The organism is Patulibacter brassicae, assembly GCF_033949425.1.
GTDB classification, from domain to species: Bacteria; Actinomycetota; Thermoleophilia; order Solirubrobacterales; family Solirubrobacteraceae; genus Patulibacter; species Patulibacter brassicae.
Genome location: NZ_JAXAVX010000001.1, coordinates 169,820 through 1,079,535 on the forward strand (window position 1 = coordinate 169,820; position 909,716 = coordinate 1,079,535).

819 protein-coding genes, 8 tRNA genes, 3 rRNA genes, 3 pseudogenes and 7 riboswitches (2 of these 840 running past the window's edge) are annotated in these 909,716 nt (G+C 75.2%); of the genes and pseudogenes, 285 read left to right on the forward strand and 548 right to left on the reverse strand.

All coding sequences use genetic code 11. The features are described from left to right. Positions 1-440, forward strand: partial view of a formyltetrahydrofolate deformylase gene (gene purU / locus SK069_RS00795; RefSeq protein WP_319952269.1) — the 3' portion only. It extends 448 nt beyond the left edge of the window; 440 of the gene's 888 nt are visible here — the last part of the coding sequence; its start codon lies beyond the left edge, outside the window; it ends in the stop codon at positions 438-440. Between the two features lie 22 nt (positions 441-462). After that, complete coding sequence (locus SK069_RS00800) at positions 463-2,598, forward strand: PI-PLC domain-containing protein (protein ID WP_319952270.1); 2,136 nt, start codon at positions 463-465, stop codon at positions 2,596-2,598. A 29-nt stretch (positions 2,599-2,627) separates the two neighbouring features. Here the strand turns inward: SK069_RS00800 and SK069_RS00805 are convergent, their stop codons facing one another. The 3 genes from SK069_RS00805 to SK069_RS00815 form a co-directional block, all read right to left on the reverse strand. Next, on the reverse strand, positions 2,628-3,482 hold the full coding sequence (locus tag SK069_RS00805) for an SDR family oxidoreductase (RefSeq protein ID WP_319952271.1): 855 nt from the start codon (positions 3,480-3,482) through the stop codon (positions 2,628-2,630). 90 nt (positions 3,483-3,572) lie between these two features. Then, on the reverse strand, positions 3,573-5,261 hold the full coding sequence (gene ilvB / locus SK069_RS00810; protein ID WP_319952272.1) for a biosynthetic-type acetolactate synthase large subunit: 1,689 nt from the start codon (positions 5,259-5,261) through the stop codon (positions 3,573-3,575). Then, positions 5,240-5,434 (reverse strand): hypothetical protein, encoded by a 195-nt coding sequence (locus SK069_RS00815; protein ID WP_319952273.1) that lies wholly within the window; start codon positions 5,432-5,434, stop codon positions 5,240-5,242. Before SK069_RS00815 ends, ilvB (SK069_RS00810) begins: the two co-directional genes overlap by 22 nt. A gap of 490 nt (positions 5,435-5,924) precedes the next feature. Between SK069_RS00815 and SK069_RS00820 the strand changes: the two genes are divergently transcribed. Together SK069_RS00820 and SK069_RS00825 are read left to right on the forward strand one after the other, a co-directional pair. After that, a complete protein-coding gene (locus tag SK069_RS00820; RefSeq protein ID WP_319952274.1) occupies positions 5,925-7,286 on the forward strand; it encodes an aspartate aminotransferase family protein in 1,362 nt (453 codons plus the stop codon). 45 nt (positions 7,287-7,331) lie between these two features. Continuing rightward, entirely contained in the window at positions 7,332-8,159 is an 828-nt protein-coding gene (locus tag SK069_RS00825) for an SDR family oxidoreductase (protein ID WP_319952275.1), read from the forward strand. Between the two features lie 17 nt (positions 8,160-8,176). Here the strand turns inward: SK069_RS00825 and SK069_RS00830 are convergent, their stop codons facing one another. Continuing rightward, complete coding sequence (locus tag SK069_RS00830) at positions 8,177-8,989, reverse strand: alpha/beta fold hydrolase (protein WP_319952276.1); 813 nt, start codon at positions 8,987-8,989, stop codon at positions 8,177-8,179. A 20-nt stretch (positions 8,990-9,009) separates the two neighbouring features. Between SK069_RS00830 and SK069_RS00835 the strand changes: the two genes are divergently transcribed. Both SK069_RS00835 and ligD read left to right on the forward strand, forming a co-directional pair. Further along, on the forward strand, positions 9,010-9,477 hold the full coding sequence (locus tag SK069_RS00835; RefSeq protein ID WP_319952277.1) for a group III truncated hemoglobin: 468 nt from the start codon (positions 9,010-9,012) through the stop codon (positions 9,475-9,477). Positions 9,478-9,562: 85 nt separating this feature from the next. Then, positions 9,563-10,516 carry a non-homologous end-joining DNA ligase gene (ligD, locus tag SK069_RS00840; RefSeq protein ID WP_319952278.1) on the forward strand — a complete coding sequence of 318 codons (954 nt, stop codon included), beginning with the start codon at positions 9,563-9,565 and terminating at the stop codon, positions 10,514-10,516. Between the two features lie 32 nt (positions 10,517-10,548). On the opposite strand, the gene SK069_RS00845 is transcribed toward ligD, so the two are convergent. Further along, positions 10,549-10,920: a hypothetical protein gene (locus SK069_RS00845; RefSeq protein WP_319952279.1), complete on the reverse strand. Its 372-nt coding sequence runs from the start codon at positions 10,918-10,920 to the stop codon at positions 10,549-10,551. A gap of 159 nt (positions 10,921-11,079) precedes the next feature. Between SK069_RS00845 and SK069_RS00850 the strand changes: the two genes are divergently transcribed. Beyond that, positions 11,080-12,270, forward strand: a complete 1,191-nt coding sequence (locus tag SK069_RS00850; RefSeq protein WP_319952280.1) for a phosphotransferase — start codon at positions 11,080-11,082, stop codon at positions 12,268-12,270. Positions 12,271-12,395: 125 nt separating this feature from the next. After that, positions 12,396-13,568 (forward strand): APC family permease, encoded by a 1,173-nt coding sequence (locus tag SK069_RS00855; RefSeq protein WP_406628233.1) that lies wholly within the window; start codon positions 12,396-12,398, stop codon positions 13,566-13,568. Here SK069_RS00855 and SK069_RS00860 read toward each other — a convergent pair. Then, positions 13,565-14,086 carry a GNAT family N-acetyltransferase gene (locus tag SK069_RS00860; RefSeq protein ID WP_319952282.1) on the reverse strand — a complete coding sequence of 174 codons (522 nt, stop codon included), beginning with the start codon at positions 14,084-14,086 and terminating at the stop codon, positions 13,565-13,567. The genes SK069_RS00855 and SK069_RS00860 overlap by 4 nt on opposite strands. Further along, positions 14,083-14,802, reverse strand: a complete 720-nt coding sequence (locus tag SK069_RS00865) for a TetR/AcrR family transcriptional regulator (RefSeq protein WP_319952283.1) — start codon at positions 14,800-14,802, stop codon at positions 14,083-14,085. The genes SK069_RS00860 and SK069_RS00865 overlap by 4 nt, the downstream gene beginning before the upstream one ends. Positions 14,803-14,907: 105 nt before the next feature. Here SK069_RS00865 and SK069_RS00870 point away from each other — a divergent pair, with 105 nt between their 5' ends. From SK069_RS00870 to SK069_RS00880, 3 genes are all read left to right on the forward strand, one after another. Continuing rightward, the gene (locus SK069_RS00870) at positions 14,908-16,350 is read left to right on the forward strand and encodes an NAD(P)/FAD-dependent oxidoreductase (RefSeq protein ID WP_319952284.1); all 1,443 of its coding nucleotides are present in this window, start codon (positions 14,908-14,910) and stop codon (positions 16,348-16,350) included. Between the two features lie 65 nt (positions 16,351-16,415). Further along, a complete protein-coding gene (locus tag SK069_RS00875; protein WP_319952285.1) occupies positions 16,416-17,267 on the forward strand; it encodes a siderophore-interacting protein in 852 nt (283 codons plus the stop codon). Between the two features lie 63 nt (positions 17,268-17,330). Next, positions 17,331-17,738: a TIGR03618 family F420-dependent PPOX class oxidoreductase gene (locus SK069_RS00880; RefSeq protein ID WP_319952286.1), complete on the forward strand. Its 408-nt coding sequence runs from the start codon at positions 17,331-17,333 to the stop codon at positions 17,736-17,738. Here SK069_RS00880 and SK069_RS00885 read toward each other — a convergent pair. Next, complete coding sequence (locus tag SK069_RS00885; protein WP_319952287.1) at positions 17,719-18,348, reverse strand: GNAT family N-acetyltransferase; 630 nt, start codon at positions 18,346-18,348, stop codon at positions 17,719-17,721. The genes SK069_RS00880 and SK069_RS00885 overlap by 20 nt on opposite strands. Before the next feature lie 195 nt (positions 18,349-18,543). On the opposite strand from SK069_RS00885, the gene SK069_RS00890 reads away from it, so the two are divergent. Continuing rightward, complete coding sequence (locus tag SK069_RS00890; protein ID WP_319952288.1) at positions 18,544-19,569, forward strand: hypothetical protein; 1,026 nt, start codon at positions 18,544-18,546, stop codon at positions 19,567-19,569. Positions 19,570-19,603: 34 nt separating this feature from the next. On the opposite strand, the gene SK069_RS00895 is transcribed toward SK069_RS00890, so the two are convergent. The 4 genes from SK069_RS00895 to SK069_RS00910 form a co-directional block, all read right to left on the reverse strand. Further along, positions 19,604-21,439, reverse strand: coding sequence for a carboxyl transferase domain-containing protein (locus SK069_RS00895; protein ID WP_319952289.1), 1,836 nt, complete (start codon positions 21,437-21,439; stop codon positions 19,604-19,606). A 55-nt stretch (positions 21,440-21,494) separates the two neighbouring features. Then, complete coding sequence (locus tag SK069_RS00900; RefSeq protein WP_319952290.1) at positions 21,495-23,306, reverse strand: hypothetical protein; 1,812 nt, start codon at positions 23,304-23,306, stop codon at positions 21,495-21,497. A 71-nt stretch (positions 23,307-23,377) separates the two neighbouring features. Next, positions 23,378-24,562: an oxygenase MpaB family protein gene (locus SK069_RS00905; RefSeq protein ID WP_319952291.1), complete on the reverse strand. Its 1,185-nt coding sequence runs from the start codon at positions 24,560-24,562 to the stop codon at positions 23,378-23,380. Positions 24,563-24,776: 214 nt separating this feature from the next. Further along, entirely contained in the window at positions 24,777-25,400 is a 624-nt protein-coding gene (locus SK069_RS00910; RefSeq protein WP_319953086.1) for a TetR/AcrR family transcriptional regulator, read from the reverse strand. A gap of 76 nt (positions 25,401-25,476) precedes the next feature. Between SK069_RS00910 and SK069_RS00915 the strand changes: the two genes are divergently transcribed. Continuing rightward, positions 25,477-26,274, forward strand: coding sequence for an MBL fold metallo-hydrolase (locus tag SK069_RS00915; protein WP_319952292.1), 798 nt, complete (start codon positions 25,477-25,479; stop codon positions 26,272-26,274). A gap of 85 nt (positions 26,275-26,359) precedes the next feature. Here the strand turns inward: SK069_RS00915 and SK069_RS00920 are convergent, their stop codons facing one another. After that, positions 26,360-27,859: an FAD-dependent monooxygenase gene (locus tag SK069_RS00920; RefSeq protein ID WP_319952293.1), complete on the reverse strand. Its 1,500-nt coding sequence runs from the start codon at positions 27,857-27,859 to the stop codon at positions 26,360-26,362. Between the two features lie 175 nt (positions 27,860-28,034). Between SK069_RS00920 and SK069_RS00925 the strand changes: the two genes are divergently transcribed. The 5 genes from SK069_RS00925 (at position 28,035) to SK069_RS00945 (ending at position 31,843) form a co-directional block, all read left to right on the forward strand. After that, positions 28,035-28,415 (forward strand): cupin domain-containing protein, encoded by a 381-nt coding sequence (locus SK069_RS00925; protein WP_319952294.1) that lies wholly within the window; start codon positions 28,035-28,037, stop codon positions 28,413-28,415. Positions 28,416-28,524: 109 nt separating this feature from the next. After that, positions 28,525-28,932, forward strand: coding sequence for a YciI family protein (locus SK069_RS00930; protein WP_319952295.1), 408 nt, complete (start codon positions 28,525-28,527; stop codon positions 28,930-28,932). After that, a complete protein-coding gene (locus SK069_RS00935) occupies positions 28,929-30,074 on the forward strand; it encodes an RNA polymerase sigma factor (RefSeq protein ID WP_319952296.1) in 1,146 nt (381 codons plus the stop codon). Before SK069_RS00930 ends, SK069_RS00935 begins: the two co-directional genes overlap by 4 nt. A 43-nt stretch (positions 30,075-30,117) precedes the next feature. Next, entirely contained in the window at positions 30,118-30,831 is a 714-nt protein-coding gene (locus SK069_RS00940) for a hypothetical protein (protein ID WP_319952297.1), read from the forward strand. A 232-nt stretch (positions 30,832-31,063) separates the two neighbouring features. Then, complete coding sequence (locus tag SK069_RS00945; RefSeq protein WP_319952298.1) at positions 31,064-31,843, forward strand: DUF1932 domain-containing protein; 780 nt, start codon at positions 31,064-31,066, stop codon at positions 31,841-31,843. A 126-nt stretch (positions 31,844-31,969) separates the two neighbouring features. On the opposite strand, the gene SK069_RS00950 is transcribed toward SK069_RS00945, so the two are convergent. Both SK069_RS00950 and SK069_RS00955 read right to left on the reverse strand, forming a co-directional pair. Then, positions 31,970-32,638 (reverse strand): nuclease-related domain-containing protein, encoded by a 669-nt coding sequence (locus SK069_RS00950; RefSeq protein ID WP_319952299.1) that lies wholly within the window; start codon positions 32,636-32,638, stop codon positions 31,970-31,972. Between the two features lie 201 nt (positions 32,639-32,839). Next, entirely contained in the window at positions 32,840-34,018 is a 1,179-nt protein-coding gene (locus SK069_RS00955; protein WP_319952300.1) for a BaiN/RdsA family NAD(P)/FAD-dependent oxidoreductase, read from the reverse strand. A 166-nt stretch (positions 34,019-34,184) separates the two neighbouring features. On the opposite strand from SK069_RS00955, the gene SK069_RS00960 reads away from it, so the two are divergent. Continuing rightward, a complete protein-coding gene (locus SK069_RS00960) occupies positions 34,185-34,733 on the forward strand; it encodes a sugar O-acetyltransferase (protein WP_319952301.1) in 549 nt (182 codons plus the stop codon). A gap of 16 nt (positions 34,734-34,749) precedes the next feature. Here SK069_RS00960 and SK069_RS00965 read toward each other — a convergent pair whose 3' ends face one another. The 3 genes from SK069_RS00965 to SK069_RS00975 form a co-directional block, all read right to left on the reverse strand. Further along, entirely contained in the window at positions 34,750-36,879 is a 2,130-nt protein-coding gene (locus SK069_RS00965) for an InlB B-repeat-containing protein (protein WP_319952302.1), read from the reverse strand. Between the two features lie 400 nt (positions 36,880-37,279). Then, the gene (locus SK069_RS00970) at positions 37,280-38,251 is read right to left on the reverse strand and encodes a DUF808 domain-containing protein (RefSeq protein ID WP_319952303.1); all 972 of its coding nucleotides are present in this window, start codon (positions 38,249-38,251) and stop codon (positions 37,280-37,282) included. A gap of 150 nt (positions 38,252-38,401) precedes the next feature. After that, the gene (locus tag SK069_RS00975; RefSeq protein WP_319952304.1) at positions 38,402-40,282 is read right to left on the reverse strand and encodes an ATP-binding protein; all 1,881 of its coding nucleotides are present in this window, start codon (positions 40,280-40,282) and stop codon (positions 38,402-38,404) included. Between the two features lie 82 nt (positions 40,283-40,364). Here SK069_RS00975 and SK069_RS00980 point away from each other — a divergent pair, with 82 nt between their 5' ends. Then, on the forward strand, positions 40,365-41,681 hold the full coding sequence (locus SK069_RS00980) for a serine protease (protein WP_319952305.1): 1,317 nt from the start codon (positions 40,365-40,367) through the stop codon (positions 41,679-41,681). A 2-nt stretch (positions 41,682-41,683) separates the two neighbouring features. Here SK069_RS00980 and SK069_RS00985 read toward each other — a convergent pair whose 3' ends face one another. Further along, positions 41,684-42,325 (reverse strand): RES domain-containing protein, encoded by a 642-nt coding sequence (locus SK069_RS00985; RefSeq protein ID WP_319952306.1) that lies wholly within the window; start codon positions 42,323-42,325, stop codon positions 41,684-41,686. A gap of 2 nt (positions 42,326-42,327) precedes the next feature. Next, positions 42,328-42,714 (reverse strand): hypothetical protein, encoded by a 387-nt coding sequence (locus SK069_RS00990; RefSeq protein ID WP_319952307.1) that lies wholly within the window; start codon positions 42,712-42,714, stop codon positions 42,328-42,330. Positions 42,715-42,845: 131 nt separating this feature from the next. Between SK069_RS00990 and SK069_RS00995 the strand changes: the two genes are divergently transcribed. Next, complete coding sequence (locus SK069_RS00995) at positions 42,846-43,667, forward strand: Clp protease N-terminal domain-containing protein (protein ID WP_319952308.1); 822 nt, start codon at positions 42,846-42,848, stop codon at positions 43,665-43,667. Between the two features lie 97 nt (positions 43,668-43,764). On the opposite strand, the gene SK069_RS01000 is transcribed toward SK069_RS00995, so the two are convergent. Next, complete coding sequence (locus tag SK069_RS01000) at positions 43,765-44,805, reverse strand: NEW3 domain-containing protein (RefSeq protein WP_319952309.1); 1,041 nt, start codon at positions 44,803-44,805, stop codon at positions 43,765-43,767. Between the two features lie 163 nt (positions 44,806-44,968). Here SK069_RS01000 and SK069_RS01005 point away from each other — a divergent pair, with 163 nt between their 5' ends. Beyond that, the gene (locus SK069_RS01005) at positions 44,969-45,748 is read left to right on the forward strand and encodes a thioesterase family protein (RefSeq protein ID WP_319952310.1); all 780 of its coding nucleotides are present in this window, start codon (positions 44,969-44,971) and stop codon (positions 45,746-45,748) included. A 39-nt stretch (positions 45,749-45,787) separates the two neighbouring features. On the opposite strand, the gene SK069_RS01010 is transcribed toward SK069_RS01005, so the two are convergent. After that, complete coding sequence (locus tag SK069_RS01010; RefSeq protein ID WP_319952311.1) at positions 45,788-46,423, reverse strand: TetR/AcrR family transcriptional regulator; 636 nt, start codon at positions 46,421-46,423, stop codon at positions 45,788-45,790. Positions 46,424-46,566: 143 nt separating this feature from the next. Here SK069_RS01010 and SK069_RS01015 point away from each other — a divergent pair, with 143 nt between their 5' ends. Then, positions 46,567-47,955, forward strand: a complete 1,389-nt coding sequence (locus tag SK069_RS01015) for a cytochrome P450 (protein ID WP_406628234.1) — start codon at positions 46,567-46,569, stop codon at positions 47,953-47,955. A 22-nt stretch (positions 47,956-47,977) separates the two neighbouring features. Here the strand turns inward: SK069_RS01015 and SK069_RS01020 are convergent, their stop codons facing one another. Both SK069_RS01020 and SK069_RS01025 read right to left on the reverse strand, forming a co-directional pair. Continuing rightward, positions 47,978-48,547 (reverse strand): TetR/AcrR family transcriptional regulator, encoded by a 570-nt coding sequence (locus tag SK069_RS01020; protein ID WP_319952313.1) that lies wholly within the window; start codon positions 48,545-48,547, stop codon positions 47,978-47,980. A gap of 104 nt (positions 48,548-48,651) precedes the next feature. Further along, entirely contained in the window at positions 48,652-49,281 is a 630-nt protein-coding gene (locus SK069_RS01025; RefSeq protein ID WP_319952314.1) for a hypothetical protein, read from the reverse strand. Positions 49,282-49,475: 194 nt separating this feature from the next. Between SK069_RS01025 and ilvD the strand changes: the two genes are divergently transcribed. Next, positions 49,476-51,380: a dihydroxy-acid dehydratase gene (ilvD, locus tag SK069_RS01030; RefSeq protein ID WP_319952315.1), complete on the forward strand. Its 1,905-nt coding sequence runs from the start codon at positions 49,476-49,478 to the stop codon at positions 51,378-51,380. Between the two features lie 67 nt (positions 51,381-51,447). On the opposite strand, the gene SK069_RS01035 is transcribed toward ilvD, so the two are convergent. Together SK069_RS01035 and SK069_RS01040 are read right to left on the reverse strand one after the other, a co-directional pair. Beyond that, on the reverse strand, positions 51,448-52,047 hold the full coding sequence (locus tag SK069_RS01035; protein ID WP_319952316.1) for a PRC-barrel domain-containing protein: 600 nt from the start codon (positions 52,045-52,047) through the stop codon (positions 51,448-51,450). A 91-nt stretch (positions 52,048-52,138) separates the two neighbouring features. Further along, the gene (locus tag SK069_RS01040; RefSeq protein ID WP_319952317.1) at positions 52,139-53,146 is read right to left on the reverse strand and encodes a TIGR03617 family F420-dependent LLM class oxidoreductase; all 1,008 of its coding nucleotides are present in this window, start codon (positions 53,144-53,146) and stop codon (positions 52,139-52,141) included. Between the two features lie 132 nt (positions 53,147-53,278). Between SK069_RS01040 and SK069_RS01045 the strand changes: the two genes are divergently transcribed. Next, positions 53,279-53,548 (forward strand): DUF2277 domain-containing protein, encoded by a 270-nt coding sequence (locus SK069_RS01045; RefSeq protein ID WP_319952318.1) that lies wholly within the window; start codon positions 53,279-53,281, stop codon positions 53,546-53,548. Between the two features lie 20 nt (positions 53,549-53,568). Beyond that, positions 53,569-54,051 (forward strand): DUF6174 domain-containing protein, encoded by a 483-nt coding sequence (locus SK069_RS01050; RefSeq protein WP_319952319.1) that lies wholly within the window; start codon positions 53,569-53,571, stop codon positions 54,049-54,051. 59 nt (positions 54,052-54,110) lie between these two features. Here the strand turns inward: SK069_RS01050 and SK069_RS01055 are convergent, their stop codons facing one another. From SK069_RS01055 to SK069_RS01070, 4 genes are all read right to left on the reverse strand, one after another. Then, entirely contained in the window at positions 54,111-54,923 is an 813-nt protein-coding gene (locus SK069_RS01055) for a crotonase/enoyl-CoA hydratase family protein (RefSeq protein WP_319952320.1), read from the reverse strand. Beyond that, positions 54,920-55,471 carry a TetR/AcrR family transcriptional regulator gene (locus SK069_RS01060; RefSeq protein WP_406628235.1) on the reverse strand — a complete coding sequence of 184 codons (552 nt, stop codon included), beginning with the start codon at positions 55,469-55,471 and terminating at the stop codon, positions 54,920-54,922. Before SK069_RS01060 ends, SK069_RS01055 begins: the two co-directional genes overlap by 4 nt. A 122-nt stretch (positions 55,472-55,593) precedes the next feature. Then, positions 55,594-56,613 (reverse strand): crotonase/enoyl-CoA hydratase family protein, encoded by a 1,020-nt coding sequence (locus SK069_RS01065; protein ID WP_319952322.1) that lies wholly within the window; start codon positions 56,611-56,613, stop codon positions 55,594-55,596. After that, positions 56,610-58,256 (reverse strand): acyl-CoA dehydrogenase family protein, encoded by a 1,647-nt coding sequence (locus SK069_RS01070; protein WP_319952323.1) that lies wholly within the window; start codon positions 58,254-58,256, stop codon positions 56,610-56,612. Before SK069_RS01070 ends, SK069_RS01065 begins: the two co-directional genes overlap by 4 nt. A 150-nt stretch (positions 58,257-58,406) precedes the next feature. On the opposite strand from SK069_RS01070, the gene SK069_RS01075 reads away from it, so the two are divergent. Further along, on the forward strand, positions 58,407-59,231 hold the full coding sequence (locus tag SK069_RS01075) for an SDR family NAD(P)-dependent oxidoreductase (protein WP_319952324.1): 825 nt from the start codon (positions 58,407-58,409) through the stop codon (positions 59,229-59,231). A 9-nt stretch (positions 59,232-59,240) separates the two neighbouring features. Here the strand turns inward: SK069_RS01075 and SK069_RS01080 are convergent, their stop codons facing one another. Together SK069_RS01080 and SK069_RS01085 are read right to left on the reverse strand one after the other, a co-directional pair. Next, entirely contained in the window at positions 59,241-60,350 is a 1,110-nt protein-coding gene (locus tag SK069_RS01080; protein ID WP_319952325.1) for a hypothetical protein, read from the reverse strand. 164 nt (positions 60,351-60,514) lie between these two features. Then, positions 60,515-61,027, reverse strand: a complete 513-nt coding sequence (locus tag SK069_RS01085; protein ID WP_319952326.1) for a nitroreductase/quinone reductase family protein — start codon at positions 61,025-61,027, stop codon at positions 60,515-60,517. 143 nt (positions 61,028-61,170) lie between these two features. Here SK069_RS01085 and SK069_RS01090 point away from each other — a divergent pair, with 143 nt between their 5' ends. The 4 genes from SK069_RS01090 (at position 61,171) to SK069_RS01105 (ending at position 65,071) form a co-directional block, all read left to right on the forward strand. Continuing rightward, positions 61,171-63,075 (forward strand): metal ABC transporter solute-binding protein, Zn/Mn family, encoded by a 1,905-nt coding sequence (locus SK069_RS01090; RefSeq protein WP_319952327.1) that lies wholly within the window; start codon positions 61,171-61,173, stop codon positions 63,073-63,075. Further along, positions 63,072-63,935 carry a metal ABC transporter ATP-binding protein gene (locus SK069_RS01095; RefSeq protein WP_319952328.1) on the forward strand — a complete coding sequence of 288 codons (864 nt, stop codon included), beginning with the start codon at positions 63,072-63,074 and terminating at the stop codon, positions 63,933-63,935. Before SK069_RS01090 ends, SK069_RS01095 begins: the two co-directional genes overlap by 4 nt. After that, a complete protein-coding gene (locus SK069_RS01100; RefSeq protein WP_319952329.1) occupies positions 63,935-64,768 on the forward strand; it encodes a metal ABC transporter permease in 834 nt (277 codons plus the stop codon). The genes SK069_RS01095 and SK069_RS01100 overlap by 1 nt, the downstream gene beginning before the upstream one ends. An 87-nt stretch (positions 64,769-64,855) precedes the next feature. Then, a complete protein-coding gene (locus tag SK069_RS01105; protein ID WP_319952330.1) occupies positions 64,856-65,071 on the forward strand; it encodes a hypervirulence associated TUDOR domain-containing protein in 216 nt (71 codons plus the stop codon). A gap of 33 nt (positions 65,072-65,104) precedes the next feature. On the opposite strand, the gene zigA is transcribed toward SK069_RS01105, so the two are convergent. The 4 genes from zigA to SK069_RS01125 all read right to left on the reverse strand — a co-directional run bounded on the left by zigA (position 65,105) and on the right by SK069_RS01125 (position 68,493). Beyond that, the gene (gene zigA / locus SK069_RS01110; RefSeq protein WP_319952331.1) at positions 65,105-66,385 is read right to left on the reverse strand and encodes a zinc metallochaperone GTPase ZigA; all 1,281 of its coding nucleotides are present in this window, start codon (positions 66,383-66,385) and stop codon (positions 65,105-65,107) included. A gap of 99 nt (positions 66,386-66,484) precedes the next feature. Beyond that, positions 66,485-67,078: a recombinase family protein gene (locus SK069_RS01115; RefSeq protein ID WP_406628236.1), complete on the reverse strand. Its 594-nt coding sequence runs from the start codon at positions 67,076-67,078 to the stop codon at positions 66,485-66,487. A 441-nt stretch (positions 67,079-67,519) separates the two neighbouring features. Then, entirely contained in the window at positions 67,520-68,107 is a 588-nt protein-coding gene (locus SK069_RS01120; protein ID WP_319952333.1) for a cadmium resistance transporter, read from the reverse strand. Next, entirely contained in the window at positions 68,104-68,493 is a 390-nt protein-coding gene (locus SK069_RS01125; protein ID WP_406628237.1) for an ArsR/SmtB family transcription factor, read from the reverse strand. The genes SK069_RS01120 and SK069_RS01125 overlap by 4 nt, the downstream gene beginning before the upstream one ends. 372 nt (positions 68,494-68,865) lie before the next feature. On the opposite strand from SK069_RS01125, the gene SK069_RS01130 reads away from it, so the two are divergent. The 3 genes from SK069_RS01130 to SK069_RS01140 all read left to right on the forward strand — a co-directional run bounded on the left by SK069_RS01130 (position 68,866) and on the right by SK069_RS01140 (position 71,855). Further along, positions 68,866-69,357 (forward strand): signal peptidase II, encoded by a 492-nt coding sequence (locus tag SK069_RS01130; protein WP_319952335.1) that lies wholly within the window; start codon positions 68,866-68,868, stop codon positions 69,355-69,357. A gap of 42 nt (positions 69,358-69,399) precedes the next feature. Next, complete coding sequence (locus SK069_RS01135; protein ID WP_319952336.1) at positions 69,400-69,753, forward strand: ArsR/SmtB family transcription factor; 354 nt, start codon at positions 69,400-69,402, stop codon at positions 69,751-69,753. A gap of 140 nt (positions 69,754-69,893) precedes the next feature. Then, the gene (locus SK069_RS01140) at positions 69,894-71,855 is read left to right on the forward strand and encodes a heavy metal translocating P-type ATPase (RefSeq protein WP_406628238.1); all 1,962 of its coding nucleotides are present in this window, start codon (positions 69,894-69,896) and stop codon (positions 71,853-71,855) included. Here the strand turns inward: SK069_RS01140 and SK069_RS01145 are convergent. After that, positions 71,749-72,336, reverse strand: coding sequence for a signal peptidase II (locus SK069_RS01145; RefSeq protein WP_319952338.1), 588 nt, complete (start codon positions 72,334-72,336; stop codon positions 71,749-71,751). The genes SK069_RS01140 and SK069_RS01145 overlap by 107 nt on opposite strands. An 18-nt stretch (positions 72,337-72,354) precedes the next feature. On the opposite strand from SK069_RS01145, the gene SK069_RS01150 reads away from it, so the two are divergent. The 6 genes from SK069_RS01150 (at position 72,355) to SK069_RS01175 (ending at position 76,124) form a co-directional block, all read left to right on the forward strand. After that, positions 72,355-73,068 carry a class I SAM-dependent methyltransferase gene (locus SK069_RS01150; RefSeq protein WP_319952339.1) on the forward strand — a complete coding sequence of 238 codons (714 nt, stop codon included), beginning with the start codon at positions 72,355-72,357 and terminating at the stop codon, positions 73,066-73,068. Next, positions 73,065-73,646 carry a TlpA family protein disulfide reductase gene (locus tag SK069_RS01155; RefSeq protein ID WP_319952340.1) on the forward strand — a complete coding sequence of 194 codons (582 nt, stop codon included), beginning with the start codon at positions 73,065-73,067 and terminating at the stop codon, positions 73,644-73,646. The genes SK069_RS01150 and SK069_RS01155 overlap by 4 nt, the downstream gene beginning before the upstream one ends. Continuing rightward, positions 73,643-74,392 (forward strand): cytochrome c biogenesis CcdA family protein, encoded by a 750-nt coding sequence (locus SK069_RS01160; RefSeq protein WP_319952341.1) that lies wholly within the window; start codon positions 73,643-73,645, stop codon positions 74,390-74,392. The genes SK069_RS01155 and SK069_RS01160 overlap by 4 nt, the downstream gene beginning before the upstream one ends. A 325-nt stretch (positions 74,393-74,717) precedes the next feature. Further along, a complete protein-coding gene (locus tag SK069_RS01165) occupies positions 74,718-75,365 on the forward strand; it encodes an SCO family protein (RefSeq protein WP_319952342.1) in 648 nt (215 codons plus the stop codon). Further along, on the forward strand, positions 75,362-75,529 hold the full coding sequence (locus SK069_RS01170; protein WP_319952343.1) for a hypothetical protein: 168 nt from the start codon (positions 75,362-75,364) through the stop codon (positions 75,527-75,529). The genes SK069_RS01165 and SK069_RS01170 overlap by 4 nt, the downstream gene beginning before the upstream one ends. Positions 75,530-75,842: 313 nt before the next feature. After that, entirely contained in the window at positions 75,843-76,124 is a 282-nt protein-coding gene (locus tag SK069_RS01175) for a hypothetical protein (RefSeq protein WP_319952344.1), read from the forward strand. Positions 76,125-76,131: 7 nt separating this feature from the next. Here the strand turns inward: SK069_RS01175 and SK069_RS01180 are convergent, their stop codons facing one another. From SK069_RS01180 to SK069_RS01220, 9 genes are all read right to left on the reverse strand, one after another. Beyond that, a complete protein-coding gene (locus tag SK069_RS01180) occupies positions 76,132-76,908 on the reverse strand; it encodes a sulfite exporter TauE/SafE family protein (protein ID WP_319952345.1) in 777 nt (258 codons plus the stop codon). A 34-nt stretch (positions 76,909-76,942) separates the two neighbouring features. Further along, positions 76,943-78,343 carry an MBL fold metallo-hydrolase gene (locus SK069_RS01185; protein WP_319952346.1) on the reverse strand — a complete coding sequence of 467 codons (1,401 nt, stop codon included), beginning with the start codon at positions 78,341-78,343 and terminating at the stop codon, positions 76,943-76,945. Beyond that, entirely contained in the window at positions 78,340-78,681 is a 342-nt protein-coding gene (locus SK069_RS01190; protein WP_319952347.1) for a rhodanese-like domain-containing protein, read from the reverse strand. The genes SK069_RS01185 and SK069_RS01190 overlap by 4 nt, the downstream gene beginning before the upstream one ends. 92 nt (positions 78,682-78,773) lie before the next feature. Next, positions 78,774-80,879: an MMPL family transporter gene (locus SK069_RS01195; protein WP_319952348.1), complete on the reverse strand. Its 2,106-nt coding sequence runs from the start codon at positions 80,877-80,879 to the stop codon at positions 78,774-78,776. Further along, positions 80,876-81,139, reverse strand: a complete 264-nt coding sequence (locus SK069_RS01200) for a DUF2892 domain-containing protein (protein ID WP_319952349.1) — start codon at positions 81,137-81,139, stop codon at positions 80,876-80,878. Before SK069_RS01200 ends, SK069_RS01195 begins: the two co-directional genes overlap by 4 nt. Further along, entirely contained in the window at positions 81,136-81,486 is a 351-nt protein-coding gene (locus SK069_RS01205; RefSeq protein WP_319952350.1) for an ArsR/SmtB family transcription factor, read from the reverse strand. The genes SK069_RS01200 and SK069_RS01205 overlap by 4 nt, the downstream gene beginning before the upstream one ends. A gap of 295 nt (positions 81,487-81,781) precedes the next feature. Continuing rightward, complete coding sequence (locus SK069_RS01210) at positions 81,782-82,522, reverse strand: cation diffusion facilitator family transporter (RefSeq protein ID WP_319952351.1); 741 nt, start codon at positions 82,520-82,522, stop codon at positions 81,782-81,784. Further along, positions 82,519-82,893, reverse strand: a complete 375-nt coding sequence (locus SK069_RS01215) for an ArsR/SmtB family transcription factor (RefSeq protein ID WP_319952352.1) — start codon at positions 82,891-82,893, stop codon at positions 82,519-82,521. The genes SK069_RS01210 and SK069_RS01215 overlap by 4 nt, the downstream gene beginning before the upstream one ends. Before the next feature lie 45 nt (positions 82,894-82,938). After that, on the reverse strand, positions 82,939-83,409 hold the full coding sequence (locus SK069_RS01220) for a DUF4396 domain-containing protein (protein ID WP_319952353.1): 471 nt from the start codon (positions 83,407-83,409) through the stop codon (positions 82,939-82,941). A 78-nt stretch (positions 83,410-83,487) separates the two neighbouring features. Between SK069_RS01220 and SK069_RS01225 the strand changes: the two genes are divergently transcribed. The 4 genes from SK069_RS01225 to SK069_RS01240 all read left to right on the forward strand — a co-directional run bounded on the left by SK069_RS01225 (position 83,488) and on the right by SK069_RS01240 (position 85,978). Beyond that, positions 83,488-83,850, forward strand: coding sequence for a hypothetical protein (locus SK069_RS01225; RefSeq protein WP_319952354.1), 363 nt, complete (start codon positions 83,488-83,490; stop codon positions 83,848-83,850). A gap of 98 nt (positions 83,851-83,948) precedes the next feature. Continuing rightward, complete coding sequence (locus SK069_RS01230) at positions 83,949-84,638, forward strand: DUF305 domain-containing protein (protein WP_319952355.1); 690 nt, start codon at positions 83,949-83,951, stop codon at positions 84,636-84,638. A 57-nt stretch (positions 84,639-84,695) separates the two neighbouring features. Further along, entirely contained in the window at positions 84,696-85,202 is a 507-nt protein-coding gene (locus SK069_RS01235) for a nucleotidyl cyclase domain-containing protein (RefSeq protein ID WP_319952356.1), read from the forward strand. Positions 85,203-85,276: 74 nt separating this feature from the next. After that, on the forward strand, positions 85,277-85,978 hold the full coding sequence (locus SK069_RS01240) for a DUF4396 domain-containing protein (protein ID WP_319952357.1): 702 nt from the start codon (positions 85,277-85,279) through the stop codon (positions 85,976-85,978). 114 nt (positions 85,979-86,092) lie between these two features. Here SK069_RS01240 and SK069_RS01245 read toward each other — a convergent pair whose 3' ends face one another. The 7 genes from SK069_RS01245 to arsB form a co-directional block, all read right to left on the reverse strand. Beyond that, on the reverse strand, positions 86,093-86,308 hold the full coding sequence (locus tag SK069_RS01245; protein WP_319952358.1) for a hypothetical protein: 216 nt from the start codon (positions 86,306-86,308) through the stop codon (positions 86,093-86,095). Positions 86,309-86,569: 261 nt separating this feature from the next. Next, a complete protein-coding gene (locus SK069_RS01250; RefSeq protein WP_319952359.1) occupies positions 86,570-86,971 on the reverse strand; it encodes a MarR family transcriptional regulator in 402 nt (133 codons plus the stop codon). An 8-nt stretch (positions 86,972-86,979) separates the two neighbouring features. Beyond that, positions 86,980-87,372 carry an arsenate-mycothiol transferase ArsC gene (locus SK069_RS01255; RefSeq protein ID WP_319952360.1) on the reverse strand — a complete coding sequence of 131 codons (393 nt, stop codon included), beginning with the start codon at positions 87,370-87,372 and terminating at the stop codon, positions 86,980-86,982. Beyond that, a complete protein-coding gene (gene arsJ / locus SK069_RS01260) occupies positions 87,372-88,643 on the reverse strand; it encodes an organoarsenical effux MFS transporter ArsJ (protein ID WP_319952361.1) in 1,272 nt (423 codons plus the stop codon). The genes SK069_RS01255 and arsJ overlap by 1 nt, the downstream gene beginning before the upstream one ends. Continuing rightward, positions 88,640-89,680 (reverse strand): ArsJ-associated glyceraldehyde-3-phosphate dehydrogenase, encoded by a 1,041-nt coding sequence (locus SK069_RS01265; RefSeq protein WP_319952362.1) that lies wholly within the window; start codon positions 89,678-89,680, stop codon positions 88,640-88,642. The genes arsJ and SK069_RS01265 overlap by 4 nt, the downstream gene beginning before the upstream one ends. Beyond that, positions 89,677-90,306 (reverse strand): arsenate reductase ArsC, encoded by a 630-nt coding sequence (locus SK069_RS01270; protein WP_319952363.1) that lies wholly within the window; start codon positions 90,304-90,306, stop codon positions 89,677-89,679. Before SK069_RS01270 ends, SK069_RS01265 begins: the two co-directional genes overlap by 4 nt. 29 nt (positions 90,307-90,335) lie before the next feature. Further along, positions 90,336-91,475, reverse strand: coding sequence for an ACR3 family arsenite efflux transporter (gene arsB, locus SK069_RS01275; RefSeq protein ID WP_319952364.1), 1,140 nt, complete (start codon positions 91,473-91,475; stop codon positions 90,336-90,338). Positions 91,476-91,549: 74 nt separating this feature from the next. Between arsB and SK069_RS01280 the strand changes: the two genes are divergently transcribed. The 6 genes from SK069_RS01280 to SK069_RS01305 all read left to right on the forward strand — a co-directional run bounded on the left by SK069_RS01280 (position 91,550) and on the right by SK069_RS01305 (position 96,229). Further along, the gene (locus SK069_RS01280; protein WP_319952365.1) at positions 91,550-91,903 is read left to right on the forward strand and encodes an ArsR/SmtB family transcription factor; all 354 of its coding nucleotides are present in this window, start codon (positions 91,550-91,552) and stop codon (positions 91,901-91,903) included. A 25-nt stretch (positions 91,904-91,928) separates the two neighbouring features. Then, a complete protein-coding gene (arsM, locus tag SK069_RS01285; protein ID WP_319952366.1) occupies positions 91,929-92,810 on the forward strand; it encodes an arsenite methyltransferase in 882 nt (293 codons plus the stop codon). Between the two features lie 157 nt (positions 92,811-92,967). Further along, entirely contained in the window at positions 92,968-93,594 is a 627-nt protein-coding gene (locus SK069_RS01290; RefSeq protein ID WP_319952367.1) for a recombinase family protein, read from the forward strand. Positions 93,595-93,656: 62 nt separating this feature from the next. Further along, the gene (locus SK069_RS01295; RefSeq protein WP_406628221.1) at positions 93,657-95,066 is read left to right on the forward strand and encodes a Mu transposase C-terminal domain-containing protein; all 1,410 of its coding nucleotides are present in this window, start codon (positions 93,657-93,659) and stop codon (positions 95,064-95,066) included. A 3-nt stretch (positions 95,067-95,069) separates the two neighbouring features. Beyond that, positions 95,070-95,912: an AAA family ATPase gene (locus SK069_RS01300; RefSeq protein WP_319952369.1), complete on the forward strand. Its 843-nt coding sequence runs from the start codon at positions 95,070-95,072 to the stop codon at positions 95,910-95,912. A gap of 74 nt (positions 95,913-95,986) precedes the next feature. Beyond that, positions 95,987-96,229, forward strand: coding sequence for a hypothetical protein (locus tag SK069_RS01305; protein ID WP_319952370.1), 243 nt, complete (start codon positions 95,987-95,989; stop codon positions 96,227-96,229). Between the two features lie 78 nt (positions 96,230-96,307). On the opposite strand, the gene SK069_RS01310 is transcribed toward SK069_RS01305, so the two are convergent. The 4 genes from SK069_RS01310 to SK069_RS01325 all read right to left on the reverse strand — a co-directional run bounded on the left by SK069_RS01310 (position 96,308) and on the right by SK069_RS01325 (position 101,621). After that, the gene (locus tag SK069_RS01310; protein ID WP_319952371.1) at positions 96,308-97,519 is read right to left on the reverse strand and encodes an acyl-CoA dehydrogenase family protein; all 1,212 of its coding nucleotides are present in this window, start codon (positions 97,517-97,519) and stop codon (positions 96,308-96,310) included. 11 nt (positions 97,520-97,530) lie between these two features. Beyond that, positions 97,531-98,847 carry an acyl-CoA dehydrogenase family protein gene (locus SK069_RS01315; protein WP_406628239.1) on the reverse strand — a complete coding sequence of 439 codons (1,317 nt, stop codon included), beginning with the start codon at positions 98,845-98,847 and terminating at the stop codon, positions 97,531-97,533. A gap of 442 nt (positions 98,848-99,289) precedes the next feature. Next, positions 99,290-100,906, reverse strand: a complete 1,617-nt coding sequence (locus tag SK069_RS01320; RefSeq protein WP_319952373.1) for an MFS transporter — start codon at positions 100,904-100,906, stop codon at positions 99,290-99,292. 115 nt (positions 100,907-101,021) lie between these two features. Next, positions 101,022-101,621, reverse strand: coding sequence for a superoxide dismutase (locus SK069_RS01325; RefSeq protein WP_319952374.1), 600 nt, complete (start codon positions 101,619-101,621; stop codon positions 101,022-101,024). A gap of 126 nt (positions 101,622-101,747) precedes the next feature. Between SK069_RS01325 and SK069_RS01330 the strand changes: the two genes are divergently transcribed. Then, entirely contained in the window at positions 101,748-102,509 is a 762-nt protein-coding gene (locus SK069_RS01330) for a helix-turn-helix transcriptional regulator (RefSeq protein WP_319952375.1), read from the forward strand. A gap of 7 nt (positions 102,510-102,516) precedes the next feature. Here the strand turns inward: SK069_RS01330 and SK069_RS01335 are convergent, their stop codons facing one another. Continuing rightward, the gene (locus tag SK069_RS01335) at positions 102,517-103,899 is read right to left on the reverse strand and encodes an aspartate aminotransferase family protein (protein ID WP_319952376.1); all 1,383 of its coding nucleotides are present in this window, start codon (positions 103,897-103,899) and stop codon (positions 102,517-102,519) included. A 134-nt stretch (positions 103,900-104,033) separates the two neighbouring features. Here SK069_RS01335 and pepT point away from each other — a divergent pair, with 134 nt between their 5' ends. Continuing rightward, complete coding sequence (pepT, locus tag SK069_RS01340; protein WP_319952377.1) at positions 104,034-105,329, forward strand: peptidase T; 1,296 nt, start codon at positions 104,034-104,036, stop codon at positions 105,327-105,329. A gap of 91 nt (positions 105,330-105,420) precedes the next feature. Here pepT and SK069_RS01345 read toward each other — a convergent pair whose 3' ends face one another. The 5 genes from SK069_RS01345 to SK069_RS01365 all read right to left on the reverse strand — a co-directional run bounded on the left by SK069_RS01345 (position 105,421) and on the right by SK069_RS01365 (position 110,976). Beyond that, positions 105,421-107,136 (reverse strand): S8 family serine peptidase, encoded by a 1,716-nt coding sequence (locus SK069_RS01345; RefSeq protein ID WP_319952378.1) that lies wholly within the window; start codon positions 107,134-107,136, stop codon positions 105,421-105,423. A 183-nt stretch (positions 107,137-107,319) separates the two neighbouring features. Continuing rightward, positions 107,320-107,901 carry a GNAT family N-acetyltransferase gene (locus SK069_RS01350; RefSeq protein WP_319952379.1) on the reverse strand — a complete coding sequence of 194 codons (582 nt, stop codon included), beginning with the start codon at positions 107,899-107,901 and terminating at the stop codon, positions 107,320-107,322. Positions 107,902-108,035: 134 nt separating this feature from the next. Then, a complete protein-coding gene (locus SK069_RS01355; protein WP_319953087.1) occupies positions 108,036-109,457 on the reverse strand; it encodes an NAD(P)(+) transhydrogenase (Re/Si-specific) subunit beta in 1,422 nt (473 codons plus the stop codon). Continuing rightward, positions 109,457-109,834: an NAD(P) transhydrogenase subunit alpha gene (locus SK069_RS01360; RefSeq protein ID WP_319952380.1), complete on the reverse strand. Its 378-nt coding sequence runs from the start codon at positions 109,832-109,834 to the stop codon at positions 109,457-109,459. Before SK069_RS01360 ends, SK069_RS01355 begins: the two co-directional genes overlap by 1 nt. Then, on the reverse strand, positions 109,834-110,976 hold the full coding sequence (locus SK069_RS01365) for a Re/Si-specific NAD(P)(+) transhydrogenase subunit alpha (RefSeq protein ID WP_319952381.1): 1,143 nt from the start codon (positions 110,974-110,976) through the stop codon (positions 109,834-109,836). Before SK069_RS01365 ends, SK069_RS01360 begins: the two co-directional genes overlap by 1 nt. 307 nt (positions 110,977-111,283) lie before the next feature. Between SK069_RS01365 and SK069_RS01370 the strand changes: the two genes are divergently transcribed. Next, positions 111,284-112,393, forward strand: a complete 1,110-nt coding sequence (locus SK069_RS01370) for a hypothetical protein (RefSeq protein WP_319952382.1) — start codon at positions 111,284-111,286, stop codon at positions 112,391-112,393. Here SK069_RS01370 and aat read toward each other — a convergent pair. The 4 genes from aat to SK069_RS01390 all read right to left on the reverse strand — a co-directional run bounded on the left by aat (position 112,281) and on the right by SK069_RS01390 (position 115,964). Further along, positions 112,281-113,087, reverse strand: coding sequence for a leucyl/phenylalanyl-tRNA--protein transferase (gene aat / locus SK069_RS01375; protein ID WP_319952383.1), 807 nt, complete (start codon positions 113,085-113,087; stop codon positions 112,281-112,283). The genes SK069_RS01370 and aat overlap by 113 nt on opposite strands. Positions 113,088-113,162: 75 nt before the next feature. Then, positions 113,163-113,966, reverse strand: a complete 804-nt coding sequence (locus tag SK069_RS01380; RefSeq protein ID WP_319952384.1) for an alpha/beta fold hydrolase — start codon at positions 113,964-113,966, stop codon at positions 113,163-113,165. Positions 113,967-114,012: 46 nt separating this feature from the next. Beyond that, positions 114,013-115,131 (reverse strand): DNA polymerase IV, encoded by a 1,119-nt coding sequence (dinB, locus tag SK069_RS01385; RefSeq protein ID WP_319952385.1) that lies wholly within the window; start codon positions 115,129-115,131, stop codon positions 114,013-114,015. A gap of 68 nt (positions 115,132-115,199) precedes the next feature. Next, positions 115,200-115,964, reverse strand: coding sequence for a septal ring lytic transglycosylase RlpA family protein (locus tag SK069_RS01390; RefSeq protein ID WP_319952386.1), 765 nt, complete (start codon positions 115,962-115,964; stop codon positions 115,200-115,202). Between the two features lie 8 nt (positions 115,965-115,972). Then, positions 115,973-116,170, reverse strand: a riboswitch (cyclic di-AMP (ydaO/yuaA leader). Positions 116,171-116,352: 182 nt separating this feature from the next. On the opposite strand from SK069_RS01390, the gene SK069_RS01395 reads away from it, so the two are divergent. Beyond that, positions 116,353-116,913: an RNA polymerase sigma factor gene (locus SK069_RS01395; protein ID WP_319952387.1), complete on the forward strand. Its 561-nt coding sequence runs from the start codon at positions 116,353-116,355 to the stop codon at positions 116,911-116,913. After that, positions 116,910-117,290, forward strand: a complete 381-nt coding sequence (locus SK069_RS01400) for a hypothetical protein (protein WP_319952388.1) — start codon at positions 116,910-116,912, stop codon at positions 117,288-117,290. The genes SK069_RS01395 and SK069_RS01400 overlap by 4 nt, the downstream gene beginning before the upstream one ends. An 8-nt stretch (positions 117,291-117,298) precedes the next feature. On the opposite strand, the gene SK069_RS01405 is transcribed toward SK069_RS01400, so the two are convergent. Further along, positions 117,299-117,703: a PaaI family thioesterase gene (locus SK069_RS01405; protein WP_319952389.1), complete on the reverse strand. Its 405-nt coding sequence runs from the start codon at positions 117,701-117,703 to the stop codon at positions 117,299-117,301. A 73-nt stretch (positions 117,704-117,776) separates the two neighbouring features. Here SK069_RS01405 and SK069_RS01410 point away from each other — a divergent pair, with 73 nt between their 5' ends. Continuing rightward, complete coding sequence (locus SK069_RS01410) at positions 117,777-118,820, forward strand: hypothetical protein (protein WP_319952390.1); 1,044 nt, start codon at positions 117,777-117,779, stop codon at positions 118,818-118,820. A gap of 61 nt (positions 118,821-118,881) precedes the next feature. On the opposite strand, the gene SK069_RS01415 is transcribed toward SK069_RS01410, so the two are convergent. From SK069_RS01415 to SK069_RS01445, 7 genes are all read right to left on the reverse strand, one after another. Further along, entirely contained in the window at positions 118,882-119,328 is a 447-nt protein-coding gene (locus SK069_RS01415; protein WP_319952391.1) for an SRPBCC family protein, read from the reverse strand. Between the two features lie 14 nt (positions 119,329-119,342). Continuing rightward, positions 119,343-119,870, reverse strand: coding sequence for an adenine phosphoribosyltransferase (locus tag SK069_RS01420; protein ID WP_319952392.1), 528 nt, complete (start codon positions 119,868-119,870; stop codon positions 119,343-119,345). Beyond that, positions 119,867-120,643 carry a transcriptional regulator FtsR gene (gene ftsR, locus SK069_RS01425; protein ID WP_319952393.1) on the reverse strand — a complete coding sequence of 259 codons (777 nt, stop codon included), beginning with the start codon at positions 120,641-120,643 and terminating at the stop codon, positions 119,867-119,869. The genes SK069_RS01420 and ftsR overlap by 4 nt, the downstream gene beginning before the upstream one ends. An 8-nt stretch (positions 120,644-120,651) precedes the next feature. Next, a complete protein-coding gene (locus tag SK069_RS01430) occupies positions 120,652-121,125 on the reverse strand; it encodes an FHA domain-containing protein (RefSeq protein ID WP_319952394.1) in 474 nt (157 codons plus the stop codon). After that, entirely contained in the window at positions 121,125-121,409 is a 285-nt protein-coding gene (locus SK069_RS01435) for an RsiG family protein (protein ID WP_319952395.1), read from the reverse strand. Before SK069_RS01435 ends, SK069_RS01430 begins: the two co-directional genes overlap by 1 nt. Positions 121,410-121,538: 129 nt before the next feature. Then, on the reverse strand, positions 121,539-122,321 hold the full coding sequence (locus SK069_RS01440) for a CDP-alcohol phosphatidyltransferase family protein (RefSeq protein WP_319952396.1): 783 nt from the start codon (positions 122,319-122,321) through the stop codon (positions 121,539-121,541). A gap of 80 nt (positions 122,322-122,401) precedes the next feature. Then, entirely contained in the window at positions 122,402-124,159 is a 1,758-nt protein-coding gene (locus SK069_RS01445; protein WP_319952397.1) for a proline--tRNA ligase, read from the reverse strand. A gap of 185 nt (positions 124,160-124,344) precedes the next feature. Here SK069_RS01445 and SK069_RS01450 point away from each other — a divergent pair, with 185 nt between their 5' ends. Continuing rightward, complete coding sequence (locus tag SK069_RS01450; RefSeq protein ID WP_319952398.1) at positions 124,345-125,826, forward strand: hypothetical protein; 1,482 nt, start codon at positions 124,345-124,347, stop codon at positions 125,824-125,826. 89 nt (positions 125,827-125,915) lie between these two features. On the opposite strand, the gene ispG is transcribed toward SK069_RS01450, so the two are convergent. Further along, positions 125,916-127,193 carry a flavodoxin-dependent (E)-4-hydroxy-3-methylbut-2-enyl-diphosphate synthase gene (ispG, locus tag SK069_RS01455; RefSeq protein WP_319952399.1) on the reverse strand — a complete coding sequence of 426 codons (1,278 nt, stop codon included), beginning with the start codon at positions 127,191-127,193 and terminating at the stop codon, positions 125,916-125,918. A 149-nt stretch (positions 127,194-127,342) separates the two neighbouring features. On the opposite strand from ispG, the gene SK069_RS01460 reads away from it, so the two are divergent. Next, a complete protein-coding gene (locus tag SK069_RS01460) occupies positions 127,343-127,972 on the forward strand; it encodes a class I SAM-dependent methyltransferase (RefSeq protein ID WP_319952400.1) in 630 nt (209 codons plus the stop codon). Positions 127,973-128,029: 57 nt separating this feature from the next. On the opposite strand, the gene SK069_RS01465 is transcribed toward SK069_RS01460, so the two are convergent. From SK069_RS01465 to SK069_RS01540, 16 genes are all read right to left on the reverse strand, one after another. Next, positions 128,030-129,460, reverse strand: coding sequence for an APC family permease (locus SK069_RS01465; protein ID WP_319952401.1), 1,431 nt, complete (start codon positions 129,458-129,460; stop codon positions 128,030-128,032). A 224-nt stretch (positions 129,461-129,684) separates the two neighbouring features. After that, the gene (locus SK069_RS01470; protein WP_319952402.1) at positions 129,685-131,469 is read right to left on the reverse strand and encodes an AMP-dependent synthetase/ligase; all 1,785 of its coding nucleotides are present in this window, start codon (positions 131,467-131,469) and stop codon (positions 129,685-129,687) included. A 203-nt stretch (positions 131,470-131,672) separates the two neighbouring features. Continuing rightward, positions 131,673-132,809, reverse strand: coding sequence for a M50 family metallopeptidase (locus tag SK069_RS01475; RefSeq protein ID WP_319952403.1), 1,137 nt, complete (start codon positions 132,807-132,809; stop codon positions 131,673-131,675). A gap of 69 nt (positions 132,810-132,878) precedes the next feature. Further along, a complete protein-coding gene (dxr, locus tag SK069_RS01480; RefSeq protein WP_319952404.1) occupies positions 132,879-134,069 on the reverse strand; it encodes a 1-deoxy-D-xylulose-5-phosphate reductoisomerase in 1,191 nt (396 codons plus the stop codon). Then, positions 134,066-135,274 (reverse strand): phosphatidate cytidylyltransferase, encoded by a 1,209-nt coding sequence (locus SK069_RS01485; protein ID WP_319952405.1) that lies wholly within the window; start codon positions 135,272-135,274, stop codon positions 134,066-134,068. The genes dxr and SK069_RS01485 overlap by 4 nt, the downstream gene beginning before the upstream one ends. A 56-nt stretch (positions 135,275-135,330) precedes the next feature. Beyond that, positions 135,331-136,032 (reverse strand): polyprenyl diphosphate synthase, encoded by a 702-nt coding sequence (uppS, locus tag SK069_RS01490; RefSeq protein ID WP_319952406.1) that lies wholly within the window; start codon positions 136,030-136,032, stop codon positions 135,331-135,333. Between the two features lie 13 nt (positions 136,033-136,045). Then, entirely contained in the window at positions 136,046-136,618 is a 573-nt protein-coding gene (frr, locus tag SK069_RS01495) for a ribosome recycling factor (protein ID WP_319952407.1), read from the reverse strand. 52 nt (positions 136,619-136,670) lie between these two features. After that, the gene (gene pyrH, locus SK069_RS01500; RefSeq protein ID WP_319952408.1) at positions 136,671-137,399 is read right to left on the reverse strand and encodes a UMP kinase; all 729 of its coding nucleotides are present in this window, start codon (positions 137,397-137,399) and stop codon (positions 136,671-136,673) included. Between the two features lie 33 nt (positions 137,400-137,432). After that, positions 137,433-138,302, reverse strand: coding sequence for a translation elongation factor Ts (tsf, locus tag SK069_RS01505; protein WP_319952409.1), 870 nt, complete (start codon positions 138,300-138,302; stop codon positions 137,433-137,435). Next, positions 138,302-139,246, reverse strand: coding sequence for a 30S ribosomal protein S2 (gene rpsB / locus SK069_RS01510; protein WP_319952410.1), 945 nt, complete (start codon positions 139,244-139,246; stop codon positions 138,302-138,304). The genes tsf and rpsB overlap by 1 nt, the downstream gene beginning before the upstream one ends. A 146-nt stretch (positions 139,247-139,392) precedes the next feature. Then, the gene (locus SK069_RS01515) at positions 139,393-140,334 is read right to left on the reverse strand and encodes an RluA family pseudouridine synthase (RefSeq protein ID WP_319952411.1); all 942 of its coding nucleotides are present in this window, start codon (positions 140,332-140,334) and stop codon (positions 139,393-139,395) included. Then, positions 140,331-140,840, reverse strand: a complete 510-nt coding sequence (gene lspA, locus SK069_RS01520) for a signal peptidase II (protein ID WP_319952412.1) — start codon at positions 140,838-140,840, stop codon at positions 140,331-140,333. The genes SK069_RS01515 and lspA overlap by 4 nt, the downstream gene beginning before the upstream one ends. Further along, complete coding sequence (locus SK069_RS01525) at positions 140,827-141,141, reverse strand: YggT family protein (RefSeq protein WP_319952413.1); 315 nt, start codon at positions 141,139-141,141, stop codon at positions 140,827-140,829. Before SK069_RS01525 ends, lspA begins: the two co-directional genes overlap by 14 nt. After that, the gene (locus SK069_RS01530) at positions 141,138-141,890 is read right to left on the reverse strand and encodes a pyrroline-5-carboxylate reductase family protein (protein WP_319952414.1); all 753 of its coding nucleotides are present in this window, start codon (positions 141,888-141,890) and stop codon (positions 141,138-141,140) included. The genes SK069_RS01525 and SK069_RS01530 overlap by 4 nt, the downstream gene beginning before the upstream one ends. A 119-nt stretch (positions 141,891-142,009) precedes the next feature. Next, positions 142,010-142,585 (reverse strand): cell division protein SepF, encoded by a 576-nt coding sequence (locus SK069_RS01535; RefSeq protein ID WP_319952415.1) that lies wholly within the window; start codon positions 142,583-142,585, stop codon positions 142,010-142,012. A gap of 84 nt (positions 142,586-142,669) precedes the next feature. After that, positions 142,670-143,278: a TetR/AcrR family transcriptional regulator gene (locus SK069_RS01540; protein WP_319952416.1), complete on the reverse strand. Its 609-nt coding sequence runs from the start codon at positions 143,276-143,278 to the stop codon at positions 142,670-142,672. Positions 143,279-143,318: 40 nt separating this feature from the next. Between SK069_RS01540 and SK069_RS01545 the strand changes: the two genes are divergently transcribed. Beyond that, a complete protein-coding gene (locus tag SK069_RS01545; RefSeq protein ID WP_319952417.1) occupies positions 143,319-144,854 on the forward strand; it encodes an MFS transporter in 1,536 nt (511 codons plus the stop codon). A 20-nt stretch (positions 144,855-144,874) separates the two neighbouring features. On the opposite strand, the gene SK069_RS01550 is transcribed toward SK069_RS01545, so the two are convergent. Genes SK069_RS01550 through SK069_RS01560 form a run of 3 tightly spaced genes read right to left on the reverse strand, consistent with a single transcriptional unit; the run spans position 144,875 to position 147,529 of the window. Continuing rightward, complete coding sequence (locus SK069_RS01550; RefSeq protein WP_319952418.1) at positions 144,875-145,552, reverse strand: YggS family pyridoxal phosphate-dependent enzyme; 678 nt, start codon at positions 145,550-145,552, stop codon at positions 144,875-144,877. Continuing rightward, a complete protein-coding gene (gene pgeF, locus SK069_RS01555; protein ID WP_319952419.1) occupies positions 145,540-146,304 on the reverse strand; it encodes a peptidoglycan editing factor PgeF in 765 nt (254 codons plus the stop codon). The genes SK069_RS01550 and pgeF overlap by 13 nt, the downstream gene beginning before the upstream one ends. A 10-nt stretch (positions 146,305-146,314) precedes the next feature. Beyond that, the gene (locus tag SK069_RS01560; RefSeq protein WP_319952420.1) at positions 146,315-147,529 is read right to left on the reverse strand and encodes a tRNA nucleotidyltransferase/poly(A) polymerase family protein; all 1,215 of its coding nucleotides are present in this window, start codon (positions 147,527-147,529) and stop codon (positions 146,315-146,317) included. Positions 147,530-147,555: 26 nt separating this feature from the next. Here SK069_RS01560 and SK069_RS01565 point away from each other — a divergent pair, with 26 nt between their 5' ends. After that, the gene (locus SK069_RS01565; protein ID WP_319952421.1) at positions 147,556-148,914 is read left to right on the forward strand and encodes an outer membrane protein assembly factor BamB family protein; all 1,359 of its coding nucleotides are present in this window, start codon (positions 147,556-147,558) and stop codon (positions 148,912-148,914) included. A gap of 10 nt (positions 148,915-148,924) precedes the next feature. On the opposite strand, the gene hisF is transcribed toward SK069_RS01565, so the two are convergent. From hisF to murA, 8 genes are all read right to left on the reverse strand, one after another. Then, positions 148,925-149,704 carry an imidazole glycerol phosphate synthase subunit HisF gene (hisF, locus tag SK069_RS01570; RefSeq protein WP_319952422.1) on the reverse strand — a complete coding sequence of 260 codons (780 nt, stop codon included), beginning with the start codon at positions 149,702-149,704 and terminating at the stop codon, positions 148,925-148,927. A 4-nt stretch (positions 149,705-149,708) separates the two neighbouring features. Continuing rightward, a complete protein-coding gene (gene hisA / locus SK069_RS01575) occupies positions 149,709-150,437 on the reverse strand; it encodes a 1-(5-phosphoribosyl)-5-[(5-phosphoribosylamino)methylideneamino]imidazole-4-carboxamide isomerase (RefSeq protein WP_319952423.1) in 729 nt (242 codons plus the stop codon). Next, entirely contained in the window at positions 150,434-151,126 is a 693-nt protein-coding gene (gene hisH, locus SK069_RS01580) for an imidazole glycerol phosphate synthase subunit HisH (protein WP_319952424.1), read from the reverse strand. The genes hisA and hisH overlap by 4 nt, the downstream gene beginning before the upstream one ends. Beyond that, a complete protein-coding gene (hisB, locus tag SK069_RS01585) occupies positions 151,123-151,722 on the reverse strand; it encodes an imidazoleglycerol-phosphate dehydratase HisB (protein WP_319952425.1) in 600 nt (199 codons plus the stop codon). Before hisB ends, hisH begins: the two co-directional genes overlap by 4 nt. Next, complete coding sequence (gene hisD / locus SK069_RS01590; RefSeq protein WP_319952426.1) at positions 151,719-153,008, reverse strand: histidinol dehydrogenase; 1,290 nt, start codon at positions 153,006-153,008, stop codon at positions 151,719-151,721. The genes hisB and hisD overlap by 4 nt, the downstream gene beginning before the upstream one ends. Beyond that, on the reverse strand, positions 153,005-153,655 hold the full coding sequence (hisG, locus tag SK069_RS01595; protein ID WP_319952427.1) for an ATP phosphoribosyltransferase: 651 nt from the start codon (positions 153,653-153,655) through the stop codon (positions 153,005-153,007). The genes hisD and hisG overlap by 4 nt, the downstream gene beginning before the upstream one ends. Continuing rightward, positions 153,652-154,668 (reverse strand): ATP phosphoribosyltransferase regulatory subunit, encoded by a 1,017-nt coding sequence (locus SK069_RS01600; RefSeq protein ID WP_319952428.1) that lies wholly within the window; start codon positions 154,666-154,668, stop codon positions 153,652-153,654. The genes hisG and SK069_RS01600 overlap by 4 nt, the downstream gene beginning before the upstream one ends. 157 nt (positions 154,669-154,825) lie before the next feature. Beyond that, positions 154,826-156,136: a UDP-N-acetylglucosamine 1-carboxyvinyltransferase gene (gene murA, locus SK069_RS01605; RefSeq protein ID WP_319952429.1), complete on the reverse strand. Its 1,311-nt coding sequence runs from the start codon at positions 156,134-156,136 to the stop codon at positions 154,826-154,828. Positions 156,137-156,401: 265 nt separating this feature from the next. On the opposite strand from murA, the gene SK069_RS01610 reads away from it, so the two are divergent. Further along, entirely contained in the window at positions 156,402-157,511 is a 1,110-nt protein-coding gene (locus SK069_RS01610) for an isocitrate/isopropylmalate family dehydrogenase (RefSeq protein ID WP_319952430.1), read from the forward strand. 634 nt (positions 157,512-158,145) lie between these two features. Here the strand turns inward: SK069_RS01610 and rrf are convergent. The 4 genes from rrf to tyrS form a co-directional block, all read right to left on the reverse strand. Then, positions 158,146-158,262, reverse strand: a 5S ribosomal RNA gene (rrf, locus tag SK069_RS01615). Between the two features lie 55 nt (positions 158,263-158,317). After that, positions 158,318-161,303, reverse strand: a 23S ribosomal RNA gene (locus tag SK069_RS01620). A 250-nt stretch (positions 161,304-161,553) separates the two neighbouring features. Next, positions 161,554-163,086 (reverse strand): 16S ribosomal RNA (locus tag SK069_RS01625). Together the 16S, 23S and 5S rRNA genes form the textbook arrangement of a ribosomal RNA operon. A gap of 495 nt (positions 163,087-163,581) precedes the next feature. Continuing rightward, the gene (tyrS, locus tag SK069_RS01630) at positions 163,582-164,769 is read right to left on the reverse strand and encodes a tyrosine--tRNA ligase (RefSeq protein ID WP_319952431.1); all 1,188 of its coding nucleotides are present in this window, start codon (positions 164,767-164,769) and stop codon (positions 163,582-163,584) included. Positions 164,770-165,478: 709 nt separating this feature from the next. Here tyrS and SK069_RS01635 point away from each other — a divergent pair. Then, positions 165,479-167,686, forward strand: a complete 2,208-nt coding sequence (locus SK069_RS01635; RefSeq protein WP_319952432.1) for a transglycosylase domain-containing protein — start codon at positions 165,479-165,481, stop codon at positions 167,684-167,686. Here the strand turns inward: SK069_RS01635 and SK069_RS01640 are convergent. The 3 genes from SK069_RS01640 to SK069_RS01650 all read right to left on the reverse strand — a co-directional run bounded on the left by SK069_RS01640 (position 167,683) and on the right by SK069_RS01650 (position 170,507). Further along, the gene (locus SK069_RS01640; RefSeq protein ID WP_319952433.1) at positions 167,683-168,300 is read right to left on the reverse strand and encodes a DNA-3-methyladenine glycosylase; all 618 of its coding nucleotides are present in this window, start codon (positions 168,298-168,300) and stop codon (positions 167,683-167,685) included. The two genes, SK069_RS01635 and SK069_RS01640, sit on opposite strands and share 4 nt — an antisense overlap. Beyond that, positions 168,297-169,658 carry an argininosuccinate lyase gene (gene argH / locus SK069_RS01645; protein ID WP_319952434.1) on the reverse strand — a complete coding sequence of 454 codons (1,362 nt, stop codon included), beginning with the start codon at positions 169,656-169,658 and terminating at the stop codon, positions 168,297-168,299. Before argH ends, SK069_RS01640 begins: the two co-directional genes overlap by 4 nt. 123 nt (positions 169,659-169,781) lie before the next feature. Then, positions 169,782-170,507 (reverse strand): SDR family oxidoreductase, encoded by a 726-nt coding sequence (locus tag SK069_RS01650; RefSeq protein ID WP_406628240.1) that lies wholly within the window; start codon positions 170,505-170,507, stop codon positions 169,782-169,784. 80 nt (positions 170,508-170,587) lie between these two features. On the opposite strand from SK069_RS01650, the gene SK069_RS01655 reads away from it, so the two are divergent. Continuing rightward, positions 170,588-171,466: a LysR family transcriptional regulator gene (locus tag SK069_RS01655; RefSeq protein ID WP_319952436.1), complete on the forward strand. Its 879-nt coding sequence runs from the start codon at positions 170,588-170,590 to the stop codon at positions 171,464-171,466. An 88-nt stretch (positions 171,467-171,554) separates the two neighbouring features. On the opposite strand, the gene SK069_RS01660 is transcribed toward SK069_RS01655, so the two are convergent. The 4 genes from SK069_RS01660 to SK069_RS01675 all read right to left on the reverse strand — a co-directional run bounded on the left by SK069_RS01660 (position 171,555) and on the right by SK069_RS01675 (position 175,886). Further along, the gene (locus tag SK069_RS01660) at positions 171,555-171,947 is read right to left on the reverse strand and encodes a nuclear transport factor 2 family protein (protein WP_319952437.1); all 393 of its coding nucleotides are present in this window, start codon (positions 171,945-171,947) and stop codon (positions 171,555-171,557) included. Between the two features lie 53 nt (positions 171,948-172,000). Further along, positions 172,001-173,179, reverse strand: a complete 1,179-nt coding sequence (locus tag SK069_RS01665; protein ID WP_319952438.1) for a DegT/DnrJ/EryC1/StrS family aminotransferase — start codon at positions 173,177-173,179, stop codon at positions 172,001-172,003. Next, positions 173,176-174,813 carry a citramalate synthase gene (gene cimA / locus SK069_RS01670; RefSeq protein WP_319952439.1) on the reverse strand — a complete coding sequence of 546 codons (1,638 nt, stop codon included), beginning with the start codon at positions 174,811-174,813 and terminating at the stop codon, positions 173,176-173,178. Before cimA ends, SK069_RS01665 begins: the two co-directional genes overlap by 4 nt. A 137-nt stretch (positions 174,814-174,950) precedes the next feature. Continuing rightward, complete coding sequence (locus SK069_RS01675) at positions 174,951-175,886, reverse strand: branched-chain amino acid transaminase (RefSeq protein WP_319952440.1); 936 nt, start codon at positions 175,884-175,886, stop codon at positions 174,951-174,953. 203 nt (positions 175,887-176,089) lie between these two features. Between SK069_RS01675 and SK069_RS01680 the strand changes: the two genes are divergently transcribed. Then, positions 176,090-176,305: a hypothetical protein gene (locus tag SK069_RS01680; RefSeq protein ID WP_319952441.1), complete on the forward strand. Its 216-nt coding sequence runs from the start codon at positions 176,090-176,092 to the stop codon at positions 176,303-176,305. Positions 176,306-176,398: 93 nt separating this feature from the next. Here the strand turns inward: SK069_RS01680 and thiC are convergent, their stop codons facing one another. After that, on the reverse strand, positions 176,399-177,766 hold the full coding sequence (gene thiC, locus SK069_RS01685) for a phosphomethylpyrimidine synthase ThiC (RefSeq protein ID WP_319952442.1): 1,368 nt from the start codon (positions 177,764-177,766) through the stop codon (positions 176,399-176,401). Next, a riboswitch (TPP riboswitch) is annotated at positions 177,756-177,863 on the reverse strand. Its footprint overlaps the gene before it by 11 nt. 102 nt (positions 177,864-177,965) lie before the next feature. Between thiC and SK069_RS01690 the strand changes: the two genes are divergently transcribed. After that, entirely contained in the window at positions 177,966-178,949 is a 984-nt protein-coding gene (locus SK069_RS01690) for an HAD family acid phosphatase (RefSeq protein ID WP_319952443.1), read from the forward strand. A 40-nt stretch (positions 178,950-178,989) separates the two neighbouring features. Here the strand turns inward: SK069_RS01690 and leuB are convergent, their stop codons facing one another. The 6 genes from leuB to SK069_RS01720 all read right to left on the reverse strand — a co-directional run bounded on the left by leuB (position 178,990) and on the right by SK069_RS01720 (position 184,484). Beyond that, on the reverse strand, positions 178,990-180,030 hold the full coding sequence (leuB, locus tag SK069_RS01695) for a 3-isopropylmalate dehydrogenase (RefSeq protein ID WP_319952444.1): 1,041 nt from the start codon (positions 180,028-180,030) through the stop codon (positions 178,990-178,992). 105 nt (positions 180,031-180,135) lie between these two features. Beyond that, positions 180,136-180,975, reverse strand: a complete 840-nt coding sequence (locus tag SK069_RS01700; protein ID WP_319952445.1) for a methyltransferase domain-containing protein — start codon at positions 180,973-180,975, stop codon at positions 180,136-180,138. Next, positions 180,972-181,733 carry a class I SAM-dependent methyltransferase gene (locus tag SK069_RS01705; protein ID WP_319952446.1) on the reverse strand — a complete coding sequence of 254 codons (762 nt, stop codon included), beginning with the start codon at positions 181,731-181,733 and terminating at the stop codon, positions 180,972-180,974. The genes SK069_RS01700 and SK069_RS01705 overlap by 4 nt, the downstream gene beginning before the upstream one ends. A gap of 10 nt (positions 181,734-181,743) precedes the next feature. Beyond that, positions 181,744-182,373, reverse strand: coding sequence for a 3-isopropylmalate dehydratase small subunit (leuD, locus tag SK069_RS01710; RefSeq protein WP_319952447.1), 630 nt, complete (start codon positions 182,371-182,373; stop codon positions 181,744-181,746). Between the two features lie 35 nt (positions 182,374-182,408). Then, entirely contained in the window at positions 182,409-183,830 is a 1,422-nt protein-coding gene (gene leuC / locus SK069_RS01715) for a 3-isopropylmalate dehydratase large subunit (RefSeq protein ID WP_319952448.1), read from the reverse strand. Positions 183,831-183,869: 39 nt separating this feature from the next. After that, entirely contained in the window at positions 183,870-184,484 is a 615-nt protein-coding gene (locus SK069_RS01720; RefSeq protein WP_319952449.1) for a helix-turn-helix domain-containing protein, read from the reverse strand. Between the two features lie 94 nt (positions 184,485-184,578). Here SK069_RS01720 and bla point away from each other — a divergent pair, with 94 nt between their 5' ends. Next, complete coding sequence (bla, locus tag SK069_RS01725) at positions 184,579-185,550, forward strand: class A beta-lactamase (RefSeq protein WP_319952450.1); 972 nt, start codon at positions 184,579-184,581, stop codon at positions 185,548-185,550. Between the two features lie 29 nt (positions 185,551-185,579). Here bla and SK069_RS01730 read toward each other — a convergent pair whose 3' ends face one another. The 6 genes from SK069_RS01730 to serC all read right to left on the reverse strand — a co-directional run bounded on the left by SK069_RS01730 (position 185,580) and on the right by serC (position 194,163). After that, a complete protein-coding gene (locus tag SK069_RS01730) occupies positions 185,580-186,938 on the reverse strand; it encodes an NCS2 family permease (protein ID WP_319952451.1) in 1,359 nt (452 codons plus the stop codon). A 121-nt stretch (positions 186,939-187,059) separates the two neighbouring features. Beyond that, the gene (locus SK069_RS01735) at positions 187,060-188,433 is read right to left on the reverse strand and encodes a class II 3-deoxy-7-phosphoheptulonate synthase (protein WP_319952452.1); all 1,374 of its coding nucleotides are present in this window, start codon (positions 188,431-188,433) and stop codon (positions 187,060-187,062) included. A 155-nt stretch (positions 188,434-188,588) separates the two neighbouring features. Continuing rightward, a complete protein-coding gene (locus tag SK069_RS01740) occupies positions 188,589-189,284 on the reverse strand; it encodes a ferritin-like domain-containing protein (protein WP_319952453.1) in 696 nt (231 codons plus the stop codon). A 148-nt stretch (positions 189,285-189,432) separates the two neighbouring features. Beyond that, complete coding sequence (locus tag SK069_RS01745; protein WP_319952454.1) at positions 189,433-191,091, reverse strand: 2-isopropylmalate synthase; 1,659 nt, start codon at positions 191,089-191,091, stop codon at positions 189,433-189,435. A 272-nt stretch (positions 191,092-191,363) separates the two neighbouring features. Then, on the reverse strand, positions 191,364-192,977 hold the full coding sequence (gene serA, locus SK069_RS01750; protein ID WP_319952455.1) for a phosphoglycerate dehydrogenase: 1,614 nt from the start codon (positions 192,975-192,977) through the stop codon (positions 191,364-191,366). A gap of 25 nt (positions 192,978-193,002) precedes the next feature. Then, entirely contained in the window at positions 193,003-194,163 is a 1,161-nt protein-coding gene (gene serC / locus SK069_RS01755; RefSeq protein ID WP_319952456.1) for a phosphoserine transaminase, read from the reverse strand. A 25-nt stretch (positions 194,164-194,188) separates the two neighbouring features. Next, positions 194,189-194,274, reverse strand: a riboswitch (ZMP/ZTP riboswitch). 101 nt (positions 194,275-194,375) lie between these two features. On the opposite strand from serC, the gene SK069_RS01760 reads away from it, so the two are divergent. The 4 genes from SK069_RS01760 (at position 194,376) to SK069_RS01775 (ending at position 199,319) form a co-directional block, all read left to right on the forward strand. Next, a complete protein-coding gene (locus SK069_RS01760) occupies positions 194,376-195,158 on the forward strand; it encodes a gamma-glutamyl-gamma-aminobutyrate hydrolase family protein (RefSeq protein ID WP_319952457.1) in 783 nt (260 codons plus the stop codon). A gap of 111 nt (positions 195,159-195,269) precedes the next feature. After that, positions 195,270-196,673 carry a circularly permuted type 2 ATP-grasp protein gene (locus tag SK069_RS01765; protein WP_319952458.1) on the forward strand — a complete coding sequence of 468 codons (1,404 nt, stop codon included), beginning with the start codon at positions 195,270-195,272 and terminating at the stop codon, positions 196,671-196,673. After that, positions 196,670-197,797, forward strand: coding sequence for a carboxylate-amine ligase (locus SK069_RS01770; protein ID WP_319952459.1), 1,128 nt, complete (start codon positions 196,670-196,672; stop codon positions 197,795-197,797). The genes SK069_RS01765 and SK069_RS01770 overlap by 4 nt, the downstream gene beginning before the upstream one ends. A gap of 25 nt (positions 197,798-197,822) precedes the next feature. Next, the gene (locus SK069_RS01775) at positions 197,823-199,319 is read left to right on the forward strand and encodes a carboxypeptidase M32 (RefSeq protein WP_319952460.1); all 1,497 of its coding nucleotides are present in this window, start codon (positions 197,823-197,825) and stop codon (positions 199,317-199,319) included. 41 nt (positions 199,320-199,360) lie between these two features. On the opposite strand, the gene SK069_RS01780 is transcribed toward SK069_RS01775, so the two are convergent. After that, the gene (locus tag SK069_RS01780; RefSeq protein ID WP_319952461.1) at positions 199,361-200,065 is read right to left on the reverse strand and encodes a hypothetical protein; all 705 of its coding nucleotides are present in this window, start codon (positions 200,063-200,065) and stop codon (positions 199,361-199,363) included. A 31-nt stretch (positions 200,066-200,096) separates the two neighbouring features. Next, positions 200,097-201,098 (reverse strand): ketol-acid reductoisomerase, encoded by a 1,002-nt coding sequence (ilvC, locus tag SK069_RS01785; RefSeq protein ID WP_319952462.1) that lies wholly within the window; start codon positions 201,096-201,098, stop codon positions 200,097-200,099. 130 nt (positions 201,099-201,228) lie between these two features. Here ilvC and SK069_RS01790 point away from each other — a divergent pair, with 130 nt between their 5' ends. Then, positions 201,229-201,720 (forward strand): beta-class carbonic anhydrase, encoded by a 492-nt coding sequence (locus SK069_RS01790; RefSeq protein ID WP_319952463.1) that lies wholly within the window; start codon positions 201,229-201,231, stop codon positions 201,718-201,720. A gap of 35 nt (positions 201,721-201,755) precedes the next feature. Here the strand turns inward: SK069_RS01790 and SK069_RS01795 are convergent, their stop codons facing one another. The 3 genes from SK069_RS01795 to SK069_RS01805 all read right to left on the reverse strand — a co-directional run bounded on the left by SK069_RS01795 (position 201,756) and on the right by SK069_RS01805 (position 204,300). Continuing rightward, a complete protein-coding gene (locus tag SK069_RS01795; protein WP_319952464.1) occupies positions 201,756-201,941 on the reverse strand; it encodes a hypothetical protein in 186 nt (61 codons plus the stop codon). A gap of 121 nt (positions 201,942-202,062) precedes the next feature. Beyond that, entirely contained in the window at positions 202,063-202,938 is an 876-nt protein-coding gene (locus SK069_RS01800) for a class I SAM-dependent methyltransferase (protein WP_319952465.1), read from the reverse strand. A gap of 36 nt (positions 202,939-202,974) precedes the next feature. Continuing rightward, positions 202,975-204,300 (reverse strand): class I adenylate-forming enzyme family protein, encoded by a 1,326-nt coding sequence (locus SK069_RS01805; protein WP_319952466.1) that lies wholly within the window; start codon positions 204,298-204,300, stop codon positions 202,975-202,977. A 135-nt stretch (positions 204,301-204,435) separates the two neighbouring features. Here SK069_RS01805 and menB point away from each other — a divergent pair, with 135 nt between their 5' ends. The 5 genes from menB to SK069_RS01830 all read left to right on the forward strand — a co-directional run bounded on the left by menB (position 204,436) and on the right by SK069_RS01830 (position 208,853). Further along, entirely contained in the window at positions 204,436-205,332 is an 897-nt protein-coding gene (menB, locus tag SK069_RS01810) for a 1,4-dihydroxy-2-naphthoyl-CoA synthase (protein WP_319952467.1), read from the forward strand. Between the two features lie 10 nt (positions 205,333-205,342). After that, positions 205,343-206,284 carry a 1,4-dihydroxy-2-naphthoate polyprenyltransferase gene (locus SK069_RS01815; protein ID WP_319952468.1) on the forward strand — a complete coding sequence of 314 codons (942 nt, stop codon included), beginning with the start codon at positions 205,343-205,345 and terminating at the stop codon, positions 206,282-206,284. Positions 206,285-206,351: 67 nt separating this feature from the next. Next, a complete protein-coding gene (locus tag SK069_RS01820) occupies positions 206,352-207,407 on the forward strand; it encodes a mandelate racemase/muconate lactonizing enzyme family protein (RefSeq protein WP_319952469.1) in 1,056 nt (351 codons plus the stop codon). A gap of 73 nt (positions 207,408-207,480) precedes the next feature. Continuing rightward, entirely contained in the window at positions 207,481-208,377 is an 897-nt protein-coding gene (locus SK069_RS01825; RefSeq protein WP_319952470.1) for a deoxyribonuclease IV, read from the forward strand. Between the two features lie 140 nt (positions 208,378-208,517). After that, positions 208,518-208,853 carry a peptidoglycan-binding domain-containing protein gene (locus SK069_RS01830; RefSeq protein ID WP_319952471.1) on the forward strand — a complete coding sequence of 112 codons (336 nt, stop codon included), beginning with the start codon at positions 208,518-208,520 and terminating at the stop codon, positions 208,851-208,853. A 14-nt stretch (positions 208,854-208,867) separates the two neighbouring features. Here the strand turns inward: SK069_RS01830 and SK069_RS01835 are convergent, their stop codons facing one another. Beyond that, complete coding sequence (locus SK069_RS01835) at positions 208,868-209,809, reverse strand: alpha/beta fold hydrolase (RefSeq protein WP_319952472.1); 942 nt, start codon at positions 209,807-209,809, stop codon at positions 208,868-208,870. On the opposite strand from SK069_RS01835, the gene menD reads away from it, so the two are divergent. Further along, on the forward strand, positions 209,691-211,475 hold the full coding sequence (gene menD, locus SK069_RS01840) for a 2-succinyl-5-enolpyruvyl-6-hydroxy-3-cyclohexene-1-carboxylic-acid synthase (RefSeq protein ID WP_319952473.1): 1,785 nt from the start codon (positions 209,691-209,693) through the stop codon (positions 211,473-211,475). The two genes, SK069_RS01835 and menD, sit on opposite strands and share 119 nt — an antisense overlap. A gap of 14 nt (positions 211,476-211,489) precedes the next feature. Here menD and SK069_RS01845 read toward each other — a convergent pair whose 3' ends face one another. Further along, on the reverse strand, positions 211,490-212,155 hold the full coding sequence (locus SK069_RS01845) for a glutathione S-transferase family protein (RefSeq protein ID WP_319952474.1): 666 nt from the start codon (positions 212,153-212,155) through the stop codon (positions 211,490-211,492). Positions 212,156-212,362: 207 nt separating this feature from the next. On the opposite strand from SK069_RS01845, the gene SK069_RS01850 reads away from it, so the two are divergent. Genes SK069_RS01850 through SK069_RS01865 form a run of 4 tightly spaced genes read left to right on the forward strand, consistent with a single transcriptional unit; the run spans position 212,363 to position 216,746 of the window. Next, positions 212,363-213,586: an ROK family transcriptional regulator gene (locus SK069_RS01850; RefSeq protein WP_319952475.1), complete on the forward strand. Its 1,224-nt coding sequence runs from the start codon at positions 212,363-212,365 to the stop codon at positions 213,584-213,586. Next, complete coding sequence (locus SK069_RS01855; protein WP_319953088.1) at positions 213,586-214,695, forward strand: ABC transporter substrate-binding protein; 1,110 nt, start codon at positions 213,586-213,588, stop codon at positions 214,693-214,695. Before SK069_RS01850 ends, SK069_RS01855 begins: the two co-directional genes overlap by 1 nt. Positions 214,696-214,698: 3 nt before the next feature. Then, complete coding sequence (locus SK069_RS01860; protein WP_319952476.1) at positions 214,699-215,520, forward strand: ATP-binding cassette domain-containing protein; 822 nt, start codon at positions 214,699-214,701, stop codon at positions 215,518-215,520. Continuing rightward, a complete protein-coding gene (locus SK069_RS01865; protein ID WP_319952477.1) occupies positions 215,517-216,746 on the forward strand; it encodes a sugar ABC transporter permease in 1,230 nt (409 codons plus the stop codon). The genes SK069_RS01860 and SK069_RS01865 overlap by 4 nt, the downstream gene beginning before the upstream one ends. Positions 216,747-216,794: 48 nt before the next feature. On the opposite strand, the gene SK069_RS01870 is transcribed toward SK069_RS01865, so the two are convergent. The 4 genes from SK069_RS01870 to SK069_RS01885 all read right to left on the reverse strand — a co-directional run bounded on the left by SK069_RS01870 (position 216,795) and on the right by SK069_RS01885 (position 221,153). Next, positions 216,795-218,264 carry an isochorismate synthase gene (locus SK069_RS01870; protein WP_319952478.1) on the reverse strand — a complete coding sequence of 490 codons (1,470 nt, stop codon included), beginning with the start codon at positions 218,262-218,264 and terminating at the stop codon, positions 216,795-216,797. Between the two features lie 96 nt (positions 218,265-218,360). Beyond that, positions 218,361-218,912, reverse strand: coding sequence for an acetolactate synthase small subunit (ilvN, locus tag SK069_RS01875; protein ID WP_319952479.1), 552 nt, complete (start codon positions 218,910-218,912; stop codon positions 218,361-218,363). Between the two features lie 35 nt (positions 218,913-218,947). Then, on the reverse strand, positions 218,948-220,678 hold the full coding sequence (gene ilvB, locus SK069_RS01880; RefSeq protein ID WP_319952480.1) for a biosynthetic-type acetolactate synthase large subunit: 1,731 nt from the start codon (positions 220,676-220,678) through the stop codon (positions 218,948-218,950). Between the two features lie 109 nt (positions 220,679-220,787). Beyond that, complete coding sequence (locus SK069_RS01885) at positions 220,788-221,153, reverse strand: hypothetical protein (RefSeq protein WP_319952481.1); 366 nt, start codon at positions 221,151-221,153, stop codon at positions 220,788-220,790. Positions 221,154-221,259: 106 nt separating this feature from the next. On the opposite strand from SK069_RS01885, the gene SK069_RS01890 reads away from it, so the two are divergent. Further along, positions 221,260-221,736 carry a hypothetical protein gene (locus tag SK069_RS01890; protein ID WP_319952482.1) on the forward strand — a complete coding sequence of 159 codons (477 nt, stop codon included), beginning with the start codon at positions 221,260-221,262 and terminating at the stop codon, positions 221,734-221,736. A 13-nt stretch (positions 221,737-221,749) separates the two neighbouring features. On the opposite strand, the gene SK069_RS01895 is transcribed toward SK069_RS01890, so the two are convergent. Further along, positions 221,750-223,153, reverse strand: coding sequence for an endo-1,4-beta-xylanase (locus SK069_RS01895; RefSeq protein WP_319952483.1), 1,404 nt, complete (start codon positions 223,151-223,153; stop codon positions 221,750-221,752). Positions 223,154-223,279: 126 nt separating this feature from the next. On the opposite strand from SK069_RS01895, the gene SK069_RS01900 reads away from it, so the two are divergent. Further along, a complete protein-coding gene (locus SK069_RS01900; protein ID WP_319952484.1) occupies positions 223,280-225,427 on the forward strand; it encodes a DUF2079 domain-containing protein in 2,148 nt (715 codons plus the stop codon). A gap of 127 nt (positions 225,428-225,554) precedes the next feature. Here SK069_RS01900 and SK069_RS01905 read toward each other — a convergent pair whose 3' ends face one another. The 7 genes from SK069_RS01905 to SK069_RS01935 all read right to left on the reverse strand — a co-directional run bounded on the left by SK069_RS01905 (position 225,555) and on the right by SK069_RS01935 (position 234,645). After that, complete coding sequence (locus SK069_RS01905) at positions 225,555-226,895, reverse strand: ArnT family glycosyltransferase (RefSeq protein WP_319952485.1); 1,341 nt, start codon at positions 226,893-226,895, stop codon at positions 225,555-225,557. A 10-nt stretch (positions 226,896-226,905) separates the two neighbouring features. Continuing rightward, a complete protein-coding gene (gene gatB / locus SK069_RS01910) occupies positions 226,906-228,378 on the reverse strand; it encodes an Asp-tRNA(Asn)/Glu-tRNA(Gln) amidotransferase subunit GatB (RefSeq protein WP_319952486.1) in 1,473 nt (490 codons plus the stop codon). Beyond that, a complete protein-coding gene (gene gatA, locus SK069_RS01915; protein ID WP_319952487.1) occupies positions 228,375-229,862 on the reverse strand; it encodes an Asp-tRNA(Asn)/Glu-tRNA(Gln) amidotransferase subunit GatA in 1,488 nt (495 codons plus the stop codon). The genes gatB and gatA overlap by 4 nt, the downstream gene beginning before the upstream one ends. A gap of 1 nt (position 229,863) precedes the next feature. Next, positions 229,864-230,148: an Asp-tRNA(Asn)/Glu-tRNA(Gln) amidotransferase subunit GatC gene (gene gatC, locus SK069_RS01920; RefSeq protein WP_319952488.1), complete on the reverse strand. Its 285-nt coding sequence runs from the start codon at positions 230,146-230,148 to the stop codon at positions 229,864-229,866. A gap of 62 nt (positions 230,149-230,210) precedes the next feature. Next, the gene (gene folD, locus SK069_RS01925) at positions 230,211-231,083 is read right to left on the reverse strand and encodes a bifunctional methylenetetrahydrofolate dehydrogenase/methenyltetrahydrofolate cyclohydrolase FolD (protein ID WP_319952489.1); all 873 of its coding nucleotides are present in this window, start codon (positions 231,081-231,083) and stop codon (positions 230,211-230,213) included. A 63-nt stretch (positions 231,084-231,146) separates the two neighbouring features. Beyond that, on the reverse strand, positions 231,147-232,127 hold the full coding sequence (locus SK069_RS01930; protein WP_319952490.1) for an SDR family NAD(P)-dependent oxidoreductase: 981 nt from the start codon (positions 232,125-232,127) through the stop codon (positions 231,147-231,149). Positions 232,128-232,224: 97 nt separating this feature from the next. Then, positions 232,225-234,645: an ATP-dependent helicase gene (locus SK069_RS01935; protein WP_319952491.1), complete on the reverse strand. Its 2,421-nt coding sequence runs from the start codon at positions 234,643-234,645 to the stop codon at positions 232,225-232,227. A gap of 98 nt (positions 234,646-234,743) precedes the next feature. On the opposite strand from SK069_RS01935, the gene SK069_RS01940 reads away from it, so the two are divergent. Next, positions 234,744-235,616, forward strand: coding sequence for a queuosine salvage family protein (locus SK069_RS01940; RefSeq protein ID WP_319952492.1), 873 nt, complete (start codon positions 234,744-234,746; stop codon positions 235,614-235,616). A gap of 4 nt (positions 235,617-235,620) precedes the next feature. On the opposite strand, the gene cysE is transcribed toward SK069_RS01940, so the two are convergent. From cysE to SK069_RS01955, 3 genes are all read right to left on the reverse strand, one after another. After that, entirely contained in the window at positions 235,621-236,352 is a 732-nt protein-coding gene (gene cysE, locus SK069_RS01945) for a serine O-acetyltransferase (RefSeq protein ID WP_319952493.1), read from the reverse strand. A gap of 106 nt (positions 236,353-236,458) precedes the next feature. Beyond that, positions 236,459-237,391, reverse strand: a complete 933-nt coding sequence (cysK, locus tag SK069_RS01950) for a cysteine synthase A (protein WP_319952494.1) — start codon at positions 237,389-237,391, stop codon at positions 236,459-236,461. A 2-nt stretch (positions 237,392-237,393) separates the two neighbouring features. After that, a complete protein-coding gene (locus SK069_RS01955) occupies positions 237,394-237,789 on the reverse strand; it encodes an RrF2 family transcriptional regulator (RefSeq protein ID WP_319952495.1) in 396 nt (131 codons plus the stop codon). A 68-nt stretch (positions 237,790-237,857) separates the two neighbouring features. Here SK069_RS01955 and SK069_RS01960 point away from each other — a divergent pair, with 68 nt between their 5' ends. Then, complete coding sequence (locus SK069_RS01960) at positions 237,858-238,313, forward strand: VanZ family protein (protein WP_319952496.1); 456 nt, start codon at positions 237,858-237,860, stop codon at positions 238,311-238,313. Here the strand turns inward: SK069_RS01960 and SK069_RS01965 are convergent. From SK069_RS01965 to SK069_RS01995, 7 genes are all read right to left on the reverse strand, one after another. Continuing rightward, the gene (locus SK069_RS01965; protein ID WP_319952497.1) at positions 238,285-239,316 is read right to left on the reverse strand and encodes an HDOD domain-containing protein; all 1,032 of its coding nucleotides are present in this window, start codon (positions 239,314-239,316) and stop codon (positions 238,285-238,287) included. The two genes, SK069_RS01960 and SK069_RS01965, sit on opposite strands and share 29 nt — an antisense overlap. Positions 239,317-239,662: 346 nt before the next feature. Beyond that, positions 239,663-241,063: a glutamate--tRNA ligase gene (gene gltX, locus SK069_RS01970; RefSeq protein ID WP_319952498.1), complete on the reverse strand. Its 1,401-nt coding sequence runs from the start codon at positions 241,061-241,063 to the stop codon at positions 239,663-239,665. A gap of 106 nt (positions 241,064-241,169) precedes the next feature. Then, entirely contained in the window at positions 241,170-242,279 is a 1,110-nt protein-coding gene (locus SK069_RS01975) for a hypothetical protein (protein ID WP_319952499.1), read from the reverse strand. A gap of 224 nt (positions 242,280-242,503) precedes the next feature. Then, a complete protein-coding gene (dnaE, locus tag SK069_RS01980; RefSeq protein ID WP_319952500.1) occupies positions 242,504-246,115 on the reverse strand; it encodes a DNA polymerase III subunit alpha in 3,612 nt (1,203 codons plus the stop codon). A 108-nt stretch (positions 246,116-246,223) separates the two neighbouring features. Next, a complete protein-coding gene (locus SK069_RS01985; RefSeq protein ID WP_319952501.1) occupies positions 246,224-246,673 on the reverse strand; it encodes a hypothetical protein in 450 nt (149 codons plus the stop codon). Continuing rightward, a complete protein-coding gene (locus SK069_RS01990) occupies positions 246,670-246,873 on the reverse strand; it encodes a hypothetical protein (RefSeq protein ID WP_319952502.1) in 204 nt (67 codons plus the stop codon). The genes SK069_RS01985 and SK069_RS01990 overlap by 4 nt, the downstream gene beginning before the upstream one ends. A 41-nt stretch (positions 246,874-246,914) precedes the next feature. Next, complete coding sequence (locus tag SK069_RS01995) at positions 246,915-248,261, reverse strand: argininosuccinate synthase (protein ID WP_319952503.1); 1,347 nt, start codon at positions 248,259-248,261, stop codon at positions 246,915-246,917. 154 nt (positions 248,262-248,415) lie between these two features. On the opposite strand from SK069_RS01995, the gene SK069_RS02000 reads away from it, so the two are divergent. After that, positions 248,416-249,321 (forward strand): alpha/beta hydrolase, encoded by a 906-nt coding sequence (locus SK069_RS02000; protein ID WP_319952504.1) that lies wholly within the window; start codon positions 248,416-248,418, stop codon positions 249,319-249,321. A gap of 43 nt (positions 249,322-249,364) precedes the next feature. Here SK069_RS02000 and SK069_RS02005 read toward each other — a convergent pair whose 3' ends face one another. After that, complete coding sequence (locus SK069_RS02005) at positions 249,365-250,042, reverse strand: DUF4389 domain-containing protein (protein WP_319952505.1); 678 nt, start codon at positions 250,040-250,042, stop codon at positions 249,365-249,367. 144 nt (positions 250,043-250,186) lie between these two features. Between SK069_RS02005 and SK069_RS02010 the strand changes: the two genes are divergently transcribed. After that, the gene (locus tag SK069_RS02010) at positions 250,187-250,822 is read left to right on the forward strand and encodes a hypothetical protein (RefSeq protein WP_319952506.1); all 636 of its coding nucleotides are present in this window, start codon (positions 250,187-250,189) and stop codon (positions 250,820-250,822) included. A gap of 104 nt (positions 250,823-250,926) precedes the next feature. After that, positions 250,927-252,117 (forward strand): phosphotransferase, encoded by a 1,191-nt coding sequence (locus tag SK069_RS02015; RefSeq protein WP_319952507.1) that lies wholly within the window; start codon positions 250,927-250,929, stop codon positions 252,115-252,117. Positions 252,118-252,189: 72 nt separating this feature from the next. Here the strand turns inward: SK069_RS02015 and SK069_RS02020 are convergent, their stop codons facing one another. Together SK069_RS02020 and argB are read right to left on the reverse strand one after the other, a co-directional pair. Further along, positions 252,190-253,380 carry an aminotransferase class III-fold pyridoxal phosphate-dependent enzyme gene (locus SK069_RS02020; protein ID WP_319952508.1) on the reverse strand — a complete coding sequence of 397 codons (1,191 nt, stop codon included), beginning with the start codon at positions 253,378-253,380 and terminating at the stop codon, positions 252,190-252,192. Between the two features lie 82 nt (positions 253,381-253,462). Then, positions 253,463-254,359 carry an acetylglutamate kinase gene (gene argB / locus SK069_RS02025; RefSeq protein ID WP_319952509.1) on the reverse strand — a complete coding sequence of 299 codons (897 nt, stop codon included), beginning with the start codon at positions 254,357-254,359 and terminating at the stop codon, positions 253,463-253,465. A gap of 229 nt (positions 254,360-254,588) precedes the next feature. On the opposite strand from argB, the gene SK069_RS02030 reads away from it, so the two are divergent. From SK069_RS02030 to SK069_RS02045, 4 genes are all read left to right on the forward strand, one after another. Further along, entirely contained in the window at positions 254,589-256,130 is a 1,542-nt protein-coding gene (locus SK069_RS02030) for a S8 family serine peptidase (protein WP_319952510.1), read from the forward strand. Next, complete coding sequence (locus SK069_RS02035; protein ID WP_319952511.1) at positions 256,130-257,824, forward strand: glycoside hydrolase family 9 protein; 1,695 nt, start codon at positions 256,130-256,132, stop codon at positions 257,822-257,824. Before SK069_RS02030 ends, SK069_RS02035 begins: the two co-directional genes overlap by 1 nt. A gap of 149 nt (positions 257,825-257,973) precedes the next feature. After that, positions 257,974-258,636, forward strand: a complete 663-nt coding sequence (locus tag SK069_RS02040; RefSeq protein WP_319952512.1) for a response regulator transcription factor — start codon at positions 257,974-257,976, stop codon at positions 258,634-258,636. A 34-nt stretch (positions 258,637-258,670) separates the two neighbouring features. Next, entirely contained in the window at positions 258,671-259,957 is a 1,287-nt protein-coding gene (locus SK069_RS02045) for a sensor histidine kinase (protein WP_319952513.1), read from the forward strand. Positions 259,958-259,976: 19 nt separating this feature from the next. Here the strand turns inward: SK069_RS02045 and argJ are convergent, their stop codons facing one another. The 12 genes from argJ to infC form a co-directional block, all read right to left on the reverse strand. Continuing rightward, positions 259,977-261,281: a bifunctional glutamate N-acetyltransferase/amino-acid acetyltransferase ArgJ gene (gene argJ, locus SK069_RS02050; RefSeq protein WP_319952514.1), complete on the reverse strand. Its 1,305-nt coding sequence runs from the start codon at positions 261,279-261,281 to the stop codon at positions 259,977-259,979. A 119-nt stretch (positions 261,282-261,400) separates the two neighbouring features. After that, positions 261,401-261,964 (reverse strand): OmpA family protein, encoded by a 564-nt coding sequence (locus SK069_RS02055; RefSeq protein ID WP_319952515.1) that lies wholly within the window; start codon positions 261,962-261,964, stop codon positions 261,401-261,403. After that, entirely contained in the window at positions 261,961-262,578 is a 618-nt protein-coding gene (locus SK069_RS02060; RefSeq protein WP_319952516.1) for a hypothetical protein, read from the reverse strand. Before SK069_RS02060 ends, SK069_RS02055 begins: the two co-directional genes overlap by 4 nt. 192 nt (positions 262,579-262,770) lie before the next feature. After that, entirely contained in the window at positions 262,771-263,688 is a 918-nt protein-coding gene (locus SK069_RS02065) for an alpha/beta fold hydrolase (protein ID WP_319952517.1), read from the reverse strand. A 158-nt stretch (positions 263,689-263,846) separates the two neighbouring features. Beyond that, positions 263,847-265,757, reverse strand: a complete 1,911-nt coding sequence (locus tag SK069_RS02070; protein ID WP_319952518.1) for an alpha/beta fold hydrolase — start codon at positions 265,755-265,757, stop codon at positions 263,847-263,849. A 145-nt stretch (positions 265,758-265,902) separates the two neighbouring features. Then, positions 265,903-266,934 carry an N-acetyl-gamma-glutamyl-phosphate reductase gene (gene argC / locus SK069_RS02075; RefSeq protein WP_319952519.1) on the reverse strand — a complete coding sequence of 344 codons (1,032 nt, stop codon included), beginning with the start codon at positions 266,932-266,934 and terminating at the stop codon, positions 265,903-265,905. Further along, positions 266,927-269,377: a phenylalanine--tRNA ligase subunit beta gene (gene pheT / locus SK069_RS02080; protein WP_319952520.1), complete on the reverse strand. Its 2,451-nt coding sequence runs from the start codon at positions 269,375-269,377 to the stop codon at positions 266,927-266,929. The genes argC and pheT overlap by 8 nt, the downstream gene beginning before the upstream one ends. A gap of 40 nt (positions 269,378-269,417) precedes the next feature. Beyond that, positions 269,418-270,548, reverse strand: a complete 1,131-nt coding sequence (pheS, locus tag SK069_RS02085) for a phenylalanine--tRNA ligase subunit alpha (protein WP_319952521.1) — start codon at positions 270,546-270,548, stop codon at positions 269,418-269,420. A 159-nt stretch (positions 270,549-270,707) separates the two neighbouring features. Continuing rightward, complete coding sequence (locus tag SK069_RS02090; protein WP_319952522.1) at positions 270,708-271,466, reverse strand: TrmH family RNA methyltransferase; 759 nt, start codon at positions 271,464-271,466, stop codon at positions 270,708-270,710. A 126-nt stretch (positions 271,467-271,592) separates the two neighbouring features. After that, positions 271,593-271,958 carry a 50S ribosomal protein L20 gene (rplT, locus tag SK069_RS02095; RefSeq protein WP_319952523.1) on the reverse strand — a complete coding sequence of 122 codons (366 nt, stop codon included), beginning with the start codon at positions 271,956-271,958 and terminating at the stop codon, positions 271,593-271,595. Next, on the reverse strand, positions 271,955-272,155 hold the full coding sequence (rpmI, locus tag SK069_RS02100; RefSeq protein ID WP_319952524.1) for a 50S ribosomal protein L35: 201 nt from the start codon (positions 272,153-272,155) through the stop codon (positions 271,955-271,957). Before rpmI ends, rplT begins: the two co-directional genes overlap by 4 nt. A gap of 133 nt (positions 272,156-272,288) precedes the next feature. Then, positions 272,289-273,050, reverse strand: a complete 762-nt coding sequence (infC, locus tag SK069_RS02105; RefSeq protein WP_319952525.1) for a translation initiation factor IF-3 — start codon at positions 273,048-273,050, stop codon at positions 272,289-272,291. 205 nt (positions 273,051-273,255) lie between these two features. Between infC and SK069_RS02110 the strand changes: the two genes are divergently transcribed. Then, a complete protein-coding gene (locus SK069_RS02110) occupies positions 273,256-273,741 on the forward strand; it encodes a low molecular weight protein-tyrosine-phosphatase (RefSeq protein WP_406628241.1) in 486 nt (161 codons plus the stop codon). Beyond that, complete coding sequence (locus tag SK069_RS02115; RefSeq protein WP_319952527.1) at positions 273,738-274,637, forward strand: fructosamine kinase family protein; 900 nt, start codon at positions 273,738-273,740, stop codon at positions 274,635-274,637. Before SK069_RS02110 ends, SK069_RS02115 begins: the two co-directional genes overlap by 4 nt. On the opposite strand, the gene SK069_RS02120 is transcribed toward SK069_RS02115, so the two are convergent. The 3 genes from SK069_RS02120 to thrS all read right to left on the reverse strand — a co-directional run bounded on the left by SK069_RS02120 (position 274,625) and on the right by thrS (position 278,369). After that, positions 274,625-275,221, reverse strand: a complete 597-nt coding sequence (locus tag SK069_RS02120; protein WP_319952528.1) for a helix-turn-helix domain-containing protein — start codon at positions 275,219-275,221, stop codon at positions 274,625-274,627. The genes SK069_RS02115 and SK069_RS02120 overlap by 13 nt on opposite strands. A 44-nt stretch (positions 275,222-275,265) precedes the next feature. Next, positions 275,266-276,240 (reverse strand): NAD(P)/FAD-dependent oxidoreductase, encoded by a 975-nt coding sequence (locus SK069_RS02125; RefSeq protein WP_319952529.1) that lies wholly within the window; start codon positions 276,238-276,240, stop codon positions 275,266-275,268. Positions 276,241-276,380: 140 nt separating this feature from the next. Beyond that, complete coding sequence (gene thrS / locus SK069_RS02130; protein WP_319952530.1) at positions 276,381-278,369, reverse strand: threonine--tRNA ligase; 1,989 nt, start codon at positions 278,367-278,369, stop codon at positions 276,381-276,383. 91 nt (positions 278,370-278,460) lie between these two features. Between thrS and SK069_RS02135 the strand changes: the two genes are divergently transcribed. Further along, positions 278,461-279,546, forward strand: a complete 1,086-nt coding sequence (locus SK069_RS02135) for an aminotransferase class V-fold PLP-dependent enzyme (protein ID WP_319952531.1) — start codon at positions 278,461-278,463, stop codon at positions 279,544-279,546. 277 nt (positions 279,547-279,823) lie between these two features. Here the strand turns inward: SK069_RS02135 and SK069_RS02140 are convergent, their stop codons facing one another. The 3 genes from SK069_RS02140 to SK069_RS02150 form a co-directional block, all read right to left on the reverse strand. Beyond that, positions 279,824-280,222, reverse strand: coding sequence for a PIN domain-containing protein (locus SK069_RS02140; RefSeq protein WP_319952532.1), 399 nt, complete (start codon positions 280,220-280,222; stop codon positions 279,824-279,826). Further along, entirely contained in the window at positions 280,219-280,467 is a 249-nt protein-coding gene (locus tag SK069_RS02145) for an AbrB/MazE/SpoVT family DNA-binding domain-containing protein (RefSeq protein WP_319952533.1), read from the reverse strand. Before SK069_RS02145 ends, SK069_RS02140 begins: the two co-directional genes overlap by 4 nt. 164 nt (positions 280,468-280,631) lie before the next feature. Beyond that, a tRNA-Val gene (locus SK069_RS02150) sits at positions 280,632-280,705 on the reverse strand. A gap of 129 nt (positions 280,706-280,834) precedes the next feature. On the opposite strand from SK069_RS02150, the gene SK069_RS02155 reads away from it, so the two are divergent. After that, positions 280,835-280,905, forward strand: a tRNA-Cys gene (locus tag SK069_RS02155). Between the two features lie 78 nt (positions 280,906-280,983). Here the strand turns inward: SK069_RS02155 and SK069_RS02160 are convergent. The 3 genes from SK069_RS02160 to SK069_RS02170 are packed head-to-tail and all read right to left on the reverse strand — an operon-like array spanning position 280,984 to position 283,673. Beyond that, a complete protein-coding gene (locus SK069_RS02160) occupies positions 280,984-281,649 on the reverse strand; it encodes a TetR/AcrR family transcriptional regulator (protein WP_319952534.1) in 666 nt (221 codons plus the stop codon). Beyond that, positions 281,642-282,259: a carboxymuconolactone decarboxylase family protein gene (locus SK069_RS02165; protein ID WP_319952535.1), complete on the reverse strand. Its 618-nt coding sequence runs from the start codon at positions 282,257-282,259 to the stop codon at positions 281,642-281,644. The genes SK069_RS02160 and SK069_RS02165 overlap by 8 nt, the downstream gene beginning before the upstream one ends. 49 nt (positions 282,260-282,308) lie before the next feature. Beyond that, positions 282,309-283,673, reverse strand: a complete 1,365-nt coding sequence (locus SK069_RS02170) for a hypothetical protein (protein WP_319952536.1) — start codon at positions 283,671-283,673, stop codon at positions 282,309-282,311. A 45-nt stretch (positions 283,674-283,718) separates the two neighbouring features. Between SK069_RS02170 and SK069_RS02175 the strand changes: the two genes are divergently transcribed. Beyond that, positions 283,719-284,360: a hypothetical protein gene (locus SK069_RS02175; protein WP_319952537.1), complete on the forward strand. Its 642-nt coding sequence runs from the start codon at positions 283,719-283,721 to the stop codon at positions 284,358-284,360. Between the two features lie 27 nt (positions 284,361-284,387). Here the strand turns inward: SK069_RS02175 and SK069_RS02180 are convergent, their stop codons facing one another. Both SK069_RS02180 and SK069_RS02185 read right to left on the reverse strand, forming a co-directional pair. After that, positions 284,388-284,999: a TetR/AcrR family transcriptional regulator gene (locus tag SK069_RS02180; protein WP_319952538.1), complete on the reverse strand. Its 612-nt coding sequence runs from the start codon at positions 284,997-284,999 to the stop codon at positions 284,388-284,390. Positions 285,000-285,140: 141 nt separating this feature from the next. Next, complete coding sequence (locus SK069_RS02185) at positions 285,141-286,760, reverse strand: CocE/NonD family hydrolase (protein WP_319952539.1); 1,620 nt, start codon at positions 286,758-286,760, stop codon at positions 285,141-285,143. Between the two features lie 329 nt (positions 286,761-287,089). Between SK069_RS02185 and SK069_RS02190 the strand changes: the two genes are divergently transcribed. Next, positions 287,090-288,403 carry a helix-turn-helix domain-containing protein gene (locus tag SK069_RS02190; protein WP_319952540.1) on the forward strand — a complete coding sequence of 438 codons (1,314 nt, stop codon included), beginning with the start codon at positions 287,090-287,092 and terminating at the stop codon, positions 288,401-288,403. 103 nt (positions 288,404-288,506) lie between these two features. Beyond that, positions 288,507-290,540, forward strand: a complete 2,034-nt coding sequence (locus SK069_RS02195; RefSeq protein WP_319953089.1) for an NAD(+) synthase — start codon at positions 288,507-288,509, stop codon at positions 290,538-290,540. 30 nt (positions 290,541-290,570) lie between these two features. Here the strand turns inward: SK069_RS02195 and SK069_RS02200 are convergent, their stop codons facing one another. Then, the gene (locus SK069_RS02200) at positions 290,571-293,798 is read right to left on the reverse strand and encodes a BTAD domain-containing putative transcriptional regulator (protein WP_319952541.1); all 3,228 of its coding nucleotides are present in this window, start codon (positions 293,796-293,798) and stop codon (positions 290,571-290,573) included. 98 nt (positions 293,799-293,896) lie between these two features. On the opposite strand from SK069_RS02200, the gene SK069_RS02205 reads away from it, so the two are divergent. The 3 genes from SK069_RS02205 (at position 293,897) to SK069_RS02215 (ending at position 297,624) form a co-directional block, all read left to right on the forward strand. Then, complete coding sequence (locus SK069_RS02205; protein ID WP_319952542.1) at positions 293,897-295,231, forward strand: FAD-binding protein; 1,335 nt, start codon at positions 293,897-293,899, stop codon at positions 295,229-295,231. 69 nt (positions 295,232-295,300) lie between these two features. Further along, positions 295,301-296,089 carry a hypothetical protein gene (locus tag SK069_RS02210; RefSeq protein ID WP_319952543.1) on the forward strand — a complete coding sequence of 263 codons (789 nt, stop codon included), beginning with the start codon at positions 295,301-295,303 and terminating at the stop codon, positions 296,087-296,089. Between the two features lie 113 nt (positions 296,090-296,202). Then, positions 296,203-297,624, forward strand: a complete 1,422-nt coding sequence (locus tag SK069_RS02215; protein ID WP_319952544.1) for a hypothetical protein — start codon at positions 296,203-296,205, stop codon at positions 297,622-297,624. Between the two features lie 37 nt (positions 297,625-297,661). Here the strand turns inward: SK069_RS02215 and SK069_RS02220 are convergent, their stop codons facing one another. Next, positions 297,662-299,242 (reverse strand): acyl-CoA synthetase, encoded by a 1,581-nt coding sequence (locus tag SK069_RS02220; RefSeq protein WP_319952545.1) that lies wholly within the window; start codon positions 299,240-299,242, stop codon positions 297,662-297,664. Between the two features lie 423 nt (positions 299,243-299,665). On the opposite strand from SK069_RS02220, the gene SK069_RS02225 reads away from it, so the two are divergent. Further along, positions 299,666-300,955: a cytochrome P450 gene (locus SK069_RS02225; RefSeq protein ID WP_319952546.1), complete on the forward strand. Its 1,290-nt coding sequence runs from the start codon at positions 299,666-299,668 to the stop codon at positions 300,953-300,955. On the opposite strand, the gene SK069_RS02230 is transcribed toward SK069_RS02225, so the two are convergent. Beyond that, positions 300,952-301,998: an LLM class F420-dependent oxidoreductase gene (locus SK069_RS02230; protein WP_319952547.1), complete on the reverse strand. Its 1,047-nt coding sequence runs from the start codon at positions 301,996-301,998 to the stop codon at positions 300,952-300,954. The genes SK069_RS02225 and SK069_RS02230 overlap by 4 nt on opposite strands. Positions 301,999-302,202: 204 nt before the next feature. After that, positions 302,203-303,330: an NAD(P)-dependent alcohol dehydrogenase gene (locus SK069_RS02235; RefSeq protein ID WP_319952548.1), complete on the reverse strand. Its 1,128-nt coding sequence runs from the start codon at positions 303,328-303,330 to the stop codon at positions 302,203-302,205. Positions 303,331-303,444: 114 nt separating this feature from the next. On the opposite strand from SK069_RS02235, the gene SK069_RS02240 reads away from it, so the two are divergent. The 3 genes from SK069_RS02240 (at position 303,445) to SK069_RS02250 (ending at position 306,589) form a co-directional block, all read left to right on the forward strand. Next, positions 303,445-304,413, forward strand: a complete 969-nt coding sequence (locus tag SK069_RS02240; protein ID WP_319952549.1) for an IS481 family transposase — start codon at positions 303,445-303,447, stop codon at positions 304,411-304,413. 215 nt (positions 304,414-304,628) lie between these two features. After that, positions 304,629-305,033 carry an SCP2 sterol-binding domain-containing protein gene (locus SK069_RS02245; protein ID WP_319952550.1) on the forward strand — a complete coding sequence of 135 codons (405 nt, stop codon included), beginning with the start codon at positions 304,629-304,631 and terminating at the stop codon, positions 305,031-305,033. Between the two features lie 32 nt (positions 305,034-305,065). Then, positions 305,066-306,589: an aldehyde dehydrogenase family protein gene (locus tag SK069_RS02250; protein WP_319952551.1), complete on the forward strand. Its 1,524-nt coding sequence runs from the start codon at positions 305,066-305,068 to the stop codon at positions 306,587-306,589. Positions 306,590-306,723: 134 nt separating this feature from the next. Here the strand turns inward: SK069_RS02250 and SK069_RS02255 are convergent, their stop codons facing one another. Together SK069_RS02255 and SK069_RS02260 are read right to left on the reverse strand one after the other, a co-directional pair. After that, complete coding sequence (locus SK069_RS02255; protein ID WP_319952552.1) at positions 306,724-307,929, reverse strand: helix-turn-helix transcriptional regulator; 1,206 nt, start codon at positions 307,927-307,929, stop codon at positions 306,724-306,726. Positions 307,930-308,005: 76 nt separating this feature from the next. Next, positions 308,006-309,199, reverse strand: coding sequence for an acyl-CoA dehydrogenase family protein (locus SK069_RS02260; protein WP_319952553.1), 1,194 nt, complete (start codon positions 309,197-309,199; stop codon positions 308,006-308,008). A 355-nt stretch (positions 309,200-309,554) separates the two neighbouring features. Here SK069_RS02260 and SK069_RS02265 point away from each other — a divergent pair, with 355 nt between their 5' ends. Continuing rightward, on the forward strand, positions 309,555-310,355 hold the full coding sequence (locus SK069_RS02265) for an alpha/beta fold hydrolase (RefSeq protein ID WP_319952554.1): 801 nt from the start codon (positions 309,555-309,557) through the stop codon (positions 310,353-310,355). An 88-nt stretch (positions 310,356-310,443) separates the two neighbouring features. Here SK069_RS02265 and SK069_RS02270 read toward each other — a convergent pair whose 3' ends face one another. The 3 genes from SK069_RS02270 to SK069_RS02280 are packed head-to-tail and all read right to left on the reverse strand — an operon-like array spanning position 310,444 to position 312,782. Continuing rightward, a complete protein-coding gene (locus tag SK069_RS02270) occupies positions 310,444-311,559 on the reverse strand; it encodes a hypothetical protein (protein ID WP_319952555.1) in 1,116 nt (371 codons plus the stop codon). A gap of 12 nt (positions 311,560-311,571) precedes the next feature. Continuing rightward, entirely contained in the window at positions 311,572-311,991 is a 420-nt protein-coding gene (locus SK069_RS02275) for a hypothetical protein (protein ID WP_319952556.1), read from the reverse strand. Then, positions 311,988-312,782: a GNAT family N-acetyltransferase gene (locus SK069_RS02280; protein ID WP_319952557.1), complete on the reverse strand. Its 795-nt coding sequence runs from the start codon at positions 312,780-312,782 to the stop codon at positions 311,988-311,990. The genes SK069_RS02275 and SK069_RS02280 overlap by 4 nt, the downstream gene beginning before the upstream one ends. Positions 312,783-312,843: 61 nt before the next feature. On the opposite strand from SK069_RS02280, the gene SK069_RS02285 reads away from it, so the two are divergent. Then, the gene (locus SK069_RS02285; protein ID WP_319952558.1) at positions 312,844-313,359 is read left to right on the forward strand and encodes an O-acetyl-ADP-ribose deacetylase; all 516 of its coding nucleotides are present in this window, start codon (positions 312,844-312,846) and stop codon (positions 313,357-313,359) included. Here SK069_RS02285 and SK069_RS02290 read toward each other — a convergent pair. From SK069_RS02290 to SK069_RS02300, 3 genes are read right to left on the reverse strand one after another with little or no spacing between them, the layout of a single operon-like run. Then, positions 313,356-314,309: a glycosyltransferase family 2 protein gene (locus SK069_RS02290; RefSeq protein WP_319952559.1), complete on the reverse strand. Its 954-nt coding sequence runs from the start codon at positions 314,307-314,309 to the stop codon at positions 313,356-313,358. The genes SK069_RS02285 and SK069_RS02290 overlap by 4 nt on opposite strands. Next, a complete protein-coding gene (locus tag SK069_RS02295) occupies positions 314,306-315,430 on the reverse strand; it encodes a glycosyltransferase (protein WP_319952560.1) in 1,125 nt (374 codons plus the stop codon). Before SK069_RS02295 ends, SK069_RS02290 begins: the two co-directional genes overlap by 4 nt. Next, positions 315,427-316,587, reverse strand: a complete 1,161-nt coding sequence (locus SK069_RS02300; RefSeq protein WP_319952561.1) for a glycosyltransferase — start codon at positions 316,585-316,587, stop codon at positions 315,427-315,429. The genes SK069_RS02295 and SK069_RS02300 overlap by 4 nt, the downstream gene beginning before the upstream one ends. 249 nt (positions 316,588-316,836) lie before the next feature. Here SK069_RS02300 and gdhA point away from each other — a divergent pair, with 249 nt between their 5' ends. The 3 genes from gdhA (at position 316,837) to SK069_RS02315 (ending at position 319,017) form a co-directional block, all read left to right on the forward strand. Beyond that, the gene (gdhA, locus tag SK069_RS02305) at positions 316,837-318,207 is read left to right on the forward strand and encodes an NADP-specific glutamate dehydrogenase (RefSeq protein ID WP_406628222.1); all 1,371 of its coding nucleotides are present in this window, start codon (positions 316,837-316,839) and stop codon (positions 318,205-318,207) included. A 95-nt stretch (positions 318,208-318,302) separates the two neighbouring features. Further along, a complete protein-coding gene (locus tag SK069_RS02310) occupies positions 318,303-318,536 on the forward strand; it encodes a hypothetical protein (RefSeq protein WP_319952562.1) in 234 nt (77 codons plus the stop codon). 136 nt (positions 318,537-318,672) lie between these two features. Then, a complete protein-coding gene (locus SK069_RS02315) occupies positions 318,673-319,017 on the forward strand; it encodes a hypothetical protein (protein ID WP_319952563.1) in 345 nt (114 codons plus the stop codon). Between the two features lie 24 nt (positions 319,018-319,041). On the opposite strand, the gene SK069_RS02320 is transcribed toward SK069_RS02315, so the two are convergent. The 6 genes from SK069_RS02320 to SK069_RS02345 form a co-directional block, all read right to left on the reverse strand. Further along, positions 319,042-321,327: an FtsX-like permease family protein gene (locus SK069_RS02320; protein WP_319952564.1), complete on the reverse strand. Its 2,286-nt coding sequence runs from the start codon at positions 321,325-321,327 to the stop codon at positions 319,042-319,044. After that, positions 321,324-322,016 (reverse strand): ABC transporter ATP-binding protein, encoded by a 693-nt coding sequence (locus SK069_RS02325; RefSeq protein ID WP_319952565.1) that lies wholly within the window; start codon positions 322,014-322,016, stop codon positions 321,324-321,326. Before SK069_RS02325 ends, SK069_RS02320 begins: the two co-directional genes overlap by 4 nt. Then, positions 322,013-322,537 carry a PadR family transcriptional regulator gene (locus SK069_RS02330; protein WP_319952566.1) on the reverse strand — a complete coding sequence of 175 codons (525 nt, stop codon included), beginning with the start codon at positions 322,535-322,537 and terminating at the stop codon, positions 322,013-322,015. Before SK069_RS02330 ends, SK069_RS02325 begins: the two co-directional genes overlap by 4 nt. Before the next feature lie 542 nt (positions 322,538-323,079). After that, entirely contained in the window at positions 323,080-324,219 is a 1,140-nt protein-coding gene (locus tag SK069_RS02335) for a TolB family protein (protein WP_319952567.1), read from the reverse strand. Between the two features lie 64 nt (positions 324,220-324,283). Then, positions 324,284-324,430 (reverse strand): hypothetical protein, encoded by a 147-nt coding sequence (locus SK069_RS02340; RefSeq protein ID WP_319952568.1) that lies wholly within the window; start codon positions 324,428-324,430, stop codon positions 324,284-324,286. A gap of 150 nt (positions 324,431-324,580) precedes the next feature. Beyond that, positions 324,581-324,654 (reverse strand) — tRNA-Gly (locus tag SK069_RS02345). Between the two features lie 117 nt (positions 324,655-324,771). On the opposite strand from SK069_RS02345, the gene rsgA reads away from it, so the two are divergent. Next, positions 324,772-325,893, forward strand: a complete 1,122-nt coding sequence (gene rsgA, locus SK069_RS02350) for a ribosome small subunit-dependent GTPase A (protein WP_319952569.1) — start codon at positions 324,772-324,774, stop codon at positions 325,891-325,893. 6 nt (positions 325,894-325,899) lie between these two features. Here rsgA and SK069_RS02355 read toward each other — a convergent pair whose 3' ends face one another. From SK069_RS02355 to SK069_RS02365, 3 genes are all read right to left on the reverse strand, one after another. Further along, positions 325,900-326,700 carry a hypothetical protein gene (locus tag SK069_RS02355; RefSeq protein WP_319952570.1) on the reverse strand — a complete coding sequence of 267 codons (801 nt, stop codon included), beginning with the start codon at positions 326,698-326,700 and terminating at the stop codon, positions 325,900-325,902. A gap of 134 nt (positions 326,701-326,834) precedes the next feature. Further along, positions 326,835-327,623 (reverse strand): RNA polymerase sigma factor WhiG, encoded by a 789-nt coding sequence (whiG, locus tag SK069_RS02360; RefSeq protein ID WP_319952571.1) that lies wholly within the window; start codon positions 327,621-327,623, stop codon positions 326,835-326,837. A gap of 32 nt (positions 327,624-327,655) precedes the next feature. Continuing rightward, the gene (locus SK069_RS02365; RefSeq protein ID WP_319952572.1) at positions 327,656-328,585 is read right to left on the reverse strand and encodes a tyrosine-type recombinase/integrase; all 930 of its coding nucleotides are present in this window, start codon (positions 328,583-328,585) and stop codon (positions 327,656-327,658) included. A gap of 13 nt (positions 328,586-328,598) precedes the next feature. On the opposite strand from SK069_RS02365, the gene SK069_RS02370 reads away from it, so the two are divergent. Next, a complete protein-coding gene (locus SK069_RS02370) occupies positions 328,599-328,940 on the forward strand; it encodes a hypothetical protein (RefSeq protein WP_319952573.1) in 342 nt (113 codons plus the stop codon). A gap of 91 nt (positions 328,941-329,031) precedes the next feature. Here the strand turns inward: SK069_RS02370 and SK069_RS02375 are convergent, their stop codons facing one another. From SK069_RS02375 to SK069_RS02405, 7 genes are all read right to left on the reverse strand, one after another. Next, a complete protein-coding gene (locus SK069_RS02375; RefSeq protein ID WP_319952574.1) occupies positions 329,032-330,069 on the reverse strand; it encodes a L,D-transpeptidase family protein in 1,038 nt (345 codons plus the stop codon). A 96-nt stretch (positions 330,070-330,165) separates the two neighbouring features. Further along, on the reverse strand, positions 330,166-331,377 hold the full coding sequence (locus SK069_RS02380; RefSeq protein ID WP_406628242.1) for an NAD-dependent epimerase/dehydratase family protein: 1,212 nt from the start codon (positions 331,375-331,377) through the stop codon (positions 330,166-330,168). Next, positions 331,374-332,177 (reverse strand): lysophospholipid acyltransferase family protein, encoded by an 804-nt coding sequence (locus tag SK069_RS02385; protein WP_319952576.1) that lies wholly within the window; start codon positions 332,175-332,177, stop codon positions 331,374-331,376. The genes SK069_RS02380 and SK069_RS02385 overlap by 4 nt, the downstream gene beginning before the upstream one ends. Positions 332,178-332,272: 95 nt before the next feature. Beyond that, positions 332,273-332,911: a hypothetical protein gene (locus SK069_RS02390; protein WP_319952577.1), complete on the reverse strand. Its 639-nt coding sequence runs from the start codon at positions 332,909-332,911 to the stop codon at positions 332,273-332,275. After that, complete coding sequence (gene thiD, locus SK069_RS02395) at positions 332,908-333,768, reverse strand: bifunctional hydroxymethylpyrimidine kinase/phosphomethylpyrimidine kinase (protein ID WP_319952578.1); 861 nt, start codon at positions 333,766-333,768, stop codon at positions 332,908-332,910. Before thiD ends, SK069_RS02390 begins: the two co-directional genes overlap by 4 nt. 99 nt (positions 333,769-333,867) lie before the next feature. After that, positions 333,868-334,989, reverse strand: a complete 1,122-nt coding sequence (locus tag SK069_RS02400) for a DNA-processing protein DprA (RefSeq protein WP_319952579.1) — start codon at positions 334,987-334,989, stop codon at positions 333,868-333,870. Further along, positions 334,986-336,488, reverse strand: a complete 1,503-nt coding sequence (locus tag SK069_RS02405) for a YifB family Mg chelatase-like AAA ATPase (protein ID WP_319952580.1) — start codon at positions 336,486-336,488, stop codon at positions 334,986-334,988. Before SK069_RS02405 ends, SK069_RS02400 begins: the two co-directional genes overlap by 4 nt. Positions 336,489-336,654: 166 nt before the next feature. Here SK069_RS02405 and SK069_RS02410 point away from each other — a divergent pair, with 166 nt between their 5' ends. Continuing rightward, a complete protein-coding gene (locus SK069_RS02410; protein ID WP_319952581.1) occupies positions 336,655-337,056 on the forward strand; it encodes a YraN family protein in 402 nt (133 codons plus the stop codon). Between the two features lie 52 nt (positions 337,057-337,108). Here the strand turns inward: SK069_RS02410 and SK069_RS02415 are convergent, their stop codons facing one another. The 9 genes and pseudogenes from SK069_RS02415 to SK069_RS02455 form a co-directional block, all read right to left on the reverse strand. Further along, complete coding sequence (locus SK069_RS02415) at positions 337,109-337,906, reverse strand: ribonuclease HII (protein WP_319952582.1); 798 nt, start codon at positions 337,904-337,906, stop codon at positions 337,109-337,111. 81 nt (positions 337,907-337,987) lie between these two features. Continuing rightward, positions 337,988-338,740: a signal peptidase I gene (gene lepB, locus SK069_RS02420; protein ID WP_319952583.1), complete on the reverse strand. Its 753-nt coding sequence runs from the start codon at positions 338,738-338,740 to the stop codon at positions 337,988-337,990. Between the two features lie 201 nt (positions 338,741-338,941). After that, a pseudogene (rplS, locus tag SK069_RS02425) lies at positions 338,942-339,280 on the reverse strand (50S ribosomal protein L19); the annotation flags it as partial. A 120-nt stretch (positions 339,281-339,400) separates the two neighbouring features. Next, a complete protein-coding gene (gene trmD / locus SK069_RS02430; protein ID WP_319952584.1) occupies positions 339,401-340,141 on the reverse strand; it encodes a tRNA (guanosine(37)-N1)-methyltransferase TrmD in 741 nt (246 codons plus the stop codon). A gap of 1 nt (position 340,142) precedes the next feature. Further along, positions 340,143-340,688 (reverse strand): ribosome maturation factor RimM, encoded by a 546-nt coding sequence (gene rimM / locus SK069_RS02435; RefSeq protein WP_319952585.1) that lies wholly within the window; start codon positions 340,686-340,688, stop codon positions 340,143-340,145. Between the two features lie 8 nt (positions 340,689-340,696). Next, positions 340,697-340,942: a KH domain-containing protein gene (locus SK069_RS02440; RefSeq protein ID WP_319952586.1), complete on the reverse strand. Its 246-nt coding sequence runs from the start codon at positions 340,940-340,942 to the stop codon at positions 340,697-340,699. 17 nt (positions 340,943-340,959) lie between these two features. Next, the gene (rpsP, locus tag SK069_RS02445) at positions 340,960-341,205 is read right to left on the reverse strand and encodes a 30S ribosomal protein S16 (RefSeq protein ID WP_319952587.1); all 246 of its coding nucleotides are present in this window, start codon (positions 341,203-341,205) and stop codon (positions 340,960-340,962) included. Between the two features lie 96 nt (positions 341,206-341,301). After that, positions 341,302-342,720, reverse strand: a complete 1,419-nt coding sequence (gene ffh / locus SK069_RS02450; protein ID WP_319952588.1) for a signal recognition particle protein — start codon at positions 342,718-342,720, stop codon at positions 341,302-341,304. A gap of 51 nt (positions 342,721-342,771) precedes the next feature. Beyond that, entirely contained in the window at positions 342,772-343,668 is an 897-nt protein-coding gene (locus SK069_RS02455; protein WP_319952589.1) for an alpha/beta fold hydrolase, read from the reverse strand. A 23-nt stretch (positions 343,669-343,691) separates the two neighbouring features. On the opposite strand from SK069_RS02455, the gene SK069_RS02460 reads away from it, so the two are divergent. After that, complete coding sequence (locus SK069_RS02460) at positions 343,692-344,204, forward strand: winged helix-turn-helix transcriptional regulator (RefSeq protein ID WP_319952590.1); 513 nt, start codon at positions 343,692-343,694, stop codon at positions 344,202-344,204. Positions 344,205-344,257: 53 nt separating this feature from the next. Here the strand turns inward: SK069_RS02460 and SK069_RS02465 are convergent, their stop codons facing one another. The 4 genes from SK069_RS02465 to ftsY form a co-directional block, all read right to left on the reverse strand. Next, complete coding sequence (locus SK069_RS02465) at positions 344,258-344,938, reverse strand: SRPBCC family protein (RefSeq protein ID WP_319952591.1); 681 nt, start codon at positions 344,936-344,938, stop codon at positions 344,258-344,260. Positions 344,939-344,988: 50 nt separating this feature from the next. After that, positions 344,989-345,882 (reverse strand): SPFH domain-containing protein, encoded by an 894-nt coding sequence (locus SK069_RS02470; protein WP_319952592.1) that lies wholly within the window; start codon positions 345,880-345,882, stop codon positions 344,989-344,991. A gap of 117 nt (positions 345,883-345,999) precedes the next feature. Beyond that, positions 346,000-346,428 (reverse strand): NfeD family protein, encoded by a 429-nt coding sequence (locus tag SK069_RS02475; protein ID WP_319952593.1) that lies wholly within the window; start codon positions 346,426-346,428, stop codon positions 346,000-346,002. Positions 346,429-346,439: 11 nt separating this feature from the next. Beyond that, complete coding sequence (ftsY, locus tag SK069_RS02480; RefSeq protein ID WP_319952594.1) at positions 346,440-347,459, reverse strand: signal recognition particle-docking protein FtsY; 1,020 nt, start codon at positions 347,457-347,459, stop codon at positions 346,440-346,442. 153 nt (positions 347,460-347,612) lie between these two features. On the opposite strand from ftsY, the gene SK069_RS02485 reads away from it, so the two are divergent. Next, positions 347,613-348,536 (forward strand): NAD-dependent epimerase/dehydratase family protein, encoded by a 924-nt coding sequence (locus SK069_RS02485; protein WP_319952595.1) that lies wholly within the window; start codon positions 347,613-347,615, stop codon positions 348,534-348,536. Between the two features lie 89 nt (positions 348,537-348,625). On the opposite strand, the gene SK069_RS02490 is transcribed toward SK069_RS02485, so the two are convergent. From SK069_RS02490 to SK069_RS02545, 12 genes are all read right to left on the reverse strand, one after another. Next, positions 348,626-349,495, reverse strand: a complete 870-nt coding sequence (locus SK069_RS02490) for a hypothetical protein (protein ID WP_319952596.1) — start codon at positions 349,493-349,495, stop codon at positions 348,626-348,628. Then, the gene (locus SK069_RS02495) at positions 349,492-350,736 is read right to left on the reverse strand and encodes a glycosyltransferase family 4 protein (protein ID WP_319952597.1); all 1,245 of its coding nucleotides are present in this window, start codon (positions 350,734-350,736) and stop codon (positions 349,492-349,494) included. Before SK069_RS02495 ends, SK069_RS02490 begins: the two co-directional genes overlap by 4 nt. Next, positions 350,726-351,133 carry a hypothetical protein gene (locus SK069_RS02500; RefSeq protein WP_319952598.1) on the reverse strand — a complete coding sequence of 136 codons (408 nt, stop codon included), beginning with the start codon at positions 351,131-351,133 and terminating at the stop codon, positions 350,726-350,728. The genes SK069_RS02495 and SK069_RS02500 overlap by 11 nt, the downstream gene beginning before the upstream one ends. Continuing rightward, a complete protein-coding gene (locus tag SK069_RS02505) occupies positions 351,130-352,011 on the reverse strand; it encodes a hypothetical protein (RefSeq protein ID WP_319952599.1) in 882 nt (293 codons plus the stop codon). Before SK069_RS02505 ends, SK069_RS02500 begins: the two co-directional genes overlap by 4 nt. Next, on the reverse strand, positions 352,008-353,225 hold the full coding sequence (locus SK069_RS02510; RefSeq protein ID WP_319952600.1) for a glycosyltransferase family 4 protein: 1,218 nt from the start codon (positions 353,223-353,225) through the stop codon (positions 352,008-352,010). Before SK069_RS02510 ends, SK069_RS02505 begins: the two co-directional genes overlap by 4 nt. Before the next feature lie 46 nt (positions 353,226-353,271). Beyond that, entirely contained in the window at positions 353,272-356,508 is a 3,237-nt protein-coding gene (locus SK069_RS02515; protein ID WP_319952601.1) for a chromosome segregation SMC family protein, read from the reverse strand. 1 nt (position 356,509) lies between these two features. Further along, the gene (locus SK069_RS02520; protein WP_319952602.1) at positions 356,510-357,217 is read right to left on the reverse strand and encodes a ribonuclease III family protein; all 708 of its coding nucleotides are present in this window, start codon (positions 357,215-357,217) and stop codon (positions 356,510-356,512) included. Positions 357,218-357,233: 16 nt separating this feature from the next. After that, positions 357,234-357,485, reverse strand: a complete 252-nt coding sequence (locus SK069_RS02525; protein WP_319952603.1) for an acyl carrier protein — start codon at positions 357,483-357,485, stop codon at positions 357,234-357,236. A 12-nt stretch (positions 357,486-357,497) separates the two neighbouring features. Beyond that, a complete protein-coding gene (locus tag SK069_RS02530) occupies positions 357,498-358,592 on the reverse strand; it encodes a phosphate acyltransferase (protein WP_319952604.1) in 1,095 nt (364 codons plus the stop codon). A gap of 37 nt (positions 358,593-358,629) precedes the next feature. Continuing rightward, positions 358,630-358,818: a 50S ribosomal protein L32 gene (gene rpmF, locus SK069_RS02535; protein ID WP_319952605.1), complete on the reverse strand. Its 189-nt coding sequence runs from the start codon at positions 358,816-358,818 to the stop codon at positions 358,630-358,632. Positions 358,819-358,897: 79 nt separating this feature from the next. After that, positions 358,898-359,449 (reverse strand): YceD family protein, encoded by a 552-nt coding sequence (locus SK069_RS02540; RefSeq protein WP_319952606.1) that lies wholly within the window; start codon positions 359,447-359,449, stop codon positions 358,898-358,900. A 232-nt stretch (positions 359,450-359,681) separates the two neighbouring features. Beyond that, positions 359,682-361,325 carry an acyl-CoA synthetase gene (locus SK069_RS02545; protein ID WP_319952607.1) on the reverse strand — a complete coding sequence of 548 codons (1,644 nt, stop codon included), beginning with the start codon at positions 361,323-361,325 and terminating at the stop codon, positions 359,682-359,684. 223 nt (positions 361,326-361,548) lie between these two features. Between SK069_RS02545 and SK069_RS02550 the strand changes: the two genes are divergently transcribed. Beyond that, entirely contained in the window at positions 361,549-363,213 is a 1,665-nt protein-coding gene (locus tag SK069_RS02550; protein WP_319952608.1) for an Ig-like domain-containing protein, read from the forward strand. 192 nt (positions 363,214-363,405) lie between these two features. On the opposite strand, the gene SK069_RS02555 is transcribed toward SK069_RS02550, so the two are convergent. The 4 genes from SK069_RS02555 to SK069_RS02570 all read right to left on the reverse strand — a co-directional run bounded on the left by SK069_RS02555 (position 363,406) and on the right by SK069_RS02570 (position 367,644). Continuing rightward, the gene (locus SK069_RS02555) at positions 363,406-363,879 is read right to left on the reverse strand and encodes an ATPase (protein ID WP_319952609.1); all 474 of its coding nucleotides are present in this window, start codon (positions 363,877-363,879) and stop codon (positions 363,406-363,408) included. Positions 363,880-364,150: 271 nt separating this feature from the next. Next, positions 364,151-364,669 carry a pantetheine-phosphate adenylyltransferase gene (gene coaD / locus SK069_RS02560; RefSeq protein WP_319952610.1) on the reverse strand — a complete coding sequence of 173 codons (519 nt, stop codon included), beginning with the start codon at positions 364,667-364,669 and terminating at the stop codon, positions 364,151-364,153. Continuing rightward, on the reverse strand, positions 364,666-365,205 hold the full coding sequence (gene rsmD, locus SK069_RS02565) for a 16S rRNA (guanine(966)-N(2))-methyltransferase RsmD (protein WP_319952611.1): 540 nt from the start codon (positions 365,203-365,205) through the stop codon (positions 364,666-364,668). The genes coaD and rsmD overlap by 4 nt, the downstream gene beginning before the upstream one ends. Before the next feature lie 45 nt (positions 365,206-365,250). After that, positions 365,251-367,644, reverse strand: a complete 2,394-nt coding sequence (locus SK069_RS02570; protein WP_319952612.1) for an ATP-dependent DNA helicase RecG — start codon at positions 367,642-367,644, stop codon at positions 365,251-365,253. Between the two features lie 162 nt (positions 367,645-367,806). On the opposite strand from SK069_RS02570, the pseudogene SK069_RS20210 reads away from it, so the two are divergent. Continuing rightward, positions 367,807-368,373: pseudogene (locus SK069_RS20210) on the forward strand (type IV toxin-antitoxin system AbiEi family antitoxin domain-containing protein); the annotation flags it as partial. Between the two features lie 246 nt (positions 368,374-368,619). Further along, a complete protein-coding gene (locus tag SK069_RS02575) occupies positions 368,620-369,126 on the forward strand; it encodes a DUF559 domain-containing protein (protein ID WP_319952613.1) in 507 nt (168 codons plus the stop codon). 488 nt (positions 369,127-369,614) lie between these two features. On the opposite strand, the gene SK069_RS02580 is transcribed toward SK069_RS02575, so the two are convergent. The 9 genes from SK069_RS02580 to SK069_RS02620 all read right to left on the reverse strand — a co-directional run bounded on the left by SK069_RS02580 (position 369,615) and on the right by SK069_RS02620 (position 379,168). Beyond that, a complete protein-coding gene (locus SK069_RS02580; protein WP_319952614.1) occupies positions 369,615-371,357 on the reverse strand; it encodes a DAK2 domain-containing protein in 1,743 nt (580 codons plus the stop codon). A gap of 48 nt (positions 371,358-371,405) precedes the next feature. Continuing rightward, positions 371,406-371,597: a 50S ribosomal protein L28 gene (gene rpmB / locus SK069_RS02585; RefSeq protein ID WP_319952615.1), complete on the reverse strand. Its 192-nt coding sequence runs from the start codon at positions 371,595-371,597 to the stop codon at positions 371,406-371,408. A 130-nt stretch (positions 371,598-371,727) separates the two neighbouring features. Next, positions 371,728-372,072: a hypothetical protein gene (locus SK069_RS02590; protein WP_319952616.1), complete on the reverse strand. Its 345-nt coding sequence runs from the start codon at positions 372,070-372,072 to the stop codon at positions 371,728-371,730. Positions 372,073-372,140: 68 nt separating this feature from the next. Next, positions 372,141-372,587, reverse strand: coding sequence for a 6,7-dimethyl-8-ribityllumazine synthase (gene ribH / locus SK069_RS02595; protein WP_319952617.1), 447 nt, complete (start codon positions 372,585-372,587; stop codon positions 372,141-372,143). Then, complete coding sequence (locus SK069_RS02600) at positions 372,584-373,915, reverse strand: bifunctional 3,4-dihydroxy-2-butanone-4-phosphate synthase/GTP cyclohydrolase II (RefSeq protein WP_406628243.1); 1,332 nt, start codon at positions 373,913-373,915, stop codon at positions 372,584-372,586. Before SK069_RS02600 ends, ribH begins: the two co-directional genes overlap by 4 nt. Positions 373,916-373,938: 23 nt before the next feature. Beyond that, positions 373,939-374,553 carry a riboflavin synthase gene (locus SK069_RS02605; protein ID WP_319952619.1) on the reverse strand — a complete coding sequence of 205 codons (615 nt, stop codon included), beginning with the start codon at positions 374,551-374,553 and terminating at the stop codon, positions 373,939-373,941. 2 nt (positions 374,554-374,555) lie between these two features. Beyond that, positions 374,556-375,680, reverse strand: coding sequence for a bifunctional diaminohydroxyphosphoribosylaminopyrimidine deaminase/5-amino-6-(5-phosphoribosylamino)uracil reductase RibD (gene ribD, locus SK069_RS02610; RefSeq protein WP_319952620.1), 1,125 nt, complete (start codon positions 375,678-375,680; stop codon positions 374,556-374,558). Positions 375,681-375,737: 57 nt separating this feature from the next. Beyond that, the gene (locus SK069_RS02615; RefSeq protein WP_319952621.1) at positions 375,738-377,489 is read right to left on the reverse strand and encodes an ArnT family glycosyltransferase; all 1,752 of its coding nucleotides are present in this window, start codon (positions 377,487-377,489) and stop codon (positions 375,738-375,740) included. A gap of 74 nt (positions 377,490-377,563) precedes the next feature. After that, a complete protein-coding gene (locus tag SK069_RS02620; RefSeq protein WP_319952622.1) occupies positions 377,564-379,168 on the reverse strand; it encodes a hypothetical protein in 1,605 nt (534 codons plus the stop codon). A 191-nt stretch (positions 379,169-379,359) separates the two neighbouring features. Between SK069_RS02620 and SK069_RS02625 the strand changes: the two genes are divergently transcribed. From SK069_RS02625 to SK069_RS02640, 4 genes are all read left to right on the forward strand, one after another. Next, positions 379,360-380,418 carry a glycosyltransferase family 2 protein gene (locus tag SK069_RS02625; RefSeq protein WP_319952623.1) on the forward strand — a complete coding sequence of 353 codons (1,059 nt, stop codon included), beginning with the start codon at positions 379,360-379,362 and terminating at the stop codon, positions 380,416-380,418. Continuing rightward, positions 380,415-381,077: a class I SAM-dependent methyltransferase gene (locus SK069_RS02630; protein WP_319952624.1), complete on the forward strand. Its 663-nt coding sequence runs from the start codon at positions 380,415-380,417 to the stop codon at positions 381,075-381,077. The genes SK069_RS02625 and SK069_RS02630 overlap by 4 nt, the downstream gene beginning before the upstream one ends. Continuing rightward, positions 381,070-382,467 carry a hypothetical protein gene (locus SK069_RS02635; RefSeq protein ID WP_319952625.1) on the forward strand — a complete coding sequence of 466 codons (1,398 nt, stop codon included), beginning with the start codon at positions 381,070-381,072 and terminating at the stop codon, positions 382,465-382,467. The genes SK069_RS02630 and SK069_RS02635 overlap by 8 nt, the downstream gene beginning before the upstream one ends. 133 nt (positions 382,468-382,600) lie before the next feature. Next, entirely contained in the window at positions 382,601-382,969 is a 369-nt protein-coding gene (locus tag SK069_RS02640; RefSeq protein WP_319952626.1) for a glyoxalase superfamily protein, read from the forward strand. Positions 382,970-383,116: 147 nt separating this feature from the next. Here the strand turns inward: SK069_RS02640 and SK069_RS02645 are convergent, their stop codons facing one another. From SK069_RS02645 to priA, 8 genes are all read right to left on the reverse strand, one after another. After that, positions 383,117-385,651, reverse strand: coding sequence for an ABC transporter permease (locus SK069_RS02645; protein ID WP_319952627.1), 2,535 nt, complete (start codon positions 385,649-385,651; stop codon positions 383,117-383,119). After that, positions 385,651-386,457, reverse strand: coding sequence for an ABC transporter ATP-binding protein (locus SK069_RS02650; protein WP_406628223.1), 807 nt, complete (start codon positions 386,455-386,457; stop codon positions 385,651-385,653). The genes SK069_RS02645 and SK069_RS02650 overlap by 1 nt, the downstream gene beginning before the upstream one ends. 57 nt (positions 386,458-386,514) lie before the next feature. Beyond that, positions 386,515-387,201, reverse strand: a complete 687-nt coding sequence (gene rpe, locus SK069_RS02655; RefSeq protein ID WP_319952629.1) for a ribulose-phosphate 3-epimerase — start codon at positions 387,199-387,201, stop codon at positions 386,515-386,517. A 62-nt stretch (positions 387,202-387,263) separates the two neighbouring features. Next, positions 387,264-387,482: a YfgJ family double zinc ribbon protein gene (locus SK069_RS02660; RefSeq protein ID WP_319952630.1), complete on the reverse strand. Its 219-nt coding sequence runs from the start codon at positions 387,480-387,482 to the stop codon at positions 387,264-387,266. A gap of 103 nt (positions 387,483-387,585) precedes the next feature. Next, positions 387,586-389,016, reverse strand: a complete 1,431-nt coding sequence (locus SK069_RS02665; protein WP_319952631.1) for an RsmB/NOP family class I SAM-dependent RNA methyltransferase — start codon at positions 389,014-389,016, stop codon at positions 387,586-387,588. Further along, the gene (locus SK069_RS02670; protein WP_319952632.1) at positions 389,013-389,870 is read right to left on the reverse strand and encodes a methionyl-tRNA formyltransferase; all 858 of its coding nucleotides are present in this window, start codon (positions 389,868-389,870) and stop codon (positions 389,013-389,015) included. Before SK069_RS02670 ends, SK069_RS02665 begins: the two co-directional genes overlap by 4 nt. After that, the gene (def, locus tag SK069_RS02675) at positions 389,867-390,436 is read right to left on the reverse strand and encodes a peptide deformylase (protein WP_319952633.1); all 570 of its coding nucleotides are present in this window, start codon (positions 390,434-390,436) and stop codon (positions 389,867-389,869) included. Before def ends, SK069_RS02670 begins: the two co-directional genes overlap by 4 nt. A gap of 467 nt (positions 390,437-390,903) precedes the next feature. Next, a complete protein-coding gene (priA, locus tag SK069_RS02680) occupies positions 390,904-393,087 on the reverse strand; it encodes a replication restart helicase PriA (protein ID WP_319952634.1) in 2,184 nt (727 codons plus the stop codon). Positions 393,088-393,387: 300 nt separating this feature from the next. Between priA and SK069_RS02685 the strand changes: the two genes are divergently transcribed. Then, the gene (locus tag SK069_RS02685; protein WP_319952635.1) at positions 393,388-393,924 is read left to right on the forward strand and encodes a PH domain-containing protein; all 537 of its coding nucleotides are present in this window, start codon (positions 393,388-393,390) and stop codon (positions 393,922-393,924) included. A gap of 810 nt (positions 393,925-394,734) precedes the next feature. Here the strand turns inward: SK069_RS02685 and metK are convergent. The 4 genes from metK to cmk are packed head-to-tail and all read right to left on the reverse strand — an operon-like array spanning position 394,735 to position 399,437. Then, complete coding sequence (metK, locus tag SK069_RS02690) at positions 394,735-395,955, reverse strand: methionine adenosyltransferase (RefSeq protein WP_319952636.1); 1,221 nt, start codon at positions 395,953-395,955, stop codon at positions 394,735-394,737. Continuing rightward, positions 395,952-397,451 (reverse strand): hypothetical protein, encoded by a 1,500-nt coding sequence (locus SK069_RS02695; protein WP_319952637.1) that lies wholly within the window; start codon positions 397,449-397,451, stop codon positions 395,952-395,954. The genes metK and SK069_RS02695 overlap by 4 nt, the downstream gene beginning before the upstream one ends. Positions 397,452-397,473: 22 nt before the next feature. Beyond that, positions 397,474-398,820 carry a ribosome biogenesis GTPase Der gene (gene der, locus SK069_RS02700; RefSeq protein WP_319952638.1) on the reverse strand — a complete coding sequence of 449 codons (1,347 nt, stop codon included), beginning with the start codon at positions 398,818-398,820 and terminating at the stop codon, positions 397,474-397,476. Next, complete coding sequence (gene cmk / locus SK069_RS02705; RefSeq protein WP_319952639.1) at positions 398,817-399,437, reverse strand: (d)CMP kinase; 621 nt, start codon at positions 399,435-399,437, stop codon at positions 398,817-398,819. Before cmk ends, der begins: the two co-directional genes overlap by 4 nt. Before the next feature lie 135 nt (positions 399,438-399,572). Here cmk and SK069_RS02710 point away from each other — a divergent pair, with 135 nt between their 5' ends. Continuing rightward, entirely contained in the window at positions 399,573-400,904 is a 1,332-nt protein-coding gene (locus tag SK069_RS02710) for an MFS transporter (protein ID WP_319952640.1), read from the forward strand. Between the two features lie 23 nt (positions 400,905-400,927). Here the strand turns inward: SK069_RS02710 and SK069_RS02715 are convergent, their stop codons facing one another. From SK069_RS02715 to aroF, 3 genes are all read right to left on the reverse strand, one after another. Then, positions 400,928-401,428, reverse strand: coding sequence for a helix-turn-helix transcriptional regulator (locus SK069_RS02715; protein WP_319952641.1), 501 nt, complete (start codon positions 401,426-401,428; stop codon positions 400,928-400,930). Positions 401,429-401,587: 159 nt separating this feature from the next. Further along, positions 401,588-402,892, reverse strand: a complete 1,305-nt coding sequence (gene aroA, locus SK069_RS02720; RefSeq protein ID WP_319952642.1) for a 3-phosphoshikimate 1-carboxyvinyltransferase — start codon at positions 402,890-402,892, stop codon at positions 401,588-401,590. 65 nt (positions 402,893-402,957) lie between these two features. Further along, positions 402,958-403,827 (reverse strand): 3-deoxy-7-phosphoheptulonate synthase, encoded by an 870-nt coding sequence (aroF, locus tag SK069_RS02725; protein WP_319952643.1) that lies wholly within the window; start codon positions 403,825-403,827, stop codon positions 402,958-402,960. 488 nt (positions 403,828-404,315) lie between these two features. On the opposite strand from aroF, the gene SK069_RS02730 reads away from it, so the two are divergent. The 7 genes from SK069_RS02730 (at position 404,316) to SK069_RS02760 (ending at position 413,481) form a co-directional block, all read left to right on the forward strand. Beyond that, complete coding sequence (locus SK069_RS02730) at positions 404,316-404,891, forward strand: PepSY domain-containing protein (RefSeq protein WP_319952644.1); 576 nt, start codon at positions 404,316-404,318, stop codon at positions 404,889-404,891. A 68-nt stretch (positions 404,892-404,959) separates the two neighbouring features. After that, positions 404,960-406,576: an aminotransferase class I/II-fold pyridoxal phosphate-dependent enzyme gene (locus SK069_RS02735; protein ID WP_319952645.1), complete on the forward strand. Its 1,617-nt coding sequence runs from the start codon at positions 404,960-404,962 to the stop codon at positions 406,574-406,576. Positions 406,577-406,586: 10 nt separating this feature from the next. After that, positions 406,587-408,125 (forward strand): type I restriction-modification system subunit M, encoded by a 1,539-nt coding sequence (locus SK069_RS02740; RefSeq protein ID WP_319952646.1) that lies wholly within the window; start codon positions 406,587-406,589, stop codon positions 408,123-408,125. A gap of 8 nt (positions 408,126-408,133) precedes the next feature. Further along, on the forward strand, positions 408,134-409,300 hold the full coding sequence (locus SK069_RS02745; protein WP_319953091.1) for a restriction endonuclease subunit S: 1,167 nt from the start codon (positions 408,134-408,136) through the stop codon (positions 409,298-409,300). Between the two features lie 73 nt (positions 409,301-409,373). After that, the gene (locus tag SK069_RS02750) at positions 409,374-409,646 is read left to right on the forward strand and encodes a type II toxin-antitoxin system Phd/YefM family antitoxin (RefSeq protein ID WP_319953092.1); all 273 of its coding nucleotides are present in this window, start codon (positions 409,374-409,376) and stop codon (positions 409,644-409,646) included. Beyond that, a complete protein-coding gene (locus tag SK069_RS02755; protein ID WP_319952647.1) occupies positions 409,643-410,059 on the forward strand; it encodes a type II toxin-antitoxin system VapC family toxin in 417 nt (138 codons plus the stop codon). The genes SK069_RS02750 and SK069_RS02755 overlap by 4 nt, the downstream gene beginning before the upstream one ends. Beyond that, positions 410,056-413,481 carry a DEAD/DEAH box helicase family protein gene (locus tag SK069_RS02760; RefSeq protein ID WP_319952648.1) on the forward strand — a complete coding sequence of 1,142 codons (3,426 nt, stop codon included), beginning with the start codon at positions 410,056-410,058 and terminating at the stop codon, positions 413,479-413,481. Before SK069_RS02755 ends, SK069_RS02760 begins: the two co-directional genes overlap by 4 nt. A gap of 31 nt (positions 413,482-413,512) precedes the next feature. Here SK069_RS02760 and SK069_RS02765 read toward each other — a convergent pair whose 3' ends face one another. The 8 genes from SK069_RS02765 to SK069_RS02800 all read right to left on the reverse strand — a co-directional run bounded on the left by SK069_RS02765 (position 413,513) and on the right by SK069_RS02800 (position 421,297). Then, on the reverse strand, positions 413,513-413,908 hold the full coding sequence (locus SK069_RS02765) for a hypothetical protein (RefSeq protein ID WP_319952649.1): 396 nt from the start codon (positions 413,906-413,908) through the stop codon (positions 413,513-413,515). Positions 413,909-414,104: 196 nt separating this feature from the next. Further along, positions 414,105-415,205, reverse strand: coding sequence for a histidinol-phosphate transaminase (gene hisC / locus SK069_RS02770; protein ID WP_319952650.1), 1,101 nt, complete (start codon positions 415,203-415,205; stop codon positions 414,105-414,107). Positions 415,206-415,336: 131 nt separating this feature from the next. Next, positions 415,337-417,166, reverse strand: coding sequence for a glutaminase A (gene glsA, locus SK069_RS02775; RefSeq protein WP_319952651.1), 1,830 nt, complete (start codon positions 417,164-417,166; stop codon positions 415,337-415,339). 90 nt (positions 417,167-417,256) lie between these two features. Further along, entirely contained in the window at positions 417,257-417,625 is a 369-nt protein-coding gene (aroH, locus tag SK069_RS02780) for a chorismate mutase (protein WP_319952652.1), read from the reverse strand. Between the two features lie 118 nt (positions 417,626-417,743). Continuing rightward, complete coding sequence (locus SK069_RS02785) at positions 417,744-418,349, reverse strand: response regulator transcription factor (RefSeq protein ID WP_319952653.1); 606 nt, start codon at positions 418,347-418,349, stop codon at positions 417,744-417,746. Further along, entirely contained in the window at positions 418,346-419,665 is a 1,320-nt protein-coding gene (locus SK069_RS02790; protein WP_319952654.1) for a sensor histidine kinase, read from the reverse strand. Before SK069_RS02790 ends, SK069_RS02785 begins: the two co-directional genes overlap by 4 nt. 70 nt (positions 419,666-419,735) lie before the next feature. Then, positions 419,736-420,461, reverse strand: coding sequence for a pseudouridine synthase (locus SK069_RS02795; protein WP_319952655.1), 726 nt, complete (start codon positions 420,459-420,461; stop codon positions 419,736-419,738). A gap of 2 nt (positions 420,462-420,463) precedes the next feature. Continuing rightward, positions 420,464-421,297 carry a class I SAM-dependent methyltransferase gene (locus SK069_RS02800; RefSeq protein WP_319952656.1) on the reverse strand — a complete coding sequence of 278 codons (834 nt, stop codon included), beginning with the start codon at positions 421,295-421,297 and terminating at the stop codon, positions 420,464-420,466. Between the two features lie 137 nt (positions 421,298-421,434). Here SK069_RS02800 and rlmN point away from each other — a divergent pair, with 137 nt between their 5' ends. Together rlmN and SK069_RS02810 are read left to right on the forward strand one after the other, a co-directional pair. Then, a complete protein-coding gene (gene rlmN / locus SK069_RS02805; protein WP_319952657.1) occupies positions 421,435-422,421 on the forward strand; it encodes a 23S rRNA (adenine(2503)-C(2))-methyltransferase RlmN in 987 nt (328 codons plus the stop codon). A gap of 81 nt (positions 422,422-422,502) precedes the next feature. Further along, positions 422,503-424,452: a glycoside hydrolase family 2 protein gene (locus SK069_RS02810; protein ID WP_319952658.1), complete on the forward strand. Its 1,950-nt coding sequence runs from the start codon at positions 422,503-422,505 to the stop codon at positions 424,450-424,452. On the opposite strand, the pseudogene dinB (SK069_RS02815) reads toward SK069_RS02810, so the two are convergent. Beyond that, a pseudogene (gene dinB / locus SK069_RS02815) lies at positions 424,440-425,767 on the reverse strand (DNA polymerase IV). The gene SK069_RS02810 and the pseudogene dinB (SK069_RS02815) sit on opposite strands and share 13 nt — an antisense overlap. A 59-nt stretch (positions 425,768-425,826) precedes the next feature. On the opposite strand from dinB (SK069_RS02815), the gene SK069_RS02820 reads away from it, so the two are divergent. Beyond that, complete coding sequence (locus SK069_RS02820; RefSeq protein WP_319952659.1) at positions 425,827-426,591, forward strand: SDR family NAD(P)-dependent oxidoreductase; 765 nt, start codon at positions 425,827-425,829, stop codon at positions 426,589-426,591. A gap of 66 nt (positions 426,592-426,657) precedes the next feature. Here the strand turns inward: SK069_RS02820 and SK069_RS02825 are convergent, their stop codons facing one another. The 7 genes from SK069_RS02825 to SK069_RS02855 form a co-directional block, all read right to left on the reverse strand. Next, positions 426,658-427,398, reverse strand: coding sequence for an alpha/beta hydrolase (locus SK069_RS02825; protein WP_319952660.1), 741 nt, complete (start codon positions 427,396-427,398; stop codon positions 426,658-426,660). A gap of 28 nt (positions 427,399-427,426) precedes the next feature. Next, on the reverse strand, positions 427,427-429,136 hold the full coding sequence (locus tag SK069_RS02830; protein WP_319952661.1) for a PHA/PHB synthase family protein: 1,710 nt from the start codon (positions 429,134-429,136) through the stop codon (positions 427,427-427,429). Then, positions 429,133-429,615 carry a MaoC family dehydratase gene (locus SK069_RS02835; RefSeq protein WP_319952662.1) on the reverse strand — a complete coding sequence of 161 codons (483 nt, stop codon included), beginning with the start codon at positions 429,613-429,615 and terminating at the stop codon, positions 429,133-429,135. The genes SK069_RS02830 and SK069_RS02835 overlap by 4 nt, the downstream gene beginning before the upstream one ends. A 49-nt stretch (positions 429,616-429,664) precedes the next feature. Then, positions 429,665-430,597, reverse strand: coding sequence for an alpha/beta fold hydrolase (locus tag SK069_RS02840; RefSeq protein ID WP_319952663.1), 933 nt, complete (start codon positions 430,595-430,597; stop codon positions 429,665-429,667). Positions 430,598-430,814: 217 nt separating this feature from the next. Then, positions 430,815-431,468 (reverse strand): response regulator, encoded by a 654-nt coding sequence (locus tag SK069_RS02845; protein ID WP_406628244.1) that lies wholly within the window; start codon positions 431,466-431,468, stop codon positions 430,815-430,817. Between the two features lie 4 nt (positions 431,469-431,472). Next, on the reverse strand, positions 431,473-432,567 hold the full coding sequence (locus SK069_RS02850; protein ID WP_319952665.1) for a sensor histidine kinase: 1,095 nt from the start codon (positions 432,565-432,567) through the stop codon (positions 431,473-431,475). After that, positions 432,557-434,881, reverse strand: coding sequence for an MMPL family transporter (locus SK069_RS02855; protein ID WP_319952666.1), 2,325 nt, complete (start codon positions 434,879-434,881; stop codon positions 432,557-432,559). The genes SK069_RS02850 and SK069_RS02855 overlap by 11 nt, the downstream gene beginning before the upstream one ends. Before the next feature lie 164 nt (positions 434,882-435,045). On the opposite strand from SK069_RS02855, the gene SK069_RS02860 reads away from it, so the two are divergent. From SK069_RS02860 to SK069_RS02870, 3 genes are all read left to right on the forward strand, one after another. Continuing rightward, the gene (locus SK069_RS02860; RefSeq protein WP_319952667.1) at positions 435,046-436,059 is read left to right on the forward strand and encodes an ABC transporter ATP-binding protein; all 1,014 of its coding nucleotides are present in this window, start codon (positions 435,046-435,048) and stop codon (positions 436,057-436,059) included. Further along, positions 436,056-437,141: an ABC transporter permease gene (locus tag SK069_RS02865; protein ID WP_319952668.1), complete on the forward strand. Its 1,086-nt coding sequence runs from the start codon at positions 436,056-436,058 to the stop codon at positions 437,139-437,141. Before SK069_RS02860 ends, SK069_RS02865 begins: the two co-directional genes overlap by 4 nt. 225 nt (positions 437,142-437,366) lie before the next feature. Then, positions 437,367-438,182 carry a class I SAM-dependent DNA methyltransferase gene (locus SK069_RS02870; RefSeq protein WP_319952669.1) on the forward strand — a complete coding sequence of 272 codons (816 nt, stop codon included), beginning with the start codon at positions 437,367-437,369 and terminating at the stop codon, positions 438,180-438,182. 56 nt (positions 438,183-438,238) lie between these two features. Here the strand turns inward: SK069_RS02870 and SK069_RS02875 are convergent, their stop codons facing one another. After that, positions 438,239-439,213, reverse strand: a complete 975-nt coding sequence (locus SK069_RS02875) for a glutathione S-transferase family protein (protein ID WP_319952670.1) — start codon at positions 439,211-439,213, stop codon at positions 438,239-438,241. Between the two features lie 352 nt (positions 439,214-439,565). Continuing rightward, complete coding sequence (locus tag SK069_RS02880; RefSeq protein ID WP_319952671.1) at positions 439,566-439,763, reverse strand: hypothetical protein; 198 nt, start codon at positions 439,761-439,763, stop codon at positions 439,566-439,568. A gap of 89 nt (positions 439,764-439,852) precedes the next feature. Between SK069_RS02880 and SK069_RS02885 the strand changes: the two genes are divergently transcribed. The 3 genes from SK069_RS02885 (at position 439,853) to SK069_RS02895 (ending at position 444,900) form a co-directional block, all read left to right on the forward strand. Continuing rightward, positions 439,853-441,781 (forward strand): ABC transporter ATP-binding protein, encoded by a 1,929-nt coding sequence (locus SK069_RS02885; RefSeq protein WP_319952672.1) that lies wholly within the window; start codon positions 439,853-439,855, stop codon positions 441,779-441,781. Continuing rightward, positions 441,778-443,661 carry an ABC transporter ATP-binding protein gene (locus tag SK069_RS02890; RefSeq protein WP_319952673.1) on the forward strand — a complete coding sequence of 628 codons (1,884 nt, stop codon included), beginning with the start codon at positions 441,778-441,780 and terminating at the stop codon, positions 443,659-443,661. The genes SK069_RS02885 and SK069_RS02890 overlap by 4 nt, the downstream gene beginning before the upstream one ends. 132 nt (positions 443,662-443,793) lie before the next feature. After that, a complete protein-coding gene (locus SK069_RS02895; RefSeq protein ID WP_319952674.1) occupies positions 443,794-444,900 on the forward strand; it encodes a glucosaminidase domain-containing protein in 1,107 nt (368 codons plus the stop codon). A 368-nt stretch (positions 444,901-445,268) separates the two neighbouring features. Here SK069_RS02895 and SK069_RS02900 read toward each other — a convergent pair whose 3' ends face one another. The 19 genes from SK069_RS02900 to SK069_RS02990 all read right to left on the reverse strand — a co-directional run bounded on the left by SK069_RS02900 (position 445,269) and on the right by SK069_RS02990 (position 462,922). Beyond that, a complete protein-coding gene (locus SK069_RS02900; protein WP_319952675.1) occupies positions 445,269-446,636 on the reverse strand; it encodes an NAD(P)/FAD-dependent oxidoreductase in 1,368 nt (455 codons plus the stop codon). Between the two features lie 141 nt (positions 446,637-446,777). Beyond that, positions 446,778-447,914: an LLM class flavin-dependent oxidoreductase gene (locus tag SK069_RS02905; protein WP_319952676.1), complete on the reverse strand. Its 1,137-nt coding sequence runs from the start codon at positions 447,912-447,914 to the stop codon at positions 446,778-446,780. A gap of 167 nt (positions 447,915-448,081) precedes the next feature. Further along, positions 448,082-448,153: transfer RNA gene (locus SK069_RS02910), tRNA-Gln, on the reverse strand. An 84-nt stretch (positions 448,154-448,237) separates the two neighbouring features. Next, a complete protein-coding gene (locus SK069_RS02915; protein WP_319952677.1) occupies positions 448,238-448,903 on the reverse strand; it encodes a potassium channel family protein in 666 nt (221 codons plus the stop codon). Beyond that, positions 448,903-449,328, reverse strand: coding sequence for a TrkA family potassium uptake protein (locus tag SK069_RS02920; RefSeq protein ID WP_319952678.1), 426 nt, complete (start codon positions 449,326-449,328; stop codon positions 448,903-448,905). The genes SK069_RS02915 and SK069_RS02920 overlap by 1 nt, the downstream gene beginning before the upstream one ends. Positions 449,329-449,596: 268 nt before the next feature. Further along, on the reverse strand, positions 449,597-450,490 hold the full coding sequence (locus SK069_RS02925) for a diacylglycerol/lipid kinase family protein (protein ID WP_319952679.1): 894 nt from the start codon (positions 450,488-450,490) through the stop codon (positions 449,597-449,599). 138 nt (positions 450,491-450,628) lie between these two features. Further along, positions 450,629-452,662: a universal stress protein gene (locus SK069_RS02930; protein WP_319952680.1), complete on the reverse strand. Its 2,034-nt coding sequence runs from the start codon at positions 452,660-452,662 to the stop codon at positions 450,629-450,631. Further along, positions 452,659-452,853 (reverse strand): hypothetical protein, encoded by a 195-nt coding sequence (locus SK069_RS02935; protein ID WP_319952681.1) that lies wholly within the window; start codon positions 452,851-452,853, stop codon positions 452,659-452,661. Before SK069_RS02935 ends, SK069_RS02930 begins: the two co-directional genes overlap by 4 nt. Next, positions 452,850-454,772 carry an APC family permease gene (locus SK069_RS02940; protein WP_319952682.1) on the reverse strand — a complete coding sequence of 641 codons (1,923 nt, stop codon included), beginning with the start codon at positions 454,770-454,772 and terminating at the stop codon, positions 452,850-452,852. Before SK069_RS02940 ends, SK069_RS02935 begins: the two co-directional genes overlap by 4 nt. A 98-nt stretch (positions 454,773-454,870) precedes the next feature. Continuing rightward, positions 454,871-455,368 carry a hypothetical protein gene (locus tag SK069_RS02945; protein ID WP_319952683.1) on the reverse strand — a complete coding sequence of 166 codons (498 nt, stop codon included), beginning with the start codon at positions 455,366-455,368 and terminating at the stop codon, positions 454,871-454,873. 2 nt (positions 455,369-455,370) lie between these two features. Continuing rightward, entirely contained in the window at positions 455,371-455,892 is a 522-nt protein-coding gene (locus SK069_RS02950) for a hypothetical protein (protein WP_319952684.1), read from the reverse strand. Continuing rightward, positions 455,889-457,061, reverse strand: coding sequence for a carboxylate-amine ligase (locus SK069_RS02955; RefSeq protein WP_319952685.1), 1,173 nt, complete (start codon positions 457,059-457,061; stop codon positions 455,889-455,891). Before SK069_RS02955 ends, SK069_RS02950 begins: the two co-directional genes overlap by 4 nt. A gap of 31 nt (positions 457,062-457,092) precedes the next feature. Further along, positions 457,093-458,175 (reverse strand): redox-sensing transcriptional repressor Rex, encoded by a 1,083-nt coding sequence (locus SK069_RS02960; RefSeq protein WP_319952686.1) that lies wholly within the window; start codon positions 458,173-458,175, stop codon positions 457,093-457,095. Positions 458,176-458,262: 87 nt separating this feature from the next. Beyond that, positions 458,263-459,675 (reverse strand): endo-1,4-beta-xylanase, encoded by a 1,413-nt coding sequence (locus SK069_RS02965; RefSeq protein ID WP_319952687.1) that lies wholly within the window; start codon positions 459,673-459,675, stop codon positions 458,263-458,265. Between the two features lie 87 nt (positions 459,676-459,762). Further along, positions 459,763-460,749 carry a tRNA (adenosine(37)-N6)-threonylcarbamoyltransferase complex transferase subunit TsaD gene (tsaD, locus tag SK069_RS02970; protein ID WP_319952688.1) on the reverse strand — a complete coding sequence of 329 codons (987 nt, stop codon included), beginning with the start codon at positions 460,747-460,749 and terminating at the stop codon, positions 459,763-459,765. Then, a complete protein-coding gene (gene rimI / locus SK069_RS02975; protein ID WP_319952689.1) occupies positions 460,746-461,432 on the reverse strand; it encodes a ribosomal protein S18-alanine N-acetyltransferase in 687 nt (228 codons plus the stop codon). The genes tsaD and rimI overlap by 4 nt, the downstream gene beginning before the upstream one ends. Then, positions 461,429-462,154, reverse strand: a complete 726-nt coding sequence (gene tsaB / locus SK069_RS02980; protein ID WP_319952690.1) for a tRNA (adenosine(37)-N6)-threonylcarbamoyltransferase complex dimerization subunit type 1 TsaB — start codon at positions 462,152-462,154, stop codon at positions 461,429-461,431. The genes rimI and tsaB overlap by 4 nt, the downstream gene beginning before the upstream one ends. After that, entirely contained in the window at positions 462,151-462,603 is a 453-nt protein-coding gene (gene tsaE / locus SK069_RS02985; RefSeq protein ID WP_319952691.1) for a tRNA (adenosine(37)-N6)-threonylcarbamoyltransferase complex ATPase subunit type 1 TsaE, read from the reverse strand. Before tsaE ends, tsaB begins: the two co-directional genes overlap by 4 nt. After that, positions 462,590-462,922: a hypothetical protein gene (locus SK069_RS02990; RefSeq protein ID WP_319952692.1), complete on the reverse strand. Its 333-nt coding sequence runs from the start codon at positions 462,920-462,922 to the stop codon at positions 462,590-462,592. Before SK069_RS02990 ends, tsaE begins: the two co-directional genes overlap by 14 nt. A gap of 171 nt (positions 462,923-463,093) precedes the next feature. On the opposite strand from SK069_RS02990, the gene SK069_RS02995 reads away from it, so the two are divergent. Further along, positions 463,094-464,455 (forward strand): lipopolysaccharide biosynthesis protein, encoded by a 1,362-nt coding sequence (locus SK069_RS02995; protein ID WP_319952693.1) that lies wholly within the window; start codon positions 463,094-463,096, stop codon positions 464,453-464,455. 32 nt (positions 464,456-464,487) lie between these two features. On the opposite strand, the gene SK069_RS03000 is transcribed toward SK069_RS02995, so the two are convergent. Both SK069_RS03000 and SK069_RS03005 read right to left on the reverse strand, forming a co-directional pair. Beyond that, positions 464,488-465,312: a hypothetical protein gene (locus tag SK069_RS03000; protein WP_319952694.1), complete on the reverse strand. Its 825-nt coding sequence runs from the start codon at positions 465,310-465,312 to the stop codon at positions 464,488-464,490. 10 nt (positions 465,313-465,322) lie between these two features. Continuing rightward, a complete protein-coding gene (locus SK069_RS03005; RefSeq protein ID WP_319952695.1) occupies positions 465,323-466,129 on the reverse strand; it encodes a uracil-DNA glycosylase in 807 nt (268 codons plus the stop codon). A 201-nt stretch (positions 466,130-466,330) separates the two neighbouring features. Between SK069_RS03005 and SK069_RS03010 the strand changes: the two genes are divergently transcribed. The 5 genes from SK069_RS03010 (at position 466,331) to panB (ending at position 472,052) form a co-directional block, all read left to right on the forward strand. Further along, positions 466,331-468,628 carry a hypothetical protein gene (locus SK069_RS03010; protein ID WP_319952696.1) on the forward strand — a complete coding sequence of 766 codons (2,298 nt, stop codon included), beginning with the start codon at positions 466,331-466,333 and terminating at the stop codon, positions 468,626-468,628. A gap of 273 nt (positions 468,629-468,901) precedes the next feature. Then, positions 468,902-469,669 carry a DUF2520 domain-containing protein gene (locus SK069_RS03015; protein ID WP_319952697.1) on the forward strand — a complete coding sequence of 256 codons (768 nt, stop codon included), beginning with the start codon at positions 468,902-468,904 and terminating at the stop codon, positions 469,667-469,669. Beyond that, a complete protein-coding gene (panC, locus tag SK069_RS03020) occupies positions 469,666-470,589 on the forward strand; it encodes a pantoate--beta-alanine ligase (RefSeq protein ID WP_319952698.1) in 924 nt (307 codons plus the stop codon). Before SK069_RS03015 ends, panC begins: the two co-directional genes overlap by 4 nt. 40 nt (positions 470,590-470,629) lie before the next feature. Next, positions 470,630-471,058 (forward strand): aspartate 1-decarboxylase, encoded by a 429-nt coding sequence (gene panD, locus SK069_RS03025; RefSeq protein ID WP_319952699.1) that lies wholly within the window; start codon positions 470,630-470,632, stop codon positions 471,056-471,058. Between the two features lie 64 nt (positions 471,059-471,122). Continuing rightward, entirely contained in the window at positions 471,123-472,052 is a 930-nt protein-coding gene (gene panB / locus SK069_RS03030; RefSeq protein WP_319952700.1) for a 3-methyl-2-oxobutanoate hydroxymethyltransferase, read from the forward strand. 95 nt (positions 472,053-472,147) lie between these two features. Here panB and SK069_RS03035 read toward each other — a convergent pair whose 3' ends face one another. Next, positions 472,148-472,969: an MBL fold metallo-hydrolase gene (locus SK069_RS03035; RefSeq protein WP_319952701.1), complete on the reverse strand. Its 822-nt coding sequence runs from the start codon at positions 472,967-472,969 to the stop codon at positions 472,148-472,150. Positions 472,970-473,064: 95 nt separating this feature from the next. Between SK069_RS03035 and SK069_RS03040 the strand changes: the two genes are divergently transcribed. Both SK069_RS03040 and SK069_RS03045 read left to right on the forward strand, forming a co-directional pair. Beyond that, a complete protein-coding gene (locus SK069_RS03040; RefSeq protein WP_319952702.1) occupies positions 473,065-473,664 on the forward strand; it encodes a TetR/AcrR family transcriptional regulator in 600 nt (199 codons plus the stop codon). A 253-nt stretch (positions 473,665-473,917) separates the two neighbouring features. Continuing rightward, positions 473,918-474,988 (forward strand): LysM peptidoglycan-binding domain-containing protein, encoded by a 1,071-nt coding sequence (locus SK069_RS03045; RefSeq protein ID WP_319952703.1) that lies wholly within the window; start codon positions 473,918-473,920, stop codon positions 474,986-474,988. A gap of 151 nt (positions 474,989-475,139) precedes the next feature. Here SK069_RS03045 and SK069_RS03050 read toward each other — a convergent pair whose 3' ends face one another. From SK069_RS03050 to SK069_RS03075, 6 genes are all read right to left on the reverse strand, one after another. Then, positions 475,140-475,367 carry a hypothetical protein gene (locus SK069_RS03050; protein WP_319952704.1) on the reverse strand — a complete coding sequence of 76 codons (228 nt, stop codon included), beginning with the start codon at positions 475,365-475,367 and terminating at the stop codon, positions 475,140-475,142. Then, a complete protein-coding gene (locus SK069_RS03055) occupies positions 475,364-475,978 on the reverse strand; it encodes an acyltransferase (protein WP_319952705.1) in 615 nt (204 codons plus the stop codon). Before SK069_RS03055 ends, SK069_RS03050 begins: the two co-directional genes overlap by 4 nt. Positions 475,979-476,033: 55 nt before the next feature. After that, a complete protein-coding gene (locus SK069_RS03060) occupies positions 476,034-476,507 on the reverse strand; it encodes an SRPBCC family protein (RefSeq protein WP_319952706.1) in 474 nt (157 codons plus the stop codon). 1,703 nt (positions 476,508-478,210) lie between these two features. Next, positions 478,211-479,302: a magnesium/cobalt transporter CorA gene (gene corA / locus SK069_RS03065; RefSeq protein ID WP_319952707.1), complete on the reverse strand. Its 1,092-nt coding sequence runs from the start codon at positions 479,300-479,302 to the stop codon at positions 478,211-478,213. A gap of 210 nt (positions 479,303-479,512) precedes the next feature. Then, positions 479,513-482,416, reverse strand: a complete 2,904-nt coding sequence (gene uvrA, locus SK069_RS03070) for an excinuclease ABC subunit UvrA (protein ID WP_319952708.1) — start codon at positions 482,414-482,416, stop codon at positions 479,513-479,515. Positions 482,417-482,735: 319 nt separating this feature from the next. Further along, positions 482,736-484,484: a GAF domain-containing protein gene (locus SK069_RS03075; RefSeq protein ID WP_319952709.1), complete on the reverse strand. Its 1,749-nt coding sequence runs from the start codon at positions 484,482-484,484 to the stop codon at positions 482,736-482,738. Between the two features lie 206 nt (positions 484,485-484,690). On the opposite strand from SK069_RS03075, the gene SK069_RS03080 reads away from it, so the two are divergent. Both SK069_RS03080 and SK069_RS03085 read left to right on the forward strand, forming a co-directional pair. After that, positions 484,691-485,413, forward strand: coding sequence for a carbon-nitrogen hydrolase family protein (locus SK069_RS03080; RefSeq protein ID WP_319952710.1), 723 nt, complete (start codon positions 484,691-484,693; stop codon positions 485,411-485,413). Positions 485,414-485,480: 67 nt separating this feature from the next. Further along, positions 485,481-485,807 (forward strand): TfoX/Sxy family protein, encoded by a 327-nt coding sequence (locus SK069_RS03085; protein ID WP_319952711.1) that lies wholly within the window; start codon positions 485,481-485,483, stop codon positions 485,805-485,807. Positions 485,808-485,828: 21 nt separating this feature from the next. On the opposite strand, the gene cydC is transcribed toward SK069_RS03085, so the two are convergent. The 4 genes from cydC to SK069_RS03105 are packed head-to-tail and all read right to left on the reverse strand — an operon-like array spanning position 485,829 to position 491,746. Next, on the reverse strand, positions 485,829-487,487 hold the full coding sequence (cydC, locus tag SK069_RS03090; protein WP_319952712.1) for a thiol reductant ABC exporter subunit CydC: 1,659 nt from the start codon (positions 487,485-487,487) through the stop codon (positions 485,829-485,831). After that, positions 487,484-489,235 carry a thiol reductant ABC exporter subunit CydD gene (gene cydD / locus SK069_RS03095; protein ID WP_319952713.1) on the reverse strand — a complete coding sequence of 584 codons (1,752 nt, stop codon included), beginning with the start codon at positions 489,233-489,235 and terminating at the stop codon, positions 487,484-487,486. Before cydD ends, cydC begins: the two co-directional genes overlap by 4 nt. Then, positions 489,232-490,257, reverse strand: a complete 1,026-nt coding sequence (locus tag SK069_RS03100) for a cytochrome d ubiquinol oxidase subunit II (protein WP_319952714.1) — start codon at positions 490,255-490,257, stop codon at positions 489,232-489,234. Before SK069_RS03100 ends, cydD begins: the two co-directional genes overlap by 4 nt. 19 nt (positions 490,258-490,276) lie before the next feature. After that, positions 490,277-491,746, reverse strand: a complete 1,470-nt coding sequence (locus tag SK069_RS03105; protein WP_319952715.1) for a cytochrome ubiquinol oxidase subunit I — start codon at positions 491,744-491,746, stop codon at positions 490,277-490,279. 206 nt (positions 491,747-491,952) lie between these two features. Between SK069_RS03105 and SK069_RS03110 the strand changes: the two genes are divergently transcribed. The 3 genes from SK069_RS03110 to SK069_RS03120 are packed head-to-tail and all read left to right on the forward strand — an operon-like array spanning position 491,953 to position 495,535. Next, positions 491,953-493,173 carry a sensor histidine kinase gene (locus SK069_RS03110; RefSeq protein ID WP_319952716.1) on the forward strand — a complete coding sequence of 407 codons (1,221 nt, stop codon included), beginning with the start codon at positions 491,953-491,955 and terminating at the stop codon, positions 493,171-493,173. Beyond that, positions 493,154-493,756: an ANTAR domain-containing response regulator gene (locus SK069_RS03115; RefSeq protein WP_319952717.1), complete on the forward strand. Its 603-nt coding sequence runs from the start codon at positions 493,154-493,156 to the stop codon at positions 493,754-493,756. Before SK069_RS03110 ends, SK069_RS03115 begins: the two co-directional genes overlap by 20 nt. A 54-nt stretch (positions 493,757-493,810) precedes the next feature. Next, positions 493,811-495,535, forward strand: a complete 1,725-nt coding sequence (locus tag SK069_RS03120; protein ID WP_319952718.1) for a metallophosphoesterase family protein — start codon at positions 493,811-493,813, stop codon at positions 495,533-495,535. Positions 495,536-495,676: 141 nt separating this feature from the next. Here SK069_RS03120 and SK069_RS03125 read toward each other — a convergent pair whose 3' ends face one another. The 6 genes from SK069_RS03125 to uvrB all read right to left on the reverse strand — a co-directional run bounded on the left by SK069_RS03125 (position 495,677) and on the right by uvrB (position 503,381). Beyond that, entirely contained in the window at positions 495,677-496,615 is a 939-nt protein-coding gene (locus SK069_RS03125) for a DivIVA domain-containing protein (protein WP_319952719.1), read from the reverse strand. A 55-nt stretch (positions 496,616-496,670) separates the two neighbouring features. Further along, on the reverse strand, positions 496,671-497,543 hold the full coding sequence (locus SK069_RS03130) for an HhH-GPD family protein (RefSeq protein WP_319952720.1): 873 nt from the start codon (positions 497,541-497,543) through the stop codon (positions 496,671-496,673). Between the two features lie 73 nt (positions 497,544-497,616). Continuing rightward, a complete protein-coding gene (locus SK069_RS03135; protein WP_319952721.1) occupies positions 497,617-498,996 on the reverse strand; it encodes a hypothetical protein in 1,380 nt (459 codons plus the stop codon). 140 nt (positions 498,997-499,136) lie between these two features. Beyond that, on the reverse strand, positions 499,137-500,354 hold the full coding sequence (locus SK069_RS03140; RefSeq protein ID WP_319953093.1) for a pyridoxal phosphate-dependent aminotransferase: 1,218 nt from the start codon (positions 500,352-500,354) through the stop codon (positions 499,137-499,139). Between the two features lie 50 nt (positions 500,355-500,404). Then, the gene (locus SK069_RS03145) at positions 500,405-501,190 is read right to left on the reverse strand and encodes a hypothetical protein (protein WP_319952722.1); all 786 of its coding nucleotides are present in this window, start codon (positions 501,188-501,190) and stop codon (positions 500,405-500,407) included. Between the two features lie 178 nt (positions 501,191-501,368). Continuing rightward, positions 501,369-503,381, reverse strand: coding sequence for an excinuclease ABC subunit UvrB (gene uvrB, locus SK069_RS03150; RefSeq protein ID WP_319952723.1), 2,013 nt, complete (start codon positions 503,379-503,381; stop codon positions 501,369-501,371). Between the two features lie 132 nt (positions 503,382-503,513). Here uvrB and SK069_RS03155 point away from each other — a divergent pair, with 132 nt between their 5' ends. The 3 genes from SK069_RS03155 to SK069_RS03165 all read left to right on the forward strand — a co-directional run bounded on the left by SK069_RS03155 (position 503,514) and on the right by SK069_RS03165 (position 504,925). Beyond that, the gene (locus tag SK069_RS03155) at positions 503,514-503,822 is read left to right on the forward strand and encodes an ArsR/SmtB family transcription factor (RefSeq protein ID WP_319952724.1); all 309 of its coding nucleotides are present in this window, start codon (positions 503,514-503,516) and stop codon (positions 503,820-503,822) included. Between the two features lie 23 nt (positions 503,823-503,845). Beyond that, a complete protein-coding gene (locus SK069_RS03160; protein ID WP_319952725.1) occupies positions 503,846-504,121 on the forward strand; it encodes a hypothetical protein in 276 nt (91 codons plus the stop codon). Between the two features lie 72 nt (positions 504,122-504,193). Continuing rightward, the gene (locus SK069_RS03165; RefSeq protein WP_319952726.1) at positions 504,194-504,925 is read left to right on the forward strand and encodes a class I SAM-dependent methyltransferase; all 732 of its coding nucleotides are present in this window, start codon (positions 504,194-504,196) and stop codon (positions 504,923-504,925) included. A gap of 16 nt (positions 504,926-504,941) precedes the next feature. On the opposite strand, the gene SK069_RS03170 is transcribed toward SK069_RS03165, so the two are convergent. The 6 genes from SK069_RS03170 to SK069_RS03195 all read right to left on the reverse strand — a co-directional run bounded on the left by SK069_RS03170 (position 504,942) and on the right by SK069_RS03195 (position 510,319). Beyond that, positions 504,942-506,027 carry a type IV toxin-antitoxin system AbiEi family antitoxin domain-containing protein gene (locus SK069_RS03170; RefSeq protein ID WP_319952727.1) on the reverse strand — a complete coding sequence of 362 codons (1,086 nt, stop codon included), beginning with the start codon at positions 506,025-506,027 and terminating at the stop codon, positions 504,942-504,944. A gap of 130 nt (positions 506,028-506,157) precedes the next feature. Continuing rightward, positions 506,158-506,736 carry a GNAT family N-acetyltransferase gene (locus SK069_RS03175; RefSeq protein WP_319952728.1) on the reverse strand — a complete coding sequence of 193 codons (579 nt, stop codon included), beginning with the start codon at positions 506,734-506,736 and terminating at the stop codon, positions 506,158-506,160. Positions 506,737-506,738: 2 nt separating this feature from the next. After that, entirely contained in the window at positions 506,739-507,296 is a 558-nt protein-coding gene (locus tag SK069_RS03180) for a lytic transglycosylase domain-containing protein (protein WP_319952729.1), read from the reverse strand. A 79-nt stretch (positions 507,297-507,375) separates the two neighbouring features. Next, positions 507,376-508,014, reverse strand: coding sequence for a dephospho-CoA kinase (coaE, locus tag SK069_RS03185; RefSeq protein ID WP_319952730.1), 639 nt, complete (start codon positions 508,012-508,014; stop codon positions 507,376-507,378). A gap of 134 nt (positions 508,015-508,148) precedes the next feature. Then, positions 508,149-509,477, reverse strand: a complete 1,329-nt coding sequence (rpsA, locus tag SK069_RS03190; RefSeq protein WP_319952731.1) for a 30S ribosomal protein S1 — start codon at positions 509,475-509,477, stop codon at positions 508,149-508,151. A gap of 158 nt (positions 509,478-509,635) precedes the next feature. Further along, positions 509,636-510,319: a hypothetical protein gene (locus SK069_RS03195; RefSeq protein ID WP_319952732.1), complete on the reverse strand. Its 684-nt coding sequence runs from the start codon at positions 510,317-510,319 to the stop codon at positions 509,636-509,638. Between the two features lie 137 nt (positions 510,320-510,456). Between SK069_RS03195 and SK069_RS03200 the strand changes: the two genes are divergently transcribed. The 3 genes from SK069_RS03200 (at position 510,457) to SK069_RS03210 (ending at position 512,386) form a co-directional block, all read left to right on the forward strand. Further along, positions 510,457-511,716 carry an NAD(P)/FAD-dependent oxidoreductase gene (locus SK069_RS03200; protein WP_319952733.1) on the forward strand — a complete coding sequence of 420 codons (1,260 nt, stop codon included), beginning with the start codon at positions 510,457-510,459 and terminating at the stop codon, positions 511,714-511,716. A 155-nt stretch (positions 511,717-511,871) separates the two neighbouring features. Then, positions 511,872-512,180: a GNAT family N-acetyltransferase gene (locus SK069_RS03205; protein ID WP_319952734.1), complete on the forward strand. Its 309-nt coding sequence runs from the start codon at positions 511,872-511,874 to the stop codon at positions 512,178-512,180. After that, positions 512,177-512,386, forward strand: coding sequence for a (4Fe-4S)-binding protein (locus SK069_RS03210; RefSeq protein ID WP_319952735.1), 210 nt, complete (start codon positions 512,177-512,179; stop codon positions 512,384-512,386). Before SK069_RS03205 ends, SK069_RS03210 begins: the two co-directional genes overlap by 4 nt. Before the next feature lie 78 nt (positions 512,387-512,464). Here SK069_RS03210 and SK069_RS03215 read toward each other — a convergent pair whose 3' ends face one another. Next, positions 512,465-512,950 (reverse strand): hypothetical protein, encoded by a 486-nt coding sequence (locus SK069_RS03215; RefSeq protein WP_319952736.1) that lies wholly within the window; start codon positions 512,948-512,950, stop codon positions 512,465-512,467. A 95-nt stretch (positions 512,951-513,045) separates the two neighbouring features. On the opposite strand from SK069_RS03215, the gene SK069_RS03220 reads away from it, so the two are divergent. The 3 genes from SK069_RS03220 to SK069_RS03230 all read left to right on the forward strand — a co-directional run bounded on the left by SK069_RS03220 (position 513,046) and on the right by SK069_RS03230 (position 515,518). Beyond that, positions 513,046-514,395: a sensor histidine kinase gene (locus SK069_RS03220; protein WP_319952737.1), complete on the forward strand. Its 1,350-nt coding sequence runs from the start codon at positions 513,046-513,048 to the stop codon at positions 514,393-514,395. Continuing rightward, positions 514,392-515,045: a response regulator transcription factor gene (locus tag SK069_RS03225; protein WP_319952738.1), complete on the forward strand. Its 654-nt coding sequence runs from the start codon at positions 514,392-514,394 to the stop codon at positions 515,043-515,045. The genes SK069_RS03220 and SK069_RS03225 overlap by 4 nt, the downstream gene beginning before the upstream one ends. Positions 515,046-515,119: 74 nt before the next feature. After that, the gene (locus SK069_RS03230; protein WP_319952739.1) at positions 515,120-515,518 is read left to right on the forward strand and encodes a hypothetical protein; all 399 of its coding nucleotides are present in this window, start codon (positions 515,120-515,122) and stop codon (positions 515,516-515,518) included. A gap of 20 nt (positions 515,519-515,538) precedes the next feature. Here SK069_RS03230 and purT read toward each other — a convergent pair whose 3' ends face one another. Next, positions 515,539-516,807: a formate-dependent phosphoribosylglycinamide formyltransferase gene (purT, locus tag SK069_RS03235; protein ID WP_319952740.1), complete on the reverse strand. Its 1,269-nt coding sequence runs from the start codon at positions 516,805-516,807 to the stop codon at positions 515,539-515,541. 164 nt (positions 516,808-516,971) lie between these two features. Between purT and SK069_RS03240 the strand changes: the two genes are divergently transcribed. Both SK069_RS03240 and SK069_RS03245 read left to right on the forward strand, forming a co-directional pair. Next, on the forward strand, positions 516,972-518,153 hold the full coding sequence (locus SK069_RS03240; protein WP_319952741.1) for a coiled-coil domain-containing protein: 1,182 nt from the start codon (positions 516,972-516,974) through the stop codon (positions 518,151-518,153). Between the two features lie 96 nt (positions 518,154-518,249). Further along, complete coding sequence (locus tag SK069_RS03245; RefSeq protein ID WP_319952742.1) at positions 518,250-521,099, forward strand: helix-turn-helix transcriptional regulator; 2,850 nt, start codon at positions 518,250-518,252, stop codon at positions 521,097-521,099. A gap of 48 nt (positions 521,100-521,147) precedes the next feature. Here the strand turns inward: SK069_RS03245 and SK069_RS03250 are convergent, their stop codons facing one another. Further along, positions 521,148-521,996 carry an ABC transporter ATP-binding protein gene (locus tag SK069_RS03250; protein WP_406628224.1) on the reverse strand — a complete coding sequence of 283 codons (849 nt, stop codon included), beginning with the start codon at positions 521,994-521,996 and terminating at the stop codon, positions 521,148-521,150. Positions 521,997-522,144: 148 nt separating this feature from the next. On the opposite strand from SK069_RS03250, the gene SK069_RS03255 reads away from it, so the two are divergent. Beyond that, complete coding sequence (locus tag SK069_RS03255) at positions 522,145-523,218, forward strand: AbrB family transcriptional regulator (protein WP_319952744.1); 1,074 nt, start codon at positions 522,145-522,147, stop codon at positions 523,216-523,218. 6 nt (positions 523,219-523,224) lie between these two features. On the opposite strand, the gene polA is transcribed toward SK069_RS03255, so the two are convergent. Then, complete coding sequence (polA, locus tag SK069_RS03260) at positions 523,225-525,882, reverse strand: DNA polymerase I (RefSeq protein ID WP_319952745.1); 2,658 nt, start codon at positions 525,880-525,882, stop codon at positions 523,225-523,227. 201 nt (positions 525,883-526,083) lie between these two features. Between polA and SK069_RS03265 the strand changes: the two genes are divergently transcribed. Beyond that, complete coding sequence (locus SK069_RS03265; RefSeq protein ID WP_319952746.1) at positions 526,084-527,496, forward strand: NAD-dependent malic enzyme; 1,413 nt, start codon at positions 526,084-526,086, stop codon at positions 527,494-527,496. Between the two features lie 82 nt (positions 527,497-527,578). After that, positions 527,579-528,511: a TIGR01777 family oxidoreductase gene (locus SK069_RS03270; protein WP_319952747.1), complete on the forward strand. Its 933-nt coding sequence runs from the start codon at positions 527,579-527,581 to the stop codon at positions 528,509-528,511. Positions 528,512-528,530: 19 nt separating this feature from the next. Here SK069_RS03270 and SK069_RS03275 read toward each other — a convergent pair whose 3' ends face one another. From SK069_RS03275 to hisIE, 13 genes are all read right to left on the reverse strand, one after another. Then, positions 528,531-529,757, reverse strand: coding sequence for a hypothetical protein (locus SK069_RS03275; protein WP_319952748.1), 1,227 nt, complete (start codon positions 529,755-529,757; stop codon positions 528,531-528,533). Positions 529,758-529,791: 34 nt separating this feature from the next. Further along, entirely contained in the window at positions 529,792-529,965 is a 174-nt protein-coding gene (locus SK069_RS03280) for a hypothetical protein (protein ID WP_319952749.1), read from the reverse strand. Positions 529,966-530,041: 76 nt separating this feature from the next. Next, entirely contained in the window at positions 530,042-530,887 is an 846-nt protein-coding gene (gene trpA / locus SK069_RS03285) for a tryptophan synthase subunit alpha (RefSeq protein WP_319952750.1), read from the reverse strand. Then, positions 530,884-532,176 (reverse strand): tryptophan synthase subunit beta, encoded by a 1,293-nt coding sequence (gene trpB, locus SK069_RS03290; RefSeq protein WP_319952751.1) that lies wholly within the window; start codon positions 532,174-532,176, stop codon positions 530,884-530,886. The genes trpA and trpB overlap by 4 nt, the downstream gene beginning before the upstream one ends. After that, positions 532,173-533,066 (reverse strand): phosphoribosylanthranilate isomerase, encoded by an 894-nt coding sequence (locus SK069_RS03295; RefSeq protein ID WP_319952752.1) that lies wholly within the window; start codon positions 533,064-533,066, stop codon positions 532,173-532,175. Before SK069_RS03295 ends, trpB begins: the two co-directional genes overlap by 4 nt. A gap of 64 nt (positions 533,067-533,130) precedes the next feature. Beyond that, positions 533,131-534,135, reverse strand: a complete 1,005-nt coding sequence (locus SK069_RS03300) for a YihY/virulence factor BrkB family protein (RefSeq protein ID WP_319952753.1) — start codon at positions 534,133-534,135, stop codon at positions 533,131-533,133. A gap of 120 nt (positions 534,136-534,255) precedes the next feature. Next, entirely contained in the window at positions 534,256-535,500 is a 1,245-nt protein-coding gene (locus tag SK069_RS03305; RefSeq protein ID WP_319952754.1) for a S1C family serine protease, read from the reverse strand. Positions 535,501-535,601: 101 nt separating this feature from the next. Further along, complete coding sequence (gene trpC, locus SK069_RS03310) at positions 535,602-536,387, reverse strand: indole-3-glycerol phosphate synthase TrpC (protein WP_319952755.1); 786 nt, start codon at positions 536,385-536,387, stop codon at positions 535,602-535,604. Then, a complete protein-coding gene (gene trpD / locus SK069_RS03315; RefSeq protein WP_319952756.1) occupies positions 536,384-537,466 on the reverse strand; it encodes an anthranilate phosphoribosyltransferase in 1,083 nt (360 codons plus the stop codon). Before trpD ends, trpC begins: the two co-directional genes overlap by 4 nt. A gap of 145 nt (positions 537,467-537,611) precedes the next feature. Next, positions 537,612-541,781: a hypothetical protein gene (locus SK069_RS03320; protein WP_319952757.1), complete on the reverse strand. Its 4,170-nt coding sequence runs from the start codon at positions 541,779-541,781 to the stop codon at positions 537,612-537,614. A gap of 236 nt (positions 541,782-542,017) precedes the next feature. After that, positions 542,018-542,596: an anthranilate synthase component II gene (locus SK069_RS03325; RefSeq protein ID WP_319952758.1), complete on the reverse strand. Its 579-nt coding sequence runs from the start codon at positions 542,594-542,596 to the stop codon at positions 542,018-542,020. Positions 542,597-542,598: 2 nt separating this feature from the next. Then, on the reverse strand, positions 542,599-544,086 hold the full coding sequence (locus SK069_RS03330; RefSeq protein ID WP_406628245.1) for an anthranilate synthase component I family protein: 1,488 nt from the start codon (positions 544,084-544,086) through the stop codon (positions 542,599-542,601). A 94-nt stretch (positions 544,087-544,180) separates the two neighbouring features. Further along, positions 544,181-544,828: a bifunctional phosphoribosyl-AMP cyclohydrolase/phosphoribosyl-ATP diphosphatase HisIE gene (gene hisIE, locus SK069_RS03335; RefSeq protein ID WP_406628246.1), complete on the reverse strand. Its 648-nt coding sequence runs from the start codon at positions 544,826-544,828 to the stop codon at positions 544,181-544,183. Positions 544,829-544,932: 104 nt separating this feature from the next. Between hisIE and SK069_RS03340 the strand changes: the two genes are divergently transcribed. Beyond that, the gene (locus SK069_RS03340) at positions 544,933-547,056 is read left to right on the forward strand and encodes a hypothetical protein (protein WP_319952761.1); all 2,124 of its coding nucleotides are present in this window, start codon (positions 544,933-544,935) and stop codon (positions 547,054-547,056) included. 64 nt (positions 547,057-547,120) lie between these two features. Here SK069_RS03340 and era read toward each other — a convergent pair whose 3' ends face one another. From era to SK069_RS03355, 3 genes are all read right to left on the reverse strand, one after another. Next, positions 547,121-548,053, reverse strand: a complete 933-nt coding sequence (gene era, locus SK069_RS03345; protein WP_406628248.1) for a GTPase Era — start codon at positions 548,051-548,053, stop codon at positions 547,121-547,123. Positions 548,054-548,160: 107 nt separating this feature from the next. Then, positions 548,161-548,589 (reverse strand): rRNA maturation RNase YbeY, encoded by a 429-nt coding sequence (gene ybeY, locus SK069_RS03350; RefSeq protein WP_319952763.1) that lies wholly within the window; start codon positions 548,587-548,589, stop codon positions 548,161-548,163. Continuing rightward, the gene (locus tag SK069_RS03355; RefSeq protein ID WP_319952764.1) at positions 548,586-549,611 is read right to left on the reverse strand and encodes a PhoH family protein; all 1,026 of its coding nucleotides are present in this window, start codon (positions 549,609-549,611) and stop codon (positions 548,586-548,588) included. Before SK069_RS03355 ends, ybeY begins: the two co-directional genes overlap by 4 nt. Before the next feature lie 249 nt (positions 549,612-549,860). Here SK069_RS03355 and SK069_RS03360 point away from each other — a divergent pair, with 249 nt between their 5' ends. Continuing rightward, positions 549,861-551,333 (forward strand): MFS transporter, encoded by a 1,473-nt coding sequence (locus tag SK069_RS03360; protein ID WP_319952765.1) that lies wholly within the window; start codon positions 549,861-549,863, stop codon positions 551,331-551,333. A gap of 55 nt (positions 551,334-551,388) precedes the next feature. Here the strand turns inward: SK069_RS03360 and SK069_RS03365 are convergent, their stop codons facing one another. From SK069_RS03365 to hrcA, 3 genes are read right to left on the reverse strand one after another with little or no spacing between them, the layout of a single operon-like run. Next, complete coding sequence (locus tag SK069_RS03365; protein WP_319952766.1) at positions 551,389-552,252, reverse strand: 50S ribosomal protein L11 methyltransferase; 864 nt, start codon at positions 552,250-552,252, stop codon at positions 551,389-551,391. Beyond that, on the reverse strand, positions 552,252-553,382 hold the full coding sequence (gene dnaJ, locus SK069_RS03370; RefSeq protein WP_319952767.1) for a molecular chaperone DnaJ: 1,131 nt from the start codon (positions 553,380-553,382) through the stop codon (positions 552,252-552,254). The genes SK069_RS03365 and dnaJ overlap by 1 nt, the downstream gene beginning before the upstream one ends. After that, positions 553,379-554,410 carry a heat-inducible transcriptional repressor HrcA gene (gene hrcA, locus SK069_RS03375; protein ID WP_319952768.1) on the reverse strand — a complete coding sequence of 344 codons (1,032 nt, stop codon included), beginning with the start codon at positions 554,408-554,410 and terminating at the stop codon, positions 553,379-553,381. Before hrcA ends, dnaJ begins: the two co-directional genes overlap by 4 nt. A 105-nt stretch (positions 554,411-554,515) precedes the next feature. Between hrcA and SK069_RS03380 the strand changes: the two genes are divergently transcribed. Further along, entirely contained in the window at positions 554,516-555,232 is a 717-nt protein-coding gene (locus tag SK069_RS03380; RefSeq protein WP_319952769.1) for a hypothetical protein, read from the forward strand. A 72-nt stretch (positions 555,233-555,304) separates the two neighbouring features. Beyond that, on the forward strand, positions 555,305-556,300 hold the full coding sequence (locus tag SK069_RS03385) for a YihY/virulence factor BrkB family protein (RefSeq protein WP_319952770.1): 996 nt from the start codon (positions 555,305-555,307) through the stop codon (positions 556,298-556,300). A 40-nt stretch (positions 556,301-556,340) separates the two neighbouring features. Here SK069_RS03385 and SK069_RS03390 read toward each other — a convergent pair whose 3' ends face one another. After that, positions 556,341-556,811 (reverse strand): MaoC/PaaZ C-terminal domain-containing protein, encoded by a 471-nt coding sequence (locus SK069_RS03390; protein WP_319952771.1) that lies wholly within the window; start codon positions 556,809-556,811, stop codon positions 556,341-556,343. Then, positions 556,808-557,269 carry an FAS1-like dehydratase domain-containing protein gene (locus tag SK069_RS03395; RefSeq protein ID WP_319952772.1) on the reverse strand — a complete coding sequence of 154 codons (462 nt, stop codon included), beginning with the start codon at positions 557,267-557,269 and terminating at the stop codon, positions 556,808-556,810. Before SK069_RS03395 ends, SK069_RS03390 begins: the two co-directional genes overlap by 4 nt. 170 nt (positions 557,270-557,439) lie before the next feature. Between SK069_RS03395 and SK069_RS03400 the strand changes: the two genes are divergently transcribed. Next, positions 557,440-559,575, forward strand: a complete 2,136-nt coding sequence (locus SK069_RS03400) for a hypothetical protein (RefSeq protein ID WP_319952773.1) — start codon at positions 557,440-557,442, stop codon at positions 559,573-559,575. 18 nt (positions 559,576-559,593) lie between these two features. Here the strand turns inward: SK069_RS03400 and SK069_RS03405 are convergent, their stop codons facing one another. Next, positions 559,594-560,388, reverse strand: coding sequence for an SDR family NAD(P)-dependent oxidoreductase (locus tag SK069_RS03405; protein ID WP_319952774.1), 795 nt, complete (start codon positions 560,386-560,388; stop codon positions 559,594-559,596). A 60-nt stretch (positions 560,389-560,448) separates the two neighbouring features. On the opposite strand from SK069_RS03405, the gene SK069_RS03410 reads away from it, so the two are divergent. Then, positions 560,449-561,459: a hypothetical protein gene (locus tag SK069_RS03410; RefSeq protein WP_319952775.1), complete on the forward strand. Its 1,011-nt coding sequence runs from the start codon at positions 560,449-560,451 to the stop codon at positions 561,457-561,459. A gap of 70 nt (positions 561,460-561,529) precedes the next feature. Here the strand turns inward: SK069_RS03410 and SK069_RS03415 are convergent, their stop codons facing one another. Together SK069_RS03415 and SK069_RS03420 are read right to left on the reverse strand one after the other, a co-directional pair. Continuing rightward, positions 561,530-562,252 carry an anti-sigma factor gene (locus SK069_RS03415; protein ID WP_319952776.1) on the reverse strand — a complete coding sequence of 241 codons (723 nt, stop codon included), beginning with the start codon at positions 562,250-562,252 and terminating at the stop codon, positions 561,530-561,532. Then, a complete protein-coding gene (locus SK069_RS03420) occupies positions 562,249-562,896 on the reverse strand; it encodes an RNA polymerase sigma factor (RefSeq protein WP_319952777.1) in 648 nt (215 codons plus the stop codon). The genes SK069_RS03415 and SK069_RS03420 overlap by 4 nt, the downstream gene beginning before the upstream one ends. A 135-nt stretch (positions 562,897-563,031) precedes the next feature. Between SK069_RS03420 and SK069_RS03425 the strand changes: the two genes are divergently transcribed. Further along, the gene (locus SK069_RS03425) at positions 563,032-564,063 is read left to right on the forward strand and encodes an HtaA domain-containing protein (RefSeq protein WP_319952778.1); all 1,032 of its coding nucleotides are present in this window, start codon (positions 563,032-563,034) and stop codon (positions 564,061-564,063) included. A 48-nt stretch (positions 564,064-564,111) separates the two neighbouring features. Here SK069_RS03425 and SK069_RS03430 read toward each other — a convergent pair whose 3' ends face one another. From SK069_RS03430 to SK069_RS03460, 7 genes are all read right to left on the reverse strand, one after another. Continuing rightward, the gene (locus tag SK069_RS03430) at positions 564,112-565,737 is read right to left on the reverse strand and encodes a hypothetical protein (RefSeq protein WP_319952779.1); all 1,626 of its coding nucleotides are present in this window, start codon (positions 565,735-565,737) and stop codon (positions 564,112-564,114) included. Positions 565,738-565,770: 33 nt separating this feature from the next. Further along, complete coding sequence (locus SK069_RS03435) at positions 565,771-566,484, reverse strand: type I pantothenate kinase (RefSeq protein WP_319952780.1); 714 nt, start codon at positions 566,482-566,484, stop codon at positions 565,771-565,773. 7 nt (positions 566,485-566,491) lie between these two features. Continuing rightward, positions 566,492-568,327, reverse strand: a complete 1,836-nt coding sequence (gene lepA, locus SK069_RS03440) for a translation elongation factor 4 (RefSeq protein ID WP_319952781.1) — start codon at positions 568,325-568,327, stop codon at positions 566,492-566,494. Positions 568,328-568,399: 72 nt separating this feature from the next. Next, positions 568,400-569,371, reverse strand: a complete 972-nt coding sequence (locus SK069_RS03445) for a glycine betaine ABC transporter substrate-binding protein (protein ID WP_319952782.1) — start codon at positions 569,369-569,371, stop codon at positions 568,400-568,402. Next, positions 569,368-570,144 carry an ABC transporter permease gene (locus tag SK069_RS03450; protein ID WP_319952783.1) on the reverse strand — a complete coding sequence of 259 codons (777 nt, stop codon included), beginning with the start codon at positions 570,142-570,144 and terminating at the stop codon, positions 569,368-569,370. Before SK069_RS03450 ends, SK069_RS03445 begins: the two co-directional genes overlap by 4 nt. Then, positions 570,141-571,421: an ABC transporter ATP-binding protein gene (locus tag SK069_RS03455; protein ID WP_319952784.1), complete on the reverse strand. Its 1,281-nt coding sequence runs from the start codon at positions 571,419-571,421 to the stop codon at positions 570,141-570,143. The genes SK069_RS03450 and SK069_RS03455 overlap by 4 nt, the downstream gene beginning before the upstream one ends. Beyond that, a complete protein-coding gene (locus SK069_RS03460) occupies positions 571,418-572,086 on the reverse strand; it encodes an ABC transporter permease (RefSeq protein ID WP_319952785.1) in 669 nt (222 codons plus the stop codon). Before SK069_RS03460 ends, SK069_RS03455 begins: the two co-directional genes overlap by 4 nt. 275 nt (positions 572,087-572,361) lie before the next feature. Here SK069_RS03460 and SK069_RS03465 point away from each other — a divergent pair, with 275 nt between their 5' ends. From SK069_RS03465 to SK069_RS03475, 3 genes are all read left to right on the forward strand, one after another. Then, a complete protein-coding gene (locus tag SK069_RS03465) occupies positions 572,362-573,840 on the forward strand; it encodes an MFS transporter (protein ID WP_319952786.1) in 1,479 nt (492 codons plus the stop codon). A gap of 319 nt (positions 573,841-574,159) precedes the next feature. Then, positions 574,160-575,212 (forward strand): ATP-binding cassette domain-containing protein, encoded by a 1,053-nt coding sequence (locus SK069_RS03470; protein WP_319952787.1) that lies wholly within the window; start codon positions 574,160-574,162, stop codon positions 575,210-575,212. Next, complete coding sequence (locus tag SK069_RS03475) at positions 575,209-576,009, forward strand: ABC transporter permease (protein ID WP_319952788.1); 801 nt, start codon at positions 575,209-575,211, stop codon at positions 576,007-576,009. Before SK069_RS03470 ends, SK069_RS03475 begins: the two co-directional genes overlap by 4 nt. 321 nt (positions 576,010-576,330) lie before the next feature. Here SK069_RS03475 and murJ read toward each other — a convergent pair whose 3' ends face one another. Continuing rightward, a complete protein-coding gene (gene murJ / locus SK069_RS03480) occupies positions 576,331-579,585 on the reverse strand; it encodes a murein biosynthesis integral membrane protein MurJ (RefSeq protein WP_319952789.1) in 3,255 nt (1,084 codons plus the stop codon). Between the two features lie 79 nt (positions 579,586-579,664). Between murJ and rpsT the strand changes: the two genes are divergently transcribed. Further along, the gene (gene rpsT, locus SK069_RS03485) at positions 579,665-579,931 is read left to right on the forward strand and encodes a 30S ribosomal protein S20 (protein WP_319952790.1); all 267 of its coding nucleotides are present in this window, start codon (positions 579,665-579,667) and stop codon (positions 579,929-579,931) included. 181 nt (positions 579,932-580,112) lie between these two features. Here the strand turns inward: rpsT and holA are convergent, their stop codons facing one another. The 3 genes from holA to SK069_RS03500 form a co-directional block, all read right to left on the reverse strand. Next, the gene (gene holA / locus SK069_RS03490) at positions 580,113-581,090 is read right to left on the reverse strand and encodes a DNA polymerase III subunit delta (protein ID WP_319952791.1); all 978 of its coding nucleotides are present in this window, start codon (positions 581,088-581,090) and stop codon (positions 580,113-580,115) included. A 203-nt stretch (positions 581,091-581,293) separates the two neighbouring features. Beyond that, positions 581,294-583,621 carry a ComEC/Rec2 family competence protein gene (locus SK069_RS03495; RefSeq protein ID WP_319952792.1) on the reverse strand — a complete coding sequence of 776 codons (2,328 nt, stop codon included), beginning with the start codon at positions 583,619-583,621 and terminating at the stop codon, positions 581,294-581,296. Beyond that, positions 583,618-584,247 (reverse strand): ComEA family DNA-binding protein, encoded by a 630-nt coding sequence (locus SK069_RS03500; protein ID WP_319952793.1) that lies wholly within the window; start codon positions 584,245-584,247, stop codon positions 583,618-583,620. The genes SK069_RS03495 and SK069_RS03500 overlap by 4 nt, the downstream gene beginning before the upstream one ends. A gap of 166 nt (positions 584,248-584,413) precedes the next feature. Here SK069_RS03500 and SK069_RS03505 point away from each other — a divergent pair, with 166 nt between their 5' ends. Continuing rightward, positions 584,414-584,755 (forward strand): hypothetical protein, encoded by a 342-nt coding sequence (locus tag SK069_RS03505; RefSeq protein WP_319952794.1) that lies wholly within the window; start codon positions 584,414-584,416, stop codon positions 584,753-584,755. Positions 584,756-584,802: 47 nt separating this feature from the next. Here the strand turns inward: SK069_RS03505 and leuS are convergent, their stop codons facing one another. After that, the gene (gene leuS, locus SK069_RS03510; RefSeq protein WP_319952795.1) at positions 584,803-587,373 is read right to left on the reverse strand and encodes a leucine--tRNA ligase; all 2,571 of its coding nucleotides are present in this window, start codon (positions 587,371-587,373) and stop codon (positions 584,803-584,805) included. A gap of 62 nt (positions 587,374-587,435) precedes the next feature. Beyond that, the gene (locus SK069_RS03515; protein WP_319952796.1) at positions 587,436-588,221 is read right to left on the reverse strand and encodes a DNA polymerase beta superfamily protein; all 786 of its coding nucleotides are present in this window, start codon (positions 588,219-588,221) and stop codon (positions 587,436-587,438) included. A gap of 124 nt (positions 588,222-588,345) precedes the next feature. Between SK069_RS03515 and SK069_RS03520 the strand changes: the two genes are divergently transcribed. The 3 genes from SK069_RS03520 (at position 588,346) to SK069_RS03530 (ending at position 593,956) form a co-directional block, all read left to right on the forward strand. Continuing rightward, the gene (locus SK069_RS03520) at positions 588,346-589,215 is read left to right on the forward strand and encodes a hypothetical protein (protein ID WP_319952797.1); all 870 of its coding nucleotides are present in this window, start codon (positions 588,346-588,348) and stop codon (positions 589,213-589,215) included. Between the two features lie 122 nt (positions 589,216-589,337). Further along, entirely contained in the window at positions 589,338-592,805 is a 3,468-nt protein-coding gene (locus tag SK069_RS03525) for a sialidase family protein (protein WP_319952798.1), read from the forward strand. Between the two features lie 311 nt (positions 592,806-593,116). Then, positions 593,117-593,956, forward strand: coding sequence for a M23 family metallopeptidase (locus SK069_RS03530; protein ID WP_319952799.1), 840 nt, complete (start codon positions 593,117-593,119; stop codon positions 593,954-593,956). Positions 593,957-594,200: 244 nt separating this feature from the next. Here the strand turns inward: SK069_RS03530 and SK069_RS03535 are convergent, their stop codons facing one another. Next, complete coding sequence (locus tag SK069_RS03535) at positions 594,201-594,641, reverse strand: nitroreductase family deazaflavin-dependent oxidoreductase (protein WP_319952800.1); 441 nt, start codon at positions 594,639-594,641, stop codon at positions 594,201-594,203. 585 nt (positions 594,642-595,226) lie between these two features. Between SK069_RS03535 and SK069_RS03540 the strand changes: the two genes are divergently transcribed. The 5 genes from SK069_RS03540 to SK069_RS03560 all read left to right on the forward strand — a co-directional run bounded on the left by SK069_RS03540 (position 595,227) and on the right by SK069_RS03560 (position 597,840). After that, a complete protein-coding gene (locus SK069_RS03540) occupies positions 595,227-596,105 on the forward strand; it encodes an LLM class flavin-dependent oxidoreductase (protein WP_319952801.1) in 879 nt (292 codons plus the stop codon). 53 nt (positions 596,106-596,158) lie between these two features. Further along, positions 596,159-596,231 (forward strand) — tRNA-Ala (locus SK069_RS03545). Between the two features lie 384 nt (positions 596,232-596,615). After that, on the forward strand, positions 596,616-596,933 hold the full coding sequence (locus tag SK069_RS03550; protein ID WP_319952802.1) for a transposase: 318 nt from the start codon (positions 596,616-596,618) through the stop codon (positions 596,931-596,933). A 134-nt stretch (positions 596,934-597,067) separates the two neighbouring features. After that, positions 597,068-597,307, forward strand: a complete 240-nt coding sequence (locus tag SK069_RS03555) for a hypothetical protein (RefSeq protein ID WP_319952803.1) — start codon at positions 597,068-597,070, stop codon at positions 597,305-597,307. Continuing rightward, positions 597,304-597,840 (forward strand): DDE-type integrase/transposase/recombinase, encoded by a 537-nt coding sequence (locus SK069_RS03560; protein WP_319952804.1) that lies wholly within the window; start codon positions 597,304-597,306, stop codon positions 597,838-597,840. The genes SK069_RS03555 and SK069_RS03560 overlap by 4 nt, the downstream gene beginning before the upstream one ends. On the opposite strand, the gene SK069_RS03565 is transcribed toward SK069_RS03560, so the two are convergent. Beyond that, positions 597,830-598,135, reverse strand: coding sequence for a hypothetical protein (locus SK069_RS03565; protein WP_319952805.1), 306 nt, complete (start codon positions 598,133-598,135; stop codon positions 597,830-597,832). The two genes, SK069_RS03560 and SK069_RS03565, sit on opposite strands and share 11 nt — an antisense overlap. 575 nt (positions 598,136-598,710) lie before the next feature. Then, positions 598,711-599,391, reverse strand: a complete 681-nt coding sequence (locus SK069_RS03570) for a response regulator transcription factor (RefSeq protein WP_319952806.1) — start codon at positions 599,389-599,391, stop codon at positions 598,711-598,713. A 183-nt stretch (positions 599,392-599,574) separates the two neighbouring features. On the opposite strand from SK069_RS03570, the gene SK069_RS03575 reads away from it, so the two are divergent. After that, positions 599,575-601,320, forward strand: a complete 1,746-nt coding sequence (locus SK069_RS03575; RefSeq protein WP_319952807.1) for a GAF domain-containing sensor histidine kinase — start codon at positions 599,575-599,577, stop codon at positions 601,318-601,320. A 15-nt stretch (positions 601,321-601,335) separates the two neighbouring features. Here the strand turns inward: SK069_RS03575 and SK069_RS03580 are convergent, their stop codons facing one another. Beyond that, positions 601,336-603,381 carry a sensor histidine kinase gene (locus tag SK069_RS03580; RefSeq protein ID WP_319953094.1) on the reverse strand — a complete coding sequence of 682 codons (2,046 nt, stop codon included), beginning with the start codon at positions 603,379-603,381 and terminating at the stop codon, positions 601,336-601,338. A 136-nt stretch (positions 603,382-603,517) separates the two neighbouring features. Between SK069_RS03580 and SK069_RS03585 the strand changes: the two genes are divergently transcribed. Further along, entirely contained in the window at positions 603,518-605,164 is a 1,647-nt protein-coding gene (locus SK069_RS03585; RefSeq protein ID WP_319952808.1) for a DHA2 family efflux MFS transporter permease subunit, read from the forward strand. A 15-nt stretch (positions 605,165-605,179) separates the two neighbouring features. On the opposite strand, the gene SK069_RS03590 is transcribed toward SK069_RS03585, so the two are convergent. Then, complete coding sequence (locus SK069_RS03590) at positions 605,180-605,797, reverse strand: TetR/AcrR family transcriptional regulator (protein ID WP_319952809.1); 618 nt, start codon at positions 605,795-605,797, stop codon at positions 605,180-605,182. Positions 605,798-605,877: 80 nt separating this feature from the next. Between SK069_RS03590 and SK069_RS03595 the strand changes: the two genes are divergently transcribed. Then, on the forward strand, positions 605,878-607,464 hold the full coding sequence (locus SK069_RS03595; RefSeq protein ID WP_319952810.1) for an alpha/beta hydrolase: 1,587 nt from the start codon (positions 605,878-605,880) through the stop codon (positions 607,462-607,464). A 50-nt stretch (positions 607,465-607,514) separates the two neighbouring features. Here SK069_RS03595 and SK069_RS03600 read toward each other — a convergent pair whose 3' ends face one another. Continuing rightward, on the reverse strand, positions 607,515-608,378 hold the full coding sequence (locus SK069_RS03600) for a class I SAM-dependent methyltransferase (RefSeq protein WP_319952811.1): 864 nt from the start codon (positions 608,376-608,378) through the stop codon (positions 607,515-607,517). A 41-nt stretch (positions 608,379-608,419) separates the two neighbouring features. On the opposite strand from SK069_RS03600, the gene SK069_RS03605 reads away from it, so the two are divergent. After that, positions 608,420-608,875, forward strand: coding sequence for a helix-turn-helix domain-containing protein (locus SK069_RS03605; RefSeq protein WP_319952812.1), 456 nt, complete (start codon positions 608,420-608,422; stop codon positions 608,873-608,875). A gap of 136 nt (positions 608,876-609,011) precedes the next feature. On the opposite strand, the gene SK069_RS03610 is transcribed toward SK069_RS03605, so the two are convergent. Continuing rightward, positions 609,012-610,481 carry a glutamate decarboxylase gene (locus SK069_RS03610; protein WP_319952813.1) on the reverse strand — a complete coding sequence of 490 codons (1,470 nt, stop codon included), beginning with the start codon at positions 610,479-610,481 and terminating at the stop codon, positions 609,012-609,014. A 78-nt stretch (positions 610,482-610,559) separates the two neighbouring features. On the opposite strand from SK069_RS03610, the gene SK069_RS03615 reads away from it, so the two are divergent. Beyond that, a complete protein-coding gene (locus tag SK069_RS03615) occupies positions 610,560-610,778 on the forward strand; it encodes a DUF6458 family protein (protein ID WP_319952814.1) in 219 nt (72 codons plus the stop codon). Positions 610,779-610,827: 49 nt separating this feature from the next. Here the strand turns inward: SK069_RS03615 and SK069_RS03620 are convergent, their stop codons facing one another. The 4 genes from SK069_RS03620 to SK069_RS03635 all read right to left on the reverse strand — a co-directional run bounded on the left by SK069_RS03620 (position 610,828) and on the right by SK069_RS03635 (position 614,761). Beyond that, positions 610,828-611,787, reverse strand: coding sequence for a hypothetical protein (locus SK069_RS03620; RefSeq protein WP_319952815.1), 960 nt, complete (start codon positions 611,785-611,787; stop codon positions 610,828-610,830). Positions 611,788-612,259: 472 nt separating this feature from the next. After that, positions 612,260-613,486 (reverse strand): PucR family transcriptional regulator, encoded by a 1,227-nt coding sequence (locus SK069_RS03625; protein WP_319952816.1) that lies wholly within the window; start codon positions 613,484-613,486, stop codon positions 612,260-612,262. 72 nt (positions 613,487-613,558) lie between these two features. After that, positions 613,559-614,317, reverse strand: coding sequence for an SDR family NAD(P)-dependent oxidoreductase (locus tag SK069_RS03630; protein ID WP_319952817.1), 759 nt, complete (start codon positions 614,315-614,317; stop codon positions 613,559-613,561). Between the two features lie 33 nt (positions 614,318-614,350). After that, positions 614,351-614,761 (reverse strand): thiolase C-terminal domain-containing protein, encoded by a 411-nt coding sequence (locus tag SK069_RS03635; RefSeq protein WP_319952818.1) that lies wholly within the window; start codon positions 614,759-614,761, stop codon positions 614,351-614,353. 76 nt (positions 614,762-614,837) lie between these two features. Between SK069_RS03635 and SK069_RS03640 the strand changes: the two genes are divergently transcribed. Beyond that, positions 614,838-615,482: a PucR family transcriptional regulator gene (locus SK069_RS03640; protein ID WP_319952819.1), complete on the forward strand. Its 645-nt coding sequence runs from the start codon at positions 614,838-614,840 to the stop codon at positions 615,480-615,482. A 275-nt stretch (positions 615,483-615,757) separates the two neighbouring features. Here the strand turns inward: SK069_RS03640 and SK069_RS03645 are convergent, their stop codons facing one another. Further along, the gene (locus tag SK069_RS03645; RefSeq protein WP_319952820.1) at positions 615,758-616,438 is read right to left on the reverse strand and encodes a dienelactone hydrolase family protein; all 681 of its coding nucleotides are present in this window, start codon (positions 616,436-616,438) and stop codon (positions 615,758-615,760) included. A 235-nt stretch (positions 616,439-616,673) separates the two neighbouring features. On the opposite strand from SK069_RS03645, the gene SK069_RS03650 reads away from it, so the two are divergent. Then, positions 616,674-618,233, forward strand: coding sequence for an FAD-dependent oxidoreductase (locus SK069_RS03650; protein ID WP_319952821.1), 1,560 nt, complete (start codon positions 616,674-616,676; stop codon positions 618,231-618,233). Between the two features lie 1,428 nt (positions 618,234-619,661). Here the strand turns inward: SK069_RS03650 and SK069_RS03655 are convergent. The 5 genes from SK069_RS03655 to SK069_RS03675 all read right to left on the reverse strand — a co-directional run bounded on the left by SK069_RS03655 (position 619,662) and on the right by SK069_RS03675 (position 624,272). Further along, a complete protein-coding gene (locus SK069_RS03655) occupies positions 619,662-620,060 on the reverse strand; it encodes a PaaI family thioesterase (RefSeq protein ID WP_319952822.1) in 399 nt (132 codons plus the stop codon). A gap of 74 nt (positions 620,061-620,134) precedes the next feature. Continuing rightward, positions 620,135-621,154, reverse strand: coding sequence for a BtrH N-terminal domain-containing protein (locus SK069_RS03660; RefSeq protein ID WP_319952823.1), 1,020 nt, complete (start codon positions 621,152-621,154; stop codon positions 620,135-620,137). A gap of 31 nt (positions 621,155-621,185) precedes the next feature. Further along, positions 621,186-622,427, reverse strand: coding sequence for an NAD(P)/FAD-dependent oxidoreductase (locus tag SK069_RS03665; RefSeq protein WP_319952824.1), 1,242 nt, complete (start codon positions 622,425-622,427; stop codon positions 621,186-621,188). Between the two features lie 33 nt (positions 622,428-622,460). Then, positions 622,461-623,906, reverse strand: a complete 1,446-nt coding sequence (locus SK069_RS03670) for a cytochrome P450 (RefSeq protein ID WP_319952825.1) — start codon at positions 623,904-623,906, stop codon at positions 622,461-622,463. Positions 623,907-623,951: 45 nt separating this feature from the next. Beyond that, positions 623,952-624,272 carry a 2Fe-2S iron-sulfur cluster-binding protein gene (locus SK069_RS03675; RefSeq protein ID WP_319952826.1) on the reverse strand — a complete coding sequence of 107 codons (321 nt, stop codon included), beginning with the start codon at positions 624,270-624,272 and terminating at the stop codon, positions 623,952-623,954. 310 nt (positions 624,273-624,582) lie between these two features. Between SK069_RS03675 and SK069_RS03680 the strand changes: the two genes are divergently transcribed. The 6 genes from SK069_RS03680 (at position 624,583) to SK069_RS03705 (ending at position 631,445) form a co-directional block, all read left to right on the forward strand. Further along, positions 624,583-625,200, forward strand: a complete 618-nt coding sequence (locus SK069_RS03680) for a TetR/AcrR family transcriptional regulator (RefSeq protein WP_319952827.1) — start codon at positions 624,583-624,585, stop codon at positions 625,198-625,200. A gap of 395 nt (positions 625,201-625,595) precedes the next feature. After that, positions 625,596-626,078 carry a PaaI family thioesterase gene (locus SK069_RS03685; protein WP_319952828.1) on the forward strand — a complete coding sequence of 161 codons (483 nt, stop codon included), beginning with the start codon at positions 625,596-625,598 and terminating at the stop codon, positions 626,076-626,078. Positions 626,079-626,695: 617 nt separating this feature from the next. Then, complete coding sequence (locus SK069_RS03690; RefSeq protein ID WP_319952829.1) at positions 626,696-627,913, forward strand: acyl-CoA dehydrogenase family protein; 1,218 nt, start codon at positions 626,696-626,698, stop codon at positions 627,911-627,913. Continuing rightward, entirely contained in the window at positions 627,910-629,073 is a 1,164-nt protein-coding gene (locus tag SK069_RS03695; RefSeq protein ID WP_319952830.1) for an acyl-CoA dehydrogenase family protein, read from the forward strand. Before SK069_RS03690 ends, SK069_RS03695 begins: the two co-directional genes overlap by 4 nt. Beyond that, positions 629,070-630,848 carry an AMP-dependent synthetase/ligase gene (locus SK069_RS03700; RefSeq protein ID WP_319952831.1) on the forward strand — a complete coding sequence of 593 codons (1,779 nt, stop codon included), beginning with the start codon at positions 629,070-629,072 and terminating at the stop codon, positions 630,846-630,848. The genes SK069_RS03695 and SK069_RS03700 overlap by 4 nt, the downstream gene beginning before the upstream one ends. Before the next feature lie 48 nt (positions 630,849-630,896). Further along, positions 630,897-631,445: a TetR/AcrR family transcriptional regulator gene (locus tag SK069_RS03705; RefSeq protein WP_319952832.1), complete on the forward strand. Its 549-nt coding sequence runs from the start codon at positions 630,897-630,899 to the stop codon at positions 631,443-631,445. A gap of 102 nt (positions 631,446-631,547) precedes the next feature. Here SK069_RS03705 and SK069_RS03710 read toward each other — a convergent pair whose 3' ends face one another. Beyond that, positions 631,548-631,970, reverse strand: coding sequence for a Zn-ribbon domain-containing OB-fold protein (locus tag SK069_RS03710; RefSeq protein WP_319952833.1), 423 nt, complete (start codon positions 631,968-631,970; stop codon positions 631,548-631,550). 59 nt (positions 631,971-632,029) lie between these two features. Here SK069_RS03710 and SK069_RS03715 point away from each other — a divergent pair, with 59 nt between their 5' ends. Both SK069_RS03715 and SK069_RS03720 read left to right on the forward strand, forming a co-directional pair. Further along, positions 632,030-633,190 carry a thiolase family protein gene (locus SK069_RS03715; protein ID WP_319952834.1) on the forward strand — a complete coding sequence of 387 codons (1,161 nt, stop codon included), beginning with the start codon at positions 632,030-632,032 and terminating at the stop codon, positions 633,188-633,190. Between the two features lie 23 nt (positions 633,191-633,213). Continuing rightward, complete coding sequence (locus SK069_RS03720; protein ID WP_319952835.1) at positions 633,214-634,152, forward strand: MBL fold metallo-hydrolase; 939 nt, start codon at positions 633,214-633,216, stop codon at positions 634,150-634,152. Positions 634,153-634,271: 119 nt separating this feature from the next. On the opposite strand, the gene SK069_RS03725 is transcribed toward SK069_RS03720, so the two are convergent. The 8 genes from SK069_RS03725 to SK069_RS03760 are packed head-to-tail and all read right to left on the reverse strand — an operon-like array spanning position 634,272 to position 643,660. Then, complete coding sequence (locus SK069_RS03725) at positions 634,272-634,697, reverse strand: MaoC/PaaZ C-terminal domain-containing protein (protein ID WP_319952836.1); 426 nt, start codon at positions 634,695-634,697, stop codon at positions 634,272-634,274. Continuing rightward, positions 634,694-635,176, reverse strand: coding sequence for a MaoC family dehydratase N-terminal domain-containing protein (locus SK069_RS03730; protein ID WP_319952837.1), 483 nt, complete (start codon positions 635,174-635,176; stop codon positions 634,694-634,696). Before SK069_RS03730 ends, SK069_RS03725 begins: the two co-directional genes overlap by 4 nt. Then, the gene (locus SK069_RS03735) at positions 635,173-636,630 is read right to left on the reverse strand and encodes an MlaD family protein (RefSeq protein ID WP_319952838.1); all 1,458 of its coding nucleotides are present in this window, start codon (positions 636,628-636,630) and stop codon (positions 635,173-635,175) included. Before SK069_RS03735 ends, SK069_RS03730 begins: the two co-directional genes overlap by 4 nt. Next, positions 636,627-637,910 carry an MlaD family protein gene (locus tag SK069_RS03740; protein WP_319952839.1) on the reverse strand — a complete coding sequence of 428 codons (1,284 nt, stop codon included), beginning with the start codon at positions 637,908-637,910 and terminating at the stop codon, positions 636,627-636,629. The genes SK069_RS03735 and SK069_RS03740 overlap by 4 nt, the downstream gene beginning before the upstream one ends. Next, the gene (locus SK069_RS03745) at positions 637,907-639,625 is read right to left on the reverse strand and encodes an Mce/MlaD family protein (protein WP_319952840.1); all 1,719 of its coding nucleotides are present in this window, start codon (positions 639,623-639,625) and stop codon (positions 637,907-637,909) included. The genes SK069_RS03740 and SK069_RS03745 overlap by 4 nt, the downstream gene beginning before the upstream one ends. Continuing rightward, complete coding sequence (locus SK069_RS03750; RefSeq protein WP_319952841.1) at positions 639,622-641,004, reverse strand: MlaD family protein; 1,383 nt, start codon at positions 641,002-641,004, stop codon at positions 639,622-639,624. Before SK069_RS03750 ends, SK069_RS03745 begins: the two co-directional genes overlap by 4 nt. Then, on the reverse strand, positions 641,001-642,257 hold the full coding sequence (locus SK069_RS03755; protein WP_319952842.1) for an MlaD family protein: 1,257 nt from the start codon (positions 642,255-642,257) through the stop codon (positions 641,001-641,003). The genes SK069_RS03750 and SK069_RS03755 overlap by 4 nt, the downstream gene beginning before the upstream one ends. Next, positions 642,254-643,660 carry an MlaD family protein gene (locus SK069_RS03760; RefSeq protein WP_319952843.1) on the reverse strand — a complete coding sequence of 469 codons (1,407 nt, stop codon included), beginning with the start codon at positions 643,658-643,660 and terminating at the stop codon, positions 642,254-642,256. The genes SK069_RS03755 and SK069_RS03760 overlap by 4 nt, the downstream gene beginning before the upstream one ends. A 417-nt stretch (positions 643,661-644,077) precedes the next feature. Between SK069_RS03760 and SK069_RS03765 the strand changes: the two genes are divergently transcribed. Further along, positions 644,078-645,004 (forward strand): SDR family NAD(P)-dependent oxidoreductase, encoded by a 927-nt coding sequence (locus SK069_RS03765; RefSeq protein ID WP_319952844.1) that lies wholly within the window; start codon positions 644,078-644,080, stop codon positions 645,002-645,004. 511 nt (positions 645,005-645,515) lie between these two features. On the opposite strand, the gene SK069_RS03770 is transcribed toward SK069_RS03765, so the two are convergent. Beyond that, positions 645,516-646,748, reverse strand: a complete 1,233-nt coding sequence (locus SK069_RS03770; protein WP_319952845.1) for a cytochrome P450 — start codon at positions 646,746-646,748, stop codon at positions 645,516-645,518. A 219-nt stretch (positions 646,749-646,967) separates the two neighbouring features. Here SK069_RS03770 and SK069_RS03775 point away from each other — a divergent pair, with 219 nt between their 5' ends. From SK069_RS03775 to SK069_RS03785, 3 genes are all read left to right on the forward strand, one after another. Next, positions 646,968-647,561 carry a TetR/AcrR family transcriptional regulator gene (locus SK069_RS03775; RefSeq protein WP_319952846.1) on the forward strand — a complete coding sequence of 198 codons (594 nt, stop codon included), beginning with the start codon at positions 646,968-646,970 and terminating at the stop codon, positions 647,559-647,561. A gap of 389 nt (positions 647,562-647,950) precedes the next feature. Then, positions 647,951-649,723, forward strand: a complete 1,773-nt coding sequence (locus SK069_RS03780) for a GMC family oxidoreductase (RefSeq protein ID WP_319952847.1) — start codon at positions 647,951-647,953, stop codon at positions 649,721-649,723. Between the two features lie 479 nt (positions 649,724-650,202). Beyond that, positions 650,203-651,201: an LLM class flavin-dependent oxidoreductase gene (locus tag SK069_RS03785; RefSeq protein WP_319952848.1), complete on the forward strand. Its 999-nt coding sequence runs from the start codon at positions 650,203-650,205 to the stop codon at positions 651,199-651,201. 137 nt (positions 651,202-651,338) lie between these two features. Here SK069_RS03785 and SK069_RS03790 read toward each other — a convergent pair whose 3' ends face one another. Together SK069_RS03790 and SK069_RS03795 are read right to left on the reverse strand one after the other, a co-directional pair. Continuing rightward, positions 651,339-651,563 (reverse strand): hypothetical protein, encoded by a 225-nt coding sequence (locus SK069_RS03790; RefSeq protein ID WP_319952849.1) that lies wholly within the window; start codon positions 651,561-651,563, stop codon positions 651,339-651,341. Positions 651,564-651,960: 397 nt separating this feature from the next. Further along, the gene (locus SK069_RS03795) at positions 651,961-653,595 is read right to left on the reverse strand and encodes a sigma-70 family RNA polymerase sigma factor (protein ID WP_319952850.1); all 1,635 of its coding nucleotides are present in this window, start codon (positions 653,593-653,595) and stop codon (positions 651,961-651,963) included. Positions 653,596-653,957: 362 nt separating this feature from the next. Here SK069_RS03795 and SK069_RS03800 point away from each other — a divergent pair, with 362 nt between their 5' ends. Then, the gene (locus tag SK069_RS03800) at positions 653,958-655,205 is read left to right on the forward strand and encodes a PucR family transcriptional regulator (protein ID WP_319952851.1); all 1,248 of its coding nucleotides are present in this window, start codon (positions 653,958-653,960) and stop codon (positions 655,203-655,205) included. A 43-nt stretch (positions 655,206-655,248) separates the two neighbouring features. Here SK069_RS03800 and SK069_RS03805 read toward each other — a convergent pair whose 3' ends face one another. From SK069_RS03805 to SK069_RS03935, 27 genes are all read right to left on the reverse strand, one after another. After that, positions 655,249-656,112 carry a hypothetical protein gene (locus SK069_RS03805; RefSeq protein ID WP_319952852.1) on the reverse strand — a complete coding sequence of 288 codons (864 nt, stop codon included), beginning with the start codon at positions 656,110-656,112 and terminating at the stop codon, positions 655,249-655,251. Beyond that, a complete protein-coding gene (locus SK069_RS03810; RefSeq protein ID WP_319952853.1) occupies positions 656,109-657,458 on the reverse strand; it encodes an MlaD family protein in 1,350 nt (449 codons plus the stop codon). The genes SK069_RS03805 and SK069_RS03810 overlap by 4 nt, the downstream gene beginning before the upstream one ends. Continuing rightward, entirely contained in the window at positions 657,455-658,723 is a 1,269-nt protein-coding gene (locus tag SK069_RS03815; protein WP_319952854.1) for an MlaD family protein, read from the reverse strand. Before SK069_RS03815 ends, SK069_RS03810 begins: the two co-directional genes overlap by 4 nt. Continuing rightward, positions 658,720-660,156: an MlaD family protein gene (locus tag SK069_RS03820; RefSeq protein ID WP_319952855.1), complete on the reverse strand. Its 1,437-nt coding sequence runs from the start codon at positions 660,154-660,156 to the stop codon at positions 658,720-658,722. The genes SK069_RS03815 and SK069_RS03820 overlap by 4 nt, the downstream gene beginning before the upstream one ends. After that, positions 660,153-661,457 (reverse strand): MlaD family protein, encoded by a 1,305-nt coding sequence (locus SK069_RS03825; protein ID WP_319952856.1) that lies wholly within the window; start codon positions 661,455-661,457, stop codon positions 660,153-660,155. The genes SK069_RS03820 and SK069_RS03825 overlap by 4 nt, the downstream gene beginning before the upstream one ends. Then, positions 661,454-662,890 (reverse strand): MlaD family protein, encoded by a 1,437-nt coding sequence (locus SK069_RS03830; protein WP_319952857.1) that lies wholly within the window; start codon positions 662,888-662,890, stop codon positions 661,454-661,456. Before SK069_RS03830 ends, SK069_RS03825 begins: the two co-directional genes overlap by 4 nt. After that, on the reverse strand, positions 662,887-664,200 hold the full coding sequence (locus SK069_RS03835; protein ID WP_319952858.1) for an MlaD family protein: 1,314 nt from the start codon (positions 664,198-664,200) through the stop codon (positions 662,887-662,889). Before SK069_RS03835 ends, SK069_RS03830 begins: the two co-directional genes overlap by 4 nt. A 25-nt stretch (positions 664,201-664,225) precedes the next feature. Next, entirely contained in the window at positions 664,226-665,080 is an 855-nt protein-coding gene (locus SK069_RS03840; protein ID WP_319952859.1) for an MlaE family ABC transporter permease, read from the reverse strand. Beyond that, positions 665,080-665,940, reverse strand: a complete 861-nt coding sequence (locus SK069_RS03845; protein WP_319952860.1) for an MlaE family ABC transporter permease — start codon at positions 665,938-665,940, stop codon at positions 665,080-665,082. The genes SK069_RS03840 and SK069_RS03845 overlap by 1 nt, the downstream gene beginning before the upstream one ends. 39 nt (positions 665,941-665,979) lie before the next feature. Then, positions 665,980-666,834 (reverse strand): ABC transporter ATP-binding protein, encoded by an 855-nt coding sequence (locus SK069_RS03850; RefSeq protein WP_319952861.1) that lies wholly within the window; start codon positions 666,832-666,834, stop codon positions 665,980-665,982. 2 nt (positions 666,835-666,836) lie between these two features. Continuing rightward, a complete protein-coding gene (locus SK069_RS03855; RefSeq protein WP_319952862.1) occupies positions 666,837-667,343 on the reverse strand; it encodes an SCP2 sterol-binding domain-containing protein in 507 nt (168 codons plus the stop codon). A gap of 529 nt (positions 667,344-667,872) precedes the next feature. After that, a complete protein-coding gene (locus tag SK069_RS03860; protein WP_319952863.1) occupies positions 667,873-669,135 on the reverse strand; it encodes a PucR family transcriptional regulator in 1,263 nt (420 codons plus the stop codon). Between the two features lie 23 nt (positions 669,136-669,158). After that, positions 669,159-669,881, reverse strand: coding sequence for an SDR family NAD(P)-dependent oxidoreductase (locus tag SK069_RS03865; RefSeq protein WP_319952864.1), 723 nt, complete (start codon positions 669,879-669,881; stop codon positions 669,159-669,161). Next, the gene (locus SK069_RS03870; RefSeq protein ID WP_406628249.1) at positions 669,878-670,639 is read right to left on the reverse strand and encodes an SDR family NAD(P)-dependent oxidoreductase; all 762 of its coding nucleotides are present in this window, start codon (positions 670,637-670,639) and stop codon (positions 669,878-669,880) included. The genes SK069_RS03865 and SK069_RS03870 overlap by 4 nt, the downstream gene beginning before the upstream one ends. Before the next feature lie 85 nt (positions 670,640-670,724). Then, positions 670,725-672,299 (reverse strand): class I adenylate-forming enzyme family protein, encoded by a 1,575-nt coding sequence (locus SK069_RS03875; RefSeq protein WP_319952866.1) that lies wholly within the window; start codon positions 672,297-672,299, stop codon positions 670,725-670,727. Between the two features lie 38 nt (positions 672,300-672,337). After that, complete coding sequence (locus tag SK069_RS03880; RefSeq protein WP_319952867.1) at positions 672,338-673,753, reverse strand: phytoene desaturase family protein; 1,416 nt, start codon at positions 673,751-673,753, stop codon at positions 672,338-672,340. After that, positions 673,750-675,588: a DUF3556 domain-containing protein gene (locus tag SK069_RS03885; protein WP_319952868.1), complete on the reverse strand. Its 1,839-nt coding sequence runs from the start codon at positions 675,586-675,588 to the stop codon at positions 673,750-673,752. Before SK069_RS03885 ends, SK069_RS03880 begins: the two co-directional genes overlap by 4 nt. Positions 675,589-675,860: 272 nt before the next feature. Next, positions 675,861-678,650: a penicillin acylase family protein gene (locus SK069_RS03890; RefSeq protein ID WP_319952869.1), complete on the reverse strand. Its 2,790-nt coding sequence runs from the start codon at positions 678,648-678,650 to the stop codon at positions 675,861-675,863. Continuing rightward, complete coding sequence (locus SK069_RS03895; protein WP_319952870.1) at positions 678,647-679,621, reverse strand: GNAT family N-acetyltransferase; 975 nt, start codon at positions 679,619-679,621, stop codon at positions 678,647-678,649. The genes SK069_RS03890 and SK069_RS03895 overlap by 4 nt, the downstream gene beginning before the upstream one ends. A gap of 64 nt (positions 679,622-679,685) precedes the next feature. Then, on the reverse strand, positions 679,686-681,113 hold the full coding sequence (locus SK069_RS03900; RefSeq protein WP_319952871.1) for a glutamine synthetase family protein: 1,428 nt from the start codon (positions 681,111-681,113) through the stop codon (positions 679,686-679,688). Further along, complete coding sequence (locus SK069_RS03905) at positions 681,110-683,008, reverse strand: IucA/IucC family protein (protein ID WP_319952872.1); 1,899 nt, start codon at positions 683,006-683,008, stop codon at positions 681,110-681,112. The genes SK069_RS03900 and SK069_RS03905 overlap by 4 nt, the downstream gene beginning before the upstream one ends. Continuing rightward, on the reverse strand, positions 682,992-684,308 hold the full coding sequence (locus SK069_RS03910) for a hypothetical protein (RefSeq protein WP_319952873.1): 1,317 nt from the start codon (positions 684,306-684,308) through the stop codon (positions 682,992-682,994). The genes SK069_RS03905 and SK069_RS03910 overlap by 17 nt, the downstream gene beginning before the upstream one ends. Beyond that, positions 684,305-685,615 carry a lysine N(6)-hydroxylase/L-ornithine N(5)-oxygenase family protein gene (locus SK069_RS03915; protein ID WP_319952874.1) on the reverse strand — a complete coding sequence of 437 codons (1,311 nt, stop codon included), beginning with the start codon at positions 685,613-685,615 and terminating at the stop codon, positions 684,305-684,307. Before SK069_RS03915 ends, SK069_RS03910 begins: the two co-directional genes overlap by 4 nt. Further along, a complete protein-coding gene (locus SK069_RS03920) occupies positions 685,612-687,375 on the reverse strand; it encodes an IucA/IucC family protein (RefSeq protein WP_319952875.1) in 1,764 nt (587 codons plus the stop codon). Before SK069_RS03920 ends, SK069_RS03915 begins: the two co-directional genes overlap by 4 nt. Then, positions 687,372-688,808 carry a pyridoxal phosphate-dependent decarboxylase family protein gene (locus SK069_RS03925; protein WP_319952876.1) on the reverse strand — a complete coding sequence of 479 codons (1,437 nt, stop codon included), beginning with the start codon at positions 688,806-688,808 and terminating at the stop codon, positions 687,372-687,374. The genes SK069_RS03920 and SK069_RS03925 overlap by 4 nt, the downstream gene beginning before the upstream one ends. After that, the gene (locus SK069_RS03930) at positions 688,805-690,175 is read right to left on the reverse strand and encodes a diaminobutyrate--2-oxoglutarate transaminase family protein (RefSeq protein ID WP_319952877.1); all 1,371 of its coding nucleotides are present in this window, start codon (positions 690,173-690,175) and stop codon (positions 688,805-688,807) included. Before SK069_RS03930 ends, SK069_RS03925 begins: the two co-directional genes overlap by 4 nt. Beyond that, positions 690,172-691,485, reverse strand: a complete 1,314-nt coding sequence (locus SK069_RS03935; protein ID WP_319952878.1) for an alanine racemase — start codon at positions 691,483-691,485, stop codon at positions 690,172-690,174. The genes SK069_RS03930 and SK069_RS03935 overlap by 4 nt, the downstream gene beginning before the upstream one ends. Positions 691,486-691,567: 82 nt before the next feature. On the opposite strand from SK069_RS03935, the gene SK069_RS03940 reads away from it, so the two are divergent. The 5 genes from SK069_RS03940 to SK069_RS03960 all read left to right on the forward strand — a co-directional run bounded on the left by SK069_RS03940 (position 691,568) and on the right by SK069_RS03960 (position 698,179). Beyond that, a complete protein-coding gene (locus tag SK069_RS03940) occupies positions 691,568-692,542 on the forward strand; it encodes an ABC transporter substrate-binding protein (RefSeq protein WP_319952879.1) in 975 nt (324 codons plus the stop codon). Continuing rightward, positions 692,523-693,599 carry a FecCD family ABC transporter permease gene (locus SK069_RS03945; RefSeq protein WP_319953095.1) on the forward strand — a complete coding sequence of 359 codons (1,077 nt, stop codon included), beginning with the start codon at positions 692,523-692,525 and terminating at the stop codon, positions 693,597-693,599. The genes SK069_RS03940 and SK069_RS03945 overlap by 20 nt, the downstream gene beginning before the upstream one ends. Then, a complete protein-coding gene (locus tag SK069_RS03950; RefSeq protein WP_319952880.1) occupies positions 693,596-694,660 on the forward strand; it encodes a FecCD family ABC transporter permease in 1,065 nt (354 codons plus the stop codon). Before SK069_RS03945 ends, SK069_RS03950 begins: the two co-directional genes overlap by 4 nt. 21 nt (positions 694,661-694,681) lie before the next feature. Next, complete coding sequence (locus tag SK069_RS03955) at positions 694,682-695,524, forward strand: siderophore-interacting protein (protein ID WP_319952881.1); 843 nt, start codon at positions 694,682-694,684, stop codon at positions 695,522-695,524. 63 nt (positions 695,525-695,587) lie between these two features. Continuing rightward, positions 695,588-698,179: a DEAD/DEAH box helicase gene (locus SK069_RS03960; protein ID WP_319952882.1), complete on the forward strand. Its 2,592-nt coding sequence runs from the start codon at positions 695,588-695,590 to the stop codon at positions 698,177-698,179. Between the two features lie 82 nt (positions 698,180-698,261). Here the strand turns inward: SK069_RS03960 and SK069_RS03965 are convergent, their stop codons facing one another. Then, complete coding sequence (locus SK069_RS03965) at positions 698,262-699,716, reverse strand: alpha/beta hydrolase family protein (protein WP_319952883.1); 1,455 nt, start codon at positions 699,714-699,716, stop codon at positions 698,262-698,264. 97 nt (positions 699,717-699,813) lie between these two features. On the opposite strand from SK069_RS03965, the gene SK069_RS03970 reads away from it, so the two are divergent. Further along, positions 699,814-700,764 carry a LysR family transcriptional regulator gene (locus SK069_RS03970; RefSeq protein WP_319952884.1) on the forward strand — a complete coding sequence of 317 codons (951 nt, stop codon included), beginning with the start codon at positions 699,814-699,816 and terminating at the stop codon, positions 700,762-700,764. 51 nt (positions 700,765-700,815) lie between these two features. Here SK069_RS03970 and SK069_RS03975 read toward each other — a convergent pair whose 3' ends face one another. The 3 genes from SK069_RS03975 to SK069_RS03985 form a co-directional block, all read right to left on the reverse strand. Then, positions 700,816-701,232 carry a DoxX family protein gene (locus tag SK069_RS03975; protein ID WP_319952885.1) on the reverse strand — a complete coding sequence of 139 codons (417 nt, stop codon included), beginning with the start codon at positions 701,230-701,232 and terminating at the stop codon, positions 700,816-700,818. Positions 701,233-701,358: 126 nt separating this feature from the next. Continuing rightward, a complete protein-coding gene (locus SK069_RS03980; RefSeq protein WP_319952886.1) occupies positions 701,359-702,117 on the reverse strand; it encodes an SDR family NAD(P)-dependent oxidoreductase in 759 nt (252 codons plus the stop codon). Between the two features lie 112 nt (positions 702,118-702,229). Then, positions 702,230-703,402 carry an acyl-CoA dehydrogenase family protein gene (locus SK069_RS03985; RefSeq protein ID WP_319952887.1) on the reverse strand — a complete coding sequence of 391 codons (1,173 nt, stop codon included), beginning with the start codon at positions 703,400-703,402 and terminating at the stop codon, positions 702,230-702,232. A gap of 109 nt (positions 703,403-703,511) precedes the next feature. Here SK069_RS03985 and modA point away from each other — a divergent pair, with 109 nt between their 5' ends. The 4 genes from modA (at position 703,512) to SK069_RS04005 (ending at position 706,044) form a co-directional block, all read left to right on the forward strand. Further along, entirely contained in the window at positions 703,512-704,288 is a 777-nt protein-coding gene (gene modA / locus SK069_RS03990; protein WP_319952888.1) for a molybdate ABC transporter substrate-binding protein, read from the forward strand. After that, positions 704,285-705,076 (forward strand): molybdate ABC transporter permease subunit, encoded by a 792-nt coding sequence (modB, locus tag SK069_RS03995; protein WP_319952889.1) that lies wholly within the window; start codon positions 704,285-704,287, stop codon positions 705,074-705,076. Before modA ends, modB begins: the two co-directional genes overlap by 4 nt. Beyond that, entirely contained in the window at positions 705,073-705,600 is a 528-nt protein-coding gene (locus SK069_RS04000) for a PadR family transcriptional regulator (protein WP_319952890.1), read from the forward strand. The genes modB and SK069_RS04000 overlap by 4 nt, the downstream gene beginning before the upstream one ends. 96 nt (positions 705,601-705,696) lie before the next feature. After that, positions 705,697-706,044, forward strand: a complete 348-nt coding sequence (locus SK069_RS04005) for a hypothetical protein (protein WP_319952891.1) — start codon at positions 705,697-705,699, stop codon at positions 706,042-706,044. Between the two features lie 69 nt (positions 706,045-706,113). Here the strand turns inward: SK069_RS04005 and SK069_RS04010 are convergent, their stop codons facing one another. The 6 genes from SK069_RS04010 to SK069_RS04035 form a co-directional block, all read right to left on the reverse strand. Continuing rightward, positions 706,114-707,025 (reverse strand): MetQ/NlpA family ABC transporter substrate-binding protein, encoded by a 912-nt coding sequence (locus SK069_RS04010; protein WP_319952892.1) that lies wholly within the window; start codon positions 707,023-707,025, stop codon positions 706,114-706,116. Positions 707,026-707,067: 42 nt separating this feature from the next. Continuing rightward, a complete protein-coding gene (locus SK069_RS04015) occupies positions 707,068-707,748 on the reverse strand; it encodes a methionine ABC transporter permease (protein ID WP_319952893.1) in 681 nt (226 codons plus the stop codon). Then, entirely contained in the window at positions 707,745-708,785 is a 1,041-nt protein-coding gene (locus SK069_RS04020) for a methionine ABC transporter ATP-binding protein (protein WP_319952894.1), read from the reverse strand. Before SK069_RS04020 ends, SK069_RS04015 begins: the two co-directional genes overlap by 4 nt. Positions 708,786-708,895: 110 nt before the next feature. Further along, entirely contained in the window at positions 708,896-709,186 is a 291-nt protein-coding gene (locus tag SK069_RS04025) for a DUF427 domain-containing protein (RefSeq protein ID WP_319952895.1), read from the reverse strand. 79 nt (positions 709,187-709,265) lie between these two features. Then, a complete protein-coding gene (locus tag SK069_RS04030) occupies positions 709,266-710,264 on the reverse strand; it encodes an NAD-dependent epimerase/dehydratase family protein (RefSeq protein WP_319952896.1) in 999 nt (332 codons plus the stop codon). Then, a complete protein-coding gene (locus SK069_RS04035; RefSeq protein ID WP_319952897.1) occupies positions 710,261-710,674 on the reverse strand; it encodes a hypothetical protein in 414 nt (137 codons plus the stop codon). Before SK069_RS04035 ends, SK069_RS04030 begins: the two co-directional genes overlap by 4 nt. Before the next feature lie 47 nt (positions 710,675-710,721). Between SK069_RS04035 and pdxR the strand changes: the two genes are divergently transcribed. Next, on the forward strand, positions 710,722-712,140 hold the full coding sequence (gene pdxR, locus SK069_RS04040; protein ID WP_319952898.1) for a MocR-like pyridoxine biosynthesis transcription factor PdxR: 1,419 nt from the start codon (positions 710,722-710,724) through the stop codon (positions 712,138-712,140). Here pdxR and SK069_RS04045 read toward each other — a convergent pair. Further along, positions 712,103-714,601 (reverse strand): beta-glucosidase family protein, encoded by a 2,499-nt coding sequence (locus tag SK069_RS04045; protein WP_319952899.1) that lies wholly within the window; start codon positions 714,599-714,601, stop codon positions 712,103-712,105. The genes pdxR and SK069_RS04045 overlap by 38 nt on opposite strands. Positions 714,602-714,709: 108 nt before the next feature. Here SK069_RS04045 and SK069_RS04050 point away from each other — a divergent pair, with 108 nt between their 5' ends. Then, positions 714,710-715,348, forward strand: coding sequence for a TetR/AcrR family transcriptional regulator (locus tag SK069_RS04050; RefSeq protein WP_319952900.1), 639 nt, complete (start codon positions 714,710-714,712; stop codon positions 715,346-715,348). 8 nt (positions 715,349-715,356) lie between these two features. On the opposite strand, the gene SK069_RS04055 is transcribed toward SK069_RS04050, so the two are convergent. Beyond that, positions 715,357-717,693, reverse strand: coding sequence for a heavy metal translocating P-type ATPase (locus SK069_RS04055; protein WP_319952901.1), 2,337 nt, complete (start codon positions 717,691-717,693; stop codon positions 715,357-715,359). Between the two features lie 47 nt (positions 717,694-717,740). Next, the gene (locus SK069_RS04060) at positions 717,741-717,944 is read right to left on the reverse strand and encodes a heavy-metal-associated domain-containing protein (RefSeq protein WP_319952902.1); all 204 of its coding nucleotides are present in this window, start codon (positions 717,942-717,944) and stop codon (positions 717,741-717,743) included. 47 nt (positions 717,945-717,991) lie between these two features. Between SK069_RS04060 and SK069_RS04065 the strand changes: the two genes are divergently transcribed. Both SK069_RS04065 and SK069_RS04070 read left to right on the forward strand, forming a co-directional pair. Then, complete coding sequence (locus SK069_RS04065) at positions 717,992-718,279, forward strand: metal-sensitive transcriptional regulator (protein WP_319952903.1); 288 nt, start codon at positions 717,992-717,994, stop codon at positions 718,277-718,279. Between the two features lie 48 nt (positions 718,280-718,327). Next, positions 718,328-718,786, forward strand: a complete 459-nt coding sequence (locus tag SK069_RS04070) for a cupin domain-containing protein (RefSeq protein ID WP_319952904.1) — start codon at positions 718,328-718,330, stop codon at positions 718,784-718,786. A 56-nt stretch (positions 718,787-718,842) separates the two neighbouring features. On the opposite strand, the gene SK069_RS04075 is transcribed toward SK069_RS04070, so the two are convergent. Continuing rightward, positions 718,843-719,313 carry an acyl-CoA thioesterase gene (locus SK069_RS04075; protein WP_319952905.1) on the reverse strand — a complete coding sequence of 157 codons (471 nt, stop codon included), beginning with the start codon at positions 719,311-719,313 and terminating at the stop codon, positions 718,843-718,845. Between the two features lie 258 nt (positions 719,314-719,571). On the opposite strand from SK069_RS04075, the gene SK069_RS04080 reads away from it, so the two are divergent. After that, complete coding sequence (locus tag SK069_RS04080; RefSeq protein WP_319952906.1) at positions 719,572-720,561, forward strand: NAD(P)H-dependent flavin oxidoreductase; 990 nt, start codon at positions 719,572-719,574, stop codon at positions 720,559-720,561. A 69-nt stretch (positions 720,562-720,630) separates the two neighbouring features. Here the strand turns inward: SK069_RS04080 and SK069_RS04085 are convergent, their stop codons facing one another. Continuing rightward, positions 720,631-721,143, reverse strand: a complete 513-nt coding sequence (locus SK069_RS04085) for a hypothetical protein (RefSeq protein ID WP_319952907.1) — start codon at positions 721,141-721,143, stop codon at positions 720,631-720,633. A gap of 241 nt (positions 721,144-721,384) precedes the next feature. On the opposite strand from SK069_RS04085, the gene SK069_RS04090 reads away from it, so the two are divergent. After that, positions 721,385-723,964: an NHL repeat-containing protein gene (locus SK069_RS04090; RefSeq protein WP_319952908.1), complete on the forward strand. Its 2,580-nt coding sequence runs from the start codon at positions 721,385-721,387 to the stop codon at positions 723,962-723,964. A gap of 95 nt (positions 723,965-724,059) precedes the next feature. Here the strand turns inward: SK069_RS04090 and SK069_RS04095 are convergent, their stop codons facing one another. Next, positions 724,060-726,480: an FdhF/YdeP family oxidoreductase gene (locus SK069_RS04095; RefSeq protein ID WP_319952909.1), complete on the reverse strand. Its 2,421-nt coding sequence runs from the start codon at positions 726,478-726,480 to the stop codon at positions 724,060-724,062. Then, complete coding sequence (fdhD, locus tag SK069_RS04100) at positions 726,477-727,343, reverse strand: formate dehydrogenase accessory sulfurtransferase FdhD (protein ID WP_319952910.1); 867 nt, start codon at positions 727,341-727,343, stop codon at positions 726,477-726,479. Before fdhD ends, SK069_RS04095 begins: the two co-directional genes overlap by 4 nt. A 175-nt stretch (positions 727,344-727,518) precedes the next feature. On the opposite strand from fdhD, the gene SK069_RS04105 reads away from it, so the two are divergent. Beyond that, positions 727,519-728,751 (forward strand): saccharopine dehydrogenase family protein, encoded by a 1,233-nt coding sequence (locus SK069_RS04105; protein WP_319952911.1) that lies wholly within the window; start codon positions 727,519-727,521, stop codon positions 728,749-728,751. Between the two features lie 57 nt (positions 728,752-728,808). Here SK069_RS04105 and SK069_RS04110 read toward each other — a convergent pair whose 3' ends face one another. Genes SK069_RS04110 through SK069_RS04120 form a run of 3 tightly spaced genes read right to left on the reverse strand, consistent with a single transcriptional unit; the run spans position 728,809 to position 731,372 of the window. After that, entirely contained in the window at positions 728,809-729,702 is an 894-nt protein-coding gene (locus tag SK069_RS04110; RefSeq protein WP_319952912.1) for a LysR family transcriptional regulator, read from the reverse strand. Beyond that, positions 729,699-730,340: a TetR/AcrR family transcriptional regulator gene (locus SK069_RS04115; protein ID WP_319952913.1), complete on the reverse strand. Its 642-nt coding sequence runs from the start codon at positions 730,338-730,340 to the stop codon at positions 729,699-729,701. Before SK069_RS04115 ends, SK069_RS04110 begins: the two co-directional genes overlap by 4 nt. A 15-nt stretch (positions 730,341-730,355) precedes the next feature. Then, on the reverse strand, positions 730,356-731,372 hold the full coding sequence (locus tag SK069_RS04120; protein WP_319952914.1) for a GlxA family transcriptional regulator: 1,017 nt from the start codon (positions 731,370-731,372) through the stop codon (positions 730,356-730,358). An 83-nt stretch (positions 731,373-731,455) separates the two neighbouring features. Here SK069_RS04120 and SK069_RS04125 point away from each other — a divergent pair, with 83 nt between their 5' ends. From SK069_RS04125 to SK069_RS04160, 8 genes are all read left to right on the forward strand, one after another. Further along, the gene (locus tag SK069_RS04125; RefSeq protein ID WP_319952915.1) at positions 731,456-731,887 is read left to right on the forward strand and encodes a hypothetical protein; all 432 of its coding nucleotides are present in this window, start codon (positions 731,456-731,458) and stop codon (positions 731,885-731,887) included. 66 nt (positions 731,888-731,953) lie between these two features. Then, positions 731,954-732,679 carry a hypothetical protein gene (locus SK069_RS04130; RefSeq protein WP_319952916.1) on the forward strand — a complete coding sequence of 242 codons (726 nt, stop codon included), beginning with the start codon at positions 731,954-731,956 and terminating at the stop codon, positions 732,677-732,679. 18 nt (positions 732,680-732,697) lie between these two features. Next, on the forward strand, positions 732,698-733,141 hold the full coding sequence (locus SK069_RS04135) for a hypothetical protein (protein ID WP_319952917.1): 444 nt from the start codon (positions 732,698-732,700) through the stop codon (positions 733,139-733,141). 103 nt (positions 733,142-733,244) lie between these two features. Further along, positions 733,245-734,498, forward strand: coding sequence for an acyl-CoA dehydrogenase family protein (locus SK069_RS04140; RefSeq protein WP_319952918.1), 1,254 nt, complete (start codon positions 733,245-733,247; stop codon positions 734,496-734,498). A gap of 7 nt (positions 734,499-734,505) precedes the next feature. Then, positions 734,506-735,555, forward strand: coding sequence for a phosphotransferase family protein (locus tag SK069_RS04145; protein ID WP_319952919.1), 1,050 nt, complete (start codon positions 734,506-734,508; stop codon positions 735,553-735,555). 119 nt (positions 735,556-735,674) lie between these two features. Continuing rightward, positions 735,675-736,667: a VOC family protein gene (locus tag SK069_RS04150; RefSeq protein WP_319952920.1), complete on the forward strand. Its 993-nt coding sequence runs from the start codon at positions 735,675-735,677 to the stop codon at positions 736,665-736,667. After that, complete coding sequence (locus tag SK069_RS04155) at positions 736,664-737,323, forward strand: alpha/beta hydrolase (protein ID WP_319952921.1); 660 nt, start codon at positions 736,664-736,666, stop codon at positions 737,321-737,323. The genes SK069_RS04150 and SK069_RS04155 overlap by 4 nt, the downstream gene beginning before the upstream one ends. A gap of 160 nt (positions 737,324-737,483) precedes the next feature. Further along, positions 737,484-737,672: a CsbD family protein gene (locus SK069_RS04160; RefSeq protein ID WP_319952922.1), complete on the forward strand. Its 189-nt coding sequence runs from the start codon at positions 737,484-737,486 to the stop codon at positions 737,670-737,672. Positions 737,673-737,860: 188 nt separating this feature from the next. On the opposite strand, the gene SK069_RS04165 is transcribed toward SK069_RS04160, so the two are convergent. The 8 genes from SK069_RS04165 to aceE form a co-directional block, all read right to left on the reverse strand. After that, positions 737,861-738,874 carry a hypothetical protein gene (locus tag SK069_RS04165; RefSeq protein WP_319952923.1) on the reverse strand — a complete coding sequence of 338 codons (1,014 nt, stop codon included), beginning with the start codon at positions 738,872-738,874 and terminating at the stop codon, positions 737,861-737,863. Beyond that, on the reverse strand, positions 738,871-740,556 hold the full coding sequence (locus tag SK069_RS04170; RefSeq protein WP_319952924.1) for an ABC transporter ATP-binding protein/permease: 1,686 nt from the start codon (positions 740,554-740,556) through the stop codon (positions 738,871-738,873). Before SK069_RS04170 ends, SK069_RS04165 begins: the two co-directional genes overlap by 4 nt. A 52-nt stretch (positions 740,557-740,608) precedes the next feature. Continuing rightward, on the reverse strand, positions 740,609-743,110 hold the full coding sequence (locus SK069_RS04175) for a lytic murein transglycosylase (protein ID WP_319952925.1): 2,502 nt from the start codon (positions 743,108-743,110) through the stop codon (positions 740,609-740,611). A 292-nt stretch (positions 743,111-743,402) separates the two neighbouring features. Beyond that, positions 743,403-744,152, reverse strand: a complete 750-nt coding sequence (locus SK069_RS04180) for a hypothetical protein (protein WP_319952926.1) — start codon at positions 744,150-744,152, stop codon at positions 743,403-743,405. Positions 744,153-744,329: 177 nt separating this feature from the next. Next, positions 744,330-745,391 (reverse strand): NEW3 domain-containing protein, encoded by a 1,062-nt coding sequence (locus tag SK069_RS04185; protein ID WP_319952927.1) that lies wholly within the window; start codon positions 745,389-745,391, stop codon positions 744,330-744,332. A 381-nt stretch (positions 745,392-745,772) separates the two neighbouring features. Further along, a complete protein-coding gene (gene lpdA, locus SK069_RS04190; RefSeq protein WP_406628225.1) occupies positions 745,773-747,593 on the reverse strand; it encodes a dihydrolipoyl dehydrogenase in 1,821 nt (606 codons plus the stop codon). Between the two features lie 49 nt (positions 747,594-747,642). Continuing rightward, positions 747,643-749,046 (reverse strand): dihydrolipoyllysine-residue acetyltransferase, encoded by a 1,404-nt coding sequence (locus SK069_RS04200; RefSeq protein WP_319952928.1) that lies wholly within the window; start codon positions 749,044-749,046, stop codon positions 747,643-747,645. Next, on the reverse strand, positions 749,034-751,814 hold the full coding sequence (gene aceE / locus SK069_RS04205) for a pyruvate dehydrogenase (acetyl-transferring), homodimeric type (RefSeq protein ID WP_319952929.1): 2,781 nt from the start codon (positions 751,812-751,814) through the stop codon (positions 749,034-749,036). Before aceE ends, SK069_RS04200 begins: the two co-directional genes overlap by 13 nt. A 416-nt stretch (positions 751,815-752,230) precedes the next feature. On the opposite strand from aceE, the gene SK069_RS04210 reads away from it, so the two are divergent. Both SK069_RS04210 and SK069_RS04215 read left to right on the forward strand, forming a co-directional pair. Next, the gene (locus tag SK069_RS04210; RefSeq protein WP_319952930.1) at positions 752,231-754,108 is read left to right on the forward strand and encodes an AMP-binding protein; all 1,878 of its coding nucleotides are present in this window, start codon (positions 752,231-752,233) and stop codon (positions 754,106-754,108) included. A 68-nt stretch (positions 754,109-754,176) separates the two neighbouring features. Continuing rightward, the gene (locus SK069_RS04215) at positions 754,177-754,881 is read left to right on the forward strand and encodes an antibiotic biosynthesis monooxygenase (RefSeq protein WP_319952931.1); all 705 of its coding nucleotides are present in this window, start codon (positions 754,177-754,179) and stop codon (positions 754,879-754,881) included. Positions 754,882-754,952: 71 nt separating this feature from the next. On the opposite strand, the gene SK069_RS04220 is transcribed toward SK069_RS04215, so the two are convergent. The 3 genes from SK069_RS04220 to SK069_RS04230 all read right to left on the reverse strand — a co-directional run bounded on the left by SK069_RS04220 (position 754,953) and on the right by SK069_RS04230 (position 758,564). Then, positions 754,953-755,786 (reverse strand): sulfurtransferase, encoded by an 834-nt coding sequence (locus SK069_RS04220; RefSeq protein WP_319952932.1) that lies wholly within the window; start codon positions 755,784-755,786, stop codon positions 754,953-754,955. A 9-nt stretch (positions 755,787-755,795) separates the two neighbouring features. Next, entirely contained in the window at positions 755,796-756,023 is a 228-nt protein-coding gene (locus SK069_RS04225) for a hypothetical protein (RefSeq protein WP_319952933.1), read from the reverse strand. 204 nt (positions 756,024-756,227) lie between these two features. After that, a complete protein-coding gene (locus SK069_RS04230; protein WP_319952934.1) occupies positions 756,228-758,564 on the reverse strand; it encodes a hypothetical protein in 2,337 nt (778 codons plus the stop codon). A gap of 135 nt (positions 758,565-758,699) precedes the next feature. After that, a riboswitch (cobalamin riboswitch) is annotated at positions 758,700-758,823 on the reverse strand. A 118-nt stretch (positions 758,824-758,941) separates the two neighbouring features. Next, positions 758,942-759,075, forward strand: a riboswitch (cobalamin riboswitch). Positions 759,076-759,127: 52 nt separating this feature from the next. Between SK069_RS04230 and SK069_RS04235 the strand changes: the two genes are divergently transcribed. The 4 genes from SK069_RS04235 (at position 759,128) to SK069_RS04250 (ending at position 763,492) form a co-directional block, all read left to right on the forward strand. Continuing rightward, a complete protein-coding gene (locus tag SK069_RS04235) occupies positions 759,128-760,756 on the forward strand; it encodes a hypothetical protein (protein WP_319952935.1) in 1,629 nt (542 codons plus the stop codon). After that, complete coding sequence (locus SK069_RS04240) at positions 760,756-761,550, forward strand: prenyltransferase/squalene oxidase repeat-containing protein (RefSeq protein ID WP_319952936.1); 795 nt, start codon at positions 760,756-760,758, stop codon at positions 761,548-761,550. Before SK069_RS04235 ends, SK069_RS04240 begins: the two co-directional genes overlap by 1 nt. Beyond that, positions 761,487-762,497, forward strand: coding sequence for a prenyltransferase/squalene oxidase repeat-containing protein (locus SK069_RS04245; RefSeq protein WP_319952937.1), 1,011 nt, complete (start codon positions 761,487-761,489; stop codon positions 762,495-762,497). The genes SK069_RS04240 and SK069_RS04245 overlap by 64 nt, the downstream gene beginning before the upstream one ends. 83 nt (positions 762,498-762,580) lie before the next feature. Then, positions 762,581-763,492 carry a DUF4430 domain-containing protein gene (locus SK069_RS04250; protein ID WP_319952938.1) on the forward strand — a complete coding sequence of 304 codons (912 nt, stop codon included), beginning with the start codon at positions 762,581-762,583 and terminating at the stop codon, positions 763,490-763,492. A 168-nt stretch (positions 763,493-763,660) separates the two neighbouring features. Here SK069_RS04250 and SK069_RS04255 read toward each other — a convergent pair whose 3' ends face one another. The 3 genes from SK069_RS04255 to SK069_RS04265 all read right to left on the reverse strand — a co-directional run bounded on the left by SK069_RS04255 (position 763,661) and on the right by SK069_RS04265 (position 768,887). Beyond that, positions 763,661-764,026 (reverse strand): bleomycin resistance protein, encoded by a 366-nt coding sequence (locus SK069_RS04255; protein WP_319952939.1) that lies wholly within the window; start codon positions 764,024-764,026, stop codon positions 763,661-763,663. A gap of 105 nt (positions 764,027-764,131) precedes the next feature. Further along, a complete protein-coding gene (locus tag SK069_RS04260; protein ID WP_319952940.1) occupies positions 764,132-767,758 on the reverse strand; it encodes a ribonucleoside-diphosphate reductase subunit alpha in 3,627 nt (1,208 codons plus the stop codon). Positions 767,759-767,798: 40 nt separating this feature from the next. After that, entirely contained in the window at positions 767,799-768,887 is a 1,089-nt protein-coding gene (locus tag SK069_RS04265) for a ribonucleotide-diphosphate reductase subunit beta (RefSeq protein ID WP_319952941.1), read from the reverse strand. A gap of 503 nt (positions 768,888-769,390) precedes the next feature. Between SK069_RS04265 and SK069_RS04270 the strand changes: the two genes are divergently transcribed. The 6 genes from SK069_RS04270 (at position 769,391) to SK069_RS04295 (ending at position 777,374) form a co-directional block, all read left to right on the forward strand. Beyond that, positions 769,391-771,595, forward strand: a complete 2,205-nt coding sequence (locus SK069_RS04270) for a methylmalonyl-CoA mutase family protein (RefSeq protein WP_319952942.1) — start codon at positions 769,391-769,393, stop codon at positions 771,593-771,595. Then, on the forward strand, positions 771,592-773,835 hold the full coding sequence (gene scpA / locus SK069_RS04275; RefSeq protein WP_319952943.1) for a methylmalonyl-CoA mutase: 2,244 nt from the start codon (positions 771,592-771,594) through the stop codon (positions 773,833-773,835). Before SK069_RS04270 ends, scpA begins: the two co-directional genes overlap by 4 nt. An 8-nt stretch (positions 773,836-773,843) precedes the next feature. After that, positions 773,844-774,860: a methylmalonyl Co-A mutase-associated GTPase MeaB gene (meaB, locus tag SK069_RS04280; protein WP_319952944.1), complete on the forward strand. Its 1,017-nt coding sequence runs from the start codon at positions 773,844-773,846 to the stop codon at positions 774,858-774,860. A gap of 86 nt (positions 774,861-774,946) precedes the next feature. Continuing rightward, entirely contained in the window at positions 774,947-775,918 is a 972-nt protein-coding gene (locus SK069_RS04285; RefSeq protein ID WP_319952945.1) for a hypothetical protein, read from the forward strand. Positions 775,919-775,983: 65 nt separating this feature from the next. Next, the gene (locus tag SK069_RS04290) at positions 775,984-776,715 is read left to right on the forward strand and encodes a hypothetical protein (RefSeq protein WP_319952946.1); all 732 of its coding nucleotides are present in this window, start codon (positions 775,984-775,986) and stop codon (positions 776,713-776,715) included. Further along, positions 776,712-777,374 carry a hypothetical protein gene (locus tag SK069_RS04295; RefSeq protein WP_319952947.1) on the forward strand — a complete coding sequence of 221 codons (663 nt, stop codon included), beginning with the start codon at positions 776,712-776,714 and terminating at the stop codon, positions 777,372-777,374. Before SK069_RS04290 ends, SK069_RS04295 begins: the two co-directional genes overlap by 4 nt. On the opposite strand, the gene SK069_RS04300 is transcribed toward SK069_RS04295, so the two are convergent. The 3 genes from SK069_RS04300 to SK069_RS04310 are packed head-to-tail and all read right to left on the reverse strand — an operon-like array spanning position 777,349 to position 780,691. Continuing rightward, entirely contained in the window at positions 777,349-778,026 is a 678-nt protein-coding gene (locus SK069_RS04300) for an ECF transporter S component (protein WP_319952948.1), read from the reverse strand. The genes SK069_RS04295 and SK069_RS04300 overlap by 26 nt on opposite strands. Further along, positions 778,023-779,717, reverse strand: a complete 1,695-nt coding sequence (locus SK069_RS04305) for an ABC transporter ATP-binding protein (RefSeq protein WP_319952949.1) — start codon at positions 779,715-779,717, stop codon at positions 778,023-778,025. The genes SK069_RS04300 and SK069_RS04305 overlap by 4 nt, the downstream gene beginning before the upstream one ends. Further along, positions 779,714-780,691, reverse strand: coding sequence for a CbiQ family ECF transporter T component (locus SK069_RS04310; protein WP_319952950.1), 978 nt, complete (start codon positions 780,689-780,691; stop codon positions 779,714-779,716). Before SK069_RS04310 ends, SK069_RS04305 begins: the two co-directional genes overlap by 4 nt. Positions 780,692-780,905: 214 nt before the next feature. Continuing rightward, a riboswitch (cobalamin riboswitch) is annotated at positions 780,906-781,062 on the reverse strand. Between the two features lie 158 nt (positions 781,063-781,220). On the opposite strand from SK069_RS04310, the gene SK069_RS04315 reads away from it, so the two are divergent. Further along, positions 781,221-782,330, forward strand: a complete 1,110-nt coding sequence (locus SK069_RS04315) for an AAA family ATPase (protein ID WP_319952951.1) — start codon at positions 781,221-781,223, stop codon at positions 782,328-782,330. 37 nt (positions 782,331-782,367) lie between these two features. On the opposite strand, the gene SK069_RS04320 is transcribed toward SK069_RS04315, so the two are convergent. After that, positions 782,368-783,657 (reverse strand): YibE/F family protein, encoded by a 1,290-nt coding sequence (locus SK069_RS04320; RefSeq protein ID WP_319952952.1) that lies wholly within the window; start codon positions 783,655-783,657, stop codon positions 782,368-782,370. 76 nt (positions 783,658-783,733) lie between these two features. Further along, a riboswitch (cobalamin riboswitch) is annotated at positions 783,734-783,905 on the forward strand. Positions 783,906-783,985: 80 nt separating this feature from the next. On the opposite strand from SK069_RS04320, the gene SK069_RS04325 reads away from it, so the two are divergent. Genes SK069_RS04325 through SK069_RS04345 form a run of 5 tightly spaced genes read left to right on the forward strand, consistent with a single transcriptional unit; the run spans position 783,986 to position 788,834 of the window. Next, positions 783,986-785,068: an ABC transporter substrate-binding protein gene (locus tag SK069_RS04325; RefSeq protein ID WP_319952953.1), complete on the forward strand. Its 1,083-nt coding sequence runs from the start codon at positions 783,986-783,988 to the stop codon at positions 785,066-785,068. A gap of 10 nt (positions 785,069-785,078) precedes the next feature. Further along, positions 785,079-786,152, forward strand: coding sequence for a FecCD family ABC transporter permease (locus tag SK069_RS04330; protein WP_319952954.1), 1,074 nt, complete (start codon positions 785,079-785,081; stop codon positions 786,150-786,152). Then, on the forward strand, positions 786,149-787,015 hold the full coding sequence (locus SK069_RS04335; protein WP_319952955.1) for an ABC transporter ATP-binding protein: 867 nt from the start codon (positions 786,149-786,151) through the stop codon (positions 787,013-787,015). Before SK069_RS04330 ends, SK069_RS04335 begins: the two co-directional genes overlap by 4 nt. After that, positions 787,012-788,046 carry an ABC transporter substrate-binding protein gene (locus tag SK069_RS04340; protein WP_319952956.1) on the forward strand — a complete coding sequence of 345 codons (1,035 nt, stop codon included), beginning with the start codon at positions 787,012-787,014 and terminating at the stop codon, positions 788,044-788,046. Before SK069_RS04335 ends, SK069_RS04340 begins: the two co-directional genes overlap by 4 nt. Then, complete coding sequence (locus SK069_RS04345; protein WP_319952957.1) at positions 788,043-788,834, forward strand: class I SAM-dependent methyltransferase; 792 nt, start codon at positions 788,043-788,045, stop codon at positions 788,832-788,834. Before SK069_RS04340 ends, SK069_RS04345 begins: the two co-directional genes overlap by 4 nt. Before the next feature lie 78 nt (positions 788,835-788,912). Here SK069_RS04345 and SK069_RS04350 read toward each other — a convergent pair whose 3' ends face one another. The 8 genes from SK069_RS04350 to SK069_RS04385 all read right to left on the reverse strand — a co-directional run bounded on the left by SK069_RS04350 (position 788,913) and on the right by SK069_RS04385 (position 798,772). After that, entirely contained in the window at positions 788,913-790,433 is a 1,521-nt protein-coding gene (locus SK069_RS04350; protein WP_319952958.1) for a sensor histidine kinase, read from the reverse strand. A gap of 2 nt (positions 790,434-790,435) precedes the next feature. Next, positions 790,436-791,152 carry a response regulator transcription factor gene (locus tag SK069_RS04355; RefSeq protein WP_319952959.1) on the reverse strand — a complete coding sequence of 239 codons (717 nt, stop codon included), beginning with the start codon at positions 791,150-791,152 and terminating at the stop codon, positions 790,436-790,438. A 202-nt stretch (positions 791,153-791,354) separates the two neighbouring features. Then, the gene (locus SK069_RS04360) at positions 791,355-793,814 is read right to left on the reverse strand and encodes an ArnT family glycosyltransferase (RefSeq protein WP_319952960.1); all 2,460 of its coding nucleotides are present in this window, start codon (positions 793,812-793,814) and stop codon (positions 791,355-791,357) included. A 42-nt stretch (positions 793,815-793,856) separates the two neighbouring features. After that, positions 793,857-795,218, reverse strand: a complete 1,362-nt coding sequence (locus SK069_RS04365) for a bifunctional glycosyltransferase family 2/GtrA family protein (protein ID WP_319952961.1) — start codon at positions 795,216-795,218, stop codon at positions 793,857-793,859. A 221-nt stretch (positions 795,219-795,439) separates the two neighbouring features. Beyond that, a complete protein-coding gene (locus SK069_RS04370; protein WP_319952962.1) occupies positions 795,440-796,024 on the reverse strand; it encodes a hypothetical protein in 585 nt (194 codons plus the stop codon). A 103-nt stretch (positions 796,025-796,127) separates the two neighbouring features. Continuing rightward, positions 796,128-797,045, reverse strand: a complete 918-nt coding sequence (locus SK069_RS04375; protein WP_319952963.1) for an MYG1 family protein — start codon at positions 797,043-797,045, stop codon at positions 796,128-796,130. 48 nt (positions 797,046-797,093) lie between these two features. Continuing rightward, positions 797,094-798,170 carry a spirocyclase AveC family protein gene (locus SK069_RS04380; RefSeq protein ID WP_319952964.1) on the reverse strand — a complete coding sequence of 359 codons (1,077 nt, stop codon included), beginning with the start codon at positions 798,168-798,170 and terminating at the stop codon, positions 797,094-797,096. Between the two features lie 17 nt (positions 798,171-798,187). Then, positions 798,188-798,772, reverse strand: coding sequence for a TetR/AcrR family transcriptional regulator (locus SK069_RS04385; protein WP_319952965.1), 585 nt, complete (start codon positions 798,770-798,772; stop codon positions 798,188-798,190). A 169-nt stretch (positions 798,773-798,941) separates the two neighbouring features. On the opposite strand from SK069_RS04385, the gene SK069_RS04390 reads away from it, so the two are divergent. The 3 genes from SK069_RS04390 (at position 798,942) to SK069_RS04400 (ending at position 804,261) form a co-directional block, all read left to right on the forward strand. Next, complete coding sequence (locus SK069_RS04390; protein WP_319952966.1) at positions 798,942-803,318, forward strand: DUF3418 domain-containing protein; 4,377 nt, start codon at positions 798,942-798,944, stop codon at positions 803,316-803,318. Positions 803,319-803,365: 47 nt separating this feature from the next. Beyond that, complete coding sequence (locus SK069_RS04395; RefSeq protein WP_319952967.1) at positions 803,366-804,001, forward strand: UdgX family uracil-DNA binding protein; 636 nt, start codon at positions 803,366-803,368, stop codon at positions 803,999-804,001. Positions 804,002-804,087: 86 nt separating this feature from the next. Continuing rightward, positions 804,088-804,261 (forward strand): hypothetical protein, encoded by a 174-nt coding sequence (locus tag SK069_RS04400; protein ID WP_319952968.1) that lies wholly within the window; start codon positions 804,088-804,090, stop codon positions 804,259-804,261. 102 nt (positions 804,262-804,363) lie between these two features. On the opposite strand, the gene SK069_RS04405 is transcribed toward SK069_RS04400, so the two are convergent. Together SK069_RS04405 and SK069_RS04410 are read right to left on the reverse strand one after the other, a co-directional pair. Further along, positions 804,364-805,503, reverse strand: a complete 1,140-nt coding sequence (locus SK069_RS04405; RefSeq protein ID WP_319952969.1) for a hypothetical protein — start codon at positions 805,501-805,503, stop codon at positions 804,364-804,366. Between the two features lie 55 nt (positions 805,504-805,558). Further along, positions 805,559-805,774, reverse strand: coding sequence for a hypothetical protein (locus tag SK069_RS04410; RefSeq protein WP_319952970.1), 216 nt, complete (start codon positions 805,772-805,774; stop codon positions 805,559-805,561). Positions 805,775-805,917: 143 nt separating this feature from the next. Between SK069_RS04410 and SK069_RS04415 the strand changes: the two genes are divergently transcribed. Continuing rightward, complete coding sequence (locus SK069_RS04415; RefSeq protein ID WP_319952971.1) at positions 805,918-806,970, forward strand: LysR family transcriptional regulator; 1,053 nt, start codon at positions 805,918-805,920, stop codon at positions 806,968-806,970. Here the strand turns inward: SK069_RS04415 and rsfS are convergent. Genes rsfS through SK069_RS04430 form a run of 3 tightly spaced genes read right to left on the reverse strand, consistent with a single transcriptional unit; the run spans position 806,886 to position 809,246 of the window. After that, complete coding sequence (gene rsfS / locus SK069_RS04420) at positions 806,886-807,338, reverse strand: ribosome silencing factor (protein WP_319952972.1); 453 nt, start codon at positions 807,336-807,338, stop codon at positions 806,886-806,888. The two genes, SK069_RS04415 and rsfS, sit on opposite strands and share 85 nt — an antisense overlap. Beyond that, positions 807,335-807,943, reverse strand: coding sequence for a nicotinate (nicotinamide) nucleotide adenylyltransferase (nadD, locus tag SK069_RS04425; RefSeq protein ID WP_319952973.1), 609 nt, complete (start codon positions 807,941-807,943; stop codon positions 807,335-807,337). Before nadD ends, rsfS begins: the two co-directional genes overlap by 4 nt. A 31-nt stretch (positions 807,944-807,974) precedes the next feature. Then, positions 807,975-809,246 (reverse strand): glutamate-5-semialdehyde dehydrogenase, encoded by a 1,272-nt coding sequence (locus SK069_RS04430; RefSeq protein ID WP_319952974.1) that lies wholly within the window; start codon positions 809,244-809,246, stop codon positions 807,975-807,977. A gap of 259 nt (positions 809,247-809,505) precedes the next feature. On the opposite strand from SK069_RS04430, the gene SK069_RS04435 reads away from it, so the two are divergent. Continuing rightward, complete coding sequence (locus SK069_RS04435) at positions 809,506-810,282, forward strand: hypothetical protein (RefSeq protein ID WP_319952975.1); 777 nt, start codon at positions 809,506-809,508, stop codon at positions 810,280-810,282. Between the two features lie 115 nt (positions 810,283-810,397). On the opposite strand, the gene SK069_RS04440 is transcribed toward SK069_RS04435, so the two are convergent. Then, a complete protein-coding gene (locus SK069_RS04440; protein ID WP_319952976.1) occupies positions 810,398-811,180 on the reverse strand; it encodes a hypothetical protein in 783 nt (260 codons plus the stop codon). Continuing rightward, on the reverse strand, positions 811,177-812,091 hold the full coding sequence (locus SK069_RS04445; protein WP_319952977.1) for an ABC transporter ATP-binding protein: 915 nt from the start codon (positions 812,089-812,091) through the stop codon (positions 811,177-811,179). The genes SK069_RS04440 and SK069_RS04445 overlap by 4 nt, the downstream gene beginning before the upstream one ends. A 225-nt stretch (positions 812,092-812,316) precedes the next feature. On the opposite strand from SK069_RS04445, the gene SK069_RS04450 reads away from it, so the two are divergent. After that, on the forward strand, positions 812,317-813,642 hold the full coding sequence (locus SK069_RS04450; protein WP_319952978.1) for a sensor histidine kinase: 1,326 nt from the start codon (positions 812,317-812,319) through the stop codon (positions 813,640-813,642). 2 nt (positions 813,643-813,644) lie between these two features. Continuing rightward, a complete protein-coding gene (locus SK069_RS04455; protein ID WP_319952979.1) occupies positions 813,645-814,340 on the forward strand; it encodes a response regulator transcription factor in 696 nt (231 codons plus the stop codon). An 83-nt stretch (positions 814,341-814,423) separates the two neighbouring features. Here the strand turns inward: SK069_RS04455 and proB are convergent, their stop codons facing one another. The 3 genes from proB to SK069_RS04470 form a co-directional block, all read right to left on the reverse strand. Beyond that, positions 814,424-815,518, reverse strand: a complete 1,095-nt coding sequence (gene proB, locus SK069_RS04460) for a glutamate 5-kinase (protein WP_319952980.1) — start codon at positions 815,516-815,518, stop codon at positions 814,424-814,426. Between the two features lie 86 nt (positions 815,519-815,604). After that, positions 815,605-816,984 (reverse strand): GTPase ObgE, encoded by a 1,380-nt coding sequence (gene obgE, locus SK069_RS04465; RefSeq protein ID WP_319952981.1) that lies wholly within the window; start codon positions 816,982-816,984, stop codon positions 815,605-815,607. Between the two features lie 83 nt (positions 816,985-817,067). Beyond that, positions 817,068-818,015, reverse strand: coding sequence for a hypothetical protein (locus SK069_RS04470; protein WP_319952982.1), 948 nt, complete (start codon positions 818,013-818,015; stop codon positions 817,068-817,070). Between the two features lie 135 nt (positions 818,016-818,150). On the opposite strand from SK069_RS04470, the gene SK069_RS04475 reads away from it, so the two are divergent. Then, positions 818,151-818,537 carry a hypothetical protein gene (locus tag SK069_RS04475; RefSeq protein WP_319952983.1) on the forward strand — a complete coding sequence of 129 codons (387 nt, stop codon included), beginning with the start codon at positions 818,151-818,153 and terminating at the stop codon, positions 818,535-818,537. 114 nt (positions 818,538-818,651) lie between these two features. Here the strand turns inward: SK069_RS04475 and SK069_RS04480 are convergent, their stop codons facing one another. The 15 genes from SK069_RS04480 to SK069_RS04550 all read right to left on the reverse strand — a co-directional run bounded on the left by SK069_RS04480 (position 818,652) and on the right by SK069_RS04550 (position 834,628). Continuing rightward, positions 818,652-819,359, reverse strand: coding sequence for an SDR family oxidoreductase (locus tag SK069_RS04480; protein ID WP_319952984.1), 708 nt, complete (start codon positions 819,357-819,359; stop codon positions 818,652-818,654). Between the two features lie 134 nt (positions 819,360-819,493). After that, positions 819,494-819,772 carry a 50S ribosomal protein L27 gene (rpmA, locus tag SK069_RS04485; protein ID WP_319952985.1) on the reverse strand — a complete coding sequence of 93 codons (279 nt, stop codon included), beginning with the start codon at positions 819,770-819,772 and terminating at the stop codon, positions 819,494-819,496. 19 nt (positions 819,773-819,791) lie between these two features. Further along, positions 819,792-820,103: a 50S ribosomal protein L21 gene (gene rplU, locus SK069_RS04490; RefSeq protein WP_319952986.1), complete on the reverse strand. Its 312-nt coding sequence runs from the start codon at positions 820,101-820,103 to the stop codon at positions 819,792-819,794. A gap of 10 nt (positions 820,104-820,113) precedes the next feature. After that, a complete protein-coding gene (locus SK069_RS04495) occupies positions 820,114-822,339 on the reverse strand; it encodes an Rne/Rng family ribonuclease (RefSeq protein WP_319952987.1) in 2,226 nt (741 codons plus the stop codon). Between the two features lie 10 nt (positions 822,340-822,349). Further along, positions 822,350-823,537 carry an FtsW/RodA/SpoVE family cell cycle protein gene (locus SK069_RS04500; protein WP_319952988.1) on the reverse strand — a complete coding sequence of 396 codons (1,188 nt, stop codon included), beginning with the start codon at positions 823,535-823,537 and terminating at the stop codon, positions 822,350-822,352. 2 nt (positions 823,538-823,539) lie between these two features. Further along, positions 823,540-825,780 carry a penicillin-binding transpeptidase domain-containing protein gene (locus tag SK069_RS04505; protein ID WP_319952989.1) on the reverse strand — a complete coding sequence of 747 codons (2,241 nt, stop codon included), beginning with the start codon at positions 825,778-825,780 and terminating at the stop codon, positions 823,540-823,542. Further along, entirely contained in the window at positions 825,777-826,442 is a 666-nt protein-coding gene (gene mreD / locus SK069_RS04510; protein ID WP_319952990.1) for a rod shape-determining protein MreD, read from the reverse strand. The genes SK069_RS04505 and mreD overlap by 4 nt, the downstream gene beginning before the upstream one ends. After that, entirely contained in the window at positions 826,439-827,305 is an 867-nt protein-coding gene (gene mreC / locus SK069_RS04515) for a rod shape-determining protein MreC (protein WP_319952991.1), read from the reverse strand. The genes mreD and mreC overlap by 4 nt, the downstream gene beginning before the upstream one ends. A gap of 60 nt (positions 827,306-827,365) precedes the next feature. Then, positions 827,366-828,418, reverse strand: a complete 1,053-nt coding sequence (locus tag SK069_RS04520) for a rod shape-determining protein (RefSeq protein ID WP_319952992.1) — start codon at positions 828,416-828,418, stop codon at positions 827,366-827,368. Positions 828,419-828,602: 184 nt separating this feature from the next. Continuing rightward, on the reverse strand, positions 828,603-829,229 hold the full coding sequence (locus SK069_RS04525; RefSeq protein ID WP_319952993.1) for a Maf family protein: 627 nt from the start codon (positions 829,227-829,229) through the stop codon (positions 828,603-828,605). A 23-nt stretch (positions 829,230-829,252) separates the two neighbouring features. Further along, positions 829,253-829,660 (reverse strand): nucleoside-diphosphate kinase, encoded by a 408-nt coding sequence (gene ndk / locus SK069_RS04530; RefSeq protein ID WP_319952994.1) that lies wholly within the window; start codon positions 829,658-829,660, stop codon positions 829,253-829,255. A gap of 155 nt (positions 829,661-829,815) precedes the next feature. Next, positions 829,816-830,328 carry a zinc ribbon domain-containing protein gene (locus tag SK069_RS04535; protein ID WP_319952995.1) on the reverse strand — a complete coding sequence of 171 codons (513 nt, stop codon included), beginning with the start codon at positions 830,326-830,328 and terminating at the stop codon, positions 829,816-829,818. 121 nt (positions 830,329-830,449) lie between these two features. Beyond that, positions 830,450-830,596: a hypothetical protein gene (locus SK069_RS04540; protein WP_319952996.1), complete on the reverse strand. Its 147-nt coding sequence runs from the start codon at positions 830,594-830,596 to the stop codon at positions 830,450-830,452. 1 nt (position 830,597) lies between these two features. After that, entirely contained in the window at positions 830,598-831,935 is a 1,338-nt protein-coding gene (locus SK069_RS04545) for a bifunctional folylpolyglutamate synthase/dihydrofolate synthase (RefSeq protein ID WP_319952997.1), read from the reverse strand. After that, the gene (locus SK069_RS04550) at positions 831,932-834,628 is read right to left on the reverse strand and encodes a valine--tRNA ligase (protein ID WP_319952998.1); all 2,697 of its coding nucleotides are present in this window, start codon (positions 834,626-834,628) and stop codon (positions 831,932-831,934) included. Before SK069_RS04550 ends, SK069_RS04545 begins: the two co-directional genes overlap by 4 nt. Before the next feature lie 115 nt (positions 834,629-834,743). Here SK069_RS04550 and SK069_RS04555 point away from each other — a divergent pair, with 115 nt between their 5' ends. Genes SK069_RS04555 through SK069_RS04570 form a run of 4 tightly spaced genes read left to right on the forward strand, consistent with a single transcriptional unit; the run spans position 834,744 to position 838,952 of the window. Further along, entirely contained in the window at positions 834,744-835,583 is an 840-nt protein-coding gene (locus tag SK069_RS04555) for an alpha/beta fold hydrolase (protein WP_319952999.1), read from the forward strand. After that, positions 835,583-836,866 carry an NAD(P)/FAD-dependent oxidoreductase gene (locus tag SK069_RS04560; protein WP_319953000.1) on the forward strand — a complete coding sequence of 428 codons (1,284 nt, stop codon included), beginning with the start codon at positions 835,583-835,585 and terminating at the stop codon, positions 836,864-836,866. Before SK069_RS04555 ends, SK069_RS04560 begins: the two co-directional genes overlap by 1 nt. A gap of 47 nt (positions 836,867-836,913) precedes the next feature. Further along, on the forward strand, positions 836,914-837,678 hold the full coding sequence (locus SK069_RS04565) for a DUF1365 domain-containing protein (RefSeq protein ID WP_406628250.1): 765 nt from the start codon (positions 836,914-836,916) through the stop codon (positions 837,676-837,678). Further along, positions 837,675-838,952 carry a cyclopropane-fatty-acyl-phospholipid synthase family protein gene (locus tag SK069_RS04570; RefSeq protein ID WP_319953002.1) on the forward strand — a complete coding sequence of 426 codons (1,278 nt, stop codon included), beginning with the start codon at positions 837,675-837,677 and terminating at the stop codon, positions 838,950-838,952. The genes SK069_RS04565 and SK069_RS04570 overlap by 4 nt, the downstream gene beginning before the upstream one ends. Before the next feature lie 1,177 nt (positions 838,953-840,129). On the opposite strand, the gene SK069_RS04575 is transcribed toward SK069_RS04570, so the two are convergent. The 4 genes from SK069_RS04575 to tig all read right to left on the reverse strand — a co-directional run bounded on the left by SK069_RS04575 (position 840,130) and on the right by tig (position 844,142). Then, the gene (locus tag SK069_RS04575; RefSeq protein ID WP_319953003.1) at positions 840,130-840,435 is read right to left on the reverse strand and encodes a hypothetical protein; all 306 of its coding nucleotides are present in this window, start codon (positions 840,433-840,435) and stop codon (positions 840,130-840,132) included. Between the two features lie 66 nt (positions 840,436-840,501). Next, positions 840,502-841,803 (reverse strand): ATP-dependent Clp protease ATP-binding subunit ClpX, encoded by a 1,302-nt coding sequence (clpX, locus tag SK069_RS04580; RefSeq protein WP_319953004.1) that lies wholly within the window; start codon positions 841,801-841,803, stop codon positions 840,502-840,504. Positions 841,804-841,848: 45 nt separating this feature from the next. Beyond that, positions 841,849-842,433: an ATP-dependent Clp protease proteolytic subunit gene (locus SK069_RS04585; protein WP_319953005.1), complete on the reverse strand. Its 585-nt coding sequence runs from the start codon at positions 842,431-842,433 to the stop codon at positions 841,849-841,851. A gap of 257 nt (positions 842,434-842,690) precedes the next feature. After that, positions 842,691-844,142, reverse strand: a complete 1,452-nt coding sequence (tig, locus tag SK069_RS04590; RefSeq protein WP_319953006.1) for a trigger factor — start codon at positions 844,140-844,142, stop codon at positions 842,691-842,693. A gap of 24 nt (positions 844,143-844,166) precedes the next feature. Here tig and SK069_RS04595 point away from each other — a divergent pair, with 24 nt between their 5' ends. Continuing rightward, positions 844,167-844,316: a hypothetical protein gene (locus SK069_RS04595; protein ID WP_319953007.1), complete on the forward strand. Its 150-nt coding sequence runs from the start codon at positions 844,167-844,169 to the stop codon at positions 844,314-844,316. 206 nt (positions 844,317-844,522) lie between these two features. Here SK069_RS04595 and SK069_RS04600 read toward each other — a convergent pair whose 3' ends face one another. From SK069_RS04600 to SK069_RS04620, 5 genes are all read right to left on the reverse strand, one after another. Next, a complete protein-coding gene (locus tag SK069_RS04600; protein ID WP_319953008.1) occupies positions 844,523-845,272 on the reverse strand; it encodes a hypothetical protein in 750 nt (249 codons plus the stop codon). A gap of 250 nt (positions 845,273-845,522) precedes the next feature. Continuing rightward, positions 845,523-845,595, reverse strand: a tRNA-His gene (locus SK069_RS04605). A gap of 92 nt (positions 845,596-845,687) precedes the next feature. Continuing rightward, positions 845,688-845,761, reverse strand: a tRNA-Arg gene (locus tag SK069_RS04610). Positions 845,762-845,826: 65 nt separating this feature from the next. Then, positions 845,827-846,513, reverse strand: coding sequence for a sterol desaturase family protein (locus SK069_RS04615; RefSeq protein WP_319953009.1), 687 nt, complete (start codon positions 846,511-846,513; stop codon positions 845,827-845,829). Positions 846,514-846,697: 184 nt separating this feature from the next. Next, entirely contained in the window at positions 846,698-847,330 is a 633-nt protein-coding gene (locus SK069_RS04620; RefSeq protein ID WP_319953010.1) for a peroxiredoxin, read from the reverse strand. Positions 847,331-847,472: 142 nt separating this feature from the next. On the opposite strand from SK069_RS04620, the gene SK069_RS04625 reads away from it, so the two are divergent. After that, complete coding sequence (locus tag SK069_RS04625) at positions 847,473-848,294, forward strand: aminoglycoside phosphotransferase family protein (RefSeq protein ID WP_319953011.1); 822 nt, start codon at positions 847,473-847,475, stop codon at positions 848,292-848,294. 144 nt (positions 848,295-848,438) lie between these two features. Here SK069_RS04625 and SK069_RS04630 read toward each other — a convergent pair. Next, positions 848,439-848,512 (reverse strand) — tRNA-Pro (locus tag SK069_RS04630). 86 nt (positions 848,513-848,598) lie between these two features. Between SK069_RS04630 and SK069_RS04635 the strand changes: the two genes are divergently transcribed. Next, positions 848,599-849,012 (forward strand): OsmC family protein, encoded by a 414-nt coding sequence (locus SK069_RS04635; RefSeq protein ID WP_319953012.1) that lies wholly within the window; start codon positions 848,599-848,601, stop codon positions 849,010-849,012. Then, positions 849,009-849,614, forward strand: coding sequence for an NUDIX hydrolase (locus tag SK069_RS04640; protein ID WP_319953013.1), 606 nt, complete (start codon positions 849,009-849,011; stop codon positions 849,612-849,614). Before SK069_RS04635 ends, SK069_RS04640 begins: the two co-directional genes overlap by 4 nt. Before the next feature lie 13 nt (positions 849,615-849,627). On the opposite strand, the gene SK069_RS04645 is transcribed toward SK069_RS04640, so the two are convergent. Continuing rightward, entirely contained in the window at positions 849,628-850,125 is a 498-nt protein-coding gene (locus SK069_RS04645) for an NAD(P)H-binding protein (RefSeq protein ID WP_319953014.1), read from the reverse strand. Continuing rightward, entirely contained in the window at positions 850,125-850,442 is a 318-nt protein-coding gene (locus SK069_RS04650; RefSeq protein ID WP_319953015.1) for a hypothetical protein, read from the reverse strand. The genes SK069_RS04645 and SK069_RS04650 overlap by 1 nt, the downstream gene beginning before the upstream one ends. Positions 850,443-850,548: 106 nt before the next feature. Here SK069_RS04650 and SK069_RS04655 point away from each other — a divergent pair, with 106 nt between their 5' ends. Beyond that, positions 850,549-851,967, forward strand: a complete 1,419-nt coding sequence (locus tag SK069_RS04655) for a wax ester/triacylglycerol synthase family O-acyltransferase (protein ID WP_319953016.1) — start codon at positions 850,549-850,551, stop codon at positions 851,965-851,967. 34 nt (positions 851,968-852,001) lie between these two features. Here SK069_RS04655 and SK069_RS04660 read toward each other — a convergent pair whose 3' ends face one another. The 3 genes from SK069_RS04660 to SK069_RS04670 all read right to left on the reverse strand — a co-directional run bounded on the left by SK069_RS04660 (position 852,002) and on the right by SK069_RS04670 (position 853,959). Continuing rightward, positions 852,002-852,169 (reverse strand): hypothetical protein, encoded by a 168-nt coding sequence (locus SK069_RS04660; RefSeq protein WP_319953017.1) that lies wholly within the window; start codon positions 852,167-852,169, stop codon positions 852,002-852,004. 236 nt (positions 852,170-852,405) lie between these two features. Beyond that, the gene (gene trxB / locus SK069_RS04665) at positions 852,406-853,407 is read right to left on the reverse strand and encodes a thioredoxin-disulfide reductase (protein WP_319953018.1); all 1,002 of its coding nucleotides are present in this window, start codon (positions 853,405-853,407) and stop codon (positions 852,406-852,408) included. Positions 853,408-853,557: 150 nt separating this feature from the next. Beyond that, positions 853,558-853,959: a helix-turn-helix transcriptional regulator gene (locus tag SK069_RS04670; protein ID WP_319953019.1), complete on the reverse strand. Its 402-nt coding sequence runs from the start codon at positions 853,957-853,959 to the stop codon at positions 853,558-853,560. Between the two features lie 165 nt (positions 853,960-854,124). On the opposite strand from SK069_RS04670, the gene SK069_RS04675 reads away from it, so the two are divergent. After that, on the forward strand, positions 854,125-854,556 hold the full coding sequence (locus SK069_RS04675; RefSeq protein WP_406628226.1) for a CBS domain-containing protein: 432 nt from the start codon (positions 854,125-854,127) through the stop codon (positions 854,554-854,556). Between the two features lie 131 nt (positions 854,557-854,687). On the opposite strand, the gene ctaF is transcribed toward SK069_RS04675, so the two are convergent. From ctaF to SK069_RS04700, 5 genes are all read right to left on the reverse strand, one after another. After that, positions 854,688-854,921: an aa3-type cytochrome oxidase subunit IV gene (ctaF, locus tag SK069_RS04680; protein ID WP_319953021.1), complete on the reverse strand. Its 234-nt coding sequence runs from the start codon at positions 854,919-854,921 to the stop codon at positions 854,688-854,690. Positions 854,922-855,064: 143 nt separating this feature from the next. Beyond that, positions 855,065-855,985 (reverse strand): heme o synthase, encoded by a 921-nt coding sequence (locus tag SK069_RS04685; protein ID WP_319953022.1) that lies wholly within the window; start codon positions 855,983-855,985, stop codon positions 855,065-855,067. Positions 855,986-856,013: 28 nt separating this feature from the next. After that, entirely contained in the window at positions 856,014-857,702 is a 1,689-nt protein-coding gene (gene ctaD / locus SK069_RS04690; protein ID WP_319953023.1) for a cytochrome c oxidase subunit I, read from the reverse strand. A 29-nt stretch (positions 857,703-857,731) separates the two neighbouring features. Then, positions 857,732-858,670, reverse strand: a complete 939-nt coding sequence (gene coxB, locus SK069_RS04695; RefSeq protein WP_319953024.1) for a cytochrome c oxidase subunit II — start codon at positions 858,668-858,670, stop codon at positions 857,732-857,734. A gap of 188 nt (positions 858,671-858,858) precedes the next feature. Beyond that, positions 858,859-859,680, reverse strand: coding sequence for an enoyl-CoA hydratase-related protein (locus SK069_RS04700; protein WP_319953025.1), 822 nt, complete (start codon positions 859,678-859,680; stop codon positions 858,859-858,861). A 120-nt stretch (positions 859,681-859,800) separates the two neighbouring features. Here SK069_RS04700 and SK069_RS04705 point away from each other — a divergent pair, with 120 nt between their 5' ends. The 3 genes from SK069_RS04705 to SK069_RS04715 are packed head-to-tail and all read left to right on the forward strand — an operon-like array spanning position 859,801 to position 861,627. Further along, complete coding sequence (locus SK069_RS04705) at positions 859,801-860,742, forward strand: phosphatase PAP2 family protein (protein WP_319953026.1); 942 nt, start codon at positions 859,801-859,803, stop codon at positions 860,740-860,742. Positions 860,743-860,797: 55 nt separating this feature from the next. Beyond that, complete coding sequence (locus tag SK069_RS04710; RefSeq protein ID WP_319953027.1) at positions 860,798-861,067, forward strand: hypothetical protein; 270 nt, start codon at positions 860,798-860,800, stop codon at positions 861,065-861,067. 35 nt (positions 861,068-861,102) lie between these two features. Beyond that, complete coding sequence (locus tag SK069_RS04715) at positions 861,103-861,627, forward strand: hypothetical protein (RefSeq protein ID WP_319953028.1); 525 nt, start codon at positions 861,103-861,105, stop codon at positions 861,625-861,627. Between the two features lie 120 nt (positions 861,628-861,747). Here the strand turns inward: SK069_RS04715 and SK069_RS04720 are convergent, their stop codons facing one another. The 17 genes from SK069_RS04720 to SK069_RS04800 form a co-directional block, all read right to left on the reverse strand. Then, positions 861,748-862,494: a hypothetical protein gene (locus SK069_RS04720; protein WP_319953029.1), complete on the reverse strand. Its 747-nt coding sequence runs from the start codon at positions 862,492-862,494 to the stop codon at positions 861,748-861,750. A 35-nt stretch (positions 862,495-862,529) separates the two neighbouring features. Then, complete coding sequence (locus SK069_RS04725; protein WP_319953030.1) at positions 862,530-863,414, reverse strand: alpha/beta fold hydrolase; 885 nt, start codon at positions 863,412-863,414, stop codon at positions 862,530-862,532. Positions 863,415-863,445: 31 nt separating this feature from the next. Next, complete coding sequence (locus SK069_RS04730; RefSeq protein WP_319953031.1) at positions 863,446-863,862, reverse strand: HIT family protein; 417 nt, start codon at positions 863,860-863,862, stop codon at positions 863,446-863,448. A 56-nt stretch (positions 863,863-863,918) separates the two neighbouring features. Continuing rightward, on the reverse strand, positions 863,919-865,235 hold the full coding sequence (locus SK069_RS04735) for a tRNA nucleotidyltransferase/poly(A) polymerase family protein (protein WP_319953032.1): 1,317 nt from the start codon (positions 865,233-865,235) through the stop codon (positions 863,919-863,921). Then, positions 865,232-866,362 (reverse strand): alanine racemase, encoded by a 1,131-nt coding sequence (gene alr / locus SK069_RS04740; protein ID WP_319953033.1) that lies wholly within the window; start codon positions 866,360-866,362, stop codon positions 865,232-865,234. The genes SK069_RS04735 and alr overlap by 4 nt, the downstream gene beginning before the upstream one ends. Before the next feature lie 10 nt (positions 866,363-866,372). Continuing rightward, positions 866,373-867,950: an NAD(P)H-hydrate dehydratase gene (locus SK069_RS04745; protein WP_319953034.1), complete on the reverse strand. Its 1,578-nt coding sequence runs from the start codon at positions 867,948-867,950 to the stop codon at positions 866,373-866,375. Between the two features lie 63 nt (positions 867,951-868,013). After that, positions 868,014-869,363 (reverse strand): phosphoglucosamine mutase, encoded by a 1,350-nt coding sequence (gene glmM / locus SK069_RS04750; RefSeq protein ID WP_319953035.1) that lies wholly within the window; start codon positions 869,361-869,363, stop codon positions 868,014-868,016. A 59-nt stretch (positions 869,364-869,422) separates the two neighbouring features. Continuing rightward, positions 869,423-870,175: a 30S ribosomal protein S9 gene (gene rpsI, locus SK069_RS20215; protein ID WP_406628227.1), complete on the reverse strand. Its 753-nt coding sequence runs from the start codon at positions 870,173-870,175 to the stop codon at positions 869,423-869,425. Further along, complete coding sequence (rplM, locus tag SK069_RS04760) at positions 870,175-870,609, reverse strand: 50S ribosomal protein L13 (protein ID WP_406628228.1); 435 nt, start codon at positions 870,607-870,609, stop codon at positions 870,175-870,177. Before rplM ends, rpsI begins: the two co-directional genes overlap by 1 nt. Positions 870,610-870,677: 68 nt before the next feature. Next, positions 870,678-871,196: a hypothetical protein gene (locus SK069_RS04765; protein ID WP_319953036.1), complete on the reverse strand. Its 519-nt coding sequence runs from the start codon at positions 871,194-871,196 to the stop codon at positions 870,678-870,680. A 25-nt stretch (positions 871,197-871,221) separates the two neighbouring features. After that, entirely contained in the window at positions 871,222-872,874 is a 1,653-nt protein-coding gene (guaA, locus tag SK069_RS04770; RefSeq protein ID WP_319953037.1) for a glutamine-hydrolyzing GMP synthase, read from the reverse strand. Positions 872,875-873,001: 127 nt separating this feature from the next. Further along, positions 873,002-874,132 (reverse strand): GuaB3 family IMP dehydrogenase-related protein, encoded by a 1,131-nt coding sequence (locus tag SK069_RS04775; protein ID WP_319953038.1) that lies wholly within the window; start codon positions 874,130-874,132, stop codon positions 873,002-873,004. Positions 874,133-874,190: 58 nt separating this feature from the next. Beyond that, positions 874,191-875,165, reverse strand: coding sequence for a 1-phosphofructokinase family hexose kinase (locus tag SK069_RS04780; RefSeq protein ID WP_319953039.1), 975 nt, complete (start codon positions 875,163-875,165; stop codon positions 874,191-874,193). A gap of 52 nt (positions 875,166-875,217) precedes the next feature. Further along, positions 875,218-876,450 carry a D-alanyl-D-alanine carboxypeptidase family protein gene (locus SK069_RS04785; protein WP_319953040.1) on the reverse strand — a complete coding sequence of 411 codons (1,233 nt, stop codon included), beginning with the start codon at positions 876,448-876,450 and terminating at the stop codon, positions 875,218-875,220. Positions 876,451-876,518: 68 nt separating this feature from the next. Then, on the reverse strand, positions 876,519-876,821 hold the full coding sequence (locus SK069_RS04790) for a LysM peptidoglycan-binding domain-containing protein (RefSeq protein ID WP_319953041.1): 303 nt from the start codon (positions 876,819-876,821) through the stop codon (positions 876,519-876,521). 87 nt (positions 876,822-876,908) lie between these two features. Further along, positions 876,909-877,874 (reverse strand): orotidine-5'-phosphate decarboxylase, encoded by a 966-nt coding sequence (pyrF, locus tag SK069_RS04795; RefSeq protein ID WP_319953042.1) that lies wholly within the window; start codon positions 877,872-877,874, stop codon positions 876,909-876,911. Positions 877,875-877,911: 37 nt separating this feature from the next. Continuing rightward, complete coding sequence (locus tag SK069_RS04800) at positions 877,912-878,187, reverse strand: HU family DNA-binding protein (RefSeq protein ID WP_319953043.1); 276 nt, start codon at positions 878,185-878,187, stop codon at positions 877,912-877,914. Positions 878,188-878,404: 217 nt separating this feature from the next. Between SK069_RS04800 and SK069_RS04805 the strand changes: the two genes are divergently transcribed. Then, a complete protein-coding gene (locus SK069_RS04805) occupies positions 878,405-878,554 on the forward strand; it encodes a hypothetical protein (RefSeq protein ID WP_319953044.1) in 150 nt (49 codons plus the stop codon). A gap of 40 nt (positions 878,555-878,594) precedes the next feature. On the opposite strand, the gene rdgB is transcribed toward SK069_RS04805, so the two are convergent. Together rdgB and SK069_RS04815 are read right to left on the reverse strand one after the other, a co-directional pair. Then, entirely contained in the window at positions 878,595-879,185 is a 591-nt protein-coding gene (gene rdgB, locus SK069_RS04810) for an RdgB/HAM1 family non-canonical purine NTP pyrophosphatase (RefSeq protein WP_319953045.1), read from the reverse strand. Positions 879,186-879,278: 93 nt separating this feature from the next. Beyond that, a complete protein-coding gene (locus SK069_RS04815; RefSeq protein WP_319953046.1) occupies positions 879,279-879,554 on the reverse strand; it encodes a hypothetical protein in 276 nt (91 codons plus the stop codon). A gap of 80 nt (positions 879,555-879,634) precedes the next feature. Here SK069_RS04815 and SK069_RS04820 point away from each other — a divergent pair, with 80 nt between their 5' ends. The 3 genes from SK069_RS04820 to SK069_RS04830 all read left to right on the forward strand — a co-directional run bounded on the left by SK069_RS04820 (position 879,635) and on the right by SK069_RS04830 (position 881,945). Further along, positions 879,635-880,576, forward strand: coding sequence for a glycosyltransferase (locus SK069_RS04820; protein ID WP_319953047.1), 942 nt, complete (start codon positions 879,635-879,637; stop codon positions 880,574-880,576). Positions 880,577-880,731: 155 nt separating this feature from the next. Then, complete coding sequence (locus SK069_RS04825; protein WP_319953048.1) at positions 880,732-881,574, forward strand: zinc ribbon domain-containing protein; 843 nt, start codon at positions 880,732-880,734, stop codon at positions 881,572-881,574. After that, on the forward strand, positions 881,571-881,945 hold the full coding sequence (locus tag SK069_RS04830) for a hypothetical protein (RefSeq protein WP_319953049.1): 375 nt from the start codon (positions 881,571-881,573) through the stop codon (positions 881,943-881,945). The genes SK069_RS04825 and SK069_RS04830 overlap by 4 nt, the downstream gene beginning before the upstream one ends. Positions 881,946-881,958: 13 nt before the next feature. Here the strand turns inward: SK069_RS04830 and SK069_RS04835 are convergent, their stop codons facing one another. Next, a complete protein-coding gene (locus SK069_RS04835; RefSeq protein WP_319953050.1) occupies positions 881,959-882,972 on the reverse strand; it encodes a histone deacetylase family protein in 1,014 nt (337 codons plus the stop codon). 53 nt (positions 882,973-883,025) lie between these two features. On the opposite strand from SK069_RS04835, the gene SK069_RS04840 reads away from it, so the two are divergent. The 6 genes from SK069_RS04840 to SK069_RS04865 all read left to right on the forward strand — a co-directional run bounded on the left by SK069_RS04840 (position 883,026) and on the right by SK069_RS04865 (position 890,552). Continuing rightward, positions 883,026-884,489 (forward strand): L-aspartate oxidase, encoded by a 1,464-nt coding sequence (locus tag SK069_RS04840; protein ID WP_319953051.1) that lies wholly within the window; start codon positions 883,026-883,028, stop codon positions 884,487-884,489. A gap of 258 nt (positions 884,490-884,747) precedes the next feature. Next, positions 884,748-885,188: a hypothetical protein gene (locus tag SK069_RS04845; RefSeq protein WP_319953052.1), complete on the forward strand. Its 441-nt coding sequence runs from the start codon at positions 884,748-884,750 to the stop codon at positions 885,186-885,188. A gap of 75 nt (positions 885,189-885,263) precedes the next feature. After that, positions 885,264-887,210, forward strand: coding sequence for a hydantoinase/oxoprolinase family protein (locus SK069_RS04850; RefSeq protein ID WP_319953053.1), 1,947 nt, complete (start codon positions 885,264-885,266; stop codon positions 887,208-887,210). Further along, the gene (locus SK069_RS04855) at positions 887,207-888,733 is read left to right on the forward strand and encodes a hydantoinase B/oxoprolinase family protein (RefSeq protein ID WP_319953054.1); all 1,527 of its coding nucleotides are present in this window, start codon (positions 887,207-887,209) and stop codon (positions 888,731-888,733) included. Before SK069_RS04850 ends, SK069_RS04855 begins: the two co-directional genes overlap by 4 nt. Positions 888,734-888,919: 186 nt before the next feature. Next, complete coding sequence (locus SK069_RS04860) at positions 888,920-889,558, forward strand: DUF1802 family protein (RefSeq protein WP_319953055.1); 639 nt, start codon at positions 888,920-888,922, stop codon at positions 889,556-889,558. 19 nt (positions 889,559-889,577) lie between these two features. Beyond that, positions 889,578-890,552, forward strand: a complete 975-nt coding sequence (locus SK069_RS04865; RefSeq protein ID WP_319953056.1) for a DUF1152 domain-containing protein — start codon at positions 889,578-889,580, stop codon at positions 890,550-890,552. A gap of 256 nt (positions 890,553-890,808) precedes the next feature. Here SK069_RS04865 and SK069_RS04870 read toward each other — a convergent pair whose 3' ends face one another. The 4 genes from SK069_RS04870 to SK069_RS04885 are packed head-to-tail and all read right to left on the reverse strand — an operon-like array spanning position 890,809 to position 896,247. Further along, a complete protein-coding gene (locus SK069_RS04870; RefSeq protein ID WP_319953057.1) occupies positions 890,809-891,894 on the reverse strand; it encodes a hypothetical protein in 1,086 nt (361 codons plus the stop codon). Then, complete coding sequence (locus tag SK069_RS04875; RefSeq protein ID WP_319953058.1) at positions 891,891-892,928, reverse strand: hypothetical protein; 1,038 nt, start codon at positions 892,926-892,928, stop codon at positions 891,891-891,893. The genes SK069_RS04870 and SK069_RS04875 overlap by 4 nt, the downstream gene beginning before the upstream one ends. Beyond that, on the reverse strand, positions 892,925-895,534 hold the full coding sequence (locus tag SK069_RS04880; RefSeq protein ID WP_319953059.1) for an FtsX-like permease family protein: 2,610 nt from the start codon (positions 895,532-895,534) through the stop codon (positions 892,925-892,927). Before SK069_RS04880 ends, SK069_RS04875 begins: the two co-directional genes overlap by 4 nt. Continuing rightward, the gene (locus tag SK069_RS04885) at positions 895,531-896,247 is read right to left on the reverse strand and encodes an ABC transporter ATP-binding protein (RefSeq protein WP_319953060.1); all 717 of its coding nucleotides are present in this window, start codon (positions 896,245-896,247) and stop codon (positions 895,531-895,533) included. Before SK069_RS04885 ends, SK069_RS04880 begins: the two co-directional genes overlap by 4 nt. A 169-nt stretch (positions 896,248-896,416) precedes the next feature. On the opposite strand from SK069_RS04885, the gene SK069_RS04890 reads away from it, so the two are divergent. Continuing rightward, a complete protein-coding gene (locus SK069_RS04890) occupies positions 896,417-899,014 on the forward strand; it encodes an ABC transporter ATP-binding protein/permease (protein ID WP_319953061.1) in 2,598 nt (865 codons plus the stop codon). Next, a complete protein-coding gene (locus tag SK069_RS04895; RefSeq protein ID WP_319953062.1) occupies positions 899,011-900,762 on the forward strand; it encodes an ABC transporter ATP-binding protein in 1,752 nt (583 codons plus the stop codon). The genes SK069_RS04890 and SK069_RS04895 overlap by 4 nt, the downstream gene beginning before the upstream one ends. A gap of 73 nt (positions 900,763-900,835) precedes the next feature. On the opposite strand, the gene SK069_RS04900 is transcribed toward SK069_RS04895, so the two are convergent. From SK069_RS04900 to moeB, 8 genes are all read right to left on the reverse strand, one after another. Further along, positions 900,836-901,252 carry a M67 family metallopeptidase gene (locus SK069_RS04900; protein ID WP_319953063.1) on the reverse strand — a complete coding sequence of 139 codons (417 nt, stop codon included), beginning with the start codon at positions 901,250-901,252 and terminating at the stop codon, positions 900,836-900,838. A 3-nt stretch (positions 901,253-901,255) separates the two neighbouring features. Then, a complete protein-coding gene (tatA, locus tag SK069_RS04905; protein WP_319953064.1) occupies positions 901,256-901,507 on the reverse strand; it encodes a twin-arginine translocase TatA/TatE family subunit in 252 nt (83 codons plus the stop codon). Positions 901,508-901,511: 4 nt separating this feature from the next. After that, positions 901,512-902,486 (reverse strand): PLP-dependent cysteine synthase family protein, encoded by a 975-nt coding sequence (locus tag SK069_RS04910; protein WP_319953065.1) that lies wholly within the window; start codon positions 902,484-902,486, stop codon positions 901,512-901,514. 111 nt (positions 902,487-902,597) lie between these two features. After that, a complete protein-coding gene (locus tag SK069_RS04915; RefSeq protein WP_319953066.1) occupies positions 902,598-903,848 on the reverse strand; it encodes a hypothetical protein in 1,251 nt (416 codons plus the stop codon). Between the two features lie 177 nt (positions 903,849-904,025). Then, on the reverse strand, positions 904,026-906,176 hold the full coding sequence (locus SK069_RS04920) for a RecQ family ATP-dependent DNA helicase (RefSeq protein WP_319953067.1): 2,151 nt from the start codon (positions 906,174-906,176) through the stop codon (positions 904,026-904,028). A 94-nt stretch (positions 906,177-906,270) separates the two neighbouring features. Beyond that, positions 906,271-906,561, reverse strand: coding sequence for a hypothetical protein (locus tag SK069_RS04925; protein WP_319953068.1), 291 nt, complete (start codon positions 906,559-906,561; stop codon positions 906,271-906,273). Positions 906,562-906,662: 101 nt separating this feature from the next. Continuing rightward, positions 906,663-906,938: a ubiquitin-like small modifier protein 1 gene (locus SK069_RS04930; RefSeq protein ID WP_319953069.1), complete on the reverse strand. Its 276-nt coding sequence runs from the start codon at positions 906,936-906,938 to the stop codon at positions 906,663-906,665. 32 nt (positions 906,939-906,970) lie between these two features. Further along, on the reverse strand, positions 906,971-908,158 hold the full coding sequence (gene moeB / locus SK069_RS04935; protein ID WP_319953070.1) for a molybdopterin-synthase adenylyltransferase MoeB: 1,188 nt from the start codon (positions 908,156-908,158) through the stop codon (positions 906,971-906,973). Positions 908,159-908,319: 161 nt separating this feature from the next. Between moeB and SK069_RS04940 the strand changes: the two genes are divergently transcribed. Further along, positions 908,320-908,967 (forward strand): SCO family protein, encoded by a 648-nt coding sequence (locus SK069_RS04940; protein ID WP_319953071.1) that lies wholly within the window; start codon positions 908,320-908,322, stop codon positions 908,965-908,967. Positions 908,968-908,984: 17 nt separating this feature from the next. Here the strand turns inward: SK069_RS04940 and SK069_RS04945 are convergent, their stop codons facing one another. From SK069_RS04945 to SK069_RS04955, 3 genes are all read right to left on the reverse strand, one after another. Continuing rightward, positions 908,985-909,233: a hypothetical protein gene (locus SK069_RS04945; RefSeq protein WP_319953072.1), complete on the reverse strand. Its 249-nt coding sequence runs from the start codon at positions 909,231-909,233 to the stop codon at positions 908,985-908,987. Positions 909,234-909,455: 222 nt separating this feature from the next. Further along, positions 909,456-909,620, reverse strand: a complete 165-nt coding sequence (locus tag SK069_RS04950) for a hypothetical protein (protein WP_319953073.1) — start codon at positions 909,618-909,620, stop codon at positions 909,456-909,458. Further along, positions 909,617-909,716, reverse strand: partial view of a fenitrothion hydrolase gene (locus SK069_RS04955; protein ID WP_319953074.1) — the end only. 1,358 nt of this gene lie beyond the right edge of the window; the window shows 100 of its 1,458 coding nt (coding positions 1,359-1,458); the start codon falls outside the window, past its right edge; it ends in the stop codon at positions 909,617-909,619. Before SK069_RS04955 ends, SK069_RS04950 begins: the two co-directional genes overlap by 4 nt.

The following is a 909,716-nucleotide window of genomic DNA, read 5'->3' on the forward strand; positions in this document are numbered from 1 at the left end:
CGTTCCACCACGTCCCCGTCACCCCGGGGACGAAGCCGCAGGCCGAGGAGCGACTGCTCGAGCTGCTCGCCGGTGAGGTCGACGTCGTGATCCTCGCGCGGTACATGCAGATCCTCAGCGGCGACCTCCTCACGCGGCTCGGCGTGCCCGTGATCAACATCCACCACTCGTTCCTGCCGGCCTTCGTCGGCGCGAACCCGTACGCCCGCGCGCGCGACCGCGGCGTGAAGCTCGTCGGCGCCACCGCCCACTACGTGACCGAGGAGCTCGACGCCGGGCCGATCATCGAGCAGGACGTCGCGCGCGTCAGCCACCGCGACGACGTGCCGGCGCTCGTCGCCGTCGGGCGCGACATCGAGCGCACGGTCCTCGCCCGCGCGGTGGCGTGGCACGCCGCCGACCGGGTCATCGTCCACGACGGCACGACCGTCGTCCTCTGACGGGCGACGGAGTCGCTGAGCGATGACGCGAGCCCGGCTCTCCGACGCCCTCGCGCTGCTCGCGGGCGTCGTGCTGGTGCTCGCCGTCGGCGTCGGCTACCTGCAGCGCAGCGTCGGCGACGCCGACCGCTTCGCCGACCGCGCCACCGCAGCGCTGCGGGACGACCGGGTGCGGACGGTCGTGGCCGAGCGCGTCACCGACGGCCTCGTGCGCCAGGAGCCCGACCTCCTCGCCGCGCGGCCGCTGATCGACGCGACCGTCCGGGGGCTCGCCGGCAGCCAGGCCTTCACCGATCTCGTGCGCTCGGCCGCCCGCGACCTGCACCGCGCGGTCGTCGACGGGGACGAGGACACCGTGACGCTGACGCTCACCGACGTCGGGACGGTCGTCGCCGGCGGCCTGCAGGCCGTGCGGCCCGGGCTCGCCGCGAAGCTCGAGGCGAACCGGCGGGTGGCGGTGGTCGACCAGGGCCTCGCGGGCGCCTCGGCCGACGTCGGCCGGGTGCTCAGCCGGGTCCACGCGGTCCTGATCGGGCTCGTCGTCGGCTGGCTCGCGCTGCTCGTGGTCGCGCTCGCCCTCGCACCGGACCGGCGGCGCGCCACCGTGCGGGTCGGCATCGGCACGGCCGGCGCGGCGATCGTCGCGGTCGTCGCGCTGACGCCGTTGCGCGCCTGGGCGGTCGACGCGTCGAGCGACGCCGATGCCCGTGCCGCGATCGGGGCGGTCTGGGACGCGTTCATCGGCGACCTGCGGACCGCGTGGTGGCTCTGCGCAGGCGTCGGTGCGGTCCTCGCCGCCGCGGCGGGCTCCCTGCTGCGCCCGATGCCGCTCGGCGCGCCGCTGCGCCTGCTCGCGGAGCGGCTGGCCCGGGAGCCGGCGTCGACCGCCGGCCGCGCGCTGCGCGGCGTCGCGTTCCTCCTCGCGGGCGCCGTGGTGCTCGTGGCACGGGACGCGGTCGTCTCGCTGCTCCTCACCGTGGCGGGCACGTACCTCGTGTACGAGGGCGTGCGGATCCTGCTCGAGCTCGTGGCGCCGGCCGAAGCGGCGCGCGAGCCGCGTCCCGCGGGTCGCCGGCTCCCGCGTCCGCGCCGCGGCGTGCTGGTGGCCGGCGCCTCCGGCCTGGTGCTCGTGCTGCTCGTGGGGGGCGGCGCCGCGAGCACGGAGCAGACGGGCGGGGCGCCCCGGGCGACCGACCGCTGCAACGGCCACCGGGAGCTCTGCGGCCGGCGGCTCGACGAGGTCGCGCTCGGCGCGACGCACAACGCGATGTCGGTGCCGCTGCCGGGCTGGTACTCCGCCGAGCAGGAGCGGCCGATCGCCGGGCAGCTCGCCGACGGCGTGCGGGGCCTGCTCATCGACACCCACTACGCCGACCGCCTGCCCAGCGGTCGTCACCGCACGGTGATCGTCCCGAGCGCCGCGCAGGCGCGCGAGGACGGCCTGAGTCCCGAGACCCTCGCCGCGGCGCTGCGGATCCGCGATCGGCTCGGCTTCACCGGCCAGGGCCAGCGGGGCATCTACCTGTGCCACACGTTCTGCGAGCTCGGCGCGACGCCGCTGGGCGAGGTGCTGGCCGACCTGCGCCGGTTCCTCGCCGCGCATCCCGGCGAGGTCGTCGTCGTCATCAACCAGGACGAGGGCGTGCCGCCCCGGGCGATCGTCGGCGCAGTGCGGGATGCCGGGCTCGAGCGCTTCGTGCAGCCCGTGCCGCGGGCGGGCGGGCGGTGGCCGACGCTCGGCGAGATGGTGGCGACCGGTCGACGGCTCGTCGTGCTCGCCGAGCACCAGGGTGCCACCGCGGGGCAGCCCGGCGCCGCCTGGTACCCGGCCGCCTACGCCGACGGCGTGCTGCAGGAGACGCCCTACGCCTTCGGGCGCCCGTCGCTGCTCACGGCGTCCGAGCACCGGGCCGCGTCCTGCGCCGAGAACCGCGGCACGCCCGACGCGCCGCTGATGCTGCTGAACCACTGGGTCTCCACCGACCCGCTGCCGCGGCCCTCGCAGGCCTCGACGGTGAACGCTCGCGGTCCGCTGCTCGCCCGGGCCCGGGAGTGCGAGCGCCTGCGGAAGCGGCGGGTGAACCTCGTCGCGGTGAACTTCTACCGGCGGGGCGACCTGCTCGGGGTCGTCGACGCCCTCAACGGCCTCGCCCGCTGACCCGCGGCGACCGGATCGGGAGTCCCCGGTCAGGCGCGCCGCGCCTCCTGCAGCGGTCGGCCCTCGGCGTCGCGGGAGCCCTCGATCGGCCACGGGCCGACGTGGTGGTCGCGGCCGCCGTCGAGCGTGAGCGTCGCGCCGCTGAACCAGTCGCCGGCGGGGGAGGCGAGGTAGGCCACGAGCCACGCGAACTCCTCCGGGCGACCGAGGCGTCCCAGCGGGACCTGACCGGCCGCCGCGGCGACCATCTCCTGCGGGTACTTCGTCATGAAGACCTCGGTGCCGAACTGGCCGGCGGCGATCGCGTTGCAGCGGATCCCGAACCGCGCCCACTCCGTGGAGAGCTCGGCCATCATCGTCTCGACGCCCGCGCGAGCCGCCGAGCTGTGGACCATCCCCGGCAGCCCGTTGTGGGGCGAGAGCGTGACGCTGATGACCTTGCCGCCGCGGGCGCGCCCGTCCTCGCCGGCGGGGATGAAGGCCTTCGTCGCCACGGCGTGGGTCATGAGCCACGTGCCGTCGAGGTTCAGCCGCGTGACGGTGCGGAAGCCCTTCGGGGTGATCGACTCCGCGGGGGCGAGGAACTGCCCGCCGGCGTTGTTCAGCAGCGTGTCGATGCGGCCGTGCTGCTCGAGCGTCCAGTCGACGAACGCCGCGACGTCGTCCTCCTCGCGGATGTCGCAGACGCGGGCACGGCAGCGCTCGCCGGCCAGCGCGACCGTCTCCTCCAGCGGCTCGGGCCGGCGGCCGCAGACGACGACCTCGGCCCCGAGCGCGACGAGCTCGAGCGCCGCCGCCCGCCCGAGCCCCGTCCCGCCGCCGGAGACGACGATCACCTGTCCGGCGAGGAGGTCGGGGGCGAAGATCCGGGAGGGCGCGACCATGGCCGGGAGCCTCGCACGCGCGCGCGACGGCCGAGGCCCGATCCCCCACAAGCCCGCCGTCCCGGCGGTGCTCCTCACCCAACGCGCGCGTCAGCCGAACATCGCCCGGGCCGGCGTGCCGGGCGCGAACATCGGCAGGCAGTCGACGGTCGCCACGTCGATCCGCAGCAGCGCGGGGCCGGGCTCGTCGAGCGTCGCGGCGAGCGCCTCCTCGAGCTCCTCGGGCGCCTCGACGGCGCGTGCCGCGACGCCGAGGCCGCGGGCGATGAGCTCCCAGTCCAGGCCGTCGTCCAGCGCGCTGGCGGTGCGCCTGCCGCCCCAGAAGAGGTCCTGCTGCTGGCGGACCATCCCGAGGGACGCGTTGTCGAGCAGCACGACCTTGATCGGCGCGCGCTCGGCCGCCGCGGTGGCGAGCTCCTGGAGGTGCATGAGCAGCGAGCCGTCGCCGGTGACGCAGACGACCGTCGCGTCCGGCATCGCCACCTGCGCGCCGATCGCGGCCGGCACGCCGAAGCCCATCGTGCCGAGGCCGCCGGAGGTCAGCCACCGCCGCGGCTCGCGGAACCGCAGGCGGTTGGCGGCCCACATCTGGTGCTGGCCGACGTCGGTCGTGACGATCGGCGGACCGCCGGGCCCGGCGTCGACCCGATCGAGCGCCTCGGCGAGCGCGTCGAGCGCCGCCTCGGGGTCGATCCGCTCGCCGTGGACCGCCGCCCGCGGCCCGTGCTCGGCGCGCCACGCGTCCAGCCGCGCCCACCACGGATCGAGCCGGCCCGCGTCGGGGGCGATCCGGTCGAGCTCGGCGGCGATCGCCTCCAGCGCGCGTCGCGCGTCGCCGACCACCGGCACGTGCGCCGGCACGATCTTCGAGATCTCGGCCGCGTCGAGATCGAGGTGCACGACCTTCGCCCCGGGCGCGAAGCTCGCGACCTCGCCGGTGACCCGGTCGTCGAAGCGGGCGCCGATCGCCACGACGAGATCGGCCTCGTCGATCGCCCAGTTCGCCGGCCGGGTGCCGTGCATGCCGAGCATCCCGAGCCACAGCGGGTCGTCGGCGGGGAAGCAGCCGAGCGCCATGAGCGTCGTGGTGACCGGCAGGCGGTGCGTGCGCGCGAGGGCGCGCAGCGCGTCGCTTCCCCCGGCGTGCACGATCCCGCCGCCGGCGTAGAGCACCGGCCGCCGGGCGGCGGCGATCGCCTCGGCGGCCCGCCGCACCTGGCGACCGTTCGGGGCCGTCCGGGTCCGGTAGCCGGGCAGGCTCGGTGCCGCAGTCGCCGCCCGCGCGGGCGCCTTGGCCAGATCGGAGGGCACGTCGACGAGCACGGGCCCGGGGCGACCGGTCCGCGCCACGTGGAACGCCTCGTGGATCGCGGGCGCGATCGCGTCGGCGGACTCGACCGCGATCGAGTGCTTCACGATCGGCTGGGTGACGCCGATGACGTCGCACTCCTGGAACGCGTTCGTGCCGCGCAGCGGCGTCGACACCTGGGCGGTGAGGAAGACCGTCGGCACCGAGTCGGCCATCGCGTCGGCGATCGGCGTCACGAGGTTCGTGGCGCCCGGTCCGCTCGTCACGAGCGCGACCCCGACGCGGCCCGTGGCCTTCGCGTAGCCCTCCGCGGCATGGCCGGCCGCGGCCTCGTGCCGCACGAGGACGTGGCGGATCGGGCTGTCCTCCAGCGCGTCGTGGATCGGCAGCGAGGCGCCGCCCGGCAGGCCGAAGACGACCTCGGTGCCCTCGCGCTCGAGGGCCTCGATCAGCCGATCGGCGCCGCGCACGGCTGCTCCTCCGTGGTCGTCGGCGCGGCGGATCGCGGGTGACGGCGACCGCGCGGCGGATCGCCGCCGCCCGTCAGCCGGACGACGACCATCGAGCCGAGGCCGGTGCTCGGGACGTACGCGCCGGGGTCGGCGGAGGGGTGACGGGTGGACGGGGCGGTCGGGCGGAGCATGGCGTGCGGGTGGGTCGGGCGACGACGGGACGACGGGTCCCGACGGGCACGGACCTGCGCGGCCGCGCCCGACGGGAGGCGGAGCGGTACGGCGGAGGCGGGGCTTCGGACGTGTCGCGGCGCGGTGCCGCGGGGTCAGGGTCCGGAGCCCTAGCGAAGGCCGACCGTGAGGCCGGCTACGAGCACGCCGCGAAGGACGCCGACGGCGGCGTCCTGGACGAGGAGCGGGGTGCGGTGACGCGGGGTCACGTCCCGGATGATGCACGATCGCGGCCGCGGAGGCAACGCGACCGGACGGCGGGCGGGGCTCGACGCCCGTCCTCGAGCGCCGTGCGCCCACCGGCGGCGCGTCGGTCCGGCGCGCCCGACGACGTGCCTCCGGCCGCGGCGAGCTCCGCTGGCGCACGACGTGGACGAGCACAGCCCGGCCGCCGCGCGTTCGGCCGCGACGCCAATGGCCCCGGGCGGCGCGAGGTGATCTGATCGCGCCGTGAGCGCGACGATCGACCGGGACCGCCTGCGAGCGCTGCTGGAGGAGGAGCTGCGGGACTTCCGCGAGCGGCACCCGCGCTCGCGGGAGGCGCACGAGCGCGCCCGCCGATCGCTCGTCGGGGGCGTGCCGATGCCCTGGATGATGCGCTGGGCCGGCGGCTACCCCGTGATCGCGACGGAGGCTCGCGGCAACCGGATCGTCGACCTCGACGGCCACGAGTACGTCGACCTCTGCCTCGGCGACACGGGCGCGATGCCGGGCCACGGTCCGGCGCCGGTCGTGGAGGCGGTCGCCGCGCAGCTCGCGCGGGGCATCACGACGATGCTGCCGACGGAGGACGCGGCGTGGGCGGGGGAGGAGCTCGGCCGGCGGTTCGGCCTGCCGCGCTGGCTCTTCACCCTCACCGCCACCGACGCGAACCGGGCGGCGCTGCGCCTCGCGCGCCAGCTCACCGGCCGCGGCAAGGTCCTCGTCTACAGCTACTGCTACCACGGCTCCGTCGACGAGGCGTTCGCCGTCCGGGACCCCGCCACGGGCCGGACCGTGCCGCGCGAGGGCAACGTCGGACCCGCCGTCGACGTCGCCGAGACGACCGTCGCGATCGAGTTCAACGACCTGCCGGCGCTCGAGGCGGCGCTCGTGACCGGCGAGATCGCCTGCGTCCTGGCCGAGCCCGCGATGACGAACATGGGGATCGTCCTGCCGGATCCCGGCTACCACGACGCGCTGCGGGCGCTGACCCGCGAGCACGGGACCCTCCTGCTGCTGGACGAGACCCACACGTTCTCCGCCGGGCCGGGCGGCTGCACGCGGCTCTGGGAGCTCGAGCCCGACCTGCTGACGATCGGGAAGGCGATCGGCTCCGGCATCCCGTCGGGCGCGCTGGGGCTCAGCGACGCCGTCCACGACCGCATGTTCGCCCAGGAGGGGGCCGACTACGAGGACACGGGCGGCGTGGGTGGCACGCTGGCCGGCAACGCGCTGTCGCTCGCCGCGATCCGCGCGACGCTCGGCGAGGTGCTGACCGAGGCGTCGTTCGCGCACGCGATCCCGCTGGCCGAGCGGTTCGCCGACGGCGTCCGGCAGGTCGCCGCGCGTCACGACCTGCCGTGGAACGTCACGCAGCTCGGCGCGCGGGCGGAGTACCGCTTCGAGCCGGAGCCCGCCCGCAACGGCACCCAGGCCCACGACGCCAGCGACCCCGAGCTCGAGCGGTACCTGCACCTGCACGCCCTGAACCGCGGGCTGCTGCTGACGCCGTTCCACAACATGGCGCTCATGGCGCCGTCGACCACCGCCGCGGACGTCGACCGCCACACCGAGCTGCTCGACGAGGCCGCCGCGACGCTCGTCGGCTGACGCGTCGTCGCGGGGTCCCGCGCGCCGGGCACTACGGTGCACCGCATGATCGGCGTGACGGGAGCGACCGGGGCGATCGGCGGGCGGGTGGCACGACGACTCGCCGCGCGCGGCGTGCCCCAGCGCCTCCTGGTGCGCGACCCGGCGCGGGCGCCGGCGCTCGACGGTGCCGAGATCCGCGCGTTCGGCGGCTACGTCGATCGCGACGGGCTGCGGGACGGGTGCGACGGGCTGGACGTCCTGCTGCTCGTCTCCGCGCACGAGGCCCCGGACCGCGTGGCCGAGCACCGGACCGCGATCGAGGCCGCCGCGGCGGCCGGCGTCGGGCGGATCGTCTACCTGTCGTTCCTCGGCGCCGCGCCCGAGGCGACGTTCACCTACGCCCGCGACCACTTCCACACGGAGGCGCTGCTGCGCGACGCCGGGGTCCCGTGGACGGTGTCGCGCCAGAGCCTCTACCTCGACCTGCTGCCCGAGCTCGCGGACGAGGACGGCGCGATCCGCGGTCCCGCCGGCGACGGCCGGCTCGCCCCGGTCCTGCGCGACGACGTCGCCGACGCGCTCGTCGCGCTGCTCACCGGCGAGGGCCACGAAGGGCGGGCGTACGACCTCACCGGGCCCGAGGCCCTGACGCTCGACGAGATCGCGACGCGGCTCTCGACGTCGGAGCGGCCGCTGCGGTTCGTGGACGAGACGCTCGAGGAGGCCTACGCGTCGCGCGCGTCCTACGGGGCGGAGCCGTGGCTCGTCGACGGCTGGGTGTCGACGTACACCGCGATCGCCGCGGGCGAGCTGGCGACCGTGACCGACGACGTGCGGCGGCTCACCGGTCACGAGCCCGCCGCCGTGACGAGCGCGGCGCTCGGCGGCTGACCGACGCGGCGCGCGGCTCAGCCGACGTGGCCGAGGACGAGCTGCGCCGTCTCGGCGGGGCGGTCGAGCTGCGGGCAGTGCCCGACGTCGTCCAGCACGACCCAGTCCGCGGTCGGCAGCCCCTCGCGGAAGCGGGCCGCGGCCGACGGCCAGGCGAGCAGCCGGTCCTCCGTGCCCCACGCGATCCGGACCGGGCAGTCGATGGCCGCGAGGTCCAGCGGCCACCCGTCGCGCAGCGCGACGGCGACGAGCGGCTCCACCGCGCAGCGCGCCACGCCGTGGACCTGGTGGACGAGCAGGTCGACCGGCAGGTGCTCGTAGGCGACGGTGATGAGCTCGGTCGCGCGCCGGCGGCCCTCGGGCGTGGCGAGCACGCGGTCGACGAACGGCAGCGCCGCGGAGACGAGCCGGTGGGTGATCCGGAACTCGCCCAGGACGCGGGTCCCCGCCGGATCGTCCGGCGCCCAGCCGCCCGCCGGCGCGAGCGCGACGACGCTGCGGGCCCGGCCGCGCGCGGCGAGCGCCAGCGCGAGGAATCCCCCGAGCGAGTTGCCCACGAGGTGCGCGGTCTCGAGACCCTGGTCGTCCATCCACGCCTCGAACCCGTCGAGCAGGGCGTCGATCGCGACCCCGTCCGGCAGCGCCGGCCCCCCGGCGTGCCCCGGCAGCGTGGGCGCGACCACGGCGTACCGGGCCTCGAGGGCGGGCAGGACGAGCTGCCACGTCCGCCACGTGTCGGTGAACCCGTGGAGCAGGACGAGCGGCTCCCCGGCGGGGTCGCCACCGCGGTGCAGGGCCGAGAACTCCGGCGGGACGGGCAACGGCGCCATGGTGCGGCATCATCGCGGACGTGGAGCGTCACGACATCGCCACCCGGCAGGACTGCGAGCGGCTCGTCGAGCGCTTCTACGGCCGCGCGCTGCACGACCCGTTCATCGGCTGGCTCTTCGTCGACGTCGCCCAGCTCGACCTCGAGGCGCACCTGCCGCAGATCGCGTCGTTCTGGGAGACGATCCTCCTCGGTGCGAAGAGCTACGGCGGCGGCGCGTTCCACCCGCACGCGCAGCTGCACCGCAAGGCCGAGCTGAAGGCCGGGCATTTCGACCGCTGGCTCGCGCTCTGGCGCGAGAGCGTCGACGAGCTGTTCGAGGGCCCCGTCGCCGAGCAGGCCAAGGACCACGCCCACCGCGTCGCCTACGCGTTCCACCGTCGGCTCCAGGGCCTGCCGCCCGACTTCCTCTCGATCCGCCCGCGCGAGGACGGTGCGCTGCCCGTGACGCGCCACGGGCCGCCGTCCGTGCAGGATCCGCCCGCGTAGGCCGCCGACGGCGGGGCCGCCGCGCGGGCGCGTGGGCCGGGGTCGCCCGCGCGGCCGCGACCGCGGGCGGGGGTAGGGTGGCGTCATGGCCTCCCCGGCGATCGAGGTCGCCGTCGGCGACCGCACGGTGCGGATCAGCAATCCCGACCGGGTGTACTTCCCCGAGACGGGTCACACGAAGCGCGATCTCGTCGACTACTACCTCGCGGTCTCCGACGGGATCGTCCGCGCCCTGCGCGACCGGCCGTGCATGCTGCACCGCTTCCCGAAGGGCGTGGCGGAGAAGAAGGTCCACCAGAAGCGCGTGCCCGCGGGCGCCCCGGAGTGGCTGGAGACGGTCCGCGTCCACTTCCCGCGCTACGACCGCACCGCCGACGAGCTCTGCGTCACGGAGCCCGCCAGCGTGGTCTGGGCGGTGCAGATGTCGACGGTCGAGTTCCACCCCTGGAACTCCCGCCGCGCGGACACCGAGCGTCCCGACGAGTGGCGGATCGACCTCGACCCGATGCCGGAGTGCGCGTTCGACCGGGTCCGCCGGGTGGCCGGCGTCGTGCAGGAGCTGCTCGCCGAGCTCGGGGCCGTCGGCTGGCCGAAGACCTCCGGCGGCTCGGGGATCCACGTCTACGTGCGGATCCGTCCCGACCACGGGTTCACGGAGGTCCGGCGCGCGGCGCTGGCGTTCGCGCGCGAGGTCGAGCGCCGCGCGCCCGACGACGTCACGACGGCGTGGTGGCGCAAGGACCGCGATCCGGCGAAGGTCTTCGTCGACTACAACCAGAACGCGCGCGATCACACGATCGCGAGCGCCTACTCCGTGCGCGGCGTGCCGACGGCGACCGTCTCGACGCCGATCGCCTGGGACGAGGTCCCCGACGTCGACCCGCGAGAGCTCACGATCGCGACCGTCCCGGCCCGGTTCGCGCGCCTCGGCGACCTGCACGCGGGCATCGACGACGCGCCGTTCGCGATCGAGCCGCTGCTCGAGTGGGCCGACCGCGACGAGCGCGAGGGGGCCGCGGCGCCGCCCGAGGAGGACTGACCCGCGCCGGCCCGGGGGCCGGCGCGTCGTGGTCACGGAGTCGCGTTGATCTGGTTCTTCGCGTCCTCGAGGGCCTTCTTCGCCTCGTCCGGGACGTCGTAGGAGTCGTCGAGCTTGTCGACGGCCTCCGACGCCGCGTCGACGGCCTTGTTCGAGAGCTCCTTGCTCTTGTCCTGGAGCTCCTGCGAGACGTCCTCGGCGGAGCGCTTCCCTGACCGGACGTCGTCGGCGGCCTGCTGGGCGTCCTTGCGCAGCTGCTCGCCCTGCTGCTGGAGCTCGGTGCCCTGCTGCTGGAGCTTCTCGCCGGCTTCCTGGGCATCGTTGCCGCCGCAGGCGGCGATCGTGAGGCTGACGGCGGCGGCGAGCCCGAAGCTCGCGAGGCGGGTGATGTGCGTGTTCTTCATGGCCCGCATGCTGTCGCGGTCGCGGACCGCCCTCTGCGGCGCCGGTCGCGGACCGAGCGTGACCTTCGTCGCACTCGCAGCGCCGGCGTTGGACGGCTCGACCGAACATGCTGTTCGAATCGGTCCCCGCGCGGCGCTCGCGTGGGGCAGGATGGCCACATGAGGGAGACGCTGCCGCTCGCGATCGGCCGGGCCGCCGGCCGGACCACCACGACGCTCGCCGCCCGGGCGCGGGAGACGGTCCGGCGACCCGTGGCGCGCACCGCGAGCGACGTCCCGATCGACGCCGCGGCGATCACCCCGGAGTGGCTCACCGCCGTCCTCTGCGCCCGGCACGCCGGAACCCGCGTGCGCTCGGTGAGCACCACCGCGGCCACGACCCAGACGACGAGCCGCGCGGCGCTGCGGCTCGCGTACGAGGGGCCCGCCGCCGACGAGCTGCCGACGGCGCTCTTCGTGAAGCTCACGCCCGACCTCCGCCAGCGGCTGTTCCTCGGGCTCATCCGCATCATCGACGGGGAGCCGGAGTTCTACGCGCGCCTGCGGCCCCTGGCCGACTTCGAGTGCCCGCTCGGGTACCACGGCGCCCACGACCGCCGCTCCTGGGCCTCGGCCGTGTTGATCGAGGACATCGCCGCGACCCGTGGGGCGTCGTTCTGCCACGCGACGACGGACGTCGACCGGCCGATGATCGAGTCGCTGCTGGAGACGATGGCCGCCTACCACGGGGCGTACTGGCAGCTCCCCGCGGTGACGGACTCGACCCTGAAGCGCCCGAGCGACCACCTGCACAACACGAGCGTCTTCCTGAACATGCGCCGGCAGTGCCTCATCGGGATCGAGCGGGCCGGTGCGCTGGCGCCGTCCGGCTTCGCGGAGCGCGACGCCGCCCTCTGGGAGGGGCTCCAGCGCTCGATGGCGACCTGCAGCGACGCGACCGGTCCGACGACCCTCCTGCACGGCGACCCGCACGTCGGCAACGCCTACCGCACCGCCGACGGGCGGATGGCCCTCACCGACTGGCAGGTCGTCATGCGCGGGCTGTGGGCCTACGACGTCGCCGACGCGCTCGTCAGCGCCCTGGCGGTCGACGACCGGCGGGCCTGGGAGCGCGAGCTGCTCGAGCACTACCTCGAGCACCTCGCCCGAGCGGGCGGCCAGCCGCCGGAGCTCGAGCGGGCGTGGCGGCTCTACCGCCAGTGCCTGCTCTACCCGCTGTACTGCTGGGGGACCGTGCTCGGCGCGCCGTCGTGGATGCCCGAGACCCACCCGCCGGACGTCGCGGCGACGATCGTCGGGCGAGCGGCGACGGCGATCGACGACCTCGGGTCGCTCGCGACGTTCCGGTGACCCTGCGGTGAACGGGGCCGAGCGCGGCCCGCGCGCCGGCTCCGATCCGCTATCCCTGCGCCGTGCGCGACGAGCTGCGACGACGGCTGGGCACGACCGACGCGGTCGTCGTGGGGCTCGGGGCGATGCTCGGTGCCGGGATCTTCGCCGGCCTCGCGCCGGCGGCGGCCGCCGCGGGCTCGGCCCTGCTCGTGGCCCTCGGGGTGGCCGCGGTGGTCGCGGTCTGCAACGCGCTCTCCACCGCCCGGCTCGCGGCGCGGCACCCGCAGTCCGGCGGGACGTACGTGTACGGGCGCGAGCGGCTCGGCCCGCTCTGGGGGCTCGCCGCCGGGTGGGCGTTCGTCGTCGGCAAGACCGCGTCGTGCGCCGCGATGGGGATCACCGTCGGGCACCACCTCTGGCCGGCGCATCCGCAGGCGGGCGGCGTGCTGGCGGTCCTGGCGCTCGCCTCCCTGAGCCTCGCCGGCGTCGAGCGCTCGGCACGGGTGTCGCGCTGGCTCGTGGCGATCGTCCTCGTCGTGCTCGCGGCCGTCGTCCTGGCCGCGTGGCTGGGGTCCGGCGAGCGACGGGCGCCCGCGATCGCGTCCGACCTCGACGCCCGCGGGACGCTCGAGGCGGCCGGGCTCCTGTTCTTCGCCTTCGCCGGCTACGCGCGGATCGCGACCCTCGGCGAGGAGGTCCGCGATCCGGAGCGCACGATCGTCCGGGCGGTGCCGATCGCGCTCGGCGCCGTGCTCGCGGTCTACCTGCTGGTGGCCGCGTCGGCCCTGGCGGTGCTGGGGGCGAGCGGGCTCGCGGCGAGCCCCGCGCCCCTCGTCTCCGTCGTCGACGCCGCCGGCGCCCCGGGGCTGGAGCCGGTCGTCCGGGCGGGCGCGGCCGCCGGGGCGCTCGGCGCGCTGCTGGCGCTGCTGCTGGGCGTCTCGCGCACGACGCTCGCGATGGCCCGGGACGGCCACCTGCCGCGCGCCTTGGCGACCGTGCACGAGGCGACGGGCGTGCCGCGTCACGCCGAGCTGACGATCGCGGCGATCGTCGTGCTGCTCGTGGCCACCGTCGACCTGCGTGGCGCGATCGGGTTCTCGTCCTTCGGCGTGCTGGCCTACTACGCGATCGCGAACGCCAGCGCCTGGCGGCTGCGCCCCGACGAGGGCCGGCTGCCGCGCGCGATCCCCGCGGTCGGGCTCGTCGGATGCGTCGTGCTCGCGCTCGCGCTGCCGACGAGCTCGGTCCTCGCGGGGGCGGGCGTCATCGCCGTGGGGCTGCTCGTGCTCGGTCCGCGGGCCCGGACGCGGGGCTAGCCGCCTCCGAGGGGCTTGCGCAGGACGAGCAGCTCGAGGTCCGGGCGGCGTGGCCGCCCGTAGCGCTCGTCGCCGTAGGGGAACGGGCGACGCTCCCCGGTCGGGAGGTACCCGCGGCGGGCGTACCACGCGAGCAGCTCGGGGCGCTGGGCGAGGACCGTCATCTCCGCGGCCGGGAGGGCCCACGCGACGAGCTGCCGCTCGGCGGCCTCCAGCAGGCGACGGCCGGTGCCGCGGCCCTGGCGCCCCGGCGCGACCGCGACCATGCCGACGTACCCCACCCCGGGACGCTGCTCGACGTGGCAGCACGCCAGGAGCGCCCCGCCCTCCTCGAGCAGCAGGACGGCGCTGTCCGGGGCCACGAGCAGCTCGCGCACGAGCGTCTCGTCGGTCCGCTGCCCGTCGAGGAGGTCGGCCTCGGTCGTCCAGCCGGCGCGGCTCGCGTGCCCGCGGTACGCGGCGTCCACGAGCGCGCGGACGGCCGGGACGTCCGCGTCGGTCGCGTGCCGGACGCTCATCGCGCCGGGTCGGCGATCCGGGGCAGCGGCAGGCGATCGCCGACGCCGCCGTCGGCGCCGCGCAGGCCGGGACCGGCCAGCCCCTCGCGGAGGATCCAGCGCCCGGTCTCGAGCGTCGCCTCGATCTCCGCGGTCGTCGGGCGCAGGCCCGGGATCTGGTGACGCAGCGCGATCACGCCGTTCCACGCGCCCCAGAGGAATCGCGTGAGCTCCACGGCGTCCACCGGCCGGGCCTCGCCGGCCGCGATCGCGGCGTCGATCTGCGCGGCGAACGCCCGCAGCAGCGCGTCGACGCGCTCGGCGACGTTGCGCACGAGCGTCTCGTCGGTCCCGTCGACGGCCCGGATCCCGGTGGCGAGCAGGTCGAAGAGCCCCGGGTGGTCGAGGTGGAAGCGCAGGTAGGCGTCGCCACCGGCCAGGACTCGCTGGAGCGGGGAGAAGGCGGGGTCCGCCGTCCGCTCCATGTAGGCCTCGAAGAGCTCCAGGGAGCGGTCCACGAGCGCCAGCAGGATGTCGTGCTTGCCGCCGAAGTGCAGGTAGAGCGTGCCCACGGAGAGGTCCGCGGCCTCCGCGACCGCCTCGACGCGGGCGCCGTGGAAGCCCTCACGGGTGAACACCGCCTCCGCGGCGTCGAGGATCTGGAGCCGGGTCCGCGCCCGCCGGCGCTCGTTGCGGGCGTTGCGGGGCGGCTCGGCGGCGTCGGTCGTCGTGGCCACGGGACCCGATCGTAGACGAGGCGGCGCGCCGAGCTCGCGAAGTTGAACGTGGTTCATTCAGTGAACCGGCTTGCATTCATTGCTGGCACCTGGGACGATCGGCGCATGAGCGAGGAGCGCGCCGGGAGCGTCGAGCACGTCGACGTCGTCATCGTCGGGAGTCGCTGCGCCGGGAGCGCGGCGGCGATCGCCCTGGCCCGCCGGGGCGTCTCGGTCGTCGCGCTGGACGGGGCGTCCTTCCCGTCCGACACCCTCTCGACGCACCTCTTCTGGCCGAGCACCTTCGCCGAGCTCGAGCGCCTGGGGGCCCTCGAGCGGGTCCGTCGGCTCGGCGCGCCGGAGCACACGATCGCCGGCCTCATCGGCGACGACGCCCGGGTGCTCGGGCCGTACGCCCCGGTGAGCGGCATCGCCTACGGCTCGAGCGTCCGGCGGCCGGGCCTGGATCTCGCCCTCGTCGAGACCGCCCGCGAGGCCGGGGCCGAGGTCCGCGAGCGAACCCGCGTCACCGAGCTCGTGTGGCAGGGCGGACGGGTCGCCGGCGTCCGGTGGCGCGACCGCGACGGCGCGACGGGCGACATCCGCGCGCGCCTGGTCGTCGGCGCCGACGGCCGGCACTCGTCCGTGGCGGGGATGGTCGGGGCCACCGCCCACCACGAGTGGGAGAACCGGCGCCTCATGGCCTTCGCGTACTACGCCGATCCGCACGAGGACCGCCGGCACCTGGCCCTCCAGTGGCGATCGGGGCGCGAGCTCGCCACGATCTTCCCCTGCGACGGCGACCAGTCGCTGATCCTCCTCATGTCGCCGACGTCGCGCGCCGACGAGTTCCGCGCGGACCCGTCCGGGACGTTCGAGGCGACGGTCGCGGGCTATCCGGAGCTCGCGGCGCGCCTGGACGGCTGCACGCGGGAGTCGAAGGTGCGGCTGTCGTTCAAGCACCCCTCGTACTTCCGCCACAGCCACGGTCCCGGCTGGGCGCTCGCCGGCGACGCCGGGCACTTCAAGGACCCGGTCACCGCCCAGGGCATCCGCGACGCCCTGCGCTTCGGCCGCCTGCTCGGCGAGGCCGTCGCGCCCGCGATCGACGCCGGACCCGCGGCGCTCGACGCGGCGCTGCGGGCGTGGGAGGACGACCGCGACGCGCAGTGCCTGGCGATGTACCAGTGGGCCAACGGGCTCGGGCTCGACGACGACCTGTCGCCGATCGAGCTGGCCGCCTACCGGTGGCTCGCCGAGCGCGAGCGCGGCGCCACCGAGATGCTCGAGGTCTTCTCGCGCGTGCGCCGGCCCGGCGCGATCTTCAACGCGCCGAACCTCGTCCGCTGGGTCGTCCGCGCGCTGCGCGACGCCGACGACGCGCAGGAACGGCGCGCGGTGCTGCGCACGCTGCGGCGGGACGTCGGCCGCGAGGTCGCGCGACTGCGGGAGCAGGCGGCGTTCGAGCGGCGCCGCGCGGCGGCCCGCCGGGAGCTCGCCGCGCGACCGACGCCGCCGGACAGCCCGCCGGCCCCGGCCGCGTCGGCACCGGTCGTCCTGGCGTCGTGACGCCGGTGGGGGCCCCGGGTCGCGTGGCGACGGGTCGCGCGTTCGGGTTCCCTACTGTTCACGTCATGGCCGAGACCTCGCCGACCGCCCCGCCCACGAAGCCGGGTCGTCGCCCGATCCCCGCGCGGGTCGCGTCGGTCGAGCGACTCACCCCCCGGATGCTCCGCGTCGTCCTCGAGGGCGAGGCGCTCGAGGCCTTCCCGGTCGGGGAGCACACCGATCACTACGTGAAGCTCCTGCTGCCGGCGCCCGGCGCCGACTACGGCCCGCTGTTCGATCCGGAGGCCATCCGCGCGACGTACCCGCGCGAGCAGTGGCCGCGGACGCGCGCCTACACCGTGCGGGCGTACGACCCCCTGAGCCGGCGGCTCACGCTGGACGTCGTCGTCCACGGCGAGCACGGCGTCGCCGGGCCCTGGGCGCTGCAGGCCGCCCCGGGCGATCACGTCCAGCTCCTCGGACCGGGAGGCGGCTACACGGCGCGCGACGACGCCGCGTCCCACCTGCTCGTCGGCGACCCGTGCGTCGTCCCGGCGATCGCGGCGACGCTCGAGCGCCTGCCCGCCGGCGCGGTCGCCCGGGTCGTGCTCGCCGTCGAGGACGCCGACGACGAGCTGCCGCTGCCGTCGGCCGCCGACGTCGAGGTCCAGTGGCTGCACGTCGGCGCGCAGCCCGACCCCGACCGCGTCGTCGCGGCGGTCCGCGCGCTCGAGCTGCCCGAGGGCCCGTTCCACGCGTTCGTCCACGGCGAGGCCACGACGGTGCGCGAGGTCCGTCGCCACCTGGTCCACGAGCGCGGCGCCGTGCCCGCCGAGCACTCCGTCTCCGGCTACTGGAAGTGGCAGCGCGTCGACGAGGACTGGCGCGCGGAGAAGCGCGAGTGGGTCCGGCTCGTCGAGCAGGACGACGCGGCCTGAGGACGGCCGGCGTCCCGTCGCCGGAGGTTGCCGGCCGGGGCTCCATGGGGTAGGAGGGACCCCATGCCTGCCCACTCCTCCCTCGAGCCCGCCGACCGCGCGCTGCTCGAGGCCCCGAACATCGCCGTGATCTCGACCGTCCGCGAGGACGGCGGCATCCTCGCCGTCCCGACCTGGGTCGACGTCGAGGGCGAGCACGTCGTGCTGAACTCGGAGCGCTCGCGCGCGTGGCCGACGAACCTCCGCGAGCGCGGGACGGTGACGGTCACGGTCGTCGACCGCCAGAACCCGATGAACTACGTGTCCATCGGTGGGACGCTCGCCGAGGAGACGACGGACGGCGCGTTCGAGCACATCGACCGCATGGCGCAGAAGTACGTCGGACAGGACACCTATCCCTGGCACCAGGAGGGCGACGTGCGCGTGATCCTGCGGATCGCCCCCGAGCGGATCACCCGCCGGGACGCCTGAGCGGCGCCGCGGCGCCCGGGCGGGCGGCCCACTCGTCGGCGAGCAGCGCGTAGCTCGCCCCGTCGAGCCAGCGGCCGTCGCGGTGCAGGGAGTCCTGGCGACCGCGGCCCTCCAGCCGCAGCCCGACCCGCTCCAGCAGCCGGGCCGACGGTCCGTTGTCGGCGAAGAGCTCGGCGTGCACCCGGCGCAGCCCGAGCCCGTCGGGGACGGGGGAGAGGGCGAGCTCCACGAGCGCCGTCACCGCCTCCGTCGCGTAGCCCTGACCACCGTGCTCGGGATCGAGCACGTAGCCGATCTCCGCCTGGACGCCGGCGGCGCGCTCGGCGACCTCGCGCTGCGCCCACGCGTCCTCGCCGTGCAGGTAGAGGTCCCCGACGAGCAGCCCGTCGGAGCGGCGCTCGACGACGAGCGTCAGCGGCAGGCGCTCCGGGGTGCCGTGCTCCTCCACGAACGCATCCTCGTCGGTCGGCCGGTGCGTCATCCAGTGCGCCACGTCCTCTCGGCTGCGATAGGCGAAGACGCGCCGCAGGTCCTCCCGGGTCGCCGGCCGGATCGCCAGGCGCGCCGTGCGTCGCGGCCAGGTGAGCGAGTCGAGAGCGAGCGCGACCATCGGGGGAGCTTCGCACGCGGCCGGTGCGGGTCCGCGCCCGGCGTGACCGCCGGGGACCGGTGGGAGGTTCGAGCCCGACCGAGCGTCCCCCCGCGCCGGCAGCGGCCCCCAGCCGCGGCGAGGGAGGCCGCGAACGCCATCCCCCGGAGCCCCCGAATGCCCCGCCCGTCCGTCGGCCAAGGACGCCTCGTCGCCGTGGCCGCATCCGTCGCCCTGTCGCTCGCGCTCGTCCCCGCCGCGGGAGCGGCGACCGCGGCTTCACCGCCGATCGAGGTCACGGCGACCCCGATCACGAAGGCGCTCTCGTCGAAGGGCCAGCGATCGACGATCACCGTCCGCAACGCGAGCCGCGGCAGCCTGGGGAGCCTGCGCCTCCAGGTCTCCACGCGGAAGGGCGTCCGGATCGCGCTCGCCGGCGCCAAGGGCCGCAGCAGCCGGCGGCTGGCGACCCTGCGCGCCGGGCGGGCCGTGAAGGTCGGGATCACCCTGCGCCGTGCTAAGGGCGGCCCGACGACGGGCCAGCTGACCGTCCGGGTCCGCCGCGCCGGCAAGAGCGCCGCGACGACGAAGCTCACGTTCGGCCGCACGACGACGGCCCCCGAGCCGACGACGCTCGCCGGGCGCTACTTCTGGGGCTCGCGCTACACCCTCAACGGGATCGTCCAGAACACCCTGTACTTCACGGGCAAGGACCTCGTCTGGGTCGACGACGTCGAGGGGACGTTCCCGACCTGCACCGCGGTGTCCGAGCAGTGCAAGCCCTACGCCTACGACCCGAAGTCCAAGGCGCTGACGATCGACGGCAAGCCGGCGACGCTCGAGGGCCGAGGGATCGAGTGGGACGGCGACCGCTACCGCGAGTGGGGCGTCCCGCCCGCCGGCACCCGCTGGGACACGACCGTCACGTACTCGAACTCCTCCGGGATCTGCCCGCTCTACTGCAGCTACTTCACCGAGCACCTGACGTTCCGGCCCGACGGCACCTTCGCCCGCGACGCGGTGGCCTCCGGCAGCGGCCCGGTCGTCGACTGGGCCTCCGTGCCGCCGAACCGGCGGGGCACCTACGAGGTGCGCGCCGACGGGACGCTGCGGCTCGCGTTCGCGGACGGCAGCGAGCGCGTCGAGACCGTCGCCCAGTACCGCAACGACGACGGCTCGCTGCAGCCCGCCGGCGAGGGCCTCCTGCTCAACGGCGACGGGTACTTCGACATCCGGGACTGATCCGGGCCGGGACCGCGACGCCCGGCCGCGGTCCTCACCAGCTGTCGACGTTCGGCCGCCGGGGCGGCTCGTCCGGGCGCCGGGCGTCGACGTCGCCGAGCGTCGCGGCGATCCACGCCCGGGTGTCGACCGGGTCGATGACGTCGTCGAGCTCGAACATCGTCGCGACGCTCACGCCCTTGCCGCGCTCGTAGGCGAGCTCGACCATCGCGTCGAACCGCGCCTGTCGCTCGTCCGGGTCCTCGATCGCGTCGAGCTCCTTGCGGAAGCCGAGCTTCACGGCGCCCTCGAGGCCCATCGCCCCGAGCTCGGCCGTCGGCCAGCCGACGGTCGCCAGCGGCGCGAGCGTGCTGCCGCCGCACATCGCCATCGCGCCGAGGCCGTACGCCTTGCGCAGGACGATCGCGCAGAGCGGGACCGAGACGTTCGCCCCGACGAGGAACATCCGGCTCATCCGACGGACGCTCCCGGTGCGCTCGGCGTCGGGCCCGACCATGAACCCCGGCGTGTCGACGAGCGAGACGACCGGCAGGCCGTGCGCGTCGCAGAGGCCGAGGAAGCGCGCGGCCTTGTCGGCGGCCACGCTGTCGACGGCACCGCCGAGGTGGCGCGGGTCGTTCGCCAGCAGGCCGTACGGCCGGCCCTCGATCCGCACGAGCGCGGTGACGACCGACGCGCCGTAGCCGGCGCGCAGCTCCAGGACGCTGCCGACGTCGGCCAGGGCCTCCAGGACGGCGTGGACGTCGTAGGCGCGCGTGCGCCGCTCCGGGACGGCGTGACGCAGCGCGCGCCCGTCCGGCGCGGTCCAGTCGGCGACCGGGCCCTGGAAGTAGGAGAGGTAGCGCCGGGCGACGTCGGTGGCCTCCGCCTCGTCGGCGACCCGCACGTCGACGACGCCGTTGGCGGTCTGCACGTCGATCGGGCCGACCTCCTCGGGCGCGTAGCTGCCCAGGCCGCCGCCCTCGATCATCGCCGGTCCGCCCATGCCGATCGTCGCGTCCTCCGTCGCGATGACGACGTCGCAGCAGCCCAGCAGCGCGGCGTTGCCGGCGAAGCAGCGTCCCGACGCGATCCCGACGAGCGGCACCGTGCCGCTGAGGCGGGCCAGCAACCCGAAGGCCGGGACGTCGAGCGCGGCGACGGACTGCACGTCCACGTCGCCGGGTCGGCCCCCGCCACCCTCGGCGAAGAGCACGACCGGCAGCCGCTTGCGCAGCGCGACCTCGAGGATCCGGTCCTTCTTGCGATGGTTCGTGGCGCCCTGGGTGCCGGCGAGCACCGTCGCGTCGTAGGCGAGCACCGCGGTCCGGGCCCGGTCGGCGCCGACGCGCGCGCCGTTGACCTCCGCCAGGCCGCAGACGAGGCCGTCGGCCGGCGTGCGCTCGACGAGCTCCTCGAGCGGGCGGCGGGTGAGCTGGGCGGCGACCGCCAGCGGCCCGTACTCCACGAGCGTGCCGGGATCGCAGAGGTCGTCGAGGTTCTCGCGCGCCGTGCGCTGCCCGCGCGCGCGCCGTCGCCGCACCGCGTCGGGGCGCGCGTCGTCGCGGACGAGCGCGTGGCGGCGGTGCACCTCGGCGAGGTCGGGGCGCACGGCGTCGGGGTCCGGACCCGCGTCGGCGGCGACCGCCGCGCCCGCCCCCTCGACGCCCCGCAGCTCGGCGACGACCGAGCCGGCGCCGACCCCCTCGCCGACGGCGACCGTCACCGCGAGGACGATCCCGTCGACGGGCGCGACGACCTCGAGCTCGGTCTTCATCGACTCCACGACGACGAGCTCCGCACCGGCGGCGACGCGGTCGCCGGGCGCCGCCCCGATCCGCACCACCGTCCCGGCGACGGGCGACTCCAGCCGCAGTCGTCCCTCGCTCATGCCCGTCGCTCCCGTCGCACGACCGCAACGATCGCAGCCCCGCCGGCCCGGCTCGTCACCGGACGGCGACCGTGCGCCGCGCCGTCCGCTGCGCACCGTCGCCCGACGCCTGCGCGGTGACCGTCACCGGGCCGCGGGTGCCGGTGCGGCGCCGGAGGACGAGCGTCGCGCTGCGCGACCGCCCGGGGGCCACCCGCCCCAGGACGACGCGCGTCCTGGAGAGCCGGCCGCGCGCGCCCGCCGCCGCGCGCAGCACGACGCGTCCGGCCACCGCGGAGCCGGCGTTGCGGACGATGACGCGCACGCGGCGGGCGCGGTCCGTCGGCCGCCCGCCGATCCGCAGCCGCACGCGCAGCCGCGGCGCGGCGGCCGGGACGGGGGGCGCCGCGGCCGCGGGCCCGTCCTGCCCGCCGACGATCGCCGGGGTGCCGTCCTTCGCCGTCGCGATCGGCAGGAAGCCCCAGTCGGCGCGCTGGCCGTCGTCGGTCACCTGCCCGTCGCACCCGGCGCGCAGGTCCTCGCAGCGGAAGCGGCTGCCGTCCGCGCGGCGCACGTCGAGGCGCGACGTCGACCAGTCGCTCAGCAGGTTGCCGCCGCCGGAGGGGTCCAGCGACGCGTCGATCCGGTCGCGGCGCCAGCGGTCCGAGAGCAGGCGGCGGTCCGCGGTGGGGTCGCCCTTCACGTACTTGTCCAGCCAGGCGAGCGTGTACCACGCGGCGAGATCGATGCCCCGGCGGGTGGCCCGGAACGCCTGCAGCGGGATGTAGGAGAACTCGAAGTGCGTCCCGCCGCGGATGCCGATCGACCCGGTGTCGATGCCGGCGGCGGAGTACCGCCGCGAGGGCGCGGCCTTCGCGGCCGGGTCCGACGGCGGGCCCTGCAGGACCTCGACGCCGAGGAACGAGTCGGCCGAGATGCTCAGCGCCGGCACGCGCAGGGCCACCGGTCCGCCCTGCCCGCCCCGCGAGCAGCTGGCCGGCACCGAGGAGGGGTCGCACAGGCGGTCCCACGCCACGACGGCGTCCACGCGCGGGTCCTGCTGGCCGACCCAGGAGACGCCCGATGCGCCGTAGGAGTGCCCGGCGAGCCCGACGCGGTCGGGATCCACGAGGCGCCAGAGCGGATTGAAGGCGCTCGCGCGCCCGCCGTCGACGCGGGCCTGCTGCTTGTCGCAGTGGCGGGTCCCACCCCGGCTGGGCCGCGGGCAGTACGGCGCCGACGGGGACGAGAGCGCGAAGTCCAGCGCGTCCTGCGTGCCGTCGTAGAACGTGTTGCCGGCCACCTGGGGATGCACGCCCTCCAGCGCATCGGCCCCGGCGCCGAGGAGGTCGGACTGCCCCTGGCCCGCGGGGTCGGAGGTCACGACGACGTAGCCGGCCTTCGCGAGCGTCTGCGCTGCCCACCAGTACGGCTGCTCGGGGGCCTGGATCGAGCCGCTCGTGATCACGACGAGCGGCCGACGCGCCGGGCCGCTGCTCGTCGCCCAGACGTGTGCGGAGATCGTGCTGCCGTTGCGCGCGGTGAACCGCACCGGCCGCGAGAGGCCGCGACCGCGCTCCTCGAACCCGTCCAGTCGCACGTCGCCCGCGCAGGCCGAGACGCCCGTCGCACAGAGGCCGGCGAGGAAGAAGCGGTCCGGATCGGTGGCCTGGGTGGCGAGCGCGGAGACCGCGTTGACGACCGAGGTCGTGACGAGCGTCGAGGTGTACCCCAGGGCGCTGTACTCGGCCGGCCGCTCGTCCCCCTTGGCGAGCAGCTGCTGCGGCGTCGACGGGGCGGCGCCGGCGGCGGGCGCGAGCGCCAGCACGGCCGCCAGGACGAGGGCGGGGAGCGCCGCGATCAGCCGCGCCCGATGTGGAGGTTTCACGGGTGAACGGTCGACCACCGCCCGACCCTATCCGGGACCGGCGCCCCGGGAAAGGGGCGCCGGTCGGCCGATCAGCGGGCGTGGCGATCGACGGCGGCGCGCGCGGCGACCTCCGCCGGCACCGGGGCCGAGGGCCGGAAGACGATCCGGTCCTGGTCGTGGCGCAGCTCGGCGTAGAGCTCCGCCGGAGTGGGGGCCTCGTGCCGGCGGAACGTCTCCTCCGGCGTGACCACCTCGTCGGTCCGCGGCGACAGGCCCACGAGCGCCGGGCCGGCGATCGGCACCGTCGACGGGGACAGGACCCCGAGCAGCCGCAGCTGCAGCCGCGGCGAGCGCGCGAGGAGCTTGAAGTGCGCCCGCATGACCGGACCGATCAACGCGTCGACGATCCGGGGCTGGCGCAGGTTGCCGAGCTCGCGCTGGTAGCGCGGGAGCGTCGAGATGACCGCGGCGCGCAGGAGCCGCGCGAAGATCGCCAGGGGCGGCTTGACGACCAGCGGCAGCTCCGGGTAGATCACCTCGGCCCGCATGAGGTGGTCCATCGCCTCCTGCGTCGCCTCGGACGCCGCCATCCGCGGGCGCATCCGGTCGAAGTACTCGCGCACCTCCGCGCGGGAGCGCGGCACCGTGGCGGGGTCGATCGTCTGCGCCTTCGCGGCGGTCGCGCAGTCGGCCCAGTAGCGCGCCTCGTCCTCCGGCGACAGCGGGCCCGGGCCGAACCGCTCGTAGCAGTAGAGGATCGAGTGCCAGGCGGTGAGGTGGATCCAGAGCTGCTGGTCCGGGTTGTTCGGATCGGAGACGAGGCCCGTCACCGGGTCCGGGGCGGCGACGCGCGCGTGGATCCGCATGAGCATCTCCGTCGCCTTCGCGACCGTCCGCGAGTCGGCGAAGAGGTACGTCGCGAAGTACCGCAGCGTGCGGTCGTAGCGGACCCGTCCCTGCTGGTAGATCTTGCTCGAGACCTTCACCGGCGCGATGAGGAACGGGTCGAGCTCCTCGACGACGACCGAGCGGCTGAAGCCGACCGTCACCGACGTGGGGTACGACCAGACGCGCCAGGTGACGGAGTCCGGGCCGAACCAGCCGTAGTCCTCCATCGGCTCGAGGTGCTTCGGGCTCGCGCGGCGCAGCAGGCCGAGCAGGCCGTGCTTCGCCGCCGGAGCGCCCGTCGGACGCGCGCCGGGACCGGCGGAGCGTCCGCGGACCCCGTGGGCGGGGGCGTCGTCGGTCGGGGCGGGTGCCGGGGCGATGGCCATGGTTCCTCCTGGGCTGGGGCTCGTCCACGGGGAGGCCGCGGACGGGATATGTACGCAAGCGTACATACGGCACCGTAGCTTGGCTAGGGGCGTCGTGGATCGCCGGCACGCCCGGGAATCTGGGGACGGCAGGGTCCGCCGCCGCCGCGTGCGCGCGGTCCGCCGCGACGACGAGCGGCGTCCACGTCGCGGCGCCGCCGCGCGGCGCGACCGATCAGTCGACGAGCGTCGTCAGCAGGTCGCGCGCGAACCGGACCACGCGCTCCCCGTCGTACTCGTCCGGCCGCGCGATGAGCAGCCGGGCGCCCTCCTCGCAGGCGGCGAGCAGCACGCGGGGAAGGAGGTCCGCGTCGATCCGCCCGAGCGCCGGACGCTCCTGCACGACCTGGGCGAGCAGGCCGCGCACGTGCTGCAGGACGAGCGCGCGGCCGGCGTCGACGGCGTCGCGCAGCTCGCGCGGCGTCTCGTCAGGCGGGACGAGGATGAGCCGCCACGGCGTGGGGTTCGCGGTGATCGCGCGCGTGACGGCCTCGACCCAGCGCAGCGGGGCATCGAGCGGGTCGGCGGCGTCGGCGTCCGCCGGGACCGCGTCGGCGAACATCTCCAGCGCGCGCGTCGACTCGCGCTCCAGCAGCGCCCCGAGCAGCGCGTCGCGGTTGCGGTAGGCGTTGTACACGACGGTCTTCGCGAGGTCGGCGCGCCGCGCGACGGACTCCATCGTCACGGCGCCGAAGCCCTCCTCGACGATGAGCTCGAGCGCCGCGTCGAGGACCTGCTGCCGCCGGACCTCGATCGGCAGGCGCGGCTGGCGCGGGCGGGGGAGGGCGGGCTCGGCGATGGGCCGATGCTAGCCGCCGGTCACCGCACGGACGCACGCGGCCGACGGCCGCGGACTAGCGTTCGCGCCGATCGCCGTGACGAGCACCACCGCCCTGACCTACACCTGCGTCGGCCCGAGCTGCGCCTGGCCGACGGCGACGCGCGCGACGAGCTGCCACCGGCTCGACGCCGGTGACCGGACGGTGCTCGTCGACCTCGGGCACGGCGCGCTGCAGGCGCTGCGCGCTGCGGAAGCGCCCCTCGATCGGCTCGACGCCGTCCTGCTGACGCACCTGCACCTCGACCACTGGGCCGACCTCGTGCCGCTCGTGTGGATGCGGCGCTTCGAGCTCGGCGCCAGCGCGCCGCTGCCCGTCGTCGTGCCCGAGGGCCAGGCCGCACGGTTGCGCACCGCGCTGGAGGCGCTCGACGCGCTCGACGTCCTGGACTGGATCGCGCTGACCGAGCTCCAGGCGGGCCTGCCGCCGACCGGCGTCGGACCGGTCGCGGTCACCGCCGTCGCGCTGCCGCACAGCGCCGTGCTGACGGTCAACGCGTACCGGCTGCAGGTCGCCGACGGCACGACGATCGTCGTGAGCGGCGACTGCGGTCCCAGCGACGCGCTGCCGGCGTTCGCCCGCGACGCGGCGCTGCTCGTGCTGGAGGCGACCGTCCCCGAGCCGCTCGCCGGCCACCTGACGCCGGGCGAGGCCGGCGCGATCGTCGCCGCGGCGCAGCCCGGGCGGGCGCTGCTCTGCCACTACCTCGAGCCGCTCGGGGGGCCGGCGGAGCTCGCGATCGCGCGCGCCGCCTGCCCGGACGTCCCGATCGCGTTCGCGCAGCCGGGCGAGCGGGTCCCGGTCGCGCCTCGCCCGGCCACGACGCCGGGCTGAGGACGCGACGCGCCCCCGCCCGCGGCGCGGGGCCGACCAGCCGCCGACGGCGCCGGACGGGCGGCCCGGGTCGCCTCCCCGCCGCTCAGGCCGGCGCTCCGCACCAGCGCGCGAGCGCGTCCGGCAGCCCCGTCGCGCGCCCATCGCCGCCGACCCACGCGACGTAGCCGTCGGGCCGGACGAGCAGCCCGGTGGGCGCGGCGACCGCGCCGAGGACCGGGAGCTCCCACGGCCCGGCGGCGCGCGCCCGGACGACGCGCACCCGCTCGGGCACGTCGGCGGCGTCCAGCGGCGCACCGCGGCCGAGATCCAGGAGCAGCGGGCGCGCGTCGTGCAGCAGCTCGGACGTCCGGCGGGGACCGTCGTCGGTGGCGAGATCGAGGTCCGGCACGCGCCGGCCGAGCAGCGGGTGGCCGTCGCCGAGGTCGTAGTGGACGTCGAGGCCCGAGAGCGCGCCGGCGAGCCGCGTCCGGGCCTCGTCCAGCTCGAGCAGCTCGTCGACGACCTCGCGCAGCGCAGCGGTCCGGTCGTCGCCGCGGGCGAGGGCCGTGAGCGCCATCGTGTGGCGCTGCGCGCGGGCGGCGACGGGCCGCCGCTCGGCGTCGTAGGTGTCCAGGAGCGACGTCGGCGAGACCCCGTCGAGGACCTGCGCGAGCTTCCAGCCGAGGTTCACCGCGTCCTGGAGGCCGAGCTGCAGCCCCTGTCCACCCATCGGGGCATGGATGTGCGCCGCATCGCCCGCGAGCAGCACGCGACCGGACCGGTACGTCGACGCGAGCCGGGTCGTGTCGCGGAAGCGCGAGAGCGACGAGGCCTGGCGCAGGCCGAAGTCCCGGCCCCACAGCCGCCGCAGCGCGTCGCGCAGCTCCTCGAGCGTCGGGGCGTCGCCCGCCTCGACGACGTCCTCGCGCGCCACGACGCGGTGCCCGTCCTCCGCGGGACCGATCGCGTAGACCCCGCGCGCGTCGCGTCGCAGCCCGACCTCCGGCTCCTCGTCGAAGGCGACCTCGGCGAGCAGGTAGCTCGTCGCCGCGTCCCAGCCGGGGAAGCCGATCCCGGCGGCCTTGCGCACGAGGCTGCGCCCGCCGTCGCAGCCGACGAGGTACGCCGCCCGGAGCCGGGCGCCGTCGTCGAGGTCGATCGTCACGCCGTCGGCGTCCTGCGCGATGGCGGCGATCGCGCGCCCGCGGAGCACCCGCACGCCGAGCTCGTCCGCCCACGTGCCGAGCAGCTCCTCGAACCGGTTCTGCCAGAGGGCGAGCGCGTACGGGTGGCGGGTCGGGAAGCCCGCGAGGTCGAGGGTCGTGGTGCCGTAGGAGTGGACCTGCACGGGGGAGCCGGCCGCGAGCACCCGCTCGGCGATCCCCCGCTGATCGAGGATCTCGATCGTCCGCGCGAGCAGTCCGCCCGAGCGCGAGCCCAGGTGCTCGTCGGCGGTCCGTCGCTCGACGACCACCGCGTCGACGCCGGCCAGCGCGAGCTCGGCGGCGAGCATCACGCCGGTCGGGCCGGCCCCGGCGATCACCATCGCGTGCTCGCCCGCCGCCGCGCCGCGCCCGGAGGCGCCCTTCGTCACGTTCACCATCTGCCTGCTCCCTCGTCCGTCCGTGGGGTTGCGGCGAGCGAGTATGGGGGAGGTTCCGCGACCTCATGAGACGGATTTCTGCGGTATACCTTGGATGTGGCGGGAGGCCTCCCGGCCCGGCCGCGGCGGCCGACTAGGGTGACCTCGTGCGTCATCTCACCGCCGGGGCCCGCGCATGAGCGCGTGGCGCAAGACGAGCTTCGATCGCCTGCGCGACGTCAGCCCGGCCGACGCGCCGATGCAGTGGAAGATGGCGCGCGACGCGCTGCGCTCGCCGGAGCTCGGGGTCAGCCGGTTCAGCTACGACCCGGGAGCGCGGATGCCGTTCGGGCACCGGCACGGCGAGCAGGAGGAGCTCTACGTCGTGGTCGGCGGCGGGGGAACGGCGAAGCTCGACGACGAGCTGGTCCCGCTCGAGACGTGGGACGTCGTGCGGGTGCCGCCGCAGGTCTGGCGCTCGTTCGCCGCCGGCCCGGAGGGCCTGGACCTCATCTGCATCGCCGGGCGGCGGCCGCCCGGCGGCGACACGGAGCGCGACGCCGACTTCTGGGACTGAGCACGAGCGGGGCGACGGATCGCGCGATCCGATGTCGAGAACCGAGATGCGACTCCGTCCCAGGAGCAGAACGGGGCCACGAGGGCCGCGTCGTCCGAAGGAGATCACCATGGCGAAGTACCTGCTGCTGAAGCACTACCGCGGCGCACCGGCGGCGGTGAACGACGTGCCGATGGACCGTTGGGCACCGGACGAGGTCACCGCCCACCTGCAGTACATGCGCGACTTCGCCAAGCGGCTCGAGGGCACCGGCGAGTACGTCGACCACCAGGCGCTGTCGCCGGAGGGCACGTTCGTGCGCTACGACGGCGAGGGTCGCCCGCCGGTCACCGACGGGCCGTTCGCGGAGACGAAGGACCTCATCGCCGGCTGGATGGTCATCGACGTCGAGAGCTACGACCGCGCCCTCGAGCTCGCCGGCGAGCTGTCCGCGGCGCCGGGCGCCAACGGCGAGCCGATCCACGAGTGGCTCGAGATCCGTCCGTTCTACGGCGTGCAGGCGACCGCCACCGAATGAGCGAGGCGCTGCTGCGGGAGCTCGTGCCCGCCGTCATCGGGGTCCTCGTCCGTCGTGGAGCGTCCTTCGCGACGGCCGAGGACGCCGTGCAGGACGCGGCCGTCGAGGCGCTGCGGACGTGGCCGAGGGAGGAGCCGCGCGATCCGAAGGGGTGGCTCGTGACCGTCGCCTGGCGACGCTTCGTCGACGGCGTGCGCGCCGACGACGCCCGGCGCCGCCGAGAGGAGCTCGTCGACGCCGAGCCGCGGCCGGAGCCCGGACCCGAGGAGGACGACACGCTGCAGCTCTACTTCCTCTGCGCGCACCCGTCGCTCACGCCGGCGTCGGCCGTCGCGCTGACGCTGCGGGCCGTCGGCGGCCTGACGACGCGCCAGATCGCGCAGGCGTACCTCGTGCCCGAGGCGACGATGGCTCAGCGGATCAGCCGCGCGAAGCGGACGATCGCCGACGTCCGCCTCGACGAGCCGGGCGACGTCGCGACGGTCCTGCGCGTGCTGTACCTCGTGTTCAACGAGGGCTACTCGGGCGACGTCGACCTCGCCGCCGAGGCGATCCGCCTGACGCGGCAGCTCGCGGCCGGCGTGCCGCACGAGGAGGTCGCCGGTCTGCTCGCCCTGATGCTGCTGCATCACGCGCGGCGCCCGGCGCGGACCGACGACGACGGCGCCCTGATCCCGCTCGCCGAGCAGGACCGCGCCCGCTGGGACACGCGGCTGATCGCCGAGGGCGTCGCGATCCTGCAGGCGGCGCTGGCGCGCGATCGCCTCGGCGAGTTCCAGGCCCAGGCGGCGATCGCCGCGCTGCACGCCGACGCGCGCTCGCACGAGGAGACCGACTGGGTCCAGATCGTCGAGTGGTACGACGAGCTCGTCCGGCTGACCGACAACCCGGTGGCGCGCCTGAACCGCGCCGTCGCGCTCGGGGAGGCGGACGGCGCGCGCGCCGGACTGGCAGCCCTCGCCGAGCTCGACCCGAACCTGCCGCGCTACGCCGCCGTGGCGGCGTACCTGCACGAGCGTGCGGGCGACCCCGCGACCGCGGCGCGGCTGTACGTCGCCGCCGCCGGCGCGGCGACGACGCTGCCCGAGCGTGATCACCTGACGCGGCAGGCCGCGCGCCTCAACGCCCAGGAACGCGGCTGATCGGTCCGAGGGCCCGCCGGGAGGCGCTCTACCGTCGTCGCGCATGAGCGATGGAGACCGCCGAGACAGCCCTGAGGACGACGCCGAGCTCGTGCGGGAGGCCGACGCGCGCAGCGACGTGCCGAAACGCCGGTATCGGCTTCGGGCGCTGGACGTCGCCCTCGGGGAGGAGCTCGAGGACGCCGGAGCGCTGACGTTCCGCGAGCTCCGCGACCACGTCGCCGATCGCGACCTCCTCGGATGCCCGGTCACGGACGACACGCTGTGGGAGTGGTGGCACTACGCGCTGCGGCGGCAGCTCCTCGAGCCGCGCGACCCGCGGGCGGTGCAGCGGTTCGGCCTCACCGCCGAGGGTCGCGCGCAGATCGTCCGGCGACGAGCCTCCGAGTCGGGGCTGGTGACGCCGGCCTTCGTGCGGACCGGGCGGCTGGCGATGGCCCGGGAACAACCGATCACGCTGGCGATTGCCCTCGTCGCCTTGGTGTCGGCGAATCCGAGCACGCGCTCGTTGCTCGTGCTGGCCGTGACCATCCTGTTCCTCGCCGTCGTCCTGGGCCCGCTCGTGGATGTGCTCGTCGCCCGGCGGCTCGACCGCACCACCAGCCGGCGGGCGTTGTCGCGCCACGTCGCCTGGCTCGACGGTGCCGCCGTCCCGCGATGGTTGTGGTTGCCTGGTCTGAGAGCGTGCGATCCGTCGCTCGTGCGGCGGTTGCCGGCCCCGCCGCTCCAGCTACGGAGCGGCGAGGGGAGCCACTGACACCGACCGGCCGAGCGGTAGCAGGGTCACCGCGGCGTTCGAGCACGGTCGCGGGAGCGGCACGCCGACGTGGCCGACGTGGGCCGAGACCGCTCGCGAGCTGAGCCACGGCCGAGTGTCTCGCGCGACGAGCGGATCGACCGCGCTTCCCTCCCAGGTCGTCATAAGATCGATTATCGAGCACAGAGGAGAGAGGTTCCCAGCCCTGGCGCCCCGTGATACGAGTGTCGTCATGGCTCGTGTCGGATTGCTGCACCCCGGCGCGATGGGCGCCGCGCTCGGCGCGCAGCTGGTCGGTCGTGGGCATCAGGTCCTGTGGGCGAGTCGCGGACGCTCGGGATCGACCGCAGCGCGCGCGACGCGCGCCGGGTTGCTCGACGTTGGGAGCATCGACGAGCTGCTTCGACGCAGCGAGCTGGTCATCTCGGTCTGCCCGCCGCACGCTGCCGTGGAGACGGCACGGTCGGCGTCGGGGTTCGCGGGACCCTTCCTCGACGCCAACGCCGTCTCGCCTGCGACGGCCGCCGCGATCGCCCACGCGGTCGGCGGCCGGACCGCGGACGGCGGGATCGTCGGGCCGCCGCCGACCGACAGCGGGACGACGCGCCTCTACCTCTCCGGCTCCGCAGCGCCGGACTTCCAGGCGCTGTTCACCGGGACCGCGGTCGACGTGCGCGTGCTCGACGACGGTGGTCCCTACGCGGCATCGGCGCTCAAGATGGCGTTCGCGGCCTGGTCGAAGGGCAGCGCCGCGCTGTTGCTCGCCACGGCGGACGCGGCAGATCGACTCGGCGTCGGTGATGCGCTCTCCCACGAGTGGGCGATCTCCCGTCCGCGCCTCGCCGCGCAGCTCGAGGCCGCGCAGCGGGACGCCGCCGAGAAGGGCTGGCGATGGGCCGGCGAGATGGACGAGATCGCCGCGACCTTCGGCGACGTCGGCCTCTCCCCCGGATTCCACGAGGCAGCGGCATCGACGTACCGCTCGCGGCCGCAGCACCGCGACCCAGCCTGACCGCCGCCCGGTGGGGCGTTCCGACTCTCGGTCGCGGAAGGGCGACGCGCGTCGGGCGTCGTCATCACCGCGCGTCCGGCGCGGACCGACGTCGATGACGCGGACCGAGGCGCGCCGACGAGCGCCTCAGGCGATCGGGAAGCGCTCGGCCAGCGCGACGGCGGTCCGGCGCACGCGCTCGGCGTCCAGGGCGTCGCCACGGTTGATGCGCTTGGCCAGCGGCCTCGGATGCAGCAGCGGGAACCCGCGCATGGTGATCGTGCCGAGCAGCGGCAGGTCCGCGTCGACGACGCACAGGGCGCCGTGGACCGGGACGCCCGGAGCGAGCGCGGCCGCCGCGTCGGTCACGAGCGAGACCTGCTTCGCCAGGCCGTCGAGGAGCTTCGTCCGGTCGCGCCCGGCGATCGTGAGCTTCGCGGCGCCGAGCAGCGGCGCCTGCACGGCGACCCGACCGGTGTAGCGCTTCGTGTCGATCACCCAGATCCCCGAAGGCGCGACGACGACGTGATCGATGTTCGCGCGGGTTCCCGGGATCCGGCGGTCGTGCAACGCGATCGCCTCGGGCCGCAGGCGGCTCCCCAGCACCTCGGCGACGTGCTCCTCGCCGCGGGCGCCGCGTGCCCAGGCCGTCTCGTGGCCCGGCTCCGCCGCGAGCGCCAGCAGCGCCCCGCCGATGTGCGGGTGGCGGTCCCGCACGCCACGCTCGCGGCGGGCCCGCCGCCGCTCGTGCTCGCGGCGGGCGCTCGCGCCGGCGGTGCCGGTGTCGAGATCGGTCGACCCCTGCTCGCCCGTCATCCGAGTCGCGTCGGCGGCACGAGCTCCGCACGACAGGACGCCCCGTCGGACTCGACGGATGTTCCCGTCCCAGGCGCCAGGTTCGGCCTCCCGCGCCGCGCGTCGCCGCCTCGTCTCCCGCGTGCACGGCGGCGGCGGTCGCCGCGACGCCGGAACGCCGGCTGACCGGCTGACCGGCTGCTCCTCAGCCTCGTTCCCGCCTCAGACGACCTGCGCAGCAGCGTGGCCGGACGCCCAGGCCCACTGGAAGTTGAAGCCGCCGAGGTGACCGGTCACGTCGAGGACCTCCCCGATGAAGAAGAGGCCGGGGCTGCGCCGTGACTCCATCGTCTTCGGCGAGATCTCCCGGGTGTCGACGCCGCCGAGCGTCACCTCGGCGGTCCGGTAGCCCTCCGTGCCGCCCGGAACGACGCGCCAGGCGCGGAGTCGCTCGGCGACCGCCGCGAGCTCGGGCGGCGCGTAGCGCTTCATCGGCTTGGACCCGAACCACTGCTCGGCGAGCAGCGCCGCCATCCGCTTCGTGAAGACCTCGGCGAGCACCGTCCGCAGCTCCGCGTCGGGGCGTGCGGCCTGCTGGTCGGCGAGCCACGCGTGCGCGTCGCGATCCGGCAGCAGGTCGATCTCGACCGCGTCCCCGGGCTGCCAGAACGACGAGATCTGGAGGATCGCCGGGCCGCTCAGCCCGCGGTGCGTGAACAGGAGGTTCTCGCGGAAGCTCTCGCCGTTGCAGGCGGCGGTGCAGTCCGCCGAGGTCCCGGAGAGCTCGGCGCAGAGCTGCTTCAGCCGATCGGTGATCGTGAACGGGACGAGCCCCGCGCGCGTCGGCAGCACGTCGTGGCCGAACTCGCGCGCGACGTCGTAGCCGAAGCCGGTCGAGCCGAGCGTCGGGATCGAGAGGCCCCCGGTGGCGATCACCACCGACTCCGCGGTCACCTCCCCCAGGTCGGTCCGCAGGGCGTAGCCCGTCTCCGTGCGGGCGATCCGCTGGACGCCGGTCTTCACGTGCAGCTCGACCCCGCCGCGCCGGCACTCCGTCAGGAGCATCTCGAGGATGTCCTTGGACCGGTTGTCGCAGAAGAGCTGCCCGAGCTTCTTCTCGTGGTACGGGATGCCGTGGTCCTGGACCATCGCGAGGAAGTCCCACGGCGTGTAGCGCGCGAGCGCCGACTTGCAGAAGTGCGGGTTGGCGGACGCGTAGTTCGCCGGCTCGGCGTGCATGTTCGTGAAGTTGCAGCGGCCGCCGCCGGACATGAGGATCTTCTTGCCGGGCTTGTTCGAGCTCTCGAGCACGAGCACGCGACGGCCCCGCGCCGCGGCGGTGAGCGCGCACATGAGGCCGGCCGCGCCGGCGCCGATGATCACCACGTCGGGAGTGCGCACGAAGATGGTCCTCTGGGGCCGCCGGCCGGGCGGTCCCGGATCGACACGGTACGGCGAGGACGCCCGCGTCGTCGTCCCGGCGGCCTCCCCCGCTGGTGCCCGCTCCCGACCGGCGCCCGGTCTAGGGTCGCCCGGTGCTCCTGCGCCCCGCCCCCGACCGGACGCGATGAAGGACGAGCGGCGCCTGCGGCGTGGGACCCCCGAGCTGCGCGCCGCGGCCGAGGGCGTCGGCCGCGCGTTCGCCGCCTGCGAGGCGCTGAACCGGCTTCCCTACGCGGACCAAGACGCGATCCGGACCGCCTGGACGGCGCTCACCGGCCAGGCGGTCGACGAGCGCTTCCGCCTGGTCCCGCCCGTGCACTGCGACCACGGTCTCGCGCTGCGGGTCGGCGCCGAGGTCTTCGTCAACCACGGGTGCACGCTGAACGACATGGGCGGCATCGAGATCGGCGACCGGACGATGCTCGGGCCGAACGTCAGCCTCATCACGAGCGGTCATCCGGTCTCCCCCGCCGAGCGACGCGACGGGCTCGTCGTGGCGCAGATCCGGATCGGTGCCGACGTCTGGATCGGCGCAGGCGCCACCGTCCTGGGCGGCGTGACGGTCGGCGACGGCTCCGTCGTGGCCGCCGGGGCGGTCGTCACCCGCGACGTCCCCCCGGCGACGCTCGTCGCCGGCGTGCCGGCCCGCGTCGTGCGGACGCTCGCCTCCTGAGGCTGCGGCCGGAACCTCAGCGGCGGACGGTCATGACGTAGCGCACCGTCCGCGGGGTGCCCGGGGCCGCGGTCCGCTGCCGGACGGTCACCGTCAGCCGCAGGCGTCGCGCGTCGGCCAGCCGTCGGCGAGCGCTGCGGTTCAGCGTGATCCGGACGGTGACCGACCGGCCGCGCGCCGCCGTCACGGTCGCGCGACCGGCCACGACCGTCCGCAGGCGTCCGCGGCTCGAGCGCGCGCGGATCGTCGCCCGAGCCGACGCCGAGCAGCGGGCCGTCGGTCCGGCGCAGGCCAGGCGCACGGCGGTCGTGACCCGCCCCCGCGAGGTCGCCCGGGCCGAGCGGGCCCGCCCGAGGGCCAGCTGGGGCCCACCGGCCGCGGTCCCGGTCGCCGGTCCGGGCGCTGCGCCGGGCGTCCCGTCCCCCGGCCCCGGTGCGCCGCCCGGAGCCACGTCCGAGCCGCCGGGGATCGGCTCGTTGCCCGGTCCCGGCCCGCCGTCCGGTCCTGGATCGACCGGCGGCGCCGTCCCGAAGCTCACCGCCACCGCGCGGTCCGCGTCGACGGTCACCGTGCACGCGCTGCCCGGCTCCTCGCACGTCGCCCCCGAGAACCCCGCGACGGTCGACCCCGGGCCCGGGATCGCCGTCAGCGTCACGCGGCTCCCGACGCCGAACGGCTGCGAGCAGGTGTCGCCGCAGTCGATGCCCGCCGGCGCGGAGACGACGCGCCCGCCGCCGGGCCCCGCCCGGACGACGGTCAGGGTCGCCGCGGGCAGGAACGTCGCGGGGACCTCGGTCGCGCCGGCGGGGAGCGTCACGACGCACGGGTCCGTGCCGGTGCACCCTCCCCCGCTCCAGCCCGCGAAGACCGAGCCGTCCTCCGGCGTCGCGGTGAGCGTCACGACGTCCCCGGCGGGCCGCGACGTCGTGCACGTGAGCTGCGGGCAGACGATCCCGAACGGGCTCGAGCTGACGCCGCCCTCCCCGTCGCCCGCGCGGAGGACGGACAGGCGTGCCTCCGGCGCGAACGACGCCGTGACGGCGTTCGCCTGCGCGACGGTCACCGTGCAGAAGTTCCCCGCGTTCGTGCACGCGCCGCTCCACCCGGCGAAGACCGAGCCGGACGCCGGCGTGGCGACGAGCGTGACCGTCGTGCCCTCCGGGAAGGTCCCGGTGCAGTCGGCTCCGCAATCGATGCCCGCCGGCGTGCTCGTCACCGTCCCGCTGCCCGCGCCCGTCCGCGTCACGACGACCTCGCGCGGGAGGGAGCCCTCGATCGGCGTGATCCGCACGGTCGGCGCCACCCCGCTGGCCGCCACCTGGTCGGTGATCCGCGCGACGCCCGGAGGCGTGTACGAGGAGCCTCCGCCCCCGCCGCCGCCGGTGCGCGAGGTCTCGGAGGCCCCGGCCTGGTGCAGAAAGATCTCCCCCGCGCCTCCGCCGCCTCCGCCGTAGTGCCCGCCACCGCCACCGCCACCCTGGCCGGTGCCGCCGCCGGAGGGCCCCCCGGCTCCTCCGGCCGCGAGCGTCCCGGCGCCGCCGGACGGCGAGCCGCCCCCGCCGCCAGCGTCCCCGCGTCCGGCACCGCCGGCGCCCCCGCCCGGGATGCTCGACGCGGCGGCGCCCGCCGTCCCGGCGCTCCCGGCGTGCCCCCCGGCCCCGCCGTTCGTCGCCGCCGGCCCCCCGCCGCGCGTCCCGGCACCGCCACCGCCGCCGGCGACGAGCAGCCGCGAGGCCCGCGAGGCGGCCGTCCCGCCGAGCAGGAACTCCCCGGACGTGCCACACGCGACCGTGCGAACGTCGCTGGCACCCCCGCCACCGCCGCCGAGCACGGTGTTGTTCGCCGGGTCGCCGCCGCCGTTCCATCCTCGCGTGTTCGGCGAGCCGCTCCCGCCGACCTCGACGTAGAGCGTGCTGCCCGGCGTGACGAACAGCTCGGCCTCGATGATCCGCCCGCGCCCGCCGGTCTCCCCCGTCGACGCCGCACCGCCGGCCGCCCCCACGGCCCGGACGCGGAGCTTGCCGATCCCGGCCGGCACGACGTAGGTCTGCTGGGCGCCGGTCGACGAGAACGTCACCGGCGCCGGGGCCTGCGCCGCCGCGGGCGCCGCCCCGACGACCCCGGCGAGCGCGACGGCGGCCGCCACCCATGACGCGCGGAGCGCCCGCGCGCGTCGGCGTGGGCGTCGGTCGATCGGCCGGATCATCGGCGGTGCCTCCTGGCGGGGTCGTGGCGGCGCCCGGTGCGCCGCGGCGGTCCTCCCGCCGGTCGCGAGCGGCCGCCGACCATCCTGCGCGGCGAGTCCGGCCGCCGCATCACCCGTCCTGGTGATCCACAAGCACGGGCCTCATCGCCCCGCGGCGGAGCCCGTCCCGCGAGCGCCGGGCGCCGACGAGCCGGCGTGCGCAGCCCGCGGAACTGCCCGAGTCGACGCGCGTCCCAGGTCGCCAGGGCCACCCGGGGTGCCGTCCCCGCGCGAGGGAGCGGGCCGCCGGGCCGTCAGCAGAGGCCGCGGTCGTCCGCGAGCGGCGCGCGCCCCGGCCGCCTCAGGCGGGCGCGGCCCCTCCGGCGTCCGGCCCGCCGTGATCGTGCCCGCCCCCGTGGACGCGGTGCAGGACCGCGACGATGACGGCCCCCACGACGACCCCCAGCAGCGCCGAGGCCGCGGTGTTCGTGAGCCAGCCGCCGACGCCGCCGAGCGCGCCCAAGGCGTGGTGGACGTCCTCCTCGAGGTGGTGCACCCGGTCGTAGGGCCAGCGGGCCCCGAGGTCCTTCAGGCCGACGAGGAGGATGTGCCCGCCGACCCAGAGCATCGCGGCGATGCCGACCGTCGAGAGCACGCGCATGACGATCGGCATGCCTCGCACGAGCCCCCGTCCGAGTGTCGCCACCGCGTCCCGACCGGTGCGCGCGAGCCGCAGGCCGACGTCGTCCATCTTCACGATCAGGCCGACCGCGCCGTAGACGAGGAGCGTGATGAGGAAGCCCACGACGACGAGGATCAGCGCGCGGGCGACGAACGCCTCGTCGGTGACCTCGTTGAGCGAGATCACCATGATCTCGGCGGAGAGGATGAAGTCCGTGCGGATCGCGCCGGCGACGAGGGTCTCCTCGTCCGCGGGGTCCCGCTCGAGCGCCGCGTCCCCGGTCGCGTGCCGGTGCGGCCCGATCGCCTCCCAGAGCTTCTCGGCGCCCTCGAAGCAGAGGTAGGCGCCGCCGACCATGAGCAGCGGGGTGAGGAGCCAGTCGAGGAACTCGCTGAGCAGCAGCACCACCGGCAGGATCAGCAGCAGCTTGTTGCGCAGCGACCCGATCGCGATCCGGCGGATCATCGGCAGCTCGCGCTCGGGGCGGAACCCCTGGACGTACCGGGGCGTGACCGCGGCGTCGTCGACGATCACGCCGGCGGCCTTGACGCTCGCGCGACCGGCTCCGGCGGCGACGTCGTCGACGGACGCCGCCGCGGCGCGGGCGAGGACCGCGACGTCGTCCAGCAGCGCCGCGAGACCGGCGCTCACGCGTGCACCTCGACCGGCGTTGCGAACCGTGGAGCGGTGCTCGGCACCTCGGGCGTTCCGTCGTTCACGCGCGCACCGTAGACCACGACCGCGACGATCGGGCGGGCGGCGCGTCCCGACGGGGTCCTGCGCAGGGGCGGGCGAGCGCCGTCAGCCGGTCTCGGGCGCCGGCTCGGCGCCCGCCCGGCGGCGCGCCTCGGCGGCCCGTCGCAGCGCCGCGGCGAGCGTCGCGCCGGACGCCGGCTTCGTGACGAAGTCGTCCATCCCGGCCGCGAGGCTGGCGCGCCGGTCGCGCTCGAACGCCGCCGCGGTGAACGCCACGACGTACGGACGGCGGTCGGCGGGCAGCTCGCGGTGGATCGCGCGGGTGGCCTCCTGACCGTCCAGGCGCGGCAGGTGGAGGTCCATCAGCACGACGTCGTAGCGGCGGCGCGCGACCGCCTCCAGCGCCTCGACGCCGTCCGCCGCGACGTCGGCGGCGTAGCCCAGCCGCTGGAGCAGCCGCGTGGTCACGAGCTGGTTGGTGCGATCGTCGTCGACGACGAGGATCCGCAGCGGCAGCCGCGCGCCCATGTCGGGGTCGGAGGCCCGCTCCTCGTCGTCGTCGCTGCCCGGTGCGGGGGGCGCCGGGTCCGCGGGCGGGAGCTCCAGCGTGAACGTCGATCCCCGGCCCAGGCGGCTGGCGACCGTCAGCTCGCCTCCCATGAGGCGCGCGAGATTGCGACTGATCGCGAGGCCGAGGCCCGCCCCGGCGCCCGCGCTGCTCGGGCGACCGGCGGTCTCGAACGGCTCGAAGATCCGGGCCAGCCGGTCGGCCTCGATCCCGATCCCCGAGTCGGCGACGGTGATCCGCAGCCCGTCGTCGGGCCCGCGCGCGACCGTGATGCGCACCTCGCCGTCGGGGGCGAAGCGCACGCCGTTGGCCACGAGGTTCACGAGGATCTGCCGGAGCCGGTTGGGGTCGGTGAGCACGCGCCGCGGTGCTGCCGCCTCCCGGTTCCACGCGACGCGACAGCGGTGCTCGTCGGCCGCCGGGCGAACCACCTCCACGACCCCCTCGAGCAGCCCGTCCAGGTCGGTCTCCGCCAGGCCGAGGGACACCGCGCCCGCGTCGATCCGCGAGAGGTCGAGCACGTCGTTGACGAGCCGCAGGAGATGGTCGCCGGAGCGGCGCACGATCCGCACGTGCTCGGCCGACTCGCGGTCCAGGTCGGCGTCGCCGAGGATCTCGGCGAGCCCGATGACCGCGTTCAGCGGCGTGCGCAGCTCGTGGCTGACGTGGGCGAGGAACTCGCCGCGGGCCCGTCCCTGCTCCTCCGCCGTCCGGCGCGCCACGTCGAGCGCCGCGTTCTCCGCCGCGCGTCGCTCGTTCTCCTCGTGCAGCGCGCGCTCGCGCAGCAGCAGCGACCGGAGGTCCGCGATCGTGCCCTCAAGCCGCCGCCGGAACCGCAGCAGCAGGAACGCCACGAGCACGACGAGCGCGATCGCGGCGAGCATCTCGGCACCGTCGAGGACCCACAGCGGCGTGTCCCGTCGCGTCGCGCCCGGCGGCCGGTCGGACTGCCGCGACACGACGATCGACACGACCGCGACCCCCGCACCCGCGACCGTCAGCGCCAGGCGGCGCTCCGGCAGGTACTGGAGCCCGATCGCGAGGACGGCCACGCAGCAGAGGACCGAGATCGCGGTGCTCTGCGGCAGGACGAGCGACAGCGCCACCGCGATCAGCAGGAGCGCGAAGACGAGCGCGAGCGCCGCGTCGGCGGCGCTGCGCCGGCGGGCGACGAGCTGGGCGGCCGTGAGCAGGGCGCCGCTGCCGAAGATGAGCAGCGCCACGAGCAGCTGCCCGGACGACCCGTTGGCGAGCGCGAGCGCGCCGATGCCGGCACCGACGACGAGCGCCGGGACCGCGAGCCCCCGCGACCCCCGCAGCAGCAGGCGATCGTCGGACGCGCTGCCCGCGACGAGCGGCGAGGCCACCCCGTCGACGGACGGCTCGGGGCCCTCGGCGGGGTGCGCGGGCGGCGACATCGCGCGTCGAACCTACCCCGCCCGGACCACGACGCGACCGATGCCCTTCTCGGCGCGTGCCCGACCCGCCACACTCCACGGAGTGCGGACCTCTCCGTCCCGGGGCCGATCATCGGTCGGCCGCGCCCTCCTGCTCGCCCTCGCGCTGCTCGCCGCGGCGGCGGCACCGGCGACGGCGGCGCCCGGCGAGGACGCGCGAGCGTCGACGCGGATCGTCGGGGGCGCCGACGCGGCCCCGGCGGAGGCGCCCTTCCAGGTCGCGATCCTCGGCCCCAGCGACGACGACTTCGAGGCCCAGTTCTGCGGCGGCTCGATCCTCGACGCCACGCACGTCGTGACCGCGGCGCACTGCGTCTTCCACGAGGACCGGCCCGGGTCCCCGATGCGGGCGGCGAGCACGCTGCGCGTCCTGGCGGGAACGACCGTCCTGCGCTCGCCGGGCCGCCCGTCCTACGACGACGTCGTCGTCGTGCGCCCCGTCGCCGCGATCACCCCGCACCCGCTGTACCTCGCGCGGGCGGACGCGTTCGCCTTCGACGTGGCGGTCCTGACCCTCGATGCGCCGCTCTACGCCGGCGAGCCGCGGATCGGGGACGGATCGCGGATCGCCCCGGTCCCGCTCGTGTCGCAGGACCCACCGGCCGGCACGGCGATCCGCCACTACGGCTGGGGCGACACCGAGCCCCACCCCGTCGCCGAGCGCGAGTCCGACGTCACGCCCCGGTACGCCCGCGATCTCCAGGTCTTCTCCGGCACCGTCGTCGACCGCGCTCGGTGCCGCGCCGCGTACGACATGTTCTCCCCGGTGCATCTCTGCTCGGGCGTCCTCGGCGGCGGCCGGGGCACCTGCCAGGGCGACAGCGGCGGTCCGGGCGTCGTGGGCGGGCCGGCGGGCCCCGAGCTCGCCGGCGTCGTGGGCTCGGGCATCGGCTGCGCCGCCCGCGGCTACCCCGGGGTCGACGCGCGGGTGGCCAGCCCCGTGATCGGCGACTTCCTGCGCACGACGGCCGCCGGTGGGCGCTACGCGCCGCCGCCGGGCGCCGAGGCGCTCGGGCGCAGCGAGCCGCGCGTCGACGAGGCGGCGCCCGCGATCGCGTTCGGACGGCTGCCGCGGACCATCCGGGGCGCGACGCTCGTCGCGCGCTACCGGCTGGGCGAGGGCGGCCGCGAGCGGCACCAGCTCTTCCTCGGCGGCGTGCTCGTGGCGAGCTACCGCGGCGCGACCGCCGACGGCTGGTTCCGGATGACCTTCCGCCTCGACGCGCGCGGCCGGGAGCTCGTGCGGCGGGCGCGCCGCCGCGGGCGCGCGCTCCGCGCCGTGTGGCGGGTGACGGCGACCGACGGCGCGGGCAACGCGGCGACGGCGACCCGCCGCTGGCGCGTCCGGCCGGTCCGCTGAGGTCAGCGCTCGACGCGCAGGCCGAGCTCGTCGCAGACGGCCACCAGCGGCTCGAGCGCGACCTCGAGCGCGCGGGGCGTCCCGCGCGACCGCAGCGCCGCTCGGCCCTCGAAGAGGGCCAGGCACGGCTGATCGTCGAGGTGCGAGCCGAAGACGACCCCGCAGAAGCCACGGCCGTGGAGGTCCCGGCCGAGCGTCTGCGTGAGGATCCGGTCCCGGCTGCGCACCTCGGCGATGTCGAGGTGGTCCATGCCGCGGTCGGCGAGCATGCGCGCGTGGCGTCGCTCGAGGTCGCGGCGCAGCGCGAGGTCGCCGTCGACGTCGGCGACCGGCCCGTCCCCCACCACCCACGCCGGGCACAGCCGGTGCGCGTCGCGCCACTCGCGACTCACCACGCCGGCGTCGCGGCCGGCTGCGGCGTCCGGGCCGAAGAGCTCCTCGAGCTCGGCCAGGACCTTCGTGCTCGGGCGCAGGTCGGCCAGGACCTCGCGCAGGCAGGTCTCGGGCTCGCGCGCGGCGTAGAGCGTCCGGTACTCGCGCTGCGGGTCGTCCCAGCGGTGCTGCCAGCCGCAGAGCGCCCACGGCACGGGCTCCAGCGGACCGGAGCGGTGCCCGAGCCGCCAGACGGGGAGGTCGTCGTCCACCGCTAGGCCGCGCTGCCGGCGAACGCGCGCGCGACCGGGACGAGCCTCCGCAGGTCCCCGGCGTCCTCGGCGTGGCGCAGGAGCCACGCCGGCGCCTCGTCGTCCAACCGGCTGTTGGAGCCCAGCAGCCACGCACGCGCCGTGCGCTCGCCGTAGGCGTCGACGAGCAGCCGCGCGAGCTGGAACGCCGTCCTGGCACGCATCTCGGCGGCCGGGCGCGGATGCGCGATGCCGCGCCGCCAGCGTCCGACGACCTTCGGGTCGCGCAGGCCGGTGACGTACGCGGCGAGCTGCTGGCCGAGGTGGTCCTGGAGCCACCCCGCGATCTGCGCGAAGTCCTCGGTGACCGCCTCGCGCTCGACCGTCGTGGGATCCAGGGTGAGCGTCACGCCCCCGAGTCTACCGCGAACGCGACCGGGAAATCGACCTCGCTCGTCCCGGGGACGCGGTCGGCGGGAGCGCAGCGCGCCTCTCAGGCGATTCTCGGGGTCCTCCGAGCCTCGCCCGTCAGGCTCGTCCCATGAACCGCTTCATCCGGAGGAAGACCGCTGCGATCACCGCGGTCGTCGCTTTCGGGGTCGCCGGGGGCGCCTACGCCGCCACGTCCGGCTCGTCCGACCCCACGCCGCTCACCGGCACCGTCACCGAGCGGATCGCCGACGCCGCGCAGGCGAAGTACCCCGGCGCGACGCTCGTCGGCATCGAGAGCGCGCCCGACGGGACCTTCGCGGCCCGCGTGCGCAAGGCCGACGGCAGCCAGGTGCTGCTCGTCCTGGACCGCGAGTTCCGCGTGACCGACACGCGCGAGGGCGGGCCGTTCGGCCACGGCGGTCCCGGCCGCGGCGGCCCCGGGGGCGTCCGTGGGCCGGGCGGCCCCGGCTTCGGCGACGCGGCGGCCCTCGCGAAGGCCCTCGGCGTCGAGGAGTCGAAGCTTCGCGACGCGCTGGAGAAGGTCCGCGAGGCCACGTTCGGCGAGCGACGCGACGAGCGCGTCGCCGCGATCGCCAAGGCGCTCGGCGCGAAGGAGTCCGACGTGCGCGCCGTCCTCGAGGACCTGCGCCCCGACGCGGGACGTGGCGGTCCGGGCCGGCACGGACGCGGCCCCGGCGCCCGCGGGCCCGGCGGCGAGCTCGTGCGCGCCCTGGCGCGCAAGACCGGCCGGTCCGAGTCGGCCGTCCGGGAGGCGCTGCGCTCCGCGCGACCGGACCGCGGCGCGCGCCCGGACCGGGACGACCGCCTCGACGCGGTCGCGCAGGCGCTGGCGAAGGAGCTCGGGATCGACGCCGCGAAGGTGAAGTCGGCGCTCGAGGCGCAGCGCCCGAAGCCGCCCGCCCGCCCGTGACGCGCAGGGCGGCCGCGCGGCCGCCCTCACCCGGCCCGTCGCGCGCGACGGGCCGGCTCGTCGCGCGCTGGTCCGGGTGGACCGCCGCGGACCGGGGTCAGCCCCGGACCTTGAGCGTCCGCGAGCGCGAGACGCTGAGACCGTCGGCGGTGCTGCGTGCCGTCACCGCGACCTTCGGGCGCGAGGCGGTCTTCGCCGTCGTCCGCACCCGGACGGTGACCGTCTTCGTCCGCCCCGCCGGCAGCGAGGAGAGCTTCACCTGCGTGCGCCGCAGGACGGTCCCGGCGGGCCGGGCGATCCGGATCACGACCGAGCGCGCCCGCGCGGTGCCGGTGTTGGCGAGCGTCAGGGTGAAGCTCGCCGTCTGCCCGCGCCGGACGGCCTTCGCGGCGCTCAGCGTGAGCTTGAGCTTCGGCTTCTTCGTCGCCGCGGGCGGCGTCGGGGTCGTCGGCGTCGTCGGGGTCGTCGGCGTGGTGGGCGTCGGCGGGACGACCACCACCGTCGGCGCCGGGACGACGCCCGGGATCGCGATCGAGCCCGCGTAGGTGTGCTGGACCTGGCCACCGGCCGGCAGGCCGGAGACGAGCGCGCCGAGGCAGAACGCGGCCGAGCCGGCGTCGGCGGCGACCGGGATCGGCGCCGTCCGGCTGCCGGCGACGGCGTAGGCGCCGGTCGTGAAGTTCGGCAGCGCGCCGGAGAGGCTCAGCGACCCGCCCTGCAGGTTGCAGGTGTAGGTCGCGTTGCCGATCGTCGCGACGAGCTGCTGCGAGACGCTGCCCGACAGGTTGTAGTTCTTGAGATCGAGGCTGAGCGAGCCGGTGAACGGACCGGTCGCCGTCGTCTTCACGACGAGCGACCCCGTGCCCAGGCCGGTGAAGCTCACGCCGTCCGCCCGCGCGTCGGCGAACACCACCGGATCGAACGACGACGCGAACGTCGTCGAGTCGATCGAGCCGGTGAACGTCGTCGGCGTCGTCGCGGTCGCCTGCTTGAACGATCCGGCGGTGACGGTCCCCCCTGGGAAGGTCACCGTCATCGGCAGCGACGCCGCCGATGCCGCGGACACCCCGAGGGCGCCGCCCGCGAGCAGGCCGCCCGCGATCGCGGCGGCCCGTGCACCCCTGCTCCCACGCATCATCGGGCGAGCGTAGCGGTCCGGACACCGGCCCAACGCCGCACCCGGACGTCCGTCCAGGCGCCGGCCGATCGGGGCTCCGGTCGGGCGAGCGCTCGTGCGCCGCGTCGGAGCGGACGCCGTCCACGACCGGCGCGGGACACGGGGAGGACTAGCCTGCCTCGGCGTGAGCGAGCCGGCGTACTTCGTCCCGAGCGGCCCCGGTCGGTACCGCGCGACGCCGGCGACCGGCGGTGCGTGGACGGTCGCCGAGCAGCACATCAGCCCGCTCAACGGGCTGCTCGTGGACGAGCTGCAGCGGGCGGTGCCCGCCGACGACGGCCTCGTGCTCGCGCGCATCGGGCTCGACATCCTCGGGCCGGTCGCCGTCGACGAGGTGGCGGTCGCGACCGCCGTCGTCCGGCCGGGCCGCACGGTCCAGCTCGTCGAGGCGGAAGCGACCTGGCGGGGCCGCGCGGTGCTGCGGGCGCGGGCCTGGCGGACCGTGCGCGGCGACACCACCGCGGTCGCCGGCGGCGCGCCGCCGGCGATGCCCGGTCCGCGGGACGCGGCGCCGATCGACCTCCGCGAGATCTGGCCGGGCGGCTACATCGCGTCGATCGAGGCCCGCGCCGTCGAGCCGCCCCGCCCGGGCCGAGGCCGGGTCTGGATCCGCACGCCGCTGCCGCTGGTCGCCGGCCGCGAGCCGGACCCCGTCGCGCGGATCGTCGGGCTCGTCGACACCGCGAACGGGATCGCGGTCCGCCGCTCGCCGCAGGAGTGGGCGTTCCCGAACGTCGACCTGACCATCCACCTGCTGCGCGAGCCGCGCGGTCCGTGGCTGGGCCTCGACACGACCGTGGCCTTCGGCCCCACGGGGCTGGGCATCACGTCGAGCGTCCTGCACGACGAGGACGGCCCGTTCGGACGCGCCGCGCAGCAGCTGACGCTTCGTCCTCGCGGCTGACTCGGATCCGCGGCGGCGGTCGTCGCCGAGCCTCCGGGCTCAGCCGCCGCGCGGGCCGAACGTCGCGTCGACGACCGCCTGCCACAGCCCGGCGAGCTGCTCCACGACGTCCTCGCGCGGCGACGGCTCCTCGGCCCCGAGCCAGTCGAGCACGAGCTGGCTCGTGCCGCCGACGAGGAACGACGCGCCGCGGTCGATCACCGGGCCGCCCGGTACGCCGTGGACCTCGAGCCCCAGGCCGACGGCGGTGCGGATGAGCCGGTGCAGGACCTCGTCGCGGTGCCGCGCGGCGGCCCCGTCCCCCGGGACGGCGCCGAAGAGCACGCGCGCTCGCCGCGGGTCCTCGGCGAGGTGCGCGACGAACGGCTCGAGCGCGGCGCGGACGAACCGGTCCGGCGTCCGCGCCTCGCGCGCGCCGGCGAGCGTGACCGCGACGAGCTCGTCGGCGAGCCGGCCGATCAGCGCGGCGGAGAGCTCCTCGAGGTCCCCGAAGCTCTCGTAGAAGTAGCGCTTGCTCAGCCCCGCCTCGCGGCAGATCGCCTCGATCCGCAGCGCGTGCCAGTCGTCGGCGGCCACGAGCCGGAAGGCGGCGTCGAGCAGGGCGGCGCGACGCTCCGCGGAGCGCTCCTCCCCGCTGCGCCCGCCGTAGCGGCGGCCGGTGACCTCGACGCCCATCCGATCCCCTCGTTCCGCGTGCGGCTCATCCGCAGGCCGCTCCAGCTTGACGCAGACAGATCTGGAACGGTACCGTCGCAGATGTGGTCCAGCCGCTGACGAAGCCCCGCGCCCTCGCGAGCGCCGCCCTCGACCGCGTCCCCGTGCGCGATCTCGCGATCTCCGTCCTCGACCGGTTCCCGGAGCGCGCTCCGCAGCCGCTCGCGCCCCCGCCGCCCGGCAGCGGCCTCGCGCCGATCATGGGCGATCCCTCGGTCCCGGTGATCGGGAAGACGCTGGGGTTCCTCCAGCGCACGCTGCAGCTCTGCCGCGAGCAGCACGAGCGGTTCGGGACCGTCTCCTGGACCAGCGCGTTCGGCGCCCGGATGGTCCTCGTCCTGGGGCCCGACGCGATCGGCACCGTGCTGACGAACCGCGACAGGGCGTTCTCGAACAAGGAAGGCTGGGACTACCTGATCGGCCCGTTCTTCGAGCGCGGCGTGATGCTCATGGACTTCGAGGAGCACCTGCAGCACCGCCGGATCATGCAGGAGGCGTTCAAGCGCCCCCGCCTCGTGGACTACATCGAGCTCGCCAACGACACGATCGAGCGCGGCGTCGCGGCGTGGCCGAACGCGGAGGGCTTCCGGCTCTTCGACGCGACGAAGCAGCTGACGCTCGACATCGCGACCGAGGTGTTCATGGGCGAGCGCCTCGGGGCCGAGGCCGACCACCTGAACCACGCGTTCGAGGACTGCGTCGTCGGCGGTCAGGCGCTCGTCCGCCACGACGTCCCGGGCGGGCGCTGGCACCGCGGCCTGCGCAGCCGCCAGGTGCTCGCCGAGCACTTCCGGCGCCAGATCCCGGCCAAGCGCGCCGGGAACGGCCGCGACCTGTTCAGCGTCCTCTGCCGGGCGGAGACCGCCGACGGCGAGCGGTTCAGCGACGAGGACGTCGTGAACCACATGATCTTCACGATGATGGCCGCGCACGACACGAGCACGCTGACGCTCTCGATGCTCGTCTACTACCTGGCCAAGCACCCGGAGTGGCAGGAGCGGCTGCGCGAGGAGAGCCGCGCGCTCGGCGTCGAGCGGATCGACTACTCCAACGTCGACGCGCTGCCCCTCATGGACCTCTGCTTCCGCGAGACCCTGCGGATCAACGCCCCGGTCGGGATCCTCGGTCGGCGCGCGATCGCCGACACCGAGCTCGACGGCCGGTTCGTCCCGCAGGGGGCGCGGCTCCTCGTCGCCATCTACCCGACCCAGCGCATGGAGCCGTGGTGGCAGGACCCGGACGTCTTCGACCCGGAGCGCTTCACGCCCGAGCGCGCGGAGGACCAGCGGCACAAGTTCGCGTGGACGCCGTTCGGCGCCACGGCGCACAAGTGCATCGGGATGCACTTCGGGTCGATGGAGGTCAAGGCGATCCTCCACCGCCTGCTGCTCACGCGGCGCTTCTCGATCCCCGACGGCTACGAGCCGCCGATCGACTACGGCACCGGTCCGCAGCCCGGCGACGGGCTCCCCATCACCCTGAGCGCGGTCTGAGGAACGGCGCCGCGGACCCGCGTCACGCGGCGACGGCCGGCGCCGCCATCCCGCGCAGGACGAGCTCGGCCATCCGGTGGGCGCCGCCCCGGCCGATGGTCGCCAGCTCGCGCAGGGCGCAGAAGAGCAGCCGCAGGTCCTCGTAGGACGCGTCGCCGGCGAGCGCGCCCTGTCGCCGGGCGGCCGCCACGAGCGCGCTGAGCGCGTCCGTCGCGCCCTGCCGGGCGTCCCGCACCGCGTCGGAGGACGAGGCCGCGACGTCCCACGCCGTCTGCGACAGCGCGTCGTCGAGGCAGTCGTCGACCGTCTCGTGCGTCGCGCGCTGGAGCGCGGACCAGGCGTCCGGCTCGGCCGCGGCGGCGGCGAAGCGGCGGCGCAGCACGCCTGCACGCGCGATGACGAGCTGCCCCACGAGGTCGTCCTTGCTGCCGACCTGGCGGTAGATGCTGCCGACCCCGACGCCGAGCGCGTCGGCGAGCACGGGCATCGGGACCTCGGTGCCCCGGCGGGCGAAGAGCTCGTCCGCGACGGCGAGGATCCGCTCGCGCTTCTCCTCGCCGGTGAGGGCGGCCCACGGCGCCGGAACGACCATTCCGCGAGTGTAGCCCCTCCTCGCGCCCGCGTCGCCGGCGCCGGCCGGCGGCGCCCGCCGCCGAGGCGGCGGGGCACCGCGACGCGGTGCGGCCGGGTCCGGGCTCAGTGGAAGAGGCTCACGACCGCGCCGCTCACGCAGGCCCCCAGCACGGCGGCGCCGCGACCCTGGGGCGTGGTGGCGGCCACGAAGGCCGGGACCTTCGCGAGCGCGCCCTGACCGGCGACGGCCCCGGCACCGCTGATGAGGCAGTCCCTGCTCGCGTTGAACGTCTTCTTCGCGATGAACTTCGCGGCGTCCTTCACGAAGCCGGGGATGCCGATGATCGGCATCAGCTCGTAGGTCGTCGATCCGCCGCGGTCGATCTTGCGCAGCACCTGGGCGTCGGAGCCGAGCGTCGCGCTCACCGGCACCTGGCGCGTCTTGCCGACGACGACCCGGGCCTTCACCTTCTTGAAGGAGCGCTTCTGGACGTAGAGGTACTTGCCGCTGCGCCGCACGCGCGCCTTCGCGTAGCGGATGAAGTACGTCGTGTCGGAGGCGGCCACGCGCTGCAGTCCGGGCGAGGACGGCTCGGACACGGGCGTCGGGACGTAGGGCGTCCAGAAGTACTGCGTGCGGTACGTGGCGGCGTCGGCGCCGGCGGGCGCCACGGCGGTCAGGCCCAGGGCGAGCGCCAGGACGGCGCCGGCCACGAGGGCGCGGATGCGGAGCTTGGGGGGATGGGGGGACATCAACGCAACGTAACGGGATCGTGAGGAGCCGCCGGACCCGTTCTCACACTCCGGTAACAGGCCGGCGATCGGCGTGGATGCGAGCCCGCCGGCACCGATCCACCCCACGCGGAACGGCCATTCCGCTACCGTAGGGGACGAGTCCGGCGGCGCGCGTCCGCGCCCGCCGTGCCCCGCCCTCCAAGGAGCCCCTCATGCCGCACCTCCGCTCCCGCACCGTCACCCACGGCCGCAACATGGCCGGCGCCCGGGCGCTGTTCCGCGCCGCGGGCGTCGAGGGACGCGATCTCGGGCGCAAGCCGATCGTCGCCGTGTCGAACAGCTACACGCAGTTCGTCCCGGGCCACACGCACCTCAAGCCGGTCGGCGAGATCGTCAGCGACGCGATCACCGCCGCCGGGGGCATCCCGCGCGAGTTCAACACGATCGCCGTCGACGACGGGATCGCGATGGGCCACGGCGGCATGCTCTACTCGCTGCCGAGCCGCGACATCATCGCCGACAGCGTCGAGTACATGGTCAACGCGCACTGCGCCGACGCCCTCGTCTGCATCTCGAACTGCGACAAGATCACGCCCGGGATGCTCAACGCCGCGCTGCGGCTGAACATCCCGACGGTGTTCGTCTCCGGCGGCCCGATGGAGGGCGGCACCGCGACGCTCGTGGACGGCACGGTCCGCAAGCGGATCAATCTCGTGACCGCGATCGCCGACGCCGTCGCCGACGAGGTCTCCGACGAGGACATCGCGATCATCGAGGAGCACGCGTGCCCGACCTGCGGGTCGTGCTCGGGCATGTTCACCGCGAACTCGATGAACTGCCTGACCGAGGCGCTCGGACTGTCGCTGCCGGGCAACGGCTCGACCCTCGCCACGCACACGGCGCGCAAGGCGCTCTACGAGGACGCCGGCCGGATGGCCGTCGAGCTCTGCGGCCGCTACTACGACGGCGAGGACGAGTCGGTCCTGCCGCGCTCGATCGCCACGCGCGAGGCGTTCGAGAACGCGATGACGCTCGACATCGCCATGGGCGGCTCGACGAACACCGTCCTGCACCTGCTCGCCGCCGCCCAGGAGGCGGAGCTCGACTTCACGATGTCCGACATCGACGAGCTGTCCCGCCGCGTCCCCTGCCTCTGCAAGGTCGCACCGAACGGGACGTTCCTCATGGAGGACGTGCACCGCGCCGGTGGCATCCCCGCGATCCTCGGCGAGCTGCAGCGCGGCGGCCTCCTGCACGAGGACGTCCACACCGTGCACGCGTCGTCGCTGCAGCAGTGGCTGGCGGAGTGGGACATCCGCGGCCCGAAGCCGTCCGAGCGCGCCCTGGACCTCTTCCACGCCGCGCCGGGCTGCAAGCGGTCGGCGGAGGCCTTCTCGCAGTCCGAGCGCTGGGACTCGCTGGACACCGACGCCGCCGAGGGCTGCATCCACGACATCGAGCACGCGTACTCGAAGGACGGCGGCCTGGCCATCCTCTACGGCAACCTCGCCGAGCGCGGCTGCGTCGTGAAGACCGCCGGCGTGGACGAGTCGATCCTCGTCTTCCACGGCCCCGCGGTCGTCGTCGAGTCGCAGGACGACGCGGTCGACGCGATCCTCGGCGGCCGGGTGAAGGAGGGCGACGTCGTCGTCATCCGCTACGAGGGCCCGCGCGGCGGCCCCGGCATGCAGGAGATGCTCTACCCGACCTCCTACCTCAAGGGGAAGGGGCTCGGCGCCGCCTGCGCGCTGATCACCGACGGTCGCTTCTCCGGCGGCACCTCGGGCCTCTCGATCGGCCACGTCTCGCCCGAGGCGGCCTCCGGCGGCACGATCGCGCTCGTCCAGGAGGGCGACACGATCGCGATCGACATCCCGAACCGGCGGATCGAGCTGCAGGTCCCCGACGACGAGCTCGCCGAGCGCCGGGCGCAGCTCGAGGCCACGACGGGCTACCGCCCCGTGGACCGCGACCGCGTCATCTCCCCCGCCCTGCGCGCCTACGCGGCGATGGCCACCTCCGCCGACACCGGCGCGGTCCGCGACGTGGACGCCGTCGAGCAGGCCGTCGCGGCAGCGGCGGCGCAGCGTCGCGCGGCGCCCGTCGCCGGCGACTGACGGCGACGGCGGCCGCCCGCCGGGCACGGTGGGCGGCCGGTGCGCTCCGCGTCGAGGCGGGCGTCGCTCAGCGATCGACGCCCGGAGGCATCGTCGTGCGCGGCTCGGGCACCGCGAGCTCGTCGGCGCGGCGCCGCAGCTCCTGCGCCCGCGCCAGCGCGTCGGACCGGCGCTCGGCGGCGGCGTCGGCGGCCGTTCGCGCCTCGCGCGCGGCCGCCTCGGCCCGGTCGGCCTCCTCGGCGGCGGTCTCGGCCGAGCGCTCGGCCTCGTCGGCCGCCGCCCGGGCCTCGCGCGCCGCGCGGACCCGCGCCTCGCGCGCCGCGCCGGACTCGAGCTCCGCGTCGTGCGCCCCGTCGACGTCCACGCCGTAGTGGGCGATCACCGCGGCGAGCTCCTCGGCCGAGAGCCGGTCGTCGCCGTCGTTGCGGGGCCCGTCGGCGATCTGGTCCTTCGTGAACGCGACCCGCACGTGCGACCGCGACACGGTCGCGCCGGCCAGCGGCACGAGGAAGCGCTTCTTCGCGATCAGCCCGCTGCGCACCGACAGCAGCACGGCCTCGGGCGCATCGACGGGGAACCAGGCGTCCTCGAGCTTGCCGACCTTCTCCTCGGCGACGTCCAGGACGTCCTGGCCCTTCCAGTCCTCGATCGACTCGATCTCTTGCACGAGGGTCCCCGTACCCGCTCCCGCGCTCGCGCACCCGCCCGCGCGGCGACGACCACGGAGCGGCCTCGAGCCGCCCGGCGACCCGCGTCCCTCAGCCCGCCCCGCCGACGCGGAGCCGCTCGAGCGCCGACGCCCACCGCGCCTCGTCGCGCTGCGCGGGCATCGTGATCGTCACCCGGGACGCGACGTCGCCGTACCGGCGCAGGAGCTCGTCGACGACCTCCTCCGGCGAGCCGACGACCGCGAAGGCGGCGACGACCTCGTCGGTGATGAGCTCGCCCATCCGGTCCCACGCGCCGTCGCGGGTCATCGTGTTCAGCTCGGTCTGCAGGTCGCCCCAGCCGTGGACCTCCAGCACGGGCCGGTAGGCGGGCGTCGAGCCGTAGAACGCCAGCTGCTGGCGCACGGCGGCCAGGGCCGCCGTGAGCTGCTCCTCGTCCTCCCCCGCGGCGACCATCGCCGGCGCCGTCAGCTGGAAGCCCTCGAGCGTCTTGCCGGCCTTCTCGCGCCCGCGCCGCAGGGCCGGCAGGGTCACCTCGCGCAGGTACCTCTCCGTCGAGAACGCGTGGCAGAGCATCCCGTCGCCGACCTCGCCGGCGACCTCGGTCATCAGCGGGCCGACGGCGGCGAGGAAGACCGCCGGGTTGCCGTGCGGGTTCGGGCCCGGGTCGAAGAACGGGGTCATGAGCGTGTGGCGGTAGAACTCGCCGCGGAAGGCGAGCGGCTCCCCCGTCTCCCAGGCGTGCCAGATCGCGCGGATCGCGAGCACGAACTCGCGCATCCGGGCCGCGGGCCGGCTCCACTCCATCGAGAAGCGCTTCGTGATGTGCGGCTTGATCTGCGAGCCGAGGCCGAGGAGGAACCGCCCGCCCGACAGGGCCTGCAGGTCGTTGGCCTGGACCGCGACGCTCATCGGGTTGCGGGCGAAGGCGACCGCGATCCCCGTCCCGATCTCGAGCTCCTCGGTCCGCTCGGCGGCGACGGCCGCGGCGAGCAGCGCGTCGATCTTCGTCTCGGTCGCCCACCAGCCGTCGTACCCGTCGCGCCGCGCCGTCACGGCGTCCGCGCCGGCCTGGTCGATCGTGGCCGGGTATCCCATCGCGTCGATCCGCACGCTCGCTCCTCGTCCCGCGCCGGGGTGGTCCGGCGCGGACCCGATGCTGCCACAGCGTCCCGCGGACGGACCGGGGAAGCTCCCCAACGGTCCCGCCGGCCGGAGTAGGCTCACCACATGTGCCGCAACATCCGCCAGCTGCACAACTTCGATCCGCCGGCCACGCCGGAGGAGGTCCACGCCTCCGCGCTCCAGTACGTGCGCAAGATCAGCGGCTCGACGAAGCCGTCGCAGGCCAACCAGGCGGCGTTCGACGACGCGGTCGAGCAGGTCGCGCGCGTGACGCAGGAGCTCCTGGACCGGCTCGTGACGAGCGCGCCGCCGAAGGACCGCGAGGTCGAGGCCGCCAAGGCGAAGGCCCGCGCCGCGGCGCGCTACGCGGCCTGATCGCGCACCGGGACCCTCCCATGCCCGCCCGCGCGACCGCGCTCGTCCTCCTCGCCGCCGGCGCGCTCGCGCTCGCGCCCGCCGCCGCCGCGCAGGCCCCGACGCCGGGCGACCCGGGCGCCGAGCCGGACGTCACGATCAGCGACGGCACCGCGGCGCGGCAGCTCGCGGAGGCCCGCGCGCGGTGGCGCGCCGCCGGCATCGCGAGCTACCGGACGCGGATCGCGATCCGCTGCTTCTGCCCCGCCTCGGTCACCGCGACCCGCACGGTCGTCGTGCGGCGCGGCCGGACGGTCGGCCGGGTGCCGAGCCACCTGCGCGAGGTCGCCACGGTCCCGCGGCTCTTCGCCCGGATCGACGAGGCGATCCGCGCCGGGGCCGCGACGCTCGACGTGCGCTACGCGCGCTCCGGTCGGCCGACGAGCATCTACGTCGACCGCAGCCGGATGATCGCCGACGAGGAGCGCGGGATCGTCGTGCGGAGCTTCGCCCGCACGCGCTGACCCGCGGGACCGGCGCCGCGACCACGACGCCGCCGCCCACCGCCGCGGCGCGGCGCCGCTCAGTCCCCGAACCGCCCGTGGCGACCCGCGCCACCGGCGAACCGCGCCGCCCCCGCGAGCGTGTCGGACGCCAGGGAGCGGAAGCCGTGCGCGAGCTCGGCGCGCAGTGCCGCCTCCTCGTCCAGCCCCTCCTGCTCGAGCACCGCCAGGCGGTCGCCCCGCAGGCACGTCTGGGGGAACGCCGCGAGCTCGAGCGCGAGCTCGCGGGCCGCGGCGAGCGCGCCGCCCGGCTCGGCGAGCCGGTTGACGAGCCCGATCGCGAGCGCCTCCTCCGCCCCGACGGGGCGGCCGGTGAGGATGAGGTCCATCGCCCGCGAGGTGCCGATGAGCCGCGGCAGCCGCACCGTGCCGCCGTCGATCAGCGGCACGCCCCAGCGGCGGCAGAAGACGCCGAGGACCGCGTCGCGCGCGGCCACCCGCAGGTCGCACCACCCGGCGAGCTCGAGGCCCCCGGCGACGGCGTGCCCCTCGATCGCGGCGACGACCGGCTTGCCGAGCCGCATCCGCGTCGGTCCCATCGGGCCGTCGCCGTCCTCGGTCACCTGGTTGGAGCGCTCGGTGCCGATCGCCTTGAGGTCCGCGCCGGCGCAGAACGCCCCGCCCTCGCCCGTGAGGATCGCGACGGAGGCCGCCTCGTCGGCGTCGAACGCCCGGAACGCCGCGGCGAGCGCCGCCGCCGTCGGGCCGTCGACGGCGTTGCGCGCCGCCGCTCGCGCGATCGTCACGGTGGTGACCGGTCCGTCTCGCTCGACGCGGACCGTCTCGGCGCCACCGCTCGCGGCCGCGCCCTGGCCCTCGGGGCTCGCGCTCATCGCGGCACCGCCGTCCCGATCGCGCGGCTCACGAGCGCCCGCAGCTCGGGGAGCAGCGCGGTGGCGTCGACGTCCGCGCCCGGCGCCAGCGGGCCCACGAGCGCCTCGCCGACCGCGCCGACGAGCGCGGCGGCGGTGAGGTCGGGGTCCTGCTCGGGCAGCGCGCCGTCGTCGACCGCGGAGCGGAGCAGCTCCGACAGCAGCGCGCGGTAGGCCCGGCGGTAGGCGAGCCGCTCGGCCTCCACCAGCGGATCCAGCGGCTCGGCGAGCAGGGCCCACGCCAGTCGCGGGTGCTGCAGCGCGCGGCGGGCGAAGGTGTCGAGCACCGCCACGATCCGCTCGGGTCCCGACGCGACGTCCTCGGCCGCGCGACGCATCGCGACGACCTCGCGGCCGCACACGCGGCGGAACAGCACGACGAACAGCTCGCCCTTCGACGCGAAGTGCCGGTAGAGCGTGCCGGCCGCCACCCCGGCCCGGCTGGCGATCGCGCCGACCGACGCCGCGCCGTAGCCCCCCTCCGCCGTGATCGCGAACGCCGCCGCCAGGAGCCGCTCGCGCGTGCCGCCGGCGGGATCGGCGACCGACGCCCCGGAGGTCGCGTCCTCGTCGGGGAACGACGGGCCGGCGGCCTTCCGCGCATCGTCGACCCCGGCCACCGGCGCGCGGCTCACCACGGCAGCGGCTCCCCGGGCGGCACCGTCGGCGCGCCCTTGTAGGTCGAGGACCCCGCGTCGCCGAACGGGTCGTCCCGCTCGCGCACCGCGGTCCGGAAGCCGGCCTCCATCGCGCGCTGCTGGAAGGCGTAGCCCTCCTTCGTGTGGCGCGTGATGCCGTCGAAGACCGTGCCGAGGACCTGGGTGGCGTGCAGGCCCTGGCTGTAGAGCTCCTGGTTGACGAGGAGCTTCATCATCACGAGCTGGTTCACCGGCATCCGCGCGATCCGGGCGACGAGCGCCTCGGTCCGGGCGTCGAGCTCCTCCGCCGGCGGGGCGTCGATCGCCAGCCCCCACTCGAGCGCCTCGGCCCCCGAGAGGGCGTCGCCCGTGAAGAGCAGCCGCTTCGCGCGCTGCGCCCCGAGGCGCGCCGCCCACAGCGACGTCGTCGGCGATCCCCAGACGCGTGCCGGCGGATAGCCGATCTTCGCGTCCTGCGCGATGACGAGCAGGTCCGAGCAGAGCGCCATGTCGGTGCCGCCCGCGACGCAGAACCCGTGGACCTTGCAGACCACCGGCTTGTTCGCGTGGAAGAGCGACATGAAGCCGCGCACGTTGCGGCCCATCATCGCGTAGTCGACCATCGGGTCCCACGCGGTGTCCGGCACGTGGTTGGCCGCGATCGTCCACGGGTGCGTGGGCGCGCCCTCCGGCGGCAGCCGGAACGGCGCGAGCTCGGCGGAGGCCGGATCGGCCCCGGGCTCGTCGGCGTCGCGGGCGTCCATCCCCTCGGCGCTGGCGACGAGGTCGTACCCGCCGCAGAACCCCTTGCCGTTGCCCGACAGCAGCACGACGTGGACCGCCGGATCGAGGTCGGCGCGCTCGACGCAGGCGACGAGCTCGTGGATGAGCCGCGGGACGATCCCGTTGCCGCGCTCGGGGCGGTTCAGCGTGATCCGGGCGACCCGGTCGGCGACCTCGTAGGTCATCGTCTCCAGGCCGTCCGGGCCCGGGGTGGCGGTCGGCTCGCTCATGCCGGGAGCGCGCGGTCGACGATCGCCTTCGCGTCCACGCCCAGCGGCAGGGTGCCGTAGGCGTGGCCGCCCTCGCCGGCCAGGCGCGACGCGCAGAACGCGTCGGCGACGGGCCCCGGCGCGTGGCGCAGCAGGAGGCTCGCCTGCAGCGCGAGGCCGAGGTCCTCGACGAGCCGCCGCGCCTGGAACTGGGCCGCGACCGGGTCGCCGAGCGTCCCGAGCCGCAGCCCGATCCGCTCGAGGTGCGCGTCGAAGCGCGCGTCGGCACCGGACGCCAGGCGGCACTCGTCGAGGAACGCCGGCAGGCCCTCGGGCTCCTTCACCAGGGCGCGCAGGACGTCGAGCGCCGCCACGTTGCCCGACCCCTCCCAGATCGACATCAGCGGCGCGTCGCGGTAGAGCAGGGGCAGGCCCGACTCCTCGACGTAGCCGTTGCCGCCGAGGCACTCGAGGGCCTCGTTCGCGTGCGCCGCCGCCCGCTTGCAGATCCAGTACTTCTCGATCGCGGTGGCGAAGCGGCGGAACGCCTCGTCGCCCTCGTCGTAGGCGCGGGCGACGCGCAGCGTCGTGGCCGTCGCGGCCTCGGACTCCAGCGCCAGGTCGGCGAGCACGTTCGTCATCGCCGGCTGGTCGACGAGCGCCGCGCCGAACGCGGAGCGGTGGCGCGCGTGGTGGATCGCCTCGACCGTGCCGCGGCGCAGCGCGGTCGTCGAGCCGATCATGCAGTCCAGGCGGGTGTGGTTGACCATCCGGATGATCGCCTGGATCCCCTTGCCCTCCTCCCCCACGAGCTCGCCGCGGATCCCGCGGAACTCGACCTCCGACGAGGCCAGCGAGCGGGTCCCGAGCTTGTCCTTCAGGCGCTGGAACTCCATCCCCGGGCCGCGCTCGACGAGGAAGCACGACGGCTGCGGGTCGTCCTCCTCGATCTTCGCCAGGACGAGGAAGACGTCGCACGGCGGGTACGAGCAGAACCACTTGTGCCCGTGGATGGCGAAGCTGCCGTCCTCCTGCCGCAGCGCGCGGGTGATGTTCGCGCGGACGTCGGAGCCGCCCTGCTTCTCGGTCATCGCCATGCCGGAGAGCGCCCCGGTGTCGTAGTCGGGCCGGGTCAGCCGCTCCTCCCACCGCTCGGCCAGCGCCGGCGCGCCGTCGCGCAGCGCCGGCACGACCGCGTAGGTCATCGAGATCGGGCACATGACGCCGGCGTTCGCGTTGCCCCAGAGCCCGAACATCGCGGCGCGGACGACGTGGCCGCCCGCCCGGGCGGACCCGTCGGCGTCGCGCTCGCGCCACGGCAGGCCGTGCAGGCCGCGCTCGACGCCCCCGCGCAGCAGCCAGTGCCAGGAGGGGTCGAGCTCCACCTCGTCGATCCGGTTGCCGTAGCGGTCGTGCGTGCGGAGGATCGGCTCGTTGCGCTCGGCTCGCGCGCCGTGCTCGCGCGCCTCGACGCTGCCGGCGACCTGCCCGATCTCCCGCACGCGGTCCTCGCCCCAGGCGCCGCCCTCGCGGTGGAGGGCCTCCTGCAGCGCGAGATCCTGGTCGTAGAGGTCGATCGGCTGCAGCGGCGGCGCCTGGTTGGCGACGGCGCGCGCGGGATCGACCGCGGTGCCGGACGGGTTGGTGCTCTCGACGGTGGCCATGCTGCGCTCCGGGGCGGTGGGACGGACGGCGTCGGCCGGGGCGACCCGGCCGTGTGAATCGCGATTCGCATCGTACGTGAATCCGGATTCACGGGTCAAGGGACGCCGCCGCGCTTCCGTCCCTACTCATCCGTAGGTACGATCGCCGCCATGTCCGACCTCTCCGTTTCCGGCCGCACGGCCGTCATCACCGGCGCCGGCTCCGGGATCGGCCGCGCGCTCGCGCAGCGGCTCGCCGCCCACGGCTCCCCGGTGGCGATCGTCGACTGGGACGAGGAGGGCCTCCAGGAGACGGCCGACTCCATCGCCGGGCCCGTGCTGCACCGCAAGCTCGACGTCCGCGACCGCCAGGCGCAGATGGCGTTCGCCGCGGAGGCCTCGGAGTGGGCCCCCGCGCCGATCGGGATGGTCGTCAACAACGCGGGCGTCACCGTCTCCCAGTCCGTGTCCGGCGCCGCCGTCGAGGACGACGAGTGGGTCATGGACGTGAACTTCTGGGGCGTCGTGCACGGCACCCGGGCCTGGCTGCCGATCCTCGAGCGGCAGGGCTCGGGCGCGATCGTGAACGTGTCGAGCATCTTCGGCCTCATGGGCTGGCCCACGCAGTCGGCCTACTGCGCGTCGAAGGCCGCGGTGAAGGGCTTCACCGAGTCGCTGCGCCACGAGCTGCACGGCACCGGCCTGCGCGCGATCGCCGTCCACCCCGGCGGGGTGGCGACGCGCATCGTCGACAACGCGCGGTTCCACCACGACGACCAGGGCGGCACCGACCACGGGAAGCTCAGCGCCGACTTCGCGAAGGTCGCCCGGACGTCGCCCGCGAAGGCGGCCGAGACGATCCACCGGGGCGTCGAGCGCGGCAAGGACCGGATCCTCATCGGGCCGGACGCCCACGCCGTGTCGCTGCTCGTCCGCGCCGCGCCCGTGCGGTACTTCTCGATCGTCCGCGCGCTGGATCCGCTGATCCGGCGCTAGGACGCCGGCCTACCGCCGGCTGCCGACGAGCTGCACGTGGTCGGCCTCGCGGGCGCCCGGGAACGGCCGCGTGAGGCCGAACCGGTTGAGCGTCGCCTCCGGCACGCCCTCGAGGCCCGGGGTGTCGGACGCCTCCCCGCGGGTGTGGGGATCGTTCGCGAAGCCGCCGACCTCGACGGAGTGCTGCGGCGAGCGGTACCCGGACAGCCCGATGAGGTGCAGGTGCAGCGCCCGCCCCATCCGCTGGAGCCGGGCCGCGATCTGCGGCTCGTCGCCTTGGGCGTAGCTCGTCCCCGCCGCCGGGAAGAACCCGTAGCCGTCGGCGCCGCCCACGGGCGTGCCGCCGGAGATCGCGCGGAGCTGGCGGGCCTGGATCCGCTCGAGCTCGTGCACGAGACCCGCCCGCCGCCGGCGCAGCGCGGTGAGCCGGTGCTCCTTGCCCCGTCGCGCCCGGACGTAGGGCAGCTGCTCGTCGACGAGCTCGAGCTCCAGCCGCTGCACCGCGTCGTGCCGTGCCTGGAGCGCGGCGGTGGTCGCCGCGTGGCGCGCCTCGACGCGCCCGATGCGCGCCGTGGTCGCGGCGACCGCACGGTGCTCGGCGGCCACCCGGCGGGTGACCGTCGCGTTGCGCTCGGCGATCCGGCGCAGCTGCCCGAACCGGCTCAGCAGGTCCGCGAACCCGCGGGAGTCCAGCGCGATCTGCACGAGGTCCACCGGTGGCGCCTCGTAGATCGCCACGAGCTGGTCGGCGAGGACCTCGCGGTCCCGGGCGTCCTGGGCGCGCAGGCGGACGAGGGCGGCACGGTCCGCGCGCAGCTCGTCCTGCAGCCGGTCGAGCTCCGCGCGCTCCTGCCGGAGCCCCGGGGACAGCCGGGCGAGCTGCCCGCGGAGGTCGTCGATGCGCCCCTGGTAGGCGGCCGCGTGGCGGCGGTCCGCGGCGATCCCCGCCTGCAGCTGCCGGTCGCGGGAGCGCGACCGCTGGATCCGCCCGTCGAGGCCCGCGCCCCGCGCGGGGGCACCGACCGGCGGCGCGAGCGCGACCGCGCCGCTGACGGCGAGCGTCGCGCCCAGCGTCCAGCCGCGGCGCAGCCGTGAACCCGTGGAGCGGGAGACAGGCACGGAGCGACGGTAGGTCCGACACGGCGACCTACCGGCAGGCCCCGTTGCAGGCGAGCGGCGACGCGCCGGCCGGGAGCGGCGACGCGCCGGCCGCGCAGGAACCCGCCAGCCGCGGCGACCCGGGCCGCCGGGAGCCAGCGATCGCCGTGGGGACCGCCGGACGCTCAGGCCGGGCGCAGCCGGACGATCGGGATCCGGCGTCCGACCGCGGCCGTGCGGCGGCGGTAGTCGGCGTAGGGCGGGTAGATGCGGTCGGCCAGCGCCCACAACCGGTCGAGCTCGGCCGGATCGACGACCTCCTCGGCGGTTCGCGGCGCGCCGCCCCCGTCCCGGGCGATGCGCACGAGCGGGTTGGCCTTGAGGTTGTGGAACCACGCCGGGTGCTTCTCGCGCCCGAAGCTCGACGCGACGAGGATCACGTCCTCGCCGTCGTGGAAGTAGAGCACCGTCGACGTCCGCTCCTGGCCGCTCTTCGCGCCGATCGTCGTCAGCAGCGCCGAGGGCAGCATGAGCCCCATGCCCACGCGCCCCTTCGTCGCGCGCATGAGCGCGGGATCGACCCGCGCCGCGACGTTGATCGCGATCCACCGCCCGGGCGGGGTCCGCAGCACGGCGGCGTAGGCTCGCGCGGGAGCGCTGAGGTCGCGGGTCGGGTCGACGCGGGGCAGCTCGCTCACGGCCGCGAGCCTACGTCGAGCGCGGGCGGCCGCTCGTGGGATCGGGGCACACGGCGCGGCACAGGCGATGGGCATCGGTCACGCGGCCACCACGGCCCGGACCAGCCAGCTCGACAGATGCTCATGAGACTCAGTCCCGTATAGTGACCTCCGCGCCGCCCCGCGGCCAGGACCCCACTGTGCTCGAGCCGTTCACCTATCCCTTCGTGCAGCAGGGCCTCTGGGCGGTGCTCGCCCTCTCGCTGGGCGCCGGCGTGCTCGGCACGTTCCTCGTCCTGCGCGGCCTCGCCTTCTTCGCCCACGGAGTCGCCGCGGCGACCTTCCCCGGGCTCGTCCTCGCGGCGGGCCTGGGCTTCGCGGCGCCGCTCGGCGCCCTCGCCGTGGCGCTGGCCTTCGCCGGCGGCGTGGGGCGACTCAGCACCGGGCGCGAGGACGGCGAGCACGGCACGACGACCGCGATGGTCCTCGTCGGAGCGCTCGCCGTCGGCGTGCTGCTCGCCAGCGACGTCTTCGACGAGGGGCCGGCGATCAACGGCCTGCTCTTCGGCAGCCTGCTGCTCATCGACGGCGGCGACCTGGCGCTGGCCGTCGGGACGAGCGCCGCCGTGCTCGTGGCGGCCGGGCTCCTCGGAGGTCGCTGGCTCGCGGTCGGCTTCGACCGCGACGGCGCGCGTGCGCTCGGCGTCCGCGGTGGGCGCAGCGACGCGGTGCTGCTCGTGCTCGTCGCGCTCGTCGCCGTCGCCACGCTCTCCGCCGTCGGCTCGCTGCTGGCCGCGGCGCTCATGGTCGTGCCCGCCGCGACCGTCCGTCCGTGGATCCGCCGGCTGCCGACGTGGCAGCTGGCCACCGTCCTGCTCACCGCGCTCACCGGCGTCGCCGGGCTCTGGCTCTCGTTCCAGACGAACGCGCCGCCCGGCGCCACCATCGCCGTCCTCTCCGGAGTCCTCTTCGTGCTCAGCCTCTCCGTCCGTGCCCTCCGCGACCGCCGGGGGCTCCGCGCCCCGGTCGTCGCGCTCGCCGCCGCCGCGCTCGGTCTCGGTGCCGCCGGCTGCGGCGGCTCCGACGGGACGACGGCCGACGGCCGCCTGTCCGTCGTGGCCACGACCACCCAGCTCGGCGACCTCGCGCGCGAGATCGGCGGCGACGCCGTGGAGGTCCACCAGGTCCTGCAGGCGAACACCGACCCGCACGAGTACGAGCCGCGGCCCGCGGACGTCCGCGAGGTCGCCCAGGCGAAGGTCGTCCTGGCCTCCGGCGACGGGCTCGATCCGTGGGTCGGCGACCTCGTCGAGCAGGGCGGCGGCGACCCGACCGTCGTCGAGGTCGGCGAGCGGGTCCCGACCCGCCGCCCGAACGTCTCCAGCGCCGAGGAGGCCGAGCACGCCCACGAGGACGAGCACGGCCACGACGACGAGCACGGCCACGAGGAGGACCACGGCCACGACGACGAGACCGCCGCCGGCCACCACCACGAGCACGAGGGCGAGTTCGACCCGCACTGGTGGCACGACCCGGAGAACGCGATCGCCGCCGTGGCGGTCGTCCGCGACGCCCTGGTGGCCGCCGACCCGGGCGCCCGGGAGCGGATCGAGCGCAGCGCCGCGGCGTACCTCGCCACGCTGCAGCGCCTGCACCGGGAGGTCCGGGCGTGCATCGCACGGGTGCCGCGCGACGAGCGGACCCTCGTCACGAGCCACGACGCCTTCGGGTACTTCGCGCAGCGCTACGGCATCCGCGTCGTCGGCGCGGTGATCCCCTCGACGACCACGCAGGCGCAGGCCTCGGCCGGCGACGTCGCCGCGCTGGGTCGGCTCGTGAAGCGCGAGCGCGTCCGCGCGATCTTCCCCGAGTCCTCGGTCAGCCCGAAGCTCGCCGAGGCGCTCGCCCGGCAGACCGGTGCCACCGCGAAGCTCTCCCTCTACGGCGACACCCTCGGCCCGAAGGGCAGCGACGGGGCGACGTACGTCGGGATGATCCAGCACAACGCCCGCGCGATGGTCGAGGGCTTCAGCGGAGGGGCGGTACGCTGCAGCTTCTCCGGCTCGTGAGCGATCCCGCCGCGCACCCCGCCGGCGCCGAGCGCGCCGCCTCCACCGTCGAGGACCCCGCCGTGCTCGGCGCGGTTCCGGCATCGCTGTGCGCGCACGCGCGGGACTCGCGCGCCGACGGCCGTCCGCTCGTCGAGCTCGAGGACGCGGCGACCGGCTACGGCCCGGACCTGCGGCTGCGCGAGGTGACGCTCACCGCGACCGCCGGGCAGCGCGTCGCGGTGCTCGGCCCCAACGGCGGCGGCAAGACGACGCTCTTCCGGCTGCTGCTCGGCGAGCTGCCGCTGCGCGGCGGCCGGCTGGCGCTCCACGACGACGTCGCGGTCGTCCCGCAGACCGAGCGCTCCCGCCTCGACTTCCCCGTCTCCGCGCTCGACGTCGTGCTCATGGGGACCATCGCGCGCCGGCCCTGGTGGCGCGGCCCGCGGCGCGAGGATCGCGAGCAGGCCCTCGCCGCGCTCGAGGTCGTCGGACTGACCGATCGCGCCGGGGCCGCCTTCGGCGCGCTCTCGGGCGGCCAGCGCCAGCGGGTGCTCGTCGCCCGCGCCCTCGTGCGCGACGCCCGGATCCTCCTGCTCGACGAGCCGTTCACCGGCCTCGACACGACGAGCGGCGACCGCCTGCACCAGCTCATCGACCGGCTCGCCGAGGCCGGGCACGTGCTGCTCATCGCCACGCACGACGTGCGCCAGGCCCAGGGCTGGGACCGCGTGCTCTGCCTCAACGGTCGCCAGGTCGCCTACGGCGCGCCGGCGGAGACGCTCAGCGTCGAGACGCTCGAGGCGACCTACGGCCGCGACCTGCTGCGGCTCGACGACGGGCGCACCGTGCGGCTGCTCGGCGATCACCACCACCACTGATGGGCGCCCTGCTGGACCCGTGGCGCGACCCGCTGATGCAGCGCGCCCTGATCGAGGTCGTGCTGCTGGGCATCGTCGGCGGCACGCTCGGCACGTGGATCGTCCTGCAGCGGCTGAGCTTCTCGGCCGAGGCCCTGCCCCACGCGATGTTCCCGGGGCTCGTCGGCGCCGCGCTGCTCGGGCTCCCGCTCGTCCTCGGCGGCGCGGCCGGCCTCGTCGTCGCCGCGATGGTGATCGCGCTCGCCTCCAGGGTCCGCGGCCTCGACCGCGACGCGGCGATCTCGATCGCGATGACGGCGCTCTTCGGGCTCGGGGTGCTCCTGGCGCTCTCCCCCGACAGCCCGCCGGGGATCGGCGAGCTCCTCTTCGGCGACGTGCTCGCGCTGACCACCGGCGACCTGGTGCTCGCCGCCGGCCTGACCGTCGTCGTGCTGGGTGCGCTGCGCGTCCTGCACGCGCGGCTGGCGATCGTCGCGTTCGACCGCGAGAGCGCCGCGAGCCTCGGCGTGGGCCCCGGGCGGATCGACCTGCTGCTCCTGCTGCTCGTGGCGCTCGCCGTCCTCATCTGCGTCCAGGCGCTCGGGAACCTCTTCGTGGCCGCGGTCCTCGTCGCGCCGGCCGCCACCGCGCGACTGCTCGGCCGCTCGCTGGTGGCCTCGATGGCGGTCGCGGTGGCGGTCGCGATCGCCTGCGGCGTCGGCGGGCTGCTGCTCTCCTACCACGCCGACACCGCGGCGGGCGCCTCGATCGCGCTCGTGACCGTCGTCGCGTACCTCCTCGCGGCGGCGGCCTCGCGCACCTCGGCGTCGCGCCGGGCCCCGCGCCCGGCGTGAGGCGCCGGGCTCGTCCTCGCGTCGGCCGTCGAGGGTCCCCGCCGGCCGCGGTGGGTCGGCCGGGACCGCAGCGGGTACGCGCACGGCATGTCGTCGCGCAAGCACGCCGAGGGTGAGCACGTCCGCTGGAAGTGGGGTGCCGGCCACGCGGAGGGGAAGGTCGCGGAGCGGTTCGAGCGCCGCGTCCAGCGAACCATCAAGGGCTCGACGATCGTGAAGAACGGCTCGGAGGAGAACCCCGCCTACCTCGTCGTCCAGGAGGACGGCGGCACGGCGCTGAAGCTCCACTCCGAGCTGTCCTGAGGACCGGGCCCGCCGCCGGGCCCGGGCGGGCCGTCAGGCAGCGAGCGACGAGCGCCGGCCGTGGCGCCCATGGCGCTGCAGCTCGTCCTCGGCCCAGCGCGGCCACGGATCGGGCAGCCCCCACCAGGCGCGCTCGCCGGCGGCGAGCTCGACGTCGGTCATGAGCGCCGCGTCGAGCCGGGCGACGAGCGCGTCGCGATCGAGGTCCTGGCCGATGAAGACGAGCTCCTGCCGGCGGTCGCCGTAGACCTCGTGCCAGTCGCGCTCGAGCCGCGCGCGGACCGCGCGGTCCGCCGGCCACTCCTCGCGGGGGACCGTCGCCCACCAGGTGCCCACGGCGCCGAGGTTCACGATCGGCCCGGCCGTCGACCACTCGCCGACGAGCCCCGGACGGCTCGCGAGCCAGAAGAACCCCTTCGAGCGCACGACCCCCGGCCACGCCGCGTGGACGGCGTCCCACAGGCGCTGCGGGTGGAACGGCCGCCGTCGGCGGTAGGCGAACGAGCCGATCCCGTACTCCTCGGTCTCGGGCTCCTCCTCCCCGCGCAGGACCTGGAGCCAGCCCGGGTGCTCGGAGGCCCGGTCGAAGTCGAACCGCCCCGTGTCCAGCAGCCGATCCAGCGGCACCCGGCCGCGCTCGGCCCGCACGAGCTCCGCGCCGCGGTTCAGTCGCCGCAGGACGTCCTCGGTCCGCGCGAGCCGGTCGGCGTCGACGAGATCGGTCTTGTTCAGCACGAGGAGGTCGGCGAACTCCACCTGGTCGACGAGCAGGTCGGCGACGGTCCGCTCGTCCTCCTCCCCCAGGTGCTCGCCGCGCTGCGCGAGGTCGTCGACCGAGCCGAGGTCGTCGAGGAACCGGGCGACGTCGACGACGGTGACCATCGAGTCCAGCCGCGCGAGGTCGCCGAGGCAGCGCCCCTCCTCGTCCTCGAAGGTGAACGTCTCGGCGACCGGCAGCGGCTCGCTGATGCCGGTCGACTCGATGACGAGGTGGTCGAAGCGCCGCTCGCCGGCGAGTCGGGCGACCTCGACGAGCAGGTCCTCGCGCAGCGTGCAGCAGATGCAGCCGTTGCTCATCTCGACCATTCGCTCCTCGACGCGCGAGAAGCCGCCGTCGGGCCCGCCGTCGCCGCCGGCCTCGCCCCGCTCGATGAGGCCCGCGTCGATGTTCACCTCGCTCATGTCGTTGACGATCACCGCGATCCGGCGGCCCTCGCGGTTGTGGAGCAGGTGGTTCAGCACCGTCGTCTTGCCGGCGCCGAGGAAGCCGGAGAGGACCGTGACGGGGAGGCGGCGATCGGGAGAGGGATCCATACCCGGACCCTATATAAGACTGAGTCTTATTTCCATCCGGTCGCGCGCCGACGCGTCCGGGTGTGGAGTTGATCGCTATCTGGCGCGGATCTTTGATCGCTATGTGGCGTTGGCCGCCGGGGCCGCAGCGGTCCGCGCGCGCTCGATCGCTCGGTAGACGGTCGAGCGGCCGATGCCGAAGAGCTCGGCGAGCTCGGCGGGGTTCTTCTCGCCGGCCTGGTGCAGCTGCACGAGGTGTCGCTCTTGGCTCGGGGAGAGCTTGGGCTTGCGGCCGCGGAGCTTGCCGGCCGCGCGCGCGACCTCGAGTCCTTCGCGGGTGCGCATGCGAATCAGGTCGGACTCGAACTCAGCGACCATCGCCAGGACGTTGAAGAGGAGCCGGCCGACGGGGTCGGTCGGGTCGTGGACGGAGCCGCCGAGGTTCAGCTTGACCTTGCGGGTCGTGAGCTCGTCGACGATGTCGCGCGCGTCCGGGAGCGACCGTGCGAGTCGGTCGAGTTTGGTGACGACGAGCACGTCGCCGGACCGGCAGGCTGCGAGCGCTTCGCGGAGGCCGGGCCGCGCGCGGTTGGTGCCGGTGAGGCCGTGGTCGACGTAGATCCGTTCGGGTTCGACGCCGAGCGCCTGGAGCGCGTTGCGTTGCGCGGTCAGCTCTTGTGCCGCGGTCGAGACGCGTGCGTAGCCGATCTTCAGTTCGCTCACGCGTAGAAGTGTGCCGTATGACGCCCGGTCATCGGGAATCAATACGGACGGGTCTATCGGGACGGCTAACCATCAGCACCCACCGACAGGCCCCGGGCGCCGCCGCTCGTCCCGGCAGACGTTCGGCTATCGGGACGGGCGGCGTGTCGCGAGTAAGTATCGGCGAGCGTACGCTCGGGATCAGCGCCCGTTCGAGTTCGGCGGGGCGTCGACGTGGAAGATCAGCCGACCGCCGGCGCTGGCTGTGTCGATCTGCTCGGTCAACGCCCCCCTCAGCGCGCCGATGAGCCCTCGGCCTCGTCTCCGCCGAGGTCGCGACCGATCTGACCGACACGTAGCCAACGAGCACGAAGAGCGGCTGGCGACACGACGCGACTACGGTTGCGTCGACTCGGCCTCGCGGCTCGAGCGACGGCCGAGATGTGCTGACAGTTAGAGGCCGAAGGCTCCGCCACTGACGAGGATGACGATGCCGAGACCGATTAGGACGACTGGGAACAGGACGTGTTCCCAGCGTTCAAGGACTTCGGCGATCGGCGGGCGAGTGGCGACGAACTTGGCCAGCATGACGAGGACCGCGACGAGAAGGAGGAAGACGACACAGAAGGCCACCACGGCCGCAGGTTCCACGCTGAGGAAGACCGGGACGTAGACACCGATGTTGTCTCCTCCGTTGGCGAAGGTGACCCCAGCAACGGTCCAGACGCCGACGTTCTTGCCCGCTGCTTGGGCGTCGTCGTCGTCACGCCAGGCTCCCCATGCGGCCCACAGTCCTAGGGCCAGGGGTATGAGCCCGAAGTACGGGATGACCTCCTGTGGGAGGAACGATCCCGCGCCCACGGACACGAGCACGGCCGCGCCCAGGATGCCCGCAAATCCCAGATACTGGCCTGCGATAAGCCGGGCCGTTGTCCCGCGTTGCCCCGCGCCGCGGGCGAAGAACAGCGAGAGCACGATGATGTCGTCGATGTTGGTGGCGATGAACAGGCCGACGGCCTGCAGAACCGAGGAGAGGATCATGCGCCCGCCTCGGCGTTGCAGCAGCCGGGGACCGAACAGGCAGGGTCGACGCACGGAGCGTTCTCGTCCACCGCGAGGCCGACCTCAGCCCGTGCGGTGAGCGCCCGCGTCAGGTGCGGGTCAGCAATCTCATAGCGCGTGCGGCGGCCCTCGGGCTCGGTAACCACGATGCCGCAGTCGTGCAGGCACACCAGACGGTTCGCCACGTTCGAGCGCGGGAGCTTCAGATCCCGAGCTGGCTCTGTCGAGTAAGCCGACCGTTCCAGCCACGACATGAGAAGTCGCGACCGCGTCGGGTCGGCCAGGGCGCGGCCCAGTCGGTTCAGTACGAAGGACCGAGTGGCATCGTCACGACAGTCGGTGCAAAGGGCCTCTGTGTGCCGCAAGCTGGTCACCCACTTACCCTAACGGCCGTGCGAACGTTTGGTGCTCTGTCCTGTTCTGGTACTTGTGGTGGCGGCGTGACACTCGCGGTCGACGTCGCGGCGAAGGGAGAGCCGAGAGCCCGATGTAGAGCGGGGAGAATGGGCAGGACGCTCCGTCGCCGCGAACGCTGCGTCGTGACTGCGGCTGCGCGCCCTCCCGGACGCCCGAGGTGTGCATCCTGCGATGGCCCGGCGGCGACGGCCGCATGATCATTAGGATGTGTCGGTGACCTGCGCTCACGGACCGCTTCCGCAGCTTTGCGCCAGCCGGCCTATCGATCGTGGGCCGCAGGCGTGAGTGGGCGAACCCTGGCCCGGCGTCGCTTGGATCTGGTGCTGCGTCGCACGGCGACGGTCGCGACGGTCACGCTCTTGGTCGATCAGTTGACGAAGCGTGTGCTGCGCGAAGCGATCGGTCGCGGAGAGGTCGTCGGATTCGTGCCTGGGCTGGACCTCGTGCACTGGCGCAACAGCGGGATTGCGTTCTCGAGCTTCGCTGACAGTCCGCTCATCGTCGGACTCCTCGTCGTCGGCGCGGTTGGGGCGGTCCTCCTCTGGTTCCTCCATCATGCGGACCTGCCGGGCGCGTGGGTGGGCGCCGGGCTCCTCGTTGGCGGGGCGGTAGGCAATACCGCTGATCGCCTCACGCTTGGCTCCGTCATCGATTTCCTCCGGGTCACTGGCGGGCCAGCGTTCAATCTCGCCGACGTCGCGATCGTCGCCGGCGCGCTCACCCTCGCGGCCGCGGCCCGACGAGAGACCCCCTCAACACCGTCTCGGCCGGTACCCGAGCCTCGACGGGCGCCACGCGTCAATCGAAACTGAAGAAAGCTGGAAACTCAGTCGCATGATCGTTAGGATGTGCGCATGACAGATTCGTGCGCGCTCCTCTGCATCGACATGGAGAAGGCCGAGGGCCTGCGTCGCGCGCGGTTGGAGCAGCCCGTGGCGGAGTCTGTGGCGGCGCTCGCGGCCGCGCTCGGCGAGCCCACGCGGCTCGCGCTGGCCCGCGCGCTGGCCGACGGGGGCGAGCTGTGCGTCTGTGATCTGTCGTGGATCGTGGAGCGGTCGGAGAAACTCGTCTCCCATCACCTGCGGAAGATGCGGACCGCTGGCGTTGCGCGGTCGCGACGCGACGGCAAGATGGTGATGTACGAGATCACCGCCGCCGGCCGCGCGCTCCTCAATGTCCTGCTGCCCGCCGGGCAGGTGCGCGCATGAGTGAGTCCAGCAGCGGCAGCGAGCCGAAGAACGGTGGGGGAGGCCCGGTCGAGTTGCAGGCGTGCGGCTGCACTCCGAAGGCCCCGGAGGCCAACGGCTGCGGCTGCGAGGTCGAGGCGCTGGTGGTGAAAACGAAGACGATTGTCGACGCGTGCGGCTGCGAGGTTGAAGTCCCGGATCCGGCTGCTCCAGTGCAGCGCCTCTACGAGGTCCGCGAGATCCAACTCGCCGCCGCGTCCGGCGTCCTGCTCGCCGCCGGTCTGCTGCTCTCGCTGTTGGACGTCAGCACCGCCCCGCGGGTGCTCGTGGTTCTAGCCCTGACCGTCGGTGGCCTGACGTTCATCCCGCAGTCGGTCCGGGCGCTCTTCCGGGGTCGCCTGTCGGTCGGGACGCTGATGACGATCGCGGCGATCGGTGCGGTGCTGCTCGGCGAGGTCGCCGAGGCCGCGACACTGGCGTTCCTCTTCTCAATCTCCGAGGCAATGGAGAGCTACGCGATGACCCGCACCCGCCAAGGGCTCCGCGCGCTCATGGACCTCGTCCCCGACCGCGCGACCGTCCGCCGCGGCGGCGTCGAGCAGACCGTCGACCCCGCCGAGCTCGTAGTCGGTGACGTCCTGGTGGTGAAGGCCGGGGAGCGGATCGCGACCGACGGAACGATCCGCACCGGCCGCTCCGCTCTGGATCTGTCCGCGATCACCGGGGAGTCCGTCCCGGCCGAGCGCGGCCCGGGCGACGCGGTCTACGCCGCCGCGATCAACGGGTCCGGCGTGCTCGAGGTCGACGTGACCGCCCGGGCCGGTGAGAACTCGCTCGCCCGCGTGGTGCGGATCGTCGAGGAGGCGCAGGAGCGCAAGGGCAGCTCGCAGCGCCTCGCCGACCGCATCGCGCGGCCACTCGTGCCCGGCGTCCTCGTCGTCGCGCTGCTGATCGCCGTGATCGGCTCGCTGGTTTCCGGCGACCCGTCGGAGTGGATCAACCGCGCGCTCGTCGTCCTCGTCGCCGCGTCGCCGTGCGCGTTCGCGATCGCCGTCCCGGTCACCGTCGTCTCCGCGATCGGGGCCGCCACCCGCTCCGGCGTCCTGATCAAGGGCGGCGCCGCGCTCGAGGCGCTCGCTAGCGTCCGCGCGGTCGCGTTGGACAAGACCGGCACCCTCACCCGCAACCAACCCCGCGTCATCGACACCCTCACTGCGGCAGGTACAACGCGCGAGGACGTGCTCGCGGTCGCCGCCGCACTGGAGGCCCGCAGCGATCACCCGCTCGCCGCCGCGATCCTGACCGCCGGCCCTGCCGACCCCGCACCGGCGGGCGACGTCGAAGCGGTCGCCGGTCACGGGCTGACCGGCACGATCGCGGGCACCGAGGCGCGTCTGGGCAAGCCTGGCTACATCGACGCCGGCCCGCTCGCCGGCGACGTCCAGCGCCTGCAGGAGCAAGGCGCGACGGTCGTGCTCGTCGAGCGCGACGGGCAGCTCATCGGAGCGGTCGCCGTCCGCGACGAGCTGCGGCCGGAGGCCGTCGAGGCCGTCGAGCTGCTTCGCGGGGTCGGGGTCCGTCAGGTGGCGATGCTAACCGGCGACAACACCGCCACCGCGACAGGCCTGGCCGGCCAGGCCGGGGTAGACCAGGTGCACGCTGAGCTCTTGCCGGAGGACAAGGTCACCGTCGTCGAGCGGATGCAGCTCGAGCATCCGGTCGCGATGGTCGGCGATGGCATCAATGACGCACCGGCGTTGGCGTCCGCAAGGGTTGGGATCGCGATGGGCGCGATGGGCTCCGACGTCGCCATCGAAGCTGCGGACGTCGCGCTCATGGGCCACGACCTCCGTGCGCTCCCCGACTCCGTCGCGCACGCCCGGCGGTCCGGACGGATCATGCGTCAGAATCTCGCGTTCTCCGGCGGCCTCCTAGTCGCGCTGGTGCCGCTGGCCGGCACCGGGGTGCTCGGGCTCGCCGCCGTGGTGGCGATCCACGAGGTCGCCGAGCTCGTCGTCATCGCCAACGGCGTGCGTGCCGCTCGCCGCGGAGCCTTCGGCCACCCCGACGCCACGACGGCCGTGGATCCGGGTCCGCGGGCGACGCGAGCGCAGCCTGCCTGACGAGCTCCGAGACCCCACCACCGTCGGGCTCGGACTGCTCGCGAAGCCCGGTGAGCAGCAGCACCAGGATGCCGGAGGTGATCGCAACGTCGGCGAGGTTGAAGACCGCGAAGTGCGGCACGGCGACGAAGTCGGTCACGTGCCCCTCCAGCAGCCGGTTGCCGAGATTGCCGACCGCCCCGCCCAACAACAGACCACCAGCGACCGGCGACTCCTTCGGCCAGCCGCGCAGGACCGCCACCGCCAGCACGACCACGAGGAACGAGATGCCCACGTACAGCACCCCGGGCGGCAGGTCCGTCAACGATCCGAACGCGATCCCGCGGTTGTGCGAGAGCTCGAGGTCGATCCCCAACGGCAACGCGACCGGCAACACCACATCGCTCTCGGCCAGCACCTTCGTTCCAACGTCGACGGCCAGTGCCGCGGCCGCCACGACCAAAGCCAGGCGCCGGCCCGACATCACGCCAAACGTTCGCACGGCCGTTAGGATAGCCGGGTGACCGGTCCGCAGCCCGAAGGGCGATCCGCACCCTCGGAAGCTGAATCGGCGGCGCTGCGGCAGCGGCGAACCACGAAGGGTGAGCGGTACGTCCCTGCCGCCGGGCACCGCGCTCTGACGCGCTTCTACGACCCTGTAATGGCCGCCACGATGCGCGAGCGGACGTTCCGCCGCGCCCTGGTGCGCGCGGCCGTCGTCCCAGGTCCGTCGGTCGTCCTCGACGTCGGGTGCGGCACGGGATCGCAGGCCATCGCGCTCGCCGACGCCGCGCCGCACGCCACGATCATTGGCATTGACGGCGACCCCGAAGCTCTCGCCCGGGCCAGAAGCCGAGGGGCCGGTCGATCGATCACGTGGGTAGAGGCGCTCGCCGACGAGCTCCCGATCGAGGACGACGCCGTGGACTGCGTCACCGCATCGCTCCTGCTCCATCACCTCTCGCCCCTGACTCGGCTGGCCGCGCTGCGGGAACTGCGACGGGTGCTGCGTCCCGGCAGCCGGCTGCACATCGCGGACTGGGGCCGCCCGCAGGACCCAGCGATGCACCTCGCGTTCCAAGCGATCCGACTGCTCGACGGCCGGGAGAACACCGCCGACCACGCCGCCGGCCGCATCCCACAGATCATCCGGGCCGCCGGCTTCTCCGATACCTGGGTCACCCACCGCCTGCGGACCGTGCTGGGCACCCTCGAGATCCTGGAAGCCACATGAGTCGCCGTTCCGCCGTTCCGCTGCTGCTGTCGCTGATGGCACTCGGGCTCCTGGCGGTCCTCACGTACGCGCTCTTTCGTCCTGACGGCAGCAACACCGGCGCGTCCTTGGACGCCAAGGTCGAACGGGGACAGATCGTGCCTGCCGCCGACCCCGACCGCGTGCTGCAAACCCTCGACGGCCAGGCGCCGAAGCGGCTGGCGGACTACCGCGGCGAGATCGTGATCCTGAACTTCTGGGCCTCGTGGTGCCAACCGTGCGAGGCCGAAGCACCACTCCTCGAGCGCGCGCACCGCCAGCTGCAGCGCACCAAGGCGGGAACCGTCCTGGGCGTTACCTACAACGACAGCCCCAACGACAGCCGCGGGTTCGTGTCGAAGTACCGGTTGACCTACCCATCACTCCTGGATCCCGGCACCGACTTCGCACAGCAGTACGGCGTGCGGGCGTTGCCTGAGACGTTCTTCATCGACCGCGAAGGCCGCATCCGCGCGATCGCGCGCGGCGAGTTGACCGCCGACTTCCTGGACCGGTCGCTCAAGCGCACCGGCTACACCGGCTCGGGCAGCGCGCGATGAGCACTGTTAGTCCCACGGTCTTCGCGGCGTTCGCCGCCGGCGCCTTGTCGTTCGTCTCGCCCTGCGTCCTGCCGCTCGTGCCGGGCTACCTGTCGGTCTTGACCGGCGGGGAAAGTACCCGCCCGAAAAACGAGCAACGCACCGGCCAGATCCTCGGTCCTGCCGCGCTGTTCTGCATGAGCTTCTCGCTCGTGTTCGTGCTCCTGGGCCTCCTAGCCACCGGCCTGTCGGCGCCGCTGAGAGGCAGCCGCGACACGCTAGACGTCATCGCCGGCGTTCTGCTGATGACCATGGGCGTCCTCTACGTCCTCACCCCTGTGATCCCGCGCCTCGGACGGACGATGCGACCCGAAGTGCTGTTGCGCCGCGCCGGCAACGGCAGCCCGATCATCGCGGGCATGGCATTCGCGATCGCCTGGACCCCGTGCGCGGGCCCGATCCTCGGCGCGATCCTCACCGCCGCGGCGACACAGTCCGGTGTCGGCGGCGGCGCGTTCCTGCTGCTGGCCTACAGCGCCGGACTCGCCGTCCCATTCCTCGCCGCCGCGCTGGCACTCGAACGCGTCACGTCCGCCGCCCGGATCCTGCGCGACCACTACGCCCTGATCTCCGCGGTCGGCGGGATCGCGCTCATTGGCATCGGCTGGCTCGTGCTCAACCACGACATGACCTGGCTGGCGTCCCAGGCCCGCAGCCTCATCGAGACCGTCCATCTCGACGGGGTCCTCCGGATCTTCGAACGATGACCCGGTCGACGATCTCTCATCCCGGAAGGCGGCTCTGACCGATGTGCGCGCAATGCATGGCCGGTGCGGCGACCATCGTCGCCGGCACCAGCGGCGCCCGTCTCTATCTCGTGAGCCGCGTGTGGACATGGCTGACCCCGACCCGCCTGCGACACATCACCCGAGCCCTGCTCGTCACGGCCGTCGTCGCCTCCGGACTCCTGGTCTCTGGCAGCACCTCCACGATCACCTCGCAGGATCGACCTACACCGGCCAGCACCGTACCGGCGGAGACGCGCGCCGCCCCGACTACGGGATCCCAGGCCGCTAACGACGAGGCTCGGAGATGAACCCGCGGGCTTTCCTGGCGCTCTTGGTCTCCGGCGTTGTCGTCCTCGCGGTCCTCGTCGTCCTGGCCGTAGCACTACCCACGACCGTCACGATCGAGGACGGCATCCAGGCCTCCGGCTCCGCGTACCGCGGCGCCGCACGCGACGGCGGCACCACGCTCCTGCCGTCCCCCCCGTTTCGCCTACGCGACCAGGACGGCCAGATCCGCACCGTCGAGCAGCTGCGCGGACGGCCGGCGATCGTCACGTTCCTCTACACCTCGTGCGAAGACACCTCCCCCGCCATCGCCCGCCAGATCGCCTCCGCCCTCGACGACGTTAAGACCCCCGTCTCGACACTGATCATCAGCGTCGACCCGCAGTACGACGATTCCGAAGCCGCACAGCGCTACCTCAACAAGATGAACCTCCGCGGCCGCGCGTCGTACCTCCTCGGCACCCGCCAACAACTCGAGCCGGTCTGGGACGCCTACCGCATCCAGCCCCAAGGCGAAGCGTTCGACCACTCCGCCTACGTCCTCGTCCTCGACCACCTAGGACGCCAACGCGTCGCGTGGCCGGCCGACAAGCTCACCAGCGACGGCCTCGCCCACGACGTAGGCGTCGTCTCGCGCCTCAGCCGCACCGCTACCGGAGCGGGATGAGCGGCCTGCTCGCGCACATCGCCGACCCCCTCCACGCGCTGCTCTACCTCTCGCCGGTAGCGATTGTGATGGGCGGCCTCTGGCTCGCCGGCCGGCACCTCCCCGAAGAAGACGAGTCCGGCCACTGGGCAGACGACATCACGACGCCCGGGGGCTCCACCTGACTAGCGATCTCGGGCGATGCGCGGATACTCGCCCAACCAGCCGAAGTCGTCGGCGCAGTGTCCCGGTCGAGGATCCTCAGCGGGACGCCGGTCGGCGCCAGATAACGCTGCGAAAAGACCGCCAGATAGCGATCCGCTTCACATGCGGCGTCAGGTGTTGGTGCTGCGTCCCGCCCGAGCGTTATCGGCCAATGAAGGCGGGTTCGCAGACGACCTAAGAAGTGATCGCTAGGTAGCGGTGCTCTTGACCGCTCGATGGTGCGTCGCTCGTGACCAGGTTTACGTTTTCGCGGTCTCGCCGGATACTCCGGGGGTGGCGTGTTTGATCATCACTTACGACGTCGAGCGGGTCGGCGACGAATCGGCTCGCCACACGCGGCTGATTGCCGCGATTCAGGCGTTGGGAGCATGGGGGCGGGTGCAATCAGGTGTTTGGATCGCGCAGACCGATGTGCCCGTCGCGGTGGCGTTCGATGCGTTGATGGAGCACCTCGATCCCGAGCATCCGTTGCTGGTGGCGCAGATCAGCGGGGACGTGAAGCCGCAGTGGGCGAACTCGTTGTGCGACAGCGCGTGGCTGCGTACCCGGGTGTAGCTCGGGGTCAGCTGCCGGGCGGTCCGCCGAGGGCGAGGGTGTCGACGAGGAGGAAGATCGCGACAGCCCCGACGGTCAGCGCGAACCCCTGGCCGAGCAGACGCTGCGGGAGCCGGTCGCTGATGCGGCTCCCGATGAGGGCTCCGAGCATCGTAGCGCCGGCGAGCGCGCCGGTTACGGGTAGGTCGATGGTGGTGCCGGTGGCGAGGTGGCTGGCCAGGGCGGCGAGGCCGGTGAGGGTGATGATCACCAGGGAGGTGCCGACGGCGCGGCGGAAGCTCATGCCGAACCAGAGCGTCAGGACGGGGACGATGACGAAGCCGCCGCCGACGCCGAAGAAGCCGGTGAGGACCCCGACGAGCGCTCCGGCGAGCACGATCTTGCGGATCGGGACGTCGGGGCAGGCCTCTTCGTCGCCGGTCTGGTCGGTGCAGGCGCGGCGCCAGGTCAGGGCCGCAGCGAGTGCCATGACGGGCACGAACGTCAGGATCAGCAGTCGCGGGCTGACCTCCTGCCCGAGGACGGTGCCGGCCAGGGAGCCGGCGGCGGCGGGGACCGAGAACAAAATCGCCAGGCGGGCGCAGACGTGGCCTCCGCGTACCCGGGCGCCTGCGCCGACGGATGCGGCGAGCGCGACGACGATCAGCGAGGCGGTCGACGCGGGGTTGACGTCCTCGCCCAGGACGTAGACGAGGACGGGGAGCGCGAGGATCGCGCCGCCGCCGCCGACGGTGCCGACGATCAGGCCGATGAGGATCCCGAACGGGATCGCCAGCAACGTCACCCCAACGGTCCCGGGAGAGGGTCCGTCGCCCGGCTCACGCCTTCGAGGTGCGGGTGGTGGTCTCGAGGTCGTTGCCGAGGCGTCCCCATTTCGGGACGCCGCCGTCGACGACGTGCACGACGTCGTGGCCGCCGTGGCGGACGACGAGGCTGGCGGCAGTCGCGGCACGCTGACCGGAGCCGCAGATCACGGCGACGGGGAGCTCGGGGGCGAGGTCCTCGGGCCAGGAGGTGATGTCGTGCCAGGTGGTCAGCGTCGACCCGGGGATGTGGCCGGCGTCGTACTCGCTCTGGTCGCGGACGTCGAGGATCTGCAGGTCCGGGAACGCGGTGCGGTGGTCCTCGAGGTCCTCCACGGCCACGCGCGGGATGGTGTTGGTGGGTCGCTTCTCCTGACGCCAGGAGGTCATGCCGCCGTGGAGGTAGCCGCCGAGTTTGCGGATCCCGACGGCGAGCGCGAGCTTGCCGGCCTCGTGGCCGTCCTGGTCGTCGCGGCCGATCAGGACGATCTCCTGCTCGCGGTCGGCCAGCCAGGCGAGCTTGGAGCCGAACCCGGCGCGGTGCATCGGCGCGCAGATCGCGCCGGGGATGTGGGCCTCGTCGAACTGCAGGTCGGTGCGGACATCGACGACCAGGGCGCCTTCGGAGCGCTTGAGCTCGATCTGTCTGGGGGTCAGCGGCAGCAGCTGGACGCCTTCGGTGAGCAGCGGTCCGCGGTTGAGCTCGACGATGGCCTGGAAGTTCGGCGGCTGCGGCCCGAGCTTCGCCAGGGCCTCGTCGACGAACTGCTGCTCGTCCTCGATCTGGAGCGTGGGGTTGGCGCGGCGCTCGTAGCCGATGGTCGAGGAGACCTTCATGTCCATACCAGGCCCGCCGCACATCGAGCCGCCGAGGTGGCCGGGCCAGACCTCGACCTCGGGCGGCAGCACGAGGAGCTTGTCCTTGAGCGAGTGGAAGATGCCGCGGGCGCCTTCGGCCTTCTCGATCGCGAGGTCCGGTCGGGCGACGTCGTTGACGAAGAGGGTGTCGCCGGTGAGGACCGCCCAGGGCTGGTCGCTGCGCTTGGTGTCGATCAGCGCGAAGGCGGTGTGCTCAGGGCGGTGCCCCGGGGTGTGGATCGCGCGGACGGTGAGGCCGCCGAGCTGGAACTCGTCGCCGTCGTCGAACGGCTGGTGGGCGTAGGCGGGGTCGGCGAGCCGGTGGACGTGGATGGTGGCGCCGGTGGCGACGGCGAGGCGGCCGTGGCCGGAGACGTGGTCGGCGTGGTTGTGGGTCTCGAAGACGTGGTCGATCGAGACGCCCATGTAGCGGGCGAGGTCAAGGTACTCGTCGATCTCGAAGCGGGGGTCGACGACGGCGGCGATGCCGGCCTTCTCGTCGCCGATCAGGTAGCTGGCGCAGCCGAGGTCGTCGTGGGTGATCTGACGGAAGATCATGCGGATCCCTTCTTCGTGGGCAGGCCCTGAGCGTCCCAGGCGGTCATCCCGCCGACCACGTTGCGGACGTCCAGGCCGGCGGCGGCGGCGGTCTTGGTGGCGTTAGTGCTGCGGCTGCCGGCTCTGCAGACGAACGCGACGGGCCGGTCGGTCGGCAGCTCGTCGAGCCGGCCGGCCAGCTGGCCGACGGGGATGTGGAGGGACTTCACCTTCGGGGCGAGCTGCCGGCGCTCTCCGGTTTCGCGGACGTCGACGAGGACGAGCTCACCGGTCTTGGCGGCGTGCTCGGCCTCCTCCGGGGTGAGGTCGATGATCTTCTGCTTCTTCCTGCCGAACATGCGGGGTGCTCCCTTATCGGTCGTGCGGACGGTTCCCGGTCCCGCGCTCCGACTGTTGATGTCGGAGCGCGGGGCCGGAGCGGGCGTGGTGCTCAGGCGTGGCCGAAGCGGATGTCGGGCAGCACCTTCGCCAGCGACCTGGGGGTCCACCACGCCCACTTTCCGAGCAGCCGCAGCGCGGCGGGCAGCAGCAGCAGGCGGATGAGGAACGCGTCGAGGAGGACGGCGACGCCGAGGATTACGCCCATCTCCTTCGGCGGGATCGGGCCGGAGAGGGAGAAGGTGAAGAAGATCGCGACCATCACCGCCGCGGCCGCGAAGATCACGCGCCCGGAGCCGGCGAGCCCGCCGATCATCGCGTCCCTGGGGTTCTTCGTGATGTCCCAGCGCTCCTTGGCGGCGGAGAGCAGGAAGACGGTGTAGTCCATCGAGATCGCGAAGATCATCGCGAAGAAGAAGACCGGCGCCCACGCGTCGAGGAAGCCTTGAGAGTCGAGGCCCAGCACGCTCGCGCCGACGCCGTCCTGGAAGACCAGGCGGCCGACGCCGAACGCCGCACCGACGGCCAGCAGGTTCGTGATGACGCCGACGGCGGCGATGATCGGCGCCTGCAGCGCCAGCAGCAGCAGCAGGAACCCGAGGCCCAGGACCACTCCGACCACAAGCGGCGTCTTCGAGGACAGTGCGGCTTCGAGGTCGTGGTTCTCGGCCGGCTGGCCGCCGACCTTCGTGCCCGCGGGCAGCTCGGCGCGCAGCCGGTCGATCGTCGTCCCCAGCGCGGGGTCGGACGCGTCGACGTTCGGGATCACCGGGACCACGGCGACGCCGCCGGTGCCGGTCATGGTCGGTATGACGCGGGCGATCCCGCGGTCGGAGCCGGCGGCCTTCGCGACCGCGGGGGCCTCGCCGGTCGTCGTGACGAGCTGCAGCTGCCCCGGGGCGCCCGGCCCGAACGCCTGCTTGACCAACGCGTAGCCCTGTGCGGAGCCGTCCTCGGACGGCACGACCTTGATCGAAGGCATGCCGGTCTTGATGCCCAGCACCGGGATCATCAGCACCACCAGGGCGACGAGCGCGACGGCGCCGAGCTTCTTGGGGTGCTTCCAAATCGTCGTGGCCCAGGCCTCGAAGCGCGGGGAGCGGGCCTCGCCGGAGCGCAGCCACGGCAGCGCACCCTTGTCGACCTTGCCGTCCAGGTGTCCCAGGACGGCCGGCAGCAGGGTGAGCGTCGCGGCGAGCACGAAGATGACCGCGAGCATGATCCCCAGCGCCATCGACCGGAACGCCGGGCTCGGGACGAGCATCACCGCCGTCAGCGAGATCAGGACCGTGATGCCGGAGAACAGGACGGCCTTGCCGGCGGTGTCCATCGTCTCGGTCACCGCCCGCACCGGGTCGCCGTGCTCGGCTCTCGCACTACGGAACCGCATGACCATGAAGAGCGCGTAGTCGATCCCTAGCGCGAGGGCGAACATCATCGCGAAGTTGAACGCCCAGACCGAGATGTCGAGGACCTGCGCACCGAGGAACAACGACCCCGCGGCGGCGACCAGGCCGGTGATGGTCAGCATCAGCGGCAAACCGGCGGCGACCAGGGAGCCGAACGCGACGACGAGGATCGCCATGGTCACCGGCCACGAGATCACCTCGCTCTTGAGCATCGCGGTGAGGTTGGCGTGGTTGAAGTCCGACCACAGACCGGATGCCCCGGTCAGGTGCACCTCCACGCCGTCAGCACCGGCCTTCTCGAGGCCCTTCTTGGCATCGTCGGCGGCGCGCACCATGTCGTTGGACGTGCCCGCGGCAGCGCCCTGCACGATGGCGGTGTGGCCGTCCTCCGAGATCGACAGGCCGGGCTGCGGCGGGATCACGCGGCCGACGAACTCGGTGTCCCGGAGCGTGGCGGTCGCCTTGGCGATCGCGGCCTGGAAGGCCGGGTCGGTGGCGGTCTGCGTCTTCGAGTGCACGACGACCTGCAGCGCGGAGCTGGAGAGGCCACCGACGTTCTTGTCGATCAGCTGGCGGGCCTGCACGGACTCCGAGCCCGACGCCTCCCAGCCTGCGCCCGAGAGCGCGGACTCGACTCGCGGGGCGAAGACGGCGAGGACGAGGACGAGGATGCCCCAGCCGATCGCGACCTGCTTGAAGTGGGTGGCGGTGTAGCGACCCAGACGACCGATCGGTCCGACGTTGTTCATCGGACGCTCCTCTCACATGCGGGCTGAAGGCTCAGGACACGGCTCATCACCATCGACGCGGGGCAGGCCCCGACGGCGACGAAGAGCCACTGATTCAGACCGACGAACGCGGTCAGCAGCAGGAACCACTGCGAGACCGAGACGGCCAGGAGGACGGAGACGATCGTCACCGTGCCGGCCATCAAAAACAGCACCCGCTCCAGCGGCCATCGCGACCCGGCCGCGACGGGGGCGCCAGCGGTGGTGGTCGGGGCGCTCACGGCGTCGCCTCGGTCTGGCCGCCCAGGAGCGCGTCGAGCTCGTTGAGCTGCTGACGCAGGCCGCCGCAGACGAGCTCGCAGATCGCGAACACCGACTCGTCCTGGATCGCGTAGCGCACCGCGGTGCCCTCCTTCGTCCGGGAGACGATCCCGGCCTGATGCAGGACCCCGAGGTGCTTGGACACGTTCTGCTGCGTCGCACCCAGGGCGTCCTTGAGCTCCCCGACCGTCGCGGAGCTGTCGCGGAGGTGGTCCAGGAGGCGAATACGCATCGGGTCGCCGATGACCCGGAAGCGCTGCGCGATCAGGTCGACGAGGGGTTCAGGGATCGGGCGGGGCATCTCCATAGCCACCACTCTACTACTGGACCGTTGTGAATGCAATTCGTGCGTAAAGCACTGAGAGTGGATGCGGTGCTGCCGATGGTTCGACGAGTCCTCAGCGCCCTGCGGGCGACGAGCACACGGACGCGTTGCTCGCGGCAGCACTGCTGGTGGCCGTCGCGGTCGGGATCGGGTTGGCGCAGTCCGCGCCGCGGGCCTTGTTGACGTCGAGATCCAGGAGACCCACCGCATCCACGCAAAGGCCGGCTCCGCGATCGTCCGGGCCACCAAGCCCCGCGCCTGACCCCTTTAGGGGGGATCAGCTGGGTTCTTGGGCCCGCCGTACGGTGGCCCACGACTGCCAGGTGATGCGCAAGATGACGGCGGTCATCGCCAGGCCGATGAGTGGATCGACGATCGGGGCACCGAGGGCGACGACGATCGCGCTGGCGATCACCGACAGCGAGACGTAGCCGTCAGCGCGGGCGTGCTGGCCGTCGGCGACCAGCGCGGGGCTCTGCAGGCGCCGTCCGGCGCGGGTGCGGATCTGGGCGGCGATCTCGTTGCCTACGAAGCCGATCGCGCCGGCGGCGGCGAGTGCCCAGAGGTGGGTGAGGTCCTGTGGGTTGATCAGGCGGTTGATCGATTCGCCGGCGGCGACCAGGGCGCTGATGAAGATCGCGGCGACGACGAAGTAGCCCGCCCGCTTCTCCGCGACCCGGGAGCGCAGCAGGAACGCGATCGCCAGCGGGATGGCGGTCAGTGCGTCGCCGGCGTTGTGGATGACGTCGGCAAGGAGCGCGAGGCTGTTGGTCAGCGCGAAGATCGCGACCTGCGCTAGCGCCGTGACGAGCAGGACGGCGAGGCTGATCGCGACGGTCCGCAGGCCGTCGCGCGACTGCGTGATCGACCGGTCGACGAGCCCGTGGCTGTGCCCGTGGTCGTGGTCGTCGGCGCGGTCGTCGGCGCGGTCGTGATGCTCAGGGGCGTGCTCGACCGGCTCGACGTCGAAGTCGAGGTGGTCGACGTGGTCGTCGGTGCAGGTCGGCAGGTGGCTCATGCCGACGCGCCTTCGGTCGCCACATCGGCGGTGGTGCCCTGGGAGTAGCGGTCGTGCTCGGCGTGGTTGCGCACGGCGGCGAGCAGGTCGGCCATGTGGTGGTCGCGCAGCCGATAAAACGCGTGGCGCCCGTCACGCCTGACGGCGACGGCGCCGAGCTGCCGCAGGACCCGGAGCTGCTGCGAGGCGACCGTCGCGGAGACCTCCGCCGCGACCGCAAGCTCCTCGACCGTCGACTCCCCCGCCACCAGGGCGTAGAGCAGCCGCACGCGGCTGGGGGCGGTGAATGCCGACATCGCCTCAGCGATCCGGTCGCCCTCCTCCCGCTCCAGCGGGGCGGAGAGGGAGCGGTGCTCGGACGGATGCGGCATCCCTCCACGCTAGCACCCCTGCGCATCCGTGCAGATGTGCCGGTGTCAGTGGTAGGCGTGGACGACGGCGTGGCCCTTGCCGCGACTGATGAGCCAGCGATTGACGGGCACGGTGACCCAGAAGGCGACGAAGAGGGCGACGGCGAGCGCGGCCCAGAATCGGAGGTCGCCGAGGCCGGCGTCCATGACGCCCGGGACGCTGAGCATGATCGCGTTGTCGATGACCTCCATCGTCAGGATGCTCACCGTGTCCGCGGCGAACGCGAGCGCGACGACGCGGCGGACAGGCAGGCCGGCCCGGAGCAGCGGGATCGATGCCAGGGCGTAGCCGAAGACGAACGCCAGAGCGACGGCGAGCCCGATCGACGCGGCGTCTCCCCAGCCCCAGGCGGTCGCCAGGACCATCCCGAGCACTTCGCCGATCGCGCACCCCGTCAGGCAGTGCAGCGTCGCGCTGATCGCCGTCCTGGTGAGGGCCGCTCCGTCCTGGTGGTCGTGGTGCATCGCGTGATCCATGCCCTCACCCTATACCCCTGGGGGGTATACACGGGAAGGGCTGGTGCGGCGTTTAGCTGCGGTGGGTACAACATGTTCATGGGCCCGATGGCCATCCGTGCGCACCTCGCGCGGACTAACCAGCGCCTCCTGGCGCTGCTGGCCGTGCTGGTCCTGGCCGGCTCGGTCGTCGCGCACCACGGCGCCCCGCACTCCATGGGCGCGATGGATCACGGCGGCGGCGATCATCAGACCGCTGCCGCGGCGATGTGCGTCGGCACGATCGCGGCGACGATCGCGATCGTCGGCCTGGTCGCGACCGTGGTCCGGCGTCGGCGCCGACGCACGTTGCGCCCGGTCCGGGCGCTGTTGCCGGTAGTCGTTCGCCTGGTGCCGACCGCGCCGTTGGCGCGGGCCCGCTCGAGCCCGCTGTATCTGCAGTACGCCGTTCTTCGACGTTGATCGCCCGCACCGGGAGCCCGTTGGCTGCCGGAGCACCTGCCGCGCGCCCGCTCCCGATGGGCGGCGTGCTTCATGACGACCAACCGAAGGACACAGAGATGTTCGCGTTCCCCACCCGTACCGTGGCGCTCCTGGGCGCCACCGCAGCGACCGCTTTGGCGGCCACCGGCTGCGGCAGCACCAGTCACAACGGCTCGCACGACTCGACCACCCCGACCGCCAACGCGACGACGTCGGCCGCGTCGGTCGACAAGGCGTTCGTGTCGCAGATGATCCCCCACCACCAGATGGCGGTCGAGATGGCCGGCTACGCCCCCGCCCGCGGCGAGCGGCCTCAGATCAAGGCGCTGGGCAAGGCGATCATCGCCGACCAGACCACCGAGATCACCCAGATGCAGGCCGCCGCCAAGCGGCTCGGCGCGCCCGTCACCGAGATGCCGTCGCACGCCGACGGCGGCATGGACCACAGCATGCACGGCGACACCGGCATGGCCGCCGCGGCGAAGACGCTCGGGATCCCCATGGACGACATGGGCATGTCGATGGACATGGGCTCGCTCGCGAAAGCGAAGCCGTTCGACCGAGCGTTCATCGACATGATGATCCCCCACCACCAGGGCGCGATCCTGATGGCCCGCGCCGAGCTCCAGAAGGGCAAGGACCCGGAGCTGAAGAAGATCGCCACCGCGATCGTCGCCGCGCAGACGAAGGAGATCGAGCAGATGAACTCCTGGCGCAAGCAGTGGTACGGGACCGAGTCGCCCGCCGGAGGCGTCCCGGCCGCCTGAGCACCGCCACCGCCCGGGCCGACCTCGGTCAGCCCGGGCACGGCGAGACGCGCACCCATGACGCAGCAGACGTTCGTCTTCGCGAACGCCCCAACCACACAGATCCCCGCGCTCGAGATGACCGTCCGGGAAGCCTTGGCGACCCATGACGGCCAGCACGTCGCGACGATCGGGAACGTCGTGATGCTGCGCATTGCGCGCGCGACCGACGCGATCGCGATCTGCCTCGACACCATCAGCGCCCTGGACGGACCGGGTCCACGCCTGGTGCGCTGCGGCGTCGATACGGGCCTGGCCCTGCGTGTCGGGGCCGGCTGGGGCGGGCCCGTCGTCGACTTCGCGGCCCGTCTTGCTGAGCACGCGAGCCCCGGTCAGGTGCTCGCGACGTCGGCAACCCGGCAGGCCACCGGCCACGCCCAGATTGATTTCGTCGACCTGGGCGAGCATCGCCTCGGCGCCGAAGCACCACCGACGGTGCTCTACCGCGCCTACCGCGTCGCCGATCTCGATCGCGCGCGGCCGGCGACGCCCGACACGGCCTCCGAGACGCCACCTCACCAATAGCCGAAAACCCAATCCTGACGCCGGTTTCTTGCTTCGGCGAAGACCGGTGTCGCCACCAGAACGTAGGAGCTGTCATGCAGGGAATGACGATGGAAGAGATGGGGTCGGGCCTTCCGACGTGGCTGACGACGGTGTCGTGGCTGTGGATCGTGGCCGCGGTCCTCAGTGCCGCCGTCGTGCTGTTCGATCTCTACGGGGGCGGGCGCCGTCCGCAGCGTCCGCTGATGGCCGCGATCTGGCCGCTCTCCGCGCTGTACCTCGGGCCGCTCGCGATCGTGTTGCAGCGCCGCGACGCCCGACGCCGCGCAGCGGCGACCTCAACGTCGTCCGACGCCGAGGCGGGCTTGGCGCTTGGCCTGCACGGAGGCGTGGCTTCGGGGTTGGCACACATCGTGGGCGTGCCGATCGTCGTCCTGACGGGCCTGACGATCGCCGGCTTCGACATGTGGGCGATGGTCGCGATCATCACCGTCCTGGCGACGATCATGCTCGTCCTCTTCGAGCTCGCCGTCGTCGCCTCCCCCACCGACCGGCAGGCCTCGGCGACGCGGCTGCGGACCGCTGCGGTCATCGCGTTGGTGACAGTCGTGGCTTTCGACGTCGGGATGCTCGGCTGGATGCTGGTCCTGCACTACTCGGAGAACATGCCGATGGCCACCGACGTGCGGTTCACGTTCCTGATGCAGGTCGGGCTCGTCCTGGGCACCCTGACCGCCGCACCGATCGCTCGCCGACTCAGCCGTCGAACCACGCACCTGCCTGCGCAGACGGTCTGACGCGCAGGTCGAGTGCGCCCGGATCGCGTGGCGAGCGCGCGTGCGGATCGCGCTGATCGGCTTGGCCGGGGTAACGACGACCACGGCCGGCGGTGTCGCGTTGCGTCTGCTGGGTTAGCCGCGGTTGTGGCGCTCGAGGCTCTGCACGTCCGCGGAGACGTCCTGGAGCGTGGTGAGGATGCCGGGGACGACGTCGCCGCCGGCGGTCGTGTGGCCCTGGACGGTGTTGGCGATCGCGGCGGCGTAGTCGATCAGCTGGTCCAGCCGGCCGTTGAGGTTGTCGAGGTGCTCTTCGATGCGGTCGAGGCGATCGCTGTCGGTGGTGCTCATGCCGGGAGTCTGCGTCAGGCGTCAGACGTCGCCGTAGAACGACGAAGCCCCGGTCGGGATTGGACTCCGACCGGGGCTCTCTAGAGATCGCCGGGGCAACGTTCGTACCGGTACTGCAGTTCCGATCCGCTGTACCCGTTGCCCGGGGCCCTGGCGGATCGTGGGTGGCGGCCGACTCCAGGTCGACTCGCCGTCCGAAGCCTGTCGCCTCGGACTTGAAGAGTTGCACGGGGGTCGGCCGGAACGCTTGAGGACGTCGCGTCAGCGGGAGAGCTCGAATCCGTTGCCGGTTCGCTGGAGCTCGCCGTGGCGGGCCATGCGGCTCATGGTGGAGGCAAGGACGGAGCGCTTTCGTCCTGTTCGCGCGGCGATCTGCGCGGCGGTGCTCCCGGGGTGCACGGCGAGCTCGCGGACGATCAGCTGTTTGTTCTCCCCCGTGCGAACCCGACCCTGGGAGCCCGCCGGAGCCGACGTGGCGGCGGGGCGGGCGGCGTCGAGAATCGCGCGCAGACGTTCCGCTTCCTGCAGATACGGCTCGAGCTCGAGCAGCCGACGGTGCACGGTCACGCAGATTCCCGAGACCGCCGGCCCGGCGCCCGCGCAGCAGTCCGGCTCCAGCGTCGTGGGGACGGGTGCTTCGGGGTGGGTCGCGGACTCGAGCACGAGACGGGTCAGGCGTCGAGCTCGGCAAGCAGCTGATCGATGCGGCGGCTGATGTCGTCGCGGGTCGCGCGGACCTCGTCGACGGGTCGGCCGGAGGGGTCGGGGAGGTCCCAGTCGATGTAGCGGACGCCAGGGACGAACGGGCACTTGTCGCCGCAGCCCATCGTGACGACGACGTCGGCCCATTCCGCCATCTCGCGCGTGAGGAGCTTAGGCTCCTGGTCGCGAAGATCGATGCCGAGCTCGTCCATCACCTCGAGCACCTCGGGGTGGACCTGGTCGGCCGGGGTGGTACCGGCAGAGCGTCCTTCGTGCCGGCCTTCGGCGGCGCGCTGGAAGAGCGCGCGGCTGATCTGGGAGCGGCCGGCGTTGTGCAGGCAGACGAACAGCACGTGGGCCATCAGGCGACGCCTTCCACGGCCTGGTTCGGCGTCGCCCGACGGGCGCGGGATCGCGCTGGGTCGCCGGGCAGGAGCAGGGAGAGGAGGCCGGCGGCGAGGACCATGATCGCCGATCCCCAGAGGCAAGCCTGCAGGCCCTGCCATTGATAGAGCGCGCCGGAGAGGACGGTGCCGGAGAGTCGGCCGAAGGCGTTGGCCATGTAGTAGAAGCCGACGTTCATCGCGACCTTCGACCCCTCGGCGTAGGCGAGGATCAGGTACGAGTGGACGGCGCTGTTCATCGCGAAGACGACGCCGAAGACGATGAGTCCGGCGACGATCACGACGTCGGGGTCGATCGAGGTGCTCATCGCGATCGCGATCGCGGCGGGGAAGGCGGCGAGGACGAATGCGAGCTTCGCGGCGGTGCGGCCGTCGGGGTCCTTGACGAACCTGGGTGCGAGGGCTTGGACGATGCCGTAGCCGATGGTCCAGACGGCCATGAAGATGCCGACCTGCCAGAACGACCAGCCCATGACGGTGCGGAGGTAGACGGGGAGGCCGACGACGAACCAGACGTCGCGGGAGGCGAAGAGGAAGATCCGGGCGCCGGCCAGGAGGTTCACCGACCGGTTGTTGGAGAACATCTGCCGGAACTTCGCCGACGTGTCCGGTGTCCCGAGGTCGCCGCGCATGAAGATCAACGTCCCCGCGAGACCCGCGGCGACCAGGCCGGCGATGCACCCCAGCGCGGCCTGGAAGCCGATGACGGTGAGGAGCAGCCCGCCGAGGAAGAACCCGACGCCCTTGAGCGCGTTCTTGGAGCCGGTGAGGATCGCCACCCACTTGTAGAGGGCCCCAGGTGTGTCCTGCGGGACGACGAGCTTCACCGCGCTCTTCGACGACATCTTCGTCAGGTCCTTCGCGATCCCCGAGAGCGCCTGGGCGACCATCACGTAGGCCACGACGAGCCACGACTCGGGGACCAGCGCGAGCATCGCCAGCGCCGCGAGCTGGAAGGTCAGACCGCCCAGCAGGGTCGATTTGAGTCCCCAGCGGGCGGCGATGTAGCCGCCGACGAGGTTGGTGAGGATCCCGAAGACCTCGTAGAAGAGAAACAGCGAGGCGACCTGCAGCGGGCTGTAGCCGAGCTCGTAGAAGTAGAAGAGGACCAGGACGCGGATCGCGCCGTCGGCGATCGTGTCGGCCCAATAGGCGCCGGTGACGACGACGTAGTTCCGTAGGTCACCTCCGCGCTGCTCGGCGGCCGCGGCCGCGTCCTGGCCAGTCACGCCCGGGGCTCCAGGAACGCGGCGACCTGGCCGGCGAGCTCGACCCAGCGGTTCACGTAGCCCCACTCGTTGTCGTACCAGGCGAGGATCTTCACCTGCGTCTTGTCGGTGACCATCGTCGACGGCGCGTCGACGATCCCGGAGCGGGGGTCGTCCTTGAAGTCGACCGACACCAGCGGCCGCGTCTCGTACCCGAGAATCCCGTTCAGCGGGCCCTCTGCGGCGGTGCGCAGGAGCTCGTTGACCTCGTCGACGGTGGTCTCGCGGGCGACCTCGAACACCGCGTCGGTGAGCGACGCGTTCAGCAGCGGCACCCGGATCGCGACGCCGTCGAGGCGGCCCTGCAGCTCGGGGAAGATCAGGCCGATCGCCGTGGCAGACCCGGTCGTCGTCGGGATCAGCGAGAGGCCGGCGGCGCGGGCCCGGCGGAGGTCCTTGTGCGGCGCGTCCACCAAGGTCTGAGTGTTGGTGAGGTCGTGCAGCGTCGTGATCGACCCGCGCAGGATCCCGAGGCCCTCGTGGAGCACCTTCACGACCGGCGCCAAGCAGTTGGTGGTGCACGACGCCGCGGTCAGGACGTCATGGGTGTTGGGGTCGTAGAGGTGGTCGTTGACCCCGACGACGACGTTCAGCGCGCCGCCGTCCTTGACCGGCGCGGCCACGATGACCTTCCGGACGCCGCGGCCGAAGTACGGATCGAGGGTGGCTTGGGTCTTGAACTTGCCGGTGCCCTCAAGCACCAGGTCGACGCCGAGCTCGTCCCACGGGACGTCGCCGGGGGTCGGGTGGTCGCTGTAGCTCAGCCGCTGACCGTCGATCACCACCGCGTCGCCGTCGGAGGCGATGTCGTGGCGCCAGCGGCCGTGGACGGAGTCGAACTCAAGGAGGTGCGCAGCGGTGGTGGCGTCGCCGGCGATCTCGTTGATGTGGACGAACTCGAGGTCCTGGCGGTCCCAGCCGGCGCGGAGCGCTAGGCGCCCCATGCGCCCGAACCCGTTGATCCCGACCCGGATCTTGGAGGCCGTGGGGTCGCTCATGCGAAGGCCGGAGCGAGATCGGTGGGGACCGGGGCGCAACCGCCGGCCTTCAGGCACTCCTTGGCGCGGCGGTGCGCCAGGGTCATGACGTGGCTGCGGACTGCGCCTTCGGAGAACTCGCCGAGGATGCGGTCCGCGCACGCCCGGATCTCCTGCGGCGTGTGGTCCTGAAGGTCGGAGAGCAGCCGGAGGAGACGCTCGAGCCTGAGCTGGTGGGCTGTCCTGTCGGCGTAGACCTCGCTCAGGTGGTGGTCGACGAGGTCCTGGACGAGCAGCTGGATCTCGTCGCGGACCTTGCGGACGTCCTCGATCTGCATCGTGGACGGGTCCTTGAGGTCCCATGCGTGCACGGCGGCGGGCACGAACGGGCAGGCGTCGCCGCAGCCCATCGTGATCGCCCAGTCCGTCTGCAGCTGCATCTCGTTGGTCAGTTTCTGCGGCTTCTGGTCGGAGATGTCGATGCCGACCTCGGCCATCGCCTCGACGACGACGGGCCAGACGGCCTTGGCCGGCTGGGTGCCAGCGGACGAGACGACGATGTCGTCCGGAGCGATGGCGGCGAAGAAGGCATGAGCCATCTGCGACCGACCGGCGTTGTGGTTGCAGACGAAGAGCACGTGACGCATGAGAGGAGACCTCGGGTAGCGGGACAGGGTCAAACGGGACGGGGCTCGGCGCGCGGTGCCGGCGGGTCGCCTCGGCGCGCCGCGGCCTCCTCGGCCGGGTACCAGCGCCGGCGAATCCAGAGCGCGACGTAGACCAGGCCGACGAGGACGGGCACCTCGATCAGCGGTCCGACGACACCGGCCAGCGCCTGACCGGACGTCGCGCCGAAGACGCCGATGGCGACGGCGATCGCGAGCTCGAAGTTGTTGCCCGCCGCGGTGAACGCGAGAGAAGCGGTCCGGGCGTACGTTGCGCCGATGAGCCTTCCGGCGGCAAGGCCGGCGGAGAACATGACGGCGAAGTAGACGAGCAGCGGCAACGCGATCCGCACGACATCCAAGGGCTCGCTGGTGATGGCGTCGCCCTGGATCGCGAAGAGCATCACGATCGTGAACAGCAACCCGTAGAGCGCGAACGGGCCGATCTTCGGCAGGAAGCGCGTCTCGTACGCCTCCTCCCCCATGCGGCGCACGCCGATGTAGCGCGTGAGGGCTCCGGCCACGAGCGGGATGCCGAGGAAGATCAGGACGGTCCGCGCGACCTCCCAGATGCCGATCGAGAAGCCCTGGGAGTCGAGGCCGAGGTCCGGCAGTGCGGTGAGGTAGAACCAGCCCAGGACGCTGTAGGCGACGATCTGGAACACGGAGTTGATCGCCACCAGCAGCGCGGTGGACTCGCGATCGGCGCACGAGAGGTCCGACCAGATGAGGACCATTGCGATGCAGCGGGCGAGGCCGACGATGATCAGGCCGGTCCTGAACTCGGGCTGGTCGGCGAGGAAGATCCAGGCCAGCGCGAACATCAGCGCCGGCCCGACCACCCAGTTCAGGACCAGCGACGCGCCGAGCAGCTTGGCGGTCTCCGGTGAGCGGTCGCGGGCGACGTCGCCGTAGCGGACCTTCGCGAGCACCGGGTACATCATCAGCAGCAGCCCGAGCGCGATCGGCAGCGAGACGGTGCCGATGCGGAGCTTGTCGAGGCCGTCGTTGATCGACGGGATCGCCGCGCCGAGGCCGAGGCCGATGGCCATCGCGAGCAGGATCCAGACGGGCAGGAAGCGGTCCAGCGTGGATAGTCGCCGGAGGACGGGGAGCTCGGCCGGAGCGGTGGGCTCGGTGACGGTCGCCATGCCCCGCACGGTATCTAGTGACGAAAGTCGATGCAATCGACAGACGTGATTTTTTTGTGTAGCGTGCTGTTTCGATGAACGTCGATCTGCAGCTCGAGCCGAAGACCAAGCGCGCCGCCGGCGCCCCGTGTTGCGAGCCCGTCGTCTATCCCGACGTCGACCGCGAGAAGGCAACGCGGCTGGCCGAGGTCGCCAAGGCGCTCGGTGATCCGATCCGCCTGCAGCTCGTCGACGTCCTGCGCAAGCACGCCGGGAAGGTCTGCGTCTGCGAGCTCGTGCCGCTGTTCGATGTCTCCCAGTCGACGCTCTCGCACCACCTCAAGAAGCTGCGTGACGCCGGCATCGTTGATTCGGAACGTCAGGGCCTCTGGGCCTACTACTACGTCCTGCCCGACGCGCTCGACGAGCTCGCCGTCTGGCTCGGCTGACCTCCACCCACACCGAGGCTTCCCCGTGAGCACCACCGAACCCGCCGCCTGCTGCTCGACCGACACCCAGGCCACCTGCTGCGAGCCCGCCGCTAAGGCCGACTGCTGCACGCCCGCCGCGACGTCGTGCGGCTGCGGCGCAGGCCACGATCCCGCTCAGGTCCCCACTGACGCCGAGGTCCTTCGCGAGCAGGTCCGCGCGAAGTACGCCCAGGCCGCCACCCAGGGGTCCGGCTGCTGCAGCCCCGCGGTCTCGACGACCGACGAGCACGGCACCGAGGTCTTCGGCGCCACCCTCTACGACAAGGAGACCGCCCAGGACGGCGGGCAGGCGATCACCGGGTCGCTGGGCTGCGGCGTCCCGACCGCCGTCGCGGCCCTGAAGGACGGCGATGTCGTGCTGGATCTCGGCTCGGGCACCGGCGGTGACGTCCTGATCTCTGCGCGCCGCGTCGCCCCGACCGGTCGGGCGATCGGGATCGACATGACCGACGAGATGCTCGACCAGGCCCGCAAGAACGCCAAGGACGCCGGCCTCTCGAACGTCGAGTTCCGGAAGGGCTACCTCGAGGACCTCCCGCTCGAGGACGCCTCCGTCGACGTGGTGATCTCCAACTGCGTCATCAACCTCGCCGGCGACAAGAACAAGGTCCTCGCCGAAGCCGCCCGTGTCCTCAAGCCCGGCGGCCGCTTCGCCGTCTCCGACGTCGTCGCCGACCCTGACATGGACGACGCGACCCGGCGCGACATGCAGCAGTTCACCGGCTGCATCGCCGGCGCCCTGACCCGCCACGAGTTCGAGGACGCCCTCGCCGCCGCCGGCCTCGTCGACGTCGAGATCCAGGAAACCCACCGCGTCCATGCGAAGGCCGGCTCCGCGATCATCCGCGCCACCAAGCCGAACTGAGACGCTGCACCGGCCGTCCCACATTCTTGGATGTGGGACGGCCGCCGGCATGAAACCGAGCTGGCGATAGAAACTGGACGCGGACCGTCCCAAAGGTAGGTACCGAAACGCCGGTCCAGTTCTCCCGTACGGCCGTGACCTCCGGTACGGTCGGGGCGTGGATCTCGGCTACGCGCGTGTCTCGACGGTGAAGCAGGACCTCGATCGGCAGATCGATGCGCTCGAGCAGGTCGGGATCCCAAGGGACCGGATCTACGTCGACAAGAAGTCCGGCGCCACCACCGACCGTCCCGGGCTCCGCGACGTCATCGCCTACGCGCGCGAGGGCGACACGATCGTCGTGCACACCCTCGACCGCCTCGGCCGCACCGTCCGCGACACGCTCAACCTGATCCATGAGCTCGCCGAGCGCAAGATCGGCGTCCGCAACCTCGCCGACCCGATCAAGGTCGACTCGAGCAACCCTGACGACCCGATGGCGCAGCTCGCCGTCGTCCTCCTCGCGCTGTTCGGGCAGATGGAGCGCACCTACACGATGGAGCGTGCCGCACACGCCCGCGCGGTCGCCACGGCGAAGGGCCGCCGGATCGGCCGACCCGTCGTGGTCGACCCCTCCAAGCTCGCGTGGGCCGCTCACCTACGCGATACCGGGAGCACGATCGCGGAGATCGTCGAGAAGACCGGGATCGCCCGGACCAGCCTCTACCGTCACCTGCCGCCGCGGCCGGAGCAGGCCGCGACCGCCGCGGGGACGCCTCCCGCCGATCGCGGACCCGAGAGGTAGCGGTGACCGAGGGCGCCGAGCGATCGCTAGCCGCCCTCTCCGAACCGGCGCGGGCGATCGCGATGGCGCGCTTCGCGGTCCTGCGGCCGACGATCGAGGACGGCGTGCCCCTGGCCCATGCCGCGAGGGAAGCCGGCGTGGCGCTGCGCACTGCGCAGCGCTGGCTGTCGGGCTACCGAACAGCGGGCCTGTTCGGCCTCGCGCCGCCCACCCGTCGCGACCGCGGAACGCGTCGCTCCCACCCCGGACTGGTCGCGTTCGTCGAAGGGCTCGCGCTGCGACGTCCCGCGCCGACGATCGCGCACGTCCACCGCCGGACGGCGCAGGTGGCTGCCGAGAACGGGTGGCCGGCCCCGAGCTACGCGACGGTTCGGCAGATCATCCGGGCCCTCGATCCGGGTCTCACGACCCTCGCGCACCAGGGGCCCGCCGCGTACCGCGACCGGTTCGAGCTGGCGCTGCGCTGGGAGGCCGAGGCACCTAACGCGATCTGGCAGGCCGACCACACGCAGCTCGATGTGATGCTCCTCGACGTCACCGGGCGCGAGGTACGACCCTGGCTCACGCTGATCCTCGACGACTACAGCCGTGCGGTCGCCGGCTACGCCGTGTTCCTCGAAGCGCCATCGACGCTGCAGACCGCGCTCGCGCTGCGCCAGGCGATCTGGCGCAAGGCCGACCCGGCGTGGATGGTCTGCGGCCTCCCGGGCACGCTCTACACCGATCACGGCTCCGACTTCACCAGCCAGCACCTCGAGCAGGTCGCCGCCGACCTCCACGTCCAGCTCACCTTCTCCACGCCCGGCGTGCCCCAGGGCCGAGGGAAAATCGAGCGACTCTTCGGGTCACTCACGACCGAGCTCCTGCCCACGCTCCCGGGCCACCTCGCACCAAATCGGCGGGGCTCGCCGCCGAACCCCGCCGGCCTTTCGCTCGGCGAGCTCGACGCCGAGGTCGCCCGGTGGATCGGCACCTACAACGCCCGACCTCACCCCGAAACCAAGACCACACCCATGCAACGGTGGGCAGCAGGGGGCTGGCTTCCACGGATGCCCGACTCGCTCGAGGACCTCGACCTCCTGCTCCTGACCGTCCCAAAGACCCGCACCGTGCATCGCGACGGCATCCGCTTCCAAGGCGTCCGCTACGTCGACCTCACCCTCGCCGCGTACGTCGGCGAGCCCGTCACTCTCCGCTACGACCCCCGCGACCTCGCCGAGATCCGCGTCTTCCACGAAGACCGCTTCCTCTGCCGCGCCGTCAGCCCCGAGCTCGCAGGCACCACGATCACCCTCCGCGACCTCCAGGCCGCCCGGACCGCAAGACGACGAGAGCTCCGCCGCACGCTCCGCGGCCGCGTCAGCCTCGCCGACCAACTCGACCTCCCACCGGTCATCCCTCGACCGCCGGAGCCGCCCGCCCCCAAGCCGGCGGCCCGAACGTCCGTCATCCGCCGCTACCGAGAGGAGTGACCCATGCGCGACGGCCCCACGGCGCGGACGGGCGACCCGCCCGACTTCCTGATCACGAAAGAGCACCGCCGCTTCGTCGAGTTCGCCGAAGCCTGCAAGCGCGAGGGGTACATCGGCCTCTGCCACGGCGTCCCAGGCGTCGGAAAGACCATGTCGGCCCGCCGGTTCTGCAACTGGGACGAGACCTCACGATGGATCCAACGACCCTCCTGGCCAGCTCCCGACGAACCGGCCGAGCCGCCCGCTGATCTCGGCGTCACAAACGTCGTCTTCTGGACCCCCAGCGTCACCGTCAGCCCGCGCCACCTGGACCAGCAGATCATGGATCTCTGCCACCGCTACCACCTCGCCGCCGACGAGAAGCTCCAACCCGAACCCAGCGAGGACAGGTGGTTCACGCCGCTGCGGTGGTACGTCGAGCTCGTCATCGTCGACGAAGCCGACCGCCTACGCACCAACGCACTGGAGATGCTCCGCGACATCTTCGACCGCCACGGCGTCGGACTGATCCTGATCGGCATGCCCGGCCTCGAGAAAAAGCTCGCGCGCTACCCACAGCTCTACAGCCGCATCGGCTTCGCGCACCGCTACAACGCCCTCTCCCCGGACGAGCTCCGTTTCGTGCTCCAACATCACTGGGAACGACTCGGGCTTGCACTCTCTGCCGACGACTTCACCGACGCCGAAGCCGTCGCCGCCGTCGCACGCATCACCGGCGGCAACTTCCGCCTCATCCACCGCCTCTTCGCACAGATCCGCCGACTCCTCGAGATCAACCAGCTGACCACCGTCACCGCGGAGGTCGTCGAAGCCGCCCGAGAGACGCTCGTCATCGGCACGAACTAGCCGCGCCAACGTCAGAGCAAGACCCCGCCACATAGCGATCAACTTCACAGTCCGGGCGTGCTTCACTGGCGGGCATGTGCATCCAGTGCGCCGCCGGCGCCATGACCGCGGTGGCCGGCGCGACGGGCTCGCGGATCTGGCTGCAGGCCCGGTTCCCGGCGCTCGCCGATCGCCGCGTCGGGCTCGTGCTGCGACGCGGGATCCTCGTCGCCGGGGTGCTCGCGGCCGGGCTCGTCGGTCCCGCGGCGCACGGATCGGACCCGCCCCCGAAGGCCGCGGCGCCGAGCGCCACGCTGGCGTCCGCGACCGCGCGCTGAGCCCCGCGGCGAACGCGCGAGCCCGCCGGGCGGCGGGCTCGCGGGGTGCGCCGAGGCGCCCGGGTGCCGGCGGGGGCGCTACTTCAGCTCGGCGGAGCTCTTGCCGAGCAGGTTGCGCGCGATGATCAGCAGCTGGATCTGCTGCGTGCCCTCGAAGATGTCGAGGATCTTCGCGTCGCGCGACCACTTCTCCAGGAGCTCGTCCTCCGAGAAGCCGAGGCCGCCGGCGAGCTCGACGCACTTCAGGGTGATCTCCGTCGCGCAGCGACCGGCCTTCGCCTTCGCCATCGACGCGTTGACCGAGTTCGGCTTGCGGTTGTCGGCCATCCATGCCGCCTCGAGCGTCAGCAGGCGGAAGGCGTCGAAGTCCGCCTCCATCCGCAGGAGCTCCGCCGCGGCACCGATCTGCAGGTGGGCGGGCTTGTCGTAGTCGACCTCGACGCCGGCCTCGGCGAAGAGCTCCTTCGTGCGCTCCAGCGACGCCTTCGCGACGCCGACGGCCATCGCGGCGACCATCGGGCGGGTGTTGTCGAACGTCTGCATGACGCCCGCGAAGCCCTTCTTCACCTCGACCTCGGGCGTCCCGAGGAGGTTCTCCTTCGGGATCCGCACGTCGGTCAGCGCGAACTGGGCGGTATCCGAGCCGCGGATGCCGAGCTTGTGCTCCAGCCGGACGAGCTCGAAGCCCGGCGTGTCGCGCGGGACGATGAACGACTTGATCGCCGCGCGGCCCTTGCTCGGATCGACCGACGCCCAGACGACGACGACGTCGGCGCGCTCGCCGGAGGTGACGAAGATCTTCGTCCCGTTGAGGACGTACTCGCCGGTCTCCTCGTCGAGGATCGCGGTCGCCTTGACGGCGGCGGAGTCCGAGCCGAAGTGCGGCTCGGTGATCGCCATCGCGGCCCACTTGTCGCCGAAGCGCGCCATCTGCTCGTCGTCGGCGACGGCGGCGATCGCCGCGTTGCCGAGGCCCTGCCCCGGCATCGTCAGGACGAACGAGACGTCGCCCCAGCAGGCCTCGGCGACGGAGAGCACCGTCGAGAGGTTGCCGCCGTTGACGTTGCCCTCGGCCGCCTTGTTGCTGCGGCCGCCGGACGCGCTGACGCCGCCGGAGGGGTCGCCCTCGTTCATGCCCTCGAGCAGGGCCCGGAGCGTGTCGAGCTCCTTCGGGTACTCGTGCTCGGCGCGGTCGTACTTGCGCGAGATCGGGCGGAACATCTGCTCCGAGACCTGGCGGGTCATGTCGACCAGGCCCTGGAACTTCTTGGGGTTCTCGAGATTGATCATCGATCAGGTCCTCAGACGAGCAGGGTGCCCTCGACGACGCCGGCGGCCCGCAGATCGCGGTACCAGCGCTCGACCGGGTGGTCCTTGACGTAGCCGTGGCCGCCCAGGAGCTGCACGCCCTGGGAGCCGATCTGCATGCCCTTGTCGGCGACGAGGCGCCGGGCGAGCGCGGCCTCGCGAGCGAAGCTCTGCGCGGCGTCCGCGCGACTCGCGGCGCGGTAGGCGAGGAGGCGGATGGACTCCGCCTCGATCGCGATGTCCGAGACGGTGAACGCGACCGCCTGGCGGTGGCTGATCGGCTCGCCGAACGCCTCGCGCTCGTTGACGTACGGGATCACGTAATCCAGGACGGCCTTCGACGTGCCGGCGGCGAGCGCCGACCAGGCGATCCGGCCCAGCGCGATCGCCTCGCGGTAGACCTCGGGCGCGCCGCCGCCGAGGAGGGCGCCGGCCGGGACCTGCACGCCGTCGAGGTGGAGCTTCACCGTCGAGGCGGCGCGCAGGCCCATCGCCGGGTCCGGCGAGGTCGTGATGCCGTCGACCTTGGACTCGACGAGGAACAGGGCCGGGCCCGCCGCCCCGTCCTCGCCCTCCACCTGCGCGGCGACGACGAACAGCTCGGCGTCCTTGCCACGCGGGACGAGCGACTTCACGCCGTCCAGGACGTAGCCGTCGCCGCTGCGCCGAGCGCGCGTGCGCAGCGCGAACGGATCGAACAGCGCGGTCGGCTCCTGGACGCACAGCGCGGCGGCCGGGACGTCCTCGCCGACGAACGCCGGGAGGTACGTCGCCTGCTGCTCGGCGTCGCCCCACAGGCCGAGCGCCGTGGAGACGGCGGCCGGCGCGAGCGCCGCGACGGCGATCGACAGGTCCCCGTGGGCGAGCGCCTCGGCGATGAGCGTCGACGTCACCGCGGAGCGCTCCTCGACGAGCCCGCCGAGCTCCTCCGGCACGCCGAGCGTCGCGAGGCCGAGCTCCGCCGCGGAGTCGAGCAGCTCCTGCGGCGTCGCGTCGTCGTGGTCGGCCTGCTCGGCGGCCGGCCGGATCGCGCCGGCGGCGAACTCGCGCGCCGCGTCCTGCAGCATCTGCTGATCGTCGGTCGGCGTGAGGTCGAAGAGGCCCCGCTGACGCGACGCCGTCTCGGGCTTCAGCCGCCCGGGACTCGAGCGCTTCTGCGTCGCGGCGAACGTCCGCCCGACCTTGCCGGCCGTCCGGAACCCGGTCGCCGAGGCGCGCTTCAGCGCCCGGTTGGCGGGGTCCCGCAGGCCGAGGCGGTCGACGACGTCGAGTCCGGCGAGCCGCGTGAGCGCGCGGATGCCGTAGGCCATTCCTCGTTCAGTGACGGTCATATCGAGAGCGCACCCGGAGGCGCTTCGTGGAGGGCGCCGGTGGCCCCGCCCGCCGCGACCGAGCGCGACCCAGCAGCACCGCCGACCGAATTCCTACCCAGAGTAGCACCGGTCGGCGACGCAGTGCACGACTGTTCCCTCAAACCTCTGGCGCAGCACTCCCGGGTGGCCCGCGCCGCCCCGTCCCGAACGACTCGAGTCGCCGAGGACCGAAATCCCGACCCGAACGACTCGAGACACCCAGGACCGAAATCCCGTCCCGAACGACTCGAGTCACCCAGGACCGGAATCCCGTCCCGAACGACTCGAGTCACCCAGGACCGGGATCCCGTCCCAGACGACTCGAGTCACCCAGGACCGGAACCCCGTCCCGAACGACTCGAGTCACCCAGGACCGGAATCCCGTCCCGAACGACTCGAGTCACCCAGGACCGGGATCCCGTCCCAGACGACTCGAGTTACCCAGGACCGGAACGCCGTTCCGGGCGACTCGAGCGGCATCCCCCCTCCCGACCGCGGAGGGCCCCCCGCGCGTACCGGTCAGTCGGCGGCCGGCCCCGCGGGCGCCGTCCGCCGGCGCCGGTGCGGCGGCGAGCACGGGGCCGCCGGCCGCCGGCCGCGCGCGCAGCAGCAACGCGACGACGAGCCAGCCCGCGATGGCGAATCCCGTCGCCACGACGAACGCGCGCGAGTAGCCGGCCGTCAGCGCCTCGGCGACCGCGTCCGGCACCGCGCCGCCGCCGCGCGGCTCACCTGCTCCCGCCGGCAGGAGGTCCCCGGTGCGGGTCGCCGCGATCGTCGTGAGGATCGCGAGGCCCAGCGCGCCGCCGACCTGCCGGGAGACGTTGAAGATGCCCGACACCAGCCCGGCCTCGTCGGGCCGCGAGCCGGCGACCGCCAGAGCCGTGAGCGGCACGAAGCAGAGCCCGACGCCGACGGCGGTGACGATCGAGGCCGGCAGGACGTCGGCGACGAACGAGCCGTCGGCCGAGATCCGGGAGAAGAGCAGGAAGCCGAGCGCCGCGAGGCCGAAGCCCACGAGCAGCGTGCGCCGGGGACCGATCGCGGCGACGACGCGGCCGGCGTTGAACGAGCCGAGGCCCATGAGGACCGTGAGCGGCAGGAAGGCGACGCCGGCCTCCAGCGGCGAGTAGCCGAGCACCTGCTGGAGGTAGAGCGTCACGAAGAACCACATCGCGAAGAGGCCCGCGCTCAGGAGGACCATCGCCCCGCTCGGGACCGCGAGCGCCGGCGAGCGCAGCACCCGCAGCGGCATGAGCGGCCGCCGCGCGATGCGCCCCTCGACGACGAGGAACGCCGCGAGCAGGACGACGCCGCCCAGGAGCGGACCGAGGCTCTGCCCCGAGCCCCACCCGACGACCTCGGTGCGGACGATCCCGAAGACGACCGCCACGAGGCCGAGCGTCGCCGTCGTCGCACCGGCGACGTCGAACGAGCGCTCCGCGGCCGGGTCGACCTGGTCCGCCGGCAGGCGGCGCAGCGCCTGGGCGATGAGGACCGCGCCGATCGGCACGTTGACGAAGAGGATCCAGCGCCAGTCCAGCGCGTCGGTGAGGACCCCGCCGACGATCGCGCCGGCCGAGCCGCCGAGGCCGGCGACGGCGCCCCAGGCGCCCATCGCGCGGGTCCGCTCGGGGCCCTCGGCGAACGCCGTCGTGAGGATCGAGAGCGTCGTCGGGGCGACGATCGCCCCGCCGAGCCCCTGCACGGCGCGCGCGGCGATGAGCATCTCGGGGCTCTGCGCGAGTCCGCCGACGAGCGAGGCGCCGGTGAAGAGCGTCAGGCCGGCGACGAAGACGCGACGCCGGCCGAGGAGGTCGGCCGCGCGGCCGCCGAGCAGGAGGAAGCCGCCGAACGCGATCGCGTACGCGTTGACGATCCACTGGAGCCCCGCCTCGGACATGTCGAGCTCGACGCGGATCGCCTCGAGCGCGACGTTCACGATCGAGACGTCGAGGATGACCATGAACTGGGCACCGCAGACGAGGAACAGCACCGCGCGAGCGCGAGGGGTCATCCGAGCTCCTGGGACGTGAGACGCCCGGCCGGGACGGCCGGGCGGGACGGCGGACCGGGAGGACGTCCGCCTGGTGGGCGGCCCGCCGGGACGGCGGACCGCTCACGCGGAGGCGTCAGGCGGCGAAGCGCTCCGCGACCTTGCCCCAGTCGACGACGTTCCAGAACGCCTCGAGGTACGCGGGGCGCTTGTTCTGGTACTTCAGGTAGTAGGCGTGCTCCCAGACGTCGTTGCCCAGCAGCGGCGTCTTGCCCTCCGCCAGCGGCGTGTCCTGGTTCGGCGTGGAGATGATCTCCAGTCCGCCGTCGCCCTTGACGAGCCAGACCCAGCCGGAGCCGAAGCGCGCCACGCCGGCGTCCTGGAACTGCGTCTTGAACGCGTCGAACGACCCGAACGCCTCGTCGATCGCGGCGGCGAGCTCGCCGCTCGGGGTCTGGGTCCCGCCGCCCTGCAGCGACTCCCAGAAGAGCGTGTGGTTGTAGTGGCCGCCGCCGTTGTTGCGGACCGGGCCCTGCTTGTCGGCCGGCAGCGCGCCGAGGTTGGCGACGATCTCCTCGATCGGCTTGTCGGCCCACTCGGTGCCCTCGACGGCGGCGTTGAGCTTGTCGACGTACGCCTGGTGGTGCTTGTCGTGATGGATCTCCATCGTCTGCGCGTCGATGTGGGGCTCGAGCGCGTCGAAGGCGTACGGGAGCGCGGGAACGGTGAACGCCATGAGGGGACTCCTCGGGATCGATCTGGAGTGGGCCGCCGGAGCGGCGCGTCGGGGAGGTCGGGGGCCGCGGGGAACGACCACCTTCCACTGGAAAAGGTAGTCCAAGCTGTCTATATTTGTCAAACGGTGTCGGATCCCCGATCCACCCCCGCGCCGGCCCCCGTGGCCGGCGCCCGCCCGCGCACCGCGCGCTCGGCGCTCGACGAGCTCTCGCCGACGCGGCGGGCGCTGCTCGTGGCCCTGCGCAAGGACGGCGAGTCGGGCGCCGAGGCCCTCGCCCAGGCGCTCGACGTCACGCCGAGCGCGATCCGCCAGCAGCTGCGCGCGCTCGTCGCCGCTGGCCTCGTCGAGCACCGCGACGAGCGCCCCGGGCCCGGGCGTCCGCGCCGGCGCTACCGGCTGGCGCCGGCCGCCGACGCGCTCTTCCCGAAGACCTACGGCGAGCTGACCGTCGAGCTGCTCGACTACGTCCGCGCCGAGGACCCGGAGATCGTCGGCCGGATCTTCGAGCGGCGCCGCCAGGGGCGGGTCGCGCGGGCGGGTGCTCGTCTCGACGGCCTGGACTTCGACGCCCGCGTGGCGGAGCTGGCGCGGATCCTCGACGAGGACGGGTACCTCGCCGACTTCCAGCGGCAGGAGGACGGCACCTACCTCATCCGCGAGCACAACTGCGCGATCCTCGCCGTCGCCGGCGACCACGGCCACGCGTGCGCGAGCGAGATCAGCTTCCTGCGCGAGGCGCTGCCGGACGCGGAGATCCGGCGGAGCGCGCACATCCTCAGCGGGGCGCACGCCTGCGTCTACGAGCTGCGACGCGTCGAGGGGCGCGCGCGGCAGCGGCCGTCCGAGGACGTCGGCCCGACCGCGCTGCCGCCGCGACGCGCCTGACGGTGGCTCAGCTCACGAGCTCGGAGGCCAGCTCGTCGAAGACCGCGACGTAGTCGTCGATCGCCTCCTCGGTGTGCGTCACCGAGAGCGTCCACTCCTCCTCGCGGCCGGGGGTCATGAAGATGCCGCGGTTCATGTTGAAGAGCCAGGCGAGGTCGCTGAGCTCGGCGTCCTGGTTGGCCTTGAACGACGCGTAGTCGGTGATCGGCGTCGGCGAGAACGTCACGCAGCCCTTCGAGCCGACGCCGACGGCGTAGCCGGGCAGGCCGTACTTCTGCACGACCATGTCGCACGCCTGGACGATCCGGTCGTTCAGGGCGTCGAGGTGCGCGTAGGCCTCCGGCGTCATGACCTCGGTGAGGCTCGCCCGCGTCGCGGCGACGCCGAGCGGGTTCCCGTTGTAGGTGCCCACCTGGTAGACGGACCCGTCCTTCACCACCGACATGACCTCCTCCGAGCCGCCGATCGCCCCCATCGGCAGGCCGCCGCCGAGCGCCTTGGCGAGGGTCACCATGTCCGGCGTGACGCCCCACTTCTCGGTCGCGCCCCCGGCGGCGATGCAGATCCCCGTCTTGACCTCGTCGAAGATCAGGACGATGCCGTGCTTCGCGGTGAGGTCCCGCACCGCCTGCAGGTAGCCGTCCTCGGGCAGGACGACGCCGAGGTTCATCATCGCCGCCTCCATGATCACGCAGGCGGGCTTCCGGTCCTCCGCGATGAGCCGCTCGATCCGTCGCTCCATCGCGCCGACGTCGTTGAAGGGCACCGCGACGGTCATGTCGACGGTCGCCTGCGGGATGCCGGCGCCGTAGGGCAGCGACGCCAGGTCGTCCGGCTCGCCGATCTTGTCGTACTCGACGCCGATCGAGACCATCACCGTGTCGTGGTGGCCGTGGTAGCTGCCGAAGATCTTCATCACCGTGTCGCGCCCCGTGTAGGCGCGCGCGATCCGGATCGCGTCCATCGTCGACTCCGAGCCGGAGTTCGTGTAGCGCCACTGCGGCAGGCCCCAGCGGCGGACGAGCTCCTCCGCGACGACGATCGCGTCCTCCGTCGGCGCCGCGAAGTGGGTGCCCTTCGCGTAGCGCTCCTGGATCGCGGCGCCGATCACCGGGTGCGCGTGGCCCTGGACCATCGAGCCGAAGCCGTTGTGGAAGTCCCACATCCGGTTGCCGTCGACGTCCCAGACCGTCGGGCCCTCCCCGCGCTCGAGGTAGATCGGCCACGGGTCGCGCAGCTGGTAGCTCGACGCCACGCCGCCGGACAGCGCGACGTTCGCCCGCCGGAACATCTCCGCCGAGCGTCCCGTGCGCTCGTTCAGCGTCCGCTCCTCGCGGGCCGTCAGCTCGCGGATGCGGTCGCGGTCGATGGACGGCGTCACGGCGCTCATGCCGCGATCCTCGCAGGCGCCCGAGCGAGCCGGGAAGGCGCCGGAGCGTCGAGGCCGTCCCGTGCGGGCGCGACGGGTCGTCGGACCGCGGCGACCCACCGGCGGGACCTCGGCGCTCTGTCAGGGTGTCGGGCATGGTCGCCCCCGCCCCCTTCAGCTCGCCGCTGGCCGTCGCCCTCGCGGAGGACGTCGTGGCGCGGCTCGTGCGCTACGCGCGGGTGCACACGACGTCGGACCCGGACGCGCCGGCCGATCGCTGCCCCAGCACGCCGGTCCAGCTGGACCTCTCGCGGCTGCTCGTGGAGGAGCTGCGCGGGATCGGCCTGCAGGACGCCGAGCTCGACGCGCAGGGCTACGTCTACGCGACGCTCGAGCCGGCGGTCGAGGGCCCGGTCCCCACGATCGGCCTCATCGCGCACGTCGACACGAGCCCCGACGCCCCCGGCGAGGGCGTCGAGCCGCTCGTGCACCGCGGCTACGACGGCGGCGTCCTCGAGCTGCCGCGCGGCGGCACCGTCCTGGACCCCGCCCGGATGCCCGAGCTCGCGCGCCGCGTCGGCCACGATCTCGTGACCTCGAGCGGCGACACGCTGCTCGGCGCCGACGACAAGGCCGGCGTGGCCGAGATCCTCGCCGCCGTCGCGCACCTGGCCGCGCATCCGGAGCTGCCGCGACCGCGGCTGCGGATCGGCTTCACGCCCGACGAGGAGATCGGGCGCGGCGCCCACCGCTTCGACCTGGGGCGGTTCGGCGCGATCTGCGCCTACACGATCGACGGCTCCGAGCCCGGCGAGCTGCAGGACGAGACGTTCACCGCCGCCGAGGCCCGGATCGTCATCGAGGGGCACGACGTCCACCCCGGGTTCGCCACGGGCAAGCTCGTCAACGCGACGCGGCTGGCCGCGGAGGTCGTCGCGGCCCTGCCCCGCGACCTGACGCCCGAGGCGACGAGCGGCCGCGACGGCTTCGTCCACGTCCACGACGTGCGCGCGAGCGCCGCGCGCGCCGAGATCCGCGCGATCGTCCGCGACTTCGACGACGCGCTGCTCGCCCGCCACGGCGAGCTCGTGCGCCGCGTGGTCGAGGAGGTCGTCGGCCGCGAGCCCCGCGCCCGGGCGGAGGTGACGATCACGCCGCAGTACCCGAACATGCGCACCTTCGTCGAGGCCTTCCCCCAGGTCACCGCGGCCGCGGAGGCGGCGATCCGCGCCGAGGGCCTCGAGCCGCTGCGGACCGCCATCCGCGGGGGGACCGACGGCTCGCAGCTCTCGGCGATGGGCCTGCCGACCCCGAACCTCTTCACCGGGGGGCACGAGTACCACTCCGTCCGGGAGTGGGCGTCGGTCCAGGAGATGGCCGCCGCCGCGGCGACGATCGTCCGGCTCGCCGGGGTCTGGGCCGGCGAGGGCTTCCGCGACGCGGACCGCTGAGCATGGGCGGGGCCGGCCGGCCCCGCCGACGACCGCCGGCGCGTGCCGGCGGTCGTGGGCGGCGGCTCTCGACCTCCGGGACCGCGACCGCTCAGCGCCGGCCGAGCCGCGCGGCGTTCAGCGCGTTCACCGATCCGGACCCGTAGAACGAGTTGTGGTCGGTGGTCCCGGTGCAGGTGGCCGTGTACGACGCCGGCAGGTCCGGGTCCGGGTACGTCAGCGTGCCGCCGGCCGGGCAGGGCACGGGCACCGCCGTCCGCTCGAGCAGCCGCTCCGTCCGGGCGGCCGGCAACGTGAGCCCGCCGTTGCGGCGGTCCCGCCGGCCCTCGGCCGCCACGATCAGCGCCGCCACGCCGGCCGCGTGGGGGCTCGCCATCGAGGTGCCCTGGATCCACTGGTAGTACGACGGCCGCCCGCCGGAGTCGTCCCGGACGACGAGGGGCGTCGTCGGGTTGCCCTGCGCGTCGATGTCGATCACGCCGTCGAGGTCGGTGTCGCCGGTGCGCCCGACGCTCTCGGGATAGGCCGCCAGGATCCGGGTCTCCGGCGCGTTGTAGCGCGGGGTGCCGAAGAAGTCGCGCCGGTCGCCGCCCGGGGCGGAGACGTCGGCCTGGCGCAGGCTCCAGTTGGAGTAGTACGCCTTCCGCCCGCTCGGCCCGTAGGAGGAGACGCCGACGACGCCCTCCGTCTCCGTCGGCACCGTGAGGCACGAGTCGTCGATCTGCCGGTCGTAGGCGGCGTCCGGCGGGTAGTCCGGCGACGTCCCGTCGCTCGTGGGCGCGTCGATGTCCGTGTTCTCGTTGCCGAGCGCGGCGACGGGCAGCACGCCCTTGCGTCGCGCGTAGTCGACGGCGCGCTGGACCGCGACGATCGTCGTGCGCTGCTGCGCCTGCGCGGCGGGCGAGTCCTTCGGGTTCGCGGCGCAGTTGTAGAGCCACGGGTCGACGTAGAAGCTCATGTTCACGACGTCGATCCCGTGGTCGCCCGCGTAGGTCAGCGCGTCGACGACCGGCTGGGTGAAGAAGTACCCGGAGTCCTGGCCGGAGCGCAGGTTCACGATCGACGCCTTCGGGGCGACGCCGCCGACGCCGAGCCCGTTGATCGGCGAGGCGATCGTCGACGCGACGTGGGTGCCGTGGCCGTTCTCGTCGACGTCCGCCGGGTCCTGGCAGGAGCGGTCCGGCTCCTCCTCGCAGGGACCGTCCACCGTCGGGTCGTCGACGGTGAAGTTCCGGGACAGGCCGCGGTCGAAGTTCGGCGCGACGTCGGGGTGGCTGCCGTCGACGCCGGTGTCCATGATCCCGACGCGGACGCCCTCGCCCTGGTCGAGCCGGTGGCTGCCCTGGCTCGTGGCGCCGATCGCGGCCATGTCCCACTGCAGCGGCGCGAGCGGGTCGACGCCGGCGGCAGGGGGCCGCGGGCGGGCCTGCGACGCACCGAGGGGCGCGGGCGCCCCGTCCCGGCCCGCCTCGATCGCCTTCGTGCGCCGGACGCGGCGGGCGGCGGCGTCGCGGTCCGAGCGCCCGACGGCGCGGCGCGGGCTCGCGGCCAGGACCGGCGCCGTGGCGACCGCCCGGGGCGCGAAGCCGCGTCGGGCGGAGACGGTGCCGACCGCCACGCGGCGGTTGTAGGTCACGACCCGGCCGCCGGCGGCGCGGACGGCGCGGTCGAAGGCGGACGGGGCCGTGCCGGCCTTCGCCACCACGGTGTATCGCTGGGTGCCGGCGGCCGTCGCCGTCGCTGGGACCAGCGCGGCGGCCGCGGCAGCGGCGACGACGGCGAGCGTCGTCGCGCGGGAACGCGTCATCGGGGGATGCCTCCTGTTCGAACGCCCGGCGCAGGAAGGGGGGAACGCCGGATCGCTGCCGAGCAGCCTCCCACAGCGACGCGGCCCCGATCCGGTCGATCCGTCCAGGCTCGCGGGTGGACGATGGTCCGGTTGTCGAACCATCGTGGTCCGCCCGCCTGCCCATCCGGGCGGCGGACGCGGTCAGCGGGCGTGGTTCGGCGGGGCCGCCCGGCGCACGAGCTCGGTCGCCGCGGGCTCGTCGGCCAGCAGCGCCCAGCGCTCGTGGTCGCGCCAGGCGCCCGCGAGGTGCAGGTAGCGGGGCGAGTAGCCCTCGCGGCGGAAGCCCAGGCGTCGCAGCAGCGCCCGCGACGGCTCGTTGGCGGGCTGGACGTTCGCCTCGATCCGGTGCAGGCCCAGGGCGCCGAGCGCCCGCCCGGCGACGAGGCCGACGCCCTCGGTCAGGTGGCCGCGGCCGGTTCCGCCGACGAGGCCGTAGTACCCGACGAACGCGCTCTGCAGCGCTCCGCGGACGATCTCGCTGACGTTCGCCACGCCGATCAGCGCGCCGTCCTCGCGCCGGCGCAGCAGATGGCCCTCGAAGGTCGGGCCGCCGCAGCGCGCCAGGAACGTCCCGTACGCCGCCGCGGTGTCCGGCGCGGTGACCCACTCCCCGTGCAGCGCGCGGCTCGCGGCCACGGCGTCCAGCAGCTCGTCGCGATCGTCGGCGGTCGGCCGGGCGACCACGACGTGGGGACCCACCACGAGGACGGCGTCGGAGCGCACGCGAGGAGCGTGCCAGAGACGCCGGAGCCTCGCTGCCGGTGGGACCCGCCGCCCGTCCCGGCGGCCGGGCGGGCCGCCGGTCGCGAGGACCGCTCGCGGCGCGCCACCGGCCGGTGGCGCGCCGCCCGAGGCGCCTAGAGGGCCTTCAGCTCCTCGGTGATCGCCTCGACCGAGGCCTTCGCGTCGCCGAAGAGCATGCTCGTCTTCGGGTCCGTGAACAGCGGGTTGTCGATCCCGGCGTAGCCGGAGCTCATCGACCGCTTCAGCACGATCGTGGACGCCGACTCGTCGACGTTGAGGATCGGCATCCCGTAGATCGGGCTGTCGGCCTTGTTGCGCGCGTCGGGGTTCGTCACGTCGTTGGCCCCGATGACCAGCGACACGTCCGTCCGCTTGAACTCGCCGTTGATGTCGTCCATCTCCTTGAGCTGGTCGTAGGGCACGTCGGCCTCCGCGAGGAGGACGTTCATGTGCCCCGGCATGCGACCGGCCACCGGGTGGATGGCGTACTTCACCTCGACGCCCTTGCTCTCCAGCAGGCTCGCCATCTCCTTCACGGCGTGCTGGGCCTGCGAGACCGCCATGCCGTAGCCGGGCACGACGACGACGAGGCGCGCGTAGGCCATCTGGATGGCGACGTCGGAGGCGCTGGTCGAGGTGACCGTGCCGCCCGACGCCCCCGCCGGACCGGCCGCGGCCTCGCCGCCGCCGCCACCGAACCCGCCGGCGATCACCGAGGTGATCGTCCGGTTCATGGCGATCGCCATCTGCTGGGTGAGGATCGTGCCCGACGCGCCGACGATCATGCCGGCGACGATCAGCGCCTGGTTGTCCAGCGACACGCCGGCCGCGGCGGCCGCGAGGCCCGTGAACGCGTTGAGCAGCGAGATGACGACCGGCATGTCCGCGCCGCCGATCGGCAGCACGAGCAGCAGGCCGAAGATCGCCGCCAGGACGAGCAGCAGGACGATGAGGATCTCGCTCGTCGACCCCGCGGTGATCGCGATCGCGCAGGCGATCGCTCCGCCGAGCGTCAGCAGCTGCGCCGGCAGCTGCAGCGCCCCGAGGGTGCGCGGCTTGCCGTCGATGAGCTCCTGGAGCTTCGCGAACGCGACGTTCGAGCCCCAGAAGGACACCGAGCCGACGATCGCGGAGAACAGGGAGAAGATGACGATGTACGTCGGCGTGAACTCGAAGCCGCCCGTGCCGCGGAACTCGGCCCAGGCGATGAGCGCGACCGCGCCGCCGCCGACGCCGTTGAACAGCGCCACCATCTGCGGCATCGCCGTCATCTTCACCTGGCGCGCCGCGGGCACGCCGACGCCGAAGCCGATCGCGAGGCCCAGGAGGATGAGGAACCAGTTGTGGAACGGATCCACGAGGAGCGTCGCGACGACCGCGATCACCATGCCGACGCCGGCGATCCGGTTGCCCTGGACCGCGGTCTTCGGACCGGTCAGGCCGGAGAGGCCGTAGATGAACAGCGAGAACGCGACGATGTAGAGGACCGACTTGAAGTCGACGTCGGTGAGGAAGGACGCGAGGACGGGCTGCATCACTTGCCGCCCTTCGCGTCGCCCTCGGCGTCCTTCGGCGGCGTCGGCTTGCTCTTGAACATCTCGAGCATGCGATCGGTCACGACGAAGCCGCCGACGACGTTGATCGCGCCGAACACGAGCGCGACGAAGAGGATCAGCGTCGTGCCGAACCCGAGGTCGTCGCCCGTCGCCAGGAGGACGAGGCCGCCGAGCACGACGATCCCGTGGATCGCGTTCGTGCCCGACATCAGCGGCGTGTGCAGCGTGTTGGGGACCTTCGAGATCACCGCGTAGCCCACGAACCCGCTGAGCACGAGGATCGCGAGGTTCGTGATGAGGTTGCTGGGCTCGCCCGCCGAGGCGGTGCTGGCCAGCACGGTCGACAGAACCGACATCAGGCGCTCGCCTCCACGGTCTTCTTGGCCCCGGCGTGGACGATCTCGCCCTCGCGGGTGATCGCCGCACCGGCGATGATCTCGTCCTCCCAGTCCAGCTGCAGGACCGGGGTCTCCGCCCCCTCGGGCGTCTCCAGCATCAGCTCGACGAGCGACTGGACGTTGCGCGCGTAGAGCTGCGAGGCGTGCTCGGGCATGTCCGCCGCGAGGTTCAGCGGCGACACGATCGTCACGTCGTGCTTCACGACGGTCTGGCCGGGCTCGGTGAGCTCGCAGTTGCCGCCCGTCTCGCCGGCCAGGTCGATGATGACCGAGCCCGGGCGCATGCCCTCGACGGCCTCGGCGGTCACGAGGCGCGGCGCCGGACGACCCGGGACGAGCGCCGTCGTGATCACGACGTCGAACTCCTTCGTCGCGTCGGTCAGCGCCTGCTGCTGCTGATCGCGCTCCTCCTGCGTCAGCTCGCGGGCGTACCCGCCCTCGCCGGCCGCGTCGATGCCGAGGTCCAGCCAGGTCGCGCCGAGCGACTCGACCTGCTCCGCCGTCTCCGGCCGCACGTCGTAGCCGGTCGTCTTCGCCCCGAGGCGCCGCGCGGTGGCCAGCGCCTGCAGGCCCGCGACGCCGATCCCCAGCACGAGGACCTTCGCCGGCGGGATCGTGCCCGCCGCCGTCATGAGCATCGGGAAGAACCGCGTCGCGTGGTCGGCGGCGGTCAGCACGGCCTTGTAGCCGGCGACGTTGGACTGCGAGGACAGCGCGTCCATCGCCTGCGCCCGCGAGATCCGCGGGATCGCCTCCATCGCGAAGGCCGTCACGCCCTTGTCGCGCAGCAGCGTGGCCGTCTCGGGCGACGACAGCGGCGCGAGGAAGCCGATGAGGATCGAGCTCGTGCCGATCCGCGCGACCTCGTCGGCGGTCGGCGGCGCGACCTTCGCGACGACGTCGGCGGTCCAGACGTCCGGTGAGATCGTCGCCCCGGCCGCCTCGTACAGGGCGTCGGGGATCAGCGCGTGCTCGCCGGCGCCGGGCTCGACCACGACCTGGACGCCCTTGGCGCGCAGGCGCTTGACGACGTCCGGGACGAGGGCGACGCGGCGCTCGCCGGCGGCGGTCTCCTTGGGGACACCGAGGGTCAGGCTCATGGCCTCACCCGCCGGGGGTGGCGTACGGGTCCGTGTGACACAGGATGGGCCTCCATCGTGGTTCGCGGAGCCGCGCGCCCGCGCGGCCTCCACCCGCGCCGCCCGACCGGGCGACGCAGCCGCGCGGTCGCCCGGCGGCTCGACGCCGGAGTATGTCGCAGACCGCACGTGCTCGCCGTCCCGCGACCCCATTCCTACTCCGAGTCGCGAATGGAATCGCGCGCCGCTCCCCGCGACGTCGCCCGGAGACGCGTCCCCCCGGCCGCATCGAACCCGCCGATGCGCGGTTCCACCTAGCATGCCGCCGATGCGCCGACCGGCCCCCTCCCCCCGCCGCACGGCCCCGCGCCGGGCCTGGCTCGCCCTCGCGATCGTCACGGCGCTCCTCGGGGGGCTCGCCGCGCCGGGGGCGGCGAGCGCGCGGATGGCGAAGGGGCTCCAGGACGTGCGGATGGCCTTCAGCGGCGACCCGGCGCTGCGCGCGTCGTTCTGGCGCGCCGCCCACGCCGCGAGGGTCACCCGCGTTCGGGTGCTCGTGAACTGGGACGGCGCGCAGCGGACGATCGACCCCGGCACCGCCGCCGTCCTGCGCCGCACCGCCGAGGAGGGTCGCGACCGCGCGGGCGCGCGCCTGCTCATCGGGATCTACGCCCCGATCAACCGCCAGCGCGCGACACCGCGCCGGATCACGAGCTCGCTCATCGACGCCTACGGGTCGTTCGCCGCGTCGGTCGCCGAGGCGATGGACGGGCTGCCGGTCGCCGCGTTCATCACGTGGAACGAGCCGAACTTCCGCTCGATGTGGCCGCTGAACCAGCCGCGCCGCTGGGTGACGCTCTCCAACCGCGGGTACGCCGCGTACAAGCGCGTGCGCCCGTCGGTCCCGGTGCTCGTCGGCGAGATGGCCCCGAACGCCCGCACCCGAAACGCGCGCAACCCGGGGGCGTTCCTGCGCGAGGCGCTCTGCGTGACGTCGCGCTACCGGCTGCGGTCGCGGTCCGCGTCCTGCCGCCGGGCCAGGCTCCGCGCCGACGGGTTCGCGCTGCACACCCACGACTTCACCCATCCGCCGACGAAGCGCTCCCGCACCCGGGACGCGTGGACGATGGGCAACCTGCCCTACGCGATGGTCGAGCTGCGCCGGCTGGCCCGGGCCGGGCGGATGCCGGCGAAGGCCGCGCGCAACGTCCACATCACGGAGTTCGCCTACCGCACGCGCGGCAGCAGCCGCACCCCGACGAGCCGCGCGGCCCGCTACCTGCGCCAGGCCTGGAGCTACGCGAAGCGCCGCAAGGTCCGGAGCTTCACCTGGTACCAGCTGCGCGATCCGGGAACCGGCCACGAATGGCAGTCCGGTCTCCTGACGTTCGGCGGACAGTCCCGAGCGACCTGGAGGACCTTCCGCGGGCTGCGGTGAGCCGGTCGATGGCGGCCACGAGCTCGTGGCCATCGGCCGGCCCCGCGTCCCGCCGCAGCGCGGCGGGACGCAGCCCCGGCGAGAGCGCCCACCGGAGCCGCTCGAGGAACTCCGCCTCGGCGACCTCGCGCACGCCGAGCCGCGCGGTGTGCGGCGTGCGCTGCTGCACGTCGAGCAGCCGGTAGCCCGCCCCGCGCATGCGGACCGCGGCGTGCAGGACCGCGGCGCTGCCGGCGTCGGGCGCGAGGTGGAACATCGACTCGAGCGTGTGGGCCCGGCCGAGCGCGACGCCGAAGGTCCCGCCGACGAGCGCGTCGCCGTCCCAGACCTCGAAGCTCCGGGCGTGACCCCAGCGGTGCAGGGCGCGGTAGGCCCCCGCCAGGCGCGGCGTCAGCCACACCTCCCCCGGCCCGAGACCGGGACGGTGCGCGCAGTGCTCGACGACCTCGGAGAAGGCCGCGTCGACGGTCAGGCGGAAGCCGTGGCGCGGGATCGTGCGGCGCAGCGTGCGCGGCAGCCGGATCGCGTCGAGGTCGAGGATCGCGCGCGGGTCGGCCCGGTAGGCCGCGACGCGGAACTGCCCGTCCTCGCCGCGCGTGTCCATCGGGAACGCGCCCTGCTCGTAGACGAACAGCATCCCCGGCGGGTCGAGGATCCAGCTGCCGTCGTCGGTGTGCGCACCGCCGCTCTCCACTGCTGGCCACGGTAGCGGACCACCGGCGGCGGGGTGGGCGCTTCGGACACCAGGACCACCCGGGCGCGTGGGCGCTCAGCCCTGTGCCCGCTCGGCGGTCTCGGCCACCACGGTCGACAGCCGGGCGCCGCGCCACGCGATCGGCGACTCGCCCTCCTCCTCCACGACGAGCGACGCCCCCGGGATCGTGGCGGCGTAGCGCTCGGCGGTCGCCAGCCGGTGCGTCGGGTCGGCCTCGTCTCGGCTGCCGACGACGGTCGTCGGGACGCTGATCGCCTCGAGCTCGGCGAGCTCCTCCAGCGCGGCGCTGCGCGGCACGACGCGCAGCGCGTCGGCGACGGCCTCGGGGTGCTCGTGCTGGCTGAGCCGCTGCCGGGTGACGGTCCGCACCGTGTCGCGCCACGCCTCGGGGACGTCGTCGAAGCGGTACGCGGAGAGGAACCCGTCGACGCCGCCGTCCCGCAGGCCGGCGGCGAGCCGGTCCCACCGCTCGAGCGCCGCCGGATGCTGCTCCCGTCCGGGCAGGAACGCCGGGGTGACGAGGACGAGGCCGACGACGCGCTCCGGCGCCTCCAGCGCCACCCGGACGGCGGTGTGGGCGCCCATCGAGGCCCCGACGAGCACCGCGCGCTCGACGCCCTGCTCGTCCAGCACGCGCTGCGCGTCGGCGGCCAGGTCGGCGTACTCGTAGGCGTCGGGATCGGCCGGCGGGTCCGACGCCCCGTGGCCGCGCGCGTCGTAGGCGATGACGGGATGCCCGAGCCGCTCGAGCTTGCGGCTGCCCATCACGACGTAGCGGTGCGTCGCCGTCAGGCCGTGGAGCAGCAGCACCGGTGCGCGGGGACCGTCGGCACCGTCGACGAGCACGTTCAGGGGCATGACCGGAGTATCCCGAGCGGCCGCCCGGGGCCCTCGGTCGTCGGCCTCAGCCGAGCGGCAGCGCCAGCTGCGCGCCCGGGCCGTCGACGAGCTCGAGGCCGGCGAGTCGCACGCCGAGCAGGCGCACCGGCGCCGGCGGCCCGTACTCGCGCAGCAGCCCGACCGCGAGCTCCGCGACGAGCTCGCCGTCGTCGATCGAGCGCGGCAGGGTCCGCGACCGGGTGACGGTCGTGAAGTCGGCGAGCCGGACCTTGATCCCGACGGTCCGCCCGCGCCGGCCCTGGGCGTCGAGCGCCTCGGCGAGCTTCAGCGAGAGGCGCCGCAGCTCCCGCTCGAGGTCGTCGGGATCGTCGAGGTCGATCGAGAAGGTCGTCTCGCGGCTCTCGGACACCGGCTCGCGGACCGGCTCGACGGGATCGTCGTCGTCGAAGCGACAGCGGCGGTGCAGCCACGGCCCGGTCCGTGGCCCGAACCACTCGGCGAGCTGGGCGACGTCGACGCCGGCGAGCTGCCGGATCGTGCGGATGCCGCGCTCCTCCAGGCCGGTCGCCGTGCGCGGCCCGATGCCGGGCAGCAGCCCGGGCGGCTCGTCGGCCCAGCGCCGCCAGGCGGCCCGGCGGTCCAGCACGACGAACCCGCGCGGCTTCTCTGCGTCGGAGGCGAGCTTCGCGACGAGCTTGCTCGGGCCGATGCCGACGGAGACGTCGAGCGCCGTCTCCCGCTTGATCCGCGCCACGAGCCGCCGCAGTGCGGCGCGAGGCGCGAGCATGCCCGTCAGCTCCAGGTAGGCCTCGTCGAGGCTCATCTGCTGGACGACGTCGATCTCGTCCCGCACGATCGACATCACGGCCTGCGACGCCTCGCGATAGGCGTCGAGGTCCGGCGGGACGAGGATCGCCTCCGGGCACCGCCGGCGGGCGACCGAGAGCGGCATCGCCGAGCCGACGCCGTGGCGGCGGGCCTCGTAGGTCGCCGTGGTGACGACCGACCGGGGCCCGTCGTGCGCGACGATCACCGCCCGGCCGCGCAGCTCGGGGCGGCGCAGCAGCTCGACGGCGGCGAAGAACGCGTCGCAGTCGAGGTGCCCGACGCAGCGAACCGGATCGGCGGCCGGCGCGGCGTCGGTCGCGCGGCCGTCGTCCTGGCGCTGGCGGGCGGGAGCCACCCGTCCAGGGTAGCCCGCCGCGCGGCGGCGGGGCGAACGTCCGTTCGCCCCGTCCCTCGCGGGTGGTCCTAGCGGTCGACCAGCACCGTGCCGGTGCTGCCGAAGCCGAGGCGGCCCTTCGTCGCCGCGGTGAGGTCGAACTCGCGTCCCGCGACGTACGGGCCGCGATCGATGACGCGGGCCTGCACGGTGCGGCCGCCGTGCTTGAACGTCAGCCGGGTGCCGCAGGGCAGCGTCTTGTGCGCGACGCCGATCGTCCCGGGGCTCAGGCGCCCGCCGCAGGCCAGGGCGCCGCCGTACAGGCCGGGGCCGTAGTACGAGGCGTACGTCGCCCGGAAGCCGTGCACGCGCTCGACGCGACGGCTGATCGCGCGGGCGTGGGTCGTCCCCGCCACGCGGATCCGCGTGGCCAGGTCGCCGGTCCGACGCACGGTCGTCGCCAGCCGGAACCGCCCGGAGGACGACGTGCGCGCCCGGTCGGCCTCGCGCCAGCGGCCCGCGCGGCGGACCTCGAGCCGCACGAGCGTGCTGCGCGGGACGGCGGTCACGCGACCGCGGTACCGCGCGCGGCCGCCGACGCGGACGTCCCCGCGCTCGCTCGTCACGCGCAGCCGCGGGCGGCGCGGCTTCGCGGTCGCCGCCGGGGCGGCGGCGGGCGTCGCGGCGGCACCGGCGCCACCGGACGCGGGAGCCTCGACGCCCGGCTGGGACGTCTCGGCACCGGTCGACTCGGCCGCGATCGCGGGCGCGGCCGTCGCGGCGAGGGTCACCACGAGCCCCATGGTCAGGGCGACGCGCGGTGACATGACGCTTCCGTCATGGGTCACGGACATGGCAGGACCTCTTCTGGTCGTGACGCCTACGAGGTGAGCTGACGGGCTCGCACCCGGCGACACGGACCGGTCGGTCGTGTCGACGGGCGCTACGGACGCAGCAGCGTCCGATTCGCCCCGGCTCCGCCCGAGAGGGATCGGGCAGGGAACAAGTGGGTCCCCCGCTCGGCGCGCACCGATGCGCGCCGACTCGGCGTCGGTGAACGGTCGGATCACCGTACGCGGCCGTTCCCGGCGCGAACGTGCGTTCGCGCACAGAGCGGTCGGGCGCCGGATCCGTGGCGCCGTGCCAGGCCCGGTCGACACACTGGCGCATTGGCGTTGACCTGGCGTCCCGCTACCCTTCGTCGGTGGTGCGGGCGCCCGAGCCCGCGACCGCACTCCGGCCATGGACCTCCGCGACCCCCAGAGCTTCGCCCGCGCGTACGCCGAGCACGCGCCCGGTGCCGCCCAGGCCGCGGGAGCGATCCTCGGTCCCGCCGGGCGGCGCGCCGAGGTCGAGGACGTCGTGCACGACGTGTTCCTCCGCCTCTGGCACCACCCGGAGGGCTTCGACCCGACCCGCGGCCCGCTCGGCGCCTACGTCCGCCTCCTCGCCCGCTCGCGGGCGCTCGACCTCGCCCGCCGGCAGCAGGTGGCCGCGCGCGCCGAGGACCGGCTGCGTCCGGCGGCGGCCGCCGCCGAGCCCGCCGTCGCGTCCCAGGCCGAGCGCCGGGCGACCGAGCGCGCGCTCATCCGCGCGCTCGCGACGCTCCCCCAGCCCCAGCGGGAGGCGATCTGGCTCGCCTACTGGGGCGATCTCACGACGAGCGAGATCGCCTCGCGCGCGGGGGTGCCCCAGGGAACGGTCAAGGGCCGGATCCGCCTCGGCCTCCTCCGGCTGCGGACCGAGCTGGAGACCTCGGACGTCGCGGCGGGCTTCCTCGCCGCCCTGTCGCAGCTGCTGTGAGCGCGCCGCGGCGGCGGAGCACGGCCCCGACGCTCCTGGCGCTGAGCGCCGCCGTCGCCATCCTCCTGGCGGTGGTCGTCGTGCGCCTGGCCGGCGGGGACGACCCGCGCACCGGGTCGCCCGTCGCCGCGCCGGTCGCCGACGGGGTCGTCGTCGAGGTGCCCGACGCGCGGGGCCGGCGGCTGATCGAGGCCTACGCCCGGCGGATCGGCGCCGAGGACCGGCCCGCCGTCCGCGCGCTCGGCCAGGCCGTCGTCGTGCGCGTGCGGCCCCGACGGGCGGACGTGCTCGTGCGGGCCGGCGGACGCGCGGCGCGCTTCTCGCGGGCCGACGACCCGCGCCTGCAGGCGTTCGTCGCGCGGGCCCTCGGCGGCTGAGGGTCGGCTCAGCCGGCGAGCGCCCGGACGGCGATCACCATCCGCGTCGTCGCCGCCAGCCGACCCGCGTCGTCGGTCATCCGGACGTCCCAGACCCAGGTCGTGCGCCCCCGGTGCAGCCGGTCGGCCCGCGCGTGGACGGTGCCCTCGAGGATCGGCCGCAGGAAGTTCGTCGCGTTCGAGAGCCCCTGGGCCACGAACCCGTCCGGCATCACCGCGGCGGCGGTGGCCATCGAGGTCACCGACTCGGCGATCGCCGCGTAGACGCCGCCGTGCACGAGGCCCATCGGCTGGCGGACGCCGTCGACCACCGGGACGCTCGCCTCGATCCACCCGTCGCCCTGATCGTGGACACGAAGTCCGATCAGGCCGTCCAGGGTGCGCTCGTGCGGGATCGTCGTCGGCAGCTCCATGCCTCGATCCTACGAGGGCGCGCCCGGGCGACCATTACGCGTTCGCAACGCGACGACCGCTAGATTCCGCGCGATGCCGCGCGTGGAGAGCTTGCATCCGGACCAGCAGGCGGTGCTGCAGCTCGTGCTGCGGCGCGGCATGGCGTACGAGGAGCTGGCGGGGGCCCTGGGCATGACGCCCGAGCTCGTCCGCGAGCGCGCCCTCGACGCCGTCGACGGCCTCGCCCCGGACGACGTCGACGGCCTCGAGATCGAGGACCGCGATCGGATCGCCGACTACCTGCTCGGCCAGTCCAGCGCGAGCGAGCGCCAGGCGGTGCGGGAGCTCCTGGAGTCCGCGGCGCCCGCCCGGACGTGGGCCCGCCTCGTCAGCAACGAGCTCCGGCCGCTGGCCGGCGACCGGCTGCCGGTCGTGCCCGGCGACGGCGAGGACGTCCGCGAGGCGTTCGCGGCCCTCGACGCCAAGACCGTCGCGCAGGGCAAGGAGCGCCGCCGCCGCGGCGCCGGCTCGATCCTCCTCGCCCTCGCGGGCGCGCTCGTGCTCGTCGTGGCCGTGCTCTACGTCACCGGCGTGTTCGACGGCGACGACGACGCCAGCGACGTCGCCAGCACCCCGACGACCACGACCACCGCCGGCAGCTCGGACGCCGAGCTCCAGGCGATCGCCCAGAGCCTGCGCCAGCAGGTGAACCTCCGTCCGCCGTCCGGCGCGAAGGGCAGCGCGGCCCGCCCGAAGGGCGTCATCCAGCTCACGGCGCAGGACGGCCAGCTGCTCGCGCTCCTGCAGGGCTCCGGGTTCCGTCCCGCGACCTCGAACCGCACGTACGCCGTGTGGCTCACCGGCGGGCCGAGCAGCCGCCGCGCGATCCGCCTGGGCTGGTTCAGCAACGGCGAGACCGACCAGTCCGGCCAGGCGACCGCGAAGACGATCGACAGCAAGGGCCGGATCGCCGGCACGCTGCTGCCGCTGCAGGTCGGCAAGGACATCGCCAACCAGCGCGAGGTGCCGATCGATCCGCGCCAGTACTCGCGGATCGTCATCGCCGAGGAGACGTCGAGCACCGTCGGGCGCGCGAACCCCGGCCGGACCGTCGTCAGCGGCCCCCTCAAGCAGTAGGCGAGCCGGATTGCCGTGCCGAGCGGGGCGTCCGCCCCGCTCGTCGCGCCCCCGCGCCGGCTCAGCTCGTCGCGGCGCGCCGCAGGCCGGTGAGCAGCTCGTTCGCGTAGCGGCGGGCCGCCCGGCGGCCGAGCATGCCGGCGGTGAGGCCGCGCTGCACGAGGTCGCGCTCGACGGTGACCGTCACCAGCGAGCGCTCGCCCTCCGCCGGCTCGATCCGCAGCTCGACGGCGCTGCGCCGCATCGCCTTCGCGAACGGCGTGTCGTCGAGCTCCTGCTCCCACCGCTGCAGCTGCTCGCGTCGCGACTGGCTCACCCGCCAGTCCACGCGCACCGGCACGCCGCGCGAGCTGCGCAGCACGAGCGTGAACCGTCCGCCCTGGACGTCCTCCGCCCGCTCCGCCCGCGGCCACCACGAGACGAGCCGCCCGCCGTCGGCCACCCAGTACCAGACGGTCTCCGGCGTGGCGTCGATCGTCCCCGACGTCGTGCCGCTCGTCTCCGCCACGTCCCGTCCCTGCCTCAGTCGTAGGTCACCAGCGAGTGCACGGCGTGCGGCGCCAGGCGCGCGCGACCGCCGAGCGCCGACAGCTCGACGAGGAACGAGCAGGCGACGACCTCGCCACCGAGGTCCTCGACGAGCCGGCAGAGCGCCTCGGCGGTCCCGCCGGTGGCCAGCAGGTCGTCGTGGACGAGCACCCGGGTCCCGGGCTCCAGGAGGTCCGCGTGGACCTCGAGCTGGTCGCTGCCGTACTCCAGCGCGTACTCGACCGCGAGGGTGTCCCGCGGCAGCTTGCCGGGCTTGCGCGCCAGCAGGAACCCCGCGCCGAGCTCCAGCGCGAGCGCCGGGCCGAGGAGGAACCCGCGGGCCTCGGCCGCGATCACGCGCTGGACGCCGAGGTCGCGCGTGACGTCGGTCAGGTGGTGCACCGCGGCCGCCAGCGCGGCCGGGTCCGCGAAGACCGGCGTGATGTCGCGGAACGTCACGCCGGGCTCGGGGTGGTCCGGGATCGCGACGATCCGGGCGGCGACCTCCTCCACGTGGCTCACGCGACGAGCCGCCGCAGGTCGCGGATGAGCAGGAGGTGCTTCAACCGCGTGGTCGTGGCCGCGAGGGTCTCGAGCGCGTCGACCGCCTCGGCGCGGCGCTCGGGGTTGCGCGACCGCAGCGCCGGCCCCAGCAGCTGCTCGAGCAGGGCCGCCTCCCGGTCCGCGGAGCTGCGCAGGACGCGCAGGTGGCGCCCGCCGACCCCGTAGCGGGCGAGCTCGACCGCGGCGCGCACGACCTCGCGCTCGTCGTCGTCGAAGACGATCGCGCCGGCCTGGTCGCGACCCTGGACGATGCCGTAGTCGCGCAGCTCGCGGACGAGCTGCGGCGTGGCCCGCGTCTCCTCGCAGAGCTGCTCGAGCGTTCGCAGCCCGGCGCTCGGCGTCCGCAGCGCGACCGACGTGGTGCCCCGCTGCGCGGGCGGCTCCTCCGGCGCGTCCTCGGCGACGACGCGCGGCTCCTGCCCGCGCCCGGCGGCCAGCTCCTGCCGGATGACGCGCAGCGGCAGGAACTCGTCGCGCTGCAGGCGCAGGATCGTCCGCAGCCGCTCGACGTCGTCGCTGCCGAACAACCGGTAGCCGCCCGAGGTCCGCCGCGGATGGAGGAGCTTCTGGTCCTCGAGGTAGCGGATCTTCGAGATCGAGATCTCCGGGAACTCCCCGCCGAGCAGCTTGCAGACCTGACCGATCGTCAGTGGGCGTCCCGAGCGGGCGCTCGCCGGCGCGACGTCCTCGGCCTCGGGGGTGCCTGCCGCGGTCACGGGCTGCTGGCTCATGCGCGCCCTCAGCGGGCGAGGAAGGTCAGCTTGTACTTGCCGACCTGGACCTCGTCGCCGTCCCGCAGGAGGGCGCTGTCGATCCGTCGGCGGTTCACGTAGGTGCCGTTCAGGGAGCCGAGGTCGTCGACGTGCCAGCCGTCGTGGCGCGACACCGCGAGCGCGTGGTCGCGCGAGACGGTCACGTCGTCGAGGAAGAGGTCGCTCTCGGGGCGGCGGCCGATCGTGACGCGCTCGCCCGCGAGCGGGATCGTCTCCCCCTCGCGTCCGCCGCCGGCGCGGATCACGAGGGCGGCACCGCCGGCCTCGCGCACCGAGCCGAGGTCGATCGCGCTGATCTCCCCCGTGTCGCCGACGCGGTAGGTCGCGGTGCTCGGATCGTCCTGCGCCGCCGTGATGTCCCCGAGGTAGGCGCCGCAGCGGGGGCAGAAGTTCGCGCCCTCGCCGGCGACGAACCCGCACTCGGGGCAGTGGACCGCCATCAGGCGCCCTGGCCCCCCTCGCCGTCGTCGTCGATCCGGAGGTTGCCCGCGCGGCCCGCGAGGATCTCCGTGAGGCGGTCGACGTCGGCGGTCGCGATGACCGCCTCGCCGTCCTCGTGACGCCGGCGCAGGCGGCTGACGAGCTCGGCCCGGAGGATGTCGATCTGCCCGTGCAGGATCCGACGCCGGTAGCTGACCTCGGTCTCCTCCTGCGTCAGCCGGTCGATCATCGCCTTCAGCTCCTCGTCCGGGAGGCTGCCGAGATCGGGAAAGGAATCGTCCATGCGGGTGGTGGGCTCCGTGGGGTGAACGCCGCGGCGAGCATACCAGCGCCTCCCGCCCGGAACTCGACCTCGGCTTGAGGGTGCGCTCCCGGCCAGTGGACCACGTCCCCCGCGCGCGGGCACGCGGCCTCAGCGAGCGTTCGAGGGGCCCTCCGGCGCCGCCGCGCGGCGTCGTCGCAGCGCGCGGCGTCCCTGGACGGTGTAGCGGGCGCTCGCCAGCAGCGACATCGCGACCCCGATGCCCAGCAGGACGTCGGCGAGCGTCCCCACGCCCGCGAGCGCGAGGAAGAGCGACCCCATCGTCGGCACGACCGCGAGGCGACCCCACCAGTTCACCTGGAGGCTCAGGCCGAGGTTCATGGCTCGCCGACCGAAGAAGAGCATGTAGCACTCGCGGGCCACGATCAGCGCGAGCAGCCAGCGGGGCAGGAGGTCGAACGACCAGCACACCACGCCGCCCGCCAGGACGAGCGACCGGTCCGTCACGGGATCCAGCAGCGCGCCGAAGCGGCTGTACTGGCCGGTGGCGCGGGCGAGGAAGCCGTCGACGTAGTCGCTGCCCGCGATGAACGCGTAGAGCACGGCCGGCCCCGCCTCGGTGCCGCTGTCGTTGCTGAGCGCCCAGACGAGGAAGACCGGGATGAGCGCGAGCCGCACCATCCCGACGGCGTTCGGGATCGTCCAGACGTTCAGCGGCTGGCCGGGCAGGGTCTGCGGGGGCGGCGGGCCCGAGCGGTCCAGCCCGAAGAGCCGGTAGACCGTCATCCGGGCGCGCTCGGTCTGCTCGCGCGCCCGCTCCCGCACCTGCTCGGTCCGCTCGCGGACCTGTTCCGTGCGCTCGCGGGTGCGCTCGCGGACCTGCTCGGCCCGCTCCCGCGTCCGCTCGCGCACCTGCTCGGCGCGCTCGCGCACCGTCCCCGAGCCGTGGTCCGGCGGCTCGGGCGCGCGGTCCTCGGGACCGCCGTCGTCCGGCCTCTCGGGGCCCGCCGGGCTCAGGGGATCCGCTCCCAGAGCTCGCGGACGGCGGCCACGAGCCCGTCGAGCGGCAGCCCGCCCTCGACGTCCTGCTGGCCGCGCCGGACCTGCGCCTCGACGCGGCCCTCGGCCAGCGACCGGCGGCCGACCGTGAGCCGCAGCGGGCAGCCGAGCAGCTCGGCGTCGGTGAGCTTCATCCCGGCACCGCCGTCGCGGTCGTCGAGCAGGACGCTGAAGCCGGCATCGCGCAGCTCGTCGTGGATCCGGGCCGCGGCGGCCTGCTCGTCCGTGCCCCGCTTGCCCAGCGCGACGACCTCGACGTCGAACGGCGCGATCGCCTTGGGCCACGCGATCCCGCGGTCGTCGTGGAACTGCTCGACCGCCGCCGCCGCGATCCGCGCGGGACCGATCCCGTAGGAGCCCATGACGATCGGCTGCTCGCGCCCGTCCTCGTCGAGGTACCGCGCGCCGAGCGGCTCGGAGTACCGCGTCATGAGCTGGAAGATGTTGCCGATCTCGATCGCCGGCTCGATGACGACCGTCCGGCCGTCGACGACGTCGCCCGCGACGACCTCCCGCACGTCGGCGACCTCGTAGGCGAAGTCCCGACCCGGCACCACGCCGTCGAGGTGCACGCCCTCCTCGTTGGCCCCGACGCACCAGCCGCCGGCCGGGCTGCCCTCCGCGGTGGCCACGACCGCCGCGTCCACCACGACGGGGACGTCCGCGCCGACGGGCCCGAGCGAGCCGGGCGGGCCGAGGCGCTCGCGGATCTCCTCCTCGAAGGCCTGGCGAACGGCGCCGCCGAGGGCCTTGGCGAGCTTCACGTCGCCGACCTGGTGGTCGCCGCGCAGGAGCACGAGCACGAACCGCGCCGCGCCCTCCGCGTCGGTGGCCACCACGGGGAACGCCTTGAGCAGCGCGCCCGCCGGACGGTCGAGGTGCTCGGCGAGGGCCGCGATCGTGCGGACCCCGGGCGTCTGCACCCGCTGCGGCGCGTCGGGCGCGTCGGGCAGCGCCACGGGCTGGGGCTCGGCGCTGGCGACCTCGACGTTCGCGGCGTAGTGCCGCCCGACCGCGCCGGCGTCGCCGGGATCGACGCTCAGCACGACGTCGTCCTCGCCCGCGGCGCACGGCGCCATGTACTCGTGGGCGCGCTTGCCGCCCATCATGCCGGTGTCGGACTCGACCTCGTACCAGCGCAGCCCGCTGCGGTCGTAGACCCGCGCGTACGCCTCGCGGAAGCGCTCGTACTGGGCCTGGAGGCCGGCCTCGTCGCGATCGAACGTGTAGGCGTCCTTCATGACGAACTCGCGCGTCCGCAGGACGCCGGCGCGCGGGCGCGGCTCGTCGCGCTCCTTCACCTGGAACTGGTAGAGCGAGAGCGGCAGGTCGCGGTAGGACCGCACCACCTGCGCGACGTGGAAGGTCACCGCCTCCTCGTGGGTCATCGCGAGGACCATGTCGGCGTCCTTGCGATCCCGCAGGCGGAAGAGCTCGCCGCCGATGGCGTCGTAGCGCCCCGTCCGCCGCCAGAGGTCGGCGGGCTGGAGCACCGGCATCAGCAGCTCCTGGCTGCCGATCCGGTCCATCTCCTCGCGGATGATGGCCACGATCCGCTGGTGCACGCGCCAGCCGGCCGGCAGCCACGTCCAGAGCCCGGCGCCGACCTGGCGCACGAGCCCGGCCCGCACCATGAGCTGGTGGGACACCGCCTCCGCGTCGGCGGGGGGCTGGCGCTCGGTGGGCAGCAGCAGCTCGGACAGGCGGCTCATCGCGGGAGAATCTATTCGACGGTCCCCCGTCGACGGCCCTCGACGCCGTCGGATGCGGGAGAATCGAGCCCCGCCGACCGCAACCTGCGGCGGGACGACGGGTTCCTGGTGGTGAGCGCACGCACCCGGCCGTCCCGGACGGCCCGCCGCCCGCTCACCGCCCCCAGCCGAGGAGCCCCTTCCCGATGACCTCTCGCCTCCGCCGCGCCACGCCGCTCGTCCTCGCCGCCGCCGGCCTGCTCGCCCTGCCGGGCGGCGCGTCGGCGTCCAAGACGATGCTCACCGGCATCGCCGACGAGAACGTCCTGAACGGCGCCACGCCCGGTGGCGCGGACACGACCGTCGCCAAGTGGAAGGCCGAGGGCATCCAGGACGTCCGCACGTTCGCGCAGTGGAACAAGCTCGCGCCGGACGTCGATGCGACGAAGGTCCCGGAGGGCAAGGACTGGCGCGACCCCGCCTCCTACGACTTCTCCTCGCTCGACCGCAAGATCGACCTCGTGCGGCGTCACGGCCTCGGCGTGACGCTCGTGCTGACCGGTCCCGGACCGGTGTGGGGCTCGCTCGAGCCGGCGCGGCGCAACGGCACGCTGAAGCCCAACCCGACGCTCTTCGGCCAGTTCTCCGAGGCGGTCGCCAAGCACGTCGCCGATCGCGTCGACCGCTACATCATCTGGAACGAGCCGAACGTCGCCACGTGGCTGCAGCCGCAGTGGACCTGCACCGGGCTGAAGTGCCGTCCGTACTCGCCGTACCTCTACCGCCAGCTGGCGGCGAAGGGCTATGCCGCGGTGAAGCGGCACGACTCCACCGCGCGCGTCGCGATCGGCGGCACGTCCTCGAAGGGCACGATCGCGGCCCCGCGGATCGGCCGCACGAACTCCGCGATGCAGCCGCTCGTCTTCCTGCGCGAGATGAGCTGCGTCACGGCGAAGTACAAGCGGACCCGCTCCGGCCGGTGCAAGGGCTTCAAGCCGCTGAGCGGCGAGGCGCTCTCCTACCATCCGCACCCGCGCGAGTTCTCGCCGGGTCGCACGGACCCGGCCAAGGACAACGCGCGGATCGCCGACCTGCCGCGCCTGCTGCGCGCGCTGGACCGGATGCAGCGCGCGGGCGGGTTCAAGGTCCGCGGCGCGAAGCGGATGCCGCTCTGGCTCGACGAGTTCGGCTACGAGACCTACCCGCCGGACCGCAAGGGCAACGGCACGGTCTCCCTGTCCCGCCAGAAGGCGTGGACGCAGTGGGGCATCGCGAAGGCCGCGCGCCAGTCGCGCGTCCAGATGCTCACGCAGTACGAGTGGTTCGACGAGCCGACCGGGTCCGACGAGAACGAGCAGTTCAACCGGTGGCAGTCCGGCCCGTTCTTCGTCGACGGCCGGCCCAAGCCGCTGGCGGCCGTCTTCGCGACGCCGATCTACGGCTGGCGCACGAGCCGCAGCGCGACGGTCTGGGGCCAGGCCCGCCCGGCGACGAGCCGCATCCGCGTGACGCTGCAGCGCAGCACCGGCGGGGCGTTCCGGGACTACAAGGCCGTGACGACGAACGCCGTCGGCCAGTTCACCGCGAAGGTCCCGCGCTCGAGCAAGACCCGGTACCGCTTCACGTTCGTCGACCCGAGCTCGCAGCAGACCCGCACGAGCGACGCGGTCCGGCTGACGAAGGAGTAGCGCCCCGCGGGCGGGGGCCGGCGCCACCGGCCGCGCGCCCTCGGGCGCCCGGCGCTCGCCCCCGGTCCGCCCGTCGGAGCGCCGGCGGCTCAGCCGCCGGTGCGGGTGAACCGCCGGCCGGCGGTCGGCGAGGAGGACTCGTCGACGAGGCGCCCGCCCTCGGGCGGTGCCGCGGCGGCCTGCGCCTCGGCCTCGGCCTTCTCCTTCTCGATCGCCGCAAGGCGCTCGGGCGTCATCGCGGAGAGGTCCTCGTTCTCCGAGAGCCACTGGGTCGCCTCGGCGACCTCCCGCTCGTCGCGCACGACGGTCTTGCCCGACGCGTAGTAGCGGTCGATCTCCTTGAAGAGCTCGTCGACGAGCTGGTCGGTGGGGACCTTCTTCAGCGGCTCGCCCTTGGAGAAGATCATCCCGGCGTCCTTCGCCCCCGTGATGCCGAAGTCGGCGTGGCGCGCCTCGCCGATCCCGTTCACCGCGCAGCCGAGGACGGAGACCTCGATCGGGTCCTCGTAGGCCTCGAGCCGCCGCTCGACCTCGGCCACGACCGAGTCCATGTCGAACTGCAGGCGGCCGCAGGTCGGGCAGGCGATGAGGACCGGGCCCTTCTCGCGGAGCTTCAGCGCCTTCAGGATCTCCCACGCGACCTTCACCTCCTCCTCGGCGTGGAACGTCGAGAGGGAGATGCGGACGGTGTCCCCGATGCCGTCGGCCAGCAGCGTGCCGAGGCCCACGGCGCTCTTCAGCGAGCCGGTGTACTTCGTGCCCGCCTCGGTGATCCCGAGGTGCAGCGGGTACGGGATCCGCTCGCTGAGCCGCCGGTTCGAGGCGATCGTGTTCGGGACCGAGGTCGACTTCATCGAGACCTTGAACTGGTCGAAGTCGAGGCGCTCCATGAGCTCGACCGTCTCGACCGCGGCGCGCACGAGCGCCTCGACCGGATCGGAGTACTCGAGGTCGCGCAGGTGCTTGGGCAGCGACCCGGAGTTCACGCCGACGCGGATCGGCACGTCGTGGCGCTTGGCGGTCGCCACGACCTCGGCGACCTTCTCGGGGCCGCCGATGTTGCCCGGGTTGATCCGGATGCAGTGGGCGCCGGCCTCGATCGCCTTGATCGCGAGCGTGTGGTTGAAGTGGATGTCGGCGATGATCGGGATCGGCGACTCGCGCACGATCGTCTTCAGCGCCTGGACGTCGTCGTCGCGCGGGACGGCGCAGCGAACGAGGTCCGCGCCGGCCTCGGCGACCCGGCGGATCTGGGCGAGGGTCTCCGCGACGTTCGCGGTCTCGGTCTTCGTCATCGTCTGCACGGCGACCGGCGCGCCGCCCCCGATGGGGACGTCGCCGACGCGGATCTGACGCTGCGAGGCCATGCACCGATTGTACGGAGGCGCCGCACCCGGCCGTGCAGCCGTCCGGTGACCGCGGAGACGGCCGCTGCGGAGCGCTTCGGAGCGAGTCCCACCCGGGGCGTGCGCCGCGCGGCGAGATCCGGGGAATCGATCATCTAGCCTGCCTCGACGTGCGCGCCGCTCCCGACGTCTACGCGACCGCCCGCGGGCCCCTGGCCCGGCTCGCCGGTCCGGTGGCCGCGCGCCTGCGCGCCCGCCGCCATGAGCTGCTCTTCGGCCTCACCGGGCTGGACCGCCTCGGCCGTCCGGCGCGGATCCTCGACGTCGGGTGCGGGACGCTCGGGCTGCGCGCCCAGGCGCCCGACCTCGACGTCACCGGCGTCGACCTCGTGCCCCGGCCCACGTACCCGGGGCCGTTCGTGCAGGCCGACGCGACCCGGGGCCTGCCGTTCGCCGAGGGCGCGTTCGACCTCGTCTACTGCAGCTCGGTGATCGAGCACGTCGCGCCCGAGCAGCGCGCCGCGCTCTGCCGCGAGCTCCTCCGGGTCGGGCGCGGCGTCTACGTGCAGACGCCGGCGTGGTCGTTCCCGATCGAGCCCCATGCCCTGCTGCCGGTCGCGCACTGGCTGCCGCCCGCGATCCGGCGCCCGTACTGGCGCCTCGGAGCGCAGGGGCACTGGGAGGACGTGCGCCTGCTGCGACGGGGCGAGCTCGCGCGGCTGCTGCCCGGCACCACGGTCCACGGCGAGGCCGTCGGGCCGGTGACGAAGAGCTGGATCGCCGTCCGCCCCGTCGCCTGAGGCACGCGGCTCGTCGCGACGGGTCCGGCGCCGCGCGGCGCCGGACCCGTCGCGGGATCAGGAGCGCGGCGGCTCGTCGCGCTCGGGGTGCTCGATCGCGGTGATGACGCCCGTGTCGAACTCGTCGTTGCCGCGCGTGGCCACCCAGTTGGCGAGCCAGAACACGAGCCCCAGCCCGAGCAGGAGGAGCGCCCGCGTGATCTGCTCGGTGTCGTTGGCGACGCGGTGGATCAGCAGCGCCAGGGCCGCGACCGCGCCGATCGCCGGCAGGAGCGTCGGGGCGACGAAGTGCTGGTGCGAGACCGGGTCGCGCCGCAGCACCAGGACGCTGATGTTCACCGTGATGAACACGATCAGCAACAGCGTCGTCGTGGTCGCCGCGAGGTCGGAGATGTCACCGGTCGCGGTGAGGATCACCGCCAGGCCGGTCGTGAACAGGATCGCCGCCCAGGGCGTCTGCCGGCCCCGGTGGACCTTGCCGAAGAACTGCGGCACGATCCGCTGCCGCGCCATGCCGTAGGTCAGGCGCGAGGCCATGATCATGTTGATCAGCGCGCCGTTGATGAGCGCCAGGACCCCGATCGCGGCGAAGATCTTCACCTCGACCGCCAGCGGCCCGGTCGTGGCGATCTCCAGCAGCGGCGTCGTGTCCTCGTCGGTGAGCGTCGCGTAGGACAGCACCGCCGGGGCGATGATCCCGATCACGATGTAGAGCGTGCCGGCGATCAGGAGACCGCCGAAGAGCGCCCGGGGGTAGTCCCGGATCGGGTCCTTCGCCTCCTCCGCGACGTTCACCGAGTCCTCGAAGCCGATCAGCGCGTAGAAGGCCAGGGCGGTGCCGGCGAGCGCGGCCGGGATCAGGCTGACGTCGTTGCCGGCCTCCTTCGCCTCGCTCGTCGAGAACGCGTTGCCGACGTCGCCGACGCCGTCCAGCAGGGCGCCGACGCCGATCACGATGATGAGGATCAGGCCGCCGAACTCGATGAGCGTCAGGACGACGTTGATCTTCACCGACTCGCTGATGCCGCGGAAGTTCACGGCCGCCACGATCATGAGGAAGCCGAGGGCGATGAGGATCGTCTGCGTCTCCGACAGGGTCCAGTCGAAGAGCCGCGGCAGGTAGGTCTCCGCGACGCCGCGCGAGAGCGTCGACGCCGACGCGATGCCCGAGCACATGACGGCGAACGCGATCATGAACGTGAAGAACGGCTTGCGGAACGCCTTGTTGACGTAGAGCGCCGCGCCCGCCGCCTGCGGGTACTTCGTCACGAGCTCCGCGTACGCGGTGGCGGTGAGGAGGGCCAGGAGCAGGGCGAGCGCGAACGGCAGCCAGACGAGCCCGCCGACCTCGCCGCCGATGACGCCGACGAGCGTGTAGATGCCGCCGCCGACGACGTCGCCGATGACGAACAGCAGCAGCATGTTGCGCGAGATCGCCCGCTTGAGCGGTGGATCCGACGCTGGGGGCGCGGCGGTGCCGGCTTCCATTGGTGCCTCCCGAGGGGGTTTGGGGGATCGGGCGGGCGCCCCGCGGGCGACCGCGTGGCCACGCTCTCATACGCGCCGGACCCGTGCCAGTGCGCCAACGGCACGAGTGGCGCGCCACGTGCTGTCCGATCGGACAGTGCCCGGTGCGCGCCTCGTTCGGGATCGGTCCCCCCCCGGCCGACCCGAGGTCGGCGGCCGGCGCCTCAGCGCGGATCCACCGATGCTCAGGCGTAGAGCGCGTCGATCTCCGACGCGTACTTCGCGTCGATCGGCTTGCGCTTGAGCTTCATCGTCGGCGTCAGCTCGTCGCCGCCCGGCAGCCAGTCGCCGCGCACGATCTCGAACCGCTTCACCTGCTCGACCCGCGAGAGCTTCGCGTTGCCGGCGTCGACGCCCTTCTGGATCTCCTCGCGGACCCGCGGGTCCTCCGCGAGCGCCTCGAGGTCGCCCTCGATCCCGTTGGCCGCCGCCCACGGCGGCGTGAAGTCGGCGTCCAGCACGATCAGCGCGACGTTGTACGGACGCGCGTCGCCGATCACCGCGACCTGCCCGATCAGCGGATGGGCCGACTTGATCGCGGCCTCGATGTTCGCCGGCGACATGTTCTTGCCGGCCGCGTTGATGATGAGCTCCTTCTTGCGGTCGACGATCGTGAGGTAGCCGTCCTCGTCGAGCGTCCCCACGTCGCCGGTCCGGAACCAGCCGTCGTCGGTGAACGACTCGCGCGTCTTCTCCGGCAGGTTGCGGTAGCCCCGCATGATCGTCGGGCCCTTCAGCAGGACCTCGCCGTCCTCGTCGAGCTTGATCTCCATCCCCGGCACGACGGGACCGACCGTGCCGATCTTGATCCGGTCGGGCGGGTTCAGCGTGCCGCACGCGCAGCCCTCCGACATCCCCCAGATCTCCGCGATCGGCAGCCCGATCGCGTGGAAGAACTCGATCACCTCGCGCGGCGTCGGGGCCGCGCCGACGTTGATCGACTCCGCCCGATCGAGGCCGAGCATCCCGCGCAGCGGCGCGAAGACCTGCTCGTCGGCGGCGGCGACCGCCGCGGCGAGCTCCTCGGGCACCGGCTCCCCGGCCTGCTCGAGGGCCACCTTCCGGCGCGCGGCGTCGATCGCGCCCTGCACCTGCTCGCGGCGCTCGTCGGGCTGCGAGGCGAGCATCGCCTCCAGGCCCGACTTCAGCTTCTCCCAGATCCGCGGGACCGCGAAGAACCACGTGGGGTGCACGGCGGCGAGGTACGCCGAGATCTGCTTCGGGTCCGGGCAGCAGGTGATCTCCAGCCCGAACAGCAGCGGGGCGTAGTAGTGGGCACCGCGCTCGGCGATGTGCGCGGCCGGGAGCCACGAGATGACGCGACCGCCCTGCTGGAGCTTCGCCACGCGCCCGATGCTGTCCATCGCCGCGATGAGGTTGCGGTGCGTGAGCTCCACGCCCTTCGGCGGCCCGGTGGTGCCGGAGGTGTAGATGAGCGTCAGAAGATCGTCCGGCCGCAGCGCCGCGGCCTGGGCGTCGACGTCGAAACCGGCGTCGGCGTCGGCCTCCACCGCGGCGAGCGTCATCGCGCCGTCCGGCGCGTCCCCGTCGACGACCACGACGTGGCGCAGCCCCGGCGCGAGCTGCTGCGCGGCGAGCACGCGGTCCACGAACGCCTGCTCGGTGACGACGACCGCGATCTCCGCGTCGCCGACGATGTAGGCGATCTGCTCCGGCGAGGAGGTCTGGTACAGCGAGACCGGCACGGCGCCCAGCGACGTCGCGCCGAGGTCGAGCGGGAAGAACTCGGGGCGGTTGCTGAGCAGCAGCCCGACGCTGTCGCCCCGGGCGACGCCGAGGCTCGCGAGCCCGGCCGCGGCGGCCCGGCGACGGGCGTCGACCTCGCGCCACGTCCAGGAGACCCCGTCGTCCTTCGTGCGCACGAGGACGTCGTCGGGCTGGCGCTCCAGCCCCTGCCGGAAGGCGTCCAGCATGGTGGTCACGGACGTCGCCGCGTCGGTCGCGCTCATGGTGCTCCTCGGTCGTTCTCGGCCCGGCGCGCCGCGGCGGTCGCCGCCGGCGTGGGACGCCTACGGCGCGAGCGTACCGCCCCCGCGCGGGTCCCGAGCAGGTGTCAGGTGCACCCCGGAGGACCCGGCGGTGTGGCGCGGGCACACCCGAGGGGCCGTCCTCCCGTCCCCGACGGCACCGGCCCGACGGCCGGTGCCCAGGGTCAGCGGACCTGGAACCCCTCGCCGAAGATGCGCCCGACGTCGTTGTAGAAGCCGAGGCCGAAGATCATGATCACGAGCGCGAAGCCCACGACGCTCGCCCGCTCGAGCCACGCGTAGGGGATCGGCCGCCCGCGGACGCGCTCGGCGATCGCCCAGAAGATGTGCCCGCCGTCCAGCGGCAGGAACGGGAAGAGGTTGATGATCGCCAGCGACAGGCTGATGACCGCGAGCACCTGGATCGCGCGGCTCGTCGAGAGCTCGAAGCTCTGCCGCGTCACCTCGTAGGAGCCGACGACGCCCGAGACCTCCTTCCGCGCCTGGCTGTCGTAGACGAGCCGGACGATCGCCTCGCCGGTGAGCTTCGTCACCTGCCAGAGGTACTCGACCCCCTTGCCGGCGGCGTCGAGGCGATCCGTGTCGACGTCCGCGACGCCGTAGCCGTACCCGAGCAGCATCCGGCCCTCGGTGTCGGCGGCGCTCGGCTGGGCGACGTACCGGGGGGTGACCTCCGCCGTGCGCCGCGTCCCGTCGCGCTCGTAGACGATCCGCACCGGCGTCGTCGCCCGGCAGCCCTCGCGCGTCGCGCCGCCGGCGCAGCGGTGCGCGCTGACGGCGTCGCGCATCGCGACGAGGCGCCGCTCGACGTTGTCGATCGTCAGCCCGGCGGCGAACCCGGGGCGGCCGTCGACGCTGATGATCCGGTCGCCGGGCTCGAAGACCGCGGCTGCCGGGCTGTCCTTCTGCACCGAGTCGACGACCGGCGCGAGCGACGGCACGGCACCCTTGCCGCCCCACAGCAGGACGATGATCACGATCGCCAGGACGACGTTCACGATCGGGCCCGCGGCGATCACGACGATCCGCTTCCACACCGGCTGGCGGTAGTAGGCGCGCTCGGCGATCTCCGGCGGGAGCTCCTCCCGCGGGTCCATGCCGGTGATCTTCACGTAGCCGCCGAGCGGGATCGGCCCGACGGCGTACTCCGTCTCCCCTCGCCGGACGCTCCACAGCGGCTTGCCGAAGAACAGCGAGAACCGCTCCACGCGCATGCCGACCGCCTTCGCGGCGGCGAAGTGCCCGAGCTCGTGGAGGACGATCAGCGCGGCGAAGCCGAGGAACGCGAGGACCCATGACACGGCGAGGAAGGGTGACACAGCCGCATGTGCGCCCGATCAACGCCTCTCGGCGAGCCCGCGCGACGGGGCTCAGACGCGGGCGGCGACGAGCGTCTCGGCGTGCTCGCGCGCGCGCCGGTCGGCGTCGTAGAGGCTCTCGAACGCGCGGACCGGGCCCGACCCGAGGGCATCGAGCGTGGCCTCGACGATCGCCGGGATGTCGAGGAACCCGATCCGGCCCGCGAGGAACGCGTGTACCGCGATCTCGTTCGCGGCGTTCAGCACGCACGGCGCCGTGCCGCCGGCCTCCCCCGCCTCGCCCGCCAGCCGCAGGCACGGGAACGCGTCGAGGTCGGGGCGCTCGAAGGTCAGCTGCCCGACGGCGGCGAGATCCAGCGGCTCCAGCGGCAGCGGCACCCGGTCGGGGTGGTGCAGCGCGAAGGCGATCGGCGCGCGCATGTCCGGCAGCCCGAGGTGCGCCAGCGCGGCGCCGTCGCAGAGCGTGACGTACGAGTGGACGATCGACTGCGGGTGCACGACGACGTCGATCCGGTCGTACGGCGTCCCGAACAGGTGGTGCGCCTCGATGACCTCGAGACCCTTGTTCATGAGCGTCGCGGAGTCGATCGTGATCTTGCCGCCCATCGCCCAGGTCGGGTGCGCGAGCGCCTGCTCGATCCCGACGTCGGCCAGCTCGTCGCGCGAGCGGCCGCGGAACGGGCCGCCGGAGGCGGTGAGCACGAGGCGCTCGATCGTCCCGAGCCGCGGACCGCCCGCGGGCGCCTCCGCCCCGCCGGACTCGCCCTCCACGAGCTGCCACAGCGCGGAGTGCTCCGAGTCGACCGGCAGCACCCGGGCGCCCGTGGCCTCCGCGAGCTGCATCACGAGCTCGCCGCCGACGACGAGCGACTCCTTGTTCGCGAGCGCCAGGTCGATGCCCTCCCCGAGCGCGGCGACGGTCGGGCCGAGGCCCGCGGCGCCGACCAGCGCGTTCAGGACGAGGTCGGCGCCCGCCTCGACCACGAGTCGCACGAGCCCCTCCGGCCCGGCGAGCACCTCGCCCTCCGGCCATGCGTCGGCGGCGCGCGCCGCGGCGTCCGCGTCGGCCAGGGCGATCCGCGGCACGCCGTGCTGCCGGGCCTGCGCGACGACGGCCTCCCAGCTGCGCCCCGCGGCGAGGCCCACGACCGCGAAGGCGTCCGGGTCGGCCCGCTCGACGACGTCGAGCGCCTGGGTGCCGATCGACCCGGTCGAGCCGAGCAGCAGCAGCCGGCGGGTCACGACACGCCGCCCATCGCCAGCCAGACGTAGAAGCCGGCGACGATCGCGAACATCGCCGCGTCGAGGCGGTCGAGCACGCCGCCGTGGGGACCGAACAGCGTGCCCGCGTCCTTCGTGCCGGCGTCGCGCTTCAGGAAGCTCTCGAAGAGGTCGCCCGCCGGTGCGGCGATCGCCACGGCGAGGCCGAGCAGCAACGCGTCGGTGCCGCTGAGCCAGTCCTGGTAGAGCCCGGCGAACCACGTCGCCACGACCGCCGTGACGATCCCGATCAGCAGGCCCTCGACGGTCTTGTTCGGCGAGATCCGCGGCGCGAGCTTGTGACTGCCGAAGAGCCGCCCGCCGAGGTACGCGCCGGTGTCCCCGAGGAAGGTGCCCACGAGGACGTTCACGACGATCCCGCCGCCGTGGTCGCTGTCGCGCAGCAGGACGGCGTGGCCGAGGGCGAAGCCGATCCAGACGACGCCGAGGAGCGTCACCGCGACGCCGGGCATGCCGCCCGGCGGGACGGAGATCGCCACGGCGAGGAAGATCAACGGGATCGACGCCACGAGCGCGGTCGTCATGCCCTCGCGGCCCCAGAGCGCCGCGGAGACGATGATCGCCAGGACGCCGGCGCTCGAGGCGACGAGCGACGGCCGCGTCCGGGCGAACATCCGGCAGAGCTCCCAGACGCCGATCAGGCCGAACGCGGCGATGCCGACGACGAAGATCCAGCCGCCCTGGGCGACGAGGAGGATCGCGACGATCGCCGCGGGGATCGCGACGAGGACGCGTGCGCCGAGGTCGCTCCCGCCGCCGCGGTCGGAGGGCGAGCGCACGGTCTCGATCGCGTCCTCGAACCGCTCGAGGGCCTCGATCTCGTCGGCGACGTCGTCGGCGGGGGGCGCGTCGGCGCGTCGCGCGCGGCGGCTGCGACCGCGCACGCGCTGGTCGCGGTCGACCAGGCGGGAGTCGTAGGTCGCGTCGTCGGCCTCGACGATGACGTCGCGGTCCCGCGGCCGTCGGGGCGCGGGCAGGGGGTCGGCCGTCTCGTAGGTCAGCTCGTCGGAGCTCGTCACCGACCGATCGTCGGTGCCGCGGGTGCCCCGTCGACGACGCCGGCCCCGCTCGGCCGGCTCGAAGTCGCCGAACTCGAGCTCGAAGCGCGCCTGCCGGCGCCGGCCCCGCGGCGGGACGGGCGTGGGGTCGAGGTCGTCGTCGGCCACGTCGGCATCATCCCGATCGCGGCCGTCGGACGCCCCACCGCGGCGCGGGACCGGCATCAGGCGGTCCGCCCGCCGAACCGTCGCTGGCGGGACGCGTACTCGTCGAGGCAGCGCTCGAACGCGGCACGATCGAAGTCCGGCCAGAGCTCCGGCGCGAAGACGAGCTCGCTGTAGGCGCACTGCCAGAGCAGGTAGTTCGAGATCCGCTGCTCGCCCGAGGTGCGGATGAGGAGGTCCGGCTCGTGCATGTCGGGCGCGTAGAGGAGCTGCGCGAACGCCTCCTCGCCCCCGCCCTCGTAGCGCGCCGCGGCGTCGAGGATCTCGGCGCGTCCGCCGTAGTTGAACGCGACGAAGAGCGTGATCGTCTCGCCGCCGGCCGTCTCCTGCTCGGCCCAGTCCATCCGGTCCAGCAGCGCCTGGTCGACGCCCTCGCGCCGGCCGATGAACCGCATGCGGGCGCCCTCGTCCTTGAGCTCCGGGGTCTCCCGCTCGATCCGCTCGGCGAACATCGCCATGAGCCCGCGGACCTCGGCCGCCGGCCGGCTCCAGTTCTCGGTCGAGAACGAGAAGACGGTGAGCTCGCGGACGCCCAGCTCCGCGGCGTCGCGCAGGCGCTGGCGCACGACGTCGGCGCCGGCGCGGTGGCCCTCGGTGACCGGGACGCCCTCCCGCTGGGCCCAGCGGCCGTTGCCGTCGGTGATGATGGCGACGTGGCGTGGTCGCGCCGCCTCGGCGGCGCGCTCGACGGTCTCGGTCACGAGCGGCGCGGCCTCAGACCTCGAGGATGTCCGCTTCCTTGGCCTTCAGCGCGCCGTCGAGGTCGCCGATCTTCGCGTCGGTGACCTTCTGGAGGTCGCCCTCGGCGCGGCGCTCGTCGTCCTCGCCGATGTCGCCGTCGCTCTTCAGGCTCCGGAGGTCGCCGAGGACGTCGCGACGGACGTTGCGCACGCGGACGCGGCCCTGCTCGGCGATCTCGCGGGCGACCTTCACCATCTCGCGGCGCCGCTCCTCGGTCATCTCGGGGATGCCGAGGCGGATGATCTTGCCGTCGTTGGAGGGCGTCACGCCGAGGTTGCCCTCGGAGATCGCCTTCTCGATCGTCTTGATCGCGCTCGGGTCGTACGGCTGGACCGTCAGGAGGCGGGCCTCGGGCGCGTTGATCTGCGCGAGCTGGCGCAGCGCGGTCGGCACGCCGTGGTAGTCGACGACGACCCGGTCCAGGAGGTTCGGGCTCGCGCGGCCCGTCCGGACGGAGGCGAACTCCGTCTGCGTCTGCTCGACGGCCTTGGACATCCGCTCCTCGGCGTCGGCCAGCAGCTCGTCCAGGATCGACTCGTCGGGCATCAGGGGACCTCTCGGTGGTGGGACGTCGTGCGGCGGCGCGGGAGACGCCGCGTCAGGCGTTGCGGACGATCGTGCCGACCCGCTCGCCCGACACTATCCGGACGATGTTCTGCTCGTCGTCCATGTTGAAGACGTGGATCGGCAGCCGGTTCTCCATGCAGAGCGTCAGCGCCGTGGAGTCCATGACCCGCAGGCGGCGCTCGATCGCCTCCATGTGGGTGAGCTCCGGGATGAGCTCGGCGGAGGGGTCCACGCGCGGGTCCGCCGTGAGGACGCCCTCGACCCCGTTCTTCGCCATGAGGATGGCCTCGGCGTGGATCTCGGTGCCGCGCAGCGCGGCGGCCGTGTCCGTCGTGAAGAACGGGTTGCCGGTGCCGGCCGCGAAGATCACGACGCGCTGCTTCTCCAGGTGCCGCTCGGCGCGGCGCCGGATGTACGGCTCGGCGACCTCGGTGATCGTCAGCGCGGTCTGCGTGCGCGTCTGGACGCCGAGCTTCTCCAGGGCGTCCTGCAGCGGCAGGGCGTTGAGGACCGTCGCGAGCATGCCCATGTAGTCGGCCGTCGCGCGGTCCATGCCGTCGGCGGCGCCGGACATCCCGCGGAAGATGTTCCCGGCGCCGACGACGATCGCGACCTCGACGCCGAGGTCGTGGACCTGCTTGATGGCCCGAGCGACCGCGGCGAGCCGCTCGGGATCGGTGCCGTACTCCCGCGAGCCCATGAGGGACTCGCCGGAGAGCTTCAGCAGGACGCGCCGGAACGTCGTCGAGGCCTCGGTCATGCCGGGGATCCTGGCAAGGCGTCCGGCGCGCGACTACTCGCCGACCTGGAAGCGCACGAAGCGGGCGACGGTCACGTCGCCGACGTCCTTGCGCAGCTGGTCGATCGTCTTGCCGCCGTGCTTGTCCGGGTTGATGTGCTCCTGCGGCAGGAGGGCGATCTCCTTGAGCCACTTCGAGAGCTTGCCCTGGGCGATCTTCTCGCGGATCTCCGCGGGCTTGCCCTCGGCCTCGGCCTGCTGCTCGTAGACGCGCAGCTCGGCGTCGCGCTGCTCCTGCGGCACGTCCTCCGGCGCCACGTACTGCGTGGCCGGGATGGCGGCCACGTGCATCGCGACCTCCTTGCCGAACGCCGCGCGGGCGTCGGCGTCGGCCGCGCCGTCGACCTGGACCGCCACGCCGACCTTGCCGGTCGCGTGGATGTAGGTCTGGATCGTGCCCTCGCCGTCGACGGCGAAGCGCTCCGCGCGCCGGATGACGACGTTCTCGCCGGTCGTGGCCGACAGCTCGGCGCGCAGCGCCTCCACCTGCTGGCCGTCGAGCTCCTGCTCGAGCAGCGCCGCGGTGTCGACCGGGCCGGCCGCGCCGTCGGCGGCCAGGAAGCCGGCGATCCGCTTCGCGAAGGCGATGAAGTCGTCGTTGCGGGCGACGAAGTCGGTGTTGCAGTCGACCTCGACGAGCGCGCCGCGCTTGCCGTCCTCGCTGACGACGGCCTGGACCGTGCCCTCGGCCGCCTCGCGGTCGGCGAGCTTGCCGACCTTGTTGCCGAGCTTCACCCGGAGGAGCTCGACGGCCTTGTCGAGGTCGCCGTCCGTCTCCTGCAGGGCCTTCTTGCAGTCCATCATGCCAGCGCCGGTCTTCTGGCGCAGGGCCTTCACGTCGGCCGCGGTGATCGTGGCGCTCATCAGGCGTTGCTCTCCTGCGGCGCGGACGTCGCCTCGCCGCTCTCGGGGGTGGTCTCGGCGGCGGGCGCGGCCTGCTCGGCGGCGGCAGCGGCCTCGGCCTGCGCCTGGGCCTCCTGGCCCTGGGCGGCGGCGGCGCTCTGCTCCTCGGCCTCGAGGCGACGGGCGTCCTCCGCCTCGCGGCGGGCGGCCTCCTCGGCGGCGCGCTGCTCGCGCTCGGCGGCCTCGCGGGCCCGGCGGGCCTCCTCGGCCTCGTACCAGGCGAGGGCGCCCGAGGCGGCCGCGTCGCCGACGGCGTGCGCGATGAGGCTGCAGGAGCGGATGGAGTCGTCGTTGCCCGGGATGACGTACTCGACGCCGTCCGGATCGACGTTCGTGTCGGTCAGCGCGACGACCGGGATCCGGAGCTTGCGCGCCTCCTCCACGGCGATCTTCTCGGTGTTCACGTCGATCACGAAGACCGCGTCGGGCGTGCGGCGCAGGTCCTTCACGCCACCGAGGTTGATCTGGAGCTTCGCGAGCTCCTTGCGGCGCGCGATGCGCTCCTGCGACGGCAGGAGCTCGAGCTGGCCCTGCGACTCGAGCTGCTCGAGGTCGTTGAGGGTCTTGATCCGGCGGCTCGACGTCTGGAAGTTCGTGAGCAGGCCCGGCGACCAGCGCTGGTTGACGTACGGCATCCGGGCCGACTCGGCGGCGTGGCGGATGGCGTCCTGCGACTGGCGCTTCGTGCCGACGAAGAGCACGGTGCCGCCACGCTGGGCGAGGTCGGAGACGAAGCCCTGAGCGGCCTTCAGCAGCTCGACCGTCTGGAGCAGGTCGATGACGTGCAGGCCGGCGTGCTCGCCGTGGATGAACCGCGCCATGCGCGGGTTCCAGCGCCGGGTCTGGTGTCCGAAGTGGACGCCCGACTCCAGCAGGTCCTTGATGCCGACTTCGGCGACGGACATGGGGTCTCCCTTGGGTGAAGGACGGTGCAGCCCGCCGGTCCGCCTCGCGCTCCCGAGTGGCTCGGGCAGGGACGCGTGACGGGGTCGTCCGGCGGGGTCGTGATGACAGGACGATCCGGCGCCCGGGACGGGCGCGGACACCGAATTCAACCAGACCGGGCGATCGCGAGCGCTGCGGCGAGGTCGTCGGGCAACGGCGACTCGACGGTCAGCCGCTCGCCCGTCACCGGGTGGTCGAACGTCAGCCGCTGGGCGTGCAGGAACTGCCGCTCGAGCCCCAGCCGCGGACCGCTGCCGTGGGGAGCGCCGTACTCCGGGTCGCCGACGACCGGCAGGCCGATCGCCTGCAGGTGGACGCGGATCTGGTGCGTGCGCCCCGTCTCGAGCCGCACCCGCAGGAGCGTCGTGCGGGGCAGGAGCTCCTCGATCGCGAAGTGCGTCACCGCGCGACGCGGCGCGTCGGTGTCCAGCGAGTGCCGGGTGCGGTGCCGGCGGTCGCGCCCGATCGGCGCGTCGATCGTGCCCGTGCGCGCGTCGGGGCGCCCGTCGACGAGCGCGAGGTACTCGCGGGTGACGGTGCGCTCCCGGATCGCCTCCTGCAGCGCCCGGTGCGTGGCGTCGTCGCGCGCGATGAGCAGCAGCCCCGACGTCTCCCGGTCCAGGCGGTGCACGATGCCCGGGCGCTCCGGGTCGCCGCCGGGCGGCGCGATGCCGGCGAGGTAGCCCGCGAGCGCGTCGACGAGCGTCGGCTGGCCCGGGCCGTGGCCGGCGCCGGCATGGACGACGAGCCCCGCCGGCTTGTCGACGACGAGCAGGTGCTCGTCCTCGTGGCGGATGGCCGGCGGCGGGACGTCCGCGCGCGGGGCCGGTGCCTCGGGCGTCGCGCGCTCGATCTCCAGCGTGATCCGCTGGCCGGTGCGCACGATCGCGCGCTTCGCGGCCGGCGCGCCGTCGACGAGCACGCCCCCCGCGCCGATCGCGCGCTGCGCGCGGGCGCGCGACCCGCACGGCTCGGCGAGGACGACGTCGAGCCGCTCGCCGTCCTGCTCGCCGGCGACGACGAGCTCGACGCGCTCGACGTCGGTCATCCGTGCGCCTGCGCGCGGGAGCGCGCCTCGCGCTCCTCGCGCCGGTGGTCGCGCTCGACGACGTAGACGAGGAGCAGCATGCCGACGACGATCGAGACGTCGGCGAGGTTGAAGGCCGGCCAGTTCGGCGGCTTCAGGAAGTCGATGACCGCGCCCTCGAGGATCCGGTCGATGATGTTCCCGACGGCCCCGCCGAGGAGCATGCCCGCGGCGAGCCAGGCCAGCGGGCGCGTGCGGTTGCGCAGGAACCAGACGGCGAGCGCCACGAGCGCCACCGACACGAGCAGCCCGACGACGACCTGGGACCCCGCGAAGCTCGAGAACGCCACGCCGTCGTTGCGGACGTGCACGAGGTCGATGAGCGGCAGGAACGACTCGCGCTGGCCGCGGTCCAGGGCCTGGACGGCCAGGCGCTTCGTCAGCTGGTCGAGGACGAGGACGGTGACGGCGACCGCGGCGACGCGCTTCAGCGCGAGCTGCGAGAGCCGCGCCTCAGCCTTGGACAAGGCGCACCACCAGGCTGCCGACGACGTTCAGGACGAGGATCGCCACGATCGGCGAGAGGTCCAGCGGGCCCAGCGGCGGGATGAACCGCCGGAACAGCCCGAGGTACGGCTCGACCGCGTCGCGCAGGAACGTCTCGACCGCGTTCGTCGCCGCGTTGTACGGGATCCGCACTCCCGCCGTGCGCAGGAGCGACAGCAGGATGTAGGCGATGATGAGGATGAAGTAGACGAGGACGAGCGCCTCGATGAAGTCCGCGACCTGGTCGCGGGCGGTGGCGAGGACGACGGTCGCGAGGCTCATGCCGCACCCGCCGCCGCGTCGAAGGCCGACTGGATCGTCTCGCGCAGGTTGCCGCGGTCGAGCTCGCGCAGCCCCCGGGCCGTCGAGCCGCCGGGCGACGTCACCGCGCGGCGCGTCGCCAGCGTGTCGTGGTCCCGGGCGGCCAGCAGCGCCGCCGAGCCCTCGATGCCCGCCGCCACCATCCGTCCGGCGACGTCGGGGCTCACGCCGTGCCGGACCGCCGCGTCGACGGTCGCCTCGGCGAGGACCGCGACGTAGGCGGGCAGCACCCCGAAGATCGCCGTCGCCGCGGCGATCTGGGCCTCCGGCAGCTCGACGACCGTCGCGGCGCGGGAGAGCAGCTCGCTCAGCGACGTCCGCAGCGCGGGGTCGCCATCGGCGTCGGCGGCGAGCGCGATCACGCCCTTGCCGACCGCGCTGGGGGTGTTCGGCATGATCCGCACGACCGGCCGGTCGGGATAGGCCTCCCGCAGGCGCGCCAGCGGCACGGCGTTGAGCAGCGAGAGGACCGCGCGAGCGTGCGGCGCGACCGTGGCGGCCGCCTCGTCGAGCTGCCCGGGCTTGTGGGCGAGCACGACGACGTCGGCCTGCTCGGCGAGGGCGGCGGCGGTCGCCACCGCGCGGCCGCCGGTGGCCTGTGCCAGCGCCTCGGCACGCTCGGCGGCCGGATCGAAGGCGAGGACGGGCTCGCCGATGCCCCGCGCGAGCGCGGTGGCCATGTTGCCCGATCCCAGGAATCCCAATCGCATCAGCGACGGCAACGGTACCGGTCGGCCCGACGGGACGGACCGCTGCGCCGCCGCGGCCGCACCGGGCGTCGGACGCCGCCGTCGCGGCCGGCGGTCGGCCGGCCCGGACGGCGGTGCGGCTAGGACTGGTTGAAGAAGCCCTTCTCGATCAGCTGCGCGCGCTCCTCCGCGGAGATCGAGACGTTCCGCGGCGTGAGCATGAAGACCTTGTCGGCGATCCGCTGCATCCCGCCGTCGAGCGCGTAGGTCAGGCCGCTGGCGAAGTCGATCAGCCGCTTGGAGAGGTCGGTGTCCGACGTCTGCAGGTTGATGACGACCGGGATGTCGTCCTTGAACTTGTCGGCGATCTGCTGGGCGTCGTTGAACGACTTCGGCATCACGAGGTGCACGCGCGCGGCTCCTTGGACGGACGACCTGCTCGGGGCGAGCGAGCGTGACCCGCCGACCGGGCGCAGGTGCGAGCCGCCGCCGGGGTCGTCGTCGCTGAAGATGTCGTCGAAGTCCTCGCGGCGCCGACGGCGCTCGCCGAGCCGGCGCACGGGCGCGGGGGCCGGCTCGGGCTCGCGCTCGCGCGCTCGGCCGCGATCGCGCCGGTCGTCCTCGTACTCGTCGTCGTACTCGTCCCCGTAGGGATCCCGCTCCTCGGCGAGGGCGAAGTACACGAGCACCTTGTGCCAAGCGTCGCGGAAGGCCATGACAGGGCCGTCATTCTCCCACCGACGGCGTGTTCCTGCCCGCAGCGCGGCCGAACGTCGTCGGGACGCCCCGGCGGGCCGGGCTCACGGGGTGTCGGCGGCCTCGAGCCACCCGGCCGCCTGGCCGAGCACGCGGTCGGCGTTCCGCCGCGCGCGGGCCCCGTCGCCGCTGGCGAGGAGCTGCAGCGCCACCCCGTCGGCGATGGTGATGACGAGCTGCGCGGCCTCCGCCAGGCGATCCGGGTCGACGGGCCGCCGGGCGCCCGCGGCCAGGGCGTCGGCCACGACGGCCTCGTAGTCGGCGTAGTTGCGGGCGGCGACGGCGCCCGCCGCCGGCGTGCGGCGAGCCCACAGCACGAGCTCGTAGAGCGCCGCCGACTCCCCCGGGTTGCGCTCGAGCTCCTCGACGTACGCGCGCACGAGGACGCCCGCCGCCGCCGCGACGCCCATGCCGGTGCGGACGCGCTCGGCCGCCACGCCCGCGGTGACGGCCACCCAGTGGTCGAGGACGGCGGTGACGAGCGCCTGCTTGTCGGGGAAGACGTAGTGGATGCTGCCGAGCGGCACGTCGGCCTCGGCGGCGATCCGGCGGGTCGTCGCGCGGTCGAGGCCCTCGCGGGCGATGACGCGCGTGGCCGCCGCGATGAGGTGCAGCCGGCGCTCGGAGGACGGGAGGTGGCGTCCGCGGGCCATCGCCGACGAGGGTACCCGTCCGCGCCGGTATCTTGGTCACATGACCAACTCAGGGGACGCGGCCGCCGACCGCCGGCGCGCGTGGCTCGGGATGGCGACGCTCGCGCTGCCGACGTTCGTCCTGGGGCTCGACATGACGGTGCTGCACCTCGCCGTGCCGGAGATCAGCCGCGACCTCGCGCCGTCGAGCTCGGAGCTCCTGTGGATCGTCGACGTCTACGGGTTCCTCATCGCCGGCTTCCTCATCACGATGGGCACGCTCGGCGACCGCATCGGCCGTCGGCGCCTGCTCCTCGTCGGCGGCGCGGCGTTCGCCGCCGCGTCGGTCCTCGCCTCCCTGGCCGACAGCGCGCTCCTGCTCATCCTCGCCCGCGCGGTGCTCGGGATCGCCGGCGCGACGCTCATGCCCTCGACCCTGGCGCTCATCCGCGAGCTCTTCCCCGACGAGCGCGACCGGACCGTCGCGATCTCCGTCTGGGCGATGGCCTTCTTCGGGGGGATGGCGCTCGGCCCGGCGATCGGCGGCGCGCTGCTCGAGGCCTTCGCGTGGGGCTCCGTCTTCCTCTTCGCGGTCCCGATCATGCTCGGGCTGCTCGTCGTCGGGCCGCGCTGGCTGCCCGAGGCGCGCGACCGCGACGCGGCGGCGCGACTCGATCCCGTGAGCGTCCTCCTGTCGCTCGTGGCGATCATCGGCTTCATGTACGGCGTGAAGCGGACGGCGGAGCACGGCGCCGACCTCGTGCCGGTGGCGGCGATGCTCGGCGGCCTGCTCGTCGGCGCGCTGTTCCTGCGGCGCCAGGCGCGGCTGGCCGATCCGCTCCTGGACCTCGGGCTCTTCCGCGCGCCGGGGCTCAGCGCGGCGCTCGGCACCCAGACGCTCGCGGTCCTCGCCCTCGGCGGCGTCCAGTTCTTCTTCGGCCAGCACCTCCAGCTCGTCCACGGCTACGACCCGCTTCCCGCCGGCCTGCTGACGATCCCCGGGGCGATCGCCGGCATCGTCGGCTCGCTCATCGCGCCGGCCCTCGCCGCGCGGATCCGGCCGGCGTTCGTCATCGCCGGCGGCCTGGCGCTCGCCGCGGCGGGGCTCTGCGCGTTCGTCGCGGTCGAGCCCGGGACGCCCGTGGCCTGGCCCCTGCTGGCCTACGCGCTGATCTCGTTCGGCGTCGGCCCGATGTTCACGCTCTGCGCGGACCTCATCGTCGGCAGCGCGCCGGAGGAGCGCGCCGGCTCGGCCGGCGCCCTGTCGGAGACCGGCAACGAGCTCGGCTTCGCGCTCGGCATCGGCCTGCTCGGCTCCGCCGGCGCCGCGATCTACCGCGGCGCGATCGACGTCCCGGCCGGGGTGCCGGCGGAGGCCGCGCGCCACGCCGAGGACACGCTCGGCGGGGCGCTCTCGGTCGCCGCCGGCCTGCCGCCCGAGCTCGCCGCGGCCCTGACGAGCGACGCCCGCGCCGCCTTCGTCGACGGCATGGCGCTCTCGGGCGCGATCGGCGCGGTCGTGGCGATCGGCGCCGCCGCGCTCATCGGGACCGCGCTGCGCGGGCGTCCGGCGGGCTCGGCCGGCGGCGGCCACTGACGCCGGACGACGTCGCGCGGTCAGTCGCGCAGGAGGCCGCTGCCGAGACGCACGACGGTCGCGCCCTCCTCGACGGCGACGAGGTGGTCCTGCGTCGTGCCCATCGACAGCTCGCGCAGGCCGTGGCGCTCGGCGAGCTCGCGCAGCGCGGAGAACCACCGACGGCTGTCCTCGGGGTCCTCGGCGAACGGCGGCATCGTCATGAGCCCCGCCACCGGGACCGGGCACCGCTCGAGGTACGCCGGCAGCTCGTCCGGGGCGATCCCGCTCTTGGCGTCCTCGCCGCTGACGTTCACCTCGAGCAGCACGTCGAAGCCGTCGGGCGCGAGGTCCCGGTGACGCTCGAGACGCCGCAGGACGCTGTCGCTGGCGACGGAGTGGATCCGTCGCACGTGCGGCAGGACGTCGGGCACCTTGCGCGACTGCAGGTGCCCGATGAACTCCCACCGCAGCGCCTCGGCGCCCGGCAGCGCGACCTTCTCCTGCAGCGCCTGCGCGCGGTTCTCGCCGACGAGCGTCACGCCCGCGCCGGCCAGCAGCGGGACCTGGTCGGGGACGAGGTACTTCGTCGCCACGAGCACGTCGACCGCCGCCGGGTCGCGGCCGGAGCGCGCGCACGCCTCCGCGATCCGCTCGCGCGTCCGCGCCAGCCGCGCGGCGACCGCGTCGGGATCGATCCGCTCGATCAGCGCAACCACGCGATCCCCGCCTGTCGCCCGGTGCGGCCGGCGTCGCGCCGGTGCGAGAACCAGCGGTCCGGGTCGCAGATCGTGCAGCGTCCGCTCTGCAGCACCTCGGCGACGCCCGCGGCCCGCAGCCGAAGCTCCGCCGCGGCCGGCAGGTCGGCGTGCGCGCCACGGCGCACGGCCGGTCCCAGCGGCGCCAGCGCCGCGTGGACCTCGGCGCCGACCTCGTAGCAGCAGGGCCCGGCGCCCGGCCCGACGACCGCGGTGATCTCCCCCGTCCCGCCGACCGCGCGCAACCGGGCGACCCCGGACTCCAGCACGCCGCCGACGAGTCCCCGCCAGCCGGCGTGGACCATCGCGACGGCGCCGTCCGCCACGAGGGCGACCGGCAGGCAGTCCGCGCACAGCACGACGCACGGCGTCGCGGGCAGGCCCGTCGCGGCCCCGTCGGCGTCGCGGACCCGCTCCAGCGCCGCGCCCGGCAGGTCCTCGTCGCCGGCGACGGCGAGGACGTCGGAGCCGTGGACCTGGTGCGCCTGCGCGAGCCGCTCCTGGCCGACGTCGGCCAGGGCCGCGAGGCGGCGGCGGTTCTCGCGCACGGCGGCCGGATCGTCGTCCGTCCAGGTCCCGAGGTTCAGCGACGCGTAGGGCCCCCGCGAGACGCCGCCGGCGCGGCCGGTGAAGCGCACCGAGGCGCCGCCGACGTCGCAGCCGAGCGCGCCGTCGCGCCACGTGAGCTGCGGGTGCAGGGCCGGGCCGGACACCCGACGGGTTCTAGCAGCCCTCGGCGGCCACCCGGCGGGCCGCCGGCAGCGCGACCGCGAGCTCCGCCTCCGGCTCCGGCAGCGCCGGGTCGAGCTCGCCGTCGAGGCGGGCGTCGAGGGCGGCGTCGAGCCCGGCGCCGATCGCCGGACCGGCCGGGACGCCGGCGGCGAGCAGGTCGCGCCCGTCGATCGTCGTGCGCACGAGGCGCCAGCGATCGATCCACTCCCGCGCGGCGTCGCCGCCCGCGAGCGCGACGACCTCGAGCGGCACGTTGCGCGCGGCGCGGCGGACCTCGGAGGGCCGCGTGGCCCGGCGCAACGGCTCCAGGGTGCTGTCGCGCGAGCCCGCCGCGACGATCTCGCGCTCGGCGCTCGTGAGCTCGAGTCGCTCCAGCCACGGCAGCAGGTCGGGCAGGCTCACGGCCGCGCAGCACCGCGCGAGCAGGACGAGGTCGCGCCGCCCGCCCCGCGGCAGCAGGCGCCAGGCGTCCTCGACGCCGTCCGGTCGAGCGCGGAAGCCCGCCGGCAGGAAGCGGGGCGCCAGCTCCTGCAGCGCCGCGAGCGCCGCGCGCGGGTCGGGCTCCGCGAGGGCGAGCCGCAGCTCGTGACCGTGGCGGGCGCCGGAGATCGTGGCCGGGTCGGCGGCCGCGAGGAGCTCGCGGGTACGGGCCTCGACGCCGAACCCGAGCCGGGCGGCGTAGCGCGCGATCCGCCACGCCCGGGTCGGGTCGTCGACGAGCGAGCGATCGTGCAGCACGCGCAGGGTCCGCCCGCGCAGGTCCTCGAGCGCCCCGTCGACGGCGGCGATCCGGCCGTCGGGGATCCGCAGCGCGATCGCGTTCACGCTGACGTCGCGCCGGGGCAGGTCGTCCTCGATCCGCGCGGCCGGCGCCACCTCCGGCAGGGCTCCCGGCGCCGGATACCGCTCGGTGCGGGCACGGACGAGGTCGTAGCGGACCCCGGGCCGCGCCTCGACCTCGATCGAGCCGAACCGCTCGTGGCGGGCGACGGCGCGCCCGAGGCGGGCCGCGAGGTCCTCGATCTCGCCGACGACGACGACGTCGAGCTCCTGCGGCTCGATCCCGAGCAGCAGATCGCGGACGGCGCCGCCGACGAGCCACGCGCCCTCGTCGGGCCGGACGACGTCCAGCAGGGGCCGGGCGATCGGGAGCCGCCGGAGCCGCCGGAGCGCGCCGGAGGGATCGGGGGACCGGGAGAGCCGCACCGCGTCGGACCGTACCCTCTCGGAGGATGTCCGGCCCCTCCCCCAGCCACGGACGGCGTCGTCGTGCGCTCGCGCTGCTCGGCGCGGTGGTCCTGCTCCTCGCGGTCGTCGGCGGCGCCCTGCTCTACGACCGCCTGCGCGGCCCCAGCGAGATCGAGGACCCGACCGTCGAGTTCCGGGACGACCCGGCGCCGGGCCCCGGCGGCGACCGCCGTCCGCGGAAGGTCGACGACGCCTACGACGACGGAGCCGACTGGCCGCTCTACGGCGCGAACCAGCAGCGCACGCGGTACCTGCCGTTCCCCAAGGGCGTCCGGCGCCTGCAGCCGCCGTACTCGCGCCCGTGGCGGGAGACGGGACGGGTGCTGCTGGAGTTCCCGCCCGTCCTCTGCGGGCGGCGGCTCTACCTCCTGCGCGACGACGGGCTGCTCCTGGCGATCGAGCGCCGCACGGGGAAGATCGCCTGGAAGCGCCGGGTGGGGCGGCTCTCGGCGTCCTCGCCCGCCTGCGGGAAGCGCCGCGTGTTCGTCACCGTCCTGCACCGCTCGCGCAGCAAGCGCTCCGCGGGGCGGGTCGTCGGCTTCTCGACCGAGGGCCGGCTGCTCTGGAGCCGCGACCTGCGGGGCCGGTCGGAGTCCTCGCCGCTGCTCGCCGGCGACAAGCTCGTCTTCGGCACGGAGAGCGGCGACGTCCTGGCGCTCAGCCCGCGGACCGGCCGGGTCGTGTGGCGCTACCGCGCCGGCGGCAAGGTCAAGGCGGCCGTCGCCCGCCTCGGCGGCGCGCTGTACGTCGGCGACTACGCGGGGCGCCTGCACTCGATCTGGCTGCGGACCGGCCGGAGGCGCTGGACGCAGGACCTCGGCGGCAGCCTCTACAGCACGCCGGCCGTCGCCTACGGGCGCGTCTTCGTCGGCAACATCGACGGCTCCGTCGCCGCGGTCGGCGCCCGCAGCGGCCGCATCGCCTGGCGACGACGCGCCACGGGGTACGTCTACTCCTCGCCGGCGGTGGCGCCCGTCGCCGGCCGGGGGCCGACCGTCTTCATCGGCTCCTACGGCGGGACGCTCTACGCGCTGAACGCCCGCACCGGACGCCCGCGATGGACGCGGGACACCGGGGGCAAGCTCTCCGGCGGCGTGACGGTCGTGGGCGACCTGCTGCTCTACTCGAGCCTCGGGCGCAAGCGGACGATCGTGCGACGGGCGCGCGACGGCCGCGAGGTCTACCAGCTGCACTCGGGGGCCTTCGATCCCGGGATCTCGGACGGGCGGCGGCTCTACCTCCTGACGTACTCGAGCCTCTACCACCTCGTGCCCCGAGCCCAGGCGCGGACCGACCGCCGCTCGCTGCGCCGGGCCGCCCGCGCGGCGCACCGGCGGCGCTGAGCGGCGAGCCCTACTCGGCGATCGGGCGCACGGCGATCCCGGCCGCGGCGATCGCCGCCTTCGCCTCGGCGACCGTGTACGTCCCGAAGTGGAAGATCGACGCGGCCAGCGCCGCGTCGGCGCCGTTGCGCAGCGCGTCGACGAGGTGCTCGAGCGTGCCCGCGCCGCCGGAGGCGATCACCGGCACCGGCACCGCCGCGGACACCGCGCCGGTCAGCGGCAGGTCGTAGCCCGCGGTGGTCCCGTCACCGTCCATCGACGTCACGAGGATCTCGCCCGCGCCGCGCTCGACCGCCTCGCGTGCCCAGCGGACCGCGCCGAGCCCCGTCGGGGTCCGACCGCCGGCGACGAAGACCTCCCAGGGATCGTCCGCGCCGACGCCACCGGGCACCGCCTTCGCGTCGACGGCCAGGACGACGCACTGGGCGCCGAACCGGTCGGCGAGCTCCGTCAGCAGCTCGGGCCGCTGGACCGCCGCGGAGTTCACCGCGACCTTGTCGGCGCCGGCGTCGAGCACCGCCTGGGCGTCGGCGACCGAGCGGATCCCGCCGCCGATCGTGAACGGCACGAAGACCTCGTCCGCCGTGCGTCGCGCCAGCTCGACGATCGTGTCGCGCGCCTCGTGGGTGGCGGTGATGTCGAGGAAGACGAGCTCGTCGGCGCCCTCGGCGTCGTAGCGCGCCGCGAGCTCCACGGGGTCCCCCGCGTCGCGCAGGCCGACGAAGTTCGTGCCCTTGACGACCCGCCCGGCGTCGACGTCCAGGCAGGGGATGACGCGCTTGAGGTGCATCGGCTCAGCGCTGCTGGAGCGCGGCCTGGCCCTCGGCGATCGTCAGGCGGTTCTCGTAGAGCGCCTTGCCGGTGATCACGCCGCCGAGGTTCACGAGCCGCAGCGCCGCGAGCTGGCGCAGGTGCTCGACGTCGCCGATCCCACCGGAGTAGATCCAGCGGCCGCGGACGGCGTCGGCGATCCGCCGGACCTCCTCGAGGTCGGGCCCCTGCAGCAGTCCGTCGCGGTCGGCGTTCGTGTAGACGAACCGCCGGACCCCGCGGTGCTGCAGGCGGGTGATCGCCTCGGGCGCGTCGATCGAGGTCGTCTCGAGCCAGCCCTTCGTGGCGACCTTGCCGCCGCGGGTGTCGATCGACACCATCACGCGGTCGCGGTGCGAGCCCAGGACGGAGTCGAGGAAGTCCTGGTCGTTGATCGCCGCGGTGCCGAGGATGACGCGCTCGGCGCCGGCGCGCAGCGCCTCGCGCACGGCCTCGGGGCTGCGCAGGCCACCGCCCCACTGGACGGGGACGTCGAGCTCCTGCGTGATGGCCGCCAGCGCGTCGAGGTGCTTCGGCTCGCCGTCGCGGGCACCGTCGAGGTCGACGAGGTGGAGGAACCGCGCGCCGGCCTCGACCCAGGAGCGGGCCGCGTCCAGCGGGGTGTCGCGGTAGACGGTCGACGCGTCGAAGTCGCCCCGGACGAGGCGGACCGCCTTGCCGTCGAGGATGTCGATCGCGGGGTACAGGATCACGTGGCGCACCTCGTGCAGGTCACCGCGAAGCGCCGCAGCACGCGGAGCCCGTCGGTCGACGACTTCTCGGGATGGAACTGCGCACCGTACACGCGCCCCCGCTCGACGGCGGTGACGAACGGCCCCCCGTACTCCCCGTGGGCGACGACGTCGGCGGGGTCCTCCGGATGGGCCACGTAGGAGTGCACGTGGTAGAAGGCGGTGCGGTCGGGCAGATCGCCCTGCAGCGTCGGCCGGCCGGCCGTGCCGCGGTCCCCGGAGCCGGTCGGGCGCCAGGTCACGAGGTTCCAGCCGATGTGCGGGAGCTTCAGGCCGGGGGCCGCCTCGAGCCGCCGGACGGCGCCCGGCAGCAGGCCGAGGCCGGCGCCGCCGCCGCGCTCGTCCGAGCGCTCGAACAGCAGCTGCATGCCGAGGCAGATGCCCAGGAGCGGCGTGCCGTCGGCGACCCGGTCGCGCACGAGGTCGCCGAGCCCGGACTCCGCCAGGCGGGACGCGCCGGCGGCGAACGCCCCGACGCCGCAGAGCACGAGCCCGTCGGCGGCGCGCAGCTCGTCGGGGTCGGCGGTGACCGATGCGCGGACGCCGGCGTGCTCCAGCGCCTTCTCGACGCTGCGGCGGTTGCCCATGCCGTAGTCCACGACGGCGATCCGCAGGTCGTCGAGCGCCGGATCGGGCGGCAGCTGCGTCATGCGGTGAGCGTGCCCTTCGTCGACGGCACGCCGCGCTCGTCGGGATCGATCGAGACGGCGACGCGCAACGCGCGCGCGAGCGCCTTGATCCCGGCCTCGATCATGTGGTGCGCGCCGCGTCCGCGCTCGATCTCCAGGTGGATCGTCGAGCGAGAGGTCGCCGCGATCGCGCGCACGAGCTCCTCGAGCAGCTCGTGCTCGAAGCCGCCGGTGACCCCGTGCGGCAGCAGGCCACGGTCGTCGAAGACGACGAACGGACGCCCGGAGAGGTCGATGTGGCACGCCGCGCGGGCCTCGTCCATCGGGATCGTGGCCGAGCCGTAGCGCCGGATGCCGACGCGGTCGCCGAGCGCCTGGGCGATCGCCTGGCCGAGCACGAGGCCCGTGTCCTCGACGGTGTGGTGGCTGCCCGTCTCCAGGTCGCCCGTGGCCTCGACGTCGAGGTCGAAGCCGGCGTGGCGGGCCAGCAGCTCCAGCAGGTGGTCGAAGAACCCGACGCCGGTCCGACGCGTCCCGGCGCCGCGGCCGTCGAGGTCGAGGGTCAGCGCGATCCGGGTCTCCCCCGTGGCGCGCTCGATGGTGGCGGTGCGGCTCATGCGGTCCCTCCATTCTGACGGGCGCGCATCGACGCCGCGTGGACCACGAAGCCCTCGGCGTCGGCGATCGCCGCGCCGGCGGGCGCGAGGGCCTCGGCCGCGTCGCGCAGGTGGACCTCGCACATCGTGCGACGGAAGGTCCGTGCCGAGAGCGTCGAGGCGAACCGGGCCGCGCCGTCGGTCGGCAGGGTGTGGTTGCTGCCCACGACGTAGTCGCCGAACGCGGTCGCCGCGCCGGGCCCGACGAAGAGGCAGCCGGCGCTGCGCACGCCCTCCGCGAGCGGCTCGACCGTCGGGCCGACGAGCTCGAGGTGCTCGGGCGCGAACGCCTCCGCGACGGCGAGGCCCGCGCCCGCGTCGTCGACGAGCGCGATCGCGTACGCCGCCCCCGTCTCCGCCGCGGGCGCGCCACCGCCGACGCCGCGCTCGAGGCGCTGCGCGACGGCGTCGGCCAGGACCGGATCGGACGTGAGGAGGACGACGAGGGAGCCGGCGCCGTGCTCGCCCTGGGCGGCGAGGTCGAGGGCGACGAGCTCGGCGTCGGCGTCGGCGTCCGCCACGACGGCGAGGTCGCTCGGACCGGCGAACCCGTCGATGCCGACCCGGCCGGAGAGCTGGCGCTTGGCCTCCTGGACCCAGAGGTTCCCCGGACCGACGAGGACGTCGACCGGGTCGACGGACTCCGTGCCGTGCACGAGCGCGGAGACGGCGTGCGCGCCGCCCATCCGGTACACGCGGTCCGCACCGGCCAGGCGGCTGGCGGCCCGCAGGACGGGGTCGTCGGAGGGCGAGCAGAGGACGACCTCGTCGACCCCGGCCGCCCGCGCCGTGACGACGCCCATGACGACCGTCGACGGATAGGGCGCGCGGCCTCCGGGGACGTAGATCGCCGCCCGACGCACCGGCACCTCACGGACCCGGACGAGCTGGCCCTGCGGCAGCTCGACGTCCCGGTCCTCGTGCGCCGTGGCACGCGCGACGGCACCGACGTTGGCGATCGCGAGCTCGAGCGCGGCGCGCAGCTCGGGCGCGAGCCCCGCCACCGCGTCGTCGAGCTCGTGGTCCGGGACGACGAGCGGCTCGGCCGGCGAGCCGCCTTCCCGGTCGAGGCGCAGCACGTGCTGCAGCAGAGCCTCGTCGCCGCGGTCGGCGACGTCGGCGACGATCCGCGCGACGGGCTCGGCGACGGTCTCGCCCCCGGGAGCGAGGGCCCGGAGGCGCTTCGCGACCTCGACGGCCTCCGTCGTCCCGAGGCCGCGCGCGTCGATCCGCTCGACGACGCTCACGCCGCCGCGGTCCCCTGCGCGACGAGCGCGCGGCGCAGCTCGTCCACCGCGGCCGCCTTCAGCCGGTGCGCCGCCGGGTTGGCGATGAGCCGCGCGGTCGAGTCGGCGATCTGCTCGCGCTCGACGAGCCCGTTCTCGCGCAGCGTCGTCCCGGTGGCGGTCAGATCGACGATCGCGTCCACGAGGCCGGTGAGCGGCGCGAGCTCGACCGAGCCGTTGACCTTCACGAGCTCGACCTGTCGCCCCGTCTGCTCGAAGAACCGCGACGCGATGCCGGTGTACTTCGTCGCCACCCGCATCACGCCGAGGCGCCGCAGCGCCTCGCGGGCGGGATCCGGGTCGCCGGCCACCGACGCGAGCACGATCCGGCACGGCCCGTAGCCGAGGTCGGCGAGCTCGACGACGTCGCGGCCCACCTGCTCCATGAGCACGTCCTTGCCGGTGATGCCGACGTCGGCGGCTCCCGCCTCGACGTACGTGGCGACGTCGGAGGGCCGCATCGTGACGATCCCGGCGTCCTCGAACAGGAGCTTGCGGTCGTTCTCGCGGACCTCCGCGGTATCGACGCCGACGGCGTCGAGGGCATCGAGCGAGGCGCGGAGCATCGTGCCGCGCGGCACGGCGATGCGCAGGCCGTAGCGGTTCATCGGGTCGCCTCCGCCGCGGTCGTCGGGTCGATCCGCCAGCGCCCGCGCGGGACGCCGGCGAGCGCGGTGTGCAGCGCGTCGACGTCGAGCGCGAAGCCGACCGCCGGCAGCGGACGGCCCAGGCGCCCGAGCAGCTCGTCGTAGCGGCCGCCGCCGCCGATGGCGTGCCCCTGCCCCGGTGCGTAGACCTCGAAGACGGCGCCGGTGTAGTAGCCGAGCTTGCGGGTCAGGCCGAGGTCGAGGATGACGCGCGAGGCGACCTCCTCGTCGAGGCCGTCCAGGAGCTGGCGCATCCCACCGGCCGCACGCTGGACCCGCTCGTCGGGGAGGTCGTCGAGGAGCTCCTGCCCGCCGCGCCGTCCGGCGACGTCGAGGAGCAGGGCCGCGGTGGTCGCGTCGGTCGCCCGGCGCAGCTCGCGCTCCAGGCCGACGTGGTCGCGGGTGGCGAGCTCGTGGAGGATCGCGGTCCGCGCCTCCTCGTCGACGCCGACGTCGGCCAGGAGGGCCGGGAAGAGCGAGGCGTCGCCGACGGCGACGCGCGCGCCCTCGAGCCCGACCGCGCGCAGCGCGCCGACGAGGACCGTCAGCGCCTCGGCGGTCCCGTCGGGCGCGCCGGCGCCGCAGAGCTCGATCCCGGCCTGCAGCAGCTCGCGCGCGTCGCCGCGGCCGGGGACGATCCCCCGGTAGCAGTGCGCGACGTAGCTCAGGCGGATCGGCGGCTCGACGTCGGTGAACCGCGACGCGACGAGCCGCGCGATCGGGACCGTCATGTCGGACCGCAGGACGAGCGTCTCGCCGTGCTCGTCGACCGTGCGGAACCGCGGGCGGGCGGCGTCGTCGGTCGGGCCGATCCCGGCGCGCTCCACGACGCTCGCGTACTCGACGGCGGGGGTCGCGACCTCGCCGTATCCGCAGTGCGCGAAGTGCTCGCGCAGCGCCGCGACGAGCGCGTGGCGCTCCCGCATCTCGTCGGGCAGCACGTCGCGGGTCCCGCTGGGGATCGGCAGCGTCATCACGACCCATCATCCCGGGTCCGGCGCCCGGACGCGGTCCCGGTCGAGACGCCTCGCGGGTTCGAGCCGTGCGACCGCGAGCGGCGGGCGGGACCGGACGTCCCGGTGACCGCGGCGGCGGCGGCCCGGTCGCGGTCGGCGCCGTCGACCTCCCGGCTCAGCCGACCGCGACGACGACGTCGTCCGGGATGCGCTCGAGGTCGGCCCCGAGCGCGCGCAGGCGGGTGTCGATCGCCTCGTAGCCGCGGTCGATCTGGTCGATGTTGCCGATCGTGCTGCGGCCCTCGGCGCAGAGCGCGGCGATGAGGAGCGCCATGCCCGCGCGGATGTCGGGGGACGAGAGGCGCTCGCCGCGGAGCCTCGACGGGCCGCTGATGATCGCGCGGTGGGGGTCGCAGAGGGTGATGTCCGCGCCCATCGCCACGAGCTTGTCGGTGAACACCAGGCGGTTCTCGAACATCCACTCGTGGATGAGCACCGAGCCGCGCGCCTGCGTGGCCAGCGCGACCGCGATCGAGGTGAGGTCCGCCGGGAAGGCGGGCCACGGGCCGTCCTGGACCTTCATCTTGTGCTCGCCGACGTCCTTCGACGTCTCGAGCGCCTGCTCGCCCGGGATCACGACGGTGTCGCCGTCGAGCTCGGAGTGCAGGCCGAGCCGGCCGAAGACGAGCCGGATCATCCGCAGGTCGTCGGGCGCGGTCTCCACGATCCGGACCTCGCCGCCGGTGACGCCGGCGAGCGCCATGAACGAGCCGATCTCGATGTGGTCCGGACCGACGGTGTGGTCGCAGCCGCCGAGCTCGGCCTGGCCGTGGACCGTGAGGACGTTCGACCCGACCCCGTCCACGCGGGCGCCCATCTGCGTGAGCATCCGCGCGAGGTCCTGCACGTGCGGCTCGCACGCCGCGTTGCCGATGACGGTCCGCCCCGGGGTCAGCGCCGCAGCGAGCAGGGCGTTCTCGGTGCCCATGACCGAGGGCTCGTCCATGAAGACGTCGCCGGCCTGCAGGCCGCCGGCCGGCGCCGACATGTCGATGTCTCGTCCGATGTCGAGCGTCGCGCCGAGGGCACGGAACGCGTCGAGGTGCGGGTCCAGGCGCCGCCGACCGATCACGTCCCCGCCGGGCGGCGGCATGACGCAGCGTCCGAAGCGCGCCAGCAGCGGGCCGGCGAGGAGGAACGACGCGCGGATGCGCTCCGCGTCCTCCCGGCGCAGCGCCGCGCCCCCGTCGAGCGCGCCCGCGTTCAGGCGCACCGCGTGGTCGTCGAGCCACGTCACGGACACGCCGAGGCCCTCGAGGAGGTTCAGCATCGAGGTGACGTCGCGGATGCGCGGCACGTTGCGCACGACGACGTCCTCGGCCGTCAGGACGCAGGCGGCGAGGATCGGCAGCGCGCCGTTCTTGTTGCCGGCGGGACGAACCGTCCCGGACAGCGGGCGGCCGCCCTCGATGACGAACTTCTCCATAAAGACGAGGCGCGGGGGTCGAAGGCGCGGATGCGGCGCGCGGCCGCCCTTCCACGTGCGGGGCGAGCCCGCGAGCGACGCAAGGCTAGCAGCGCGTCCCTCCTGTCCCGGGCGACGCCGCCGTCGGTGCGCGGCCGGCGCCGCGGACGCGCCGCGCGTCGCGCCGTCGAGGCCCCGGAACCCGCCGCGACGGCGGTGGACGGCCGTCGGGGCTTGTCCGCGCGTTCACGGCCGCGCGGCGGTCGCAGCGCTACGCTCGGAGGCGATGACCGACGGACTGACGCTGACCATCCTCGAGGGCGACGAGACCGGTCAGGAGCTCCTGGACCAGGCCGTTCGCGTCCTGGACCCCGAGGTCATCGGCATCCCCGTCCGCCTGGAGCGCTTCGACCTCTCGCTCGAGAAGCGTCGCGAGACGCGCAACCAGATCGTGCACGACGCCGCCGCCGCGATGCGGGCCTCGGGGCTCGGCCTCAAGGCGGCGACCGTCACGCCGGAGGGCAAGGACGACGTCGGATCGCCCAACCGGATCCTCCGCGAGGAGGTCGACGGCAAGGTGATCATCCGCACCGGCCGCCGCATCCCGGGCGTGACCCCGGCTGCCGGCATCCACTTCCCGATCTCCGTCGTCCGGATGGCGGTCGACGACGCCTACGGCGCGAAGCAGTGGCGCGAGGGCGCCGACGGCGGCGAGGACGAGATCGCCTACCGGACGGAGAAGATCAGCCGCTCGACCTGTCGCGCGGTGTCGGAGTACGCGTTCCGCACCGCCGAGAAGATGGGCGGGCGCGTCTACGGCGGCCCGAAGTGGACCGTCTCGCCGGTGTACGAGGGGATGCTGAAGGAGGAGCTCGACCGCGCCGCCGCGGCGCGCCCCGACATCGCGTACCAGCCGGTGCTCATCGACGCCCTGTACGCGGGGCTCGTGTCCGGTGCCGCCGACGGCCCGCTCGTGATCCCGGCCCTGAACCGCGACGGCGACTGCCTGTCGGACCTCGTGCTCCCGCTCTTCGGCTCGATCGCGGGCGCCGAGTCGACGCTCCTGGCCTTCGACGCCGACTACCGGCCGACCGTGGCGATGGCGGAGGCCCCCCACGGCACCGCCCCGTCGCTGCTCGGGAAGGACGTCGCGAACCCGATGGCGATGATCCTCGCCTGCGCCGCCCTCCTGCACTACGCAGGGCAGATCCATGGCACCCCCGGCGCGGACCGCGCGTCGCGCGCGATCTACGAGTCGGTGCTCGAGGGTGCCTCCGCCGGCGTGAAGACCCCGGACCTCGCCGGCCCGTCGTCCACGACCGAGGTCACCGACGACGTCATCGCGCGCGTGCGCACGAAGATCGACGTCTGGTCGTCGCTCGGCACCACGGTCTGACGGCGCCCCGTCGGGACGCCGCCGTCCCGACGGCGCGACTCCTTCCGCACCAATCGGTGCGGGCGGCTCGTCGCTCCCCCGGCCGCCCGCCACCGGCTCCGGCCCGACGACACCGCTCCGTGGGAGCGGCCTGGCCACGCAGCAGCCTGGCCACGCAGCGAGCAGGTACGCCCGTGCGGCAGACGGGTACGCCCATCGCGGCAAACGGACACGCCCAGCGCAGCAAACGGGTACGCCCAGCGCAGCAACGGGTACGCCCAGCGCAGCAAACGGGTACGCCCAGCGCAGCAAACGGGTACGCCCGTCGCAGCAAGCCGCCTGCGGCGGGCCACCCGCCGCACCGAGCGAGCGCGCGCGCGGCCCGCCCCGCGCAGCCTCTGGCGAGGCCCGTGCCCGCGACGGCGCGGTCCCTGCGTCCCCGGCCGGCCCACCGGGCCGGGCCGCGCCCGGGCCTGGCTCCCGGCTCCGCTCCCCCCCATACCTGCGACGCCGCAGGCCCGCGCACAGCGTGCCCAGCAGGCGACGGAGCACCGACCATCCTCGGTCTCGCTCGCCCCTGGGACCGCGCGAGCGGCGCTGCAGAACCCAGCAGAACGACGAAGCGCCCCGCTCTCGCGGGGCGCTTCTACAAATAATCCGGCGGCGTCCTACTCTCCCAGGCCCTTGCGGGCCAAGTACCATCGGCGCTGAGGGGCTTAACTGCTCTGTTCGGAAAGGGAAGAGGTGTTTCCCCCTCGCCATAACCACCGGAAACTTTCGAGAGCCTCCGGCGGCCATTGAAAACTGCACAGCGGGTATCACAAAAAACCGTCAAGCCCTCGGACCATTAGTACCGGTCTCCTTCAGACGTCACCGTCCTTCCAGATCCGGCCTATCAACCTGGTGGTCTACCAGGGTCCTTACTCCCTCAAAGGGGATGGGAGAGCTCATCTCGAGGCCGGCTTCCCGCTTAGATGCTTTCAGCGGTTATCCGATCCAGACGTAGCTAACCTGCAATGCCCTTGGCAGGACAACAGGTACACCAGAGGTCCGTTCACCCCGGTCCTCTCGTACTAGGGGCAAATCCTCTCAACTCTCCAACGCCCATGGCAGATAGGGACCGAACTGTCTCACGACGTTCTGAACCCAGCTCGCGTGCCGCTTTAATGGGCGAACAGCCCAACCCTTGGGACCTACTTCAGCCCCAGGATGCGACGAGCCGACATCGAGGTGCCAAACCGAGCCGTCGATGTGGACTCTTGGGCTCGATAAGCCTGTTATCCCCGGAGTACCTTTTATCCGTTGAGCGACGGCGCTTCCACTTGCTACCGCCGGATCACTAAGACCTGCTTTCGCACCTGCTCGACGTGTCTGTCTCGCAGTCAAGCTCCCTTACTGCCTTTGCACTCTACGCACGGTTTCCAACCGTACTGAGGGAACCTTTGCACGCCTCCGTTACATTTTGGGAGGCGACCGCCCCAGTCAAACTACCCGCCTGGCACTGTTCCCCACCCGGATTCACGGCGCGGGGTTAGAAGTCCAATACATCAAGGGTGGTATCTCAAAGTTGGCTCCACACCAGCCGCAACCGGTGCTTCGTAGCCTCCCACCTATTCTGAGCGAAATGCATCGAACCCCAATACCAAGTTGTAGTAAAGGTTCACGGGGTCTTTCCGTCTAGCCACGGGTACTCGGCATCTTCACCGAGACTGGAATTTCACCGAGCCCCTCGTTGAGACAGCGTCCAAGTCGTTACGCCATTCGTGCAGGTCGGAACTTACCCGACAAGGAATTTCGCTACCTTAGGACCGTTATAGTTACGGCCGCCGTTTACCGGGGCTTAGTTTCGCTGCTTTGGCTTGCGCCTAACAACTCCACGTAACCTTCCGGCACCGGGCAGGCGTCAGCCCCTATACGTCGTCTTGCGACTTAGCAGAGACCTGTGTTTTTGGTAAACAGTCGCTTGGACCTATTCACTGCGGCCCCCTCACGCTCCACCCGCAGGGGTTTCACGTTACTGGGGCGCTCCTTCTCCCGAAGTTACGGAGCAATTTTGCCGAGTTCCTTAACGAGGGTTATCTCGATCACCTTAGTATTCTCTACTTGCCCACCTGTGTCGGTTTTGGTACGGGCGCGCGCAACCTCCCTAGAGGCTTTTCTTGGAGGTATGGCGTCAGGGACTCGCCGGCGCGAACGCCAGCTGTCATCGTGCCTCAGGTTATGCGGTTCCGGATTTGCCTAGAACCACCCCTACGCACTTGATGCAGGACAACCATCGCCTGCTACCCCTAGCCTTCCTCGTCCCCCCATCGGTCAAACGGGTGCGACGCGGTACAGGAATATCAACCTGTTATCCATCGACTACGCCTTTCGGCCTCGCCTTAGGTCCCGACTAACCCTGAGCCGACGAACGTTGCTCAGGAATCCTTGGGCAATCGGTGGAAGGGATTCTCACCCTTCTTTCGTTACTTATGCCAGCATTCTCACTTCCCGGGCCTCCACGGCTGGCTTCCGCCGCCGCTTCAGTGGCACGGGAACGCTCTCCTACCGCCCGCAAAAGCGGGCCCGCGGCTTCGGTGGCATGCTTGAGCCCCGTTGAATTGTCCGCGCCCGAACACTAGACCAGTGAGCTGTTACGCACTCTTTCAAGGGTGGCTGCCTCTAAGCCAACCTCCTGGTTGTCTGTGCACTCGGACATCGTTACCCACTTAGCATGCACTTGGGGACCTTAGCCGGCGATCTGGGCTGTTTCCCTTTTGACGCTGAAGTTTATCCCCCAGCAACTGACTCCCCGGGTAGACATACCGGTCTTCGGAGTTTGCCTGGCTTCGGTAATCTGGTAGGACCCCTAGGCCAAACAGTAGCTCTACGGCCGGCATGCAATATTCCGGAGGCTATACCTAAATATATTTCGGAGAGAACCAGATATCACTGAGTTTGATTAGCCTTTCACTCCGACCCACAGCTCATCCCCGCAGATTTCACCCTACGTGGGTTCGGTCCTCCACGAGGTCTTACCCCCGCTTCAACCTGGCCATGGGTAGCTCACTCAGTTTCGGGTCTGCCGCATACGACTAAACGCCCTATTCGGACTCGCTTTCGCTTCGGCTCCACTCATCGCTTAACCTTGCCGCATACGAGCAACTCGCTGGCTCGTTATGCAAAAAGCACGCGGTCACAGTCCGAAGACTGCTCCCACACCTTGTAAGCACACGGTTTCAGGTTCTATTTCACTCCCCTTCCGGGGTTCTTTTCACCTTTCCCTCACGGTACTAGTCCGCTATCGGTCACCTAGGAGTACTTAGCCTTGGAGGGTGGTCCCCCCAGGTTCAGTCCGCGTTTCACGGGCGCGGACCTACTCAGGAACAGCTGCGGAAGACATCGCGGTTTCGGCTACGGGACGTTTGCCCTCTGTGGTGCGCGGTTCCACGCGCTTCGCCTACCGTGACGTTTTGTAACTTCCGTCGGACCGGTCACAATCCGAATCGCTGCCCTACAACCCCACACGCGCAACGCATGACCACTTACACGCGCATGGTTTAGGCTGATCCCTTTTCGCTCGCCACTACTCAGGGAGTCTCGGTTGATTTACTTTCCTCGGGGTACTGAGATGTTTCACTTCCCCCGCTTACCTCTACCTGGTCTATGTGTTCAACCAGGAGTAATGCCGCATTACCGGCATTGGGTTTCCCCATTCGGAAATCCACGGGTCAAAGGCTGTTCAACGCCTCACCGTGGCTTATCGCAGTCGTCCACGTCCTTCATCGGCTCTAGGTGCCAAGGCATCCACCGTGTGCCCTTACTATCTTGACGGTGATCACAGGATCACGAGGATCCTGCGGTGATACCCGTTCGCTCGACCCGCGTTGGATCGGGTCGAGCAAATATCGCTGTGCAGTTTTCAAGGGCCGCCGAGAGGGCAAACGGCCGGCAAAGCCGACCGTTCGGTCTCTCAAAACGCAACAGCATGGAGACCGGCACAGCCGGTCTCGGTTCCAGGTTCGGTCAACGTCAGGACATCGAGCTGGCGCTCGATGTTGCACATATTTCAGTGCATCCCTAGAAAGGAGGTGATCCAGCCGCACCTTCCGGTACGGCTACCTTGTTACGACTTCACCCCAGTCACGAGCCCCACCTTCGACGGCTCCCTCCCTTGCGGGTTAGGCCACCGGCTTCGGGTGTTGCTCACTCCCGTGGTGTGACGGGCGGTGTGTACAAGGCCCGGGAACGTATTCACCGTGGCATTGCTGATCCACGATTACTAGCAACTCCACCTTCATGCAGGCGAGTTTCAGCCTGCAATCCGAACCGAGACGTACTTTGTGGGATTCGCTCCACCTCGCGGTATCGCAACCCTCTGTATACGCCAATGTAGCACGTGTGTAGCCCTGGACATAAGGGGCATGATGACTTGACGTCATCCCCACCTTCCTCCGGTTTGCCACCGGCAGTCTCGCATGAGTCCCCAACTAAATGCTGGCAACATGCGACGGGGGTTGCGCTCGTTGCGGGACTTAACCCAACATCTCACGACACGAGCTGACGACAGCCATGCACCACCTGTGATCGTGCCCCGAAGGGAAGACGTGTTTCCACGCCGGTCACGAACATGTCAAGCCCAGGTAAGGTTCTTCGCGTTGCGTCGAATTAAACCACATGCTCCGCTGCTTGTGCGGGCCCCCGTCAATTCCTTTGAGTTTTAGCCTTGCGGCCGTACTCCCCAGGCGGGATACTTAATGCGTTAGCGTCGGCACGGAGGGAGTTGACACCCCCCACACCTAGTATCCATCGTTTACGGCGTGGACTACCAGGGTATCTAATCCTGTTTGCTCCCCACGCTTTCGCGTCTCAGCGTCAGTACTGTCCCAGCGAGCTGCCTTCGCCATAGGTGTTCCTCCTGATATCTGCGCATTCCACCGCTACACCAGGAATTCCACTCGCCCCTTCCAGACTCTAGTCCAGCAGTATCCACCGGCATCCCAAGGTTGAGCCTTGGACTTTCACAGCAGACTTACTGAACCGCCTACACGCGCTTTACGCCCAATGATTCCGGACAACGCTCGCCCCCTACGTATTACCGCGGCTGCTGGCACGTAGTTAGCCGGAGCTTCTTCTGAAGGTACCGTCACTCCAAACCGCTATTAACGGCTGAAGCTTCGTCCCAACTGAAAGCGGTTTACAACCCTAAGGCCGTCTTCCCGCACGCGGCGTTGCTGCGTCAGGCTTTCGCCCATTGCGCAAGATTCCCCACTGCTGCCTCCCGTAGGAGTCTGGGCCGTGTCTCAGTCCCAGTGTGGCTGATCGTCCTCTCAGACCAGCTACCCATCGTTGCCTTGGTAGGCCATTACCCCACCAACAAGCTAATGGGCCGCGGGCCCATCCCGATGCGGAGGCCGAAGCTTCCTTTCACCTTTCGGTCACATCCGGTATTAGCCCGTCTTTCGACGGGTTGTCCCGGTCATCGGGGCAGGTGACCCACGTGTTACTCACCCGTTCGCGGCTCTGCCCCGGGGCAAGCCCCGGTTCGTCGCTCCACTTGCATGTGTTAGGCACGCCGCCAGCGTTCGTCCTGAGCCAGGATCAAACTCTCCGTGAAGTTCGCCGGCTACCCGGCGGACACCGCGCGGAAAGCCGCGCGATCGAAGAGTCGTCATGAACTCGCGACGGTGTCGGTACACTTGGACACCGTCGTCCATGACGGGTAGTTTGATCAATCGAATAGCTCGATTGTCGAACCTGGACGTGCTCCTCTCTCTCGAGAGAAACACGCATGCTGTTGCGTTTTCAAAGACCGCCGCGCCCTTCGGATCCGACACTCGATGTCGGAGGCGCTAGCCCGGAGTGACTCCGGAGCGGGCTGAGGACTTTAGCACCTTGCCGAGTTCCGTGTCGAGCGATTCGCTTCGCTCTGGTTCTCGGCGGCGCCGCGTTCCTCAGCGGCCGGGGCAATATACACGTTTCGAGCGACCGTGCGTCGTGCGGTGAAAGTTGGCGCGTTAGCGCTCTTCGGGAGCATCTCGGACCCGTTCGCGTCCTGCTCTCCCTGCAGCGCGAACCGGCGCCGAGCTGCGCGGCCCGCGCCGCCTGCCCCTCATCCCTCGCGCACGAGGCGCACGAAGCGCCGCTTCCCCATCCGCAGCACCGCATCGCGCAGCGCGTCCGCGTCCAGGTCCAGCCCGTCGGCGCCCGCGATCTCCCCGTCGATGCGGACGCCGCCCTGCTGGATGGCGCGTCGCGCCTCGGAGCGCGAGACGCCGAACGCGTCCGACAGGACGGCGGGCAGGTGCACCGTTCCCGCCGGAATGGGGTGCTCATCGATCTGCTCCGGCTCGGCGCCGTCGCGGAACAGCCGATCGAACGCCGCTTGCGCGGCGTCGCCGGTGCCCTCCCCCGCGAACCGCTCGCACAGGGCGCGCGCGAGCGCCCGCTTGCGTGCGCGCGGGTCGTCCGGCGGCTCGCTGCGCAGGTCGACGGCCAGGAGCTCGGCCCAGGTCGCGATCAGCTCGTCCGGGATGCGCATGGTCCGCCCGAAGATCTCCTCCGGCGGCTCCGCGATGCCCACGTGGTTGCCGAGCGACTTCGACATCTTCTGCGTCCCGTCGATCCCGACGAGCAGCGGCATCGTCATGACCACCTGCTCCGTGCGACCCTCGGCCCGCTGGACGTCGCGGCCGAAGAGCAGGTTGAACGTCTGGTCCGTGCCGCCGAGCTCGACGTCGGCCTCGATCGCGACGGAGTCGTAGCCCTGGAGCAGCGGGTAGACGAACTCGAGCAGGCTGATCGGCTTGCCGCCGGCGTAGCGCTTGGAGAAGTCGTCGCGCTCGAGGAGCTGCGCCACCTTCGGGATCCGCGCGAGCGCGAGGAAGCGCTCCATCGGCATGTCGAGCCACTCGCCGTTGCGGCGGACCTCGAGGAGGTCCGGGTCCTCGCGCACGACGCGCCCCGCCTGGGCGCGGTAGGTCTCGGCGTTCGCATCGATGTCGGCCCCGGAGAGCACCGGACGCGTCGCGGACCTGCCGCTCGGGTCGCCGACCCGCGCGGTGTAGTCGCCGACGATGAGCACGACGCGGTGCCCGAGGTCCTGGAACTCGCGGAGCTTCTGCAGCACGACCACGTGCCCGAGGTGGATGTGGGGCGCCGTGGGGTCCATCCCGAGCTTCACGCGCAGCGGTCGTCCCTCGCGACGCGCGGTCTCCAGGCGGTCCTCCAGCCCGCCGGCCGGATGCACCGCCGCTGCGTTGCGGGCGAGGAAGCGGGCATCGGCAGCGGGGTCGCTCATGGGGCCCGATGGTAGATTAGGTGGCCTCCATCCCCGCGCCACGGACGAGCCTTGCCGCCTTCTCGCTCGTCCGGCCGGCCGCGGAGCGCGTATGACGAGACCTCCCGGACAGCCCGCCGGCCGCGACGCTGCGTCGTCGACCGGCGACCACGGACCCGCGCCCGCGCCGTGGTGGGGCGGCGGGCAGCCGCCCGCCCCGGCGGCGCCTGCTCCGGAGCCGGCACCCGTGCCCGTGCCCGGCGGGACGACGCCGCCGCGCCCGTCGTCCGCCGGCCGCCCCGCGCCGCCCCGGCCGGCACCCGCGACGCGGCCGCTCGATGCCGCCGGGTCCCCGGTCCGTCCCGCGCCGCCGCGGCGTCCGCCCGTCGCGGACGCGACGCCCGACGTCCCTCGGCGCCCGTCCGCCGCGGCGGGTCGCGCGCCGGTCGGGACGCCCGGCGCACCACCGCGGCGCCGGACCGGCGCCCCGACCGGAGCGAGCGCCCCGTTCAGCGACGCGCCGGCCGCCCTGGTTCCCGCGGGCGCCCGCGAGGCGCGCGCGCGGCCGCGCAGCAGCGCACCCGCGGCGCCGCTCGCCGACGGCGGCGGCGCGCCGCCCCTCGAGCCCCCGTCGGACCCGGGGCTCGGGCGCGGCGGGGACGGCGGCCCGCCCGGCCGTCCGGCGCGGCCCAAGCTGCGCTTCCGCTGGATCCGGCTCCTGCTCCTGCTCGTGCCGCTCGGCGCGCTCGCCGTCGTCTCGACGGTGTTCGGGATGATGATGGCCGTCGCCAGCGACCTCCCGGACCTCGACGCCGCCAAGGAGTTCCGCACGGCGCGCAACTCGGTCCTCCTGGACCGCTCCGGTCGCCAGATCGGGACGCTCGTCGGGGCGAACGCCCGCTACGTCGTCACCGACGCGCAGATCGCGCCGTCGATGAAGGACGCCGTCATCGCGATGGAGGACCAGCGGTTCCGCCAGAACAGCGGCGTCGACCTCAAGGGCATCGCGCGCGCCGCCGTCCAGGACGTCCTCTCCGGCGGGGCCGTCCAGGGCGCCTCGACGATCACGCAGCAGCTCATCAAGCTCGGCCTCCAGGCCGAGAACCAGCGCACGGTCTTCCAGAAGCTGCGAGAGGCGGCCCTCGCCTACCACATGACGCGCAAGTGGCCGAAGAGCAAGATCCTCACCCAGTACCTGAACCGGGTCTACTTCGGCAACGGCGCCTACGGCGTGGAGACGGCGGCGCGCACGTACTTCGGGCGCACCGCCGACCACCGCGGATGCGGTCAGACGTCGGACCGGCCCTGCGCGAAGGAGCTGCGTCCGGCGGAGTCCGCCCTGCTGACGGCGATCATCGCGTCGCCGTCGCGGTTCGACCCGACGGTCAACCCCGAGGCCGCGCTGCGCCGACGGAACACGGTCCTGCTGAAGATGCGCGAGCAGGGCATGCTCTCGCTCGATCGCTACGAGGAGGCGCGCAACGAGCCGCTGCCGGGCCGCAGCGACGTCGAGCCCCCGTCGCTCAACGCGAAGAACCCGTACTTCGCGTCGTGGATCAGCGCGCAGCTCGTCGAGCGCTACGGCGCCCGGCGCACCTACGAGGGCGGGTTGCGCGTGCGCACGACGCTCGACCAGTCGCTCCAGGACGCGGCGGAGAACGCCGTGAAGCAGTACCTCGCCTCGCCGACCGGGCCCCAGGCGTCGCTCGTGGCGATCGACAACCGGACCGGCGAGGTCCGGGCGATGGTCGGCGGGCGCAACTTCCGCGAGCGGCCCTTCAACCTCGCGACCCAGGGCGAGCGGCAGCCGGGGTCCGCGTTCAAGCCGTTCGTGCTCGCCCAGGCCCTGCGCGACGGGATCTCGCCGTCCTCGACCTGGACGTCGAAGCGGGTGAGCTTCCGCGTCCGGGACCACGAGGGCAACCGCGAGACGTTCACCGTCACGAACGACCACAACGCGTACTCCGGCACGACGTCGCTGGCCCGCGCGCTGACCTTCTCGGACAACTCCGTCTACGCGCAGGTGGGGATCAAGGTCGGGACGAAGCGGGTCGCCCGCCTCATCCGCCGGATGGGGATCCGCACCCCGGTCTCCTCGAACGCGGCGCTGGTGCTCGGCGCCCCCCGGCGCGGCGTCACCGTGCTCGACCTCGCCCACGCCTACGAGACGTTCGCCACGCGAGGCCTGCGGGTCAACGGCACGCTCGGGGCACCGAACGGCGGACCCGTCGGGATCATGGCCGTCGACGACGGCAAGGACGTGACCCGCAACGAGCCGCGACGCGTCCGCGTCCTGTCGCCGCAGGTCGCCGACGCGACGACCGCGATCATGCGGACCGTCGTCACCACGGGCACGGGCAAGCGCGCGCAGTACGGCGGCTTCGCCGCCGGCAAGACCGGCACGACCTCCGACAACATCGACGCGTGGTTCGTCGGGTTCAGCAAGCGGCTCACCGTCGCGGTCTGGGTCGGTTACCCCGACGGCGCGAAGCCGATGCTCACCGAGTACGCCGGCGAGGCCGTCGAGGGCGGCACGTACCCCGCCGGCATCTGGGGCACGTTCGTCGGCGCGGCCGAGCGGATCTTCGCCGAGCGCGCCCCGCAGGACGACCGCGACGAGCCCGAGGGCGAGGACGTCCCGCTGGGCTCCGACGACGACGCGACCGGTTCCGCCGCGTCCGGCGACGCGGACGCGGGCGAGACCTCGGGCAGCACCACCGCGACGCCGCCCAGCGGATCCGGCTCCTCGAGCTCGGGCTCCGGTTCGGGCGGAGGCAGCGGTTCCGGGGGCGGCGGGGGCAGCGGCAACACGCCCGCGACCCCTGCCACGCCGAACCCGACGCCCGCGCCGTCGGGCAGCAGCGGCGCCGCCGGCTCCGGTCCCGCCGGCGGATCCGGGGGCGGCAGCCCGGACAGCGGCGCCGTCCCGCTCGGCTAGGCGCGGGCGGCGCGCATCGCGGGCGGCCACGGGCGCGAGACGTCCGTGCTGTCCGCGTCGACGAAGCGCCAGGGCAGGTCGACGGCGCGCGTGATGCCGATCCGCGGACCGGTGACCACGCGCGGCTCCGGCGCGTCGACCGGCCGGCCGAGGATCCGGATGGCGCCGTCCCGCAGGTCCGTGCCGTCGTGCTCGAGCTCGATGCCGAGCGCGAGCGTCAGGCGGCCGGGTCCCGATGCCCACTCCCGCCGGGCACGTCCCGGGCGCCGGGCCGCGATGCGCTCGAGACCCGCCCACGGCTCGACCGCCCGCAGGAGCACCCCGGCGGCGACCCCGTCCCGTTCGCAGACGGCGTTGACGCAGGCGTGGATGCCGTAGGAGCGGTACACGTACGCGTGCCCCGGAGGACCGAAGAGCGTCCGCGTCCGCGGCGTCGGCCGGGGCGGCTCGCCGTACCCGTGGCTCGCCGGCTCGGTCTCGTGGTACGCCTCGGTCTCGACGATCCGGCCGACCGCGCCGTCCCCGACGAGCAGGCAGCCGACGAGATCGCGGGCGACCTCGACGACCGGTCGGGCGTAGAAGCCCGCCGGAAGCCCGCGCGGCGCGTCGCTCACGCCAGGAGGCCGCGCGCGAGATCGAGCTGCTCGGCGACCTGCGCGGACGCCGTCCCGCCCTGGCTCTGCTTGCGCTCCAGCAGCGACAGCGGCTCGAGGACCTCCCGGATCCACGGACCGAGGTGCTCGCTCTGGGCGCGCAGCTCGTCGTCGGAGAGCTCCGACAGCGTGCGGCCCGAGTCGACCGCCTCGCGAACGAGACCGCCGACGATCGCATGGCACTGGCGGAACGGCACGCCGCGCTTGACGAGCTCGTCGGCGAGGTCGGTCGCGGCGAGCAGCTCGTCGGCCGCGGCGGCGGCCATCCGGTCCCGGCGGAACGTCGCGCCGGCGATCATGCCGGTCGCGGCGGCGAGCGCCTGCTCGATCGTGTCGGCCGCGTCGAACAGGTGCTCCTTGTCCTCCTGGAGATCCTTGTTGTACGTCAGCGGCAGGGCGTGGATCACGCCGTGCAGCGCCTGCAGGTGCCCGACGATCCGCGGCGCCTTCGCGCGCAGCAGCTCGGCGCAGTCCGGGTTCTTCTTCTGCGGCATGAGCGAGCTGCCCGACGACCACGCGTCCGGCAGCGTCAGGAACCCGAACTCCTCGCTCGCCCACTGGACGATCTCCTGCCCCAGCCGCGACAGATGGGTCGCGCAGGTCGCCGCCGCGTTCAGGTAGTCCAGGACGAAGTCCCGGTTGGAGACCGCGTCGATCGAGTTCGGGGCCGGTGCGCCGAACCCGAGCTCGGCGGCGGTCATCGTCCGGTCGGTCGCGAAGTTCACGCCCGCGAGCGCGCCGGCGCCCAGCGGCATCCGGCGCAGGGCCTGCTCGCCGGCGAAGCGGAACCGCGCGCGGTCGCGCTCGAGCATCCACACGTACGCGAGCAGGTGGTGCGCGAGGTAGACCGGCTGCGCCCGCTGGAGGTGCGTGTAGGCCGGCATCGGCCAGTCGCGGTGCGCCTCGGCGACCTCGATCAGGGCCGTCATGAGCGCCTCGATCGCCGTGACGGCGCGCTCGGCCGCCTCGCCGACCCAGAGCGCGACGTCGGTGGCGACCTGGTCGTTGCGCGACCGCGCCGTGTGGAGCCGGGCGCCGGGATCGCCGACGAGCTCCGTCAGCCGGCGCTCGACCGCCATGTGGATGTCCTCGTCGTTCGGCTCGAACGGGAACGCGCCCCGCTCGAGCTCGCCCTCGATCTGCGCGAAGCCGCGGAGGATCGCCTCGAGGTCCGCCTCGCCGATGATGCCGCGGGCCGACAGCATCCGCGCGTGCGCGCGAGAGCCCCGCAGATCCTGGCGCCAGAGCCGGCGGTCGAACCCCAGCGACGTGTTCATCGCCCGGAAGACGGGGTCCTGCGGCTCAGCAAACCTCGACATAGGGGCCGGAGTCTAGGCCGCGCCGCGGGAGCCTGACCCGAGGCCGCGCCCACCCCGCGACCCGCGACAGCGGGGCCGGAGTCCCGTCCGCGCCCCAGCCCTGTGCACGGCGGGAGCCCGCGCTCACCAGGGGACGACGCCTCCGTCGTCGAAGAAGCCGCCCCGGGGCCCGTCGTCGGGGAGCGTCGCGAGCCGGATCGCGATGGCCGCCCCCTGCTCGGGCGTCCGCTGCCCCTGGAAGCCCGTGAAGTCCGTGGCGACGTAGCCGGGGCACGCGGCGTTCACGAGGATGCCCGTGTCCGCCAGCGCCCGGGCGTACTGGACGGTGATGCTGTTGAGCAGCGACTTCGACGGGGCGTACGCGGCGAGGACGGGACCGGCCTGCAGCGCCAGCGAGCCCATGGTGCTCGAGACGTTGACGATGCGGGGCGACGGCGAGCGGCGCAGCAGCGGCAGCATCGCGTTCGTGACCCGGACGACCCCGAGCACGTTCGTGTCCAGGACGGCGCGCAGGACGTCGAGATCGAGCGTCGTCGGATCCTGGGCCCCGCCGTCGGTCCGCCCGGCGATCCCGGCGTTGTTGACGAGGACGTCGAGCCGCCCCGCCCGTCGCTCGATCGCCTCGGCGGCGGCGACGACGCCCTCGTCGGAGGTCACGTCGAGCGCCACCCCGAACGCGTCGACGCCACCAGCGCGCAGCCGGTCAACGGCCTCCTCGCGTCGGACGTCGTCCCGCGCCCCGACCGCCACCGCGAGCCCGAGCTCTCCGAGCCCCCGTGCGATCGCGAAGCCGATGCCCTTGTTCGCGCCGGTCACCAGCGCGGTCCTCGTGTCGTTCACCCGACCGATGGTCGGACATCGGACGCGCCGCGTCCAAGACCGATCCGGTGCCTCGTGATACCCGTCGGGTATCACGGTATCCTCCGTCCGTGGTCGATCTCGAGACGCGCGAGCTGCGGTACTTCGTCGCGGTCGCCGAGACGCTGCACTTCGGTCGCGCCGCCGCGGCGCTCGGGATCGCGCAGCCGCCGCTCTCGCGTGCGATCCGCCGGCTGGAGCTGCGGCTCGGCGTCGAGCTGCTCGTGCGCGACCGCCGGGGCACCCGCCTCAGCGAGGCCGGACGGGCGTTCCTGCCCGAGGCACGCACCGCGCTGGACGCGGTCGCCGCCGCGGCACGCCGCGCGCAGCGGGCCGCCGATCCGGACCGGCCGATCGTGCTGGCCACGAAAGCCGGTGCGTCCCACGCCCTGCTGCAGCGCCTGCTCGAGTCCTGCGACCGCGCCGCGGAGCCCGTGCCGGTGGAGGTCCTCCTCTGCGAGGTCGGGGAACAGGCGGGGCTGCTGCGCGACGGCCGTGCCGACATCGCGATCATGCACCGCCCCGTCGACGATCTCGCAGGGTTCGAGACCCGCGACCTCCTCACCGAGGGACAGGTCGCGGTGGTCCCTGCGAGCCACGCGCTCGCCGCGCGGGAGCGACTCAGCATGGCCGAGGTCCGGGACGTCCCGGACCTGCCGATGGCACGGTGGCCCCGCGTCGGCGGCGGCTACCCCGAGGGGCCCGGACCGGAGATCCACACCCAATCCCAGCTCGCCCAGCTCGTCGCGCTCGGCCGGGCGCTGCTCGTGATCCCGGCGTCCAGTCGCGCGTGGCAGTGGCCCGAGCACGTCGCGGTGCCCGTCGTCGACGCTCCCGAGATCACGACCGTGCTGGCGTGGCCGCCCGCGGGACGCGAGCGCACCCGCCGGGTCGTCGTCGCCGCGGGCGTCGCCGCACTGGACGAGGCGGTCCTGCACCGTCCGCGGTAGCGCCGCGCGGTGGCTCGTCGGCCGCCGCCCGGTCGTCGGGGGACGCCGCCGCCACGCACGACGAGCGCCGTCGGCGGCGACGCGACGGTCAGTCGCCGGCGCCGGCGAGCTCGGCCATGCCGCGCTCGTACTCGACCTTCATCCGCGCGGCGAGCGCGGTGGCGGCCGACAGCGGGCGGACCATCACCGTGAGCTCGGTGACCTTGCCGTCGTCACCCGTCCGCAGCAGGTCGATGCCCTCGACGTCCTTGTCGTCGACCCGGGCGCGGAACACGAGCACGTGCTCGTCCTCCGAGCCGATCTCGGCCTCGTAGCGGAAGCCCTCGAAGACGCGGAAGACGGCCCGCAGGATCATCCCCACCACGGCTTTGCCGTGGTACGGCGCGTGAGCGACCGGGCTGTGGAAGACGACGTCGTCGGCGAGCTCGGCGACGATGCGCTCGGGGTCGCCGCTCTCGACGGCGGTACGGAAGGCGGACACGGCGGGCTCCTCTCGACCGGTGCGGACCGGTCGCGATCGGGGACGCCGCGAGCCTACCGCCGGGCGGTCAGGACGTCGGTCAGCTCCGCGACGACCCGATCGACCTGCGCCTCGGTCATCGTCGGGAACAGCGGCAGGGCCAGGCCGCGACGCGCCGCGTCCTCGGCCACCGGGAACTGGCCCTCGCGGAAGCCGAACCGCTCGCGGTAGAACGAGAAGAGGTGGATCGCCGGCAGGTAGTCGCGGGTCTGGATGCCGCGTCGGCCCAGCTCGGTGATGGTCGCGTTGCGATCAAGGTCGCGCGGCAGCCGGACGACGTAGACGAACCACGAGCGCCGGGCCCCGGCGACCTCGGTCGCCGCCAGGTCCGCGTCGGTGGCCGGCAGCGCGAGCCCGGTGCGCTCCGCGAGATCCGCGAGGCGCTCGGCGTACGCGGCGGCGACGCGCTCCCGCCCGCCGAGGAGCTCGTCGAGCCGGCCCAGCTGGGCGAGGCCGAGCGCGCACTGGAGGTCGGAGAGCCGGTAGTTGAAGCCGAGCCGGTCGTGATCCAGCCACGCCATGCCCGGCGCGCGGCCCTGGTTGCGCTCGCTGTCCAGGCGGTCCTTCGTCGCCCGGTCGCCGACCGTGACGATCCCGCCCTCGCCGGTGGTCATCTGCTTGTTCGCGTAGAACGCGAAGACCGCCGGGTGCCCGCGGCCACCGACGGGCACGCCGTCCGGGTGCACGGCGCCGAGCGCCTCGCAGGCGTCCTCGACGATCGGCACGCCGAGCCCCTCGAGCTGGGGCGTCGGCGCCGGGATCCCGAAGATGTGCACCGGCAGCAGCGCCGCGGTGCGGTCGGTGACCGCCGCGGCGACCGCGGCCGACGGGACGTTGAGCGTCACCGGGTCGACGTCGACGAAGACCGGGACCGCGCGCTCGAAGAGCCCGGCGTTCGACGAGGCGATGAACGAGAACGGCGAGGTGACGACCTCCGGCCCCGGACCCGTACCGGCGTCGGCGGGCGAGGCCTCCACGCCGACGGCTCGCAGCGCGAGGTGCAGCCCCGCCGTGCCGGAGGAGACGGCGCTCGCGTGCCGAGCGCCGACCCGCGCGGCGAACGCCTCCTCGAAGGCGGGCAGGCGCGGCCCCAGCGAGAGGTGGCCCGAGCGCAGGACCTCGAGGACCGCCTGCTCCTCGGCCTCGCCGATGACCGGACGGGCGAGCGGGACGAGCTCGGGCTCCTCGCTCATCGCGCGACCGGCACCGCGTCGTCGTCGGCCGCGTCGCCGCGGGGTGCCGGCGCGGCGACGGCCCGCCCCGGCTGCTCCGCCCACGCGAGGGACTCCACCAGCGCGTCCCAGGAGGCGCCGATGAGGTTCTCGCCGACCCCGATCGTGCCCCAGGTCCGCTGGCCGTCCGAGGCGTCGATGAGCACGCGGGTGACCGCGCCCGTGCCCTTCGTCTCGTCGAGGATCCGGACCTTGAAGTTCACGAGCTCGATGTCGGCGAGGTGCGGGTGCACGCCGGCGATCGCGTCGCGCAGGGCCCGGTCGAGCGCGTGCACGGGGCCGTTGCCCTCGGCGGTGCGGACGAAGCGCTCGTCGCCGACCCAGATCTTGATCGTCGCCTCGGTCTCCACCCGCCCGCCGGCGCGCTGCTCGACGATGACGCGCCAGCTCTCCAGGCGGAAGAGCGGCTCGTAGACCCCCGTCTCGCGGCGCAGCAGCAGCTCGAAGCTCGCGTCCGCCGCCTCGTAGTGGTAGCCGCGGTGCTCGAGCTCCTTCACCCGCTCGATGATCCGCGTCGCCTGCTCGTCGCTGACCTCGAGCCCGGCGTCGGCGGCCTTCTCGACGACGGTGCCCTTGCCGGCGAGCTCCGAGACGAGGATCTCGCGCTGGTTGCCGACGTCGACCGGGTCGACGTGCTCGAAGGTCGACGCGTCGGCGCGGATGCCGGCGATGTGCAGCCCGCCCTTGTGGGCGAACGCGTTGCGCCCCACGTAGGGCTGCGTCGGCCGCGGCGTCCGGTTCAGGAGCTCGTCGACGAAGTGCGCCGTCTCGGTGAGCTTCGGCAGGTGGCCGTCCGGGAGCGCCGCGATCCCGAGCTTCAGCTGCAGGTCGGCGGTGATCGTCGTGAGGTTCGCGTTGCCGGTCCGCTCGCCGATGCCGTTCGTCGTGCCCTGCACGTGGGTCGCGCCGGCCTGGACCGCGAGCAGCGAGTTCGCCACGCCGCAGCCGGTGTCGTCGTGGGCGTGGATGCCGATCCGGGCGTGCTCGCCGAGCTCGGCGACCACCGCGCTCACCGCCTCGTGGATCTGCATCGGCAGCGACGAGCCGTTCGTGTCGCAGAGCGTCAGCGTGTCGGCGCCGGCCTCGACGGCGGCCCGCAGGCAGCGGTGCGCGTACTCGCGGTCGTCGCGCCACGCGTCGAAGAAGTGCTCGGCGTCGTAGATCACCCGCTTGCCCTCGCCGACGAGGAACGCGACGGAGTCCGCGATCAGCCGGAGGTTCTCGGCCGGATCGACGCGGACCACCTTCTCCAGGTGCAGCCCCCACGTCTTGCCGACGATCGTCGTGACGTCGCAGAACGCGTCGGCGAGGATCCGCAGCGACGGATCCTCGTCGGCGCGGAGGTCGCGCCGGCGCGTCATGCCGAAGGCGGCGATCGTCGAGTGGGTCCAGGTCTCCTGGGCCAGGAGCGCGAAGAGCTCCTGCTCCTTCGGGTTCGAGGCCGGGAAGCCCGCCTCGATGAGCGTGACGCCGAGCTCGTCGAGCTTCAGCGCGACGCGGAGCTTCTCCTCCGCGGAGAGGGACATCCCCTCGCCCTGCATGCCGTCGCGGAGCGTGGCGTCGTAGAGCTCGAAGGGGCGTGCGGTCTGGGTCATGGCGGGTCGTGCGATCTGGTCGTAGGGCGGCGTGCGCGTCCCCGGGCGGGACGCGGATGGGCACGGGCGTCCAGGCCGTGCCGGCCCGGCGCCCTACGGAATTCGCGCGGCGATCGCGCGCGGCACGAGCCGCGACATCAGGAGACCTGCTCCGAGACCGGGACGGGATCGAGCCAGCGGCGGTAGCGCTCGTCGCGCCCGTGCAGCGCGTCCTCGAACACGCGCTGCACCTCGCGCGTGATCGGACCCGGCTCGCCGGTGCCGACGGGGTGGTCGTCGACCTCGCGGATCGGGGTCAGCTCGGCGGCGGTGCCGGTGACGAAGACCTCGTCGGCGAGGTAGAGCTCCGCGCGCGCGAGATCGCGCTCGACGACCTCGTAGCCGAGGTCGCCGGCGATCTCGATCACCGAGCGGCGGTTGATCCCGTCGAGGATCGACGCGGTCTGCGGGGGCGTGACGATCCGGCCGTCGCGCACGACGAAGAGGTTCTCCCCCGAGCCCTCGCAGACGACGCCGGCGTCGTCGAGCAGGATCGCCTCGTCGTAGCCGGCCTTCGTGGCCTCGATCTTCGCCAGGACGGAGTTGAGGTACTGGCCGGTGGCCTTCGCGTGCGGGATGAGGCCCGCGGGCGAGAGCCGGCGCCACGAGGAGACCTTCGCGCGGACGCCGTTGGCCTTGCCCTCGTCGCCGAGGTAGGCGCCCCACTCCCAGCAGGCGATCGCGACATCGACCGGCGAGTCCAGCGGGTTGAGTCCCATCGGGCCCTCGCCGCGGAAGACGATCGGCCGGATGTAGCAGGAGCGCAGCCCGTTGGCCGCGACCGTCTCGAGCGTCGCCTGCCGGATCTGCTCCTGGGTGAACGGGATCGGCATGTAGTAGAGCGACGAGGACCGGAACAGGCGGTCGACGTGCTCGTGGTGGCGGAAGATCGCCGGGCCGATCTCGGTGTCGTAGCAGCGGACGCCCTCGAAGACGCCGGTGCCGTAGTGCAGCGCGTGCGTCAGGACGTGGATCTTGGCCTCGTCCCACGGGACGAGCTCGCCGTTCTTCCAGATGACGTCCGCTTGCGGCACCGCGTGCTCCTCGTCGCTGATGCGCCCCGTCCGGAGAGCGGCCGAAGGCGTCCCATGACTGTACCGCGGGGGCCGCGCCGGCGGCCCTCGCCGCGACCCCCCGACCGGTGGGCGACCGTCCCGCGCCGGTGGTGGGCCCGCCGGGGGCGGCGTACGGTCGATGGAGCACCCGCCCCGATCGGCGAACGAGGAGACGACGAACGATGGCGACCACCGAGCACCCCGTGATGTCCCTGCAGGATCGCGACGAGCGCATCCGCGCGATGCTGGCGGCGCGAGCCGGCCAGCTCGACGACCCGTTCCTGGACGGCGGCCACGCGCCGGACGAGATCGACGCCCAGGGCGTCGGCCACTGCCGGATCCACATGCCCGCGCACTGGGCCGGCGTCGAGAGCGACGCCACGCGCACGAACGACTGAGCGGTCGCGGCCCGCGCCGCGCTCCCGGGAACGACGGCCCCGCTCGACGAGCGGGGCCGTCGTCGTTCCGGACCCGGACGCGCCGACCCGCCGTCAGTCCGCGCCGACCGGCCGGCGGGCCCCGAGCCGCTCGAGCCGCTCCCAGTCGACGTCCCGGAAGTTGTGCATCGGGCAGTACTTCGGCCCGCACATCGAGCAGAACTCGGCGGTCTTGAAGTAGTCGTCGGCGAGCGTCTCGTCGTGCATCGCCTGCGCCGTGTCGGGGTCGACGGCGAGCGCGAACTGCCGCCGCCAGTCGAAGTCGAACCGCGCCTGCGAGAGCTCGCGGTCCCAGCGCGCCGCCCGCGCCCCGTGCGCACCGCCCCGCGCGAGGTCGGCCGCGTGGGCGGCGATCCGGTAGGCGATCAGGCCCTGCTTGACGTCCTCGGCGTCCGGCAGGCCGAGATGCTCCTTCGGCGTGACGTAGCAGAGCATCGAGGTGCCGTGCCAGCCCACGACCGCTGCGCCGATCGCGCTCGTGATGTGGTCGTAGCCCGGCGCGACGTCGGTCACCAGCGGTCCCAGCGTGTAGAACGGCGCCTCGTGGCAGACGCGCTGCTGGCGCTCGACGTTCTCCTGCAGCTGGTGCAGCGGCACGTGCCCCGGGCCCTCGACCATGCACTGGACGTCGGCGTCCCAGCACCGCTGGACGAGCTCCCCGAGCGTGTCGAGCTCGGCGAACTGGGCGGCGTCGGAGGCATCGGCGATCGACCCCGGCCGCAGCCCGTCCCCGAGCGAGATCGTGACGTCGTGCCGCGCGCAGACGGCGAGCACCTCCTCGAAGCGCTCGTACAGCGGGTTCTCGCGCTCGTGGTGGACCATCCAGCGCGCGAGCAGCCCGCCGCCGCGCGACACGATGCCCGTCACGCGGTGGCGGCAGAGCGCGAGGTGCTCGAGCCGCACCCCCGCGTGGATCGTCATGTAGTCGACGCCCTGCTCGGCCTGCTCGGCGATGACCTCCAGCAGCAGCTCCGCGGTGAGGTCCTCCGGCCGCTTGACCCGCTCGAGCGCCTCGTAGATCGGGACGGTGCCGATCGGCACCGTCGCCACGTCGAGGATCGCCCGGCGGGTCTCGGGGATCCGCTTGCCCGTCGAGAGGTCCATGACCGTGTCGGCGCCCCAGCGCTGGGACAGGGCGAGCTTCTCGACCTCCTCGTCCAGCGACGAGGTGGTCGGGCTGGAGCCGATGTTCGCGTTGATCTTCACCCGCGCCCGGAGCCCGATCCCCATCGGGTCGAGGGCCGCGTGGTGCAGGTTGGCCGGGATGACGAGCCGGCCGCGCGCGACCTCGTCGCGCACGAGCTGGGCCTGGAGCCCCTCCCGCTCGGCCACCCGGGCCATCTCCGGCGAGACGATGCCGTCCCGCGCGAGGCGGCGCTGCGTGCGCCGCGAGTCGTCGGCCGCGAAGGCGTGCCGTTCCATCTGATGCTCCCTCCGCCGGTATGAACCGGATCAGGTCTGCGGGTCGGCGCGGATCAGCGCCATCTCAGCCCCTCCTGGGACCCCCCGGATGTGCGTGGACGGGTCGAAGGCTACCCGCCCGGCGCGCGGCCGACCGCGCACGCGCCATGTTGCCGAGCGGTTGACCCCCCGCCCGGCGGGATCGGGCAGGATGCGCCCCATGCCCGCGACCCGGCCCCTCGCCCTGCCCGTCGTCGTCCTCGCGACGGGAGCCCTCGCCGTCGGTCCGGCGCAGGCGGCCGAGCCGGCGCCGGCGAGCAAGACGCAGTACCTGCAGAGCGGGCAGTACGCGAAGGACGTCACGGCCGCCGCGGCGCCCGCCACCGCCTGGGTGCGCGAGCGCGCGGCCGACATCCGCGACACGACCGCCGCCTGTCGCGCCTACGGCCTGCCGGTCGGGACGAACGGGGCGGCGACCCAGCCGACCGTCCACGAGCCGACGGCCGCCGAGCGGTCCGCCGCCCGGAAGGCTCGCACCGCCGCGCGGGCGGCGCGCAAGCGCGCGACCGCCGCCCGCCGCGCCGCGCGTCGCTCCGGCCTCTCCCGGTCCGCACGCGCCGCGGCCACGAAGCGCGCCCGGACCCTCGCCGCCCGCGCCACCCGGCTCGAGCGGCGCGCGCGGGCCGCGGCCGCTGCGGCGAAGGCGCCGGACGTCGCGAAGCCGGCGGCCGAGGCCTGTCGCGCGACCCCGACGAAGCCGGCGATCGTCTTCGACATCGACGAGACGCTGCTGTCGAACTACATCGGCGTGCCGGCGGGCAACGTCGAGGCCGGCTCGCTCGGGCAGTTCCCCGGCGCGCTGACCGGCACCGGCACCCGGATGCCCGGCGTCGGCGAGACCTACGACGCCGCGCGCGCCGCCGGGTTCTCGATCTTCCTCGTCACCGCTCGACCGGACGACGTCCCGGGCCTGCGCGACACGACGATCCGCAACCTCAAGGCCGCGCGGTACCCCGTGTGGGACGGGCTGTCGCTGAGGCCGAGCTTCTTCGCCTCCTCCGCGACCTACAAGACGGGCGAGCGCAAGGGCATCGAGGCACGGGGCTTCACGATCGTCGCGAACGTCGGCGACCAGGAGAGCGACCTCGTCGGCGGGTTCGCCGAGCGGACGTTCAAGCTGCCCAACCCGTTCTACAGCGGCTGAGGGCCGGCGCGCGGCCCGCGTCGCGGGCCGCGCCGGACGCTCAGGACAGCCGACCGCGGACGGCGTCCAGCGCCTGGGCGGTCGTGGCGTCGCCGCCGAGGTCCTTCGTGCGCAGCCCGTCGGCCAGCGCGCCGTCGACGGCGGTCTCGATCGCCGTCGCCTCGGCCTCGAGGTCGAGACCGTGGCGCAGCATCATCGCCGCGGAGAGGAACATCGCCAGCGGGTTGGCGACCCCCTGCCCCGCGATGTCGGGCGCCGAGCCGTGGACCGGCTCGAAGAGCCCGGGACCGTCCGGATTGCCGACGGAGGCGGAGGGCAGCATGCCCAGCGACCCCGAGAGCATCGCGGCGGCGTCGGAGAGGATGTCGCCGAAGAGGTTCTCCGTGACGATGACGTCGAACTGCGTCGGACGCGCGATGAGCTCCATCGCGCAGGAGTCGACGAGCTGGTCGCGCAGCTCGACGTCGCCGAAGTCCGCGCCGTGGACCTCGTGGACGACCTGCCGCCACTGGCGCGAGGTCTCCAGGACGTTCGCCTTGTCGACCGAGTGCACGAGGTTGCGGCGCTTGCGCGCCGCGTCGAAGGCGACGCGCGCGATCCGGTCGACCTCGGCGACGGTGTAGTGGCAGAGGTCGGAGGCGTCGGTGTCCGTCCGCGTCTTCTCGCCGAAGTAGATGCCGCCGGTGAGCTCGCGCACGACGAGCAGGTCGGTGCCGTCGAGGACCTCGCGCTTCAGCGCGGAGCTGTCGTAGAGGGCCGGCACGGGCCGGACGGGGCGGAGGTTCGCGAACAGCCCGAGCTCCTTGCGCAGGCCGAGCAGCCCCTGCTCCGGCCGGGGGGCGCTGGGGTCGGTCGTGTCCCACTTCGGGCCGCCGACGGCGGCCAGGAGCACGGAGTCCGACGCGCGGCAGGCGTCGAGCGTCTCGTCGGTGAGCGCGGTGCCGTGGGCGTCGATCGAGGCCCCGCCGAACGGGTGCTCGGAGAACGTGAAGTCGCCGAGCTCGTTGAGCAGCTCGAGGGTCGGCGCGGTGATCTCCGGGCCGATCCCGTCGCCGGGCAGGACAGCGATCGCGTGGGACATGGTGCTCCTGGTCTGGTGGTCGTCGGTCGGGGACCGGGGGGTGCAGGGTAGTGGCGGACCCGGGTCCGGAGCCGGGCGGTCGCCCCGGCCCCGGGCCCGCCGGGATCAGGCGCCGTCGGCGCGCAGGCGCGAGGCGAGCTGCCCGACGGTCTCCCCCGGACGCAGCTCGGCGCCGGCCCGGCGGGCGCTGATGTTCAGCCGGACGTAGCGGACGACGAGCGGGCTGCCGTCCGCCGGCGCCATCTCCAGGCGGACCGCCTCGACGAAGTCGTCGTGCACGTCGACCGGCAGGCGCTCGAGGTGGGCGCCGAGGACGACGGCCTGGAGGAACGCGTACGGATCGTCCGGGGCGACCTCGCGCGGCTCGAGCGAGCAGGCGACGTCGACGAACCCGGCGTCGCGCAGGCGCCGCTCGGTCTCCGCCGGCCCGGCGAAGTTCCACGGCCCGTCCCAGCCGGCGAACGCGCTGCGCCACGGCTCCCGCTCGCGCAAGCGCCCCACGGCCGCCTCGACGTCGGCGACGTTGCCGGCGCCGCCGCACTGCGCCTCGAGCCGACCGCCGGGACGCAGCGCCGCCGCGAGCCGTCCGAACAGGAGGTCGTGGTCGGCGATCCAGTGGAAGGTCGCCGACGAGACGACGACGTCGACCTGGTCCACGAGCGCGAGCGCCGTGAGGTCCTGGACCGACAGCTCGACGGTGTCGGGCAGCCGCTTCTGGGCCAGCTCGATCATCGACGGCGACGCGTCGACGCCGATCACCCGGCCGGCCGGCAGCGCTCCGACGAGGAGCTCGGTGAGCTTGCCGCTGCCGCAGCCGGCGTCGAGCGCCGTCTCGTCGCCGCGCAGCTCGAGCCGGCCAAGGATCTGGCTCGCCCAGTCGTCGTGCGGCTGGGAGACCCGGTGGTAGGTCTCGGCCTCCCAGTCGTGGGGCGCGTCGGCGGTCATGCGGCCAGCTCCATCGCGGTCGCGTCGCGCCAGCCCGCGTAGACGGCGAAGCGCCACTGCTTGAACACGCAGTCGGCCTCGGCGAACCCGGCCTCGCGCAGCCAGCGGACCTGATCCTCGACCGGGGCGGGGCGATCGAGCGCCATGCGCGCGTCGGCCTGGGCGCGCTGGTCGGCGGTGATCCCGGCCGCGGCGATCTGGCGGCCCCAGCGGGCGACGTTCAGCGCGTCGGTGGCGGGCGTCGGGCCCGCGATCTGCTCGGCGTTGACGAACGTCCCGCCCGGGCGCAGGGCCTGGCGGACGCGGGCGAACAACGTCCGCTTCCCGGCGTGGTCGAGATGGTGGATCGCCAGCGACGAGACGACGAGGTCGTACCCGCCGGCCGGCCACGGGTCCTCCATGCTCGCGCGGACGAACGCGACGCGGTCGCCGAGCGCCGCCAGGCGCACGCGTGCCTGGTCGAGCATCCCGGGCGCCTCGTCCAGGAGCACGAGCTCCGCACGCGGCAGGGCGTCGGCCACCGCGGCGGCCAGCAGGCCGGTCCCGGCGCCGAGGTCCAGCACGCGGGTGCCGCGGCCGTCACCGCGACCGGCGGCGGCCACCTCGACGGCGGTCCCGTAGAAGGCGTCGAACGGCGGGATGAGCTGGCGGCGCTGGGCGTCGTAGTCCGACGACCAGCGGTCGTACCAGCCGGGGGTGGCGACCGAGGGGGACGCGGCGGCCGCGTCCTCCCCCGTGTCGCGGAAGGACGCGGTCATGCGCTGCCTCCTAGGCGACGGGGGTCGTGGCGATCGGGTCCTCGGCCGGGAGCGAGCGCGAGCTCGGCCCCGACCAGGCGCGCTGCTCGAGGCGGGCCTCGAACGCGTCGATCTTGTCGGCCTGCGCGAGGGTCAGGCCGATGTCGTCCAGCCCGTTGAGGAGCCGGTGCTTCGTCTCGGGGTGGATGTCGAACGAGAACGCCTGCTCGTCCGCGGTGCCGGCACCGATCGTCACCGTCTGCGCCTCGAGGTCGATCCGGGCGGCGCCGGCGGCGGCGACCGCGCGGACCTGGTCCTCCGGCAGCTCGATCGGCAGCAGCCCGATCTTCGTGCTGTTCGAGTAGAAGATGTCGGCCAGCGACACGGCGACGATCGCCTTGAAGCCGGCGTCCTCCAGCGCCCACGGCGCGTGCTCGCGGCTGGAGCCGGAGCCGAAGTTCGCGCCGCTGGTGAGGATCGGGTACTCCTCGCCGACGGCGACGTCCCAGTCCGGCGCCTGCTTCGCGTCGTGGAAGAGGAACTCGCCGAAGCCGGTCCGCTCGACCCGCTTCATGAAGCGGGCGGGGATGATCTGGTCGGTGTCGACGTCGTCGCGGTGCAGGTCCGAGACCTTGCCCTCGATGATCTTCACGGGGTCCATGTGCGTGGTCCTTGCGGTTCGAGGTCGTCGGGCGGTCAGGCCGCCACGGGCTCCCGGCCGCCGGTCGGCGTCCAGTCGCGGATGTCGACGAAGCGCCCCTCGATGGCCGCGGCGGCGGCCATCTGGGGGGAGACGAGGTGCGTCCGGCCGCCCTTGCCCTGGCGTCCCTGGAAGTTGCGGTTCGAGGTCGACGCGCAGCGCTCGCCCGGCTGCAGGACGTCGGGGTTCATCCCCAGGCACATCGAGCAGCCCGCCCCGCGCCAGTCGAAGCCGGCCTCGGTGAAGACCTTGTCCAGGCCCTTGGCCTCCGCGGCGAGCTTCACCTGGACCGAGCCGGGGACGACCATCGCGTAGACGTGGTCGGCGACCTTGCGGCCCTGGATGACCTCGGCCGCGGCCTCGAGGTCGGCCAGGCGGCCGTTCGTGCAGGAGCCGAGGAAGACGCGGTCGATCTTGATCTCCTCGATCGGCTCGCCGCCCTCCAGCCCCATGTACTCCAGCGCGCGCCGGGCCTGCTCCTGCCCGGCGGCGTCCGCGAAGGAGTCGACCGTCGGGACGGTGCCGTCGACGCCCACGACCATGTCCGGGGTCGTGCCCCAGGTGACCTGCGGGACGAGCTTCGTCACGTCGACGACGACCTCGCGGTCGAAGGTCGCGCCCTCGTCGGTGTAGAGCGTCCTCCAGTCCTCGACGGCGGCGTCCCACGCGGCGCCGGTCGGCGCGGCGGGCTTGCCCTGGACGTAATCGAAGGTCGTCTGGTCCGGCGCGATCATGCCGGCCCGGCCGCCGCCCTCGATCGTCATGTTGCAGATCGTCATCCGGCCCTCCATCGAGAGCGCCTCGATCGCCGGGCCGGCGAACTCGACGACGTAGCCGACGGCGCCGTCGACGCCCATCTGGCCGATCGCGCCGAGGATCATGTCCTTCGCCGTGACGCCGAAGGGCAGCTCGCCCTCGAAGCGGATCCGCATCGACTTGGGCTTCTTCTGCACGAGCGTCTGCGTGGCCAGGACGTGCTCGACCTCGCTCGTGCCGATGCCGAAGGCCAGCGAGCCGAACGCGCCGTGCGTCGCGGTGTGGGAGTCGCCGCAGACGATCGTCATGCCCGGCTGCGTCATGCCCTGCTCGGGACCGACGACGTGGACGATGCCCTGGCGGTTCGAGCCGAGGGAGAAGACCGGCACGCCGAACTCGGCGCAGTTCTGCTCGAGCGCCTCGACCTGCTTGCGCGAGAGCTCGTCCGTGATCCGCGCGGCCGTCAGCGTGCCGTCGGTCGGGACGTTGTGGTCGGCCGTCGCGAGCGTCTTGTCGGGGCGGCGGACCGGGCGGCCGGCGAGGCGCAGGCCGGAGAAGGCCTGCGGGCTCGTGACCTCGTGGACCATGTGGAGGTCGATGTAGATCAGGCCGTCCGCCACCTCGTGGCGCTCCCAGATCTTGTCGAACAGCGTCTTGGGCATCGTGTCGTGCTCTCCGTGAGGGTGGAGTGGCGCCGGCGGTCAGCCGGCGCGCAGTCCGGCGCTGACGACGGCCAGCAGGCTCGCCGGGTCCGGACCGGGGTTGTCGAAGTGGTGGGGCAGGTCGGCGTCGAACGTGACGCAGTCGCCGGCGTCGAGCTCGTGCGCGACGCCGTCGCAGTGCAGGACGACGCGGCCGCGCTCCACGAGCGCGATCTCGCGGCTGCCGGGGGCGTGCATCGGCGGGTCGTCCGCGGTGCCGGTCCGTGCGCCCGCGTCCAGCTCGTGGCGGGTCAGCTCGCTGCGCTGGCCGGGCAGCGGCGGGGTCAGGACCTCGAACCGGTGCCCGCGCTCGGGGTCGCCCCCGCGGCGCCGGTCGCCGGTCCGCACGACGGTCACCGAGCCGCCCTCGTCGAGGCGCAGGAGCTGGCTCAGGCGCAGGTCCAGGCCGGCGGCGATCCGCGCGGCGACCTGCAGCGTCGGCGAGGTCTCCCCGCGCTCGACCTGGCTCAGCGTCGTCGCCGAGACGCCGCAGCGCTCCGCGACCTCGCGCAGCGACAGGCCCATCTCGTCGCGCAGGGCACGCACGCGCGGACCGATCTCGATCCGCTCGCGGTCCGCCGGCAGCACCGGGGCGGTGGGGATCTCCGTCGCCATCGTGGACGTACGGTATCACGGACGTCCGTCCGGAATCCAGTACAAGCGCAGTTCGCATCTCGACGAGCGCCCGGCGGCCTGGTTCGCTGTCGTCGTGCGCTCCCCCACCCTCCTCGGCGTGGTAGCCGTCCTCGTCGCGCTGGCGGGGTGCGGCTCCGATCCGTCCGGTCCGCCGGCACCAGGGGCCACCGCCCCGGCTCCGGCTCCGGCTCCGCCGCGGAGCGAGCGACGCGACGAGGCGCGGGCGGCGGCCGCTGCGGTCGCGTGGCGTCGCCTCGAGCGACGCGAGGACGCCCGCGTCGGGGTCTTCGCGCTCGACACCGGGGACGGCCGGACGCTGCGGCACCGCGCCGACCGGCGCTTCCCGATCGCGTCCGTCTTCAAGGCCCATGCGTGCGCGGCGGTCCTGCACCGCGCGCGCACGGAGGAGCCGGGGCTCCTGGACCGTCGCGTGCGCTGGAGCGCCGCCGAGCTGCTGGATCCCTCGCCCGTCACGCGCCTGCACCTCGCCGACGGGCTGACCGTGCGGCAGCTCTGCTCCGCGGCGGTGCGCACGAGCGACAACACCGCCGGCAACCTCCTGCTGCGCGCGGCCGGCGGACCCGCGGGCCTCACCCGGTGGCTGCGGTCGATCGGCGATCGCCGGACGCGGCTGGACCGCACGGAGCCCGAGCTGAACCGGTGGGCGCCCGGCGCCGTCCGGGACACCACCACGGCGGAGGCCGCCGCGCGGTCGCTGGGCGCCCTCGTGCTCGGCCCCGCGGCGCCGGCCGTCGACCGCGCGCGCCTGCGGCGCTGGCTGCAGGCCAGCACCACCGGCCGGGCCCGGATCCGGGCCGCGCTGCCCGCCGGCTGGCGCGTGGCCGGGAAGACCGGCACCGGCGGCTCGCTCGCGTGGGGCAGCGCGAACGAGGTGGCGGTGGTGTGGCCACCCGGACGGCGGGCGCCGGTGCTGCTGGGGGTCCTCACCCATCGCGGCGACGCCGGCCTGCCCGCCGACGACGCGCTCGTCGCGGCGGCGGCGCGGATCGCGATCCGCGGGCTGGGCCTGCTCGACGAGTCCTGAGGACGGCGCCCCGATCCGGTCGCCGACCGTCAGACCGTCCCGTGCAGGAAGTACCAGACGAAGAACCCGGCGACGACGGCCAGCAGCGGGTGCACGTCGCGCCAGCGGCCGCGCAGGACGGCGATCAGGACGTAGAGGACCATGCCCGCGCCGACGCCGTTGGCGATCGAGAACGTGAACGGCATCAGCGCGATCGTCGCGAACGCCGGCACCGACAGGCCGACGTCCTCCCAGTCGATGTCGGCCACGACGCTGAGCATCAGCGCGCCGACGATCACGAGCGCGGGCGCCGTCGCGGCCGCCGGGATCATCCCGACGAGCGGGGCGAAGAACATCGCGGCGAGGAAGAGGACGCCGGTCACGACGTTCGCCAGGCCGGTCCGGCCCCCCTGCTCGACGCCCGCGGAGCTCTCGATGTAGATCGTGTTCGACGACGCCGAGGCGGCACCGCCGGCGACCGCGCCCGCCGACTCGACGAGCAGCACCCGGCGCATCTGCGGCAACCGCCCCTCGGCGTCGGTGAGCCCGGCCCGGCGACCGAGCGCCAGCGCGGTGCCCATCGCGTCGAAGAAGTTCGCCATCAGCACCGTGAGGACGAGGCCGACCGCGGCGGCCAGGCCGAGCGTGCTGAAGAAGTCCAGCGAGAACGCCCCGACGAGACCGAGGTCGGGCGTGTCGGCGAGCCGGTCCGGCCGGACCGCGCCCGGGATCGGGGTGCCGGACGCCAGCTGGTTGACGACGATCGCCAGGCCGGTCGACAGGACGATGCCGATGAGGAGCGCCCCCGGCACGCGGCGGGCCATGAGCACCGCCATCGCCACGAGGCCCACGACGAACACCGCCGTCGTCCACGTGCCGAGGTCCGGCGTGAGCGCCACGATCGGGGCGTCGGAGTCCGGCCGCGCGACGATCCCGGCGTCGACGAAGCCGATGAACGCGATGAACAGGCCGATGCCCGCGCCGATCGCGCGCTTCAGCGCGTCCGGGATCGCGTTCATCACCGCCTCGCGCAACCCGGCGACGACGAGGACGAGCATCACGAGACCCTCGACCACGACGACGCCCATCGCCTCGGCCCAGCCCAGGCCCTCCCCCGCCACGAGCGTGTAGGCGACGAACGCGTTGATGCCGAGGCCGGCGGCGAGGGCGAACGGGACGTTCGCGAACAGGCCCATCGCGATCGTCAGGACGCCCGCGACGAGCGCCGTCACCGTCACGAGCTCGGCGTGGTCCAGCCGGACCCCCGCCGCGTCCGGCAGCGCCCCCAGGACCGAGGGGTTGACCGCGAGGATGTAGGCCATCGTCGCGAACGTCGCGACGCCGGCGAGCACCTCGGCCCGCACGGTGCTCCCGCGCTCGCTGATGGCGAAGAGGCGCTCCGTCAGCATGTGCCGCCCACCCTAGGACGACGACAGGACGCCCCGACTGGACGACGGGCGGACCTGGCCGGCCGTCGCTGGGCCCGCGCGGCCGGTGGCGGTCGATCGTCCGCCACCGCCCGGCCGCGGGTCAGCTGGTCTGCAGCATCTCGGCCGCGAGGAACGACAGCTCGAGCGACTGCTGGGTGTTCAGCCGCGGGTCGCACGCCGTCTCGTAGCGCGACGCCAGCTGATCCTCGGAGATCTCCTGCGCGCCGCCCACGCACTCCGTGACGTCCTCGCCCGTGAGCTCGACGTGGATACCGCCCGGGTGGGTCCCGAGCCGTCGGTGGACCTCGAAGAAGCCCTTGACCTCGTCGACGATCCTGTCGAACGCGCGCGTCTTGTACCCGCTGGGGGCCTCGTGCGTGTTCCCGTGCATCGGGTCGCACTGCCAGACCACCCGATGACCGGACCGCTCGACGGCCTCGATGATCGGCGGCAGCGCCTCGCGGACCTTGTCGTTGCCCATCCGCGAGACGAGGCAGACGCGGCCGTCGATCTTGTGCGGGTCCAGGATCTCCAGCAGGTCCAGGGCGTCCTGCGGGGTGGACGTCGGCCCGAGCTTCACGCCCGTCGGGTTCGCTGTGAGCGCGGCGAAGCGCACGTGCGCGCCGTCGATCTGCCGCGTCCGCTCGCCGATCCACTGCATGTGGGCGGAGAGGTTGTAGAGCCGGCCCTCGTGCAGGCGCAGCAGCGCGCGCTCGTAGTCCAGGACGAGGAGCTCGTGGCTCGCGTGCATGTCGACGGAGTGCAGGGACTGGTCGTCGACGCCGCAGGCCTCCATGAAGCGCAGGCTGCGGTCGATGTCGGTGGCGACCCGCTCGTAGCGGGCGCCCGCCGGCGAGTTCGCGACGAAGTCCTTGTTCCACTCGTGGACGTGGCGCAGGTCGGAGACCGCGGTGATCGCGCGGGTGAGGTTCATCGCCGCCGACGCGTTGGCGTACGCGCGCAGCATGCGGCCCGGGTCCGGGACGCGACCCGTGGCGTCGGGCTCCAGCGCGTTGACCATGTCGCCCCGGTAGGACGGCAGGCCGAGCGCGTCGGTGTCGGAGCTGCGCGGCTTCGCGTACTGGCCCGCGATGCGCGCGAGCTTCACGACCGGCATCGACGTGGAGTACGTCAGGACGACGGCCATCTGCAGCAGCGTGCGGATCGTGCCGCGCAGGTGCGCCTCGGTGTTGTCGACGAACGTCTCGGCGCAGTCGCCGCCCTGGAGCAGGAACGCCTCGCCGCGGGCGACGGCCCCGAGCCGCTTCTGCAGCCGGTCGACCTCGTCGGGCAGCGTCACCGGGGGCACGGCCTCGAGCAGCCGGCGGACCTTGACCGTGTACTCCGCGTCGGGCCACGAGGGCTGCTGCAGCGCGGTGCGCGACAGCGCGTCGTCGAGCGCGGCGCGCAGCTCCGACGGCAGCGGCGGGAGATCCGGCAGCGACTCCCCCGGGATGTCGATCGTCCAGTTCACGCCAGCCAGACTACGAAGCTCGGCGCGTCGGCGCCCTGCCACCGGGGCGCGGTGCCCTCCGCCGGTCGGGCCCGGACGCACCGACGCCCGCCGGGCGGTGGCCGGGCGGGCGTCGCGGGCGCTGCGTCGTGGCGCGGGACGGGCCCGCGGCGGGATCAGGCCAGGAGGCCGGTGCTCGTGACGAGCTTCAGCGTGCCCGCCTCGCTGCGGGCCTTGTCGAACGTCTTCGGCGCCGGGTAGTCCGCCGGCTTGGCGCCGACGGCGCCGCCGCCGAGGATGTAGCGGATCCACGCCGCGTGACGCGCCTCGACCGAGTGGATCGAGAGCGCCGCGGTGACGTAGGCGCGGGTCTTGATGTTCGGGCCCTGCCCCGCGTACGCGGCCACGCCGGCGTCCTCGAGCGCCTTGGCGGTCGCGCCGAAGTTCTGGGCCGAGATCGCGGTGGCGACGGCGCTCGTGTCGAGCTTCGGCGCCTTCACCGCGGCCTTGCCGAGGCCCTTCTTGAGGAAGTCGACGTGCTCCTTCTCGTGCACGGCCACGACCTGGGCGAACTGCTTGAGCTCCGGGCTGGCGAACTGGTCCTGGTCGACCGCGGCCTTGTAGAAGGCGGCCTCGAGGTACTCGAGGGTCAGGGCGTAGTTCAGGATCTTGATGTCGTTCTTCGTCGACTTGTTCTTCGTCGAGATCTTCGCCTGGGCGATCGACGGCAGGCCGAAGACGGACGCGCCGACGACGGCACCGGCGAGCGCGCCGTTGCGCAGGAACGTGCTGCGGTCGAAGCCGGCGGCCTCGGCGGCCTCGCGGACGTCGCCGTCGACGTCGAGCTGGTCGAGGTTGATCTGGTGCGACACAGGGTCCTCCCGGGGGTCGGAACGGTGGGGGACGCCGTCCGGCGCCCCTCTACCCGCACCAACGACCCAGGCCGCCGACCGGATGCACCACGCGCTCCCGCGCCGGACCGGGACGTCGCCCGGTGCCGGCGGGGTCCTCGCGCGGCGCTCAGTCCCCCGCGGGCGTCAGCGGCGCCTCGGCGGCGACGCTCAGGCGGCGCGCCGCGACGCCGACCGCGCGGAGGTACGCGATCGCGGAGGCCCGGATCGTGTCGGGGTCGACGCCCTGGCCCGCGCCCGTGACGCGGTCGCCGGCCGCGACCCCCGGCAGCGCCGTGCGGACCGCCGCGCCGGCGGTCCCGAGCTCGACGATCACCGAGACGTGCGCGAGCGCGTCCTGGCCCTCCGACACGGCGTCGACGTGGTACTCCCGCAGGCGCGCGTCGAGGCCGACCGCCGCGTCGATCGCGCGGAAGACCGCGTCGACGGCGCCGTCGCCGGTGAACGATCCCGTCAGCGTCCCGCGCTCGGGCGACTCGACGACGACGGTCGCGTGCGGCGGCCGGTGATCGGCGGTCACCTCGACGGAGACGCTCACGAGCCGCAGCGCGCCGAGCGGGTCCTCCGCGCGCAGCTCGTCGGTGACGAGGGCCTCGAGGTCCATCGCCGTGACCTGCTTCTTGCGGTCGGCGACCTGCTTGAAGCTGTCGAACGCCTGCCGCAGCGCCTGGCCGTCGAGCTTGTAGCCGAGCTTCTCCAGCGCGTCCTTCAGCGCCGCGCGGCCCGAGTGCTTGCCGAGCACGAGCTGGTTGGCGTCGTCGATCCCGATCGAGGCCGGGTCCATGATCTCGAAGGTCGAGCGATCCTTCAGGACGCCGTCCTGGTGGATGCCGGACTCGTGGCTGAACGCGTTGCGCCCGACGATCGCCTTGTTCGGCTGGACGGGATAGCCCGTCAGGCGCGAGATGAGGCGGCTCGTGCGCGCGATCTCCCTCGTCGCCGCGCCGGTCGAGAAGCCCAGGCGGTCCTTGCGGGTCTCGAGGAGCATGATGATCTCCTCCAGCGAGGCGTTGCCGGCGCGCTCGCCGATGCCGTTCACGGCGCACTCGATCTGCCGGGCGCCGACCGACAGGCCCGCCAGCGAGTTCGCGACGGCGAGGCCGAGGTCGTCGTGGCAGTGGACCGAGAGCACGACGTCGCGCAGCCCGGGCGTGAACTCGTAGAGCTGCGACAGGAACTCGGCGTACTCGTCGGGCGTCGCGTAGCCGACGGTGTCGGGGACGTTGATCGTCGTCGCCCCCTCGTCGATCGCGATCTGCAGCACCTGCGCGGTGAACTCCGCGTCGGCGCGCGTGGCGTCCATCGGGCTGAACTCGACGTCGTCGACGAGCGATCGCGCGTGCGCCACCGCCGCCTTCGCGCCCTCGAGCACGTCGGCACGCGTGTTGCGCATCTGGTGCTCGATGTGGATGTCGGAGGTCGAGATGAACGTGTGGATCCGTGCGCGGCCGTCGGCGGCGGCGTCGCGCAGCGCCTCCCCGGCGCGCTCGATGTCCGGCGCCTGGGCCCGGGCCAGGCCGCAGATCACCGGTGGCGCGCCGGGCGCGTCGGCGAAGTCGGCGCGGGCGATCGCCTGGACCGCCTCGAAGTCGCCGGGCGACGCGATCGGGAACCCGGCCTCGATGACGTCGACGCCGAGCCGCGCGAGCTGCTGCGCGATCTCGAGCTTCTCCCCCGTGTTCAGGGCGATGCCCGGCGACTGCTCGCCGTCGCGGAGGGTCGTGTCGAAGAGGATGACCCGGTTCGGGTCGTTCGTGATCGCGTTCATGGCTCGTGGTCTCCTTCGGTGCTCGTCCTGCGTTCCTGCCTGCTCTGGTTTCGCGGCTTCAGCGGCCGCCACGCATCGCTCCCCCTAGCGGGGGAGGAGAAGCAGGAGGGCGAGGTCGAGGCGCGGAGCCATGACGGCGACCAATGTAGCACCGCGCCGAGCGCGCGCGGATGCCTGGCGCCGCCGCACGGACGGTCGTCGGGTGCGGGGTCGCCGCCCGGCACCGGAGCGCGCGCCGGCCGCCGTGCGCGGCGGCCGGCGCGGCTCGCGGCTCAGAGCGAGACGGTGCGGCCGTCGGCGAAGTCGTCCTGCGCGAGGATCTTCGCGAGCGTCTCGTGCGACACCGGCTGGTCGGTGGAGATGAGCGTCACGGCGTGCTCGCCGCGCGCGCCCTCGGCGTCCTGGTGGTAGCCGACGGCGGCCTGCTCGATGTTCACCCCGAGCTCGCCGAGCACCTGCCCGATCCGGCCGAGCATCCCGGGCTGGTCGACGTAGCGCAGCAGCAGGAGGTTCCCCTCGAGCTGGAGGTTGAAGCGCTGGCCCCAGGCCTCGAGCAGGTGCGGGCGCGCCTGGCGGCCGAGGACGGTGCCGACGACCCGGTGGCGCTCGTCGCCGGAGACGACCGTCACGCGCACGAGGTCGGTGAAGTCGCGCGCCTGGCTGCGCGTCGTCTCCTCGATCTCGATCCCGCGCTCCTTCGCGATGCCGGGCGCGTTGACGTCGTTGAGGGCCTCCTCGGTGCGACCCTCGAGCACGCCGCGCAGGACGGCGAGCGTCAGCGGGCGCGCGTCGCGCTCGCCGATCGTGCCGAGCGCCTCGACCTCGATCCGCTCGACGGAGGAGCCGCCGGCGAGCTCGACCGCGATCCGCCCCAGCCGCGAGGCGAGCGGGACGAACGGGGCGAGGACCTCGAGATCCTCCTTGCCGACCGCCGGCGCGTTCACGGCCGTCGTCACCGTGCCGCCGCTCAGCGCGGCGACGATCTGCTCGGCGGCCTGGAAGCCGGCCCGGTCGTTGGCCTCGGCCGTCGAGGCACCGAGGTGCGGCGTGAGGATGACGTTCGCGTAGCCCTGGAGCGGGTGCTCGGTGACCGGCTCGGACGGGAAGACGTCGAGCGCGGCGCCGGCGACCTTGCCGCTGTCGAGCGCCGCCTGCAGGTCGGCCTCGTCGACGAGCCCGCCGCGAGCGACGTTCAGGATCCGCACGCCGTCCCGGCACTTCGCGAACGCCTCGGCGTTCAGCCAGCCGGCCGTCTCCGGCGTCTTCGGCAGGTGGATCGTGATGAAGTCCGCGACGGCGTAGATCGCGTCGGAGTCCTCGGCCTTCTCGACGCCGAGCTCCTTGTAGCGCTCCGCCGAGACGTACGGGTCGTACGCGATGACGTTCATCGACAGGCCCTTGGCGCGCTCGGCGACGAGCTGCCCGATCCGGCCGAAGCCGATGACCCCGAGCGTCTTGCCGTAGAGCTCCACGCCCGAGAGCTTCGAGCGCTCCCAGCGGCCGGCGTGCATCCCCTCGTTGGCCTGCGGGATGTTGCGAGCCAGCGCCATCATCAGCGCGACGGTGTGCTCGGCGGCCGTGACGACGTTGGACTGCGGCGCGTTGACGACGATGACGCCGCGCTTCGTCGCCGCCGGGATGTCGACGTTGTCGACGCCCACGCCGGCGCGGCCGATGACCTTGAGGTTCGTCGCCCGCTCGATGAGCTCGGGCGTGAAGCGCGTCGCCGAGCGGATGAGGACGCCGTCGTACTCCGGGAGCTTCGCCAGGAACGTCTCGTCGTCCCAGTCCAGGCCGAGGTCGACCTCGAACCCGGCGTCGCGCAGCGCCTCGATGCCGGACGGGCCGACCTTCTCCTTGACGAGGACCTTCGGGGTGGGGCTCATCTCTTCGTTCTCCGAGGCGGCGGGATCAGGCGGCGAGGCGCTCGACGACGAAGTCGATGGCACCGGTCAGCCGCTGGACGTCGGCGGGGTCGATCGCCGGGAAGCACGCGACCCGCAGCTGGTTGCGTCCGAGCTTGCGGTAGGGCTCCGTGTCGACGATGCCGTTGGCGCGCAGCGTCTTGGCGACGGCGTTGGCGTCGATCGACTCGTCGAAGTCGATCGTCGCCACGACCGCCGAGCGGTGCGCCGGCTCGACGACGTAGGGGGTCGCGAAGCTCGACGCCTCGGCCCACGAGTAGAGGTGCGTCGAGGACGCCGCGCTGCGGCCGGTCGCCCACTCCAGGCCGCCGTTCTCGTTGAACCAGTCCAGCTGCTCGGCCATGAGCAGCAGCGTCGCGAGCGCCGGCGTGTTGTAGGTCTGCTCCTTGCGGGAGTTGTCCAGCACGGTCTTCAGGTCGAAGAACGCCGGCACCCAGCGATCGCTCGCGGCGATCCGCTCGATCCGCTCGATCGCGGCCGGGCTGCAGACGCCGAACCAGATGCCGCCGTCGGAGGCGAAGCACTTCTGCGGCGCGAAGTAGTAGACGTCGCTCTGGGCCACGTCGACCGGCAGGCCGCCGGCGGCCGAGGTGGCGTCGATCATCACCAGCGCGTCCCCGACGCCGGCGGGGCGGGTCACGGGCACGGCGACGCCGGTCGAGGTCTCGTTGTGCGCCCAGCCGACGACGTCGACCTCGCTGGCGGCGAGCGCCTCGCTCACGGACTCGAGGCTCGGCGCGGTGCCGGGATCGGCCTCCACGACGATCGGGTCGTCGAGGAACGGCGCCTGCCGGGACGCCTTGGCGAACTTCGACGAGAACTCGCCGTAGACGAGGTTCAGCGCCCGGCGCTCGATGAGGCCGAACGTCGCGGCGTCCCAGAACGCCGTCGTGCCGCCGTTCGAGAGCAGGACCTCGTAGCCCTCGGGCAGCGAGAAGAGCTCCGCGATGCCCCGACGCACGCGCGCCACCGTGTCCTTCACCGGCGCCTGGCGGTGCGAGGTGCCGATGATCGGCGCGCCGTCGGGCGCCACGGCCGTCGTCAGCGCGTGGATCTGCTCGGGACGGACCTTGGACGGACCGCAGCCGAAGCGTCCGTCGGCGGGCTTGAGGTCGTCGGGCAGGGAGATGGCGGGCGATCCGGTCATGCTGCTCCTCGTGGTCGGAGTGGACGTCGGGTGCCCAGGCGCGCGGCGGATGAGGCCGTCGCTCCACGGTGGTCGGTTCCACCTGGTGCAGCGCCAGTCGCGACGGCGCGCCGGACTCTAGCGAAGGCGCGCGGGACGGCCCGACGCCGCCGCGCGGGTTCACCACGGTGACACAGGGCCACCGGTCCGCCGTCGTCGCTACGGTGAGGACCGTGCAGGGCGACCGACCCCCCGTCGTCGGCATCACGACCGCCGAGCTGTTCACGCCGGGGCAGACGATGGGCACCGCGGAGGCCGAGCCGACGCAGCGCAAGCTGTCCCTCGGGATGGACTACCCCAACGCGGTGCTCGCGGCCGGCGGCGTGCCCGTGGTGCTGCCGCCCGTCGCCGCGCCCGCCCCCGGCGTGATCGAGCGGCTCGACGCGCTCGTCGTCTCGGGAGGCCCCGATCTCGATCCCGCGCTCTACGGTGCCGAGCCGCATCCGCTGCTCGGTCCGGTGGAGCGGGAGGCCGATCCCCGTGAGCTCGCGCTCGTCCGGGAGGCGATCGACCGCGGGATGCCGGTGCTCGCGATCTGCCGCGGGATGCAGCTCCTGAACGTCGTCCGCGGCGGGACGCTCTGGCAGGACGTCCCCAGCGAGCTGGGGACCGAGCTCGTGCACCGGCAGGTCGCCCCCGGGTGGGAGGTCGCCCATCCGGTGTCGGTCGTGCCCGGCAGCCGCCTCGCCGAGCTCACCGGCACGACGGCCGCGTCCCCGGAGCTCTCGGTGAACTCCTTCCACCACCAGGCCGTCCGGGACCTCGGCACCGGCCTGCGGATCACCGCCCGCGCCCCCGACGGCGTCGTCGAGGCGCTCGAGGACCCGGATCACCCGTTCCTCGTGGGGGTGCAGTGGCACGCCGAGTCCCTCGCGAGCGGGAGCGCCGCCCAGGGAGCGCTGTTCCGGGGCCTGATCGCGGCCACGGGGCGCCGTCCCGTCGCCCTCGCCGCCTGACGCGGACGGCCTCCTGCCGCGCGGGGGCCGCCACGAGGGACAACCGCACCGTGGCTCGCGTTCGACGCCGGGCGCGCGTCGGGTCCCCGTGTCGCGCGTACGCTGCGGCGCGTGACCTCCGCCGCTCGCGCCCCGGTGCCGGAGCAGGGACCGCCCCGCCCGTGGGACGAGGCCGAGCGGGCCCGGGGACCGCGCCGCCGGGCGATCGACGAGGCGCTCGCGGCCGTCCGCCGGCGAGGCCCGGCCGCTGCGGCGGCCCTCGTCGCCGACGCCGTCGCGCGCTCGGGCGCCCGCTTCGGCGGATCCGACGCGCCGCCGTTCGTCGTCGACCCGGTGCCCCGGGTGCTCGACGGCGAGGAGTGGGCGGCGCTCGAGGCGGGCCTCGTCCAGCGGGTCCGCGCGCTCGACGCGTTCGTGGCCGACGCGCACGGGCCACGGGAGGCGGCCGCGGCGGGCGTCGTGCCGCCGGGGGTCGCCGAGGGCTCGGGCTTCCTCGAGCGGGACCTCCGGGACCTGGCGCCGACCGCGGCTCCCCGCATCGGGGTCGCCGGCCTCGACGTCGTCCGCGACGAGCACGGCGCGTTCCGCGTCCTCGAGGACAACTGCCGGACCCCGTCGGGCATCGCGTACGCCGTCGCCTGCCGCCTGGCGGTGGCGGAGCTCCTCGGCGGCGCGCCGGCCCGTGACCTCGCTGGTGCGGTCGGTCCGGCGCTGCGCGGGGCGCTCGAGGCGACGCGTCCGCACGGCGAGGGGTGCGCGGTGCTCCTCACCGACGGGCCGCGCAACGGCGCGTACTGGGAGCATCGGCGGCTCGCCGAGGCGATGGACGTCCCGCTCGTCACGCCGGCGGAGCTGCGTCGTCGCGGGACGACGCTCGTCCTGAGCACGAGCGGGGAGGCGGTCGGGGCCATCTACCGCCGGACCGACGAGGAGCGCCTGCGTCGCCGCGACGGCACGCTCACCGCGCTGGGCGAGCTCCTGCTGCCGGCCGTCCGGGCCGGGAGCGTCGGCCTGCTCAACGCGTTCGGCACCGGGGTCGCCGACGACAAGGCGCTCTACCCGCACGTCCCCGACCTCGTCCGGTTCTTCCTCGGCGAGGAGCCCCTCCTGGAGGGCATCGCGGTGCACGACCTCACCGACCCGCCGACGCGGGAGCGCGCGCTCGACCGCGCCGAGGAGCTCGTCCTGAAGCCCCGGGACGGGCACGGCGGCCACGGCGTGGTGATCGGGCCGCTCGCCGAGGCCGACGAGCTCGCCGCCGCGGTCGCCGCGGCGCGCGCCGACCCCGCCGGCTGGGTCGCCCAGGACGTCGTGACGCTCTCGACGCTCCCGACCGTCCACGGCGATCGGCTGGAGCCGCGGCACGTCGACCTGCGCCCGTTCGCGGTCGCCGACGGCGCTGGAGGCTGGCGGCTGCTCCCGGGCGGCCTCACCCGCGTGGCCCGCGAGGCCGGGCAGATGGTCGTCAACTCGTCGCGCGGCGGGGGCGGCAAGGACACGTGGGTGCTGGCGTGAGCGCGCTCCCCGCGTGGGCCGCCTGGCCGACCCGCCCGTCGGGGACCGCGGCCTACACGATCGGCGTCGAGGAGGAGGTGATGCTCGTGTCCCCCGGCGGCTGGAACCTGGCGCAGGCCTCGGACGAGATCCTCCCCCGGCTCCCGCCCGACGTGCGCGACCAGTTCCACCCCGAGACGCACGCGGCGGCGGTGGAGATCGCGACGGGCGTGCACGTCCGGGTGGCCGACGCGATCGCGGAGCTGCGCCGCCTGCGAGACGCCCTCCGGATCACCTGCGAGCAGCAGGAGCTGGCGGTGGCCTCCGCGGGAACCCACCCGTTCGCGGTCTGGCGCGAGACGGCGGTCGGCCGCGGGGTGCGGCAGGCCGAGGTCTACGGCTCGATGCGGGAGCTCGCGCGTCGGGAGCCGACCTTCGCGCTCCACGTCCACGTCGGGATGCCCGACCCCGAGGCGGCGATCCGCGCCCTGGACCGCCTGCGGGTGCACCTCCCGATGCTCCTCGCGCTCTCGGCGAACTCGCCCTTCTGGCAGGGTCGCGACACCGGCCTGGCCTCGGCGCGGACCCCGCTGTTCCAGGCCTTCCCGCGGGTCGGCGTGCCGCGGCGCTTCGGCAGCTACGCCGAGTGGGTCGACACCGTCGACCTCCTCGTCCGCTGCGAGGCGTTCCCCGACCCGACCTACCTCTGGTGGGACGTCCGCGTCCAGCCGCGGATCGGCACGATCGAGATCCGCATCATGGACGCGCAGAGCGACCTCGCGCGGACGGCGACGCTCGTCGCCCTCGTGCAGTCGCTGGCGAAGCTCGAGAGCGAGCAGGGCTGGGCCGAGGAGGCGTCGTGGGCGCCGCCGGAGCTCTGGGAGGAGAACCGCTTCCTCGCCGCCCGCGACGGCGCCGCGGTCTCGCTCATCGCCGCCACGCTGCGCCGCCGCGTGCCGCTCGCCGACCGCGTCGAGGACCTGCTGGGACACCTGCGCCCGCACGCCGTCGAGCTCGGCTGCCTCGAGGAGCTCGAGGGCGTCGGCGAGCTGCTCGCCGACCCGGCGGCGGAGCGGCAGCTGCGGATCGCGCGCCGGCCCGCCCGGCTCCCGGGCCTCGTGCAGGCCCTGGCCGAGGCGTTCTGACCGCGACGCGCGACACGATCGTCGGATGACCCCGCCCGCCACCGCCGAGCAGCCGCCCGCCGTCGCTGCCCTGCGGGAGCACCTCGCCCGCACCGCGGACCTGCAGCACGCCGCGATGCTCCTGCACTGGGACCACCAGACCCAGATGCCGCCGTCGGGAGCGACCGCGCGGGGCGCCGCGCTCGGCACGCTCGAGGAGCTCGCGCACGAGCGCACCGCGGACCCGGCGCTCGGCGTGCTGCTGGACGCCGCGCAGGCTGCCGGCGAGGACCCCGGGCTCCTGCGCGCCGTGCGCGAGGACCACGAGCGCGCCGCGCGCGTGCCGAGCGCGCTCGTCGGCGAGATCGCGGCCCTCGCGGCCGTCGCCCACCCCGCGTGGGCCGCGGCCCGGCAGGCCGACGACTTCACGGCGTTCGCGCCGCACCTGCGGCGCCACGTCGAGCTCGCCCGGCGCTACGCGGCGTGCTTCCCCGAGGTCGACCACCCGTACGACGCGCTCCTGCAGCGGTTCGAGCCGGGGGCGACGACCGCCGACCTGCGCGCGGCGTTCGCGGCGCTGCGGTCGGGTCTCGTGCCGCTGATCGAGCGGCTCGCCGCGCGCCCCGACCCCGGCGACCTGCTGGGACCGTTCCCGGTCGCCGAGCAGCGGGCGCTGGCGCTGGAGATCGCCCGCTCGATGGGCTTCGACGACGCGGCCTGGCGGATCGACGAGGCGGTCCACCCGTTCATGGCGAGCATGGGCCGCGAGGACGTGCGGATCACCACGAAGGAGGACGAGGCGACGCTCGCGATCGGCCTCTTCGGCGTGCTGCACGAGACCGGGCACGGCCTCTACGAGGCCGGGGTCGATCCCGCATGGGACCGCACGACGGTCGGCACCGGGACGTCGCTCGGCGTCCACGAGTCGCAGAGCCGGCTGTGGGAGAACATGGTCGGCCGCTCGCGCGCCCTCTGGTCGCACTGGCTCCCGCGGGCGCGGGAGCTCTTCCCCGGACCGCTGGCCGGGGTCGACCTGGACGACTTCCTGCGCCGGATCAACGTCGTGCGCCCCTCGCTCATCCGGGTCGACGCCGACGAGGCGACGTACTGCCTGCACGTCCTCCTGCGGTTCGAGCTCGAGGTCGCCCTCGTCGAGGGGAGCCTGGACGTGGACGACCTGCCGCGCGCCTGGAACGACGGCATGCGCGACCTGCTCGGCGTCACGGTGCCCTCGGACGCGGACGGCGTGCTGCAGGACGTCCACTGGTCCGAGGGCGCGATCGGCTACTTCCCGACCTACGCCGTCGGCACGATCGTCGCCGCGCAGCTCTGGGCCGCCGCGCACGAGCAGCTGCCCGGGCTGGACGACGCGATCGCCGGCGGCGACCTCGCGCCGTTGCGCGAGTGGCTGCGCGAGCACGTCCACCGCCACGGGCGGACCCGCACCGGCGGCGAGATCCTCGCGGCGACGACGGGCGGCGGGCTGGATCCGCAGCCGCTGCTGGACTACCTCACCGCGAAGTACGAGGCGCTCCACGGCTGAGGCGCCCGGGGCCGTCGGGCGGCTCGGCGGTCGGCAGGCGATCAGTCGGCCGCCGCGAGCACGAGCGCCAGCAGCCACAGCGACCCGAGCACGACGAGCAGCCACGCGAGCGCGCGGCGCGCCGCGGACGGGCGGCCGCCGAGCAGGACGAGGCCCGCGACGGCGGCCCCGAACCCGCCGCTGAGGAACGTGAGCAGGATCGCCACGACGATCCGGCCGGTCTCGGTGCCGGCGGGCTCGGCGGTCCGGCCGGCGGGAAGCCCCGCGGCACCGACCGTCGCGCGCGTCCCGGCCGCCCGACCCGCCCGAGCCTGGTGCAGCGCCTGACGCAGGCGCGGGGAGAGCTCCTCCCCGCCGGGCAGGCCCGCGGTCGGCCGGGTCGCGGCGGGGCGCGCAGGACGGGGCGTCGGCGCCGGGGGCGCGACCGCGGCGGCCGTCGCGACGAGGTCCGGCACCCGCACGGCGGGCGCCTGCGCGCCCTGGGCGAGGTCCGCATCGAGCACCGGCTCCAGCACCGCCGCCAGGCGATCGGCGACGCGGGCCGCGGAGGGCACGACCGGCGGACGCGCCGCGTCCTCGTCGGCGGGACGCAGCAGCGACGCGCCCCGCGCGGGGCGGTCGGCGTCCGCGGTCACGAGGACCGAGCCGGCGGCGAGGACCGACGGCTCGGCGAACAGGGAGCTGGTGGCGAGGACGCTCGCGGGGCGCGGCGCGCGGTCCTCGTGGTCCTCGCGCTCGCGCTCCATCGTGCCGGTGCCCGCCGGGCTCCCGGGCGGCTCAGCCCTGGGCGAAGCCGCCGTCGTCGATCCAGGACATCTGCTTGCGCAGCTCCTTGCCGACCGTCTCGAGCTGCGTCTTGGCCTGCTCGTCGCGCAGGCGGTCGAAGTTCTCGTTCCCGGCGCGGTTCTCGGCGATGAACTCGCGGGCGAAGGTGCCGTCCTGGATCTCGCCGAGGATCCGCTTCATCTCCGCCTTCGTCTCGGCGTTGACGACGCGCGGCCCGCGGGTCAGGTCGCCGTACTCGGCGGTGTTGGAGATCGAGTACCGCATCCCCGCCAGGCCCTTCTCGTACATGAGGTCCACGATGAGCTTCAGCTCGTGGAGGCACTCGAAGTACGCCATCTCCGGCGGGTAGCCCGCCTCGGTCAGCGTCTCGAAGCCGGCCTGCACGAGCGCCGAGGCGCCGCCGCAGAGCACGGCCTGCTCGCCGAAGAGGTCGGTCTCGGTCTCGTCCTTGAACGTCGTCTCGAAGACGCCGCCGCGCGTGCAGCCGATGCCCTTGGCGTAGGCGAGCGCGAGCTTCTGGGCGTTCCCGGTCGCGTCCTGGTGGACCGCGATGAGGCCCGGGACGCCGGAGCCCTCGAGGTACTGGCGGCGGACGAGGTGGCCCGGGCCCTTCGGCGCGGCCAGCGCGACGTCGACGTCGGCCGGCGGCTCGACCTCGCCGTAGAGCACGGAGAAGCCGTGGCCGAAGAGCACGAGGTTGCCCGGCGCGATGCCGTCCTTGACCTCGTTCTCCCACACGTCGCGGTGCAGCTCGTCCGGGACGAGGATCTGGACGATGTCGCCCTTCGACGCGGCGTCGGCGATCGAGAGGACCTCGAGGCCCGCGTCCTGCGCCTTCTGCACCGACGAGGAGCCCTCGCGGAGCCCGACGACGACGTTGACGCCCGAGTCCTTCAGGTTCTGCGAGTGAGCGTGCCCCTGGGACCCGAAGCCGATGATCGCGACGGTCTTGCCGTCGAGCAGCGTCAGGTCCGCGTCGTCGTCGTAGTACATGGGCGCGCAGTCTACGCGCGGGTCCGCTCCCGCCGCCGTCCGCCCGCGACGGGACCGGCTCTTACATTCCTAGCAATTCCAGTCGGCTTTGCGTACTTTCGTCGGCGACCCGTACCTCCAGGAGGAACCGATGTCCGTCACCGACGAGCTGGTCCAGAACGCGAAGGCCTACGCCGAGCGGTTCGACAAGGGTGCGCTGCCGCTGCCGCCCGCCCGCAAGGTCGCCGTCCTCGCGTGCATGGACGCGCGCCTGAACCCCTACGGGCTCCTGGGCCTCCAGGAGGGCGACGCGCACGTGATCCGCAACGCCGGCGGCGTCGTCACCGACGACGAGATCCGCTCGCTGGCCATCAGCCAGCGGCTCCTGGGGACCGAGGAGATCATCCTCATCCACCACACGGACTGCGGCATGCTCACGTTCACCGACGACGAGTTCAAGCGATCCGTCCAGGACGACGTCGGGATCAAGCCGGAATGGGCTGCCGAGGCGTTCTCCGACCTCGACGAGGACGTCCGTCAGTCGATCGCGCGGATCAGGGCGAGCCCGTTCATCCCGCGCACCGACAGCGTGCGGGGCTTCGTCTACGAGGTGGAGACCGGCCGCCTGCGCGAGGTCTCCTAGCGTCGGCGGCCGACCGCGGCGCCGAGACGGGGGACCTACGCCGTCCCGCCCTCCGCCGATCCCTCGCCGTGCTCGTCCACGGCGGCGGCGTCGCCGCCGGTCTGCTCGTGCTTCTGGGCCTCCTCGAGCGGCACGAGGTCCTCGCGCGGCGCCTCCTCCCGGTCGGGATCGGCGTCGCGCGGCACGGCTCGCTCGGGGTGCTCGGGCTGCGGAGTGGGCATGCCCCGGGTCCTACCCGGCCACGGCGCCGCGGGAACGGCGGTGGCGGGGCGCGTCCTTCGCCACCGCCGGGGCCCGGTCGGGCGTCGGCGGCCGCTCGCCGGACGGCCGCCCGGCTCCCGGTCAGGCGTCGGCGGCGGCGAGCAGGACGGTTCCCGGCAGCGCGACGGCGCCCTCGGGGCCGTCCGGATCGGGGAACGCCGCGAACGCCGCGTCGATCTCCGACTCGACCGCCGCCCGGACGTCCTCCGACGCCGCGGCGAGGGCGGCGCGCGACGTCCCGGACAGCTCGAGGAAGCGCTCGCGCTGCGTCGCCGCGTCCGGCGAGCGGAACGCGATCTCCATCCGGTCGACCTCCGGCAGCACGAAGCCCGCCGACGCCACGAGCTCCACGAGCCCCGCCCGATCCGCGAGCGCGAACGGGTGGGTCGGCGACGCCGGCCAGGCCTCGAGCACCCCGTGGCGCAGGAGCACCTCGAGCGGCCGTGCGAACCACGGGTTGTCCTCGAGCCGGTCCCAGACCGCGAGCGCGACCCGTCCCCCGGGGCGCAGGACGCGACGGGCGTCGCGCAGGGCGGCCTCCGGATCGGGCACGAGCATGTAGCCGAACCGCACGAGCAGCCCGTCCAGCGACGCGGCGCTCATGTCGATCCACTCGAGCTCCATCGGCGTGGCCTCGACGTTCGCGATCCCCCGCTCCTCGGCGTGCCGGCGCGCGGCGGCGACCATCGCCTCGGCGCCGTCGGCGAGGATCACGCGTCCCCCGGGGTGCACGAGCTCCGCCGCGAGCAGGCCGGTGTCGCCGAGACCGCAGGCGGCCTCGAGCACGACGTGGCCGGGCTGCGGCGCGATCGCGTCGACCATCCACTGCGACACCGGCTCGAGCGCCTGCTGCTGCCAGCCGCGCAGCCGCTCCCAGGCCGGGGCCTGCTCCTCCCAGTGGCGGCGGCTGCGCGCGCGCTGCTCGTCGGGATCGACCTCCGGGGCCTCGTCGCTCACCGGTCCATCGTCCCACGCCGCCGACGACGACCCGGATCAGCGCAGCGCGCGCCGCAGCAGCTTGCCCGACGTCGTCCGCGGCAGCGCCGGCACGAGCTCGATCTCGCGCGGGACCTGATGCCGGGCCAGCCGCCGCGCGACGGCCTCGCGGAGCGCTCCGGCGTCGAGGGTCGCGCCCGGCCGCGCCACGACCTGCGCGCAGACCCGCTCGCCCCAGCGGTCGTCGGGCCGCGCGAAGACCCCCGCCTCGGCCACGCCCGGCAGGGCCTCGAGCGCGCGCTCGACCTCCAGCGGCAGGACGTTCTCGCCGCCGGTGATGATCGTGTCGGCCTTGCGCCCGGTGACCTCGAGGTGCCCACGCGCGTCGAGCCGGCCGAGATCCCCGGTCGCCAGCCACCCGTCCTCGCGGACCGCCGCCCGCGAGACCGTGGGGCCGCGCACGAGCAGCTCGCCGTCGTCCGCCGTCGCGACCGTCGTGCAGAACAGCGGCGTCCCACGCGTCGCGATCTGGCTGCAGGCCTCGGTCATGCCGTAGGTCGGCGCGACCGCCAGCCCCGCCTCGGCGCAGTCCGCCAGGAGCCCCGGCGGGATCGGAGCCCCGCCGAGCAGCGCGAACCGGAGGGCGCGCGCGCCGCCGCCTCCGCCCCGCAGGCCGGCGTCCAGCAGCCGCCGCAGGGTCGTCGGCACGACGGAGATCATCGTGGCGGGCGCCTGGGCCCGGCCGGTCTCGGGGTCCGGGGCACCGGTCAGCCCCGCGACGACGCGCTCGGTCTCCCAGCGCTCGTGCACGACGGCCGTCGTCCCGGCGATCGCGCTGCGCAGCAGGACGCTGAGCCCACCCACGTGGTGCAGGGGCAGCGCGCAGAGCCACCGCTCGCCGGGCGGGCAGCCGAGGGCCGCCGCCGAGCCCAGGGCGCTCCAGAGCCAGTTGCCGTAGGTCAGCGGGATCGGCTTCGCCGCGCCGCTCGTGCCGCTCGTGTGGACGACGATCGCGGGCGCGTCGAGGTCGTGCGTGGCGGGCAGGTCGGCGCCGTGGTCGGGGGCCAGCTCGGCGAGGAGCGAGGCGTCGTCGACGGTCCAGGCGGCGATCGCCCGTCGCGCGGCGCGGTCGGCCTCCGGCGCGCGGGGATCGATCGGCACCGCGACGGCGCCGCGGCGCAGCAGCGCGTGGAGCACGACGACGAACGCCTCGCCCGGAGGCAGCTCGATCGCGACCCGGTCGCCCGGTCCGATCCCGTGCCCGGCCAGGCGCCGGGCGGCGTCGTCGACCCGCTCGGCGAGCGCGGCGTACGACACCCCGGCCAGGGCCTCGGCGCTGGGCCGGCGGGCCGCCGCGCGCAGGAGCCAGGAGTCCACGTGCACGTCCCCGACGGTAGAGCAGCGCGACCGGCGCCCGGTCGCTCGGGCCGCGAGCAGGCGGCGGGCGCCCCCGCCCCACTAGCCTGCCCGTCGGCAGGCCGTCGCCCGACGGCGCCCCCTGACCGCGAAGGAGCGACCGTGCCCGACGCCAACTGGACGCCCCAGGGCGACTACACCGACATCCGCTACGAGGTCTCCGCGAACCACGGGCCGGAGCTCGAGCCCGGGGCCGGCCCGACGCCCGGATCGATCGCGAAGATCACGATCGACCGGCCGCAGGTCCGCAACGCCTTCCGGCCGCAGACGATCGTCGAGATCGCCCACGCGCTCGACCGCGCGCGGGAGGACACGACGGTCGGGGCGATCATCCTCACCGGCGAGGGCCCGCTGGCCTTCTGCTCCGGGGGCGACCAGCAGGTCCGCGGCGACTCCGGCTACCTCACCGACCCGGACAACCCGGACCGCCAGCCGTCGGGGTCGTCCGTCGGGCGCTTCCACGTGACCGACCTCCAGGTGCAGATCCGGCGCTGCCCGAAGCCGGTGGTGGCGATGGTCGCCGGCTACGCGATCGGCGGCGGCCACGTCCTGCACCTCATCTGCGACCTGACGATCGCCGCCGACAACGCGCGGTTCGGCCAGACCGGGCCGAAGGTCGGCAGCTTCGACGGCGGCTTCGGCGCGTCGGTGCTCGTCGACGCCGTCGGGCCGAAGAAGGCGAAGGAGATCTGGTTCCTCTGCCGCCAGTACTCGGCGCAGGAGGCGCTCTCGATGGGGCTCGTGAACACCGTCGTCCCGCTCGAGCGGCTGGAGGCCGAGACCGTCGGCTGGTGCGAGGAGATGCTCGCGAACTCGCCGTTCGCGCTGCGCCTGCTCAAGGCGAGCTTCCACGCCGCCGAGGACGGCTACGCCGGCCTGCAGCAGCTCGCGCACGACACGAACCTCCTCTTCTACGGCAACGAGGAGGCCCAGGTCGGCCGCGACGCCTACAAGCAGGGTCGTCGGCCGGACTTCTCCGTCTTCCCGAAGCGGCCGTGACGCCCCGCCGATGAGCACCCACGCCCAGCACGTCGCCGGCTCCGGCGACCCGTCCGGCGGCGGCCGTCCGAGCCCGCTGCGGATCTGGTTCCTCGCGGCGCGCCCCAAGACGCTGCCGGTCGGCCTGGCCCCGGTCCTCGTCGGCACCGCGCTGGCCATCGAGCAGGACCAGTTCCGGCTCGGCGGGTTCCTCGCCGCGCTGCTCGGCGCGCTGTTCATCCAGGTCGGCGCGAACCTCTCCAACGACTACTCCGACGCGCGGCGCGGCGCCGACAGCGACGACCGCCTCGGTCCGCTGCGCGTGACCGCCGGCGACCTCGTGCCGCCGCGGCAGGTCCTGCTGGCGACGTGGGTGAGCTTCGGCCTCGCCGTGCTCTGCGGGATCTACCTCATCGCCACCGTGGGCTGGGTGATCCTCGCGATCGGCGCCGCCTCGATCGTCGCGGGCGTCCTCTACACCGGTGGCCCGCGGCCGTACGGCTACGAGGGCCTCGGGGAGCTCTTCGTCTTCCTGTTCTTCGGGCTCGTGGCCGTGACCGGCACGCACTACGCGCTGGCGGAGGAGTTCGACGCGACGGCGCTCGGCCTCGCGGTGCCGGTGGGCCTGCTCGCCGCCGCGGTGCTCGTCGTGAACAACGTGCGCGACATCGACACCGACCGGCGCGCCGGCAAGCGCACGCTCGCGGTGCGCCTCGGGCGCGAGCGCACCCGCGCGCTCTACGCCGGGATGCTCGCGGCGAGCTACGTGGCGATCATCCTGCTCGCGTTCCTCGACGACAGCCTCACGCCGCTGCTGCTGCTCGCGCTGCTCAGCGCGCCGCTCGCGGTGCGCCTGGCGCGCACGGTGCGCGGCCACGTCGACGGCCCGACGCTCAACGCCGCCCTCGCGGGGACGGGGCAGCTCGAGCTCCTCGTCTGCGTGCTGCTCAGCGCCGGCATCCTGCTCGGCTGAGCGGGCGGACCCGGGCTCGCGGCCGGGCAGCCGACCGACGAGCGCCCGGCGCTCTACCCTGCCGCTCGTGGAGCTGCGCGTCCAGGAGGTCGGCATCCGGCTCGCCCAGCCGATGCGGGCCGCCTGGGGAGAGGTGTCCGAGCGACGGATGCTCCTCGTCGAGCTCGAGGACGGCGAGGGCCTCGTCGGTCGCGGCGAGGCGGCGCCGCTGGAGCCCTACGACGGCGTCTCGCTCGCCCGGTGCCGCGAGGCGCTCGAGGCCTGCCGTCGCGCGCTGCGCGACGTCCGGGACGGCTCGGGCGCGGCGGCGCTGGAGGCCTGCCGCGCGGTCACCGACCTGCCGCACGCGCTGGCGGCCATCGACCTCGCGCTCTGGGACCGCGCGTCGTTCCGCGAGGACCGCTCCGTGGCGTCGATGCTCGCCGAGGACCCGGCCAACTGGGTCCCCGTGAACGCGATGATCGGCGCCGTCGACCCCGACGAGGCCGCCGACCGCGCCGGCGAGGCCGCCGACGCCGGGTTCGAGACGGTGAAGCTCAAGGTCGGGCTCGAGGACGACGAGGCGCGCCTGCGGGCCGTGCGGGACGCCGTCGGCCCCGACGTGGCGCTGCGGCTGGACGCCAACGGCGCCTGGTCGACCGGGGAGGCGCTGAGCGCGATCGCGACGCTCTCCCCGTACGGCGTCGAGCTCGTCGAGGAGCCGGTCCACGGCATCGAGGACCTGCGCACGATCCGCGACCGGCTGCCGGTCCGCGTCGCGATGGACGAGACCGCCGACGAGCCGGGAGCCATCGCCTCCGGCGCCGCGGACGCCGTCGTCCTGAAGGTCGGTCGCAGCGGCGGGATCGGCGGGCTCCTCGCGCGCGCCACGCTCGCGCGCTCGACCCGCGCCGACGTGCTCCTCGCGTCGACGTGGGACGGGCCCCTCGGCGTCGCCGCCGCCGTCCACGCGGCCGCCGCGCTGCGCCTGCGGGACGCGTGCGGCCTGGCGACGCTGTCGATGTTCGAGCCCGCCGCGCTCGACGCCGTCGGGATCGGCGACACGAGCCTCGGCGACCTCGCCGTGCGCCTCATCGCCAAGGACGGCACGATCAGCGTGCCCCGCACCCCCGGCCTCGTCTAGGCGAGCGGCGTCGGAGAGGGCCGGGCGGGGCGGCCGCGCGGACGGGAGGGCGGGCCACTAGTCTCGCGCCCGCATGTCCGCAGAGCGCACCGACGTCCCCCTCCTCGGCCTCCACGTCTCCCCCGCCGGCGGCCTGCCGAAGGCCGTGGAGCGCGGCGTCGAGCGCGGCTGCGAGGCGATCCAGATCTTCAGCCAGTCGCCCCGCCGCTGGGCCCCGACGAACCACACCGACGAGGCGATCGCCGCGTTCCGCGAGGCCCTCGACGCCTCGCCGATCCAGAGCGTCGTCATCCACGCGCTCTACCTCGCCAACGCCGGGACCGACGACCCCGAGCTGCGCGAGAAGTCGCTGACCGCGATCACCCACTCGCTGCGGGTCGGCGACGCGATCGGCGCCGACGGCGTGGTCCTGCACCCCGGCTCGGCGAAGGGCGGCGACGTCGGCGAGGCGATCGACCGCTGCGGCTCCGTCTTCCGCGAGGCGCTGGCCGAGTCCGAGCGCTGCCCGCTCCTGCTGGAGGACACCGCGGGCGCGGGCGGCACGCTCGGGCGCTCGTTCGAGGAGCTGCACCGGCTGCTGGAGGTCTCCGGCGGCGACGCGCGGATCGGGCTCTGCCTGGACTCCTGCCACCTCCTGGCGTCGGGCTACGACGTGCGCAGCGCCGCGGCGCTCGACGCGGTCCTCTCCGAGGCCGACGCCGCCTTCGGACTCGACCGCCTGCGCTGCGTGCACGTCAACGACTCCCAGACGCCGCTGGGCTCCAACCGCGACCGTCACGCTCCGCTGGGGACCGGCGAGATCGGCGAGGACGGCATCGCCGCGGTGCTCAGCGAGCCGCGCTTCGGCGGGCTGCCGGTGATCTTCGAGGGGCCGGGCGTCGAGGGCGAGCCGAACGCGCAGGACATGGCGATCGCGCGATGCCTGCGCGACGCCGGCCGCGAGTCGCGCGGACTGCCTCCGCTCGGCTAGCGGCCCGCCCGGGCGTCGACGGCGGGGGACGAGCGCCGCGGTGCCACGTTGACGAAGTCGCTGCAGGATCCTGAGGTCCCCTTCATGTGGGCGCGGGAGGATGACCGCGATCGATTCCACTCCCCCAGGAGTCATCGCCAGTGTCAGATCGCACCGACCAGCTCGCACGCCTCGCTCGCCGCCCCGCCAAGCGCGTCGCCGCCGCCGCCCGGCCTCTCGCCGTCGCGTCAGCCGTCGCGCTCTCCACCACGGGCGTCGTCGGGGTCCCCGCCGCCGACGCGGCGAAGGTGCAGCAGCGGCTGGTCGCCGACGGCTACCTCCAGGCCGAGGACGCGACCGGGGTCTACGACCCCCGCACCGGTGCGGCGCTCGCCCGCTGGCAGGCGGACCGCGGCCTCCGGGCCGACGGCCTCGTCGACCAGTCGACCGCCGACCACCTCCTGGGACTCCCCCACCCCGGAAGGACCCCCCGATGACCGTCACCGAAGCCTCAGAGCGCGCGCAGCGCCGCAGCCACCGCGGCCGGCGCCTCGCGCAGCAGGCCATGGCCAGCGCCCGCGATCACGACCTCGCGCGCCGACTCCGGCGCCTCCGCGACGAGCCGGCGACCGAGCGCCCGGTAGCGGCGGTCGCGACCGCCGACGACGACCGTCAGCGGCGGCCGCAGCGCCGGCAGTCGATCCCACACCGCCGGTACCGCGCCCGGGCTCAGGCCGCGTAGCGCCGCGGCGAGGCCGGCGACGTCGCCGGCCTCGAGCTCGCGCCGCTGCTGGTCGCGCACGGCGACCGGGTCGCCGTCCCAGAGCGGCAGCGCGACCCACCGCGCCGCGAACGACGCGACTCCCTCGTCCTCGAGCTCCCGCGCGCGTGCGTCGTCGAGCGCCCGGCGCTGCGCTCGCTGGGCGGGATCCTCGATCCCGGCCGTCGACGACACGAGGACGAGCGCCGCGACGCGGTGCGGTCGCGCGAGCGCCAGCTGCAGCGCCACCCGGCCGCCCATGGAGTAGCCGGCGAGCACCGCCGGGCCGTGGGGCGCCAGTCGGTCGAGGTCGGCGTCGAGATCCGCGAGCACGGCGTCGAGGTCGACGGGTCGGGCCGACGCGCGTTCGCCGTGGCCCCGCAGGTCGACCGCTCGCAGGGGCGGGCCGTCGACGCCCAGGTCCGCCGCGACCGCGTCCCACGACCGGGCGGAGCCGCCGAAGCCGTGCAGGGCGACGATCGGGGTGCGGCGCGTCTCGGCGATCGCTCCAGCCTGCCAGAGGAGCGCCGCCGCCGGGCCGACGCCCGGGATCGGGGTCTGCGACAGTGCGAGGGTGCCGGACGCCCCGGATCCCGCCGCCCTCGAGCCGCTCCGAGACGGGCACGGCAGCCGCCTCCTCGTGCGGGTCCTCGTCGACGAGCTCGCCCGCGGCGGCACCCGGCACGCGGTCACCTCTCCGGGCTCGCGCAACACGCCGATCCTCGCGGCGCTGACCGCGCACGGCGGGCTGACGGCGCACAGCGTCGTCGACGAGCGCGCCGCGGGATTCGTGGCGCTCGGGCTCGCGAAGGCGACCGGCACGCCGGTGCTCGTCTGCTGCACGTCGGGGAGCGCCGGCGCGCACCTGCACCCCGCGGTCCTCGAGGCGCACCACGCGCGCGTGCCCCTGATCGTCCTGACCGCCGACCGGCCCGCGGAGCTGCAGGACGTCGGCGCCGGCCAGACCATCCACCAGCCGCGCCTGTTCGGCCCCACGACCCGCATGGAGGCCGACCTCGCCGTCGACGTCGCGGACGCGACGAACGTCCGGCGGGTGCGCGCGCTCGCGGCCCGGATGCTCGCCGCCGCCGCGGGAGCCGCGGGCGGCGGCCCCGGCCCGGTGCACCTGAACCTCCCCCTGCGGGAGCCGCTGGTCGCGCCCGGACCACCGCCGGCCCTGCCGGCCGGCCGCGGCGACGCCACGCCGTGGGTCCGGCGCCACGGCGCCCTCGGCGTGCCGCAGGAGCCCGCGGTCGTCGCGCTCGCCGGGCTCCTCCTGCGGCATCCGCGGGCGGTGGTCGTCGCCGGCCGCCACGAGGAGGATCCGACGCTCGGGCCGGCGCTGGCCGCCCTCTGCGAGCTGCTCGGGCTGCCGCTGCTCGCCGACCCCCTCTCCGGCGCGCGCCGCGGGGCCGCGGCGGTCAGCCGCTACGACGCCCTCCTGCGCACGCCGACGGCGGTGCCGGCGCCCGATCTCGTCCTGCGCCTCGGCGATCTGCCCACGAGCAAGCCCCTGCGCGCCTGGCTCGCGGGCCTCGACGCGGACGTCCCGCAGGTCCACGTGAGCGCCGACGGGGCCTGGCAGGACCCCGACGGCGTGCTGAGCGATCTCGTGGTCGCGGCGCCCCGTCCGCTCCTGGAGGCCGTCGCGCCCCGGCTGGCGCAGGCGACCCCCGATCGCGCGTGGCTCGCCCGCTGGCAGGCGCTCGACGTCGCCGCGGCCGCGGCCCAGGACCGCGTGCTGGCGGACGAGGACGGCGTCACCGAGCCGTGGCTCGCGCGCGAGCTGCCCGCGTCGCTGCCGCCCGCCGCGACCCTGCTCGTCGCGGCGTCGATGCCGATCCGCGACGTCGAGGCCCACCTGGCCCCGCGCGAGGCGCTGCGGGTCCTCGCCAACCGCGGCGTGAACGGCATCGACGGGACGATCGCCACGGCCTGGGGACTCGAGCTCGGCCGGGGTCCGGGCGACGGTCCCGTCTGCGTCCTGCTCGGCGACGTCGCCCTGCAGCACGACGTCGGCTCGCTGCTGGCCGCGGGTCGGCGGGGGGTCGACCTGACGGTCGTGCTCGTCGACAACGACGGCGGCGGCATCTTCGAGTTCCTCCCGGTCGCCGAGCAGGACGACCCGGGGCTGCTGGAGCACGTCTCCACCCCCACCGGGCTCGACGTCCCGGCGCTCGCGGCCGCGGCGGAGGCCGCCCTGCACGAGGTGCGGCGGCCCGAGGACCTCGTTCCCGCGCTGCGGGCCGCGACCACCGAGCCGCGGCTCTCGCTGCTGCACGTGCGGACCGACCGGCGTCGCAACCGCGAGCTGCACCGCCGGCTCGAGGACGCCGTGCGCGACGCCCTCGGGGACTGACGGCGGTCGGCGGGTCAGCGCGGCGCGCCGGGCCGCTGCGCGACGCGCGCGACCCAGGCCGTGAGCCGCGGGTGGCTCGCGTCGTCGAACCGCCCGTGCTCGTGGAGCACCCGATGGAACGGGTCCGCGTCGTCGGCCGCCGGGGCCTGCCGGCCGAAGCGCAGGAACGGGTAGGCCGTGACGTCGCAGATGCCGAACGCGTCGCCGCCCAGATGGTCGTGCTCGGCCAGGCGCTCCTCGAACCGCGCGAGCCAGCGTCGCATCCGCGCCGCGTCGTCGTCGACCGCGCGCCGGTCGTGCGCGCTCAGGCGATCCAGCTCGAAGTCGACGGGGCCGAGGAGCGCGGCGATCCGGTTCGGCGGTCCCTTCCAGACCTCGTTGAAGCGGTGGCAGAAGACGTCGGCGAGGGCGGCGTCGCCCGGGTCGGCCGGCCACAGCGACGGAGCGGGCCACCGCTCCTCGATCCAGCGGAGGATCCGCGGCGAGTCGGAGACGACGGTGCCGTCCTGCGGGTCGACCGCCACGGGCACGAGGTCCTGGCCGCTGAGCTCGCGAACCGGGCGACGGTCGTCGGGGTCGACGTCCTCCCACTCGACCGCGAGGTCCTTGTGGGCGGCGGCCATCGCGATCCGGTCGACGTTCGTCGACCACGGGATCCGGTAGACGCGCAGGTCGGCCACGAGGACGATGCTACGGCGCCGGTCCGACGGGCCCGGCGCCCCGCGCCGCCGCTCCGGTCCGGACGGTCCGCTTCGACGTCCTTCGAACGACGATCTGCCGCGTCGGCGCCGTACTTCTGTCGGCTGGAGACGGAACTCCGCGTGTCTCGACGCCAGTTCCGCGCAATTCTCGACAAAAGGCCTTGACGTGGCGGGGTCGCTGTCGGCATGCTCGCGCCGGTGGAGGAGGAGCGACCCAGCCGAGGAGGGCGCGGCGCCGCGCAGCGCGTCGTGGATGAGCTGCGCCGCGCGCCGGAGAGCACGCGCGCCGACGTCGTGGCGTGCACCGGTCTCTCCCGCGCCACGGTGTCGGCGATCGTCCGCGACCTCGAGCGCGACGGGCTGCTGGAGGTCGTCCCGGCCGCCGAGGCCCACGGCCGCACCGGCCGCCGGCCCGAGGTCCTGCGGCTCACGCGCCGGGCGGGCGCGGTCCTCGGCGTCGACTTCGGTCACGAGCACGTCCGCGTCGCCGTCGGCGACCTCGCCGGGCGGATGCTCGCCGTGCGCGACCGTCGCGTCGACGTCGACCGCGGGATGGACGACGCGCTCGCCGCCGCGAGCGCGCTGACCGCCGAGGTCATCGCCGACGCCGAGGTCGCCCAGGAGGAGATCGTCGCCTGCGGAGCGGGCGTGCCGGGCCCGGTCGACCGGGCCAGCGGCCGGATCGGCACGACGATGATCCTCCCCGGCTGGAGCGGCACGACGCTCGCGGTGGCGCTCGAGCAGCACCTCGGGATCCCCGTCGTCGTCGAGAACGACGCGAACCTCGGCGCGCTCGGCGAGCACGCCGTCGGCGTCGCCCGCGGCGTCGACGACGTCATCTACGTCAAGGTCTCCTCCGGCGTCGGCGCCGGCCTGATCAGCGGCGGGCGCCTGCTGCACGGCGGGACCGGCATCGCCGGGGAGATCGGCCACGTCGGCGTCGTGCCCAACGGCGCGCCCTGCCGTTGCGGCGGTCGCGGGTGCCTGGAGACGATCGTCTCGGCCCCGGCGGTGCGTCGCCAGCTGCACGCGACCGCCGCCGACGAGCTGCCCGACGACCTCGTCGCCGCGCTCGGCACGGCCGATCCGCGCGTCGCCCGGCTGCTCGCCGACGCCGGCCGCGCCCTCGGTCGGGTCCTGGCCAACGCCTGCCACCTGCTGGACCCGGCGATGATCGTCCTCGGCGGCGACCCGGCGTTCGCGACCGACCCGGTCCTCGCCGGCGTGCGGGAGGAGCTCGACCGCCATCGGCTGCCGGGCGCGGGCTCCGGGGTCCAGCTCGTCCCCGCCGCGCTCGGCGACCAGGGTCAGGTCGTGGGCGCCCTGCGGCTCGCCGCCACCCGACGCGACGTCCGCGTCCCCACCCTTCGCGAGAACTCGAACGCCCCAATCGGGAGAGGAGCACCGTGATGTCCATCAACCTGCGCACGGCGCTGGCGCTCTGCGCGCTGGCCCCCGTCGCCGCCCTCGGCCTGACGGCCTGCGGGGACGACGACGGCGATTCCGGCGGCTCGTCCGGCGGGGGCGGCGGTGGCAAGACCATCGCCCTCCTGCTGCCGGAGTCGAAGACCGCCCGCTACGAAGCGCTCGACCGTCCGCTCTTCACGAGCGCCCTGAAGGAGGCTTGCGCCGACTGCAAGCTCATCTACGCCAACGCCGACCAGGACACGTCCAAGCAGCAGAGCCAGGCCGAGTCCGCGATCACCAACGGCGCCGACGTCCTCGTGCTGGACCCGGTCGACGCCGAGGCCGCCGGGGCGATCGTCGCCCGGGCCAAGCAGTCCGACATCCCGGTGATCTCCTACGACCGGCTCGTCCAGAAGGCCGACGTCGACTACTACATCTCGTTCGACAACGAGGAGGTCGGCAAGCTCCAGGGCCAGAGCCTCGTCGAGGCCCTCGGCACGCCGCAGGGCAAGTCGATCGTGATGATCAACGGCTCGCCGACGGACTCCAACGCCGCCCAGTTCAAGAAGGGCGCGCACTCCGTCCTCGACGGCTCCGGCGTGAAGATCGCCAAGGAGTACGACACGCCCGACTGGTCGCCCGACAAGGCCCAGACGGAGATGGACCAGGCGATCACCGCGATCGGCAAGAACGGGATCTCCGGGGTCTACGCGGCCAACGACGGGACCGCCGGCGGCGCGATCGCGGCGATGAAGAGCGCCGGCATCGACCCGAAGCAGGTCCCGGTCACCGGTCAGGACGCCGAGCTCGCCGGCATCCAGCGGATCCTCCTCGGCGAGCAGCACATGACCGTCTACAAGGCGATCAAGCCGGAGGCGGAGGCGGCGGCGAAGCTCGCCTACGCGCTGGCCACCGACAGCCCCGCGCCGAGCGGGCTCGTGAACGGCAAGGTCGACAACGGCAGCAAGCAGGTCGACTCCGTGCTGCTGAAGCCGATCGCCGTCACGAAGGACAAGATCGCCGACACCGTCGTGAAGGACGGCGTCTACGAGGTCAGCGCGATCTGCAAGGGCCGGTACGCGGCCGCCTGCAAGGCGGCGGGGATCGGCTGAGCCATGGCCACCGAGACGCAGGCCGGCGCCCCCGTGGCGCCGGCCGGCGCCGGACCGCTGCTGCGCCTGACCGGCGTGAGCAAGCGGTTCGGAGCGGTCCAGGCGCTCTCCGACGTCGCGCTCGAGGTGCGGGCCGGAGAGGTCGTCGCGCTCGTCGGCGACAACGGGGCCGGCAAGTCGACGCTCATCAAGACGATCTCCGGGGCCGGCCCGGCCGACACGGGCGAGATCGCCTTCGGCGGGTCGCCGGTGCGGATCGCGTCGCCGGCCGACGCCGCCCGCCTCGGGATCGCCGTCGTCTACCAGGACCTCGCGCTCTGCGACAACCTCGACGTCGTCGCGAACCTCCACCTCGGGCGCGAGCGGCGCCGCGGTCCCGTGCTCGACGAGATCACCATGGAGCGCGAGGCGCGCGCCCTGCTGGACTCGCTCGCGGTGCGGACGCTGAAGTCCGTGCGCGCCGAGGTCGGCCAGCTCTCCGGCGGGCAGCGACAGACGGTCGCGATCGCCCGCGCGATGCTCGGGGAGCCGCGGCTCGTGATCCTCGACGAGCCGACCGCGGCGCTCGGCGTCGCCCAGACCGAGCAGGTCCTCGCCCTCGTCTCGCGGCTGCGCGAACGCGGCATGGGCGTGATCCTCATCTCGCACAACCTCGCCGACGTCTTCCAGGTCGCCGACCGGATCGAGGTGCTGCGCCTCGGTCGCAACGGCGGCTCGTTCCCGGCGACCCCCGATCAGCGCCAGGCCGTCGTCGCCGCGATCACCGGCGTCGGTGCCGACCCGCCGGCGTCCCCCACCGACCCCGACCACGGAGCCGTCGCGTGAGCACCGCCACCCCCTCCCCGACCGAGGTCGACCCGACGGCGTCCGCGGTCGCCGCCGACCACGCCCACGGCGGACGCGACCTCGCGCGCGTCGCCGCGAACGCCGCGTCGCTGCGGGCCACCGCCGTCCTGGCGATCATCTGGGTGATCTTCACGGTCGCGAACGACCGCTTCCTCACCGCCGGCAACCTCACGAACCTCACGCTCCAGGTCGCCGCCACCGGCACGATCTCCGTCGGCGTGGTCCTCGTGCTGCTGCTGGGCGAGATCGACCTCTCCGTCGGCGCGGTGAGCGGCCTCGGCGGGGCGATCCTCGGCGTCCTCTCGGTCCAGCACGGCTGGAACGGCTGGCTCGCGATCGCCGCGGCGCTCGCCGCGGGTGCCGCGATCGGCCTGCTGCAGGGCTCGATCGTGACCTGGCTCGGGATCCCGTCGTTCGTCATCACCCTCGCCGGACTGCTGACCTGGCAGGGCTTCCAGCTGAAGGTCCTCGGCTCGGAGGGCTCGCTGAACGTCTCCGATCCGACGATCACGAACATCGCCAACACGTTCCTCGCCGACTGGCTCGGCTGGGCGGTGGCGGTCGTCGCGATCGCGATCCTCGTCGCCGGGACGCTCGGCGGCCGCCGGCGACGGGCCGCCGCCGGGCTCGAGCTCGAGCCGCTCTCGTGGGCGGTCGTCCGGCTGACCGCCATCTCCGTGGCCGTCCTCGCCGCCGTCGCGGTCGTCAGCGCCGACCGCGGCGTGCCGGTCTCGCTCTGCGTCCTGCTCGGGTTCGTCGTGCTCTTCGACGCGCTCGTGACCCGCACGCGCTACGGGCGCCACGTGCTGGCCGCGGGCGGCGGCGAGGAGGCTGCGCGTCGCGCCGGCATCCCCGTGCGACGCGTGAAGACCGCGGTCTTCGTGCTCGCCTCGACGATGGCCGCCGCCGGCGGCGTGCTCGCCGCCTCCCGCGCGCTGTCGGTGAACCAGTCCTCGGGCTCCGGCGACGTGCTGCTGCTGGCGATCGCCGGGCCGGTCATCGCCGGCGTGAGCCTCTTCGGCGGTCGTGGATCGGTCTGGGCCGCGCTGCTCGGCGCCCTGGTGATCGGCTCGATCTCCAACGGCATGGACCTCCTCGGGCTCGAGTCGTCGGTGAAGTTCATCATCACCGGCGGGGTCCTCGCAGCCGCGGTGATCCTCGACGCGCTCGCCCGCAAGCAGCGCCTCGCGCAGGGGCGGACGTAGCTCGGCCGCCGGCGGGCGTGTCGGACGTCGCCCGCCCGCCGGCGCCCCTCAGCCGCTGAGCAGCGGCAGCAGCGCCTGGAGCTTGATCTCGGTCTCCGCGAGCTCCGCGGCCGGGTCGCTGTCGGCCACGACGCCGACGCCCGCGAAGCAGCGGACCTGCTCGGGCTCCAGCAGCGCGGAGCGCAGGGCGACGCAGAGCTCGCCGTCGCCCGCCGCGTCGGTCCAGCCGACGGGCCCGGCGTACCAGCCCCGGTCCATCCCCTCCAGCGCGGGGATCATCGGCAGCGCGACGTCCTCCGGGAACCCGCCGACGGCCGGCGTCGGGTGCAGCAGGCCCGCGAGCTCGATCACCGAGCGCGGCTCGGCGAGCTGCGCGCGGATCGGCGTGGCGAGGTGCTGGGCGCTGGCGGCCTGCACGACCTGGGGGGCCGGCGCCGCCGTCGACCAGAGCGCGACGCGCTCGAGCCGGCGCAGGATCCGCCGCACGACGATCGCGTGCTCCTCGCGGTCCTTCGTCGACCGCAGGAGCGTCTCGGCGAGGTGGGACTCGACGGCCGGATCGCTGCTGCGTCGCGTCGTGCCGGCGAGCGCCAGGGTCGCCAGGCGATGCCCCTCGCGACGCACGAGCAGCTCGGGCGTGGCAGCGAGGAACGTCCGCGGGCCGCGACCGACGGCCAGGACGCAGCAGCCGTCGTAGGCCTCGCGCATCACCCCGAGCGCCGCGGCGGCCTCCGGCGGGCGCCAGCCGGTGCTCCCGCGCACCAGGACCTCGCGGGCGAGGACGATCTTCTCCATCCGGCCGGCGCGGATCCGCTCCACGGCCCGCGCGACGGCCTCCTCGTAGTGCGCCGGGGGCAGCGCGCTCGCGGGGCGCGCGCGCCGGACGGGGTCCGGGTCGAGCATCGGCAGCGGCGTGGCCGCGCCCAGCCGATCGACCCGCGCGAGGGCCCGCTCGGCTGCGGCGCGCGGGTCGTCGTCGGGGGCGACGAGCGCGCTGATCGTCGCGCGCACCCGGCCACCGCGGGCCGCGAGCGCCAGGCGCGGGACGTGCAGCGACGCGGCCGAGAAGCCCTCCCACGCGTGCGTCGTCGGCCCGTCGTCGGTGAACGCGAAGCCGCCGAGGGCGACCGGCCCCTCGCCCTCGACCCCGCCGCCGAGGTCGGCCACCGCCTCCGCTGCGAGCGCCGCCCAGCGGACGGCCAGCTCCCGGAACCGGCCCGGCCCGGACGCCTCGAGCGCGACCACCGCGCCGAGGCCGCAGATCGACCGGCCGTCGCGGTCGCGCTGCTCGTAGACGGTCCACGGCTCGCCGGGCTCGCGGCCGGCGGCGACGATCGCCAGCGGGTCGGCGCCGGGCGGCAGGTCGACGGTGATCGACGCGAGGACCGCGGTGCGCAGGCGTCGGGCGCGCTGCGCCGCCTGCCGGGCGTGACGGGTCAGCCGCTCGCGGTCGCGCGCGGCGACGGGGACCGCGGGTCCGCGGCCCGGCCGGGCGACCACCTGGGCGTCGTGCGCCATCCCCCAGAGGATCGCACGCGCGACCGTCGGCGCGAGGCGCAGCGTCGGTCCGCCGGCCCTCGGGCGGCCGCGCCGCCGAGCCTCGCGGATCGAGGCTCAGGTCTCCTCGCGCCCGCGCGAGATCGCGACCTCGCCCGTGCGGATCATCTCGACGAGGCCGTACGGGCGCACGAGGCGCTCGAAGGCCTCGATCTTCGACCGCTCACCGGTGACCTCGACGATGATCGACCGGCGGCCGACGTCGACGACCTTGCCGCGGAAGACCTCGGCGAGCTCGCGGATCTCCGACCGCGTCTGGCCGTCGCAGCTGACCTTGAAGAGCGCGAGCTCGCGCGCGACCGTCTCGGTCGGCTCGAGGTCCTTGATCTTCAGGACGTTGACGAGCTTGTGCAGCTGCTTGACGACCTGGTCGATCGGGTGGGCGGCCCCGTCGAGCGTCAGCGTGATGCGCGAGATCCGCTCGTCGTCGGTCGGGCCGACGGAGAGGGTCTCGATGTTGAAGCCGCGCCGGGTGAAGAGCCCGGAGACGCGGGTCAGGACGCCCGGCTTGTTCTCGACGAGGATCGAGAGGACGTGCTTGCGCCCCGTGCGGATGTTGCCGGCGGCCTCGAGCTCGTCGAGGCTCAGCAGCTCGTTCGTGTCGACCATGGGATGTGTGGGGGTGGGCGGTGGGAGCCGGACGCTCAGCCGACCATGTCGCGGGCGGCCTCGCCCGGCGCGATCATCGGATAGACCTTCTCGTCGCGCACGACGCGGACGTCGACGAACGCGGGGCCCTCGGCCTCGATCACGGCACGCAGGTCGTCCTCGAGCGTCGCCGGGTCCGTCAGCCGGACACCCCGGATGCCGTACGCGTCGGCGAGCTTCACGAAGTCCGGCGAGGCCTCCTCGCCGCCGAACGTGTTCATGTCGACGTGGCTGTAGCGCTCCTGCCAGAAGAGCTCCTGCCACTGCCGGACCATGCCGAGGTAGCCGTTGTTCAGGCAGATCACCTTGACCGGCAGGTTCTCCTGCTTGATCGTGGCGAGCTCCTGGATGTTCATCTGGATCGAGCCGTCGCCGGTGACGACGATCGTCGTCCGGTCCAGGTCGGCCAGCTGCGCCCCGATCGCCGACGGCAGGCCGAAGCCCATCGTCCCGAGGCCCCCGGAGTTCACCCAGCGTCGCGGCGCGGGGAAGTCGTAGTACTGCGCGGCCCACATCTGGTGCTGGCCGACGTCGGAGCAGACGATCGCCTCGCCGTCCGTGACGCGGTTCAGCGCCTGGATGACGGCCTGCGGCTTGATCCGCTGGTCGTCGGCGTCGTAGCGCAGCGGGTGGCGCTCCTGCCAGGCGTGGATCCGCTGCCACCAGGCGTCGAGCCGGTCGTGGTCGGCGTCCAGGCCCTGGTACTCCTCGGTCAGGCGCCCGAGGATCTGCTTGGCGTCGCCGACGATCGGGATGTGCGCCGGGACGTTCTTGGAGATCTCCGCCGGATCGACGTCGATGTGGATGAACTTCGCGCGCGGCGCGAACTCCGAGAGCTTGCCCGTGATCCGGTCGTCGAACCGGGCGCCGACGCAGCAGATGAGGTCCGCCTCGTCCATCGCGTAGTTCGCCGCACGGGTGCCGTGCATGCCGAGCATGCCGAGCCACAGCGGGTCGGGGGCGGGGTACGCGCCGAGACCCATCAGCGTGCAGGTGACGGGGAAGCGCCCGGCGCGCACGAGGGCGCGCAGCTCGTCGGCGCCCTCGGCGGCCACGACGCCGCCGCCGGCGTAGATCACGGGGCGGCGGGCGGAGGCCAGCGCGCGGGCGGCCTGCTTGATCTGCTTCGCGTTGCCCGTCGTGCGCGGCTGGTAGCCGGGCAGCTGGACGTCGGTGACCGGCTCGTAGGCGATGTCGGCCTTCGAGAGGTCCATCGGCAGGTCGATGACGACCGGGCCGGGGCGGCCGGTGCGCGCGATGTGGAACGCCTCGTGGATCACGCGCGGCAGCTCGCGCGGGTCCGTGATGAGGAAGCTGTGCTTCACGGCCGGCATCGTGATGCCGATCGTGTCCGCCTCCTGGAACCCGTCGGTGCCCAGCAGCTCCGTGCGGACCTGGCCGGTGAAGAACACGACGGGGACCGAGTCCATCATCGCGTCGACGATCGGCGTGACGAGGTTCGTCGCGCCCGGGCCGGACGTGCCGAAGCAGACGCCGACCTGGCCCGCGACCTTCGCGTAGCCCTCGGCGGCGTGGCCGCCGCCGGCCTCGTGCCGCACGAGGACGTGGCGGATGCCCGCGTCGACGAACGCGTCGTAGGTCGGCAGGTTCGCGCCGCCGGGGTAGCCGAATACGACGTCGACGCCCTCCGCCTTCAGGCACTCCATCAACGCGTCGACCGCCCGCATGCGCCCAACCTCCTTCCCGACCGCTTCGACCGTGCTCATGACACCAGGGACGAGGCCGACGGATCGACGGCCTCGGGACGGCGAGGATAGCAGCGCGGAACGGGCGTTCCCCTGCCCCCGGCCGCCGCGTCCGACGGGCCTTTCCGCCTCAGCCCGCGGCCGTGGCGGGCGGCGGGGAGGACTCCCCCGCGGCGTCGGCGCGCGGGGCGCGCTCGACCTCGTAGATCGTGTTGCCCCGGCGGACGTAGACGACGTCGGGGTAGGCGAGGTCGGTGCCGCAGCGCATGCACATCGTGTCGCTCACCGGCAGCAGTCGCCCGCACGTGTCGCACTTGCGGCGCGGCTCGTGCTCGCGGCCCGGGTACACGATCGACGCGATGAAGCCGAAGAACGGGACCGCGGCGGAGATCGCGAACCAGAGGAGGAACGAGCTGCCCTTCGCGCGACCCTGGAGCCCGCCGGCGATGCCGAAGAGGATCCAGATCAGCAGCAGGAAGGCGAACGAGGAGCCCACGGGGTCAGCGTAGCGGGGGCCCGTCGCCCCCCGCGCGGCGACACGCCGGGCACGACGCCGCCGGCTGCGGCAAGATGGAGGTCGGCGCGACCACCAGGCGCGCTGCGTGGAGGTCCCGATCACGTTCCGTTGGACGCACCTGCTGGCGCCGGCCGCCGAGCACCTCGGCGAGCCCGTGCTCGCCGCCACGCCGGTCTCACCGGTGCCTCGGCGCGCGCCCGGGTTCGGGTCCTGGGGCCATGAGCCGCTGACCGGCGCCGAGGTTCGCTACCTGGCGGTGACCGACGTCCGCGTCGTGGTCTTCTCGCTGGACCGCGGCGGTCCCGGCGAGCCGTACTACCGCCTGCTGCGGGTCGAGATCGAGGTCCCGCGGGCCGAGGTCGTCGGCGTCGCGCTCGGCCGTGCGGCGCTCGTGCGCCCGTTCCGCGTCCACCTGCTCGACGGGTCGGCCTGGCCGCTGGAGGTCTCGCCCCTGCGCTCGCGCCTGTGGGGCCCGGTCGTGGACCTGCTCGGCGCCCTGCCGCACCGCGACGCCCCCTCGACGGTGGGCGACGCCGCGCGACCGCAGGACTCGACCGCCTGAGCGCTCGTCGTCGTCAGTGCGCGGGTGCGACCCGCGCCGCCGGCGACTGCTCGACGAGCCGCCCCTCGCCCGCGAGGCCCTCGCGCACCGCGGTCAGCGCCGGCTTGCCGCGGTAGCCGCTGTCGAGCACGAGCGCCCGCGCGTCGCGCCCGCGCCAGCCGTGGTCGTCGCCGATGCCCCAGACCGTCATGCGGTCGCAGGCCACGTGGCGCCAGCAGGCGTCCGCGACGGTCGCGTAGGCGGCGGCCTGGCGCGCCAGCACGTCGGTCGTCGGCCGCCCGGGGAGCGAGACGTCGACCTCGGTGAACTCGACGCCCACCCCGAGCGCCGCGAAGCGCGAGATCACCGCGTCGAGGTCCTCGCTGCTCGGCGGGCCGTCGACGTCGAGATGGCCCTGCAGCCCGACGCCGTCGATCGGCACGCCACGCGAGCGGAGGTCGGCCACGAGCCGCACGGCGGCATCCTGCTGCGGGCTCGGGAACTCGATCCCCGTCTCGTTGTAGACGAGCCGCGCGCCGGGGTCCCCGGCGTGCGCCGCGCGGAACGCGTCCTCGACGTACCCGTCGCCGATGACGTTCTGCCAGACGCTCGGGCGCCGTCGCCCCGTCCAGTCCAGCACCTCGTTGACGACGTCCCAGCGGTCGATCCGCCCGCGGTAGCGCCGCGTCGTGGCGTACGCGTGGCCCCGCAGCACGGCGCGCAGCTCGGCGCGCGTCCACGGCACCCACGGCCGCGTGATCCAGCGCGGCAGCTGGTCCCAGTAGACCAGCGGGTGGCCGCGCACGGGCAGGCGCTGCTCGTTGGCGAAGCGCACGAGCCGGTCGCTGGCGGCCCACGCATAGGAGCCCCACGTGGGCTGCAGGACGTCCATCTTCTGCCCGTTCTCGGGCGTCAGGCCGCCGAACGTCCGCAGGAACGCGCTGCGGTAGCCGGGCACGGCGTCGAGCAGGTCGCCTCGGACCGCCGCGGCGAGCAGCACCGGCGGAGCCACGACGTCGACGCGATCGACGGTGAGGCCGCGGCACGCACGGCGGCCGGCGGCGCGCGCGAACCACAGCCGCGACGTGGCGGCGCGGGCCGGCAGGGCGACCCGCAGGACGCCGTCGCCGTCGGTCGCGGGTCGGACGGTGCGCCAGCGCCCCTCGTCGACCCGCAGCCGGAACCGCCCGCGGCAGCCGCTGACCCGCAGGCGCAGGGCGTCGGTCTCGGTGAGCCCGACGAGCCATCCCCGGCCGCGTCGGCCGAGGGCGATCCGCACGGCGGTGCCGCCGGAGGCGCCCGCGTCCTGGACGACGCGCCCGCCGAGCGCCGATGAGCGCGCCTCGATGCCGCGGAGCTCGTCGGCCCGGACCGGACCGGCCGCGGCTGCGGAGACGAGCACCGCACCGAGCAGCGCGATCGATGAGCGACTCGGCATCAGGCGGCGATGCTACCCGAGCGATGGGGGCCCGCGCCGGAAACATACGAAGGCCGATCGGATATACACCCTACGCATCGACGGTCGTCGCGCCTCCCTGCCGCGGCCGCAACTAGGCTCTCCGCGATGCCCGCCGACCCGTCGGCGCCGCCGGCCGAGGCCGGGTCCGCCGGCGCGCACCGTGGAGCGCCCGCCCTCGTCGCGCGGGCGCGCGCCGCGGCGTCCGACCGCGGGCTGCTCGTCGTGCTCGCCGCCGCGGCGCTGCTCGCCCTCGCCTACGCCGTCTGGTCGTGGCAGCGCCACCGCTGGTACCTCACCGCGGGCTACGACCTCGGCATCTTCGACGAGGCGGCGTGGCACCTGTCGCGGCTCGAGGCCCCCGCGTCGTCGCTGCGGGAGGTCCCGAGCCTCTGGGGCGACCACTTCCATCCGATCATCGTCCTCTGGGGCGTCGCGCGCGCGGTGTGGCCCTCCCCCGTGGCGCTGCTCGTCGTGCAGGCGCTCGTGGTCGCCGGGGCCCTCGTGCCGCTGTACCTCTTCGCGCGGCCGCGGATCGGCGCCCCGGCCGCGGTGCTGCTGGCGCTGACCTTCGGGACCTCCTGGGGCGTGCAGCGCGCGATCGACTTCGACGTCCACGAGGTCGCCTTCGGACCCGTCCTGCTCTTCGCCGCCGTGCTCGCGGCGGACCGGCGTCGCTGGGGCTGGTACTGGGCGGCCACGCTCGGCCTGCTGTGCGTCAAGGAGGACGTCGCGCTCATCGTCGCCGCGGTGGGCGCGTGGCTCCTGCTCGACGGACGCCGGCGCGCCGGCGCCGCGACGCTGCTCCTCGGGATCGCGTGGTTCGCGGCCGCGACGCGGTGGTGGATCCCCGAGCTCGCCGACGGGCGCGAGTTCTCCTACTGGAGCTACCACCGCTTCGGCGAGGACCTGCCTGCGGCGCTCGGTCACATCGCCCTGCACCCGTGGTCGCCGGTGACCGTCGCGCTCGACGACCCCGTCAAGCGCGAGACCCTGGCCCTCACCCTCGTCGCCTTCTGCGTCGTCGTGCCGTGGCTCTCGCGGATGGCCGTCATCGCCATCCCCGCGATCGCCGCGCGATTCCTCTCCGACAGCGAGGTGTACTGGGGCAACACGTACCACTACTCGCTCATGACGTTCGCCGCCCTCGCGGTGGCCGCGGTCGGCGGGCTGCAGGCGATCGACCGCTTCTGGGCGATGCGCCAGCAGCGCGCTCGGGGCCCCCGGGACGACGACCGCCCTGCGCTGGACCGCGCGCCGGACGCCGATGCCCGGAGCGCGGCCGTCGCGGTCGCGGGTCGGCCGAGCGCCAGGGCGGACGGCGCCGCCGCACGGGCACGAGCGCGTCGGGGACCGCGGCGCCTGCGCGACGTGCGGGCGGCCACCGCCCTCGCGGCGGTGGGGCTGGTGCTCGGCACCGCGAGCTGGTTCGTCGTGTTCGGCTCCCACGGCAACGTCGGCGAGCCGCCGCTCTGGTCGATGGCGCGGCTGCAGCCGCCGCCGCGCAACGTCGACCGGGAGCTGCTGGATCGCGTCGTCGCCGCCGTGCCCCGGAGCGGCTCGATCGCCGCTCCGCCCCCGTTGCAGCCGCACCTGACCGGGCGCGGGCAGGCGGTGAGCGTCCTGGCGTCGCGCCTGCGCGGCGAGACGCTGCACGCGCGGACGGCCGACAACGTCGTGCTGGACCTCTCGGGGACCGACGCGTTCGAGGGCGGGCCGGGCGACCTGCTCGCGGCGCTGCGCGCCGTGCGCGAGCGGTTGGCCGCCGGCGACCTCGTCCCGGTCGCGATGCCCGGGCAGGGCTGGGTCGTCCTGCGGGACGCGCGCGCCCCGGGCGGGGCGCAGCGCCCCGCCGCCGATGCGCCCCTGCGCGGCGGCGCGGCCCGGAGCCTGCGCGACGCCGCCGGTCGCTGGACGGCGTCCGTCCGCGGGGTGCTCGCGCCGTGCGCGGTCGCCGCCTGCGGTCCGCCGCAGCGCCAGGTCGTCGCCGCCGCGACGGCGCGCCTGCGCCGCGCCGTCGAGCGCGCCGTGGCGGTCGCCGGCCCCGGCTGCGCCGGGCTCCTGCGCGACGCCTCGGCGACGACCGGCGAGACCGTCGGTCGCCTGCTCGGCCACGCCGCCGACCCGGCGGCCGCGACGCCGCGCCTCGCCCTCGGGGCCGCGCTCGGGGCCGGGATGCTCGACGCCGTCGATCGCGCGACCGTCGCGTGCACGGCGGGCGTCGCGCCTCCGGCGCCCCCGCCCGCGGTTCCCTGACCACCCGCGGGCCGGCTCCGGAGCGGCGCCGGCCGATGCGGGTCCGCCCGGGCGGGCCGCCGCGCGGAGGCCTCGTTCCCCAGGGCGCCCGCTGGCCGGCGCCCACCGCCCGCGGGCGCGGCCGTGGTCAGCTCTCCGCGCAGGCCGCCTCGTCCGCCGACGGCTCGGCGCGGCGCGGCCGGAGCCGGTCCATCAGCAGCGGGATCGCCGTGGCTGCGGCGAGGGCGAGGAACGGGTCCAGCGGGATCCGGTAGCGCGGGGAGCCGACGAGCGGCGCGGTGGTGACGAGCAGGACGACGGGGACGGCCCAGAGCCAGAGGGGCCCGGGCAGGCGTCGGCGCCGGATCCAGCCGACGACCGCCACGAGCGTCAGGAGGACGAGCGCCAGCACGGGCGGGCGCAGCGTCCCGCGCCAGCCCTCGGGGATCGCCATCTCCCGGGCGCTGAGCTCCGCGGCCCGCGCATGCCCCGGTCCGACGAGGAAGAGCCGCAGGAGGTGCGCGCCCGTCGCCCGCGCGACGAAGCCCGGGTGCTCTCGCCCGTAGCGCAGGCCGCGGGCCCGCAGCTCGCGGTCCAGCTGGCCCTCGGTCAGCCGGGACGGGAGGAAGAGGTCCTGCATCGCTCGCTGCTGCTCGGGCAGGCGCGACGCGGCGAAGAGCTCGCCCGGGCCGTTGGACTCCTCGTTCCACACCCCGGCGAGGGTGTAGCCGGCGTGGCTGCCCAGCGGCATGAAGCGGTCCAGCTCGATCCAGTTGCGGACCGTCCACGGGGTCAGGACGAGGACGACCGCGACCGCGGCGACGGCGGTCGGGCGCCAGCGCCGCCCCGGGAGCCAGAGACCGAGGAGCAGCGGCAGCACCAGCGGCGCGCCGCTGGAGCGCGTCGCGACCGCCAGGCCGGCGAGCACGCCGGCGAGCAGCGCCAGGCGCCAGCCCGGCCGCTCCCGGTGCAGCAGGACCGCGAGCACCGCGCCGAGCAGCAGCGGCACGAAGAGCGTCTCCGAGAGCAGCGAGGCGTTGAGCCAGACGAGCGAGGGCAGCAGCGCGCAGAGGCCCGCGGCCCACCGCGCGACCCGCGGATCCGTCGCGATCTGCCGCGCGATCGCCCAGACGAGCCCCACCGACAGGACGCCGAGCAGCGCCTCCACGACCCGGGCCGCGGCGTAGCGCATGCCGGTGAGGTCGTAGATCGCCGCGAGCAGCAGCGGGTAGGCGGGCGCGCGGAAGGCGGTCGGGGTCCCCGGCTCGGCCCACGTGGTCGGGGCCCACTCGCCGAGGGCGGAGAAGGCGATCGCGATCCGGTCGTAGTCGGCGGGATCGCCCCACGGCGCGTAGTCGCGCGTGGCGACGATCACCGCGATTCGGACGAGCAGCGCGACGCCGAGGATCCCGAGCAGCCAGCGCGCCTCGCGGCCGGCGAGCGCGGCGGCGAGGCGCCGTCGCGCGCCGGTGCTCCACGCTGGCCCCATCGCCGGCGGCCTAGAGCCCGAGGATCTCGCGGGCGAGCTTCGTGACCTCGCCGCCGTCGGCGCGACCCTTCGTCTCGCGCATCACGTGGCCGACGATCACGCCGATCGGCTTCATGTTGCCGGTCCGGAGCTTCTCGACGACGTCGGGGTTCGCGTCCAGCGCGGCCTCGACGATCCCGCGCAGCTCGTCGCCGCCGCCGATCGCGGCCAGGCCCTCCCGCTCGACGATCGCCTGCGGCGACCCGCCCTCGGCGACGAGCGCGTCGAGCACCTGCTCGCCGGCCTTGCGCGTGATCGTCCTGGCCTGCACGAGCGCGACGAGCTCGGCCAGCGCGGCGGGCTCGACCTTCGACTGGGCGGGGTCCGTCCCGGCGTCCTCGTCGGCGCCGTCCTCCCCCGCCCCGGCGGCGAGCCGGCGGACGAGGTCGTTGCCGACCCAGTTGGCGAGCTGCTGGCGGTCGAGGTCGGCGGGCGCGGCGGCCACGACGGCCTCGTAGTAGTCGCCGAGGTCGCGACGGAACGCGAGCAGCCGCGCGGACTCCTCGTGCAGCCCGAGCTCGGCGCGGAAGCGCTCGGCGCGCTCGAGCGGCAGCTCGGGCACCGCGGCCTGGGCGGCCTCCAGCAGGTCGGACGGCACGCGCAGCGGCGGCAGGTCCGGCTCCGGGAAGTACCGGTAGTCGTGCGCGGCCTCCTTCGAGCGCAGCGACGTGATCGCGCCGGTGCGCGGGTCGAAGTTCAGCGTCTCCTGCTCGACCTGCCCGCCGGACTGCAGGATCCGCGTCTGGCGCGCGACCTCGGCGTTGATGCCCTGCTCGATGAACCGGAACGAGTTCATGTTCTTCAGCTCGGTCTTCGTGCCGAGCGTCGTCTCGCCGACCGGGCGGATGGAGACGTTGGCGTCGCAGCGCAGCGACCCCTCCTCCATGTTCACGTCGCTCACGCCGAGCTGGCGCAGCGTCTCGCGCAGGAGCCGCAGCCACGCGGACGCCTGCTCGGCCGAGCGGATGTCCGGTCGCGTGACGATCTCCGCCAGCGGCGTGCCGCCGCGGTTGAAGTCGACGACGGAGGACGTCGAGCCGCCGATGCCACCCGACGCGCCGGCGTGGTTGAGCTTCGCGGCGTCCTCCTCGAGGTGGACGCGCTCGAGCTCGACGTCGCCCAGCCGGCCGCCCGACACGAGCGGCAGGTCGAACTGACTGATCTGGTAGCCCTTGGGCAGGTCCGGATAGAAGTAGTTCTTGCGGTGGAAGACCGACCGCGACGCGAGCTCGCCGCCGAACGCGATGCCGATCATGAGACCGAGCCGGACGGCCTCCTGGTTCACGACGGGCAGCGTGCCGGGCAGCCCGAGGCAGACGGGGCAGGTGCGGGTGTTCGGCGGCTCGCCGAACGACAGCTCGCACGGGCAGAACATCTTCGTCCGCGTCGCGAGCTGGACGTGGATCTCCAGGCCGATGACCGGCTCGTAGGCGACCTCGCTCATCGCGCCTGCTCCCCGCTCGCGGTGACGGTGGCTCGCGGCGCGCTGCCGTCGAAGCCGATCGCCTGCTCCAGCGCGTGCGCGGCGTCGAGGATCCGCGGCTCGCTGAACGCCGGCCCGGCGAGCTGCAGCCCGACCGGCAGGCCGTCGGCGAGGCCGGCGGGGATCGAGATGGCCGGGATGCCGGCCAGCGACACGGGCAGCGTCATGACGTCCTGGGCGTACATCGCGACCGGGTCGTCGGTCAGCGCGCCGAGCTCCCAGGCCACCGACGGGCTCGTGGGCGTGGCGATGAGATCGACGTCCTCGAAGGCCGCGCGGTAGTCCTCCACGATCTTCGTGCGGACCTGCTGGGCGCGGCCGTAGTAGGCGTCGTAGTAGCCCGAGGACAGCGCGAAGGTGCCGAGCATGATCCGGCGCTTGACCTCGGGGCCGAAGCCGTCGTGCCGGGTCTTCGTGTAGAGGTCCACGAGGCCGTCGCCCTGGGCCTGGACCCGGTTGCCGTAGCGCACGCCGTCGAAGCGCGAGAGGTTCGAGGACGCCTCGGCGGGGGCGATGACGTAGTACGCCGCCAGCGCGTGGCGGGCGTGCGGGAGCGTCACCTCGGTGACCGTCGCGCCGAGCGCCTCCGCGTGGCGCAGCGAGGCGTCGAAGGCCGCGCGGACGCCGGGCTCGACGCCGTCGGCCAGCAGCTCGGTCGGCACGCCGATCCGCACGCCGTCGAGCCGGTCGGCGCTCGGGATGCCGAGCGCGTCGGCGCCCTGCCAGCCGATCGACGTGGCGTCGCGCGGATCCACCGTCGCCGATCCCGCCTGCCCGCCGGCGCCGACCATCTGCTGCAGCAGGAGTGCGGTGTCGGCGACCGTCCGGCCGATCGGGCCGGCCTGGTCCAGCGACGAGGCGAAGGCGATCATCCCGTAGCGCGAGACGGTGCCGTAGGTCGGCTTCAGCCCGACGACGCCGCAGAGCGCGGCAGGCTGGCGGACCGAGCCGCCGGTGTCGGTGCCGATCGCGGCGGGCGCCAGGCCGGCGGCCACCGCGGCCGCGGAGCCGCCCGACGAGCCGCCCGGGACGCGCGTGCGGTCCCACGGGTTGCGCACCGCCCCGAACGCGGAGTTCTCGTTCGACGAGCCCATCGCGAACTCGTCCTGGTTCGTCTTGCCGAGGACCGTGGCACCGGCGCCCTGCAGCCGCTCGATCGCCGTGGCGGTGTACGGCGGGCGGTAGCCCCGGAGGAGGTTCGAGCAGGAGGCCGTCGGCACGCCCTCGATGCAGAAGAGGTCCTTCACGGCGATCGGGAGACCGGCCAGGACCGTCTCGGCACCGGGAACGCTCTCCGGCGCGCCGTCGGCGAGCCAGGTGAAGGAGTTCGTGTCGTCCGCCGCCGCGCGGGCGCGATAGGCGGCGAAGAGCTCGCGGGCGTCGAGGTCGCCGCGGCGCAGCGCGGCGGCCGCCTCGACGGCGGTCAGGTCGATCGGGTCGGTCATCTCAGGCCTGGGGGCTGGGGACGCGGAAGCCGTCGTCGGAGGCGTCGGGCGCCTGGGCCAGCGCGGTCTCGCGCGGCAGGGACGCGCGCGGCTCGTCCGGGCGCAGGCGGCTCTCGGCGGCGAGGACGTGCGCGGTCGGCGGCACCCCGTCGAGGTCGAGCTCGCCGATGGTCTCGACGTGCTCGAGGACGGCGGAGAGCTCGCGGGCCATCGGCTCGACCTCGTCCTCGTGCAGCTCGAGGCGGGCGAGCGCGGCCACGTGCAGGACGGTGGCGCGATCGATCATCGGCCCCCGATGCTAGTCGCCGGCGCGCGCGGGCGACCGGTCCCGGTCCGGGCGGTCGTGGCTCAGCCGGCCTGGAGCTCGGCGGCCTGGAGGGTGTTCGCCAGCAGCTGGGCGATCGTCATCGGCCCGACCCCGCCCGGCACGGGCGTGATCGCACCCGCGACGGGGAACGCCTCGTCGAAGCAGACGTCGCCGACGAGCGAGGACCGGCGGCCGGCCGGCGGCTCGGCGAGCCGGTTGATGCCGACGTCGATGACCGTGGCGCCCGGCTTGATCCAGCGCCCCCGGACCATCTCCGCCCGGCCGACGGCGGCGATCAGGACGTCGGCCCGGGCGGCGACCGCCTCGAGGTCGCGCGTGCGGGAGTGCGCGATCGTGACGGTGGCGTTGCGCTGCAGGAGGAGCTGCGCCATCGGCTTGCCGAAGAGGTTCGAGCGGCCGATGACGACCGCCTCGGCGCCCGACAGCTGGGCACCGGCGTGGTCGAGCAGCCGGATCACGCCGGCCGGGGTGCACGGGCGCAGGCCCGGCAGGCCGAGCGCCAGGCGCCCGGCGGAGCCGACGGTGAGGCCGTCCACGTCCTTCTCGGCCGCGATGAGGTTCGTCATCTCGACGCCGTCGAGGTGCCCCGGGAGCGGCAGCTGGCAGAGGATCCCGCTGACGCGCTCGTCCGCGTTGAGCTGCTCGATGAGCGCGACGAGCTGCTCGCGCGTCGCGTCGCCGGGCAGCCGGTGGTCGAAGCCCTGGATGCCGACCTCGGCGCAGGCCTTCTGCTTGCCGCCGACGTAGACCGCGCTCGCCGCGTCGTCGCCCACGAGGATCGTCGCCAGGCCCGGGGCGCGCCCGTGGCGCTCCACGAACGCCGCCACGCCGGTGGCGACCTCGGCGCGCACCTCGGAGGCGACCTGCTTGCCGTCGATGATCGTCGCGGACATCGCGCCGGAGGCTAGTCGAGTCCGCGCGGGGCCGCCCGCGCGGACGGCCTCCGGTCCCGACGGTCAGGCGGCGCCGGGGACCGGCACGTCGACGCCGGCCGCCGCCGCGACGCCGCGCCAGAGCTGCGCCCGGTCCTCCGGCGCCTCGCGGGTGCGCGGCAGCAGGTGCGTGGGCCGCGGCCGCCGGTCGTGCCAGAACCGGCCGGTGCTGCGCGTCGGCTCGTCGGCGGCCGCGAGCCAGACGAGCGTGTCGGCCCCCTCCTCCGGACTGCGGAGGATCGGCCGCGTCGCCTTGCGGAAGCCCGGGAGGGCGTCGGCGACGCCCGGGGTGTCGGCCCAGCCGGGGTGCAGCGCGTGGCAGACGACGCCCGTCGGCCGCAGGCGCGCCGCCCAGAGCTCGTTCAGCACGACCTGCGCGCGCTTGTCGCGGGCGTAGACGGCGGCCGGCTTGTACGGCCGACGCTCGTGCTGGAGGTCGGCGACGTCCAGCGCCTGCCCGTACATGCCCCCGGAGCTCATCGTCAGGATCCGGCCCGGGACGTCGGCGGCGAGGTGGTCGGCGAGCAGGGCGGTGAGGAGGAACGGCCCGGCGACGTTCGTCGCGAACGCGACCTCGAGACCCTCGTCGGTCTCCTCGCGCGCGGGCGGCATCACGCCGGCGTTGTGCAGCAGGGCGTCGAGCGGCCCGGCCTCGCGCAGCGCCGCGGCGGCCTCGCGCACCGACGCCAGCGACGAGACGTCGCACTCGACGACGTCGACCGTGGCGCCGGGCACCGCGTCGACGATCGAGCGCCGCGTGGCCCCGGCGCGCTCCGGCGAGCGGGCCAGCAGCACGACGCGCGCCCCGAGCGCGGCGAGGTCGCGCGCGGCGGCCGCGCCGATGCCGGAGGTCGGGCCGGTGATGGCCACGATCCGGCCGTCGATCCGCGGAGGGTCGGCCGGCCACCCCGCCAGGCGGCGCCGGGCGGCGAGGCCCAGGCGCGAGTACCCGGGGGCGATCGTGCGGTCCAGGACGGTGTCGGCGACCGACGCGAGGAGGCTCATCCCCCGGCCGGTACCCGACGGGGAGCGCTCCGACGCGGCCGGCCGAGCGGTCCGCGCGGGCTGCAGCGCGCGGGCGGCCGGCGGCGCCCGGCGAGGCTCAGACGGCCTCGAGGCGCGCGAAGCCGGCGATGAGCCGCCGCTCGCCGTGATCGTCGAAATGCACGACGATCACCTCGTCGTCGGCGGCCACCACGTCGCCCTCGCCGAACTTCCCGTGCCGCACGCGCGCCCCGACGGAGAACGTCGGCGCCGCCTCGGCGTCCGCGGCCGCCGCCCGGCCCGCGCTGCCGATCTCGCTGCCGCGCCGCAGCCCGAGGTCCGCCAGCGATCGGCCGGCGCCGGTGCCGCGGCCTCGCGCGATCGAGCCGATGCCACCGGAGCGCGCCCCGGGCGCGTCCCGCTCGAACCGTGGACGGGGCGTCGGCTGGACCGCCCCCGACAGCGCCTCCGGCGACTGCTCGTCGAGCGACTCGACCGGCAGCTCGCGCAGGAACCGGCTCGGGACCTGCGGCTGCGGCGGGCCGTAGAGCGCCCGGCGACGCGCCCACGTGAGCGCGAGGTGCTTGCGGGCGCGCGTCAGCCCGACGTAGCAGAGGCGCCGTTCCTCCTCGAGCTCGCCGGCGTCGATCGCCCGGCTGTGCGGGAAGATCCCGTCCTCGCAGCCGACGAGGAAGACCGCGTCGTACTCCAGGCCCTTCGCGTTGTGCAGCGTCATCAGCGTGACGCGGCCGGTCGCCGCCTCCTCGGCCTGATCGGCGTCGGAGAGCAGCGCCGTGGACTGGAGGAAGCGGTCCAGCGGACGCAGCGTCGCGCGCTCCTCGTCGGGGTACGCCGCCGCGTCCTCGGCGTCGAACTCCTGCGCGAAGGCGTGCAGCTGGTCGAGGTTCTCCACACGACCCTCGTCGAGCGGGTCGCTCGAGGCCTCGAGCTCGGCGCGGTACCCGGTGACCTTCAGGATCGCCTCGAGGAGGTCCGCGACCGTCGCGCCGGCCTCCATCGTCGCGCGCAGCTCCGCCGCCTGCTCCGCGAAGCGCCCGACCGACCGCACGGCCGCGGTCTTCAGCCCCGCCGCGGCGGGCTCGTCGATCACCTGCAGCGGGGTCACGCCGAGGGCCTCGGCGTGCGCGAGCAGCCGCCCGACCGTCGTATCCCCGATCCCGCGCCGGGGCCGGTTGACGATCCGCGCGAACGCCACGGTGTTGGCCGGGTTCAGCAGCCACTGGAGGTAGGCCAGGGCGTCCTTCACCTCGGCCCGGTCGAAGAACCGCACGCCGCCGATCACCTGGTAGGCGAGATCGGCCTGGGTCAGCGCCGTCTCCACGAGCCGGGAGAGCCCGTTGGTGCGGTAGAGCACCGCCATCTGCCCCAGGGGCACGCCCTCGCCGGCGAGGCGCTCGATCTCGCCGACGACCCAGCGCGACTCGACGTGGTCGTCGGGCAGCGCGCGGACGCGGACCGGGTCGCCGGTGCCCTGGTCGGTCCAGAGGCGCTTGGGTCGCTGGTCGCGGTTGTTGGCGATGACCGCGTTGGCGGTGTCGAGGATCCGCTGCGTCGAGCGGTAGTTCTGCTCGAGCCGGATGACCTCGGCGTCCGGGAAGTCCTGCTCGAAGTCGAGGATGTTGCGGATGTCGGCGGAGCGGAACCCGTAGATCGACTGCGCGTCGTCGCCGACGACCATGAGGTTGCGGTGGCCGGGCTCCTCGCCGGCCAGCGGCCCGAACCCGTCCGGGTCCGCGCCATGCGCCTCCGCACCGGCGTCGCGGGGCGCCAGGTGCATCGGGTCGTCCATGCAGAGCAGCTGCAGGAGCCGGTACTGCGCCGGGTTCGTGTCCTGGTACTCGTCGACGAGCACGTGCCGGAAGGCGTTGCGGTACCGCTCGCGCACCTCGGGATAGCGCTCGAGGACGTCGACGGTCCGCCCGAGGAGGTCGTCGAAGTCCATCGCGTTGTTGGCGACGAGCTGCGCCTGGTAGCCGCGGTAGGCGTCGACGATCGTGCGGTCGTAGAACCCCGCCGCCTGCTCGGCCGCCTGCTCCACGCTGCGCAACCGGTTCTTGTGCTCCGAGATGCGTCCCGCGACGGCGTTGGGCGTGAAGCGGCGCGTGTCGGCGCCCTGGGACTCCAGCACCCGCTTGACGAGCCGCTTGGCGTCGTCGGCGTCGTAGATCGTGAACTGGCGGGTGTAGCCGAGCCGCTCGGCCTCGACCCGCATGATGCGGGCGCAGGCGCTGTGGAACGTGGAGACCCAGAGGCCGCGCGTCGAGCGGCCCAGCAGGGTCCCGACGCGCTCGCGCAGCTCCGCGGCGGCCTTGTTCGTGAACGTGACCGCGAGGATCTCGCCCAGGCTGGCCTGTCCCGTCCGCACGAGCCACGCGACGCGGTGCGTCAGGACCCGCGTCTTGCCCGAGCCCGCGCCGGCGATGACGAGCAGCGGCCCGCCCGGATGCACCACCGCCGCGCGCTGCTGGTCGTTGAGCCCGAGCAGGAGCTCCTCGGCGTGCGCGTCGACGGCGGCCATCGCTCCGAGGATACGAGTCCTCGCCGACGGTGCCGGCGCGCCTCGGGACCGCCCCGCGCGCTCCCCGGACGACCGTCCCCGGCGATAGCGTCCGGCCCATGTCCCTGCCCGACGAGGTCCGCCGCCACGCCGCGGAGGTCGCCGCGTCGGCCCGGCACGTGCGCATCGAGGACGAGCTGCTCGACGCGCTGGAGCCCGGCGAGGCCCCACCGGCCGACGCCGAGCGGCACTTCCTCGACGGCGAGCCCGAGGACGTCGCCGACTACGTCCTGGCGCTCAACGCCGTGAACTTCGGGTCCGGCTGGTTCCCGACGCTGCGCAAGCGCCCCGGGTGCTCGGGCTACTGGACCGTCGCGTGGGCCCTCGCGGACCGCTGGCGGGCCGAGGGACCGTGGAGCGCCGCCGAGCTGCGCGCGCTGACCGCCGAGGAGGTGGCCACGACGCTCGGGCAGCCGCCCGGTCACGAGCTCATGGCGCTCTACGCCCAGGCGCTGCGCGCGCTCGGCGCGTTCCTCGGCGACCGCCGGGCCCTCGACCTCGTCGGCGACGCGGGAGGTCGCGCGGACCGGCTGGCGCGGATGGTCGTCGACGGCATGCCGTTCTACCGCGACCACGGGCTCTACAAGCGCGCCCAGATCCTCTGCGCCGACGTCGAGGGCTTCGGCCTCGGGCGGCTCGAGGGCCTCGACCGGCTGACGATGTTCGCCGACAACCTCGTCCCCCACGTCCTGCGCTGCGCCGGCGTCCTGCGCTACGACGATGCGCTCGCCGAGCGGATCGACGCCGGCCGGCTGCTGCCGATCGGCGGCGCCGAGCACGAGATCCGCTGCTGCGCGCTCCACGCGATCGAGCGCCTGAGCGAGCGGACCGGCGTCCCGCCCCGCACCCTCGACGCCTGGCTGTGGCACGCCGGCCAGCGGCCCGAGGTCAAGGCCCGCCCGCGCCACCGCACGCGCACCGTCTTTTACTGATCCGTCAGCCGCCGGCGGGGCTGCGGCCCTCGCGCGGGCGCAGCTCGTGCACGTCGGCGGGCTCGCCCACGAGGCGCGGCCCCGCGGCGGGGTCGCCGCCCAGCTCGCGGACCTGTCGCTCGAGCTCCACGACGCGCCGGCCGAGCGCGCGGACCGCATCGGCGACCGGATCGGGCAGGTGGATCCAGTCCGCGTCCGGACCCTCGACCTTGCGCCCGTCGATCCGCACCGGGTGCCCGGGGTTGCCGACGACGGTGGCGTTCGCGGGCACGTCCGTGATGACGACGGAGTTCGCGCCGATCTTCGCGCCGTCGCCGACGGTGATCGGGCCGAGGAGCTTCGCACCCGAGCCGATCGTCACGCGATCGCCGACCGTCGGATGGCGCTTGCCCACCTGGAACCCCGTGCCACCGAGGGTCACGCCCTGGTAGACGGTGACGTCCTCGCCGATCCGCGCCGTCTCGCCGATCACGACGCCCGACCCGTGATCGATGAAGAAGCCCGGCCCGATCTCGGCCGCCGGGTGGATCTCGATCCCCGACGCCGCCCGCGAGAGGTGGGCGATGAGGCGCGGCAGCAGCGGGACGCCCGCGCGGTGCAGGCGGTGGCTCAGCCGGTGCGCCGCGAGCGCCTGCAGCCCCGGCCAGGTCGTGACGAGCTCGACCGGCCCGACGTCGCGCGCGGCGGGATCCCGCTCGCGCACGGCGCGCACGTCGCGACGCAGCGTGGCGATCACGCGCGGGCTCCGGTGGCGGGGACGTCCATCGCGAAGGAGGGTACCGAGCGACCGCGGCGGCCCCGGGGACGCGCGGTCCGGGCCGGAGGTCGCCGGCGAGGACCCGTCACCGCGGCTGGAAGAACGGCAGGCTCGCGTAGCGCTCGCCGCTGTCGGGCAGGATCACGACGATCCGCTTGCCCCGCGACTCCTCGCGCTGCGCGACCTCGACGGCCGCCGCCACGGCGGCGCCGCACGAGAGCCCGGCCAGCACGCCGCAGCGGCGCGACACGAGCCACGCCGTGTCGATCGCGGCGTCGTCGGACACCGCGACGATCTCGTCCACGACCCGGCGGTCGAGGACCGGCGGGACGAAGCCCGCGCCGATGCCCTGGATCCGGTGCGGCCCGGCCTGACCGCCGGAGAGGACGGCCGAGGAGGCCGGCTCGACGCCGACCACCAGCGTCGAGGCGTCGTGCGCCTTCAGCGCGTGACCGGTGCCGGTGACCGTGCCGCCGGTGCCGATGCCGGCGACGAGGACGTCGATCCGCCCATCGAGCTGGCGCAGCAGCTCCGGGCCGGTGGTCCGCCGGTGCACGGCCGGGTTCGCCGGGTTGGCGAACTGGTCGGGCATCCACGCGTCGTCCCCGTCGGCGAGCGACCGGGCGGCCTCGACGGCCTCCGTCATGCCGCCCATCGACTCGATGACCTCGACGCGCGCGCCGAACAGCCGCAGCAGGGTCTCGCGCTCGCGGCTCATGCCCTGGGGCAGGCAGATGACGAGCTCGTAGCCGCGCGCCGCGGCGACGAACGCCAGGCCGATGCCGGTGTTGCCGCTCGTCGCCTCGACGATCGTCGTGCGACCCGGGGCGATCCGCCCCTCCTTCTCGGCGGCGAGGACCATCGCCAGCGCGATCCGGTCCTTGACCGAGCCGCCCGGGTTGCGCGCCTCGACCTTGCCGTAGAGCTCCACGCCGGAGCCCTCCGGCTCGAGCGCGGCGAGCCGGACGACGGGGGTGTCCCCGATCAGCCCGGTGACGTCGGTGATCTCGTCGGCCATCGTCAGATCCAGTACATCGTCTGGCCCTGCTCCCGCGCCTCGCGGTCGATCAGGTCCTGGATGGTCGTATCGCCGAGCACGCCGCGCGCCGCCTCGGCCACCTCGGCGAAGATCCCGGTGGCGTCGCCGCCCACGGGACCGTCCAGCATCTCGACGATCTCGAGGATCGTCACCTCGCGCGGGTCCCGGGTGAGGACGTAGCCGCCGTGCACGCCGCGCTGGGAGCGCAGCAGCCCCGCGCGCCGCAGCGTCGCGAAGAGCTGCTCGAGGAACTGCCCGGGGATCTGCCGTCGCCGGGCGAGCTCGGCGACCGGGACCGGCGTCGTCGTCCCGCCGGCTCGGCCGAGCTCGGTGAGCGCCTGGACGGCGTAGGGCGACTTCGCGGTGATCGAGAGCATCGGCGGGGTGACGGCCGCGACGGCCGGGTGCAGCGCGACCGGGGCGGCCGCGTAGCCTCTCCGATCCTATGCGAGCCGCCGGATCGCACGCCCCGCGCGCCCCGTGGCGTGCGTGCGCGCTGCTCCTCCCGCCCCTGGCCCTCATGGGCGTGATCTGGTTCCTGAGCTCGCGCTCGGACCTCGGCGGCAGCGGCGGATGGCTCGGCCTCGTGCTGCGCAAGGGCGCGCACATGACCGAGTTCGGGCTGCTCGCGGTGCTCTGGGCGCGGGCGCTGCGGGCGCTCTGGACGCCCCGTGCGCCGGTCGCGCTCGTCGGCGGGGCGGCGATCGCGCTGGCGTGGGCGATCACCGACGAGCTGCATCAGGCGACGGTCCCGGGGCGCCACGGCACCCCGGTCGACGTCCTCATCGACGGCGGCGGGATCGTCGTCGGCACGCTCCTGCTCGCCGTCGTCTGGCGGCGGTGGGCGGCTCCGCGCCGCCCCGGCCGAGGCCTCAGAGCCAGCCGCGCTCCACGGCGATGAGCACCGCCTGCGCGCGGTCGACCGCGCCGAGCTTGCCGTAGATGTTGTGCAGGTGGGTCCGCACTGTGCTCGTCGAGAGGCCGAGCTCGCTGGCGATCTGCTTGTACACCCGGCCGGCGGCGAGGCGCTTGAGGACCTCCATCTCGCGGCCCGACAGCGGGCACGGCGCGGCGCCGCGGGCCCGACGGGGCCCCGGGAGGGCCTGGTCGTAGAGGAGGCCGCGGACCGCGGGCGCCTCGATGCCGACGCTGCGCGCGACGCGCATGAGGACCTGCGGGGAGACCTCGTCTCCCTGCGCGTGGTGGGCGAGCAGGTCCGCGAGCCGCAGGATCGCGACGTCGCGGTCGCTCTCCTCGGCGTGGTGGCGCTCCACGAGCCGCGCGAGCTCGCGCGGGAGACCCCAGCGGCGCATGAGCACGCCGCCGACGAGGGCGTGATCGACGCCCAGCTCGCGGCGCTCGGCGACGAGCCGCTCCTCCGGCGTCGCCTCGGACGACAGGAGCTTGTCCGGGTAGCCCGGGTGCGCGTGGCGCAGGACGAGCTTGCCGACGTCGTGCAGCAGGGCGGCGGCCGAGAGGACGTCGACGTCGACGTCGTCGACGACCGCGGCGATCCGCTGGACGGCACCCTGGACGGCGGCGACGTGCCGCCGGTAGCCGTCGGCCTCGCGCCCCCAGCCACCGGAGCGGTCGAAGAAGTCGACCGTCCGCGTGCGCTCGGCCAGGACGCGCAGCGAGGGCGGCGTCACGGCCTCGATCGCGGCCGGGATCGAGCTGACGCGGCCGGACGCACCGGTGTCGAGGCGGTTCGCTAGGCGCAGGACGGCGAGGCCGAGACCGAGGTCGGTCTCGACGGCCGCGACGAGCGCGGAGGTGTCGATCGGATCCCCGTCGAGCGCCGCCAGGAGGCGGGTCTGCGACTCGCCGATCGCGGGGAAGCCCTCGAGGGCCTCGAACGCGGCGGTGAGGCGGCGGCCGTGCTGCTCGTTGGGCCGCGTGGGCACCGAGCCGACGGTGGAGCGGCTGCGGGCGGCCGAGCCGCCGAGGCCGGAGACGGGGGGTGTGAGAGTGGTGTTGGAACGCACGGTCGCAGTCGCAGTCGCAGTCGGTGACGTGTCACTGGACGTATCGGCAGGTCCGCGCGTCGACTTGAGTCCGATCGCCTGGACGCCCGATCCACCACCGCCGACGGCAGCCGTCCGTGGTGCCCTCGACCACTCGTTGGCCGCCTCGTACGGGTGGCCAGCGGGCCATCGAGCGGCCGTGGCCGGGGTGGCCGGGCGGGCGTCGCCCCCCGCGCCGTGCCGCGCCGCCTCGCTGCGCGGCGGCGGCTCGACGCGCCGTTCCGGCTCAGGCCGTTGCGAGCGCGGCGTCGATGCGCCGCAGCGTCTCCTCGCGGCCCAGCGCGACCGCCGACTCGAAGACGCCGGGCGAGACCGCCGTGCCGGCGAGCGCCACGCGCACGGGCTGGAAGACGTCCTTCGCCTTCGCCCCCCGCGCGCCGACGAGCTCGCGCAGCGTCGCGTCGACGGCCTCGACCGTGAAGGGCTCCACGGCGGCGAGCGCGGCGCGTGCCGCCGCGAGGTGCTCGCGGTGGGCCTCCCCCAGCCACTTCTCGCGCGCCTTGGGGTCGTCGACCGGTCCGGTGAAGAGGAACCCGGCCAGCGGCCAGAGGTCCTGGACCGTCTGGATCTTCTCCTGGCTGATCTCGACGGCGGTGCGCAGGAGGTCGTCGCGCCCGGCGATCGCGTCGCCGTGCCCGGTGCGCCGGAGGTGCTCGGCGATCGTCGCCGTCAGCTCGTCGAGGCCCTGGGCGCGCAGGTAGCGGCCGTTCATCCAGCGGAGCTTCTGCTCGTCGAAGCGGGCGGGGTTCTTCGAGACGCGGGAGACGTCGAAGCGCTCCTGCAGCTGCGCGCGGCTGAGGATCGTCTCGTCGTCCTCGTCGCCCCAGCCGAGCAGGGCCAGGTAGTTGATGACGGCGTCGGCGAGGTACCCCGCCTCGCGCAGCTCCTGGACCGACGCGGCGCCGTGGCGCTTGGAGAGCTTCTTGCCGTCCGGGCCGTGGAGCAGCGGCAGGTGCGCGTACTGCGGCGGCTCGGCGCCGAGCGCCTGCAGGACGAGCAGCTGCTTCGGCGTGTTGGACAGGTGGTCCTCGCCGCGGACGACGTGCGTGATCCCGGCGTCGAGGTCGTCGACCGCGACCGCCAGGTTGTAGAGCGGCGAGCCGTCGCCGCGCGCGATGACCGGGTCGTCGAGATGGACGTTGCGGAACGTCGTGTCGCCCCGGATGAGGTCGCGCACGACCGTCTCGCCGTCCGGCACCACGAGGCGGACGGCGGCGGTCGCGTCGTCGGCGGCGGCGCGGGTCGGCTCCTCGGCGCCGCGGAAGCCGCGGTCGGCGCCGAGCCGCTCCTTGTAGGCCTTCACGTCGTCGGCCTTCGCGTGCGAGCGATACGCCTTGCCCTCGGCGAGGAGCTGCTCGATCACGGCCCGGTGGCGCGGCTCGTGACGGGTCTGGAAGGCGATGCCGCCCTCGGTGCCCTCGGCGTCGTCCCAGTCGATGCCGAGCCACCGGAGCGCGTCGAGGATCTGCTCGACGTTCTCGGGCGTCGAGCGCTCGCGGTCGGTGTCCTCGATCCGCAGGAGCATCCGGCCCCCGCCCCCACGGGCCATGAGCCAGTTGTAGAGGGCCGTCCGGGCGCCGCCGATGTGCAGGGCACCGGTCGGCGAGGGAGCGAAGCGCACGCGCATGCGCCGAAGGCTAGGCCGGGACGGCGGCGCGCGCCGTGCGGTCCCGGCACGCGGGGTCCTCGGGCCGCGCGCGCCGGGGCGACCCCGGGGCGCGCGGCCGATCGGGTCAGGAGGCCTTGCGGACCGTGAGCGTGCGCGAGACGGCGCCCTTCGTCGAGCCCGTCGTGGCGACGCGCGCGACGACCTTGCCGCCGGAGCGCTTCAGCGCCTTGCGCAGGCTCGCCGTGACGTTCGCCTTGAGGATCTTCGTCGCACCGGGCTTCACCGTCGTCGCCGACGCGCGAACGCCGCGCCCGCGGGCGGTGACCGTCGGCGCCACGAGGCAAGCCGTCGGGGCGGCCGCCGGGCAGGTCACGGAGAAGCGGATCTGCTTGCGGCTCTTCGTGATCCGGAGCTTCGAGAGCGTCGCGCGCGGCATCGCCTTGGCGGCCCCGCCGGCCGCGGGCTTCGGGGCGCCGCCGAGCGGGGCCGAGACGACGCCGGCGCCCTTGCCGGTGAGCATCGCGATCAGCGCCTGCAGCTGGGCGGGGGTGAGCTGGGCCACCGCCGCCGTCGCGGCCGTCGCGGCCGCGCGCTGGGCGGCCGTCTTCGCGGTGCCGATCGGGAGGTCGGCGGCGACCTTGCCGAGCTGGGCCGCCAGCGGGCCGACGATCGGCAGCGCCGCGATCCCGGAGTTCGCCAGCAGCGCCGAGACGCCGTCCAGCAGCGACGCCAGCGCGTCGAGCGTGCCGACGTCGGTCGGGATCCCGAGGGCGAGGACCTGGCTCAGCTGGCCCAGCGCGTTGTCGGCGACCGCCGTGACCGGCTTCAGGACGAGCTCGTTGACGACCCCGACGAGCCCGTTGAGGACCGGCTGCACCGACGAGACGGTGCTCGTGAGCAGCTGGCCGAGCTGATCGGGCGACAGGACCTTCACGAGGCTCTCGATGTCGCCGGAGCCCAGCGACGTCAGCGCGTCGGTGAGGCTGTCGACGAGGGCCGGCGGGAGGACGTTCGGGAGGATCCCGTTGCTGCCGACGGTCCCCTGGATGATGGCCGCGACCGGCGCCGTGACCACGCCGAGGATCGATCCGAGGCCGTCGAGCAGGCCGCGGGTCGACGCGGGGGGCGGCGAGGCGGGGGTCGTGGCGGCCGACGCCGCGACGGGCGCCACCGTGCCGGCGAAGCAGGCCGCGGCGGTGACGAGGGCGAGAGGACGGCGAGCGGGGACGGACATCGGGACTCCTGTCGGGGACGGCTCGCGGGCTCTCCGCGGCTCCCGACACGAGTCGGCCGGCACCCGGCGTTCCTCAGGCGCCGGCTCCCCCGGTCAACGGATGACCGATCATCCGCCGCCGCACCTCCCGGCGCCCGAGCGGGGAGGTCCGCGCCGCCGTCCTCGCGGCGGCGCGGTTCGCGAGCTCCCCGGCGCGGCCGCGGACGCGAGACGCGCCGGCGCCCTCAGGCCGCGACGGGCTCCGGCGCGCCCACCGCCACCGGCGGCACCGCCGTCGCCGGCTCGAGCGCGTGCTCGCCGAAGAGCCGCTGCAGCTCGACGAGCAGCGTCGGGCTCGGCGTCACGCGGTGCTCCGGTCCCAGGCGCATCGTCCGCAGGCCGGCCGAGGTCTCGACGGTCAGCACGACGGCGACCTCGCCCTCGTGGTCGCGCAGCAGGTGCCCGAGCCGATCCAGGGCGCTGGCGAGCACCCGCCGAGCGTCCACGCGCAGGTGCAGCTCCGTGGGGGCCGCCGCCGCGGCCCGCTCGGCCCGCCGCGCGTCCGCGGCGCCCTGCGCCTTCGCGAGCTCCTTCTCGCTCGGTCGGAACGGCTTGGCGGTCTGCACGAGGACGGCCGGGCGCTCGGGATCCTTCAGGTCGACGCGGCCGCGGACGAGCACCACCTCGTCCTGCCCGAGGATCGGCTCGAGCTCGGGCGCGGACTTCGGGAAGACGACGAGGTCGACGCTGCCGTCGCTGTCCTCGAGCGTGCCCCGGAGCATCATGTCGCCCTTGCGGGTCGTCATCCGGCGGATCTCCGAGACGATCCCGCCGACCTCGACCCAGCTGTCGTGCTGCTGCGTGCGCAGGTCCACGAGCCCGCAGGTGGTCTTGCTCGCGAGCGCGTCGCGGACCTCCTTCAGCGGGTGCGCGGAGAGGAAGAGGCCGACGACCTCCTTCTCCATCGCCAGCAGCTCGCGCTGGTCGAACTCGCCCGTCGGGATCGGCGGGTGGGCGACGGCGGACCCCCCGGCGGCCGGCTGCGCCGGGTCGGGCGCGTCGCCGAAGCCGCCGAGGTCGAAGATCGAGCCCTGCCCGGCCGCCGCGTCCTGCTGGACCTTCTTGCCGGCCGCCTGGGCGTCCTCGACGACCGAGAGCATGCCCTTGCGGGAGGCACCGGTCGAGCTGAACGCGCCGCAGCGGATGAGCGAGTCGAGCGCCTTGCCGTTGACGGCGCGGTGGTCGACCCGCTCGCAGAAGTCCCACAGCGACGTGAACGGCCGGTCCTCGCGGGCCGCCTTGATCGCCTCGACCGCGCCGTGGCCGACGCCCTTGATGGCGTCGAGCCCGAACCGGATCGCGCCGTCGTGGACGGTGAACTCGTGGTCGGACTCGTTGACGTCCGGCGGCAGGACGTCGATCCCCATGTCCTCGCAGGTGTTGAGGAAGAAGGGGACCTTGTCCTTCGTCGACATCACCGACGAGAGCAGCGCGGCCATGTACTCGGCCGGGTAGTTCGCCTTGAGCCAGGCCGTCCGGTAGGAGACGAGGCCGTAGCAGGCGGCGTGCGACTTGTTGAACGAGTAGTCGGCCGACGCCTCGTTGGTCTTCCACAGCCAGTCGACGACCTGCGGATCGGTGCCCGACCGCAGGCAGCCCTCGCGGAAGACCGGCTCGAGCTCGGCCATCTTGTCGCGCTTCTTCTTGCCGATCGCCTTGCGGAGGTCGTCCGCCTGACCCGGCGTGAAGCCCGCCAGGGCACGCGAGATCAGCATCGCCTGCTCCTGGTAGAGGATGACGCCCATCGTGGGGCCGATGATCGGCGCCAGCCGCGGGTCCGGGATCCGGATCTGGGCCGGATCGTGCTTGCCCGCCGCGTACGTCGGGATCTGCGCCATGGCGCCCGGGCGGTAGAGCGCCACGAGCGCGATGAGGTCGTCGAACTCCGTCGGCACGACCTGCCGCAGGGCCTTCCGCATGCCCTCGGACTCGAACTGGAACACGCCGACGGAGTCGCCGCGCGCGAGCATCTCGTAGGTCTTGCGGTCGTCGAGCGGGACCTGCGCGATGTCGATCCGCTCGCCGGTCGACTGCTCGATGATCTGCAGCGCGTCCTCGATGACGTCGAGGTTGCGCAGACCCAGGAAGTCCATCTTCAGCAGGCCGAGCTCCTCGATCGGCCCCATCGGGAACTGCGTGACCTGGTTGTAGATCTTGCGGCCGTCCTCGTCGACCTTGCGGCTGTCGGAGAGCAGCAGCGGGACGACCTCCGTGAGGTCGCGGTCGGAGATGACGACGGCGGCGGCGTGGATGCCGAACGCGCGGACGTTGCCCTCGAGCCCCAGCGCGGTGTCCAGGACCTGCTTGGCCACCGGGTCGGCGTCGTAGGCCTGCCGCAGCTCCTGGCCCTCGGGCAGCGCCTCCTGGCCGTCGAGGAGCTTCGCCAGCGGCGGGGTCTTGCCCATGATCGGGTCCGGCACGAGCTTCGCGATCCGGTCGCCCGTGGCGTAGTCGAACCCGTGGATCCGCGCGGAGTCCTTCGTCGCGTTGCGCGGCAGCATCCGGCCGAAGGTGACGATCTGCGCGACCCGCTCGCGGCCGTACTTCTCCGTGACGTACTCGATCACGCGCTCGCGGCCGCGGACGGAGAAGTCGATGTCGATGTCCGGCATCGACACGCGGTCCGGGTTGAGGAAGCGCTCGAAGAGCAGGTCGTACTTCAGCGGGTCGAGGTCGGTGATCCCCAGGGCGTAGGCGATGATCGATCCGGCGGCCGAGCCGCGGCCCGGGCCGACGGGGATGTCGCGCTCCTTCGCCCACCGGATGAAGTCCCAGACGATGAGGAAGTACGCGTCGTACCCCATCCGGTTGATGACGCCGAGCTCCATCTGGGCGCGCTCCTGGGCCGCGCCCGGGATCGGGTCGCCGTAGCGCTCCCGCAGGCCCTCCTGGACCCGCTCGTGCAGGTAGGCCTGCTCGTCCTCGCCCTCGGGCAGGAACCGCGGCAGCAGCGTCTGGCCCAGCGGCACCTCGACGTTGCAGCGCTCCGCGATCTCGAGCGTCGTCGGGATCGCCTCGGGCCACTCCGCGAAGTCCTCCGCCATCTCCTGGTTGGACTTCAGGTAGTAGACGTTGTCCGTGAACGCGTCGGCCATCTTCGGGTTGGCCAGCGTCGACTGCGTCGACACGCAGAGGATCGCGCGGTGCGTCTTGTAGTCCTCGTGGCGCAGGTAGTGGACGTCGGCCGTGCCGACGACCGGGCGGTTCGTCTCCCGCGCGATCCGGACGATCTGCTCGTTGCAGGCGTCCTGCAGCGCGATCTTGTTCTTCTGGACCTCGAAGTAGACGTTGTCCCGTCCCACGGCCTGGAAGAGGTCGTCGACGTGCTGGCGCGCCTCGTCGACCTTGCCGTCCGCGAGGCGCTTGCAGAACCGCGACGCCAGGCAGCCCGAGAGGACGATCAGCCCGTCGCCGTTCTCGGCGAGCTGGCCGTAGTCCACCGCCGGCTTGCCGCGGTGGAAGCCCTTCGTGTAGCCGAGCGAGCTGAGCCGCATGAGGTTGCGGTAGCCCTCCTGGTCCCGTGCGAGCACGGTCAGGTGGTTCATCTCGCGCTTGCCGTCGCGGAACGCGTGGTCGTCGGTGAGGTAGAGCTCGCAGCCGATGATCGGCTTGATGCCCTCCTTCCTCGCCGACTTGTAGAGTTCGACGGTGCCGTTCATCACGCCGTGATCGGTCAGCGCGACCGCCGGCTGCTCGAGCTCCGCGGCCCGCTTCACGAGCTTGCCGATGTTCGGTTGACCGTCCAGCAGCGAGAACTCGGAATGGACGTGCAGGTGGACGCAGGGACCGGAGCTCACGCCCTCCAGGCTAGGCGTCGAGGCGGACGGCGGGCCCCCCGCCCGGTCTCCCGCGCGGAAACCTCCGCAACGTGCGGGAAACGCCGCGTCGGGCGCGGTCGCCCCGGGTCAGGCCGGGCGCTCCGCGGCGTCCTCGCGCAGCCGCGACGCGGCGGACTCGAGCCCGCGGATGACCTCGTCGGCCGCGTCGAGCCGGCCGCTGGCGAGGAGCTCGCGAGCGTCGCGGGCGAGCTCCCCCAGCCGCGCCGGATCCCCGGCCAGCGCCGGTCCGGGGGGCGCCGCGGGCGCGTCCTCGTCCGCGGCGGCGACGAGCGCCGCGCGCAGCGCGTCGAGGTCGCCCGCGAGCTCGAGCAGCCCGGCGCGCAGCTCGCCGAGCCGGCGCTCGCGGTCGGCGCCCCGCCGGCGCTCGCCGGCCAGGGCGACCTCGGCGTCCGCTCGGGCGCGCTCCGCGCGCTCCTGCGCCCGCCGGGCCTCGGCGAGCCGCAGCTCGAGCTCGGCCGCGCGCGCCAGCGGCCCCGCCCCCGGTGCGGCGCCCGGCGGCGCGGCCGCGCCGCTCACGGGCGCGAGGACCCGCCGGCCGAGGTCGCGCGGGAGCGGATCACGAGCGCCGTGCCGCCGACGGCCGCCGTGCCGGCGAGCACCAGCGCGCCCTTGGCGAGCTTGCGCTGGAGCCCGAGCCGTCGCACGAGGTACCACTTGGCGACCCGCCAGGTGATCCACCCCAGCAGGGTGTACATGCCGCGCTCGGAGCTGCCCATGGCCGAACCGTACCCCGCGCCGCGCCCCCGCAAGCGCGCGGTCAGTCCCCCGTGCCGGTTCCGGTGTTGCCCTCGCCGTGCGCGAGCCGCCACGCCAGGCGCGACTGCAGCGACCAGAGCTCGATGAAGCCGGGCGAGGCGTCCTGGGCGAAGAGGCCGCCGGACTCCGCGAACGTCGCGAGCTGCGCGTCGTAGACGGCGTTCTGCGACTCGCGGGTCACGACGCGCGCCGAGCCCTTGTAGAGCTTCAGCCCGATCGTGCCGCTGACCCGGCGGTTCACGTGCTCGATGTAGGCCTGCAGGTCCTCGCGCAGCGGCTCCCACCAGAGGCCGGCGTAGACGAGGTAGGCCCACTTCTGGTCGACGCCCGGCTTGAACTGGTTCTGGTGGATCGTCCCGACGAGCCGCTCGAGCTCCTTGTGGGCGGGCAGGATGATCGCGGCGGCCGGGATCTCGTAGATGTCGCGGACCTTCAGGCCGACGATCCGGTCCTCGATGTGGTCGAGGATGCCGACGCCGTGCTTGCGGCCGAGGCGCGCGGCCTCCTCCAGCAGCTCGACGATCCCCAGGGACCGGCCGTCGATGGCGACCGGCACGCCCTGCTCGAAGGTGATCGTGACGATCTCGGCCTCGTCCGGGGCATCCTCGGGACGCGTGACGAGCTGGAAGACGTCGTCCTCCGGCGCATGGCCGAGATCCTCGATCCAGCGGCCCTCGGAGGAGCGACCCCAGAGGTTGTCGTCGATGGAGTACGGCGCGGGCTGGCCCTCGGGCGCGTTCTTCACCGGGATGCCGTGCTCGCGGGCGTAGGCGATCTCCTCGTCGCGGCCCATCGCCCAGGAGCGGACGGGCGCGATGACCTTCAGCTCGGGCGCGAGCGTCGCGATCGTCGCCTCGATGCGGACCTGGTCGTTGCCCTTGCCCGTGCAGCCGTGGGCGATCGTGTCGCAGCCGTGGCGCCGCGCGTACTCGCAGGCGAGCTTCGCGATCAGCGGCCGGCCGAGCGAGGTGAACGCCGGGTAGCCGTCGCCGTAGTTGACGTTCGCCTTGATCGCCGGGACGAGGTAGTCGTCGGCGAACTCCTGCCGCGCGTCGTGGACGATCGCGTCGACGGCGCCGAGCTTCAGCGCCTTGCCCGTGACCTCGTCGTAGTCCTCGTCCGGCTGGCCGAGCTCGACCGTCAGCGCGACGACCTCGGCCTGGTACTCGTCCTGGATCCACTTGAGCATGACGCTCGTGTCCAGGCCGCCGGAGTAGAGCAGCAGGACCTTGCGGACCTCGTCCTTGTCGGCCAGGTAGGACGCGACGCGCGTCTTGCCGGGAACCGCTACGCGGCGGACCTCGGTGTGGTCCGCTGAGGAGTCGATGGAGGTCGGCTGATCGCTCATGCGCGTGGGAGGGTAGCGCCGCCCCCGGGGCGGGCGATCCCCGGTCCGGGGGCGGCGCTGCGGCACCGGCCGCGCCGCCCCGGGCCGCCGCGCGGGAGGGCCCGACCCGCGCGCCGGGCGCACGCCCGCGCGCGAGCCGCCATCATCCCCGCGCATGACCGACCCCGACGGTCTCTCCCCCCGCGCCCGGCGCCTGCGCCGCGCGGTCGCCGGCACCGCCCTGCTCCTCGGCCTGGCGACGGTCACCGCCGCCGTCGCGCGCGAGGTGCCCGACACGACGGTGCCGGAGGTCCGCGTGTCGCAGCGCGCCGCCGAGCGCACCACGATCGAGCGCTACCCCCTGCGCAGCGCCCTCGCGCAGCGCCGGCTCGTCCAGACGGTCGCCCGGCCGCCGGGCCCGACGACCGGCCGTCCGCTCCTCGTCTTCCTGCGCGGGAAGGGGATGGACCCGACGAAGATCGCCGGCGAGCCGATGCGCGCGGCGCTCACCGCGCTGGGCGACCGCGCGCCGCTGGTGCTGCTGCCCACCGACGACGGCGGCTCCTACTGGCACGACCGCCAGACCGGCCGCTGGGGGTCCTACGTGCTGCGGGAGGCGATCCCGGAGGCGATCCGCCGGTACGGCCTGGATCCCGACCGCGTGGCGATCGGGGGCATCTCGATGGGCGGGTTCGGCGCCTACTCGCTCGCCCGGCGCGCGCCGAAGCGGTTCTGCGCGATCGGCGGGCACTCCGCCGCGCTGTGGACGTCGCCGGGGGCCGCCGCGCCCGGCGCGTTCGACGACGCCGCCGACTTCAAGCGCAACGACCCGCTGCGCGCCGTCCGCGCCGGCCGGACGCGGTGGACGGTGCCGCTGTGGCTGGACGCGGGGACCGCGGACCCCTTCCGCGGAGCCCAGCAGGACTTCCGCGCCGCGCTCGTCGCGCGCGGCATGCAGGTCCGCGCCTACCGCTGGCGCGGCGGCCACGAGCCGGGCTACTGGAACCGGCACATGGCCGGGTACCTGCGCTTCTACGCCGGCGCGCTGGCGGACTGCGGTCGCGTCCGCGACGGGTCCTGAGGCCGGCGACGGGGCCGCGCGACGCTCGCGCGGCCCCGCGGGGTCAGCGGCCGAAGGGGTCGGTGCCGGTCGGGCCCGCGTCGGCCGGGGTCGCCTCGCCGAACGCCGAGGGCGCCACGGGTGCCGGCGGGGTGGCCGGGCCGTCGCCCGACGCGTCGAAGGAGGGGAACTTCTCGACGAGCAGCGCGCCGTAGGCGCCTGCGCGGACCTGGAACGACACGCAGAAGGCGATCGCGTTGTGGAGGCCCTCGGGCATCCGGCCGAGGAACAGCACCGCGAACCAGCCGAAGAAGACCGCGAACGCCAGGACGATGCTCAGGGCGTAGTTGATGATCGCCACCGCGATCAGCGGGATGATGCGGAGGAGCACCCAGAGCCGGTTGTAGGACTCCTGCGCCGGTCCGACCTGCAGCTCGACCGGGTACGCCTCGTCGGGGCTTCCGGAGAACGGCGGATAGCGGTCGCTGAGCAGGTAGAGGTACGCGAAGACGCGCGTGTTGTAGCGGGTGAAGCCGCTGACGAACCCGTAGAGGCCCGCTGGATAGCGCCCGGTGAAGAGCAGGGCGAACCAGGCGATGACGACCGCCACGCCGGCCACGATCGCCCAGAGGTACCAGAGGATGAGGTGCGGGATCGCGAGGAGGAACCGGAAGAACGCGGTCACGCGGCTGTGGGTGTCCGCGCGAGGCGCGGAGAACGAGAGCTCGCCGGGGGCGGGCATGGGCTGGGTCCCTTCGTGGAGTGGCTTGGACCCGGGTGCGCCGCAGCGGGCTCGGGCGGCGAGAGTCCTACGGGGCGGTGGGCGGTCGGGCAACAGCCTAGGCGTGTGGTGTACGCGGCCGCAACGGCCGGTACGGTCCCGAGCGTGGAGCCGGTCCCCGTCCAGCAGGCCCGCGCCCGGTACGCCGAGCTCATCGCCGCGCCCCGGGCGCTGCTGGAGCTCGAGGATCCGCAGGACCCGCGGACGGCGCTCGTCCCGGCGGCCTCGCTCGTCTTCGCGCTCGGCGCCTGGGAGTCGACCTGCGAGGAGCTGCTGCGGGCCGCCGCGGTCGCCGTCGTCGGCGCCGCGCGGCGTCCGGAGGACCTCCCCCGCGCGATCCGCGAGACCCTCGTCGAGGTGATCGGCGAGCCCGGCGAGCCGTGGGAGCACGTGCAGCGCCGGCTCGCGGGCGGCTGGCACCGGGCGGCGATCCGTCACCTCGGCCGCGCGCTCGAGGGCCGCTTCCGGCACTGGAACACGCCGAGCGGCGAGGGCGTCGACCGGCTGGCGATGCAGGTCGCGGGCATGGCGCCGATCTCGCCTCGGTGGCCCGAGGTCGACGGCCACCCCGGCGCCGACGTCCTCGCCGACGCGATCCGCCGACGCGGCGAGGCCGTCCACCTCGCCCGGGTGACGCTCGGCGCCGCGGACGTCGCGCCGGTGCTCGACCTGCTGGACGGGATCGTCGACGTCACGGCGACGACGGTGGCGCGCCGGATCGCGCACCTCCCCCCGGTGTGAGCCTGCGACGCAGCCCGCACGCGCGGGTTTGACGTCTGTCAGGACAGGCCATATGGTCATCCTGTCCAGTAGCGGCGATCCTCGCCGCGGGAGAGGAGAACGGGATGGGGTCGTCGCAGGTGCTGCTCACCGCCGCGCAGGTCGCCGCGCGCAGCTCGATCGAGCGGGTGCTGCCGTCGCGCCCGCGCACCGCGCAGGACGTGCCGCGCAGCGCGGCGGACCTGACGGACGAGTGGCTCACGGCGGTCCTCTGCCGCGACGTGCCCGGCGCGCGGGTCGTCGGGCACGAGATCCACGGCGGGTCGGACGGTACGAGCTCGCGGCGCGCCGTCACCGTCGCCTACGACGAGGCCGGGACGCGGGCCGGCCTGCCGACCGCGCTGTTCGCGAAGTCCGCGGCGAGCTTCCAGTCGCGGCTCTTCCTCGTCCTCAGCGGCGTCACGGAGAGCGAGACGATCTTCTACCGCGACATCCGGCCCGAGCTCGACCGGCTGCGCAGCCCGCGGGCGTTCCACGCCGCCTCCGACCGCCGGCGGTACCGCTCGATCGTGCTCATGGAGGACCTCGCGGTCGAGGGCTGGAGCTTCCCCGACCCGATGTCCGAGTCGCTCTCGCTCGCGGACGCCGAGGCGATGGTCGACCAGATGGCCTACTACCACGCCGCCTACTGGGGGGACCCGCGGCTGGAGCAGCGCTTCGGCCTGCCGACGACCGCGGCCTTCCAGGAGCGGCTGAACCAGATCGGGATCGAGAAGCGCGCCCTCGTCGGGATCGAGCGCGCGCGCGACCTCACGCCCGAGCGCCTCCGGCGCCGGGAGTCCGAGCTCCTGCCCGCGGTCATGCGCGCGCTCCGGCGCAACAGCGCCGGGACGCAGACGCTGCTGCACCAGGACGTCCACCAGGGCAACTGGATGCGCGACCCGTCCGGTCGGCTGGGCCTCTACGACTGGCAGGCCGTGGCCCGCGGCGAGTGGGCGCTCGACGTCTCCTACGCGCTCGCGGTGAACCTCACCGTCGAGGACCGGCGGGCGTGGGAGCGCGGCCTGCTCGAGCGGTACCTCGAGCGCCTCGGAGAGGAGGGCGTCGCGGACCCGCCGAGCTTCGACGGCGCGTGGCTGCGCTACCGCCAGCAGCCCTTCCACGTCGTCGTCTTCGCGCTGCTGACGATCGGCGCCGGGCGGCTCCAGCCCGACATGCAGCCGCGCGACTACATGCGCCGGTGCTGGCACCGGATCGCGACCTTCGTCGACGACCACGAGTCGCTCGACGCGCTCGACGAGCCCGACCGCGCCTGATCCCGGGCCCGCGCGCGGCGCCCGGACCGGGCGCCGCAGGTCGGCTCGTGCGCGAGCCGACCTGCGCCGCGGTCAGCCGGCGATGCCGGCCGCGATCCGCGCGACGCCCTCGTCGATCTCGGCGTCGCTGATCGTCAGCGGCGGCAGCAGGCGCAGGGCCGTCGGGCTCGGGGCGTTGAGCCAGACGCCCTGATCGACGATCAGCGAGGTCGCCAGCGCGGCGCTCGAGCCATGACGCTCCACGACGTCGGGCTCGAGCTCCGCGGCGAGCATCAGCCCGCGGCCGCGGACGCTCGCGACGCCGTCGATCGCCTCGAGGCCGGCGCGGAACCGCGCGCCCGCCGCATGCACCCGGTCGAGGAAGCCCTCGCCGGTGACGACGTCGAGCACGGCGTGCGCGGCCGCCGCGGCGACCGGCCCGCCCGCGAAGGTCGAGCCGTGGTCGCCGGGCTGGAAGGCGTCGTAGAGGTGCGGCCCGGTGACGAGCGCCCCGATCGGCAGGCCGTTGGCCAGCGCCTTGGCGACGGTCATCGCGTCCGGCACGACGTCGCCGGCCTGGTGGCTCCAGAGCGCACCGGTCCGGCCGACGCCCGTCTGGACCTCGTCGAGGATCAGCAGCGCGCCGTGCTCGTCGCACGCCGCGCGCGCGGCCCGCAGCAGCTCGGGGTCCAGTGGCAGGACGCCGCTCTCCCCCTGGATCGTCTCCAGCAGCACCGCCGCGGTCCCGTCGTGGATCGCGCCGGCGACCGCCTCGGCCGTGGCCGGGACGGCCCGGAACCCCGGCACCAGCGGCGCGAACGGCTCCTGCTTGGCCTCCTGCGGCGTCGCCGAGAGCGCGCCGTAGGTCCGGCCGTGGAAGCCCCGGTGGACGGTGAGGATCTCGCCGCCGCGCTTGTGCCGCCGCGCGAGCTTGATCGCCGCCTCGTTGGCCTCCGCGCCGGAGTTCGCGAAGAACACCCCGCCGCCGAGCGAGCTCGTCGCCAGGCGCTGGGCGAGGCGGACCGGGCCCTCGAGGTGCAGGAGGTTGCCGGTGTGCACGAGCACGTCGGCCTGGTCGCGGATCGCCTTCGTGACCGCCGGGTGGCAGTGCCCGAGCGACGTGACGCCGAGGCCGCACAGGAGGTCGAGCACGCGACGGCCGTCGACGGTCTCCAGCCACGAGCCGGCGCCGGCGCGGATCGCCACGGGCAGGCGGGCGTAGGTCGGCAGGACGTGGTCGTGCTCGATCGCCTCGAGCTGCTGCAGCGTCAGCGGGTCGGTCATGCGGGTCCTCGGTGGGCGGGCGGGTCGGGAACGGGGTCCGGCGCGGGGCGCCGGACGACGGCGGCGCGGCGGGACGTCGCCCTCAGCGCGCGGGGCGGATCTGGGTGCCGCAGCCCTCGTCGGTGAAGAGCTCCAGCAGCACCGAGTGGGGTCGTCGGCCGTCGACGATCGACGCCGCGCCGACCCCGGAGTGGACCGCGTCGACGCACGCCTGGAGCTTCGGGCGCATGCCGCCGGAGATGCCCGACAGCGCGTCCTCGACGTCGTCGGTGCCGGCCTGCACGATGAGGCTGTCCGGGTCGGCCGGGTCCCGCAGCCAGCCCGCGACGTCGGTGAGGAAGATCAGCCGCGTGGCGCCCAGGGCGCGGGCGACCGCGGCGGCCGCCTCGTCGGCGTTGACGTTGTGCGACTGGCCGTCCTCGTCGGAGCCGACCGACGCGATGACGGGGACGAAGTCCTCGGCGACGTGGTCGATCACCGCGGTGTCCACGCGGGTGACGCGTCCGACGAACCCGACGTCCTCGCCGCCGGGCGCCGTCGTCGTCTCGACCTTGAAGAGGTTGCCGTCGTCGCCCGAGAGGCCGACCGCGGCCTGCCCGTGGCGGCCGATCCGCACGACGATGTCCTTGTTCACCTTGCCGACGAGGACCATCTTCGCGACCTCGACCGTCTGGGCGTCGGAGACGCGCAGACCGCCGCGGAACTCGACCGGGAGGTTCAGCCGCTCCATGTAGCCGGTGATCTCGGGCCCGCCGCCGTGGACGACGACGACGTTCACGCCGACGTACTTCAGGAGCGCGACGTCGCGGGCGAACTCCTCGCGCAGGGCCGGGTCGTTCATCGCCGCGCCGCCGTACTTGATGACGACGGTGCGCTCCCGGAACTGCCGGATGTAGGGCAGCGCCTCCAGCAGGGTCCCGACGTCGCGCACCCCGGCTCCCGGCGGGGCGGTCGCGGGCGGATCGACGGGCTCGGACATCGGCGCGACACGTTACCGGCGGCCACCCCGGGCGCGCCCGACGGCCTCGTGCTCCCCACGGGGGTTGCACCCCTGACCGGATGGGGTCGGGCGCCGGTGAGCACCGCGTCCGCGCCGGGACCGTCGTGGGACCTCGACCGTGTCTCCCACGGACTCCCCGGACTCGTTCATGCTCCGTTCATGCACGGGCGACGAGGGTGCCCGCACACCCCGAACCCCGGAGCCCCCGATGTCCACCCGTCCCCATCCCGTCCGTCGCGTCACCGGCGTCCTGCTGACGCTCGCGGCGTGCGCCGCGGCTGCGCCCGCCGCGCAAGCCGCCGCGCCGACCGATCCCCAAGCCGGCGGTCAGGAGCCGCTGTCGATCCTCCGCGTGCCCCAGGCGCTGGACGCCGCCGGTCGACCCCTGCAGGACGTGCCGGTGCTCGTCGCCGACACCGGGCTGGACCTCGATCACCCCGACATCGCGCCGCGGCTGTTCGCCAACCCGCAGCCCGGCAACGCGCCCAACCCCGACGGTGTGCCACCCAAGGTGGTGCCGGCGGGCGCCCCCGGCTGGGACCTGCTCGGCTCGGCGGGGCCGGGCCAGCCGCTGGCGCCGGACGGCGACCCGAGCGATCCGTCCGGGGGCAGCGGCCACGGGACGCTCGTGGCCGGCATCCTCGGCGCGGCGTGGAACAACGGCGCCGGCGGCGCGGGCGTCGCGCCGAACGCGCGGTTCGTCGCGCTGCGCACCTGCTGGGACGACGATCAGTGCTACCAGTACATCCAGGCGTCGGCGATCGGGTGGGCGTCGACGCGCGGCGCCCGCGTGGCGAGCTTCAGCTGGCTGTCGGGCCCGCTGGAGAGCGAGCTGCGCGACGCGATCACGCAGCACGCGCAGACGCTCTTCGTGACGATCCCCTCCGGCAACGGCGGAGCCAGCGACGTCGACGGCGAGGATCCCCAGCCGTGCGGCCTCGACGCGCCGAACGTCCTCTGCGTCACGACCTCGGCGCCCGACGACGGCCTGGACTGCGGCGGCTACGGCGCCCGCGCCGTCGACGTCGCCGTGCCGACCCGCAACACCGTCACGACGACGAAGGACGGCGGCTTCACGACGACCGGCTGCGCGACGAGCTTCGCCGCCCCGACGGCCGCCGGCATCGCCACGATCCTCTTCGGGATCGACCCGACCGCCACGCCGGCCGACGTGAAGGCGGCGATCGTGGACAGCGCCCGGAAGGTCCCCGCCTGGAGCGGCAAGTCGGTCAGCGGCGGCGTCGCCGACGCCGAGGCGGCCGTCCGCCTCTTCCAGGAGCGGCGCGGCATCCCGGCCGGCACCGCGCCCGGCACCGGCACCACGCCGGGCGGCCCCACGACGCCGACGACCGGGACCGACCGCACGAAGCCGGTCCTGACCCTGCGTCGGCGCGGCGCCTCGCGGCGCGCTGTGCGGCTCTCGCTGCGCACGAGCGAGCCCGCGACGGTCCGCCTGACCATCGAGCGGCGCGGGACCGGCCGTCGGGTCGGCCGCACCTGCCGCGCGACGAGCGCCGCGAACCGCCGCCGGCCGCGCTGCACCCGCTGGAGCGTCCGGCGCAGCACCTCGGTCGCCCTGGCGGCCGGCAAGGCCGGCGTCGCTCCGGCGGCCGCGCGGACGGTCAGCCTGCCCCTCGTCGACGCGCGGCGTCGCGCGCTGCCGCGCGGCAGCTACCGCGTCGTCGCCCGGACGACCGACCGCGCCGGCAACGTCGGCACGGCGCGGCGCCTGACGCTGCGGGTCCGCTGATGCGCCGCTCGCGATCCGGCGGCGCGCGCCCCGGCGCGCCCGCCGTCCCGACGGTCGCGCTCGCGGCCGGGCTCGCGGCCCTGGTGGCCGTCCCGGCGGCGGCGCCGGCCGCGCCGCCCACGGCGATCCGCGTCGGCGGGCCCAGCGCGCCCGGCGAGGCGAAGGTCGCCCTCGTCGGCACGAACGCCCGCCGCGCCGGCCGGCGCTTCACCGTCGTCGACCGTCGCGGGCGCACCGTCCTGCGCGGGCGCCTGACCGCGGCGACCGGCTCGCCGAGCCCCTGGCGCCGCGTGCTGCGGGCGGACCTCTCGCCGGTCACGCGCCCGGGCGCGTACCGCGTCCGCGCCGCCGGCCGGACCTCCCGCGCATGGACGGTGCGCTCCCGCGCGTCCTCGGTGCCGATCCGGACGATCCTGCGGTTCTTCTCCGCCAACGCCGACGGGCGCGAGCCCTCCCCCGTCCACGGACCCGCCCACCTGCAGGACGCGGTCGTCGCCGACGGGCCGCTGGCCGGGCAGCGGGTCGACCTCACCGGCGGCTGGATGGACGCCGGCGACACGCTGAAGGTCACCCACACGACCGCCTACGCCACCGCCGCGCTGCTCGCGGCGGCGCGCCTGGACCCGGCCGACGCGACCGCCCTGCGCGCCGCCGCCGAGGTCGGGGTGCGCTGGCTCGTGAAGGCGCACCCGGCGCCGGGCGTCTTCATCGCCCAGGTCGGCGACGCGCGCGACCACGACCTCGGCTTCCGCGACCCCGCGGCGGACGACGCCTCCCCCGCGCCGGGGATCGGCGTCCGCGTCGCGTACCCCGGGATCGGGGGCGACCTCGGGGGCAAGGTCGCCCTGGCGCTCGCGCTCGCGGCCGAGACCCGCCCGGCCGGCCCCGAGCGCGACGCGCTCGTCACGGCGGCCCGCGACTGGTACGACGCCGGGAAGGCCGCCGGGCGGACCATGCCCCAGCTGCCCGACCCGGCCGGCGACTTCTACGTCGGCGACACCCAGGACGACGCCCTCGCGGCGGGCGCGGCGGCGCTGCACCGCGTCACGGGCGATCCGGCGCTGCTGCAAGACGCCGTCACCCACCTGGCTGCGTTCGAGCCCGACGGGCGGCTGAGCTGGAACGCGCTCGCGGGCCTGGCCGCGGCGGACCTCTGCGGGCGCCTCGGCGCGCCGGCCGCGGGCGACGCCGCGGCCCGCGATGCGGGATGCGGAGCGCTCGTCGCCCAGGGCCGCGCGGCGATCGCCCGCGCCGGCCGGAGCGCGTTCGCGACGCCCGGCGCGGTCGGCTGGGGCCAGACGGGCGAGAACGGCGGAGCCGGGACGCTCGCGACGCTCGCCGGGCGGGCCGGACTCGCGCGGGGTCTCGCGGTCGGCGCGGGGGCCCGCGACTGGCTGCTGGGGCGCAACCCCTGGGGCGCGAGCTTCGTCGCCGGGCTCGGTCCCTCGGCGCCGCGGGCGCTGCACCACTGGGCGTCGCTGCGCGGACCGGGACTGCCGGTCGGCGCGGTGGTCGGGGGCCCGGCATCGCGGGACGAGATCCTGCGACAGGGCTTCGGCGCGCCGCGACCGAGCCCGTTCAGCACGGCCGCCGCGACGTACGAGGACCGCGTCGAGGACTACGTGACCTCGGAGCCCGCGCTGGACTACGCGGCCTCCTCCGTCCTGCTGCTCGCCGCGCTGCAGGCGCGCTGACCCCGCCCCGAGCCGTGGTCTTCCACCTGCCGCGCGGCGGACGCCGGCGCGTCCCCGCTTTCGCTGCCGCTCCCGTGGGGGCGCCGGTCCCGGACCGCGCCGGGACCCGTGCCCTCGATCCGTCGTCGCGCCGGGGCTATCCTCGCGCCATGCGGATCCTCGTCGTCGAGGACGAGGGGGACCTCGCCACGGCCGTCGCGGAGCGCCTGCGGGTCGAGGGGCTCGGCGTCGACGTCGCGCCGACGCTCGCGGAGGCGCGCTTCCTCGCCGACCTCCACGAGTACGACGCGGTCGTGCTCGACCGCCGGCTGCCCGACGGCGAGGGGCTCGACCTCTGCGCGGAGTGGCGGGCGGCCGACCTGCGCACGCCGATCCTCATGCTCACGGCGATGGACCGGACCGACGACGTCGTCGCCGGGTTCACCGGTGGCGCCGACGACTACCTGACGAAGCCGTTCGCGACCGAGGAGCTCGTGGTGCGCGTCCACGCGCTGCTGCGTCGGCGCCCCACCCGCAGCCACGAGGTGATCGTCGCCGGCGACCTGCGGATCGAGCCGTCGCGGCGGCGCGTCCGGCGGGACGGCGTGATCGTGCCGCTGACGACGAAGGAGTTCGCGCTGCTCTCCTACCTCGCCGATCGCGTCGGCGAGGTCGTCGAGCGGTTCGACATCCTCGAGCACTGCTGGGACCACGCGTACGAGCCGGGCTCGAACATCATCGACGCGCACGTCGCCGCGCTGCGGCGCAAGCTCGGCGCCGGCGCGATCGAGACGGTGCGCGGCGCCGGCTACCGGCTGGTGGACGGCGGATGATCCGGACCGGCGGCCCGACCGCGGGACGGCGCCCGTGAGCAGCCTCGACCTGCGACGCCTCCGGCGGCGGCTCACGGCCTCCTACGCCGGCGTCTCGCTCGTCGTGCTCGTCGTGCTCTGCGCGATCGCGATCGTCCAGGTCGGCGACCGCCACCACGAGGAGCTCGACCGGCGCCTGGAGCGCACGGCGCTGGCGGCGTCGGGGTTCGCCTACCCCGAGGGCGACCCGAGCCGGCTCGTCGTCGACCGGCAGCCGGACGGGTACTTCGGACCGCAGCGGCGCCCCGGCTCGCCGGTGGTCGTCGTGGCGGCCGCGTCCGGACGCGTCGTCGCCGGCCCGCCCGGGGCGCTCGACGCGCCGCGCGCCCGCGACGCGCTCGCGCTCGTGCGCGACGGCCGGCTCCTGCGGGTCCGCGACGACGCGGTGAGCGGCGAGGCGGTGCGACTCGCATCGGCACCGGTGAACGGCAGCGACGGCGTCCTCGCGGCGATCGTCGCCGTCGAGCCGCTGGCGGCCACGCGCAGCGACATCCGCCGGGACGCGCTGCTCATCGCCCTGGCGACCCTGGGCCTGTGGCTGCTGACCGCGCTCGCCGGCTGGCTGCTCGCCGGGCGGGCGCTGCGCCCCGCGCGGCTCGGCGCGGCGCGCGAGGAGGCGTTCCTCGCCGACGCCGCGCACGAGCTGCGCACGCCGGTGGCGGTCATCCGCGCGCGCGCCGAGCAGGCGTTGCGCGAGCAGGGACCGGCGGGACCGGCGGCCGGCGCGCTCGAGGCGATCGAGCGCGCGGCCGAGCGGGCGTCGGGGACGATCGGCGACATGCTCGAGCTCGCGCGGCTCGACGCGCGACGCGGCCGCTTCGAGCGCGAGCCGCTGCGCCTGGACCTCCTGCTGGAGCAGCTCGTCGAGGAGCACGAGGAGCGGGCCACGGCGGCGGGCGCGACGATCGCGCTCGACGCGCCCGACCCGGTCGTCGTGCGGGCCGACGAGCGGCTCCTCGGACGCGCGATCGCGAACCTCCTGGAGAACGCGATCCGCTACGGCGCCGACGGCGGGCGGATCGCCGTGCGGCTGGCGGCCGGCGGCGAGGAGGCGACCGTCGAGGTCCGCGACCGGGGCCCCGGCGTGCCGCCCGCCCAGCACGCGGCGGTCTTCGACCGGTTCCACCGGGCCAGCGGCACGGCGGGCGGCTCGGGGCTCGGGCTGCCGATCGCGCGGCTCGTGGCCGAGGCGCACGACGGCGAGCTCGAGCTGCTGCCGCCGGACGAGGCCCGACCCGGGGCGTGCTTCCGGCTGCGGATCCCGCGCGAGCCCGCGGCCTGACCCGGCGCGGCGGCGCCGCTCAGGTCGTGTACTCGGCGTTCAGCGTGACGTACTCGTGGCCGAGGTCGGAGAAGTAGACCTCGGTCTCGTTGGCGAACTGCGCCGGGCGCCCGGCGTCGTCGGTGGCGCTGCCGAGCGTCACCTCGTAGTCGACCTCACGGCCCTGCACGAGGACCTCGAGCGCGGGACGGTCGAAGACGACCTCCTGACCGTCCCGGCAGACCTCGACCCCCGCGATCCGCACCCCCACCGGCGTCAGGCGCGGGCCCGGCAGCACGGCACCGACCGCCTGCACGATCCGACCCCAGTTCGGGTCGCCGCCGTACAGCGCCGTCTTGACCAGCGGCGAGTTGCCGATCTGCCGCGCGACGCGCTCGCAGGCGGGACCGTCGGGCCCCTTCACCACGACGCGCCCGATCCGTCGCGCCCCCTCGCCGTCGGCGACGATGAGCAGCGCGAGCTGGCGCAGGAGCGCGTCGAGCGCGAGGCCGAAGCGCTGCTCGTCCTCGCTCTCGGGGACGACGCGCACGCCGCTGGCCCCCGAGGCGATGAGGACGGCGGTGTCGCTCGTGGAGAGCTGCCCGTCGACGGTGATGCGGTCGAAGCTGCGCTTCACGGTGACGCCGAGCAGGAGGTCCGCGGTGCGGGGATCGAGCGCCGCGTCGGTGGCGATGAAGCAGAGCATCGTCGCGAAGCTCGGCTGGATCATCCCGGCGCCCTTCGCCACCGCGTAGAGCGTCACCTCGCCGCCGGAGAGCGCGACGCGCACGGTCGCGGTCTTCGGGAAGAGGTCGGTCGTCTCGATGCCCTGCCGGAAGTCGTCGTCCCCGTCGGCGGCCAGGACGCCCGCCGCGGCGGCGATCCCCCGCGGCACGACGTCCATCGGCAGCGGCACGCCGATGACGCCGGTGGCGGCGACCGCGACGCGGTCCTCGTCGACGCCGGTCGCCTCCGCGGCGGCCGAGCGGACCTGCCGCGCGACCGCGAACCCGTCGCGCCCCGTGCCGGCGTTCGCGTTGCCGCTCGTCACGACGACCGTCCGCAGCGCCTCCAACCGCGACGTCTCGCGCGTGACGAGCACCGGCGGGGCGGCCGTGCCCGACCGCGTGAAGCGCGCCGCGCTCACGGCGTCCGGCGCGTCGCAGGTGAGCAGCGCGACATCGTGGTTGCCCGACGGCTTGATGCCGGCGTGGACCCCGGCGGCGCGGAAGCCGAGCGGGAGCCCGCGGTCCGCCACGTCGACGATCGACTCCGGCACGTCCACCCAGCGAGAGCGGAAGAACGGCAGCGGCTCGTCGGGGGTCGCGTCCGGGTCGGTCGTCATCGGCGGCGAGTCTACGGCGGAGGATCGCCGCGCGGCCGGCGCGGACCGCGCCGCCGACTCGCCGTCCAGTGGCCGCGTGCACGCGCACCGCCCACGCGAGACACGACCGGCGGTCCGGATCAGCCGGCCGCGAGCCGCAGCTCCACGCGGCGGTTCCTCGCTCGGCCCGCCGGGTCGTCGTCGCCGGTCGCGGTCCGTTCCTCGGCCACGGGCTCCGCCTCGCCCGCCCCACGGATCACGACGTCGATCTGCGCTGGCAGCACCTCGCGGACCGCCCGGGCGACCGCAGCCGCCCGGCGCCGGGAGAGCGCGAGGTTGTACGTGGCGCTGCCGCGACCGTCGGTGTGGCCGACGATCCGCAGCGTCCCGGTGGTCCGTCCTCCGAGCACCCGGTGCGCGAAGCGCCGCAGGGCGGTGCCGCGGCCGGGCGTGATCGTCGAGCGGCCGAAGTCGAACAGGACGTCCGTCCCCAGCGCGACCGCATCGCCCTCCGGCCGCGGGAGCGGCTGGATCGGAGCCACCACGCGCTCGACCGGTGCCCGGACCGGCTCGATCGAGCCGGCGCCCTCGTCGGCCGTCGGCCACGCAACGCTCGCCGCAGGCAGGGTCAGCGACCCGAGCGCGCCCGCGAGAAGCAGCCGCGCGACGGGGCACCGCCACGAGCGGCCCTCCCGGCGGGTCATCGACGCGTCACCGGGATCTCGCGGAACACGGGCCAGTGCCCGATCTGGACGTCCATCCGCTCGACCGAGGCCGGGGGCGCGGCGAACTGCCAGCTCAGCTCGATCGGCGTCCCGCCCGGCGAGCCCGTGGCGAGCCGGCGCGACCGCAGCACCTCTCCGTCGGCATCGGTGAGCGGGAGGTGCCGTCGCAGGTGGTCGACATCGAGGAGCTCCGCCTCCCCGCGGTCCTGCGGCATGCCGGGATCGAGCTCGAAGAGCGTCGGCTGACCACCGAGCGAGGACTGTCGCGAGTCCCAGCGGTCGAGGATCACCGCAGCGCGCAGCGTGACGACGCGGCCGCGGGCTGCGAGCGACCGGACGACCAGCCGCGCGGAGGCGCGCGTCCCGGCCGGCGCCCGGTCCGGTGCCAGGACGCCGACCCGACGCTCGGCGAGGACCTGTCGGTCCTCCGCGACCGTCGCCGCGCGCGTCGCCGCCGCTCGTGGGTCGCCCTCGACGGCGACCGCGCGCGCCGCTCCCGCCTCCCGGGGTGCGTCCGCGCCGCACGCGCTGAGCGCCAGCGCGACGCCGAGCATCGCGCCGGAGAGGATCGTCGGACGGCGTCGGGAGAGCACGACCCCGACGCTAGGCGGGCCCCGCTGGTGCGTGAGCGGCGTGTTGCGCCGATCGCGTGTCGAGACGGTGTCGAATCTGCGCGGGATGGCCGTCGCGCATCGCCTCAGGGACGCCGAGCTCCGATCCCGCACGAATCGTGCGGGCCGCTCAGGGTGCCGCAGGGGGCGCTGGCCAGCGCCCGGCGGAGCGCCTCACCCGGTCGTGGCGGCCGGCACTGCGGCGACGAACCGCTCGACGTGCGCCACGAGCGCGTCCGGCTGCTCCTCCGGCACCCAGTGGCCCGCGCCCTCGATCGTCTCGACCGCGACGTTCGCGGGGCCGAGCGCCTGCGACACGAGCTTCGGCGTCAGCACGCCGTCGCGGGTGCCGGGCAGGAAGAGCAGCGGCACGTCGGTCACCGGCGCCTGGTAGCGGCCGCGCAGGCCGGCCGGCGCCTCCGCAAGGAGGAAGCGGCGGTACATCGCCGCACCCGCGCGAGCGCGCGCCGGGTCGCGGTAGCGCTCGAGGTAGACCTGCTGCTCCTCCTCCGGCCACGCCTTGGACCGGTCGTGGCTCCCGAGGCGGTAGACGGTGCGCAGGAAGCGCTGGCCCCGCAGGCGGTGCGCGAGGGGCCCGATCGGACCGCCCGCCACGAGCTGATAGCCGAAGCGCCGCAGCTCGCGCACCGGGACGGTCGTCCACGGGGCGAGGATCGCCGTGGCCACGACGCCCGCCACGCTGCCGGGGGCGCGCCCGGCGACGAGCAGCGACACCCAGGCGCCCCAGTCGTGCCCGACGAGCACCGGGCGCTCGAGGCCCAGGACGTCGAGCAGCGCGATGACGTCGTCGGCGAGCGTCCGCTTGTCGTACGCGTCGCCGCCCGGCGCCGGCACGTCGCTCCACCCGTGCCCGCGCAGGTCGACCGCCACGACGTGGTGCCGTTCCGCCAGGAGCGGGATGACCTTGCGCCAGCACCACCAGTGCTGCGGCCAGCCGTGGATCAGGACGAGCGTCGGTCCGTCGCCGGCGTGCGCGGCGCCCGCCTCGGCGACGTGCAGCCGCAGGCCGCTCGGCAGGCGCTCCCAGCGGTGGGTGACGCCGGGCAGGTCGGGCGGGGCGACGGCGGACATGCGCAGAGCCTAGCGGCCGGGGATCCCTTCCCTACGTCTCCGTAGGAACGTCCTGCGCGGCCCGCGGGCACCAGCGCCCGGGACGCCGCGCCCGGCGTGCCGGTCGCGCTCGCCCGGGCCGGGCCGCGCGGCGGCCATCCGCTCGGCGTGGCGCGCCGTCAGCGCCGGACGACGACCCGCGTCGGGCGTCGCGTCCCGCTGGAGACGGTCACGCTCATCGTCGTGCTCGCCCGGCGCGCGAGCGCCCGACGGGCCGCGACCGTCGGCTTCAGCCGCAGGCGCCAGCTCGTGGCCCGGGCCGTGCGGCCCGTCGCGATCGTCCGCGAGCGCAGGCCGAGACGGCGCGCGGTCGCCGCCGACACGCGCAGCCGCACGCGGACGCGCCGCGCGGACGGCGCGGTGCCGCGCATCAGCACGCCGCTGCGGGCGAACGCGCGCAGCCCGATCCGGGTCCGGCCGCCCGAGCGCGGGCGCACGGGCGACGTGCGGCCGGGCGCGGCGGGCGTCGCGGGCGTGCCGGTCAGCGCCGGGTCGCCGGGCGTGCCGGCGACGTCGCCGACGGGCAGGCGCAGCGACACCTGGCGCAGGTCGACGCTGCCGGCGCTCGTGGTCAGGCCGTAGACGTTCGAGCCGTCGATGATCTGCAGCCGGTAGCGGCTGCCCGGCGTGACGTGCATCGCCACGGCCTCGAGCGGCCGCTCGACCTCGCGCTCCTTGCCGTCCAGCGTCACGGGGATCGGCGTGACCTGGTTGCCCACGACGAGGTTGCGGCGCTCGTCGACGAGCTGCGCGTAGAGGTGCGTGCCGGGCGTCGTCGCCGTGCCGCGGTAGCGCAGGCGGACCACCGGCTCGCCGACGACCTCCTTCGTCGACGCCTGGGCCGGCACCCGGACCTCGACCGCCCCGGCCGGGGCGGGCAGCGCCGCCACGAGCAGCCCACCGAGCGTCGAGAGCGGCGTGACGGCGAGGCGACCCGAGCCGCTGGCGGTGATCTCCCCCGCCTCGCGCAGCGGGAAGTCGGCCGCCGACCGCAGCGCGCCGTCGTCGGCGGTCCACTCGAACCCGGGGCCGATCGGGGCGTCGCGGTCGTCCTTGAGCCAGCGGTCCATCCAGGCGAGGACGCGCTGGACCATGACCTTCTCGGCGCCGTTGCCGGTGCGGCAGATCCCGTGACCGCCGCAGAACCAGATGACCTTCGCCGGGGTGCCCGCCTGGCGCAGCAGCCGGCGCATCTCCAGCGACTGGCTCGGCGTGAAGAGCGTGTCGGCGGTGCCCTGGAGGATCAGCGCGGGCGCGCGGACGTTCGCGATGCCGTCGCCGGTCGAACGCGCGGCGAGATAGTCGTTGAGCGCGCCGTCGCTGCGCCCCGTCACCGCACCCTGGATCGCGAGCTGCAGCAGCTCGCCGGGCATCGCGCCGAGCTCCGGGCCCTGGGGCGCGAAGACGCCGAGCGCCAGGCCCGTGACCTCGCCGAGCCCCACGAGCGGCAGGCCCCAGCCGAGCTTCAGCCGCCCGTCGCGGCCGAGCGCCTGCACGAGCGACGTCCAGGAGATCGCCGGGACGAGCGCGTCGACGCGACGGTCGCGCGAGGCGAGCGCCCACTGGATCCCGCCGCCGTAGGAGGCGCCGTGCATGCCGACGCGCGGGTCGCCCGGCGCGTCGAGCTGCGCCTCGGGCCGGCGGGCGACCTCGTCGACGATCGCCGCCGCGTCGCGACCGTCGACCTGCGGCGAGTCGAGGTCGATCTCGCCACCGGAGCGCCCGAAGCCGCGCGAGTCGTAGGTGATCGTGTTGTAGCCGCGGGCCCGGAACCGCCCGGCGGCGATCTGCCCGAGCGCCGTCTCGAAGGCGTCCGCCTGGATCTCGGTCGTCTCGCGCGTCGCGCCGAAGCCGTGCGTCAGGACGATCGTCGGCGCCCGCTCGCCGGGCTTCAGCCCCTGCGCGGGCAGGAACTCCGCGTCGAGCTTCGTGCCGTCGAACGACGTGACGGTGACCTGCTCGGCCGCGGCCGGCGCGGCCGCGAGCAGACAGGCGGCGGCCGCAGCCGCCCCGACCCAGGAGCTCCTCATGCCCGCAGGATACCGTCGGTAGGAACCCGTGGACCCGTCGGCTTCGAGACGCCCTCCGACCGGTCGCGACGTGCGTCGAACGACCGCGTCCGCGGGCGCTTCCTCTCCACCTGGCAGTGGCGGTGAGCCAGCCCCCGTTCGCCCCCTAGCCGTCCAGGCCCTCGGTCTCCGGACGGCCGTAGGCGAGGTTCAGCGACTGGATCGCCTGGGAGGACGTGCCCTTCCAGAGGTTGTCGATCGCGCCGAAGGCGAGGATCCGACCCGAGAGCGGGTCGACGTGCGTGCGGATCCGCGCGACGTTCGTGCCCTGGACGTCGCGCATGCCGGGCTCCGCCGCGGTGAGCTCGACGAACGGCTCCTCGCCGTAGGCCTCGCGGAAGAGGTCGGCGACCTCGTCGGCGGAGACCTCGCGCGGGGGACGGACGTAGCAGGACACGAGCTCGCCCTGATCGACCGGGACGAGGTGCGGGACGAAGACCGGCTGGACCGCGGCGTCCATGCCCTGGCCGGCGAGCTCCTGGCGGATCTCCGGCTGATGGCGGTGCCCGGCCACGCCGTAGGCGTGGGCGTTCTCCGAGACGTCGACGTAGTGCGTGGAGCGCTGGAGCTTGCGTCCGGCACCCGAGACGCCCGTCTTCGCGTCGATCACGACGTCGCCGACGAGTCCGGCGCGGGCCAGCGGCGCCACGGTGAGGATCGCGGCGGTCGGGAAGCACCCGGGTCCCGCGACGAGCCGCCCGTCCTCGGCGACGCCGCGCAGGGCGTCGCGATGGACCTCCGGAAGCCCGTACACGGCGGTCCCGAAGAGGTCGGGCGCGACGTGCACGTCGCCGTACCAGTGGCGGTACGTCGCCGGATCCCGGAGCCGGAAATCGGCGGAGAGATCGAGGACGAGCAGCCCGCGCTCGTGGAGCGCCGCGACGGCCTCGCTCGACGCCCCGTGCGGATAGCCCACGATCGCCGCGTCGTGCTCGGCGGCGATCGCGTCGAGGTCCGGCTCGACCATCGTCGCGTCGACGCGATGGTGCGGGTAGAGCTCGCGCAGGGCCATGCCGGCCTCCGCGCGAGCGGTGATCGCGCCGAGCCGGAACCACGGGTGGCGATGCAGCAGCCGCGCGGCGAGCGCGCCGGCGAACCCGGACGCGCCGAGGACGGCGATCTTCGGTCCCTCAGCCACGGAGCGTCCCTCCGACCTCGGTCTCCAGCGCGGCGACGATCGCGGCGCGGACGCCGCCGATCTCCTCGTCGGTGAGCGTGCGGTCGGCGGCCCGCAGCCGCACGCGCAGCGCGAGCGAGACGTGACCGTCCTCGATGCCCGTGCCGCGGTAGGCGTCGAAGACGGCGACCTCCTCGGCGAGCGGGCCCGCGGCCGCGCGGGCGACGTCCACCACGCGGGCGGCGGTGACGGCGTCGGCCACCACGACCGCGAGGTCGAAGCGCGCGTCGGGGAACGGCCCGACGTCGTGGAACGGGACGTCGTCCGGCACCGCCGGGAGGACCTGGTCGAGGTCGATCATGAAGACCGCCGCGCGCGGCAGGTCCCAGCGGTCGGTCACGCGGGGATGGACCTCGCCGAGCAGGCCGACCGTCGCGTCGCCGACCCGCACCGCGGCCGCGCGGCCGGGGTGCAGGAACGCGATCTGGTCGGTCGCCTCGACGCCGAACGGCACGTGCAGGGCCCCGAGGACCGCCTCGAGCAGGCCCTTCGCGGCGAAGACGTCGTCCTGCACGAGCGCGGCGAGCGCCAGGTGCTCGAAGGGCATGTCCGGCCGCCGGGGATCCGGCTGGTCGCGGAACACGGTGCCCGTCTCGAAGATCCGCACGTCCTGGACGCCGCGGCTGCGGTTGTGGCGCGCGACGTCCAGCAGCGACACGAGGATCGTCGGCCGGAGGACCGCCTGGTCCTCGCTCAGCGGGTTCGCGAGGCGGACGGCGGCGGCCCGGGGGTCGTCCTCGGCGAGACCGAGCCGGCCCGCGGCGCCGGCGTCGGTGAACGACCAGCCCGCCACCTCCTGCAGGCCGCGCCCGACGAGCGCGTCCTCGGCCCGGCGGCGCGCACGCTGGGCCGGCGTGAGCCGCGCGGCGGTCAGCCGGCGGCGCGTGGGGAGCGTCGGCTCGAGGTCGGCGACGACGCCGATCCGGGCGATCTCCTCGATCAGGTCGATCTCGCGGGTGACGTCCGCGCGGCGCTCCGGGGGCACGCGCACGTGCCGCCGACCCTCGCCGGCCTCCTCGACCGCGAACCCGAGCGAGGTCAGCAGCGCGGCTTGCCGCTCGCCCGGCACCGCCGTGCCGAGCAGCTCCGTCACGCGCTCGTCGCGCAGGACGATGGGGTCGGGCGCCGCAGCGGTCCGCCAGCGGCCCTCGTCGATCGTGCCACCCACGCGGCGCGCGCCCGCGAGCTCGACGAGCAGCCGCGTCGCGAGCACCTGGGCCCAGGCGGCCTGCTCCGGCGCGAGGCCCTTCGCGAAGCGCGTCGCGGCCTCGCTGAAGAGCCCGAGCCGCTGTGCGGTGCGGTGGACGGTGGGCCCGTCCCACGCGGCGACCTCCAGCAGCACGCGCGTCGTGCCGTCGTGGACCTCGGACCGCGCGCCACCCATGACCGCGGCCAGCGACGTGGGGCCGTCGGCGTCGTCGATGACGAGCTCGCCGGCCCGCAACGCGCGGGTCTGGTCGTCGAGCGTGTCGATCGTCTCGCCATCGGCCGCCTCGCGCACCACGAGCGTCCCGCCGGCGATCCGGTCGGCGTCGAAGGCGTGCAGGGGCTGGCCGGTCACGAGCATCACGTAGTTCGTGACGTCGACGACGTTGTTGATGGCGCGCTGACCGGCGGCGGCCAGGCGGGCCTGGAGCCAGAGCGGCGAGGGTCCGACGACGACGTCGGCGAAGAGGCGCGCGGTGAAGCGCGGGCAGCGGTCCGTGCGGACGTCGACGGAGAAGCCCTCGATCGTGCCGCCCGCCGGGTCCGGATCGCCGGCCTCCTCCCCCGCGCCGTCCGGCGAGCCCGCGCGCGTCCAGGGCGCGGGGCGCAGCGTCGCGCCGGCGGCCGCGGAGACCTCCCGGGCGATCCCGTAGATCCCGAGGCAGTCGGGGCGGTTCGGCGTGATCTCGAACTCGAGGACGTCGTCGGCATGCGGCAGGACGTCGGAGAGCGGCGTGCCGGGGGCGATCGCCGCCGCGTCGGGCAGCGCCTCGGCGAGCGAGAGGATGCCGGCGTGGTCGTCGCCGAGGCCGAGCTCGCGGGCGGAGCAGATCATCCCCTCGGAGCGCTGGCCCCGGAGCTTCGCCTTCTTGATCTTCAGGCCGTCCGGCATGACGGTGCCCACGAGCGCGACCGGGACGACCTGCCCGGCGGCGACGTTCGGGGCGCCGCAGACGATCTGCAGCGGCGCCTCCGCGCGCGGCCCGACGTCGACGGTGGTGACGTTCAGGCGGTCGGCGTCGGGGTGCTTCTCGCAGGTCAGCACGCGACCGACCACGACGCTGTCGGGCGTCTGCACGCCGTGGTGGTGCAGCCGGTCGAGCTCGGTGCCGGTGAGGTTCAGCAGGCGCGCGACCTCCGCCGGATCCAGCCCGGCGAGGTCGACGTGCTCGCCGAGCCAGTGGAACGGGACCTTCATGCGACGACCTCGACGACGGGACGGACCGGGGCGACGGCGCTCATGCCCACTGCTCCAGGACGCGCAGGTCGTTCTCGTAGAGCAGCCGCAGGTCGGGCACGCCGTGGCGCAGCATCGCGATCCGCTCGATCCCCATCCCGAACGCGAACCCCTGGACCCGCTCGGGATCGTAGGCGTCGTCGCCGCGGGTCTCGTTGACGGCGCGCAGGACGTTCGGGTCCACGAGGCCGGAGCCGAGGATCTCGATCCAGCCGGTGCCCTTGCAGAGGCCGCAGCGCGGGTGGCCGGGCTGGTCGGCGCGGATGCCGCTGCCGCCGCAGGCGAAGCACGAGACGTCGACCTCGACGCTCGGCTCGGTGAACGGGAAGAAGTGCGGCCGCAGGCGGATCTCCCGCTCGTCGCCGAAGATCGCGCGGGCGAAGCTCAGCAGCACGCCCTTGAGGTCGGCCAGGGTGATGTCGACGTCGACCCACAGGCCCTCGACCTGGTGGAACTGCGGCGTGTGGGTGGCGTCGGAGTCCGGGCGGTAGACGCGACCGGGCACGATCACCGCGACGGGCGGGTCCTGCCGCTCCATCGTGCGGATCTGCATCGGCGAGGTGTGCGTGCGCAGCAGGCGGGCGCTGCCGCCGTCCTCGGCGTCCGGATCGCCCGGCCGCTCGACGGCCGGCAGGCGCGTGGACGGCGCGAGGTAGAAGGTGTCCGCCCGGTCGCGCGCCGGGTGGTTGGAGGCGTGGTTCAGCGCGTCGAAGTTGTAGTGGACGGTCTCCGTCTCCGGCCCCTCGACGACGTCGAAGCCGAGGCCGAGGAAGACGTCCTCGATCTCCCGCCGGACGCGGGTGATGAGGTGCAGCCCGCCGACGGGCTCGGGTCGACCGGGCAAGGTGACGTCGACGCGATCGGCGACGAGCCGGGCGTCGAGCTCGGCGTCGGCGAGGGTCGCGATCCGCTCGTCGATCAGCGCCTGCAGCGCCTGGCGTGCCTGGTTGGCGGCCTTGCCGACGGCCCCGCGCTCCTGCGGCGGCAGGTCGCTGACCCCGCGCAGGAGGTTCGGGAGCTCCGCCTTGCGGCCGAGGAGCCGCACGCGCAGCGCCTCGAGCTCCTCCGTGGTGGTGGCCGATGCGACGTCCGCCTCGCCGGCGGTCCGCAGCTCGTCGATCCGGTCGAGCATCGCCCTCGATCGTATGTGACCTTCGGTCGCGGTCGCCGCCCGCCGGGAGCGCGCGGCCGGTTCGATCCTGGTCGACCGGGCGCGGGGAGCGCCCGCGCCCCGCGGCGCCGCGCAGGTCGTGCGCGACGAGCGCCCCGCGGGCCGCCGGCGTCCCGGCGCTCAGGTCCGCGCGAGCTCGTAGAGCGCCGCGGTCGCGGCCATCGCCGCGTTCAGCGACTCGGCGCCCGCGATCGGCAGGTGCGCGCGGACGTCGCAGGCGGCGGCGACGTCCTCCGGCAGCCCCTCGCGCTCGCTGCCGACGAGCAGGCTCACGCCCTCGCCGTCGGCGAGCCGGGGCGCGAGCCAGTCCGCGTCCGCGCGGAGGACCTCGCCGTGGCGCAGCACGAGCGCGACGGTCAGGCCGGGCAGCTCGGCCGGGGTGCTCGCGCGGGCCACGGGCAGCGCGAAGAGCGAGCCCATGCTCGCGCGGACCGCCTTCGGCCCGAACGGGTCGGCGCTGTCGGGCCCCAGCGACAGGGACGAGGCGCCGAGCGCGTGCGCGGCGCGCAGCGCCGTCCCGACGTTGCCGGGATCGCGGACGCCGTGCAGGTGCAGGCAGCGCGGTCCCGCGGGTGTCTCGGCCCACCGCTGGGCGAAGACGCCGAGCACGCGGGTGCCCGAGCCCAGCGACGAGACGGGCCCCAGGAGCGCCGGCGCCACGGCCGTCGCCGGGGCGACGTCGACGCCGCGCGCGGCGACGGCCGCCTGGTCGCCCTCGGCGACGAGGAGCTCCTCCGCCGCCCACCCGGCCGCCTGGGCCGCCGCGACGAGGTCCTCCCCCTCGGCGACGAACAGGCCGCTGCGCGTCCGCTCGCGACGACGCTCGAGGAGCGCGCGGACCTGCTTCAGGCGCGGGTTCTGGGCGGAGGTGATCGACACGGGCCGGTGGGACGGGCGCGGGACGCGCGGCTCGGAGTATGGAGGCCGCGCCGTCCCGCACGCGGCCCCGAACGACGACGGGCGCCCCGTGGGGCGCCCGTCGAGGAAGCTCGGTGGCTCGGAGGCTCAGGCCTTGGCGGCCAGCGCGTCCTTGGCGACCTGGGCGATGGCCGAGAACGTCTCGGCGTCGCGCACGGCGAGGTCGGCGAGGTTCTTGCGGTCGACCTCGACGCCCGCCAGCGACAGCCCGTGGATGAGCTGGCCGTACGTGATGTCGTTCAGGCGCGCCGCGGCGTTGATGCGCGTGATCCACAGCTTGCGGAAGTCGCGCTTGCGGTTGCGCCGGTCGCGGTAGGCGTAGACGCCCGCCTTGAGCTGGGCCTCCTTCGCCTCCTTGTACGTGTTGTTCGCGCGGCCGACGTACCCCTTCGACCGCTCGAGCGTGGAGCGGCGCTTCTTCCGCGCGTGGACGGAGCGCTTGACGCGGGTCACTTGCCCTCTCCCAGGAGTCGCTTGGCACGCGGCGCGTCGGCACCCGAGAGGATGGCGTCGCGGCCGAACTTGCGCTTGCGCTTCGGCGACTTCTTCCCAAGGATGTGGGAGGAGTTGGCGTGCTTGGCCTTCACCTTGCCGGTGCCGGTCACCTTGAAGCGCTTCTTCGCGCCCGAGTGGGTCTTCTGCTTGGGCATGCGGATCGGGAAGTGTGCCAGATCCGCGTGCGCCGTGCGGCCCGCCTCGCCGGGCGCCGCCGGAGCCCCGTAGGGCCCCGACGCACGCCCGCGTGCGGCGGGGGTCGATCCGCCGCGTCGCGGCGGATCGCGCTCAGCCGGCGTCGGCCTTCGCCGGCTCGGCGGGGACGTCCTCGTCCGCGCCGTCGCCGTCGGTGGCGTCGTCCTCGGACGGCTCCGGCGCCGCGTCGGCGGAGGCCTCGGGGGCGTCGCCGGCCGCATCGGCCTCCGTCGCCTCCGGGCCGTCGACGAGCTCGTCGGCGTCGGCGTCGTCCTCGTCGGACGGCGGCTCCCACGTGCCGTTGATCACGGCCTTCGAGGGGCTGAGCATCATCGTCATGTTGCGGCCCTCGAGGTTCGGCCGCTGGTCGATCTGGGCGAGATCGCCGAGATCCTCCACGAGCCGCTCGAGCACCTCGCGCCCCTTCTCGGGGTGCGTGACCTCGCGGCCGCGGAACATGATCGTGACCTTGACCTTGTCCTTGCCCTTGAGGAACCGGACGACGTGCCCCTTCTTCGTGGCGTAGTCGTGGTCGGCGATCTTGGGCCGGAACTTGATCTCGCGCACCACGACCTGGGTCTGGTGCTTCTTGGCGGCCTTCTTCTTCTGGGCCTGCTCGTACTTGTACTTCGAGTAGTCGAGCACCCGGCAGACGGGCGGGCGAGCCTGGGCCGCGACCTCGACGAGATCGAGGTCCCGCTGCTGCGCGTAGCGGAGAGCCTCGTCGGTGCGCATGACACCGATCTGGTTGCCGTTCTCGTCGATGACCCGGACCTCAGGGACCCGGATCCGGTCGTTGACCCGAGTGGTGTCGCGCTCGGGCGGGCGCCGATCGAACCTGCGGGGGACCGGCACTAGGAGGAGCTGTGCGCGCGGCGCAGAGCGCGCGGGGTATCGCTAGCAAACAAGGAACCGATCATAGCGGCTCGTCGCCGGCGCGCCAGCCCGTTCCCGCCGCGGGTGGCGGACCACGCCGCCGGGACCGTCCTCGGGAGCGACCGCCCCCGCCGTCCGCGGCTGCCGCGCGCGCCGGGTCCGGACGGTCGGCGAGCGCCCTAGGCTGAGCGGCGTGGAGCTGCTCTTCGTCTGCCTCGGGAACATCTGCCGCTCGCCGACCGCGGAGGCCGTCATGGCCGGGCTCCTGGCCGACGAGGGCCTCGACGACCGGGTCCACGTGGACTCCGCCGGCACCGGCAGCTGGCACGTCGGGCATCCGGCCGACCCGCGGTCGCGGGCCGCGGCGGCCGAGCGCGGGATCGCGCTCACGAGCCGCGCGCGCCAGGTGACCGAGGCCGACTTCGAGCGCTTCGACCTGCTCCTCGCGATGGACCGCCAGAACGCCGCCGACCTCCGCGCGCTGGCGCCCGACGACGCCGCGGCGTCGAAGGTCCGGCTGCTGCGGGAGTTCGACGCCGCCGCGGCCCGGGACGGCGATCTCGACGTGCCCGATCCGTACCACGGCGGGCCGCGCGGGTTCGAGCACGTGCTGGACCTCGTCGACGCGGCGTGTCGCGGCCTGCTCGCGGAGGTCCGGTCCCGCGGGTGAGCCGGACGGGCGTCGACCGCGCGGCGCTCGGCGCCGCCCTCGCCGCCGCGCTCGGTCGTGCGGTCCGCGCGCTGCGGCCCGTGCCGGGCGGCGATCTCAACGAGGCGTTCCTCGCCGAGGCCGACGGCACGCGCTGCTTCGTGAAGTCCTCCCGCGACGCGCATCCCGGCGCCTACGCCGCGGAGGCCGCCGGCCTGCGGTGGCTCGCCGACGCCGAGGCGCTGCCGGTCCCCGCGGTGCTGGCCGTCGGCGAGGCCGACGGCGAGGGCCCCCCGTTCCTCGCCCTGGAGTGGATCGACCCGGGTCGGTCCCGGCCGAGCACGGCGGAGCGCCTCGGCCGCGGCCTCGCGGCGCTGCACGCGGCGGGCGCGCCGTCGTTCGGCAGCGGATCCGCGCAGCTGCTGCTCGGGCCGCTCGCGCTGCCGGACGCCCCGGCGCCGGACTGGCCGACGTTCCTGCTCGAGCGCCGGCTCGCCCCGCTCGTCCGCCTCGCGGTCGGGCGGGACGCGCTGGATCCCGCGGCCGGCGTCCTGCTCGAGCGGCTCGCCGGGCGGCTGCCGGAGCTCGCCGGCCCCGCCGAGCCGCCCGCACGGCTGCACGGCGACCTCTGGGTCGGCAACGTCCACGTCGATCGCGACGGCGCGCCCTGGCTCGTCGACCCGGCGGCGCACGGCGGTCACCGCGAGGTCGACCTCGCGATGCTGCGGCTGTTCGGCAGCGGCTACGGCCCGGGCTCGACGTTCCTCGCCGCGTACGAGGAGGTCGCGCCGCTGGCCCCCGGCGCCGAGGACCGCGTGGCGCTCTGGCAGCTCGCGCCCCTGCTCCTGCACGCCGCGCTGTTCGGGGGCGGATACGGCGACCGCGCGATCGCGACGCTGCGCCGCTACGCCGCCTGATCGACGGCCACCCCGTCGCGCAGGTGGACGCGCTCGCCGTCGGGGCCGAAGATCGCGATCGCCTCGACCGGGCCGTCGACGGCGCCGAACCAGTGCGGCTCGAGGGTGCTGAACTCCACGGCCTCGCCCGGCTCGATCACGAGGTCCTGCTCGCCGAGCAGCAGGCGCAACCGCCCGTGGAGGACGTAGAGCCACTCGTGACCCGGATGGACGGGGAGCTCGGTGGGCGGATCGATCCGCTCGCGGTCGATCGTCATCTTGAACGCCTGCAGCCCCATCCCGGCGTGGTGGCGGCTGAGGGCGAGCATCTCGAGCCCCGCGCAGCGGCGCACGCCGCCGCGGACGCGTGGGTCGACCGGCTCCACCGGACGCAGCAGGTCGTCGACGCTCGTCCCGAGCGCGGCGGCCAGCGGCGGCAGGTGGTCCAGCGCCAGGCGACGCTTGCCGGACTCCAGCCGGCTCAGGGTCGAGACGTCGATCGCCGCCCGCGAGGCGACGGCCTCCAGCGTCAGGCCCTGCTCGACGCGCAGGGACCGCAGGCGTCGCCGCACGGTCTCGGTGACGGGCGTGGCCTCCTCGGGCATCCCGGCGGACGGTAGAGCCCGCGTCGGCGTCCGTCCCGCGACCCTCACGGGGCGACCGCCGCCGCGAGGGCGCGCTCGGCGTCCTCGTGGACGAGGTCGTGGTTGGCGTGCGCGGCGGCCCGCACGCCCTGATCGAGCGCCGACACGACGGTCGCCGCGACGTCGCGGACGTTGCCGGCGGCCCACACGCCCGGGATCGCGGTCTGCCCGAAGCCGTCGGCCTCGACCTCTCGGCCCATGCCGGACGGGTGATCGGCCACCCGCAGGCCGAGCTGCTCGGCGACGTCCGCCCGGGCGACCATCCGCCCGACCGCGAAGACCGTCCGGCGCGGGACCACCCGCCCGTCCTCGAGCCGCAGCCCGATGATCGCGTCGTCCTGCACCTCGAGGGCAGCGATCGGCTCGGGGACGACCGCGATCCCTCGCGCCGCGAGCCGCTCCGCGTCCCGCGGCTCCGGCGCCGGGCCACCGTCCAGGAACAGCGTCACGTCGTCGGACCACTGACGGACGAGGAGGGCGTGCGCGGCCATCGGGCCCGAGGCGAGCACGGCGATCGCCGTGTCGCGGACCTCGTGCCCGTGGCAGTAGGGGCAGTGGACGACGTCGCGCCCCCAGCGCTCGCGCAGCCCGGGGATCGGCGGCAGCTCGTCGCGCAGCCCGGCCGCGAGGATGACGCGCCGGGCGCGCAGGCCACGGCCGTCCTCGAGCTCGAGCGCGAACGCGGCGGTGTCCGGCGCGTCCGGCGTCAGCGCGCTCGCCCGGGCGACCCGCCCGGCGACCACCCGGCCGCCGTAGCCGCGGACGTCCGCGGCCCCGAGGCGCACGAGCTCGCCCGGCGCCAGCCCCTCGCGCGTGAGGAAGCCGTGGATCCCCTCGGCAGGCAGGTTGCGCTGGGCGCCGTCGTCGACGACGACGACCGAGCGCCCGGCCCGCGCGAGGGTCAGCCCGGCGCTGAGCCCGGCAGCGCCCCCGCCGATCACGGCGACGTCGCAGGCGGCGGGCAGCTCGTCGGAGGCCATGCCCCGACGGTGACGGACGCACGCAGCCGCGGCAATCGTTCTTGCCGATCCGGCAATCCACCCGACGACGTGCGGGCAGTGCGGTCCCCGACCGCCGGTGGTGCCGTCGTGCCCGCGTCCGCGCCGAGCGCGTCGCCCGCTCAGCCCGCGGGCGAGAGCGCCCGGGACCGCAGCGCCGCGCCGAGGCGCTCGACGACGTCGGCGACGGGGGCCGGCGCGTCCTCCTCGCCGCCGTGATGACGCAGCGTGAGGGTGTCCTCGTCGGCCTCGCGATCCCCGACCACGGCCATCAGCGGGACCTTGCCCAGCTCGGTCTCGCGGATCTTGCGCCCGACGGTCTCGGTGCGGTCGTCGACCTCGACGCGCAACCCGGCGGCCCGCAGCCGTCCGGCGATCGCGTGCGCCGCGTCGGCGTGGCGGTCGGACACGGTGAGCAGCGCGACGTGGACCGGCTGCAGCCAGAACGGCAGCGCCCCCCCGGTGTGCTCGAGGAGGATCCCGACGAAGCGCTCGTAGCTGCCCAGCAGCGCGCGGTGCAGGACCACGGGCCGATGCTCGGCGTTGTCCGCCCCCGTGTAGGTGAGGTCGAACCGCTCCGGCGCCTGGTAGTCGATCTGCACGGTGCCCAGCTGCCAGGAGCGGCCGAGCGAGTCGTGGAACTGGATGTCGATCTTCGGGCCGTAGAACGCCCCGTCGCCCTCGTGCACGACGTAGGGCAGCTCGTTGGCCTCCAGCGCGGTGCGCAGGTCGCCCTCGGCGCGGTCCCACATCTCGTCGGAGCCCAGGCGGTTCTCCGGCCGGGTCGAGAGCTCGTAGGTGAAGTCCTCGTCCGCGAAGCCGAACAGCCGGTAGGTGTCCTGGGCGAACCGCAGGCAGGCGGTGACCTCGTCCTGGATCTGGTCCTCCGCGACGAAGAGATGCGCGTCGTCCTGGCAGAACTGGCGCACGCGCAGCAGGCCGTGCAGCGCGCCGGAGAGCTCGTTGCGGTGCAGCAGCCCGGGCTCGGAGAAGCGCACCGGCAGGTCGCGGTAGCTCCAGCGGGTCTGCCGGTAGAGCTCGTAGTGGCCCGGGCAGTTCATCGGCTTGAAGCCCATGTTCGGCTCGATCGCGCGGCCCTCCTCGGCCGCGGTCGCCACGTCGCCGGTGGCGGTGAGGAACATGTCGTCGCGGTACTTGTCCCAGTGCCCCGAGGTCTTCCACAGCGAGCTGTCGTAGAGCTGCGGCGTCTTCACCTCGGTGTAGCCGCGCTCGTCGCCCATCTCGCGGCTGAGGCCGACGAGGTCGTTGAAGACGCGGGTGCCCGAGGGGGTCCAGAACGCCGAGCCCGGCGCCGCCTCGCTGAAGTGGTAGAGGCCGAGCTCCTTGCCGAGCTTGCGGTGGTCGCGCTGGCGGGCGAGCTCGAGCCGCTCGAGGTGCGCGGTGAGGTCCTTCTTCTTGAAGAACGCGGTGCCGTAGATCCGGGTCAGCTGCTCGCGGCTCGCGTCGCCGCGCCAGTAGGCGCCGGCGAGGGACTGGATCTTGAACGCGCCGATCCGCTTCGTCGACGGCGCGTGCGGGCCGCGACAGAGGTCGGTGAACGGGCCGTTGGTGTAGAGGGTGACCGTCTCGAGGGGGTGGTCGGGATCGGCGTCCCGGACGAGGTCCTCGATCAGCTCGACCTTGAACCGCTGGCCCTCGGCGCGGTAGCGCTCCAGGGCGTCCTCGACCGGCACGACCTGACGCACGAACGTCTCGTCGGCGGCGATGTGCTCGGCCATCTTCGCCTCGATCGCCGGGAAGTCGGCGTCGCTCAGCACGACCCCCTCGGGCGGCAGCACGTCGTAGTAGAAGCCGTGCTCGATCGACGGCCCGATCGAGATCTGGATCCCCGGGTAGAGCTCAAGCAGCGCCGCGGCGAGCACGTGCGCGGCGTCGTGGCGGATGAGCGCCAGGCCCTCCGGCGAGCGATCGGTGACGATCCCGATCGTCGCGCCCTCGGGGAGCTCCCGCGAGAGGTCGCGCTCCTCGCCGTCGACGGTGATGGCGAGGGCGGCGCGCGCGAGCCCGGGCCCGATCGCCGCGGCGGCGTCGAGGCCCGTCGCGCCCTCGGCGAGCTCGAGGACCTTGCCGTCGGGGAGCGTCACGTGCATGGCGGGGCAAGCGTAGGGAAGCGCGGGCCGCGGCGGGCGCCGGCGGACGGTTCGGCCGGGACCGCGGCGGGCGGCTCGTATCCTCGCGCCCATGGACGTCGCTGCGCTGCGGGCCGAGCTGCCGGTGCTGGAGGAGCTCGCCTGGCTGAACGCCGGGACGTGCGGGCCGCTCCCCCGTGCCGCCGGGGCCGCGGTCCGCGAGGCGCTGGAGCAGGCGGAGCGCGAGGGCCGCGCGGGCGGGCACTTCGCGGGGCTCGCGGAGGCGCAGGCCGGCCTGCGGGCGCGGTACGCCCGGCTGCTGGGCGCCGCGCCGGAGGAGGTCGCGCTGACGACCTCGACGACCGACGGGATCGCCCGCGTGCTCGCCGGGCTCGACTGGCGCGCCGGCGACGAGCTCGTCCTGGCCGACGGCGAGCATCCCGGGCTGACGGGCCCCGTGGCGGCGCTCGCGCGCCGCGACGGCGTCGTGGTGCGCACCGCGCCGCTGGAGCGGGTGACCGAGGCGGTCGGGCCGCGGACCCGTCTCGTCGCCTGCTCGCACGTCCGCTGGAGCGACGGCGAGCTCGCGCCGCTGGAGGCCCTGCGCGGGCTGCCCGACGAGGTCCCGGTCCTGCTGGACGGCGCGCAGGGCGCCGGAGCGATCCCGGTCGACGCGCCGGCGCTGCCGTGCGCGTTCTACGCCGCGCCGGGGCAGAAGTGGCTCTGCGGCCCGATCGGCACGGGGATGCTCTGGATCGCGCCCGCCTGGCGCGGGCGGCTCGCCCCCGCCGCTCCGGGCTACGTGAACCTCGCCGTCCCCGGCGAGGGCCTGGACGCCGAGCCCTGGGCCGACGCCCGCGCCTTCGACGCCTTCGCGCTCGCGCGCGAGACCGCGGTGGCGGCCACGGCGGCCTTCGACGTCCTCGACCGTCACGGCTGGGACGCCGTGCCCGCCCGGGCGATCGAGACCGCGGCCGCGCTCGCCGAGGAGCTGCGCGAGCGCGGGCGGACCGTCGCCGGCCGCGGCCCCACGACGCTCGTGTCCTGGGAGGACGCCGATCCGCCCGCGACGGTCGCGCGGCTCGCGACCGCCGGCGTCGTCGTGCGCGACCTGCCGGGCACGTCGCTCGTGCGGGCCTCGGTCGGCGCGTGGACCGACGAGCGCGACCTCGACCGCCTGCTGGCGGCCCTCGCCTGAAGCATCGACGGACGGCGGCGACGGCCCCACCGGCCAGCGGCCGCCGCGGCGCCTCGGTCAGGACCTCGTCGAGGGTCAGCGTCGCCGGATGCTCGTCGTGCACGGGAGATCCTCTGTCTTCCGTGGCGGCGCCGGGGACGTTGGCGCGTCGCCCGGGGCACTCGTGGCGGCCCCGGAACGGGCTTGAAGCTCGCTGGACCGGATTCGGCAGCCACGGGGCCCGGCCGAGCAGTCCGGGACAGGAAGTCGCCAGGACCGGCGATCAGCCGTCGCGGGTCTACGGCTGCTCGCCGCTCCCCAGCTTCCGCAGGTCGTCGTCGAACGACAGCACCCGCGTTCCGAGCTGGTTCGCGAGCGCGTCGAGGTAGCAGTCGTGCAGGTCGACCTTGCGATCGCGGTAGGACGCCACTGCGAACCGCAGCGCGTCACCGTGCTCGACGTCGAACGCCGGTTCGTCGGCGACCGCCCGCACCGCTGCGGCGACGGCATCGCGGCTCCAGCCGTAGCCGGCCCGGGCGCTCTCCAGGACGAACGCCACCTCCAGGACCGTCGCGGCGAACACGCGAAGCGTCTCGCCTGTCTCGCGCGCCACCTGCACCCGCGCCCGGGCGGCCGTTGCGTGCTCGCCGGTGCCGCCGTCGAGGATCCGCAGCAGGACGTTCGTGTCGACGATCACGACGGCTCGGCGGCTCGCCGCGCCGTGCGATCCTCACGCGCCGCCTGCCGCACCTCGGACCACGGACGTGCCTCGGGGGCCGCGCGCGGCGGCTGGAACTCCAGGACGCCGCGCGCGCGATGCATCACGACCTCGCCACCGCGCGCCTCGATCACGACGCGATCGCCGATTCCGATGCCGGCCGCCTCGCGAACCGCCTTCGGGATCGTGACCTGCCCCTTGCTGTAGACCTTGGCCGTGCTCACGCTCGAAAGTATGGCGCAGGCATCAGGGTATGGCAACGATGGTGGAGCCTGGGCGCTGTTCGAGCCACGAGCGGCCCGCAAGCCCCGTCTTGGCCACGTGGGCGCTCGTCCTCACCTCGCCCCGGAACGCAGAAAGGCCCCGCGGTGCGGGGCCTTTCCAAAGGTGCGCGATACAAGACTCGAACTTGTGACCTCACGCATGTCAAGCGTGCGCTCTAACCAACTGAGCTAATCGCGCGAAGCGGGTTGGGAGAGTAGCAATCGGGCGCCGCGCGCGGCGCCCGCCCCGGGGGCGGGCCGGCGAGCCCCGAGCGGACCGCTCGCGACGCCGCCGACGGGCGACGCACCCGGTACGCTCCCGAGCCCCGGCACCGTGGCGGAGTGGCTACGCAGCGGCCTGCAAAGCCGTGTACACCGGTTCGATTCCGGTCGGTGCCTCTCGCGGATGGCCGGCGGCCCGGCGCCTCGTCGGGCCGCCGCCCGCCGGCTCGCGACCTCCGCCGCGCTCAGCCTGGCTCAGGCGGCCGGGAGGTCGCCGAAGAGGTCCCCGCTGCGGCGCAGGAGCTCCAGCAGCGGCGCACGGAGCCCCCGCACGTCCTCCCCGGTCGCGATCCGCGCGGTGACGAGCGCCGAGATCGAGGCGACGAGGCTCTCGCAGGCGAACCGCTGCGCATCGCTGTGGGCGTCCAGCAGGTCCGCGATGAGCACGGCGATGCCGCGCTGGGTCTCGTAGCGGCGCCGCGTCGGCTCGGGCCCGGCGGCGTGGGCCTCGATGAGGAAGACCCGCGCGAACGCGGGCTCGTCGGCGAGCGCGTCGAGGTAGCCGGTCAGCAGCGCCTCGACGCGCGCCATTCGGGCCCCGTCGTCCTGCGGCGCCTCCCCCGCGGCGGCGTGCCCCTGGGTGATCCGCTGCAGCAGCAGCTCCACGGCGCGATCGTAGGCCGCCGCGAACGCCTCGTCCTTCGAGCTGAAGAGCTCGTAGAACGTCTCGCGCGAGACGCCGGCGCGGCGCAGGACCTCGGCCACCGGCGTGGCGGCGTAGCCGCGCTCGGCGGTCGCCTCGGCCAGCGCGAGGAGGATCCGGTCGCGCTGCGAGCGGACCACCTCCTCGCGGCTCAGCCCGTGGCGGCCGCGCGGCAGCTGGGTCGGGCGCCGGGTGCCGCCGGTCGTGGCGTCAGCCACGGGCGCGGGGGACGTCGGTCTGGACGCGGAGGGTGCCGAGCACGGTCGCCAGCATGTCGTAGTGGCCCACGAGCATGCAGAGCTCGATCGCCTCCCGGTCGTCGAGCTCCGCGCGCAGCGCGCGCCAGGCGTCGTCGTCGAGGTCGCGGTCGGCCACGAGCCGGTCGGCGGCCGCCAGCAGGGCGCGCTCGCGCGAGGTCCAGCCGGGGGCGTCCGGGCCGGCGACGACCCGTCGCACGCCCTCGGCGTCGATCCCCGCCCGCCGCCCGAGGCGCACGTGGTGCTCGAACTCGTACCGCGAGGCGCGCAGGTGGGCCACGCGCAGGATCACGAGCTCGGTCTCGCGCCGGGCGAGCAGGCCGCCGGGCATGAGCCGCCCGGCGAACCAGAGCCAGCCCCGGAAGAGCGAGCGGTGACGGCCCAGCGTGCGGAAGATCGCCGGGGCATCGGTCCCGAGCGCCCGTCCGGCGATCCGGGCGAACGCCCAGCCCGGCAGGCCGAGCTCGCGCCGGCCGCCGGGCGCGATCCGCGGCGTCCGGTCGACCGGCTGCGGCGGGAGCGGCAGGCCGTCCAGGCGCGGGTCGGCGTGCGGAACGGGCGGCGCGACCATGGACGGGACGCTAGCAGCGCGCCACATCGACGAACAGCGGTGTTCGTCGTCAGCCGACGGACGCCGCCGCACGGCTGCGCCGCCGCTGCCGCCAGCCCTCGATCCACAGGGCCCAGCCCGACGCGCCGCCGGCGATGAGGATCGGCATCAGCGGCAGGTTGTAGCGCCCGTGCGCGACGGCGATGAGATGGACGCCCGTCGCGGTCGCGATCGTCAGGAGGATCGCGACGAGGCCGGGGTGCCGCCGACGGAGGACGCCGAAGAGCAGGCCGACGAACGCCACGAGGATGAGGAGCACGTGCGTGATCCGCACCACCGGCATCGGCGTCGACGAGCCCCCGAGCGTGGCGCGGAACCACATCTTCCCGAGCTTGAAGACCCCCATGCCGGTGAGCTCGACGGGGTGGCCGAGGGCGTCGACGACGTTCTGGCGGGCGTCCTTCATGAGCGCCTCGTCGCGGGGCAGGTCGGGATGCCGGCGGGCGACCATGTTCAGCACGAGCTCGGCCGGGATCTGCTTGTAGTCCGTGTCGTCGAACTTCCCGGGGTACGTCGCGCGGATCTCGTCCAACAGCGCGAACTTCATGTCGTACGTCGACCCGTTGCCGGGCAGGTACGTGCCGACGAAGAACGCGGAGCCTCCGCCGTTGGTGACCGGCACGAGCTTCCCGGCGGTGTCGGAGGCCTGGATCGTCCACGGCAGGACGACGACGGCGCAGAGCCCGACGAGCAGCGCGGCGGATTGCAGCCCGCGGCGCCACGACACCGTGGACCCGAGCCAGAGCAGCGCCGTCAGCGCGAGCAGCGCCGGCACGAAGAGGAGGTCGGTGCGGGTCAGCAGGACGCCGCCGAACAGCGCGCCGGCGGTCCCCCACCACGCCAGCAATCGCGTCCGCCAGGCGAGGGCGACCGCCGTCAGGGCGCTCGTCACCATCAGCGCCCCGAGCGGCTCGGAGAGGAGGTTCGCCGGCCCCCAGTACGCCGGTGGGTACACCGCGAGCACCGCAGCCGCCGCGACGCCGGCCCACGGGCCGGCGAGGACCCAGCCGAGCACGAACACCACCAGGAGCGTCAGCGTCGAGATCGCGAACTGCGCGTAGTGCAGCACGCGCACGTCGTCGCGGTACCGCGGCGCGTCGTGTCCGCCCAGCGTGGACTGGACGCCGTAGGCCAGCGCGAACACCTGCGGCGTGGCCGGTGGCCAGTGCAGGGCCTTCAGCCGCCCGTTGCGCCCGGCGTAGTTGCCCGTCGTCGCGAGATGCTGCGCGATCGTCGTGTACGAGCGCGCGTCGGCCGACAGCTCCTTCGAGGGCACCGGATGGGTGGCCTCGTGGTACCGGATCCCGCCGCCGACGAGGAGCACCACGAGCAACGCGAGCCAGGCGGCACGCGGGACGAGGCGCAGGCGCGGCATCGCGCGCACGATACGGCACCGGCCCCGGGGGGTACCGTCATCTCCATGCCCTCCCAGCCCCCTGCCGGCGACGTCCCCGAGGAGGTCGGCGACGCCGACGAGCCGCGCGGGGAGCTCACCGGCGGCGACGACCCGGCGGCACCGGAGGAGGCCGAGACGACGGTCGTCTCGGCGAGCGCGCCGCAGGAGGGCCTCGACGGCGACGGCCCGACCGGTCCGGCGCCCGCCGCGGCGACGACCGCCGCCCAGCAGGCCGCCGACGCCGCCCGCGCGCTCGGGGCGCAGGCGACCGAGAAGGGCCGCGCGCTCGGTGCCCAAGCCGGCGAGAAGGGCCGCGCGCTCGGCGCGCAGGCCGGCGAGAAGGGCAAGGTCCTCGGCGCGCAGGCGGCCGAGGGCGCCAAGGTCGTGGGCGACCGCGTCGGCGCGGCCGCGGCGGCGACCGCCCAGGCGCTGCGCGAGACCGACGTCCAGGAGATCGCGAAGAGCACCACGACGCTCATCGAGACGGCACGACCGTTCTTCCTCGCCGCGTTCGCGACGGCGTTCTCCGTCCTCGCCTGGGTCGAGGACCACGCGTCGGTGGCGATCGTCTTCGCGCTCGGCGCCGTGGTCTTCGTGCTCGGCGCGGCCTACTCGCGGGAGATCGACGCGCTGCTCACCCGGGGTCGACGCGCTCCGGAGGACTGACGCCGCCGTCGGGCGGCGAGCAGGGGGTCAGACGGTCGCGACGCGCCCGTAGAGCGAGCGCCAGGTCGCGTCGGCGAGACCCGTGGCGAAGCGGGCGTCGGCGACCGGGTCCGCCGCGCGCATGCGGCGCACGTGGCGGGCGACGTTGCGCTCGAGGCTCCACGCGACGTTCTGCGCCAGGAGCTCGGGATCGACGTCGGAGGGCAGCTCGCCGAGGTTGCGCTCGTCGAGCAGGCGCAGCTGCAGCGCCGCGGCGAGGCCGTCGATCCGCGAGCTCCAGAGCTCGTCGACCGCCGGGTCGCGCAGGGCGGCCTCCGACAGGGCGTGGAGCACCGGCAGGTGGGCGCGGACGGCCGCCACGACGACGACGAGCGTCCGCTCCAGGCCCTCGACGCCGTCGGTCCCGGCGTCGACCCAGCGGGAGATCGCCGTGAACGCCGGCTCGGTCACGCGCTCGGCGAGGCGCACGAGCAGGTCGGAGCGATCCCGGAAGTGGACGTAGAACGTCGACCGCGCGACGCCGGCCTCGCTCGCGATCCGCTGCACGCCGAGGTCCTCGAAGCGGTGCCCGTCGGCGAGCAGGCGCTCCACCGCGTCGAAGACGCGCGCCTCCAAGCCGTGGGACCGGCCGTCGAGCATCGGGCGATGGGATGTCCGGGGGTGCGACACGCTCGCGACGGTAGAGCGCGCCGACCGTGGTTTCGACCAGACCGGACGGAGCGTCGATGCCGACGACTCGTACGCTCGTTGAGGCGCTGCCGCCCGCGCGTCCGGTCGTGCTCACTCGGGGAGCGCGCGCGTGAGGTCCCCCGGCGGCAGCACCGGGACGAGCAGGCGCGACCGCGCGACGTCGACGGTGTTCACCGCCGGCAAGCTCGGCAGCGACGCCAGCGACGAGCCCACGAGGTGCAGGCGCAGCTGGTGGCCGCGGCGGAAGACGTTGCCGATCGGCCAGAGCTCGACGCGGTAGGTCCGCTCGGTGCCCGGCGCGGTGTCGACCGGCCGGTCGTAGCGCCCGTAGGGCTGCACGATCGTGCCGTCGGCGTCGCGCAGCGAGCGCTCCGGGTCGACCTCGGGGTAGCGGGTGCTGAGCCGTCCCATGCCGACCGGGTGCGCGCTGCCGTCCGGCCAGACGTCCGAGACCACCGCCCAGATCGCCGTCTCGGGCAGCGTGCTGGCCAGCCGGACCTCGAGCGTCGCCGGTCCGGCGACCGGCACGTCCTCGCGCAGCCAGCGCGTCGTGTACGTCAGGCCGAGCGCACCGGCGAGGTTCATCTGCGACAGGAGCGGCAGGTGCTCCGTGAGCCGGTCGAGCCCGCCCGCGCCGACGATGGCCGCGTTGGGCACGTCGGTCGCCGTCAGCAGCGAGGGCAGCGTCGTGTAGGACTGGCGGCCGCCGACGCGCGGCGCGCCGGTGGTGAGCGCCCCGTCGTTCGCGCTCGCGCCGCCACCGCGGCGCGTGGCGTCGAGGCGCAGGGCCTGCCAGCGCGTGCCCGGGACGGGCCAGTCGTCGGCGTCGCGGCGCACGTAGCGGCCGCCGAGGTAGCGCTGCCGGTCGCCGTCGGCGAGCGCCAGGCGCACGCGCGGCTCGCGATCGACGCCGTTCTCCACGCCCGCGACGTAGTGCTCGAACCAGCGCCGCATCGTGTCCTCGCGCAGCGCGAGGCCCTTGGGCGACCCGTCGTGCGCCCCGGCGACCACGAGATGGGCGCCGTCGGCCTTCAGCGCCTGGAAGCCCTGGAAGGCCCCGCGCGACTCGACGTCGAAGAAGCCGTCGGTGAGCAGCATCGGCAGGCGGTTGGCGTTGCCGCGCCAGCCGCGCTCGCGCCACCAGCCGTCGAGGGTCGGATGCAGCAGGTCGCCGAGCCCCGAGGTCAGCAGGCCGCCGAGCACGTCGAGCGTCGAGCCGGGGTTGCGCGCGAGCCGGTCGGGGCCCTGCGCGAGCGCGATGCCCCCGATCCCGGCCAGCACCGCGGCGCCCGGGACGATGTTGTTCACGCCGCCCGGCACGAGCAGGTCGCGGTAGAGCTCGTGCGTGCCGGAGCCGAGCACGATCGTCCGCACGCAGTCCGGCAGCTTCTGGTGCAGCGCGTTGTAGATCGTGATCGCGCTGGCCGAGAAGCCGTTGATCCCGATCCGGCCCTGGCTCCACGGCTGCTCGCACGCCCAGCGCAGCACCTCGACGACGTCGCGCTGCGTGCGCGAGGCCATGATGTCGAAGCGCCCGTCGCTGTCGCCCGTGCCGCGCAGCTGGACGAGGAGCCCGTTGAAGCCGGGCGGGCGCTCGTACGTCACGTTGCCCCGCCCGTACGGGCTGAACTCGACGATCGTCGGCCGGGGCGCGACGGGTCCGTCGCTCGTGAGCGTCGCCTGCAGCCGGACGCCGTCGGAGGCGATCACGCCGAGTTGCTGCGTGGCCGCGCCGGCCGGCGCGGCCGTCAGCGCCGCGGTCGCGCACGCCGCCGCCACGAGCCGTCCGGCGCGTCGTGGTCCTCGTCGTCCGTGCACGGTCCCTCCCCTCCGACGGTCCCCGCCGGTGCAGTCTGCGAACATCGGTGTTCGCGAACATACCGCTGCCCGGGCGGCCGCGGCAAGGACGGCGCGCGACCGCGCTGCGGCGGGCCGTCCGGCGGGTCGACGGGGCAAGAGTTCCCCCCGAAGGCGGTCTCGGGCATAGGCTTGACGCTCGCGTGCCGCCGGAGGACGGCGGCCGGAGGGAGGAACCAGCCGTGCTGATCGACCACCAGGCCACGGGCGCGGAGCCGACCGAGACGCGCACGAAGGCCCGTGCCGCGCTCGTGGAGCTCCTCGACGCCCAGGCCGACACCCTCGGCGCCTCGATGGCGGCCGAGCTGCACGTGCGGATCCCGGAGCTCGCCGAGCCCGAGGTCCGCCAGGCGCTCGAGCCGGAGATGGCCGCGTGCTGCGTCGAGCACCTGCGGGAGCTCCGACGGCTGCTGGCCCACGAGCTGCCGGTCGAGCAGGCCGTCGTCCCGGTGGCCGCGCGGCGGTTCGTGCTCGCGCTCGTGCACCGTCGCATCTCCGTCGCCGTGATGCTCCGCAAGTACCGCGTCGGCCAGCGGATCCTCTGGCCGACGCTCGCCGGGCACCTGCGGGAGACGTGCGGCGACGGCCCCGAGCTCAACGGCGAGCTCGAGCTGCTCGGCACGATGCTCTTCGACTACGTCGACATCGTCTGCGGCGAGCTGACCGAGGTCTACGGCCGGGAGCGCGAGCGGTGGGTCCGCAGCGCCGCCGCCGTGCGGACCGAGACGGTCGCCGAGATCCTCGCGGGCGCGCCGCTGGATCCGGAGGTCGCCTCCGCCCGGCTCGGCCACCAGCTGCGCGGACGCCACGTCGCGCTCGTCCTGCGCCGGCGCACCCCGGCCGCCCCGGTGTCGGTCACCGGGGACCTCGAGGCCGCCGCCCGGGCGCTCGTCCGCGCCGCCGGTGGGCCCGATCCGCTCGTCGTCCCCGCGGGCGCGTCGACCGCGCACGCCTGGATCAGCGTCGGCGAGGAGCCCGACGCCCTGCTCACCGCGCTGGAGGAGCACGATCCGCCGAGCGACCTCGCGGTGGCGATCGGCAATCCCGGCAGCGGCATCGAGGGCTTCCGCTCCTCGCACGAGGAGGCCCTGCGCGCCGCGGCGCTCGCGGAGCTGCGGGCGACCGGCCCGGCCCAGCCGCCCGTGAGCTCCTACCGCCACGTCGAGCTGCTGACGATCCTCGCCGACGACCTCCCCCGCGCCCGGCGCTTCGCCCGCCGGGAGCTCGCCGACCTCGCGGGCGACGAGCCGGGCGTCGAGGCGCTGCGCGAGACCGCGCTGGCCTTCCTCGACCACGGCGGCAGCCACACGGCGGCCGCCGCGGCGCTGCACCTCCACAAGAACACCGTCTACACCCGGGTGCGCCGGGCCGAGCGACTGCTCGGCGCGCCGCTGGAGCCGGGGCGCCTGCGGCTGCACCTGGCGCTGCACCTGGCCGTCGCGCTCCAGCGGCAGGTGCTGGAGGACGCGCCCGCCGCGGGTGCCGAGGCGGCGTGAGCGGGTAGACGCCGCCCGGCCCGCCGGGACGCCCGGCGGTGCCGCCGGACGCCGCGGGCTACGCTTCGCGCGCCGGCGCCCCGACCGCGTCCCCGCACCCGTGATGGATTTCGAGAACCTCTACGCGCACGGCTTCGCCCGCGTGGCGGCCTGCACCCAGCCGGTCGCGATCGCCGACCCCCAGCGCAACGCCGACGAGGTCCTGCGGACCGCGCGGGCCTGCCACGAGGAGGGGGTCGCGGTCGCGGTGCTGCCCGAGCTGACGCTCTCGGGCTACGCGATCGAGGACCTGCTGCACCAGGACGCGCTGCTCGAGGACGTCCTGGCCGCGCTGACCCGCGTCGTGGAGGGCACCCGCGGCCTGCGGCCGCTGCTGGCCCTCGGCGCGCCGCTGCGTCACCGGCACCGGATCCTGAACTGCGCGGTGGTCGTCCAGGACGGACGGATCCTCGGCGTCGTGCCGAAGTCCTACGTCCCGCTCTACCGCGAGTTCTACGAGGCGCGCCAGATCGGCAGCGGCGAGGACGAGCGCGGCACGATCGCGCTCCTCGGCGCGGACGTCCCGCTCGGACGCGACCTGCTCTTCGCGGCCGAGGACGTCGCCGGGCTCGTCGTCCACGTCGAGATCTGCGAGGACCTCTGGGTCCCCGTGCCGCCGAGCACCGAGGCCGCCCTCGCCGGGGCGACGGTCCTGCTGAACCTCTCGGGCAGCCCGATCACGGTCGGCCGGGCCGACGACCGGCGCCTGCTCTGCCGCGGGGCGTCGTCGCGGTGCCTCGCGGCCTACGCCTACGCCGCCGCCGGGCAGGGCGAGTCGAGCACCGACCTCGCCTGGGACGGCCAGACGATGATCCACGAGAACGGCGTGCTGCTCGCCGAGAGCGAGCGGTTCCCCGACGGACCACGGCGCTCGGTGGCCGACATCGACCTCGACCTGCTGCGCCAGGAGCGCCTGCGGATGGGGACCTTCGACGACAACCGCCGCGCGCTCGGGGACCGCGTCTCGGGCTTCCGCCGGATCCCGTTCACCGCCGATCCGCCGTCGGGCGATCTCGGCCTGCGCCGGACGCTCGAGCGCTTCCCGTTCGTGCCGGCCGACCCGGAGCGCCTCGAGCAGGACTGCTTCGAGGCCTACAACATCCAGGTCTCGGCGCTCGAGCAGCGGCTCGGCGCGATCGGCGATCCGAAGGTCGTCATCGGCGTCTCCGGCGGCCTGGACTCCACGCACGCGCTGATCGTCGCCGCGAAGGCGATGGACCGGGCGGGGCGACCGCGGACGGACATCCTCGGCTTCACCCTGCCGGGCTTCGCCACGAGCAGCGGCACGAAGGGCAACGCCCACCGCCTGATGGACGCGCTGGGCATCACGAAGGCCGAGATCGACATCACCGACACCGCGAAGCTCATGCTGCGCGAGATCGGTCATCCCTTCGCGGAGGGCGAGCCGGTCTACGACGTGACGTTCGAGAACGTCCAGGCCGGGCTGCGGACCGACTACCTGTTCCGGATCGCGAACCAGCGGGGCGGGATCGTGCTGGGCACCGGGGACCTCTCGGAGCTCGCGCTCGGCTGGGCGACGTACGGCGTCGGCGACCAGATGAGCCACTACAACGTCAACGCCGGCGTGCCGAAGACGCTGATCCAGCACCTCATCCGCTGGGTCGCGTCCTCGGACGAGTTCGGCGACGACGTCGGCGACACGCTGCGAGCGATCCTCGACACGGAGATCAGCCCCGAGCTCGTCCCGGGCGAGGAGCTGCAGTCGACCGAGTCGCAGATCGGCCCCTACGCGCTGCAGGACTTCACGCTCTTCCACGTCCTGCGGTTCGGGTTCCGCCCGACGAAGATCGGCTTCCTCGCGATGCACGCGTGGGGCGACGCCGAGCGCGGGTCGTGGCCGGCCGGGTTCCCCGAGGACGAGCGGGGCACGTTCGGCCCCGCCGAGATCCGGCACTGGCTCGAGGTCTTCCACCGGCGGTTCTTCGGCTTCGCCCAGTTCAAGCGCTCCGCGCTGCCCAACGGCCCGAAGGTCTCCCACGGCGGCTCGCTCTCCCCGCGCGGCGACTGGCGCGCGCCCTCGGACGGCACGGCGGACGCGTGGCTGCGCGACCTCGCCCGCTGGACCGTCGAGGACTGACCCGACACGTCGGACCGGCCCGCGCGACGGTCACGGCACGCGCCCGGAGAGCACCGCCGCCTGGAGCGCGCGCGTCTCGGCCGAGGGCTCGACGCCGTGACCGTCGACGAGCGCCCGCCGGCAGAGGAGGTACTGCCGCAGCGCCGGGCCGCGCCGGCCGGTGCGCGCCAGCGCGACGATGAGCGCCCGGTGCGCCGCCTCGTCGGCGTCGTCGAGCTGGAGCAGGCGATGGGCGGTGACCGCGACCGCGGCCTCCTCCCCCGCCGCGCGCTGCTCGTCCAGGAGGGCGGCGAGGGTGGCGTGCAGCTGCGCGTCGAGCTCCGCGATCCAGCCGTCGGCCCAGCCGGCGTACCGCTCCTCCGGCAGCGGCTCGCCGCGCCAGAGTCCCACGGCGTGCTCGAGGGCCGCGCGGCGCGTCGGTCCGGTCGCCTCGAGCGCCCGCCGAGACGCGGCGCGGAAGGTCTCCGCATCGACGGCGTCGCCGTCGTGCAGCACCAGGCGGTAGCCGTGCTCGTGGAAGCGCAGGGCGCTGGCGGTCGGCGCCGTGCCCGGCGGGTCCAGGACGTTCCGGGCCCGAGAGACGGCGACCTGCAGCTGCGCCTTCGCCGCATCGGCGGGGCGGTCCGGCCAGAGGGCGTCGAGGATCACGTCCTGCGCCACGAGCGAGCCGCCGCGCGCGAGCAGGAAGCGGACGAGGCGGGCGGTGGTCGGACGGCCCCACGCGCGGTCCTCGAGGCGCCACGGCCCGCGACGGGCCTCGAACGGCCCGAGGACGCGCAGCTCGAGCGGGAGCACCGGGGCGGCGGCCGGCGCGGGCGCCGCGGAGACGGCGGCCATCACGGCAGGGTCCCGGTCCTGGCGCAGCGCCTTGAGCCGCGCCGCGGCGGAGGGATGACGCGAGCCCGCCGCGACGGCCACCACGGCCGCTCGGACGGCCGGCGTCGGGTGCCCCGCGAGCTCGAGCGCCTCCGTGCCGTTGCCGAAGGCCTCCGCCACGAGCGCGACCGTCGGAGCGGGTGCGAGCAGGCCCTGCTCGAGGCCGTCCCAGACGAGCGTCGCCAGCTGCGCCCACTCCGCTCGCAGGACGTCGGCACCGCCGGCGATCGCCGCGCGCAGGTCCTCCTCCGCGGGCGTGCCGGCAGCGTCGCGCAGCCACGCGCGCTGCGCGCGGAGGCGCGCGAGGGCGTGGCGGGCGCCCTCCGCGCCGAGCCGCTCCCGGGCACGGGAGGCGGTGGCGTCGATCAGGGCGAGCGCGCGATCGGCGGCGCCGGCCCGCGCGAGGGGCGGGACGACCCCGAGGACGACGAGGTGGCGCAGCAGCAACGGCGCGCCGGCGGAGTCGCGCAGCGCCCGGTCGACGTGGTCGAGGACCGCGGCGTGATCGAGCACCGCGTCGGCGATCCGCGCGAGCCCGACGTCGATCCAGCTCAACGGCCAGCCGTCGAACGCGGCCGAGCGCAGCGGCTCGAGGACCGCAGCTGCGTCCTTCCAGCGCCCGGCCAGCGAGAGCGCCCAGCCGAGCTGCACCGTTCCGAGCGTCTGCCAGAAGGCGGTGCCCTCGGGGTGGTCGGCCCGGGCGACCATGCGCCGGGCGTGCTCGACCGCGGCGTCCCAGTGACCCACGTCGGCCTCGACGAACCCGCGGATCGAGGAGAGCCATTCGGGGAAGCCGGTACCGCGGTGGTCGGCCTCCGTCGCGCGCAGCCGCTCGCGCACCGCTTCGTGCCCGCCGGCCGGGAGCAGCTCGAGCGTTCGCAGGAGCACCTCGAGCTGGCGCGCGATCTCCGCGCCGGGCTGGGCGTAGACGCGCTCGGCCAGCGCGACCCCGCGCGCGACGTCGCCGGTGCCCACGACGCTCACCGCGAAGGAGCCGGCCGCCTGCAGCGCGACCGGCCGGCCGGCGAGCGCCTCGGGCCGCTCCAGCACGTCGCGGGCGGCCGCCGCGAGGTCGAGGTCGCCGGTGAAGTACACCGCCTCCGCGATCCCGTTGAGCGCCGCGTCGCGCCGGTCGCCGTCCAGCTGCCTCAGCGCCGCCGCGTCGTGCGCCGCCGCCTCGCGCAGGCGACCCTCGGCGACGGCGAGCCGGGCCGCGACCCAGCGGCCGTCGGTCGAGTCGCGCAGCGCGTCGGGCAGCGCCTCCAGCCAGCGCCGGGCGGTCGCCGGCGACGCGCGGTAGAGGCTCGCGGGCGCCCGCAGGATCGCGGCGAGCGCCGCATCGTGGGCGTGCGCTTCCAGCCGACGGTCCACCGCGTCGGCGAGCCGCCCGTCGCGCTCGAGCGCCTCCGCGGCGCGAACGAGCTGGGACCGGCGCTCGCCGGCCGGGCGCTCGCGCCGCCATCGGGTCCGCAGCGCCGCCCGCACGAGCGGGTGCCAGCGGCGCACCCGGGCGCCGTCGGCGGCGGCGAGGACGTCCGGCACGAGTCCCAGCGGGGCCAGCCGCTCCAGGAGCGCCATCAGCGAGGCGTCCGCGTCGTCGAGGCGCTCGTCGACCGAGGAGTCCAGCAGCAGCGCGCGGTCCGCCGGGGCCAGCTCCTCGAGCACCTCGTCCTCGAGGTACCCCTCGATGGCCTGCGCCGGGTCGCCCGAGAGCCCGAGCACGAGGCCCAGCGGCCACCCGCTCGTCGCCTCGAGCGCCGCGGCCACGTGGGACGGCTCGGCGGCGGCGCCGCGAAGCTCCAGCAGGGCGGCGCACTCCTCCGCGTCGAAGCGCAGGTCGTCCTCGTCGAGGACGAGGAGCGCGCCGGCGGCCCGCCGGCGCGCGAGCCGACCGGGCGGGCGTCGGCGCGCCGCGACCACGACCCGCAACGTCCGCGGGTCGGCGTCGAGCAGCGCCTCGACGATCCCGCCGGTGGCCGCGTCGCGCCCGAGCGCCTCGGCGTCGTCGAGCACGAGCACCGGCGGCTCGACGACGACGCGCGCGAGCTCCCGCAGGAGCCCGTCGACCACGGCCCGCGGATCGACTGCCGCGCCCGGCTCCTCGAGCATGCGAAGGACGCCGCCGGCGGCGCCCGGCAGGGCGCGGTCGACCGTTCGCAGCAGGCCGACCGCGAGTCGGCCGGGATCGGCGTCGGCCGGCCCGCAGCCGTGCCAGGCCACCGGACCCGGCCAGCCGCGCAGGGCGGCGGCGACGACCGTCGTCTTGCCCCAGCCGGCGGGGGCGACGAGCACGACCGGTCGGGGCGACGTGCCGTCGTCGAGCGCGTGCCGCACCCCGTCCTCCAGGCGCGGTCGTGACAGCGGTGCGGGACCGGGCGGCATGCCGGCGGGACGCTAGCGCTCGCCGCCCGGTCGGTGAGCGGCAAGCGGCCCCGCGCACCCTGCTCGCAGCACCACCCGACCACCGACGGAGAACGACGATGACCCCGCCCTCGACGCTGCCGCTGCTGGCCCCCGGCGACCCGCACTGGGACGCCGCCCGCGCGACGTTCAACCCCCTCGCCGACCAGCGGCCGGCGCTGCTCGCGCGCCCCGCGACCCTCGAGCAGCTGCGCGAGGCGGTCCTCCACGCGGCCGCCACCGACCTGCGCATCGCGCCCCAGGGCACCGGCCACGGCGCGGCGTCGCTGCCGGCCCTGGACGACGTGCTGCTGCTGCGCACCGACGCCCTCGACCGCGTGCTCGTCGACCCGCGCGCCGGCACGGCGACCTTCGGCGGGGGTGCCCGCGCCGGTGCCGTCGGGGCGGCGGCCGCGCTGTCCGGTGGCTCCGTCGCCAGCGGGTTCTCGCCGACCGTCGGGCTGACCGGCTTCCTGCTCGGCGGCGGCCTCGGATGGTTCGCCCGTCGCGACGGCTTCGGCGCCGCCTCCGTCGTCGGTGCGCGGATCGTGACCGCCGAGGGCGTCCTGCGCCGCGTCGACGACGCGCACGACCCCGAGCTCCTGCGGGCGCTGCGCGGCGGGGGCGGCGGCTTCGGCGTCGTCGGCGAGCTGACCGTCCGCCTCGGGACCCGCCGCGTGGTCGAGGCGGGCGCGCTGGCGTGGCCGGTGGAACGCGCGGGCGAGGTCCTCGCGGCCTGGCAGGCGCTGCTGCCGGAGCTCGACGAGGACGTCACCTCGTGCCTGCACCTCGTCGCCTTCCCGCCCGCCCCCGCGGTTCCGGCACCGCTGCGCGGACGCGCGATGGTGCTCGTGGAGTCCGTCGATGCCTCCGGCGGGCTCGCGCACCCCGCGCTGCTGGGTCCGCTGCGCGCCTTGGATCCGGAGCTCGACACGTTCCGCGCCACCGCGGTCGGCGACCTGGGCGACCTCCACGGCGATCCGCGCGACCCGGTGCCGACGCGCAGCCGCCACGCCCTCCTGGACGTCCTGCCCGACGCCCTGGTCGACCGGTTCGTCGAGGCCGCGGCCGTCGGCCGCTCGTCCCTCGTCTCCGTCGAGCTGCGGCACCTCGGCGGCGCGCTGGCGCGACCCGACGCGCGGCTGGCGCTGGAGCCGGTCGCCGCGCCCCTCGCCCTGTTCGCGCTCGGCGTCGCTCCCGATCCGCCGGCCGTCGCCTCGGTCGACGCGCAGCTCGACGAGCTCGTGGGCGTCCTCGCCCCGGTCGCGCACGAGCGTCGGCTGCCGACCTTCAGCGAGCAGCCCGTCGCCCCGGAGCGGCTCTTCGGACCCGACCGCCTGGCAGAGCTGCGCCGCACGCGCCGGCGGCTGGATCCCGCGGAGCGGCTCGTCCCGTCCCACCCGCTGGGGGCCTGAGTCGTGTCCGTCGACCGCCCCGCGCGGACGCGCCGATCCGCGCCTCGTCGCCCGCGGCCCGGCCGAGGCGTGCTCCCGCTCGCGCTCCTCGTCGTGGCCGTGCCCGTGGCCGGCGTCCCGGCGCCGGCGAGCGCCGCCGGCGAGATCGCCGAGGACCGGACGTACCGCACCGAGGTCACCGGGATCCAGGTCGTCGACTGGCGCGGCCGCTCGTCCTGGCCGTTGGACGACCTCGCCGGCTGGAGCACCCAGGACGGCAGTCAGACGCTCGGCTGGCGCACGACCCGGACCGGACGCCTCGCCGCGACGAGGTACCTCCGGAGACGCCTCGGCGGCACCGTCCTCCCGCCCATGGCCCTCGACGGCACCACCCGTGCGGTGCGCCTTCGGGGCACCGTGCGGCGCACGAGCGCGGTGCGGCGCCGGGACCCCCGGCCGGTGTGCGAGGGCGGCGCGCTGGACCCCGAGTGCCGGGTCCTGCCGGTGCCCCGGTCGGTGGCCCAGTCCTGCGGCCGCCGCGCGCTGCCGGTGCGGGTGCACCTTGGCGTGTCGGGCGCGCGCAACGAGGACCTCCTCGTCACGACCTCCACGCACCCCGATCGGCGCTACGCCACGTGCGGCCCGCGCGAGGTCATGGCGCTCCGCCCGCCGACCGTCGGCACCGGCCGCAGCCCCGACGGCGACCTCGACGTCGCCTTCCCCGACGTCGCGCGGCGACTCGCCCGCCTGTCCCGGGGCCGGACGCTGCGGCTTCGCAGCCACGTGCGCCTCGGCTGCCCGTGGCCGTCGATCCGGCCGGGCGTCGTCGACGCCTGCACGACCACCGACGTGACCGTCGAGCTGACGCGCCTGCGCTGAGCCGCGCGCCCCCGCCGTCGGCTCGCTGCCCGCGCGGGGCTCCCCGCGCGGTCAGCGAGCGGCAAGCGCCGCGCAGCAGGCTCCTCCCGTCCCATCCACCGACCTTCCCAACCATGCCCCGCACCCGCACCCGCACCCGCACCCGCTCCCTCTCGCGCCGCGCGGCCGTCGTCACGGCGATGGCCGCCGGCGTCCTCGCCGGGGCCGCCACCCCGGCCGGCGCCGATTCGATCGCCTACGTCAAGTCCGGCGACCTGTGGCTGTCCACCCCCGACGGCACGCGCCAGCACCGCGTGACGACCACCGGTGGCTACACGGACGTCACGCAGGCCGACGACGGCACGCTCGTGGGCCTCCACGGCGTGCGCCTGCGCCGCCTGGACCGCTCCGGTCGCGTCCTGGCGGACTTCGACACGCCGGTCAGCGACACGCGCCCGGAGGGCGAGCGCGTCTTCTACGGGCCGTTCGATCCCGCGGTCTCGCCGAACGGTCGCCGGCTCTCCTACACCTACTACTACGTCGGCAAGGGCACGGCGCCCGGATGCCGGCCCCCGACCTGCATGACGACGGTGACCGAGGGCGGCACCGGCTACTCCCACGCCGACCGTCAGACGGCGTGGGACGAGCCAGGACTCGGGCGCCACTCCGGATGGCGCAACGCGACCTGGATCGACGACGACACGACGATGATCAGCGACCCGACCCACCTGCCGAACGCCGACGTCCTGCTGGACCCCGTGGGCGATGGGCGCCCCGGCCGCGACGGGATCACCGTCGACTGGTTCTCCGACAACGCCACGCAGCACCTCGGCGGCGGCGAGATGGACCGGGCACGGCGCGCGCTCGCCTTCCAGGGCGGGCAGGGCGACAGCCAGGTCCGGATCTACCGGATGCCCGCGTTCCACCCCGCGCTGCCGCAGGCCTGCTACGCCTACGAGGCCACGACGGAGGGCGGCGCGGGCGTGCCGAGCTGGTCGCCCGACGGGCGGCGCCTCGCGTGGGCGCAGGCCGACGGCGTGCGCGTGGTGGACGTCCCCGACCTCACCGCGGGGTGCACGACGTCCGGCGCGAGCGCGGAGAGCCGCCTGCTGATCCCCGGCGCCACCCAGCCGGACTGGGGGCCGGCGGACGTGCCCGCGAGCACCGGCCCGATCCCCGGCGGCGACGACCGGAACGACGGTGACGACGGCAGCGACGACCGGCAGGACCGGGCGCCGTCGACGGGACGCCTGAAGGCCACGCTGATCGGCGCGAGCCGGACCGGCGGGATCCGCGTCCGCGTCCGCGTCCCGGGCCGCGGGACGCTGGCCGCACGAGGCACGTCGAGCGGACGCACCGCCGCCACGGTCGCGACGCGCTCGACCTCGCGCGCCGGCACCCTGCGCCTGACGCTGCGCCTCACCCGTGCGACGCGTACCGCGCTGCGCACGGCCCGCTCCCGGCGGATCGCCGTCACGGTCCGCTTCCGCGCTCGCGGGGCGGCGAGCTGGAGCACGAGTCGCGTGTCCGCGACGATCCGCGGCGCGCGTCGCTGACGCGCCGGCGTCCGGATCGGCCGGCGCCGCGCCGCGCTCAGGCGCTGTGGCCCATCACCGGGCAGCCGGCCGCGGCCGCCGCGGAGGCGACCCGCTCGCGGTACTCGTCGACGAGCAGCCGCTTGTAGAGCTTGCCGGTCTCGTGCCGGGGCAGCTCGGCGCGGAAGTCGATCGACCGCGGGCACTTGAGGTCGGCGAGCCGCGAGCGACAGAGGGCCATGAGGCGCTCGGCCTCGGCCTGCTCCTCCTCGTCGGTCTCGGGCATCCGCACGGGCTGCACGACCGCCGTGACCTCCTCGCCGAACTCCGGGTGCGGGACGCCGAAGACCGCGGCGTCCATCACCGCGGGATCGGAGATCAGGACGTCCTCGGCCTCCTGCGGGTAGACGTTCACGCCGCCGGTGATGATCATGAACGACTTGCGGTCGGTGAGGTACAGGAAGCCGTCCTCGTCGAGACGGCCGATGTCGCCGCAGGTCGCCCAGCCGCGCTCGTCGTGCGCCTCGGCCGTCTTCTCCGGGGCGTTGTGGTACTCGAACGGCGGGCCGTCGGAGAAGTAGACGACGCCCTCCTCGCCCACCGGCAGCTCCCGGCCGTCCTCGCCGACGACGTGCGGCACGCCGATCATCGCCTTGCCGACCGTGCCCGGCTTCGCGAGCCACTGGTCCGGCGTCACCCACGTCAGCCCGCAGGCCTCGGTCGAGGCGTAGTACTCGTGGATGATCGGGCCGAGCCAGTCGAGCATCTGCTGCTTGACGTCGACCGGGCACGGCGCGGCGGCGTGCATGACGACCCGCAGCGACGAGACGTCGGCGGCGGCGCGCTGCTCCTCCGGCAGGCGCAGCATCCGCACGAACATCGTCGGGACCATCTGCGTGTGCGTGACGCGGTGGCGCTCGATGAGCTCCAGCGCGCCTTCCGGCGTGAAGCGCTCCATCATCACGACGGTTCCGCCGAGCTGGTGGATCGCCATCGAGAAGCGCAGCGGCGCGGCGTGGTACATCGGCGCCGGCGTGAGGTACGTCGAGTCGACGCCGACGCCGAGGTTCGCCTTGAGGATCGGCGTGATGATGATCGGCGTCTCCTCGAGGGCGCCGGCGACCTCGCGCGGCTTGATCCCCTTCGGACGGCCGGTGGTGCCCGACGAGTAGAGCATGTCGCGCCCAGCCGTCCGCTGCTCGTCCAGTGGGGTGGCGGGGTGCTCGACCAGCGCGTCCTCCAGCGTCCCCCACCCCGGGATCGGGTCGCCGACGGAGAACCGCTCGACGTCGTCGGGCAGGAGCTCGACGAGGGCCTGCGCCGTGCCGGAGTAGCGCGAGGAGACGACGAGCGCCTTCGCCCCGCAGTCCCGGACGATGTAGGCGACCTCGTCGGGGGTCAGGCGGGTGGAGATCGCGGTGTAGAGGAGCCCGGCGTAGTGGGCGCCCCAGGTGAGCTCGAGGAACTCCGGGCGGTTCTCGACGAGGATCGCCACGTGGTCGCCGACGCCGAGGCCGCGGGCGCGCAGCAGGCGCGAGACCCGGTTCGCGGCGGCGTCGAGCTCGCCGTAGGTCACCGTGGCGCCGCTCTGGCCCATGATGATCGCGGGGTGGTCGGCGTCGAAGGCCCCAGGGTGCATCGGTCTCTCTCCCGTCGGTCGGCGCCGGGACGGGCTCCCGCCCGGCTCTCGTCCAGCTTCGCTCACGCGAGCGCAGGCGCGCCATTGACCGCTCGGCGGGTTCTCGTCTCCCGGTCGGGTGATCGACCCGCGGGGCGAGCCGGCGGCTGGGCCCCGCGTCTCGACGGTGCTCGGGGCGGGGCCCGGCCCCTCCCGGGTGCCCCGAGCCGCGCCGATCCCGGCGGCTGAGGCGGTCGCCTCGACGATGCTCGGGGCGGGGCCCGGCCCCTCCCGGGTGCCCCGAGCCGCGCCGATCCCGATGGCTGAGGCGGTCGCCTCGACGATGCTCGGGGCGGGGCCCGGCCGTCCCCTCCCCCGGAAGGGCCGCGGATCTCTCCCCTCCTGCCGATGGTCGCGCGGCGGGCGACGGGCGAGACTCGCACCATGAGCACGTCGACCGAGACCGCCCGCCCGACCTGGTCGCCCGAGCTGGACCTCGCGTCCCGCGACTTCTGGGCGCAGCCGTTCGACGTCCGCGAGCAGGCGTTCGCGTACTTCCGTCGCGAGCACCCCGTCGCCTACCACCGCGCCTACGAGTCGACGCTGCTGCCGCCGGACGACGACACGCCCGGGTTCTGGTCGATCACGAAGTGGGACCACTGCCGCCAGGTCTCGCGCGACGTGGAGACGTTCATCAGCGGCCAGGGCATCCTCATGGAGGACATGCCCGAGGTCGTGACGCTCGCGACGACGTCGTTCCTCGCGATGGACGGCGCCGAGCACCGGCAGGTCCGGGGGATCGTCTCCCAGGCCTTCACGCCGCGGAACGTCCGCAAGATCGACGGCTGGATCCACGGCATCGCGAAGGACCTCGTCGACGAGATCATCGAGCGTGGCGAGGGCGACATCGTCGACCTCTACGCCAAGCAGCTCCCGGGCCGGATCTTCGCGTTCTTCTTCGGCGTCGAGGCCGGCAGCGAGGACATGTACACGATCATGGAGGCGGCCGAGCGGATGCTCGCGTGGGACGACCCGAACTGCGCGCTCGGCCGGGACGCCCTCACGACGTTCGCCGAGGAGGCCGAGCGGATCCAGGACATCGCCATGGCGCGCGCGGACCACTACCGCGAGCACCCGGCGGAGAACCTCGTCTCCTGGGTCGTCAACGCGAAGTTCGAGGACCGCGTGCTGGAGGACTGGGAGGTCGCGGCCTTCTTCTCGCTCCTCGGCTCCGCCGCCAACGACACGACGCGCCACTCGATCGGCCACGCGTTCCGCCTCTTCCACGAGCACCCGACGCAGCTGGCGCTGCTGCAGGAGGACATGGCCGGCCGCGTCGACACCGCCGTCGAGGAGATCCTCCGTTACGTCAGCCCGGTCCAGCACTTCCGTCGCACCGCGATCAAGGACGCCGAGGTCGGTGGGCAGGAGATCAAGGCCGGCGAGAAGCTCGTCCTCTGGTACTGCTCGGGCAACTACGACGAGGACGTCTTCGAGAACCCCTCGAAGTTCGACATCCTCCGCACCCCGAACAAGCACCTCGGCTTCGGCGCCGGCGGCCCGCACTTCTGCATCGGCTCGGCGCTCGGCCGGGAGATGATCAAGGCGACGCTCCAGCAGGTCTACACGCGCATGCCGGACCTGCACCTCACCGCCGAGCCCGAGCTGCAGGTCAACAACTTCATCCACGGCATCCACGCGGCACAGGCCGCGTGGACGCCGTCGAAGGCCTAGCGGGCGGCGGGGACCGCGACCTCGGCGAGGCGGCGGACCTGCTCGACGTGCTTCTGGCCCGGCAGCGGGGTCGGGAGCGCGAGGACCTGGTCGACGCCGGCGTCGCGGAACGCGTCGAGGCGGGCGCGGACGACGTCCGCCGGCCCGCAGATGCAGGTCGCGTCGATGAGCTCGGCCGGCAGCGCCGCCTCGGCCTCGTCCTTGCGGCCCGAGAGGTAGAGGTCCTGGATCTCGCGGGCGATCTCGCCGAAGCCGTAGCGCTCGACGAGCTCGACGTAGAAGTTCTTCTTCCTCGAGCCCATCCCGCCGATGTAGAGGCCGAGGATGAAGCGCATCGTGTCGCGCGCGGCGTCGACGTCGTCATCGACGCAGACCGCGACCTGCGGGATCACGGCGACCTCGGACGGGTCGCGGCCGGCCTTCCGCGCGCCCTCGATCAGCGGCGCCCGGAGCTCGGCGACGTGCTCGGGCGAGAAGAACGTCGGCAGCCACCCGTCGGCGATCTCTCCGGCGAGCGCGACGTTCTTCGGCCCCATCGCGGCCAGGACGATCGGCAGGCGATCCTGCGCCGGCGCGATCGTGAGCTTCAGCGACCGGCCGGGACCGTCGGGCAGCGGCAGCGTGAGCGTCTCGCCCTCGTACGCGACGCGCTCGCGCGCCAGCGCCATCCGGACGACGTTCACGTAGTCCCGGGTGCGAGCGAGCTGGCGGCCGAAGCGCACGCCGTGCCAGCCCTCGGAGACCTGCGGGCCCGACGCGCCGAGCCCGAGGACGAACCGGCCGCCGGAGAGCTGGTCGAGCGTCGCGGCGCTCATCGCGGTCATCGCGGCCGAGCGGCCCGGGATCTGGAGGATCGCGCTACCGAGCTTCACCCGCGAGGTCGTCGCCGCGAGATGGCCGAGGACCGAGACGGCGTCCGAGCCGTACGCCTCCGCGACCCAGACCGCGTCGAAGCCGAGCTCCTCCGCCTGTCGGGCGATCTCGAGCTGGTCGTCCTTCGTGACGCCCAGCCCCCAGTAGCCGACCCCGATGCCGATCTCCATGGCCGCGATCCTCGCACCCCCGCCCCCGGTCCGCGATCCGGCGGAGGGCCGAACCACCTCTCCCGATCGGCCGGTTCCGCCATCGGGAGCGACCGCCCCGTCCCGGGGGCGGTCGCCGCCGGGGAGCGCCTGCGCCCCGCCGAACCCCCCACCGGGTCGTGCCGGCCGACGCGCAGGCTGGGGCCCGCCCCCTTTCTCTCCCCCCTAGTCGAAGACGACGACCGGCTTGATGACGCGGCCCTCGTGCGAGGCGGCGAACGCGTCGTTGATCCGCTCGAAGGGGAACGTCTCGATCAGCCGGTCGAAGGGGAAGCGCCCCTCCTGGTGCATCCGGACCATCTCGGGGATGAACTCCTGCGGGTCGGCGTCGCCCTCGATGACCCCGGAGAGCGTGCGACCGAGCATGAGGTGCCCCTGGTCGATCTGGATGTTGTTCTCCAGGCCCTGGAAGCCGACGGTGGCCGCGTGCCCCGGCGAGCGCAGGACCTCGAGGCACTGGCGCACGACCGTCTCGGTCCCGACCGTGTCGAACGAGAGGTTCAGCCCGGGCGCGGAGACCTGCATGATGTCCCAGACGAGGTCCTTCGTGGCCGTCGGGTCGAAGACGTGGGTGGCGCCGAGCTCCGTCGCCAGCTCGAGCCGGCTCGCGACCGTGTCGACCGCGACGATCGGGTCGCAGCCGACCGCCTTCGCCGCCATGAGGGCGGAGAGGCCGACGCCGCCGAGGCCGAAGATCGCGATCCCGTCGCCTTCGCGGGCGCGGAGGACCTTCAGGACGGTGCCCGCGCCGGTCTGGATGCCGCAGCCCAGCGGCCCGAGCAGCTGGATCGGGACGTCGTCGGGGACCTTCACGGTGTTCGCGGCCTTCGCGATCGCGTGGCTGGCGAACGAGGACTGCTGGAACCAGTTGCCGTGGATCTCCTCCTCGCCCTTCTGGAGGGTCGTCGTGCCGTCGAGGCGCGTGCCGAAGTAGTTCAGCGGCGCGAACAGCTCGCAGTACGCCGGCCGGCCACCGGTGCAGATGTCGCACTCGCGACAGTGCCCGAAGCTCAGGACGACGTGGTCGCCGGGCGCGACGTTCGTGACGTCGGCCCCGACGGCGGACACGACGCCGGCGCCCTCGTGGCCCAGGACGGTCGGCAGCGGCAGCGGCACGGTGCCGTCGATCGCCGTCGCGTCGGTGTGGCAGATCCCGGCCCCCTTGATCTCGACGAGGACCTCGTCGTCCTGCAGGTCGGTGAGCTCGATCTCCTCGATCGACAGCGGTGCGTCGATCTCGCGAAGCACGGCGGCGGTGGCCTTCACGCGGGGGTTCTCCGGGTTCGGTGACACGTACCCGGACGACGCTAGTTGAGTTGCCCACGGTCTTCGTGAACACGACATAGGTGCCGGTCCTGCCCGGGATCCTGGGAGTTGCGAGACGTCCGAGGAACCGAGAGGACCGGCATGGAAGACGGTAGAGCCAAGCTCGGCCTGCGTGGCCGATACGAGCTGGTCAAGCGGATCGAGGCGGGTGAGACGTTCAGGGCCGCCGCGGCGGCCCTGAACGTCTCACCCGCCTCCGCGCATCGCTGGTGGCACCGCTGGAAGGCCGCGACCGACCAAGAGCGGGCGACGAGGTCGTGTCTGCGGTCCAGGCCGCCGGTCCCGAAGAGCTGCCCGTGGCGGCTGCCGGTCGAGGCCGAGCAGCGGATCCTCAAGGCACGGGAGCGCACGAACCTCGGGCCGGCCCGTCTGGCCGGCCTGGTCGGCTTTCGCCGGTCGACGATCTACAAGGTGCTCGATCGCCATGGCTGCGGTCGCCGGCGTCGTTCGCCGAAGCCGACGGTCCCGACACGTCGCTACGAGTGGGCCGAGCCCGGTGCGCTGTTGCACCTCGATGTGAAGCACCTCACGCGGTTCAAGAAGCCCGGGCATTGGGCGCACGGCGACCGTTCCGAGCAGCACAAGAACCGCGGCGCGGGCGTCGAGTACGCGCACTGCGTCATCGATGACCGAACCCGGTTGGCGTACGTGGAGATCCACCCGCACGACCGCGGCGAGACCGCGGCCACGGTGATCGGCAGGGCCGCCCGGTGGTTCACCGAGCAGGGGTGCGGGCCGACACAGGCCGTGATGACCGACAACGCGATGGCCTACAAGAACAGCCGACTCTTCCAGGCCACACTGACCGGGCTCGGCGCCAGGCACATCCTGATCCCGCCTCGGACGCCGCGGTGGAACGGGAAGGTCGAGCGGTTCATCCGGACCCTTGACGAGGAGTGGGCGCACGCCCGGATCTGGGCGTCTTCCAGCGCCCGCAACCGGGCGCTGGGATCATGGCTGCGGTACTACAACCGACGACGCCCTCACACGGCTCTGGGGGACCGGCCACCAATCAGCCGCGTTCACCAAGACCGTGGGCACAACAGCTAGTCCGCGGCCCCGGGCGGCGTCCACCGTCCGTTCGGGAGAGCTTCGTCCGCCGGGAAGGGGAGCGCGCGCGGACGCCGCGGGCGATCCGACCAGATCGGGAGAGAAGGATCCCCCTCGCAGGCGATGCGCGCGCGAGGGCCGCGCGCCTAGCGTGGGACACGGAGGAGCGAGGCCCTGGGCCTCCCGACCCGACGACCTGAATCCAGGAGCGAGAGATGCCCTTCTTCAACGACGCCGACGAGGCCTACATCTACCTCGGCGGGGTGTTCCGCAAGGCGAACGAGACCGAGGTCGGCCCGAAGCTCGCGGCGGCGGACATCGACCTGCAGGTCTACTACTCCGACCCGGAGGCGAAGGTCCTCATCAAGATGCACGGCGAGAGCCTCGAGGTCGTCGACGGGGGCGAGAACGAGGACGCCGACGTGAAGCTCTACATGCCGGCCGACATCGGCGACAAGTTCTGGCGCGGCGAGTACAACCTCGCGGTCGGCCTCGCCAAGGGCCAGGTCAAGGCGAAGGGCCCGGTCAACAAGATCCTGAAGCTCGTCCCGCTGACGAAGCCGCTCTTCCCGATGTACCGGGAGCTCGTCGCCGAGAAGGACGCCACGGTCGCCGCCTGAGGGCGAGGACCGGGCACGAGGAGCGCAGCGCGATGGCCACGACGTCCGTCGTCCACCACCAGATGCTCATCGGCGGCGAGCACGTCGACGCCGACGAGTCGTACGAGATCATCCACCCCGCCACCGAGGAGCTCGTCTGCACCGCGGCGAAGGGGACGGTCGAGCACGCCGACCGCGCCGTCGAGGCCGCGCGGCGCTCCTTCGCCTCCGGCGCCTGGTCGAAGAAGGAGCCGGAGGAGCGCGCTGCGGTCCTGCGCGCGATCGCCCACCGCCTGGGCGAGGAGATGGAGGAGCTCATCGAGCTCGAGATCTCCGCCAACGGCGCGACGGTCCGTCAGGCGACGGGGTTCCTCGTCGGGCTCGCCGCGCCGCACATGCTCCACTTCGCCGAGCAGGCGGCGACGTACCCGTTCCAGCAGGCGGTGCCGACGGCGAACTACCCGACGGCCTCGCTGAACCGGGTCATCCGCGAGCCGCTCGGCGTCTGCGCCGCGATCGTGCCGTGGAACTTCCCGCTGCTCCTGGGGCTGTGGAAGATCGGCCCGGCGCTGGCCGCCGGTAACTCGATCGTCGTGAAGGTCGACGAAAAGACGCCGCGGTCGCTCCTGCGCCTCGGGGAGATCGCGCTGGAGTGCGGCGTGCCGGCGGGCGTCCTGAACGTCATCACCGGCGACGGTCCCGAGGTCGGCGCCCGCCTGGCGTCGCACCCCGACGTCGACAAGGTCGCGTTCACGGGTTCCACGCAGGTCGGCCGCGAGATCATGCGCCTCGCCTCCGGCACGGTGAAGAAGGTCTCGCTGGAGCTCGGCGGCAAGGCGCCGGTGATCCTCCTGGACGACGCGGACCTCGACGTCGCCGTCGACGGGATCCTCTTCGGCTGCATGCTCTTCTCGGGGCAGATCTGCGAGTCGGGCACCCGCCTGCTCGTGCCCGACCACCTGCACGACGAGGTCGTCGCGCGGCTCGTCGCGCGGGCGAGCACGATCAAGGTCGGCGATCCGAGCGACTTCGACACCGACCTCGGCCCGGTCGTCTCCGCCCGGCAGCGCGACCGCGTCCTGCAGTTCATCGAGGGCGCGAAGCAGGACGGCGTGACGGTCGCCCTCGGCGGCGGCGTGCCGCAGGGCCCGGAGTTCGAGAAGGGCTTCTTCCTCGAGCCGACGATCCTCACCGACGTGCGCAACGACATGGAGATCGCCTGCGAGGAGACGTTCGGGCCCGTGCTCTGCGTCATCCGCTACTCGTCGGTCGCCGAGGCGGTGCAGATCGCCAACGACACGCAGTACGGCCTGACGGCCGGGGTCTGGAGCACCGACCTCGCGCGGGCCCAGGAGGTCGGCGAGCAGCTGCGCGCCGGCACGGTCTGGGTCAACACCTGGCACGCGATCGACCCGGCGCTGCCCTTCGGCGGCTACAAGCAGAGCGGCGTCGGGCGCGAGCTCGGCGGCGGCGCGCTGGACGAGTACACCGAGGCCAAGCACCTGCACGTCGACCTCACGCGCAAGCTCGAGGACTACCCCTTCGACGCCGTCGTCTCCACGCCCCCGTCGGCGTAGACCCACGACGCAGCGCCGAGCGCCTCGGCGACCGGGAGCTCCTCCCCCGGTCGGCCGGGGCGGCGACGAGCCGTGGCCCTCGGGTCGCGGCTCGTCGCCGTTTCCGGGGCGCTCCCGCGCCGCGGGGCGGCGGGTCAGTGCTCGCCGCGCAGCTGGAAGAACCGCGACACCGCCTCGGCGCGGTTCGCCGCCCGCAGCTTGCGCAGGATGTGCTTGACGTGCGTCTTCGCGGTGCCGTGCGAGATGACGAGCCGCTGGGCGATCCCGTCGTTCGTCGCGCCCTCGGCCATGAGTCGCAGGACCTCGAGCTCGCGCTTCGTCAGGAGGTCGGCGAGCTCGGTCGGGACCGGCGCGCCGGCCGGGACCGGCGGGGTGCCGGCGATCGGCAGCGGGCCCTCCGGGCGCGCCGGCTCGGTCGCGATCGTGCTCTCGAAGCTCAGCTCGCGGTCGCAGATGTGGGCGAACGTCGCGTCGGTCTCCGCCATCGCGCGCTGGAAGGTGCGCCGCATGACGCGCAGCTGCTCGCCCGCCGCGATCCGCTCGAAGGCCGAGCCGAACGCCTCGGCGAACATCCACAGCAGCTCGGCGTCGCTCGTGCGCACGAGGCGCTTGGCGAAGAAGAAGTCGGCGTGGACGAACCCGATGACGCGGTCCTGCACGACGATCGGGGCCGCGACGTAGGACCGCGACATCGAGACCTTCGCGATCTCCTGGTGCACGCGCGGATCGTTCTGCGCGTCGAGCACCCGCAGGGGCTGGCGGCGGCGGACCATCTCCGTCTCGAGCAGGCGGCGGTCGAGCTTGCGCGGCTGCTCCTGCCCCGCGCGGACGATCGCCTTCGCCCACTCGGTGTCGCCGCCGACGAAGCAGCTGTACGGGACGAAGCACGCGTCCTTGATCGAGGAGACGAACGTCCGGTCGAAGCCGAGGTGCGCCGCGGCCACGGGGCCGCGCTCCATCATCTGCTCGACCGTCGAGACCCCGCGCAGCAGGCCCATCGCCTCGCGCACGCGCCCGAGCGCCGCCACGCGACCGGCCTCGCGCTCGCCCCGCAGGCGCGCGTTGAGCTCGCGCAGCTCGAGCAGCAGGTCGACGAGCGCGGCGTGGTCCCCGGCCGAGGCGTGGCCGGCGGCCAGGGCCTCGGTGGCGCCGGTGAACGCCTGGTCGAGCAGCTCCTGCGCCTCGTCGACGTCGTCGAAGCCCGCCGAGCCCGCGTCGAGGATGCCGAGGTCGACGAGCCGGTCGCGAAGCCCCTCCAGATCGTCGCGCAACGCGAACGTGCGGATCGGGTCCGCGCTGCGGCGCCACTCCTCCTGCGCCGGGGATGCGTACTGGAGCATGGCTCATGGTACCCCGCGACCGGCGTCGCGTGTGACGGACCGCACGCGCCCTGCCGGACGCGGCCTCCGGCGCGGCTCAGCGGAACGCGTCGATGCCGGTCAGCGCGCCGCCGATCACGAGCGCGTGGACGTCGGCGGTGCCCTCGTAGGTCACCACCGACTCGAGGTTGCTCATGTGGCGCATCACGGGGTACCCGAGCGTGATCCCGTTGCCGCCGAGGACCTGGCGCGCGGTCCGGGCGACCTCGAGCGCGGCGTCGACGTTGGCGAGCTTGCCCATCGAGACCTGCTCGGGGCGCAGGCGCCCGGCGTCCTTCATCCGGCCGAGGTGCAGCGCCAGGAGGGTCGCCTGGTTGACCTGCGTGGCCATCCGGGCGAGCTTCAGCTGCTGGATCTGGGTCGCGGCGATCGGGCGGCCGAACGCCTCGCGCGTGCCGGCGTACTCCAGCGCGGCGAGGAAGCACGAGCGCGCCGCGCCGACCGCGCCCCAGACGACCCCGTGACGCGCCTCGTCGAGGCAGGAGAGCGGGCCGCGCAGCGACGCCACCCCCGGCAGCGCGGCGTCGTCGGGCAGGCGGACGTCGTCGAGGACGAGCTCGCTCGTGACCGACGCCCGCAGGGAGAGCTTGCGGGTGATCGGCGGCGCCGAGAAGCCCGGTGCATCGGTCGGGACGAGGAACCCCCGCACCCGCCCGTCGTCGCTGCAGCGCGCCCAGACGACGGCGACGTCGGCCACCGAGCCGTTCGTGATCCACATCTTCTGCCCGTGCAGCACCCAGTCGCCGCCGGCCCGGCGGGCGGTGGTGCGCATCGCGCCCGGATCGCTGCCGGCGTCCGGCTCGGTCAGGCCGAAGCAGCCGAGGACCTCGCCGGCGGCCATCGGCGGCAGCCACCGCTCGCGCTGCTCGTCGCTGCCCCAGCGGTCGATCGCCTGCATCGCCAGCGACCCCTGCACGGACACGAGCGAGCGCACGCCGGTGTCGCCCGCCTCCAGCTCGGTGCACGCCAGGCCGTACGCCGTCGCCGACGCCCCCGCGCAGCCGTGGCCCTGGAGGTGCATGCCCAGCAGCCCGAGGCGCCCGAGCTCCGGCGCGAGCTCGCGGCTCGGCAGCGTCCCGAGCTCGAACCACCCGCCGACCTCCGGCAGGACCCGGTCGCGGACCCACGCGCGGACCGCGTCGCGGATCGCCCGTTCCTCGTCGCTCAGCAGGCGATCGACGTCGAGGTAGTCCTCCGGCCGCAGCTCCGGCGGCGTGCCGGCGTCGCTCACCGGACCGCTCCCGGGGCCCCGGCGAGGGGACCCGCCGTACCCGATCCGAGCGGCGCGGCGGCGACCCGCGGCCGAGATCGATCGGGCGTCGTCGGCACCGGGCGGTCGGGCATGGCGCGAGCCTAGCCGCCGTCCGGGCGCGTCGGTCCCGGTCCACCGGCCGGACGGCGCGACGCGCAGGCCGCGGGCGCTCGAGCGGCGCCGAACGCCCCCCGGATCGGGCTCGGCCGGGTGGTGGAACCCACTCCCTCCCCCGGGGGATTCCACCTTCCGCCGGACCGAGCGGGGTGCGAGGTTGCGAGCCGCCCGCGGGCCGCACGCCGACCGGGCGCGAACGATCCCCGGAGGCTCAGCGATGTCCGACGTCCTGTACACCGACGGCCATGCCGGTCGCCTCGCCGTCCATCGCTGGGATCCCGCCGAGCCGCAGCGGATCGTCGTGCTCGCCCACGGCTACGGGGAGCACGCCGGCCGGTACGAGCACGTCGCCGACCGGCTGACCGCCGACGGCGCGCTCGTCGTGGCCCCCGACCACGCCGGCCACGGCCGGTCGGACGGCGAGCGCGCGCTGCTCGAGGATCTCGAGCGGGTCGTCGACGACCTCGCCGTCGTCGGCGGCGCCGTGCTCGCCGAGCGTCCCGGCTTGCCCGTCGCGGCCGTCGGCCATTCGCTCGGCGGGATCATCGCCACCCGCCTGGCGCAGCGCGGCGACCTGCCGCTGCGCAGCCTGGCGCTCAGCGGCCCGGTCATCGGCGGCAACCCCGAGCTGCTCGCGCTCGCCGGGATGGATCCGATCCCGGACGTGCCGATCGATCCCGCCGTCCTCTCGCGCGACCCCGCCGTCGGCGTCGCCTACGCGCAGGACGAGCTCGTCCACCACGGTCCGTTCCTGCGCCCGACCCTGCTGGCGATCGGCGCCGCGGTCGACGCGATCGCCGCGGCCGCGCCGCTGCGCGACCTGCCGGTGCTCTGGGTCCACGGCGAGGAGGACGAGCTGGCGCCGCTGGTCCACGCCGAGCCGGCGGTCGCCGGGCTCGGGGCAGCGTCGGTCGAGCGCCACGTCTACCCGGGCGCTCGGCACGAGGTGCTCAACGAGACGAACCGCGACGAGGTCATCGCCGTGCTCGTCGACTTCGTCCGCCGGACGACGACCTGACGCGCGCTCCAGCGGCGCCCTTGCGGCCGGGCCACGAGGGCCGCCCGCCGCTCGGTGAGGCGCCCGTCCTCGGCGACGACGGCGCGAGCTACGCCTCGGGCGCGAGCTCGAACGGCACGAGCGGCGTGGCCACGCCGTTGACCTGCAGCCCGATCGCGTGCGTGCCCGGGTGGTAGCGGCGCGTCGTGATCGGGCGGAACGAGTGCGTGCGGTCCAGGTCGATGCTCGCGCCGGGCGCGAGCGTCGCCGTCGTGAGCTTGAAGACCTTCGGCGTGCGGGTGCCGTTGGCCTTGCGGTGGTGCACGACGTAGTCGATCGCCAGTCGTGCCTCGGCCTCGCCCGCGTTGCGCACCGTGCCGCGGAACCGCAGCGAGCCGCCGATCGTCACGCGGTCGGCGTCCAGCAGCGGGCCGTCGACGGCGACCTCGGCCGGCGCGAACCCGAGCACCGCCAGGGCGCCCGGATCGCCGCGCTTGACGAGCGTGCGCAGCGCGTGGCGCACGAGGCGCTCGTTCTCGCGCTCCCGGCCGGGGGCGGGCTCGGCGAGCCAGCGGCGCGCGGTCTCCGCGACGAGCGCCGGCTCGTCGCGGCTCAGGTCGTTCAGGTGGTTGGCGACCGAGCGCCGGACGTCCTCGCTCGGGTCGTGGCGCAGCGCGTCGAGGATCGGCAGCGTCACGCCGGGGCGGGCGAGGATCCCCGGGACCCGCGTCGCCCACGGCAGGTACGGGCGCGTGCCCTCCGACGCGAGGCGCCGCACGCCGGCGTCCGGGTGCGCCGCCCACCCCAGGAGCGTCGCGAGCACCCGGTCGAGGTCGTGGCGCAGCAGCGGCCGGATCCCGAACTCGCCGGTGAAGCGGACCGTGAGCCGCTCGAAGAGCGCGAGCGCGTCGTCGACCGCGTCGTCGGTGCCCTGCTCCACCGCGCGCAGGGCGACCGCCGAGGTCACCGGCCACAGCATCCAGCCCGTGAACGGCGCCGCGCCGTCGAGCGCGCCGCGGACGACCGCGGCGAGCTCCTCATGGCCGCCGCCGACGTCCTGCAGCAGGGCGTCGCGCAGCCGGTCGGCCCGCTCGCGCAGCGCGAGCGGCCCCAGCTCCCCGGCGGCGTCGCGCAGCTCCGGCAGCGCGACGCCGTGCGCCGCCTCGAGCGCGACGACGAGACCGGTCGCGTCGTCGGGTCCGAGCAGCTCGTCGGCGAACGGCATGCGGCGCGGCCGTCAGGACCCGACCGGCCCGCGCGCGAGATCGGCCGCGACGACGAGGTCGTAGCCGGCGCAGAGCGCGGGGTACCAGTCCGGGATCAGCGAGTCGTCGTCGTGCGCGTGGAGCGCGTCGAACAGCGCGTGGCTCGCCCAGCCCGCGGCGAGCACCCGGGAGCCGACCGGTCCGCCGCGGCGCGCGGCGGCGGCCGCCAGGGCGCCGTAGCCGACCGTGGCCGCCAGCTCGCGCGCGAGCGCCGCCCCGGGCCGCCGGCGGCGACGCGCGGCCGGACAGACGAGGGCCGCGGCGACGAGGGCCGCCGCCATCACCGGGACACGCCGGGCCCGGCCGAGCCGGGCGACCGCGACGTTCGTGCCGTGCGCCGCCGCCGCACCGACGACGGCCGCGAGCCCGTCGCGCGGACCGAGGGGGATCATGCGCCGGAGCTTGCCGGACGGCGCGGACGCCGTCGGCCTCCGTCGGCCGGCGGCGTCCACTCGTGGAAGCGCCCGATCGGGACGAACCCGAGACGCGCGTACACCCGCTCGGCCGCCGCGGTGGACTGCAGGCTCGCCGTGCGGCAGCCGCGATCGCGTGCCTCCTGCAGCGCCCGAGCGGTGACCGCGGCGCCGAGCCCCTGCCGCCGGGCGGCGGGCACCGTCGCGACGTCGTAGACCCCGCAGTCGCCCTCGTGCTCCACGGTCAGCGCCGTCGCGACGTCCCGGCCGTCCTGCCGGGCCACGAGGACGCGACACCCCTCCAGCGCGGGGAACAGCCCGCGCGGCAGGCCATTGACGGCGAAGCACCGCGCAGCGGACGGCGCCGGATCGAGGTCGAGCTCCGGGCCGTCCGGCGCGCGGAGCGCCTCGAGGTCGAGCGTCATGACGAGCGTCGACTCGGCGCGGCGCCACCCGGCGGCCACCAGCGCGCGGGTCGCGGCGCCGGCGGTCTCGTGGACCCAGAACGCGAACGCGTCCACGCCGGCGTCGGCGTACCGCGCCTCCACCTCCGCACCGGCCGCGACCGCGTCGGCGTCGTGGTCCAGGAGCACGGCGTTGTTGAAGATCGTGCGCTCGGGCCCGTCCGGGAAGACCGCGGCAGCGACGGATGCGGTGCGCACGAGCCGCGCTCCGGGCGTGCCGTCGGCGAAGCGCGCCCAGGACGCCGCCAGGGTCGCGGTCGCGCGCTCGATCGTCCCGCGGGCGGCGTGCTGGTCGTCGGTGCGCATCGTCGGGCGCGGGAGCCTACGACGGACCGGGCGATGCCGCGGCCCGGCGTAGGCTGGGCCGATGCGGATCGAGGTGCTCGTCGGGGACATCACGACCGACCGCGAGGCGGACGCGATCGTCAACGCCGCCAACTCGTCGCTGCTCGGCGGCGGTGGCGTCGACGGCGCGATCCACCGGGCGGCCGGGCCCGCGCTCCTCGCGGAGTGCCGGCTGCTCGGCGGCTGCCCGACCGGCGAGGCGCGCATCACCGGTGCCGGCCACCTGCCCGCCCGACACGTCATCCACGCCGTCGGCCCCGTCTGGCGCGGCGGCGACCACGGGGAGGACGCGCTGCTGGCGTCCTGCTACCGGGAGGCCCTCCGCCTCGCGGGGACCCACGGCTGCCGCGTGGTGGCGTTCCCCGCCATCTCGACCGGCGTCTACGGCTTCCCGGCCGACCGCGCCGCCCGAATCGCCGTGGCCACCCTTCGCGAAGAGGCACCGACGACGCCCGCGGTCGAGCGCGTGCGGCTCTGGGCGTTCGGCGAGCCGGCCGGCCGCCTCCTGCGGGACGCCCTCCAGGACGCCGAGCGCTAGCCGTCCAGCGGGAGCCCGCGGACGGGACGCGGCGGTCCCTCCGGGGACGGCCGCCATGCGGACCCGGGCGACACCGGACGGTCCCGCGGGCCGCGGGGCGCGGTCGTCGAGCAGAGCACCCCCGCCTCGGGCCGCCAGTCGACGAGGCCCTCGGCCGCCAGGCGCTCGAGCCAGCCCTCCATCGGCCAGACGCCCCAGCGCTCGTGGAACACGCGCGCGTTGCGGACGATGTCCTCCACGTGCTCGCGCACCGGCCCGCTCGGGCCGTGGTCCTGGTGGTAGGCCCACGCCCCGCCCGCCCAGGCGAGCGCGACGCCGGCCCGGGCGGCGCGGCGCGCGTAGTCGGTGTCCTCCGCGCCGTAGCCGCGGTACGCCTCGTCGAAGCCGCCGATCCGCGCGTGGGTCGCCGGCCGCACCGCGAACGACAAGGACCAGAAGAGCTCGTGACGCGGCTCGGGCCGGATCTCGGCGTCGCCGGGGACGGGGCGTCCGCGGACGCGCGCGGCGGCCATGTCGTCCGGGCCGAGCCGGGTCCCGGCCGGACGGCCCGGCGGCAGGTGCCCGACCGGGCCGGCCAGCAGGTGCGGGCGGTCCGCCGCCCACGCGTCGGCGGCGAGGTAGCGCGCGACGAGCTGCGGGTGCGGGATGCAGTCGACGTCGACGAGGATCGCGAGGTCGACGTCGCCGAGCGCCGCGATCGCCGCGTTGCGCGCCGTGGCGAGCGGCAGCGGCGCGCCGTCGGCGACGGGCAGGAGGCGCACCTCGCGCGTCAGCGACGGAGGGAGCGCGGCGCGCGCGAGCGCCGCCTCCGCGTCGGCGCCCGAGCGGTCCATCGCCACGACGACGTACCGGTCCGCCGGCCGGCTCTGCCCCCCGACGCCCACCGCCTGGCGCTCGAGGTGCCGGGCGCGTCCGCGGGCGATCGTCGCCACGCCCACCCGGACGCTCACGCGACGGCCACCGGTGGACGAGCGCGCACGCCGGCGGCCTGGTGGACGATGCGCGCGAGGCGCTCCGCGCCGCGCCCGTCGTGCAGCAGCGACCAGCGCCGCGGATCGCGGCGGCGGGCCTCGTCGAGGACTCCGGGCCAGCGCGCGGCGGCCGGCCACCGCCGCAGCACCGCGACGAGCCCCGCGTCCTCCAGCGCGGCGGCGTGCCGCTCCTGCTCGTCGAACGGTCGCTCCTGCGGCAGGAGGACCGCGGGTCGGCGCGCCGCGGCGACGTCGGCGACGGCGCCCATCCCGGCCGTGGCCACCACGACGTCGCTGCGTCGCAGGAGCGGCGCGAGGTCGACGCGCGGCCCGTGGTCGACGACGCCGTCCCCCGGGGGCACGCGCAGCGCCCCCGCGACGTGCCAGCGGCGGCCGGTGGCCGCTGCGGCGGCGCGGACGTCCGCGGCGTGGAGGTCGTGGCCCCCACCGCCGACGACGAGCAGGACATCGCGTCCCGCCGCCGACACGGGCCCCGCGCGCGTCGCGCTTGCTGTCGGAGCGTCGTGCGTCCCCCAGCCGGGAGCGCCCTCCCCCGTCGCGCCGCCCCGTCGGCCCTCCGGGCGGCCGGCGTCCAGCGCCGAGATGGCACCGGTGAACGCGATCCCGAACGCCCCGGCGGCGTGCTCCGGGTCGTGGGTGGCCGCGGTCCAGGGGGCGACGATCCGGGCCGCGCTCGCGTACGCCAGCCGGTGCGGCGCGTCGTCGCGGCGGCCGTGCTGGGCGACGACGACGGTCGGCAGCGCCAGGAGCCGGCCCAGGAGCGCCACCTCCACCGAGACGTCGACGACGAGGGCGGTGGCCGCCGCGTCCTGCGCCCATGCCGCGATCCGCGCGGTCCGCTCGCGGAGCCCGGGGACGCCGCGCGGCGCCCAGTGCAGGGCCCCGCCGGCGGACGGGTCGTCCGGTGGCGCCTCGTCGACGTCCAGCGGCAGGTCCACCCACGACACCCGCGCCGCCAGGCCGGCGGGACGCCGGAGCGAGCTCAGCACCGTCACCGGCCCCTCGAGGTGCGGCTCGACGGCGAGGAAGCGCCGCAGGTGGCCGCCGCCGTGGTGGTGCAGGTACCAGCCGATCGTCACGTCGCGGTCACCGGCAGCGGACGCACCGCCCGGCCCCGGCGGACCCGGTGCGCGGCGAGGTCCTCGACCGGCGCGGGCGGGCGCACCGCGGCGGCGCCGCTGCCGATCGTCGCGGCGTAGAGCCGCTCGTAGGCGCGGCCCATGACGTCGAGGCTCGCGGTCCGCTCGACGTGCCGCCGGACCGCGGCGCGGTCGAGCGCCGCGGCCGCGTCGATGGCGCGCGCGAGCGCCGGGACGTCGCCCGGCGCCACGAGGCGACCGCCGTGCCGGCCCACGAGCCGCACGAGCCCGCCGCGCGCGAACCCGGCCACCGGGGTCCCGCAGGCCATCGCCTCGGCGGCGACGAGCCCGAACGGCTCGTCCCAGGCGGGGCTGACGACCGCCACCCGCGCGCGGCCGAGCTCCGCCTGCAGCGCGTCGTGGTCGAGGTGCCCGACGTGCTCGGCGTCGATGCCGACACGCGGCGCGATCTCGCGGTCCCAGTACGCGCGGTCGATGATCGGTCCGGCCAGGCGCAGCGGCACGCCGGCCCGCCGGCACGCGTCGATCGCCAGGTGCGGGGCCTTCTCCGGCACGATCCGCCCGCACCAGACGGCACCGCCGCCCCCGGGACCGGGCCGCCACGCCGCCGTGTCGACCCCGTTGTGGACGACCGGGACGGGCCCCGTGACCGAGCGCCACGCGTCCCGCGTGGCCCGGGACACCGCGACGAGCGCGGGCGGGGATCCGCAGCGGACGGCGGCACGCAGCGCGCTCTCCAGCCACGGCGTCGGCGGGGTGTGGAGCGTCGTGACCATCGGCGTCCCCACGAGGGAGCCGAGCGCGATCGGCAGGTAGTGCAGGGTGTTGGAGTGGACGACGTCGTGCTCGGTCGAGGCGGCGAGCTCCATGACCGTCTCGAGGTAGGCGTGGTGGGCGTCCATGAACCGCCCGGGCGGCATCGAGACGTCCTGACGGGCCGCGTCGCTGAGGCCGGCGTCCAGGCGCAGCGGACGGACGTCGACGCCGGGGACCTCCGTGCCCGGGGGCGCGTAGAGCCGCACCCGGTGGCCGCGCCCCGCCAGCCAGCGCGCGAGGTACCACGTGAACGACTCGACGCCCCCGACGAACGGTGGCCGCAGCGGCGCGACGTGGTGGGCGATGAGCGCGATCCGCACGGGCTCAGCGGCTCCGGCCGGGCGCGGCGGACGCCGTCGGATGGTTCGTCGACACGCGAACCGTGATACCCGGGGACGGGCGGGCGAAACCCCGACGGCGCGGCGCCCGCGATCCCGTCGCCGCACCGCCCCTGCGCCGCTCTCGGCGCCCGACGCGGCGTTTGCCGGCGGTCCGCGCGGGGCAACGTCGAAGGCGATGCGCACCCGATCGACGACGTGCCGAGCGACCATCGCGACCGGGGGCCCGGCGTGAGCACCGACGTGGCCGAGGGCCGCCCCGGTCTGCCCCCCGCGCTGGAGGACGTCTTCGCGACCCTGCAGCGACGCAACCCCGGCGAGGACGAGTTCCACCAGGCCGCGCACGAGGTGCTCGAGAGCGTCGCGCCGGTGATCGAGCGTCACCCGGAGTACGCGCGGGCGCGCCTGCTCGAGCGGATCTGCGAGCCCGAGCGCCAGATCCTCTTCCGCGTCCCGTGGGTCGACGACGACGGCGAGGTGCAGGTGAACCGGGGCTTCCGGGTGGAGTTCAACTCCGCGCTGGGGCCCTACAAGGGCGGCCTGCGGTTCGACGGCGAGCTCCAGCTCGGGACGCTGAAGTTCCTCGGCTTCGAGCAGATCTTCAAGAACGCGCTCACCGGCCTGGGCATCGGGGGCGGCAAGGGCGGTGCCGACTTCTCGCCGAAGGACCGCAGCGACGGCGAGATCATGCGGTTCTGCCAGGCGTTCATGACGGAGCTGCACCGCCACATCGGGGCGCGGACCGACGTGCCGGCGGGCGACATGGGCGTCGGCGAGCGCGAGATCGGCTACCTCTTCGGGCAGTACCAGCGGATCACGAACCGCTCCGAGCCCGGGGTCCTGACGGGGAAGGGCCTCGGCTGGGGCGGCGCGCAGCTGCGGACGGAGGCAACGGGCTACGGCTGCGCGTACTTCGTGGAGGAGATGCTGCAGGCGCGCGACACGTCGCTCGACGGGCGGACCGTCGTCGTCTCCGGCGCCGGCAACGTCGCGCTGCACGCGATCGCGAAGGTCACCGACCTGGGCGGCCTCGTCGTCGCCTGCTCGGACTCCCACGGCGTGGTGCACGACCCGGAGGGCATCGACCTCGACCTCGTTCGCGAGCTCAAGGGCGAGGACGGCGACGGGCTCTCGGCCTACCCGGATCGGCGTCGGGACGCCCGGTACGAGGAGGACGGATCGATCTGGGCGATCGAGTGCGACGTGGCGCTGCCCTGCGCGACCCAGAACGAGCTCGACGAGGACGACGCGCGCCGCCTCGTCGACCAGGGCGTCATCGCCGTCGCCGAGGGCGCGAACATGCCCTGCACGCCCGAGGCCGTGGACGTCTTCCAGGAGGCGGACGTCCCCTTCGGCCCGGGCAAGGCGGCGAACGCCGGCGGCGTGGCCGTCAGCGCGCTGGAGATGCAGCAGAACGCCGCGCGCGACCGCTGGACCTTCGAGCGCACGGACGAGCGGCTCGTGGAGATCATGCGCGAGATCCACGGCCTCTGCCGGGACACGGCGGAGGAGTACGACCGTCCCGGCGACTACGTCAGCGGCGCGAACATCGCCGGGTTCCGGCGCGTCGCCGACACGATGCTCGCGCTCGGCGTCGTCTAGGCCGGACCGACGCGCGCCAGCGCGCGGTCGCGTCGAGGTCCCGCAGGGGGCCGGTGCCCTTGCGCGGCGCCGCCGCACCGACGCACGATCGCGGCATGGATCGCGCCGCGCCGGACGTCCGTCGCCCGTTCGAGGACTTCCTGCTCGCGCTGGCGCGGGGTCGCGACGTCCCGCTCGAGCGGTCGGAGGCGACGCGGATCGTCGAGGGCGTGCTGCACCTCGCCTCCGGCGCGACCGCGGAGCAGCTCGAGCTCGCGTCGACGCTCCTGGAGCAGCTCGGGCGGCGGGAGCGCGGCCACCGCCCGACGCCGCGCCGACGTGGGCGATGACGCGCCGCGGGCCCTGCCCACCCGCAAGTGCGAGTCCGCGGGTCCGACCGCCGCCCGGTCGGCGACCGGGCCACGACGCCCTGACGCGGTCGCCTCGTCCGGGATCGCCGGCCTCCGGTGCCGGTACGGTGGCGCCATGACGCGGCGATCACAGGTCGGGGCCCTCCCGGGGACCGGGGTCCTCGTGAGCCTCTTCGCCGTCGTCGCCGCGGCCGCGCTCCTCGATCGCGACGCCGGACAGGTCGTCGCCGTCGTCGCGCTGGTCGTGCTCGCGGGCTACTGCCGCGCCCGCCCGAGCGGCGGTCTGCGGGTGTTCCTCGCCGCGGCGGCGCCGAGCGCGGTCGCCCAGCTCCTGCACGACGCGATCGACGCGCCCCGGTGGATCGCCGTGCTGCTCCTGCCGGTCGCGCTGTGGATCGTGCACGAGGAGGACGCCGCCACGACGCCCCGCGACGACGCCCCACCGGTGGCCGTCCGCTGACGCGCGTCCACCGGTCACGCCGCGTCACTCCGTCCGCAGCCCCTCGGGTCGCAGGATCCGCCCGAGCGCGGGCCCCGTCAGGACGGTGACGAGGGGGACGACGGCCGCGCCGACGCCGACGACGAGGAGCGTCGCTCCGACGTCGATCCGGACGGGCTCGCCGACGAGTCGCAGGAGGACGATCCCCAGCGCCGTCCCGGCGAGCACGGCGACGGCGAGACCGAGAGCCACCGGGACCGCCGTCTCCAGGAGCACGGAGCGTCGGATCGTCCGCGGCGGGGTGCCGAAGGCGACGAGGGCGGCGAGCAGCCGCCGGCGCTCGTGCAACTGCTGCAGGGCCGAGACGAGCATGCTCGCGCCGATGAGGACGAGCACCGCGATCGCTCCGGCGACGATCCCGCGCCGCACGACGAGGAACTCGCCGTCGGCGCGCGTCGCGGTGAGCTCGGACACGACGGTCAGCGGCCCGAGGCGCGCCGCCTCGTTGCGCAGGTGCTCGAGCGCGTCGCGCCGGCCGTCGAGGCGGACCGCCGCGGCGGCCGACAGTCCCGGCAGCGCGCGGCGGTCCGCGGCCGCCGGGGTCAGCAGCACGCCCTCCGTCGGTCCGCCGTCGATGACGCTCGGCCGCGACGCCACGCGTCGTGCTTCGGTAGGGACGCGCCACCGCGCGCGCCCGTCGCGCCACGCCGAGCCAGGAGCCGGGACGACGACTCCGGGCCCGCCACGGGCGAGGAAGGCGTCGCCGTCGGCGCACGACCGCAGCACCGCGAGGCGGCGGAGGACCCGACAGGAGGCGACGGTGACCACCGACGTCGTGCCGTCGCGGCGCTCGATGAGCGTCTTCTCTCGCACGAGCGCGGCCTCGGCACCGGCGCGGCGCAGCGCGGCGCGCAGTTGCTCGGCCGACGGTCGGCCGGGGCCGGTGGTGGTCAGCACCTGCGCGTCGTAGCGCGCGACGTCGGCGCCGGTCTGCACGGTCGACGCGTCCTCGGCCGCCGCGAAGAGCGTCTGCAGCGCGATCGCGCCGGCCACCGCGACCGCGATCCCGCTGACGACCCGGGCGGCCGCCCCGCCGTCGGCCTGGAGCCGGCGAACCGCGAGCGTCCACGGCACCGGTCCGGGACGGAGCCCTCGGACGACCCGCTCGACGAGCCACGGCAGCACCGCGGTGATCCCGACGAGGACGCAGGCGATGCCGGCTGCGGCGAGCCACGGATCGAGCCGCTCCCCGGCGGCGACGTCGGTGCGCAGGAGCGGCACGAGCAGCAGCAGGCCCAGCACGGGAAGCGCGAGCCGCCAGGCGAGGCGCCGCGGCCGCGCCCCGCCGCGCCGCACGACGCCGAGCGGGTCGATCGCGAGGCGTCCGAGCGCGAGCTGCGTGACGCCGACCGACACCGCGGGGACCGCGACCGCGATGAGGACCGCGAGACCCGTCGCCGGCCGCAGGTCGCCCGGGAAGACGCTCAGGTCGCCGACCCGCGCCCCGGACGCGAGCTGCCGCGCGCCGAGGAAGAACCCCGCGCCGGCGACGAGCCCGAGCAGCGCCCCGAGCAGGGCCTCACCGCCCGCGATCCGGCGCACCATCCGGCGGTCGGCACCGACGAGCGACAGCGCGGCGAGGCGGCGATCGCGCTCCTCCCCGCCGAAGCGGACCGCGGCGCCGACGAACACGGCCACCGGCACGAGCAGCACGACGAGCGCGACGACGACGAGCAGGGCCAGGATCGGCGACTGCCCCTCGGACTGCCCCGTGTCCCCGAAGCGGTCGATCCGTCGCACGCCGTCGGGCCCGACGCGCAGGTCGTCGCGACCGGCCCAGAAGGCGAGCTCGCCCGGTCCGCTCAGACCGGCATCGGCGATCGTGCCGACGATCCGGCCGGGCACGCGCGGGCGCAGCAGCGGGCCGTCGGAGCCGGCGAGCAGCCGGCGGAGGCGCGGGGAGACGACGACCTCGCCGGCCCCAGGCAGCCGTGCGAGACCGGGCGGGAACGGGGCCTGGCGCCCCTCCGGCTGCACGAGCCGCCCGCGGACGTTCTCGTCGCGGAACCGCACCGCGACGTCGGCGACGAGCAGCGTGCGGGGCCCGCGGGCGGTCGGGGCGTCGGAGAGCTGGAAGTCGTCGCGCGCCGCGGTCCGCGCGTCGCGGGCGTCGAGCGCCGTCGGCGTGGCGGCGGCGAGCAGCAGCAGCGCGACGCCGAGCCCGACGCCGACCGCGGTCATCGCGGTGCGCGACCACGACGCCCGTCCGCCGGAGACGGCCAGGCGGGCGCCGAGCAGCAGCTCGCGCGCCCAGGCGCCGGCGCGGCTCACGCGAGGAGCTCCGTCGTGCGGGTGCGGCCGTCGCGCACGACGACCTCGCGGTCCGACCAGCCGGCGACGCGTGCCTCGTGGGTGACGAGCACGACCGCTGCGCCGCTCTCGCGCGCCGCGCCGGCGAGGAGGTCCATCACGCGCTCCCCGTTGAGCGAGTCCAGCGCCCCGGTCGGCTCGTCGGCGAAGACCACGCGTGGCGTCGTGACGAGCGCCCGTGCGACCGCGACCCGCTGGCCCTGGCCGCCCGAGACGCGTCCCGGCGTCTGGCGGGCGACGTCGGCGACCTCGAGCCGCTCCAGCCAGGCGATCGCCCGGGCGTCGGCCTCGCGGCGCGGCACGCCGTCCAGCCGCAGCGGCAGCGCGACGTTCTCCGCGCAGCTGAGTTCCGGGACGAGCTGACCGAACTGGAAGACGAACCCGAACGCCGACCGGCGCAGCGCACCACGCTCGGCGTCCGTGAGCGTCGCGAGGTCGCGCCCGTCGAAGCGGACGGTGCCGCGGTCGGGTCGCACGATGCCCGCGAGGCAGTGCAGCAGCGTCGACTTGCCGGAGCCCGACGGACCCATGATCGCGACGACCTCGCCGGGGTCGACGGCGAACGTCGCGCCCTCGAGGGCGGTGGTCGCGCCGAACGCCTTGTGCAGGTCGGTCCCGACGAGCAGCGGCCTGGCCGCCGGGCCGGTCACGACGTCACCTGCGCGCGGAGCCCGTCGAGTCGCGCGGCCGTCAGCTCGAGCCAGCGCAGGTCGGCCTCGAGGTGGAACAGCGCGTGGTCGCACACGAGCTGATCGGCGAGGTCACCGTCGCGCTTGCGTCGCGTGAGCTCGCGCATCGCGTCGAGGTGCGCCGCGCGCTGCGTGTCGAGGATGTCGGCGGCGGGGCGGCCCGTGAGCAGGGCGAGGACGACCTTGCCGTAGAGCGTCGTCTGCAGGTACTGCTCCGGGCGCTCCGGCTGGGCGAGCCAGAGGTCGACGTCGGCGACCCCGGCGTCCGTGATGGCGTAGCGCTTGCGCTCCGGCCCGCCACCCGGCTCGATCCCGTCGAGCTCGACGAGGCCGTGCTTGAGCAGCCGCTGGAGCGTGGCGTACACCTGGCCGTACGCCAGCGGGCGGTCCTGGCCAAAACGCTCGTCGTAGGCGCGCTTCAGGTCGTACCCGTGGCTCGGCCCCGACTCCAGGAGCCCGAGGAACGCCTTCGAGATCTGCATGGGCGGCGACTATACACACCGAGTATTCTCTTGGTGTAGAGAACGCGAGGAGACCGGTTGCATGCCCGCACGGCGGACCCACGCGGGCGACGACGGCGAGATCGCTGCCGGCGACCGCGTCGGCGAGCGTCCGCGGACTCCACGCGAGGCCCTCGACGTGCTCGGTGACCCGCAGGACGGCGCAGGCGTCGACGATCGGGGCGGCAGCACGGTCTCGCGACCCCGCGCCGCACCCGGCCAGGCCGCCCGCGAGGGTCGGGGCGAGCGCTGCGGAACGGCTGCTCGGGACGGGGACGCCGCCTCCCGTGGCGCAGGAGCCCCTGTTCCAGGGGGGCGCCGGCACGAGCCCGCGGACACCCTCATCACGTCGCGTCCACGACCCGGAGGCGGCGTCCCCGTCCCGAGCTCGCCGAACGGAGTTGACGGCGTACTCGTGGACAGTGTACTCCCCCCTGCGTCGAGGCACCGATCACGCGGGCGGGCCGCCGCGCGCGACGCGTCGTCATCGCGGCACGGCGGTCGGCGGTGGCGCGATCTCGGGCTCAGAGCGGCGCGCCGCCGGGCCACGGCGTCGCCACGGTCAGCTCGTCGCCCTCGGCGACCACCGGTCCGCCGCTGCTCCCGCCGACGCCGCCGATCGTCACGAGCTGCAGCCGGGGCCGACGGCCGTGCCCGGGCACGTCGTCGGCGCCGCCGACGACGACGGCGATGCGCCCGTCGACGAGCGGATGCAGACCGCGCACGCCGTCGCCGGCGTCGTACCCGAACCGCCCGAGGACGACCCCGGTCTCCTCCACCGTCCCGCCGGGGTCGACGGTGACGAGGCGCAGCTCGCTGGACGTGCGGCCGTCCCGCGCGGCGAGCGCGACGAGTCCCGGACCACCCCCGACCGGCGCGATCGCCGCCAGCGGGATCCCCTCGTCGGCGGGGCGGGCGACGACCGTGCGGACCGCCTGCCCGTCCCAGCGCTGGATGCGGGAGGCGAGGATCCCGGCGAGCTCGCCGTCCCGCAGTCGCACGCGCGTGCTCGCCCAGGCGACCCCGCTGCCGTCCCAGGTCGGGGACTCGGGAAGCCAGACCCGGGATCCCCGGAGCGGGGCGCGCGCGATCGTCCGGCTCCGGCGACCGTCACCGACCACCAGATCGGGCGCGGCGTCCTCGCCGACGGCGACCATCCACGCCAGGCGGCGGCCGTCCGGCGCCCACGCGGGCGCGCCGAGCACGCGCCGGCCGCCCACGATCCGGCACCGCCGCGAGCCGACCGCGCAGGTCCGCAGCTGGTCGCGGAACCGGCCCGGCCGGGCCCCGACGACCGCCAGGCGCGTCCCGTCCGGCGAGAACCGCAGCACGACCGCCCGGCCGGTCCGGCGGATGGTGCGGACCCGCCCGCTCGCGAGGTCCACCACCCGGACCGCGTCGTCGCCGTGTCGCGCGGCCAGGCGCGTGCCGTCGCCGGAGAGCGCCAGCGCGACGTCCCCGCGACTGCTGCGGGCGAGGCGCAGGACGGTCCGTCGCGTCCCGTCGACGCCGGCGACCGCGACGCTCCGCCCGTCCCGCACCGCGTAGAGCGCCGGCGGCCCGCCGGCCGCCGCGACCCCGCTGGTCGGCGGCGCCACGGCGAGCAGCGCGACAGCCGCAGCGGACGCCACCGCCGCGGGCGGGAGCAACGGTCGGAGCGGCATGCGCGCACGCTACGGCGAGGCGCGAGCGACGCGCAACCGCACGCTCCCGCGTCGCCCGGGGCGGTCAGCCGAGCGTGCCGGTCTCGAGCACGAGGTACACGCCGAGCGCCAGGACGCCGAGCAGGACCACCCAGTAGAGCCACCGCACGATGCGACGCGACCGGGAGTCCGGAGCGAAGATCTCCGCCAGCACCTCGCCACCCGTGCACATGCGCGGGAGCTTACGAACGACCGCGGAACGCCGCGCCAGACACGTCGAGCCCGAGCGGGTTCCGCGCTGCCGACGCCGCCGTGAGCCGCGCGCCACCGCACGACCGCCGGAGAACGCGAAAGCCCCGCCGGGGCGGGGCTTTCGTTCAGGAGCGGATGATGGGACTCGAACCCACGACCTTCTGCATGGCAAGCAGACGCTCTAGCCAACTGAGCTACATCCGCGCGGGAGCAGCAATATAGCGGGCCGGATCGGCGGGCGCGTCGCGGTCGGACGGCGGAGCGCGTGGCGGCGAGCGCGTAGGATCCGGGCCGATGCCCGCCCCCCTCGGCGCCTGACGGATGGACGACGGACGCGACGACGCGCCCGTGCCCGCGCCGCCGGAGCCCGACGACGTCGCCGACCTCTGGGACCTCGACGATCCGCTCGCCGCGGCCGGCTACGACGAGGCGATCGCGGCGCGGCTCGCGCCGGCGCTGGCCGACCGGCCCGAGCGACGACCGGCCCGCGTGGCGCGGATCGAGTACGGCGGCTGCCACCTCGTCACCGCCGACGGCCGGCGGCCCGGCGTCGCGCGGCTCCCTCGCGCGTCGACCTACGACGACGACCGGGCGGAGACGCCGCTGGCCGTCGGGGACTGGGTCGCCGTCGAGCGGGACTCCAGCGACGACCGACTGCTCGCCGTCGACGTCGCCCCGCGCGAGCGGCGCGTCGGACGCCGCGACCCGTCGCGCGAGCTGCTCGAGCAGGTCCTCGCGGCGAACGTCGCCGCGGTGCTCGTCGTCCACCCGCTCGACCGGCCCCTGCGGCCCGGCCGGATCGAGCGCTCGCTCGTCGTCGCGCACGAGGGCGGCGCCCAGCCGATCGTCGTCGCGACGAAGATCGACCTGGACCTCCCCGGCGCGTGGCAGGCGGTGCGCGACGCCGTGCCGCCCGACGTGCCCGCCGTGGCCGTGTCCAAGCGGGACGGCCGCGGGCTCGACGAGGTCCTCGCCCTGCTGCCGCGAGGCGAGACGACGGCGCTCATCGGCGAGTCCGGCGCCGGGAAGTCGTCGATCATCAACGCGCTCCTCGGCCAGAACGTCCTGCAGACCGGCAGCGTCCGCGCGCGCGACGCGAAGGGTCGCCACACCACGACGGCCCGCGAGCTCGTCCCGCTCGACGGCACCGGCACCTGCCTGCTCGACACGCCCGGCACGCGCGAGCTCGGGATGGTGCGCGACACCGGCGGCCTCGCCGCGGCGTTCTCCGACATCGAGGAGCTCGCGGCCGGCTGCCGGTTCGCCGACTGCCGGCACGACCGCGAGGCCGGGTGCGCCGTCATCGCCGCGGTCGAGGCGGGCGCGCTGCCCGACCAGCGCCGGCGCTCGTTCCTCGAGCTGCGGGCCGAGATCGAGGAGCTCGACGGCAAGCGCGAGGATCGCGAGCGGCGCCTGGGCGAGGGTCGGCGCCCGCGCCGCTGAGGAGCCTCAGGCCTGGGCGGGCTGGCCGCTGCCGAGGTAGAGGTACCCGTGCTCGTCGGCCACGGCGTTGGGCTCGACGTCGCCCGGGTCGAGCTCCGCCAGCGCCGTGCCCTGGTCGAGCACGTGGACGCCGTCGCCCTCGCGCGCGAGGTCGAGCTCGAACCGGTACCAGGTGAGCTCCCACGCGACGACGATCCGCATCCGCGAGTCGCCGACGCCCCGGATCGTCACCCACGGCGCCCCGAGGGAGCGGGCGATGCCCGACAGCGTCCGCGGGTGCGGCGAGTGGTTGTAGAGGTCGATCGCGCGCGCCGCCATCCGCGCACCCGCGCTGATGACCTGCGCCCGGTCGCCGGTCGCGGTCGTGCCGTGCGCCGCGAGCGGCGAGGCGTGCTGCTCCTCCTCGACCGTGATGCCCAGCTCGTCCTCGAGCGTGTGGATGTGGCGGCGCGAGGGCGCCGGGACGCCGAGATCCACCTCGCCCCGCTCGTCCGGTCGCTCGGCGTCGGGGTCGGGGCGACGGCGCCGGGTGCCGCTCGCGCGAGCCGGGGTCGGCCGGCTCCGTCCACCGCGCCGCCCGCCGCGGGCGCGGCGCAGGCGGTCCAGCAGCGACGGCCCGCGCTCGGGCTCCAGCGTCAGCGCATCGCCGACGCCGATCCGGATCCAGCCGGCGTGCAGCGCGCGCGGGACGCAGAGCTCGCAGACCTCGCGACGCTCGCCGTCGTGCAGGAAGATCTCCGGCTCCTCGCCCCGCAGGAGGTGCCTGCCGCAGGACGCGCAGACGAGGTACGAGGTGGGCGTGGACACCAGATCGAGGCTAGCATCCGGCCGGCGCTCCGCCACCCGTCGGCAGCCGCCGCCCGCCGCCTCCACGGACGGTCGGTGGGCCGGCGCTCAGCCCGGTTCCGCGGATGATCGGCCGAGCCTCGGCGGATCGAGGCTCAGGCGAGCTCGGCCTCGCCACCGGCGAGACGGGCGCGCAGCCGCAGGACGGCCTTCGTGTGCAGCTGCGAGGCGCGCGACTCGGTCACGCCGAGGACCTCGCCGATCTCGCGCAGCGTCAGGTTCTCGTAGTAGTAGAGCGCGATCACGACCTTCTCGCGCTCCGGCAGCCGCTGGATCGCGTCGCCGACCTGATCGCGCAGGTCCTGGTCGGCGAGCATCGCCTCCGGGTCCTCGGCGCGCTCGTCCTCGATCGTGTCCAGCAGCGACACCTGGTCGCCGGACGCGTCGCTGACGCTCCACATCTCGTCGAGCGCGTGGACGGTCGCCTGCGAGACCTGCAGCAGCGAGTCCTGGAAGTCGCGGACCGTCACGCCCAGCGCGTCGGCCATCTCCTCGTCGGTCGGGGCGCGGTGCAGCCGGTGCTCGAGCTGGCTGTGCGTGCGCTCGATCTCGCGGGCCCGTGCGCGCACCGATCGGGGCACCCAGTCCTGCGAGCGCAGCTCGTCGATGATCGCGCCGCGGATCCGCGTGACCGCGTACGTCTCGAAGCGCACGTCCCGGGAGGGATCGAAGCGGTCCACCGCCGAGGTCAGCCCCACCATCCCGTAGGAGATGAGGTCTCCCTCCTCGACGTGCGGTGGGAGGGTGGCGGCGATCCGGCCTGCCACCCACTTCACGAGCGGCGCGTGCTGGAGCACGAGCTGCTCGCGCGCGTACTGGTCCTTGTCGGCGCGCAGGCGGCGCCAGAGCTCGCGCTGATCGGTCGGTCGTGGCTCGACGGGCAACGGGATGTACGCAGTCGGTCGGACGGGGTCCGTCAGGCTCGTGGATGGCTGCGACGGTACGCCGCTCGCAGCCGGGTCGACTCTACCCGAGTGTAGACCTGCGTCGTGGACAACTGTGCGTGTCCCAGCAGCTCCTGGATCGCACGGAGGTCCGCTCCGCCGTCCAGGAGGTGGGTGGCGAAGGAGTGGCGCAGCGCGTGCGGGTGCAGATCGCTCGGGAGCCCGGCGTGTCGGACCCACCGGTCCAGGCGGCGGCGGACGTCGCTCGTGGACAGCCGACGCCCGCGTCGCGACAGGAGCAGCGCGCCGTCGTCGGCCGCCGGATCGCGCAGCGCCGGCCGACCGCGGCCGAGGTAGCGCTGCACCGCGTCGACCGCGGGATCGCCGACCGGGACGGTCCGCGTCCGCTCCCCCTTGCCGGTCACGCGGACCTGGGCCGGACCGGCGCCCTCCCCCAGGTCGAGGTCGACGACGTCGATCCGGACGAGCTCGGCGGCCCGCAGCCCGCACCCGTAGGCGAGCTCGAGCATGGCGCGATCCCGCAGCGCGAGCGCGTCGTCGTCGGCCGGGATGCGCTCGAGCAGCTGCGCCGCCTCGGCGGGCTTCACGATCCGCGGCAGGTGCTGGGGCCGGCGCGGCGCCGGGGCGAGCTCGGCGGGGTTGCCCGCCACGAGACCCGCCGCCTTCCACGACCGGAACCCGGAGCGCAGCGCCGCCAGCGCGCGCGTGACGGTCGTGGCCGCCGCGCCGCCGGCCGTGAGGAACTGCGTGTACCGGCGGACCGCCTTGACGTCGACGGCCTCGGGGCCGCGCAGCCCGGCCGAGGCGCACCACGCCGCGAACCGCGCGAGGTCGCCCGCGTAGGCCTTGCGGGTCCGCGCGGCCGCTCCACGCCGCTCCTGGTCGCGATCGGCGAGCTCGAGCGCGGCGCGCCAGGAGGCGCCGGGGGCCGCGTCGGTCATATCCTCAGGCGTCGTGGGCTCGTTCTTCATCGATACGCGGTCCGGCCAGGTGGCCACGAAGCGGCAGCTCATCGCCGCCGGGCTGTGCAGCCCGATCGACGATCCGCAGCTTCCGTGGCATCCGATCCGGGGCGACATCGACGCGTCCACCCTTTGGTACTCGGTGCTGCGCAAGCAGGAGCGCGGCATCTGGCTGGGCACCGTCGCCTTTCGCCGCGGGGACCACCACCTCCTGCTGCTCCGTCAGGGCTGGGAGGAGATCGACATCGAGGAGATCGCCGCGTTCGGCCCCGAGGCCGGCGCTGAGGGCGACGGCGAGCGCGCCGAGATCGCCCGCTCGCCCTTCGACGACTGATCCCGGACCGCCCCGAGGGGTCGGGGCGCCTCGCCGCGGCTGACCCGCGGTCCGGGCGGCGAGGGAACGCCGGCGCTGCCGGTCGAGGGACCTAGAGGATCCAGATCGGCGTGCCGACCGGAACGCGCGGATACAGGTCGATGACGTCCGGGACGTGCATCCGCAGGCAGCCGTGCGAGGCGTTCGTGCCGATCGAGGCGTCGTCGGACGTGCCGTGGATCCCGACGCCGTCGTAGATCCCCAGCCAGCGCGCCTTGATCGGGTTGGACGGCCCCGGCGGCACGACCGTCCCGGCGAGGTCGCCGGCCCACGCGGAGTTCGGGACGTGCCAGGCGGGGTTCTCCGCCTTGTTGTGGATCTGGTACTGGCCGGCGGGGGTGTCGTGCCCGGCCTTGCCGACCGAGATGCCGTACGTCTTGACGAGCTTCAGGTTCTTGTAGAGCTTCAGCTGGAACGTGCTGCGGCTCGCGACGAGGACCGTGCCGTACTTCTTGCGGACCTCGCCGTTGGTGACCTTCGGCTGCTGCTTGTGGGTGTAGGCCGAGACCTGATGCGGGGCCGAGGGGTCCTTCAGCGCCTTGCGCACGAGGTCGGCGACCCGCTCGCGCTGCAGGCGCAGCCCGACGCGGGCCCGCTTGACGCGGAGCTTCCCGTCGGTGAACTCGACCGACGCGTCCTGCGGATCGCGGTGCAGCCCCCGCTCGACGCGGTTCAGCAGCGCCGTGATCGCCGTGCGCGAGTACGAGGAGGTCGTCGCGATCTCGCGGTCGACCTCGCCGCCGGTGACCTTGCGCAGCATCCGGGAGAACGCGTTGCCGTCCTCGGCCACCCGCTGCGCCTCGGCGATGGCGCCGTCGATGTCGACGTCGACCTTCGCCGTCTGCGGCGTGAGCGTCCAGGCCTTGTCGGAGTGGACGATCCGGACCGGCTTGCGGAGCTTGCCGAGCAGCTCGGTACGGACCTTCTCGCGGGCGTCGTCGGAGGTCAGCCCGCCGACGTCGACCCCGCCGACGGTCACCCCGTCGGGGATCTTCTTCGCCGTGCTGGCGTCGGCGACGAGCACGCCGCCGCTGACGACGAGCAGGACGAGCACGACGCTCGCGAGTACGACGACTGTCCGTTGCGCCATGGCCGATCCAGAATCGTAGCGGCCCGCGCGGCGTCCTCGCAGCACCGGACGTCCCGGCGTGGTCCCGGCTCGAACGTCCGCCGCGGATCGCGGCGCTCAGCGCCGCTCGAGCAGCAGGTCGATCTCGTCGAGGATCCGGCGGCGCGCCGGGCCGTCCGCCTCGTGGGCGCGCAGGGCGCGCAGCGCCTCGGGATCCAGCGAGGGGAGGAGGTCGAGCAGGGCCTCGGGCTCCAGCGCCGCGACGCCGCGACGCTCCGCCGCCTCCGGATCGGCGGCCGCCTCGCGAACCGACGGGCTGTAGCGCAGGAACGCCTCGACCTCGGGGTCGTAGGGCTCGGGCTCTCCGGGGTGCAGCACGCGCCGCCGGCGGCGGACGCCCTCGGCGCCCAGCAGCGCCTCCCGGGTCGTGGCGCGATAGGCGAAGCCGGTCTGCTTCAGGCGCCGGTTGTCGAGGCCGCGGCCGTACCGCAGCTGGCCGGCCACGTCGAGCGCCGCCGCCAGGCCCGCGCGCTGGAGGATCCCGGCGAGCAGGCCGCTGCCCCACGGCGGCAGCAGCGGCGCGTGGGCCCGGCCGAGGATCCGCAGCGCCTCGCTGAGCGCGAGCGTCCCGTCGGCGGCGACGATCCACGGCCCGGCGAGCTCCTCCGCGACGACGTGGGCGACCGCGGCGGCGGCGTCCTCCTCCTGGACGACCTGCAGCGGTGGGTCGAACCCGAGCACCGTGGGCAGCAGCGGCAGGCGGTCGGCGACCTGCAGGAGCCCGGAGCCGGCCGGCCCGACCGGATCGGCGAGCCGCACCGTCGCGAGCTCGAGCGCGCCGTGCCGATCGGCGGCGCGCGCGGCGGCGTCCTCGATCTCCGCCAGCGCCCGCTGGCGGGGGCTGCGTGGCGGTCGGGGCGCCGTCGCCTCCGTCAGGAACGTCGGCAGGTCGCGGTGCCAGCCGTAGCGGTGCACCGATCCGACCGTGACGAGCCGCCGCAGCGGCGATCGCTCCTCGGCGACGGCGGCGGCGATCCGCCGCGTCGTGGCGGCGTGGTCGGCGAGCTCCCGATCGTCCTGCCGGGCGACGGCCGCGGCGGCGCGGAGGTCGACGAGGACCTCGACCGCGGCGCCCCGCACGACGCGCGGCAGCTGGGGCGACCCGGGCGCCAGCCGCACGAACTCCGCGACCGCGAACGGCGCCCCCGGCGGGCGCTCGTCGACGGCGATGAGCGTGCCGATCCGCGGGTCGCGCTCGAGCGCGCCCACGACGAGCGCCCCGAGGCGGCTCGCCGCGGCGGTGACGAGGACGCGCAGCCCGCCGGTCATCCGAGCCACCGCGATCCGCGCTCCCGCCGCAGCTCGTCGGTCGCCGCGCGCAGCGCGCGGGCCGTCGCGACGGCGGCGCCGACGGCCCGCTGGCGATCGTCGGCACCGGCGGTCGTCGGCTGGGGGTCCAGCGCGCGCAGGCGGATCTTCGCCGGCAGGTACAGGAGGAGCCCGAGCGGCCCGAGGTGCGGGAACGCGAGCGTCACCGGCAGCCGTCGGCCGCCGGGCAGCGGCAGTCGCCCGAGGACCGGCTGGGCGTCGTCGATGCCGATGGCGGCGACGGGCAGCAGCGGCGCGCCGACCTGCACCGCGGCGCGCACGGCGGGATGACGCGCCAGCGCGCCGGCGGCGTCCTCGTCCTGCAGGTCCTGGGTCGGGACGCTCACGATGACGAGCTCGCGCTCGTCGCGCAGCAGCCGGGCGAGGTCCTCGTCGTGCGCGCGCACGACGCCGATCCGCGTCAGCAGGACCGACAGCCCAGGCTGGTCGAGGACCGCCGGGTCGGCGCAGGGCCGGGCGATCCGGCGGCGCGGATGGTCCTCCCGGATCGCCTTGGCCAGCAGCGGAGCGATCGGCGAGAGCGCGCCGCCGCCGTTGACCACGAGCACCCCGCCCCCGCGTCCGGGGATCCGTGCGGCCTGCTGGAGCTCGATCCGGAACCAGACCTTGTGCGCGGCCTCGAGCAGCGACCCGTCGAGGGCGTCGCTGGCCCGCGTCGAGCGGCCCCAGTCGTCGAGGTCCCGGTCGGGCTCCACGACCGGCAGGTGGCTGCCGGGCGCCGGTGGCGGAGGCGTCTCCACGTCGGTCATCCTCGCAGGTAGGAGGCGGGAGCCGGTCCTCCGGCGGCCGCGGACGAGCGCCCCATGATCGGCCGCCGGCCGTGCCGGCTCCGGTGCTACTGGGCGGTGCGGCCCCGGCGGACCGGCGCCTGGCCGGCGGCGCGGCCCTCGGCGGTCGCGAGGCGCTCGGCGCGCTCGCGCTCCCACTCCCGCAGCCGCCAGAGGTCGCGCCGGACGCGGCGCCGCGAGGTCGTCGTGCCGGGCGTGGAGATGTGGGCGGAGGCGACGACGCCGCTCTCGTCCCCAGTGAGCGCCATCCAGTTGGCGAGCAGGTCGTCCGTGGCGGTCAGCGGCTCGCTGGGGTCGACGGCGGCCAGGCGGACCTGGCACTCGCCCAGGAGCGTCGTGGTCTGCGGCAGGAACACGACGTAGGGGGCGTGCGGGTAGAGGAGGTACGCGTAGGCGACCCCCGAAGGTGGTCGGCGCCCGGACGGTGCGGGAGCCCGGGGCCGCCGCCCCCAGACGCGCACGAACCCGAGGTCCCGGTACATCGCCCAGGACTCCTCGTCCAGCACGGTCCGCAGGAGGTCTCGTGCGGTGGCCTCGCTGCGGCGGCGCTCCGCGCGGCCCGCGCCGCCGAGCGCCAGCCAGGCGCGCACCGCCGCGGCGCGTCGGGCCAGCAGCGGGACCCACGCCTCGGCGGTCAGCAGCAGCGGCAGCGCCACGATCGCGGCGGTGACGATCCAGAGGGTCATCGCCGCGCCCCCGCGGTCAGGTCCTCGCCGGCGAGGGCGGCCGTCCGCGCCCGCTGGGCGTCGAGGTCGAGCACGTCGACCGGACCGGCGCCCGCGCCGACGTCGCGCCGGCCGTTGCGCACCGCCTCTCCCGCGACCGCGCGGGCGACCCGCGCGGCCTCCGCGAGCGGCAGGCCGAGCGCGAGCTGCGCGGCGAGGGTGCTCGAGTGGGTGCACCCGGAGCCGTGGGCGGCGCCGTCGGGGTGCCGAACGCCGGGGAGGCGGACGAGCGACCCGTCCTCGAGCCGCAGCACGTCCTCGGCCGTCTCGCGGTGGCCGCCGGTCACGAGGACCGCGTCGGGGCCGAGCGCGGCGACCTCCTCGGCGAGCGCCGAGACGTCGATCGGGTCCGCGGCAGCCCGGCCGACGAGCGCCAGCGCCTCGGGCAGGTTCGGCGTCACGACGGTCGTGCGCGGCAGGAGCCGGCCCACGAGCGCGTCGTGGGCGTCGGCGGCGAGCAGGCGCGCGCCGGACTCGGCGACCATCACCGGGTCCAGGACGACGGGGGTGCCGTCGGGCAGCAGGTCGAGCGCCGTGGCCACGGCCTCGATCGTCTCGCGGGTGCCGACCATGCCGATCTTCACGGCATCGACGCCGAGATCCTCCAGCACGACCCGGACCTGCTCGACGATCATCGCGGGCGAGACCTGCTCGATCCGCGTGACGGCGACGGTGCTCTGGGCCGTCAGGCCCACGATCGCGCTCGTCCCCTGCACGCCGGAGGCCGCGAACGCCTTGAGATCGGCCTGGATGCCGGCACCGCCGCCGGAGTCCGACGTGGCGATCGTGAGGCAGACGGGGGTCCGGCGAGCGGCCATCACCGCCGAGGCTACCGCGCTCGCGGACGGCGTCACGCCGCCGGGGGCCGATCGTGGACGAACCATCCGTCGGGGCCCGCGTGCCGACGGTCGTCGAGGTCAGCTCCCGCTCCAGCTCAGCCGTCCGTCGAGCCCCCGCCGGACCTGGCCGCGCGCCTCCAGCTCGCTGAGCGCCGCGTGGACGGCCGCCGGCGCCGCCTCGCCGGCGAGCAGCTCGTCGAGCGTCCGGGCCCGCCGCCGCAGGCGCGCGGCGAGCTCCGCGACGACCGGGTCGCCGAGCGCTCCATCCTCCGCGGGTCCCGGGCGGTCGAGGACGAGCTCCGTGCCGAGCATCGCGGCCACGTCGTCGAGGTCGAGCACGGGCGTCGCGCCGTCGCGCAGCAGCCGGTTCGTGCCGGCCTGGCGATCGTCGAGGACCGATCCCGGCACCGCGCCGACCGGCCGCCCGAGGTCCTGGGCGAGCTCGGCGGTGATGAGCGACTCGGAGCCGGTCGCGGCCGAGACCACGACGACCGCGTCGGACAGCGCGGCGATCAGGCGGTTGCGCGCCGGGAACGTCCAGCGGCGGGGCTGCGTCCCGGGCGGCAGCTCCGCGAGCACCGTGCCGTGCGCGACGAGGCGCCCGAAGAGCCGGTGCAGGCCGCCCGGCGATGCGCGGTCCACGCCACCGCCGAGGACCGCGGCCGTCGCGGGAGCGCCGCCGGCGCCGGACTCCGTGGCGCGCAGGGCGCCCCCGTGCGCAGCGGCATCGACGCCGTAGGCCATCCCGCTGAGCACGAGCACGCCGGCGCGGGCGAGCTGCTCGCCCAGCCCGTCGGCGACCCGACGACCCTCGTCCGGAGCGCGGCGTGCCCCCACGATCGCCACGACGGGGCGGTCGCCGGCCGCGAGGTCCTCGAGCAGGCGCTCGCCCGCACCGCGCAGGTGCAGGACCGCGGGCGGGTCCTCGAGCTGCTCGAGTCGCGCGGGGTAGCGCGGATCGTGGCGGCACACGGCGAGGATCCCGTCGTGCTCGCGGTGGTGGCGCTCGCGCGCCAGGAGGTCCGCGTCGCCGGCGAGCGCCGGCGGGGCGTCGAGGCCCAGCGCGTCCAGCAGCTCGGGCTCCGCGCGCCCCAGGAGGGCGCCCTCGCCGCCGCGCCGCCGGCGGGCGCCGCGGTCGATCCACGGGCTCAGGGCGGCCACGAGGGCGGTGCGGCGCCGGCACGCCGCGCACGTGGTCATGCCGCCTCCGGCGCGGCGGCGTCGTCGTCCTGCTCGATCGCCTGTCGCAGGTGCAGCGCCTCGCCGAGATGGTGCGGCCCGATCGTGTCGCTCGCGTCGAGGTCGGCGATCGTGCGCGCGAGGCGCAGCACCCGCGCGCGACCGCGACCGCTCAGCGCGCCGCGGGCATAGCAGCGGTCCAGGAGGGTCGCCGCCTGCGGTCCGAGGCCGTGGTCGAGCCGCCGCGGTCCCGTCGCCCGGCGCCGCTCGGCGGCGAAGGCGCGGCCCGCCTCGACGCGTCGGCGCACCGTCGCGCTGTCGTCGCCCGGCGGTCCGGCGATCTGCCGGGCGGTCGGTCGCGGGCAGCCCACGTGCAGGTCGATCCGGTCCAGCAACGGTCCCGACAGGCGCCGGCGGTAGCGCTCGAGCTCGTGGTCGCCGCACCGGCAGCGCGAGCCGCCGTGCCCGCACGGGCACGGGTTGGCGGCCGCGACGAGCAGCGCCCGCGCGGGGAAGATCCGTCGTCGTCCCCCGCGGATGAGCGAGACCCGCCCGTCCTCGAGCGGCAGGCGCAGCGCCTCGAGCGCGTCGCGGCGGAACTCCGGCAGCTCGTCGAGGAGGAGCACCCCGCGGTGGGCGAGCGTCAGCTCGCCCGGGCGCGGGACGGAGCCGCCGCCGACGAGACCCGCGGCGGAGGTGCCGTGGTGCGGGGCGCGGAACGGACGCTCGCGGACGAGCCCACGCCCGTCGTGCAGGCCGCAGACGCTCTGGATCCGCGTGACCTCGAGCGCCTCCGCGGTCGTCATCGGCGGCAACAGGCCGGGCAGGCGTCGCGCGAGCATCGTCTTGCCGGTGCCCGGCGGGCCGACGAGGAGCAGGCTGTGGCTGCCGCACGCGGCGATCTCCAGCGCGCGGCGGGCGACCGCCTGGCCGCGGACGTCGGCGAGGTCGGGGACGCCCGTCGGGTCGGCGTCGGCCGCCACGGGCAGGGTCGCGCGCTCGTCGGCGGCGCCCGCCGCCAGGGCGCGCAGCGCCTCCTTCAGCGAGTCGGCGCCGCGCAGGGCGAGCCCGGGCACGAGCGCCGCCTCGGCGAGCTGGGAGCGCGCGAGGAGGACGGCGGCCAGCCCGGCGTCGCGCGCGCCCTCGGCGACCGGCAGCGCCCCGCGGGCGGGACGGACCTCGCCCCCGAGGGACAGCTCCCCGATCACCGCGACGTCGTCGACCACGGCATCGCGCGCCTGGCCGCTGGCCACCAGCACGCCGAGCGCGATCGGCAGGTCGAACCCCGGCCCGGCCTTCGGCAGGCTCGCCGGCGCGAGGTTCACCGTGATCCGGCGCTGCGGCAGCTCGAAACCCTGGTTGCTCAGCGCCGCGCGGACGCGCTCGCGCGCCTCCCGCACCGCGAGGTCGCCGAGACCGACGATCGTGAACGACGGCAGTCCCGGCCGCACGTCGACCTCGACGGTCACCGGGCGCGGATCGAGGCCGTCGAGGGTGAACGTCAGGAGCCGGGCGAGCATGGCGGCGACGCTAGGCGTGGGCGGCGTGCCGCCTCCAGGGGCGATCGGTGCCGGTCCGGCGACGGATCGGCCGCGACTTCGCGCCGTGCGCGATCGGCACGGATCCGGCGTGGGACCGGCGCAGGAGGCCGCACGCGTGCCGGAGCGACGCGCCTAGCGTCGAGGCATGTCCCAACCGGCCCCCTCCCCCGCGCCCACCGATCCGCCCGACCGCCGCCCCGCGGTCGGGCGGCGCGGGGAGGAGCTGGCGCTCCAGCACCTCCAGCGCCTCGGGTTCGTCCTCGTGGAGCAGCGCGCCCGCACGCGCTTCGGCGAGATCGACCTCGTCGTCCACGACGGGCGCACGATCGTCTTCTGCGAGGTGAAGGCCCGGGTCGCCCGGCGTCCCGACGCCTGGACGTCGCTGCACGACGGCAAGCAGCGCCAGGTGCGTCGCCTGGCGGCCGCCTGGCTGGCGTCGCGGACCGACCGCCCCACGGCGCTGGACCTGCGCTTCGACGCCATCACCGTCCGGCTGGACCCGGCCGGCCGGCTCCTCGCGCTCGATCACGTCGAGGGCGCGTTCTGAGGCGCGACGGGGAGCCGGGCCCGCGATCCAGGAGGGTGGCCGGTGCGCGGCGTCAGTCTGCGGCGACCCGGCCGGCGTCCCCGGCCGCGTGGGAGTCGTCCCCGAGCGGACCGCCGGTGCGCGAGTCGGCCGCGAGGACGTCTCCGGCCTGCGGGCCCGCGGCGCGGGGGTCGACCGCGCCGGCGTCGTCAGGGCGTCGGTCGTCGACGAACGGGCCCAGGCCGGCGGCGGCGTAGGCCACCGAGCGGAACGAGCGCCGATGCAGGGGCGTGATGCCGTGCTCGCCGATCGCCGACCGGTGGGCGGCGGTCGCGTAGCCCATGTGGACGTCGAAGCCCCAGTGCGGGTGGCGCTCGGCGGCCCGCCGCATGAACCGGTCGCGGGTGACCTTCGCGACGATCGACGCGGCCGCGATCGCCGCGCTGCGGGCGTCTCCGCCGACGATCGCGCGCTGCGGATGGCCGATCTCCGGCACCCGGAACCCGTCGATGAGGCACAGGGCGCCGGGCACCGCGACCCGCCGGGCGGCGGTCGACAGCGCCTCGAGGTTCGTGACGTGCAGGCCCCGCTCGTCGAGGCCCTCGACGCAGCGCGAGACCACGACGGTGCGCACCGCGAGCCGCTGCACGACGCCGAGCAGGCGCTCGCGCTCCTCGGGCCCGTGGCGCTTGGAATCGTCCAGCGCGCCGAGGGCGCGGACCTCGCGCGGACCGATCCTCTCGAGGTCCAGGAGCACGCCCCCGGTCACCAGCGGTCCGGCGAGGCAGCCACGGCCGGCCTCGTCGGCGCCGACGACGAACCGCACGCCGAGGCGGCGGTCGTGCTGCACGAGCGTGCGTCCGCGACTCACCCGACGATCGTGGCGCACCGGGCGGACGGGCGTCGCGCGCCCCGGCCCGCGCCCGTCACGACGCCCCGCACGGGACGTGGCCTACAGGCCGCCGATCTCCTTCGGCGGCCAGTACGTCGCGAAGGCGCCGCCGACGATCCAGTCGCGCGGCACGGGACCCCAGTAGCGGCTGTCGTTCGAGCCGCCCCGGTTGTCGCCCATCATGTAGTAGCTGCCCTTCGGGACCGTGATCGGCTTCGGGAGGTCGCACGCCGTGCCCTCCCCCGCGCCGACGCACGAGTCGCTGATGAAGGGCTCGTTCGTCCGCTTGCCGTTGCGGATGACGCGACCGTCGCGGACCGCGATCGTGTCGCCCGGTCCGCCGACGACGCGCTTGATGAAGTTCTCGCTGCCCCACTCGCCGCCGACCGTGCCGGCGCACGGACGCCCCTGGGCGATGTTGTCGCTGTCGGCGCAGACCGCGTCGCCGGCGTTCGAGAGTCCCGACGAGGAGGGCTCCGCGCCCTTCGGCGGGTGGAAGACGACGATGTCGCCGACCTTCGGATCGGACCCGAGCCGCTCCGAGATCCGGTCCACGAGCACCCGCTGACCGACCTTCAGCGTCGGCAGCATCGACTCGCTGGGGATCTGGTACGGCTTGACGATGAACGACTGGATCCCGAGCGCGAGCAGGAGCGCGATGGCGACGAGGCCGACGAGCTCCACGATCGGGTTGAGCCGGCGCTTCTTGCGAGCGCGCGCGGCGGGCGTGCCCGGGGCGGCGTCGCCCTGCGCGCGCGGGCCGTCCGAGGACGGCTCCGGGCGCGCGGGGCCGCCGGAGATCTCGTCGGCCACGCGTCGGGACCGGGGCTACTTCTCGGCGGGCTCGCCGGAGGCGTCGGCCTCGGCGTCGGTCGCGGGCGCCTCGGCCTGCGGGGCCTCGGGCGCGGCGGCCTCGACGGCCGTCTCCTCGACCTCGGGAGCGGGCGCCTCGGCCGCGGTCTCCTCGACCTCGGGCTCGGCGGCGGCGGGCGCCGCCGCGTCCGGCGCGACGTAGCGCTTCTCGCGCACGCGGGCCGCCTTGCCGACGCGACCGCGCAGGTAGTAGAGCTTCGCGCGGCGGACGTCACCGCGGGCGGCGACCTCGATCTTCTCGATCTTCGGCGAGCTGAGCGGGAACGTCCGCTCGACGCCGACGCCGAAGGACTGCTTGCGGACGGTGAACGTCTCGCGGGCGCCGTGGCCCTGGCGCTTGATGACGATGCCCTCGAAGACCTGCGTACGACGGCGGGTGCCCTCGACCACCTGGAAGTGGACCCGCACCCGGTCGCCGGGCTGGAAGTCGGGGTGGCTGCGGAGCTGGCTCTGCTCGAGCTTCTCGATCACGGTGGTCATCGGCGAGGTGGCCCGGACGGTCGGGAACGCGCAGGGGCGCGGGTCCGGGCAAGGGTCGACACCTTAGCGAAGGTCCTGCGTCCGGCGCGCCGCGCCTGGCCGCCCGTCGGACCCGCGCCCTCAGCGCTCGCCGGACGGGTCGGGCGGGCCCGGCGGAGCGACGTCGGCACGGTCCAGGCGCAACCCGGCGTCCCCCCGCTCGCGGCTGCGCTCGCGGCGCCAGCGGCGGATCTGCTCGTGGTGCCCGGAGAGCAGGACGTCCGGCACCGCCCACCCGCGGTGCTTCGCCGGACGGGTGTAGTGCGGGTACTCCGGATCGCCCTCCAGCGCGGCGCTGAAGCTCTCCTCGACCGCGGAGTCCTCGTGGCCGAGCGTGCCCGGCAGCTTGCGCAGCACGACGTCCGCGACGACCATCGCGGCGAGCTCGCCGCCGGCCAGCACGTACTGCCCGATCGAGACGGCGTCGGTGCAGAAGTGCTCGAGGATCCGCTCGTCGAAGCCCTCGTAGCGCCCGCACAGCAGCGTGATCCCGTCCGGCTCGGCCGCCAGCTCGTCGACGAGCGCGTCGTCGAGCACGCGGCCGCCGGGCGTCAGCGCGACGACCCGGCGGTGGGTCCGCAGGTCGACGGGGTCCTCGCCGTAGATGCCGCGCAGCGCCCGCTCCATGACGTCCACGCGCAGGACCATCCCCGCGCCGCCGCCGAACGGCGTGTCGTCGACCTGGCGGCCCGAGAGCACGGTGTGGTCGCGCGGGTTGAACGTCCGCAGCTCGTGACCGGCGGCCAGCGCGTTGCGCACGTGGCGCTGGTCGCGGTACCAGTCGAACCACTCGGGGAACAGCGTGAGGACGTCGACCTGCACGTCAGCCCTCGCCGCCCGGCTCCGGCTCGTCGAGGAAGTCGAGGTCGACGGTGAGGAGACGCGCCTCGAGATCGAGCTCGGGCACCGCGTCGCGGATCAGCGGGACGAGCAGGTCGCCGCCGGCGGGGCGACGGACCTCCAGCACGTCGCACGACGGCAGGCCGAGCACCTGGGTCACCGTGCCGACATCGTTGCCCGCCCGCGAGCGGACGGCGAGGCCGACGAGATCGTCGGGCCAGAACTCGTCCTCGTCCAGGGGCGGCAGCGCCGCGCGCGGGACGAGCAGGTCGCTGCCGCGCAGCGCCTCGGCGGCCTCCCGGCCGACGACGCCCTCGAGCACGAGCGTCGGGCGCTCCTCGGTCCCGCCGCGCCGCGCGATGCGGCGCGACGCCCCGGCGACGACGACCTCGTCGCCCGCCTGGAGGGAGATGAGCCGCGGTCGCGTGACGTGGAAGGCGCCGTCGAGGCCGTGGGCCTTCCCGACGCGCCCCACGGCGACGTGCTCGTCGGCCGCCGCGGCGGCCGGGGTGCGCTCCTCGTCCGCCAAGGCGCGCGTCAGTCCTCGTCGTCGACGATGTCGACGAGGACCCGCTGCTCGTGGTGCGCGGCGACGACCTTCACCACCGTGCGCAGGGCGTAGGCGGTGCGACCGCCGCGCCCGATGACCTTGCCGTAGTCGTCCTCGGCGACCCGCAGCTCGAGGACGATCGCCTGGTCGTCGTCGTCGGACCGCTGGACCTCGACGGCCGAGGGATCGTCGACGATCGCCCGGGTGAGGTCCGCCAGCAGCTCGTCGACCACGGCAGGCTCCGGAGGCGTCAGGCCTTGATGCCCTGCGAGCGCAGGAGCTTCTTCACGGCGTCCGACGGCTGGGCGCCGACGCTGAGCCAGTGCTGGATCCGCTCCTCGTCGAGCACGATCGTCGACGGCTCGGTCTGGGCGTCGTACCGCCCGACCAGCTCGATGAAGCGGCCATCGCGCTTGTTGCGCGAGTCGGTGGCGACGACGCGCCAGACGGGGTTCTTCTTGCTCCCCACGCGGGTGAGCCTCAGTGCGACAGCCACGGAAATCCTCGGTCGGTGCTCGGAAAGGCGAAACCGGCGCAGCAGCGGGCAGGATCAGGTCCGCCGGCCGGCGCCAAGACGGGACACCTTACCGGCTCACCGCTTGCGGCGGCGGGCGGCCCGCCCCCCGCCGCGGACGGGGATCCCGGCCTGGCCGCCGGCGCCGCCGCCGGGCAGGCCCGCGCCGCCCTGGCCGTTCATCAGCGCGCCGAGGTCCCGCATGCCGCCCTTGCTCATCTGCTTCATGAGCTTGCGCATCTGCTGGAAGTTCTTCACGAGCTGGTTGACCTGCTGGACGCTCGTGCCCGAGCCCTTCGCGATCCGCAGGCGCCGCGAGCCCTTGATGAGCTCGGGATGCCGCCGCTCCTTGACGGTCATCGACAGGATGATCGCCTCCACGCGGTCCATCTCGCGATCGTCGATCTGCTGGCCCTGCAGCTGCTGGCCGACGCCGGGGAGCATGCCCATGACCTTGGACAACGGCCCCATCCGCCGGATCATCTTCATCTGCTTGAGGAAGTCCTCGAGCGTGAACTCGTTGCGGCGGAACTTCCGCTCGAGGTCCTTCGCGTCGCGCTCGTCGAACTGCTGCTGGGCCCGCTCGACGAGCGTCAGGACGTCGCCCATCCCCAGGATCCGCTGCGCCATGCGGTCGGGGTGGAAGACCTGGAAGTCGCCGAGCTTCTCGCCGGTCGAGGCGAAGAGGATCGGCTTGCCGGTGACGGCCTTCACCGACAGCGCCGCGCCGCCGCGGGCGTCGCCGTCGAGCTTCGACATGACGACGCCGTCGAACCCGGCCGCGGCCTGGAACTGCTCGGCGACGTTCACGGCGTCCTGGCCGGTCATCGCGTCGACGGTCAGCAGGATCGTCTGCGGCCGGACGGCGTCGCGGATCGCGACGAGCTCGGCCATGAGCTCCTGGTCGACGTGCAGGCGGCCCGCGGTGTCGACGATCAGGACGTCCTTGCCGTCCTGCTTGGCCTGATCGAGCGCCCAGCGCGCGACGTCGAGCGCCGGCAGCTCGGTGCCCCGGTCGTAGACCGTCGCCCCGGCCTGCTCGCCGACGAGGCGCAGCTGCTCGACGGCGGCCGGGCGCTGCACGTCGCAGGCCGCGACGGCGACGGCGGAGCCCTTGTCCTCCTTCAGGAGCTTCGCGAGCTTGCCGACCGCGGTCGTCTTGCCCGAGCCCTGCAGCCCGGACATGAGGATGACCGTCGGCGGACGCGAGGAGAACTCGAGCTCGATCGTGTCGCCGCCGAGGAGCGCCTTGAGCTCCTCGTGGACGATGCCGACGACCTGCTGGCCCGGGTTGAGCTGACCGAGGACGTCGGCGCCGAGGCACCGCTCCTTCACCGTGGCGGTGAAGGACTTCACGACCTTGTAGTTGACGTCGGCCTCGAGCAGCGCGAGGCGGATCTCGCGCATCGCCGCGTTGACGTCGGCCTCGGTCAGCGTGCCGCGCTGGCGGACGTCGTCGAGCGTGGCCTGGAGCTTCTCGGAGAGGGCGTCGAACACGGCGTCGTCCAGTGTCTCACGGCGACCCGCCCCGCGCCGCGCAGGTCGCGCTCAGGCGGGGGGCGCCAGGAACCCGGCGAGCGCGGCGGCGACGGTCGCCGGGTCCTCGACCTGCGGGTAGTGGCCGACGGGCGGCGCGGCGTCGAGCACGACGAACGACGCCCGCGGCAGGCGCTCGCGCAGGCGCTCCAGGACGTGGGCGCCGCTCACCGGGTCCGCCGGGCCCCACGCGAAGAGGAGCGGGCCGGCGTAGGCCTCGATCGCCGCGACCCACCGCGCCCCGTGCTCGCGACGCTCGTCGATGTAGCCCAGGAGCGCCGGCTGCACCCGCGCGCCGTCGCGGGAGCGCACCGACTCCCACATCTCGTGGAGCGCCGGCGCGCCGACCGGGCGGCCGAGGATCCGGCGCATCGAGGCCGTGAACGTCGACTCGCGGGCGAGCCGCGCCAGCAGCGGCCCGAGCGGGCCCCGCAGCAGCCGCTGGATCGCCAGCGGCCGGTGCAGCTCCGGGTAGATGCCGCCGTTGAGCCACGCCGCGTGCGTGATCCGCTCGGCGTCCCGGGCCAGGAGCTCCTGCGCGACGCTCACCCCGTAGTCGTGGGCGACGAGCGCCGTCGCGCCGATCCCGAGACGCGACCAGGCCGCCTCGACGAGGTCGGCCTGCTCCACGAGGCGGTAGGCGTGCGGGTGCGGCTTGTCGCTCTCGCCGAACCCGAGCAGGTCGAGCGTCGTGACGCGCAGGCCCGCGGCCACGAGCGCGGGCACGACCGGCGCCCAGTCGTGCGAGGAGGTCGGGAACCCGTGCAGCAGCGTCACGGGGACCCCGCCCTCGGGGCCGTCCTGGCGCACGAAGAGCCGGTGGCCGCCGAGCTCCAGCCGCTCCCCGCCCGCGAGCCAGGAGGCGCGGTCGGCCGCCATCACCGGGGCACCGTCGTCTTCGAGTCTCATTTCGAGACCGAATGCTACGGCTCGTGGCCGTCCTCGTCTACCCTCCGCGGGTGCGGTACGAGGAGCTCTCCGACCTGCCCTGCTCGATCACCCGGCCGCTCGTCGTGCTCGGCGACCGCTGGACGCTCCTCGTCCTGAAGTTCGCCTTCGCCGGGGTGCGCCGCTTCAACGGCTTCCGCGACGCGCTCGAGATCTCGCGCAGCCGGTTGCAGGACCGCCTGGACCGGCTCGTCGAGCACGGCATCCTCGTCCGCGTGCCGGTCGAGGGGGCGCGGCACCACGAGTATCGCCTGACGCAGAAGGGGCACGACCTCTATCCCGTGCTGATGGCGATCAAGGACTGGGGCGACGCGCACATGGCCCCGGACGGTCCGCCCGTGCGCTATCGCCATCGCGACTGCGGCGGGCCCGACGGCCCCGGCGAGGCCCGTGTGCGTCTCGCCTGCGACGCGTGCGGCGCGTCGCTCACCGCCCGCGAGGTCTCGCCCGTCCCCGGTCCGGGCCTCGGGTCCCCGTCGCGCGCCGCGGCGGACTGAGCCTGCGGGCCGCCGCAGCTCGGGGCACGGCGCACGCTCGGGCGCTCCTCGGGTCAGGCCGACGCACCCTCGTCGCCGTCGACGCGGACGTCGAGCGCCGGCCGGTCGCCCGGCGCGGTCCCGGACCCGGCGTCAGCGTCGGCGTCGGCGTCGGCGTCGGCGTCGGCAAGATCGAGCTCGACCGCGTCGTCCCGTCGGGATCGTCCGTCGTCGCGTCCGGACGGTCCCGATCCGGCATCGGCGTCCTCCTCGTGCGCGGGCGCCTCCCCGTGGCCGGCCGCCGGGGCGTCGCCGGTCTCGGCCGTCGCACCGGTCTCCGCGGCGAGCGCCAGGCGGCGCAGGCGCCACAGGTCCCACGTCAGCAGCCGGGCGATCTCGGCGAGGATCAGCGGCCGGGCGCCGCGCAGGACCCCCGAGAGGGCGACGCCGACCCGCAGCGTCAGGAGCGTGCCCTCGTCCTCGGTCGGGACGAGCAGCAGGTGCAGGCGCGCGTCGACCTCGCGCCAGCGGACCGCGGCCTCCAGCTCCTCGGGCACCGTCACGCGCACGACCTCGACCTCGAGGTCCAGCGACACGCCCCCGTGGCGCACCCGCGGGCGGAAGCGGAGGAAGCCGCGCGGGCGGACCTCCTGCAGCTGGACGAGCCAGTCCGACGCGGTGCCCGGCTCGACCGCCAGCGGGAAGGCCTCGCCCGGCGGCAGCGGCAGGTGGATGCTGCGCTCGATCCAGCGCACGGGGACGGCGGACGGGGACGCGGCGGCGCCGCGACCCCGTCGCGCAGGGTTCAGGCCCGCGGGGCGGGCGGGTCGTCCGGGCGCGCCTTGTCGAGCACGCCGCCGATGCCGGAGAGGGCCTTCGTGAACTCCGAGGGGATGACGAAGACCTTGTTCGCCTCGCCCTTCGCGAGCTCCGGCAGCATCTGCAGGTACTGGTAGCTCAGGAGCTCCTGGTCGGGGCGGCCCTCGTGGATCGCCTCGAAGACCGTGTTGATCGCCTTCGCCTCGCCCTCCGCGCGGAGGATCGCCGACTGCTTCGCGCCCTCGGCCTTGAGGACGGCCGACTCCTTCTCGCCCTGGGCGGTGAGGATCTGGCTCTGCTTCACGCCCTCGGCGTTGAGGATCGCCGCGCGCCGGTCCCGCTCGGCGCGCATCTGCTTCTCCATCGCCTCCTGGATCGTCCCCGGCGGGTCGATCGCCTTGAGCTCGACGCGGCCGACGCGGATGCCCCACTTGCCCGTCGCCTCGTCGAGGACGGTCCGCAGCTGCCCGTTGATCTCGTCGCGGGAGGTCAGGGTCTGCTCGAGCGTGAGGCCGCCGATGACGTTGCGCAGCGTCGTGACGGTGAGCTGCTCGATCGCCTGCATCGGGTTGGCGACCTCGTAGGTGGCGGCCTTCGGGTCGGTGATCTGGAAGTAGAGGACCGTGTCGATGCCGACCGAGACGTTGTCCTCGGTGATGACCGCGTTCGGCGGGAAGCTCACGACCTGCTCGCGGAGGTCCAGGAGGGGCAGCAGCCGGTCGATGAACGGCACGGTGATCCGCAGGCCCGGCTGCAGCGTCCGCTGGTAGCGGCCCAGCCGCTCGACGATGCCGGCGCGCGCCTGCGGGATGATGCGAACGGTCTTCGCGGCGAGCAGCAGCGCGAAGACGAGGAGGACGATCAGGATGGCGACGGCCACGGGGGCTCCCAGCGTCGAGGGTGCGGTCCCGCCGCACCCTATCCGTCCCCGCGGCGTCCGCGAAGGGCCTCGCGACGCGAGCGGGACGCCGTCGCGACCCCGTCCGGGGCCGCCGCGTCAGTCCGTCACGACCGCGGTCGCCCCGCGGATCTCGAGCACCGTGACGGTCGAGCCGGCCGGGATCTCGTCCAGGCCCTCGGTGCGTGCCGTCCAGACCTCGCCGTCGAGGCGCACCTGCCCGAGCCCCTCGGGGCCCCCGAGCGGCTGGAGGACGAGGGCGGTGCGGCCGACGAGCGCGTCGGTCCCGGTCCGGGTCGTCGACGGCTGCCGCAGGTGGCGCCGGGCGACCGGGCGCAGGAGCAGCATGCTCACCGCGGTGACGACGGCGAAGACGGCGGCCGACGGCAGGAGGTCGGCGCCGGCGGCGGAGGCGACCGTCCCGGCGAGGGCGCCGACGGCGAACGGCGCCAGGAACAGCGAGAGCGTCAGGGCCTCGGCGACGCCGAAGCCGACCGTCACGAGCAGCCAGACGATCCAGTCATCCATCGGCGGTGAGCCTATCCGGCGGGGGCGTCGTCCTCGGCGCGGATGAGCGCCGTCGCGAAGTCGGTGGCGTCGAACGGGCGCAGGTCCTCGAGGCCCTCGCCGATCCCGATGAGCTTCACGGGGATCCCGAGCTCCTGCGCGATCGCGATCGCGATGCCGCCCTTCGCGCTGCCGTCGAGCTTCGTCAGCACGATCCCGGTGACCGGGGCGGCCTGGGAGAACTCCTTCGCCTGGCGCAGCCCGTTCTGGCCGGTCGTGGAGTCCACGGTCAGGAGGATCTCGTGCGGCGCGCCGGGGAACTGCTTGTCGATCACGCGACGGACCTTCGCGAGCTCCTCCATCAGCGGCAGCTGCGTGTGCAGGCGCCCGGCGGTGTCGACGATGACGACGTCGGCCCCGATCTCGCGACCGATCCGGACCGCCTCGAAGGCGACCGACCCGGGATCGGTGCCGGGCGGTCCCGTGACGACCTCGACGTTCGCGCGCTCGCCCCAGATCTGGAGCTGCTCGACCGCCGCGGCGCGGAAGGTGTCCGCCGCCCCGAGCACGACCTTCTGCCCGAGCTGGGTCGCGAGGGTGCTCGCGAGCTTGCCGATCGACGTCGTCTTGCCGGTCCCGTTGACGCCGCAGACCATGATCACCGTCGGGCCGTGCCGCAGGTCGATCGTCGGCTCGCCGTGGGGACGCGCAGCCTCCGCCAGCAGCTCGATCAGCCGCTCCTGCAGCGCCTGCGGATCGGTCGTGCCGCCCGACGTCGCCTCCTGCTCGAGCCGGCCGACGATCTTGGCGGTCGCCCCGGCACCGACGTCGGCCATGATCAGCGCCTCCTCGAGGCGCTCCCAGGTCTCGTCGTCGAGGGTGTCGAAGAGCGTCTGGGTGAGCTCGGCGCCGAGCGCGTCGCGCGTCTTCTTCAGGTTCTGGCGCAGGCGCCGGAAGAACCGCCCGCGCCGCTCGGGCTCCTGGTCGCCGCCGCCGACGCGGGCGAGCACCGCCTCGTCGAGCGTGAAGAGGTCGGTCCAGTCGCGGGCCACGCGCCGAGAGTACCCCGCCGCCGACGGGCGGGAGTCGCGGCCGCCGCCGAGGCCGGTCCCGGGTCGGGCCACCGGGGCCGGTGCGGGGTCACGGGCGACCGGGACGGCCCGATCGGCGGTCGTGCCGACGCGCTCCGCGACTACGCTGCCGCGATGGCCCGCTCCGCGACCGATCGCCCACCGGGTCCGGTGCCCGGCCGGGTGGTCGTGACCGGTGCGGCGGGGTTCGTCGGGCGCCACCTCGTCGCGGCGCTCGCGGCGGACGGACGATCGGTGATCGGGATCGACCGGCGGCCGGGAAGCGACGTCACCGCGGAGCTCCTGGACGAGGACCTGCTCGCGCGCTTCGCCGGGGCCGACGTCGTCTTCCACCTCGCCGGGCGCGCGAGCGCGCGCGCCAGCTGGGGCGCCGCGTTCGACGACTACCTCGACGACAACGTCCGGGTGACCCAGCGCGTGCTCGAGGCCGCGCTCGTGGCCGGCGTGCCCCGGGTGGTCGTCGCGTCGTCCTCGTCGGTCTACGGCGACCCCGCCGTGCGGCCGACGCCCGAGGACGCCGTCTGCCGGCCCCGCTCCCCGTACGGCGCGTCGAAGCTCATGGCCGAGGGGCTGGCGGCCGCCTACGGCGCCCAGGGCCTCGACGTGGCGGTGCTGCGGCTGTTCACCGTCTACGGGCCCGGGCAGCGTCCCGACATGCTGCTCGCCCGGGCGATCGCCGCCGCCACCGGCGGAGGCGAGCTCCTCGTCTTCGGCGACGGCCGCCAGACCCGCGACTTCACGTACGTCGCCGACGCGGTCGCCGCGATCGTCCGCGCCGGCGAGCGCGGCACCGGCGGCCTTCCCGTGAACGTCGCGGGCGGCGCGCCGGTCGCGATCGGCGACGCGCTCGCGCTCGTCGCCGACGCCTGCGGCGCCCCGCTGCGGCGCGTCCCCGCGGCCGCCCACCAGGCCGACGCGCGCCACACCGCCGCCGACGTCGGGCGCGCCCGGGCGCTGCTCGGGCACGAGCCGCGCTGGTCGCTGGCCGAGGGGATCGCGGCGCAGGTCCGCGCGGCGACGGCCGCTCGCGCGGGCTGAGGCGGCGGGCGCCCCGTCGGCGCGCGCCGGCTCCGCCTGGATCCGTCGATGGTCGGCCCAGGCGACCCGAGGACCGGGGGGATCGGGGCTCAGGCGCCGGCGGGCCGGGGAGCCGTCGCGAGGCGCTCGCGGCGGACGCGCGCGGCGCGTGCGGACTGATCGTCGAGCGGCCGGCGGAACGGGACGACGTGCTGCCGGTCGCGGAAGGGCGCCGTCTCCTGGATGACGTTGAAGCCCGCCGCGGTGAAGATCCGGTCGGCGTGGGCGAAGTACGGCGCCACCGGGTGCAGGTCGCGCCAGACGACGTCCTCGGCGAGCCCGGCCGGCCGCTCGGGGCTGACGACGACGATCGGCACGGCGACCCCCTCGGCGCGCTGGTGCTCGCGCGCGTGCTCCACGGGCTCGAGGATCTCCTCGTGCGGTCCGGAGTGGACCACGAGCCAGTGCGGACCGGGCACCGCGCGACGCGGACGCCCCGGGACGATCGTCGCCCCGAGGTCCAGCGGCTCGACGCGGTCGCTGTGCTCGCGCAGGAACCGCTCGTGCTGCTCGTCCAGCGGCTCGAGCACGTGCGAGACGGCGAACCGGATCCGGCCGCGACCGAACCGCCGCCGGTAGGCCTCCCACCGCAGGCGCCGGGCGACGTGCCGCACGCGCACCCCCTCCAGCCCGTCGAGCTCGCCGAGGATCCCGAGCGGGAACGCGTCGACGATGAGCTCCGCCGGCCGCTGGGCCGCGATGAGCTCGCGCACGCGGGCGGGCTCGCGCTCCAGCCCGCGGGGCACCCGCACGACCGGGAGGCCGCCGGTGACGCGCTGGTCGCCGGCGAACGCCGACGCGGTGAGGATCCCCGCCTCGCGCTCGAGGCCCAGCGCGCGCACGGTCCGGCGCGCGCGGACGAGGTGCCCGAGGCCCCCGCCGAGGGCGTAGTAGAGGATCGGCCGGCCCGCGTCGCTCACGTCCCCTGCTCCTCCCCGGGACGCCCGCTCGCCAATCCCGCCGCGGCGGTGGCGGCGAGCGCCTCGAGGTAGCGCCGCGTCTCGGTCCGGGCGTCGAGCTCGCCGACCGCCAGGCGCCGGGCGGCCGCCCCGAGCGGCGCGGGGTCGAGGTCGAGCGCCCGACGCAGCGCGGCGGCGCAGGCGTCCTCGTCGCCCGGCGGGAAGAGCACGGCGCTCTCCCCGTCGACGAGCACGTCGGCCATCCCGGCGACGTCGGCGGCGATCATCGGCACGCCGAGCGCGGCGGCCTCGATCAGGACGTTCGGCAGGCCGTCGTAGAAGGAGGGGATGGCGACCCAGTCGCAGGCGGCGTACCAGGGCAGCAGCTCGAACCGGTCCAGGAACGGCAGGGTCGTCACCGCCAGGTCGGCGCCGTGCGTCGCCAGCCAGTCGCCCATGGCGGCGTCGAGCTCGCCCGCGAGGACGAGGTGGACCTCGTCGTGCCGCCCGCTGCGGCGCAGCGCGTCGAGCAGCAGGAGCCCGCCCTTCTTCGGCTTGAGCTGGCCGACGAGCCCGATCACCCGACGGCCGGGCGCCACGTGCTCCGCGCGCCACGCTGCCGCGCGCGCGTGATCGGACGGCGCGAACGTCCAGTCCGCGAGGTCGATGCCGTTCGGGATCCACCGGACCGGCACGTCCGGGTGCAGCGCCGCGACGCGCCAGGCCTTGTCGCGCGAGACGGTCGCCACGAGGGCCGAGCGCCGCAGCGCGTCGTCGAGGATCGGACGCCGCCGGGCGGAGAAGACGCCGGTGTCGAAGTCGTTGCCTCGCAGCAGCGTCACGAGCGGCACCCCGAGCCACGCGGCGAGCACCGGCGCGGCGGTCAGCGGGCGGATCCCGCCGAACGCGACGACGTGCGTCAGCTCGTGGCGTCGTGGATCGCGCTCCAGCGCGTTCCAGGCCCGGTTCAGCGCGTGCGCCGGATCCTCCTCGATCGGGCAGACGAGGTCCCGCCCGCCGGACCGGGCGACGAACCGGAACGCCTCCTGGCCGGGACGCACCGCCGGCACGAGCTGCAGGACGTCGACGGTCGCGCCCGCGCCCCGCAGGCCCCGCACGATCCGGTCGCACGACTGCGCCATCCCCCCGCGCGAGGGCGGGTAGGTCTCCGTGACCCACAGGACCCGCAGCGCGGCCGGGTCGACGGCGTCGCCGGTCCGGGGCGGGCGCGCGAGCGGCGCGTGCGGGCCCTCAGGAGTCACCGAACCCGCCCGGATCCTCGTCGGCGTCGAACCAGCGGACGTCGTCGGCCGACCACGAGGCGTCCGGACGCGCCCACCAGATCGGCTCGTAGCCGTGCCGGCGGTAGTAGCGGTGGCGGTAGCGCGCGAGCGGCTCGGCGGCCTCGGCCGGGGCGACGGAGGGCGGCTGGTCGGGGGCGACGCGCATGCCGTCCCGCAGCTGCCCGAGCGCCTCCTCCTCCACCGCCCGCGCCGCGCACTCGACGCAGGTCGCGCCCCGGCCGCCGTCGGCACGGTGCTCGTCGCAGACCGGCCGCGCGCAGCTCGCGCACGTCGTGGTCGGCGCGGCGCCGCAGTCGCGCAGGACGAAGAACCCGCGCTTGCAGGCGCATCCGCGCGTCGCGGAGGGCTGGCTCACAGCCGCCCGCCCTTCGCCGGCTCGACGCGCCGGTACGCCGCGGCCAGCAGGTCGACGATCCGGTGCGGCTGGATCGCCCCGCCGCTGCCGGTCTCCTTGAAGACGGCGCGCTCGCGGACGACGATCCGATCCTCGCCCTCCACCACCCGCTCCCGGTCGGCGGCCGAGACGGTCCCCGGCGCGACCGGCGCCAGGGCGTAGCGACGACGCGGGAACGCGACCTGGACGTCGAGCTGGACCCGTCGCTTGTGCTTGACCTTCAGCTTGCGCTTCCCGCGCGGGTTCGTCTTGATCCGGGTCGCGCGCCGCACGTGCTCGGTGACCTCGACGCGGACGGCGGCCCCGTCGGCGAAGCGCGTGCGCAGCTCGAGCCACGGGTTGGCGAAGAAGGTCCACTTCAGGCTCAGGACGGGACGCGTGACCGGGCGATCCTGCTCGCCGGTGCGCTTCGCGTCGATCGTCGGCTCGCGCAGGTCGGCCCGCACCGTCACCGGCCGCTCGGGCGGCGTGTCCGCCGCGAGCAGCGACAGGAGCGGCGGCAGCGTCTCCATCGGGCCGTTCGCGAGGTCGATCGCGCGCAGCTCCCGTGCCCGGCCGTGCAGCAGCGCGAGCACCGGGAGCCCGACGAGCAGCAGCACGAGCGCGGCGATCGGCAGGAGGAGCAGGAGCACGAACGCGCCGACGAGCAGGCCGAGCCAGCCGAAGCAGAGGTGGCGCGTCGTACGGGCCCGGCCGGCGCCGACGGCGGCGTCGACGCCCGCGAGCGCGGCGAACGTCGCGAACCAGTCCGCCATCGGCCGCTCGCCGTCCACGAGCTGGGCCTCGAGGATCGCGCGGTCCCCGGCCGACAGGGCGCGAACCTGCTGCCGGACGCTCATGGGCCGCCCTCGGGACCGCGTGGTCGATCGCGCACGGGCGACATCCCATCACCTCGCGGTCCCCAGGTCGAGAGCAGCTCGCGCATCCGGGCGGTCCGGTGGTCCCAGGTGCCGCCCTGCGCGATCCGCGCGCGTCCGGCGGCGCCCATCGCGGCGAGGACGTCGGGATGGTCGAGCAGCACGCGGACGACGCGGGCGAGCTCGACGGGCCGATCGGGGTGCACGAGCCGCCCGTGGACCCCGTCCTCGACGAGCTCGCGGACCGACGGCAGGTCGGAGGCGACGACCGCAGTGCCCGACGCCATCGCCTCGAGGACCTTCAGCGGGCAGCAGCCCTGCGCGACGTTGCGCTCGCAGTCGGTCAGCGGCGCCAGCGCGATCTCGGCGTGCTCGCGCCACGGCGCCAGGCGCGCCTCGTCCAGCGCGACGTGCCAGTGGACGCGCTCGGCGATCCCGAGCCGCTCGGCGAGCCGCCGGTACGGCTTGGCCTGCCGCGCGTGGACGCTCGAGCACACGACGAGCGCGAGGTCCTCCAGGTCCGTGAGCCGGGCGAGGGCGCGCAGCGCGACGTCGAGCCCCTGCCACCGCTGCAGCGCGCCGAAGTACAGGAGGTAGCGCGCCGGAGCGTCGGCCGGGCGGGGCGTCGGCGCCGGCAGGTCGGCGCCGTTGGGCACGAGGTGGATCCGCGCGCCGGGCACGCCGCGGGCCCGGACGGCCGACGCGATCGAGGCCGCGGGGACGACGACCGCATCCGCGGCGTCCAGGCAGCGCTGCTCGATCGCGGCGACCTGGGACAGGACGTCGCCGGGGATCCGCGGGAACCGCGCCGGCAGCTCCACCGACGGCAGGCCGTTGACCTCGTAGACCGACGTCCAGCGCCCCCCGTGCTCGACGATCGGCAGCCCGCCCCACGGATCCCGGAACCAGCAGACCTCCAGCGACGCGGCGTGCTCGTCCAGCAGCGCGTCGAGCCGCGTCCCGAAGGCGAGCGCCCGGGCGAGGAGGTGCGGCTCGGGTCGCGTCAGCCGGACGACCTCGACGTCGCCCTCGCGCTGCGAGGCGGACAGGTCCTCGCCGCCCAGGACGTAGAGCAGGCCGCCGCCGTGATGGTCGAAGAGGGTCCGCGCGAAGCGGTCGATGTGGACCGCCGAGCCCTTGCGCGACGGGAACCGGTCGAAGGCGGCGTAGAGCGCCCGGGGCCCGTCGGTCGGCATGCGCCGGGCCAGCGTACGCGACCCCCCGGCGGCCGTCGCGCGCGCCTCAGCCGTCGGCGAGCCCGGGCAGCGCCTGCGCGAGGCCGTCGCGCTGCTCCAGCCGGCGCGAGACGACCTTCGAGACGCCGTCGCCGCCCATCGAGACGCCGTAGAGCGCGTCGCCGACCTCCATCGTCCGCTTCTGGTGCGTGACGACGATGAACTGCGCGCGGTCCCGGTAGCGGCGCAGGAGCTGGAGGAAGCGATCGATGTTCAGGTCGTCGAGCGCCGCCTCGACCTCGTCGAGCACGTAGAACGGGCTCGGCTTGGCGAGGAAGACGGAGAAGAGGAACGCGATCGCGGTCATCGTCTTCTCGCCGCCGGAGAGCAGCGTCAGCCGCTTCATCGACTTGCCGGCCGGCGTGATCTCGATCTCGACGCCGAGGTCGTCCTCCTGCTCGACCTCCTGCTGATCGGCGTCGTCGAGCGACCCGTCGCCGTCGGCGTCGCCGTCGTCCTCCGGGTTCTCCCGGACGAGCCGCAGGCGCCCCGAGCCGCCGGGGAAGACGTGCCCGGCGAGCTCCTCGAAGTTCCGCGCGCAGGCCGCGAACGTCTGCTCGAACGTCTCCCGGATCTGCCGGTCGGTGTCGCGGACGAACGCCCGCAGCTCGCGCAGCGCGGTCTCGAGGTCCGTGCGCTGGGCCTCGATCTCCTCGACGTGCTCGCGCGCCTCGTCGTAGGCCTGCTTGGCCAGGGGATTGACCGGGCCCAGCGTCTCGCGCCGCTTCTGCAGCCGGGCGATCCGCGTGCGCAGCTCCTCGGCGGTCTGCGGGTCCAGCGGCTCCTCCGCCGGCTCGGCCGGCAGGCCGAGGCGCTCGGCGAGCTGCCCGAGCTCGACGGCGATCTCCTGCTCCTGGTCGCGGGCGCGCTGCGAGGCGACCTCCGCCCCGGTGAGCCGCTCGCCGATCTGGCGCAGGCGCTGGTTGAGCTCGGCCTCGCGCTGGGCGAAGGTCCGCAGGCGCCCGGCGACGTCCTCCCCCGCGGCCTGGTCGGCGGCGACGTCCTGCTCGCGCTGGGACTGCGCGGCGCGGACGGCCTGCAGCGCCAGGCGCAGGGCGTCGGTGACGCGCTCGCCGTAGGGCAGCACCGCCTCGTCGGCGGCGCGCGCGGTCTCGAGCTGCGCGAGTCGCGCGTCGCGCTCGGCCCGCTCGCGCGCGAGCCGCTCGGCCGTCCGCCGCTCCGCGGCGAGCTCGCCGAGGATCTGCGCCTTGCGGACCGCGGTGGGCCCCTCCTCCGGCGCCTTGCGCCGGCGCTCCACGGCGCGCGCCGCGTCGCGCAGCGCCTCCTCGGCGTCCACGACGCCGCGGCGGGCCGCCCGCGTGGCCGCCTCGGCCTCCTCGCGCTCGTGGGCGAGCTCGGCGAGCTCGTCGCGCAGCGCGTCGACGTCGGCGATCGCCGCCTGCTCGGCCTGCACGGCCTGCTCGCTCTCGGCGACGAGCCGGTCGCGGCGGTTGCGCTCGGCCAGCACCCGCTCGGCGCCGCCCTGCGGCGTGCGGTGCAGCTCGCCGGCGCCGACGTCCCAGACGTGGCCGTCGCGGGTCACGAGCAGCCCGCTGAAGCCGTCCGGCGCGACGTCGGGCAGCGCGTCGAGCAGCCACGCGTCCGCGAGCCGCCGCCGGACGATCGCGACCGCCGTGTCGTCGTCCCCGGCGGCCTGGACCTGCTCGGCGAGCGCCACGGCGTCGGGCATCGGCGACGCGGGCTGCGCGGCGGGCGCCTCCGGGGCCGGCAGCAGGACGCGGGCGCCGTCGCGCCCTCCGCCGTCGAGCATCGTGCGCGCCCCGGCGAGGTCGGCGGCGACGGCGGCCCCGAGCCGGCCGTCGAGCGCCGCGGCCACCGCGAGCTCCGCGCCGTCGGCCACGCGCAAGCCGTCGGCGAGGGACCGCGCCGCGGCGCGTCCCGGCCCGGGCGTGCCGCCGCCCGCGTGGGAGCGCAGGAACTGGTTGGCCTTCGCGAGCTGGGCGCCGATCGCGGCCGCGTCGCGTCGGGCCGCCTCGGCGGCCTGCTCCAGGGCGCGGCGGCGGGCGCGGACCTCCTCGCCGCGGCGCTCGACCTCGCCCGCCTGCTCGCGGACGCGCTCGGCCTCGGCCTGCGCCTCGGCGACGGCGCCCTCGGCCACGACGCGGGCGGCCTCGAGGACCTCGAGCTCGCGCTCCAGCGCGGCCTGCCGCTCCCGCTCGAGCGCCTCGAGCTCCTCCTCGAGCGCGGTGATCCGGGCGCTGCCGGCCTCGTCGGGCCGATCGGCGGCCGCCTGCGCGCGCAGCTCCTCGAGCTGCTCGCCGCGGCGCTCGATCCGCTCGGCGAGCTGGAGGCGCCGGTCGGCGACGCGCTCCAGCCGCAACTCGATCCGGTCGGCGGCCGCGGCCGCGCGCCGGGCGCGGACGGCGAGCCGCTCGCGGCGCTGCGCCTGCTGCGCGAGCGCCTCCTCGGCCTCGCGGCGCTCGCCGACGACCCCGTCGAGCTGCGCCTGGACCTCGTCGCGCTCGGCCTTCGCCGCCACGGAGGCCTGCTCGGCGGCCGCGCGCTGGGCGCGCCGCTCCCGCAGGCCGTCGCGCACGAGCTCCCAGCGGGCCTCGACGGTCTGGCGCTCGAGCCGCTCGTGCAGCTCCGCGGCCTCGGCCTGCCGCTTCAGCGGGCCCAGCTGCTTGCGGGCCTCCTGCTCGACGAGCAGCGCCTGGTCGAGGTTCTCGCGCGTGCGCTCGAGCTTCAGCTGCGCCCGGCGACGGCGCTTGCGGTGCTTGCCGAGGCCCGCCGCCTCCTCGATCAGGAGCCGGCGGTCCTTCGGCTTGGACGTGACGATCGCCTCGACGCGGCCCTGCGAGACGACGGAGTGCGCCTCCTTGCCCAGGCCGGTGTCCGAGAGCACCTCCTGCACGTCGGTCAGCCGGCACTTCGCGCCGTTCAGGCGGTAGCCGCCGTCGCCGGAGCGGTCGAGGCGGCGGATGACGGAGATCTCCGCGACCGGCAGGTCGACGGTGCCGTCCGCGTTGTCGAGGACGAGCTCGACCTCGGCGGCGTCGCGGGCCTTCACGCCCTTCCCGCCGCCGAAGATGACGTCCTGCATCGACTGCCCGCGGATGGCGAGCGGCCGCTGCTCGCCCAGGACCCACAGGATCGCGTCGGTGACGTTGCTCTTGCCCGAGCCGTTCGGGCCGACGACGACCGAGACGCCCGGGTCGAACTCCAGGCGCGTGCGGTCGGGGAAGGACTTGAAGCCCTTGAGCGTCAGCGACTTGAGGTGCATCTCACGCGCCGAGGGTCGTGAGGGCCTCGCGGGCCGCTTCCTGCTCCGCGAGCTTCTTCGAGCGCCCGCGGCCGGAGCCGACGGTCGCGCCCTCGACCGACGCCTCGACGACGAACGTCCGCCGGTGCGGCTCGCCGAGCTCCTCGACGACCGCGTACTCGACCGACTGGCCGCGGGCCATGAGCCACTCCTGCAGCCGGCCCTTGTGGTCGCTGCGGTGCTCGAGCGCCCGTCCGAGCTCGGGCGTGAACGCCTCGACGACCGCCGGGCACGTGCGATCGAAGCCGTGCTCGAGGTAGCAGGCGCCGATGACCGCCTCGGTCATCTCCGCCAGCGGCCGCTCGTGGCGGATGAGGTCGATCGCCTTCGTGCGGGCGCGGTCCGGCGCCAGCTCGAGCACGAGCTCCGGCAGGCCGAGGCGGGTCGCGACGTCGCGACACGGGCCGTGGGCGATCGTCCCGGCGCGGACGACCGTCAGGCGCCCGGCCCCGACGCGTTGCTCGTCGAGGGTCCGGTACAGGTGCGACGCGATCGCGACGCCGAGCACCCCGTCGCCGAGGAAGGCGAGCCGCTCGTAGCTGTCCGCACGGGTCGCCGCCCACGTGACGTGCGTGACCGCGCGCCGGCGCAGCGCCGTCGGCACCGCGTCGAAGAGCCGGCGCAGCGCGCGGACGGAGCCGTCGAGCTCGGGATCGCCTGCGTCGGGCACGACCGGACGGCCCGGCTCAGGCCGTCGCGGGCAGGTGGCGCAGGACGGCGTCCACGGCTTCGCCGACGGTCGTGATGCGCGCCGCCTCGTCCTCGGGCAGGACGATCCCGCGGGTGTCCTCGAGCTCCTGGACGAGCCCGAGCAGGTCGAGCGAGTCGGCGCCGAGGTCCTCCCGCAGGCGGGTCGCCTCCGTGATGGCGGCCGCGTCCACCTCGAGCTCCTCCGCGAGGTGGCCGCGGACGATGTCGAGCACCTCGTCGCGCGTCATGGTCGATGAAGGCTAGATGATCGGTTCCACGGAGCTCGCGGCGGTCGCGCTAGCCGCGCCCGTCGACGGGGCCGTCGCGGCGACCGGTGCCGGCGGACGACGGAGCGCCCCGGCGGCCTGCAGGTCGTCGTGGACGAGGCCCGTGACGCCGCCCTCGACACCGCGCGCGGCGCGGACGATCGCCTCGGCGAACCCGTTGCGGCTGAAGCGCCCGTGCGGGACGACCCCCAGCGAGCGCAGGCCCAGCAGGTACGCCCCGCCGGGACCCTCGGGGTCGATCTCGGACTTGAACCGCGCGAGCGCCGGCCGCAGCAGCAGGCCGCCGAGCATCGCCATCGGACTCGACGTCGCCGCCGACCGAACGCCGCCGATGACCGTCTGCGAGACGCCCTCGATGAGCTTCAGCGCGACGTTGCCGGTGAAGCCGTCGGTCACGACGACGTCCGCGGCGCCCGTCGTGACGGTCGTGCCCTCGATGTTGCCGACGAACGCGACCCGGTCGTTGTCGGCCAGCCGCTCGCGCAGCAGCCCGTGGACCTCGACGACGTCCGGCGTCCCCTTCGTCGGCTCCTCGCCGTTGGAGAGCAGGCCGACCCGCGGGCGCTCGATGCCCAGGACCGTCCGCGCCAGGGCCGCGCCCATGAAGGCGAACTGCACGAGGTGCTCGGGCCGCGACTCGACGTTCGCGCCGACGTCGACGAGCGTCACCGGCGTGCGGCCCGGCACGGGCAGCGGCAGCGCGAGCGCCGGGCGGTGGATGCCCTTCGCCCGGCGGACGTGCAGGAGCCCCGCGGCGAGCGCGGGGCCGGTGGCGCCGGCGACGACGAACGCGTGGGCCTCCCCCGCGCCGACGGCGCGGGCGACCTGGACGATCGAGGCGTCGGGGTGGGCGCGGACGGCGGCGGCCGGGTCCGGCTCCTTCGCGATCGAGACGGGGGCGTCGACGACCGTGACCCCCGCGGCGTCGCCGACGACCTCGGAGAGGATCGCGGCGGGACCGTAGAGGCGGGACGCGACGCCCTGGCGGGCGGCGATGAGGGCGCCCTCGGCGACCTCGGCCGGGCCGAGGTCCGCACCGGTGGTGTCGACGGCGACGGTGACCGTCATGGACGAGCTCCGCGGGACGTGGCGCCCCGGGCGGGGATCAGAACTCGGTCGAGCTCTTCGCGACGACCACGCGGCCGTCGTAGTAGCCGCAGGTGCCGCAGACGCGGTGCGGGATGCGCGGGCTGTGGCACTGCGGGCAGGAGTTGACCGTCGGGCGGGCAGCCTTGTGCTGCGCGCGACGCTTCGCGGTACGGGCGTGCGCTTGCTTCTGCTTCGGGACGGCCATAAGGAGCGGAATGGTAGGCGATCGCGCGCCGCGACGCGTCCCGACCGCGGGGCCCGGACGGAGGGCCGCGCGGACCCGCTCAGCCGCGCCGCTCGTCGACGAGCTGACCCTCGTCGTCGAACCTCAGCGACCCGAGGGCGGCCCACCGCGGGTCCGGGCCGCGGTCGTGGCGGTGGTCCGGATCCTCGTTGAGGTTCGCCCCGCACTCGGGGCAGAGGCCCTTGCACGCCTCGCGGCAGAGGACGCGCGCCGGCAGGCCGAGCACGAACGAGTCGTTCGCCCACCGCGCGAGGTCGACCTCGTCCCCGTCGACGTAGTCGCTCTCGAACTGCTCCTCCTCGTCGCGGCTGGCCTGCGAGAGCTCGCGGGCGTCGACCTCGACGCTCGCGCTCGTCGGCTCGAGGCAGCGCATGCAGGGGCCGGCGATCCCGGCGGCGAAGCGCAGCCGCAGGGCGTACCCGCCGCCGACCATCCGCGCGATGTCGAGATGGACCGTCGGCTCCGCGGGCTCCGGGGCGTAGCCCTGCTCGCTGAGGCGCACCGCATCGAGCGGCACCGGCACGTCCAGCCGGCGCCCCTCGCCGGGGACCATCCGCAGGTCGGAGAGGACGATCGGATCCGCCGCGGCCATGGACCCAGGGTAGCGCCGCGCCGCGGCGGCTCCCCTCCGGCGGGGCCGGCCGCCGGGCGGTTCGATCCCGCGCTCAGGACCTCTCTCGGTCTCAGGTGGAGTCGTGGTGGTCGGCGACCGAGGAGGTCGTCCTGGACGCCCGAGAGCCAGGTCGGGACCTGACGAAGGGCGTTCGGGGCGAGATCCGATGCGTCGCCGGCCGCCACGGACCGCCTGAGACTGAGAGAGGTCCTCAGCGCTCGCGCAGCTCGCGCTTCAGCACCTTGCCCGTGGCGTTGCGGGGCAGCTCGTCGAGGAACGTCACCTCGCGCGGGACCTTGAACGAGGCGAGGTGCGCCTTGACGTGGGCCTTCACCTCGTCCTCGGTGAGGTTCGCCCCCGCGTCCAGGACGACGAACGCCCGCAGGCGCGCGCCCCACTCCGCGTCGGGCACCCCGATGACCGAGACCTCCTTCACCGGCTCCATGTCGGCGATGAGGTCCTCGACCTCGCGCGGGAAGACGTTCTCGCCGCCCGAGACGATCATGTCGTCGTCGCGACCGTCGACGAACAGGCGGCCCTCGGCGTCGAAGTGCCCGACGTCGCCCGACGACAGGAGGCCGTCGATGACGTCCTTGCCCCCGCCGCCGGTGTAGCCGTCGAAGCGCATGTCGTTGCCGACGAAGATCCGCCCGATCGCGCCGGCGCCCGTCACCTCGCGCCCCTGGTCGTCGTACAGACGCACGATCGTCCCGCGCGGGGGCCGGCCGGCGGTGCCCGGCGCGGCGCGCAGGTCGGCCGGGTCGGCGATCGTGGCCCAGCCGACCTCGGTCGAGCCGTAGAGGTTGTAGAGCACCTCGCCGAGGCGGTCCATCGCCCGGATCGCGAGCTCGCCGGGCAGGGCGGAGCCCGAGAGGGCGACGATCCGCAGCGACGAGAGGTCGTGTCGGGCGAGCTCGTCGTCCGGCAGCTCGAGGATCCGCTGGAGCATCACGGGCACGACGGGCAGGACCTGGCAGCGGTGCTCGGCGATCGCCTGCAGCGTGCCCTCCGGCGTGAACCGGCGCCGCAGCACGAGCGTCGACCCGAGGGCGAAGCCGAGCGTGAAGTGCAGGTAGCCCCACGAGTGGAACATCGGCGCGGCGAGCATCGTCCGCTCCTCCGCGCGCAGCGGCATGCGGGAGAAGATCTGCGCCGCCGGGTTGAGCGACTTCGGCTGCTGGCGGGCGGCGCCCTTCGGCGTGCCGGTCGTGCCCGAGGTGAGGATGACCATCCGCCCGCGCTCGGCCGGCGGGCGCAGGTCCTCGCGCGAGCCGCGGGCGATGAGCTCCTCGGCGGTCGGCTCGCCGCTCGTGTGCGCGCCGGCGCCGTCGTGGGTCCAGACGACGCGCGCGAGGTCCGCCGCCCCCGGGGCGACGAGCTCCTGGAACTCCTGGTCGTAGACCGCCACGACCGGGCGCTCGCGCGCGAGCACGTCCGTGATCTGCGGCCCGCTGAACATCGTGTTGAGCAGCAGCTGGTGGACGCCGAGCTTCGACGCCGCGACGATCGTCTCCACGAAGCCGCGGTGGTTGCGGCACATGAGCGCGAGGCTGTCGCCCTCGCGCACGCCGAGCTCCCGCAGCCCGTGGGCGAGCGCGTTGGAGCGCTCGTGGACCTCGGCGAAGGTCAGCGTGCCCGTCTCGTCGATGATCGCGGTGCGCCCGGGACGGCGGACCGCGTTGGCCGCGTACCCGGCGGCCGGGGTCGGACCGAAGCCGCGCAGCGCCTTCAGGGAGCGCACGGCGGTGGTCGGGGCCATCGGCCCGACGACGCCCGCCTCGAGCAGCTCGCGGACGGTGAACGCCGTCGTCGCGGCCTTGTCGGTGATCTTCTCGAGCGCGGCGGGGAGAGCCATGTCGCGGCGGATCCTACTGACCGGTAGCCGTCGGCTCCCCGAGCGTCCCCGGCCAGGCGTCTCCGCGCCCCGACTCGTGTCGCGGGTGAGGTTCCGGACGCGATTCCCGGACGCCGGGCCCTGCACGACCGACGCGCGCGGCGGCTGCGGCGACCCGCCGTTGGGGGCGCCTCGGGGAGTTCCCGGATGTGGAGCGCGCCCAGGCGCGCCTAGCGTCGCGCGGATGCTTCGACGACTGCTCGTGCCGCTGCTGGCGGCCCTCCTCCTGCTGGCGAGCGCGGACGCCGCCGACGCCGCGACGCGCTCGCGCCCGGCCGACCGGGTCGCGCTCGCGGCGAAGCTCGCGGGCGATCTGCGTCGCGCCACCACCGACGACCGCCGGCGCGCGGCGCTGCTGCGGGTCTTCTCCGCCCTGCGGGTCGGCGTCTACTCGGGCCGCGGACGCCCGATCGTCCGCGGGACGGAGCGCTCCGCCGGGGACGTGTACCTCTACGACGCCGAGGTCCGGGCGATCGCCGCCGGCCTGGGACGCGGGCAGCGGATCGACCCGGCGGGCCTGGTGGAGCGCGTGTCGCGGCTGCGCCTGGCGCCGCGCGGCGGCCCGCTGACCGGCCCCCGGCTGGAGCGCGCGCTGACCGCCGGGCTGCGGCGCGCCCGCCGGGAGCGGCGCGCGCCGCGGTCGCTCGCCGGGCTGCTCGTCGCCGAGCTCGGCCGCCGGGCGAAGCGCCCGGTCACCGGCCGCGGCGCCGCGTACGACCCGCTGCAGAGCTGGCTGATCCTCGCCGAGCTCGCCACGGGCCGGCGCGGCGGGGGCAGCGCGCGACCGCGGCAGGCCGGGGCGCCCGCGCCGTGCTTCACCGGCTCGGGCCGCGTGGCGCGGATCGTCAGCGGGTTCGGCGCGCTGGTGCAGGACTTCGACACGATCCTCAAGGTCGCCACCCACTCGGTCGCCTCCCCGCTGCACGGCCTGACGATCGCGGCGTTGTTCGACGTGCAGCCGACGCAGGGCGGGCAGGTGCTCAGCACGCACTACGGCGGCCCCCACCACCCGCTGTCCGGGCGCGAGCTCGTGTTCCGGATCGGCGCCCAGATGGTCGCGCAGCTCCCCGACCGGGTCATCCGGTGCGGGCCCCTGGCCGGGCTGACGTTCCCGAAGAAGGGCCCGATCGCCGGGCTGCCGGTCGACTGGGACGGCTCGGTCTCCGACGGGCTCGCGACCCTCCGCGCGCACGGGACGATCACCCAGCAGGACGCGGTGACCGACGCGAACGGCATCGCGACCCTCCGCTTCACCCCCCACCGCGAGATCGTCGCGGGCGCCGGCCGGGAGCGGGTCGCCGCCGGCGCGCTGCAGCCGGAGGTCAGCGTGCTCTCCGGGCTGGGCAACGTGCCCGGCAACATCAACGAGGTCCTCTTCCCGTTCTTCACGACGATCGCGTTCGGGATCGGCTACCACGAGGCTCGCGGCTTCCGGTTCTCCGCGGAGACCCCGGAGCTCTGCTTCACCCTCGGCAGCTGCGACGAGCACGCGTTCCGCTACACGCACACGTACTCGGCGCGCGTGTGCGGACCGACGCCGTACGGCGTGCCGTGGGACGGGACCGAGATCACCGTCGAGCGGATCGGCGAGGAGGTCTCGTCCTCGATCGAGCGCTTCGAGTTCGTCCTCCGGCCCGGCGAGACCTCGACGACCTACCCGCGCGATGCGATCGGCCGCAACGACCAGCGGTTCGACTTCCGGCTCATCGAGCACGTCATCGACCCGCTGATGCAGGTCGACACCTTCTACGCGAACAACTTCGAGCCGGGCAGCGAGAACTACCGCGCCTACGAGAGCCACGTTCCCGCCCGGGTCGAGGAGGACCTCTCCTGTCCCCCGCTCCCGTGATGGGCCGACCCGGCGGCCGCGGGGCCGGCGGCGCGGTGCGTCCCCGGCCGTGGGACGGGCGTCCCCGAACGCAGCCGGGCGTCCCGGAACGACGAACGCGCCGCGGGAGCGGCGCGTCGGGCGCGGTGACCGGCCGCGCCATGGAGCGACCGGGTCGGGGCGGGGTGCCGCGGCGGGCCGCGGCGCGGGGGCTCAGCGCTCCGCCGGCTCCAGGTCGGCGTCGTCCTTGCCCTGGAGGCGCTCGCGCCCGCGGCGGACCGCGGCGATGAACTTCATGAGGTTCACCTCGAGCGTGTTCAGGATCTCGTCGGCGTAGTCCTCGGCCCCGAGGCGGATCTCCCGCTCGCGGGCGCGGGCCTCGTCGATGATGTCGTCGGCCTCGCGCTCGGCGAGCTTCACGACCTCCTGCTCGGAGACCAGCTCGACCTGCTGCTCCTTGCCTTCCTTGATGATCCGCTCGGCCTCGCGCTTGGCCTCGGCGAGCATCTCCTGACGCTCCTTGACGATCCAGCGGGCCTGCTTGATCTCCTCGGGGATCGTCGCCCGCATCTGATCCAGGATGTCGAAGATCTCCTCGCGGTCGACGCGGACCTGGTCCGTGAGCGGGACCGGCTTCGCGTTGTGTACGAGATCGTCGAGCTTGTCGATGAGGACCAGAACGTCCATGGCACACGTCCGTTTCGCGGTCGGCCCCCCGAGTCCTTCCTGGGAAGCCGAGATCCCGCGTCAGCAGGGGATGGGCGACTCCATATCCTGCCGCATCGCCGGTTTCGCACCAGTTCGGGCGCGTTCTTGCACGGGAGGGGATCGCGGGCCCCAGGCCGTGCGACGTCCCGACCACCCGCCCGGCCGGCGCCCCGGCACGGCCGTCCCACGAAGACCACTCCGCTCCCGAGGATCGCCGTGCGACCTCCCGGCGCGCGGCCCGGAGGGTGCCTCAGGCCTCGCGGAGGGCGGCGGAGCGCTCGCGCAGCGCCTCGGCCACCGGCGGCGGCACGAGGCCGTCGATCTTGCCGTCGAAGCGCGCGAGCTCCTTCACCCAGCTCGAGGAGAGGAACGCGTACTTCGGGCTCGCCATGACGAAGATCGACTCGATCTCCGCTGCCTGCTGGCGGTTCAGGTGGCCCATCTGCATCTCGTACTCGAAGTCCGACGCCTGGCGCAGGCCCTTGACGATCGCCGTGGCGCCGATCCGGCGGGCGTAGGAGACGACGAGCTCGTAGAACGGCTCGGCGCGGACGTTCTCGATGCCCTCGGCGGCGAGCGCGTCGTGGATGAACCCGATCCGCTCGTCGATGGTGAACATCGCCTTGCTCTTGCGCACCGACTGGTTCACGACGGCGACGACGACCTCGTCGAAGAGGCCGGCGGCGCGCTTGATGATGTCCAGGTGGCCGAGGGTGACCGGGTCGTAGCTCCCGGGGACGACGGCGATCCGTGGGTTCGTCGAGCTCATGGCGTGTGGATGCGGATGGTCGTGTCGCCGTAGCGACGCTCGTCGGTGAGGGGCAGCACGAGGGTGAGCGGATGCCGGCGGTCGGACTCGCTGACGACCGCCGCGCCCGGCGCCAGGACGGGCGCCAGTCGCTGATCGAGCAGCGGACCGAGCCGGTCGGCGTCGCGGTACGGCGGATCCAGCAGGACGAGATCGTATGCCTCGTCGCGCGCCGCTGCGTCCTGCAGGTGGCGCAGCGCGTCGCCCGTCACGACGCGGACGGCGTCCGCATCGGGACCGACCGCGTCGAGGTTGCGCCGCAGCGCCGCGAGGGCGGCGCGATCGCGCTCGACGAAGGTCACGTGGGCCGCGCCGCGGGACAGCGCCTCGATGCCCAGCGCGCCGGTGCCGGCGAAGAGGTCCAGCACGCGGGCGCCGTCGAGGTCGCCGAGGATCGAGAACAGCGACTCGCGGACCCGGTCGGCCGTCGGCCGGGTACGGTCCCCGGCGGGCGCGACGAGCCGCCGCCCCCCGAACCGTCCCGCGATCACCCGCATCGCCGCGGCAGGCTAGCGACCAGGACGCCGTTCGCGGATCGCGGCTCAGGCGGCGATCGACTCGTCGTCGCCCTCGGCGACCATCGCGCGACGCACGCGGTCGAGCTCCGCGGCGAGCAGCGCGTGGCGCGGATCCTGCAGCTCGGGGTCCTTGGCCTCGAGCTCCTCGGCGAGCGTCCGGGCGCGCTGGAGCAGATCGGCGTCGTCCGGGAGCCGCGCGGTGCGGAACCGCGCCAGCCCCGACTGCCGCGTGCCGAGGACCTCGCCCTCGCCGCGCAGCTCGAGGTCGACCTCGGAGAGCGCGAACCCGTCGCCGTGGGCGGCGAGCGCCCGCAGTCGCGCCGCGCCCTTGGGACCGAAGAGCAGGCAGATCGCGGGGTGCTCCCCGCGCCCGACGCGTCCCCGGAGCTGGTGCAGCTGGCTGATCCCGAACCGCTCGGCGTTCTCGATCAGCATCACCGTGGCGTTCGGGACGTCGATGCCGACCTCGATGACGGTCGTCGCCACGAGCACGTCGGCGTCCCCGGCCGCGAACGACGCCATCGCGGCCTGCTTCTCCGCCGGCTTCATCTGGCCGTGGAGCAGCGCCAGCCGCAGGTCCTTGAGCTCCCCGGCCTGCAGGCGCTCGTGCTCGGCCACCGCCGAGCGCGCGTCGAGGCTCTCGCTGTCGGCCACGAGCGGGCAGACGACGAACGCCTGGCGGCCCGCGGCGACCTCCTCGCGGATGCGGGCGTACGCGCGGGCGCGCTCGCGATCGCTCGCGCAGACGTGGGTGGCGATCGGCGAGCGGCCCTTCGGCAGCTCGCGCAGGGTCACGACGTCGAGGTCGCCGTAGTGCAGCAGCGCCATCGTGCGCGGGATCGGCGTCGCGGTCATGTGCAGCACGTGCGGCGCCCACGCCGCGGCCGAGGCGCCCGTCCCCGCGCCGACGCCGCTCGCCTTCGCGTCGAGCGCGCGTCGCTGCCGGACGCCGAACCGGTGCTGCTCGTCGACGACGGCGAGCGCGAGCGAGCGGAAGACGACCGGATCCTCCAGCAGCGCGTGCGTGCCGACGATCAGCGGCAGCTCGCCGCTCGCCAGCCGAGCGAGGAGCTCGCGGCGCTGCGCCTGGGGCGTGGAGCCCGTCAGCAGGGCGACGGGGATGACGACCTGCAGGTCCCCGAGCAGCGCCTGAACGGTGCGGAAGTGCTGCTCGGCGAGCGTCTCGGTCGGTGCCATGAGCGCCGCCTGGTGACCGCACTCCACCGCGCGGACCATCGCGTGCAGCGCCACGACCGTCTTGCCCGACCCGACCTCGCCCATGAGCAGCCGCTGCAACGGGTGCGGCTGGGCGAGCGCCTCGGTGTTCGCGGCGATCGCCTTCGCCTGGTCGCCGGTCGGCGGGAAGGGGAGCGAGGCGAGCCAGCGGTCGCTGAGGTCGGTCGGCCCGTCGAGCGCGGGAGCACGCCGGTCGACGCCCTGACGGCGGCGACGCCGCAGGTACTCCAGCTGCGTGAGGAGCAGCTCGTCGAAGGCCAGTCGGCGACGGCCGGCCTCGTGGTCGCCGAGGTGCCCGGCGTGCAGCGCGTCGACGCGGTCGGGCAGGTCGTACCGGACCCGCAGCCGGCCGGGCAGCGGCTCCACGACGTCCCGCAGGTGGTCCTGCAGCTCGCGCACGCGCGCGAGGATCTCGATCGACGTGAGGCCCTCCGTCGTGGGGTAGCGCGCGATCGTCGGCGCGGCCGGGCCGTCGAGGCGCGTCTCCTCCCCCGCCAGGTCCTCGACCGGCGGGTGGACCGCGTCCGACGCGTGCTGGACGGGCGCCGCGGCCGCCCCGCCGTCTCCGTCGCCGCGACCGTGCAGGTCCGCGCCGGCGTCGGCCATGGCGTCCGCCAACGGGGCCGACGCAGCCGGCCGGCCGGGCGGCGCGGCGCGTGGGGTCGCCTCGTCGGTGGTCGGGGCGTGCTGGGCGACGGAGAACCGGCCCGGGCCCTTGAGCGTCCCGCTGAGGATGAGGCGCGTGCCCGGCGGGTATCGCTCGACGAGCCACGGCTGGTTGAAGAACGCCGCCTCGAGCTGCCCGGTGTGGTCGCTGACCCAGGCGGTCACGAGCGGCCGCATCCCGCGGCGCCGGACCGGGCGGCTCTGGATCCGGCGGACCTCGACGACGATCGTGAGCCGCTCGTCCGGACGCAGCCGGTCGATCGTCGCGACCTCGCCGCCCTCGACCGGCAGGTGGTGCAGGAGCCCGCCGATCGAGTCGATCCCGAGCGCCGCCGCGGCCTTCGTCGCCTTCTTCCCGGTGAACCCGCTGTCGGCCCCGAGCGCCGCGGGCCGCGGCCACCGCAGCGGGGCGGCGCGCAGCGCCTCCCGCCCCGCCGGCAGCTCGGGGTCGCCGGCGAACGGCGGCAGCGTCGCCTCCACCGGCGGGTCGGACGTCGTCGAGCCGGACACGGGCACCGGAGGCCATCGTGACGGACGCGACGGACGCTCACCGGAGCCACCGCACGGAGCCGAGGATCGGTGGCGGGACCGGGCACCGCGCGATGTCGACCCGGCCCGGGCGCGACATCGTCGCCGGACGTCGCACCGTCACCGCAGCGCGACCACGATGCTCGGCCGATGGCACCGACCAACGAGCCTGCGCGTGGAGCGGCGGCGCGGGCAACGCGTCCCCGTTCGAGCGCGGACCGACCGCCGGCGGACGCCGACCGTGCTCCCGCACGCGGCGCGACGGCCCGCCCGGCGGGGCGCCCGCCGGCGCGGGGCCGACCCCGGGCGGAGCTCGACGACGCTCTCGCGGATGGAACGGCGACGGATCCCGTGAGGCGCCGTCCGGCCTCCGTCCCATCGCGAGCGGGCGTGTCCGCACGCGAGGACCAGCCGGAGGCGCGCCGTGCGCGTCACGCCCCGGGTTCCGGGGGTGCGCGCGCCCGGCGTCCAGCGGCCGTCGCGGGGCGTGCGCCTGTCCCCGCGCCGCACGTCGCGTCGCCCCCAGCGCGCCGTCACGAGGCCGACGGCGCCACCCGCATCCGTGCGTCCCCCGCCGAGCGCAACCGCGCGATCGTCGCCCTCGCCGCGGGCCAGGACGGCATCGTGACGCGCGAGCAGCTCCTCGCCATCGGCGTCAGCAGCAGCGCGATCGACCGTCGCCTGGCCAACGGGACCCTGCACCGGCTCTTCCCGTCGGTGTACGCCGTCGGCGTCCCGCCTCGCGGCTGGCACGCGCGTGCCCGAGCCGCCCTCCTGCACGCCGGACCGGGCGCGGTCCTCGTCTGTCGCAGCGCGGCCCACGCGCACCGGCTTCTCGAGGAGCCTTTCGGCGCGCCGATCCACGTCGCCCCGCGAACCGGGCACCCACGGTCCGCGCCGGGGAGCGTCGTACATCGCTTGCGGCTCGCACCGGGCGACCGCCGCAGCGCCGGAGGCCTTCCCGTGAGCGCGGTCCCCCGGACCATCATCGACCTCGCCCCGTCGCTCGACGACCGTGCCCTCCGTCGTCTCGTCAACGAGGCACAGATCCGGACCGGAATGACTCCGGAGGCCCTGACCCGGGCGATCGAGCGCGCCCCCGGCCGCGCCACGAGCCGCATCGCCCGGATCGTCGACGGCGCTTCGGGACCTCGACGGTCGGGGCTGGAAGACGCGTTGTGGGAGGCGCTGCTGCGCGCCGGGCTCGCCGAGGGCGCGCGGTGCAACTTCCGGATCGACGAGTGGGAGGTGGACGTGGCCTGGCCCTCCGCGCGGCTCGTGGTCGAGGCCGACGGCTTCCGCTACCACCGGACCCGCGACGATCGCCGCCGCGACGAGCGCAAGCACCGGGCCCTCCGACGACGGGGGTTCGAGGTGCTGCGGTTCAGCGACGACGAGATCGCCGACCAGCTGCCGCGGGTCGTCGCCGAGATCGCGTTGGCCCTCGGGGCAGCGCGGGGCCGCAGATGACGAGCGCTCGCGCCCGCCCCGGCCGGTCGTCCTGACCCGCGTTCGCCGAGCCCAGGCGCACCGGTGCGGTGCTGGCGTTCCCCGTTCGCGACGCGGGGCTGAACGATCACAGCGCCGCGCGATGCGGTGCGGCGTGCTTCGAGCCCCGATCAACAGGGGCACGCGGCCATGGCGACCACCCGGAGGTCCGCCGCGTGCATCGAGCCCCGCTCGAACGAGGTCAGCGCCGGAGCGCCGCCGGTCGCACCGAGGCTCGTGGATCGGGGTCGGACGGCCACGGGTCGACCCGAGACGGTGCCGCGGGCATCGGGCCCCGCTCCATGGGTGCCAACGGTCACGGCGACGACCGGAGCGGCGGCGTGTGCACCGCGCCCCGTTCAGCGGTCTCGGGCATCGATCCCTGGCCGCGGGTCGGAACGGACGAAGCCCAGGCGTCGGCCCGCGAGGCACGGGCCGGGCGTCCCGTCGCGAGCCGACGCGGTCGCTCGCTACTCGGCGGCCACGAGCCACCACCACGCCGGCTGGCCGCCGTCGCGGAGCTCGAGCTCGACGTCCTCCGGCGCGAGGCCCTCGAGGACGTCGTCGGGGAGCGGGGCGTCGCGGCCGCGGAGGACCGTGACGAGCTCGCGGTCCTCCGCGAGGCGCTCGAGGACGGTGCGCAGCGTCGGGGCCGGGTCGCCCCAGGCGACGAGCTCCTCCTCGACGTAGCCGAGGGCGTCGCCGACGGCGAACCGGCCCTGCGGGTCCTCGCGGGCCGCCGGGGCGACGCCGCCGGTGCCGAGGTCCTCCAGGAGCTCGGCCAACGCGGCGGCCGCGTCGGCCGCCGGGCGCGCCGGGTCGTGGCCGACGGCGATCGCGAGGCCCGCCTGCTGCGTGCGCGTGGGCACGACGACGACCGTCGCCTCGGCGAGCTCGGCCGCCCGCTCGGCGGCCATCCGGACGTTCGGGTTGTTCGTCAGCAGGACGACCTCGTCGGTCCCGCAGGCCGCGATCGCGTCGACGAGCTCGGCCGTCGCCGGGTTCATCGTCGGGCCGCCGTCGAGCACGACGGCGCCGAGCGACGTGAGCGCGTCGACGATCCCCTCGCCGTGCGCGACGGCCAGCAGCGCGGTCGGCCCGGTGGCGGTGCCCCGCAGGCCCCCGCCGGGGGTCGACGGCGCGTCGGCGGACGCGACCGGGGCCGCGGTCGTGCCCTCCACGAGCGCCGCCTCGCGCTCGGCGAGATGGCCGCGCTCGAGCCGGGCGGCGACCTGCTCGCTCATGTCGGCGACGTCGACCGAGGAGATCTCCCCGTCGAAGAGCGCCATCGCCGCGTCGGGGTCGTCGGTGTGGACGTGGACCTTCAGCGTCCGCTCGTCGCCGACGACGACGATGATCGAGTCCCCGATCTCGGCGAGGTCGCGGCGAGCGCGACGGGCGTCGAGGTCGGTCCCGGTGATCGCGAAGTTCGTGCAGAAGCGGTACGTCTCCGACGCGTGCGCCGCCTCGTCGGACAGCTGCGCCGCCTCGTAGTGCCGGATGTCGAAGCCCTCGCCGGGCGCGTCGCCGCGGAGCGTGCGGATGACGCCCGCGAAGAGCAGCAGCAGGCCGAAGCCGCCGGCGTCCACGACGCCGGCCTCCTTCAGCGGCGGCAGGAGCTCCGGGCCCTCGTCCAGGGCGACCTGGCCGGCGCCCACGGCGGCGGCGATGACCGTCGCCAGCGCCGCGGCCTGCTCGGACTCGCCGGCGAGCGGCCCGAGGTCGGCCGGGTCCATCACCGCGACGGCGTGCGAGGCCGCGCCGGCCATCTCGCGCACGACGGTGAGGATCGTGCCCTCGACCGGCTGACGGACGGAGTCGTAGCCGCGCCGGGCGGCACCGGCGAGCGCCGCCGCGATCAGCGGGGGACGGATGAGCTCGCCCGGGCGCGCGACGAGCTCCTCCGCCGCGCCGCGGATGAGCTGGGAGAGGATGACGCCGCTGTTGCCCCGGGCGCCGAGCAGCGCCGCGCGCGCGAGCCGGCGCACGAGCTCCTCGCGGCCGATGGCGTCGAGCGTCGCGCCCTCCGCGAGGATCGCGTCGAGCTCGTCGATCACCGACCGGAGCGTCAGCGCCATGTTGTCCCCCGTGTCGCCGTCGGCGACCGGGAAGACGTTCAGGTCGTTGATCTCCTGACGGCGCGCGTCGACGTGCGCCAGGGCGCCCGCCACGACGTGGCGGAAGCGCACGATGCTGGGGTCGGCGACGGGCACGCCGAGGGATCGGACCCAGGACGCCGCGGCGAGGCCGCGGCGGAGGGCTCAGACGGCCTTCTGGACCTTGCCGGCCTTGAGGCAGCGCGTGCAGACGTACTGGCGCTGCGGCGAGCCGTTGATGAGCAGGCGGACCTTCTGGAGGTTCGGATCGAAGCGGCGCTTCGTGGCTCGCATCGAGTGGCTCCGGCTCTGGCCGAAGGCCGGACCCTTGTTGCAGGAGATGCAGACCTTGGCCATAGGAGGAAGCAGGGTACCGATCGGCGCCCGGCGACGCGTCCTCGCCCGCGCCGACGCGCGGCCGCCCGACCGCTCGCCGGCGCGTCGTCCGCCCGGGACGCACGACCCCGGCCTCGGACTGGATCCGCGCTCAGCGCTGGACCGGCCGGCGCTCGGGCACCGGCAGCGGCTCGTGGTGCGGCCGGCGCTCCGGGGCCGGACGGCGATCGGCCAGGCGGCCGGGCTCGCGCAGGCGCACCCCGGCGGGCGCGGCGTCGGGCAGGGGGATCGGGTCGGGCAGCGGCGCGCCGTCGTCGCCGCCGCGCGGGGCGGACGGGCGTGGCCGGCGCAGTCCGCCGTCGCCGTCGTCGGCGTCCCGCCACCAGCTGGCGAGCTCGTCGCGGGCGCCCTTCGGCAGGAGGCGCCAGCCGAGGACCACCCCGCCCACCGCGTGCGGGACGAAGATCGCCAGCAGTCCGATGGTCTCGCCATCCACCCCGTCGATGCTAGCGAGGGCGGTCCGGTCCCACCACCGGCCGCCCGGCGCGGTCGGCGGCTCGCGGCTCAGCCGGCGAGGCCGCGACGGACGGCGAGCAGCGCGATCACCGCGTCGGCGGCGTGGCGGCCGGAGTCGCGCTTGTCGCCCCCGGAGCGCGCCAGCGCCTGGTCCATCGAGTCGACGGTCAGCACGCCGAACGACGTGGGCACGCCGGTGTCGAGCTGGACCTGCTGGATGCCGCGGGCGGCCTCGCCGCAGACCCAGTCGTAGTGGTCGGTCTCGCCGCGGATCACGGCGCCGACGCAGGCCACGCCGGCGTAGCGCCCGGACTCGGCGGCCATCTTCGCCGCGAGCGGCAGCTCGAACGCGCCGGGGACCTCGTAGACGTCGGCCGGCCCGTCGGCGGCCTCCGGGCCCGTCGCCTCGGCGAACGACGCCTGCGCGCCGGCGATCAGCCGGTCGGCGAGGTCGCGGTAGAACGTCGCGGCGACGATCGCGTAGCGCTGGCTCATGCGGGCTCCTGGCCGGTCGGGCGGGGCGGGGTGTTCGGCGGGGTGACCTGGAGCGGGTCGCTGGCCGCGGCGGCGTCGCGCTCCTGCTCCTCCTGCAGCATCTCGGCGTCGACGTCGACGCCCTGGTGGTGCAGCAGGTGGCCCATGCGCGTCCGCTTCGTGCGCATGTACTGCTCGTTGTGCGGGTTCGGGGCGTGCTCGATCGGCACCTGCTCGGTGACCGAGAGCCCGTAGCCCTCCAGCCCGCGGATCTTCTTCGGGTTGTTCGTGAGGATCCGGATCGATCCGAGGCCGAGGTCGACGAGGATCTGCGCCCCGATCCCGTAGTCGCGCAGGTCGGCCGGCAGCCCGAGCTTCAGGTTGGCGTCGACGGTGTCGTAGCCCTCCTCCTGCAGCTTGTAGGCGCGGAGCTTGTTCAGGAGGCCGATCCCGCGGCCCTCCTGCGACAGGTAGAGCAGGACGCCCTGGCCCTCCCGCTCGATCATCGCCAGCGCGGACTCGAGCTGCTCGCCGCAGTCGCAGCGCAGGGAGTGGAAGACGTCGCCGGTCAGGCACTCGGAGTGCACGCGCACGAGCACGTCCTCGGCACCGGAGACGTCGCCCTTCACGAGCGCGACGTGGTGCTTGCCGTCCACGAGCGAGCGGTAGCCGACGGCGGTGAAGTCGCCGAAGGCCGTCGGCAGCTGGATCCCGACGACGCGCTCGACGAGCCGGTCGTGCTTGCGCCGGTAGGCGATGAGGTCGGCCACGGTGATCATCCGCAGGCCGTGCTTCTCGGCGTAGGGGACGAGGTCCGGGACCCGGGCCATCGTGCCGTCCTCGTTCATGATCTCGCAGATCACGCCGGAGGGGTTCAGCCCGGCGAGACGCGCGAGGTCGACCGACGCCTCGGTCTGGCCGGTGCGCTCCAGCACGCCGCCGGGCTTCGCCTTCAGCGGGAAGACGTGGCCGGGCACGACGACGTCGCGCGGACCGGACGTCGGGTCGATCGCGACCTTGATCGTCTGGGCGCGGTCGGCGGCCGAGATCCCGGTCGTGACGCCCTCGCGGGCCTCGATCGAGACGGTGAAGGCGGTCTCGAACGGCGACTCGTTCTTCGCCGCCATGAGGTCGAGTCCGAGCTCGTCGCAGCGCTCCGGCGTGAGCGTCAGGCAGATGAGCCCGCGCCCCTCCTTCGCCATGAAGTTCACGGCGGCGGCGTCGGCGAACTCGGCCGCGACGACGAGGTCGCCCTCGTTCTCGCGGTCCTCGTCGTCGCAGACGATAACCATCTTGCCGGCGCGGATGTCCTCGATCGCGTCCTCGACGCGGTCGAACGGGCGCTCCAGCGTGCGGGTGGCGGTCTCGTCGCTCACGGGCGGTCCTTTCCGAGGAGCTTCTCGACGTGCTTGGCCAGCACGTCCACTTCGAGGTTCACGGGGGTGCCGGCGCTCGCCCGGCCGAGCGTCGTGCGCTCGAGCGTCTCCGGGATGAGGGAGACCTCGAGCCACGCGTCCGCCAGGTCGGACACCGTGAGCGAGACGCCGTCGACGGTGATCGAGCCCTTCTCGACGACGTAGCGCAGGAGCGCCGGGTCCTCGGGCGCGATCCGGACGACGCGGCTGAAGCCGTCCTCGCGGGTCTCGACCACCCGGCCGGTGCCGTCGACGTGCCCCTGCACGATGTGGCCCCCGAAGCGGTCGCCGGCGGCCATCGCGAGCTCGAGGTTCACGCGCGCCCCGGACGCCGCGGCGGCCTGGAGGCTCGTGCGCCGGAGCGACTCGTGCATGACGTCCGCGAGGAACGTCGGGCCGTCGGCGCCGCGCTCCGTCTCCCCCACGGCGGTCAGGCAGCAGCCGTTGACGGCGATCGAGTCTCCCGGACGCAGGTCGGCCGCCAGCGGCGTGCGCACGCGCAGGCGGACGCCGTCCTCGGTGGACTCCACGTCGGCGACGGTGCCGAGGTCCTGGACGATCCCGGTGAACACGGCTACCACTCCTTCAGTCGCGCGATGGTCAGCAGGTCGTCGCCGACCGGCTCGCGGGTCACCTCGAGCGGGCGCCGGGCGTCGGCGATCCGCTCGACGCCCTCGCCGCCGAGCATCGGCGGCGCGCTGCGGCCGCCGAGCAGCAGCGGGGCGACGAACATCCGCAGCTCGTCGATCTCCCCCGCGTCGAAGAACGCGCCGGCCAGGTGCGCCCCGCCCTCGAGCATGAGCGACGTGACGCCGCGCTGGCCGAGCTCGGCGAGGCCCGCCCGGACGCGGTCGTGCTCGTTCTGGCCGGAGACGATCACGACCTCGACGCCGGACGCGCGCAGGGCGTCGGTCGCCGAGCGGCTCGCGGCCCGCGTGGCGATGACCGTCACCGGCACCTCCGCCGCCGAGGCCACGAGCTTGCCGTCCAGCGGCAGGCGTGCCTCGGAGTCGAACACGACGCGTCGCGGCTGGCGGACCGCGTCGGCCACGCGCGCGGTGAGCTGCGGATCGTCCGCCAGGGCGGTGCCGATGCCGACGACCACCGCGTCGACCTCCGTGCGCCAGCGGTGCGCGAGGTCGCGCGACGGGCCCGAGCTGATCCAGCGCGAGTCGCCGGCCTGCGTCGCCAGCCGGCCGTCGAGGCTCGTGGCCGTCTTCAGCATCACCCACGGCAGGCCGGTCTTCGCGTGCTTGCGGAACGGCTGGTTCTGCAGGCGCGCGCCGACCGCGACGTCCGACGTCGGCACCGCGACGTCGACGGCGACGCCCTCGTCGCGCAGGATCCCGAGGCCGCGGCCCGCGGCCTTCGTCGACGGGTCGTCGCTGGCCACCACGACGCGGCCGATGCCGGCGGCGAGGATCGCGTCGGTGCACGGCGGGGTGCGCCCGGTGTGGCAGCAGGGCTCCAGCGAGACGTAGATCGTGCTGCCCTCGAGCGCCTCGCCGGCGGCGGCGCGGATCGCGGCGACCTCGGCGTGCGCCTCGCCGTAGGCGGCGTGCCAGCCCTCGCCGAGGGTCCGGTCCCCGCGCGCCACGACGGCGCCCACGAGCGGGTTGGGGCTCACGCGCCGGCGTCCGCGCTCGGCCAGCTCCACCGCCCGGCCCAGCAGGGCCTCGTCGCGCGCATCGATCGCCATCGGGACGCCAAGCATAGGGAGCCACCGGCTCGGCCCCGTGCCCGGCGCACGACCGGGTCAGCCCGTCGCGCAGCGCCCGCCGCGCAGGCGGTAGACGATCATCGTCGCGCCGGGCCGCTCGTACTCCCGGGGGTAGTAGTCGAACGACCAGTCGAAGTCGAAGTCGGGCGGGGTCGCGCCCTCGCGGTAGGGGCTGACCTCGAAGACCTTCGACGCCCGGCGCTCGAGCGCCCGGTAGTAGCTGATGGCCCGCGGGACCTTCTCCGGCTGGACCTCGGCCCGGCCGCGCTGCGTCGAGCCGGTGATGACCCAGCAGAAGCCCCTGCGCTCGTACTCGTCGATGAGCGCCGGGTAGAGCGAGCGGACGTAGTTCTCGAGGTAGACCGGCTGCCCCGGCGGCGCCGCCAGACGCCCGGAGAAGTCGTACTTGCTGCGGCTGAAGCTGAAGCGCTCCCACCGCTGCCCGTTCGTCGCCGTCCCGGGCCGTCCCGGGTCGGAGAGCCACTCCGTCGGAACGACCGGCTCCAGGACGATCTTCTCGCCGGCCGGGATGTTCGCGACCATCCAGTCGCGCGTCTCGTTGCGCGTGTCCTCCCGCGAGAGCACCGCCCCGAGGTGCATCGCCGCGACGAGCCCCTGCCCGCAGAGCGCGATCCCCGCGACCACGAGCGCGACGTGCCGCCACGTCGGCCGGTGCCGGCTGACCCACTCGACCGCGGTCGCCGCCGCGTAGCCGGCCAGCAGGGCGAGCATCGGGTACACCGGCAGCATCCAGCGGGCGAAGAACCGCCCCTGCGCGCTCATGAAGAGCAGGAAGAGCAGCGGCGCCGGCGCGAGGACGAGCAGCACCCGCCGGTCGTCGCGCCAGAGCGGGAAGACCGACGCCAGGGCGGCGATCAGCGGGATCAGCCCGAACCCCCAGGTGAGCGTCCAGAGGTAGAACGTCAGGCCGTTCCCGTGGGTCATCCCGAGCTTGTCGGTCGTCCCCTCCCCCGCGGCCGACGACTGGTGCGCGATCCCGAACCAGAAGTCGTCGAAGTCCAGGAGCGCGTACGGGTTCGCCGCGACGAAGCCGATCGCGAACGTCAGCAGCGCCAGCAGCATCCCGCGCGCGGCGAGCAGCAGGCCACCGGGCTGCGCCGCCTGCACCATCGCCGCGGCGAGCAGCGGGACGAGGACGATGCCGCCGGTGTACTTCGTCGCCGCGGCGAGGCCCACCGCGAGCCCGGCGATGAGGTAGTCCCGGTCCCGGCCGAGCCGCAGCACGCCGGCGGTCGCCCAGAGCCCGAGCGCGACCGGCGCGAGCGTCGGCGCGTCGTTCACCGCGACGTGGCCGTAGTAGACCGGCATGAAGGCGACCGCGAGGATCGACGCGGCGAGCAGGCCCGTGCGGCGGTCCAGCAGGCGCGTGCCCGCGAGGTAGATGAGCCAGACCGCGCTCACGCCGAGCAGCGCCGACGCGACCCGTCCCACGACGAAGACCGTGCCCGGATCGTCGGCGAACGCGCCCCAGACCCCGTCCGCGCCGCCGAAGCGCAGCCACAGCAGCAGATGGGTGGCGTACGTGAACCCGGGCGGGTTGACGAAGTAGTGGGGGTTCAGGTCGCCGCGGAACATCCCGACGGCCTGGGGCAGGAAGTGCCCGTTCTCATCGGCGTTGTAGGCCCACGGCAGGCCGTTGCCGATCCCCCACAGCCGCAGCAGGAGCCCGCCGACGACGAGCGCGGCGACCGCCGATCCCCAGCGCAAGCGCACCGATCCGGGCAGCCGCCCGCCCCAGGCGTCGTCCTTCTCGACGCCCTCGGGCATGCGTGGACGGCGGGGCCCCCGGAGCCGGTCCCGGATCGTCGCTCCGACGGGTCTTGGCGCGGGACCGGCCACGATCAGCAGCGAGCGTAGACGCTGTAGTGGGTGCTGGTGGCGATCCGCCGGAACCCCGGCAGCGGGACGGCGTCGAACGGGTCGTCGATGAGCTCCTCGACGACCGCCTGCCGCACCAGCGCCTGGCGGGACGTCGGGACGATCAGCACGCCGCGCCGGGGGACGCCGCCCTCCGCGGCGTCGGGCACCCAGCGCCGCGCGGCGGCGCGGTCGGGGCTCGGATCCGCGCCGGAGCCGTCGGCCGAGAGCGACGCCAGCAGCGACCGCGGCAGGACCTTCTCGGCCGGCGCGTCGAGGATCCAGCGCGAGTCCGGCACGAGCTTGTGGTTCGGCGTCCAGAGCGGACCGCAGCGCAGGGCGCGACGCACCTGCGGCGCGTCCAGCACGCGCACGAGGTCCTGCCGCGCGTCGCCGCGGAAGGTCAGGTCGTCGTCGATGACCCCCGGATCGACGCGGGAGATGCCGACGACGACGACGCCGACGGCGGCGAGGATCGCGGCGCGCGACCACCACGTCCGCAAGCCGCCGTCGGGCAGCAGCGTCCACCCGACGAGCACGAAGGCCGCGAAGATCAGCAGCAGCACCGCGGGCACGAGGAGGTACCGGTCGATGACGGAGAAGCCGCCGACGCCGATCGCCAGGAACGTCACCACGCCGGCGGCGAGCAGGACCACCGGCAGGACGATCCGCGTCGGCACGATGACGGCGGCGGCCACGAGGCCCACGAGGCCGGCGACGAAGAGCGGCAGCCCGTCCAGCGACTTGAGGAACGCGATCGTCGCGAACGGCATCTCGAGCGGCCCGCGGGTGCGTCCGAGCTCCTCCGCCAGACCGGAGGTGTGCGTCTGCGAGAACAGCGGGTCGCCCGTGACGACGTAGTCGGTGACCATCCAGACGACGGCCGGGAAGACGCCGGCCACGAGCCACGCGATGCCTCGGCGGGTGAGCACCCGCCGCAGCGCCGCGGGCACGAGCGCCCGCAGGCCCCCGCGCCACGGCAGCCCCGTGCCGAGGGCCATCCACAGGCCGTAGAGGCCGCAGAGCACCCACGCCTCCGGGCGCAGCAGGCCGGCGAGCGCCAGCAGGACGAGCACCGGGACGCCGCGCCGCGGGCGGCGGGCCTCGAGCACCGCGGCCCAGACCACGAGCGCCATGTACGTGACGTCCAGGTAGCCCCGGATCGCCAGCATGAGGAAGTCCCAGTTGACGACGAGCAGCGCGCCGGCGACCAGGCCGACCCAGCGGTTGAACGCCGCCCGTCCCAGCTCGTACATGCCGGCCGCGAGGACCGCGACCGAGACGAGCGAGCAGAAGAGCATCACCCGATCGGCGTCGCGCCCGAGCGGCTCCAGGAGCATCCCGAACGCGATCGTCGCCGGGTGCTGGGTCGGGGCCCGGAAGGCGTCGAAGACCGGCTTGTGGCCCTCCCACAGCTCCCGGGCCCACAGCAGGCCGTACACCGAGTCGTAGTTCGGGTACGTCGGGTACGCGAGGAAGAGCGTCAGCAGCCCGGCGCAGAGGAGCAGGAAGGCCGCGATCGGCACGATCCGGGCCGCCCGCGCGCGGCCGGCGGCCTCGGCGGGCCGCGTGTCGTCGGGTCCGGGCAAGGCCTGCATGGTGCCGTACCGAGCCGCGCGACGCGCCTTCGCGCCGTGGGCTCTGGAATACTCGCGCTGTTCGCGGCCCGGGCTCCGGCGCCGCGAGGAGCCGACGCAGCCCCGTGCGCGCGGGTGTCGGACCGGGACCGTCGCGCCCTCCGGGCGCCCTCCGCCACGCGCCGCCGACCTCGCCCGAGCACATGAAGCTGATCATCCAGATCCCCTGTTTCAACGAGGAGGAGACCCTCCCGTTGACCCTCGCCGACCTGCCGCGGGAGGTCCCGGGCTTCGACGAGGTCGAGTGGCTGGTGATCGACGACGGCTCGGTCGACCGGACCGTCGAGGTGGCCCGCGCCAACGGCGTCGACCACATCGTCAAGCTCACGAACAACAAGGGCCTGGCGGCCGGCTTCCAGGCCGGGCTCGACGCGTGCCTGAAGCTCGGCGCCGACGTCATCGTCAACACCGACGCCGACAACCAGTACGACGCCTCCTACGTGCCGGCCCTCGTGAAGCCGATCATCGACGGCGAGGCCGACATGGTCGTCGGCGACCGCCAGGTCGAGAAGATCGAGCACTTCTCGCCGCTGAAGATCCGGCTGCAGAAGCTCGGCTCGGCCGTCGTGCGCCGCGCGTCGGAGACGGAGATCGCCGACGCGACGTCGGGCTTCCGGGCCTACAACCGCGAGGCCGCGATCCAGCTCGCGGTCGTCTCGCGGTTCACCTACACGCTCGAGTCGCTGATCCAGGCCGGCAAGCTCCTCGTCGCGACGAAGCACGTCCCGGTCGACACGAACGAGAAGCTCCGCGAGTCGCGGCTCTTCCCGTCGATGTGGGCCTACGTCCGGCGCAACACCGTCTCGATCTTCCGCATCTACTCGCAGTACGAGCCGATGCGGGTGTTCTTCACCCTCGCGGTGATCCTCTTCGCGCTGGCGTGCATCCCGTGGCTGCGCTTCTTCGTGTCGTGGGTCCAGGGCGAGGGCGCCGGCCACGTCCAGTCGCTGATCTTCGGCGGCGTGCTCTTCACCGCCGCCGTGATGGTCGCCGCGCTGGCGGTCATCGGCGACCTGCTGCACGGCCAGCGGATCCTCACGCAGCGCGTCTTCGAGCGCGTGCGACGGATCGAGCTGCACCTCGGCATCCCGCCGAGCCACTACGAGCCCGGGGCGCACCCGACCGGCCAGGAGCCGACCACCGGCGCGCACTCCGCGCCCGCCGCCCAGACCACCGACGAGCACGAGGCGATCCGACCGTGAGCACCCCGGACACGAAGCGCGGCACCGGCGGAGCGCCGGTCACCACCAGCGACGACGGCATCGTCACGGGCAACACGTACGACAAGTACGGCTCGACGAACCCCGTCGTGAAGAAGCTCATGGCGGGCTTCGAGACGAACCTCGAGCAGCTCTTCGCCCGGGCGTCCCCGGAGAGCCTCCTCGACGTCGGCTGCGGCGAGGGCGTCCTCGTGCACGAGTGGGCCACGAAGCTCTCCGACAAGCGCGTCGTCGGGATCGATCTCGAGGAGGAGTCGATCCAGGCGGGGTGGGCGCAGCGCCAGGCGCCGAACCTCGAGTACCGGATCCTCCGCGCCGAGAACCTGCCCTTCGCCGACGACGAGTTCGACGTCGCCACCGCCATCGAGGTCCTGGAGCACGTCCCGGACCCGGAGCACACCGTCGCCGAGATGGCTCGCGTCGCGAAGCGCTGGCTGCTCGTGTCCGTCCCGCGCGAGCCGATCTGGCGCGCGGTGAACATGGCGCGCGGCGCCTACATCAAGGACTGGGGCAACACCCCCGGCCACCTGAACCACTGGTCGACGGCGTCGTTCAAGCGGCTCCTCTCCCAGCACGGCGAGGTCGTCGAGGTCCGCAAGCCGTTCCCGTGGACGCAGCTGCTCGTCCGCGTCGGTGACTGAGCGGCACCAGCCGGGCGCGCTCCCGGCCGATCCCAACGCGGATCCGGCCGGTGCGCTCGACGACGTCGTCCTCGACGAGGAGCTCGCCGCCGACGCCGCGGCGGCGGCCCCGTCGGCGCGCCGCGGGGGCGCGCGCCTGCTGACGCTCGGGATCGCGTCGACCGGCCTGCTGACGTTCCTCTTCTTCTCGATCGCCTCGCACGCGCTCGGCGACAGCGAGGCGGGGCGCGAGCAGTACGGCGAGATCTCCCGGATGTGGGCGATCCTCTTCACCGCGATGTGCGTGTTCTACCGGCCGGTGGAGCAGCTCCTGTCGCGCACGATCGCCGTGGCCCGTGCCCGCGGCGAGGCGCATCCCCCGCTCCGCGAGCCGCTGCTCATCCAGGCCGGCTTCGCCGCGCTGCTCGTCGTGGCGGCGTTCGCGGCGAAGGGCCCCCTCGAGGACCAGATCGGCAGCGACAGCCTCTTCTACCTGCTCGTCGGGGCCGGCCTCGCCTACGCGGCGAGCTACTTCGCCCGCGGCTTCGTGGCCGGCCACGAGTGGTTCGCCCTCTACGGCGGCCTCGTGCTCTTCGAGTCGGTCGCCCGGATCCTCTTCCCGAGCGCGGCGCTCGTCGGGATCACGACCGGCCAGGTGGCCGTCGCGTGCGGCATCCTCGCCGCGCCGCTGGCGTCGCTGCTCGTCGTCCCGTGGGCGATCCGGGCGGCGACCCGGTCGATGGCCGCCGCGCCCGCGTCGGCGGCGGCACCGCCCGGCGCCTCGAGCGGCGGCCTGCGCGCCGGCGGCTCGTTCGCGGTCGCCGTCGCGCTGATCCAGCTCGGCGAGCAGACGGTGGTGAACGCCGGCGTGCTGCTGACCGACGACGCGCTCGCGGCGGGGGTCATCTTCTCGGCGCTGCTCGTCACCCGCGCGCCGCTGCAGCTCTTTCAGGCCGTCCAGACGACGCTCCTGCCGCACTTCGCGGGCCTCGTGGCGACCGGCTCGCCGCAGGAGATCGCGCAGGTCATGCGCAAGGCGGTCGGCCTGATCGTCGCGTTCGCCGCGCTCGTCGCCGTCGGCCTGCTGCTGCTCGGCGGATTCGTCATGCCGCTGCTCTTCGACGGCCAGGAGCCCCCGGTCGGGGGCCTGGCGATCGTGGCCGCGGGCATGGGCGCGCACCTCGTCGCCGGCACCCTGAACCAGGCGGCGCTGGCTCGCGGCCATGCCTGGGCGGCCGCGAGCTGCTGGATGGCGTCCGGGGCGTTCCTCGTCGCGTGGATGCTCGTGGCTCCGATCGACGACGCGCTGCTCTGCGCCGAGGTCGGCTACGCGGTCTCGGCGCTGCTGCTCGCGGTGCTCCTCTCGGGGATCTACCGGCGGCCGGCCGACGCCGGCGCCACGCCCGCCTGATCGCGAGCGGGTTCGCGTCGCGCGGTCCGTCCCCGCGCGCGCCGCCACGCGCGGCCGCTCCTTCCGGTCAGGATGTGGCCGGAATGACGCCTAGATTGGCGGTGCCCCTCCCCGAACCCCTCAGGAGCACCCCATGGACTGGAAGCTCGAGCTCGTCGTCGTCCCCGTCACCGACGTGGACCGCGCGAAGGCCTTCTACGCCGACCAGGTCGGCTTCGTGGTCGACCACGACCACCGCGTGCACGAAGGGCTGCGCTTCGTCCAGCTGACCCCGCCCGGCTCGGGATGCTCGATCGCGATCGGCGACGGCGTGACCGACGCGGCGCCGGGGTCGGTGACCGGCGTCCAGCTCGTGGTCGCCGACATCGAGCAGGCGCACCGCGAGCTCACCGAGCGGGGCGTCGACGTCTCCCCGATCGACGACCAGCCGTGGGGGCGGTTCGTGTTCTTCGCCGATCCCGACGGCAACCGGTGGTCGGTCCAGCAGCTGCCCGCCCGGTAGGACGGGGCGCGCGGCGGCCCGGGTCCGCGGCCGGACCCCGCCCGCGACCGGGCGGTCGCCGGCGCGGATCCGAGCCGCCGGACCGGCCCTCGGACGCCGTGGCACCGCGGTCCCCGCCGCGGACGGCCGACGGATCGCCGGCGCCACCTAGGCGTCGGCGATCGCCTCGAGCACGTCGACCCGCGACGCCCGGCGCGCCGGGCGCACCGCGGCCAGGACGCCGAGCACCGCCGCCAGCAGGAGCAGGCCGACGACCTGCCCGATCGGCACGGAGACGGCGAACCCGTCGAGCGTCGTGCCGACCGCCGCCGCCAGCGCGAAGCCCAGCACCGAGCCCAGCGCCGCCCCGAGGAGCGCGGTGATGAGCGCCTCGAGCACGATCATCCGCCGGACCTGTCGTCGCGTGGCGCCGACCGCGCGCAGGAGCCCGAGCTCGCGGACGCGCTCCTGGATGGAGAGGTTCAGGGTGTTCACGATCCCGAGCAGCGCCACGACGATCGACAGCGCCAGCAGCGCGTACACGAGGCCGAGGATCTGGTTCACCTGGCCGACCTGGTCGTCGATCCACGCGCTGCGCGTGAGCGTCTCCGTCGACGGGTAGTCGCGGGCGATCGCACGGGCCACCGCCGCCGCGTCGCCGTCGACGAGCACGAAGAACGGGTTCCGGGCGCCGAGCTCGGCAGCGGTGCGCTCGTTCACGACGATGCCGGAGACGGCCGCGGCCGTCTCCTCCACGACGCCGACGATCCGCAGCGTCCGCTGCTCGCCGTTCGTCCCGGTGACGCGGGTCGCGTCGCCCGCGGCCAGGCCGATGTCGTCCGCGGTTCCGTCCGTGAGGTACGCGCGGCCGTCGCCGGGGTCCCCCGCGCCGCGACCGCCGTCGGTCCGCTCGAGCCGCGCGAGACCGCGGTCGAGGGCCGCCGCGTCGATCGCGGTGATCGGGACGGTGCGCCCGTGGGTGCCGACGGCGCCGAACGTCGCCGCGCCCGCCGCCCGGACGCCCGGGACGTCGCGGATCGCGCCGACGATCGATCGCGGGAGCCCGTCGAAGCTGCCGTCGGCCTCCTGCACGACGACCGGCGATCGGACGACCTGCTCGAGGTCGCCGCGCAGCGTCTCCTTCAGGCCGGCGGCGAAGACGGTGGCGAAGACGACGAGCGCCAGGCCGATCATGAGCGCGCCGGCGGTCACCGCGGTGCGGCCCGGCTGGCGGGCGGCGTTGTCGCCGGCCAGCCGCCCGGGCAGCCCGAACGCCGAGCGCAGCGGGCGCGCCAGGACCCCCGCGAGCGGCCCGACGAGCGCCGGCGTGCCGAGGATCGCCCCGAGGACGAGCAGCCCGGCGCCGATGCCCGCCACCGCGGTGCTGGCGTCCGCGACGACCGCCGCCAGCACCCCGCTCGTCCCGACGATCGCCAGCAGCGCCGCGAGGAGCACCGGCCCGCGGCGCACCGCACCGCGGGCGGGCGGCGCCGCGGCCTCGCGCAGCGCCTCGACCGGCGCGACGCGCGTCGCCCGGCGCGCGGGTGCCCAGGACGCCAGCAGCGTCACGACCACGCCGACGACGAAGGCGACGAGGACCGTGCGCCCGGCGAGCACGGTGGCCGTCGACGGCATGTCGGCGCCGACGCTCTCCACGAGCGCCCGCAGCGCGGGCGCGACGAGGAACCCGCCCAGCAGGCCGAGCACGGACCCGAGGATGCCGACCGCGATCGCCTCCCCCAGCACCATCCTCCGGACCTGTCGCCGGTCGGCGCCGAGCGCCCGCAGCAGCGCGAACTCGCGCTGGCGCTGGGCCATCGTGATCGAGAACGTGTTGAAGATGAGGAACGAGCCGACGAAGGTCGCGATGCCGGCGAAGACGAGGAGGATCGTCGGCAGGAACGAGATGGCGTCCTTGATGTCCTGCGCCTGGCGGTCGCCCTGCGCCGAGCCGGTCCGGACCGTCACGTCGGACCCGACCGCCTCGCGCACGCTGCGCGCCACCGCGTCGTCCGAGACCCCCTCGTCGCCGAGCGCGAGGATCTCGGAGTAGTACGCGCTCGCGTTCCGGCCGGCCAGCTCCGCGGCCGTCTCCTCGGTCGTGACCGTCACCGTCGCGCCGCCGAAGGACGCGTTGCCGTCGCCGAGCTGGAGGATGCCGACGAGCCGCATCCGCCGGCGCGGCCCCTCCCCCTGGATCCAGACGCGGTCGCCGACCTTCGCGTCGGCCTTCTCGGCGGTCGCGGCGTCGAACGCGACCTCGTCCGCAGCCCGGGGCGCGCGGCCCTGCGGGTAGCTCGTCTCGCCGAACCCCTTCGGCATCGCCGAGAACAGCAGCGCCGGTGGCCCCTGACCGCCGATCCGCGTCCGGCCGTCGCGCTCGAAGACGAGCGCCGTGCCCTGCACCTGGCCGCGTGCGGCGCGGACGTGGTCGGCGCCGGCGACCTCGCGCACGAGGTCCCGCGGAAGCGTCCGCTCGTCGTCCGGTCCCTGGGCGTCGGGCGTGCCCGGCGGGACCTTCGGGGTGACGGCGACCGCGACGCCGCGGTAGCTCGCGTCGCCGATCGCGTCGAAGGTCCGGTTGATCGTGTCGGTGAAGATCAGCGTGCCGGCGATGAGGGCGACGCCGATCACCACCGCCATCGAGGTGCGGAGGGTCCGCCCGATCCGCAGGCGCAGCGAGCGCAGGAGCAGCGCGCGCATCAGCCGACCTGGTCGGTGGCGGCCTGCAGCCGCGCGTGGACGTCCTCGGAGGTCCCGGCCGGTCCGTCGTGCACGATCCGGCCGTCCTGCAGGACGAGCAGCCGGTCGGCGATCGACGCGGCGTGGGCGTCGTGGGTGACCATCACGACGGTCTGGTCGAACTCGTCGACGGCGCGGCGCAGGAGGCGCAGGACCTCCTCCGAGGAGCGTGAGTCGAGGTTGCCGGTCGGCTCGTCGGCGAAGACGACCGCCGGCCGGCTCGCCAGGGCCCGCGCGACGGCCACGCGCTGCTGCTGCCCGCCGGACAGCTCGCTCGGCCGGTGGTGGCGGCGGTCCGTGAGCCCGACGGTGGCGACGAGCTGCTCGAGCCACTCCGCGTCGGGCCGGCGACCGGCGATCGTCATCGGCAGGACGATGTTCTCCTCCGCCGTGAGGACCGGGAGCAGGTTGAACGCCTGGAAGACGAACCCGATCCGGTCGCGCCGCAGCTCCGTCAGGCGCCGGTCGTCGAGCGAGCCGAGCTCGACCCCGTCGACGACGACGCTGCCGCCGTCCGCCCGGTCGAGACCGGCGATGCAGTGCATGAGCGTCGACTTCCCGGAGCCCGAGGGCCCCATGATCGCCGTCAGCTGCCCGGCGTCGAAGGCGACGTCGACGTCGCGCAGGGCGGTGACGGCGGTCTCCCCGCTGCCGTAGGTCTTGCGGAGGCCGGAGGCGCGAACGATCGGGGACACGCCGCGATCCAAGCACAGCGGCGCCCGTCGGAACCGGCCGATCGGGGCGATTCGGGGACCGACCGGGGTCATCCCCCAGGGGCCGGCGGGCGGATCCGCCCGCCCTCCTCCTCCCCCGCCGGCGGCCGGTCAGACGGCGGTGCCGGTGGCGGCTGCGGCCAGCCGCGCGAGCTCCTGGACCGCGTCGCCCGGGTCCGGCTGGCCGAAGACCGCCGAGCCGGCCACGAGGCTCGTGGCGCCGGCGCGCACGCAGTCGGCGATCGTCGTGCGGTCGACGCCGCCGTCGACCTGGACCGCGGCGCCGGGACGGGCGATCGCGGCCATCCGCGCGATCTTCGCCGTCGAGGTCGGGATGAACCGCTGGCCGCCCCAGCCGGGGTTCACCGACATGCAGAGCGCGAGGTCGACGAGGTCGGTCGTCTCCTCGAGCGACGCGGTGCCCGTCCCCGGGCAGAGGGCGAGCCCGGCGAGCGCGCCGAGCTCGCGCGCCTGCCCGAGCGCGTAGTGCAGCTGCGGGGTGGCCTCGGCATGGACGGTCAGGACGTCCGCACCGGCCCTCGCGAAGTCCGCGAGCTGCCGCTCCGGGCGCTCGATCATGAGGTGCACGTCCAGGACGGCGTCGACGCCGCGCAGCGCGTCGACGACGATCGGGCCCATCGTGATCGGCGGGACGAAGTGCCCGTCCATGACGTCGATGTGGATCGTCGTGACGCCTGCCGCCACGACCTCCTCGACCTGGCTGCGCAGGCGGCCGAAGTCGCTGGCGAGGATCGACGGGGCGATGCCCTTCAGGCGGGCCAGGCGCGGGTCGCTCACGCCCCCAGCGTAGATGATCGACCCGGTCCGCTCGGCGCCCGCCGGGCGCCGCGCGACGGGGGCTAGACCTGGACGAGCATCGACGACCCGCAGTGGTTGCAGGCCAGCGTGGCGGTCTTCGACATCCGCACGATCGTCGAGTGCTCGCCGCAGTTCGGGCAGACCGAGCGCAGCTCGTAGCGCTGCAGGCAGTTCACGCAGCGGTAGCGGCCCGGGAGGTTCGTCGGGCGCAGCCACGGCTCGTGACATCCGGGGCAGGCGAGGCCGAGGTCCACCTCCATGCGGGGGACCATATAGACCGCGGCGGCCGACCCCCGCGGCGCCCCCTCCGACGCCCCGGGCCGCGCGACTCGCGGCCTCGCGCCCCCGGCCGGGCGCGCGTCCTCAGGGCAGGTCGAGGGTCGCCACGTAGAAGCCCTCGGTGCGGTCCTTGTGGGGCCAGAGGCGGCGGATCGTGGCGCCGTCGGCGGTCCCGAGCCGCTCCTCGCCGGGGTTCAGCGTGCAGACGCTGTAGACGATCCGCCCGCCGGGGCGGACGGCCCGGCGGGCGACCTCCAGCAGCCGCGCCTGCAGGCGGGCGACCTCCGCGAGGTCCGGCTCCTTGATCCGCCAGCGCAGGTCCGGGTGCGACGCGAGCGTCCCGAGCCCCGAGCAGGGGGCGTCGAGCAGGACCCGGTCGAAGCTCCCGGCGTCGAGCTGCGCCTCCAGCGCGTCCTCTCCGCGGACCTCCACGTTCGTCGCGCCGACCCGCTCGCAGGTCCGGGCCAGCGCCCGCGCGCGCCCGCGGTGCCGCTCGAGCGCGAGGATCGAGCCCTCGCCACCCATGAGCGCCGCGAGGTGGGTCGTCTTGCCGCCGGGCGCGGCGCAGAGGTCCAGCACCCGCTCGCCCGGCTGCGGGTCGACGGCCCGGGAGGCGTGCATCGAGCCGCGCGACATCGCCACGAACCGGCCCGCGCGCCAGCCCGGGTGCCCGAGCACGTCGAGGCCGCCGGTGATCCGGCGCGCCTCGGGGAGCTCGTCGTCGAACGGCTCGCCGGGGATCTCGGGATCGTCGAGCGGCGCCTTCAGCGCGTTCACCCGCAGGACGAGCTCGACCGGGCGGTTGCCCGCGGCCAGCAGCGCCCGCGTCTGGTTGGGCCCGAGCCACTCCCACCAGCGGCGCACGAGCCACAGCGGGTGGCTGTGCCGGATCGCGGCGCCCTCGGGCGTGTCGTCGGCGGGCAGGCGCGGCCGCCCCTCGGTCGTGGCGTCCTCGTCGATCACCCGCCGCAGGACCGCGTTGACGAGCCGGAAGCCCTGGTTCGGCTTCGCGAGCTCGACCGCCGCGGCCACCGCGGCGCGCGAGGGCGTCCCGTCGCTGAAGAGCAGCTCGTAGAGGCCGATGTGCAGCGCGGCGCGCACCTCGAGGTCGAGCTGCCGGTCGACGTGGCGACCGAGCACGTGGTCGAGGGTCAGCCGGCGCTGGATCGCCCCGAACGCGAGGCGCTTGGCCTGGGCCCGCTCCCGCGGCGGCAGGCCCTCGGCGGCGCCGTGGAGCGCCCGGTCGGCGAACGCCCCGTCGCGCAGGACGCGCAGCACCACCTGGTGCGCGGCGCGTCGCGCGACCCCGGCGCGATCGTCGACCGCCGACGGCCGCCGCGGGCCGGGCGGTCGGTCGCCGCGGGGTCCCGCCGGCCGGTCGCCGCGCGGGCCTCCGGAGCGCTGCCCCCGCGGGCCTGCGGGACGATCGCCGCGGGGGCCACCGGGGCGTCCGCCGCCGGGGCGTGGTCGGCCACCGCCCGTCGGCGGGCCGCCGGGCCGGCGGTCGGCGCTCATCGGCTGCGCCCCCGCAGGTAGTCGGCGTAGGACATCGGGCGACCGCCGGGCGGCTGGACCTCGAGCAGCTCGAGCGATCCGTCCTCGGCGATCCGCGTCCGCCGCACGCCGAGCACCGTGCCGTCCTCGAGCCGCAGGCGGGCCCCGATGTGCGGGCTGAGCGCGCGGACGTGGTCGTGCTGGACCCGCGCCGGGGCCGACGGCTCGAGGTCGCGGTCCGCCGCGGCGATCTTCTCCGCGTAGGTCACGCCCTCCTCCGGCTGGGGCGTCGCCGGCAGCGCGGCCGGGTCGTCCGCCAGGGCCTCGAGCAGCATCCGGGAGCCGAGGTCCACGAGCCGCGGGGCGAGGGTGCCGTAGGTGTCGTCGGGCGCGATCGGCTCGCGCTCCTGCAGCAGCACGGGTCCGGCGTCGAGCTCCTCGACGAGCTCCATGATCGACACGCCCGTCTCGTCGTCGCCCGCCATGATCGCCCGCTCGACCGGTGCCGCCCCGCGCCAGCGCGGCAGCAGCGACGGGTGGACGTTCAGCAGCGGGTACGCCGAGAGCAGCGGCTCGCGGATGATCGCGCCGTACGCGCAGACGACGAGCGCGTCGGGCCGGACCGCGGCGATCGCGGCCACCTCGTCGTCGTCCAGGCGCTCGGGCTGGCGCAGGGGCAGGTCGAGCTCCCGCGCGGCCTCGGCCACGGGCGGCGGCGTGAGCGTGCGCCCGCGACCGGCCGGGCGGTCCGGCCGGGTGACCACGAGCGCCGGGGCGCGGCCGCCGGCCACGAGCCGGCGCAGGACGTCGGCGGCGAACCAGCTCGTGCCGAGGTAGGCGATGCGCGGGCCGTCCCCGCCGGGCACGTCGCTCATGCGGCGTCGCGCGCCTGCTCGCGCAGGGTGCGCAGCGCCTGCTTGCGCTGGCTGCGGGCCGCGCGATCGAGGATGAGGACCCCGTCGAGATGGTCCATCTCGTGCTGGATGACGCGCGCCTCGAACCCGCTCGCCTCGACGACGATCGGATCGCCGTAGCCGTCCTGGGCCCGCACGCGGAGGTGGACGAAGCGCTCGACCTCGAGGTCGACGCCCGTGAGCGAGAGGCAGCCCTCGGGACCGACCTCGACGTCCTCGCCGTGCCACTCGACCACGGGGTTGACGAGCGAGCGGACCGGACCCTCCCCGCCGTCGACCGCGTAGACGAGCACCCGGTGCAGCGTGCCGACCTGATTGGCCGCCAGCCCGACCCCCTGCGCCTGGTGCATGAGGCGTCCCATCGCGTCGAGCTCGTCGCGCAGGGCGTCGTCGAAGACCGTGACCTCGCGGGCCGTCGTCGTGAGGACCGGATCGCCCCACTGACGGATCATCGCGCGCGCCGTGCGGCGCCGCGCATCGGCGGCGGCCTCCAGCTGCCCGGCGGACTCGGTCTCGACCTCGGCCATCCCGTCCAGGGTACCGCCGGTGCGCCGGCCACCGGGCGGTGACGGCGGCGGCGACCGGGCCGGACGGGAACGGCACCGCGACGCCATCACGCGTCCTCTCCCCCCGGGACGCGTCGCTGGACCATACGTCCAGGTACGCCTGGCTCGATGCTCAACGAACGGGCATACTCGCCGCAGCCCTTCGACCGGGCGGCCCCGCGCGAAGGGCGCGGCGCAGCCGCTGGAGGGCGGGTGCTCGTGCCGGCGCCCGCCCGGCGCGTCGCGGGGACCGTCCGGATCGCGCGGCGGCGTCGGGTGCTCCGAGCCGTCGCGCGAGCCGCCGTCCGCCCCGCCGACCGGCGCCCCGCGATCGGCCGCGCGACGCCGCTCGCGCCGGCGCCGGGTGTGCTGCCGCCCGGGATCGGTGCCCTGCCCGCCGGTTGTGCTGCCGCCCGGGGTCCGCGCCCTGCCGGCCGGTGGGCTCGGGCTCAGCGCGGATCGATCTCGACGACCACCACGAGGCCCCGTGCCCCGCGCGAGCCGGCGATGCTGTCGACCGCGGCGCGGACCGCGGCGACCACGGGACCGCGATGCGGTCCCCGCAGCTCGAGCGTCCGCCGGAACCGGCCCTGCCGACGGAAGAGCGGCAGCGGCCCCGTCGCCTCGCGGGGCAGGCGCTGGCGCAGGACCTCGCCGGCCGCCTGCGCGCGCGCCTCGTCCTCGTGCTCGCACGTGATGCGAGCGAGCGTCGCGAACGGCGGGAACCCGCGCTCGCGCCGGCGATCGAGCTCTCCCGCGAGGAACGTCTCCGCGTCGTGGGCCGCGGCGAGCCGCAGCGAGGCGTCCTCCGGGCTGCGCGTCTGGACGAGCACCCGCCCGGAGGTCGCTCCGCCCCGCCCCGCGCGTCCGGCCAGCTGGGCGACGAGCTGGAACGTCCGCTCCTGGCTGCGGAAGTCCGGGAAGCGCAGCGTCGCGTCCGCGTCGACCACGACGCCGAGGTCGACGTCCGGGAAGTCGTGGCCCTTGGCGATCATCTGCGTCCCGACGAGGATGCCCTCCTCCGCCGCGCCGAAGCGCTCGAGCACCCCGGCGCGATCCCGCACGTCCGCGTCGAGCCGGAAGACGTGACCCGGGAGGTCCGCGGCCAGCTGCTCGGTCCCGAGGCCATGGCGCCCGACCGACACGGAGCGACAGGCCGGGCAGTGGACGGGCGGCGGCTCGCGATGGCCGCAGTGATGGCAGCGCAGGACGCCGGACCCCGCGGAGCCGATCGCCGCCATCGTCGGCGCGGCGGCCGCCGCGGCGCTCGGTCCGCCGGCGCCGTGCAGGACGAGCGACACGTCGCAGTTCGGGCACTGCCACGCGTGGCCGCAGTCGGCGCACTGCAGGGACGTCGCCCACCCCCGCCGGTTCAGCAGGACGATCGCCTTCCGGGCGTCGATCAGCGCCTGGTGCACCGTGCGCTCGAGGACGGTGCGGCAGCGCCGGACGTCGACGAGCTCCACGGGCGGCAGCGGTCGCCCGTCGGCCCGCCGCGCCAGGCTGATGCGGGGCAGCGCGAGCCACGACTCCGGGCGCGGGGTGGCCGAGCCGGCCACGAGGACGCCACCGTCGCGACGCGCCCGCCACGCCGCGACGCGCCGGGCGTCGTAGCGCGGGTCGCCGTCGTGCTTGAACGCCGGATCGTGCTCCTCGTCGACGATCACCAGGCCGACGTCCTCCAGCGGCGCGAGCACCGCCGACATCGGCCCGACGCAGACCCGCGCCTCGCCGCGCCGCAGGCGCCACCACTCGTCGCGGCGCTCGCCGCGCGAGAGGCCGGAGTGCAGGACGGCCACGGCGTCGCCGAGCCGCGCGCGGAACCGGGCGACGGTCTGCGGCGTCAGCGCGATCTCGGGGACGAGGACCACGACGCCGCGTCCCGCCTCGAGCGCGCAGGCCGCCGCCTGCAGGTAGACCTCGGTCTTGCCCGACCCGGTCACGCCGTGCAGCAGCAGCCGCTCCTCGACGCTCGCCGGCGCGTCCCCCGCTCCGGCCCGGCGGGCCGCCGCGCCGAGGATCGCCGAGCGCAGCCGTTCGACCGCCGCGGTCTGATCGGGGTTCAGCGCCACGGGCCGCGCCGGCGCGCCGACCGCGGGGTCGTCCGGACGACGGTCCTGCGCACGCGGCTCGATCGTCACGATCCCGCGAGCCTCGAGCCGGCGCAGCGCCGGCAGGTCGTCGCCGGTCCACCCCGGCAACCGGTCCAGGAGCGCCCGCTGGCGCTCGGTGAGCCGCGTCCCCGCGTCGATCGCTCCCGGGACGACCGCGGCCCAGAGCCGGGTGCGCTCGGTGACGTCCGCCGGGGGCAGGAGCAGGTCCAGGCAGCGCGCGGGGGTCGAGACGACGTCGCCGGCCATCCAGAGCGCGAGCTCGACGAGCGACGGCGGCAGCGAGGTCTCGTCGATCGACAGCGGCTCCTTCAGCGCGTGCTCGGACGTCTCGGCGAGCGCCGTCACGACGCCCCGCAGGCGCTGGCGACCGAACGGCACCTCGACGACCGCGCCGACGTCGCAGCCCGCGGGCCGCGCGTAGTCGAACGGGCCTCGCACGCCGCGCGCCGTGACGAGCGGCTCCACGCGGATCACCGCCGGTTCGCGGCCGCCGCCGGGCGGTGAGGTCGGGGACGACACGGACGCCGGATCGTCGCATCCGGCGCGGCCGGCGCGAGCCCCGCCTCGTGCCGAGCGGGCACGGCCGGCGCCCCGCGCGAGCGGCGCGGCGCGCGGCGGGCACGGTCGACGCCCGCGCGCGCGAGCGGCGCGAGCGCCACGGCCGAGGTCGCCGCGGACAGCCGCGCCCTGGTCCGGGCACGGGCCGCGGCGCGTCGTGGCTCGTGACGGTCTCCCGGTGGTCGTCGCGCGTCGCGGCCCGCGACCGGCAGGGACGCACGGCGTGCCGGGCGCCGGGGTGCGGAGTATCGTCGCGGCACCATGGACCTCCACCCCGACGAGCGCATCCTCTACGCCCGGACGCCGTCCTGGCGCAGCCAGTTCCACAAGCACCTCGGCGGCATTCTCGCGGGCGTCCTGGTCGGCGCGATCGTGTTCCTCGCGGTCGATCCGGACTGGATCGGCATCCTCATCGGCATCGCCGTCGTCCTGCTCGTCTCCGGCTACCTCTGGATCGAGCGCTCCCGGACGAAGTACGTCGTCACCACCCATCGGCTCCGCGTCCGCAACGGCTTCATCTCGAAGGAGCTGCAGGAGACCCGCCTGGACCGGATCCAGAACGTCACGGTGAACCAGAGCGTCATCGAGCGGCTGCTCATGATCGGCACCGTCGATTACGACACGGCCGGCGACGACGGCTCGCGCTTCCAGATGACCGGGGTCCCGAAGCCCGACGGGCTGGTCCGCCTCGTCGACCAGGCGCAGCGCGCGGCGTTCGAGGCCGAGCGGCGCCAGTCGGCGCTCGCCGAGGCGGAGGCGGACGACGAGGTCCGCCGCCGCTCGTCCCAGGGCGAGTAGCCCCTGGCCCCCGGGCGTCCGGCCGGCGGAGCTCGCCGCCGGTCGACCTTCCCCCGAGCGCCGTCGAGCGCGAGGTCGACCCGCCTGGGACGGCGCCTTCGCCGTCCCGCCGGGGTCCGCCCGCCTCGGTGACTCGAGTCACCGAGAACGACATACCGGCGCCACATGACTCGAGTCACCGAGGACGACATACCGGCGCCATATGACTCGAGTCACCGAGGACGACATACCGGCGCCATATGACTCGAGTCACCGGGAACGACACGTCGGGGTGCGCGTGGCCGGCGTCGTCTGCACCGGCATCGCCCGCGTGGCCCGGTCGGTCCGGTGCGCGACCGGGTCGTCGCGCGCTGCGTCGACTCGACCGATGCGCGGACGCGACCGCGGCGACAGGTGCCTCGGGCGCTGGAAGCTCGAGCACGGCGCCTCTCGCGCATGCGGTGCGTCGATCTCGGCCGCGCCCGGACGACGAGCCCGACGTCCGACACGACCCGCAGGCGATTCGTCGCCCTCGGTCCACGTGCCGGCACGACCTCGACGAATCGCACGTCCACCGCCACGTGCCTCGGTGCGGGCCGACCGGGCCGGTCCTGGACCCAGCGCGACCGACGACCGCCGTTGCGCGTCGGTGCGACGCGCCGGCGCCGATCCGCGCCCACCCGCGGCGCGCCGCCCAGGGGCGAACGACGACGGCGCCCGTCACCGCTGCCACCCGGGGGGAACGACGACGGGCGCCGTCACCGGCGCCCGTGGCGTGCCCCGAGGGGCGCGGACCCGGCCGCGCGCTGCGCGACCGGGGCTCGTGGCGGATCAGAGACCCGCGGCGGCCTTCAGCTCGTCGACCTTGTCGGTCTTCTCCCAGGTGAAGTCCGCGTCCTCGCGACCGAAGTGGCCGTAGGCGGCGGTCTTCTGGAAGATCGGCCGGAAGAGGTTCAGGTGACGACGGTAGGCCAGCGGGCGGAGGTCGAAGACCTCGCGGACGGCCTTCTCGATCGTCGCGTGGTCGACCTTCTCCGTGCCGAACGTCTCGACGAGGATCGAGATCGGCTGGGCGACGCCGATGGCGTACGAGACCTGGATCTCGGCGCGGTCGGCGAGGCCGGCCGCGACGACGTTCTTCGCGACCCAGCGGGTGGCGTAGGCGGCCGAGCGGTCGACCTTCGAGCTGTCCTTGCCCGAGAACGCGCCACCGCCGTGGCGGGCGGCGCCGCCGTAGGTGTCGACGATGATCTTGCGGCCCGTGAGGCCGGTGTCGCCGACGGGGCCGCCGATGACGAAGCGGCCGGTCGGGTTCACGAGGAACTCGTCGAGCAGCGCGTTCTCGTCGTAGAGGTCGCCCGGCAGGACCGGCTTGACGACGGCCTCCCAGAGGTCGGCCTTGATCTTCGCCTGATCCAGCACGTCCTCGGAGTGCTGGGTCGAGATGAGGAGCTTGTCGATCGAGACCGGCTTGCCGTCGCGGTAGCGGACGGAGACCTGCGTCTTCGCGTCGGGGCGCAGGTAGTCCAGCTCGCCCGACTTGCGGACCTGCGCGAGGCGCTCGGCGAGGCGGTGCGCGTTCTGGATCGCGACCGGCATGAGCTCGGGCGTCTCGTTCGTCGCGTAGCCGAAGATGATGCCCTGGTCGCCGGCACCCTCGAGGTCGAACTCGTCGGACGAGCCGCCCTTGTGCTCCGTGGCGTCGTCGACGCCCTGCGCGATGTCGGCCGACTGCGGATCGATGGCGTTCAGGACGGCGCAGGAGTCGGCGGAGAAGCCGAGGTTGCCGTCGGTGTAGCCGATCTTGCGGATCGCGTCGCGCGCGACCTGCTGGACGTCGATGTAGGCGTCCGTGCGGATCTCGCCGGAGACGACGACGAGGCCGGTGTTCACCAGCACCTCGCAGGCGACGCGGGCCTTCTCGACGTTGCTGTCGCTCGCGAGGACGGCGTCGAGGACGCCGTCCGAGATCTGGTCGGCGACCTTGTCCGGGTGGCCCTCGGAGACCGACTCCGAGGTGAACAGGTACTCGTTGGCGGCGTACTGGGTCATGGAATCCAGAGGTCGATCGAGGCGGTCGTGTCGCCGCCGGAAGCTCGCGAGACCATACCGACCGCGCGGATCGCCGCGAGGTCGCCCTCGACGGCGGCGTACGCGGGACGGTCGGCGAGGCCGGGAGCTCCGACGACTCGCAGCAGGCGCTGGAAGTCGAGAAAACCTATCGACATCACCGGCTTTCCGCCGGTCGCGGTGGTCCGTCCGAAGCCGTCCACCGCCGACAGGCGACGGCGGGGACGCAGCACCTCGCGGGCCGCGCCGGGCCGCGTGAAGAGGATCACGCGGTTGCCGACGACGAGGTAGCCGAGCCGGACGCCGTCGCGCCACTCGAGCGTCCACGCGGAGCGGCCCGCGACCGTCGTCCGCCGGAGCCGTCGGCCGGCGATCGCCGGGACCCGGTCGTGCAGCGAGCGCAGCGCCGCCCGCGCTCGCGCGCCGTCGGTGACCGGGACGACGACCGCCATCGCCGCCGAGAGCCCGCGGCCGCCCGGCAGCAGCACGAGCTCGCTGGACCCGCGGACCGCGTCGACGAGGTCGCGCCGCAGGCGGCTCGAGCCGTCGGCGACGAGCCGGGCGGTGGCGGTCGTGGCCCGTCGCAGCAGCGCCTGCGCGTCGCGCTCGCCGGCGGCGGCCAGGATCCGTCGGAGGTCCCCGAGCGGATCGACGGTCCGGAGGCTCGCCAGGGCGCCGGCCGGCGCGCTCGTCGTGGACGCGGGCGTGAACGAGGCGCGACCGGGCGCGGCGCCCCGCGTCCGCACGACGATCCGGGCGCCGCCGTCGCCCGGCGCGACCGCGACCGCCGCCCCCGCGAGCCCGGGCCGGTCCACGAGCGCCGCGACCGTGGCGGCCAGCCCGCCCCGCGGGACGAGGACGCGCCGCAGACCGTCGCGGGTCACCCAGGCGTCGAGCACGCGGTCGCGCGGCAGCCCCTCGGTCAGGTCCCGGACGAGCGGCTGGCGGGCGAACGAGCGCGCCCCCGGGCGCCGCTCGTGCAGCGCGCGCGCGGCCCGCACCACGCCGGGCCGCCCGATCGCGAGGAAGCGCCCGAGGCGCCGCACCTGCTGACCGCCGCACCGGCGCAGCGGCGGGCCGGCGTCCCGCGCGCCGACCTCGACGAGCGCGAGCGTGCTCGCGCGCCCCGCCCCGTCGGGCACCAGCGCGAGCGCCACCTCGTCGCCGATCCCCTCGAGCGGCGGGCAGCCCCGGGGCACGAGGCCCTCGCGGATCCGCTCGCGCAGGCCGGGCCACGCCGCGAAGCGCTCCGCGAGCCGCCGGGCCGCGGCGACCGGCGGGCGATCCCGATCCGTCGACGCGTGCAGGACGACGAGCGCGTCCCGCGGCACGAGCGCGAGGGCGGACTGGGGCGGCGGGCCGGGATCGCCGCCCTCCCCCGCCCGGACGAGGACGAGCGCCACCGCCACCACCGCGACGAGGCCCAGGACGCGCCAGCGGCGCCGGGGAAGGGCGAACGCCCGGCGGCGACTGGTCACCGGTCCCCGCGCCTCCGGGACCTCAGGAGCGCGGAGGGCCGCCGCCGACGCTGACCTCGCTGCGGCGCGTGCTGCGCTCGTTGAAGTCGATGATCACGGGGATGCCGTCGAGCCCGAAGCGGGCGCGGAGCCGGTTCTCGACGTAGTACGCGTAGTCGCGCACGACGCGGTTGCGGTCGTTGACGGAGATCGCGAACCGCGGCGGCTCCTCGCCGACCTGGCTGATGTAGAGCATCTTCAGCCGGTTGCCGCGCACCGCCGGCGGCTGCTTGTTCTCGACGGTCTCGGCGAGGAAGCGGTTCAGCTGGCTCGTCGGGATCCGGCCCTTGCGCTTGTCGCCGAGCGCGAGCGCCTCGTCGACGACGCGCTGGATGTTGCGCCCGGTGAGCGCCGACGCGGTCAGGACGCGCGGCCGCAGGCGCAGCTTCTGCTGCACCCGGGCGCGCTCGTGGATGAGGTCGTCCTCGCTCATCCCGTGCTCGTCCCACTTGTTCAGGACCAGCAGGGTCGCGCAACCGGCCTTCATCGCGAGCTCGGCGACGCGGAAGTCCTGGCTCGTGACGCCGTCCTCGGCGTCGCAGACGACGATCGCGACGTCGGCGCGCTCGACGGCCTGCTGGGAGCGCAGCACGGTGTAGTACTCGACCGACTCGGTGACCTTCGCCTGACGCCGCATGCCGGCGGTGTCGACGATCACCACGGGGCGCCCGTCGATCTCGATCGGCAGGTCGATCGCGTCGCGGGTCGTGCCGGCCTCGTCGGCGACGATCACGCGCTGGTCGCCGACGACGCGGTTGACGAGGGTCGACTTGCCGACGTTCGGCCGTCCGACGATCGCCAGGCGCAGCTCGTCCTCGGCCCGCGGGTCCCCGTCGCCCTCCGGCAGCGCCGCGACGACGGCGTCGAGCAGATCGCCCGTCCCGAGGCCCTGGTTCGCCGAGACCGCGATCGGCTCGCCGAGCCCGAGGCTCCAGAGCTCGGCCGTCAGCGGGATGTCCTTGCCCGCGTCGATCTTGTTGCCGGCCACGAGCACCGGGCGGTCCCACCGGCGGAGCAGGTCGGCGAGCTCCTCGTCGCCGGGGCGGACGCCGGCCTTCGCGTCGATGACGAGGACGGCGACGTCGGCGGTGCGCAGCGCCGCCTTCACCTGTCCGAGGATCTCGCTCGCCATCGGGTCCGGGTCCAGGGCGTCGACGCCCCCGGTGTCGACGAGCTCGAAGGTCCGCCCGTTCCACTCGGCCTCGACGTGCTTGCGATCGCGGGTGACGCCCGCCCGCTCGTGGACGACCGCCTCGCGGCGCCCGCTGAGCCGGTTGACGAGGCTCGACTTGCCGACGTTCGGATAGCCGACGATCGCGACCTGCCTCATGCGCGCGCCTCCTCGACGAGGGCGGCGATGCGCTCGACCACCGCGTCGAACGGCAGGCCGGTGGTGTCGACCTCGACCGCGTCGTCGGCGCGACGCAGCGGCGACGCCTCGCGGGTGCGGTCGCGCTCGTCGCGCTCGCGCAGGTCGGCGAGCTCCTCGGCCACCGGCCGTCCGGTCTGGGCCGCGCGGCGGGCGGCCCGCTCCTCGTCGCTGGCGGTGAGGAACACCTTCAGCTCGGCGTCGGGCCGCACGACGGTGCCGATGTCCCGGCCCTCGGCGACCCAGTCGCCGCGGGCGGTGAGCTTGCGCTGCCGCTCGACGAGCGCCTCGCGCACCGCGACGTCCGTGGCGACCTGGGACGCCCGCTGGCTCACCTCGGGGGTGCGGATCGCCGCGGTGACGTCGGCGTGGTCGAGCATCACGGCGTCGCCGGCGAAGTCGATCTGGAGCTCCGCGACGGGGCGGACCCGGTCGGCGGACTCGTCGTCGATCGCGGCGAGCGCGACGCACCGGTACATCGCGCCCGTGTCGAGGTACGTGAACCCGAGGCGCTGGGCGACGGCCCGCGCGACGGTGGACTTGCCGGCCCCCACCGGGCCGTCGATCGCGACGAGCATCGGGGCGAGGATAGGGCAACGCCCCCGCGCCGACGGTGCCGGTCCGCGACGCGGCCGGGGCTCGAACCCGGGAGGCGGCCGGCCGTCCGGACCCGCGGCGCGGGCCCGGACGCGCGTCCGTGGGACCCTCCGAGGATGCGCGCGCTCCGTCCCCTCCGGCACCGGGAGTTCCGGCTGCTCTGGGCGGGGCTGGCGGTGTCGCTCGTGGGCGACGGGCTGTGGCTCGTGGCGCTCGCGTGGCAGGTGATCGAGCTGGACGGCGGGCCGCTGCAGCTCTCGCTCGTGACCACCGCGTTCAGCGTCGGGCTCATCGGCTGCATCCTCGTCGGGGGCGTCGTGGCGGACCGCGTGTCGCGCCGGCGGGTGATGCTCGCCGCGGATCTCGTGCGGCTCGTGGTGACGGTCGTCGTCGGGCTGCTCGCGCTCGGCGGGGCGCTCGAGCTCTGGCAGCTGGCGATCGGGGCGTTCCTCGTCGGGTCGGCCGAGGCGTTCTTCGTGCCGGCGTTCACGGCGCTCGTGCCGCAGCTGCTGCCCGAGGACGAGCTCCTGGCGGCCAACGGGCTCGAGGGCGTCATCCGTCCCCTCGCGCTGCAGGCGCTCGGGCCCGGTCTCGGCGGCCTGATCGTCGCCGCCGCGTCGCCGGGCGACGCGATGCTCGCCAACGGCGCCTCGTACGCGATCTCCGTCCTCTGCCTGTGGCGGATGCGCCCGGTGCCGCTCCCGGCGCGCGCGGAGGAGCCCGCTCCCGCGGACCTGCCGCCGACGATCGAGGGCGCCGCCGTCGCAGCCGGGACGGGCGGGCTCGGCGCGGCCCTGGAGGAGATGCGCGAGGGCTGGCGGTACGTCCGCGGCCAGCGGTGGCTCTGGGCGACGCTGCTCTTCGCCTGCATCGCGATCCTCTTCCTGCTCGGCCCGATCGAGGTGCTGCTGCCGTTCGCCGTCCGCGACCAGACCGGCGGGGGCGCCGACGCCTACGGGCTCGTGCTCGTGCTCGCCGTCTACGGGATCGGCGGCGCCGCCGGGGCGCTGCTCATCGCCAGTCGCCGGCTGCCACGTCGCTACCTGACCGTCATGCTCCTCGCCTGGGGCGTCGGCAGCGCCCCGGTGGCGGCGTTCGGCTACCTCGAGGTGCTGTGGGCGATGGTCGTCGTCTCCGCGCTCGTCGGCGTCTGCGACCAGGTCGGCCAGGTCATCTGGGGGACGCTGATGCAGCGCCGGGTGCCGGCCGAGCTGCAGGGCCGCGTCGCGAGCCTCGACTGGTTCGTCTCGCTCGGGCTCCTGCCCGTGTCGATGGCCCTCGCGGGCCCGGCGGCGGAGCTCGTCGGGGTGACCGCCGTGTTCGTCGCGTCCGGGGTGGCGTGCGCGACCGTCGGGCTGGCGGTCCTCTTCGGTCTGCGCCTGCGCCAGGACGAGCTCGCGCACCCGCTCGACGTCCCGGCGACGGGGGCGGCCGCCCGGGCGTCCTAGCGCGCCGACCGGGACCGCGCGGGTCAGAGCAGGCCGCGCTGGCGCGCCCGCGCGACGGCCTCCGCACGCGTGCCGGCGCCGAGACGCCGGTAGAGCAGCCGGACGTGGCTCTTCACGGTGTTGCGGGAGAGCACGAGCCGCTCGGCGATCTCGGAGAGCGTGAGGTCCTCGGCGAGCAGCACGAGGACGCGGCGCTCGGCGCGCGACGGCGGCGTGCCCTCGCGGGCGTCGGGCTCGCGCGGCGGGGCGACCGGCCGGGCCGTCGCGAGCGCGGACGCCTCGGCGAGCAGCGCGACCGCCCCGTCGCGGTCGCCGTCCTCGAGCGCGACGCGCACCCGGTCGAGGAGGGCGGCCAGGCCATCGCCGGCACTCGGCCGGGGGACCGACGCGGACGCTCGCGAGACGTCGACCGGCTCCCGCCGCCCGTCGCCGCCCCGCACCGGCCAGAGCTGCCCAGCGCGCGGGACCGCCAGCGCCTGCAGGCGCTGGACGGGCGTTCGGCGGGGAGCGTCGTTCGGGGCCATCGGGAGGGCGGTCGGAGGAGGAGGCGATCGCGGCCGGTGCCTCGCCGCGCGTCACGATGACGCGACGGCCCCCGCCCCACCCCGGGGCTACGACGAACGTCCAGGGACGGCACCCGGCGGCCGGTGGAGCGGCGGCTCCGCCGCTCGGGTCCCGGCCGGTCAGCGTCGCTGGAGGCGCGCGAGGTCGTCGCCGAAGCCCGGATAGGAGACCTCGGCGGCCTCCATCCCCACGACCTCCACGCCCTCGCGGGACGCGAGCCCCGCCACGGCCCCGAGCATGGCCAGCCGGTGGTCGCCGTGGGAGTGCAGGGTGCCGCCGCGCAGGCCGCCGGTGCCCTGGACGACGAAGCCGTCGTCGGTCGCCTCGATCTCCGCCCCGAGGCCGCGCAGCCCGTCGACGACGGTCGCGATCCGGTCGGACTCCTTGTGCTTGAGCTCCTCGGCCCCCCGCACGACCGTCTCGCCGTCGGCGAAGGCCCCGAGGAGCGCGACGAGCGGCAGCTCGTCGATGAGCAGCGGCACCTCGTCGCCCTCGACGACGGTGCCCTTCAGCGGGCCGTGGGCGACGTCGAGGTCCGCGACCGGCTCGCCGCGCGGCACCTCGCCGTCGCGGCGCTGCTCGCGCTCCCCCACGACGATCGCGCCCATCCGGTCCAGGACGTCGAGGAAGCCGGAGCGCGTCCAGTTCACGCCGACCTGCTCGACGAGCAGCCGGGAACCGCGGACGAGCACGCCCGCGGCGATCGGGAACGCCGCCGACGAGATGTCGACGGGGACCGCGATGTCCTCGACGGTCAGCTCGTCGACGTGGCCGACGGTGATCGCGTCGCCCGCGCGCCAGAGCGGGACGCCGAGCTGCGAGAGGAGCCGCTCGGTGTGGTCGCGGCTGGCGACGGGCTCGACGACCGTCGTCTCGCCGTCCGCGAGCAGCCCGGCGAGCAGGACGCAGCTCTTCACCTGCGCCGAGGCGACCGGCAGCTCGTACCGGATGCCCTGCAGCCGCTGGCCGTGGACGGTGAACGGCGGCAGCCGCCCGTCGGTCGCGTCGATCCGCGCGCCCATCTCGCGCAGCGGCACGGCGACGCGGTCGACCGGCCGCTTGCGGATCGAGGCGTCGCCGTCGAACGTGAACGAGCGCCCCTCCTGCCCCGCCAGCCAGCCGGCGAGCAGGCGCATGAGCGTGCCGGCGTTGCCGACGTCGATCGTCTCGCCGTGCGCATCGGCCGCCCGCAACCCGCAGCCGCGGACGGTGACGCGGTCGCCGTCGCGCTGGACGAGCGCCCCGATCGTGCGGATCGCGTCGAGGGTCGACAGCGTGTCGGCCGCCGGCAGGTACCCGGTGATCGTGACCGGCTCCGTCGCCATCGCCGCGACGAGCGCGGCGCGGTGGCTGATCGACTTGTCGGAGGGCGGCGTCAGGCGGCCCTTCAGCGGACCGGACGGCTCGAAGCGGACGGTGCTCACGTGGTGGCCCAGTCTGACGGAGCGCCCGGCCGGGCGGGCCCCGCCCGGCCGCGCCGTGCGCGCCGTCACGCGGCGGGGCTGCCGGCGGCCGGCGCGACGACCGGCGCCGGTGCGCGGCCCGCGAGCGCCGCGGCGGCCTCGACCTGTCGCAGGTACGCGGCGAACGTGTCGACCGGCAGCTGCTGGGGGCCGTCGCAGAGCGCCTCCTCCGGTCGCGGGTGCGCCTCCACGATGATCCCGTCCGCGCCGGCGGCCGCCGCGGCGAGCGACAGGGGCAGCACGAGGTCGCGTCGGCCCGCCGCGTGCGACGGATCGACGACCACCGGCAGCGACGTGCGCTGCTTCAGCACCGGGATCGCGGCGATGTCGAGCGTGAAGCGCGTCGCCGTCTCGTACGTGCGGATGCCGCGCTCGCAGAGCAGGACGTCGCGGTTGCCCTCCGCGAGCACGTACTCGGCGGCGAGGAGCAGCTCGTCGATCGTGGCCGCGAGCCCGCGCTTGACGAGCACCGGCGTGCCGCTGCGGCCGATCTCCGTCAGGAGGGGGTAGTTCTGCATGTTGCGCGCGCCGACCTGCACGACGTCGGCCACCGCGGTGACGGCCTCGACGTCGCGCACGTCGGTGAGCTCCGTGACGATCGGCAGGCCCGTCTCCGCCTTCGCCTCCGCGAGGATCGCGAGGCCGTCGCGCCCGAGCCCCTGGAAGCTGTAGGGCGAGCTGCGCGGCTTGTACGCCCCGCCACGGAAGAGCTGGACGCCGGCGGCGGCCAGGCCGCGGGCGGCCTCCAGCGTCTGCTCGCGCGTCTCGACGGTGCACGGGCCGGCGATCGTGGCGAACGCGCCGCCGCCGATCCGTCGGCCGGCGATCTCGAGCGTCGCCTCGTCCGGCGCGGTGGGGCCCGCGGAGGCGGGCGGGGTCGGGATGGTGGTGCTCACGGGTGCTCCTCGGGCCGGCGGGCGCCGGCGCTGCTGGCGGCCGCCGGCGGCGGCCGCGATGGGTCGGGATCGCGCGCCGGCCCGAGCGGCGCGCCACCGGCGGATCACCGTCGGCGGAGGGGGTGCGTACCGGCGCTCGACCGCGTCCTCCCGGGAACGAGGAGCTCACGCCCCGGGACGGTGCCGACGAGCGGCGGGTCGGGGCGTGACGACCGAGCGCCTAGCGAAATCGCCAGGAGCGCCAGGCGCGCGCATAGGCGCCGCCCCGCGGGAACGCGTCGACGACCGGGGCCAGCGCGGCGGGTGCTGCGGAAGCGCTGAGGGCGGTCGTCGCCATCGGCCACCGACGGTAGCAGGCCCCCGCGGAGCGGCCGCCGCGCGTGGGCGCCAACGCGCTCGGGTGGCGCGTTCACGTTCGCTTGAGGGAGGGGCCGTAGGCTGGCTCCACGACGCCGTTCCGGCGTCCCGACCCGATCGAGGAGCCCCCGATGCCCCGTCCGCGCCTGCTCGTCCCCGTCGGCGTCGCCGCCGTCCTGGCCGCTGCCGGCGGCGTCGTCGCCGCCACGAGCGTCGCCGACGACGATCGCCCCGATGCACCGGACGTCGCCGCCGGCGACGTCCGCGACGCCGCCGCCGACCTGCGGCCGATCGCCGGCGACGACGGCCTGACCTACGCCCAGGCCCGCAAGGCGCGCGCGGTGGCCCTGAAGCGCGTCCCGGGCCGCGCCGTGCAGATCGACCGCGACGACGACGGCCGCACGCGCTTCGACGTGCAGGTCATCACCCGCGGCGGAGCGGTCCGCGAGGTCGACCTCGACCGGCGCTACCGCGTCATCCGCGTCGCGCGCGAGGACGACGCCGACGGCCTGACCTACGCGACCGCGGGCCGCGCGGCGGCCGCGGCCACGCGCCACGTCCGGGGGATCGTGACCGACATCGAGCGCGAGGACGAGGGGCGCGCCCGCTACGAGGTGGAGGTCCTCACGCCGGGCTCCCGGGAGCGGACCGTGCGCCTCTCGTCGAGCTACGGCGTCGTGACCGGGAGCTCCGGCGACGACGACTGACCGTCCCGCGGGCCGGCGCCCGGCGACGGCGTAGGTTGGGAGGACGGCGCCCACGGCCGTCCTCCCCCATGACCGAGCCCGACGTCCCCCGCACCCCGCTCGATCCCGCCGCGCAGCTGCGCGCGCCGTACCTCGAGGCCGTCGCCGCGTTCGCCCGCCGCGGCCCCCGGCGGTACTTCGTCCCCGGCCACACCGGGGGGCCGGGCGCCGACCCGGGGCTCCTCGGCGAGATCGGCCGCTCGGCGTTCGCGCTCGACGTCCCGCAGGACATGCCCGGGATCGACGCCAGCCCGATCGGCTGGCCCGGCCTGCCCGCGCCGCCCACGCCGATCGCGCAGGCCGAGCTCCTCGCCGCCGACGCGTACGGCGCGGGACGCAGCTGGTTCCTCACGAACGGCGCCACGCAGGGCAACCACGCGACGATGCTCGCGCTCGCGCCCGAGGGTCGCGAGATCCTCGTCCAGCGCAACAGCCACGGGTCGGTCGTCGACGGGCTCGTGCTCAGCGGCGGCACCGCGCGGTTCGTCGCGCCGGGCTACGACCACGACCTCGGCATGGCGACCGTCGTCTCGCCCCAGCAGCTGCGCGACGCGATCGCCCGGCATCCGGACGCCGACGCCGTGACGCTCGTGTCCCCGACGTACTTCGGGATGGTCGGCGACGTCGCCGGGTGCGCCCGCGTCGCCCACGAGGCCGGGATGCTGCTCGTCGTCGACTGCGCCTGGGGCCCGCACTTCGGCTTCCACGAGGACCTCCCCGGCAGCGCGCTGCGACAGGGCGCCGACGTCGTGCTGACCTCGACGCACAAGCACGGCGGCAGCCTCACGCAGAGCGCGATCCTCCACGTCGGCGACGGCACGGTGGGCCCCCGCCCCGCCGGCCTCGGGCCCGATCGCCTCGCCCGCGTGCAGGACGACGTCGCGCGTGCCCTGCGGATGCTCCGCTCGACGAGCCCGAGCTCGCTGCTCATGGCCTCGCTGGACGGCGCGCGGCGCCAGCTCGCCGCCCACGGGGCCGGCCTGCTCGACGTCACGATCGCGCGGGTCCGCGCGCTCCACAACGAGGTCGGGGCGATCCCGGGCTGCCGCGTCCTCGGCCCGGCGCATCCCTCCGCGCCCTTCCCGGGGGTCGTCGCCCACGACCCGCTGCGCGTCGTGATCGACGTCCGCGAGACCGGGCTGACGGGGCTCGAGGTCCAGCGGCGCCTGCGCGACGAGCTCGACACCGTCGTCGAGCTCGCCACGCACTCGACCGTCGTGCTCGTCATCGGCGTCCAGGCGCCCGGGTCGCTGCTGCGCGAGTTCCCGTCCGCCCTGAAGCGCGCGCTGCGCGCGTCCCGCGCCGCCGGGGCGACCCGACCGCCGACGACCGCGTCGCCGGCCGAGCCGGGCGAGACGGTCCTCACGCCGCGCCAGGCCCACCTCGCCGACCAGGAGCGGGTCGCGCCGGGCGACGCGGTCGGGCGCGTCGCCGCCGAGGCGATCTCCGGCTATCCGCCCGGGATCCCGGCGGTGCTGCCGGGCGAGCGCGTGACCGCCGCCGCGGTCGAGCACCTCGAGACGCTCCGCGACGCCGGCGTACGACTGCACGGCGCGGCCGACCCGGCGCTGGGCACGATCCTCGTCGTCGCGGAGTCCGCCGGGTCGTCGATGGCCCACGTCGAACGAACCGGGCTCGGACGATAGGTTCCGGCGGATGATCACGGGCGAGCTGAAGGCCAAGGTCGACCGGATCTGGGACGCGTTCTGGTCGGGCGGGATCGCGAACCCGCTGCAGGTGATCGAGCAGCTGACGTACCTGCTGTTCATCCGCCGGCTCGACGATCTGCACACGCTCAACGAGAACCGCGCCAACCGGCTCGGCGAGCCGATCGCCGACCCGATCTTCCCCGCGGGCGACGACGAGCTCGGGCGGCCGTACGACGACCTGCGGTGGCGCCGGTTCCGCGAGCGTTCGCCGGAGCAGATGTTCCAGATCGTCGGCGAGCGGGTCTTCCCGTGGCTGCGGCAGCTGGGCGGCCAGGAGTCCACGTACTCGCACCACATGCGCGACGCGCAGTTCGCGATCCAGAGCCCCGCGCTGCTGGCGAAGGTCGTCGACCTGCTCGACGACCTTCCGATGGAGGGCCGTGACACGAAGGGCGACCTGTACGAGTACATGCTCGGCAAGATCGCCTCGGCCGGGCAGAACGGCCAGTTCCGCACCCCGCGCCACATCATCGAGCTGATGGTGGCGATGACCGCGCCGACCCCGAGCGACGATGTCTGCGATCCGGCCTGCGGGACGGCCGGGTTCCTCGTCGCCGCTGCCGAGGAGGTTCGGCGCGCGCACGGTGACGTGGAGCACGTCGAGGCGACGCGCGAGCACTTCCATCACAGCATGTTCCATGGCTTCGACTTCGACAGCACCATGCTGCGGATCGGGTCGATGAACATGCTGCTGCACGGCATCGAGTCGCCGGACATCCGCTACCGCGACTCGCTGTCGGAGGGTTCCGCCGGAGAGGAGGAGCGCTATTCGCTGATCCTCGCCAACCCGCCGTTCGCCGGCAGCCTGAACTATGAGGAGACTGCGCAGAACCTGCAGCGCGTGGTCAAGACGAAGAAGACCGAGCTGCTGTTCCTGGCGCTCTTCCTGCGGCTGCTGAAGCCCGGCGGCCGCGCGGCGGTGATCGTCCCCGACGGCGTGCTGTTCGGCTCGACCAAGGCCCACAAGGAGCTGCGTCGGATCCTCGTCGAGGACCAGAAGCTCGACGCGATCGTGAAGCTGCCCTCGGGCGTCTTCAAGCCTTACGCCGGCGTGTCGACCGCGATCGTGTTCTTCACCAAGACCGAGAGCGGCGGCACCGACGACGTCTGGTTCTACGACGTCACCGCCGACGGCTGGTCGCTGGACGACAAGCGCACCGCGCTGCTCGCCGAATCCCAGCTCGGCCCCCGCCCAACCGAGGCGCTCAGCGACGAGGAGCACGCGAAGAACAACCTGCCTGACGTCCTGGCCCGTTGGGCGCGACGCACCGGCGAGGAGCGCGAGCGCGAGCGGACCGCGCAGAGCTTCTGCGTGCCGAAGGCCGACATCGTCGCCGAGGACTACGACCTGTCGCTGAACCGCTACAAGGAGCTCGAGATCGAGGAGGTCGAGCACCGTCCGCCGGCCGAGATCATCGCCGAGCTCGAGCAGCTCGAAGACGAGATCCGCGCGGGGCTGGAGGAGTTGAAGGGGCTGGTGGGGTGAGGGCAAAGGTGGGGGATGTCGCCGAGCAGATCCGCGGCGTGACGTTCGCCAAGGCAGACGCGATCTCGGAGCCTGAACCTGGTCGCACCGCCATCCTCCGCGCCGGGAACATCACCGATCGGGGACTGGCTCTGCGGGATCTGGTCTACGTCCCGTCGACGAGGGTCGCCGAGCGCCAACGGCTCCGTCCCGGCGACATCGTGATCGCCACTTCCAGTGGGTCGCTGAGCGTCGTCGGGAAGGCTAGCCGGGTCGAGGCACCCATCGACGCGGCGTTCGGCGCGTTCCTCAAAGTGCTCCGCCCGCGACAGGATCGGATCGACCCGTCCTACTTCGCCCACTATTTCCAGACACCCGCGTATCGCCACCGGGTTTCGGCCGCCGCGGCAGGCGCCAGCATCAACAATCTCCGTACCGCCGACCTCGACGAGGTCGAGCTCCCGCTCCCGCCGCTCGACGAGCAGCGCCGGATAGCCCGGATTCTCGACGCCGCCGATGATCTTCGCGTCCGGCGCCGGCGGTCCATCAACGCTCTCGGGCAGCTCGGGGAGGCGATCGTGCCGACCAGCCCTCCGACTCAGGCTCAACTGGGCGACCTGCTGGATCGCATCGAATCGGGCCGCAGTCCGGTGTGCGAGACGCGACCGGCGGAGTCGGGCGAGTGGGGTGTCCTCAAGCTTGGCGCTGTCTCGTCGAGCGAATACCGTCCAAGCGAGAACAAGGCGATGCTCTCAGCCGAGGTACCCGACCATGACCTCGTGGTGGCGGCCGGAGACATTCTGCTCGCCCGCAAGAACACACTCGAGCTCGTCGGCACTTCGGTGTTCGTCTCATCAACCCCGCCAAGGCTGCTGCTGCCGGACCTGATCTTCCGTCTGGTCCCACGTACCGATGCGCCGGTTACCGCGCGCTACTTGCAGGCAGCGCTCGCCCAGCCCGAGGTTCGTCATCAGATTCGGCGACTTGCCGGGGGCAGCGCTGGATCGATGCCGAACATCTCGAAAACCCGCTTGCTGACGGTTTCAATCGGTGTTCCGCCTTTGGAAGTTCAGAAGCGATTCGACGAGGCGTCGGAAGCCGCTGGCCGCCGCCTCCGCGACGCCCGCGAACACCTCGCCCAGCTCGACGCCCTCTTCGCCTCGCTTCAGCAGCGCGCCTTCGCGGGCGAGCTCTAGCCTCACCGCCGAACAACCCCACGAGCCTCTGCGGCCGAGGTACTGTCCAGACTGGACAGCAACGGAGGTGAGCATGTCGACCTGGCAGCTCCAAGAGGCCAAGCAGCAGTTCAGCGAGGTGGTCCGCCGGACCCTGGACGAGGGGCCGCAGGTCGTGACGCGCAACGGCGAGGAGGTCGTCGCCGTGGTGCCGATCGCGGAGTGGCGCGCCGCGCAGGGGACGCCCGAGGAACCCGACCTGCACCGGTGGCTGTTGGACGAGGGACCGAAGTCCGACGAGCTGGCGGACGCGATCGACGCGGCCCGCACGGACTGGCACGACCGCGGCCCGCTCCTGGAACCGTGAACGGCTGGCTGCTCGACACGAACGTCCTCTCCGAGCTGCGCCGGCCGCGGCCCGATGACCGCGTTCGTGCCTGGGCAGCCTCCGCGCCAGCCCCACGGCTCTTCCTGAGCGTCATCGTCGTCGGCGAGATCCGCAAGGGCATCGAGCGCGTCACGCGCCGGGACCCGGCCCAAGCGCAGTCCCTCGAGACGTGGCTCACCGGCCTGCTCACCGCCTTCGCCGGGCGGATCGTTCCCGTCGATCTCGCCGTCGCCGACCGTTGGGGGCGGATCGAAGCCGCTCGACCCACCCCGGGAGCCGACGCGCTGCTGGCCGCCACCGCGATCGTCCACGACCTGACGTTCGTCACCCGCAACGTGCGCGACGTCGAAGGCACCGGCGCGCGGTTGCTGAACCCCTGGGAGGTGGCATGAACACCCCGGTGCGTCGACCACCGTCGAACTTCGCGTTCTTGAAGGACGGCTGGCCGGAGCTGACCCTGGAGGCGGCGAAAGCCGAGCGCAACGCCGCGATCGACCCGCGCGCCGCGTGCTTCTATGCCCGTCGCGCGATCGAGCTGACGGTCCAGTGGCTCTACGACGCCGACCGATCGTTGCAGCGCCCGTACAAGCGTGACCTGGCGGCGATGCTCTTCGAGCCGACGTTCCAGAACGCGGTCGACGAGCGCGTCCGGGTGAAGATGGACCTGCTGCGCAAGCAGGGCAACAGCGCCGTCCACGATCGGCGCGCGGTCGCCGCCGACAGCGCACTCGCCGCCGTCCGCGAGCTCTTCCACGTCCTGCACTGGCTCGCCCGGACGTACGCGCGCGATCCCGCGCACCGCCCTCCCGACGGCCACCGGTTCGATCCGGCGGCGGTTCCGCGCCCGCCGACCGCCGAGCAGCGGCAAGCCTCGCGCGAGGAGCTGCAGCGTCGCCTAGGCGAGCAGGCTCGCCGCGACGCCGAGCTGGAACGCACCCGGTCCGAGAACGGCGCGCTGCAACAGGAGCTCGAGCGCCTGCGTGCCGAGGTCGCGGACGCCAAGCGCCTCGCCGCCGCGGCGCCCGACACGCACGACTACGACGAGCAGCAGACCCGCGACCACTACATCGATCTGCTGCTGCGCGAGGCCGGCTGGGCGCTCGCCGACCCGCGCGACGTCGAGTTCCCGGTCGACGGCATGCCCAACGGACAGGGCCGCGGCTTCGTCGACTACGTCCTGTGGGGCGACGACGGCCTGCCGCTCGCGCTCGTGGAGGCCAAGCGCACCCGACGCAACCCGCAGGAGGGGCAGCAGCAGGCAAGGCTCTACGCCGACGCCCTGGAGCAGCGGTTCGGCCGTCGCCCGGTCATCTTCTACTCCAACGGCTACGAGACCTGGCTGTGGGACGACGCCCGCCACCCGCCGCGGCGCGTGGAAGGCTTCTACACCCGCGGCGAACTGGAGCACCTGCAGCAGCGCGGCTCCTCCGCGCTGCCGCTGGCCGATGCGGCGATCGACACCACGATCGTCGAACGCCACTACCAGCAGCGCGCGATCCGGCGGATCACCGAGTCCTTCGAGCAGGACGGCCGCCGCAAAGCGCTCGTCGTCATGGCCACCGGCGCCGGCAAGACGAGGACGGTCATCGCCCTCACGAAGCTCCTGATGGACGCCGGCTGGGTGAAGCGCGCCCTGTTCCTCGCCGACCGGATCGCGCTGGTCAACCAGGCGGTCGGGGCGTTCAAGACCCACCTGCCGAGCGTCCCGACGGTGAACCTCGTCACCGAGAAGCACGCCGAGGGCCGCGTGTACGTCTCGACGTACCCCACGATGCTCGGGCTGTTGGACGACGCGGACGCCGACGGACACCGGCGCTTCGGACCGGGCCACTTCGATCTGGTCGTCATCGACGAGGCCCACCGCTCCGTCTACCGCAAGTACCGCTCGATCTTCACGTACTTCGACGCGCTGCTGGTCGGGCTGACCGCCACGCCGCGCGACGAGGTCGACCGCGACACCTACGGGCTCTTCGACCTGGAGCCCGGGGTGCCGACCGACGCCTACGGCTTGGACGACGCGGTCCGCGAAGGATTCCTGGTGCCCGCCCGAGCGATCGACGTGCCGCTGAAGTTCCCGCGCTCGGGCGTGCGCTACGACCAGCTCACCGCGGAGGAACAGGAGGCCTGGGAGGAGGAAGACTGGGGCGACGGCGGAGCCCCCGACACCGTTCCACCCCAGGCCGTCAACCGGTGGCTCTTCAACGCCGACACGGTCGACAAGGTCCTCCAGGTGCTCATGGAGCGCGGGCGCAAGGTCGCCGGCGGCGACCGGCTCGGCAAGACCATCGTCTTCGCGACCAACGAGGCGCACGCACGCTTCATCGCCGAGCGGTTCGACGTCAACTGGCCCGCCTACAAGGGCGCGTTCGCCCGCGTCATCACCTACCGCACCGAGTACGCCCAAAGCCTTATCGACGCATTCTCGGTCACCGATGCCGACCCGCAGATCGCCGTCAGCGTCGACATGCTCGACACCGGCATCGACGTGCCCGACGTCGTCAACCTCGTGTTCTTCAAGGAGGTCCGGTCCAAAACGAAGTTCTGGCAGATGCTCGGCCGGGGGACGCGGCTGCGACCCGATCTGTACGGAGCCGGCGACGACAAGCAGGACTTCCTCGTCGTCGACGTCTGCCGCAACGTCGAGTACTTCAGCCAGGACCTGCCCCCGGACGCCGGACCGGTGGCGCCATCGCTGCGGGCGCGCGTGTTCGAGCTGCGCGTCGAGCTCGCCCTGGCGCTCGATCGAGACCGCGACGACGACGGCACCACGTCGACGGCTGGGCTGCGGCGTGACACCGTCGCGCTGCTTCGTGAGCAGATCGCCGGAATGGACGTCGATACCGTCCAGGTGCGACCCCACCGACGGCTCGTCGAGCGCTACGCGGCCGCCGACGCCTGGACGGGCAGCCTCGACCCCGAGCAGGGACGCGAGCTCGTCGCGTCGTTGTCCGAGTTGCCGACCAGCGTCGCCGATGACGGCGAGGGTGCGCGGCGCCTGGACCTGTTGATCCTCCGTCTGCAACTCGGTCGCTTGCGGCCCGAGGTCGACACCGATCGTGCCCGCCGGACGGTGCAGGACATCGCCGAAGGGCTCCTGCGGCAGCTCGCGATCCCGGCGATCCGTGAACGGCAGCACCTGCTCGAGGAACTCGCGGGCGACGAGTGGTGGGTCGACGTGACCCTGCCGATGCTGGAGCGTGCCCGCCGTCGCGTGCGTGGCATTGTCCACCTGCTCGAGAAGGGCACCCGGAGGATCGTCTACACCGACTTCGCCGACGAGCTCGGCGCGATCACCGACGTCGAGGTGCCAGGGATCGGGGCGCCGGCGACCGACTTCGAGCGGTTCCGCGAGAAGGCTCGCGTCTACCTGCGCACCCACCTGGACCACGTCGCGGTGGCGAAGCTCCACCGCAACCGCCCGCTGACCCCGGTCGATCTCGACGAGCTGGAACGCGTGCTGCAGGAGGCCGGCGGTGCGCCGGAGCAGATCGCCGCCGCCGGGAACGGCCACCTCGGTCTGGGCGGGTTCGTGCGTAGCCTCGTCGGCCTCGATCGCGCCGCTGCGACCGAGGCGCTCAGCACGTTCGTGGTCGGCCGCACGCTCACCGCCGCGCAGCACGACTTCCTCGACCACGTCGTCGCGCACCTGACCGTCAACGGAACGATGACGGCCGCCGCGTTGTACGGGCCGCCGTTCACCGGCGTCGCGCCCAACGGTCCCGAATGGCTGTTCGCGGACCCGGAGGTCGATGCGCTGCTCGACACGCTCCGCCGCGTATCGGACAACACGATGCCGCAGCCGGACGCGGCGTAGCTCCCTCGACCTCGACGCCGCCGGAAGCGAGTCAGGCCGCGTCGACGGCGATCGCGCGCTGCAGCGCGCCGCGCAGCCGCGCGGTGACCCGGCGCCGCTCGGCGAGCTCGTCGAGCGCCTCGCCGTTCGGATCGGCGAGCGCCAGCGGGTCGGGCTCCCAACGGGAGAGCTCGGCGCCGGTCTCGATCGCGTGGATCGCCCGGTCGCGGACGTCCGCCTCCAGCGCGTCGTCGTCGAGCTGGACCGCGGCGAGCGCGATCCAGAACGACGCGGCGAGCGCCACGTCGCCGGCGACCTCGTCGGCGTAGTCGTCGATGAGCCTCGAGGTCGCGCGGGCGGGGCCGTCGCCCCGGGCCAGCGCGTCCTCCCAGTCGCTGCGCACGTCGGCGGCGAGGTCGTCGTCGAAGATCCCGGCTCCCCAGGCCATGGACCGACGGTAGGCCGCACCGGCGCACCGGATGCGAAGGGGTTGTGATCGGCGCCGCTGATCCGCGGCGGTCGCGCCGGCACCCGTGACGGCTCCGGACGGGTGCATCGCGCCCGCGCCGGGGCGACGCGCGCGGGTGCGTCGTGGCGGCCCCGGGGGCCGGGGCCCGGACGACGCTCCCGACGGCGGCCGTGGGTCAGGCCAGCGCGGAGCGCAGCGCGGCGAGGAAGCGCTCGTTCTCGTCCGGCGTGCCGTAGGTCACCCGCAGCGCGCCGGAGCGGCCGAGCGCTCCGCCGGAGCGGACGAGCACGTCGTGCTCGCGCAGCGCGCCGAGCACGTGCTGCTCGAGCTCCTCCGGCGTGCGATCCTCGCGCGCCGGCAGGTCGAACCAGGCGAAGTTCGCCTCGGAGGCCGCCGGGACGATGCCGAGGTCGCGCAGGCCGGAGGCGACGTACTCCCGCGACTCGCGGGCCTGGCGGATCCGCGCCCCGATCTCGCCGGGGTGACGCAGGGCCTCGGTCGCGGCGGCCGCCGCGGCGACGTTCACCGTGAACGGCTGGCGCACGCGCGCGGCGGCGCCGACGAGCTCCTCCGACGAGCAGAGGCCGTAGCCGACCCGCATCCCGGCGAGGCCGTAGATCTTCGAGAAGGTCCGGAGGATCACGACCTGCGGGTGCTCGTCCAGCAGCGGGATCGAGTCCTCCGGCCGGTATTGCTCGGCGAACTCGACGTACGCCTCGTCCAGCAGGACGACGACGTCCTCCGGGACCTCGGCGAGGAAGCCCCGCAGGGCGTCGAGGCCGACGCCGGTCGACGTCGGGTTGTTCGGGTTGCAGACGATGACCAGGCGCGTGCGGTCGGTGATCGCCGCGGCGAGCGCGTCGAGGTCGTGGCGGTGCTCGTCGTCGAGGTCCACGCGCACCGCGGTCGCGCCGGAGGCCGCCTCGAGGTGCGGGTAGACCGAGAACGACGGCCAGGCGTGGACGAGCTCGGTGCCGGGCTCCAGCAGCGCCTCGCCGAGCGCCAGCAGGACGTCGCAGGAGCCGTTGCCGACGGTGATCCGCTCGGCCGGCACGCCGGTCTGCTCGCTCAGCGCGGCGCGCAGCGGCAGGTACGACGGGTCCGGGTAGCGGTTCGTCGCGGTCAGGGCCTGCGCCGCGGCGGCGACGACCTCCGGCAGCGGGGGATCCGGGCACTCGTTCGAGGCGAGCAGCGCGACGCCGTCGGGCAGGCTGTAGCCGCCGGCCGTCGGGTAGTACGGGATCTGCGCGGCGGTCGAGGAGAGCTTCAGCGGCACGTCGGCATCGTGCCACTCCCGCCCGCCCGCCGCGCTCGCGCCCGCCGACGGAGGACCGTCCGGTCCGGGTTCGGGTCCTCGGCCGTCGGCCCGACGCGCACCGGCCGGCCCACGGCCTGCCGGCCCGGCGTTCAGCCGAGCCGCTCGGCGAGCGCGCCCGAGGTCCGGCGGACGGCGACGTACGCGTCGGCCACGAGCGCCCGCAGCAGCGCCTCGCGGGTCGGACCCTCGAGCCCGTCGAAGGCCTCCCGCGTGAGCAGGGCGAGCTCGACCTCGCCCCGGGCGACGAGGTCGGTGAGCTGCGTCGAGCCGTCCAGCAGGGAGACCTCGCCGAGGACGGCGCCGGGCCCGAGCGCCCAGAGCGGCCGCTGGACGCCGTCGGCGCCGGTCACGGCCAGGCGGATGCGGCCGCGCAGCAGCAGCCCGATGCCGACGGCGTCGTCGCCGCGCCGGGCGAGGACCTCGCCGTCGGGCAGCGTGCGCCGCGCGAGCGCGCCGACCAGGTCGCCGCGGCACTCCTCGGGCAGGCGCGCGACGAGGGGGTGGTCCTCGACCGCCAGCCGCTCGACGAGGCACGCGGCCGTGCCGTGGCGCTCCAGCAGCCGGTCCTCGCACCACTCCAGCGCCGGCTCGCGCGCGGTGAAGCGCCCGTCCCAGTCCGGGATGCCGTCCCCGTCCCAGCCGGGCGGCGCCAGGTCGTCCTCGGCGGGCAGCCGGCGCTCGGGATCCACGAGCGCCACCGCGATGCCCTCCTCGGCCAGCGCGGCACGCAGCCCGACGAGCGTCCGGCGCGCGACGTCGGCCACCTGGTCGACCCGGCGGACGTCCAGGACGAGCGCGTCGAGCTCGTCGGCGACCTCGGTCACCGCCCGGACGACCGACTCGGCGCCGGAGAAGAGGAGGTCGCCGTGCAGCTCGTAGACGCGCCCGCGGGAGGCGACCCGCTGCAGGACGTCGCGCTCGGCGGCGTTGCGACGCAGCCGCGACGGCCGGTCGACGACGTCGAAGGCGGCGCGGATCGCCGACCGGCTCGGACGGCCGACGTGGAGCATGTGCAGCTCCATCTCGCGCGCCAGCCGCTGGCAGGCGGCGACGCCGCGGACGCTGTTGCCGTGCGCGTCGAGCCGCGGGGAGAAGATCGCGATCCCGAGCTGCCCCGGCAGCACCGCGAGGATGCCGCCGCCGACGCCGCTCTTCGCCGGCAGGCCGACGGCGGTCACCCAGTCGCCGGCCGCGTCGTACATGCCGCAGGTCGTCATGACGCCGAGCGTCCGCTCGACGACGGCCTCCGGCAGCACCCGCTCGCCGGTGGTCGGCGAGATCCCGGCCGCGGCGAGCGTCGCCGCCATCCGCGCGAGGTCGCGGACGTCCAGGCGCAGCGCGCACTGGCGGAAGTAGCGGGCGACGATCGGCTCGGGGTCGTCCTCGAGGATCCCGACGGTTCGCAGCATGTAGCCGATCGCGCGGTTCCGGTGCCCGCTCTCCAGCTCGGAGCCGAAGACCGCCTCGTCGAGCTCGAGCGTCCGCCCCGCGCAGGCCGAGTAGAGCGCGCGGACCCGCGCGAAGCGCTCCTCGTCGTCGCCTCCGGCCACGAGCGAGGCGGTCGTGATCGCTCCCGCGTTGATCATCGGGTTGCGCGGGCGACCGGTGTCGGGCTCGAGGCTGATCTCGTTGAACGCGTCGCCGGACGGCTCGACGCCGACCTTCGCGTCGACCGCCGCGACCCCGTGGTCGGCGAGCGCGAGCGCGTAGGTGAACGGCTTGGAGATCGACTGGATCGTGAACGGGACGTCCGCGTCGCCGACCGCGTAGAGCGCGCCGTCGGTCGTGCAGAGCGCGATGGCGAAGTCGTCGTCGGGGACGGCCGCGAGCTCCGGGATGTAGTCGGCGACCGCGCCCCCGCGCTCGTCGCGCAGGGCGGCGTGGACGTCGGAGAGGTAGGCCTCGACGATCGAGCGCATCCGCGCCAGCGTAGGGGACCGGCACCGGCGGACCCGGGGCTGCGCGACGACGACGGCCCGCCGGGAGGGGCGCGGTCCCCGAGCGCGCCGCTACTGCGCGCTCGTGAGGTCGGCGCGCAGCGCCTTCGCGCGACCGAGGTAGACGTGCTGCGCGCGATGGTCCTCGTCGGCGCGCTGGTAGTGCACGAGCACGCGGATGATCCGCGGCAGCGCGCCGGGGACGTCGATCTCCACCGCGCACATCAGCGGGACCTGGTCGAAGCCCATCTGGCGGGCGGCGGCCGCCGGGAACGCCGCCCGCAGGTCGGGCGTCATCGTGAAGAGGCAGCTCACGAGCTCCTCGGGCCGCAGCGCGTTGCGCTCCAGCAGCTCGCGCATGAGCTCGGTCGTGCGGGCGAGGATCTCCTCGGCGTCGTCGGCCTCGACCGAGATCGCTCCGCGCAGCGCGTGCATCCGCATCGCCCTGATCCTGACAGCGCCGCGGGCGACGCGGCGCGCGGGCCCGGCCGCCGGGTCGCGACCCTCCGGCGCCGGGCGCCCGCGCCGCGCCGGCGTGCCGGCCGGCGGACCGCGAGGGCTAGAGCCAGCCCTGCTCGTCCGCGCGCCGGACGGCCTCCGCGCGGGTGCGCCCGCCGACCTTGCCGATGGCGGCCGACAGGTGGTTGCGCACGGTGCCCGGGGCGAGGTGCAGCGCGCCGGCGATCTCGGCGACCGTGCCGTGGGCGCGCGCGGCGCGCAGGACCTCGGCCTCGCGCGCGGTCAGCGGGCTGGCCCCGTCGGTCATCGCGTCGACGGCGAGCTCGGGATCGATCACGCGCTCGCCGCCATGGACGCGGCGGATCGCCACCGCGAGCCGATCGGCGGGCGCGTCCTTCAGGAGGAACCCGCGGGCCCCCGCCTCCAGCGCCCGGCGGGCGTACCCGGGACGCGCGAAGGTCGTCAGCACGAGCGCGCGGGCGCCCGGGTGCGCCTCGGCCAACCGGCCCACGAGGTCGATCCCGCTCATGCCCGGCAGCTGGACGTCGACGAGCACGACGTCGACGGGGCGCCCGGCCAGCAGGTCGAGCGCCTCCTCGGCGCTGCCCGCCTCGCCCGCGATCTCGAGATCCGGGTGCAGCGCCAGGAGCGCCGCGAGCGCCCCGCGGACCATCGCCTGGTCCTCGACGAGCAGGACGGAGATCACGAGGGCGCTCCCGAGACGCGGGCGGGCCCGACGGGGCCGGGCCGGTCGGGGCGGCCGGCGAGGTCCGGCCCGTCCGCCGGCGCGCCGGCGCGGGTCACCACGAGCGGCACCCGCACCGCGAGGCGGAAGCCGCCGGTCTCCGGCGCCGCCCCCGCGACGACCTCGCCGTCGAGCGCCGCGACCCGCTCGCGGACCCCGGGCAGGCCCGAGCCGCCGCCCTCCCCGGCCGGGCGCGTGCCGGCCGCCGGTCCGCGCCCGTCGTCGACGACCTCGAGCACCGCGTCGCGGTCGTCCGTCGCGATCCGGACGGTCGCGCGACCCGCCGCGGCGTGGCGCAGGACGTTGCTCACGGCCTCGCGCAGCGCCCAGCCGAGCGCCGCCTCGACCTCGCGCGGCAGGCCCTCCAGGTCGCCGACGTCGGCGACGAGCTCGACGCCGTCGGCGCGGGCCAGCGCGGTCGCGGCGTCGAGCTCCTCGATCAGCCGCGGCGCGCGGTAGCCGGCGACCGTCTCGCGGACCTCCGCCAGCGCGCGCCGCGCGGTGTCCTCGACGTCGGCGATCTCGCGCCGCGCCCGCTCCGGGTCGACGGGGACGAGCTGCCGGGCCAGCTCGCTCTTCACCGTGATCGCCAGGAGGGTGTGGCCGAGCAGGTCGTGGAGGTCGCGCGCGATCCGCAGGCGCTCGTCGACGACCGCCCCTCGCGCCAGGGCCAGGCGCTGCGCGCGGGCGCGGTGCACGAGCAGCGACTGGCGCCGGCCGACGATCGTGCCGACCCCCGAGCCGACGACGCCGAGCGACGACCCCGCCGCGTCGCCGACGTCGTCGCCGTAGAGCGCGAAGGTCAGGCCGACGCAGCCGAGCACGATGGCGAGGGCGGCCCGCGGCGGCAGGCGGGTGCCGGCGGCCATCGCGATGCCCATCGGCACGACGAGCGCCTTGGCCTCGATCGTCGCCAGCCACCCCCCGGCGAGGAGCAGCGCCGCCGTCGGGCCGAGCGGGGGCAGCGGCGGCTCCCCGCCCGGCGGGCCGAACGCGTCCCACAGGAGCCAGAGCACGATCCCGATCACCGCGACGGTGAGCCCGATGCGGACCACCGCGCCGAGCAGGTCGCAGCCGGCGGAGGCGTCGACGGCCTGCGGCAGGCCGACGACGACGAGGACGAAGCCGACCCAGCCCATCACCGCCACCCGGCGGCGGCGATGGTCGCCGGACTCCTGACGCTCGAGCCGCTCGAGCTCCTCCAGCGACGCGCCGAGCAGCGGCGTCGCGGCGGGCGCCGCGCAGGCCTCGGGGTCGGTCCGGCGGCGCCAGCGCATCACGGCCGATGCTCCGCCTCGGCCACGCGGCGCGCAAGGGCCGACCGTCGCCGGCGAGCCATGACGGATGTCACGGGCGGTCGGCCGGCGGACGGGCCGCGTCGCGCAGGGCGGCGACCTCCCGCCCGTCGAGCGCGCGCCACTCCCCCGGGGCGAGCCGGCCGAGCTCGAGCGGGCCCATCCGCACGCGGCGCAGCGCCCGGACCGGATGACCGACCGCCCGGCACATGCGGCGCACCTGGCGCTTGCGCCCCTCGCGCAAGGTGATCCGCAGCTCGCCCGGCCGCGGCTGCTCGACGGTCGCCGGCAGCGTCGGCCCGTCGTCGAGCTCCACGCCCTCGCGCAGCCGCTGCAGGGCGGCCGGTCCGACCCGGCCCCCGGCGACCGTCGCGACGTACGTCTTGGGCACCTCGTAGCGCGGGTGGGTGAGGAGGTCCGCCAGCGCGCCGTCGTCCGTGAGGAGCAGCAGGCCGGTGGTGTCGGCGTCGAGCCGCCCGACCGGATAGAGCCGCCGCTCGCCGGCCGGGACGAGACCGACGACCGTGGGCCGACCGTGCGTGTCGCGGGCGGTCGAGACGACGCCGGCCGGCTTGTGGACCGCGAAGACCACCGTCTCGCGGACCGGCGCGACGTCGCGGCCGTCGACGCGGACCGCCACGCTGCCGTCGTCGGGCACGTCGCGCGCGGGATCGGTCACGACGGCGCCGTCGAGGGTGACGCGACCGGCGCGGACGATCTCCTCGGCCGCCCGCCGCGACGCGACGCCCGCGTGGGCGAGGTACTTCTGCAGGCGCACGGCTAGTCGGCCGCGATCGGCGGCAGCGCCGGGCGCGGCGGCGCGGCGGGGTCGGACGGACGGTCCGCGGCCCAGACGACCGCGGCGGGGAGGCCCTCGATCAGCGGCTCGCTGCCGTCGTGCGGCGGCTCGCGCAGCACCGTCGGCACGAGCCCCGCCGCGACGAAGCGCTCCACGTAGTCGCCGAGCGGGTGCGGCCACTCGGGCACGCGCACGCGGATGCCGTCGGCGGTCGTCGTCCACGCCCGGGCGTGCAGGAGGCCCGTCGCGAGCGGATGCGGATTGGAGACGACGAGCCGGCCGCCCGGGGCGACGATCCGCGCGAGCTCGCCGATCGCGGCGAGGCTCGGCAGGTGCGAGAGCGTCAGCGCGCAGAGCACGACGTCGGCGCAGCCGTCGGGCAGCGGCAGGTCGCGGGCGTCGGCCTCCAGCCACTCGAGCTCCGGCGCGCGGCCGCGCGCGACCTCGAGCATCGCGCGCGAGGCGTCGACGCCGATCACCCGATGCCCCTGGGCCGCGAGCCACGTCGCGTGACGACCAGTGCCGGTGCCGACGTCGACCGCGATCCCGGCCGGGCGATCGGCGAGCAGCTCGCGGACGACCGGCCCCTCCGCGTCCAGCAGCGGGTTGCGCCGCTCGTCGTAGCTCGTGGCCCAGGCGGCGTAGCCCTCCTGCACCGAGACCGCCGGCAGGTCCCGTCCGGCGGCCTGCGCCGGGTCCCCGAGGAGCTCGGCGATCGCGGTGCGGTGCCGGTGCACGCCGACGACGTCGCCACGCACCCCGGCGCGCAGCAGGGCGAGCCCGTGCAGGCCGATCCGGTGGTCGTGGTCGTCCATCGGGCCGAAGGATGCCAGGCACGCCCACCGGCGCCACCGACGTGCGCGACCGCGCGGGCGAGGCGCCACGCCGCGCCGGGCGCGCTCCGCGCCCGCCCCCGACGGCCCTGCCGCGAGGCGCCTGCGATCATCGGTCCGTGGACCTCGACCTGCTGCGCAGCACGCTGGAGGAGCTCGGCCAGCCCCGCTTCCGGCTCGACCAGATCTGGAAGTGGACCGCCGGCGGCGCCCGCGGCTACGACGAGATGACGAACCTCCCCGCCGGGCTGCGCGACGAGCTGGCGGCGCGGGTGCCGTTCTCCACGCTCGAGGAGGTCCGGCGCGTCACGGCCTCCGACGGCACGGAGAAGCTCCTCCTGACGACGAAGGACGGGCGGCCGATCGAGACCGTCCTCATGCGCTACCACGACGGTCGCCGGTCGATCTGCGTCAGCTCCCAGTCCGGCTGCCCGCTGACGTGCACGTTCTGCGCGACCGGTCAGATGAAGTTCGGCCGCAACCTCACCGCCTGGGAGATCCTCGACCAGGCGCTCGCGCTGCGCCGGCTCGACGTCCTGAACCACTGCGTGTTCATGGGCATGGGCGAGCCGATGATGAACCTCGACAACGTCCTCGAGGTCTGTCGCCGGCTGCCCGACCTCGGGATCACGCACCGCCGCACCGGCATCTCGACCGTCGGCTGGGTGCCGGGGATCGACCGGCTCGCCGCCAGCGACGTCCCGGTGCGCCTGGCGTGGTCGCTGCACGCGCCCGAGGACGCGCTGCGCAGCGAGATCATGCCGGTGAACGACCGGTACGCGCTCGAGGACGTCAAGGCGGCCTGCGACCGCTTCTACGAGCGCCGGCGCAAGATGATCTTCGTCGAGTACGTGATGCTCGCGGGGGTCAACGACTCGGTCGCCCAGGCCGAGCAGCTCGCCGACCTGCTCGAGCCCTGGAAGTACAAGGTCAACCTCATCCCGTACAACCCGACGGACTCCGTCTACGACGGCTCCTCCCGGGGGTCGATGGACGCCTTCCGCGACGCGCTGGAGGCCCGGGGGTTCAACGCCACGATCCGCCTCATCCGCGGTCGGGACATCGACGCGGCCTGCGGCCAGCTCGCCGCCAAGGCCGCCGCCTGAGCGCCGCCGGGCCGGGCGGCGGCGGGCGCTGCGCCCCGATCGGCCCGAACGCCCGGCCCATCGGCGATGATGCAGGGCCACGTGTCGCGCCTGGCTCCCCATCGGACGGTCGCCGTCGTCCTGATCGTGCTCGTCGCGGCCGTCGTCGCCGTCGTCTCGACGCTCGGGATCGACTCCGCCTCCTCGACGGCCGCCTCCGCGCCGCGCCTGCTGCCGCTCGGCACGCCCGCGGGGACGGTCGGTCCCGCCGCGCCGCAGCGGCTCGACGCGGGGTGGCAGCGCGCCGCCGACCCGGCCGACGACGGCCTGCAGGTCGGCCGGCAGACCGGACAGGGCGACGGCTGGGTCCCGGTCACCGTGCCGGACGTCGCCGATCCCGCCCTCTCGCTCCAGAGCTTTCGCGGCGGCGTCTGGTGGTACGTCCGCGACGTCGCCGTCCCCGCGGCGGCCGAGGGCGGCACCTGGGCGCTGCGCTTCGAGGCCGTGCGCCGGATCGCGAACGTCTACGTCGACGGCCAGCTCCTCGCGAGCAACGACGATCCGTACGCCCCGTTCGAGGTCGCGCTGCCGCGCGCGACGACCGGGCGCACCGTCCGCGTCGCGATCCGCGTCGACGGGCGCCGGCCCGGGGGCATCAGCGAGGGCTGGTGGAACTGGGCCGGGCTCACGCGTCCCGTCTGGCTCATCCCCCGCGGCCGCCTGCTGACGTCGGACCCCGCCGTCCAGGGCACGGCGCGCTGCGACGCCGCCGGCTCGTGCACGCCCGGCGTCCGCGTCCGCGCCACCGTGCTCAACCGCCTGCCCGAGCCGCTGGCCGCGCGCGCCCGCCTGACCGTCGACGACCCGTCCGGGAAGCGCGTGCTGACCGTCGAGCGGGACCTGCGCACGATCGGCGGCGGCAGGACCGCCACCGTCTCGATCGACGCGAACGTCCCGAACGGGCGGCTGTGGTCCCCGTCCTCGCCGACGCTCTACCGCGCGCGCCTGGAGCTCCTCGGCGGGATCGACCTGCGTCCGGAGCAGGTCGTCGACGAGCGGATCGGCCTGCGCAGCGTCGCGGTGACGGGCGCGAAGCTCCGCCTGAACGGGCGCGAGCTGCGCCTGCGGGGATCCTCGATCCAGGAGGACGTGCCCGGGCGCGGCGCGGCGATGAGCGACGGCGACGTCCAGCGGATCGTCGACGAGCTGCAGGCGAGCGGCGCGAACGTCACCCGCGCCCACTACACGCTCGACGACCGGCTGCTCGACGCGCTGGACCGCGCGGGGATCATGGTCTGGGCGCAGACGCCCGTCTACCAGGCCGACCGCCGCCTGCGCGAGCAGGGGTTCTTCGACTACGCGCTGCGGACGAACCGGGCGTCGATCCTCGCCACGCGCAACCACCCGTCGGTGATCGTCCACTCCGTCGCCAACGAGCTGACCGCGGGGGTGGACGCGCAGCCCGCGTCGGTGGCCTACCTCGACCAGGCACGACGCGACGCGGAGGCGCTGGACCCGACGGTGCCACCGGCGCTCGACATCCGCAGCCTGCCGGACTACCCGGCCCAGCAGGCGCACGCGCGCTTCCCGGTGCTCGGGCTCAACGCGTACTTCGGCTGGTACAAGGGGCCGAAGGCGCACCGCGTCGACGACTTCCGCCGGTTCGTGCCGTTCCTCGACGCCACGCGTGCCGCCTACCCCACGCAGGCGCTGGCCATCACCGAGATGGGCGCCGAGGGCATCAAGTCGGGCAAGCGCACCCTCAAGGGCACGCTCCAGTTCCAGGCGCGATACCTCGCCCGCGTGATGAACGTGGTCGACCGGCGGACCGACCTCTCCGGCGCGCTCTACTGGACCCTGCGCGAGTTCGCGGTCCGCCCGGACTGGACCGGGGGCGCCGACCGGCGGACGGTGAAGCGGACGGGCCTGCACCGCAAGGGCCTGCTGACGTACGCCGGCCGGCCGAAGCCGGTCTGGTCCGTCGCCCGCCAGCGCCTCGACGGCGCGCTGTGGAGCCCGGCGATGCCGCCGCGCGTGCGCTACGGGCCCTGAGGTCCGGCCGGGCCCGATCGCCGGTCCTCGGCGGTCCCGGGCGGCCGCCCGAGCGGCGGCGGCTCCCGGCGCGACCGACGGGACGGCCGCTCCCGCAGCCGGGCGTCGGCCCAACCCTCGCCGTGCTCGGCCGGGCGGCCGAGCAGGCGCGCGCGCTGGATCGCCCGCCCGCCGTGGCGGCGACGGATCGCATCCAGCGCGGCGTCGAGCCCGTCGCCGGTGGCGGGCGGCGGGGCCCGGCGGACCGGATCGCCGAAGGGGAGCTCGAGCTGCTGCTCGTCGACCCGCTCCAGCCCGCTGACGCTGAAGCCCACGAGGGTCAGGTCGCGGGCGGCGAGGACCGCGTGCTCGGCCGCCAGCAGCCCGCGCGCCGTGGCCAGCAGCACGTCCGTCTCGGCGCTCGGCCGCGCGAGCGTCGCCGACCGCGTCGCGACGGAGAAGTCGGCGAACCGCAGGCGCAGGCTCACCGTCCGTCCCGCGTGGCCCGCCTCGCGCATCCGGCGGGCGATCCGGTCCAGCAGCCCCATCGCGGCGGCGTCGGCCTCGGCGTGCCCGCCGGCCGGGATCCGCCGCGCGGCCTGGGCGCCGAACGACCGGCGGCGGCGCTCGGCCCGCACCGCCCGGGACTCGCGGTTGTGCGCGATCGCGTGCAGGCGGCGGCCGGCCGAGGCGCCGACCGCGGCCACGAGCGCCGGCTCGCCGGCCGCGGCGAGGTCGGCGATCGTCGCCCACCCCCGGCGGCGCAGGCGCCGGGCGGTCGCCGTCCCCACGCCCCAGATCCGCTCGACGGGCAGCCGGTCGAGGAACGCCCGCTCGTCCTCCGGGGCCAGCACGAGCAGCCCGTCCGGCTTGCCCGCGCCCGAGGCGAGCTTCGCGACCTGGGTCGTCGAGCCGCCGCCGACGGTGATCGGCAGCCCGACCTGCTCGCGGACCGCCCGTCGGACGGCGGCCGCGATCTCGGCCGGCGTGCCGGTCACGCGCTCGAGCCCCGTGACGTCGAGGAACGCCTCGTCGATCGAGAGCGACTCCACGAGCGGCGCGTGCGCGCGCAGCACCGCGTGGACCGCCTCGCCCGCCTCGACGTAGGCGTCGAAGCGCGCCGGCACCACCCGCAGCTCCGGGCAGCGGCGCCGCGCGGCCGCGACGCCCAGGCCGGCCCGGACCCCGGAGGCCCGCGCCTCGTAGCTCGCCGCCATCACCACCCGGGCCCGACCGCCGTCGGCCGGCCCCGCAGCGCCGGGTCGTCGCGCTGCTCGACGGAGGCGTAGAACGCGTCGAGGTCCGCGTGGAGGATCGCTCGGCGGGGCGTCGACACGAACGCATGTTCGCCCCACGACCGGACGGCTCCCCACGGACCCTGGATAGGGTCGAGGCATGGCGCAGCGACTGCGGGAGACGGTGGCCCTCGTCACGGGGGCGAGCTCGGGGATCGGCGAGGCGACGGCCCTGCAGCTCGCCGCCGACGGCGCGACGGTCGCGATCGCGGCCCGCCGCGAGGACCGGCTCGACGAGCTCGCGCGCAAGATCCGGGACGCCGGCGCGCACGCCCTCGTCGTCGTCGCCGACGTCAGCGACCGCGAGCAGGCGGCCGGGTGCGTCGAGACGACCGTGGGCGAGCTCGGACGGCTCGACATCGTCGTCAACAACGCCGGGCAGATGCTGCTGGGCCCGGTCGCCGAGCAGCCCGCCGAGGAGATCGACCGGATGCTCGCCCTGAACCTCCAGGGCCTGATCCACGTCTCGCAGGCCGCCCTCCCCCACCTGCGCTCGGCCGCGCAGGACCCGCCGCGCCGGGTCGCCGACCTCGTGAACGTCAGCTCCGTGGCGGGACGCCGCGCGAACGCCGGCGCCGCCGTCTACAACGCGACGAAGCACGGCGTCGGCGCGTTCAGCGAGGCGCTGCGCCAGGAGGTCACGCGGGAGCACGTCCGGGTGTCGCTCGTGGAGCCCGGCGCGGTGGCGACCGAGCTGCTGAGCCACAACCGGCCGGAGATCCAGGAGGCCTCCGCCCGCCGGCTCGGGGACCTCGACCCGCTGCGGGCGCAGGACGTCGCCGACGCGATCTCGTTCGTCGTCACGCGCCCGCGGCACGTCGCGGTGAACGAGGTGCTCGTCCGGCCGACCGAGCAGCAGCAGTAGGAGGACCGGCGGCCCCTCGCCGGCGGCCCGTCCGGCGCCCGTCGGGCCTCGGACCGGGACCGGCCCTCAGGCCGATCCGGCGGCCGCCGGCTCCTCGGCCCGCGGGCGCTCGGGCCGCGCGAGGGCCTCGGCGAGCACCGGCAGGACCTTGCGGTTGGCGATCAGGCCGATGTGGCTGCCGGTGACCTCGACGTTCTCCGCGCCCTCGACGACGCAGCCGGGCCACGCGACGACGCCGTCGCCGCGGGAGTAGACGCTCGTCACCCGCACGCTCGGATCGATCGGCGCGCGGAACGCCGCCGCGAACGGGCAGTCGCAGAAGAGCGTGAAGCAGGCCGGGCGGCGCGTGCGCCGCGCGGCGTGCAGCGCCAGGCGGGTCCCGGTGACCGCCGCCTGGGTCGGCACGCTGATCCCGAGCATCCCGTTGAGGTCGGAGCCCAGCGAGACCGCGTGCGAGACGAGCTCGGGATGGCCGGCGGCCAGCGCGCGGGCGTAGTGCCCACCGCGGCTGTGGCCGATCACGGCCACGCGGCGCCCGTCGCGCTCGCGTGCGCGGCGGGCCGTCCGCACCACCCGGTCCAGCGCCCGGTCCGCGCAGTCGGTGTTCGTCACGAACCCGGCGGTGACCGCCCGATAGCCGATCCGCCGCAGCCAGAGCGCGAGCAGCGACAGCGTCTGGTCGCCCGCGAGGAACCCCGGCACGAGGACCACGGTCCGGCCGTCGCCGCGCGGCACGCCGCGGGGCCGCAGGAACAGCGGGTCGACCGAGAGGCGCCAGGCCTCCAGGACCCAGCGCGTCTCGGCCACCGGCCGGCCCCACCAGCCCGGACCGCCGCTACTCGTGGACATACCGTCCCGGGGCGGCGTCGAGCGGCGGGTGGGCATCCGACCCCTGCGCCGCGGGGGCGGGCACCTGCTCGCCGGCGCGCTCGCCGAGCCACCGGGCGTGGTCGGTCCACCACGAGCCCGAGTGGGAGACGGCCTCGGCCTCCCACGCCCGGGGATCCGCCGGGTGCGACGGCGCGATCCGGAAGCTCGACCGGCTCTTCGGCGACGGCGGGTTCACGAGCGCCTGGATGTGCCCGCTCGTGGAGAGCACGAACCGCAGGTCTCCCCCGAGCACCTGGGTCGTGCGGTACGCGTTCTCCCACGGCACGATGTGGTCGGTGCTGCCGGCCACGACGTAGCAGTCACGGTCGACGCGGCGCAGGTCCAGCGGCGTGGCCATGAGCGATCGCGCCTCGGGCTGCACGAGGTCGTTGAGCATCGCCATCTGGACGAAGTCGCGGTGCAGGCCGTGCGCGAGGCGGACCGTGTCCTGGTTCCAGAACAGGACGTCGAACGCGGGCGGCGCCTTGCCGAGGAAGTAGTTGTTGATGACGTAGCGCCAGATGAGGTCGTTCGGCCGCAGCCACGCGAAGACCCCGGCCAGCGACGCCCCGTCGAGGTACCCGCGCCGCGCCGAGTCCGCGACCGCCGCCGCCGCGATCTCGCGCCCGGTGAACGCCGAGGTCGTGCCCGCCTGGCGCTGGTCCAGCGCGCAGACCAGGAGCGTGGTGGAGCCGAAGCGCTCCTGCTCGCCGGTGCCCGCGAGGTAGGCGAGCGTCGCGACGCTGATGATGCCGCCGGAGCACGCGGCGACGAGGTCGACGGTCTCGTGCCCGGCGATCTCGGCGGCGGCGTCGCGCGCCCGCAGGACCGCCCGGGCGTACGTCTCCAGGTCGAAGTGCGAGTGCTCCTTCCCGGGGTTGCGCCACGAGATGGCGAACACCCGGTGGCCGGCGGCGACGAGGTGCTCGACGAAGCTCCGCCCGGGCGCGAGGTCCAGGACGTAGTACTTGTTGATCGTCGGCGGCACGACGAGCAGCGGCCGCTCGAAGACCGTCTCGGTCGTCGGGGCGTACTCCAGCAGCTCCATGACGTCGTCGCGCAGGACGACGGAGCCGGGCGTCGCCGCGACGTTGCCGCCGATCTCGAACTTCGACGTGTCGACGGTCGCCGGCAGGCGCGGCGCCCGGGCGACGTCCCGGACGAACCGGCGCGCGCCGAGCGCGAGGTTCACGCCGCCGCGGTCGATCGTCTCCTTCACGACCTCCGGGTTCAGCAGCGGGAGGTTCGTCGGCGAGAGCAGGTCGTGGAGGTTGTCGGCGAGGAAGCGCACCTGCTGCTCGGTGCGCCAGTCCAGCTCGGCGTCGTCGATCAGGCCGTCGACGGTCGACCCGACCGCGAGGTAGCCCTGCAGCACGCGACGCAGCGCCCAGTTCTCCTCCCAGGCGCGGTCGCGGAAGCGGGCGTCGCCCTTCGCCGGGGCGACCGTGGAGCGCCCGCCGGCGACGCGCGCGAGCTCCGCGCCGAGCGCGCCGACGCGCCCGGCGGTACGGCGCGGACGGCGCGCCAGCGCGGCGGCCGTGCGCAGCACCGGACCGGGACGGGCGATCCGCGTCGCACGGCCGCCGGAGACGTTCTGGGTCAGCAGCGTGTCGAGCGCCGCGTTGCGGTGCGTGCGGCGCCGCTCGCCCCGGGGCGGAGCGTCGGTCGTGCTCACGACGCCTCCTCCGCGAAGCGGTAGAGGACCTGGGCGACGCACGCCGGCTTCGGCGCGTCCTCGATCTCGAAGGTCAGCGTGCAGCGCAGGACGCCGACGCCGTCGGCGATCTGCGCCTCGTCGAGGGCGACCCGCATCCGCAGGCGGCTGTCGACCGGGACCGGCGCGACGAAGCGCAGGCGGTCGATGCCGTAGTTCATCGCCATCGCGAAGCCGGAGACGTCCAGCACGTCCTCCAGGAGCGTCGGCGCGAGCGAGAGCGTGAGATAGCCGTGGGCGATCGTGCCGCCGAAGGGCGTCGCGGCGGCGCGCTCGGGATCGAGGTGGATCCAGTTGCGGTCGCCCGTGACCTCGGCGAAGGCGTCGATCATCGGCTGGTCGATCGTGATCCAGCGGCTCGTGCCGAGCTCCTCGCCGACCTTCTCGGCGAGGGAGGCGAGGTCGGAGTACCTGGTCGTCGTGGGGGCGTCGTCGGTCATCGTCGGCTCCGTGGTGCGTGGTTCGGTGGGGCGTGCCGGTCCGGCCGGGTCAGGCGCGGCCGGCGAGCCGCAGGAGCAGGTCCCGCTGGTTGCGGGCCGCTCCGGTGTGGAGGGCGAGCGGGCGCGTGACCCGCTCCGTGGTCCGCCGGACGGGCGTGGAGCGCACCGCCGGGTCGGTACCGGCGACCTCACCGAGCCACGACCGCGCGAGCGCGGCGGTGTCGTCGAGGTCCTCGAACGGGAAGGCGTGGCCGCCGGGACGCAGCTCCAGGCGGCAGCCCGGGATCGCGGCCGCCATCCGGCGCGCGTTCTCGACCGGGCTCATGGCGTCCTGGACGCCGTGGGCGACGAGCGTCGGGCAGCGCAGCGCGGCGAGCTCGCGCCGGCGGTTGAAGCAGGACGCCGCCACCGTCTGCGCCCAGGTCATCGTGGCGCCGGCGCGCCGGACGAGGAACGGCTCGACGGCCGCGTCGAGCTCCTCGGCCGACGCCGCGGCGAGGTACTCCGGCGAGAAGAGCATCGCGGCGGGCCAGAGCCGGCGGCGGCGCGCGGAGTCCCGGGCCAGCCGCCCGAGCACGGCGGAGGCCTCCGCCGGCGCCGGCAGCCGGGACGCGGGGCCGCCCGACCAGCCGCCGACGAGCGCGAGCGAGCGCACCCGCCACGGCATCCGGACCGCGAGCTCGATCGCCACGGCGGCCCCGAGCGAGACGCCGACGACGTGCGCGGATCGCTCACCGGCGGCGTCGAGCGCGCGGCCGGCGTCCGCGGCGAGCGTCGCCACGGAGACCGGCGTCGGCCACCACGCCGACCGGCCGCTGCCGCGGTGGTCGAAGGCGATCGCGCGGAACCCGTCGGGCAGCAGCGGCACGAACGGGGCGAAGATCGCGGACGAGATCGTCCAGCCGGTGATGGCGAGCACGGGCTCGCCCGCCCCGGAGCACGTCACGTGCAGGCGCGGCCGGCCCGGGCTCGTGACGGACACGGAGCGCACGGGAGGCGGGCTCGCGAACGCGAGCCGGTCGGTGCGGGAGCGACGACCCGGCCCCTCCCGCCGACAGCGACGATCGCACCGTCGAGCACGCCGCAGAAGGCCGCCTCGCCCCGTGTTCGGACGGGCCCAGGGGCGAGCGCCCACGAACGGCACGACATCCGGTCGCGACCGTTCGACGCTCGTCGAATCCGAGCGTCGTCGGTCGCGATCAGCCGCCGGCGCGCAGGAACGCGAGCACCGCGAGGACGCGACGGTGGTCGCCGTCGCCGCCGGGCAGGTCGAGCTTCGCGAAGACGTTCCCGACGTGCTTCTCGACCGCCTTGGGCGTCACGACGAGGGCGTCGGCGATGCCGCCGTTCGTGCGGCCCTCCGCCATGAGCGCCAGCACCTCGCGCTCGCGGGGCGTCAGCGCGGCGAGCGCGTCGTCCCCGCGGTCGCGATCGCGCACGAGCTCCGCCACGACCTCGCGGTCCAGGGCGGTGCCGCCGGCGGCGACCCGCCGGAGGGCGTCGACGAAGCCGCGCACGTCGCCGACGCGCTCCTTCAGCAGGTACCCGACCCCGCCGCCGCCCGACGCGAGCAGCTCCGACGTGTAGACCGGCTCGACGTACTGCGACAGGACGAGCACCGCGAGCCCGGGGTGGCGCTCGCGCGCGGCGATCGCGGCCCGCAGGCCCTCGTCGGTGAACCCGGGCGGCAGCCGCACGTCGACGACCGCGACGTCGGGGCGGTGGCCGTCGACGATCCGCCGCAGGCCGTCGCCGTCCTCCGCCTGCGCGACGACGTCGAGGCCCTGCTCGCGCAGCAGCGCGACGATCCCCTCGCGCAGCAGCGCGTGGTCCTCGACGACCACGACCCGCAGCGGCTCACCCATGCGGGAGCTCCGCCCGGACGAGGGTGCCGCCGGCGTCCGGCGCCGACACCGCCAGCCGGCCGTCGAGCGCCTCGACCCGGCGCCGCAGGCCCGTCAGTCCGGACCCAGTCGGGTCGGCGCCCCCGGTCCCGTCGTCGGCGATCTCGACGACGAGCCGTCCCTGCTCCTCCCCCAGCCGCACCGTCGCGCTCGCCGGGCCGGCGTGCTTGGCGGCGTTCGTCAGCGACTCGGCGATGACGAAGTACGCGGCGGACTCGACGACCGGAGAGGGCCGGCGCGCGAGGGCGCCCTCGACGGTCACCGGGATCGCGCACCGGCGCCCGAGCGCCTGCGCGGCGGCGAGCAGCCCGCGGTCGGCGAGGATCGGCGGCGCGATCCCGCGGGCGAGGTCGCGCAGCTCGCCGATCGCGGCCTCCGCGTCCCGCTGGGCGTCGAGGACGAGGGTGCGCGTCGCCTCGTCGCCGTCGTCCTGCAGCCGCTGCTCGGCGCGCCCGAGCCGCATGCTGAGGGCGACGAGCCGGGCCTGCGCCCCGTCGTGGAGGTCGCGCTCGATCCGCCGCAGCTCCTCGGCCTGGACGTCGAGCGCGCCGCGGCGCGTCCGGGTCAGCACGTCCACGCGCTCGGCGAGCTGACGCGCCCGGCGCCACGGCAGCGCGTCCCCGCGGGAGAGCGCCAGGAGCGCGAGGTACCAGCTGCCGAAGCCGAGGATCGGCCAGATCGGCCAGAAGGCGCCGCCGCCCGACAGGAGCCAGATCGTCACCTCGACGCCGCTGGCGAAGAGGAACCACTGCCGGGTGCGCTCCAGCCGGGACGGCCGCGGCTCCGACAGCGCCGAGCGCAGCAGGGCGTAGACCCCGAACGCCACGGCGAGCCCGAACCAGACCCACATCGGCCAGAAGGCGCCGCCGCCCGTCAGCGCCCAGAGGACGAGCACGAGCGCACCGAGGAACGCGGAGCCGCCGAGGTGCAGGACGAGCGGCGACTCGTCGAGCCACCGCACCCCGACGCCCGCCTCCGTGGCGGACGTCGGAGCCGGCGCGGTGGCCGAGGGGCGGGCGGTGCCCGCCCGGTCGGGCTCAGCGCGCATGGCCATCAGCGGCCGGGAGCACGGTGCGATCCTCCCACGCCGCGTCCGCGACGGGAAGGCCGTCGCCGCGCGGCGCCCGCCGACGCGCCCGCGAGCGCGCCCGCCGGACCGGCATGCCCCGCTCGCCGAGGAGCGTCAGCGCCGCCGGCAGCGCGAGCGCGCGGACGATGGTCGCATCGAGCAGGATCGCGGTCGCCAGGCCGACGCCCATCTGCTTCATCTCGAGGAACCGCAGCGTCCCGAAGATCGCGAAGACCGCGACCATCACGACGGCGGCGCTCGTGACGGCGCCGGCCGTGGCGCCGACGCCCTCGGCCGCGGCCTGGCGCGGGCTGCGCCCGGCGGCGCGCGACTCGCGGACCCGCTCCAGCACGAGGATCGTGTAGTCCATCGACAGCCCGAAGAGGACGACGAAGGCCATCAGCGGCAGCCAGGCCGAGACGGTGCCGGTGGAGGTGAAGTCCAGCACCCCCTCCGCCCACGTGTGCTGGAAGACGAGGGTGAGCACGCCGTAGGCGGCACCGATCGACAGGAGGTTCAGCCCGATCACCGTCAGGGCCAGGCGGGCCGAGCGGAACGTCCCGACGAGCAGCACGAACGCCAGCCCGAGGACGAACGCGAGGACGAGCGGCAGCTTGTCGTTCACCTGGTCGACGAAGTCGATCGAGCCGGCGCCGGCGCCGGCCACCAGCGCGGTGGCGCCCGGCTGGACGCGATCGACGGTCGGGGCGACCTCCGAGCGCAGCCGCTCGACGGCGGCGCGCAGGCCGTCGGCGTCGTGGTCGGGCATCGGCACCTCGATGACCGCGGCGTCGCCGGCGCGGGACACGCGGACCTCGACGGGCCCTCGGCCGCCGGTCGCCTCACGGGCGCGGTCGCCGAGCTGCTGGAGCCGCCCGGTCGCGTCGCCGAGGCGCTGCCCCGTGACGACGATCTGGGAGTGCTCCGGCGCGCCGGGGAAGGCGCGCTCGACCTCGGTCAGCGCCTGGACGGCCGGCAGATCCGCGGGCAGGCCCTGCCGCCCCTGCTCGGCGGTCTGCATCGAGAGCGCGGGAACGGCGAGGCCGCCGAGCACGAGGACGGCGACGAGGAACGCCGCGCCGGGTCGGCGCGTGACGCGCTCGGCGACCCGCTGCCAGGCCGAGGGCCGGTCGACGCCGACGACCCCGAGTCGGCGAGCGCGCCGGGCCCGCAGCCGCCAGACCAGCGGGATCCGGCCGCGATCGATCCGGTCGCCGAGCAGCGCGAGGATCGCCGGGAGCACCGTGAGCGAGCCGACGAGCGCGATCGCGACGACGGTGATCGTGCCGACGGCCATCGAGGCGAAGTCCGGCACCCCGGTGATGAAGAGGCCCGCCAGGGCGACCATGACGGTGAGCCCGGACACGAGCACCGCGCGGCCGACGGTCGCCGCCGCCGCGTCGAGCGCCGCGTCGGGCCGGGGGCGGGTGGGGTCCCTCCGCCGCTCCTCGCGCTCGCGACGGATGTAGAAGAGCGAGTAGTCGACGCCGACGGCGAGGCCGATGAGGACGAGCAGCGACGCGGTCGAGTCGCTGCTGGGCACGAGCTGGGAGGTCAGGCCGACCGCGCCGAGGGCGCCGGCCACGGCCGTGACGCCGAGCAGCAGCGGGACGAGCGCCGCGACGAGCGCGCCGAACGCGACGACGAGCACGACGAGCGTCACGGGCACCGAGAAGATCTCGGCCTGCTGCAGGTCCTCCTCGAAGAGGTCGCCGATCGCCTTGTCGACCGACCCGACGCCGGTCTGCACGATCGTGGCGTCGCGCTCGGGGATCGACGCGCGCACGTCGTCGACCGCGGCGATCACCGGCTCGACGTGGTCGGCGGCGTCCTCCGGGTCGCCGCGCAGCATCGCCTGGACGAGGACGGCCTTGCCGCCGTCGGTCCGCAGCGCGGAGTCGGCCCGGGGGCCGGCGCCGCTGACGACCGTCCCGACCTCCTCGACGGTGCGGAGCCGTGCGGCGACCCGCTCGGCCGCGTGCCGCGCGGCCGCCGGCGTGGACGCCCGGACGAGGATCGTCTCGGCGGCGCGGTCGTCGAGGCCGGCGCGCTCGAGCACGCGCTCGGCGCGGCCGGACTCGCCGACCCCGGCATCGGCGCCCTCGAGCGACCGCGTGCCGACGAGCGACCCGGCCGCGGTCAGTCCGACGACGAGCAGCAGCCACAGCAGCAGGACGGTCTTCGGCCGGCGCTGCGCCCCGCGCGCGGCCGAGCGGGTGAGGCGCGCGAGCGCGCCGGCGGGGGCGGCCGGAGGAGCGCTGCCGGATGGGGAGACGGGACGGGTTCGGGACATGCCGCCAGCCTGCTGCGCGGGTCCTCGCGCGTCGCTGGGGGAAGGACCCGATCCGCCCCGGGCCGCCCCCCGAGATCGGGGTGGGGAGAACCCCACCCCGATCGTCACCGAACGGTCACCGGCGACCGTCGGAGAGCGGCGATGCGCCTGGTAGGTTCGACGCGATGCCCGACCAGACCCTGGCCGCGCAGGATCCCCCCGTCCCCCCTCCCCCCGACGCGGCCGTCGTGGTCGAGGACCTCGTGAAGCGCTTCGGCGACGTCGAGGCCGTGCGCGGCATCAGCTTCGCGGCGGCGCCCGGCGAGGTCTTCGGCCTCCTCGGCCACAACGGCGCCGGCAAGACGACGACGATCCGGATCCTGACCGGCCGCTCCCGCCCGACCTCCGGCACCGCGTCCGTGGGCGGCCACGACCTCGTCGCCGATCGCGAGGCGGCCCGCGCCGAGCTGAACCTCGTGTTCGAGGATCAGAACCTCTACCTGCGGCTGACCGGCCGCGAGAATCTCGCGCTCTTCGCGCAGCTCTACGGCGCGCCGCCGGAGCGCGTCGACGCGCTGCTGCGCCGGGTGGGGATCGAGCACGCCGCCGGGCGCAAGGTCAAGACGTACTCGACCGGCATGAAGCAGCGGCTGCTGCTGGCGCGGGCGCTCGTGAACGAGCCGCGCGTGCTCTTCCTCGACGAGCCGACCCGCGGCCTGGACCCGCTGTCGGCGCGGACGCTGCGCGAGATCGTGCGCGACCTCGCGGCCGCGGGCACCGCCGTCGTCATCACGACGCACGACATGACCGAGGCCGACGAGCTCTGCGACCGCGTGGCGTTCCTCGCGGAGGGCCGGGTCGTCGCGCTGGACACCCCGCGGGAGCTCAAGCTCTCGCTCGCCGCCCGCCGCGCGGGCCGTCACGCCCGGGTGACGCTCGACGATCGCAGCGAGCACGAGGTGCCGCTCGACGATCCGGCGGACCGGCGCCTCACCGAGTGGCAGGCCGCCGGTCGCGTGCTCGCCGTGCACAGCGACGAGCCGACGCTCGCGGACGTCTTCGTGGCGCTCGCGGGACGGGGCCTCGACGACGAGGACGGGGACGACGGGGACGATCCCGGACCGGACGCGCCCTCCGACGGCGCGCGGAAGTGGTGGCACTGGCTCGTGTGGCCGTACAGGCCGGGAGGCCGGCGATGAACGCCCGCCGCCTCTGGCTCATCCTCCGCAAGGACCTCGTCGACGCGATCCGCGACGGGCGCGTCCTCGTGGCGCTGCTCATCCCGATCGGGCTCGGGCTCTTCTACTCGCTCGCGTTCCCCGACGAGGAGCCGCGGCCGTCCGCGAAGGTCGTCGTCGTCGGCGCCGCCGACGCCGGCCGGGTGGCCGAGCGGCTGCCCGAGGACGTCGGTCGCGCGATCGAGCTCACCGTGGAGCGGACGGCGGACGAGGCCGCCGCGCGCCAGCGGATCGCCGACGACGACGTGGACCTGGCGATCCTCGTCCCCGACGGCCTGCTGAGGCAAGCGCGCGAGGGGCGGTCGCCGCCGCTGCGCGTCCTCGCCCTCTCCGACGCCTCCCCGACGGCGTTCGCGGTCGCCGACCTGCTGCCGGCCACCGTCGGGAAGCTCACCGACCGGCCGCCCGCGGTCGAGGTCCAGAGCGCCACGGTCGCCCGCAACACCGCCAACGCCGTCGACGCGATGGGCCTGCGGCGCTACTTCGCGGTCGCCGCGGTCGCGATGCTGCTCGGGATGGTCGGCCTGCTCGTGACGCCGATCATCCTCGCCGAGGAGCTCGACAAGCGGACGCTCGAGGCGCTGCTGCTCGCGGCGCGCGGCAGCGAGGTGCTCGCCGCGAAGGCGCTCGTCGGCGTGATCTACGGCTCGGTGGCCACGGCCGGCACGGTCCTGCTCACCCGACTGGAACCCGAGCGACCGCTCCTCTTCGCGCTCGGCGCCCTCGGCTCGGGACTGTCGCTCATCGGCTTCGGCCTGTGGCTGGCGTACCTCTTCCGCAGCCCGGACAAGCTCAACACGTGGATGGGCCTGCTGCTCTTCCCGATCCTGCTGCCGGCGTTCCTCGTCTCGACGGACCTCTCGCCGGTGGTGGACGGGATCTTCCAGGCCCTGCCGATGACGCAGGGCATGCGGCTCATGGTCGACGGCTCGCAGGGCAGCGACGTGTTCGGCAGCCACCTGCTGGCCGTCGGGGTGCTGCTCGTCTGGACCGTCGCCGGATTCGCGTTCCTGGCCCGGATGCTCCAGCGGCGAGGGATCTGACGACCGGGCCGCCGTCGCCCGGCGGCGGCCGGTCCGTTATGGTCGGCCCAGCACCGGTGCGACGCCGATCGAACGTCCAGCGCCCTGTTCCGGCGGAGCCTCCGCCCCCAGGGCAGCGCTCGAGCCGCAACCGCCCCGTCGCTGCTGCACCACGCCACCGCGTCCGGCCCTCGTGGCCGTCGGCGGTGGTGATCCGCCCGCAAGACCATCCCCCCGAGAGGTCCCATGAGCGTTCCCCATCCGCACTCCCCCGCCGACGAGCTGACGCTGCGCCTGCCGCGCACCGAGGCCCGCCGCGCCGAGCTCGACCAGGACGAGGAGTGGTGCGAGCTGCTGCGCCCCGACGGCGTCGAGCGGATCCGCTTCCACGACTACGACCGCATCTTCGAGATCCCCGGCCTCTACGAGCGGCTCTTCTACGACGAGCTGGAGTGCTGCTCGCCGACCGTCGTGCGCGAGATGCTCGAGCACGGGATCCGGGGCGAGGGCGCCGACCCGACGTCGCTGTCGGTCCTCGACCTCGGGGCCGGCAACGGGATGGTCGGCGAGGAGCTGCGGGACCTCGGCGTCGCGGAGATCGTCGGCGTCGACATCCTGCCCGAGGCCCGGATGGCCACCGAGCGCGACCGGCCCGGGGTCTACGCGGACTACCGCGTCTGCGACCTCACCGATCCGCCGGCCGCCGACGACGACGCGCTGCGGGCGCTCGCGCCCGACTGCCTGACGACCGTCGCGGCGCTCGGCTTCGGCGACATCCCGCCGGAGGCGTTCGCGACCGCGTTCGACTACCTCGCCGAGGACGGCTGGGTGGCGCTGACGATCCGCGACGACTTCGTCACCGACGAGGACCCCTCGGGGTTCGCGCGCCTCCTCCGGCGCCTCGACGCGGAGGGCGCGCTCGAGGTCTCCGCCGAGCGGCGCTACCAGCACCGGCTGGCGGTCAGCGGCGAGCCGCTGCACTACCACGCCTACGTCGCGCGCAAGCGCGGCGAGCTGGACCCGTCGTGGGTCGCCGCCGCGGCGCAGCTCGACCCGGCGTGATCCGAGGGCTCGGTCGGTTTCCTCCACCTGCTGGACGGAATCGACCGAGCCCGGGCTCAGCTCCGACCGTGCGGCTCGTCGAAGTCGACGACCGGCCCGAGCGGGACGACGCGGGTCGGGTTGATCGACGGGTGCGTCACGTAGTAGTGACGCTTGATGTGGTCGAGGTTCACCGTCTCGGCCACGCCCGGCTGCTGGTAGAGATCGCGGGTGTAGCCCCAGAGGTTCGGGTAGTCCACGATCCGTCGCAGGTTGCACTTGAAGTGCCCGACGTAGACCGGGTCGAACCGGACGAGCGTCACGAAGAGCCGCCAGTCCGCCTCGGTGATCGCGTCGCCCGTGAGGTAGCGATTCGTGGCGAGGATGCCCTCGAGCCGGTCCAGCGACGCGAAGAGCGCGGTGACGCCCTCCTCGTAGGCCTCCTGGCTCGTGGCGAAGCCCGCGGCGTAGACGCCGTTGTTCACCGTCGGGTAGATCCAGTCGTTCAGCCCGTCGATCTCCTCGCGCAGCTCCGCGGGGTAGTAGTCGCGCTCCGGGTGCGCGGCGACGGCGTCGAACTCGCTGTTGAGCATCCGGAGGATCTCGGAGGACTCGTTGTTGACGATCGTCCCCGTCTCGGTGTCCCAGAGCACCGGGACGGTGACGCGCCCGTCGAAGTCGGGGTCGGTCGCGGCGTAGCCCTCCGAGAGGAACGACCAGCCGTTGAGCGGGTCGACCTCGACGGCGGGGTCGTCGGGGTCGGCGTGCTCGATGCCGGCGCCCTTGAAGCCCCACGACCGCTCGTCGCGGACCGGGTCGACGACCGTCATCCCGATCGCGTCCTCGAGGCCCTTGAGCTTGCGGAGGATGATCGTCCGCGACGCCCACGGGCAGGCGTAGGAGACGTACAGGTGGTAGCGCCCCGCGACCGCCGGGAACCCGCTGGAGCCGTCGGCCGTGACGAACCGCCGGAAGGCGCTCTGCTGGCGCTGGAACCGGCCGCCCTCCCCCATCTCCTTGCTCCAGGTGCCGGCGCCGCTCTTCTCGCTCATCCGTGTCGCTCCGTCGGGGGTCGTCGAGCGCGGGTGCACGCTCCCGCAGGACGCTACACGGGCCCGCCCGGCGGCCCCGCCGGCCCCGACCGCGAACGACGAGGGCGACGGCGGCCGCGACGGCCGAAGGCGGCGGTGGACGCACGAGGCGGGCCCGGCGCGCGACGCCGCGTGCACCGACGCCCGTTGCCCGACGCCGGACGCACGCGGCGCCCCGGCGAGCGATGGCCTCGTGCGTCTGCCCCCGCCTCGCCGTCCCCGCCTGGCGCCGCGCACCGCCGACGAGCGAGCTCGCGCCACCTCGCCTCCCACGCCGGATGCAGACGACGAGCGCGAGCCGTGGCCGCGCCGGTCAGTCGCGCGGACCCTCGGCCGCCTGCGCGTCCTCGGCCCGGCGCTCGAAGCCGGGACACGAGCCGACGGGCATCCGGGGGTAGCGCGGGAAGCGGTCGTCGGTCCGCGAGCGCCCGCACATCGAGAACGTCGAGCCGCGCCCGTTGCGGATCAGCCGCTGGTGCGCGCAGGCGCCGCAGATGCCGAACTCGACCATGGGGGTCCAGTATCGCCGCTGCGCGACCGCGGGAGCGCCCGCCGCGCCCCAGCGGTGGGCACGGCGCCCGCGGTGCCTAGACTCGCCGGGTGCCGACGTTCCGTCGACTCCTCGGGTTCCTGCGGCCCTACCGCGGGACCTGGGCGCTCTCGTTCTCCCTCGCGCTGCTGGCGATGCTCGCGACGGTCACGAGCCCGTGGCTCGTGGGCCGCGGGATCGACCGGATCCGCGACGGGGACCGGGACGGGCTGCGGCTGCTCGTCCTCGCGATCGCGCTGCTCGGACTCGGCCGGATGCTCCTGACGATCGGACGGCGGCTCGTCGCCGGGCGGGTGTCGCTCGGCGTCGAGCAGGACCTGCGCGACCGCCTCTACGGGCATCTCCAGGCGCTCGAGCTCGGGTTCTTCGACCGCTGGCAGACCGGCCAGCTCATGTCGCGCGCGACGGTCGACCTCGGCGCGGTGCGGTTCTTCCTCGGCTACGGCCTGATCTTCATCGTCCAGGCGCTGCTGACCGTCGTGCTGGCGACGGTCGCGATGCTCGTGCAGCAGCCGCTGCTGGCGGTGCTCGCGCTCCTGCCCGCGCCCCTGATCGTCGTCGTCGGGCACCGCTACGGCACGCGCGGGCGTCCCGCGCAGCAGGCCGCGCAGCAGGCGGTCGCCGAGCTCACCGCCGCGGCCGAGGAGTCGATCTCCGGCATCCGGGTCGTGAAGGCGTTCGCCGCCGAGGATCGCCGCCGCCGGGCGTTCGAGGACACCGTCGAGCACGCGTTCCAGCGGCAGCTCGACGCCGTCCGGATCCAGTCGGCGTTCCAGCCCGTGATCCAGTTCCTGCCGCAGATCAGCCTCGCGATCGTGCTGCTCGCCGGCGGGCGGATGGTCGTCGACGACACGATCACCGTCGGGGCGTTCGCGGCGTTCTACGTCTACGTGATGATGCTCATCCAGCCGCTGCGCTCGCTCGGCGTGATGCTCGGGCTGGCGCAGCGCGCGACGGCGTCCGGCCGGCGGCTCTTCGAGATCCTGGATCGCGCGCCGACGATCGTCGCGCCGACCGGTCCGGGACTGCCCCGCACGCTGCCGCCGCTGCCCGCCGGGCCCGACGACCCGCCCCGCGGCGAGCTGCGCTTCGAGGGCGTCGCGCTGCGCTACGAGGGGCAGCGCCGGCCGGCGCTGCAGGACGTCGACCTCGTCGTGCCGGCCGGGCAGCGCATGGCGATCGTCGGCGAGACCGGCTCGGGCAAGACGGCGCTCGTGCAGCTCCTGCCGCGCCTCTACGACCCGACCGCCGGACGGGTCCTGCTCGACGGCGTCGACCTGCGCGACCTCGACCCGTTCGCCCTGCGTCACGAGATCGCCGTGGTCGACGACGACCCGTTCCTCTTCACCGACACGGTGGCGGCCAACATCGCCTACGCCGCGCCGGGCGCCACGCGCGAGCAGGTCGTCGACGCCGCGCGGCTCGCGCAGGCCGACGGGTTCGTCCGCGAGCTGCCCGACGGCTACGACACCGTCGTCGGCGAGCGTGGCCTGACGCTCTCGGGCGGGCAGCGCCAGCGCCTGGCGATCGCCCGCGCGCTGCTCGCCGGGCGCGGGCGGTCCGGCGGCGCAGGCCGTCCCAACGACGCGGCCGGCGCTGCACCGCGCGGCGCGGCCGACGCCCCGCCGGACGGGCCGACGGGCGTGCGCGTCCTCGTGCTCGACGACGCGACCTCGAACGTCGACGCCACGACCGAGCAGGCGATCGCCGCCGGGCTGGAGACCGCGATGGCCGGGCGCACGACGCTCGTCATCGCCCACCGGCTGTCGACGGTCCGCCTCGCCGACCGGGTCGTGCTGCTGCACGACGGCCGGATCGCCGCCGACGGCACCCACGACGAGCTGCTGGCCGGCTCGGAGCGCTACCGCGAGGTCGTCGCGCGCGGGCTCGACGGCGAGCGACTCCTCACGCCCGCGACGCCGTGCCGCGTCCCGCTGGACGAGGACGAGCCGCTGCCGACCGGAGGGTCCACGGCGTGAGCCCGCGCGCCGGGACCGTCCGCGCCGAGCTGCGCCGGCGCCGCGCCGCCACCCGTGGCCGCGGGCGGCGCCTGCGCAACCTCGCCGCGATGCTCCTGCCCTACCGGGCCCGGATCGCGGTGATGGTCGTCGCGCTGCTGCTCTCGACCGCCGCGGCCCTCGCTCCGGCGCCCCTCGCGCAGCGGGCCGTCGACGACGGCCTGGTGGCCGGCGACACCGGGCGCCTGACGATCCTCGTCGTCGCGTTCCTCGTCGTCGCGCTCGTCGGGGTCGCCGCCTCGATCGTCCGCGACCGCCTCGTCGGCTGGATCGGCGCGCGGCTCCTCAGCGACCTGCGGGAGCGGATCTTCCGCCATCTGCTCGAGATGCCGGTGAGCTACCACGAGCGCCAGCGGGCGGGCGTCCTCGTCTCGCGGATGACGAACGACGTCGACGCGCTGCAGACGATGATCAGCTCGGCGCTCGTGACGCTCCTGCAGTCGGTGCTCATGCTCGCCGGCTCGATCGTCATCCTCGTCTCGCTCGACCTGCAGCTCGCGCTCATCACCTTCACGACGATGCCCGTCCTGCTGCTCGGGTCGCTCGCGTTCCGCCTCGCGTCGGTCGATGCGTTCGCGCGCACCCGCGAGACGATCGGCTCGATCACCGCGCACCTCCAGGAGACGCTCTCGGGGGTGCGCGTCATCCGGTCGTTCGGCCGCGAGGCCGGCCACGTCGAGCGGTTCCACGCCCTCGGGGACGACAACCGCGAGGCGAACATGCGGACCGTCCACCTGAACGCCGCGTACTTCCCCGCCGTCGAGTACCTCGGCACGGTCGCGATCGTCCTCGTGCTGCTCGTCGGCGGCGGGCAGGCGATCGAGGGCGCCGTCACGATCGGCGTGCTGATCGGCTTCGTCACCGCGCTGGACAACTTCTTCGGGCCGATCAGCGACCTCTCGAACGTCTACACGACGTTCCAGTCCGGGATGGCGGCGCTCGACAAGATCGGCGCGCTGCTGGACCAGGAGTCCACGCTGCACGACCCGGAGGACCCCCGTCCCCTCCCGGCCCGCGCCGGCGACGGCGGCCGGGTGCTGCGGGGCGAGCTGCGGTTCGAGGACGTCTCCTTCGGCTACGCGACGAGCCGCGACCCGACCGGGGGCGACCGGCTCGTCCTGCACGACGTCGACCTGACCGTCCCCGCGGGTGCGACGGTCGCCCTCGTCGGCCCGACCGGCGCCGGCAAGTCGACGATCGTGAAGCTCGCCGCGCGCTTCGTCGACCCGACCCGCGGGCGCGTGACGATCGACGGCATCGACCTGCGCGACCTGCGCCAGCGCGACCTCCGCAGCCGGATGGGGATCGTGCCGCAGGAGGGCTTCCTCTTCAGCGGCACCGTGGCCGAGAACATCGCCTTCGGCCGGGCCGGCGCCACCCGCGCCGAGGTCGAGGCCGTCGTCGCCGCGCTCGGCGCCGACGAGGCCCTCGCCCGCCTGCCCGACGGGCTCGACACGACGGTCGGCGAGCGGGGCGCCGCGCTCTCCGCCGGGCAGCGGCAGCTCGTCGCGTTCGCCCGCGCGCTCATCGCCGGCGATCCCGGCACCGGGCCGGACCTGCTGCTCCTCGACGAGGCGACCGCGAAGGTCGACCTGCGCACGGAGGAGCGGATCGAGCGCGCGCTCGCGCGGCTGCTCGCCGACCGGACGGCGATCGTCATCGCCCACCGGCTCTCGACGATCCGGCGGGCCGACCTCATCGTCGTGGTCGAGGACGGGCGGATCGCCGAGGCCGGGACGCACGAGGAGTTGCTGCGTCGCCGCGGCGCGTACGCGAAGCTCCACGGCGACTGGCGCCGCGGGGACGGCCGCGCGCCCGCCGTCCCCGCCCCCGCCGGCTAGGGACGTCGGCGCGCCGCGGCGGACCCGCGGGCTGTGATGACGTGCGCGGCACCGACGAGCCCCGAGGCCCCCACCCGACGGCTCGTCCGGCGACCGCAACATCCCCCCGACCCATCGGTTGCAGACTCCGAGATGACTCTTCGTCCCGCCCGCCGAACCGCGTTCGCGCTCCCCCTGGTGGCCGGCCTGCTGGCCGCCGTCCCAGCCGGGGCCGCCGGTCCGACCGGACCCGGCGGCACCGCGCTCGAGGGCCCCGCCGCCGGCTCGCCGCCGACCTGGACCCCGCAGGAGCGCGCCGCCGCCGTCCGGCAGGCCAGCGGCGGCGTGGGCTCCGGCGGCACCACGACGACGCCGTCGACCGGCAGCGGCACGTCGAGCAGCCGCACCGTCACCGCGTCGCGTCCGAGCTCGCGCGCGACGATCAAGCTCCAGTCCTCCAAGCGCGTCACCGTCCGGCGCACCCCGACCGATCGCAAGCGGATGGGCACCCTGCGCAACGGCGCCTCGATCCGGGTGCTCTGCCAGATGAACGGCCCGCCGCAGTCGGGCTACAGCGGCCGCTCGCGCGTCTGGGACCGCGTCCGCCTGCCCAACGGCCGCGCCGGCTACGTGCCCGACGCCATGGTGCAGGGCGAGAAGGCGTCGATGGTCGCCCGCTACTGCGGCTGGAGCGAGCCGGGCGCCCCCGGCGCCGAGAACCCGCAGCAGGGTCGCTGCTCGTCGGTGGCGACCGTGCCGCTCGTGTCGCCGCCCGCCAACCGCGCGGCGTTCATCGCCACCGCCGGCCCGCTCGCCCGGGCCTCGGCGGCGATGACGAAGGTCCCCGCCTCCGTGACGCTCGCGCAGGGGATCCTCGAGTCCGCCTCCGGCACGCTCACGGCCGGCGCGAACAACTACTTCGGCATCAAGGCCCAGGCCGTCGACGCGAAGAACGGCGTCTACCGCTGGGGCACCGAGGCCGTCGGCTGCGTGCTGAAGCCCACCTTCGAGTCCGAGTCCGGCCGGCTCGTCCGGCAGCTCGCCGCGTTCCGGATGTACCGCGGCATGCAGGACTCCTTCGACGACCACGGGCTTTTCCTGCTGCAGAACAGCCGCTACGCGAACGCGTTCAAGTACAGCGACGACCCCGAGCGGTTCGCGAAGGAGATCCACAAGGCCGGGTACGCGACCGACCCGCAGTACTCCAGCAGCCTGATCCGGCTGATGCGCAGCGAGAAGCTGACGCAGTACGACCGCTGAGCCCCGCCGGGGCGTCGCGGCGGACGCGGCCGCCCCGTTCGCGGGCCGGGGTCGGCCTCGACCTCTTCTCGCGGCCGGCGGACGGGGCCGCCGCCGCGAGGGCGCGTCACGTCCGACGCGCCGCTCGGCGGCGGGCGGGTCGCCCGCGGTGAAGCTGCGATTCGTCGAGGTCGCGGCCGCGCACCGAGCGACTTCGACGGAATGCACGCTCGTCGTGTCGAACGTCGGGCTCGTCGACCGGGGCTCCCCCGAGATCGACGCCGGCGCGGGGAACGGCGAGCCGGCACCGCGCTCGCTCGCTCGTCGGGCGGCGGCGCGACCCGCGGCCTCTCCGGCGTCGCCGGCCCGCTGATCGCGAGCGGCCGCGGTCAGTCGGCCGCGGCGCGGAGCTCCTCCGCCTCGCGCTGGCTGCGGCGCGCCGCGGCGGCGTCGCGCTCGAGCGCGATCCGGTCGGGGGTGTCGAGGCGACCCGGGTGGCCCAGGCGGCCGAGCTCGGAGCCGTCGCGGCCGAAGAAGAGGCCGACGGTCCAGTCCGCGACGAGGCGGATCTTGCGGGTGATGCCCGGCATCGACATCAGGTGGTAGGTCCGGGCGAGGAACCACGCCGGGACGCCGCGCCAGCGCAGCCCCATGGTCGACGCGACCGCCTTGCCGCGGCCGAGGTCGACGAAGACGCCGAGCGTCTTGTAGCGGAAGCGGCGCGGCCGGTCGCCCGAGAGCGCCGCCGCGACGTTGCGGGCGACGAGGCGGCCCTGGCGGATCGCGTGCTGCGCCGTCGGCGGGCACGGCTTCTCCAGGTCCCGCGGGTCGGGCACGTGCGCGGCGTCCCCGATCGCCCAGACGCCGTCCACGCCCGGAACCCGCAGCGTCCGCTCGACGACGATCCGGCGGCTGCGCTCGTGCACCGGCAGGCCGAGACGCTGCACGACCGGGCTCGGCTTCACGCCGGCCGTCCAGACGACCGTGCGGGTCGGCACGACCTCGCCACCGGCGAGCGTCGCCGTCTCGGCGGTGATCCGCTCGATCGTCGTCCGGGTGCGGATCTCGATCCCCCGGGCCTGCAGCTCGTCGGTGGCGAAGTGCGCGAGCGACTCCGGGATCTCCGGCATCACGCGGTCCTGGGCCTCGACGAGGATGAACCGCACGCCCTGCATGCGGCAGCGCGGGTAGCGGTCGATGAGGTCGGTGGCGAAGTCCTGCAGCTCCGCGAGGCCCTCGAGCCCGGCGTACCCCGCGCCCACGAAGACGAACGTCAGCCACGAGGCGCGGGCCTCGGGATCGTCGATCCCCTCGGCGACCTCGAAGCTCTGCAGGAGGCGGTTGCGCAGGGCGATCGCCTCGGGCAGCGTCTTCATCCCGACGGCGTGCTCGGCGAGCCCCGGGATCGGCAGCGTCCGGGACACCGAGCCGACCGCGAGCACGAGCTGGTCGTACGGGAGCTCGAGGTCGCGCCCGTCGCCCGTCGTGAGCTGCACGACCTTGCGTCCGGGGTCCGCGCCGGTGACCGAGCCGAGCAGGACGTCCGTGCACTCGAGCTGCTCGCGCAGCGGCACGACGGCGTGCCGGGGCTCGAGCGTCCCCGCCGCCGCGCCCGGCAGCAGCGGGGTGTAGAGCATGAAGTTCTGGTCGGAGACGAGCGTCAGGCGGGCGCTGTGCCGCGGCAGCGCCCGCTCCAGGCGGCGCGCCGCTTCCAGGCCGCCGAAGCCGCCGCCGACGATGACCACGTTCCACGCCATGTCCCAACGGTATGCCCGTTCTGGCGAAGAGACCAACCGTACGAGCGCGCGTGCCGCCCGCCGCGTGACGAACCGCACGTCCTGCGCACCCCGGCGCCCGTCCGCGGGCGCCGGAGCGCGCCGCGGACGCGGGCCGGGCGATCAGGCGGCGGCCGGCGCGACCGCGACGTCGATCAGCCCCCGCTCGCGGAGGATCGGGCGGACGCCCTCGGCGAGGTGGTAGGCCTCCTCGAGGTGCGGATAGCCGGAGAAGATGAACTCGTCGAGCCCGAGCTCGTGGTACTCGGCGATCCGGTCGGCGACCTCCTCGTAGGAGCCGACGAGCGCCGTGCCCGAGCCGGGACGCAGGAGCCCCGGGCCGGCCCAGAGGTTCGGCGACACCTCGAGGTTGTCGCGATTGCCGCCGTGGAGGGCGATCTGGCGCTTCTGCCCCTCGGCGACCGCGTTGCCCAGGAGGGTCTGGGCGAGCTGGACGATGTCGTCGGTCGCGCCGTCGAGCCACCGCTCGGCGGCCGCCCACGCCTCCTCGCTCGTCGGACGCGCGCACACCTGCAGGCGGATGCCGAACCGCAGGTCGCTCTCCAGCTCGCGCTCCGTGGCCGCGACCTCGCGGACCTGCGCGAGCTGCTCGGCGATCGCGGCCGGCGGCTCGCCCCAGTGCAGGTAGACGTCGGCGAAGCGCGCGGCGGTCTGCAGCGCGGGCCGCGAGGAGCCGCCGAGGTAGATCTCCGGGAACTCCGGCGGGTTCAGCACGAGGGCGTCCGTCACCCGGACGTGCTCGCCCTCGAGCGAGAACGGCTGCCCGGACCAGACGCCGCGCAGGACCTGCAGCCACTCCTGGGCGCGGGCGTACCGGTCGTCCTTGCCGAGGTAGTCGCCGAAGCGCCGCTGCTCGGCGTCGTCGCCGCCGATGACGGTGTTCAGCAGCAGGCGGTTGCCCGACAGCCGCTGGTAGGCCGCGGCCTGCTGAGCGGTGAGCGTCGGCGACTGGAGCCCCGGCCGCAGCGCGACGAGGAACTTCAGGCGCGTCGTCACCTGCGTCAGCGCGGCCGTCGTCAGCCAGGCGTCCTCGCACCAGGTGCCGGTCGGGGTGAGCACCGCCTCGTAGCGGAGCTGCTCGGCCGAGCGGGCGATCTGGCCGAGGTAGTCGATCGACGGCGGCCGGTCGCCGGGGTGATCGTCGGGCCGGAGCTCGCTGCGGGCCATGACGCGATGCGACCCGAGGACCGAGCGGCTGTCGCCGTGGGTCGGCAGGTACCAGTGCAGGGTGATCGGCATCCAGGTCTCCGAGGGATCGGCGCGGACGGCGGCGACCGGGCGACCACGGGTCGCGCGGGCCGACACGGCGACGCTATCCGGGAGCACGCCCCGCCGCCAGCCCGGGACGGCCGAGACCACGGCCGGGAACGACGAAGCCCCCGCGTGCGCGAGGGCTTCGTCAGAGGCTGCGGGACAAGGACTCGAACCTTGAATACCTGAACCAGAATCAGGCGTGTTGCCAATTACACCATCCCGCAACGGCGCACAGGCGGAGCGCGATGATAGCGACGCGCGCGTCGCCGCGCGCTGCGGTCCGGGGGCCCGCGTCGGGCCGCCGGGCCCTACCCCGCGACGGTCGTGAAGAGCTTCGTGATGCCGGCCTCGAGACCCGGGTCGAGCACGACGAGGACCTCGTCCCCCGCCTCGATCACCGTGTCGGCCTTCGGCACGAACCCGGCCCCGTTGCGCAGGACGGAGATGATCAGCGAGCCGTCGGGCATCGCCACGTCCGCGACGCGGCTGCCGGCGGCGGGCGCGCCCGGGGTCACCTCGACCTCGACGATCTCCAGCCGCTCGGCGTGGAGGTCGAGCAGGTGGACGAGGCCGAAGCTCGGGACCTCGTGCTCGATCAACCGCAGGATGAGGTCGGTCGCCGAGACGACCGGCGCCACGCCCAGCAGCTCGAAGAGCTCGCGGTTGCGCGGGTTGTTCACCCGCGCGATCGTCCGCTGCACGTCGTACTTCTCGCGCGCGACCTGGCAGATGAGGAGGTTGTCCTCGTCGTCGCCGGTGACCGCCACGACGAGCTCGGCGCGCTGGACGCCCGCGCGCTCCAGGACCCACATCTCGGTCGAGTCGCCGTACTGGACGGCGTGCTCGAGCTCCTCCTCGATCGTGAGGTAGCGGTCGCGGACCTGCTCGATGAGCGTGACCTCGTGGCCCTTCTCGATCAGCTCGCGGGCGAGGTTCCAGCCGACCTTGCCGCCGCCGGCGATCACGACGTACATCAGGCCACCTCGCCGATCGCCGACTCGAACATCCCGATCGCCTCGAGCGTCGGGCAGATCGTGCGCACGCCCTGCTCGGCGAACCACGTCGCGCGCGCCGGGTCCATCACGCGCGCGATGACCGTGCGGACCTGGAACTTCCGCTGGGCGACCTGGGCGATGACGATGTTCGTGTTGTCGCCCGAGGTCGAGGCGATGAACACGTCGGCGTCCTCGATCCCCGCCTCGCGCAGGGCCTCGAGCTCGATGCCCTGGCCGACGGTGAACCGGCCCCCCGCCTCCTCCCAGGAACTGGCGAGCCCGGCGTCGAGCCGCTCGTGGCTCAGCGGGTCCTCGTCGAGGACGGAGACGTCGTGCCCCTGGGCGAGCATCGACTGGGCGACGGCCGCGCCCACGCGACCGGCGCCGACGATCAGGACGAACATGTCCGCGGGACCATACTCCCGCCGCTCACGCCGGGACGTCGACGCGCACGACGAGGGAGCGGCTGCTCGCGCGAAGCCGTCGCCGCCCTCCTGCCCCGCGCGCAGGTGCGCCACGAGCGGCCCGCGCAGGGCGCCGTAGCGCTCCGCGCCCACCGCGTCCACGAGCCGACGGGCGCGCGCCTCGAGGTCCTCGCCCCCCGGCCGGCGGCATGTCGCACGACCGTGGCGCCCGGTGACCGGGCCGGGCCCGCGGCCTCGGAGCGCCCGTTCAGGTCGCCGGGGCGAGCACCGAGATCGCGCGCGGCAGGACCCGGATCGTCGCCGGGGTCCGCGCCAGCGGGTCGCCGTCGGCGAAGACCTCGAGCGAGCGGTCCGCATCGAGCACGACCTCGCGCGCACGGCGGACGTGGACCTGGGGACGCCGGACGTGCGTGCCGAGGAAGACCGTCGGCGCGAGCGTCAGGAACCGCCACTTCGGCAGGTCCTCGACGACGACGAGGTCGAGCAGGCCGTCGTCGAGCGCGGCGTCGGGGGCGATCCGCATGCCGCCGCCGAACCGGCCGCTGTTCGCGGCCCCGGCGAGGAAGCCGGGCAGCTCGAGCGCCTCGCCGTCGACGCGCAGCGCGAAGCGGGCGCTGCGCCAGCGCAGGAGGCCCAGCACCATCGCGCCGGCGTACGTCGCCTGGCCGCCGATCCGCGGAGCGCGCTCGGCGATCCGCGCGACCTCGGACTCCAGCCCGATCGACGCGACCCCGAGGAACGTCGCTCCGCGGACGCCGTGCGCGTCGTCGGCCTCGGCGAGGTCGATCGACCGTCGCCGGCCCTCGCGCACGACCTCGCAGGCGGCGACCGGGTCGCGGCCCAGGCCCAGCACGGCGGCGAGGTCGTTGCCGCGCCCGCCGGGGAGCACGCCGAGCGACGCGTCGGTCCCCCGGATGGCGTGCGCCACGATCCGGGCCATCCCGTCGCCGCCGAACGCGACGACCTCGCCCCCGGCCTCCGCCGCCTCGCGGGCGGCGAGCGCCGCGTGCGTCGCCGACTCCGTCCGCACGATCGTGACCTCGAGCGCCGGGTCGCGCAGCGCCTCCCGCACGCCGTCCAGCGCGCGCAGGCCACGGCCCCCGCCGGCGACGGGGTTGCAGAGCACGTGCAGGCGCCTCACGCCGCGGATCCTGACGCGCCACGCGGCGCGACGCCCTCCCGACCCGCACGACGGGCGTCGCCCACGACCAGACCCGGTCCCCGACGACGCAGGTCGTTCAGGGCCTGCTCGATGCGGCCCGTCTCGCGGACGCCGGCGTCAGAGCTGGTCGAGCCACTGCTCGTCGTCGTCGTCGAGCCGCTCGTCGGCCTGGGCCTTCGCCGCCTCGCGGCGCCGCAGGACCTCCGCCGTCTCGTCGAGCGCCGGGGCGGTGAGGATCACCTGGCACGGCGCGTGCTCGATGACGTAGCGGGCGGCGTCGCCGATGACCTCCCCGCGCCCGCCGCGGGCGCCGAGGGACGCCCCGATCCGCGCACCGCGGCGCGCCACCGGCGGCGGCGCGACCATGACGATCGCCTGGCAGCCCCGGCGCACGGCCTCGTCGACGATCGCCTTCCCGAGCGCCCGCGCGCGGATCGCGGAGGTCGCCACCCGGACCCCGTCGTACTCCTCGCCGACGGCCTTCGCCCGCGCGAGCGCCTGCTTCGCCTCGTCGCGACGATCGTCCGGAAGCGGCCCGTCGAGCGCGACGGCGACCGGCAGCACGTGGACCCACACGGCCTCGATCACCGCATAGCCCTCCTCGAGCTCCGGGTCGTCCTCGCCACCGGCGGCGCCCGCGAGCCGCCCGGCCGTCTGCACGACGTCGTCGTCCAGCGCGCTGCCGGCGAGCGGGACGAGGATCGAGCCGTAGACGGGCAGCTCGCCGGTCTCCTGCCGCAGCGCCTGCTCGGGCACCGCGACCCGGCCGCGGACCGGCAGGTGCCGCGAGCGGCGGTACGCGACGTAGGACACCACGCCGATGGCCATCCAGGCGAGGCCGACGGTCCGCGCCTCCTCGTGCGAGATGACGATCGAGACGAGGACGAGCGCGCTGAGGATCCCGCCGACGAGCGCCGGCACCGGCACCCAGCGGTCGCGGAAGCGGACGTTCAGCGGCATCCGGAACGGCCGGTCGAGGTCCGGCTCGGTGAAGCGCAGGCGCACGACCGAGGCGTGCGCGATCGTCGTGGCGAGCATGGCGCCGAAGGCCATCGTGCCGACGAGCGCGTCCATGTCCCGCAGCGCGACGAGGCCGGCCGCGATCGCCGCGCTCGCGGCGATGACGAGCCACGGCGTCCCCCACTGCGGGTGCAGCCGGCCGACCCGCGTGGGCAGCTGGCGGTGCAGGGCCATGTGCGACGCGATCCGGCTCGCCGAGCCCATCGCCGCGAGCGCCATGCCCGCGAGCGTCAGCGAGGCGGCGACGCCGACGACGATCCGCAGGACGTCGCGCAGGCTGCCGTGGTCGAGCTGATCGACGATCCCGAGCACCGGGGCGTCGATCCAGCGTCCCGCGAGCTCGGTCGTGCCGTCCTGCACCGGCAGCGCCATGAGGCCGGCGACGGCCATCGCCGGGTACACGACGAGCATCGCGACCGGCATCGCGATCGCCAGCCGCTTGAGGCCGGCGCGACCGATGTGCAGCTCGCCGGCCAGGCCGGAGGAGGACTCCAGCCCCGTGACGACGACCATCGCGGCGCCGAGGCCGAAGAGCACCCCGTCCCAGCTCGGGCTCGTGCCGAGCTCGAGGCCCTCGGTCAGCGAACCGGGGTTCGACAGCAGCACGATCGCGATCACGACGACCGCGACCTGGATCGCGAGGTCGACGGTGACGAGCGCGGACAGGCGCCCGAGGCGGCGCGGGGCATGGCCGCGGATCGTGCGCACCGTGATCGTCGCCAGGATCGCCCCGGCGACGGCGAGCTCGACGCCACCGCGGTTCGTCGCCGGCCAGAACGCCTCGAGGTAGTTCGTCGCCGCGAGCGTCGCCGCCGCGGTGAGCAGCAGCGCGTCGAGCAGCAGCGCCCACGCCGCGACGAAGCTCCACAGCTCGTCGAACGCGTGGCGGGCGAGGGTCGGCGAGCCGCCGCGCTCGGCGTGCAGCGACGTGCCCTCGACGAAGGTCAGGACCGCGAGCGCGAAGAGCACCCCCGCGACGAGCATCACCGCGGGCGTGGCGCCGAGGGCGGCGCCGGCGACGGGCCCGAGCAGCAGGTAGAGCCCGCCGGCCAGCGAGGCGTAGGTGACGGCGAAGACCGCGGGCGAGCCGAACGCCCGCTCCGACCAGGTCGGCTGGTGGTGCTCGCTCACGAGGCCCCCGGGCCCTTCCAGGCCAGCCAGCCGCGCCCCGCTCCGGCCAGGACGAAGAGCGCGCCGATGAGGACGCCGCGCGCCGTCGGACCGCCGCCGCCGGCCAGGGCGACGACGATCATGACGAGGCCGAGGATCGCGATGATCGACGACAGGACGACCGTCGCCGCGCCGTGGAGCCCGCCGTTCACCGCGTCGCCTCCGGGGCCGCGGCGGGCGCGGCCGGCAGCTTGCGGGCGTCCGGGTCGGCCTGGAGGATCACCCGGCACGGCCGCTCGGCCATCACCGTGTCGATCGAGCGGTTCGCGCTGACGCCCATGACCTTGGGCGGGATCGACATGACGATCGCGCGGGCGCTCGTCGCGCGGGCCTGCTCGACGACGACGCGTCCGAACTGCCCGGCGCGGACCTTCACCCAGCGGCCGTGGACGCGCCCGCCGATCTGCAGCCGGGCTTGCTCGATCAGGGCGTCGGCGGCGTGCTCCTGCTCGGGCATCCGCGCGTCGATCGGCGAGGACTGCGGGACGACGATCGGCACGAGCAGGAAGATGCCGCGCCGGCGCTTCGCCGCCACCGTCCCCGCGGTGGCCAGCGCGCCCTCCGAGTAGCGCAGCCCGAGCAGCGCGACGATCACCGACTCGTACTCCGCCTCGTGGTCCACGACCGCGGCGGGCGTGGCGATCTTGTGGGTCGTGACGAGGTCGAGCCCCTGGGCGCGGCGGTACAGCGGGTAGATGACGAGGCCCGCCGCCATCCAGCCGATCCCCGCGAGCGCCACGGCGGGGTGCAGACCGGTCACGACGACGAACGCGATGCCGGTGCCGAGGCCGCCGAAGATCGCGAACAGCGGCCACGAGCGGCCGCGGATCGTGAGGTTGCCGGGCCCGCGGTAGGGCCGCTCCGCGTCCGGGAGCTTCAGCCGCAGCCAGATCACCGCGATGTGGGCGATCGTGAAGGACAGCATCGCGCCGAACGCGTAGAGGTTCGCGAGGAAGCCCGGCTCGCCGAAGACGACCGCCACCCCGGCAGCACCGGCGAAGACGATGATCCCGATCCACGGGGTGCCGAACCGCGGGTGCAGCGTCCGCAGCCGGTCGGGCATCTGGCGGTGGATGCCCATGGAGTAGACGAGCCGGGACACCCCGATGACGCCGGCGTTCGCGGCCAGCAGGAGGATCGTCGCGGCGAGGACGCCGACGTACACCTGGACCGGGCCCTGCAGGACGCCGAGGTCCATGTTCTTCACGACGCCGAGGATCGGGTCGCCGGCGAAGCCGCCCTGCTCCTCCCCCAGTCCCAGGAGCGTCGAGTACTCCCCGCTGGCGTCCTTCGTGACGGGCAGTGCCGAGAGCGCGACGAGCGGCAGGAACGCGTAGATCGCGAAGACGGCGACGACGACGCGCTTGACCGCCGCCGGGACGGTCGTGCCGGCGTCCTTGGCCTCCTCGGCCATGTTCGAGATCGTCTCGATGCCGGTGTAGGCGACCATCCCGATCGGGATCGCGATGAGGAAGTCCTTCCACTCCGGGGCGACGCCGAGCGAGACGTTGTCCAGCAGGACCTCGGGGTTGAAGACGAGGAACATGCCCAGCGCGACGAGGAGGACCTGGGTGAGGAAGTCCGTCACCGCCAGCGCGATGTTCACGCTCGCGGACTCCTTCGCCCCGAAGACGTTGAGCGCCGCGAGCCCGCCGATGAGCAGCAGCGCGAACAGCCAGTCCCCCGGGGCGCCGCGGAGCGCGTCGATCGGCTCCCACAACCCGCCGAGGTAGTGGGGCACGAAGTACGCGCTGATCGCGATCGTGATCGTGTAGTTCAGCATCTGGCCCCACGCCGCGAAGAAGGACCAGAACTCGTTGAAGGCGCGGCGGGCGAAGCTCGAGGAGCCGCCGGCCTCCGGGTACATCGACGTCGCCTCCGCGTACGTCGCTGCGGTGAGGAAGAAGATGACGCCCGTGATGAGGAAGACGACCGGCGTCAGGCCGAGCGCGTAGCTCGCGACGAGGCCGAGGGCGTAGTAAATCGACGACCCGACGTTGCCGTAGGCGGTCGAGAACAGCGCGTTCGTGCCGAGCACGCGCTGCAGCCCGTGGAGTCGACGCTGCGCCATGGCCGACGCGGCAGTCTACGCCGGGGCGCGTCGGTTGTCGTGACCTGGCGGTGGGACGCTCGCCGCCGGCCTCCGCCGATCGGCGGAGCGCGCGGCGCTCAGCCGCCCCCGGCCTGCTCGCGCACGGCCTCGATGCCCTGCTCGAGCGTCTCCGAGCACGCGGTGAGCCTCGCGCGCTCGAACGTCCGCACGAGCGAGCGGAAGTACGCCTCGGCCTGCTCGACGGTCGTGAAGACCGGCGGGGCGTCGTTCGAGGCGTCCACGACGGCGTCGCGCGCCGAGCGGAGGGAGGACGGCGCCCGTACCTTCGCGATCCGGCGGCCGAAGCGCCGCACCGCGCGCTGGGTGCGCGCCTGCTGGGCGACGGGACCGAGGTTCCCGGCGCGCCGCGACTCCTCGATCTCCGCGAGGTCGGTGCCGAGCCGCCCGCAGGCGGCCTCGCCGCTGCGCAGGTAGCGCTCGCGCACGGTCGGCGGCCGCACGGGCTCGGCGTCCCCGATCGTCGGCATCGGCGCGTCGGCCGGGACGTCGAGGTCGTCGCCGCCGCACCCGGCGACCGCGATCGCGATCACGATCGCCGCGGCGACGGCACGCACGCTCAGCGCCCGGGGATCCAGAGCCGGCCGGACTCGACCGCGCCCGGCTGCTGCGGCTGACCGGGCTGCTGGGCCGGCGGGGGGCCGCCGGCGGCGTCCGGCGCGGCCTTCGGGGAGACGTCGGCGCCCAGCGGGCCGCTGGGGTCGCCGTCCGGCGCGGGGGCGGCGTCCCCGGCGTCCCCGGCGGCGTCGCCGGACCCGGCGAGCCGCGAGTACGCGAGCTGCAGCTGGGAGAGCGCCTGGTCGATCTGGCCGGCGTTCGGGCCGAGCAGCGGCGCGGCGATCGGCTTCAGGGCCTTCACCGCCTCGATCGCGAGACCGAGCTGGGCCGCGTCGGCCTCGCCGGGGCCGCCGCCGGCGAGCCCGGCGCGACGCCCACCGACCTCGAGCAGGCCGGCGATCGACTGGACGACGACGTCCTCGACGCGCAGGCTGCGCATCTGCTCCTCGTAGGCCGCGAGGAGCTGCTCCTGGGTGGGCTGCCCGCCGGGGCCCGCACCGGCGAAGGGATCGTTGCTGCTCATGGACGCTCCTGAGGATCGGGGGTGGCGGCCAGCATGCCCGCGCGGGTCTCGGCGACCGCGGCGGCGAACGCCTCGGCCGGCGAGGCGCCCTCCTCCACCCTACGCCGCTGGCGCTGGGCGCCGTTGCGCTCCGGCAGGCGCGGCTCGATCCCGAGCTCGGACCGGATCGGGGCGGTCCACCGCAGCAGCCGCTCCCCGGCCTCCGCGGCGGGGTACTCGCGCACGGCCTCCCAGTCGATGAGCCGGCCGTCCTGGCCGTCGCGGATCGCGCGCCAGACGTTCTCCTCGACGAGGCGCGGGGCGGGCGGCGTGAAGGGCCGGCGCTCGTCGTGGTCGCGCGCCGCCTGCAGCACGCAGGCGGTGATGAGCTCGGCCAGCGCCTCGGACTCGGCCGCGCTGGACTGCGCGTCGCAGATCCGCACCTCGACCGTGCCGAAGCTCAGGTGCGGACGCACCGACCACCAGACCTGGGTGTACTCCTGGATCGAGTCCGTCGCCACGAGCAGCTCGAGGTACTCGCGGAACGCCGCCCACGAGCCGAAGTGGTCCGGTACGCCGCAGCGCGGGAAGGACTTCGTGAACGTCTGCGTGCGGATCGAGTGCAGCCCGGTGTCGAGGCCGTCGACGAAGGGCGAGTTCGCCGAGACGGCCAGGAGCTGCGGCAGCACGCCGCGCAGCCGGTCGCAGACGGCCAGCGCGCGGTCCGCGTCCCGGATGCCGACGTGGACGTGGAGGGAGAACGTCGCGTTGCGGCGGGCGACCCAGCGCAGCCCGTCGACGACCCGGCGGTAGTGGGCCGTGTCGATGAACTGCTGCTCGCGGTAGTCGTCCCACGGGTGGGTGCCGGTCGACCCGAGCGCGATCCCGAGGGCGTCCGCGGCGCGGGCCAGCCGCGCCCGGTGGTCGCGCTGCAGGTCGATCGCCTCGCCGATCGACAGCGCCCGCCCCGAGCGGATCTCGACCTCGGTGCGGATGAGCTCGCCGGCCACCGAGTCGGCGAGCGCCGGGTCCTCGGCCGTGGCGTCGCGCAGCTCCTCGAACCGCGGCACGAGGTCGAGCGTGCCCGGGTCCAAGAGCATGAACTCCTCCTCCAGGCCGATGGTGCCGTCGGTGCCGCCGGCGTAGGCGGCCTCGGCGGCGACGAGGTCGATCGCGGCGTCGGCCCCCATCAGCGGGTCGCCGTCCGGACGTGGGGGTCGGTCACGAGAGGTAGTAGTAGAGCGCGTGGAGCAGGTCCACGGCCGGGCTCGAGGTGTGCACGGCGACGTTCGGCGGCGTCCGGAGCAGGGCGCCGCTGTAGTTGAAGATGATCTGCACGCCGGCCTCGACGAGCTCGTCGGCGAGCCCCTGCGCCGCCTTCGCCGGCGACGCGATGACGCCGACGACGACCTCGCCCTCGCGCACGACCTCGGCGAGGTGGCGCACGTCGCCGATCTCCAGCTCGCCGATCGGCGTGCCGATCTTCGCCGGGTCGTTGTCGAGCACCGCGACGACCTCGAACCCGTGGTCGGCGAAGACGTCGCTGCCGGCGATCGCGCGGCCGAGGTGCCCGGCACCGAGCAGCACGATCCCGACCCGCTGGTTCGTGTGGAGGATCCCGCGGATCCGCGCGACGAGCTCCTCGACGTCGTAGCCGACGCCGCGCTTGCCGAACCGCCCGAAGCCCGAGAGGTCGCGGCGGATCTGCGTGCTGTTGACGTGGGTGTGGGCGGAGAGCTCCTGCGAGCTCATCGTGGCCCGGCCCATCTTCCGCGCCTGCGTCAGCACCTGGAGGTAGCGCGAGAGCCGCTCGGCCTGCCCGGCGCCGAGGCGCGGCGCGGCCGGATCCGCGTTCCCCGCGGCGCCCGGCACGCTGCCGACGGTCGCGGGGGCTGGCGTCGGGGCCAGGGTCGGCTCGGCGGTCGGCATCGGCGGCGCGGCGATCCTACTGACCCGCTCCACGGGGACCGGGCTGGCGCGCAGGAGCGGCTCGGCGGTGCGCTCGCGGGGCGGGGCGACGGTCGGCCGGCGGCGCGCCGCGCCGGCCCCGACGCGCTCGCGCAGGTCGCGCAGCGCCTGCAGCACGCGCTCGCCGTCGACGGCGAAGTCGCAGAGCTCCTCGCCGGCGAGCGCGATGACCGGGATCCGCTCGAGGTAGCGCGCGTGCAGCCGGTCGTCGCGCTCGATGTCGACCGAGCGGACGGTGAAGGGCTCCTGCTCGCGCAGCGCCTCCAGGTCCTCCAGCGCGTCGTGGCAGAGGTGGCAGCCTGGACGCAGGAAGACGACGACCTCGGGTGCGGACACCTCGTGATCGTCGCAGAACGGCACATGGTCGTGCCAAGTGTCACGAGTCACGAGTCACGACCGCCCGTCGCGGGGGGCTCCGAGGCCTCAGAAGCGACCCGCGGCCGGCACGACCGAGCCGAGCGGCGCCCCGGCCGACGGCGGCACCGGGTCCTCGGCCACGAGCCGACCCCGGACGCCGAGCCGCAGGCGCCGCATCGCGTCCTTCGGTCGCCCGGCGGCGTCGAGCGGCAGCGCCTCGCGCTCCGGTCCCCACCAGCTCGTCGCGTCGGTCACGCCCCACACGCCCAGGGCGTCGCACGACGCGTGCTGCCAGCAGGCGTCGGCCACCATCCCGAACGCCCGGGCGCCGTAGAGGCGCCACGCCGCCGTGACGGGCAGGCCGAGCGGCACGTCGACCTCGCTGAACTGCACGCGCAGGCCGAGCGCCTCGATCCGGGTCATCGTGTCGTCGAGCTGCGCCGGCGTGAGCTCGATCTCGGGCTTCAGGTGCCCCTGCAGCGCGACCCCGTCGATCGGCGCGCCGGCCCGGACGAGCCGGCGCAGCATCCGCAGGACCCCGTCGCGGTGCGCGCCGGGGTTCTCGATCGCGTTGTCGGAGTACAGGAGCCGCGCGCCCGGGTCGGCCTCGCGAGCGAACCGGAAGGCGTGCTCGACGACGTCCGGGCCGATCGCCCGCCGCCAGATCGACGGCCAGTCCGAGCCGTCCGGCCGGATCGCCTCCGTCACGACGTCCCACGTCCGAGCCGTTCCGCGGTAGCGGCCGACGAGCGCCGCGACGTGCTGGCGCAGCGCCTCGAGCAGCAGCGGGCGCGTCCAGCCCTGGATCCGGTCGTCGAGCCACGCCGGCAGCTGGTCGTGCATGAGGAGCGTGTGGCCGTGGAGGCCGCCGCCGACGCTGCGGGCGAGCCCGCGCAGCCGGTCGGCGGCGTCGAAGAGGAACAAGCCGGGAAAGGGCTGCGTCGTGCGCATCTTCAGCGCGTTCTCGGTCATCGCGAAGCGGTACTCGCGCCGGAACGCGTCGGCGACCCCCGGCCGGTCGAGCTGCTCGGGGCGCAGCGCCGCGCCGAGGGTGATCCGAACGGCGTCGAGATCGAGGTCCAGGCGGTCCACGTCGACGGTCGCGCAGGAGTCGCCGCGGCGCTCCAGGACGACGACCCGGCGCCCGGCGCGGACCGGCAGCGCCAGCACGATCCGCCGCTGGGCCCGGCGCGTCCGCGCCGTCCGCCGCGGGCCGCCGTCGACGCGCACCCCGATCCGACCCGTGCACCCGCCGGCGCGCAGCGCCAGTCGCGGACCCGCCGCCAGCGGGATCGGCCAAGCGACCGGGCCGCGGTCCAGGCGCACCCGCACGACGGCACCCGACGACGTACCCGGCCGGGCCAGCACCCGCCCGGGCAGCGCTGAGCGCTCCGCCTCGATCCCGCGGCGCAGGGGCTCGGCCGCGCCGGCGGGCGCGGCAGCGGGCAGCAGCGCGGCGGCGAGGACCGCCGCCGTCACGGATGAGCGCCTGGGGGGCACGTCGAGGCGCCACCCTACCGACGAGTCGGTCGAGCGCCGCGTGGACCGCCCCCGGCCCGCTCAGCCTCAGGCGGCGCGCTGCCCGCTGGCGTACGCCTCGAGGGCGATCGCCGCGTCGGGGTCGAGCGCGGGACGGAACCGCGCGACCGCCGCGATCATCGCCGCGTTGTCGGTGCAGAGGGACCGGTCGGGGATCGCGACGTCGGCGTCGAGGGCCTCGAGCCGGGCGCGCAGCGCGCCGTTCGCCGCGACGCCACCGCCGATCGCCACGCGGCGCAGCCCGGTCCGCTCGAGCGCGCGCTCGACGCGCACGGCCAGCGCCTCGACGACCGCGCGCTGGTAGCTCGCGGCGAGGTCCGCGCGGCGCCGCGCGGTCTCCTCCTCCCCGAGGTCGCGCACGGCGTAGAGCAGCGCCGTCTTCAAGCCCGAGAACGAGCAGTCCAGGCCGCGGACCTTCGCCCCGGTCGGGAAGGCGAACGCCGCCGGATCGCCGCCGGCGGCGAGGCGCTCGAGCGCCGGCCCGCCCGGGTAGGGCAGGCCGAGCAGGCGGGCGCCCTTGTCGATCGCCTCGCCCGCCGCGTCGTCGAGCGTGCCGCCGAGGCGGACGATCGCGTCGGGCCCGTCCACGCGCGAGAGGAACGTGTGTCCCCCCGACGCGACGAGCGCCACGAACGGCGGCTCGACGGCGAGCGGCCGCAGCGTCGCGGCGAGGACGTGGCCGTCGAGGTGATCGACCGGCACGAGCGGCACGTCGCGGGCGAGCGCCAGCGCCTTCGCCGCCTGCAGCCCGACGAGCAGCGCGCCGACGAGGCCCGGCCCCTGGGTGACCGCGATCCGGTCGACGTCCTCCAGCGCGGCGCCCGCGTCGCGCAGCGCCTGCTCGATCACGAGGTCGCAGCGCTCGACGTGCGCCCGGGCGGCGAGCTCCGGCACGACGCCGCCGTAGGCGTCGTGGATCCCCTGGCTGGAGATGACGTTCGAGCGGATCGTGCCGTCGTCGTCGACGACCGCCGCGCACGTGTCGTCGCAGCTCGTCTCGATCGCGAGGATCACCGGCGGCGTCCCCCGCGCTCGGGCAGCGGCGGGACGACGTCGGGCGGGACGGGGCCCTTCGAGCCCGGCACCCCGGGCGCGCGTCCGTGGCGCGGGCCGGCGAGGTCGGGCACCGGGCCCTCGGCGCCCGGGATGTCGTCGAGCCGGCCCTGCAGCGTGGCCGGCGTGCGCCACATGATCAGGGCGTCCTCGCCGTCGTCGCGGTAGTAGTTGCGTCGCGTGCCGACGGCGACGAAGCCGAGCTCGTCGTACAGGCCGCGCGCCCCGCGGTTCGACGGTCGGACCTCGAGCGTCAGGCGCGCCTGCTCGCCGCCCGCCGCCTCGATGACGTGCAGCAGCAGCGCCCGGGCGATGCCCTCGCGCCGGCGGTTCGGGTCGACGCAGACGTTCATGACGTGGAACGCGTCGTCGTAGCGGCTGACGATCGCGTAGCCGACGAGCCCGCCGGTGGGCGGTCCCGGCGTCGCGCCGGTCGAGAAGGAGCGCGCGACGATCGAGAGGCCTCCGGGCTTCGCCGTCTCCAGCACGAACATCGCCAGCGACCACGGCGCGCGGTAGCTGCGCCGCTCGATCGCCAGCACCTGCGGGAGGTCGGCGAACGCGAGCCGCTGGACCGCCGTGCCGCGCTGCGTGCCGCGGCGCTCGCGGGGGTCGGGGATCGGGCTGGGGACGAGGGGGCTCACCGCTGGGCCGTCGGGATCGCGTCGGCTCCGCGAACGTACACCGGACGGACCGCCTGCGGGCCTCGGGCGGCGACTCGGCGCCCGAGGCCGGCGAGCACGACGCCGTCGACCTCGTGCGCGCTCGGGTCCTCCGGGACGGGGACGCCGGCGGCGACGAGCGCGTCGCGGTGCGTCGCGGCCCCGTCGCCGACGGCGAGCCCGGGGCGGACGGGCAGCGCCGCGAGCGCCGCCTCCAGATCCGCGATCGGCACGGCGGCGGGGAGGAGCCCCGCGCCGCCGTCGCGCAGGTCCCCGGGCCCGGCGAGCGTCAGGAACAGCTCCCGCCGGCGAGCGTCCTGGACGACGAGGACGGGCGCCGCGCCCGGCGACGGCGCCCCGCCGGGCCGGTCGCCGAGCGCGGCGGCGGCCAGCGCGGCCGGGGTCGGGGTGCCCACGACCTCGGTCCCGAGCCCGAGCCCGAGCGCGCGGGCGCTCGAGACGCCGACCCGGATCCCCGTGAACGTCCCCGGCCCGAGGCCGACGACGATCCGGTCGACGGCCTCCAGCGCGCCCCCGGCCTCGGCGAGGGCGCGGCGGGCGAGCGGCAGCAGGCGACGGGTGTGGTCGGGCCGCGCCCCTGGCGCGGGCGTCTCGCGCGCGCCGGCGGCCGCGTCCGGCGACCGGCCGAGGGCCCCGGCGACGGTGGTGGGCGTCGCGGTGTCGAGGGCGAGCGTCCAGCTCACGGGCGCCACCGCAGCTCGATCCGGCGGCCGTCGCCGCCGTCGTGGTGCAGGTCGACCTCCAGCCGCACCCGGTCGCCGAGCAGCGGCGCGACCGCGTCGGGCCACTCCACGAGGCCGATCGCGCCGCCGTCCAGCTCCTCGTCGACGAGCTCCTCGTCCTCGTCCCCCAGACCGGCGAGCCGGTAGAGGTCCAGGTGCGCGACGCGGCGGCCCTCCGGCAGGTCGTAGCGGTGGGCGAGCGCGAACGTCGGCGAGGTGACCGGCCCCGCGGCGCCGAGGGCGCGGGCGACCCCGCGCACGAGGGTCGTCTTGCCGGCCCCGAGGTCGCCGCGCAGCAGGACGACGTCGCCGGGCCTCAGGGCCACCGCGATCCGGGCGCCCAGGCGCTCGGTCTCCGCCGGCGTGGCGGTGCGCAGCGCGCCGGAGGGACGCGCCTCACCAGCGGACATCGCTCGTCCGCAGCCGCAGGCCGGCGCCGCCGAGCAGCAGCGCGGCGCCGAGGAGCGTGAGCCCGCGCAGGTCGGCTCCGGTCTCGGCGAGCGCGTGCGGCCGGGCGGTCGCCCGCGCGTCGCGATCGGCGTCCTCGGTCCGGCGCCCGGACGGCGCGCGGTCGTCGGAGCGGGTCCCGGAGGACGGAGCCTCCAGCGCCGGCGGATCGCGCAGCAGCTCGCCGACGGCGGGCTCCTGGGCGGCGGACGGCAGCGCAGGGACGAGCGCCGCCACGCCGGTGGCGAGGAGCACCACCACGGGTCGGTGCCGGCCGTGCATCGCGGCGGATGATAGGTGCCCCGGCCGGGACCACGACGAGCGCCGGGCCAGCGCGCGCGGGACGGGCGGCGGGTACCGGCGCGCGCACCGGCGGTAGCCTTCCCCGTCCGTCCGCTCGCCCCGGCGCGGCCGCCGTCCGCGCCCGCCGACCCGGCAGGGACGTCGCTTCCGATGCCTCGCTCCTCCTCCCTCCAGCGGCTCCAGGCCCTGCGCGCGACCGAGACCGGCCGCGCCGCCGAGCTGGCGGCGGCGTCGATGCTGAACAACGCGATCCAGCTGCTCTTCACGGTGCTGCTGGCGCGCCTCCTGGGCAAGACGGGCTACGCGTCCCTCGCGGCGCTCGTGGCCGCGTTCCTCATCATGCAGGTGTCCGGCCAGGCGATCCAGGCGGCCGCGGCGCGCGCGATCGTCCGCTGGACGGCGCAGGGGCACCACGAGCCCTACCGCGAGGTCTCGGCGTGGACGCGGCAGGTGCTCGTGCTCGCCGTGGTGCTCTTCGTCCTCGGCGTCGTGTTCCGCGCGCCGCTGGCGCAGCTCATCGGCGTCGACAGCCACCGCGGGGCGGCCGGCCTGCTGCCGGTGACCGGCGCGCTGTGGCTGCTCGTCTGCCTGCAGCGCGGCGCGCTGCAGGGGCTGCGCGACTTCGACGCCGTCGCCGGCTCGATCGTGCTCGAGGCGGTGCTGCGGCTCGTCGCGGCGCTCGTCTTCGTCACGGTCGCGCCGATCGTGTGGGACGGAACCGAGGTCACCGGCGCGTTCGCCGCGGCCCCGGCGGCCTTCGCCATCCTCGCCTTCGGCATGGATCGCCGGCTGCGGCGGCTGCACGTCCACGGCGAGGTCGCCGCGGGCGACCGGCCGACCCCGCTCTCCGCGCTCGCCCGCGCCGAGGGCACGGTGATCCTCTCGCTGCTGCTCGTGGCGATCATGCAGAACGTCGACACGATCCTCGCCAAGCGCGAGTTCGCCGACGAGATCGCCAGCTCCTACGCGGCCGCCGCCGTGGCCGCGAAGGCGGTGGTCTGGGTCGCCGTCGGGGTCGCGCTGCACCTGCTGCCCGAGGCGACCAGGCGCGCGGTCGCGGGCGAGAACCCGCACCCGATCCTCCGTCGCGCGATCCTCTTCCTGCTGCTCATCGGCACGCCGGCGATCGCGATCTTCGTCGCGATCCCCGGCTTCCTGCTGCGCACGGCGTTCGGGCCGGACTTCGACGTCGCCTCGGAGGCGCTGCCGCTGCTCGGCGGCGCGATGCTCCTCCTCTCGATCACGCTCATGGCCGTGCAGTACCTCTCGGCGATCGGACGCCACCGCCACCTCGTGCCCCTGTTCGCGCTCGCCGTCGTGGAGATCGCCCTCCTCTCGCGCCAGGGCTGGAGCGCCGCGGAGTTCGCGACGATCGTGCTCGTCGGCCAGGCGGTCGCCGCCGTCGTGACGCTGGGGCTCGCGTGGTTCAGCCGACCGGCCCCCGGCGTGCGCGAGGAGCCGCTGCCCGAGCCCGCGGCCCCGGCGCGCGACCTCAGCGCCGGCCCGGCCTGACCCGCGGTCCGCGGCTCGGATCCGGCGGGCGCTCAGCGCGGTCCGGTCCCCGCGTGCGGTCCGACGCCGCGCAGCCCGCCGGCGAGCAGCGCGACCGCCGCGACCGGCACCGTCGCGGGGAGCGTGTCGACGACCCAGAACAGCAGGTCGAAGGCGATCCCCAGGACGAGCAGGAGCACCGCGGCGCGGACGCGCAGCGCCCGGCTCGCCCCCTCGGCCGCGAGGACGGCGCCGAGGACGCCGGCGACGAACACGTCGCCGTAGCCCAGCGACGCCCGCTCGAGCGACAGGTACTGCAGCTGCGGCAACCCGGCGGCGGGGACCGCGGCGTTCAGGGTCGCGTTCGGGGCGTCGAGGGCGCTGGAGAACACGAGCACCGCGTCGATCGCCGCCATCGCCACGAGCCCGACCCGGATCCAGGTCGTGCCGGACGGGGTCGCGGTCGTCACGGCCCCGACGAGGAGCCGCCCGAGCGCCACGCAGCTCAGCGCGGTGATCGCCAGGGCGGCGATGTCCCCCGCGCGCTCGCCCTCGCTCGCGATCGCCACGACGAGCAGGGGGACCGCCCCGAGCGCCCACCAGGGGCGGGGCCGACCGACGAGCGCCCAGCCGAGCGTCGCCGCCGCCAGCGGCGGCAGGGCGACGAGCGCCAGCCAGGTGAGGACGTCCGCGGCGTCCGGCAGGACCGCGAGGCCCGCGACGACGACCGCGATCGACCCCGGCAGCACGAGCGACCACCAGCGCCCGCCGAAGCGCGCGGCCCAGCGCGGGAGCCCGGCGGCGGGCAGCAGCACGAGCAGCGCCTGCAGGACGGTGAAGGCGAGCGTCGGCCAGCGGAAGGGCAGCGGATCCAGCACGGCCTGCCTCTCAGGACCCGCCGAACAGCGGCAGCTGATCGGCGGCCGGGACCGGCGACGCCGGAGCGGCGGACCGCGAACCGTCGTCCGCCTCCGGCGCGGCCGGTGCCAGCGGCGCGTCGCCGGACGGCGTCGAGCCGGCCGCCGCGGTCGCCGTCGCCGCGGGCACCGGGTCGGGCGGCACCGGCAGCGTCAGGAGCGCCGGCAGCCGGGCGACGTCGTCGCGCAGCGCCGCGACCGCGTCCTCGGCGTAGAGCGCCGCCGCGGGGTCGTAGAGCGGCAGCAGGCGCACCGCGCGGCGCCCGATCGTGCGGAGCTCGTCCCGCCCGTGGACGCGCCGGATCGGGGCGGGATCGCCACGCAGGAGCTTCGTCGCGAAGGCCCCCAGCGCGACGACGACCCGCGGGCGCACGAGCTCGACCGTCCGCGCGAGGTAGCCGGCGCAGTGCGCGACCTCCTCGGGCAGCGGGTCGCGGTTGTCCGGCAGGCGGCAGCGCAGGACCGTCGTGCGGTAGGTCCGGTCGGGATCGAGCCCGGCGCCGCGCAGCAGCTCGTCGAGCAGCCGGGCGGGCTCGCCGACGAGCGGCAGGCCCTGGCGGTCCTCGGCTCGTCCCGGCGCCGTCCCCACGAGCAGCAGGTCGGCGTCCGGGTCGCCGCGACCGAAGACGACGGTCGTGCGCGCGGCGGCCAGCTGCGGGCAGCGGCGGCACCCGCGGGCGTCGCGCGCCAGGGCCTCGAGGGCGGCGCGGCGGGAGCCCGGATCGCCGCGGGTCGGGTCGTCCTCGGGCGCGGCGGCGTTCGACGGACCCGCGGGCATCGGGCACCGAGGCTAGTGGACCGCTCGCGCACGCCGGCCGGCCGCGGCCCGCGCCGCGCCGACCGCCGGGGCCGGTCGCGCGGGGCCCGGCCCGCCAGGAACGCCCACGGCGCCGGGAGGATGTCCCATACTGCGCCTATCCGTGACGCGCCTCACGCGCGCGTCGCCCGTCGTTCCACCCCGCGACCCGGGAACCCCTGCATGACGCGCACCGCCCGCACCCGACGAGCTCCCCGCAGCGCACGACGCTCAGGCCCACGGCTCGCGCGCCTCGCCGCGCTGCTGGTCGCGGCCGTCGCCGGTGCCACCGCGACCGCGGCTCCGGCAGGAGCCGCGCCGCCGACGGACGGCTGGAGCTGTCGCGCGCAGTCGCTCGACGTCAACTCGGGGCCGCTCGAGGTCGTGCTGGACCCGATCCTCGACCCGATCGAGGGCCTCCTGCGCACGGGCGAGGACGGCACGCAGTGCGTCACCAACGGCGCCACGCCGCTCGGCGGCGCGCTCGCGCAGGTGACGACGCAGCTGGCGCCGCTCGGCATCGATCTCGGCGCGCTCAGCGCCACGACGACGATCGACGCGACGAAGGTCCCGCGCCTGCAGGCGCCGGCGTCCACGTCGCGCGTCGCCGGGCTGAGGATCTCGGTCGCGGGCGCCGAGCTCGTCAGCGTCTCGGCGCTGGAGGCGCGGGCGAGCGCGACCTGCGCCGCCGGCGCGGCCCAGTACGCGAGCTCCTACGACATCGGGGACGTGGCGGTCTTCGGCCAGAGCGTCGACCTCACCGGTCCGGTGCAGACGATCACCGACCCCCTGATGCCCCTCGGGCCCATCGTCCGGCTCACGCCCGGCCACGAGGTGAAGACCGCCGACGGCGTCGCGCGCACCGCGCTGCGCGTCGAGGTCCTCGAGGGCATCACGCCGGTCGAGGTGAAGCTGCTGGACGTCTCCCTCGCGATCGCGAGCGTCAACGACCACGGCACCCCGTGCGCGATCCCCGCGCCGCCGACCGTCGGCGTGCCGAGCACCACGAGCGCCCGCTCCCTCACCGCGGCCGTGACGCCGCCGGCGGGCCGCACCATCGCGCGCTGCTCGTTCGCCCTCACCCCGCTGAGCGGCGGTGGCGCCCGCACGATCGCCGGCACGTGGGCCAACGGCGCCTGCACCGCGAGCGTGCCGCGCGACGTCGCGCCCGGCACCTACCGCACGACGGTCAACGCCGTCACCGACGGCGCGGACCCCGGCGAGGCGACGAGCGCTCCCGCGGACCTGCGGATCGGCTACCCGGGCCTCGGGGAGGTGACGCTGTCGGGCCGCAACGTCGGCGCGACGCTCGTCCTGGCGCAGGGCACGACGCTGACCTCCTGCACGATCACCGTGAAGCCCGCGGGCGGCTCGCCCGTCGCCCTGCCCGGGAAGGTCGCCGACGGCCGCTGCTCCGTGGACCTCCCCCGCGCGCAGTACCCGCCGGGGACCTACGACGTGACGATCGACGCCGTCGCCAGCGACGGCTCGACCGACCGCGTGTCGAAGCAGATCGTCCTCACCGGCCCGCAGGTCGGCGATCCGGTCGCGATCGGACCGCTCGTCGTCTTCCCGGTGGCCCCGGGCAGCGGCGCGACGATCACGGAGTGCACCGCGACGGCCGCGCCCGTCGGCGGGACGCCGCGCAGCGTCCAGACGTACATCGACCCGGGCACGTCGAGCTGCACCGCCGGCCTGCCGCCGGAGCAGTTCCCGCCCGGCGAGTACGACGTCGAGATCACGATCAAGGACTCCAACGGCGACGCGACGACGAGCCGCAAGCGCGTCACGATCGTCGCCCTCGGCGGCGCCGGCGGGAACGGCGGCGCGAACGGCGGCGGGGGCACCGGCGCGACCGGCGGCAAGACGCAGGGCCAGGTCGCCGCCGAGCGCCTCATCTGCGAGAAGCGCCGCCTGTCGATCCTCGACGTCCGCCGCTCGACCTCCGGCGTCCGGGTCACCGGCGTGGCCGAGAGCGCGCTCGTCGGCAAGCGCGTCTCGATCCGGGTCGCACGCCGCGGCGCGAGCACGCGCCAGGCCGGCACGGCCACCGTCCGCAAGGACGGGACGTTCAGCGCGACGGTCCCCGCGCCCGCGAAGCGCTACCTCGCCACGTCGTTCGCGCTGCGCTACTCGGCGACGTCCGGCAGCGCGTCGAGCCGCTCGGTCCGCCTCACGCGCCGCACGAACATCACGTCGTCGTCGCTGACGAGCGGGAAGATCAAGATCGCCGGTCGCGTCTCCGCCCCGTACCCGCGGCGCGGCACCGCCGTCCGCGTCCGGATCCAGACCGGCTGCACGAGCTACCGGACGGTGGCCACCGTCGACACGACGCGGACCGGCCGCTTCACGGCGATCTTCGACCCGCCCGCCGACGGCTCGGCGGCCTTCTACCGCGTCGAGACCCGGGTCCCGTCGCGCAAGGGCGGACCGTCGCGCAGCCGGTCGTTCTCGCTCGACCGGCTCGTCGCGGGCCGCTAGCGCGTCGCGGAGGAGCGGCGGCGTCGTCCCGCCGCCCTCCGCGCCCCCGGCGCCCGGGGCCGCCACCGCTGAAACCCTGCTTCTCGATGGGGTTTTCAGGCTGAACCCCGCCGTCCCGGGGGTCCCGTCCGGCGGTGTTGGCGTTCCCCGCGGCGGGTGCTACAACTCAAGGACGGCCGTCACCGCGACGCGGGACGGACCTCTCCGCAGGACCGCTGTTTCTTCGACGCACGCGACCGGCATCCCCCCTCAGGGAGCTGGACCGGAACACTCATGGACACCCGTCCGAGCGCACCACGACGTGCGCCGCTCCCACGCCTGGCCGTCGTCGGCCAGGGCCGCCTCGGCGGCGCGCTGACCCGCGCCCTCCGCGACGCCGGCGCGTCGGTGTCCGGACCCCACGGGCGCGGCTTCGACGGCACCGGGGCCGACGTCGTCCTCCTCTGCGTCCCCGACGAGGCGATCGCCGCGGCGGCCGCCGCCGTCGCCCCCGGCCCGCTCGTCGGCCACTGCTCGGGCGCGACGACGCTGGAGCCGCTCGCGCCGCACGAGGCGCTCTCGCTGCACCCGCTGATGACGGTGCCGGGGCCGGACGCCGAGCTCCGCGGCGCTCCGTGCGCGATCGCCGGCTCGACCGCCCGGGCGCGCGACCTCGCCGGGGCGATCGCCGCGACGCTCGGCATGGACGCCTTCGCCGTCGCCGACGACGATCGCGCGGCCTACCACGCCGCCGCGTCCGTCGCCGCGAACTACCTGCAGGCCGTCGAGGCCCTGGCGGAGCGGCTCGCCGCGAGCGCCGGGGTCCCGCGCGAGGCGCTGGCGCCCCTGGCCCGCGTGGCGCTCGAGCGCTGGCAGGCCGACGGCCCCGCCGCGCTGACCGGTCCGGTCGCCCGCGGCGACGCCGCGACCGTCGCCCGGCAGCGCGAGGCGGTCGCCGAGCGGCTGCCCGCCGCGGACCTCGCGCTCTTCGACGCCCTCACCGCGGCGACCGAGCGCGTCGCCGCCGACCGCGGCGCCGTCCTGACCGGAGCCTCCGCGTGAGGACGATCCGCACGGTCGCCGAGCTGCGCACGCACCTGCGCTCGTCGCGCCGCGCGGGCCGCACGGTCGGGCTCGTGCCGACGATGGGCGCGCTGCACGACGGGCACCTCGCGCTGATCGCCGCGGCCCGCGAGGCGGCCGACGAGGTCGTGGTGTCGCTGTTCGTCAACCCGACGCAGTTCAACGACGCCGGCGACCTCGACGCGTACCCGCGGACCGAGGCCGACGACGCCGTCGCCGCCGCCGACGCCGGGGCGCACGTGCTCTTCGCCCCGCCGGTCGCGGAGGTCTACCCCGACGGCTTCGCGAGCGAGGTCCGCGTCGGGGGACCGCTGACCGAGCGGCTCGAGGGCGCGCACCGCGGCGCCGGCCACTTCCACGGCGTCACGACCGTCGTCACGAAGCTCCTGAACATGGTCGGCCCGGACGTCGCCGTGTTCGGCGCCAAGGACGCCCAGCAGGTGCTCGTCGTCCGGCGCCTCGTGCGCGATCTCGACGTGCCCGTCCGGATCGAGGTCGTCCCGACCGTCCGCGAGCCCGACGGCCTGGCCCGCTCGAGCCGCAACGTCCGCCTGCGGCCCGAGGACCGCGCCGTGGCCGTCGCGATCCCGCGGGCCCTCGACGCCGCGTCCTCGCTGCTCGCCGACGGCGAGCGCGACGCGGCCGCGGTCCGCGCGGCCGCCGAGCGCGTGCTCGACGACGCCGGGCTGCGCCCCGAGTACGTGGCCCTCGCCGACCCGGCGACCCTCGCCGAGCGCGAGGGCGCGCTGCCGGTCGGCCCCTCCCTGCTCGCCGTCGCCGTGCCCGTCGGGCCGGTCCGGCTGATCGACAACGTCGAGCTCGTCGTGGCGCCCTCCGCCGCAGGCGCCGACGACCCCCCTTCGACCGGCGGCCTGCAGGCCGCCACCGCCGCCGGCTGATCCAGCGGCTCCCGCACTGTTCTCCCCGAAGGACGCCCAGATGCAGCGCACGATGCTGAAGTCGAAGATCCACCGCGCGACGGTGACCGACAGCGACCTCCACTACGTCGGCTCGATCACGATCGATCCCGACCTGCTGGAGGCGGCGGACATCCTCGTCCACGAGCAGGTCGCCGTCGTGAACGTCGACAACGGCGAGCGGTTCGAGACCTACACGATCGTCGGCGAGCGCGGCTCGGGCGAGGTGAAGGTCAACGGCGCCGCCGCCCGCCTCGTGCACCGCGGCGACACGATCATCGTCATCTCCTACGCGCAGTACGACCGCGCCGAGCTCGCCGAGTACGAGCCGGTCGTCGTCCACGTCGAGCGCGGCACGAACCGCATCATCGACGTCGACGACGCGGTCGCCACCCTCCTCACCGAGACCAGCCGCACGTCGGCGGTCCCCTCCGGGAGCCCGGCCGCGTAGCGGTCCGGCCCCACCCCGAGTCCGACCCGGAACCGTTCACTCCCTCTCCCCGGAGCCCAGGAACATGTCCGCCAGCCCTCGCGTCATCGACCAGCAGGCGCCCTCGCGCGCCCCGGTCACCGTCACCTCGCTGCTGGAGAAGAAGCACCACGGCGAGAAGATCGTCATGGTCACCGCCTACGACTACCCCTCGGCCACCGTGGTCGAGGCCGCCGGGGTCGACATGGTGCTCGTCGGCGACAGCGCCGCGACCACCGTGCTCGGCCTCGACTCGACCGTCCCGGCGACGGTCGACGAGCTCGTCATGCTCAGCCGCGCGGTGCGCCGCGGGCTGCGCACCGCGTTCCTCGTCTCCGACCTGCCGTTCGGCTCCTACGAGGCCTCCGACCTCGAGGCCGTCAAGAGCGCCCAGCGGTTCGTGAAGGAGGCCGGCGCCCAGGCCGTGAAGCTCGAGGGCGGCGGCGTCATGGTCGACCGCGCCCGGGCGATCGTCGCCGCCGGCATCCCCGTGGTCGGGCATCTCGGCCTCACCCCGCAGACGGCGACCGCGCTCGGCGGCCTGCGCGCGCAGGGCAAGAGCGCCGCGCAGGCGACCCGGATGGTCGCCGACGCGCTGGCCCTCCAGGAGGCCGGCTGTTGCGCGCTGGTCCTCGAGGCGATCCCCGCCGCCGTCGCCGACGAGCTCATGCCGCTGCTGGAGATCCCGGTGATCGGGATCGGCGCGGGCGCCTCGACCGACGGCCAGGTGCTCGTCTGGCACGACCTGCTCGGGCTGCTCGAGGGTCGCACCGCGAAGTTCGTCAAGCAGTACGCCCACCTGCACGGGCAGATGGTCGAGGCCGTCCGGGGCTACGCGACCGAGGTCCGGCAGGGCGAGTTCCCGGCGCGCGAGCACACGTACGCGATCGCGCCCGAGGAGCTGCAGGCGTTCCAGTCGTCGCTGGCCCAGCTGCACGGGCACGGCGACCACGACATCAGCGGCTACCCGGCGTAGCCCGTCCCCCGCGACCGGCCCGACGTCGGGCCGGTCGCGGACGTGGTCCGGATCCGCGCCGGACCGGCACCTGTCCTCTGCGCGGAGTCGCCGCCTCAGCGCGTGGCCGGAACCCGCTGCCGGACGTCGTCGAGCGCCAGCTCCTCCCCCGTGCCGAGCACGTGGATCGGCACGCCCGCGGCCTCCGCGGCGGCGACCGCCCGCGCGGTCGGGTCCGCGATCGGCACGTAGCGCGGTGGTGCGTCGATGCCGACGTCGTGGATCGGCACGAGCGTGCTGCGCAGCGCGCGCGCCGCCACCACGGCGTCCTCCGGCGTCATCACCGCCGGGCGGGTGCTCGCCGGCTGGCGGTGCGGCAGCGCGATGACGGCGCCGTTGACCGGCAGCAGGGCGACGTCCGGCGCGCCGAGGCGCTCGACGATCGACCACCACCAGCCGTGCAGCAGCGTGTCGCCGCAGTGCACGAGCGAGGCGTCGCCGCCGGCGACGTGCCAGCCGACCTGGGGATCGCCGAACCCGTCCACCGCCGGTAGCGCGGTGACGGTGAGCGGACCGATCTCGCGCCGCTCCCACGGAGCGAGGGCGACCACGGGCTGGGCGAGCGCCTCGAGCCCCTGCTCGGCCTCGGCGAGCGCGGCCGCCTCCAGCGGGCCGGCGCCGCCGTCGGGGTGCGGCCGCAGGACGACGCCGTCGGGAGCGAGCGCGTCGGCGATCGCCCCGGGGTCGGCGTGATCGGTGTGGAGGTGCGTGACGAGCGCGGCCCGCACCCGACCGGCGGCGCGCGGCGGCACGACGTCGACGCGCAGCGGCCCGACGACCTCGCGGGCGCCGCCGACGTCGCGGATCGCGTCGATGACGATCGTCGCTCCCTCGTGCTCGATCTCGATGCCGGCCCATCCCAGGCGACGGATGCGCATGTCCTGCTCCTCGGGTTCGCTGTCGGACGGGCGGCAACTTAGCGTACGATCGTTCGTGTGTAAATAGCGGACGCTCGTGCGGTATCGTCCGGCGCGTGAGCCCTCGCCGTTCCGTCGCCGCCACGCGCGACACGCACCGGGCGATCGTGCGTCGCGCGATGGACGTCGCGTCCGTCGAGGGCCTCGACGGGTTGAGCATCGGGGGCCTGGCGAGCGACCTGGGCATGAGCAAGGCGGGGGTCGCCGGCCACTTCGCGAACAAGCAGCAGCTGCAGCTCGAGGCGGTCGACGCGGCCGTCGAGCTCTTCACCGCCGCGATCGCGCCCGCCCTGCGCGAGCGCGCCCCGGGCCTCGACCGACTGCGCGCCGGCGTCGAGGCGTGGTTCGCGTACCTCGAGGACACGCCGTTCCCCGGCGGGTGCCTGATCCAGGCCGCCGCGGCCGAGCAGGACGGCCGGCCGGGGCCGGTGCGCGACGCCGTCGTCGCGGCCGACGACCGATGGCGCGCATTCCTCCTGCGCGAGCTGCATGCGGCGATCGAGGCCGGCGAGCTGCCCGCGGACACCGACGCGGAGCAGCGCTGCTTCGTCCTGCTGGCGCTCGGCGCGGGGCTCAACCAGGCCGCGCAGCTGCGCGCCGACCCGCGAGCCGGCGACCGCGCCCGACGGGCGGCGCGGCCCCTGCTGGACGGCTGAGCCGCGCCGCCCACCCGCGCGCCGCGCCGTCCGCGGAGCGTCGCGCGGCCCGGCGCGCCGGGCCTCGGCCGACCGTCCCCGGCGGCGTCCGTCCGGGGTCGGCGCGGGCGCGCCCGCGCCGTCCGCAAGGCGCGTTGCCGTACCCCGCAGGAGCTTGCGTCGACGCGGCCGGTGCGCGAGAACGGAGGTCCCCCATCCGGCCGGCGCCCGAGGCGCCCGGCCCCCCTCCCCCGAACCCGAAGGAGCCGTCGCGATGCTCGCGCCGACCCGCCGGGCGACGGTGCTGCTCGTCGGCGCGCTCGCGCTGACGACGCCGGTCGCCCTCGCCCCCACCGCCCACGCTCAACCGGTCCACCAGGTCGCCGCCGGCGAGTCCCTGTGGTCCGTCGCCGCCGCGAACGGCATCAGCGCCACCGCGTTGGCGGCCGCCAACGGCCTGCCGGCCGACACGGCGGTCCAGGCCGGCCAGGTCCTGCGGATCCCGTCGGGAACCGCGGGCGGCACGGGCGCGGCGGCGGGAGCCGCCTCCGGCCGGGGCCCGTCGACCAGCACGAGCGGGTCGGGCACGGGTGGGTCGGCGGGCAGCCAGGCGGGCAGCTACGTCGTGCAGCCCGGCGACTCGCTCACGGCGATCGCCGCGCGCGCGGGCGTGACGCCGGCGCGGCTGGCGGCCTACAACGGCCGCTCGGTCGCCACGCTGCTCGGCGCGGGCACGCGGCTGGCGCTGCCGCGTGCCGGCTCGTCGACCCCCGGCACCTCCGACGGTGCCGGCCCGGCCTCCGGGTCGTCCACCGCCGCCTCCGCCAGCGGGAGCGCCGCGAGCGGCTCGAGCTCCGCCGGAGCCACGACGGCCGGTGCCGCCGGGACCGCGGCGAGCGCTGCCGGCCCGAGCGGCGCGACGACCGCCGGCGCCGCGACGCCCCGGGGAACCCGTCTCGACGGCGCGAGCATCGCCCAGATCGCGTCCGCCAACGGCGTGGCGAGCGACCTGGCGCAGGCGATCGCGTGGCAGGAGAGCGGCTTCGACAACGGCGCCGTCTCGAGCGTCGGAGCGCGTGGCGTGATGCAGGTCATGCCGGGGACCTGGAGCTGGATCGCCGGCAACCTCGCCTCGCACCCGCTCGATCCGACCTCGGCGAGCGACAACGTGAAGGCCGGCAGCCTGTACCTGCGGCACCTCCTGCGCGAGACCGGCGGCGACGCCGACCTCGCGGCCGCCGGGTACTACCAGGGCCTGGCCTCCGTCCGCGCCCGCGGGATGTACGACGACACGAAGCGCTACGTCGAGAACGTCCGCGCGCTGCGCGCCCGCTTCGGCGGCTGAGACGGCTCCCCGTCGTCGGCTCCTTCGTCGTGCGCACGCCGTCGCGCGGCGTGCTCAGCGGCGTCGCAGGCGGTCGCGCCACGTGCTCGACGACCTCGCAGGCCGTCGCGCGACATGCTCGGCGGCGTCGCGGGCCGTCGCGCCGTGACCGTCAGCGCCGTCGGGTCCGTCGCCGCCCCGCCCGCGGTCCGCGCGGCGGGTCGACAGGCGCGTCCGCGTCGTGCGCCGCAGGCTCGTCGGTCGTGCCGCCGCCCATGCGCAGCAGCACGATCCCGGTGACGAGCGCGACGCCGGCGATCGCGAGCGAGTCGACGAGGACGACGGCGACGATCAGCGCGAGGACGGCGAGCGACAGCCCGGCGGCGACCGGGGTGCTCACGCGTCGCCGACGGCGTAGGGCATCTGCTTCAGCACGCGCGCCGGTGCCCCGGCGGCGATCGAGAAGGGCGGGATGTCCGTCGTCACGACGGAGTTCGCCCCGATGACGCAGCGGCTGCCGATCGCGACGCCGCTCGTGACGACGACGTTCGCGCCGAGCCAGACGTTGTCGCCGATCGTCGTCGGCCCCTTGGACGCGAAGCCCTGCCAGGGAACGGGCTTCGTCGGGTCGTCGAAGCGGTGGTTCGCGTCGGTGATGAGGCAGCCGTTGGCGGCCATGCAGTGCTCGCCGATCTCCACGAGCTGCTCGGCCGCGACCATGACGCCGAGGTTCAGGAAGGTGCCGCCGCCGATGACGATCCGGGCGTCCGGTCCTCCGGTCAGCCAGACCCCCGGCTCGAAGAACGCCTGCGGCCCGATCTCCAGCCGGCCCTCGCGCAGCATCGTCAGCCAGTCGCCGTGCACGGCGCCGCGCGCGAACGCCTCCCGCCGCGCGAGCTCGACCTCCAGCAGCGCGCGGTTCCACGGACGCGACGCCTTGCGGTACCAGCGGGACTTCGCCCACCACTGCCGCACGCGGGCGAGGTCCAGGGGCGGCGCGGGCGAGCTCACGCCCCGACCCTACCCGGCGGCCGGCGACCGATCGGCGCTGCGCCCGGATCCGCGATCAGAGCAGCTTGCGGATGCCGCCGATGGCCAACGCGTTGCCCGGGCGCAGCACCGGCGCCAGCGCGCCCAGGCCCGGCGGGGCCTTGCGCGGTGCGACGGCCACCGTCCAGACGAGCGTCGTCCCGGTCGCCGTCGGCTCGAGGAGGAAGTCTTCCATCAAGCCGTCGATCACCGGTCGGCTGATGCTCGAGACGCGGAAGGTCGCCCGTCGGTCGACGTCCCAGCGGTAGAACTCCTCGTCGACGGTGACGAGCCGCCCGAGCCGCAGCCGCCGCACCGACCCCGCGCTCAGCGGCCGCGGCGACAGCCACTCGAGCCGATCGATCAGCGGGAGCCACGACCACATCTCGTCGCTCCCGAGGACCTCCCAGACCCGCGACGGCGTCGCGGCGAGCTCGACGCTCGAGCGCACCACGAGCGGCGCGCTCTCGAGGAAGTCGTCGTCGACCTTGCGCAGCAGGTGAGCGGGCATCGTGGCGCGCAGCATAGAGCGACACCCAGAAGGTGACGCCAGCGTCAGGTTCGCGTCGGTCGGGTCCCTCGACTCGACGGTCGGGAGGACTCGGCGACCACGGGACTCGGCGATCAAGACGACTCTTCGATCGGGGGCGGCTCGGCGGTCAGGGGGACCCGCGGTCAGGGGGACCCGCGGTCGGGGGGGGCCGGCGGTCAGGGGGCCCGCGGTCAGGGGGGCCCGCGGTCAGGGGGGCCGGCGATCAGAGGGGCCACGCGGCCGGTCCGGCGACCGTCGGTGCGGCGACCAGAGGGACCCGGCGACCAGAAGGACCCGGCGACCGGAGGGACCCGGCTACCAGAGGGACCCGACGACCAGAAGAACTCGGCGATCGGGGCGCTCGGGGATCGAGAGCCCGGACGCGACCCCGATGGCGAACGTCGATCTCGACGGTGCGGGACCAGCGACCACGACGTTCATCACGTCATCGGTGTCGGACGTCGAACTCGCGCGGGGCCCCGCCTCGAGATCGACGTTCGCGACTCGCCTCTCCTCGCCCTGCGGTGGTTCACCCCCGAACTCGCCCGCCCGACCGAAGCCCGCCCCGCGCCGTGCACCACTCACCGAGACCGCCGTCCCCGCGGCGAGACCCGACCGCCCAGCCACGCGACTGCACCCGGCGGGGCGGCCGCCGCATCCAGACCCGGCCGCCCGCCACGCTGGGGCCCCATCCCTCTGGGCACACCCGGCCACGCTCGGCTACCCATCCCCGCTCGGCCGCCCGGCCCCGTCCATGGCCCGCTGCCCATCCCCGCCCGGGCCGCTCGGCCGCCCGGCCCCGTCCATGGCCCGCTGCCCGTCCCCGCCCGGCCGCCCCGCCCCGTCCATGACCCGCTGCCCATCCCGGGCCGGCCACCCGGCCCCGTCCATGACCCGCTGCCCATCCCGACCCGGCCACCCGGCCACGCCCGGCCGCCGGTAGCCACCTCCGGTGCCCCGTCCACGCTCCGACCGCCCGGCCGCGCCCGGCGCTCCCGCTCCGGGCCGATCGCCCAGCCCCTACGGGCGCGACGCACCTCGCCCCCCCGCCGCGCAAAGGCCCGCGACCGCCGCGCACGCCCGCCGGACGCCACCCCGGCGGACCGCCTTCCCGCCGGACCGCCACCCCGGCGGAGCAGGGAGCCGGGCGGGCAGCGAGCGCCGCGCGAACCACCACGACCGCCTCGGCAGGCAGGCGGTCCCCCGAACGGCGCAGGCTCGCGAAGCGACCGCCCGTCCCGCTCCCGCGGCCACGCAGCGCCGCCCCGAGCGATGGGGTCCCGACCCACGATGCGGAAGGGTCGGTCGCGGCGCCGGACCCATCGGAGCCCCGGCCCGCCGCCCGTCGTCGGAGGCACCCACCGAAGACGCCGGGCGACCGGGTCCGGCGTCGCGACCGACCCTCCCGCCCCGCCGAGCGCGCCCCGGCCCCCACGACCGGCGCCTCCCGACCACCGGCGCGACGGCGCGATGGCGCGATGGCGCGATGGCCGCCGTGGCGCGACGGCCGCGACGGCCGCGGTGCCGCGACGGCCGCGACGGCCGCGACGGCGCGGTGGCGCGGTGGCGCGGTGGCGCGGTGGCGCGGTGGCGCGGTGGCGCGAACGACGATGCCGCGAGGAGCCGCCGTCCGACGACCCGACCCCGACCCGTCCCGGTCGAGCCGTCACGCGACGGGGTGGTCAGAGCCAGCCGGCGCGGCGGAGTCGCCGGTGCAGCAGCAGGCAGGCCAGGGCCGTCAGGACGAGCACCGCGGGATAGCCGAGATCCCACTTCAGCTCGGGCATGTGCTCGAAGTTCATGCCGTACAGCCCGAAGACCATCGTGGGCAGCGCCGCGATGGCGACCCAGGCGGAGATCTTCCGCATGTCGTCGTTCTGGCGGACCGACATCTGCGCGAGGTTCGCGTCGAGGACGCCGTTGAGCAGCTCATCGATCGACGTCACGCCCTCCGCGTCCCGGACGAGGTGGTCCAGGACGTCGCGCAGGTACGGACGCGCGCGGTCGGGGACGGGCAGCTCCTCGTCCTCGACGAGCCGGGTCAGCGGGTGCACGAACGGCGTCACGGCGCGCTTGAACTGCAGCACCTCGCGCTTGAGGCGGTAGATCCGCTCGGTCGGGTTGGACCGCACGTCCGAGAAGACCGCCGCCTCGATCTCGTCGACGTCGTTCGTCAGGCCGTCGAGGACGTCGGCGTAGTCGTCGACGACCGCGTCGATGATCGCGTGGAAGACGGCACCGGGACCGCGGGCGAGGCGGTCGTGGTCGTCCTCGAGCCGGCGACGCAGCTCGGCGAGCGGTCGGGCCTCGCCGTGCCGGATCGTCACGAGGAACCGGTCGCCGAGGAAGAGCAGGAGCTCCCCGATGTCGACGAGCTCCTCCGCATCGACGTACCGGGCGGTCTTCAGGACGAGGAACAGCAGGTCCTCGTGGCGCTCGAGCTTCGGGCGCTGGTGGGCGTGGATGGCGTCCTCGACGGCGAGCGGGTGCAGGCCGAAGAACTGGCCGACGAGCTCGACCGCCTGTGGCTCGGGGTCGTGGAGCCCGATCCAGACGAAGCCGTCCGAGCAGCCGCGGGCGCGCTGCAGCGCCTCCTCGAGCGGCACCTGCCCGCCCTGCCGCTCCCCGCCCTCGTAGACGGCGCAGTCCGTCAGCGCGCGGTCGACGTCGCGCCCGGACGGCGGAGCGGCCGTGGTCGCGGCGGCGGCACGGCTGCGGGAGTCCCCGAGGAACGAGAGGACGGCCCGGGATCGCGGAGGGCGGCGCTCGGACATCGGCGCGAGGATACGCCGCGCCGACGGGGAGCCCGACGGACCGGGCGCGTGGCCGCCCGCGCCGTCGTCGACCGGGACCGGCCGAGGTGCATCCACCGACGGTCGACGGAGCCGCGGCGTCGAGGACCGGGATGGCGCCCGCGCGCCGGCGACCCGGATCGCGTGGCGGGGGCCCGCCCGGCCGTCCGACGCGCGAGGACCGGAGACGGCTCAGGCCGCTGCGCGCGCCGGGGTCCGGCGCTTGCGGCGCTTCGGCGCGGCGTCGGGCAGCAGCGGCCGCAGGAACCGGCCGGTGTGCGAGGCGTCGACCTGCGCGACCTCCTCCGGCGTGCCCTGCGCGACGATCGTCCCGCCGCCGACGCCGCCCTCGGGGCCGAGGTCGATGAGCTGATCCGCGGTCTTGATGACGTCGAGGTCGTGCTCGATGACGATCACGGAGTTCCCGGCGTCGACGAGTCGCTGCAGGACCTCGAGCAGCCGCTCGACGTCGGCGAAGTGCAGCCCCGTCGTCGGCTCGTCGAGGATGTAGAGCGTGCGACCGGTGGCCACGCGCGCGAGCTCGTGGGCGAGCTTCACGCGCTGCGCCTCGCCGCCGGAGAGCGTCGTCGCGGGCTGCCCGAGTCGGACGTAGCCGAGGCCGACGTCCTTCAGCGTCTCCAGCCGGCGACGGATCTTCGGCACGTTCTCGAAGAACTCGACGGCCTCGTCGATCGGCATCTCGAGCACGTCGGCGATCGACTTGCCCTTGAAGCGGACCTCGAGCGTCTCGCGGTTGTAGCGCTTGCCGTGGCACTGCTCGCACGGGACGTAGACGTCCGGCAGGAAGTGCATCTCGATCTTGATCTGGCCGTCGCCCTTGCAGACCTCGCAGCGGCCGCCCTTGACGTTGAAGGAGAACCGGCCGGCCTTGTACCCGCGCTGGCGGGCCTCCTTCGTCTGGGCGAAGAGCGTGCGGATGTGGTCGAAGACGCCGGTGTACGTCGCGGGGTTCGAGCGCGGCGTGCGGCCGATCGGGGACTGATCGACCTGGATGACCTTGTCGAGCTGGTCCATCCCCTCGATCGTGTCGTGGCGCCCGGGACGGACCTTCGCGCGGTTGAGCTGCGCCGCGGCGGACTTGTGGAGGATCTCGTTGACGAGGGTGGACTTGCCCGAGCCGCTGACGCCCGTGACCGCGCAGAGCACCCCGAGCGGGATCGAGACGTCGAGGTCGCGGAGGTTGTGCTCGCGCGCGCCGCGCACGACGAGCTCGCCACGCGGCGCGCGACGCTCCTCCGGCGGCGCGATCGCGCGCGCGCCCGAGAGGTACTGCCCGGTGAGGGAGGAGACGTTCGCCTCGACCTCCTCGGGCGTGCCGACCGCCACGACCCGACCGCCGTGCTCGCCGGCGCCGGGGCCCATGTCGACGAGGCAGTCGGCCGCGCGCATCGTCTGCTCGTCGTGCTCGACGACGAGCACGCTGTTGCCGAGGTCGCGGAGCCGCTCGAGCGTCGCGATCAGCCGCTCGTTGTCGCGCTGGTGCAGGCCGATCGACGGCTCGTCGAGCACGTAGAGCACGCCGACGAGCGCCGAGCCGATCTGCGTCGCCAGCCGGATGCGCTGCGCCTCCCCGCCCGAGAGCGTCGCGGCGCCCCGGGCCATCGAGAGGTAGCCGATGCCGACGTCGGCCAGGAAGCTCAGCCGCTCGCGGATCTCGCGCAGGATGAGCCGCGCGATCTGCTGCTCGGTGCTCGTCAGCTCGACGTGCTCGAGCCAGTCCAGCGCCTCGTGGACGGAGAAGCGGGAGAACTCGTGGATGCCCAGGCCGCCGACCAGGACGTTGCGCGGACCGGGCTTCAGGCGGGCGCCGTCGCACTCCGGGCACGGCACCATCGACATGTACTCCTCGATCTTCTCCCGCACCGCGTCGGAGTCCGACTCGCGGTGCCGGCGCTCGAGGTTGGGGATGACCCCCTCCGCCCGCATCTGGTAGGTCCGGCGGCGACCGGCGCGGTTCCTGAACCGCAGCGGCACCTTCTCCCCGTCGGGGTCGCCGAAGAGGATGCCCTCCTGCTGCTCGGCCGTGAGGCTGTTCCACGGCCGGTTCGTCGGCACGTCGTAGAACTCCGCCAGTCCCTCGAGGAGCTTGCGGTAGAACGGGTTCGGCGAGCTCGACCAGGGCTTGATCGCGCCGTCGTCCAGCGCGAGGCTCCCGTCCGGGATCACGAGGTCGGGGTCGACGACGAGCTGCGCGCCGAGACCGGTGCAGCGCGGGCACGCCCCGTGGGGCGCGTTGAAGGAGAACGTCCGCGGCTCGACCTCCGGCATCGAGAAGCCGCACTCCAGGCACGCGAAGTTCTCGCTGAAGGTCTGCAGGCGCTCGACGCCCTCCGGCGGCTCCTCGCCGTCGCGCAGGACGAGCTCGACCTCGACGAGCCCCTCGGCCACCCCGACCGCCGTCTCGACCGCGTCGGCGAGGCGCTTGCGCAGGTCGCCGCGCATGACGAGCCGGTCCACGACGACGGCCAGGTCGTGCTTGTACTTCTTGTCGAGGACGATCTCCTCCTCGAGCATCCGGACCTCGCCGTCGATCCGGGCCCGCTGGAACCCCTCGGCGCGCCAGTGGTCCAGGACGTCGCGGAACTCGCCCTTGCGGCCGCGGACGAGCGGCGCCAGGACCATGAACCGCGTGCCCTCCGGGAGCATCATGAGCCGGTCGATGATCTGCTCCGCCGACTGGCCGGCGATCGGCCCGTGGCCGTTGGGGCAGTGCGGGTGGCCGATCCGCGCCCACAGCAGGCGCAGGTAGTCGTGGACCTCGGTGACGGTGCCGACCGTCGACCGCGGGTTGCGGGAGGTCGTCTTCTGGTCGATCGAGATCGCGGGGCTCAGGCCGTCGATCGAGTCGACGTCGGGCTTGTCCATCTGCCCGAGGAACTGCCGCGCGTAGGCCGACAGCGACTCGACGTAGCGGCGCTGGCCCTCGGCGTAGATCGTGTCGAACGCCAGCGACGACTTGCCAGACCCCGAGAGGCCGGTGAGGACCACCAGCGCGTCCCGCGGGAGCTCGAGCGAGACGTCCTTCAGGTTGTGCTCGCGGGCACCGGTGACGACGATCCGACCGCTTCCACGCATGAGTTATGGAGTCTACGCAGGCGAACGGATGTTCGCCCGGGCGACGGCGGTCGACGGGCGGTCCATCCGCCCATCGGTGGACCGGTGCCCGAACGTGCGTCGAGGTCCGGCGACAGCGCGCGCCGCGGGGAGGAAGGTTCGTTGCGGAAGCAGCCATCGCGACCGCGGCCAGTGTCTGGGGGGACGGCGACCGCGGCTCGCGACGGAGCTCCGGAGCGCGCCGCTGCGTGCGTCGCCGGAGGCCGGTGGGGAGCGCATCCCACCGGCCACCGGCGACCTCCCGCGCGTCGGGCCGAGGCCGTGGTCGCGTCGCCAGCCGTCAGGCCGCGGCGCGATCCGCCGCCCGCAGGCGATGGAGCTTGATCGCCAGCTCGAGCGACAGCAGGTCCTCGTCGTCGAGGTCGAGGCTCGTGAGGGTCTCGACCCGATCCAGCCGCTGGCGCAGCGTGTTGGCGTGGATCCGCAGCGCCCGGGCGGTCGGCACGACGCTGCGATCGGCGAGATACCGCTCGAGCGTCCCGACGAGCTGGGTGCCGCGCTCGGCGTCGTACTCCCACAAGAGGGAGACCGCACGCGCGTGCCGAGCGTCGGGCTGCGCCTCGCCGCCGACGCCGGCGAGGTAGCGGTAGGCGCCGAGGCCGTCCCAGGCCCGCGCTCCGCCCTCCGGCGCGAGGGCGCGTGCGACGCGCGCGGCGGACGCCGCCTCGGCGAGGCTCGCCGGCCCGGCCGCGAGCCCGGGCTGCAGGCTCGAGCGCCCGACCGCGAGGCGCTCCTCCCGGCCGAGCCCGTCGAGTCGTGCGTCGATCCGGGCGAGCCCCTCCGCCGTCCCGCCCACCACCGGCAGCAGCGCGCGGATCCGCTCGGGACCCGCGTCGCACAGCGCGCCGGGCAGTTCGTGGCGCAGCCGGTCCGCCGCTCGCGCCGCGCCGCCCCAGCCGGTCGGCTCCAGCGCCGCCAGGACGACGACGACGTGCGGGCGGTCGGGGTCGATGCGGACGGCCCGCGCACGATCGGCCAGGGCCTCGCCGCGGCCCTCGGCGATCGCGTCGAGGAGGTCCCGCACGAGGTTCTCCTCCGTCAGCCGCTCGATGAGCTCGACCGTCCGCAGCGCGACCGCGAGCTGTCCGGCCACCGTCTCGAGCATCCACGCCTCGTCGCGCCCGAACGGCGCGTCCCGCTCGACCGCCAGCACGCCCAGCGCGATGTCGCCGGCGGTCACGCGCACCGCGAGCGTCCCGGGCTCACCGGCGTCGTCGTCGACGGCCGCGCCGTCGGCCGGCGGCCGGTCGCCGCTGCGCGCCGCGACCCCCTGGACGCCGTCGGGCCCCACGAGGGAGAGCCTGCTGCGCCGCGCGCCGAGCAGCTCGCGCGCGCCGTCGACGGCCGAGGTCAGCAGGGCGGCGCGGTCCCCGACCGACGCGATCTGCTGCACGAGCGCCGCGAGCCGCTGGAGGCCGTCGACGCGGTCGCGCTCGCGCTCATAGGTGCGGGCGTTCTCGATCGCACCCGCGACGAGCGAGGCGACGTGCTCGAGGAACTCGAGGACCTCCGGGCCGAACTCGCCGGGTGCCTCCGTGTTCAGCGAGATGACCCCGATCACCGTGCCGGCGCGTCCCCGCAGGGGCACGGCGACCATCGACTGGAAGCGCTCCTCCTGGAGCTCGGGGAAGGCCTTCGTACGCGGATCCGCCAGCGCGTGATCGCGGATGTACGCCGGCTGGTCGTGGCGCACGACCCAGCCGCACAGGCCTTCGTCGATTCCCATCGAGAGCCGGCCGACCGCGGCGGCGTGGATCGCCGACGCCGCCCGCATCGTTAGGCGGTCGCCGTCGCGCAGGTAGACGAAGCACGCGTGGCAGGCCGTCGCGTCGGTCAGCAGGTCGACGATCGACGGCAGCACGCGCGCGAGGTCCGGGCCCTGCGCGACCGTCCCGATCACGCGGTAGAGCATCTCCCGACCCAGTGCCCCGCTCCGGCGCGCGTCCACGACCCGCGGCGCCCGGTCGGCGTCCGCCGCCCCGGCCAGCAGCACGTGGCGCGGGGGCTCGGCGGGACCGGGAGCAGGCACGCGGCCAGCCTAGGCCCGGGTGGGCGGACCGCACATGCGCCGCCCGGCCAAGGTGCGGGCGCTCCGGATGCTGCAGGTGGAGCAACGACCGGACCGCGGGGGTCCGCCGCGCCGAGCACGACGGCGTGGAGGGACCGACATGGCCGCAGATCACACCGTCTCGGCGGTCGCGCTCCCCCGGCGCGGCGGGCAGGCATCATGCGGGCGTGACGTCCGTGCTCTCCGTCGCCGTCGCGCAGCCTCCGACGACCGTCGGCGACGTCGCCGCGAACGTCCGCGCGCACGCGGCGGTCGTGGACCGCGCCGCGGCGCGGCTCGTCGTCCTGCCGGAGCTGTCGCTGACGGGCTACGACCTGGCCGCGCCGACGCTCGAGCCCGACGATGCGCGCCTGCGCCCCCTCGTGACCGCCTGCGCCCGCGCCGGCGCCACCGCGCTCGCCGGTGCCCCGGTGCGCGACGCCGACGGCGCCGAGCGCATCGCCACCCTGGCGATCGACGGTCGCGGGGTCCGCGTGGCCTACCGCAAGCGGTGGCTCGGCGGGGACGAGCGCGCGCGGTTCGTCGCCGGCGACGCCGACGGGCTGCTCGAGCTCGAGGACGGGTGGCGGATCGCGCTGGGCGTCTGCCGCGACACCGGCGTGCCGGAGCACGTCGCGGCGATCGCGGCCCTGCGGCCCGATCTCTACGTCGCCGGGGTCGTGCACCACCCGCACGAGCTCGAGGAGCAGGAGCGGCGCGGTCGGGCGATCGCGGAGCGGATCGGCGCGGCGGTCGGGCTGGCCTCCGCCGCCGGTCCGGCGGGCGCCGCCTACCCGTTCGGCGCCGGGCGCTCCGCGATCTGGGCAACCGGTGGGCGCCGCCTGGCGCGCGCGGGTGCGGAGGCCGGAGGGCTCGCGCGCGCCGTCCTGCCCCATCGCCCGCAGCGGTGAGCCCGCCCCGGCCGACGTCGCCGGACCGGCGCTCGACGCGGGGCGCGCGAGCGCGGAGACTGGCGGCATGGCGCACGATCCAGAGCTCGTCCTCCGGCTGATGGAGCTCCTCGCCGACGAGCCCGACGTGACCGAGAAGCGGATGTTCGGCGGCCACGCGTTCCTCGTCGGCGGCGCGCTGGCGATTGCGGCCTCGCGCAGCGGCGGCCTGCTCGTGCGGGTCGCCGCCGACGACGCCGACCGCCTGGTGGAGCGCGACGGGATCGAGCGGATGGTCATGCGCGGCCGCGAGATGCGCAACTGGCTGCTCGTCGCCCCCGAGGCGATCGCGACGACGACGCAGCTGCGTCCCTGGGTGCGCCGGGGCGTCGCGTTCGCCCGGTCGGTCTCCTGATCGGCCGACGTCCGCGAGACCTCACCGCTCCGCGAGCCGGCCGTCCCGCAGCTCGACCACCCGGTCGACCGCCGGCAGCAGCGTCGCGTCGTGCGTCACCACCACGACCGTCCGTCCCGCGGCGGCGCACAGGACGTCCTCGGCGAGGGCCGCGGCGCTCGGACCGTCGAGCATCGCCGTCGGCTCGTCCAGTACGAGGACGTCCGCCGGCGAGAGCAGCGCCCGCGCGACGCCGAGCCGCTGGCGCTGGCCACCGGAGACCGTCGTGCCCTCCTCCCCCACGAGCGTCGCGAGCCCGGCCGGCAGGGCCGCGAGCCAGGGACCGAGGCCCACGGCCCGCAGGACCTCGCGCAGGTCCTCGTCGGAGGCGTCGGGCGCCCCGATCCGCAGGTTCGCCGCGATGGTCCCCGCCAGGAGATGGGCGTCCTGGGCCGCCAGGCGGATCCGGCCGCGCAGCTCGCCCACCGGGACCGACGTCAACGGCACGTCGCCGTAGGACACCTCTCCCTCGTCCGGGTCCTCGACGCGCGCCAGCAGCGCGGCCAGCGTCGACTTGCCCGCCCCGCTGGGCCCGACGATCGCCATCCGGTCGCCGGGTGCGACGTCGAGATCCACCCCGTCCAGGACGAGCGCGCCCTCGGGGCCGCCAGGGCGATGGCGCAGCCCACGAGCGCGCAGCGCGCCCCGCCGCGGCAGCGACGGCGACGGCGACGGCGACGGCGACGGCGACGGCGACGCATCGTCCTCGACCGTCGGGCGCGCCGGCCCGCCGACCGCCCCGGCGAGCCGCGTCTGCGCGGCGCCCACGGCGACGAGCCGCAGGGCGGCCTCGGGCAGCGGGCGGAGCACCTCCTGCAGCCCGACGGTCAGCAGCACGACGGCGCCGAGCGCGACCGGCGTCAAGCGCCCGTCGGCGGTCGCCCGGCCCGCGACGGCGAGCACGGCGACGAGGGCACCGCCTCCGCCGAGCGTTCCGAGCGCGCCACCGACCGCCGCGGCGCGAGCCGCGGCGCGGTCACCGCGCGCGAGCCGCGCCGCGGCCGCCCCGAGCGCCGCTCGCCGCTGCGTGGCCAAGCCGTGCAGCGCGAGCGCGGGGCCGAGCCCCAGGGCCTCGTCGAGGCGCTCCGCCAGCAGCGCGCGGTCGCTCGCCTGGCGGCGGGCGGCGCGTCGTCCGAGCGCCCACGCGATGCCGGGCGCGAGGAGCCCCGCGACGAGCGCGCCAGCGAGCAGCGCCGCGCCGGCGGCCGGCAGCAGCAGGACGGCCGCCGGAACGGCGACGGCGACCGTCGCGCCGGCCACGATCGCCGGCTGCCGCACGCGCAGGTCCCGGTCGCGCAGGTCGTCGACGTCGGCGGAGAAGCGACTCAGGAGGTCGGCGTCGCGTGCGTCGGCCGGGACCGCCCGCGCCGCGAGCCGCCGGTACCAGGCGACCCGCTGGTCGGCGAGCCGGCGCAGCGCCACGTCGTGGCCGACGAGCCGCTCCCCGTAGCGCCCGAGCGCGCGGAGGAGGCCGAGCGCCCGGACGACGACGATCGCGGTCAGGAGCCCGAGCACCGGCGGCCGCTCGGCCGCCCGGACGATGAGCCAGCCCGAGACCGCCAGGACCGCGACGCCGGCGACCGCGCTCGTGACACCGAGCAGCGGCGCGCGCCAGGCCCGGACGGGCTCCGCGGCGCTCACGCCGTCACCGCCGCGCCCGCGACCGCGCCGGCCGGGACGAGCGTCACGACGGCGTCGCACGCCGCCGCGAGCTCCGCGTCGTGGGTCGCCACGACGAGCGTCCGTCCCGCGGCGGACCCGAGGATGCCGTCGCGCACGCGCTCCGCGGTCGCCGGATCGAGGTGCGCGGTCGGCTCGTCGAGCAGGAGGAGCGGCGCGCGGGACGCGAGGGCGCCGGCGAGGCAGAGCCGCTGCAGCTGCCCGGCCGAGAGCGTCCGTCCGCCGGCGCCGACCGGCGTGCGCAGGTCGTCGGGCAGCTCGGCGAGCACCTCGTCGGCCCCCGCGCGGTGCACGGCGAGCCCGAGGCGACGGACGTCGTCGGGACCGGCGCCGGCCGCCGTCGCCATCGTCCGCAGCAGCGCGCCGAGCTCGCCCGCGGGCAGCGTCGGGCGCTGCGCGAGCCACGCCACGCGACGCCACCACGCCTCCGGCGGCAGCGCGCGCAGGTCGGTCCCTCCGCAGCGCACGGTGCCGACGTCCGGGTCGCGCAGTCGCGCGAGGAGCTCCAGCAGCGTGCTCTTCCCCGACCCCGAAGGCCCGACGATCGCGAGGGTGCGGCCCGGCGCCACGTCGAGATCCAGCGGCGCGAGAGCGTCGGCGCGCCCCCCGCCGCCCCGGACGGCGGCACCGCGAAGCCGCAGCGCCGCCGCCGACGGATCGGGGGCCGCGACGCCGGTCCCCCGGTCGTCGAGCGGCCCGGGCTCGTCGAGGAAGGCGAGCGCCCGCCGAGCCGCTTCCGCTCCGTCCTCGGCGGCGTGGAAGCGCTGCCCCGCCTCCCGCAGCGGCGCGTAGACCTCCGGTGCCAGCAGCAGCACGAACAGCCCGACGCCGAGCGTCAGGTGCCCCTCGGCGAGCTGGACGCCGACGACGGCCGCGGCGATCGCCGTGCCGAGCATCGCCAGGAGCTCCAGCACGAGCGCCGAGAGGAAGGCCACGCGCAGCGCGGCGAGCGACTCGTCGCGGTAGCGCTCGGCGATCGTCCGGAGCGCCGGGACCTGCGCGTGCTCGCGACCGTGCGCGCGCAGGGTCGGCAGGCCGCGCACCACCTCGAGGAAGTGCGCGCCCAGCACCGCGAGCTGGTGCTGGCGCTCGCGAGCGTGCTCGGCGCTGCGGCGGCCCACGAGCGCGAGGAAGACGACGACGATCGGCAGCGTGCAGGCCAGCAGCGCCCCGACGAGCGGCGCGCGCCACGTCACGACGGCCACGAGTCCGAGCGGCACCGCTCCGGCGAGCGCGACCGCAGGCACCGCGCGGGCGTAGTAGTCGGCCAGCGCGTCGACGCCCTGCGTCGCCGCGGCGACGACCTCGCCGCGGCGCGCGCCCTCGAGCGGCGCGGAGCGACCGCGGAGCGCCGCGTCGGCGATGCGGACCCGCAGGGAGGCCATTGCGCGTCGCGCCGCCCAGCGACCGGCGAGCTCGGTCCCGGCGCCGAGCGCGACCCGGCCCGCGACGGCCAGTCCGAGCAGCGCGAGCGCCGTGCCCGTCGGGGCGCGCCCCGCGACGGCGTCGGTCACCGCGTCCGCGATCACCCAGGCCTGCAGCACGAGCAGGGACGCTGCCAGGGCGCCGCAGCCGATCGCCGCCGCAAGACCCGTCCGGACCCGCGGGTCGACCTCGAGCAGGCGCCGGTGCACGGCGCGCGCCTCGTCGCGCGCGGCGCGGCCGCGCGCAGCCGGGGTGGCGTTCGCGTCCGGCGCGGCGGCGTTCATCGGAGCTCCCGCATGGTGCCCCGTACGGCGCGCGCGACGAGCGAGCCCGGTCCGGCCGTGGGCGCATCGTCCGGCGCGCGCAGGAACCGCACGTAGGCGTACCCGAGCGCGGCCAGCAGCGGCGGCAGCAGGACGCCGGCGATCACGAGCATCGCGGTGAGCGTCACGTCGCCGGCGGCCGCCTCCGCGAGCCGCACGGCGTGCGGTCCCCGTCCCGCCACCGGGGCGTGGTGCAGCGCCGCCAGCACGACGCCGACCGCCCCCGCCGTCGTCGCCGCCGCCCCGAGGAGCGCCCAGTCGTCGCGCACGACGAACGCCCCGAGGACGAGCAGCCCCAGCCCCGCGCCCGCCACGAGCACCAGCAGCGCCCCGAGCAACCCCACCTGCACCCCCGCGGCCGCCCCGGCGGTGAGCGCCGCCGCGGCGAGCAGCAGCAGCGCCGCAGCCAGCGCCGCGCCGGGCAGCAGCGGCAGGTCGGCGCGCGCCGACGGGAGCCGCAGCCGCAGGAACGCGACGCCCTGCGCGCGGCAGAGCGCGACGAGCGCGAGGCCGGCGAGGACGCCCTCCGGCTGCAGCAGCCCGAGCCCGGCGTCCCGACCGCGCGCGAGCGAGCCGTCGAGCGCCCCGGCCCAGATCAGGCCCCAGAGGAACGGGATCACGAGGCTCGTGGCCACGAGCGCCCGCTCCCAGCGCGGCACCGCCGCCGGCGTCGCGTGGCCGAGCAGCTCGATCGCGGCGTGGCGCACCATCACCGCGCCGACGAGGAGCACGAGCGGCAGGTAGGCGCCCGAGAGCAGCTCGGCGTACCAGCCGGGGAACGCGCCGAGCGTCGCCGCGATCGCCAGCACGAGCCACACGTCGTTGGCCGCCCAGGTCGGGCCGATCGCCCGCAGCGCGGCGGCGCGGTCGGTGCGCCGGACGAGCATCCCGACGCCGAGGTCGGTGCCGCCGAGGACGAGGTAGAGCACCCAGACGGCGCCGAGCAGCGCGTACCAGGTGGTCTGGAGGGTGGTGGGGTCCATGGTCGTCGCGTCCTCGGGCTCAGTAGGAGATCGACAGGCGGCCGGTCGACGCGTCGTCGCGGTCCTCGGCCGCCGGCCGAGCGACCGGGTCGCGCGGGGTGGCTCCGGTCGCCTCCGGCAGGCCGTGGGCGAGCTCGCGCCGGATCGTCCGCAGCCCGATCACGGTCGTGGCCAGGTAGATCGCGAGGAACACCACGAGGCTCGTCGCCACCGCGGCGACCGGCAGGTCGCTCACCGCGTCCTCGGTCCGCAGGAGCCCCTGGATCGCCCAGGGCTGCCGTCCGGCCTCGCGCACGAGCCAGCCGCCGGCGGCGGCCACGAACGGGGCCACGGCGGCCAGCGGCGCGACGCGGAGGAAGAGCCGCCCGCCGCGACCGTCGGTCAGCCCTGCCCCCGGCCGCCGGCGCAGGAGCCAGAGCCCCCAGCCCATGAGCAGCACGAGCGCGGCGCCGCTGCCGACCATGAGCCGGAAGCTCCAGTAGAGCAGCGGCACGTTCGGCACGTAGCTGCCGGGCCCGTAGCGCTGGGCGTACTCGCGCTGCAGGTCGTCGATGCCCAGCACGGTCGAGTCGAGCGAGAAGTCGTCGATCAGCGACAGGAGCGCCGGGACCTTGACGTTCACCGTCGGCTCGCCGGGATCGCTGCGGATCGGGCCGAGCGCGAAGAGCGAGAGCGACGCGGGCGACTCCGTCGAGTAGAGCGCCTCGGCGGCGGCCATCTTCATCGGCTGGTGCTCGACCGCGCGCACGCCCTGGAAGTGCCCGGCGACGAGGGCGAGCGCGCCGGCGACGAGGCCGACCGCGCAGGCCTGCGTCGCGGCGCGGCGGAAGGCGGCGACCTCGTGGCCGCGCCGCACCTGCCAGGCGGCGATCGCGAGCACGAGGACGCTGCCGGTGAGGATCGCCGTCAGCACGACGTGCGCGACGGTCAGGCCGACGTCCGGGTTGAGGAAGAGGGCCGCGACGTCGGTGACCTCCGCCCGTCCGTCGACGATCGCATAGCCGCGCGGGTGCTGCATCCAGCTGTTCGCGGTGAGGATCGCGAACGCCGAGACGACCGTCGCGATCGCGACCGTCCAGAGGCAGGCGAGGTGCAGGCGCGGGCCCAGCACGCCCCAGCCGAAGAGCCACAGCCCGAGGAAGACCGACTCGACGAAGAACGCCCCCAGGCCCTCGAGGGCCAGCGGCGCGCCGAAGATGTCGCCGAGGTAGCGCGAGAAGCCCGACCAGTTCATCCCGAACTGGAAGGTCTGCAGCAGGCCGGTGACGACGCCGATCGCGAAGCAGATCAGCATCGGCCGCGCGTAGTACCGCGTCAGGCGCAGCCACTGCTCGTCCCCGGTCCGCCACCAGCGCGTCTGGAGGATCGCGACGTGGACGGTCAGTCCGATCGACGCGGCGACGATCGAGAAGTGGATCAGCGTCGTCAGCGCGAACTGCCAGCGCGACAGGTCCAGCGCGGTGAGCGACGCCGTGATGAGGGATGGCACGAGGGTCTCCTGAACGTCCGTCCGGGCCCCGGGCAGGGGCGAGGGATGGGGCGGGCGTCAGGACCCTGGTCGCCGAGCGGGAGCGACCACCTGCGACGATAGCAGCGATGCCTCCGGCCGCGGGAACCCCGTCCCGCCCGCCCCGCCCCCGGCGAGCGGCGGAGTCGAACGCCAGGCCACGGCGGCCCGTCGACGGCTCGACAGGCGTGGGCGGCGGCGACCGGCGAAGCCTCGTCGTCGACCGGCTCGTGCTGCGCGCCACCGGCGACCCGGACGTCGACCTGCGCCTCGGCAGCGTCGGCGTCGCCGCGCTGCTCGGCTGGGTGTCGATCGGCGCGGTCCTGCTCGGGCTGGCGACCGGCCTGCCGGTCCGCCACCAGGACCTCGTGCTCGCCACGACCGTGGCGGCCGCCGTCGGGCACGCGGCGCTCGGGCTGCTGCCGTGGTCGCGGCTGCTGGGCACCCGCCGCGGCCGCCTCCTGCTGGACCTCTGGGCCGGAGCGCTCGTGGCCGGCGTCGTCGGGCTCGTCCTAACCGCCGGGGGCGCCTCGCGGCTCGACCTCCTGTTCTTCCTCGTGGTGCCCTGGCTGGCGACCCTGCAGGAGGGACGGCGCCGGGTGGCGTGGCTCGCCGCGGCGGCGCTCGCGTTCGGCGTCACGCTCGCCGTGGCCCCGGCGCCGCTGCCGACCGCCGAGGCGCTGCTGCACGCGGTGCTCGTCGCGGGCGCGGCGATCCTCGCGGCGCTGCTCTCGAGCGCGGCGCGGCGTCAGGCGCGCGGCCGGGCGGCCGCGATCCGGCGCGCCGAGCTCGAGGGCGCGATGCTCGCGGAGGGCCACCACCGGGTGAAGAACTCGCTGCAGGTCGTCGCCGACCTCCTGCTGCTCGGCCGGCCGGCGGAGGAGCCGCAGGCCGACGCGGCCGACGGCGCGCCGGGCCAGCGCCGAGCGGCGAGCGGGGAGGCGGCGGCCTTCGACCAGGCGGCCGCACGGATCCGCGCGATCGCGGCCGTCCACGACGTCCTGGCGGCGCGCTCGGGCGGGCGCGTGCCGGCCGCCGACCTGCTGGCCGCCGTCGTCGCCGCCGGGGACCCGGACGCCACGGCGATCGACGCCGGCGGGACCGACCTGACCTTCCCGCACCAGCAGGCCCAGCACGTCGGCGTGCTCGTCAACGAGCTGCTGACGAACGCCCACCGCCACGGCGTCGCGCCGTACGCCGTGACGCTCGCGGTCCGCGACGGCGAGGCCCGGCTGACGGTCGCCGACGCCGGCCCCGGCGTGCCCGACGCCGCGTGGTCCTCCCCCGGGCTCGGCCTGCGGCTCGTGCGCCAGGTCGCCGTCCAGGGCCTCGGCGGGCGCCTGGAGCGCCAGCCGCACGCCGTCGCGGTGTGCTTCCGTGTGGACGACGATGCGCATCCTGGTCGCTGAGGACGATCCGATCATCGCCCTCGGGATCGCCCGCCGGCTCGAGCAGCTCGGCCACGTGGTCCTCGGGCCGTTCGGCCGCGGCGACGAGGTCCGCGCCGCGGCCCGCGAGCAGGATCCCGACCTGCTGCTGCTCGACGTCGACCTCGAGGATGCCGACGGCCTGGAGCTCGCCGCCGAGCTGACCGCCGAGGGCCCGTCGCGACCGATCGTCGTGCTGACCGGGCTCGACGCGCCGGAGCTCGTGGACCGGTCGATCGCCTCGGGCGTCGAGGCGTTCCTCACGAAGCCCGTCGACGACCGCCAGCTCGACGCCGCCCTGCGCGTCGCCGCGGCCCGTCACGCCGAGCTCCGGACCCTGCAGGAGGAGGTCTCCGACGCCCGGCAGGCGCTCGCGGACCGCAAGGTCGTCGAGCAGGCCAAGGGCATCCTCATCCGCGCGCTCGGGATCGACGAGCCGACGGCGTTCGCCCGGATCCAGCGGACCGCCCGCGACCGCAACGTCCGCCTCGTCGAGGTCGCCCGGTCGATCGTCGCCCAGCGGCAGCTGCTCGAGGAGCGGGCTCGCGGGGACGAGCGCGCGTAGCCGTCGCTCACGAACATTCCACCACTGAAACCCGAGGACCGGGATGATCGTCGGATGCCCGGTCCCCTGACCCGTCGACGCCTCGTCTCCGGCACGGTCGCCGGCGCCGCGCTGACCGCCCTCGCGCCACCGCGACTGGCCGCCGGAGAGCCGACACCGGACGTCTCGCTGTACCTCGGTCCGGCGCTCGAGCCCGAGCTCGTCACCGTGACCGACACCGCCTTCGCCGCCTGGTGGTGGACCGCCGAGCCCGCCGACACGACGGTCCGGCTCACGCCACTGGAGGGCCCCGACGCCGGGCGCACCCGCACCCTGCGGCTCGAGGAGCGCACGCAGGTCCACGTCGCCCGCGTCGGCGACCTGACGCCGGGCCGGCGCTACGGCTACGAGCTGTGGTCGGGCGGCCGCCGGGTCTCGCTCGGCTCCAGCGCCGCCGACCCGGGGACCTTCCGGACGCTGCAGCCGCCACCCGGACGGCGGCTCGCGACGATCGCGCTGCTGAACGACCTCCACGTCGGCGAGCGGTGCTCGGGCACGGTCACCGACGCGCTCGGGCCGTCGCTGCCGCCCTGCTACTCCGCCGACACCTATCCCGACTACGCGCACCGGATGCTCGACGCCGCGATCGGGGAGCTCCACGACCTGCCGATCGACCTCGTCGTGGCCAACGGCGACCTGAGCCACGGCGGCGGCGAGGAGGACGTGCGCCGGGCCCTGGCGCAGCTGCGCCGGCTCCAGCGCCCGCTCCTCGTCACCCGCGGCAACCACGACAAGCGCCAGGCCGCGGGCACGTGCGCCGTCGACGGCGACTGCCTGCGCGAGCAGGCGTTCCCCGAGCAGCCGGCGGGGTCCAGCACGCTGCTGAGCGTGGAGCGGGTCGGCGACCGCGTCGCGGTCGTGGGGCTCGACTCCTGGGACGCCCGCACCCGGCAGCCCAGCCTCCTGCACGGCGACCAGCCGGCCTGGCTGGACCGGCAGCTGGCGGTGCTGCGCGGCGAGGGACGCGACGTCGTGGTGGCGTTCCACCACCCCTTGCTCGTCGCGGGCCAGGGGGTGGCCGCCGACCAGGGCGCCGACGCGGTCCTCGCCGTGCTCGCGCGGCATCCGCACGTCCGCCTCGTCGTCCACGGCCACACCCACGCCAACGCGCTGCAGTTCCACGGACCGACCGGGCGACGAGTGCCGTTCCTGCAGAACGGCGCCACGAAGGAGTACCCCGCCGGCTACGCGCTGCTGCACGTCCACGAGGACGGGATCGTCCGCACGTTCCACCGACCGGTGACGGCGTGGACGCGCACGTGGACGGCGACGAGCGCCCGCCAGGTCTGGGGGCTGCACCCGTCGATCACGCGCGGCTCGATCGAGACGCGCGCGTTCGTGCACCGCTACGCCGGGCAGCCGATCGCGTCGGCCGCCGTCCCGGCGGCGCGCGCGGAGGCGTCGCCTCCGGCCGTCTCCGCGGTGCGCAGCACGACGACCGGCCGGCTCGCGCGCGGCCTGGCGGTCGGCATCCACGTGCCCCGGCGGGCGCGGGTCACGGTCCGGCTGCGGGCGGAGCTGCCGCGCGCCGACGGGCGACGTCGCACCGTCGTGCTGGCCCGCGCGACGCGGCGCAGCGCGCCGGGCACGATCGAGCTGACCCTGCGTCCGGGCCGCGGCGCGCGCCGCGCGCTGGCGCGGCTCCCCCGCGCGACGAGCGCGACGATCGAGGTCGTCCTCGCGCCGCCCGGGGGCCGCGCGGTGACGCTGCGCCGGCGGATCCTGCTGCGGCCGCGCTGAGGGCCCGGACCCGCCGATCCGGCGGCTCGACGCGCCGCCGGTCCGGTCGAGGCGACGCCGGTCCGCGGCGAGGACCTGGTCGCCCCGGTCCGGCCTTCCCCGGCGGGCCCGTCCTCCGCGGACGGACCCGGTCCGCGGGGATCAGCCGTGGCGGCTGTAGAGCTCGTCGAGCAGCCCCGCGCGGTCGGCGAGGTCGTAGTTCTCGGCGAGGTAGCGGTCGACCTCCTCGCGCGGCGTGCCGTCGAGGACCATGTTCAGCGCGACGAGGCGGGCGCCGGCGGCGTCCCCGCCCCCGCTGCCGGCGTCGTCGAGCGACGTCTGACGCGCCGGCGGGGCGGCGGGGGTCGACGGCACGACCTCCGTGCCGGCGGTCGGCGACTCCGGGTCGACGTGCGGCTCGGCGGCGACGGCCTCGCCCGGATCGATCCGGGGCTCGGCGGCCGGCGCGGGCGGCGCGGCGGGGCGCTCGACGGCGACCGGCTGCGGCGCCGGCCGCGGCGTGGGCGGGGCCACCGGCGCGGCCTCGAGCCCCCCGACCTCGGCCACCTGGCCGTGCAGCAGGGCCAGGTCGGCCTGCACGCGGTGGGCGGCGGTGCGGAGGTGCTCGAGCAGGCCGGTGACCTCGCCCTCGAGCGCCTCGACCCGCTGGAGCATGAGGGTCGTCGCCTGCTGGACGGTGGAGACGTGCCCCTGGGCCGCGGCGGCCGCCTCGCTGCGCGTGGCCTCCGCGTCGGAGCTCGCGGACTCGCGCGTGCGGCGCGCCTCGGTATCCGCGTCGCCGGTGATCCGCGCGGCCTCGCCGCGCGCCTGACGCTCGATCTCGACGGCGGTCGTCTCGGCGGCCTGGACGATCGCCCGGACCTGCTCGGACGCGGCGCTGGCCAGTGAGGAGACGACCCCCGGGTCGGCGACCGAGGCCGGCGGGGCCGGCGCGGCGGGCGTCGGCGCGTCGGCGCGCTGCTGCAGCTCCTCGACCTCGCGCGCGACGGCGGCGAGGTGCTCGTCGACGGCGGTGGTCTCGTAGCCGCGGCGCGAGATGGGGAAGTCGCGCTTCTCGATGGACTGGCGGTCGAGCGGCACTCTCAGGGTCCTTTCGGCCGGCAGACGGCGTCTTCCGCCCGCACGGCGACGGAATCTAGCGGACGGCCTGGCCGGAGTCCGCGCCCTCCCGCCCACCCGCGACCCGCACGACGCCATCCTGGTCGCGGCGCAGGAGGCCGTCGCGCACGAGCCCGGCCAGCGCCCGCTCGACGCGCTCGGCGTCGAGGTCGTCGGGCAGCGGTCCGCCCTGCGTCACCGCCGCGACGATCCGGCCGCGGACGTAGCGCGTGCTGTCCTCGAACCGCTCCCGGGTCCCGGGCGCGGCGCGCGGGCGGATCTCGACCGCGTGCGCCGACGCGCACCACGGCTCGGCAGGGCATCGCTCGCAGCCGGCGTCGCGGGCGCGGCAGATCGTGGCGCCGAGCTCCATCGCCGCCTGGTTCCACGTGGCGGGATCGTCGGGCGGCAGCAGCTCCTCGGGCGTTCCGAGCGCCAGCCGCTCGCTGATCCGCACGACGTTCGTGTCGACCGCCGCCACCGCCTCCCCGAACGCGAACGACGCCACCGCCGCCGCGGTGTAGGGCCCCACCCCCGGCAACCGGCGCAGCCCCGCGGCGTCCGTCGGCCAGCCGTCGCGCGCGACGATCGCGCAGGCGTCCTGCAGCCGCACCGCGCGGCTGTTGTACCCCAGGCCGACCCAGGCGCCGAGGACGTCGTGGCGCTCGGCATCCGCCAGCGCCGCTGCGGTCGGCCAGCGCTCGAGCCACGCCTCCCAGCGGGGGACGACGCGCGCGACCTGCGTCTGCTGGAGCATGACCTCCGAGACGAGGATCGCGTAGGGATCGCGCGTCCGGCGCCACGGCAGGTTCCGCGCCGCGCGGCGGTACCAGCCGAGCACGGCCGCGACCGCCTCGTCGCGTCGCCGCAGGTCGTCGAGCGACGGGGCCCGGGAGGCGTCGGCGCGCACGCCGACACGGTAGCCCGAGCGGCCGACGACGCGCTGGGTCCCGCGGCGCCGGGCGCGCCGCGGGACGGTCCGGCTACTTCTTCCGGTTGGCCGGGAAGTAGTACGTGCGGCCCTTGTGGGTCACGCGCACCGACAGCGTCTGCCGGCTCGTGATCGTGCCCGGACGCAGGGCGCGGTAGGCGAGCTCGATCCGACGGGTGTCGAGCTTCGCCGAGACGATGTACGTCAGGCGACCGCCGGCGCGGGTCTTCAGGCCCGTCTTGACGAGGCGCCGCTTGCCGTCGCGCGTGCGGTGGTAGACGTCGACGAGCGCCCCGCGGATGCCCTTGCCGCGGCTGTCGACGACGTAGCCGCGGATGAGCGGCCGCGCCCCGCGCTTGATCGTGGTCCTCCGGTGGTGGATGCGGCCGTTCTTCCCGGCCGGGAACCACGCGCGCAGGCGCGCCTTGAGCAGCCGCGCCGCCTCGTCGGGCGTGCCGGTGCGCTCGCCGTTGCCGCTGCCGCCCGGCGCGGTGCTGCCGTTGGGCCGCGGGAACTGCGTCGCGTGGACCGCGGCGGAGTTGCCCGCGGCGTCCTCGACCTCGGTCAGCACCGTGTGCGGACCCGGGGCGAGCTTGCGGTAGTCGACGGCGATCTCGCGTCCGGTGACGCCCAGCGGGCACGGCTGCGGGGCGGTGAACTGGTACGGGTTGCCGTCGGCCGGATCGGCGTCGGCGCAGGTGCCGTCGCCCAGCGGCTGGGTCGCGAGCGGCTGGCCGTCGACGGTCGTGTGGGTGCGGTAGAGCCCGCCGCCCTGGTCGGCCGCGTCGAAGCGGACCTTCAGCACGCCCGAGCTCTCGCCGTCGTCGGCGACGACGAGGTTGGAGACGGTCGGCTTGACGGCGTCCTTCAGCCCGACGATCGCCTGGGCGACGTCGAGCGAGAGGCCGTTGGACGTGCAGTACCCGAGCCCGCCGTTGTTGCACGAGACGAGGAAGCGCACCGAGCTCGCCTCGAGGCCCTCCTTGCGCAGCTCGCCGTCGAGGTCCGACGGGCAGTCGGTGCCCTGCTTCTCGCAGCTCTCCAGCTGCGTGCCGTTCGTCTCGGCGCGGTACGCGACGCGCGACTCAGCGCCCGCGGCGGCGAGCCCAGACGTCGTCCGGCGGGCGACGAGGCGGACGATCGGCAGCCCGGGGGGCGCGTCGAAGCTCCAGACCGCGCGGGCGCCGAACGCCGGATTCAGGCCGATCGCGGAGCGCAGCGCGCCGCCGGAGGCGCAGCCGTTGGAGGTCTCGATGCCGGGGGCGCTGGGCGATGCGGTCCAGCCGGCGGCCCCGATCGGGGCGCCGTTCGGACCCTTGCAGGCGTAGACGGAGTAGGTGCCGTCGGCGGCGGACGCTGACGGGGCGAGCGCCAGGGCGATCGGCACGGACAGGGCGAGCGGCGCGGCACGGAGCAGCGGGCGTCGGAGCACGGGGGTCCTTCTTCGGGGGGATGCGGTCGGGCCGCGGGGGCGGCCGAGTGGCCTGAACCTACCGGGCACCTCCCCGTCCGGTGCGCACGGAACCGTGCAGGCTCCCACCGGTCGTCCGGCCCGTGGCCGCGCCCGCGCGGTCAGCCGCGCAGCGATGCGAGGCGCTCGGCCGCCTCGTCGAGCACCGCGTCCTGCTTGCAGAACGCGAAGCGCACGAGGGAGCGACCGGCCGACGGGTCGTCGTAGAAGCCGGCGGTCGGCACCGCGACCACCCCGCAGCGCTCCGGCAGCTCGCGGCAGAAGCGCAGCCCGTCCTCCTCCCCCACCGAGCGCACGTCGACCGTCACGAAGTACGTGCCCGCCGAGGGCAGGACCTCGAGCCCGGCGGCCCGCAGGCCGTCCTGCAGCCGGTCGCGCTTGCCGGCCAGCGCGGTCGCGGCGTCGGTGAAGAACGACGCCTCGTAGCCGAGCCCGTGCGCGACCGCGTGCTGGAGCGGCCCGTGCCCGGAGAAGGTGAGGAACTGCTTGGCCGCGGCGATCGCGTCGACGAGCTCCGCCGGACCGCTCGCCCAGCCGACCTTCCAGCCCGTCACCGCGAACGTCTTGCCCGCCGAGCCGATGGTGATCGTGCGCTCCGCCATCCCCGGGAACGTCGCCAGCGGCAGGTGCTCGCCGTCGAAGGCCTGGTGCTCGTAGACCTCGTCGCAGATCGCGATCAGGTCGTGCTCGACGCACAGCGCGGCGATCTCCGTCAGCTCGTCGCGGGTGAAGACCTTGCCCGTCGGGTTGTGCGGCGAGTTCAGGACGAGCAGGCGGGCCGGGGCGCCACCGCCGGGCACGCCGCCCGAGGCGTCGCCCTGGGCGCCGCCGGAGACCGCCGCGCGGAGCTGCTCGAGGTCGAAGGCGAAGCCCGGGGCCCGGAGCGTCACGGGCCGCCGCACGCCGCCGGCCATCGCGATGCAGGCGGCGTAGCAGTCGTAGTACGGCTCGAACGCGACGACGGCGTCGCCCGGCTCGCAGAGGCCGAGGAAGGCGGCCGCGAGGGCCTCGGTCGCGCCCACCGTCGCCTGCACCTGGGTGTCGGGATCGAGCGCCAGGCCGTAGAAGCGCGACTGGTGCGCGGCGACGGCCTCGCGCAGCTCGGGACGCCCGCGCGCCGGCTCGTACTGGTTCGGACCCTCGCGCAGCGCGCGGGCGGCGAGCTCCAGGAGCTCGACCGGCCCGTCGAGGTCGGGGAAGCCCTGGCCGAGGTTGATCGCGCCGGTCCGCTGGGCCAGCTGGGTCATCTCGACGAAGATCGAGGTGCCCAGTCCCTGGAGGCGCTGGGCGAGGCGGGGGCGCGGAACCGAGTCGACGATCGCGCGATCATCGCATCTCGCCGCACGGCCACCGGCACGGGGCGGTTCGATCACCGTCCGACGGTCAGCCGCACGCGCGGCAGATCGCGCACCGCCGCGGTGGTGCACCGCTGCGTCGCCGGCGCGGCGTCGTCGCGGAGCCAGGGACGGAGGCGTCCGGCCCGCGGGTCCTGGCGCAGGACGCGCACGCCGGGACGGCCGCGCGGGCCCCGCACCACGCCGCGCAGCCCGTTGAGGCAGAGCACGCCCGTCGCATCGCCGGTGGCGAGGCCCCGGACGTCGGGCACGACCGCCCGGCGCGCGCCGGGCGTCGGCGCGACGGCGTCCGGGATCGCGCCGAACGGCGTCGGTGCCTGCTGGCGCGGCCCGCGGACGCGCCGGCCGGCGATCGGCGTCGCCAGCGGGACCGTGATCGGCGGGTGCCGCACGGCGATCGCCGGGCAGGCGACCATCGCCTCCGGCGCGGGCTCGGAGACGACGACGCGGACCTCGATCCGGGACGCCGTCTCCCGGACGCTCGCCCGCGGCGAGCTCCCGCAGGCGCCGCCGTAGCCGGGGTCGACGACGATCGCGCCGCCGCGGCGGGCGCTGCCGGTGAGCGTCCAGGCGACCTCGCGCTCCACCGTCGGATATCCCGGCCGGATCGGGTCCACGACCACCGGTCCGCCGACGGCCGGCGCGGCGCCCACGGGCGACGCGCCCGCGAGCAGCGCCCCGGCCGCCGCGGTCCCGGCGACCGGGGCCAGGAGCCGGACGGGGCCCCTGGGCACGAGACGACCGGAGACGCGGCGACCAGGGACGCGACGACCGAGGACGAGGCGGCGGGGGACGCGCATGGGCCGATCCTCCCATGCGCGGCGACGTGCCATCCGATCCGGCCGCGGCCCGGGCCGCCGCGACCCGGCCGAGCACCGCCCGGTCGACGTCGACGCCCCGCCGAGTCGGCCTCGCCCCGCCGGTGGTCGGTGCCGCGGCGTCCCGGGTACGGTGGCCCCGGGCGCCGTGGCCCCGCGCTCAGTGCCCGATCGCCTCGCGCCGCTCGATCACGCCGCGCAGCTCGCGCAGGTCGTCGCGCAGCGCCGCGGCGTGCTCGAAGCGCAGCTCCTCGGCCGCGGCGAGCATCTCCTCCTCCAGCGCGACGGCGCGCTCCTGGAGCTGCTCGATCGTCAGCGCGTCGGTCTCCTCCTGCGCCGCCCGGCGCCGCTTGCCCTTCGGCAGCTTCGACTCGGACTGCAGGAACTCGGCGATGTCGCTGACGCCCTTCTTGATCGTCGTCGGCGTGATCCCGTGCTCCTCGTTGTAGGCGAGCTGGATCGCGCGACGGCGATCGGTCTCCTCGAGCGCGGCCTCCATCGCCGCCGAGCGCCGGTCGGCGTACATGATCACCCGGCCGTCGGTGTTGCGCGCCGCGCGACCGATCGTCTGGATCAGCGAGGTCTCGCCGCGGAGGAACCCCTCCTTGTCCGCGTCGAGGATCGCGACGAGGGAGACCTCCGGCAGGTCGAGGCCCTCGCGCAGGAGGTTGACGCCGACGAGCGCGTCGAACTCGCCGAGCCGCAGGTCGCGGATGATCTGGATCCGCTCGAGCGTGTCGACCTCGGAGTGCAGGTAGCGGACCTTGAACCCGTGCTCCAGCAGGTACGTCGTCAGGTCCTCGGCCATCTTCTTCGTGAGGGTCGTGACGAGCGTGCGCTCGTCGCGCTCCACGCGCGCCCGGATCTCGTTCATCAGGTCGTCGACCTGGCCGCGCGTCGGGCGCACGTCGACCTCCGGATCGACGATGCCGGTCGGACGGACGATCTGCTCGACGACCTGCTCGGACCGCGTGCGCTCGAACTGCCCCGGCGTCGCGGAGACGAAGACGAGCTGCGGCGCGATCGAGAGGAACTCGTCGAACGTCTGGGGCCGGTTCCCCAGCGCGCTGGGCAGGCGGAAGCCGTAGTCCACGAGCGTCTGCTTGCGCGAGCGGTCGCCCTCGTACATGCCGCCGATCTGCGGCACGGTCTGGTGGGACTCGTCGAGGAACACGACGAAGTCCTCGGGGAAGTAGTCCAGGAGGCAGTAGGGCCGCTCGCCGGGACCGCGCCCGTCCATGATCTGCGAGTAGTTCTCGATGCCGTTGCAGAAGCCCATCTCCCGCAGCATCTCCATGTCGTAGCGGGTGCGCTGCTGCAGCCGGTGGCTCTCGAGCTGCTTGCCCTGCTCCTCGAGCTCCCGCACCCGGTGGTCGAGCTCGCGCCCGATCTCGCCCACGACCCGCTCCATGTGCCCCTCGGGCGTCGTGTAGTGCGACGCCGGCCAGACCGCGACGTGCTCGAGGTCGTCCTCCAGGAGCTCACCGGTCAGCGGATCGATGTGCTGCAGGCGCTCGACCTCGTCGCCGAAGAGCACGATCCGGTACGTCGTCTCCGCGTACTGCGGGAAGACGTCGATCGTCTCGCCCTTCACGCGGAACGTGCCGCGCTGCAGCGCGGTGTCGTTGCGGGCGTACTGGATGTGGACGAGCTTCGCCAGGAGCTCGTCGCGATCGACGAGGTCGCCGCGCTTGACGACGATGAGGTTGCGGTCGTAGGTCTCTGGCGAGCCGAGGCCGTAGATCGCGGACACCGAGGCGACGATGAGCACGTCGCGGCGGGCGAAGAGCGCCGCCGTCGCGGCGTGGCGCAGGCGGTCGATCTCCTCGTTGATCGCCGAGTCCTTCTCGATGTAGAGGTCCTTCGACGGGACGTACGCCTCGGGCTGGTAGTAGTCGTAGTAGCTGACGAAGTACTCGACGGCGTTGTTGGGGAAGAACGTCCGGAACTCGTTGCAGAGCTGCGCTGCGAGCGTCTTGTTGTGCGCCATGACGAGCGCCGGCCGCTGGAGCCGCTCGATCGACGCGGCCATCGTCATCGTCTTCCCGGTGCCCGTGGCGCCCAGGAGCGTCGTGTAGCGCGCGCCGCTCTCGACGTGGGACACGATCTCGTCGATCGCCTGCGGCTGGTCGGCCATCGGCGTCCAGCCGGGGGCGAGACGGAACTCGGGCATCCCCTCGAATGTAGCGAGCCGGGCGACGGAACGGGCGAACAGACGTTCGCCGTCCCGCCGCGTCGCGGGCGCGTGGGGGCGCCGCGAGCGGGCGTCGCATCGGGTGCCCACCCCGGCGGTAGGCTCGCGCCCGTGACCACCTCCGACGTCGCTCCGACGGACGTCCCGCTGCTGGAGGTCCTCCAGGCGCTCGCCGATCCGGTGCGCCTGGCGATCGTCCGCGACCTGGCGGACGGCAGCGAGCGCCCCTGCGGCGCGTTCGCGCCCCAGCTCTCGAAGGCCACCCGCTCCCACCACCTCCGCGTGCTGCGCGAGGCGGGGCTCACCGCCACGCGGCAGGAGGGCACGCGCCGGCTCGTCAGCCTGCGCCGGGAGGCGTGCGAGGAGGCCTACCCCGGGCTCCTCGCCGCCGTGCTCGACGGCTCGGCCGTCCCGGCCTGACCCCCGCCGCGTACGCTGCGCGCGTGAGCTCCTGGGGCACGGCCGCCGACGTCCACCGGCTGCGCGAGGCGCTGCGCGGCATGCAGGAGCGGATCGCGGCGCTCGAGCGTGCCGTCGACGGGATCGCCCGCCACGTCGGCTGGGCCCCGCCGCCCGAGCCGGACGTCCCGCCGCTGCCTCCCGAGGTGCTCGCCCGCCTGGCGCGCGGGGATCGTCCCGGCGCGGTGCAGGCGCTCGCGGTCGCCCGCGGCGTGAGCCTGCACCTCGCCACGCGCGAGCTCGACGAGCGCGGGGCGTGACCCTGCGCCCCTCCCGGCCGCCGACGTCCGGGGACGGCGATCCCCGCGGAACGACCATCTAGATTTCCGGCGATGGCGGAGATCGACCCGAACTTCCCCTACGGCCTCGACCGCCCCCGCCAGGTCCGCGGGCTCGCCGGGATCGGGATGCTCGCCGGCGTGCTCACCCTCGTGGCCGCCGTCGTCGTGGACGTCGCGACCGCCGAGGCCGTGGTCGTGCTGCTCCTGCTGGCGACCTGCATCGGCGCGTTCCTCGCGAGCGCCCTGATGTTCCGGACCTCCCGCACGACGAAGATCCGCGCCGTCGACGACGTGCTCGACGGGCTCGAGCTGCGGGGCGACGAGCGCGCCCTCGACCTCGGCTGCGGGAGCGGCCTGCTCTGCGCCGGCCTCGCCGTGCGCCTGCCGGCCGGCGACGTCGTCGGCGTCGACGCCTGGGTCGAGCACCACCTGCAGCCCAACGGCAAGCCGCTCGCCCGGACGACGCTCCACGCGGCGGGCGTGAAGGGCGTCCACCTGCGGACGGGGTCGATGCGGGAGCTGCCGGTCGAGGACGGCGCCGTCCAGCTCGCCGTCTCGCGCGACGCCCTCTCCCTGCTCCCGGGCCCCGTCGCCCGCGACGAGGTCGTCGCCGAGCTCCTGCGCGTCGTGCGCCCGGGCGGCCGGGTCGCGCTCCTGGAGCCGTTCGTCGCGCGCGACCTCGCCGCTCGCCTGACCTCGGCCGGCTTCACCGACGTCACCGTCGGCCCGCGGCGCTGGTCCCTCATGCCGCCGCACCGCCTCGTCACCGCCCGTCGCCCCTGACCCGAGGCGCCGGGGCTCAGTCAGTTCGCTCCACGTGTCGGCCGGATCTGGCCGAGCCCCCGCCAGACCACCCGCGACGGGCCGCGATCCGCTCGATCCGCTCAGCGGTGCGTCGCCGCGCGGCTCGGCCGGTGACGTGCGTGCGCATCACGCGGACCGTCTCCCATCCCGCCGCTGACGCCTCCGCGTCACGCGCCGCGTCGGCGGCCCGGCCCTGGGTCGTGACGTGGGCGCCGCCGCCGTCGGCCTCCACGGCGAGGCGCAGGTCCGGCCGGGCGAAGTCGAACCGGTAGGACCCCGCCGAGGTGTGGAGCGGGTGCTGCGACGACCACGGAGCCAGGCCGGTCTCCCGCTCCAGGAACGTCCCGACGAGGATCTCGAGCGGCGACGTTCCGTCGGCGAGCAGGTCCGGATCCGCGCGCCGCATGGCGGCCAATCCCGGGTGGGTGGGGATGCGCCGACGGAGCGAGTCGATGCTCCGTGCGTCGAGCTGCCCGAGGAACTGCGCCTCGCGAATCAGGCTCCGGAGCCGCGCCGGAGTGACGGCGTCCGCGACGTCGACCAGCGCGCGCGTGGGGGCGACGCAGGGCATCCGCCCGTGCCAGATCCGATCCTCCGGCGCCAGGCACGCGACGACGTGGCCGCGCACCCCGGGGTTCCGGGTGGCGCGCCGTCCGGGCCCGACGACGGTCGCATCGTGCACCGCCGGTTCGACGCGGACGATCCCGGCGACCTGCAGCGCCGACCAGTGGCTCAGCACGACGGTCCCGTCCGGTCGCGGCGGGTGTCGCAGCGGCCAGGGCGCCGCGTCCTCGGTCGCGCAGGCCGGAGGCCGTTCACCATTCCGGCGAGCGTTCGGAGCACGCCGGACCGGCGGCGGCGTCGACGCCCGGTCGATGCCGGCGGCCAGGAGCGCTGCCCAGCGCCGGCCCTCGACGCCGACCACCGGCGTCAGCGCGTAGACCCCGCGCGCCAACCGGTACAGCCGCCCGCGGGCGACGCGTCGAGCGATCGACGTCGACGAGACGCCCGCCGCGTGCAGCTGGCGCACCGAGATCACCCCGCCCTGGGCCCCGGCGATCGTCTCGACGGCTCCGTCCACACGCTGATCCTCCTGCCGGGAGCACGGCGCGTTCGCGCCGACACCGTGCCGATCCCGTGTCTGTGCGGAGAGGGAGGTCAGTTCGTTCCGACGGGTGGAACGATCTGGCCGTCCCTCGGTCGGCTGGCCGTCAGAGCTCGTGGACGAGGACGACCTGGTCGCGGTCGTCGCCGTCCGCGACGCGGATCGCGCGCGGGATCCGGGCGACCTCGCGATACCCGGCGCGCGCGTAGAACTGCTCGAGCCCCTCACCCCCGCGGACCGTCAGGTGGAGCATCTCCAGGCCCTCGTCCCGCGCCATCTCGGCGATCCCGTCGAGCAGGAGCAGGCCGAGCTGGCGGCCCTGGTGGTCGGGGTGGATCTGGACGCGCAGGACCCAGCGCCAGTGGCCGGACAGCAGCCGGTCGTTGTCGGCGACGAACGCGAAGCCCGCCACGTCGCCGGCGGTGCCCGCCCCGGCGCCCGCCGGATCGCGCACCACGACGAGCCAGTCGCGACCGGCGGCCACCCGACGCAGGGCCCCGTCGAGCGCCGGGGCGACGTCCTGGGCGCCGACGGGCGGCACGAAGCCGACCCATCCGCCGGCGTTCGAGACGTCGACCCAGATCCGCAGGAGCCGGGCGCGGAGCGCCGCGTCGACGCGGCCGATCCGCTCGACCCGCGTCCCGCCGACGGCGCGTGAGCGATCGGGAGCATCGCTGCCGGGCACCGTCAGTCGAGCCCCAGCTGCTTCGGGTACGTCGCGCGGTAGTCGCGGCGGGCCGACAGGACCTTCGCGACGTAGTTGCGGGTCTCGGGGAACGTGATGTCCCGCAGGCGGAACGACGCCCCGCGACCGCGGGCCTCGTTCAGCCACCGCTGGGCGTTCTCCGGGCCGGCGTTGTAGCCCGCCAGCGCGAGCGGGACCGAGCCGTCGAACCGCTCGAGCATGTGCCGCAGCCGCCAGGATCCGTAGGCGATGTTCACCTGGGGCGTGTGCAGGTCGCTGAGCTCGAAGCTCGTGGCGCCCGACTGCCGGGCGATGTCGCGCGCGGTGTCGGGCGTGATCTGCATCAGGCCCTCCGCGCCGGCGTGGGAGACCTGGTTGTCGCGGAAGCGCGACTCGGCGTAGATCACCGCGGCGATCAGCGACGGGTCCAGCCCCTTCTCGCGCGCCTGCTGCCGGATGATGTCCTCGTGCCGGAGGGGCAGCCGGATCTCGTCGACGACGTCGGGGACCCGCTGGCTCAGGACGACGGCCGCGAGCCCGACGACGCCGAGCAGCGCCACGAGCAGCAGGACGAGTCGCGGACCGCGCCGGCCGCCGCCCGAGCGTCGCCGCGGTAGGCGGAGGTGCGGGGTCCGGTGCTCACGGGGCGAGGGCGTCGAGGATCGCGGCCAGCCGCTCCTCGAGCTGCTGGACCGTTCCGTCGTTCACCACGGTGTACGTCGCCCGGGCCGCCTTCTCCTCCTGCGCGAGGTGGCGGGCCTCCCGGCCCTCGATCCCGTCGTGCCCGCGCTGACGGGCGCGATCGCTGCGCAGGTCGTCCGGGGCGACGATCGCGATCGTCGCGTCGTAGGCGGCCTCCATGCCGGCCTCGAAGAGCAGCGGCGTCTCGACGACGGCGGCGCGGGCCGGGGGGTGCTGCGCGGCCGCGTCCTCGCGGAAGGCGACGACCGCCGCGCCGACGCGCGGCCAGATCTGCTGCTCCAGCCACGCCCGCTCGTCGGCGTCGTGGAAGACGACCTTCGCGATCTCGGCGCGGTCGACGGTGCCGCTCGGCGCCACCCGGCTGCCCCAGCGCGCGACCACGAGGTCCCGGAGCTCCTCCCCCGCGTACAGCTCGTGCACGACCTCGTCGGTCGAGAGCGTCCGCGCGCCGAGCCGCTCGAGCGCCGCGAGCGCCGTCGACTTGCCGGCGGCCAGGCCGCCGGTGAGCCCGACGAACGGCACGCTCGGCGGGGCGGCGGGAGACGCGGCGACGGGCGTCTGGGGATCGACCGACATCGGCACCTCACCGTACCGAGCCGACCCGTCGTCCCGCGTCCCTGGCCCGCGAACGACGACGGCCCGCGGTGATCCGCGGGCCGTCGATCAGGTCGGCGGGCGCGCGCCGAGCGCGCGCCGGTCCGGTCCGGGGCTCAGGCCTCGGTCTCGCCCTCCGGGGCGTCGCCCTCGGCGGCGGCGTCGGACGCCTCGCCCTCGGCCGTCTCGCCCTCGGCGGCCTCGGCCTCGACCTCACCGGTCGGCGCGTCGTCGGAGAACGACTGCTCGATCGGACCGAGGTCGTCGGAGCCGCCCGACGTGTGGGCGAGCTCGTCGCCCTCGTCGGCGGTGACCTCGCGGCGCGGCAGCACCTGGCCCTCGACCCGCTTGACCGACAGCGACAGGCGACGGCGATCGTCGTCGATCTCGAGGATCTTGACCTTGACGTCGTCGCCCGGGTGGACGACCTCGCGCGGGCTCTCGACGTGGTGGGCGGCCAGCTCCGAGATGTGGACCAGGCCCTCGACGCCCTCCATGATCTCGACGAACGCGCCGAAGGTGACGACCTTCGTGACGGTGCCCTCGAGCTCGTCGCCGACGTTGTACGTGTCGACGACCCGCTGCCACGGGTCCTCCTGGGTCTGCTTGAGACCCAGCGAGATCCGCTGGCGATCGCGGTCGATGTCGAGGACCTTCACCTGGACGGTGTCGCCGATCGCGACGACCTCGCTCGGGTGGTTGACGTGCGTCCAGGACAGCTCGCTGATGTGGATCAGGCCGTCGATGCCGTTGAGGTCCACGAACGCGCCGAAGTCGACGATGTTCGAGATCTGGCCCTCGACGATGACGCCCGGCTGCAGGACGTCCAGGATCGCCTGGCGCTGCTCCTTGCGCTCCTCCTCGAGCACCGCGCGACGCGACAGCACGACGTTGTTGCGCTGGCGGTTGAGCTCGATGACCTTGCACTCGATGATCGTGTGCAGGTACTCGTCGAGGTTCGGGACGCGCCGGATGTCGACGAGCGAGGCCGGCAGGAAGCCGCGGACGCCGAGGTCGATGATCAGGCCGCCCTTGACGACCTCGATGACCGTGCCCTCGACCGGCTCGCCGGTCTCCTGCGCAGCCTCGATCCGCTTCCAGGCGCGCTCGTAGCGGGCCTGCTTGCGGCTGACCTTGAGGCGACCCTCGTCGTCCTCCTTCGTGAGGACGAGGACCTCGACCTCCTCGCCGAGCTCCACCTCCTCGTTCGGATCCGCGTTGCGGCGGATCGACAGCTCCTGCTGCGGGATGACGCCTTCGGACTTGTATCCGACGTCGACCCACACCTCGTCCGGGTCGATGCGAACGACCTGGCCGGTGATCACGTCACCTTCGCCGAAGGGCGGGAAGGTGGCGTCGTAGTTGGGGACAATGTTCCCGTCGACGTTCAGGAGAAGGCCATCGGAGCCTTCGACGACCGTCGCGGGGGTCTCGGTGGTGGACATAGAGACGGAGAAGGGTAGCGCGGCCCCACCTCCCGACGCGGCCCGCCTCCGCCGGTGCCCGCCCTGCCCGGCGTCGAGGGCCGCCCGGCGCCCCGCGCGGCCGCGGTCGGGCCCTCGATCGACGCGGCGAGACGGCCGGCGGATCGAGGGATCGCGGCTCAGTAGGACAAGCCCGCCAGGAGCGGCAGCAGGGCCACGAGCGGCGCCACGGTCGCCGCGCCGTCCTCGCGCGCGAGGACGTACCGCTGGACCCGACGGATCCCGAGGTGCATCGTGCGGGCGTAGTCGGTCTGGTTGCTGCTCAGCGACGGGAACAGCAGCTCGAGCACGTCCGGGCTCGTCGAGAGCCCCGGCACCGCCGGTGCCAGCGCGCCGACCGGCGTCCCGTCCGCCAGCGCGACGGGCCACGGCCCGTCGCCGGCAGTCGTCAGGGCGGCGACCTCCGGGCCGTCGGGCGCGGTCTCCAGCACGAGCCGCTCGCCCTGCACATCGCGGCGGGAGCGGCCGAGGGCCGAGCCGTCGGCGTCCGTGACGGTGACCGTCGGCGGGTCGGCGTTCACGCTCGAGAACCTCGCGAGCACGACCTCGTCCGCACCGAGCAGCTCGGCGTGGACGTCGTTGCCGCCGTCCATCCCGGTGAGCGTCACCGCCTGCCACATCCCGCGGCGCAGGCGCCCGCCGCGGTGCGTCCGGCGCGTGGCGGCGAGGACCGTGCCGTCGGCGTCCTCGAGCGTCCAGTGGTGGCGGTTGGCGACGAGCCCGGCGCGGAACCGCGCCACGAGGGCGCGCGGCTCGGCGAGCGCGTCCAGGGAGGTGATCGTCGGGGGCGGCTCGTCGCTCATCGTCCGGGGGAGCGTCGCCGAGGCCGCGCGCGTGCGCGACCGGACGGCCACCCTGAGCTTTCCGCGCCGGCCGCGCGGGCGCGGCCGGTCCTCCCGGCGCGGCGGCGTCGGACCGCCCGCGGGTACCATCGCCGCCGATGCCGGTCCGAGCCACCAAGCGCGGTGACGAGCGCACGCCGATCGACCTCGACTGCGACGTCCTGATCTGCGGCGCGAGCTTCGCGGGGCTCGCCGCGGCCCGCGAGCTCGCGGGCACGGTGAAGGACGACGGCTCGCCGCTGCGCGTCGTGGTGCTCGATCGCTACGAGATCGGCGAGCGCGCGACATCGGCCTGCGCCGCCCCGCTGCCGTGGATCGAGGGCCTGGGGCTCGGCGCCGCCGTCCGGCAGGTGTTCCCGGAGATCGTTCTGCGGACGCGTCGCAAGCGCTTCGCCTGGACCCTGCCCCAGCCGTTCTGCACGTTCGACTACCAGCTGCTCTGCCGCCTGCTCGCCGAGCAGGGGGACTTCGTCTTCGAGACCGCGAAGATCGAGGGCCGCGTCGGGCCGGACGGCGAGCTGACCGGCGCCGACGCCCCCGGCGGCGCCCGCCCGCCGGCGAGCGAGGACGTCATCACGATCCGGACCGACCGGGGCGAGGTCCGCGCGCCGCTCGTCGTCGACGCGCTCGGCTGGCGCCGCGTGCTCGCGCCGGCGGAGGAGGACAACATCCAGCCGCCGGAGGCCTACCTCTCCCGCGGGCTCGAGGTCCATCCGCACGGCAGCTCCGGCGAGCTCGAGCTCTTCCTCGACCCGACGTACGTGCCCGCGGGCTACTCGTGGGTCTTCCCGGCCGACCACGAGGTCCGCGTCGGCGTCGGCTCGTTCGACCCGAAGTACCACGTGAAGGACCCGACGCTGCGCCTGGCGGCCGACCTGGACTGGGATCCCGTCCGGTTCCAGGGCAACTGGATCCCGCACAAGCTGCGCCCGGCGACCGGCGGCGGGATCTTCTTCGCGGGCGACAGCGCCGGTCACTGCCTGCCGCTCTCGGCCGAGGGCATCCGCCCGGCGCTGTACTTCGGCCTCGCGCTCGGGCGCGAGCTGCGGCTCGTCGCCGAGGGACGCCAGACGCGCGAGCAGGCGCTGCGCCGCTACGCCGCGCTCTCGGCCGAGAAGGCCGCCGCGTACGCGTGGCTCCTGCGCTTCCAGCGCCTGACGGGCTGGCTCGTGCCCAGGACGCGCGCGGTCACCGGCGCGGTGACGCTCTGCTCGCCGCAGGCGATCAACGCCCGCGCCTGGTCGATGTACCTCGGCGCGTTCCCGCCGTCGTTCATCGGCGCGCCGCCGGGCGGCGCCCCGGACCGTCCGGCCGACGCGGGCGACGACGCCGCCCCCGCGCTGCCCGCCGCCGCCTGACCCCCCCGCCGGGCATCGCCGACCCGGGCCCGGGGACGGCCGGACGCACGCGCCCCGCCGCACGGCGCCCGCGCTGCCGGGCCGCTCCGGGGCGGGTGTCACGATGTGGCCGAGCGCCGGGCCTGCTCCCGATCGCCCGGCGGAGAGGAACGCAGATGGCCACCGAGGTCCGAGACAACCCCGAGCAGCACCGGTTCGAGGCGCACACCGAGGACGGCCTCGCCGGCTTCGCGGAGTACCAGCTCGTCCGGGGCGACCGGATCGTCTTCACCCACACCGAGGTCGACCCGGCCTTCGGCGGTCGCGGCATCGGCACGACCCTCGTGGCGGGCGCGCTGGACGCCGCCGTCGAGCGCGGCCTGGCGATCGTCCCGATCTGCCCGTTCGTGGCGCGCTACGTGCACGAGCACCCGGACGCGTACGTCGAGCACCTCGACGAGCGGATCCGCAAGGCGTTCGGATGACGGTCAAGCGCTACACGCGAGAGGGAGCGACGGTGACCTTCGACGGCGAGCGCTGCCGGCACGCGGCCGAGTGCGTCCGCGGGCTGCCCGCGGTGTTCGACACGTCGCGCCGTCCGTGGATCCAGCCCGAGGGCGCGACGATCGACGAGCTGGACGCCGTCATCGCGCGCTGCCCGTCCGGCGCCTTGCAGCTGCTGCGCGACTGAGGGCCGCGCCGGCGACGCCGACGCGGCCCACGGCGACTCCGCCCGCGCCCGCGGTACCCGTGCGCGGGCGGCGCGCGATCAGGAGCGGCGGGCGCCGTCGTCGGCGCCGCGACCCCCGCGACGACCGCGATCGTCGCCGCCGCGCCGGTCCTCGCGGCCCCGCGAGCGATCCTCCGCCCGGCCCCGGCGACCGTGGCGTCCGCTCGAGCGGCGGTCCGCGCCACGCCGTCCATGACGGTGACGGTGCCGCGTCCGCGTGCGGTGACCGTCCGCCCGGCGGTCGTCCGAGCGCGAGGCGTCGTCGCTCGTCCCGCGCGGGCGGTCGCCCCCGTGATCGTCGGTCGTGGTCGTCCCGCTCGGCGTCGTCGCCGTGGTCGAGGTCGTGGTCGTCGCCGGCGTCGTGGCCGTCGCGACCTGCGTCGTCGTCCCGCGGTGCTCGTGGCCGGGCGGGTCGTCCGCGCCCTTGCGGGCCTGGACGACGGTGGGCACGGCGAGGGCGGCGATCGCCGCCGCGGTGACGACGGCGGCGAGCGGGCGCCGGGCGAGGGTCGTTCGGTCGGTCATGCCGCCAGGGTGCGGTGCGCGCGGTCCCAGCCGCAACGGGACCATGGTCCCAATGGCGGTGCGACCGGCCGGGCGGCCCGGCAGGATGGGACGCGGTGCCCGCCGTCCGCCGCCATCCCCCGTCCGACGGCGCGTCGCCCGCGCGCCGCCCGCCGAGCACCGCCTCCGCGGTCGGGCGCTTCATGCTCGGCAGCCTCGTGGCGATCGCGGTCGTCGTGGTCGGCGGGTTCTTCGCCCTGCGGTCGGTGGCGATCGACGAGGCCGAGCGCGACACCCGCGAGCGCGTGGAGGCGGAGGGCCGCCTCGTCCAGGTCGCCGGGCTCTCCGACGGGCTGCTCAGTGGCGACCCGCGCGCGATCCGGCGCCTGGACGACGTCGTCCAGGCCCAGGTGCTCGGCGGCTCGGTCGTGCGCGTGAAGGTCTGGGCCCGCGACGGGCGCGTGCTCTACGCCGACGAGCCGCGGCTGATCGGCGAGCGCTTCCCGCTCGAGCCGGAGGAGGCCGAGCTCTTCGCGACCGGGGGCTCGGAGGCCGAGCTCTCCGACCTGCGGCTCGCCGAGAACCGCTTCGAGCGCGACGCCGGCGAGCTGCTCGAGGCCCACACCGTCGTCCGCCTGCCCGACGGGACCCCCGTCCTGTTCGAGATCTACCAGCGCTTCTCGTCCGTCACCGCGAGCGGCGAGCGGATCCTCGGCACCCTCGCGCCGCCGCTCCTCGCGGGCCTCGCGGTGCTGCTGCTCTTCCAGGCGCCGCTCGCGTGGGGCATGGCGCGCCGCCTGCGCCGCGGGCACGCCGAGCGGGAGCACCTGCTCGCGGCCGCCGTGGCGTCGTCGGCCGCCGAGCGGCGCCGGATCGCCGCCGATCTGCACGACGGCGTCGTCCAGGACCTCGCCGGGGTCGCGTTCGGGCTGGCGCCCCTGGCCGACGACGCGCGACGGCGCGGCGACGAGGACGGCGCCCGCGTCCTCGACGGCACGGTCGAACGGCTGCGCCAGGGCGTCCGGGACCTGCGCACGACGCTCGTCGAGCTCCATCCGCCGAACGTCGGCGCGACCGGCCTCGCCGCGGCCCTGGAGGACCTCCTCAGCCCGCTGCGCCGCGACGGCACCACCGCGTCGCTCGACGTCGACCCGGCGCTCGCCGCGGGCACCCGCCACGACGAGCTCGTCTACCGGACGGCGCGGGAGGCGGTGCGCAACGTCCGTCGCCACGCCCGCGCCGGGCACGTCGACCTCGTGGTGCGCGCGACCGGCGACGGCGGGGTGGCGCTGCGGGTCGCCGACGACGGCGTCGGCTTCGACGCCGCGGATCGCGCCGCCCGCGCCGCCGAGGGGCACGTCGGGCTGCGCCTGGCGACCGAGCTCGCCGCCGGCGCCGGCGGCCGCCTCGCGGTCTCCTCGACCCCCGGCGCCGGCACCGTCGTCGACCTGGAGCTGCCCGCATGACCGTCACCGTCCTCGTCGCCGACGACCACGGGGTGATGCGCGAGGGGCTCGCGCGCCTCATCGACGCCGTCGAGGACCTCGCGCTCGTCGGCGTCGCGGCGGACGGGGCAGAGGCCGTCGCCGCCGTCCGGGAGCACGAGCCCGACGTCGTGCTCATGGACCTCGACATGCCCGGTGTCGACGGGATCGAGGCGACGCGCCGGATCCAGGTCGAGCGGCCCGCGACGGCGGTGCTCGTGCTGACCGCGTTCTCCGACCGACCGCGGATCCTCGGCGCGCTGCGCGCCGGGGCGTGCGGCTACCTGCTGAAGGACGCCTCGTCGGCGGAGGTCGCCGACGGGATCCGCGCGGCGGCGCGGGGCGAGTCGCCGCTGGACCCGCGAGCCGCGCGGACGGTCCTCGCCGCCCGGGCCGAGCCCGACCCGCTCGAGGGCCTGTCGCCGCGCGAGCGCGACGTGCTCGCGCTGCTCGTCGAGGGCCTGCCGAACAAGCTCATCGCCCGCCGGCTGGGGATCAGCGAGAAGACCGTGAAGTCGCACCTGACGCGCGTCTTCCGGGCGATCGGGGTCGACGACCGCACGCAGGCCGCGCTCTGGGCGCAGCGGCGCGGCTTCCCCGGCGCCGAGGACGACCCCGCGACGCGCTGGTGAGCCCCCGCCCGCGGGCCGGCGCCGCGACGAAGGTCCCATTGCCGCGCAGCGTCGCGCGCGCGACGCTGGGGCGCGTGTCCCCCCGCCGGTCGCTCGCTCCCGTCCTCGTCGCCGTCGCGCTCGCGTCGCCGGGCCTCCTCGTGCCGGCGTCCGCCGGCGCGCGCGACGACGCCCGCGCCCGCGGCGAGACGCGCTGCGGCCAGGGCGCCCGGACCCGCCTGGAGCTGCGGTCCCGGGACGGCGCGATCGACCTCCGGTTCCGGCTGCAGCGGGGCCGGGCCGGCGAGCGCTGGCGCGTCGTCGTCGTCCAGGAGGGCCGCCTCGCGTGGCGCGGCCGCCGGACGACGTCGCGCCGCGGCGAGCTCGACGTGCGGCGGCGACTGCGCGACCTGCCCGGCGCGGACCGCGTCACCGCCCGCGCGGCGGGCCCGCGGGGCACGACCTGCGCGGTGTCGCTCGTCCTGCCCGGCTGACCGCGGTCGCCCGCGCGCCGTCAGGGCCGCACGGCGACGCGCGCCGCGGCGGCGCTCGCCCGCTCGCGCGCGTGGGTGACGTCCTCGCCGAGGGCCAGCGCGACCCCGAGCCGCCGGCCCGGGCGGGCGTCCGGCTTGCCGAACAGCCGCAGCTCGACGGACGGGTCCACGGCCAGCGCCTCCGCGGCGCCGCCGTAGCCCGGTGCGTCCGCGTCGTCCGTCCCGAGGACGACGGCGCTGGCCCCGGTGCCCCGCAGCGGGATCCGGTCCTCCCCCGGCGCGGTCCCGACCGGCAGCCCGAGGATCGCCCGCACGTGCAGCGCGAACTCGCTCAGCGCCTGCGACGCGAGGGTCACCATCCCCGTGTCGTGGGGTCGCGGCGAGACCTCGCTGAAGAGGACCTCGTCGCCGCGGACGAACAGCTCGACGCCGAAGATCCCCCAGCCGCCCAGCGCGTCGGTGACGATCCGCGCGACCCGCTCGGCCTCCGCGGCCGCGGTGGCGCTCATCGGCTGCGGCTGCCACGACTCGCGGTAGTCGCCGCCCTCCTGGACGTGGCCGATCGGCGCGCAGAACGCCGTGCCGCCGGCGTGGCGCACGGTCAGGAGGGTGATCTCGTAGTCGAAGGTCACGAAGCCCTCGCAGATGACGCGCCCGGCGCCGACCCGGCCGCCCTCCTGCGCGATCCGCCAGGCCTCGCCCGCGCCGCCCGGCTCGCGGACGACCGACTGGCCCTTGCCGCTGGAGGACATGACGGGCTTCACCACGCACGGCACGAACGTCGCCGGGTCGGTCCCGCCGAGGGCGGCGACGGCCGCCGCGAGCTCGTCCTCCGTGTCGCAGAAGCGGTACGGCGACGTCGGCAGGCCCAGGTCCTCGGCCACGAGCCGCCGGATGCCCTCCCGGTCCATCGTCAGGCGGGCGGCCCGGGCCGTCGGCACGACGCGCAGCCCGTCCGCCTCGAGCTCCTCGAGCACCGCGGTGGCGATCGCCTCGATCTCCGGGACGACGAGCAGCTGCGCGCACGGTCGCCCGCGCTCCTCCTCGAGCACCGCGCGCAGGGCGTCCGGGTCGCTCATCGAGACGACGTGCCGGCGGTGCGCGAGCGCCATCGCCGGCGCGCCGTCGTAGCGGTCCACGGCGACGACCTCGCAGCCGAGGCGGACCGCCTCGAGCGCGACCTCGCGCCCGAGCTCGCCGCTGCCGAGCAGCACCAGCCGCACGGCGCCGGCCGTGCCGGGCGTGCCGATGGTGGTGACGGGCACGGGCGGACGGGCGACGGGCGTCATGGCGCGCGATCTTCGCAAGATCGGTTGCAAGCGGGGGCCCGGGCTTGGGTCGACGGTCCCGCCGCCGATAGCGTCGCCGCCGACCGGTCGTCGGAGGACCGCCGACGGTCGCCGTCGCGCCTGCCGCCCGCGACGCCGCCGCCCGGTGCGGCACCCACCCACTCATGCCTTCGCACGCTCGCCGTCGTCCCCTCCTGCGCGCCTCCGCCGCGACCCTCGTCGCGACGAGCGCCCTGACCGTCGCCGCCGGCCTCCCCGCGGCCGGCCAGGCCGACCCGGCCGCCGACCGCGCCGCCGCGCAGAGCCTGCGCCAGCGCGTCGCCGCCGAGAGCGCGCGGATCGCGGACACGAACGAGAGCCTCGCCGCGGCGTCGACGCGCCTCGCGAGCCTCGACGCGCGGGTGCAGCAGCGCCAGGCGCAGCTCACCGACACCCAGGACCGGCTCGTCGAGGCCCGGATCCGCCTCACCCGCCTGGAGCGCAAGGCCGATCGCGCCACCCGGGTCCTGTCGGAGAACCTCCGCACCGCGTACGAGAACGGCCGTCCCGACCTCGTCTCGGTGATCCTCACCTCGCGCGGCTTCGCCGACCTCATCGAGCGCGTCGACTTCTACAAGCGGGTCGCGAAGCAGAACGGCGAGATCCTCGACGACACGCGCGACGCGAAGCAGGCCGTCGCCGGCCAGGCCGACCGCCTGCAGCGCGCCCGCAAGACGTACGCGCGCCTGGCGACCGAGGCCGAGGCCGACCGCGACCAGGCCGACGTCCTGCGCAACGCGCTGCTGCGACGCCGCGCCGCGCAGCTGTCCCGGCGCGCGGGGACGCGGTCGCAGCTCTCCCGCGTCCAGTCGCGCATCCGGCGGCTCGAGCGTCAGCAGGCGGCCGCGGCGGCCGCCGCCCGCGACCGGCAGGCCGCCGTGCGCGAGGCGCCGCCCACGGGCTCCTCCCCCTCGTCGGGCGCCGGCGCGCCCGCGGCGTCCTCCGGCGGCGGCGACGCGGTCGCCCGCGTCGTGGCGGCCGCCAACGAGATCGCCACGACGCCCTACGTCTGGGGCGGGGGGCACGGCGGCGGTCGTGACTCCGGCTACGACTGCTCCGGCTCGCTGAGCTACGCGCTCGCCGCGGCCGGGCTGCTCTCCTCGCCGCTGACCTCGGGCGGCTTCATGAGCTGGGGCGAGCCGGGGCCGGGCAAGCACATCACCGTCTACGCCAACGGCGGCCACGCGTACATGGTCGTCAACGGCCGGCGCTTCGACACGAGCGCCCTGCGCGGCGGCGGGACGCGCTGGACGAGCGAGATGCGCTCCAGCGCGGGCTTCGTCGCCCGCCATCCCCCGGGCCTGTAGGCCGGACGCGTCGCCGTCGCTCCGCGCGGGAGCGGCACGGGACCACCCCGGGCGCCCCTCGTGGACGGGCGCGCGCGGCCGTATCATCGGCGCGCCATGGAGCGCGTCGGCGACAGGGGGCTGCTCGAGCGCGAGCGCGAGCTCGGCGCTCTCGCGACGGCCGTCGACGCGGCCGCCGCCGGCGACGGTCGCGCCCTCCTCGTCCTCGCCGGCGCCGGGCTCGGGAAGACCGCGCTGACCGACGCCACCGCCGCGCTGGCGGCGTCCGCGGGCCTGCGGGTCCTGCGCGCACGCGGCGCGGAGGTCGAGCGCGGGTTCGCGTTCGGGGTGGCGCGGCAGCTCCTGGAGCGCGAGGTCCGCGGACTCGACGACCTCGAGGCCCGCGACGCGGCCCGCCTCGGGCTCGCGGCTCTCGACCTCGAGGCGACCGCGGCCGTGGACCCCGACGCCGCGCACGGCCTGCTGCACGGGCTCTACTGGCTCGTCGCGTCGCTCGTCGAGCGACGCGGACCGCTCGCGCTCGTCGTCGACGACCTCCACTGGGCCGACCCGCCCTCGCAGCGGGCGATGCTGCACCTCGCGCGACGCCTGGACGGCCTCGGGGTGCTGCTCGTGCTCGCGGCGCGCGACGAGGCCGACCCCGAGCTCGACGCGCTGCGCCGCGAGCCGGCGATCGAGCGCCTCGCCCCCGTCGCCCTCGGCCCCGACGCCACGACCGAGCTGCTGCAGCGCCTCGCCGGCGCGCCCGCCGACCCCGGCGCCGGCGCGGCGTGCCATCGCCTCAGCGGCGGGAACCCGTTCCTCATCCGCGAGTCGGTGCTGGCCCTGCGGCGCGAGGGCCGGCCGGCCGACGAGGCGGCGCTGACGGCGCTCGCGCGCAGCGCCCCGGAGCCGCTGCGCCGCGAGGTGATGCTGCGGGTGAGCGCGCTCGGACCGGACGCGGTCGCCGTGGCTCGCGCCGCCGCGGTCCTCGACCAGGACACGGACCTCCGCCGGCTCGCCGAGCTCGCGGGCTGCTCGCGCGAGCGCGCCGCCGAGGCGGTCGGGCGCCTGGCGGGCGCCCAGGTGCTCGACGGCGACGTCGCGCCGCGGTTCGTCCATCCCCTGCTGCGCTCCGCGGTCCACGGGGACATCACCGCGGTCGAGCGGGCGGTGCTCCACGAGCGGGCCGGGCGGCTGCTGCTCGCGCACGGCGCGGCGCGCTCCCGGGCCGCGGTCCATCTGGCGCTCGCCGAGCCGGGAGCGGATCCCGAGGTCGCCGCCCTCCTGCACGACGCCGGGCGCGACGCGCTCGCCAAGGGCGCCCCGGCGACCGCCGCGGAGCTCCTGGGTCGCGCCGACGCCGAGCCCCCGCCGGCCGCGCGGCGCGCCGCCGTGCTGCTCGACCTCGGACGAGCGGAGCTCGCCCTCGGCGAGCCGGCGGCCGCCGCCGCGCACCTCGCCCGCGGCCTGGCGGCCTGCGACGAGCCGGCGGGGCGCGCGGAGCTCGCCGTCCACCTCGGCCGCGCGCTCGTCGAGGCCGAGGGGCCCGACGCCGCGGTGCGCGCGCTCGACGCCGCCGAGGAGGGCCTCGACGAGGCGGGTGCGATGCGCGTCGCGGTGGAGCGGACCACCCTCGCGTTCTTCGTCCCGGACCGGGTCGCCGAGGCGCGACGCGCCCTGGAGCGCCACGCGCGGCTTCCCGGGACCGCGCCGGTCCAGCGGGTCGCGCTGGCCAACGCGGCGCTCGCGCTCGCCTTCGACCCCGAGGAGCGGGCCGCGACCGCGCGGACGCTCGCCCGCCGGGCGCTCGGCGACGGCGCGCTGGCCGCGGCGATCGGCACGGAGTCGCCCGCGTGGGGCCAGGCCTGCTACGCCGCGGCCTTCGCCGAGGACCTCGACACCGTCGAGCGCGAGAGCCACGGCGCCGTCGACGAGGGTCGCCGTCGGGGCGCGCCGCTCGCGCTCGTCGCCGGGCACCTGGGACTCGCGATGGTGCGGCTGGCGCGCGGCGAGCTCGCCGGGGCCGTCGCGGCCGGCGATGCGGTGCTGGCGGCCGCGCCGGAGCTGCCGGCGACGGTCGTCGTGCGCCGCTGGGTCACCTCGGGGGTCCGCTCGCTCGCCGAGGCGCTCGTGGCCGGCGGCGACCTCGGACGGGCCGACGCCGTGGTCGCCGCCCAGGAGGACGAGGACGACGGCGACCAGCCGGAGCTCGACCGGGCCCTCGTCCGCTACGCGCGCGCGGTCGTCGCCGAGGGCGCGGGCGACCACGATCGGGCCTGGCACGAGGCCCGGCGCTTCGGGGCGGTCTGCGCCGCCGCGGGATACCTCGAGCGCCCCTCCCCCTGGCGGCTCGTCGCCGCCCGGGCCGCGCACGCGCGCGACGACGCGGACGCCGCGCGGTCCCTGGCCGCGGAGGAGCTCGCGCTCGCCCGTCGGTGGGGCGCGCCGGGGGCGCTGGCCGCCGCCCTGCGCACGACCGCGCTCGTCGACGGGTCGGTCGACCGCACCGCGGTGCTGGAGGAGGCGCGCGCCCTCCTCGACGGCGGGCCGCTGGCGCTGGAGCGCGCTCGCGTGCTCGTCGACCTCGGCGTCGCCCACCGGCGGGCCGGCCGACGACGCGACGCCCGCGAGGCGCTCGAGGCGGGCATGGACCTCGCGGCGCGCTGCGGCGCCCTGCCGCTGGCCGGCGCGGCCCGCGCGGAGCTGCTCGTGCTCGGCGCCCGCCCGCGGCGCTACTGGGCGACCGGTGCCCAGAGCCTCACGGCGACCCAGCTGCGGATCGCCGAGCTCGTCGCCCAGGGCCTCACGAACCGGCAGATCGCCCAGGCCGCGTTCATCAGCCAGAAGACGGCCGAGACGCACGTCAGCGCCGTCCTGCGCAAGCTCGGCGTCCGCTCCCGCCACGAGGTCGGGGCACGGCTCGCCGCCGAGCTGCAGCCGGCGCGCGCGGCGGCGGCCGACTGACCGCGCCGCCCGCCGGCCGCGTGCGGCGGGGGCGCGTCCCGTCGGCGCTCAGGCGGGGGTCGGCGCCCGCACGCGGGCGGCGGGCACCACCAGCGGGGTGCCGGTCTCCGGGTCCGGGATCACCCGGCAGCGCAGGCCGAAGACCTGCTCGACGAGGTCGGCGTCGACGATCTCCGAGGGGTCGCCCTCGGCGACGATCTCGCCGTCGCGCATGGCGATGACGTGCGTCGCGTAGCGGCACGCGTGGTTCAGGTCGTGGAGCACCGCGACGAGGGTCGAGCCGCGCTCCTCGTGCAGCTGGGCGCAGAGGTCGAGGACCTCGATCTGGTGCGCGATGTCGAGGTAGGTCGTCGGCTCGTCGAGGAGCAGGATCGGCGTCTCCTGCGCGAGGGCCATCGCGAGCCACACCCGCTGACGCTGCCCGCCGGAGAGCTCGTCGACCGCGCGCTCGGCCAGCTCGGTCACCCCGGTGGCCGCGAGCGCCTCGGCGACGGCGCGCTCGTCCTCCGCCGACCACTGGCGCAGCAGGCTCTGGTGGGGATACCGGCCCCGGCCCACGAGGTCGGCGACGGTGATCGCGTCGGGGGCGATGGGGCTCTGGGGCAGGAGTCCGAGCCGCCGCGCGACCTCCTTCGAGGGCAGCGAGCCGATCTCCTGGCCGTCGAGGACGACCTCGCCCTCCTGCGGACGCAGCATGCGCGCCAGCGCGCGCAGGAGCGTCGACTTGCCGCAGGCGTTCGGCCCGACGATGACGGTGAACGAGCCGTCGGGCACGACGACGTCGAGGCCCCGCGAGACGACGCGCGCGTCGTAGGAGAGCGTCAGGGCCTCACCGCGCAGCCGGTCGCCGGTCGCGGCGGCCACGGTCGCGGGCGTGCTCGTCCGGCGCGGCCACATCAGGCGGCGGGCGGTCGGGGCTGGGGATCCGACGGGCGGGACATCGACGAATGAGGCTACCCGAACGCGAACCAGGACCCGACGGCTGCGCCGCTGGGTCGGGCGGTGACGCACGGCCGGCGGGCCGTCGTCCGTAGCCTGGGCCGTCGTGCCCGCGTCGCTCCAGCTCCCCGCCCGCAGCCGCGGCACGGCGACGAGCTGGACGGCGCTGCTCGCCGCGACCGCCGTGGGCGCGCTCGCCGCGGACGCGGTCGGCCTGCCGACGCCCGCGATGTTCGCCGGGCTGCTCGTCGGTCTCGCGTGGGCGTTGCGCGGCCCCCGGACGCTCGACCTGCCCGAGCCCGCCGCCCGGGCGTCGCAGGCGCTGCTGGGCGTCTCGCTCGGCCTGTACGTGCAGTCCTCGACGCTCGCCGAGCTGCGCGACCACGCTCCGATCGTGCTCGCCGTCCTCGTCCTGACGCTCGGCGCGTCCGTCCTCGCGGGCGAGCTGATGGCGCGGCTCTCCGCGGTCGACCGGCCGACGGCCGCCTTCGGAATGATCGCGGGCGGCGCGTCGGGGATCGTCGCGATCAGCCGCGAGCTGGGCGCCGACGAGCGGCTCGTCGCGGTGATGCAGTACCTGCGGGTGCTCGTGATCGTCCTGCTGGCGCCGATCGTCGCGGGCGTCTGGAGCGCGGGCGGCGGCGGGGACGGCGGCGTGGTGGGCTCGGCGCACGGCAGCGCCCTGGAGGGCCTCGCGTTCACCGTGCTCTGCGTCGGCGCCGGCGCCCTCCTGGCCCGGGTCGCGCGCATCCCGGCAGGCTCGCTGCTCGGGCCGCTCATCGTCGCCGCCGGGCTCGTGCTCGCCGGGGCGCGCCTGACCGCGCCGATGCCCGACCTGCTGCTGCAGGCCGCCTACGCGGGGATCGGGCTGAGCGTCGGCCTCCGGTTCACCGTCGCGAGCCTGCGCCAGGCGGCGCGGATCCTGCCCGCGACGCTCCTCTCGATCGCCGCCCTCATCGCGATCAGCGCGGCGATCGGGTGGCTGCTCGTCGCGCTCACCGACGTCGCGCCGCTCGACGCCTACCTCGCCACGACCCCCGGCGGGCTCTACGCGGTGCTCGCGGCGTCGACCTCCGGCGACGTCGACACGACCTTCGTCCTCGCCCTCCAGGTGCTGCGGCTCTTCGCGATGCTCCTGCTCGCCCCCGCGCTCGCGCGCTGGGTCAGCACGCGACGCTGACCGGCGCTACTTCGCCTCGACCCAGGTCCGACCCACGCCGCCTTCGACCTTCAGCGGCGGGTCGTGAACCCACGGCGCGACCATCTCGCGCTCGACGAGCGCTCGCAGGTCGTCCATCTCGTCGGCGGGGCCCTCGAAGAGGAGCTCGTCGTGGATCGTGAGGATCATCCGCGCGGACGTTCCGGACTCCCGCATCGCGCGGTCCACGCCGATCATCGCCAGCTTCATGATGTCCGCCGCCGTGCCCTGGATGACCGTGTTGACGGCCAGGCGCTCGCCGAGCGACCGCACCTGGCGGTTGCGCGCGGCGAGCTCGGGGATGAGCCGGCGCCGGCCGAACATCGTGCGGACCTCGCCGGCCTCCTTCGCCTGCTCGATCGTCTCGTCGATGAACGTCTTCACGCCGGTGAAGCGCGCGAAGTACGCGTCGATCACCTCGGCGGCCTCGGCGCGCGGGATGTTCAGCCGGTCCGCCAGGCCGTAGTCCGTCAGGCCGTAGGCGATGCCGTAGTTCACCATCTTCGCCTTCGACCGCAGGCCCGCGTCGAGGTCCTCCGGCGCGGTGCCGAAGACCTCCGAGGCCGTCGCGGTGTGCACGTCGCGCTCCTCGCGGAAGGCGTCCTTCAGGACCTCCTCGCCGGCGTAGTGCGCGAGGATCCGCAGCTCGACCTGGCTGTAGTCGCAGGAGAGCAGCACGAGGCCGTCGGCCGCCTCGAAGCAGCCGCGGATCCGACGCCCCAGCGCGGTGCGGACCGGCACGTTCTGGAGGTTCGGGTCGGTCGACGACAGCCGGCCCGTCTGCGCGACGGTCTGCGCGAACGTCGTGTGGATCCGGCTGTCCGGGTCCGCCGAGGCGAGCTGCGGCAGGACGTCGAGGTACGTCTTCGTGAGCGTCGAGAGCTCGCGCCAGCGCTCGATCCGCGGGATGATCGGATGCTCCTCGCGGATCGACTGCAGCACCCGCGCGTCGGTCGAGAAGCCGGTCTTGCCCCGCCGCTTGCGCGAGAGGCCGAGCTCCTCGAAGAGGACCTCCCCGAGCTGCTTCGGGGAGCCGATCGTGAACGTCCGCCCGGCGTCGGCGTGGATCTGCTCCTCGAGCGACGCGATCTCGGCCCGGACCTCGCTGCCGACCTCCTCGAGGCGCGGGACCGACATCCGGATGCCGATCCGCTCCATCTCGCGCAGCGTGCCGACGAGCGGCAGCTCCACGTCGTGCAGGAGCTGCGCGAGGCCCGTCTTCTCCAGCCTCTCGACCTGACGCGCGGCCACGAGCGCGACGCGCGCCGCGATGGCGGCGGCCGGGTCCTCGAGCGCGACGGCGATGTTCAGCTCGTCGGCGAGCTCGTCCAGCGGGTACCCGCGCCGCTGCGGCTCCAGGACGTACTGCGCCAGCAGCGTGTCGTGCGCGACCCGCTCCGGCACGAGGCCGAGCGCCTTGACGTCGTGGCCGACGACCGGTCGCGACCCGACCGCGGCGACGACCGCCTCGGCGCTCTCGCACGCGCCGACGAGCAGCGCGGTCGGCGCGCCCTCGTCGTCGAGCGGTCCGACGGCGAACCGGCGGGTCGGCGCCGGCGCCTCGGCCCCCGCGTCCTGACCCGGCGTCGCGTCGGGATCGAAGAGCTGGCCGGCCTCTTGCGCCTGCTCGGTCGGCTCGACGACCGCCACGACGACCAGCGCGTCGCCGTCGCCCAGCGCCGCCGCGATCGCGTCCACGTCGACCTCGCGCACCGGTGCGGTGAACGCCGCGCCCGCCGGGCCGTCGGGGCGCCCGTCGCCCTCCAGCAGCGGCTCCAGGCGCCGCCACGGGTCGCGGAGCTCGAAGCGCTGGAACCGCTCGCGCAGCGCCTGGTCGTCCGGCCGGCGCAGCGCGACCTCCTCGAGGTCGAGCTCGACGGGCAGGTCGGTGCGGATCCGCGCCAGCTCGCGCGAGATCCGCGCGTTCTCCGCGTGCTCGGTGAGGTTCTCCTTGCGCTTGGCGCCCGAGATCTGGTCGATCGAGGCGAGCACGGTCTCGAGGTCGCCGAACTGCTGCAGCAGCTGCGCGGCGGTCTTGTCGCCGATGCCGGGGACGCCGGGGATGTTGTCCGACGTGTCGCCCTTGAGCCCGTAGAAGTCGGGGATGAGGTCCGGCGTCAGGCCGTACCGCTCCACCACGCCGGCGTGGTCGTAGAGCTTCGTGTCGGTGATGCCGCGCCCGGTCGCCAGCACGCCGACGTGGCCGTCGGGATCGATGAGCTGGAAGACGTCGCGATCGCCCGTGACGATCCAGACGCGCTTGCCGTCCTCGCGCGCGCGCACGGCGAGCGAGCCGATGACGTCGTCGGCCTCGTACCCCTCGAGGGAGACGTTCGCGAACCCGAGCGCCTCGACGATCGGGGCGAGCTCCGGCCACTGCTGGCGCAGGAGGTCCGGCTTGCGCGCCCGCTGGGCCTTGTACTCGGCGTAGACCTCCTTGCGGCCCGACATGCCGGCGTCCCAGGCCACGGCCGTCGGCACGAACCCGTAGGTCTCCACGAGCTTCACGAGCATCGACGTGAAGCCGAAGATCGCGTTCGTCGGCTCGCCGCGGCTCGTGGCGATCGACTCCGGCAGCGCGAAGAACGCGCGGTAGGCCAGCGAGTTGCCGTCGAGCAGGAGGAGGTCGGGACGGGGGGCGGCCACGGGCCCAGCCTACGCGGCGCACCGGCCGACCGGCCCGCTCCGCGCCGGTCCCGTTCGCGGCGGCCCGGGACCCGGCGGAGCACGACGCCGTCGGACCGCCGACGCGACCCCGAGCGGCGCGCACGGGGACCCGACGACCGGTGTACTTGCATACAAGGTCGGACGCGGAATCCAGCCCCCGAGCGAGTACGGTTCCGCGTCGTGACCGGCACGCCGTCCGCGCAGTACTCCATCGTCCTCCGCGTCGAGATCGACCACAAGCCGGGTGCCCTCGGCGCCGTGGCCTCGGCGATCGGCGGGGCCGGTGGCGTCATCGGGGACGTCGCGCTGGTATCCGTCGCCGGCGACACGCTCGTGCGCGACATCACCGTCTCCGCGGGCAGCCAGGCCGTCTGGGAGGCGATCCAGCAGGCGATCAACGAGTCGCCGACCGCGAAGGTCGTCGCCGTCACCGACCGGACCTTCCAGGTCCACGAGGGCGGCAAGCTCGAGACGACGCCGAAGCAGCCGCTGAAGACCCGCGACGACCTCGCGATGGCCTACACGCCCGGCGTCGCCCGGGTCTGCGAGGCGATCGCCGACGACGTCGCGCTGAGCCACGAGCTGACGATCCGCAAGAACACCGTCGCGGTCGTCACCGACGGCACCGCGGTCCTCGGCCTCGGCGACATCGGCCCCGAGGCCTCGATGCCCGTGATGGAGGGCAAGGCCGTCCTCTTCAAGGAGTTCGCCGGCGTCGACGCGTTCCCGATCGCGCTGGCGACGAAGGACCCGGACGAGATCATCTCGATCGTCAAGGCGCTCGCCCCGACGTTCGGCGGCATCAACCTCGAGGACATCTCGGCGCCGCGCTGCTTCGAGATCGAGGACCGGCTGAAGGCCGAGCTCGACATCCCGGTCTTCCACGACGACCAGCACGGCACGGCGATCGTGACGCTCGCCGCGCTCATCAACGCCTGCAAGATCACCGGCAAGCGGCTCGAGGACCTGCGCGTCCTCGTGACGGGCCTCGGCGCGGCCGGCATCGCCGTGACGAAGATCCTCCTCTCCGCCGGCGTGAAGGACGTCATCGGCGCGGACTCGCGCGGGCTCGTGTCCACGCAGCGCCCGGACTACGTCGACGGCACGATGAACTCCGTCAAGCGCTGGTACGCCGAGATGTCGAACCCCGAGGGCCTCACCGGGCACCCGGGCGACCACCTCGGCGGCCGCGACCTCTTCGTCGGCCTCTCGGGCGCGCGGATCTTCCCCGCCGAGAAGCTCGCGGCGATGAACGACGACGCGATGGTCTTCGCGATGGCGAACCCGAACCCGGAGGTCTCCCCCGAGGAGGCCGCCCCCTACGCGCGGATCATCGCCACCGGCCGGTCGGACTACCCGAACCAGATCAACAACGTGCTGGCGTTCCCGGGGATCTTCCGCGGGGCGCTCGACGCCCGCGCGACGCAGATCACCGAGGGCATGAAGATCGCGGCGGCGAACGCCATCGCGAACCTCGTCGCCGAGGAGGACCTGCGCGAGGACCACATCATCCCGTCGGTCTTCGACCGCGACGTCGCGCCCGCCGTCGCGGCCGCGGTGGCCGAGGAGGCCCTCGCCACCACCCGGGGGTGAGAGAGACCGCCGGGCCCCGTCCCGGGCGTCGTCGAGGCCAGCGCCCCGGGATCCGGAGCGGCGTTGCGGGTAGCGTCGGGGCATGAGCGCGAAGCACGTGACGATCAGCGGCGCGACGGGGCTCGTCGGCTCGGCGCTCGTCGCCCGGCTGCGGGAGCGCGGCGACCGCGTCACGGTGCTGTCGCGCAGCGCGAGCTCGGCGCGGCAGCGCCTCGGCGACGACGTCGAGGTCCACGAGTGGGACCCGTCCTCCGACGCCCCGCCCGTCGAGGCGCTGCGGGGACGCGACGCGCTGGTGAACCTCGCCGGCGCGCCGGTCTTCCGGCGCTGGACCGACGCGGCGAAGGAGGAGCTGCGGCGCTCGCGGATCGCGACCACCGAGCACCTCGTGAGCGCGCTCGCGGCGCTGCCCGATCCCGAGCGGCCGCGGACCCTCGTCAGCGGCTCGGCGTCCGGGATCTACGGCGACCGGGGCGAGGCCCGGCTCGACGAAGGGTCGATGGTCGCCACCGGCCAGGGCGACTTCCTCGCCGACCTCGCCGGGGACTGGGAGGCCGCCGCCGAGGGCGCGCGAGGGCTCGGGGTGCGCGTCGTGGCCCTGCGCACCGGGCTCGTGCTCGCCGCGACCGGCGGCGCGCTCGCGGTGATGGCCAAGCCGTTCCGCCTCGGGCTCGGCGGCTGGCTCGGCAACGGGCGCCAGCTCGTCCCGTGGATCCACCTCGACGACGAGGTCGGCCTGCTGCTCGCGGCGCTCGACCACGACGAGCTCGACGGCCCGCTCAACGCGTCCGCCCCGCACCCGGTGACGAACAAGGCGTTCTCGAAGGCGGTCGGGCGCGCCCTGCGCCGGCCGGTCCTCGCCCCCGCCCCGGCGCCCGTCCTGCGCCTGGCGCTCGGCGAGCAGGCGCAGCTCGTCCTGGACAGCTGCGGGATGGTGCCCGCGCGCGCCGAGGCGCTCGGCTATCGCTTCGCGCATCCGGAGATCGACGGGGCGCTCCAGGACCTGCTGCGCTGACCGGCGGCGGACCCGCGGGTCAGCGGGCGAGCGTCCGCGTGACCCGCCAGGCCCCGCCGTCGGGCACGGCGAGCGCGACCGGTGCCGGCGACGCCTCGCCGTCGCGGGACTGGCGTCCCTCCGCGGGCGGGCCGGGAATCGGGACCCGCACGAGGGCGGCCGCGACGTCGCTGCGCCAGTTGCCGCGCCGCGCCGCGCCGATCGCGCGCAGGAGGAGCTTCGTGGCCCGCCAGCCGGCCTGGACGCCGATCGGCGCGGGCCCGCCGAACACCTCGCGGTAGGCGCGGTCGATCTTGCGCGACTCCGCGTCGTCGCCGGCCGCGACGCCGTCGACGATCGCCTCCGCCTCGATGCCCTGCTCGGCGGCGAGCCGCGCGAGGGCCGGCGACGCGGCGCCGCGCGTGAGGAGCATCCGCGTGCCGCGCAGCGACCGCCCCGCGCGTGCCACCGCGGTCGCGGGGTCGCCGGCCGCCGGCTCGCCCGCCAGCACGACGCAGTCGCCCGCGCGACGCAGGGCGGCGGTGATGCGCGCGTCGGCGTACGCGTCGCCGGAGGCCGCGCGGGTCACCGTCGCCGCCTGGTCGGCCGAGACGTCGGGGACGTCGCGGGCGGGCGCGACGACCGTCGTGCGGGCGCCGGGCAGGGCCTGCCGGAGCGCGCGCAGCCGCGCGTCCGTGATGCCGACGGCCACGAGCGTCGGCCGCGCGCAGCGCAGGGCGCGCGCCCGGGCGCCGAGCTGCCGCGCGATCTGGCGATCGGCCGCGGACAGGTCGACGAAGAGCCGGCGTCCGCGCGGCGAGCGGTCCGCGAGCGAGCCCGACGGTCGATCGCCGTCGACGGTGACCGTCGACAGGCCGGTCTGCGAGGCGAGCAGGACCTGCTCGCGCGTCGTGGTCGGCTCGAGGCCGGCGATCATCCCGATCGCGCCCTGGTCGCGCAGCGCGGTGCCCGCGGCCGACGCCGCGCCCTCCGCGCTCAGCCGCCCGGGGTCGGTCGGATCCGTGATGTCCTGGAAGCTCAGGCGGACGCTGTAGGTCTCCACGCCCCCGCCGCTGTCGGCCATCGCCAGGCGCGCGCCGTCGGCGATCGCCTGGCCGCGCTCGGCCCAGGGGCCGCGCAGCGGGACACCGACGTAGACGGCGACCTTCGTATCGAACGCCTCCTCCCCACCGGGGTCGCCGCCGCAGCCGGCGACGCCGAGCGCGGTCAGCGCGACGAGCGCGATCGCGAGCGGACGGGCGAGCACGCGTCGGCGGAGGCCGGGACGGGCCGGAGCGCGCTCAGGCGCCGCCGGAACCGTTGCGCCCCGGCAGGTACGACAGGACGCGGGTGACGGCGGTGGACAGCAGGATGATGCCGAGCGCGATCAGGGTCGCGTCGATCGACTTCATGCCGACCGCCCAGAGCGCGAGCCAGACGAGGACCGCAAACGTGATCGCGTAGATGAGCCCCATACGACCGGGGAATCTACCGCGATCCCGCCCACGGCGCCGCGGCGACGGCGCGCTCCCGCGAGCCGGCCCGCTCCCGTCAGCGGCCGAGCCCGCGCGCGAGGTCGGCCATGACCGCCGAGACGGCGCTCACGGGGTCCGGCTCGCCGGCCGCGCGGACGAGCCGGCTGCCGACGATGACCCCGTCGGCGCCCGCGGCGGCGGCCTGCGCGGCGTGCTCGCCCGTCGCGATGCCGAACCCGAGCCCGACGGGCACCGTCGCGTGGGCCTTCGCACGCGAGACGACCTCGGAGAACTGGTCCGCGAGCGCCGCGCGCTCGCCGGTCGTGCCGGTGACCGAGACGGCGTAGAGGAAGCCACGGGCCTCGCGCGCGACCTCGGCGGCCCGCGCGTCGGAGGTCGTCGGCGCGATCAGGGGCACGAACGCGACGCCGGCCTCGTCGCAGAGCGCGATCGCCTCCGCGGACTCCTCGCCGATCGGCAGGTCGGGCACGATGAGCCCGCTGATGCCCGCGTCGCGCAGGCGCGCGACGAAGGTGCCGAACCCCGGGTGGTGCACGAGGTTCGCGTAGACCATGAGGACGACCGGGACGTCGGCGGCGAGCTGCTCGCCGATCCGCAGGACGTCGGCGGGGGTCACCCCGGCCTCGAGCGCCGTGGTGCCCGCCGCGTGGATCACCGGGCCGTCGGCCAGCGGGTCGCTGTAGGGCACCCCGAGCTCGACGAGGTCCGCGCCGCCGTCGACGTACGCCTGCGTGAGCTCGCGCGAGACCGACGGCGTCGGGTAGCCGCCCATGAGGTACGGCATGAGGGCCGTCGGGTGCGACGGATCCGCGGCGCGCCGGGCGAAGGCCGCGGCGATCCGCTCCGCGCCCACGCCCCCGCGGACCGGCGCGTCGGCGCCGGCCGTCTCCTGCCCGCTCATCGGACCTCGGCCCCGTTGCTCGTGCTGGACCCGGTGCGCGGGTCGCCGGCGTGGGGGCCGCGCGGGTGGCGCGGGGTCACGGCGAGGGCGTCCTCCCCCTCGAGCTCCTCGAGGGAGGCGAGCGCGTGGACGAGGTCCTTGTCGCCCCGGCCGGAGAGGCAGACGACCTCGATCTCGACGTCCGGCGCGGGCTCGCGGAGCACGTGGTGCAGCGCGTGACTGGACTCCAGCGCCGGGATGATGCCCTCCAGCCGGGCGACCTCGCGGAACGCGCGCAGCGCGTCGTCGTCCTGCGCGGCGACGTACGTCGCGCGGCCGCTGTCGCGCAGCCACGCGTGCTGCGGTCCGACGCCGGGGTAGTCCAGGCCGGCGGAGATCGAGTGCGCCTCGAGGATCTGGCCCTGCTCGTCCTGGAGCACCGGCGACAGCGCGCCGTGGAGGATCCCGCCCGGCAGCCCGGAGGTGAGCACGGCGCCGTGGGCCCCGCTCTCCAGGCCGTGGCCGCCGGCCTCCACGCCGACGAGCGCCACCGGGTCGTCGAGGAACCCGGCGAAGATGCCGATCGCGTTGCTGCCGCCGCCGACGCAGGCCACGACGCGGTCCGGCAGGCGACCGGCCGCCTGCAGCACCTGCGCGCGCGCCTCGTCCCCGATCACGCGCTGCAGGTCGCGCACGAGCGCCGGGTACGGGGCCGGGCCGCCGGCGGTGCCCAGGACGTAGTGCGTGTCGGCGACCTCGGCGACCCAGGCGCGGATCGCCTCGGAGGTCGCCTCCTTCAGCGTCCGGCGCCCCGACTCGACCGGCGCGACGGTCGCGCCGAGCAGGCGCATCCGCTGGACGTTCGGGTGCTGGCGGCGCATGTCCTCGCTGCCCATGTACACGGTGCAGTCGAGGTTCAGGAGCGCCGCGGCGGTCGCCGTGGCGACGCCGTGCTGGCCGGCGCCGGTCTCGGCGATGACCCGCTTCTTGCCCATCCAGCGCGCGATGAGGCACTGGCCCAGCGCGTTGTTGATCTTGTGGGCGCCCGAGTGCAGCAGGTCCTCGCGCTTGAGGTAGACCTGCCGGCCGACCTGCTCGCTGATCCGGCGAGCGAGGTACAGCGGCGTCGGGCGACCGGCGTAGTCGGCCGACAGCTGACGCAGCTCGGCCTGGAACGCCGCGTCGGTGCGCAGCGTCGCCCACGCCCGCTCGAGCTCGTCGAGGGCGGGGATCAGCGTCTCGGGGACGTAGCGGCCGCCGTACGGGCCGTAGCGCCGCTCGACGCCCTGCTCCTGGATCGGGGTGCTCATGCGGTGAACCTCGCGGTCGAGGGCGGGGCCCCGTCGGGGGTCGCCGACGGGAGGACCTCGGCGGCGGGAGCCTCGGACGCGGGCGCCTCGCCGTCCCCGGGACCGCCGTCGGCCGGCGTCGGCTCCTGCGGCTCGGCGATCGCACGCGCGCCGTGCGCGGCGGCGATGAACGCCTCGACGAGCGCCGGGTCCTTGCGGCCCGGGGCGGCCTCCGTGCCGCCGGCGACGTCGACCGCCCACGGGAACGCCGTGAGGATCGCGTCGGCGACGTTGTCCGGCGTCAGGCCGCCCGAGAGCAGGAGCTTCGGCTGGCGCTCCTTCGGCGCCGCGCGACGGACCTTCGCGAGCTCCCAGTCGAACGCCTGCCCCGTGCCGCCGGGCCGGCCCTCGACGAACGTGTCGAGCAGGTGGAACTCGGTGTGGAACGGCCGCAGCGCCGTGACGTCGGCGGCGTTGCGCACCCGCGCGGCCTTGATGACCTTCGCGCCGGTCCGCCGGGCGACCTCGCCGCAGAACTGGGGACCCTCGTCCCCGTGGAGCTGCACGAGCGTCAGCTGACACGCCTCGGCGGCGCGCTCGATCTCGTCGAGCGGGGCGTTGACGAACACGCCCGCGACCTCCGCCCGGCGCTTCAGCGACGCGCCGATGAGCTGCGCCTGCTCGAAGCCCACGCGCCGGCGGCTCTCGCGCCAGAAGATCATGCCCACCGCCCAGGCACCGTGCTCGACGGCGTGCTCGGCGTCCTCGAGGCGCGTGACGCCGCAGATCTTCACCCGCGTGGACGGCTCGCGCCGCTTCGGCGGCGGAGCGTCGACGGGCGGACGGACCGGACGGGGCCGGGCCGTCCCGCTCGGGGCGGCGGCGGGTCGGTCGGTCGGCGAATCGGCCACCCGCTCCATGCTAGACCGTGCGTCGCGGCCCGGCCGTCCGCCGACGGCCGGTCCGCGGACGGCGTCAGTCCTCGGCCTTGCGCTCGAGCTTCGAGACGTCGCGCGGCTCGAGGAACGGCTCGTCGAGGGAGGTCGTGCGACCCGCCGCGATCTGCTGCGTCCGCTGGAGCTCGGCGTTGTACTCGGCGCCGAAGAGGATCGCCAGGTTGCTCAGCCAGACCCAGACGAGGAACGCCACGACGCCACCGAGCGACCCGTACGTCTTGCTGTAGGAGGCGAACGTCGCGAGGTAGAGCGTGAAGAGGGCGGTGACGAGGATCCACAGCACGAGCGCCACCACACCGCCCGGCGAGAAGAACCGGATCGACGGCTGCTCGACGTTCGGCGTGGCCTTGAAGAGGAACGCGAGCATCGCCGAGACGACGAGCAGCAGGATCGGGATCTTCGCGATGTCCCAGATCGTCGCCGCCGAGCCTCCGAGGCCGAGCACCTTGCCGGCCTCCGTGGCGACCGGTCCGGACACGACGACGCCGACCATCACCACGACGAGCATCAGCAGGAGCACGAGGACGATCCCGATCTGCTGCGGCTTGAGCTTCCACACCGGCCGTCCCTCCTCGACCTCGTAGATCGCGTTCGAGGCCCGGGTGAACGCCGCGATGTACCCCGAGGCGGAGTTCAGCGCCAGCAGGAGGCCGATGACCAGGGCGATGCCCGCCTGCCCCTCGGACCCGGCGATGTTCTCGATCGCCGACGCGAGGATCTCGCGGGCCGGGCCGGGCGACAGCTCGGAGAGGTTCTCCAGCAGCGCGTCGGTGGCCGAGCTCCCGGCGAGCCCGACGATCGAGACGAGCGCGATGAGCGCCGGGAAGACGGCCAGGACGCTGTAGTACGTCAGGGCCGCCGCCCAGTCGGTGAGGTCGTCGGCCCGGAACTCGATGAGCGTGCGCCGCAGCGTCTGCCGCCGCGTGGCGAGGTGCAGCACCGATGCGGAGCCGTCCTCGGCGGCGCCCTCGAACCGGCGCTTGGCCTCGAGCGTCTCCCGCTCGTCCTCGTGCTCCAACGCCATCTGCGACCTCCTGCCGCTCGCCCGGGTGTCGAACCGGGCCGGACGACCTCGCCGGCCCCTCCCCGTGCTACCCGCGGCCGCGATCGGCGCAACCGCCGATCGGGCCGGGCGGAGGTGCGCCTACGGGAGCTGGAACTCGTCCGGCGCCTGGTCGTTCTGGGAGCCGTCGGCGCTGGAGGAGGTCGAGTCGGGGCGGCGCCCGAGGGTGACCTTGAGCTTCTTCTCCTGCGAGCCGCGTCGCACGACGACCGTCACCTCGTCACCGGGCTTCTTGCCGGTGATCGCCTGGTTGACGTCGTCGGCCGACGTGATCCGCTTGCCGTCGACCTGCGTGATGACGTCGCCGCCGATGACGAGCTGGCCCTGCGAGGTGTTGACGGTCGCGCTGCCGGCCCGCAGGCCCGCCTTCTGCGCCGGGGAGCCCGGGGCGACCTGCTGGACGATCGCGCCTTCCTTCGTCGCCGGGCGCAGCTGCTCGGGCAGGCCGTCGGGGAAGTCCGACGCCGAGAGGCTCGTGACGCCGAGGTAGGCGATGTTCGCGTGGCCGTCCTTCTTCAGGTCGGGCAGGACCTGCTTGACCGTCTCGATCGGGACGGCGAAGCCGATGCCGACGCTGCCCTGACCGGAGCCGGAGGTCGCGATCTGGCTGTTGATGCCGATGACCTTGCCCGCGCCGTCGAGCAGCGGGCCACCCGAGTTGCCCGGGTTGATCGACGCGTCCGTCTGGATGACGTTGTCGATGCTGAAGCCGCCCGGGCCGGTGATCTGGCGCTGCTTGGCCGACACGACGCCGGTCGTGAGCGTCCGGTCCAGGCCGAACGGGTTGCCGATCGCCAGCACCGGATCGCCGACCTGGACGTCCTTCGCGGAGCCGAGCTCGAGGGGCTTGAGGTCGAGGCCCTTCGGGTCGACCTTCAGCAGCGCGATGTCGTTGGAGTTGTCCTTGCCGACGACCTCGGCGGAGGCGGACTTCTCGTTGGAGAACGAGACCTGGACCTTCGTCGCGCCTTCGACGACGTGCTCGTTCGTGAGGATGTAGCCCTCGTCGTCGATGACGAAGCCCGAGCCGGTCGACTGGCCCTCCTGGGTCTGCGGCGCCGGGCCGAACAGCGACTGGCTCGCGCTGCGCTGCTGGACGGTGGCCTCGACGAGCACGACGCCCGGCGCGTCGCGCTCGTAGATCTCGCGGGCGGTCGGCGCGCCCTCCTCGCTGGAGGCGTTCGACGCCTGGGCGATCGGGGCCTGGCGCAGGACGGTGGTCGTGGATCCGTCGCCGCCGACGCCCAGCGCTCCCGCGCCGAGGGCCAGGCCGGCGCCCAGGACGGCCGAGACGCCGACGACCGCGGGAGTGGCGAGCTTGCTCATGAACGCCAGTATGCGCGGCGTTCCCTAAGGCGATGTGAAGCGCGTCTAGGAGGTCGCTGGGCGTCGCCGGTGCAGCGCCTCGCGGAGGCCGCGCGCGCCGCTCAGAGGGCGGCGAGCTCCCGGCAGGCCGCCTCGATGTCGTCCTGGCGCATGAAGTGCGACCCCACGAGCACGGCGTCGACCCCGACCCGCTCGAGCTCCTCGATCTCCTCGCGCCGGCTGATGCCGGACTCGGAGACGACGACCTTCCCCGCGGGCACGTGGCTCAGCAGCTCGAACGTCCGGTTGAGGTCGATCGACAGGTCGCGCAGGTCGCGGTTGTTGATGCCGATGACGTCGGCGTCCACGACCTCGAGGGCGCGCTCGAGCTCCTCGCCGTCGTGGACCTCGACGAGCACGTCGAGGTCGTACTCGCGCGCCTTGCGGTAGAGCTTCGCGAGGTCCTTGTCCTCGAGCGCGGCGACGATCAGCAGCAGGGCGTCGGCACCGGAGACCGCGGTCTCGAGCACCTGGTACGGGTGGACGATGAAGTCCTTGCGGATGATCGGCAGGTCGCTCGCGCCACGGGCCTTCGCGAGGTCCGTCAGCTCTCCGCCGAAGAACGGCTCGTCGGTGAGCACCGACAGCGCGGTCGCGCCGGCGCGCTGGTAGGCGGCGACGACCTCCTCGACCGTCGAGCCGGTGCGCAGCTCGTGCTCGGCCGACGGGGCGCGGCGCTTGTGCTCGGCGATGACCGACACGCCGGGACGCGACGCGAGCGCCTCGGCGAAGGGGCGGTCGTCGCCGCGGTCCTTCAGGCGGGCGCGCAGCTGCTCCGGTGGCACGGCCTTGCGCCGGCGCTTCACGTCGTCGCGGGTGCGGTCGACGATCTCGTCGAGGATGCTCATGAGACGGTTCCCCCCACCCGGCCCCCGGCGGGCGCTTCGGTCGTGCCCGCGCCGGACGCGAGCTGGTTCGTGCGGGCGACGTAGCGCTCCAGGACCCCGGCGGCGGCGCCGGAGGCGATCGACTCGCGGGCGCGCTCGACCCCGGCGGCGAGGCTGTCCGCGCCGCCGCCCACGAAGATGCCCGCACCCGCGTTGGCGACGACGAGCTCGAGCGCCGCGCCCGGCTCCCCGTCCAGCACCCGACGGCTGACCTCGGCGTTCTCGGCCGGGGTCGCGCCCCGGACGGCGTCCAGCGGGTGGCTCGTGACGCCGAGCTCCTGCGGCGTGACCCGGCGGCGCTCGATCCCGTCGGGGGTGACGGCGAGGACCGTCGACGGGGCGGCGATCGACAGCTCGTCCAGGCCGTCCTCGCTGCGCACGAGCAGCGCGTGCTCCGTGCCGAGCCGGTGGACGGCCTCGGCCATCCGCTCGATGACGTCCGGGTACCCGACCCCGATCACCTGGCGCGGGGCGCCGGCGGGGCTCGTGAGCGGGCCGAGGACGTTGAAGACGGTGCGCACGGCGAGCTCCTTGCGCACGGGGATGACGTAGCGCGTGGCGGCGTGATGGCGCGGCGCGAAGAGGAAGCCGAAGCCCAGCTCGTCGATCACGGTCCCGACCTGGGCGGCGTCGAGCTCGATCGCCGCGCCGAGCGCCTCCAGCAGGTCGGCCGCGCCGGACTTCGACGTGGCGGAGCGGTTGCCGTGCTTGGCCACCGCGCAGCCCGCGCCGGCGATGACGAGCGCGGCCGTCGTGGAGACGTTGAAGGTCAGCGCGCCGCCGCCGGTGCCGACGATGTCCACGAGGCCCTCGCGGCTCGTCGTCACGGTCGCCGCGTGGCTGCGCATGGCGGCGGCGAGGCCGGCGATCTCGTCGGGGGTCTCCCCCTTCGCGCGCAGGGCGATGAGGAAGCCGGCGATCTCGACGTGCGAGGCCTCCCCGGCCATGATCACGTCGAGGACGCGTTGGGCGGCCTCGAGATCGAGGTGCTCGCCGGAGGCGACGCGCTCGATCGCGGGCGTGAGCACCGGATGGGGCATGCGGTCGGTGAAGCGTAGAGGATCGGGCCGATGCCGTTCGGGTCGCGTCGAGGACGTCCCGGAACGCGAACGGGACCCGCCGCGAAGCGACGGGTCCCGTAGTCCCTGGGCCCCGCCGCGAGGCGGCGGGGCCGGTGGGGCTGCCTCAGTTGCAGAGCGGCACGATCTGGCCGCCGAACGCGTTGAGGATGTTCGCGCTGAACGGCCCGAGCTTCACCGAGATCTCGCGCCGGCCGCCGCAGTTCAGCGTCCCGGCCGAGGCCTGGTCGAACAGGAAGCCCGCGTTCTTCGTGCCCTTGAGCCAGGCGATCCGGTTGTTGCCGGTCGCCTGCGATCCGTCCGTGCCGACCCGGAAGTGCTCGATCTGGCCGGGCACCCGGATGTCGTTGATCACGAACGGCTTGCTCCGCGAGTCCATGAACAGGTAGAGCCGCGGAACCTGCTGGCCGACGGTGATGACGCCGCTGAACGTCGGGCCCTGACCGATGTCGAACCCGAGGTTGCTGAAGCGGACGTTCTCGACCGCCACCGTCTGGCCGTCGAGCGGCAGGGACGCGTTGAACGTCGTCTGCCCGCTCTGCTGCGTGCCCTCGTCGTCGAAGTCGACGGAGAACAGCGCCGGGTACGGCCGGCCGTCGCCGCCGCCGGCACCGCCGCTCAGGACGTTCGGGTTCGGACGGCGGCACTTCGGGCCGCTGTCGACGCAGACATTGAGCTTCGGCGCCAGGTTGTCCAGCGACAGGTTCAGGTTGCCGAGGTCACCCAGGTTCTGGGCCTGGAGGGCCAGGCGACCGAGGTTGCCGGCGTTCGTGAACTTCAGCCGGGCCGGCTCGCCGTCGGCGACCAGGGCCTGGATCCGGGTCGAGGCCGTGGTCCGCGTGAGCTGACCGTTGACCGTCGCCGGGGGCTGGCCCTCGCCGTTCGGGATCGACGCGACGATGTCGACCGGCTTCGTGGCCGCCGGGTCCTGCGTCAGGGACAGGTCCAGCGGATCCGCCGTCATCGACAGGCCGCGCAGGCCGCTGAGCCGGAGGGCGACGCCCTCGTCCGTGTACCGCAGCTCGTCCTTGACGGCCTGGTCGCCCGAGCCGTCGGGGTTGAGCCCGGTCGCCGGGATCGGCAGGCCCGCGGCGAGCCGGAGCTCCCCGATCGGCTGCTCGCCCTCGGGCACCGTCAGGGTCGCCAGCGGCGTGCCCGGCGCGGCCGTCGGGAGGTTCAGCGCGAACTCCTTCGGGACGCGACGGATCGCGGCCTCGATGCCGGCCGAGCCCTCGAGGAAGGCGATGCCCTCGCCCTTGAGGCTCAGGCTCTCGACCGGAGCCGAGGCCTTGTAGCCGAGCTTCGCGCCACCGTCGGCGAGATCCTCGAGACCGAGGTCGAACTCCTCCGGCAGGTCGCGGATCTCCGCGTTGACCTTGATCGGCGCGGCGGGCTCGGTGGAGCCCTCCTCCGCCTCGCCCGGGAGCTGCGCGTTGATGAGCAGCGGTCGGGTGCTCCCCGTGCGCGTCCTGAGCGCCAGCGGGGCCGGGTTGACGGTGATCTCCTTGAGGTCGTGCAGGCGCACGCCGAGCTTCAGCGTGCCGCCGGCGAGGTCGACGAGGGCGCTGTTGTCGCCCTCCTCGCCCGGAGCGACGGGCAGGTCGCCCGTGCTCGAGCCGGCCTGGATCTCCACGCGGCCGATGCCGCCGCCACCCGCGACGACCGACAGCCCGTCGCTGCTGCCGCCGAAGCCGAGCTCGCCCTCCGCCGGGAGGCGGTCGAGGCGCGCGCGGAGCCGGTCGGCGCCGTTGCCGATCGGCAGGTTCGTGGCGTTGATCTCGAGCAGCTCGACCGGCGCGGAGCCGCCGTACGTCAGGCCGCCCTCACCGAGACCGAGCCGGAACTCCTGCGGCAGGTCCTTGATCAGCGCGTCGACCGTCGTGTTCGGCGCCGGCTCCGTCGCACCCTCCTCGGCCTCGCCCGGGAGCGCGGCCTGGATGCGGAACGGGCGGGCGCTGCCCATCTTCGTCGTCAGCGCGATCGGGTCGAGCTTGACGGCGATCTCCTGCAGGTCGTGCAGGCGGACGCCGAGCTTCAGCCCCTCGCCGGTGCCGTCGACCAGCGCGCCGTTCTCCTCCTCCTCACCGGGAGCGACGGGCAGGGCGTCGCCGCTGCCGGCCTGGAGCTCGACGCGGCCGATGCCGCCGCCGGTCGTCTTGACCTCGAGGCCGTCCTCGCCCTCGCCGAAGGACAGGGAGCCCTCCGCCGGGAGGCGATCGAGGCGCGCCTTGATGCGGTCGGTGCCCTCGGCGATCGGCAGGTTCGTCGCGTCGAGCTCGAGGAGCTCGACGGCCGAGGACCCGGCGTACGTCAGGCCGCCGTCGGCGAGCCCGAGCTGGAACTGCTCCGGCAGGTTCTTGATCAGCGCGTTGACCGTGCTGGTCGGTGCCGGCTCGGTCGAGCCCTCGGGCGCGTCGCCCGCGAGCGCCGCCTGGATGCGGAAGGGCCGCGAGCTGCCCATCTTCGTGGTCAGCGCGATCGGGTCGAGCTTGACGGCGATCTCCTGCAGGTCGTGCAGGCGGACGCCGAGCTTCAGCCCGTTGCCCGTCGTGTCGACGAGGGCGCCGTTCTCCTCCTCCTCACCGGGAGCGACGGGCAGGGCGTCGCCGCTGCCGGCCTGGAGCTCGACGCGGCCGATGCCGCCGCCGGTCGTCTTGACCTCGAGGCCGTCCTGGCCCTCGCCGAAGGCGAGCGTGCCCTCCGCCGGGAGGCGGTCCAGACGGGCCTTCAGGCGGTCGGCGCCGTCGGCGATGTCGAGGTTCGTGGCGTCGAGGTCGATCCGGTCCACGGGCGCGGAGCCCTTGAAGCGGATGCCCTCGTCGGCCAGGCCGAGCTCGAAGGTCTCGGGCAGGTCGTTGATCGAGCCCTGGACCGTCGCGGGCTGCCCGCCCTGGCCCTCGAGCTTCGCGTCGATCACGAACGGCGCGGCAGCGCCGGTCGCGAGCTTCAGGCCGATCGGCGAGGTGCCGACCTCGACCGAGCGCAGGCGCGCGATCCGGGCCGCGATCCGCGGCTGGTCGCCCGTGACGTCGGCGCGAACGCCGTTGCCGTCCGCGTTGGGCGGCTCGGGCAGCGCGCCGCCGAGCTCGCTCGTGCGCAGGTCGACGAGGCCGATCTCCGGCTCCGCCGTGACCTTCACGCCGTCGTTCGGCTGCTCGACCGCGAGGCGGCCGGCGTTCTGCAGGCCGTCGAGGACCGCCTTCACGCGGCCGACGCCGGCGATGGCGCCGTTGCGCGGGCGGACGTCGGCCGTGATGCGCTCGATGCTCGAGCCGTGGCCGTCGTAGGTCACCGACGCGTTGCTGCTGTTCAGCGACAGGTCGACGTTGTTCGGGAACTTCGCGAGCTCGAGGTCGGCGTCGAAGCTGCTGCTGCGGACCGTGGCGGTGAGCGGCGAGCCCGGCCGGTCGGTCGTCGCGCGGAGCTTCGTGGTGCCGCCGGTCTCGGCGCGGATCTGCGCGTTGACGGGCGAGCGGCCGTACGCGAGGCGCAGCGACGTGACGTCCTGGCGGCTCGTCGGGTTGCCCTTGAAGGTGCCGGCGAGGAGGTTCAGCGTCTGGCCCGTGTCCTGCTGCTTGACCCGGACGTCGTAGACCGGGTTGGAGCGCAGGAACGCGTCCATCGGCGTGGAGACCTCGAAGCGGCCCGGCGCGCGGTCGGTGCGCGAGTCGTAGCCGAGGTTCAGCAGCTGGCCCGAGAGCAGCGTGCCGCTCGGGTTGCCGATGATCGCCTCGACCTGCGTCGGCAGCGTCGAGCTCTCGCCGGGAGCGCGCTCGACGATCAGGCCGACCGTGTTCGGGCCGGTGATCGTGATCGTGCCGATGAGGTCGGCCGCGGCGTCGTCGTCGACGTTCAGCGGCTTCGGGACGCCCAGCTGGGCGACGACCGTGCGGGTGACCTCGGTGCCGTTGGAGCGGCGCCACGTGGTCTGGAAGCGGTAGTCGAGGATCCCCGCGTTGCAGGCGAGGTTCGTCACGCCGCTCGTCAGCTGGTGCACCCCGCTGGTGAGCGGGTTGCGCCCGGTGAGGTCGTTGAGCCCCCCGACCGCGCCGTTGACGAGGTTCAGCGGCGGGCAGAGCACGCTCTGCACCACGCCGCCGAGGCCGTTCTGGCCGCCGAGGAGCCCGAAGACGGCGCCGAGCGGGTTGTTGGTCGTCGAGGACTTGGCTGAACCAAGCCCGAGCAGCTTCAGCGGCTCGGCTGATGCGGCTGATGGGGCGGCGAGCACGGCGCCCGCAGCGAGCGCGGCGACGGCCGCCCTTCTGCGTCCGGTCATCGGATGGTCTCTCCCTGGATCGATCGAGCCGCCCGCTCCGACGTTCGGCCAGGCGGCTTGACGCTTCTACCGGGGTGACGGTGTACACAGCAAGTCGGGTTACAGATCCGTCACCTTGGAGCGCCGCAACGCCGCGCTGGTGTGCAACCGCCCACGTCCCGCGGGTCGCGCACGGGGCGTTCCGCCGACGCGCCGACGCGGCCTGGGCCGTCTCGGCGCCCGTCGGTCGATGGCGCTCAGCCCGAGACGCCGTCGCGCAGGAAGCGCTCGAGCATCTGCATCCCGGCCGGCGTGAGCACCGACTCGGGGTGGAACTGAACGCCCTCCGCGGGGAGCTCCCGGTGGCGCACGCCCTGGACCACGCCGCCCCCGCGGGCGGTCACCACGAGGCTGTCGGGCAGCGCCGCCTCGTCGAGCACGAGCGAGTGGTAGCGGCCCACCTGGACCTCGGGCTCGAGGTCGCGGTAGATCGAGCGACCGTCGTGCGTGATGCGGGTCGTCTTGCCGTGGACCGGCTCGTGGCGCACGACGGTGCCGCCGAACGCCTGGCCCAGCGACTGGTGCCCGAGGCAGACGCCCAGCGTCGGCACGCCGGCCTCGGGGAAGCGCCGCACCGCCTCCAGCGAGATGCCGGCCTCGTTCGGCGTGCACGGACCGGGTGAGACGACGACCCGCTCGGGCCGCGACGCCAGCAGCGCGTCGACCGTCGCCTGGTCGTTGCGCACGACCTCGACGGTCGCGCCGAGCTCGCCGAGCTCCTGCACGAGGTTGTACGTGAAGGAGTCGTAGTTGTCGATGACGAGGACGTGGGTCACGGCTACGGCCAATCCGGCTGCTCGAGGGCCAGCTCGACCGCGCGACGGATCGCGCGGGACTTGTTCACCGACTCCTCGTACTCGTATGCGGGGCGGGCGTCGGCGACCGTGCCGCCGCCGGCCTGCACGTGCGCGACGCCGTCCTGGAAGACGGCGGTGCGGATGTGGATGCAGGAGTCGAGGTCGCCGTTCCAGGAGAGGTAGCCGACCGCGCCGCCGTAGCCCCCGCGCTTGACGGGCTCGAGCTCGTCGATGATCTGCATCGCCCGCACCTTCGGCGCGCCCGAGAGGGTGCCGGCCGGCAGCACGGAGCGCAGCGCGTCGGTCGCCGCGACGTCCTCGCGCAGGGTGCCGGAGACGGCGCTGACGATGTGCAGGACGTGCGAGTAGGTCTCGACGACCATCAGCTCGTCGACGGAGACCGTCCCGTAGTCGCAGACGCGACCGAGGTCGTTGCGCGAGAGGTCCACGAGCATCACGTGCTCGGCGCGCTCCTTCTCGTCGGAGAGCATCTCCTGCGCCAGCCGCTCGTCCTCGGCCGGGGTCGCCCCGCGCGGCTTCGTGCCGGCGATCGGCCGCATCGCGATCGCGCGATCGCGGACGGTCACCAGCGGCTCCGGGCTCGCGCCGACGACCTGCCAGCCGCCGAAGTCGAGGAAGTACATGTACGGCGACGGGTTAACGACCCGCAGCCCGCGGTAGACGGAGAACGGGTCGACGTCGAGCTCGGCGCTCCAGCGCTGCGACGGGACGACCTGGAAGGCGTCCCCCGCGTGGACGTACTCGATGATCCGCGAGACCATCGCCTCGAACTCGGCGCGCTCGTGGGTCGAGCGCCAGGCGACGTCCGTCTCGCGCGCCGGCGCGCTCGCGTCGCGGCCCGGCGGCAGCGGCGCCAGGAGCGCCTCGCGCAGCTCCGCGATCCGGTCGACCGCGGCGGCGTAGCGCGCGCCGAGGGTCGCGTCGTCGGCGCGGGCGGCGTCCGGGCCCGCGTCGGCCGCGGCGGGGTCGGCCGTGGCGTGGACGGGAGCGACGAGCAGGACGGTGTGCTGGAGGTGGTCGAAGACGACCATCGCGTCGGTGACCTGCAGCGCGAGGTCCGGCGTCCCCAGCGGGTCGGGGTTCGGCTCGGCGAGCGGCTCGACGGTCCGCACGAGGTCGTAGGCGAAGACCCCGACGGCGCCGCCGACGAACGGCGGCAGGCCGGCGACCGGGGCCACGCGCCGGCGGCCGACGGCGTCGCGGGCCAGCGCGTAGGGGTCGCCGGGGTCGCCCAGCCGCCACTCGATGGTCCGGGCCGGCCCGACCCCGAGGAACGACCAGCGGCCGACGCGGCCCTGGTCGGCGCTCTCCAGCAGGAAGGCCGGCTCGCCCGGGAACGCGGCGCGGAGCTTCAGGAAGGCCGAGACCGGGGTCTCGGTGTCGTCGATCGCGCGAGCGAGCACGGGCACGACGTCGTGCCCGGCCGCGTGGGCGACGACCTGCTCCAGCGACGGGTCGATCCGCAGCCCGAGCGTCGCGGCGCGGCGGAGGGCGTCGGTCGGGTCGGCCGGGGACACGGGGCGGGATTCTCCCAGCCGGCGGTCAGCGCCGCCGCTCGCGCAGCACCGCGGCGACGTCGCCGAGGTCGCGGCCGCGGCCGCGGATGAGCGCGAGCAGGTGGTAGAGGACGTCGGCGGCCTCGTTGTCGACGCGCTCGTCGGACTCCTCGCGCGCGGCCCGGTGGACCTCCTCGGCCTCCTCCTGGACCTTCGCCCCGGCGAACGCGCGGTCGCCGAGCAGCTGCGCGGTGTAGGAGCCCTCCGGGGCGTCGACGGCCCGGGCGGCGAGCACGCGCTCGAGGTCGGGCAGGACCTCGAAGTCCGCCAGCCGCGCGGCCGGCAGCTCGGCCGGGCCGAGGCTGCCGTCGGCGACCCGCGGACGGTCGTGCGCGCCGAAGCACGTCCGCGCCCCGGTGTGGCAGGCGGGCCCGGCCGGCTCGACGATCGCCAGCACGGCGTCGGCGTCGCAGTCCACGCGCAGGTCGACGACCCGCTGGACGTTGCCGGAGGTCGCGCCCTTGTGCCAGAGCTCGCCGCGCGAGCGGGACCAGAGGTGCAGCTCGCCCGTCTCGCGGGTGCGCTGCAGCGCGAGGGCGTTCGCGTAGGCGAGCGTCAGGACCTCGCCGCTGCCCGCGTCCTGGATGACGACCGGCACGAGCCCCGCCTCGTCGAAGCGGACGGTCGCGGTCAGGTCCGGCAGGTCGGGCACGCCGACGATTCTGTCAAGGGCCTCCCCCGCGCGCCCGCCGGCCGGCGCGACGGCGACCCCGACCGTCCGCGTACCATCCCGCGGCGATGCGGCCCGACGCGCATCGGCGACGCCGGGCGCCGGATCCCCCGCCGTTCCCGACGGTCTTCGCCCTCCTGCTCGTCCTCGCGATCGTCGCGGGGGTCGCCGTCGGCGGCGGCTTCTCGGGCCGCGACGGCGCCACGACCGCCGCCCGCAGCGCGAGCGAGCCCGCCGACGACGAGGCCGCCGACGACGAGGCGGTCAGCGACCCCGCCTTCGACGCGTCCGGCCGGGAGGGCGCCAAGCGGCTGCTCGACGCCGACCCCCGCAGCGCGTGGGCGCTGCCGGACGCGTTGGAGCCCGCGATGGACCGGCTGTGGGACGACGACCGCGGCGCCTACGTCTCCCCGGGCGGGCGGATCAGCACCCGCCTGAACGCCGAGATGCTGCGGATCCACGCCGGCGCGGCGCTCGCCGACCACCGCGGCGCGTCGCGCAAGGACGATCGCGTCGCGGGCCTCGTGCGATTCCTCACCGGCCCGGCGTTCCTGCGCGACCGGCGCGGGGTGCGCTTCGGGGGCTCCCGCCACAACGCGGTGCACGTCCCCGGGTGGCGCCAGTCCTCCGCCAGCGAGGTCAACCAGCACCCGAGCATCGACGCGGTCGCCGCGCGCAGCCTGCGCTCGGCCTGGCTGGCCCGCGACCGCGTCGGCCTGCCGGACGCCGAGCGGCGCGCGATCCGCTCGACGGTCAGCGCCGTGGCCCGCTCGCGCGCGTTCCGCGCGCCCGCCCGGCTGCTGAACCAGATCAACTGGAACGCCGACCTCTACGCGGCGGACGCGACGGTGACCGGCGACCCGACGCTCCTGCGCCGGGACTACCGCGAGCAGCTCGCGTGGTTCGCCGCGCACGCGCACGCCCCCGAGCGGCCCGGCCGGACCCCGAACCTCTCGGCCGGGGACGGCTTCTTCTACCGCCCCGGCGTCGTGCCCTCGGCCCCGGTCGACCACGCCGACACCGTCGAGTACGCCAACGTCGTGCTCGGGGCGCTGCGCTACGCCGGGCAGGCCGACCGGGCGGGCATGCGCCCGCTGCCGGAGCGCCAGCTGCGGACCCTGCGCGGCTGGGCCTCGCACGTCGTCACCGCGGACTGGACCCCGTCGGGCTACCTGAACTGGGAGACCGGCAAGGGCCGCACCCGGATCCACCTGCGCCAGTACTGGGCGCTGGCGCTGGACGGCGTCGTCGGGGCCCTGCGAGGCGGCGAGTCCGTGACGATGCGGCCGGCGTCGCAGGGCTCGCTCCTGCTCGCACGCGGAACGCGGCTCTTCCGGCAGTGGGCGCTCGAGGAGGACACGATCCTGCTCGACGCCGCGTCGTTCGGCTTCCGCACGACGTTCGAGAGCGTGCGCCGCAACCGCGTCACCGCGACCGTGCGGTTCGCCGCGACGCTCGCCGACTGGGCGGCGGGGTGCGCCTGCGACGGGCGCCTGCCCGACCCGGAGGCCGACCGCGCACCGCTGCGCACCGCCTTCGACCCCGAGCTCGGGCGCCTCGCGGTGAACACCGCGCGCTACGCCACGGCGGTCGGCCCGCCGACGAGCGTGCCGACCGGTGGCGGGCTCGAGCCGGCGTGGATCCTCGACGGGCGCGCCCGTCCGCTGCTGTCGCTCGGCGGCGGCGGACGCGGCAGCCTCGGCCTGACGCTGACGCGCCGGGGCCGCAAGCAGCTCGACACGCAGCCCGGCGAGCCCGGCGGCGAGGACCCCGAGCTGCGCCTGCGCCCCGCCGGCGAGGACCGCTACACCGGCGTGATGACGAGCACGATCGGCGACGTGCGGGTCACGCACCGCTTCACCCCCGAGGGGATCGAGACGCGCTACGTCGTCGACCCCAAGGGCCGCGACGTCGGCGTCACCCTGCGGATCCCGTCGGGATCCGGCGGCGCCGTCCAGTGCCTGCCGCCCGAGATCTGGTCCGGTCGCGGGTGCGCGCGGGGCTACCTCGTGCGCAGCGGGCTGGCGGGGATGCGCGTCGCCCTGCGCGGCCTGCCGCCGCGCGTCACGAGCGAGCTCGAGCGGCCGGCGTACCGGACGATGAACCCCCGCCCGGGCCTGCAGGCGACGATCCGCTTCGTCGTCGACCGCCGCACGGTGATCCTGCGCGATATCGCCCCGATCGCGCCGTGAGCCCACGCAGGCGCGAGGACGGGCGCCTCTCGGACCGTGCGGGGCGTCGATCCCGGTGCCGCGGTCAGTCGATCTCGAGGCGGTCCAGCAGGGTCTCGTCCGAGCGCCAGTTGCGCCGGACCTTCACCTGGAGGTCCAGGTGGACGCGGGTCCCGAGCTCGCGCTCGAGCTCCTTGCGCGCCGCGGTGCCGACGTTGCGGATCATCTTGCCGCCGGCGCCGATGAGGATGCCCTTCTGCGACGGCGTCTCGACCCAGGCGTTGGCGACGACGACGTGGAGGTCGTCCTTCGGGCGCTCGACCTCCTCGACGGCGACCTCGACGGCGTGCGGCACCTCCTGGAAGGTCCGGCGCAGCACCTGCTCGCGGATGAGCTCGGCGAGCAGGACGTGGCGGGGCTGGTCGGTCCGCTCGTCCTCCGGGAAGTAGAACGGGCCGCGCGGCAGCAGCTGGACGAGGTGGTCCAGCAGCGCGTCGACGCCCTTGCCCGTCCGGGCCGAGATCGGGAAGACGTCCTCGGCGACGTCGAGCTCGGAAGCGGCCATCAGGGTGCGGATCGTCCGCTCGCGGTCGATCCGGTCGACCTTGTTCACCGCGATCACGACGGGCAGTCGCCCGCCGGCCGACGCGTCCGCGAGCTGCCGGGCGATCCAGCGGTCCCCGGGCCCGACCCCCTCCTCGCCGTTGAGCACGAGCAGCGCGACGTCCGCCTCGCGGACCTCGCTCTGGACCCGCCGCTGCATCCGGCCGGTGAGCGAGTCCAGCGGTCGCTGCACGCCGGGCAGGTCGACGAGCACGAGCTGCGCGTCGCCGCGGGTCAGCACGCCCCGGATCGCGCGCCGGGTCGTCTGCGGCTTGTCGGAGGTGATCGCGATCTTCGCGCCCACGAGCGCGTTGGTGAGCGTCGACTTGCCCGCGTTCGGGCGCCCGGCCAGCGCGACGAAGCCCGACCGCGTGTCGGGCGTCGCGAGCGGCTCGCCCGGGTCGGGGACCGGCAGCTCGATGCCGGGAAGGTCGTCCTCGTCGTCCACGCCTCGATGATCGCAGCGTCGGCGCCGGCCGGCGGTCGCGGTGCCCCGAGGGGCACGCCGCAGGGGGACGCGGCTCAGGCCGGCGCCGGCAGCCAGGAGAGGATCTGGGCCTGGACGGCGAGCATCTCGCCGTCGTCGACCTCGTGGTCGAAGCCCACGAGGTGCAGCACGCCGTGGACGACCGCCTCGCGCAGGTCGACCGTGTGCTCGGGGCAGATGACGACGTCGCCGATCTCGCGCGGGCCGAAGACCGGACCCGCGCCGTCGATCGGGAACGACAGGACGTCGGTCGGGGCGTCCTTGCCGCGGTGCTCGCGGTTCAGGAGGTGGATCGCGCCGGCGTCGACGATCGAGATGGCGAGGTGCCCGTCGTGGACGCCGGCGGCGGCCGCCGCCGTCTCGACGAGCCGCCGCAGGTCCTCGCCCGTCGGCAGGCCGGCGGGGACGTCCTCCCCGCCGGCCCGCTCGAGGGTGAGCTCGATCTCGATCCGCTCGTCGCTCACGCGCCCCGTCGCCGCGGCTCGCGCCGCTCGGCGGGACGGAGCTCCGGCGCCTGGCGCTCGTCGTGCTCGTCGTAGGCGTCGACGATCCGCTGGACGAGCTTGTTGCGCACGACGTCGCTGCGTCCGAAGCGGACGAACTCGACGTCCTCCAGGCCGTCGAGGATGTCCCCGATGACCATGAGGCCCGACCGCTGCTCCTTCGGCAGGTCGACCTGCGTGACGTCGCCCGTGATGACCATCTTCGACCGGTAGCCGAGCCGGGTCAGGAACATCTTCATCTGCTCGGGCGTCGTGTTCTGCGCCTCGTCGAGGATGATGAACGCGTCGTTCAGCGTGCGACCGCGCATGAACGCCAGCGGGGCGACCTCGATCACGCCGTTCTCGAGGTACGCCGTGACGCGCTCGGGATCGAGCATGTCGTGCAGCGCGTCGAAGAGCGGTCGCAGGTACGGATCGACCTTCTGCATGAGGTCGCCGGGCAGGAAGCCCAGGCGCTCGCCCGCCTCGACGGCGGGGCGCGTGAGGATGATCCGCTTGACCTCGTGCCGCGCGAGGGCGTTGGCCGCCATCGCCACGGCGAGGAAGGTCTTGCCCGTGCCCGCGGGACCGATGCCGAAGGTCACCGTGTTGCGCCGGATCGCGTCGACGTACCGCTTCTGGAGCGCGGTCTTCGGGACGATCCGACTGTCGCGTTGCTGCCACACGACGTCGCCGAGCACCTCGGCGGGTCGCTGCGCGGCGCTCAGGGCGGACCCGACGGCGGGGATCGTGCCCGCCTCGAGCCGGTGGCCGCCCTCGGCCAGCGTGGTCAGCTCGCGGACCACGGTCGCAGCGCGCTGGACCGCCTCCGCCTCGCCGTCGAGCGTCAGCTGGTTGCCGCGCAGGAAGACGTCGCAGTCGACGTGCTCCTCCAACGCGCGCAGGCCGGCCTCGCCGGCGTCGCTGAGCTGCACGGCGACCTCGTACGGCACTTCGAGCCGTCGCCTCAGGATGGTCTCCTCGGGATCTGGGTGGATTCGCATGCGCCGCGCTCCTCTCGCTCGTCGAACGGGTCGGCGAGCTGGGTCGGGTGGAACAGGGCACCGTCGACCGCAGCACGGGTCATGCGTCACCGATCATACGCCGCGCCCGGACGGATCACAGCACCTTCGCACGACCGTCACGAGGACCTGGCCCGGCCCCGGGCGCGGTTCGAGTCCCGGCGGGCGCCACGGCGACCGCGCCGAGCCGACGGCCGGCCTTTCCGGACACCATGTACGATCGCCGCCGGCGTGCGTGCGGAGGAGGCGAACCGGCGACGGGCGATGCTCGTGGCGATGTGCGGCGCGGTCGCGGTCGTCTTCGGCCTGACGCTCGGCGCGCTCGCGATCGTCCCGGCGATCGGCGAGGACCTCGGGGCGACGCAGACCGAGGTGCAGTGGGTCGCCGACGTCGTGCCGCTCACGGTCGCCGCGCTGCTCCTGCCCGCCGGCGCGCTGCTGGACCGGCTCGGCCGCCGGACCGGGATGCTGGCCGGCCTGCTGCTGCTCGTGCTCGCCCTGGTCTGGTGCGCCGTGGCCGGCAGCCCCGGCGAGCTCGTCGCCGCCCGGGCGGCGAGCGGCGCGGCGCTGGCGCTCGTCTTCCCCGGGACGCTCGCGACGATCTCCGACGCCGTCCCGGACCGCGGCCGCAGCACCGCCGTCGGCCTGTGGGCGCTCTCGGGCATCGTCGGCGGCGTCCTGGGCATGCAGCTCTCGGCGCTGCTGGCCGACCTCGCGTCGTGGCGCGACGCGTTCTGGGTCTTCGCGGCGGTGGTGCTCGTGCTCGTCGTGCTCACCGCGCGCAGCGTCCCGGCGCACCGGTCGCCCGAGCGGGCGCCGCTGGATCCGCTCGGGACGGTGCTCTCGGTCCTCGGCATCGGCGCGCTCGTCCTGGGCATCACCGAGGGGCCGGTCCACGGCTGGACCGGCCCGATGACCGTGGCCGGGATCGGCGGCGGGCTCGTGCTGCTGGCCCTCTTCGTCGCCTGGCAGCTGCGGGCCGCCCGACCGCTGCTCGACGTCCGCGTCTACCGCGACCGGACGCTGGCGGGCGCGTCGATCGTCGTGCTCGGGGCGATCGTCGCGGACTTCGCGATGATCTTCCTCGTCTTCCAGTTCGAGGTCTACGTGCTGGGCTTCGGCGCGCTGAAGGCCGCGCTCGGCATCGGCCCGCCGGCGGTCGTGATGCTCGCCGCGGTGCCCGCCGCCCTGGCGGCCGGGCGCCGCTGGACCGAGCGCACGATCGCCACGATCGCGCTGCTGCTCTGCGCCGCCGGCGCGCTCGTCTCGGCGCTCGTGGCCGCCGAGCACCCGTCGTACCTCGCCGTCGTGGTCGGCGCCTCGCTCATCTGGACCGGGATCGGCTTCGGCGCGATCGCCCCGACGCTCACGATCCTCGACAGCCTGCCCGGCCGGCCGGGGCTCTCCTCCGCGCTGAACGACCTGACCCGCGAGCTCGGCGCCGCCCTCGGGCTGGCGATCACCGCCTCGGCGTTCAACGCCGGCTACCGGGACGCGATCGTCGAGGACGGACCGGCGGACGCGACCGCCGCGGTGCTCGGCTCCCCGGCCGGCGCGCCGCCGGAGCTCGCCGGGCTCGTCGCCGAGGCCGTCCGCGACGGCTGGCAGACCGCCTTCCTCGTCGTGACCGCGATCCTCGCGCTGACCGCCGTGGCCGCCGCGATCACGTACCCGCGCCGAGGCGCCCCCGCGGCGCCGCGCTGACCGACCGCGGGCGGCCCGCGGTCCGCCGCCTGCGGCCGCCTCGACCGGTCCAGGCTCAGGCGACCGGCCGGCGCAGGAGCAGCGCCGCCCACTCGCCGTCGTCGCGGCGGTCGGCCTCGACGAGCCCGAGGCGCCCGAAGGCGGCGGCGACCTCGTCGGCCTCGTGCACGAGCAGGCCCGAGGCGATGAGCGCGTCCGGGGTCGCCGGGGCGCCGTCCGCCTCGCGGAAGCCGTCGGCGGCGACGCGCAGCAGCAGCGGCCGCAGGAGGTTGGCCAGCACGAGCAGCGGACCGTCGCCGGCGGGTGCGCAGGCGGCGCCGTCGCGCAGCAGGTCGAAGCGCTCGGCCGCGACCGTCACCCCGTTCACGGCGGCGTTCTCGCGCGTCGCGGCGACGGACGCCTCCTCGTGGTCGACGCCGAGCACCGGCGCCCAGCCGAGCTGCGCCGCCGCGATCGCCAGCACCCCGGATCCGCAGCCGAGGTCCAGGACCCGGCCCCGCACCCCGTCGGCCTCGAGGCCGACGAGCAGCTCGAGGCAGAGCCGGGTCGTGCCGTGCCCGCCGGTGCCGAACGCGCGGCCCGGGTCGACGACGAGCTCGCGCACGCCCGCCTCGTCGCGCGGCGGCGACCAGGGCGGGCGGACGTGCAGGCGCCCGGCGACGAGCACCGGCTGGTGGAACGCGCGCCAGCGGTCGGCCCAGTCGTCGGCGACCTCCTCGGAGACGACCTCGACGAGCGCGCCGCCGATCGCCGCCTCGACCGCCGGCAGCGTCGGCAGCTCGCCCGGAGCGCCGTAGACCGCGTACTCGATCGTCGCGCCGAGGTCGCGCTCCTCGACGCCGGACGGCGCGAGGTCGGCGAGCTCGGCCAGCACGACCTCGGCGTCCTCGCGCCGGACGCGGAGGGCCAGCCGGATCATCAGCGGTTGCGCCAGAGCCGCCGCAGCCGCCCGACGACCGACTCGTCGTCGTGGAGCTGGCGCTCCTCGATCGAGCCGGCGAGCTCCTCGAGCAGCTCGCGCTGGCGCGCCGTGAGGTGACGGGGCACGACGACGTCGACCACGACGTGGAGGTCGCCGCGGCGGCCGCCGCCGACGCGCGGCATGCCGCGACCGCGCAGGCGGACGGTCGTGCCGGGCTGGGTGGCGGCCGGCACGTCGATCTCGAGCGGCTCGTCGAGCGCGTCGACGGTCACCGTCGTGCCGAGCGCGGCGAGCGGCGCGGGGACCGGGACGACGGTGACGAGGTCGTCGCCGTCCCGGACGAAGCGCTCGTGCTCGCGGACCGCGACGACGACGTAGAGGTCGCCGTCGGGCGCCCCGGGGTCGCCCTGGTGGCCGCGCCCCGAGAGGCGGATCCGCTGTCCGTCGGCGATGCCGGCCGGCACGTCGACGGTGAGGGTCCGCTCCGTGGCCTGCAGGCCGCGGCCGCGGCAGTCCGGGCACGGCTCCTCGGGGATCTGGCCCTGCCCTTGGCAGACGTCGCAGGTGACGCGGCGGACCATCTCGCCGAACGGGGTGCGGTTGACCTGGTCCAGGACGCCGTGCCCGCCGCAGCGCTGGCAGGTCGTCATGCGCGATCCGGGCGCCGCGCGCCGGCCGTCGCAGGTGCCGCAGCGCGCGACGACCTCGATCTCGACCTCGGTCCGGGTCCCGCGCATCGCCTCGGCGAGGTCGATCTCGACCTGGACGGCGAGATCGCCGCCGGGGCGCGGCCCGACCGGCCCGCCGCCCCCGCCGAACGCCTGGCCGAAGACCGCGCCGAAGAGGTCCGACAGCGAGCCGAAGCCCTCGAAGCTCGGTCCCATCCCCGCCTGGCGCAGGCCGTCGTGCCCGAAGCGGTCGTACGTCGCCCGCTTCTCGGGGTCCGAGAGGATCTCGTTCGCCTCGGCGACCTCCCGGAAGCGCTCCTGCGCCTCGGGGTCGTCCGGGTTCACGTCGGGGTGCAGCGTCCGCGCCAGGCGGCGGAACGCCTTCTTGATCTGGGCGTCGTCGGCGTCGCGCGGGACGCCGAGGACCTCGTAGGGATCGCGGGGCACGGTCTGGCTCATGGGGCCTCGTAGAGCTCCTCGACGTAGCGTGACAGCTGGAAGGCGACGTCGCGGACCGCCCGGATCGCCTGCGGGTAGTCCATCCGCACCGGGCCGATCACCGAGACGCTGCCGAGCTTGCGCTGGGGCGGGCCGTAGCCCGCGGCGACGACGGCGAGGGAGCGCAGGGCCGGCAGCGGGTTCTCCGCGCCGATCCGGACCGTGACGTCGGAGGACGTCAGCGCCTGTCGCAGGAGCTGGAGGAGCGTCGCGCGGCGCTCGAGCTCGTCGACGAGCGCGTCCAGGTGGGCGACCTCCGTCGCGCGCGACGCGCTGAGCAGCCGCGCGGCGCCGGAGACGTAGACGCCCGCGACCGACGACTCCTCGGCGCCGAGGCCGTCGAAGGCGGGGCGCAGCGCCGCGAGGAACGCCCGCTCGCTCGTGCCGAGGCCGGGGTCGTCGATCCGGGCGCGGAGCATCCGCGCGCCGAGGCCGATGCCGATCAGGCGCTCGTTGAGGTACTCCTTCGCCCAGCTCGCGAGGCCGGCGTCGACCGGTCCCGGGAACGTGATCACCCGCTTGGCGACCTCGCCGCTGGAGGTGATCACGACGACCATCACCACCTGCGGCTGCAGCAGCAGGACCTCGACGTGGCGGATGGTGGCCGTCGAGACCGGGGGCGCGGTGACGACCGCCAGCAGGTCGGTGACCGCCGAGAGCGTCTCGCTCGTGACCCGCATCGCCTCGTCGAGCTCGCGCTGGACGAGCTCGAGGCGGATCGGGCTGCCCGCGGTCGGCTCGGCGCTCGTCGGCAGGAGGTGGTCGACGAAGTACCGGTGCCCGGCGTCGGTCGGGACGCGTCCCGCCGAGGTGTGCGGATGGTTGAGCAGCCCCTGGTCCTCGAGCTGGGCCAGCTCGCTGCGGATCGTCGAGGGCCCGAAGCCGAGGTCCGGGTCGGCCGAGAGCGTCTTGCTGCCGACCGGCATCCCGGTCTCGCCGAAGTGGGCGACGACCTTGCCGAGGATCAGCTCCTGGCGGGGCGTGAGCATCCGTCCGCCGATCGTACCGAGCGACCGAGCGGGGCCGCGGCCGGGGCCCGTCGGGCGCGGGTCGCCGTCGCGGGGCGCCGCCGAACCGCGCCGTCGGCTGCGATCGTGCCGCGCGTGCTCGTCCTCGCGCTCGTGGCCGTCGAGCTGTGCTGCATCTACCTGCTCGGCCGTCGGGTCCTCGACCGGCTCGTCGCCCGAGCGGTCGCCGGGAGCCGCGCGCGGCGCTGGTGCACCTGGGCGTTCCTCGCCCCCGGCGTCGCGCTCCACGAGGGCGCCCACGCGCTCGCGGCCACCGCGCTGCTCGGGCGCGTCACGCGGTTCGTGCCGTTCGCCCCGCGCCCGATGGCCGGCGGGGGCGTCCTGCTGGGCGAGGTCCGGTACCGGACCTCGCCGCTGCCGGTCCTCGGCGGGGCGCCCGGTCGCGCGGCGATCGGGCTCGCCCCGCTCGTCGTCGTGCCGGTCGTCGTCTACGTGCTGGGCTGCGTGCTCGTCACCGGGGTCGCGGTGGGCGACGACCCGGCCGAGCTCGCCCGCGGGCTCGTGGACCGCGGCCCCGACGTCGGCTCGCTCCTCTGGCTGCTGCTGGCGCTGAGCGCCGGGATCGGGCTGCTGCCCTCGCCCACCGACCACCGCGACCTTCCCCAGGCGCTGGCCCTGCTCGCCGCGGTCGCGCTCGCGTGGCTGGCGTGGCGCGGCGGCCTGGACCGCGCGGAGGGCCAGCAGCTCCTGACCGACGCGCTGGGCCCGGCGACGTTCGTCGCGCAGCTGCTCGCGCCCGCCGCCGCGGTGGCGCTCGTCGGCGCGCTGCTGCTGCGTCGCTGAGCCGTCCGCGTGCGCGCCGCCGCGGGGCCGGGGATGCGTTCTCCCCCGCGGTGCGCCAAGCTGCCCCCACCGGTGCGCCGCGTCCTCCGCATCATCAAGCGCACGGCCATCGCGTTCTGGAACGACCAGATCACGCAGCACGCGTCGGCGCTGACGTACTACGCGCTGATGTCGCTGTTCCCCACGATGCTGCTGGGGATCTCGATCCTCGGTCTCGTCGGGCAGTACCCCGAGACCTACGACGCGATCGTCGGCTACCTCCGCGACGTCGCGCCGAAGTCGGTCGTCGACCCGATCGACAGCTCGCTCCACGCCGCGCTGCAGAACAAGAGCGGCGCGGCGACGAGCGTCGCCTTCTCGGTCGTCGTCGCCCTCTACGGCACCACCGGCGTGCTGGAGTCCGCGCGCCGCGCGCTGAACGTCGTCTTCCGCGTCCAGCACGGGCGGAGCTTCCTGCACCGCAAGGCCCTCGACGTGGCGTTCACGTTCGTCCTGCTGACCCTGGCGATCACGACGCTCATCTTCGTCGGCGTCGGGGGCAGCTTCGCCGACGACCTGCTCGGCTTCATCGGCCTCGGCGAGAGCGCGCAGCTCATCTGGTCGATCGTGCGCTGGCCGGCCGCGCTGCTCTCGGCGATGCTCGGCTTCTCCCTCGTCTACTACGTCGTGCCCGACGTCCGCGACCGGACGTTCCACCTCGTCACGCCGGGCGCGCTCGTCGGCGTCCTCATCTGGCTCGCCGTCTCGATCGCGTTCTCGGAGTGGTTCGGGCAGGTCGGCAACTCGACGGCGCTCTACGGCGCGTTCACCGGAGCGATCCTCATCGTCGTCTGGCTGTGGCTCACGAGCGTCGCCCTGCTGATCGGCGCCGAGCTGAACCACGCGGTCCAGGAGGAGCGCGCCGCGGCCCGCGCCGCCACGGCGGAGATGGCCCGGGTCCCGCCCGCCGCGGAGCGCTGCGACCCGCCGACCATCGCCGTCGAGGACCAGCGCGCCCGCAGCGGCGCGGCCCAGGCCGGGCCCCGCCCGGACGACGGCGCGCCCGACCCGCCGCGCGCCGACGGCTGAGTCGCGCCCCGGCCGGACCCGCGCGTGGGCGCGGGCTCGCTCAGCCGCCCGCGGGCCGGTCGACGGCCGCGGGCGGGTCGAGGCGCAGCTCGGCGCGGCCGTTGCGCACGATCCGGGTGGAGCCCTGCTTCGCCGTCGCCGCGACGACCGCGGTCCGCACGCCGTCCCGCTCGACCACCTCGTCGACCTTGCCCGTCACGACGATCTCCTCGTCGGGCACCGCCAGCCCGCGGAACTGGACGCTCAGCGACACGAGCGCGTCCGGACCGGCGAGGCCCGCCGCGCGCGCCGCCTCCGTCGTCGCCCGTGCGACCTGCGCCATCGACCAGAGGCCGTGGAGGATCCGGCCGGGCAGGCCGACCTGGCGCGCGAACTCGTCGTCGACGTGGATCGGGTTGAAGTCGCCCGACGCACCGGCGTAGCGGACCGGCGTGAACCGATCCGGCGTCACGGTGAGGCCCGGCAGCTCGGCACCGGCCTCCAGCACGACCTCGGTCGCCTGCTCGCTCATGCGCCCGCCCCCCGGACGTGGTTCGTCCACCGGCCCGTCGAGACGACCTCGCCGCCGCCGACGGTCGTCTCGTGCGTGAAGACGTAGGAGGTCAGTCCGGCGGTCGCGATCTCCTGGACGTCGTCCAGCCGGACGACCGTGGCGACCTCCTCGCCGGCGATCAGTGGCCGGCTCCAGCGGAACTCCTGCGCGCCGTGCACGAGCCGCGCGAAGTCGATGGCGACCTCCGGGTCGAAGAACGCCGCGCCGATCGCGTCGGAGGTGTAGACGACGACGAACATCGGCGGCGCGACGAGGTCCGCGTGCCCGGCGGCCCGCGCGGCGGCGAGGTCGAGGTGCAGCGGATCGGTCTCCCCCACCGCGCGCGCGTACTCGCGGATCTTCTCCCGCCCGACCTGGTAGGTCAGCGGCGGGTACTCCTTGCCGATCGGGGGATCGTCGGTCGTCGTGCTCGTCACCGGAGGGCGTCCTGGGGGTCGCGGAGGCCGCGGTCCGCGGCGGGGCGCCGATGCTAGTCGCGACGCGGGGCGCCGGCCTCGCCCTCCCCGCGACGCACCCTGCGGCCGTCGGGGCCGGGCCGCCAGCGGTCCGGCGCATCCGCCCGGATGATCCGGCAGCATGCCCCGGCGTGTCTCCGTCCCGCCTCGTCCGACACGCCTCCCCCGCCCTCGTCGCCGCCGTCGCGGCCGGCCTCGCCTGGGCCGGCTCCGCCGGTGCCCAGGACGGCGGCACCACCCCGCCGGTGGGCACCGGCACGACCCCGACGACCACCACGCCCGGCGGCGGCGCGGTCACCGGGTCGCCGAGCCAGACGGCCGAGGGCCAGCTGCAGGCCGCCGACCCCGGCGACCTGTGGGCCGCCGCCGACGCGCTCGCCACGGCCCTGGACCGGTACTGGAACCCGGCGCTCGGCGCCTACGTCGTCGACGGCAGCGTGCGGGTGCGCCTGAACGCCGAGATGCTGCTGCTGCACTCCTACGCCGCGGTGGCGGGCCGCCGCAGCGGCGCGGCGGCCCGCCCCGACCGCGTCGAGCCGCTCACGCGCCTGCTGACGACCGACATGTACCTGGCGACGCTCGACGGCCAGCTCACCCCCGCGGTGCAGGAGGGGCGGACCGTCACCGCGCACGCCCCCGGCTTCACCGACGTCAACGGCACCGCGTCGTCGATGCACCACGCGCTGGACGCCGTCGCGATGCGCGCGCTGGCCACGAGCTGGCGGGCCCGGGACGCCGTGAGGCTCTCCGCCGGCACCCGCGCGCTCGTGCAGGATCGCGTGGCGGCCGTGGCGCGCTCGCCGTTCTGGCGCATGCCGAGCCGGCTCCTGAACCAGGTCAACTGGAACGCCGACGTCTACGCGGCCGACGCGACCGTCAACGGCGACGCGACGCTCCTGCAGCAGGACTACGCGCAGCAGCTCGGCTGGTTCCTGCAGCACAGCCGGAGCACCGCCTACCCCGGCGGCACCTCGAACCTCGCGCAGGGCCTGGGCTTCCGCTACGCCCCGCACCGGCCCGCGAGCAACGCCGCCAACCAGGTCGACACGTCGGAGTACGCCTCGATCGCGTTCGGCGCGCTGGCCTACTACGACCAGGCCGTCGCGGCCGGCATGCCGGCGCTCTCGACCACCGATCAGCGGCGACTGCGCAACTGGACGCGCCGGATCGCGTTCGGCGACTGGAGCAACGCGGGGATCCTCAACTGGGACTCCGGCAAGGGGATCCAGCGGCTGCAGCTCACGCAGTACTGGGCGCTGGCGCTGCGCGGGTTCGCCGCCGGCCTGGCCGGGTCGGCCGGCACGCCGGGCCTCGCGAACCAGGCGGGGACCGCCCGGGCGCTCGTGCGGCAGGCCGTCCGGCGCTACCAGCGCCGCGCGGTGCAGGCCGGCTCCGTGATCCTGCCGGCCGCCGACTACGGCTTCACCGGCAGCAACCTCGTCTCGGACTCGTTCGACGGGCTGACGGGCACGGCGCGCTTCGCGGCCGTCCTCGCCGAGCTCGCGGACCGCGGGCTCGGGAGCGGGACCGGGACCCCGCTGCCCGACGCCACCGCGCACGACGCCGACCTCGGCCGCCTGGCCGTGGAGACCGAGCGCTACCAGGCCGCGATCGTGCGCCCCTGGTCACCCCTGACCACGGGCGGGCTCGAGCCCTCGCGGATCCTCGACGCCGCCGGCCGGCCGCTCACGAGCATGGGCGGCCGGGGCACCGGATCGCTGGGCCTGGAGCTGCGGCGCGGGTCGAGCGTCCTCGTCGACACCCAGCCGGGGAAGACGCGCAAGGCCCAGAGCGCGCTGACCGTCCCGCGCGCCTTCCGCAACGCCTCCCGCGCGCTGAGCGGGACGCTGACGGTGAAGGGCCGCGACGGCGCGAGCGACCTCACCGTCGACGTCGCCCACCGGATCAGCCGCGGCTCGATCCGCACGACCTACACGATCCGCAACCGCCGCTCCGGCACCGTGACGGCACTGCTGCGGATCCCGACCTACGGCGGCACCAGCGGCGGATCGCTCGAGGTCGGCGAGCGCCCGAGCTCGAGCTGGCTGCGGGGCACGCGGACGATCGTCGCGCCGAGCGGCGGCCGCTTCTCCCTGCGCCTGAAGGGCCTGCCGCGCGGCGCCCGCGCGGCCGTCGTGCGCGCCGCGGCCCAGCGCGGCAACCCCCAGCCGGGCCCGCAGCTGCGGGTCACCGCGACGGTGCCGCGCGGCACGACGCGGATCGAGCGGCTGATCTCGATCCCGCGGCTCAGCGGGACCGACCGCTAGTCCGAGGGCGCCGGCAGGTCAGAGGAACGACGGCACCGACCCGCCGTCGACCGACCACGCCGCGCCGGTCGCGAACCCCGCGCGGGGCGAGACGAGCAGCGCGATCGCGTCGGCGATCTCCTCCGGCCGGCCGAAGCGCCCGAGCGGCACCCGCGCTCGCGCGCGCGCCAGCGCCTCGTCGCGGTCGATCCCGGCGGCCTCCGCCGCCTGGTCGGCCAGCCCGCCGGGTGCCAGCCACATCTCGCTGTCGATCGGGCCTGGGGCGACCGCGTTGACCCGCACGCCGCGCGGCGCGAGGTGCTCGGCCCACGCCCGCGAGAGCGCGAGCTGCGCCGACTTGCCCACGCCGTAGGCCATGTTGCTCGGCGAGGGCCGCTTGCCCGAGGACGACGAGACGAGCACGACCCGGCCGCCGCCGTCGGCCGCGGCGAGCGGATCGGCGGCGTCGAGCAGGAACCGGTGCGCGGCGAGGACGTTGAGCTCCCACTGCGTGCGCCAGTCCTCCTCGGTGAGCTCCGCGACGCCCGCGCGTCGCGACGCCCCGGCGCAGAGGACCGCGCCGTCGAGGCGACCGACGCGGTCGAGGTGCGCGGCGACGATCCTCCGCCCGGCGTCGGGCGCGGTCACGTCCTGGGCCAGCGTCGCGTGCGGTCCGCCCGGGAGCGTGCCGAGCGCCGCCCGCAGCCGCTGCTCGTCGCGCGCGACGAGCAGCAGGCGCGCGCCCTCGTCGGCCAGTCGCGCGGCGACCGCGGCGCCGATCCCGCTCGTGGCGCCGGTGACGACGATCGCGTGGCCGCGCAGCTCGAGATCCATGCGACGGATGTTCCCGCGCCTGCGACGTGGGCGCGCCGCGGTGTGCGACCCTAGCCCGCGATGCTCGGACGGAGTGCTCTCCCACAGGTCGACGGCGCCCGCCGCCTTCGGGTCGCCGCGGCCCTCGCCGCCGGCGCGCTGGTGCCGCTGGCCGCCGCCGCGACCGCCCCGGCCGCGGTGGTCATCCAGCGCGGCGCCGACAACGCGATCGCCGTGCTCGGCGACGATCCGACGAACCCGACCGTCGTCGGCACGGGCCGCTGCCCGGTCCTGACGCCCGACGGCGGCACGGTCCTCTTCCACAGCGTCGCCGACGACGCGCTGTTCGCGGTCCCCGTCACCGGCGGCGAGCCGCGCCTGCTGGCCCCCGGCGCCGTCGCGACGAGCTCGTGCAGCCGCCAGGCCGTCGTGTCGGCCGACGGCTCGACGGTCGCCGCGCAGACGAAGAACCGCAAGATCATGCTCGTGAAGCTCGCCGACGGCGCGCTCACGCGCCTGCGCGCGACGACGGTCTCGCAGCTGGCGGTCGTGCCCGGCGGCGGGTCGGTCGTCATCGATCGCAACGCCAAGGGCGGCGGCATCGACCTCTACAGCGTGCGCAACCGCGCGAAGCTCGACCGCCGCCGCCTGACGAGCGACCGCGTGAGCTTCTCGCCGACCTGGGCGGGCGGCCGGATCGTCTACTCGCGGATCCAGGGCGGGCGCTCGACGCTGCGGTCGCTGAACACGAAGAACCGGCGCTCGAAGCTCCTCGTCCGGCGCCCGAAGGGCTGGCTCGTGTCCGCGATCGGCATCGGACCCAACGGCGGGACCGTGCTCGCCACGACCCAGAAGTTCCGCGAGCGCAAGAGCGGCCTGCAGACGACCGGGCCCGTCCGGATCGGCGCCGTCTCCAGCCGCGGCAAGGTCACGTGGCGGCTCCTCTCGCCCGACGAGCAGCTGCTCTCCGGCGTCGACGGCGGCGCCGCCGCGCTGACCGTCACGCCCAGCGGCGAGCTCATCCGCGTCGGCCTCGCCGACGGCTCGCGGACGGTGCTCACCACGGGCATCGTCTCCGCCTACGGCTCCTGATCCGGCGCCCCGGGCGCGGCGCTCCGCCCGCCCGGGACCGGTGGTGCGCCGCCGCGCCCCGGCGGCGCCCTCAGACGCGCGACGAGCGCAGGACCGAGACGCCCGAGTGCGCCGGTCCGCGGTCGTCGCGCTGCAGCGACACGTCGAGCGCGCGGAAGCGCGACGGGTCGACCGCCAGCGGGAACTCCACCGTGGCCCGGCCCCGGGCGTCGACGCGGAAGCTGCCGACGCTCACGAGGTCGCCCTTCGCCGGATCGCGCAGGAGCCACAGCTCGTAGTGCTCGCCGCGCCGCGTCGGCCGCAGGCCGTGCACGTGCAGCACCATCCGGCCGGTGGTCCGCGAGGCGGCCATGCGGACCTCCGCCCCCGCCCCGGGCGGGCCCTCGCCGATGCGCTGCAGCGCGACCGCGGCGGAGCTCGGCGCCGCCGGCTCGCGAGCGACGGTCACCGTCTCGCCCCCGCCGCGCAGGCCGGCGCCGGCGACGCCCCCGACGGCGAGCAGCAGCAGCGCCGCGGCGAGCGCGGGCAGGGGCCGCCGCCACGCCGCCCACGGCGCCGACCGCCGGGCGACGGGGCGCGCTCCCGCCGGCCGGCTGCGCAGCAGCGGCGGCGGTGGCGCGGCCGCGGCCCAGTCCTCGTCCTCGAGGGCGCCGAGCGTCCCCACGAGCGCGCGGGCCTGCACGACGGCGGCGGCGAACGCGGGGTCCTCCTGCTCGAGGCGAACGGCCTCGGCGTGCTCGTCCGGGTCGAGGAGGCCGAGGACGTAGGCGTCGGGGTCGACCCGTCGGCTCACGCGATCGCCTCCTCGTCCATCAGCGCCCGCAGGCGCTTGAGCCCGCGCAGCATCCGGGCCTTGACGGTCCCGAGCGGCACGCCGAGGCGCTCGGCGATCTCGGTCTGGCTCAGCTCGTCGTAGAACCGCATCCGCAGCACCTCCTGCTGCTCGTCGCTGAGCTGCGCGAGCAGGGATCGGACCGCCCATCGGTCGATCGCCCGCTCCTGGTCCTCGTCGCCCGCGCGTCCGTCGAGCAGCAGCTCGACCGCGTCCGGAGCGACCGGCTCGGGGACCCGCCGCCGCAGCTGGTCGATCGCGCGGCTGCGCGCGATCGTGAGGATCCACGTGAGGAGCCCGGCGCGAGCAGGGTCGTAGCTCGGCCCGCGCCGCCAGACCTCGGCGAAGACGACCTGCTGGACGTCCTCGGCGAGCTCGCGGTCGCGCAGCGCGCCGAGCAGGACACCGAACGACGCCCGCCCGTACTCGGCGTAGAGCTCGTCCATGACCGTCGGATCCTGGCGGCGCAGCCGTCGCGCCAGGACGCGCTCACGGCGGGAGGCGCGGGTCGCGGGATCGCCGGGCACGTCGCGCAGCATGACCGGTCGTGCCGGCCGGCGGAGCCCCGGCGATGCGACGGGCTCCTCGGCGGCGACGATCGGCATGCCCACCGTACGTCCCGCGACCGACGCTCGGACGCACCGGAGCCGCCGGGCGCGACGACCCGAGGACGAGGTGCATCCGATCCGCGGCGACGCTGCGGATGGTGGGCGACCCGTTCCCCTCTCCGAGGAGTCCCGATGTCCAAGAAGCTCCGTCTCCCCGTCGCCGGCGTCGCCGCCGTGACCGCCCTCGCGCTCGTCCCCGCCGCCACCCAGGCGGCCACGGTGACCGCCGGCGGCGGCACGACGACCGTCCGCCTGACCTCGGCCACGGCCAAGGGCCTCGCCTCCCTGGGCGTGCAGGCGAGCGCGATCTCGCCCGCGAAGGCCTCGAGCGCCGGCGTCGCGTTCCCGATCACCGGCGGCCGGATCGACGACCGGACCGGTGCCGGATCCCTCGAGCACTCCGGCGGCCTGCGACTGCGCAAGGGCTCCGCGCAGATCGCGCTGCGCGACTTCCGCCTGAAGGTCGGCAAGCGCTCGACGCTCTCGGCGCGCGTGGGCAAGGCCCGCGTCACCGTGTTCCGGCTCTCGACGAGCCGCGCGCGGATCTCCCGGTCCGGCCTGCAGACGCGGGTCTCCCGCGTCCGGGTGCAGCTGTCGAGCGTCGGCGCCGCGGCGCTGAACCGGACGTTCCACGTCCACGCGTTCCGCGCCGGGCAGACGATCGCGACGGCGACCGCTGCGGTGACGCCGCGCACGATCGCGCTGCGGGGTCGCGACACCGCGCTGACCCTCGACCCGTCGACCGCCGCGGCCCTGGGCGTCCAGGTCGCCCCGGCCGGCGCCGCGCGTCTCGACGGCGGGGCCGTCCGCTTCCCGATCAGCGGCGGCAGCGTGAACGCCGCCACCCTCGCGGGTCGGATCGACCACCGCGGCGGACTGCGGCTGTCCGCGGACTCGACCGCGGTGACGCTCGATCAGCCGCGGATCTCGCTCGGCACGACGAACGTCCTCAGCGCGGTGATCGGCGCGACGCGCACGACGATCGCCGATCTCGACCTCGGCGCCGCGAAGACCTCGTCGTCGGGTCGTCGGATCACCGTCTCGGGCGTCGCGGTCCGGCTCAACGCGACCGCCGCCTCGGCCCTGAACAGCGCGTTCGGCACGACCGCGCTGACGCCGGGCACCCCGCTCGGGACCGCCACGGTCACGGCCGAGGCGCGCTGATCGGGCGCGCGGGCGCAGGGGCCGCCCTGCGCCCGCGCACGCCCTCGCTCAGCAGGTCCGCAGCGGCGTCGGTGCCGCGTGCTGCTCCGTCGCGAACAGGACGTTCACCGGCATGCCGAGGTCGGTCAGCTCGTGGACGAGGCCCGCGAGGTCCAGGGGCGGCGCGGGCCGGCCGTCCGGCGTCAGCGCCCAGCACTGGCGGGTGAAGCGCAGGACGCCCGACGTCGCGAGCACCGGGGCCGCGTTCCAGCGGCGACCGCCGAGGGGGCCGTCGAGGAACGCCCGCAGCGCCGGGTCCAGCGCCCCGCGCCGGTCGGAGACGGCCACGGGGACCTCGATCTCGCCGACGTACCCGCGCGGTGTCGCGTCGAGGCCCGGGCCGCGCGTCGCCTGGCGGATCGCCTCGGCGAGGTGCAGCCGCAGGTCGATCGCCTGGCCGCTCGGCGCGCGCACGCGCAGCGTCGCCGGCGAGCAGGCCACCGACATGTCCGGGACCTCGAGCCGCACCGCGCCCGCGGCGCCGCGGTAGGACCGCACGTCCGGCGCGCCGAGCGGGGCGTCGGCGGCGGCCTGGGGCAGCGGACGCCCGTGCAGCCGCCCGCCCGTGCGGACCCAGCGCCAGCGCTCGCCGTCGAGCGCCTTCTGCCAGACGCCGACCCGGCCGCGCGCGTCGCGGCCCTCGACCCGCAGCAGCCGCTGCGGCTCGTCGGTGCCCGTGATCGCCACGGTGATCGCGTCGGTCACCGGACGCCCGATCGCCGGCTGGCGGCGCCACCCCGGCAGCGGCAGGCGGATCGCGGTCCACGGCGTCCGCGACCCGTAGCCGTACTGCAGCAGCAGCGTGTTGGCGCCCGAGAGGTCGAAGTCGTAGCTGCGCGTCCAGAGCTCGCCGTGCGGGCCGATCGCCATGACGGTCGCCCCGGCCGCCGCGATCCCCGCGACGCGCGCTCGGCCCTGCTCCGGCGCGCAGAGCTCGTAGGAGCCGTCCGTCGGCAGCCACGGGTCGTCGTAGGTGATCCGGCGTCCGCCCTCGCGCACCTCGTACAGCGTGCCGGCGCCGGCGGTCCGCCGCAGCCCGCCGGACGCGTCCCGGAAGCGGTAGGTCCCCGCCGTGGAGGAGAGCGACCACGCGGCGGTGTCGCGCGGCAGCAGGACGCCCTCGCCGAAGCCGAGGATCGGCCCCCAGCGCATCGTCCAGTCCAGGGCCGACGGTCCGCGGTCGGCGTGCGAGGTGGCGAAGACCCGGCGGTCCGCGGCGACGACCACGAGCCAGTCGCGGTCGGTGTCGAGCTCGCGGATCCGGCCGGCGAAGCACGCCGGCACGACGACGCGTCGCCACGCGCCGGCCGGGGTGCTGCCGCGCCGCCGGCTGCGGGCGAAGAGGTCGCCGTCCAGGAGCGCGTAGTCGTGCCCGCGGTTGAACGCCTGCGGCGCCGGGCCGCGCGGCACGCGCAGCAGCACCCGCTCGGGCAGGCGCGCGACCTCCGCCGGCGTCGCCGGGACGCTGCGCCCGGATTCCGGGTTGCGCCACGCCATCTGCGGCGTGGCGCGCAGGACGTCGCAGCTGTCCTGGCGCTGCCCCGCCGTCGGCGCGGCGCCCGCCGGAGCCGCTGGGCCGAGCGCCAGCGCCACGCCGATCCCGGCCGCCGCCGCGGCTGATCGCCGGCTCCCCATGCGGCGCATCGTGCCAGACCCGCGGGCGGCCGCTCAGCCGATCCGCAGGGCGTGCCCGACGTCCTTCACGAGGACGACGTCGGCGCGAGCGCGCCCCGGCAGCACGTTCGCGCGGACGTTCGGCAGGTTCACCGTCTCCCAGACCCGCATCGCGAGCGCCTCGGCGTCCGCGTCGGGCATGTCCCGCAGCGGGTGCAGGAACGCGCCCGGGTCGTTCGCGGCGGCGATCCGCCAGGCGCGGAAGCGGTCGAGGTACCAGCTCGCGGCGAGCTCCTCGGCCGCGTCGACGTAGACCGCGACGTCGACGAGGTCGGCGATCCGCTCGTCCAGCGCGGCGAGGCCCTCGAGCACGAGCGTCGCCGGGCGGTCGACGACGATCGCCGCGTCCGGGACGCGATCCTGCAGCCGGTGCTCGTAGACCGGCGCGCGCAGCGGTCCCTCGCCGGCGCGCACGTCGCGCAGCAGCTCGCGCAGGGCCGGCAGGTCGTAGCTCTCGGGGAAGCCCTTGCGCTCGGTCAGGCCACGCGCGGCGAGCTCCGCGTTGGGCAGCAGGTAGCCGTCGGTGGCCACGACCGCCACCGGTCCGGCGCCGGCCGCCTCGAGCGCCGTCGCCAGGCCGGCCGCCACGGTGCTCTTGCCGACCGCCACGCCGCCCCCGACGGCGACGACCCGCGGTCGGCTCGGCCGCCGCTCCGCCAGGTCCTCGGCGAGCTCGCGCAGCGTCCGGTCGGGCGGGCCGGACGTCATCGCGACCTCAGTCCGCGTCGCCGAGCTCGAGGACCGCGAGGAACGCCTCCTGCGGCACCTCGACGCGGCCGACCTGCTTCATCCGCTTCTTGCCGGCCTTCTGCTTCTCCAGCAGCTTCCGCTTGCGCGAGATGTCGCCGCCGTAGAGCTTCGCCGTGACGTCCTTGCGGTAGGCCTTCACCGTCTCGCGGGCCAGCACCCGGCCGCCGATCGCGGCCTGGATCGGCACGTCGAACATCTGCCGCGGGATCTTCTCCTTGAGCTTCTCGGTGAACTTGCGGCCGATCTCCTGCGCCTTCGTGCGGTGCACGAGCAGCGACAGGGCGTCGACCGGCTCGCCCGAGAGCAGGACGTCGAGCTTCACGAGGTCCGACGCGCGCAGCCCGATCGGCTCGTAGTCCAGCGACGCGTAGCCGCGGGTGCGCGACTTCAGCTGGTCGAAGAAGTCCAGGACGATCTCCGCGAGCGGGACGTCGTAGACGATCTGCACCCGGTCGGCGGAGATGAACGTCATCCCCTGGTGCTCGCCGCGCTTCTCCTGGCAGAGCTCCATGACCTGACCGACGTACTCCTTCGGCGTCAGGACGTTGATCTTCACGTACGGCTCCCGGACCTCCTTGATGAAGGTCGGGTCCGGGTAGTCCGAGGGGCTGTGGAGCTCCTTGACCTCGCCGTCGTGGAGCGTCAGCTCGAAGCCGACCGACGGCATCGTCGCGATGAGGTCGAGGTCGTACTCGCGCTCGAGCCGCTCGCGGACGATGTCCATGTGCAGGAGGCCGAGGAAGCCGATCCGGAAGCCGAAGCCCAGGGCGTCGGAGGTCTCCGGCTCCCACGCCAGCGCCGCGTCGTTGAGCGACAGCTTCTCCAGCGCGTCGCGCAGGTCCGGGTAGTCGGCGGTGTCGGTCGGGAAGATCCCGCAGAAGACCATCGGCTTGATCTCGCGGTAGCCGGGCAGCGGCTCGGCCGCGGGCTCGAGCTTCTCCCCCGCGCCGCGGACCTGCGCGCGGTGGGTGAGCGTGTCGCCGACCCGCAGCAGGGTGACGTCCTTGATGCCGGTGATGAGGTAGCCGACCTCGCCCGGGCCGAGCTCGGTCACCGGCGTCATCTGGGGGCTGAAGATGCCCAGCTCGTCGACGTCGGCCTCCGTCCCGGCGGCCATCGCGGCGATCTTGTCGCCCTTCCTGAACGTCCCGTCGACGACCCGGATGTAGGCGACGACGCCGCGGTACTGGTCGAACTCGGAGTCGAAGATCAGGGCGCGGGCCGGCGCGGTCGGGTCGCCCTCCGGCGGTGGGACGGTCTCGACGAGCCGGTTGAGGACCGCGTCGACGCCCTCGCCGGTCTTGCCGCTGATCCGCAGGATCGACTCGGGCTCGTCGCCCAGCAGGTCCGAGACCTCGCCGGCGACGCGCTCGGGCTCGGCGCCCGGCAGGTCGATCTTGTTCAGGCAGGGGATGATCTCCAGCCCGGCGTCGACCGCGAGGTACGTGTTGGCGAGCGTCTGGGCCTCGACGCCCTGCGAGGCGTCGACGACGAGCAGCGCGCCCTCGCAGGCCTGCAGCGACCGCGAGACCTCGTACGTGAAGTCGACGTGGCCGGGGGTGTCGATGAGGTGGAACTGGTACGTCTCGCCGTCGGCGGCGTCGAAGTACACGCGGACGGCCTGCGACTTGATCGTGATGCCGCGCTCGCGCTCGAGCTCCATCGAGTCCAGCAGCTGGTCCTGCATGTCCCGGTCGGCGACGGTGTTCGTCAGCTCGAGGATCCGGTCCGCCAGCGTCGACTTGCCGTGGTCGATGTGGGCGATGATCGAGAAGTTCCGGATCTTGGACTGGTCGGCCATGCGAACGACACAGGGTACGGATGCGCGACGTGGCCCGGCCGACCGGGCCCGCCGCTCGGACCCGGACCTGGATCAGTCGACGAGGCCCTCGTCCTGCAGCCACTCCTTGGCGACCTTCTCCGGCAGGACGCCGTCGATGTCGACCCGGGCGTTCAGGACCTGCAGCTGCGCGGTCGTCAGCCGCCGCGCGACGGGGCGCATGAGCCGCTCGATCTGCGGGTGCTCCCGCAGCACCTCGGCGCGGATCGAGATCGCCGCGTTGTAGCGCGGGAAGAACTGCCGGTCGTCGTCGAGCACCGTGAGGTTCAGCCCCTTGATCCGGCCGTCGGTCGTGAAGACCTCGCCGAACGTGCAGGTGCCGTTGCCGGTCTGCGAGTAGATGAGTCCGGTGTCCAGCCGCCGCAGCCGGTTGCGCGGGACCTGGAACCCGTAGGTCCGCTGGACGCCGGGCATCCCGTCGGGCCGGTTGGCGAACTCCGACTCGATGCAGAACGTGAGGTCCTTGCCCTTCGGCGAGTCGAGCAGCGCGCGGAGGTCCGAGAGCTTCGACACGCCGAGCTCCTTCGCCTTGTCGGCGCGGATCGCGAACGCGTACGTGTTGTCCAGGGGCGCCCGGTCGATCCAGCGGATCGACGGCTTGGGCTTGCCGTCGGCGTCGCGCGACCGGGCGTCCTCGCGAGCGACCGCGTCGAACTGCTCGTCGGCGTCGGCGATCGGCTCGTCGTGGCCGAAGTACGTGATCCACGCGGTGCCCGTGTACTCCCAGTACGCGTCGATGTCGCCACGCTCGAGCGATCCGCGGACCGCCTCCGAGCTCACGAGGCCCGTCTGGTCCCAGACGTCGGCCCCCTGGTCGCGCAGGTACTGCACGGCGATCTGGCCGATCACGCGCTGCTCGGTGAAGTCCTTCGAGCCGAACGCGATCCTGGCGCCCTTCAGCGGCCCCTCGCCGCCACCGGTGTACTGGGCGGCGCAGCCGGTCAGGGCCAGCCCGGCGGCCGTCAGCGCGGCGAGCGCGACCCGGGTCCTGCGCACCCGGCTCATCGCCCGGCCTCCGGCCGCAGGCCGCGCGGGCTGAGCCAGCGCTCCGCGATCGCGGCGAGCCAGTCGATCGTCACCGCCAACAGCGCGGCGTAGACGGCGCCGGTGATCATCACGACGTCGCGCTGGTTCTTGATCCCGTCGTTGATGACGTCGCCCAGCCCGCCGGCGTCGACGAACGTCGCGAGCGTCGCGGTGCCCACGAGCAGCACGAGCGCCGTGCGCACGCCGGCGAGCATCACCGGAACGGCGAGCGGCAGCTCGACGCGCCGCAGCACCTGCCAGCGCGAGAAGCCCTGGCCGCGGGCGGCGTCGATGAGCGCCGGGTCGACGTTGCGGATGCCCTCGACGGTGTTGCTCATCACCGGGAGCACCGAGTAGAGGACGAGCCCGACGTACGGGACCCAGCTCTTCAGCTGGAAGATCGCGACGAGCAGGACGAGGATGCCGATCACCGGCGCGGCCTGGCCCGCGGCGAAGAACCCGTTGAGCACGCCGGAGACGATCCGGCTGCGCGTCCGGGTCAGGAGGATCCCGAGCGGGATCCCGAGGAGCAGGACGAAGACCGCCGAGATCCCGACGAGGCGCACGTGCTCGCCGACCTTCGTCAGGACGTGCCCGTCGAAGATCGTCGCCGACGTCGCCGCGTCGTCGTTCGTCAGCGCGAACAGCGAGATGCCGTCGAGCTGCTGGCCGTCGACCCACAGGTAGAGGCCCGCGAGCGCGGCGGCGACCGCCAGCGGCGGCAGCAGGAGCAGGCGCAGCCGCGCGCTCACGTGCCGGTCGCCTCTTCCTCGCCCGCGGCGATCGCGGCCTGCACGGCGCGCCCGTCGATCTCGCCGGTGATCTCCTCGATCGTGCGCACTGGTGCGGCCTCGGACTGCTCGGCGACCGGGGTGACGTGCGTCTCCTCGAGCGCGGCGAGCACCTGCTTCAGGCGCACGGCGCCGACGTAGACGCCCTGGTCGTCGACGACCGGGACGACGCCGGTGCCGGCGGCGAGCATCTCGTTCATCGCGTCGTGGAGCGTCGTCGTGGCGGTCACGACGCCGGAGATCGCCTGGCCCTCGCGCTCGGGGTGCGCCGGACGGTCCTCGAGCTCGTCGCGGTAGAGCCAGCGCGTCGGACGACGGTGCTCGTCGAGCAGGATCGAGCAGTCCAGCTGCCGCTCGCGGAGCGTCCGCAGGATGCCGTCGTAGCCGTCGGCGCGGGTGAACGCGGGGTAGTCCTCGCGCTCGAGATCCTCGACCCGGACGAGCTGCAGCCGCTTGACCGCCGCGCCGCCGCCGATGAAGGCCCGCACGTAGCGGTCCGCGGGGGCCGCGAGGATCTCGTCCGGCGGTCCCTGCTGGGCGATCCGCGAGCGCTCGCGCAGCACGACGACGCGGTCGCCGAGCTTGATCGCCTCGTCGATGTCGTGGGTGACGAAGACGATCGTCTTGCGCACCCGTCGCTGGATCTTCACGAGCTCGCTCTGCAGGCGGTCGCGGGTGATCGGGTCCAGGGCGCCGAACGGCTCGTCCATCAGCAGGACCGGCGGGTCCGCGGCGAGGGCCCGGGCGACGCCGACGCGCTGCTGCTGACCGCCGGAGAGCTCGCGCGGAAAGCGCTGCGCGAACTGCTCCTCCGGCAGGCCGACGAGCTCGAAGAGCTCGCTCGAGCGCTCGGCGATCCGCGCCTTGTCCCACTTCAGCAGCCGCGGGACGGTCTCGAGGTTCTGGCGGACGGTGAGGTGCGGCAGCAGGCCGGCCTGCTGCACGACGTAGCCGATCCGCCGTCGCAGCTGGTCGGAGGGGATGTCGGAGGCGTCGCGCCCGCCGATGAGGATCCGCCCGCTCGTCGGTCGCACGAGGCGGTTGATCATCCGCATCGTCGTCGTCTTGCCGCAGCCGGACGGCCCGACGAAGACGACGATCTCGCCGGCCGGGATCGAGAGCGAGAAGTCCTCGACCGCCGGGACGTCCTGCCCCGGGAAGCGCTTCGTGACCTGCTCGAGCTCGATGTCGACGGCCTGGGAGGTGTCGAGTCCCTCGCCGGTGCTGGGCGTGCTCACGCGCGGATCCCCTTCGAGACGGTGGCCCGGCCCACGAGCGCCAGCAGCGCGTCGAAGACGAGGGCGATGACGACCACGCCGAACGTGCCGACGAGGATCTGGTTCGTGGCGTTCGCCCCGCCGAGCTGGCTCAGGCCGGAGTAGATGAAGCGGCCGAGGCCCGGCCCGTTGACGTACGCCGCGATCGCCGTGATCCCCACGACGAGCTGGGTGGCGGTCCGGATGCCGGCGAGGATCACCGGCCAGGCGATCGGCAGCTCGACCCGGACGAGCCGCTGCAGCGGCGCCATCCCGATCCCCCGCGCCCCGTCGAGGACCACGGGGTCCACGGACCGCAGCCCGGTGATCGTGTTGCGCACGATCGGCAGCAGCGCGTAGAGGACGAGCGCGATGACGACCGGCACGACGCCGAGGCCCAGGAGCGCCAGCAGGACGCCGAGCAGCGCGAACGACGGCAGCGTCAGGATGACGCTCGCGACGGTGATGACGACCGACGCCGCGGCTGACGAGCGGTAGGCGACGAGGCCGAGCAGGACGCCGGCGAGCGTCGCGATCGCCATCGAGAGCGCGACCACCCAGACGTGCCCGACCGCCAGCTGGGCGATCGAGTCGGCGTTGTCGCCCACGTAGGCGGGCAACGAGGAGGCCAGCGGGGGGACGGCCACGCGTCGAACCTAGCGCACGTCCCGGGGCCCACCGCGCGGTCCCCGACGGGGTCGGGCGAGCGAACCACCGCGCGTGCGGCTGCGCGCGGCGAGCGAGCGCCTGCGCCGCATGCGCCCGCACCGTCGCGCGACGAGCGTCGATGCGCCACGTCCTGGCGCTCCGCGGCGGCGTACGTCGTCCGCTCGTCACGAGCGGGATAGCGGCGCCCGGCACCGGGGTAGCAGGTCGCAGGCGGCGCGCTGCGACGCCGGAACGGATCGGAGCGGAGGCAGCGATGGCGAGCACGACGTCGACGGGGACCGTGGAGACCGACATCGCGGCGCGGCTCGACCGCCTGCCGTGGTCGCGCTGGCACTGGATGGTCGTGATCGGCCTCGGGACGGTCTGGATCCTCGACGGCCTCGAGGTGACGCTCGTGGGCAACGTCGGCGGCCGGATCGCCGAGGACGGCTCCGGGCTCGACCTCTCCGCGTCGGACATCACCGGGCTGGCGGCGTCGCTCTACGTCGCCGGAGCGTGCCTCGGCGCGCTGTTCTTCGGCCGCCTGACGGACCGCTTCGGGCGCAAGCGGCTGTTCATCATCACCCTGCTCGTCTACCTCGCGGCGACCGCGCTGACCGCGGTGTCGATGAACCCCGCGTGGTTCTTCGCGTGCCGGTTCCTCACCGGGTTCGGCATCGGCGGCGAGTACGCGGCGATCAACTCCGCGATCGACGAGCTCATCCCGTCGCGCGTCCGCGGTCGCGTCGACCTGATCATCAACGGCAGCTTCTGGCTCGGCGCCGTCGGCGGGTCGCTGCTCTCGATCGTGATGCTGAACGAGTCGCTGTTCGCCACCGACGTCGGCTGGCGGCTGTCGTTCGCGCTCGGCGTCGTCCTCGGGCTCGTCGTCCTGCTCGTCCGGCGCCACGTGCCGGAGAGCCCGCGGTGGCTCGTCATCCACGGCCGCGAGGACGAGGCGGAGGCGATCGTCGCCGGCGTCGAGCGCCGGGTCCGCGAGGAGACCGGCGAGGACCTGCCCGAGCCCCACGGCACGATCACGATCCACCAGCGCCGCGACATCCCCTTCCGCGAGATCGCCCGCACCCTCTGGCAGCGCTACCCGCGGCGGGCGATCCTCGGGTTCTCGCTCTTCGTCGGCCAGGCGTTCCTCTACAACGCCATCACGTTCGGCTACGCGACGATCCTCATCGAGTACTTCGACGTCCAGAGCGGCCACACCGGCTACTACTACGCCGCGATCGCGCTGGGCAACTTCCTCGGGCCGCTCCTGCTCGGCGGCCTCTTCGACTCGCTCGGCCGGCGGGTGATGATCTCCAGCACCTACATCCTGTCGGGCGTCCTGCTGTTCGTCACCGCGGCGCTCTTCCAGGCGGAGGTGCTGAACGCGACGACCATGACGCTCTGCTGGGTCGTCGTCCTGTTCTTCGCCTCGACCGGCGCCAGCTCGGCGTACCTCACCGTGTCGGAGGTCTTCCCGATGGAGACCCGGGCGATGGCGATCGCGTTCTTCTACGCGATCGGCACGGCCGTCGGCGGCATCACCGGGCCGCAGGTGTTCTCCCGCCTCGTGGAGAGCGGCGAGGTCTCGCAGGTGTCGCTCGCGTTCGCGATCGGCGCGGCGCTCATGACGATTGCCGGCGTCGTCGCGATCCTCACCGCCGTGAAGGCCGAGCGACGCAGCCTCGAGGAGATCGCCGCGCCGCTGACGAGCTCCGCGCGGCCCGGATCGCAGGCGGCCGCAGCGGACTGACCGACCGGCCCCCATCGGCGGGCTGCGCTCGAGCACCTCCAGCACCCGCATCATCCGGTTCCGCCGAGCCGGGCCGTCGACCCTGCGCCGCCCGCCGGCGGCCCGGGGCGCCGTCGTCCCCGGACGGGGGTCGTCGCGGCTCTCGCCGCGGCGCGTCGCGCGCTCCTTCGAGCACCTCGGGATGCCCGGGAACCGCGGCGGCCGCCAGCGGAGGAACGGCGGTTCCCGGCCGGGCGCCGAGGGCTCGAACCGGGGACCCGCGCGCCCGCCGCGATGAGTCGGCGCGTCGGCGTCGGTCTCCACCGGCAAGATGCACGCCGTGCCCTCCCCCTCCCCTCCTCCCGCCGACGCGGACGCCGCGCGCGCCCTCGCGATCGACGCGCGCGGCCTCGTCAAGCGCTATGGCGCCGTCGAGGCTCTGCGTGGCCTCGACCTGCAGGTCCCGGCCGGCTCGATCTTCGGCCTGCTCGGCCCCAACGGGGCCGGCAAGTCGACGACCGTGAAGATCCTCACGACGCTCGCCGCGCCGACCGCGGGCACCGCGACCGTCGCCGGGGCCGACATCGGCCGCGAGCCGCAGGTCGTCCGCACGCGGATCGGCGTCGTCTCGCAGGCCTCGGGCACCGACATCTCCCTGACCGGACGCGAGAACCTCGTGCTGCAGGGCCGCATCCACGGCCAGTCGAAGGCCGAGGCCGGGGCGCGCGCCGACGCCCTGCTGGAGCGGATGGCCCTCGCCGGCGACAAGGACCGCGTCGTGCGCGGGTACTCCGGCGGCATGCGCCGCCGGATCGACATCGGCACCGCCCTGATGCACGCCCCGCAGGTCCTCTTCCTCGACGAGCCGACGACCGGGCTGGACCCGGAGATCCGCGCCGAGATGTGGCAGCTCGTCCGCGGCCTCGCCGACGACGGGATGACCGTCCTGCTGACGACGCACTACCTCGAGGAGGCCGACCAGCTCGCCGCCGAGCTGGCGATCGTCGACCGCGGCCGCGTCGTCGCCCAGGGCTCGCCCGCCGCGCTGAAGGCCCAGCTGCAGGGCGACGCGATCGTCGTCGAGCTCGTGGACCCCGCGCCGGCCGACGTCCAGGACGCGCTGAGCGGGATCGTCACCGGCCTCGACGAGGTGACCGTCGACGGGCGGACCGTCCGCGCCCGGGTGGAGCACGGCGCGACCGCGACGCCGCAGGTGCTCCAGGCGCTCGAGACGCGGTCGCTGGCCGTCGCGTCGATCACCGTCTCGCGCCCGTCGCTGGACGACGTCTACCTGCGCCACACCGGCCGCGCGTTCCACGAGGCCGACCAGGCCGGCGACGATGCGACCGCCACCCCACCGACCGCCGCGGCGACCGCTGAGGAGTCCCGATGAGCACCATCGCGCAGAGCCGCCACTTCGCCTACCGCTCGCTGCTGACGCTCTGGCGCCAGCCGTGGTGGATCGCCGTCACGCTCGTCCAGCCGATCGTCTGGCTCGTCCTGTTCGGCGCGCTGTTCAAGAGCGTCACCCGGATCCCGGGCTTCGCCGGCGACGACTTCATCCAGTACATCGCCCCGGGCGTCATCGTCATGACCGCCTTCTTCTCGGCCGGCTGGGCCGGGATGGGCCTGCTGAACGACATGCAGGAGGGCGTCGTGGACCGGTTCCTCGTGACGCCCGCCACGCGGACCGCGCAGCTGCTGGGCCGGATGGTCCAGGGCGCGGTCTCGGTCGTCGTCCAGGCGCTGATCATCGTCGTCCTGGCGCTGCTCATGGGCGCGTCGTTCCCCGGCGGGCCGCTCGGGATCCTCGTGCTGCTGCTCGTGTCGATCCTCATCGCGACCGCCGTGGCGGCGCTCTCGTTCGCGCTGGCCCTCGTCAGCGGCAAGGAGGAGACGGTCATCGCGGTCATGAACTTCTTCATGCTCCCGCTGACGTTCCTCTCGACGGCGTTCCAGCAGCGGCAGCTCATGCCCGACTGGATGCAGACCGTCGTCCAGTTCAACCCGCTGAACTGGGCGATCGACGCCGCCCGCTCCGTGACCCTCGACGTCCCCGTCGACCTGACGGACGCCGGCGGCGCGGACTGGGGCGACATCGGCCTGCGCGTCCTGTGGCTCGTCGTCCTCGTGGTGCTCTGTCTGCGGGTGACGAACCGCGCGTTCGCGGCCTACCAGCGCCGGGTCTGAGCTCGCGCGGCGCGGTCCGGCGGTCGTGCGCGGCGCCCCCGGACCGGCGCGATGCTCGACCGCCACATCGTCAGCGCCGACTGCGAGCCGCGACGCCGCCCCGAGCCGGCGAGCGTCTCCTCGCCGCGTCCGGGGCGCCGACGCGCCCTCGACGATCGCGGCACGGGATCGCGAACCGGTACGCCGCCGAGCCGCCCCACCCGAAGATCGCAGCACGCGGCGCTCGTCGCCGGCCCACCCGCTCCTCGGGCCCACGGGCCCGTCACGGCGAGCCGCGCCCGCACGCCGTCGCCGGGATCGCGATGCGGGAGGCTCGTGACGTCAGCGGCGGCGACGACGTCGCCCGCCGCCGCCCTCGTCACGGCGGCGCTGACGCTCGGCCATGCGCTCGAGCGCGGCCTCGCGAGCGGCGAGCAGCCGCTCGGCCTGCTCGCGCCGCGCCTGGCGCGCCTGGCGCGCGGCGTCCTGTTCCTCCGCCGACGGCCGCCGGACGCCGTAGGCCTCCAGGCGCGACGTCGGCTCGCCCGGCGCACTCGGCGGCGAGCCGCCGAAGGGCTCCTCCTCGGCCGCCTCGATGTCGAAGAGCGCCGGCGTATCGGCCGGGCGGTGCGTGCCCGGCGCGCCGGGCCAGCCGAAGCCGGAGTCCTCGGGCCACGCTGCTCCCGTGCCGCGCGGGTCCCGCACCGCCTCGCCGGCGCCCGACGCCGGTCCCGGGCCGTCGGGGTCCTGCCCGCGCGAAGCAGCGGTCCCGCCGCGCGGCACGCCCGTGGTCGGCGCGGCGCCTTCGGCGTCCGGCGCTTCGGCGCCGGGCACCGCGCCCGCGGCCGCGCCGGACGGCGCACCCGCGGCACCTCGGTGCGCGTCGCCCGAACGCGCTTCGCCGACGGGCGGCTCGGTCGGGGCCCCGTCGCCGCCCGGGGCATCGGCAGGGCGGTGGCTGCCGGTCGTCCACCACGGCGCGCCCGCGTCGGGCGACAGCGGCCAGGGCGGCTGGAGCGTGCCCTCGCCGCGGTCCGCGGCGGTCGGCCAGTCGGCCGCGACGTCGTACGGGGCGCCGCCGGCTGGAGTGCTCGGCGCCGGACCGGCCGGTGCCGGCCGCGCGCCGCCCCGGTGCGCGGGACGACCCGTTCCGGGATCGATCCCCGGGGAGGGATGCGGCGCGGCACTCGCGTCGTCCGGCCGCACGCCGCCCCGGACCGCGGGCCGGCCCGCGGGCCGGCCCGTTCCAGGATCGACCCCTCCTGCGGGACGCAGCGCGGAACCCGCGTCGTCCGGCCGCGCGCCGCCCCGGTCCGCGGGACGACCCGTTCCGGGATCGATCCCCGGGAAGGGATGCAGCGCGGAACCCTCGCCCTCGCTCCCCGGACCGCCCGGCGCGGCGCCCGGGGCCGGATGGACGAGGCGCCGGCTCGCGCCCGCGCCGCGGGGCGGGACGGCCCGGGTCGGCGCCGCCGCGCCGGGCGCGACGCCCGGCTCCGCGGACGGATCCGCGAAGGCGTCGGCGGGCGGCGCCGGGCTCAGCGGCACCGTCGCGGTCCCGGACGCGGCGTCCGTCGACCCACCCTCCGGGGCACCGGGCCCGTCGCCGGCCCGCCCCGTGCCACGCGCGCCCGCGTCGCCACGACCCTCGGTGGCCGCCCCCGGGTCCGCGCCCGCTCGTCCGGTGCCGCGACCACGCGCGCCGTCGCGATCACCCGGCCCGCCGCGCGCACCGCGCGCCGGCCGCGCCCCCGCGCCCCCGGGCGCGCCGGACGCGCCGGGCAGCGTCGCCGGCCCGAAGTCGGTCGCCGCGCGGGGCACGAGCGTCACGAGCGCGCCTGCGATCGCCCGCGCGATCGCGGACGCGAGCACCAGCGGCCACGCGAGGAGCTCCAGCAGCCGGCCGAGCAGGCGCGCCGGCGCGCTGCGGACGAGCCGCGACGCGAGCCCCGCCCCGGGCAGCCGGCCCGCGATCCCGCCGAGCCGCGCGCCGAGGCGCACGAAGCGCGCCCCGGCGTCGTCGAGCTCCCGCAGGCGCAGCTCGCGCGCGAGCCCGACGTACGTCACCGCCCCCGCGATCACCGCGAGGCCGAGGAAGGCCATCGTCACCGTCGAGCGCTCCGTGCCCAGCGCCACGTGGTCGGCGCCCACCCGCCCGAGCAGCGCGACGCCCGTCGCGACCCCGACGGCGACCACGGAGGCGACGAGGACCTGGATCAGCGAGCGGACGACCGGCAACAGCCCGAGCGGGCCGCCGGTCTCGCGACGCAGGAGCCGGATCTGCAGGCCGACGAGGGCGACGTTGCCGACGAACGTCCCGAGCACGATGCCGGCGATCCCGAGCGGCCGGTAGAGCGCGAGCGACGCGATCGTCGCCGCGACGAGGCTGCCGAGCGCCAGCCCCGTGTTCGCCCACGGGCGCTGCAGCGCGAAGAACGTCCGGCTGAGCAGCAGGCTCACGCCGTTCAGCGCGAGGCTCGCCCCGAACCACACGAGCGCGACGGTCGTCGCGTCGGTGTTCTCCTCGGTCCACTTCCCGCGCTGGAAGAGCGTCGCGATGATGTCGTGCGAGATCACCGGGCTCATGAAGAGCAGCCCGACCGGGACGAGCAGGACGACGATCTGGCCCATCCCGCCGCTGACGAGCGACCGCAGCTCGACCCGGTCGCGGCGCGAGACCGCGCGGCTGAGCGCCGGGAAGAGCACCGTCACGATCGCGACGGAGAAGATGCCCTGCGGCAGCATGTAGAGCCGGAACGCGGCCTCGATCGCGCGCGGGCCGTCGTCGTCGACGTGGCTGGCGAGGATCGAGTTGATGAGGGCGCTGAAGTTGATGAGGCCGAGGCTCAGCGCCACGGGCACCATCAGGACGAGGACCTGCCGCAGGCGCGGATCGCTGAGGTCCACGCGCGGCAGGACGCGGATCCCGTACCGCCGCAGCACCGGCACCGCCATGAGCAGCTGGACCACCGTGCCGACGAGGACGCCGATCGCCTGCGCGTAGATCTGGCTCGGGCCGTCGAACGCCGGCAGCAGCGCGAGGTTCACGACGATGATCACGCCGTTCCACACGAGCGGCGAGAGTGCGGGAATCGTGAAGTGCCCGTAGGCGTTCAGCGCGCCGACGAGCAGGCCGTTGAGCCCGAGCAGGAGGACCGTCGGCAGCATCACCTGCGAGAGGCCCGTCACGAGCCCGTCGGCCGAGGACCCCACCCCCGCGCGGACCTCGTCGCCGACGAACAGCGGCATGTACAGCGGCGCCGCGAGCATCGCCACCACGACGAGGATCGCCAGCCCGCCGAGGAGGACCCAGAAGAGGGTCGAGATGAGCAGCAGCGCCTCGCGCCGGCGCTTCTGCTCCAGCAGGTCGGTGAAGACCGGCACGAACGCCGCCGAGAGCGCCATGTCGGCGAAGAGGCTGCGCAGGAGGTTCGGGACCGTGAACGCCAGCGTGAACGCGCTCGCCGCGCCGCTGGCGCCGTAGATCGCGCTGGCGACCATCTCGCGCACGAGACCCGCGACCCGCGACAGCCCCGTCGCGATCGAGAAGATGATCGTGTTGCGCGCGCGGCCGGACGCTTCGGAGGAACCGGGCACCGCCGCGGCATCCTAGTCCTCGCGGCGGAGGGGGCACCGCACGGTCGGTCCCCACCTGGCTATCATCCGCCGTCGCTCTATGGCCAACATCGCATCGCAGAAGAAGCGCATCCTGCGCACGGAGCGCGAGCGCCAGGAGAACCGGCGCTCCATCTCCGCCATCAAGACCCAGTTCCGTCACCTCCAGGCGGCCGTCGAGGGCGGCGATGCCGCGGCCGTGACCGAGGCCGAGCGCAAGCTCGCGAGCCTCGTCGACAAGGCCGTCAAGGGCGGCGCGATCCACCGCAACAGCGGTGCTCGCAAGAAGGCGCGCGCGGCGCGCCTCGTGAAGCGCGCCTCCGCCTGAGGCACGCGCTCCGCGCCTGACGCGGCCGCTCCCGCCGGAGCCGCCGCGATCAGCTCCGAACGGCCCGCCCCGCGGGCCGTTTCGTCGTTCCCGGTTCGTCTCGTGAGGCGGTCGAGGATCGCCGCACCGCGGTGCCCGGCGCCGCGCCCGAGCCAACGTCCGACGCGCGCCGGCGTCGCGCTCAGCGGCGCGCGGTGATGGCGCCGATGACCCGGACCGCCTCGGTGTCGGCGTCCAGCAGCGAGTCGCCACGGGCGGCCAGCTCCAGGCCCGCCACGCGGTCCACGGCGGCGGCGAGCGGGCCGACCCCGATGTCGCGGGCCTCGCCGATCCGGCGGTCGGCCTGCCACGGCGGCATCCGGATCGACTTCGCGATCGCGGCGCGGTCCTCCCCCGTCTCGAGCCGGCGCGCGATCTCCAGCGCCGTCCGCAGGCGGCTGGCGAGCATGCCCGACAGCCGCGGCAGCGCCTCGCCCTGCGCGCGCAGCGCGAGGTAGGCGCTCGCGGCGGCCTCGCGGTCGCCGGCCATCGCGGCGTCGACGAAGTCCCAGACCCGGCGCTCGGCGGCGTCCGCCACGGCGCCCTCGACGTCGGAGGTCGAGAGCCGCGCGCCGGGGCCGTGCTCGAGGGCGAGCTTCTCGAGCTCGCGCTCGATCCGCACCCGACGCTCGCCGACGGTCGCCACGAGCGCCTGCGCCGCCGCGCCGTCGAGCTCGACCCCGAGCCGCTTCGCCTCGCCGATCGCCCAGCGCGGCAGGTCGCGGGCCTTCAGCGCCTTCTCGGCGACGAGCGTCCCGCCGATCTTCTCCACGGTCGTGACCAGCGCCTTCGGCGCCTGCTTGCGCTTGTCCTCGTAGGCGACGAACGCGACGGTCGTCGTCTCCGGGTCCATCGCGACGAGCGCCGGGACGAGCGCGTCGGTGACCTCGGCGTCCTTCCAGCCCTCCACCCCCTCGACGAGGACGAAGCGCCGGCCGAGGCCGAGCGTCATCGCCGAGAGGGCGCCGGCCGCCTCGGCCGGACCGCTGCCGGGCGGGAGCTGCTCGACGCTCTCCGGGCCGACCTCCCGCTCGGCGGCCGCGTGCAGCCGCGCGCGACGCTCGCCCACGCGCGCGTGGTCGTCGCCGTGCAGGAGGTAGGCGGGCAACCAGGCGGCCATCGGCCCGGAGGCTCGCAGACCGGGCGGCGGCGCGCCGTCCGGCGCGGCGGGCCACGACGCTTCCCACGCCGCGTCGCTCGTCGCATCGGGTATCGATCATCGCCCGACGGCACGGGCGCCGCCCGCGAAGGCCACGACTGGTCGCCGGTCGTCCCCGGCCGGGACGTCGGGCCGACGTCCGGGCCGTCATCGCTCGCCGCCGGTCAGGGCGGTGCCGGGAGGACGACGTCGCCCTCCCGGTCCGTCCGCCGCAGCGGCACCCCCGCGGCGCGCACCGCCGCCACCGTCGGCGGCGCCGGGTGCCCGTAGCCGTTGTCCCGCCCGACCGAGGCGACGGCGAGCGCCGGCCGCAGCGCGGCGAGCAATCGCGGGACGTCGGGGTCGGCGCTGCCGTGGTGCGGCAGCGCCAGCAGGTCCACGGGTCCGCCCGCGACGCGCCGCAGCGCCGGGCCCTCGAGGTCGCTCGGCAGCAACGCCGTCAGGCCGCCCACCGAGGCCCGCACGACGATCGCCCGCTCGTTGGGGTCCGCTCCCGGGCTCGGGCCGCGGCCGGTCGCCGGCGGCCAGCGCAGGAGCGCCTCGATCGCCCCGGCGCGCAGGCGCAGGCCGGCGCGGCCCGCGACGACCTGACCGCCGTCGGCCTGCACGAGCGCGGCCGCCGTCGCGGCCGCTGGATCCGGCTGGCCGTCCCGTCCGTCGACGAGCACCCGTGGGCGCAGCCGCGCCGCGACCGCCGGCGCCCCGCCGCTGTGGTCGGCCGCGGCGTGGCTCAGCACGAGGGCGTCGAGGCGTCGCACCCCCTGGGCGGCGAGCCGGTCGAGGACGCGCCCGGCTGCCGGGCCGGCGTCGACGAGGATCGCGTGGGAGCCGTCGCGCAGGAGCGTGGCGCTGCCCTGGCCGACGTCGAGCACGACGATCCCGCGACCGACCGCCTCCCCGCCCGGGCGACGGCTCGCCAGCACGCCGCCCCCGAGCGCCGCCACGAGCGCGAGCGCGACCGCCAGCGCGCGGGCGACCCCCGGCCGGCGTCGGACGATCGCCGCGCCCGGCACCCGCCCCGGTCGCGTCGCGAGCAGGATCACGAGCGCCAGCGCCGCCGGCGGCAGCAGCGCGACGACGGGCGGAGGCCGCGTCACCGCCCAGCCCGGGCGCGCCGCCCAGCGTGCGACGGCGTCGATCCAGTCCAGGCCCGGGCGCGTCACCGCGACGAGCAGGCCGCTGAGCGGCGCGCCGGCGGGTCCGAGCGCCGCCGCGAGCAGGCCGGCCCAGGTCAGCGGGGCGACCACCGGCTCGACGAGCACGTTCGCCGGGAGGCTCGTGAGCGAGACGTCGCCGACGGTCGCCGCGAGGACCGGCGCGGTCGCCAGCGCGGCGGAGAGCGGCACCGCGAGCGCGAGCGCGACCCAGCGCGGGACGCCGTGGCGCCCGAGCGCCGTCGTCAGCGGGTCGACGAGCAGCAGCAGCCCGACGACCGCGGCGAAGCTCAGCTGCCAGCCCAGCTGCCCGGGCGAGAGCGGGTCGACGAGGACCGTGGCGATCCCGGCGAGCAGGAGCGCCCACCAGCGGTCCGCGGGCCGGCCGAGCGCGAGCGCGGCGAGCGTCAGCAGCCCCATGACCCCCGCGCGACGGATCGACGGCCCCGCCCCGGCGAGCGGGACGTAGGCGGCGACGGTCAGCGCGGCCAGCGCGATCCGGGGCCGCCGGGGAACCCCGATCAGCGCCCCGATCCCGAGCACGAGCGCCGTGAGCAGCGCGACGTTCTGCCCCGACGCGGCGACGAGGTGCGCGAGGCCGCTGCGGCGGTACGCGTCCTCCTGCGCGGTCGAGAAGCCCTCGTCCTGCCCGAGGACCACGCCGCGCAGCAGGGCACGGCGCTCCGGACCGCCGGCGCGGTCGAGCGTCGCCTCCGCTCGGCGCCGGACGCCGTCGATCGCGCCGCGCCAGCCCCCGCGACGGCCGGCGATCCGGACGGGACGAGCGTCGAGCACGACGGCGATGCCGCGGGCCCGCAGGCCGAGGGCTCGCGGGTCGGCCCGTCGCAGCCGCCCGCGCACCGCGAGCAGGTCGCCGGGTCCGAGCGCCGGGCGCGCCGCCGAGACCGGCAGCCGCAGGTTGACCGTCGCGCCCCGCACGCGCGCCGCGGCGCGCCAGCCGCCGTCGAGCGCCTGGGAGAGGTGCTCCTCGACCTCGACCGGCTCGTCCGGCCCGACCGCCGCGCCGGTGGCCAGCGGAGCGACCGCGGCGCGCCACGTCGCCGCCTCGCGCGCGTGACCCGCCATCGCCCCGAGCAGCAGCGCCGCGACCGCCGCGACCGCCCACCCGGGCCGCCGCTGCGTCGCCCACGCGGCCGCGGTCGCCACCGGCAGGACGAGCGCGAGCGGCCCGAGCGCCCCCGTCCCGGCGACGAGGCCCAGCAGGAGGGCCGCGGCGACGTGGTGCTGCGGCCAGCGCGCCACGAGCGCGAGCGACGACCCGCCAGCCGCTCCGTCGGACGACCGCTCGTGCGCGTCGCGTGCCGGCCGGGAGGTCATCCGCCGCCGAGCTGCTGCCGCAGCGCCTCGAGCTTCTTCGGCCCGATGCCCGGGATCTCGTCGAGGTCGTCGACCGACCCGATCCCGCCCCGCTCCTCGCGTAGGCGGAGGATCTTCTCCGCCGTCGTCGGACCGACGCCGTCGAGCTCCTGCAGCTGCGCCGCGCTCGCGGCGTTCAGGTCGATCGGCCCCTTCCCCGCCGCCGCGTCGCCGCTCGCATTCCCGCCCGTGCCGGGGCGCTCGCGGGCCGGCACGCGCACCTGCTGGCCGTCCTGCAGCGCCGCGGCGAGGTTCAGGCCCTGCCGGTCCGCGTGCCGGGTCGCGCCGCCCGCCTTGCGGACCGCCTCGAAGACCCGCGCGCCCTCGCGCAGCTCGTAGACGCCCGGTCGCCGCACCGAGCCCGTGACGTGGACCGTGATGCCGCCGCCCCCGCGGGAGACGCGCAGCCCGCCGCCGGTCGCGCCGCCGCCCGCGCCGGAGGCGCCGCCCGTCCGCGTGCCCGGCGCTCCGGCGCCCGCCGGGTCGGGCGACGACGGCGGGGTTCCCGCGATCCGCGCGGCCAGCGCGCCGAGCGCCGCGGCGGCGAGCACGCCGAGCACGAGCCGCAGCCAGGGGTGGTCGAGCACGCCGTCGACGCTAGGGCGGACGTCGCGGCGCGTGGGTGCCCGCCGGTGCCGTCCCGGCGCCGCAACGGTCACGGCTCCCCGCGGTCGCTGCTTCGCCGCGAGCGCGGCGCAGCTCCGTCACCGGCGGGAGGTTGAGTCGACGCAGCCGCTGCGGCACCATCACCGCATGGCCGACCACCAGCTCAACGAGATCGAGCGGCGCATCGCCGACACGCTCGAGGAGCTGCGGATCCTGCGCGTCGACAGCCGGGAGCAGCTCGACGAGCTGCGCGCGTTCCGCGAGGCGAGCGACGCCCGCTTCGACGAGCAGATCGAGGAGCTTCGCTCGCTCCGCCACGCCAGCGACGAGCAGCTCGAGGAGCTCCGCGCGATGCGCCGCACGAGCGATCTGCAGACCGAGGAGCTGCGCCGCGTCTCGGCGACGAACCAGATCCAGGTCGACGCGCTGCGGACCGTCCTGGACCGGCTGGATCCGCCCGAGGACGAGGCCCGCCCGGCCGCGGGGTAGCGCGCTCGCGCAGCCCGGACGTCGACGCGGCCGGCCGAGGCGTCGCGCTACCGGACCACGACGTTGACGAGCTTGCCCGGGACGACGACGACCTTCACCACCGTCTTGCCCTCGAGGAAGCCCTGGACCTTCTCGCTGGCGAGCGCGAGCTGCTCGAGCTCGTCCTTGCTCGCCCCCGTCGGCGCGAGGACGCGGTCGCGGACCTTGCCCTGGACCTGCAGGACGAGCTCGAACTCGTCGCGCTGCAGGAACCGCTGCTCGGCCTGCGGCCACGGCTGCTCCCAGACCCGCAGCCCGGTCAGGCGCTCGTAGGCGTCGGCGGCGAGATGCGGCGCGAACGGCTGGATGAGCGACACGGCCGTCGCGGCGGCGTAGCGGACGGCGGCCCAGCCGGCGATCGCCTCGGGCGTCGCCGGATCGAGCTCGACGACGGCGTTGCGTCGCGCCGAGAGGACGTTCGTGAGCTCCATCACCGCCGCGACGGCGGTGTTGAACGAGAAGCGCCCGTCGAGGTCGTGCGAGACCTTCTCGATCGCCCAGTGCGCCTTGCGCACGAGCTCCAGGTCGTCGCCCTGCGGATCGTCCGGCAGCGCGGCCCCCGGCGCACCCGAGACGACCCCGTCGACGACGGTCGCGCCACCGAGCTCCGCGGCCTCGGCGGCGAGCCGCCACAGCCGCGAGAGGAACCGGTGCACGCCCTCGACGCCCTCGTCGGACCAGTCGGCGTCCTGGTCCGGCGGGCCGAGGAAGACGACGTACGTGCGGGCGCTGTCGGCGCCGAAGCGCTCGACGATCTCCCGGGGAGCGACCGTGTTGCCCTTGGACTTGGACATCTTCGCCCCGTCCTTGGTGATCATCCCCTGGGTGAAGAGGTTCTGGAACGGCTCCTGCGCGTCGAGCACGCCGATGTCGGTCAGCGCCTTGCAGAAGAACCGCGCGTAGAGCAGGTGGAGGATGGCGTGCTCGACGCCGCCGATGTACTGGTCCACCGGCATCCAGCGGTTCGTCACCGCCGGGTCCCACGCCGCGCCGTCGTTGCGCGCGTCGGTGTAGCGCAGGAAGTACCAGGAGGAGTCGACGAAGGTGTCGAGCGTGTCGGTCTCGCGCGAGGCGGGGCCGCCGCAGGTCGGGCAGGTCGTGGCGACCCAGTCCTCGGCCGCGGCCAGCGGCGAGCGGCCCTTCGGCTTGTAGTCCTCGATGTCGGGCAGCAGGACCGGCAGCTCGTCCTCGGGCAGCGGCACCATCCCGCACGCCTCGCAGTGCACGACGGGGATCGGGCAGCCCCAGTAGCGCTGGCGCGACACGAGCCAGTCGCGCAGGCGGAAGTTCACCGTCGCCTCGCCCTTGCCCTCGCCGGCGAGCCACGCGGTGATCGCGCTCAGCGCCTCGCGGTTCGGGGTGCCGTCGAACTCGGGGTGGCTGTCGACGAGCGGCCCGTCGCCGGTGTAGGGCAGCGCGTCGTCGCTCGTGGCCCAGGCTTCGGGGTCGACGCCCTCGGGCGCCTCCCCGTCGGCGCCGACGATGACGCGCTTCACCGGCAGGCCGTACGCGCGCGCGAAGTCGAAGTCGCGCTGGTCGTGCCCCGGGACGGCCATGATCGCGCCGGTGCCGTAGTCCATCAGCACGTAGTCGGCGACGTACATCGGCAGCCGCTCCCCGTTCACCGGGTTCACGACGTAGCGGCCGAGGAAGACGCCGGTCTTCGGCTTGTCGGCGGCGCCGCGCTCGGCGCGGTCGGCGGTCAGCGCGCGGTTGACGTAGGCACGGACCTCGTCCTCCTGCTCGGTGCCCTCGACGAGCGCCAGGACGTCGGCGTGCTCGGGCGCCATGACGAAGAACGTCGCGCCGAAGAGCGTGTCCGGGCGGGTCGTGAAGACCTCGTAGTCCCGGTCCAGCTCCTCGTTGTGGAAGACGACGCGGGCGCCCTCGGACCGGCCGATCCAGTTGCGCTGCATCGTCTTGACGTGCTCGGGCCAGCCGATGCCGTCGAGGTCGTCCAGCAGCCGCTGCGCGTAGTCGGTGATCCGCAGGAACCACTGCTCGAGCTGGCGGATCTCGACCAGCGCGCCGGACCGCTCGCCGCGGCCGTCGATGACCTGCTCGTTGGCCAGGACGGTCTCCTCGACCGGGTCCCAGTTCACCGCGGCGGAGCGGCGCTCGACGAGCCCGGCCTTCAGCAGCTGGAGGAAGATCCACTGCGTCCAGCGGTAGTAGTCCGGCCGGTGCGAGGCGATCTCGCGGTCCCAGTCGATCGAGACGCCCCACTCGCGGAACTGGCGCTGGAACGACGCGATCGAGGCCTCCGTGGCCTCGCGCGGGTGCTGGCCGGTCTTGATCGCGTTGTTCTCCGCCGGCAGGCCGAAGGAGTCGAAGCCCATCGGGTGCAGGACGGTCTTGCCCTGACGGCGGCGGAAGTGCGCCACGGCGTCGCCGATCGCGTAGTTCTTCAGGTGCCCGACGTGCGGCTCTCCCGACGGGTAGGGCAGCATCTCCAGCACGTAGACCGGCTCGGCCCCGTCGGCGTCGAGCGCCGCGTTGTCGACGTGCCACGTCCGCTCGTCGGCCCACACCTGCTGCCAACGCGGCTCGATCTGCTGAGGGTCGTAGCGGAGCTCCATGGGCGCGGCAAGTGTGACGCACCGCGCCCGGCCCGCGTCGTCCCGGGCCGGGCACCGGGCGCTCAGCGGTCGCGGCGGTCCCATTCGTCGCGGTACATCCGCGCCAGCCACGCGTTCAGGCGCTCGTCGTCGGTCTCCTCCGGCACCCGCGCGACCGCCAGTTGCGACTCCAACCGCGCGGCCGCCTCGTCGACCGCGGCCAGTGCGTCGGCCGCCGCCACCTCGCCCCGCCGGACCGCCATGATCCGTCCGCGCCACGGTTCCGGCACCGGGAGCGAGATCCTCCCGGTGCGCAGGAGCTCCTCGCCCTGCAACGCGATCCGCAGCGCGTGCATCGCGTACTTGCCGTCGTAGCCGTCGCCGACCCGCTCGCGCTCGCGCACCTGCCCGGGATCCGCGATCCGGCGGCGCTGCGCGGCGAGGTAGCCGAGCAGCGCTCGTCCGGCCCGACGCGTGGCGAACCACGGCGCGATCGTCCGCAGCTCGCGACCAGCCGGCGTCACGTGGATCAGCGCATCGCCCTCGGCGAACAGCGGCAGGAGGACCGTCAGCGACCCCTTGCGCGCGAGCATGCAGTAGCGCCGCAGCCCGTACACCGTGAGGTCGACGTCGCCGGCGCCGGACGGCCGACCGGGGCCCTGGGTGCGCCACACGAGATGCTCGAACCGTCTCGTCCCGAGGAGGTGCTCCGGCGGCTCGATGGTCACCCCGAGCTCGTCGCGATCGTCGTGACCCCCGAGGTCGAGGCCGTGCACCGTCGACCCGACGAGCGCGAGCAGGATCAGCCCGTCGTGTGCCACGCGCAGCGCGCGGGCGTCGTCGGGCTCGCGGGAGTCGAGGGTGGGCATGCGCTCCACGCTAGGGGTCTCGCGCGACCGGCGTGCATGCTTCGCACCCGCGGTGGCGGTTCGAGCCCCCGCAGGAGTTCCTGCGTGCACGACGGTTCGTGCGCGCTCTGGGACCATGGGACCGATGCCCGGCGATCCGCACCTGCGCGCGGTGGGCCCCGACGACGACGGGGCGTGGTCGTCGACGCCCGCGTCCGGCCCGCCCGCTCCGCCCGCCCCGGAGGCCCCGACAACGGCCACGCCGCGCGCGATGGACAGCGCCGCCGCCGCGCGCCGGGTGGCCGAGATCGTCGCCGCCGCCGAGACGGCCGCCAGCCGGATCCGGATGGAGGCCGAGCGCCGCGCCGACGAGCGGATCGCGGAGGCCGACCGCGCCGCACGCATGCGGGTGCAGGCCGCCGAGGCCGAGGCCGACGACCTGCTCGGCGAGGCGCGCCGGTCGGCCGAGCGACTGCTGCGCGACACCCAGGCGACCGCCGACACCGAGCAGCTGCACTCCAGCCGCGAGGTCGAGCAGTACGTCCAGCAGGTCCGTCAGGACGCCGAGCAGCGGGCCGCCGAGCTGCGCCGCGAGTCCGAGGAGACGGCGCGCCAGCTGCGCGACAACGCCGCCAACGCGGCGCGGCGGATGATGGACGAGGCCGCCGCCGCGCGGGACCAGGCCCAGGCGGAGGCCGAGCGGCTGACCGACGACGCCCACCGCCGCGCCCAGGGCCAGCTCGCCGCCGCGCGGTCGGTCGCCACCGACGTCCTGACCGAGGGCGAGGCGCTGGCGGCGAACCTCCGCGACCTCGGTCGCTCGCTCGAGGCCAACGCCCGCCTCATCCTCGAGGACGTCCGCGCGAGCCACGCGGCGCTGCTGCACGTCCTGGACCGCGTCTCCCCCGGGCACCGCCCGCAGAGCCAGCTGCGCGACCGCCCGGCCGAGCGGAGCAGCGGGCGCGCCACCGGCGGCGACCCGCTCGAGCCGCCCGAGTTCCTCCGCGGCCGCTGAGGGTCCCGCCGCACCGCGCGCCGGCACCAGCGGCTCGCGCCGCCGTTCCGGAGGTCCGCGGACCGTCTCGCCTGGACCCGGAGGCCCTTCCCCCGCGGCGATCGACGGCGTACGCTCGCGACATGCTCCCCCGCCGGTGGTCCTCGGCCGCCCTCCTGCCGGTCCTCGCCGCGCTGCTGCCCGCCGCCGGCGCGCTGCAGTCACCGCCCGCCGCGGACGCCGCCAAGCGCCCGACGCTCAGCAAGGGCGTCTACGCCACGCCGGGGTACAAGGGACGCAAGCAGCCACGCACCGGTCCGGCGCCGGCACCGCCGTCGGTGACGCTCGCGACGAACGGGTGGAAGCCCGACGTCCTCGTCGACGCGGCCGGCACGTCGCACGTCGTCTGGGTCGAGAAGGTCGACGCGCAGGGGGCGGCCGTCGCCGACGACATCGTCCATTACTGCCGCCTCCCCCGCGGCGCGAAGGCCTGCGACAACCCGAACCAGACGCCGCTGCCGCCCGCAGCGACGCCGTCGGAGGACTACGCCGGCCCGCGGATCCTCCAGATCGGCGACGGGCTCGTCCTGCTCACCGCGCGCTACCCCGCCGTGGTCCAGCACCCGGACGGCCAGACGAGCGACCGCACCCTCTACGCGTCGACGTCGACCGACGGCGGCACGACGTGGAGCCCCCCGCGGATCGTCGGCACCCAGGGCCCGCAGGGCGGCGCGATCGTCTGGGGCGGCGCGGCGTCGCGGATCTCCGTCATCAGCGACACGCAGACCGGCGGCACGGTCGTGCAGACCGTCAGCCCGGGCAACTACACGCGCGCGAGCGCCCTCGTGGGGCCGGGCGACGAGGCGTACTCCGGGCGGCTGGCGCTCGACGGCGAGCAGCCGGTCGCGGCGTTCAGCGGCCTCGACGGCAACGCCGTCCTGCGGCGGCTGCCGGCCGGCGCGGACCCGGCCGACCCGGCCGCGTGGACCCGCCAGGTGGTCCCGGGGCTCAGCGCCGTGGACCTCGCGTCCGGTCCCCGCGGCGTCTTCCTCTTCGGCCAGCCGCTCGGTGGCGGCGATTGGTCCGTGCGGCCGGTGACCAACGGGGCGGCCGGCGCGCCCGAGGCGCCGATCCCGTCCCCGCCCGGCGGCACGGGCCGGCTCGGCGACTTCGTCCAGGACGGCAGCGGCGCCCTGCACGGATTCGTCCGCGACACGACCGGCAACGCGCTCTTCCAGGCGACCTCGCGCGACGGCGGCGCGAGCTGGGGTCCGGCGAAGATCGCGGCGCGCGCGGTCGGCGCGTCCGGCGGCCTCGACGACATCGCCGCCGCGGCGACCGCCGACGGCGGCGGCCTGGCGGTCTACCGCCGCGACGCGACGGGCCTGACGAACGGGACGATCGCCGCGGCGGCGTTCGGCACCCTGAGCCCGACCGGCAAGCCCGGCGCGGGCGCGCTCGCGGGCACCGGCGTGCCCGGCGCGGTCGCCGGCTGCGAGCGCGCGGCGTTCGGCGCGCTCTCGGTCACCCCGCTGACCGGCTGCCTGCTGCCGAGCGTCGACGCGGCGGCGCCGGGCGCCGTCGTCTCCGACGGCCCGGTCGACCTCAACGGCCTGCAGCTCGTGCCCGACGCGAAGGTCCGGATCACGATCGATCCGCGCCGCCGGACGATCGACTCGACCGGCAAGGTCCGGGTGCTGCTGAAGGGCGGCGGCCTGTCGATCGAGCTGCTGCACGCCGAGCTGCACCTGAAGCTCGACGGCAAGGCGGGCTCGACGCTGTTGGACCTCGACCCGTCGGGCCTGGACCTCGGCGGCTTCCCGATCGCCGGACGCGTGCGGGTGCTGCTGACGCCGACCGGCGTGCGGATCCCGATCACCGTCGCGCTGCCCGGCGGCTTCGGCGGCATCACCGGCGACGCGACGCTCCTGGCCGAGAAGGACCGCGGCCTGACGCTCGAGTCGCTGAAGATCGCGGTGAAGCGCGCGCCGCTCGGCCCGATCGAGGTCCGCGACCTGGCGATCTCCTACACCGGCGCGAGCGAGACGTGGACCGGCAAGGCGACCGTCGGCCTGCCGCCGCAGCCGGGCGGTGCGGCGCTCGGCGCGAGCGTGACGTTCGTGAAGGGCCGCTTCACGATGGGCGACTTCTCGATCGCCCCGCCGTTCCCCGGCGTCCTCGTCGGCCCGCAGACGTACATCACGCAGCTGCGCGGCGGCTTCGGCCTCGACCCGGTGAAGATCCGCGTCGGGGCGAGCTTCGGCGCGATCCCGGTCCCGCCGAACCTCTACACCGTGCTCGTCCGCGGCGACGTCGAGATCACCGTGCTCGGCGACACCGTCCAGCTCGTCTTCCGCGGCACCGGCGAGGTCGCCGACACCGTGCCGATGGCGAACGTCGTGGTGCGCGCGTCGACCGACGGCTACGCCGACCTGACGGCCGGCTACGACGTCGACCTGAAGGTCGTCGCGATCAAGGGCGACCTGCAGGGCTTCATCGACGGGACGAAGGGCACCTTCGGCACGACCGCCTCGGCGAGTGTCTCGGTGGCCGGCGTGCCGACGACCGGCGGGCGGTTCGCGCTCTCCAGCAAGGGCGTCGGCATCTGCTACTCCGCGCTCGGCGCGTCGATCGCCGGCGGCTACCGGTTCGGCGAGGGGATCCCGGACGGCGTCCACCTCGGCGCGACGCTCAGCGGCTGCGACCTGAGCGACTTCGAGGAGCCACGCACCCGCGCCCGCGTGCGCCAGGTCGGCGCGCCCGCCGGGACGACCGTGTCCGTCGCCGGTGGGACGAAGGTCCAGAACGTCGAGCTGACCGGCACCGGCGGCGCGCCGGACGTCGTCCTGCAGGCCCCCGACGGCCGCGAGGTCGTCCCGGTCGACGGCACCGCCGCCGGCAGCCTGCGCGGCGCGGCGGTCCGGATGACGCTGCCGGCCGCCGAGCGGTCGGTCGTGATCCTGCGGGACCCGACGCCTGGTACGTGGACGGTGCTGCCGCGCGAGGGCTCCCCCGCGCTGCGTGCCGTGCGGGTCGCCCGCGACGTCAAGCCGGTCCGCGTCTCCGCGCAGGTCCGCGCCGTCCGCGGCCGCAGCGCGCGGCGCGAGCTGCGCTACGTCGTGCGCGATCGGGGCGACGCGGTCGTCGAGCTCGCGGAGCGCAGCGCCGGAGCGACCGGATCGGCCGGCGGCGTGCTCGGGCGCGCGACGCGCACGCGCGGGACGATCCGCTTCGCCCCCGGGGGATTGCGGGGCGGCAAGCGCGAGATCGTCGCGACGGTCTCGCGCGGCGGCGTGCCGGTCTCCACGGCGGTCGTGGCCCGCTACACCGCGCCGGCGCCCGCCCGGCTGGCTGCGCCGCGCCGCGTGCGCGTGACCGCGACGACGACCACGACGACCGTCCGCTGGCGGGCCGTCGGCGGCGCGCGCGGGTACCTCGTGCGGGTCCGCGGCGCGCGGTCCAAGCGCGTCGTCGCGCGGATCGTGGGGCGCAGCCGCAGCGCGGTGGTCCCGGGGATCGGCACCCGCGACGGGCGCGTGACGGCGACGGTCGTCGCGCGGGACCGGGACGGCCGCTCGGGCCGTCCCGGCAGCGGGCGCGCGCGCCGCTGAGCGCGGTGCCGTCGACGGACCGCGCCCGGGGTCCGACGACGCGACGGTCGCGAGGGTCGGACGGCGCGAGGGTCGGGACGGTCGGGAGGGTCGGGAGGACCCGAGGGTCGGGGAGGGCGGGCCGGCGCGACGGTCCGACCACTCGACGGGCGAGAGGGTCGGCCGTCGGACGGGTCGACGGTCGGGAGGGCAGAGATCCGCGTCCCAGGCGGGTTCCTGCCCGGCCAACCGGCCCGAGGGCGCGGTGGCGGCGAGCGTGCGAGGCTGCCAGGCGCGTTCCCGCTCGTCCTCGTCCCCCGGAGGCTCCCCCGATGCGTCGCGCGATCTCCCGCCACCAGTCGCTCCTGCTCGCCCTCTTCCTGCTGTCGATCCCCGCGCAAGCGCTGGGCGTCCCCCAGCCCTACGGGCTCGGCGTCGCGGTGCTCCTGTTCCTCCTGTCGACCGTGCGACCGGAGCGCGTGGACCGCGAGCCGCTCGTCGTCGACCCGCCGGTGCGCGGGCGTTGGCGCGCGCTGAACAGCCCGGGCACGAAGGTCCCCAGCCACGGCGTGCGCCTGTACGGGCAGACGTACGCGATCGACGTGCTGCAGCCGGGCGCGCCGGACCCGGAGGGCTGGGGCCTCGACGACCCGGAGGCGTTCCCCGCGTTCGGGGAGCCGGTGCGCGCGATGGCGGCGGGCCGGGTCGTGCGGGTCGTCGACGGCCAGGCCGACCACCGGGCCCGCCGCTCGCTGCTCGCGGTGCTCTATCTGCTGATCGTCGAGGCGAGCGCGCGCCAGGTCGCGGGTGCGCACCGCGTGATCGGCAACCACGTCGTGGTCGACCACGGCGAGGGCGCGTTCTCGCTCAGCGGCCACCTGCGCCGCGGCTCGATCGCCGTCGCCGTCGGCGACCTCGTCGACGCCGGCGCGGTCCTGGGCGAGGTCGGCAACTCGGGCAACAGCAGCGAGCCGCACCTGCACGTCCAGCTGATGGACCGCGCCCGCGCCGAGCAGGCCGCGGGCCTGCCGTTCCGCTGGCGCGGCTGGGAGCCGGTCCCGGGCGACGCCGAGGCGGCGCCGGCGCAGGACAGGGCCGTCGACGGCGTCCCGCGGACCGGCGAGGAGTTCGTCGTCGCAGCGGCGACCGCGGGCACGGATCCGCGTCCTTGAACGCTGCCCGCCCCGCCGCGGAACCGCGAGGAGCTGGCTGCCGCGGCACCGACCGCGGGCGCCGATCCGCGCGCCAGACGGGTTCCCGCCCACCCCGCCGCGGAGCGGCGAGAAGCGCGCCTCCGTGACAGCGACCGCGGGCACCGATCCGCGCGCCCAACGGGTTTCCGCCCGCCCCGCGGAGCGGCGTGGCGGGTCGTCGCGACGCCGCCCGCACGCGACGCCCCGACCCCCGGGCGCGCCGTCAGCCGGCGCGCGGCGTGAGCACGAAGACCGGGATCTCGCGGTCGGTCTTCTGCTGGTAGTCGGCGTAGTCGGGCCAGACGGCGACGGCGCGCTCCCACCAGGTGGCGCGCTCGTCGCCCTCGACGATCCGGGCGTCGTAGTCGCGTCGGGCGGGGCCGTCCTGCAGCTCGACGTGCGGGTTGGCGACGAGGTTGTTGAACCAGGCGGGGTGCTCGTCGGCGCCGCCCTTCGACGCGACGACCGCGTACTCGCCCTCGTGCTCGACGCGCATCACGGGGTGCTTGCGCAGGTGGCCCGTCTTCGCGCCGACGGACGTGATGACGACGACGGGCACGCCGCGCAGGTCGCCGGCCTCGGCGCCGCCGGTGGCCTCGTAGGTCTCGGCCTGCTCGCGCGCCCAGTCCGAGCGGCTGGGGACGTAGGTTCCGGTGAGGGGCATCGTGACTTCCGGCTCGGGTTCGGGACTCGGGATCGACGCTAGCACCGCCCCTCCACCGTCCCGTGGCGGTGGGCAGACCGTAGGCCAGGCAGGGCCTTGCCCGCCCTCGTCGCCGGCCGTGCCGTCCCGATGGCAACGGTGGTGCCCGGCAGACCCTCGTCGCGGCTCGCACACGCGGTGGTCGCTGTCCGTCGACAATCGTCATCGCCTGCTCGACCGTCATCGTCGGGGCACGCCGTCGTCACCGGGCTGGCCGTCGACGCGGCCCGGCCGCCGTCGTCGCCCGGTCGGCGATCATCGAGGTCTGGTGGCCGCCGCCATCGCCCAGTCGGCGATCATCGAGGTCTGGTGGCCGCCGCCATCGCCCGGCGGTGGTTCGTCGTCGCCTCGAGGATGCCCTCGTCACCGCCGGCCGACGTCGTCGCCCGGTGACCGTCGTCACCGCCCCGTCGATCGGCATGGCCCAGGTACGCCGCCGTGCCGAGGCGGGCCGTCGGCGCGGCCCGGGTCGTGTGGCGACGCGGTCTCCCGCCACATCGCCGGCGGTCCCACGACCGCGCGCCGGCCACGAGGTAGCGTCCGCCCATGACCTCCGGCGTCGGACTCCAGCTCGGCCTGTTCCTCAACCCGGAGGCGGCCCGCCACGACGAGCTCGTGGCGCAGGCGCGGCTCGCGGACGAGGCCGGGATCGACCAGTTCCAGATCCAGGACCACCCGTACCAGCGGCGCCACCTCGACGCCCTCTCGCTCATCGCCGATCTGGCGGCCAGGACGGAGCGCCTGCGGTTCGTGACCGCGGTGGCGAACCTGCCGCTGCGTCACCCGGCGATGCTCGCCAAGCAGGCGGCGTCGCTGTCGGTGATGAGCGGCGGCCGGTTCGACCTGGGCCTCGGCGCGGGCGCGTTCTGGGATCCGGTCGTGGCGATGGGCGGCCCGCGCCGCGCGCCGAAGGAGTCCGTTGACGCGCTCGAGGAGGCGATCGCGATCTGCCGCGCGGCGTGGAGCGACGACCACGGCATCACGAGCGACGGCCCGTTCTACCCGCTCGGCGGCTACCGCCCGGGTCCGACGCCGCCGCGGTCGCCGCAGCTGTGGCTCGGTGCCTACGGCCCGCGGATGCTGCGGATCACGGGGCGCAGCGCCGACGGCTGGATCCCGTCGAGCCCGTACGCGCCACTGGCGACGCTCCCCGAGATGCAGGACCGGATCGACGAGGCGGCCACCGACGCCGGCCGCGACCCGGGAGCCGTCGTGCGCGCCTTCGTGATCCAGGGCTCCATCACCGACGGTCCCGCCGAGGGCGACTTCGACGGACCTGTCGAGCGGTGGGTCGAGCAGCTCGTGCACCTGCACCGCGACCTGCGCTTCGACAGCCTCTCGGTCTGGCCGCAGGGCGATGTCGACGCCCAGGTCCGCCGGTTCATCGACGAGGTCGCCCCGGCCGTCCGCGCCGCCCTCGCCTGAGCGCCGACGAGCCGACCGCCCTCGCGCACGGGGTGCTACCTTTCTCGACCCCAGGGGCTATAGCTCAGCTGGGAGAGCGCCTGCATGGCATGCAGGAGGTCGCCGGTTCGAGCCCGGCTAGCTCCACTCGACGAAAGGCCCGCTCCGGCGGGCCTTTCTGCGTTCTGGGCCGCATCCGCGATGACGTTCGAGCAACGTTCACGTCGGGACGCCTGAACGCCCGGCGAGCCGCCGACGGACCGGGCCGCTGCGAGGACCGCCGGCCGGTCTACGGGCGACGCCGGCGTTCCGAGGTGGGCCCCCGACTCTCCCGACGAGGTCCTCGACCCCCGATCGGGCACCGGCCGCCGCGTGGCCTGGACCCCGGTGATGCGTTGACAGAACGTTCCTGATGAGTGTGTCGGGGTGCGCGCCGGCGGAGGCGAGGCCCGTGAGGGCCTGGCCGGAGCCGGCGCGCACCCCGCGCCGGTCGTCAGGATGGGTCGCTCAGCCCTGAAGGAGGGCACGTTGATGAGCGAGAACGAGCAGACCGGTAAGCGCCGGACGTACCGGAAGTTCACCGCGCAGCAGAAGACGGAGCTGGTCGTCGCGTCGCTGCGCGGCCACAAGTCGGTCGCGCAGCTGTGCCGCGAGAACGAGATCAGCGAGACGCTGCTCAGGAGGTGGCGCGAGCAGTTCCTCGCCGCCGGCCAGGAGCGTCTGACCGGCACGACTGAGCGTGGCGAGAACGACGAGCTGAAGCAGCGCGTCGCCAGGCTCGAGCGTGCGCTGGGCCGCAAGACGCTGGAGGCCGAGGTCGCGGGGGAACTCTTGCGGGGCTGGGAGTGAACGTCAGGGTCTCCCGGTCCCGCGAGCTGGTCGCCCGCGGCTACAGCCCGCCCCTCGTCGCACGGGTGGCCCGCGTCAGCCGACAGGCGCTCTACCGCCGGCCCGGACGGCCGCCGAAGAGCGTCCGACGACCGATGGACGAACTGGACCGCACGATCGTGCGAGTCGCGCGTGAGGACGAGCACGCCACCGACGGCACGCGCATGATCGCGGCGATCGCCTCAGCGCGGATCGGGCGGCCGATCAACCGCAAGCGAGCGCAGCGCGTGATGCGCGAGCATCGGCTCCTGCAGCCCGTCCGCACGGAGGGTCGCCGGAAGCGGCCGGGTTCTTCCAGGTCACCCGGCCCGACGAGCTCTGGCACCTCGACATGACGTCGATCTGGGTCGCCGAACACGGCTGGTGCTACCGCAACACCGCGATCGATTGCTGCACCCGCGAGATCACCGGGTGGGCGCTGGACACCCGGTGCAGGACCACCGAAGCGCTCGCCGTGATCGACCGTGCCATCGACGACCGCGGTGTCGCTCCGGGCACCTTGACCCTCGGCACCGACAACGGGACCGCGTACACCTCGAAAGGCTTCCGCAAGCGACTCGCCGCCCTCGAGGTCACGCACCGCCGCGGCGGCTACCGCGACCCCGAGTCCCAGGCGTTCATCGAGTCGTGGTTCTCAAAACTCAAGCTCCGGCTGATCTGGCGCACCGAGTTCGAGACACTCGCCGAGGCCCGCACCGCGATCCAGCGCTACATCGAGCACTACCACCACCGGCCGCACAGCGGCCTGAACTACAAGACCCCCGCCCAGGTCGCCCAGACCTGGCACGATCACCGAGACCCGACAAATACCGCGACCCCGAACTGGCAACGCCGACGGGGTCCAGGCCACACCAACGCTACGCGGTAGGCCCACCCAGTCGGCGCTCCAGATCGCTGGCGATGCGGAGAAGCACCGGGCATGGTGGGTCCGCGGCGACGAACGTGTTGCCGTAAGGATCCTCGTAGTCCAGCACGACTTCCGTCGAACCGACTTGGAACCGCCGCACGCGCGCGTCGGGCCCGTCAACCGACGAAAGCACGAGAGCAGCGTGGTGCTTGATGACGTACTGCGTCAGCTTGTCGAAGCCGTCCCAGCCGGGAACAGCCGCCACATGCACCTCCAGGCCACGGTCCGAACGCGTGACGATCACCGGCGGTGTCACCGGTCGATCCCCAATGCCCGATCAACGTCGGCGTTGGACTTGCCCGATCCTCGAAGCACATAGCGCCACACGTCGTCCCCTCGCGCACCGCTCTGATACGCCCTACGGACTACGTCCCGCAACGTGCGCGGGGCCGGAAGACTGGCGGCCGCTGCTCGGTCCGCCATCAACTCCCGCGCCTGGAGCTTGACTTCGTTTCGAAGCTCGAACGTGTGCTGCAAGAGGCATCAAGCCGGGGTCGTTGAACAACCTGGAAACGCGGTAGTGGTACCACGCTCAACTGTCACAGATCCCCGGGCGTCTGGATCAGACACTGCCGCTGCGGGAGCGGGCTCTCCAAGCACCTGCTCGGGACCGGGCGTCGGGACCGGGACGTCCTCGATCGCGAGCGGGGCGGAGAAGCTGTGGACGACGGCGGCTTTCATGGCGCGGACCCTTCGGGGGCTCGATGGCGGTGTCCACCACGTTCCCGCAGCGCCGCCCCGTCGCCATCGGCAATCGCACGCGTCCTGGATCGGTAGTCGTCCGCACCCGGGGTGCGGGTCGTCCGTCAGCCGCGCACCGCGGGTCGTCCGTCAGCCGCGCGCCGCGCCGTCGCCGTCCAGGAGGCCGTGGTCCAGCGCGTAGCGGACGAGCTCCGCCCGGGTCGAGCGACGGATCTTCTGCTGGATGTGCGCCCGGTGCGACTCGACGGTCCGGACCGAGAGGAAGAGCTGCTGCCCGATCTCGCTGTTCGTGTGGCCGAGGGCGATGAGGCGCAGGACCTCGAGCTCGCGTGCGGTCAGGTCGTCCGGCGGGCCGCTCGGCGGCGGCTCGGCCGCGATCCGGGCGCCGAGGGAGGGGTGGAGGTACGTCTGGCCGCGGTGCGCCATCCGCACCGCCTGGACGAGCTCCTCGTCGGCGGCCTCCTTCAGCACGTAGCCCAGGGCGCCGGACCGCAGGGCCTCGCGGGCGAACGCCGGATCCTGCTGCATCGTGAGCACGACGATGGCCGTCCCCGGCGCCTCCTCCCGGATCCGCGGGATCGCCGGCAGGCTCGGATCGCCCGGCATGTTCAGGTCGAGGACGAGGACGTCCGGCTTGTGCGCCCGCACGGAGCGCAGCGCGGCGGCGACGTCGCCGGCCTCGGCGACCACCTCGAGCTCGGGCTCCGCGTCGAGGACGTGGCGCAGGCCGCTGCGCACGATCACGTGGTCGTCGGCGAGCGCGATCCGCACGCGGGCGTCGTCGGGCGCGGGGTCGGGCGAGGTGGCCATCGGAGGACCGTAACGGCGGTGCCCCGCACCGACCAGCGCGGTCCTCCCCCGCCCGATCCGTGCAAACCACGGATCCGCGCGCGGGGCCGTCTCCCGCCGGCAGCACGGGATGGGGCGGATGGCGCTCGCGCGACGCAGCGGCGAGAATCGCGGGGCCCGACCAGCGGTCCCGGGCTCCGCCCGATGCACGACGCGCTCGACGAACCCCGCCTCCGCCGCCTGATCGCCGTCGGTCGCGGCCTCGTGCAGGAGCTCGACCCGGAGACGCTGCTGGACCAGATCCTCTCCGCCGCGCAGGAGCTCACCGGCGCGCGCTACGCCGCGCTCGGCATCCTCGACGGCGATCGGGAGCACCTGGCGCGGTTCCTCACCGCCGGCATCGAGGAGCCGACGCGCCGCGCGATCGGCGACCTGCCCCACGGGCGCGGGCTGCTCGGCGTCCTCATCCGCGATCCGGCGCCGTTGCGGCTGGCCAACCTCCATCACCACCCGCAGTCCTACGGCTTCCCCGCCGGTCACCCGGACATGACGACCTTCCTCGGGACGCCGATCGTCGTGCGCGGCCAGGCCTGGGGCAACCTCTACCTGACCGAGAAGACCAGCGGCGCGTTCACGGCGGCGGACGAGGAGGCGGTCGGCATCCTCGCCGACTGGGCGGCCGTGGCGGTCGAGAACGCCGGCCTGTACGAGAGCGTCCGGCTGCGCCACGACGAGCTCCAGCGCGCGAACCAGAGCCTGGCGACGACGAACGCGATCACCCGCGCGATCGGCACGGAGACCGACCTGCGGCGCGTCCTGGAGCTCGTGGCCAAGCGCGGACGAGCGCTCATCGGCGCCCGGGCGCTGGTGCTCCTGCTCGCGGAGGGCGACCACCTCACCACCGCGGCGGTCGCCGGCGAGCTCGATCGCGAGATCGCCGAGATCCGGCTGCCGGCCGACGACTCGACCGCCGGCGAGGTCGTGCGCACCGCCCGGCCGATGCGGCTCGCCGCCGAGGACCTGCGCGTCCCCGCGAGCCGCTTCGGCGTCCGGGACGCCCGCGCGGCGCTGCTCGTCCCGATGACGTTCCGGGGCCGCAGCCTCGGCGTGCTGGCGGCGTTCGACCGGCTCGCGGACGTCGACGAGGCGACCTTCAGCGCCGACGACGAGGCGACGCTCGTCGCCGTCGCGGCGAGCGCCGCGACCGCCGTGGCGACGGCGCAGAGCGTCAGCGAGCAGCGGCTTCGCGAGGCCCTCGACGGGTCCGAGCGCGAGCGCCGGCGGTGGGCGCGGGAGCTCCACGACGAGACCCTCCAGGGCCTCGGCGGGCTCCAGGTCCGGCTCGCCTCCGCGCTCCGCGGGCCCGACGAGGACGCCGTCCGCGAGGCGGTGCGCGGCGTGCGCGACGAGATCTCGCTGGAGATCCAGAAGCTCCGGACCCTCATCACCGAGCTGCGCCCGGCCACCCTCGACGAGCTCGGACTGTCGCCGGCGGTCGAGAGCCTCACGCGCGACGTCGCCGCGACGAGCGGCCTGTCGATCGACCTGGCGATCGACGTCGAGGCGGACGGACCGGGAGGACGGCTCGCGGCCGACCTCGAGACCACCGTGTACCGGATCGTCCAGGAGGCCCTCACGAACATCGTCAAGCACGCCGACGCACGGCGCGTGGCGATCGAGATCCTCAGCAGCGACGGCGAGCTGCGGATCAAGGTGCGCGACGATGGCGTCGGCATCGACGAGGACGTGCTCGAGCGGCGCGCGGGGTTCGGCGTCACCGGCATGCGCGAGCGGGTGCAGCTCGCCGGCGGGACGCTCGAGCTGCGGTCCGCGGAGCCGGGCGGCACGACCCTCGAAGCGCGCCTGCCGCTGCCCGCTCTCGGCACGCACGGCCCGGGAGCGAGCCGCGCCACCACGGACCTGCGATCGCCCGACGCGAACGCCCGCTGAGCGAGCCGCGCCCGCTCACGCCTCGCGCGAGCGGGGCGCCCCGGCGGCGACCTGGACGCCGACGAGCGGCACCTCCGCGTGCACGAGCCACCCGCCGCCCGCATCGGGGCCCGCGACGAGCCGGCCGCCGAGCGTCGCGACCCGCTCGGTCATCCCCGCGAGGCCGACGCCCGAGCCGCGCGTGCCGGGGGTCCCGGGTGGACCGGCCGACCGCACGCGCAGCACGAGCTGCTCGGCCAGGACGCGCAGCTCGACGTCGACCGCCGCACCCGGCGCGTGACGGCGCGCGTTCGTCAGCGCCTCCTGCAGCGTGCGGACGACGACCGCCGAGACCACGCCGGGCACGTCGTCGACGGCCGGGTCGACGTGGGCGCCGACCGCCTCCCCCGCGGCGATCGCGTCCGCGACGACGCGCCGCACCGTTGGAGCGCCGCGCGGATCGTCCGGGCCGTCGGCGTCGAGGGTGCCCTGCAGGGCCGCCAGCTCGTCGAGCGTCCCGTCCGTGGCCGCGCGGACGTGCTGCAGCGCCGCGGCCGCCCGCGTCGGATCGCGGTCCGCGAGCGCCGCCGCCGCGCCGGCCTGCACCGCCACGAGCGACAGCCCGTGGCCGACGATGTCGTGCAGCTCGTGGGCCACGCGACGGCGCTCGCCGGCGACCGCCGCCGCCGCGAGCGCGTCGCGGCGGGCGGCGAGCGCGACGGCCTCGTCCCGCGCCGCGGCAGCCTCGCGCACGCGCGCGGACACGGCGCGACCGACGCCCCACGCCGCGACGATCGCCGCGGCGAGGTAGGCGTACTGGGCGACGGTGAAGACCGCCTCCTCGAGCGCCCACGACGCCGCGGTGCCGCCGAGCGCGAGCGCCCCGCCGGCCCATGCCTGGGCCGGGGAGCGCGCCCAGGCCCCGGCGACCCAGGCGCAGGTCACGCCGACGAACGTCTGCGTCACCGTCACCGACGACAGCCCGCCCTCGGCCGTCCGTGCCACGACGATCGCCATCGTCAGCCCGACCGCCGCCAGCGGCGCGCGGCGGCGCGCGAGCAGCGGCAGCGGCGTCAGCGCGGCGAGCACGACGGCGGCCGTCGGCCCCAGGGCGGGCCCCTCGACGCGGAACGTCCTCCCCCACGCCGTGCGCTCGAGCGGCAGGTCCGGCACGAGCAGCTGGTCGACGACGCCGTGCAGGGCCAGCAGCAGCGGCGGCCCCGCCAGCGCCAGCATCGCCCAGGCGCGCAGGCGGCGCGGACCCGCCGGCGGTGGCGCCCCGTCGCCGTCCGAGGTCGGCGCGTCCGGCGGCTGCAGCCGGCCGAGCAGCTCGCGCATGCTGTCCCCCGCGCTCGCGGTGACCGTCGCCACCCGCCGCGCCGCCGCGCCGGCGCCGCGCGGATCGCCCGGCAGCGCGGCGAGCGCCGAGAGCGTCAGCCCGCGGATCTCGTCGACCAGGCGCGTGACGATCCACGTCATCGAGCGGTCGAGCTCGCGGCGCTCGCGGCGCACCGCGTCGTCGACGTCGGCGGCCGCGCGCGCCTCGAGCACGGCGACCGCACGCCGTCGGGCCCGCAGCTCGTCGCGCCGATCCGCGAGCAGCATCGCCGGGACGACCGCCACGACGACCACCGCGACGAGGTAGAGCAGCGTGCGCTCCGTCGCGGTCGCGAAGGCGCCGACGTCGGCGAGGTGCAGCAGGACGCCGAGCGCCAGCCCGCCGCCGCCGAGCAGCGGCCCCGCGCGGCGGGCCCACGTGCCCGGGCGCCGCAGCGCGGAGGCGCCGAAGAGCGCCAGGCCCAGCGCGAGCTCCGCGGCCACCGCCCCGACCGGGCGCGTGCCGAGCCCGGTGGCCAGCAGGTACGTCGCGGTGACGACGCTCGCCGCGGCGACGGGACGGCGCGCGAGCGCCAGGAGCGGCAGCGTCAGGCCGAGCGCCACCGCCAGCGCGGCGAGCCGCCCGCGGCTGCCGGGCTCGAGCACGAGCGGCTCGCTGACCGCCCACGCGAGCAGCACGAGCCCGAAGGGGACCGCCGGGAACCCGCGACGGGCGCCCCGGGTCACGACCGCCGCCGCTCGCATGCCTGGCACACGCCACGATCGTAGGTCGTCGCGGCGCGGCGCGTGCGCGCGAGGCCGAGCGCCCCCGGCCGATCCGGGCGCGCGGGAGCGGCCGGTTTGAGCCGGAGGCGGCGAACCCCGAGAATCGGCGACGAGCATGGCGACCCCGCGACCCCCCGCTCCCGCCGACGCCCGCACGAAGCGCCTGACGCTGCTGGCGTGCGTGCTGGCGTCGACGATCGTGATGATCGACGGCAGCGTCGTCGGCGTCGCGCTGCCGGAGATCCGCGACGACCTCGGCGGCGGCCTCGCCGGCCAGCAGTGGGTGACGAACGGTTACCTCCTGACGCTCGGGTCGCTGCTGCTCGTCGCGGGCTCGATCGGCGACGTCCTCGGCGCGCGGCGGGTGTTCCTCTTCGGCGTCGTCGGGTTCGGCGTCACCTCGGTGCTCTGCGCGTTCGCGCCGACGATCGAGGTACTCGTGCTCGGCCGGGCGCTGCAGGGCGCCTCGGGCGCGGCGCTGACGCCGGCGGCGCTCGCGGTCATCGTCTCGGTCTTCGACGCCGACGAGCGCAACCGGGCGATCGGCACCTGGACGGCGTGGAGCGGGATCGGCGCCGCGATCGGGCCGGTCCTCGGCGGCTGGCTCGTCGACGTCGCCTCCTGGCACTGGGTGTTCCTCATCAACGTCCCCCTCGTCGTGGGGACCGTCGTGCTCGTCGCGCGCGTCATCCCCGCCGACCGGACCCGCGACCGCACGCGCCACGTCGACGTGCCCGGCGCGCTGCTCTGCGCCGCCGGTCTCGGCGGCCTGACCTTCGGGCTGATCCGCCAGCCGCTCGGCGGGTGGGGCGCGCCGGACGTCGCGCTGCCGCTCGCGGTCGGGGCCGTGCTGCTCGTGCTCTTCGTCGTGCACGAGGACCGCTCGCCGGACTCGATGCTGCCGCTCGGGCTCTTCCGCCGGCGGAACTTCGTCGTCGGCAACGTCGAGACGCTCGTCATGTACGGCGGGCTCTCGCTCCTGACGTTCTACCTCGTGATCTTCCTCCAGCAGGTCGCCGGCTGGGACGCGCTGGAGGCCGGCGCCGCGCTCGTCCCCGTGACCGCCGTGATGCTCGTCCTCGCCGGGCGCTTCGGCGCGCTCGCCGACCGGCACGGGCCGCGGCTGTTCATGGGGCTCGGGCCGCTGATCGCCGGCGCCGGCCTGCTGCTGCTCCTGCGCCTGGACGCCGACGTCTCCTACGTCGCCGACCTGCTGCCGGCCGTCGCCCTCTTCGCGCTCGGCCTGTCGATGACCGTCGCGCCGCTCACGGCCACCGTGCTCGCCGACGCCGAGGCCCGCAACGCCGGCGCGGCGTCGGGCGTGAACAACGCGGTCGCCCGCGTGGCCGGGCTCGTCGCCGTCGCGGTGGTGGGCATCGCCGTGTCGGCGAGCTTCGGCTCCGCCGTCGACGACCGGCTGGACGGCACGACGCTCGGCCCGACGGCGAGCCGTGCGGCCGACGCGCTGCGCGACGGCCCGTTCTCGCGTCCGGAGCTCGACGGCACGTCCGCCGCGGAGGCCGCGGCGCTGCGCAGCGCGGCCGGCGAGGCGGGCGTCTCGGCGTTCCGGCTCGGCATGGGGATCGCCGGCGGACTGCTCATCGCCGGCGGGCTGATCGGGGCCGCCGGCATCCGCAACCCGCGACGGGTCGTCCTCGCCGCCGACTGCGCCGGCGGGCAGGTCGTCGGCCAGCCGGGCGACGTCGGGAACGCCGAGGCGGTGCCGACGTCAGCGGCCGCGACGGGCACGACGCCGACGTGACCCGCCGCCGCACGCTCAGGTCCGCGGGCGCAGGCCCTCGAGCAGCACGTCGACCATCTGCGTGAGCGCGTCGGCGGAGCTGACCTTCGTCGTGCGCGAGAAGTCCGGCTCGGTGAACCGCAGCACGGCGGAGAACATCATCTCGGCGACGACCGGCGCGATCACCGGCCGGATCTCCTCGGCCAGGACGGCCTCGGCGATCATCCGCTCCAGCGCGTCGCGGCAGACGGTGACCCAGCGGTCGAAGAGCATCCGCGCCGGCGGGTGGCCGCGGACCGCGTCGAGGAAGCGCGGCCCGAGCGCGGAGAAGTCCCGCGCGCCGACGGTGAGCATCGCCCCCATGCTCTCGACGTGCGTGTCGGCGGCCTCGATCGCGGCGAGCCCGCGCTCGGAGATGCGGAACATCATCCGGTCGAGCACGAGGAGCAGCAGGTCCTCCTTGCTCGGCGCGATCTCGTACAGCGTGCTGCGCGAGCAGCCGACCTCGGTGGCGAGATCGCCCATCCGGATCCCGCGGATGCCCTCCCGCAGGAAGATCGGCTCGATCGCGTGGAGCACCTCCTCCTGACGGGGTGAGAAGCGTTGACGGCCGGGCGTCGCCGCCCCGCCGGGAAACCGCGTCTCGAAGGGCATCTCCCGAGGCTAGCAACGGGGTTCCGCCCACCCTTCGGACAGAATCCGTAATCCATACCACCGTCTGGTACACCTAGGGGGTGCTGCGCAACGGATCCGGCCCTCGACGACCCCTGCCGCGCCGGATCGCGTGGGTGCTCGCGGTCGCGAGCTGCGCGGTCGGGACCGCGGCGGTCGGGGCCGCCCCGGCGCTCGCCGCCGGACCACGCGTGACCGAGGAGCGGCGGATCTCGGACCGGGTGCGGGTCCTGACGATCGCCACGGACGCCTTCGCGAAGCCGACGAACGTCGACGTGTTCCTCCCGGTCGGGTACGACGCCGACCCGCACCGCCGCTGGCCGGTGACGTACGTGACCGCCGGGACGCAGAACAACTACGACTCGTTCCGCAAGGTCGTCAAGGGCGTGGCGCTCACCGAGCGCTACCCGTCGATCATCGTCTCGCCCGACGGCAACAGCGGCTACTGGAGCGACTGGTACAACGGCGGCGCCGGCGGCGCGCCGAAGTACGAGACGTTCGTCATCGATCAGCTCATCCCGCTGATCGACGGCCGGTACCGGACGGTCGCCGACCGCGCGCAGCGCGTGATCTTCGGCATCTCGATGGGCGGCTACGGCGCGATGATGCTCGCCGCCCGCCACCCGGACCGCTTCGCCGCCGTGGCCAGCCTCTCCGGTGCGGTGAACAGCAACGACCCCCTGCTGGCCGGCGCGCTCTCGGCGAGCTCGACCTTCGACGGCGGCGCACCGGACGCGATCTACGGGCCGCGGTCGACGCAGGAGGTGCGCTGGCGCGGCCACAACCCGCTCGATCTGGCCGAGAACCTGCGCGATCTCGACCTGCAGGTGCGGACCGCCAACGGGACGCTGAACCCCGGGATCGGCGAGCAGGCGCTGTCCGCCGACCTCGTCTCGTGCGCGGTCGAGGGCGGCGTCCACACCGGCAGCGTCGACTTCCACCGCCGGCTCCTGGCGATCGGCAAGGCCCACGTCTGGAAGGACTACGGCCCCGGCTGCCACACCGTCCCGAACTTCAAGCGCGAGATCGTCGACGCGCTGGGCGGGCTGGCGAAGGTCCTCGCCGCGCCGCCGGCGGCCCCCGCGACGGTCGACTACCGCACGATCGAGCCGCGCTTCGACGTCTGGGACTGGCAGGTCGCCGTCGACCCGCAGCGGGCCCTGGAGTTCCTGCGTCTGCAGGGCGACCGCGACGCGATGCGCTTCACCGGCTCGGGCCGCACGAGCGTCGCCACGCCGGCGGCGTACCGCGGACTGGCGCTCGTCGACGTCGACGGCACGCCGACGCCCGTGGACGCCGAGGGGCGCGTGCGCTTCACCGTCGACCTCGGCCCGCCCAACCGCGTCCAGCAGTACACGGGCGCCGCGACGCGGTTCGCGACCCGGCGCGTCGCCTTCGCGCCCCACGCCGTCCTGCGGATCACGTCGGCCCGGCGCGTGCGCCGGGGCGTGCGCGCCTGCGTGGAGGCGATCGGCGGCGCCGTCCGCGGGGCACGTCTGCGGGCCGGATCGCGGACGGCGCGGATCGACGCCGACGGCCAGGTGCGCTGCCGCGTGCTGCGGTCCCCGCGCGCGACGCGCGTGCGGGCCTCCGGCGCCGACGCGTTCGGGCATCCGGCCCGCGCCACGGCGCGGGTCCGCCGGCGCTGAGCGCGGCGGCCGGCGGACGCGTCGACGGACGCGGGCGAGCTGGCGCCGAGCTAGGCGGCCGGCGCGACGGCCCGCGCGAGCCAGCAGGCGGCGTCGAAGCGCACGTCGTCCCCGTGCACGAACGGCGCCATCGCCGCGCGCGCGGCGGCGAGCACCGCGTCGCGCTCCGCAGGATCGACCGCGTCCAGCGCCGCGCCGAGGGGCCCGAGGCGCTCGACGTACTCCGGCAGCCGGTGCGCGGGCAGCGTGCAGGGCACGTCGACCGGGACGAGCTCGACCGCCTCCCACCCGGCGGCGCGGAGGATCGCCGTGAACCGGTCGCGGTCGGCGAGCCCGAACTGCCCGGGGCCGTCGGTCGGGAACCGGCCCGCCGCGGGCAACCAGCGCTCGGTGGCCCGGCCGGCCGCGGTCATGAACGGGTTCTCCTCCGGCGCGCGCCAGGTCAGGACGCGCAGCGCCGCGCCCGGCCGGCACGCCGCGCGCACGTGGGCGAAGGCCGCGGTCGGGTCGTCGAAGAACATCACCCCGAACCGCGAGGTCACGGCGTCGAAGCGGCCCGCCTGGAACGGGTACGTGGCAGCGTCGCCGAGCACCACCTCGACCGGCGCACCCCGACGCGCGACGCGTTCGCGCGCCGCCGCCACGAGGGGCGCCGAGACGTCGACCGCGACGATCCGCGCGTCGCCGCCGAGCGCGTCGGCCGCGGCGAGCGAGAGCGCCCCGCCGCCGCACCCGACGTCGAGGACCTCCCGCGCGCCGACGTCGGCGAGCTCGCCGGCCAGCAACGCGGCGAGCGGCGCGAACATGCCGTCGAGGACGTCGCCGAGGTCGGTCCAGGCGCGGCCCGCCGCGCCGTTCCAGCGGGTCGCCTGGCTCGGTCCTGCGTGGATCGGGGTGGGGGTCTCGTCGGGCACGACTGCGATCATCCAACCTCAGGTCGACCTGAGGTCAAGCGATGGATCTGGACATCGGCGAGGTCGTGCGGGCGTCCGGGCTCCCCGCCTCCACGCTGCACTACTACGAGGAGCGCGGGCTCATCCGACCCACGGCCCGGCGCGGCCTGCGCCGGCAGTACGCGGCGGGCGTGCTCGACCGCCTCGCGGTCGTGGCGCTCGGGCGGGTCGCCGGCTTCTCGCTGGACGAGATCGGCGCGATGCTCGGCGACGACGACGCGGTGCGCATCGATCGACCCGCGCTGCTCGCCCGCGCCGACGCCGTCGACGCGACGATCCATCGGCTCGAGGCGGTCCGCGACGGCTTGCGCCACGTCGCCGCGTGCCCCGCCCCGCGGCACGTCGACTGCCCGACGTTCCGAGGGCTGCTGGACGACGCGCTGCGCGGCGCGCTCCCCTCCCCCGCGCGCGGCGCGGGCCTGCGGCGGGCTCGACCGGGGCGATCGGGGAGCCCGTGAGGAGGAACCGCAGCGGCAGGCCGCCCCGCTGGTTGGTCGTCGTCGGATCCGCCTGCCACCGACGCGCCTCGTCGTCGCCGGCGGGCGGGACGCCGGCCGGCTCGGGGGCGGCGCAGGATCGCGCCCGGCGACCCGGTCAGTCGCGGCGGCGCGTGCCGGCCTGCCGGTGCGCGCCGTGGGAGAAGTCCGCGTGCTCGGCGCCCCGGAGCGGGGCGGGCTGCCGCGCGAGGCGCGCCAGGGCGCGACGGACGTCGGCGAGCAGGAGGTCGGCGAGGTCGTCGCTGAAGCCGTTGCGCACCACGACGCGCAGGACGTGGAGGTCGTCGCGGGCCTCGACGAACGGGTAGGCCGGGACGAGCCAGCCGCGCTCGCGCAGCGTCGCCGAGACGTCGTAGACCGAGAAGGCGTCGACGTCGTCGGCGAGCGTCACGGCGAACACCGGCAGCTCGTCTCCGCGCGTGAGCGGGCGGAACGCGCCCGTCGCCTCGAGCCCGTCGGCGAGGCGCATCGCCGTGTCGCGCGAGCCCTGCTGCACCCGCCGGTAGCCGTCCATGCCCAGGCGCAGGAACTGGAAGTACTGGGCGACGACCTGCGCCCCCGGCCGCGAGAAGTTCAGCGCGAAGGTCGGCATGTCGCCGCCGAGGTAGCTCACGTGGAAGACGAGCTCCTCGGGCAGCAGCGCCGGCTCGCGCCACAGCGCCCATCCCACGCCGGGGTAGACGAGCCCGTACTTGTGCCCCGACGCGTTGATCGACGCCACGCGCGGTAGCCGGAAGTCCCAGACGAGCTCCTCGTCGAGGAACGGCGCGACGAACCCGCCCGACGCCGCGTCGACGTGCAGCGGGACGTCGAGGCCCGTGCGCGCCTGCAGGTCGTCGAGCGCCGCGGCGATCTCGGCGATCGGCTCGTAGGAGCCGTCGAACGTCGAGCCGAGGATCCCGACGACGCCGATCGTCCGCTCGTCGCAGCGCTCCACCGCCGTCGGCGCGTCGAGGTGGAAGCGCTCCCCCTCCATCGGCACGAGCCGCGGCTCGACGTCCCAGTAGCGGGCGAACTTCTCCCAGCAGACCTGGACGTTGGCGCCCATGACGATGTTCGGGCGATCGGTCGGCTCGCCCGCGGCGCGACGCCGCGCCTCCCACCGCCGCTTCAGCGCGAGGCCCGCGAGCATCGCCGCCTCGCTGGAGCCGGTCGTCGAGCAGCCCACCGCGGTCGTCGCGCCGGTCGTCGCCGTCGCGTCGGCGGGCGCCTCGCCGTCCCGCGCGGGGGCGTTCCACAGCCGGCCGAGCATCGCGACGCAGCGGGCCTCGAGCTCCGCCGTCTGCGGGTACTCGTCCTTGTCGATCATGTTCTTGTCGAACACCGACGCCATGAGCTCGCGCGCCTCGGGCTCCATCCACGTCGTCACGAACGTCGCGAGGTTCAGCCGCGCGTTGCCGTCGAGCAGCAGCTCGTCCTGCACGATCCGCTGCGCGGCCCGCGGGTCCATGCTCGCCGCGGGCAGCGCGTCGCGCGGGACCTCGCCGGCCGCGGGGTGGTGCAGGGGGTTGACCGCCAGCGACGGGCAACGCGCGCTGGCGGAGGAACCGGACCGGTGCAGCGACATGGCCCGACCCTAGGGGACGCGGGGCCCGGTGCCCGGGTCCCATGCGTGGCGATCGCCGGCTCCGGGTACCGAGCAGGCATGTCCATCGGCACCAGCCTCTTCCTCATCGCCGTGGGCGCGATCCTGCGCTTCGCCGTCACGGCGTCGGTCGCGGGCGTGAAGCTCGAGACCGTCGGCCTCATCCTCATGATCGTCGGCGCCCTGGGCCTGATCCTCAGCCTGCTCGTGCTGAACCGTGCGCGGGGCGTCGTCGTCGAGCGGCCCGTCGACCCGTACCGCGGGGAACCGCGCCCCTGATCCCGCGTCCGCCGGGGGCGGCGCCGACCCGCCCCCCGACGCGGTCGCCTCAGCCGGTGAGCTCGACGTAGAAGCGCTTGCGCGCGCCGTCGGTCGTCGCCGAGCCGTCGCTGTTGCGCGGGCTCACGACGAGGGCGTTCTCCGTCTTCGCGCCGTCCGGGGCGCACGTCACGACGTTCGCCACCTGGCAGCGGGCCGCGGAGATCTCGCCCGAGAAGCTCGGGTCCGCGCCGGCGGTGCCGTCCACGTCGACCTCGTTCTGCAGCGCGATCGTCGCGGTGATGCCGTGGCCGGCGACCGTCGAGCCGGCGTCGAGGTAGCAGTTGTCGTTCGTGCCGTAGCAGTCGATGACCTTGAACCCGCCCGACTGCTCCTCGATCTCGCCCTTCTCGTTCACCAGGGCCCAGCGCGACTTCGCGGCCGCGGCCTGCTCCGACGCCTCCTTCGCGGCGATCGCGGCGGCGCCCTTCGCGAGATCCTCGGCGTGGAGGCCGTCGACGCGGTCGGCGTTCAAGCCGGTCGCCACCCCGGTGGCATTCGTCGTGAACGGGCGCGTCTGATCCCCGCCGTTGGCGACGCTGATGTCGCCGCCGAGCGTGCCCCGGGTCGCCCGGAACTCGAAGGCGAGCCCGGTCGACAGGTTGTTCGCTCGCAGGCAGGGGTTCTTCAGGTCGTTCGGCGCCGTCCGGGCGGTCGAGCGGCAGCCGTAGATCGCGCCGCCCCCGGTCGTCGACAGATTCGACTGGCGCGTCGAGTAGCCGCCCTTCTGCCCCGGTCCCGCGTCCGTGGTGGCGATGACCTCGGTCTCGTCGGTGGAGGCGTTGCGCTCCCCGAGGATGAGGTTCCCGCCGGTCGCGGCGTACGTCAGCGGGGCGATCCCGAAGGCCAGGACGCCGGCCCCGACGAGGACGGCGCGGGTGCGGCCGGTGCCGCGGCGCGGCAGCAGGCGCCGCACGCCGCGGCGCTCGCGCTCGGGGGTGGTCTCGGCCTGATCGTGCTCGAGGTGCATGGGGGTGCTCCCTTCGTCGTTCGGTCCGTGCCCGGCTGCCCCGGATGCCGGGGCGCCGGATGTCCCCAACAGGTGCCGGCGACGAGGCCCGATGCGCGGTCTACGCCGTCCGACCCCCCGGCCGTCGGGGGGTCGCGCGCGGGGATGCGGCCGCTCGCGGAGCGGCCCGTCGGCGACGACCGAGGCGCGCCGTCGCGCGCCGGTCCTCTGGCGACGACGAGGAGGCGCGACCGCCGCCAGACGGACCGCGGCCCGGGTTCGGGATTCGCCGGGCGCGGGCCCCGGCCCGCCGCAACTTCCTCCCGGCGGCCCGGTTCCGGGAGGCATCGGCACCCCTCCGACCCGTCGACTCGATCCCGCGCCGGCCCCGCGCCGCGCCCCCTCCCGCGGTTCACGGCGCGGTCGGGCCACGGGGGTCGCCCGGCCGCGCCGGCCGCCTTCGGCCAGGGGAGCGCGCGGCCACCCGAACGGGTCAGGTGACGACGCGCCGCAGGCGCAGCGCCACGGAGAGCTCCGTGCGGCGCTGGGCCAGCGGCGCGTCGAGCAGCTCCTCCGCCTGGCGCAGCCGGTTGCGGACGGTGTGCTCGTGGACCCCGAGCGCAGCGGCCGCGCTGACGTGGCTGCCGGTCTCCAGCCAGGCGGCGATCGTCTCGCGCAGGCGGGCGCTGCGCTCGTCCTCGCCGCCGATCGGCCCGAGCACGGACCGGACGAAGGTCGCCGCCTGCTCCTCCTCGCCGAGCAGCAGCGCCTCGAGCCGGACGTCGGCGAACCAGGACGTCCGCACGCCGAGCGCCTGGCCGACGCGCAGCGCCTGACGCGCCTGGTGCAGGGTGTCGCGCAGGCCCGCGAACCCGTCGGCCGGGTCGCTCACCCCGGCCGGCAGCCCCAGCGCGTCGAGCTCCCGGCGGAACGCGCGCTGCTGCGCCGCGGACGGCGGCGTCGCGCGACCGATCCACAGCGCCCAGCCGTGGACGCTGTCCTGGTGCAGCAGCCCGTCGGGCGCCTCGAGGGCGAGCCGCAGCCGCTCCAGCGCGCGCTCCGCCGCCACGCGGTCGTCCGCGACGAGCGCGACCGCGCGGTGGGTCAGCAGGCAGTCGTAGCGCAGGGTCGTCGCGGCGTCGGCGGGCGCCGGCTCGTGGCTGCCGTCGAGGATCTGCCGCAGCATGAGCATCCGCTGGTGCAGGCGCGCCCGGTCGAGCTCGCGCCGGTGCTCCTCGTAGCGCTCGAGCACCGTCATGAGGATCGAGTCGATGTAGTCGAAGAGCGTCCGGACCGGCTCGAGCAGCAGCGGCACGAGCGCCTCCGCATCGTCGCCCGCGGCGTCCCGGGCCGCGGCGACCCACTGCTCCCAGATCTCCCACTGCCCGATCCGGTAGCCGCGCTCCACGCTGCTCGTCGGCTCGCCGAGCCGGGCGAGGACGTCCATCAGCGCGATCGCGCCGACCGGCTCGGCGGCCGCGATCCGCAGCCGGCCGGCGATGACGTCGAGCACGGCCTGCACGTTGTCGTGGACGCTCTCGTCGAGGGCCGCGAGGAACTCCTCGTCGCCGGCCCGCGTCGGGAAGACCTCGTGGAGCACCCGCGCCAGCACCCGCGCGGACATCGCCCGCGCGTCGATGCGGTCGGCGAGGCTCCGGGCGGCCGCCGGCATCCGGGCCCGGTCCGCGCGGCGCCCGGTGGTCTCCTCCGTCGCCTCCACGGCCCGACCCTACCGCCGCGCCCGCGGGCCGACCACGACCCGGCGCGGCGTTCGCGCGGCGCCCGGACCGCGTCAGAGGAGGCTCGCGGAGAGGCCGCCGTCGAGCACGTAGTGCGCCCCCGTCGTCCACCCCGCGCGGTCCGAGGCGAGGTAGGCGACGGTCTCGGCGACCTCCGCCGCCGTCCCGAGCCGGCCCTGCTTCGCCGCGACGAGCTCGGGGAAGGACGCGCCGAGCGCCGCCTCGATCGCGACCGCCGCGCGGTCGACCATCGCCGTGTCGACGAACCCCGGGCAGACGGCGTTCACGCGGATCCCGGCGTCGCGCAGCTCGACCGCGGCGGTCCGGGTCAGCTGGATGACCCCGGCCTTCGACGCGCAGTAGGCCCCGAGCAGCGGACAGCCGTTCATCCCGGCGACGGAGGCGAGGTTCACGATCGTCCCGCGGCTCTCGGCGAGGGCGGGGAGCGCGTGCTTCATCCCGAGCCAGACGCCGGTGAGGTTCACGCTCGTGAGCCGCCGGAAGTCCTCCTCGCGCATGTCGAGCAGCGGCTGGACGATCTCGATGCCGGCGTTGTTCACGAGCACGTCGAGCCCGCCGAGCTCCTCGACGGTCGTCGCGACGGCGCCGGCGACCTGCTCGCCGACGGTGACGTCGCACGCGACGGAGCGGGCGGCGTCCCCGAGCGCGGCGGCGGTGCCGGCCGCCTCCTCGGCGTCGGCGTCGGCGAGCATCACGGTGGCGCCGCGCTCGACGAAGAGCTCGGCGACGGCGCGGCCGATGCCGCGGGCGCCGCCGGTGACGAGCGCCCGGCGGCCTGCGAGATCCTGCATGGGGTCCTCCTGTGGGTGGTGGGTGCGTCGCCGTCAGGCGACGAGGACGTGGACCGCGCACGACGCGGCCGCGCCGTGGACGAACGCGCCGAGGGTGTGGGTCAGGGCGACGCGGGCGCCAGGCACCTGGCGCTCTCCCGCGTCGCCGCGCAGCTGCAGCACCGCCTCGCCGACCTGCGCGCAGCCGGTCGCGCCGATCGGGTGCCCGCGGGCGCCGAGGCCGCCGGACGGGTTGATCGCGACGGTGCCGTCGATCGCCGACGCGCCGGCCTCGGTGAACGGCCCGCCCTCGCCCTTGGCGCAGAAGCCGAGGTCCTCGGCGTGCAGCACCTCGGCGATCGAGAAGCAGTCGTGGACCTCGGCGAGGTCGACGTCGTCGGCCGCGATGCCGGCGTCCGCGTAGGCGCGCTCGGCGGCGGCGCGCGTGAGCGCGAACCCCGTCATGTCGCCGAGCGGCTCGTAGGCGCTCGACGGCGCGAGCGCGGGCGGGGGCGACGCGGCGACGCGCCTGCTGGAGCTCGTGCGGGGGCTCGTCGCGAAGCGGGCGCTCGGCCGCGGGAGCGGGGCGCTCGCCGTCCGGCGGGCGACGGAGGTCCTCGTCGCGCTGCCGCCCGAGCTCGACGACCGCGTCGACGAGCTGCTCGAGGCGGTCCGGACCGCGGCGCGCGCGGAGGTCGGCGCGCTCTGCATCGGCGTCGGATCGCGCAGCGTCGACCTGGCCTCCTCGGCGCGCGCGGCGAGCTCGTGCCTGCGCCTCGCCCGTAGCGCGCCGGGCGGGGGCTCGGCCGTGCACTACGACGCGTTCGGCTCCCTGCGGTTCCTCCTCGACGCGGCGGACGTCGCCAACGCGGCGCTCGTCGCGCGGGAGCCGCTCGCGCCGCTCCTGGCGCACGACCGCGCGCACCGCACCCCGCTGCTGGAGACGACGCGGGCGTTCCTGGACGCCGGGGGACACCACGGCCGCTGCGCAGCGCGATGTCACATCGCGCCGAGCTCGCTGAAGTACCGGCTCGCGAAGATCGAGCAGGTCCTCGGCGCGCACCCGAGCGATCCCGAGCTCGGGTTCCGGCTCACCCTCGCGTTCAAGGTCCACGACCTGCTCGAGGTGCTCGGCGTCGGAACGGAGCCGGACGCGGACGCCCGACCCGCCGCCCACGCCGGGTGAGGCTCAGCGGTCCGGCGGCGAGCGGCGTGCGCGCAGCAGCTCGCTGACGCGGCCCTCGAGCGCCCGGCGGCGGCGGGCGTCGAGGCGGGCGACGCCCTCGCGCGGCGGTCGCGGCGGTGATCCGGGACGGGCCCCGGGGCGGGGCCGGGACGAGGGGGTTGTGGTGGGCGCCGCGTCGCGCGTGGCGTTCGGGGCTCCGAGCTCGTTGCGCATGCCCCGGGGATACCCCGACGGGTCGCGCGCATGCGCACGAGCGGCGGGGTCCCGATCGTCGCTCACGCCCGGATCCAGCGCTCGCCGCCGCGCAGCCGCGCCAGGAGCCCGGCCGGCTCCTCGCCGAGCAGGACGGTCGCGGTGAACGCGCTCGCGAGGCCGTCGAAGCGGCGGTGATGGCGCAGCATCGCGTGACGGCCGCCCGCGACGAGGACGAAGGCGCTGTCGGCACCGCGGCGCTCGAGCTCGCGCGCGAGGGCGGCGGCCGGCTCGATCCGCGCGATCCGGTCCTGGTCGCCGTGGACGGTGAGGAACGACCGCCCGCCGAGCACCCGCGGCCCGTCGCCGGGCAGGAGGTACGGCGCGAGCGCCACGACGCTGCGCACCCCGTCCTCCGACGAGGCCAGGAGCGCCGCGCGACCACCGAGCGAATGCCCGACGAGCCCCGTCGGCAGGCGCCGGCCGAACCGGTCCGCCAGGTGCGCCAGCGCCCACCGGACGTCGTCGACCGGCGTCGGCGCACCGGCCCAGCCACGGGCGCTGTTGAGCATCCGCACCACGGCGAGGCGGCCCCGGCCCTCGCGCGCCAGCCGGCGGGCGATCGGGACCATCCGCAGCACCGACAGCTGCCGCGGGCTCACCATCATCCGCTCGCGCCGGCTGCCGCCGCCGTGCAGCACGAGGACGAGCCCCTGCGGATCGTCGGGCACGCGGACGTCGATCAGGCGGGGCTCGTCGGACACGGCGCTCTCCTACCCCGGCGCGCTCGCCGGCACGCCGGCGCGGCCCGCCCGGCGAACGCGGGTCGCCCGCGCGCTGCGCCATCGCGACCGATGCGCGTGGCCGCCCCCGACGACCGCGGACGTGTACCGCCCGCCACCCCGGGTAGCCGATGCTCCGACGCGCCCGGGCACGCCCGGCGGGCACGGCGCGTCGTCCGCCATCCCCGCCGCCGACCGATCGGAGCCGCCGAGCGCCATGACGAACCCCGCGACGACCTCGCTGTGGGACGCGACCGCCCACGACGCGCCCTCCCGCGTGCCGGGCGATCTCGGCGGTGACCGGGACGTCATCGTCATCGGCGCCGGGATCGTCGGCGTGACGCTCGCGCTCGAGCTCGCGCGCCGCGGTCGCGACGTGCTCGTCGTCGAGGCCCGGCGCGTGGGCAGCGGCGTGACCGGCTCGACGACCGGCAAGGTCACCGCAGCCCACGGCCTGCGCTACGACGAGCTGCGCCGCACGATCGGCCTCGAGCGGACGCGGCTGTACGCCGAGGCCAACCAGCGCGCCACGGAGTGGGTGCGGGCGACCGTCCACGACGAGGCGATCGACTCCGACTGGCGCGACCGCTCCGCCTACACGTACACGAGCGACCCCGCGCGGGAGCGCCAGCTCGAGCGCGAGGCCGAGGCGACGATCGCCGCCGGTCTCCCCGCGGAGCTCGTCCGCGGGGTCCCGGGGCCGACCGCGGTCGTCGCCGGGGTGCGCGTCGACGGCGGCGGCGAGATGCACGCCCGCAACTACGTGCAGGCGCTGGCGACCCTCGCCGAGCGCGCCGGCGCCACGATCGCCGAGGGCGTGCGCGTGACGGCGGTGCGCGAGGCGGGCGGCCGCGTCCGCACCGCCGAGCACGGCGAGCTGCGGGCCGCCCACGTCGTGGTCGCCACGCACTTCCCGATCCTCGACCGCGGCCTCTACTTCGCCCGGATGGAGCCCCAGCGCTCGTACGCGATCGCGGCCGGGCCCGTCCAGGAGCTGCCGCCGGGCAGCTGGTACGACGTCGGATCGCCGACGCGCTCGATCCGCACCGCCGCCGGACCCGACGGCCGGGACGTCCTCGTCGTCGGCGGCGAGGGCCATCCGTCGGGCAAGGAGTCCCGCACCGAGGAGCGCTACGCGCGGCTCGCGTCCTGGACGACGGAGCACCTGGGCTCCGCGACGGTCACGCACCGCTGGTCGTCGCAGGACCCGCGAACGCCGGACCGGGCGCCGTTCGTGGGGCCGCTCCGCCCCGGGAGCGGCTCGCTCTGGACCGCGACCGGCTTCGACAAGTGGGGCCTCAGCGGCGGCACCGCGGCCGCGCACGCGCTGGCGCGGCGGATCCTCGGCGAGGAGGACCGCTACGCGGCGCTCTGGAGCCCCTCGCGGCCGCGGCAGCTGCTCGCGCCCCGGGCGGCCCTGCGCCTCGCGCAGTGGAACGCCGACGTGCCGCTGCACCTCGTCGGCGACCGGCTGCGACCCAGCGGCGAGGAACCGTCCGCGCTGCGTCCCGGCGAGGGACGCATCGTGCGCCACCGCGGCAAGCGGACCGCCGCCTTCCGCGGCGTCGACGGCGCCCTGCACCTGCACTCGCCGGTCTGCACGCACATGAGCTGCGAGCTGCGCTTCAACGACGCCGAGCACTCGTGGGACTGCCCGTGCCACGGGTCCCGCTTCGACGCCGCCGACGGCACCGTCCTCGAGGGCCCGGCGGTCCAGCCGCTCGCGCGTCGCCCGGCCGGGGGCCAGGTCGCCGGCGAACGCGCGCACGGGCGGTGAACGAGCCGACCTGTGAAGCTGGTCGTTCGATGGCGTTGTTCTTGGCGTGGACCCGTGGAGGAGTTGACACTTCGGCTGCGAGGAATGAGTTCCCGGACAGGCGAGACCCGGAAGCACCGCAAGTTCACCGCGCAGCAGAAGACCGAACTCGTGATCGCGTCGCTGCGCGGCCAGACGACCGTGGCGCGGTCGGTGTCGCGAGCACGACGTTTCCGAAACGTTCTTGTGCAGGGGGCGCGAGCAGTTCCTCGCCCGGGCCCCCAGCCACTTTCGGGCAAGGCCGAGCGCAGCGAGAATGACGACCTCCGCGCCCAGGTCCAAGCTCGAGCAGGCACTCGGCCGCACGAACACGGAGATCGAGGTCGCGAGGGAACTCTTGCGGGATGGGAGTGAGCGAGCGCGTTCCCCGGTGCCGCGAACTCGTCGCGCAAGGCCGCCCGGTCGCGCCCGTCGCCAGGGTCGCTCGGATCAGCCGGCGGGCGATCTACCGTCGCCCGGAGCGTCCTCCAAACGGCTGCGCCGATGCCTGGACGTCGGGGATCGCCACGTCCTCGAAGTCGCGCGAGCGAACCCGACCGACGGCACCCGGACGGTCGCCACACAGACCGGTGGGCCGGTGAACCGCAGCGGACCCAGCGATTGATGCGCGAGCACCAGCTGCTGCAACTCAAGCGCTCCGAGGGGCGCCCAAGCGCCCTGGGTCCTTCGAGGTCACCCGGCCCGACGAACTCTGACATATGGATATGACCTCGATCCGGGTCACCAAGTACGGCTGGACCTATCTGAACGCGAGCACCCCGGCAGATCACGGCTGGAGGCTCGAGGTTCGGTGCCGTGCTGATGAGGCGATCACGGCTCGGGACCATGCCGGCCTGGAGCGCGCGACCGTCCGCGACCCTGACGCTGGGAACCGACACCGGGCACCGCCTACACCGGCAAGCGCTTTCGCGCCCCGCCCCGCCTCGCCGAGCGCGAGATCGCTCATCGTCGTGGCGGCTACCCCGACCCGGAGTCCCAGCGTTCATCGAGTCGTGGTTCGGCAAGCTCAAACAGGGCTGCGTCTGGCGCGAGGAGTTCAAGGCCCTCGACCACGCCCGGGTCGTGATCGGCGCCTACATTGGGACCTATCATGACCGGCCCCAACCCAGGAATGGAGCTACAAGACCCCGGCGCAGGTCGCCGGCACCTGGAAACACTGACCCGAACCGACCAATCCCAGCGGCCTGAAGCGTCAGCGCCCACGGGATCCACCCCGATAGCCGAGTTCTTTCCCGACGGCGTTGGCAGGTGTCGCGCCGCACCGGACCGCAGAACTCCACGCCCGGTTAGATGCTCCGGTAGCCGGAGCGAGGAGGGCCTTCAGGAATCCCCGAGCAACGGGACGTGGTACGTCTCACGTGATGCGGAGACCGGTCGCTGCGGATGTGCTCATAGGCTGGGTCCCCAGTCGGCCCAGTTGGGGAGCAGCGTCCGGCCGCCTTTCTCAAAGTGCGCGACTTCGACGGCGAGAAAGAGCGCGCGTGCCTGTGCGACCGGTTGGCCGTCGATGGAGAGGTCCGCTCGGAGGTGCAACTTTCGATCGACGCGTTGTTCCAGCCACCGCTCGACGATCATCTCTGTCTGCAGGAGCGCTGGTGCGCGGTAGTCGACGCTGAGGTTCGCGGTGACGGCAGGGGTGCCGAGGACGACGAGGAGCAGTCCGAGGGTGTCGTCCAGGACGGTGGCGATTGCGCCGCCGTGCACAATCCCGGGCGCGCCCTCGTGGCGGTCGTCGAAGGTGACGTTGCCGCGGACGCAGTCACCGTCGACGTGCAGGCGGAGCCCCATGCCGCAGGGGTTCTGCGATCCGCAGCCCAGGCAGTTGGGGTGATGCTCGGGAATCGACCCGTCGGGCGCGACCCTCACAGCAACGCCTCGAGCGCCTCGAGCGCGGCGTACTCGAGGTGGTCGATGCGCTTGACGTTCTCGCGCGCTGCGTTGAGGTCGTGCGACGCGGCACTGGCGGCCAGGGCCTCCCACTGTTCTGAGAGGGCGGTGGCGACGGTCGCGGCCTCCGCGACGGCGCGGTCCCGCAGGGTGTCTGCTGCGGCCTGGAGATACTCGGCCTGGAGGGAGCGGAACATCGCGCCGCCGGTGCCGGCCTTGATGATCAGGACGGCCAGGAGGCCGAGGACTTGCGGGAGGGTGTCCTTGAACATGTCGGGCCAGGCGGGGAAGGCGCTGGCGAAGTGCGTCACGCCGGCCAGGCCGGCGCTGCCGTGAAGGCCGCCGACGGCGTCGGGCTTCTCGCGCATGTTCCTCGACGTCGTCGCCGCGGCGGCCCTCACCGCGTCATGCAGGTCAGGGAGGGCGGCCGGCCAGTCGTACCGAAAGCGGGTGCAGCGGTTGGGGCTCGGGAACCCGGTCGAGTTCAACGCGCGGCGCAGGCTGGCGTAGGAGCAGGGCTGTAGCTCGTCGCGGTCGTTGTCGGCGACCCATGCGATCTGCTGGTCGTCGTCGTAGGCGCAGATCACGATCGCGTGGCGGGTGTTGACCATCCGCACCCGCAGGTACTCGAGGTGCGCGATGTCGGCCCAGACCAGCGGCGGGTCGCCCTGGTCGATCGCGTCCTTGATGGCCTGCCAGCCCCGATCGGGATCGTCGGTGCTCTGGACGTGGACGGTGCCGCCGAGGTGCGCGGCGATGTCGTGCTCCAACGAGCCGACCCGGCCGACGAGGTAGAACGGAACGCCTGGCAGCTGGTCGCCGTAGAAGAACCCGTAACCGCCGGAAAGCCCGAAGACCAGCGATTCGCTGAGCGGCCCGGTGCCGTAGTCCAGGCCGTGGTACTCGAGCAGGTCGCGCAGCGCACCGGACGCGCAGTGACCGGCGCGGCGGTGCGGGAACGATTGGGGGATCGACGGGGCGGCGGGAATGCTCACGACGCAACCTCCATGGAAAGGGTGGTCGGGGTCATCGGGCGGTCGCGGTGGGGGCGCTTAGGAGCGACGCCAGCTGGATGTCGGGGTCGGTCAGGTGGGCGGGGTCGGGGTGCAGGCCTTCGGTGATCGCGCGCTTGCTGAACATGAACTCCTTGGGGCGATTCACGCAGTCCGCGGCGATCAGCCGCCCGTCGGCGAGGTAGAAGCACGCAAAGCTGCGACCGTCGGCCGGGTCACCGCGCAGCACGATCTGATCGTGACCGGTGCTCAGGCCGGCGATCTGCAGCTTGAGGTCGTACTGGTCGGACCAGAACCACGGCAGCGCGGAGATGGGCTTCTCGTTGCCGCAGATTGCGCCGGCGATCGCCTTGGCGTGCTCGTTGGCGTTGGCGACGCACTCCAGCCGCATCCGCGTCCCGTACCGCGCGTCGAAATGATTGGCGCAGTCACCGGCGGCGAAGACCCGGGGGTCGTCGGTGCGGCCGTGCTCGTCGACGACGATCCCGTCCTGTACCTCGATGCCGGCGTCGCGGGCCAATTCGACGTTGGGCAGGACGCCGACCCCGACGATCACGAGGTCCGCGGGGATCTCGGTGCCGTCCGTGAGGCGGACCGCCCGGACGTGCCCGTCGCCCTGAAACCCCGCGACGCCGACGCCGGTCCTGAGGTCGACGCCTTCCTCGCGGTGCACGCGGTCGTAGAAGGCGGAGACCTCGGGGGCGGTGACGCGCTGCAGCACGCGGGCGGCGACCTCGAGGACCGTCACCTCGACCTCCAGCTTGCGCAGCGACGCGGCGGCCTCCAGGCCGATGTAGCCGGCGCCGACGATGACGGCCCGGCCGGCGGTCCGGAGGGTGCCCCGGATCGCCTCGATGTCGGCGGCGTCGCGCAGGGCGTGCACGCCGTCAAGGTCGTCGCCGGGGACGTCCAGCGGCCGCGGCCGCGCGCCGGTGCAGAGCACGAGGTGGTCGTAGGCCAGTCGCTCGCCGTCGTCGAGCTCGACGGTGTTGTTTTCGCGGTCGATCCCGGTGACGCGGGCGTGCCGGAAGCCCACGTCCTCCTTCTCGTAGAACTCGGGCTTGCGGATCAGGAGGTCGTCGAGCGTCGTCGTCCCGTGAAGGAACGTCTTGGACAGCGGCGGCCGCTGGTAGGGCAGCGACGGCTCGTCGCCGACCAGCACGATCTCGCCGTCGAAGCCGCCCCGGCGCAGGCTCAGGCAGAGCTGCGCGCTCGCGTGCCCGGCGCCGACCACGATCACCCGTCCGTGTCCCATCCCCGTCCCCTCGTCGCTCGTCGCCGTCGCGGCTCAGGCGCCCGAGGTCGCCTCGACCCGCACCGGCTCCTGCTCGCGCTCGGGCTTCGGGGTGAGCTGAACCTGCATGTCGCTGTAGCCCTTGACGAAGTTCGACTGCACGTAGCCGGGCTCGCCGACGACCTCGATGCGGTCGAACCGCTCGAGCAGCTCCTCCCACAGGATCCGCAGCTGCATCTCGGCGAGCCGGTTGCCCATGCAGCGGTGCACGCCGAACCCGAACGACATGTGGTTGCGGGCGTTCTTGCGGTCGATGATCAGCCGATCGGCGTCCTCGAACTTCGCCTCGTCGCGGTTGCCCGACGCGTACCACATGAGGATCGGGTCGCCCTTGCGGATGAACTGCCCGCGGAAGTGGAGGTCGCGGGTCGCGACGCGGCGCATGTAGGCCAGCGGGGTCTGCCAGCGGATGATCTCCGAGACCATGTTCGGGATCAGCTTCGGGTCGGCCTTGAGCTTCTCGAACTCGTCCGGGAACCGGTTGAGGGCCAGGACGCCGCCGGACATCGAGTTGCGGGTGGTGTCGTTGCCGCCGACGATCAGGAGCGTGAGGTTGCCGAGGAACTCGAACGGCTTCTTGATGAGGTCCTTCGTGTCCTCCGACGTCTGCATCAGCGTGATCAGGTCGAAGCCGTCCGGCTCGCCCGCGGCCCGCCGCGCCGCCTTGTCGTGCCACAACGCCGTGAAGCTCCGGGCCAGCTCCTGCGCCGCAGGGAACACGTCGTCCTGGTGGGTCGTGCCGCCGGTGGCGTCCGCGGAACCGCTGATCGTGTCGGACCAGTAGGTGAGCTTGTGCCGCTGCTCGTAGGGGAAATCCAGCAGCGTCGCGAGCATCCGGCCGGTGATCTCCTTCGAGACGCGCTCGACCCAATCGAAGGGCCGGTCGGTCGGCAGGTTGTCGAGGACGTCCTGCACGCGCTCGCGAATCAGCGACTCCATCTCCCTGAGGTTCCTCGGGGCGACGACGCCCTGCACCGCCCGGCGCTGCACGTCGTGCTTCGGCGGGTCCATCGCGATGAACATCTCGGCATTGAACGGCGGCGGCCCGAGCACGATGAACGGCTCGGCCGAGAAGTCGTCCGGGTTGGAGTCCACGGCCTGGATGTCGGCGTACCGGGTGATCGACCAGAACGGACCGAACGGGCTGTCGGCCTGGTAGTGGACCGGCGCCTCCTCGCGCAAACGCTTGAAGTACGGGTACCACTGGCCCTGGCGGTTCATGAACGGGTTGCTGACGTCGATCCGCTCCAGCGGCACATCGGCCGGGTCCGGGATCGGCTGCTCCTTGAACACCAAGGGCTTGTCGCCCCCGACCAGGCGCTTGGCCCGCAGAGCGAGGCTCACTCCCTGGATGACGCGTTCAGCAGGCACGGTCGCCTGCAGGATGTCGCTCGCCCGGACCTTCGTCCGCTCGATGAGGTTGCTCTCGGTCTTCGGCATGGTGGTTCGCTTCCCTTGTTCGTGGTCCGTGGTGCTTCGACGCGCTTACATCTGGAACTCGGGCAGGTGCACGACGAGCCCGTCGAAGTCCGACGACGCGCGCAACTGGCACCCGAGACGCGAGTTCGCGGCGCACTCCGCCGACATCTCCACCATCGCGCTCTCCTCGTCCGAGCGCGTCCCCGTGGTCCCGATCCACGCGTCGTCGACGATCACGTGGCACGTGCCGCACGACGCCTCGCCGCCACAGTCGCCGTCGATCCCCGGCACGCCGTTGTTCGTGGCGAGCTCCATCAACGAGACGCCCTCCACCAGCTCGACCTCGTGCGCGGTGCCGTCGTGCTCGACGAACGTGATAGTGCCCATGGTGTTCACCTCTTCGGATGACGATGATGGCCGCAGCCGCTGTGTTCGCGCCGACGACACTCCGATACGTTTCGAACGTACCACTTTTGTGCGCCGATCGGAGAAAAATCCGGATGGCAGCGCTCCGGTCCCGGCAGGCGCCACGTCGTCCGATGAGCGGCAGCGCCGAGCTCCCGTCGTTCCGGGATACTGAAGACGCCCGGGGCGCGATCCCATTCCGCTCTCCCGGGCGGAGGTCGCCACTCACCGGGCCCCTCTTCACCGCGCCCCGCCCACCCGACCCAGGCTCAGCCCCGATCCAGCGCCATCCATGAGCCGGCCGACGCACCTGACCCGCAAGGGCGCCGAGCGCGCCGAGCAGATTCTCGAAGCGACGCTGCGGTGCCTCGCCCGCGACGGGTACGCGGACACGTCCCTGCAGCGGGTAGCAGAGGAGGCCGGGGTTCCGAAGCGTGCGATCTCGTACTACTTCGTGTCTCGTGATGGCCTGCTGATCGAGGCGGCGGACCACCTGATCGCGCGTCTCGTCGGGCAGATCATGCAAGCGGTCGAGGCACTCGATGACGCGGACAGCATCATCGACATCGGTCTCAGCGCCTCGTGGGACGGATTGACACGGGACCGGGCACTGCTCGTCGCGTGGCTCGGTCTGCAGACGGAGGCGATCACCAATGCATCGCTCGCCCCGGCCGCGGCCGCCGCGTCGGACCAGCTGCGTCGCATGATCGACGCTCTGATCGACGCTCACCGAGCCCGTGGGGGCCGGCTCATGTTCCCGCAGCAGACCGTGCAGATCACGACGCTCGCCTGGATCCAGGGGCTCGCGCTGGAATGGGCCAGCACGGGGTCCACGCCGGCGCTCGAAGACGCCATCGACGCCTTCCGCGCGTGGCTGAAGGCGGCGGCGCACCCGTCGAGCCGTCTGTAGGAGCGGACCTCGAGTCGGTGGTCCGACGGTCGCGGAGCACGTGCGAGCATCGACCGTCCGATCGGCTCGGGCGACGCGGCGATGACTGAGACCCAGGGTGTCGTCCGCCGAGCTTCGCGATCTCCGAGCCGCGGTGGTTAAGCGGTCCGCGGCGTGGGCCTGGGGACCGCGAGGCTGCGGCAGGGGTGCCGCGGCGCGTACGTCCGCAGTCTTCCCCGATCGGGGAATTCCATGTACGCTGAAGCAATGGTCCAGCACGACGACCTCACTGGTCCGTACCCCCGTTCGACGCTGACACGCTTGGTCCTGCGCTGCCGGCCCGGGCGCTCTCGCGCGACCCTGCAAGGGGTCAGGTGCCTGGCGCACGACGCCGTCGCGGCCGGGGATCTCTCCGCATGAAGATGATGAGCGACGGCACGATCCCTGAGCACCACCCCCACTGTCTGGGTTGCGGGTCGGAGAACCCTGCGGGCATGCAGCTGCGCACTCGTCTGGACGGGGACGTCGTCCGAGGCGAGGTCACGTTCGACCGGCGCCAACAGGGGGCTCCGGGCATCGCGCACGGGGGCGCCGTCGCCACTGTCCTGGACGATGCGCTCGGGTCGGTCCTCGTCGTTCTCGAGACCCCGGCGGTCACCGCCAACCTCAACGTCAGCTTCCGAGCTCCGACGCTGCTGCATCAGCCCCTGCACGTCGAGGCCCGAGTAGTCGAACGCGACGGTCGCAAGCTGCACCTGTCGGCGCGCCTGATGGACGAGCAGTACACGACCCTTGCCGAGGCGACCGCGCTCTTCCTCGTCGTCGACGTGGTCCACTTCACCCAGGGCGGTGAGGCACTCCCCGAGGCGTGGAGCACCTGGGGCAGCTCGACGACGTGATGCACGGGTTCGGGCGGGGCCGCACGTCGCCCTGCCCGACCAACGCTTGACGAGCCGGGGGGCGACCGGCGCCGCGGAGTCGCTGCGCGACGCCGCCGACGAGTCCTGTCCGCGGCTGTGGCCGGCGACGGGCACGACGCCCCACGGACGGCAACGGCGGCGCCACACCCAACGATCGGCACCCGGCCGGTGGCGTGTTCGCGCGGGTCGCGGGAACACCTTCGGTTCGGTCGTCCGCTTCGTCGCCGACCGGGCGACCGGCCGGCCCCGAACCGTCGGCCAGGGCCCGCCCGCCGAGCGATGTACGGCCGGCGCGGTCGCCCGGGCACCCGTCGGCTGACCACCCCGGGACGGGATGGGCCGGGGGCCTGCGAATGATGGATTCAACCTTGGCGGGCCAGTTAATTCTCGCTAACCTCTTGGAAGGGAGGCGGCGTCGTGGCGCCTGGTCCGCGGGGGCGCATCACCGCCCTTGCGGACCGTGGTGCCACGCGAATCGTGATGTTCCGCGATCGCCCACGAGCCGTTGACGGCTTCCGTGGCGGCGCGGGCGCCTGGGACGCATTCCGTGAACGGGAACCCGAGATGTGCCGGCTTCGGCACGAAGGAGCGAAGAGATGGATCTGGACGACTCTCCCGAACAGGCGACGTACCGCGCCGAGGTGCGCGAGTGGCTGGCGGAGCACCGCCACGAGGCGCCGGCACCCATGGGCGACATGGAGGACTCGGAGTACATCGAGGCACGCCGGACGTGGCAGCGCCAGCTCTCCGAGCGCCAGCTCGTGGGCGTGACCTGGCCCAGCGAGTTCGGCGGACCGGGCCGAGGACCGGTCGAGCAGCTCATCGTCAACCAGGAGCTCGTCGCCGCCGGCGTCCCGGGCGGGATCGACGTGATCGGCCTGGGCCTGATGGGCCCGTGCATCATGGTCCACGGGACCCCGGCGCAGAAGGAGCGCTACCTCGCGCCGCTCCTGCACGGCGACGAGGTGTGGTGCCAGCTGTTCTCCGAGCCGGCGGCCGGCTCCGACCTCGCCGCGGTCCAGTGCCGCGCCCGACGAGGCGACGACGGGTCCTGGCGTCTGACCGGCCAGAAGGTCTGGACCACGAACGCGCAGTTCGCGCGCTTCGGGATGTGCCTCGCGAGGACCGACGGCGACCAGCCCAAGCACAAGGGCCTCACCATGTTCGTCGTGCCGATGGACGCCGACGGCGTCACGGTCCGCGGCCTGCGTCAGATCTCCGGCGAGGCGGAGTTCAACGAGGTCTTCCTCGACGACGTCGTCGTCGGCGGCGACGAGATGGTCATGGGTGAGGTCGGCGGGGGCTGGGGTGCCGCGCTTACCGTGCTCATGTACGAGCGGATGATGATCGGCCTGGGTACCGAGGGCTTCGGCTACAGCCCCGAGCGCTTCGCCGGTGCCGTGGCCGGCAGCTCGCGCATGGATCGCGAGAGCGGCCTCCGTGCCAAGCTCGCGGACGTCGCCGCCGAGTTGCTCGCCGTCCGGTTCCGCGGCTTCCAGTCGCTCTCGCAGCTCGAGGACGGTCGCGTGCCCGGACCGGAGTTCGGCCTCGCGAAGATCACCACGGTCAACGCGGCCATCACCGCGGGCGACCTCATCGCCGACGTCAACGGCCCGGACGCGCTCGTCGAGCCGGGAGAGTGGGCGTACCACATCTCCTTCCTGCCCGGCCTGAAGTCGGCGGGCGGAGCAGAACCGATCCTGCGCAACACCGTGGGGGAGCGCGTCCTGGGCATGCCGCCCGAGCCGCGCCTGGACAAGAACATCACGTTCGACGACCTCGTCGCGCGCCAGCGGGAAGGAATCGCAGCATGAATCTGGAACTGACCGACGAGCAGATCGCGCTCCGGGACGCCGCACGGGGGACCTTGTCCCGCTTCGACAGCGTCGCCGCCGCCCGCGAGGCGTTGGAGACACCTGGCGCACTGCCCGACATCTGGCCCGCGGCGGTCGACGCCGGGTGGCCGGGACTCGTCGTCGCCGAGCGCCACGGCGGCATCGAGCTGGGGGTCTTCGAGGCGATGCTCGTGGCCGAGGAGCTCGGACGGACCCTCGCTTCCGTCCCGTTCATCGGGCTCGTCCCCGCCGCCGCGCTCCTGAGCGCCGCCGATCACGACGCCGCCGGGCCCACGGCGGAGGGTGAGACCCGGCCGGTCTACCTCCCCGCGTGCCCGCCCTCGCCGCGGTTGGACGACGGCGTGTGGACCGTGGACGGCCTCGACGGCGAGCGCATCCCGGCGCCGGTGGTGGACCGCTCTGGATCCGACGTGACCGTCACCGGCACGGTCGCCTGGGTTCCCGACGCGCCCGGGGCTGACCTGCTCGTGGTCGTCGCCACCGACGACGGGCGCCCGACGGCCCTGGTCGTCGATGCCTCGGCGGACGGTGTCACCGTCACGAGCGAGACCCGGTACGACGCCACTCGCTCGATGGCGAACATCACCCTCGACGGAGCGGCCGCGGTCGTCCTGGACTGCTCCGAGGAGGAGATCGCGGGCGCGTGGCACACCGCCCAGGCGCTGTTGGCGGCCGAGGGCGTCGGGACCGTGGATCGAGCCCTGGAGCTCGCCGGCGCGTACGCGAAGGAGCGCTACACGTTCGGACGAGCGATCGGCTCGTACCAGGCCATCAAGCACGAGCTCGTCGAGGTCCTGCGCCGGTTGCAGAACGCCCGGGCCCTGCTGGTGAACGTCGGCTGGGCCGCAGGCGCCAGCCCCGACGACCTGCCGATGGCGGCCAGCGCCGCCCGCTACTCCGCGGGCCACGCGCTGGACTTCGCCGCACGCAGCCTGATCAACGTGCACGGAGGCATCGGCGCGACCTGGGAGCACGACGCACCGCTCTACTTCCGGCGGGCGCAGCTCTCGCGCCGCCTCGTCGGTGGTCTCGGCCTCGCGGGTGATCGGCTCGCGGACGAGTGCCTCGCGCGGGCGCGCCGAACCGCGCCGCGCCCGGAGCCGGCGGCCGTGCGATGACCGGCGACGCCGCTCCTGGCGGCACCACGGTCGCGGCGTTCGCCGCCACGCTCGCCGAGGGCCGGCGCGACGACGTCGCGCTGCGTCACAAGCAGGACGGTGCGTGGCCGGAGGTCACCTACGGCGACCTGCACGACCGCATCGACGCGATCGCCCGAGGCTTCCTCGCCCTCGGGCTGGACCACGGGGATCGCGTCTCGATCCTGGCCGAGACCCGCCCGGAGTGGACGACCGTCTCGCTGGCGGTCACCGCCGCCGGCCTGGTGGTCGTGCCGATCTACCCCAGCAACTCGCCGGAGGAGTGCGCCTGGGTGCTCGGCGACGCGGCGTCGCGCGTCGTGGTGGTCGAGAACGCGCAACAGGCCGCGAAGGTCCGGCAGATCCGGGACGGCCTGGCGCAGCTCGAGCACGTCGTCGTCATCGACGGCGAGGTCGGTGATGACGCGGACCTCACGCTCGCCGACGTGATCTCGCGCGGGGCCTCGACCTCTCCGGACGAGCTGCGCCGGCGGGTCGAGGCCGTGACGCCCGACGACGACTACACGATCATCTACACGTCGGGCACGACCGGGCCCCCGAAGGGCTGCGTGCTCTCGCAGGGGAACTACCGGGCGATGCTGGAGATCGTCCGGGAGGCGGGGCTGATCGAGTCCGAGGACGTCGTCTACCTGTTCCTGCCGCTGGCGCACGCCATGGCGCTCCTGATCCAGCTCTCCGCGCTGGACCGGGGCGTCACCGTGGCGTACTTCGGGGGCGACACGACGCAGATCATCCCGGAGCTCTCCGAGGTCCGGCCCACGATGCTCCCGTCGGTCCCGCGGATCTTCGAGAAGATCTACGGCATGGTGACCTCCGCCGTCGATGCGCAGACGCTGGCGCGCGCGGTCGAGGTCGGTGGGCAGGTCGAGGATCTGCGACTCGCCGGCCAGGACGTCCCCGAGGACCTGCAACGCGCCTACGACGCGTTCGACGAGAAGCTGTTCTCCAACGTCCGCAACGCGTTCGGGGGGCGGGTCCGTCGGGCGGTCTCGGGTGCCGCCCCGATCGCGGCCGAGGTCCTGCAGTTCTTCTGGGCCGCGGGCGTCCCGGTGCTCGAGGGCTTCGGGATGACCGAGACGTCGACCGCGGCGACGTTGTCGACACCCGAGCACCACCGCTGGGGATCGGTCGGTCGGGCGTTGCCCCGGGTCCACCTGCGGATCGCTGAGGACGGCGAACTGCTCGTCCGTGGCCCGAACGTGTTCGGGCGCTACCACGGGAACCCGAAGGCGACGGCGGAGTCGCTCGTCGACGGGTGGCTGCACACGGGCGACCTCGGGCGGATCGACGACGACGGGTACCTCTACATCATCGGCCGCAAGAAGGACATCATCATCACGGCCGGCGGCAAGAACATCGCCCCGGCGAACCTCGAGAACGACCTCAAGCGCTCTGCGTGGATCAGCAACGCGGTGATGTACGCCGACCGTCGTCCCTACCCCGTCGCGCTGGTGTCGCTGGACCCCGAGCGTTTGGCGGCGTGGGCCGCGGAGAAAGGGCGTAGCGACGCCTCCGCGAGTGCGGTTCGCGAGGATCCGGAGATCCTCGCCGCCGTGCAGGAGGCGATCGACGCTGCCAACGCGTCCTACGCTCGCGTCGAGCAGGTCAAGAAGTTCGCCATCCTCGACCACGAGATGTCGCAGGAGACCGGCGAGCTCACGCCGACCTCGAAGATCAAGCGCAACGTCGTCTACGAGAAGTATGCCGACGTCCTGGACGGGCTGTACGCGGAATGAGGTGAGGGCACATCCGACTCGCGCAACGTGGCGATAGCATTCCGCGCGATGCGCGAGCGGATGATCCTGGATGCCTCCAAGGATCTGTTCTACGATCGCGGGTTCTCAGCCGTTGGAGTCAACGACATCGGCGCCGCCGTCGGGATGAGCGGCCCGGCGATCTACCGGCACTTCTCCAGCAAGGCCGAGATCCTGACGACCCTCTTCGACGAGGCGATGGACCGGTTGCTGGAGCTCGCCGGACCGCCGCTGGACGATCCTCGCGAGAACCTCCGGGCGCTCGCGCGCAGCCATGCGGAGTTCGCGCTGGCGGACCGGGCCCTGGTGAGCGTGTACATGCGCGAGGAGCGTGCGCTCGCCGAGGCGGACCGGGTGCGCCTGCGCCGGCGGCAGCGGGCCTTCGCCGACCGCTGGGTGCAGGCGGTGGCGCGCTGCGCACCGAACCGCCCGGCCCGTGAGCTCGAAGCGTCCGCCCACGCCCTGATCGGCATGTTGCTCTCTGCGGCGCACTGGCCCGCATCCCTGCGTGGGGACGCGCATCACGCGACGCTGCTCGTCGACCTCGTCGACGGCGCGACCGCCCGTTTGGTGCCCTGAGCACGCGCGCAGCGCGTGGGCGCCCGCGCGGTGGAAGGGCACAGCGCGGGACCCGAGGGGAGGCCGCGGAGCCGCTCGACACGCCCGGGGCGGGCCGCGCGCTCAGGGCGACGGATCGGGCCAGAACTCGTAGAGCGCGGCCTGACGACCGTCTTCCACGTCGCCGATCGGCGCCACCCGCGCGGCGAAGCGCTGGCCGACTCCCCAGTCCGCTGACGTGCCTCCGATGATGGCCTGGACCCGGACGCCCTCGTCCAGGTCGATCTGACCGATCCCGTACCCGTCGCCCGAGAGCGCCTTCCGACCGTAGACCGGCGTTGCGACGTAGGTGTAGGCCGCGAGCGTGCCCGTGCCCGCGAAGTCGACGTCGGCGACCTCGCGCATGCAGACCGCGCAGATCCATCGTCGGGGATAGAACGAGATCTCGCAGTTCGAGCACCGGCTGCCCATGAGGACGGGCGTCGTTCCTTCGACGCGAAACAGCTCGGGATCGGTGGAGGTGTAGATCGGGCTCTCTGGTGCCACGGTGGCCCCTTCGCGTCGTCGTCGGGTGTGCGGGACGCTGGTTAATGTACATTAACCGCATGGCCATCGGCACTCCTCCAACCCCGGACGACGTCGGCGTGGCCGGCGTCGGCATGTACCCGTTCGGTCGCATGGGTGACGTCTCGCTCCGCGAGATGGCCTATCGCGCCGGCACCGCTGCGATGCGCGACGCGGGCGTCACCTTCGACCAGGTCGGGGCCGTCTACGTCGGGCACATCACCCAGCCGCTGATGACCGGCGTGATCACCGTCAAGGAGTTCGGCCTCACGGGCGTTCCGGTGCAGCACATCGTCAACGCGTCCGCGACCGGGTCGACGACCTTCCGCGAGGCGTACCACGCGGTCCTCGGCGGTCACTGCGACGTCGCGCTCGCGCTCGCGTTCGACGACATGGAGGCCATACCGCCCCCGGGCGATCGTCAGGCCAGCGTCGACGGAGTCGTGCTGCCTGCGGCCTTCTTCGCCCTCTGGGCCCGCCGCCGCATGGAGGATCGCGGCACCTCTGCCGAGGTCTTCGCCGAGATCGCCGCCAAGAACTGGAACCACGCGGCGCTCAGCCCGATGGCCCAGCGTCGCGCCACGCACGTGGTGACGAGCGAGGAGATCCTCGCCTCGCGCATGGTGGCCGACCCGCTGACGTCGAAGATGAGCGCGGCCGTCGGCGCCGGGGCCGCGGCCGCGGTGGTCTGCACCCGCGAGGTCGCCGAGCGGTTGCGCCCCGATCGGCCGTTCGTCCGGATCGCCGCGTCGGCGTTGCAGACAGAGCGCCACCAGCCCGACCACGTCTTCGTCGGTCCCGTGACCGGCGCCTCGGAGATGACCAGGTACACCGCCCGCGAGGCGTACGAGCAGGCCGGTGTCGGCCCCGAGGACCTCGATCTCGTCCAGGTCCACGACGCGTTCCCGATCGAGGAGCTGGAGTACTACGAGCTCCTCGGCCTCTGTGCGGACGGCGACGGCGACGAGCTCGTCCGGACCGGCGCCACCAAGCTCGGGGGGCGGATCCCGTTCTCCACCGACGGCGGACTCATCGGCCGCGGTCACCCCGGCGGGCCGACGGGCCTCGCGCAGATCTGGGAGACGACCCTGCAGCTGCGGGGCGAGGCCGAGGACCGGCAGATCGACGGAGCCCGGGTCGGTCTCTGCCACATGGTCGGCGGCGGCAGCGTCTGCGCCATTCACGTCCTCGCCCGAGATTGACGCCGCCCCGAATCGAGACGACCATGCCCAACGTCCCGTCCGTCGACGCCCCCGCCCCCGGCGTCCTCCGCTTCACGATCGCGTTGCCGATCTCGTCGCCCGACCATCTCAACGTGCACCTCATCGACGTCGACGGTCGGTGGGTGCTCGTCGACCCCGGCCCGGTGGATCGCGAGGGCGTCGTCGCGGCGACGCTCGCGAACGCGGGCATCGAACCGGAGCACGTGCTGATCACGCACGGGCACGTCGACCACTGGGGAGGGGCCTCGGAGCTGGCCGCGACGGTGCTGGCCCACGCCGCATGCCGCCAGAGCTTCCAGGTCGCCATGGACTTCACCGGGGGCGCTCCGACGGGGGACGGCGCGCCGACCGGGCCGCGACCCGGGGCGGGCGACGGTTCCGCGAACGCGTTCCGCGGGTTCCGGAAGCTGATCTCCGGCGTCCCGGCCGTCCAGGAGCTCGCCGACGGCGATCGGCTCGGGGACTGGGAGGTCCTCTGGACCCCCGGCCACGAGCCCGCCCACCTCTGCCTGTGGCGGCCGTCCGACCGCGTCCTGCTCTGCGGCGACCTCCTGCTCCCCGATTTCACGCCCAACGTGCAGCCCGCGTTCGACGGCTCGGACGCGCTGGCGGACTTCCTCGCGTCGCTGCTCCGCGCGGGCGATCTGCACCCGGCCCTCGTGCTGCCGTCCCACGGGGCGCCCTACGCCGACGGGCACGCCCGTGCGGCCCAGCTCGTCCGGCACCACGAAGTGCGTCTGGACCGCCTCCGGGCGGCCCTGGAGCACGGTGCCGTGCCGCTCGCCGAGCTCAGCGATCGGATCTTCGGCGCGCGGGCGACGACCGCCGCGGACCGCATGCTCGCGCAGATGGAGACCTGGGCGCACCTCGACCATCTCCGCCGCCGAGGCGAGGCGAACGCCGGCGACGACGAGGTCTGGCGCGCCGTGGTGCCCGTCTGATCCCGCTGTCCTCGGGGCCGTCCGCTCTCCTCACGACCCTCCGGCCCTGCGAGCGGCGCGTCCGTCCTCCCCTACGCAGACCGCAGGGGAGGACGGACACGCCACTCGTGGTGTCGCGGTCACGACGCGGCGGGGACCGCGACCTTCGCGGTCCCCGCGAGGGTCACGGTCCCGTCCTCGAGCGTCACCCGAAGCTCGATCGTCGCGACCCGCTCCCCGTCCTGGTCGTCGACCGCCGTCACGGTTCCGGCGCAGACCGGTCGGGCGCGCACGGGCGTGATCGCCGCGAATCGCACCTCGAAGGACCGCAGCAGGTCCTGCGGGGCCCAGGTCGTGAGCAACCGCCCGAGGTAGGCCATCGACAGCATCCCGTGGGCGAAGACGTCGTCCATCCCCGCAGAGCGGGCGACGTCGGTGTCGATGTGGATCGGGTTGTGGTCACCGCTGGCACCGGCGAACAGGGCCAGCGTGGCCCGCGAGATCGGCGGGAGCTCCAGGTCGGGGAGCACGGTCCCCACCACCACGTCCTGCGGGCCGGCGCTCACGACGCACCTCCCGGTCGACGCTCGATGATGGTGGATCGCAGGTCGGCGACCGGCGCACCGGCACCGTCGCTGATCTGCACCGAGCGGACGATGAACTGCAGCGCGCCCCCGCTCTTCTCGTATACGTCCTCGATGCGCGAGGCGTAGCGCAGCGGCTCGTTGGCCACGGCCACGCGGTGGTACGTGAAGGCCTGGCTGCCGTGCAGGACGTACCGGAGATCGACCCCCATCGTGGACAGGTACTCGAACCCGTCGGGTCGCTCTGCGTCGAGGCCCATCAGGAAGGTCGGCGGGACCGGCAGGTCGTCGTACCCGGCGTCGCGGGCGGCCTCCAGATCGGTCCGGACCGGATCCGTGTCGCCGATCACCTCGGCGAAGAACCGGAGCCGTCCCCGTTCAGCGGTGGTCTCGAAACTGCCGGTGCTCATGCCGATGAATCGCTGTCGTTGCACGATCGTCTCCGGGGTCGTCGTGGTCATCGTCCGTCTCGTGTCCTGGTCTGCGTGCCGGTCACCGGCGGCGCCTCCTCCAACCGCGGGAACTGCATCGGGCGCCCGTCGACCACGTACGGCGACTGGACCCGACACGGCACGTTCCCGCGAAGTCCCAGCACGGCCGAGAGCGGGGCCCCGTTGTTCTGCAGGTGGTCGCACGAGAACGACTTCAGCGGGAAGTCCTCGAGCTCACCGGGTCGTGGGTAGGGGTTCGACCGCGTGGTGGGCAGGCGTGTCGTGCTCGAGACCAGCACGTCGTCGGACACCACCGGCAGGAACCGCAGGTACTTGCGCTGCTTGCCGTTGGAGTCCCGCGCGGAGGCCTGCTCCGCCGCCGCCGTGTTGGCGAAGGTGACCAGCAGCTCCCGGCGGTAGGCCTTGAGGTACGCCGACACCGGCTGCAGGTCTGCGGTCACCGGGTCCAGCATGTCCATCGCGGGACCGAGGGTGTTGACGACCTCGCGCAGTCGCGGCAGTCCGCGGTCCACCCGAGGGAGGGCCGGTCGAACGTCGCGCAGCGTGTCGCGCAGCTGCGGGGCGATCTCGCGAACGTCGTTGAGCGCCGGGCGGACGAGGGGCGTCACCGGACGGAGGTCGGCCACGACCGGCCGGGCGACCTTCGAGGTGGCCCGGACCTGGTTGACCGTCTGCCGCGCCTGGACCATGAACTCCGGGAGGGCGTCGAGCGTCGCGCCGAGGCTGCGACCGACGCGTCCGGTGGCGCCCAGCGCGGCGTCGGCGCTGCGGATCAGCTCCTGCGTCGCGCCGCTGCGCTCGCCGATCGTCGAGAACGCGGTGCCGAGGTCGCGCGTCCCGGACGAGACCTCGCGCGACTGACGGTCGAGGACGCGGAGCAGCCCGTCCGCGCTCTCGAGCGTCGGGCCGAACTCGCCGGCGGCCGCGTTCATGTCGGGACCGTTGCCGCGCAGGGCGGAGGCAGAGGAGCTGAGGACGCGACGGAGGTTCTTGCGGGTCGGGGCGTCGAACGCGTCAGCGAGCCGGTCGATCTCGACGCTCTCGACGACCTGACGGTCGGGGATCCTGCCACCGTCGGCGATCCGCGGACCGCCTCGCCGACCGTAGGAGAGGGCGATGAAGGTCTCGCCGATGAGCGTCTTGGTCCGCAGCGTCGCGCGGGTGTCGGCGGGCAGCGGCGCGTACTTCGGCTCGATCGCCAGCGTGACGCGCGTCACGCCGCTGCGGCCGGACGGGCGGACGACCTTGATCGCCTTGCCGACGCTGACGCCGCTGATCCTGACGTCGGCGTACCCGGTTAGCTGCGAGCCCTGCCGGAAGTCGACGGTCACCTGATACTGCTTGGCCCGCAGCGGGACCGATCCGCCGAAGCTTGACCAGAAGAAGAGCAGCAGCGCGAAGGACGTCAGCGCGAAGACGACCATCACCAGGAGCTGCGCGACGTGCGGGCGGTTCTTGTTCATTTGCAGACTCCGAGCGAGGTGATGAGACCGACGACGCTCTGCAGCAGGGCGTCGGCGTTCAGGGTCGCGCGCACCGATTCGCAGGACAAGGTGACCTGCCCGTAGTACGCGTTGCCGTTGGCGTCCTGCCGGGAGAGGATCGAGTTGGCGTTGTGGAGGACCCAGGCGAGGTTGAAGCCGTACCCCTCGTCCGGGCCCGGCGGGTTGTACGCCGCCTCGTTGACGAGGTACTGCCCGTCCTTGCCCACCGTCCGCAGGGCCGGGAGCTGCGGACGCAGCCGGTCGACGCTGCGCCGCGCCGAGGCGAGCGGCGCGACCGCGCTGGAGCTCAGCGCCGCGAGCGGCCGCAGGTCGCCGGGCAGCTCGCGCAGCAGCGGATCGACCGTCGGCAGCGCCGCACGGACGTCTTCGAGCGCCGGCCGCAACGGCGTGGACGTGCGTCGGAGCTCGCCCGCGAACGCGCCGGTGTCGCGGAGCGCCCGGTCGGCGGTGGCGAGGGTCGACGGGAGCTGCGCGAGCGCGCGCTGCAGCTCTGGCCCGCGGTTGCCGATCGTCCGGAAGGTGTCCGATGCGCGGTCGATCGTGTCGCCGACGGCCTCTTGGTGGTCGGCGAGCTCGGTGGTCAGCCGCCCGAGTCCGCTGATCAGGCTGCGCACGGCCGTCCGGCGGTCGCGGACGGCGCGCAGGACGCCGCCGGTGCTCTGCAGCGCCGGGGTCGCCACGCGCAGCGCGCGCCGGAGCGTGTCGGGGCGGGAGCCAAGGCCCTTGGCCGTGGCCTGGAGCGCCCCCTGGAAGTAGGCCCGCGTGTCGGCGTCGAGCGACTGCAGGACCTCGTCGATCTGGACCTGCGAGACCGTCTGCGCGGCGGGGACGATCTGGTCGGTGTCGATCTCCGGCGCGCGGGGGTCACCCGGGTCGAGGTCGATCGTCATGTCCTGGAGCCCGGTCCGGGGCCGCAGCGTGAGCCGGGCCCCGCGGTGGACGCTGTCGAGTCGATCGCGTTTGATCCGAACCTTGACGATCGCGCGGCCGTCCTTGCGCCGCACACCGGCGATGTCGCCGACGTCGACGCCGGCCACCTGCACCTGCTGGCCCTGCCCGGGCGTGACCGCCTGGGCGGAGGCGAAGTCGGCCTCGAAGGTGTAGGTCTCTTCTCCTGGGACCGGGAAGCGCTGCTGGACGAGGATGTAGCCGCCCACGACCGAGGACAGCGCCACGGCGCCGATGATGACGCCGACCGCCCACCAGTACTGCCGGAGGGCCATGCGCAGCGCTCTCATCGGCGCGCTCCTGTCGTGGTCGTCGAGCTCGACGCGGTGCTGCGGAAGATCCGCGAGAGCAGCTCGTCGATCCCGGAGGTGATCGAGGTGGGGTCGTCGAACCGACCGGACCGGACGTCGCCGGACGGACCCGAGGGCGTCTTCGCATCCGCCCCGAGCATGCGGTTCAGGGCGTCCTGGAGCGGCTTGATGCCGGCCTTGCCGGTCGACCTGACGTCGGCGTTCTGCTCGACGAACCTCTTCACCGCCGCACGGACCCGGGGAGCGTCGATCGGCTTCTTCCGCACGACGCCGCCGAACGGGGTCGGTGCGACCGCGAGCTTCGGCAGGTCCTGCGTCTCACAGGGCACGTCGGGACGGTAGGGCGGCGGGCTGTCGCGCTTGGGCGGGCTGGAGCCGAGGATCGGCTCGGCCATCCGGGTCTCCTGCCGGGCGGCTCCGGTGCCGGACGAGACGAGGTAGTCCCCGATCGTGACGAGGAACCGCTCGTAGGGTCCGTTCGCGTCGAAGTTCTGGATCTGCCCGCCGAAGGCGACCGACGCCGAGAGGATCTCGCGGTAGAGCGGCATGCCGGTGCTGAGCCGGCCGTCGGGGACCTCGCTCTTGAGGATCGGGATGATGTTCCGGCTCAGGCACCGGGAGATCGGCCGGACCGCGTCCAACGCCTCGACGGCGGGACCGGTGGCGGCGGCCACGCTCCTGGCCGTCGGCCGGACCTCGCCGAGGAGGCGCTGGACCTGCCCGCGCCGGGCGACGTCCGAGGTGGTCCGGAGGGCCGGGACCGCGAGGTCCAGCGTGGCCGGCAGCCGTCGCGCGAGCGGCGTGGCGGTGTCGATGAGCCGCCCCGCGGGGTCGATCGCGCCGTCGACGCGCCGGAGGACCGGGCCGGCCGTCCGGCTGACGCGGTCCAGGCCGGAGAGCGTGCCTCGGATGCCCTGCTCCTGGGCGGCCGTGGCCCGGAACGTGCGGTCGCCCTCGCGCAGGACGCCGGCCAGCCGGGCGCGGTGGCGATCGAAGGTGTCCATGACCCTGGAGGTCTCGCGCACGGTGTCGGCGAGGTCGCCGTCGCGCTCGCCCCGCGCCGCCCGGGCGACCACGGAGAGGTCCCGGGTCGGCTCCGGCAACGCGCGCAGGACGGCGCCCAGCTCCTCCGCGCCGCCGTCGTCGAGCGTTCGCCCGAGGTTGCGCAGCGTCGTGCGCAGGTCACCGCGGGTGTCGGAGCTGAAGACCGAGAAGACCTCGTCCGCGGCGACCGCGACCGTGGTCGCGCCCGGGGGGATCGGACGGTCACCCAGCGGCGGGGCCCCGGGGGTCCCGGGGGCGATGTCGAGGAAGAAGTTGCCCTCGAGGAAGAGCCGCGGCCGGATCTTCACCGTCGCGTCCTGGCGGATCGTGGGCGCATCGGAGGTCAGCTCCACGGTCACCGCTGAGAACCCCGGCCGGCCGGCGGCCGGCGCGATCTTCGTGACGCGGCCGGCGTCGACGCCCGCGACACGGGCCTTCGTCGCCGTCGCGGCGCGCAGGGCGAAGGAGTCCGCCGTGATGATCGTGACCTTCGGACCGCCAGAGCCCGGGACGCCGCCGAACACGACCGCGACGACCACAACCGAGACGAGGATCGTCACCGCGCCCCAGAGCATGTTCTGCCGTCGGCGACGCTCCGGCGACGGGGTCGTGCGCCGGCGTCGGGCGCCGGAGCGGATCAGCGGGCTCATCGGGGTCCCTCCGGGATGCCGGCCGGCCTGGGAGTCCGCGGATTGCGGACGGCGCCCTGGGCGGGATCGCGTCCGATCAGCGAGCCCCGGCGGAACACCTCGTTGCCGACGGCGCAGCCCCCGGGGACGTTGTCCGGGTAGACCTGGTAGCGGAAGTCGGGCGCGACGTCCGGGCTCTTGAAGTTCTGGATGCCGAGGACTTGCAGCGGGGCGCGGAACCAGTTGCCGTAGGCATCACCGTCCCCGAGCATGTCGGCGGAGTTGCGGCCGAAGAGCCCGAGGTAGTTGCAGCGGATCTCCAGCGGGACGTTGTGCTGCAGGACGGACAGGACGTTCTGTCCGATCGGGTCCAGGCGGGTCAGGGCCGCGGTCGTCGTGTCGCGGCGGGCGAGGTCGTCGAGGGACGCGGCGGTCGCCCGGAGCTGCGGGCCCAGGGTCCCGGCGCGCCGCAGCACGGGGACCCCGACGTCGACCGCGTCCCCGAGCGCGGAGACCGTCCGGGGCAGCGCGTTGACCCCGGGCCGCAGCTCCCGCGCCAGCACCGCCGCCTCGCGCAGAACAGGGGACACCACGGGCGCGGCGCGCTGGACCGACCGCTCGAACGCCGGGGTCCGGTCGATCGTCTCGCCGAAGGCCTCGTCCGACCGAGCGAAGGCGCCCAGCGTGTCTCGGGCCCCAGGGATCGCCGAACGCAACTGCGGAGCGACCGGAGCGATCGCGCCGGATGTACCGTCCAGGCCCGAAACGAACCCGCGCAGGTCGGTCCCGGGTGCGGCGAGGTTCCGCAGGACGCGACCGCCGTCGAGCAGGACCTCCGGCAGGATCGACAGCCCCGCGTTGAACTGGGCGCCGCGACCGGCGGCGGCGGTGGAGAACTCCCCCACCACGCGACGGACGGCGCGACGGCGTCCCGCGTCGAAGACGTTGAAGACGTCCTGGACGTCGACCGAGGCACTGGACTGCGACACCGGGAGCGCCCCGCCGGCGGGGATCGTCCGCCGGCTGCGGCCGAGCTCGAGCTCGACGAACTTCGCGCCGATCACGCTCTTGGGCCGGATCCGGATGGTCGAGTCGACCGGTATCGGGCCGACGGCACGGTCCAGCTTGAGCTCCAGCGAGGCGTACGGGCGCCGGGGTGCAGTGCGCCGCCGCTCGGCGGTGATCCCGTTGACCTGACCGACCCGCTTGCCCCCGATGCGGACGTCGACGCCGGTCGTGAGCTGCTCCGCGTCGGCGACGTCGGCGGAGATGTCGTAGGTCTCCACGAACGGCAGACCGGAGTTCGCGTTGTAGGCCAGCACGACGGCCACCAGGGCGATCAGCGCCGTGGCGGCACCGATCAGCACGGGGCTGCCGGCCAGGGACGATCGCCGCCTCATCGGCCCGTCCCCCTGCGCTCGCGCGCCTCGGTCTGCCCGTTGGCGTCGTCGGCGAAGCGCGCGGAGCACCCCGGCTGCGTGCCCGCCAGCGCCAGCGGGAAGCAGGACAGCGGGGCGATGATGTTGGCTCCCACGATGTGGCCCTTGCTGTTGTACCGGGAGATGGCGAGGCTGCCGTTGTAGAAGAACTTCAGGAGCGACTCGGGCACGGCGTTGGAGCGGAGGCTCGGCGTCAGCTGTCCGGCGAGGTCGATGGACGGCGCCAGAGACGTCGTGTCCTGCTCGAGGAGACGGAGCTGCGGCAGGAGCCGCCGGAACACGGGCGTGCCGGCGGCCGAGGCGTCGGCGACCCGCGAGAGGGTCGGCCGCGCCGCGCGGGAGAGCCGGGGCAGGTCGCCCGCGAGCTGGCGGACCGCCGGCGTCGACCGACGGATCGCCGCGAGCGTCGGCGTGCCGTCGGCCGTCAGCTGCTGGAGCGAGCCGAGGACCGGCCGCAGCGCCGAGAGGGTGGGCGGGAGCTCACGGATCGCGCGGTCCAGCTGCACCCGGTACCGCGTCGTGACCGCGAGCGTCCGCGCGCTGTTCTCGAAGGTCGAACCGAGAGCCCGACGGCTGTCGGCCAGCGCCCCCACGACCTGGTCGGTGGCCGAGATCAGCCGACGCAGCTGGTCGCGGTCGCGGCCCAGGATCTGCGTCGTGTCCCGGGCGTACTGGAGCGTGGGCACGGCCCGTCGGATCGCGGTCGACAGGTCCTCGCCCCGGGTCGTGAACCCGGCTCCGAATTGGTTGAGGAGGAGCTGGAACCGCACGTTCGTGGGCATCCCGAGCATCGCGATCACCTGATCGAGCTCGACCGGGCTGGTGTTCTGGGCGATCGGGATCGTCGGAGCACCGGAGCCCCGCGAGACGAGTGGCCGCGCGGACGCGGTCCCCGGATCGCAGTTGACGAACTTCTCGCCGATCAGCGACTGCGGTTCGATCACGCACCCGGCGTCGCCGCGGAAGGGCAGGAACTGCGGGTCGATGCGCATCGACACGCGGGCCCGGCGATCGTCGGTCAACCGAACCTCGGTCACCGACCCGACCGGGGCCCCGGCGATCCGGACGTCCTGACCCTTCCCGACGCCGCTGGCGTTCGGGAACAGGGCGTCGACGGTGTCGTCGGAGGTCGACGACGACCCGCCGCACCCGGAGAGCAGCGCCGCGCTGATCAGCGAGACGGTGGCCAGCCGCCACGGGGCCCGGGCGGTCACTTGGATCGGCTCCCGTCCGGGGTGAGCTTCCCGCCGAGCGGGACGCTCGTCGGGTCGCAGGTGCCCCCGAGCCCGATCGGCCACGGGTTGGAGCGGTCGGCGGCCGTCTGCGTCGTCCCGCCCGGGCAGCGCCGGAGGACCCGGTCCTGGGGCGTCGACAGGTTCGTGCCGGTGATCGGACCGAGGAGGTCGACGAGTCCGCCGAGGCCTTCGGAGAGCGGTGCCGGGACGAGTTCCTCGGGCAACGTGTCGCTGGAGACGTTCAACGAGATCCTCGTGTAGTGGCCGTTGGCGTCGTAGCCACCCGCCGCCTTGCCGGAGTAGAACGACGTGAGGGTTCCGACGAGATCCGGGGTGTAGGGACGCGCCTCGTCGATGATCCCCTTCGCGTCGTCGAGCGCCCGCGTCGTCTGCTGCAGCGCCGGGACCGCCGAGCCGGCGAGACCGGGAAGGGCGTCCAGGCCGCGGTTGAGCGACGGCACCGTCGCCCGCGCGTCGCGCAGCAGCTGCGGCACGTCGCGCAGCAGCGGCCGCGTCTGCCGAAGCACGCCGGCCAGCCGCGGCGCCACCGGCCGCAGGTCCCGCAGCAACGGCTCGGCCCGGCGCAGCAGCGGGCGTGCGTTGGCGAACGTCGTGTTCGCCCGGTCGATCACTCGGGGGGCGCGTTGGATCGTCCTGCTGAGCGCCTCGCGCTCGGACGCGACCGCCCGCAGGGTGACCGCGCTGCTCTCCAGCAGCGCGCCCAGATCGTCACGCCGGTCGGCGACGGTGGCCGAGACCCCCGCGGTCGCCGAGACCAAGCGGCGCAGCGCCGGCTCGTCGGCGGTGACCTCTTCGAGCGTCCGCCGCGTCTGCGTCAGCGCAGGGTTGATCTTCTCGAGAAAGGTGTTGGTCGCCTGCTCGTTCCCGCGCAGCGCCGTCGCCCCGCCGCGGATCACGTCGCGCAGATAGGCACGGCTCCGCGCGTCCAACGTGTTCACGACGGTGTCGACGTCGACGGCGCCTCGTGTGTCGACGGCCGAGATCGTGCCCCCGTCGGCGATCGTGGGGGCGTCGTTGGGTCCCGGCTCGAGGACGACGATGCGGTTGGCGATGCTCGAGAGGGACGTGTTGCGCAGCACCGCGCGGGTCCCGAGGTGCAGCGGACGCGCGATCCCCTCGGTGATGTTGAGCTCGACCGCCGCCTGCCCACGGTCGTTCAGGTCGATCGAAGAGACCGTCCCGACGGTGCTGCCGCCGAGCTTCACCAGGTTGCCGTTGACCAGCTGGCCGGCGTCGGGGAAGACGGCGGTGACGCGGTACGGCTCGTCCCGCCCGGCCACGACGAGGATCGCGATCACGCCGGCGACGACGGCGACGATCAGGACTCCGAGAGTCCGCGGGCGGTGAGGGCGTGCGGGCATGCAGTCGTGAGGGTTCGGCGACCCGGAGGGCGTCGCGTTAGCGCACGTTAACCTCAACGGCGCGGCACGTGATGTTTTCTTTCGGTTCGGGCCGAGGTCGCCGCCGTCGCGGGCACGACGAGTCGGGACCACCATGCGTGAATTCCGGGGCGCGCGAGGACTGCGCGACATAGCACCCCCCCGTTCCGTACCCGTTTTCAAAGGCCCCAAGGCGCCCGCGTGGGCGGATCGGCTGGTCCGGCCCAGCGGCGACCACGGCGGTCCGGCGCGGCCCGGTCCCGTGGGATGCGCGTGGCGACCCGGGTGTTCCGGCCCGGGAGCTCGGTTATCCGGGCCGCTCGTCCCACTCGCGAGTTAATCAGTACTAACATCGGCCTCGTCCGCTTCGGCGGGCACGTACCGACGATCGGAGATCACATGAAGAGCCTGGATGGACGCGTCGCCCTGGTCACGGGCGCCGGACGAGGGATCGGTCGCGAGATCGCCCTGCTGCTCGCCCGCCGCGGAGCGAAGGTCGTCGTGAACGATCTCGGCGGCGACTGGCGGGGCGAGGGCGCCGACGAGGGCCCGGTTGCGGACGTCTGCCGCGAGATCGCCGAGGCCGGCGGGACGGCGGTGGGCGACGGCGGCAGCGTGAGCGACGTCGACGACGCGGCGAGGATGGTCCAGCGCGCCATCGACGAGTTCGGGCAGCTCGACATCGTGGTGAACAACGCGGGCATCCTCCGGGACAAGATGGTGTTCTCGATGTCCGACGACGACTGGGACGCCTGCATCGCCGTGCACCTCCGCGGACACTTCCTCGTGACCCGCGCCGCGTGTGCCGCGTGGCGCGCCCGCGCGAAGGAGACCGGCGCACCGGTCGACGGCCGCGTGCTCTGCATGACTTCGGAGGCCGGCCTCTACGGCAACGTCGGACAGGCCAACTACTCCGCCGCAAAGGCCGGCATCGCGTCGTTCGCCGTCACCGTCGCCCGAGAGATGCAGCGCTACGGCGTGACGTGCAACGCGATAGCGCCCCGGGCCCGCACGAGGATGACCGAGGGGACCTTCGGCACGCTCCCCGGCGGGTCGGGCGGCACCGACCCATGGGGGCCCGCCAGCGTCGCCCCGATCGTCGCGGCGCTCGCCGGGCCCAACGGCTCCAGATACACCGGCCAGGTGTTCGTGTGCGGTGGCGGCGTGGCGCAGGTGATCGCCCCGTACTCCGTCGCAGCAGAGGTGTCGTTCGGCGACCAGCCGGAGGTGGAGGATCTCGAGGCGTTCCTCTCCGATTCGCTGGGAACGCAGGCCGGCCCCGCGCCGTTCCCCGACCTCGGTCTCACGCCGGTCAACCGACCCTGAGGGGTCGGCAGCGTCCTCGCCGGGCGCCTCGTCGGATCCGGGTCCGGACCCGACGAGGCCCGGCTCGACACCGGGCTACGCGGGGTCGGGTCGGGCCACCGGCCTCTCGGACCGGTCGACCGTCGAGGACCGCCGGTCGGCGACGTGGTGCGTCGACAGACCCGTCGCCGCGGTGGCCGCCGCCACCGCGGGCCAGGCGCCCACCCACCGGGAGACCGGGTGGGACACCGCGAAGGCCCCGACGTAGACGCCCGCCAGGCCGACGGCCGTCGCCGGCCCGTGATCGCGGTGCCAGCTCGCGGCGCACCATCCGAGTCCACCGATCATCGCTGCGACCGCCCCGGACGAGGTCCTCACGCGCGAGGCCAGCACGTAGCTGGTCAGCATCGAGCCCGCGGCCACGTGTGCGGTGGCCCGCTCCGGCCCGCCTCCCGCGTGCGGACCGCCGGTGCGTCCACGGGACCTCCGTCCGGTCGGACCGACCCGCTCGAGCACGCTCCGCACGGCCAGGTCAGCCGTGGAGACGGACGGGGAGCGTCCGAAGCTGACTGGAGAACTGGGACACGACGTAGGTCGGCTCGCCGCTGATGGTCATCTGCGGGAACCGTCGCACCGTCTCCTCGACCAGGATCCGCAACTCGAGCCTGGCGAGCGCGGTACCGAGGCAGAAATGGCGTCCGCCGGCGCCGAAGGCCTGGTGCTCGGGGTTGCGGCGGACGTCGAAGCGGTGCGGGTCGTCGTACCGCGACGCGTCGCGGTTGGACGACGGGTACCAGAGCGCGACCTTGTCGCCCGCCTTGATCTGCGCACCGTTGAGCTCGACGTCCTCGGTCGCCGTGCGACGGAAGTGGGCGAACGCGGGGAACATCCGGAGTGCTTCCTCGACGGCGCTGGCCGCGAGGGACGGGTCGTCGACCAGCAGTCGCCACTGGTCCGGGTTCTCCATCAGCAGGCGCATCGCCGAGGTGTAGGTCGCCTTGGTCGAGTCGTTGCCGGCCGCCATCATCAGGACGAACCCGGCGAAGATCTCCTCGTCGCTGAGCGTGTCCCCGTCGATGTCGGCGTGGACGAGCACGCTCGTCATGTCGTCCGTCGGCTGCTCCCTCCGGGCGGCCACCAGCCGCATGCACTTCTCGTACATCTTCGGGATGTCCTCGGCCACGAGGGCCTCGAGGCCCTTCGGGTTCAGCGAGGTGTCGCCGAACCCGAGCAGCTGGTTGATCGCCTCGGCCCACGGCTGGTCGTCCTCCGGGTCCAGGCCCATGAAGCCGCCGATGACCCGGGAGACGACGGGCTGCGCGACGTCCACGACGAGATCCGCGTGGTCGCGACCCTCGAGGCGGTCCATCGCAGTGGCGGTGATCTCGCGGATCGCCGCCTCGTGCGCGGCGATCGCCTTCGGGGTGAAGGCCTTCTGGAAGAGGTTCTTGATGCGGTCGTGCTTCGGCGGATCCATCCCGATGAACATCCCCTGGACGAGCGGCACCGGGATCGCCTCGTCGGTGATGATGATGTTCTGCGCCGAGGAGAACCGTCGCCAGTCGCGGCTGACGGTGTGGATGTCCTCCGCCCGGGTCACCGACCAGAAGCCGGCATCGTTGGGCGACTGCTTGATGCCTGCGCTCCAATGCACGGGGCACTCGTCGCGGAGGCGTTCGAAGACCTCGTGGGGCGGACCGGCGAGCCACAGCTCGTCGTCGGCCACCTGCAGGGTCTGGAGGTCCGAGGGCACGGCGTTCGACATAGCGTCGAACGTACCGTCGAGGCGGCGGCAGGTCAATGCGGGCCCGATCGCCCTCCCCGACCGCCGAGGGCCGTGCGGCCGGGGACGTCGGCCCGCTGAGCGGACGGGCGGTCGCCCGGATCGCGGTCGCGCGCGGTGCGGGCGCCGGACGCGATCCCGTGTCCGTGGTCGCGGCGACGGGCCACGCGGCGACGGGCAGCCGTTGGCTAGGCTCGGCCGATGGTGTCTCTGTCCCGGCGCGACGATCCAGACGCCCGGGGCCGGGGCGAGACGCAGATCATCGACGCCGCCATAGCGCTGATGGACGAGGGCGAGTCCTTCGCGAGCATGACCGTCGCGGCGATCACGGCGCGAGCGGGCCACACGCGGACGGGGTTCTACTTCTACTTCCGCGACAAGCGCGACCTGCTGATGGCCGCGACCACCCGACTGGTCGGCGGACTCTTCCGCGACGCCCACCGATGGCTCAACGGCTCGGGTGGCCTCGAGGCCCTGGCCACGACCCTCGAGGCGATCCTCGTGGATTACCGGAGGTCCCAGGCGCTGATCCGCGCCCTCGTCGAGGCCACGAGCTACGACCACGTGATCGCGGCCTACTGGCATGCGGAGCTCGAGCGGTTCATCGACGCGGCCGAGCGCCAGTTGCCGACCACCTACGTCGGGACGACCCGCCGCGGTGTCGCCTCGGCGCTCGTCTGGATGACCGAGCGGACGTACTACCTCCGCATCCTCGACGACGACCTGACGGGCGACGAGGTCGCCGTCCGGTCCCTGCTCGCCATCTGGTCGCGGACGCTCGAACTCGAACCCTGACGCGCCCGCCCCGGTCTCCGGACCGCGGCGACGCGACCCTCGAGCTGCTCGGGCCCCCGACGCCGTCCGGGCAGCGTCGATCCGGGGCGATCTCGCCGACGCGGTCGGCGCGGTCGCAGACGAGGTGGTCGCGCTCGCCGGTCCACCGGAGGAGGTCCGGCGCGAAGCGTCGTCCGTCGTCCTGCTCCCGTCGTCCGGTCCACGGCCCGATCGATGCCGCCGGTCCGTCGCCCCGCCGAGGACCTGGACGTGGCGAGGGTTGACGGCGCGGTTGACGTCGTGTGAACCCGGGGGTAGCGTCGTCTTCGGTAGGGAGGCACCGAGAACCCCGCCCACGAGCACCGGCCGCCCCGCGCCGTGCCCGTCCGCCCCGAGAACGAAGGACCCCCATGACGGATCAGCGCATCTCGTACGACACCGACTGGCTGGTCATCGGCTCCGGCTTCGGGGGCAGCGTGTCCGCGATGCGTCTGGCGGAGAAGGGCTACGACGTCACGGTCCTCGAACGGGGCGAGCACTTCCGCAACGAGGACGAGATGCCGACGTCGTCGTGGGACCTGAAGAAGTGGCTCTACATGCCCCGGGCCGGGCTCCGCGGCCTCTTCAAGATGACGTTCTTCAAGGACGTGTTCGTCGTGTCGGGCGCCGGCGTCGGCGGTGGCTCCCTCGTGTACGCCATGACCCTCTACGTCCCCCCGCGTGCCTTCTTCGAGGACCGGCAATGGGCCGGCATGGCCGACTGGGAGGCGGAGCTCGCGCCGCACTACGAGACCGCCCAGCGGATGCTGGGCGTCACGGACGTCGTCGAGGACGACCCCGCCGACCAGCTGCTGAAGGAGTACGCCGGCGAGATCGGCGTCGGGGACACCTACCGCAAGGCACGCGTCGGGACCTACCTCGACACCCCCGGCGAGGAGGTGCCCGACCCGTACTTCGGCGGCGCGGGTCCGGCGCGGACGGGGTGCTCGCGGATCGGTCGTTGCATGCTCGGCTGCCCCCAGGGCTCGAAGAACAGCCTGGACAAGAACTACCTCTGGTTCGCCCAGCGCGACGGGGCGACCGTCCAGCCGGGCCGCGAAGTCGTGTCGCTGCGACCGGTCAACGGCACCGACGGCGCGGACGGCTGGGACGTCGTGCACGAGCGGACCGGGCGCCGGCGGCGCAAGGACCGACGCACCATCCGCGCCCGTGGCGTCGTGATCTCCGGCGGGGCGCTGGGCTCCAACGAGCTGCTCGCGCGGTGCAAGCTCCAGGGCGACCTCCCGAAGCTGTCCGACCGCCTCGGCCATCTGGTCCGGACCAACAGCGAGGCGATCCTCGTCGTCACGGTGCCCGAGGGGCGGGCCGAAGCGCTGACCAAGCGCGTCGCGATCACGTCGTCGATCTACCCGGACCCGCACACGCACATCGAGACGGTCACCTACGGGGCCGGCGGTGGAGCGATGCGCAACCTGTTCACAGTGCTGACCGGCGGCGGCAACCGGGTGACGCGACCGCTGAAGTGGCTGGGACAGCTGATCCGCCATCCGCGCTGGACCGCCGAGCTGATGCTCAAGCCGCGGTGGGGCGAGCGCTCGGTCGTGGTCCTCGTCATGCAGTCGTTGGACAACTCGATGCGGCTCACAGCCCGCCGCCGCCGCGACGGCCGCGTCAGGATGCAGACGCGCCAGGACCCCGACAACCCGAACCCGACCTTCATCCCCGCGGCGAACGCCTTCACGGAGTGGCTCGCCCGGAAGACCGGCGGCGTCCCGGGATCCGCGGTGCCCGAGGCGCTGCTGTCGATCCCGACGACCGCCCACATCCTCGGTGGTGCCCCGATCGGGTCCTCCCCCGAGCGCGGGGTGATCGACGAGCAGCATCGCGTGTTCGGTTACGAGAACCTCCTCGTCTGCGACGGTGCGGCCATCCCGGCGAACGTCGGCGTCAACCCGTCGCTCACGATCACCGCCATGACCGAGCGCGCCATCGACCACATCCCCGCGAAGGACCCCGGCGCGAAGGTCGCCCACCGCGGGCGCGTGGCCTTCGCCGGGAAGACGGCGAGCGGCGAGCCCGAGCCGCTGCCGATCTCGCACACCCTCGAGGGCGCGATCGAGGAACAGGCCGCACCGGATGCGCGCGCTGCTCGACTGCGCTCTTCCGCCGCATTGGGGAACTAAAGCCACTGCGCGGGTGCGCCGACCGGCGGACCCGCGCCGACGGCGACGCGCCGATGGACGGCGGAGGGTCGGGGCCGCGGAAACACTCGTCGTCGACGGGCTCACCGGCAGATGCCGCCGTGGACGTGCCATCGCCCAGTTGCCCGGGTAGTCCTACCCTCCATGCGTCGTGGTGGCGCCCGGCCTCCGCCTGCCGCATCGCGATGGACATGCTCGAGTGTCCGGGGCTGTCCCGTCAGGGCCGCCAGGCCGGTGCGCATCCGGCCGTGACGGCGCGCCCGCCGGACCACGGGTTTTCGTGGGCACATGGTGCATCGCGGACGTATGGTGCAGACTGCGGGTCCACGGCGACCGTCGGACAATCAGACTCGACCGCGGCGTTCCGCGCCCGACCGAAGGCCTTAGCGCACACCGCGCCTCGCACCACCCCACCGGCCCAAGCCGGTCGATACCAACCGCCCGATTGAGGAGCACCTGTGATGAAGATCCCGTCGATCGTGCTGTCCCCGACCCCGCTGCGCGAGCAGATCAGTGCCGCGAAGGCCGCCGAGGCGGCCGGGTTCTCCTCGGTCTGGACGACCGAGTTTCATCACCGGTCGGCGACCGTGCCGCTCGGTGCGATCGCGCAGGCCACGTCGACGATCGGGGTGGGGACCGCGATCGCCTACGCGTTCGGGCGCACCCCGGTGGTGCTGGCTGCGGAGATCCGCGACCTCGACGAGCTCTCCGACGGTCGACTGCGATTCGGGCTCGGGACGGGCACCACCCGCATGCAGCGCGACTGGCACGGCCTCGACGGCCAGCACCCCGCCCCGCGGATGGAAGAGCTCCTGCCCCTGGTCCGCAAGCTCTGGCGCTTGCACGAAGGCCCGCAGGCACAGGAGGGCCGGTTCTACCGCGTCGACGTCAAGCCGACCGCCCCGGTCGACCCGCCGCTGCGTCCCGACGTGCCGCTCCTGATGGCCGGCGTGAACGCCCGCATGATCCAAGCCGCCGGCCGCGTCTCCGACGGCCTGATCGGCCACCCCCTCTTCACCGACCGCTACATCCACGAGATCGTCCGCCCCGCCCTCGCCGACGGCGCGGCGCGCACCGGCCGGGACGCCCCACCCCTGGTCGGCTACCTGACCTGCTGCATCAACGAGGACCGCACGGTCGCCCGCCAGCAGGCCGCCGCGGTCATCGCGTTCAACAGCACCGTCAAGACCTACCGCGCCATCCACGAGCTCCACGGCTTCCTCGACGCCGTCGACGCGGTTCGCACAGCCTGGGCCAACGGTGACTTCCCCGGCATGATCGCCGCCGTCACTGACGAGATGATCGATACCATCGCCCTGGCCGGCACCCCCGACGAGGTCAAAGACCGCTACGCCACCCGCGCCGCCGTCTACGACGACGTCCTGCTCTGGCCGCCAGCGTTCGCAGGCGCCGACGCCACCCGCGCCGTCATCGACACCCTCGGTCCCGCCAACACCTAGCGCCACGGCAAACCGGGCGCGCACTACGGCCCCTGGCCTCCCGCGCCATCCAGCGATCAGAGCACCGCCACACAGCGGGCAGCTTCGCACCGACCGCCGCCCCGCGGTCGATCCGCGGCGAGGCCCTCGCGGCGGGCTCAGGCGACCGGCGCGGCCCGAGCGGTGCCGACCGCTGCCGCGACCCCGCCGCGCCAGACCGGTCCGTGCCCGGTGGCGACGGTCCGCGCCCCGGTGGCCTCGAGCGCGTCGAGCGTCCGCCGGTTGCGCTCGCTGTCGACGGTCGCGGCGCGCGCGACGATCCGCGGATCGCGCCGCCCGGTGTACGGATCGAGCGTCACGAGCGCGTCGCCGTCGCAGGGCACCGGTGAGCGAGTGCCAGGACGCGGGCACGCCGCAGTCCACGACGGTGATCCTGCCCTCGGCCTCCACGCGGTGGACGCCGGGAGCGACATCGAGCTCGAGCACCCCTCCGGCCTACCCCGGTCCCGGCCGCGGGACGCGTCGCGCCCCGGACGCCGGCCTCGCGGCGGCGCGGGAGGCGCGGGAGGCGCGGGGGCGGTGCTCGCCCGAGAACGGCGAGCACCGCCTCCGCTGTGCATTGGCGCCGGCGCGGGTCAGGGCTTGCGCTCCTCCGGCCGGCGACGAGGAAATCGCCGGCGACCCGCGGTGACGCCGAGGTGGCTCTACCCCCGAGATCGCCGCCGGCAAACCGCTGGGAGAGCGCCTGCGCGCCAGGTTCGAGCGGACCGCGCGCCGGGCTCAGGCGACGACCGCGTCCGGTCCGTCGAGCGTGGCGTCGGCGCCGGCCGCGGCGCAGGGCCGCATGTCGACCACCGCCTGCCCAAGGGCCTCCACCGCCTCGAGGTCGGTCCGCAGGACGCTCGTGCCGAAGACGATCCGGTCGACGAGCCGGGTGTCCAGGCGGGTGCGCAGCGCCGCCGCCGCACGCCCGGCGGCGCGCTGCAGCTCGTCGTCGAGGACGCCGGGCAGCAGCACGAGCAGCTCGTCGCCGCGCAGCCCGCCGGTGACGCTGGGCGGCAGGAACAGCTGCTCCAGCACGGCGAGCGTCTCCCGCCGGCACAGCGCGCGGTCGGCCGCCGACCGCTGGCGCGGCAGCAGCAGCACGAGCACCCCGACCTCGCGGTCCAGGGCGACGAGCTGCTCGGCGCGCGCGGAGAGCCCGTCGCGGTCCAGGGCACCGGACGCCTGCCCGCCGGCCGGGAGGTGCCGACGCGGCGCGCCCTGGGCGTCGCGCGCGAGCCGCTGCGCGGTGATGTCGCGGTGGTTCAGCACCGCGCCGCGCTCGCCCTCGACCGGCAGCGAGGTGACGCGCAGGGAGAACCAGCGCAGCTCGTCGGGCGCGTGGCAGGGGTACTCGATGGAGAACGTGCGCTCGTCGCCGCGCAGCACCGCGCGCAGGCCGTCGGCCACCGCCTGGGCGTCGTCGTCGCCCGCGTCGCAGACCGAGAGGTAGTCCATCCCCTCCCACTGCAGGCCCTTCCAGCGGTTGCGCTTGGCGAACGCGCGCCACGCCGCGTTCACGTGCACGAGCCGGCCCTCGCCGTCGACGACGGTGACGTGGTCCTCCAGCGCGTCCATCGCCTCGCGGAACTCGTCGAAGCCGATCGCGGACTCCCCCGGCTCGGGATGGAGCCGGCGGATCGCCTCGAGTCGCCGGCCGATCCGGCGCAGCAGCCGCGAGACCTGCATCTGCGAGACGCCGAGGCGCGCGGCGATGTCGCTCTGGATGTCGCCGTCGACGTAGCGCCACCAGACGATGTTGCGGTCGCGCTCGGAGAGCCCGCGGAGGAGCTCGCCGAGCAGCAGGCGATCGTCGGCGCGCCCGAACGCGTCGTCGGCCTGCGGCACCGCGTCCATCAGGGGCTGCGGCTCGTCGCCCCCGCCGCTCGGCGCGTCCAGCGACAGCGAGCGGTAGGCGGCGCCGACCTGGTCGGCCTCGCGGACCTCGTCGCCGCTGAGCCCGACGTGATCGGCCAGCTCGCCGAGCGACGGCCGCCGCCCGAGCTGGGACTCGAGCTGGCCCCGACCGCGACGGACCTTCGCCTCGAGCTCCTGCAGGCCGCGCGGGACGTGGATCGACCACGTCTTGTCGCGGAAGTGCTTGCGGATCTCGCCGCGGACGTGGACGCTGGCGAAGGCGACGAAGCGGAAGTCGCTCTCGAGGTCGAAGTGCTCGATGGCGTTCAGCAGGCCGATGCTGCCGACCTGCACGAGGTCCTCCAGCGGCTCGCCGTCGGCCGAGACGTACTCGCGGGCGATCGTGCGCACGAGCGGCATGGAGTCGGCGATGAGCGCGTCGCGGGCGACGGCGTCGCCGTGAACGCGGTAGCGCTCGAGGAGCACGCGGTCGCGGCGGGAACGGGAAGAGGGCATGGAGGCTCGCGTCGTTGTCGGCGTCGCGCAGCCGGCCATCGGCTCCCGACCGCAGGGTCGGCTCCGGGGTAACGTCTTCGCGGTGCTGCCCACGGCACCGCCGCTCCTCGGGCGTCGCTCCCCACGTCGATGCACGCGACGTGAGGACCGCTACCAGCCGCGCGGCGGTCCCGCTCCTCTGATCCTTGCAGAGCGCGGGGTCGGGGACAACCGGGTACCCGCGGCGCGAGGCGCGAGGGACCCCCGCGCCACCGAAGGCGCCGGCCGCCGGTCGCCGTCGCCCCGCGCACGAGAGGCATTCGCCCCCGTCCATGCGATCACGAGTTGCCACCGCACCCCCGGCGCCGGGGTAGGCTCGCGGCGTGCCCGCTACGACGCTGCGCTGGGAGACGCCGTCGACGAGGACGGCTCACCACCTCCAGGCGATCTTCGTGCGACTCGAGTCGCAGTCCGAGGAGCTCGTCGACCGGATGGTGCAGGCGATCCTCGCCTCGTCGCCGGTGCTCGCCCGCGACCCGGTGCTGACGCACTCCACGCGCGCGAGCACGGAGGCGAACGTCCGCCGCATCATCGGCGCCACGGTCGCCCGCCCCCAGGAGCCGGTCGCCGTGGACGCGCCGCCGGAGGCGATCGACCTGGCGCGCGACCTCGTCCGGCGCGGCGCGGACCGCTCGGCGCTGCTGACGGCCTACCGCCAGGGCCAGAACGTCATGTGGCGCCACGTCATGGCGACCGCCCAGTCCGAGGACCTCGACGTCCCGGACCTCGTGGCGCTGCTGGACTTCGCCTCGCGCTCGCTCTTCGGCTACGTCGACGGCGTCCTGCAGGAGCTCATGACGACGATGGACGCCGAGCGCGACGAGGTCGCCGGCGGCGCCCTCGCCCGGCGGCGCGAGACCGTCCAGCTCATCCTCGACGACGCCCCGATCAGCCAGCAGCGCGCGAGCACGATGCTCGGCTACGAGCTGGCCCGGCGGCACACGGCGGTGATCCTCTGGGCCGCGGCGGGGAGCGTCGCCAGCGGGGACCTCGAGCGGGCCTGCGGCGCGCTGGCCGGCGTCCTCGGCGCGCGGCGACCGCTGACGGTCCCCGCCGGCTCGGCCGCCGTCTGGTGCTGGATGGCCGACGTCGAGTGGCCCGACCAGGCGCACCGCGCGATCGCCGCCGTGCTGCCCGAGGCGATCCGCGTGACGATCGGCGACGCGCACCCGGGGATCAGCGGGTTCCGCGACAGCCACCGGGAGGCGCTGGACACCCAGCGCCTGGCGATGCGCACGAACGACCACCCCGCCCTGACGACCTACAGCGAGGTCCGCGCGGCGTCCCTCGCCGCCCAGGACGAGGGCCGCGCGATCGCCTTCGTCGGCGCGACGCTCGGACAGCTCGCGCACGCCGATCCGGAGCTCCGCGAGACGGTGCGCGTGTACCTCAAGGAGGACGCGAACGCCCCCCGCGCCGCCGCGGTGCTGCACACCCACCGCAACACGGTCCTCAAGCGCCTCGCCCGGGCCGACGCGCTGCTGCCGGAGCCGCTGGCCGGCCGCGGGCTCGAGGTCCGCCTGGCGCTCGAGCTCGCCCGCTGGCTGCCCTCGGGCCGCAGCCGCGAGTAGCGCCGGAGCTCGCGCGCACGATCGGCGCGGCGGCCCCGACCGCTCAGGCGCGCCGCGGCTGGGCGCGCGTGCGCAGGCGCGCGAGGCGCGACGGCGCCGGCTCGGCGGCCACCGCGGGATCCTCCCCCGCGCGCCACCGGTCCACGGCGTCCTGCAGCTCCTCGCACGCGACGAGCAGCGCCTCGCGCTCCTCGGCGGGCGGCTCGGCGTCCCAGCGCAGGCCCAGCTCGCGCTCCAGCAGGCCGCGAGCCGCCTGCAGGATCGCCCCGGCGCCGCGGAGGCGCCCGTGGTTGGCCTCCCGCACCGCGGCCGCCAGCAGCTCCTCGCCCTCGAGCAGCGGCAGCTCCCCGGCGAGCGCCCGCGCCACGACCGCTCCCGGGCGAGCCCGTTCGCTGGCGTTGCGCCGACGGCGACGGCCCCCGGGCGTGACGTCGAGCTCCTGCTCGTCGCGCTCCCCGTCGGAGAGCAGGTCGCCCGGCAGGCACCCGACCGCGACCTGCTCGAGGTCCTCGAGCGTGAGGTCGATCGCGTAGGGATCGCGCTGCACGACGCGGTACGCCCGCAGCGCGCGGTTGAGCACCGCGAGGGCCGCCCCGACCCACTGGTCGACCTCGTCGCGGTCGCCCTTCCACTGGCGGCGCTGCGCGGCCGCCTCGTCCGGGCGCAGGGGCTCGCTCGCGCGCACGAGCGTCGCCACCGCGACGCCGTCGCGCGTCCCGTCCGGGGCGCCGAGGCCCACGAGCAACGCGTCCGCACCAGCGACGCCGCGGGCGACGCCGGTGAAGCGGTCCTCCTCGGACGTCGGCTCCCCGGTCGGGATGACGTAGCGACCGGGCTCGATCGGCAGCGGCCGATCGAGCACCACCCGCACGTAGGCGAGCGGCGCCTGCCCGGTCGCGTCGCTCATCGCGATGCGACACCCAGCGCCGAGGGATCCTGGTCGACCTTCGGCGGATCGCCCTGCAGCGGCGTCGGGTTGCCCCGCGTGCCAGGCGCCGGGTAGCCGTTGAAATCGACCTTCAGCAGCGGGAAGAGGCCGCCGACGGTGGTCAACGCGTCGACCGCGCCCTGGACGCCCTTCGGGAGCCCGGTGACGGTGTAGGGGCTGACCATCAGCATGATGCGTCCGACGTAGCCGACGGCGTCCTTCGTGCCGGCGGCCGAGCCGAGGTTCGCGAAGACCGTACCGAGCTCGCGCGAGTACGGCTTGACGTAGCGTAGGAAGGGGTTCGCCTCGCGCAGGAACGAATCCAGCGGCGGGACGATCCGCTTCGCCTCCGGCCCGAACGCCGTGAGCTTCGCGAGCATCGGGTCGGCCTGCTTCGACAGGCCCGGCAGGATCGAGACGACCTGGCGACCCGCGGCCGAGGAGCGCTCGAGCCGCGCGGTGACCGCCGGCAGCGCCTGGGCGGCGACCCGCAGGTCCGCGACGACGGAGGTGTTGCGGCCCGCGACCTCGCCGAGGTGCGTGGAGGTCGCCTTGACCTGCCGCAGGGCGTCCGGCAGGGCGTTGAGCGCGGCGCCGATCTGCTGGTCGCGCTCGGCGGCGGCCCGCGCGGTGGCCTCGGCCTGGATCGCCAGGCGTCGCACGTCGGCGGTCCGGTTGGCGAAGGCCTGCATGAGCTGCCCGGTCTGCTCGATCGTCCGAGCCAGCTGCGGACGCTGGTTCTTCAGGATCTCGTCGATCTCGGTGACGCGGTCGAAGGTGTTCGGCAGGCTGCCGAAGAGCCGGTTGAGCTCGGGGCCGCGGTCGCCGAGACCCCCGCCGATCGTCGAGAGGTTCCGCTGGACCGAGGCCCGCGTGCGCTCGTCCAGGCCCGAGAGGATCTGGTCGAGCTGGACCGCCTCGCCGGCCTGGGTGACCGGCAGCGTGCCGTCCTGGGGCAGCTCGCCGGTCTTCCGGTCGCCCGGGTCGATGTCGAGGTAGTTCTCGCCGACGAGCGTCTTCGTCCGGATCCGCACCGTCGCGTTGCGGTACAGCGGCCCCTGGTCCTTGTCGACCTCGAAGCTCACGAGCCCGAGGTCGCCGCGGCTCTGGATGTCGCGGACGCGACCGACCTTCACGCCGGCGCGGCGGACGTCGGCGTTCGGGACGAGCTGGAACGCCGTCGGCACGAGGGCCTGGGCCTTCGTCTTGCCCCCGCCGGGGATGCTGCCGCCCGCCTTGACGAAGAGCCAGGCGAAGATCGCCACGCACGCGGCGGTGAACGCGGCGATCAGCAGGAGCTTGCTGGTGCGGTGCTCGAGCTTCATCGCGAGGCCTCCGTCTTGTCGGTGCAACCGGGCTCGCGGCGGAGCACGGGGTCGCCCACTTGACCGAGCGTCAGGCTCGGGACTCCGAACGACATCTCTCCCCGTGGCCACGTGCCGCGGCTGTCGTAGAACTTCAGGACGGAGAGCGTCCAGTTGAAGAACTTCCCGGCGATGAGCTCGCACGGGACGATGTCCTTCGTCGCCCGGTCGAGGTTCGGCGTCGTCGGGGCGAGCTTCGCGAACGCGTCGCGCGCGGCCACCGAGGTCGGCTGGAGCGACTTCGCCAGCGGTCGCGCGGCCTTCACCGCCGGGCGCAGCGCCTTCAGCGACGGCGTCGCGTCCTTCGAGAGGTCCTCGAGCCCGCCGAGGCCCTTCTCCAGCCGGGCGGCCACCGGCTTCAGCGCCTGGAGCGCCGGGTCCAGCTGCGTCTGCGCGCCGCGCAGGGCCGCGAACGACGTGCGGATCGCGCTGAGCGTGCCGGGCAGCTCGCCGAGCGTGCCGGCGAGGGACTGGTCGTGGGCGGCGAGCTCGGCGACCGACTCCTGGCCGCTGCGCACGAGCTGCGTGAGCTGCCGGTCGCGGGTGTTCACCGCCGTCGCCAGCCCGCCGAGGTTGTCGACGATCCGCCGGATCTCCGTCCGCCGCTCGCTCATGACGCTCGTGAGGCGGTCGACGTGGTGCAGGAACGGCGCCAGCGCGGCGAAGCCGCGGCGCAGCTCCGGGCCGTTGCCGTCCACGCCGCTGCCGAAGTCGGAGATGAGCGACGCCAGGCGCGTGCGCGTGTCCTCGTCGAACGTGTTCAGGACCTGCGCGACGTCGACCGGGGCCTCACTGCGCTGCAGCGGCAGGACCTGGCCCTTGCCGAGCTCGCCGGCGGCCTTCGTGCCGCGCGAGTCGACCGACACGTACATGTCCTGCAGCGGCGTCACCGGACGCAGCCGCAGCCGGGCGTCGCGGTAGAGCGGCGCGTACTTCTTCTCGAGCGACAGCGTCAGGATCGCCGTGTCGCCCTTGACCTTCGCGTCCGAGATGAGGCCGACCTTCACGCCCGCGATCCGGACCTGCTGCTGGCCGGGGCGCACGCCCTTGACGTCGGAGAAGGCCACGTCGTACTTCACCGTGTCCTGCCACGGCCACTGAACCTCCTGCTTGTGCAGCAGGTACCAGGACGCCGCCACCGTCATCGCGACGAGCGCGACGAGGATGGCGAACGGGCGGCGGGCCCGCTTGATCTCCAGCAGGAGCCGGTCACTGCGGAGGTTCATCGACCACTCCTCGTCGTCGCCGCGGCACGCGCCGTGTCGCGGTCCTTCACCGCCGACCTCGCGGAGGCACCGGAGCGCCCCTTGAGCGAGGACAGCGCGCTGGCGCCGGGGAAGCCCTGGCCGGTGAAGGCCTGGAGGATCCGGCTGAGCGCCTCGCAGTTCACCTTCTCCTCGGGCGAGGCGCTCGGGTCGCCGAGGCGCGTCACGCACGGCGAATCGAGGAGCACTCGCTCGGAGGGAGCCGCCTGGAAGTTGAGCATGAAGCCGTTGGCGTCGAGCGGCGAGGCAGCCGAGCTCACGGCACTGAAGAACGCTCCGATCGCCGTGTAGTTCGGGAGCTTCGTGTCGCTGTCCTTCGACGCCAGCCACGGGAGCAGGTCGTCGTTGGAGCGGTCGACCGTGGGCTTCAGGCCCTCGATCGTGGCGATCGCCGGATCGACGGTGCCCGCGAGCCGGGTGGCGGCGGGGCGCAGGTCGCGGAGCGTCGGCTCGGCGTCCTCGAGGACCTTGTCGAGCTGGACCATCGCCGGCTTCGCGGCCTTCGCGGCCGCCGGGATCGCCTTGGCGCCCGGCTGGAGCTCCTCCGAGAGCGGATCGAAGATCCCGAGGGTCGTCCGCAGCCGCGCGTAGGTCGCGGTGGCGTCGTCCATCGTCGCCGGCGCCTGATCGAGGATCGACCCGATCGCGTCGCTCTGCGCCGCGGTCACGCCGAGGGCGACGCGACCGTCGTCGACGAGGCCGGCGAGCTGGTCGTCGCTGGCGTCGAGCGCGCCGAGCAGCTTGCTCGTCTCCTTGACGACCGTCGTGAGGTTGCCCGCGCGGCTGCCGCGCAGCGACGCGAGGCCGGTGCGGGCGTTGCGCAGTGCCGGACCCGCCTCGTCGATCGTGCGGTTGATCGCGTCGGCGTTCTTCGTCCCGTCGTCGAACGCCGTGATGATGTCCTTGATCGCGCGGCGCTGGTTGCGGCCGTAGGGCTGCAGCGCCTGGTCGGCCTCGACCTGGACCTCGGTCCGCGCGAGCGGGATGTCGCCCTGGAGCGGCGCCTTCGCGTGGCCCGGCTGCAGGTCGACGTACATGTTGCGGCCGAGCAGCGTGCGCCAGTAGACGCCGGCGCGGGCGTCGGCGCGCAGGTCGATGTCCTGATCGGAGTCGATCCGCATTGTCACGTCGGCACCGCCGCCGGGACCGGTGTGGCGCTCGACGTCGGTGACCTTGCCGACGCTCACGCCGGCGACGCGGACCTCGGCCCCGGACTGGATGTGCGAGGCGTCCTGGAACCGCGCGGTGACCTTGTCGCCGCCCTCGGGCAGGAACGGGATCGAGCGGGAGTACCCGGCGTACAGGAGCACGACCAGGATGGCGGCCAGGATCACGCCTGCCCGCAGCGGCCGCGGGCGGTGACGCCCCGGCCGGTAGGCGCGGAAGATGCTCATCGGCGTCCCTTCGCGTCGTCCTTGACGGTGCACGGCGCCGGGTACGGGTTCGACGCCACCGAGCCGAACGCTCCGGTCGCCCCTCCGACTGCCTCGTCGCTCAGGAGGATGTTCATGCGCAGGGCGTTGATCGGCCCGATCTCCTTCTCGCCGCCGGGGATGCCGAACCCGAGCATGCTGCCCCAGGTCTCGGCGAAGTACGCGATGTCGCACTCGTGCTCGCTGAGCCGATCCATGATCGGCAGGCTCGTCGCGAGGCCCTGGCTGGCCGCCGGCAGGATCGGGTCGATCGTCCGCAGGAGGTCGATCGTCGGATCCGTGGCCTCGTCGACCTTCGTCAGCGTGCTCCGCGCGGCCTTCAGGCCGGGCGATGCCTCGTCCTGGAGCCGGCTGAGCTCGCGCAGGCCGGCGGGCGCCGGACGCAGCGCCGCGAGCGACGTACGGGACAGCGCCCGCACCTCGCGCAGCAGCGGATCGGCCTGGCGCATGCCGGCCTGGAGGCTCGCCAGCGCGGCGGGCGCCTCGCGCAGCGTCTCCTTCAGCGCTTCGCCGTTGTCGGCGAACGCGTCGAGGGCGACGCTGCCCTGGCCGAAGCCGCGACGGATCGTCTCGCGGACCGGGTCCGCGGCCGCCGCGGCGCCCTCGGAGCCGGCGATGAAGCCGCGCGCGGCGTTCGGCCGGTCGTTGATCGGCTTCGCCAGGCGGGCCATGGCGTTCAGGCCCGGCGCGCCCTTCTCGAGCAGGTCGCCGATCGACTCGCCGCGGCCCGCGACGCCCCCGCCGAAGCCGGCGAGCAGGTCCTGGACGCGCTCGCGCCGCTCGGCGTCGAGCGTGTTGAGGGTCGTGTCGAGCTCGGTGGCGGCCGAGGTCTGGGTGGCCGGGATGAGGTCGCCGTCCTTCAGCGGCTCGCCCTTCGTGCCGGGCGTCAGCTCGACGAACCGGACGCCGATCGGCGAGCGCGGGCGGACCCGCACCGTGGAGTCGGAGCGCAGCGGCTCGACGTCGGGGTTCATCTGCAGCTCGACGACGGCCTTGCCGTCGACGACCTTCGGGCGCAGGACCTGGCCGACGTTCCGGCCGCCGATCCGCACCTGGTAGTGGCCCGTCAGGTTGTTCGCGTGGTCGAACGCGGCCTTGACGGTGAAGTACTTCTTGCCAGGGATCGAGTTCGGGGCGTTGTAGCCCACGAGGAACATCACGACGACGGCGAGGATGCCGCCGACGCCGATCGTCCAGAGGACGGGCCGCGGGAGGTCGCGCGATGCCGCGCGCCCTCGCCGCGGAGAACGGTTGCGGCTCATCGCGCCCCCAGTCGGTCGAGCAGTCCGGTCACGAGCTCCCTCGGTGCCTCGGTCAGCCAGGACGAGCGGTCGGGCGTCGTCGGCGTGGCCGCCGCGGCGCCGGTGCTCGTCGTCGTCGCCGCACCCGTGCCCTGGCCGTCGCGCTCGAGCTTCGGCGCGGCGCCGCGGCCCGGCGCGCGGCGCGCCAGCGGGGTGCCTTCGGCTCCCGGCGACGGACCGGGGTCCTGCGGCCGGTCGCCGTCGGGCTTCGTCGTGATGCCGTCGACGAGCCGCGTCAGCAGCTCCTCGTCCGGGATCACCTCGAGTCGGAAGATATGGCCGACGCCGTCGCGCACCTGGATCGTGCGGGCCCAGCCCTCCAGGACCCGCAGCAGCGGGTTGGTCTGGTTGGCCAGCGCGCTGCTCAGCGGCGTGAAGAACGTCGAGAACCGCTCGAGCTCCCGCGCCGGGGTCTCGAGGCGCTGGACCGGCGGGGTCGCCTGCTGCCCGAGCTTCGTGATCGCGGGCGCGACGTCCTTCGCCGTCTTCAGCGTGGGCGCCGCGTCGCTGGCGAGCTTCGGCAGCCGCTCGAGCGAGCCGGCCAGCGGGCCGGCCGTCCGGCGCAGCTCCGCGGCCGCCGGGGTCAGCCGGCCGCTCGCGGTCCGCAGCGTCTCGAGCGTCGCCCGCAGCTGGCGCAGGGACGCCGGCGCGGCGTCGAGCGTCCGGCCGAGGTCCTCGCGGGCCGCGGAGGTGACCGCGAACGTCCGCTCCGCCGAGCCGATGAGGTCGGCGAGGTCGGTGCGCCCCGCGTGGAACGACGTCAGGACGCGGTCGCCCTGGTCGGCGAGCCGCCGCAGCTGGTCGCGATCGGCCGCGAACGACGCGACGAGCTTGCGCGCCTCCCGCAGCGTGGGCGGCATCCGGTCGAGGATCGCGTTGAAGTCCTCGGAGCGGCCGGCCATGCCGATGCCCGCCTCGTTGATGAGGACGCGCATCTGCCCGCGGGTCGTCGGATCCAGGGTGTTGAGCACCTGGTCCAGCTCGACCGGGGCGTCGGTCCGCGACGCCGGGATCGTCGTCTCGGACGGCTCCTGCCGCTCGAGGTCGCCCGGGTTCAGGTCGACGTACTTCTCGCCGAGGAGGTTCACCGGCCGTGCGTCGGCCGTGGCCCCGGCGCCGACGAGCGTGTTGCCCTTGCCGGAGTCGAGCTTCATCGTCACGAGCGCGGTGTCGCGCGGGGTGAGCTCGATGTCCGAGATCCGGCCCGCCGGCACGCCGCCGATCTTCACGTCGGAGTTCTTGCGCAGGCCCGCGGCGTCCTTGAACTCGGCCTTGACGACGTAGGCGTCGTCGTCGCCCGAGGTGGAGACGAGCACGGCCGCGACCGCGACGCCCGCGGTGACGGCGCCGACGGCCACCACCCGCGAGGCCCGGTTGGGAGAGGGACGGCTCATGGCTTCTCCGGGTCCTTGGTCGCGTCCAGGGCGTCCTTCGTGATGCCGCACTCGGGCAGGAACTGCGGCTTGCCGGCGTTCAGCCCGGGTGGCCGCGGCATCGCGTACCTGTAGTCCGCGAGCCCGAGGTTCGAGAGGCTCGTGAAGAGCTCCGAGTTCGGCAGGAACCCGTTGACCGACGTCGCGCCCTCGCGGAGATGGATCCGCGGGTAGTGCGCGACGGTGTCGTAGTTCTGGGTGAAGCCGCCCCAGGTGCTCGCCCACCCCGCGATCTCCGGCGCGTACGGGCGGATGCAGTGCATCGCCGGCGCCAGCTGGTCGACGGCCTTCGCGGCCGGCGCCATGAACGGCGTCGCGACGTCGAGGAGCTTCGAGAGGTCGGGCGAGACGTCGCGCACCGTGCGCAGCGTGCGCGCGGCGGTCGGCGCGGTGTCCTGCAGCTGCACGAGCGCCGGTCCGGCCTCGCGGGCCAGCGAGGGGAGCTCCTTGGCCCCCGGCTGCACGGCCTGCAGCAGCGAGTCGGCCTTGTCGAGGCTCGTATCGAGCCGCGCCATGATCGACTTCGTGTCGTCGAGCATCGGCGCGAAGCGGTCGAGCGACGCGCGGATCTGCTGGGTCCGCGCCCCGAAGGCGCTGAACGTCTGCGCCGCGACCGAGACGAGGTCGGAGACCGTCTCCTGCCGGCGGGCGAGCGTCCCGGTGACCCGGTCGCCGTTGGCGACGAGGCCCTGGAGCGCGTCGCCGTCGGCCGCGAGCTCGCCGAGGACGCCGTTGACCGTCTCCGTCGCGCCCGGCGCGCTCTTCAGCGCGGACTTGATCCGGGCCTCGCGGCCGTCGACGGCGTCGGCGGTGCCCTGGGAGGCCGCACGCAGCCGCTGGCGGGTCCTCGCGTCGAGCGTGTCGAAGATCTCGTCGAACTCGACCGGGGTGATCGTGTCCTTGCGGGCGATGATCCCGTTGTCGGGGATCTCCGGAGCGTTGGTCGGACCCGGGTGCAGCGACACCGAGCGGGTGCCGTTGCCGACCGTGGTGCCGAACCGGATCTCGGCCTTCGTGCCTTGGTGCAGCGGCCACGCGGAGGAGTCGGAGATGCCGAGGTCGACCAGCGCCTGGCCGTCCTCGTACTTCACCTTCTCGACCTTGCCGACGTCGACGCCGTCGATCTGGACGTCGAGGCCGGGGACGAGGCTCACGCCCGAGGAGAACGCGGCGCGGACGGTGTGGTCCTGCTTGCGGGTCTGGAGCACCCACCAGGCGAACGCGACGACGAGCGCGGCCAGGATGAGCACCCAGGGGCGGTCGAGGACCACCCTGCGAACTGCGTGCATGTGGTGTTCAGCCTCCGACCGGCATGGACGGGTTCAGACCCCAGAAGACCATCGTGAAGGTCGACCCGATGACGTGGACGAGGATCAGGTTGAGGATCATCGACCGTGCGGTCGCGGTCCCCACCCCGACGGGCCCACCACGGGCGTTGTACCCGTAGTACATGGCGACCAGCACGATCGCGATGCCCATCACCATGATCTTGATCTCGGAGTAGAAGAAGTCCAGCGGTCTCAAGAAGAGGTAATGGACGCCTTCCCAGCCTCCCAGGGAGACCTCGCCGATCTGGTTGATGATGATCAGCTGGTTGGCGAGGTTGTGGAAGGCCATCGCCACCATGTAGATGAGCGGGAAGGCGATGATGCAGGCCATGAGGCGCGTCGCCACGACGTAGCGCATGGGGTTGATGCCCAGCGACGACATGGCGTCGAACTCGTTGTTGATCCGCATCGATCCGAGCTCGGCCACGAGGCCGCACCCGACCTTGGCGCTGATGATGTACCCCCACATGTAGGGGCCCATCTCGCGGATGCCGCAGTAGGCGGTGAACACGCCGGAGTAGGCGGTCGCGCCGTAGCCGCGGAGCACGTAGTTGGCCTCGGTGGCGCACTGCATGCCCATGACGAACTGCATGAGGCAGACGACCACGAGCGAGCCGGTGACCAGGATGCCGACCTGGCGCAGGATCTCGGACGTGTAGCGGAACACGCCCCGCAGCTCCGCCATCGCCTGACCGGAGAAGGTCGCGATCTGGCCGAGCTCCTGGAGCACGCCGCGCACGGGGCCGGCGAGCCCTTCCTTGAAGCGATCGCCGTCGGTGGGGCGCCGCCCGCGGGGCGCCTCGGCGTATCCGGGGGCAGACATCAGTGGAGGTTCCCGGTCTCGGGGAACGCGGCCAGCAAGGTCGTCGTGAAGACGAAGTTGAAGGCCCAGATCCCGACGAAGGACATGACCACGGCCTGGTTGACCGCGCGACCCACGCCCTCTGCTCCACCCTTGACGGTCATGCCCTTGTAGCAACAGACCGCGGCGATGATGAAGCCGAAGAGGCTGGTCTTGATGATGCTGCCCAGGAGGTCGGGCAACGTGAAGTTCGAGCTGAACGTGGCGAGGTAGCCCGCCGACGTGTCGCCGAAGACGACGACCGCGGCGAACCAGCCGCCGAGCACGCCGAAGACGATGGCGATGAGGTTCATCAGCGCGGTCACGAGGCCCAGCGCCAGGAACCGCGGCACGACGATCTCGCGGACCGCGTCCATGCCGAGCACGGCGAGCGCGTCGAGCTCCTGACGGACCTTGCGGGCCCCGAGGTCGGCGCAGATGGCGGTGCCGCCGACGCCGGCGACGACCATGCCGTTGATCCACGGGGCGAACTCGCGGACCGAGGCCATCACGAAGAACGCGCCGAGGCGGTCGACGGTGCCGAAGACGTTGACGAGGTTGCCGCCCTGCAGGCCCGGCGCGCCGAACCCGAAGAACGTCGTCGAGATGACGACGGGGAAGAAGCAGCGCTTGATGACGAGGACCGTCTGCTCGATGAACTCGCCCTTCCAGCTGAAGGGGGGCACGACGCTCATGCGCGCCGCGCGGAACGTCATCAGCAGGACGGCCGCGATCTCCTCGAGGATCGCGGCGATGCCCGTGCTCTGCTTCTTGCCCGGTGGCGGCGCGACCGGCTGATCCGGCGTACCGGGCAGCGTCGGCGGTTGCACGACGGAGCTCATGGGCGACCTCCGTTCTTCGCGTGGGGACGCACGTCGCTCCTACTCCATCCCGAGGGGGCCGCCGGGGTTGCCGGCCAGGAACTGCCGCACGAACGGATTCGGCGACTCGAACATGTCGTCCCGATCACCGGACTGCACGATCCGGCCCTTCCACAACACCGCGATGTACTCGCCGATCCGCCGCGCCGACGCGATGTCGTGCGTGATCACGATGTACGTCCCACCGTTCTCCGCATGGACCTTCTCGATCAGCTGGCACAGCAGCGCGGTACGCACCGGATCGAGACCCGAGTCCGGCTCGTCGAACATCACGATCTGCGGATCGAGCACCAACGCCCGGGCGAAGCCGGCGCGCTTGCGCATGCCGCCGGAGAGCTCCGACGGCATCCGCGTCTCCGCACCGTTGGCGAGACCGACCTCGTTCAGGCGGCCCATGACGATGTCCTTGATCTGACGCTCGTCGTAATCGGTGTGCTGCCGCAGCGGGAACGCCACGTTGTCGTAGACGTTCATCGACCCGAACAGCGCACCGTCCTGGAACAGGATCCCGAACTTCTTGCGCATCTCCAGCAGCTCGGGCATCGTCATGTTCGGCACCGACTGGCCGTGCACGAGGATGTCGCCCGCATCGGGGAACATCAGCCCGATCAGATGGCTCAGGAGCACCGACTTGCCGGTGCCCGACGGACCCAGCACGACGGTGATCATGCCCTCCGGGATCCCGACGTTCAAGCCGTTCATCACCCGGTTGGACCCGAACGACTTGTACAGATCGATGCACTCGATCGACCAGAAATCGCCCGGATTCTCCTGCGGCACCGCGATGGCACCCTCGTGGTAGTCGTAGCCCGAGGCGCGATCGAGCAGCGCGGCGGTGTTCGGATCGACGCTCATGCTCAGATCTCCTCGTGGTTGGTGCCCATCTCGACGGGCGGGTTGACCATCGCCTGCATCACCGGCAGCACGCGCAGGAACTGCCGGATCGGACCGCGGTAGGTCGCGCGACCGGTCGCGATCGCCATCGCCGTGCGCAGCTTCCCCTCGGCCAGGCGCGCGACGTCCTCCGTCGCGAGCCCCAGCTCGGTGTCCGCCGGGCCGTCCTCCAGCAGCTCGAAGCGGTCGTTCTGGCACTCCAGGACGACGGCCTCCTCCGGGAGGTCGAGCGCGTAGAGCCGCACCCGCACGCCGGCGCGCGACATCCCGTGCGCGACCGCGGGGTCCGCGGCGGCGTCCTCGAGGACGCGCATGAGGCTCTCCCACGCGTCCTGCGCGCCACTCGGTGGCCGGTCGCCGCGCGGGGCACGCGCGGGGCGATCGGTCGGTCGGTCGGTCGTCGGCGCGACGGCGGCCGTGCGGTCGTCGTCGGCGGGGGACGACGAGCCGAAGCTGAACGGGGTCTTCACGATGGCCTCCTGACGGAGGGCGTCACGAGCCGTCGCCGCGTTCCCACGCGGCCACGAGCTGCCCATGCGCCTCTCCTCCTCGATCGCGGTGCAGCGACTGTGGTGAACGTAGTTCGCGCGGGGTCGTCCGATCCTGGGTTCCTGCACCACGACCTCGCGCAGGCGTTGTGCCGCGCGCACACTGCGCCCGAGACCGCAATCCCGCCGGACGGACGGACGATCCGGCGGTCCCGTGGACATCCCGCGGCACGGGGCGCAGCGGGGGTTCCGCTGTCGATCGACGGGGACATGGGCGGCGCGCGACGGCTCCTCGCCGCGATCGGACTCTCTCGCAGCGCGCTTCGGGCACGCGATAGGCCCCGCGGGGCGTTCTCCTCCCCCGGAGGGACGATCTGCCTCCCCCGCGGGTCCCCCCTCCCGGCGCCGCGCCGCTCGGCGCCCGCCGGCCCTCCCCCGGTCGGAGGACGCGGACGGCCGACGACGGGACGAGCCGCCAGGGGCAGCGCGTCCGCCGGCAGCGCTCGCCGGGTCAGTCCGCGAGCGCGTCCGGGCCCATGACCGCGGCGAGGGTCAGGGCCGCCTGGAGCTCGAGGCCCCAGTGCGTGGCGTAGCCGCCGAGCAGGGCCTCCGCGCGCTTCACGCGCAGGCTCACGGTGTTCTTGTGCATGTGCAGCGCCTCGGCGGCCAGCGACGGGCTGCGACCGTGACGCAGGTACGCGAGGACGGTCTCGCGCAGCCCGGCGGCCTGCTCGTCGGCGGCCGCGAGCGGGCCGAGCTGGTGCCGGACGAACCGCAGCGCGCGGTCGCGATCCTCCGCCAGCAGCGAGACGAGCTCGATCGACTCGTAGGTCGTCGTGCGCGACGGGCCGGAGGCGCCGAACCGCGCGCAGATCCGTGCGGCGTGCAGCGCCTCCTCGTGCGTCACGCGGAAGCCCTCGATCCCCGCGCCCGGGCGTCCGATCGCGATCCGCACGCCGTCGGGCGGCTGGTGGGACTCGAGCGCTCGCAGGGCCGCGTCGTCCGGGGGCGCCGCCGTCCGGCACCACGCCCAGAGCACGGAGGCCCCGGAGGGGATGAGCAGGGGGTCGCCGCCGCCGAGGGCGACCGCCACCGACATCGCCGCCGACTCGAGCCGGTCGGTCTCCTCGATCTCGAGGTCGCCCTCGACGACGAGCCCGACGTGGTGGCCGCCCAGCGAGTACCCGAGGCGCCGGCTCGCGACGTCGGCGTCGAGCGTCGCGCCGGAGAGGACGTCGGCGGCCGTCTCGGCGCGGACCGCCGCGGCGCTGCGGACCCAGCGCTCCTGCTCGGTCTCGTAGTGCTCGGCGAGGTAGCCGCTGACGACGTCGATGTAGTCGAAGAGGAAGCGCGAGACGCCGTCGAGGGCCGAGGCGAGCTCGACCGGGTCGTCCAGCCGCCGTCGCAGGACGTCGGACACCGCGATGTAGAGGAAGCGGTGGCCGAGGCGGTAGCTACGCAGGAGCACCGCGAGCGGCACGCGCCGGCGCACCATCGAGCGCACGTAGCGCTGCGCGGGCTCGGGCACGACGCTCGTCTCCGGCTCGCCACCGTCGGCGATCAGGCGCGTGATCTGCTCGATGTTCGCCTGGCAGCTGTCGCGCGTCTCGGCGAACGCCTGCGGATCCTCGAGGCGCCGCAGCTCCTCGATCTCGCGGTGCAGGGCGCGCGCCATCGCGCTGCCGTATCCGAACGTCGGGACCCCCATCGAGCGCACGAGCTCGCGCGCCCGATGGGAGATCGCCGCCGGCTGGGCGTCCGCCACCTCGAGCATCCCCCAGCCGCCTCCGGGGTTCCTCAGACGAGGGCCCCGGTGGCGCCGCCGTCGAGGACGAACGCCTCCGAGGTGGAGAACCGCGAGCGGTCCGACGCGAGGAAGGTCACGAGCTTCGCGATCTCCTCGGCGGTGCCGAGCCGGCCCTGCTTGGCCCCGATGACCTCCTCGGCCGGCATGCCGATCGCCTCGGTCAGCTCGTCCATGTGCGACCGGACCATCTCCGTGTCGGCGAAGCCGGGGCAGACCGCGTTGACGCGGATCCCGAAGTCGCGCAGCTCGAGGCCGAGCGTCCGGCTGATCGACACGACGCCGGCCTTCGCGGCGGCGTAGGTGCCGATCAGCGGCGAGCCCTTGAGCCCCGAGATCGACGCCATGTTGATGATCGACCCGGAGCCCTGCGGCACCATCACGCGTGCCGCCTCGCGGGCGGTGAGGAACACCCCGTCGAGGTTGATCGACATGAGGTTGCGCCACTCGTCGAACGTCACCTGCGCCAGCGGCTTGACGAACGCGACGCCGGCGTTGGCGACGGCGATGTCGAGCTTGCCGTGCTGCTCGACGACCTGGTCGACCGCCTTGGCGATGGCGCCCTCGTCGCGCACGTCGAGCGTGATGTCGCCGCCCGTGAGGTCCGTCCGCACGACCGTGGCGCCCTCGGCGGCCAGCGCGTCGGCGCACGCCGCCCCGATTCCCTGGCCCGCGCCGGTGACCAGCGCGACCCGTCCTTCCAGCTCTCCGCTCACAGCAGGCTCGCTTCCAGTCCCCCGTCGAGGACGTAGTGGCTTCCGGTGGTGAAGGACGAATCCTCCGAGGCGAGGAAGGCGACCATCTCAGCCACCTCGGATACCTCGCCGATGCGGCCCTGCTTGAGCTTCAGGACCTCGCCGAACGGCATGCCGACGGCGGCCTCGAAGGGCGAGACGAGCCGGTCGACCATCGCCGTGTCGATGAACGCGGGACAGACCGCGTTGACGCGGATGTTCGCGGCGCGCAGCTCGATCGCGGCGACCTCGCTGAGGCGCACCACGGCGCCCTTCGAGGCGCAGTAGGCGCCGAGCAGGGGCGCACCGCCGAGCCCGGCGACCGACGACATGTTCACGATCGAGCCGGAGCCCGACGCCGCCAGCAGCGGGACGCTCGCCTTGATGCCGAGGAACGTGCCCGTCACGTTGATCCGCATCAGCCGGTCGAAGTCGGCCTCCTCGGTCTCCGTGAGCGGCGCGCCGATCTCGATGCCCGCGTTGTTGACGAGCACGTCGAGGCCGCCCAGCTGCTCCTCGGCGGCGGCGACCGCCGTCTGCCACTGGTCGGCCTGCGTGACGTCGAGCGTCGCCGAGCCGTGGCCCTCGCCGAGCTCGGCGGCGAGCCGCTCGGCTCCCGCCGTGTCGACGTCGGTGACGAGGACCTTCGCGCCCTGCTTCGCGAAGAGCTCGGCACAGGCCGTGCCGATGCCGGCCGCGGCACCCGTGATCAGGGTGCGACGACCGGTCAGGTCGGAGATCATCGCTCCTCCTCCGGTCGGGGCGCCCCGGGGCGCCCGTGGTTGGTCCCGCCGCGAGCGCGAGCGGGATCGTGGGTGGGCGCCCTCACCGGGCGCCCGCCGTCTCGGTGGCGTCGGCGAGCGCGGCTCGCAGCGCCTTCTTGTCCGTCTTGCCGGTCGCCGTGCGCGGCAGGTCCCCGGTGATGACGTCCCAGGTCCGCGGGCGCTTGTACGACGCCAGGCGCTCGGCCGTGTGCGCCTCGAGCACCGAGAGCTCGACCTCCTCGGTGAGGACGACGACGGCGTGGACCTCCTCGCCGCGGTGCGCGTCCGGGCGGCCGATCACGGCGACGTCCTTCACCGCGGGATGCTCGGCGATCGCCTCCTCGACCTCGCGCGGGTAGATGTTCTCCCCGCCGCGGATGATCATGTCCTTCGTGCGGTCGACGAGGTAGAGGAAGCCGTCCTCGTCGCGGTAGGCGACGTCGCCCGTGCGCAGCCAGCCGTCCTCGAGCGTCTCGGCGTTCGCGTCCGGGCGGTTCCAGTAGCCGCCCATGATGTTCGCGCCCTTGATCCGCAGCTCGCCGCGCTCGCCGTCGGGCAGCACCGTGCCCTCGTCGTCGGTGATGACGATCTCCTGGCCGCGCAGCGCCATCCCGATCGAGCCGGCCTTGCGCGGGCCCCAGTACGGGTTGACCGTCGAGACGCACGTGCTCTCCGTCAGGCCGTAGCCCTCGATGACGCGCAGGCCGAACGTCTCCTCGAACCGCGTCAGCAGCGCCCGCGTGAGCGGCGCGGCCCCGCAGACGACGTACTGCAGCGAGCTCGTGTCGGCGGTGTCGGCGCCCGGCGCGTGGAGGAGCGCCGAGAGGATCGTCGGCACGGACGAGAACGTCGTCGGACGGTGCTCGTCGACGAGCTTCCAGAAGTCGCGGCCGGAGAAGGGCGGCCAGAGCAGGACCTCGGCGCCGACCATGAGCGAGGTCATCGTCGTGGCGACCTGCGCGTTGGCGTGGAACAGCGGGAGGATGAGCCCGGCGCGATCGCCGTGGCGCAGCGGCAGCAGCTCGCCGACCTGCGCCGCGTTCACGACGTAGTTCTCGTGCGAGAGCATCGCCCCCTTCGGGCGGCCCGTGGTGCCCGACGTGTAGACGAGCGACGCGAGGTCCGACCCGGCGATCTCGACCGGCGTCGGCTCGGCGTCCACCCGCAGGTCGTCGAACGCCGTGACCTCGGAGCCCTGCGCGCCGTCGAAGGAGACGACGTGCTCGACCGCGCCGAACGCGGAGCGGTCCGCGAGGACGCGCTCGACGCCGGAGGCGTCGCCGATGACGACCTTCGCGCCGGAGTCCCCGACGACGAACGAGATCTCGTGGGTCGTGAAGTGCGCGTTGATCGGGTTGAACACCGCCCCGATCTCGGCGATGGCGAACCACGCCTCGAGGTACTCGGGGCGGTTGGCGGAGACGACCGCCACGCGGTCGCCGTGGCCGACGCCGAGGCCTTGCAGGCCCGCGGCGAGCCGCAGCACGCGGGCGCGGAACTCGCCCAGGGTCCAGGCGGTCCCCTCGGTGTCGCGGAACCACGGGCGGTCGGGGTGGTCGCCGGCCCGGCGGGCCAGGAGCTCGGGGAGGGTGGTCGCCTCGACCACCGCGTCGGAGGACTGTCGCGTCTCGGTCATGGTCGTCTTCGGAGGGGTCGGGGTGGGTGGTGCCTGCGTCAGGCGGCGAGCCGGCGCAGCGCGGAGTTCGCGGCGTTGTAGCCGCACATGCCGTGCGCGCCCGCGCCGGGCGGGGTCGCAGCGGAGCAGAGGAAGAGCCCGTCGGCGCCGAGGGCGTACGGGTCGAGCGCCGGCCGGGGCCGGGCGATCATCTGACGGGCGTCGTTGGCGCCGGTGATCGTGTCGCCGCCGACGAAGTTCCGGTTGTAGGCCACGGTCTGGGCCACGGTGCGCACGTCGCGCGCCTCGATCCGCTCGCGGAAGCCGGGCGCGTAGCGCTCGATCTGCGCCTCGATCGCCGCGGTCGCGTCGCCGGTCCAGCCGGTCGGCACATGGGCGTAGGCGTAGATCGGGTGCAGGTCGCCGCGGGAGCGCGTCGGGTCGGCGAGGTACTGCTGGCAGAGCAGGACGTACGGGCGCTCGGGCATCTCGCCGCGCCAGATCTGGCGCTCGACCGTCGCGACCTCGCGCGCGTCGCCGGACACGTGCACCGTGCCGGCGCGGCGCGTCGGCTCGTGGGTCCACGGGATGCCCTCGCGGACGGCGAACTCGACCTTGAAGGTCGCCGGTCCGTGGCGGTAGCGGCGCAGCGCGCGCGCGACGCGCGGCGGGATGCGATCGCCGGCGATCCGCGCCGCCGCCTCGGGCGCCGTGTCGAAGAGGACGACGTCGGGGCGGTCGAGCTCGTCGAGCGACGTCACCTCGACGCCGGTCTCGATCCGGCCGCCGTGGCTGCGCAGCAGCGACGCCATCGCGTCGGTGATCGCCCGCGAGCCGCCCTCGGCGACCGGCCAGCCGTAGCGGTGCGCGGCGGTGCCGAGCGTCACGCCGACGGCGGCCGAGAAGAGCGTGTTGAAGGGCCGCAGCGCGTGCGCGATCGTGCCGGCGAGCAGCGCGCGCCCCTCGACCGTCCGCAGGCGCTGGAGCAGCACCGCGGCCGGGAGGCCGGCCTGGGCGCCGAACCGGGCCATCGCCAGCGGATGGCGCGGCAGCTTCGTCATCGGCTGCGTGACGGCCGGCGCGATGCGGTCGAAGTGGTCGGTGAGCCAGCCGAAGAGCGAGCGCCAGGCCCGGCCGTCGGCGCCGAGGCCGGCGGCGGTCTCCTCGACCGACCGCAGGGCGGCGGCCCCGCGGCCGCCGTCCAGGGGATGGCTGTACTCGACCTCCGCCCACCGCCACGTGAGGCCGTGGGCGGCGAGGTCGAACCGCTCGGTGAAGCCGTTCTCCACCGCGAGCGGGTGCGCGGCCGAGCACTCGTCGTGCAGGAGCCCGGGGAGCGTCAGCTCGCTCGTCCGGGTCCCGCCGCCGATCCGCTCGGCCGCCTCCAGCACCGTGACGTCGATGCCGGAGGCCGCGAGGGTCACGGCGGCAGCGAGCCCGTTGGGCCCGCTGCCGACGACGACCGCTCGCGTCACGTGGCGACCTGCGGGCGGGGTGCTGCGGCGGCCGCCGGCTCGTCCGCGCCGGGGATCGGCTGCGGCGGGTAGCTCACCCGCTGGTAGCCCTCGCGGCGCCAGGTGACCTCGGTGGAGACCGGGCCGTCCGGCAGCCACGGCTGCGTGTTGACGCACTCCTCGACCGACCAGCTGCCCCGCTCGATCACGCCGACCGCGGCGTCGATCACGTGGTACTGCTGACGCCCGTTGGCGTAGGGCTCCGACTCGACCCAGACGACGATGAACTCGCCCGGCGCGAAGTTGCACCGGTCCTGGAGCGCCTGGATGAAGCGGTCGTCGTGCAGGTGGCCGTCACCGAAGTTCCAGCCCATGAGCGCGTTGGAGGAGAACTCCGCCTCGCGCAGCGTGTAGTGGTCGAGGTCCTTGCCCAGCGTGTTCCACATGACCGAGTTCAGGCCCCGGCCCTGGCTGTGCAGGGAGCGCCAGCCGAGCAGCTGGTGCAGGACGACCTCCGCCTCGTGGAAGCCGTAGAGCTCCTCGAGCTGGTCGCGCTGCATGAGCGACGCCTTCTTGACGTGCTCGTTGAGCTTCTGCTCGGCGCCCGGCGCCATCGCCCACATCGCCGACGCCCAGTTGCCGGCGTACTGACGCAGGCTCGGCAGGAACGAGATCTGGTCGGGCCGCATGTTGCCCCAGATCGGGAAGACGCACATGGCGATGAGCGTCAGCGCCAGCAGCGCCGGGTCCATGTCCCACAGCGCGTAGCCGGCGCTGCCCTGGTGCTCCAGGAAGAGGAACCCGATGAGGAACATGAACATGACGTTCCACTCGATCGGCGTCGCCAGCGGGAAGCAGCTGATGATGAAGACGCAGTAGCCGAGCATGATGATCGCGGCGATCGTCGTGATCGTGTCGTTCGTCGACAGGAGCAGGACGAGCGGGACGGCGATCTCGAACGCGGTGCCCGGGATGTGCGCCATGAACTTCGCGAAGCCCGACGGCCGCAGGTCGTTCGGGAAATCCTTGTAGTGGCCGCGCTTGATCTTCGTCGAGCTGAGCCACGGCGTGTTGCTCGTCATCGGCGGGATGACCAGCGGGAAGTGCTTCGTGAGCTTCGAGAAGCCGGCCCAGGCCCAGACGGCGACGATGAGGATCTTCGCCGCGATGACCATGTCCACGAACGGGAAGAACGCGAAGAAGATCAGCGCCGGCAGGTACTGCTCGCTGCGGGCCGCGAGGAAGACCGTGCGGTCGCGCAGGCCGAGGACGCAGAGCAGCGCGATCATCGGCACGAGCACGCCCGTCGACATGAGCGTCAGCGACGCGCCGGCGGCGTTCGTGTCCGCGTTGTCCTGACCGGGCAGGGCGATCGCGACGACGTAGGTCGCGATGAGCGCCGTGTAGAGCAGGACGTCGATCGGCTCGCGGGTGTGCCCCTTCGTGCCCGGCACCTTGTCGGGCCACGGCGGGAGCCGAATCGTGCCGGTCCGGAAGTAGTGGCGGAAGCCGGCGGTGAAGGGCTTGAAGTGCCCGGAGAGCGGCCCCCACGAGCCGCCCATGCCGAGCGACTCGATGAGCAGCATCCAGACGATGAGCTTCTGCCAGACGATCGCCTGGTCGAACCACTCCGACGGCGCGAACGGGTTGAGGTCGGAGGTGAGCGTCGCCGCCAGCACTCCGCAGCCGGCGGTGAAGAAGATCATCCGGAACAAGTAGATGAACATCGTGATCTTCGGTGCGCCGAATCCGTATTCGGCCCAGTGCCTCGAGAGCGTCTTGATGCGCTCGAGGTACGGCATCTTCATGAACGTCGGTGGATCGACGGGCGGGAAATTCCCAGTGGTGAGACCCATGGCGGCTGCTCCTCCTGGTCAGCGGGATCGGCGGCAGGCTCGCACCGCTGACGGGGCGTCGATGACGGCATCCGCACCCGGATGGTGGGCCACCGGAGGCCGATGCACTCGATGACGGGTGGCGTTGCCGCCGTGGGCCGCGCGGGCGCGCCGCGACCGGCGCGCAGCGCGGTCGGCGGCGCGTCGGCGGACCGGCGAACGCCGCGCCGACCCGGCTCGGCGGCGTCCGGCGGCGGCGCCGGCGGGAGTCCCGGCGCCGCCCCCGCGCCGGCTCAGCGGGGCCGGCGGCCCCGGATCTCGGCCGCGAGCTGGTAGGTCGGCCGGTTCTGGAAGTCCGCCAGCGGCTGGTCCAGGAGCCCGTAGGGCCGATGGACGATCGCGTCGAAGCAGCGCTGCCGGTCCGTGCGCGCGTGGCGCCCGCGGTCGCACTCCGCGTCGTCGCGGTAGACCTCGGCCGGGGGCACCGCCAGCGCGTCGCGCAGCGAGGAGGCCAGCGCCGCCACGCACGCCGCCCGCGACCCGCCCCCGCAGAAGCCGGTGGCGAAGCGCTCCCGCAGCCGGCCGCCGAGCACGGCGCGCAGGTCCTTGTGGGCCATGGAGTACCAGCCCGCCTGGTACGCCGACCCGCGGTGGCCCAGGTCGCCGCCCGGCGGATCGTCGAGCGGGAAGAACCGCTCGAGGGCGGCGAACAGCTCCGCGCCGAGCGCGGGCTCGAACTGGGCCCGCAGCCACCGCGGCCACCACGCGTCCATGATCCGGATCGCGTCGGCGTGCTCGTAGCGGCCGTCGCCGTCGGCGTCCCGCCGGTGCCAGCCGTCCGCCGCCCACGCGGAGAGCCGATCCAGCGCGGCGCGCAGCGCGGGATCGCGCTCGTCGCGCAGCAGCCGCAGCGCGAGCGGCAGCACCTTCTGCCCGCGGAGGTCGGTCGTCGCGGCCAGCCCGACCGCGCGCACCGCCTCGCCGAGGTCGATCCGGCCGCCGCCGCGCGTCAGCGCCTGGTCGACCCGCAGGTCGAGGAGCTGGGAGCGGTAGACGCTGCCGTAGGTGCTGTCCGCCGACGACGCGAACCCGACGGCCTGCTTGTTGTTCCAGTTCGTGACGTAGTCCTGGTTGCGCACGGCCGGCTGCTCGTCGAGGCCGAGCCGCTGGGATGTGCGGGCGACCGGGTCCCAGCCGACCCACGCGTCGTCGGCGGACACCGGGAGCTGCCCCGTCGCGCCCGGGGCCCGCCGCGGCAGCGCGCCGGCGCCCTGGTACTGCGCGTCGCGGTCGTCGACGTAGAACCAGTTCGTCGCGAACGCGATATCGGCGGTCGCGCGACGGAAGCTCTCCGCGTCGTGCACGGCGTCCGGGCGGTTCAGCCGCGCGATCCCGACCGCGGAGTCGATCTCGTGCCCGTACGTCGAGCGCAGCACGGTGAACGCCGTCGGCCGTCCCTCGACGGTCCCGCGACCGGCGACGAGCCCGAGCGGGGTCCGCTCGGCGACGAGCTCCTGCCGTCCCGCCGGGGTGGGGTCCGCGAGGCTCGGCGTCCAGCTCGTGCGCCGGACGAGCCGCTCGATCCCCACGCACCGGTCGCGGTAGCGCACGCCCGAGGAGCGCAGGGTCGCGACGCCACCGCCGGGATCGCAGAGCGGCAGGGCGAACGTGTCGGCGATGTCCTGCTGGCCCGAGGTCGCCGAGAACGCGTAGTCGAGGCCCCGCCCGACGAGCACGAACGCGCTGAGCCCCGGGAAGGCCGCGCCGCGCGCCTGGATCCCGCCCCCGACGAGCTCCTGCTCGAGCAGGAGCTGCGGGGCGCTGAAGTCCACCTGCGGCCCCATGACCGCCAGCGGATGCCCGCTGCGGGAGCGCGCCCCGGAGACGAGCAGCGCGTTGGACATCGTCCGCGGCAGCGATCCGACGATCCCCGGGAGCGCGCGGGTCGCCCCGGGACGTCGGTCGACCGGCGCCTCGCCGCGACGCGCGCGGGCGCGGGCGGGCGCCGCGTCCGGGCCGGCGACGACGACCGGGGACCGGACGACGCTGCCGCGGTCGGGCAGGATCGCGGTGCCGCCGGCGTCGCCGGCGGGCGTCCCCGAGGACGGGGTCTGGTACGGGAAGCGCCCGGCCGCCCGCCGGACCGTCGTCGGCGCGTCGGGGTCGTCGAAGGCCAGCAGCTGACGCCAGAGCGCGCGCCCCGTGCGCGCGCCGAAGCGCTCGGTGAACCGCTGGAGGAGCTCGGCGACCTCGAGCTCCTGCCCGCCGCCGCGTCCGAACGAGGTCCCGAAGAGCGCCGCCGTCGCGACGAGGTCGGTCGTGCGCCACCGCTCGGGGCCCAGCGGCCGGTTCACCGCCAGGTACTCCGCGGGCACCCCGCCCGGCCGCAGCGGCAGGCCGACGAGGTACGCGTTGATCCCCGCCACGTACTGCTCGAGGTCGCGCCGCAGCCGCGCGCCCTCGGCGCCGTAGCGGCGCGGGAGCGCGTCGAGCTGCGCCTGGAGGTCGACCTCGGCGTAGGGCGCCTGCGACCACTGGTAGGCATCCAGGGCGCGGTTGCCCGGCGCGCCGCCCGCGAAGCCGCTGAGCTGCCCGCGCGCGAGGTGCCGCATGACGTCCATGAGGAAGAGCCGGTCCTGCGCGGCCACCCAGCCCGCGCCGAAGAGGACCCCGTCGCGGGTGGCGCCGCGCACGCGGGGCACCCCGAAGCGGCGGTCGCGCACGATCGTCACGTCGTCGCGCGGATGCTCCTCGCCGACGCGCTCGGCGGGCGTCGTCCCGAAGGTCGCGTCCTTGTAGAGGCGGGCGAGATCGAGCGGTCCGGGCCGGGCCGCCGCGCGCGGCAGGGCGGCGAACAGCGGGAGCTGGTCGCCGGCGTGCGACGGGCGCCGCCCGTCGGCGAGGAACGCGAGGGCCTCGGGCAGCGACGTGCTGCCGTCGGTGCCGGGCGGCAGGACGTCGTGGACGCCGCCGGCCGCGGGGTCGCCCGCGCCGCGCTCGAGCGGCGCCGGCGCCGCCCCGGCCGGAGCCGCGCCGGCGAGCGCGAGGACGAGCCCGAGCAGGGCGAGGCGACGGCGGCTCACAGCCACAGCCCCGACGGCAGGTACGGTCCCGCCCCCACCGCGCCGAGCGTCGCGACCGCCCCGCTCGGCGCGAGCTGCAGGCCGAGGTCGGCGACGACGCGCAGCGCCCAGTCCTGGCCGGCTCGCAGGCCCTCGACCGCCGTGCCCTCCACCGGGGCGTCGGCGAGCAGCGCGCGCAGGACGGCCGTGGCCGCGGCGTCGTCGGTCCCCACGACGAACGACGGATGGCCCGACGGCCCGGCCGCGCCCCACGCGCCCCGCGGGTCGACCGCCGGTCGCCAGCCGAGCGCCACGAGCGCCGGCAGATCCCGGCGGTGGCTCGCGCCCCGCGCCGCGCGCGAGAGCGCCTCGAGCAGCTCGGCGTCGCGCTCGGGGTCCGCGTCGCGCACGGTCGGCTCGGCGGTCAGCCGCCGCCGGTCGACCGGACCGACCGCGTGCAGCGCGGGCGACACCGCGAAGCCCGCGCGCACGACGCCCCGGAGCATCCGGACGTCGGTCGAGCACGCGAGCACGGCGGCCCGCGGCGGCCCCTCCGGCCGCGCCGCCGCGGCCTCGATCACCGCGCCGGCCAGGCGCGCGCCGACGCCGGAGCGGTGCTCGTCCGGTGCGACCGCGAGCTGCGACATGAGCCACGTGCCGTCGCGCAGGACGCTCGCGCAGAGCCCCACGACCCGCCCGTCGCGGACGGCGACCCGGCAGAGGTCCGGGTCGGTCTCGCTCATCCGGGCCAGGACGCCGTCCAGCAACGGGTCCTCCTGGAGCTCGGGTCCGCAGGGATCGTCGGGGTCGGCCCAGATCGTGCGCAGCGCGACGTCGACGGCGGCGGCGCGGTGGGCGTCCCGCAGCGGCACGACCGCCGCATCGGCCGCGCGGGCGTCGGCGACGGGGCGCGGCAGCGCGGCGACCCGGGACGGGGGCGGCGCAGTGGCTGAACGACGCGGATCGGCGGACGCGGGCGGAGTGGTGAGCATCGGTCTCGGGATCGGAGGGCGGACTGCCGCCGACGAACGTCGGCGGCGGCCCGGGAAGGACGGGTCAGATGCGCTCGAAGAGCCGCCGGCGCTCCCAGTCGGTGACGGCGCGCCGGCTCAGGTCGAGCTCGACGGCCGCGGCGCGCGCCAGGTGGCGCTGGACGTCGGGGCCGAAGGCCGCGCGCACGAGCGGGCTCGCGCGCCAGCGGGCGAGCGCCTCGGCGAGATCGCGCGGCAGCGGCGGCGCGTCGGGACCGGGCGGGCCGGCGACGGGGTCGCCCGGCTCCAGCCCGTGCTCGATGCCGTGCACGGCGGCCGCGGCGATGCCGGCGACGACGAGGTACGGGTTGGCGTCCGCGCCGGCGACGCGGTGCTCGATCCGGCGACCGGCGCCGTGGCCGGCGATCCGCAGCGCCGCGAGGCGGTTGTCCCAGCCCCACGCAGCGGCGTCGGGGGCGAACGTCCCGGGCTGCAGCCGCTTGTAGCTGTTCGTCGTCGGCGCCCAGAGCAGCGCGAAGTCCCCGAGGCACGCGAGCTGGCCGGCCAGCGCGTGGCGCAGGAGGTCGGGCAGCTCCTCCCCCTCGGCGGCGAACGCCGGGCGGCCGTCGCGGTCGGTGAGGCTCATGTGGACGTGGCAGGAGGAGCCCTCCCCCTCGTCGACCCGCGCCATGAAGGTCAGCGCGCGGCCCTCCTGCCCGGCGATCGCCTTGGCCGCGAGCTTCAGCAGCGCCGCGTCGTCGCAGGCGCGCAGCGCCTCCTCGTGACGGAAGACGATCTCGTACTGGCCGGGGTGGCACTCCCCGCGCGCGGTCTCCAGGCGCAGGCCGCAGTCCCCGAGCGCCCGGCGGATCCGCCGCGTCAGGTGCTCGATCCCGGCCGTCGCCAGCAGCCCGTAGTCGGCGTTGTGGCGGCTGGCCGGGGTCAGGTCGCGGAACCCGCGCTCGTGCGCGGCCGCCGGGCTCTCGTCGAAGACGACGAACTCGAGCTCCGTCCCGCAGCGCGCCGACAGCCCGTGGTCGGCGAGCCGCTCGAGCTGGCGGCGCAGGACGCTCCGCGGCGCGACGTCGACCGGCGCTCCCGCGTGGTCGACCGCGTCGGCGATGACGAGCGCGGTCCGGTCCCACCACGGTGGCAGGCAGAGGCTGTCCGGATCGGGGCGCAGCACGAGGTCGCCGAAGCCCCGGTCGTCGGCGTCGATCGCGTAGCCGCCGTCCGTCCGCATGTCGACGTCGACGGCGAGCAGGTAGTCGCAGGCGCCGAACCCCCCGCCGGGCACGAGCACCTCGGCGAGCGCGTGATCGGCGTCGATCCGACTGCCCTGCAGGCGACCCTGGAGGTCGGGCAGCGCGATCACGACCTCCTCGACGGTCCCGTCGGCGACCGCGCGGCGCAGCGCGCCGAGGTCCCCGCGCGGCACGGCGGGCCCGGGGCGGCCGGCGCGCGACGGGGCGGCGGCGCGGGCGACGGGCCGGACGGCATCGGGGGCGCTCATCGGCGGGCCCCCGCCAGCGCCGCGCGCCCGGACGGCGCCCCGCCGAGCAGGTCGGCGACGCGGACCGCCGCGGCGTCGCGGTCGACGTCGGCGAGCGGGTTGGGGACCGTGCCCTCCGCGAGGTCGAAGCCCTCGTCGCGCTCGGCCCGCTCGTGGAAGGCGTCGCCCGAGAGCTGCTCGCGGTTGAGCTGGATCCGCTCGAAGCGCGGCGCGAAGAGCCCGAGCTCGTCGAACCGGGCCGCGAGCTCGCGGTCCCCGTCGTCCCGGCACCGCTGCAGCGTGCCGGCGACGAGCGCCCAGAACGCGCGCTCGGGCACCCCGAGGTGATCGGCGACGAGCGGCGCGAACGTCCGGAAGTGGCCCGCCACGAGCGCCGACAGCAGGCTGTGGCGCAGCTCGCCGACCGGCCACCGGAGGAGCACCGCGGCGGCGGCCGCCGGGAGGTCGTCGTGCTCCGGGCGGCGCTCGGGCACGAGGTTCACGTCCTCGGCGAGGTCCTTCACCGCGACGCGCACCGGCACGTCGCGGCCGTCGAGGACGACGACGGTGTTCTCGCCGTGCGGGCAGAACGCGACGCCGTGGCGCACGAGGAAGCGCACGAGCGGCGGCAGGAGCGCGTCGAGCAGCCGCGCCAGCCACGTCTCGGCGTCGAGGCCGGAGCGGGCGACGAGCTCGGTCACGAGCGCCCGCCCGTCGCGGCCGACGAGCGTCAGCGCCGCGAGCGAGCGCGCCCGCTCGCCCGGCCGCAGGATCTCGTGGACGGGCTGGCGCAGCACCGCGCCGCCGGTCTCGGCGTAGCGGTAGGGGAGCTCCGGGATGCCGCGCACCAGCGACGGCCGCAGCGTCACCGCGGCGCGCTCGGCGAGCGCGACGAAGCCGCTCTCCGCGAGCAGGTCGTCGGCCTCGATCGCCCGCGCGAGCCACGCGCTCAGCGCCGGCGCCTGGGCGCTGTGCTCGGCGGAGAGCCCGCGCCAGACCAGGGTGTTGCGGATGGCCAGCGGCAGCTTCACGTCGTGGCGATCGGGCCGGTCGACGTTCGCGAGCGTCCGGACCGACTGCAGCGGTCGGTGGCGGTCCGCACCGGTCCCGAGCACGACGACGCGGCCGGTCGCCAGCTCCTCGGCGAGCAGCCCGAGGAGCTCCCGCTCGAGGTGGAACGGGTGGACGGGCAGCCACGCCCAGTCGGACGGATCGCCGGCGGCGTGCTGCCGGAGCCGGGCGGCGAACCGCTCCCGCTCCTCCTCGTCGAGCTGCGCGGCCGCGAAGGCGCCGGCGTCGAGCCCGTGGTGGGTGGCCAGGTCGGGGTGCGCGGCGATCCAGGCCAGCCGGACGTCGGGGGCGTGCTCGGGGGCGTAGCGGCGCAGGTCCGACGGGCCGAAGCCCAGGCGGCCCTTGTTGAGGACCATCCGCGGGTGGCCCTCGCCGTGGGCCTCGAGCGCGACGTGCTCGAGGTCGGCCAGCGCCGCCGCGCTCGGCCGGCGCCGGGCGAGGTGGACGTCCGCGGCGCGGGTCGCGGCGAGGTCGCGCAGCGCGTCCACGAGCGCGCCGCCCGCGAGGCCGAGCTCGGGCGCGGCGTCGCGCAGCAGCAGCGCGGGGTCGTCGGCGCGGGTGGGGCCGTCGGCGCTCGCGTCGTCCTCGCGCCGGACCGACCCGGGGTCGACGACGAACCCGTCGAACCGGTCGCGCGTGGCGCGGAAGCGGTAGGTGGCGGCGGGCAGCGCGAGCGACCACGCGTCCGGCGCGGCGCCGGGCACCGGGCGCACAAGGCCCTCGTAGGCGAGCTCGCCGATCGCGCGGGCCAGCAGCCGCGAGCCGGCGATCCGCCAGGCCTCCGGATCGGCCGCGGCGGCCGCCCGCTCGTCGACGGGGGCGTCGGGCTCAGTGGGACGGGACACGGCGGGACCTCCGGGAGGCTCGGGGGACGGTGGCCAGCAGCGCGCCGGCGGCCGCGACGGCGAAGGTCGCGGCCCCGACGGCGAGCGGCAGCAGCAGGTCGCGCTCGGCCGCCGCGGCGGCGACGAGCGGGGCGAGGACGAGGCCGAGGCCGCGGGCCGTCTCGGTCGCCGCGAAGCCGGGACCGGTGACCCCGACGGCGGAGAACACGCGGCGATCGATCTCGACCTGCGCGAGGACGACGCCGGCGCCGAAGGCGACCCGGCCCAGCGCCAGCGGCAGGACGGACGAGGCGGTGGCCGCCTGCAGGGCCAGGCCCCCCGCGGCGAGGAGCAGCGCGAGCGGCAGCAGCGCGCCCCCGAGCCGCCCGCGGGCGGCGCGGGCGAGCGGCAGCGTGGCCAGCGCGGCGGCCGAGGGCAGCAGGAAGAGCGCGGTGGCCAGGGCGGCCGAGCGGCCGTCGTCCTCCAGCGCGGTGACGAAGAACGGGCGCACGACCGCCATCGCGAAGTCGAGCACCGTGGCCAGCAGCGCGATCCCGACGAGCGGGGCGAGGACGAGCGCCCAGCGCGCGACGCGCTCGCGTCCGCCCCGCTCGGTCTCCGGTCCGCGACGCGCAGCCTCGCGGGGCGGCGACGGCGCGTCCCCGGCCGGGGCACCGGTTCCCGACGGGGCCGGGACGGGCGCCGCAGGCCCGGTCGCCCCTGCGCCGGCGGGGACGGGCCCCGTCGCCCGGGCCATCGCCCGACGGGCGACGGCGAGCAGCGCGAGCGTCACGGGCGCGAAGGCCGCCAGGCCGATCCGCGGATCGGGCAGCGCGACGATCAGCGCGCCGGTCGCCGCCGCGACGATGATCGCCCCGTGGAAGAGCCCGGCGAACCACACGACCCCGGGCGTGCCCTCGCCGTCCAGGGCCACGAGCGCCGGGTAGGCCAGCAGGAGCGCGGCGCCGGAGGCCGCGGCCACCGCGCAGGCCACCACGAACGCCTCCAGCGTCGGGGCGAGGGCCATCGCGACGTCCGCGCACGCCGCCACCGCGAGCCCGCCGGTGACCACCCGCGCGGCGCCGATCCGGCGCGCGAGCAGGCCCAGCAGCGGCAGCGCGACCATCGCCGAGAGCCGGGACGCCCACAGCACGAGCCCGGTGTCGCCCGGGTTGTCGGTGCCGTGGACCTCGCGCAGGAGCTGCGGGTAGAACGGCCCGAGCGCCATCTCGCCGACGAGCAGCAGGCCGAGGACCCCGGCCAGGACGAGCCGCGGTCCGCCGCGGCGCGCCCCGGCGGGGCCGGAGGGGATCGCCGTCACGCGGCGTGCTCCAGGCCGAAGGTCGTGAACGCGGTCCGCTCCGGCAGGGGGTGGACCTCGCGACCGGCGACCGCGTTGAGGATCGTGGCGCTGCGCCACGCCCCGAGCCCGAGGTCGGGCGCGCCGACGCCGTGGGTGTGCAGCTCGGCGTTCTGGACGAAGATCCCGCCCAGCCCCGGACGCGTCACGAGCCGGTGCTCGGCGTCGATCGCCAGCCGCCCGCGGGCGTCGCGCTGCAGGGCGTCCTCGAGCGGCCGCAGGCAGCGGGGCTCGCGCGGGGCGTAGCCGGTCGCCGCGACGACCGCGTCGGTCCGCAGCGTCGCCGCCTGGCCCTGGTCGGGCTCTCGCAGCTCGAGCGTCACCCCGCCGTCCGCGATGCCGGCGGCCGACGCGACGCTGACGTTCGGCGTGATCGACACCCCGTCGGGCCAGCCGCCGCCGATCGTCCGCTCGTAGAGCACCTGCTGGATCTCGGCGATCGTGTCGGCCGAGATCGCCTTGTAGAGCTGGCTCTGCTGGGGCAGGACGCGGTCGCGGACCGGCTCCTGCAGGCCGTGGAAGTAGCGCGTGTAGTCCGGCGTGAACTGCTCGAGCCCGAGCTTGGAGTACTCCATCGGCGCGATCGCGCGGCTGCGGGTGCACCACCGCCGGACCTGCCCCGGGCGCTGGGCGCGGAGGAGGTCGAGGAAGACCTCGGCGCCCGACTGGCCCGAGCCGACGACGGTGACGTCGTCCAGCGCGCGCAGGGCGTCGCGGCGGTGGAGGTACTGCGCGCTGTGCAGGACCGGCCCGTCGTCGTCGTGCAGCGCCCGCAGCGGCGCCGGGAGCGTCGGGGCGGTGCCGATCCCGAGCACGACGTTGCGGGCGAGCACCTCGCCGACGCCGTCGGGCCCGATGAGGCTCGCGGCGAACGCGCCGGCGGCCTCGTCCCACCGGATCGCCTCGACCCGGTGCCCGAAGCGGCACGCGTCGAGGCCCTCGGCGGCCCACCGGCAGTAGTCGTCGAACTCGGCGCGCGGCACGAGGAACCGCTCGGCGAAGTAGAAGGGGAAGAGCCGGCGGCGCTCGCGCAGGTACGCGAGGAACGACCAGCGGCTCGTGGGGTCCACGAGCGTCACGAGGTCGGCGAGGAACGGGACCTGCAGCGTCGTGCCCTCGAGCAGCATGCCGGGGTGCCAGCCGAACGACGACCGCTCGTCGACGCAGCGCACGTCGAGGTCCTCGACGCCGTCGGCGAGCGCGGCGAGGCTGAGGTTGAACGGACCGATGCCGACCCCGAGGAGGTCGAGGGGGGACTCGTGGCTCATGCGCGGGCGATCGGGTTGGGGATCTCGCGGTACACCGACTGGGTCGCGACGGGCCCGTCGAGCTCGTCACGGCCGTCGACGGTCGTCAGCAGGTTGCACTTGCTCGTGAGGGTCGGCGCGTCGCGCAGGCGGGCGGCGACGCCGTCCGGACGCGCCCGGGCGACCGGCTCCAGGCGGTCGCGGATCCGGGCCAGGAGCGCGCGCTCGTCGGCCACGCCGTCGGCGCCGAGCGCGCCGACCACGCCGAGCAGGGCGTTCACGCCGAGGTAGTAGGCGACGCGATCGGCGACGAGGTCGTCGTCGAAGACGAGCTGGCAGCCCTCCGGCTCCAGGCATGGCAGCCGCCGCTGCCAGGCCGCGGCGTGCGCGCGGGCGACGTACCAGCCCTGGCCGTCCCGGTACCAGCCGCGCACCGGCAGGCCGTCGGGATCGAGGGTCACCAGCGCGTTCTGGGCGTGCGCCTCGACGCCGACGCCGTGGACGTCGTGCCAGCGCAGGAGCGGCAGCACGAGGACGTCCAGCAGCGCGTCGAGCCACGCCCCGGCGGCCTCCTCGACCGGCTCGCCGCTCGCCGCCGCGCGCTCGAGCACGATCGCGCCGAGTCGGCTGGGGCCCTGCCGCGGACGCTCCGCGACGAGACCGGCGAGGCAGATCGTCGGGTCGCCGGCGCCGACGACCGCGTCGCGCAGCGCGAGCGCCAACCCGTGCTCCTCCCCCGGTCCCGCGACGTCGGTGCTCGCCCAGGCCGCGTCGAGCAGCACGCCGACGGACGGGCGGTGCCCCTCGAGCGCCTCCAGCGCGGTGGCCAACGCGCCGACGTGGCGCCCGAGGCGCAGCTCGGGGCGGTGGTTCTCGCGCCGGGAGTTCGTGATCCGCAGGCCGAGCGAGAGCTTCGCCATCCACCGCGCCCCGTCGCGCTCGAGGGTGCGCAGCGAGGAGGTCGGGAACCAGCTCGCCGTCGCGGACCCGAGGTCGACGAGCCGGCCGGCGGCGAGCGCGTCGGCCACCGGACCCTCGGCGAGGAGGCGCGCCGCCTGCGACGGGTGCAACGGCAGCGGCACGCGGTCCTCGGGGACGGCCACGCCGTCGTCGAGGGCCATCCGCCGCAGCGTCTCGGCGATCGGCTCCTCCCCCGGGCCCTCGCCGACGAGGTCGGTCGGCCGCACGCCGAGCCAGCGCAGCCGCAGGCGACCGCGCAGCTCGGGCGAGAGCTCGCGCAGGCGGACCGGGTCGTCCTCCTCCCGCCCCTTGCCGGCCGGATGGAAGGGATGACCGACGGTCAGCGCCTGCTCTCCGGCGCGGAAGCTCCGCTCGCCCGTCGGGTCCTCGGGGTGCGCCCAGCGGTCGTCGAGGTGCTCGGCGATCCGTCCGGCGGAGTCGCGGGCCCGCGCGATCGCGGCGTCGGCCGCGGCGGCCGACCGCCCCTGCTGCAGCGCGGCCTCGCGCAGGAGCAGGGTGGCGACCTCGCGATGGGGCAGCTCCGGCCCGGGCTCGCCCCCCGAGCGCTCGCGCCGCACGCGGCCGAAGCGGTGCCAGCCGCTCGCCGAGCGGTGCAGCACCGGGACGAGCAGGGCGGTGCCCTGGCCTGGCAGCGGCAGGCGCGCCCGCGAGCCGGACGGCGGCAGGGAGGCTCCCGTCTCGCGGACCCACGCCCGCAGCAGCGGCTCGATCGCCGCCTGGTCGGCGGCGACGACGGGATCGGCGCCGTGCAGCGGGTCCTCGGCGGCGCGCGCCGCGCCGGCGGGGGCGGCGGTGCTCATGCGCGGGCCTCCGCCGCGGCGAGCGGCTCCCGCTCGTCGGCCGCCGCCTCCGCGACGAGGCGCACGAGCGCGCGGACCTCGTCGCCGGTGGCGTGGGGGTGCAGGAGCGTGAGCTTCAGCCAGCGGCGACCGGGGCCGGTGCCGGGCAGTTCGGTGCGCCCGACGACGGCCCGCCCCTCCCGCAGCAGGCGCCGGCGCACCGCGGCGCAGCGCTCGTCGCGTCGCGTGGGGTCCTCGTCGCGCGGGCGCAGGAGCACCGTCGTGAGCGTCGGCGGTCCGAGCAGCTCGAGCGCCGGCTCCGCGGCGATCGCCGCGGCGGCGTCGTGCGCCCGGTCGTGGCAGGCGTCGACGAGCGCGCCGAGCCCCTCGCGTCCGAGGGCCCGCATCGTGACGAGCAGCTTGAACGCGTCCGGCCGTCGCGTCGTGCGCAGCGACCGCCCGACCCGGTCCTCGTAGCCGGCCTCGTCGTCGTCGGCGGCGTTGAGGTAGGCGACCTCGAGCGCCAGCGGTCCGAGGAGCGCCCGGTCGCGCAGCAGCAACGCCCCGGCGGCGACCGGCTGCCAGCCGAGCTTGTGGAGGTCCAGCGCGATGCTGTCGGCGCGCTCGACGCCGCGCAGCAGCGGCGCCAGGCGGCGCGAGAGCAACGCACCGCCGCCGTACGCGGCGTCGACGTGCAGCCACCCGCCCACCCGGTCGACCGCCCGGGCGATGTCCGGGAGCGGGTCGATCGCGCCGAGATCGGTGGTGCCGGCCGTCGCCACCACGACCCACGGCCGACGCCCGCCGGCGAGCGTCGCCTCGAGCGCGTCGGCGCGCATCCGGCCGGCGTCGTCCACCGGCACCGCGTGGACGGCGGCGGCGCCGAGCCCGAGCACCTGGGCGGCCCGGCCGACGGAGAAGTGGGCGAGCTCCGAGCAGGCGATCCCGACCGTCGGGCCGAGCGCCTCGCGCGCCAGCAGGAGCGCCGTGAGCGTCGACGCGCTCGCGCCCGTGGTGATCGTCCCGCCCGCGCGCTCCGGGTCGAGGCCGGCGAGCTCCGCCAGCGCATCCACGACGGCGTCCTCGACCGCCGCCGACGAGGGGCCCTGGTCCCAGGAGTCCAGCGAGGGGTTGAGCGCCGCGACGACGGCGTCCGCGGCGACCGCGACCGCCAGCGGCGGGCAGTGCAGGTGCGCGGCGCAGCGCGGATCGCCGGGGTCGGCGTGCCCGGCGGCGAGCAGGCGCGCGAGCCCGGCCAGGGCGTCCGTCTCGCCGAGGCCGCGCTCGGGCAGCGCCCCGTCGCCGCCCAGCAGCGCGCCGAGCGCCGCCCGCGGGGCCGCGGGCTCGCCGGCCGGCAGCGGCCCGCCGCGGTCGGCGCGCCCGGCGACGGTCGCGTCGAGCGCGATCCGCAGCAGCCGGCGCAGCGCCGCGTCGTCGTGGGCCAGGGCGCTCATGCGGCGACCTCCAGCGCGGCGCCGCGCGCGCGGTCGCCCTCGGTGCGCACGACGTCGCCGAGCACCGCGACGACCCGCTCGGCCTGGGCGTCGGAGAGCACGAGCGGCGGCAGCAGCCGCACGACGCTGTCGTGCCGCCCGCCGAGCTCGACGATCAGGCCGCGCTCCAGGCAGGCGGCGCGGACGGCTGCGGCGAGCCGCGGCGCGGCGGGGCGGACGCCGAGACCGTCCGGCGCGCCGGCGGGGTCGACGAGCTCCACGCCGAGCATGAGGCCGCGGCCGCGGACCTCGGCGACGGCGGGGTGCCCGGCCAGCCGCTCGCGCAGCTCCTCGGCGATCCACGCCCCGAGGCGCCCGGCGCGCTCGGCGAGCCGGTCGCGGCGGACGACGCGCAGCGTCGCGGCGCCGGTGGCCATCGCGAGCGTCGTCCCGCGGAACGTCCCGGTGTGCGCGCCCGGGGCCCATCCGTCGAGGTCGCCGCGGTAGGCGACGACCGCCAGCGGCAGGCTGCCGCCGATCGCCTTGCTCATGACGATCGCGTCCGGGACGATCCCGGCGCGCTCGTGGGCCCACATCGTCCCGGTCCGCCCGACCCCGGACTGGACCTCGTCGACGACGAGCCGAATGCCGTGGCGCTCGGTGATCCGGCGCATCGTGCGCAGCCACTCGTCCGGCGCCGGCACGACGCCGCCCTCGCCCTGGACGGCCTCCAGCAGCATCAGCGCAGGCGGGACGACGCCGCCGTTGGGGTCGTCGAGCAGCCGCTCGACGTAGCGGGCCGAGACGGTGGCGCCGTGGGGGCCGAGGCCGAAGGGGCAGCGCAGCGCGTAGGGGAACGGCAGGCGCGTCACGTCGGTGCCCAGGCCGGCGACCGGCGCCTTCGTCGCGACGCCGGCGCTCGCGGCGAGGGCCCCGAGCGTCATCCCGTGGTAGGCGCCGGTGAACGCGAGGATCCCCTGGCGCCCGGTGCCGGTCTGGCAGAGCTTGATCGCGGCCTCGACGGCGTCGGTCCCGGCCGGCCCGCAGAAGTGCAGGCGGGGGCGCGTGCGCCGGAACGCCTCCGGCAGCGCGGCCAGCAGCTCGGTGGTGAGGTCGTCCTTCCAGGGGGTCGCGAAGTCCAGCGCGTGCAGCGGCGCGCCGCTGGCCAGGACCTCCTCGATCGCGCCGACGACCTCGGGGTGGTTGTGGCCCAGCGCCAGCGTGCCCGCGCCCGCCAGGCAGTCGAGCAGGACGCGGCCGTCGGCGGTCTCCAGCTCGGCGCCGCGGGCGCGGACCGGCACGGCGCCGAGCCAGCGCGCGTACGTGCGCGCCGAGCTCTCGCGGGCCGCCTGGCGGTCGAGGATGGCGTCGGTGTGGGTGGGGATCACGAGCGGTCTCCGGGGGATGCGGCCGCGAGGGCCGGGGACGGGCGGCGGACGTCGCGCTCGAGCACGACGCGGGGGGCGAGCGGGTGACCGAGGAACTCGTGCAGGCCGAACTCCCAGCCGTACGCGCCGGCGCACGGCAGCACCGCGACGTCGCCGGCGCGGGCGGTCACGCCGTCGACGTCCGGCACGAGCGTGTCCTCGGGGGTGCAGAGCTCCCCGGCCACGGTGGCGCGCGCGCCGTGGACGGCGGGCCGCGGCAGGCGGGCGTCCCACCTCTCGATCGGCACGACGGCCAGCGGCTGGGGCAGGTCCCACGAGGCGGGCAGGAGGAAGTGGTTCACCCCGCCGCGGAGGACGACGAACGTGCGGCCGCGCACGGGCTTCACGTCGGCGATCGGCGCGGCGTACCACCCGCACGGCGCGGCGATCCAGCGTCCCGGCTCGAGGATCATCCGCACGCCGGGGGGCGGGTCGAGGGCGGCCAGTCCCCGCCCGAGCCGGGCGAGGTCGAACGGCGCCTCGCCGGTCGCGTCGAAGCCGAGCCCGCCGCCGACGTCGACGATCCGCAGCGCGAGCCGGTGCGCGTCGGCCAGTCCGGTGGCGTAGTCCAGCACCCAGGCGGCGTAGCCGGCGTAGTCGCCGGCGTCGGCGACGTTGCTCGCCGCGTGGACGTGCACGCCGACGACCTCGAGGTCCTCCGACAGGGTCCGCGCGGCGTCCAGCAGGGCCGGCACGTCCTCCTCCGGGACGCCGAAGGGGCTGGCCGCGCCGCCCATCGTGAGGTCCCCGGCGACCGGCACGTCGAGGGGGTTGACCCGCACGCAGACGGCGGCGGGGCGCCCGGCGCGGCGCCCGGCGGCCGCGGCGCGGTGGAGCTCCAGCGGGCTCTCGACGTTCACGGTGCCGCCCGCGGCCAGCAGCGCGTCCAGGAGCGCGTCGCTCTTCGCCGGGCCGCTCGACACGAGCAGCGGCGCCTCGGGTCGGGACCCCCAGGCGGCGCGGGCCGCGGCGAGCTCGCGGCGGGAGGAGACCTCGAAGCCGTCGACGACCGCGCCGAGCGCGTCGAGCACCGGCGCGAAGCCGTTGGCCTTCAGCGCGAAGCAGACCGCCGCCCACGCCGGGAGGGCCGCGCGCAGCTCGGCCGCCCGGGCGGCCGCCACGTCGGGGAGGTAGCCGTAGGCGGCGACGGGATCGGGGGCCTCCGCGAGCCCCGCGGCCCAGCGCGCGACCGGCGCGGGAAGCGCCGATGCGGGCAGGGCGGGGAGCACGCGGACGGTCCGATCGGGGGACAGGAGACCGAAGTCCGACATCGCGAATCGGAGTTGTATAGGGTCCCCTCACTTTTCGCCATCCGGCCAGTTCGGCCGCCCGAACATCAAGCAGGAGCCCCCGTTGACCGACACTGCCGTTCCACGCCGTTCCCGCCGGCTGCTCGTCGCCGGCGCGCTCGTCGCGTCGCTCGCGCTGACCGCGTGCGGCTCCGACGACGACGAGGCGACGACCACCCCGGCGAGCGACGCCCCCGGCACGCGGACGGTCCAGACCGCGATGGGCCCGGTCGAGATCACCGGCACGCCGAAGCGCGTCGTCGTCCTCGACACCCCGGAGCTCGACACGACGACGACGCTCGGCGTGACGCCGGTCGGCACCGTGAAGGCCGCCGTCGGCGACGGGTTCCCCCGCTACCTCGCCGACAAGGCGAAGGGGATCGAGGTCGTCGGCGAGATCGAGGCGCCGAACCTCGTCGCGATCGCGAAGCTCAAGCCCGACCTCATCCTCTCCAGCAAGGTCCGCGACGAGAAGCGCTACGCGCAGCTCTCGAAGATCGCCCCGACGGTCTTCACCGAGACCCCGGCCGACTGGAAGGCGAACGTCATCACGCAGGCCGAGGCGCTCGGCAAGGCCGGCGAGGCGCGGCGCCTGCTCACCGACTACGAACAGCGCGCGAAGGCCGTCGGGCGAGCGCTCGGCGACCCGGCGGAGACGACCGTCTCCGTCGTGCGCTGGCTGCCCGGCGAGATCCGCCTCTACAGCCCCAACTCGTTCGTCGGCTCGATCCTCAAGGACGTCGGCGTCGCGCTCCCGCCCGCGGCCGAGAAGGCGACCGACATCAACGCCACGCTCTCGCTCGAGAACCTCGACGAGGCGGACGCCGACGTCGTCTACCAGACGGTCTACGGGCCGGCCAAGGACACCGACCAGGCCCGCGGCACGAAGCTGCCGGCGTGGAAGGACATCGACGCCGTCGAGGACGGCCGCGTCTACGACGAGCCCGACGACGTGTGGATGCTGGGCATCGGCATCACCGGCGCCCAGCAGGTCCTGAACGAGCTGGAGAAGACCCTCCCTGCCGCCCAGAGCCGCTGATCCCCGGCACGGCCGCACCGGCGGCCGTGCCGCCCCCGACGTCGCGCCCCGCCCCGGCGGGACGCGACGTCCTGCCACGAGGGCGGCTGCGGCCGCCCTCGCGGTCGTCCTCGCCCTCGCCACCGTCGCCTGCTCGATCGCGCTGGGGTCCGGGGACGTCGGTCCCGGCCGCGCCCTGGAGGCGCTGCTGCACCCGGCCGCCCATCCGGCCGACGCGGGCGTCGTCCGCGAGCTGCGGCTCCCCCGCACGGGCGTCGCGATCGCCGTCGGCGCCGCGCTCGGGCTCGCCGGCGTGCTGCTGCAGGCCCTGACGCGCAACCCGCTCGCCGACCCCGGCATCCTCGGGATCTCCGCCGGCGCCTCGCTGGCGGTCGTGCTGGCGATCACGCTCCTCGGCGTCTCGGGCACCGCCGCGTACGCGCCGTTCGCCCTCGTGGGTGGCGCCGCGGCCGGCGTCCTGGCGTGGGTGCTCTCCGGCGGCGGCCGCGGGGGCACCGTCGGGCTCGCGCTGGCCGGCGCCGCGATCGCGGCGCTCTGCGCGGCCGCCACCCAGGCGATGCAGGTGCTCGACAGCCAGACGCTGGACCAGTTCCGCTTCTGGGTCGTCGGCTCGGTCGCCGGCGGCGAGTGGTCGACCCTCGTGGGCGCCGCGCCGTTCCTGCTCGTCGGCGCCGCCGTGGCCGCCGCGGTCGCGCCGGCCCTGAACGCCCTGAGCCTCGGGGAGGACGCCGCCCGCGGGCTGGGCCAGGACGTCGCCCGCGTGCGGATCGCGACCGGCGCCGCCGCCCTGCTGCTCGCCGCCGGGGCGGTCGCGGTCGCCGGACCGATCGCGCTCGTCGGGCTGCTCGCCGCCCACGCCGCGCGGCTGCTCGTCGGCGCCGACGTCCGCTGGCAGCTCGCGCTCGCCGCGCTGCTCGGGGTCGCCGCCCTCGTCGGCGGGGATGTCGTCGGCCGCGTCGTGGCGCCGCCCCGCGAGGTGGCCGTCGGGGTGGTCGCGCCGATCGTCGGCGTGCCGCTCTTCCTCTGGCTCGTCGCGCGGCGACGGGTGCGCCCATGAGCGTCCCGGTGCTCGACGCGCGGCGACGCCGGGTGCTGCGCCTGCGACGTCCGGCGCTCTCGCTGCGGATCGACGCGCGCGCCGCCGGCGTGACGGCCGGCCTCGCGCTGCTGGCCATCGCGGCGGCGATCGCCGGGATCGCGTGGGGCGGCGCCGACCTGCCGCTCGGCGACGTCCTGCGGTCGCTGACGGTCGGCGCGGACGGCGGGACCGACCTCATCGTCCGCGAGCTCCAGGCCCCGCGGGCGGCGCTCGCGCTCGTCTGCGGCGCCGGGTTCGGGATCGCCGGCGCGATCTTCCAGTCCGTCCTGCGCAACCCGCTCGCCTCGCCCGACATCGTCGGCACCGCGCACGGCGCGAGCCTCGCGGGCGTCGCCGGGCTCCTGCTCGGGGCCTCCTACGGCACGTCGATGGCGCTGGCCGCCGGCGGCGCGCTCGCGGCGACGGCCCTCTGCCTCGCCGTCGCCCCGCGGCGCGAGGCGCTGACGCTCGTCCTCGTCGGGATCGGGATCGCCGCGCTGGCCGGCGCGGGGGTCTCGTTCCTGCTCACGGTGGGCGACATCACCGCGACGTCGCGGGCGGTCCTCTGGCTCGTCGGCAGCCTCAACGGCGGCGACTGGGCGACCGTCCGCGCGACCGGCGCGGCCGTCGCGCCGCTCGCGATCGTCGCGCTGCTGCTCGCCCGCCGGATCGACGCGCTGGCGCTCGGCGACGAGCTCGCCCACGGCCTCGGCCTGCGCCCGGCGCGGGAGCGCGCCGTGCTGCTCGTCGTCGCCGCGGCGCTCGTCGGCGCGTGCGTGGCCGCGTGCGGGCCCCTGGGCTTCGCGGCGTTCCTCGCCCCCCAGATCGGCCGGCGCCTGGCCGGCGCGGGGTCGACCGCCGCCCTGCCGGCGTCGGCGGCCGCGGGCGCGGCCCTCGTCGCGCTCGCCGACCTCCTGGGCCGCCGGATCGGCGCGCCCGGCGAGCTGCCGGTCGGCGTCGTCACCGCGCTGCTCGGCGGCCTCCTCTTCCTCGTCCTGCTCACCCGCGAGCAGCGGCGCCGCGTCTCCGCGGGCCGCTGAGCGCCGACCTCCCCCATCCGCATGCCCGACTCCGCCCGGTACGCCACCGCCACCCGCCGTCAGCAGCGCTTCCCGATCGCGTCCGGGCCGGTCGAGGTCGTCGACGTGCGGCGGGTCGCGCGCCGGCTCACCCGGATCGTCGTCGCCGGCGACGTGCTCGCGACGATGCCCGACGACGAGCCCGGCGAGTTCGTGACGCTCATCTGGCCCCGCGACGGCCAGGAGGTGCTCGTGCCGGAGGTCGGCCGCTGGCGGTTCCCGCCCGGCGGCGAGGCGCAGCACGCGCGCAACTACACCGTCCGCCGCTTCGATCGCGACGCCGGCCGGATGACCATCGACCTCGTGATCCACGACCACGAGCCCGACCCGGAGGACCCCGACGGCGGCTTCGGCGGCCGCTGGGCGGCCCGCGCGCGCGTCGGGGAGCGGCTCGGGCTCTGCGGCCCGCGGATCCACTGGGTCACCGACCCGGACGCCGCCTGGACGCTGATGGCCGGCGACGAGACCGCGATCCCCGCCATCGCCGCCGCGGTCGAGCGCCGACCCGCCGGCCACCCGATCCGGGTCGTGCTCGACGTCCACGACGCCGACGACGAGGCGATGCTCGACGTCGCCTCCCCCGACCTGGACGTCACCTGGCTGCACCGCGGCGACGCGCCGTGCGCGACGCCCGAGCGGCTCGTCGCCGCGCTGCGCGAGCTCGAGCTGCCCGAGGGCCCGCCGCAGCTCTGGGCGGCCGGCGAGTCGTGGGCGGTGCGGGGCGTGCGCGAGCACCTGCGCGACGAGCGCGGCTTCCCGCGCGGGGCCATTCAGGCACTGGGCTACTGGAAGCACCGCGCGACCCCGGAGGACGACGAGGCCTGACGACGGGCCGGGTCCGGCGGGTCGGGTCCGGCGGGTCCGGCTCGCTAGCGTGGGGTCGGACCGATGCGCCTCGTCGACGCCCGCCCCGCCGATCCGACCGCGGACGCCCTCTACGAGGCGTTCGGGATCTGGGCGCACGAGCGCGGGATCGAGCTCTACGCGCACCAGGAGGAGGCGGCGATCGAGCTCTTCGACGACAAGAACGTCGTGCTCGCCACGCCGACGGGGTCGGGCAAGTCGCTCGTGGCGATCGCCGCGCACTTCGCGGCGCTGAGCCGCGACCGCACGACGTTCTACACGGCGCCGATCAAGGCCCTGGTGTCGGAGAAGTTCTTCGCGCTCTGCGAGGTCTTCGGGGCCGACAACGTCGGGATGCTCACCGGCGACGCGTCGGTGAACGCCGACGCGCCGGTCATCTGCTGCACCGCCGAGGTGCTCGCGAACATCGCGCTGCGCGGCGGGGCGAGCGCCGACGTCGGCCAGGTGGTGATGGACGAGTTCCACTACTACGCCGACGGCCAGCGCGGGTGGGCGTGGCAGGTGCCGCTGCTGACGCTCCCGCAGGCGCAGTTCCTGCTCATGTCCGCGACGCTCGGCGACGTCGCGCGGATCAGCGAGGACCTGACCCGGCGCACCGGCCGCGAGACGGTCCTCGTCGACGACGCCGAGCGGCCGGTGCCGCTGTCGTTCACGTGGTCGGTGGACCCGCTGCACGAGCTCCTCGAGGAGCTCGTCCAGGCCGACCGGGCGCCGATCTACGTCGTGCACTTCACCCAGGCCGCCGCGATGGAGCGCGCCCAGGCGCTGCTCTCCACGCCGCTCACGAGCCGCGCGGAGCGCGACGCGATCGCCGAGGAGCTCGGCGCGTTCCGGTTCACCGCCGGCTTCGGCCGCACGCTGTCGAAGCTCGTCCGCGCCGGGATCGGCGTCCACCACGCCGGGATGCTGCCCCGCTACCGGCGGCTCGTCGAGCAGCTCGCCCAGAAGGGCCTGCTGAAGGTCATCTGCGGGACCGACACCCTCGGGGTCGGGATCAACGTGCCGATCCGGACGGTCGTGCTCACCGCGCTGGCGAAGTACGACGGCACCCGCCACCGGCTGCTGAAGGCGCGCGAGTTCCACCAGATCGCCGGGCGTGCCGGCCGCGCCGGCTTCGACACCGCCGGCCACGTCGTCGTGCAGGCCCCCGAGCACGTCATCGAGCGCCAGCGCGCGCTGGCGAAGGCCGGCGACGATCCGAAGAAGCGGCGCAAGGTCCAGACGAAGAAGCCCCAGGAGGGGCACGTCTCGTGGACGGAGGAGACCTTCGAGCGCCTGCGCGACGCGACGCCCGAGGCGCTCGCGTCGAAGATGCGCGTCGATCACGCGACGCTCCTGAACGTCGTCCACCAGCCCGGTGACCCGGTCGAGGTCATGACCGCGCTGACGACGGACAACCACGAGGACGAGCGGGGCCGTCAGCGACTCTACGAGCAGGCCCAGGCGCTCGGCGACGAGCTCGTCGGCGCCGGCGTCCTGGAGTGGCTGCCCGAGCCCGACCCCGACGGCCGCCGCCTGCGCCTGGCCGTCGACCTGCAGGACGACTTCGCGCTGAACCAGCCGCTGGCGTCCTTCGCCCTCGTGGCGCTCGAGCAGCTCGACCCCGAGGCCGAGGGCTACGCGCTGGACGTCGTCTCCGTCGTCGAGGCGATCCTCGACGACCCCTACCCGGTGCTCATCGCGCAGGCGAACGAGGCGCGCGGCGAGGCGATCGCCGCGATGAAGGCCGACGGGATCGAGTACGACGAGCGGATGGAGCGGCTCGAGGAGGTCTCCTACCCCAAGCCGCTGGAGGAGGAGCTGCGCGAGCTGTTCCGCGCGTTCCGCGAGACGCGCCCGTGGGTCCGCGAGCGGGACCTCTCGCCGAAGTCCGTGGTGCGCGAGATGTGGGAGTGGGGCCGGTCGTTCACCGACCTGATCGGCCACTACGGCCTCTCGCGCTCGGAGGGCATCGTCCTGCGCTACCTCTCCGGCGCCTACCGGGCGCTGCGCCAGACCGTGCCCGAGTCCCGCCGCACGCCGGAGCTCGAGGAGCTCCTCGCGTGGCTCGGGGAGACGATCCGCCAGACCGACTCGAGCCTGCTGGACGAGTGGGAGGCCCTGACCGACCCGGAGGCCGTCGCGCGGGCGGCGGAGGCCCAGGCGGCCGGCGCCCCGCCGGCGCCGAGCCGGCCGCTCACCGGCAACGAGCGGACGTTCACGGCGATGGTGCGCCAGGCGCTCTTCCAGCGGCTGCGCCTGGCCGCCCGCGACCGCGCCGACGCGCTGGCGAAGCTCGATGCCGCCGCGGCGGCGCTCACCGACCCGCCGGGCAAGGTCACGATGCGCGAGCACCACTGGCGCGCGGCGCTCGACGCCTACTGGGAGACGCACGACGAGCTGCCCGTCGGTCCGGCCGCGCGCCGCGCCGAGCTCGTCGTGATCGACCGCGACCCGGCCGGCCACCTGCTCAGCGGCACGCCGGAGGAGGGCGCGCGCCGCTGGATCGTCCGGCAGATCGTCGACGACCCGGACGGCGACCACGACGTCGCGCTCGTCGTCGAGGTCGACCTCGACGGCTCCGACCAGGCGGGCGAGCCCGTCCTGCGGACCCGCTCCTTCGGCGCGGACGCCTGAGCTCGGATCCACGCTGATCCCGCAGCGCCGGACCGCCCGCCGGGCGACCGGATCCGCGAGGGCCGCCGGCGGCTGGACCCGCTCAGCCGCCGTGCTGCGCGAGCCAGCGGTCCATCGCGGCGCGGAACGCCTCGTGCGAGCGCCCCAGGGTCACCGCGTGCCCGGTGCGCGGCAGCTCGACGAGCTGCACGTCGGGCGAGCGCGGGTAGGCGGTCGCGGCCTGCAGGCGGTTCGTCGGCGGCGTGAAGAGCGCGTCGTTCGCGCCGGAGATCACGAGCACCGGCGAGGTGATCCCCAGCCGCGTGCCGAGCTGGTCGACCGCGAGCGCCTGGAGGGCGGAGAGCAGGTCGCCGCAGGGATCGCGGTTGTGGCGCTGCAGGGCGATCCGGCGGACGGTCGGGTCGAGGTCGTGGAAGTGCGCGGCGGCGAAGTCCGCGTCCGTCCGGCCGAAGGAGGCGTAGTTCGGGGCCCCGCTGGAGCCGCGCGAGCGCTGCGGGCCGGTGAGGCACTGCGCGCCGGCGTCGGCGAACTGGGCCAGCGCGAGGACCGAGGGCACGTCGGTGTAGCCGATCACGGCGATCGCGTCGGCGCTGCCGAAGGAGTACTGGGCGACCTGGGTGATGAAGCCGCCGAGCGAGTGCCCGGCCAGCAGCACGCGGGAGAACCGCGGCGCCCCGGGCACGCCCGTGACGGTGCCGCGCCGCAGCGCGCCGATCACCTGGTCGACCATGTCGGCCTGCGCCGGGATGCACGTCGCGCTGCCGTCGGGCAGCTCGTCGTGCGCGGGGTTGCCGAGCCGGTCCAGGACGAGCGACGCGTGGCCGGCCCGGGCCTGCTGCCGGCCGTAGTCGTAGCCCGGCACGTCGCCGAAGCGGAAGAACCAGCCGGCGTAGCCGAGCCCGTGGACGTAGACGGTGATCGCCGGCTTCGGCGCGTCGAGCACCGCCCGCGGCGCCACGACGCTGCCGTGGACGCGGTAGCGCCGGCCGTCCGGGGCGCCGAGGCACGGGATCGCGGTCCGGTTGCGGTTGACGACCTCGAGCGTCACGGGCACGTCGACGATCTCGCCGACGCCCACCCGCACGTGGCTCGGCGCCCCGAGCGTGCCGTTCGCCAGTCGGGTGCGCACGCGCACGTCGGCGTCGACCGCGGTCGAGAGCCGGGTCTCCAGCGGGCCCCGGCGCGCGCCGAGGCGGACCGTCCGCTCGCGCCGCCACGTGCCCTCGACGCACCGCTCGACGAGGACGCCGGCCCGCCGTCGCTCCCGGCGCGTGCGCGCCGAGGACGCGGGCGCGACGGCGACCCGCAGCGCGTCACCGACCGCGACCCGTCGCGGCGTCACCCGCTCGCCGCAGACCGTCGTCGCGGCCGCCGGCTCGCCCCCGCGCAGCGCGACCGCCGGAGCCGCGGCGGAGGCGGCCGCCAGCGGACCGGCCGCCCAGCCGACCGCGGCGATCGCCGCGGCCCGCAGGAGGTGGCGTCCGGCGGTCCGCGACGGGCGACCCTCCGGTGGGCTCGGGACGGTGGGCCGGCGCATGGCACGACCATATGCCCGGCCCTGCGCGGCGGGAAACAGCGATCCGGAGTGGCGCCACAACCCCATGGTTGTGCGCGCCGCGGGTACCGTCCGGCGCGTGCCCGTCCCGGACGTCTCGCTCGCCCGCCTGCGCGCCTTCCTCGCCGTCGTGGACCACGCCGGATTCACCGCCGCGGCCCGGCAGCTGCACCTGAGCCAGCAGGCGGTGAGCGCGGCGGTCACGCGCCTGGAGGCCGAGCTCGGCGTCCTGCTGCTGCAGCGCTCGCATCGCGGACCGGAGCCGACGCCCGCCGGCGCCGCGTTCGCCGAGCGCGCCCGCGAGCTCGTGGCGCACTGGGAGGGCACGGTCGCCGAGGCCCAGCGCCTCGACCGCGCCCGCCGGCAGGTGCTGCGCGTCGGCGCGATGGCGGGCGCCGCCCTCGAGCTCACCGAGCCGATCCTCCGGGCGTTCGCCGAGCTCGAGCCCGAGGCGTCCGTCGAGCTCGAGCCCCATCTCTACGACGACCCCTCGGCGGGCCTGGCGTCCGGGAGCACGGACGTGGCGTTCCTGCGCCCGCCGCTGGGGGCCGAGCGCCTCGTGCTGACCGAGCTGCTCGTCGAGCCGCGCGTCATCCTCGTCGGCGCGGGCCACCCGCTGGCCGGCCGCGGCCGGATCGCGCTCGACGAGCTGCGACCGTTCGCCGCCGCCCGTCCGGCGGGACCGGACGAGCGCTGGAACGGCTTCTGGTCCGCGGAGGCCGACCCCGCCGGAGCGCTGCCGGTGACGACCCTCGAGGAGGCCTTCGAGCTCGTCGCGGCGGGCCGGGCGTGGGCCGTCGCGCCGATCGGCTGGACCCGGTTCCACGCCCGACCCGGCCTCGCCGTCCTGACGAGCGACGAGCTGCCGCCGTCGGTGCTCGCGCTGGGCCGGCGCCGGGGCGAGCGCAATCCGCTGGTGCACCGCTTCCTCGCGGCGGCGACCTCGATCGCCGCGCGCCACCTCGACCTCGTCCCGGACGCGACCACGCCCGCGGCGGCGCCGCCCGATCCCGCGCCGGCCGCGGGCTGAGCGCCGGGCGGCGCGAGCGGGGCCGTCCCGCCGCGCCGCTCGTCGCTCGGGCTACCAGCGGGACAGGAGCGCGTCCGTCAGGGCGGCCGGGACGTCCTGGGCCTGGTTGGCGAGGTAGAAGAGGATCAGCGCGCCGCCGAGCAGGGCGATGTTCTTGTTGAAGTTGATCTGCTCCATCTGGCGGGCCTGCGCGTCGCTCTCCTTCCAGAAGGGGTGCATGAAGAACGTGACCGGGATGAGGAAGGCCACGATCAGCAGCGCGCCGAGGTCGAGCCAGATCCCGAAGACGATCGAGACGGCGCCGAGCAGGGCGAGGACGCCGGAGGCGACGACGCCGGCCTTCGCGTTCGGTACGCCCTTGGCCTGCGCGTATTGCGCCATGCCGTCGGCCTGGGCGAAGTGCCCGACCGCGGAGAGCAGGAAGATCGCCGCGAAGAGCACGCGGCCGATGAGGAAGACGATGTCCATGGTGAGCTCCTGTGAAGAGGGGTGCTTGCACCGGAAACTACCAGAACCGGACCGAGGTCCGTATGCCGGATCGCCGTCCGGCGTGCGACGCGCCGGCGTCGCACGGCCGGGACGGCGAGGATCCCGCTAGCGCGGCGCCATCCGCAGGCTGCCGTCCAGCCGGATGACCTCGCCGTTGAGCATCGGGTTCGTGACGATGTGCTCGACGAGGTCGGCGTACTCCGCGGGCTTGCCGAGGCGCGCCGGGTGCGGCACGCTCGCGCCGAGCGAGTCCTGCGCCTCCTGCGGCAGGCCCGCGAGCATCGGGGTCTCGAACAGCCCCGGGGCGATCGTCACCACGCGGATGAGCTGGGCGGCGAGCTCGCGCGCCACCGGCAGCGTCAGCCCGACGACCCCGCCCTTGGAGGCGGAGTAGGCGACCTGCCCGATCTGCCCGTCGTAGGCGGCGATCGACGCGGTCTGGATCAGCACGCCGCGCTCGCCGTCCTCCGGCTCCTGGGCGGCGATCGCCTGGGCGGTGAGGCGCATCGCGTTGATCGTGCCGAGGAGGTTGACCCCGATCACCTGCTCGAACGCGTCGAAGGGCGTCGGGCCCTTGCGCGTGAGGAGCTTCGTCGGGGTGCCCAGTCCGGCGCAGACGACGGACAGCCGGACGCCGCGGGGCGCCTCGGCGGCCGCGTCGATCGCCCGCTGGATCGACGCCTCGTCCAGGACGTTCGCCGCGACCCCGACGCCGCCGATCTCGCTCGCCAGCGCCTCGGCGCGCTCCTCGGCCAGGTCGGCGACGACGACGTGCGCGCCCTCCGCGGCCAGGCGGCGAGCCGTGGCCTCGCCGAGTCCGGACGCGCCGCCGTAGACGACCGCGCCTGCTCCCTCGATCTGCATGCCTCTCCCTTGGTGTGTGGTGGACGCGTCCTGGAACGCGCGTGCTGCGACGCCCCCACGGATGCGGCGGCGTCCGGCGCCGGCCGGCGCCGTGCTCCGGTCCCGGCCCGCGTCAGCGCGCGAGCGCCGGGGCCGCCGCGGCGGCCCGTTCGAGGTGCCGCGCGATGACCATCCGCTGGATCTGGTTCGTGCCCTCGAAGATCTGCATGACCTTCACCTCGCGCATGAACCGCTCGACCGGGAAGTCCGTGGTGTAGCCGGCCCCGCCGAGCACCTGGACGGCGTCGGTCGTGACCCGCATCGCCGCGTCGGTCGCCACGAGCTTCGCGACCGAGGCCTGCCGCGAGAACGGCCGCCCGGCGTCGCGGCGGCGCGCGGCCTCGAGCATCGCCGCGCGGGCCGGCTCGACCGCGGCGGCCATGTCGGCGAGGAGGAACGCGAGCCCCTGGTGGCCGATGATCGGCCCGCCGAACGCCTCGCGCTCGCGGGCGTAGTCGACGGCGACGTCGAGCGCGGCCTGCGCGACGCCCAGCGCGCACGCGGCGATCCCGAGCCGCCCCGAGTCCAGCGCCGAGAGCGCGATCGGCAGGCCCTCCCCCTCCTCGCCGATCAGGCGGTCCTCGCCGACGACGACGCCGTCGAGGTGGACGTCGGTGGTCGGCGAGCCCATGAGGCCCATCTTCGACTCGGGCTCGCCGAACGACAGCCCCTCGGCGTCGCCGGGGACGAGGAAGCACGAGATGCCGCGCGAGCGATCGTCGGAGGTCCGGGCGAACACGACGTAGTAGTCGGCCTGGCCGCCGTGGGTGATCCAGGCCTTCGTGCCGGTGATCCGGTAGCCGCCCTCGACCCGCTCGGCGCGGCAGCGCATCGCGGCCGGGTCCGAGCCGGCGTGGGACTCCGAGAGGCAGTACGCCCCCACGAGGGTGCCGCCGAGCATCTCCGGCAGCCAGCGCGCGCGCTGCTCGTCGCTGCCGTACCGGGACAGCGGATAGCAGGACATCGCGTGGACGGAGACGCCGACGCCGACGCTCGCGGAGCCGGCGGCGAGCTCCTCGAGCACCTGGAGGTAGAGCTCGTAGGAGAGCCCGAGCCCGCCCTCGGCCTCCGGGTACGGCAGGCCGAGGAAGCCGAGCTCGCCGAGCTGGGCGAACGCATCGCGCGGGAAGCGGTGGGCGGCCTCGTCCTCAGCGGCACGTGGCGCGAGGCTCGACCGGGCGACGTCGCGGGCGGCGGCGACGAGCTCCTCGGCCTCGTCGGTGGACAGCAGGCGCTCGGCGGGCATACCTCAAAGAGTACCGCCGGATCGCCTGCAGTATCAACCAGAGGATCGTCGGGATCGCCGCGCCGGTCCGCGAGCGTCGGCTCCTCATTGTGTGTGTAGTGTCGGCTCCGTGCCCGGCCCGCCGTCCCTCGAACCGCTCCGTCGCCGTGCCGGGGCGATCGTCGCGGGCGCCGTCGTGGTGCTGTTGGCCGTGGGCCTCCTCGTCCTGCGCGACGACGACGAGCAGGCGGTCCGACCGACCGTCTACGCCGCCGCGTCGCTGCGCGAGGCCCTTCCCCGCGTGCTCGACGCGCGGTTCAGCTTCGCCGGCTCGGACGCGCTGCAACGGCAGATCGAGCGCGGGGCCCCCGCCGACCTCTTCGTCGCCGCGAGCCCGAGGGCGACCACCGCGCTGTCCCGCGGCGGTCGCTGCGAGCGACCGGTCGCCTTCGCCTCCAACGCGCTCGTCCTGCTGGTCCCGTCGACCGGCGCCCGGGTCCGCGCGCTCGCGGACCTCCGGCGGCTCCCCGACCTGCGGATCGCGATCGGGGCGCCCGGCGTCCCCGTCGGGGACCACGCGCGCGAGCTCGTGCGGCGCCTCGGGCTGCGGCAGGCCCTGCGCGCCGCGACCGAGAGCCGCGAGACGAGCGTGGCGGGCGTCGTCGCGCGCGTCGCGCTGGGCAGCGCCGACGCGGGCTTCGCCTACCGGACCGACGCCCCGATCGCCGGCCCGCGGGTGCGCGCGATCGCGCTGCCGGCGCGTGCCCAGCCGCCGATCCGCTACGAGGCGTGCGTCGTCCGGCGTCCGGGGGCCGCGACGGCGAGCGCGCGCGAGCTGCTGCGTCGCCTCACCGGACCGCGCGCGCAGGAGCTGCTCCGGCGATCCGGCTTCGGCCCGGCCCCGTGAGGGCGCTCCGCCCGGCGGACGCGCTCGCCGCCGCCGCGGCGGGCCTGCTCCTGGCGTTCCTCGCGCTGCCCGTCGTCGCGCTCGTCGCCGAGGCCCCGCTCGCCGACGTGCCGTCGCTGCTCGGCGAGCCGGTGGTGCGCGACATGCTCGAGGTCACCGCGCGCACGAACCTCGTCGCCAACGCGGTGATCCTCCTGCTCGGGACCCCGACGGCGTACCTGCTCGCGCGCCGGCGGTTCCCGGGCCGCCAGGCGCTCGTGACGCTCGTCGAGCTGCCCGTCGTGCTGCCCCCTGCGGTCGCCGGCATCGGGCTGCTCGCGGCCTTCGGCGCCGGCGGCCTGCTCGGCCCCGGCCTCGCCGACCGCGGCGTCGTGCTGCCGTTCACGGAGTGGGCGGTCGTGCTCGCGGTCGTCTTCGTCGCCGCCCCGTTCTACGTCCGCCAGGCGATCCCCGCGTTCGAGGGCGTCGCCGCGGAGCAGGGCGACGCCGCGCGGGACCTCGGCGCCGGCCGGTGGGCGACCTTCCGGCACGTGACCCTGCCGCTGGCCGCCGGGGGCCTCGCCGCCGGCTGGGTGCTCGCGTTCGCCCGCGGCGTCGGGGAGTTCGGCGCGACGATCATGTTCGCCGGCAGCGTCCGGGGCGAGACGCAGACGCTGACCCTCGGCGTCTACGACCAGCTCGGCGAGCGGTTCGACGTCGCGCTGGCGATCGGCGTCCTGCTCGTCCTGCTGAGCGGCACGGTCCTGGCGACCGCGAAGCTCCTCGCGCTGCGGCGGAGGGACCGATGAGGCGCAAGACCGACCTGCTCGTGCACGAGTGGCTCGTGCTCGCCCTCGTCGCCGAGGAGCCGCGCCACGGCTACGCGGTCGCGGAGCTCCTGGCGCCCGACGGCGACCTCGGCCGGATCTGGCGGGTCGGCGAGCCCCTCTGCTACCGGGCGATCGCGACCCTCGACCGGCTCGACCTCGTCGCCGTCGACGCGGTCCTCACCGGCGGCGGACCACCGCGCAAGCGCTACGCGGCCACCGCCGCCGGCCGGGAGCGCCTGGACGCGTGGCTCGCGACGCCCGAGCGGCGCCTGCGGGAGCTGCGTCCCGGCCTGCTGCTGAAGCTGCGCCTGCTCGAGCGCGCGGGCGCGGACCGCCGGCCGCTGCTGGAGGCGCAGCGCGCGCTGCTCACCGACCTGCTCGACGACCTCGGCGCGCCGCCCGGCGAGGGCGACGACACCGCCGCGCTGCTGGACGGGTGGCGGCGCGCCGTCGGGCGCGGGGCGCTCGCCTTCGTGCAGGAGCGGCTGGACGCCGAGGGCTGACCGCGGATCCGGATCCGGATCCGGCGCGGGGTGCGGTCGTTTTCCCCGCGGTGGGCCGGGGTAGCCAGCGGGTGACCCCGACCACGGAGGATCACCATGCCGCCGCGCGGTGTGAAGCCGGGCACGAAGCGTGCCCGCCAGTACGAGCACGTCAAGGAGTCCCAGCTCGACGAGGGCAAGAGCGAGTCGCGCGCCGAGGAGATCGCCGCGCGCGTCGTGAACAAGGAGCGCGCCCGCCACGGCGAGAGCGAGACCGCGTCGCGGACGTCGACGCAGGACAAGAGCTCGGGCGAGCGCGGCGGCCAGCGGTCGGGGACGAACCGGCCCAAGGGCCGGACGAAGGACCAGCTCTACAACGAGGCCAAGCACCTCGGCGTGGAGGGCCGGTCCTCGATGACGAAGGACGAGCTGCAGCACGCGATCGCCGGCAAGAAGTCCGGCTAGATCGCCCCGGTCGAGTGCTCCCGACCCCTCCGCGCGGCGGCCGCGTGCCGCCGCGCGGGGTCCGGAGCGCTAGGAGCTCGGGATGACCGAGCCCTGGTACTTGCGCTCGATGAACGCCTTGACCTCCGGCGAGTGCAGGAGCTCCTCGAGCTTCGCGATCCGCGGATCGTCCCGGCGGTCGGCCCGCACGACGAGAAGGTTGCTGTACGGGTTGCCCTTCGCCTCCTCGAGCAGCAGGGCGTCCGAGGCGGGCTTCAGCCCGGCCTCGATCGCGTAGTTGCCGTTGATCACCGCGAGGTCGCTGTCGTCGAGGGTGCGCGGCAGGTTCGCCGGGGCGATCGCCTTGAACGTCAGGTCCTTCGGGTTCTCCGCCACGTCGCGCGGCGTCGCCTCGTCGCCCGCGTCGGGCTTCAGCGTCAGCAGGCCCGCCTGCTGGAGCAGCCGCAGGCCGCGGGCCTGGTTGGCGGGATCGTCGGACAGCGTGACGGTCGCCCCCGAGGGCACGTCGGCGACGTCGTCGACCTTCTTCGAGTAGAGGCCGAGCGGCTCGAGGTGGACCGGCGCGAGCGAGACGAGGTCGTCGTACTCCGGGTTCTCCTTCTTCTGCGCGTCGAGGTAGGGCACGTGCTGGAAGTAGTTCGCGTCGAGCGTCCCCTCCTCGAGGGCGACGTTCGGCTGCACGTAGTCGTCGTACGTCTTGACCTCGAGCTTCAGGCCCGCCTTCGGGGCCAGGTCCTCGGCCACGTGCTCGAGGATCTCCGCGTGCGGGACCGGGCTGGCGCCGACGACGAGCGGCTTCGAGGAGCGGGCCGTCGTGGCGGTGGCGGGCGTGCTGTCGTCGTCGCCGCCGGTGAGCAGCAGGATCGCGACGACGACCACGACGACCGCGGCCAGGGCGCCGAGGATCGCCGTGCGTCGCCCCGACGAGGGCGACGGTGGGAGGACCGGCTCGCCGGTCGCGGGGGTCTGTGGGTCGGACATGGGGCCTCCGTGGTGGGATCGACGGTTGCGGGGGAAGCGGGTTCAGCGATGGGTGAGGCCGCGCGCGACGGCGTCGCCGACGAGCTGGAAGAGCTGCACGATCACCACGAGGAGGACGACGGTCGCGAGCATGACCGTGCCGTCGTAGCGGTTGTAGCCGTAGGTGATGGCGAGCGCCCCGAGGCCGCCGCCGCCGACCGTGCCGGCCATCGCGGAGAACCCGACGATCGCCACGAGCGTGATCGTCAGTCCCCCGACGAGGCCCGGCGCCGCCTCGGGCAGCAGGACCTTGCGGACGACCTGGGCGCGGGTGGCGCCGATCGCCCGCGCCATCTCGAGCAGCTCGCGCGGGACCTCGCGCAGCGACTGCTCGACGACCCGCGCGTAGAACGGGGTCATCCCGACCACGAGCGGCACGATCACCGCGCGCGTGCCGAGCGACGTGCCGACGACGAGCCGCGTGAACGGGATGATCGCGGCGAGCAGGACGATGAACGGCACGGAGCGCCCGACGCCGACGACGAGGGAGAGCACCGCACCGACCGCCGGCAGGGGCCGGAGCCCGTCCCGCCCGGTCACGTGGAGCGCGACGCCGAGCAGCAGCCCGAGGAGGCCGGTGATCGCCGTCGAGACGACCACCATCGTCAGGGTTTCCCCGAGCGCCGGGCGCACGAGCGGCCACAGCTCGTCCCACGGCGTGGAGGCGGCGAGCGCGACGCTCATCGCGCCGCCTCCGGACCGACGACGAGGTCGGCCACCGCGTCGGGCACTGCGGGGCCCGCATCGTCGACGCGGGCCGCCCGCAGGCCGGACGGCGCCAGGACCGCCGCGAGGTCGACCGCCGGATCGGGCACCGCCACCGTGACGTGCCCGACGGCCCGGCCGTCGAGCGCCTCGACCGTGCCGCCCAGGAGCGGGACCGGCGCGCCGAGGCGCGCCGCCAGCGTCCCGAGCCACGCCGGGTCGGTGGCCGCCGCGCCGTAGGTCACGCGCCACGCGACGTGGCCGACCGGCACCGCGAGCGTCGGGCGCTGCGGGACGAGACCGCGGCCGAGGGCCGAGTCCGGGTCCGTGACGAGCGAGGTGATCGGGCCCTGCTCGACGATCCGCCCGTCGCGCAGCAGCGCGACCTCGTCGCAGACGTCGCGCACGACGTCCATCTCGTGCGTGATGAGGAGGATCGTCAGGCCGAGGTCGTCGCGGAGCTCGCGCAGGAGGGCGAGGATCGAGGCCGTCGTCTCGGGGTCCAGCCCGGAGGTCGCCTCGTCCGACAGCAGGACCGCCGGCCGCAGGGCGAGCGCGCGGGCGATGCCGACCCGCTGACGCTGCCCGCCGGAGAGCTGGGCCGGATGGGCGTGGGCGTGGGCGAGCAGGCCGACGCGGTCGAGGAGCTCGGCCACCCGACGCCGGCGGTCGGCGCGCGGCACGCCGGCGAGCTCGAGCGGCAGCGCGACGTTCTCGGTGACCGTCCGGGACGAGAGGAGGCTCGCCGACTGGAAGATCGTGCCGATCCGCCGCCTCGCGGCCTGCAGGGCGCGGTCGTCGAGGGCGACGAGGTCCGTCCCGTCGACGAGGACCTGTCCGCCCGTCGGGCGCTCGAGCAGGTTGATGCAGCGCGCCAGGGTGCTCTTGCCGGCGCCGCTCGGTCCGATGACGCCGCCGATCCGCCCGGCGTCCAGCCGCAGCGAGACCGCGTCGAGCACCGTCGTCCCGACGCCGTCGCGACGGAAGGTCTTCGTGAGCTGGCGAACGTCGATCACCGGGGCCTCCGGCGGCTCGGCCCGTCCCGCGGACCGGGCCACCGGAAACACATCAAAGCAGATCGACTTTCTATCGATTGCGTGCCCGCGCGCCGAATCGGCGCGCCGGGTCAGTCGTCGGTGACCTCGACGCCGTGCCAGAACGCGAGCCGGTCGCGGATCTCGGCCGCCGCGTCCTTCGGCTCCGGGTAGAACCAGGCGGCGTCCTCGTTCACCTGCCCGTCGACCTCGATCGAGTGGTAGGACGCGGTGCCCTTCCACGGGCAGAACGAGGAGGTCGTCGAGTCGCGCAGGACGACGTCCGGTCGGACGGCGTCGCGCGGGAAGTAGTGGTTGCCCTCGACGACGACCGTGTCGTCGCTCTGGGCGATCGTCGTGCCGTTCCAGCGTGCGGTGGCCATGGAGCGAGCATGGCGCACGGTGCCGCGCGGCCCGACGGGACGGGGCCGGCGCGCTCCGGCTGCGCGCGCCCGCCGACCCTCACCCCGCCTCCGGCGACGCCGCTCCGGCTGGGCGAGGGGCCGGGCCGACGGGATCGCCGTCCCGGTGCTCGACGAGTCCGGTCCGCCAGCTCGGGATCGCGGGGGCCCAGTCGAGCTCGGCGCGCGCCCGCGCGTTCGACGCGCCGCGCGCCGCCGTCGCCTGGCGGACCGGGAGCTCGCCGACGAGCAGGCGCGCCAGCCACGCCGGCACCCGACGCGGCGGCTTCGCGCCCAGCGCGGCGGCGAACGCCGGCAGCCACTCGCGCATCGGCGCCGGGTCGTCGTCGACGACGTTGTAGACGCCGGGCGCGCCGCGCTCGAGCGCGGCGACCGTCGCCCGCGCCGCGTCGAAGGCGTGGACGAGCGACCACCGTCCGCCCCCACCTCCCACGAGCGGCATCCGACGGGACCGCACCTCGTCGGCCATCGACCCGTCGGAGGCGAGGTACGTGCCGGGCCCGTAGAGGAAGCCGTACCGCAGCGCCAGCCCGGCGAGGCGCGCGCTGCCGGTGACCCGGGCCTCGTTGCCGACGAGGATCCGGACCATCTCGGCCGCCGGTGCCGCCGGCGCGTCCGTCCACGGCCGCGCATCCTCGTCCAGGACGTCCGGCCCCTCCGGGGCGGTGAGGAACGAGATCGACTGCAGGAGGTAGCGGCGCGCGCCGTGCGCCTCGGCGGCCGCGAGCAGCGCCGCCGTGCCGTCGCGACGCAGGCGATTCGTCGCGCCGTAGAAGTCGTCGAGCCGGCGGGGGTCGTAGCGCTCCGGCAGCGCCGTCAGCTGGTCGATCACCGCGTCGGGCCGGACGTCGGCGACGACCGCGTCGACCGCTGCGGGGTCGAGCGCGTCGACGACCCGCCCCTGCGCCCCGACGGCCGCGAGGGCCGGCAGCCGGTCGGGTCGCCGCGTGAGGCCGACGACGTCGTGCCCCGCGGCGCGCAGCAGCGGGACGAGCGGGCGACCGATGACGCCCGTGGCGCCGGCGAGCAGGACCCTCATGCCCGCTCCCCGACGGCCGTCGCGGTGAGCGCGAGCGCGAGCGCCGCCAGGACGGAGAGGCTCACCCCGTCGAGGATCCCGACCGCGTCGCGGTGCGCCTCCCCCACGTCGAGCCAGTGGTTCACCGCGTGCAGGCCGAGGGTCGCGGCGGCCGCCGCGAGCGTCCCGGCCCGCAGCGCCGGCCAGCGCAGGGCGGCGAGCAGCGCCACCCCGATCCCCGCGTGGAAGGCGGCGGCGTCGCCGAGGTAGTGCCCGTTGTAGGGGCCGAAGCCACCGAGGCCGTCGTCGAAGAACGACCGCGGCCAGACGCCGATCCAGGCGCCGAGGACGAGGTGGGTGGCCGCGAGGGCGGCGACACCGAGCGGCACGGCCGCCGGTTGGCGGAGCGCGCGGAGGGGAGCGGAGGCCATGCGCGCCACGCTAGGAGCCCTCCGGTTCCCTGACAAGATCCACTTCGATGCCGAAGCCGGGGACCAGTCGCGGCGACGCCCCCAGCGGACCCGAGGTGCTCGTCCCCCTGGACCGGTCCGCCGCGACGCCCCTGCGCGCGCAGCTGGAGGAGGGCCTGCGCGACGCGGTGGCCGACGGGCGCCTGCCCGCCGGCGGGGCGCTGCCCTCCAGCCGGGCCATGGCGCGCGACCTCGGCGTCTCGCGCCGGCTCGTCGTCGAGGCGTACGCCCAGCTGACGGCCGAGGGGATGCTCGTGGCCCGCCCGGGCGCGGGAACCCGCGTCGCGGACGTGCAGGGGCCGGGCGCGCGCGTCGCGTCCGCGCCCGCCGCCCCCGACCGCTCCGCCGTCGGCGGCCGCCACGATCGGCGCTACGACCTCTTCCCGGGGCACCCCGACCTCGGCGCGTTCCCGCGGACGGCCTGGCTCGCCGCGCTGCGCGACGTGCTGCGCGAGGTCCCCGACCGCCGCCTCGGGTACCCCGACCCGACCGGCGCGCCGGAGCTGCGGGCGGCGCTCGCCGGCTACCTCGCCCGGGCCCGGGGCGTCGTCGCCACGCCGGAGCGCGTCGTCGTCGTGTCCGGCGCCGCGCAGGGGCTCGCCCTCGTGGCGCGGGCGCTCGCCCGCGCCGGGCGGCCCGAGCTCGTCGTCGAGGACCCGAGCCTGCCCGCGCACCGCGAGCTGCTCGCGCACGCCGGCGCGCGCCTGCGGCCGGTCGCGGTCGACGCCGAGGGCGTGCGGGTCGCGGAGCTGCCGCCGGGCGGCACCTGCCTGCTCACCCCCGCCCACCAGATGCCGACCGGGGTCGCGCTGTCGCAGGAGCGGCGCACGGCGCTCGCGCGGTGGGCCCGTGCCGGCGGCCTCGTCATCGAGGACGACTACGACGCCGAGTTCCGGTACGACCGCGCGCCGCTGGCGGCCGTGCAGCGGCTCGCGCCGGACCGCACCGCGTACCTCGGCTCCGCGTCCAAGAGCCTCTCCCCCGGCCTGCGGCTCGGGTGGCTCGTCCTGCCCGACGCGCTGCTGCAGGCGGTCCGCATCGAGAAGGCCCACGACGACATGGGCACCGACGTCCTGAGCCAGCTGACGCTCGCCCGGATGCTGGAGCGCGGGACCTACGACCGCCACCTGCGCGCCCTGCGCCGCCGCCACCGGGAGCGACGCGACGCCGTCGTCGCCGCGCTGGGCCGCCACCTGCCCGGCGCGCGACCGCTCGGCGTGGCGGCCGGGCTGCACCTGACCCTCGAGCTGCCGCACCCCGTCGACCCCGCGGCGCTGGAGGCCGCGTGCGCGGACCGCGAGGTCGGCGTCTACGGCGTGCGGGAGCGCGCGATCGTCCTGGGCTACGCGTCGCTCACGCCGTCCGACCTCGACGAGGCGGTGCGCCGGCTCACCGCCGCGCTCGCGTCGCCGGGCGTCCGGCGCTGACCGCGCAGGTCCGCAGCACGCGGGTGGCGCGCACCGGACGCCCGCGGGAGTCGCGTCCGCGGATCCGCACCACGACGCGCCCCGCCGGCACGCGGGCGAGGGCGATCCGCGCGCGCAGGCGACCACGCGACCGGCGCACGGTCGCGCGCCGCCCGCCGTAGGTCACCCGCGCGCTGCGCAGGCCCCGCGGCAGCGCGATCGTCACGGTGCGCCGGGCGCGACAGCGGGCGACGTCCGCGAGCGGCACCTCGTCCGCGCAGGCGGCGTCGCGCCCCAGCCGCCCCGACAGGGGCAGATCGCGCGACGAGCTGCCGACCTGCACCCGGTGGCACCCCGGGACCACCCGCCAGCGCTCCGCCGCCACGTCCCAGGTCGAGAACGCGCGGTCGTCGAGCGGGAAGCGCACGCGGGTCGAGCCGCCCGGGTCCAGCTGCACCTTCGCGACGCCCGCGAGCGCCCGCGGGGCATCGTCGGGGCCGGTGCTCGGTCGCCCGAGGTAGAGCTGCGGCACGGCCGTGCCGGTCCGCGTCCCGACGTTCGTCACCCGCGCGCTGAGCACGAGCCCGGGGCCCGGCTCGCGACGGAGGTCCGCGAGCGCGAAGCGGGCGTAGGAGAGGCCGTGCCCGAACGGCCACCGCGGTGCGATCCCCAGCGCGTCGTAGTGGCGGTAGCCGATCCGCCGGCCCTCGGAGTACTCCGCGCGCAGCAGCACGCCGGGGTACTGGCGGCGGTCGCGCGCGGTCGGCCAGTCGCCGTCCCGCGCCGGGAACGTCACCGGGAGGCGCCCGCCGGGATCGACGTCGCCGAAGAGGACCCGCGCGATCGCCGGGCCGGCCTCCTGCCCCGGGTACCAGGCCTCGAGCACCGCGCCGACGCGGTCCGCCCACGGCGCGAGCACCGGGCCGCCGGTCTCCAGCACGACGATCGTCCGCGGGTTCGCGCGAGCGACGGCGTCGACGACCGCGTCGGGGTCGGTCAGCCCGATCTGCCCGAGCGGCCGCCCGCTGACGGGGTCCAGCGGGGCGCAGCGCAGCGCGAGGCACGGCTTGTCGGTGCCCTCGCTGGCGTAGTCCTCGACGAAGACGATCGCGGCGTCGGCGCCCTTCGCCGCCGCGGCCGCCGCGACGGGGTCGCGGCCCGGGTCGTATCGGACGCGCGCGCCGCCGGCGCGGGCGCGGATCGCGGCGAGCGGGTCCCGGAACGCGAAGGGCTGGACGTTCGACGAGCCGCCCCCGCCCTTGTACCGCGTGGCGACCTCGCCGATCACCGCCAGCGACCCCGGCCGGTCCGGCAGGGGCAGCGCCGCACGTCGGTTCTGCAGCAGCACGGCGCCCTGCTCGGCGGTGCGCCGCGCGACCGCCGCGTGCGCGGGCCGGTCGATCGCGCCGTCGTCGGCGCGGAAGGCCGGTCGGTCGAAGACGCCGAAGCGGAACATCGTGCGCAGGATCGCCCCGACGCGCCGGTCGACCGCCGCCTCGCTGATCTGCCCGGTCGCCAGCGCGGCGCGCAGCAGCAGCGGCCCGTAGAGCAGGCCGAACGGCATCTCCTGGTCGGTGCCGGCGTTGACCGACGCGGCGGTGCTCTTCATCGCGGCGTAGTAGTCCGAGACGACGAAGCCGCCGAAGCCCCACTGGTCGCGCAGGACGTGCTGCAGGAGCCGGCGGTTCTCGCACGCGAACTGCCCGTTGAGGCTGTTGTAGGCGCACATGACCGCCCCGACGCCGGCGCGCCGGACGGCCGCCTCGAACGGCGGGAGGTAGATCTCGTGGAGCGTCCGCTCGTCGATCCGGGCGTCCACGAGGCCGCGGCTGCCCTCGATCCCGGTCAGCGGGGGCAGGCCGCCCTCGCCCTCCTGGCTGTTCGGCGCGAAGTGCTTGACGGTCGCGATGACCCCCTGCCGCTGCGCGCCCTCGATCCACCCGACGGCCGTCTCGGCGGCGAGGTACGGGTCCTCGCCGTAGCCCTCGAACGCGCGCCCGGCCAGCGGGGTGCGCATCGGCTCGACGGTCGGGGCGTACACGAGGTCGCTGCCCTTGTGCCGGACCTCGGACGCGATGACCGCGCCGTTCTCGGCGGCGAGCGCCGGGTCGAAGGACGCGGCGAGCGCGAGCGGCCCGGGCATCGCGGTGGCGCGCCCTACGCGCGGCCCGAACGGCCCGTCGGAGTGGCGCATCCGCGGGACGCCGAGGCGCGGGACGCCGTCGCTGACGCCGGTCGCCTCGGAGCTCGCGAGCTGGTCGCCGGCCATGAGGCCGAGCTTCTCGTCGATCGTCATCGCCCGCAGGAGGAGCGCGGTGCGCTGCTCGGGCGTGCGCGACGCGTCGCACCAGGGCCGTTGCGCGGGGTCGCCGCAGCGGCTCTCGGCCTCCGCGGTCGCCGGCAGGGCGAGCAGCACGCCGAGGGCGAGCGCCGTGCGTCCCCACGCGCGCCGTCGGCCGGCGCGCCGCGTTCTCTCGTGCATCCCGTCTCCGCCCCTGGACCCGCACGGCCCGTGCCGTGCACCGAGGCGACCGTAGTCGAGTTGCACTCCGGAGTGCAAGTCGGCCGCCGGAGATGGCATGCTCCACCGGTGACGACCGCCCCGTCGCCCCGCCCCCGCCGGCCGTTCGACTTCGAGGCGATGCTCGGGGCGTTCGTCGAGCACGGCGTGCGCGACGCCTCGATGGAGCAGATCGCGACCGCCGCCGGGGTCTCCAAGCGCACCCTCTACCACCACTTCGACGGTCGGGATGCGTTGTTCGATGCGGTCGTCTCGGCCTGCTGCGACCAGTTCACCGCCGAGCTGTGGGAGCGGTACGCCGAGGCCGAGCAGCTGCCCGTCGACGCGGCGATCCGCACCGTGCTCGGCACGTTCCTCGGGCTCGCTCGCCACCGTCCCGCGCTCTTCGCCGTCCTCTTCCGGGCCGACGTCGCCGGCGCCGGGCGCGCGGCGGCGATCGTCGACGAGGCCCGGGCCCGCGCGCTGGGGCGCGTCACCGAGCTCGTCCGCGCGCGGCTGGCGGCCGCCGGACTGCCGAGCGGCCCCGTCGCCGAGCAGCTCGCGGCCGCCATGAGCGGCATGGCCCACGGGCTGGCCCGCGAGCTCGGGCGCCGGCCCGACTGGTCCGAGCCGGCGCTGCTGGAGCTCGCCACCCACGTCTGGCTCGCCGCCCTCGGCGGCCTCGACCCCGCGCAGCTGCGCGCGGCCGAGGCGGCGACGGGCGGCTGAGCGCGGGTTCAGCCGCGCTGCGCGCGGAAGCCGCGCAGCCGCAGCGAGTTCGTGACGACGAGCACCGAGCTCGCCGCCATCGCCAGGCCCGCGAGCACCGGGTTGAGGTAGCCGGCCGCGGCGACGGGGATGAGCACGACGTTGTAGGCGAACGCCCAGAAGAGGTTCTGGCGAATCGTGCGCAGCGTCCGGCGCGAGAGCCGGATCGCGTCTCCCGCGCCCCGCAGGTCGCCCGTCACGAGGGTGAGGTCGCTCGCCTCGATCGCCACGTCGGTGCCGGTGCCGATCGCCAGGCCCAGGTCGGCCTGCGCGAGCGCCGGCGCGTCGTTGACGCCGTCGCCGACCATCGCCACGACCCGCCCCTCGTCCTGCAGCCGGGTGACGACCGCCGCCTTGTCCGCCGGCAGGACCTCGGCGATCACCTCGTCGATGCCGACCTGCGCGGCGACCGCCTCGGCCGTCGCGCGATGGTCGCCCGTCAGGAGCACGGGGCGCAGGCCGAGCGCTCGCAGGTCGGCGATCGCGGCCGCCGAGGTCGGCTTCGGGGCGTCCGCCACGACGAGCACGCCGCGCGCGGCCCCCTCCCAGCCGACGACGACCGCCGTGCGGCCCGCGCGCTGCGCCTCGGCGAGCGCGTCCCGCAGATCGCCGCCCAGCGACAGGCCGTGGTCGGCGAGCAGCGCCGGGCGCCCGGCGACGACCGCGCTGCCGTCGGACGCGACGACCCCGGACACCCCGAGGCCCTCGTGGCTGGCGAAGTCGGCCACCGGCGGCAGCGCGCCGAGCCGCTCGCGGGCGGCGTCGGCGATCGCCCGCGCGATCGGGTGCTCGGAGGCGTCCTCGAGCGCGCCGGCGCGCCGCAGCACCTCGTCGCGGTCCTGGCCGGCAGCCGGCACGACGTCCACGAGCGTCATCCGGCCGGTCGTGACCGTGCCGGTCTTGTCGAGCACGACGGTGTCCACCCGCCGCGTCGACTCGAGGACCTCCGGGCCCTTGATGAGGAGGCCGAGCTGCGCGCCGCGGCCGGTGCCGACGAGCAGCGCGGTCGGCGTGGCGAGGCCCAGGGCGCAGGGGCAGGCGATGATGAGCACGGCGACCGCCGCGGTGAAGGCGTAGCTCGTGCCCTCGCCGGCGACGAGCCAGGCGACGAGCGTCGCCACGGCGAGCACGAGGACGACCGGCACGAAGACCGCGGAGATCCGGTCGGCGAGCCGCTGGACCGGGGCCTTCCCGCTCTGGGCGTCCCGCACGAGCCGCGCGATCCGCGCGAGCTGCGTGTCGCCGCCGACGCGCGTGGCCTCGACGACGAGCCGCCCCCCGACGTTGATCGTCGCGCCGACCACCGCGTCGCCCGGCGCCCGCTCGACCGGCACCGACTCGCCGGTGAGCAGGGACTGGTCCACGGCCGAGCGCCCGTCGACGACGACCCCGTCCGTGGCCACCTGCTCGCCCGGACGCACGACGAACCGGTCGCCGACCGCCAGCTCGGCGCTCGGCACCCGGCGCTCGGTGCCGTCGGGCTCCAGCCGCGAGGCCTCCTTGGCGCCGAGCGCGAGCAGCGTCCGCAGGGCGTCCCCGGCGCGTCGCTTCGCGCGACCCTCGAGGTAGCGACCGGCGAGGAGGAAGGTCACGACGACCGCGGCGACCTCGAAGTACACGTGCCCGAGCCCGTCGCCGCGCTGGGGGACCAGGTCGAAGGTCATCGTCATGCCGGTCATGCCGGCGTGGCCCCCGTAGAGCGCGTAGACCGACCACGCGTACGCGGCGAGCGTGCCGACGCTCACGAGCGTGTCCATCGTCGTGGCGCCGTGGCGGAGGTTCACGAGCGTCGCGCGGTGGAACGGCCAGCCGCCCCAGAGCACGACCGGCGTCGCGAGGTTCCACGCCAGCCACTGCCAGTCGTCGAACTGCAGCGCCGGGATCATCGAGAGCAGGAGCACGGGCAGCGCGAGCGCCGCGCTGACGACGAGGCGCGTGCGCAGCGCGGCGAGCCCGGCCTCGTCCGTCGGGCCGTGGTCGTGCCCCGCGTGCCCGCCCGCGTCGGCGCGGTGCGCGTCGTGGCCGTGCGCGTCGTGCTCGCCCGCGTGGCCGCCGTGCGTCGGGTCGGGCGCCGGCAGCGTCGCGTCGTAGCCCGCGGCGCGGATGCTCGCCAGCAGGTCGTCGGGGGTCGTCGCGGCCGGGTCGTAGCGGACCGCCGCCTGCTCGGTGGCGTAGTTCACGCTCGCGGCGACGCCGTCGAGCTTGTTGAGCTTGCGCTCCACGCGCGTGGCGCAGGACGCGCACGTCATGCCCGTGATCGGGAGCTCGAGCTCCCGCCGATCGGTCTCCTGCTGCTGCTCGCTCATCGCTCGTCCTCTCGACGCGTGCCCCGGACGCGCGGCCCGGGCCGTCCTCAGGCCTCCAGCACGTACCCCGCGACCGCCACGGCGGCGGCGACCGACTCGCGCGGGGCCGTGCCGACGACCGTCACGTGGCCGCCCTCGAGCTCGACCTCCACCCGCTCGACGCCCGGCAGCTCGCCGACCTCCTCCCGCACGCTGGCGGCGCAGTGCTGGCAGGTCATGCCGCTGACGGTGTAGGTCGTCTCGGTGCTCATGCCTCGACCGTAGCATACCCCCAGGGGGTACTGATACGATCGGAGCCATGGCCGCCGAGACCCGCGGGTACACCGCCACGAAGGACCAGCTGACGAAGCGCCTGCGCCGGATCGAGGGCCAGGTCCGCGGCATCCAGGGCATGGTCGACGAGGACCGCTACTGCATCGACGTGCTCACCCAGATCAGCGCGGTGCAGGCGGCGCTCGACAAGGTCGCCCTAGGGCTGATGGACCAGCACGCCCGCCACTGCGTCGTGCACGGCCCGGCCGAGGTCCAGGAGGACCGCACGGACGAGCTCATGGCCGCCGTCGCCCGCCTCATGCGCCGCGGCTGAGCGCGCCGCCCACCGTTTCCACCACCCGACCCCGACCGAGGAGCCCCGTTGCCCTTCACCGTCCTGCCCGCCGCCGACGCCTTCTGGCGCCCGTCCAACCAGCTCGGCGTGGCGAACACGAACCTCGCCGAGCAGCTCGGCGCGGAGGCGCTCGGCGCGCGCCTCTGGCGGCTGCGGCCCGGCCAGGCGTCCACGCGCCACCGCCACGTCGACCAGCACGAGCTCTACGTCGTGCTCGAGGGCACCGGCCGGATCCGCCTCGACGGCGAGCCCCACACCCTCGAGCGCCTCTCGGCGGTCCACGCGACCCCGGACGTCGTGCGCCAGGTCTTCAACGACACCGAGGCCGACGTGCTGTGGCTCGTCGTCGGCGCGCCGCCCGAGGCGGCCAACACGCTCGAGATGACCGAGGAGACCCTCGCCCACATGTACCCCGACGGCCCGCGGGCGATGCCCGAGGAGCTCGGGGGCGGCGAGGCGCCGATGGGCGGGCCGCCCGGGGTCTGATCGCCCGCCGGCGGGCGCGCCGGACGGCGCGGCCCCGATCGACGCGATCGCCCCGCTCAGCCGCGCCGGTCGCGCTCGATCTGCTCGCGCTCGGCGAGCCGGTTCGCGCGCCGCAGCTGCGCCTCGGCCTGCCGACGCACGGCGTCGGGATCGGTCGCCTCGGGCAGCGGCGGCACGGCGACCGGCCTGCCGGTGCCGACGTCGATGGCGACCATCGTCAGGTAGGCCGAGGAGGTGTGCCGGACCTCGCCGGTGTAGACGTTCTCCGCCGAGACGCGCACGCCGACCTCCATCGAGCTGCTCCAGACGGCGTTCACGCGCGCGTCGAGCGTCAGGAGCTCCCCGACGTCGACGCGGGAGTCGAACGTCATCCGGTCGATGCCGGCCGTCACGCAGCGGACCCGGGCGTGGCGCATCGCCGCCAGGCCGGCGGCCTCATCCGCCAGGCGCATCACGACCCCGCCGTGGACGAAGCCGCCGTTGTTGGCGTCCTCGGGGCTCATCCACTTCATCAGCGTCGCGTCCATGGCCGGGATTCTGCCGGGCGGCAGGGCGCCACGCGGCTCCGCGCGCGCCGACCGCCGTGCACCGCGATAGTGGACACTATGATCATTATCTGCGGCGCCCGTCGGCGGCGACCGGTGTCGTCCGGCTGGGAGATCTTCCCCTCCCATCCGGCCGGCGGCACCGGTACGCGCTGGTACCGAGGGCCACGCGACTGATACACCTCACGCGCGCGGCCCGAGGGCGGGCGCGCCGTCAGGACCACGACCCACGAGGCACCCGTGACCGTTCTCAAGACCCGCTTCACCGAGACCTTCGGCATCGAGCACCCGATCGTCCAGGGAGGCATGCAGTGGGTCGGCCGCGCCGAGCTCGTGGCCGCCGTCGCCAACGCCGGCGCGCTCGGCTGCCTCACCGCGCTGACCCAGCCGACGCCGGAGGACCTCGCGAAGGAGATCGCGCGGACCCGCGAGCTCACGGACAAGCCGTTCGGGGTGAACCTCACGATCCTGCCCGCGATCACGCCGCCCCCGTACGCCGAGTACCGCGCCGCGATCATCGAGTCGGGCGTGAAGATCGTCGAGACCGCGGGCTCCAACCCGAAGGAGCACCTCGAGGACTTCAAGCCGCACGGGATCAAGGTCATCCACAAGGCGACCTCCGTCCGGCACGCGCTGAAGGCCGAGCAGCTCGGCGTCGACGCGGTGTCCGTCGACGGCTTCGAGTGCGCGGGTCACCCGGGCGAGGACGACGTCCCGAACCTCGTCCTGATCCCGGCCGCGGCCGACAAGCTCACCGTCCCGATCATCGCCTCGGGCGGCATCGGCGACGCGCGCGGCCTCGTCGCCGCGCTCGCGCTCGGCGCCGACGCGGTGAACATGGGCAGCCGCTTCCTCTGCACCGTCGAGTCGCCGATCCACGACAACATCAAGCAGCAGATCGTCGCCAACAGCGAGCTCGACACCGAGCTCATGTTCCGGCCGCTGCGCAACACCGCCCGCGTGGCGTCCAACAGCGTCTCGCGCGAGGTCGTGAAGGTCCTCGAGCAGGACGGCGGCGAGTTCGCCGACGTGAAGGACCTCGTCGCGGGCGCCCGCGGCCGCGAGGTCTACGAGCAGGGCGATCCGGAGCGCGGCGTCTGGTCCGTCGGCCTCGTCCAGGGCATCATCAACGACGTCCCGACCGTCCAGGAGCTCGTCGAGCGGATGGTCACCGAGGCGGAGTCGATCATCACCGACCGCCTCCGGGGCGTCCTGCCCGCCACGGTCTGATCCGGCGCCCCGCGGGACGGGGCGCCACCTGCGGCGCCACGTCCCGCGACGTCACCGCCGTCTCGTCCGTCAGCGCCAGGCGGCCGCGGCCCCGACGAGGGCGCCGCGGGCGAGGGGGTCCGCGCGCGGGCCCCACACGAGGCTCAGGCCCGTGTCGACCTGGCCGGCGATCGGGCGGTAGGCGACGCCGACCGTCGGCCGGGCCTCCGCCTCGGCCAGCACCGTGACGGCCCCGTCGGCCACGACGCGGCGCAGCCGATCCGCCGCGTCCCCGGCGGCCGGGTCCGCGTCGAGGCCGAGCGCGACGGGATGGGCCGCGAGCCTCTCCAGCGACAGCTCCTCGGCCAGCGAGAGCAGACCGCCGTCGGGGACCGCCGCGACGCGCCGCGAGCCGATCGCCGCGTGGTCGCGGCCCTCGGGCACCGCATCGCGCGCGACGATCGCCAGCGGCAGCAGCCCCGCGTCGATGGCCTCCAGCGCCTCGGCCGAGCCGCGCACCCGCGGGAGGTAGCGGACCGTCGGCTCGCGGACGACCGCGTCCAGCAGCAGCCGCGGCACGACAGCGGCCAGGGCGGACGGCACGACGCCGAGCAGCACCGCGGTGGCGCCCGCGGACCCCGGAAGGGCGCCGCCGACGCGCCGCCCCGCGTCGCCGCCCGTGGCCGCACCGACGCCTGCAGCCGGACTCGTGCCCGTGGCCGGAGCGTCGCACATGGGTTCCCGTTCGCCGGGCGTGGACCGGAGCCTGCACGCTCCGCGGAGCGGACGGCGTCCACGTCCAACCGGCGCAGCCGTCGGCCCGAGCGGGCACCATCCGACCGCGATGCTCCGTCGCCCATCACCGCCCGTCCGGCACGGCGTGCCGGTGCTGCTGGCCGCCGCGCTGCTCTCGGCGCTCCTCGTGCTCGTCCTCGCCGCTCGGCCGGCCGGCGCCGCGCCGCCCACGATGCTCGCCACCCCGATCGGCGAGCCCGCGCGCGCCGGTGGCGTGCTGCGGTTCCCGCAGGCGGTGGCGATCGACCCGCGCAACGGCGAGGTCGTCGTCGGCGACCAGTACAGCGGGACGATCCAGGTCTTCTCCCCGACCGGGGAGCCGCGGCGGTCGTTCGGCGGGCTGAGCCTGCGCGGGGAGCTCGGCCGCTTCGACGTCGTCGGCGGCGTGGCGATGGACCGCAACGGCCGGCTCTTCGTCCTCGACAGCACGAACGACCGGATCCAGGTGCTCGCCGTCGACGACGGGCGGCTGCTCACGACGATCGGCGCCGACGCCGGGATGAAGCTCCTCACCGGCGGACGGCCGGACCGCGGGATCGTCGCCGGCGGGATCGCCGTGCACCAGGAGGCGCCGGGGCGCTCCGTCGTCGTCTTCGTCGCCGACAGCGCCAACCATCGCGTCGTGCGCTGGACGCTGGACCCCGTGTCGCTGCGCCCGTACGGCCCACCGGCCACGACCTCGCGCGCCGCCGGGGTGAACCTGCAGTACCCGCAGGGCCTCGCCGTCGATCCCTCCGGCTCGCGGCTCTACGTCGCCGACAACCAGCACCACCGGATCCTGCGCCTCGGCGCCCGGTCGCTGAAGGTCCAGGCGCGCGCCGGCACCTACGGCCGCGGCCCGGGCGAGATCAACGCGCCCTACGACGTCGCCGTCGACACGCGCAACCGCCTCTACATCGCCGACAACCTCAACGGGCGCCTGAACATCCACGACGCCACGACGCTCGAGTACGTCGGCACCGCCGGCGGGCGAGGGCGGACCGTCGGGCGCTTCGCGATCGTGCGCGCGGTCGCGACCTCGCCGACCGACCCCGCCGGCGGCGCGGTCGTCGCGGACACGTCGAACAACCGCATCCAGCGGGTCCGGCCCGACGGCACGGTCTGGGCGGCGTGGGGCATCGCCGGACGCGGACCGGGCTACTTCACGCGGCCCAAGGGCGTCGCGGTCGCGGCGGACGGGACGATCGCCGTCGCCGACACGTTCGTGCACCGCGTCTCGCTCACCGCCGCCGACGGCACGTACGTCGGGCAGCGCGCGTGGGTCAGCCCGTCGACCGACTTCCCGCACTGGGGCAAGGAGCACCCGCAGCAGATGCTGCTGCCCGGCGACGTCGCCTTCGACACGGCCGGCGCGCTGTGGACCGCCGACACGTACAACGACCGCGTGCAGCGGATGGCCCCGGACGGGACCGTCGTGCTCGTGAGCCGCCGCGGCCTGCTGAAGCGGCCGCGCAGCATCGCGGCGGCGCCCGACGGCACGGTCTGGATCGCCGACACGAGCAACGCCCGGGTCGTGCGGATGCTGCCCGACGGCAACGTCCAGGAGCTGCGCGGCAACCTCGGCTCGCCGTACGCGGTGACCGTCGGCCCGAGCGGCCGCGGCCTCGTCGCGACGGCCACGACGATCCGCGACGTCGTGACGAACGAGCGGATCCCCCCGCCGCCCGGGGCCTCCGCGTGGGCGCGGCCCGTCGGGCTGGCCCTCGCCGCCGACGGCACGCTCTACGTCGCCGAGGAGCGCCCGAAGGTCCCCGGCGGCGCGCGCCTGCTGCGCGGCACGCCGGACGGGCGCGGCGGACGCACCTGGGACGTCCTCGCGGCCGAGACGAGCCACTCCGTGCCGATCGTCGAGCCGGGGAACATCGCCCTCACCCCCGACGGCGAGACGCTGCTCGTCGCCGACGCGGGCCAGGACCGCGTCCTGCGCTTCGACGTCCAGGGCAAGCGCCCGCCCGTCCTGCAGCAGGTGAGCGTCGCGCTCGAGGGCGGCGGGGCGTCGCGCGGGACGGTGACGAGCGACCCGCCCGGGATCGACTGCGGCACCGACTGCGGCCAGGGCATCGCGCCGACGCGCGCGGTGACGCTCACCGCGCGGCCCCACGCGGGCTCGACCTTCATGGGCTGGGGCGGCGCGTGCGCCGCGGCGACCGTCGGCCCGACCTGCACGCTGGACCTCAGCCAGGCGCGCCACGCGACCGCGCGGTTCGAGGCGACGCCGCCGCCGGCGGTGCGCATCCGCGGCCTGCGCGTGACCCCCGCCCGCTGGCACCTGACGCGCCGGAAGGGCCCGCGGTCGCGCCGGCCGATGACCCGCGCCCGCCTCGAGGTGACGCTGAACGCCGAGGCGCGCGTCCGGCTCGAGGTGCTGCAGGCCCGCCCGGGTCGGCGCGCCGGCAAGCGCTGCGTGGCCCTCCGTCGCGGCGCCCGGACGCGCAAGCCGTGCACGCGGTTCGCGGTCCTGTCGCAGCGCCGCACGCTGAAGCTCATCGAGGGCCGCACGACCGTCGACGTCGGGCCGCGGGTGCGGGGCCGGACGCTCGCGCCGGGTCGCTACCGCCTGCGCCTCACCGCGACGAACGCCGGCGGCGAGCACGTCCGCACGACCCGCTCGATCCGCATCACCCGCTGAGGCGAGCCGTCCCGGCGGCTGCGTGGCCGCCGGGGCGAGCGCCTCCCACCCGCGCGCGGGCCCACCGCGACGTGCGGCGGCTCGCGGGCAGGCCGTCAGGCGACCGCCGGCGCGGACGCGTCGCTCGGGCCGACCGGCTCGAGGCGCACGACGATCCCCTTCGACGTCGGCGTGTTGCTCGTCGTCGCGGTGCTGTCCAGCGGCACGAGCGGGTTCGTCTCCGGGTAGTAGGCCGCCGCGCAGCCGCGGGCGGTCGGGTACGCGACGAGGCGGAACCGCTCGGCGCGCCGCTCGCCGTCGGCCCACTCCGAGACGAGGTCGACGAGCGCGCCGTCGCGCAGTCCGCGCGCGGCCAGGTCGTCGGGGTGCACGAGGACGACGCGGCGACCGCGCTTGATCCCGCGGTAGCGATCGTCGAGGCCGTAGATCGTCGTGTTGTACTGATCGTGCGAGCGCAGCGACTGCAGCAGCAGCCGCCCCGGTGGCACCTCGAGCACCTCCAGCGCGTTGACGGTCAGCCGGGCCTTCCCGGTCTCGGTCTCGAACCGTCGCTCGTCGCGCGGCGGATGCGGCAGGACGAACCCGTGGGGCCAGCGCGCGCGGCGCCGGAAGTCCTCGAAGCCGGGAACGACCTCGGCGATCCGATCGCGGATCCGGTCGTAGTCGGCGGCCAGCCCCTCCCAGTCGACCGCGGCCGGATCGCCGGCCGGCGCCGCTCCGTCGCCGCCGTCCGCACCGGGAGGCGGGCCGAACCGCGCCCGGGCGATCGCGGCGACGATGTCGACCTCGCTGCGCACGGCGTCCGACGGCGGGGCGAAGCGGCCGCGCGAGGGGTGCACGACGCTCATCGAGTCCTCGACGGTGACGAACCGCGGCGCGCCGTCCGGGCCGAGGTCGCGGTCGGTGCGGCCGAGCGTCGGGAGGATCAGCGCCTCGCGTCCCGTCACGAGGTGCGAGCGGTTGAGCTTCGTCGAGACCTGGACGGTCAGCGCGCAGCGGGCGAGCGCCGCCTCGGTCACGGCGGTGTCGGGGGTGGCGGAGGCGAAGTTGCCGCCCATCGCGAAGAAGACGTCGACCCGCCCGTCGCGCATCGCCCGGATCGCGTCGACGACGTCGTGGCCGTGGCGACGCGGCATCGGCACGCCGAGGCTGCGCTCGAGCGCCGCGAGGAACGGCTCGGGCGGCTTCTCCCAGATCCCCATCGTCCGGTCCCCCTGGACGTTGGAGTGCCCGCGGACCGGGCAGACGCCCGCCCCGGGCCGTCCGATCGAGCCCCGCAGGAGCAGCGTGTTGACGACCTCGCGGATCGTCGGCACCGCGTGGCGGTGCTGCGTGAGCCCCATCGCCCAGCAGACGACGATCCGGTCGCTGCGCGCCACGAGGCCGGCCGCCTCCTCGATCTGGGCGCGCTCCAGCCCCGTGGCCCGCAGCACGGCGTCCCAGTCGAGGTCCCGCAGGTGCCCGGTGAGCGACTCCAGGCCGTCGCAGTGCTCGGCGAGGAACGCGTGGTCGAGCACCGTGCCGGGGGCGGCGTCCTCGGCCTCCAGCAGCAGCGCGTTGATCGCCTGGAAGAGCGCGAGGTCGCCGCCGAGGCGGACCTGCAGGAAGAGGTCGGTGAGCTCCGTGCCGCGCCCGACGTAGCCCCGCAGCCGCTGCGGGTTGTCGAACCGCTGCAGCCCCGCCTCCGGCAGCGGGTTGACCGTGACGATCGTCGCGCCGCGCTCCTTCGCCTGCTCCAGCGCGGTGAGCATCCGCGGGTGGTTCGTGCCCGGGTTCTGTCCCGCGACGACGATGAGGTCCGCGCCGACGACGTCGTTGATCGTCACCGACCCCTTCCCGATGCCGATCGTCTCGGTGAGCGCCGAGCCGGACGACTCGTGGCACATGTTCGAGCAGTCGGGCAGGTTGTTCGTGCCGTGGCAGCGCACGAGCGCCTGGTAGAGGAACGCCGCCTCGTTGCTCGTGCGGCCCGAGGTGTAGAAGACCGCCCGGTCGGGGTCGTCCGCCGCGCGCAGGTGACGACCGACGAGCGCGGTGGCGTCCTCCCAGGAGACCGGCCGGTAGTGCGTGTCGCCGGGCGCGAGGTGCATCGGCTCGGTGAGCCGCCCCTGCTGGCCGAGCCAGTGCTCCGTGCGCTGCCGCAGGTCCGCGACCGGGTGCCGCGCGAAGAACTCGCGGGTGATCGTGCGCAGCGTCGCCTCCTCGGCGACCGCCTTGATCCCGTTCTCGCAGAACTCGAGCGGCAGCTCGTGGCCCTCGGGCTCCGGCCACGCGCAGCCGGGACAGTCGAAGCCGCCGTCGTGGTGGTTCATGCGCCGGATCGCCCGCGCGGTGCGCGGCAGGCCGAGGTGGCGCAGCGACTGCCGGGCGATCGAGCGGGTCGCCGGCAGCCCGACGGCGTGGTCCAGCGGCGGGCCGACCTCGAGCTCGGCGTCGTCCTGCGCGACGTCGTGGTCGCCGGTCCGGCCCGGCAGCCGCCGGGCGAGCGGGATCCGCGGGCGGGGCGGCGTGCTCATCGGGCCGCCTCCGCGTCGAGCCCCAGCCGCTCGGGGTGGGCGTAGACGTTCGCCCGCTCGCCGCGGAGGAAGCCGACGAGCGTCACGCCGAGCGCGCGGGCGGCGTCGACCGCCAGGCTCGACGGCGCCGAGACCGCGCAGAGCACCGGCACGCCGGCGATCGCCGCCTTCTGGACGAGCTCGAGGCTCGCCCGGCCGGAGAGCAGGACGATCGCCGGCGGGGGCGTCGCCGGGTCGAGCACGCGCCGGCCGAGGAGCTTGTCCAGCGCGTTGTGGCGCCCCACGTCCTCGCGCAGCGCCAGGAGCGTGCCGTCGGCCGCGAACCCCGCGGCGGCGTGCAGGCCGCCGGTGGTCGCGAAGAGCCGCTGGTGCTCGCGCAGGCGCTCGGGCAGGGCGAAGAGCAGCGCCGGGTCGAGCGCGGGCCCGGCCGCGGGATCGAGCCCCGGGCAGCGCACCGCGAGCTCGTCGATCGTCGTGTGGCCGCAGAGCCCGCAGCTCGACGAGATCTCGATCCGGCGCCGCAGGCGGTCGCGCCGCAGCGGCGAGCGCAGCCGCACCTGGACGACGTTCTCCGCGTCGGGGCACGCGCGCGCGGCGGCGATCCCGTCCCCGAGCAGGCCCTCGGCGGCCAGCAACCCGGCCGCGAGCTCGAGGTCGTTGCCGGGGGTCCGCATCGTCACCGCCACCGCGACGGGCTCCTCCCCCGGCCCGGCGACCCGGACCTCCAGCGGCTCCTCCGTCGCGAGCCGGTCGCGACGGCGGCGGGCCGTCGAGCCGTCGAGCGCGATCACCGACACCGGGGTGGCGCCCGTGCGGCGGCTCCCCGCGGTCGCGTGCTCGGCGGGGACGGCGGGGGCGCGCATCGCTCCAGCCGACCACGCCGGGCGCCGGACGGCAATCGGAATCCGCCGCCCCGGGATCGACCCCGTCGATCACGGTGGCCCGGCACGGCGGTGTGCGGCCCTGCCGCCTCGGGCGGGCGCCGGGGTGCGGGTCCGCCCGTCGGCGCGCCGGGTCCCGCGGGATAGGGTCGTGGCCATGACGGAGCGCCGCGAGCACGACCTGGTCCTCTTCGGCGCGACGGGGTTCGTCGGCGCGCTGACCGCGGAGTACCTCGCCCGGGTCGCGCCCGACGGCCTGCGGATCGCGCTCGCCGGGCGCTCGGCGGCGAAGCTCGAGGCGGTCCGCGCCGGCCTGCCCGACGCGGCCCGCTCCTGGCCGGTGGTCGTGGCCGACAGCGGCGACGAGGCGCAGCTCGACGCGCTGGCCGCCTCGACCCGCGTCGTCCTCACCACCGTCGGCCCGTACGCGCGGCTCGGCCTGCCGCTCGTGGGCGCCTGCGCGCGGGCGGGCACGCACTACGCCGACCTCACCGGCGAGGTGCTGTTCATGCGCGCGACGATCGACGCGTGGGACGCGACGGCGCGGGAGAGCGGCGCCCGGATCGTCCACACCGCGGGCTTCGACTCGATCCCGTCCGACCTCGGCGTGCTCGCGCTGCACGAGGCCGTCGCCGCCGCCGGCGCGGGCGAGCTCGGGGACACCGAGCTCGTCGTCGTGGCGACGAAGGGCGGCTTCAGCGGCGGCACGATCGACTCGTTGCGCGGCCAGCTCGACGTCGTGCGCGCCGACCGCGACCAGCGGCGGATCGCGCTGGACCCCTACGGCCTCTCCCCCGACCGCGAGGCCGAGCCGGACCTCGGGCCGCAGCACGACCCGCGCAGCGTCACGCGCGGAGCCGACGGCCGGTGGCGCGCGCCGTTCCTCATGTCGACGATCAACACCCGCGTCGTGCGCCGCAGCAACGCGCTGCTCGGTCACGCCTACGGACGGACGTTCCGCTACCAGGAGTACCTGAGCGGCGGCCGGGGCCCGCGCGGCGCGGTCACCGCCGGGGTCGTCACCGGCGGCCTCGGAGCGCTCATGGCCGGGCTCGCGTTCGGGCCGACGCGCAAGCTCCTGGACCGCGTCCTGCCGGACCCGGGCGAGGGGCCGAGCGAGGAGCTGCGCCGCCGCGGCTTCTTCCGGATCGAGCTGACGACGACCACGACGAGCGGCCGGCGCTTCCGCTGCCGGGTGTCGGCGCAGGGCGACCCCGGCTACCAGGCGACGGCCGAGATGCTCGGGGAGACCGGCCTCGCGCTGGCCCTCGACGAGGAGCGGCTGCCCGACCGCGCCGGCGTCCTGACCCCGGCCACCGCGGTGGGCACGGTGCTCACCGACCGCCTGCGCGCGGTCGGCCACGTCTACGACGTCACCGAGGAGTCCTAGGCGTCGCGGCGGCGTCCCGGGCCACCGTCGGGCGCCTCGCCGCGCATCCCGGCCGGATCAGCCGCCGAGCGGGGTCGCGCCCGCGGCGGCCGCGAACGCGGCGACCATCGGCACCGGCGGGTCGCGGTCGAGCGCGACGAGGCCGACCGGCGAGCGGAGCTCCGGCGCGACGATCGGCAGGACCCGCGCGTCGGCGGGCGGGGTCAGCAGCGGCGTCCAGCGGTCGGCGACGATGCTGCTCCAGCCGTCCTGGACATGGGCCAGCAGCGCGCTGAGCGAGTCGGTCTCCAGCGCGACCTCCGGCGCGACCCCGGCGTCCTCCAGGGCCCGGTCGATGATCCGCCGGTTCTGCATCTCGGGCGTCAGGAGGCAGAGCCGCAGCCCGCCGAGCTCGTCCCAGCGGACCGCGTCGCGGCCGGCGAGCGCCGCGGCGTCGGTGCCCGAGGCCACGAGCCGGTAGCGCTCCGCGTAGAGCGCCCACGCGCGGCGGCCGTGCGCGACCTCGGCGTCGAGGTACGTCGCGGCGAGATCGAGCGCGAAGCCGTCGAGGTCGCGCTCGAGCTCCCGCGAGGTCGCCGAGCGCAGCTCCACGCGCAGGCCGGGGTGCTCGCGCAGGAGCCGCGACGCGACGCGCGAGACGGCCGGGAGCGTCGTCGGGATCGCCCCGACCCGCAGGACGCCGCCGCCCTCGCCGCGCAGCCGCGCGACGTCGTCGGCGAGGTCCCGCTGATCGGCGACGATCCGCCGCGCCCAGCGCAGCACGCGCTCGCCCTCCGGCGTCAGGCCCTCGTAGCGGCGGCCCCGGCGCACGAGCGGCAGGCCGAGCGCGGCCTCCAGCGCCTGGATCCCGGCGGAGAGCGTCGGCTGCGTGACGTGGCAGCGCTCGGCGGCGCGGCCGAAGTGCCGCTCGCCCTCGAGCGCGACGAGGTACTCGAGGTGCCGCGGGTTCATCGCCCGGCGGCGATCTCGGCCGCGAGGTCCCCGAAGCCCGCCACGAGCGCCGAGCAGTCCGCGACGAGCCGCTCGCGGTCGACCGGCAGCGCGCCGTCGACCCAGGCGACCATGAGCTCCGAGAGGCCGCCCGCCAGCAGCGTCGCGGCGATCCGGATCGTCGGCTCGGCGTCGGGCCCGGCCGGGTAGCGCTCCCGGCCGAGCGTCGCGATGATCTCCGCCAGGCCCGCCAGCGAGGCGGCCCGGCGCGGCGCGAGCGCCGGTGCCGCGTGCGCCTCGACGAGCAGCACCCGCGCCCGACGCGGGTCGCCGGTCAGCGCGTCGACCATCGTCCGGACGGCGGCGTCGGCCTGACCGGCGCGGTCGTCCGCCGGGACCGCGGCGATCGCGGCGAGGATCTCCTCGGTCACGAGCGCGGCGATCTCGTCGTAGACCTCGCCGGCGAGCGCCTCGAGGTTCGCGAAGCTCTCGTAGAAGAACCGGGTCGAGAGGCCGGCGGCCTCGCAGACCCCGCGGACCGTCGCGCCGGCCCAGCCGGCGTCGCCCAGCTGCGCCAGCCCGGCGTCCAGCAGCTGCCGTCGCCGCGCGCGCACGCGCTCGTCGGCGGTCTGGCCTCCGTAGACGCGGGCCGTGCTCACCGCGCCATTATGGCCTCACGCCGCGACGCCGCGGGCGTCGTCGCCCCGAGCGCGGAACGCCTCGCGGTAGCGCTGCGGGCTCACGCCGACCACCCGCGCGAACCGCTGGCGGAAGCTCGCGCCCGAGCCGAAGCCGGTCCGGCGCGCGACGCCGGCGATCGGCTCGTCGGTCGCCTCGAGGAGCTGCTGGGCGCGGCGCACGCGGGCCCGCAGGAGCCACTGCAACGGCGTCGTCCCGGTCTGCTCGCGGAACCGCCGGGTGAGGGTGCGCGGGCTGACGTGCGCGCGGGCCGCGAGGTCCTCCACGGCGAGGTCGTCGGCGAGGTGCCGCTCGATCCACGCCAGCAGCGGCGCGAGCGACGCGCCCGGATCCGGTGGGGGCTCGTGGTCGACGAACTGCGACTGCCCGCCGGCCCGCTCCGGGGCCATCACCGCCGCGCGCGCCGTGGCCGCGGCGACCGCGGGTCCGTGGTCGCGCCGTACGAGGTGCAGGCAGAGGTCCATGCCGGCCGCTGCGCCGGCGGAGGTGAGGATCGCCCCCTCGTCGACGTACAGGACGTCCGGATCGACGGTCACGCGCGGGAAGCGGCGGGCGAGCTCGGCGACGCCCTTCCAGTGGGTCGTCGCGCGACGGCCGTCGAGCAGCCCCGCCTGGGCGAGCACGAACGCCCCGCTGCAGACCGACGCGACCCGCGCGCCCCCGGCGGCCGCGTCGCGCAGCGCGTCGAGCGCCGGGACGGGGACCGGCGCCAGCGGGTCGCGGACGCCCGGCACGACCACCGTGGCGGCGCGGCGGAGGGCGTCGAGGCCGTGCGGCGCGCAGAGCGCGAAGGCCCCCGCGTCGACCGGCGTCGCGGGGTCCACCGCGCAGACCTCGACGCGGTACGCCGGCGAGCCGTCGGCGCGGGCCGTCCAGCCGAACGCGTCGCACGGGATCGAGAGGTCGAACGGCACCACGCCGGGCAGGGCCAGCACGGCCACCGCGACCGGCGGGGTCGCGCCGTCGGGCACGGCGGAGCGCGTGGTGGACACGCCCGCACCGTAGCGCGCCTGTCCGGATCTCATCGCACCCCGTCGTTTCCGCCACGCCGGGTCGCCGTATCGTCGCCGCCGCGATGACGAAGCTCCTGCTCAGCCTCCACGTGATCGCCGCGATCGTCTGCGTCGGTCCGGTGACGCTGGCCGCGAGCCTCTTCCCGCGCCACGCGCGCCGCGCGAGCGCCGGCGACCCGGGCGACGCGACGATCGCGGTGACGATGCACCGCATCAGCCGTCGCTACGCGACGCTCGGGGTGCTCGTCCCGGTCCTGGGCCTCGCCACCGGCGCCGCGCTCGGCGTCCTCGGCGACGCGTGGCTCTCGGCGTCGATCCTCCTCACCGCGGCCGCGGCCGGCGTGCTCGTCGGCCTCGTGCTGCCGGGCCAGGAGCGCGCGCTCGCGGCGCCGCCTCCGGCGCGCCTCGCGATGCACGCCGGGCTCTTCAACGTCCTGTGGGCCGTGGTCGTCGTCCTGATGATCGTGCGCCCGGGCTCGACGACCGGGGCGTGACGTGCTGCGCCGCGGCCGGGCGCGGATCTTGAAACACAACGTTCCCCTTGGTTAGCATCGGGGGAGATGCACGGACCGCCGCCCCGGGCGACCCACCGCGCGATCGGCGTGGGCAACCTCGACGACGACGCGCTGCACGCGCGCCTGGCCGCCGAGCGCCACGTCGGCGACCCGCTCGCCGACGCCGCGGTCGTCGCCCTGCGCGCCGCGGGCGGGCGACGCGGGTGGCGCCTGCTGGACGACGCCCTGATCGCCGGCGCCGCCGGCGATCCACCTCCGGCCGCCCTGCCCGAGGCCGTGCGCGATCTGCTCGAGGCCGCCGCGACGATCCCGCCGTGGCTCGACCTGCCGCTCGTGCGCGCCGGCGCGAGCGCCCACTGGCGGGTCGGGTTCCTCGCCCAGACGATGGCCCTGACCTACGGGTCGCTCGCCTTCGGCTACCAGTACGCCGACCTCGCCCGTCCGCTCGTGATGACCGGGCGGCTGGAGCGGATGGTGCCGCGCCGGATCTCGGAGACGGCGCGCTGGGCGCTCGCCGCGACGACGCCCGGCGCGATGGCCCCGTGGCGCGACGGATGGGCGGCCACCGTCCGGGTCCGGATCGTCCATGCGCTCGTGCGCGCGCACCTCGCCCGGCGAGCGGACTGGCAGGCCGAGTGGGGCGTGCCGATCTCCTCCGCTGCGTCGCTGGCCACCGGGATCGGAGGCTTCCTCGTCGTGCCGCACGACGCGATGGCCGACCTCGGCGTGCGCGCGACGGACGCCGAGCGCGAGGCCCGGACCGCCCTCTAGCGCTGGATCAGCCACGTCATGGGCGCACCGACCGACCTGCTGCCGGCCTCGTGGGCCGAGGCGGTCCGCCTCGTCGACGCGCTCGAGCCGCTGATGGGCGAGCCGATCGACGGCAGCGCCGAGCTGCTCGACGCGCTGACCGGCCACGGCGCGCCCTCGGCCCAGGCCGTCCCGGGCCCTCCCGGCTGGGCGCTGCAGCGGCTGTCGACGACCGTCGGCCAGGCGCTCACCCGCCGCTGGATGGGCCGCGAGCGCGCCGACGCCCTGGGGGTCGGCGGGGCCGGGTTCGACCGCCTCGTGCCACTCGTCCGGCCGCTCTCGATCGCCGCGGGTGCCACGACGGCCACCGGCGTGCTCGGCTCCGACGAGCGGGTCGCCCGGCTGCAGATCGCCATGCTCGGCGGCTTCCTGGACCGCATCGGCGGCGCGTCCTCGCACCTGGCCCCCGCGGACGTCGCCTGAGCGGCGCCGCCCTCCGGCGAACCCCCGGTACCGGGGGGTACCACGATCCTCGCGCGCTGGTACCGTTCGGTACCGCCCGCTGCTTCCCGCCGAGGAGATCCCCGTGACCAGCCCCGCCAGCCCGCCGCTCGACGGCATCGGCTTCACCGTCCCGCCCGAGCTGCGCAGGATCCTCGACGAGGTCCGTGCCTTCGTCGCCGACGACGTCCTGCCGGCCGAGGCGCAGCTCGCCGATCACACCGACGACGCCGCGGTCTGGCCGGTCGTCGAGCAGCTGCGCGAGCGCGCCCGCGAGCGCGGGATCTACACGCCCCACATGCCCGAGGAGTGGGGCGGGCTCGGACTCGGCGTCACCGGCATGGCGCTCATCTCCCAGGAGGTCGGCGTGAGCTACCTCGCGCCGCTGGCCATCAACGCGATGGCCCCGGACGAGGGGAACATGCACACGTTCCTCATCGCCGGCAACGAGGAGCAGAACGAGCGGTGGCTGCGCCCGCTCGCCGAGGGCCGCATCCGCTCGTGCTTCGCGATGACCGAGCCGGACGTCGCCTCGTCGGACCCCCTGAACCTCGCCACCACGGCCGTCCGCGACGGCGACGAGTGGGTGCTCAACGGCCGCAAGTGGTTCATCACCGGCGCGATCGGTGCCTCGATCGCGATCGTGGTGGCGAAGACCGGCGACGACCCCGCCGCGCGCCATCGCAACTACTCCCTGATCCTCGTCCCGACCGACACCCCGGGCTGGGAGGTCGTCCGCGACCCCGACATCATGGGCGCGCACTTCGTCGGTGGCCACCCGGAGATCCGCCTGACCGACGTGCGGGTCCCGATCGGCAACCTGCTCGGCGGCGAGGGCGAGGGCTTCGTCATCTCGCAGAAGCGGCTCGCCGGGGGCCGGCTCGCGCACGCGATGCGCTGGATCGGCGTCTCGCAGCGGGCGGTGGACCTCACCGCCGCCCGGCTCCAGGAGCGCGAGGCCTTCGGCGGCGCGCTCTCGCAGCAGCAGGCGCTGCAGTTCTTCCTCGCCGACAGCGCGATCGACCTCTACGCCTCGCGGCTCATGGTCCTCAACGCGGCGTGGAAGGTCGAGCACGGCCTCCCCCACCGCCAGGAGATCGCGATGCTCAAGACGTTCGTCTCCGAGGCGTTCGGCCGGATCCTCGACCGCTGCGTCCAGATCTACGGCTCGCACGGCATCGCGACGGAGGACTTCCCGATCGGCCGCTGGTACGCCGACAGCCGCGCCGCCCGGATCTACGACGGCGCGAGCGAGGTGCACCGGATGACGATCGCGCGCACCCTGCTGAAGCTCGCCCGCGAGGGCTCCACGGCGTCCGGCTGCGGCGCCATCGACTGAGCCGGGCATGAGCGAGCGGACGTCCCCGGTCCCCGGGATCGAGCAGGAGCGGGTCGGCGCCTGGCTGCGCGCCCGCCTCCCCGGCGTGGCCGCGGACGCGGCGTTCTCCTACGCGCGGATCGGCGACGGCCGCTCGAACCTCACCTTCCGCGTGCAGGACGACGCCGGCGACCGCTGGGTGCTGCGCCGGCCGCCGCTCGGCCGGCGCCTGCGCGGCGCCCACGACATGGCGCGCGAGCACCGGCTGCTCGCGGCGCTGCACCCCGCGGGGGTGCGCGTGCCCCGGCCGCTGGGGCTCTGCGAGGACGAGGCGGTGACCGGCGCGCCGTTCTACGTCATGGAGCTCGCCGACGGCACCGTCGTCGCCGACCGCGACGACCTGGGTGCGCTCCCCGAGGCGCACCGCGCCACGACGAGCCGCTCGCTCGCCGAGGAGCTCGCCGCGCTGCACGCCGTCGACGTCGACGAGATCGGCCTCGGGGACCTCGCCCGCCGCGACGGCTACGCCGCCCGCCAGGTCCGCGGGTGGTGGCGGCAGTGGGAGGCCTCGCGCACCCGCGACGTCCCCGCGGTCGACCGCCTGCGCGACCGCCTCGAGGCCGCGGCGCCGACGCAGGACCACCTCGCGCTCGTCCACGGGGACTACAAGCTCGAGAACGTCGTCCTGCACGAGGACGGCACGGTCCAGGCGATCCTCGACTGGGAGCTCTGCACCCTCGGCGAGCCGCTCGCGGACCTCGGCACGATGCTCACGTACTGGAGCCGCCCGACCGACGATCCGGCCTGGGCGCTGGCCGGCGAGGCCGCGCCGACGCGCGCGGAGGGATTCCTCGATCGCGACGCGCTCGTGGCCGCCTACGCCGCAGCGTCCGGCGCCGACCTCGCGCGGCTCCCGTACTACGAGGCCCTCGCGGCGTGGCGGCTGGCGATCATCGTCCAGGGGGTCGTGAAGCGGTTCCGCGACAACCCCGCGAACGCGAACGTCCCGCCGGAGGAGCTCGACCCGAAGATCGACGCGCTCGCCGCGCGCGGCGAGGCGCTGCTCGACGCGGCCTGACCGCCCGAGCGCCGACGGCGAGACCGCGGGCATGTTGTTGCGTTCGCAACGACTTTGGTTTATCGTTGCTCTCGCAACCACTGGCCCCCGAGCGGGACCGCGAGCGAGAGGATCGGGCGATGCGCCTCGAAGGGCTCCACCACATCACGATGATCACCGGCGACGCGCGGGCGAACGTCGCCTTCTACGCCGACGTCCTCGGGCTGCGCCTCGTGAAGAAGACGGTGAACTTCGACGCGCCCGAGGCCTACCACCTGTACTTCGGCGACGAGCAGGGCTCGCCCGGATCGATCCTCACGTGGTTCGAGTTCGCCGGCGCGACCCCGGGCCGCGCCGGTGCCGGCATGGTCCACGAGATCGAGCTCGCGGTGCGCGGCGCCGCCGCGCTGGACTTCTGGGCCGGTCGCCTGGCCGTGCGCGGCCACGCGACCGAGCGCGTCGACGAGCGGCGCCTGCGCTTCCGCGATCCCGACGGCCTCGAGCTCGCGCTCGTCGTGCTCGACGCGGCGGTCCCCTCGCTGGCCGCCCAGCACCCGGACGTCCCCGCCGAGCACGCGATCGACGGCGTCGCCGGCGTGCGCGCCTACCCGCGCCGGCGCGCCGCCGACGAGACGCCGGAGGCCCTGGCGACCGCCGCCGAGCCCGACCGCGCGCTGCTCGTGGAGACGCTCGGCTTCGAGGAGGTCGGACCGGGCGCCTACCGCCTGGCCGGCAACGGGCGGCACGTCGCCTACGCCTACGACCGCGCGCCCGCCGAGCGGCCGGTGCCGGGCGCCGGCACCGTCCACCACATCGCCTGGCACAGCCGCGACGCCGACCACGAGGGCTGGCGCGCCCGCGTCGGCGAGGCGGGCCAGTTCGTGACGCCGATCATCGACCGCGACTACTTCGACGCGATCTACTTCCGCCAGCCGCAGGGGATCCTCTTCGAGATCGCCACGACCTCGCCGGGCTTCGCCGTCGACGAGCCCGCCGACCGGCTCGGCGAGGAGCTGCGCCTGCCGCGCCAGCACGAGCGGCTGCGCTCCGTGCTGCTGCAGCACCTGACCCCGATCGAGAACCCCCGCGCCGCCCGCCGGACGGCCGCGGGCGAGGAGGTGCCGTCCGCATGACCGTCCCGCCCGACCTCGTCCTCGCCGAGCGGCCCGCCGCCGGCGAGCCCGAGGGCCTGCTCGTGCTGCACCACGGTCGCGGGACGAGCGAGCAGGACCTCCTGCCGCTCGCCGACGAGCTCGACCCCGAGCGGCGGCTGCACGTGGCCGCCCCGCGCGGACCGCTGCAGCTGCCCGGCTGGCCCGGCTTCCACTGGTACGCGGTGCCGCGGGTCGGCTACCCGGACCCCGCGACGTACGCCGCCGCCTACGCCGCGCTGGCCCGCGTCCACGACGGCCTGTGGGCGCGGACGGGGATCGGCCCCGAGCGGACGGTCCTCTCCGGCTTCTCGATGGGCTCCGTCATGAGCTACGCGCTGGGCCTCGGTCCCGACCGGCCGCGGCCGGCGGGTCTGCTCATCCACGCCGGCTTCGTCCCGACCGTCCCGGGCTGGGAGCCCGACCTCGCCCACCGGCGCGGCCTGCCGGTGCGGATCAGCCACGGGAGCGCGGACCCGATCATGGACGTCGCCTTCGCCCACGACGCCCGTGAGCGGCTGACGGCCGCCGGCCTCGACGTCCGCTACGCCGAGCACGGCGGTGCCCACCACCTGGCGCCGTCCGACGCGCCGGCCGGCCGGGCGTTCCTCGACGAGGTCCTGCCGCCGCGCGGGTGAGTCCCGGCGGGCCGCCTCCCGGCGACCCACCGGACCTCCTCGCGTACGCCGACGACGCCGGCGAGGACGTGTTTCGTCGCCATCCCGCGCGGGTACGTGAGGGTCACGGGACGAGCGGCGACCCCGCCGCCCACCCGCTACCCCCGACGAGAGGATCGAGATGACCCCCGACACCGATCGCATCAAGGGCCAGGCCAAGGAGGCCGCCGGCGCCGTCACCGACGACGACGAGCTGCGCCGCGAGGGCAAGACCGACCAGGCCGTCGGGAAGGCCAAGGAGGCCCTCGACGACCTGCGCGAGAAGGCCGACGGCGCGGTCGACAAGGTCAAGGGCGCCATCGGCCGGTAGTCCCCAGCCGTCGGGCCGGCGCTCCCCCTCTCCGGCCCGCCGATCCCATCCCGCGCCTCCCGCGACCCGGCCCCGCCGGGTCGCGGTCGTTCCGGGGGCGCCCGCCGGCACCCCCGGGCGACGGCGCCGTCGCCCGCCGGGGCCCTCGGCGGTCGGTCGCGGCGCCGGGGTCCGGCAGCGCTCGCGCCTCAGAGGTCGGCGCGCACCGACGCCACGCGCTGCACGCCGAGGCTCGCGTGCGGGAGCTCCACCTCGCGCAGCCGGCCGCGTGCCGCGGGCGGCAGCCGCCGGGCCGCGTCCTCGCCGGCGAGCACCCGCCCCGGCCGCGCGGCCTTCGCCAGCGCGTGCGAGGCGTTGACCGCCATCCCGAAGAGGTCGCCGGCGCGCTCGACGACCGGCCCGCGCGCGAGGCCTCCGCGTGCGGCCAGCGGCAGCGCCGCCTGCAGCCGCGCGACGAGCTCGACCGCGACCGCCGCCACCGCCACGGTGTCGGTGCCGGAGAGGAAGACGCCGTCGCCGACGTACTTCACGACCTGCACCGGTCGACCGACGACGGCGTTCTGGGTCGCCTCGAAGAGCCCGTCGACGAGCGCCTCGAGCTCCGGCTCGCCGACCTGGCGCAGGTACGCCGTGGAGCCCACGAGATCGACCATCGCGATCGTCCGCTCCGGGGACGCCGTCGCCTCCTCCAGCGCGTCGCCGGCGAGCGCGACGCGCAGCGACTCGTGGAGCCCGAGCCGGTGGAAGAGCTGGAAGCCGGCCGCGCCCATGCCGTGCAGGCCCTCGAGGGTCGCCTCCAGGCGCGCGGGGCGCTCGGCCGCCGGGAGCCGTCGCAGCTCGTCGCGGACGATCGGCACCTCGGCCGAGACGATCCGGCTCATCGCGCGCACGTAGGCCTGCACGAGCGTCGGCAGCGCCTCGGTCGGGATGCGCGCCACCGACCGCTGCCGCAGGAGGGACGCGAGCTCGCGCTCGACGACCTCGCGCCGCACGTCGTCGAAGCCGGCCCGGCGGAGGGTCGCCGCGGCCTGCGGGCTGAGCTCGCCGCCGCGACCGGTCACGAGGCCCGCGTCCTCGAGCGCGTGCAGGACGCGGGAGATCGCCTGGCGCGCGCCGCCGTGGCGGTCGTCGCCGAGACCGAGGCGCCGCTCGAGGACGGCCGCCAGCTCGGCAGCGAGCCCGGCGGCGTCCTCGTCGCTCACGACTGCGCCTGGGGCGCGTCCACGACGTCGTACTCGTCGTAGACGGCACCGAGCAACCGCCGGTCCAGCACGACCGCCGAGACGAACAGCACGACGATCGTCAGCAGGCCGATCATCACGAGCGGCCGGCCGATCCCGTCCTGGAAGAAGCTCGCCTCGAGCCCCGTCGCCGTGCGCAGCTCGTTGGAGATCCCGTCCCCGAGCTCGAGCGATCCGCCGATCCCGGCGAGCGCCCAGCGGGAGATCATGAGGTCCGACACGAGCCGGATCGGCTCGATCATCTGCGTCGGCGGGATCAGCGCGCCGGCGAGCAGCATCTGCGGGATCGCCACGAGCGGCAGCGCCGTCGTCGACTGGCCCGGGGTGCTGACCGCAGCGGACATGAGGAGCCCGATCCCGACGCTGCCCCACGCGACGGCGATCATCACGACCGTCACGCCGAGGTACTGGGTGAGCGGGCCGTCCGGCGGCTGCAGCATCGCGACCGGCACGACGAGGAGGAACGCCTCGAGCGCCACGAGCGGGAACAGGATCACGACCTTCGACACGAGGTAGCTGTCCAGCCGCACCCCGACGGCGACCTCGCGCAGCAGCTGCTCGCGCTCGCGAGCGATCTCGCGGCAGGCGCTGATGAGCCCCAGCCAGATCGCGCCGATGACCATCATGAACGTCAGCAGGACGCCGTAGAAGGTGCCCAGCACGGAGTCCGAGAGGATGTTCGACGGCACTGTGAGCCCGATCGCCAGGCCGATCAGCGGCGCCTGGACGATGAGCAGCGCGAGCGAGCGCGAGTCGCGGCGCAGGCACAGCGCGTAGCGCGAGGCGAGCGTCCGGATCTGCGCCCCGGCGGGCGGCAGGCCGGCGCGCGGCGCGGGGCTCTCCGCCTCGGCGGGCACGGCGGCGAGCGGCCCGTCGGCCGGCACCGGCAGCTGATCGACGGCCGTGTAGACCTCGTCGATCGCCTCGACCCCGAAGTGCCGCAGCACCTCGTCGTGGCTGCCGGTGAACGCGATCCGGCCGCCGGGGGCCATGACGGCGATCCGGTCGCACAGCCGGAGGCTGCTCGTCGCGTGGGTCGAGAGCAGGACGGCGAGGCCCCGGTCGGCGAGCTCGCGCATCTGCTGCATGAGCCGGCGCTCGAGTCCCGGGTCCAGGCCGGTCGTCGGCTCGTCGAGCACGAGCACCGACGGTCGACCGACGAGCTCGGTGCCGACGCCCACGCGGCGGCGCTGGCCGTCGGAGAGGTCGCGCACGCGGTGGTCGGCGCGGTCGGTCATGTGCAGCTCGCCGAGGACCGCCTCGACGCGCGCGTGGCGCTCCTCCTCCGAGACGTCGTTGCCCCGCAGGGCGGCGGCGTAGCGCAGCGCCTCGCGAACGGTGAGCTGCGGGTGGACGAGGTCGCCCGTCGGGACGTAGCCGACCTCGTCGGTGCACTGCCAGATCGGGCGCCCACCGATGTCGATCGCCCCGGCGCTCGCGGCGTTGACGCCGGCGAGGACCCGCAGCAGGGTCGACTTGCCGGCGCCGCTGGCGCCGATGACGGCCACGAGCTCGCCCGGCGCGACCGCGAGGTCGGCGCCGCGGACGAGGACCTGGCCGCCGGCTTGGACGTGGACGGCGCGGCCGCGGAGGCCGGTGCTCGCGGTCGGCGCAGCGGTGGAGGACGGCGCGGCGGCGGACATCACCGCCGATCCTCCCGCATCTGCGGGTCGGGCCGCGCCGTCCATCGAGCGGTCAGTCGTCCTTCCCGCTCGTCTTCGGGGTCTTGATGGCGTACTTCGACGGCGACGTGAGCACCGTCGGGTTGTCGATCTCGCTGATCCGATCGATCAGCTTGATCCACTGACCCGGCTTCAGCACCTGCTCGACCTGCTTGCCGAGGCGCTTGCTGCCGGTGATCTGCGGCCGATACCCCACATGGATGTGATCGTCGTGATCCGGCAGCGACAACGTGTTGTCAGTACCGGGATAGGTCATCAACGAGATGATCTGGTGTGGCTTCATCGCCCCCTGCAACTGCAGGATCAACCGGTTCGTCTGATCGGTGATCGACCCCGCACCCTGCGTCCCACGCTCGATCCGGATCCCGTTCACCGCCGCGATATCCACCGCGGTGCCGGTCGAGTGCTCGGACACGTTGCCGGACTTCGACAGGATCGAATGCCCCGACTTCAGCGACGTGATCTGCAGCCGCAGGCCGTTGGCGGTCAGGTACTCCAGCAGCGCGAGGACGCGCCGGTCGATCGCGCCGCGCTCGATGTCCTGGCGGCCCGCGCCGTAGATGTCGAGGTCCTTGTTGGCCAGGACGCGCTGCACGAGCTGCTCCTTGCTCATGAGCAGCACCTGGCCGGCGGACGCGTTCTCGCCGAAGAACGCGCTCGTGCCCTTCGCGCGATAGACCGCGGTGGACTCCAGCAACTTCCACCCATCCAGCACGGGCTTCGGGTCGATCCGCGGCGCGCCCTTGCCCACGGGGCGGATCTCGAACACGAGGTGCGGATCGCCGGTGCGCGTGGTCTGCCCGATGCGGCCCAGGACGGTGCCCGCGAGCACGCGCGAGCCCTTCTTCAGCCGCTTCAGCGTCACGTCCTTCGCGGACAGGCCGTGCAGCGCCGAGAGGTACGAGGAGTAGCCGCCCGAGGACAGCCGGTCGTTGGCGACCTGCTCGGCACCACCGTGCTGCTGGACGGCCGGCCGCAGCGGGTTCGCGAAGACCCGCTGCTTCGCCCCAGCGACTGCGGCGTCGGCGGCAGCCGTAGGACGGTCGCTCGCGGCGGCCCGCGCCGCGGCACGCACGTCGCGCTGGCTCCCGGCCGACGCCGCCGACGTGGGCTTGGGGTCCTTCCCCGGCTCGGCGGCCGCGGCCGCACGCTGCTCGGCCCGCTTCACCGCGGCCGGCTTGGGGACCGGGTAGAAGGTCGAGACCTTCTTCAGGTTGCCGTAGGTGTACGTGTTGCCGTAGGCGTCGCGCAGCTGGACGAACCGTCCGAGGCGCGGGTTGCGCCCGACCTTCACGATCTCGCCGTCCTGCACCGCGACCGCCGCCGCACCGTTACGGGAGAACACCTGCAGCGAGTCGCGCCCCTTCTCGGCATCGACCGTCTTCGCCGCGTTCCTCGTCCGCTTGACCTTCTTGAGCTTCGTGACCGCGTCCGCATCAGCACCCGCGTAGCGCGCCTTCGCCGCGACGGGGAACACGCCCTGCGTCAGCCCCGTCAGCGACCCGACGAGATCCGGCGGCAACCCACCGATCAGACGCGCGCGCAACAGCACCGAATCGACGTACCAATCGGCGTGGTTGTACGCGAAGATCGCCTTCCTGAGGTCCTTCTCCGCCCCCGCGGCACGCAGATACCGCGCCGACGCGAAGATCGCATCGACCGGGTTGTACGGATCCTTCTCCCCGTCCCCGTTGGCGTCGACGCCGTAGGCCTTCCACGTCGCGGGCATGAACTGCATCCAGCCCAGCGCGCCCGCGGAGGAGACGTTGAGGTTGCGGCCGTAGTCGGTCTCGATCTCGTTGATCGCCGCGAGGATCTCCCACCGCACGCCGTACTGGATGCCCGCGGCCTGGTAGATCGGCAGCAGGAACGGCGGGATCCGGAACCGATCGATGAAGAAGTTCGGCACCCCCACCGGTGCGGGGCCCGGCAGCACCTCGACCGTCGAGGCATCCAGCGGATCGGGCGCCTCGGCCCGTGCGGCCCCCTCAGCCGCCACCGGCCGTCGACGCTCGCGCTCGCGCGTGACCTTCGTGCCGTCCGTGCGGTCCTCGGCAGCATCGGCGGCCGCCCGCGACTGCCGCCGCTCCTCGCGCCCAGCGCGACCGGCGGCGCTCGCCGCGGCCTCGCTGCCCGCGCGCGCCGCGGAGGCGCCGGCGGCCGCGGCCGCGCCGTCGGCGGACGGGCCTCCCGGCTGGCCCGCCGGCGCCGGCGTGGCGGCGGATCCCGCGCTGGAGCCGCTCGAGCCCCCGCCGCCGGTGACCTTCACCGCCGCGACCCCCAGATCCGGCAGGGGGATCTGGTCCAGCGGCGTCCCCGGCGGCACGTCGACGGTGATCGACACGACCTTGCCCCCGGCCAGCGTCACCTCGATCGTGCGCTGCTCCGCGGACGCCCCCGCGACCTGCCCGAGCCCCGCGGCCACGAGACCGGCGGAGCCGAGCCCGACGAGGGCCCGGCGACCCGGCAGACGGCGCCCGGGCTCGGCCGGGGATGGCCGTCGACGCGGGCTCACCGTGCGCCCTCCGGGCGCGCGCGGAGGCGCGCTCCGGCGGTCGGATGTCCAAGTGATGCCGTGAACGACGGCGGCGCAACAGTGCTCATGCAGCCTCTCCCGGGGCCGACCGTATCCGCACGACGGACTCGCGCAACAGGTCGGGCGGCACTCCCGAAGGCCACCGTAATGTGCCCGCGGCACCACCGACCACCCGCCGCAAGGGGGTTCGTGCTCCCCCGAACGGGGCGTGTTCGCCCGTCGCCACCCGCTGCGGCGGCCTCGGCGAGGGGCGTCGGCGGCGGCGAGCGGCTCAGCGACCGCGTCGCACGAGCGTCATCGTCCAGCGGACGGTCGTCGTGCCGGTGACGCCCGAGCCGCGGAGCTTCCAGGTGCGCCGCCCGAGCACGACGTGCTTGCCGAACCGCCGCGTCACGAGCTCGCGTGCGGGGATCCGGACCGTCGTCCTCGTCAGGTCCTCCTCATCGACGTCGGCGTGCGCGTGGAGCTCGCAGCGCGCGAACCGGTCCGGCGTCAGCGGGCCGAGCAGCGCCGGCGTCGACGCGACGCCGAGGCGACCGCGCTCGTAGGTGACGACGAAGCTTCGCGCTTGCCGCTTCGTCCCGCAGTCGCTCGGCCCGCGGTCCACGGGCGCGCTCGGGTTCTGCCCGCAGCTGCCCCCGATCGTCCGCGAGGTGACGTCCGCCGAGCGGGTGACGGTGCCGAGGGCGTCGCCCTCCTCGGCCAGCGGCCAGAGGAGGGCCACCTCCCCGCCCACGCGGTGCGCCTGCACGAGCACGGGCTTGTGCGTGCGCACCCGCAGGACCTGACGACCGCTGCCGGTGCTCTCCACGAGCGGCGAGCAGTCCCGCGCGCTCGCGCGCGGGACGAGCCGCCAGGTGGTCGTCTGCGTCGCGTCGATGGAGACGGCGTAGCGGACCGAGGTGACCGACGGGACGCGAGGCGCGGCGCCCGCCGCGAGCGGGACGATCGCCAGCAGCCCGGCGGCGAGGCCGCCCGCGCCGAGGGCGAGCAGCGGTGGACGGGGCGGGCTCGGGACCATGCCGGCCACGCTAGGCCGCGCGCCCTGGCGCGCCATCGGGGGAAGCCCCGCCCCGGGCCCCCCGGCCCGCCCGGCCCCGGACGGGGCGACGGGGCCGGGGCATCGCTGCCGCCGGCCCCGTCGGGTACCGCGCCGGGCGGGCCGGAGCGCGAGCCCCGGCGCGTCACGTGACCGGGATCAGCGCAGGCGCAGCGCGACCTTCTCGACGCTGCGGAGGCCGCCACCGACCGCGGTGACCGTGACCTTCGACGAGCGCGCCGCGGCCTTCGTGCTGCGGAGCTTGATCTTCACGCGCTTGCTCGCGCCCGGGGCGAGCGTGCCGACCTTGATCGTCTTCGTCGCCGCGGTGACGCCGCGCGGCGTCTTCACCCGCACGCGGACGCTGCTGACGGTCTGCTGGGTCGAGTTCGTGATCGTCGTGAACGTCGTCAGGGCCTGCCCGATGACGCCCTTGATGAGCGCCGGCAGGTCGACGCCGAGGAGCTGGACGGAGAGCTGCGAGGCCTGGGCGAGCAGGTCCTCGATCGAGACGTCGGGGATGCTCGGGTCCAGCGTCGACGTCGCCGCCTCGCACGCCTTCTGCGCCGTGTCGCTCGTGTCGCCGACCGGGGTGGCCGTCGGGAGCGTCTCGGTGGCGGTGCCGACGACCGGCACGCTCTCGCCGCCGGACTTCACGAGGCCCTTGACCGTCGCGCGGCTCGTGCTCGCCGGCTGGCCGCTGTCGAGCGCGAACTTGAAGACCTGGCTCGGCAGCTGGCAGACGTAGTTCCCCGCGCCGCCGATCGAGACGTTGAACTTCACGCCGATCGCGCCGGCGACGTCGAGCAGCGTCTTGATCGGGTCCGCCTTGCCCTCCAGCGGCGCCTTCGGGGTGAAGGAGACCGAGACGTTGAAGCCCGGCGCGTCGACCGCGAGGGTCATCGGCTTGAGGACGAGCGACGTCATCGGGATGACGATCGACTGCAGGACCTGGTTGACGACGCCGCCGAAGGCGCCGGTCAGGCTGCCGAGGATCTGCTGCGGGATCGACAGCAGCGGGCCGGCGATCGACGGGACGATGTTCGACAGCAGGCCGATGAACGGATCGAACAGGGCGCGCTGCTGCGCGGTCTTGCCGGTCGACGTCGTGGTGACCGCCGCGGTCTTCGGTGAACCAGCGTCCGCCGCGGCGGCCACGCCGGCGACTGGGCCGAGGGACAGCGCGCTGACGCACGCGCCGATCACGAGGGTGCGCTTCATGTGGTGCTCCGATCTGCCGGTCCGTGCCGACCGGCTCCCGTGGGGCGCTCCGTGACGTGCCGTCGCAGAGCGGTGACGGGGCGACCTTGGCGGCTCCCACCGCCGCGCTCCACCGCGATCAACGTCTGGTCGATGGGGGCTGGACGAGCGTCCGATCCCGCGGCCCGGAAGCTCAAGATCGCACGGCGGACAGCGGGTTCGAACGGGCACGCGGCGCCCGGTCGTCGCCCGATCCGGGCGCGCCGGATGCCCGGTTGGCCGCTGCTCCCGGACGGCCGGCACCCCACCGCGCGTCCACCGCGGGCGGGGCCGGTGTCCGACCGGCCCCGGCCGCGCTGCAGGGCCGCGGCCCGACCGAGCGCCGGCCCGCCGCGCCGGCGCTCAGCGGCGGCGCTTGCGCTTCGGCGGCAGGTCGGTGATCGTGCCCTCCGCCACCTCGGCCGCGAACGCGACGGTCTCCGAGAGCGTCGGGTGCGCGTGGACGGTGAGGCCCAGGTCGCCCGCCTCCGCCCCCATCTCGAGCGCGAAGCCCGGCTCGGCGATGAGCTCGCCGGCGTTCGCGCCGACGATCCCGGCGCCCAGCACGCGGCGGCTCGCCGGGTCGACGAGGAGCTTCGTGCGGCCGCTCGGGCTCCCGGTCGAGAGCGCGCGACCGGACGCCGACCACGGGAAGAGCCCGACCTCGACGGTCCGGCCCTCCGCCTTCGCCTGCGTCTCGGTCAGGCCGACCCACGCGACCTCGGGGTCGGTGTAGGCGACCGACGGGATCCCGCGCGCGTCGAAGGCGACGTCCTCGCCCGCGATCACCTCGGCGGCGACCTTGCCCTCGTGGGCCGCCTTGTGGGCGAGCATCGGCTGCCCGACGACGTCGCCGATCGCGAAGACGTGCGGCACCTTCGTGCGCAGCTGGTCGTCGACCGGCACGAAGCCGCGCTCGTCGACCTCGACGCCGATCTCCTCCAGGCCGAGGCCCCGGCCGTTCGGCGCGCGTCCGACGGCGACGAGGACGCGATCGAAGGTCCCGCCGTCCTCCGCGTCGCCCCGCTCCCAGCGCACGGCGACGCCGTCCTCGCCGGCCTCCACGCTCGTGACCCTCGTCGACAGGTGGATCGCGTCGTAGCGTTCCTCGATCCGCTTCTGGAGCGGCTTGACGAGGTCCTTGTCGGCCCCCGGGATGAGCTGGTCGGCCATCTCCACGACGGTCACCGCCGCGCCGAGCGCGTCGTAGACCGTGGCCATCTCCAGGCCGATGATCCCGCCGCCGATGACGAGCAGCCGCTCGGGGACGTCCGCGAGCTCCAGGGCCCCGGTCGAGTCGATGATCCGCTCGTCGTCGGGCAGGTCCGGCAGCGCGATCGGCCGCGAGCCGGTGGCGACGATCAGGTGGTCGAAGGTCACCTCGGTCCCGCCGACGTCGAGCGCGTGCTCCTCCGTGACCCGCGCCTCGCCGGTGACGACGCGGACCTCGCGAGCCTTCGCCATCTGGGCCAGCCCACCGGTGAGCCGCTCGACGATCCCGTCCTTCCAGCCGCGCAGCGCGTCGAGGTCGACCTCGGGCTCACCGAACGCGATCCCGTGCTCGGCGGCGCCCTGGGCGTCGGTGAGGACCTTCGCGGCGTGCAGCAGCGCCTTGGACGGGATGCACCCGACGTTCAGGCACACGCCACCGAGGCGCTCGTCGCGCGTGACGAGCACGACGTCGAGGCCGAGGTCCGCGGCGCGGAAGGCCGCCGTGTAGCCGCCGACGCCCGAGCCCAGCACGACGACCTCGCCGTGCGTCTCGGCGCGGCGGGGGGCCTTGCCGGCCGCGGGCCGCTCCTTCGGCGCGTCCTCCGCGGCGGCGTCCCCGCCGGACGTCGGTGCCGCGTCGCCCGTCGTCGGCGCGGCCTGCGCCCGCTCGGTGGCCTCCGGCTTCGCGGCGTCCGACCCGGCGTCGTCGCCGCCCGCGCCGTCCTCGGCGTCGGCGGTCTCGACGACCGCGATCACGGTGCCCTCGGCGACCGTGTCGCCGACGGCGACCTTCAGCGCCTGGATCGTGCCGGCGACCGTGGAGGGGACCTCCATCGTCGCCTTGTCGGACTCGAGGACGACCAGCGGGTCCTCGAGCGCCACCTCGTCGCCCTCGGCGACGAGCAGCTCGATCACCGGGACGTCCTCGAAGTCCCCGATGTCGGGGACGGTGACCTCGCGGGTCTGGCTCATCGCGGCGCTCCGCTGTCGTGGGTCGTGGTCGTCGTCATCGTCGGGCGCCTCACAGCAGCACCCGCCGCAGGTCGCCGAGCACCTGCGCGAGGTGCACGCAGAAGCGGGCCGCCAGCGCGCCGTCGATGACGCGGTGGTCGTAGGAGAGCGACAGCGGCAGCATGAGCCGCGGCTGGAACGCGCTGCCGTCCCAGACCGGCTTGGTGACCGACCGGGTCACGCCGAGGATCGCCACCTCGGGCGCGTTGATGATCGGGGTGAACACCGTGCCGCCGATCCCGCCGAGGCTCGAGATCGAGAACGTGCCGCCGCTCATGTCGCCGGGCGAGAGCTTGCCGGCCCGGGCCTTGCCGGAGAGCTCCGTGAGCTCCTCGGCGAGCTGCAGGATCCCCTTGCGGTCGACGTCGCGGATGACCGGGACGACGAGGCCGTTGGGGGTGTCGGCCGCGAAGCCGAGGTGGTGGTACTTCCGCAGGACGAGCTCGTCCCCGTCGAGCGAGCTGTTCAGCCGCGGGAACGCGTGCAGCGACGCCGAGACCGCCTTCAGCAGCAGGGCGACCATCGTCACCTTGACGTCGGACTGCTCGCCGTTCAGGCGCTTGCGGAACGCCTCGAGCTCGGTGATGTCCGCCTCGTCGCTGTGGGTGACGTGCGGGATCCGGACCCAGTTGCGCGCGAGGTTGGCCCCCGAGAGCCGCTGGATCTTCGTCAGCGGGATCCGCTCGACCTCGCCGAACTTCTCGAAGTTCACCTTCGGCCACGGCGCGAGGCCGAGGTCGCTGCCCGCGGCGACGGTCGGCGGGGTGGCCGGCGTCTCGTCGGCGGCGTGCGGGTGCGTCGCGGCCTCCTCGACGTCCTCGCGCGTGATCCGGCCGTTGCGGCCCGTGCCGGCGACGGCGCGCAGGTCCACGCCGCGCAGGCGCGCCAGCCGCCGGACCGTCGGGCTCGCGTAGACCGGGCCGTCGTCGGAGGCCGGCGCGTAGGCGCGGCCGCCGCGCGGCTGCTCGCCGCCGGGTGCCGGGGAGCGCACCGGGGTGGCGTCCCTGGCCGCCTCCGCGGACCCCTCGGCCCGTCCGGAGGACGCTCCGCCGCCCTGCGCGTCGCCACCGGCGGAGCGCTGCGCGCTCCCGCCGGAGCCGGTCGCCTCGCCGGCGGAGGAGCCCTGCTCGGCGTCGCCCGCGGAGGCCTCCGGATGGTCGCCGGCCCCACCGCCGTCGGCGTCGATCACCGCGATGACCGTGCCCTCGGCGACGGTGTCCCCGACGGCGACCTTCAGCTCCTTCACGGTGCCGGCGGCGCTCGACGGGACCTCCATCGTCGCCTTGTCCGACTCGAGGACGACGAGCGGGTCCTCCTCGGCCACGGTGTCGCCGACCGACACGAGCAGCTCGATGACCGGCACGTCCTCGAAGTCCCCGATGTCGGGGACCTTCACCTCGCTCAGCGTCGCCACGGTGCCTCCACGTCGGTGTCGATCTCGTACTGCTCGATGGCCTGCTGCGCGTCCTCGGCCCGGCCGAGCGCGTGCAGGGTGGCGACCACCACGTGGTGGCGGTCGACCTCGAAGAACCGGCGCAGCGCGCGGCGGTAGTCCGAGCGACCGAAGCCGTCGGTGCCCAGGACGACGTACTCGCCGGGGATCCACGGCCGGACCTGCTCGGCGACCGCCCGCACGTAGTCCGTGGCGGCGATCACCGGCACGCCGTCGCGCTCGTCGTCGCCGGCGAGCGCGCTGGTGACGAACGGCACCTCGGGCTCCGCGGTCGGATGCAGGCGGTTGCGCCGCTCGACCGCCTGGCCGTCGCGGGCGAGCTCGCTGAACGACGTCACGCTGAAGACGTCGGCCTCCACCCCCCAGCCCTCCCGCAGGAGCTGCGCGCCCGCGAGGACCTCGCGGAGGATCGTGCCGGAGCCGAGCAGCCGCACGTCGGGCGTGCGCTCCTCCTCGACCTCCTCGGGCGGGGTCCCCTGCGGCGGGCCCTGCTCGTCGTCCTCGTGGCTCGTGGCCTCGGCCTCGGCGAACGGCGCGCCGGCGGCGTGGACCCGGTGGACGCCCTTGAGGATCCCCTCGATCGAGCCCTCCGGCAGCGCGGGCTGCCGGTAGTTCTCGTTCATCACGGTGAGGTAGTAGAAGACGTCCTCCTGCTCGGCGACCATCCGCCGCAGGCCGTCGTGGACGATCACCGCCAGCTCGTACCCGTAGGCCGGGTCGTAGGCGACGCAGTTCGGGATCAGGGCGGCCTGCAGGTGGCTGTGGCCGTCCTCGTGCTGGAGGCCCTCGCCGTTGAGGGTCGTGCGCCCGGCGGTGCCGCCGATGAGGAACCCCCGCGCGCGGCTGTCGCCGGCCGCCCAGGCGAGGTCGCCGACCCGCTGGAACCCGAACATCGAGTAGTAGACGTAGAACGGGATCATCGGGACGCCGTGGTTGGAGTACGACGTCGCCGCGGCGATCCAGGACGACATCGCGCCCGGCTCGTTGATCCCCTCCTGGAGGATCTGGCCCTGGCGGTCCTCCCGGTAGAACATGAGCTGCTCGGAGTCCTCGGGCTGGTAGAGTTGCCCGACCTGGGAGTAGATCCCGAGCTGGCGGAACATCCCCTCCATGCCGAACGTCCGCGACTCGTCGGGGACGATCGGGACGATGTGCTTCTTCAGCGCCTTGTCGCGCAGGAGCGCCGACAGCACGCGGACGAAGACCATCGTCGTCGAGACCTCGCGGTCCGCGGAGCCGTCGAGGACGCTGCGGAAGACCTCGAGGTCGGGCACCGGCAGCGCCTCGGCCTGCGTCCGGCGCGCCGGGAGGCTGCCGCCGAGCGCCTCGCGCTGCTCGCGCAGGAAGGTCATCTCCGGGCTGTCGTCCGGCGGCTTCTTGAACGCGGCCCGCTCGACCTCGGCGTCGGAGAGCTCCAGCCCGAACCGCTCGCGGAAGGTGAAGAGGACCTCCTCGGTCATCTTCTTCTGCTGGTGGGTGATGTTCTGGCCCTCGCCGGAGGCCCCCATCCCGTAGCCCTTGATGGTCTTCGCGAGGATCACCGTGGGCTGACCCTCGTGGGCGCGGGCCGCGGCGTACGCGGCGTACACCTTCGAGGGGTCGTGGCCGCCGCGGTTCAGGGCCCAGACCTCCTCGTCGGACCAGTCCTCCACCATCTTCGCCGTCTCGGGGCGCTTGCCGAAGAAGTGCTCGCGGACGTAGGCGCCGTCGCGGGACTTCAGCGCCTGGTACTCGCCGTCGACCGTCTCCTCCATGACCTCCACGAGGTGCCCCTCGTCGTCGGCCGCCAGGAGCGGGTCCCAGCGGGAGCCCCAGACGACCTTGATGACGTTCCAGCCCGCGCCGCGGAACTCGGCCTCGAGCTCCTGCACGATCTTGCCGTTGCCGCGGACCGGCCCGTCGAGGCGCTGCAGGTTGCAGTTGACGACGAACGTCAGGTTGTCGAGCTTCTCGCGCCCGGCCATCCCGATCGCGCCCATCGACTCGGGCTCGTCCATCTCGCCGTCGCCGCAGAAGACCCAGACGTCGCGGTCGGCGCACTGGCTCATGCCGCGGCCCTGGAGGTACTTCATGAACCGCGCCTGGTAGATCGCCATGATCGGCCCGAGGCCCATCGACACCGTCGGGAACTGCCAGAAGTCCGGCATGAGCCACGGGTGCGGATAGGACGAGAGGCCGCGAGCGTCGCCGCCGACCCGGGCGGGCACGCCGAGGCCGGACGCGCCGGACTCCTGCCGGAAGTTCCGCAGCTGGTCCTCGGTGATCCGGCCCTCGAGGTACGCGCGGGCGTAGATGCCGGGCGAGCTGTGGCCCTGGACGTAGACGAGGTCGCCGCCGTGCTCCTCGCTCGGCGCCCGCCAGAAGTGGTTGAAGCCGACCTCGTAGAGCGTCGCGGCGGACTGGAAGCTCGCGATGTGCCCGCCGAGCTCGGAGGACTCCTTGTTCGCCTGCAGCACCGTGGCCAGCGCGTTCCAGCGCACGAGCGAGCGGAGCCGCCGCTCGACGCCCTGGTCGGTGTCGGGCTCGGCCTGCTGGTCGGCCGGGATCGTGTTGACGTACGGGGTCGTGCCGTGCAGCGACGCGGTCACCCCGCGTCGCGAGGCCCGCGCGACGAGCTGCTCCAGCAGCGCCTCGGCGCGCTCGGGTCCGTCGTGGTCGAGCACCGCATCGAGCGACTCGAGCCATTCCTGGGTCTCGGCGGGATCGGGATCGGGGGGCGTCTCGGCCATGGCTCCTCGTGGACGGCGGGGTGGTGCCCGGCACCGCGACGGCGACCTCCGCCTCCGCGGATCCCGGGGCGCGTCCGTCCCAGCATCGCACGGCGGTCCGGTCGCTGTTGCCACACTAGTATGCAAGTGCGCCCGGGTCACCCCCTGACCGGGTGGTTCGCCACGGAGGGACGGGGATCTCGCGGGCTCGGCGCGCGGCGCCGCTCCACCCTGGGGTCCTCCGTCGCGATGGCCCGCGCCGGCCACCTGCGGGCCGCCGTGTGGCCCCGCCCCTCCCGTCCGTCGTCGGCATGTGACCGGGGGCGTGGACGCCCTGTCCTGGCGCGGAGACGCTCATCAGGACACCGGGCCGGCCCGGCCGGGCGCGGGGGGCGCGCGGCGGGACGGTCGCTCATCCACGCCGAGAGGACCGATCCATGACGACGACCAGCCCCGCCCTGCCCGACGCCAGCGACGCCGTGGCACGCGTGCAGGCCCTTCCCTCGTTCTGCGCGGGATTCCAGGCGATCGTCGCCGAGCGTGGGGGCGACGTGGCGCTGCGCACCGTGGGCGGCGCGATCGAGATCACATGGGCGACCTTCGGCGAGCGCGTGCGGGCGCTCGCGGCGGGCCTCGCCGGCCTCGGCGTCGAGCGCGGCGACACGGTCGGCGTGATGCTCGTCAACCGGCCCGAGTTCCACCTCGTGGACACCGCGGCGCTGCACCTCGGCGCGACGCCGTTCTCGATCTACAACTCGTCCTCGCCGGACCAGATGCTCCACCTGTTCGGCAACGCGGGCAACCGCGTCGTGGTCACGGAGCGGGCCTTCCTCGACCGGATCCTCGCCGTTCGCGGGCAGACGGCGATCGAGCACGTCGTGGTCGTCGACGCCGCCGACGGGCAGGAGGACGTGCTCTCGCTCGACGCGCTCGAGGCGACCGCCCCGCCGGCCGGCTTCGACTTCGACGCCACCTGGGGCGCCGTGACGCGCGACGACGTCGCGACGCTCATCTACACGTCCGGCACGACGGGCCCGCCGAAGGGCGTCGAGCTCACGCACGGCAGCCTGCTGGCCGAGATCGAGGCGACGCTCCAGATCCTGCCCGTCGTCCCGGGCGACCGGATCCCGTCCTACCTGCCCTCCGCGCACATCGCCGACCGCTGGATCGGGCACTACACGATGCTCGTCCTCGGGCTCCAGATCACGTCGGTCCCCGACCCGCGCCAGGTCGCCGGCGCGCTGGCCGACGTCCGTCCGACCGTCTGGGGCGCGGTCCCGCGCGTGTGGGAGAAGCTGAAGGCCGGCATCGAGGCGAAGATCGCCGGCGAGCCCGACGAGACCCGGCGCCAGGGCATGCAGTGGGCGATCGGGGTCGGCCAGCGGAAGGTCGCCGCCGAGCAGGCGGCGATCACGGGCACCGGCCCCGGTCCCGACGAGGCGCTGCTGGCCGAGTACGCGAAGGCCGACGAGCTCGTCCTGAGCAAGCTCCGCGCGGCGATCGGCCTGGATCAGGTCCGCTGGTCGGTCTCGGGTGCCGCCCCGATCCCGCAGGAGGTGCTCGTCTTCTTCGGCGCCATCGGGATCCCGATCTGCGAGCTCTGGGGCATGTCGGAGCTCTCCTGCTGCGCGGCGATCAACCCGCCGGAGCGGGTGAAGATCGGCACGGTCGGCCCGCCGGTGCCGGGCCTCGAGGTCCGCCTCGACGACGACGGCGAGGTCCTCGTGAAGGGCCCGACGGTCATGCGCGGCTACCGCAACCAGCCCGACAAGACCGCGAAGACGTTCACAGCGGACGGCTGGCTGCGGACCGGGGACGTCGGCGCGATCGACGACGAGGGCTACCTCACCCTCATCGATCGCAAGAAGGAGCTCATGATCAACGCGGCCGGCAAGAACATGTCGCCCGCGAACATCGAGCAGGCGATCAAGGCCTCGAGCCCGCTGATCGGCCAGGCCGTCGCGATCGGCGACGCCCGGCCCTACAACGTGGCCCTCATCGTGCTCGACCCCGACGTCGGCGCGGTCCACGCCGAGCAGGCGGGGCTCCCCGACGGCAGCGCCGCCACCCTCGCGGCGGACCCGGGCGTGCGCGCCGCGGTCGCGGCCGGGGTCGCCGCGGCCAACGAGCAGCTCTCGCGCGTGGAGCAGATCAAGCGGTTCCGGATCCTCGCCGTCGACTGGGAGCCGGCCGGCGACGAGCTGACCCCGACGTCGAAGCTCAAGCGCAAGCCGATCGCCGAGAAGTACGCGGCGGAGATCGAGGCGCTCTACGGCGACGACGCGTCGCAGTGGCAGGAGCCCGCGGCCGGCTGATCCCGGGCCGCGCCCGTCCGGGCGCCAGGAACGTGGCCGCGATCGGCGGCGGTCGGCATGCTGGGCGCATGACGACCGTCGCCCGCCACGTCCGCTTCACCGCTCGCGCCGGCCAGGGAGGCTCGCTCGCCGACGCGCTGCTGGCCGCCGCCGCCGGGATGCGCAGCACCCCCGGCTGCCTGCGCTGGATCGTCTCGCGCGGCGCGCAGGAGCCCGACGTCGTGGTCGTCGAGGAGCTCTGGCGCGACGCCGACCACCTCGCCGCGGCCGAGGACGGCCTCCAGGAGGACGAGTCGGTCCGGGAGGTGCTCGCGCTGCTGGATCCCGCGACCCCGCCGCAGCGGATCGACCTGGAGCCGCTCGGCGGCGTCGGGCACCTGCCGGCCGCGCCCGACGGGGTGACGCTGCTGCACCTCGACGACGCCGAGGACAAGGCGCCGGGCTTCGAAATGGGCGACGTCGGCGCGGCGCGGTTCCCGACCGGCGAGCTCGGGCTCGGACAGACCGGCGTCGCGCTGCACTCGATGAAGCCGGGACGCCGTCACCCGTTCGGGCACCAGCACGGCGAGGCCGAGGAGCTCTACGTCGTGCTCGCGGGCAGCGGCCGGGCGAAGCTCGACGACGAGGTCGTCGAGCTCGGCGAGCGCGACGCGCTGCGCGTCGGTCCGCGGGTGACGCGCGCCTTCGAGGGCGGGCCGGAGGGCCTGGAGCTGCTCGTCGTGGGTCCGCGGCGCGAGGGCGACGGCGAGGTGCTGCCCGGCTGGTGGAGCTGAGCGCCGGCCCCGGGAAGGCCGGTCGGGCGATCCGGCCCCCGCGGTCCGCGGGGGACCGGACCGCTCGCGCCTCAGTCGCCGGTGGCGACCGGCAGGTCGTGGGCGCTGTACTGCGACCACGAGCCGGGGTAGAGCGCGCCCTCGAGGCCGGCGATCGCGGCGGCGGCCAGCAGGTGCGCGGCCGTCACGCCGGACCCGCACGAGGCCGTGACCCGCTCGCCGCCGTCGGCCCCCACCGCGGCGAACCGCGCGCGGAGCTCCTCCCGCGGCAGGAACCGGCCGTGCGCGTCGAGCAGGCTGCCGGTCGGCAGGTTGCGCGCTCCGGGGACGTGCCCGGCCTTGCGGTCGACCGGCTCGACCTCGCCGCGGAACCGCTCCGGCGCGCGGGCGTCGAGCAGCACGCCGTCGCGCGCGGTCGCGGGGATCGCGTCGAGCTCGACCGTCGGCAGGCGCCCGGCGCCGTCGAAGGTCACCTGCCCGCCGTGCGGGATCGTCTCGCGCGTCTCGAGCCCGGCACCGGTCGCCGTCCACGCCGCGAGGCCGCCGTCCAGCAGCCGCACGTCCTCGAGGCCGGCCCAGCGCAAGAGCCACCAGGCGCGGGCGGCGGCGAGGTTGCCGCTCGCGTCGTAGGCCACCACGCGGCTGTCGTCGTCGATCCCCCAGCGACGGGCGGCGGCCTGGAGGTCGGCCACGTCCGGCAGCGGATGCCGGCCGCGCTCGGGCGACGGGGGCGCCGCGAGCTCGTGGTCGAGGTCGACGAAGACCGCGCCGGGCAGGTGGCCCTCGAGGTACTCGTCGTGGCCGGGGGGACCGCCGAGGGACCAGCGGACGTCGAGGAGGACCAGGCGGCCCGGATCGGCGTCGAGCTCGGCGGCCAGGTCGGGAGCAGTGACGATCACGTCCATCTGGTCACACTACGCACCCGGCCGACGGAGCTCGACCGGTCGCTCGGGAGCTCGGCGGGCGTGGCGCTCGCGCAGACGACGTCGGCCGCGCGCGGGCAGCCCGGGCGAGCCGTGGCGGCCCGGCGTCGCCGCGGACGCCCGCTCGGCGAGGTCGGCCGCCGGGTCCAGCCGGTCGTAGCGGTTGTCGACGCTCACGCAGAGCCAGGTCCGCGCGTGCCCGAGCCCGCCCCCGAGCACGGCGGTGCTCAGCGTCCGCCGCGTGCCGCCGAGATCGACGACGAGCGACGGGAGCGCCGCGGCGTCCGGGAGGACCGTCGCGTCGGCGGCGGAGAGCCGCCGCGCTTCGGGCCAGCGGGGCGGGGACGCCGCGGGACCCGGCCCCTGTGGCCGGGCCGCCGGGGTCGGGCGGCGCGCCGCCCGACCCCGGATCGCGGGTGCTGCTCAGCGCCGCGCGGCCGGCGTCGCGCGCTTCGCCTTCGCGGTGGCCGTCGCACCCGTCACCCGCACCGGCAGCCGCGTCGTCCGCTTGCCCGTGCCGATCCGCAGGGTGTAGCTGCCGGTCGTGATCGAGCGGCCGCGCACCCCGGTCAGCGCGGTCCGCGTCCCGCGGACGGTGCCGCGGGCGAACGTCCGGCCGCCCCGCGTCAGGCGCGCGGAGACCCGGCGGGCGCGGGCGTCGGCGGCGGAGACCGCGCAGCTCACGCGCAGGGTCCGTCCGCGGCGGACGCGGCAGCGCACGGCGGCGTCGGCGCCCTTCGCGCCGGCGTGCCCGCGGGCGCCCGTGGCGCCCTGCGGCCCGGCCGGGCCGGTGGCGCCCTGCGGACCGGCGGGCCCCGGGGCGCCGGGCGCGCCGTTCGCGCCGTCGACGCCGTTCACCCCGTCAGCGCCGTTGGTCCCATCGGCGCCGTCCGCGCCGTCTGCGCCGTTCGTCCCATCGGCGCCGTCCGCGCCGTCTGCGCCGTCGGCTCCATCGGCCCCGGGCGCTCCGTCGTCGCCCTTCGGCAGCGTGCCCGCGAAGCCGCGCAGCTGCGCGTCGGCGGAGAGGACGCTCCGGTTCGCCCCGCGCAGGGCGACGGTCGCGACCCGCTCACCCGCGTCGCCGGGCGCGAAGCGGACCTCGACGGTGCAGGAGTCCCCCGCGTCGAGGACCTCGTCCGCGCAGCCGTCGCGGGTGACGAGGAAGTCCGACGCATCCCGGCCGGCGACCACCGCGCGCAGCGGCTCGGCGTCGTCCTGGGTGGCGGTGAAGCGCAGCGTCCGCGCGCCGCCGATCGTGCTCAGCGCCTGGGTGCCGAAGTCGTACGCCTGCGCGTCGGGCGAGACCGGCCCCCCGACCTCGAGCGCCACGACGTCGCCGAAGCCGACGGGCTGGTCCCCCGCCGCCTGCTGCGGACCGCCGTCGAAGCGGACCTTCCACCCCTGCCCGACCGGCGCGGCGTCGCCGTTGACGGCGGTCACGGCGCCGCCCGTCGCCGTCCAGTCGTCGACGCATCCCGCCGGCACCGACGTCGTCCGGGCCTTCTCGAGGACGGTCGTCAGCGGGTCGCCGTTCGCGATGGTCACCGCGCAGAAGCGCACGTCGCCGTCACCGGCATCGACGCTCAGGGCGACCGGCACCGGCGCGCCCGCGGCGACGGTCGGGGCCGGGCGCAGACGCGGATCGGCGGGGTTCGCGCGGGCCGGCGCCGGGGCCGCCCACCGGTGGCGCGAGAGCGCCCGGGTCCCGGCCTCGGTCGCGTTCATGTCGTAGCCGCCGTTCGGGTACGCGGTCGTCGGCTGGTAGCGGAAGCTGCCGAACGACGCGTCGGCCGGCTGCGGCAGGCGCTGCTGCGAGAGCAGGAACGTCACCGGCGTGCTCCCGTTGGGGGTCGTCCAGTCGGCGCCCTGCGGGTCGACGCCGCAGGCCTTCAGGCCGATCAGCGCCCATGCCGCCGAGGGCGTGTTGTTCGGACCGACCCCGTTCTCGGTCGCCGTGCCGAAGCCACCGGTGGTGGGGTTCAGGCGCGTCCGAAGCCACGCGAGGCCCTTGGCGACCGGCTCGTCGGCCGGGGTCATGCCCTCCTGGCAGAGCATCGACAGGACCGCGCCGGTCATGTCGATGTCGCTGTTGCCGGTGCTCGTCGCGGTGAACGACCAGCCGCCGTTCTGGGTGGCGTTCGCGTTGCCCGTCTTCTGCGCCGCGAGCAGCCTCGACACGATCTTCCGCCGCACCCCCTGCGGCAGGTGCAGGCTGTCGGTGGCCAGCAGCGCGAACCCGTCGCTGTTCGGGGCGAACGCCCCGAAGTCGCCCTGGGCGACCCGCCACTTGCTGGCCAGCGTCGCGGTGAGGCTGAGGTCCTGGCGCAGCTTCGTGACCTGGAGGCCGGCCGAGGAGGCGATCAGCGCCTCGCGACCCAGCGCGCCCGCCGAGGCCGCCGCGGGAGCCGGCAGCGCCGACCACCCGGCGAAGCTGCCGCCGGACTGGAAGGTGCTGTCGACGTAGTCCTGCAGGCTCTGCGTCGCACCCGCCGCGGTGTTCCGGACGTCCGCGGCGTTGATGCCCGCGGCGGCGAGCGTCGTCACGGCCCAGTTACCGTTGAAGCCGGGCAGCGAGCCGTTCGTCGGGCCGCCGGGCAGGCCGGTGGCCTGCCTGCCCTGCATCCCGGCGATCCACGCGCCTCCGCGCTGGACGGCCGTGTCGACGTCGGCCTGTGGGACCGCTGCGGAGGCGGTCGCGGGGACGGCCGCCGTGAGGGCGAGGGCGGCGGCGAGGGTGAGGCGCCGCGGTGATGTCTGCATGTCGTGGCTCCGATTCCGGGACGACGGCGCAGACGACGCGCCACGGTCGAGCGGCGCGTCGGCGGCCGCCGTCCATGCGCGGGACGGGTGGGCGGGGCGGGAGCCGTCCGGGGACGGTCCCGTGGGCGTCCGATGGGTCTTCGGGCTCGGGTTCGTCCTCGCGACCCGCCTTCCCGGCGACCGAGGTCACCAGTGGCACGATGCGTCGCTCGTCCCCCACACCGCTGCGCGTCAGCCCCGGAGTCGCACCGGAGTTCCCCGCTCGGAACGCGACCACCGTAGCAGGGGCCGGATCGTGCCTCGCCGCCGCGCGCACGCCCCGTCCCGCGGCGGGACGCCCCTGCTACCGTCGCTCGAACATCAGCGGAACGTGGTGCAGGGAAGTCCGGTGAGAGACCGGCGCGGACCCGCCACTGTGAGCGAGCAAGGACCCGCACGCGCCCTGCGCGCAGCCACTGGGAGGCGACTCCTGGGAAGGCGCGGACATCCGCTCTCGCGAGCCAGGAGACCTCCCCGGTCCGCCTCGTCGTCGAACCCCGTCGGGACTACGGGAAGGACATCGCATGGCTCGCACTACGGCCCGCGGCGCTCGCCGCGCGGCACTGCTCATCACCCTCGTCGCGCTCGGCGCGCCCGCGTCAGCGGTCGCCGCGCCCAGCGAGCAGCGGGTGCGGATCGAGGGCGCGACCACGACGCTCTACGAGGGCACGCTGCGCACGGACGGGCACGCCGTGCAGGCGACGTCCGACACCCAGTCGCGTCGCTGCGACGGGACGAACAACGGCGCGCACGCCGAGCCGGGACCGACGCCGACGGCCGCCTCCGACGACGCGATGCGCTCGGTCGGGATGGCCTTCGACGGCCAGTGGTACTCGGGCTTCGACGACTACTTCCTCCTGCAGTTCGGCCCCGATCGGGAGGACCCGGCGACGAACGCGTACTGGGGGATCCTCGTCAACGGCGTCTACACCTCGGTCGGCGGCTGCCAGTACCGGCTGAACCCGGGCGACCAGACGCTCTGGGTCTACGACGCGTTCAGCATGCGGGATCTCCTCCGCCTGGACGGCCCGACCGGTATCGGGGAGCCCACGGCGGACGTCGAGGGCGGCCCGACCACCGCGACGGCGCAGTCGTCGTTCGTCGTCGGGCTGCACGCGCCTCTGGTCGTCAAGGCCGTTCGCAACGAGGCGACCGGCGACGTCGGCGCGCCCGGCTCCCGCGCGCCGGCGGTCGGCGTGAGGGTCTCGCCGGTCCTCACCGCCGCCAACGGCGTCCAGACGATCAACGAGGCCGACCCGGCCACCGCCACGACCGGGGCCGACGGCACCGCCACGCTGCGCTGGAGCACCCCCGGCTGGAAGCGCGTCAAGGCGTGGGGCACCGGCGTCGTCCGCTCCAACCGGCTCGACGTCTGCGTGCGCAACGCCGACGGGTCGGGCTGCGGCACGCCGCCCGCCGACACGACGCCGAAGGACCCGCCGCCCACGACGGTCCCCCAGCCGCCGGTGACGAGCACGGGATCGGGCTCCCTCGCCGACGCCGCCGGCCAGGCCGGGGCCACGCCGGTGCGGCTGGGCGCGACGACGATCAGCGCCCTGCGCATCACGACCGACGGCAACCCCGCCGCGCTGACCGGCGTGCGCTGGGCGCTCACCGGCGAGCCGCTGCGGAGCTGGCGGATCGAGTACCGCGATCCGACGGCCGCCAAGCCGCGGTGGCGCACCGCGGCGCGCGGCACGACGCAGCTCTCGGCGCTGCTCGACCTGCCCGCCGGTCGCTCGGCCGACCTGCGCGCGGTGTTCCGCGGCGCCGGTGCGACCAGCACCCGTACGATCGGCCGCGTCGTCGTGCCGCTCGACGAGCGCGTGCGCCAGGTGCGCATCTCGGGCGCCCGCAAGCGGCTGCGCGATCCGCTCGCCTGGCGGCAGACGGTGACCCGCCTGCGCCGCGGCGCGACCGTCCGCGCGACGCTGCGGGCCGGACGTCCGATCGTCGTCGCCCGCGCCGACCGGCGGAAGGCCGTGATCGAGGTCACGGCCGCCGGCGGCCGGCCCCAGCGGCTGACGGTCCGCGGGCACGCCGACGGCCGCACGGTCCTGACGCGCGCCCGCAAGCGCTCCCGCTCCGGCGCGGTGACGATCCGCGTGCGCTCGGGCACCGTGCTCCTCGACGGGCTCGCCGTCGGTCCCTGATGCGGTGGCCGGGCGTCCCGCGGGTCGTGGCGTGGCCGCTGGCGGCGGCGCTCGGCCTGCTCGTGACGCTCGGCGCGCTCGCCCTCGCGGGGCCCTCGGACGCCGCGCGGCCCGGTGCCGCCCAGCGGGACCGCCTGGACCGGATCGTCCGGTTCCTGCAGGACACGCAGAACGACGACGGCGGGTACGGCGGATCGCCGGGTGCGGCGTCCGACCCGCTGTTCTCCGCGTGGGTCGGGATCGGCCTGGCGGCGGCCGGCATCAACCCGCAGGACCAGAAGGCCCCGGGCGCCCGCGGGCGCTCGGTGGCGGAGTACGTGGAGCGCCACGGTCCGCAGCGCACCGCGGGCGGGATCGTGACCACGGAGCTCGAGCGGATCGGGATGTTCGTCAACGCCGCCGGGATGGACCCGTACCGCTTCGGCGGCCGCGACTTCGTCGCGTCGCTGCTGCGGCGCCAGTCGCCGGTGACGTGGACGCCCGGCGCCGGCGATCGTGCGCCCGACCTGCCCCCGCTGCCGGCCGGCGCCGGTGGCCTGCCGACCGACGGCGCGTCGTCCGGGACCCGGCGGGTCGACCCCGTGCCGGTCCCGGCGGGGTGGTCCCGCACCAGACCGGCGGGCGGACGCCGGGGGTCAACGACACGATCTTCGCGATCTTCTTCCTCGCCGGGGTGCCCGGGAGCCGGCTGCGGAGCCCGATCCGCCGCGCGGCGCGGGCGGTCGAGGCGATGCAGCGCCCCGACGGGACGTGGCCGGCGGTGCGCCCCGGTGACGGCACGAACGTCGACATGACCGGCGCGGCGGTGCAGGCGCTGTGCGCCGCCCGGCGCTGTGGCACCCCCGCGGTCGCGAAGGCGATCGCCTGGCTGCGCGAGCGTCAGCAGCCCGACGGCGGCTGGCAGGCCGGCGACCTGCGCGACGAACGGCCCGGCGAGTCGAACGCCGGCACCACGCCGTGGGTCGTCCAGGCGCTGTGGGCGACCGGGCAGGACCCGGCGCGCTGGCGGCGGCCCGGCGGCCGGAACCCGCTGCAGTTCCTCGCCTCGCTGCAGCGCCGCGAGGGCTCGATCCGCTGGCGTGCCTCGCGCGACCTCAACCCGACCTGGATGACCGCCTACGCCGCCGCGGCGTTCGCGGGTCAGCCCTGGCCGGTGGCGGCGCCCCCGCGCGCCTCCGAGGTCCGCCGCGCCGAGCGCGAGGCCCGCCGGGAGCGGCGCGCGCAGGAGCGGGCGCGACGTGCGCGGCGCACGAGCCCCGTGCGCGGTGACGCGGGCGAGGTGCGCGACGGCGGCGGGTCGGTCACCGGTGGCGGCGGCGGTCGCGGGGCCGACCTCTTCAGCCGGCCGCAGCCGCAGAGCCGCGGCGCGACGACCGGCGGCGAGCGCGACACGGAGCGCGACCAGGACCGGCGGCGCGGGACGAAGGGCCGCGACGGCGCGACCGGCACCGCGGCGGCCAGCGGCCCCGGCGACGACGGCGGCGTCCAGAACGGCGAGCGGCCCCGTCCGCAGGGCACGGGCGGGGAGGTCTCCGGCCAGGTCGTCCAGCAGCCGCGCGGCACGGAGGGCACCGAGCAGGAGCGCGCGATCGCCCCGGGCCTGCGCAGCGCCGACGACGGCCGCACGTCGGACCCGCTCGGGCTCGCGCTGCTCGCGGGTCTGCTCGTCGCCGCGGCGGTCGGCGCCCTGCTCGAGCGGCGTCCGCTTCCCGACCCCGTCCCGCCGAGGAGCATCCCGTGATCCCTGCTCGCCGCCCGCCGTCGCCCGCCCGGAGGGACCGGCCCCGGGCCCGCCCGGGCGTCCGTGCGACGGGGGCCGCGCGCGTGCGTACGACGGTGACCGCGCTGCTGGCCGCCGCGCTGCTCGGCGGGTGCGGCCTCGGCGCCGGGGACCCGCCGAGCGACGTCGCGCTGCGGATCACCGAGGACGCCGGCACGCGTCCGCTGCGGGAGATCCCGCGGCCGGAGGTCGCCGGCGAGGACACCGTCGCGCGACTGCTCCAGCGCAACGCGAAGGTCGAGACCTCGTTCTCGGGGCGCTTCGTCAGCGCGATCGACGGTCGCCCCGGTGGCGAGGACGCCGACGGGCGGCGCCGCGACTGGCTCTACTTCGTCGACGGCGTCCTCGCGGACCGCGGCGCCGCGGACGTTCGGGTGCAGGACGGCGACGACGTCTGGTGGGACCGCTCCGACACCGGGCTGGCCGGGGTCACCGCCGTGGTCGGGGCGTTTCCGGCACCGCTCGCGGGCTCCGCCGCCCCGGTCCTCGGGTGCGCCGATCCGGCGACGGCGCCCTGCGCGGCGGCCGCGGTGCGCCTGCGCGAGGCCGGCGCGGCGGCGCGCCCGGTCGCGCTCGACGCCGCGCGGCCCTCCCGGGACCGCGCGGCACGTCGGGTCCTCGTCGGACCATGGTCGGCGCTGCGCCGCGATCCGGTCGCCGGGCTCCTCGCCGGGGATCCGCGTCGCTCCGGCGTCTACGCGATCGTCACCGACGACGGCCTGGTCCCGCTCGACGTCCGGGGGCGCACCGCGCCCGTGGCGCGCCGCTGGGCGCTCATCGCCGCGCTGCGGCCCCGCGGCGGCGGGGTGACGTGGGTCGTGACCGGCGCGACGCAGGCGGACGCCAACCGTGCCGCGAAGGCGCTGCGCGAGCCCGCGCTGAGCGGGCGCTTCGCGGTGGCGCTGCTCGGCGCGGGGCGGCCGGTGGGCCTCCCCCGCCCTGCGGACGCCCGCTGAGCCCGAGCGCCCGCGGCCCACGGCGTCGGCGCCGCACGACGGCCGGGCGGCGGCACGGGCGATCAGGCGTGACGGGCGGTCCGTCGACCGCGACGTACGGAGGCGCGGGGCTCCTCGACGCCCGCGTCCCGGGCTCGTCGAGCCTGCTCGCGTCCCGTGGACCGCCGCTCAGCGCCGGCGCAGCGGCGAGCCGTAGCGCAGGAGGTTGCCGTCCGGGTCCACGTGGGCGCCCTCGCGCAGGCCGTAGTCCGTGTCGACCGGTGACACGTGGCGGCCCGCCGTCCCGCTCGTCGACCACGCCGCGTGGAGGGCGTCGGCGTCGTCGACGTACAGGTAGACGTGCGCGCCGGTGCGCGCCGGATCGTGGTCGGCCCAGCGGCTCAGATGGAGCGCCACGCCGTCGCGCTCGGCGAACGCGTACTGCTCCGCGCCGGCGTACGCCTCGACCGCGAAGCCGAGGGCGCGGTAGTGCGCGATCGCCGCGGCGAGGTCGAGGACGGGCAGGACAGGGGCGGCGCTGCGCAGCCGGGGCACGTCCCGATCCTCGCAGCCGTTTCGCCCTCGCGCCGCGTGCGCGCGACGTCCGGGTCGCGACGAACCCCCGCGCCCGGCCCCCCGGCCCGTCCTTCGGACCCGCTCCTACTGGCAGGCCTCGCACTCGCCGCCGTTGCGCATCGCCTCCAGCGAGCACGCCTGGGCGGCGAGGTCGAGGGTCGTGTCGCCGAGGTCGGACTCCGGATCCGCCGCGGGGCCGGGCGGCGCCGCGACGGTCGCGCTCGCGGCCGCCACCGGGTCGGTGCCGGTCGCGGTCGGCACGGCGTCCGTCGCCCCGACGGCGACGGGCACGGCGGCCACGGGCGTCCCGGCCAGGGTCGGCGGAACGGGCGTCGTGTCGGTCGCGCCGCCGAAGGTCGGGATCGCCCCCGGCGCGAGGCCGTCGGCCGGGGCCGGGGCAGCGCCGGTCGGCGCGGCGTCGGCGGCGACCTTCGCGACCGTCGCCTTCTCGATCGAGGAGGCCCCGAGGGTGCGCAGGTAGTACGTCGTCTTCAGGCCGACGCGCCAGGCGTGGCGGTACATGTGGCTCATCGCCTTCATGTCCGGCGACGGCAGGAAGAGATTCAGCGACTGCGACTGGTCGATCCACTTCTGCCGGCGCGCCGCGGCGTCCACGAGCCAGCGCGCGTCGATCTGGAAGGCGGTCCGGTACCGCTCCTTGAGCTCCGCCGGGATCGCCTCGATCTCCGTCAGGTCGCCGTCGTGCGCCTTGATCGTCTCCGCCAGCCGCCGGCTCCACGCGCCGATCCGCTTGAGGTCGGCGACGAGGAACGGGTTGAGGATCACGAAGTCGCCCGAGAGGTTCGACTTCGCGAAGAGGTTCTTGTACATCGGCTCGATGCACGGCGACGTGCCCATGATGTTCGCGATCGTCGCCGTCGGGGCGATCGCCAGGACGTTCGAGTTGCGCATCCCCTGACGCGCGATCCGCTCCCGCAGCGGCGCCCAGTCCATCCGGCCCCCGCGCGGGACCTCGACCTCCGCCCCGCGCTCCTGCGCGAGGAGGTCCAGCGTGTCCTGCGGCAGCAGGCCGCGGTCCCACTTCGAGCCGGGGTAGGAGCGGTACTGGCCGCGCTCGGCGGCCAGGTCGCTCGAGGCCTCGTAGGCGTAGAAGGCGATCGCCTCCTGCATCTCGTCGGAGAACGCGACGGCCTCGTCGGACGCGAACGCGACGCCCTTGCGGTAGAGCGCGTAGTGCAGGCCCATGACGCCGAGGCCGACCGGGCGGTGGCGCTCGTTCGCCGTCCGCGTGGCGACCGTCGGGTAGAAGTTCACGTCGATCACGTTGTCCAGCGCGCGGACCGCGATCCGGACCGTCTCGCGCAGCCGCTCGTGGTCGATCGCGCCCTCGGGCGTGAGGTGCTGGTCGATGACGATCGAGCCGAGGTTGCAGACCGCGGTCTCCTCCGGCCCGGTGTTCAGCGTGATCTCCGTGCAGAGGTTCGAGGAGTGCACGACGCCCGCGTGGTCCTGGGGCGAGCGGACGTTGCACGGGTCCTTGAACGTGATCCAGGGGTGCCCGGTCTCGAAGAGCATCTTCAGCATCGCCTTCCACAGCTCGAGCGCCGGCAGCCGCTCGCCGTGGAGCTCGCCGGCGTCGACGAGGCGCTCGTAGTGGGCGTAGCGCTCCTCGAACGCGCGGCCGTAGAGGTCGTGCAGGTCCGGGACGTCGGAGGAGCGGAAGAGCGTCCACTCCTCGCGTGCCTCCATCCGCTTCATGAACAGGTCCGGGATCCAGTTGGCCGTGTTCATGTCGTGCGTGCGCCGGCGCTCGTCGCCGGTGTTCTTGCGCAGCTCGAGGAACTCGCGGATGTCGTTGTGCCAGACCTCGAGGTACGCGCAGCCGGCGCCGGCGCGCTTGCCGCCCTGGTTCACCGCGACGAGCTGGTCGTTGTGGAGCTTCAGGAACGGGACGACGCCCTGGCTCTCGCCGTTCGTGGAGCCGATGTGCGAGCCGGTCCCGCGGACCGCCGTCCACGAGCCGCCGAGGCCGCCGGCGTACTTCGAGCACATCGCGTTCTCGGCGATGCCGCGCTGCATGATCGAGTCCAGCGTGTCGTCGACCTTGTAGAGGAAGCACGACGAGAGCTGGGAGTGCAGCGTGCCGGCGTTGAAGAGCGTCGGCGTCGAGGAGCAGAAGCGCCGCTCGCGGTACATCCGGTAGAGGTCGAGGACCCGCGCCTCGCGGTCGGAGTCGGTGGGCTCGCCGAGGCCGATGCCCATCGCGACGCGCAGCCAGAAGAGCTGCGGCGTCTCGATCCGGCGGTGGCGGGCGCCGGTCTTGTCGATCAGCAGGTAGCGGTCGTAGAGCGTCTGCAGGCCGAGGAAGTCGAACGCGAGGTCGGCGGACGGGTCGAGCTCGGCGGCGAGGCGCTCGAGGTCGTAGTCCAGGAGCTTCGGGTCGATGCGGTCGATCGACGCGCCGTGGCGCAGGTTGCGCTCCAGCGCGTCGCGGTGCGCGGCGGCCAGGCCGGCGACGCCGTCGCGGACGATCTCCCAGTCCAGCGCCTCCTCGTAGCAGTACGTCAGGAGGATCCGGCCGGCGAAGGCCGAGTACTCGGCGTCGCGCTCGACGAGCGAGCGGGCGTTGAGGATCGCCAGCGTGCGGATCTCGCGCCGCTCGATGCCGGGGTGGACGGAGCGGCGCAGCTCGCGCTCGAGCTCCTGCGGCGTCGCCTCGACGTCGAGGCCGGTCAGGGCGTAGTCGATCCGCGCGACGAGGTCGCGACCGTCCCACTCGACCTCCTCGCCCTGCTCGTCGAGGACCGGGATCGGCGGGAACGCCGGCTCGGGCATCAGCAGCTGTGCCTGCGCGGCGGCGTCCGTGGCCGCCGTGGAGGCCGTCTCGGCGGCCGCCAGCGTGATCTGCGTGCTCGGGTCCGGCCGCCCCTCCTGCGCGCGCAGCATCGCGCGCTCGGCGCGGTAGACGATGTAGCGCTCGGCCACGCGCATGTGGCCGGCGAGCATGAGCTCCTCCTGCACGAGGTCCTGGACGGTCTCGACCGGGACGAACGGCCGGCCGAGGGCCTCGGCGCGCTCGGTGACGCGCGCGGTGATCGCGGCGGCGGGCTCCGAGTCGACCTGCAGCGAGAGGAACGCCTTGCGGATCGCGGCCTCGATCTTCGTCGCGTCCCACGCGACGACCGCGCCGGAGCGGCGGATCAGCCGCAGGCCGCGACCGTCGCCGGAGCCCGCGCCGTCGGCCGGGGCCGCGTCCCGCGCACCGGACGCGTCGACGCCGCTCGCCGCGGCCGCCCCGCCCGGCTCGGCCTCGACGACCGCGCGGCGCAGGACGAGGGCCTTGGCGACCTCGAACTGGCCGGCCTCGATGAGCTGCGCCTCGACGAGCGCCGAGAGGTCGTGCTCGGAGATCCGCCCCTCGGCGAGCCCGCCGCTGACGAGCCGCTCGCAGACGCGCTTCGTGATCGACGCGACGATCGCGCGGCCGGACGCCGTGTCGGCCCGGCCCTCCTGATGGGCGATGGCGAGCGTCGTCAGCGCGTCGGCGACCATCTCGGCGGCGATCTCCGGCGCGAACGGCCCGTCGCCGCCGTCGGGGCCGGTGACCTGCAGCCCGAGGTCGCGGTAGAGCGAGAACGACGGGCCGGCGGCGAGCGCCGGGGCGACGTCGAAGGGCGGCCGCTGCTCGCCGGGCGTGCCGGCGGCGGCCTTCAGGTCGAGGTCGCGGAGAAGGTCGGAGAAGTCGAGCATGCGGGGCTCCAGGAACGGGCGGGGACGGCGGGGCGGACGGCTAGAGCTCGTCGTCGGAGACGGCGACCAGCGAGCTGGCCTTCTGGTACTCCGTGACGCGGCCCTCGAAGAAGTTCTGCTCCTTGCGGACGTCCATGAGCTCGGCGAGCCACGGGAGCGGGTTCTCGATCGGCTGCTCGTGGAGCGGGCGCAGCCCGCAGGAGGTCAGGCGGCGGTCGGCGACGTAGTCGATGTACGTCGAGAACTCCTCGCGCGAGAGCCCGACGGCGGCGACGGGCAGGCAGTCGGCGATGAACGCCTGCTCGAGCGCGACGGCCTCGGCCATGAGCGCGCGCAGCTCCTCCTGGAACGCCGGCGTCCAGATGCCGGGGTTCTCCTCGACGAGCGCCGCGAGCAGGCGGCGGAAGAGCTCGATGTGGTTGCTCTCGTCCCGCAGCGTGTAGCGGAACATCGTGCCGATGCCCGGGAGCTTCCCCTGCCGATAGAGGGCGAGGATCATCCCGAAGAGGCCGTAGAACTGGGTCCCCTCCATGCACTGGCCGAAGAGGAAGACGTTCTTGGCCAGCAGCTGCTGGTGCTCGGTGCGCGTGAGGTCCAGGTCGCGGCGCAGGACGCGCGAGGCGTCGGTGACGAACCGGTTCTTCGCGTGGATCGTCGGGACGTCGGTGAACATCGCCTCGCACTCGTGCGGGTCGATCCCCAGCGAGCTGATCATGTAGAGCAGCGAGTCGGCGTGGATGTTCTCCTCGTGCGCGTGGCGCCCGAGGACGAGCTTCAGCTCCGACGCCGTGACGAGCTCGCGCACGACGTGGATGACGTTGTCGCCGACGATCCCCTCGGCGGCCGAGAAGTAGCCGATCCCCATCCGGATGATCCAGCGATCGACGTCCGACAAGGCCCCCGCCGATCGCCACTGCTCGACGTCGCGGCCCATCGGGACGTCCTCCGGCTCCCAGTGGTTGGCCTTCATCGTGCGGTAGAGCTCGTAGGCCCACGGGTACCGCAGCGGCGCGAGGTTGAACGTCATCGTCTCGCGGCCGTTGATGACGCGCTTGGCGGCGAGCGCGGCCTCCGCCTTCGCCTGATCCAGGACGAACGAGCGGTCGCCGATCGAGTAGGTCTTCTGCATCGCCGTGCTCCGGGGTCGGCGGAGGGTCGGCGGCGACGACCTGCAGGGAGGCGACGTGCGCGGCCGCCCCTTCCGCGGGGGCGTTCCAACGACGTGGGCCAGGCGATCGGACTCGTCCGCGTCGCGGCCCTGCGAAGGACCGCGACGTGGCTTCACCGCTGCGCGACAGTGCCGGGCTCTCACCGGACTTCGCTGGGTTCCACGTGCCCCGTGATCGGGGTCGGATCAAGGTAGGTCGGCAGTCGGACGGAACCGCGAGCTCCGACGCCGCGCGCCTCGTCGAGGTCGTCGTGAGCGCCTGAGCGCGAATCCCGCGGTGCCCGGCGTCTCGGTGGATGCTCGCCGTGACCGGTCCGGGGCATGCGACCGACGGCGGGCGACGGATGGTGCCCTCCGACGACCACGACGGGTGCTCGGCCCGCGCCCGCGCGCGGAGGCGCGTATCGTCGCGCCCGACGCGGTCCCCGCCGCGCCGTCCTCCGTCGACCCCGATGAGCTCGCCGATGCCCGACCCAGCGCCCCTCGCCGCCGACTTCGACCCGGTCACCACGGAGGCGTGGCTGAAGGCCGCCACGGCGAAGCGCAAGCCCTCGCCCGACGACCCGCCGCCGCCGACCGAGGTCCCGCACGGGACGACGGAGGACGGCCTGCCGGTGCGGTGGCTCTACACCCCCGCCGATGCGCTCGCCCCCGATCCCGGCGGCGTGCCCGGCCGGGCGCCGTTCGTGCGCGGCGTCGGGCCCGGCGGCGAGGACGAGCCGGCGTGGCAGATCCGCCAGGCGCAGACCGCGCCCGTGCGCCGCGACGCACGCGCCGCGATCCTCGAGGACCTCGAGGGCGGCGCGACCCAGATCGGCCTGCGCCTCGACCGCGCCGCGCGCGCGGGCCACGCCCCCGGCAGCGACGCGTTCGCCACGACGCGCGGCCGCGACGGCGTGATGCTCTCGACCGCCGACGACGTGGGCGAGACGCTCGACGGGGTCTACGTCGACCTCGCGCCGGTCGCGCTGGAGGCCGGCGCCCAGGCCGTGCCCGCCGCGGCGCTGCTGCTCGCCGCGCTCGCCCGCACCGGCAAGCCCGCCGCCGCCGCGCTGCGGATCGACCCGCTCGGCGCGCTGGCCGCCGAGGGCGCGCTCGGCCGCGACGCGGCCGACGCCGTCGCCGAGGCGGGGCGGATCGCCGCCGAGGTCGACGCCCGCTGGGGCGCCGACGGCGTCGTCGCCCTCGCCGTCGACACCCGCGCCCACGCGAACGCCGGCGCGACCGCCGTGCGCGAGCTCGCGATGGCCATCGCCACCGGGGTCGCGTACCTGCGCGCCGCCGAGGCCGCGGGCCTGGCGCCCGAGCGCGCCGCCGCCCAGATCGAGTTCACGCTCGCCGTCGGCCCCAACCAGTTCGAGGAGATCGCGAAGCTCCGCGCCGTCCGCCGCCTGTGGGCGCGCGTCCTCGAGCTCAGCGGCGTCGACGCGGACGCGCGCCGCTCGCCGACCTACGCCCGCACGACCGACCGGATGCTCGCCGGGGTCGATCCGTGGACGAACATGCTGCGCGCGACGACCGCCGGCTTCGCCGCCGCGGTCGGCGGTGCGGACGGCCTGACGGTCGCGCCGTTCGACACCGTCGTCGCCGACGCCGTGGGCGCGGCGGGCCCGGGTCCGCTCGGACGCCGGATCGCGCGCAACACGCAGCTCATCCTCCAGGAGGAGTCGGGCCTGCGGCGCGTCGCCGACCCGGCGGGCGGCTCGTGGTACGTCGAGTCCCTGACCGACGAGCTGGCCCGTGCCGCGTGGGAGAAGCTCCAGGCGATCGAGGCCGCCGGTGGCGCGCTGGCCGTCCTCACCGACGGCTCCTGGGCCGCCGAGCTCGCCGAGGCCGCCGACGCCCGCGAGCAGCAGCTGCGGACCCGGCGCCGCGACCTCACCGGCGTCAACCAGTTCCCGCTGCTGGGCGACGACAAGGTCCACCCCGAGCCGCTCGACGCGGGCGAGCTGGCGGAGCGCGAGGTCGCCCGCCTCGCCGAGCGCCCGCCGCTCGACGGGGCGCTGGAGGCACGCGTCCGCGAGGCGGCCGCCGCCGGCGACGGGCTGCTGCAGGCGCTCGTGGACGCCGCCGAGGCCGGCGCGCGGATCGACGAGCTCGCCGCGTGGATCGGCTCCCAGCCGGCCACCGGCACCGGCCTGCCGGTCCGCCGCGACGCCGAGCCGTTCGAGGCGCTGCGCCGCGAGGCCGCCGCGCACGCCGCGGGCGCCGGCGGGGACGCCGCGCTCGACGAGACCGTCGTCTCGCCCGCCGGCCCGTCGGTCTTCCTCGCCTGCCTCGGCGCGCTCGCGTCGCACAGCACCGCCGCGACGTGGGCGACGAACTTCCTCGGCGTCGGCGGCCTGGCCGCGCGCCAGTCGCCGCCGCTGACCTCGGCCGAGGCGGTCGAGCAGGCGTGGCGCGAGGCCGGCGAGCTGCCGGTCGCCGTCGTCGCGCACGGGCGCGAGGAGTCCGACCAGGGCATCCGCCACACGACCGACACGCTGCGCGGGCTCGGCGTCCGGACGATCCTCCTGGCCCAGGCCGACGACGAGCGCGCGACCGCGCTCGGCGCCGACGCCGGCTTCCGGGACGGCGTCGACATGGTCGCGGTGCTGCGCGCCGCGCTGGACGCCGTGACCGGCACCACGCCCACGAACGACCACGACGACGCGGAGGCGGCACGATGAGCGCGATCCCCGACCTGACCGGTGCGACCCTCGGCGACGTCGAGCAGGACGCCGTCGACCGCCCGACGATCGAGGCCGCCGCGACCGCCGCGTCCGGCCGCCCCGTCGAGGAGCTCCGCTTCCCGGCACCCGAGGGCATCACGCTCGAGCCCGGCTACGGCTCGGCCGACGTCGCGGGGCTGGACTTCCTCGACACCCGCCCGGGCTTCCCGCCGTACCTCCGCGGGCCGTACCCGACGATGTACGTCAACCAGCCGTGGACCGTGCGCCAGTACGCCGGCTTCTCGACGGCCGAGGAGTCCAACGCCTTCTACCGCCGCAATCTCGCGGCCGGCCAGAAGGGCCTGTCGATCGCCTTCGACCTGGCCACGCACCGCGGGTACGACTCCGACAACCCGCGCGTGGCGGGCGACGTCGGCATGGCCGGCGTGGCGATCGACTCGATCCTCGACATGCGGACGCTGTTCGACGGCATCCCGCTGGACCGGATGTCGGTGTCGATGACGATGAACGGCGCGGTGCTCCCCGTGCTGGCGCTCTTCATCGTCGCCGGCGAGGAGCAGGGCGTCCCCGCCGAGAAGCTGACCGGAACGATTCAGAACGACGTTCTGAAGGAGTTCATGGTCCGCAACACCTACATCTATCCGCCGGCCCCGAGCATGCGGATCATCTCCGACATCTTCGCGTTCACCTCGCAGGAGATGCCGAAGTTCAACTCGATCTCGATCTCCGGCTACCACATGCAGGAGGCCGGGGCCTCGGCCGACCTCGAGCTGGGGTACACGATCGCCGACGGCATCGAGTACATCCGCGCCGGCCTCGACGCGGGCATGAAGGTCGACCGGTTCGCCCCGCGCCTCTCGTTCTTCTGGGCGATCGGCATGAACTTCTTCATGGAGGTCGCGAAGATGCGGGCGGGGCGCCTCATCTGGGCGAAGCTCCTGCGGGAGCAGTTCCAGCCGGAGAACGCGAAGTCGCTCTCGCTGCGCACGCACTGCCAGACCTCGGGCTGGTCGCTGGCGGCGCAGGACGTCTACAACAACGTCGTGCGCACCTGCGTGGAGGCGATGGCCGCCACCCAGGGCCACACCCAGTCGCTGCACACGAACGCCCTCGACGAGGCGCTCGCGCTGCCGACCGACTTCTCGGCCCGGATCGCGCGCAACACGCAGCTCTTCCTCCAGCAGGAGTCGGGCACGACGAGCGTCATCGATCCCTGGGGCGGCAGCCACTACGTCGAGCGCCTGACGGCCGAGCTCGCGGCGAAGGCCCTGGGCCACATCGCCGAGATCGAGGAGCTCGGCGGCATGACGAAGGCGATCGACGCCGGCGTGCCGAAGCTCCGGATCGAGGAGTCCGCCGCCCGCACGCAGGCGCGGATCGACGCCGGCAAGCAGGTCCTCGTCGGGGTGAACCGCTTCCGTCCCGAGCGCGACGAGCAGATCGACGTGCTGAAGGTCGACAACGCCGGGGTCCGCGCGAAGCAGATCGAGAAGCTCCAGCGCCTGCGCGCCGAGCGCGACGAGGCGAAGGTCCAGGCGGCGCTCCAGCGCCTGACGGAGGGCGCCGCGCAGCGCTCGACCGGGCCCGGCGCCGAGGACCACAACCTCCTCGCGCTCGCCGTCGAGGCCGCACGAGCCCACGCGTCCGTCGGCGAGATCAGCGACGCGCTCGAGAAGGTGTTCGACCGCCACACCGCCGAGATCCGCTCGATCGCCGGCGTCTACCGCAGCGAGGTCGGAGAGATGAACAAGCCCTTCGCGCGCACCCGCTCGCTCGTCGAGTCCTTCGAGGAGCAGGAGGGCCGCCGCCCCCGGATCCTCGTCGCGAAGATGGGCCAGGACGGCCACGACCGCGGCCAGAAGGTCATCGCGACGGCCTTCGCCGACCTCGGCTTCGACGTCGACATCGGGCCGCTCTTCCAGACGCCGGAGGAGGTCGCCCGCCAGGCGATCGAGGCCGACGTGCACGTCGTCGGCGCCTCGTCGCTGGCGGCCGGGCACCTGACCCTCGTCCCGCAGCTGCGCAAGGCGCTGGACGAGCAGGGCCGCGACGACATCCTCGTCGTCGTCGGCGGCGTCATCCCCCCGCAGGACTTCGACGCGCTGCGCGAGGCCGGCGCCGCGGCGATCTACCCGCCCGGCACGGTCATCGGCGAGGCCGCCGGCGACCTGCTGACGATGCTCATGGGCACGCTCGAGCTCGAGGTGCCGGCGGACGAGACCGCCGACGCCGCCTGAGCCGCGCGATGGCACGCCGCCGTCCGAGCGCCGACGAGCTCGTCGCGGGCCTCCAGGCCGGGGACCGCGGCGTGCTCGCCCGCGCGATCACGCTCGCCGAGAGCCGCCGCGCCGACGACCGCGAGCTCGCGCAGGAGGTCATCGCGCGGGTGCTGCCACCGCAGGACCGGCCGTCGACCGCGCGCCGGGTCGGGATGACCGGCGTGCCCGGAGCCGGGAAGTCGACGACGATCGAGGCGCTCGGCGTCTGGCTCGTCGAGCAGGGTCACAAGGTGGCGGTGCTCGCGGTCGATCCGTCCTCCACGCGGCAGGGCGGGAGCATCCTCGGCGACAAGACCCGGATGCAGCGGCTCGGCAACCTCGACGACGCCTACATCCGCCCCTCCCCGTCCAGCGGCGTGCTGGGCGGCGTGGCCCGCCGCACCCGCGAGGCGATGATCCTCTGCGAGGCGGCCGGGTTCGACGTCGTGATCGTCGAGTCGGTCGGCGTCGGGCAGTCCGAGGCCGAGCTCGCCGAGCTCGTGGACTGCGTCGTCCTGCTGCTCGTCCCCGGCGCCGGCGACGAGCTGCAGGGCATCAAGCGCGGGATCGTCGAGGTCGCCGACCTCATCGTCGTGAACAAGGCCGACGGGGAGCGCGAGGCCCTCGCGCGGCGCGCGGCCGGCGACTACCGCCACGCGCTGCGGATGCTGCCCGAGGCGACGCCGGGCTGGAAGACGCAGGTCCTGACCGCCAGCGCGACCGAGGGCACCGGGGTGACCGAGACCTGGGCGGCGATCGAGGAGCACCGTGCCCACCTCGAGTCCGACGGCGGCCTCGCGCGACGCCGGGCGGGGCAGCAGCGCCGCTGGCTCCAGGCCCAGATCGACGAGGGCGTGCTGGCGGCCTTCGCCGAGCGGGCCGGCGTCGCCGAGGCGCTCGACGCCGCCTTCGCCGGCGTCGCCGAGGGCCGGGTCACGGTGCCGCAGGCGGCGGCGCAGGTGCTCGAGGTCGGGTTCGGCCCGGGCGCGCCGCCCGAGCGCTGAGGGCCGAGACCGACGCGGGAGCGGCGCTGCGCCAGGACCGCACGCCCCCGCGCACCTGCGGGGTTCGCCGCCGGTTCGTACGGAGGATGTCCCCCATCCCCCGCCCCCGCATCGCGCTCGCAGCGCTCCCGCTGCTCAGCGCCGTCCTCGCCGCGCCCGCCTCCGCGTCCGCCGCCAGCGACATCGTCACCCCCGTCCAGCAGCTCGCCGTCCCGACCACGGGCCTGGCCACCGGCAACGGCGTCGTCAGCTGGACGACGGGCCGCTTCGCCGATCCGGCCCAGCGGCCACTGCCCCTCCCGACGAGCTTCGACCTGTGGACCGCCACCGGCACCGGGCCGCGCCTCGTCGCCGAGGGCGTGCCGACCGCCGACTGGGAGGCCGGGACCGACGCCGGCGGCGCGCCGGTGCTCGTCTCCGGCCCGCGGCTGCTCGACGTCCGCACCGGCACCCTCCGGACGCTGCGCCTCGGGGTGCCGGCCGCCCGCCTCGGCGCCGTCGCCATCGACGCCGGACGGCTGTACTTCGTCGTCAACGCCGCGCAGCCGACCCGCACGACGCACGCCGTCCTGCGGGTCGCGCGGCTGGACGGCACGTCGATCGGGCGGCGCACGCTCGTGCGACGGCTCCCGCGTGGCGAGCGCGGCGACGGGCTGCTCGCCGACGGCAACCGGATCGCCGTCGACACGTCCTCGCGCGTCGTCGTCGACGGGCGCACCGGCACCCTGCGCCAGACCCGCGCGGGCACGCCCCGCGGCACGTGGCGCGCGACGAACCGCGTCCTCGTGCAGGAGGGACCGATCCCGACCGTGCGGACCCTCGGCTTCACCCCCGACCGCGGGGCCCTGCTGTCGGCCATCAGCGACGACGAGCACCCCACGACCCGGATCGAGCGGCTGCGGCTGCGCGGCACGGCGAAGCCGACCGTCACGCGGCTGCAGGGACGGTACGGCGCCGGACTGACCTACGACCGCGCGAGCGCCCGGCTGCTGCTGTTCGCTCGCGGCGACGGCGCCGATCCCGGCGGCGTGCTCGGCTGGAGCGCCCCGCGCCGCTGAGCGGCGCGCGCCCCGCCGCCACCCGCGGCGCCTCGATCCGCGACGGGTCCTAGGCTGCGGGGCGCGTGCCCGCCCCCGACACGCCCTTCGATCCGTTCGGCCGCCGTGCCGAGGAGTCCTCGCCGACCTTCCCGACCCGCTCAGCGGTGGCGCGTCGGCGAGGCCCCTCCACGCGGCCGCCCGTGCTGCGCGCGCTGGGTCGCCTGCTCGCCGTCGCCCTGCTGCTCGTGGCCGGCGGCGGTGCCGTGGCCGCGACGTTGCGCCACGCCGTCGACGTCGGTGCGGACCAGTCGCGCGCGATCGCGTTCGCGCTGACGCACGACCCGCTCGGTCCCCGGTCGCTCCTGCGCCCGGCCGGCATGCGTCGGGCGCTGCAGCGCGCAGCGCCCGAGATCCGTGCCGGCGAGCGCGTCGAGAGCCTCACCGCCACGCCGACGCGGGTCCTGCTGACCGTCGTCGCGTCCACCGGGTCGCGGCGCTGGATCCGCATCGGCGTGGACGGCGATCGCGGGACGACCTTGCTGGCCGGCGGCGGCGCGATCGCCACGAACGGCGTCCGGCTGCGCGACCTGCGCCCCGAGCGGGCGCTGCGGGTGCTCGCCCGCCGGCTCGCACGGATGGGCCCGCCGGCCCCCGAGCCGACGGTCACCGCGTCCGTGGTCACGAGCACGAGCGTCGCGTTCGGGACCGGCCTGGTCCCGCGGACGACGACCCGCCGCCAGCTGCGGTGGACGCTCTCGGTGGAGGGGGAGCCCGGCGCCGATCGCACGCTCGCCGTCGACGAGGCGGGACGGTGAGCGCGGCGCGGTCGACGCCCCGGCTGCGGCGGGCCGTCCTCGGCGCGGTGCTCGTGGTCGCGGCCGCGTGCCTGCTGAGCTGGGCGGCGTTCCACGTCGCGCGCGGGCCGTCGGAGTGCGGCGGCGACGCGGGAGACTGCCCGCCGGGGTTCGCCTCGGCGCTGCTCGGCGGCGTCGCGGCGCTGGTCGTCCTCGGCCCGATCGGGATCGCGCTGCTCGCCCGTCGCCGCGGCTTGCCCGGCACGGGCCTGGCGCTGCTGCTCGGGGCCGTCGCGACCGGGACCTACGTCGCGCGGTTCGAGGCCGCGCCGGTCACCGACGCGACCCTCGCGACGTGGATCGTCGTCGGGGCGTTCGGGGTGCCGGCGGTCCTCGCCCTGCTCGCCGGGCTCGCGGCGGCGACGCTCCCCGGGCCCCGCGCTGCCGCGCCGCGTGCGGCGCCGTCCCGCGTCGCGCCTCCGGATCGCGACGCGCCGACCCAGCTCCATGCGCTGCTCGTCCACGGCTTGGCCACCGGCGCGCTCGGTCGCGACGGCGCGTCGTCCGACGGCGTCCCGGCGACCGCGCAGGTCGCCCAGCTCCTGGACCTCCACCGTCGCGGGGTGGTCGACGACGAGCAGCTGCGCGACGCGCTCACCGCGCTGCGCCGGCGGGGCTGACGCTCGGCGGGGCGCACGACGCCTCCGCATCGAAGGCGTCGGCCGCGACGAACCGCCCGTCGCGTCGGCGGGCCGACCGCCGGAGGGCGACGATCGCCGCCGGGCCGAAGAGCAGCGCGAGCACGAGGTTGCCGGCGGCGTGGGCGAGGTCGTACGGCAGCGCGGTGCCGAGGAGGAGCAGCAGGCCGTCCGACGGCTCGCCGGAGAACGTGAGCCAGGTCGAGAGGTTCATGACGAGCCCGAACAGGAGCCCGGCCGCGGCGCACGTGAGCGCGAGCGTCCAGCGGCCGGCACGTCCCCGCGTCGCGGCGCCGAGGCCCGCCCCGATCAGGCCGCACAGCCCCCAGGCGAGCATCTGCCACGGCGTCCACGGCCCCTGGCCGAAGAGGACGTTCGACGTGAGCGCCGCGAACGCGCCGACCGCGAACCCCGGCGCGGGACCGAGCACGAACCCCGCCACGAGGACGATGTCGGTCGTCGGCTTGACGTTCGGCAGCGGCGCGAACGCCACCCGCCCGATCGCGGCGAGCGCCGCGAGGGTCGCCACCAGCGCGAGGACGCGTGGCGAGGGCCGCGACCGCTCGTACCAGCGCAGCCCGAGCAGGACCGCGCCGCAGGCGACGCCGAGCGCCGGCAGCACCCAGCCGCTCACGGGCGCACGTCCCGGTTCGCGATGCGCACGTCGCCGAGCAGCGCCGCGCCGGCCGACGGCGTCAGCGGCGGCGGCCCGACGACGCGGTCGGCGAGCACGCGCGCCGTCTGGGTGCCGAAGTACCAGCCTCCCGAGAGCACCTCGCCGGCCGGGCCGTCGGCGGCGAGGCGCCCGTCGATGAGCAGGAGCGCGCGGTCGGCGACCTCGGCGGCGAACTCGACGTCGTGGGTCGCCACGAGGATCGCGGTGCCCTCGGCGGCCAGCGCCTCGAGCTGGGCACCGAGCCGCCGCCGGGCCGCGCCGTCCATCCCGCGGGTCGGCTCGTCGAGCGCCACGAGCGCCGGCCGGTCGGCGCCGCCGAGCGCCACGGCGAGCGCGACCCGCTGCCGCTCGCCGCCCGAGAGGTCGCCCGGGTGCCGATCGGCGAGGTGCGCGACGCCCGCGCGCTCCAACGCCGCCGGGTCGGCCTCGTCCGCGACGCGATCGTGGAGGAGGTGGTCGCTGGGGCGCTGGGTGAGGAGCCCGACCCGCCCGCCGCGGACGACCCGTCCCCGCGTCGGGGCGTGCAGCCCGGCGAGGGTCCGCAGGAGCGTCGACTTGCCCGCGCCGTTGCGGCCGAGCAGCGCGACCCGCTCGCCCGGCGCGATCCGCAGGTCGACGCCGCGCAGCACCGCCGGACCATCGGGCAGCTCGAGCCAGAGACCCTCGGCCGCCGCCGCGACCGGCGCGCCGACGGTCCGCTCCCCGCGCCGCCTCCGGCGGAGCCGGCCGCCGCCCCGTCCCGCGTCGCGCGCCGGGGACTCGTCCGTCGCCCGGCCGTGACGAAACGCGTCGCCATCGCCCGTCGGATCGCGCCCGAGCGCCTCCCGGGCCGCGCGGACCCCGAGCGGCAGCGGCGTGCGGCCCGCGAGCGCGAAGAGCCGCGCCGCGGGCGGCAGCAGGTCGGGAGCGCGGTCGGCCGCCCACGCGAGGAACGCCGTCGGCGGGCCGTCCCAGGCCACGCGGCCGGCGTCGAGCGCGACGACGCGGTCGACGTGGTGCAGGCAGCGATCGAGCCGGTGCTCGGCGACGATCGCGGCGATCCCCTGCTCCTCGGCGAGCCGGCGCAGGAGCCAGAGCAGCTCGTCGCCGGCCACCGGATCCAGTTGCGAGGTCGGCTCGTCGAGCAGGAGCAGCCGCACCGCGTCGCGTCCGGTGCCGCCGGCGGCGAGCGCGGCGCCGAGCGCGACCCGCTGCAGCTCCCCGCCCGAGAGCGCGTGGACGCCGCGATCGAGGAGGCGCTCGATCCCGAGCGCGAGGGCGACCTCCTCGACGGCACGCGCGATCGTCGCCGGCGGTGCGCCCCGGAGCTCCAGCGGCAGGCTGAGCTCGGACCGCACGCCGTTGAGGACGACCTGGGTCTCCGGGTCCTGCAGGACGGTGCCGACGCTGCGGGCCAGCGCACCCGGTCGCGCGTCGCGTGTGTCGGTCCCCGCGACGACGACGCGCCCGCCGAGCGTGCCGCCGGTGTGGTGCGGGGCCAGGCCGCAGGCCGCGTGCAGCAGCGTCGACTTGCCCGACCCCGACGCCCCGGCGAGCAGCACGAGCTCCCCGGGCGCGACGGACAGGTCGACATCGACGAGGGACGGCGGCGCGTCGTCGCCGTGCCGGAAGGAGATCCGCTCCAGCCGCAGCAGCGGCGCGGCGCTCATCGGTCGCCTCCCGGTTCGTCCGGCCGCTCGACGGGCGGGTCGACGAGGGGCCGGCGAGCGCCCGCCGGGCCGGCCGCGGGCGGGCGGACACCGGTCCCCGGGAGCACCGCGGGCACGAGCGCCAGGACGACGAGGAGCCCGCCGAGGGCGAGCGCTGCGCCGCCGAACGGCAGCTCGAGCTCCGGCAGGGCGGTCATCCGCAGCGCCCCGGTGGCCAGTGCGGCGATCACCGTCACCACGAGCAGCGCCGTGGCGGCGGTCAGGGCCCGGTCGTGCCGCGACCACGGTGCCGCGGGCGCCGTCGGACGGACGCCGAGGCCGTGGCCCCGGAGCTCGATCGCGGCGGCGAGGTCGCCCGCGCGGTCGAGGGCGGAGCCGACGACCGCCCGCGCGACGAGCGCCCGGGCGGCGCGGTCGTCGTGCGCCCCGGGCGTGCCCGGCGGCCGCAGCGCGCGGGCGTCGGCCATCCGCCGCCCGTCGCGGGCGAGCACCGGCACGACCCGCAGCGCCAGGGCCGCCGTCAGCGCCGCGGTCGGCCAGCGCGGACGGAGCGCGCGCAGCAGCGCGTCGGGGTCGACGGCGACGAGGAAGAGCAGGCTCAGCGGCAGGAGCACGAGGAGCCGCAGGGCGAGCGTCCCGCCGCTGACGAGCGCCTCGAGCGTCACGTCGACCTGGCCGAGCACCGGCAGGTGGCCCAGCCGCGCGAGCACGGTGAGGCCGTCGCGCACGACGAGCCCGTTGACGAGCACGACGAGCAGCGCGAGCGGCAGCCCGAGCAGCAGCGCGCGTCGCTGCACCGCACCGGCACCGGCGCGCGCGCCGACGGCGAGCACCGCGAGCACGAGCGCCGCCAGGACGAGCGGATGCGTGATGGCGATCGTCGCCCCGGCGACCGCGACGCACCAGGCGGTGGCGACGACGGGACGCGCCGCGCGCAGGGGATCGCCGCCCGGCCGGTGCCCGACGCCCGCCATGGCGTCGAGGACCCGGTCGGTCCGCGGGCGCGGGCCGCGGCGCGCGCGCGACGGCCGCTCCGCGGGGGGCGCGGCGAGCGCGCGGCCGGCCGCGCCGGCCGGGAGCGGCGGAAGCGACGGCAATCGGTGGTCGGCGGGGACGCGGGTCCCCGCACTGCTGCGCGTGCGCACGGTCTCCCCATCCCCGAGGGGTCTCGACGTGGACGGACCGGGCCGGTCTCCTGGCTCGCGTCCCCGGTCCCCGCGCCTTCCCGGGCCCGCCGCCGCGTCGGCGGGACGGGTCCCAGTGGCCGCACCCCGGAGGTGCCGGCGACGATCGGATCGGACGCTCACAGTGGCGGGTCCGCGCCGGTCTCGCACCGGTCTTCCCACGCCGCGCTCCGCTTGGAATCGCCGGGCACGGTACCAGCGGGGCGCTGCTCGTCGGCTCCGCGACGGGCCGCCCGGCGGCTGGTGAACCTCTATGGAATACATACCTGTATGTCTTTGAGGTACAGACCGGAACGTCCTTCCCGTACCCTGTCGGAACGTGAACCCGTTCGAGTACCAGCGACCGCTCGATCCGACGCTCCTGATCGACCGCCGTGCCGAGCTCGACGCGCTCCAGCGCGCCGCGGCCGACCGCGTCGCGGTCCGGCTCGCCTCACCGCGCCGGTTCGGGAAGACGACCCTTCTCGGCGCGCACCTCGCGGCGATGCGCGCCGCCGGCCATCACGCGGCCCTCGTCGACCTCGATCGCGTCGCCACGGTCGTCGACGTGCTCGACCGGATCGCGGAGGGACTGCGGCAGCTCCCGGGCGTCGGGCCCGGCGCGATCGCCGCGCGGCTCGCGCGGATCGGGCTGACCGTCGGTCCCGCCGGGGTGCAGGTGCAGCTCGCGCCCCGGGGCGCGCGGGCGACGCCGAGCCCGGACGACGCGCGCGCCGCGATCCGCGACCTCCTGCGGCTCCCGGCGGACCTCGCCTCGGACGGGGACCTCGTCGTCGTGGCCTTCGACGAGTTCCAGGACCTCCTGACCGCCGACGAGCGCCTCGACGGCCTGCTGCGCTCGGTCATCCAGCACCAGGGCGACCGCGTCGCCTACCTCTTCGCGGGGTCCTCCCCCTCGATGATGCGGACGCTGTTCGGCGATCGCGAGCGGCCGTTCTTCGGCCAGGCGCGCCCGGTCGAGCTCCCGCCGCTCCCGCTCGAGGAGACGACGCGCGAGGTGCTCGCCCGGATGCCGGCGCCCGAGGACCCGCGCACCGCGGACGCCACCGCGCGGATCGTCCAGGCGGCCGGCGGCCATCCCCAGCGCACGATGCTGCTGGCCTTCCACCTGCACGAGCTGCTGCGCGACGAGGAGCCGACCGACGACCTCGCCGCCGCCGCGTGGGCGCGCGCCCTGCGCGAGGTCGACGACGTCTGCGCCGCGCTCTGGTCGACGCTCTCCCGACCCGAGCGCGCCGTCTGCTCCGCGGTCGCCGATGGCCTGGCCGCGACGTCGACGACCGCCGCCGAGCAGCACCAGATCTCGCGCTCCACGCTGCAGAGCACGACCGAGCGGCTCGTCGCCGACGGCCAGCTGCTGCGGCGCGGCGAGCGCCGCCGCGTCGAGCTGCTGGACCCGCTGTTCGCCGCGTGGCTCCGCGACCGCTGATGCGGGCCACGGTGAGCGCCCGAGCGCTCGGGGCGGCTCAGTGGTGGTGGGCGTGCCCGTCGCCGAGCGTGGCGGCCGGCAGGCGGCCGACGAGGATCGCTGCGAGCAGCGTCGAGAGCGGGACCGAGAGCAGCAGGGCGATCGAGCCGACGAGCGTCGAGACGATCGGCTCCGCGAGCGTCGTGTCGTTCACGGCGTCGAGGAACGTCACGTCGTTGGCGGAGGCGACGAGCAGCAGCGGCAGGGTCGCACCGGCGTAGGCGAGGACGAGCGTGTGGATCGTCGCCGCGAGGTGGTCCCGGCCGACGACGAACGCCTCGCGGTACAGCTCGCCCGCACCGAGGTGCGGCGCGGTCCGGTGCAGGGCCGCGACCGTCGAGACCTGCGAGACGACGGTGTCGGTCAGCACGCCGAGCGCGCCGATGACCATGCCGGCCAGGAGGATCCCCTGCAGCGGCAGCGCCTCGCCGGACTGCAGCGCGAAGGAGCCGAGCTCGGAGTCGGTGCCGTCGAGCCCCGACAGCCCGAGCCAGAGGCCGCCGAGCAGCGCGGCGACCGACAGCGACACGCCGATCCCCGCGACCGCCGCGAGGCTCTGGGCCGTCACGCCGTAGGTCAGGGCGGTGGTGACGAACATCACCGCCAGGGCCCCGACGACGGCGACGAGCAGCGGCGGGTGACCGTCGAGGATCGACGGCACGAGCCAGAGGACGACGAGCGCGAGGCTCGCTCCGGTGCCGAGCAGCGCCAGCAGCCCACGGCCCCGGGCCACGAGCAGCCCGAGCAGCGCGAAGCCCGCCATCAGCGCGACGAGCGGGATGCGGCGGTCGACGCCGGAGTACGCGTAGACGGGCTCGGTGCCCGGCTCGACCGGCACGCCGCTGGCCGGGTCGGGCGACTGGTCGCTCAGGCGGATCGCATCGCCGGGATCCAGCGACGGCGCCACCCCCTCGGGGCCGAGCACGATCGTCACGCGCCGCCCGTCGTCGCGTCCTTCGTCGACGGTCGCCACGACCGTCGCGCACCGCTGGCTGCTGCCCTCCGCGCACGGCGCGGCGCGGGCCTCGACGACCGTCGCGGCGACGGTGGGCCGCTGCGTGCCGGGCCCGGGATCGTGGTCGCCGGAGGGCCAGAGGACGACGAGCCCGACGAGCGTCAGGACGCCGACGAGCGCGACGACGCCGAGCAGCAGGCGACCGGCCGGATGGTCGCGCAGCCGCGCGGCCGCGGGGGCGGCGGCGTCGCGGCGGCCCTCCGACGTCCCGGGGGGTCGGGGGTCCCTCCCGTCCTCGTGACGGCCGTGGTCGTGGTGCTCGTGGTCGTCCATGGCGTGGCCGCGCGAGCGCGACGGCGCCAGTCTTCCAGACGAGATCGGTTCCCATCGTCCGCTATCGTGCCGCGGCGAGCCAGTCGTACCCACGACGTGGGTCAGGGAACCCGGTGCGACTCCGGGACTGACGCGCAGCGGTGAGGGGGACGGCCCGAGCACCACGCCACTGGGCGCCGCGACCACCCGTCGTGGCCCCGGGAAGGCGCTCGAGCCGATCGAACCCGAGTCCGAAGACCTGCTGGCTCGCGGGCCGCCGCTCTTGCGCCGCGGCCCGGATCACCCCACCAGGACCGCGCGACACGGTCCCCGATCGAAGGAGCACGCCGTGCGCTCACGGCCCACCGAGACCCACCCGTCCCGCGCCGTCCGGCGCGCGGCCCTCGCGCTGCTGCTCGCCGCCGCGACCGGCGCGCTGGCGGCCTGCGGCGACGACGAGCCGGCGGCTCGGGGCATCCCGAGCGGGCCGGCCTCCGGGCACCCCGTCCGCCTGGCCGACAACTGCGGTCGCGCGGTGACGATCGACCGCGTCCCCCGGCGCGTCGTCTCGGTGAACCAGGGCTCGACCGAGGTCCTGCTCTCCCTCGGCCTCGCCGATCGCCTGGTCGGCACCGCGACGTGGACGGACCCCGTCCGGGCCGACCTCGCCGCGGCGAACGCCCGCGTCCCCCGCCTCGCCGACGACGTCCCCGCGATGGAGCGCGTGCTCGCCGCCCGGCCCGACCTCGTGACCGCGTCGTTCGGCTTCGCGCTCAACGGCGAGGACCGGGACCGCCGCGAGCGCTACGCGAAGCTCGGGGTCGCGACGTACATGGCGCCGTCGGAGTGCGAGGACCGCGACGGCGGCGGCAGCGGTGACGGCCCCCGCGATCGTCCGCTGCGGATGGCGGTCATCCACCGCGAGGTTCGCGAGCTGGCCCGGATCTTCGGCGTGCCGGAGCGCGGCGAGCGGCTCGTGCGGCGGCTCGAGCAGCGGCTCGCCGCGGCCGGTCGCACGCGCGCCCGTCCCGGGACCTCCGTCGCGTTCTGGTTCGCGAACGACAAGGCGCCGTACATGGCCGGCTGCTGCGGCTCGTCGGGGATCATCGCCCGCGCCGTCGGCGCCGAGAACGCCTTCGCCGACACCCAGGACGAGTGGCCGCAGGTCGGCTGGGAGTCCGTCGCCGACCGCGACCCGGACGTCCTCGTGCTCGGGGACCTCTCCCGCCGCCAGCAGACGGCCGAGGACCTCCGGTCGAAGGTCCGCTTCCTCACGACGAACCCCGTCACGCGCCGGATGACCGCCGTGCGCGAGCGGCGCTTCGTCGCGATGAACGGCGCCGACCTCAACCCGTCGATCCGGACGGTCGACGGCGCCGAGAAGCTCGCCGCGGGCCTGCGCCGGTTCGGCCTGGCGAGCCCGGCGCGCTGACCGCCGTCCGATGACCCACGAGCTCCCGACGACGCCCGGCGCCTCGGCCGCCGTGCTGCCGGCACCGGTGCGCCGGTCGCTGCAGGTCCTGGCCTGGGCCGGCGGCGTGGCCCTGCTGCTCCTGTCCGTCGCGGTGGCGATCACGATCGGGCCGGCCGACCTCGCGGTCGGCGACGTCGCGGCGATCGTCGGCGACCACCTCGGCCTCGCGACGGCGGACGTCACGCGGATCCAGGACGGCATCGTCTGGGAGCTGCGGCTGCCGCGGACGCTCCTGGCCGCGGTCTGCGGAGCCGGGCTGGCGATCTGCGGCGCGATCCTCCAGTCGCTGCTGCGCAACCCGCTCGCCGACCCGTTCGTGCTCGGCATCTCGTCGGGTGCCTCGACCGGCGCCGTGCTCGTGATCGTCCTGGGCATCGGCGGTGGGGCGATCTCGCTCTCCACCGGCGCCTTCGCCGGCGCGCTGGTCGCGTTCGGCCTCGTGCTGCTGCTCGCCTCGGGCGCGGGCGGGGCCGGCGACCGGATCGTCCTCGCCGGCGTCGCCGGCACGCAGCTGTTCTCGGCGCTGACGTCGTTCGTCGTCACCTCGTCGGCCGACGCGGAGCAGACCCGCGGGGTGCTCTTCTGGCTCCTCGGGTCGCTCGCGGGCGCGGAGTGGCACGACGTCCTCGTGTGCGCGGTGGTGACCGCGATCGGGATCCTCGCCTGCCTGCTGTGCGCCCCGGCGCTCGACGCGTTCGCCTTCGGTCACGACGCCGCCGCGAGCCTCGGCGTCCCGGTCGGGGCGGTCCGCCTCCTGCTGCTGCTCGTCACCGCGCTCGTCACCGCGACGCTCGTCGCGAGCGCCGGCGCGATCGGCTTCGTCGGCCTCGTCCTCCCCCACGCCGCACGGCTGCTCGTCGGTCCCGGTCACCGGCTGCTGCTGCCCACCACCGCGCTCGTCGGCGCGATCTTCCTCGTCTGGGTCGACACGCTCGCCCGGACCGTGCTCGACCCGCAGGAGCTGCCGGTCGGCGTCGTCACCGCGCTCGTCGGCGTCCCGGCCTTCGCCCTGCTCCTGCGCCGGCGCGGGGCCGTCCGATGACCGGCGAGGGCGGGGCGCCGCTGGCGGTGCGCGACGTCCGCTGGTCGGCGGGCGGCCGGCTCATCCTCGACGGGGTGGCGCTCGACGTCGCGCCCGGGGGGACGCTCGGGCTGCTCGGGCCGAACGGGTCGGGCAAGTCCTCGCTCCTGCGGCTGCTCGCCGGGGTCCGACGGGCCGCCGGCGGGGCGATCCTCCTCGACGGCGACGACCTCGCCGGCCTGCCGCGTCGGCGCGTCGCGCAGCGCCTGGCGCTCGTCGAGCAGCACGCGGAGACCGAGCTGGACCTCACGGTGCTCGAGGTCGTGCGGCTGGGGCGGATCCCGCACCGCCGTCCGTGGTCGGGGGTCGGCGCCGAGGACGACTGCGCGGTCGCCGAGGCGATCGCGCGCACCGGGCTGCAGGAGCGGCTGCACCAGCGCTGGTCGACCCTGTCGGGCGGCGAGCGCCAGCGCGTGCAGATCGCCCGCGCGCTGGCGCAGGAGCCCCGGGAGCTGCTGCTCGACGAGCCGACGAACCACCTCGACGTGCACCACCAGCTCGACCTGCTGACGCTCGTCGCCGAGCTGCCGCTGACGAGCGTCGTCGCGCTGCACGACCTGAACCTCGCGGCGATGTTCTGCGACCGGCTCGTCGTGCTCGACGCCGGTCGCGTGGTCGCCGCAGGAACGCCGGCCGCGGTGCTCACGCCCCGGCTCATCGCCGACGTCTACCGCGTCCGCGCGGTCGTCGGCGACGACGGACCCGGCGGCCGGCCGTCGATCCGCTTCCTGCCCGGTCGCCTCCGGGCCCCCGCACCGCACGACGCCGCCGCCCCGAGCGCCGCATCCACTCCCCCCACCACCGAGAGGACCACCGCCCCGTGACCCGCCCCGCCCGCCCGCTCGCGCTCGCCGCGCTGGCGATCGCCGCCATCGCGCTGCCCGCCTGCGGCGACGACGATCCCGCCCCCTCCGCCGCCGCCGGCGCGACGACGACCACGGCCTCCGCCGGCGGTCGCGTCGACCTCGACAACTGCGGCGTGCGGCTGCGCCGCGAGGCCGCGCCCGAGCGCGCCGTGGCGATCAGCCAGCCGGCGATCGAGCTGCTCCTGACGCTCGGCCTCGCCGACCGGATGGTCGGCGCGGCCGGGTGGAACGACCCGGTCGTGCCGGCGCTCCGGACCGCCAACGCGAAGGTGCCGCAGCTCGGCAAGGAGTTCCCCTCGTTCGAGCGGACGCTGAGGACCGAGCCGGACTTCGTCTACACGACCTTCGCCTGGGGCTTCTCCGACGAGGGCACGGCGCCCCGCGAGCGGTTCGCGAAGCTCGGCGTCGACACGTACCTGTCGCGCAGCGAGTGCGGCGGGCAGGACGCGCGCCAGACGTCCCGGCTGCGGTTCGAGGACGTGTTCCGCGAGGTCCGCGAGCTCGCCGCGATCTTCGGCGTCGAGCGGCGCGGCGCGCAGGTCGTCGCCGGCCTGCAGCGTCGCCTGGCGACCGCGACCGGCGGCCTCGACGCGCGCGGCGTCGACGTCGCCTGGTGGTACGCCGCGACGAAGGCGCCCTACATCGCGGGCTGCTGCGGCGCCCCGGGGATGATCACCGAGCGGGTGGGCGCGACGAACGCCTTCGCGAGCGCGAAGCAGCTCTGGCCCGAGGTCTCGTGGGAGGCGATCCTCGAGCGTGACCCGGACGTGCTCGTGCTCGCCGACCTCACCCGCGGCGGCGACGGCGACAGCGCGCGGGCGAAGCTCGCGTTCCTGCGCAGCAACCCCGTCGCCAAGCGGCTGACCGCCGTGCGCGAGAACCGCTTCATCGTCATGACGGGCTCGGACATGGACCCCTCGCTGCGCAACGTCGGGGCGGTCGAGAAGCTCGCCGCGGGGATCCGGAAGCTCGGGCTGGCGCGCGGATGACGCTCCTCGAGCGCTGGGACGCCCAGCAGGCCGCCTACATCGCCCAGCGGGAGCAGCGCTTCGACGTCATCGTCGAGCTCGTGCGCCGCGTCGCGGGACCGGCGCCGCGCGTCCTGGACCTCGCCTGCGGCCCGGGCTCGCTCAGCGCCCGGATCCTCGACGCGCTGCCGCAGGCCCGCGTCGTCGGCGTCGACCTCGACCCCGCGCTGCTGCGGATCGCGCGGCGCGAGCTGGCGCCCCGCGGCGAGCGGCTCGCGCTCGTCGACGCCGACCTCGCCGGCGACGCCTGGATCGACGCCGTCCGTCAAGCCGCCGCGACGGCGTCCGCCGGGGACGACGGCCCGGCGCGGTTCGACGCCGCGGTGTCGACGACCGCGCTGCACTGGCTGGCGCCGCACCAGCTCGTGCGGCTCTACGGCCAGGTGGCCGGGCTGCTCGCGCCGGGCGGGATCCTCGCCAACGGCGACCACTTCCGGTTCGACGCCGCCGAGCACCCGACGCTGGCGCGCGTCGCCGCGGAGCACGACCGGGCCACCCAGGAGGCGGCGTTCGCCGCCGGCGCCCCGACGTGGGACGCGTGGTGGGACGAGGTCCGCGAGGAGCCCGGCGGCGCCGCGCTCCTCGCCGAGCGCGACCGGCGCTTCGCCGGCCGCGACGCGCCGCCGCCGACGACGATCGGCTTCCACGTCGCGGCCCTGCGCCAGGCCGGCTTCGCCGAGGTCGCCCCGGCGTGGCAGCTGCTCGACGACTACGTCGTGGTCGGCCGCACCGCCGGCGGGCGACCGTAGGGCGGCCCGGCCAACCCGTCGCCGCCGCCGTCGCGGCGCCCGTGGCCGATCGAGCCGCGGGACGGCGGCGGCGCGCGCTCACGCGTCGGCGGCGACGGCCGGGCGGTGCGGCAGGCGCACGAGGAACGCCGCGCCGCCGCCCTCGGCCGTGCGGGCGGCGACGGTGCCCTCGTGCGCCTCCACGATCGCGGCGACGATCGCCAGGCCCAGACCGGCGCCGGCGGCGCCGCGCTGGCGGCCCGCCCCCTCCTTGCGCCAGAAGCGCCCGAAGAGCTGCTCGGGATCGCCGTCGGGCAGCCCCGGGCCGTGGTCGCGGACCTCGACCTCGACCGTCGCGCCGTCGCGCCGCACGGCGAGGTCGATGGCCGCGTCGTCGGGCGTGTGGACGAGCGCGTTGCGCACGAGGTTCGCGAGCACCTGGCGCAGCTGGTCGGCGTCGCCGGAGACCACGGCGTCCTCGCTCGTGACCGTCGCGGTGACCTCGCGCGTCGGCGCGGTGGCGCGGGCGTCGTGGGCGGCGTCCTCGACGAGGATCGCCAGGTCGACGGGGTCCTGCGCGCGCTCGGGCGTCTCGTCCAGGCGCGCGAGCAGCAGCAGCTCCTCCACGAGCGTGCCCATCCGCGCGGACTCGTCCTCGATCCGGCCCATCGCGCGGTCGACCGCCTCGCCGTCGGGCAGCGCGCCGACGCGGTGCAGCTCGGCGTACCCGCGGATCGACGCGAGCGGCGTGCGCAGCTCGTGGGAGGCGTCGGAGAGGAACCGGCGCAGCCGCTCCTCGCTCGCCTCGCGCTCGGCGAAGGCGCCCTCGAGGCGGCCGAGCATCCCGTTCAGCGCGCTGCCGAGACGACCGACCTCCGCCGGGTCGCCGCTCTCCTCGACGCGCCGGGACAGATCGCCGGCGGCGATCGCGTCCGCGGTGTCGGCCATCCGCTCCAGCGGCCGCAGCCCGAGGCGGACGATCCACCACGCGACGGCCGCCAGCAGCACGAGCGTCAGCACGATGACGATCGCCGCGACGAGCAGCAGCTGGTCCAGCGACTCGTCGACGCTCGTCAGCGGGACGGCGACCGCGAGGACCGCGCCGTCCGGCGAGCCGAACGTCCGCACGCGGTAGCGCACGCCGCTGGCCGCGCTGCCGGTCGTGAAGGCCCGCCCCGCGTCGAGTCGCTCGGGCAGGCGCGGCCTCGGGAGATCCTCGGCGAACTGCGTCACCCGCGCCGCGGCGAGCACGTTGCCCTGCGCGTCGCGGAGCTGGCCGTAGGCGCTGACGGGCACGTCGCGCGGCGCGGGCGGCCCGCCGGGGCCGCCGCCGGCCGGGAACAGCGGCGACGTCGTCCCGGAGACGCCCGACGAGCGGGAGCCGTTCGCGCGACCGAAGGGGTCGCCCAGCGCGTCCCGCGTGATCTGGCGCAGGACGGCGGGTCGCGCGGCCTCCGCCTGGTCGTCGGCGCGGTCGAGCAGGAACGAGCGCTGGCTCGCGTAGACGACGCCGCCCAGCACCACCATGCCGAGCGCGACGAGCAGGACGAGCGCGAGCAGCAACCGGGCACGCAGCGACAGGCCGGCGACGCGCCGGGCGACCGAGCGGCGCAGCGACACGCTCAGCGCCTCGGGGCGCGCAGCGCGTAGCCGACGCCGCGCACGGTGTGGATGAGCTGCCCGTCGGCGCCCTCGACCTCGAGCTTGCGTCGCAGGTAGCTGACGTACGTCTCGAGCACGCGGGCGTCGCCGCCGAAGTCGTAGTCCCAGACGTGGTCGAGGATCTGCGCGCGGGTCAGCACCCGGCGCGGGTTGCGCAGGAAGTAGTGCAGCAGCCGGTACTCGGTCGCCGTGAGCTCGACGAGCTCGCCGGCGCGCGTGACCTCGCGCGTGTCCTCGTCGAGCTCGAGGTCCTCGAAGCGCAGGACCGGCGAGGTCTCGGTCTCCTGGCCGGTCCGGCGCAGGACGACGCGGATCCGGGCGACGAGCTCCTCGAGGCTGAACGGCTTCGTGACGTAGTCGTCGCCGCCGCTCGTCAGGCCGCGGAGCTTGTCCTCCGTCGCGTCCCGGGCGGTGAGGAAGATGATCGGCACGTGGCCGCGCTGCGCGCCGAGGCGGTCGGCGACGTCGAACCCGGTCGTGTCGGGCAGCATCACGTCGAGGACCATGATCTGCGGTCGGAACGCCTCGACCTGGGCGAGCGCGTCCTCGCCGGTGGCGGCGGTGGCGACCTCGAATCCCTGGAAGCGGAGGGCCATCGAGACGACGTCGACGATGTTCGGCTCGTCGTCGACGACGAGGACGCGGGCGCCCGGAGCGGAGGACGTCTCGGTGGCCATGCGGGCAGTATCGCTCCCGAAGCTGTGAGCTTCCTGGGGACACCCTGGGCCGCTCCCGCGACCTCGCGGCGTGCGCCCCGCGACGCGCGCCGGCGACCCGCCGACTGCCGCCGCGACGCGCACCGGGGGCGTGCGCGGCGCGGCGCGTCCGTCCGGGACGACCGGAGGGGGCGCGCCGCGCACGCCCCCCGGTCGCGACCGGTCAGCCCGCGGCGCGCAGCGCCGAGGCCAGGCCCTGCAGGTCGTAGAGGCCGTCGACGCTGGAGACCTCCTTGCCGACCTGCTGGACGACCGCCAGCACGTCGCTGGCGCCGACCCGGCCGTCGCGCATCCCGCCGAGGCCGTCGCTGTCGGCGACGACCCAGCGGATCTTCCCGGCCTCGACCATGTCGGCCAGCCACGCGACGCTCACCTGGCTCTCGCGGCCGGAGAAGCCGCCGATCGCCACGACCGGGCTGTTCCCGTCGGCCGCGAGGATCGAGGACGCCGCGCCGCTCTGGCTCGAGACCGCCACGGTCCCGCCGCCGTGCGCGGCCGCGTAGGTCACCGCCGCGCTCAGGGACCGCGTGTTGCCGCCGAACATCCCGCCGCCGCCGGGGCCGCCCATCCCGCCGCCGCGGGACGCGGACGAGCCGCCGGAGCCCGACGTGCCCCGGCCGGGGACGGCCGACGCACCGCCGGACCGGCCGGTGGCGCTCGAGCCGCTCGCGCCCGGCATCGCCGGCGGGCCGCCGGACCGGCCGCTCGCCGAGCTCGACGCGCCCGGCATCGCCGGGGGACCGCCGGCCTGCCCGCTCGCCGGGCCCGCGCCGGGCATCCCGCCCGGGCCACCACCCATCGCCCCGCCCGGGCCGCCCATCCGGCCGCCGGGACCGCCGCGGAAGCGGTCCATGCCGCTGCTCGCCGGACCGCCGGCCGGGAACGTGCCCGACGTCGCGTGCCCGAGCGTGGCGAACGACCAGGAGCCGGGCGCGACGAGCAGCAGCGCGACGCCGACCGCGAGCGCCCAGCGCCGGATCCGCGGCGCCAGGCCGCTGGCGAGGACCCCGGCGACGGCGAGCGTGCCGACGATCAACGGCACCTCCCACCAGCCCAGGTCGGTGGCCGAGTGGCGCAGGACGACGAGCTCCGTGACGAGCCCGCCGAGCAGCAGCGCGGGACCGAGCACGCGCGCGGGCAGCTCGCCGCGGCTGGCCGGGGACGCGCCCGGCGTCGGACGCCCGGCTGCCGGGGCCGACGCCCCCGCCGTCGCGGCAGCCCGCTCCGCCCGCAGTCGCGGACCGAGCAGCGCCTCGTGGATCGCGGTGGCCGCGCGTCCGCCGCGGTGCCCGGGCGAGGCCTCCGCCTCAGCCGGCGCCGACGACGGACGGCCCGCGACCGCGGCCGTCCCCGCCGACGCGGCGCTCGTCGCGGCCGACGGGGCGAGCGCGACGGTCGCCCGTCCCGGCCACGCGGTGCCGACGCCGGCGCCGACGAGCGCGGCGACGAACGGCGCGATGAGCGAGACGTAGTACGGGTGGAAGATGCCCTCCGCGCGGCTGAAGGCGACCGCCGTCACCAGGCCCGCGCCGCCGACGACGAGGAGGAAGCCGGTGCGGGCGTCGTCGCGGCGCAGCCGCGTGGCGACGAGCAGCCCGAGGCCGGCGACGATCGCCGCGCCGAGCAGCCAGCCGGCCTGGCCGCCCAGGGCCTGGTTCAGCAGCCGCAGGACGCCCGGGTCGCCGCCGAAGGTGCCCCCGCTGGAGAGGCCCCCGCCGCCCCCGCCGCCCATCGGGCCGCCGCCCATGCCGCCACCCGCCATGCCGCCCGGCCCGCCGCTCTGCCCGAAGAGCCGGCCGAGGCCGTTGTAGCCGAAGATCAGCGACCAGATCGAGTTGTCGCTCGTCCCGGAGACCCACGGCCGATCCGTGGCGGGCGTGAGCCAGACGAGGATGGGCCAGGCGAGGCCGACGACCGCCGCCGAGAGCCCGAAGGCGCCGACCTGGCGGACCGCGCGCAGGCGGCCCGTCGGAGCGATCCAGAGCCAGGCCGCCACGATGCCGGGCACGACCATCAGCGCCGCGGCCATCTTCGCCTCGAAGCCGAGGCCGACGGCGACGCCGGCCAGCACGAGCCAGCGGGTCCGCCCCTGCTCGAGGCCGCGGAGCGTCGCCCAGAGCGCGAGCGTCGCGCAGAGCACGAGCAGCGCGTCCGGGTTGTTGTGGCGCGAGACCGCGACCGCGATCGGCGTCAGCGCGAGCGCCAGCCCGGCGGCCGTGCCCGCGGGACGCCCGAAGCGCCGGGCGACGAGGTCGTAGGCGAGGCCGACGGTCGCCACCCCCATGAGCGCCTGGGGCACGAGGATGCTCCAGGCGCTGAGGCCGAACGCGCGGGCGGAGAGCGCCTGGATCCAGAGCGCGAGCGGCGGCTTGTCGACCGTCATCACGCCGGCGCTGTCGAAGGAGCCGTAGAGGAAGGCGTGCCAGCTCTCGGTCATCGAGCGGACGGCGGCGGAGTAGTACTCGTTCGCCATCCCGTTCTGGTCCAGCGCCCAGAGGTTCAGGACGCCGGCGAGCAGGAGCAGGCCGAGCAGCTCGGGCCGCCGGGCGAGCCCGCGCGCGCCCGTGCGGGCGCGCTCGGCGGTCCGTCCGGGTGCGCCGCGCAGGCGGCCCGGGAGGGTCATCGGAGGAGTGGCCATGGTGATGTCGGGGTTCGGGGTCGGAGGTCAGGAGGTGGCGCGCTCGCCCGGGGCGGACGCGTGGTCGTCGTCGACGCGCGGCGGCGTGCCGCGGCCGGTCGCGGGACGTCCGCCGCGGCGCGGGGCGGCGGCGGCCGGGGCGCCGCGGCGCGCGACGCCGGCCGCCTCGCCGAGCGGGACGAGGCGCCGGACGACGGGACCGGCGACGGTCACCGCCGGGCGGCGGGTGGCGGACGCGTCGTGCCGGCCGCGGTGCGCGAAGACCCAGGTCTTCAGCGCCACGAAGCGGGTGACGGTCGCGCAGATGCTCGCGGCGATGAGCACCGTCAGCTCGACGCCGCGCGACGGCGCGGGGTCGATCGCGTGCAGGAGGCTCAGCGCGCCGCTCGTGAGCAGGACGGTGAGGACGAAGACGACCGCGCCCATCGCGTGGTGGCGCGCCAGGCCCTCCCGTCCGCGGACGCGGAAGGTCAGCCGGCGGTTCGCCTGCGTGTTGGCGACGGCGGTGATCGCCAGCGCGGCGACGTTCGCGCCACCCGCGCCGAGCGGACCGTGCAGCAGGAGGTAGAGGAGCGCGTAGGCGATCGTGGAGAGGGCGCCGATCGCGAGGAACGGCCCGACGGTGCTGCGGCGGGCGCCGGCGACGAGCAGCCGCGCGACGCCGCGCAGGTCGTCGCGCGCGGTCTGCACGATGTCGACCCGCGAGTCCGGGTCGTCGACCCAGTCGACCGGCACCTCGTGGATCCGGTGGCCGGCGCGCTGGGCGGCGACGAGCAGCTCGGTGTCGAAGAACCAGCCCTCGTCGCGGACCTCCGGGAGGAGCTCCCGCGCGACGTCGGCGCGGATCGCCTTGAAGCCGCACTGCGCGTCGCTGAAGCGGGCGTGCAGCGAGAGCCGCAGGATCCGGTTGTAGGTCCGCGAGATGAGCTCGCGCTTCGGGCCGCGGACGACCCGCGAGCCGGCGGCGAGCCGGGTGCCGATCGCGACGTCGCTGTGCCCGGTCACGAGCGGGGCGACGAGCGGCAGCAGCGCCGCGAGGTCGGTCGAGAGGTCGACGTCCATGTACGCGACGACGGCCGCCTCGCTCGCCGACCAGCCGGCCCGCAGCGCGCGGCCGCGGCCCTTCTGGTCCAGGCGCAGCAGGCCGACGCCGGGCAGGTCGTCGGCGAGCGCCCGGGCGATCCGCGGCGTCGCGTCGGTCGACGCGTTGTCGGCGATCGTGATCCGCCACGGGTAGGGCATCTCGGCGGTGAGGTGGTCGTGGAGCCGGCGGATCGAGGCGGCGAGGGCGGCCTGCTCGTCGTGGACCGGGACGACGACCTCGACGACGGGCGCCGGGCCGCCGTGGGCGGCCGCGGCGCGCTCGGCGGTCTTCGGGGCGGTGCTCATGGAGGCGATGCTGCGGGGGGCCCGTGGGGACCGGCTCCGGGAAGGCTGAGACGTGACTGGGAGGCCCGGCGCGCCGGCGCGGGCTGGGACGGGCGCCGTCCGCGGGGCCGGGAACGACCGAGCGGCCGGCATGGTGGCCGGCCGCTCGGGGGCGTCGTCGGGTGGTGCCGCGGGGCGCGTCGCGCGCCGCCGTGGTGCTGCGTGGTCCCGCGACGCGGGGCTCAGCTCTGCTGGCCGGTGACGGTCCCGCTCGTCGTGCTGGAGTCGGAGCTCGACGACGAGCCGTCGCCGGACGGTGCGCCGTCCGGGGCACCGCCACCGCTCGGCGGGTTCCCGGAGGGCGGCGTCCCGCCGCCGGGGCCGGACGGCCGCGAGGCCTGCAGCGCGGCCTCGACCTTCGCCTGCGAGACGCCGAGCGCCTTCGCGAGCTTCTCGGCCATCGCGCTCGGATCCGGGCGCTCGCCGGAGGAGCGGTCCTCGCGCAGCGACGCCATCGCGGCCTGGAGCTCGCTCGTCGAGACGCCGAGCGCCTCGGCCATCGTGGCGAGGTCCTCCTCGGACGGCGCGCCGCCGCCCCCGCCGGGGGATCCGCCGGCGGCGCCGGGGCCGCCCTGGGCCGCGGAGCCGGCGGCGTCCTGCGGGGTGGTCGTGGTACCGGTGCGCGGCGTGGTGCTCGTGCCGGCCTGCTGCTGGGTGGCGGCCGCGTTGCTCGGGCCGTCGCTCGACGACGAGGAGCCGCAGCCGGCGGCCGCGAGCGCCGCGGCGCCGCTGACGAGCACGAGGGCGATGGACTTGGGGTGGAGCATGCGACGACCCTGCCGTCGCGGCCTGGGAGGCCCCTGGGTCGGGACTGGTGGCGGGCCGAGACCGCCTCGCCGGCGGCGGCCTGCGCCGCGCCGGGCGGCGCGGTCAGGCGTCCGGCAGTCCGAGGCGCGCGAGGGCGAGCGCGCCGTCGCGGGAGCGCGCGACCGCGAGGAAGCGGGCGATGTGGCAGAAGACGGCGTCCGCGACGCCGCTGGCCCGCTGCAGCTCCTCGCCCTCCAGCCCGCCCCAGGGCTCCGGCAGGTCGCGGCGGTTGGCGAACCCGTGCGCCGCGGCGGGCACGGCCTGCACGCCCCAGTCGTTCGTCCGCGGATAGACGACGAAGAGCACGTCCGGCGCCTCGGCGAGCACGACGTCGCGCCACGGCATGCCCCGATCGAGCTCGAGGATCCGGGGGTCCCCGGCGGCGTTGCGTGCCAGCGCGGCGCGGACGAGGTCGCCCGCCCGCTCCCGCGCCTGCGCGCGGGCCAGCTCGTCGCGGAGGATCCGCTCGGCGACGTCGATCGCGTCGTCGAAGGCGGCCCGCTCGACCCGCGCGCCGTCCTCCGTGTCCCACGGCGGGTTCATCGCCGCGATCGCGCCGCTGATCCCGTAGGGCTGGACGCCCTCGATCCGCGGGTCGTACAGCTCCTGTCCGTTGTCCCCCGCGTCGATCGGCGTCACGAGCAGCGCGTCGACCGCCTCCCAGACGGCCTCCGACCCGGCGAGCTCGCGCCCGACCTCGCGCCAGACGAGGCCGAAGGACGCGAAGCGGACGCCGTTGTCGCGCTCGCCGACCCCGCCCTGGTGGTGGTCGAAGTCGCCCGTCGCCGGATCGTGGCGGCGGCCGACGTCGACCCGCAGGGCGCAGGTCGCCAGCAGCTCGGGGTCGCGACTGCGCACGACCTCGAGCGGCCCGCGGGCGAGGCGCAAGGTCGCCAGCGCGAAGACCTCGTCGGCGTGGAAGGACCCTGAGTGGGTGCCGACGCGCAGCGGCTCGTCGGGCGTCGGGGCGGCGTCGGGCACGCGCGGACCGTAGCGGAGGGGCTCGGTCGCCCGGCCGCCGCTCTGCGGTCACGGCGCGTCGCTCGCGCCCCGGACGGGCATCCGGAAGCCGGGCGATCCCGGGCACGGGCCGTAGGCGGTGCCCGAGCTCGTCGCGGTGTCGCAGGTCCGGTTGGGCAACGCCGGCGGGTACGCCGGATACGGCTCCGCGTGCAGCCCGGCGAGCATCACGGGCGTCGACCAGCCGATCACCGAGACGCAGCAGACCGCGATCGTCGCGAGCGTGGAGACCGCGGTCCGGACGCGTGCCGGGAGGTGCCCGAGCCCCCGCTCGGTGATCCGCTCGCCCCGCGCGTCGACGAAGAACCGCACGAGCCCGAGCGTCGTGGCCCAGGCGACGATGTAGCCGAACTCGAAGAGCGACCAGTGATGGTCGCCGCCCGTGATCGGCACCGGCATGCCGGGACCGCCCCAGAGGTGCGGCCGGATCATGACGGTGCTGACGAGGATGCTCGTGAGCACCGCCGATCCCGCGGCGGCGGCGACGAGGCCGGCCGTGCCGATCGCCGGGCGGCGCCGGCGCAGCGCCGCGAGGAGGTGCCCGATGAGCCGCGCCTCGATGACGAAGCAGACGTAGAGCGGCACGATCATCAGGACCGGGAAGGCCCCCTCCCCGGCCGCCGGGCTGACGATCCCCGGCGCGTTGGCCCACCAGTCGTTGAGGTTCAGCGGCCAGTTCGCGCTGTAGAACCAGATCGGCTGGATCCAGTTGACGAAGGTGTCCCAGAAGCTCGCGCAGACGAGGCCGATCGCGAGCTTGCCGTCGAAGCTCAGCCGCCCCAGCCGCCGGCTCTCGCGCACGACCGAGGCCACCACGCCGAGCGCGAGGACCCAGAGGAGGCCGGTCAGACCCCACGCAACGACGCGGCTGGAGCTCGCCGTGTCGCGTCCCGTCGTCACCTCGTCGGGACCGTCGGCGAGCCACCCGGCGAGCGTCCACGCCATGTACGCCAGGAGGGCCACGCCGACGAGCGCGAGCCAGTGGGCGGGGCCCCAGCGCCGCTGCGTCGCCGCGCCGGCGTCCGCGTCCCGGACGGCGGTCGCGGACGACGGGGACCCCGCGGCGGGCGGCACGGCGATTGACATGCGTCAGAATCTAATGCTCATTCGATTCCTTCGTCAAGCCGCAGGAGCGCCAGGAGCGTCGTGGTCCGCGCGCCCGCGTCGTGCGCGGGGCGGCCGTCGCGCCGCAGGCCGCTGTTCATCGCCCCGATGAGCAGCTCGGCCACGAGCGGCGGCGAACCCGGGGGCAACGCCTGCGCCGCGGCCACGATCGCCGCCCATCCCCGGGCGTACTCCCCCAGCAGCCGGTTGCGCTCGCGGGCCAGCGCGTCCGGCAGTCCCCCGTCGTCGCGCAGGACCAGCGCGCCGTAGGCCCCGAGCTCGTCGAGCGCCCCGACGTGCGCGGCGACCGCCCGGCGCAGCGCCGCCACCGGGTCGCCCGACGCTCCGCCGACCGCCTCGTCGACCCGGGCCGAGGCCCGCGCGACGGCCTCGCGGATCGCCGCCTCCACGAGCGCCGTCCGCGACGGGAAGTGGAAGTAGAGGCTCCCGGGCCGCAGGTCCGCTCGCGCGGCGATCGCGGTGACGCTCGCCCCCTCGACGCCCTGCTCGGCGAGGACCTCCGCCGCCGCGTCGAGGATCCGCTGCCGCGTCCGCTCGCCCTTCGTCCGCCCCGCGCCGGTCATCCCCGGCAGTATCCGCCGGGCGGCGACCGCAGGCGCGCGGCTCCCGCCCGGCGGCGCATCGGCGGGATGCGGCGACGCGCCCGGTCGCCCGCGCATCCGCGGGACCACGGAGCGGCGGCCCTCGGGGACCAGCCCGCGGGACGACGCGGTGCGTAGCCTTGGGAGGGCGGTGCCCGACGCCCCCTCGACCCCCGATCTGCGCGAGCGGCTGGCCGGCCTCTCGCTGCGCGACGAGCACCGCCTCGCCCGGCGCGTCGATCGCGTGCGCCACCAGCGCGACGACGCCGTCCGCGAGCGCGAGCTCGGACGGCTCGTCGGCGAGATCGAGCGCGCGGAGCAGCGGATCGCCGCACGCGTCGCGGCGCGCCCCGAGCGGATCTCCTACCCCGAGGAGCTGCCGGTCTCGGCTCGCCGGGACGACCTGCTCGCGGCGCTGCGCGACCACCAGGTCGTCGTGGTGGCCGGCGAGACCGGGTCGGGCAAGACGACGCAGATCCCGAAGCTCCTGCTCGAGCTCGGGCGCGGCATCCGCGGCACGATCGCCCACACCCAGCCGCGCCGGATCGCCGCGCGGACGGTCGCGCAGCGGATCGCGGACGAGCTGCACGTCGAGCTCGGCGACGCCGTCGGCTACTCCGTCCGCTTCAACGACCAGGCGAGCGAGCGCACGCTCGTGCGGCTCATGACCGACGGCCTGCTGCTGGCCGAGATCCAGCGCGACCGCCTGCTGCGCCGCTACGACACGATCGTCGTCGACGAGGCGCACGAGCGGTCGCTGAACATCGACTTCCTGCTGGGCTGCCTCACGCAGATCCTGCCGAAGCGGCCCGAGCTGCAGGTCGTCATCACCTCGGCGACGATCGATCCGGAGCGCTTCGCCGACCACTTCTCGTCCGCGCTCGGGGGCGTCGAGGTCCCGATCGTCGAGGTCTCGGGCCGGACCTACCCGGTCGACGTCTGGTACCGCCCGCTGCGCGAGGACGACGAGGACGCCCCCGACGGGCCGGGCCCGGATCCGGACGCCGGCGCCGACGGCCGCTCCCCCCACCGATCCGGGGACGGCGCCGGCGACGACCGCGCCCGCGGCGACCGACGCGGCGACGGGCGCGGCCCCCGACGGGGCGGGCGACCCGGTGGCCGGGCGGGCGAGACCGGCGAGCGCGACCAGGCCGACGGGATCGCCGACGCGGTCGAGGAGCTCCTGGACCACCACCGCCGCCACCGCACCGACGGCGCGCAGGGCGACGTGCTCGTCTTCCTCTCCGGCGAGCGGGAGATCCGCGACACCGCCGAGGTGCTCGCCGGCCGGCTGCGCGACCGCCGCGAGCCGGTCGAGGTGCTGCCGCTCTACGCCCGGCTCTCCGCCGCGGAGCAGCAGCGGATCTTCCAGCCCCACCGCGGCCGGCGGGTCGTGCTGGCCACGAACGTCGCCGAGACGTCGCTGACCGTCCCGGGCATCACGTACGTCGTGGACGCCGGCACCGCGCGGATCAGCCGCTACAGCGCGCGACTGAAGGTCCAGCGGCTGCCGATCGAGCCGATCTCCCAGGCCTCGGCGAACCAGCGGACGGGCCGCTGCGGCCGCGTCGCGGACGGCATCTGCGTGCGGCTCTACTCCGAGCGGGACTTCGCCGCGCGCCCGGAGTTCACCGACCCGGAGATCCTGCGGACGAACCTCGCCTCGGTGATCCTGCAGATGGCCGCGCTCGAGCTCGGGGCCGTCGAGGCCTTCCCGTTCGTCGAGCCGCCCGACGCACGGCAGGTCCGGGACGGCGTCCTGCTGCTCGAGGAGCTCGGCGCGCTGCGCGACGGCCGGCTGACGCCGCTGGGGCGCCGCATCGCCGCGCTGCCGGTCGATCCGCGGATGGCGCGGATGATCGTCGCCGGCCACGAGCAGGGCTGCACCGACGAGCTGCTCGTGATCGCCGCGGCCCTCTCGATCCAGGACCCGCGCGAGCGACCGGTCGAGGAGCAGGGGAGCGCCGACCAGGCGCACGCCCGGTTCCGGGACGAGCGCTCGGACTTCCTCGCCTACCTCCACCTCTGGCGCTACCTCCGCGGCCTGCAGCGCGAGCTCTCCGGCAGCCAGTTCCGCAAGCGGCTGAAGCGCGAGCACCTCCACTACCTGCGCATCCGGGAGTGGCAGGACCTCGTCGGGCAGCTGCGCCAGGCCGCCAAGCAGGTCGGCATCACGGTCCCGCGGGGGGCGCGCGCCGACGAGCGCGAGCCGGCCGCCGTCGGCGCCGGCACGCCCCGCGCCTCCCGGCGCGGGGACCGCGGTCGCGATGCGCCGTCGTCCGGCGAGGAGCGGCCCGGTCCGGGCGGGCCGCGCGCGGGCGAGCTCGCCGAGGGCATCGGCGACGCCGAGTCCGAGCGGATCCATGCCGCGCTGCTGTCGGGCCTGCTCTCCCACGTCGGCCTGCGCGACACGCCGACCGAGAAGCCCCGACCGGGGCAGAAGCCGGGCCGCGACCGCCGCGGTCGCCGGATCGCCGTCGAGTTCCAGGGCGCGCGCAACAGCCGCTTCCAGCTCTTCCCGGGCTCGGCGCTCGCGCGGAAGCCGCCGACGTGGGTCGTCGTCGCCGAGCTCGTCGAGACCTCGCGGCTGTTCGGGCGGACCGCGGCGAAGGTCGAGCCGCGCTGGATCGAGCCGCTCGCCGAGCACCTGCTGAAGCGCACGTACTCCGAGCCGCGCTGGGACCGCCAGCGCGGCGCCGTCGTCGCCACGGAGCGCGCGCTGCTCTACGGCCTGCCGGTCGTCGCCGGGCGCGCGGTGCCCTACGGGAAGCTCGACCCGGTCGTCGCGCGGGAGATCTTCCTGCGGACGGCGCTCGTGGAGGGCGACTGGGACGGGGGGCGGCGAGGCGGGGCGGAGATCCTGGCCGAGAACGCGAGGCGGATCGCCGAGGTCGAGGCGCTCGAGGAGCGCCAGCGGCGCCGCGGCCTGCTCGTCGACGACGAGGTCCTCTACGCGTTCCTCGACGCGCGCCTGCCGGCGCACGTCGTCGGGGGCGTCGAGTTCGACCGGTGGTGGCGGGACGCCCGCCGCGAGGACCCCGACCGGCTGACCTACCCGCGGGAGCTGCTGCTGCGGGAGGAGGCGGCCGCGCCGTCCGGTCAGGAGGACGCGCGGCTGCGCCCCGGCGCGTGGAAGCAGGGCGAGCTCACCCTGCCGCTGAGCTACCGCTTCGAGCCCGGCAGCGACCACGACGGCGTGACGGTCCACGTCCCGCTCACCGCGCTGCCGCAGCTGCGGCCGATCGGCTTCGAGTGGCTCGTGCCGGGATTCCGCGCGGAGCTCGTGGAGGCGCTCCTGCGCGGGCTCCCGAAGGAGCTGCGGCGCGAGCTCGTCCCGATCCCGGAGACCGCCGCGACCCTGCTGGAGCGGATGACGCCGCGCGCGGCGCCGCTCCCGACGGCGATGGCGCGCGAGCTGCAGGAGCTGCGCCGCGTCCGCGTCTCCCCCGCCGACTTCGACCTCGCCGCGCTGCCGGGGCACCTGCGGATGACGTTCCGGATCGAGGCGCCCGACCCCGGACCGGACGATCCGCCGCTGGCCGAGGGACACGACCTGCTGGCGCTGCGCGAGCAGCTGACCCCGCGGCTGCGGGCCGCGCTCGCCGCCGCCACGCCGAGCCTCGAGCGCGACGGCCTGACGAGCTGGACGGTCGGCGACCTGCCGCGGACGGTCGAGCTGCCCGGCACCGGCGGCGCGGTGCGGAGCTTTCCGGCGCTCGTCGACCAGGGCGACGCGGTCGGCGTGCGGACGTTCGACAGCCCGGCCGCGCAGGCCGCCGCGATGCGCGCCGGCACGCGGCGGCTCCTGCGCCTGACGCTGCCCCGGCCGAGCCCGAGGCTCGACACCGCCGCGGGCCTCACGCTCGCCACCGCGCCCCACGGCAGCCTCGACGCGGTGCTCGAGGACGTCGCGCTGGCGACGATCGACGGCCTGCTGGAGCACCGCGGCGGGCCCGTCTGGGACGAGGCGGGCTTCACGGCCCTGCGCGCGTCGATCGGCGAGCGGCTGCCGGCCGCCGTCGGCCAGGTGTTGGGCCAGGTCGTCCGCGTCCTCGACGCCGAGCGCGCCGTCCGCCGGACGCTCGAGGACCTCGCGCAGCGTCCCGCCACGGCCGAGCGGTTCGCCGACGCGATCCACGACGTCGGCGCCCAGCTGCGGCGTCTCGTGCACCCCGGCTTCGTGCTGGAGGCCGGGCCCCGGCGGCTGCCCGACGTCGTGCGGTACCTGCAGGGTGCCCAGCGCCGTCTGGAGCGGCTCGCCGACGTCGCCGCCCAGGACCGCGACCGGATGGCGACGATCCACGAGCTCGAGCGCGCGTACGCCGCCCGGCTGGAGCGCTGGCCACGTGGGATCCCGCGTCCCGCGGAGCTGCGCGAGGTCCCGTGGCTGCTGGAGGAGCTGCGGCTCGACCAGCTCGCCGGCGGGGCCGGCCGGCGCGTCGTGGCCGGCCCCGGCGGCGCGACGCCGGGCGCGGTGTCCGCCAAGCGGATCCGCCGGACGATCGAGACCGCCGCCCCGCCGCGCTGAGCGTCCCGGCCCGTTCGCCGGGCGGCCCGCGCGGGTAGCTCGCGCCCATGGCGCCCTCCGCCACCGGCGACCGCGGTCCCGCGCCGGTCCCGGCACGACCGTCGCTCGCGGCGCTGCGTCGCGCGCTTCCGGACTGCCGGGCGTGCGAGCTCTGGGAGCCGGCCACGCAGGCCGTCCCGGGCGCGGGGCGGGCGCGCGCCCGCGCGATGCTCGTCGGGGAGCAGCCCGGCGATCGCGAGGACCGGGAAGGGCGGCCCTTCGTCGGACCGGCCGGGGCGCTGCTGGACCGCGCGCTGGCGGAGGCGGGGGTCGACCGCGACGCCGTCTACGTCACGAACGCCGTGAAGCACTTCCGGTTCGAGGAGCGCGGCACGCGCCGGATCCACCAGCGACCCGGCGCCGAGCACGTCCGCGCCTGCCGCCCCTGGCTGGAGGCCGAGCTCGCGGTCGTCCGGCCCGAGGTCCTCGTCTGCCTCGGGGCCACCGCCTCCCAGGCCCTGCTCGGACGCGGGGTGCGGGTGACCGCCGACCGCGGCCGGTGGCTGGACTCGCCGCTCGCCGACCGCGTGACGGTCACCGTCCACCCCTCGTCCGTCCTGCGCGCCCGCGGCGAGGACGAGCGCCACGCCGCCTACGCCGCGCTCGTCGACGATCTCGCCACCGTCGCCGACGCCCTCGGGTGAGCGATCGGTCGCGCGGCGCACGACGACGCCGCGTCCTTGGACAGCGGGCCAGCGACGAGGGGCCCCGCGTCGGGGACCATCGATGCATGGTCCGCACCTCCTCCGCCCCCATCACCCGCGGTGCCGAGTCGACGCTCGTCGCGTCCGTGCTCGCCGCCGACGCCCTGCGCCGCCGCCGTGCTGCCCGCCAGGCCGCCGGCCGCGCCGCCGCGAGCGACCGTCCCCTCGGGTCGCCGCCGAGCCCCGCGCTCGCCGACTGAGCCCCGGCCGGCACCATGCCGGCCCGGAGCGCGCGACGGGCCCCGGGAGTCGCTCCCGGGGCCCGTCGTCGTCAGGGGGTCGCGGCGCGCCGCCGCGGGTCGCTACTTCAACGCCTGGAAGGCGGCCAGGGCCGGACGCGCGCGGTTGTTCGCGTCCACGAGGCCGGAGAAGAAGATCGCCTGCGGATCGCGGACGTTGAACCAGAGGAAGCCGCGGATCTGGTTGCGCTTCGCGATGTCCCAGGCGTACTTCAGCCAGGTCGCGCCGGTCTCGTCGGCGATCGTCTGGCTGCTCGGCTTCGCCGGCTCGACCGGCTTGAAGATGTACGCGAACTCCGTGATGTAGAGCCGCTTCGCGGCCGTGCCGGAGATCCGCTTCGTCCGGGCGGCGCGCTTGAGCAGGGACCGCGTCGTCGAGAGGTTGCGGATCGTCCACTTGTCCTTGCTGGACAGGCGGCGCCGCGGGTCGACGAGGTAGTCGTAGGAGTGCAGCGTGATCGCGTCGGCCTTGATCGAGTAGTCCTTGGCGCGGGTGCCCTTGCGCGAGCGCCAGCTCTTGTCGAGGCCGAGCGCCTCGCGCAGGAACGGCCCGGGGTTCGACGACTTCGCGGTGCTGCGCGCGTACGGCGCGAGCTCGCCGGCGACGACGAGGTCCTTCGGCGCGTGCTTCTTCACCGCGGCGTAGGCGGCGTTCTGCATCTTGCGCCAGGTCGCCGGGCCGTTCTTCTTCGGCAGCTGCGTCTGGTAGTTCGCCTCGTTCCAGGGCGACCAGACGAGACGGACGTCGACGCCCTTGAGCTCCGCGTGCATCTGCTGGACGGTCCGCTCGACCATCGTGCGGTAGCGCTTGAGGTTGACCTTCTTGGCGTCCTTGTAGTGCGTGCCGAGCTCGCCGTTGAAGCTCACGAACACCGTGTCGATGCCGCGCGAGACGCCCTCGCGGGCGACGCGCACGGCGCGCTCGACCTCGTGCGGGTACGGGAAGGCGAACTTGCCGTCCCAGTTGATGAACGTGCGCGTGAACTTCACGTTCGAGCCCTGGGCGATGGTGAAGAACGCGTCCCGCAGCGTCTGGTCGTCGCTGCGGGCGAGCTCCTCGTCCATCAGGCCCTTCGACATGGCCGACGCGCCGGCGGGGACGAGCAGGCCGAGGAGGGCGATCACGAGGGCCAGCCCGCTGAGGCGGGCCGCCCACGGACGGGAGGCTGGAACGCGCTGGGAGCGCTGGATCGACGAAAGCACCGGGCAAGGGTACGGCAGCACCGCCGATCGCACGCCGGTCGACGCCCCGGCCGGCTCAGCGCCCCGGCGAGGGCGGTCCCTGGTGCGGATCGACGAGCAGCAGGCCGGAGCGCTCGCTGCGCGCGGCGACGATCCGGCCCTCCCGCTCGGCGACGAGGACCGGGGCTCGCGGCACCGGCTCGCCCAGGCGGTGCGCGAGGTCGCGGACCTCCAGCAGCTCCATGGCCGAGGGCTCGTGCCAGGCGGTGTTCGGGGAGACGGCGGGCGACATCAGTGGGGGTCCTCTCGCTGGTCCGGCGGCCGGGACGGCCGCCTCCCGATGGTGCGACGCCCGGACCCCGGTCTCCAGCACGGCTCGGCATGGCCATGCCGCCTCGGCATGGCCCGGGCGGGACCGGGCGCTACCGTCCGGGGATGGACGTGCTGCAGCTGCGCGTGCTGCGCGAGGTCGCCCGCCACGGCTCGATCTCGGCCGCGGCGGAGGCGCTCGACTACACGCAGCCCGCGATGTCGCGGCAGCTCGCCGCCCTGGAGCGGACCGCCGGGCGACCGCTCGTCGAGCGCACGGCGCGCGGCACGCGGCTCACCCCGCTCGGCGAGATCCTCCTGCGCCGCGCCGAGACCGTGCTGGCCGAGCTCGACGCCGCGCAGGCGGATCTCGAGCGGTACGAGGACCCGGGCGAGCGGCCGGTCCGGCTCGTGACCTTCCAGACGGCGATCGCGTCGTTCGTGCCCGACGCGATCGCCGAGGTCCGCCGGCGGGCTCCCGGGACGGTCGTCGAGGTCGAGCTGCGCTCCGACGCCCGCGACGCCACGGCGGCGCTGCACGGCGACCGGCTCGACGTGTGGCTCGTGAACGCCGCCCCGCGCGAGCGCCACGACGCCCGGGTGCACGCCGTGCGTCGCGACCCCTTCTGGTGCTGCCTGCCGGTCGGGCACCCGGCCGCCGACGCGCCCTTCGTGGGACTGCGCACGCTCGCGCGGGAGCGGCTCGTCCTCACCGCCGACTCGCTCTGCGCCGACCGCGCGCTCATCCTCGACGCCTGCGCGGCGGCGGGCTTCCGGCCCCGCGTCGCGGCGCACTGCGACGACCCTGCGACGACGCAGGGGCTCGTGGCGGCCGGGGCCGGCATCGCGATCCTGCCGGAGATGGCGCTCACCGCCCGGCGCGACGACGTGGTCCTGCGACCCCTCGGCGAGCCGCTGCGGCGACAGGTGCTCGCGATCGTCCCCCGGGACGCCCCGCCGCGGCCCGGGCGCGACGAGCTGCTCGCCGCGCTGCGCGAGGCCGGGGCGGCGTGGCAGGCGCCCGCGCTCGCTGGGCCGGCCGGCCCGGGGCGGGCGCCCGACGGCGACGAGCCGGACGCGGGCGCCGTCGGCGCTCAGCCCTCGGCGTCGGGCGCCGGCTCGAAGATCCCCGCGAGGTCGATCCGCGGGCGGTCCCCCCAGAGGGCCTCGAGCCGGTAGAACTCGCGCGCCTCCGGCACGAAGACGTGGACGACGACGTCGCCGTAGTCCAGGAGGACCCAGCGCGACTCCTGCAGGCCCTCGACGCGGCGCGGCAGCAGCCGCTCCCCCTCGTGCTTCAGGCCCTCGAGGATCGCGTCGTGGATCGCCTTGACCTGCCGGTCGGTGTTGCCGGTCAGGAGGAGGAAGGCGTCCGTGTAGGCCGAGGCGCCGCGGAGGTCGATCGCGACGGGGTCGATGGCCTTGCGGTCGGCGGCGTGCTCGGCGATCCGGCGCACGAGCGCCAGCAGCTCGCCCTCCGCCAGGGCGGTCGGCCGCGCCGTCCCGGGGGTCGGCTGCTCGGTGTGGGTCTCGGTCCGCTCGCTCATGAGGTGCCCGACGTACGGTAGAGCCCCTTGGAGACGATCCGCTCCTCGACCGCCCGCGGGACGAGGTGGTGGATCGTCCGACCGGCCCGCACGCGGGCGCGGACGAGCGTCGAGGAGAGTCCCAGCGCGGGCATCGCGAAGGGCTCGAACCGGTCCGCCGCGCCGAGCGCCGTCAGCGCCGCTCGGGCCCGGTCGTGCCCGTCCTCGCCACGCTCCGCGACGCCGATCGAGGCGTACCGCAGGACGTCCTCCGGGCGGTGCCAGGACCCCAGCCCCGCCGCGGCGTCGCCGCCGAGCAGCAGCACGAGCTCGGCGTCGGGCTCCTGCGCGTGCAGCTGCCCGAGGGTGTCGGCCGTGTACGAGGGGCCCTCGCGGTGGAGCTCCACGTCGCAGGTCGCGAGCGCCGGCTCGTCCGCGATCGCCAGCTCGCAGAGCGCGAGGCGCTCCCCCGGCCCCGGATCCCCGTCGACGACCTTGTGGGGCGGACGGGCGGCGAGCACGAGCAGCACCCGGTCCAGCGCCAGGGCGTCGCGCGCGCACTCGGCGAGCACGAGGTGCGCGAGGTGCGGCGGGTTGAACGTCCCGCCGAGGATCCCGATCCGCACCGCGCCGCCCGTCCTCGCGCAGCGCGCCGGCTCAGCGGACGTGGCCGTCGCCGTGGACGAGGTAGCGGTACGTCGTCAGCTCGCGCAGCCCGATCGGCCCGCGCGCGTGGAGCTTCTGCGTCGAGATGCCGATCTCCGCGCCCATGCCGAACTCGCCGCCGTCGGTGAACCGCGTCGACGCGTTGACGTAGACGGCCGCCGACCCGACCCCGCGCTCGAACGCGCGGATCGCGAGGTGATCGCGGGCGACGATCGCGTCGGAGTGGCCCGAGCCGTGCGTCTCGATGTGGTCGATCGCGGCGTGGACGTCGTCGACGATCCGCACGCCGAGGATCAGCGCGAGGTGCTCCGTGTCCCAGTCCTCGGGGCGCGCGTCGACGACGACCGCGCCCTGCCCCTCGACCAGCGGCCGCGACGCCTCGTCCGCGCGCAGCTCCACGCCGTCGCGCCCGAGCGCCGCGGCGATCCGCGGGAGCGCCTCGGCGGCGATCGCGCGGTGCACGAGCAGCGTCTCGGCCGCGTTGCAGGCGGAGGGGCGGTCGACCTTCGCGTTCCGGACGATCTCCACGGCCTGGTCGAGATCGGCGGACGCGTCGACGTAGACGTGGCCGATGCCGGCCGCCGCGAAGATCACCGGGACGGTCGCGACGCCCTTGAGCGCCGCCTTCAGCCCCTCGCCCCCGCGGGGCACGATGAGGTCGATGTAGCGGTCCTGCGTGGCGAGCTCGGCGAGCTCCTCGCGCCCCCCGCCGCCGACGAAGCCGATGCTGTCGGCCGGCAGGCCGGCGGACTCCGCCGCGGTCGCCGCGACCTCGGCGAGCACCGCGTTGGAGCGCAGCGCGCTCGAGGAGCCGCGCAGGACGATCGCGTTGCCGCTCTTGATCGCCAGCGCGGCCGCGTCGATCGTGACGTTCGGGCGGGCCTCGTAGACGACCGCCACGACCCCGAGCGGGATCCGCTGGCGCTGCACGTCCAGGCCGTTGGGCAGGCGGTAGCCCTCGATCGTCTCGCCGACCGGGTCGCGCAGCGCGATGACGTCCTCGACCGCGCTGGCGATGCCGGCCAGGCGCCGCTCGTCGAGCGCGAGGCGGTCCATCAGCGCGCTGGGCAGGCCCGCGGCCTGCCCCGCCTCGAGATCGCGGGCGTTCGCCTCGAGGATCTCCGGCGCGCGCGCGACGAGCGCGTCGGCGATCGCGCGCAGCGCCGCGTCCTTCGTCGCGGTGTCGACGGCCGCCAGCCGGCGGCCGGCGGCGCGGGCGCGGCGGGCGACGTCGGTGACGGACTGCGCCTCGATCGTGGCCATGCGCGAAGGGTACGCGACCCGGCGCGCCGCCCCGGAACCCGCAGCCCCGCCCCCCCCCGCGACGCGGTTCGTGCCCCGCCCGACCACCGGTCGGCCCGGGACCCGACCGGGACGACGGGGGCCGGCGCGCCAGGACCGTCGCCCGGCGACAGGTGTGACCGCCGGGCCGCTCCGAACGTGACCGATGGGGTGTTCCACCGTCGGGAGCCGCGGCAGCATGCCGGTCGTCCCACCCGTTCCCGAGAAAGCGACCCCGACGATGCCCCACGCACGACGTCCCCTCCCCCTGCTGGCCACGACGGCGCTCGTCGGCGCGGCGCTCGGCGCGTCGGCGCCGGCCGCCGGCGCAGCGCCCGTGACGACGAAGACGCCGTGCCCGAAGACCGGCACGACGCTCGCGAAGGACGTCGCGCCGACGGCGCGCGTGTATCGCGCCGGCACCCGGCTGAAGGCGTGCGTGAAGCGTCCCGGGCACAAGCGGATCGTCCGGCTGCTCGACACGTGGTCGCCGGACACGAAGGTCGCGCTCGCCGACGGCGTCGCCGCGTGGACCACCCGGCGGCTGGACGGCGAGGGCGTCGCGAGCGACATCGTCTCCAGCGAGGACCTGCGCACCGGCAAGACCTGGCTGCGGACCACGCACGCGGCCGCCTCGCCCGCGACGGGCACCCCCGCCGCCGACGACCAGGTCCTGCGGATCCGCACGAGCGGCAAGGCGACCGCCTGGGTGACCGCCGGCGGGGTCGTCGCGATCGGCGTGCGCCGCGTGGACCCGGAGTCCTCGACGCTCTACGGCGAGGGCGTGCCCGGCACGACGCCCTACCGCGACGGACGCGTGTTCCACTTGCGGGACGCGGGCGCGGCGAACGCGAAGGCCGTCGCGAAGGGCCTGGCGTTCAGCCTCGGCGGCGACGGCGACGAGTGCGGCGGGACCACCGACTACCAGTTGCGCGTGCCGGGCTGGGCCGGCCAGCCCGACCTGATCTTCGTCTACGCCCGCGAGGACTGGACGAGCACGAGCGGCGTCTGCTCCTGACCCCCGATCCCGCGCGTGCCGCGGGCCCCGGACAGCGCCGGGGCCCGCGGGTGCGTCGGTCCTGGTGGGACGGGACGGGGGGAGACGGCGGGGCCGGGCCGGCCCCGCCGCGGGATCACTTCACCTCGCGGCGCAGGAGCCGCCAGGCGCCGACGGCCAGCGGGACGCCGATCCAGAGCGCGAGGCAGACGGCGATCCGCCCCCAGTCGCCGCCGGCGGCGTCGCCGGTGTAGAGCGGATCCAGCGCGCGGTTCGGGTCGATCCAGCCGAACGTCGACTCGAGCGAGCCGATCACCTCGCCGAGGATCGAGAACACGGTCGGCAGCGCGAAGTACGCGACGATCGCGACCGCCGGGCTCATGAGCAGCAGCCCGAACGCGACGCCGATGAGGATGTTCGCCTCCAGGCCGAGCACCGTCTGCGCGAGCTCCGCGCCCGACAGCGACCACGAGCCGTTCGCGTCGCCGGCGGCGATCCCGACGCCGTTGCCGATCGCGGCGGCCGCGATGCCCGCGATCGTGGCGAGCAGGCCGAGGCTCAGCGCCGCGAGGACCTTCGCGCCGGCCACGCGCTCGCGGTGCGGCACGAGCGCGAACGTCGCCAGCGCGGTGCGCTGCGACCACTCGCTCGTCACGAGGAGGATCCCGATCACCGGCAGGAGGAAGCTCAGCGGCAGCAGGCCGAGCTCCAGCGCGCCGGAGAACGTCCGGTCGTCGACCGCGCCGGTGAGGCCGCGGGCGATCGAGACCGCGAGGGCCCCGAGGGCCGTGATGGCGAGGAGCCAGCGGCCGGCACGGGTGTCGACGGCCTTGCGCAGCTCGACGCGGGTCAGCAGGCCGAGGCCCGGCCGGTCGAACCGGCGGGGCGTCAGCGCGGCGGGGGCGGTGGCGGTGCTCATGCGGCGACCTCCTGGGGGACGTCGGCGGCCTGGCCGCCGTTCTGGGTGAGGCTGAGGAAGAGCTCCTCGAGGCCCGCGCCGTCGGCGGGCCGCAGCTCGGTGAGGACGAGCCCGGCGTCGAGCGCGGCGCGCCCGATCGCCTCGGGATCGCCCTCGACGAGCTGACCGCCGTCGGTCGTGGTGGTCGAGGGCAGGCCCGCGGCGGCGAGCGCGCGACGCAGCCCGGTCCGGTCGGTGGAGCGGACGAGCACCCCGGTGCTGCGCAGCAGCTCCTCCTTCGTCCCGTCGGCGACGATCCGCCCGCCGCTGATGACGACGAGCCGGTCGGCGACGGCCTCGACCTCGCGCAGGAGGTGCGAGGAGAGCAGCACGGTCCCGCCGCCGTCGGCGAACTCGCGCAGCAGCCCGCGCATCCAGGCGATGCCCTCGGGGTCCAGCCCGTTGGCCGGCTCGTCGAGCACGAGGATCCGGGGATCGCCGATGAGCGCGGTGGCGAGCCCGAGCCGCTGGCGCATGCCGAGCGAGTAGTCGCCGACGCGCCGGCGCCCGGCCTTCCCGTCGAGGCCCACGCGGCGCAGCGTCGCCTCCGCGCGGCCCGGGTCGACGCCCAGGAGCTGCGCGGTGAGGCCGAGCACCTCGCGGCCGGTGCGCCCGGCGTGCTGCGCGGAGGCGTCGAGCAGGACGCCGATCTCGCGGCCGGGACTCGGCAGCGACCGGTACGGCACGCCGAGGACGGTGGCGCGGCCGGCGGTCGGCGACGTCAGCCCGCAGAGCATGCGCATCGTGGTGGACTTGCCGGCCCCGTTCGGCCCCAGGAACCCGGTCACGGTGCCGGGCTCGCAGCGGAACGAGACGTCGCGGACGGCGACGTGGTCGCCGTAGCGCTTCGTGAGCTGGTCGACGTGGATCACGACCACCATGCTGCGGCGCGCCCGCCGCCGCCGCATCGGCCGGAGGTCGACGCCGCCCCGACGGAGGTCGACGATCGGGCGGGCCGGGGCGCGACCGTCGTCGCGACGGCCCGTCCACGGTCGACCCGGACCCCGACCGATGGTCGCCCGGCCCTCGACCTTCGTCGCGCGACCCTCGACCTCCGTCGCTGGTGCCGGCCCGCGCCCGCGCGTACGCTCGCGAGGATGCCCGGAGCAGGAGCGACCCGCGCGCCGGCCGCCCCCCACGCGTGGGAGGGGTCGCCGCGACGCGTCCCGCGGATCGTCCTGCTCGCCGAGCGGGACCAGCTGCCGCCGGGGACCACGATCCGCCGCACGACCCGCGACTGGGTCGTCGACGTCGCGGCGTTCGTCCTCGCCGGGCTGTTCGGGCTGCTCGCGCTGCTCACCGACCACGACCGGTGGGACGCCCTCGCGGTCGTCGACCTGACCGTCGGGGTCCTCGCGCTCCTGCTCATGTGGGGACGGCGGCGCTGGCCCGTCTCGCTGGCGATCGCGGTGGGCGTCCTCTCGGCGTTCTCGGGCGCAGCGGGCGGGGCGGCCGGCGTGCTGCTCTTCTCGGTCGCGGTCCATCGCCCGGCGCGGATCGTCGTCCCGATCGCGGCGCTGCACCTCGGGGCCGGCCTGACGTACGCCGCGATCTACCCCGACGCCGAGCTGGGGTTCGTCTGGTACGTCCTGCTCATCGCGGCGGTCCTCGGGATGCTCGTCGGGTGGGGCATGTGGGTCCGCGCGCGCCGCCAGCTCGTGCTGAGCCTGCGCGACCGCGCCGACCGCGCCGAGGCCGAGCAGCAGCTCCAGGTCTCCCTCGCGCGCGACCACGAGCGCCAGCGGATCGCGCGCGAGATGCACGACGTCCTCGCCCACCGGATCTCGCTCCTGAGCATGCACGCCGGGGCGCTGGAGTTCCGTCCCGATGCCCCGCCCGAGGAGATCGCCCGGGCCGCCGGGATCATCCGCGCCAGCGCCCGCGAGGCGCTCGAGGACCTGCGCGAGGTGATCGGCGTGCTGCGCGAGCCCGACGGCGAGGCGGAGGCCACGGCGACGACCCGGCCGCAGCCGACGCTGCGCGACGTCGCGACGCTCGTGGAGGAGTCGCGGGCGGCGGGGATGCGGATCGACGACGACCTCGCCGTCGCCGACGTGACGGGGCTGGCGCCCGGCGTCGGACGCAGCGCCTACCGGGTCGTGCAGGAGGGCCTGACGAACGCCCGCAAGCACGCCCCGGGTGCGCGGGTGACGGTGGCGTCCTCCGGCGGGCCGGGCGACGGGCTGCTCGTCGAGCTGCGCAACCCGCCGGTCGTCGGCGCGCCGCGCTCTGCGGCGGCCGGCCTGCCCGGGGCCGGCAGCGGCCTCGTCGGCCTCGCCGAGCGCGCCGCGCTGACCGGCGGGCGCCTCGAGCACGGTCCGACGCCGGACGGCGGCTTCCGCCTGCGCGCGAGGTTCCCCTGGCCGGCGGGGGACGCCGCGGCCCGGGCGACGTCGGACGCCGGCCGATCGGCATCCTCGTGACCGTGGAGCCCGCCCCCGGCACCCGGCCGATCCGGGTCCTGCTCGTCGACGACGACCCGCTCGTGCGCTCGGCGCTGACGATGATGCTCGGCGCCGGCGACCGGATCCGGATCGTCGGCGAGGTCGAGGACGGCGCCGACGCGCCCGAGGCGGTCGCGCGACTGGCGCCGGACGTCGTGCTGATGGACATCCGCATGCCCCGGGTCGACGGCCTGACGGCGACGGAGCGGCTGCGCGACGTGCCGGCCGGCGGCCCACCGCCGCCGGAGGTCATCGTGCTGACGACTTTCGACGCCGACGACCAGGTGCTGCAGGCGCTGCGCGCCGGCGCCAGCGGGTTCCTCCTGAAGGACACGCCGCCGACGGAGATCGTGCGCGCGATCGAGCGGGTGGCCGCCGGCGAGGCGATGCTCTCCCCCGGCGTGACGCGCAAGCTCATCGCGCACGTCGCCGATCCCGCCCAGGACGACCGCCGCGCCCGCGCCCGCGCGCGGCTGTCCGAGCTCACCGATCGCGAGCGCGAGGTGGCGGTCGCCGTCGGCGCGGGCCGCGCGAACGCCGAGATCGGCGCGGAGCTCCACATGAGCGTCGCGACGGTGAAGGCCCACGTCTCGCGCCTGCTGCAGAAGCTCGACGTCGAGAACCGGGTGCAGGTCGCGCTCGTCGTCCACGACGCCGGGCTCGACGACGACGCCTGACGCCGCGCGCGGCCGGGCCCGCCCTCCGCCCCCCGCTCGCAGAGAACCGGACGCCTCAGCCTGGATCCCCGATCGGCCGGGCCTCAGGCGAGGACGAGGCGGTCCCGGTGGACCGCCTCCTCCGGCGCCCGCGGCAGCGCCTCGCGGACCTGCTCGGTGCGCATGCCCTGCACGCGCCGCAGCGCGCCGGACGGGTAGGCGCTGATGCCCTTGCCGACGAGCTGTCCCTCGCAGCGGATCTCCACCGCGTCACCGGCCCGGAACTCGCCGAGGACGCCGGTCACGCCGACCGGCAGCAGCGACGTCCCGCCGCCGGTGAGCGCGCGGACGGCGCCGCGGTCGACCTCGATCGCTCCGCGCGCGGGCTTCGCGTAGCGCAGCCAGAGCTTGAAGCTCGACCAGCGGGCCTCGCCGGCGCGGAACGCCGTGCCCTCGGGCTCGCCGGCGAGCACGCGCGCTACCGCGTCGGCGCGCAGGCCGTTGGCCACGACGGTCGGGATGCCGGCCGCCGCGGCCATGTCCGCCGCCAGCGCCTTGCTGCGCATGCCGCCGGTGCCGAGGCTCGACGTCGTCGCGCCGATGTCGTGCTCGGCGAGCGCCGCCTCGACGTCGACGACCTCGCGGACGAGCTCCGCGGACGGGTCGCGCCGGGGGTCGGCGGTGAAGAGGCCGTCGGTCGAGGTGAGCAGCACGAGCCGATCGGCGTTCAGGAGCATCGCGATCTGCGCGGCGAGCAGGTCGTTGTCCCCGAAGGAGATCTCGTCGGTCGTCGTCGTGTCGTTCTCGTTGACGACCGGGACGGCACCGAGCTCGAGCAGGTGCAGGACCGTCCGACGCGCGTTGACGAACGCCTCGCGCTCGCCGAGGTCGTGGAGCGTCAGCAGCACCTGGGCGGCCAGCAGGCCCTCGCCGCGCAGCAGGTCGTCCCACTCGCGGAAGAGCCGCCCCTGGCCGACGGCGCTCGCGGCCTGCAGCGCGTCGATGGCCGTCGGGCGCTGGCGCAGGCCGAGGACCTCGACGCCGCGGGCGATCGCGCCGCTGGAGACGAGCACGAACCGCTCGCCGCGGGCGTGCCCGGCCGCCACGGCCGCGCACAGGGCCGCGAGGCCGTCGCGGCGCAGCGCTCCGCCGTCGTCGGCGACGACGCTCGAGCCGAGCTTCACCACGGTCAGGGACATCGGCGGTCCAGGGTAGTGCGCGGCCTGCGGGGAGGAGGCTCCGGGAGCCGCCGTGCCGTCGTTGGAGCCCGGCGCACCGCGCGCCGTCAGAGCTCCGGGTCGAGCTCGAACGCCAGCCCGGCGATCTCCAGCTCGTCCCCGGACTCGAAGCCGGCCTCGCGCAGCGCCTCGATGACGCCCATCTTCCGCAGGCGGGACTCGACGTACTCCAGCGCCTCCTCGTTGTCGAGGTCGTGGCGGGCGAGGAGCCGCTCGATGCCGGGACCGGTGACGCGGAAGGTGCCGTCGCCGTCCCGGGACGCCCGCCAGTCGCGCGCGGCGGTCGGACGGTAGAGGCGGTGCTCGGCCATCTGGGCGAGCGTCAGGTCGGCGGCGAGGAGGTCGTCGGCGGCGCGCACCGGGACCGTGCGCAGCAGGAGGGCGCGCAGCTCGTCGAGCCCGTCGCGCGTGGCGCTCGAGGTGACGAGGACCGGCACCTCGGCCGCGTGGTCGTCCTCCTCCCACTCCTCCAGCGGCGTACCGTCGGCGCGCAGCCGCCGGCCGGCGTCGTCGACGCGCCGGCCGTTGAGCCGCTCGTCCCACGCCCGCCGGGCCGCCTCGGCGACCTCGGGGGCGACGAGGTCGGCCTTGCTCAGGACGAGCACGCGCGGCAGCCCCGCGAGCCGCTCGTCGTAGGCGGCGACCTCGGCCTCGATCGTCGCGTGGTTGTCGACCGGGTCGCTGCCGTCCAGCGGCGCGAGGTCGAGGACGTGCACGAGCAGCCGGCAGCGCTCGACGTGGGCGAGGAACTCGTGCCCGAGCCCGCGCCCCTCCGCCGCCCCCTCGATGAGGCCCGGGATGTCGGCGACGATGAGCTGGCGCTCCTCGCCCTGGATCGTGCCGAGGATCGGCTCGAGCGTCGTGAAGGGGTAGTCGGCGACCTTCGGCGCGGCGCGCGTGATCCGGGACAGCAGCGACGACTTCCCGGCGTTCGGCAGCCCGACGAGCCCGACGTCCGCGAGGAGCTTCAGCCGGAGGTCGATCCAGCCCTCCTCCCCCGGCAGCCCGCGCTCGCGGAACCGCGGGCTCTGCCGCGTCGGCGCCGCGAACCGCGCGTTCCCCCGACCGCCCGATCCGCCGCCGGCGACGCGGACCGACTGCCCGGGCACCAGGAGGTCGTGGAGGGTCCCGTCGAGGCCCGTGACCTGGGTGCCGGGCGGCACCCGCACGACGAGGTCCTCGCCGTCGGGCCCCTTCTTCAGCGCGCCCTCGCCGTGCCGCCCGCGCGGCGCCTTGAAGTGCACGCGACGCGAGAACGACTGCAGGTCGCGCAGCGAGTCGTCGCAGACGACCAGGACGTCCGCCCCGCGCCCGCCGTCGCCGCCGTCGGGCCCGCCCTTGGGGACGTGCGCCTCCCGCCGGAAGGAGAGGCAGCCGTCGCCGCCGCTGCCGCCCTGGACGAAGATGCGCGCGCTGTCGGAGAGCACGATCAGATCGTCGCAGGTGACGCACCCACTGGGCTCGCGGCCCGCGCCCGATCGTCGGCCGGGGAGCGACCGGTCGCGCGCCGTCAGCGGCGCCGACGCGCCGCCTCGGCGCGGACGCGCTCGAGCTGGGCCTCGTAGCGCTCCGCGGACGCCGCGCGGGCCCGGAGCGTGTCGGCCGCCTCCACGGCGGCGGCCGCCTCGGCGCGCCGGGCCGCGAGCGCCTGCTCCTCGGCGCGCCGGACCGCGTCGGGGACCTCGGAGCCGGCGGGGCGCTCCTCGGCGCCCGACACGCCGCCGATCGCCCGCCGCAGCCACTCGGTGACCTGCGCGGTGCGCCGGTGCGGGCCGAAGCGCGCCTCGGCGCGGGCCTGCCGGACCGGGTCGCGACGGCCGTAGCGCCAGTGCGCCCACGGCGAGGACGGCTTCGCGAGCCGGACCATCGCCCAGAGCCCGAGCGGCGGCAGGACGAACGAGCCGAACCCGTGGAAGAACCGCGCCTTCGCGAAGCACGTGCCCGAGACGACGAGGACGCCGAGGCTGTAGCCGGCGGAGAGGAGCGTCGAGAGGACGTCGTCGCCGGTGAACTGCAGCGGGTTCACGCCGAGGAAGACGAGCGCCATGAACGCCGCCGTCACCGCGACCGCGTCGATCGACGTGCGGCCCTCGCGCGCCCAGTAGACGTCGCGCAGGTAGACCCAGAGGGCGAACTCGTCGAAGGTCAGGCCGACGCCGATCCCGAAGAGGATCGCGGCGAGGTGCATCCACGGCGCCTGGTCGTTCAGCGCGAAGCCGAACGTGCCGCCGACCATCATCAGGACGATCCCCCACACGAGGTGGTGCAGGTGCACGCCGCTGTCGGTGACGACGCTGCCCGGCCACCACGGGAAGCGCTCGCTGCGCGACATCCGCGCGCTCGTCCGGATGAACACGAACGAGCCGAGGAACGCGGCCAGGACGAGGAAGATGCCTTCGCGGCCGGGCTCCTGGACGTAGTCGCGCCAGAGGTCGGGGAGGAACCAGCTGGCGAGCATCTGCTCCTCCGACGGTACCGCGTCGGCGCGAAGGGCCACGCCGCGCGCGCCCGCGCCGCGCGCGCGAGAGGCACCGCGGGACGGCCGGGGCCGCGGCCCACCGGGCTCGTGGACCGCAGCGGCTAGGGTCGGCCCATGAGCCTCGTCACCCCCGCCAACGTCTCGCGCTTCATCGGCGCCGGCCGGATCGCGTTCGGCGCGCTGATGCTCGTCGCCCCGGACCGCGTCGGCGGGTCGTGGCTCGGCGAGGCCGGCACCACCCCGGCGGCGCAGGTGGCGCTGCGCGCCGTCGGGATCCGCGACGCGGTGATCGGGATGGCGCAGATCCACACCGCCGGCGACCCCGACCGCGGCTACCGCTGGGCGCGGACGGCGTCGATCGGCGACGCGGTCGACGCCGCGGCGACGTTCGCGGCCGCCCGCTCCCTGCCGGCGTCCGGCGTCGCGGGCACCGGCGTCCTGGCCGTCGGGGCCGCCGTCGCGGGCGTCCTGACGAGCCGGGCGATGCAGCGCGACGCCTGATCGACCGGCGGATCGCCGCAGCGACGCGGCCGGCGACGACCGCCAGGACGCCGACGCCTGCCGACGCGAAGCGCGCCCGCGAGGCGGCCGCCACGAGCGCCCGCTGCGCGGCGATCAGCCGTCCTGGGCGGTCGGGCGCACGAGGATCTCGTTCACGTCGACGCGCGCCGGCTGCTCGAGCGCCCACAGCACCGCCCCGGCGACGTCGTCGGGGTGCAGGGCCTCGATCGACGGCTTGCTGTCGAAGAACGGCGTGTCGACCATGCCGGGGCTCAGGAGCGTCACCCGGGCGCCGCTGCCGTTGAGCTCCTGCCGCAGCGACTCGGCCATCGCGCCGACGGCGAACTTCGTCGCCGAGTAGAGGCTGCCCGGCAGCGCCCGCCGTCCGGCGACCGATCCGGTGAGGACGACGTGGCCCTGCGCCTCGCGCAGCGCCGGGAGCGTCGCGCGGATCGTCAGCGCGGCGCCGAGGACGTTCGTGAGCACCATCGAGCGCCACTGCTCCGGCGTCTCCTCGAGGAAGCCGCGCTTGGCCCCGAACCCGGCGTTGGCGAAGACCGCGTCCAGCTGCCCGAACCGCTCGTCGACGGCGGCCACGGACGCCTGGAGCTCGTCCCACTCGGCGACGTCCGCGGTGGTCGTCGTGATCCGGCCGGGCTCGGCTCCGGCGGCCGTGAGCTCCCCGACGAGCCGCTCGAGCTTGTCGGCCGAGCGCGCCAGCAGCGCGACCCGCCAGCCAGCGGCCAGCGCCTGACGGGCGGTCGCCGCGCCGATCCCGGAGGAGGCGCCGGTGATGAGGAGGACCTTGTCGTGGGGGGCCATGGCGCGAGCCTCCCACACGGCCGGGCGAACCCCGTCGCCGCGGGGAAGCGGCCCGTGCCCCGGAACGACGACGACCCGCCGGAGCGGGTCGTCGGACGGTCGCCGGCGCGGGGCCGGCGGGCGGCGGGGCGGCGTCAGTCGGCGGCGACGGCGGACTGCTCCGCCGCGTCCTGCACCGAGACGACGCGACCGCGCCAGCCGCGGGTGAAGGCGACGGTGCCGGCGGACTTCGCGAAGAGCGTGTCGTCCTTGCCGATGCCGACGCCCTTGCCGGGCTTGAAGCGGGTGCCGCGCTGGCGGACGATGATCTCGCCGCCGGTGACGACCTGGCCGGCGAACACCTTCACGCCGAGGCGCTGGGCGTTCGAGTCGCGGCCGTTCTTGGAGGAGCCGAGGCCCTTCTTGTGTGCCATGAGTCAGTTCTCCGGGAGGTCAGGCCGAGATCGAGTCGATCCGGATCTTCGTCAGCGGCTGACGGTGACCCGTCGTGCGCTTGTAGCCGCGCTTCGGCTTGAACTTGAAGATGCGGATCTTCGGGCCCTTGACGTGCTCGACGACCGTCGCGCCGACGGTCGCGGACTTCAGGGCGTCGGCGCCGATCGCGACGGCGTCGCCCTTCACGAGGACCGGCTCGAGCGAGACGGACGCGCCGGCCTCGGCGTCGAGCTTCTCGACCAGGAGCTCCTGGCCCTGCTCGACGCGGTACTGCTTGCCGCCGGTCTTGACGATTGCGTAGAGGCTCATGCGTTACGGCTCACTCGGACGAGATGGGCTCTGCGGTGGTCTCGTCGGCGTCGGTCGCAGCGGCGCGCTTCGCCCGGGACGCAGCAGAGCGGCGCCCGCCACGGGTGCGGCGCCGGACGGAAGAGGATACGACATCCTCGCCCTCGGTGCCGCTCGGGGCCTCCGGCTCGTCGCCGCCGTCGGCGTCGGTCGCCGCCTCGACGGCCGGCGCCTCCTCCTCGCCGGCGGCCGCGGCGTCGGGCTCCGCGGGCTCGGGCGCGACGACGTCGCGCGCCGTGCGCTCGCCCTCCCCGGCCTCGACGGCGGCCGCGTCGCCCTCGTCCTCGGCGGACGTCCCGGTCGCCTCCGGCGCGTCGCCCGAGCGGCGGCGACCGCGGCCCCCGCGGCGGCGCCGGCGCTTGGGCCGGTCGCCCTCGCCGTCCGCGTCGCCCTCGCCGGCCGGCGGCAGCGCGTCGGCACCGACGAGCACGGCGTTCGCGGAGGTGCGGCCCGCGCGCTCGATCCGCACGAGCTTCTTCTCGCCGACGAACCGCCCGCCGCCCATGACCGAGACGACGTAGCCGCCGACCTTCGCGACGGCGTCGTCGACGTTGTACATGTGCGGCTCGACGATCTGCACGAGCACCTCCTCCCCCTCCTGGAAGGGGATGGCGCGCTCCTGGACGGCCTCGATCGAGCCCTCCATGACGATCTCGAACTCGTCGAGCGGCAGGCGCTCGGAGCCCTCGAAGACGAAGTAGCGGCCGGTCGCCTCCTCCAGCGCGTGGAGGACCTTCGCCCCGAGCCCCGTGAACTCCGTCACGACCGCCGGGTGCATCCGGACGAGGAACGCCTTCGCCTTCTCCGGCGCCCGCGAGGCGTGCTCGCGCAGCTCGCGCTCGAACTCGATCGCGAGCGTCTCCTCGCTCTTGATCACGCCGTCGCCGTCGCAGATCGGGCAGGCGCGGGTGATGACCTCGCGCGCGCCCTCCGTGACGTTCTGGCGCGTCATCTCGACGAGCCCGAGCTTCGAGATCTCGGCGGTGAACGTCTTCGTCCGGTCCTCGGCGAGCTTCGCGCGCAGCGTCTTCAGGACCTCGCGCTGGTTGCGCGCACGGGCCATGTCGATGAAGTCGATGACGATGATGCCGCCGATGTCCCGCAGGCGCAGCTCGTTGACGACCGCCTCGGCGGCCTCGAGGTTCGTCCGCGTGATCGTGTCCTCCAGCCGGGCCTGCTTGCCCTTGCCGGTGAACGAGCCGGAGTTCACGTCGATGACGGTCAGCGCCTCGGCGTAGTCGATCATGAGGTAGCCGCCCGAGGGCAGGTCCACGCGGCGGCTGATCAGGCCGTCGATCACCGACTCGACGTCGAAGGCGTGGAAGAGCGGATCGGACTCCTCCCAGAGCTCGACCTTGTCGACGAGCTCCGGCGCGGTGCGGGTGAAGAACGACCGCAGGCGCTGGACCTGCTGCGGGTCGTCGACGATCGCGCGCTCGAACTCGGCGCTGAAGATGTCGCGCACGACCCGCACCGACAGGTCCGCCTCCTGGAAGACCATGCAGGGGCCCTGCATCTCGCCGGCGCGCTGCTCGAGGACCTCGTGGAGCTTGAAGAGGTACGGGAGCTCGCGCTCGAAGTCCTCCCGGACCGCGCCGCGGGAGGCGGTCCGCACGATCGCCCCGCCGCCGTGCAGCTCGAGGCCCTTGACCTCCTTGCGCAGGCGGTTGCGCTCCTGGTCGTCGATCTTCTTCGAGACCCCGACGCCCTCGCCCTTCGGGGCGTAGACGAGGTAGCGGCCGGCGATGGTGAGGTCCATCGTCAGGCGGGCGCCCTTCGTCTTCAGCGGGTCCTTCGTCACCTGCACGACGAGCTCGTCGCCGGGCTTGATGAGGTCGGTGATCTTCGGGGCGTCGCTGCCGCCGTGGCCGCGCCGCGCGATCTTCACGCCCGGCAGCCGCAGCTCGTCGACGTGGAGGAAGCCGTTCTTCTCCAGCCCGATGTCGACGAACGCCGCCTCGAGGCCGGGGAGCACGTTGTCCACGCGCCCCTTGTAGACGTTGCCGACGATGGAGCGGTTCGAGCGGCGCTCGAAGTAGAGCTCGGCGACGCGGTAGCCCTCGCCGGCGCGGCCGGCGCGAGGGCGGCCGCCGCGACCGCGGCCGCCCTTCTGGCGCTTGTCCCCGCCCTCGGTGGACTCCAGCAGCGCGACGCGCGTCTCTCCGCGGTCGACGCTGACCAGGACCTGCTTCTTCACGATGGGACTCTCAATCCGGTCTGGCCACGGTCGGGGGCCGTCGGGCCGCTGCCCTCCCCTGCGCGTAGATCGCCTGGAGCAGGCCGATCGCCAGGTAGGTGGACAGCACCGAGGAGCCGCCGTAGCTCACGAGCGGCAGCGGGATGCCGGTGATCGGCATGATGCCGACGTTCATCCCCGCGTTCACCAGGACCTCGAAGAGGAGCATCGCGAGGATGCCGGCGGCCAGAACGGCGCCGAAGAAGTCCCGGGCGGTCGCGAGGATGCGCAACCCGCGCCACATGATCAGTGCGTAGAGGGAGAGGATCAGCGCCCCTCCCATGAAGCCGAAGCGCTCGCCGACCGACGCGAAGATGAAGTCGGTCTGCTTCTCCGGCAGGTACCCAAGCTTCGCCTGGGTCGCCGCGTCGCCGCGGCCGGTCTTCTGACCGGACCCGATGGCGATCTTGGCTTGGTTGAGCTGGTAGCCCGGGCCCTGCTCGTCGCCCGGGTGCAGGAAGGCCGTCAGGCGATCCGTCTGGTACGGCTTCAGGACGTTCACCCCGGCCGCCGGCAGGACGCCGAGGACGAGGGTGATGCCGGTGACCAGGACGACCCCGATCACCGCGAGGTGCCGGCCCGGAGCGCCGCCGATGAGCAGCACGCCCAGGGAGACGGCGCCGTAGACGAGCCCCGACCCGAGGTCCGAGCTGACGACCATCGCCGCCGGCAGGAAGAGGAAGGCGAGCAGCCGCAGCGTCGTGGACCACTCGTCGATCGAGCGCGAGCGCTCCACGAGCACCGCGGCGCCGGTCACGGCGAGCAGGACCTTGCCCAGCTCGGAGGCCTGGAAGCTGAAGAACGGCAGCTGGATCGACAGCGTCGACCCGTTGACGCTCGTGCCGAGCAGGGCGACGGCCACGATCGACGCGAGCATGAACCCGTAGAGCGGCCAGCGCAGCTCCTGCAGGCGCGCGTAGTCCATCCGCGAGACGACGACGGCCACGACGATCCCGACGAGCGCGTAGACGATCTGCCGGGAGACGAACTCCGAGCCCTCCGTCGCCCCGGCGATCGCGGCGACCGAGCAGGCGCTCAGGCCGATCGCGGCCAGCGCGAGGATCGGGTCGAACGGCAGCCGCAGGTCGACGACGGCGCTGAGCTCGCGCCGGCGGCGCGGCGTCCGCATCCCGAGGGGTGTCGCGTCGCGCGTCGCCATCGTCACTGGGTGGCCGAGGCCTCGCCGGCCGCGCAGGTCGCGTCGGCCTGGTCGCCCTGGAACCACTTGCGGAGGATCTTGCACGCGATCGGCGCGGCCGTCGTCGTGCCGAACTTGCCGTTCTCGACGGTCACCGCGACGACGATCGGGCGCTCGCCGTCGGGGACGAGCGCGGCGAACCACGACTGATCGGCGCAGGTCGAGTTGCCGCGGGCGTCGACGCAGCGCTGCGCGGTGCCGGTCTTGCCGAGCACGCGCTGGCGCGTCTGGTCCCAGTCGGCGAAGACCGCCGTCGCCGTGCCGGAGGTGCCGTTCGTCACTGCCTGCAGGCCCTCGATGATCGCGCGCTTCCAGCCGGCGTCGAACGCGACGGTCCGCGCGCGCCCGGCGGGGAAGTTCTGCTCCTGGACGCCGTCGGCGGTCTCCACGCCGCGCGCGATCCGCGGGACGGGGAAGCGCAGGCGGTTCGTGAACGGCTTGCTCGGGTCGTCGTAGAGGCCGGCGTAGGACTCGGCGACCTGCAGCGGCGTGGCGAGGAAGTCGCCCTGGCCGATCGCGAAGTTCACCTCGTCGCCGAGCAGGAACTGCCCGTTGACGTCGCCCACGAGGAAGCAGTTGGGCTTCCGCTCGCGCTTGCGGCAGTCGAGCTCCTCCTGGTTGCGCCGCTCGCGCCACGCGCGGTCGGGCACGATCCCGCGGACCTCGCCGGGCAGGTCGATGCCGGTCCGCCGGCCGAAGCCGTAGTTGCGTGCCCAGGCCTGCAGCGGCTGGTTCTGGCGCGGGTAGAGCCGCTTGCCGAGGTCGTAGTAGTAGACGTCGGAGGAGATCTCGAGCGACTGCGCGAGGTTCGTCGCCGGCAGCTCGGCCCGTCCGGCGTTGCACTTCTTGTCGTCCTCGCGGTCGCTGAGCTCGATGCACGCGCCGCCCGGGCCGACGGTCTCCGGCGTGATGAGGCCCTCGCCGAGCCCGGCCGACCCGGTGACGATCTTGAACGTCGAGCCGGTCGGGTACTGCGCGGCGATCGCGCGGTTGAAGAGCGGGGCGCCGGAGCGCTCGGAGGTGAGGCGGCCGTACTGGCGCTGCGTCAGGTCCGGGTCGCTCAGGCGGTTCAGGTCGACCGAGGGGTAGGAGCCGATCGCGAGGATGTCGCCGTTGCGCGGATCCATCGCGACGAACGCGCCGCCGGCGCGGCGACGCTGGCGCGTGGCCTTGTCGTCGTAGGGGTCCTTGCGGATCGTCTCGCCGATCGCGAACTGCGCGGAGCGCTGCAGGCCCTCGCTGAGCGTCAGGCGCAGGCGCAGGCCGGTCTGGGGCGGATCGTCCTTGCCGACCTCGCCCGTCGGCCGGTTCTGCGAGTCGACCTCGACCTGCTCCTGGCCGTCGCGGCCGCGCAGGAACCGGTCGTACTCGTACTCCAGGCCGCTCTGGCCGATCTTCTGGCCCTGCCGCAGCTGCTGGTCCTTGTAGCGCCGGAGCTTCAGCTGCTCCTCGCTGATCTGGTTGACGTTGCCGAAGATCTGCGCCGCGAGCGCGCCGTGGGGGTACGTCCGCAGGTACTCCTTCGTCACGACGATGCCCGGGAACCGCGCCTGCTGCTCGAGCAGGTAGTTCCGGACGCCGATCGAGACGTCGACCTTCAGCGAGGGGCCGGCCCACGGCACGCGCACCGTGCCGTTGACGACGCGCTGGTAGAGCTTGTTCAGCGAGACGCGGAGGATCGGCTGCACGCGCTCCAGCCGCGAGCGCAGCAACGGCGTGGCGTCGTCGATCGTCAGGTCGCGCGGGCGGGCGGGCAGGTCGCGGCGGGCCTGGGCCACCCGTCGGGCGATGAGCCGCTCGCGCCGCTTCGTCGCCTTCTTGCGGCCCTCGTCGAGCACCTCGTCGCGGATCCGCTCCTCGGCGGCGTTCACCCGCCGCTCGTAGGTGCCCTGATCGGCGCCCCACTGGACGATCCGCGCCCGGTCCTCCTCGGGGATCGCGTCGGCCTGGAGGGTCACGACGAACGCGACCTTGTTCTTCACCAGGACGTTCCCGTCGCGGTCGATGATCGAGCCGCGCGGGGCCGCGACGCGGACCTCGCGGCCCTTCGTCTCCGTCGCCCGGGCGAGGTACGTGTCGCCCTGGAGGATCTGCAGGAACCAGAGCCGCAGGAAGAGGATCGCGAAGACGCCGAACGCGATGATCCCGAAGGCGGCGATGCGGATCGCCAGCTCGGGGGTCGGGGTGCGTCCTCGGGTGCTCATCGGATGCGAACGTCCACGTCGGAGGACGGCGACCGTCGGCCGTAGTCGCGTCGCCGTCGGCGCCGGCGAGCTTCCTCGGGAAGCATGGGCAGGAGCCAGCGCCTGATCCGATTATGCACGGGCAGCGCGACCAGGGCGTTGATCAGCACGGTGCCCAGCGTCCAGCCGAGCAGGCCGACGTTCACCCGCGCGCCCTGCGCGATGAGGAGCTCCAGCAGCCCGACGACGGCGAGCACGCCGAAGGTCCCCAGCGCGCCCACGACGACCGGCACGGCGCTGCTCTCGGGGTCGCGGACCTCGCCCATCCGCCCGACGGCGTAGCCCGACAGGACGAGCGCGAGCGACGTGACGCCGACCGGCTGGCCCGCCACGAGGTCGAGCAGGAGGCCGAGCCCGAAGCCGAGGCTCGCCCCCCAGATCGGGCCGCAGAGCAGCGAGACCATGAGCAGCGTGAGGATCGCGACGTCGGGCTGCATCCCGAGGATCGTGATCCGGCTGAAGAGGACGAGCTGCAGGAGCCCCGCGAGCAGCCCGAGGAGACCGACCCGCAGCGGGGCGGCCGGTCCGAGGACCGCGTGGTCGAGGACCCGCACGCCCCCGACCCGCCCGAAGCGCCGGCGCGGCGACCGCCGCGACCGGGTCACCGTCGGCCGCGGGCTCACGGACTGCGATCCCCCGCACCGGTGAGGACCTGGACGCTCTGCAGCGACCGGAGGTCCACGAACGGCCGGAGATGCACCACCTGGTCGTCGGACCCGGCGCCGCTGACGCGGGTGACGCGACCGATCGGCAGGTCCGGCGGGGCGATCGAGCGCAGCTCGCGGGCGCCGGGGACGGTGCCCGACGTGACGACGCGCGTCCCGTTGCGGACCTGCGTCGAGCCGGGGACGTAGAGCAGCTCGAGGTCGGAGGCCGTGCCGGCCCCCGCGCCCTGGAGGATCCCGTAGTCGCGACCGCCCTCGAGCTTCGCCCCGACCTTCACCGCGTTGTCGGGCAGCAGCGAGACGATCGCCTGACCGGCCTGCGTCGACGTGACGAAGCCCACGAGGCCCGCCTCGTCGTCGTCGGCGGAGAGGACGGGGTCGCCGTCGGCGACGCCGGCGCTCGCCCCCTTGTCGATCCGGATCGTCGAGGCCCACGCCGTCGGCGACTGGGCGATGACCTCCGCCCCCACCCGCGTGCCCGCCTGCTGCAGCCGCAGGCGGCTGGCGAGGCCGAGCTGCCGGCGCAGGCGGTCGTTCTCCGTGGCGGCGGCCGCCAGGCGCGCGCGCTCCTGGCGCAGCTGGCCGACCTCGCGCCGCAGGTCGCGGTTCTCCTTCGTGGCGTCGGCGGTGTCGCCGACCCATCCGACGAGGTCCCGGACCGGCTTGGCGATCTTCGACGCGCCGTCCACGAGCGGCCCGGCCGCGCCACCGGTGGTGCCGCCGCTCGCCGTGCCGAACGCCGCAGTCAGCAGCACGAGCGACACGAGGACGAGCGCGGCCAGGACCAGGCGGCGGCGTCGGCGTGCGGACGGATCGATCACGGGAGGGCGGAGCGAGTGCGGGCCGGTCGGCGCTCGAGCGGTGCCGGCGGGATGGTGGACCTAGTAGCGGCGGCGCCGGTTGCGCGAGTGCCCGCGGTTCATCCGGTGGATGACCTCGAACTCCTCGAGCGAGCGCCCCGACCCGACCGCCACGCAGGTCAGCGGGGACTCTGCCAGGTGGGCGGGCATCTGCGTCTCCTCGCGGAGCCGCTCGTCGAGGCCCCGCAGCAGCGAGCCCCCGCCGGCGAGCATGATGCCGCGGTCCATGATGTCGGAGGAGAGCTCCGGCGGCGTGCGGTCCAGCGTCTCCTTGACGGCGTCGATGATCGTCGACATCGGCTCCTCGAGGGCCTGGCGGACCTCCTCGGAGGTGATGACGACGGTCTTCGGCAGTCCCGAGACCATGTCGCGGCCGCGGATCTCCGTCTGGACCTCCTCGGCCATCGGGTAGGCCGAGCCGATCTCGAGCTTCACGTCCTCGGCCATCTGCGTGCCGATGAGCAGCTTGTACTCGCGCTTGGCGTAGGCGACGATCGCCTCGTCGAACTCGTCGCCGCCGACGCGGACGGACTGCGAGACGACGATGCCGCCGAGCGAGATCACCGCGACCTCGCTCGTGCCGCCGCCGATGTCGACGACCATCGAGCCGGTCGGCTCGGCGACGGGCAGCCCCGCGCCGATCGCGGCGGCCATCGGCTCCTCGATGAGGTACGCCTGGCGCGCCCCCGCCGAGATCGAGGCCTCCTCGACGGCGCGCTTCTCCACGCCCGTGACGCCCGAGGGCACGCAGACGACGACGCGGGGATGCGCGAAGCGGTTCTGGTGCGCCTTCTGGATGAAGTGCCGGAGCATCTCCTCCGTGACGTCGAAGTCGGCGATGACGCCGTCCTTCAGCGGGCGGATCGCCTGGATCGTGCCGGGCGTGCGGCCGAGCATCCGCTTGGCCTCGATGCCGACCGCGTGGACCTCGCCCGAGCGGGAGTCGATCGCGACCACCGACGGCTCCGAGAGGACGATGCCGCGCCCCCGGACGTAGACGAGGGTGTTGGCGGTGCCGAGGTCGACCGCCATGTCGCGGCTGCCGATGCCGGTGAGGTAGCTGAAGATGCCCATCGCGACGCGTGACCGAGGACCGTCGGCGGGACGTCGGAGGCCCGTCGCGAAACCAGGTGCGACCGGCCGATCCCGCCGCGGATCGAGCGGGGAGTGTACCGGAGGCCCCGTGACCGTCAGCCGCTGGGAGCGCCCGTGCACGGGCTGCCGGCGCCCGCGCCCGCGGACGGGACCGCGGCGCCGCTCACGTGCCGCGCACGAGCGTCGGCAGGCGCTCGGCGAGCAGGCCCACCGGCAGGCCCACGACGGTCCACCAGTCGCCGGTGATCCCCGCCACGAGCAGGCCGCCGCGCTCCTGGATGGCGTACGCGCCGGCGCGCTCGCGCCACTCGCCCGTCGCGACGTACCAGGCGATCTCCGCCTCGTCGAGCGTGCGGAACCGGACCTCGGTGGTCGCGGCGTCCGCGAGGAGGACCTCGGGCTCGCCCGTGGCCGTCGTCCGCACCACGGCGGCCGAGGAGGCGACGCGGTGGCCGCGCCCGGACCAGCGGCGGAGCATCGCGGCGGCCTCGCCGGCGTCGGCGGGCTTGCCGACCGCGCGGGGCGGTCCCGGGCCGAGGTCGTCGACGATCACCGTGTCGGACCCCAGGACGAGCGTCCCCGGGGCGGCGTCGCGCGCCGCCGCGCGGGCCTTGCGGCGCGCGTTCTCCACGGCCACGGCGATCGGCTCGCCGTCCTGGCGCTCCTCGACGTCGGGGACGACGACGCGGTGGGCGACCCCGAGGGCCTCGAGGATCGCCCGCCGCTGCGGCGAGCGCGACGCGAGCACGAGCGCCCGCGCGCCGGCGGGCGGCTCGACGGGGGACGTCATCGGTCGCGGCGCCCGCGCCGGGGTCAGCCCAGCTCGGGGAAGAACCGCTTGATCTCGATCTCCGCGTTCTCGTCGGAGTCCGAGCCGTGCACGACGTTCTCGCCCGCCTCGATCGCGAGGTCGCCGCGGATCGACCCGGGAGCGGCCTCGAGCGGGTTCGTCGCGCCGATCACCTGGCGGGCGACCTCGACGGCCGACGGGCCCTCGAGGATCGCCGCGACGACGGGGCTCTGCGTCATGAACGAGACGAGCTCGCCGAAGAACGGCTTGTCGGACAGGTGGGCGTAGTGCTCCTCGACGACGGCCGTCTCGAGCGGCACGAGCTTCAGCGCGGCGAGCTTCAGGCCCTTGCGCTCGAAGCGACCGAGGACCTCGCCGGTGAGCTGGCGCTGGACGCCGTCCGGCTTGACGAGGACGAGGGTACGGGACATGGAGGTCTCTCTTCTGCTCAGCGATCGGTTCACGGCGCGGGGCGGCGCCGTGCGATGGCGGATTCAACCTCATGTCCGCGTCCGCCGAGTCGCCGGGCCGATCACCGGGACGCGACGGGCGCGCGGCGAGACGGCCCGCGGCCGCCGCTCGGGCGTCAGCCGTGCTCGTGGACGGGCTCGTCCGCGCGCCGGCGCCGGCGGCGCCGCGGGGTGCGGCCCGGGATCTCCGTCTCGCAGTACGGGCAGATCCGCCACTCGGGATCCAGCGGCTTCGCGCAGCCCTGGCATTGGTCGCGCAGCTTGCGCAGGCAGGACGGGCAGCGCAGGAAGTCCTGCTGCACCTGGTACTCGCAGTGCGGGCAGAGCAGGACGCCCGACTGCAGGAGCCGCGCCTCGGCGGCCTGCATCTCCAGCTCGCGCTCGCGGACGTCGTCGAGGTACTCCGGGGGCCGGACGACCATGTAGATGATCGTGCCGGCGAACGGCAGCACGAGGGCGGCCACGGCGGCCGTCCCGATGAGGACGGGGTCCGTCAGCCGGCGGCGCGCGTCGGCCCACGTGTAGTAGACGAGCGCCAGCCAGATCAGGACGACGAAGAGCACCAGCAGCTTGACGACGGTGTCGAGCGTGCCGTTGTTGATGCCGAACACGGCGAGGAGATCGGGCATGGGGATCACAGGAACGGTAGTTCGTCGCCGACCATGGTGGTTCCTACCTCGAACCGATCCGGGACTGGGCGGGCGCGCGACGGGGGACGTGCGGGCGGGGGAGCAGGAGCATGACGCGGGGTCACAGGTACGCGCGGCCGAGGGCGTAGCCGATGCCGAAGAAGACGAGGATCACGAGGGCGACGATCACCGCGACCCCCACGATCAGGCGAACGATCGGGAGCTCGTCGTCGTGGTGGTGCCGGGGCGGCTCGTCGGGGCTGGGCATGTCAGAAGGCCGCGCCCGGACCGGCGTCGGCGCCCCGTCGGAGGTCGGCGACGAGGTGCAGCGACCCGGTGGCGAGGACGGTTCCGGTGGACCCCGCGAGTGTACGGGCCTCGCGGAGCGCCTCGTGCGGATCCGGCACGACCATCGCCGACGGGGCCGGCGGGCCGTGGGTCCGCAGCGCCGCCTCGACCGCGGCGGCCAGCCGCTCGGCGGGCAGCGCGCGCGGGTTGCGGGGCGCCGTGAGGACCAGGACGTCGCAGGCCGGCGCGAGCGCCGCGAGCATCGCCTCGGGGTCCTTGTCGTCGAGCACGCCGACGAGCGCCACGAGCGGGCGGCCGGGGGGCGCCGCGGCGAGCGCGTCGGCCAGCGCCGCCATCCCCTGGGCGTTGTGCGCGCCGTCGTGGAGGATCGTCGGCCGCGTGCCGTCGCCCTGCTCGACGGTCTCGAACCGGCCCGGCACGACGAGCGAGCGCGCGAGCTCCCGCACGGCGTCCGGGTCCGTCCCGCCGAGCTGGGCCTCGACCGCCGCCGCCGCCGTGGCGAGGTTGCGCCGCTGGTATCGCGCCCCCGGGGTCGGCACGTCGGCGCCCGGGTCGGCCGGCGCGCGCACGATCCGGGCCTCGCGGTCTCCCGCGACCTCCTCGGCGACCGCCAGCGCCTCCGGCGGCAGGTCGGCGGCGAGGACGAGCGTGCCGCCGGGCTTCAGGACCTCGACCTTCTCGCGCGCGATCCGATCGAGGGTGCTCCCGAGCCAGCGGGTGTGCTCGAGGGCGACGCCGGTCAGCACGGCCACCGCCGGAGGACGGCCCGGCAGGACGTTCGTCGCGTCCCAGCGACCGCCGAGGCCCGCCTCGATCACGGCGCAGTCCACGCCGGAGCGCGCGAACGCGAGCAGGGCCGCGGCCGTGATCGCCTCGAACTGCGTCACGGGGTCCTCGGCGTCCGCGCCTCCCTCCCCCGCCGCCTCGACCGCGGCCGCGGCGTCCCGGACGTCGGCGACGACCGCCGCGAAGGCGTCCTGGCCCAGCGGCGCGCCGTCGAGCTGGATCCGCTCGGCGTAGCGGACGAGGTGCGGCGAGACGTACGCGCCGACGCGCAGCCCGCGGCGGCGCAGCAGCGCCGCGGCGAAGGTCACCGTCGACGTCTTGCCGTTCGATCCGACGACGTGGACGGCGTCGAAGTCGCGCTGCGGGTCCCCGAGCCGGGCGAGCAGCGCCCGCATCCGGTCCAGCCCCGGCCGGATGCCGAAGAGCTCGCGGTCCAGCAGCCAGCGGTCCGGATCCCAGCCGCGCTCCGCGCCGGGGTCCTGCCCCGGCGTCGCTGGGTCCCCGCTGGTCACAACGACGCGAGCTCGTCGCGCAGGCCCGCGAGCTTCTCGCGCTCGGCCGCGACGACCTCGGCGGGGGCGCGCGAGACGAAGCGCTCGTTGGCCAGGCGTCCCTCGAGCCCCGCGATCTGCTTCTCGACGTTCGCGCGCCGGGCGGCGATCCGCGCCCGGTCGGCCTCCGGATCGACGTGCTCGCCCGCCGGCAGGACGAGCTGGCCGCCCGGCACGACGATCGTCACGGCGTCGCCGGCGTCGCCGTCCGCCGGGGCGAGCTGCAGGCGCGCCAGGCGCGCGACGTGCTCGCGCAGGTCGGCGTCGTAGCCCTCGGCCTCCAGGCGCGCGGCCAGCACGGGCCCCGGCGGGACGTTCGCCGCGTTGCGCCAGGAGCGCGCCGCGGTGATCACGGCGATGACCCGCTCGATCGCGCCCTCGGCGTCGGGGTCCAGGGCGGCGTCGTCGGGCTCCGGCAGCCGCGAGGCGGCCAGCAGGCCGTCCGCGTCGGCGCCGAGCCAGGCCCACGCCTCCTCGGTGAGGAACGGGATCACCGGGTGCGCGATCTGCAGCGTGCGCCGCAGCGCGTGGCCGAGCACGCGGGCGAGGTCCGGATCGGTCGCGGGGTCGCGGCCCTTCACGAGCTCGAGGTACCAGTCGCAGAGCTCGCCGTAGACGAAGTCGTAGAGCCCCAGCGCGGCCTTCGCGAAGTCGAACTCGTCGATCCGCGCGGCGGTCTCGCGCGCGATCCGCTCCGTCCGCGAGACGATCCAGCGGTCCTCGACCCGTGCGAGGCCGTCGCGCGGGACGACCGCCCCGGCGCGCGCGGCCTCCGGCGCCTCCGCGAGCCGCCCGACCGCGAAGCGCACCGCGTTGGAGAGCTTCGTGACGAGCTGGCGACCCTGCGCGATCTTCTCCTCGCTGAAGCGGACGTCCTGCGTCGAGGACATCGCGAGCAGCCCGAAGCGCACGGCGTCGGCGCCGTAGGCGGGGAACGCCCCGGCGTCCTGCCCGGGCTTCTTCGCGAAGACCGGCGGACGGGGGCCGCCGTCGATGAGGTCCAGCGGGTCGATCCCGGTGCCCAGCGACTTGCTCATCCGCCGGCCGTCGGGCGCCTGGATGACCGAGTGGCAGTACACGTCGCGGAACGGGACGTCGCCGGCGAAGCGCAGCCCCATCATCACCATCCGCGCGACCCAGAGGAAGAGGATGTCGCGGGCCGTCGAGAGCACCGATGTCGGGTAGAACGTCCGCAGCTCCGGCGTCCCGTCGGGCCAGCCGAGGGTCGCGAACGGCCACAGCGCCGAGCTGAACCACGTGTCCAGCACGTCGGGGTCCCGGACCCAGCCCGCGCCGTCCGGGGCCTCGAGGCCGCAGTGCAGCTCGACGTCGTCCAGCGGCGCGTCGAGGACCTCCTGCGGGTCGGCCGGCACGGCGCCGTCCTTGCGCCGGTACCAGACGGGGATCTGGTGGCCCCACCAGAGCTGGCGGCTGAGCGTCCACGGACGGATCTCCTCGAGCCACTCGAGGTAGCGCCGCTTCTGGCTCTCGGGGTGGATCCGGACCCGGCCGTCGCGGACCGCGTCGATCGCCGGGCGAGCGAGCTCCTCCATCCGCATGAACCACTGCAGCGAGAGCAGCGGCTCGATGCGCTCGCCGGAGCGGTGGCTGAACGGGACGGTGTGGGTGTACTCCTCCTCGCCGCGCAGGCGCCCCTCGGCCCGCAGCGCCGCGACGATCGCCTCGCGGGCCTCCGCCACCGGGAGGCCCTCGAAGTCCGCCGCGAAGCCGCCGGTGATCCGGCCGGCCTCGTCGATGCAGGAGAGCGACTCGAGCCCGTGGCGCTGCCCGATCTCGAAGTCGTTGGGGTCGTGGCCCGGCGTGATCTTCAGGCACCCCGTGCCGAAGTCCGTCTTGACGTAGTCGTCGCCGATGATCGGCAGCTCGCGCCCGACGAGCGGCAGCGTCACGGTGCGGCCCACGAGGCCGGCGAACCGCTCGTCCTGCGGGTTCACCGCGACGGCGACGTCGGCGAGCATCGTCTCGGGCCGGACGGTCGCGACGACGACGTCCCCGGAGCCGTCGCTGAGGGGGTAGGCGATCTCGTAGAGCTTGTCGGTGACCTCGCGGTCCTCCACCTCGAGGTCGCTGATCGCCGAGCGGGAGCCCGGGTCCCAGTTCACGAGCCGGGTGCCCTTGTAGATGAGCCCCTGCTCGAAGAGCGCGACGAAGACCTCCTGGACGGCGCGCACGTAGCCGTCGTCCATCGTGAAGCGCTCGTCGTCGTAGGCCGCCGAGACGCCCAGGCGGCGGAACTGGCCGATGATCGTCCCGCCGTACTGCCGGCGCCAGGCCTGCGTGCGCTCGAGGAACGCCTCGCGGCCGATCTCCTGCCGGCTCGTGCCCTCGGCCGCGAGCTGCTGCTCGACCTTCGTCTGCGTGGCGATGCCGGCGTGGTCGGTGCCGATCGTCCAGCGGACGTTGCGCCCGCGCATCCGGTTCAGGCGGATGAGGACGTCCTGGATCGACCCGTTGAGCGCGTGGCCCATGTGCAGCGCGCCGGTGACGTTCGGCGGCGGGATCGCGATCGAGTAGCTGTCGGCCGGATCGCCGTCGGCGTCCGAGTCGAAGACGCCCGCGGCCTCCCAGCGGGCGAAGACCTCCGGCTCGGCCTCGGAGGGCTCGTACCGGGTCGGATCCTGGGTCTCGGACATCGCCCAGCAGTCTAGGAGGGGAGCGGTTCAGGAAGCCCCGCGGACCGGGTACGGGCGGCGTGTGATCCTCGTCCCGACCGCATCCGCCGCGCACGAGCGCGCGTAGGACCCATCGATGGCCCCGACGCTCCTGCGCCACCCGACCACGTCCGGGACCGCGCCCGGCCCGCCGCTGCTCCTCGTCCACGGCCTCGGGGGCGACCGGCACTCCTGGACGTCGGTGATCGAGCCGCTCCGCGAGCGCGCCGACGTCCTCGTCGCCGAGCTGCCGGGCTTCGGCAGCGCGCCGCCGCTGTCCCAGGACGTCACCCCGACCCCGCTCGCGCTGGCCCGCTCGCTCGCGCACGCGCTCGACGACGCGGGGGTGGCCCAGGTCCACGCCGTCGGCGTCTCGCTCGGCGGCTGGGTCGCCCTGGAGCTCGGCCGGCTCGGGCGGGCCGCGAGCGTCACGGCGCTCGCCCCCGCCGGGTTCTGGTCCGGGGCGCTGGGCGGGTCGACGGGCACCGCCCGGCGGCTGGCCCGGCGCGCCGATCGCGCCCTGCCGGCCCTCCTCGCCTCCCCCGGCGTGCGCCGTCGCGTCCTCGGCGGCGTCCTGGGAGGCCCCGGGGCGTTCGAGCACGCCGACGCCGTGGCGGTGATCCGGGGCTACGCTCGAGCCACCGACTTCGGGCGGACGGACGCGGCGATGCGCGCCGCTGCCGTCGACCGGGACGCCGTCGGGGAGCTCGCCGCCCGGATCCCGGTCGAGCTCGTCTGGGGCGCGCGCGACCGCCTCGTGCGCGCCCCGCGCGCGCCGCTGGCCCCCGCGATCGGGCAGCGGACGCTGCCCGAGGCCGGGCACCTGCCGATGTTCGACGACCCGGCGGGCACGGTGGCGGCGATCGGCGACGCGCTGCGGCGCGCCGCCGACGCCGCCGGCGACCGCGAGCGCGCCGTCGCCGAGGGGGCCCGCTGATGCGCGTCGCGATCGTCGGGACCGGCGTCGCCGGCCTCACCTGCGCCCACGTGCTGGCCCGGCGCCACGACGTCACGCTGCTGGAGGCCGATGCGCGTCCCGGCGGGCACACGCACACCCACGACGTCGAGCTCGAGGGGCACCGGCTGCGGGTCGACAGCGGGTTCATCGTCTGCAACGACCGGACGTACCCGCAGTTCCTCGGGCTCCTCGACGAGCTCGGCGTCGCCACGCGCCCCACGACGATGAGCTTCTCGGTCACCGCCCGCGACGAGGACTTCGAGTACCACGGCGACTCGATCGGCGGGCTCTTCGCGCAGCGCCGCAACGCGGTCGACCCGCGGTTCCTGCGGATGGTCGTCGAGTACGCGCGGTTCAACCGCGCCGCGCGGCGGTTCCTGCGCTCCGGCGACGAGACGACCTCGCTGCAGGCGTTCCTCCGCGGCGAGGGGTTCAGCGAGTGGTTCGTCGAGCGGCTGATGGTCCCGCAGGCCAGCGCCGTCTGGTCCGCCGACCCGGCGCAGATGTGGCGCTTCCCGGCCGTGTTCCTCCTGCGGTTCTTCGAGAACCACGGGATGCTGAGCCTCCGCGACCGCCCGCAGTGGATGACCGTCGCCGGCGGCTCGCGGACGTACGTCGACGCGCTGCTGGCGCCGCTCGGCGACCGGCTGCGGCTCGGCGCGCCCGTGACGGCGATCCGGCGCCACGCCGACCACGTCGCCGTCCAGGTCGGCGACGGGCCCGAGGAGCCGTTCGACCACGTCGTCCTGGCCTGCCACAGCGACCAGGCGCTCGCGATGCTCGCCGACGCCGACGAGACCGAGCGCGAGGTGCTCGGCGCGATCCCCTACCAGCCCAACCGCGCGGTCCTGCACACCGACCGCTCGCTCCTGCCGCGGCGCCCGCGCGCCTGGTCCAGCTGGAACGCGCACCTCCTGGCCACGCCGAAGGATCGCCCGACGGTGACCTACGACATGCACCGCCTGCAGGGCCTGCCGGAGACCCGGGAGCGCTTGCTCGTGACGCTGAACCTCGAGGAGGCGATCGACCCGCGGGCGGTGATCGCGACGATGGACTACGCCCACCCCGTGTTCACGCCCGAGGGGATGGTCGCCCAGCGCCGCCACGCCGAGATCTCCGGACCGGGCGGCACGTCGGGCCGGACGTCGTTCGCCGGCGCCTACTGGCGGTGGGGCTTCCACGAGGACGGCGTCTGGAGCGGCCTGCGCGCCGCCGAGGCGCTCGACGCCGACCGCGCACGGCCCGTCGAGGTCCCCGCGTGAGCACCGCGACCCTGGCCCGCCCCCGCCAGGCGCCCCCCACCGCTCCGGTGACCGGCTCGGCGGTCTACGTCGGCTGGGTGACCCACCGGCGCCGCTCGCCGGTCGAGCACCGCTTCCGCTACCCGACGGCGATGCTCCTCCTCGACCTCGACGAGCTGCCCGGAGCCCTGGAGGGCCACCGGTACTGGGGCGTCGAGCGACGGGCGCTCTTCGCATTCCGCCGCCGCGACCACCACGGCGACCCCGCCGTGCCGCTGGCCGAGGCGCTGCGCCGGACCGCCGCGGAGGCCACCGGCCGCTGGGCGGCCGGCCCCGTGCGGCTGCTGTGCCAGCCGCGGACGCTCGGGCGCAGCTTCAACCCCGTGACGTTCGCCTACCTCCACGACGCGGACCGGCAGCTCGACGCGGTCGTCGCCGAGGTGACGAACACCCCGTGGGGCGAGCGGCACGCCTACGTCCTCGACGCCCGAGCCGCCGCCGACCCCGAGCGGCCGGCGACGTCCCTCGACAAGGCGTTCCACGTCTCCCCGTTCATGGGCATGGACCACCGCTACCGGTGGACGACGACCGTCCCGGGGGCCGCCTTGCACGTCCACCTCGCGAGCGACCGCGACGGCGAGCGGGTCTTCGACGCGACCCTCGCCCTGCGTCGCCGCCCGCTCGACGCCGCCGGCCTGCGCGCCTACGCGCGCCGCCAGCCGCTCGGCGCCCTCCTCGTCCTCGCGCGCATCTACGGCCAGGCCCTGCGCCTGGCGCTGAAGCGCGTGCCCGTCCATCCCCACCCCGCCGACCGCGAGACGACCACGCGATGACCGCTCCCACCCGACGCTCCACCCTCGCCGCCCGCGGCGTCGCCCTGCGCCTCCTGCGCCAGGCGCGCCACGGTCGCCTGCGGGTGATCGAGGCCGACGGCACCGTCCACCGCTTCGGGACCGACCCGGAGCCGGGGAGCGGCCTGGCGCCGCTGGAGGCCGAGCTGCGGCTGCACGACGCCGAGGTCTGGCCGTCGCTGCTGCGCGGGTCGCTCGGGCTCGGCGAGAGCTACGGCGACGGCCGCTGGTCGAGCCCCGACCTCGTCGCGCTCGTGTCCCTCGGCGCCCGCAACATGCCGGCCTTCGACCGCCTGCGCGAACGCCTCGCGCCGCTGCTCGTGCCCGCCCAGCGGGTGCGCCACGGCGCCCGCAACACGATCGCCCGCTCCCGCCGGCAGATCCGGGCGCACTACGACCTCTCCAACGACTTCTTCGGGCTCTTCCTCGACCCGACGATGCTCTACTCCTGCGCGCTCTTCGACCGCCCCGGCGCGACGCTCGAGGAGGCGCAGGTCGCCAAGCTCGACCAGCTCTGCCGCAAGCTCGACCTCGCCCCCGGCGTCCGGCTGCTGGAGATCGGCACCGGCTGGGGCGCCCTGGCCATCCACGCCGCCCGCGAGTACGGCGCGCACGTCACGACGACGACGATCAGCGAGCGCCAGCACGAGCTCGCCGCCCAGCGGATCGCCGAGGCCGGCCTGCAGGACCGGATCGACCTGCGCCTGGAGGACTACCGCGACCTCCAGGGGCGCTACGACCGGATCGTGTCCGTCGAGATGATCGAGGCCGTCGGCTGGCGCGACCTCCCGACGTTCTTCCGACGCTGCGATGAGCTGCTGGCCCCCGACGGCCTGCTCGCCCTGCAGGCGATCACGATCGACGACCGCGCCTACGAGGCCGAGAAGCGCGGCCGGAGCTTCATCAACACGCTCATCTTCCCCGGTGGCTGCCTGCCGTCGCAGGCCGAGATGGCGCGGTGCACGAAGCAGGTCACGAGCCTGCGCACCGTCGGCGTCGAGGACCTCTCGCCCCACTACGCCGAGACGCTGCGGCGCTGGCGCGCCGCCTTCCACGATGCCCACGACGCGGTGCGCGGGCTCGGCTACGACGAGCGCTTCGTCCGCCTCTGGGACCTCTACCTCGCCTACTGCCAGGCGGGCTTCGCCGAGCGGCGGATCCAGCTCGTCCAGCAGGTCTACGCGGGCCCGGCCCGCCGCGAGGAGCGCTCCCCCCTCGGCGAGTCGGTCGCCCCGCTGGAGCGCGCCCCGGCCTGAGCCCGAGCGCGTCACCCGTCGGCGGCGCCTCCTTTGGGCCGGGCTGGAGCCGAAGCGGTGGGCCCGCCCTCGACGTCCGCGGCGGTGGGCTTCGTCCCTTGACGGCCGGAGCGGTGGGCTGCGCCCCTGACGGCCGGAGCGGCCGCCTGGCCCGTTGCCGGCCAGGACCGGCGCAGGAGCGGTGGGCTGCGCCCCCTGGACGCCTGGGGGTGCGCGCGAGACGCCGTCGGGCCTGGTCGCCGGCCCCTGCCGCCTCGGCCTGCCCAAACGGTGACCGCCGGCTCCGACGGCCCGTCGACGCCTCACGCCCACCCCGTCCCGCCTCGTGGCCCCCTGGCACGCGATCTGCGTGACTCGGCCGCGGGTCGTGCGGGCGATTCGCGTCGCGAGCCGGCTCCGTTCCGGGGACCGTGTGCCTCGACGCACCGCCCCAGTGGTTCGCGCGCCGCTCGGTCGCCCACCCGACCCCGCTCCACCGCTCCGCGGCCCGGGACGGCGCCCTCCCACCGCTGCGCAACTCGGAACGGCGGACGCCGCCAATCCGCGTTCGCCGCGCCGGAGAGACCGTCGCGGGAGGAGCGACGAGAGAGACGCGCCGAACGGGCATGCGAAGGCGAAGCTCGGCCCGAACGCGCCACCGAGCTCCCGGAACACGCGACCCAGCCGGTCGTCCCCGGAACCGCCTCCCCACACCACGCCGCCGCACCGAAGCCGCCGACCAGCCAGACCCGCCACGCACACCAGACGGAACGCTCACCCCCAACGCGCTCCCCCCCCCGCTCGCCCACCAGCCCGCGCCAACGCTCCGAACCCCATGGCGCGAAGCGGGTCGGGGCGACAGCGCCGGGCCGCGAGCTGCATTGCGCCGCCACCCAGCCTCCGACCCAGACCAGCCCCAAGGGCGGCGCATGCTCGCGGCCCGGCGCCCCCACCCCGACCCGCGGCCACCGAAGCCCGCCCGAAACGCAGGGCCACGACCCACGCAGAGGCCGGGAGGGACGTCCCCCGCGCCAAGTCCTCGGAGCGCCCAAGCCCGAGGCCGCAGCCCCAACCGCACAGGGCGCGACGGGGGCGCGGGGGACGTCCCTCCCGGCCCCAGCCCAACGCCGAGCCACCCTCGTGCCGATCCACGAGGACGAGACCCGACCGACCGACGACCCGAGGGACCGCGGAACGGCTAGCGCCGGCGGCGCCCGCCGCGCCCGGTGATCTTCGCCCCCGCGGCGGTGATCGCGGCGCGCTTGCCGAACTGCTTCAGGTCGAGCTTCAGCGCGAGCTCCTTCAGCTCGTCCTGCTCCTTCGCGGTCAGCCGCGTCGGCACGCCCTTGCTCTGCTTCAGCAGCGCGGTCACGCGCTTGCGCTCGCGCGGCGTCAGCTGGGTGTTCCAGTGGTCGCGGGACTCGCGCAGGAGGTCCAGCACGAGGAGCCACGGCACGGCGCGCCGTGCGGCGACGTGCTTCGTCCGGCGAAGGGGGAGGCGCATGCCACCCAGGCTACGCGCCGGCGCTGAACGCCGCCTGAGGGGGGCGATCCCGCCCGCCGGCGGCGATCAGGCCGACTCGGCGATCGCGTCGTGGCCGGGCTCGTCGTCCTCGACGGCCTCGGTGACGAGCGTCGGCGGGCGGCCGTCGCTGATCGTCTCGCGGGTGACCACGCACTTGCGGACGTCCCGGCGCGACGGCAGCTCGAACTGCACCTCGAGCAGCGCCTCCTCGAGGATCGACCGCAGGCCGCGAGCGCCGGTCTGGCGGTCGAGGGCCTTGTCGGCGATCGCCTCGAGCGACTCGTCGGCGAAGACGAGCTCGATCTCGTCGAAGGCGAAGCTCGTCTGGAACTGCCGCACCAGCGCGTTGCGCGGCTCGGTGAGGATCCGGATGAGGTCGGCGCGCGAGAGCTGCCGCACCGCGGTGACGACCGGGAGGCGCCCGATGAACTCGGGGATCAGGCCGTACTCGGCGAGGTCCTCGGGCAGGCAGTGCTCGAAGACGCGGTCGGCGGGCAGCTCCTCGCGGACCTCGTCCTCGCTGACGAAGCCGACGGACCGCTGGCCGACGCGGCGCGAGATGACGTCGTCGAGCCCCGCGAACGCCCCGCCGCAGATGAACAGGATGTTCGTCGTGTCGATCGTCAGGAACTCCTGATGGGGATGCTTGCGACCCCCCTGCGGCGGCACGGACGCCTGCGTCCCCTCGAGGATCTTCAGGAGCGCCTGCTGGACGCCCTCGCCCGACACGTCGCGCGTGATCGACGGGTTGTCGGCCTTGCGGGCGATCTTGTCGACCTCGTCGATGTAGATGATCCCCGTCTCGGCCTTCTTGACGTCGTAGTCGGCGGCCTGGATGAGCTTCAGGAGGATGTTCTCGACGTCCTCGCCGACGTAGCCGGCCTCGGTCAGCGCCGTGGCGTCGGCGATCGCGAAGGGGACGTTGAGGATCCGCGCGAGCGTCTGCGCGAGCAGCGTCTTGCCCGAGCCGGTGGGCCCGAGCAGGAGGATGTTCGACTTCTGCAGCTCGACCTCGTCGTCGACGCCGGCCGGCCGCTGGTGCTCGCCGCTGGCGAGCCGCACGCGCTTGTAGTGGTTGTAGACCGCGACCGCGAGCGTCCGCTTCGCGGCGTCCTGACCGACGACGTACTCGTCGAGGACCGAGAAGATCTCCTGCGGCTTCGGCAGCCGGTCGACGGCGAAGCCCGGCTGCGTCGCGAGCTCCTCGTCGATGATCTCGTTGCAGAGCTCGATGCACTCGTCGCAGATGTAGACGCCGGGGCCGGCGATGAGCTTCTTGACCTGGCGCTGCGACTTCCCGCAGAAGCTGCAGAGGAGCTGCTCGCCGCCTTCGCTGGCTCGTGCCATGTGGGTGCCTGCTCCTCTCGCTCGTCGCCGCCGGACCGGAAGGCGCTAGGCCTTGTCGATCACCCGGTCGATGATCCCGTAGGCCTTGGCCTCCTCGGGATCCATGAAGTAGTCGCGCTCGGTGTCCTGCTTGACCTTCTCCAGCGGGGTGCCCGAGTGCGTGGAGATGATCTGGTCGAGCTTTCCACGCAGCTCGATGATCTCCTTCGCGTGGATGTCCACGTCGGTCGCCTGACCCTGGAACCCGGAGCTCACCTGGTGGATGAGGATCTTCGAGTTCGGCAGCGACATCCGCTTGCCCGGCGCGCCGCCGGCGAGGATCACGGCGCCCATCGACATCGCGATCCCGACGCAGATCGTCCGCACCTGCGGCTTGATGAACTGCATCGTGTCGTAGATCGCGAGACCCGCGTACACCGACCCGCCGGGCGAGTTGATGTAGAGCGAGATGTCCTTGTCCTCGTCGTCGCTGGCGAGGTGCAGCAGCTGCGCGACGATGAGGTTCGCGATCTGGTCGTCGACCGGGGTCCCGAGGAAGATGATCCGCTCGTTGAGCAGCCGGCTGTAGATGTCGAACGCGCGCTCGCCGCGCGACGTCTGCTCGACGACCATCGGGACCATGGGACTCATGCGGGAACTCGCCTCTCGGTGTACTTCGGATGCTCGTGGGACGGCAGGTGGGCAGCGCCGCGAGCCGGGGGTCGAACGACCCGGGCGGAGCCTACCAACCGGGCTGCGCGGCCCAGCCGGGCCGAGGGCTCGCGAGGACCGATCGACGAGCCGCCGGCCGCGCGCACCCGCGGCGTCCGCCACGGGACGCGTCCGGCCGACGGACCCGGACCGGATCGTGGGGTGCGACGCGGGCCGCAGCCCGTCGTCGGGGTCCGCTAGTCCTCGTCGGAGCCGGCGTCGTCGCCGGCCTCGGCAGCGGCGGCCTCGGCGGCCGCGCGCTCCTCGGCGACCCACGGGCGGCCGCCGGTGTCCTCCTCGTCGCCCGGCACGGGCGTCCAGAGCAGGCCCTTGGCCTTCGCGTCCTCGACGCTCACCGCCGTGGCGCGCTCGACGAGGCGCTCGATCGCCTGCTGCTCGGCGACGTCGGAGACGAGCTCGTCGCGGTGCCCCTGCTTGTCGAGGCGCTTGAGCAGCTTCTCGGGGGTCGTGCCCTGCTGGGCGGCCGGCGCGCTGAGCGCGGAGAGCAGGTCGCCCTCGGCCGGCTGGATGTCCTCGGCGGCGACGAAGGCGACGACCGCGGCCTCGCGGCGGAGGCTGCGAGCGGCCTCCGGGCGGGCCTCGGCGACGACCTCCTCCTCGGTCTTGCCGGTCATCTGGAAGTACAGCTCGCGGGAGATGCCCTGGTGCGAGAGCTGGTGCAGCGTGCGGTCCAGCAGCTCGCCGGCGCGGGCCTCGGCCAGCGAGTCGGGGATCTCGACCTCGGCCTGCAGGGCGAGGGTGTCGATGACCGCCTCGCGGAACTCGCGCTCGATGGCGGCCTCGTCCTGCTCCTTCAGGCGCTCGCCGATCTCCTCGCGCAGCTCGGCCAGGGTGTCGGTGCCGGCCGCGGACTCGGCGAAGGCGTCGTCGAGCTCCGGCAGGCGGCGCTCCTGGACGTCGTGGACGGTGACGGTGAAGACCGCCTCGGCGCCCTGGAGGTGCTCGGCGCCGTAGTCGTCCGGGAACGTCACCCGGACCTCGCGCTCCTCGTCCTTCCTCGCGCCCTGCAGCTGGTCCTCGAAGCCGGGGATGAGGCGGCCCGAGCCGAGCTCGATGAGCTGGTCGCGACCGGACCCGCCGTCGAACTCCTCGCCGTCGATGCGGCCGACGAAGCTCACGAGGACGGTGTCGCCCTCGGCGGCCTCGCGGTCGACCGACTCGAGCTTCGCCTGGCGCTCGCGCAGCTGCTCGAGCTCGGCGTCGATCCGCGCGTCGTCGGCCTGGGGCTCGCGACGGCCGACCTCCAGGGAGGAGACGTCGCCGAGCGTGGCGACGGGGCGGACGCCGATCTCGAAGTCGAAGGTGATCGCCTCGCCCGCGCTCGGCGTCTCGCCGATGTGCAGGTGCGGCTCGCCGACGGTCGAGATGCCCGCGTCCTCGACGGCGGCCTGCAGCCACTCGCCGATCGACCGCCGCAGCGCCTCGTCCAGCACGGTCTCGCGCCCGTAGCGGCGCAGGACGACGGGGGGCGGGACCTTGCCCTTGCGGAAGCCGGGGACGCGGAGGTCGCGCCCGAGGATCTTGGCCGTGTCCAGGAGCGCCTGCTCGACGGCCTTCGGGGTCACCTCGGCCTCGACCTTGACGCGGGACTCGGGAAGCTCGGTGACGGTCGTCGTGACGGTGGACATGAGGATCGGCAACGATAGCTCGCGATGCCGGATCGAGCGCCCTCGCCACTGGACCGCGCGCTGCTGGCGCTCGTCTCGGGGCCCGTGGGCCAGGTCGTCGGCGTGGCGCTGGACGTCGGCGCGTTCGCGGCCGGTGCGCTGCGCGAGCGGCTCCGACCGGCGCCGCGTCGCTGACGGGGAGCGGGCGCCGGCCGACGCCCGAGCAGGCGCGCGGCCGGCGGAGGGTCACGCTCCGCCGGCCGTGCGCGTGGGTGGGGCGCCTCGTGCCCGAGCGGTGCGCTCCGGGCGGGCGTGCCCCACGCGCCGCGGGCGCCGTCCCCCCGGCGCTCCCGCGACGCGTCTGCGACCTCGGGTCGTCCCGCGGGACGACCCTCAGGCGGTCAGCAGTTGATGGTCAGGGCGAACTGCCGGTCGGCCGCCTCGCCCTGGTTGTTCTGCGTGAAGACCCGCAGCTGGTTGGCGCCCACCGGCTGGATCGCCGCCTGCGCGCCCGGAGCGTCGCCGTAGGCGGTGACGTTCGGCACGCACTTCGTGATGTCCGCGTCGGCGGTCACGAGGTACTTGCCGGTCCCCTCGCGCGCGGAGGCCGACAGGCCGCGCTGGTTCGCGAGCGCGCCCTCGGCGTTCACGACGCCCATCTTCGTGCGCGAGACGGCCTCGTCGACGATCTGCTGCGCGTCCTTGCCGTCGACGCGGTCGGCGTTCAGGCCGGTCGCGACGCCGGTGGCGTTCGTCGTGAACGGGCGCGAGGCGTCCTTGTCGGTGGCGTTCGTCGTGATCGTGCCGCCCGACTCGCCGCGGAAGCGGAAGTTGAACGCCTGGCCGTTGTTGAGGTTCGCGGCCTCGATGCAGCCCTTGCCGCTGGCGGGCGCGCGGCAGCCGTAGATCGCGCCGCCGCCGGTGCCCTTGTTGGACTGGCGGGTGCCGAAGTCGCCGTTGGAGGCGATGATCTGGGTCTCGCTGGACAGCGAGCGGCCGTTCGCGGGGTTGCGCTCGCCCGCGCGGACGTTGCTGCCCTCGCCGGCGCCGGTGGCGATCGGCGTGGCGACGGCGGCCGCCGCACCGGCGGCGACGAGGACGGTGGCGACGCGCGCACCGGTGGCGCGCGGAAGGGTCCGGAAGCGGGACATGGAGTCTCCTCCTGCGGTTGGGGGTCTCGGCCGCGCGACGGAGCCGCCGGTCGCGCTCTTGGGGGGAGGCGAGCCGGGGCTTGGGGACCGCCGCGCGCGGTCAGAGGTAGGAACCGGCCCGCCGACGGGAAGTTGCGGTCGGGGTCCGCTGCACGAGATCTCCCACGGCCCGCGGGCCGCGGGACCCCGGAACGACCGACGGCGTCCCGGGGGACGCCGTCGCAGGAGGCCGGCCGATGCCGGCGCGAGGGGCGAACGACGGGATTCGAACCCGCGACCGCCTGGACCACAACCAGGAGCTCTACCGACTGAGCTACGTCCGCCGCGCGCGGTCAAGGGTACAGGCCGCCGCCGCGGATGCGTGCTCCGCCACCAGCCCGTTCCGGGCGCCGCCGTGGCCGCGACGATCCGGCAGCGCCCCCGGGTGGATTCGAACCACCGACCGGCGGATTAGAAGGCCGCTGCTCTATCCAGCTGAGCTACGGGGGCGAGTGGCCGCACGGTAGTCGATGGGCCGGCCCGTCCGGGTCGCCGGGCGGCGCGGCCGCCCGCGGTCAGTCGCGAGGGCGCTCGGCGTCGCGCCCGGCCCGGTCGGGCGTCGTGCGGAAGACGCTGTCCCACCACGGGGAGCTGATGCCGAAGCCGCGGGTGTCGTCCTGGAAGTGATGACGCATGTGGAGCTCCCGCAGCCAGCGGCCCACGCGCGTGCGCGGCCGGCGATGGTGCAGGTGGTGGTGCGTCGTGTCGTAGACGAGGTACCCGAGCACGAAGCCGGCGCCGAGCGCCAGCCCGTCGGCGGTGCCGAGCAGGCCGACGAACGCCAGCACGAAGAGGGTGAGCCCCGGCACGGAGACCGCCGGCGGCATGACGAGCCGCAGCGGATCGTTGGGGTGGTCGTGGTGAACGCCGTGGACCATCCAGTGGAGGCGGGCGCCGAGCCCCTCCTCCGGCTCGAAGTGGAAGGCGACCCGGTGGGTCCAGTACTCCACGAGGCCCCAGAGCACGAACCCGCCGACGGCGAACGCCACGAGCGCGGTCGTCGACGCGCCGTGGTGGTCGGCGGCGAGCACGAGGAGGACGATCGCCGGCGCGAAGAGCACGAGCGGGACCGCCGGGTGCACGCGCGTGAAGCGGTCGATCAGCGGCGTGCGGAACATCGGCGGCGACGCGCGCAGCACGTCCGACCGTCGTGCCTCGCCGCTCGGTGGGCGCCGGGCGCCGGGCTCCTCCAACGTCGACACGGCCCCATCCTTGCACGCCGGCGGACCGGCCCGACGCGACTGCCCCATCGCCCGCCACGAGCGGCTGCGCGCCATCCTTCGCGCTCCGGGAGCGGCCGGGGCCCCGGAGACGACGACGGGGCGCGGCCGCAGCGGCCGCGCCCCGTGGGACGTCGTGGGTCGCGCGCGGGGCGCGACGGGCGGGTCAGGCCTGCGGCTGCTTCGTCTTGCGCAGGTACGGCTTGATCGTCTCGTAGCCGGGGAAGAGCTCCTTGGCCTCCTCGTCGGAGACGGCCGGCGTGATGATCACGTCCTCGCCCTGCTGCCAGTCGGCCGGCGTGGCGAGCTTGTGCTTCGCGGTCAGCTGCAGCGAGTCGAGCACGCGCAGGATCTCGTTGAAGTTGCGGCCCGTCGAGGCCGGGTACGTCAGCGTGAGCTTCAGCTTCTTGTCCGGGCCGATCACGAAGACCGAGCGGACCGTCTGCGTGTTCTCGGCGGCCGGCGGGATCATCCCGTAGAGGTCCGCCACCTTCCGGTCCGGGTCGCCGATCAGCGGGAACGCGGGACGGGCGCCCTGGGTCTCCTCGATGTCGTCGGCCCACTTCTCGTGGTCCGCGACGCCGTCGACGGAGATCGCGATGATCTTCGTGTTGCGCTTCTCGAACTCCGGGGCGAGGCGGGCGGCCGCGCCGAGCTCGGTGGTGCAGACCGGCGTGAAGTCGGCCGGGTGGGAGAAGAGGATCCCCCAGCTGTCTCCGAGCCAGTCGTGGAACTGGATCTCGCCCTGCGTCGTCTGGGCCTGGAAATCGGGAGCGGTGTCCCCGAGCTGCAACGTCATTGGATCGAGCTCTCCGTAGAGGGAAGTCGGCGGTCGTCCCAAATACTGCCAAATCTCGTCCGGTTTCACGCATTCCAGCCGTAAGACGTCCCATTCCGATCGCGACGGGTGCGCGGGCGCCGCGGTCTGCGAGCGTCGTCGCATGCCCGATCCCGCGACGGCGACGGACGCGGCGGAGGCCGTCGCGCGAGCGCACGGCGTGCGCTGCGAGGAGGCCGTCCGGCTGCCCGGGGCGAGCAACGTGCTCGTGCACCTGCGTCCGGCGCCGGTGGTCGCGCGCGTCATGACGGCGACCGCGCTCCTGCACGACGACGTCGCGACGTGGCTGCGGCGCGAGCTCGCGGTCGGCGCGTTCCTCGGGACCCGGGACCTCGCGATCCCGCCGTCGCCCCTCCTGCCGCCGGGGCCGCACCGCCACGCCGGGCTCTGGATGACCTTCTGGACGTTCGCCGAGCACGAGCCGGCGACCGCCCCTCCGCCGCCGCGCGAGCTCGGGGCGGCCCTGCGCGCGCTGCACGCGACGCTCGCGGAGTTCCCCGGTGCCCTCGGGCCGCTCGACGACGTGCGCGCGTGGCTGGACCGGCTCCTGGCGGGACTGCGACCGACGGCGGAGCTGCCCGCAGCGGAGCGCGACCGCCTCCGCGCGCGGCTCCACGCGCTGGCCCCGACCGCCTTCGCCGGCGCCGACGCGCAGCCGATCCACGGCGACGCCTCGGTGTCGAACCTCCTGCGGACGCCCGCCGGGCTGCGCTGGAACGACCTCGAGGACGCGTGCGTCGGCCCGCCCGCGTGGGACGTCGCCGGCCTCGTGCTCGACCTCCGCTCGCGCGGGGCGGACGAGGCGGACGTCGATGCCTTCCTGCGGGCCTACGGGGGACCGGCGCTCGGCGAGCTCGCCGATGCCCTCGAGGCCCACGCGGTCTACGCGACGACCTGGCGCGCCTTCACCGCCCAGCGCCCCTGACGTCCCGGGGCCCGAACCGGGCCGGCCGGGGCAGGTGGGCGGTCCCTTCGCGGCCGGGGTCGCGTGAGGTCGGCCCGCCCCGGGATGCGAACCGGGGGCGGCCGGGGCGAGGTGGGCGGTCCTCTCCGCGGCCGGGGTTGTCAATCGGGGCGGCCGGATTCGAACCGGCGACCCCCGGCACCCAAAGCCGGTGCGCTACCAGGCTGCGCCACGCCCCGAGCTGGCCGGGGCAGTATAGGTCCGTCCGCGGATCGGGCGGTGCCATACTGGGTCTTCCTCCCTCCCTCACGGAAGGTTCCCGACGATGAAGGTTGCTGCTCGCGCGGTCCGCGAGGACCAGTTCCGCCACGCGGTCCGGATGCGGACCCACACGGTGGTGGTCGATGAGCCATCCGAGCTCGGCGGGCACGACGACGGGCCGACGCCGCAGGAGCTGCTGATCGGCAGCCTCGCGTCGTGCACGGCGATCACGCTGCAGATGTACGCCGAGCGCAAGGGCTGGGACATCGGCGATCTCGAGGTCGAGTGCCGGTACCAGCCGGCCCCGGAGCGCGGGTGCCCGACGCGGATCGAGCTCGTGCTCCACGCGGGCGAGGGCATCGACGACGAGCAGCTCGAGAAGCTGCGCGTGATCGCGACGAAGTGCCCCGTGCACCGGATCCTCGACGGCGAGGTCATGTTCGACGAGCGGGTCGAGCGGGTGGCCCGGGTCGCGTGACGGCGGCGGGGGGCGACGCGCTGCGGACGCGCCTGCGCGAGGCGCTGCTGGCGCCGGAGCACGCCGCCGGGCTGACGGCGAGCGGGTCGACGCGCGCCGCGGTGCTCGTCCCGCTGCGGGAGCGGGACGGGCGGCTCGACGTCGTGCTCACGCGTCGGCGCAGCGACATGCGCCGGCACGCCGGCGAGATCGCCTTCCCCGGCGGTCGCGCCGATCCGGAGGATCCGTCGCTCACCGCGACGGCGCTCCGCGAGGCGGAGGAGGAGATCGGCCTGCCGGCGGGCAACGTCGAGGTGCTCGGGGCGCTGCCGCCCGTCGGCACGATGGTCACCGGCTACGCGGTCTACCCGGTGGTCGGCTGGATCGAGCACCCGGGCGAGTGGCAGCTGTCGCCGCGCGAGGTCGACGCGGTCCTCGAGCTGGACCTCGCCGCGGTGCGCGACGGCTACGAGCGCAAGCGCCTGGTGCGTCGCGGCATCCCGTTCCTCACCGACGCCTACGTCGTCGACGAGCACCTCATCTGGGGCGCGACGGCCCGGATGCTCGGCGAGCTGTTCGACCGCGTGTCGGACGTCGTGCCGACGCTCGCCGCCCGCGGCTGAGGACCGAGCGGGCTCAGCCGCGCGGCTGGGTGAGGATCCGCTCGATGGCGTCGGCGGTCGAGGCCGCCCACCCGTCCGCGTCCTCGGGCTCGTGGTAGAGCAGGCCCCACGGGATCTCGTTGTGCCGGCAGAGCCGCTCGACGGTCCGGGCGCCCTGGCTCAGCAGCTCGACCGGCAGGGTCCCCGAGCACTCGTAGAGCACCCCGCGGACCGTCGTGTCGATCGTTCGCTCGAGCAGCATCTCCAGGCGCGTGGTGTGGAGCGCGCGCACGGCGTCGGGGTCGCCGTCGGCGGTGCCGAGGGCCCAGACGAGGACGGTGACGTTGTCCAGCGCGTAGCGGAGGGTCCCGATGCGGTCGGGGTCGCCGTCCCACGGCTCCCCGCCGGCGTCGCGGATCGCGTCGTGGCGGGCGGCGTCGCGGGTGACGACGCGCACGGCGTGCCCGTCCGCGGCCAGGGTGCGGGTGAGCCGCAGGCCGCGTTCGCCGCCGCCGACGAGCAGGAGGCGCATCAGGCGTCCGTCCGCCGCTCGGCCTCGATCCGTCGGCGGAGCTCGATCCGGTCCGCGACGACCTGCTGCTCGAGCGACGCCTCCGTGAGGTCGGGGGCGCCGCGCCGGCGGCGTCGTTCGTTCGTCGCGTTGAGCATCTGCTGCAGGTCCTCGATCTCGTCGACGGCGGCCTGCTCCGCGCTGCGGGTCGGCTTCCAGTCCAGCTGGGCGGAGCCGTTGCCGGGCCAGAGCAGTCCGAGCAGGAACAGCGCCCCGAACCCGAGCGCGACGAGCGCCGTGCTCACCACGAGGAACGAGACTGCCGCCGGGGCCGTCATGGCCCGAGTCTAGTGTCGCGCCGCCGGGGCCGGCTGGCCCGGTCGACCCCGTGCGGGAGGGGACCCGGGCGCGCCGTAGACTCCCGTGCGGAGGACCGACGCCCGGATGCCCGACGCCGCTCTCGCCGAGCTCACCGCCGCCGACCTGTCGTTCCTGCGCGACGAGCACGGCGGCGCCCACATGCACGTCGGGGGCGTCGCGGTCTTCGCCGGCCGGGCCCCCTCGATCGAGGAGCTGCGCGAGCACGTGCGGGCGCGCCTGCACGCGATCCCGCGCTACCGGACCCGGATCGTCGTGCCGCCGGTGCCCCTCGGGCGGCCGTGCTGGGCCGTCGACCCGAGCTTCAACCTCGAGTACCACGTCCGCCACGTGGCGCTGCCGGTCCCCGGCGGGGAGGGCGAGCTGCTCGCCGCTGCGGCCCGCTGCTTCTCGCAGCGCCTCGACCGGACGAAGCCGCTGTGGGAGCTGTGGCTCGTGGAGGCGGTCGACGCGCGAAGCTTCGCGGTGATCACGAAGTCCCATCACGCGCTCGTCGACGGCATCCACGCCGTCGACCTCATGACGGCGCTGCTCGACGGCGAGCGCGCGCCGGAGCCCGAGCGCGTCGTCGACAGCTGGCTCGCCCCGCCCCTCCCGTCGACGGCCCAGCTCGTGGCGTCCTCGATCGGCGGGGCCGGTCGACGGGTGCTGACCGCCCCGCTGCGGGCCGTCCTCGACGGCGTGCGCCGGCCGCTGGAGGCCGCCGGTCGCCTGCGTGCCACGTCCGGAGCGGTCGCCGCGCGGCTCGGGATGGGGCCGGCCTCCGCCCCGCCGTCGCCGCTCAACGTGCCGATCGGTCCCCACCGGCGGATCGCGCGGGCGACCGTCGACCTCGCCGACCTCAAGCGCGCGAAGGACACGTTCGGCGGCTCGGTGAACGACGCGGTCCTCGCGGTGGTCAGCGGCGCGGTGCGCCACTGGATGGAGGGCCGCGGCCTCCGGACGGCCGGCGTCGAGCTGCGGGCGGCCGTGCCGGTGGCGATCGAGCGCGACGGTCCCGATCCGCGCCCGATCGCGCTGACCTACGCGCCGCTGCCGGTCGGGGAGCCCGACCCGCGCTCGCGCCTGGAGCAGATCCGCCGGGCGACCTCCGAGGCGCTGGCCGGCCGGCGCCCGGTGGGCGCCAGCGAGCTCGTGGCGGCCGACGGGTTCTCGCCGCCGACGGTGCTCGCGCAGGCCTCGCGGCTGCCGCTGGCCACGAACCGCTTCAACCTGCTCGTCACGAACATCCCGGGACCCCAGCAGGCGATGCACCTGCTCGGGCGGCGCATGGAGCGCATGGTGCCGGTGCCGTTCCTCTCCCCCGGCCGGTCGCTGGCGATCGCGGTGACCTCGTACGCGGGGACCGCGGAGTTCGGGCTCCTCGGCGATCTCGACAAGGTCGACGACCTCGACGTGCTCGCCGAGGGCGTGCAGGTCGCGGTGCGCGAGCTCATCGCCGTCGCCGACGACGGCGGGGCACCGGCGAGCCGCCGACGCCGCTGATCGGTGGTCCGCGGTGCCCGCGGACCGCGTGGGCTCAGCCGTCGCGGCGCACGGTGGCCGGGCGCCGCTGGGCGCGGTCGGCCTCGCGCTGACGCTCGCTGGCGACGGACTCGCGCCGGGCGGCGCGGAGGTCCTCCCGCAGCTCGCGCGGGTCGCAGGGCGTCACCTTGGGGAAGCTGTACGTGTGCTGTTCCATCGCCATGGTCACCTCGTAGAACACCGGGGGCGGCCTGAGGTATCGCGCCCGGTCTCGACGTTGCAGTCGATCCCGACGGCCGGGCGGCGCAGCCGCTCCGGACGATCGACCGGGATCGATCGACATCCTTCTCCATGGTGCCACGACCTCCTGCCGGACGTCGCGGTCGACCCGACGGACGGCGGGTCGCGGCCCGCCGCCGGGTGCGCCGACGGCCGGCGCGCTCCGACGGCGGGGGTCGCCTAGGCGGCCTCGGCGGCGGCCGCGGCCGCGGCGCCGGTGCCCTGCTCGGCGCGGGGCACGTCGCGCAGGTACCGCTCGGCGTCCAGGGCGGCCTTGCACCCGGAGCCCGCTGCGGTGATCGCCTGGCGGTAGGAGGGGTCGATCAGGTCGCCGGCGGCGAACACGCCCGGCCGCGTCGTCTGCGTCGTGACGCCGTCGACGACGACGTAGCCCTCGTCGTCGAGCTCCAGCTGCCCGCGGACGAGCTCGCTCTGCGGGTCGTGGCCGATGGCGATGAAGGCGCCCGCGATCTCGAGCGTCTCCTCCTCCCCGGTCTCGGCGTGCTCGAGGACGACCTGCTGCAGCGGCGTGAAGCCGTCGCCGGGCGCCGCCTCGAAGCGGGCGACCGTGTACGGGGTGCGGAACGTGATGTTCTCCACCGACTTCGCGCGGTCGAGCATGATCGCCGAGGCGCGGAACTCGTCGCGGCGGTGCACGATCGTCACGGACCGGCCGAACTTCGCGAGGAAGATCGCCTCCTCCATCGCGCTGTCCCCGCCGCCGACGATGAGCGTGTCGCGATCCTTGAAGAACGCGGCGTCGCACGTCGCGCAGTACGAGACGCCGCGCCCGCCGAGCTCGTCCTCGCCGGGCACGCCGAGCTTCCGGTGCTCGGCGCCCGTGGCGACGATCACCGTCCGCGTGCGGTGCTCGGTGTCGTCGACCCACACGGAGTGCAGGCCGCCCGGCTCGTCGGAGAGCTCGACCTTCGTGACCTGCTCGGTCTGCAGGCGCGCCCCGAACCGCTCGGCCTGGTCGCGCAGGTCCTGCATCATGTCCGGCCCGAGGATGCCCTTCGGGTAGCCGGGGAAGTTCTCGACGTCCGTCGTCTGCTGGAGCAGGCCGCCCCAGTTCCAGCCCTCGATCACGAGCGGCTCGAGCTCGGCGCGCGCGGTGTACAGCGCGGCGGTGTATCCCGCCGGTCCGCTGCCGATGACGATGACGTTCTCGGGGTCGGGCATGTGGAGATCCTCGTCGATCCGGACGCGCGACGCGACGTGCGACGCGCTCTGCCCAATACTTTACAAAATGAAGTCAAGCGGCAGCGGTCGTCGGCGGGCGCCGCTCGACGAACCGGGGCGCGCGCGGTCGGCGCGCGCCGCGAGGGCCGATCAGGCCGCCTCGACCGGGCGCTGCAGCGACTCGCGCAGCGTCCCGAGGCGCCCGATGTGGCGCCGGACGCGGTACTGCGACGGGGACATCCCGTGGTGCCGGCGGAAGGCCTTGGCGAACTGCGCGGGCTGGCGGTAGCCGACCTGCCGGGCCGCGTCGCGGACCGAGACGGGGCCGCTGGCGAGGATCTCCGCCGCGCGGTCCATGCGGATGCCGGTGAGGGCGGTGCGGAAGCTCGTGCCGCCGACCTCCTGGAAGGAGCGCTGCAGCTGGCGGCAGGAGCAGGCCACGCGGCCGGCGAGCTCGGCGACCGTGAGGTCGGACGCGTACTCCTGCTCGAGGATGGACAGCGCCTCCTCGTAGAGCGCGGTCCGGATGAAGATCGTGTCGGGGCGCTGCATGTCGTGATGGGTACGGGCACCTCCCCCGGGCGGATCAACGGCCCGTCGAAGTTGGCGCGCTACCGCTCGCCGCGCCCGCTCGCCAACCGTTGCGACGAGCGGTAGGATGACGGCACTTGTGCGGATCGGCACGAGACGACGCCCACGACCAGGAGACCAGCCGCGATGCTCGTACGCGACGCGATGACCACCACGATCCTCGAGGTCGGCCCCGCGCACACGCTGCGCCAGGCCGCGTCGCAGATGGCCGCGCGGAAGGTCGGCTCGGCCGTCGTGCGCGACCCGGACGGCAACGGACACGCGATCGTGACGGAGCGCGACGTCCTGCTCGCCGTCGCGCAGGGCCTGGACCTCGACGCCGTCCACGTCGGCGACCACGTGGCGTCCTCCGTCGTCTACGCGTCGCCCGAGTGGTCGCTGGACGACGCCGCCGACGCCATGGCCCGTGGCCGCTTCCGCCACCTCATGGTCGTCGACGGTCCCGACGTCGTCGGCGTCGTGTCGGTCCGCGACGTCATCCACGCCTGGGCGCAGGAGCGCACCGGCGAGGCGCGCCGCGGGCGCGACGCCGGCCCCTCCGCGGTCGGCACCGCCTGAGCGCGGACGCCGATCGGCGCCCGGAACGACGACGCCCGCGGCGAGGCCGCGGGCGGTCGGGCGTCCTGTCCGCACGCGCGGGACAGGTCGGCACGGCGGCGCCTCGCGCCGCCGCGAGGGCTCGTCGGCCCTCAGTGCTCGTCGTGGTGCAGCGGCAGCGCGTTCGTCTCGCGGATCGTGTCGCGGATCCACGCCACGAGGACGCCGATCGTGACGATCAGGCCGACGGCGATGAGCCACCAGGTGGTGGTCAGGCCGACGAGCAGGGTCGTCACGCCGACCGTGAGCAGCAGCGGCTGAGCGCTGTTGCCGGGGAGGTGGATCTCGTCGCCGGCGGGCGGGATGGGCTTCTCGAGGTCGCTCATCGGGACTAGGCGAGGTAGACGACGGCGGCGACGAACGTCAGCAGGAACATCACGAGGCCGACGATGCCGCTGATGAGCGCGTCGCGCAGGTTGCGCTTGGCGAGGTTGCGGTCCATGGGAGTGCTTCTTCCTCCGGGAGGGTCCTAGAGCTTGGCGTCGGCCACCATCGCGGCGAACAGCGCGGCCAGGTAGGCGAGGGCGAACAGGTGCAGCGCCAGGGCGCGGGCGCGGGTGCCGTCGCGCTGCAGCAGCCACGAGCGGCGCAGGAGCTCGACGCCCAGCACGACGGCGGCGACGAGGTAGATCGCGCCGAACGTGCCGGTGGCCACCGGCAGCACCGAGACGACGACCGTGATCGCCGACCAGGCGGTGATCGCGCGGTAGGTCGCGCGCTCGCCGCGGACGACCGGCAGCATCGGGACGCCGGCCGCGGCGTAGTCGTCCTTCACGAGCAGCGACAGCGCCCAGAAGTGCGGCGCCGTCCACGCGAAGACGATGAGGAACGGGTAGATCGACTCCCAGGCGAAGCCGCCGGTGACCGCCGCCCAGCCGACCATCGGCGGGAAGGCGCCGGCGACGCCCCCGATGACGATGTTCTGCGTCGAGCGGCGCTTGAGCCACATCGTGTAGATCCCGACGTACCAGGCGAACCCGGCGAGCGAGAGCAGGGCCGCCGTCATGTTCGCGGCCACGGCGAGCAGCAGGAACGACGCGATCGTCAGCCAGAGGCCGACCCAGAGGGCGACGTGCGGCTCCATCCGACCCGACGGGATCGGACGGTCCTGCGTCCGCGGCATGTGGGCGTCGATGTCGCGATCGAACCAGTGGTTGATCGCGCTCGCGCCACCGGCCGAGAGCGAGCCGCCGAGCAGCGTCAGCAGCACGAGCTCCGGCGACGGGCTGCCGGCGGCGTACATCGCCGTGACGGTCGTCAGCAGCAGCAGCAGCTGGACCTTCGGCTTCGTCAGCGCGACGAGGTCGGCCACGCGCTGCCGGAGGCCCGGCGCGACGAGCGCGCCGGCCAGGGGGCGGGGTGCGGAGATCGGCGTCGGCACGTCGATCACCACCCCCCGCGCTCGGGGAGGCGGGAGGTCACGCCGGCTGCTCCGCCGGGGTGGTCGCCGGGGCGGGCGTGCCCTGCCGCCGGTCGATCTCGGCGCGGATGTCCTTCATCGGCTCGACCGAGCGGACGCGGGGCACCTTGTCGAAGTTGTTCTGCGGCGGCGGCGACTGCGTGAACCACTCGAGCGTGTTCGCCTTCCACGGATCGGGCCCGGCGACGGGACCGCGCTTCAGGCTGCGCAGGGCGTTGATCGCCGTGAGCAGGATGCCGACGCCGAGGATGTAGGCGCCGATCGTCGAGATGAGGTTCAGCGTGCCCCAGTGGCCGTGGTCGGCGTACTCCGCGATCCGTCGCGGCATGCCGTCCAGGCCGAGGGAGTGCTGCACGAGGAACGTCGTGTGGAAGCCGACGAGCATGGTCCAGAAGCTCCACTTGCCGAGCTTCTCGTCCATCATCCGGCCGGTCATCTTCGGGTACCAGTAGTAGAGGCCCGAGAAGACCGCGAACACCGCGCCGCCCATGAGGACGTAGTGGAAGTGCGCGACGACGAAGTACGTGTCGTGCAGCTGCCAGTCGACGGGGTAGATCGCGAGGAACACGCCGGTGATGCCGCCGATGAGGAACGTGCCGACGAAGCCGACCGCGTAGAGCAGCGACGTCGTGAAGACGATCGTGCCCTTCCACAGCGTGCCGATCCAGCTGAAGATCTTGATGCCGGTCGGGATCGAGATCAGCATCGAGCTCACCATGAAGAACACGAGCACGACGCTCGGGCTCGGCGTGGTGAACATGTGGTGCGCCCAGACCATGAGGCCGAGGAACGCGATCACGAGGGTCGCGGCGGCGATCGCCTTGTAGCCGAAGATCGGCTTGCGGGCGAAGACCGGCAGGACCTCCGAGATGATGCCGAACCCGGGCAGCACCATGATGTAGACCTCGGGGTGCCCGAAGAACCAGAAGAGGTGCTGCCAGAGGAGCGGGGAGCCGCCCTCGGCCGGGTCGTAGAAGTTCGTGCCGAAGTGGCGGTCGGTCAGCAGGAGCGTCACGGCCGCGGCGATCGCCGGGAGGGCGAGGATCAGCAGCACGGAGTACGTGAGGATCGACCAGCAGAACAGCGGCAGCCGGCTCCAGGTCATGCCCGGCGCGCGCATGTTCGCGATCGTCACGTAGAAGTTGATCGAGCCCACCATCGAGCCGATGCCCGTGAGGTGGACGAGGAAGATCCAGGCGTCGACGCCGCCGTTGGGCAGGTAGTCCTTCGACGCCAGCGGGACGTAGCACGTCCAGCCGCACTCGGGCGGGTTGAAGAAGACCGAGGCGTAGAAGACGAGGCCGCCCGCGGCGAGCATCCAGAAGGACAGCGCGTTGAGCTTCGGGAACGCCATGTCCCGCGCGCCGATCATCAGCGGCACGAAGTAGTTGCCGAAGCCGGCCATCACGGGCACCACGAACAGGAACACCATCGTGGTGCCGTGCATCGTGATGAGCTCGTTGTAGGTCTGGAACTCGAGGAACGAGTTGTCCGGGACCGCGAGCTGCGTGCGGATCAGGAGCGCCTCGACCCCGCCGACGCCGAAGAAGGCGAAGGTGAGGACCAGGTACATGATCCCGATCTTCTTGTGGTCGGTCGTGGTGACCCAGTCGACCCAGCCGCGCATGGGCTTCTGGACGTCGTGGGCGACGACCTGAGGGATCGGGGTTGCGGTGGCGGTGGCCATCGTTCTTCCTCAGTGATCGGGTCGGACGCTCAGGGGGCGGGGTTCGAGGCCGCGGACTCGGGCTCGGGCTGCGCGGCGCTCGAGCGGGCCGGGGCCTCCAGGCCCTCGCCCTCGCGCGCGGCCTGCTCGTCGACCTGCTGCTGCTTCTTGCGGTAGTCGACGGCGCCCTGGCCGGCCGCCGTGATCGCGCGCTGCTGGCGCGCGAGCCACGCGGTGAACTGCTCCGGGGTCACCGCGCGCACGCGCGCGGTCATGTTCGCGTGGTTGCGCCCGCAGAGCTCGGCGCACTGGCCGGTGAAGATGCGTCCGTTGCGGCGCTCGTCGTCGTTGCGCAGCGCCGACGAGGGCACCTTGAACCACGTGTGACCGGTGTAGCCGGGCAGGGCGTCGACCTTGCCGCCGAGCTTCGGGATCCACCAGGCGTGGCCGACGTCGGAGGACCGCACGTCGAGGGTCACCGTGGTCCCGGTCGGGACGACGAGCTCCTCGTACGTGTAGACGTTGTTCTGCCGGTCCTTGTCGCCGTCGGGGTAGACGAACCGCCACGCGTACTGCTGGCCGTTGACCTCGATGTTCAGCGACTTCCCGTTGTCCGGGAGGAGGTTGGCGTCCTTCGCCGTCGTGTACGACGCCGGGATCGGCCAGCCGTCGGCGTCGGAGTCGTCCGGGTTGCGGATGCCCGGCAGGAAGGCGAAGGTCACGATGCCGAGGATCAGGACGACGACGGCGGCGCCGGCGGTCCAGCCGATCTCGAGCTTCGTGTTGCCGTGCAGCTGCTCGGCCTCGGCACCCGGACGCGCCCGGAACTTCCAGATCGCGTAGAGGAGCGCGCCCTCGGTCCCGATGAAGATCAGGATGCCGACGACGAGCGCCACGACGTAGAGGGTGTGGATCCGGTCGGCGTTGGGCGAACCCCCGCTCTCCGGTGTCAGCAGGCCGGCATGGGCTGGTCCAGCCAGCACGAGCATCAGAGCGAAGGCGAGGCCGAGAGCCAGCGCCAGCGTCCCCAGGACGGCCCGGGAATGGTGAGGGATCCGGTTCGAGCGTCGCAAAGCGTCCGCGATTCTAGTGACGGGCCCGCCGGAGCGGAACCACCCCCCTCCGAGGGGGCGCGATCCCGCTCCTGGACTGGGTTCTCGCGATCGGCCTCCGCGCGTCAGCGGCCGACGTACCGCGGCTCCTCCTTGCGGAGGAAGGCCATCGCGGCGCCCACGAAGTCGTCCGTCTCGGACATCCGCGACTGCTCCCGGGCCTCGAGCGCGAGCACCTGCTCGAACTGCGTCAGGACCTGCGCGTTGATCGCGCGCTTGCCGGCCGAGAACGCCGCCGTCGGGCCGGTGGCGAGCTCGAGGAGCTGGGCCTCGGCGGCCTCGTGGAAGCCCTCGACCGGCAGGACGCGGTTGATGAGCCCGATCCGCAGCGCCTCCTCGGCGCCCACCCGGCGACCCTCGAGCATGATCTCCGAGGCCCGCGCCCACCCCACGCGCGCGAGGAGGAACAGCGAGGCGCCGCCGTCGGGGCCGAGGCCGATCTTCGTGAAGGCGTGGTTGAACGACGCCCGCTCGCTCGCGGTGACGAGGTCGCACGCGAGCGCGAACGACATGCCGATCCCGGCCGCCGCGCCGTCGACGGCCGCGAGGACCGGCTTCTCGAGCCCGCGCACGAGGCGCATGATCGGGTGGTAGCGGTCGTGGAGGACGCGCTCGAGGTCCACGCGGCCGCTCGGGAGCATCGGCAGGCCCGCCTCGCCGAACGAGCCGAGGTCGGCTCCGGCGGAGAAGCCCTGGCCGGCACCGCGGACGAGGACCGCGCGCACGTCGTCGCCCTGGCACGCGCGGAGCGCGGCCACGAGGCCGGTGGCCATCGCGCTGTTCCACGCGTTGCGGACCTCCGGGCGGTCCATCTCGACGATCGCGGCGCCTTCGTGGCGCAGCAGGCGCACCGTCTCGAACCGCTCGACCTCTTCGAACTCGCTCATGCGGCGGAGCATCGCACACCCTGGCTGGACGGCCAGCCGGGGATTCCGGGACCCGGGGCGCGTGGCGCGCAGGCGGTCGCCCGCCGGTCGGACCGGCGCGCGTCTAAGCTGCCGCCCGTCGTGTCGACCGCGAAGGCCATCCGCGCGGCCGCCTGGGCCGCCGTCGGTCTCGGGGTCGCCGCACCGCTCGTCCGGCGCCGCCTGCGGCTGCGTCCGCGCACCGTGCTGGCGGCCGCCGCCGGCGCCCCCGTGGCGCTGACGGTCGCGCTGCCGCCGTCGCGAACGCGCGACGCCGCGGTCACGACCCTCGGGATGTGGGCGTACTTCGCCGCGTACGAGATGCCGGCCGACGACGCCGAGCGCCTGCGCGCCCGCGTGCGGATCGAGTACCCGGTGCGGATCGACGAGGTCCTCGGCCTCGGCCGGCTGCCGGGCGTGCGCCTGCAGCAGCGCCTGCATCGGCACGGGCGCTTCGGCGCCTGGGAGCGCGTGCTCGTCTGGAGCCACTGGGTGTGGTTCGCGGTGCCCCACGCCACGGCGCTCTACGTCCTGCTGCGCCGCCCGGAGCGCTTCCCCCAGGCGGCGGCCCGGATCTACGGGACGTTCGATCTCGGCGCCGTCGTCTACTGGGCGCTGCCGACCGCGCCGCCGTGGTACGCCGCCGAGGCCGGGCACATCGACACGGGCGACGGACCGCCGCTGCGCCGGCTCATGCGCGAGTACGGCGAGCAGGTGCTCGGCGCGCGCTGGGGGCAGCTCTACGGCACGCTCGGCGGCAACCCGCTGGCGGCGATGCCGTCCCTGCACTTCGGCACCTCGGTCGCGGCCGCGCAGGTCCTCCGGGACGAGGGCCGCGTCGGCGGGACGATCGGCTGGGCCTACGCCAGCACGCTCGGCTTCGCCCTCGTCTACCTCGGCGAGCACTACGTCACCGACCTCATCGCCGGCGGCGCGCTGGCCGAGGTCGTGCGCCGCGCGACCCCGCGCGCGCTCCCGCGCGCCCGCCGCGCCGGCCGGCTGCTGGACCACCTGCGCCGCCTCGCGCGGCCCGCCACGCCCTGACGGCGGTCCGCGACCGGGACGAGCGGCGCAGGGAGCCGCTAGATTCCACGGCATCATGGCCCTCCGTCAGCGCTACCGCTTCCGCGCGCCCTCCACGGGCCGCGAGGTGATCATCGAGGCCCAGCCCGGGCACGTCTACCACGACCGCGACAGCGGCGAGGAGCTCGAGGTCGTCGCGAAGCTCACCCCGCTGGCGCCGAGCCCGTCGAACCTCCCCTGGTCGATCGAGAACCTCCGGCACTGCCCCTGGTGCCAGCAGATGGCGCAGATCGACCTCAACGACTGCCCCACCTGCGGCCGCCGGATGGAGCCGCAGACCGCCTGAGGGTCCCCCCGCGGGCCGACCGACCCCGCGTCCCCATGCTGCGCTCCCGTCTCCTCCCCCCGCTCCTCACCGCGACCCTCCTGGTCGCGGCGGCCGGCGGCGTCACGGCGTGCGGCAGCGACGCCGTCTCCGACGTCCAGCCCGACCGCGCCCCGGCGCTGAAGCCGCCCAGCGGCGAGAGCGCCGACGGCAGCGGCTCCGGCGGCGACGCCGGGTCGCTCGAGGACCTCTCGGTCACCACGAGCCCCGCGCCGCCCAGCTCGGACGACGGCGACTCGAGCTCGAGCTCGAGCTCGTCGGGCTCCGGCAGCTCGGGCTCCGGCTCGGGGACGTCGTCGGGCAGCAGCGGCTCGTCCGGGTCCGGCGGGACCTCCGGCGGCGCGGCGACCGGCAGCGGCTCGTCGGGCTCCTCCGGCTCGTCGGGCGGCGGCTCCTCGTCCGGCTCCGGCTCGGGGTCCGGCTCCGGGTCCTCCTCGGGCGGCGGCTCGTCCTCCTCCGGCGGCTCCTCGCCGAGCGAGTTCAACGAGTTCTGCGAGACGAACCCCGGCGTCTGCCGGTAGGCGCTCCAGCGGAGCGCCCGGGACCGCGGGGACGTCCCGCGGCCCGGACGGACGACCGCTCCGAGCCCGGGCCCGGCCCGCGGCTCCGACCCCGGGCCCGGCCGGCCCGCGGGAGCGCCCCTAGCGCAGCGTGACGCCCGCGGCGCGCACGCGGGAGGAGGCGCCGCGGCTGGAGGACGAGCTGCGGCGCGTCGGCGTCGGGACGAACGTCGCGCTGTAGGCCATGCGCTCGCTCTTGTACAGGCAGTTGAAGGTGCCCGACTTCCCCGCCGCGAGCGTCGTGTTCACGTAGTAGTCCTGCTTGCGCTCCTCCGTCGAGCCGCCGCAGCGACCCTTCGGGCGGCTCGCGCGCCACGACGTGCTGTTGTCGTAGCCCTGGACGAGGACCGGCGCCCAGGACGGGACGCTCAGGCCCAGGACGTCGCCCTTGCGGACCGCCAGCGAGGTCGGCAGGGCGAACGTCACGGCGCCGCCGAAGTACGGGTCGAGCGTCTTCGCCGTCGTCGCGGCGACGACGGTCGCGTTGACGCTCTTGCCGCGGCGCAGCACGACGAGCTGCGCCTTCGCCCGCCCGAGCTGCTTGTTCAGCGCGGTGACGTCCGCCGCGGCGGGGGCGCCGAGCGTGACGGTCCAGGCGACGATCCGGCCGTTGGCCGGCACGTTGTAGAAGCTCTTGTTGCCGGTGACCGAGGTCGGGATGCCCGTGGTGCGGGTGACGACCGAGCAGGACTCGGGGCACCGCGGGGCCTTGCCGTCGTTGAGCTCCCCGACCTCCTTGACGGAGGTCGCCGCGCCCGCGACGGCTGGCAGCACCGCGGAGGCGGCCACGGCGGCTCCGAGGGTGGCGATGAGACGACGACTGCTCATGGTGGTGGGAAACCCTCCAGGGGGATGAAGTTGCGTCACCGCGGCCGGCCCGGACGAGCGTCCGAGCGGACGGGCCGGGCGGGGGGCGCGGCCCCGTCGGCGGCCTCGGCCCCGGACAGGTGCCGCACGACGGCACGGGCGACGTCCTCCTCGGCGTCGGTGAGGAGGAGGTGCCCGGCACCCTCGATCATCCCCCATCGGCTGCCCGGGATCCCGGCTGCAAGCGCGCGCCCGTGGCGCACGTCGATCAGCGCGTCCGCGCTGCCGTGCAGGACGGTCACCGGCCGGTCGCCGAGCTCGCGGAGCCGCCGGCGCACGTCATGGCGGGCCGCGACGGCCAGCTGCGCCGCCGCGGTGGCTGCCGGGGTCGCGTCCTGGCGACGGTGGCGCATGTCCTCGGCGATCCGCTCCGGATGCTCGGCGATCGTCCGCGGCCCGTAGAGCGTCGGGACGAGCCGCTGGACCGTCGCGGCGTGGCCGAGGACCGGCCGGGCGGCGCCGAGGACCGCCGAGCGCCACGGGAGGCCGAGCAGCGTGCCCCGCCCGATCGCCGTCGTGGCGGTCAGGACGAGCGAGGCGACGCGGTCCGGCGCGGCGAGGGCGACCTGCTGGGCGAGCATCCCCCCGAGCGAGGTGCCGACGACGTGGGCCCGCGGGACGCGCGCGGCGTCCAGCACCGCGAGGACGTCCGCGACCATGCCGCCCATGCTCAGGGGCCCGCGCAGCCGGTCCGAGCGGCCGGTGCCCAGGCCGTCGGGCACGAGCAGCCGGTGCTCCGCCACGAGGTGCGGCTCGAGGCGCCACCAGAGGCGCCCCGACCCGCCGAGGCCCATGAGGAGCAGGACGGGAGCCGCGTCGCCGAGCGCCGCGCCGACGTCGCGGTAGTACAGCCGGTGGCCGGCGCGGACCGCGGCGGGCATCGCGAGGGTGCGGGTCCGCTCGCCGGGCGGCTCAGCCGGTCAGGCGGGCGTGCACGGCGGCGATCGCGTCGGGATCGCCCGGCGTCGGGATCCAGGGCAGGCGCATGCCGTCGTCCTCGTAGCGCGGGATGACGTGCAGGTGCAGGTGGAAGACGGTCTGCCAGGCGCGGGCGCCGCAGTTGTTCAGGAGGTTGACGCCGATCGCATCGAGCTGGTCGAGCGCGCGGCGCGCCACCCGCTGGCCCGTCGCGGCGACCGCCGCCAGGTCCTCGGGCGAGGCGGTCGTGACGTCCGCGGTGTGGGCCCGCGGGATCACGACGGCGTGCCCGGGAGTCGCCGGGCTGATGTCGAGGAACGCGATCGTCCGCTCGTCCTCCTCGATCACCCGCGCGGGGAGCTCCCCGGCGACGATCTTGCAGAACACGCAGTCGGGATCGTGGTCGGCCATGCCGGGACCTTAGCCGGGCGCCGCCGGCGACCGGCGGCGTCCGGGGCGGAGCCGACTCAGCCGGCGCCCTCGCGCAGCGCGCGCGCGAGGGCCAGCGCCGCCTCCGCGTCGGCGACCTCGCCGTCGTCGGCGCGCCACGTCAGCTCCTCGAGCAGCAGCCCCAGCAGCGGCCCGGGCGGGAGACCGAGCGCCTCCGCGAGTCGCCCGCCGTCGACCGGCGGGCGGGGCGGGTGCTCGCCCCACCGCAGGGCGCGCCCGAGGAGGTCGAGCTGCGGGTCGCACGCCGGGGAGGTCGCGTCCCCGGCGGCCGCCGCGAGCAGCACGCCCTCGGGCGCCACGTCGCCGAGCGCGAGCAGCGCACGACGGCGAGCGCGTCCCGCGGCCGGAGGTCCGGCGAGCGCCACCGGCCCGCGCGACGGGGGCCGCGCCAGGCGCGCCAGCGCGGCGGCGTCGAGCGTGCGCGAGGCCGCCGCGAGGCGGCCGACGCGGTCCCGCAGGCGCTGGCTCGGCCGCCACGGCGCGAGCGCCGCGTCCGGGTCCGCGGCGTGGCGCAGGAGCACGCCCAGCGCGACGGCGAGGCGCCGGTCCGGGTCGGCGAGCCGGGCGGCGAGCGCGACGCGCGCATCGGGCGCGACGTGCCGCAGGGCCTCGCCGTCGAGGACCGCGGCGAGCAGGTCGGTCGTCCCGCCGGCCAGGGCGCCGTCGTCGTCCGCGGCGTCCGGCAGGAGCGCCGCGAGCGCGCCGGACCGCGCGGCGACGTCGAGGCCGCGCGTGCGGCGCTCCGGCTCGGCGGCGACGAGGATCCGCGCCAGCTCGGGCAGCAGCCGCTCGCCCGGCACGCCGGACAGCCCCGGGGCGGCCGCGCGGGCGGCGGCGAGGGCGGACGGCTCCACCTCGGCGCCGAGCTGCGCCGCGAAGCGCGCGAGCCGCAGGACGCGGACGGGATCGGCGGCGAGCGCGTCGGGGCCGACGAGGCGCAGGCGACCCGCGGCGAGGTCCGCCGCCCCGCCGTGCGGATCGACGAGCGGCCCCCCGGCGAGCGGTCGCGCGATCGCGTTGACGGTCAGGTCGCGGCGCGCGAGGTCCGCCGCGAGGTCCGCGCCCTGCAGCGGGGTCAGGTCGACCTGCCAGGCCGGGGCGCTCCCCGGACCGGTCGCCCGCCAGGCGCCGAACGCGTCCGAGAGGGCGAACGCGTGCCCGCCGGCGGCGCGCGCGATCGCCCGCGCACCGCGACGCGCGGCGTCGGCGTCCGGGACCGCGAGGTCCAGGTCGTCGCTGCGCCGCCCCTGCAGCTCGTCGCGGACCGCCCCGCCGACGACCCACGCGTCCTCCCCCGCGAGCGCCGAGCGGACGAGCTCGAGGAGCGCGCTCACGCCGGGTCCGGATCGAGCGGCCGGCCGTCGCGGTGGTGGACCCGCGGGACGCGGGCGCCGATGCCGCAGGTCACCTCGTAGTTGATCGTCCCGAGCCGCCGCGCGACCTCCTCGGCCGACAGCCGCGCGTCGCCGTCGCGTCCGATCAGGCGGACCGGCGCGTCGACGGCGTCCTGGGCGCCGGGCCCGAGGTCGACGCCGAAGCTGTCCATCGAGACCGTGCCGGCCATCGCGACCCGCCGCCCGCCGACGAGGACCTCCCCGCCGCCCGGTGCGAGCGCCCGGCGGACGCCGTCGGCGTAGCCCTGCGGCACGGTCCCGATGGTGGTCGCGGCGTCGGCGACGAACCGCCGCCCGTACCCGACGCTCTCCCCCGCCTCCAGCGGCTTCACCGACACGAGGCGGCTGCGCCACTCGAGCGCCGGCTCCAGGCCGTGATCGGCGGGATCGCCCTGGAACGGGTCGAGGCCGTAGATCGCGACGCCCGGTCGGACGAGGTCGAGGTGGCTGGCGGGCCGCGCGAGGAGCGCGGCGCTGTTCGCGGCGTGCAGGACGATCCCCGGGTGCGCCTCGCGCAGCGGCTCGGCCCACCGGCGGAAGCGGTCCAGCTGCTCGTCGAGGAACCGTCCCCCGGGCTCGTCGGCCGACGCGAAGTGCGTCATCGCGCCCGCGAGGAGGAGCCGCCCGTCGGCCGCGAGCTCCTCGGCGATCCGCGTCGCCTCGGCCGGATCGCGCTGGCCCAGGCGGCCCATCCCGCTGTCGAGCTTCACGTGGACCCGGGCGGGCCGCTCCAGGCGGCGCAGGCGCTCGAGGCCCTCTCGCTCCCAGATCACGACGTCCGCGTCGGCGTCCAGCGCGCGGGGCAGGTCGTCCGCGTCGAGGGGACCGAGCACGAGCAGCCGCGCGCGGATGCCGGCGGCCCGCAGCTCCGCGGCCTCCTCGGCGGTCACCACCGCGAGCCAGCGCGCGCCGCCGGCGAGCGCGGCCCGGGCGGCCGCCACCGCGCCGTGGCCGTAGCCGTCGGCCTTCACGACCGCGCACAGCGCCGCGCCGCCGGTCGTGGCGGCGAGCAGGGCGGCGACGTTGCGCTCGATCGCCGCGACGTTGACGTGGGCGACTCCGCGCACGGGCGCAACGCTACCCACGGGGACGGCCGGCGTGCCGGGCCGCCGCGAGCTCCTCGGCGACGTCCCCCGCGACGACGCCGTCGACGCCGCGTGCCGCCGCGGCGCGCCGACCGGCGAGGAGGTGCAGCCAGACGCCCGCCGCCGCCGCGTGGAAGGGATCGGCGCCCCGGGCCAGCAGCGCGCCGATCGCGCCGGAGAGGACGTCCCCGGTCCCGGCCGTCGCGAGCCCCGGCGCATCCCCCGGGCTGATCGCGACCCGGCCGTCGGGCGCCACGACGAGCGTGTCGTCGCCCTTCAGCACGACGACCGCGTCGCTGCGGCGTGCCGCCTCGCGGGCGTGGGCGAGCCGGTGCGCGCCGACCGCGGCGCCGTCGGCGTCCAGCAGCCGGGCGAGCTCGCCGGCGTGGGGCGTGAGGACCGCCGGGCCGCCGTGGGCGCGCACCGCCTCCGGATCGCCTGCGAGCGCGGCGAGGCCGTCGGCGTCGACGAGCAGCGGCCCGTCGTGGCCGGCCGCCAGCCGCCGGACGAGCGCGTCCCGCTCGGGCCCGCGGCCGAGGCCCGGCCCGACCACGAGCGTGCCGGCGCGCTGTCCCAGCCGCTCCAGCAGCGGCTCGGCGGCGTCGGCGGCGAGGCCGCCGTCCGGGGCGGTCGGCAGGGCGAGGGTCAGCGTCTCCATCGGAGCGCGGGCCGCGACGACGGGCTCGAGCGCGCCGGCCACGGCGAGCGTCGCGTACCCCGCCCCGGCGCGCATCGCGCCGCGTGCGCTGAGGCACGGCGCTCCGGTCATCCCCGGCGCGCCGCCGCAGACGACGACGTGGCCGGAGCGGAACTTCGTGCCCGCGCGATCCCGGCGCGCCAGTCCGTCGAGCACCGCGGGACCGAGCAGGCCGGCGGGCGGGGTGCCGTCCTCGGCGTCCAGCGCGGCGTCGACGCGCGCCGGGATGCCGATGTCGACGACCTCGAGCCGGCCGACGTGGTCCTTGCCGGGCGCGATCCAGAGCCCGCTCGTGGCGCGGTGGAAGGTCACCGTCACCGTCGCCCGGACCGCGTCGCCGGGCACCTCGCCGGTGGTCGCGTCGACGCCGCTCGGCACGTCGCAGGCCACGACCGGGACGCCGCGCCGGGCCGCCGCGCGGAGCGTGCCGATCGCGTCGGCGGCGACGTCCCGCGGCGCGCCGCGAGCGCCGGTGCCGAGGATCGCGTCGACGATCACCGCCGCACCGTCGACCGCGTCGCCCGTCCACGGCGCGACGGGTCCGGGCCAGTCGGCGCGCGCCCGTGCCGCGTCGCCCGCCAGGCGCTCCGGTGCGACCGTCGTCCGCACGTCGACGGCCAGCCCGGCGCGCCGCAGTCGGGTCGCCGCGACGTACCCGTCGCCGCCGTTGTTGCCGGCGCCGCAGACGACGAGCACCCGACCACGGCGCCCGGCGGCGAGCCGCAGCGCCGCGTCCGCGAGCGCGCCGCCGGCGGTGCGCATCAGGGCGTAGCCCTCGATGCCCAGGCGCTCGATCGCCCACGCGTCGGTCGCGCGCATCCGCGCGGCGTCCGGGAGGGGCTCGAGGGTCGGCGGCGCGGGCGCGTCGGACACGCCCCCGATGCTAGCCCGGCCCCGGTCGCCGGGCGGACGCGGCCCGCGCGGCGGCGACGCCCCTCAGCGCCGGCCCGGGACCGCGGCGACCAGCGCGTCGACGACGGCGCGGGCGCGGTCCTCGGTCGGCGCCTCGGCCATCACGCGGACGAGCTGCTCCGTGCCGGAGGCCCGCACGAGCACGCGTCCCTCGCCCTCCAGCGCGGCGTCGGCGGCGGCGACCGCCGCGGCGAGGTCGGCGTCGGCCATCGCCCCGTCGCGGTCGGCGACGGGGACGTTCACCAGCACCTGCGGCAGCCGCCGCATCGCCGCGCGGTCGGCCAGCGCGTCGGACCCGAGCGCCTCGCAGGTCAGGAGCGCCGCGGCCACGCCGTCGCCGGAGGGGACGAAGCCCGTCTCGATGAGGTGCCCGGACTGCTCGCCGCCGAGGTTCCAGCCGCGCTCGTCGAGCGCGGCCATCACGTGCCGGTCGCCGACCGGCGTCGCGACGACCGGGATGCCCGCGTCCCGCATCGCGCCGTGGAACCCGTAGTTCGACATCACCGTGACGGCGACGCCGCCCGCGAGGCGACCGGTGGCCCGCAGGTGCAGCGCCATGAGCGCCAGCAGCTCGTCGCCGTCCCATGCACGCCCGGTGCCGTCGACCGCGAGCACGCGGTCGCCGTCGCCGTCGAAGGCGAAGCCGAGGTCGCAGCCGTGCTCGAGCACCGCGCGGGAGACGGCGTCCGGGTGCGTCGAGCCGGCGCCGGCGTTGATGTTGCGCCCGTCGGGCGCGTCGGCCAGCACGACGACCTCGGCCCCGCGGCGGCGGAACGCCTCGGGCGCCACGCGGAAGGTCGCGCCGTTCGCGCAGTCCAGCGCGATCCGGCGACCCGCCAGGTCGAGGTCGCCGAAGCGCTCGTCCAGCGCGCGCAGGTGATCCTCCGTCGCGCCGAGCAGCGGCGCCACCCGCCCGACGGTCCCCCGCGCCGGCAGCGGGGCGTCGGACGCGACGAGCTCCGCCACGCGGGCCTCGCCGGCGTCCGGGAGCTTGCGCCCGTCCGGCCCGAAGAGCTTGATGCCGTTGTCGGCCCACGGGTTGTGGGACGCCGACACGACGGCGGCGAGATCGAAGCCGAGCCGGTCGACGAGCAGTGCCGCGGCCGGGGTCGGCAGGACGCCGGCGAGGTGGACGTCGGCGCCCGCCGCGGCCGCACCGGCCGCGAGCGCCGCCTCGAGCATCGGGCCCGAGGCGCGCGTGTCGCGGACGACGAGGACCTGGACGGGGCCGCCGGAGCGACCGGTCCGCGGCGCGTCGCCGTCGCCGCCCGGCAGGGCCTCGACGGCACAACGGCCGAGTCGCAGGGCGAGCTCGGCCGTGAGGACCGTTCCGGCCGGTCCACGCACGCCGTCGGTGCCGAAGAGGCGAGCCACGGGAGGCGCGGGGAGCGGCCGGTCGGGGACGTCGATGGGTCGCGGCGCAGCGAGCGCGACTAGCGCTTGCTGAACTGCGGCCGCTTGCGGGCCTTCTTGAGGCCGGCCTTCTTGCGCTCCTTGACGCGCGAGTCGCGCGTGAGGAAGCCGCGCTTCTTCAGCTCGCCGCGGAGGCCGGGCTGCGCGACGATCAGCGCGCGCGAGATGCCGTGGCGCAGGGCGCCGGCCTGCGCGCTCACGCCGCCGCCGTGGATGCGGGCGACGACGTCGAGCTGCGTGTCGTAGCCGACGACCTCGAGGGCCTGGCGGATCGTGCGCTGGAGGGCGTGGCGCGGGAAGTACTCCTCGAGGCCCTTGCCGCCGATCGTGTACTGGCCGGTGCCCGGCGTGAGGATCACGCGGGCGACGGCCGACTTGCGCTTGCCGGTGGCGGTGTAGCGCGCGCCGGCGGTGAGGTCGATCGTGACGTCGGCGATCGGGCCCTCGTCGACGGCGTCGGCGTCGTCGCCGGAACCCTCGCCGTCGGCCTCGGCGTCCGCGTCGGCGTAGTAGCCGAACTCGTCCTGCTGCCGCTCGTCCTGGCCCTCGATGACGAGGTCGACCTCGAGGTCGGCGCCGGGGATCGCGGGCTTCTCGCGGGGGGTCTCGTCGACCTCCTCGTCGGCGGCCTCGGGGGCCTCCTCGCCGGCGGCCTCGGGAGCCTCCTCCGCGGCGGCCTCGGGGGCCGCGGCCTCCGGGGTCTCGGCCTGCGGCTGCTCGGCGGCCGCGTCGGCCTCCGGCGTCGTCTCCTCGGGGTTCACGTCGTCAGCCATCAGGCGTCGATCTCCAGGGGCTGCGGCTTCTGGGCCACGTGCGGATGGTCGGGACCGGCGTAGACCTTGAGCTTCGTGAGCTGCTTCCGGGCGAGGCGGTTCTTGGGCAGCATGCCCTTGACCGCGATGCGGATGATCTCCTCCGGGCGCTTCTCGAGCTGCTCCTCGAACGTGCGCGTCGAGAGGCCGCCCGGGTAGCCGGAGTGCCGGTGGTAGAGCTTGTCGGTCCGCTTGTTGCCCGTGACCGCGATCTTCTCCGCGTTCACCACGATCACGAAGTCGCCGGTGTCGACGTGCGGCGTGTACTCCGGCTTGCGCTTGCCGCGCAGGACCTCGGAGATCTGGGTGGACAGGCGCCCGAGCGTCTGGTTGGTGGCGTCCACCACGTACCAGGCGCGCTCGCGGGTCTCGGAGTTGGCGACGTAGGTCTTCACGGTCTTCTCGCGGTCCAGCGCAGCGCAGGGGCTGCGCGCAGCGGCGAACGATGGTAGCGGAGCGACCCTCAGCGGCGCGGTGCGCCCGCGCCGAGCTCGCGATCCCGCGCCCAGAGCAGGAGGTTCACGGCCCCGAGCACGAGCAGCAGCGTGCCCCAGACCGCCGGTCGGCCGAGCGCGGGGAGCTCCTCGCGACGGGCGAGCACGGCGATCGTCGCCGCCGTCGCCAGCGCGGTGCCGGGCACCCCGACGGCGATCCGGGCGTCGAGCAGCACCACGAGCAGCAGGCCCAGCGCGCCGCCGAACGCCGCGCCCGCGGTGCGCGTGACGTCGAGCCCCGTCCAGCCCTCCTCGGCGCCCAGGACGCCGATCCCGACGCCCGCGAGGACGATCGCGGCGCCCCAGGGGCCGTCGTCGCGTCCGCACGACGCGGCGGCGAGCAGCAGGACCGCCGCCAGCGCGAGCGGCACGCGCTCCAGCGGCAGGCGCTCGGCCGCCGAGAGGGCGAGCACGACGACGCCGCCCGGCAGGTACGTCGCCGCGCGCGGCCCGCGCGCCGGCTCCCGGCGGGCGGCGCGGGGGCTCATCGGCGCTCCGGCCGCCGCCGGCGGGTCACTCCCACTCGATCGTGCCGGGCGGCTTGCTCGTGATGTCGAGCACCACCCGGTTGACCTGGCGCACCTCGCCGACCATCCGGGTCGCCACGCGATCCAGGAGGTCGTACGGGAGCCGCGCCCAGTCGGCGGTCATCGCGTCGTCGGAGGTCACGGCGCGGACGGCCACGACGTAGCCGTACGTGCGCTCGTCGCCCTGGACGCCCACCGAGCGGACGTCGGGCAGGACGCAGAAGCTCTGCCAGAGCTCGCGGTAGAGGCCGGCCGCGCGGATCTCCTCCTGGAGGATCGCGTCGCAGTCGCGCAGGATGTCGAGCTTCTCCTGCGTGACCTCGCCGCCGACGATGCGGATCGCGAGGCCCGGACCGGGGAACGGCTGCCGCCAGACCATCCGCTCCGGCAGGCCGATCTCGGTGCCGACCGCCCGGACCTCGTCCTTGAAGAGCGCGCGGAGCGGCTCGACGAGCTCGAAGGTCAGGTCCTCGGGGAGGCCGCCGACGTTGTGGTGGCTCTTGATCGTCGCGGCGCCGGTGCCCCCGCCCGACTCGATGACGTCCGAGTAGAGCGTGCCCTGGACGAGGAACCGGGCGCCCTCCGCGGACACGTCGCCCGAGGTGTGGACCTCGGTGCCCTCGGGCGCGTCGTCGTCGGAGACCGCGCCGGCGAGCTTCGCCGCCTCCTCCTCGAAGATCCGGATGAACTCGGCGCCGATCGCCTTGCGCTTCGCCTCGGGCTCGACCGTGCCCGCGAGGCGCTCGAGGAAGCGCTCGCGCGCGTCGACGACGACCAGCGGCACCTCGAACTGCTCGCCGAAGGTCTTCTCGACCTGCTCGGTCTCGTTCTTGCGCATGAGGCCGTGGTCGACGTAGACGCAGGTCAGCTGGTCGCCGACGGCCCGGTGGACGAGGAGCGCCGCGACGGAGCTGTCGACGCCGCCGGAGAGCGCGCAGATGACCTTGCCGTCGCCGACCTGCTCGCGGATGAGCCGGATCTGCTCCTCGGCGATGTTCGCCGCCGACCAGTCCATCGCGCAGCCGCAGACGTCGCGCAGGAAGGTCTCGAGCGTCTGCTGCCCGTAGGGGGTGTGGACGACCTCGGGGTGGTACTGGATGCCGAAGAGCCCGCGCTCGACGTCCTCGAAGGCGGCGACCGGCGAGGAGGTCGAGCTCGCCAGCGCGGTGGCGCCGGCCGGCGGCGTGTAGACCGTGTCGCGGTGGCTCATCCAGGCCGGCTGATCGTCCGGCTGCCCGCGCAGGAGCGTGCCGTGCTCCTGGACGGTCAGCTGGGAGCGGCCGTACTCGCCGACCTCGGCGGACTCGACGCGCCCGCCGAGCTCGCGGGCGAGGAGCTGCATGCCGTAGCAGATGCCCAGCACCGGGACCCCGAGCTCGAGCAGCTGCGCGTCCAGCGGCGGCGCGTCGTCGGCGTAGACCGAGGCCGGCCCGCCGGAGAGGATCACGCCCTTCGGCTTGCGCCGCGCGACCTCGGCCGCGCCGACGTGGTGCGGCAGCAGCTCGCTGAACACCCCGCATTCGCGCACGCGGCGCGCGATGAGCTGGCTGTACTGGCCGCCGAAGTCCAGGACGACGACCTCGTCGACGTCGGCACGCGTCGACAGCGGGGTCTCGGGAGCGGGTGCGGAGTCGGTCACGGAGCGTCGGGGTCGTCGAGGGAGCGCGTCGGGCGCCGGAGCGGACCCGACAGGATCGCACCTCCGGCCGCCGGGGACGTCCTGCGCCCTCGGGACGCCCTCCGCGCGCGGGTCCGCGCCGCCCCGATCAGCCCGTGACGGCGATCTGGGCGCGGTTGAACTCGGCGAGGTCCAGCGAGCCGCAGGTGGCCATCGAGCGGCGGAGCGCCCCGACGAGGTTCGTCGTGCCGCTGCCGTCGACCGCCGGGCCGGTGAGGACCTGCTCGAGCGAGCCGATCCGGCCGACCTCGACCCGGTCGCCGCGGGGCAGCGTGGCGTGCGCGGAGCTCGGGGTCCAGTGCCAGCCCCGGCCGGGCGCCTCGGTGGCGCGGGCCAGCGGACCGCCGAGCATCACGGCGTCCGCGCCGCAGGCGATCGCCTTCGCGAGGTCGCCGCCCGAGCGCATGCCCCCGGCCGCGATCACCTGGACGTACTCGCCCGTCTCCAGGACGTGCGTCGACCGCGCGCCGGCGACGTCGGCGATCGCCGACGCCTGCGGCAGCCCGACGCCGAGGACGTCGTGCGCCGTGGATCCCTCGCCGACGCCGACGCCGACGAGGACGCCGGCGGCGCCGGTCCGCATGAGGTGCAGGCCGGTGTGGTAGCTCGAGCACCCGCCGACGACGACCGGGATCGGCACCTCGGCGATGAACTGCTTGAGGTTCAGGACCTCGCCCTCCGCGCTGCCGCCCTCGGCGCTCGGCTTCGCGACGTGCTCGGCGGAGACGACGGTGCCGCGGATCGCCAGGACGTCGAGACCGGCGTCGAGCGCGGTCTCGTAGTGCCGCCGGACCCGCTGGGGCGTGAGCGCCCCGCCGACGACGACGCCCGGCTCCGAGGAGATCTCCTGGATCCGGTCGCGGATGAGCTCCGGCACGACGGGCGCGGCGTGGAGCTCGCGCAGGCGCGCCAGCGCCTCGGACCGGTCGAGGTCCGCGAGCGCCGCGAGCTGCTCGTCGGCGTCCTCGTGCCGGGTCCAGAGGCCCTCGAGGTCGAGGATCGCCAGGCCGCCGAGGCGTCCGACCTGCTTCGCCGTGTCGGGCGAGACGACCGCGTCCATCGGCGAGGCGACGAGCGGCAGCGCGAAGCGGTACGGCCCGAGCTTCCAGGAGACGTCGACCTCGTCGGGGTTGCGGGTGCGCCGCGACGGCACGATCGCGATCTCGTCGAAGCCGTAGGCGCGGCGGGCCTTCTTGCCCCGGCCGATCTCGATCTCCATGGCGGGAAGGATCGCGCAGCGCGGGGATCGGCGCCGTCCGGGGTCCGCGCGGCGGCGATCAGTCGTCGGGGCGGGCGAGCGCCTCGATCTCGACCTCGTGCTGCAGCCGCTCGACCTGGCGGGGGTCGACGAGACCCGCGCCGAGGCGCTGCGTGGCGTCCGCGCCGCAGGCCACCGCGAAGCGCAGTGCGTCCTCGTCCGGCCGGCCCTCGTAGCGCGCGGCGATGTAGCCGGCGAGGAACGCGTCGCCCGAGCCGATCCGGGCGACCGTCTCGCGCGGGTCGATCCGGGCCCGCAGGATCCGCGTGGCGTCCGCGGTCGCGGTCCCGAGCCCGCCCCCGCCCGCGTCGCTGCGGACACCGGCGACGCAGCCGTCCGGGAGCGTCACGAGGGCCTCGCGCAGGCCGAGGTCGAGCAGCTCGCCGACCGCCAGTGCCCGGTCCTCGTCGCCGGCGAACTCGTGGCCGATGACCTCCTCGGCCTCCAGCTGGTTCGGCGCGACGCCGTCGACCTCGGCGCGCAGCACGTGGCGCAGCGGCTCGCCGTCGGTGTCGGCGTAGACCCGGACCCCCACCTTGTGCAGGTCGCGAACGAGGTCGGCGTAGACCGTGTCGGGCACGTCGCGCGGGAGCGATCCGGCGAGGACCACGATGTCGGCGCCCCGGGCGAGGTACAGGAGCTTGTCCCGGAAGAGCTCGAGCTCGCCGGGCGCGACCGCGGGTCCTCGCTCGTTGAGCTCGGTCTGGACCCCGTTGGTCGGGTCGAAGACGGCGGTGTTCGTCCGCGACTCCTCGGCGATCCGCACGAAGTCGTTGAGGATCGAGTCGCGCGTGAGCTGCTCGACGATCCGGGTGCCCGTGGCGCCGCCCGCGAAGCCCGTCGCGATCACGGGCTGGCCGAGCGTCTTCAGCGTGCGCGCGACGTTCACGCCCTTGCCGCCGGCGAGGGTCGTCTGCTCGACCGCGCGGTGGCGATGCCCGAGCCGGACGTTGGGGACGACGAGCGACCGGTCGATCGCCGCGTTGAGCGTCACCGTGATGATCATGAGCGGCGGGCGGCTCGCGGGGACGGGGCCGGCGACGAGGTCACGAGCCCAGCCCCTCGCCGGTCGCCGGGGTCGCCGCGGGCGAGGCGGGGGGCCGCTGCCGGCGCACGGCGACCGCCAGCGCCAGCGCGCAGAGGATCGCCAGGAGCAGCACGAGCTTCACCCAGGTCTTCGCGAGCTGGTCGTCGGCGCGCTGCCAGACCGTCGCCTGGGCCACCGAGCGCTGCGTCACGGCCGGGACGCGCGCGACGACGCGGCCGCGCTGCAGCACCTCCACCGTGCCGAGGCGGCTGCCGGCCGGCAGCGGTCCCTCGACGTCCGCGGGCGTCCCGACGACGCGGGTCGTGAGCCGCTCGTCGCGCCGGGTGATCCGCCGCACGGTCGAGGCGGCGACGAGCGCCACCTCCTCGTCGCGGTAGCGCAGCGGCAGCCGGGCGACGACGGTCCGCGCCGCCAGGCCCGTGCTCACGCGGTAGCGACCGAGGGCGTAGCGCAGCAGCGCGAGGCTGTCGGCGTCGCGGGCGGCCTCCGACGACGTGCCGAGCACGACCGTCACCACCGAGATCCCCCGACGGCGCCCGGAGGCGACGAGCGCGTACCCGGCGCGGGTGGTGTGCCCCGTCTTCACGCCGTCGACCCACGGCACGTCGCGCACGAGCGCGTTGCGGTTGACGACCGTGATCGGCGGGGTCGCCGACGCCAGCCGATCCGACGGCCGGTTCACGATCCGGCGGAACTCGGGATAGCGCCGCAGCAGGAGCGCGAGCTTCACGAGGTCGGCGGCGCTGGCGCGGTGGCGCCGGCCGTCGAGGCCGATCGGGTTCTCGAACTCCGCGGTCAGGCCGAGCTCCCGCGAGCGGGCGTTCATCCGGCGCACGAACGCCGGGACGCTGCCCGAGACGGCCCGGGCGATCGCCACCGCGGCGTCGTTGCCCGACGGCAGCATGAGCGCCGAGAGCAGGTCGCGGAGCGTCATCCGGTCGCCCGGGTGCAGTCCGGCGACCGACTCGACCGCGGCCCCCGCGTACGGGCGGATCGTGACGCGCCGCTCGAGGTTCCCCGACTCGAACGCCAGCAGCGCGGTCATGAGCTTCGTCGTCGACGCGATCGCCCGCGGCTGCTCGCCGCGGCGGTCGAAGACGACGTCCCCGGTGCTCGTCTCCACCGCGATCGCGGCCGGCGCCGAGATCCGCGGAGGATCGTCGGCGGCGGCCGCCGGCGAGACCGCGGGACCGGTCAGCGCGGCGACGGCGAGCGCCACGACGACCGGCATCGACCGACGCGGTCGCGGGCGGGCGGATCGCAGGGGGACGGCGGGCACCACGGGTCGGGAGGCGCCGCTCAGCGGCGCAGCCGCAGGCGCTGACCCGCCTGCAGGACCTGGGGATCGATCTCGGGGTTGAGCTCGGTCAGCCGCTCGACGCTCACGCCGAACCGGCTCGCGATCGCCGCGAGGCTGTCCCCCGCGCGGACGCGGTAGAACGCGCGGCGTGGCTCGGCCGCCGTCGTCGACGTGCGGGTCGCCGCGCTCGGCGCGGTCGGCTCCTCCTCGTCCCCGCCCGCGCTGACCACGAGCAGCACCGCGACGATCGCGGCCAGGAGCGCGCCCGGGGCCAGGAAGCGGAAGGGGCTGCGCGGAGGCATCCCGCGCAGGATATTGCCCCGTGGCGTCCCGACGCCACGGCGCATCGACGCCTCCCGGCGACGGCGCGGGCGTGCGGAGCGACGCGGTCATCCCGCGACGGCGGCGATCGCCGCGCGCAGCGACTCCGCCGCGCGACGAGCCGCCTCGGCGGGGTCCTCCCCCGGGGCGGCCGCGCCGACGATCGACCGCGAGACGGTCACGAGCCCGGCCCCGGGGCCGGCGGCGAAGGCGGCGGCGAGGTCCTCGACCCGGCCGCCCTGGGCGCCGACGCCCGGGAGCAGCAGGGGCGCGCGGGGCAGGAGCTCGCGCAGCCGCTCGAGGTGGTCGGGGGCCGTGGCGCCGACGACCGCCCCGATGGGATCCAGGGCCGGGCGCTCCGGGCCGAGCGGCCCGGCGGCGCGCGCCGCGTCGGTGCCGATCGACGCGACGAGCTCGGCCGTGCGCTCCCAGAGGGAGCGCCCGTCGCCGAGCGGCCGCTCCTGCAGGTCGCCGGCGCCGGGGTTCGACGTGCGGACGAGGACGAAGACGCCGCGGCCGTTGGCGGCGGCGACGTCGGCGAACGGCTGGATGCTGTCGCGGCCCATGTAGGGCGCGACCGTGACGGCGTCGGCGCCGAGGCCCTCGACGGGACCCCACGGGGTGGGCGTCGAGCCGAGCGCCGCGGCGGCGTACGAGGCCGCGGAGACGTCGATGTCGCCGCGCTTGGCGTCGAGCAGGACGATCAGGCCGAGGTCCCGAGCGTGGGCGGCGACGCGGGCGAGGGCGGCGACGCCCGGAGCGCCGAGCCGCTCGAAGCTCGCGCTCTGGAGCTTCACGCCGACGCAGGCCGGGGCCACGGCGTCGAGCACGCGCCGGGCGTGGTCGGCGACCGCGTGGGCGGCGGCGTCGGCCGGCGAGGCGGCGGAGGGCGGGGTCGCCCCCGGCCAGAGGGCCGACGGGTCGGGATCGAGCCCGACGAGCAGCGCGCTCTCGCGCGCGCGGACGGCCGCTGCCAGCCGCGCACCCCAGGGGTGCGCGGCGGGGTCGGCGGCCGGGGCGGGGACGCCCGTCACGGCACCCGGACGGGTCGCGGGCCCCGCACCGATCCGATCAGGCGACGGACTTCTTCAGCGCCGCGCCGGCGGTGAACTTCGGCAGCTTCTTCGCCGGGATGTCGATCTGCTTGCCGGTGGCCGGGTTGATGCCCTTGCGCGCGCTGCGCTCGGAGACCGAGAACTTCCCGAAGCCGGAGAAGGTCACGTCGCTGCCGCGCGAGAGCGACTCGCTGATCGTGTCGAGCACCGCGTCGACGGCGGCCTGCGCGTCCTTCTTGCCGAGCCCCGCCTTCGCGGCGACGAGATCGACGAACTCTGCCTTGGTGGTCACTTCCGCTCCTCCTGTGGGGGGTGCCGTGGTCATCGCGACGCTATCAACGGATCGAGACGATCCGTCGTCCGTCCCAGCGCGGGCGTCTCCGCGAAGGGCACGTCACCACGCGCCCTGACGGGCACGTCGCCGCCCACCCGGTCGGGCGAGCAGCCGGCGGCAGTCTGCCCGGCGGACAGGACGGAACGCCGGGCGCGGGTCGGCGGGGACTGCTTGGATGTCCGCCATGACCCTCGAGCGGATCGCCTGGTCGGCCGTCGTGGCGGCCTGCCTCGTGACGGCGCTGCTGCTCGTCGTGGCCGGCTACCTCGGCTACGCCGGCGTGACCGTCGCGGTCGGCCTCTCGGCCGCGATCAACCTGCGCTGAGCGGGATCCCGGATGGTGCGCCCGCCCCGGCGGGCGGCCCTCAGCCGCGGGTCCGCAGCCAGGCCAGCAGGAGCTCCGCCGCCCGCCCCCGGTGGGAGATCGCCGCCTTCTCGGCGGGGGTGAGCTCGGCCATCGTGCGGCCCGCGGGATCGTCGTCGGCGAGGAACACCGGGTCGTAGCCGAAGCCGCCGGAGCCGCGCGGCTCCGGGGCCATCCGCCCGCGACAGCGACCCTCGAACACGTGCTCGGCGCCGTCGGCCGGATCGACGACCGCGATCGCGCACACGTAGGCCAGCCCGCTGCCGGCCGGCACCGCGCCGCGGAGCTTCGCGAGGTTCGCGCCGTCGTCGGCCTCCTCCCCGGCGTAGCGCGCCGACCGCACCCCGGGCGCCCCGTCCAGCGCGTCGGCGCAGAGGCCGGAGTCGTCGCCGAACGCCAGGCGACCGGTCGCCGCGGCGGCGGCCCGGGCCTTCCCGAGCGCGTTCTCGGCGAAGGTCTCCCCCGTCTCCGGCGGCAGGACCACCGCGTCGGGCAGGGGGTCCACGCCCCAGGGCCCGAGCATCGCGGCGAACTCCTGCGCCTTGTGGGCGTTGCGGGTGGCGAGGACGAGGCGCGGCGAGGTCGGCGGCATGCGGGGAGGGCGGGGTCGCGGGGACGGGGCCCGGACGATCGCACGTCCCGCGGCAGGGTCCGCGGAACGCCGCGACGCCGGGCCCGGGCGACGTCACTGCTTGCCGGCGCCGTCGATCGCCCCCTTGATCTTCTTCGCGATCGCGGTCGCGATGTCGCTGCCCATGGTCTTGCCGGCCGCGGTCACGACCCCGGCCATGAGGGCGGCGACGAGCATCGCCAGCGCGACGTACTCGACGGTGCCCTGGCCGCCCTCGTCCCGCAGCCGCCGGAGGCGGTCGGGGAGGCGCAGCGCGAGGCCGTGGGCGTGGGCGGCGATCGCGACGGCGGGCGTGGCGCGACGGCGGACGGTGGGGACGGCGGGGGTCATCGGGGTGCTCCTGTTCGGGGGGCGGTCGTGGGACGACCCGATGGTGCGACGGAGCCCTCCGACGACTCCACCCCCGCTCCGTGCAGAATCCGCACCGGATGCGCGTCCTCGTCGTGTCGAACATGGCCCCCGATGCCGAGCACCCCGAGCGCGGGGGGTTCGTGCGCGACCAGGTCGCCGCGCTGCGTCGCATCGACGGCCTGGACGTCGCGCTGGACGAGGTGCCGCCCGGCGCGTACGCGGCCGCGGCCCGCGGGCTGCGGGCCCGCCACCGTGGCCGGCGCTACGACGTCGTCCACGCGCACTTCGGCCTCACCGCCGTCCCGGCGCTCGCCGTCCGGGGCCGGCTGCGCGGCGTGACGCTCCACGGCCGCGACCTGCGGAACCCGCGCAGCCGCGCCGTCACGCTGGCGGTGCTGCCCACGCAGCGGCTCGTCGGCCTCGCCGCCGAGGACCTCGGCTCGCTGCTGCCGGCGTGGGCCCGACCCCGGGCACGGGCGCTGCCCGTCGGCCTCGCGCTGGAGCGGTTCGGCCCGATGCCCCGTCCCGAGGCCCGGCAGCGGCTCGGGCTGCCGCCGGACGAGCGCTTCCTCCTCTTCCCCTACGGTCCCGACCGCCGCATCAAGCGCGTCGAGCGGGCCCGCGAGCTCGCCGACGCGGTCGGCCTTCCGCTGCGCACCCTCGGCGGGGAACCGCCGGAGCGCATGCGCTGGTGGCTGAACGCCGCCACGGCCGTGCTCGTGCCCAGCGATCACGAGGGGTTCGGCCTCGCCGCCGTGGAGGCGCTGGCCTGCGACGTGCCGGTGCTCGCGCAGCCCACCGGGGCCCACGCCGAGACCGTGGGGCGCGTCCCCGGCTGCCTCTGCGCGCCGTGGGACCTCCAGCGCTGGCGGGCGGCGCTCGAGCCTCACCTCGCGGTCCCGGACCCGCGCGTGGACGGCGCGCCGGTGGCGGCGCACCACGGCACCGACCGCTACGCCGCCGACCTCGTCGCGGCGTGGCACTCGCTGGCCGGGGACTGAGCCGCCCCGCCCGGGCGCGACCGCGGCCCGTGCCGCCGCCGTGGCCCGCGCACGGGGCGCGCGGGGCGCGGAACGCCCGGAACGGGCGCCCGCCGGACGATCTACACTGGCCCACCGGACGCCGGCTCGCCCCGAGCGGGCGCCGGCCCCCCACCATGAGCAGCCTGTTCGACCGCATCCGACAGCGCCGCGAGGAGCCCGACGGCGGCGCCTCCGCCGAGCCGCCCGCGGCGACGGGGGCCTCCCCGGACGCGTCCGCGCAGCCGCCCTCGGCGGGGGACGCCGGGGCGCCGGCCGGCGCGGAGGTCGATCCGCCGACCGCGGTGCACCGGCGCGACGACGGGGAGGAGCCGACCGCGGTCCACCGCACCGAGCGGCCCCGCGCGCCGTGGGAGAGCGCCGAGATCTCCGAGGACCGCCAGGAGCGGATCTCCGAGGTGACGCCGGCCCCCGCCCCGCCCGCCGCGGACGCGGCCCCGGCCCCGACCCCGTCGCCGGCGGCCGCCGAGCCGCCGCGGCCCGTCGCGCCGCCGGCCGAGCCACCGCCGGCCCCCGTCGTCCCGGCGCGGCCCGGCGTCCGCGACCGCGGCCGGATGCGGCGGCGCCTGCGGTACCTGCGGCGGGTGCGCGAGCTCGGCTACCGCGACCTCGGCGGCCTCGTCTTCGAGCTGCGCCGCGCGAACCAGCGCAACGAGGTCCTCGTCTCGGCCAAGCACGACGCGCTGGCGCGGATCGACGACGAGCTGCGCGCTCTCGAGCACGCGCTGCAGGACTTCCAGCCGATCGAGGAGCTCTACGAGCCCGGGGTCTCCGTCTGCCTGCGCTGCGGCGCCCTGCACGGGAGCGACGCGCGGTTCTGCCCGCAGTGCGGCGTGGCGGTCGGCCCGGCCGCGGCCCATCCGGGCCCGGGCGCCCCGGGCGGTGGGCCGGCGACCGCGGCCGCCGGCAGCGTCCCGCCGAGCGCGACGCCCGCCGACGCGCCCCCGTCCTCGGCATGAGCGGCCGTCCGCCCACCCCGATCGTCTGCCCGCGCTGCGGCTCGACCGTCGCCGCGGACCAGGCCTGGTGCCTCACCTGCGGGGCCCCGGCGCGCACGCGGATGCGCCCGACCCCGAACTGGCGGATCCCGATCGCCGTGATCGCCGCGATCGTCGTCGCCGTCGGCGGCGGCACCGTCGGCGCCTTCGTCGCGCTCACCACCGAGGACGACGCGCCCGCCGCGCCCGTCCCGCCGGCGGCGGTGACGCCCCCGCCCGATCCGGCCGCGCAGGCGCCCGCCCCGGCGACGCCGCAGCCGACGGTCGCCGCGCCGCCGACCGCGACGGGCACCACCCCGGCGCCCCCGGCCGGCGCCCCGGCCACGCCCTGACGCGCCTCCCGCGTCAGGGGCGCAGCGGCGGATGGCGCTCGATCCAGCCCTCGGCCGCCTCGAGGATCGGCGTCGGGACGACGGCCGGCGCCGGCGGCACCGGCCCCGACCAGGTCTCGAGGGTGCGGCGCAGCGAGCGGGCCAGCGCTGCGACGTCGTAGCCGCCCTCCAGCACGAGCCCGAGCGGCACGCCCAGCTCGTCGGCGAGCCGGTGGACGCTGCCGGCCATCGTCGCGAAGCCCTCGTCGGTCACGAGGCAGCTCGCCAGCGGATCGTCGCGGTGGGCGTCGTAGCCGGCGGACACGAGCAGGAGCCCCGGGTCGTAGGCCCGGGCGACCGGCAGGACCACCCGCTCGACGAGCCCCGTCCACTCCGGGTCGCCGCTGCCGGCCGGCAGCGGCAGGTTGAGCGTGAAGCCCGCCCCCGGTCCGTGGCCGCGGTCGGCGGGGCGACCCGTGCCCGGGTAGAGCGGATGCTCGTGGAGCGAGCAGAACAGCACCTGGTCCGTGCCCGCGAAGATCTCCTCGGTCCCGTTGCCGTGGTGGACGTCCCAGTCGAGGACGAGGACCCGTCCGACGCCGTGCGCGTCGCGCGCGTGCCGGGCCGCGACGGCGACGTTGTTCAGGAGGCAGAAGCCCATCGGCACGGCGGTCTCGCAGTGGTGCCCCGGCGGTCGGTGCACCGCCGCCCCGCGCGTCGCGGCGCCGGAGAGCAGGGCGTCGACCATCGCGACCGCGCCGCCGGCGGCGTGGCGCGCCGCGTCCCAGGACCCGCGCGAGAGGCGCGTGTCGCCGTCGATCGGCCCGCCGCCCGCCTCGGCGAGCGCGCGGATCCGCTCGACGTGGGCGGCGGGATGCACCGCCCGGAGCTGCGCGTCGGTCGCCGCCGGGGACTCGCGAGGCGTGAAGCCCGCCCAGTCGCAGGCCTCCAGCTCGCGCTCGATGGCCGTGATCCGCGCGGGCTGCTCCGGGTGCGGGCCCATGTCGTGCTCGAGCGACGACGGGTGACGGAAGAGCACGCAGGTCACGCCGGATACGGTACCCCGCATGTCCGTCGCCCCGACCGCGCCAGAGCCCGCCGGTGCCGGCCCCGCAGGCCGCTGAGCCGCCCGCCGACGTCCTCGTCGTCGGCGCCGGGGCGGCCGGGCTCTACGCGGCGCTGCGGGCGGCGCGCGACGGCGCTCGGGTGACGATCGTCAGCGCCACCCCGCTGGCGCAGACGGCCTCCTACTGGGCGCAGGGCGGCGTGGCCGCCGCGCTGGCCCTGGACGACGACCCCGGGCAGCACCTCGCCGACACCGAGCGCGCCGGCCGGGGGCTCGTGCGCCGCTCGGCGGCGGAGGTCGTGTGCCGCGAGGCGCCGGACGCGGTGCGCGACCTGGAGTCGCTCGGCGTCGTCTTCGACGCGGACCGCCACGGACGGCTGGCGCTCGGGCTCGAGGGCGGGCACACCCGCCGCCGCGTCGTGCACGCCGGAGGCAGCGCCACGGGCCGGCGGCTCGTGCGCCAGCTCTCGGCGCGTCTCGTGGCCCACCGCCACGTCACGGTCCTCGAGCGGACCCGGGTGACCGCGCTCTGGACGAGCGACGGGCGGGTCGTGGGGGCGGTCACCGACGACGGCCGGGCGCTCGCGGCCCGCGCCACGGTGCTCGCCTGCGGCGGGTCGGCCGCGCTCTGGTCGCGGACGACGAACCCGCCCGGCTCCGTCGGGATCGGCGTCCAGCTCGCCGCGGCGGCCGGCGCGGAGCTCGCCGACCTCGAGTTCGTCCAGTTCCACCCGACGGCGGTCGCCGGGGTCCCCGGCAAGAACGGGTTCCTCGTCACGGAGGCGATCCGGGGCGAGGGCGCGACGCTCCACGACGCGCGAGGCGAGCGGTTCGTCGACGAGCTCGCCCCCCGCGACGAGGTCGCCGCGGCGGTCTGGACCACGATGCGGGCCGACGGGCGCGACCACGTCGACCTCGACATGCGCAGCGTCGACGCGGCGGCGTTCCCGAACGTCGTCCGCGCGCTGCGCGACGCCGGCCTGGACCCGATGCGCGAGCTCGTCCCGGTCGGACCGGCGTGCCACTACACGATGGGCGGCGTCGTCTGCGACCTGCACGGCGCGACCGCGGTCCCCGGGCTGCTCGTCATCGGGGAGACCTCCTGCACGGGCCTCCACGGCGCCAATCGCCTCGCGTCGAACTCGCTGGCGGAGTGCATCGTCTTCGGGGGCCGCGCCGCGCGCGCCGCCGCCGACCTGCCGCCGCTGCCGTCCCGCGTCGACGCGCCCCCCGAGGAGCCGACGGTCGCGCGGCCGTCGCGCGCGACGCAGCGCGCGCTGTGGGAGCGGGCCGGCATCGAGCGGTCCGCCGACGGGCTGACGGCCCTGCTCGACGACCCGCATCCCCTCGCCCGGGCGATCGGGGCCAGCGCGCTCGCCCGCGCGGAGTCCCGCGGGGCGCACCGGCGCCTGGACCATCCCGAGCAGGACCCGGCGATGGACCACGTCCACCTCGTCGCGACCCCCGGGGCGACGCCGCGACCCGAGCGCTGGAGCTGAGCCGACCGGCCGGCCCGCGCGACGGTGCGGGCAACCGGCGCGCGATCGGGACGTTCTCGCGAGAATGGCCGCACGGCCCGGAACCGCCCGCGCAGACGCGGGATCCGGGGTCGCGACCCGGCCCTCCGGCCGCGGCGCGCGCGCCTGCTCGGCGCGCCCTTAACGGGAACCGAACATTCAGAACGTTGTACGGGGTGAGCGCGCGACCCGAGATCGACCCGCGCGCTCCTCCCCCGACGCCATGACTGCTCGACGCCCATGTACCACCTGAGCCGAGCCCTCTACCGCGACGTGATCCGCAGCCTGCCCGACCGCGGCCGGCGCGAGAGCCAGGAGCACGTGCTGCGCGCGTGCGAGTCGACGATGGAGCGCCTCGTCACCGATCGGCACTACTTCGCGCATCCCGCGAAGTCGCTGTTCAACGAGATCCGCTTCCTCTTCCCGATGGCCTCCCAGGCGCGCGTCTGGCGGATCGTCCAGCTCTACGTCGGCCGGATCTCGACCGAGCTCGAGCGGCGTCCCGACCTCGGGCACGAGCTGACGGGCACGAAGCCGACCTGCCAGGCCACGACGCGGCGCGGCGCGCCGTGCCAGCGCGATCCGCTGCCGGGGTCCCGCTACTGCCCGTCGCACCAGCACCTCACCGAGACCGAGGAGCTGCTGCGGGACGAGTTCGTCGAGCGCGCGATCGCGGCCTGATCCCGGCGGGCGGCCGCGCCGGGCCCGCGCCGTCGCGCCCCGGAGCACCCGGGGCGCGAACTATCCTCGGCCACGATGACGGCCGTCGCCGACGGCCCGCGCGAGGTCGTGCTCGGCGTCGACGTGGGCGGGACCTTCACCGACGCGGTGCTCCTCGCCGGCGAGCGGCGCTGGACCGCGAAGGCCCCGACGACCCCCGAGGACCAGTCCGCCGGCGTCCTGGCCGCGATCGACGCCGTGCTGGAGGAGTCCGGGCTGCCCGCCTCCGCCGTCACCCGCTTCGCCCACGGGATGACGGTGGCCACGAACGCGCTCCTCGAGGGCCGGCTGGCGCGGACGACCCTCTGCGCGACGGCGGGCTTCGTCGACCTCGTCGAGCTCGGCCGCCAGGACCGCCCCCACCTCTACGACCTCGCCCGTCGCCGGCCGGCCGCGATCGCGCCGCCGGAGCGCCGGATCGCCGTCGCGGAGCGCTGCGGGCCCGACGGCGTCGAGCTGCCGCTGACCGACGAGGAGGCCGCCCGCGTGGCCGACGCCGTCGCCGCGACCGCGCCCGAGGCCGTCGCCGTCGTCCTGCTGCACGCCGACCGCTTCCCCGAGCACGAGCGGCGGCTCGGCGCGGCGCTGCGAGCGCGCCTGGGGCCGGACGTCCACCTCGCCCTCTCGCACGCCGCGGTGGGGACCTTCCGCGAGTACGAGCGCGCCGCGACGACGGAGGTCGACGCCGCGGTCAGCCCGCTCGTGGGTCGCTACCTGCGCCGGCTCGCCGCGGCGTGCCGCGAGCGCGGCCTGCCCGCGCCGACGGTGCTGCAGTCCTCCGGCGGCGTCTGCGCGCTCGAGGAAGCCGCCGGTCGGGGGGCGACGACCGTCCTCTCCGGACCGGCCGGCGGCGCCGCGGCCGCGACGCTCGTCGCGCGCTCGTCGGGCACCGAGGACCTCCTGGGCTGCGACATGGGCGGGACGTCGTGCGACGTCCTGCTCGTCGAGGGCGGGCGCGTCGGGGAGCGCGGCGGGGGCGAGATCGCGGGACGGCCGATCGCGCTCCCGACGATCGACATCCACACCGTCGGCGCCGGCGGCGGCTCGATCGGCTGGGCCGACGACGGCGGCGCGCTGCGCGTCGGCCCGCGATCGGCCGGCGCAGACCCGGGGCCCGCCGCCTACGGCCGTGGGGGCACGGAGCCGACGGTCACCGACGCCCACGTCGTGCTCGGCACCCTGCCCGCCGACCGGCCGCTCTCCGGCGGGGTTCGGCTCGACGCGGACGCGGCGCGCGCGGCGGTCGGCCGCCTGGCCGAGCGGCTGGGGCTCGAGGTCGACGCCTGCGCCCGGGGGATCCTCCGGGTCGCGGACGCCGAGATGGAGCGTGCCCTGCGCGTGGTCACCGTCGAGCGCGGGATCGACCCCCGGCGCTTCGCGCTGCTCGCCTACGGCGGCGCCGGCGGCCTGCACGCCGCCGGGCTCGCGAGCCGGCTCGGGATCTCCCGCGTCCTGGTCCCCCACGCGGGCGGCGTCCTCTCCGCGCTCGGGCTCGCGGCCGCCGACGGTCGCCGCGACCGCGCCCGCACGGTGCTCCTGCGGGGCGACGCGATCACGGACGCGGCGCTGGCGGTCCCGCTCGACGACGACCCCCCGCCCGGTGCGCGGCGCGAGCGCCGGTACGACGTCCGCTACGCGGGACAGGCGTTCGAGCTGACGGTCGGCGACGTCCCACCCCGGGTCGACGCGCTGCGCCGGGCCTTCGACGCCGCGCACCGGGACCGCTACGGCTTCGACGACCCGGACGCGGAGCTCGAGCTCGTGACGATCCGCGAGGCGACGACGACGCCCGGCCCGGGCGCCGGCCTCGGCACCGCGGGCGGCGAGGCGGTCGACGTCGCGGGCCCCTCCGTCCTGCACCTGCCCGGCGCGACCGTCGTCGTCCCGGCCGGCTGGCGGGCGCGCAGCGACGCCGACGGGACGCTCGTGCTCGAGGCGGAGGCCGCGCCCCCGCCGCCGGCCCCGTGGGAGGTCGAGCCGTGAGCACCGACGCGATCGAGCTGCAGCTGCTCGTCGGGGCGCTGCGCGCGGCGTGCGAGGAGATGGGCGCCGTGCTCGTGCGCAGCGCGCACTCGCCGAACATCACGGAGCGTCGCGACTGCTCCACGGCGCTCTTCGACGCGGAGGGTCGGATGGTCGCCCAGGCCGCCCACATCCCGGTCCACCTCGGCGCGATGCCGGCGTCGGTGGCCGCGGTGCGCGACCGGCTCGGCGACGCGCACGGCGACGCCGGCCGCTCGTGGATCCTCAACGATCCCTACGCCGGCGGCTCCCACCTGCCGGACATCACCGTCGTCACGCCGGTCCACGCCGGCGACGCGCTCGTCGGGTTCGCCGCGAGCCGCGCGCACCACGCGGACGTCGGCGGCCGGACGCCCGGCTCGATGCCCGCGGACTCCACGACGCTCGAGGAGGAGGGCGTCGTCATCGCCCCGCAGCCGCTGTCGCCGGAGCTCATCGACGAGCTCGCCGGCCGGATGCGGGCGCCGGCCCAGCGGCGCGCCGACCTCCGGGCCCAGCAGGCGGCCTGCGAGGCCGGCGCGGCACGCCTGGCCGCGCTCGCCGACGCGCACGGGCCCGCGGTGCTCGCCACCCGCCTCGCCGACGTCCTCGCCTACGGGGAGCGACGGATGGCCGCGGCGATCGAGGCGCTCCCGGCGGGCGAGCACGTCGCCCGGGACGCGCTCGAGGGGCGCGAGGGGCCGATCCCCCTGGCGGTCCGGGTCCACGTCGGCGACCTGCGCGTCGTCGTCGACCTCTCCGACGCGCCCGACCAGGGCGCCCACAACCTGAACTGCCCGCGGGCGGTGACGGAGTCCGCCTGCCTCTTCGCGATCCGCGCGGCGGCTTCGAGGCAGGACCCGGACCTGCCCGCCGACGACGGGACGCGGCGGCGCGTCGAGGTCCGCACGCGGCCCGGGTCGCTGCTCGACGCCCGGCCGGCCCCGGACGGCACCCGGCCCGCGGTCGTCGCCGGCAACGTCGAGACGTCCTCCCGCGTGGCCGACCTCGTGCTCGCCGCCCTCGGGCGGGCGCTCGGCCAGGGGACGATGAACAACGTCACCCTCGGCGACGAGGACCGGACGATGTACGAGACGATCTCCGGCGGGCAGGGGGCGCTGCCCGACGCCGACGGTCCCGACGCGGTCCACGTCGCGATGTCGAACACCCGCAACACGCCGGTGGAGGCGCTCGAGACGACGTTCCCGGTCCGCGTCGTGCGCTACGAGGTCCGCCGCGGGAGCGGCGGTGCGGGGACCCACCGGGGTGGGGACGGCGTCGTGCGCGAGCTGCGCGCCACCGCCGACCTCGAGCTGCAGCTGCTCACGGAGCGGCGCGCCGTCGGGCCTCCGGGCGCGGCCGGCGGGTCCGCCGGGGCGCCCGGGCGCAACCTCGTCGACGGCGAGCCGGTGCCGGCGAAGGCCGGTCTGCGCCTGCGAGCCGGGCAGGTCGTCCGGATCGAGACGCCGGGCGGCGGCGGGCACGGCGCTCCGCAGGCGCGCTGAGGGCCGGCGTACGCCGTCGAGACAGCACGTCAGCGCGCCGGGAACGTGCTGTGCGTCACCGATCTGCCTCCTAGCCCTTGGATTTTGCCGCGTTCTCTGCAACGATGATTTCTCGTTGCTGAGGCGATCTCCGCTTTGTGCGGCTGCGCCCAGGGACGTCCATCGCCAACAAGCCCGGTTCCCGCCATGCCGATTGCCTTCAAGGAATGGGCGGTCACGGTCCGTGCCCTCGCCGAGGGTGAGCAGCTCCTCACCCTGCGCAAGGGCGGCATCCGCGAAGAGCACAAGCACTTCCGGCTCGACCACGATCGCTTCTTCCTCTACCCCACCTTCGATCACCAGCGCAACGACGTCATCCGCGAGTCGCACCGGCCCGAGCTGCGCCGTGCCCTCGAGGAGGGCGTGTGGCCGGACGGCGACCCGCCGCCCGCCGCGCTGACGCAGGACGGCGGCATCCCGCAGCCGGAGCGCGTCCGCATCCGCGCCTGGGCCGAGGCCGTCGCGCACTACACCGTGACGGACGCCCGCGTCGTCGAGGCGCTCTCCCCGTACTACGTGTGGACGAGCGACTACGCCGAGAAGCGGCTCAACTGGAAGCACCGCCACCCGCTGCACGTCGTGCTGCTGCGCGCCTACCGGATCCCGCGTCCGGTCACGGTCCGCGTCCGCGACGACTTCGGCGGATGCCGGTCGTGGCTGGAGATCCAGCGCGACCTGCCGTTCGAGGGCACGCCCGTGCTCTCCGACGACGAGTTCACCCGCGCGACGGCCCAGATCGAGGCGATCCTCGACGCCGCCGCCGATCGCGTCCCCGTCCTGGCGTGACGCCCGCCGCGACCCGCCGATGAGCTCGGTGGGTCGCGCGGTTCCGGGCGGCGCCGCGGGCGCCGCCTCGCAGGTCCTCCCGACCGCCACCCGCGTCCTGGCGGTCGGCATCGGCGGAGGCGGCGACGTCGTCGGTGCCCTGGCCGCCGCGCAGCTGCTCGGCCGTCCGTTCGTCCTGGGCGGCCTGACCTGGGAGCGCCTGCCCTTCGACCCGGTCCCCGGGCCGCGGCGCACCGACGAGCTGCGCGACGCGGAGGTCCTGCACCCCGCCGCCGCCCTCGCCGGCCCCGACACCCGGACCCCGGGCGACGTCCCGTTCGGCGAGTCCCGCGCCGCCGCGCAGCTCGGCGCGCCGGTCGTCCTCATCGACCCGAACCCGGGGCCCGCGGTGACCGCGGAGGGCCTCGCGGCCGCGGCCGCGCGGACCGGCTGCGACGGCGTGCTCCTCGTCGACGTCGGGGGCGACGTGCTCGCCCACGGCGACGAGGCCGGACTCGGCAGCCCGCTGGCCGACGCCGTCCTGCTCGCCGCGGGCGCCCACCTCGACGCGCGCGGCGGTCTCCCGGTCGCCCTCGCCGTGGTCGGCGCGGGGTGCGACGGCGAGCTGACCCCCGACGAGGTCGCCGCGCGCGTCGCCGAGGCCGAGGCCCACGGCGGCCTGCTCGCCCGTGCGCCGCTCGATCCCGCCGGGCTGGACGCGCTGGAGCGCCTGATCGAGGCCGTGCCGACCGAGGCGAGCGCGCTCGCCGTCGCGTGCGCGCGCGGCGCGCGGGGTCCGGTGGCGATCCGCGACGGCCGCCGGACGGTCGAGCGCACGGCGCTCGGGGGCGAGGCGGTCTTCCTCACCGTCGCGGGTGCGATCGCCGGCCCGTCGCGGCTCGCCGCGCTCGTGCGGGACGCCGGGTCGCTGGAGGCCGCCGAGGAGCGCCTGGCGGACCGGGGGATCGTCTCCGAGCTCGCGTGGGAGCGAGCGCAGGTCGCCGGCTCCGCCTAAGGGCCTATCCCGGTAGGGCCCGCGGTCCGCGGCGGCCGCCGACCGGCGGATCTCGCCCCCGAGTCCCGTCGGTCAGGCCACCAGCCTGATCTCGGAACCCGGGAACGACCTCCATGGTCGGCGACCACCACGACTCCACGCGCCCTACCGGGATAGGCCCTAAGGGAGCGCCCGCCCGGACCCGTCCTGCCGGCCCTCGTCCGCGACGAGCGCCACCGCCGCTGCGCCGCGCCCGTGGGACGCCGTGGCGCGAGCGCTACCGGTCCTCGCGGTCCAGCAGCAATCGCAGGCGGTAGCGGGCCGTCGCCCCCCAGGCGATGAGCAGCAGGACGCCGGTGACGCCGATGATCCACAGCCACGTCGCCGGGAGCCGGATGCCGTCCGCGTCCTCCCGCGCCGCCGGCACCGCTGCGATCGCCGCCGGCGTCGCGCCCGACCCGCCCGCCGCGCCGCCGCTCGCCGCCGTGCCGCCGCCGGCCGTGGCGGCCCCGTCGCCGCGCGCGTCCGCCGTCGTCCCGTCCGTGGTCCCACCGCCCCCGCCGAAGGGGTCCTCGGCCGCCGACGCGCTCGTCCCGTCCGCGGTGGTCGTGGTCGTCCCCCGCTCGCGCCCGCCGCCGGACCCGCTCGCCGGACGGGTCGTCGTCGGCGCCCGGCCCCCGCCGCCCGAGGAGGGCGCGGCGGGTGGCGTCGCGGTACCGGGCACGACGATCGGCACGGTGCCGACGACGTTCGGCTCGCCGGCGGGCAGGAAGCACGCGTAGGTGAAGGTGTACGAGGCCACCCCGTGCGCGGTGGCGGCGGCGGTGAACGCGACGGTCGCCGGCGAGCGCCCGACGGAGTTGCGCGTGAACCCGTTGCCGGGCAGGCGGACCGTCACCGCGCCGCGGGCGTCCTCCGGGATGCGCAGCGTCGGGAAGGTCAGGGGGCCCGTCGGGACGATCGGGACGCGCGCCTCCTGACGACCGGTCGACCAGCGGTCGGCCGGGTGCAGGAACGAGCGGTCCCCGACGGTGATCGACGCGTTCAGCGTGTTCGAGACCGCCTCGATCTGCCGGACCGCGAACAGCGACGAGGTCACGCCCTCGTTGTAGGAGTCCGAGACCCGCAGGTCGACCGACCCCCGCAGCGAGAGCGTCTCGCCCGGCGCGACCGACGGCGGCAGGCTCAGCGTGAACGCCAGGCCGATCGGCTCCGTCCGGGTCTGGCTGCCGTTGCTCGCCACGCACTGGTACGTCTGCTGCGCACGCCGGGCGACGGCCTGGGCGTGCGCGGTGGCCGGGGCGACCGCCGTCGTCGCGGCGGCGAGCGCCACGAGGGTCGCGGGGATGCGGATCTGGTTCACGGTCGGTCCTCCAGCTCGTGCTGCGCGCGGCGCAGGCGTCGATGGGCGCCCACGGCACCGCCGGCCGCGCCGACGAGCAGCCCCGCGAGGAGCACCCCGAGCACCCAGGCCGGCACGACGACGTCGCCGTCGTCCGGCCGCGTCGCGGGCGGCACCGGGGCCCAGGCCCCGGCGTTGCGCGCGTCCTCGACCGCGGCGACGGGCGGCGCAGCCGATGCGGTGGGCGACGTCGCGTCGGTGCTCGGCGCGTCCCCGGCCGGCGCGGCGGCGGCCGGACGGGACGGGGCCGGCGGGACGGGCGTGGCCACGCGCGCCGCGGTGCGGGTCCTCGGACGGGGCGCCGGCGCGGCGGCGGTCGTGGTCGCCGGGGGCGGTGCGGGCGTCGTCGCGGGTCCCGCCGCGGGGGGACCGACGGCGATCCGGGCGACGACCGACTCGCGGACGCCGCCGCTGCGGCACGACAGGGGCGTGTCGCCGACGAGACCGCCCTCGAACCGCAGCGCGCCGGCGAGCGCCGCGTCCTCGCCGCGCCCGTCCCGGGGCAGGCCGATCTCGAGGTCCCCGGTGGCGTCGCTCGGGACGACGATCGGCGGCAGGCGCAGGTCGGCGCGCACCGCGAGCGCGCGGTCGAGCCCCGGAGAGGCGGTCGGCGCGGAGCGCACGTCGGGCACCGTCACGAGGCGCTCGACCGGCCCGCCCGCGGTGGCGATCCGCAGCGGCAGCGCGATGGTCGGCGCGGCGAAGCGCACCGAGCGCGACAGGCCCACGAGGCCGACGAGACCGGGCGCCCGCGACTCGAGCGTCAGCCGCATCGAGCCGCTCGCCTCGAGGGTCCCGCCACGGGCGACGCCGGCCGGCGCGCTCAGGCGCACCGCGAGCTCCGCGTCGCTCGCGGCCAGGCCGCCGAGCGTCGTGCACGAGTACTGCCCGACGCGGTTCCACTCCACGGGCGCGTCGGCCGCCGCGGCGCCCGGCGCCACGCCGGCGGCCACGAGCGCCGCGAGCGCGGCGCGGACGGCGGTCCGGCGCATCATCCCTCCGCCAGGGCGCGGGCCGGCGCGACGTGCGCGGCCCGTTCGAGGGGCAGGAGCGCGGCCGCGCGCGCCACGAGCAGGACCACGGCGACGAGCCCGGCGATCGGTAGCACCGGCCAGACGTGGACGGCGGGGATCCCGAGCGCGTGCGCCAGCCGATCCACGAGCACGGTGGCGAGCGCCCCGCCGAGCAGCACCCCCGCCCCGGTGCCGACCGCGAGGACGACGAGCACCCGACGCAGCAGGAGCCTCCGCAGCCGCTCGCGATCCAGGCCGATCGCGCGGAGCGTGGCGTGGTCGCGCCGGCGCTCGGCGACCGAGAGGGCGAAGGTCGCCGCGGCGCCGATCGTCGCGACGAGGATCGCGAGCGCGAGCAGCGCGGTCGCGGCGGTCCGGGCGGTCTGGATCGCATGGGTCACCCGCGCGTCGGCGAGCGCCGGCCCGTCGAGCGGCAACGGTCCCCCGAGCACCGACAGGCCGACGATCTCGTCGAGCGCCCGCGTCCGGCCGGCCCCGTCGTCGAGGCGGATCCACGTGGTGTGCACGGCGGTCCGGCGGGCGACGCGCTCCAGCACGTCGGGGCGCACGAGGCTCGTCAGCGGCAGGTCGCGGACGTACCGCACGCGCAGGTCGCGGACCGTGCCCGACGGACCGCGCAGGGCGACGCGCGCGCCCTCCGGGAAGGGCGGGAAGTCCGAGCGGGGCAGGGCGACCTCGCCGGCGCCGACGCCGCGGGCGGTCGCCGCGCTCGCCGGCAGCACCGCGCGCAGCGCGCGGTCGCTCACCGCCGCGACGCCGCCCGCGACCCGGGTCCGCCGCGCCGCCCCCTGACCGACCACCGTGGCCTGGGGACTGGAGCGCACCGCCACGACCGCGGCGACGCCACGGACGTCGCGCAGGCTCCGGCGCAGCTGCGGGGCGATGACGTCGCTCCCGGAGGGCACGCCGAGCGTCAGGTCGGGCTGGCCGGTGCGCGCGAGGCGGGCGGAGGCGGTCTCGGCGACCGACGCGGAGCCGATCCACGTCGCGCTCACGAGCGCCACCGCGGCCACGACGGCGACGGCCTCCGCCGCCGCGCGGCCCGGACCGTGGCCGATCTCGCGCGCGACCAGATGGCCCAGGACGCCGCGGGCGCCGCGCCGCCGTGCGCGCCGTCCGAGGCCTCCGGCGACGAGCTGCATCGCCCCGCCGACGGCGAGGAACGTCCCGGGGACGAGCAGCGCCGCCGCCAGCACCAGCCCGGCCCATCCCTCGACCAGCACGGCCGCCGCGGTGCCGAGCACGAGCAGGATCGGGCCCGCGGCGCGCGCGACCCGGGCGCTGCGTCCCGCTCCCGGCGCCTCGCGCAGCGCCTCGGCCGGCCGGATCCGTGCCACCCAGAGCGCCGGGACCGCGGCCGCGAGCACCGCGAGGAGCACCGCCCCGCCGACGGCGCCCGCGAGCGCCTCCGGCGCCACGGTGAACGAGCCGCCCTCGATCGCCGGGAGGCCCGGGATCGCGCCGGCCGCGGGCAAGGCGAGCCGCGCGAGCAGCACGCCGACCCCCGTCCCGACCACGGCCGCCGCGAGCGCGACGCCGACGACCTCGAGCACGACGAGGCCCACCGCGAGGCCCCGGGGAGCCCCGAGCGCGCGCAGCAGCGCCAGCGTCCGCCGCCGCGAGGCGAGCGCCACCGTGGCGGTCGTCCCGAGCACGAGCGCCGCGACGAGCAGGCCCATCGCCGCGAACGCCGTGCCGACCGCGCCGAGCGCGACGACGCGGTCGGCGTTCGCGCCCAGCGACGCCTCGCGCAGCGCGGACGCCGTCTCCGGCCAGGCGACGGGCGCTCGCGCGTTCACCGCCTCCACGAGCCGCTGCGGCGTCGTTCCAGGTGCGGCACGCAGCAGCGCGGTCGTCGGCCCGGTCGTGCGAGCGAGCGCCTGGGCGGCCCCCGGGGTCACGACGCCGTAGGGCGCCCCGCCGAACCGCAGCGAGCCGCGCAGGTCGAGGACTCCGACGACGGTGAAGCGCGCGCGACCCACCCCCGGCCGCCCGATCGCGAGCTGGTCGCCGAGGCGGATCCGCAGCGCGTCGAGGGTCCCGGGGCTCACGGCGATCTCCGCCGGGGCCGCCGGCGAGCGTCCCGCCTCGAGCTGCTGCCAGACGAACGACGGCTCGTCGGCGAGGCTCTCGACGGTGATCCCGCGCACCCGGTCGCCGACCTGCGCGGCGGCGACGGCCTGGGTCAGCGTCCCGACGCGCTCGACCCCGGGCAGGCGCCGCAGGTCGGCGACCTGCGTCTCGCCGAGACCCGTGCCCGGGGCCCCGAGGCTCGCCGGCGAGGCGCCGGCGTCGCCCGCCTGCGCGTTCGTCCGCAGCACGACGTCCGCGCCGCGACGTCCCGGGCCGGCCGCCGGTCCGCCGAGCTCGACGCCCGCGCCGGCGCGGATCGCGCTGCGGGCGCTGTCGCCGACGACGAGCGCCGCGACGAGCAGCGCCGCGCCGAGCCCGACCGCGAGGCCCGTCGCGAGCACGCGCCCGCGGTGGGCGCGCAGCTCGGCCCGCCACAGGCGCAGGAGGGCCCGGAAGGGGGCGCCGCGGCGCCGGCGCAGCCCGGCGACCGTCACGGCGTGGCGCTCGGAAGCGGCATCGTGGGGTCCTCGACCGCCGGGGCGTCGGCCGACGCGATCCGTCCCCGGTCCATCCGCAGGACGTGGTCGGCCCAGCCCGCCACCCGCGGGTCGTGGGTCACGACGACGAGGGCGTGTCCGTGGTCGGTGGCCAGCGACCGGAAGAGGCGCAGGAGCGACTGCGCGGTGTCGCCGTCCAGCGCGCCCGTCGGCTCGTCGGCGAAGACGACGTCGGGCTCGGCGACGACGGCACGAGCGACCGCGACGCGCTGCTGCTGGCCCCCGGACAGCTGGGCCGGCAGATGGTCGAGCCGGTCGGCGATCCCGAGCTGCTCGGCGACCTGCTCGAGCCGGCCGGGCGCGAGCTCGTGCCCGTCGATCTGCACGGGCAGCGCGATGTTCTCCCGCGCGGTGAGGCTCGGAACGAGGTTGAACGACTGGAAGACGAAGCCGATCCGCCGCCGTCGCAGCGCGGCGAGCCGGCGGTCCCGCAGCCGCGTGATCTCGACGTCCCCGATCCAGACCCGCCCGCGGTCGGGGCGGTCGAGCGCGGCGAGCAGCTGCAGCAGCGTCGACTTGCCCGATCCGGACGGCCCGGTGATCGCCGTGATCGCCCCGGCGGTCGCCACGAGGGACACGTCGTCGACGGCGACGACGGGCGCGCCACCGCGCGGTGAGCGGAAGCTCCGGGTGAGGTGCTCGGCCCGCACGGGTGCCGCGCCCGAGGGCGCGGGACCGGGTCCTGGTCGGGATGTTCGGGTCACCTTACGAAACAGTGTACCGCCGGTATGATCGCCGCGGAATCGAGCAGATGCCCGCCGCCCGGCGGGCGCGACGAGAGGCGGGGACCGAGTGGCGCGCGGGTGGAGCGGGGCGTTGATGTCGATGTCGGGCGCCGGCGAGTGGGAGCTCGAGGTCCTCTCCGTCACCGACGTGACGCCGCACTTCCGGCGGATCGCGTTCCACGCGCCGGGCTTCTACGACGGGGCCGTGCCGGTCGAGTTCTCGGCCGCGTCGTGGATCCGGCTCTGGGTCCCCGACGAGGCCGACCCCGGACGCGAGCACCAGCGGGCGTACACCGTCGTGGAGAGCGACCCGGAGGCCGAGCGGCTCACGCTGGAGTTCGTGCTGCACGAGCCGGCCGGCCCCGCATCCACGTGGGCACGCCGCGCGACCGTGGGGTCGCGCATCGTCGCCACGCGCTTCGGCCTCCAGGAGTTCAGCCCGCCCGACCCGCCCGCGGCCGGCTACCTCCTCGTCGGCGACGCGTCCGGGATCCCGGGCATCAACGGCATCCTCGAGGCGCTGCCGAAGGACGTGCCGGTCGACGTCTACCTCGAGCACGCCCACGCCGACGACCGCGAGATCCCGATCGCCGCCCACCCCCGGCGTCGTCTGACCTGGGTGCCGCGGACCGGCGAGGCGGCGGCGCTCGCCGACGCGCTCGCCGAGCGCGACTACGACGGATGGTTCGCCTGGGTGACCTGCGAGCGGGGCGCGGTCCGCGCCGTGCGCGAGCGCCTGAAGCAGTGGGGCTTCCCGCGCGGGTCCGTGAAGTCGCAGGCGTATTGGGCCGTGGGCAAGGGGGCCCGCCGCGGGGCCGAAGCGCCGGCGGGGCCCCCGCCCGCGGCGGCCCCGATGACGATCGAGCCCGACGCGGGCGCCGACATCGCCGCGCCCGCGGGCTCGATGGCGGTGGACAAGCGCGCGTCCGGATGGGCGGCGACGGCCGGCCGGCGGCTCCTCGCGCCGATCCGCCCGCTGCTGCTCCTCGCCGGCGTCGCGCAGGCGCTCGTCACGCTGCTGCAGATCGCGCCGTACGTCGTGCTGGCCGAGGTCTGCCGGCGGGTGCTGGCCGGGGAGACCGGCGACCTCGGAGGCCTCGCCTGGACCGCCGCCGCGCTCATGGCCGCCGGGAGCCTGCTGTCGATCGCGCTCGTCGCGGCGCTGCACCTGCTCGACGCGGAGCTCGGCGACCGGATCCGCCGCCGGCTCGTCGGGCACCTCGGGCGGCTGCCGCTGGGGTGGTTCGACGACCGCAGCTCCGGGATCGTCCGCAAGGTCGTCCAGGACGACGCCGCCCAGCTGCACTACCTCGTCACGCACGCGGTGCTCGACGCCGTGGCGGCGGTCGTCGCCCCGGTCGCCGTGCTCGCGTACCTCTTCGTCGTGCACCCCGGTCTCGCCGGGGTGCTCCTCGTGCCGCTCCTGCTCCTCTACGTGCTGATCCTGCGGGTGCTCGCGGTGGCCGGCGACGGGCGCCCCGTCTTCGAGCGGTTCCGCGAGCGCGTCGGGGCGGAGGCGGTCGCGCTGACCGACGGCGCCGCGGTCGTGCGGATCTACGACGTCGGTCCCGACAGCCGGTTCCGGCGGCTGCTCGCCGACCGCATGCGGTTCTTCGACCAGTGGCAGGGACCGCTCACGGAGCCGAAGGCGCGCCAGGACCTCGTGACCCGGCCGACGACGTCGATGCTCCTCATCGCGGGCGTCGGCGGGGCCTTCGTCATCGCCGGCTGGATGGCGCCGCACGAGCTCGTCGTCTTCCTCTTCGTCGGCGTGACGTTCGGGAGCCAGCTGCTGGCGATCTCGTACGGCATCGTCGCGCTCTACGAGAGCCAGAAGGCCGCCGGCCGGATCGGCCTGCTGCTCGAGGAGCGAGAGCTCCCGGTCCCCGACGGCGCCGACGCCGCACCCACGTCGTCCGCGCCGGCCCCTCGGGGCCGCGTCCGGTTCGAGGGGGTGACGTTCGGGTACCGCGCGGACCGCCCGATCGTGCGCGACCTCGACCTGGCGCTCGAGCCCGGCACGCTGACCGCGATCGTCGGCTCCAGCGGCGCGGGCAAGTCCACCCTCGCCTCGTTGCTGGCGCGCTTCTACGACGTCGACGCCGGCCGGATCACGATCGACGGCGACGACCTCCGGTCGCTCGCGCCCGCCGAGCTGCACCGCCGCGTCGGCTTCGTCCTGCAGGGCGGCGCACCGGTCCGGGCGAGCCTCCGCGACAACATCGCCCTCGCGCGGCCCGAGGCGACGGCAGCGGAGATCGAGCGTGCGGCGCGCTCCGCCCAGATCCATGAGCGGATCGTCCGCGACCCCCGCGGCTACGACGCGGTGCTCGGCGAGGAGACCTGGCTCTCGGGCGGCGAGCTGCAGCGGCTCGCCGTCGCGCGCACGCTGCTCGCCGACCCACCGGTGCTCGTGCTGGACGAGGCGACCGCGTTCGCGGATCCCGAGTCCGAGCACCTCGTGCAGCAGGCGATCACCGCGCTCGCGGCGGAGCGCACCGTGCTGGCCATCGCCCACCGGCTCCCGACGATCGTCCACGCCGATCGGATCGTCGTGCTCGAGCGGGGCTCGATCGCCGAGCAGGGCACCCACGCCGAGCTCCTGGGCGCGCGCGGCCGCTACCACGCGATGTGGGAGGCATGGTCCGCGAGCCACGTCCCCGCCCGTCTGGACGCGAGGACGCCGGCATGATCGGGACGTTGCTGGGCTTCGTCGACGACCGCGCGCTGCTCGCCCGGTTCCGGCTGCTGCTGGCCGCGAGCGCGGTCGTCCGCGCCGCGACCGTCCTGACGCTCTTCCCGCTGCTTCGGGAGCTGCTCTCCGACGATCCCGCCGGCGCGTGGCCGTGGATCGCCCTGCTCGCGCTCCTCGTCCCCGTGAGCTGGGTGGTCGACGTCCGGTACGCGCGGGCGAGCTTCGCGATCGGCTTCACGCTCCTGCGCGTGGTCGAGCAGCGCGTCCTGCAGCGCTTCGAGCGGCTCGCCATCCCCGACGTCTCGCCGTCGGTGGCGTCGGCCACCCAGCGGGCGCTGACCGCCTCGGGCCAGGAGCTCTGCGGCGCGTTCGCGTACGTCATCGCCCCGTTGCTGGCGAGCCTCGTGGCGACCCTCCTCATCGGTCTGGGCCTCGCGGTCGTCTCGGCGTGGCTCGGGCTCGCCGCGCTCGCGAGCCTCGTCGCCCTGGGGCTCGCGATGATGGCCTCGGGCGCCCTGCTGCGCCAAGCCGAGGCGTCCTACGACGCCGCGTCGATCGAGGTCGGCGAGCGGATCGTCGAGTTCGCGCAGGCCCAGCGCGTGCTTCGCGCGTCGGGCCGGCCGGTCGACGCGGACGCCCCGCTCGGCCGCGCCCTCGCCGCCCAGCGGCGGGCCAGCCTGCGCCTCCTGCGCCTGGCGCTGCCCGGCACGCTGCTCTTCGCGCTCGCGGGGCAGGCCGCCCTGGCCGGGCTCACGGTCGTCGCGGTGGCCCTGTCGCGCGACGGGACGCTCAGCGGCGCCGAGGTCGTCGCGCTCGTCGTCGTCGCCGTCCGCTTCCTCGAGCCGTTCTTCACCGCCGCCGGGCTCAGCGCGACGCTCGAGGTCACCCGCGGCTCCCTCCAGCGGATCGGCCGCCTGCTCGCCACGCCCCCGCTCCCCGAGCCCGTCTCCGACGTCGTCCCGGACCCCGTCCCGGGGGCGCCGACGCTCGAGCTGCGCGGCGTCGACTTCGCCTATCCGGGTGGCCCGCCGGTGCTGCGGGGCGTCGACCTCGTCGCCGAGCGCGGGCGGACGGTCGCCGTCGTCGGTCCCTCGGGGTCGGGCAAGAGCACGCTCCTGGCGGTCGCGGCCCGGCTCGCGGACCCGAGCGCCGGCACCGTGCTGCACGACGGGATCCCGGCGCGCGAGCTGCCGCTCGGCGCGCTGAGCGCCCGGATCGGAGCCGTCCTCCAGGACGTCTACCTGCTCGACCTCCCCCTGCTGGAGAACATCCGCCTCGCGCGTCCCGACGCCGGTGACGACGAGGTCCGCGCGGCCGGCTCCGCCGCCCAGCTCGACGACGTCGTCGCGCGGCTGCCGGACGGCTGGCGCACCCGCGTCGGCGAGGCCGGCGCGCTCCTGTCGGGCGGCGAGCGCCAGCGGGTGAGCATCGCCCGCGCGCTCCTGAAGCGGGCGCCGCTGCTCCTGCTCGACGAGGCGACGTCCGCCGTCGACGCGCTGACCGAGCGCGCGCTCGTCGCGGCGCTGCAGGCCGGCGCCGCGGAGCGCGCCACCATCGTCGTCGCCCACCGCCTGGGAACGATCGCCGACGCGGACGAGATCCTCTTCGTCGACGGGGGCGCGGTGGTCGAGCGCGGCACCCACGCCGAGCTGCTGGCGGCGGGTGGGCGCTTCGCCGCCTATTGGCGCCGGCGCGAGGCCGCCGCGGGCTGGACGCTGACGGGCGAGGCCGTCACGGCGGGCTGAGCGCGCGGCGAGTCCCGACGGGCCGTGGCGCGCCGCTCGCCCTCGAGCGCCCCGGTGCCTGCCGCGGGGCCGGTCAGGCGACGGTCTCGACGGGGACCTCGGTGACGGTCGCGCCGTCGATGAGGTAGCTGCGCACCTCGGCCTGCTCCGCGGAGGCGGCGCCCTTCGTGCCGATGATGAGCCACTCCACGCCGGGCCACCCCGCCGCGAAGTTCACGTCGGTCTGCGACGGGTAGGGCGCCGAGACGGTGTGCGAGTGGTAGATCACGCCGAGCTCGTCGCCGGCGTCCTCGATCTCGTCGAGGAGCCGCGCGAGCTTCGGGCCGTCGACCTCGAAGCCGAGCTTCTTCGGTCCCCGGCGGACGTTCTCCAGCTCGTGGACGGCGACGGCCTCGCCGTTGCGCAGCGCCAGGACGCCGCAGCACTCGTCGGGGGCGTCGCGCAGGGCGTGGTCGACGACCTGCGCGAGCAGGTCGGCGGGGATCCGCACCCGTCAGGACCGCTCGTCGGCGGACGACGCGGGCGCCGACTCGCCGGCGGGGCGGGGCGGCGGCGCGGACGCCGTCTCGGCGACGCGCCGCTGCGGCTCGTCCTCGGCGAACGGGTCCGCCGCGGACACGCCGTCCTTGAACTCGCGCAGGCCTCGGCCCAGGGACTTGCCGACCTCGGGGAGGCGCTTCGGTCCGAGGACGAGCAGCGCCACGACGAGGATGATCAGGAGCTCGGGGACGCCGATCGGGCCCATACGCTCACCACCAGACGGTCGAATCGAGGTTCTCGATCTCCTCGATCGGCTTCGTGTAGATGCCGGAGGAGAGGTACTTCCAGCCGTCGTCGCAGACGATGAAGACGATGTTGCCCTCGTCCATCTCGTTCGCGATGCGGACGGCGACGCGGGCGATCGCGCCGGAGCTGACGCCGACGAAGAGGCCTTCCTCGTCGAGGAGCTTGCGCGTCCAGAGGATCGCGTCCTCGTTCGTGACGAAGATCTTCCGATCGAGCAGCGACAGGTCGATGATCGGCGGGATGAAGCCGTCGTCGAGCGAGCGCAGGCCCTGGACCGGCTCGCCCTGCATCGGCTCCGCCGCGACGATCTTCACGCGGTCGCCGAGCTCCTCCTTGAACCGGCGGCCGTTGCCCATGAGGGTCCCGCCGGTGCCGAGGCCGGCGACGAACGCGTCGACCTGGCCGTCGAGCTCCTCGAGGATCTCCAGCGCCGTGCCGTTGTAGTGCGCGCCCGGGTTCGCCGGGTTGCCGTACTGGTAGGGCATGACGTACGTCGGGTCCTCGCGGGCCATCTGCTCCGCGAGGGCGACGGCGCCGTTGGAGCCCTGGTCGCCCGGCGAGTACACGATCTCCGCCCCGTACATCCGGAGGAGGTCGGTGCGCTCCTTCGTGACGTTGTCGGGCATGACGACCTTCAGCCGGTAGCCCTTGCGCTTGGCGATCATCGCCAGCGCGATCCCGGTGTTGCCCGACGTCGGCTCGAGGATGATCGAGTCCGGGCCGATCGTGCCGCGGGCCTCGGCGTCCTCGATCAGCGCCTTCGCGACGCGGTCCTTCACCGAGCCCGTCGGGTTGGCGGACTCGAGCTTCGCCCAGATCCGGACGCCGGGCTTCGGCGAGATGCGCTTGAGCTCGACGAGCGGCGTGTTGCCGATCGACTGGACGATGTCGCCGTAGCGGCCCGCGCAGGGGCGGTTCTCGAGCGGAGGGAGCGCCATGACTTCAGGAAGTGTAGCTACGCGGTGGCGCGGGCCCGCCGGCCTCGACGCACGGGCGGGAACGGGGCGCGCCGCCGCTCGGCGGTCCCCGTCGCCGCGCTGGGGCCGGGGCTACTTCGGGCCGACGTACTGGAGGAAGAGCGCGCCGCCGCTGCAGCTGAAGGCGAGGTAGTTGTAGCGGGTGCTCACCGACACGTCGGTGACCGTGCCCTGGCCCTCGGGGCACTGCCCCTGGGGGATGCTGTAGCCGCCGCGGCGGCGCGTCTCGTCGATGAGCTCCACCTCGAGGCAGGCGTGCACTCCGTTGCCGAAGGCGATCGCGCTGCCGCCCGCGTTCGACGCCGGCGCCGCCTGCGTGTTGCCGAAGCGCTTGACCCGGATCTTCGCCTTCGCGGTCTCGGCCCGGTACGCGCCGCCGGCGCGGGTGAACGTGATCGAGCGGACGAGGCCTCGCCGGCGGCCGGTGGACATGTCGCCACCGTCGGTCTGCGGGTGGTGGCCCTCGGTGATCCGCCGGCGTCCCCCCGCCCGGCGGATGGTCCAGACGACGCCGTCGCGCTCGTAGGCGGCCTGTGCCCCGTTGAAGGTCGTCGACGGGGACGAGATCCCGCCGCCGGTGAGCAGCCGCCGGACCTTCCCGGCGTGCCAGAGGAAGAGCCCGAGATCGGTCGAGACGTAGACGTACTTCGAGTCGCCCGAGACGGCCACGCCGGTCGCCGCCCCGGGGGCGGCGATCCGGGCGATCCCCCCGCCGCCGACCTTGCGGATGAAGGCCCCGGTGCCCCCGGGGTTGCCGTCGGCGGTGAGGTTCGTCGCGGTCGAGAGGAACGCCAGCAGGCGCGCGCCCCGCGCCTGGTCGCGACCACCGCTCCAGCCCGAGATCGAGGCGCCCCACGAGTCGCCGTCGGCGGCCACCCCGCCGGGTGCGACCGACACGAGGTCCGAGCGGCCGAGCGTCCAGTGGTTCGCGTTCTTCGAGACCCGCCCGGTCCGGACCGCGACGAAGACGTTCCGGCGCCCCGGGGTCACCGGGACGGCGATGTCGGTGGCCGTCGAGGTGTAGGCGACGTAGCGGTTCGCGCGGCTGTCGCGCGAGAACGCCGGCTCGCTGGCCACGCCGTTGGGGACGCCGCCGTCGGGCCGCCGCGCGAGCAGCTGCTGCTTGGCGGTGTAGCTCTTCGGGCCGGTCCAGCCCCGCGCGCACGTCCCGCCCGAGAGCCGCGGCTGCGCCTGGGCCTCGGGACCGCCGCTCGCCGCGGCGCTGCCGGCCGAGAGGCCGACGGCCCCGGTCGCGACCGCCGCAGCGGTGGTGGCGACCGCGGAGAGCAGTCGTCGTCGTGGGGTGGCGGGGGTCGTGCGCACGTGGATCCTGGGGGCCGGGGCGCGACCGCCGCCGGAGCGGTGGTCGCGGTCGTCGCTCAGCGCATCGGTCGGGGCGAGCCGCACCTGAACCGGACGAACGTCCAGCCGGCGCGAGGGACGCCCCGTCCTGCCGACCCGCGCTCGGTCGCGGCGACCGAGCGCGGGTCGGGCGGCGGCTCAGCTCGTGGACAGGACGACGGGGAAGACCGCGTCGGCACCGCGCCGGCGCAGCTGGCCCCCCACCATCGCCAGCGTCCATCCGCTCTGCCGCACGTCGTCGACGAGCAGGGCGCGGCCCGGCGGCACCGTCCCCTCGACGGCGAACGCCCCGCGGACGTTCGCCGCCTGCTGGGCGGCGCCGTGCTGCGCCGCCTGCGGCGGACGGTCCTCGCGACGGACGACCACCGGCGCCCAGGGCAGCTCGAGCCGCGCGGCCAGGCGCTCGCCGAGGTCCTGGACGACGTCCGGCTCGCCGCGCCGGGAGGGCACCGCGGCGACCCACTGCACCGGGACGCGCCAGTCGCGGACGAGCGCGGCCAGCGCGTCGACCGTCTCGTCCGAGACCCGGCCGGCGCCGAGCTCGCGCCGCGCCTGATCGTCCCAGCCCGCGTCGCCGCGGCGGGCGAGCGCCCGCCCCGGCTCCACCCGCACGTCCTGCGGGATCTTGCGCAGCGCGCCGCTGGTCGCGTCCGGCGCCATCCGCTTCGGGTCGAAGTCGACGGGCCGGGAGCGGAGGTGCTGCTGCGCCTCGCGCACGAGCGCGACGTGGGCGTCGCCCTCCAGCGGCTGGTGCCGGGGACCGGCGCAGACCGCGCAGCGCCCGCAGTCCTGCGGATCGGGATCGTCGAGCTGCTCCTGGAGCGTGCGCATGAGGCAGCGCCCGTCGCTGCCGAACGCCGCCATCGCGCGCTGCTCCTCGCGCCGGAGCTCGGTGACGTGCGCGTAGCGGTCCGCGTCGTAGCGCCAGTCGCTCTCGGGGACGGCGATCCAGCGGCCGCCGGCGCGCCGCACGGCGCCCTCGACGTCGAGGATCTTCAGCATCGCCTCGAGCCGCGTGAGGCCGAGGTTCACGCGCGACTGCAGCTCGCGGCTCGTGAGGCCCGCCTCCCCCGCCTCGTCGAGCGCGGCGCGCACCTCGGCCACGCGCTCGGCCGTGGGGAACGCCTGGCTGATGAAGAAGTCCTGGATCCGGCGGTCCTCGCGACCGCGCAGAAGGACGACCTCCGCGTGGTCCACGCCGCGGCCGGCGCGACCGACCTGCTGGTAGTAGGCCACGACCGATCCGGGGGCCTGGTAGTGGACGATGAACCCGAGGTCCGGCTTGTCGTAGCCCATGCCCAGGGCGCTCGTGGCCACCACGACCTTCACCTCGTCGCGGCGCAGGCGCTCCTCCAGCGCGATCCGCGCCTCGCTGTCCTGCTGACCGGTGTAGGCCGCCGCCGCGATGCCGTGCTCGGCGAGGAACCCGGCGACCTGCTCGGCGTCGGACACGGTCAGCGCGTAGACGATCCCCGACCCGGGCAACGGCGCCTCCCCCGTCGCCGGATCCGCGCGGAGGTGCTCGACGAGCCACGCCAGGCGCTCGGCCGGATGCGCGAGCTCGACGACCTCCAGCCGCAGCGACCGGCGGGCGAGCGAGCCGCGGTACGTGCGCAGCACCGGTGCCGCCTCGTCCGGTCCCGCGCCCGCTCGCGGGGCGGTGAGCTGCTCCGTGACGTCGGCGACCACGCGATCGTTCGCGGTGGCGGTCGTGCCGAGGACGGCCGCCTGCTGCGGCAGCCCGGCGAGGACGTCCCCGATCCGGCGGTAGTCGGGCCGGAAGTCGTGGCCCCAGTCCGAGACGCAGTGCGCCTCGTCGATCACGAGCAGGCCGGTCCGCCCGGCGACCACGGGCAGCAGGCGCTCCCGGAAGCGGTCGGCGTTCAGCCGCTCCGGGCCGATGAGGAGCAGGTCGACGGCGTCCTGCTCGATGAGGCCCTCGATCGTCGCCCACTCGGCCTGGTTCGTCGAGTTCACCGTGTGGGCCCGCAGGCCCATCGCCTCGGCGGCCTGGAGCTGGTTGCGCATGAGCGCCAGCAGCGGCGAGACGATGAGCGTCGGGCCGGCGCCGCGGGCGCGCAGGAGCGCCGTGGCGACGAAGTACACGGCGCTCTTCCCCCACCCGGTGCGCTGGACGCAGAGCACCCGCGCGCGGTCCTCGACGAGGTCGCGGATCGCGTCGAGCTGGTGCTCGCGGAAGGTCGCCCGCGGATCGCCCGTCAGCGCCCGCAGGCGGGCGAGCGCCTCGTCCTCGAGCGCCGGGGCCGTCTCGGTCATCGTGGTCGACATCCCGACCGATGGTGCCCGATCGCGGGCCGCGCGTGACCGTCGCACCGCACCGGTTCGGTGCCGATCCGGTGTCGCGGGCGCGTCGGCGCGCGCCTCAGGCGGGCGGCGCGTCGAGCACTCGCGCGACGAGCCCGCGGTAGAGCAGCGCGATCGCGTCCCCGAAGAGCTCGGCCGGGAACCCGTCGGGATCGGCGGCGTGCTTCTGCGCGAGGCCCGCGGACAGCGCGAGGATCGTGGCCGCCATGCCGTCGGCGGCCGCCGCGACGGAGGCCGGCGCGCCGAGCCGCTCCGCGCGGACCGCGAGCGCGCGGGCCAGCGCGCTTCGCAGGCGGACCTCCCGCTCGGCCGCGCGGGCGCCGAGCGCCCCCGGGCCGCTGGCTCGCACGTACGCGCGACACCGCCCCCGACCGGCGGCGGAACCGGTCGCTGCGGCCGACCGCCCGGCGACGTCCGGCCGCCGAGCGACCGGACCCGCGGGCGAGGGCGCTAGCGGCCGCCGGCCATCGCCGGCAGGATGACGAGCTCGTCGCGCTCGCCGACGCCCGTGTCGAGGCCGTCGAGCACGCGGACGTCCTCGTCGTTGAGGTAGACGTTGACGAACCGGTTCAGGTCGCCGTCGGCGCCGAAGAGCTGCGCCTGCAGCTCCCCGTGCGCGGACACGAGGGCGTCGAGCACCTCGCGGACCGTCGCGCCGTCGGCGGACACCTGACGCTCGCCGCCGACGGCGGGGCGGAGCACCGGGGGGATGCGGATCGTGGCCATGGGTTCCTGATCGTAGACGGGTCGGCCGCGGCTCAGCCGGCGGCGGCGCAGAAGGCCTCGTAGTCCGGGAACACGCCCATCTCCTCGTCGGAGATCGACGCGGGGTCCCGCGAGCAGACGGGGCACTCCGGATCGCGGCGGACCTTCACCTCGCGCATCTCGGCCGCGAGGGCGTCGTACATCAGGAGGCGGCCGCGCAGCGAGTCGCCCTGCTCGATGATGAGCTTGATGACCTCGGTGGCCTGGAGCAGGCCCGCGGTGCCCGGCAGGACGCCGAGGACGCCGTTGGCGCCGCACGACGGCGCCAGCTCGGCGGGGGGCGGCGTCGGGAAGAGGCAGCGATAGCACGGGCCGTCGTGCGCGGTGTCGAACACCGACAGCTGCGCCTCGAAGCCGAGGATCGCCGCGCTCACGACGGGCTTGCCGAGGCGGACCGCGGCATCGTTGATGAGGTAGCGCGTCGGGAAGTTGTCCGTGCCGTCGACGATCACGTCGTACTGGCGGAAGAGCTCCAGCACCGTGTCGGCCTCGAGCCGCTGCTGGTGCTGGACGACCGTGACCTCGGGGTTCAGGTCGTTGATCCGCTGCGCGGCCGACTCGACCTTCGGCACGCCGATGGTCGCCGTGCCGTGGACGACCTGGCGCTGGAGGTTCGAGAGGTCGACGACGTCGTCGTCGACGATCCCGAGGGTGCCGACGCCGGCGGCGGCGAGGTACAGCGCGTTCGGCGAGCCGAGCGCGCCGGCGCCGATCAGCAGGACCTTCGAGTCGATGAGCTTCAGCTGCCCGTCGATGCCGACCTCGTTGATGAGGATGTGGCGGCTGTAGCGCTCGCGCTGCTCGGCGGTGAGGCTGCGCGGGACGTCGACCTCGTAGCCGCGGTCCTTCCACAGCGTGTAGCCGCCGGTCATCGACTCGACGCGCTCGTAGCCGAGATCCTCCTTCAGCGTGCGCGCGGCGAGCGCCGACCGGTTGCCCGAGGCGCAGTAGAGGACGACGCGCTTGGCGCGGTCGCCGACGGCCCCGTCGATCCGCGACTCGAGGAAGCCGCGCGGGACGTGGACGGCGCCCGGCAGCTTGCCCGCGGCGACCTCGTCGCTCTCGCGGACGTCGATGATCGCGACGTCCGGGTCCCAGAGGACCTCGTGGACCTGCGTGGGGTCGACCTCGTCGACCGCGCTCTTGACCTGGCGGACGAACTCCGCACCGGAGGGGGTCATGCCATCACCTGAAGATCCATCGGAATAGACGCTTTACAAAATGTAGCAATGGGTGCGCGCAGGCTCCTCGGAGATCCCCGGCGCCGATCCGCTCACGACGGACCCGGCGACCGGGCGCGGGACGGGCGGCGACCTCGATCCTGCCGTACTCTCGCTCCTCGGTGCATCCCCGCGTTCTCTTCGGTCTCGTCGTCACCTGCCTGATCGCCCTCGGCGTGACCGCGGTCCTCGCCCTGGCGCGACCCGCCGCGGATCGGCAGGAGCTCGCGGACGGCGTCATCAGCGCGAGCTCGCCCTTCGCCGGCGCGTCCCGCGGCGGCCACCCCTCCCCGGCCTTCCGCCTCCCGGACCAGCGTGGTCGCGCCACGACGCTCGCGCAGCTGCGCGGGCGGCCGGTGATCCTGACGTTCCTCTACAGCACCTGCGAGGACACCTGCCCGGTGATGGCGCGCCAGATCGCCGGCGCGCTGGACCGCCTCGACGAGCCGGTGCCGTCGATCGCCATCAGCGTCGATCCCGAGGGCGACACGCCCAGCTCGGCGCAGCGGTTCCTCAACAAGATGCGCCTCGGGGACCGGATGCGGTTCCTGCTCGGCTCGCGCGAGGAGCTGCACCCCGTCTGGCGCGCGTACGGCATCCGCCCGCAGGGCGACGGGTTCGAGCACAACGCCTACGTCGTGCTGCTCGACGCGCAGGGCCGCCAGCAGGTGGCGTTCCCGGCGGACAAGCTCACCGACGACGACCTGCTGCACGACGTGCGGGTGCTCCAGGCGCGAGCGTCGTCGAACGCGGCGACCACCGGCCGCTGACCCGCCGGCGGCCGCGGTCAGGCGAGCTGGGCGCCGATCACGGCGACGGCGGCGTCCTCGCGATCGCGAGCCGCGACGTACACCGCCCACCGCTCGTCGCTCGGCTGCCGGGACCAGGCCGTCCAGGCGTCGCGGACGTCGTCGCGCGCCGCCATCCAGGCCGCGCGAAGGACGTCGTCCTCGTCCGTCCGTCGCACGACGATCTCGTGCGTGTCGGCGACCGAGTCGAGGAGCACGTGGAGCTCGGGGGTGTCGCAGGTGCGCATGGGGCTGGGCTGGTTCGCGGGCGCCGGACCTCGGCGCGCTCACCCCGGTGAACCCCGGAGTCGGCGGGAGGTTGCGCGACCTGTGCGCAACGCCACCGAGCGCTCGTCGGACCGTCGTGTCGTGAAGGCTATCGGCGCCTCGGACACTTCCCGGGAGCCCCGCTGGACAAACGGCCGAGCGGGGTCGAACGCCCGCGCCGGAGCGCCGTCGACGCGCGCCGATCAGGAGCGCGAGGTGCCGTCGAGCAGCTCGTCGCCGTCGTCCTCGAGCGCGTCCTCGTCCGGCATGCGCCGGCCGGCGTACCAGAGGCCGCCGGCGACGAACAGGACGGGCGCCAGGTACAGGAGGACGTGGTACCAGTGGCCGGCGTGCGCGAGGGGCGTCACGACAGCAACCATAGCCCGAGCGACGTGAACGCCACCATCACGGCGAGCATCCAGTACTGGGAGCGCACGGCCGCGCGCGGTCCGCGGAACGTCCGC

Excerpts from the sequence above, each read along its gene's own strand:
- SK069_RS02335 (WP_319952567.1), bottom strand. The coding sequence starts at position 324,219 with ATGCCGCTCCGACCGTTGCTCCCGCCCGCGGCGGTGGCGTCCGCTGCG.
- SK069_RS00825 (WP_319952275.1), top strand. The coding sequence starts at position 7,332 with ATGATCGGCGTGACGGGAGCGACCGGGGCGATCGGCGGGCGGGTGGCA.
- SK069_RS01515 (WP_319952411.1), bottom strand. The coding sequence starts at position 140,334 with ATGACCGACGTCGAGCGCGTCGAGCTCGTCGTCGCCGGCGAGCAGGAC.
- SK069_RS03610 (WP_319952813.1), bottom strand. The coding sequence starts at position 610,481 with ATGTCGCTGCACCGGTCCGGTTCCTCCGCCAGCGCGCGTTGCCCGTCG.
- SK069_RS04005 (WP_319952891.1), top strand. The coding sequence starts at position 705,697 with ATGCCGCCGCGCGGTGTGAAGCCGGGCACGAAGCGTGCCCGCCAGTAC.
- SK069_RS02170 (WP_319952536.1), bottom strand. The coding sequence starts at position 283,673 with ATGCCGCGCCTGCGCCTCGTCCCGCGTGCCGCCTGGCTCGCGTTGCTC.
- SK069_RS01245 (WP_319952358.1), bottom strand. The coding sequence starts at position 86,308 with ATGAGCACCACCGACAGCGATCGCCTCGACCGCATCGAAGAGCACCTC.
- SK069_RS01135 (WP_319952336.1), top strand. The coding sequence starts at position 69,400 with ATGACAGATTCGTGCGCGCTCCTCTGCATCGACATGGAGAAGGCCGAG.
- SK069_RS04345 (WP_319952957.1), top strand. The coding sequence starts at position 788,043 with ATGACGCTCCTCGAGCGCTGGGACGCCCAGCAGGCCGCCTACATCGCC.
- murA (WP_319952429.1), bottom strand. The coding sequence starts at position 156,136 with ATGGAGAAGTTCGTCATCGAGGGCGGCCGCCCGCTGTCCGGGACGGTT.
- SK069_RS04480 (WP_319952984.1), bottom strand. The coding sequence starts at position 819,359 with ATGGCCCCCCACGACAAGGTCCTCCTCATCACCGGCGCCTCCTCCGGG.
- SK069_RS02245 (WP_319952550.1), top strand. The coding sequence starts at position 304,629 with ATGCCCTTCTTCAACGACGCCGACGAGGCCTACATCTACCTCGGCGGG.
- SK069_RS03670 (WP_319952825.1), bottom strand. The coding sequence starts at position 623,906 with ATGCCGAAGACCGAGAGCAACCTCATCGAGCGGACGAAGGTCCGGGCG.
- ilvB (WP_319952480.1), bottom strand. The coding sequence starts at position 220,678 with ATGAGCACGGTCGAAGCGGTCGGGAAGGAGGTTGGGCGCATGCGGGCG.
- gatC (WP_319952488.1), bottom strand. The coding sequence starts at position 230,148 with ATGATCGATCGCGCCACCGTCCTGCACGTGGCCGCGCTCGCCCGCCTC.
- SK069_RS01370 (WP_319952382.1), top strand. The coding sequence starts at position 111,284 with ATGCGCCGACCGGCCCCCTCCCCCCGCCGCACGGCCCCGCGCCGGGCC.
- SK069_RS04305 (WP_319952949.1), bottom strand. The coding sequence starts at position 779,717 with ATGAGCGCCGCGCCGCTGCTGCGGCTGGAGCGGATCTCCTTCCGGCAC.
- SK069_RS02410 (WP_319952581.1), top strand. The coding sequence starts at position 336,655 with ATGTCCCAACCGGCCCCCTCCCCCGCGCCCACCGATCCGCCCGACCGC.
- SK069_RS03680 (WP_319952827.1), top strand. The coding sequence starts at position 624,583 with ATGAGCCGGCCGACGCACCTGACCCGCAAGGGCGCCGAGCGCGCCGAG.
- hisH (WP_319952424.1), bottom strand. The coding sequence starts at position 151,126 with ATGACGCAGCTGCCGCCCGATCCGGCGCTCGACGACCTGCGGATCGCC.
- SK069_RS01225 (WP_319952354.1), top strand. The coding sequence starts at position 83,488 with ATGGGCCCGATGGCCATCCGTGCGCACCTCGCGCGGACTAACCAGCGC.
- SK069_RS02920 (WP_319952678.1), bottom strand. The coding sequence starts at position 449,328 with ATGTTCGTCCTGATCGTCGGCGCCGGTCGCGTGGGCGCGGCCGTCGCC.
- SK069_RS02180 (WP_319952538.1), bottom strand. The coding sequence starts at position 284,999 with ATGCTCGACGGCCGGTCCCACGGCTTGGAGGCGCGCGTCTTCGACGCG.
- SK069_RS03885 (WP_319952868.1), bottom strand. The coding sequence starts at position 675,588 with ATGGGTCTCACCACTGGGAATTTCCCGCCCGTCGATCCACCGACGTTC.
- tig (WP_319953006.1), bottom strand. The coding sequence starts at position 844,142 with ATGTCCACCGTCACGACGACCGTCACCGAGCTTCCCGAGTCCCGCGTC.
- SK069_RS04500 (WP_319952988.1), bottom strand. The coding sequence starts at position 823,537 with ATGGCGACGCGCGACGCGACACCCCTCGGGATGCGGACGCCGCGCCGC.
- rsmD (WP_319952611.1), bottom strand. The coding sequence starts at position 365,205 with ATGCGGGTGATCGCGGGACGGTTCGGGGGGCGGCGGCTCGTCGCGCCC.
- SK069_RS03535 (WP_319952800.1), bottom strand. The coding sequence starts at position 594,641 with ATGCCCCTCACCGGAACCTACGTCCCCAGCCGCTCGGACTGGGCGCGC.
- SK069_RS02365 (WP_319952572.1), bottom strand. The coding sequence starts at position 328,585 with ATGACCGACGCGGCCCCCGGCGCCTCCTGGCGCGCCGCGCTCGAGCTC.
- SK069_RS03785 (WP_319952848.1), top strand. The coding sequence starts at position 650,203 with ATGAAGATCCCGTCGATCGTGCTGTCCCCGACCCCGCTGCGCGAGCAG.
- ligD (WP_319952278.1), top strand. The coding sequence starts at position 9,563 with ATGGCCTCCCCGGCGATCGAGGTCGCCGTCGGCGACCGCACGGTGCGG.
- SK069_RS04380 (WP_319952964.1), bottom strand. The coding sequence starts at position 798,170 with ATGTCAATCGCCGTGCCGCCCGCCGCGGGGTCCCCGTCGTCCGCGACC.
- SK069_RS01235 (WP_319952356.1), top strand. The coding sequence starts at position 84,696 with ATGACGCAGCAGACGTTCGTCTTCGCGAACGCCCCAACCACACAGATC.
- SK069_RS04625 (WP_319953011.1), top strand. The coding sequence starts at position 847,473 with ATGCCCGATCCCGCGACGGCGACGGACGCGGCGGAGGCCGTCGCGCGA.
- SK069_RS02315 (WP_319952563.1), top strand. The coding sequence starts at position 318,673 with ATGACGCGGCGATCACAGGTCGGGGCCCTCCCGGGGACCGGGGTCCTC.
- SK069_RS01790 (WP_319952463.1), top strand. The coding sequence starts at position 201,229 with ATGTCCGTCACCGACGAGCTGGTCCAGAACGCGAAGGCCTACGCCGAG.
- uvrA (WP_319952708.1), bottom strand. The coding sequence starts at position 482,416 with ATGCGTGGAAGCGGTCGGATCGTCGTCACCGGTGCCCGCGAGCACAAC.
- ftsR (WP_319952393.1), bottom strand. The coding sequence starts at position 120,643 with ATGAGCCAGCAGCCCGTGACCGCGGCAGGCACCCCCGAGGCCGAGGAC.
- SK069_RS00905 (WP_319952291.1), bottom strand. The coding sequence starts at position 24,562 with ATGGCCATCGCCCCGGCACCCGCCCCGACCGACGACGCCCCCGCCCAC.
- SK069_RS02820 (WP_319952659.1), top strand. The coding sequence starts at position 425,827 with ATGGCGCAGCGACTGCGGGAGACGGTGGCCCTCGTCACGGGGGCGAGC.
- SK069_RS01055 (WP_319952320.1), bottom strand. The coding sequence starts at position 54,923 with ATGAGCGCGAGCCCCGAGGGCCAGGGCGCGGCCGCGAGCGGTGGCGCC.
- SK069_RS02870 (WP_319952669.1), top strand. The coding sequence starts at position 437,367 with ATGAGCGTTCCCCATCCGCACTCCCCCGCCGACGAGCTGACGCTGCGC.
- SK069_RS01280 (WP_319952365.1), top strand. The coding sequence starts at position 91,550 with ATGAACGTCGATCTGCAGCTCGAGCCGAAGACCAAGCGCGCCGCCGGC.
- SK069_RS04335 (WP_319952955.1), top strand. The coding sequence starts at position 786,149 with ATGACCGGCGAGGGCGGGGCGCCGCTGGCGGTGCGCGACGTCCGCTGG.
- SK069_RS03495 (WP_319952792.1), bottom strand. The coding sequence starts at position 583,621 with ATGACCTCCCGGCCGGCACGCGACGCGCACGAGCGGTCGTCCGACGGA.
- SK069_RS03390 (WP_319952771.1), bottom strand. The coding sequence starts at position 556,811 with ATGAGCGAGCAGGCGACCGAGGTCGTGCTGGAGGCCGGTGCCGAGCTG.
- SK069_RS03950 (WP_319952880.1), top strand. The coding sequence starts at position 693,596 with ATGAGCGTCCCGGTGCTCGACGCGCGGCGACGCCGGGTGCTGCGCCTG.
- SK069_RS02200 (WP_319952541.1), bottom strand. The coding sequence starts at position 293,798 with ATGCCGCCCGGTCCCGCACCGCTGTCACGACCGCGCCTGGAGGACGGG.
- SK069_RS01315 (WP_406628239.1), bottom strand. The coding sequence starts at position 98,847 with ATGGCCTACGGCATCCGCGCGCTCACGCGGCTCGCCGGACTCGACGTC.
- SK069_RS03700 (WP_319952831.1), top strand. The coding sequence starts at position 629,070 with ATGACCGGCGACGCCGCTCCTGGCGGCACCACGGTCGCGGCGTTCGCC.
- SK069_RS01165 (WP_319952342.1), top strand. The coding sequence starts at position 74,718 with ATGAACCCGCGGGCTTTCCTGGCGCTCTTGGTCTCCGGCGTTGTCGTC.
- SK069_RS00860 (WP_319952282.1), bottom strand. The coding sequence starts at position 14,086 with ATGAGCGTCCGGCACGCGACCGACGCGGACGTCCCGGCCGTCCGCGCG.
- SK069_RS01525 (WP_319952413.1), bottom strand. The coding sequence starts at position 141,141 with ATGAGCCTCGCGACCGTCGTCCTCGCCACCGCCCGCGACCAGGTCGCG.
- SK069_RS03985 (WP_319952887.1), bottom strand. The coding sequence starts at position 703,402 with ATGCCCGCCGAGCGCCTGCTGTCCACCGACGAGGCCGAGGAGCTCGTC.
- SK069_RS02715 (WP_319952641.1), bottom strand. The coding sequence starts at position 401,428 with ATGGCCCCGAACGACGCTCCCCGCCGAACGCCCGTCCAGCGCCTGCAG.
- SK069_RS01000 (WP_319952309.1), bottom strand. The coding sequence starts at position 44,805 with ATGATGCGTGGGAGCAGGGGTGCACGGGCCGCCGCGATCGCGGGCGGC.
- SK069_RS03035 (WP_319952701.1), bottom strand. The coding sequence starts at position 472,969 with ATGCGCATCCGTCGCCTGGGATGGGCCGGCATCGAGATCGAGCACGAG.
- uvrB (WP_319952723.1), bottom strand. The coding sequence starts at position 503,381 with ATGCCCGAGTTCCGTCTCGCCCCCGGCTGGACGCCGATGGCCGACCAG.
- SK069_RS02515 (WP_319952601.1), bottom strand. The coding sequence starts at position 356,508 with ATGCACCTCAAGTCGCTGACGCTCAAGGGCTTCAAGTCCTTCCCCGAC.
- SK069_RS04105 (WP_319952911.1), top strand. The coding sequence starts at position 727,519 with ATGACGGAGCGCCGCGAGCACGACCTGGTCCTCTTCGGCGCGACGGGG.
- SK069_RS03720 (WP_319952835.1), top strand. The coding sequence starts at position 633,214 with ATGCCCAACGTCCCGTCCGTCGACGCCCCCGCCCCCGGCGTCCTCCGC.
- SK069_RS03810 (WP_319952853.1), bottom strand. The coding sequence starts at position 657,458 with ATGAAGCTCGAGCACCGCACCAGCAAGCTCCTGCTGATCGCCGCGTTC.
- SK069_RS01070 (WP_319952323.1), bottom strand. The coding sequence starts at position 58,256 with ATGGCCACCGTCGAGAGCACCAACCCGTCCGGCACCGCGGTCGATCCC.
- SK069_RS01565 (WP_319952421.1), top strand. The coding sequence starts at position 147,556 with ATGTCCGGCCCCTCCCCCAGCCACGGACGGCGTCGTCGTGCGCTCGCG.
- SK069_RS01325 (WP_319952374.1), bottom strand. The coding sequence starts at position 101,621 with ATGGCGTTCACCGTTCCCGCGCTCCCGTACGCCTTCGACGCGCTCGAG.
- SK069_RS01955 (WP_319952495.1), bottom strand. The coding sequence starts at position 237,789 with ATGCTCTCGATCACCGCGAAGTCGCCCTACGCCGTCCAGGCGCTCACC.
- SK069_RS03650 (WP_319952821.1), top strand. The coding sequence starts at position 616,674 with ATGACGAACCCCGCGACGACCTCGCTGTGGGACGCGACCGCCCACGAC.
- rplU (WP_319952986.1), bottom strand. The coding sequence starts at position 820,103 with ATGAGCCTCTACGCAATCGTCAAGACCGGCGGCAAGCAGTACCGCGTC.
- SK069_RS01935 (WP_319952491.1), bottom strand. The coding sequence starts at position 234,645 with ATGGCCGCCGTCGACGCGCACGCCGAGGAGCTCCTGCTCGGGCTCAAC.
- SK069_RS03205 (WP_319952734.1), top strand. The coding sequence starts at position 511,872 with ATGGCCACCGAGGTCCGAGACAACCCCGAGCAGCACCGGTTCGAGGCG.
- rpsB (WP_319952410.1), bottom strand. The coding sequence starts at position 139,246 with ATGTCCGTCGCCGAAGTCGGCATCAAGGACCTGCTGGAGTCGGGCGTC.
- tyrS (WP_319952431.1), bottom strand. The coding sequence starts at position 164,769 with ATGAGCGACCCCGCTGCCGATGCCCGCTTCCTCGCCCGCAACGCAGCG.
- SK069_RS02710 (WP_319952640.1), top strand. The coding sequence starts at position 399,573 with ATGCGCGCGCTCCGTCCCCTCCGGCACCGGGAGTTCCGGCTGCTCTGG.
- SK069_RS02230 (WP_319952547.1), bottom strand. The coding sequence starts at position 301,998 with ATGGAGATCGGCATCGGGGTCGGCTACTGGGGGCTGGGCGTCACGAAG.
- SK069_RS03575 (WP_319952807.1), top strand. The coding sequence starts at position 599,575 with ATGCACGACGCGCTCGACGAACCCCGCCTCCGCCGCCTGATCGCCGTC.
- SK069_RS02900 (WP_319952675.1), bottom strand. The coding sequence starts at position 446,636 with ATGGCGTGGAACGTGGTCATCGTCGGCGGCGGCTTCGGCGGCCTGGAA.
- thrS (WP_319952530.1), bottom strand. The coding sequence starts at position 278,369 with ATGCACGTGACGCTCCCCGACGGCAAGGTCCTCGAGCTCGCCGAGGGC.
- der (WP_319952638.1), bottom strand. The coding sequence starts at position 398,820 with ATGAGGCAGGTCGCGATCGTCGGCTATCCGAACGTCGGCAAGTCGAGC.
- SK069_RS00885 (WP_319952287.1), bottom strand. The coding sequence starts at position 18,348 with ATGGTCGCGCTCGCTCTCGACTCGCTCACCTGGCCGCGACGCACGGCG.
- SK069_RS03825 (WP_319952856.1), bottom strand. The coding sequence starts at position 661,457 with ATGAGCCGCAACCGTTCTCCGCGGCGAGGGCGCGCGGCATCGCGCGAC.
- cmk (WP_319952639.1), bottom strand. The coding sequence starts at position 399,437 with ATGCTCGTCGCGATCGACGGCCCGGTGGGGGCCGGCAAGTCCACCGTC.
- cysK (WP_319952494.1), bottom strand. The coding sequence starts at position 237,391 with ATGGCCGACGAGATCACCGACGTCACCGGGCTGATCGGGGACACCCCC.
- SK069_RS01995 (WP_319952503.1), bottom strand. The coding sequence starts at position 248,261 with ATGAGCGATCAGCCGACCTCCATCGACTCCTCAGCGGACCACACCGAG.
- SK069_RS02340 (WP_319952568.1), bottom strand. The coding sequence starts at position 324,430 with ATGTGCACGGGTGGCGAGGTGCTGGCGGAGATCTTCGCTCCGGACTCC.
- rpsI (WP_406628227.1), bottom strand. The coding sequence starts at position 870,175 with ATGGCTGACGACGTGAACCCCGAGGAGACGACGCCGGAGGCCGACGCG.
- SK069_RS03900 (WP_319952871.1), bottom strand. The coding sequence starts at position 681,113 with ATGAGCGCCCCCGATGCCGTCCGGCCCGTCGCCCGCGCCGCCGCCCCG.
- SK069_RS01610 (WP_319952430.1), top strand. The coding sequence starts at position 156,402 with ATGACCGACGGACTGACGCTGACCATCCTCGAGGGCGACGAGACCGGT.
- SK069_RS03615 (WP_319952814.1), top strand. The coding sequence starts at position 610,560 with ATGTCCATCGGCACCAGCCTCTTCCTCATCGCCGTGGGCGCGATCCTG.
- argJ (WP_319952514.1), bottom strand. The coding sequence starts at position 261,281 with ATGACGACCGACCCGGACGCGACCCCCGACGAGCCGCTGCCGTTCTTC.
- SK069_RS04285 (WP_319952945.1), top strand. The coding sequence starts at position 774,947 with ATGTCCCCCATCCCCCGCCCCCGCATCGCGCTCGCAGCGCTCCCGCTG.
- SK069_RS03165 (WP_319952726.1), top strand. The coding sequence starts at position 504,194 with ATGGCGGAGATCGACCCGAACTTCCCCTACGGCCTCGACCGCCCCCGC.
- SK069_RS04715 (WP_319953028.1), top strand. The coding sequence starts at position 861,103 with ATGCTGCGCTCCCGTCTCCTCCCCCCGCTCCTCACCGCGACCCTCCTG.
- lpdA (WP_406628225.1), bottom strand. The coding sequence starts at position 747,593 with ATGAGCCAGACCCGCGAGGTCACCGTCCCCGACATCGGGGACTTCGAG.
- SK069_RS02195 (WP_319953089.1), top strand. The coding sequence starts at position 288,507 with ATGGATTTCGAGAACCTCTACGCGCACGGCTTCGCCCGCGTGGCGGCC.
- SK069_RS01105 (WP_319952330.1), top strand. The coding sequence starts at position 64,856 with ATGTCGTCGCGCAAGCACGCCGAGGGTGAGCACGTCCGCTGGAAGTGG.
- SK069_RS00950 (WP_319952299.1), bottom strand. The coding sequence starts at position 32,638 with ATGACGGGCGAGCAGGGGTCGACCGATCTCGACACCGGCACCGCCGGC.
- SK069_RS04945 (WP_319953072.1), bottom strand. The coding sequence starts at position 909,233 with ATGCGCACCTGCGACACCCCCGAGCTCCACGTGCTCCTCGACTCGGTC.
- SK069_RS01075 (WP_319952324.1), top strand. The coding sequence starts at position 58,407 with ATGTCCGACCTCTCCGTTTCCGGCCGCACGGCCGTCATCACCGGCGCC.
- SK069_RS02215 (WP_319952544.1), top strand. The coding sequence starts at position 296,203 with ATGCCCCGCACCCGCACCCGCACCCGCACCCGCTCCCTCTCGCGCCGC.
- SK069_RS03895 (WP_319952870.1), bottom strand. The coding sequence starts at position 679,621 with ATGCTCACCACTCCGCCCGCGTCCGCCGATCCGCGTCGTTCAGCCACT.
- SK069_RS01050 (WP_319952319.1), top strand. The coding sequence starts at position 53,569 with ATGCCCGCCCGCGCGACCGCGCTCGTCCTCCTCGCCGCCGGCGCGCTC.
- ispG (WP_319952399.1), bottom strand. The coding sequence starts at position 127,193 with ATGGCCTCGCAGCGTCAGATCCGCGTCGGCGACGTCCCCATCGGGGGC.
- SK069_RS02225 (WP_319952546.1), top strand. The coding sequence starts at position 299,666 with ATGAGCACGTCGACCGAGACCGCCCGCCCGACCTGGTCGCCCGAGCTG.
- SK069_RS04025 (WP_319952895.1), bottom strand. The coding sequence starts at position 709,186 with ATGGCCACCGCACGCTGGAACGGCACGACGATCGCCCAGAGCGACGAC.
- SK069_RS03355 (WP_319952764.1), bottom strand. The coding sequence starts at position 549,611 with ATGCGAATCCACCCAGATCCCGAGGAGACCATCCTGAGGCGACGGCTC.
- SK069_RS04895 (WP_319953062.1), top strand. The coding sequence starts at position 899,011 with ATGATCGGGACGTTGCTGGGCTTCGTCGACGACCGCGCGCTGCTCGCC.
- SK069_RS03210 (WP_319952735.1), top strand. The coding sequence starts at position 512,177 with ATGACGGTCAAGCGCTACACGCGAGAGGGAGCGACGGTGACCTTCGAC.
- SK069_RS04555 (WP_319952999.1), top strand. The coding sequence starts at position 834,744 with ATGGCCCCGACGCTCCTGCGCCACCCGACCACGTCCGGGACCGCGCCC.
- SK069_RS03850 (WP_319952861.1), bottom strand. The coding sequence starts at position 666,834 with ATGAGCGTCGATCCGAACACCGCCGCGCTGCTCGATCGCGCCTCGGGC.
- SK069_RS02650 (WP_406628223.1), bottom strand. The coding sequence starts at position 386,457 with ATGACCCCGGTCGGTCCCCGAATCGCCCCGATCGGCCGGTTCCGACGG.
- SK069_RS01930 (WP_319952490.1), bottom strand. The coding sequence starts at position 232,127 with ATGAGCCTCCTCGCGTCGGTCGCCGACACCGTCCTGGACCGCACGATC.
- panD (WP_319952699.1), top strand. The coding sequence starts at position 470,630 with ATGCAGCGCACGATGCTGAAGTCGAAGATCCACCGCGCGACGGTGACC.
- SK069_RS02375 (WP_319952574.1), bottom strand. The coding sequence starts at position 330,069 with ATGGCGCAACGGACAGTCGTCGTACTCGCGAGCGTCGTGCTCGTCCTG.
- pheT (WP_319952520.1), bottom strand. The coding sequence starts at position 269,377 with ATGAAGGTCCCGTTCCACTGGCTCGGCGAGCACGTCGACCTCGCCGGG.
- SK069_RS03540 (WP_319952801.1), top strand. The coding sequence starts at position 595,227 with ATGACCTCCGGCGTCGGACTCCAGCTCGGCCTGTTCCTCAACCCGGAG.
- rpmA (WP_319952985.1), bottom strand. The coding sequence starts at position 819,772 with ATGGCACACAAGAAGGGCCTCGGCTCCTCCAAGAACGGCCGCGACTCG.
- SK069_RS04585 (WP_319953005.1), bottom strand. The coding sequence starts at position 842,433 with ATGAGTCCCATGGTCCCGATGGTCGTCGAGCAGACGTCGCGCGGCGAG.
- SK069_RS03045 (WP_319952703.1), top strand. The coding sequence starts at position 473,918 with ATGCTCGCGCCGACCCGCCGGGCGACGGTGCTGCTCGTCGGCGCGCTC.
- SK069_RS03760 (WP_319952843.1), bottom strand. The coding sequence starts at position 643,660 with ATGCCCGCACGCCCTCACCGCCCGCGGACTCTCGGAGTCCTGATCGTC.
- SK069_RS02065 (WP_319952517.1), bottom strand. The coding sequence starts at position 263,688 with ATGTCCGCCGTCGCCCCGCCCGACCTGCCCGGCGTCACCCACCGCTGG.
- SK069_RS04365 (WP_319952961.1), bottom strand. The coding sequence starts at position 795,218 with ATGAGCACCGCCCCGAAGACCGCCGAGCGCGCCGCGGCCGCCCACGGC.
- SK069_RS03420 (WP_319952777.1), bottom strand. The coding sequence starts at position 562,896 with ATGCCGATCGTCGCCGCCGAGGAGCCCGTCGCATCGCCGGGGCTCCGC.
- SK069_RS02800 (WP_319952656.1), bottom strand. The coding sequence starts at position 421,297 with ATGGACGACCACGACCACCGGATCGGCCTGCACGGGCTCGCCCTGCTG.
- SK069_RS01195 (WP_319952348.1), bottom strand. The coding sequence starts at position 80,879 with ATGAACAACGTCGGACCGATCGGTCGTCTGGGTCGCTACACCGCCACC.
- SK069_RS00925 (WP_319952294.1), top strand. The coding sequence starts at position 28,035 with ATGAGCGCGTGGCGCAAGACGAGCTTCGATCGCCTGCGCGACGTCAGC.
- thiC (WP_319952442.1), bottom strand. The coding sequence starts at position 177,766 with ATGGAACGGCACGCCTTCGCGGCCGACGACTCGCGGCGCACGCAGCGC.
- SK069_RS00930 (WP_319952295.1), top strand. The coding sequence starts at position 28,525 with ATGGCGAAGTACCTGCTGCTGAAGCACTACCGCGGCGCACCGGCGGCG.
- SK069_RS04135 (WP_319952917.1), top strand. The coding sequence starts at position 732,698 with ATGGGCGCACCGACCGACCTGCTGCCGGCCTCGTGGGCCGAGGCGGTC.
- coxB (WP_319953024.1), bottom strand. The coding sequence starts at position 858,670 with ATGCTCGTGCTGGCTGGACCAGCCCATGCCGGCCTGCTGACACCGGAG.
- trxB (WP_319953018.1), bottom strand. The coding sequence starts at position 853,407 with ATGCCCGACCCCGAGAACGTCATCGTCATCGGCAGCGGACCGGCGGGA.
- SK069_RS03550 (WP_319952802.1), top strand. The coding sequence starts at position 596,616 with ATGAGCGAGAACGAGCAGACCGGTAAGCGCCGGACGTACCGGAAGTTC.
- SK069_RS02280 (WP_319952557.1), bottom strand. The coding sequence starts at position 312,782 with ATGCGCACCGACGACCAGCACGCCGCCCGCGGGACGATCGAGCGCGCG.
- trpB (WP_319952751.1), bottom strand. The coding sequence starts at position 532,176 with ATGAGCACCCCGATCCAGGAGCAGGGCGTCGAGCGGCGCTACGGCCCG.
- SK069_RS04930 (WP_319953069.1), bottom strand. The coding sequence starts at position 906,938 with ATGGCCACGATCCGCATCCCCCCGGTGCTCCGCCCCGCCGTCGGCGGC.
- SK069_RS00875 (WP_319952285.1), top strand. The coding sequence starts at position 16,416 with ATGGCCGAGACCTCGCCGACCGCCCCGCCCACGAAGCCGGGTCGTCGC.
- SK069_RS03305 (WP_319952754.1), bottom strand. The coding sequence starts at position 535,500 with ATGAGCAAGCTCGCCACTCCCGCGGTCGTCGGCGTCTCGGCCGTCCTG.
- SK069_RS01780 (WP_319952461.1), bottom strand. The coding sequence starts at position 200,065 with ATGGAGCGCGAGCGCGAGGACCACGAGGACCGCGCGCCGCGCCCCGCG.
- SK069_RS03405 (WP_319952774.1), bottom strand. The coding sequence starts at position 560,388 with ATGGATCTCGAGCTGCGCGGCCACGCGATCGTCGTCACCGGCGCCACG.
- SK069_RS01045 (WP_319952318.1), top strand. The coding sequence starts at position 53,279 with ATGTGCCGCAACATCCGCCAGCTGCACAACTTCGATCCGCCGGCCACG.
- rsgA (WP_319952569.1), top strand. The coding sequence starts at position 324,772 with ATGGACGACGGACGCGACGACGCGCCCGTGCCCGCGCCGCCGGAGCCC.
- SK069_RS02835 (WP_319952662.1), bottom strand. The coding sequence starts at position 429,615 with ATGACCGACGACGCCCCCACGACGACCAGGTACTCCGACCTCGCCTCC.
- SK069_RS03010 (WP_319952696.1), top strand. The coding sequence starts at position 466,331 with ATGACGCGCACCGCCCGCACCCGACGAGCTCCCCGCAGCGCACGACGC.
- SK069_RS04825 (WP_319953048.1), top strand. The coding sequence starts at position 880,732 with ATGAGCAGCCTGTTCGACCGCATCCGACAGCGCCGCGAGGAGCCCGAC.
- serC (WP_319952456.1), bottom strand. The coding sequence starts at position 194,163 with ATGACCGGATCGCCCGCCATCTCCCTGCCCGACGACCTCAAGCCCGCC.
- SK069_RS01155 (WP_319952340.1), top strand. The coding sequence starts at position 73,065 with ATGAGTCGCCGTTCCGCCGTTCCGCTGCTGCTGTCGCTGATGGCACTC.
- SK069_RS02380 (WP_406628242.1), bottom strand. The coding sequence starts at position 331,377 with ATGACCGGCGGGCTGCGCGTCCTCGTCACCGCCGCGGCGAGCCGCCTC.
- SK069_RS04385 (WP_319952965.1), bottom strand. The coding sequence starts at position 798,772 with ATGACCGGCGCGGGGCGGACGAAGGGCGAGCGGACGCGGCAGCGGATC.
- SK069_RS03965 (WP_319952883.1), bottom strand. The coding sequence starts at position 699,716 with ATGCGCCGGCCCACCGTCCCGAGCCCACCGGAGGGTCGCCCGTCGCGG.
- SK069_RS04360 (WP_319952960.1), bottom strand. The coding sequence starts at position 793,814 with ATGACCCTCCCGGGCCGCCTGCGCGGCGCACCCGGACGGACCGCCGAG.
- SK069_RS02275 (WP_319952556.1), bottom strand. The coding sequence starts at position 311,991 with ATGATCCCCCTCGGTCCGCGCGACGGGCTCGCGGCCGTCGTCGGTGCG.
- SK069_RS03815 (WP_319952854.1), bottom strand. The coding sequence starts at position 658,723 with ATGAACCTCCGCAGTGACCGGCTCCTGCTGGAGATCAAGCGGGCCCGC.
- SK069_RS00975 (WP_319952304.1), bottom strand. The coding sequence starts at position 40,282 with ATGTCGCCGCCCGCGCACCCCGCCGAGGGCCCCGAGCCGTCCGTCGAC.
- SK069_RS04310 (WP_319952950.1), bottom strand. The coding sequence starts at position 780,691 with ATGGCGGGCGTCGGGCACCGGCCGGGCGGCGATCCCCTGCGCGCGGCG.
- trpD (WP_319952756.1), bottom strand. The coding sequence starts at position 537,466 with ATGCCCCATCCGGTGCTCACGCCCGCGATCGAGCGCGTCGCCTCCGGC.
- SK069_RS03620 (WP_319952815.1), bottom strand. The coding sequence starts at position 611,787 with ATGCACCTCGAGCACGATCAGGCCGAGACCACCCCCGAGCGCGAGCGC.
- SK069_RS01900 (WP_319952484.1), top strand. The coding sequence starts at position 223,280 with ATGCCCGCCGACCCGTCGGCGCCGCCGGCCGAGGCCGGGTCCGCCGGC.
- ilvN (WP_319952479.1), bottom strand. The coding sequence starts at position 218,912 with ATGGTCGACACGAACGAGCTGCTGAGCCTCGACGAGCTCGAGGCCGCC.
- SK069_RS01210 (WP_319952351.1), bottom strand. The coding sequence starts at position 82,522 with ATGAGCCACCTGCCGACCTGCACCGACGACCACGTCGACCACCTCGAC.
- SK069_RS04600 (WP_319953008.1), bottom strand. The coding sequence starts at position 845,272 with ATGTCCCGCTTCCGGACCCTTCCGCGCGCCACCGGTGCGCGCGTCGCC.
- SK069_RS01705 (WP_319952446.1), bottom strand. The coding sequence starts at position 181,733 with ATGACCGCGTCCTTCCGCGACACGGGGGAGGACGCGGCCGCCGCGTCC.
- SK069_RS04145 (WP_319952919.1), top strand. The coding sequence starts at position 734,506 with ATGAGCGAGCGGACGTCCCCGGTCCCCGGGATCGAGCAGGAGCGGGTC.
- SK069_RS03445 (WP_319952782.1), bottom strand. The coding sequence starts at position 569,371 with ATGAGCCGGGTGCGCAGGACCCGGGTCGCGCTCGCCGCGCTGACGGCC.
- SK069_RS04265 (WP_319952941.1), bottom strand. The coding sequence starts at position 768,887 with ATGCAGAAGACCTACTCGATCGGCGACCGCTCGTTCGTCCTGGATCAG.
- rpsA (WP_319952731.1), bottom strand. The coding sequence starts at position 509,477 with ATGTCCACCACCGAGACCCCCGCGACGGTCGTCGAAGGCTCCGATGGC.
- SK069_RS03425 (WP_319952778.1), top strand. The coding sequence starts at position 563,032 with ATGTCCAAGAAGCTCCGTCTCCCCGTCGCCGGCGTCGCCGCCGTGACC.
- SK069_RS01855 (WP_319953088.1), top strand. The coding sequence starts at position 213,586 with ATGTCCATCAACCTGCGCACGGCGCTGGCGCTCTGCGCGCTGGCCCCC.
- SK069_RS02550 (WP_319952608.1), top strand. The coding sequence starts at position 361,549 with ATGCTTCGACGACTGCTCGTGCCGCTGCTGGCGGCCCTCCTCCTGCTG.
- SK069_RS04155 (WP_319952921.1), top strand. The coding sequence starts at position 736,664 with ATGACCGTCCCGCCCGACCTCGTCCTCGCCGAGCGGCCCGCCGCCGGC.
- SK069_RS04125 (WP_319952915.1), top strand. The coding sequence starts at position 731,456 with ATGACGAAGCTCCTGCTCAGCCTCCACGTGATCGCCGCGATCGTCTGC.
- SK069_RS02905 (WP_319952676.1), bottom strand. The coding sequence starts at position 447,914 with ATGCCGATCACCCTGCACTGGTACCTGCCGACCCACGGCGACAGCCGC.
- purT (WP_319952740.1), bottom strand. The coding sequence starts at position 516,807 with ATGACGCCCGTCGCCCGTCCGCCCGTGCCCGTCACCACCATCGGCACG.
- SK069_RS01160 (WP_319952341.1), top strand. The coding sequence starts at position 73,643 with ATGAGCACTGTTAGTCCCACGGTCTTCGCGGCGTTCGCCGCCGGCGCC.
- SK069_RS04415 (WP_319952971.1), top strand. The coding sequence starts at position 805,918 with ATGGACGTGCTGCAGCTGCGCGTGCTGCGCGAGGTCGCCCGCCACGGC.
- SK069_RS04185 (WP_319952927.1), bottom strand. The coding sequence starts at position 745,391 with ATGAAGCGCACCCTCGTGATCGGCGCGTGCGTCAGCGCGCTGTCCCTC.
- SK069_RS03740 (WP_319952839.1), bottom strand. The coding sequence starts at position 637,910 with ATGAGAGCGCTGCGCATGGCCCTCCGGCAGTACTGGTGGGCGGTCGGC.
- SK069_RS04180 (WP_319952926.1), bottom strand. The coding sequence starts at position 744,152 with ATGGTCCCGAGCCCGCCCCGTCCACCGCTGCTCGCCCTCGGCGCGGGC.
- SK069_RS04890 (WP_319953061.1), top strand. The coding sequence starts at position 896,417 with ATGTCGATGTCGGGCGCCGGCGAGTGGGAGCTCGAGGTCCTCTCCGTC.
- SK069_RS04730 (WP_319953031.1), bottom strand. The coding sequence starts at position 863,862 with ATGGCCGACCACGATCCCGACTGCGTGTTCTGCAAGATCGTCGCCGGG.
- SK069_RS04570 (WP_319953002.1), top strand. The coding sequence starts at position 837,675 with ATGACCGCTCCCACCCGACGCTCCACCCTCGCCGCCCGCGGCGTCGCC.
- SK069_RS04010 (WP_319952892.1), bottom strand. The coding sequence starts at position 707,025 with ATGTCCGACCCACAGACCCCCGCGACCGGCGAGCCGGTCCTCCCACCG.
- SK069_RS04650 (WP_319953015.1), bottom strand. The coding sequence starts at position 850,442 with ATGACGGCCCCGGCGGCAGTCTCGTTCCTCGTGGTGAGCACGGCGCTC.
- SK069_RS01730 (WP_319952451.1), bottom strand. The coding sequence starts at position 186,938 with ATGCTGACGGAGCGCCTCTTCGCCATCAGCGAGCGCGGGAGCACCGTG.
- SK069_RS01365 (WP_319952381.1), bottom strand. The coding sequence starts at position 110,976 with ATGAGCCTGACCCTCGGTGTCCCCAAGGAGACCGCCGCCGGCGAGCGC.
- SK069_RS01360 (WP_319952380.1), bottom strand. The coding sequence starts at position 109,834 with ATGTCGGTTCTGTCGACCGTGCTGGCCAGCACCGCCTCGGCGGGCGAG.
- SK069_RS04000 (WP_319952890.1), top strand. The coding sequence starts at position 705,073 with ATGAGGCGCAAGACCGACCTGCTCGTGCACGAGTGGCTCGTGCTCGCC.
- SK069_RS04790 (WP_319953041.1), bottom strand. The coding sequence starts at position 876,821 with ATGCCTCCGCGCAGCCCCTTCCGCTTCCTGGCCCCGGGCGCGCTCCTG.
- SK069_RS04815 (WP_319953046.1), bottom strand. The coding sequence starts at position 879,554 with ATGACCCCCGCCGTCCCCACCGTCCGCCGTCGCGCCACGCCCGCCGTC.
- SK069_RS02750 (WP_319953092.1), top strand. The coding sequence starts at position 409,374 with ATGTCGACCTGGCAGCTCCAAGAGGCCAAGCAGCAGTTCAGCGAGGTG.
- meaB (WP_319952944.1), top strand. The coding sequence starts at position 773,844 with ATGGCACGCCGCCGTCCGAGCGCCGACGAGCTCGTCGCGGGCCTCCAG.
- SK069_RS03365 (WP_319952766.1), bottom strand. The coding sequence starts at position 552,252 with ATGATCCGGCTGGCCCTCCGCGTCCGGCGCGAGGACGCCGAGGTCGTG.
- SK069_RS02865 (WP_319952668.1), top strand. The coding sequence starts at position 436,056 with ATGAACGCCCGCCGCCTCTGGCTCATCCTCCGCAAGGACCTCGTCGAC.
- SK069_RS01405 (WP_319952389.1), bottom strand. The coding sequence starts at position 117,703 with ATGGAGCTGCCGACGACGATCCCGCACGAGCGCACCCTGGACGGCCTG.
- SK069_RS01940 (WP_319952492.1), top strand. The coding sequence starts at position 234,744 with ATGTCCCTGCCCGACGAGGTCCGCCGCCACGCCGCGGAGGTCGCCGCG.
- SK069_RS02685 (WP_319952635.1), top strand. The coding sequence starts at position 393,388 with ATGGACCTCCACCCCGACGAGCGCATCCTCTACGCCCGGACGCCGTCC.
- SK069_RS04910 (WP_319953065.1), bottom strand. The coding sequence starts at position 902,486 with ATGGCGCTCCCTCCGCTCGAGAACCGCCCCTGCGCGGGCCGCTACGGC.
- SK069_RS04235 (WP_319952935.1), top strand. The coding sequence starts at position 759,128 with ATGGCTCGCACTACGGCCCGCGGCGCTCGCCGCGCGGCACTGCTCATC.
- SK069_RS01220 (WP_319952353.1), bottom strand. The coding sequence starts at position 83,409 with ATGGATCACGCGATGCACCACGACCACCAGGACGGAGCGGCCCTCACC.
- SK069_RS01690 (WP_319952443.1), top strand. The coding sequence starts at position 177,966 with ATGCCCGCGACCCGGCCCCTCGCCCTGCCCGTCGTCGTCCTCGCGACG.
- leuS (WP_319952795.1), bottom strand. The coding sequence starts at position 587,373 with ATGGAGCTCCGCTACGACCCTCAGCAGATCGAGCCGCGTTGGCAGCAG.
- leuC (WP_319952448.1), bottom strand. The coding sequence starts at position 183,830 with ATGCCCAAGACGCTGTTCGACAAGATCTGGGAGCGCCACGAGGTGGCG.
- SK069_RS02265 (WP_319952554.1), top strand. The coding sequence starts at position 309,555 with ATGTCCGACGTCCTGTACACCGACGGCCATGCCGGTCGCCTCGCCGTC.
- SK069_RS03705 (WP_319952832.1), top strand. The coding sequence starts at position 630,897 with ATGCGCGAGCGGATGATCCTGGATGCCTCCAAGGATCTGTTCTACGAT.
- SK069_RS03435 (WP_319952780.1), bottom strand. The coding sequence starts at position 566,484 with ATGACGTCCGGCCCGCCCGACCGGACGCTGCGCGAGCTCGCCGAGGAC.
- moeB (WP_319953070.1), bottom strand. The coding sequence starts at position 908,158 with ATGACCCCCTCCGGTGCGGAGTTCGTCCGCCAGGTCAAGAGCGCGGTC.
- SK069_RS04775 (WP_319953038.1), bottom strand. The coding sequence starts at position 874,132 with ATGGAGATCGAGATCGGCCGGGGCAAGAAGGCCCGCCGCGCCTACGGC.
- SK069_RS03245 (WP_319952742.1), top strand. The coding sequence starts at position 518,250 with ATGGAGCGCGTCGGCGACAGGGGGCTGCTCGAGCGCGAGCGCGAGCTC.
- gatA (WP_319952487.1), bottom strand. The coding sequence starts at position 229,862 with ATGACCGACCCGATCGACCTGACCGCCGTCGAGGCGGCCGCCGCGCTG.
- SK069_RS02475 (WP_319952593.1), bottom strand. The coding sequence starts at position 346,428 with ATGGATGACTGGATCGTCTGGCTGCTCGTGACGGTCGGCTTCGGCGTC.
- SK069_RS02405 (WP_319952580.1), bottom strand. The coding sequence starts at position 336,488 with ATGCTCGCCCGGCTCCTGACGTTCACCCTCGACGGCCTCGATCCGCGC.
- SK069_RS04700 (WP_319953025.1), bottom strand. The coding sequence starts at position 859,680 with ATGAGCGAGTTCGAAGAGGTCGAGCGGTTCGAGACGGTGCGCCTGCTG.
- SK069_RS04130 (WP_319952916.1), top strand. The coding sequence starts at position 731,954 with ATGCACGGACCGCCGCCCCGGGCGACCCACCGCGCGATCGGCGTGGGC.
- SK069_RS03745 (WP_319952840.1), bottom strand. The coding sequence starts at position 639,625 with ATGAGCCCGCTGATCCGCTCCGGCGCCCGACGCCGGCGCACGACCCCG.
- SK069_RS03340 (WP_319952761.1), top strand. The coding sequence starts at position 544,933 with ATGCGGCCCGACGCGCATCGGCGACGCCGGGCGCCGGATCCCCCGCCG.
- SK069_RS02665 (WP_319952631.1), bottom strand. The coding sequence starts at position 389,016 with ATGAGCGCCGACCGCCGGCCCGGCGGCCCGCCGACGGGCGGTGGCCGA.
- rsfS (WP_319952972.1), bottom strand. The coding sequence starts at position 807,338 with ATGAGCGAGCGGACCGAGACCCACACCGAGCAGCCGACCCCCGGGACG.
- SK069_RS02055 (WP_319952515.1), bottom strand. The coding sequence starts at position 261,964 with ATGACCCGCCGGGAGGGCCGCTCGTGGCGGTGCCCCGTCGCGCGGCTG.
- SK069_RS03320 (WP_319952757.1), bottom strand. The coding sequence starts at position 541,781 with ATGACCGGACGCAGAAGGGCGGCCGTCGCCGCGCTCGCTGCGGGCGCC.
- SK069_RS02330 (WP_319952566.1), bottom strand. The coding sequence starts at position 322,537 with ATGCAGATCTCGAAGGCGTTCCTCGGGCTCCTGGAGTCGGGGCCGAGC.
- SK069_RS04160 (WP_319952922.1), top strand. The coding sequence starts at position 737,484 with ATGACCCCCGACACCGATCGCATCAAGGGCCAGGCCAAGGAGGCCGCC.
- SK069_RS03980 (WP_319952886.1), bottom strand. The coding sequence starts at position 702,117 with ATGCAGATCGAGGGAGCAGGCGCGGTCGTCTACGGCGGCGCGTCCGGA.
- SK069_RS03590 (WP_319952809.1), bottom strand. The coding sequence starts at position 605,797 with ATGCCCTTCGAGACGCGGTTTCCCGGCGGGGCGGCGACGCCCGGCCGT.
- SK069_RS04230 (WP_319952934.1), bottom strand. The coding sequence starts at position 758,564 with ATGCAGACATCACCGCGGCGCCTCACCCTCGCCGCCGCCCTCGCCCTC.
- SK069_RS03935 (WP_319952878.1), bottom strand. The coding sequence starts at position 691,485 with ATGTCGGACTTCGGTCTCCTGTCCCCCGATCGGACCGTCCGCGTGCTC.
- SK069_RS03830 (WP_319952857.1), bottom strand. The coding sequence starts at position 662,890 with ATGAGCCGTCCCTCTCCCAACCGGGCCTCGCGGGTGGTGGCCGTCGGC.
- SK069_RS04805 (WP_319953044.1), top strand. The coding sequence starts at position 878,405 with ATGTCCGCCATGACCCTCGAGCGGATCGCCTGGTCGGCCGTCGTGGCG.
- SK069_RS01435 (WP_319952395.1), bottom strand. The coding sequence starts at position 121,409 with ATGGACGATTCCTTTCCCGATCTCGGCAGCCTCCCGGACGAGGAGCTG.
- hrcA (WP_319952768.1), bottom strand. The coding sequence starts at position 554,410 with ATGCTCACGCCCCGCCAGGAGCTGATCCTCGGCAAGGTCGTCGCCCAC.
- SK069_RS04215 (WP_319952931.1), top strand. The coding sequence starts at position 754,177 with ATGACGACCGTCGCCCGCCACGTCCGCTTCACCGCTCGCGCCGGCCAG.
- hisF (WP_319952422.1), bottom strand. The coding sequence starts at position 149,704 with ATGCACCTCAAGCGCGTCATCCCCTGCCTGGACGTCGACGCCGGGCGG.
- leuD (WP_319952447.1), bottom strand. The coding sequence starts at position 182,373 with ATGGACCCCGTGAAGATCATCGAGGGCAAGGTCTCGGACCTGCACCGC.
- SK069_RS03570 (WP_319952806.1), bottom strand. The coding sequence starts at position 599,391 with ATGGCCACCTCGCCCGACCCCGCGCCCGACGACGCCCGCGTGCGGATC.
- gltX (WP_319952498.1), bottom strand. The coding sequence starts at position 241,063 with ATGCGCGTGCGCTTCGCTCCCTCGCCGACCGGTGCCCTGCACATCGGC.
- SK069_RS04645 (WP_319953014.1), bottom strand. The coding sequence starts at position 850,125 with ATGCGCCTCCTGCTCGTCGGCGGCGGCGAACGCGGCCTGCGGCTCACC.
- SK069_RS01305 (WP_319952370.1), top strand. The coding sequence starts at position 95,987 with ATGTGCATCCAGTGCGCCGCCGGCGCCATGACCGCGGTGGCCGGCGCG.
- SK069_RS04035 (WP_319952897.1), bottom strand. The coding sequence starts at position 710,674 with ATGGCCTCCGCTCCCCTCCGCGCGCTCCGCCAACCGGCGGCCGTGCCG.
- SK069_RS04075 (WP_319952905.1), bottom strand. The coding sequence starts at position 719,313 with ATGGACGCGACGCTGATGAAGTGGATGAGCCCCGAGGACGCCAACAAC.
- SK069_RS01465 (WP_319952401.1), bottom strand. The coding sequence starts at position 129,460 with ATGGAAGCCGGCACCGCCGCGCCCCCAGCGTCGGATCCACCGCTCAAG.
- SK069_RS04015 (WP_319952893.1), bottom strand. The coding sequence starts at position 707,748 with ATGAGCGTCGCGCTCGCCGCCTCCACGCCGTGGGACGAGCTGTGGCCG.
- SK069_RS01240 (WP_319952357.1), top strand. The coding sequence starts at position 85,277 with ATGCAGGGAATGACGATGGAAGAGATGGGGTCGGGCCTTCCGACGTGG.
- trpA (WP_319952750.1), bottom strand. The coding sequence starts at position 530,887 with ATGAGCGGGCAGGAGACGGCCGGCGCCGACGCGCCGGTCCGCGGGGGC.
- SK069_RS01380 (WP_319952384.1), bottom strand. The coding sequence starts at position 113,966 with ATGCCCCTGAACGTGCTCGTCGACGGTGCCGACGGTCCCCGCGCACCG.
- SK069_RS02860 (WP_319952667.1), top strand. The coding sequence starts at position 435,046 with ATGCCCGACCAGACCCTGGCCGCGCAGGATCCCCCCGTCCCCCCTCCC.
- SK069_RS01065 (WP_319952322.1), bottom strand. The coding sequence starts at position 56,613 with ATGAGCGAGCCGACCGCCACCCCGGGCCCGGACGGCCTGGAGACGATG.
- SK069_RS01700 (WP_319952445.1), bottom strand. The coding sequence starts at position 180,975 with ATGACCGCCGACGCGCCCCACGACTGGGAGGCCGAGACCTACCACCGG.
- SK069_RS01745 (WP_319952454.1), bottom strand. The coding sequence starts at position 191,091 with ATGAACGCGATCACGAACGACCCGAACCGGGTCATCCTCTTCGACACG.
- SK069_RS01300 (WP_319952369.1), top strand. The coding sequence starts at position 95,070 with ATGCGCGACGGCCCCACGGCGCGGACGGGCGACCCGCCCGACTTCCTG.
- SK069_RS04095 (WP_319952909.1), bottom strand. The coding sequence starts at position 726,480 with ATGAGCACGCCGCCCCGCCCGCGGATCCCGCTCGCCCGGCGGCTGCCG.
- folD (WP_319952489.1), bottom strand. The coding sequence starts at position 231,083 with ATGTCCGCGACGATCATCGACGGCAAGCAGGTCGCCTCCGAGGTGCGC.
- SK069_RS01185 (WP_319952346.1), bottom strand. The coding sequence starts at position 78,343 with ATGATCTTCCGTCAGATCACCCACGACGACCTCGGCTGCGCCAGCTAC.
- coaD (WP_319952610.1), bottom strand. The coding sequence starts at position 364,669 with ATGAGCTCGACGAACCCACGGATCGCCGTCGTCCCCGGGAGCTACGAC.
- def (WP_319952633.1), bottom strand. The coding sequence starts at position 390,436 with ATGGCCGAGGTCGAGACCGAGTCCGCCGGGCAGCTGGAGGCCGCCGCC.
- SK069_RS02205 (WP_319952542.1), top strand. The coding sequence starts at position 293,897 with ATGACCCCGCCCTCGACGCTGCCGCTGCTGGCCCCCGGCGACCCGCAC.
- SK069_RS02670 (WP_319952632.1), bottom strand. The coding sequence starts at position 389,870 with ATGAGCGACGTGCCCGGCGGGGACGGCCCGCGCATCGCCTACCTCGGC.
- SK069_RS03665 (WP_319952824.1), bottom strand. The coding sequence starts at position 622,427 with ATGGGACACGGACGGGTGATCGTGGTCGGCGCCGGGCACGCGAGCGCG.
- leuB (WP_319952444.1), bottom strand. The coding sequence starts at position 180,030 with ATGTCCCACGCGATCGCTGTCCTGCCCGGCGACGGGATCGGCCCGGAG.
- SK069_RS02510 (WP_319952600.1), bottom strand. The coding sequence starts at position 353,225 with ATGCCGACCGACGGGCCCCGGGCGCTCTACGCCGCCTTCGACCGGTTC.
- SK069_RS02730 (WP_319952644.1), top strand. The coding sequence starts at position 404,316 with ATGCCCCGTCCGCGCCTGCTCGTCCCCGTCGGCGTCGCCGCCGTCCTG.
- SK069_RS03525 (WP_319952798.1), top strand. The coding sequence starts at position 589,338 with ATGCTCCCCCGCCGGTGGTCCTCGGCCGCCCTCCTGCCGGTCCTCGCC.
- corA (WP_319952707.1), bottom strand. The coding sequence starts at position 479,302 with ATGTCCGAGCGCCGCCCTCCGCGATCCCGGGCCGTCCTCTCGTTCCTC.
- SK069_RS00800 (WP_319952270.1), top strand. The coding sequence starts at position 463 with ATGACGCGAGCCCGGCTCTCCGACGCCCTCGCGCTGCTCGCGGGCGTC.
- SK069_RS03520 (WP_319952797.1), top strand. The coding sequence starts at position 588,346 with ATGCCCGGCGATCCGCACCTGCGCGCGGTGGGCCCCGACGACGACGGG.
- SK069_RS03200 (WP_319952733.1), top strand. The coding sequence starts at position 510,457 with ATGCCGGTCCGAGCCACCAAGCGCGGTGACGAGCGCACGCCGATCGAC.
- SK069_RS02640 (WP_319952626.1), top strand. The coding sequence starts at position 382,601 with ATGGACTGGAAGCTCGAGCTCGTCGTCGTCCCCGTCACCGACGTGGAC.
- SK069_RS00830 (WP_319952276.1), bottom strand. The coding sequence starts at position 8,989 with ATGGCGCCGTTGCCCGTCCCGCCGGAGTTCTCGGCCCTGCACCGCGGT.
- SK069_RS03505 (WP_319952794.1), top strand. The coding sequence starts at position 584,414 with ATGGCCGACCACCAGCTCAACGAGATCGAGCGGCGCATCGCCGACACG.
- SK069_RS03775 (WP_319952846.1), top strand. The coding sequence starts at position 646,968 with ATGGTGTCTCTGTCCCGGCGCGACGATCCAGACGCCCGGGGCCGGGGC.
- ilvD (WP_319952315.1), top strand. The coding sequence starts at position 49,476 with ATGCCGCACCTCCGCTCCCGCACCGTCACCCACGGCCGCAACATGGCC.
- SK069_RS03655 (WP_319952822.1), bottom strand. The coding sequence starts at position 620,060 with ATGGGGCTCCGCCTGCACGTCGACGGTGACTGCGTCCGCGGCAACGTC.
- SK069_RS03780 (WP_319952847.1), top strand. The coding sequence starts at position 647,951 with ATGACGGATCAGCGCATCTCGTACGACACCGACTGGCTGGTCATCGGC.
- SK069_RS02950 (WP_319952684.1), bottom strand. The coding sequence starts at position 455,892 with ATGAGCAGCAACGATCCCTTCGCCGGTGCGGGCCCCGGCGGGCAGCCC.
- SK069_RS02030 (WP_319952510.1), top strand. The coding sequence starts at position 254,589 with ATGTCCACCCGTCCCCATCCCGTCCGTCGCGTCACCGGCGTCCTGCTG.
- SK069_RS03820 (WP_319952855.1), bottom strand. The coding sequence starts at position 660,156 with ATGAGCATCTTCCGCGCCTACCGGCCGGGGCGTCACCGCCCGCGGCCG.
- SK069_RS04655 (WP_319953016.1), top strand. The coding sequence starts at position 850,549 with ATGCCCGACGCCGCTCTCGCCGAGCTCACCGCCGCCGACCTGTCGTTC.
- SK069_RS01345 (WP_319952378.1), bottom strand. The coding sequence starts at position 107,136 with ATGACGCGTTCCCGCGCGACGACGCTCGCCGTCGTCGCCGCTGCCGCG.
- SK069_RS04660 (WP_319953017.1), bottom strand. The coding sequence starts at position 852,169 with ATGGCGATGGAACAGCACACGTACAGCTTCCCCAAGGTGACGCCCTGC.
- SK069_RS02540 (WP_319952606.1), bottom strand. The coding sequence starts at position 359,449 with ATGGCCGCGGCGGATCCGATCGTCCTCTCCGACCTGCGGATGGTCCCC.
- SK069_RS03015 (WP_319952697.1), top strand. The coding sequence starts at position 468,902 with ATGGACACCCGTCCGAGCGCACCACGACGTGCGCCGCTCCCACGCCTG.
- SK069_RS03240 (WP_319952741.1), top strand. The coding sequence starts at position 516,972 with ATGCCTTCGCACGCTCGCCGTCGTCCCCTCCTGCGCGCCTCCGCCGCG.
- SK069_RS02255 (WP_319952552.1), bottom strand. The coding sequence starts at position 307,929 with ATGCTCCAGTACGCATCCCCGGCGCAGGAGGAGTGGCGCCGCAGCGCG.
- pdxR (WP_319952898.1), top strand. The coding sequence starts at position 710,722 with ATGCCGAAGCCGGGGACCAGTCGCGGCGACGCCCCCAGCGGACCCGAG.
- SK069_RS04060 (WP_319952902.1), bottom strand. The coding sequence starts at position 717,944 with ATGAGCACCGAGACGACCTACACCGTCAGCGGCATGACCTGCCAGCAC.
- SK069_RS03915 (WP_319952874.1), bottom strand. The coding sequence starts at position 685,615 with ATGAGCCACGAGTCCCCCCTCGACCTCCTCGGGGTCGGCATCGGTCCG.
- SK069_RS02615 (WP_319952621.1), bottom strand. The coding sequence starts at position 377,489 with ATGCCCGAGGGCGTCGAGAAGGACGACGCCTGGGGCGGGCGGCTGCCC.
- SK069_RS03300 (WP_319952753.1), bottom strand. The coding sequence starts at position 534,135 with ATGGCGTTGGAGCACGAGGACGAGCGGGAGACGCTCGAGGCCAAGCGC.
- SK069_RS01990 (WP_319952502.1), bottom strand. The coding sequence starts at position 246,873 with ATGGGCAGCTCCGAGCGCGGCATGTACACCCTGCTGGGGTGGATCACC.
- SK069_RS04675 (WP_406628226.1), top strand. The coding sequence starts at position 854,125 with ATGCTCGTACGCGACGCGATGACCACCACGATCCTCGAGGTCGGCCCC.
- SK069_RS00855 (WP_406628233.1), top strand. The coding sequence starts at position 12,396 with ATGCTCGGTGCCGGGATCTTCGCCGGCCTCGCGCCGGCGGCGGCCGCC.
- SK069_RS00850 (WP_319952280.1), top strand. The coding sequence starts at position 11,080 with ATGAGGGAGACGCTGCCGCTCGCGATCGGCCGGGCCGCCGGCCGGACC.
- SK069_RS03630 (WP_319952817.1), bottom strand. The coding sequence starts at position 614,317 with ATGCAGGATCTCGCAGGCCGCCGGGCGCTCGTCACCGGCGGCGCCCGC.
- SK069_RS00815 (WP_319952273.1), bottom strand. The coding sequence starts at position 5,434 with ATGCTCCGCCCGACCGCCCCGTCCACCCGTCACCCCTCCGCCGACCCC.
- SK069_RS02270 (WP_319952555.1), bottom strand. The coding sequence starts at position 311,559 with ATGCCGTTCGCCGACGAGCTGCTCGGACCCGACGACGCGACCGGTCTC.
- SK069_RS03685 (WP_319952828.1), top strand. The coding sequence starts at position 625,596 with ATGAAGATGATGAGCGACGGCACGATCCCTGAGCACCACCCCCACTGT.
- SK069_RS02455 (WP_319952589.1), bottom strand. The coding sequence starts at position 343,668 with ATGAGACTCGAAGACGACGGTGCCCCGGTGATGGCGGCCGACCGCGCC.
- SK069_RS01025 (WP_319952314.1), bottom strand. The coding sequence starts at position 49,281 with ATGTCCCCCCATCCCCCCAAGCTCCGCATCCGCGCCCTCGTGGCCGGC.
- serA (WP_319952455.1), bottom strand. The coding sequence starts at position 192,977 with ATGAGCCCCACCCCGAAGGTCCTCGTCAAGGAGAAGGTCGGCCCGTCC.
- SK069_RS01100 (WP_319952329.1), top strand. The coding sequence starts at position 63,935 with ATGGGCGCCCTGCTGGACCCGTGGCGCGACCCGCTGATGCAGCGCGCC.
- hisB (WP_319952425.1), bottom strand. The coding sequence starts at position 151,722 with ATGAGCCGCACCGCCACCATCGAGCGCGCCACGGGGGAGACCCGGATC.
- SK069_RS02760 (WP_319952648.1), top strand. The coding sequence starts at position 410,056 with ATGAACACCCCGGTGCGTCGACCACCGTCGAACTTCGCGTTCTTGAAG.
- SK069_RS02625 (WP_319952623.1), top strand. The coding sequence starts at position 379,360 with ATGAAGCTGATCATCCAGATCCCCTGTTTCAACGAGGAGGAGACCCTC.
- SK069_RS00920 (WP_319952293.1), bottom strand. The coding sequence starts at position 27,859 with ATGGTGAACGTGACGAAGGGCGCCTCCGGGCGCGGCGCGGCGGCGGGC.
- SK069_RS04440 (WP_319952976.1), bottom strand. The coding sequence starts at position 811,180 with ATGAGCACCGCCACCGCCCCCGCCGCGCTGACGCCCCGCCGGTTCGAC.
- rpmF (WP_319952605.1), bottom strand. The coding sequence starts at position 358,818 with ATGGCCGTCCCGAAGCAGAAGCAAGCGCACGCCCGTACCGCGAAGCGT.
- gatB (WP_319952486.1), bottom strand. The coding sequence starts at position 228,378 with ATGAGCGAGGTCGCCTACGAGCCGGTCATCGGCCTGGAGATCCACGTC.
- SK069_RS01230 (WP_319952355.1), top strand. The coding sequence starts at position 83,949 with ATGTTCGCGTTCCCCACCCGTACCGTGGCGCTCCTGGGCGCCACCGCA.
- SK069_RS04210 (WP_319952930.1), top strand. The coding sequence starts at position 752,231 with ATGACGACGACCAGCCCCGCCCTGCCCGACGCCAGCGACGCCGTGGCA.
- tsf (WP_319952409.1), bottom strand. The coding sequence starts at position 138,302 with ATGAGCGCCACGATCACCGCGGCCGACGTGAAGGCCCTGCGCCAGAAG.
- SK069_RS02005 (WP_319952505.1), bottom strand. The coding sequence starts at position 250,042 with ATGCCCGCCCCCGGCGAGCTCTCGTTCTCCGCGCCTCGCGCGGACACC.
- SK069_RS01040 (WP_319952317.1), bottom strand. The coding sequence starts at position 53,146 with ATGGGATACCCGGCCACGATCGACCAGGCCGGCGCGGACGCCGTGACG.
- SK069_RS04535 (WP_319952995.1), bottom strand. The coding sequence starts at position 830,328 with ATGCCCGATCTCCTCGCCGTGTTCGGCATCAACAACGGCACGCTCGAC.
- SK069_RS03585 (WP_319952808.1), top strand. The coding sequence starts at position 603,518 with ATGGCGACCCCGCGACCCCCCGCTCCCGCCGACGCCCGCACGAAGCGC.
- SK069_RS04355 (WP_319952959.1), bottom strand. The coding sequence starts at position 791,152 with ATGGCCACCGAGACGTCCTCCGCTCCGGGCGCCCGCGTCCTCGTCGTC.
- SK069_RS03195 (WP_319952732.1), bottom strand. The coding sequence starts at position 510,319 with ATGAGCGACGAGCCGCCCCCGACGATCACCTCCCTGGACGCGCTCGCC.
- argB (WP_319952509.1), bottom strand. The coding sequence starts at position 254,359 with ATGTCCGAGCCCGTCGATCCGCCCGCGACCGCCCCGCCGGGAGCCGGG.
- ilvC (WP_319952462.1), bottom strand. The coding sequence starts at position 201,098 with ATGTACTACGACGACGACGCGGACCTGACGCTGCTCGACGGCAAGACC.
- cimA (WP_319952439.1), bottom strand. The coding sequence starts at position 174,813 with ATGACCCAGACCGCACGCCCCTTCGAGCTCTACGACGCCACGCTCCGC.
- SK069_RS01120 (WP_319952333.1), bottom strand. The coding sequence starts at position 68,107 with ATGATCCTCTCCTCGGTTCTGCAGGCCGTCGGCCTGTTCATCGCCACC.
- SK069_RS04505 (WP_319952989.1), bottom strand. The coding sequence starts at position 825,780 with ATGAGCACCCGAGGACGCACCCCGACCCCCGAGCTGGCGATCCGCATC.
- SK069_RS02175 (WP_319952537.1), top strand. The coding sequence starts at position 283,719 with ATGCCCTCCCAGCCCCCTGCCGGCGACGTCCCCGAGGAGGTCGGCGAC.
- SK069_RS02390 (WP_319952577.1), bottom strand. The coding sequence starts at position 332,911 with ATGACCCTCTGGATCGTCACCGCCGCGATCGTGGCGCTGCCGCTGCTG.
- proB (WP_319952980.1), bottom strand. The coding sequence starts at position 815,518 with ATGTCCCTGACCGTGGTGAAGCTCGGCTCGAGCGTCGTCGCCGACGAC.
- SK069_RS03530 (WP_319952799.1), top strand. The coding sequence starts at position 593,117 with ATGCGTCGCGCGATCTCCCGCCACCAGTCGCTCCTGCTCGCCCTCTTC.
- SK069_RS04785 (WP_319953040.1), bottom strand. The coding sequence starts at position 876,450 with ATGCCGGTCGTCGTGGCGCTCGCCGTCGCCGCGCTGACCGGTCCCGCG.
- SK069_RS04595 (WP_319953007.1), top strand. The coding sequence starts at position 844,167 with ATGCCGGATCGAGCGCCCTCGCCACTGGACCGCGCGCTGCTGGCGCTC.
- SK069_RS01255 (WP_319952360.1), bottom strand. The coding sequence starts at position 87,372 with ATGGCCCACGTGCTGTTCGTCTGCCTGCACAACGCCGGCCGCTCCCAG.
- SK069_RS03770 (WP_319952845.1), bottom strand. The coding sequence starts at position 646,748 with ATGTCGAACGCCGTGCCCTCGGACCTCCAGACCCTGCAGGTGGCCGAC.
- SK069_RS00870 (WP_319952284.1), top strand. The coding sequence starts at position 14,908 with ATGAGCGAGGAGCGCGCCGGGAGCGTCGAGCACGTCGACGTCGTCATC.
- SK069_RS02895 (WP_319952674.1), top strand. The coding sequence starts at position 443,794 with ATGACTCTTCGTCCCGCCCGCCGAACCGCGTTCGCGCTCCCCCTGGTG.
- SK069_RS03060 (WP_319952706.1), bottom strand. The coding sequence starts at position 476,507 with ATGCCCGCTCACCTGCTGCGCAAGGTCGACGACGACTTCCTCGAGAGC.
- SK069_RS04845 (WP_319953052.1), top strand. The coding sequence starts at position 884,748 with ATGTACCACCTGAGCCGAGCCCTCTACCGCGACGTGATCCGCAGCCTG.
- SK069_RS04395 (WP_319952967.1), top strand. The coding sequence starts at position 803,366 with ATGGCGCCCTCCGCCACCGGCGACCGCGGTCCCGCGCCGGTCCCGGCA.
- SK069_RS01320 (WP_319952373.1), bottom strand. The coding sequence starts at position 100,906 with ATGACCCCTCGCGCTCGCGCGGTGCTGTTCCTCGTCTGCGGTGCCCAG.
- SK069_RS02995 (WP_319952693.1), top strand. The coding sequence starts at position 463,094 with ATGCCTCGCTCCTCCTCCCTCCAGCGGCTCCAGGCCCTGCGCGCGACC.
- SK069_RS03975 (WP_319952885.1), bottom strand. The coding sequence starts at position 701,232 with ATGGACATCGTCTTCCTCATCGGCCGCGTGCTCTTCGCGGCGATCTTC.
- SK069_RS01390 (WP_319952386.1), bottom strand. The coding sequence starts at position 115,964 with ATGTCCGTGACCCATGACGGAAGCGTCATGTCACCGCGCGTCGCCCTG.
- SK069_RS04030 (WP_319952896.1), bottom strand. The coding sequence starts at position 710,264 with ATGAGGGTCCTGCTCGCCGGCGCCACGGGCGTCATCGGTCGCCCGCTC.
- SK069_RS03635 (WP_319952818.1), bottom strand. The coding sequence starts at position 614,761 with ATGACGGGGTTCGCGCTCACGCGCGCCGCCGCCGAGCGCGCCTACGCG.
- SK069_RS04320 (WP_319952952.1), bottom strand. The coding sequence starts at position 783,657 with ATGGACGACCACGAGCACCACGACCACGGCCGTCACGAGGACGGGAGG.
- SK069_RS02915 (WP_319952677.1), bottom strand. The coding sequence starts at position 448,903 with ATGTACGTCGTGATCGCCGGCGGCGGCAAGGTCGGCTGGAACCTCGCC.
- cydD (WP_319952713.1), bottom strand. The coding sequence starts at position 489,235 with ATGAACGCCGCCGCGCCGGACGCGAACGCCACCCCGGCTGCGCGCGGC.
- SK069_RS02740 (WP_319952646.1), top strand. The coding sequence starts at position 406,587 with ATGATCACGGGCGAGCTGAAGGCCAAGGTCGACCGGATCTGGGACGCG.
- SK069_RS04725 (WP_319953030.1), bottom strand. The coding sequence starts at position 863,414 with ATGCCCGCCGCGGTCCGCGCCGGCCACCGGCTGTACTACCGCGACGTC.
- ribH (WP_319952617.1), bottom strand. The coding sequence starts at position 372,587 with ATGAGCCAGCGCTACGCGATCGTCGCCGCGACGTTCTACCGCGACCTC.
- SK069_RS01665 (WP_319952438.1), bottom strand. The coding sequence starts at position 173,179 with ATGAGCGAGGAGCCCGAGCTCGTCCCGCTCGCCCGTCCGGTCATCGGC.
- SK069_RS02660 (WP_319952630.1), bottom strand. The coding sequence starts at position 387,482 with ATGGAGGTGGACCTCGGCCTCGCCTGCCCCGGATGTCACGAGCCGTGG.
- SK069_RS01815 (WP_319952468.1), top strand. The coding sequence starts at position 205,343 with ATGAGCACCCACGCCCAGCACGTCGCCGGCTCCGGCGACCCGTCCGGC.
- SK069_RS03145 (WP_319952722.1), bottom strand. The coding sequence starts at position 501,190 with ATGCGCGTCCCCCGCCGCCTCGTCCTCGGTCGTCGCGTCCCTGGTCGC.
- SK069_RS04045 (WP_319952899.1), bottom strand. The coding sequence starts at position 714,601 with ATGCACGAGAGAACGCGGCGCGCCGGCCGACGGCGCGCGTGGGGACGC.
- SK069_RS01410 (WP_319952390.1), top strand. The coding sequence starts at position 117,777 with ATGCCGCGCGTGGAGAGCTTGCATCCGGACCAGCAGGCGGTGCTGCAG.
- SK069_RS01010 (WP_319952311.1), bottom strand. The coding sequence starts at position 46,423 with ATGGGCGTCGAGGTCACCGGCCGCCGCTACGGCGGGCGCAGCGGGGAG.
- SK069_RS04475 (WP_319952983.1), top strand. The coding sequence starts at position 818,151 with ATGAGCCTCGTCACCCCCGCCAACGTCTCGCGCTTCATCGGCGCCGGC.
- SK069_RS03695 (WP_319952830.1), top strand. The coding sequence starts at position 627,910 with ATGAATCTGGAACTGACCGACGAGCAGATCGCGCTCCGGGACGCCGCA.
- SK069_RS03100 (WP_319952714.1), bottom strand. The coding sequence starts at position 490,257 with ATGGACCCCACCACCCTCCAGACCACCTGGTACGCGCTGCTCGGCGCC.
- SK069_RS00805 (WP_319952271.1), bottom strand. The coding sequence starts at position 3,482 with ATGGTCGCGCCCTCCCGGATCTTCGCCCCCGACCTCCTCGCCGGACAG.
- SK069_RS02880 (WP_319952671.1), bottom strand. The coding sequence starts at position 439,763 with ATGGTCGAGTTCGGCATCTGCGGCGCCTGCGCGCACCAGCGGCTGATC.
- SK069_RS02525 (WP_319952603.1), bottom strand. The coding sequence starts at position 357,485 with ATGACGCGCGACGAGGTGCTCGACATCGTCCGCGGCCACCTCGCGGAG.
- SK069_RS02040 (WP_319952512.1), top strand. The coding sequence starts at position 257,974 with ATGCGGATCCTCGTCGTCGAGGACGAGGGGGACCTCGCCACGGCCGTC.
- SK069_RS04520 (WP_319952992.1), bottom strand. The coding sequence starts at position 828,418 with ATGGGCATCTTCAGCTACCTCACCGGCATCGGCAGCCGCGACATGGCG.
- SK069_RS04370 (WP_319952962.1), bottom strand. The coding sequence starts at position 796,024 with ATGCTCCACCCCAAGTCCATCGCCCTCGTGCTCGTCAGCGGCGCCGCG.
- pepT (WP_319952377.1), top strand. The coding sequence starts at position 104,034 with ATGGTCGCCCCCGCCCCCTTCAGCTCGCCGCTGGCCGTCGCCCTCGCG.
- SK069_RS04830 (WP_319953049.1), top strand. The coding sequence starts at position 881,571 with ATGAGCGGCCGTCCGCCCACCCCGATCGTCTGCCCGCGCTGCGGCTCG.
- SK069_RS03735 (WP_319952838.1), bottom strand. The coding sequence starts at position 636,630 with ATGAACAAGAACCGCCCGCACGTCGCGCAGCTCCTGGTGATGGTCGTC.
- SK069_RS04865 (WP_319953056.1), top strand. The coding sequence starts at position 889,578 with ATGAGCTCGGTGGGTCGCGCGGTTCCGGGCGGCGCCGCGGGCGCCGCC.
- SK069_RS04270 (WP_319952942.1), top strand. The coding sequence starts at position 769,391 with ATGCCCGACCCAGCGCCCCTCGCCGCCGACTTCGACCCGGTCACCACG.
- SK069_RS04065 (WP_319952903.1), top strand. The coding sequence starts at position 717,992 with ATGGCCGCCGAGACCCGCGGGTACACCGCCACGAAGGACCAGCTGACG.
- SK069_RS03875 (WP_319952866.1), bottom strand. The coding sequence starts at position 672,299 with ATGACCGAGACGCGACAGTCCTCCGACGCGGTGGTCGAGGCGACCACC.
- hisG (WP_319952427.1), bottom strand. The coding sequence starts at position 153,655 with ATGAACCGCTACGGCCTGCGCATCGCCGTGCCGCGCGGCACGATGCTC.
- metK (WP_319952636.1), bottom strand. The coding sequence starts at position 395,955 with ATGACCCAGTACGCCGCCAACGAGTACCTGTTCACCTCGGAGTCGGTC.
- SK069_RS04710 (WP_319953027.1), top strand. The coding sequence starts at position 860,798 with ATGGCCCTCCGTCAGCGCTACCGCTTCCGCGCGCCCTCCACGGGCCGC.
- SK069_RS02220 (WP_319952545.1), bottom strand. The coding sequence starts at position 299,242 with ATGCACCCTGGGGCCTTCGACGCCGACCACCCCGCGATCATCATGGGC.
- SK069_RS01265 (WP_319952362.1), bottom strand. The coding sequence starts at position 89,680 with ATGAGCGACCCCACGGCCTCCAAGATCCGGGTCGGGATCAACGGGTTC.
- SK069_RS00845 (WP_319952279.1), bottom strand. The coding sequence starts at position 10,920 with ATGAAGAACACGCACATCACCCGCCTCGCGAGCTTCGGGCTCGCCGCC.
- coaE (WP_319952730.1), bottom strand. The coding sequence starts at position 508,014 with ATGTCGGTCGATCCCCAGACGCCCGTCGCCGCGTCTCCCGCCGCCCCG.
- SK069_RS02070 (WP_319952518.1), bottom strand. The coding sequence starts at position 265,757 with ATGAGGAGCTCCTGGGTCGGGGCGGCTGCGGCCGCCGCCTGTCTGCTC.
- arsB (WP_319952364.1), bottom strand. The coding sequence starts at position 91,475 with ATGGCGACCGTCACCGAGCCCACCGCTCCGGCCGAGCTCCCCGTCCTC.
- SK069_RS01020 (WP_319952313.1), bottom strand. The coding sequence starts at position 48,547 with ATGGTCGTTCCGGCGCCGTGGGCCGCCCTCACCGGCGAGGAGAAGCGC.
- SK069_RS03465 (WP_319952786.1), top strand. The coding sequence starts at position 572,362 with ATGGCGAGCACGACGTCGACGGGGACCGTGGAGACCGACATCGCGGCG.
- SK069_RS02000 (WP_319952504.1), top strand. The coding sequence starts at position 248,416 with ATGACCGACCCCGACGGTCTCTCCCCCCGCGCCCGGCGCCTGCGCCGC.
- SK069_RS02020 (WP_319952508.1), bottom strand. The coding sequence starts at position 253,380 with ATGACCGACCCGCTGACGCTGCAGCAGCTCGAGGCGATCGAGCACGAC.
- SK069_RS01825 (WP_319952470.1), top strand. The coding sequence starts at position 207,481 with ATGTCCGCAGAGCGCACCGACGTCCCCCTCCTCGGCCTCCACGTCTCC.
- SK069_RS04260 (WP_319952940.1), bottom strand. The coding sequence starts at position 767,758 with ATGCTCGACTTCTCCGACCTTCTCCGCGACCTCGACCTGAAGGCCGCC.
- pyrH (WP_319952408.1), bottom strand. The coding sequence starts at position 137,399 with ATGACCGAGGCCTCGACGACGTTCCGGCGCGTCCTGCTGAAGCTCTCC.
- SK069_RS03765 (WP_319952844.1), top strand. The coding sequence starts at position 644,078 with ATGAAGAGCCTGGATGGACGCGTCGCCCTGGTCACGGGCGCCGGACGA.
- SK069_RS02940 (WP_319952682.1), bottom strand. The coding sequence starts at position 454,772 with ATGGCGCAGCGTCGACTCCACGGGCTGCAGCGCGTGCTCGGCACGAAC.
- SK069_RS03955 (WP_319952881.1), top strand. The coding sequence starts at position 694,682 with ATGCCCGACTCCGCCCGGTACGCCACCGCCACCCGCCGTCAGCAGCGC.
- SK069_RS02120 (WP_319952528.1), bottom strand. The coding sequence starts at position 275,221 with ATGCCCGAGGAGGCCACGCCCGTCACCGAGACCGTGCGGCGACGCCTG.
- SK069_RS03840 (WP_319952859.1), bottom strand. The coding sequence starts at position 665,080 with ATGTCTGCCCCCGGATACGCCGAGGCGCCCCGCGGGCGGCGCCCCACC.
- SK069_RS03960 (WP_319952882.1), top strand. The coding sequence starts at position 695,588 with ATGCGCCTCGTCGACGCCCGCCCCGCCGATCCGACCGCGGACGCCCTC.
- SK069_RS03580 (WP_319953094.1), bottom strand. The coding sequence starts at position 603,381 with ATGCGAGCGGCGGCGGTCGTGACCCGGGGCGCCCGTCGCGGGTTCCCG.
- SK069_RS02990 (WP_319952692.1), bottom strand. The coding sequence starts at position 462,922 with ATGCACGGCCGGCACCGACCCGTGGTGGTGCTCCTCGCCACCGGCGTG.
- SK069_RS02285 (WP_319952558.1), top strand. The coding sequence starts at position 312,844 with ATGCGGATCGAGGTGCTCGTCGGGGACATCACGACCGACCGCGAGGCG.
- SK069_RS03120 (WP_319952718.1), top strand. The coding sequence starts at position 493,811 with ATGCCCGGTCCCCTGACCCGTCGACGCCTCGTCTCCGGCACGGTCGCC.
- SK069_RS01540 (WP_319952416.1), bottom strand. The coding sequence starts at position 143,278 with ATGGCCCGCGGACGCCACCTCCCGTCCTCCGAGCGCCGGCTGCACCTC.
- SK069_RS03475 (WP_319952788.1), top strand. The coding sequence starts at position 575,209 with ATGAGCACCATCGCGCAGAGCCGCCACTTCGCCTACCGCTCGCTGCTG.
- SK069_RS00880 (WP_319952286.1), top strand. The coding sequence starts at position 17,331 with ATGCCTGCCCACTCCTCCCTCGAGCCCGCCGACCGCGCGCTGCTCGAG.
- SK069_RS00935 (WP_319952296.1), top strand. The coding sequence starts at position 28,929 with ATGAGCGAGGCGCTGCTGCGGGAGCTCGTGCCCGCCGTCATCGGGGTC.
- rpmB (WP_319952615.1), bottom strand. The coding sequence starts at position 371,597 with ATGGCCAAGGTCTGCATCTCCTGCAACAAGGGTCCGGCCTTCGGCCAG.
- SK069_RS01295 (WP_406628221.1), top strand. The coding sequence starts at position 93,657 with ATGGCGCGCTTCGCGGTCCTGCGGCCGACGATCGAGGACGGCGTGCCC.
- SK069_RS01395 (WP_319952387.1), top strand. The coding sequence starts at position 116,353 with ATGGACCTCCGCGACCCCCAGAGCTTCGCCCGCGCGTACGCCGAGCAC.
- SK069_RS04670 (WP_319953019.1), bottom strand. The coding sequence starts at position 853,959 with ATGCAGCGCCCCGACACGATCTTCATCCGGACCGCGCTCTACGAGGAG.
- SK069_RS04525 (WP_319952993.1), bottom strand. The coding sequence starts at position 829,229 with ATGACGTCCCCCGTCGAGCCGCCCGCCGGCGCGCGGGCGCTCGTGCTC.
- SK069_RS03215 (WP_319952736.1), bottom strand. The coding sequence starts at position 512,950 with ATGACCGACCGAACGACCCTCGCCCGGCGCCCGCTCGCCGCCGTCGTC.
- SK069_RS03430 (WP_319952779.1), bottom strand. The coding sequence starts at position 565,737 with ATGGGGAGCCGGCGATCAGCCGCGGCGGCGGCCGGGATCGGCGTGGCG.
- SK069_RS04875 (WP_319953058.1), bottom strand. The coding sequence starts at position 892,928 with ATGATGCGCCGGACCGCCGTCCGCGCCGCGCTCGCGGCGCTCGTGGCC.
- ndk (WP_319952994.1), bottom strand. The coding sequence starts at position 829,660 with ATGTCCCGTACCCTCGTCCTCGTCAAGCCGGACGGCGTCCAGCGCCAG.
- SK069_RS03270 (WP_319952747.1), top strand. The coding sequence starts at position 527,579 with ATGAGCGCGAAGCACGTGACGATCAGCGGCGCGACGGGGCTCGTCGGC.
- ribD (WP_319952620.1), bottom strand. The coding sequence starts at position 375,680 with ATGGCGATCGATGCGCGCGACGAGGCCCTGCTGGGCCGGGCGGTGGAG.
- SK069_RS02135 (WP_319952531.1), top strand. The coding sequence starts at position 278,461 with ATGGACGTCGCTGCGCTGCGGGCCGAGCTGCCGGTGCTGGAGGAGCTC.
- SK069_RS01960 (WP_319952496.1), top strand. The coding sequence starts at position 237,858 with ATGCGAGCCGCCGGATCGCACGCCCCGCGCGCCCCGTGGCGTGCGTGC.
- SK069_RS00945 (WP_319952298.1), top strand. The coding sequence starts at position 31,064 with ATGGCTCGTGTCGGATTGCTGCACCCCGGCGCGATGGGCGCCGCGCTC.
- frr (WP_319952407.1), bottom strand. The coding sequence starts at position 136,618 with ATGCCCGACGAGTCGATCCTGGACGAGCTGCTGGCCGACGCCGAGGAG.
- SK069_RS01310 (WP_319952371.1), bottom strand. The coding sequence starts at position 97,519 with ATGATCAATCTCGAGAACCCCAAGAAGTTCCAGGGCCTGGTCGACATG.
- SK069_RS04560 (WP_319953000.1), top strand. The coding sequence starts at position 835,583 with ATGCGCGTCGCGATCGTCGGGACCGGCGTCGCCGGCCTCACCTGCGCC.
- SK069_RS03410 (WP_319952775.1), top strand. The coding sequence starts at position 560,449 with ATGCTCGGACGGAGTGCTCTCCCACAGGTCGACGGCGCCCGCCGCCTT.
- SK069_RS02400 (WP_319952579.1), bottom strand. The coding sequence starts at position 334,989 with ATGACCACGTGCGCGGCGTGCCGGCGCCGCACCGCCCTCGTGGCCGCC.
- SK069_RS04620 (WP_319953010.1), bottom strand. The coding sequence starts at position 847,330 with ATGACGTTGCAGCTCGGGGACACCGCTCCCGATTTCCAGGCCCAGACG.
- SK069_RS03920 (WP_319952875.1), bottom strand. The coding sequence starts at position 687,375 with ATGAGCACCGCCGCCCCCGCCGGCGCGGCGCGCGCCGCCGAGGACCCG.
- SK069_RS03005 (WP_319952695.1), bottom strand. The coding sequence starts at position 466,129 with ATGCCCGCGGGTCCGTCGAACGCCGCCGCGCCCGAGGACGACCCGACC.
- SK069_RS04540 (WP_319952996.1), bottom strand. The coding sequence starts at position 830,596 with ATGCCCAGCCCCGACGAGCCGCCCCGGCACCACCACGACGACGAGCTC.
- SK069_RS03675 (WP_319952826.1), bottom strand. The coding sequence starts at position 624,272 with ATGGGCACTATCACGTTCGTCGAGCACGACGGCACCGCGCACGAGGTC.
- SK069_RS02790 (WP_319952654.1), bottom strand. The coding sequence starts at position 419,665 with ATGCGCTGGCGCCGCCGGACCGACCCCGAGGCCTGCGCGGCGCCCGCC.
- argH (WP_319952434.1), bottom strand. The coding sequence starts at position 169,658 with ATGTCGAGGTTTGCTGAGCCGCAGGACCCCGTCTTCCGGGCGATGAAC.
- SK069_RS03115 (WP_319952717.1), top strand. The coding sequence starts at position 493,154 with ATGCGCATCCTGGTCGCTGAGGACGATCCGATCATCGCCCTCGGGATC.
- SK069_RS04410 (WP_319952970.1), bottom strand. The coding sequence starts at position 805,774 with ATGTCGCCCGCCGTCTCCCCGAACACCGCCTGGCACGAGCCCTCGGCC.
- thiD (WP_319952578.1), bottom strand. The coding sequence starts at position 333,768 with ATGGCCGCTCGCCGGACCCCCGTCTGCCTCACGATCGCCACGTCGGAC.
- SK069_RS01470 (WP_319952402.1), bottom strand. The coding sequence starts at position 131,469 with ATGAGCGCGACCGACGCGGCGACGTCCGTGACCACCATGCTGGACGCC.
- SK069_RS00960 (WP_319952301.1), top strand. The coding sequence starts at position 34,185 with ATGAAGGACGAGCGGCGCCTGCGGCGTGGGACCCCCGAGCTGCGCGCC.
- SK069_RS03925 (WP_319952876.1), bottom strand. The coding sequence starts at position 688,808 with ATGAGCGCCCTGGCCCACGACGACGCGGCGCTGCGCCGGCTGCTGCGG.
- SK069_RS04920 (WP_319953067.1), bottom strand. The coding sequence starts at position 906,176 with ATGTCGACCACGATGACCGAGACGGCCCCGGCGCTCGAGGACGAGGCG.
- SK069_RS03605 (WP_319952812.1), top strand. The coding sequence starts at position 608,420 with ATGGATCTGGACATCGGCGAGGTCGTGCGGGCGTCCGGGCTCCCCGCC.
- SK069_RS02735 (WP_319952645.1), top strand. The coding sequence starts at position 404,960 with ATGACCGAGCCCGACGTCCCCCGCACCCCGCTCGATCCCGCCGCGCAG.
- SK069_RS03845 (WP_319952860.1), bottom strand. The coding sequence starts at position 665,940 with ATGAGCTCCGTCGTGCAACCGCCGACGCTGCCCGGTACGCCGGATCAG.
- SK069_RS01680 (WP_319952441.1), top strand. The coding sequence starts at position 176,090 with ATGGCGACCACCGAGCACCCCGTGATGTCCCTGCAGGATCGCGACGAG.
- SK069_RS01355 (WP_319953087.1), bottom strand. The coding sequence starts at position 109,457 with ATGCAGCCCGTCCTCGCGTCCTTCCTCACCGACGTCGACTTCAAGTCG.
- SK069_RS04110 (WP_319952912.1), bottom strand. The coding sequence starts at position 729,702 with ATGAACCCGCGGCACCTCGAGTACCTCGTCGCGCTCGAGGGCGAGCGG.
- tatA (WP_319953064.1), bottom strand. The coding sequence starts at position 901,507 with ATGGGCCCGATCGGCGTCCCCGAGCTCCTGATCATCCTCGTCGTGGCG.
- SK069_RS01795 (WP_319952464.1), bottom strand. The coding sequence starts at position 201,941 with ATGCCCACTCCGCAGCCCGAGCACCCCGAGCGAGCCGTGCCGCGCGAC.
- SK069_RS01905 (WP_319952485.1), bottom strand. The coding sequence starts at position 226,895 with ATGGGGCCAGCGTGGAGCACCGGCGCGCGACGGCGCCTCGCCGCCGCG.
- SK069_RS04470 (WP_319952982.1), bottom strand. The coding sequence starts at position 818,015 with ATGCTCGCCAGCTGGTTCCTCCCCGACCTCTGGCGCGACTACGTCCAG.
- SK069_RS02310 (WP_319952562.1), top strand. The coding sequence starts at position 318,303 with ATGGATCGCGCCGCGCCGGACGTCCGTCGCCCGTTCGAGGACTTCCTG.
- ctaF (WP_319953021.1), bottom strand. The coding sequence starts at position 854,921 with ATGAGCGACCTCGAGAAGCCCATCCCGCCCGCCGGCGACGAGATCCAC.
- SK069_RS02530 (WP_319952604.1), bottom strand. The coding sequence starts at position 358,592 with ATGACGGTCACCGTCGCCGTCGACACCACCGGTGCGGACCTCGGCCCG.
- scpA (WP_319952943.1), top strand. The coding sequence starts at position 771,592 with ATGAGCGCGATCCCCGACCTGACCGGTGCGACCCTCGGCGACGTCGAG.
- SK069_RS01775 (WP_319952460.1), top strand. The coding sequence starts at position 197,823 with ATGACCCCGCCCGCCACCGCCGAGCAGCCGCCCGCCGTCGCTGCCCTG.
- SK069_RS04055 (WP_319952901.1), bottom strand. The coding sequence starts at position 717,693 with ATGAGCGAGCAGCAGCAGGAGACCGATCGGCGGGAGCTCGAGCTCCCG.
- SK069_RS02485 (WP_319952595.1), top strand. The coding sequence starts at position 347,613 with ATGGCCCGCTCCGCGACCGATCGCCCACCGGGTCCGGTGCCCGGCCGG.
- SK069_RS04090 (WP_319952908.1), top strand. The coding sequence starts at position 721,385 with ATGCTCCGTCGCCCATCACCGCCCGTCCGGCACGGCGTGCCGGTGCTG.
- aroH (WP_319952652.1), bottom strand. The coding sequence starts at position 417,625 with ATGCGGATGCACGCGCTGCGCGGAGCGATCTCGGTCGAGGCCGACGAC.
- SK069_RS01450 (WP_319952398.1), top strand. The coding sequence starts at position 124,345 with ATGACCTCTCGCCTCCGCCGCGCCACGCCGCTCGTCCTCGCCGCCGCC.
- SK069_RS03795 (WP_319952850.1), bottom strand. The coding sequence starts at position 653,595 with ATGCCCTCTTCCCGTTCCCGCCGCGACCGCGTGCTCCTCGAGCGCTAC.
- SK069_RS01545 (WP_319952417.1), top strand. The coding sequence starts at position 143,319 with ATGACCAACTCAGGGGACGCGGCCGCCGACCGCCGGCGCGCGTGGCTC.
- SK069_RS03085 (WP_319952711.1), top strand. The coding sequence starts at position 485,481 with ATGGCGCACGATCCAGAGCTCGTCCTCCGGCTGATGGAGCTCCTCGCC.
- ctaD (WP_319953023.1), bottom strand. The coding sequence starts at position 857,702 with ATGGCCACCGCCACCGCAACCCCGATCCCTCAGGTCGTCGCCCACGAC.
- SK069_RS02505 (WP_319952599.1), bottom strand. The coding sequence starts at position 352,011 with ATGAGCGTCCGGCAGCAGGTTCGCGCCCTGTCGGCCGGGGACCGCGCG.
- SK069_RS02015 (WP_319952507.1), top strand. The coding sequence starts at position 250,927 with ATGGGGTCGTCGCAGGTGCTGCTCACCGCCGCGCAGGTCGCCGCGCGC.
- SK069_RS03690 (WP_319952829.1), top strand. The coding sequence starts at position 626,696 with ATGGATCTGGACGACTCTCCCGAACAGGCGACGTACCGCGCCGAGGTG.
- SK069_RS04245 (WP_319952937.1), top strand. The coding sequence starts at position 761,487 with ATGCAGCGCCCCGACGGGACGTGGCCGGCGGTGCGCCCCGGTGACGGC.
- holA (WP_319952791.1), bottom strand. The coding sequence starts at position 581,090 with ATGGCCGCCTGGTTGCCCGCCTACCTCCTGCACGGCGACGACCACGCG.
- SK069_RS04435 (WP_319952975.1), top strand. The coding sequence starts at position 809,506 with ATGCCCCACGCACGACGTCCCCTCCCCCTGCTGGCCACGACGGCGCTC.
- SK069_RS04240 (WP_319952936.1), top strand. The coding sequence starts at position 760,756 with ATGCGGTGGCCGGGCGTCCCGCGGGTCGTGGCGTGGCCGCTGGCGGCG.
- aceE (WP_319952929.1), bottom strand. The coding sequence starts at position 751,814 with ATGGCCGAGACGCCCCCCGATCCCGATCCCGCCGAGACCCAGGAATGG.
- SK069_RS01860 (WP_319952476.1), top strand. The coding sequence starts at position 214,699 with ATGGCCACCGAGACGCAGGCCGGCGCCCCCGTGGCGCCGGCCGGCGCC.
- SK069_RS04170 (WP_319952924.1), bottom strand. The coding sequence starts at position 740,556 with ATGTCCGCCGCCGCGCCGTCCTCCACCGCTGCGCCGACCGCGAGCACC.
- glsA (WP_319952651.1), bottom strand. The coding sequence starts at position 417,166 with ATGCGCTCGATCGTCGAGGCCTACCTCTCCGACGTCCACGCCGCCCTG.
- SK069_RS03750 (WP_319952841.1), bottom strand. The coding sequence starts at position 641,004 with ATGAGGCGGCGATCGTCCCTGGCCGGCAGCCCCGTGCTGATCGGTGCC.
- SK069_RS04635 (WP_319953012.1), top strand. The coding sequence starts at position 848,599 with ATGAAGGTTGCTGCTCGCGCGGTCCGCGAGGACCAGTTCCGCCACGCG.
- rpmI (WP_319952524.1), bottom strand. The coding sequence starts at position 272,155 with ATGCCCAAGCAGAAGACCCACTCGGGCGCGAAGAAGCGCTTCAAGGTG.
- SK069_RS01335 (WP_319952376.1), bottom strand. The coding sequence starts at position 103,899 with ATGAGCGCCGTGACGCCGTCCATCGACCGCGACCGCATCCGCGAGCTG.
- SK069_RS01205 (WP_319952350.1), bottom strand. The coding sequence starts at position 81,486 with ATGGAGATGCCCCGCCCGATCCCTGAACCCCTCGTCGACCTGATCGCG.
- SK069_RS02555 (WP_319952609.1), bottom strand. The coding sequence starts at position 363,879 with ATGGACGTTCTGGTCCTCATCGACAAGCTCGACGATCTCGTACACAAC.
- zigA (WP_319952331.1), bottom strand. The coding sequence starts at position 66,385 with ATGGATCCCTCTCCCGATCGCCGCCTCCCCGTCACGGTCCTCTCCGGC.
- SK069_RS01870 (WP_319952478.1), bottom strand. The coding sequence starts at position 218,264 with ATGGCGCACGACGCCCAGGTGGTCGCCCGGCCGGGCCGCGGACCCGCG.
- SK069_RS00895 (WP_319952289.1), bottom strand. The coding sequence starts at position 21,439 with ATGAGCGAGGGACGACTGCGGCTGGAGTCGCCCGTCGCCGGGACGGTG.
- SK069_RS02125 (WP_319952529.1), bottom strand. The coding sequence starts at position 276,240 with ATGGCCTCCGACGAGCTGCCCGCCGCCTGCGACGTCGCCGTGATCGGC.
- SK069_RS04550 (WP_319952998.1), bottom strand. The coding sequence starts at position 834,628 with ATGTCCGAGACCCAGGATCCGACCCGGTACGAGCCCTCCGAGGCCGAG.
- SK069_RS04330 (WP_319952954.1), top strand. The coding sequence starts at position 785,079 with ATGACCCACGAGCTCCCGACGACGCCCGGCGCCTCGGCCGCCGTGCTG.
- fdhD (WP_319952910.1), bottom strand. The coding sequence starts at position 727,343 with ATGCGCGCCCCCGCCGTCCCCGCCGAGCACGCGACCGCGGGGAGCCGC.
- rdgB (WP_319953045.1), bottom strand. The coding sequence starts at position 879,185 with ATGCCGCCGACCTCGCCGCGCCTCGTCCTCGCCACCCGCAACGCCCAC.
- SK069_RS03860 (WP_319952863.1), bottom strand. The coding sequence starts at position 669,135 with ATGCTCGAGGTGGCGGACGCCCAGCCGGCGGCGATCTCCCATCGGGCG.
- SK069_RS02250 (WP_319952551.1), top strand. The coding sequence starts at position 305,066 with ATGGCCACGACGTCCGTCGTCCACCACCAGATGCTCATCGGCGGCGAG.
- SK069_RS04220 (WP_319952932.1), bottom strand. The coding sequence starts at position 755,786 with ATGGACGTGATCGTCACTGCTCCCGACCTGGCCGCCGAGCTCGACGCC.
- SK069_RS04450 (WP_319952978.1), top strand. The coding sequence starts at position 812,317 with ATGCCCGGAGCAGGAGCGACCCGCGCGCCGGCCGCCCCCCACGCGTGG.
- SK069_RS02165 (WP_319952535.1), bottom strand. The coding sequence starts at position 282,259 with ATGGTCGCGCCGCCCGTTCCGCACGCCGACCCGCGCCTGGACGGCCTG.
- SK069_RS01850 (WP_319952475.1), top strand. The coding sequence starts at position 212,363 with ATGCTCGCGCCGGTGGAGGAGGAGCGACCCAGCCGAGGAGGGCGCGGC.
- SK069_RS04430 (WP_319952974.1), bottom strand. The coding sequence starts at position 809,246 with ATGGCCACGATCGAGGCGCAGTCCGTCACCGACGTCGCCCGCCGCGCC.
- SK069_RS02240 (WP_319952549.1), top strand. The coding sequence starts at position 303,445 with ATGGAAGACGGTAGAGCCAAGCTCGGCCTGCGTGGCCGATACGAGCTG.
- SK069_RS04150 (WP_319952920.1), top strand. The coding sequence starts at position 735,675 with ATGCGCCTCGAAGGGCTCCACCACATCACGATGATCACCGGCGACGCG.
- SK069_RS03805 (WP_319952852.1), bottom strand. The coding sequence starts at position 656,112 with ATGAGCGACGCGACCGGGCAGGCGCCGCTCGCCTACGTGCGGGTGGTG.
- pheS (WP_319952521.1), bottom strand. The coding sequence starts at position 270,548 with ATGCTCGACCGGATCGACGAGCTGCGGACCGCCGGCGAGGCGGACGTC.
- rpsT (WP_319952790.1), top strand. The coding sequence starts at position 579,665 with ATGGCCAACATCGCATCGCAGAAGAAGCGCATCCTGCGCACGGAGCGC.
- tsaE (WP_319952691.1), bottom strand. The coding sequence starts at position 462,603 with ATGTCCGCTGGTGAGGCGCGTCCCTCCGGCGCGCTGCGCACCGCCACG.
- SK069_RS03730 (WP_319952837.1), bottom strand. The coding sequence starts at position 635,176 with ATGACCACGACGACCCCGGAGACGATCGTGCAACGACAGCGATTCATC.
- SK069_RS03515 (WP_319952796.1), bottom strand. The coding sequence starts at position 588,221 with ATGCCCACCCTCGACTCCCGCGAGCCCGACGACGCCCGCGCGCTGCGC.
- panB (WP_319952700.1), top strand. The coding sequence starts at position 471,123 with ATGTCCGCCAGCCCTCGCGTCATCGACCAGCAGGCGCCCTCGCGCGCC.
- lepA (WP_319952781.1), bottom strand. The coding sequence starts at position 568,327 with ATGGCCGACCAGTCCAAGATCCGGAACTTCTCGATCATCGCCCACATC.
- SK069_RS01430 (WP_319952394.1), bottom strand. The coding sequence starts at position 121,125 with ATGGCGGTCCACTGCCCCGAGTGCGGGTTCGTCGCCGGCGAGGGCGCG.
- SK069_RS02035 (WP_319952511.1), top strand. The coding sequence starts at position 256,130 with ATGCGCCGCTCGCGATCCGGCGGCGCGCGCCCCGGCGCGCCCGCCGTC.
- SK069_RS02955 (WP_319952685.1), bottom strand. The coding sequence starts at position 457,061 with ATGGGGGCCGACGCCGCGATCGACCTCGTCGCCGCCGAGGCCGCCTAC.
- SK069_RS02855 (WP_319952666.1), bottom strand. The coding sequence starts at position 434,881 with ATGTCCCGAACCCGTCCCGTCTCCCCATCCGGCAGCGCTCCTCCGGCC.
- SK069_RS03250 (WP_406628224.1), bottom strand. The coding sequence starts at position 521,996 with ATGTGGCCGCGCCGGACGAGCACGCCCGCGACCGTGGCCGCCGCGACC.
- SK069_RS01270 (WP_319952363.1), bottom strand. The coding sequence starts at position 90,306 with ATGCGTCACGTGCTCTTCGTCTGCAACCACAACGCCGGTCGGTCGCAG.
- SK069_RS01530 (WP_319952414.1), bottom strand. The coding sequence starts at position 141,890 with ATGCGATTGGGATTCCTGGGATCGGGCAACATGGCCACCGCGCTCGCG.
- SK069_RS03555 (WP_319952803.1), top strand. The coding sequence starts at position 597,068 with ATGGACGAACTGGACCGCACGATCGTGCGAGTCGCGCGTGAGGACGAG.
- SK069_RS04850 (WP_319953053.1), top strand. The coding sequence starts at position 885,264 with ATGACGGCCGTCGCCGACGGCCCGCGCGAGGTCGTGCTCGGCGTCGAC.
- SK069_RS01720 (WP_319952449.1), bottom strand. The coding sequence starts at position 184,484 with ATGGCGACGGAGATCCCCACCGCCCCGGTGCTGCCGGCGGACCGCGAG.
- SK069_RS02875 (WP_319952670.1), bottom strand. The coding sequence starts at position 439,213 with ATGAGCGAGAAGAGCGGCGCCGGCACCTGGAGCAAGGAGATGGGGGAG.
- SK069_RS04765 (WP_319953036.1), bottom strand. The coding sequence starts at position 871,196 with ATGAGCCCCCGCGCCGCCCGCCGGGAGCCGGCGCGCGGGCCGCGCGCG.
- SK069_RS02645 (WP_319952627.1), bottom strand. The coding sequence starts at position 385,651 with ATGCGCGCGCTGCTCCTGCGCTCGCTGCGCCTGCGGATCGGGCGGACC.
- SK069_RS03560 (WP_319952804.1), top strand. The coding sequence starts at position 597,304 with ATGACGTCGATCTGGGTCGCCGAACACGGCTGGTGCTACCGCAACACC.
- SK069_RS01215 (WP_319952352.1), bottom strand. The coding sequence starts at position 82,893 with ATGCCGCATCCGTCCGAGCACCGCTCCCTCTCCGCCCCGCTGGAGCGG.
- SK069_RS02765 (WP_319952649.1), bottom strand. The coding sequence starts at position 413,908 with ATGGCCTGGGGAGCCGGGATCTTCGACGACGACCTCGCCGCCGACGTG.
- dnaJ (WP_319952767.1), bottom strand. The coding sequence starts at position 553,382 with ATGAGCCAGACCGTGCCCCGCGATCCCTACGAGGTCCTCGGCGTCCCG.
- trpC (WP_319952755.1), bottom strand. The coding sequence starts at position 536,387 with ATGAGCATCCTCGACGAGATCGTCGACCGCACCCGCGACGACGTGAAG.
- SK069_RS04400 (WP_319952968.1), top strand. The coding sequence starts at position 804,088 with ATGGTCCGCACCTCCTCCGCCCCCATCACCCGCGGTGCCGAGTCGACG.
- SK069_RS03225 (WP_319952738.1), top strand. The coding sequence starts at position 514,392 with ATGACCGTCACCGTCCTCGTCGCCGACGACCACGGGGTGATGCGCGAG.
- SK069_RS02545 (WP_319952607.1), bottom strand. The coding sequence starts at position 361,325 with ATGGCTCTCCCCGCCGCGCTCGAGAAGATCACCGACAAGGCCGCGACG.
- SK069_RS04720 (WP_319953029.1), bottom strand. The coding sequence starts at position 862,494 with ATGAGCAGTCGTCGTCTCATCGCCACCCTCGGAGCCGCCGTGGCCGCC.
- SK069_RS01445 (WP_319952397.1), bottom strand. The coding sequence starts at position 124,159 with ATGAGCCGCCTGTCCGAGCTGCTGCTGCCCACCGAGCGCCAGCCCCCC.
- SK069_RS01895 (WP_319952483.1), bottom strand. The coding sequence starts at position 223,153 with ATGCCGAGTCGCTCATCGATCGCGCTGCTCGGTGCGGTGCTCGTCTCC.
- SK069_RS03280 (WP_319952749.1), bottom strand. The coding sequence starts at position 529,965 with ATGGGGCTCATCTACGCGATCACGTTTGCGGTCCTCGTCTGGCTCGCG.
- SK069_RS01170 (WP_319952343.1), top strand. The coding sequence starts at position 75,362 with ATGAGCGGCCTGCTCGCGCACATCGCCGACCCCCTCCACGCGCTGCTC.
- SK069_RS00940 (WP_319952297.1), top strand. The coding sequence starts at position 30,118 with ATGAGCGATGGAGACCGCCGAGACAGCCCTGAGGACGACGCCGAGCTC.
- SK069_RS04575 (WP_319953003.1), bottom strand. The coding sequence starts at position 840,435 with ATGCGCCTCCCCCTTCGCCGGACGAAGCACGTCGCCGCACGGCGCGCC.
- SK069_RS01975 (WP_319952499.1), bottom strand. The coding sequence starts at position 242,279 with ATGTCCGTCCCCGCTCGCCGTCCTCTCGCCCTCGTCACCGCCGCGGCC.
- SK069_RS01190 (WP_319952347.1), bottom strand. The coding sequence starts at position 78,681 with ATGTTCGGCAGGAAGAAGCAGAAGATCATCGACCTCACCCCGGAGGAG.
- SK069_RS00995 (WP_319952308.1), top strand. The coding sequence starts at position 42,846 with ATGAACCGCTTCATCCGGAGGAAGACCGCTGCGATCACCGCGGTCGTC.
- SK069_RS04860 (WP_319953055.1), top strand. The coding sequence starts at position 888,920 with ATGCCGATTGCCTTCAAGGAATGGGCGGTCACGGTCCGTGCCCTCGCC.
- SK069_RS02850 (WP_319952665.1), bottom strand. The coding sequence starts at position 432,567 with ATGCGCGCTGAGCCCGACCGGGCGGGCACCGCCCGCCCCTCGGCCACC.
- clpX (WP_319953004.1), bottom strand. The coding sequence starts at position 841,803 with ATGGCACGAGCCAGCGAAGGCGGCGAGCAGCTCCTCTGCAGCTTCTGC.
- SK069_RS03715 (WP_319952834.1), top strand. The coding sequence starts at position 632,030 with ATGGCCATCGGCACTCCTCCAACCCCGGACGACGTCGGCGTGGCCGGC.
- SK069_RS01600 (WP_319952428.1), bottom strand. The coding sequence starts at position 154,668 with ATGACGCTGCCGATCCCCAGCGGGACCCGCGACGTGCTGCCCGACGAG.
- SK069_RS01535 (WP_319952415.1), bottom strand. The coding sequence starts at position 142,585 with ATGGCCTTCCGCGACGCTTGGCACAAGGTGCTCGTGTACTTCGCCCTC.